The sequence below is a fragment of the Paenibacillus endoradicis genome (genome assembly GCF_024721975.1).
Genome location: NZ_JANQBB010000003.1, coordinates 173,015 through 859,719 on the forward strand (window position 1 = coordinate 173,015; position 686,705 = coordinate 859,719).

At 38.2% G+C, this 686,705-nt stretch carries 582 protein-coding genes, 9 tRNA genes, 6 pseudogenes, 2 riboswitches and 5 other annotated features (1 of these 604 cut by a window edge); of the genes and pseudogenes, 483 read left to right on the forward strand and 114 right to left on the reverse strand.

The window, feature by feature from the left end; all coding sequences use genetic code 11:
• Nucleotides 1-71: the beginning of a Cof-type HAD-IIB family hydrolase gene (locus NV377_RS11120; protein ID WP_258201293.1), read on the reverse strand. 727 nt of this gene lie to the left of the window's left edge; the window shows 71 of its 798 coding nt (coding positions 1-71); the start codon lies at nucleotides 69-71; its stop codon lies off the left edge, out of view.
• 87 nt (nucleotides 72-158) lie between these two features.
• Between NV377_RS11120 and NV377_RS11125 the strand changes: the two genes are divergently transcribed.
• From NV377_RS11125 to NV377_RS11150, 6 genes are all read left to right on the forward strand, one after another.
• The gene (locus NV377_RS11125) at nucleotides 159-1,562 is read left to right on the forward strand and encodes a S41 family peptidase (protein WP_258201294.1); all 1,404 of its coding nucleotides are present in this window, start codon (nucleotides 159-161) and stop codon (nucleotides 1,560-1,562) included.
• A 181-nt stretch (nucleotides 1,563-1,743) separates the two neighbouring features.
• Entirely contained in the window at nucleotides 1,744-1,944 is a 201-nt protein-coding gene (locus NV377_RS11130; protein ID WP_258201295.1) for a cold-shock protein, read from the forward strand.
• A gap of 238 nt (nucleotides 1,945-2,182) precedes the next feature.
• Nucleotides 2,183-2,401 carry a DUF1450 domain-containing protein gene (locus NV377_RS11135; protein ID WP_258201296.1) on the forward strand — a complete coding sequence of 73 codons (219 nt, stop codon included), beginning with the start codon at nucleotides 2,183-2,185 and terminating at the stop codon, nucleotides 2,399-2,401.
• 500 nt (nucleotides 2,402-2,901) lie between these two features.
• Nucleotides 2,902-3,408, forward strand: a complete 507-nt coding sequence (locus NV377_RS11140; RefSeq protein WP_258201297.1) for a ferritin — start codon at nucleotides 2,902-2,904, stop codon at nucleotides 3,406-3,408.
• A 262-nt stretch (nucleotides 3,409-3,670) separates the two neighbouring features.
• Nucleotides 3,671-5,470: a B12-binding domain-containing radical SAM protein gene (locus NV377_RS11145; RefSeq protein WP_258201298.1), complete on the forward strand. Its 1,800-nt coding sequence runs from the start codon at nucleotides 3,671-3,673 to the stop codon at nucleotides 5,468-5,470.
• Between the two features lie 185 nt (nucleotides 5,471-5,655).
• Nucleotides 5,656-6,012, forward strand: a complete 357-nt coding sequence (locus NV377_RS11150) for a hypothetical protein (protein ID WP_258201299.1) — start codon at nucleotides 5,656-5,658, stop codon at nucleotides 6,010-6,012.
• Nucleotides 6,013-6,115: 103 nt separating this feature from the next.
• Here NV377_RS11150 and NV377_RS11155 read toward each other — a convergent pair whose 3' ends face one another.
• The 4 genes and pseudogenes from NV377_RS11155 to mnmL all read right to left on the reverse strand — a co-directional run bounded on the left by NV377_RS11155 (nucleotide 6,116) and on the right by mnmL (nucleotide 9,164).
• Nucleotides 6,116-7,087, reverse strand: coding sequence for a type I phosphomannose isomerase catalytic subunit (locus NV377_RS11155; RefSeq protein WP_258201418.1), 972 nt, complete (start codon nucleotides 7,085-7,087; stop codon nucleotides 6,116-6,118).
• A gap of 27 nt (nucleotides 7,088-7,114) precedes the next feature.
• Nucleotides 7,115-7,477: pseudogene (locus tag NV377_RS11160) on the reverse strand (VOC family protein); the annotation flags it as partial.
• Nucleotides 7,478-7,623: 146 nt separating this feature from the next.
• Nucleotides 7,624-8,199 (reverse strand): tRNA 5-(aminomethyl)-2-thiouridylate-methyltransferase MnmM, encoded by a 576-nt coding sequence (mnmM, locus tag NV377_RS11165; RefSeq protein WP_258201300.1) that lies wholly within the window; start codon nucleotides 8,197-8,199, stop codon nucleotides 7,624-7,626.
• Between the two features lie 2 nt (nucleotides 8,200-8,201).
• Complete coding sequence (mnmL, locus tag NV377_RS11170; RefSeq protein WP_258201301.1) at nucleotides 8,202-9,164, reverse strand: tRNA modification radical SAM protein MnmL/YtqA; 963 nt, start codon at nucleotides 9,162-9,164, stop codon at nucleotides 8,202-8,204.
• A gap of 265 nt (nucleotides 9,165-9,429) precedes the next feature.
• Here mnmL and NV377_RS11175 point away from each other — a divergent pair, with 265 nt between their 5' ends.
• A complete protein-coding gene (locus tag NV377_RS11175; RefSeq protein WP_258201302.1) occupies nucleotides 9,430-9,624 on the forward strand; it encodes a hypothetical protein in 195 nt (64 codons plus the stop codon).
• A 247-nt stretch (nucleotides 9,625-9,871) separates the two neighbouring features.
• Nucleotides 9,872-10,585, forward strand: a complete 714-nt coding sequence (gene trmB, locus NV377_RS11180) for a tRNA (guanosine(46)-N7)-methyltransferase TrmB (protein ID WP_258201303.1) — start codon at nucleotides 9,872-9,874, stop codon at nucleotides 10,583-10,585.
• Nucleotides 10,586-10,842: 257 nt separating this feature from the next.
• Here trmB and NV377_RS11185 read toward each other — a convergent pair whose 3' ends face one another.
• The gene (locus tag NV377_RS11185; RefSeq protein ID WP_258201304.1) at nucleotides 10,843-11,409 is read right to left on the reverse strand and encodes a phosphatase PAP2 family protein; all 567 of its coding nucleotides are present in this window, start codon (nucleotides 11,407-11,409) and stop codon (nucleotides 10,843-10,845) included.
• A gap of 392 nt (nucleotides 11,410-11,801) precedes the next feature.
• Between NV377_RS11185 and NV377_RS11190 the strand changes: the two genes are divergently transcribed.
• The 15 genes from NV377_RS11190 (at nucleotide 11,802) to NV377_RS11270 (ending at nucleotide 30,742) form a co-directional block, all read left to right on the forward strand.
• Entirely contained in the window at nucleotides 11,802-13,031 is a 1,230-nt protein-coding gene (locus NV377_RS11190; protein ID WP_258201419.1) for a glycosyltransferase family 2 protein, read from the forward strand.
• 270 nt (nucleotides 13,032-13,301) lie between these two features.
• A complete protein-coding gene (infC, locus tag NV377_RS11195; RefSeq protein ID WP_258201420.1) occupies nucleotides 13,302-13,817 on the forward strand; it encodes a translation initiation factor IF-3 in 516 nt (171 codons plus the stop codon).
• 33 nt (nucleotides 13,818-13,850) lie between these two features.
• On the forward strand, nucleotides 13,851-14,051 hold the full coding sequence (rpmI, locus tag NV377_RS11200) for a 50S ribosomal protein L35 (protein ID WP_258201305.1): 201 nt from the start codon (nucleotides 13,851-13,853) through the stop codon (nucleotides 14,049-14,051).
• Between the two features lie 44 nt (nucleotides 14,052-14,095).
• Nucleotides 14,096-14,455, forward strand: coding sequence for a 50S ribosomal protein L20 (gene rplT / locus NV377_RS11205; protein ID WP_258201306.1), 360 nt, complete (start codon nucleotides 14,096-14,098; stop codon nucleotides 14,453-14,455).
• A gap of 143 nt (nucleotides 14,456-14,598) precedes the next feature.
• Nucleotides 14,599-14,949 carry an LSm family protein gene (locus tag NV377_RS11210; RefSeq protein ID WP_258201307.1) on the forward strand — a complete coding sequence of 117 codons (351 nt, stop codon included), beginning with the start codon at nucleotides 14,599-14,601 and terminating at the stop codon, nucleotides 14,947-14,949.
• 122 nt (nucleotides 14,950-15,071) lie between these two features.
• Nucleotides 15,072-15,350, forward strand: a binding site (T-box leader).
• 66 nt (nucleotides 15,351-15,416) lie between these two features.
• Nucleotides 15,417-17,162, forward strand: a complete 1,746-nt coding sequence (gene ilvB / locus NV377_RS11215) for a biosynthetic-type acetolactate synthase large subunit (RefSeq protein ID WP_258201308.1) — start codon at nucleotides 15,417-15,419, stop codon at nucleotides 17,160-17,162.
• The gene (ilvN, locus tag NV377_RS11220) at nucleotides 17,159-17,650 is read left to right on the forward strand and encodes an acetolactate synthase small subunit (protein WP_258201309.1); all 492 of its coding nucleotides are present in this window, start codon (nucleotides 17,159-17,161) and stop codon (nucleotides 17,648-17,650) included. The genes ilvB and ilvN overlap by 4 nt, the downstream gene beginning before the upstream one ends.
• 459 nt (nucleotides 17,651-18,109) lie before the next feature.
• Nucleotides 18,110-19,102, forward strand: a complete 993-nt coding sequence (gene ilvC, locus NV377_RS11225; protein WP_258201310.1) for a ketol-acid reductoisomerase — start codon at nucleotides 18,110-18,112, stop codon at nucleotides 19,100-19,102.
• 292 nt (nucleotides 19,103-19,394) lie between these two features.
• Nucleotides 19,395-20,474: a 3-isopropylmalate dehydrogenase gene (gene leuB / locus NV377_RS11230; protein WP_258201311.1), complete on the forward strand. Its 1,080-nt coding sequence runs from the start codon at nucleotides 19,395-19,397 to the stop codon at nucleotides 20,472-20,474.
• Between the two features lie 221 nt (nucleotides 20,475-20,695).
• Nucleotides 20,696-22,153: a BclA C-terminal domain-containing protein gene (locus NV377_RS25785; RefSeq protein WP_308860124.1), complete on the forward strand. Its 1,458-nt coding sequence runs from the start codon at nucleotides 20,696-20,698 to the stop codon at nucleotides 22,151-22,153.
• Nucleotides 22,154-22,367: 214 nt separating this feature from the next.
• Nucleotides 22,368-22,913 carry a peroxiredoxin gene (locus NV377_RS11250; protein WP_258201312.1) on the forward strand — a complete coding sequence of 182 codons (546 nt, stop codon included), beginning with the start codon at nucleotides 22,368-22,370 and terminating at the stop codon, nucleotides 22,911-22,913.
• A gap of 226 nt (nucleotides 22,914-23,139) precedes the next feature.
• The gene (locus NV377_RS11255; protein ID WP_258201313.1) at nucleotides 23,140-24,645 is read left to right on the forward strand and encodes a leucyl aminopeptidase; all 1,506 of its coding nucleotides are present in this window, start codon (nucleotides 23,140-23,142) and stop codon (nucleotides 24,643-24,645) included.
• A 217-nt stretch (nucleotides 24,646-24,862) separates the two neighbouring features.
• Nucleotides 24,863-27,772 carry a 2-oxoglutarate dehydrogenase E1 component gene (locus NV377_RS11260; RefSeq protein ID WP_258201314.1) on the forward strand — a complete coding sequence of 970 codons (2,910 nt, stop codon included), beginning with the start codon at nucleotides 24,863-24,865 and terminating at the stop codon, nucleotides 27,770-27,772.
• A gap of 6 nt (nucleotides 27,773-27,778) precedes the next feature.
• The gene (gene odhB / locus NV377_RS11265; protein WP_258201315.1) at nucleotides 27,779-29,023 is read left to right on the forward strand and encodes a 2-oxoglutarate dehydrogenase complex dihydrolipoyllysine-residue succinyltransferase; all 1,245 of its coding nucleotides are present in this window, start codon (nucleotides 27,779-27,781) and stop codon (nucleotides 29,021-29,023) included.
• A gap of 105 nt (nucleotides 29,024-29,128) precedes the next feature.
• Nucleotides 29,129-30,742 (forward strand): PAS domain-containing sensor histidine kinase, encoded by a 1,614-nt coding sequence (locus NV377_RS11270; RefSeq protein WP_258201316.1) that lies wholly within the window; start codon nucleotides 29,129-29,131, stop codon nucleotides 30,740-30,742.
• 452 nt (nucleotides 30,743-31,194) lie between these two features.
• Here the strand turns inward: NV377_RS11270 and NV377_RS11275 are convergent, their stop codons facing one another.
• On the reverse strand, nucleotides 31,195-32,052 hold the full coding sequence (locus NV377_RS11275) for a helix-turn-helix transcriptional regulator (protein ID WP_258201317.1): 858 nt from the start codon (nucleotides 32,050-32,052) through the stop codon (nucleotides 31,195-31,197).
• 214 nt (nucleotides 32,053-32,266) lie between these two features.
• Here NV377_RS11275 and NV377_RS11280 point away from each other — a divergent pair, with 214 nt between their 5' ends.
• The 6 genes from NV377_RS11280 (at nucleotide 32,267) to NV377_RS11305 (ending at nucleotide 38,284) form a co-directional block, all read left to right on the forward strand.
• Complete coding sequence (locus NV377_RS11280) at nucleotides 32,267-33,388, forward strand: Gfo/Idh/MocA family protein (protein ID WP_258201318.1); 1,122 nt, start codon at nucleotides 32,267-32,269, stop codon at nucleotides 33,386-33,388.
• A gap of 16 nt (nucleotides 33,389-33,404) precedes the next feature.
• The gene (locus tag NV377_RS11285; protein WP_258201319.1) at nucleotides 33,405-34,478 is read left to right on the forward strand and encodes a Gfo/Idh/MocA family protein; all 1,074 of its coding nucleotides are present in this window, start codon (nucleotides 33,405-33,407) and stop codon (nucleotides 34,476-34,478) included.
• A gap of 13 nt (nucleotides 34,479-34,491) precedes the next feature.
• Nucleotides 34,492-34,950 carry a VOC family protein gene (locus NV377_RS11290; RefSeq protein ID WP_258201320.1) on the forward strand — a complete coding sequence of 153 codons (459 nt, stop codon included), beginning with the start codon at nucleotides 34,492-34,494 and terminating at the stop codon, nucleotides 34,948-34,950.
• Between the two features lie 759 nt (nucleotides 34,951-35,709).
• The gene (locus tag NV377_RS11295; protein WP_258201321.1) at nucleotides 35,710-36,699 is read left to right on the forward strand and encodes an ABC transporter ATP-binding protein; all 990 of its coding nucleotides are present in this window, start codon (nucleotides 35,710-35,712) and stop codon (nucleotides 36,697-36,699) included.
• Nucleotides 36,696-37,499, forward strand: a complete 804-nt coding sequence (locus NV377_RS11300; RefSeq protein WP_258201322.1) for an ABC transporter permease — start codon at nucleotides 36,696-36,698, stop codon at nucleotides 37,497-37,499. The genes NV377_RS11295 and NV377_RS11300 overlap by 4 nt, the downstream gene beginning before the upstream one ends.
• A 2-nt stretch (nucleotides 37,500-37,501) precedes the next feature.
• The gene (locus tag NV377_RS11305) at nucleotides 37,502-38,284 is read left to right on the forward strand and encodes an ABC transporter permease (RefSeq protein ID WP_258201323.1); all 783 of its coding nucleotides are present in this window, start codon (nucleotides 37,502-37,504) and stop codon (nucleotides 38,282-38,284) included.
• 74 nt (nucleotides 38,285-38,358) lie between these two features.
• Here NV377_RS11305 and NV377_RS11310 read toward each other — a convergent pair whose 3' ends face one another.
• A complete protein-coding gene (locus NV377_RS11310; RefSeq protein WP_258201324.1) occupies nucleotides 38,359-39,264 on the reverse strand; it encodes a LysR family transcriptional regulator in 906 nt (301 codons plus the stop codon).
• A 129-nt stretch (nucleotides 39,265-39,393) separates the two neighbouring features.
• On the opposite strand from NV377_RS11310, the gene NV377_RS11315 reads away from it, so the two are divergent.
• Nucleotides 39,394-40,464 (forward strand): branched-chain amino acid aminotransferase, encoded by a 1,071-nt coding sequence (locus NV377_RS11315; RefSeq protein WP_258201325.1) that lies wholly within the window; start codon nucleotides 39,394-39,396, stop codon nucleotides 40,462-40,464.
• 115 nt (nucleotides 40,465-40,579) lie between these two features.
• Here the strand turns inward: NV377_RS11315 and NV377_RS11320 are convergent, their stop codons facing one another.
• Nucleotides 40,580-41,014: a hypothetical protein gene (locus NV377_RS11320; protein WP_258201326.1), complete on the reverse strand. Its 435-nt coding sequence runs from the start codon at nucleotides 41,012-41,014 to the stop codon at nucleotides 40,580-40,582.
• A 4-nt stretch (nucleotides 41,015-41,018) separates the two neighbouring features.
• A riboswitch (cyclic di-AMP (ydaO/yuaA leader) is annotated at nucleotides 41,019-41,179 on the reverse strand.
• 164 nt (nucleotides 41,180-41,343) lie between these two features.
• Between NV377_RS11320 and NV377_RS11325 the strand changes: the two genes are divergently transcribed.
• Nucleotides 41,344-42,303, forward strand: a complete 960-nt coding sequence (locus NV377_RS11325; RefSeq protein ID WP_258201327.1) for an aldolase catalytic domain-containing protein — start codon at nucleotides 41,344-41,346, stop codon at nucleotides 42,301-42,303.
• A 273-nt stretch (nucleotides 42,304-42,576) separates the two neighbouring features.
• Here the strand turns inward: NV377_RS11325 and NV377_RS11330 are convergent, their stop codons facing one another.
• Entirely contained in the window at nucleotides 42,577-43,956 is a 1,380-nt protein-coding gene (locus NV377_RS11330; RefSeq protein WP_258201328.1) for a Glu/Leu/Phe/Val family dehydrogenase, read from the reverse strand.
• Between the two features lie 212 nt (nucleotides 43,957-44,168).
• On the opposite strand from NV377_RS11330, the gene NV377_RS11335 reads away from it, so the two are divergent.
• The 4 genes from NV377_RS11335 (at nucleotide 44,169) to NV377_RS11350 (ending at nucleotide 53,115) form a co-directional block, all read left to right on the forward strand.
• A complete protein-coding gene (locus tag NV377_RS11335) occupies nucleotides 44,169-45,347 on the forward strand; it encodes a CopD family protein (protein ID WP_258201329.1) in 1,179 nt (392 codons plus the stop codon).
• Nucleotides 45,348-46,102: 755 nt separating this feature from the next.
• Complete coding sequence (gene pheS, locus NV377_RS11340; protein WP_258201330.1) at nucleotides 46,103-47,137, forward strand: phenylalanine--tRNA ligase subunit alpha; 1,035 nt, start codon at nucleotides 46,103-46,105, stop codon at nucleotides 47,135-47,137.
• A gap of 198 nt (nucleotides 47,138-47,335) precedes the next feature.
• Nucleotides 47,336-49,777, forward strand: a complete 2,442-nt coding sequence (pheT, locus tag NV377_RS11345) for a phenylalanine--tRNA ligase subunit beta (RefSeq protein ID WP_258201331.1) — start codon at nucleotides 47,336-47,338, stop codon at nucleotides 49,775-49,777.
• Between the two features lie 107 nt (nucleotides 49,778-49,884).
• Nucleotides 49,885-53,115, forward strand: coding sequence for a cell division protein ZapA (locus tag NV377_RS11350; RefSeq protein WP_258201332.1), 3,231 nt, complete (start codon nucleotides 49,885-49,887; stop codon nucleotides 53,113-53,115).
• Between the two features lie 130 nt (nucleotides 53,116-53,245).
• On the opposite strand, the gene NV377_RS11355 is transcribed toward NV377_RS11350, so the two are convergent.
• Nucleotides 53,246-53,644, reverse strand: coding sequence for a cupredoxin domain-containing protein (locus NV377_RS11355; protein ID WP_258201333.1), 399 nt, complete (start codon nucleotides 53,642-53,644; stop codon nucleotides 53,246-53,248).
• A 159-nt stretch (nucleotides 53,645-53,803) separates the two neighbouring features.
• Nucleotides 53,804-54,163 carry a phage holin family protein gene (locus NV377_RS11360; RefSeq protein ID WP_258201334.1) on the reverse strand — a complete coding sequence of 120 codons (360 nt, stop codon included), beginning with the start codon at nucleotides 54,161-54,163 and terminating at the stop codon, nucleotides 53,804-53,806.
• 210 nt (nucleotides 54,164-54,373) lie between these two features.
• Between NV377_RS11360 and NV377_RS11365 the strand changes: the two genes are divergently transcribed.
• The 19 genes from NV377_RS11365 (at nucleotide 54,374) to NV377_RS11455 (ending at nucleotide 73,326) form a co-directional block, all read left to right on the forward strand.
• Complete coding sequence (locus tag NV377_RS11365; RefSeq protein WP_258201335.1) at nucleotides 54,374-56,734, forward strand: endonuclease MutS2; 2,361 nt, start codon at nucleotides 54,374-54,376, stop codon at nucleotides 56,732-56,734.
• A 335-nt stretch (nucleotides 56,735-57,069) separates the two neighbouring features.
• On the forward strand, nucleotides 57,070-57,492 hold the full coding sequence (locus NV377_RS11370; RefSeq protein ID WP_258201336.1) for a DUF350 domain-containing protein: 423 nt from the start codon (nucleotides 57,070-57,072) through the stop codon (nucleotides 57,490-57,492).
• 128 nt (nucleotides 57,493-57,620) lie between these two features.
• Nucleotides 57,621-58,118 carry a hypothetical protein gene (locus tag NV377_RS11375; RefSeq protein ID WP_258201337.1) on the forward strand — a complete coding sequence of 166 codons (498 nt, stop codon included), beginning with the start codon at nucleotides 57,621-57,623 and terminating at the stop codon, nucleotides 58,116-58,118.
• Nucleotides 58,119-58,215: 97 nt separating this feature from the next.
• Nucleotides 58,216-59,433 (forward strand): MFS transporter, encoded by a 1,218-nt coding sequence (locus NV377_RS11380; protein WP_258201338.1) that lies wholly within the window; start codon nucleotides 58,216-58,218, stop codon nucleotides 59,431-59,433.
• Between the two features lie 100 nt (nucleotides 59,434-59,533).
• Nucleotides 59,534-60,451 (forward strand): cysteine synthase A, encoded by a 918-nt coding sequence (gene cysK, locus NV377_RS11385; protein WP_258201339.1) that lies wholly within the window; start codon nucleotides 59,534-59,536, stop codon nucleotides 60,449-60,451.
• Between the two features lie 487 nt (nucleotides 60,452-60,938).
• Nucleotides 60,939-61,157, forward strand: a complete 219-nt coding sequence (locus NV377_RS11390; protein ID WP_258201340.1) for a hypothetical protein — start codon at nucleotides 60,939-60,941, stop codon at nucleotides 61,155-61,157.
• Nucleotides 61,158-61,197: 40 nt separating this feature from the next.
• Complete coding sequence (locus NV377_RS11395; RefSeq protein WP_258201341.1) at nucleotides 61,198-61,557, forward strand: spore coat protein; 360 nt, start codon at nucleotides 61,198-61,200, stop codon at nucleotides 61,555-61,557.
• 148 nt (nucleotides 61,558-61,705) lie between these two features.
• Nucleotides 61,706-62,206 (forward strand): Lrp/AsnC family transcriptional regulator, encoded by a 501-nt coding sequence (locus tag NV377_RS11400; RefSeq protein ID WP_373425819.1) that lies wholly within the window; start codon nucleotides 61,706-61,708, stop codon nucleotides 62,204-62,206.
• Nucleotides 62,207-62,271: 65 nt separating this feature from the next.
• Nucleotides 62,272-63,432, forward strand: a complete 1,161-nt coding sequence (locus NV377_RS11405; RefSeq protein ID WP_258201423.1) for an aminotransferase class I/II-fold pyridoxal phosphate-dependent enzyme — start codon at nucleotides 62,272-62,274, stop codon at nucleotides 63,430-63,432.
• Nucleotides 63,433-63,628: 196 nt separating this feature from the next.
• Nucleotides 63,629-64,201, forward strand: a complete 573-nt coding sequence (locus NV377_RS11410) for a cob(I)yrinic acid a,c-diamide adenosyltransferase (RefSeq protein WP_258201342.1) — start codon at nucleotides 63,629-63,631, stop codon at nucleotides 64,199-64,201.
• Complete coding sequence (locus NV377_RS11415) at nucleotides 64,201-65,322, forward strand: RluA family pseudouridine synthase (RefSeq protein WP_308860128.1); 1,122 nt, start codon at nucleotides 64,201-64,203, stop codon at nucleotides 65,320-65,322. The genes NV377_RS11410 and NV377_RS11415 overlap by 1 nt, the downstream gene beginning before the upstream one ends.
• A complete protein-coding gene (locus tag NV377_RS11420) occupies nucleotides 65,297-65,665 on the forward strand; it encodes an arsenate reductase family protein (RefSeq protein WP_258201343.1) in 369 nt (122 codons plus the stop codon). The genes NV377_RS11415 and NV377_RS11420 overlap by 26 nt, the downstream gene beginning before the upstream one ends.
• A complete protein-coding gene (locus tag NV377_RS11425; protein ID WP_258201344.1) occupies nucleotides 65,665-66,891 on the forward strand; it encodes an aminotransferase class I/II-fold pyridoxal phosphate-dependent enzyme in 1,227 nt (408 codons plus the stop codon). The genes NV377_RS11420 and NV377_RS11425 overlap by 1 nt, the downstream gene beginning before the upstream one ends.
• A gap of 51 nt (nucleotides 66,892-66,942) precedes the next feature.
• Nucleotides 66,943-67,839 carry a 5'-3' exonuclease gene (locus NV377_RS11430; protein ID WP_258201425.1) on the forward strand — a complete coding sequence of 299 codons (897 nt, stop codon included), beginning with the start codon at nucleotides 66,943-66,945 and terminating at the stop codon, nucleotides 67,837-67,839.
• Between the two features lie 367 nt (nucleotides 67,840-68,206).
• A complete protein-coding gene (locus NV377_RS11435; RefSeq protein WP_258201345.1) occupies nucleotides 68,207-68,665 on the forward strand; it encodes a chemotaxis protein CheX in 459 nt (152 codons plus the stop codon).
• A 160-nt stretch (nucleotides 68,666-68,825) separates the two neighbouring features.
• The gene (locus tag NV377_RS11440) at nucleotides 68,826-69,599 is read left to right on the forward strand and encodes an SDR family NAD(P)-dependent oxidoreductase (protein ID WP_258201346.1); all 774 of its coding nucleotides are present in this window, start codon (nucleotides 68,826-68,828) and stop codon (nucleotides 69,597-69,599) included.
• A gap of 82 nt (nucleotides 69,600-69,681) precedes the next feature.
• Nucleotides 69,682-71,196 (forward strand): DEAD/DEAH box helicase, encoded by a 1,515-nt coding sequence (locus NV377_RS11445; protein WP_258201347.1) that lies wholly within the window; start codon nucleotides 69,682-69,684, stop codon nucleotides 71,194-71,196.
• Nucleotides 71,197-71,335: 139 nt separating this feature from the next.
• Nucleotides 71,336-72,091: an ABC transporter ATP-binding protein gene (locus NV377_RS11450; protein WP_308860129.1), complete on the forward strand. Its 756-nt coding sequence runs from the start codon at nucleotides 71,336-71,338 to the stop codon at nucleotides 72,089-72,091.
• Nucleotides 72,091-73,326 carry an ABC transporter permease gene (locus NV377_RS11455; RefSeq protein WP_258201348.1) on the forward strand — a complete coding sequence of 412 codons (1,236 nt, stop codon included), beginning with the start codon at nucleotides 72,091-72,093 and terminating at the stop codon, nucleotides 73,324-73,326. The genes NV377_RS11450 and NV377_RS11455 overlap by 1 nt, the downstream gene beginning before the upstream one ends.
• Nucleotides 73,327-73,406: 80 nt before the next feature.
• On the opposite strand, the gene NV377_RS11460 is transcribed toward NV377_RS11455, so the two are convergent.
• Entirely contained in the window at nucleotides 73,407-74,714 is a 1,308-nt protein-coding gene (locus NV377_RS11460; protein WP_258201349.1) for an aminotransferase class I/II-fold pyridoxal phosphate-dependent enzyme, read from the reverse strand.
• Nucleotides 74,715-74,972: 258 nt separating this feature from the next.
• On the opposite strand from NV377_RS11460, the gene NV377_RS11465 reads away from it, so the two are divergent.
• On the forward strand, nucleotides 74,973-75,758 hold the full coding sequence (locus NV377_RS11465) for a helix-turn-helix domain-containing protein (protein ID WP_258201350.1): 786 nt from the start codon (nucleotides 74,973-74,975) through the stop codon (nucleotides 75,756-75,758).
• Between the two features lie 60 nt (nucleotides 75,759-75,818).
• Here NV377_RS11465 and asd read toward each other — a convergent pair whose 3' ends face one another.
• The 9 genes from asd to NV377_RS11510 all read right to left on the reverse strand — a co-directional run bounded on the left by asd (nucleotide 75,819) and on the right by NV377_RS11510 (nucleotide 89,798).
• A complete protein-coding gene (gene asd / locus NV377_RS11470; protein ID WP_258201351.1) occupies nucleotides 75,819-76,610 on the reverse strand; it encodes an archaetidylserine decarboxylase in 792 nt (263 codons plus the stop codon).
• Nucleotides 76,611-76,848: 238 nt separating this feature from the next.
• Nucleotides 76,849-79,782 (reverse strand): glycoside hydrolase family 48 protein, encoded by a 2,934-nt coding sequence (locus NV377_RS11475; protein WP_258201427.1) that lies wholly within the window; start codon nucleotides 79,780-79,782, stop codon nucleotides 76,849-76,851.
• 80 nt (nucleotides 79,783-79,862) lie between these two features.
• Entirely contained in the window at nucleotides 79,863-82,592 is a 2,730-nt protein-coding gene (locus tag NV377_RS11480; RefSeq protein WP_258201352.1) for a glycoside hydrolase family 9 protein, read from the reverse strand.
• A gap of 511 nt (nucleotides 82,593-83,103) precedes the next feature.
• The gene (locus NV377_RS11485; protein ID WP_258201353.1) at nucleotides 83,104-84,204 is read right to left on the reverse strand and encodes a YheC/YheD family endospore coat-associated protein; all 1,101 of its coding nucleotides are present in this window, start codon (nucleotides 84,202-84,204) and stop codon (nucleotides 83,104-83,106) included.
• Nucleotides 84,161-84,658, reverse strand: coding sequence for a GNAT family N-acetyltransferase (locus NV377_RS11490; RefSeq protein WP_258201354.1), 498 nt, complete (start codon nucleotides 84,656-84,658; stop codon nucleotides 84,161-84,163). Before NV377_RS11490 ends, NV377_RS11485 begins: the two co-directional genes overlap by 44 nt.
• Nucleotides 84,659-84,682: 24 nt before the next feature.
• A complete protein-coding gene (locus NV377_RS11495; protein ID WP_258201355.1) occupies nucleotides 84,683-85,810 on the reverse strand; it encodes a YheC/YheD family endospore coat-associated protein in 1,128 nt (375 codons plus the stop codon).
• Nucleotides 85,807-87,183, reverse strand: coding sequence for a YheC/YheD family endospore coat-associated protein (locus NV377_RS11500; protein WP_258201356.1), 1,377 nt, complete (start codon nucleotides 87,181-87,183; stop codon nucleotides 85,807-85,809). Before NV377_RS11500 ends, NV377_RS11495 begins: the two co-directional genes overlap by 4 nt.
• 70 nt (nucleotides 87,184-87,253) lie before the next feature.
• Nucleotides 87,254-88,396, reverse strand: coding sequence for a YheC/YheD family endospore coat-associated protein (locus tag NV377_RS11505; RefSeq protein WP_258201357.1), 1,143 nt, complete (start codon nucleotides 88,394-88,396; stop codon nucleotides 87,254-87,256).
• Entirely contained in the window at nucleotides 88,356-89,798 is a 1,443-nt protein-coding gene (locus NV377_RS11510; RefSeq protein WP_258201358.1) for a YheC/YheD family endospore coat-associated protein, read from the reverse strand. Before NV377_RS11510 ends, NV377_RS11505 begins: the two co-directional genes overlap by 41 nt.
• Nucleotides 89,799-89,979: 181 nt before the next feature.
• Here NV377_RS11510 and NV377_RS11515 point away from each other — a divergent pair, with 181 nt between their 5' ends.
• A complete protein-coding gene (locus NV377_RS11515) occupies nucleotides 89,980-90,288 on the forward strand; it encodes a hypothetical protein (RefSeq protein ID WP_258201359.1) in 309 nt (102 codons plus the stop codon).
• A gap of 170 nt (nucleotides 90,289-90,458) precedes the next feature.
• Nucleotides 90,459-91,877, forward strand: coding sequence for a DRTGG domain-containing protein (locus NV377_RS11520; RefSeq protein WP_308860130.1), 1,419 nt, complete (start codon nucleotides 90,459-90,461; stop codon nucleotides 91,875-91,877).
• 4 nt (nucleotides 91,878-91,881) lie between these two features.
• Here NV377_RS11520 and NV377_RS11525 read toward each other — a convergent pair whose 3' ends face one another.
• The 3 genes from NV377_RS11525 to NV377_RS11535 form a co-directional block, all read right to left on the reverse strand.
• On the reverse strand, nucleotides 91,882-92,190 hold the full coding sequence (locus NV377_RS11525) for a YtpI family protein (RefSeq protein WP_258201360.1): 309 nt from the start codon (nucleotides 92,188-92,190) through the stop codon (nucleotides 91,882-91,884).
• 696 nt (nucleotides 92,191-92,886) lie between these two features.
• Nucleotides 92,887-93,399, reverse strand: coding sequence for a sporulation membrane protein YtrI (locus NV377_RS11530; protein WP_258201361.1), 513 nt, complete (start codon nucleotides 93,397-93,399; stop codon nucleotides 92,887-92,889).
• Nucleotides 93,399-93,728, reverse strand: a complete 330-nt coding sequence (locus NV377_RS11535; RefSeq protein ID WP_258201362.1) for a YtrH family sporulation protein — start codon at nucleotides 93,726-93,728, stop codon at nucleotides 93,399-93,401. Before NV377_RS11535 ends, NV377_RS11530 begins: the two co-directional genes overlap by 1 nt.
• Nucleotides 93,729-93,912: 184 nt before the next feature.
• On the opposite strand from NV377_RS11535, the gene NV377_RS11540 reads away from it, so the two are divergent.
• The 9 genes from NV377_RS11540 to ppk1 all read left to right on the forward strand — a co-directional run bounded on the left by NV377_RS11540 (nucleotide 93,913) and on the right by ppk1 (nucleotide 105,525).
• The gene (locus NV377_RS11540) at nucleotides 93,913-97,467 is read left to right on the forward strand and encodes a DNA polymerase III subunit alpha (RefSeq protein WP_258201363.1); all 3,555 of its coding nucleotides are present in this window, start codon (nucleotides 93,913-93,915) and stop codon (nucleotides 97,465-97,467) included.
• 68 nt (nucleotides 97,468-97,535) lie between these two features.
• Nucleotides 97,536-98,024, forward strand: coding sequence for a phosphatidylglycerophosphatase A family protein (locus NV377_RS11545; protein WP_258201364.1), 489 nt, complete (start codon nucleotides 97,536-97,538; stop codon nucleotides 98,022-98,024).
• Between the two features lie 98 nt (nucleotides 98,025-98,122).
• Complete coding sequence (locus NV377_RS11550) at nucleotides 98,123-98,311, forward strand: glutamate decarboxylase (protein ID WP_258201365.1); 189 nt, start codon at nucleotides 98,123-98,125, stop codon at nucleotides 98,309-98,311.
• Between the two features lie 38 nt (nucleotides 98,312-98,349).
• Complete coding sequence (accD, locus tag NV377_RS11555) at nucleotides 98,350-99,216, forward strand: acetyl-CoA carboxylase, carboxyltransferase subunit beta (protein WP_258201366.1); 867 nt, start codon at nucleotides 98,350-98,352, stop codon at nucleotides 99,214-99,216.
• Entirely contained in the window at nucleotides 99,206-100,189 is a 984-nt protein-coding gene (locus NV377_RS11560) for an acetyl-CoA carboxylase carboxyltransferase subunit alpha (protein WP_258201429.1), read from the forward strand. Before accD ends, NV377_RS11560 begins: the two co-directional genes overlap by 11 nt.
• Before the next feature lie 187 nt (nucleotides 100,190-100,376).
• Nucleotides 100,377-102,131: a pyruvate kinase gene (gene pyk, locus NV377_RS11565; RefSeq protein ID WP_258201367.1), complete on the forward strand. Its 1,755-nt coding sequence runs from the start codon at nucleotides 100,377-100,379 to the stop codon at nucleotides 102,129-102,131.
• A 329-nt stretch (nucleotides 102,132-102,460) separates the two neighbouring features.
• A complete protein-coding gene (locus NV377_RS11570; protein WP_258201368.1) occupies nucleotides 102,461-102,922 on the forward strand; it encodes an acyl-CoA thioesterase in 462 nt (153 codons plus the stop codon).
• A 14-nt stretch (nucleotides 102,923-102,936) separates the two neighbouring features.
• A complete protein-coding gene (locus NV377_RS11575) occupies nucleotides 102,937-103,329 on the forward strand; it encodes an FxsA family protein (protein WP_258201369.1) in 393 nt (130 codons plus the stop codon).
• 117 nt (nucleotides 103,330-103,446) lie between these two features.
• Nucleotides 103,447-105,525 carry a polyphosphate kinase 1 gene (ppk1, locus tag NV377_RS11580; RefSeq protein WP_258201370.1) on the forward strand — a complete coding sequence of 693 codons (2,079 nt, stop codon included), beginning with the start codon at nucleotides 103,447-103,449 and terminating at the stop codon, nucleotides 105,523-105,525.
• A 335-nt stretch (nucleotides 105,526-105,860) separates the two neighbouring features.
• On the opposite strand, the gene NV377_RS11585 is transcribed toward ppk1, so the two are convergent.
• Entirely contained in the window at nucleotides 105,861-107,387 is a 1,527-nt protein-coding gene (locus NV377_RS11585) for a Ppx/GppA phosphatase family protein (protein WP_258201371.1), read from the reverse strand.
• Nucleotides 107,388-107,685: 298 nt separating this feature from the next.
• Between NV377_RS11585 and citZ the strand changes: the two genes are divergently transcribed.
• The 5 genes from citZ (at nucleotide 107,686) to NV377_RS11610 (ending at nucleotide 114,857) form a co-directional block, all read left to right on the forward strand.
• Nucleotides 107,686-108,798: a citrate synthase gene (gene citZ / locus NV377_RS11590; RefSeq protein WP_258201372.1), complete on the forward strand. Its 1,113-nt coding sequence runs from the start codon at nucleotides 107,686-107,688 to the stop codon at nucleotides 108,796-108,798.
• A 298-nt stretch (nucleotides 108,799-109,096) separates the two neighbouring features.
• Nucleotides 109,097-110,392 (forward strand): NADP-dependent isocitrate dehydrogenase, encoded by a 1,296-nt coding sequence (gene icd, locus NV377_RS11595; protein WP_258201373.1) that lies wholly within the window; start codon nucleotides 109,097-109,099, stop codon nucleotides 110,390-110,392.
• 162 nt (nucleotides 110,393-110,554) lie between these two features.
• Complete coding sequence (gene mdh / locus NV377_RS11600; protein WP_258201374.1) at nucleotides 110,555-111,508, forward strand: malate dehydrogenase; 954 nt, start codon at nucleotides 110,555-110,557, stop codon at nucleotides 111,506-111,508.
• 131 nt (nucleotides 111,509-111,639) lie between these two features.
• Complete coding sequence (gene recQ / locus NV377_RS11605) at nucleotides 111,640-113,781, forward strand: DNA helicase RecQ (RefSeq protein WP_258201375.1); 2,142 nt, start codon at nucleotides 111,640-111,642, stop codon at nucleotides 113,779-113,781.
• A gap of 119 nt (nucleotides 113,782-113,900) precedes the next feature.
• Nucleotides 113,901-114,857: a sugar kinase gene (locus NV377_RS11610; protein ID WP_258201376.1), complete on the forward strand. Its 957-nt coding sequence runs from the start codon at nucleotides 113,901-113,903 to the stop codon at nucleotides 114,855-114,857.
• Between the two features lie 275 nt (nucleotides 114,858-115,132).
• On the opposite strand, the gene NV377_RS11615 is transcribed toward NV377_RS11610, so the two are convergent.
• Nucleotides 115,133-115,663, reverse strand: a complete 531-nt coding sequence (locus NV377_RS11615; protein ID WP_258201377.1) for a hypothetical protein — start codon at nucleotides 115,661-115,663, stop codon at nucleotides 115,133-115,135.
• 171 nt (nucleotides 115,664-115,834) lie between these two features.
• Between NV377_RS11615 and fni the strand changes: the two genes are divergently transcribed.
• Nucleotides 115,835-116,917, forward strand: a complete 1,083-nt coding sequence (gene fni, locus NV377_RS11620; protein ID WP_258201378.1) for a type 2 isopentenyl-diphosphate Delta-isomerase — start codon at nucleotides 115,835-115,837, stop codon at nucleotides 116,915-116,917.
• 27 nt (nucleotides 116,918-116,944) lie between these two features.
• On the opposite strand, the gene NV377_RS11625 is transcribed toward fni, so the two are convergent.
• From NV377_RS11625 to NV377_RS11635, 3 genes are read right to left on the reverse strand one after another with little or no spacing between them, the layout of a single operon-like run.
• Entirely contained in the window at nucleotides 116,945-118,042 is a 1,098-nt protein-coding gene (locus tag NV377_RS11625; protein ID WP_258201379.1) for a Ger(x)C family spore germination protein, read from the reverse strand.
• A complete protein-coding gene (locus NV377_RS11630; protein WP_258201380.1) occupies nucleotides 118,020-119,138 on the reverse strand; it encodes a GerAB/ArcD/ProY family transporter in 1,119 nt (372 codons plus the stop codon). The genes NV377_RS11625 and NV377_RS11630 overlap by 23 nt, the downstream gene beginning before the upstream one ends.
• Nucleotides 119,135-120,472, reverse strand: a complete 1,338-nt coding sequence (locus NV377_RS11635; protein WP_258201381.1) for a spore germination protein — start codon at nucleotides 120,470-120,472, stop codon at nucleotides 119,135-119,137. Before NV377_RS11635 ends, NV377_RS11630 begins: the two co-directional genes overlap by 4 nt.
• 120 nt (nucleotides 120,473-120,592) lie before the next feature.
• On the opposite strand from NV377_RS11635, the gene NV377_RS11640 reads away from it, so the two are divergent.
• The gene (locus tag NV377_RS11640; protein ID WP_258201382.1) at nucleotides 120,593-121,579 is read left to right on the forward strand and encodes an MBL fold metallo-hydrolase; all 987 of its coding nucleotides are present in this window, start codon (nucleotides 120,593-120,595) and stop codon (nucleotides 121,577-121,579) included.
• A gap of 92 nt (nucleotides 121,580-121,671) precedes the next feature.
• Here NV377_RS11640 and NV377_RS11645 read toward each other — a convergent pair whose 3' ends face one another.
• Nucleotides 121,672-122,211: a phosphatidylglycerophosphatase A family protein gene (locus tag NV377_RS11645; RefSeq protein WP_258201383.1), complete on the reverse strand. Its 540-nt coding sequence runs from the start codon at nucleotides 122,209-122,211 to the stop codon at nucleotides 121,672-121,674.
• A gap of 180 nt (nucleotides 122,212-122,391) precedes the next feature.
• On the opposite strand from NV377_RS11645, the gene NV377_RS11650 reads away from it, so the two are divergent.
• The 9 genes from NV377_RS11650 (at nucleotide 122,392) to NV377_RS11690 (ending at nucleotide 133,569) form a co-directional block, all read left to right on the forward strand.
• Nucleotides 122,392-123,444, forward strand: coding sequence for a GerMN domain-containing protein (locus NV377_RS11650; protein ID WP_258201384.1), 1,053 nt, complete (start codon nucleotides 122,392-122,394; stop codon nucleotides 123,442-123,444).
• 314 nt (nucleotides 123,445-123,758) lie between these two features.
• Nucleotides 123,759-124,832 (forward strand): multiple monosaccharide ABC transporter substrate-binding protein, encoded by a 1,074-nt coding sequence (chvE, locus tag NV377_RS11655; RefSeq protein WP_308860131.1) that lies wholly within the window; start codon nucleotides 123,759-123,761, stop codon nucleotides 124,830-124,832.
• Nucleotides 124,833-124,927: 95 nt separating this feature from the next.
• Complete coding sequence (gene mmsA, locus NV377_RS11660) at nucleotides 124,928-126,463, forward strand: multiple monosaccharide ABC transporter ATP-binding protein (protein ID WP_258201385.1); 1,536 nt, start codon at nucleotides 124,928-124,930, stop codon at nucleotides 126,461-126,463.
• Nucleotides 126,460-127,626, forward strand: coding sequence for a multiple monosaccharide ABC transporter permease (gene mmsB, locus NV377_RS11665; RefSeq protein WP_258201386.1), 1,167 nt, complete (start codon nucleotides 126,460-126,462; stop codon nucleotides 127,624-127,626). Before mmsA ends, mmsB begins: the two co-directional genes overlap by 4 nt.
• A 54-nt stretch (nucleotides 127,627-127,680) precedes the next feature.
• Complete coding sequence (locus NV377_RS11670; RefSeq protein ID WP_258201387.1) at nucleotides 127,681-128,694, forward strand: substrate-binding domain-containing protein; 1,014 nt, start codon at nucleotides 127,681-127,683, stop codon at nucleotides 128,692-128,694.
• Nucleotides 128,695-128,721: 27 nt separating this feature from the next.
• On the forward strand, nucleotides 128,722-130,587 hold the full coding sequence (locus tag NV377_RS11675) for a cache domain-containing sensor histidine kinase (RefSeq protein WP_258201388.1): 1,866 nt from the start codon (nucleotides 128,722-128,724) through the stop codon (nucleotides 130,585-130,587).
• Nucleotides 130,553-131,758: a response regulator transcription factor gene (locus NV377_RS11680; RefSeq protein WP_258201389.1), complete on the forward strand. Its 1,206-nt coding sequence runs from the start codon at nucleotides 130,553-130,555 to the stop codon at nucleotides 131,756-131,758. Before NV377_RS11675 ends, NV377_RS11680 begins: the two co-directional genes overlap by 35 nt.
• Nucleotides 131,759-132,177: 419 nt before the next feature.
• Entirely contained in the window at nucleotides 132,178-132,918 is a 741-nt protein-coding gene (gene rph / locus NV377_RS11685; protein WP_258201390.1) for a ribonuclease PH, read from the forward strand.
• On the forward strand, nucleotides 132,919-133,569 hold the full coding sequence (locus NV377_RS11690; RefSeq protein ID WP_258201391.1) for an XTP/dITP diphosphatase: 651 nt from the start codon (nucleotides 132,919-132,921) through the stop codon (nucleotides 133,567-133,569). It abuts the gene before it with no gap.
• A gap of 152 nt (nucleotides 133,570-133,721) precedes the next feature.
• On the opposite strand, the gene asnB is transcribed toward NV377_RS11690, so the two are convergent.
• Nucleotides 133,722-135,566: an asparagine synthase (glutamine-hydrolyzing) gene (asnB, locus tag NV377_RS11695; protein WP_258201431.1), complete on the reverse strand. Its 1,845-nt coding sequence runs from the start codon at nucleotides 135,564-135,566 to the stop codon at nucleotides 133,722-133,724.
• Nucleotides 135,567-135,962: 396 nt separating this feature from the next.
• Between asnB and NV377_RS11700 the strand changes: the two genes are divergently transcribed.
• The 3 genes from NV377_RS11700 to NV377_RS11710 all read left to right on the forward strand — a co-directional run bounded on the left by NV377_RS11700 (nucleotide 135,963) and on the right by NV377_RS11710 (nucleotide 138,435).
• A complete protein-coding gene (locus NV377_RS11700; protein ID WP_258201392.1) occupies nucleotides 135,963-136,778 on the forward strand; it encodes a PPK2 family polyphosphate kinase in 816 nt (271 codons plus the stop codon).
• Nucleotides 136,779-137,333: 555 nt separating this feature from the next.
• On the forward strand, nucleotides 137,334-137,666 hold the full coding sequence (locus tag NV377_RS11705) for a hypothetical protein (protein WP_258201393.1): 333 nt from the start codon (nucleotides 137,334-137,336) through the stop codon (nucleotides 137,664-137,666).
• A 178-nt stretch (nucleotides 137,667-137,844) separates the two neighbouring features.
• Entirely contained in the window at nucleotides 137,845-138,435 is a 591-nt protein-coding gene (locus tag NV377_RS11710) for a P-loop nucleotide/nucleoside kinase family protein (RefSeq protein ID WP_258201394.1), read from the forward strand.
• 70 nt (nucleotides 138,436-138,505) lie between these two features.
• On the opposite strand, the gene NV377_RS11715 is transcribed toward NV377_RS11710, so the two are convergent.
• Together NV377_RS11715 and NV377_RS11720 are read right to left on the reverse strand one after the other, a co-directional pair.
• A complete protein-coding gene (locus NV377_RS11715) occupies nucleotides 138,506-140,836 on the reverse strand; it encodes a DUF3160 domain-containing protein (RefSeq protein ID WP_258201395.1) in 2,331 nt (776 codons plus the stop codon).
• 5 nt (nucleotides 140,837-140,841) lie between these two features.
• Entirely contained in the window at nucleotides 140,842-141,561 is a 720-nt protein-coding gene (locus NV377_RS11720; protein WP_258201396.1) for a hypothetical protein, read from the reverse strand.
• A 193-nt stretch (nucleotides 141,562-141,754) separates the two neighbouring features.
• On the opposite strand from NV377_RS11720, the gene NV377_RS11725 reads away from it, so the two are divergent.
• Nucleotides 141,755-142,156 carry a VOC family protein gene (locus NV377_RS11725; RefSeq protein WP_258201397.1) on the forward strand — a complete coding sequence of 134 codons (402 nt, stop codon included), beginning with the start codon at nucleotides 141,755-141,757 and terminating at the stop codon, nucleotides 142,154-142,156.
• 80 nt (nucleotides 142,157-142,236) lie between these two features.
• On the opposite strand, the gene NV377_RS11730 is transcribed toward NV377_RS11725, so the two are convergent.
• Nucleotides 142,237-142,869 (reverse strand): pyridoxamine 5'-phosphate oxidase family protein, encoded by a 633-nt coding sequence (locus NV377_RS11730; RefSeq protein WP_258201398.1) that lies wholly within the window; start codon nucleotides 142,867-142,869, stop codon nucleotides 142,237-142,239.
• 110 nt (nucleotides 142,870-142,979) lie between these two features.
• On the opposite strand from NV377_RS11730, the gene pdxR reads away from it, so the two are divergent.
• Nucleotides 142,980-144,476 (forward strand): MocR-like pyridoxine biosynthesis transcription factor PdxR, encoded by a 1,497-nt coding sequence (pdxR, locus tag NV377_RS11735; RefSeq protein ID WP_258201399.1) that lies wholly within the window; start codon nucleotides 142,980-142,982, stop codon nucleotides 144,474-144,476.
• Between the two features lie 89 nt (nucleotides 144,477-144,565).
• Here the strand turns inward: pdxR and NV377_RS11740 are convergent, their stop codons facing one another.
• Nucleotides 144,566-144,955 carry a hypothetical protein gene (locus tag NV377_RS11740; protein WP_258201400.1) on the reverse strand — a complete coding sequence of 130 codons (390 nt, stop codon included), beginning with the start codon at nucleotides 144,953-144,955 and terminating at the stop codon, nucleotides 144,566-144,568.
• A 192-nt stretch (nucleotides 144,956-145,147) separates the two neighbouring features.
• A tRNA-Arg gene (locus tag NV377_RS11745) sits at nucleotides 145,148-145,224 on the reverse strand.
• A gap of 289 nt (nucleotides 145,225-145,513) precedes the next feature.
• Between NV377_RS11745 and NV377_RS11750 the strand changes: the two genes are divergently transcribed.
• The 56 genes from NV377_RS11750 (at nucleotide 145,514) to NV377_RS12025 (ending at nucleotide 212,718) form a co-directional block, all read left to right on the forward strand.
• On the forward strand, nucleotides 145,514-146,302 hold the full coding sequence (locus tag NV377_RS11750; protein ID WP_258201401.1) for a hypothetical protein: 789 nt from the start codon (nucleotides 145,514-145,516) through the stop codon (nucleotides 146,300-146,302).
• A gap of 99 nt (nucleotides 146,303-146,401) precedes the next feature.
• Nucleotides 146,402-147,691, forward strand: a complete 1,290-nt coding sequence (tig, locus tag NV377_RS11755; protein ID WP_258201402.1) for a trigger factor — start codon at nucleotides 146,402-146,404, stop codon at nucleotides 147,689-147,691.
• A 256-nt stretch (nucleotides 147,692-147,947) separates the two neighbouring features.
• Nucleotides 147,948-148,535 (forward strand): ATP-dependent Clp endopeptidase proteolytic subunit ClpP, encoded by a 588-nt coding sequence (gene clpP, locus NV377_RS11760; RefSeq protein WP_258201403.1) that lies wholly within the window; start codon nucleotides 147,948-147,950, stop codon nucleotides 148,533-148,535.
• A gap of 23 nt (nucleotides 148,536-148,558) precedes the next feature.
• Nucleotides 148,559-149,821, forward strand: coding sequence for an ATP-dependent protease ATP-binding subunit ClpX (gene clpX / locus NV377_RS11765; protein ID WP_258201404.1), 1,263 nt, complete (start codon nucleotides 148,559-148,561; stop codon nucleotides 149,819-149,821).
• A gap of 91 nt (nucleotides 149,822-149,912) precedes the next feature.
• On the forward strand, nucleotides 149,913-151,022 hold the full coding sequence (ispG, locus tag NV377_RS11770) for a flavodoxin-dependent (E)-4-hydroxy-3-methylbut-2-enyl-diphosphate synthase (RefSeq protein WP_258201405.1): 1,110 nt from the start codon (nucleotides 149,913-149,915) through the stop codon (nucleotides 151,020-151,022).
• 199 nt (nucleotides 151,023-151,221) lie between these two features.
• Complete coding sequence (locus tag NV377_RS11775) at nucleotides 151,222-151,659, forward strand: hypothetical protein (RefSeq protein ID WP_258201406.1); 438 nt, start codon at nucleotides 151,222-151,224, stop codon at nucleotides 151,657-151,659.
• A 522-nt stretch (nucleotides 151,660-152,181) separates the two neighbouring features.
• Nucleotides 152,182-153,888, forward strand: a complete 1,707-nt coding sequence (gene lonB / locus NV377_RS11780) for an ATP-dependent protease LonB (protein WP_258201407.1) — start codon at nucleotides 152,182-152,184, stop codon at nucleotides 153,886-153,888.
• Nucleotides 153,889-153,925: 37 nt separating this feature from the next.
• Nucleotides 153,926-156,268: an endopeptidase La gene (gene lon, locus NV377_RS11785; protein WP_258201408.1), complete on the forward strand. Its 2,343-nt coding sequence runs from the start codon at nucleotides 153,926-153,928 to the stop codon at nucleotides 156,266-156,268.
• A gap of 1 nt (nucleotide 156,269) precedes the next feature.
• Complete coding sequence (yihA, locus tag NV377_RS11790; RefSeq protein ID WP_258201409.1) at nucleotides 156,270-156,959, forward strand: ribosome biogenesis GTP-binding protein YihA/YsxC; 690 nt, start codon at nucleotides 156,270-156,272, stop codon at nucleotides 156,957-156,959.
• Nucleotides 156,960-157,243: 284 nt separating this feature from the next.
• The gene (locus NV377_RS11795) at nucleotides 157,244-157,837 is read left to right on the forward strand and encodes a non-ribosomal peptide synthetase module (RefSeq protein WP_258201410.1); all 594 of its coding nucleotides are present in this window, start codon (nucleotides 157,244-157,246) and stop codon (nucleotides 157,835-157,837) included.
• A 404-nt stretch (nucleotides 157,838-158,241) separates the two neighbouring features.
• Nucleotides 158,242-158,640, forward strand: a complete 399-nt coding sequence (gene speD / locus NV377_RS11800; RefSeq protein WP_258201411.1) for an adenosylmethionine decarboxylase — start codon at nucleotides 158,242-158,244, stop codon at nucleotides 158,638-158,640.
• 959 nt (nucleotides 158,641-159,599) lie between these two features.
• On the forward strand, nucleotides 159,600-160,973 hold the full coding sequence (gene hemA / locus NV377_RS11805) for a glutamyl-tRNA reductase (RefSeq protein ID WP_258199129.1): 1,374 nt from the start codon (nucleotides 159,600-159,602) through the stop codon (nucleotides 160,971-160,973).
• Nucleotides 160,974-161,036: 63 nt separating this feature from the next.
• Entirely contained in the window at nucleotides 161,037-161,855 is an 819-nt protein-coding gene (locus tag NV377_RS11810; RefSeq protein WP_258199130.1) for a cytochrome C assembly family protein, read from the forward strand.
• A gap of 20 nt (nucleotides 161,856-161,875) precedes the next feature.
• Complete coding sequence (locus tag NV377_RS11815) at nucleotides 161,876-162,517, forward strand: precorrin-2 dehydrogenase/sirohydrochlorin ferrochelatase family protein (RefSeq protein ID WP_258199131.1); 642 nt, start codon at nucleotides 161,876-161,878, stop codon at nucleotides 162,515-162,517.
• 27 nt (nucleotides 162,518-162,544) lie between these two features.
• A complete protein-coding gene (gene hemC, locus NV377_RS11820; RefSeq protein ID WP_258199132.1) occupies nucleotides 162,545-163,492 on the forward strand; it encodes a hydroxymethylbilane synthase in 948 nt (315 codons plus the stop codon).
• A gap of 4 nt (nucleotides 163,493-163,496) precedes the next feature.
• The gene (cobA, locus tag NV377_RS11825; RefSeq protein ID WP_258199133.1) at nucleotides 163,497-165,047 is read left to right on the forward strand and encodes a uroporphyrinogen-III C-methyltransferase; all 1,551 of its coding nucleotides are present in this window, start codon (nucleotides 163,497-163,499) and stop codon (nucleotides 165,045-165,047) included.
• Nucleotides 165,048-165,061: 14 nt separating this feature from the next.
• On the forward strand, nucleotides 165,062-166,057 hold the full coding sequence (gene hemB, locus NV377_RS11830) for a porphobilinogen synthase (RefSeq protein WP_258199134.1): 996 nt from the start codon (nucleotides 165,062-165,064) through the stop codon (nucleotides 166,055-166,057).
• A 5-nt stretch (nucleotides 166,058-166,062) separates the two neighbouring features.
• A complete protein-coding gene (gene hemL / locus NV377_RS11835) occupies nucleotides 166,063-167,361 on the forward strand; it encodes a glutamate-1-semialdehyde 2,1-aminomutase (RefSeq protein ID WP_258199135.1) in 1,299 nt (432 codons plus the stop codon).
• A gap of 247 nt (nucleotides 167,362-167,608) precedes the next feature.
• On the forward strand, nucleotides 167,609-168,574 hold the full coding sequence (locus NV377_RS11840) for an RluA family pseudouridine synthase (RefSeq protein WP_258199136.1): 966 nt from the start codon (nucleotides 167,609-167,611) through the stop codon (nucleotides 168,572-168,574).
• A gap of 85 nt (nucleotides 168,575-168,659) precedes the next feature.
• On the forward strand, nucleotides 168,660-170,015 hold the full coding sequence (locus tag NV377_RS11845) for a LysM peptidoglycan-binding domain-containing protein (RefSeq protein WP_258199137.1): 1,356 nt from the start codon (nucleotides 168,660-168,662) through the stop codon (nucleotides 170,013-170,015).
• Nucleotides 170,016-170,280: 265 nt separating this feature from the next.
• Nucleotides 170,281-172,023: a methyl-accepting chemotaxis protein gene (locus NV377_RS11850; RefSeq protein WP_258199138.1), complete on the forward strand. Its 1,743-nt coding sequence runs from the start codon at nucleotides 170,281-170,283 to the stop codon at nucleotides 172,021-172,023.
• 59 nt (nucleotides 172,024-172,082) lie between these two features.
• Nucleotides 172,083-172,319: a binding site (T-box leader), on the forward strand.
• Nucleotides 172,320-172,436: 117 nt separating this feature from the next.
• Nucleotides 172,437-175,082, forward strand: a complete 2,646-nt coding sequence (locus NV377_RS11855; RefSeq protein ID WP_258199139.1) for a valine--tRNA ligase — start codon at nucleotides 172,437-172,439, stop codon at nucleotides 175,080-175,082.
• Nucleotides 175,083-175,104: 22 nt separating this feature from the next.
• Complete coding sequence (locus NV377_RS11860; RefSeq protein ID WP_258199140.1) at nucleotides 175,105-176,487, forward strand: bifunctional folylpolyglutamate synthase/dihydrofolate synthase; 1,383 nt, start codon at nucleotides 175,105-175,107, stop codon at nucleotides 176,485-176,487.
• Nucleotides 176,488-176,494: 7 nt separating this feature from the next.
• Nucleotides 176,495-177,886: a UDP-N-acetylmuramate--L-alanine ligase gene (gene murC, locus NV377_RS11865; protein WP_258199141.1), complete on the forward strand. Its 1,392-nt coding sequence runs from the start codon at nucleotides 176,495-176,497 to the stop codon at nucleotides 177,884-177,886.
• Nucleotides 177,887-178,036: 150 nt separating this feature from the next.
• On the forward strand, nucleotides 178,037-179,392 hold the full coding sequence (locus NV377_RS11870) for a hypothetical protein (RefSeq protein WP_258199142.1): 1,356 nt from the start codon (nucleotides 178,037-178,039) through the stop codon (nucleotides 179,390-179,392).
• Between the two features lie 59 nt (nucleotides 179,393-179,451).
• Complete coding sequence (locus tag NV377_RS11875) at nucleotides 179,452-179,694, forward strand: DUF4321 domain-containing protein (RefSeq protein ID WP_258199143.1); 243 nt, start codon at nucleotides 179,452-179,454, stop codon at nucleotides 179,692-179,694.
• Nucleotides 179,695-179,912: 218 nt separating this feature from the next.
• The gene (locus NV377_RS11880; protein ID WP_258199144.1) at nucleotides 179,913-180,566 is read left to right on the forward strand and encodes a Maf family protein; all 654 of its coding nucleotides are present in this window, start codon (nucleotides 179,913-179,915) and stop codon (nucleotides 180,564-180,566) included.
• A 31-nt stretch (nucleotides 180,567-180,597) separates the two neighbouring features.
• Nucleotides 180,598-181,287 (forward strand): RadC family protein, encoded by a 690-nt coding sequence (radC, locus tag NV377_RS11885; RefSeq protein WP_258199145.1) that lies wholly within the window; start codon nucleotides 180,598-180,600, stop codon nucleotides 181,285-181,287.
• A 41-nt stretch (nucleotides 181,288-181,328) separates the two neighbouring features.
• Nucleotides 181,329-182,357 carry a rod shape-determining protein gene (locus NV377_RS11890; protein ID WP_258199146.1) on the forward strand — a complete coding sequence of 343 codons (1,029 nt, stop codon included), beginning with the start codon at nucleotides 181,329-181,331 and terminating at the stop codon, nucleotides 182,355-182,357.
• 39 nt (nucleotides 182,358-182,396) lie between these two features.
• Nucleotides 182,397-183,281 carry a rod shape-determining protein MreC gene (gene mreC, locus NV377_RS11895; protein ID WP_258199147.1) on the forward strand — a complete coding sequence of 295 codons (885 nt, stop codon included), beginning with the start codon at nucleotides 182,397-182,399 and terminating at the stop codon, nucleotides 183,279-183,281.
• The gene (mreD, locus tag NV377_RS11900) at nucleotides 183,278-183,808 is read left to right on the forward strand and encodes a rod shape-determining protein MreD (protein ID WP_258199148.1); all 531 of its coding nucleotides are present in this window, start codon (nucleotides 183,278-183,280) and stop codon (nucleotides 183,806-183,808) included. The genes mreC and mreD overlap by 4 nt, the downstream gene beginning before the upstream one ends.
• Nucleotides 183,809-183,866: 58 nt before the next feature.
• On the forward strand, nucleotides 183,867-184,529 hold the full coding sequence (gene minC, locus NV377_RS11905; RefSeq protein ID WP_258199149.1) for a septum site-determining protein MinC: 663 nt from the start codon (nucleotides 183,867-183,869) through the stop codon (nucleotides 184,527-184,529).
• A 4-nt stretch (nucleotides 184,530-184,533) separates the two neighbouring features.
• Entirely contained in the window at nucleotides 184,534-185,325 is a 792-nt protein-coding gene (minD, locus tag NV377_RS11910; protein ID WP_258199150.1) for a septum site-determining protein MinD, read from the forward strand.
• A 5-nt stretch (nucleotides 185,326-185,330) separates the two neighbouring features.
• On the forward strand, nucleotides 185,331-186,476 hold the full coding sequence (locus NV377_RS11915; protein WP_258199151.1) for an FtsW/RodA/SpoVE family cell cycle protein: 1,146 nt from the start codon (nucleotides 185,331-185,333) through the stop codon (nucleotides 186,474-186,476).
• Nucleotides 186,477-186,856: 380 nt separating this feature from the next.
• A complete protein-coding gene (locus tag NV377_RS11920) occupies nucleotides 186,857-187,603 on the forward strand; it encodes a M23 family metallopeptidase (RefSeq protein WP_258199152.1) in 747 nt (248 codons plus the stop codon).
• Nucleotides 187,596-188,477, forward strand: coding sequence for a M50 family metallopeptidase (locus NV377_RS11925; RefSeq protein ID WP_258199153.1), 882 nt, complete (start codon nucleotides 187,596-187,598; stop codon nucleotides 188,475-188,477). Before NV377_RS11920 ends, NV377_RS11925 begins: the two co-directional genes overlap by 8 nt.
• Nucleotides 188,478-188,510: 33 nt before the next feature.
• Nucleotides 188,511-189,722, forward strand: coding sequence for an Rne/Rng family ribonuclease (locus tag NV377_RS11930; protein WP_258199154.1), 1,212 nt, complete (start codon nucleotides 188,511-188,513; stop codon nucleotides 189,720-189,722).
• A gap of 44 nt (nucleotides 189,723-189,766) precedes the next feature.
• Nucleotides 189,767-189,848, forward strand: a sequence feature (ribosomal protein L21 leader region).
• Nucleotides 189,849-189,864: 16 nt separating this feature from the next.
• Complete coding sequence (gene rplU, locus NV377_RS11935) at nucleotides 189,865-190,176, forward strand: 50S ribosomal protein L21 (RefSeq protein WP_258199155.1); 312 nt, start codon at nucleotides 189,865-189,867, stop codon at nucleotides 190,174-190,176.
• A gap of 11 nt (nucleotides 190,177-190,187) precedes the next feature.
• A complete protein-coding gene (locus NV377_RS11940) occupies nucleotides 190,188-190,532 on the forward strand; it encodes a ribosomal-processing cysteine protease Prp (RefSeq protein WP_258199156.1) in 345 nt (114 codons plus the stop codon).
• Nucleotides 190,533-190,548: 16 nt separating this feature from the next.
• Nucleotides 190,549-190,860, forward strand: coding sequence for a 50S ribosomal protein L27 (rpmA, locus tag NV377_RS11945; RefSeq protein WP_258199157.1), 312 nt, complete (start codon nucleotides 190,549-190,551; stop codon nucleotides 190,858-190,860).
• 101 nt (nucleotides 190,861-190,961) lie between these two features.
• Nucleotides 190,962-191,696 (forward strand): Spo0B domain-containing protein, encoded by a 735-nt coding sequence (locus NV377_RS11950; RefSeq protein WP_258199158.1) that lies wholly within the window; start codon nucleotides 190,962-190,964, stop codon nucleotides 191,694-191,696.
• Between the two features lie 13 nt (nucleotides 191,697-191,709).
• Nucleotides 191,710-193,050, forward strand: coding sequence for a GTPase ObgE (gene obgE / locus NV377_RS11955; RefSeq protein ID WP_258199159.1), 1,341 nt, complete (start codon nucleotides 191,710-191,712; stop codon nucleotides 193,048-193,050).
• 115 nt (nucleotides 193,051-193,165) lie between these two features.
• Nucleotides 193,166-193,603: an ACT domain-containing protein gene (locus NV377_RS11960; RefSeq protein ID WP_258199160.1), complete on the forward strand. Its 438-nt coding sequence runs from the start codon at nucleotides 193,166-193,168 to the stop codon at nucleotides 193,601-193,603.
• Between the two features lie 34 nt (nucleotides 193,604-193,637).
• Entirely contained in the window at nucleotides 193,638-194,924 is a 1,287-nt protein-coding gene (locus NV377_RS11965; RefSeq protein WP_258199161.1) for a homoserine dehydrogenase, read from the forward strand.
• A 4-nt stretch (nucleotides 194,925-194,928) separates the two neighbouring features.
• Nucleotides 194,929-195,912 carry a homoserine kinase gene (thrB, locus tag NV377_RS11970; protein ID WP_258199162.1) on the forward strand — a complete coding sequence of 328 codons (984 nt, stop codon included), beginning with the start codon at nucleotides 194,929-194,931 and terminating at the stop codon, nucleotides 195,910-195,912.
• Nucleotides 195,912-196,784, forward strand: a complete 873-nt coding sequence (pheA, locus tag NV377_RS11975; protein ID WP_258199163.1) for a prephenate dehydratase — start codon at nucleotides 195,912-195,914, stop codon at nucleotides 196,782-196,784. Before thrB ends, pheA begins: the two co-directional genes overlap by 1 nt.
• A 719-nt stretch (nucleotides 196,785-197,503) precedes the next feature.
• Nucleotides 197,504-198,778 (forward strand): ABC transporter substrate-binding protein, encoded by a 1,275-nt coding sequence (locus NV377_RS11980; RefSeq protein WP_258199164.1) that lies wholly within the window; start codon nucleotides 197,504-197,506, stop codon nucleotides 198,776-198,778.
• A 104-nt stretch (nucleotides 198,779-198,882) separates the two neighbouring features.
• Nucleotides 198,883-199,782 carry a carbohydrate ABC transporter permease gene (locus NV377_RS11985; RefSeq protein ID WP_258199165.1) on the forward strand — a complete coding sequence of 300 codons (900 nt, stop codon included), beginning with the start codon at nucleotides 198,883-198,885 and terminating at the stop codon, nucleotides 199,780-199,782.
• Complete coding sequence (locus NV377_RS11990; RefSeq protein ID WP_258199166.1) at nucleotides 199,783-200,613, forward strand: carbohydrate ABC transporter permease; 831 nt, start codon at nucleotides 199,783-199,785, stop codon at nucleotides 200,611-200,613.
• Between the two features lie 34 nt (nucleotides 200,614-200,647).
• A complete protein-coding gene (locus NV377_RS11995) occupies nucleotides 200,648-202,399 on the forward strand; it encodes a family 43 glycosylhydrolase (protein ID WP_258199167.1) in 1,752 nt (583 codons plus the stop codon).
• A gap of 24 nt (nucleotides 202,400-202,423) precedes the next feature.
• A complete protein-coding gene (locus tag NV377_RS12000) occupies nucleotides 202,424-203,719 on the forward strand; it encodes an ABC transporter substrate-binding protein (protein ID WP_258199168.1) in 1,296 nt (431 codons plus the stop codon).
• A 7-nt stretch (nucleotides 203,720-203,726) separates the two neighbouring features.
• Entirely contained in the window at nucleotides 203,727-205,532 is a 1,806-nt protein-coding gene (locus NV377_RS12005) for a cache domain-containing sensor histidine kinase (RefSeq protein ID WP_258199169.1), read from the forward strand.
• Between the two features lie 10 nt (nucleotides 205,533-205,542).
• Nucleotides 205,543-207,159 carry a response regulator gene (locus NV377_RS12010; protein WP_258199170.1) on the forward strand — a complete coding sequence of 539 codons (1,617 nt, stop codon included), beginning with the start codon at nucleotides 205,543-205,545 and terminating at the stop codon, nucleotides 207,157-207,159.
• A 2-nt stretch (nucleotides 207,160-207,161) separates the two neighbouring features.
• Nucleotides 207,162-208,913 (forward strand): glycoside hydrolase family 2 protein, encoded by a 1,752-nt coding sequence (locus NV377_RS12015; RefSeq protein WP_258199171.1) that lies wholly within the window; start codon nucleotides 207,162-207,164, stop codon nucleotides 208,911-208,913.
• Between the two features lie 287 nt (nucleotides 208,914-209,200).
• Nucleotides 209,201-211,801: a LysM peptidoglycan-binding domain-containing protein gene (locus NV377_RS12020; protein ID WP_258201412.1), complete on the forward strand. Its 2,601-nt coding sequence runs from the start codon at nucleotides 209,201-209,203 to the stop codon at nucleotides 211,799-211,801.
• 236 nt (nucleotides 211,802-212,037) lie between these two features.
• The gene (locus tag NV377_RS12025) at nucleotides 212,038-212,718 is read left to right on the forward strand and encodes a BofC C-terminal domain-containing protein (RefSeq protein ID WP_258199173.1); all 681 of its coding nucleotides are present in this window, start codon (nucleotides 212,038-212,040) and stop codon (nucleotides 212,716-212,718) included.
• A 63-nt stretch (nucleotides 212,719-212,781) separates the two neighbouring features.
• Here NV377_RS12025 and NV377_RS12030 read toward each other — a convergent pair whose 3' ends face one another.
• Complete coding sequence (locus NV377_RS12030) at nucleotides 212,782-213,351, reverse strand: hypothetical protein (RefSeq protein ID WP_258199174.1); 570 nt, start codon at nucleotides 213,349-213,351, stop codon at nucleotides 212,782-212,784.
• Nucleotides 213,352-213,727: 376 nt separating this feature from the next.
• Here NV377_RS12030 and ruvC point away from each other — a divergent pair, with 376 nt between their 5' ends.
• The 7 genes from ruvC (at nucleotide 213,728) to yajC (ending at nucleotide 221,134) form a co-directional block, all read left to right on the forward strand.
• Complete coding sequence (ruvC, locus tag NV377_RS12035) at nucleotides 213,728-214,228, forward strand: crossover junction endodeoxyribonuclease RuvC (RefSeq protein WP_258199175.1); 501 nt, start codon at nucleotides 213,728-213,730, stop codon at nucleotides 214,226-214,228.
• Nucleotides 214,228-214,863 carry a Holliday junction branch migration protein RuvA gene (ruvA, locus tag NV377_RS12040; protein WP_258199176.1) on the forward strand — a complete coding sequence of 212 codons (636 nt, stop codon included), beginning with the start codon at nucleotides 214,228-214,230 and terminating at the stop codon, nucleotides 214,861-214,863. Before ruvC ends, ruvA begins: the two co-directional genes overlap by 1 nt.
• Before the next feature lie 20 nt (nucleotides 214,864-214,883).
• Nucleotides 214,884-215,885, forward strand: coding sequence for a Holliday junction branch migration DNA helicase RuvB (ruvB, locus tag NV377_RS12045; RefSeq protein ID WP_258199177.1), 1,002 nt, complete (start codon nucleotides 214,884-214,886; stop codon nucleotides 215,883-215,885).
• A 589-nt stretch (nucleotides 215,886-216,474) separates the two neighbouring features.
• On the forward strand, nucleotides 216,475-218,580 hold the full coding sequence (locus NV377_RS12050; protein ID WP_258199178.1) for a SpoIID/LytB domain-containing protein: 2,106 nt from the start codon (nucleotides 216,475-216,477) through the stop codon (nucleotides 218,578-218,580).
• Nucleotides 218,581-218,583: 3 nt separating this feature from the next.
• Complete coding sequence (gene queA / locus NV377_RS12055; protein ID WP_258199179.1) at nucleotides 218,584-219,630, forward strand: tRNA preQ1(34) S-adenosylmethionine ribosyltransferase-isomerase QueA; 1,047 nt, start codon at nucleotides 218,584-218,586, stop codon at nucleotides 219,628-219,630.
• Nucleotides 219,631-219,668: 38 nt separating this feature from the next.
• A complete protein-coding gene (gene tgt, locus NV377_RS12060) occupies nucleotides 219,669-220,805 on the forward strand; it encodes a tRNA guanosine(34) transglycosylase Tgt (RefSeq protein WP_258199180.1) in 1,137 nt (378 codons plus the stop codon).
• A 14-nt stretch (nucleotides 220,806-220,819) separates the two neighbouring features.
• Complete coding sequence (gene yajC, locus NV377_RS12065; RefSeq protein WP_258199181.1) at nucleotides 220,820-221,134, forward strand: preprotein translocase subunit YajC; 315 nt, start codon at nucleotides 220,820-220,822, stop codon at nucleotides 221,132-221,134.
• Nucleotides 221,135-221,186: 52 nt separating this feature from the next.
• On the opposite strand, the gene NV377_RS12070 is transcribed toward yajC, so the two are convergent.
• The gene (locus NV377_RS12070) at nucleotides 221,187-221,567 is read right to left on the reverse strand and encodes a TIGR04086 family membrane protein (RefSeq protein WP_258199182.1); all 381 of its coding nucleotides are present in this window, start codon (nucleotides 221,565-221,567) and stop codon (nucleotides 221,187-221,189) included.
• A gap of 258 nt (nucleotides 221,568-221,825) precedes the next feature.
• Between NV377_RS12070 and NV377_RS12075 the strand changes: the two genes are divergently transcribed.
• On the forward strand, nucleotides 221,826-222,611 hold the full coding sequence (locus tag NV377_RS12075) for a YetF domain-containing protein (RefSeq protein ID WP_258200322.1): 786 nt from the start codon (nucleotides 221,826-221,828) through the stop codon (nucleotides 222,609-222,611).
• 4 nt (nucleotides 222,612-222,615) lie between these two features.
• Here the strand turns inward: NV377_RS12075 and spoVB are convergent, their stop codons facing one another.
• The gene (gene spoVB / locus NV377_RS12080; RefSeq protein WP_258199183.1) at nucleotides 222,616-224,217 is read right to left on the reverse strand and encodes a stage V sporulation protein B; all 1,602 of its coding nucleotides are present in this window, start codon (nucleotides 224,215-224,217) and stop codon (nucleotides 222,616-222,618) included.
• Between the two features lie 227 nt (nucleotides 224,218-224,444).
• Between spoVB and NV377_RS12085 the strand changes: the two genes are divergently transcribed.
• The 15 genes from NV377_RS12085 to NV377_RS12155 all read left to right on the forward strand — a co-directional run bounded on the left by NV377_RS12085 (nucleotide 224,445) and on the right by NV377_RS12155 (nucleotide 242,766).
• Nucleotides 224,445-224,687 (forward strand): post-transcriptional regulator, encoded by a 243-nt coding sequence (locus NV377_RS12085; protein ID WP_258199184.1) that lies wholly within the window; start codon nucleotides 224,445-224,447, stop codon nucleotides 224,685-224,687.
• Nucleotides 224,688-224,769: 82 nt separating this feature from the next.
• On the forward strand, nucleotides 224,770-226,005 hold the full coding sequence (secD, locus tag NV377_RS12090; RefSeq protein ID WP_258199185.1) for a protein translocase subunit SecD: 1,236 nt from the start codon (nucleotides 224,770-224,772) through the stop codon (nucleotides 226,003-226,005).
• A complete protein-coding gene (secF, locus tag NV377_RS12095; RefSeq protein WP_258199186.1) occupies nucleotides 225,995-226,930 on the forward strand; it encodes a protein translocase subunit SecF in 936 nt (311 codons plus the stop codon). The genes secD and secF overlap by 11 nt, the downstream gene beginning before the upstream one ends.
• Before the next feature lie 228 nt (nucleotides 226,931-227,158).
• The gene (locus tag NV377_RS12100; RefSeq protein ID WP_258199187.1) at nucleotides 227,159-227,551 is read left to right on the forward strand and encodes a cation transporter dimerization domain-containing protein; all 393 of its coding nucleotides are present in this window, start codon (nucleotides 227,159-227,161) and stop codon (nucleotides 227,549-227,551) included.
• Nucleotides 227,552-227,766: 215 nt separating this feature from the next.
• The gene (gene recJ, locus NV377_RS12105; RefSeq protein ID WP_258199188.1) at nucleotides 227,767-229,770 is read left to right on the forward strand and encodes a single-stranded-DNA-specific exonuclease RecJ; all 2,004 of its coding nucleotides are present in this window, start codon (nucleotides 227,767-227,769) and stop codon (nucleotides 229,768-229,770) included.
• Between the two features lie 39 nt (nucleotides 229,771-229,809).
• Entirely contained in the window at nucleotides 229,810-230,337 is a 528-nt protein-coding gene (locus tag NV377_RS12110) for an adenine phosphoribosyltransferase (protein ID WP_258199189.1), read from the forward strand.
• 189 nt (nucleotides 230,338-230,526) lie between these two features.
• The gene (locus NV377_RS12115; RefSeq protein WP_308860041.1) at nucleotides 230,527-232,713 is read left to right on the forward strand and encodes a RelA/SpoT family protein; all 2,187 of its coding nucleotides are present in this window, start codon (nucleotides 230,527-230,529) and stop codon (nucleotides 232,711-232,713) included.
• A 238-nt stretch (nucleotides 232,714-232,951) separates the two neighbouring features.
• Nucleotides 232,952-233,398, forward strand: coding sequence for a D-aminoacyl-tRNA deacylase (dtd, locus tag NV377_RS12120; protein ID WP_258199191.1), 447 nt, complete (start codon nucleotides 232,952-232,954; stop codon nucleotides 233,396-233,398).
• 603 nt (nucleotides 233,399-234,001) lie between these two features.
• Nucleotides 234,002-234,279 (forward strand) — a binding site (T-box leader).
• A gap of 463 nt (nucleotides 234,280-234,742) precedes the next feature.
• Nucleotides 234,743-236,005 (forward strand): histidine--tRNA ligase, encoded by a 1,263-nt coding sequence (gene hisS, locus NV377_RS12125; RefSeq protein ID WP_258199192.1) that lies wholly within the window; start codon nucleotides 234,743-234,745, stop codon nucleotides 236,003-236,005.
• A gap of 438 nt (nucleotides 236,006-236,443) precedes the next feature.
• A complete protein-coding gene (aspS, locus tag NV377_RS12130) occupies nucleotides 236,444-238,249 on the forward strand; it encodes an aspartate--tRNA ligase (RefSeq protein ID WP_258200323.1) in 1,806 nt (601 codons plus the stop codon).
• A 29-nt stretch (nucleotides 238,250-238,278) separates the two neighbouring features.
• Complete coding sequence (locus NV377_RS12135; RefSeq protein WP_258199193.1) at nucleotides 238,279-239,016, forward strand: tRNA threonylcarbamoyladenosine dehydratase; 738 nt, start codon at nucleotides 238,279-238,281, stop codon at nucleotides 239,014-239,016.
• A gap of 279 nt (nucleotides 239,017-239,295) precedes the next feature.
• Nucleotides 239,296-240,078 (forward strand): class I SAM-dependent methyltransferase, encoded by a 783-nt coding sequence (locus NV377_RS12140; RefSeq protein ID WP_258199194.1) that lies wholly within the window; start codon nucleotides 239,296-239,298, stop codon nucleotides 240,076-240,078.
• A gap of 35 nt (nucleotides 240,079-240,113) precedes the next feature.
• Nucleotides 240,114-241,427: a replication-associated recombination protein A gene (locus tag NV377_RS12145; protein ID WP_258199195.1), complete on the forward strand. Its 1,314-nt coding sequence runs from the start codon at nucleotides 240,114-240,116 to the stop codon at nucleotides 241,425-241,427.
• A gap of 54 nt (nucleotides 241,428-241,481) precedes the next feature.
• Nucleotides 241,482-242,150, forward strand: coding sequence for a VTT domain-containing protein (locus tag NV377_RS12150; RefSeq protein WP_258199196.1), 669 nt, complete (start codon nucleotides 241,482-241,484; stop codon nucleotides 242,148-242,150).
• On the forward strand, nucleotides 242,131-242,766 hold the full coding sequence (locus NV377_RS12155; protein WP_258199197.1) for a phosphatase PAP2 family protein: 636 nt from the start codon (nucleotides 242,131-242,133) through the stop codon (nucleotides 242,764-242,766). The genes NV377_RS12150 and NV377_RS12155 overlap by 20 nt, the downstream gene beginning before the upstream one ends.
• 76 nt (nucleotides 242,767-242,842) lie before the next feature.
• On the opposite strand, the gene NV377_RS12160 is transcribed toward NV377_RS12155, so the two are convergent.
• Together NV377_RS12160 and NV377_RS12165 are read right to left on the reverse strand one after the other, a co-directional pair.
• On the reverse strand, nucleotides 242,843-243,868 hold the full coding sequence (locus NV377_RS12160) for a CopD family protein (RefSeq protein WP_258199198.1): 1,026 nt from the start codon (nucleotides 243,866-243,868) through the stop codon (nucleotides 242,843-242,845).
• Between the two features lie 64 nt (nucleotides 243,869-243,932).
• Nucleotides 243,933-244,493, reverse strand: a complete 561-nt coding sequence (locus tag NV377_RS12165) for a copper resistance CopC family protein (RefSeq protein ID WP_258199199.1) — start codon at nucleotides 244,491-244,493, stop codon at nucleotides 243,933-243,935.
• 469 nt (nucleotides 244,494-244,962) lie between these two features.
• On the opposite strand from NV377_RS12165, the gene NV377_RS12170 reads away from it, so the two are divergent.
• Nucleotides 244,963-246,114, forward strand: coding sequence for a hemolysin family protein (locus NV377_RS12170; protein WP_258199200.1), 1,152 nt, complete (start codon nucleotides 244,963-244,965; stop codon nucleotides 246,112-246,114).
• A 116-nt stretch (nucleotides 246,115-246,230) separates the two neighbouring features.
• On the opposite strand, the gene mnmA is transcribed toward NV377_RS12170, so the two are convergent.
• Nucleotides 246,231-247,334 (reverse strand): tRNA 2-thiouridine(34) synthase MnmA, encoded by a 1,104-nt coding sequence (mnmA, locus tag NV377_RS12175; RefSeq protein ID WP_258199201.1) that lies wholly within the window; start codon nucleotides 247,332-247,334, stop codon nucleotides 246,231-246,233.
• Nucleotides 247,335-247,491: 157 nt separating this feature from the next.
• Between mnmA and cymR the strand changes: the two genes are divergently transcribed.
• From cymR to NV377_RS12260, 17 genes and pseudogenes are all read left to right on the forward strand, one after another.
• On the forward strand, nucleotides 247,492-247,920 hold the full coding sequence (gene cymR, locus NV377_RS12180; protein WP_258199202.1) for a cysteine metabolism transcriptional regulator CymR: 429 nt from the start codon (nucleotides 247,492-247,494) through the stop codon (nucleotides 247,918-247,920).
• Nucleotides 247,921-247,940: 20 nt separating this feature from the next.
• A complete protein-coding gene (locus NV377_RS12185) occupies nucleotides 247,941-249,092 on the forward strand; it encodes a cysteine desulfurase family protein (protein ID WP_258199203.1) in 1,152 nt (383 codons plus the stop codon).
• A gap of 152 nt (nucleotides 249,093-249,244) precedes the next feature.
• On the forward strand, nucleotides 249,245-249,781 hold the full coding sequence (locus NV377_RS12190; protein ID WP_258199204.1) for a PRC-barrel domain-containing protein: 537 nt from the start codon (nucleotides 249,245-249,247) through the stop codon (nucleotides 249,779-249,781).
• 12 nt (nucleotides 249,782-249,793) lie between these two features.
• Nucleotides 249,794-249,997: a YrzR-like zinc ribbon domain gene (locus tag NV377_RS12195; protein ID WP_258199205.1), complete on the forward strand. Its 204-nt coding sequence runs from the start codon at nucleotides 249,794-249,796 to the stop codon at nucleotides 249,995-249,997.
• 735 nt (nucleotides 249,998-250,732) lie between these two features.
• Nucleotides 250,733-251,425: pseudogene (locus NV377_RS12200) on the forward strand (2-oxo acid dehydrogenase subunit E2); the annotation flags it as partial.
• Between the two features lie 559 nt (nucleotides 251,426-251,984).
• Nucleotides 251,985-253,055, forward strand: a complete 1,071-nt coding sequence (locus tag NV377_RS12205) for an AI-2E family transporter (protein ID WP_258199206.1) — start codon at nucleotides 251,985-251,987, stop codon at nucleotides 253,053-253,055.
• An 820-nt stretch (nucleotides 253,056-253,875) separates the two neighbouring features.
• A complete protein-coding gene (gene alaS / locus NV377_RS12210) occupies nucleotides 253,876-256,509 on the forward strand; it encodes an alanine--tRNA ligase (RefSeq protein ID WP_258199207.1) in 2,634 nt (877 codons plus the stop codon).
• A gap of 47 nt (nucleotides 256,510-256,556) precedes the next feature.
• Nucleotides 256,557-256,817: an IreB family regulatory phosphoprotein gene (locus NV377_RS12215; RefSeq protein ID WP_258199208.1), complete on the forward strand. Its 261-nt coding sequence runs from the start codon at nucleotides 256,557-256,559 to the stop codon at nucleotides 256,815-256,817.
• An 18-nt stretch (nucleotides 256,818-256,835) separates the two neighbouring features.
• The gene (ruvX, locus tag NV377_RS12220) at nucleotides 256,836-257,243 is read left to right on the forward strand and encodes a Holliday junction resolvase RuvX (RefSeq protein WP_258199209.1); all 408 of its coding nucleotides are present in this window, start codon (nucleotides 256,836-256,838) and stop codon (nucleotides 257,241-257,243) included.
• 16 nt (nucleotides 257,244-257,259) lie between these two features.
• On the forward strand, nucleotides 257,260-257,550 hold the full coding sequence (locus NV377_RS12225; RefSeq protein WP_258199210.1) for a DUF1292 domain-containing protein: 291 nt from the start codon (nucleotides 257,260-257,262) through the stop codon (nucleotides 257,548-257,550).
• Between the two features lie 5 nt (nucleotides 257,551-257,555).
• The gene (locus NV377_RS12230) at nucleotides 257,556-257,870 is read left to right on the forward strand and encodes a DUF1292 domain-containing protein (protein WP_258199211.1); all 315 of its coding nucleotides are present in this window, start codon (nucleotides 257,556-257,558) and stop codon (nucleotides 257,868-257,870) included.
• 177 nt (nucleotides 257,871-258,047) lie between these two features.
• A complete protein-coding gene (gene mltG / locus NV377_RS12235) occupies nucleotides 258,048-259,175 on the forward strand; it encodes an endolytic transglycosylase MltG (RefSeq protein ID WP_258199212.1) in 1,128 nt (375 codons plus the stop codon).
• Between the two features lie 31 nt (nucleotides 259,176-259,206).
• On the forward strand, nucleotides 259,207-260,139 hold the full coding sequence (locus tag NV377_RS12240) for a peptidase U32 family protein (RefSeq protein ID WP_258199213.1): 933 nt from the start codon (nucleotides 259,207-259,209) through the stop codon (nucleotides 260,137-260,139).
• Between the two features lie 109 nt (nucleotides 260,140-260,248).
• Nucleotides 260,249-261,505: a peptidase U32 family protein gene (locus NV377_RS12245; protein ID WP_258199214.1), complete on the forward strand. Its 1,257-nt coding sequence runs from the start codon at nucleotides 260,249-260,251 to the stop codon at nucleotides 261,503-261,505.
• Between the two features lie 181 nt (nucleotides 261,506-261,686).
• Complete coding sequence (locus NV377_RS12250; RefSeq protein ID WP_258199215.1) at nucleotides 261,687-263,789, forward strand: methyl-accepting chemotaxis protein; 2,103 nt, start codon at nucleotides 261,687-261,689, stop codon at nucleotides 263,787-263,789.
• Between the two features lie 248 nt (nucleotides 263,790-264,037).
• Entirely contained in the window at nucleotides 264,038-266,248 is a 2,211-nt protein-coding gene (locus NV377_RS12255) for a methyl-accepting chemotaxis protein (protein WP_258199216.1), read from the forward strand.
• 136 nt (nucleotides 266,249-266,384) lie between these two features.
• Nucleotides 266,385-268,190, forward strand: coding sequence for a peptidoglycan D,D-transpeptidase FtsI family protein (locus tag NV377_RS12260; RefSeq protein WP_258199217.1), 1,806 nt, complete (start codon nucleotides 266,385-266,387; stop codon nucleotides 268,188-268,190).
• 104 nt (nucleotides 268,191-268,294) lie between these two features.
• Here the strand turns inward: NV377_RS12260 and ytvI are convergent, their stop codons facing one another.
• The gene (gene ytvI, locus NV377_RS12265) at nucleotides 268,295-269,419 is read right to left on the reverse strand and encodes a sporulation integral membrane protein YtvI (RefSeq protein WP_258199218.1); all 1,125 of its coding nucleotides are present in this window, start codon (nucleotides 269,417-269,419) and stop codon (nucleotides 268,295-268,297) included.
• A 179-nt stretch (nucleotides 269,420-269,598) separates the two neighbouring features.
• Between ytvI and NV377_RS12270 the strand changes: the two genes are divergently transcribed.
• Nucleotides 269,599-270,966, forward strand: a complete 1,368-nt coding sequence (locus tag NV377_RS12270) for a polysaccharide deacetylase family protein (protein WP_258199219.1) — start codon at nucleotides 269,599-269,601, stop codon at nucleotides 270,964-270,966.
• Between the two features lie 154 nt (nucleotides 270,967-271,120).
• Here NV377_RS12270 and ilvD read toward each other — a convergent pair whose 3' ends face one another.
• Nucleotides 271,121-272,806 (reverse strand): dihydroxy-acid dehydratase, encoded by a 1,686-nt coding sequence (gene ilvD / locus NV377_RS12275; RefSeq protein WP_258199220.1) that lies wholly within the window; start codon nucleotides 272,804-272,806, stop codon nucleotides 271,121-271,123.
• 249 nt (nucleotides 272,807-273,055) lie between these two features.
• Between ilvD and NV377_RS12280 the strand changes: the two genes are divergently transcribed.
• The 7 genes from NV377_RS12280 to NV377_RS12310 all read left to right on the forward strand — a co-directional run bounded on the left by NV377_RS12280 (nucleotide 273,056) and on the right by NV377_RS12310 (nucleotide 279,905).
• The gene (locus NV377_RS12280; RefSeq protein ID WP_258199221.1) at nucleotides 273,056-273,520 is read left to right on the forward strand and encodes a MarR family winged helix-turn-helix transcriptional regulator; all 465 of its coding nucleotides are present in this window, start codon (nucleotides 273,056-273,058) and stop codon (nucleotides 273,518-273,520) included.
• Between the two features lie 204 nt (nucleotides 273,521-273,724).
• Nucleotides 273,725-274,762, forward strand: coding sequence for a BMP family lipoprotein (locus NV377_RS12285; protein ID WP_258199222.1), 1,038 nt, complete (start codon nucleotides 273,725-273,727; stop codon nucleotides 274,760-274,762).
• A 70-nt stretch (nucleotides 274,763-274,832) separates the two neighbouring features.
• Nucleotides 274,833-276,332, forward strand: a complete 1,500-nt coding sequence (locus NV377_RS12290; RefSeq protein ID WP_258199223.1) for an ABC transporter ATP-binding protein — start codon at nucleotides 274,833-274,835, stop codon at nucleotides 276,330-276,332.
• On the forward strand, nucleotides 276,325-277,392 hold the full coding sequence (locus NV377_RS12295) for an ABC transporter permease (protein WP_258199224.1): 1,068 nt from the start codon (nucleotides 276,325-276,327) through the stop codon (nucleotides 277,390-277,392). Before NV377_RS12290 ends, NV377_RS12295 begins: the two co-directional genes overlap by 8 nt.
• Nucleotides 277,376-278,299 (forward strand): ABC transporter permease, encoded by a 924-nt coding sequence (locus tag NV377_RS12300; RefSeq protein WP_258199225.1) that lies wholly within the window; start codon nucleotides 277,376-277,378, stop codon nucleotides 278,297-278,299. Before NV377_RS12295 ends, NV377_RS12300 begins: the two co-directional genes overlap by 17 nt.
• Nucleotides 278,300-278,510: 211 nt before the next feature.
• Nucleotides 278,511-279,185: a sulfite oxidase-like oxidoreductase gene (locus NV377_RS12305; protein WP_258199226.1), complete on the forward strand. Its 675-nt coding sequence runs from the start codon at nucleotides 278,511-278,513 to the stop codon at nucleotides 279,183-279,185.
• Nucleotides 279,186-279,905 (forward strand): nucleoside phosphorylase, encoded by a 720-nt coding sequence (locus NV377_RS12310; protein ID WP_258199227.1) that lies wholly within the window; start codon nucleotides 279,186-279,188, stop codon nucleotides 279,903-279,905. It begins immediately after the preceding gene.
• A gap of 150 nt (nucleotides 279,906-280,055) precedes the next feature.
• Here NV377_RS12310 and NV377_RS12315 read toward each other — a convergent pair whose 3' ends face one another.
• On the reverse strand, nucleotides 280,056-280,595 hold the full coding sequence (locus NV377_RS12315; RefSeq protein WP_258199228.1) for a hypothetical protein: 540 nt from the start codon (nucleotides 280,593-280,595) through the stop codon (nucleotides 280,056-280,058).
• 236 nt (nucleotides 280,596-280,831) lie between these two features.
• On the opposite strand from NV377_RS12315, the gene rbsK (NV377_RS12320) reads away from it, so the two are divergent.
• The 10 genes from rbsK (NV377_RS12320) (at nucleotide 280,832) to NV377_RS12365 (ending at nucleotide 293,639) form a co-directional block, all read left to right on the forward strand.
• Nucleotides 280,832-282,808 (forward strand): ribokinase, encoded by a 1,977-nt coding sequence (gene rbsK / locus NV377_RS12320; RefSeq protein ID WP_258199229.1) that lies wholly within the window; start codon nucleotides 280,832-280,834, stop codon nucleotides 282,806-282,808.
• Nucleotides 282,809-282,823: 15 nt separating this feature from the next.
• Nucleotides 282,824-284,191 carry an acyclic terpene utilization AtuA family protein gene (locus NV377_RS12325; protein ID WP_258199230.1) on the forward strand — a complete coding sequence of 456 codons (1,368 nt, stop codon included), beginning with the start codon at nucleotides 282,824-282,826 and terminating at the stop codon, nucleotides 284,189-284,191.
• A gap of 2 nt (nucleotides 284,192-284,193) precedes the next feature.
• A complete protein-coding gene (locus NV377_RS12330) occupies nucleotides 284,194-284,505 on the forward strand; it encodes a DUF4387 domain-containing protein (protein ID WP_258199231.1) in 312 nt (103 codons plus the stop codon).
• Nucleotides 284,506-284,524: 19 nt separating this feature from the next.
• Entirely contained in the window at nucleotides 284,525-285,421 is an 897-nt protein-coding gene (locus NV377_RS12335; RefSeq protein WP_258199232.1) for an ABC transporter permease, read from the forward strand.
• Nucleotides 285,422-285,433: 12 nt separating this feature from the next.
• Entirely contained in the window at nucleotides 285,434-286,318 is an 885-nt protein-coding gene (locus NV377_RS12340) for a carbohydrate ABC transporter permease (protein WP_258199233.1), read from the forward strand.
• Nucleotides 286,319-286,348: 30 nt separating this feature from the next.
• Nucleotides 286,349-287,854: an extracellular solute-binding protein gene (locus NV377_RS12345; RefSeq protein ID WP_258199234.1), complete on the forward strand. Its 1,506-nt coding sequence runs from the start codon at nucleotides 286,349-286,351 to the stop codon at nucleotides 287,852-287,854.
• A gap of 82 nt (nucleotides 287,855-287,936) precedes the next feature.
• Nucleotides 287,937-289,115: an ADP-ribosylglycohydrolase family protein gene (locus NV377_RS12350; RefSeq protein ID WP_258199235.1), complete on the forward strand. Its 1,179-nt coding sequence runs from the start codon at nucleotides 287,937-287,939 to the stop codon at nucleotides 289,113-289,115.
• Nucleotides 289,112-291,217 carry an ADP-ribosylglycohydrolase family protein gene (locus tag NV377_RS12355; protein ID WP_258199236.1) on the forward strand — a complete coding sequence of 702 codons (2,106 nt, stop codon included), beginning with the start codon at nucleotides 289,112-289,114 and terminating at the stop codon, nucleotides 291,215-291,217. The genes NV377_RS12350 and NV377_RS12355 overlap by 4 nt, the downstream gene beginning before the upstream one ends.
• A gap of 24 nt (nucleotides 291,218-291,241) precedes the next feature.
• Nucleotides 291,242-292,135: a ribokinase gene (rbsK, locus tag NV377_RS12360; RefSeq protein ID WP_258199237.1), complete on the forward strand. Its 894-nt coding sequence runs from the start codon at nucleotides 291,242-291,244 to the stop codon at nucleotides 292,133-292,135.
• A gap of 211 nt (nucleotides 292,136-292,346) precedes the next feature.
• A complete protein-coding gene (locus NV377_RS12365; RefSeq protein WP_258199238.1) occupies nucleotides 292,347-293,639 on the forward strand; it encodes an MFS transporter in 1,293 nt (430 codons plus the stop codon).
• A gap of 80 nt (nucleotides 293,640-293,719) precedes the next feature.
• On the opposite strand, the gene NV377_RS12370 is transcribed toward NV377_RS12365, so the two are convergent.
• The 3 genes from NV377_RS12370 to NV377_RS12380 are packed head-to-tail and all read right to left on the reverse strand — an operon-like array spanning nucleotide 293,720 to nucleotide 297,095.
• Complete coding sequence (locus tag NV377_RS12370) at nucleotides 293,720-295,639, reverse strand: CotH kinase family protein (protein WP_258199239.1); 1,920 nt, start codon at nucleotides 295,637-295,639, stop codon at nucleotides 293,720-293,722.
• Nucleotides 295,640-295,653: 14 nt separating this feature from the next.
• Complete coding sequence (locus tag NV377_RS12375; protein ID WP_258199240.1) at nucleotides 295,654-296,382, reverse strand: DUF4956 domain-containing protein; 729 nt, start codon at nucleotides 296,380-296,382, stop codon at nucleotides 295,654-295,656.
• Nucleotides 296,382-297,095 (reverse strand): polyphosphate polymerase domain-containing protein, encoded by a 714-nt coding sequence (locus tag NV377_RS12380; protein WP_258199241.1) that lies wholly within the window; start codon nucleotides 297,093-297,095, stop codon nucleotides 296,382-296,384. Before NV377_RS12380 ends, NV377_RS12375 begins: the two co-directional genes overlap by 1 nt.
• Nucleotides 297,096-297,252: 157 nt before the next feature.
• Between NV377_RS12380 and NV377_RS12385 the strand changes: the two genes are divergently transcribed.
• Nucleotides 297,253-298,470, forward strand: a complete 1,218-nt coding sequence (locus NV377_RS12385) for a purple acid phosphatase family protein (protein WP_258199242.1) — start codon at nucleotides 297,253-297,255, stop codon at nucleotides 298,468-298,470.
• Between the two features lie 100 nt (nucleotides 298,471-298,570).
• Here the strand turns inward: NV377_RS12385 and NV377_RS12390 are convergent, their stop codons facing one another.
• Both NV377_RS12390 and NV377_RS12395 read right to left on the reverse strand, forming a co-directional pair.
• The gene (locus tag NV377_RS12390; RefSeq protein WP_258199243.1) at nucleotides 298,571-300,055 is read right to left on the reverse strand and encodes a sensor histidine kinase; all 1,485 of its coding nucleotides are present in this window, start codon (nucleotides 300,053-300,055) and stop codon (nucleotides 298,571-298,573) included.
• Nucleotides 300,055-300,738 (reverse strand): response regulator transcription factor, encoded by a 684-nt coding sequence (locus NV377_RS12395; RefSeq protein WP_258199244.1) that lies wholly within the window; start codon nucleotides 300,736-300,738, stop codon nucleotides 300,055-300,057. The genes NV377_RS12390 and NV377_RS12395 overlap by 1 nt, the downstream gene beginning before the upstream one ends.
• Before the next feature lie 126 nt (nucleotides 300,739-300,864).
• Between NV377_RS12395 and NV377_RS12400 the strand changes: the two genes are divergently transcribed.
• The 9 genes from NV377_RS12400 (at nucleotide 300,865) to NV377_RS12440 (ending at nucleotide 312,967) form a co-directional block, all read left to right on the forward strand.
• Nucleotides 300,865-302,154, forward strand: a complete 1,290-nt coding sequence (locus NV377_RS12400) for a DUF445 domain-containing protein (protein ID WP_258199245.1) — start codon at nucleotides 300,865-300,867, stop codon at nucleotides 302,152-302,154.
• The gene (locus NV377_RS12405) at nucleotides 302,151-303,476 is read left to right on the forward strand and encodes a DUF445 domain-containing protein (RefSeq protein WP_258199246.1); all 1,326 of its coding nucleotides are present in this window, start codon (nucleotides 302,151-302,153) and stop codon (nucleotides 303,474-303,476) included. The genes NV377_RS12400 and NV377_RS12405 overlap by 4 nt, the downstream gene beginning before the upstream one ends.
• Nucleotides 303,477-303,526: 50 nt before the next feature.
• Nucleotides 303,527-303,874, forward strand: a complete 348-nt coding sequence (locus tag NV377_RS12410; protein WP_258199247.1) for a hypothetical protein — start codon at nucleotides 303,527-303,529, stop codon at nucleotides 303,872-303,874.
• Nucleotides 303,875-304,250: 376 nt separating this feature from the next.
• Nucleotides 304,251-305,195, forward strand: a complete 945-nt coding sequence (locus NV377_RS12415) for an ABC transporter permease (RefSeq protein ID WP_258199248.1) — start codon at nucleotides 304,251-304,253, stop codon at nucleotides 305,193-305,195.
• Nucleotides 305,196-305,225: 30 nt separating this feature from the next.
• Nucleotides 305,226-306,122, forward strand: a complete 897-nt coding sequence (locus NV377_RS12420) for a carbohydrate ABC transporter permease (protein ID WP_258199249.1) — start codon at nucleotides 305,226-305,228, stop codon at nucleotides 306,120-306,122.
• A 151-nt stretch (nucleotides 306,123-306,273) separates the two neighbouring features.
• The gene (locus tag NV377_RS12425; protein ID WP_258199250.1) at nucleotides 306,274-308,061 is read left to right on the forward strand and encodes a type 2 periplasmic-binding domain-containing protein; all 1,788 of its coding nucleotides are present in this window, start codon (nucleotides 306,274-306,276) and stop codon (nucleotides 308,059-308,061) included.
• A 128-nt stretch (nucleotides 308,062-308,189) separates the two neighbouring features.
• Nucleotides 308,190-309,941 carry a sensor histidine kinase gene (locus tag NV377_RS12430; protein WP_258199251.1) on the forward strand — a complete coding sequence of 584 codons (1,752 nt, stop codon included), beginning with the start codon at nucleotides 308,190-308,192 and terminating at the stop codon, nucleotides 309,939-309,941.
• The gene (locus tag NV377_RS12435; protein ID WP_258199252.1) at nucleotides 309,934-311,325 is read left to right on the forward strand and encodes a response regulator; all 1,392 of its coding nucleotides are present in this window, start codon (nucleotides 309,934-309,936) and stop codon (nucleotides 311,323-311,325) included. Before NV377_RS12430 ends, NV377_RS12435 begins: the two co-directional genes overlap by 8 nt.
• Before the next feature lie 4 nt (nucleotides 311,326-311,329).
• Nucleotides 311,330-312,967 (forward strand): extracellular solute-binding protein, encoded by a 1,638-nt coding sequence (locus NV377_RS12440; protein WP_258199253.1) that lies wholly within the window; start codon nucleotides 311,330-311,332, stop codon nucleotides 312,965-312,967.
• Here NV377_RS12440 and NV377_RS12445 read toward each other — a convergent pair.
• Entirely contained in the window at nucleotides 312,958-313,086 is a 129-nt protein-coding gene (locus tag NV377_RS12445) for a hypothetical protein (RefSeq protein WP_258199254.1), read from the reverse strand. The genes NV377_RS12440 and NV377_RS12445 overlap by 10 nt on opposite strands.
• Before the next feature lie 232 nt (nucleotides 313,087-313,318).
• On the opposite strand from NV377_RS12445, the gene NV377_RS12450 reads away from it, so the two are divergent.
• Nucleotides 313,319-313,684: a response regulator gene (locus tag NV377_RS12450; RefSeq protein WP_258199255.1), complete on the forward strand. Its 366-nt coding sequence runs from the start codon at nucleotides 313,319-313,321 to the stop codon at nucleotides 313,682-313,684.
• Between the two features lies 1 nt (nucleotide 313,685).
• Here the strand turns inward: NV377_RS12450 and NV377_RS12455 are convergent, their stop codons facing one another.
• Nucleotides 313,686-314,348, reverse strand: a complete 663-nt coding sequence (locus NV377_RS12455; RefSeq protein WP_373425781.1) for a uracil-DNA glycosylase — start codon at nucleotides 314,346-314,348, stop codon at nucleotides 313,686-313,688.
• Between the two features lie 157 nt (nucleotides 314,349-314,505).
• Here NV377_RS12455 and NV377_RS12460 point away from each other — a divergent pair, with 157 nt between their 5' ends.
• The gene (locus tag NV377_RS12460; protein ID WP_258199256.1) at nucleotides 314,506-314,937 is read left to right on the forward strand and encodes a zinc ribbon domain-containing protein; all 432 of its coding nucleotides are present in this window, start codon (nucleotides 314,506-314,508) and stop codon (nucleotides 314,935-314,937) included.
• Nucleotides 314,938-314,942: 5 nt separating this feature from the next.
• Nucleotides 314,943-315,932: a TRM11 family SAM-dependent methyltransferase gene (locus tag NV377_RS12465; RefSeq protein WP_258199257.1), complete on the forward strand. Its 990-nt coding sequence runs from the start codon at nucleotides 314,943-314,945 to the stop codon at nucleotides 315,930-315,932.
• Nucleotides 315,933-316,020: 88 nt separating this feature from the next.
• On the opposite strand, the gene NV377_RS12470 is transcribed toward NV377_RS12465, so the two are convergent.
• From NV377_RS12470 to NV377_RS25930, 7 genes and pseudogenes are all read right to left on the reverse strand, one after another.
• Complete coding sequence (locus NV377_RS12470) at nucleotides 316,021-316,785, reverse strand: energy-coupling factor transporter transmembrane component T family protein (protein WP_258199258.1); 765 nt, start codon at nucleotides 316,783-316,785, stop codon at nucleotides 316,021-316,023.
• The gene (locus tag NV377_RS12475) at nucleotides 316,751-318,298 is read right to left on the reverse strand and encodes an ATP-binding cassette domain-containing protein (protein ID WP_258199259.1); all 1,548 of its coding nucleotides are present in this window, start codon (nucleotides 318,296-318,298) and stop codon (nucleotides 316,751-316,753) included. Before NV377_RS12475 ends, NV377_RS12470 begins: the two co-directional genes overlap by 35 nt.
• A 116-nt stretch (nucleotides 318,299-318,414) precedes the next feature.
• Nucleotides 318,415-318,987, reverse strand: a complete 573-nt coding sequence (locus NV377_RS12480; protein WP_258199260.1) for an ECF transporter S component — start codon at nucleotides 318,985-318,987, stop codon at nucleotides 318,415-318,417.
• Between the two features lie 76 nt (nucleotides 318,988-319,063).
• Nucleotides 319,064-319,175, reverse strand: a riboswitch (TPP riboswitch).
• Nucleotides 319,176-319,257: 82 nt separating this feature from the next.
• On the reverse strand, nucleotides 319,258-319,830 hold the full coding sequence (locus tag NV377_RS12485) for an LOG family protein (protein WP_258199261.1): 573 nt from the start codon (nucleotides 319,828-319,830) through the stop codon (nucleotides 319,258-319,260).
• Nucleotides 319,831-319,993: 163 nt separating this feature from the next.
• Entirely contained in the window at nucleotides 319,994-320,656 is a 663-nt protein-coding gene (locus NV377_RS12490) for a hypothetical protein (RefSeq protein WP_258199262.1), read from the reverse strand.
• Nucleotides 320,657-320,732: 76 nt separating this feature from the next.
• Nucleotides 320,733-321,893 (reverse strand): serine hydrolase domain-containing protein, encoded by a 1,161-nt coding sequence (locus tag NV377_RS12495; protein WP_258199263.1) that lies wholly within the window; start codon nucleotides 321,891-321,893, stop codon nucleotides 320,733-320,735.
• 151 nt (nucleotides 321,894-322,044) lie between these two features.
• Nucleotides 322,045-322,167: pseudogene (locus NV377_RS25930) on the reverse strand (RNA polymerase subunit sigma-70); the annotation flags it as partial.
• Between the two features lie 247 nt (nucleotides 322,168-322,414).
• On the opposite strand from NV377_RS25930, the gene NV377_RS12500 reads away from it, so the two are divergent.
• Entirely contained in the window at nucleotides 322,415-322,657 is a 243-nt protein-coding gene (locus tag NV377_RS12500; protein WP_258199264.1) for a helix-turn-helix domain-containing protein, read from the forward strand.
• Nucleotides 322,658-322,659: 2 nt separating this feature from the next.
• Complete coding sequence (gene def, locus NV377_RS12505) at nucleotides 322,660-323,178, forward strand: peptide deformylase (RefSeq protein ID WP_258199265.1); 519 nt, start codon at nucleotides 322,660-322,662, stop codon at nucleotides 323,176-323,178.
• Nucleotides 323,179-323,342: 164 nt separating this feature from the next.
• On the opposite strand, the gene sigK is transcribed toward def (NV377_RS12505), so the two are convergent.
• A complete protein-coding gene (sigK, locus tag NV377_RS12510; RefSeq protein ID WP_258200325.1) occupies nucleotides 323,343-323,912 on the reverse strand; it encodes an RNA polymerase sporulation sigma factor SigK in 570 nt (189 codons plus the stop codon).
• A gap of 245 nt (nucleotides 323,913-324,157) precedes the next feature.
• Between sigK and NV377_RS12515 the strand changes: the two genes are divergently transcribed.
• A complete protein-coding gene (locus NV377_RS12515) occupies nucleotides 324,158-325,438 on the forward strand; it encodes a hypothetical protein (protein WP_258199266.1) in 1,281 nt (426 codons plus the stop codon).
• A 188-nt stretch (nucleotides 325,439-325,626) separates the two neighbouring features.
• The gene (locus NV377_RS12520) at nucleotides 325,627-326,604 is read left to right on the forward strand and encodes a hypothetical protein (RefSeq protein WP_258199267.1); all 978 of its coding nucleotides are present in this window, start codon (nucleotides 325,627-325,629) and stop codon (nucleotides 326,602-326,604) included.
• 251 nt (nucleotides 326,605-326,855) lie between these two features.
• On the opposite strand, the gene NV377_RS12525 is transcribed toward NV377_RS12520, so the two are convergent.
• Entirely contained in the window at nucleotides 326,856-327,374 is a 519-nt protein-coding gene (locus NV377_RS12525; protein ID WP_373425795.1) for a sigma-70 family RNA polymerase sigma factor, read from the reverse strand.
• Nucleotides 327,375-327,706: 332 nt separating this feature from the next.
• Between NV377_RS12525 and NV377_RS12530 the strand changes: the two genes are divergently transcribed.
• Together NV377_RS12530 and NV377_RS12535 are read left to right on the forward strand one after the other, a co-directional pair.
• Nucleotides 327,707-328,408 (forward strand): DUF2304 family protein, encoded by a 702-nt coding sequence (locus NV377_RS12530; RefSeq protein ID WP_258199268.1) that lies wholly within the window; start codon nucleotides 327,707-327,709, stop codon nucleotides 328,406-328,408.
• Between the two features lie 237 nt (nucleotides 328,409-328,645).
• Nucleotides 328,646-329,761, forward strand: coding sequence for a GTP pyrophosphokinase (locus NV377_RS12535; protein ID WP_258199269.1), 1,116 nt, complete (start codon nucleotides 328,646-328,648; stop codon nucleotides 329,759-329,761).
• A gap of 1,033 nt (nucleotides 329,762-330,794) precedes the next feature.
• Here NV377_RS12535 and NV377_RS12540 read toward each other — a convergent pair.
• Nucleotides 330,795-330,926: a hypothetical protein gene (locus NV377_RS12540; protein ID WP_258199270.1), complete on the reverse strand. Its 132-nt coding sequence runs from the start codon at nucleotides 330,924-330,926 to the stop codon at nucleotides 330,795-330,797.
• A gap of 526 nt (nucleotides 330,927-331,452) precedes the next feature.
• Between NV377_RS12540 and NV377_RS12545 the strand changes: the two genes are divergently transcribed.
• On the forward strand, nucleotides 331,453-332,085 hold the full coding sequence (locus NV377_RS12545) for a hypothetical protein (RefSeq protein WP_258199271.1): 633 nt from the start codon (nucleotides 331,453-331,455) through the stop codon (nucleotides 332,083-332,085).
• 214 nt (nucleotides 332,086-332,299) lie between these two features.
• Here NV377_RS12545 and NV377_RS12550 read toward each other — a convergent pair whose 3' ends face one another.
• Nucleotides 332,300-332,674 carry a helix-turn-helix domain-containing protein gene (locus tag NV377_RS12550; protein WP_258199272.1) on the reverse strand — a complete coding sequence of 125 codons (375 nt, stop codon included), beginning with the start codon at nucleotides 332,672-332,674 and terminating at the stop codon, nucleotides 332,300-332,302.
• A gap of 37 nt (nucleotides 332,675-332,711) precedes the next feature.
• Between NV377_RS12550 and NV377_RS12555 the strand changes: the two genes are divergently transcribed.
• The 11 genes from NV377_RS12555 to NV377_RS12605 all read left to right on the forward strand — a co-directional run bounded on the left by NV377_RS12555 (nucleotide 332,712) and on the right by NV377_RS12605 (nucleotide 341,328).
• The gene (locus tag NV377_RS12555; protein ID WP_258199273.1) at nucleotides 332,712-332,864 is read left to right on the forward strand and encodes a hypothetical protein; all 153 of its coding nucleotides are present in this window, start codon (nucleotides 332,712-332,714) and stop codon (nucleotides 332,862-332,864) included.
• The gene (locus tag NV377_RS12560) at nucleotides 332,865-333,536 is read left to right on the forward strand and encodes a recombinase family protein (protein ID WP_258199274.1); all 672 of its coding nucleotides are present in this window, start codon (nucleotides 332,865-332,867) and stop codon (nucleotides 333,534-333,536) included.
• Between the two features lie 6 nt (nucleotides 333,537-333,542).
• On the forward strand, nucleotides 333,543-334,355 hold the full coding sequence (locus NV377_RS12565) for a hypothetical protein (protein ID WP_258199275.1): 813 nt from the start codon (nucleotides 333,543-333,545) through the stop codon (nucleotides 334,353-334,355).
• A complete protein-coding gene (locus NV377_RS12570) occupies nucleotides 334,336-335,358 on the forward strand; it encodes a recombinase family protein (RefSeq protein ID WP_258199276.1) in 1,023 nt (340 codons plus the stop codon). The genes NV377_RS12565 and NV377_RS12570 overlap by 20 nt, the downstream gene beginning before the upstream one ends.
• A 105-nt stretch (nucleotides 335,359-335,463) precedes the next feature.
• The gene (locus NV377_RS12575) at nucleotides 335,464-335,904 is read left to right on the forward strand and encodes a hypothetical protein (protein WP_258199277.1); all 441 of its coding nucleotides are present in this window, start codon (nucleotides 335,464-335,466) and stop codon (nucleotides 335,902-335,904) included.
• A gap of 394 nt (nucleotides 335,905-336,298) precedes the next feature.
• Nucleotides 336,299-336,775, forward strand: a complete 477-nt coding sequence (locus NV377_RS12580) for a hypothetical protein (protein ID WP_258199278.1) — start codon at nucleotides 336,299-336,301, stop codon at nucleotides 336,773-336,775.
• Between the two features lie 192 nt (nucleotides 336,776-336,967).
• Nucleotides 336,968-337,504: a hypothetical protein gene (locus tag NV377_RS12585; protein WP_258199279.1), complete on the forward strand. Its 537-nt coding sequence runs from the start codon at nucleotides 336,968-336,970 to the stop codon at nucleotides 337,502-337,504.
• Nucleotides 337,505-337,650: 146 nt separating this feature from the next.
• A complete protein-coding gene (locus NV377_RS12590) occupies nucleotides 337,651-338,295 on the forward strand; it encodes a hypothetical protein (RefSeq protein WP_258199280.1) in 645 nt (214 codons plus the stop codon).
• Nucleotides 338,296-338,473: 178 nt separating this feature from the next.
• Nucleotides 338,474-339,004, forward strand: a complete 531-nt coding sequence (locus NV377_RS12595) for a hypothetical protein (protein WP_258199281.1) — start codon at nucleotides 338,474-338,476, stop codon at nucleotides 339,002-339,004.
• 376 nt (nucleotides 339,005-339,380) lie between these two features.
• Nucleotides 339,381-339,548 (forward strand): hypothetical protein, encoded by a 168-nt coding sequence (locus tag NV377_RS12600; RefSeq protein ID WP_258199282.1) that lies wholly within the window; start codon nucleotides 339,381-339,383, stop codon nucleotides 339,546-339,548.
• 127 nt (nucleotides 339,549-339,675) lie between these two features.
• Nucleotides 339,676-341,328, forward strand: coding sequence for a recombinase family protein (locus tag NV377_RS12605; protein WP_258199283.1), 1,653 nt, complete (start codon nucleotides 339,676-339,678; stop codon nucleotides 341,326-341,328).
• Here the strand turns inward: NV377_RS12605 and NV377_RS12610 are convergent.
• Nucleotides 341,308-341,508: pseudogene (locus tag NV377_RS12610) on the reverse strand (RNA polymerase subunit sigma-70); the annotation flags it as partial. The gene NV377_RS12605 and the pseudogene NV377_RS12610 overlap by 21 nt on opposite strands.
• Nucleotides 341,509-341,899: 391 nt before the next feature.
• Here NV377_RS12610 and NV377_RS12615 point away from each other — a divergent pair.
• The 3 genes from NV377_RS12615 (at nucleotide 341,900) to nfsA (ending at nucleotide 344,338) form a co-directional block, all read left to right on the forward strand.
• On the forward strand, nucleotides 341,900-342,496 hold the full coding sequence (locus NV377_RS12615) for a YhcN/YlaJ family sporulation lipoprotein (protein WP_258199284.1): 597 nt from the start codon (nucleotides 341,900-341,902) through the stop codon (nucleotides 342,494-342,496).
• Nucleotides 342,497-343,094: 598 nt separating this feature from the next.
• The gene (locus tag NV377_RS12620; protein WP_258199285.1) at nucleotides 343,095-343,412 is read left to right on the forward strand and encodes a phage holin family protein; all 318 of its coding nucleotides are present in this window, start codon (nucleotides 343,095-343,097) and stop codon (nucleotides 343,410-343,412) included.
• A 176-nt stretch (nucleotides 343,413-343,588) separates the two neighbouring features.
• The gene (gene nfsA, locus NV377_RS12625; RefSeq protein ID WP_308860042.1) at nucleotides 343,589-344,338 is read left to right on the forward strand and encodes an oxygen-insensitive NADPH nitroreductase; all 750 of its coding nucleotides are present in this window, start codon (nucleotides 343,589-343,591) and stop codon (nucleotides 344,336-344,338) included.
• Nucleotides 344,339-344,452: 114 nt separating this feature from the next.
• Here nfsA and NV377_RS12630 read toward each other — a convergent pair whose 3' ends face one another.
• On the reverse strand, nucleotides 344,453-345,658 hold the full coding sequence (locus NV377_RS12630) for an MFS transporter (protein ID WP_258199286.1): 1,206 nt from the start codon (nucleotides 345,656-345,658) through the stop codon (nucleotides 344,453-344,455).
• Between the two features lie 675 nt (nucleotides 345,659-346,333).
• On the opposite strand from NV377_RS12630, the gene NV377_RS12635 reads away from it, so the two are divergent.
• From NV377_RS12635 to spoVAE, 11 genes are all read left to right on the forward strand, one after another.
• Entirely contained in the window at nucleotides 346,334-348,676 is a 2,343-nt protein-coding gene (locus NV377_RS12635; RefSeq protein WP_258199287.1) for a glycoside hydrolase family 95 protein, read from the forward strand.
• Between the two features lie 27 nt (nucleotides 348,677-348,703).
• The gene (locus NV377_RS12640; RefSeq protein ID WP_258199288.1) at nucleotides 348,704-351,517 is read left to right on the forward strand and encodes a glycoside hydrolase family 3 C-terminal domain-containing protein; all 2,814 of its coding nucleotides are present in this window, start codon (nucleotides 348,704-348,706) and stop codon (nucleotides 351,515-351,517) included.
• 257 nt (nucleotides 351,518-351,774) lie between these two features.
• Nucleotides 351,775-353,559, forward strand: coding sequence for a cache domain-containing sensor histidine kinase (locus tag NV377_RS12645; RefSeq protein ID WP_258199289.1), 1,785 nt, complete (start codon nucleotides 351,775-351,777; stop codon nucleotides 353,557-353,559).
• Nucleotides 353,560-355,128 carry a response regulator gene (locus NV377_RS12650; protein ID WP_258199290.1) on the forward strand — a complete coding sequence of 523 codons (1,569 nt, stop codon included), beginning with the start codon at nucleotides 353,560-353,562 and terminating at the stop codon, nucleotides 355,126-355,128. It begins immediately after the preceding gene.
• A 210-nt stretch (nucleotides 355,129-355,338) separates the two neighbouring features.
• Nucleotides 355,339-356,298 (forward strand): ABC transporter permease, encoded by a 960-nt coding sequence (locus NV377_RS12655; RefSeq protein ID WP_258199291.1) that lies wholly within the window; start codon nucleotides 355,339-355,341, stop codon nucleotides 356,296-356,298.
• A 15-nt stretch (nucleotides 356,299-356,313) separates the two neighbouring features.
• Entirely contained in the window at nucleotides 356,314-357,219 is a 906-nt protein-coding gene (locus tag NV377_RS12660) for a carbohydrate ABC transporter permease (RefSeq protein WP_258199292.1), read from the forward strand.
• Nucleotides 357,220-357,307: 88 nt separating this feature from the next.
• Nucleotides 357,308-359,011 (forward strand): ABC transporter substrate-binding protein, encoded by a 1,704-nt coding sequence (locus NV377_RS12665; RefSeq protein ID WP_258199293.1) that lies wholly within the window; start codon nucleotides 357,308-357,310, stop codon nucleotides 359,009-359,011.
• An 81-nt stretch (nucleotides 359,012-359,092) separates the two neighbouring features.
• Entirely contained in the window at nucleotides 359,093-361,117 is a 2,025-nt protein-coding gene (locus NV377_RS12670) for a beta-galactosidase (protein ID WP_258199294.1), read from the forward strand.
• A 465-nt stretch (nucleotides 361,118-361,582) separates the two neighbouring features.
• A complete protein-coding gene (gene spoVAC, locus NV377_RS12675; protein WP_258199295.1) occupies nucleotides 361,583-362,077 on the forward strand; it encodes a stage V sporulation protein AC in 495 nt (164 codons plus the stop codon).
• A 1-nt stretch (nucleotide 362,078) separates the two neighbouring features.
• A complete protein-coding gene (gene spoVAD, locus NV377_RS12680; RefSeq protein WP_258199296.1) occupies nucleotides 362,079-363,095 on the forward strand; it encodes a stage V sporulation protein AD in 1,017 nt (338 codons plus the stop codon).
• Entirely contained in the window at nucleotides 363,096-363,446 is a 351-nt protein-coding gene (spoVAE, locus tag NV377_RS12685) for a stage V sporulation protein AE (RefSeq protein ID WP_258199297.1), read from the forward strand.
• Nucleotides 363,447-363,517: 71 nt separating this feature from the next.
• Here spoVAE and NV377_RS12690 read toward each other — a convergent pair whose 3' ends face one another.
• Nucleotides 363,518-364,621, reverse strand: coding sequence for a hypothetical protein (locus NV377_RS12690; RefSeq protein ID WP_258199298.1), 1,104 nt, complete (start codon nucleotides 364,619-364,621; stop codon nucleotides 363,518-363,520).
• Between the two features lie 540 nt (nucleotides 364,622-365,161).
• On the opposite strand from NV377_RS12690, the gene NV377_RS12695 reads away from it, so the two are divergent.
• The 12 genes from NV377_RS12695 (at nucleotide 365,162) to NV377_RS12750 (ending at nucleotide 376,850) form a co-directional block, all read left to right on the forward strand.
• The gene (locus tag NV377_RS12695; RefSeq protein ID WP_258199299.1) at nucleotides 365,162-366,118 is read left to right on the forward strand and encodes an AAA family ATPase; all 957 of its coding nucleotides are present in this window, start codon (nucleotides 365,162-365,164) and stop codon (nucleotides 366,116-366,118) included.
• A 12-nt stretch (nucleotides 366,119-366,130) separates the two neighbouring features.
• Nucleotides 366,131-367,372 carry a DUF58 domain-containing protein gene (locus NV377_RS12700; RefSeq protein WP_258199300.1) on the forward strand — a complete coding sequence of 414 codons (1,242 nt, stop codon included), beginning with the start codon at nucleotides 366,131-366,133 and terminating at the stop codon, nucleotides 367,370-367,372.
• A complete protein-coding gene (locus NV377_RS12705) occupies nucleotides 367,372-369,699 on the forward strand; it encodes a transglutaminase-like domain-containing protein (RefSeq protein ID WP_258200328.1) in 2,328 nt (775 codons plus the stop codon). Before NV377_RS12700 ends, NV377_RS12705 begins: the two co-directional genes overlap by 1 nt.
• 273 nt (nucleotides 369,700-369,972) lie before the next feature.
• Nucleotides 369,973-370,620, forward strand: coding sequence for a YqeG family HAD IIIA-type phosphatase (locus NV377_RS12710; RefSeq protein WP_373425782.1), 648 nt, complete (start codon nucleotides 369,973-369,975; stop codon nucleotides 370,618-370,620).
• Complete coding sequence (gene yqeH / locus NV377_RS12715) at nucleotides 370,620-371,756, forward strand: ribosome biogenesis GTPase YqeH (protein WP_258199302.1); 1,137 nt, start codon at nucleotides 370,620-370,622, stop codon at nucleotides 371,754-371,756. Before NV377_RS12710 ends, yqeH begins: the two co-directional genes overlap by 1 nt.
• A gap of 20 nt (nucleotides 371,757-371,776) precedes the next feature.
• The gene (aroE, locus tag NV377_RS12720) at nucleotides 371,777-372,661 is read left to right on the forward strand and encodes a shikimate dehydrogenase (protein WP_373425783.1); all 885 of its coding nucleotides are present in this window, start codon (nucleotides 371,777-371,779) and stop codon (nucleotides 372,659-372,661) included.
• 628 nt (nucleotides 372,662-373,289) lie between these two features.
• Entirely contained in the window at nucleotides 373,290-373,583 is a 294-nt protein-coding gene (gene yhbY, locus NV377_RS12725) for a ribosome assembly RNA-binding protein YhbY (RefSeq protein ID WP_258199303.1), read from the forward strand.
• 36 nt (nucleotides 373,584-373,619) lie between these two features.
• A complete protein-coding gene (gene nadD, locus NV377_RS12730) occupies nucleotides 373,620-374,207 on the forward strand; it encodes a nicotinate-nucleotide adenylyltransferase (protein WP_258199304.1) in 588 nt (195 codons plus the stop codon).
• Nucleotides 374,200-374,769 (forward strand): bis(5'-nucleosyl)-tetraphosphatase (symmetrical) YqeK, encoded by a 570-nt coding sequence (gene yqeK / locus NV377_RS12735; protein WP_258199305.1) that lies wholly within the window; start codon nucleotides 374,200-374,202, stop codon nucleotides 374,767-374,769. The genes nadD and yqeK overlap by 8 nt, the downstream gene beginning before the upstream one ends.
• Before the next feature lie 58 nt (nucleotides 374,770-374,827).
• Complete coding sequence (gene rsfS / locus NV377_RS12740; protein ID WP_258199306.1) at nucleotides 374,828-375,181, forward strand: ribosome silencing factor; 354 nt, start codon at nucleotides 374,828-374,830, stop codon at nucleotides 375,179-375,181.
• A complete protein-coding gene (locus tag NV377_RS12745) occupies nucleotides 375,178-376,098 on the forward strand; it encodes a CvfB family protein (RefSeq protein WP_258199307.1) in 921 nt (306 codons plus the stop codon). The genes rsfS and NV377_RS12745 overlap by 4 nt, the downstream gene beginning before the upstream one ends.
• A 2-nt stretch (nucleotides 376,099-376,100) precedes the next feature.
• A complete protein-coding gene (locus NV377_RS12750) occupies nucleotides 376,101-376,850 on the forward strand; it encodes a class I SAM-dependent DNA methyltransferase (RefSeq protein WP_258199308.1) in 750 nt (249 codons plus the stop codon).
• Nucleotides 376,851-377,122: 272 nt separating this feature from the next.
• Here NV377_RS12750 and NV377_RS12755 read toward each other — a convergent pair whose 3' ends face one another.
• Nucleotides 377,123-377,344, reverse strand: coding sequence for a hypothetical protein (locus NV377_RS12755; RefSeq protein ID WP_258199309.1), 222 nt, complete (start codon nucleotides 377,342-377,344; stop codon nucleotides 377,123-377,125).
• Between the two features lie 332 nt (nucleotides 377,345-377,676).
• Here NV377_RS12755 and nrdI point away from each other — a divergent pair, with 332 nt between their 5' ends.
• The 6 genes from nrdI to NV377_RS12785 all read left to right on the forward strand — a co-directional run bounded on the left by nrdI (nucleotide 377,677) and on the right by NV377_RS12785 (nucleotide 383,564).
• Nucleotides 377,677-378,036, forward strand: coding sequence for a class Ib ribonucleoside-diphosphate reductase assembly flavoprotein NrdI (nrdI, locus tag NV377_RS12760; protein WP_258200330.1), 360 nt, complete (start codon nucleotides 377,677-377,679; stop codon nucleotides 378,034-378,036).
• Nucleotides 378,023-380,107: a class 1b ribonucleoside-diphosphate reductase subunit alpha gene (gene nrdE, locus NV377_RS12765; RefSeq protein WP_258199310.1), complete on the forward strand. Its 2,085-nt coding sequence runs from the start codon at nucleotides 378,023-378,025 to the stop codon at nucleotides 380,105-380,107. The genes nrdI and nrdE overlap by 14 nt, the downstream gene beginning before the upstream one ends.
• A 43-nt stretch (nucleotides 380,108-380,150) precedes the next feature.
• The gene (nrdF, locus tag NV377_RS12770) at nucleotides 380,151-381,107 is read left to right on the forward strand and encodes a class 1b ribonucleoside-diphosphate reductase subunit beta (RefSeq protein WP_258199311.1); all 957 of its coding nucleotides are present in this window, start codon (nucleotides 380,151-380,153) and stop codon (nucleotides 381,105-381,107) included.
• Between the two features lie 114 nt (nucleotides 381,108-381,221).
• Nucleotides 381,222-382,130: an HPr(Ser) kinase/phosphatase gene (gene hprK / locus NV377_RS12775; protein WP_258199312.1), complete on the forward strand. Its 909-nt coding sequence runs from the start codon at nucleotides 381,222-381,224 to the stop codon at nucleotides 382,128-382,130.
• A 149-nt stretch (nucleotides 382,131-382,279) separates the two neighbouring features.
• Nucleotides 382,280-382,741, forward strand: a complete 462-nt coding sequence (locus NV377_RS12780) for an effector binding domain-containing protein (protein WP_258199313.1) — start codon at nucleotides 382,280-382,282, stop codon at nucleotides 382,739-382,741.
• 19 nt (nucleotides 382,742-382,760) lie between these two features.
• Nucleotides 382,761-383,564 (forward strand): PhzF family phenazine biosynthesis protein, encoded by an 804-nt coding sequence (locus NV377_RS12785; protein ID WP_258199314.1) that lies wholly within the window; start codon nucleotides 382,761-382,763, stop codon nucleotides 383,562-383,564.
• A gap of 123 nt (nucleotides 383,565-383,687) precedes the next feature.
• Here NV377_RS12785 and NV377_RS12790 read toward each other — a convergent pair whose 3' ends face one another.
• Entirely contained in the window at nucleotides 383,688-384,848 is a 1,161-nt protein-coding gene (locus tag NV377_RS12790; RefSeq protein ID WP_258199315.1) for a GGDEF domain-containing protein, read from the reverse strand.
• 173 nt (nucleotides 384,849-385,021) lie between these two features.
• Here NV377_RS12790 and NV377_RS12795 point away from each other — a divergent pair, with 173 nt between their 5' ends.
• The 3 genes from NV377_RS12795 to NV377_RS12805 are packed head-to-tail and all read left to right on the forward strand — an operon-like array spanning nucleotide 385,022 to nucleotide 390,693.
• On the forward strand, nucleotides 385,022-386,149 hold the full coding sequence (locus NV377_RS12795) for a glycosyltransferase family 4 protein (RefSeq protein ID WP_258199316.1): 1,128 nt from the start codon (nucleotides 385,022-385,024) through the stop codon (nucleotides 386,147-386,149).
• An 18-nt stretch (nucleotides 386,150-386,167) separates the two neighbouring features.
• The gene (locus tag NV377_RS12800; protein WP_258199317.1) at nucleotides 386,168-387,472 is read left to right on the forward strand and encodes a metallophosphoesterase family protein; all 1,305 of its coding nucleotides are present in this window, start codon (nucleotides 386,168-386,170) and stop codon (nucleotides 387,470-387,472) included.
• The gene (locus NV377_RS12805) at nucleotides 387,469-390,693 is read left to right on the forward strand and encodes an AAA family ATPase (RefSeq protein WP_258199318.1); all 3,225 of its coding nucleotides are present in this window, start codon (nucleotides 387,469-387,471) and stop codon (nucleotides 390,691-390,693) included. Before NV377_RS12800 ends, NV377_RS12805 begins: the two co-directional genes overlap by 4 nt.
• 40 nt (nucleotides 390,694-390,733) lie before the next feature.
• Here the strand turns inward: NV377_RS12805 and NV377_RS12810 are convergent, their stop codons facing one another.
• Nucleotides 390,734-391,771, reverse strand: coding sequence for a YkvI family membrane protein (locus tag NV377_RS12810; protein WP_258199319.1), 1,038 nt, complete (start codon nucleotides 391,769-391,771; stop codon nucleotides 390,734-390,736).
• 300 nt (nucleotides 391,772-392,071) lie between these two features.
• Here NV377_RS12810 and NV377_RS12815 point away from each other — a divergent pair, with 300 nt between their 5' ends.
• The 5 genes from NV377_RS12815 to NV377_RS12835 all read left to right on the forward strand — a co-directional run bounded on the left by NV377_RS12815 (nucleotide 392,072) and on the right by NV377_RS12835 (nucleotide 395,207).
• On the forward strand, nucleotides 392,072-392,644 hold the full coding sequence (locus NV377_RS12815; RefSeq protein ID WP_258199320.1) for a xanthine phosphoribosyltransferase: 573 nt from the start codon (nucleotides 392,072-392,074) through the stop codon (nucleotides 392,642-392,644).
• 76 nt (nucleotides 392,645-392,720) lie between these two features.
• On the forward strand, nucleotides 392,721-393,047 hold the full coding sequence (locus tag NV377_RS12820; RefSeq protein ID WP_258199321.1) for a hypothetical protein: 327 nt from the start codon (nucleotides 392,721-392,723) through the stop codon (nucleotides 393,045-393,047).
• A 195-nt stretch (nucleotides 393,048-393,242) separates the two neighbouring features.
• The gene (locus NV377_RS12825; RefSeq protein ID WP_258199322.1) at nucleotides 393,243-393,458 is read left to right on the forward strand and encodes a hypothetical protein; all 216 of its coding nucleotides are present in this window, start codon (nucleotides 393,243-393,245) and stop codon (nucleotides 393,456-393,458) included.
• A gap of 298 nt (nucleotides 393,459-393,756) precedes the next feature.
• Entirely contained in the window at nucleotides 393,757-394,227 is a 471-nt protein-coding gene (locus NV377_RS25790; protein WP_308860044.1) for a TFIIB-type zinc ribbon-containing protein, read from the forward strand.
• Nucleotides 394,228-394,403: 176 nt separating this feature from the next.
• Complete coding sequence (locus tag NV377_RS12835) at nucleotides 394,404-395,207, forward strand: divergent polysaccharide deacetylase family protein (protein ID WP_373425796.1); 804 nt, start codon at nucleotides 394,404-394,406, stop codon at nucleotides 395,205-395,207.
• Here NV377_RS12835 and NV377_RS12840 read toward each other — a convergent pair.
• Entirely contained in the window at nucleotides 395,184-395,963 is a 780-nt protein-coding gene (locus NV377_RS12840) for an N-acetylmuramoyl-L-alanine amidase family protein (RefSeq protein WP_258199324.1), read from the reverse strand. The genes NV377_RS12835 and NV377_RS12840 overlap by 24 nt on opposite strands.
• A gap of 143 nt (nucleotides 395,964-396,106) precedes the next feature.
• Between NV377_RS12840 and NV377_RS12845 the strand changes: the two genes are divergently transcribed.
• Nucleotides 396,107-396,298 carry a YqzE family protein gene (locus NV377_RS12845; protein ID WP_258199325.1) on the forward strand — a complete coding sequence of 64 codons (192 nt, stop codon included), beginning with the start codon at nucleotides 396,107-396,109 and terminating at the stop codon, nucleotides 396,296-396,298.
• A 5-nt stretch (nucleotides 396,299-396,303) separates the two neighbouring features.
• Here NV377_RS12845 and NV377_RS12850 read toward each other — a convergent pair whose 3' ends face one another.
• The 3 genes from NV377_RS12850 to NV377_RS12860 form a co-directional block, all read right to left on the reverse strand.
• Nucleotides 396,304-397,158, reverse strand: a complete 855-nt coding sequence (locus tag NV377_RS12850) for a hypothetical protein (RefSeq protein ID WP_258199326.1) — start codon at nucleotides 397,156-397,158, stop codon at nucleotides 396,304-396,306.
• A 121-nt stretch (nucleotides 397,159-397,279) separates the two neighbouring features.
• Nucleotides 397,280-398,206 carry a YqhG family protein gene (locus tag NV377_RS12855; RefSeq protein WP_258199327.1) on the reverse strand — a complete coding sequence of 309 codons (927 nt, stop codon included), beginning with the start codon at nucleotides 398,204-398,206 and terminating at the stop codon, nucleotides 397,280-397,282.
• 188 nt (nucleotides 398,207-398,394) lie between these two features.
• Nucleotides 398,395-400,128, reverse strand: coding sequence for a DEAD/DEAH box helicase (locus NV377_RS12860; protein ID WP_258199328.1), 1,734 nt, complete (start codon nucleotides 400,126-400,128; stop codon nucleotides 398,395-398,397).
• Between the two features lie 308 nt (nucleotides 400,129-400,436).
• On the opposite strand from NV377_RS12860, the gene NV377_RS12865 reads away from it, so the two are divergent.
• Both NV377_RS12865 and NV377_RS12870 read left to right on the forward strand, forming a co-directional pair.
• Nucleotides 400,437-403,046, forward strand: coding sequence for an adenosylcobalamin-dependent ribonucleoside-diphosphate reductase (locus NV377_RS12865; RefSeq protein WP_258199329.1), 2,610 nt, complete (start codon nucleotides 400,437-400,439; stop codon nucleotides 403,044-403,046).
• 312 nt (nucleotides 403,047-403,358) lie between these two features.
• Entirely contained in the window at nucleotides 403,359-405,485 is a 2,127-nt protein-coding gene (locus NV377_RS12870) for a transglycosylase domain-containing protein (RefSeq protein WP_258199330.1), read from the forward strand.
• A 627-nt stretch (nucleotides 405,486-406,112) separates the two neighbouring features.
• On the opposite strand, the gene hisB is transcribed toward NV377_RS12870, so the two are convergent.
• Entirely contained in the window at nucleotides 406,113-406,697 is a 585-nt protein-coding gene (gene hisB / locus NV377_RS12875; RefSeq protein WP_258200331.1) for an imidazoleglycerol-phosphate dehydratase HisB, read from the reverse strand.
• A gap of 762 nt (nucleotides 406,698-407,459) precedes the next feature.
• On the opposite strand from hisB, the gene NV377_RS12880 reads away from it, so the two are divergent.
• The 4 genes from NV377_RS12880 to NV377_RS12895 all read left to right on the forward strand — a co-directional run bounded on the left by NV377_RS12880 (nucleotide 407,460) and on the right by NV377_RS12895 (nucleotide 411,371).
• Nucleotides 407,460-407,927 carry a GNAT family N-acetyltransferase gene (locus NV377_RS12880; protein ID WP_258199331.1) on the forward strand — a complete coding sequence of 156 codons (468 nt, stop codon included), beginning with the start codon at nucleotides 407,460-407,462 and terminating at the stop codon, nucleotides 407,925-407,927.
• Nucleotides 407,928-408,249: 322 nt separating this feature from the next.
• Complete coding sequence (locus tag NV377_RS12885) at nucleotides 408,250-409,230, forward strand: phosphotransferase (RefSeq protein WP_258199332.1); 981 nt, start codon at nucleotides 408,250-408,252, stop codon at nucleotides 409,228-409,230.
• A gap of 323 nt (nucleotides 409,231-409,553) precedes the next feature.
• Nucleotides 409,554-410,375 (forward strand): acyltransferase domain-containing protein, encoded by an 822-nt coding sequence (locus NV377_RS12890; RefSeq protein ID WP_258199333.1) that lies wholly within the window; start codon nucleotides 409,554-409,556, stop codon nucleotides 410,373-410,375.
• 264 nt (nucleotides 410,376-410,639) lie between these two features.
• The gene (locus tag NV377_RS12895; protein WP_258199334.1) at nucleotides 410,640-411,371 is read left to right on the forward strand and encodes an AraC family transcriptional regulator; all 732 of its coding nucleotides are present in this window, start codon (nucleotides 410,640-410,642) and stop codon (nucleotides 411,369-411,371) included.
• A 210-nt stretch (nucleotides 411,372-411,581) separates the two neighbouring features.
• Here the strand turns inward: NV377_RS12895 and NV377_RS12900 are convergent, their stop codons facing one another.
• Nucleotides 411,582-412,742 (reverse strand): glycoside hydrolase family 27 protein, encoded by a 1,161-nt coding sequence (locus NV377_RS12900; RefSeq protein WP_258199335.1) that lies wholly within the window; start codon nucleotides 412,740-412,742, stop codon nucleotides 411,582-411,584.
• 362 nt (nucleotides 412,743-413,104) lie between these two features.
• Between NV377_RS12900 and NV377_RS12905 the strand changes: the two genes are divergently transcribed.
• The 8 genes from NV377_RS12905 to NV377_RS12940 all read left to right on the forward strand — a co-directional run bounded on the left by NV377_RS12905 (nucleotide 413,105) and on the right by NV377_RS12940 (nucleotide 424,812).
• Nucleotides 413,105-415,453: a glycoside hydrolase family 95 protein gene (locus NV377_RS12905; RefSeq protein ID WP_258199336.1), complete on the forward strand. Its 2,349-nt coding sequence runs from the start codon at nucleotides 413,105-413,107 to the stop codon at nucleotides 415,451-415,453.
• Between the two features lie 296 nt (nucleotides 415,454-415,749).
• On the forward strand, nucleotides 415,750-416,820 hold the full coding sequence (locus NV377_RS12910; RefSeq protein ID WP_258199337.1) for an alpha/beta hydrolase: 1,071 nt from the start codon (nucleotides 415,750-415,752) through the stop codon (nucleotides 416,818-416,820).
• 138 nt (nucleotides 416,821-416,958) lie between these two features.
• The gene (locus NV377_RS12915; RefSeq protein WP_258199338.1) at nucleotides 416,959-417,348 is read left to right on the forward strand and encodes a hypothetical protein; all 390 of its coding nucleotides are present in this window, start codon (nucleotides 416,959-416,961) and stop codon (nucleotides 417,346-417,348) included.
• Nucleotides 417,349-417,724: 376 nt separating this feature from the next.
• Nucleotides 417,725-419,434: an extracellular solute-binding protein gene (locus NV377_RS12920; RefSeq protein WP_258199339.1), complete on the forward strand. Its 1,710-nt coding sequence runs from the start codon at nucleotides 417,725-417,727 to the stop codon at nucleotides 419,432-419,434.
• A 77-nt stretch (nucleotides 419,435-419,511) separates the two neighbouring features.
• On the forward strand, nucleotides 419,512-420,411 hold the full coding sequence (locus NV377_RS12925; RefSeq protein ID WP_258199340.1) for an ABC transporter permease: 900 nt from the start codon (nucleotides 419,512-419,514) through the stop codon (nucleotides 420,409-420,411).
• A gap of 13 nt (nucleotides 420,412-420,424) precedes the next feature.
• Nucleotides 420,425-421,327, forward strand: coding sequence for a carbohydrate ABC transporter permease (locus NV377_RS12930; protein ID WP_258199341.1), 903 nt, complete (start codon nucleotides 420,425-420,427; stop codon nucleotides 421,325-421,327).
• A 91-nt stretch (nucleotides 421,328-421,418) separates the two neighbouring features.
• Complete coding sequence (locus NV377_RS12935; RefSeq protein WP_258199342.1) at nucleotides 421,419-423,191, forward strand: sensor histidine kinase; 1,773 nt, start codon at nucleotides 421,419-421,421, stop codon at nucleotides 423,189-423,191.
• Nucleotides 423,169-424,812, forward strand: a complete 1,644-nt coding sequence (locus tag NV377_RS12940; RefSeq protein WP_258199343.1) for a response regulator — start codon at nucleotides 423,169-423,171, stop codon at nucleotides 424,810-424,812. Before NV377_RS12935 ends, NV377_RS12940 begins: the two co-directional genes overlap by 23 nt.
• A gap of 76 nt (nucleotides 424,813-424,888) precedes the next feature.
• Here the strand turns inward: NV377_RS12940 and NV377_RS12945 are convergent, their stop codons facing one another.
• Complete coding sequence (locus NV377_RS12945; RefSeq protein ID WP_258199344.1) at nucleotides 424,889-426,589, reverse strand: SGNH/GDSL hydrolase family protein; 1,701 nt, start codon at nucleotides 426,587-426,589, stop codon at nucleotides 424,889-424,891.
• A gap of 150 nt (nucleotides 426,590-426,739) precedes the next feature.
• Here NV377_RS12945 and NV377_RS12950 point away from each other — a divergent pair, with 150 nt between their 5' ends.
• From NV377_RS12950 to NV377_RS13040, 19 genes are all read left to right on the forward strand, one after another.
• Complete coding sequence (locus NV377_RS12950; RefSeq protein ID WP_258199345.1) at nucleotides 426,740-429,691, forward strand: glycosyl hydrolase 115 family protein; 2,952 nt, start codon at nucleotides 426,740-426,742, stop codon at nucleotides 429,689-429,691.
• 384 nt (nucleotides 429,692-430,075) lie between these two features.
• Nucleotides 430,076-430,495: a DUF3237 family protein gene (locus NV377_RS12955; RefSeq protein ID WP_258199346.1), complete on the forward strand. Its 420-nt coding sequence runs from the start codon at nucleotides 430,076-430,078 to the stop codon at nucleotides 430,493-430,495.
• A gap of 352 nt (nucleotides 430,496-430,847) precedes the next feature.
• Nucleotides 430,848-432,482: a response regulator gene (locus NV377_RS12960; protein WP_258199347.1), complete on the forward strand. Its 1,635-nt coding sequence runs from the start codon at nucleotides 430,848-430,850 to the stop codon at nucleotides 432,480-432,482.
• Nucleotides 432,483-433,051: 569 nt separating this feature from the next.
• The gene (locus NV377_RS12965) at nucleotides 433,052-434,716 is read left to right on the forward strand and encodes an extracellular solute-binding protein (RefSeq protein WP_258200332.1); all 1,665 of its coding nucleotides are present in this window, start codon (nucleotides 433,052-433,054) and stop codon (nucleotides 434,714-434,716) included.
• A gap of 35 nt (nucleotides 434,717-434,751) precedes the next feature.
• Nucleotides 434,752-436,500, forward strand: coding sequence for a sensor histidine kinase (locus tag NV377_RS12970; protein ID WP_258199348.1), 1,749 nt, complete (start codon nucleotides 434,752-434,754; stop codon nucleotides 436,498-436,500).
• 397 nt (nucleotides 436,501-436,897) lie between these two features.
• The gene (locus NV377_RS12975; RefSeq protein ID WP_258199349.1) at nucleotides 436,898-440,635 is read left to right on the forward strand and encodes a family 43 glycosylhydrolase; all 3,738 of its coding nucleotides are present in this window, start codon (nucleotides 436,898-436,900) and stop codon (nucleotides 440,633-440,635) included.
• Nucleotides 440,636-441,135: 500 nt separating this feature from the next.
• The gene (locus NV377_RS12980; RefSeq protein ID WP_258199350.1) at nucleotides 441,136-442,524 is read left to right on the forward strand and encodes an ABC transporter substrate-binding protein; all 1,389 of its coding nucleotides are present in this window, start codon (nucleotides 441,136-441,138) and stop codon (nucleotides 442,522-442,524) included.
• Between the two features lie 121 nt (nucleotides 442,525-442,645).
• Entirely contained in the window at nucleotides 442,646-445,540 is a 2,895-nt protein-coding gene (locus tag NV377_RS12985) for an extracellular solute-binding protein (RefSeq protein WP_258199351.1), read from the forward strand.
• 16 nt (nucleotides 445,541-445,556) lie between these two features.
• Nucleotides 445,557-446,513 (forward strand): carbohydrate ABC transporter permease, encoded by a 957-nt coding sequence (locus NV377_RS12990; protein ID WP_258199352.1) that lies wholly within the window; start codon nucleotides 445,557-445,559, stop codon nucleotides 446,511-446,513.
• 8 nt (nucleotides 446,514-446,521) lie between these two features.
• Nucleotides 446,522-447,391, forward strand: coding sequence for a carbohydrate ABC transporter permease (locus tag NV377_RS12995; RefSeq protein ID WP_258199353.1), 870 nt, complete (start codon nucleotides 446,522-446,524; stop codon nucleotides 447,389-447,391).
• A gap of 16 nt (nucleotides 447,392-447,407) precedes the next feature.
• Nucleotides 447,408-448,871 carry a hypothetical protein gene (locus tag NV377_RS13000; RefSeq protein ID WP_258199354.1) on the forward strand — a complete coding sequence of 488 codons (1,464 nt, stop codon included), beginning with the start codon at nucleotides 447,408-447,410 and terminating at the stop codon, nucleotides 448,869-448,871.
• Nucleotides 448,864-449,490, forward strand: a complete 627-nt coding sequence (locus NV377_RS13005) for a YIP1 family protein (protein WP_258199355.1) — start codon at nucleotides 448,864-448,866, stop codon at nucleotides 449,488-449,490. The genes NV377_RS13000 and NV377_RS13005 overlap by 8 nt, the downstream gene beginning before the upstream one ends.
• A 15-nt stretch (nucleotides 449,491-449,505) precedes the next feature.
• A complete protein-coding gene (locus NV377_RS13010; RefSeq protein ID WP_258199356.1) occupies nucleotides 449,506-452,055 on the forward strand; it encodes a DUF5696 domain-containing protein in 2,550 nt (849 codons plus the stop codon).
• A gap of 11 nt (nucleotides 452,056-452,066) precedes the next feature.
• Nucleotides 452,067-452,954, forward strand: a complete 888-nt coding sequence (locus NV377_RS13015) for a carbohydrate ABC transporter permease (RefSeq protein WP_258200333.1) — start codon at nucleotides 452,067-452,069, stop codon at nucleotides 452,952-452,954.
• Nucleotides 452,955-452,961: 7 nt separating this feature from the next.
• Nucleotides 452,962-453,924, forward strand: a complete 963-nt coding sequence (locus NV377_RS13020; RefSeq protein WP_258199357.1) for a carbohydrate ABC transporter permease — start codon at nucleotides 452,962-452,964, stop codon at nucleotides 453,922-453,924.
• Nucleotides 453,925-454,016: 92 nt separating this feature from the next.
• Nucleotides 454,017-455,306, forward strand: coding sequence for an endo-1,4-beta-xylanase (locus NV377_RS13025; RefSeq protein WP_258199358.1), 1,290 nt, complete (start codon nucleotides 454,017-454,019; stop codon nucleotides 455,304-455,306).
• Between the two features lie 193 nt (nucleotides 455,307-455,499).
• Nucleotides 455,500-457,035 carry a glycoside hydrolase family 43 protein gene (locus NV377_RS13030; protein ID WP_258199359.1) on the forward strand — a complete coding sequence of 512 codons (1,536 nt, stop codon included), beginning with the start codon at nucleotides 455,500-455,502 and terminating at the stop codon, nucleotides 457,033-457,035.
• 79 nt (nucleotides 457,036-457,114) lie between these two features.
• Entirely contained in the window at nucleotides 457,115-458,131 is a 1,017-nt protein-coding gene (locus NV377_RS13035; RefSeq protein WP_258199360.1) for an endo-1,4-beta-xylanase, read from the forward strand.
• Nucleotides 458,132-458,161: 30 nt separating this feature from the next.
• Nucleotides 458,162-459,697, forward strand: a complete 1,536-nt coding sequence (locus tag NV377_RS13040) for a glycoside hydrolase family 43 protein (RefSeq protein ID WP_258199361.1) — start codon at nucleotides 458,162-458,164, stop codon at nucleotides 459,695-459,697.
• A gap of 42 nt (nucleotides 459,698-459,739) precedes the next feature.
• Here the strand turns inward: NV377_RS13040 and NV377_RS13045 are convergent, their stop codons facing one another.
• Nucleotides 459,740-460,510, reverse strand: coding sequence for a helix-turn-helix domain-containing protein (locus NV377_RS13045; protein ID WP_258199362.1), 771 nt, complete (start codon nucleotides 460,508-460,510; stop codon nucleotides 459,740-459,742).
• Nucleotides 460,511-461,078: 568 nt separating this feature from the next.
• Between NV377_RS13045 and NV377_RS13050 the strand changes: the two are divergent.
• Nucleotides 461,079-461,837 (forward strand): annotated as a pseudogene (locus NV377_RS13050) (glycoside hydrolase family 5 protein); the annotation flags it as partial.
• Between the two features lie 160 nt (nucleotides 461,838-461,997).
• A complete protein-coding gene (locus tag NV377_RS13055; protein WP_258199363.1) occupies nucleotides 461,998-462,651 on the forward strand; it encodes an MBL fold metallo-hydrolase in 654 nt (217 codons plus the stop codon).
• Between the two features lie 137 nt (nucleotides 462,652-462,788).
• Here the strand turns inward: NV377_RS13055 and NV377_RS13060 are convergent, their stop codons facing one another.
• Complete coding sequence (locus tag NV377_RS13060) at nucleotides 462,789-463,652, reverse strand: PhzF family phenazine biosynthesis protein (RefSeq protein WP_258199364.1); 864 nt, start codon at nucleotides 463,650-463,652, stop codon at nucleotides 462,789-462,791.
• A 74-nt stretch (nucleotides 463,653-463,726) separates the two neighbouring features.
• Nucleotides 463,727-464,593, reverse strand: a complete 867-nt coding sequence (locus NV377_RS13065) for a DMT family transporter (protein WP_258199365.1) — start codon at nucleotides 464,591-464,593, stop codon at nucleotides 463,727-463,729.
• A 194-nt stretch (nucleotides 464,594-464,787) separates the two neighbouring features.
• Between NV377_RS13065 and NV377_RS13070 the strand changes: the two genes are divergently transcribed.
• The 8 genes from NV377_RS13070 (at nucleotide 464,788) to NV377_RS13105 (ending at nucleotide 472,497) form a co-directional block, all read left to right on the forward strand.
• Nucleotides 464,788-466,164: an aminotransferase-like domain-containing protein gene (locus NV377_RS13070; RefSeq protein ID WP_258199366.1), complete on the forward strand. Its 1,377-nt coding sequence runs from the start codon at nucleotides 464,788-464,790 to the stop codon at nucleotides 466,162-466,164.
• Between the two features lie 646 nt (nucleotides 466,165-466,810).
• Nucleotides 466,811-467,392, forward strand: coding sequence for a DJ-1/PfpI family protein (locus tag NV377_RS13075; RefSeq protein ID WP_258199367.1), 582 nt, complete (start codon nucleotides 466,811-466,813; stop codon nucleotides 467,390-467,392).
• A gap of 89 nt (nucleotides 467,393-467,481) precedes the next feature.
• Nucleotides 467,482-468,315 (forward strand): amidohydrolase family protein, encoded by an 834-nt coding sequence (locus NV377_RS13080; protein ID WP_258199368.1) that lies wholly within the window; start codon nucleotides 467,482-467,484, stop codon nucleotides 468,313-468,315.
• Nucleotides 468,316-468,409: 94 nt separating this feature from the next.
• Nucleotides 468,410-469,156 carry an IclR family transcriptional regulator gene (locus NV377_RS13085; RefSeq protein WP_258199369.1) on the forward strand — a complete coding sequence of 249 codons (747 nt, stop codon included), beginning with the start codon at nucleotides 468,410-468,412 and terminating at the stop codon, nucleotides 469,154-469,156.
• A gap of 79 nt (nucleotides 469,157-469,235) precedes the next feature.
• A complete protein-coding gene (locus NV377_RS13090) occupies nucleotides 469,236-470,009 on the forward strand; it encodes an SDR family NAD(P)-dependent oxidoreductase (protein ID WP_258199370.1) in 774 nt (257 codons plus the stop codon).
• A gap of 33 nt (nucleotides 470,010-470,042) precedes the next feature.
• Complete coding sequence (locus tag NV377_RS13095; protein WP_258199371.1) at nucleotides 470,043-470,954, forward strand: fumarylacetoacetate hydrolase family protein; 912 nt, start codon at nucleotides 470,043-470,045, stop codon at nucleotides 470,952-470,954.
• 45 nt (nucleotides 470,955-470,999) lie between these two features.
• Complete coding sequence (locus tag NV377_RS13100; protein WP_258199372.1) at nucleotides 471,000-471,365, forward strand: UxaA family hydrolase; 366 nt, start codon at nucleotides 471,000-471,002, stop codon at nucleotides 471,363-471,365.
• Nucleotides 471,322-472,497, forward strand: coding sequence for a UxaA family hydrolase (locus NV377_RS13105; RefSeq protein WP_258199373.1), 1,176 nt, complete (start codon nucleotides 471,322-471,324; stop codon nucleotides 472,495-472,497). Before NV377_RS13100 ends, NV377_RS13105 begins: the two co-directional genes overlap by 44 nt.
• A gap of 50 nt (nucleotides 472,498-472,547) precedes the next feature.
• Here NV377_RS13105 and NV377_RS13110 read toward each other — a convergent pair whose 3' ends face one another.
• A complete protein-coding gene (locus NV377_RS13110; RefSeq protein WP_258199374.1) occupies nucleotides 472,548-473,888 on the reverse strand; it encodes an aminotransferase-like domain-containing protein in 1,341 nt (446 codons plus the stop codon).
• Between the two features lie 119 nt (nucleotides 473,889-474,007).
• Between NV377_RS13110 and NV377_RS13115 the strand changes: the two genes are divergently transcribed.
• The 7 genes from NV377_RS13115 to NV377_RS13145 all read left to right on the forward strand — a co-directional run bounded on the left by NV377_RS13115 (nucleotide 474,008) and on the right by NV377_RS13145 (nucleotide 484,946).
• The gene (locus tag NV377_RS13115) at nucleotides 474,008-474,928 is read left to right on the forward strand and encodes a DMT family transporter (protein ID WP_258199375.1); all 921 of its coding nucleotides are present in this window, start codon (nucleotides 474,008-474,010) and stop codon (nucleotides 474,926-474,928) included.
• A gap of 208 nt (nucleotides 474,929-475,136) precedes the next feature.
• Nucleotides 475,137-475,523 carry a hypothetical protein gene (locus NV377_RS13120; RefSeq protein WP_258199376.1) on the forward strand — a complete coding sequence of 129 codons (387 nt, stop codon included), beginning with the start codon at nucleotides 475,137-475,139 and terminating at the stop codon, nucleotides 475,521-475,523.
• Between the two features lie 457 nt (nucleotides 475,524-475,980).
• Nucleotides 475,981-477,525, forward strand: coding sequence for an ABC-F family ATP-binding cassette domain-containing protein (locus tag NV377_RS13125; RefSeq protein ID WP_258199377.1), 1,545 nt, complete (start codon nucleotides 475,981-475,983; stop codon nucleotides 477,523-477,525).
• 617 nt (nucleotides 477,526-478,142) lie between these two features.
• The gene (locus NV377_RS13130) at nucleotides 478,143-478,898 is read left to right on the forward strand and encodes an SDR family NAD(P)-dependent oxidoreductase (protein ID WP_258199378.1); all 756 of its coding nucleotides are present in this window, start codon (nucleotides 478,143-478,145) and stop codon (nucleotides 478,896-478,898) included.
• A gap of 55 nt (nucleotides 478,899-478,953) precedes the next feature.
• Nucleotides 478,954-480,216: an MFS transporter gene (locus NV377_RS13135; protein ID WP_258199379.1), complete on the forward strand. Its 1,263-nt coding sequence runs from the start codon at nucleotides 478,954-478,956 to the stop codon at nucleotides 480,214-480,216.
• Nucleotides 480,217-480,437: 221 nt separating this feature from the next.
• Nucleotides 480,438-481,358 carry a methyl-accepting chemotaxis protein gene (locus NV377_RS13140; RefSeq protein WP_258199380.1) on the forward strand — a complete coding sequence of 307 codons (921 nt, stop codon included), beginning with the start codon at nucleotides 480,438-480,440 and terminating at the stop codon, nucleotides 481,356-481,358.
• A 417-nt stretch (nucleotides 481,359-481,775) separates the two neighbouring features.
• Complete coding sequence (locus tag NV377_RS13145) at nucleotides 481,776-484,946, forward strand: pectate lyase-like domain-containing protein (RefSeq protein ID WP_258199381.1); 3,171 nt, start codon at nucleotides 481,776-481,778, stop codon at nucleotides 484,944-484,946.
• A 35-nt stretch (nucleotides 484,947-484,981) separates the two neighbouring features.
• Here the strand turns inward: NV377_RS13145 and NV377_RS13150 are convergent, their stop codons facing one another.
• Nucleotides 484,982-485,557: a hypothetical protein gene (locus NV377_RS13150; protein ID WP_258199382.1), complete on the reverse strand. Its 576-nt coding sequence runs from the start codon at nucleotides 485,555-485,557 to the stop codon at nucleotides 484,982-484,984.
• A gap of 250 nt (nucleotides 485,558-485,807) precedes the next feature.
• On the opposite strand from NV377_RS13150, the gene NV377_RS13155 reads away from it, so the two are divergent.
• Nucleotides 485,808-486,701 (forward strand): TIGR01777 family oxidoreductase, encoded by an 894-nt coding sequence (locus tag NV377_RS13155; protein ID WP_258199383.1) that lies wholly within the window; start codon nucleotides 485,808-485,810, stop codon nucleotides 486,699-486,701.
• Between the two features lie 214 nt (nucleotides 486,702-486,915).
• On the forward strand, nucleotides 486,916-487,314 hold the full coding sequence (locus NV377_RS13160; RefSeq protein ID WP_258199384.1) for an RDD family protein: 399 nt from the start codon (nucleotides 486,916-486,918) through the stop codon (nucleotides 487,312-487,314).
• A 101-nt stretch (nucleotides 487,315-487,415) separates the two neighbouring features.
• On the opposite strand, the gene NV377_RS13165 is transcribed toward NV377_RS13160, so the two are convergent.
• Nucleotides 487,416-488,024: a TetR/AcrR family transcriptional regulator gene (locus NV377_RS13165; RefSeq protein WP_258199385.1), complete on the reverse strand. Its 609-nt coding sequence runs from the start codon at nucleotides 488,022-488,024 to the stop codon at nucleotides 487,416-487,418.
• A 301-nt stretch (nucleotides 488,025-488,325) separates the two neighbouring features.
• Between NV377_RS13165 and NV377_RS13170 the strand changes: the two genes are divergently transcribed.
• The 13 genes from NV377_RS13170 (at nucleotide 488,326) to NV377_RS13230 (ending at nucleotide 501,926) form a co-directional block, all read left to right on the forward strand.
• Nucleotides 488,326-489,516, forward strand: coding sequence for an acyl-CoA dehydrogenase family protein (locus NV377_RS13170; RefSeq protein WP_258199386.1), 1,191 nt, complete (start codon nucleotides 488,326-488,328; stop codon nucleotides 489,514-489,516).
• A gap of 18 nt (nucleotides 489,517-489,534) precedes the next feature.
• Nucleotides 489,535-490,977: a 4-hydroxyphenylacetate 3-hydroxylase family protein gene (locus NV377_RS13175; RefSeq protein WP_258199387.1), complete on the forward strand. Its 1,443-nt coding sequence runs from the start codon at nucleotides 489,535-489,537 to the stop codon at nucleotides 490,975-490,977.
• An 83-nt stretch (nucleotides 490,978-491,060) separates the two neighbouring features.
• Complete coding sequence (locus NV377_RS13180; protein WP_258199388.1) at nucleotides 491,061-492,728, forward strand: ABC transporter substrate-binding protein; 1,668 nt, start codon at nucleotides 491,061-491,063, stop codon at nucleotides 492,726-492,728.
• A gap of 31 nt (nucleotides 492,729-492,759) precedes the next feature.
• Nucleotides 492,760-493,707: an ABC transporter permease gene (locus NV377_RS13185; RefSeq protein WP_258199389.1), complete on the forward strand. Its 948-nt coding sequence runs from the start codon at nucleotides 492,760-492,762 to the stop codon at nucleotides 493,705-493,707.
• 29 nt (nucleotides 493,708-493,736) lie between these two features.
• On the forward strand, nucleotides 493,737-494,645 hold the full coding sequence (locus NV377_RS13190) for an ABC transporter permease (RefSeq protein ID WP_258199390.1): 909 nt from the start codon (nucleotides 493,737-493,739) through the stop codon (nucleotides 494,643-494,645).
• Nucleotides 494,646-494,663: 18 nt separating this feature from the next.
• Nucleotides 494,664-495,656, forward strand: a complete 993-nt coding sequence (locus NV377_RS13195; RefSeq protein ID WP_258199391.1) for an ABC transporter ATP-binding protein — start codon at nucleotides 494,664-494,666, stop codon at nucleotides 495,654-495,656.
• A complete protein-coding gene (locus NV377_RS13200) occupies nucleotides 495,653-496,498 on the forward strand; it encodes an ATP-binding cassette domain-containing protein (RefSeq protein ID WP_258199392.1) in 846 nt (281 codons plus the stop codon). The genes NV377_RS13195 and NV377_RS13200 overlap by 4 nt, the downstream gene beginning before the upstream one ends.
• A 15-nt stretch (nucleotides 496,499-496,513) precedes the next feature.
• Nucleotides 496,514-497,821, forward strand: coding sequence for an LLM class flavin-dependent oxidoreductase (locus NV377_RS13205; protein WP_258199393.1), 1,308 nt, complete (start codon nucleotides 496,514-496,516; stop codon nucleotides 497,819-497,821).
• Between the two features lie 27 nt (nucleotides 497,822-497,848).
• Entirely contained in the window at nucleotides 497,849-499,030 is a 1,182-nt protein-coding gene (locus NV377_RS13210) for an LLM class flavin-dependent oxidoreductase (protein ID WP_258199394.1), read from the forward strand.
• Entirely contained in the window at nucleotides 499,027-499,446 is a 420-nt protein-coding gene (locus NV377_RS13215; RefSeq protein WP_258199395.1) for a GNAT family N-acetyltransferase, read from the forward strand. The genes NV377_RS13210 and NV377_RS13215 overlap by 4 nt, the downstream gene beginning before the upstream one ends.
• A 194-nt stretch (nucleotides 499,447-499,640) precedes the next feature.
• Complete coding sequence (locus NV377_RS13220; protein ID WP_258199396.1) at nucleotides 499,641-500,057, forward strand: riboflavin kinase; 417 nt, start codon at nucleotides 499,641-499,643, stop codon at nucleotides 500,055-500,057.
• 54 nt (nucleotides 500,058-500,111) lie between these two features.
• On the forward strand, nucleotides 500,112-500,366 hold the full coding sequence (locus NV377_RS13225) for a DUF1450 domain-containing protein (protein WP_258199397.1): 255 nt from the start codon (nucleotides 500,112-500,114) through the stop codon (nucleotides 500,364-500,366).
• Between the two features lie 312 nt (nucleotides 500,367-500,678).
• Nucleotides 500,679-501,926, forward strand: a complete 1,248-nt coding sequence (locus NV377_RS13230) for an MFS transporter (protein ID WP_258199398.1) — start codon at nucleotides 500,679-500,681, stop codon at nucleotides 501,924-501,926.
• 721 nt (nucleotides 501,927-502,647) lie between these two features.
• Here the strand turns inward: NV377_RS13230 and NV377_RS13235 are convergent.
• A complete protein-coding gene (locus tag NV377_RS13235; protein ID WP_258199399.1) occupies nucleotides 502,648-502,857 on the reverse strand; it encodes a YrzA family protein in 210 nt (69 codons plus the stop codon).
• Nucleotides 502,858-503,038: 181 nt separating this feature from the next.
• Between NV377_RS13235 and NV377_RS13240 the strand changes: the two genes are divergently transcribed.
• Nucleotides 503,039-503,161 carry a hypothetical protein gene (locus tag NV377_RS13240; protein WP_258199400.1) on the forward strand — a complete coding sequence of 41 codons (123 nt, stop codon included), beginning with the start codon at nucleotides 503,039-503,041 and terminating at the stop codon, nucleotides 503,159-503,161.
• Between the two features lie 138 nt (nucleotides 503,162-503,299).
• Here NV377_RS13240 and NV377_RS13245 read toward each other — a convergent pair.
• The 4 genes from NV377_RS13245 to NV377_RS13260 all read right to left on the reverse strand — a co-directional run bounded on the left by NV377_RS13245 (nucleotide 503,300) and on the right by NV377_RS13260 (nucleotide 505,061).
• Nucleotides 503,300-503,375: transfer RNA gene (locus NV377_RS13245), tRNA-Thr, on the reverse strand.
• Nucleotides 503,376-503,405: 30 nt separating this feature from the next.
• Nucleotides 503,406-503,481 (reverse strand) — tRNA-Thr (locus NV377_RS13250).
• A 30-nt stretch (nucleotides 503,482-503,511) separates the two neighbouring features.
• Nucleotides 503,512-503,587 (reverse strand) — tRNA-Thr (locus tag NV377_RS13255).
• A gap of 154 nt (nucleotides 503,588-503,741) precedes the next feature.
• The gene (locus tag NV377_RS13260) at nucleotides 503,742-505,061 is read right to left on the reverse strand and encodes a hemolysin family protein (RefSeq protein WP_258199401.1); all 1,320 of its coding nucleotides are present in this window, start codon (nucleotides 505,059-505,061) and stop codon (nucleotides 503,742-503,744) included.
• Nucleotides 505,062-505,448: 387 nt separating this feature from the next.
• On the opposite strand from NV377_RS13260, the gene NV377_RS25795 reads away from it, so the two are divergent.
• The 3 genes from NV377_RS25795 (at nucleotide 505,449) to thiI (ending at nucleotide 508,689) form a co-directional block, all read left to right on the forward strand.
• Entirely contained in the window at nucleotides 505,449-506,165 is a 717-nt protein-coding gene (locus tag NV377_RS25795) for a lytic transglycosylase domain-containing protein (protein WP_308860046.1), read from the forward strand.
• Nucleotides 506,166-506,311: 146 nt separating this feature from the next.
• Complete coding sequence (locus NV377_RS13270; RefSeq protein WP_258199402.1) at nucleotides 506,312-507,463, forward strand: cysteine desulfurase family protein; 1,152 nt, start codon at nucleotides 506,312-506,314, stop codon at nucleotides 507,461-507,463.
• On the forward strand, nucleotides 507,460-508,689 hold the full coding sequence (gene thiI, locus NV377_RS13275) for a tRNA uracil 4-sulfurtransferase ThiI (RefSeq protein WP_258199403.1): 1,230 nt from the start codon (nucleotides 507,460-507,462) through the stop codon (nucleotides 508,687-508,689). Before NV377_RS13270 ends, thiI begins: the two co-directional genes overlap by 4 nt.
• Nucleotides 508,690-508,973: 284 nt before the next feature.
• On the opposite strand, the gene NV377_RS13280 is transcribed toward thiI, so the two are convergent.
• A complete protein-coding gene (locus NV377_RS13280; RefSeq protein WP_258199404.1) occupies nucleotides 508,974-509,660 on the reverse strand; it encodes a TerC family protein in 687 nt (228 codons plus the stop codon).
• A gap of 133 nt (nucleotides 509,661-509,793) precedes the next feature.
• Between NV377_RS13280 and NV377_RS13285 the strand changes: the two genes are divergently transcribed.
• The 5 genes from NV377_RS13285 to NV377_RS13305 all read left to right on the forward strand — a co-directional run bounded on the left by NV377_RS13285 (nucleotide 509,794) and on the right by NV377_RS13305 (nucleotide 514,509).
• Complete coding sequence (locus tag NV377_RS13285) at nucleotides 509,794-510,459, forward strand: TerC family protein (RefSeq protein WP_258199405.1); 666 nt, start codon at nucleotides 509,794-509,796, stop codon at nucleotides 510,457-510,459.
• Between the two features lie 157 nt (nucleotides 510,460-510,616).
• The gene (locus NV377_RS13290; protein WP_258199406.1) at nucleotides 510,617-511,096 is read left to right on the forward strand and encodes a hypothetical protein; all 480 of its coding nucleotides are present in this window, start codon (nucleotides 510,617-510,619) and stop codon (nucleotides 511,094-511,096) included.
• Nucleotides 511,097-511,137: 41 nt separating this feature from the next.
• The gene (gene typA, locus NV377_RS13295; RefSeq protein WP_258199407.1) at nucleotides 511,138-512,979 is read left to right on the forward strand and encodes a translational GTPase TypA; all 1,842 of its coding nucleotides are present in this window, start codon (nucleotides 511,138-511,140) and stop codon (nucleotides 512,977-512,979) included.
• A 36-nt stretch (nucleotides 512,980-513,015) separates the two neighbouring features.
• Nucleotides 513,016-513,324, forward strand: coding sequence for a YlaH-like family protein (locus NV377_RS13300; protein ID WP_258199408.1), 309 nt, complete (start codon nucleotides 513,016-513,018; stop codon nucleotides 513,322-513,324).
• 96 nt (nucleotides 513,325-513,420) lie between these two features.
• Nucleotides 513,421-514,509 (forward strand): LCP family protein, encoded by a 1,089-nt coding sequence (locus NV377_RS13305; RefSeq protein ID WP_258199409.1) that lies wholly within the window; start codon nucleotides 513,421-513,423, stop codon nucleotides 514,507-514,509.
• 165 nt (nucleotides 514,510-514,674) lie between these two features.
• Here the strand turns inward: NV377_RS13305 and NV377_RS13310 are convergent, their stop codons facing one another.
• Complete coding sequence (locus NV377_RS13310; protein ID WP_258199410.1) at nucleotides 514,675-515,265, reverse strand: YhcN/YlaJ family sporulation lipoprotein; 591 nt, start codon at nucleotides 515,263-515,265, stop codon at nucleotides 514,675-514,677.
• 98 nt (nucleotides 515,266-515,363) lie between these two features.
• Here NV377_RS13310 and NV377_RS13315 point away from each other — a divergent pair, with 98 nt between their 5' ends.
• Both NV377_RS13315 and NV377_RS13320 read left to right on the forward strand, forming a co-directional pair.
• Nucleotides 515,364-516,701, forward strand: coding sequence for a PhoH family protein (locus NV377_RS13315; RefSeq protein ID WP_258199411.1), 1,338 nt, complete (start codon nucleotides 515,364-515,366; stop codon nucleotides 516,699-516,701).
• 191 nt (nucleotides 516,702-516,892) lie between these two features.
• The gene (locus tag NV377_RS13320; protein ID WP_258199412.1) at nucleotides 516,893-518,230 is read left to right on the forward strand and encodes an extracellular solute-binding protein; all 1,338 of its coding nucleotides are present in this window, start codon (nucleotides 516,893-516,895) and stop codon (nucleotides 518,228-518,230) included.
• A gap of 70 nt (nucleotides 518,231-518,300) precedes the next feature.
• Here the strand turns inward: NV377_RS13320 and NV377_RS13325 are convergent, their stop codons facing one another.
• Nucleotides 518,301-519,422, reverse strand: coding sequence for a coiled-coil domain-containing protein (locus NV377_RS13325; protein ID WP_258199413.1), 1,122 nt, complete (start codon nucleotides 519,420-519,422; stop codon nucleotides 518,301-518,303).
• A gap of 205 nt (nucleotides 519,423-519,627) precedes the next feature.
• Here NV377_RS13325 and NV377_RS13330 point away from each other — a divergent pair, with 205 nt between their 5' ends.
• Nucleotides 519,628-519,771 (forward strand): hypothetical protein, encoded by a 144-nt coding sequence (locus NV377_RS13330; protein ID WP_258199414.1) that lies wholly within the window; start codon nucleotides 519,628-519,630, stop codon nucleotides 519,769-519,771.
• Nucleotides 519,772-519,801: 30 nt separating this feature from the next.
• Here NV377_RS13330 and NV377_RS13335 read toward each other — a convergent pair whose 3' ends face one another.
• The gene (locus NV377_RS13335) at nucleotides 519,802-520,038 is read right to left on the reverse strand and encodes a DUF2626 family protein (RefSeq protein ID WP_258199415.1); all 237 of its coding nucleotides are present in this window, start codon (nucleotides 520,036-520,038) and stop codon (nucleotides 519,802-519,804) included.
• A gap of 268 nt (nucleotides 520,039-520,306) precedes the next feature.
• On the opposite strand from NV377_RS13335, the gene NV377_RS13340 reads away from it, so the two are divergent.
• The 33 genes from NV377_RS13340 to NV377_RS13500 all read left to right on the forward strand — a co-directional run bounded on the left by NV377_RS13340 (nucleotide 520,307) and on the right by NV377_RS13500 (nucleotide 556,839).
• The gene (locus NV377_RS13340) at nucleotides 520,307-520,954 is read left to right on the forward strand and encodes an RsfA family transcriptional regulator (protein ID WP_258199416.1); all 648 of its coding nucleotides are present in this window, start codon (nucleotides 520,307-520,309) and stop codon (nucleotides 520,952-520,954) included.
• Nucleotides 520,955-521,104: 150 nt separating this feature from the next.
• Nucleotides 521,105-522,058, forward strand: a complete 954-nt coding sequence (locus tag NV377_RS13345) for a ketopantoate reductase family protein (protein ID WP_258199417.1) — start codon at nucleotides 521,105-521,107, stop codon at nucleotides 522,056-522,058.
• Between the two features lie 21 nt (nucleotides 522,059-522,079).
• A complete protein-coding gene (locus NV377_RS13350; protein ID WP_258199418.1) occupies nucleotides 522,080-522,469 on the forward strand; it encodes a DUF3397 domain-containing protein in 390 nt (129 codons plus the stop codon).
• Between the two features lie 157 nt (nucleotides 522,470-522,626).
• Nucleotides 522,627-524,270: a bacillithiol biosynthesis cysteine-adding enzyme BshC gene (gene bshC, locus NV377_RS13355; protein WP_258199419.1), complete on the forward strand. Its 1,644-nt coding sequence runs from the start codon at nucleotides 522,627-522,629 to the stop codon at nucleotides 524,268-524,270.
• A gap of 214 nt (nucleotides 524,271-524,484) precedes the next feature.
• A complete protein-coding gene (locus tag NV377_RS13360) occupies nucleotides 524,485-525,741 on the forward strand; it encodes an adenosylhomocysteinase (RefSeq protein ID WP_258199420.1) in 1,257 nt (418 codons plus the stop codon).
• Nucleotides 525,742-525,872: 131 nt separating this feature from the next.
• A complete protein-coding gene (mraZ, locus tag NV377_RS13365; protein ID WP_258199421.1) occupies nucleotides 525,873-526,310 on the forward strand; it encodes a division/cell wall cluster transcriptional repressor MraZ in 438 nt (145 codons plus the stop codon).
• A 28-nt stretch (nucleotides 526,311-526,338) separates the two neighbouring features.
• Nucleotides 526,339-527,289, forward strand: a complete 951-nt coding sequence (gene rsmH, locus NV377_RS13370) for a 16S rRNA (cytosine(1402)-N(4))-methyltransferase RsmH (protein ID WP_258199422.1) — start codon at nucleotides 526,339-526,341, stop codon at nucleotides 527,287-527,289.
• 12 nt (nucleotides 527,290-527,301) lie between these two features.
• Entirely contained in the window at nucleotides 527,302-527,703 is a 402-nt protein-coding gene (ftsL2, locus tag NV377_RS13375) for a cell division protein FtsL (protein ID WP_258199423.1), read from the forward strand.
• Nucleotides 527,704-527,715: 12 nt separating this feature from the next.
• On the forward strand, nucleotides 527,716-529,983 hold the full coding sequence (locus NV377_RS13380; RefSeq protein WP_258199424.1) for a penicillin-binding protein: 2,268 nt from the start codon (nucleotides 527,716-527,718) through the stop codon (nucleotides 529,981-529,983).
• 394 nt (nucleotides 529,984-530,377) lie between these two features.
• The gene (locus NV377_RS13385; RefSeq protein WP_258199425.1) at nucleotides 530,378-532,330 is read left to right on the forward strand and encodes a stage V sporulation protein D; all 1,953 of its coding nucleotides are present in this window, start codon (nucleotides 530,378-530,380) and stop codon (nucleotides 532,328-532,330) included.
• A 465-nt stretch (nucleotides 532,331-532,795) separates the two neighbouring features.
• A complete protein-coding gene (locus NV377_RS13390; protein ID WP_308860047.1) occupies nucleotides 532,796-534,202 on the forward strand; it encodes a UDP-N-acetylmuramoyl-tripeptide--D-alanyl-D-alanine ligase in 1,407 nt (468 codons plus the stop codon).
• Nucleotides 534,203-534,206: 4 nt separating this feature from the next.
• Nucleotides 534,207-535,163, forward strand: a complete 957-nt coding sequence (gene mraY / locus NV377_RS13395; protein WP_258199427.1) for a phospho-N-acetylmuramoyl-pentapeptide-transferase — start codon at nucleotides 534,207-534,209, stop codon at nucleotides 535,161-535,163.
• 168 nt (nucleotides 535,164-535,331) lie between these two features.
• Entirely contained in the window at nucleotides 535,332-536,783 is a 1,452-nt protein-coding gene (gene murD / locus NV377_RS13400; RefSeq protein ID WP_258199428.1) for a UDP-N-acetylmuramoyl-L-alanine--D-glutamate ligase, read from the forward strand.
• A 44-nt stretch (nucleotides 536,784-536,827) separates the two neighbouring features.
• The gene (gene spoVE / locus NV377_RS13405) at nucleotides 536,828-537,925 is read left to right on the forward strand and encodes a stage V sporulation protein E (protein WP_258199429.1); all 1,098 of its coding nucleotides are present in this window, start codon (nucleotides 536,828-536,830) and stop codon (nucleotides 537,923-537,925) included.
• Nucleotides 537,926-537,930: 5 nt separating this feature from the next.
• On the forward strand, nucleotides 537,931-539,046 hold the full coding sequence (gene murG, locus NV377_RS13410; RefSeq protein ID WP_258199430.1) for an undecaprenyldiphospho-muramoylpentapeptide beta-N-acetylglucosaminyltransferase: 1,116 nt from the start codon (nucleotides 537,931-537,933) through the stop codon (nucleotides 539,044-539,046).
• Between the two features lie 155 nt (nucleotides 539,047-539,201).
• Entirely contained in the window at nucleotides 539,202-540,107 is a 906-nt protein-coding gene (gene murB, locus NV377_RS13415; RefSeq protein WP_258199431.1) for a UDP-N-acetylmuramate dehydrogenase, read from the forward strand.
• Between the two features lie 15 nt (nucleotides 540,108-540,122).
• Nucleotides 540,123-541,406 (forward strand): UDP-N-acetylglucosamine 1-carboxyvinyltransferase, encoded by a 1,284-nt coding sequence (murA, locus tag NV377_RS13420; RefSeq protein WP_258199432.1) that lies wholly within the window; start codon nucleotides 540,123-540,125, stop codon nucleotides 541,404-541,406.
• Nucleotides 541,407-541,477: 71 nt separating this feature from the next.
• On the forward strand, nucleotides 541,478-542,230 hold the full coding sequence (locus NV377_RS13425) for a cell division protein FtsQ/DivIB (protein ID WP_258199433.1): 753 nt from the start codon (nucleotides 541,478-541,480) through the stop codon (nucleotides 542,228-542,230).
• Nucleotides 542,231-542,518: 288 nt separating this feature from the next.
• A complete protein-coding gene (ftsA, locus tag NV377_RS13430; RefSeq protein ID WP_258199434.1) occupies nucleotides 542,519-543,760 on the forward strand; it encodes a cell division protein FtsA in 1,242 nt (413 codons plus the stop codon).
• 16 nt (nucleotides 543,761-543,776) lie between these two features.
• A complete protein-coding gene (gene ftsZ, locus NV377_RS13435; RefSeq protein ID WP_258199435.1) occupies nucleotides 543,777-544,868 on the forward strand; it encodes a cell division protein FtsZ in 1,092 nt (363 codons plus the stop codon).
• A 230-nt stretch (nucleotides 544,869-545,098) separates the two neighbouring features.
• Nucleotides 545,099-546,025, forward strand: coding sequence for a sigma-E processing peptidase SpoIIGA (gene spoIIGA / locus NV377_RS13440; protein WP_258199436.1), 927 nt, complete (start codon nucleotides 545,099-545,101; stop codon nucleotides 546,023-546,025).
• 356 nt (nucleotides 546,026-546,381) lie between these two features.
• Nucleotides 546,382-547,104: an RNA polymerase sporulation sigma factor SigE gene (gene sigE, locus NV377_RS13445; RefSeq protein ID WP_258199437.1), complete on the forward strand. Its 723-nt coding sequence runs from the start codon at nucleotides 546,382-546,384 to the stop codon at nucleotides 547,102-547,104.
• A 201-nt stretch (nucleotides 547,105-547,305) separates the two neighbouring features.
• The gene (locus tag NV377_RS13450) at nucleotides 547,306-547,719 is read left to right on the forward strand and encodes a hypothetical protein (protein WP_258199438.1); all 414 of its coding nucleotides are present in this window, start codon (nucleotides 547,306-547,308) and stop codon (nucleotides 547,717-547,719) included.
• Between the two features lie 97 nt (nucleotides 547,720-547,816).
• Complete coding sequence (gene sigG / locus NV377_RS13455) at nucleotides 547,817-548,599, forward strand: RNA polymerase sporulation sigma factor SigG (RefSeq protein ID WP_258199439.1); 783 nt, start codon at nucleotides 547,817-547,819, stop codon at nucleotides 548,597-548,599.
• Nucleotides 548,600-548,836: 237 nt separating this feature from the next.
• Nucleotides 548,837-549,118, forward strand: coding sequence for a YlmC/YmxH family sporulation protein (locus NV377_RS13460; protein ID WP_258199440.1), 282 nt, complete (start codon nucleotides 548,837-548,839; stop codon nucleotides 549,116-549,118).
• Nucleotides 549,119-549,163: 45 nt separating this feature from the next.
• Entirely contained in the window at nucleotides 549,164-550,018 is an 855-nt protein-coding gene (pgeF, locus tag NV377_RS13465) for a peptidoglycan editing factor PgeF (RefSeq protein ID WP_258199441.1), read from the forward strand.
• Nucleotides 550,015-550,728, forward strand: coding sequence for a YggS family pyridoxal phosphate-dependent enzyme (locus NV377_RS13470; protein ID WP_258199442.1), 714 nt, complete (start codon nucleotides 550,015-550,017; stop codon nucleotides 550,726-550,728). Before pgeF ends, NV377_RS13470 begins: the two co-directional genes overlap by 4 nt.
• On the forward strand, nucleotides 550,728-551,180 hold the full coding sequence (locus tag NV377_RS13475; RefSeq protein WP_258199443.1) for a cell division protein SepF: 453 nt from the start codon (nucleotides 550,728-550,730) through the stop codon (nucleotides 551,178-551,180). The genes NV377_RS13470 and NV377_RS13475 overlap by 1 nt, the downstream gene beginning before the upstream one ends.
• 27 nt (nucleotides 551,181-551,207) lie before the next feature.
• Nucleotides 551,208-551,477 carry a YggT family protein gene (locus tag NV377_RS13480; protein WP_258199444.1) on the forward strand — a complete coding sequence of 90 codons (270 nt, stop codon included), beginning with the start codon at nucleotides 551,208-551,210 and terminating at the stop codon, nucleotides 551,475-551,477.
• Between the two features lie 21 nt (nucleotides 551,478-551,498).
• Nucleotides 551,499-552,281, forward strand: coding sequence for a YlmH family RNA-binding protein (locus tag NV377_RS13485; RefSeq protein ID WP_258199445.1), 783 nt, complete (start codon nucleotides 551,499-551,501; stop codon nucleotides 552,279-552,281).
• A 95-nt stretch (nucleotides 552,282-552,376) separates the two neighbouring features.
• A complete protein-coding gene (locus tag NV377_RS13490) occupies nucleotides 552,377-552,865 on the forward strand; it encodes a DivIVA domain-containing protein (RefSeq protein ID WP_258199446.1) in 489 nt (162 codons plus the stop codon).
• 131 nt (nucleotides 552,866-552,996) lie between these two features.
• Nucleotides 552,997-553,270 (forward strand) — a binding site (T-box leader).
• A gap of 53 nt (nucleotides 553,271-553,323) precedes the next feature.
• Nucleotides 553,324-556,416 carry an isoleucine--tRNA ligase gene (gene ileS / locus NV377_RS13495; RefSeq protein ID WP_258199447.1) on the forward strand — a complete coding sequence of 1,031 codons (3,093 nt, stop codon included), beginning with the start codon at nucleotides 553,324-553,326 and terminating at the stop codon, nucleotides 556,414-556,416.
• A gap of 105 nt (nucleotides 556,417-556,521) precedes the next feature.
• On the forward strand, nucleotides 556,522-556,839 hold the full coding sequence (locus NV377_RS13500; RefSeq protein WP_258199448.1) for a DUF5665 domain-containing protein: 318 nt from the start codon (nucleotides 556,522-556,524) through the stop codon (nucleotides 556,837-556,839).
• A gap of 9 nt (nucleotides 556,840-556,848) precedes the next feature.
• Here the strand turns inward: NV377_RS13500 and NV377_RS13505 are convergent, their stop codons facing one another.
• Nucleotides 556,849-557,544, reverse strand: coding sequence for a TraR/DksA C4-type zinc finger protein (locus tag NV377_RS13505; protein ID WP_258199449.1), 696 nt, complete (start codon nucleotides 557,542-557,544; stop codon nucleotides 556,849-556,851).
• Between the two features lie 323 nt (nucleotides 557,545-557,867).
• On the opposite strand from NV377_RS13505, the gene lspA reads away from it, so the two are divergent.
• From lspA to NV377_RS13610, 21 genes are all read left to right on the forward strand, one after another.
• On the forward strand, nucleotides 557,868-558,359 hold the full coding sequence (gene lspA, locus NV377_RS13510) for a signal peptidase II (RefSeq protein ID WP_258199450.1): 492 nt from the start codon (nucleotides 557,868-557,870) through the stop codon (nucleotides 558,357-558,359).
• On the forward strand, nucleotides 558,352-559,293 hold the full coding sequence (locus NV377_RS13515; protein ID WP_258199451.1) for an RluA family pseudouridine synthase: 942 nt from the start codon (nucleotides 558,352-558,354) through the stop codon (nucleotides 559,291-559,293). The genes lspA and NV377_RS13515 overlap by 8 nt, the downstream gene beginning before the upstream one ends.
• A 198-nt stretch (nucleotides 559,294-559,491) precedes the next feature.
• Nucleotides 559,492-560,727 carry an LL-diaminopimelate aminotransferase gene (locus tag NV377_RS13520; RefSeq protein ID WP_258199452.1) on the forward strand — a complete coding sequence of 412 codons (1,236 nt, stop codon included), beginning with the start codon at nucleotides 559,492-559,494 and terminating at the stop codon, nucleotides 560,725-560,727.
• 583 nt (nucleotides 560,728-561,310) lie between these two features.
• The gene (pyrR, locus tag NV377_RS13525) at nucleotides 561,311-561,874 is read left to right on the forward strand and encodes a bifunctional pyr operon transcriptional regulator/uracil phosphoribosyltransferase PyrR (RefSeq protein ID WP_258200334.1); all 564 of its coding nucleotides are present in this window, start codon (nucleotides 561,311-561,313) and stop codon (nucleotides 561,872-561,874) included.
• A gap of 12 nt (nucleotides 561,875-561,886) precedes the next feature.
• A complete protein-coding gene (locus NV377_RS13530; RefSeq protein ID WP_258199453.1) occupies nucleotides 561,887-562,786 on the forward strand; it encodes an aspartate carbamoyltransferase catalytic subunit in 900 nt (299 codons plus the stop codon).
• A 147-nt stretch (nucleotides 562,787-562,933) separates the two neighbouring features.
• Nucleotides 562,934-564,220 carry a dihydroorotase gene (gene pyrC / locus NV377_RS13535; protein WP_258199454.1) on the forward strand — a complete coding sequence of 429 codons (1,287 nt, stop codon included), beginning with the start codon at nucleotides 562,934-562,936 and terminating at the stop codon, nucleotides 564,218-564,220.
• Between the two features lie 28 nt (nucleotides 564,221-564,248).
• A complete protein-coding gene (gene carA / locus NV377_RS13540; RefSeq protein WP_258199455.1) occupies nucleotides 564,249-565,388 on the forward strand; it encodes a glutamine-hydrolyzing carbamoyl-phosphate synthase small subunit in 1,140 nt (379 codons plus the stop codon).
• Nucleotides 565,381-568,602: a carbamoyl-phosphate synthase large subunit gene (gene carB / locus NV377_RS13545; protein ID WP_258199456.1), complete on the forward strand. Its 3,222-nt coding sequence runs from the start codon at nucleotides 565,381-565,383 to the stop codon at nucleotides 568,600-568,602. The genes carA and carB overlap by 8 nt, the downstream gene beginning before the upstream one ends.
• Before the next feature lie 252 nt (nucleotides 568,603-568,854).
• Nucleotides 568,855-569,586, forward strand: coding sequence for an orotidine-5'-phosphate decarboxylase (pyrF, locus tag NV377_RS13550; RefSeq protein ID WP_258199457.1), 732 nt, complete (start codon nucleotides 568,855-568,857; stop codon nucleotides 569,584-569,586).
• On the forward strand, nucleotides 569,579-570,226 hold the full coding sequence (gene pyrE, locus NV377_RS13555; RefSeq protein WP_258199458.1) for an orotate phosphoribosyltransferase: 648 nt from the start codon (nucleotides 569,579-569,581) through the stop codon (nucleotides 570,224-570,226). The genes pyrF and pyrE overlap by 8 nt, the downstream gene beginning before the upstream one ends.
• Before the next feature lie 252 nt (nucleotides 570,227-570,478).
• Nucleotides 570,479-571,198 (forward strand): ABC transporter ATP-binding protein, encoded by a 720-nt coding sequence (locus NV377_RS13560; RefSeq protein ID WP_258199459.1) that lies wholly within the window; start codon nucleotides 570,479-570,481, stop codon nucleotides 571,196-571,198.
• Nucleotides 571,161-572,228, forward strand: coding sequence for an efflux RND transporter periplasmic adaptor subunit (locus tag NV377_RS13565; RefSeq protein WP_258199460.1), 1,068 nt, complete (start codon nucleotides 571,161-571,163; stop codon nucleotides 572,226-572,228). The genes NV377_RS13560 and NV377_RS13565 overlap by 38 nt, the downstream gene beginning before the upstream one ends.
• A gap of 3 nt (nucleotides 572,229-572,231) precedes the next feature.
• Nucleotides 572,232-575,144 (forward strand): ABC transporter permease, encoded by a 2,913-nt coding sequence (locus NV377_RS13570; protein WP_258199461.1) that lies wholly within the window; start codon nucleotides 572,232-572,234, stop codon nucleotides 575,142-575,144.
• A 3-nt stretch (nucleotides 575,145-575,147) separates the two neighbouring features.
• Nucleotides 575,148-576,041 carry an ABC transporter ATP-binding protein gene (locus NV377_RS13575; RefSeq protein ID WP_258199462.1) on the forward strand — a complete coding sequence of 298 codons (894 nt, stop codon included), beginning with the start codon at nucleotides 575,148-575,150 and terminating at the stop codon, nucleotides 576,039-576,041.
• A gap of 258 nt (nucleotides 576,042-576,299) precedes the next feature.
• Nucleotides 576,300-576,482, forward strand: coding sequence for a hypothetical protein (locus NV377_RS13580; RefSeq protein ID WP_258199463.1), 183 nt, complete (start codon nucleotides 576,300-576,302; stop codon nucleotides 576,480-576,482).
• A gap of 157 nt (nucleotides 576,483-576,639) precedes the next feature.
• Nucleotides 576,640-576,715 (forward strand) — tRNA-Met (locus NV377_RS13585).
• 36 nt (nucleotides 576,716-576,751) lie between these two features.
• A tRNA-Ile gene (locus tag NV377_RS13590) sits at nucleotides 576,752-576,828 on the forward strand.
• Between the two features lie 16 nt (nucleotides 576,829-576,844).
• Nucleotides 576,845-576,933 (forward strand) — tRNA-Leu (locus NV377_RS13595).
• Between the two features lie 53 nt (nucleotides 576,934-576,986).
• A tRNA-Leu gene (locus tag NV377_RS13600) sits at nucleotides 576,987-577,075 on the forward strand.
• 515 nt (nucleotides 577,076-577,590) lie between these two features.
• Nucleotides 577,591-580,926, forward strand: coding sequence for an S-layer homology domain-containing protein (locus tag NV377_RS13605; protein ID WP_258199464.1), 3,336 nt, complete (start codon nucleotides 577,591-577,593; stop codon nucleotides 580,924-580,926).
• A 1,303-nt stretch (nucleotides 580,927-582,229) separates the two neighbouring features.
• Nucleotides 582,230-582,679, forward strand: coding sequence for a hypothetical protein (locus tag NV377_RS13610; RefSeq protein ID WP_258199465.1), 450 nt, complete (start codon nucleotides 582,230-582,232; stop codon nucleotides 582,677-582,679).
• Nucleotides 582,680-582,909: 230 nt separating this feature from the next.
• Here NV377_RS13610 and NV377_RS13615 read toward each other — a convergent pair.
• A tRNA-Val gene (locus NV377_RS13615) sits at nucleotides 582,910-582,984 on the reverse strand.
• Between the two features lie 178 nt (nucleotides 582,985-583,162).
• Between NV377_RS13615 and NV377_RS13620 the strand changes: the two genes are divergently transcribed.
• The 3 genes from NV377_RS13620 (at nucleotide 583,163) to NV377_RS13630 (ending at nucleotide 586,260) form a co-directional block, all read left to right on the forward strand.
• Nucleotides 583,163-584,104 (forward strand): S-layer homology domain-containing protein, encoded by a 942-nt coding sequence (locus NV377_RS13620; protein WP_258199466.1) that lies wholly within the window; start codon nucleotides 583,163-583,165, stop codon nucleotides 584,102-584,104.
• A gap of 159 nt (nucleotides 584,105-584,263) precedes the next feature.
• The gene (locus NV377_RS13625) at nucleotides 584,264-584,809 is read left to right on the forward strand and encodes a cysteine hydrolase family protein (protein ID WP_258200335.1); all 546 of its coding nucleotides are present in this window, start codon (nucleotides 584,264-584,266) and stop codon (nucleotides 584,807-584,809) included.
• Nucleotides 584,810-584,817: 8 nt separating this feature from the next.
• Entirely contained in the window at nucleotides 584,818-586,260 is a 1,443-nt protein-coding gene (locus NV377_RS13630) for a nicotinate phosphoribosyltransferase (RefSeq protein WP_258199467.1), read from the forward strand.
• 55 nt (nucleotides 586,261-586,315) lie between these two features.
• On the opposite strand, the gene NV377_RS13635 is transcribed toward NV377_RS13630, so the two are convergent.
• Nucleotides 586,316-586,546 carry a DUF3892 domain-containing protein gene (locus NV377_RS13635; RefSeq protein WP_258199468.1) on the reverse strand — a complete coding sequence of 77 codons (231 nt, stop codon included), beginning with the start codon at nucleotides 586,544-586,546 and terminating at the stop codon, nucleotides 586,316-586,318.
• 17 nt (nucleotides 586,547-586,563) lie between these two features.
• Entirely contained in the window at nucleotides 586,564-587,277 is a 714-nt protein-coding gene (locus NV377_RS13640; RefSeq protein WP_258200336.1) for an MBL fold metallo-hydrolase, read from the reverse strand.
• A gap of 420 nt (nucleotides 587,278-587,697) precedes the next feature.
• Between NV377_RS13640 and NV377_RS13645 the strand changes: the two genes are divergently transcribed.
• Complete coding sequence (locus NV377_RS13645) at nucleotides 587,698-588,279, forward strand: stalk domain-containing protein (RefSeq protein ID WP_258199469.1); 582 nt, start codon at nucleotides 587,698-587,700, stop codon at nucleotides 588,277-588,279.
• 79 nt (nucleotides 588,280-588,358) lie between these two features.
• On the forward strand, nucleotides 588,359-588,667 hold the full coding sequence (locus NV377_RS13650) for a DUF1292 domain-containing protein (RefSeq protein WP_258199470.1): 309 nt from the start codon (nucleotides 588,359-588,361) through the stop codon (nucleotides 588,665-588,667).
• 124 nt (nucleotides 588,668-588,791) lie between these two features.
• Here the strand turns inward: NV377_RS13650 and NV377_RS13655 are convergent, their stop codons facing one another.
• Entirely contained in the window at nucleotides 588,792-590,261 is a 1,470-nt protein-coding gene (locus tag NV377_RS13655) for an aminotransferase class I/II-fold pyridoxal phosphate-dependent enzyme (protein ID WP_258199471.1), read from the reverse strand.
• Nucleotides 590,262-590,448: 187 nt separating this feature from the next.
• Here NV377_RS13655 and NV377_RS13660 point away from each other — a divergent pair, with 187 nt between their 5' ends.
• Complete coding sequence (locus NV377_RS13660; protein ID WP_308860048.1) at nucleotides 590,449-591,624, forward strand: MFS transporter; 1,176 nt, start codon at nucleotides 590,449-590,451, stop codon at nucleotides 591,622-591,624.
• A gap of 219 nt (nucleotides 591,625-591,843) precedes the next feature.
• Here NV377_RS13660 and NV377_RS13665 read toward each other — a convergent pair whose 3' ends face one another.
• Nucleotides 591,844-592,485, reverse strand: a complete 642-nt coding sequence (locus tag NV377_RS13665; protein ID WP_258199472.1) for a YktB family protein — start codon at nucleotides 592,483-592,485, stop codon at nucleotides 591,844-591,846.
• 378 nt (nucleotides 592,486-592,863) lie between these two features.
• Here NV377_RS13665 and NV377_RS13670 point away from each other — a divergent pair, with 378 nt between their 5' ends.
• Both NV377_RS13670 and gnd read left to right on the forward strand, forming a co-directional pair.
• Nucleotides 592,864-593,460 carry a YkzI domain-containing protein gene (locus tag NV377_RS13670; RefSeq protein WP_258199473.1) on the forward strand — a complete coding sequence of 199 codons (597 nt, stop codon included), beginning with the start codon at nucleotides 592,864-592,866 and terminating at the stop codon, nucleotides 593,458-593,460.
• 228 nt (nucleotides 593,461-593,688) lie between these two features.
• The gene (gene gnd, locus NV377_RS13675) at nucleotides 593,689-595,101 is read left to right on the forward strand and encodes an NADP-dependent phosphogluconate dehydrogenase (RefSeq protein ID WP_258199474.1); all 1,413 of its coding nucleotides are present in this window, start codon (nucleotides 593,689-593,691) and stop codon (nucleotides 595,099-595,101) included.
• Nucleotides 595,102-595,105: 4 nt separating this feature from the next.
• On the opposite strand, the gene NV377_RS13680 is transcribed toward gnd, so the two are convergent.
• Nucleotides 595,106-595,405: a hypothetical protein gene (locus NV377_RS13680; protein WP_258199475.1), complete on the reverse strand. Its 300-nt coding sequence runs from the start codon at nucleotides 595,403-595,405 to the stop codon at nucleotides 595,106-595,108.
• 203 nt (nucleotides 595,406-595,608) lie between these two features.
• Between NV377_RS13680 and NV377_RS13685 the strand changes: the two genes are divergently transcribed.
• The 4 genes from NV377_RS13685 (at nucleotide 595,609) to NV377_RS13700 (ending at nucleotide 598,846) form a co-directional block, all read left to right on the forward strand.
• Nucleotides 595,609-596,142 (forward strand): shikimate kinase, encoded by a 534-nt coding sequence (locus NV377_RS13685; RefSeq protein WP_258199476.1) that lies wholly within the window; start codon nucleotides 595,609-595,611, stop codon nucleotides 596,140-596,142.
• 23 nt (nucleotides 596,143-596,165) lie between these two features.
• Nucleotides 596,166-597,467 (forward strand): 3-phosphoshikimate 1-carboxyvinyltransferase, encoded by a 1,302-nt coding sequence (gene aroA, locus NV377_RS13690; protein ID WP_258199477.1) that lies wholly within the window; start codon nucleotides 596,166-596,168, stop codon nucleotides 597,465-597,467.
• Nucleotides 597,468-597,615: 148 nt separating this feature from the next.
• On the forward strand, nucleotides 597,616-598,041 hold the full coding sequence (locus tag NV377_RS13695) for a CoA-binding protein (protein ID WP_258199478.1): 426 nt from the start codon (nucleotides 597,616-597,618) through the stop codon (nucleotides 598,039-598,041).
• Nucleotides 598,042-598,249: 208 nt separating this feature from the next.
• Entirely contained in the window at nucleotides 598,250-598,846 is a 597-nt protein-coding gene (locus NV377_RS13700; protein ID WP_258199479.1) for a YdcF family protein, read from the forward strand.
• A 58-nt stretch (nucleotides 598,847-598,904) separates the two neighbouring features.
• Here NV377_RS13700 and NV377_RS13705 read toward each other — a convergent pair whose 3' ends face one another.
• A complete protein-coding gene (locus NV377_RS13705) occupies nucleotides 598,905-599,156 on the reverse strand; it encodes a hypothetical protein (RefSeq protein ID WP_258199480.1) in 252 nt (83 codons plus the stop codon).
• 218 nt (nucleotides 599,157-599,374) lie between these two features.
• Here NV377_RS13705 and NV377_RS13710 point away from each other — a divergent pair, with 218 nt between their 5' ends.
• Nucleotides 599,375-601,261 (forward strand): glucose PTS transporter subunit IIA, encoded by a 1,887-nt coding sequence (locus NV377_RS13710; protein WP_258199481.1) that lies wholly within the window; start codon nucleotides 599,375-599,377, stop codon nucleotides 601,259-601,261.
• On the forward strand, nucleotides 601,258-602,997 hold the full coding sequence (gene ptsP / locus NV377_RS13715) for a phosphoenolpyruvate--protein phosphotransferase (RefSeq protein WP_258199482.1): 1,740 nt from the start codon (nucleotides 601,258-601,260) through the stop codon (nucleotides 602,995-602,997). The genes NV377_RS13710 and ptsP overlap by 4 nt, the downstream gene beginning before the upstream one ends.
• Here the strand turns inward: ptsP and NV377_RS13720 are convergent.
• Nucleotides 602,994-603,524 carry a type 1 glutamine amidotransferase domain-containing protein gene (locus NV377_RS13720; protein WP_258199483.1) on the reverse strand — a complete coding sequence of 177 codons (531 nt, stop codon included), beginning with the start codon at nucleotides 603,522-603,524 and terminating at the stop codon, nucleotides 602,994-602,996. The genes ptsP and NV377_RS13720 overlap by 4 nt on opposite strands.
• A gap of 223 nt (nucleotides 603,525-603,747) precedes the next feature.
• Between NV377_RS13720 and NV377_RS13725 the strand changes: the two genes are divergently transcribed.
• The 5 genes and pseudogenes from NV377_RS13725 (at nucleotide 603,748) to NV377_RS13745 (ending at nucleotide 607,974) form a co-directional block, all read left to right on the forward strand.
• A complete protein-coding gene (locus NV377_RS13725; protein ID WP_258199484.1) occupies nucleotides 603,748-604,143 on the forward strand; it encodes a VanZ family protein in 396 nt (131 codons plus the stop codon).
• A 100-nt stretch (nucleotides 604,144-604,243) separates the two neighbouring features.
• Nucleotides 604,244-604,663 carry a hypothetical protein gene (locus tag NV377_RS13730; protein ID WP_258199485.1) on the forward strand — a complete coding sequence of 140 codons (420 nt, stop codon included), beginning with the start codon at nucleotides 604,244-604,246 and terminating at the stop codon, nucleotides 604,661-604,663.
• Between the two features lie 153 nt (nucleotides 604,664-604,816).
• The gene (gene ccpA / locus NV377_RS13735; RefSeq protein ID WP_258199486.1) at nucleotides 604,817-605,821 is read left to right on the forward strand and encodes a catabolite control protein A; all 1,005 of its coding nucleotides are present in this window, start codon (nucleotides 604,817-604,819) and stop codon (nucleotides 605,819-605,821) included.
• Between the two features lie 4 nt (nucleotides 605,822-605,825).
• Nucleotides 605,826-606,530 carry a 5'-methylthioadenosine/adenosylhomocysteine nucleosidase gene (locus tag NV377_RS13740; RefSeq protein WP_258199487.1) on the forward strand — a complete coding sequence of 235 codons (705 nt, stop codon included), beginning with the start codon at nucleotides 605,826-605,828 and terminating at the stop codon, nucleotides 606,528-606,530.
• 251 nt (nucleotides 606,531-606,781) lie between these two features.
• Nucleotides 606,782-607,974 (forward strand): annotated as a pseudogene (locus NV377_RS13745) (oxalate decarboxylase family bicupin).
• Between the two features lie 843 nt (nucleotides 607,975-608,817).
• Here the strand turns inward: NV377_RS13745 and NV377_RS13750 are convergent.
• On the reverse strand, nucleotides 608,818-609,537 hold the full coding sequence (locus NV377_RS13750; protein WP_258199488.1) for a DUF4386 domain-containing protein: 720 nt from the start codon (nucleotides 609,535-609,537) through the stop codon (nucleotides 608,818-608,820).
• A 154-nt stretch (nucleotides 609,538-609,691) separates the two neighbouring features.
• On the opposite strand from NV377_RS13750, the gene NV377_RS13755 reads away from it, so the two are divergent.
• The 10 genes from NV377_RS13755 (at nucleotide 609,692) to NV377_RS13800 (ending at nucleotide 619,234) form a co-directional block, all read left to right on the forward strand.
• Nucleotides 609,692-610,702, forward strand: coding sequence for an AraC family transcriptional regulator (locus NV377_RS13755; protein WP_258199489.1), 1,011 nt, complete (start codon nucleotides 609,692-609,694; stop codon nucleotides 610,700-610,702).
• A gap of 118 nt (nucleotides 610,703-610,820) precedes the next feature.
• On the forward strand, nucleotides 610,821-611,765 hold the full coding sequence (locus NV377_RS13760) for an NAD-dependent epimerase/dehydratase family protein (RefSeq protein WP_258199490.1): 945 nt from the start codon (nucleotides 610,821-610,823) through the stop codon (nucleotides 611,763-611,765).
• 121 nt (nucleotides 611,766-611,886) lie between these two features.
• Nucleotides 611,887-612,138, forward strand: a complete 252-nt coding sequence (locus NV377_RS13765; protein ID WP_258199491.1) for a transcriptional regulator SplA domain-containing protein — start codon at nucleotides 611,887-611,889, stop codon at nucleotides 612,136-612,138.
• A complete protein-coding gene (splB, locus tag NV377_RS13770; protein WP_258199492.1) occupies nucleotides 612,131-613,159 on the forward strand; it encodes a spore photoproduct lyase in 1,029 nt (342 codons plus the stop codon). Before NV377_RS13765 ends, splB begins: the two co-directional genes overlap by 8 nt.
• A gap of 683 nt (nucleotides 613,160-613,842) precedes the next feature.
• Nucleotides 613,843-614,598 (forward strand): class I SAM-dependent methyltransferase, encoded by a 756-nt coding sequence (locus tag NV377_RS13775; protein WP_258199493.1) that lies wholly within the window; start codon nucleotides 613,843-613,845, stop codon nucleotides 614,596-614,598.
• 91 nt (nucleotides 614,599-614,689) lie between these two features.
• Complete coding sequence (locus NV377_RS13780) at nucleotides 614,690-615,262, forward strand: YdcF family protein (RefSeq protein WP_258199494.1); 573 nt, start codon at nucleotides 614,690-614,692, stop codon at nucleotides 615,260-615,262.
• Nucleotides 615,263-615,574: 312 nt separating this feature from the next.
• Nucleotides 615,575-616,231, forward strand: a complete 657-nt coding sequence (locus tag NV377_RS13785; RefSeq protein ID WP_258199495.1) for a hypothetical protein — start codon at nucleotides 615,575-615,577, stop codon at nucleotides 616,229-616,231.
• A gap of 175 nt (nucleotides 616,232-616,406) precedes the next feature.
• Complete coding sequence (locus NV377_RS13790) at nucleotides 616,407-616,925, forward strand: hypothetical protein (RefSeq protein WP_258199496.1); 519 nt, start codon at nucleotides 616,407-616,409, stop codon at nucleotides 616,923-616,925.
• A gap of 327 nt (nucleotides 616,926-617,252) precedes the next feature.
• On the forward strand, nucleotides 617,253-617,990 hold the full coding sequence (gene map / locus NV377_RS13795; RefSeq protein ID WP_258200338.1) for a type I methionyl aminopeptidase: 738 nt from the start codon (nucleotides 617,253-617,255) through the stop codon (nucleotides 617,988-617,990).
• Nucleotides 617,991-618,361: 371 nt separating this feature from the next.
• Nucleotides 618,362-619,234 (forward strand): AraC family transcriptional regulator, encoded by an 873-nt coding sequence (locus tag NV377_RS13800; RefSeq protein WP_258199497.1) that lies wholly within the window; start codon nucleotides 618,362-618,364, stop codon nucleotides 619,232-619,234.
• A gap of 141 nt (nucleotides 619,235-619,375) precedes the next feature.
• Here NV377_RS13800 and NV377_RS13805 read toward each other — a convergent pair whose 3' ends face one another.
• Nucleotides 619,376-619,777, reverse strand: coding sequence for a VOC family protein (locus NV377_RS13805; RefSeq protein WP_258199498.1), 402 nt, complete (start codon nucleotides 619,775-619,777; stop codon nucleotides 619,376-619,378).
• Nucleotides 619,778-620,184: 407 nt separating this feature from the next.
• Between NV377_RS13805 and NV377_RS13810 the strand changes: the two genes are divergently transcribed.
• A complete protein-coding gene (locus NV377_RS13810) occupies nucleotides 620,185-620,514 on the forward strand; it encodes a hypothetical protein (protein WP_258199499.1) in 330 nt (109 codons plus the stop codon).
• A 284-nt stretch (nucleotides 620,515-620,798) separates the two neighbouring features.
• Here the strand turns inward: NV377_RS13810 and NV377_RS13815 are convergent, their stop codons facing one another.
• Nucleotides 620,799-621,545, reverse strand: coding sequence for an EcsC family protein (locus NV377_RS13815; RefSeq protein WP_258199500.1), 747 nt, complete (start codon nucleotides 621,543-621,545; stop codon nucleotides 620,799-620,801).
• A 327-nt stretch (nucleotides 621,546-621,872) separates the two neighbouring features.
• Nucleotides 621,873-622,685, reverse strand: coding sequence for a class I SAM-dependent methyltransferase (locus NV377_RS13820; RefSeq protein ID WP_258199501.1), 813 nt, complete (start codon nucleotides 622,683-622,685; stop codon nucleotides 621,873-621,875).
• Between the two features lie 513 nt (nucleotides 622,686-623,198).
• Between NV377_RS13820 and NV377_RS13825 the strand changes: the two genes are divergently transcribed.
• Both NV377_RS13825 and NV377_RS13830 read left to right on the forward strand, forming a co-directional pair.
• Complete coding sequence (locus NV377_RS13825) at nucleotides 623,199-623,537, forward strand: PadR family transcriptional regulator (protein ID WP_258199502.1); 339 nt, start codon at nucleotides 623,199-623,201, stop codon at nucleotides 623,535-623,537.
• Complete coding sequence (locus tag NV377_RS13830; protein WP_258199503.1) at nucleotides 623,534-624,436, forward strand: permease prefix domain 1-containing protein; 903 nt, start codon at nucleotides 623,534-623,536, stop codon at nucleotides 624,434-624,436. The genes NV377_RS13825 and NV377_RS13830 overlap by 4 nt, the downstream gene beginning before the upstream one ends.
• A gap of 130 nt (nucleotides 624,437-624,566) precedes the next feature.
• Here NV377_RS13830 and NV377_RS13835 read toward each other — a convergent pair whose 3' ends face one another.
• The gene (locus tag NV377_RS13835; RefSeq protein ID WP_258199504.1) at nucleotides 624,567-625,748 is read right to left on the reverse strand and encodes an acetoin utilization protein AcuC; all 1,182 of its coding nucleotides are present in this window, start codon (nucleotides 625,746-625,748) and stop codon (nucleotides 624,567-624,569) included.
• 39 nt (nucleotides 625,749-625,787) lie between these two features.
• A complete protein-coding gene (locus tag NV377_RS13840; RefSeq protein ID WP_258199505.1) occupies nucleotides 625,788-626,426 on the reverse strand; it encodes a GNAT family N-acetyltransferase in 639 nt (212 codons plus the stop codon).
• Nucleotides 626,427-626,607: 181 nt separating this feature from the next.
• Here NV377_RS13840 and acsA point away from each other — a divergent pair, with 181 nt between their 5' ends.
• Complete coding sequence (acsA, locus tag NV377_RS13845; RefSeq protein WP_258199506.1) at nucleotides 626,608-628,332, forward strand: acetate--CoA ligase; 1,725 nt, start codon at nucleotides 626,608-626,610, stop codon at nucleotides 628,330-628,332.
• A gap of 166 nt (nucleotides 628,333-628,498) precedes the next feature.
• On the opposite strand, the gene NV377_RS13850 is transcribed toward acsA, so the two are convergent.
• Entirely contained in the window at nucleotides 628,499-631,585 is a 3,087-nt protein-coding gene (locus tag NV377_RS13850) for a transglycosylase domain-containing protein (RefSeq protein WP_258199507.1), read from the reverse strand.
• Between the two features lie 386 nt (nucleotides 631,586-631,971).
• On the opposite strand from NV377_RS13850, the gene NV377_RS13855 reads away from it, so the two are divergent.
• A complete protein-coding gene (locus NV377_RS13855; protein ID WP_258199508.1) occupies nucleotides 631,972-632,499 on the forward strand; it encodes an NfeD family membrane protein in 528 nt (175 codons plus the stop codon).
• Nucleotides 632,500-632,532: 33 nt separating this feature from the next.
• Nucleotides 632,533-634,053, forward strand: coding sequence for a flotillin lipid rafts scaffold protein FloT (gene floT, locus NV377_RS13860; protein ID WP_258200339.1), 1,521 nt, complete (start codon nucleotides 632,533-632,535; stop codon nucleotides 634,051-634,053).
• Nucleotides 634,054-634,125: 72 nt separating this feature from the next.
• On the opposite strand, the gene rpsD is transcribed toward floT, so the two are convergent.
• Complete coding sequence (rpsD, locus tag NV377_RS13865) at nucleotides 634,126-634,725, reverse strand: 30S ribosomal protein S4 (protein WP_258199509.1); 600 nt, start codon at nucleotides 634,723-634,725, stop codon at nucleotides 634,126-634,128.
• A gap of 367 nt (nucleotides 634,726-635,092) precedes the next feature.
• Between rpsD and NV377_RS13870 the strand changes: the two genes are divergently transcribed.
• The 6 genes from NV377_RS13870 to NV377_RS13895 all read left to right on the forward strand — a co-directional run bounded on the left by NV377_RS13870 (nucleotide 635,093) and on the right by NV377_RS13895 (nucleotide 640,411).
• The gene (locus NV377_RS13870; RefSeq protein WP_258199510.1) at nucleotides 635,093-636,991 is read left to right on the forward strand and encodes a sensor domain-containing diguanylate cyclase; all 1,899 of its coding nucleotides are present in this window, start codon (nucleotides 635,093-635,095) and stop codon (nucleotides 636,989-636,991) included.
• A 153-nt stretch (nucleotides 636,992-637,144) separates the two neighbouring features.
• Entirely contained in the window at nucleotides 637,145-637,861 is a 717-nt protein-coding gene (locus tag NV377_RS13875; protein WP_258199511.1) for a hypothetical protein, read from the forward strand.
• A gap of 94 nt (nucleotides 637,862-637,955) precedes the next feature.
• Nucleotides 637,956-639,080: an aminopeptidase gene (locus NV377_RS13880; protein WP_258199512.1), complete on the forward strand. Its 1,125-nt coding sequence runs from the start codon at nucleotides 637,956-637,958 to the stop codon at nucleotides 639,078-639,080.
• A 100-nt stretch (nucleotides 639,081-639,180) separates the two neighbouring features.
• Nucleotides 639,181-639,423: an HPr family phosphocarrier protein gene (locus tag NV377_RS13885; protein ID WP_258199513.1), complete on the forward strand. Its 243-nt coding sequence runs from the start codon at nucleotides 639,181-639,183 to the stop codon at nucleotides 639,421-639,423.
• 137 nt (nucleotides 639,424-639,560) lie between these two features.
• A complete protein-coding gene (locus NV377_RS13890) occupies nucleotides 639,561-639,857 on the forward strand; it encodes an Fpa/YlaN family protein (RefSeq protein WP_258199514.1) in 297 nt (98 codons plus the stop codon).
• A gap of 173 nt (nucleotides 639,858-640,030) precedes the next feature.
• Entirely contained in the window at nucleotides 640,031-640,411 is a 381-nt protein-coding gene (locus tag NV377_RS13895; protein ID WP_258199515.1) for an Asp23/Gls24 family envelope stress response protein, read from the forward strand.
• Between the two features lie 28 nt (nucleotides 640,412-640,439).
• Here the strand turns inward: NV377_RS13895 and ftsW are convergent, their stop codons facing one another.
• The gene (gene ftsW / locus NV377_RS13900; protein ID WP_258199516.1) at nucleotides 640,440-641,642 is read right to left on the reverse strand and encodes a putative lipid II flippase FtsW; all 1,203 of its coding nucleotides are present in this window, start codon (nucleotides 641,640-641,642) and stop codon (nucleotides 640,440-640,442) included.
• A gap of 15 nt (nucleotides 641,643-641,657) precedes the next feature.
• Nucleotides 641,658-642,002 carry a YugN family protein gene (locus NV377_RS13905; protein WP_258199517.1) on the reverse strand — a complete coding sequence of 115 codons (345 nt, stop codon included), beginning with the start codon at nucleotides 642,000-642,002 and terminating at the stop codon, nucleotides 641,658-641,660.
• A 375-nt stretch (nucleotides 642,003-642,377) separates the two neighbouring features.
• On the opposite strand from NV377_RS13905, the gene NV377_RS13910 reads away from it, so the two are divergent.
• Complete coding sequence (locus tag NV377_RS13910; RefSeq protein ID WP_258199518.1) at nucleotides 642,378-643,556, forward strand: amidohydrolase; 1,179 nt, start codon at nucleotides 642,378-642,380, stop codon at nucleotides 643,554-643,556.
• Between the two features lie 23 nt (nucleotides 643,557-643,579).
• Here the strand turns inward: NV377_RS13910 and NV377_RS13915 are convergent, their stop codons facing one another.
• Nucleotides 643,580-644,410 carry a lamin tail domain-containing protein gene (locus NV377_RS13915; RefSeq protein WP_258199519.1) on the reverse strand — a complete coding sequence of 277 codons (831 nt, stop codon included), beginning with the start codon at nucleotides 644,408-644,410 and terminating at the stop codon, nucleotides 643,580-643,582.
• Nucleotides 644,411-644,589: 179 nt separating this feature from the next.
• On the opposite strand from NV377_RS13915, the gene NV377_RS13920 reads away from it, so the two are divergent.
• The 7 genes from NV377_RS13920 (at nucleotide 644,590) to NV377_RS13950 (ending at nucleotide 651,808) form a co-directional block, all read left to right on the forward strand.
• Nucleotides 644,590-646,260, forward strand: coding sequence for a DNA repair helicase XPB (locus NV377_RS13920; RefSeq protein WP_258199520.1), 1,671 nt, complete (start codon nucleotides 644,590-644,592; stop codon nucleotides 646,258-646,260).
• A complete protein-coding gene (locus NV377_RS13925) occupies nucleotides 646,257-648,077 on the forward strand; it encodes a helicase-associated domain-containing protein (RefSeq protein ID WP_258199521.1) in 1,821 nt (606 codons plus the stop codon). Before NV377_RS13920 ends, NV377_RS13925 begins: the two co-directional genes overlap by 4 nt.
• A 71-nt stretch (nucleotides 648,078-648,148) precedes the next feature.
• Nucleotides 648,149-648,631, forward strand: a complete 483-nt coding sequence (locus NV377_RS13930; RefSeq protein ID WP_373425785.1) for a YlbF/YmcA family competence regulator — start codon at nucleotides 648,149-648,151, stop codon at nucleotides 648,629-648,631.
• 104 nt (nucleotides 648,632-648,735) lie between these two features.
• Nucleotides 648,736-648,999 carry a YlbG family protein gene (locus NV377_RS13935; RefSeq protein ID WP_258199522.1) on the forward strand — a complete coding sequence of 88 codons (264 nt, stop codon included), beginning with the start codon at nucleotides 648,736-648,738 and terminating at the stop codon, nucleotides 648,997-648,999.
• A 351-nt stretch (nucleotides 649,000-649,350) separates the two neighbouring features.
• Nucleotides 649,351-649,788, forward strand: a complete 438-nt coding sequence (locus NV377_RS13940; protein ID WP_258199523.1) for a hypothetical protein — start codon at nucleotides 649,351-649,353, stop codon at nucleotides 649,786-649,788.
• Nucleotides 649,789-650,048: 260 nt separating this feature from the next.
• A complete protein-coding gene (locus NV377_RS13945) occupies nucleotides 650,049-650,960 on the forward strand; it encodes a selenium metabolism-associated LysR family transcriptional regulator (RefSeq protein WP_258199524.1) in 912 nt (303 codons plus the stop codon).
• Nucleotides 650,951-651,808, forward strand: coding sequence for a PHP domain-containing protein (locus NV377_RS13950; RefSeq protein WP_258199525.1), 858 nt, complete (start codon nucleotides 650,951-650,953; stop codon nucleotides 651,806-651,808). The genes NV377_RS13945 and NV377_RS13950 overlap by 10 nt, the downstream gene beginning before the upstream one ends.
• 72 nt (nucleotides 651,809-651,880) lie before the next feature.
• Here the strand turns inward: NV377_RS13950 and NV377_RS13955 are convergent, their stop codons facing one another.
• The gene (locus tag NV377_RS13955) at nucleotides 651,881-653,692 is read right to left on the reverse strand and encodes an Rqc2 family fibronectin-binding protein (protein ID WP_258199526.1); all 1,812 of its coding nucleotides are present in this window, start codon (nucleotides 653,690-653,692) and stop codon (nucleotides 651,881-651,883) included.
• 154 nt (nucleotides 653,693-653,846) lie between these two features.
• Between NV377_RS13955 and NV377_RS13960 the strand changes: the two genes are divergently transcribed.
• From NV377_RS13960 to spoVM, 19 genes are all read left to right on the forward strand, one after another.
• A complete protein-coding gene (locus NV377_RS13960) occupies nucleotides 653,847-656,606 on the forward strand; it encodes a calcium-translocating P-type ATPase, SERCA-type (protein ID WP_258199527.1) in 2,760 nt (919 codons plus the stop codon).
• Between the two features lie 106 nt (nucleotides 656,607-656,712).
• Nucleotides 656,713-657,546 carry a diaminopimelate epimerase gene (gene dapF / locus NV377_RS13965; protein ID WP_258199528.1) on the forward strand — a complete coding sequence of 278 codons (834 nt, stop codon included), beginning with the start codon at nucleotides 656,713-656,715 and terminating at the stop codon, nucleotides 657,544-657,546.
• A 24-nt stretch (nucleotides 657,547-657,570) separates the two neighbouring features.
• Nucleotides 657,571-659,433: a bifunctional homocysteine S-methyltransferase/methylenetetrahydrofolate reductase gene (locus tag NV377_RS13970; protein ID WP_258199529.1), complete on the forward strand. Its 1,863-nt coding sequence runs from the start codon at nucleotides 657,571-657,573 to the stop codon at nucleotides 659,431-659,433.
• A 709-nt stretch (nucleotides 659,434-660,142) separates the two neighbouring features.
• Nucleotides 660,143-660,403, forward strand: coding sequence for an extracellular matrix/biofilm regulator RemA (gene remA / locus NV377_RS13975; protein ID WP_005548256.1), 261 nt, complete (start codon nucleotides 660,143-660,145; stop codon nucleotides 660,401-660,403).
• A 19-nt stretch (nucleotides 660,404-660,422) separates the two neighbouring features.
• Nucleotides 660,423-661,034 (forward strand): guanylate kinase, encoded by a 612-nt coding sequence (gene gmk, locus NV377_RS13980; protein WP_258199530.1) that lies wholly within the window; start codon nucleotides 660,423-660,425, stop codon nucleotides 661,032-661,034.
• Between the two features lie 16 nt (nucleotides 661,035-661,050).
• A complete protein-coding gene (gene rpoZ / locus NV377_RS13985) occupies nucleotides 661,051-661,296 on the forward strand; it encodes a DNA-directed RNA polymerase subunit omega (RefSeq protein ID WP_258199531.1) in 246 nt (81 codons plus the stop codon).
• 219 nt (nucleotides 661,297-661,515) lie between these two features.
• The gene (locus NV377_RS13990; protein ID WP_258199532.1) at nucleotides 661,516-662,040 is read left to right on the forward strand and encodes a YfiT family bacillithiol transferase; all 525 of its coding nucleotides are present in this window, start codon (nucleotides 661,516-661,518) and stop codon (nucleotides 662,038-662,040) included.
• A 64-nt stretch (nucleotides 662,041-662,104) separates the two neighbouring features.
• Nucleotides 662,105-663,325, forward strand: a complete 1,221-nt coding sequence (gene coaBC / locus NV377_RS13995; RefSeq protein ID WP_258199533.1) for a bifunctional phosphopantothenoylcysteine decarboxylase/phosphopantothenate--cysteine ligase CoaBC — start codon at nucleotides 662,105-662,107, stop codon at nucleotides 663,323-663,325.
• The gene (priA, locus tag NV377_RS14000) at nucleotides 663,315-665,798 is read left to right on the forward strand and encodes a primosomal protein N' (RefSeq protein ID WP_258199534.1); all 2,484 of its coding nucleotides are present in this window, start codon (nucleotides 663,315-663,317) and stop codon (nucleotides 665,796-665,798) included. The genes coaBC and priA overlap by 11 nt, the downstream gene beginning before the upstream one ends.
• Before the next feature lie 251 nt (nucleotides 665,799-666,049).
• Nucleotides 666,050-666,538, forward strand: a complete 489-nt coding sequence (gene def, locus NV377_RS14005; RefSeq protein ID WP_258199535.1) for a peptide deformylase — start codon at nucleotides 666,050-666,052, stop codon at nucleotides 666,536-666,538.
• A gap of 1 nt (nucleotide 666,539) precedes the next feature.
• Entirely contained in the window at nucleotides 666,540-667,487 is a 948-nt protein-coding gene (gene fmt, locus NV377_RS14010) for a methionyl-tRNA formyltransferase (RefSeq protein WP_258199536.1), read from the forward strand.
• A gap of 3 nt (nucleotides 667,488-667,490) precedes the next feature.
• Nucleotides 667,491-668,963 carry a 16S rRNA (cytosine(967)-C(5))-methyltransferase RsmB gene (gene rsmB, locus NV377_RS14015; RefSeq protein WP_258199537.1) on the forward strand — a complete coding sequence of 491 codons (1,473 nt, stop codon included), beginning with the start codon at nucleotides 667,491-667,493 and terminating at the stop codon, nucleotides 668,961-668,963.
• Nucleotides 668,964-669,111: 148 nt separating this feature from the next.
• Nucleotides 669,112-670,158: a dual-specificity RNA methyltransferase RlmN gene (gene rlmN / locus NV377_RS14020; RefSeq protein WP_258199538.1), complete on the forward strand. Its 1,047-nt coding sequence runs from the start codon at nucleotides 669,112-669,114 to the stop codon at nucleotides 670,156-670,158.
• Nucleotides 670,159-670,170: 12 nt separating this feature from the next.
• Nucleotides 670,171-670,932, forward strand: a complete 762-nt coding sequence (locus NV377_RS14025) for a Stp1/IreP family PP2C-type Ser/Thr phosphatase (protein WP_258199539.1) — start codon at nucleotides 670,171-670,173, stop codon at nucleotides 670,930-670,932.
• Nucleotides 670,929-673,100 (forward strand): Stk1 family PASTA domain-containing Ser/Thr kinase, encoded by a 2,172-nt coding sequence (gene pknB, locus NV377_RS14030; protein ID WP_258199540.1) that lies wholly within the window; start codon nucleotides 670,929-670,931, stop codon nucleotides 673,098-673,100. The genes NV377_RS14025 and pknB overlap by 4 nt, the downstream gene beginning before the upstream one ends.
• Nucleotides 673,057-674,049 carry a ribosome small subunit-dependent GTPase A gene (gene rsgA / locus NV377_RS14035; protein ID WP_258199541.1) on the forward strand — a complete coding sequence of 331 codons (993 nt, stop codon included), beginning with the start codon at nucleotides 673,057-673,059 and terminating at the stop codon, nucleotides 674,047-674,049. The genes pknB and rsgA overlap by 44 nt, the downstream gene beginning before the upstream one ends.
• A 5-nt stretch (nucleotides 674,050-674,054) precedes the next feature.
• Nucleotides 674,055-674,699, forward strand: coding sequence for a ribulose-phosphate 3-epimerase (rpe, locus tag NV377_RS14040; protein ID WP_258199542.1), 645 nt, complete (start codon nucleotides 674,055-674,057; stop codon nucleotides 674,697-674,699).
• Nucleotides 674,700-674,717: 18 nt separating this feature from the next.
• Complete coding sequence (locus tag NV377_RS14045; protein ID WP_258199543.1) at nucleotides 674,718-674,990, forward strand: hypothetical protein; 273 nt, start codon at nucleotides 674,718-674,720, stop codon at nucleotides 674,988-674,990.
• Between the two features lie 132 nt (nucleotides 674,991-675,122).
• Nucleotides 675,123-675,203, forward strand: a complete 81-nt coding sequence (gene spoVM, locus NV377_RS14050) for a stage V sporulation protein SpoVM (protein ID WP_258200341.1) — start codon at nucleotides 675,123-675,125, stop codon at nucleotides 675,201-675,203.
• A 99-nt stretch (nucleotides 675,204-675,302) separates the two neighbouring features.
• Here the strand turns inward: spoVM and rpmB are convergent, their stop codons facing one another.
• Nucleotides 675,303-675,491 carry a 50S ribosomal protein L28 gene (gene rpmB, locus NV377_RS14055; RefSeq protein ID WP_258199544.1) on the reverse strand — a complete coding sequence of 63 codons (189 nt, stop codon included), beginning with the start codon at nucleotides 675,489-675,491 and terminating at the stop codon, nucleotides 675,303-675,305.
• A gap of 267 nt (nucleotides 675,492-675,758) precedes the next feature.
• Here rpmB and NV377_RS14060 point away from each other — a divergent pair, with 267 nt between their 5' ends.
• The 10 genes from NV377_RS14060 to NV377_RS14105 all read left to right on the forward strand — a co-directional run.
• Nucleotides 675,759-676,118: an Asp23/Gls24 family envelope stress response protein gene (locus NV377_RS14060; protein WP_258199545.1), complete on the forward strand. Its 360-nt coding sequence runs from the start codon at nucleotides 675,759-675,761 to the stop codon at nucleotides 676,116-676,118.
• Nucleotides 676,119-676,135: 17 nt separating this feature from the next.
• Entirely contained in the window at nucleotides 676,136-677,881 is a 1,746-nt protein-coding gene (fakA, locus tag NV377_RS14065; RefSeq protein ID WP_258199546.1) for a DAK2 domain-containing protein, read from the forward strand.
• A gap of 37 nt (nucleotides 677,882-677,918) precedes the next feature.
• Nucleotides 677,919-678,776, forward strand: coding sequence for a DegV family protein (gene fakB / locus NV377_RS14070; protein ID WP_258199547.1), 858 nt, complete (start codon nucleotides 677,919-677,921; stop codon nucleotides 678,774-678,776).
• Between the two features lie 7 nt (nucleotides 678,777-678,783).
• On the forward strand, nucleotides 678,784-680,841 hold the full coding sequence (recG, locus tag NV377_RS14075) for an ATP-dependent DNA helicase RecG (protein ID WP_258199548.1): 2,058 nt from the start codon (nucleotides 678,784-678,786) through the stop codon (nucleotides 680,839-680,841).
• Nucleotides 680,842-680,912: 71 nt separating this feature from the next.
• The gene (locus NV377_RS14080; RefSeq protein ID WP_258199549.1) at nucleotides 680,913-681,200 is read left to right on the forward strand and encodes a stage VI sporulation protein F; all 288 of its coding nucleotides are present in this window, start codon (nucleotides 680,913-680,915) and stop codon (nucleotides 681,198-681,200) included.
• Between the two features lie 294 nt (nucleotides 681,201-681,494).
• A complete protein-coding gene (locus NV377_RS14085; RefSeq protein ID WP_258199550.1) occupies nucleotides 681,495-682,739 on the forward strand; it encodes a DNA polymerase IV in 1,245 nt (414 codons plus the stop codon).
• The gene (locus tag NV377_RS14090) at nucleotides 682,736-683,071 is read left to right on the forward strand and encodes a YolD-like family protein (protein ID WP_258199551.1); all 336 of its coding nucleotides are present in this window, start codon (nucleotides 682,736-682,738) and stop codon (nucleotides 683,069-683,071) included. Before NV377_RS14085 ends, NV377_RS14090 begins: the two co-directional genes overlap by 4 nt.
• Nucleotides 683,072-683,564: 493 nt before the next feature.
• Nucleotides 683,565-685,871: a glycoside hydrolase gene (locus NV377_RS14095; protein ID WP_258199552.1), complete on the forward strand. Its 2,307-nt coding sequence runs from the start codon at nucleotides 683,565-683,567 to the stop codon at nucleotides 685,869-685,871.
• A 125-nt stretch (nucleotides 685,872-685,996) separates the two neighbouring features.
• Nucleotides 685,997-686,257, forward strand: a complete 261-nt coding sequence (locus NV377_RS14100) for a hypothetical protein (RefSeq protein ID WP_258199553.1) — start codon at nucleotides 685,997-685,999, stop codon at nucleotides 686,255-686,257.
• A gap of 51 nt (nucleotides 686,258-686,308) precedes the next feature.
• The coding region (locus NV377_RS14105) for an LCP family glycopolymer transferase (RefSeq protein ID WP_258201413.1) at nucleotides 686,309-686,705 on the forward strand (397 nt) is incomplete at its 3' end.

The following is a 686,705-nucleotide window of genomic DNA, read 5'->3' on the forward strand; positions in this document are numbered from 1 at the left end:
GTACTTTCTGTAACAATAATATCATCGTTAAGTAATGTGTCATCGATGTCAATTGCAATTAATTTGTACATAGTTGTCGAAAAACTCCCTTCAGACTGCTGTTAATAAGCTAGTATGATTGTATCGAAAACAAACTAGACATACAAGGAGAAACATACATGGAACCATTTGAAAAGAAAGCAAGTAACTCGAATAAGTACTTAATCATTTTTGTTGTAATTGCATTGATTGGCGGTTTTTGGGGTGGACATGCATGGACAAAACGTCAATACCCTGTTATAAATGCTGAAGGTTTTGATTTGCTACAAGCTTCTTACAATAAAATTCAGGATAACTATTTATATGGTGCGGATAGTGGGGAGCTTATTGATGGTGCTATTGCTGGAATGGTTAGCTCATTAGGGGATCAATACTCACAGTACTTAGCTGATGAAGCGGGAGAAAATTACGCGGACTCTTACAATAAAAACTTTTATGGAATCGGTGCAGAAGTTCAACAAAAAGATGGGAAATTCTTCATTAGTACATTAGTGAAAGATATGCCTGCAGAAAAAGTTGGCCTAAAGCCTGCGGATCAAATTGTAACTGTAGATCAGCAATCCGTTGAAGGGTACACTTTGAATGAACTGCTGAGTAAAGTTCGTGGTAAGAAAGGAACTAGCGTAGTAGTAGGGATAAAGCGCGGAGAGTCAATTACAGACTTCAATATTGAACGTGCTGAAATTCCAGTTCATACCGTTACTTTGAATAAACTAGATAATAATATTGGGATGATCGCCATTTCCCGTTTTACTGAAGCGACTGATGTTGAGTTCAAAGAGGCATTAGCTAGCTTAATGAAAGATGGAAATATGAAAGGCTTAATTATTGATTTACGCTCAAATCCAGGAGGATTACTCAATCAAACGGTCGAGATAGCAAATGTACTAGTACCAAACGGTAAAAAAATTCTTGACGTGGTTTATAAAAATGAAGAGAAGACGATCAGTTTCAATTCCAAGCAGGATGAACCGTTCAATACTCCAATTGTAGTACTCGTGAACCAATACTCCGCAAGTGCAAGCGAAGTGCTAGCAGCGGCACTAAAGGAATCAGCTAATGCGCGTATTGTAGGTGTGAAAACATACGGTAAAGGTGTGGTTCAAACGTATGAACAATTCTACTCTGGCTCAGTACTTGTGTTAACGGAAGCAGAATGGAAAACACCAAGTGGAAGTGGTATTCACAAAATAGGTGTTGAACCAACTGATACCGTAGAGCTTCCTGATTATGCGAATTTGAAACCAGTTAGCAATGGAGTAGAGCTTAAGCTCAATAGCTTTGGTGATGATGTGATCGCATTGCAGAAAATACTATTAGTACTTGGTTATTCTCCATCAAATAATGGATTATATGACGAGGAAACAGTACAAGCTGTGAAACAATATGAGTCTGCAAAAGGAATAAGTGTAGATGGTATATATACAGATGAAGTAGGTAATTTACTTGTTCAAGATGTACGAAGTTTACTTCAAGCCAATGATTATCAGTTACAAAAAGCAGTACAATTATTGAAAAAATAATGATGTAAATTTAATACATCTCTTGCTAGTTCATGCAAGGTGTGATAATATGATTTATATTGATATTAAGACCTTAGTCGCAGCCAGTAATTAGGCTTTCGTTAATTCAATTGCCGTAGATTCGGTTGTGACTTTTTGTGAATACAGGGACTTAGTAAATACTTATAAGGTGGTAACGACTTTGGAACAAGGTATCGTTAAATGGTTTAATGCAGAAAAAGGTTTTGGCTTCATTTCAGTTGAAGGTGGAAGCGATGTATTCGTTCACTTCAGCGCTATTGTAAGCGAAGGCTTCAAATCTTTGGATGAAGGCGACCGTGTAGAATTCAATATTGTACAAGGTAACCGTGGTCCTCAAGCTGAAAACGTTGTAAAACTTTAATTTTACGCGTTAGTTTGAAAAAGGTGTCTGACTCATTCTTCGGAATGAATCGGGCACCTTTTTTTGTGCTTAACGTAATCTAGCTTCTCTAGTAGATGGGGGACTATAATAATCTCTAATCCGTCTACGAATTCGGCAAATGTCCATCTTACTCATAATTATAAGTTGACATTGCTTCTGATAATCATTATCATCATAAGTATTGAGATTGATTATCATTATGGGTGGTGGGTGCTACATGAAGATTAAGTATTGTAAGCGTAGCTTAGAACAAGGCTTGAAACCAGTGTACAAGAGTCTGAAGAAGAAATATCCTGAACTAAAGCAGAAGAAAACAGGATGTCTTGGTCAATGTAAATCTTGTAGATCTGGATGCTTTGTTATGATCAAATCCCAGCCCATTATAGAAGCGACCCCTGATAAGTTATATAAGCGCCTGAAGAAAATTGTGGGCTGATATAGGTAATTCAAAAAGCTTGACTGTGATCACGATGAACTGCTTTGAAGCGTAATCGACTTCGAATATTCCATTCATCGGAAGCCTGCGTTACTCATGTACCAATAACGTACATTCCGCTACTCGTTTCCTAGCTTCATAGAATCTTCTTGGTACTGACAGCCAAACTTTTTGAACTTTTATTGTATAGGTAATTCAAAAAGCTTGACTGTGATGACGATGAACTGCTTTGAAGCGTAATCGACTTCGAATATTCCATTCATCGGAAGCCTGCGTTACTCATGTACCAATAACGTACATTCCGCTACTCGTTTCCTAGCTTCATAGAATCTTCTTGGTACTGACAGCCAAACTTTTTGAACTATTATTGTATAGGTAATTCAAAGAGCTCGACTGTGCTAGAGATGAGGGGAGATTGGAAATAAAATGATTTTTCACTTTGCTTAGCTTAATTTTTATGTTAGAATAATTACAAATAAGAAATGTGAGGTGCACATTTTATGAATGATAATTTAGCAACAGCACTTAATGACCAGATGAACTTTGAATTTTATTCCGCTCATGTGTATCTAGCTATGGCAGCACATTGCTCAGCTGATAATCTTGATGGTTTCGCGAATTTTTTCCTTGTGCAAGCGGAAGAGGAACGTTTTCATGGTATGAAAATTTATAAATTTTTGAATGATCGTGGACGTCGCGCGACTATTCAATCATTGGCAGAGCCGAACAACACATATGAATCTGTACTTGAAGTGTTTGAGCAGGGCTACAAACATGAAATGCAAAACACAAAACGTTTCTATGATCTTTCTGATATTGCAATGAACGATCGTGAACATGCAACAATTAACTTCTTGAAATGGTTCATCGATGAACAAGTTGAAGAAGAAGCATTATTTGATGGGATTATTACGAAATTAAAACGTATTGACCATGATAGCAATGCTTTCTATATGCTTGATGCAGAGTTTGCAACACGTTCATTCGATCCTGCAGCGGAAGCTTAATAATCTAACGAATTTAACATAAGTCAAACCGTCATGTTAGTAGAGACTCTGCTAATATGACGGTTTTTATTTGTATAGGTAGCTATGGAGCTGGCAAAGATGGAGATAGTTCAATTTACTACTCAAATGACTACATATTATTAGGAAATGTATGCTCTAGCCTTCTTATTTACATTAAAATTAGTTACAATAGTATAATACGTATTCATTTACAAAGAGTAGGATGCGAGTTTTATTTGAAACGAAAGCTGAGGGACAATACATGAAAGTCGTACTATCGACACTGAATGCGAAATTTATTCATACATCGCTTGCACTACGCTGTTTAAAGGCATTTAGTGGTCATAAATTTGATATGGATATTGCGGAGTATACAATTAAAGACCCTGCAATGAATATTGTATCTGATATATTTGCAAGAGAACCAGATGTTGTAGGATTCTCTTGTTATATTTGGAATATTGAAGAAACGATTACCGTCGTTAATATGTTACGTAAAATAAAGCCTGAACTGAAAATTATTTTAGGCGGTCCTGAGGTAAGTTATGATACAGAGCAATGGATGGAACGACTTACTGATGTAGACTTTATCGTTATGGGTGAAGGAGAGGAAACTTTCGATCATCTCTTAACTGAAATTGAAACAACACAAAAATATCATATGGTATTTGGAATTGCCTACCGCAAACATTTAGCTGATAGCGTAGAGATTCGAATTAATCCAGGTCGTCCGAAGCTTGATCTGAATACACTTCCGTCGCCTTACCGTTTTGAAGAAGATCTTCCGCAATTAGCTAACCGCATCGTTTATTTTGAGACAAGCCGTGGCTGCCCATTTAGTTGTCAATTCTGTTTATCCAGTATTGAAGTAGGTGTGCGTTATTTCGATATCGAGCGCACTAAGGCGGATATTATTTATCTTATCGATCAAGGTGCCAAGCTGATTAAATTCGTTGACCGTACCTTTAATATTAAGCGTGATTATGCGCTAGAAATGTTCCAATTTTTAATTGAAAATCATCGTGGCTGTGTGTTCCAATTTGAGATAACGGCAGATATTATGCGTCCAGAGGTACTTGATTATTTGGCTGAAAATGCTCCGCCAGGTGTGTTCCGCTTCGAGATTGGTGTTCAATCTACGAATGATGTAACGAATCTAGCTGTTCAACGTCGTCAGAACTGGAGTAAGCTTGTTCGTACCGTAACGAAGGTCCAACAATCAGGGAAGATCGATCAGCATCTCGATTTGATTGCGGGGCTACCACTTGAAAACTATGATACGTTCCGTGGCACATTTAATGATGTATTTGCACTACGTCCTGAGGAACTTCAACTTGGTTTCTTGAAAATGTTACGCGGGACTGGCTTACGTAATGAAGCGGATAAATGGGGTTACATCTACCAAGATCGTGCGCCGTATGAAATGCTTGGTAACGATCTCATGCCATTTGCAGATATTGTTAGAATTAAGCGCGTCGAGGACGTTCTAGAGAAATACTGGAATGACCATCGCATGGATAGCACATTGCTATATCTCGTTGATCATGTATTCGACTCACCGTTTGACTTCTTCCAAAGTTTCGGTGATTATTGGGAAAGACAAGGCTGGCAGAAAATTGGTCATCAGCTAGAGGATCTATTCTCACGCTTGTGGTCTTATCTTATCTATGCACAAGAGGCTGAAGGGCAGCAACTTGATCTTCCAGTACTACAAGGATTAATGAAGCTGGATTATTATAGAAACCATCGTTATAAGCCTCGTAAAGTATGGTGGGATTCCATCATGGATAAATCTGAATGGTCAAGCTGGATGAAGAAGCTAACTGAGCAACCGGAACAAGTCAATGAGCAGTTTGCTAGTTATCGCTTCAATGAGCGTGATTTGCAAAAACATATCGTCTTAGAAACAGTACCATTCAATATGCCTCATTACCTTGAGACAGGTGAAGTGGTAGCTGAAGGGGAATCATTGCTGATTGCGATGTACATTCAGGAGCAAGGTGAGAAACAATCCTCTGCTAACATATATAGTATTAATATTAGCCAAACGGTACAACAATAGAACAACACAACTTTAGAGATGCATCTTGCCGGTTTCATGGAAAATGGCAAGGTGCATTTTTTTATGAATAGTATTGTATAAAACCTAAAGATCTAGATCTATCTGACCCACTCATTACTTATAATGATGCAAATAAGACTTTGTTGCTCAATGTAAAGTTGGACCCAGTACTCTATGAGTACGACATGGATTTATGGAAAGAGAGCAACATTGATGCTGACGATGATGCATTCGCAAAATATATTATGAATAATTTGAGTCTACATTATATTTGGCGTGCTAAAGGCATTAATGAGATCACTCTCAGACCCGATCATTTGATAGTTCATGGCTATTGCGGAACTGAATTTCTGCTTGAGGTTCATTATACTAAAATAAAAGGTGAATACGTTATTACTGCGCCTTTTCCTAAACTGAAATTAATTGAGGAAGATAATGAGGGTTTCTTAGTGTACCAGATTGATGGGAGCTTAAAGCAAATAAAAATATATGATAGAGAAGGGACAAGTTCACACATTGAAATAGATTTATCAGTGGAGTAGTTGTTATTCTATTGCGTAATCTTTCAATAGAAAAAATCCAGTCGTAAGTGTGGGGTTATCCCATACTTACGACTGGATTTTTGTTGTCTTTTATCGTTTACTTTTATTCGCCTGGTACAACGCTGCGTAACACAACAAGATTACCATAAAGCGTATACTCTCCTAAAGTTGCAGGTAGTAGGAAACACTGACCAGTTGCCAGCTCTTGCTGTTCATCTCCCCAGCTAATCGTTCCAGTACCTTCGGCAATGACAACGATCTCAAAACTATCTTTACTCGTTGCGAGAGTAGTAGCTTCAGAGATGATCCCTTTTTCTACGTTGAAATAAGGAGAATTAGCAATCGTTAACCATTGCCCAGCTTGCATAGCCGATGTATCGACATAAGAAGCGCCTGCGCCTTCATAGGCAACTACGGCTAATGAATCTTCAATATGGAGCTCTCGAAGTTGTCCATCAAGCCCTAGGCGATTGTAATCATGCAAACGATACGTAGTGTCGGAGTTTTGTTGGATTTCAGCGACAACGACTCCTGAACATAACGCATGTACTGTGCCTGCAGGAATATAGAAAGCGTCCCCACTCTTAACAGAAATTTCTTGCAAATTATCCATAATAGTTCCTTCGGCAATCGCTTGTGCAAGTTGCTCACGCGATACATGTTCTTTTAAGCCATATATGATCTTCGCATTAGGTTCTGCGGATAGAATGTACCACATCTCAGTTTTGCCTAACTCACCAGCGGGCAACTGATCATAATCATCTGTTGGATGAACTTGCACGGATAAGTCATCATTGCAATCTAGCAGTTTAATAAGAAGCGGGAAGCGATTGCTCTTACTAGATACACCATGTTTACCAAACCAAGAGGTACCGAATTGCTCACGAATAACATCAAGCCCTGTTCCAGCAAGTGGACCGTTAATGACCTTGGTTATGCCATTTGGATGGTCACTGATCATCCAACCTTCACCAATAGCCCCTTCTGGAGGCATTAGACCAAACTTCTCTAGTGCGCGACCACCCCATATACGTTCCTTGAACTCAGGTTGGAATTGCAAAGGATACGGAGTAATGTTACCAGGTTGGAACAATTCAAGAAACTCACCATCAGGGCCATAAAAGAAGAAGTATAACGAGCCATCAGGTAGTCGAATCAATTCTTCATCTTTAAGCTCGACCTCAGGTAGTTGTTTCATACGATCAAATTCCGCTTCAATATTTGTAACAGTAAATGCAATATGATGAACCTTTCCTTCAGCAGGAAGGTTTTCATTATAGTTTTGAATAAGCTCTATGACGGTTTCATTGGAATTCGAATATCCAAGAAAAGCTAAAGTGATCAAGCCATTAGAGTGTGGCATCGTACGTAAGTGCTTTAAGCCAAGTACTTTTGTGTAAAATTGAATTGAAGTTTCAATATCTTTTACCATAAGACCAACATGCTCGATTTTTTGAATAGACATAACAATACTCCTTTATTATTCAATTGTATTAAAGCGATTACAATATGTAACATTAGTCAACAAGTTTTATATAATAGCTACAGTAGTCGAATAGGATGATAGACAACTGTAGCTTTGTAAAATTTATTGCTATACTGACTCAAATATTATGAGCGTTTTTCGATGCCTATGAGATAGGGGGCATTTTGACGTTGGAGCTGTCGATACATAATGCATTGTGCTCGTTCAACAGGCAGTTTGCTTGCCCATTGTTGCACGACATCGGCTTCAGTATCGCCTCCTGTATGACCGGGATAAAGCATACAAGTAATAATGCCACCAACTTTAAGTAATTCTAGTGATTGTTCAAGCGCTTCGATCGTTGAGCTAGGAATCGTAATGATGCTTTCATCACCCCCAGGGAAATATCCGAGATTGAACATGATCGCACCTACTGTACCTGCTTGATCAACATACTTGCCCATATTAGCATGACTATCGCAAATAAGAGAGACAGTAGCTAATGTAGTCGGATCTTTGAATTGCTGCAATCTTGTAGCTGTCTTATCTAAAGCTTCTTGTTGAATATCGAAGGCAAGCACGGTACCCTTTACGCCTACAAGCTGAGCAAGCGCAAGTGTATCCACACCTCCACCAGCGGTAGCATCAATAACTAAGCTGCCAGTGGTCACACGTTCAGTAATCCAACGGTGAGCCATTGTTAGAGCAGATATAAACCCCATCTTTATCCCTCCGGCCTCCATAGCTTACCTTGCCAAGTGTTGCGGACTTTAAGTTCGCGATCAAATGCGTTAAGCACTTCCCATTTCTTCATGCTCCACATCGGACCAATGATTAGATCTCTTGGAGCATCACCAGTAAGACGATGAACAGTCATTTCAGGCGGTAATATTTCAAGCGTATCGACAACTAGCTTTACATATTCGTCCATTTCTAAAAATTGCAACAGACCCGCTTCATATTGCTTCACCATAGGAGTTTTTTTCATGAGATGCAGTAAATGGATCTTTATCCCTTGAACATCCATCTTAGCAACCTGTCTACCAGTTTCTAGCATCATTTCATGCGTTTCTCCTGGTAAACCATATATAATGTGTGTGCAGACACGAATGTTGCGTTCACGCAAGCGGCGAACAGCATCAAGGTAACAGGCGGTATCATGTGCACGGTTAATTAATGTAGATGTAGATTCATGAACAGTTTGCAATCCCATTTCAACCCACAGGTAGGTGCGCTCATTCAGCTCAGCCAAATAATCAACTACATCATCTGGTAAGCAATCCGGCCTTGTGGCAATGGAAAGCCCAACAACACCCGGTTGATCTACTATTACTTCAAAGTATTCACGCAGTGTTTTGACTGGAGCATATGTGTTTGTATAAGCTTGAAAATACCCTATATATTTGGCATCAGGCCATTTCTGATGTTGTCGATCACGAATTGTATTGAATTGAGTAACTAGATCGTCTCGTCTACTTCCCGCGAAATCTCCTGATCCGCGTGCACTACAAAACGTACAGCCGCCTTTGGCAATCGAACCATCGCGGTTAGGACATGTGAATCCTGCATCTAGCGTGACTTTGAATACTTTAGAATTGAACTCATTACGCATTTCATAATTCCAAGTATGAAAATTTTTATCTCCCCACAGCAAAGGTTGCTCGGAGGTGTTCTGACTATTAATCATCTTTAACCATCCTTTTCGATACTTCATCATCAATTGTAACGAAAAACAAGTCGAAAAGCCATGTTTTCTATTGCATAACTTCTGTAATGTTCGGAAATGAATAATAGTGTGGAAATGAAGATGGTGGCTTGTTAAAAGTAACATGATGTGTTATATTAAAAGTGCGAGATGACAATAAAAAAACCTAACATTTACTTTTTGGAAACGGATTCAAATTCGCATAATTTTATCTTCATTTTCATAATATATGATGAGGTGATTAGAGATGAATATGACAAAAATTCCACAAGGCGATGAATTATTGACTGTTGAACTTACGGTAAAAGAGCTTATTGCTCTTACAGGGGTGCGTTTCAATGATAATAATTCCTTGAAAGTTTCGGCTCACAAAAAATTGAACAGTGCACTGGAACAGACGATGAACAAAGAAGGTTCTCACGAAAGCGCGTTTTATTTGTAACAACTAACTAAATCGAAAAGCGACGGCTGTAATAGATCAGTAACGTCGCCTACATAATAATAGTAAAGACTGGTATTCCTTATCAGTCTTTTTTGTTGTAGTTCTGCGAGTTTTTTATCTTTCCTTTTGTTGTACTTATCTGGTAATATGCATAATAAATCGGAAAGTTCTTTACAAGCGAGCAATTGTTAGGCACAATAATATCTGATTATACTATGGACTTGAACATAATGAAGGAGATATAACAATGCGTCTAAGAGGGAGAAAAGGAATTCTTGAAAGCATAGAGTCACAAACTGACTTGTGTGTGCTTGATGCTTCTCAATATAAAGGGAAATGGCATGAATTTTTTGGTAACGATCGTCCGATCTATGTAGAATTAGGAATGGGCAAAGGTCAATTCATTAGTCAAATGAGTGTGCGTAATCCTGAGATCAACTACATTGGTGTTGACATGTACGATGAACTTATTCGTCGAGCTAGTGAAAAGGGGCGTATCGCATGGGAGGAGAAAGGTGAAGAAACACCTCCAAACTTAGCGTTACTTCGTGCAAATATCGAAAACATCGACGAAATGTTTGAAGATAATGAACTTGAGCGCATATATCTTAACTTTAGTGATCCATGGCCAAAGAGCAAACACGCACGTCGTCGTTTAACTCATCCTCGCTTTGTAGAAAAGTATATGAACAAACTTAATGTACGTGGGGAAATTCATTTCAAAACAGACTCGCAATCATTGTTTGACTTCTCGTTAAATAGTTTTGCTGATATGGAATTAGTGATGCGCAATATTTCGCTTAATCTTCATAAAGACGAGCCCCGTGAAGATCTTGTATTTACAGAGTACGAGACAAAGTTCTATCATCTGGGACAACCTATTCACCGTGTTGAAGTTGTTATTGGTGAAGATGTATTGAAAGAACATCGTGAGCAGAAGAAAACAAAATATCGTATGTAGATAAAAACCTTTGAGGTCCAATTAGCAACTAAGTTGTTAATTGGGCTTTTTGTATTTCGATAATCAATCTCATCTTCAACATATTACGATGAATGTGCAGAAAAGTTGCAAAAGAACTTAAAAATAGTGTCTACAGTTAAACATAAAAAAGCTACCAGAAGCATGTCCCCAATGAGGTGACAGTGCCATGATAGCTTCTTAAAATATGATTTCATTCTTTAATACCATGATGTTAAGTAATCGTGTTGGCCAATGTTCTAGATCCCCGAAGTCCCTTGCCAAAAAAATTCAACAGCATATGCAGTAACTGTTCCAATAACTCCGCCTGCTATAATATCTGATGGATAATGTAAACCTAGATACATGCGAGACCATGCAACGGATAATGCTACAATCAATGCGAGTGGTACAACAAAGAAAGGCAACAACGAAGCGTTAAGCATGATTGGGATAATTAAAGCAAATATAGCCGTTGTATGTCCTGAAGGAAATGAAGGATCTTCAAGTGGTTTTAATCCAATATTTACATCAGGCAAGGACTGATAAGGTCGTAAGCGTCTGAATTTATGTTTTAATAGGGCAACGGGAATGTGGCTGATCGCCAATGTAGTTAGACATTTCCAACCAATAGTAGCGATTTCGCCTTTTGCGGCGATAGCTAACAATAAGGAAAAGCTAATGGTGAAAGTAGCCCCACCTAGATGAGTGATAACATTCATCCAATTGTGCATAAAGCGAAATACCATGCGGTGCGATAGTCTTCGATTGGCCCATATTAACAATCGTTCCTCATGGATTCTCAACCGACTAATCCATTTTTTCATTCAATACATCCTTCCAAATACAAAACTCAGTATAACTCAAGTTGTGATCGAATTCTTTTTTTACATGTATACTATACCATTTTAGTTTTAAGTATGGGTAATAGAAACTTTTAATTATGGTAAACCTAACAAATAAACGAAATGATCCCTTTCACAGAGGCAAAATATATGAGAACGGGATGTTTTCGTAGCATTGTAAAGAAAAAATGAAGATTATTCACGATGCAAACGCTTTTATAGCCCAATGTGGCTATTATAGACCTTTTTTTCATTTTGACAAGAGTGACAGTTACACTGCACAATCAAAAGGTTATTAAAGTTTTATGAAGGATATTAAAAATTCTTCAAACACAGAGAGAAAGATGTATTAAAGGGGGCGATACAACATGGTTATGACAGTAGCATTTCTTGTAGTTCAAGTTCTGCTGGCAATCATTGCGGTATACCAATTTTCTTTATCAATGTTTGGTTTTAAGAAAAATAAAAGTAGACCAAAACAGAAACCGCAAAAATCATTCGCTGTGCTTGTAGCGGCGCATAACGAAGAAAAAGTAGTAGGGGCGTTAATTGAAAATTTAAAAGCAATGGATTACCCATCTGAATTGTATGACGTTTTTGTAATCTGTGATAATTGTACTGACGGTACAGCAGATATCGTACGCCAACATGGTGTATATGCTTGCGAACGTACAAATTTAGAGCAACGTGGTAAAGGGTTCGCTATTGAATGGATGTTGAAGGAATTATGGGCTAAGCCTCGTCAATACGATGCTGTTGTTATGTTTGATGCGGATAACTTAGTTAACCACGATTTCTTAAGTTTAATGAATGATGATCTATGTGCTGATTACAAAGTAATCCAAGGTTACCTTGATACAAAAAATCCCGCTGATTCTTGGGTAACAGCTGCTTATGCGATTACGTATTGGTATTGTAATCGTCTATGGCAGTTATCTCGTACGAATTTAAAAATGAGTAATTTCTTAGGTGGTACAGGTATGTGTTTCGATACCAACTTGTTGAAAGAAATGGGTTGGGGTGCAACGAGTTTAGTTGAGGATCTAGAATTCTCTATGCGTTGTGTACAGCGTAACGTATATCCAGTCTTGAATTATGATGCAAAAGTTTACGATGAAAAACCCGTTACTTTTAAAGCTTCAGCTCGTCAACGTTTACGTTGGATGCAAGGTCATTTCAATGTAGCTAAAAAATTCTTTTTCCCGCTATTGTGGGCAGGTATAAAAGAACGTAATCTTACAAAAATTGATGCTGCAGTATATTCTTTCTCTGTATACAATACACTTATAGGTTTCTTATTAACCGTTATATTGTGGATTGATTTGATTATTCCGGCAGACAATGTTATTTTCTCAATCTATAGTGCGTTGCCGCTTTGGATTCTTACAATTGTTATCGGTGCAGCAGTATTACAATTCCCTGCAGCAATGATGATGGAAAAAGTGAAGTCGTGGAAAATGTTCGGTCACTTATTCACGCTGCCTTTCTTCTTAATTTCATGGTTCCCAATTACTTTCTATGCGTTCTTCACACAGAACAACAAAGTATGGAGTCATACTGAGCATACACGAGTTGTACGTATCGAAGAGGTTAGAGGAAAATAAATGAACATTTCGTAATGATAGGCAAATGATTGACAAGCGCTTATTGTTGTGTTATATTATCTAAGGATTATTAATTGAATACATTGCACAAGTAGAGGCACCCGCTTCTCACCTGTTCGGTATATACTGACTGGTTGCGATGAACGAATGCAGAATAATCGAATGTTAACTATTCGATTTCGATGATACATTACGTTTATAGGATGCGGGTTCAATCGAACTCGCATCCTATATTTTTGTGCAGGTAATATAATTTGGAGGTGGAACATTATTAGCAGAGAACATCAAATCAACGACGAAATTCGCGCTCGTGAGGTTCGTTTAGTTGGTCCAGAGAGTGAACAAATTGGAATCAAGCCATTACGTGAAGCACTGCAAATGGCGATTGAATTGAATCTTGATCTTGTTAACGTGGCACCAACAGCGAAACCGCCAGTCTGCCGTATTATGGACTATGGTAAATTCCGTTATGAGCAACAGAAGAAAGAAAAAGAAGCACGTAAGAACCAAAAAGTAGTTGATCTTAAAGAAGTTTGGTTCCGTGCAAACATTGATGAACATGATTATCAAACTAAATTCCGTAATGTAATTAAATTCTTAAACGAAGGCGACAAAGTGAAAGCTTCTGTTCGTTTCCGTGGTCGTGAAATCGCACATGCTGATTTAGGGAAAAAGATTCTAGATCGTTTATCTAAAGAGGTTGCCGAAATATGCAATGTTGAGCGCGCTCCTAAGCTTGAAGGCCGGAGCATGATTATGATTTTGGCACCAAAAAGCAATGCCTAAACTTATGTATAACTTTTAAGGAGGATAATTACAATGCCCAAGATGAAAACGCATAGCAGTCTTAAAGACCGCTTCAAAATTACTGGTACAGGTAAAGTTAAACGTTACAAAGCTTACAGAAACCATTTACTTTCTCACAAATCAGGACGCCAAAAACGTGTCCTTGCAAGTCAACCATTGATGGCAGCTGGTGACGTTCGTCGTATTCAGCAAGGTCTTTCTAACATCAAATAATTATTGAAAAATAAATTGATTATACCCTCAGGAGGTTTCTATTCATGGCAAGAGTCAAAGGCGGATTTGTCCGCACACGTCGTCGTAAAAAGATTCTTAAATTAGCTAAAGGTTACTTTGGTTCGAAACATCGCTTATTTAAATCGGCTAAGGAGCAAGTTGGGCATTCATTAATGTATGCTTACCGTGACCGTCGTAACAAAAAACGTGATTTCCGCAGACTTTGGATCGTTCGTATCAATGCTGCAGCACGTATGAACGACATCTCTTATAGCAAATTAATGCACGGTTTGAAACTTGCAGGCGTTGAAGTTAACCGTAAAATGCTAGCTGATCTAGCTGTTAACGATATTGCATCTTTCAATTCTTTAGCAAAAGTTGCAAAAGAAAAAGTTGGCGCGTAATCGTTGACTTCTAAATAGAGGCACTAATTATCTTTTCGTGAGATAATTAGTGCCTTTTTTGTTGTGCTTACGGACATACATACAGTCCTGTCCGCGATAAGATGCATATACTGTCCTATCTAGTAGAGGAGGTGTCTTATCAAGTGAATAATTTAGCAAAGAAAGATTTTGAACAGTATGTAGGTAAACATATATATATCGAGAAAGCGAATGGGAAAAAGGTTAAAGGAAAACTGGTTGCGATAGACGGAGATCGAATATTTCTAGCTCCGCTTTCAGTAGATAAGAATAAAAAAGTTGAAACTAAATTTATATTTTGTTTCTTTATTTTCGGGATCATTGCAGTTGGGCTATTAGCATTTCTAGTTTGTTCATGTTGTGGTGCACGTCGTGGACGTTGTGGCTGCGGTTGCGGATTCCAACGCCGTCGACCTTGCGGCTGTAACAGATGTAGACGTAGAAAAAGATTTCACAGAAGACGTAGATTTGCATAAAATATAAATAAAATGGTAAACTAATAAAAGAATAATTATAGGTTATTGACGGATGTGTTTAATCGTCATATAATAATGAAAAGTAATATCCAATGTATATTTATACTATCTACGATATAAAGCAATCGGCAATGATGAGGAAAAAGTATTTAGGGCTCTACTGCTCAGAGAGTATTGGATTAGCTGAAACCAATACCAGAATCCCTATATTACGAAGTCGCCTCTGAGCTATTTCCCTGAAAAGTTTTTGATTAGGGGAATTCGCATGGCAAGCGTTAAAGTGCCTATGGTAGGATGTTCCATGTGTATTTATGCATGACTCCAACCTGTTGAGGTTGTCTACTGAGAAGTAGATAACGAATTTGGGTGGTACCACGGAAGATCAACCTTTCGTCCCTGTACACTTTCATGAAAATGATTGTGGGCAGTGACGGAAGGTTTTTTTGTTTTCGAGAGGAGGAATACAAATGACAACAACAAATGTGACAACGAAATCAAGAGAAGAGCTAATTGAGAAATTTTCTAAACCAGAGGTAATTTCAGGTTCAGAAATATTACTACGCAGCTTGTTGCTTGAGGGAGTAGATTGTGTATTCGGTTATCCAGGTGGCGCAGTTCTATATATATATGATGCAATGCATGGAAATCCCGATTTCAACCATCTACTAACAAGACATGAACAAGGTGCTATCCATGCTGCTGATGGATATGCTCGTGCAAGTGGTAAAGTAGGTGTATGTATTGCAACTTCTGGTCCAGGAGCAACAAATCTTGTGACAGGTATTGCTACAGCTTATATGGACTCCGTACCAATGGTTGTTATTACTGGTAATGTTATCAGTACATTAATCGGTACAGACGCTTTCCAAGAGGCGGATATTACAGGAATTACAATGCCAATTACGAAGCATAGTTATTTGGTTCGTGATGTTGAAGATTTACCAAGAGTCATTCACGAAGCATTCCATATTGCGAATTCTGGTCGTAAAGGTCCAGTGTTAATCGATATTCCTAAAGATGTATCTGCTGCGAAAACATTGTTTAAGCCGGTAAACGAAGTAAGTATTCGCGGCTACAATCCAACGGTATCACCAAATAAGCTTCAAGTTGATAAATTGATTAAAGCAATTAAAGAAGCAAAACGTCCGATCATTCTTGCAGGTGGCGGTGTAGTCTACTCTGGTGCTCATGAACAACTTCTTGAATTCGTTATGAAAACAGAAATTCCGATTACAACTACACTACTAGGTCTTGGTGGTTTCCCAAGTGGTAACGATCTATGGCTTGGAATGCCAGGGATGCATGGTACTTATACTGCAAACACGTCAATACAAAAAGCGGATCTACTAATTAACATAGGTGCTCGTTTTGATGATCGTGTAACAGGTAAGTTAAGTGGTTTTGCTCCACTTGCGAAAATTGTTCATATCGATATCGATCCAGCTGAGATTGGTAAAAACGTGCATGCAGACATTCCAATCGTTGGTGATGTTAAAACTGTACTTGAGATTGCGAATCTAACCGCAACTCGTGCTAATCTAGCAGATGAGTGGAGAACGGAAGTGCTTGCTTCTAAGAAGCAACATCCTTTCAAATACAAAGATTCAGATACAGAGCTTAAGCCGCAATGGGTTGTTGAGTTAATTCATGAAACAACTAAAGGTGACGCTATTGTAACAACTGACGTTGGTCAACATCAAATGTGGGCTGCACAATACTATAAATTCAATAAGCCTCGTTCATGGGTTACTTCAGGTGGTCTAGGAACTATGGGCTTTGGCTTCCCTTCTGCAATTGGTGCTCAAATGGCCAATCCTGATCGTCTAGTTGTATCAATCAATGGTGACGGTGGTATGCAGATGTGTGCTCAAGAATTAGCGATCTGTGCAATTAACAACATTCCAGTTAAGGTTGTTATATTAAATAACCAAGTATTAGGCATGGTTCGTCAATGGCAAGAGCTTATTCATGAAAACAGATTTAGTCATATTGATTTAGCTGGTAGCCCTGATTTTGTTAAGCTTGCTGAAGCTTATGGTGTTAAAGGCTTCCGTGCTACGAACAAAGAAGAATCTCGCAAAGTTTGGGAAGAGGCTATGAATCATCCTGGGCCCGCTGTTGTAGAATTTGTTGTTCGTCGTGACGAAAATGTATATCCGATGGTTGCTCAAGGTAGCACAATCGATCAAATGATCATGGGGGATGCAGAATGAAGAAACATACTGTTGCTGTAATTGTTAACGATCAGCCAGGCGTTCTGCAACGTGTGTCTGGACTGTTCGGAAGACGTGGATTCAATATTGAAAGTATTACTGTAGGTGCCTCCGAAGAGGTAGGTTTGTCTCGTATGGTTATCGTTTCTTCTGGCGATGACCATACGCTTGAACAAATTATTAAGCAGTTATATAAATTAATTGATGTTATTAAAGTTATTGACTTAAGTGCTAATGCAATGGTTTCTCGCGAATTAGCATTAATTAAAGTGAATGCTGAGCCATCAACACGTCCTGAAGTTCTAGGAGTTGTTGATACATTCAGAGCATCTGTTGTCGATATCGCTACTAATACATTAATGGTACAAGTCGTTGGTGATACTGAAAAAATCGATGCTATGATTGAATTGCTTAAACCATACGGTATTCGTGAGGTTTCGCGGACTGGGGTAACTGCCCTTAACCGTGGCAATGTGTCAAAGCTTTGATCACGAAGTATGGCGTTGTAGCTTAATCGGCATCGAATCTTGAACGTAGCTTCATCTCTCCGGTGCTCACGTACCAATAACGTACGCTCTGCTCCTCGAGAATTGCTTCGTCCAACCTTCTCGGTGCTGAAAGCTTTGACCGCTTCGAAGTTATCTGAAGCGTATGCATTACCTCGTAATTGGATTTTCCAATTTCTTGGTGGAAGCTTCAGTGGGAAGATAAGCTTGATCAATCCTTGCAATTGGACCTGTTCAATTTCTTGGAGTGGTGGTTTTGGTTGCTTTGGAGTATGATTAACTTATTCAGGTTTATTATTGGACTTGTCCAATGAGTTGTTAGTTTATGAACTTATACTTATTAATTTTTTACCCCTATTTGAACGGGGATGTGAGGGGAAGACCATTCTTCGTCTTACATACCCGTTCAAAAGGGTCACATTAAAGGAGGCAATTATTGATATGGCAGTTACATTGTACTATGAAAAAGACGCAAACTTTAGTATTTTAGATGGAAAAACAATCGCGGTTATCGGTTACGGTAGCCAAGGTCATGCACAAGCACAAAATCTTCGTGATAGCGGTGCGAAAGTTGTTATCGGTCTTCGTCCTGGTAAATCAGCTGACGTAGCTAAAAAAGACGGTTTTGAAGTACTTACAGTATCAGAAGCTACTAAAGTTGCTGATATCGTACAAATTCTTCTTCCAGACGAGACTCAAGCTCGTGTATACAAAGAAGAAATCGAACCAAACCTTAAAGAGGGCGCTGCAATTATGTTCTCTCACGGTTTCAACGTTCACTACGCACAAATCAAACCATCTGCAGACAAAGACGTATTCCTAGTTGCTCCAAAATCTCCTGGTCATATGGTTCGTCGTACGTATGAAGAAGGTTTTGGCGTTCCAGGTCTAATCGCTATCCACCAAGATGCTACTGGTAATGCGAAAGAACTTGGTCTTGCTTATGCTAAAGGTATCGGCTGTACTCGTGCAGGCGTTATCGAAACTACTTTCAAAGAAGAAACAGAAACTGACTTATTCGGTGAGCAAGCTGTTCTTTGTGGTGGTGCTTCTGAGCTAGTTAAAGCAGGTTTTGAAACTCTTGTTGAAGCTGGTTATGCTCCAGAAATGGCATACTTCGAGTGTCTTCATGAGCTTAAACTAATCGTTGACTTGATGTATGAAGGTGGACTTGCTACTATGCGTGATTCCATCTCTAATACAGCTGAATACGGTGACTATGTAAGTGGTCCTCGTGTTGTAACAAGCGAAACTAAAGTAGCTATGAAAGCGATTCTTGCTGATATTCAATCAGGTCGTTTCGCACGTGATTTCATCCTTGAAAACCAATCTGGTTTTGCAATGATGAACGCTACTCGTCGAAACGAGAGCGAGCACCAACTTGAAACAACTGGTAAAGAACTTCGTAAACTTATGCACTGGATCAAAAAATAATCAATCTTTAGATTGATGGTTGAATGATATGTCTAGCTCTATATCAATTGATATGGAGCTAGATGTTTATTTTTGTATATTCGAAAATAAATGGCATGGATTGAAGTCATAGAAAGCACAAATTGGCTATACCCAGTTTGTGCTTTTTTATTTATACAATTATAGATATAACCTATAGAGTTGATAGCTTTTATATCTTTGTCAAAGGAAATGATTTGTGGTTAAATGAATGTATAATTATTAATGAATGTTATTATTTCAATTAATTCAAATAGTCTAGGGAGTGTTAATAATGTCTGAAGTTAAAAAGATCGCCGTTCTTGGCGGAGATGGAATTGGTCCTGAAGTAGTTGGAGAAGCTTTGAAAGTATTGAAAAAAACAGAAGAACTTTTTGGTTATAAATTTGAAACTGAAGAGGCTCTTTTCGGTGGTATTGCAATCGACGAAAAAGGTACTCCACTTCCACAAGAAACATTGGATCTATGTCAAGCATCAGATGCAGTATTGTTAGGTGCTGTAGGTGGTCCGAAATGGGATAGCAATCCTGGTGACCTTCGTCCAGAGACTGGTCTTCTAGGTATTCGTAAAGCACTAGGTCTTTTCTCTAATATCCGTCCGGCAACTGTATTTGATTGCTTGAAAGATGCATCAACATTGAAACCAGAAGTACTTGAAGGTACTGATCTAATCGTAGTTCGTGAACTTACTGGTGGTATTTACTTCGGAGAGAAATTCCGTCGTGAAACTGAATTTGGTATCGAAGCTGTAGATACTTGTGCATATAATGAGATGGAAATTTCGCGTATTGTTCGTCAAGCATTCGATATCGCTATGACTCGTGACAAACGTCTTGCATCTGTAGATAAAGCAAACGTTCTTGAATCTTCTCGTCTATGGCGTGAAGTTGTTATCAAAATTTCAGCTGAGTATCCAGAAGTTGAACTAGAGCATGTACTTGTTGATAACTGTGCAATGCAGTTACTTCGTCGTCCTTCTAGCTTCGATGTTATCGTAACTGAAAATATGTTTGGTGATATTCTATCTGATGAAGCAGCAATGCTTACAGGATCAATCGGTATGCTTTCTTCCGCTTCACTTGGTGAAGGTAGCTTCGGATTGTACGAGCCGGTACATGGTTCTGCACCTGATATCGCTGGACAAGGTATTTCTAACCCAATCGCAACAATTCTTTCTGTTGCATTGATGTTCCGTCTTACATTTGGTTATCATGAAGCAGCGCAATCGATTGAGGATGCTGTGAAAGAAGTACTTGATGCTGGTCACCGTACTGGAGATATCGCAGTTGATAAGAGTCAAGCAATTGGAACGACAGCAATGGGTGATTTAATTATTGCTGCAATGAAAAAATAATTTATTTCTAAAATGCAAAAAATATATTAAAAATAATAAAATGATTATTGTTATATCGAGGAATCTAGAGATGTTTACTTCTCTAGATTCCTCTTTTTTTTGTAATGCATATTACATATTTATTATGAAATACATGTTAAATTTAAACAGATGAAAAAATTGACTTACGATAGTTTGTTCACACCCAAAAATAATAATATACCAAAAGGAGTAAGATTATTGTGATAATTGAAAATGAAGTGCAAACCGAATTAATAGGTGGATATAACAAGATAAAAAAGAGAATAAGTAGTGTACTTATTTTTATGATGATTGCTTCGTGTATGTTTGTAGTTCCTGTTACAGCAGCAGCTGAAAACAAGCAAGGAAAGATAACGAATACACCAATTTATGTAGATGGTGAGAAGGCTAAGCAGGATATCCCTTCTATTTCTATCGATAACCGCTTATATTTACCGCTTCGTGCTACTTCACAGCTACTCGGACTGAATGTACGCTGGAGTCAAGTAGAACAAGCAGTATACATAACGACTAGTTCAACGTCGGTAGCTACTTCTTCGAATAATGACACAGGACTTAAAGTAGGATCGACAATTTCTGGAACAGTATCTAATGCTATTATTTTTGTAGATGGAAAGCAGATTCAGTTAACAGATACCAACGGTAACAATACACCACCTCTATCATTCCAAGGCAGTGTATACTTGCCGATTCGTACGCTTGCTACTTCTCTTGGGCTAGAAATAGCTTGGGATGCTCATAAGGGTCAAGTCAATATTAATTCTCAATCTGCTGGTGAAAAACCGACAGGTGAAAAAGGTGAGCAAGGCGAGCAAGGTATCAAAGGTGACAAAGGTGACAAAGGAGATACTGGTTCTTCAGGCTCTACAGGGGCAACTGGACCAGCAGGAGCTAAAGGAGACAAAGGTGACACGGGAGCAACAGGACCGGCAGGAGCAACAGGCGATAAAGGTGACACGGGAGCAACGGGACCAGCAGGAGTAACAGGCGATAAAGGGGACACGGGAGCAGTAGGAGCTAAAGGTGACAAAGGCGACACGGGAGCAGCAGGAGATAAAGGTGACACGGGAGCAACGGGAGCAGCAGGAGCTAAAGGAGACAAAGGCGACACGGGAGCAATAGGACCAGCAGGTGCAACAGGGTCTCAAGGAGCTAAAGGAGAGAAAGGCGATCCAGGTGCAGCAGGAGCTAAGGGAGATAAAGGTGACACGGGAGCAATAGGCCCAGCAGGACCGCAAGGCCCACAAGGTGAGTCCGGAAGTAACTCTATTCCTTGGGCGAATGCTATTACGCAAAATACAGCCGTTTCTGTCACTTCAGATGGAGTAAAACTACCTTGGCCGGGCTTTTCATTTAATGCAACTTACTATAAATCTTTATCGGACGGTATAGCAGTTACACAAACTGGCTATTATTACATTACCTATCATGTTAATTTAACGGAGGCAAAAAGCATTGGAACACGTCTGCTCATAGATGATAGGCCACTAGAGACTTCTACCATTCCTTCAGGTCATGCTCAATCAAGTTATTCGGCTACGGTGATAGTGCAACTTTATGCAGGAAGCACAATTTCACTTCAATTGTATGGAGCTTCAGAAGATGCGACCTTAAGTCAAGGTCAAGGTGCTTCATTATCTATTATGAAGGTAAGTTAACTGATACAACTAAACTCATCATTTAATATAAAAAGGTCATCATTATGTGAAAAAATGATGACCTTTTTTGTTTGTTTATAATTATTACAAATAAATATTGTTTATAATCTTGACACTAATCTATTGTAATGATAATATTTATCAGTGGTCATTTTTATGAATATCATAGATAACTACATGAACTAGATAGATAGAATACGAGGAGGAAATTATAATGGCTGAACGTTTGGTAGGTCGTCAAGCACCTAATTTTACAATGGAAACTGCACTTGGTGATGGTTCTGATTTCGGTACTGCTTCACTTTCTGATTACAAAGGTAAATGGTTAGTATTTTTCTTCTACCCACTAGATTTCACTTTTGTATGCCCAACTGAAATTACAGCACTTAGCCTTGCAGCTGATCAATTTAAAGCATTAAACACTGAAGTTCTAGGTGTTTCTATCGATAGTAAACATACTCATAAAGCATGGATCACTACTCCAGTTGAGAGCAATGGTCTTGGTCATTTGAACTTCCCATTGGCTTCTGACATCACTAAGAGTGTTGCAGCTGACTATGGTGTTCTTATTGAAGAAGAAGGTATTGCTTTACGTGGTTTATTCATTATCGATCCAGAAGGCGAAATCAAATATCAAGTGGTTAACCACAATGATGTTGGTCGTAGCGTTGATGAAACTCTTCGTGTACTTCAAGCTCTTCAATCTGGTGGTCTTTGCCCAATTAACTGGAAACCAGGACAAGCTAACCTTAAAGGTTAATATATGTTGTTAATTAGTACAAAGGATCATTTATCGAATGTCAATTTGACAACGGTAAATGATCCTTTTCTTTTTGCATTATATGACAGATTAGTTGAAGTGAATTTATTTGCTAATTAAGGCTAAATTGCCTTTTGCGTTAGTAAAGTTTAGAATAAGAAAAAGGAATATTTCATACATTATAATCATTTGATATGAAGTAGAGAAAAGTGCTGGAGGTTAATTAATGACAACATATACATATGGTAATACGAGCAAACCATCGGAGGCGTTATTACTTCTCGTTAATGAAGAACAACTACAACAATTGAAGCAAGGTACGCCTATCGTAGGTAATGCACTTGATCAGCATATTTTATCATTGTTCGACAAGGAACAATTCAGAGCCAAAGCGAATCAAGTCGCGGTTATTGCTACATTAGGTTTAATGGATGAGAACTATCTCTTGTTAGCAGGTTATAATGAAGAAGATGGGATTAATGGTTTGCGCGAGCTATTTGCTGCTATCGCTAAACAAGTGAAATCATTAAAACTTGCTACTTTGTCATTATCTTTGAATAAAGAGCATTTAGCGTCACAGCTTGCAACTCAAGGTACACATCAAAGCGTGCAAGCAATGATCGAAGGCTTACAATTAGCATTATATGAGCGTACTATCATGAAAAAGGAAGCACAGAAATTTTATAATCTTCAAGCTTTGAACTTTGTACTTAATGAATCACAACTTGCTAATATTGCGACGTATGAGGCTGCAGTAACTGAAGCAGAACATATGATACAAAGTGTAAAACTTGCTCGTGACTTGACGAACATGTCAGGCAATGAGTTGACACCAGAGCGTCTTGCTTTTTATGCTGAGGAATTAGCCAACGAATTGGAACTAGACATTGAAGTGCTAGATGAATGGTCATTGGCAGAAGAGCAAATGGGAGCGTTATTAGGTGTTGGTCAAGGTAGTATTAACCCTCCTAGAATGATTGTTATCCATTATGAAGGTGATCCTTCTTCCGATGAAAAATGGGGTCTAGTCGGTAAAGGGATTACATTTGACACTGGTGGTATTTCCTTAAAGCCTGCTGCTAACATGGAAGATATGATATCTGATATGGGCGGTGCAGCAGCAGTGCTAGGTGCTATTCGTGCCATTGCATCGATGAAGTTACCAGTGAATGTGGTTGTCGTTGTTCCTACTGCGGAAAATATGCCAAGTGATCGTGCCTTGAAACCAGGCGATGTGATCACTACGATGAGTGGACATACTGTTGAAATTATTAATACGGATGCGGAAGGCAGATTAGTATTGGCAGATGGAATGACTACAGCTATTAAGCGCGGAGCAACGAAATTAATCGACGTTGCTACGTTAACTGGAGCTGTTCTTGTAGCTCTTGGGACAGAAGCGACAGGTGCGATAACGAATAATGAACAGCTAATGCAACAGGTAATAGCCGCTTCTGCTAAGAGCGGAGAACGAGTATGGCAGTTACCTGCATATGCTGAATATAAGAAATTAATCCGTAGTGACGTTGCTGATTTGAAAAATACTGGTGGTCGACATGGTGGTACGATTACTGGCGGATTGTTCGTAGGACATTTTGCTGAAGATAAACCATGGGTACATCTAGATATAGCTGGAACAGCATTTTTGAACAGTTCTCGCAAATGGGAACCTAAAGGGGCAACAGGTGTAATGGTTAGAACAATATATCAATTAATCTCTGAAAAAGATTGATAAATGGAAAGAAATCTCGATTTTGGATGAATCCATATGGAAAATCGATGAAACCGATGCCAAAATAGCTGTTGAAGCCTTTTCATTAATGTACTAGAATATAGAGAAGTTACGATACTGTGACAAACAGTATTGTGCTTCTCTTTTCAATATAGGTGCTACGGCACTTATAATAATATCAAGATCGAAAAGTATAGAGAGGGTGGAATAAACTGCAATGAGCATCCATGATGAGCGCAATTCTTCGCCTTGGAAGAGTTACTATGGTCCTAACTATGGTTATGTGCAGGAGCAATATGAGCTTTATTTGCAAGACCCGAATATGGTCGATCCTTCCGTTCGTGAATTATTTGTGCTTTGGGGGGAACCACCAAGTGATCTCGTTACACCTGCAACGCAATCTTCTGTAACGAATTCTGGAGTTAATGCTTCAAGAGCTTCACTCGTAAGTAATAACATCCCGTTAGACAGTAATTTATTACAAAAGGTTGTAGCTGCTCACCAATTGATGTTGAACATTCGTCGTTATGGACATCTAGGCGCAGATATCAATCCTCTTGATTTAAGTCCTAAAGCTGATACAAAGCTATTGGAACCGAAAACTTTTGGCTTAACTAAGCATGATCTTGAAGCAATTCCTGCTAAATTAATTTGGAATAATGCTCCTGCTAATATTTCTAATGGCTGGGACGCTATTCTACGTTTACGTGAAATCTATGCACGTTCAGCTGCATATGAATTCACTCATATTCATGACGAACATGAACGTGAATGGCTATTTGAAAAAGCTGAATCTGGATCTTTCCCTGCTCCGCTTTCCGACCGTGAGAAGGAAGCATTGCTAGAAAGATTACTGCAAGTTGAAATGTTTGAAAGTTTCATCCACAAAACATTCGTTGGTCAAAAACGATTTTCTATCGAAGGCCTAGATATGCTAGTGCCTGTACTAGATGAGATTGTTAGAGCTGTGGCACATGATGGTGCACAGCATATTTTGATGGGGATGGCACATCGTGGACGTCTAAATGTATTAGCACATATCCTTGGAAAGCCGTATGAACGTATTTTTGCGGAATTCCATCATTCTCCTAATAAAGCACTTGAAAGCGCTAAAAACCTAAATTATGGGTGGACTGGTGATGTTAAGTATCACCTTGGAGCTGATCGTGCAGTACGTGAGGGTGAAACGGTACGAGCTAATATTACACTAGCTAATAACCCATCACATTTAGAATTTGTTAATCCAGTGGTTGAAGGTTATACAAGAGCTGCTCAAGAGGATCGTTCAAAACCAGGATATCCTAAGCAGGATCTTCATGCTGCAGTAACGATTTGCGTTCATGGTGACGCTGCGTTTATCGGCGAAGGTATTGTAGCTGAAACACTTAACTTTAATAATCTTGACGGTTATCGTAATGGTGGTACTTTGCACATTATCGCTAACAACCGTCTAGGATTTACTACAAATAGTCAAGATTCCAGATCTACTCATTATGCGAGTGACTTAGCAAAAGGCTTCGATCTTCCGATTGTTCACGTAAATGCGGATGATCCAGAGGCTTGCCTTGCTGCGGTTAGATTAGCTTGTGAGTACCGTCTACGTTATAACAAAGGATTTGTTATCGATCTAATTGGCTACCGCCGTTATGGTCATAACGAAATGGATGATCCAGAAGGAACACAACCATTGATGTACAGCAAAATCCGAAACCATCCTACAGTAAGCACGATTTATGCAAACCAATTGGTAGATCGTAATTCCATGACGAAGGAACAGGTTGCTGGGTTACGTACTCGTACATCAGATGTGTTACAAAATGCTTATTCAACGATGAAGGCTAATGAAGGACAAAAGAGAGAAAAACGTGAAAAGCCAGAAGGCTTTACTGTTCCAGAAGATGTTAAAACATCGGTATCGATGGATCAATTACGCGAGATCAATCTTGAATTACTTAATCGTCCTGAAAGCTTTACAGAATATAATAAATTACAAAAGATTTTACAACGCCGTGCAGTAGGTTTGAATGATGGAGAGAAAGTGGATTGGGCACATGCTGAAGCATTAGCATTCGCAACCATTCTGGCAGACGGAACGCCAATTCGTATGAGTGGTCAAGATGTCGAACGCGGAACATTTTCACATCGCCATATCGTATTGAATGATAACATAACAGCTAAGAAATTTTCGCCATTACATTACATTCCACAAGCTAAGGCATCATTCTCTATTCATAATAGTCCGCTTTCGGAAACAGCAGTTCTAGGTTTCGAATATGGATATAATGTATATGCACCAGAAACATTTGTAATCTGGGAAGCTCAATATGGTGACTTTGCTAACGTTGCACAAGTTATATTTGATCAATTTATTGCTGCTGGTCGTGCAAAATGGTCTCAAAAATCTGGAATTACTATTTTGCTTCCTCATGGATATGAAGGGCAAGGTCCAGAACATTCTAGTGCACGTCTTGAGCGATTCTTACAATTATCAGCTGATAATAACTGGACAGTAGCGAATCTAACAAGTGCATCACAATACTTCCATTTATTGCGTAAACAAGCAGCGATGCTAGGTAGTGAAAATGTTCGTCCATTGGTGTTAATTGCACCAAAAAGCCTAATTCGTAATCCGCGTGTCGCTGCACACGGTGTTGAATTTAGTGAGGGATCGTTCAAGCCAGTATTGCCACAATTCAGCTTAACAGAAGCAAAAGCTGATCGTGATAAAGTTAAGCGTATTGTATTTGGAACAGGTAAAATTATGGTTGATATTGAAGAGTCACAATCTTCGTCTTCTCCTGCTGATTATAATTGGTTAAGAATTGCTCGTATCGAGCAACTATTCCCATTCCCTGAGTCTGAAGTCGAACGTATTGTGAAGCTTTATCCGAAATTAGAGGAAATTGTATGGGTTCAAGAAGAACCTAAAAATATGGGATCATGGTTATTCATAGATCCAAGATTACGTGCAGTTGCACCGAAAAATGTTAAAGTGAGCTACATCGGACGTCCTGATCGAGCTAGTACAGCAAGTGGACATCAAGAAGTTCATGTGAGAGAGCAACAAGCAATCATTTCATCTACTTTGAATGGGCAGCCATTTGAATCGAATATCGTAAGGGGGTAGCTACTAATGGCAGATATTATTGTACCAGAATTAGGAGAATCGATTTCAGAAGGAACGATCTCGAAATGGTTCGTCAAGGTTGGCGATACTGTTAATCAAGGTGACGTACTACTAGAATTAGAAACTGATAAAGTTAATATCGAAATTAGTGCTGAAAGTAGCGGTGCAGTAAATGCAATTGCAAAGCAAGATGGAGATGTTGTACTTGTGGGTGAAGCTATTGGAACAATTGGTGGAGCATCCACAGCACCAACTCCAGTGGCAACAGAAACCGCTGTAGAGGTTCCTACGCCTGCACCTGTAGTTTCGTCTGCTGAACCTGTTGCTGTAAATGCAGGAGGTATTAATGCCTCCCCAGCTGCTCGTAAGCTTGCTCGTGAACAAGGTGTTGATCTAACACAAGTTCAAGGCAAGGATGCGATTGGTCGTATCTACCCTGAAGATGTTCGTTCGCATCAAGTTCAACCTACGGCTGCTCAATCATCTATCGCAGCTCCTATTACTAAACCAGCGCCAGTAGCTGCTACATCTTCTGTAACGGTAGATGGCAAAGCAGTAGAGCGTAAACGTATGTCTCGTCGTAGAGTTACGATTGCGAAGCGTCTAGTTGAAGCTCAACAAACAGCAGCAATGTTAACTACATTTAATGAAATTGATATGACAGCAATTCTTGATCTTCGTAAACGTCGTAAACAATCGTTCTTTGATAAAAATGATGTTAATCTTGGATTCATGTCATTCTTCACAAAAGCGGTTGTTGGTGCTTTGAAAGCATATCCACTGTTGAATGCTGAAATTGATGGCGAAGATATTGTGATGAAGAAGTATTTTGATATTGGTATTGCTGTAGCTGCTAAAGAAGGTCTAGTTGTCCCAGTTGTTCGTGACGCAGATCGATTGAGCTTTGCAGAAATTGAACGTAATATTGGTGAACTTGCTAAAAAAGCACGTGCTAATACATTGACGTTGAATGAGCTGCAAGGTGGTAGCTTCACGATTACAAATGGTGGAGTATTCGGATCATTGCTATCTACACCTATCTTAAATACACCTCAAGTTGGTATTCTAGGTATGCATAAAATTCAACTTCGTCCAATTGCTATTGATGAAGAACGTATGGAAAATCGTCCAATGATGTATCTAGCATTATCTTACGATCATCGTATTGTTGATGGTAGTGAAGCAGTTCGCTTCCTAGTTACGATTAAAGAACTTCTGGAAGATCCGGAGCAATTACTTCTTCAAGGCTAGTTAAAATATAAACTTTCAAAAAAACCTCTCGATGATTATTATTATCGAGAGGTTTTTTCAAGTTTATGGCAAATATATACAAGTATGCGATAGAGGAGGGATAACATGAATATTAATTATGGTCTACTAAAAGCGTATCAATACGGTGAGCCCTTTGAAAGAGATTATCATCAAAGTGAAAAGGTTGAATTAAGTCCAACTAATATACAAGAATCTGAAGAGATTAAATCGCAAGTAATTTATAGTAATTCAGAACAAGAAAGTATAAGTCATTTTGAAGAGATGATTAAGGAGCAACCTAATTTTTATCAAAATTTAATGGATCATGTTGTCGCGGGCGTGTTCGTTGTTTACGATCATAGAATCATTTATGTTAACTCTTACTTTGCGCAATTACTTGGTTATGCTGTTCATGAAATGATAAATCATCCAATGGATCGTTTTATAGAAGAAGAGGACTGGCTCTTACCACATACTTTTGAGGATGCTTTAGATAAGGAATATACGAAACGTCAAATCATCAGATGGCATGGAAAACATAAAAACAGTTCGACAATATACTTAGAAGGTAAACGTACGAGAATCATTCACAATGATCATTTCTATTTTCTATCAACTGTTCAAGATGTTACGATTAAATATGAGAAAGAACGCGAACTCATTCGCAATGCTAAAATGTATCAGCGAATGTTAATGACTATTCCAGAGCCAATATTTATAACGGTAGACAGTGCTATTATATTTGCAAATCGACATGGCCTTGATTTATTAGGAAAAAGGCATGTAAGTGGGTTATCTGAACAATTATTTACGGATCATTTTATTGAAGTAGAGCGAGAAGAAGTAGTGCGAGACTTTCAAAATGCACTTCTGCTAGAGGAAGCCACACCATTTCGTAAACAACAAATGTGCATCAGAGATCAAATTATTGATGTCGAACTTTCCAGTGTGAAAATCGAAAATTATATTGGTCGTACAGCTATCTTGACAGTATTACGTGATCTTACAGAGCGAAGACAAGACGAGGAACGACTCATACGCTCAGAAAAATTGTCTGTTATTGGTCAACTTGCCGCAGGCGTTGCTCATGAGATTCGTAATCCACTTACAGCATTGAAGGGATTTACTCAGTTACTGCGTAATAAATACTCAGAGCATAGCTACTATTTTGATATTATGGGTACTGAAATTGATCGTATTAATCTTATAGTGAATGAATTTATGACTTTAGCCAAACCCCACTACAATTCTTTTCAATTCAACGATATAGAACATATTCTGCAAAGTGTATTATCCATTCTAGATACTCAAGCAATGCTACTAGGTGTGGAAGTGAACTTCCAAAGAGAGAACGATTTACCCAAACTATATTGCAATGAAAATCAATTAAAGCAAGTTTTCTTAAATGTAATAAAAAATGCTTTTGAAGCGATGCTTGAAGGTGGGACTGTGACGATTTCAGTGCGGTTTGAGCCTTCCGATCAACTTATCCATGTGAAAATACAAGATCAGGGAGATGGAATGCCTGAGGATGTAATGAAACGGATTGGTGAACCGTTCTTAACAACAAAAGAAAAAGGTACTGGATTAGGGCTGATGGTTAGTTCACGTATCATTGAGGAGCATAAAGGTACGATGCTTATTTCTAGTCGGCCGGGTGTGGGAACTTTGATTGATGTGCAGTTGCCACTTCACATGGAATACGAAGATCACATATGATGGGATCGCTTGTGATCACGATGATTATGCTAACGTAGCGGATGCGACGGCGAATATGCCATTCATCGGAAGCCTGTGATACTCACGTACCAATAACGTACGCTCCGTTTCTCAGCTTTCCTAGCCTTATGTCATCTTCTTGGTACTGACAAGCGATCAACGCTCCGAAGTAGGTATGAAGAGCTGTAGGTTACGCTCCGAGGGAGAGCTCCTATTCAATTTACCTTTGGTAAATTGAAAGACTCGCTACTTACTTGAGATGAGGCTGCATTAGGGATGCTCCTATTTAACTCACCTTTGTCAAGTTAAAAGATTCGCTGTTTTTAGGGCAATACTTCACTCTTAATTCAAGATGACAATGGAAATTAGCGGGAGCTTCACTTGCTGATTTCCATTGATAACCCCTACATCGTTTATTCAATATGAAAAAACCATTGAGCGGATTGATCTGCTCAATGGTTTTTTTCGTGGATGCTGTATTGTTTACGATATTGTTCTGCTGTGACACTGGTGACTAGCTTGAAGGATCTTGAAAAGTGGGCAGGATGTTTGAAGCCGACTTCGTAGCTAATGTCGGTTATTTTGTTACAACTGTTTATAAGTAATACTTTAGCAGCATAAATACGACGTTCTAGCATGTATTGAAAAATCGTTGTACCGGTTACTTCTTTGAAGGATTTACTAAGATAGAATTTGTTGAGATGAAGTGCTTGTTGGATATGTTCAAGCGATACGTCTTGATAATAGTGATCTTCTATATATGAAATGATATTTTGAACATGGTTTTCTTTTGTTGAAATATGATGCGTTTGCTTAATTTCCTGTAACGGTTGTTGGCACTGTGTGTAGATTAGGAGCATTAATTCTAGAAGTACGATATGACTTCGTTGCTCTGCAAATGGTTCTGAACTTTTTTGTAAGAGTACTAATTTATGTAATATAGCCTCTATTTCATTACGAACGGGTTCATTGAATGACAAGCGTATATTTTTAAGTTTATTAAAAGGGATCAGTAAATCAGGTGCATAACTCGGTTGAATAGATTGGGTAAAATAGAATGGATCAAAATGAATGATAGTACGTTCATAACAATCATTTTGTTCTAAATGAGCTTTATGCAAAGTCATGCCATGCATAAGAATCATGTCTCCAGATTCTAGTTTATAGATGCGATCATTAATAAGATAATTAACTTTTCCTGCATGAAAATAATAGATTTCATATGATAAATGCGTATGGTATACCAATTGATTAGGGATATCATTGTGAAAGTTTATTTTGAAAGGTATTAGCTGTGTTGAGCTCGACATTTCCTATTCACCTCAATCATCTTAGTAGATTAAATTATACACCAACTAGAGTTAATTGTATGGAGAAATCGACTAACGGTGATGAAGTAAGGTAGCGCTTCCAATGTTAACATACAAGTATGGTAAGTAATAGTAAGGCTTATGCTTCCGAAGCAACTTTTCTACACTGAAAAGTTATTCAATGAAGCCCAGAAAAGTTTTAGGGGGAATTGTAATGTCAAAGGTTCGAATTGGTATTATTGGTTTAGGTAATATGGGTAAAGGTCATATTTCATATATTCGTAGTGGTGTAGTATGTGGTGTAGAAATTACTGCTGTCGCTGATGTTAATGAGGACAGTCGTTTATGGGCAAGAGAGACATTGGGTGAAGCTGTTCATGTATATAGTGATCCGCATGAATTAATTACTTCTGATTCAGTGGATGGTGTTATTATTTGTACGCCTCACTTCTCACATCCTGAACTAGCAATTGCAAGCTTTAAACATAATAAACATGTGCTACTAGAAAAGCCTGCTGGAGTATATACGAAGCAAGTTCGTCTAATGAATGAAGCGGCAGAGCAAAGTGATGTAGTATTCAGCATGATGTACAATCAACGAACGAATCCTATATATCAGAAGCTGAAGCAACTAGTCGATAGTGGTGAACTAGGTGAAGTAAGACGCACCAATTGGATTATTACGAATTGGTATAGATCGCAAAGCTATTATGATTCAGGGACATGGCGTGCTACGTGGGGTGGTGAAGGCGGAGGTGTATTGCTGAACCAAGATCCACATCAGCTCGATCTATGGCAATGGACGATAAGTATGATGCCGCAGCGTCTACGTGCTTTTTGTTACTTTGGAAAAAATCGTAACATTGAAGTGGAAAATGATGTGACAGCCTTCGTGGAGTATGAGAATGGCGCTACTGGTGTCTTCGTAACGACGACAGGAGAAACACCAGGAACGAACCGATTCGAGGTTGTTGGAGATCGAGGTAAGGTCGTGATCGAAAATAGTAAATTAACGTTCTATCGTTTGCTAGAATCAGAGACTGATTTCAATGCACGCTCGACGGAGCCGTTTGGTCAGCCTGAATGTTGGGAAATTGATGTGCCGATCGAAGGTAGCAATCCAGATCATGCGGGAATTACACAAAACTGGGCGAATGCGATACTACATAATGAGCCACTACTTGCACCTGGCGTGGAAGGAATTAAAGGACTAATGCTCGCTAACGCGATGTTATTGTCTACGTGGGAAGATGACTGGGTACAATTTCCGATTGATGAGGATAAATTCCTTGCTCATTTAGAACAGAAAATGGCAGCATCGCGCTTTCAAGGTTGATGGAATGGAGAATACAATGAAAAATAATGATGGAATGAACTACGCTCCTACCGGTAAGAAAGCAAATGTCGTAGAACAAGGTGAGTTTTGCTTTGCAGCTACCGCATTAGAACATGGACATATATACGGAATGTGCAACGGATTAACAGAAGCTGGTGCTACATTGAAATGGGTATTCGATGAGGATCAGCAAAAAGTAGCTCAATTTGTTGCTACGTATCCTACTGTGCAAGTTGCTAGCTCATTAGCACAAATATTACATGACTCTACGATTCAGCTAGTGGCTGCAGCTGCTATTCCGAATGAAAGGGCAGATTTAGGAATTCAAGTTATGGAAGCCGGTAAACATTACTTTACCGATAAAGCACCATTCACTACACTCGAGCAATTGGAGCGAGTTAAAAAAGTTGTAGCAAGTACAAATCGTAAATATGCCGTTTATTACAGTGAGCGAATTCATGTCGAAAGTGCTGTTTATGCAGAACAACTCATTAAGAGAGGGGCAATAGGTAGAGTTATTCAGATGATTGGTTTAGGTCCGCATCGTCTTAATGAATCTAGTAGACCGAGCTGGTTTTTCAACAAGGAGCAGTACGGGGGCATATTATGCGACATCGCTTCACATCAAATCGAGCAATTTCTTTATTTCTCGGGAAATAATGACGCGCGTATAACTTCTAGCCAAGTAGCTAATTACAATAATAAGCATCGAACTGAGCTAGAGGATTTTGGAGATTTACACTTAGTAGGTGAGAATGGAGCAACATCATATATTCGCGTTGATTGGTTGACCCCTGAAGGATTAAGCAGCTGGGGAGACGGAAGGACGATTATTCTAGGCACGGATGGGTACATTGAACTGAGAAAGTATGTCGATATAACGAAGTCCTCAAGTGGAGATCATCTTTTTCTAGTGAACAAACAAGGAGAGCGATATTGGAATGTACAAGGGAAGGTGGGTTTTCCTTTCTTTGGACAATTCATACTTGATTGTTTGAACGGAACGGAGTACGCTATATCGCAGAATCATATTTTCAAAGTCGCTGAATTGACATTGTTAGCTCAGCAACAAGCGATTGTAGTGGAATAGGGGTGTGGGTATTATGAATAATAGCAGTTTACTTGGAACTAACTTTTGTACACAAATTGGGCTTCTTGTTCATGATGTTGATAAGGTTTCTCAGTCGTATGCTCGATTTTTAGGAGTAGAGCCACCTGTCACATTCTGGACGGATGGACAAGATAAAACGGAAGCAGAGCATAATGGAAAACCTACAAATGCTCGAGCAAAGCTTGCATTTTTTGATCTTGGTTCACTTCAACTTGAACTTATTCAACCTGATCATGAGCCGAGCACATGGAGAGAGTATTTGGATGCGCATGGTGAGGGTGTTCATCATATTGCATTTGAAGTACAAGGCATGAAAGAGAAAATTATGCTAATGGAACGTAATGGAATGCCACTTATGCAAAAAGGTGAATATGAAGGCGGTCGTTACGCCTACATGGATAGTTACGAACCACTTAAAGTTATTCTAGAGCTACTGGAAAATGATAAATAAACTGGGGAAACCACATATGATTCCCAGTCAATATGTCTATCTATTCGAACATTCGGATAGATAGGCATATTTTTATATGAAATTAATTCGAACTAACTGGCACAATATACTGAAGCATTTGAGAGGCAACAATATTACACCCGATAGAAATTAATTCGCTACCGAATAACATTCTCCCCAACATATAAAATGCAAACCCTCCTATAATATCAAGGGCAAAGTAACGTTTTATTGAGCTTATTCGAAAAACATAAACTTGAAATGTTGCATTCTGAGAGCGCGATATCGATACATTCAATAGAAATCCTCCGATCGTAATTATGCTTTTATCCATCTACATTGTATGAATAACGGCTCGTTCAATATGAACAGTAATATCTCAAAAAACTGTTGAAAGCGTGAACAATTTAATATATAGTATTAAGTCCGGTCACATGAGAGGCGTTCAAAGCGCTCGCTTGTGATTACGATGATTATGCTTACGGTAGCGTAGTCGACGTCGAATATGCCTTTCATCGAAAGCCTGCGTGTGCTCGTGTACCAATAAAGTACACTGTGCTACTCGTTATCGCTGTAGTGCATCTTCTTGGTACTGACAACCGAGTGATATGAATCTTTATTGGAAAGGTAGTTCAAAGCGCTCGCTTGTGATTACAGTAAGTTAAACGGCTTTCAGCCATCTGCTTGTTGTAAAACTGTTTACATTTACAAGTAAGCGTAATAAGAAAGTATTACATGAAAAGTTTGAGGAGGGAAGAAATGGACAAGCCTATCATTTCACTACAAGGAATTAGCAAATCCTATCAAGTTGCCGAGCGTAAAGGTGGGTTGAAGGAAGCTTTTAAAGCACTCATTAAGCGGGACTATAAAATTATTGAAGCGTTAAAGGATATCAGTTTTCAAGTGCAGCAAGGCGAGATTGTTGGTTACATCGGTCCTAACGGAGCGGGAAAATCTACGACGATCAAAATTATGAGTGGAGTACTGTTGCCTGATAGTGGTAGCTGTACTGTGATGAATATGACACCGTGGTTAGATCGACAAAAATATGTTTCAAACATTGGTGTTGTATTTGGTCAGAGATCTCAGTTATGGTGGGATGTGCCAGTAATAGATTCCTTCCAACTACTTAGAGATATATATCGAATACCACTGGAACAGTATATTGGAACATTAGAAGAATTAACAACGTTATTAAAACTTTCTGACATATTGAATACCCCTGTTAGACAGCTTAGCCTTGGTCAACGGATGCGCTGTGAGCTTGCGGCATCTCTACTACATAAACCTTCCATATTATTCTTGGACGAGCCTACTATTGGCCTAGATGCTGATAGTAAGATTGCAGTTAGATCCATTGTGAAAGAAATCAATGAGCGCTATGGTGTTACCGTTATTCTAACAACGCATGATATGAATGATATTGAGGCTTTAGCACATCGAATTATGATGATCGGTAAAGGAACTCTCCTGTTTGACGGAACGTTACCACAATTGCAACAACGCTATGGCACAGGGAAAATTGTACAAGTAACTTATAATGGGCAATTAGTAGACGAATTATTACCTGGTATTACTATTATTGAGCAAAGTGATGAGAAGTTATCGTTTGCTGTAAATACTGAACTATGCACGGTACCCCAATGTATCAAATGGTTAACCTCACAAATTGAAATGACTGATTTTACAGTCCAAGCGATACCAATTGAGGAATTAATTCTGTCTCTTTATAAGGAGCATGCCGTATGAGAATGTACACTTCAGTATTGCGAATTCGCTTTTTGAATGGTTTGCAATATCGTACAGCGGCCTATGCTGGAATTGCAACGCAATTATTTTTTGGTTTTATTTTCATCATGATCTATATCGCTTTCTATAATCAAGCACCAGAACAACCGGATCTTTCGTTACAACAAGTTGTATCATATATTTGGTTGCAGCAAATATGTCTATCCCTAGTGATGCTTTGGGTACGTGATCCTGAAATCTTTGAATTAATAACAAGTGGTAATATAGCTTACGAATTATGTCGTCCAAGTTCAATCTATCCTTTCTGGTATAGTAAGCTACTAGCTCAACGAGTAGCCAATATGACATTACGCTGTGCTCCAGTAACGATCATTGTATTATTTCTTCCAGAACCATATCGATTAACAATTCCAACTAGTTTTATTACCTTCCTAGCTTTTCTCGTTACCCTATTACTTGCATTACTATTAGTTGTTGCGATCTCGATGTTAATTTACATCTCTGTTTTTTGGACCATGTCACCAACTGGTTCAGTATTACTATTTGCAGTGTTGGGTGAATTTTTGGCAGGACTTGTTATTCCGATACCGCTTATGCCACAGTGGATGCAATTAATTACATATGCATTTCCTTTCCGCTGGACGGTTGATTTCCCATTCCGTGTTTTTAATGAACATGTTCAAGGTAGTGAACTTATTATTGGTATATGTAATCAGGTTGGTTGGCTAGTTGTTATGCTGAGTGTCGGATATTGGATAATGAAAAAAGCTATACGTGCAGTTGTTATTCAAGGAGGTTAGTGATGACTTTATATTATAAATATTTATTGATGCATTTGCGTGCTCAGCTTCAATATAAAGGCTCGTTTCTCATGCTATGCATCGGACAATTTTTCATTCCTTTTACAATATTTGCAGGATTATATTTTATGTTTGAAAAGTTCGGAAAGCTGCAAGAATGGAGTTTTGTTGAGGTTGCCCTATGTTTTGCGATCATTCATCAATCGTTTTCTTTAAGCGAATGTTTTGCTAGAGGCTTTGATAGTTTCTCTTCGCTTATTATTCGAGGTGATTTCGATCGACTATTGTTGCGTCCTCGACATACCGTACTTCAAGTTTTTGGTTCGGCATTCGAGTTTACAAGAATAGGTCGATTGTTGCAAAGTTTGATCGTACTTATTTTTGCAATTATTCAGCTCCCTCAGCTATGGCATTGGCAACATATTCTAATTATTATGTTGATGATTGTAAATGGAGTATGTATTTTCGTCGGGATATTTATGTTGGCAGCAACTTTATGCTTCTGGACAGTACAAGGACTGGAAGTTGCTAATGTATTTACTGATGGTGGACGCGAGATGGCGCAGTATCCACTTAATATTTATGAAAAGTGGGTAATGAAGCTATTTACATTCATCATTCCCTTCGGACTAGTGAGCTATATTCCATTACGCATCATATTAGATAAAGTGGAAGCTCCATTGTGGCAAGCTATGATCATACCTTTCGGTGGATCGCTATTTTTAATTCCTTGCTACTTGATATGGCAATTTGGTGTAAAACATTATCGTTCAACTGGTTCTTAGAAATAGAAAAGTCGCTCTTAGAGAATTGCTTGGAACGTATCCACAGCAATTCTCTAAGAGCGACTTTTTCAATATTAAACCAAACGATGGTCTGCTTGAATGGATTCAATAAAGAAACGAGCACTTTTTGGCAAGTAATGATCTTTATGCCAAACGATTCCGTTATCTGATTGTAGTTCTTCGTTCGATAGTGGGATCATTCTGACTCGTGGGTCCATAAATGAACTCATAACTGAGCGTGGCAAAAGCGAAATGCCAATGCCTTCTGCAATGAGGGCAATAGTAATCGCAACGGATGAACATTCACAAATAATATTAGGTTCGAAATTATGTTTGCGACATGCTGCAATGACCTGTTCATGCATATGGGTAGTTTGATCTGTTTTCAGCGTTAATAGCGGTAGCCCAGCAAGTTCCTCAATGCAAAAAAGTTCCGTATCGTGATACTGTTCCCATTTACTAGGGATAACAACGACGAAAGGATCAGAAGGTAATGGCATTACAGCGAGTTGTTTAGGATCAGTGAGTGCTTCGAAAGGTAGACGAGCAAACACAATATCAATGGTTCGTTTTTCCAATTGCTCACCTAAGTAGTAATGATCGCCTTCTAATATTTTGAAATTAACATGAGGATACAGTCTGCGGAATCGTTCAATAGGCTGTGGGAGTAGCGAGATGCATGAAAATACCGCACCAATTGACAATACTCCACGAACACCTTCTTCCAGCTCTTTCATTTCTTCTATTGTCTCATTGAATTGTGAGATAAGCGTTTCAGCTTTTTGTTTCAGTAATACGCCTGCATCTGTTAATTGCAAACCTTTACCATGACGATCAAACAATCGTACACCTAGTTCTTCCTCCATTTGTTTCAATTGGCGACTTAGAGGCGGTTGTTCCATATTTAGAATTTTTGCAGCACGTGTAATTTGTCCCTCACGGGCAATAGTCAAAAAGTATTTTAATTGACGCATATCCATGATAACGCTTCCTCTCGATACAACCATACTTAAAAGGTATGTCAACAACATAATATAGATATTATAAATATACGTGAATCCATGTTATCATTCAATTAAGAAAATAATATTTAAGGAGAGAATTTCATAATGGATCATAATATTCAGATTGAACGTTCAACAAATCTCAAATCTAAACCAGATGAAAGCAAACTTGGATTTGGTCAATATTACACGGATCACATGTTTATTCTAGAATATACAGAAGGTCAAGGCTGGCATTCAGGCCGTGTTGTACCTTATCAAAATATTTCAATGGACCCTGCAGCAAAAGTATTCCATTACGGTCAAACTGTATTTGAGGGTATGAAAGCATATCGTACAGAGAACGGAATTAAGCTATTCCGTCCTAAGAAAAACTTTGAAAGACTAAATCGTTCAAATGCTCGCCTAAGTATTCCACAAATTGATGAAGATATTGCTTACAATGGATTAATCGAATTGTTGAATGTTGATCGTGATTGGATTCCAAGCACTGAAGGCACTAGCCTTTACATTCGTCCGTTCATTATTGCTACAGAAGCTGCCCTTGGTGTAAATCCATCACAAAATTATTTATTCATGATCATAATGTCTCCTGTAGGTGCGTACTATGCTGAGGGGGTTAATCCCGTTAAGATTCACGTGGAATCTGAGTACGTCCGTGCAGTAGCAGGCGGAGTTGGCGAAGCGAAAACAGCTGGTAACTATGCGGCTGGGTTAAATGCGCAAGAGCAAGCTAAAGAACATGGTTATTCTCAAGTATTATGGCTTGATGGTGTGCACAGACGTTATATTGAAGAAGTAGGAAGCATGAACGTCTTCTTCAAAATTAACGGTGTAGTGCATACGCCAATGCTAAATGGTAGTATTCTAGATGGAATTACTCGTAATTCAGTTATTACATTGCTGAAATATTGGGGTGTTCCAGTTGAAGAACGTCGTATCTCTGTTGAAGAGTTAGTCGAAGCACATAATAAAGGAGAGCTTGAGGAAGCTTTTGGTACAGGTACAGCTGCAGTTATTTCTCCAATTGGTGAATTAAGTTATCATGGTGAAAAATTTGTTATTAATAATGGCGAAATCGGTGAGATTTCTGGCAAAGTATATGACACAATTACGGGTATTCAAACTGGTAAAGTTGAAGATCCATTCGGTTGGGTTGTTGGCTTAGACTCTTAATAACTGATTCATTTACGCATTATTAGTTAGTAATAGCACATATGAAAATCCCCCGCTCAATGGGTTGTAATGACAAAGGTTCATTACAGTTACCCAAATAGCAGGGGATTTTTTGTTAATGTACAGACAAGTAAGCGATAGCCCGTCGACGTAATATTAATTCTTCATCAACTTCGGAATTAGTATCCGAATCAGGTAGAAAATTAACTTGATGTAACGCATTGGTGAACAAATATACCGCTCGTTGATCATAAAAGGTTGATTGCTGTAAATGTGAGGAGATTTGCTCGGTAAGAGTATGAATGGAGAATGGACCGATAAATGTGGCTAATTGATGCTCCCAATCTTGCAAATCAAAGCTTATTTCGGAATCATCTACGAAGATCTCACTCCAACCATAGCCTCTACTACTTGAAATTCTCAGGCATACGCGATAACCATTAGCATCGACGGCAAGCGCTGGAATGACGAAAATTTCGATTCGTTGAACTTGAAAAATTACAGAGTCTGTCGGGAAATTCTGAAAATCATTAGATGGACAAATTGACATTGAACATCTCTCCTTTTCACGCTGACGAGGTTAGCTGTCGGGTTCGGGCTAGAGAGTGGCCCTACAGTCTGTATATTCAGACTTGATTCACCCCAGGAAATCGAAAAAATCGATTCTGATTGGTTCCCCCGCTTTTTCATACGAAAAATTAAGCGAAATATATTATTAGTTTACTTTGTTATAGCACATTTGTAAACGAAACCAAGCTGTCGATAAGGGAAAAGAATCAGTATTGGCACAAGTGCACAAATATTTTTATTTTGCGTTATTTATTAAATTCAAGTATGATGATTAAAAAACGAACTAAGTTCATAAAAGGAGTATCAGATATGCAATCCAAAACTAATCATTGTAAAATTGTAGACTGTACGATTCGCGATGGCGGCCTTGTAAATAATTGGGATTTCAGCGTTGAATTTGTTCAACATTTATATAAAAGTTTGAATGATGCTGGCGTTGATTATATGGAAATTGGATACAAAAACTCTCCTAAACTGCTTAAAGGTGCAGACCAAGCTGGTCCGTGGAGATTCCTTAATGATGATTTTCTTAGAACAGTAATCCCGAATAAAGGTCAAACAAAACTTTCTGCTCTTGTTGATATCGGTCGCGTTGATGAAAATGATATTTTGCCTCGTAGTGAGAGCATGATCGATCTAATTCGTGTTGCTTGTTATATCCAAGATGTGGACAAAGCTCTTGAATTAGTTCAAACTTTCCATGACCGTGGATACGAAACAACAATTAATATTATGGCATTGTCTAACGTGCTTGAAAATCAACTATTAGAAGCTTTTGAACTAATTAATGCTAGCGTTGTTGATTTTGTATATGTCGTTGACTCTTACGGAAGCATGAAGCCAAATGATATGAATTATTTAGTAGGGAAATTCCAAGAACACCTTCCTAACAAACGTTTAGGTGTTCATGCTCATAATAATCTTCAACTTGCATTTGCAAACACGCTTTTAGCTGGTGGTAAAGGTGTTGAATTACTTGATGCTTCTGTATACGGAATGGGTCGTGCTGCAGGTAACTGTAACACTGAACTTCTAGTTGCAGAACTTCAAAACACAAAATACAATATTCGTCCATTGCTTGATATGATCGAGCAACATATGATTCCTATGCGCGAAAAAGTTGAGTGGGGTTATAACATTCCGTACATGGTAACAGGTGTACTTGATGAACATCCACGTTCTGCAATGGCACTAAGAAATTCTGAGGACAAAGATAAATACGTAGAATTCTACGATCAACTTACAACTCCAGAGATGTCAAGTAAATAAGTGTAACATTAAGGTTAGTTCAGTGATGAACTAACCTTTTTTGTTGTGTCTAGAAGTATCCGACGAATACCAATTCGAGGTAACGAATAGCAGCGCTGCCAAAGTAGTTGCCCCCGAAGCATAACTCTGACGTCAGCACCAAGAAGATGACATGAAGCTAGTGACGCGCGGAGCGGAGTGTACGTTATTGGTACACGAGCACCACAGCTAGCGATGAATGTCATATTCGCAGTCGACTAAGCAACGAAGCTACTCATCGTGATCACGTCGGAGTCAGTAGAGCTTGCCTTGACGGTAGAGAACTAGGGACAACTTCATCACCGCATGATTATAGCAACTTTGGCGAAGTTGATGATTTTGGCTGAAAAATAGCGGAAATACTTGATCTAATGTTTTTTGCATTTTAGCATAAAGCAATTCGTAGACATGTTCCTCACTATAAAACTGTGTATCTTTTCCTTGTAACCACTCAAAGTAAGAGACAATTACCCCACCAGCATTCGCAAGAATATCAGGAATTACGATAACATTTTTAGCAGCTAATACATCGTCAGCCTCACCAGTAATAGGTGCGTTCGCGCCTTCAACTATCCACTTCGCTTTTACTTGATCTACATTACGTTCATGAATTTGTTCTTCCAAAGCAGCTAAAAACAATACATCAACTTCTTGATATAGTACAGCTTCACGATCTTGAATGTGTGCATCAATATGATATTCAGCACATGCTTCAGCTGTCGTAGGTAGTTCTCCTGAATGATCCGCACTATATTGCAGTAGCTTATCGATTGGAAGACCATTCTCGTTGAATAACGTAACGTTACGATCACTTACTGCAACAACAGAATGTTGCGCAGATTGATCATTGAAAATTTCTTGGGCAATAACAGCTCCTACATTGCCGAATCCTTGAATAGCCATTGTAAGCGGTCGATTCAAATAACTTTTGGCAATAGGCAGATATGGATTATTATATGTTTCAAGTGTAGATAAGTTACTACGAATGTAATGATCAAGCATATATTTGAAACTGAAATAGACGCCTTTCCCAGTGGCTTCACGTCTACCTAGTGATCCACCAGAAACGATACTTTTTCCTGTGAAACTACCAAGATATGGTCTTCCTGGATGAATACTTTTGTACTCTGCTGTCATCCAGTCCATTTCACGCTCGCCAGTACCCATATCTGGGGCTGGAATGTCTTTGTCAGGGCCAAGAATATCTGTAAAATATTGCACGTACTTTTTGCAAATTAGATATAACTCACGTTCAGAATATTTACGTGGATTAATTCCTACTCCACCTTTACCTCCTCCGAATGGAACATCATGTAGCGCATTTTTTAAGGTCATTAATGCTGCAAGGTTACTTACTTCATCTTCATTGACTGATTCATGGAATCGTATGCCGCCTTTGTATGGACCAATAGCATCATTATGCTGTATACGATAAGCAGGAATTCGAACAACATTACCACTGTCTAATGTAATTCTTAAGTAAGCTTTATGCGTCTTGTTCGGCGTAGAAAGAATGGCACCTATTGATTGAAAAATTTGCTCTCGAGAATTACCTTTTAGTAAAGGTAAAATCGCAGGATCAGCCAACAGAATATCTAAAGCTTGTTGAACGATCGTGCCTGTTTGTCTTCCCATTAGTTTCAGCTCCTTAATCATATTAACGTTGTATCTTTATATGATGTGCTACTGCAAGAGAATGATACAAGCGTATTTTACATAACATATTGCAATTAGATGAATGTTAACAAAGTTGCAACACATTAATATTACTCCTATGTTACACTGAACTAGATCAATTAGGTATACTGAAATGTAAATATTTAACTACATAATTAGGATGTGACATATTGGATACGCTATTGTATATAAGTAATGTGATTTTGTATATTGCCTTATTAGCTACATCGGGATTAATTATTGCAAATTCGTTGCTTGGGATGAAGTGGGAACAGCCAGTTTTGGAACTTATTAAACTTCGTACTAAGCAACTTAGTAAATTTTTATTTATCGCAGTTTTATTTGCATTATGTGTTCAATCCATGCAGTGGATCGAAATATTTGGTATAGATTCAATTCAGTGGAAGGAAGTGCTACTGAATACATCTACAGGTAAAAGTTTAACTTATTTATTTGTACTAGCACTTGTAGGTTTGTTTCTTAAGCGATTCGATAGCATGTTCGGTATCATTTGGGCATGGGTGATTCTTTTCGGAGAAGCAATGAATGGTCATATTGCCGCTCTTGAAAGTAGTCAGGTAGGAACACTTTTCGACTATATCCATCTGTTCTGCGCGGCGATTTGGATAGGCGGCGTAATTATTCTATGGATCATTTGGCGAAATGAAAAGTCTATCGCAGCTAAGTTTATGATTAGATTCTCCAAAATATTGTGGGTAACACTAGCACTTGTTGCCATTAGTGGCGTTTTACTTACAATACTTATATTACCAAGCTGGATGTACTTACTGTACACGTCATGGGGCAAATGGCTATTAATAAAAATAGTTGTTATTAGCTTAGCTATTGGTTTGGGTTATCTTGCTCGGATTAAAATTGTGAAGCATCATAATAATCCAAAACGTGCCATGTTGACGGAAGCTATTCTATTAGTCGCTATTATTATGATTGCTTCATTGATCAGTCAGATTAGTCCGATGCCAAATATGAACAATCCTTTGAACGTTCATAGAATGGGCGATGAACTACATTATACAGTTAAGCTTACACCTAATGCTCCTGGTCCTAATCAGTTAAGCGTAACGCTTTGGACGCTGGAGGAGGAAGGTGAGGTTGCAACAGTCGATGTATCGGTAGTTGCAGAGGATAAACCATCAAGATCAGAACGTGATTTCGAATTAGTACAGGCTGATTTAGAGGATGAATTTGCATTCGATAATTTTAATGAGTCCAGATTTGTTATGAAGGATTTACAATTACCATACCCTAGTAATTGGCAAGCAAAAGTAATGATTACTTTCTTAGATGGGCATAAACGTAGTTTTGACTTTACATTTAGTAATGATTAATGTTTGTTAGAAATGCCTTTGTTTATTAACGTTGATAATCTTAATTTATCTTTTTAAGAGACTATCTTGCATGAGTAGATTATTTTGTCTATAATATTAGCAAGTATGAAATAATGAAGGCTAAGATAGAGATAAGTACGTTAATCGTCTATACAGGGATGGAGTGCCTTAGATTGAAAGCATTCTTATAGTAACTGATAACCGAAATTCACTCTGGAGCTGGTACTTGAACATTGACTTAGTGTCAATCAGTAGAGATGCACGATGACCCGTCGTTACAGGGACTAAGAGGTATGTCGCATGCAATACTTGCGATATGTTTGAATTAGGGTGGTACCACGGTTCTTCCGTCCCTTTGGGGAGGAAGGACCTTTTTGTGTTTTTCCCCTTTGATTCGCTTGTGATCACGATGGTTATGCTGACGAAGTGTATTCGGCTTCTAATATGCCATTCATCGCTAGCTGTGTTGCTCGTGTACCAATAACGTACACTCCGCTACTCGCGTCACTAGCTTCATGTCATCTTCTCGGTGCTGACAAGCGAATGATGCTTCGAAGGAAAGATGAAAAGCTGTAGGTGATGCTACGGCGAGGGCTCCTAGTTAACTTTCCTTTGGAAATTTAACAGATTCGCTTCATTGCGAATAACCAGATCGAACCAGATTCGATCGAACCAGATTTATGAACATATTAACTAAGTTTTGTAATTCTTATTACTTTTATTTTGTATAGTGAAGAACAATGGAGGCGAATTCAATGAAGGAAAGATTAGAAGCATTGCGTGAAGAAGCTTTAGCATCTCTGCAACATGTTGAACATGTAAATGCATTGCAGGAACTACGAGTTAAGTATCTTGGAAAAAAAGGTGCACTTACAGAAGTATTGCGTGGAATGGGTAGTTTAAGTGCAGAAGAAAGACCGGTTATTGGTCAAGTTGTTAATGACGTTCGTGCAGCAATTGAAGCCGTAATGGATGAGAAACAAAACTTCTTCCAACAAGAAGAAACGAATAAGCGTCTTAATGAAGAAACGATTGATGTATCGTTACCAGGTCGTTGTCTACCGACTGGCTCCATTCATCCTTTGAACAAAGTTGCTCAAGAGATTGAAGATATTTTCATTGGCTTAGGTTATTCAGTTGCTGAAGGACCAGAAGTTGAGACGGATTATTACAACTTTGAAGCTCTAAATCTTCCTAAGGATCATCCTGCTCGTGATATGCAAGATACGTTCTATATTACTGAAGAAATTCTTATGCGTACTCAAACTTCTCCTGTACAAGTGCGTACGATGCAAGCAAGTCATGGAGAAACTCCGATTCGTATCATTTGCCCAGGTAAAGTATACCGTCGTGATGATGATGATGCGACGCATTCCTTCCAATTTAACCAAATTGAAGGTTTAGTAGTTGGCAAAAACATTCGTATGAGTGATTTGAAAGGTACATTACTACAGTTCGCCAAGCAAATGTTTGGTGAAAATTCGCAAATTCGTTTGCGTCCAAGTTTCTTCCCATTCACTGAGCCAAGTGCAGAAGTTGATGTAACATGTGCACAATGCGGTGGCTGTGGTTGTCGTATGTGTAAAGGAACTGGTTGGCTTGAAATTCTTGGTTGCGGTATGGTTCATCCACGTGTACTTGAAATGGGTGGATATGATCCGAACGAAGTTACTGGATTCGCTTTTGGTATGGGAGTCGAACGTATCGCACTATTGAAATATGGTATCGATGATATCCGTCATTTCTACACGAATGATACAAGATTCTTATCTCAATTTGCTCGTATGTAAATCAGAGGGTCATAGCTGTGCTTGTGCAATTCCAATGATAGTGAGAAAACCTCTATCGAGGCTATCCAAGGGTGAGCGACCGCGTTTATAAGGAAGGTTTTATCGCCAAATAGAATTTGTCCATCGGTACCCTAGGAAATTAATAAATTATATTGTGATAAAAAGATCGGTTGTCGGTGAAGGAAGGGACGGAAAATAATGAAAGTATCCTATAAATGGTTAGAGCAATATGTGGATCTATCGAATATAACGGCTGCAGAATTAGCAGAAATGATGACACGTGGCGGTATTGAGATCGATATCGTTGAAGCTAGAAATCAAGGGGTTTCTGGTGTAGTAGTTGGTTATGTTAAATCCAAGGAAAAACATCCAGATGCAGATAAGTTGAATGTTTGTAAAGTGGATGTTGGCTCAGGTGAAGAATTACAAATCGTATGTGGTGCACCTAATGTTGATGCAGGGCAACATGTTCCCGTTGCAGTAGTTGGGGCGAAAATGCCTGGTGATTTCAAGATCAAACGTGCAAAGCTACGTGGTGTTGAATCACAGGGCATGATTTGTTCTGCGAAAGAATTAGGCGTTAATGATAAGCTGCTTCCTAAAGAGCAACAAGAAGGAATTCTTGTATTGCCTTCCACTTTAAAACTTGGAACACCTATTGAAGATGTTCTAGATCTTAACGATCATGTTCTTGAACTTGATCTTACACCAAACCGCTCAGATGCGCTTAGCATGATTGGTGTTGCCTACGAAGTTGCTGCACTGACAGGCCGTGAAGTGAAACTTCCACAATCTAATATTATCGATACAGCTGATAAAGCTGCTGATCATATTAAAGTATCAATTGAAAATACCGAATTATGCTCTCACTATTCTGCAAGATACATTAAAAGCGTAAAAGTAGCTACTTCACCATTATGGTTACAAAACAAATTGATTGCTGCTGGTGTTCGTCCAATTAACAATATTGTTGATGTGACCAATTTCGTTATGTTGGAATACGGTCAACCACTTCACGCATTTGATGCTGATAAAGTTCCAGGTGGCGAGATTGTTGTTCGTTTAGCAAAAGAGGGAGAAGTGCTAGTTACTCTTGATGATCAAGAACGTAAACTAGAGCCTCATATGCTAGTTATTGCTGATCGCACGCAACCAATTGGTCTTGCTGGTGTTATGGGAGGAGCTACTACAGAGGTTACTGCCGACACGGTTAATATTTTACTTGAATCTGCTAAATTCGCTGGTAGCACAATTCGCAAAACATCTCGTGGTCTTGGCCTACGTTCAGAATCAAGCCTTCGTTTTGAAAAAGAAGTGGATCCAGCGCGTGTTATTCCAGCACTTGATCGTGCAGCTGCATTAATAGCTGAAATTGGTGAAGGATTAGTACTTGATGGAGTAGTTGAAGCGATTGTTAATGAGTCTGTTCCACTAACAATTACAGTTGCTCTTGACAAGGTCAACGCTTTCCTAGGAACTTCATTGTCTGGACTTGAAGTTAGAACAATTTTTAATCGTCTTGGTTTCACTTACGAGGTAACAAATGATGAGCAGTATACAGTGCAAGTGCCAACTCGTCGTGGGGATATTACATTAGATGTGGATCTGATTGAAGAAATCGCGCGTGTATATGGATATGACAATATTCCAACTACACCAATTTACGGAGAAGTCATTCCGGGTGCGCTGACGAAAGCACAATCTATTCGTCGTGAGCTACGTAAACGTCTATCTGATTCCGGGTTACTGGAAGTTGTAAGCTATTCTTTCACTAGTCCAGCACATACTGAATTATTCCCTGAATTAGCTCGTGATACGAAAGCTATTAAGTTATTAATGCCTATGAGCGAAGAGCGTAGTGTTCTTCGAACTAGTCTAATTGCTCAATTAATTGATATCACATCATATAATCGTAATCGTAAAAATGAATCTGTAGCATTATTTGAAATCGGTAGTGTGTTCCATAGTGATGAAGAAGTATTAACGACGCTACCAGAAGAAAAACAACGCTTTGGCGCATTATTAACAGGAAATCGTACGCAAGCTGGTTGGAATTCCAAATCAGTAGCTTATGACTTCTACGATGCAAAAGGAATTGTTGAAACGATTACCACTGCTCTTGGTGTTAGTGAGTATATTAGCTATGAATCAGCACAACCAACAAACTTCCATCCAGGTAGAACAGCTGCCATTGTGTTAAATATAGAGGGTAACAAAGAGGTACTTGGTTATGTTGGTCAATTACATCCTGAATTGCAACGTACATCTGATTTGGCGGATGCCTATGTCGTTGAGTTTGAACTAACTCCTTTATATGAACTTGCAAATTCTGACATCGTCTATAAGGTGCTACCACGTTATCCAGCGATTAGTCGTGATATTGCTGTTGTAGTGGAACAAAATGTTGCGGTTGGGGATATGTTAACATCTATCTCAAGTACTGCAGGTGAATTATTAGAATCTATTCAAGTATTTGATATCTTCACTGGTGAGCGTCTAGGGGCAAATAAGAAGAGTGTTGCTATCGCACTTGTATACCGTCACAAAGATCGTACATTAACAGATGAAGAAGTAACTACTGTTCATGAACAGGTCGTAGCTACATTAGAACAATCTTTTGAAGCAGAATTACGTAAGTAGGCAGGAAACTGCTTAAGCCGCATCGAATAAGTTCCAAGTGAGCTTAGATGCGGCTTTATTTGTCGTTCAAAGCCTTATTGCACTTCATGGATTAGGAGTTGATACACATGGAAAACGAAACAATCGTAGTACATGTTGATATATTTGGTAGTCAATATAAACTTAAAGGTCATTCAAGCGTAGAATATATGAAAATGGTAGCTACATCAATAGATGAAAGCATGCATAAGCTTGCCAAAAGCTATCCTGTTCTTGATACACATAAATTAGCAGTTCTAGCAGCTGTTCAAATTACGGAAGAAATATTCCGAGTACGTCGTGAAAATAGTAGACTTCAAGCGGAGGAAGCACGTTTACTAATAACAGAGAAACAACTTCAATTAGAACAAGAGCGTATTGAACAATTATTAGCTCAATACGAACAATATAAAGTTCAAGCGAGCGAAGAACTTACAGTGTTGAAGCAATTACATGCCGAGCAACTTTTAGAGCATCAAACAGTAAGTAATGAACAACAATCACAATTAAAAGCATCTTTCGAACAAGAGCAAGAACAAGTTCAACTTACTCATTTAGCTGAATTAGAGTCAATTATCGCCACATCTGAAGCGATTAAACTTGAGCTTGAACATAATATTACGGCTTTACAAGAGCAGCATGAGAAGCAAATTCAAGAATTATCGGAAAATGCGGTAATTGAGCAGAAGTTAGCATTATTACAGCAAAAGGGTCGATTTGAAACAGAGTTAGCGAAACTAAAAGTTGATGCAGAAAAACTTATAGCTCAAAATGAACAATTAATGGATGAAAAACAGACTGCTGTTGCTAGTTTTAATGAACAGTTATCAGCTGCGGAAAAGCTATTAATAGAGTCTACCCAACAGGCAAGTGAAGTTAGAGATCAACTTGAGGCGGAACTAGAGTCATTACGTATCGAGTTTGAGCGGCGTAATGTTGAGCTTCAATCGGAATGGGATAAAGATAATAAGCAACTATCAGAACAATTGAGTCAACTTCAAGCTACTAGTAAAACAGAAAAAGAAGGTTTTGAGTTACGTTTAGCTCAAGCTGATGAGCAAATTCTCCTCGCTATGGAGCAGGAAGAAGTTTTGCGATCAGAACTGGATCAAGCAGAGCGTGCTCGAGTGATTATAGAAGATGCTAAGCAATTATTAGCGCAACAGTTATCCTCGGAACAAGAGCTGGCGCAACTTGAGAAGGCATCACTTGAGAGTCAATTAGAAGAGACGACTCAAAATTTTGAAACTATTGTCGCATCAGAAAAAGCTCAAGTTGAGAATCTTCAAAATGAAGTTGCTAGCTTAGAGAAATACTTGACTTCAAGTCATAATCAAACAGAAGAATACAAACGCAAAGCGCTACAGTTAGAAGAACAAAAAAATGTCCTACATAGCAACATTGAGCAATTAAACGAGCAGTTGCTTGAAGAAGGATTAAAGCAACTAGCACAAGAAGAGCAAATCGAAGGAATTATAGCGGAAAAAGAGCTATTATCTGTTCAATTATTAGAGATCTCTACACAATCAACTCAATTAGCGACTCAATTAGAAGCTACTACTGCTGAGTTAGTTCAGTTAACTGAGCGTAATGAGCTACTACAATTAGAACAAGAACAATTGAAGAAACAAAATATAGAACAGATGAATGAACAAGAATTAACTATGTTACTAATTCAAGAATTAGAGCAGGATCTTTCAACCATGAAGTCATCGAATTCAGAAGAGAAAGCGCTTCGTAGTGAGTTAGAGCAAGAATTAGCAAGCGTGAAATCTGCAAAAGCAGAAGAAGTAGCATACCGTAACGAGCTTGAACAAGAACTAGCTAGCGTGAAGTCTGCGAATGCAGAAGAAATAGCGTACCGCAATGAGTTAGAACAAGAACTAGCGAGCGTGAAGTCTGCAAATGCAGAAGAATTAGCGTACCGTAACGAACTAGAACAAGAACTAGCAAGCGTGAAATCTGCGAAAGCAGAAGAAGTGGCATACCGTAACGAGCTAGAACAAGAACTAGCGAGCGTGAAGTCTGCGAATGCAGAAGAAATAGCGTACCGCAATGAGTTAGAACAAGAACTAGCGAGCGTGAAATCTGCAAATGCAAAAGAAGAAGCATACCGTAACGAGCTAGAACAAGAACTAGCAAGCGCGAAGTCTGCGAATGCAGAAGAAATAGCGTACCGCAATGAGTTAGAACAAGAACTAGCGAGCGTGAAATCTGCGAATGCAGAAGAAATAGCGTACCGCAATGAGTTAGAGCAAGAACTAGCGAACGTGAAATCTGCAAATGCAGAAGAAGAAGCATACCGTAACGAGTTAGAGCAAGAACTAGCGAGCGTGAAATCTGCAAATGCAGAAAAAGAAGCGTACCGTAACGAGCTAGAACAAGAACTAGCAAGCGTGAAGTCTGCGAATGCAGAAGAAATAGCGTACCGCAATGAGTTAGAGCAAGAACTAGCGAGCGTGAAGTTTGCGAATGCAGAAGAAGTGGCGTACCGCAATGAGCTAGAACGAGAACTAGCGAGCGTGAAATCTACAAATGCAGAAGAAGAAGCATATCGTAACGAGTTAGAACAAGAACTAGCAAATGTGAAAGCGTCTAATACAGAAGAAATAGCGTACCGCAATAAGCTAGAACAAGAACTAACAAGCGTGAAGTCTGCGAATGCAGAAGAAGAAGCGTACCGTAACGAGCTAGAACAAGAACTAGCAAGCGTGAAGTCTGCGAATGCAGAAGAAATAGCGTACCGCAATGAGCTAGAACAAGAACTAGCAAATGTGAAGTCTGAAGAAGATGCGTTGCTGCCTAAAGTGAAACAGCTTGAACAGCAATTAGTCGATCTTCAAAATAATTATGATAATGTATCACGGAGTTATACAGATCTTGAACTTCAACATCAACAGGATACTGATAAGTCAGAGCAATTACTAGAGTATTTGGAAGTAGCTGCTACGAAGGAAAGATTAACAGCGAATAAAATGTCGATTACTGAAGAAAATGTTAAAGCTCTTGAAATACAATTAGCTAGTCAGATTGAAGCAGAGCGTCAATTGCAGCAGCAGTTAACTAAGTTAGAGTCCGAACTTTCCGAATTAAGGATACATGCGGAGCAATTCCAAAATCAAGCTACACGATATGAGGAACAACTTGAATTACAAGAAGTAGCTGCAGCTCGCATGATGGAAGATCAGTCATTGGAACAATTAGAGCTGGTAGAGCAGCAATTAGAGCAGTTAACTGATGTGCATGAAAAGCTAAAACGTGAATATTCCAAGCTACAAACCGAGTACAATGAATGGATTGAATTAATCGAGCAAAGTTAATTCACTTTTATGATGTAGGAAAAGCCTAAGTAGCTGTTTTAAGTGCTACTTAGGCTTTTTCATGAAATAATTAGTCTGAAGAAAAGCCTCTTCTTCACTAGATGGAAGAAGAGGCTTTAAAATTAGTCTGTTATGCTACGACTACAAGCTTTGTAGTCATAGTGCGGTGGCCACTACCGCAAGGAACAGAACAACGAATGTCGTAAGTACCTGGCTCAGTAATTGTAACTGCAGTTGTTTTATTGTTGATAATGTTATTATACTCCGTATTCATTATTTCAACACCATGTGCACCACTGATTGAATCAACGGTTAATTCTACGGATTCTCCTGCACGAATGGCATAATACTCTTTATCAAATTTCCAGTCAGACGCAGTAATAATGAGTGAACCTGTTGCAATTTCATCATCACTAACTTCTATTGGCGCAGCAGGAGTGACTGGTTTATTACTATTTGAATTTGAGCCACAAGCCATTAATACGACCATTAAAGCGGAAACCAATGCTAATACTAACCATTTTTTCATGACATTAACCCCTTTGAATGTAATAATAATAATTATTATATACCAATATTAGGATGGAATGTATTAGTTCACGTGACAAGCTGATGACAATATTGCAATACACTACGAATTATAATCTACTATAGGCCCTTCATCTAAGATGAAGGACCTATAGTAAAATTATGATTTATGACGTTCGCCAGCTTCATAAGGATTACCGATCGGTATGAACAAGTCGACGATTCCGATAACAAGTGCTGCAAGCAAAGCACCAATTAGCGTTACACTCACTCCACCAACAATAAATTGGGCTAACCAAATAACAAGCGCACTAATTAGAAATCCTACGATACCTCTGCCAAAAGGGGTAACTTTTTTGCCGAAGATACCTTCTACAATCCAACCTAGTGCGGCAATGACTAGCGCTAATAATAATGCGCTCCAGAAACCGCCTACTGCAAATTGTGGGACGATCCAGCTAACAAGCATTAACACTAAAGCTGAAACAATAAATCTAACAACATGTCCTAGAAAATTCATTTCCATTCCTCCATGTAGAAATTGTGTATGATGATACAGGTACGACGATTCACTATTAAGTGTTGCCATATTACAAAATAATATGTACGAGGTAGTACAAGAAATACAACTTTAAGCTATAATAAGTAATGCAAGAGAATGCTTCCGATGTACTTTTCATATTCGAGAAGCTATATTGAAGGCCAATGAAAAGTTTAAGGAGTGTTATCGTTGAACGCAAAAATATTGACAACACTTGAGTATTCAAAAATAATTGTAAAATTGAAGGAGCATGCTGCGACTTCTATTGGTAAAGAAATGGTTGAACAAATAGAACCATCTACTGATATAGAAATTGTCAAAAACTTATTACAATTAACAGATGAAGCTTTTGCTGCAGATCGTTTGAAAGGGTCTGCACCGTTTGGTGGAATTTTTAATATTAGTTCCTCACTACATCGGGCAAGAATTAGCGGAACATTGAACGCTACTGAACTAATTGAGATTGCTTCTACATCTCGTGGTAGTCGTCGCGTGAAAAGACATATTTCAACCGTTAATGAAGAATATTCAGTCCCATCTTTGATGAACATCTCCGAATTAATAAGTGAACATCGTGAGCTTGAAGAAGCAATTTGGACATGTATTAATGAACAAGGCGAAATTCTTGATCAAGCTAGTGCTGAATTAGCCACTGCACGTCGTGAAATTCGACTAGGAGAAAGTAGGATTAGAGAAAAACTGGAAAATATGATTCGGTCATCTTCGGTGCAGAAAATGCTACAGGAAGCTATTATTACTTTGCGCAATGATCGCTTTGTTATTCCGGTTAAATCTGAGTATCGTTCTAGTTTTGGCGGAATTGTGCATGATCAATCAGGATCAGGTGCAACGTTGTTTATTGAACCTGAAGTTATTGTAACGTTGAATAATAAACTTCGTGAAATGAGAATTCAAGAAATTAGAGAGATAGAGAAAATACTTCAAAAGCTAACTGCTCAAGTAGCCGACTGTGTAGAAGATTTTCTGTATGATCAACAACTAATTGCAACGCTTGATTTCACATTTGCAAAAGCAAGATATGCACATATATTGAAAGCAATCCGCCCACGGATGAATGACCGTGGATACATCAAGCTGAAAAAAGGTCGCCATCCATTAATCGATCCTCGTCAAGTTGTACCTTTGGAACTTGAACTTGGGAATCAGTATCACTCCATTATCGTGACAGGACCAAATACTGGTGGTAAAACAGTCGCGTTAAAAACGGTTGGTCTACTAAGCTTAATGGCGATGTCTGGCTTATTTGTACCCGCGGAAGATGGAAGTCAGCTTTGTGTCTTTGATGCCATTTTTGCTGATATTGGTGATGAGCAAAGTATTGAACAAAGTTTGAGTACATTCTCTAGTCACATGACAAACATTATTAGGATTTTACAAGAGATGACATCCAAAAGCTTAGTGCTTCTAGATGAACTTGGAGCGGGTACTGATCCGGCTGAAGGTTCAGCATTGGCTATAGCGATACTTGAGCATATTCATGCTAAGGAATGTAGAGTAATTGCTACAACACATTATTCTGAGTTGAAAGCTTACGCATTTAACCGAAAAGGTGTAATTAACGCTAGTATGGAGTTTGATATTGCTACTCTAAGTCCAACGTATCGTCTACTTGTCGGGGTACCAGGTCGTAGTAATGCATTTGCAATTGCGGAACGATTAGGCTTGTCATCGGCTATTATTGATGTAGCTAGAGGTGAAGTTAGCGATGAGGACATGAAAGTTGAAAGTATGATTGCTTCGTTGGAAGAAAATCGACTTTCAGCTGAATCTGACCGTGATACCGCACAAAAGTTGCGACTTGAGATGGAGCAGTTACGTATAAAACATGAGCAAGATAAACTGAAGTTTGAAGAACAGAAAGAAAATCTGCTTGTCAAAGCGCAAAATGAAGCGAATGCAGCTATCACTAAAGCTCGTAAAGAGGCAGAATTAATAATCTCGGATCTTCGTAAATTAGCGATGGAAGAAGGCGCATCGATCAAGGAGCATAAGCTCATTGAAGCTCGCCGCCGCTTAGATCAAGCTGAACCAGAAATAAAAGTTAAGAAAAAACCAGCTCGTGATGGTAAGAAACAAAAAATTCATGCTGGCGATGAAGTTAAAGTATATAGTCTGAATTCTAAAGGGCATGTTGTAGAAATACATGGTGAAGAAGCTACAGTTCAACTTGGAATAATGAAGATGAAGGTTAAATTAGAAGATCTAGAATTACTACAATCACAATCTACTACGCCTGCACAACCACAAAAACAAGTGGCTACATTAAAACGAACAAAAGATGACTCTGTTCGTATGGAACTTGATTTGCGAGGTGAATCGTTGGAGGAAGCTATACTAGAAGTGGATAGATTTCTCGATGAATCATTCCTTGCAGGAATGGGGCAAGTGTATATTATTCACGGAAAAGGAACAGGAGTGCTTCGTTCCGGTATTCAAGAATATTTACGCCGTCACAGCCATGTTAAAGCTTACCGTAATGGGAATTATGGGGAAGGCGGCATCGGTGTCACTGTAGCCGAACTCAAATAGAGGGAGCTCAAATCGCTGGCTTGCAATGCGATGATTTCCTTCGTAGTATATTCGAAGGCGAAGCTGCCATTCATGGGAAGCCTGAGTGTGCTCGTGTACCTATATAGTACATTGCGCGCCTCGTTTCCTAACTTCATGTCATCTTCTTGGTACTGACAAGCCAGCGATTTGAGCCTATATTGGAATGGAAGTCCAAATTGCTTGCTTGTGATTGCAATAATTTCGTTGGCATCTGCCATCTGCATGTTGTGATGTACTCAAGACTCCTGGCATCTTCCATCTGCTTGATTCTGTCAATTTTTTATTGTAGAAAGTTGTAAAGTGAGGAGAATAGGATGAATCCTAAGATTGATTGGTTATTAGAAAATGAATATCTAGCCTCAATTGTATACGTTTCTGTGGCGATACTCACTTTGATTGTTTTTTTGTCATTGTTTGAGTTAGTAACTAAATATCGTTGCTGGCATGAAATTAAGCGAGGTAATGTAGCTGTTGCTATGGCAACAGGAGGGAAAATATTTGGTATTTGTAACATTTTCCGATTTTCTATTTCAATGAATAGCTCAATCTATGAGAATTTAATTTGGGGAACCTATGGCTTTATCATTTTGCTTGTCGCTTATTTCCTATTTGAATTTTTGACGCCGGTATTTAGAATAGATGAGGAGCTCGCTAATGATAATCGTGCGGTTGGATTGATAGCTATGATTATTTCTATCTCGTTATCCTATGTAATCGGTGCGACTATCCTTATCTAAAGAGGGTGTTTCGTATGAAGATTTTATCTAGAGTACTAGCAATAGTTGCAGTTTTGTTTTTTGTTATTGGTATTATATATGTAGCAAACATGTGATGAAATCTCATGTATTTAGAAAGGAAGTTTACAATGGAATTACAAACAACATGTCCATGGTGTGAAACAGATATAATTTGGGATGAGGAGATCGGACCTGAAAAAAATTGTCCACACTGTGAAAACGAACTAAGTGGTTATCGAACATTAGAAGTAGATTTAGACGATGAAGAAGATATTGATGATGAGCGTTCTGATCAAGATGATGTAGAATGGGATGATGACGACCGCGGGATTTTGCGTACAACACGTGAAATTGCTGCAAACAGTTCTTTACAAAGTATTCTTAATGAGCAATTTGAGATGCCTGAATGTATTAATTGTCGTTCATATATGGTTGAAGCGGGGCTACAAGTTGTTGGTGAAAATGGACAATTTGAAGCAAAGGTTTCACCTGTTAACGGTATGCCTTTAGTAAATGAAACGTTCAAGGTCATTTGGTATGTATGTCCTTCATGTTATCGTACGGATAGCTACCTAGATCTTCGTGATCGTAAGCAATTACTTGATGCATTAACGCCTGAAGTTTAGAAGTTGGAAATATCGTGCTAGTATGTCGTCTTTACCCTAAGGGTATGTTATCACAGAGCTAATATAGCTTAATCCTGTTTCTAGGAGATGTGATAAGATGGCAAAATTATTAGATAAACAAGCAATGATATTACTTGCGATTTATGCTTCATTTGGCTTTGCTAATTTATTGTCAGGCACTTTTGTTCCTGTATATTTATGGAAGGCAAGCCAATCGTACTTCACCGTTGCGCTTTATGCATTAGCACAATACTGTGCGGGAGGGATAACGTTCTATCTCGCAGGTAAATGGGTGAAGGAAGGAAATAAATTAAATTGCCTGCGAGCAGGGTGTCTGCTCTCAGGCGTTTTTTATAGTATTGTGTTATGGGTTAAGCAAGGGGCTAGCGATATTCCAATCATTCTTGGTCTAATTAGTGGTATCGGCTTAGGACTTTTTTGGATCGCTTATAATGTTGTCTATTTTGAGATTACAGAACCCAATACAAGAGATCGTTTTAATGGTTGGCAAGGATTACTAATCGCATTTGCGGGAATAGTTGCTCCATGGTCATCAGGAATACTCATCAGTATGTTAGCTGATTTGAGAGGTTATCAACTTATATTTACTAGTTCTTTAATAATATTTGCTTGTTGTGGCGTATTAAGCTTTTATATTAAGAAACGACCAACTCAAGGTAAATATGATTGGGCTCATCCAATAAAACAATTAAAAAGTTCAGATACAAATTGGAGGAGGGCATTTGCGGTTATTATTACGCAAGGTGTTCGTGAAGGTGTATTTCTATTTTTAATTGGCTTAGTTGTGTATATTGCAACTAATGATGAAGCAAAAGTAGGGATGTATAGTTTATTGGCATCGGTAACTGCTTTAATAAGTTACTGGATTGTTGGGCGATATATGAGGCCGAATTGGAGAATATGGTCGATGTTCATTGGTGTTCTTTCATTAGCAGCCATAATTGTTCCGTTATTTGGTGGTATTCAATATCGTTCATTGTTATGGTTTGGTATAGGGACAGCGATGATATTTCCTCTGTATATCATTCCAATTACATCTAGAATTTTTGATTTGATTGGGGCATCGCAACAATCCGTTGAGAAGCGAGAAGAATTGATTGTATTTCGAGAGCTTGGTTTAACAACAGGTCGACTCATTGGATTGATTCCGTTCTTTATCTATTTGCAATGGAATAATACAGAGCAAGGGTTAGTATGGATGTTGTTAATTGTAGGCTCAGTTCCGATACTAGGCTGGTTTTGGATGCGAAAATTATTTCGCGACGACTACGGAAGAACTAAAGTAATGAAATAAAATGCACTAAATATAAAGTTTTATATTATGCTTTCGAAGATACTTTTCATGTCCATGATGAAATCCAAGAGCTAATGAAAAGTTTTAGGAGGAATTTAAGATGGCTAAAATAGTGAATAGTGTAATGGAATTAATCGGAGATACTCCAGCAGTATTATTGAATCGTATAGCTGAGCCGGGTAGTGCAGAAGTCATCGTTAAGCTAGAATACTTTAATCCTAGTGGAAGTGTGAAAGACCGCGCTGCCTACAACTTGATTGCCGAAGCTGAGCGTACAGGTACTCTACAGCCAGGAGCTACAATCATTGAACCGACCAGCGGGAATACAGGAATTGGTCTCGCGATGAATGCAGCCGCGAAAGGCTATCGCATCATACTGGTCATGCCTGACAATATGACTAAAGAACGAATTGGGATGTTGAAAGCTTATGGAGCAGAAGTTGTACTAACACCATCTGCTAATCGGATGTCTGGAGCGATTTCCAAAGCGTTAGAGCTCCAGAAAAGTATTCCTAACTCATTTATCCCTAATCAATTTGAAAATCAAGCAAATCCCGATATACACCGCAAGACGACGGCTCTTGAAATTATAGAGCAGACGGATGGGAGATTAGATGCATTTATAGCTTCCGCTGGAACAGGTGGCACGATTACAGGAACGAGTGAAGTACTTAAAGAAAAATTACCACATATTCATATTGCTGTAGTAGAACCGAAAGGTTCGCCTGTTCTCTCAGGAGGTCAACCAGGATCGCATAAGTTGGTTGGAACAAGTCCTGGCTTTATCCCTGCTATTTTGAATACATTAATTTATGATGAGATTATTCAAGTTGCTGATGAGGACGCAATCAACACAATGAAGTTGCTTGCGCAGCAAGAAGGTATTCTTGTAGGTCCTTCATCAGGAGCTACAGTATGGGCAGCTATGCAAGTTGCTCGAAGATTAGGACCTGGCAAACGAGTACTTTGTATTGCGCCGGATACAGGCGAGCGTTACCTCAGTATGGATCTATTCTAACTTTAGAGGTAGTTCAAAAAGCGGACTTTGATAACGGTGATTGTGCTAATGTAGCTTATTCGGCATCGAATATGAAGCGAACTTGGGAAGTCCGGTACGCGTGTACCAATAACGTACACTTACGTTTCCTCCTCCCTAAAGTAGCGCTCCATCTTCTCGATTCTGAAAGCCCACTTTTTGAACTTTCATTTTAAGCGGTAGTTCAAAAAGCGGACTTTGATAACGGTGATTGTGCTAATGTAGCTTATTTGGCATCGAATATGAAACGAACTTGGGAAGTCCGGTACGCGTGTACCAATAACGTACACTTACGTTTCCTCCTCCCTAAAGTAGCGCTCCATCTTCTCGATTCTGAAAGCCCACTTTTTGAACTTTCATTTGAATAATGTATTTCTCACTTCTCCAATTTTTAGTTCGTATATCAAGCGGCATATTGGCTCATGCTAAGTTTGCAGTTATTTGCGAATATGTTAGGAGGATGAAGCGAATGCAACCGATGTCGAGCAAAGAACTTGAGTATGTGATTGACTCCATCTCGAATGAGGATTTGTTGTTACGTCAAACTGCTGCAGTTGTTGCACTTTCAACTCACCCAGCCCTAAAAAGCTGTTGTGAAGCTATGGTGCAAACTCATCAAGAAAATTACAATACGTTGATGAAATCAATTGAGCAGCATCAGGCAATAGCACCTATGGGTATGAATTAATTTTCATTACAATCATTCAAGATGTAACGGAGGGAATCCAATGACTACGAATAACAGTCAAAAGTCTATGTTAACTGAAGAAGATCTAGCAGGTACAGTACTCGCTGATCTTAAGCGGGTAGTTCGTGAATATGCTACGGCAGCAACTGAATCGAATTGCCCAACGGTTAGACAGATGTTTACTGATCTGCTGAATAAGACGTTAACGATGCAAGGACAACTGTATACTGTGATGTCTCAAGTAAATATGTATCAAGCTCCTTCAGTCGCTCCTAAGAAGGAACTAGACAAGCAGCTTCGATCATATTCTAGCCAACAACAGCAAACTCAAAGTTGGCTACAGCAGAATAACCTAGATAATCAACATCAGACGGCGCCATTGTACACTTCATTGCATTAATTGCACGAAAATGGCATCATAATACGATTTGCAGTAAAAAAGACCCTATTAGGGTCTTTTTTATCTTTGCAGAACGTATCTATTCGGTGTAAAATAACGTACATAGCTTTGTTGCTATACACCACAGGAAGTGGGAAGGAGTAAAATCATGATAGGAATTAGTGAGTTTCAATTAAAGGTGCTTGAGCTTTTGCAAGAGGACGCCAGAATTAAGCCAGAATTAATCGCCACTATGCTTGGTGTAGCCGTTGAGGAAGTTCGCGAAGCAGTCGCCACACTTGAACAAAATCATGTAATCGTGAAATATGCAACGATCGTGAACTGGAGTAAAATGAATGACGAGAAAGTTACGGCCTTAATCGAGGTGCAAATTACCCCTGAGCGCGGACGTGGATTCGATCGTATTGCAGAAACTATATACTTGTATCCTGAAGTTAAATCACTGTATCTAATGTCAGGGGCTTATGATTTACAAGTTGAGATTGAAGGAAATAGTTTGAAGGAAGTTGCTTCCTTCGTTTCTAATAAATTATCTACAATTGAAGCAGTTTTATCTACTAAAACATACTTTGTACTTAAAAAATATAAACAGGATGGCATTATCTTCGAAGAGCATGAAAGTGATCATCGTATGATGGTGTCCCCATAAGAAGGGTGAATGTGATGACAAACGAAGCATCGCAAGTATCATCCGTACCAGTGCAAGCTCGATCAATGAAAGATTTCTTGAATCCGGCAGTAAGAGATATTAAACCTTCAGGTATTCGTCGTTTTTTTGATCTTGTTAGTACTCGTAAGGATGTAATTACACTTGGTGTAGGGGAACCCGATTTTGTAACACCTTGGCATGTTCGTGAAGCAGCGGTTATGTCTCTAGAACGAGGCAAAACTCAATATTCTTCAAATGCTGGTATGCCAGAGCTAAGAGATGCAATAGGCACTTATTTAGATAGTAGTTTTCAAGTGGAATATAATCCAGCAGATGAGATTTTGGTTACTGTAGGTGGTAGTGAGGCTATTGATCTTGCACTTCGTACTTTGATTTCACCTGGTGATGAAATTCTAATTCCTGAACCATGCTATATTTCTTATTCTCCAATTACCGTTCTTAGCGGAGGAGTTTCCGTAGGCATTGAAACTTTTGCGAAGGATCAATTCAAGTTGACGGCAGAGTCTTTGAGAAAATCAATTACTCCAAAATCAAAAGTGCTTATTCTTTGTTATCCAAGTAACCCAACTGGTGGAATTATGACTTATGAAGATTGGCTCCCGATTGCGAAAGTAGTTGAAGAGAACGATCTTATAGTTATAAGTGATGAGATTTACGCAGAATTAACATATGGTTCGAAGCATGTAAGTTTTGCAGCGATTCCTGGTATGAAGGATCGTACGATTCTTGTTAGTGGATTTGCTAAAGCATTTGCAATGACTGGCTGGCGGATTGGTTATGCGTGCGGTCATTCAGATATTATTTCAGCAATGCTTAAAATTCACCAATATACAGTGATGTGTGCACCAGTAATGTCACAATATGCTGCAATTGAGGCTTTAACGAATGGACTTGAAGAAAAAGATAAGATGATTGAGTCATACAATCAGCGTCGTCGTCTTGTTGTGCAAGGTTTCCGTGAAATTGGACTTCAATGTCATGAACCTCAAGGTGCATTTTATGCATTCCCATCAATTGCTTCAACAGGGTTAACTAGTGAACAATTTGCCCAACGTTTGCTTGAAGAAGCAAATGTGGCAGCAGTTCCTGGTGATGTATTCGGTCTTGGCGGTGAAGGTCATCTTCGTTGTTCTTATGCTACCTCGGTTGCTTCATTAACTGAAGCGATTGATCGCATTGGGAATTTTGTACACAAACTGAAGTAATAGCTAAATTCACAAGTAGGCTCGACATATATGTCGAGCCTATTATTTTCGTGTGGGGTTACTTATAAAACTAGCCTCAATATATGGTAATATATCAAGAAGTATCATGAAAAGTTATGCCAATGCTTACGAAGTAACTTTTCATTCGCAAGATGTATATCAAGAAGTATTATGAAAAGTTTTAGGAGGGGTCATTATGAAGCTGTACACTAGAGGTGGAGACAAAGGTATGACGAGCTTAATCGGTGGACGAGTGTCGAAAACTGATGCTAAAGTTGAAGCTTATGGTACCATTGATGAATTAAATAGTTTTGTAGGCTTAGCAGCTGCAGAGGCCCAATCATTTGAGCCTACACAAGCTTTAGGTATAGAGCTATATGAGATTATGCAAGAATTATTCGATACAGGTTCTGATCTGGCCTACGCAGTAGATGGTCAAACGTACAAAATGACAAATGAACCGATAGAACGACTAGAACAATGGATCGATGCTCATAGTGAAGCAGCTCCCGCATTAACGAAGTTCATCTTGCCAGGAGGCTCTAAGCTAGCAGCAACGTTACACATATGTAGAACGGTATGTAGACGTGCAGAACGTCGTGTTGTGGCATTAGCTGAGCATTGTGAGATTAACGAGCAAGCTCTAGCTTACTTGAATCGCTTATCGGATTACTTCTTCGCTGCGGCAAGAATTGCTAATGTTCAATGTGGAACTGAAGATACTGAATATATACGTAGTGCAAATGTTTTTCAAGGGAAGAAAAAATAATGATAACACCAAGATGGACAGGTCGAGTGGTAAAGCATCTATCTGATGATGCAGCTCCCCCTGTTATGTATGGAACAACAGAAAATATGGAACTTCTAGAACACTATTATGCTCCTCTAACTGTTGTTGTTCGTGAAGAGGATGAAGGTAAAAAGATTCGAGATGTTCTAGAAAAGTACTATAAAGTATCTGGAAAATTACTTGGGCAAGCTAGACTTACTGAATATGGGCTAACCATTAACGAAGAAAGAGTATATACATCTGCTCCTGTTCAAGCAGGGGAGGTTGCTAGGCTAAGAATGCTTCGTGAAGAATCCACGGATATCTTGCCTCAGCCGATGCCGCTAGAGATCATTTATGAAGATGATTTCTTGCTTATTGTCAATAAACCTGCAGGAGTCGTTGTACATCCTACCCATGGGCACTATACGAATACGTTAGCAAATGGAGTTGTTCATTATTGGAAAAGTAAAGGTGAACGCTATCGTTTTAGACCAATTCATCGATTAGATGAGGAGACATCTGGTATTGTTGCTATAGCTAAAAATGGCTATGTCCATCAGCAACTTTCTGAACAAATGCAACAAGATGACTTCGACAAACAATATATAGCCTTTGTATATGGTAGACCTTCTCCACTAACGGCCTTGATCGATGCTCCAATTGATCGTGATACAGAACAGCCGCATCTGAGAGTGGTTTTCGATGATGGTTGCGGATATCCATCACAGACACAATATACTGTCTTAGAGAGCTTTCAAACGCCTCCTGTGCTGTTAGATTCTTTGGCTAACGAAAATAAAGAACTTGATCAGAGTGATATAGTTTCACTTGTTCGCTTGAAGCTATTTACCGGTAGAACTCATCAAATCCGAGTTCATATGAGTAGCATAGGTCATCCACTAGTTGGTGATAAATTTTATTATAATACTTCGATGCAACAAGAGGAGATTGAACAACTCATTACCAGACATGCTCTGCATGCAGAAAAATTAGCATTTACCCATCCGATAACGAAGCAGTATATGGAATGGACGGCACCTATGCCAGCAGACTTTGAACCGTTCAAGATTATGATGCAGAAGGGGAATAAATATGACTCAACAATTAATAATTTATGAATATCCGAAATGTGGTACTTGTAGAAGCGCAGTGAAATCATTGAAAGCATTAGGTAGAGAACTAGAGCAACGACATATTGTAGAGTCACCACCTACAGTAGCTGAATTAAAGCAATTACTTGAAATTAGTGGTGTAGAACTGAAGAAATTCTTTAATACTTCAGGTGATGTATATCGTGAACAAGGATTGAAGGACAAGCTTCCATTGCTAAGTGAGGAAGAAAAACTATCATTACTAGCTTCGAACGGCATGTTAATTAAACGACCGATTGTCACAGATGGTCAAACAGTAACGATTGGTTACAAAGAAGAGCAATATCAAAGTACTTGGGGCTTGAAATAATGGACAAAGAGATAACGAGTAGAAAAGCACCATTATTATCGCAATTAGGCTCTTCTATTTTTTCAGAGGTGGCCTCATGGAAACGTGAAGCAGTAGCTCAAGGAATAGATGTTATTGATCTAGGTATCGGCAGTCCAGATCGAGCGCCGTCGTTAAAAGTTCGACAAGCATTATCCCAATTCACTTTACAAGAAGATATGTATGCTTATCCAGCATTGAAGTCAGGTTTACCTTTTCGCGAGAAAGCAGCAGAATGGATGAAGCATCGTTTTGGAGTAACGCTAGATGCAACAGAAGAAATATGTACCATTGCAGGATCGCAAGATGGTCTAGCTCATCTTGCGATGGCAATTGCACCAAGAGGTTCTATTGCCATCGTGCCAGATCCGGGATATCCAATATATACAGCTTCACTTGCATTAGCAGGCGTAGAGCCATATTTTATTCCATTAGTTGAGGAACATCAGTATCTCCCTCAGCTTGAGAGCATTCCGCAAGAGGTGTGGGATCGTGCTTCGTTTATTCTATTGAACTATCCTAACAATCCGATTACAGCTGTGGCTAGTCTAGATTTCTATGAATCACTAATTGATTTCGCTAAGAAACATAATGTACTCGTTGTTCATGATCTTGCTTACTCAGAAATGGGTTACGACGGATTTATGGCTCCAAGTATTTTGCAAATAGATGGTGCTAAAGATATCGCCGTGGAATTCCACTCTCTATCGAAAAGCTTTAATATGGCAGGATGTCGAATTGGATTTATGGTTGGAAATGCAGATGTAGTTAGTGCATTAACAGAGCTGAAATCTAATATAGACTACGGTGTATTCGACCCTGTACAAGAAGCAGGTATTGTAGCTCTTGATGAAGCCATGTATAGTGATGATTTTGTTCGTTCGGGCGAAGTTTATCAACGCAGAAGAGATCATTTTATACGTACATTACATGAAGGGGGTTGGGGAGTGACCTCTCCTCAGGCGACGATGTTTGTATGGGCGAAGCTACCACCATTAGCTAATGGTGATTTTTCTACAGAAAGCTGGAGCTCACGCCGATTTGCAAAGCAACTACTAGCAGATACTGGAGTTGTCGTTATTCCAGGAGATGCCTTTGGCATTCAAGGTGAGGGCTATGTTAGAATTGCATTAGTAGAGAATGAAGAACGCTTAGTGGAAGCAGCAATAAGACTAGGTCAATTTATACATCAGAATAGATGTGTATGATAGATGATTTGAAACTTTATTGTAATCAAAGAAAAGATAGAAAGAGGTTATATTGTGCCACAAAAACAGAAATATCTAATAGTTGATGGAATGGCAATCTTATTTCGTGCCTATTTTGCGACATCATTTACAGGGAAAATAAGAAGGACAAGTCAAGGTGTGCCAGTGAACGGTGTTCATGGATTTGTTCGGTATTTTCTCGATGCAATTCAAACCTACGAGCCTACGCATGTAATCTGTTGCTGGGACATGGGGTCTAAAACTTTCCGTAGTGAACAATATAGTGAATATAAAGGGAATCGTCCATCAGCTCCTGAAGATCTTGTTCCACAATTTGATCTTGTTAAAGAAGTTGTGAGTAGTTTTGACGTTCCTAATATCGGTATTCAAGGATATGAAGCTGATGATTGCATCGGTACATTAGCAAAAACACTTGGTCAAGAAAATGAAGTCATTATTGTTACTGGCGATCATGATATGTTGCAATTAATCGACGAGTCGGTTTATGTTGCGATTATGAAAAAAGGTATCGGTAACTATCAACTATATACCGTTGATAGCTTACTAGAAGAGAAACAATTAACTCCTGCTCAAATTATTGATGTCAAAGGATTAATGGGTGATACAGCAGATAATTATCCTGGGGTTAAGGGCATTGGAGAAAAAACCGCTCATAAACTAATTCAGGAGTTTGGGTCAATTGATCAATTATTAGTTTCATTAGATAAAGTTTCTGCAACGATTAGTCGTAAAATAGAAGCTGATCTAGAAATGCTTCATTTGTCTCGACAATTAGCAACAATACACTGCGAAGCGCCGCTTGAGCCATTAGTGGAACAACAATGTGTTTGGTGCTTTGATAAACAAAACGTTTACGACAAATTTGAAGAATTAGAGTTTGGGAGTCTTTCTAAATTGGTAGACGGGGTTACACTAGCAGTAGTATAGTGGGCATTAAGATATAAGACTGTGATTACGATGAGTTACAATAGAATAGACGAAGCAATGGAGATATCTTCTCCATTGCTTTTTTTGTCGAAAATTGATAATTGTGGTGTAGGTATAATGGTAGATAATAATTTCTCGGTAAAATGCGTTAAAAAGCAGTATAATGTAATTAATTGTATATAACTATGACTAAATTCACCTTGCAAATCGTGTGGGATTAGGCACTTAGTTGTGAAGTGTTATCAGTAGTGGAATGAATTCTAGTAGTAAAGTTGTGAAATTTTAGTATACTTGACCTAGATGATCTTGTATAATAAGCAATAGTTAACCACTTGAGATATTTCAAACAGAGGGGAGCGACTGAATAGTGAAGGTGGAATATATTAATCCATTTTTGGATTCTGCCAAAATGGTTATTGAACAAGTTATACAAGTACGCCCTTCTACTGGTCAAGTATCTATCAAGGATATTAAGTTTGTAGAAGAGTATATTTGGATTCATATCGGATTAAACGGTCAAATGAACGGTAATATTATATTTGGATTAAAAGAAGATGTTGCCTTGAAGATGATCTCGGCTATGATGGGCGGTTACGCTATATCAGAACTTGATGAAATGGGAAGAAGTGCAATTTCGGAACTAAGTAATATGATTAGTGGAAATGCCAGTACTATTTTATCCAATCAGGGAATGTCAGTAGATATTACTCCTCCACGAATTGTTGAAATGGCACATGCTGCTGGATTCGGTGGATCTAAAGCTTTAACGGTACCTTTAATCATTGAAGGTATTGGAGAATTGGATATTCAAGTTTTAGTTCAATAATATATACTGGCTCCCTGAGAGGGAGCTTTTTTCATGCTTAAGATGTTATTAGCATGTATAGTTCATATGCTCTATAAAGTCTATATAAATATAGCAATCTAGCAGTTTTCTATTTTGCTTTATCAATTATTATGAAGTACACTGTTGGTGGGTGATATAGATGTTTAATGATAAAGTAATTCTCATTACTGGTGCATCAAGTGGCATTGGTTCACTTCTAGCACAAGAAGTATCTGCACTAGGTGCAATAACGATACTAACAGGAAGAAATGAGCAACGATTAACTCAAACGTTAGATAAAATATCAGGACAAGCTGCAATCTATGTTATGGATGTACAGAATCTAGCAGATGTTGAGTCCACAGTAGAACATATTGTTGCTAAGTATGGCAAAATTGACATATTGATAAATAATGCAGGCTATGGGAGATTTGATTCAATTGAAAATTTATCAATTGAAGAATATGAACGGATGATGGATACAAACTATATGGGTGTTGTTCGTTGTACAAAAGCTGTTCTTCCGATTATGGAACGAGCTGGTAGCGGGCATATTGTTAATATAGCATCATTAGCAGGTATGATTGGAAATGCGAAGTCAACCTCCTATGCAGCAACTAAGCATGCGGTACTAGGTTTTACTAATTCATTACGCATGGAACTTAGAGGAAGACCAATCAAAGTCTCTGCAGTTAATCCTGGTCCGATTAATACTGAGTTTTTCCATATTGCTGATCCAGATGGAAATTACGTTAAAAATATATCATGGTTTATTATGCAACCAGAATATGTCGTTAAGCAAATAATCAAGCTTCTACGTTCACAGCGTGCCGAGCTGAGTTTACCACGAACTGCCGCATTTGGATTGAAGTTGTATCAACTCTGTCCTAGATTGATTGATAAAGTAGCAGGTAAATGGTTGAACAAGAAGTAGAGGTAGTTCAAAAAGTGGACTTTTATTTTATGTAGCACCTATACATCAAAGGGCCCCTAATGGGCAAAGAGAGGATTTTAATATGTCTAGTACGAAATGGGCTGAACTTGGAATTAATGAAGTACTAAGTTCAGCGTTAATTAAGCAAGGAATTGTTGACCCAACTGAGGTGCAACAACAAGCTATTCAATTGCTATTAGAAGGCAAAGATATTTCGGTTAAATCACAAACAGGTAGTGGTAAAACGTTGGCGTTTTTACTACCTATTTTGCAAAACATTAATGTGGAATCTAAATCAATACAAGCTGTAGTACTTGCACCTACGCAAGAGTTAGCTATGCAAATTGTTCGGGTCGCTGAAAGTTATGCACAACTGATCGGCGTTAGAGTTCAACAATTAATCGGAGGCGCGGCAGCAAAGCGTCAAATTGAAAAGTTGAAGCTAAATCCACATATCGTTATCGGTACACCTGGTCGAATGAATGAGTTAGTTAAGAGTAAACGTCTGAAACTGCATCAAGTTAAATATCTTGTTATTGATGAAGCAGATCAAACTTTTGAGCTAGGCACACCAACTGATACCGAGAATCTACTATTCAATGTCAATAAGTTGCGACAAACGGCATTTTTCTCTGCTACTTACCCAGAGATTACGATGTCTAGGTATGAAGGTCGTTGGATGAAAGAACCCAATCATATTATGATTACACCAGCAGAAAAAGTAGCAAGTACCATCGAACATTTCTATGTTGTATGCGATCAACGTTCTAAGCTAGATACAGCAAGACGATTGCTTCGTACACTTAATGCATCTTCTGCATTGTTATTCGTTAATGATACAAATCAAATCTCAAACTGGGAAACCAAAATGAAATATGAAGGATTTAAGATCGAATCATTATTTGGTGAGGCGGATAAACAACGTAGATCAGCGACATTAACAGCGTTCCGCGAAGGCAAACTTGATGCGATATTATCTACTGACGTAGCTGCTCGTGGTATTGATATTGTAGATTTACCATTAGTAATTCAGATTGAGCCTGCTGTTGATGCTGATCATTATGTTCACCGAGCAGGTAGAACGGGTCGTATGGGGAAATCTGGACTAGTTATTTCCATTATTACTCCTCACGAAAAGTTTATTATGGACAAATTCATGAAGCAATTGCATATTAAAATTGAAGAAAGAATATTGTTCCGTGGTAAATTGTTGAATGAAGCTCAAGTAACTGAGGCGACGAAATACAAGCCAGCAGAGAAGTCTATTGCTCGTAAGCAGGCAGTAGTTTCGGATCGACCACAAGAGAGTGTTGGTAAGGCGAAACAAGCGGATTCAATCAAGTCTAATCCATTAAAAGGAAGTTCGACTGCTAGCATTAACAGTGGATCTATCAAAGCTGAAGTAACTAACAAATCAGGTGAAGAACGTCAAGTTTCCACTTCTAACAATTCTGATCTCAGTAATAATAGTAGTGTGAAAAAAGACAAAAAAACTGGTCCTATTGCAAAAGCTAAGTCTAAGAAAAAAGCAAATAGCGGTAAAAATAAAGGTGCTCCTAAGTGGTTGAAAGAAAAGAGACAAACTACGGATAACTAAGTAATATGGTAGATTTTATCTGCTATTAGTCTACTCAAGACATCTATTGCAAAAGAGTAAAAGCAAATTGCTTTTACTCTTTTTTTGATATTAATGTAGAAATTAGGTATGCTTAGTATGAAGAGATAAATGAGGTGAAATGATGAGTACAGTATTAAGTGTTGAACAATTAAGTGGAGGATATAGTCCTCGTAAAGCGATTATTCAAAACATTAATCTACATATCGAGTCAGGTGAGATGATAGGTCTTATCGGAGTTAATGGTGCAGGGAAAAGTACAACGATTAAACATATTTTAGGATTAATGACTCCACATAAAGGAACCATTATGATTAATGGTACGACATTACAGGATGATGTTGAAAAATATAGAAGTGGTTATACTTATGTGCCTGAAACGCCAGTTCTTTTCGAAGAATTAACGGTTGAGGAACATTTGCAATTAACAGCAATGGCATATAGTGTACCTCAGAAACAATATGAACAACAAGTCGAACTATTACTAGAACGATACCATATGGTGAAAAAACGTAAATCAGTTACAGCACATCTTTCTAAAGGTATGAAACAAAAAGTAATGATCATGAGTGCTTTATTAGCGAAGCCTTCACTGTTTATCATTGATGAGCCATTTCTCGGACTTGATCCATTAGGTATTCGTTCTTTGCTACTAGAACTAGAAGAAGTGAAGCGGAATGGATCTTCGATTTTGATGAGTTCGCATATTCTTGCAACGATTGAACACTATTGTGACAGATTCCTAATGTTAGATGGCGGGCAAGTTGTTGCGCAAGGGACACTACAACAGATGCTTGAGCAAGCTAATCAAGGAGGAGGTCAAGCGAGAAATCTTGAAGAAGCCTTCTATGAACTATTAAATGGAGGGGAAGTCTAATGTCTGCTGATGTGTTGCAGTTATGGCATAAGCGAAAGAGAGCATTCACGACAGAAATTTTGCCATATATTAAATATATGTCGCGGAGTGGCTTTCCTGCTTTTCTCTCGTTAATTGGTATTGTAAGTATTATTCAGTACATTAATCTAATTAAAAACGTACCAGAAAATTTCCCGATTGAATTCATTGGTGCACTCGTACTTACACCATTGATAAGCTATAATCCTTTACGTACGTGGTTAAAAGAAGCAGATACGATATTTCTAATGCCTATGGAACATCGATTGAATTCATATATAAAACAATCTCATATTCGTTCATTGAGAAATGGATTCATATATCTGCTCATCGTTACTTTGTTATACTGGCCGCTATATCGTCAAACAGATGCGTATCAACCGATAGTTTTTATAGCAGTACTCATACTATTGAAAACTGTGAATCATGTGATGGCTTGGAAGGAACGTCAGCTCGTCTGGTCAATGAATCGTAACATTATGAGATTATTCCGTTGGCTGTTAATGTGTATGTTACTATTTGGTTGGCTACTATCAAGTCGTTGGGGCATGTTATGTTTAACTGTTATAGTGTTAGCAATGTTAGTTACTCTATATAGAGTGACGACTAAGCAACATTTCCCATGGGAACGATTAATTGCTGAAGAACGAATAACGATTCGTCGTTTATATTCATTTTTTAGTTGGTTCATTGATGTACGTGTTGGACCACCAATAGTGAAACAAAGAAAATACTTAAGTTGGATTATTCCGTTTGTTCCATATAAGAAACAATATACATTTGTTTATTTACATCTCATTACGTTCGTACGTACTGAAATTGGTGGGATTTGTATAAGACTTCTTATTCTCGGTGGACTGGTGAATTACTTAGTTGCGACTGGAAATGGTATGGATGGATGGGGAACTGTCATTAGTTATATTCTGTTTGGAATGATCATAACATTGCAAATTGGCTCATTACGCAAAGTACATCGCTACGCGATTTGGAAAGATATCTTTCCTATGCAATTAAAGCTACAGCAACAGCAGATTATCACGATTGATCGCTTATTAAGTTATATGATGCTCATTGTATTACTGGTGACAACGATCCCTATGTGGGGAGGACATTTTTTACAAGTTGTTGTTATGATTTTATTCGCATTACTGTATCCTATCGTTCGTGCTTTCAATATGAAGCGTAAGCTTGAAAAAGAAGTAGATGATCTGGATTAATTATTTACGATTAAATGAAAAAGGGATTCAGAATGTTTTCATTCTGAATCCCTTTTGTTACCAACAGATAAGAAGGTTTATTAAACTTGTTCAGTAAGTTCTAGAACAGCTTTGTAGATGGAATCATATAATTCTTCTAGTTGCTCGCCTTCGATACAAGAGAAGGCAACGCGAAGGTCTGTATCTCCAAGAGCAATGGTTCCGATTCCGTATTTGTCTAGTAATAATAGACGAACCGAATCAGCAGTTACATTTGAAAGTTTCAAGCACATAAAGTATCCAGAGTTGAATGGATAGTATTGCAATGTATCACCATAGCGACCGCTATCTAGCAAACCTTTTACAATATTGGCACGGTTTTTCATAATCTCGAATTTTTCAGCTTTTTGAGCTTCAAAGTCTGGAGAATTAAGTGCATGCAATACAAAAGTTTGAGATGGATGAGGTCCACTTGAAATTGTGGAACGAATAACGCCCATCGTTTTTTGTTCAAGCGCTGCTAGCGCTGCTTTAGAAGAGGAAGCATAAGTGATAAAGCCTACGCGGAAGCCCCATACATACTCTTCTTTTGTTGCACCATCGATTTTAACAGCAAGTACATTAGGATGAAGATCAGCTAATTTGCTGAACAGAGATTCTTGCATAGAATCTTCAAAGAATAATCCAAAGTAGGCATCATCCGTTACTGCAACAACTTTAACGCCTTCTTCTGCTGCAGCTTTAATCGCAGCAATGATAGCGTCTCCGTCTTGGTCATCTGGTGTATAACCCGTTGGATTATTAGGGAAGTTAAGGATTACTATCGCTTTGCCTTTGCCCTTTTGAGCAAGCAATGCTTCACGTAAACCTTTACTATTGAATCGTTGTTCTTCATTATATAGTGGATATTCCACGATTTCAGCGTTACGACGAACACCGAAAGTTAATTCATAGTTTTCCCAGTTTTTATCAGGGATAATGACAGCGTCTCCTGTATCTGCAAATAGATCAGCAACAATACTTAGACCATGCGTTAAAGCATTTGTCACGATCGGATTGCTAATCTCAGCTTGTACAGAAGCTAATGAAGGATTATCTTTTACCATTTTTTCACGCCAAGCAGTACGAAGTTCCGGCTTACCTGCAGGTGGAGCATATTCGTATATATCTTTAGGATCATAAGCGCTTAAAGTATCTTGGATAACTTTAAGGTGCATCGGCTTGCCACCTTCAGTTGCAATACCAATTGTAGCATTATACTTTTTCGCTTTAGCCTTTGCTTCTGCAGATTGGCTAAGGATACCTTCTTTCGGGAAATAAATTGCTTTCCCTAGATTAGATAACATGTCATAGACAGCTGGACTCTCTTGTTGCAGGGTCTCATTAAGTTGCTGAGCTAATGGGTTCATGGACTTCATTCCATCCTTCCGAAATCAATCATATTTATAGGTTAGTGCAGTCGCACATATTATAACATTATTACTTCAACTAGACCATGAACAACAAAAATATTTTTCAATCGTTCAATTTGCATTTATTTTCTGTTGAACCTTTCGCTAGTTTAATTATAATGGAGTATAGGGATATTATTTTTTTGCACAATTTGTATAGTGACTCTAATAGATATAGTTTATTTACATTAATTGAAGTAGTAGGAGGGGTCAATTATGCTGGATATATCGCCGGATAAGCTATTACTAAAGCCTGCCTTCGCAAAAATTGTTTGCGAACCAGGTTGGAGATGGGCAAGACGAGAAAAACCTATGCCGAATTTTGATCTATTCTACGTTTGGAGTGGAGAAGGCGACGTTGAAGTTAACGGTGTACATCATGAAGTAGGTCCAGGAAGTTGTTTCTTATTCCGTCCTGGTGATTATACAAGCGCTACACATAATCCACAAAAGCCGTTAGTGCTAACATATATTCACTTCGCGACTGAAGAAGCTGTCGAGGTAATTCCAAAGCGCTATCGCTTGTTGAAGGATACGATAGATTTTGAATTTTTATTATCGCGATATGTTAGACTATTTCTAATTCAGACCTTTGCTGCTGAAGAGGAAGCTAAGCTTGTATTGAAACAAATTATGATTCATTTGCTCCGTGCTGATTTCCAGACGCCAACAGAGAAAAAGGCAAGTAATCAGCTAACTGAATCGATTCATGAAGTGGCTAACTTCATTCGTCAAAATCCGAGTGTTGCTCACCGAGTGGAAGATCTTGCGATGCGCGCTCAATTGTCACCACGTTATTTTTCAATGAAGTTTAGAGAAGTGCTTGGTATGTCCGTTCAAACCTATATGATTCGTACAAGAATTGATAGAGCTCAATACTTGTTAACTCATGCAGGGATGAATGTAACTGAAGTTGCCGATGCACTAGGCTACAGAGATATTTTCTTCTTTAGTAGACAATTTAAGCAATACACAGGAAAAAATCCATCTGAGATAAGATAAGAAAAAAGTGTAGCTAGCTGAATGTGGAATTCAGCTAGCTACGCTTTTTTTGATGAATAATTAAGTTTTTGTAATCATTGTACCGAGTTTTTGACCCATATATACTTTACTATTTAATTGAATAATAGGATCGGGCTCATATGAATTGGTCTCTGTCAGTAATACTACGGTAGAACCGAATGCGAAATAAGCTAGCTCTTCACCACGTTCTACTTGATCTTTATCACGCTGTACATAGTGAATACTACTTACATTCATCGCACCAACTTTTACGGCTGCTACAGTATGGTCATGGTTATTAATATAAGTAATTAAACGTTCATTCCTACTTAGTACACGCTTCATATGAGTCAGTCCGAAATTATTTACAGGGTAAACTTTACCTGGAAGGTGTACTCGTCCAATAATAGTTCCCCCAATTGGAGTATGAATACGATGGTAGTCTGTTGGACTTAAGTACAAGACATAATAATATCCGTTAAGAAACTTCTTGGATTGGACTTCGTCTGCTAGCAATTCTGAGACGGAATAATCTTGGCCCTTCACATTAAGAATTGTACCGTTACGAATGACTCCACAACCAGTGATAAGAGCATCGACAGGTGATACAAGTGCAGATGCTGTAGCGTCAACTTGACGAAGGCCATCTTTCAGACGTCTTGTGAAAAACTCGTTCAACGTTCCATACTGATCGATTGGTTTTGCAGCTTCTTCTACTTTTATCCCATATGCTGATGCGAATTTTTTAATGAAAAGGCGACTTCCACGGGACTGTGCGAATGCACCTGTAATACGAGAAATCCATTTCTGAGAGGTTAGCTCTGTCATTGCGCGTAATAGCCACTTCAACATAATAATTTATATCTCCTTTAATCATGATCTCTAATACAATATGATCAAACCTTATACTATACGAGCAGGTTATAATGATGCAACTATTATTTCCTGTTTTCTAGAGATAAGCTAGATATTCACAGAAAAAGCGGATCAGCAAATGGATATGCTGATCCGCTTTTTACTACAAGTTCCAAGTTCGTTTCCTATTCGATATCAATTAAGCTACCTGAATCACTTGGTTATCAAAGTCTACTTATGGTTGAAGTCCCCACACAAGAGTACCACCCAAGTAAAGTGGTGTACGTTCCCACTCTGAATATGATGTTTTTGTTGCATCATAAGAGTAATCATTCGTTTCATTGAAGTTAGACCAATCGGTTTTGTTAATACGAATTTGAATTTCTCCACTGCTTGCACCTGGAGCAAGAGAGCCTGCACCTGAGCCAAAGGAGATTTCTAGATAATAGTCGGCTCCGCTAACAGCAGGATTCAATTTCACAAAACTACCTGAGATATTACTGCTACCAACAACAGCGTAGTCAGCGTTGAATTGTTGAGTTTGCTCACCGTCAATCGTGTAGTAATAGCGAAGTTTAACGTCACTAAGCGCTACGCTTTGAGTTCCCGTATTCACGATCTGAAATTGTGGTCGGAATTGATTGTCATTAGGATTAGTGTCATTCGTTCGATACAATACTTTAAGATCTCCAGTTACAGCAACTGGAACATCGGTAGGTGTTGCGCTCACTACTAATGAGTTAGGGCTCGTTCCTACAGTATTTGTCGCTGTAATGACATAGTAATAGGTTGTGTTATTAGTTACGGCTGAATCAGCGTAAGATAAGGAGCTTGTTGTAGCGATTTGTGTGAAAGGACCAACTGCGTTAGTTGAACGGTGGATAGCGTATTGATCAGCGGAAGTAACTTTCTTCCAAGTAAGAGTAACCTCAGCATCACCAGCAGTTGCAGTTACATTCGTAGGTGCCAAAGGAGCAACTGGTGTAACAGGCCCGCTGTTACCACCTTGAATTAAGCGATCATACTCTGCATAAGCAGTTGCGATATCAACTTGTGACCAGAAACGGTGATACGTAAATTCTGGAGCTCCATCATCCCATTGTTTTGTTTGTGGATTCCAAGAAGTATTGTATTTATCTACTAGGTATTGCCAATCTGGATCACTTGTGATGTTGGGTCTAATATCTGTGTAGCCTGCATAGACACCATTTCCACCTTTTGCAGGGTCAGAAGGAATCGTTTGGTTACCTGGAATAGTGTTGCCTTGTCCAAATGTACCACTCCAGCCGATTGGGAAGAAGACTTCTTTTGTGAAATAACGGTTGTAGTCGGCACGAGCTTCGATAGTTGTAATACCAACACCGTCATTGTAACCCCATGCAGCATCAAGTAGAGATTTTGCTAATTGATGAGCTTCGACACCAAGTGAGCTATAGTTTCCTAGTTCAGCTTTTGTTCCTGCAGAGAAGAATGTAAGTGCTTTTACATAACTTCCAAGTACACCAGCATCTTGACCAGGGTTTCTTGTTACAACCGTTAAGCCGGCATTTGGTGTAGCGTTGCTATAGCCATTCCAAGTGTTTGGTTGACCATCCCATTCAAGGTTACTAGGAATCCAGTATTCGCCTGGAGCAGATACTGTAGCAACTTGTGGGTTGATTCCACCAAGAATACGATTTTGTTGGCTATCTAGGTAATAACCATCCGAATCTGTTACTGGTCTTTCATTAGCAAAAGAGTAGTCCACAGACCAGTCAATCCAGTTTTCAATAACTTGTTTTGCCATTTGGAAGTTTTCTGATGAAGTATCGCCGTTCGAAGCTAGAATATAGTATAACTCTGCGATACGTTCAATACCCCACGCTTGCATACCGAACCAGTTGTTGGAAGGAGGATCATGATATACAGGAGCATCTTGATATGCCATATCATAGAAAGTACTTGTGCCAGCTGGGTAAGCATTATACGCACCATCCCAGCTATTTGTAGCTCCTCCAGCAATAGCTCCTTCTGTGGATTGTAGCCAAGTATAGAACTCAAGTTGTCTAGTTAAAGAAGTTTCCCAATCTTGTTGGGCAGTTGGTGACGATGGAATTAGACCGCCTTCTTGTTCAGAAAGTGCATATGCTGCAACAACGTTCTGATATCCTTGGTGCGCATGGCTAGCGCCAATACGCCAAGCCCAATTACCAGTTTGTCCAAGTCCACCGCCCCAAGAAGTATACCAAGAAAGTAAGTAATGACTTGCATTTTTTCCATTACCCGCACTTGGACTTCCATCAGCAGCGCTACCAATTTGTTGGAAATATTTATCGTACATTGTATAACGCAAATAGTCACCCATTTTTTCTGCTTTGTTTAGATAGACATCGTTATCATAGCCTAAAGATTTTGCCCAGTACATTGCTTGTACAACACGCGCATCAGCATCACTTGCGCTTGTATATCTCCATTGCGCAGCTGGAGTATTTGTTTCTTTTGTGAATAATGACATAAAGCCTTCATTAGCTTTTCCGAATGTTTTGTCATCCTGAGATGGATGTGGAATTGCTTCCCAAACGGATTCTTGCTCACCACGTTGGAACGTATTCACATAAGTTGCAGTATGGTTGCTATTTAGAAGATTTCCATAGCCATACCAGTTATCAACATCCAGTAACCAATGCATTTGATAAGTTTGGTTAGTTCCGTAGGTTTGTTTCAATTCAGCATCTAGTGGATCCTTTCCAGTTGCATATTGCCCTGAAAGTAGACTTGGATATTGGTCAGGTTGTGATTTTTCAGCAGCATAAGTAGCGGGACTGTTAGGATTATAGTAGCTCATCGTTGGTTGTTCTTCTTTCCCATCTCCTTCATTGATAGGGATAATATATTTCTCCATATTGTCCCAAGCGTCTTCCAAACTGCTCCAATCGTTAGTATAATATCCATATAATGCCTCTAGCCAAATCCAATAGCTATAAGCTTCAGAGGTAGTCATATGTCCGTAGTCAGGTGCTTCACTAATAAGTGTTTCCACGGAGTGATAAGGAATTCCCTCAGGTGAGTAGTAACCGTTGGCAGGATCTTTCAGTTGATTGTACAATTGTAAAAATCGTGTTTGTTCCACACTTGCAGCTGAAGCAGTGTCATTAGAAACAGTGTAAGTGCTTGTTACAAGGGCAAACATAAGTGCAACGCTTACAATAGTCGATATTGCTTTCTTTAACACCATGGGTTTCGTCATGAATATATCCTCCTAATTTTCATTTAAGGTTCCATACCAAATACGAGTAAACCATTTTGATGAAGAGATACTTTATTCCATAATGCAAAGCTTGTTTGCGTGCTAGAGTAGGAATAATCATCGCTTTCGTTATAATTACTCCAATTGGATTTGTTGAATCTCAGTTGAATTTCTCCTGTACTTGCTCCTGGAGCAAGACTGCCTGCACCAGATGAGAAGGAAACCTCAAGGTAGTAATCAGCACCTAAAGCAGTAGGATTCATTTTAACGAATGCACCGCTAATGTTGCTGCCTCCGATGACTGCATAATCGGTATTGAACTGTTGCGAGATTTCGCCGTCTATGGTGAAGTAATAGCGTAATTTTAATTGGCTTAATGGTACCGCAGTCGTCCCATTGTTGATAATGCGGAAGTGAGGTCTAATTTGATTATCGCTAGAGTTATTGTCATTGTTGCGGTATTCTACGAGGAGATCACCTTGAACTGGAATGGGAGTCTGACGTGGTTTTGCATTAACTTGAGCAGATGCAGGTCCATCTCCGACACTATTTTGAGCCACTATGACATAATAGTAGGGCGTATCATTAACAAGTCCCGTATCTTGGAATGAAGCTGTTGTTACCGTTGCTACGATGGAGTAGGGTCCACCGCTTGTAACTGAACGCTTAATCAAGTAACTTGTCGCATTACTTACTTGATTCCAAGTTAATGTAACGGATTGATCTAGAGGTGTGGCTTGAACATTGTGTGGAGTTGAAGGTAAGACTGGTTGTCCTGTATTTCCTCCTGTAGGTACCTGACCAAAGACAAGTGTGCCACCATCATAGACTGGGATGTAAAGATTTTTGATCGGAGAGGTGCCTGTTGAAGGCATTCCTTGGAAGGAGAAGTCGTTGTCATTGTTCCAAAATGATGTGTTGAGAGGTGCTGAAATTCTAAATTGAATTTCTTTGCGATAAGCTGACTGACCACCAGGATAAATACTCGTTCCTGTGAAGTCAATTGTTGTGTAATAAATATGATTATTAACATCGTAAGGCAGTAACTGACTTACGGTACCTCCTTGATTGTATCCTCCAGCAGTCACCGTAATATCCTCTGGACCATAGCCAGCTGAAATGACTTCACTTAAATCCATGAAATAGTTGAAAGAAAGCGCACTACTTTCACGAGCGGGCCAACCACTTCTGTTGTTGAGCAGAGCACGAATTTCGATAAAATTGCTTCCTTTAGCATTAATAGCTGCTTCTACAAACATTTCATCTTCACGTACTTCAGGTTGAGGGAAGTTGGCGAGTGGTTGTTGACCATTTCCATGAAGGATCATCATTTTAGCTAATGCACCTGTGAAACCAGCATTATAATCTGTAGCTACTTCGTTAGAAACATAATCAGAAATGGAGTCAGTATAAGTGTCGGTTTTTGTAGGTCCACCAACTAATGCTCCGTATAAGATGTGTCGATGATTAGCGGGTGTAGTTTGGCTATCCGCCCATGATCCATGGGAGGTACGGTGGTGAGGGTGCTCGGGTGAGTTATCCCCATACCCGATTACATAACTACTATTGCGTGGATTATCGCCGAGCATATACAACAGCTGTTGTTCAGCGAAAGCTTTAGAGGATGATTTACTTTGAGGGTCGCTTGTCCAATCTGAGTAAACAAATGCTAGAAAGGCTTGATTAGCTGAATAGCGTAATGCACCCCATTGATCAAGATAAGCAAGACCGCCAGGTGTGTATGTTATACGTTCTCCGGTTCCTGTTACTCCTGTCGTCCAATATTCCATATTACGCTTAGTTGATTCTACAAATTTCGTTTGTCCTGTAATACGAGCTAAGAGCAGTTGTGCTCCATATTGCTTATCATCCCAGGCATGAGTCCATTTGTATCCCCAATTTCCTTGTTGATCAGTACCCCATAGATTACTAGCTGCGATTGCTTTATCAAGATAAGTTTGTTCATCTGTTGCTAGGTAAAGCCAAACAGCTCCCCAGCTTAATTCATCAGCATAGCCACTCCAAGAATTATAATATTGCTTAGCATCTGTAATACTATCAGAGTACTTACCACGATATTGATCAGCAAATTGGTATAACTCTTTAGCATGTTGCAAAAGTTCATCAGAATAATCAGGATCACTGTCTCTGAAAATAATCGAAGCTGATGCAAGTGCAGCTGCGGTTTCTCCCGCTAGGTCTGAGCCCGGATGAGTAGCATCGATCTTATATGCGGGTCTTTGCATCGGCATAACTTCCGCAGGTCCCCACCAATTATGATCGGCAGTTCCATTACCAACTTGACCCCATAATTCATTGGGTGCGGTATGCGCTTTCATAAAATAGTCTGTCGCCCAGCGAATGTTGTCAAGAATTTCATCTAGTTGCCCTGATAATTCATATCCCTCTTGATATTCATAGACCGACCATGCCAGCATCGTTGCTGTTGAAGCCATCGGCAAACCGAACTTCACGTGATCTCCTGCATCATACCATCCTCCGGTTAGATCAATACCTACATCTGCACCATCTAGTATTCCAGAATCTCCACGCCATTCCACACGGTTGTTGTCAGGAAGTATCCCAGAACGTTGAGTCTCATAGAAGTAGATAGATTTTTGTAAAGCCTGTGCATAATTGTATTCACTTGCTGTTGCGCTGACTGTAGTGTGAGGAGTCCAAGCGACACTTGAAGAAAGCGCTATCAAAACACATAAAGATAAAACCTTTGGCTTTAATAATGACAGCTTCATAGCGATTAAATCCTCCTTTGAAAGATTTGACTAGAAGAGCAATGAAAATTGAACTTCTGCGTTCGCTATGTCTTACACATTTTTAACATTTAGCTCACCTCACTTCTTACAAAGTAGAGGACTAGCTGTAGAAGCAGAATGTATATATCCCGTCCTTCCCATAATATAACAAATAATAACTTAAATTACCATACTTATTTTGAAGGTTTTTTCGATGCAACAAGAAGCTCCGAAAAAAATATTAATAATTATTAATTATGTTTTTATATGGTAAAATTTGGTGTAATAATATAGGACTATCTTAGTGCTTAATCGGTTAATATGGGATGAAAGACTGTAGTTTACGGCGCGATATGTTTAGTAAAGTGAGTAGTTATATACATAATCTTTAACGACAAAATGTTGTGTTGTTTTACGATTTATTGCGTACTGGAGACAGCAACAATAAACAGAGCATTTTCAAGAGGTAGCAACAAGCTACTTTTTGAAAATACTCTGCGCAAATTTAATTTTAATTTTCTATTTTCAAATATCGATATTTTGCATATTCCAGTGGTCTGCGAATAGCCGTTTTGTACACTTCAAGATTGCCTATTTCTTTAAAAACTTCTCGTGCAGGTTTAGGGTTTATTTCGATTATCCATATTTGACCTTCACGATCGATCGCAATATCGATCGCTAATTCACATAAAGCAGAAATATAACTGTCTAGATATGAAGCGATTTCGATGGAAAGGTAGTTAACCTCAGCTTGAACAGCTGAAAGGTTAACATTGCTGTTAATAAAGTTTCTCATTAACTTTTCCATCGGCACCGCTGAACCTCCACCATGGAGATTTGCTGTAATGCTGCGTTTAGCACCTATTCGCCCCGCACATCCAGTTACGTTCCATTCCCCAGTTCCATCTTTTTGGACGAGTACACGATAATCATGAACTCTGCCATTAGAAAGTTGTAAGGGAATACCTTGCTGCACCAAGTAGTTAGCATTAAGAACATTCCATTTCTGTAAGAAAGTACTTAATGATGAGATGCTCATTTTTCGAGGAGAAATAATATTACGGTTATGATCTCTTCCTTCGATATAGAACATTTGATTAGATGACCTTTCGATACGTAGAATGCCACGTCCACCAGTACCATTTACAGGTTTAAGATAGATCACTTTGTATATATTTAACATTTGCACAATATCCGATACGTTAGAGTAGTGGATCGTATGAGGGAGGTAGGGGCGAATAGGGTGATGCTCTTCTAGTTTTTGATGAACATTCCATTTATGACCTATAGGTTTATTTAAATAATTTATTTGGGGATATTGCGCTTTAAATGTTTGTAGCAATTTCATGCGATGTGACTTTTGCACTCGACAACGGTCAAATACATATTTAGGAATAGGTCCCCATTTACGAGTCCAACGTTTCTGAGTTAAATCGTAATAATGGGCTCTAACCTTTGCTTGATGCGTTGACACATCTTCAGGAGTAAAGACAATGACCTGGATGCCGAGCTCGGCGCCTTCGATTGTCATTTGCTCATATATTTTTCTTTCTTCTAATATTCTGCCGTCATTGAGATATAGTGTTAGAATTCCTAACAGTAGCCGCGCCATGAACTGAACTCCTTTCAAACCGTAAGGTTGCTTTTCCAGTAGGGCCTTTGAACATGGATACAGCATGTAGCCCGTTTTTGAAACAAAGTGCCAAACTAGCAACGTTATCTATAGCAACCTGACATGTAAAATTGTCCAGAGTATTGATAAGCTCTTTCATGATTTGAAAGCCGACACCACTTCTTCGAGCCTCTGGTCGCACAACAATTAGACAATGCCCACTACCATCACCTATTGCGTAACCCACTCCCATTAGTTTACCTTGGTCACTGAAAGTAACAACAGAAGCTGGAACGATGCTAGATGAAGGTTGATAATTTAGTTGTTCATCAGAGAGTTCGCGTAGACTATGAAGTGTAGCAAGTGTAATTCTTTTTTCACCATAGTGGCTAATAAAATTCAGAATTTTAGCTCTCTGCTTATTCCATGTTCGAGAATTATGACGAAGTAGCAAGAATGTTGCACCTCCTGTTTTCAACTAAGGTTTGAGTAGATGCTGACTATATTGGAAAATACGTTGTAATGATTTTTTGCGAATATGAGGCTCATCGAATTTCATCGGTTTTGAATTCGCTTCAAAAAACCAAATAGCTCCAGTTTCATCTACACCTATATCCATAGACATTTCACCTAGTCGGTAATTCGCACTGCGCTCAATTTGCGTAGCTATTTTAATAGCTACTTTAGATGCTTTATCAATAATATTATGTGCTTCTTTGGTATTGAATGCATGAGTAAGCAATTTAAGCGGTTCATCTATACTGCCTCCACGAGGTACGTGAGTTGTAATACTTGTACTTCCTGCGATTCGTGCTCCAAGACCTGTAATTTCCCAGTTTCCACTTCCGTTTTTCTGGATAAGTGTGCGTAAATCGAATTTTCTATTATGAAATGTTGCTAATGGAATCCCTTGTTGCACAATATATGGGACAGTACCACATTCTTGTTGTATACGTGCCCAAAGTTTTTTGAAATTTGAGCAGTTGAAAGTAGTACTGTAAGTTTTCTCTTGAATGTTCAAACGATAGGGTAAATTATTATTGTTTTTTTTCACGATCGTCATAATACCTTTACCGGCTTTTCCACTCTCTGGCTTCAAGTACAAATAAGAATGTTGTTGTAATATTTCCTCAAGTGTAGAGGCACTACCTAGTTTACGAGTTAGTGGAATATAGGCCTTCGTAACTTTTGAACGGCGTAACCAACGATTTAGTTCCCATTTATTAAAAAAAGTTGGATTAAACAAAATGAGATCTGAATTTTTCTGACAAGCCGCCAACTTCGCTTTCACGGCATCAGTTTCTTCATCAGAACGCAACGGAATTCGGTTGTAAATAATGTTTGGGAAGGGCATCAACTTTTGTGCCCAACGTTTCGTACTAGTATGATACACATAGCCTCGTAATTGCTTGCGGGTCAAAGTGAGATGCTCCACTGGCAGTACATAAACAGTAAAACCCATTTCCTGTCCCGCTTGAATAATATCGATAAAATTATTTTTATTGCCTCGCATTTTTCCTTGTTCATCATTCGATGTTAATATCGCAAAAATATTACTTACATATTGGTTAAGCTCAGCGGTTTCTTCTACTAAGGAACTATTCAAGATACTCCGCCCCCTTGAAACTGACTAAGATATAAGCAATGTTCAACAATATGATTCAATGATTCTTTACCCTCGATTCGAAGTGCAGGATGCTTAAAGATAGATCTGCCAGGTTTTGCATTTGCTTCGAACATCCACACATCTCCACTTTGGTCTATCCCTATATCTAATCCAAGTTCACCGAGTCGATGTGAATAGTTCCGCTCAATCGCTTCGGAAATTTTAATGGAGACAAGTTTTGCTTTTTCTAGAATGTCAGGTGCCCGATTGCCGAAAGTTTGTTGGAGCGCTTGCTCTGGGGTTAGCAATGTTCCTCCGCTTTTCATATGAGTCGTTACACTACCACGACCTGCTTTTTTCGCACCGATACCTACAGGTTGCCATTCGTTGTTGATATCTTTATGCATATGAAATCTGAAATCTACAGGACATTTATCTAATTCAATTAGGCGAATGCCTTGTTGAGCAACGTAGTTTTTTAATCCTTCACCATGCTTTAACGAAAGTGCACGATACATTTTTTCGAAGTTTGCAAATTTCAATAAAGTATTTGTACCATTGTTACGATATCTAACGAAGTAGCCGTTTTGTTTATGATACGTAATTCTGTAGATACCATAACCTAGGCTGCCAGTACCAGGTTTAAAGTAGATAAATTGATATTGATGAAGCATCTTTTTCATTTTTTCTTGAGAAGGATTCGTCACGGATTCAGGCAAATGAAGTAGCGCCTCAGGGTCATTGTCGAGAAATTCATAGACATCGGCCTTGTTTAAGAAACTCCAATTGAAAAACGGAATACCGATCTTGACAAAGCGTTCTCTTAATGCAGTCATCGAAGGTCCAATCTCAGTTTTTCTATTGGGTAATCTATTGTAGATCACATCAGGAAAAGCTACCTCTCGACGATACCAAGTACCTTGTGCATTGAGGAAGTAACCGTGTACGGTTTTGTTCTGCCAATTAATATCAGCAGGTGTAAAGCCAAATGTATATGCTTTGTTATGGCCTGCTTTGATTACTTGCTTCACAAAAGAAGAGCGCGAATTGAAGGGTGAGCCTTCACCAGGTTTTATTACGTCTGTTAATATGCCGATAAGAGGTCCTAACTGAATATCATTAGAGCCACGTGGTAACAGATGAATCGTACCACTACTTGGTATTTTTATACTTTGACGAATTCCAGATGAAAGATAGAGATGTTTACCTGAACGTTTTAAAGGCTTTATTAATGCTTTTATTTGCTCTTGCCCAAGTCGTATAACAAGGGGTTTTGAAGTTTTAAGTTGCAGCTCTTGGATGAGCGATTTAGAAGCGTATACGACCTGCTCAGGCTGCTGTGAGAAGTGTATGTTACAAATGGTAAGACTCATCAATGTACCTCCTGATTGTTAGAGCAACGCGATACTACAGCGCGTAGATGCTTGCTCTCAATTACTTAACTTACATGACGACATGTTGCCTATAACGATAATGTTGATACAAAAACTTGGCGTATTGGAGTGGACGTTCTATCGCAAGTTGAGAATGATTACGATCTAAGCCGTTAGTGAATGCTTGACGGCCTGGTTTGCTATTACATTCTAACAGCCATATGCGTCCTTGAGGGGTGACACCAAAGTCTAGTGCAAGCTCTCCAAATCGACCAAAATGTTGCTCAATTGCAATTGCTGTTTGCCCACTTATCTTATGGATTTCTTGTAGCAAACGTTCTGCTTTATAGCTGCCCAAATTTTGTGATAGTAGAGGAAACGGGATCTCTGCCTCACCACCGCCATGTAAATTTGATGTTAATCCATCATGTTTACCTATCCTTGCAATACTGCCTGTCTGTTGCCACTGACCGTTATCATCTTTTTGTAATAATACTCGGATATCGAATGGCTGCCCTTTATCATTTCGCAAATAGAAATAAGGTTGAACAACATAGTGTAATTGTTTTTTGAATTTATACAGCCATTTCAGTAATGAGAGTTCACGAGAAAAGCTAGTTTCAAAACTATCGTTGCGAAGATTACGTCCATTAATTTGATAGAGTTTCAAGTCTGGATTGTAGTAGATATGAATAACGCCTTTCCCGTGCATACCTGCAGCGGGCTTGAGAATGATGCCTTGAGGATATAGTTCTAGCCATTGTGAGATCTCAGAAATAGATTGAATAGAGTCAGTATGAGGAAGATAAGGGATCAATGTTTCTTCTGTATTAAGTTGATCATATACCTGTATTTTCGTAGGCAAATTATTATTAATGAGTTGGTAAGGTTTTTGACGTCGAATATAGATGAGTGCGGACTCCGTCTGGATTCGCTCTTTGGAACTTGCGTAAAAGCATCGATCGAATACAACGTCTGGAAAAGGTACGGGTTGGCGTTTCCAGCCTCTTTCTGTATAGCGAAAACCAAATAGAGACTGGTTACTTTGATCTAACTCATTTGCAGAAAAAATAAAAACATGTATATTATGTTGCTTACCTAATATACTTAATTCTTTATAAAACTTAGGTTCTGGCAGTAACACATCGCTTCTATTGTTATCTTCAAAGTACTCAATTTTTGCGACGGCGACTCCTAACTCTATGACTTCCATGGGGATTTCTCCCTTCCTTAAAACCTGTTAGATATTTTGCATAAGACACAACCTTTCTTACGGAAGGTCGGATCTTATTTTCACGCAAGGGGGTATTATCATTTTTAGATGGTTTGGAATTAACTTCTATAAGCCATACTTTTCCTTGCACATCTATAGCCAAATCTACACCTAACTCACCAAAATGAGCATCAATATTACTATCGATCGCTTCTGATATCGCAATGGCTGCACGTTTTAATGCGAGTAGCATATCTTCAGCATTAAAATGTTGCGGCAGATTTGTCCGGGGTAACGTATTAGTGACTGTATCAATTGATCCGCCGCGTGCCAAATTAGCTACAAAACGTTCATTCCCCGCTGTTCTTGCAACGATAGAGGTAATACTCCAAGCGCCAGTAGAATTTTTTTGCACAAGTGCTCTGAAATCAACGGGGCTACGACCTACTTGAATAACAGATAAACCCTGTTGAATTTGGTATTGTTTTCGAGATAGTTTGGATTTGAATGTTCGATATAAGCTTGATATAGAGGAGAATTTCATGGGCTTTTGATTAGTTGAACTAGCCTTTTCTAACGTTAATATTTTGGGGTTTTCAAGTGATATAATACGATAAATCCCTCTACCTAAGCTACCTTGTACGGGCTTCACATAAACAACATAATATTTGTTGATCATATATTTCAAAGTTGAAAAATCTTCTAACAGTAAAGATTCAGGTAAATAGTGCTTGACGCTTTCATCATCTTGAAGTGCATGAAAGACATCATGTTTATCTAGAAAACGCTCATTAAAAATAAATATATTATGTTTCTTAGCGGTCTGAGTGAATAGTCTCTGTACATGAGCTTGGTTCTCGATCTGACGAGTAGGTAACCGATTGTAGATGATTTCAGCTAATGGCATAGGTCTTTTCTTCCATTCGCCATCCAATATCCAGCCATTTATGAACGTTCCGTTCAAAGGAATGGAGGATGGGGTGAAAAAATAAACGGTAGCCCCAACGGCATGACAAGTTTCGGCTAATTCACGACAAAAAGAACTAATAACACCAAAAGGCTTATTCATATCCTCCGGTGTTTCTTTGTTAATGAGGACTGAAAGTAGTGGCCCTAGTTTAATCGTGGAAAGCTTACTCATATACTGAATATCAAATTGCAAAGATTTACTTGATAATGGTGGAATACCTAGTTGTTGTGCTAGCCTAGGATGAATAAAGATCCCTTGGTTTTTCTGATTTGGCAATACTTTGACAGCATGGGTATGAACTCCAAATTGAATCGTAATATGCTGTGCTTTTGGAATTTTCTGTTCCTTCATAATCATTTCACTAATATATATACTGTCTTGAGCGATGCTGTCGACAATATGAATAGGAACGATAAATTTGGATTTCAACATACTTGCGCTCCTTTCAGACTTCCTTTAGAACATTTTAACAATGAAGACATATTTAAGTAATAGGTTAGAGTATAGTATGTAGGCAAAGAGTTGTTGGTGATTCGCAAAAGATAGCATACAAGCCGCATCTTTCTCATATGCTCTAGTAAGTGATTAATATTAAGAGAGAGGAAGATCATATATGAAGCAGAAATTATTTCCATTTATAAATTTGGGACTAGCTGTCGTTATGTTGTTTTTTGCATTACCTAAGATGGGCATGTCGGCTGATCCTTTAGCAAACGCATTTTGGATCGTATGGGTTGGATTTTCTGCAATTGTTATAGCTGCCAATGGCAACATCATTCTAATGAGTGAAGAAAAGCGAGATAGACTTAAGCAGATTAAACGACAACGTTCGCTACGTTTTGAGAAAAAACTTGCTGCTATGATGAAAAATAAAGTTGATAGTGAAGCAAATAAGAAAAAAGTTAAAGGAACTGCATCTTAACTTAGCTTTATAAGCGAATGTATATCCAGTTAGATTGTGACTAATCTATCAATTAGCTCTAATAAAAATCCCCATTTAGAGAGTATTCTAATTGGGGATTTTTATTATGTTTTTTTATCCAAATAGCGTGAAATTTGGTTTTACAAGATAATGAGTCATAGGTAGCTTATTTGAGTGGAGATAGCTACAATAGTAATGAAAGGGTGATGATGATGACCACCAAACATTATGGATTAACTGAAGATCAGAACAATCAACTAGCAACAATGACGAAGCATGAACTAATCATGAATTATATACAAAGTCTAACTGTAGGCACTCGCATTTCAGTAAGAGCAATTGCTAAAGAATTGAATGTAAGTGAAGGAACAGCATATAAAGCATTCAAAGATGCCGAGATTAATGGGCTAGTTTCAACGAAAGAAAGAATTGGAACTGTTCGTATAGACCGCAAGCGAAGAGAGGCACTCGATCAATTAACGTTTCGTGAAGTAGCTGAAATCGTTGAAGGACGACTTCATGGTGGATTTGAAGGACTAGAAAAAACACTTCAAAAGTTTGTTATTGGTGCGATGGAGTTAGAGGCGATGCTGCGATATATAAATGAGGCATCACTTCTAATTGTAGGTAACCGAAAAAATGTGCATAGACGAGCGTTAGAGCAAGGGGCAGGAATATTGTTAACAGGTGGTTTTGAACCTGAGCAAGAAGTTATTGATCTAGCTAATGAGCTAGCGCTTCCAATACTATCTACCCGTCATGATACTTTTACCGTTGCTTCAATGATTAATAGGGCGATGTATGATCGCTTGATTCGAAGAAAAATTATACTATTGGAAGATATTGTGACATTTACTAAACCAGCTGATGTGATGCATACAGGACAAACTATTGCCCAATATCATGAACTATTCAAAACTACAGGTTCTGCAAGATTTCCCGTACTCGATGATCGAGGAAGAGTTGTAGGGATGATGACTGCTAAAGATGCTGCTGGAGCAGAGGATAGTACACAACTAGATAAGGTTATGTCTAAGCATCCGATTACAGCAGCTCCTAATATAACAGTCACTTCAGCGGTACATACGATGGCATTAGAGGGGATCGATTTGCTTCCAATTGTCGATCGTCATCGGAAGTTATTAGCTGTCGTCACTAGAAAAGAAGTACTTGATGCTATGCGCTTTGCAGGGAAACAACCTGTAACAGGGGAGACGTTTGAGGATCTAATATGGACGGGATTTGTACTTGAATCAGATATTATTAATGAGGATGCAAGTATGGTGTTTAGAGGTAAGATCACACCTCAAATGTCAGGTGCACTCGGAATGGCCTCAGAAGGTTTGCTTAGTACATTGATGGCACAAGCTGCACGTAATATGATTCGGGAAACGAGCAAAAGAGATTTTTTATTAGACAGTGTAAATACGTATTTCTTTCGCCCATTACCGATCGAAACAGATATTTCGATTTCAGCTAAACCATTAGAGCTTAGCCGTATGGTTACGAAAATAGAGATAACGATTATGGATAAACAAGGCTTAGCCGCCAAAGCAATTTTGGCGGCTCAAATGATAGACCCATATTAATATATTACTGTTTGACTGCTTTTCTTTGGAAATAGCTTATATTTCGTAATCCAGCGAAAAGGTTGAAAATACCGAGTACTAAAAATATCGCACCTAGTACAATTCGTAGTGTGGACTCATTCGATAGAAAAAGCTGCACGAATGAAATGAATATAAGCATAATACCCATACTTATATTAAGTTTTCCTCCAAGGATACCTTTCTTAATTGGATCTTTCGCTTGTCTAGATTTTATGCTGTAGTAAATAGCGAATAATACACTTAGAAAGATGACTGGGGAGAGGAACCACTGGATGAACTGAGTCACCATCATCAACTCCTTTCTTAGATGTAGTTCAAAATCGTGGACTGTGATCACGCTGTAGCGCGCTGCAGCGTAGTCGACGTCGAATATGCCCTCCATCGAAAGCCTGCGTGTGCTCGTGTACCAATAACGTACACTGTGCGCCTCGTTTCCGCTGTAGGTCATCTTCTTGGTGCTGACAGCCCACGATTTTGAACTTTCATTTAAAGCCTCGTGCTAGACATCGACCGCTTGTGTACTCAAGCGTACACGTTGCTGAGGTGTTGTTCTAGAGCGATTTTGAACTTTCATTTAAAGCCTCGTGCTAGAGATTGACCGCTTGTGTACTCAAGCGTACACGTTGCTGAGTGTTGTTCTAGAGCGATTTTGAACCTTCATTTAAAGCCTCGTGCTAGAGATTGACCGCTTTTGTGCACAGGCGTACACGTTGCTGAGTGTTGTTCTAGAGCGATTTTGAACTTTCATTTAAAGCCTCGTGCTAGACATCGACCGCTCGTGTACACAGGTGTACACGTTGTTGGGTAATGCAGGAACTAAGTCGGCAGAGATTATGTATTTCAATAAAAATGAGCTATCCTAGGATAGCTCATTTTCCATATGTTGCTTATTGTATCATATTTAGTTCTAGTTTTCGCTAATAGTCCAAGTTCAAAAAGTGGGCTTTTTGAACCTCATCTAATGAATAATGAGTTGAGTTATCTATTTCTATGAAGGCGAAGGGGTGTATTTCCTTACAATCATCCAAACTTGAAGCGTATTATCGACGAGTAATACGGTTTTCATTTCAATTGTGTAATCGTTATTTAGCACACCAGAGTACACTTTCTTTTCTAGTAATTTCCGTGCGAATTGCGCGTTGGAATCGATGTCGTATATGCTTTGACCAATAAATATTGAGAGATCTTCCCGTACTTGTTTGAGGATCTCGTTTTGAGTTAATGTATCCAGCTTTGGCTTTTCAGTAGAGTTATTCTCATCCTCTATTCTTAGTTTTAAGCTTTTTATGACGGTATGATGTGACTTATATTGTGATAGATTGTGAATATCCTTTTCATACTGAATTAACTTTTCCTCTAGTTCAGATTTTGAGTTGTAGAAGGCTTCAAATTGTGCAGTATGTAATGTATTCAATAGAATAGCCCCGACTAACCCACCGATAATGAATACGCCTATCAGCTGGAGTAAATGAAAGTAACGTTCAAAAGGCGGTAAACGCATTACGTGATCGCCCCTTTACAAGCTAGCTTAATAAGCTCGGTAGCAGTATGTGCCCCGAGAAAAGCGAACAGGATAAAGCAAATTTGCTGAATTGCAGGCGATATCTGTCCAGCACTAATATTACTTTCGATAACACGTACTGGATCAATTGATCCCCCTATTGCTGCAACAATTGCCCATATCTTAAGGCGTGAAGCAGTATCTAGTATGACTGTTGCTGGAGGCATTAGCATAAATACTGCTCCGACACCTGCAATTAGTGACCCACCTAATACAACACCAAAAGCGACAAAGAAATCAAGTCCAGCTTTTGAAAGAAAATCATTCAATTGAAATACCTCCTAAAACTTTTTTGTTTGCTTCTCGAATTACTACATGTAAACAAAAAGTAGCTTCGGAAGCATAAACTTCTATCACGCAAATGCCTATATATCATTGTATGGGCGTGTCCATGCGGAATATGATAAAATGAAAGGAATAAACATTTACTTGTAGTAGAGGGAGTGAGAATTAATGAGCACAACAACGGCAGAGCAATTTGTTCATCTTCACGTTCATAGTGAATATAGCTTGTTAGATGGCGCAGCCAGAATTAAAGAGCTCGTTAAGGCTGCTGCAAGCAAAGGGATGAAAGCACTAGCACTTACTGACCATGGCGTTATGTATGGGGCTGTTGCCTTCTATAAAGCATGTCTTGAATATAATATTAAGCCGATTATCGGCTGTGAAATATATTTTACTGCGGGCTCTCGTTTTGAAAAAGGCAATCGTAAAGAGAATCCAATCTATCATCTCATCCTATTAGCTGCTAATGAACAAGGATATCGTAACTTGATGAAAATTGTTTCTACTGCACAAGTTGAAGGGATGCATTATAAACCTCGCGCTGACTATGAGCTGTTGCGTCAACATTCAGAAGGAATTATATGTTTGAGTGCATGTCTTGGTGGAGAGGTTAATCAGCATTTACTGCATCAACGAATGGATGAAGCAAGAGCTGCAGCACTTCGCCACAAAGAAATATTTGGAGATCGATATTATCTTGAGATTCAAAATCATGGTATGTTGGAGCAGAAGCAAGCAGAAACGCTTATGATTCAATTGGCACAAGAACTAAATATACCGTTAGTTGCGACCAATGATGTTCATTACATTGAACCGCGTGATGCAGCAATGCAAGAAGTATTGATCTGTATTGGTACTGGGAAATCACTGCAAGATGAAGATCGACTTAAGATGGAAACAGATCAGTTGTATTTGAGAACAGGTGCTGAAATGGCTGAGCGCTTTCAGCATGTACCAGAAGCTATTTGTAATACAGCGGAAATTGCAGCACGATGCAATGTTGAATTACAGCTAGGGAGAGCGAACTTACCCCAATTTTGGCCAATTCCACAAAAGCAAACATCAAATTCATTTCTGCGAGAATTATGTCTTGACGGTATGAATTTAAGATATGGTGATAGCGAGCAATGGCTTAATGATACGCAGTTCCGTCAGACGGTTACGGACCGACTCCATTTCGAACTCTCTGTCATTGAGAAGATGGGGTACGAGGATTATTTTCTAATTGTCTGGGATTTCATTCGTTTTGCGAAAGAGAGACATATCGCAGTAGGACCTGGTCGTGGATCTAGTGCCGGAAGTCTTGTTGCATATACACTTCAAATTACTGACGTAGACCCTATTAAATATAAGTTGCTATTTGAGCGTTTTCTTAATCCGGAACGGGTCAGCATGCCTGATATCGATATTGACTTTGATGATGAACGACGTGATGAAGTTATACAATATGTAGCAGCAAAGTACGGCGATGAACATGTTGCTCAAATTATTACATTCGGTACGATGGCTGCAAAAGCAGCGATCCGAGATGTTGGTAGAGCTATGAATATCTCATTCCAAGAAGTTGATCGAGCAGCCAAGCTTATTCCTAATCAGCTTGGAATTACGCTTGAGCAAGCATTAATTCAAAGCAAGGAACTACGTGCTGCTTACGATGGTAGTGCAAGCACTAGAAGGTTAATCGATATGGCAATTAAGGTAGAAGGCATGCCACGTCATTCTTCTACGCATGCTGCAGGGGTTGTCATTGCTGCTTCACCATTAACTGAATACACACCGCTCCAAGTAGGTAGTGAGGATATGTTGCTTACTCAATATTCTATGGAGCATCTTGAATCAATCGGGTTGTTAAAGATGGACTTTCTTGGACTTCGAACGTTGTCGATTCTAGGGAGGGCACATCGTTGGGTTGAAGAAATTAATAAAAAACAGGTGAATTTCCAGCATATTTCAGATGATGATCCCTTAACTTATGAAATGTTAGGTAAAGGGGAGACTACAGGGATATTTCAGTTAGAGTCCCCAGGAGTAAGACGTGTACTACGCGACATGAAGCCATCTGATTTCGAAGATATTGTCTCTGTACTAGCTCTCTACAGACCAGGACCAATGGAATTTATTCCAAAGTATATCGAAGGCAAGCACGGTAAAATTGTTGTCGAATATCCACACGACTCACTTCGCCATATTTTGCAAGATACTTACGGTATAATTGTTTATCAAGAGCAAATTATGCAAATTGCTTCTCACATGGCAGGCTTTTCACTTGGAGAAGCAGATTTGTTAAGACGAGCTGTTTCTAAGAAGAAACGTGAAGTTCTTGATGAAGAGCGAGCACATTTTGTGCAAGGTAGTATAGGGATGGGATACGATGAGCTAACTGCCAATCAAGTGTACGATATGATTGTTCGATTTGCTGATTATGGTTTCCCACGAGCCCATGCTGTTGCATATGGTGTTCTAGCTTTTCGTACAGCTTGGTTCAAAGCGCATTATCCTATTATTTTTATGGCTTCTATGCTTGCATCAGTCGCTGGCAACATGAGAAAGGCTGCACAATATGTGGACGAATGTTCTCGTATGGGCATTGCAGTACTACCACCTTGTATAAATAATAGTGGACTGAACTTTGCTCCGACGAAAGATGGTATTCGTTTCGGGCTAGCTGCAATTAAAAATGTAGGAACACAAGCTATTGAATCTATTGTGTCAGGTAGAAGCGAGAAACCTTATATCTCAATGCTGGATTTCTGTAAACGAGTAGATTTGCGAGTTGTGAACAAGCGAGTACTAGAATCACTTATTTTGGCAGGAGCCTTCGATCAATTTGAAGGACATCGTGCACAATTATTAGCAGCGCTAGATGATACGTTAGAAGCTGTAATGAAGTGGAAGAAAGAACGAGATGATTTGCAAATTGAACTATTCGGCTTTGAAGAAATTCAGAACTGGGACGTAGAACTACCTAACATAAGAAGTTTTACTATGACAGAGCAGTTAGAACATGAATATGAGTTAATGGGAATGTATTTGTCTGGTCACCCACTAGACGAATTATTAAATGTACTACAAGGCCAAAATATCAATTCCTTAATTGAACTTTATGATCGTGAAGAAGGTTACAAGGCAGTCGTTCCAGTCCGTATCGCATCCATTCGTCCTTATATGAGTAAAAATGGGCAAGCGATGGCTTTCGCGGAAGTTGAGGATCGAATTGTACGTATCGAAGCAGTTGTATTCGCAAGTACATGGCGTAAATGTAGCGCTTCATTAGTTAAGGACAGTTTAGTGCTTATGCTTGCCTCTGTGCAAAAGCAAGAGGATGAGATTAAATTAATCGTGGATGATGTTGTTATTGTTGGTGATGAACCAATTGAAGAAATGGCTAAACATGTAGACCGATTAAGAGGACAAGCTGAAAGATGGCAACGAAATAAGGGAGCTACGAAGTCTTCTTCAGCCCCGAGACGAGAAGTTACGAATACACAACCTACAACTAAAAAAATATTTATTAAAATTAACGAACAGCTTGAACAGCCTACAATATTAGCTATTCTTAAAAATAAAATATTGCAGTATCAAGGTGATTTAGTTATCGTATTATTCTATGAACGAACTGGTCAAATTGTCGCATTAAGTGAGCAATACCGTGGAAATTCAAGCGAGGAATTTATACTAGAGGTAGAGCACTTACTTGGAAAAGGTTCCATTGTAATTAAGTAACAATAGGCACATTTACGACTCTGAGCGCATATGCATATCGGTACAGCATAATGTGAGGAGTGGATAGTATGATCCCTATTGAAAAATTACTTTTACAACGAGGAGTCAAGATTTCTGATATTGCAGAAATCGCATTTTTATTGCAAGCACAATATAATCCGATTTTGACAATGGATGAATGTATTGTTAGTGTACGTGCAGTACTATCGAAGCGGGAAGTCCAATACGCGCTTTATACAGGCATTGCTTTGGATGATCTAGCAGAGAGAAAGCTATTGCCAGAACCACTTCAGTCCATTATGGAGAAAGATGAACCTCTTTTTGGAGTTGATGAAACTCTTGCACTAGGGATTACAAATGTGTACGGTATGATCGGCTTAACAAGTTTCGGTTACTTAGATAAAGTTAAGCCGGGGATCTTACAGAAGTTAAATAATAAAGCAAATGGTATACATGTTTTTCTTGATGATCTTGTAGCCGGACTAGCGGCTGCTGCGTCTGCAAGGATTGCACATGGTGATGCCAAAGCGAATCAATATGATTTGCCCGATTGTTAGTAGTTATGTTATCATTGGTTCATCATACGGCCTTTGACGGGAATAGTAGCTGTATAGTGATATACACTTGCTAACGTGGAGTTGTAGGAGGTATTCCCATGTGGACGGTATTCTATATTGCACCTACTGAGAGAGCAGCAGAAAACATTAAAAATAAACTTACACAAGAAGGATTTCTAGTTAAGATCCGTCCTGTCAATTTGTCCAAACAGCAATTTGAAATTCTTGTCCCATCTGGTGAAGTAGAAGAAATTCGTGAAGTTTTTGACACCATTATTCGCCCGTAAGATTCGTAGTTTCAATTGCCCCCAAAGAGGTGTGAAACGTGCAAATTAAAGATTTATTTTCAAAGAAAAAATATGCCACAATACCAACTGAGCGTCCTAAGCGTGAGGTGCCAGAAGGTTTAATGAACAAGTGTTCAAAATGTGGAAACATTCAGTACAGTAAAGAATTAGAAAAGAACTTAAAGGTATGCTCATCTTGCGGTCATCATGGTCGATTAAATGCGAGAGAGCGTATTGCCATGACTTTAGATGAAGGCATTATCGTTGAATACGATGAAACAATGGAGTCTGTTGACCCGTTGGATTTCCCAGGTTACAAAGTCAAGTTAGAGCAGCAAAAAGCGAAAACTAACTTACATGATTCTGTTATTACTGGTGAAGGCACAATTGGTGGATTCCCTGTTGTTGTCGCTGCTATGAGCTTTGACTTCTTTACAGGAAGTATGGGTTCAGTTGCGGGAGAGAAAATAACGAGAGCCATTGAAAGCGCACACTTGAAAAAGCTTCCGATTATCATCTTCTCCACATCAAGTGGAGCAAGAATGCAAGAGAGTATTCTAAGTTTGATGCAGATGGCGAAAACAAGCGCTGCACTTGCAAAATTCCAAGGTGACGGTGGTTTGTACATATCTGTATTTACAGATCCTACAACTGGCGGCGTATCTGCTAGCTTTGCAAGTCTTGGAGATTATAATTTAGCTGAACCAGGTGCGTTAATTGGATTTGCAGGACGTATTGTTATTGAACAGACGATTCGTCAAAAGTTACCCGATAACTTCCAAACTGCTGAGTTCAATTTGCAACATGGTCAATTAGACAAAGTTGTTCATCGTAAAGATATGCGTTCGATGATCACTAAGTTACTTGATATGCATTGCGTTAAGGAGGTTACTACTGGTGAGTGAGTTGCCTTTTGAGAAACCGTTAAATGATATGCGTAATAAAATTAAAGAATTGAAAAGTTTGAGTGATGGAAAAGGCATTGATTTCTCGGAAGAGATTGCAAGGCTTGAAGATCGTTGTAAGGAAATTGAAGATACAATGTATCGGGAGTTAACAGCTGCACAAAAAATGCAGCTTGCTCGTCATCATCAACGTCCTACTTCGCTTGATTTCATTCAGGCTATTTTTACTGATTTTATTGAGCTACATGGTGATCGTCTATTTGCCGATGATTTAGCGATTGTTGGTGGACTAGCTAAGTTCAATGGAATTCCAGTAACGGTTGTTGGTCATCAACGTGGTAAAGATACACGTGATAATATTGCAAGATTTTTCGGAAGTCCTCACCCAGAAGGCTTTCGTAAAGCACTTCGCTTTATGCAACAGGCTAACAAATTCAAACGTCCGATTATAACATTTATCGATACAAAGGGTGCCTATCCTGGTAATACTGCTGAAGAGCGCGGTCAATCCGAAGCTATTGCACGCAATCTAAGAGAAATGGCGGGCTTTGGTGTGCCAATTATTTGTGTCGTAATCGGAGAAGGCGGTAGTGGTGGTGCTTTAGCTCTAGGCGTTGGCAATCGTGTTCTAATGCTAGAGAATGCAATCTACTCTGCCATTTCACCAAATGGTGCTGCATCTATACTTTGGAAAGATGCAACCCGAGCAGATGAAGCAGCTGAAGCAATGAAAATTACTGCAAAAGACTTGTTGGAACTTGAGATTATCGAAGATATTATTAGTGAACCGCAAGGCGGAGCTCATCGTGATATGGACGTTCAAGTAGAGTCTATAAGGATAGCAATCGATAAACATTTAACAGAGTTATTACAGATGACATCAGATGAATTAATCGAAGATCGTTATTTGAAATTCCGTAAAATTGGTTACTATACTATGGCTCAGCAAGAGGCTGGTCAAGCTGTAGAATAGCTACTGTTGTAACTACCCAATATATGTAGGTTGCAAACAAAGTAGAAATTAGATAAGATAATAGACCGTAAGAAAAGATTAAGATATTATGAATGTGTTATATGGTGTCATAATTTGTATTGGAATTATGACACTTTGGTGATACTATTAATAATGAATTTCAGGCAATATATCGGAGGAACCTATCATGCGTAAAACTAAAATCGTTTGTACCATTGGACCATCCAGCGAATCGTTGGAAAATACTAAGAAACTAATCAAAGCAGGAATGAACGTAGGCCGTCTTAACTTCTCTCATGGAGATTTTGAAGAACATGGAAACCGTATTAAAAACATTCGTGCTGCGAATCTAGAACTTGGTACATCAGTAGCAATCTTGTTAGATACAAAAGGTCCAGAAATCCGTCTTGGTAAGCTTAAGGAAGAACCTATCGAGCTTATTCAAGGTGATGCAATAACACTTACAACAGAAGAAATACTTGGAGATATTAATCGTATTCCAGTAACATATGATAATCTTCCTAATGATTTGTCTGTTGGTTCAACAGTTCTAATCGATGATGGTTTGATTGGCTTGAAGGTTGAAAGTATTGAAGGTACAGAAGTACACTGTCGTATCGTTAACAGTGGTCCTATTAAAGGGAAAAAAGGTGTTAACGTTCCAGGAGTGAAAATTTCACTTCCAGGTATTACTGAAAAAGATAGAAATGATATCATTTTCGGTATTGAACAAGGTGTTGATTTCGTAGCTGCTTCATTCGTTCGCAAAGCTAGTGATGTTTTAGAAATTCGTGAATTACTAGAACAACATAATGCTAGTCACATTCAAATTATTTCTAAAATCGAAAACCAAGAGGGCGTTGATAACCTAGATTCAATTCTAGAAGTATCTGACGGACTTATGGTTGCTCGTGGTGATCTTGGCGTAGAAATTCCTGCTGAAGAAGTACCACTAGTTCAAAAAATGATGATTAAAAAATGTAATGTAGCTGGTAAACCAGTTATTACAGCAACACAAATGCTTGATTCCATGCAACGTAATCCTCGTCCAACTCGCGCTGAAGCAAGTGACGTAGCGAATGCGATTTTTGATGGAACTGATGCAATTATGCTTTCTGGTGAAACAGCTGCTGGTAAATATCCAACAGAATCTGTTGAGACAATGTCTCGTATTGCTGAGCGCGCTGAGCAAGCTCTTGAATATCGTGAGATTTTCATGAAACAAGCAAGTGCTCAACAAAATTCAGTAACAGAAGCAATTAGCCAAGCAGTTGCTAACTCAGCTCTTGATCTTAATGCTAAAGCGATTGTAACTTCTACACAAAGTGGATTCACTGCTCGTGTAGTTTCTAAATATCGTCCAAAAGCGCTTATCATTGCAGTTACTCCTACTGAACAAGTTATGTGTGGACTAGCACTAAATTGGGGGGTATTCCCTGTTAGAGGTATTGAGGCTGATACAACGGATGAAATGTTCGAAAACGCTGTTAAAGGCGCTATGAACACAGGTCTATTGTCTGCTGGAGATACAGTTGTTATTACTGCTGGTGTTCCTGTTGGACGTGCTGGTACAACTAATCTGATGAAAATTCATCATATTGGCGAACTATTAGCTACTGGACAAGGTATCGGTAGTCAAAATGTAACAGGTAAAATTGTTGTTGCACGTACGCCTGCTGAAGCTAACGCTAAAATGCAAAAAGGTGATGTACTTGTAACAGTTTCTACTGATAAAGATTTCATTCCTGCTTTTGAATTAGCTAGTGCAGTAATTACAGAGCAAGGCGGTATCACTAGTCATGCAGCAGTTTGCGGCATTAACTTAACTACACCAGTTGTTATCGGTGTTACAAATGCAACTGAAATCTTGAAAGATGGAATGGAAGTTACGATTTATTCTGAAACAGGATATATCTACTCCGGACAATCAAAAGTACTATAATTCAAACTATTTGATAAAAATAAGAGCGATGGTGATTTTCACCGTCGCTTTTTGTCTACCACAATAGAATTTATAAATTTCCGAGCGCAGCGCTGGGCAAATTCTATTTGGCGATAAAAGCTACCTTATAAACACGGTCGCTCATCCACGAATTGCTTCGATAAAGGTTTTCTCATAAATAAATAATAGCCATGCTTACGATGCTATTTTTCAATTACGAAGATGTATTGCAAGAAGCAATTGAAAAATATTAGAGTATACTTACGAAGTTACTTTTCAATTACAAGTAGTGTTACTGGAAAGTATTGAAAAGTTTGAGGAGATGAAATATGAAGGATTTCTGGTATACTCATCCAATTAGAGTAAGATATCAAGAAACAGATCAAATGAGTGTAGTATTTCATGGAAATTATGTAACCTGGTTCGAAATTGGACGTACAGAATGGATAAGAAGTATGGGGTATCATTATCGTGATATAGAAGATAAAGGGTTATTACTACCTGTTATCGATCTTGCTGTGAAATACGTCTCTCCTGCGAAGTATGATGATATGGTCATTGTGTGTACGCGCATGAAAGAATGTACACCATTGCGAATAGAGTTCGAATCACAAGTACGTAAAGTGACAAATGATAATTTCTTATCTTCCGAGTATGCTAATGAAAACGAACTGCCAGGTGATTTACTCGTTACTGGTGGTACGAAACATGTATGGGTGAATTCGAACTTTCAACCTACTCGTATATCTAAAGTGATGCCCGAATTATATGAAGTGATAGCCAATAGTTAACGGGGGTGAGTTACATGAGGAAATGGATTTTAGTGCTAGTTATTTTGTTACCCATTATTGAAATTTGGGGCATATTACAAGTAGGAGATTGGATTGGTGGCTGGAATACATTTGTTCTTCTATTGTGTATGAGTCTTTTTGGAGCATTCGCGACGCTGATGGAAGGTAAGAAAGTTTTATTAGAGGCGCAACGTCAGATGAGCTCGGGACAAATTCCAGGTCGTTCATTTATTAATGGAGTATGTGTGTTAGTGGGAGGTATTTTACTTCTTATCCCAGGATTTTTGAGTGATATTGTTGGTTTGATTTTACTATTACCTTTTACACGTCCGATCCTTGAAGGATTTATATTGAAATGGATAGAAAAAAGTATGAGAAATGGTAAATTCACTATAAATAGGTTTTAAATTTAACAATTGCTTTACAATTGTTTGCATTAATTTTAACGATCATATCATATAGTTAAGCTATTGCAGTATTGCTGAATCATCAGTAACTAACATTACTGCATAGGGGGAAGACTCATGTCAAAGCAATTGTCAGCTTATCTCAATCGAGATCTTAGTTGGATTGAATTTAATCGTCGTGTACTACAAGAGGCACAAGATTCAACCAATCCATTATTAGAAAGAGCTAAATTTCTAGCTATAGTTACATCCAATTTAGATGAGTTTATGAGTGTAAGAGTTGCAGGAATTCATGAACAGATTAGAGCAGGATTAACGAAAATGGACTTTACAGGCTATTCACCTTCTGGTCTATGGAAAAGATTGCAAAAGAGAACGAAAGATATCGTACATGATCAATATCGTACTTATCGTGATATAGTGAAATGCATGAACAAGGAAGGCATTTTCATTCGCAATATGGCGGATTTGAATAGTACACAACAGAAGTTAGTAGAGGATTATTTTTACGATATTGTGTTTCCTGTATTAACACCAATGGCTGTAGATCAAAGTAGACCATTCCCACATGTGCATACTAAAGAGTTGTATCTGGCTGTTTCTTTGAGGCTTGAAAATCAAGTAAATCAAGATGAACCTTTATTTGCTATTATTCAAGTTCCAAGTATTTTACCGCGTTTTGTAACGATTCCTGGTCGTGGAAATAGTAAAAAGCAAGAATTTATATTACTTGAAGATTTATTAAAATCTTATATTCATACTTTATTTAATGGTTACACACCGTTTGCAGTTAGTACATTCCGATTAACACGTAATGCGGACCTAACACTTGATGAAGAAGGCGCAGAGGATTTGTTAGAGGAAATAGAAAAGGAGCTTCGTCGTCGAAAATGGGGAGTTGCTGTTCGTCTTGAAATAGAGCATGATATTGAACCGTTTGCTCTAGAAATGTTGAAGGATGAACTTGAAATTAATGATGGTCTGTTTATGATAGATGGTCCACTTGACCTCAGCTTCTTGATGAAATTTTCTAACTCTATTCCTGGTCGTGATCAGCTTCGTAATGAGAAGTTTGAACCTGAATATGCTAAGGAATTTGAAGATGCAGATAATATTATGAGTGTCATCGCGCAGAGAGATGTGCTCTTATATCATCCTTATGAATCGTTCGAACCAGTGAATGAATTTGTTTGGCAAGCTGCACAAGATCCAGAAGTATTGGCGATTAAGATGACGATGTATCGTGTAAATGGACATTCTTCGCTTGTCAAAGCATTGGAGTATGCGGCAGCAGAAGGTAAGCAAGTTACTGTAGTCGTAGAGCTAAAGGCAAGGTTTGATGAAGAGCGAAATATTGCTTGGGCAAAGCAATTAGAAAAAGCTGGTTGTCACGTTGTATATGGATTAGTCGGTTTGAAAATTCATGCAAAGATATTATTGGTCGTACGTCGTGAGCAACATGGATTGAAGCGATATGTTCATGTTGGAACAGGTAATTATAATGAAAATACAGCAAAAACATATACAGATATTGGATTAATGACAAGTAATGATACGATTGGAACTGATGCTTCTGCGCTCTTTAACGAGGTCACAGGATATTCTGTTCCTCGCAATTGGGAAGCATTTGCCGTTGCACCTAGTGGTATGAAACAGAAACTAATTAGATTAATTGATCGTGAAATTGAAAATGCACATGCAGGTAAAGAAGCGAAAATCATTGCAAAGATGAACAGTTTATCAAACCAAGAAATGATTAATAAGTTATATGAAGCTTCGATTGCGGGCGTCAAAATCGAATTAATTATTCGTGGCGTTTGTTGTTTAAAACCTGAAGTACCAGGTTTAAGTGAAAATATAAAAGTAATAAGTATTGTAGATCGTTATCTTGAACATTCTCGAATTGTTTATTTCTTTAACGATGGTGCCGAAGAAGTTTACTTATCCAGCGCTGATTGGATGACTAGAAATCTTGAGAAACGTGTAGAGTTATTATGTCCGGTGTTTGACAATGAGTTGAAAAATACGCTAATCGTACTGTTAAACATGAGCCTTGGCGATAATACGAAAGCTAGACAACTGAAAATGACTGGTCAGTATGAAGCTGTTAATCGTGAGCACGAAGTTCCATTCCGCAGTCAATATGTTGCACAGCGAGTTGATAAGTGGAAGGGGACTCAATATCCCGTTACTTGAGAGGATGTTCAAAACGTCCACTTGTGATCACGACGGGTAGCTACGAAGTGTATTCGACGGCGAATATGACATGAAGTCGGAGAATGTGATACGCGCGTACCAATTACGTACGCTGTGTTTCTCGCTACCTAGACTTCAAGCCATCTTCTTGGAGCTGACAAGCTAACGTTTTGAACTTCGATTAAAAGTAGATGTTCAAAAAGCAGACTTTGATAACGATGATTATGCTAAAGTAGTATAATCGAAATCAAATGTGAAGCGAAAAAGCTGTACAAGTTCACTGAGTGTAAGTTGTGAACTTGTACAGCTTTTGTTATGGTTGAAAACTTCAAATGTTAATAGATAGACGAAACCTTCAAAACAGGCTTCACGTTCCATTGTTTTTTGAAATCATTGGCTAGCTCTTTAATTTTAAGTTGTTCGATCGATAACTCTGATTTATCAGCATGCGCTTGAATAATCATCTTTTCATCCGCTATTGTTAGATCTAATTGATTAATGCTCTGGGTTTCGCTATGGTCTAGTGCAGCAGCAAGTTGAAGGATCATGCCTAATTTACAAATTAATTCGATATCCTCCGCGCTTATTAGCTCGTTATAATCCTTCAGCTCATTACGTGTTTTGTTTTTGCTTCGGTATGACGCGATCGCCGCAACTAGTAATATCTCTTTATGAGACAACCCGTTTAAATGGGAATGGATGATAAGATAGAAGGTATGCTTACTATAATCATAGTAGTCGATTGTAGCACCGATGCGATATAGATTTGCAGCAGTTTTGAGATACAATGACAGTTGAGCTAGGTACTCGCTATCACTGTGCAATTGCTGCAATAACTGAACTGCTACAGTACTCACATGTTCTACATGCGCACGAGGGACAGCTGTGTGTAAGGCAAGCAAGTTTTGTACACTATATTGTAGAGGATGCTGTAATAGTGGTTGTTCAGGGAAAAATAGTTTGTGAAATAGACCATCTCTCAAACCAGCACCGCAAATAATGTAATGTGTACCTTGTATATATTGAAAGATCGTAGACATAACAGCAATTCCAGGGACAATTACATCGACTCGATCCTTACTCAATCCAGCTTCTTTCTTACGTTTGTCTTGCGGAAGTTGACGTAAATGTTGAAATAGAGTCAGCACTTGTTCCGATTGAATTGGATAATTATGTGTCTGAGAGAACGGATACTGAATTGCTGCTTGATGAATCTTGCCTAATGAACGTGCTGTTCCGCCAACTGCAATAAGTGGTAGATGCATATATTTTGTAATCCATTCGTGCTTATTCAATTCTGTAATAACATCATGTTGCAACGATTGCAGTTGTTGATCAGTCAAACCTTGATGACTATCATATTTTTTATTGAAGCTTACGCAACCGAATGAAAAGGAGAACGAGTGAACGATTTTTCGATTAAGAAACAATGTGAGTTCAGATGAACCGCCTCCAATATCAAGTAAAAAGCCATTTTGTATGGATAGAGAATTGACCATTCCTAAGAAACCGAATTCTGCTTCTTCTGCACCTGTAAGAACTCTGATCATTAGTCCAGTTGCTTCATATACACGCTCTATGATTGTCTGTTGATTTGTAGCATTACGAATAGCTGCAGTTGCAATTGGAACTAGTGTTACGAGTTTATGTTGTGAGGCAAATAAAGTGAAAATTTGTAATGTTTCAATGAGATCATTGATGCCATTATCATTAAGTTCACCTTGTTCATTCACTTTACCGCTTAGCCTTGCGGAACGCTTATTACCATCAACGACGCGATGAGCACCATTTTCAGTTTTTTCGTATATTACAAGTCGAATGGAATTCGACCCGATGTCAATAATGCCATAACGTTTCGTCATTATTATCCTCCTGCGTGACAATCATTAATACTCGTACATTATTTTATCATAATATGGAGAGGCTTATCATTATCTACTGTATAAATATTCACAATTCTTTAGGAATTAATTCGAAATGTGATATAATGTACAAGTTATGTAAATACATACTGATTCAATATATCAATGACTGCGATAAAGCATTTTTATCCTTGTTATTGTTCACTTTTTTGACAAAATCCTATATCATTGAAATTAGTGGTAAAGGTTAGTCCGATTTTCAAGTACTCATTCATTCAATAATAAAGGAGAGGGAACGATGACAGCAACAAAAGGTCTTGAAGGTATTGTAGCAGCACAATCATCCATCAGTTCTATTATTGATGGAATTTTGACATACCGTGGAATTAATATCGATGATCTCGCTGAGCATGCATCATTTGAAGAAGTTGCATATTTACTATGGTATGGTAAATTACCAAATCGTGCAGAACTTGCAGATTTGCAACAAAATCTTGATACGTATGCAGTTATTCCATCGGAAGTCATTGAAGGAATTAAGTTATATCCTAAAGATACCAATTCAATGGCAGCACTTCGTACAGCAGTTTCAAGTCTTGCGCTTTATGATACGTCAAGTAATGAAATGTCACAATCAGCGAATATACTGAAAGCGATTAAATTACAAGCACAGCTACCTACAATTGTAGCGGCTTTTGCTCGTATTCGTGAAGGAAAAGAACCAATTGCTCCTAAGCAAGGTGTTTCTATCGCACACAATTTCTTGTATATGTTAACTGGTGAAGAGCCTGCTGATGTTGCCGTGAAAGCACTAGACCAAGCGCTAGTCCTTCATGCTGATCATGAATTGAATGCTTCTACCTTTGCTGCACGTGTAACTGTTGCGACTCTATCTGATATATATTCTGGTGTTACTTCTGCTATTGGAGCTTTGAAAGGGCCACTTCATGGTGGTGCAAATGAGGCTGTAATGGTTATGCTAGAGGAAATCGGTTCCAAAGAAAATGTGAATGCTTATATTGAAAAGGCATTAGCAAATAAAGTGAAAATTATGGGCTTTGGTCATCGTGTATATAAAAATGGTGATCCTCGTGCAAAGCACTTACAAAAAATGTCTCTTGAACTTGGTAAGCTTACGGGTAATATGGAACTTTATGAAATGTCAGTACAAATCGAAGATCTTGTTACAGGTCAAAAAGGCTTAAAACCGAATGTAGACTTCTATTCTGCTTCTGTTTATACTGCATTACAAATTCCTCGCGATTTGTTCACGCCAATATTTGCAATTAGCCGTGTTTCTGGTTGGAGTGCTCATATTCTTGAACAATACGAGAATAATCGTTTAATTCGTCCTCGTGCTGAATATGTTGGACCTGTAGGTGCAACATATGTTGGTATCGATGAAAGATAAAAAGTAGATGTAATTCAAACATTCTCTTGTAATCACGATGACTCTGCTAACGGGGCATATTCGGCGGTGAAGATGCCATTCATCGGTCGTAAGTCTAGGCTTCCGTTGAATGTTTCTTGCAGAAACATTGTAACCAATAACGTACGCTGTGCGCTTCACATCCCCAGCATCATGGCATCGTCTGTGCGCTGACAAGCAAATGTTTTGAATTTTTATTTTATGGTAGTTCAAAATTTATTTTTTGAACACGCTCTAACAATACTAAATATTTAACCAATTTTAAGGAGGATTTTATTACATGTCATTATTTGAACAATTCGCAATGCCTACTGAAGGCGAGAAAATTACTATCGAGAACGGTACACTTCAAGTTCCAAACCAACCAATTATTCCATTCATCGAAGGTGACGGAACGGGTCGTGACATTTGGGCAGCATCTAAACGTGTTCTTGATGCAGCTGTTGAAAAAGCTTATAACGGCGACAAAAAAATCGCTTGGTATGAAGTTTTTGCTGGTGAAAAAGCATTCAATGGTTACGGCGAATGGTTGCCTGCTGATACTCTTTCTGCAATTCGTGAATATATCGTAGCAATTAAAGGTCCTCTTACTACTCCAATCGGTGGTGGTATTCGTTCATTGAACGTTGCACTTCGTCAAGAACTTGACCTATATACTTGTATCCGTCCTGTTCGTTATTTCGACGGTGTTCCTTCACCAGTTAAACGTCCTGAACTAGTAGACATGGTTATCTTCCGTGAAAATACAGAAGATATCTATGCAGGAATCGAGTATCAAGAAGGTTCAGATGCAGTTAAAAAAGTAATCGAATTTCTTCAAAATGAAATGAATGTTAAAAATATTCGTTTCCCTGAAACTTCTGGTATTGGTATTAAACCAGTTTCATCTGAAGGTTCAAAACGTCTTGTACGTGCTGCGATTGAATATGCAATCAAACATGACCGTAAATCAGTAACACTAGTTCACAAAGGTAACATCATGAAATTCACTGAGGGTGCTTTCAAAAACTGGGGCTACGAAGTGGCTGAACAAGAATTTGCAGAGCAAACTTTCACTTGGGATCAATATGATCGCATTAAAGCAGCTGAAGGCGTAGATGCAGCTAACGCGGCTCAAGCAGCAGCTGAAGCAGCTGGCAAAATTATTGTTAAAGATGCAATTGCTGATATTGCGCTTCAACAAGTTCTAACTCGTCCAACTGACTTTGATGTTATTGCAACACTTAACTTGAATGGTGACTACTTATCCGATGCACTTGCTGCACAAGTTGGTGGTATTGGTATCGCTCCAGGAGCGAACATTAACTACTTGACAGGTCATGCGATTTTCGAAGCAACTCATGGTACTGCTCCGAAATATGCTGACAAAGACGTAGTTAACCCAGGATCTGTTATTCTTTCTGGCGTAATGCTTCTTGAGCACCTAGGCTGGCAAGAAGCTGCTGACCTTATCTACAAAGGTATGGAAACAGCAATTAACAATAAAACAGTAACTTATGACTTCGCACGTCTAATGGAAGGCGCTACAGAAGTTAAATGTTCTGAATTCGCTAACCAAATCATCAACAACTTATAATATATTGCTTGAATAGAATTCAAACAAAGAGAGCCCTGTTGGCTCTCTTTGTTTACATAAATCTTTACATATGAAAAATTAAGCAAATGCTTACGGTGACATTTTTCAATTACATAGTAGTCTATCAAGAAAAATATGGAAAATTTTAGGAGGTTTAATAATATGGCAATTACACGTAAAAAAATCTCGATTGTTGGTGCTGGTTTTACAGGGGCAACGACAGCATTAATGATTGCTCAAAAAGAGCTTGGTGATGTAGTATTAGTTGATATTGCGCCTCTTGAAAATCCGACTAAAGGTAAAGCGCTAGATATGCTTGAAGCGACTCCTGTTATGGGTGTTGATGCTAATATTATCGGTACTTCTAACTATGACGATACGAAAGATTCTGATATCGTTATTATTACTGCTGGTATTGCTCGTAAGCCTGGGATGAGTCGCGATGATCTAGTGAACACTAATGCAGGTATTGTGAAGTCTGTATGTGAGCACATTAAAGTGACAAGCCCGAATGCTTACGTAATAATTTTAAGTAACCCAGTTGATGCAATGACATATACAGCTTATCAAACACTTGGATTCTCTAAAAACCGTGTAATCGGTCAATCTGGTGTTCTTGATACCGCTCGTTATTGCACATTTATCGCACAGGAACTTAACGTTTCTGTAGAAGATGTTCGTGGATTCGTGCTTGGTGGTCATGGTGATGATATGGTACCGCTAGTTCGTTATTCCAACGTCGCAGGCATTCCCATTGAGAAATTGATCCCTGCAGACCGTATCGAAGCAATCGTTCAACGTGCCCGTGTTGGTGGTGGCGAGATCGTTAACCTTCTTGGTAACGGTAGTGCGTACTATGCACCAGCAGCTTCAATCGTTCAAATGACGGAAGCTATACTGAAAGATAAGAAACGAATCATCCCTGTTATTGCTTACCTTGAAGGCGAATATGGATATAATAACTTATTTATCGGAGTTCCAGCAGTTCTTGGAGGCGACGGAATTGAGCGAATTATTGAGCTTGATCTTACTGAGGAAGAACAAGTTGCACTTGATAAATCTGCAAGTTCTGTAACGAGTGTTATTGAAGTTGTTAAAGCAGGTCTAGGTATCTAGTCTCTGCCTTAAATAAGGTCCTATCGATGGTATAGAAAACATAGAGAAAGAATCTCTATCATTTCTACATCGGCAGGACCTTTTGTTATGTTACTATAGATAAATAGTATTTAATTAGAGGTGAACTATTAATGAAGCAAGCTCAAGCTATGCTTAAAAAAGTATATGGTTATGATGAATTTCGACCTGGACAAGAAGATATTTTAAATAGCATATTGAATGGACAAGATACATTAGCTATCCTTCCTACAGGTGGAGGTAAATCGATTTGTTATCAAATCCCTGCGATGATATTACCAGGGACAACGCTTGTTATTTCCCCTTTAATATCATTAATGAAAGACCAAGTAGATGCGCTGAAACGACTAGGTGTACCAGCCGCATATTTGAATAGTTCATTAAGTGCTGAGCAATATCGGAACACATTGCGTAACGCATTTGACGGAGAATATCAGTTATTATATATTGCGCCAGAGCGCTTTGATGCTCCAATGTTTCAACAGTTAACAGAACATCTTACAATTCCTTTAATTGCTATCGATGAAGCTCACTGTGTCTCCCAATGGGGACATGATTTCAGGCCCAGTTATCGTCAGCTAGCGTTAGCGATTTCGAGTATGAAAGATCGACCTATTGTAGCTGGATTTACGGCAACGGCGACAACTGAAGTTGCGGAAGATATCGTTCATATGTTAGCCCTGCAAAATCCTGCACAGTACGTTACAGGATTTGCTAGACCCAATCTATCATTATCTGTCGTTACAGGCGTGAATAAATATAGTTTTTTGAGTGAATTTCTGAAAGAGCGAGAACAGCAATCAGGAATTGTCTATACGGCGACACGTAAAGAAGCTGAGGCTGTCCATGATCGTCTCATTGAGACAGGTTTTAGTGCTGAATTGTATCATGGAGGCTTATCTGACCAAGCTCGAATGCAAGCACAGGAGAAATACCGTTTTGATGATAGTAAAATTATCGTGGCTACGAACGCATTTGGGATGGGAATAGATAAGCCAAATGTTCGATATGTGCTTCATTGGCAGATGCCCGGCGATGTAGAATCCTATTATCAAGAGGCTGGAAGAGCTGGACGTGATGGAGAAGAAAGTGAGTGCATCTTACTTTTTGAAGCTAGTGATCTTCATATTCAACGTTTCTTAATTGAACAAGGTATGGGCGATGAATCAAGAAAAGCTGTACAAGCTGCCAAACTTCATACGATTATGAACTACTGTCGTACCGATCAATGTTTACAACAATATATTGTTGACTATTTCGGTGAAAGATCAGTTACTCCATGCGGTAAATGTAGTAGTTGTCTAGATACGAGTGAGAAAATTGATCGTTCATTAGATGCTAGAATGGCATTGTCATGTGTTGGACGAATGAAGGGCCGTTTTGGTGTAACGATGGCTGCGAAAGTACTAAAAGGGTCGCAAGATAAACGACTACTTGCTTCAAGGCTAGATCAATTATCTACGTATGGGCTAATGCGACAATATTCAGAGAAGGATATTGCGGATTGGTTGAACTGGTTAGTTGCTGAGCAATATCTTGTACTTAGTGACGGACAGTATCCAGTTGTTAATGTAACGGAAAGAGCATTGCCCGTTCTTAATGGTTCAGAAGAGGTATGGCAGCGTCGTAGAGGTAAAGTGAAGCAATTACTTACGAACTCTTCTCAAGATGCCTCACCTATCTTTGAGAAGCTTAAGGCTTGGCGTAAAGTGCAAGCAACAACTGAGAATATTCCACCGTTTATGATTTTCTCTGATGCAACACTTCGTCTTATTGCAGAAGCACAACCAACGAATTTTGATCAATTATTAGAAGTAAAAGGTATTGGACAAGCAAAAGCGGCGAAATATGGTGAGGCTGTAATGGCGGAGTATGCTAAGGAAGATTCAGAAGTAGTTGAGGAGCTTGACCTTGCTGAGCTTGCTTTGCAGCATCAACGAGCAGCCCGTCCATCTTTAACGGAGTCTAGTCATCTTATTAGTTATGAGAATTATGTGGCTGGTAGCTCAATTGAACAAATTGCTAGTGATCGTCAGCTCTCTCAGCAGACGGTTGAGAAGCATATATTACGTGCTGCTGAGGAAGGGAATCCATTGGAGTGGGAAACATTGCTTTCAGCAGAAGATGAATCTTTAATTATGGCAGTTCTTCCTGAAGTAGATGCAAGTTTACTGAGAAACATTAAGGAAGCGCTACCTGATCATATTAGTTATTTCCAGATCCAAGTTGCTCTAACGAAACGTAGTTTACAATAGCAATATGGAAATATAGGGATATGAAAGCGTCGGTCATTTTGATACACTATTATTATATGATCACTGCAAAGTGATCCCAAAAATACTATACGCAACGATTAGATTCGGAGGCAACGATTATGATTGGACGTAAACCGCAGATCATTACATTTGGAGAGACGATGGCATTATTCATGCCAGACCAGAATCATTCAATTGAAAGAGCCGAGAAGTTACAGCAAGGCTTCGGTGGTGCTGAAAGTAATGTTGCAATTGGACTAGCTAGATTAGGTGTAGATGTAGGTTGGTTTAGTAAGCTGGGTGAAGACCCTTTTGCAGCGCGTATTGTGAAAACAATTCGAGGTGAAGGTGTCGACGTATCCCGTGTAACTTACACTGATCAAGCATCAACGGGTATGATGCTTCGTGAATTAGTATGTGGTAAAGTAGCAGTTCATTACTTCCGTAAGCACTCGGCTGCAAGCATAATAACTGTTGATGATCTGGACGAAGAGTATATTGGTAGTGCTCAAATTCTCCACATTACAGGTATTACACCTGCACTTAGCCAGAGTTGTAAGCAAACGATATTCCGTGCTGTAGAAATAGCAAAACAAGCAGGAGTGAAAGTAAGTTTTGATCCAAATTTACGATTGAAACTGTGGACTATTGAAGAAGCAAGAGAAATCATTCTACCTTTAGCAGAGCAAGCAGATTATTTCTTGCCTGGTTGGGATGAGTTGAAGCTACTATATAACACAGCTGATGCTGCTGTGATTGATAAGAAACTACATGATTTGAATGCTGTCAGTATCGTAAAAGGTAAAGGTGATAGCAATGTTATTTATGAGAATGGGCAGGAAGTTCATGTGCCATTCTATCCTGCTGAGCAGGTTGTTGATACCGTAGGAGCAGGAGACGCATTCTGCGCAGGTTTCTTGGCTGGTATAGCTAAAGGTCTTTCCCCATTAGAAGCGGTTCGTATTGCAAGTGTCACTGGGTCAATTGTTGTTCAAACCCATGGAGATTGGGAAGCACTTCCGACTTGGAAAGATGTAGAGCGCCGTCTTTCTGCACAGGAATGGATAGAAAGATAAAAATTATTAGTATTGGATAGTAATTCATCATAGAATGGTGCATTAATACAAACAGGAATAATTCCATATATTGGAATTATTCCTGTTTGACTTGTACATTTAGCCGCGACTAGCACGTTCTTTATCGATTTTTTCGAGCAATAAAGTATGATCGCTAGATCGAATAACTTCTATTAAACGGTCAAGTTGGCTCACCTTTAATGGAGAAAGACTTGCTCCGTATTTCATAACAAGTAGATCAAATTTATCGATATTGTAATAGTCTATATTCCAAGCTAGAACACGAAATGCAGTTTGAATAACTGGAATTTTTGACGAAGGATCAGGTGGCTGTGATATAGCATAAAAATGAATAATTGATACTCATCTGAAATGAAGACAGATTCAGTCGTAATACCATTAGGATCTGCACCGTAACCAAGTAGCATATCAAGGTGTGCTATATTAGCATCGGGATAACTTATGATAGGCCTTAATAAATCGTATGAAATGGGTCTGAATCCATAATTGTAGAGCATCGCTGCGATTTCAGCTGAGCCCGTCTGCACATATTTATAAAGTTTACTATTTACATCTGTTTTGTATATAGTATGTGTTATCGTTGTTGCGGGAAGAGAAAGACCAAAATATGTGTAGACTCCATAGAATTGACCTGAATTTAGAGGATATACAAGTTTGTTGTCTAGAATATAGGCAACTACTTCTTTTGATTCTCGAATAACTGTATATGAAAGTGCTAATTGGAGATCTGCGCCAGCATTAAGTGCTACCTTAGTCCACTCTAATCCTTTATTAGCATAGATCACATGCTCAGCTACATCTTGAGCAATTGGTACATAAGTATAACCATTGATAATAGTGGGAGGCTGTGACTTTCAATCTATAGTCGTTTCATATATAGTATAGTGTAGCTTGTAGCTGATAGTTACGAAGCAAATAACAAGCGGTACAGATAACTTTAAAGGAGGCGAAATCCCATGGGGAATGAACATACTAAGACATCAAAGAGAAAAGACGAGCATATATCAATCTGTCTACAAGAAGATGTAAAAGCAGATGGAATTAGTACTGGACTGGAGCGATGGAGATTCAAGCATAATCCGCTTCCTAATATAGATTTTCAAGACATTGATCTATCTACAATGATATTCAACAAAAAAGTCTCAACTCCGTTATTAATAAGTTCGATGACAGGCGGAACTGAACTTGCCTCTCGAATTAATCAACAGTTAGCACTCGCTGCACAAGAGCGAGGTTGGTCACTTGCATTAGGATCGATGCGTGCGGCGATTGAGAATGAGGAGCTTGCTTATAGCTTTCAAATGCGAAGATTTGCACCGACGATTCCAATTATTGCGAATGTTGGTTTAGTTCAATTGAATTATGGAGTTACAAATGATCAGTGTCTACGACTTGTAAAACTTGCTGAAGCAGATGCGTTAGTTTTTCATATGAATAGTATGCAAGAAGTATTTCAGCCTGAAGGTGATACGAATTTCTCTGATCTCTTACGTAAGTTGGAGACATTAATTAAGCAAACGGACATTCCAATTGGTGTGAAAGAAGTGGGCTGGGGAATAGACGGAGAAACAGCTAGAGCACTGAGAAATATTGGTATACAATTTATTGATGTAGCTGGAGCGGGTGGTACATCATGGAGTCAAGTTGAGCGATATCGCACATCATCGAAAATCCAATATGCCGCGGCAAGTAGCTTTGCCGACTGGGGCTTAAGTACGGCAGACAGTATTAGAGAAGTATCAGCGGAAGTAAGTGAATGCCTTATCATCGGGAGTGGTGGCTTACATACTGGAGTTGATGCTGCCAAGGCAATCGGTTTAGGTGCACATGTAGCAGGTTTTGGACGGTCCTTGCTTCAACATGCAGTACAATCCATTGACGATGAGTCATTATCAATACAGCAATTTATGAGTCCCAAAGAGTTATCATTGCTGCAACAGATGGAGAAGATTGAGTATGAATTAAAGGTAGCAATGTTTGGCATTGGTGCGCCAACAATAGCACAATTAGAAAAGCATGATCGACTTATTGATAGATAAGTCGATCATGCTTTTTTGTGGTGGCTGTTAACGTAATAACCCCGATCCTCGAGTTATCATTTTCGTATTAACTTTGAATTTCATACTTTTATAAATGTCTGGCCAATTCTCATCAAAATCGGCGAGATCGTATTCAGCTCTGTATCTTAAACCAAAACCCAATGGGTCTACACCTGCCTCTTGAATTTTCACAAGTAACTGCTGAGTTTTTTCAGAATATGCATTTTGCAAGTCGATAAGCACTTTATGTTGGTCTTCAGATGTTTCATTAACAGGTTCTTCTTCAAAAGTAACTGCTTGCTTAATGTTCATATTAACGGTGGGTTGTTCCTCATTAGGAATTGAATATTTAGTTTTGATACTACTTATTGCTACGACATAAGGTGGATTTGGAAATGAGCCGTATACATTTGTAATTGCTAGATGCCCTGATATTTGATTAAATAGTTGTGTTTCTTCAGGGTTTAGAATTAGGGTAATTTTTTCTTTGTTTAGTAAGGCAACACGATTTACAACATAGGTGGTATCGTTCTGAATTTCAACCATAGGAAGTATAGGGTCAAGACCTTTCTCATTAACTCTTCGGAAAAGATCGGTCAAAAGCTCTACATACGTGAATGATGATTCAGTGGCATCATTACTGAAAAATAGATTCAAAGAATTACCTGGGAAGCGTTCAACGGTTGGTTGTTTGGAAATGACTTCTTCAGCGCTAGGCGTCCCAACACCAAGTGCTGCAATGTTTTGAATATCTCTTCTTCTTGACATCCAATACACAATATCTTGAATATTACGATTAGCCAATTCTTCGCCGATCAAAAATACATTGCAATGGCCGAAGTCGATCTCCTTATCTACTTGTGCTTTCAGCATGCGCACACCTTCAGCAATAGTTGCACTGTTTATCGCTTCGATTTGAGTTTTTGAATTACCAGGATCTATGCTGACTGAGGGGACAGCTAATTTAATCGTTATTCGAAATGGCTTCTCATCATCACCGGAATAGTCAATACCTGTACCAACAACAAAGTAGCGTTTATCAATATCTTTGAATCCACATCCACTGAGTAGTAAAATAAAAATAATATTTAGAAAAATAGTACTAAGAAGTAGCTTTTTTCTCATACTTTCTCACCTTTTTTCTACTTAAAATAAAGATCCATGTCGTTGTTATCGTTTCGGAGAACAGCCTGAATATTAGAAAATAAGCTGAGAATTTTAACATTACGTCGTCAGTAACCGTTAACATTGTGACAAACGTTATCATAATAATGCAACCCGCTATAATATAGCTTCGAAGAGGTGGTCTCTTCTCATCAGGATTAACGACATTTTTCGGAAAGATTGTTCTAATATATTCAATAACCATATGCCATCCAACCATTGTAAACGTTAATGAAAGGTTGATGAGCACGATAAGGAAAACAAATAACATTCGCTCAATAAAGCCATACATCATACGAGTGGAATCAGCAGTTGCACTCCATAGAAAAATATATTGAGCTACCGTTTCAGTTCCATGTATCCCAATGGGTACAAAGAATGTAATTATTAATACGATAAAAGCAATTATTGGATATAACCATATGTATTTGAATTTGAAATTTGGTGGTAAAATTCGGTTGAAAAGTCCCATATTCAAATAGCCTGTAAATACAAAACTGGCACAAGCAAATGAGAGTAGGGTTGGCATGTGATTAATATGATTAGCAATTACATGTACAGCATCCCAATTCATCAATGGATTTTTGATTGTTTTATACATAACGAAAGCGATAACAGGAAGGCTCAGAAGCAATGATATTTCTAAGATGAAAGCAATACTGACCGTTGAACGAGTCGCCGCATAAGCACAAATTAATAACAGTAACATAAGCATCATATACTGATTAGCATTAGGGTTCAAAAAGCTAGTAATGATCACTGCATAGGTAGAAATAACTAATGCACCAGCTATACCAATAAGTACAGCTTTATAGACCATTACCATGCTTACTATCCATTTCGGGTAGAACAGGCTAAATATTTCTGGTAATCCTTTACCCGGAAATTTGGATAAACTTGAAGTAAACATATATAGAAATATATATCCGAAAATCGGACTAAGAGCAATCGACATAACTGCACCACCGTATCGCTCAGATGTCAGAAAGTAGGGGATGAGTAACATCATATTGGTAAAGCAAACAATAAAGTAGTTGTAGAAGAAGTAACGATTCATCTTGCACCTGCCTGTCCAATATCTCCTTCTTGCGGAGTGAATTTACCACGGATTCTGAAATAATACTCACCAAAACTTCTCATATTACACAAATACACGATATAGAAGTATAACCCGACGCATACGCCAGATAAGCCGAAGAAAATGGCAATAATGATAATCGGGTACTTCAAAAATCGTACTGCCAATGTCATCGAATAGACAGGAAGCACAAAATTACTAATGGCCATAAGTGAAGTCACAATGATCATTACACTACTAACTAATCCTGCTTGTTGAATGGCACTGCCAAGAATTAGACCACCAACGGTTGTGGATGCTGGCCCGATAAATCTCGGAATACGAATACTTGATTCGAGTAGCATCTCAATCATAACGAGCATGATGAATACTTCAATGAACGATGGATAGGGAACAACAGATCGACTCGCGACTAGAGAGAAGGCGAGCTGGAGTCGGAAAATTTCAGGATTATAGGATAAGACCGCAATATATAGCCCCGGCAAAGACACGGTTATGAACAGTGCGATATACCGTACCACAATAAGGAGTCTAGTCATCCAGAATGATTCATAGTGATCCTCGACAGCATGGATAAAATCAAAGAAGGTAACAGGTAGAATAAGCGCGTATTGAGAACCTTTAAGGACAAGCACAATTTTCCCAAGTGACAAAGCTCTCGAAATACGATCGACGCGTTCAGTCATAAGTAAAGTAGGGAATAATTGATATTTTTTGCTAGAAAGTAATCGCTCGAGCTCTCCTGTTGAATTAATCAAATCCAAATGAATTGCATCAATCTTATTTATAACAAGTTTCAATGTATCTAGATTGGCTTTTCTTTGGTCATACAAAATATAAAGACTAGTCTGCGAAATTGTACCTACTTGTGTTTGATCAATGGTAAGTTCAGGAGACATATATGCATTGCGAATTAGATTGAGTGCAATTGTCGGATCTTCACTGATGGAATGTTGTGGACCTCGGATGGTACTTTCAACTTGTGTTACAGGTGCGTCGTTATATTTATAATGCATCGCATCGAATGCATAGATAACGTTTTGATGCTCTATTAATGCTTGGCCACGTAATATTAGATCTACCCAGCTAGCGGGGTCTGAAACGACATAAAAGTTAGAATTAGATTGAAACAAGCTTGAAATGGGATATTCGTTTTTGGAAAAAGGAACGGTAACAAATTTATGAACCTTTGCTTCATCAACCAATGGCAAGTAGAAAGCAAGTTCAATCGTTTGTTTACTCATCGGATGCGTTAGCTCTTTTTGAATTAGATCTTCTGATGGTGATAAGATAATTTTTAATCTTTCAAGCATAGTAGCCACCCTTTTCCAAATAATTAAAGGTAGTATGCGCTATTTTTCCTAAACTATGCTAAAATGACCGTGATTATATATGACGGATCAAGACCATTACAGAAGGTTGGGGAGAGCAAGATGGAACAGTTATGGCAACGGCAAATTGAAAATATAATTCAAGTAAAAGTGCCTGTACCATTTTCATTGAAATGGGTAAATAGTTATCTCATATTCGAACAAAGAGGCTACACGATTATAGATCCTGGCTTAAAAACAGAAGAGAGTATTGCGGTATGGGAGCAGGTGCTATCAGAGTTGCAGTTGGTGTGGGAACAATGTGAGCAAATTATTATAACTCATCAACATCCTGATCATTTTGGATTAGCAGGTTTTGTGCAGCAACTAAGTGGAGCACCTGTCTTTATGACGGAAGAAGCACATCAATATACAATGAATTTATGGGGCGAGGATAGTGGAAATTATGAGCGTAATATGTCAGAGCTACTACAATTGCATCATGTTCCTGTAGATGTTAATCAAGCAATATTACATAATCTTCAAGAGTTCCAGTCTAGAGTTGAACCTTTTCCTAATGTTACATACATTAAGGCAGGAAATCCGATTGATATTGGGGATTGCACATGGGAGATCATAGAAACAAAAGGTCATGCCTATGGACAAATTATGTTCTACGAACCCAAACAACACATCTTAATTTGTGCTGATCAAGTGTTACCACGTATTACACCACATGTAGGTGTCATTCCTGGTGAGGACAGAGACGTTCTTCATGATTTCATCGTAAATTTGCATCAACTGGCTGAGCTAGAAGTGAAGCTGGCATTACCAGGGCATCGTGAGCCATTTGAACATTTTTCGAAGCGGGCTTATGAGATTATAGCTCATCATGAACGTCGTCTTGAAAGAATAGAACAGTATGTAATCGAACAACATGAAGTAGATGCTTTTTCATGTTGCGAGTGGATATTTGGCACTCATCTTCGTCTTAATGCTCATAATATGCGTTTTGCTTTGACTGAAATCATAGCTCATCTGGAAGAGTTGGTTAGACAAGGTCGCATCAATTCTGTACGGAAAGATGATGGCATAATATTTACGGGCTAAGGCTCTCAATAACGACAAAAAGCAAGGGAATATTCCCTTGCTTTTTGTCGTTATTGAGAGCTATATGATATGCCTTCGTAAGTTGTTAAGCATTAGTCTAGCGGAGGAGTTGTTACTCCTTCACGCTCAGCTTGTCTTCTATGTGCATAGCGACTAGCTGCAGAAGCTGCAATTGCACCAACTATATCATCAAGGAAGGTATGTATATCTTTATCATTTTTTTCATTAAGCTTCTTCAAAATTCCAGGTTTTAATTTATCCACATAGCCGAAGTTAGTGAATCCAATACTTCCATATACATTAACAATGGATAAGGCTAATATTTCATCACAACCATAAAGACCTTCATCATTTTCAATCATTTCTTGAAGAGGAGCAATTAATTGACCTTGTTCAGCAAGAATATCTAATTGAATACCCGTCAAGATAGCATTCTGCACTTCACGTTTGGAAAGCACGGCTTCTACATGAACAATACAATCTTCCACTTGTAAGTCAGCCGAATATTCTTTTTGAAGAAAATGGACAAGCTCAGCAATATGGGTTGTCGTAACCCCACGTTCTTCTAATAGTTTATATGTCGCTTGAGCAACAGCATTGCTATTCAAACTATATTTACCTGTGTGTGACATATCAAAAACCTCCTAAAACTTTCGTTTATTACTTGATTGACCTCACTTTAAAGAAAAATACTTGAATGCAAATGTTTTTTTGGACAATATAGGTCTAAAAACTGGAAGGGCTCGTATACATATTACTACAAAAGACAAGTTGTACAAAGTTTTTGATGAAAATAGGGGAGGATTTATACAATGGAAATGAAAAAATGGTTGCGTTCAACAGCGCTAGTAAGTTTGATGGTGGTACCGATGCTAGTTACAGGATGTGGGTTATTCTCGAAATCTGCGTCTGAGGCGATAGATCCTCCACAGACAGAAGTCATTGAAGGTCAAGACGAGCAGACAAGCAGTTGGTTCAATGATGTTGAGGGAGCAACACAATATACGGTCTATTTGCAAGATAAGAATGGTTACCTTGCTCCGATCTCATTACCAATGGCATTAGCTGAAGACGAAGTTGTAGGTAGCAAGTTACTTGAGGTAATGGTAGACCAAGGAATGTACTCAACCGCTTTACCAGTAGATTTTCGTGCATTAGTTCCACAAGGGACTGAAGTGTTGTCCTACGAATTGAATGCAGAGACAGGTATCGCGACGGTTAACTTCTCTGAACCATTTGTGGATTATAACGCTGCAGACGAGCGTGCAATTGTCGAGGCTATTACTTGGACATTGACTTCACTTGAAGGAGTGGAAGGTGTTACGATACAAGTAGCTGGCGAAACGCTAGGTGAAATGCCTATAGCACAATATCCACTTGCAACGGTACTAGATCGTTCTATCGGAATTAATATCGAGCTTGCTGAAGGTGTGAATTACTCACAAGCATCTCCAGTAACAATATACTTCTCAGCAGAAACAATGAATGAAGAACAGTATTTTGTTCCAGTTACTCGTATGATTAATCGTGAAGATTCTCAAGCAGTGGCAGCGATTGAACAACTAATTGTAGGTCCGAAGAACACGAAAACATTAACTTCAGTAATTCTTCCGGATGTAGAAGTAACGTCAATTGAAGAGTATGACGGAGTCGTCCATATTGATCTACAAGACGAAGCATATGAGCCAGGATTATTTGTACCTTCTCAAATGTTGCAAGCTGTTATTCTATCAGTAGCTGAAAACACCGGAGTAGCATCAGTTCAAGTACGTGTAAATGGTGACATCAACATCTTTGATGAAAATAACAACTCATACAGTGAACCAGTAAGTATTCCAATGAATGTGAATGCTTTGAAAATGTAATTTGCTCGCAATGTACTGTGAGCTGGCGCGCCCTTACAAGTTCTAGCCTTTAACATCAAGCTACGACAATTAACGTATAAAGAATGGTGAAATCCTCTCTATTGTACTTAATGTAATTATTCCATGAGAAATTATGGGTAGTACATTATTACATAGCGGGGATTTTTGTTTTTCTAACAAATTAAGGTTGACTATGTGATGTCATTCCATACAGGTTAAAAATTTATAAAAACAAGTCAATTTATTCAAAAGACGCTGGGCACTTCAAACTCTACACTTAAGAGGTAAGTAAATAGTGAGAGGGGCTCAGAGAAATGAAAAAAGGTTTAATGTTTATTGTACTTTCACTCATCGTTATGTCACTTGCAGCATGTTCAAGTAATAGTGGAGGTTCCAAAAGTGACAAAGGAAGTGTAGGTCTTTCCATGCCCACAAAATCTTCTGAACGTTGGGTTGCTGATGGAGGAAATATGAAAAAGGAATTTGAAGCACTTGGATACGATGTAGATCTTCAATATGCAGAAGATGTTATTGAAAACCAAGTATCTCAAATCGAGAACATGATTACAAAAGGAGTCAAAGTACTTATTATCGCTGCGATAGATGGTGAATCATTAACGGACGTATTACAAAAAGCGGCTGATGAGAACATTTCAGTTATCGCATATGATCGGTTAATTAGAAATACAGAACATTTAAGTTATTATGCAACGTTTGATAATTTCAAAGTTGGTGTACTTCAAGCTTCTTACATTGAAGATAAGTTAGGGCTGAAAGAGGGGAAGGGACCGTTCAATATTGAACTATTCGGTGGTTCACCCGATGACAACAATGCTTATTTCTTCTTCGATGGTGCGATGAGTGTACTACAACCATATATCGATAATGGTAAATTAGTTGTGAAAAGTGGTCAGACAAAAATGGAGCAAGTTGCAACATTACGATGGGATGGCGCAACAGCACAGTCTCGTATGGACAACTTACTAAGTGCGAACTACACATCTGATCAAGTGGATGCAGTTCTTTCTCCATATGATGGTATTAGTATCGGTATTATCTCATCATTAAAAGGTGTAGGTTACGGTTCAGGAGATAAAGCAATGCCGATCATTAGTGGTCAAGATGCTGAACTGGCTTCTGTCAAATCGATTATTGCAGGTGAACAAACATCTACGATCTTCAAAGATACACGCGAACTTGCGAAAGTAGCCGTATCTATGGCTGAAGCTGTTCTTGAGGGGAAAGAAGCTACTATTAATGATACGACAACTTACGATAATGGAGTGAAGGTTGTTCCTTCCTTCTTATTAGAACCAGTAAGTGTAGATATTATGAATTACAAAGAAATACTGATCGATTCAGGTTACTACGCTGATAGCGATTTTTAAGTTAGTTATAGGTTATCAAAGATAGAAATGATTTGGTAATTACCGAATCATTTCTATTCATTTCTAAAAGTGAGTGAAGGAGAGGAAGTGGCAATTTGTCAGAAGTAATCTTGGCGATGAATGGTATTACTAAAACATTTCCTGGAGTAAAAGCACTCGAAAATGTGAATTTACGAGTACTAGAAGGAGAAATTCATGCCTTAATGGGTGAGAATGGTGCTGGAAAATCTACTTTAATGAAAGTGTTATCTGGCGTGTATCCCTTTGGTTCTTACGAAGGTGAAATCTACTTTGAAGATGTTCTATGTCAGTTTCAAGATATTTCACAAAGTGAACAAAAGGGAATTGTAATTATTCATCAAGAACTTGCGTTAATTCCTCAGTTATCTATAGCAGAAAATATATTTCTCGGCAATGAACGTAGTCATCGAGGTGTTATTAATTGGTACGAAACAGATTTAGCGACAAAAGAGCTATTAGCCAAAGTTGGACTTGTGGAAGCTCCGACTACTTTAGCTAGCATGATAGGTGTTGGAAAGCAGCAATTAGTGGAAATTGCAAAAGCATTATCTAAAAAAGTAAAACTGTTAATTCTAGATGAACCAACGGCAGCACTCAATGAAGAAGATAGTGAGAACCTTCTTCAACTACTTCTTCAGTTCAAAGAAGAAGGGATTACATCTATTATTATTTCTCATAAATTGAATGAAATTATGAAAGTAGCAGATGCGATTACGATATTACGAGATGGTCAAACAATAGAAACTTTGTATATGACACAAGATGATATTTCTGAAGAACGGATAATTAAAGGAATGGTTGGTCGTGATCTAACGCATCGATATCCAGAGAGGACGCCCAATATTGCTGAAACATTTTTTGAAATAAAAAATTGGACGGTATATCATCCGACTCAAAGTCAGCGCTGCATAATTGATAATGTCCAATTGCATATTAGGCGAGGTGAAATTGTAGGAGTAGCTGGCTTAATGGGAGCAGGTCGAACTGAACTTGCGATGAGTATCTTTGGAGAGAGCTACGGTCGTAAAGTAAGTGGTGAAGCTTTTAAGAATGGTAAGCTCATTAAACTAAACAACATTCGAGCGGCAATAGATTATGGAATTGCATACGTAACTGAAGACCGTAAAGAGTATGGACTTATTCTTATTGATGATATTAAGCACAATATTACACTAGCAAATTTGAAAAGAATATCTTCAAAAAATATTGTGAATGATCACCAAGAATTAATGGATGCTGAAGATTTTAGAACACGACTTAATATTAAGACACCAAGTGTACACCAGAAAACAGGTAACTTATCTGGTGGTAATCAACAAAAGGTTGTCTTAAGTAAGTGGATTTACACTGAGCCTGATTTGCTCATATTAGATGAACCAACAAGAGGGATAGACGTCGGTGCGAAGTATGAAATATATAAGATTATTAATGAATTAGCAGATGAAGGTAAAGGAATTATGTTGATATCTTCAGAATTACCAGAATTGCTAGGTATGTGCGATCGCATCTATGTAATGAATGAGGGGTTGTTTACAGGCGAAGTAATACGCTCAGAAGCAAATCAAGAATTGCTTATGAAATTTATGACGAAAGGGCGAAATAACCAATGATTGAAGCACTCAAAAAGATGTTTCGCAGCAATATAAGACAATATGGAATGTTTATTGCACTTATATTAATTATGCTATTTTTTCAAGTTCTTACGGATGGTACATTATTAAAACCACTGAATATTACGAATCTCATACTACAAAATAGTTATATTCTTATTCTCGCAATTGGGATGTTACTTGTTATCATTACTGGTCATATTGATCTATCCGTTGGTTCTGTTGCTGCTTTTGTTGGAGCTGTATCCGCTATAATGATGGTTAATTATGATATTCCATTCGTATTAGCCGTTATTCTCTCTCTTCTTATTGGAGCATTAGTAGGTGCATGGCAAGGATTCTGGATTGCTTATGTACGCATACCCGCATTCATTGTGACATTAGCAGGGATGTTACTTTTTCGAGGCTTAACGATGCTTGTACTCAATGGGAAGTCGGTATCGCCCTTTCCTGATGGATTTCGTGCGATAAGTACTGGCTTTATTCCAGATTTCGCTCATGCTAGTAGCACACATATGGTAACGATCATAATAGGGATTGCCTTATCATTATTACTTGTATATTCAGAGTGGAGACAGCGCTTAATAGAGAAGCGATACAATCTAGAATTGCTGCCATTACCTATAATTATCTTTAAAATGGTCTTCATTACTGCGATTATTAACTACTTTACGTTGATTACAGCATCATATAAAGGCTTACCTAATATTTTTATTTTACTATTTGTATTAGTTCTATTTTATTCCTTTGTAATGAAGCGTACAGTGGTTGGTAGACATATCTATGCACTAGGTGGTAATGAAAAAGCTGCAAGACTATCTGGTGTGAAGACGAAGAAAATGACGTTTTGGGTATTTGTTAATATGGGAGTATTAGCAGCACTTGCAGGACTCGTATTTGCTGCACGTTTAAATGCGGCTACACCAAAAGCTGGAGTCAACTTTGAACTAGATGCGATTGCAGCTGCATTTATTGGTGGAGCATCAGCAACAGGTGGCGTGGGAACAGTTATTGGAGCAATTATAGGCGGATTAGTGATGGGTGTTATGAACAATGGAATGTCGCTTATTGGGCTTGGAATAGACTATCAACAAGGGATCAAGGGGTTAGTATTACTGTTAGCGGTAGCGTTTGATATCTATAATAAAAACAAATCAGCATAAGTTCTAAATATGCTATAATTTTGAATATTATGGATGAAATTGGAGGTGATAATCGTGAAGAAGCTCATATTCATGTATCTAGTCCTAATCTTAACCTTGTCGACCTATTTATTCGCCATTTATTATCGAGGCGATAGTACCGAAGCAATCGAACAAGAAGCAGGACTTCATGGAAGCATGGATGAGAAGTATGTCATGGTAAATTTCCTCACTGGTATTGATTATTGGAAAAATATATTAAAAGGATTTGAGGATGCTGCCGCTAATCTAGGAGTATCTATAGAATATAAAGGCTCGACGCAATACGATGTACAAGAGCAAATTATTGTGCTGGAACAGGTTATTGCAAGAAAACCTGCGGGGATTGCTTTATCAGCGATGGATTCAGAAGCGCTTAATGATGCAATTAACAAGGCAGTAGAAGCGGGTATACCTGTCGTTATGTTTGATGCTAACGCACCGGATAGCGCTGCGTATTCCTTTATCGGAACAAACAATTATGAGGCAGGAGTAACTGCTGCTAGAGAGATGGCTAATTTAGTCGGAAACAAAGGGCAGATTGGTATTATCACTCACCCGAATCAGTTGAATCATAAGCAACGAACACAAGGGTTTCAAGATACTTTACGTAATGAATATCCAGAACTAGAAGTCGTTGCTATTGAAGATGGTAAAGGTGATCAACTTATCACTGAGCAGAAAGCAAAGATGTTAATAGGTGAATACGACAAGTTATTGGGGATCTTTGTAACCGAAGCAAGTGGTGGAGTAGGTGTAGGTAATGCACTTATTGCAGAAGATGCCTATAAGAGAGTTAAAGTAATCGGCTTTGATACAGATAAAGGTACGTTAGATATGATAAAGAGTGGTGTACTATCAGCCACAATTGTTCAAGGGACATGGAATATGGGGTACTGGTCATTAATCCAATTATTCCATCTACACCATGAAATATTAGAGCCAATACCTGATTGGAAGAATACTAATATCGCACCGCTACCAACTTATGTAGATACAGGAGTTTCGGTTGTATGCAAAGAAAATGTCGATCATTTCTATGCAAAATAGAGAGAGTCATAGGAAGGAGAGTAGGAGATGTTTTCTAAATGGCTACAATTCAATAACTTATCTATACGTAATAAATTGATATTGCATTTTATTCTCATTAGTATTCTTCCTTCTCTCGTTATTACATTATTAATATCTTGGACAGTAAGTAATATGCTGGAAAAACAATCTAATACACAAATATTGCAGCTGATTGGGAATGTAAGTAAGTCGCTTGATGCCCAAGCAGCAAATATACAAAATATCTCTTATTTCATCTCAATGGATCCAGATATTCAAACATATCTTAATGACGGATCAATCTCCATTGCCAAAGATGAAGATCGTTATCGTCTATATCGGTTTTTGCAAAGCTTTACAACGTTATATTCAGAGATCGCAGGTATCATGATTGTACGTGCGGATGGTCAATATTTCAGTAATGATATGTACGCAAGATCGGAACGGAATCTAACGGAAGAATATTGGTATCATGAGGCAATGGCAGCTAGAGGTATCTACAAAATGATAGGTCATCCTTCTGAACGTAATGTTACGACTCATGTCAATTACAAAGATAGTGAAATCGTATCTGTCGTTAGAGCGATACAAGACCCAGATACTGGAACAACGAAAGGTGTTGTTCTCATTGATCTAAAGTTAAGAGTGATTGCTGAAATGCTTGGCGATGTGAAATTAGGAAAAAGTGGCTATCTCATCGTAGTAGATAATAACAACGATTTGATCTATTCTCCCAAGAACGGAATTACTTTAGATCGTGAAGCGATTGTTCAACTTTTAGAACAATCTGCTACGGGAAGTTTCGCTATTGATACTAAGGATGAACAGCTTCAAATTTTATATCAAAAATCTAATTTTACGAATTGGACGACGGTTGGTGTATTTCCTATGCGGGATACTTTACAAGCGATTAAAGATGTTAATTTGTACTTAGTTATCTTTCTTTTTGTTGTTTGCATGCTAGGAATTACTGCATCTTATTATTTGTCGTTCTCTATATCAAGACCGATTGCTCAACTGGCATCTTCAATGCGTAAAGTAGAAGAAGGTAATATGAATATTCGCTTTTCGGGAGTACGTCAAGATGAGGTAGGTAGATTAGGTAATAGTTTTAATAAGATGTTAACGCAGATGAAGAAATTGTTAATGCAGGTTGAACAAGAACAAAACATGAAACGAGAAGCCGAACTGAGAAGTCTGCAGGCACATATTCAACCTCATTTTCTCTATAACACATTAGATACAATTCAATGGCTTGCGCGAAAAGATGGCGCCAAAGAAGCAACAGAAATGGTTGAGGCTTTATCAAAATTATTTCGTCTTGGACTGAGTAAAGGACAAGAGTTAATTCCGATGCATGATGAGATTGAGCATATCACAAGTTATCTTGTCATTCAAAAGACACGCTACAAAGATAAATTAAACTATTCCGTCGATATTGAAGACGGTATTACAACGTTATTTGTTATCAAATTAATATTACAGCCACTTGTTGAGAATGCGATCTATCATGGTATTAAGGAGCGCAGAGGGCCTGGGAATATTACTATACGTGCTAGTGTTAGTCATGGGTTTCTACGTATTACTGTAGCAGATGATGGAGCAGGTATGAATGAGGCGAGATTACTACAGTTACGTCATGTGTTGCAATCTCTTGCTGAATCAACCTCTGAAGAGCTACCTACACTTGAGTTAACTCGTAACGGTCAAAGTGTCGGTTATGGCTTAAGAAATGTTCAAGAGCGACTACAACTTAGTTTCGGGGGACTATATGGAATCAGTGTAGATAGTTCAGTCGGAAAAGGCACAATGGTAACGATCAGTCACCCGATCATAAAGCAGAAAGGGAGAGAAGCAAATGTTGAAAACTTGGAAAGTTATCATAGCGGATGATGAAGCCATTATCCGTGAAGGTATTAGAGCTTCGATCCCTTGGCAAAATATTCAACTGGAAGTAGTAGCTGAAGCTGAAGATGGTGAAGAAGCACTTGAACTTGCATTAGAATATGAAGTAGATATTATCCTTGTTGATTTGAGTATGCCGATAATGAATGGATTAACGCTAATCCGACAGTTGCGAGAGAAACTACCGAATTGTTTGGTTAGTATTATTACAGGTCATGATGAATTTAGCTATGCACAACAAGCTATTAAGCTTAATGTACATGATTACATATTAAAACCTATTAACCCTGAATTACTAAGTGAGATGTTACGTAAAATGGTTATTAAATTAGAGAAAAATGAAGTTCAATCCTCCCTTATGATTCAAGCTTCCAAGCAAATTGATAAAAATATTGATGCTTTACGAGAACGCTTTTGTCAAGAGTGGGTAAAGGGTGAAATTGAACAAGATGAAATAATCGTTCAACTGAAATTTCTTCGCTTAGCAGTTATTGCTCCGAAAGCAATTGCTATTGTTAGATGGCAAGATCAAGTCAATTTTCGTAGTATGCATGGCGAACGTGATCGTCAACTTATACTATATGCGATTGAGAATATTGCTAAGGAATGTATTGCAGAGCATTGTCAACATATATTTCGTGATGAGAAGCAAGACATTATTATAATGCTTGCTGGTTCTCTTCCTCAATGGAAAGAATTGCAGATCATTGAGTCGATTAAGCGATATTTGAACATTGATATACGCTGGTGCGAGTATGCTAATCTTAACGGTTATACAGGTGTTTCTCACTCCTATATGGAAGCAAAGCAACAGCTGAATCGTGAAATTATGCTAACTCCATTAATTAAACAAGCTAAAGATCAGATTGATGAGCGATATTGGGATGGCTCTCTGTCGCTTGAGAAGATCGCTTGTCACTTAAATGTGACTCCAGTGTATTTAAGTAGAGCATTTAAGCAGGAGTTAGGATATTCCTTTATCCATTATGTAACATTTATTAGAATGAAGCGGGCTATACATCTACTTCAAGATCAGCGTCTTAGCATATTAGAAATAGCAGAAAAGACTGGTTACGATACGCAGCATTACTTCAGTACTGCTTTCAAGAAACTTATAGGGATGTCCCCTAATCAATATCGAAAAGCAGATCGAACATAAGTTAACGTTTTAACAGTTCGATGGGTTTATTATCGTATAGATGTGAGCTATTGTAATTAGTAGACGAAGTAACTACTAATTACAATGGCTTTTGTTAATTAATGGATGTAAAAGTGTGATTTGATGAAATCAAAATTAGATGAAATATCCTCTGACATACGCAAATTGCAGATAGCACAAGACAATTCTCTAATATAATGCTAGTTAACATTGGTTAACGAGGTAGGTTAAAGGAGCGAATTGTAGGCAAACATGAATAGCTAGATACAATTTACTGGTGCATTTACATAAATGCTTTGTTACAATAAGAAATGTTGTACATAAATATATTACAATTAGATGCAATTTTCTTATCCAATACTTTTCAACTATGAGATGTATTACGGGAGAAAATGAAAAGTTTTGGGAGGCATATTAATATGAGAAATGACAGTCGTCAGCCTAATGAGCTTCGGCCCGTTATAATAACAACAAACGTTAACAAGCATGCTGAAGGTTCAGTGCTAATTCAATTTGGTGATACTAAGGTGCTTTGCACAGCTTCTGTTGAAGAGCGCGTACCGCCATTTATGAAAGGTCAAGGCAAAGGCTGGGTTACAGCAGAATACTCAATGCTTCCAAGAGCAACAAATACAAGAAATCATCGTGAAGCGAATCGTGGTAAATTAACAGGACGTACGATGGAAATTCAACGTCTAATCGGAAGAGCACTTCGTTCCGTTGTTAATTTACAAGCATTAGGTGAACGTACAATTACATTAGATTGTGATGTACTACAAGCTGATGGTGGTACGAGAACAACTTCAATTACGGGTGCGTTTGTTGCCCTTTGCTTAGCAATTGAACATCTAGCGAAACAGCATAATTTTGCAGTATATCCAATTAATGATTTTCTAGCTTCAGTAAGTGTTGGCGTTATTAATGAAATCCCGATGCTTGATTTGAACTATGAAGAAGATTCAAAAGCAAAAGTAGATATGAATGTTGTTATGACGGGTAGTGGTAAATTTGTTGAAGTTCAAGGCACAGGTGAAGAAGCTCCGTTCACTAGACTAGAACTTAATGAATTGTTAGCGTTAGCAGAAGTAGGCATTGAAAGTCTAATTGAAAAGCAGAAAGAAGCACTAGGTGCTGCTGCTGACAAAATTAGAGGTGAGTAGATGAGCGCCCTTACGACAATCGTTATTGCGACGAAAAATGAAGGTAAGGTGAAAGAATTCGCACATGCTTTTGCCAAATTAGGTATTGAAGTGAAAAGCTTATTCGATTATCCGTCTATTCCCGACATTGTCGAAGATGGGGATACGTTTATAGCTAATGCGAAGATCAAAGCTAAAGTGACTGGCGATGCTATTGGAGTTCCGGTATTAGCTGATGATTCCGGTCTATCTGTAGATGCATTAGATGGTGCTCCAGGAGTATACTCCGCGCGTTTTTCCGGAGAAGGAGCGACCGATGCCAGTAACAATGAGAAGCTTATTCAACAACTTCAGCAATTGAATGCAAAGTTAGAACTTGATCCACTCACAGACGGCTCCAACTTGTTAAGTCATGCTCAGTTTCGCTGCGCTCTAGCATTGTATATTCCAGACACGGAGCAATTCGTTGTAGCCGAAGGGCTAGTAGCTGGTATCATTACAGATAAACCACATGGTGCAGGTGGATTTGGTTATGATCCTTACTTTTACGTTCCTCAGCTAGACTGTAGTATGGCTCAGTTAAGCAAAGAGGAAAAAGGTAAGATCAGTCATAGAGGCGAAGCATTAAAGCAATTAATGCCACAACTTCGTACAACGTTTGATATAAAATAACTTAAAATATGAAAATAAGGATGATTTCATCTTTACAGGAATGTACTGTAAGATGATTCATCCTTATTTTTGTAATTTACATCTTTTGAACTTAATCATTAACTCTTTTTTCACTAACAGCGATAAGTCCTCGCAGTGTTCATCCAGCGCACTTAAACGATGCTAACTTTGTTCTCCTTCATCCACACATTAATTTGATATAAATAAGCATAGAGCTGCGGACCAGACATTAGTTGCCCAAACCAAGGTACAAGTGAAGAGGACTGATCGGACTTCAATAAGTTTTCAATAACATCTTTATTAATGAGTTTCAATAACGGAGAACTATCGTCATTCAAAATATCTTTCATTAATCCTGTAACTGCTGCTAGATAAGCGGGATTATGCGTCTTAGGATAGGGACTTTTCTTTCTAGTAATAATCTCTTCCGGTAATATACCTCTTAGCGATTTACGCAAAATTCCTTTCTCACGATCTCCAGATGTTTTGAATTCCCATGGAATATTGAAGACATAATCAACTAAGCGATGATCACAGAAAGGGACCCTCACTTCAAGTCCTGCTGCCATGCTCATCCGATCTTTACGATCTAACAACGTTGGCATAAATCTAGAAATATTCATATATGACATCTGCCTTACTGCTCGTAGATGTTCATCTTCGCCTTGTAAGTGTGGAACTTCATAAGTTGCTTCTTCGAATCTCTGAGCAGCATATTGCTGCGGCTTAATCCAATCACTTAGTTCAGGAGAAATAATATTGCTACGGAACTCAGTTGCAAGGGACCAAGGAAATTGTCTTGAATGTAACGTTTCTTCTTTATGAAACCATGGGTAACCACCAAAAATTTCATCAGCTGCTTCACCAGAAATGGCAACGGTAGCGTTCTTTTTAATTTCACGACAGAATAGTAGTAGTGATGAATCAATATCAGCCATACCTGGTAAATCTCTTGCGATCGTTGCGTCATACAATGCGGAAATAAGATCAGGAGTATCAAACTGAATATAATGATGAACAGTGGATAAGTGAGAGGTCATAAGTTCGATATATGGGGTATCACTATTAGGTTGGAAAGAATGTGCTTTAAAGTGCTTGTCATTGTCAACATAATCGACAGAGTACGTATGAAGAGAACTAGCATCTTTGTCTCGATAGAATTGTACTGCCATTGCAGTTAATGCACTTGAATCTAGACCGCCTGATAATAATGTGCAAATAGGCACATCGCTTATCATTTGCCTGTTCATAGTATCTAGTAGTAGCTCTTGAACATGATCTATCGTTTGCTCCATGGAGTGTTCATGCTCTCTGCTTTCTAGTTTCCAATACGTTTGTAATCTCGTACCAGACTTGTTAATCGTCATACATTGTCCTGCTTTAAGTTCGGATATTCCTTCATATACGCCGTGACCAGGTGTACGGGCTGGTCCAACAATAAATATTTCCGCTAATCCTTCTCGACTTACTTCGGGTTTGACTTCAGGGTGAGTTAGCAACGTTTTTAATTCAGAACCAAAAATGAAGCGAGAACCTTGATCCGCGAAAAATAACGGTTTTACACCAAGTCTATCTCTTGCCAGAAATAACTCTTCTTGCTGAACATCCCATACTGCAAATGCAAATATTCCATTTAAATGTTCCAAGCAGTCTTTGCCCCAGTGCATATATGCTGTTAACAATACTTCCGTATCACATGTTGTTGTAAATCGCCAACCGTAGGAGCGTAATTGCTCGGTAAGCTCTTGTGCATTGTATATTTCACCATTATATACGATGACAAATTGATCATTTTCACGATATCGCACCATGGGTTGAGCACCGTTACTCGGGTCCATTACTGCAAGTCGTCGATGTCCCAATGCACAATGAACAGATAGCCAAGTTCCAGCGGCGTCTGGACCTCGCGGTGTGAGCGTATCTGTCATTGCTTCAAGTGTTTCACTGCTATGCAGTAAGTTGTTCTGCCAGTCTATCCATCCTGTCATACCACACATAGGCTTCATTCCTCTCTATCTTCACACTAACCTCACATACTATAACGTATATGTGCAAATAGAAATAAAATGCATGTCCGTAAAGATGGAAAAGCCTATAACTGTGGGAATTGTGGGGCAGAGGAGATAGGATTGTTGGTTTCTTGTCTGCCTACAAGCAATGATTGGGCATACTTAAAATAGAACTGAAAAAAGATGAATGTATTTTCAAAAATCTAAATTGGCAAGAAGCAAGCGAAAATATAAATACGCCTTTAATAGATATTGAAGTATTTAGTATTCAATATTCTAATAAAGGCTAAAGGCGAAGGTAATGGTTTAGTGATAACAATATGGATATAATTTCTATTTAGAGCTACACTATAACTATAGCAGGTCTTATAGGAGGTGTATTATATGTCAAAATCATTGGTCTGGGAAGATAAGCAAAAAGGTGGACTGGCAGGGATTGATCCTAAGTATACTGGAGCCTTACAAAGCAAAGAGGAAATCGCTGAGGAAACTGAAAAACTAAGGGAAGAGTTTCATAAGTTGCAGGAGAAGCTTGTTGCTGTTAAGGACAAGGGAATCGTCTTTATATTCCAAGGTATGGATTGCAGTGGTAAGGACGGTGTCATCAAGCATGTTTTCTCAGGTCTCAACCCGCAGGGAATATCATCTTATAGCTTCAAGGCTCCTACAGAAGAGGAGAAGCTTCATGACTACCTCTGGAGAGCTCACAACAAAGTGCCTGCGCTAGGTTATATCGCCACCTTCAATCGTTCGTACTATGAGGATGTGCTCATTACACGGGTACATGGCATTGTCTCTGACAAGGAAGCACGTCGCCGTTTTAAGCAAATTAATCATTTTGAAACCTATTTGATGGACAACCAAGTTCACGTAGTCAAAATCTTTTTGCACATATCCAATGATTTTCAATTGGAGAAGCTAAGAAGTCGCATTGAGGATCCCTCTAAAAATTGGAAATTCGATGCTTCTGATCTTGCTGAACGCAAGCATTGGAAAAAATATTGGGCGTATTATGAAGAGGCTTTTGAAAAATGCAGCAAAGCTAGTCCGTGGCATATTATACCAAGTGACAATCGCTGGTACCGTAACTACGCCGTGTTGAAAATTGTTGTTGATTCAATGAGAAGTCTTAAATTAAACGATCCTGAGCCTAACCCAGAGTTAATCAAGCTACTGGATGAATTTAAGAACACAGAATAGTCTGCCCATTATTATTGATGATGTGCATCAAATTTCATAACCAATCACCCTCAAGTAAAGCATCCTTAGCTAAAACTAGGAAGACATACTTGGAGGTGATTTTTTGTTTTCAAAAGGTTGAAGCCACGGAGTAAATGATAAATTGCTATGATTAATAGCCTTAAATGTGTTGTGTTACGCCCAGGAGTTATTTGCTTTGCAAATAACTCTCACTGGGGTGATAAGCTAGTTGGAAAAAATGCTTCAAAAGAAATAGTAACGTGGATTTATCCTGATGATTTGACACCATGAGTACATGGAGATAAATTAGCCGAGATGTGTATAGTAGCTTCAACTAATTCTTCTGCGGCAAACCAAATTTATAATGCAGTGGATGGAAATTATACCGAAAATGACTTACTTAATGTAAAAAAGTCCTTAACAGCAGGATAGAAAGGGACATAGTAACAAATGAATATAAGAGAAGGGATATGCTTAGCAGGAATAAAATGTCTGTTCATTAGAGAAGCTATAGATATGTTTTACATCATGTGAAGTTGGAGGATACGTAACCAAATGAACGACATTGATTCTATAGAAGATAACCGTAAAATCTATTACGTAAATGTGCAATCGAAACAGCTGTATGAGCAACCAGACATTGCTGATTACCATCTGGTCATTACAGCTAATGCTAGAGAGTATGATCGAATTATTGAGCAATTTCTAGAAGTGGACGATAGTGATGAATGGACGCTTGAAACGATGTTTCAGTTCCATAATAACAGTCCTGACATGAGTATGGTCAATGATGAGCATGATTATCGTCTGAAGCAACTTTATAAGGAATTGTACAAGTTAGGTACTGATGAAACAAGACGTCATATTGAACAAATGCGTATACTATAAATTGTGAAGTAGCTGTGAATGTACATAGACGAGCATGACTCGTTAAGTAATATGACGTTATGGTGAGAAATAAATGTTAAGTAATTCATTGATTACTTAGTAATGCAGTTGACATTTTTCTATACTTTGTGAGAGATTAAGAATATCATTTTTTCACAACATAATGGAGGATATCATCTTGCAAAAATTAGTTTTCTTCGTAGGAGTAGCAGGTACAGGAAAAACAACCGTAGCAAAAATTTTAAGTAAACATCTACCAGCAGCATTTCTCGATCGCGACACTGTAGGAGGTCGTTTTGTAGAGGCGTTTCTTGCAATGAAAGGTTTTGATATTAATGATCGTGATTCTCAGTTCTATAAAGAGAATCTACGTGATCTTGAATATGATACAACAAAAGATATTTGTATCGAAAATTTAGCTGCAGGACAAAACGTCTTTATGATTTCACCATTTACGGCAGAACTTCGTAACGAGCAATGGATTGAGAATGTTATCCAAGCAGCGGGGTTGACGAAAGAGCAAGTCGATGTGAAGGTTATAGTCGTAACGCTTGAAGATATTGAACTTCAACACAATCGTATTGTTGATCGCCAGACTGAACGTGATCGTTGGAAGCTAGATAACTGGAGTGACTTTGAGCAACGTGTTAATTTCATTCCGGAAATCAACTGGGAAATTCCAAAAAGTTCGATATTAATATTCGATAACAGTGGAGAATTGACTAAGGAAAAACAACAACAAGTTATTGATTTTGTAATGAATGATTGAATGGAAGACACAAGCAAGCCGTAGCGCATCTCGATGACGCTACGGCTTTTTTGTTAGTGAGTGGACTTCACTATTCTGTGAGCTCTTCCCAATCGATCTCTAAATCGTCGATTTCTACATTGTTGCGATCTGATTTGAAACTAGTCACCCAGAATGGTTGACTTGGTAGATCTTTAGATGGCTCTGTTACATTAAGGTACACGCCATAGTCAAGTTCATCCTTTTGTAGTCCATGTAAAGCCCACCACTGTTCATCTGTAAGACGAGTATCACTTAAAAATTCATAATAAGAATATACCGATCCTCGACTCAGATATAACTTTCCATCGACGGGAACGACCACATAGATCTGATCAAAAGTACCTGTACCAAGTGATAAATTCCCCTTATCGACGATAGTAGCAACATCGGAGACGAGCATGTCGCTTAGTTCTATTGTGGAATAGTCATTGGGACCACCTGCAACACCTTGCAAAAAGTAATTCGAAATATACTCCATTTTCCCACCGTACCAGAGTAGATCATCTCTTTCTCCTTCTGTTAATGGTTCATTGTTTAACTCTTTGATCGAGCAATTAATTAATAGTTTCAACAGCTCTTTATACAATTCAGCTCCTGAGCGTATAGACTCATTCAACATCCCGTTATCTTCTAACAAAGATATCGTACTATCTGTTAAATAAAGTAACTTACTATATAGTGGCACATTTGGCTCAACATAATGCTGAGATGAGGTCTCAGAAGCTCCGCCCATCTCCGCTGCTGCTTGCTTACTATACAATACAGTATCATGTTTTAACTCAGTATAGCTTCCGAGCGCAGTATTCAATGATTTATGTTTCCAAGCGTTATTCGTCATAAACATTGGCATCCCTGAATTCGCATCATATTCCGTCAGTGCAGATTGAATGGACCAAAGCCAACCATTGTACAGATTTTTTCCCCAGAGTTCATCTGAATAATGAGAAACCTCATTCTCAAGTTTTCTATAGATCTGCTCGTATTCATTCCAAAGCGTTTGAGGTTTATATTTGTTCCATAACAAGCTTTCAGCCGTATTGCTTCCAAGAACTCCAGCAACATCAAGACCAGAAGGTATGGGGCGTTTATAAGGCTCTATTAGCTCTTGCATGATGAAGCTATCAAGAACATAGCGTTGTCCCATATAACGGAATTGCTTACCTGTTGGTGTCGAGACTTTTGTGATCTTTCCCTGAATTTGGGGATCTGGTAGAGCTTTGACTGCTTCTCGTAGTTTTTCTTCATATTTATTGTCATTGTAGTTATCAGGATTGAGGTCATCTCCAAATACTGACATCCGCAGCTTATTCATCGTGAATACTTCAATATCATCTGATAAACCTACAAATTGACTCGTAATGTTGTAAATATTTGCCCATAACTCAGCGGCAGTTGACTGCCCAGATTCAGGTTCAAGGAATGTTACGTATGATTGAAGTAGCGCTTGAAATGTATTTGATTTCATCAATTCTCCATTATCGTCTAGAACAGAGAGAGGCGCTATTCCATACCAAATCATTGTCTTGAAAAACTGCCCTAACTCATCGCTTCTCGTATAGTGACCTCTAATTGTAAATTGTGAGTAATCTAACTTGGTTTGCAATAGTGGAGATTGCACATATCCGCTAGATTGTTCGATTAATACTAACTCTTGTTTAGCAATTTCTGTGAGCTCAGGATCAACCGTTGATGTAACGTCAGTAGATGCACCAATTAGTTCGGCGGCAACTAGAAAGTAAACGATATTGTTTTGCTGAAGTTGTTTCAATTCTTCATCTTGTAGAACGTTATAGAGTGCAATAGAATTGAAGAGCAGCTGTTCCGACATATGCTTCAGATCGTCGTACAGATAGCTTGTTTCAACACTCATCAACGATTTATCATAAAATTTATGATAGATATGAAGGGCGGAATCAGCTGTAATGAAGTTAGGGACTCCAAGATATTCGTTATTATCATAAGTATAGTGCATCTTCGTATCTTGACTCGGTAGAACAACAAAGCCATTATTCATTAACATAGTTAGCTGTTCATTGGTAAATCCAGAAAACTGTCCAATGTTCTCAACATTAGTGAGATTCATGTCTATACGATAAGGCTTAACATTCACATTGTAGCTGGGAATAGTCAATGTAGCTTTCTCTTTCTCGAAGGTTACTTTAGTTGACCATTCTTTGTTGAGATTTAGATTAATGTTCTTATTGGCTTTGGAGTCTTCTTCTTGATCAACAAGATTTGAGTCGGGTGTAGGTGTAGCTACCACAATCTCATTGACGTCATCCTTATCAGTACTTTCATTTTTAGAACATCCAGTAACAATAACACTTAGTACTACTATAACTAGCCACAATCGTCTCAATCGAATCCCTCGCCATCTCATCTTATTTATTCCTGTGTTGTTGCCTCGATTATTTTTCCGTCTTTCACCGTTAGAGAAAGCTTTTCAGTTGTATTGTTTAATCTATGTGTAATTTCAAAATGATTGTCACCTATGATCTTAAAATTCTGAATGTCATAATAGCGTTCACTCTCGGCAAGTTGTACAAATCCAAAATCTAGCCAGTAATAAATACTAAGTTTTTCAACTTGATTGTCTAATTGCTGAATGAAGATAAGCTCATCACCAGGTATCGATAGCAAGTTGCCAACGAAGAAATTTGACCAATCGCCTGCAATTTTTGAACCTGTCCATTTCTTATATAGCTTCTCACCATCAAAGTTGAAAATAAACAATCGATTTCTATCTTGTTCATCAAAGTGTGTTGTCTTGTGAACCGCAATGAGAATTTCCTTTTTCTGATCACCATCGATGTCTCCCAATTCAAGTTTCCATGGTTTCAGTTCCTGAAAATTATTGTCATAGATACGTTGCCAATCACCACTGTTATCTAGTTGATCAACTACGAACAAGTCTCCATATTCAGATGATCCACTTACACTTATAAGTGAGAAGGTAAGATCGTTTTCTTGAATGGAATCGATAGTAACTTCATGTTGGTTAGATCCGTTATATCGCCATATGTATATTACTACCGATAGAGAGCAAATTAGGATTATTGTAGCAATAGAACGATACCATCTATTTTCTAATATGTTATTAATCATTACTTCCCCCAATGAAGAATCAGATCATCTTATTGATTGCTGTTGTTAGAGTAATTCAGTACATGGTAGTGTAATTCCTTCAAAAAATAGATAATAATGTAATTTATGATCATTGGCATAAGTCAGTAAAACAAGGATAATGGGTTACAAAATAATATCAGTCTATCACTTATCAATTAGGAGTTGAAATTTCATGGCACAAGTGACGCCATTTCTAATGTTTCAAGGGAATGCAGAGAAAGCAATAAATTTCTATACATCACATTTCGCAGATTCAGCAATTACAAGTATAACAAGGTATGGTGTCAATGAAAGTGGTACAGAGGGAACAGTCGTTAGAGCTACTTTTGAATTGAAAGGTCAGAAATTTATGTGTATTGATAGTAATTTCAAGCACGGCTTTGATTTCACACCATCGTATTCGATGTTCATAACATGTGATTCAGAAGAAGAGATCGATAACCTTTATGCTGCGTTTGTACAGGGTGGAGAAGAATTGATGATGCTAGGCACATATGGCTTCAGTAAAAAGTTTGGATGGCTTGCAGATCAATTTGGCGTTTCGTGGCAATTCGATTTACCATTTGCAGAGTAGAAGAAAAGTCCATTCCGATTAATCAGGAATGGACTTTCTATACGCTATGGTAGAAAAAAGGCAGTCTAAATGATATTGAATTAATTGGCTTGATCTTTCATATGAGGACAATACAGGTTCATCAGTCTCACCGTTTCATGATCAAGAGTTTGATCCCTATCAATTAATTGATCACTCACTTTTTTAATTTTTTTCTCTGACCAGTTTTGTCCAAATTTGAACTTGCTCGTCATTTCTTCCACACGAATTTTAACAATAGCAGCAGCAGTTACCTGTTTGGCATATCCTTGATCAGAAGGCAAAATCGCATCGTAGCCGCCCTCGGATTGTAATTTCTCCATGAATACAGTAAATACCTCGCATTTTTCTTGTAGATCATGAACGATTTCTGCTTGGCCTCTAAATAACACGGATTTGAAAAATGCGGTTGCAGGACAAGCATATTTTGGATCATTCATATATGAAGGGATAATAGAATACTCTTTCGCTACCGAGAAACTGACTTTTGAGTTTGCTGCAAGAGATGACATTTTCTCTCCAATTTTACTTCCATGGAAGTAAATATCTCCATTATAGTACACATAATTAAGCGGTGTAATGTTAGGATAACCATCTTCACCGATCGTTCCAAGAAAACCAAATGTCATTTCTTCGAGAAAGGCATTGACGTCTTCTATATTATCATCAGTCATTGCAAATTCTTTTCTTCTCATATACATCACCTCTACATTAGTAATGTAATTTATTGTATAAATAAGAGAGACAATTAAAAAGATCCAATTTATTATGTTTTTGATGTACCACTTTTAAAGGAGTGAGCAAGGTGGAATTATATTTACCTTACGATAAATATTTAGAACAATATGGTCATAAAAGTGATGCATTGTTTCAAGTTTGTAAAGATAACATTTTGAATGGAACGTTAAAGGTAGGAAGTAAGATGCCATCTAGTAGAGAAGTGGCCACAAGGTATGGGCTTTCTAGAGGAACAGTTAATGTCGTATACGAAATGCTTCAATCACAAGGATTTGTTCAAAGTATACTGGGAAGTGGAACTTATGTTGTATATGATGAGCTTTATGTCGAGCGTGAGGAATTCAATGAAGAGTTGTTATCAACTGATTTCTTGTCGGAATGGGGAAAAAGACTGACTGAATTAGAATATTTACGCCATGATCAAGTAACCCGAAAACATTCTACTGGGAACGAAATATCGTTTTCACTCGGACAAGTTGATTTGAAACATTTCCCAATGCAAGATTGGAATCGATTACTATTTGAGCAAGTTAGAAAGCAATATGATAAGGAGATGGGCGATGCTTATTCTTCAGACGGGCACCAAGCGCTTAAGGAAGGTATTGTGCATCATTTGCGTTTATTTAGAGGGATACAAGCTAATCAAGAGGATATAGTCATCGTTAATGGTTCACAGCAAGCAATAACTCTTGCCATTCAGTTATTGATTAATGCTGGAGATTATGTAGCCATGGAAGATCCTCATTATGTAGGTGCTAGAAATGCTATACTTTCCGCGGGTGGAATTGTACATGCTTTTCCAATTGATCGCGAAGGAATGATTTTTCATCCAAGTGAAGACTTTCATTATAAATTAGTAATGGTAACAGCAAGTAGGCAATTCCCTACAGGAGCTGTACTAAGTATGAAACGAAGATTGCAATTATTGAATTGGGCAGAGGAAAATAATTCATACATTATAGAAGATGACTACGATAGCGAGTTTCAACATTATGGTCGAGCCAATGAGCCACTTAAATCTCTAGACAAGCAGGGAAGAGTTATCTATATGGGAACTTTCTCTAGAACGATGATGCAAGATATTAGATTAGGATATGTCATTTTACCTAGCGCTCTAAAAAAGTGGTTCAGTTTAGCCAAACAAGTGTATGAAAGACATCCCCTTTCTATTATTGAACAGCGTGCACTTGCCCAATTTATGAACACTGGTCTTTACGATCGTCACATTAGACGAATGAACAGGGTATATAGAAGAAAGGCAGAGAGGTTATTCGCTCTGTTAACTCTGCATCTAAGTCATGTCGTTGAACTTTATCCGATAGAATCAGGATTACATATTTTTGTAAAATGGAAAGCACACCTTGTACAATACGAGTTGTTTTTAGATCGTTGTATCCAAGATAATCTATCTATTGTTGATGTAAGAAACAATTATGTGAATGACAGTGAATTGGCTTTTTGTTTGGGGTTTGCACACTTAACAGATACCCAAATTGATGATGGAGTTATGAGAATGAAAATAATAATTGACGATGTGATGAGCGAAGAAGGTAAATTAACATAAAAAAGCGAAATCTTCTTAACTTATGGAAGAAGATTTCGCTTATAGTGATGCAAAGAATTGATGTTACTTCTGTAACCAAAACGCTTTGATTATTTAATTACTGCTAAATACTTCTCCGCTACTGATTTTTCTACTCCACCGGTTACTTGTACAAGGATATTTCCTTTTATTTCAGTATAAGTTAAAAGCATTGGAGCACTTTCGCTTAATTCATCTAATGCCTTTTTTGCAGTCTTTGCATCTTTATTAGATTCAAATACTAATACACGCACACTGTCTTTCTCATCCAATGGATATCGTACACCCTCTGAGATGGTAAGACCTATTAGGCTCATTGTGTCTTTTCCAAGAGTTTCTTTATTAGCAACATCTACTCCAGCTTTTACTAAGTTTTCCTCAACACTTTGAGCTGTAATTGTTTCTGATCCGCAAGCACTCAATAAAACGATTAATAATAATGACAAAATGATTTTTTTCAATTTAATCTCCCCTTTTTTTTGTATCTACTAAAATATTACTATAAAGTTCCAATTATTGGAATGCTTATTTGGTCGATCTCGTAATTAAATATATATTTTTTCAATATAAACAACAAAAAACGCCTAAACCCTTGTGATCACTAAGGTTTAGGCGTTTTTATTATATATGTAAATCGTTAAATGGAATCGTAATGGCGTCCCAGGAGGGATTCGAACCCCCGACAACTCGCTTAGAAGGCGAGTGCTCTATCCGACTGAGCTACTGAGACGCAACATCAAATAATATATCATAACGAAGAATATGATGCAACACCTTTTTTTGGAAATAAACAATTAATATCAATTTTTTTATTTAAATCTTCGTGGTATAATTTGACGAAAGTAAAAAATAAGTCGTTTCTTAGCAAATAGTTAGGTGGTGTTAATATTTCCGATAACAGTAATAAAGAGCAGAATTTTTCTGAAAATATATTTTTATTCCCATCTATGCTTGATCAATATCAAATTCAGTTGACTAAGTTACTTGAAAGGGAACAGTTTGAAGAAGCAAAAGATTTATTGAAATTTTTATTGCGGTGTCAAGGTGATGAACGTCAACATGCCATAGAGTGGGAAAATCTTCTGAACTGGCTTGAAGAATCATTCCCAACCATCGATGAGGCAGATAGACTTGAGAATGAAGATTTAGAGGAACAATTTAGAAGAACTGCATTAAGTGACTATGGCTCTAATAATGCGACAGAAGCTGCAACTAAGCTGATGGACACTCTCAAATCTTCCATACCTATGGAGCAGAAAATGCTCACACTTGAGCGTGCCACTTATTTGGACGTTCCTGAATTAGATGAACAGTTGATTAATTGGCTTCAAGAGGCTACACTATCCTCTGCGGTACAATTTAAAGCATTACAATGTTTGAAAAAAAGAGGTTGCTCTGGTACGGTGCAATTGACCCGCATGGATGAAACAGTGAATCTTCTCATAGAAGAAACTCCATTATCAATGAATGAATTTCCGGATTCTGTCAATGCTATATTAGAAAAAGCTGTGTTAGCACTTGAACAAGTAGATGTGACAATGCCAATATTAGTCACTGAACTTTGGCTCGAATGTCTACAATGCATATATGGTACACGTAGCTACGGATGGATGTTGAATGAAGAAGAATACATTGAAGATTGTTTTGCTGCTGGATTACATCATACTATGCAACTCATTGTATATGGGTACGCAGTAGATGATGATATTCGTGAAACATATGGAATTACGAATGAATATCGATTCCGATATGAGCAAGCTAGTCGAGTAATTCGTGAGGTCGCACTATATTTGCAAGATTCTGATTAATTATTACCTTGAAAAGAATCGATAACTTGTATATAATAGAGTGGTTTATTAGACGTGAAAACATGTAATGCATGAGCATTTTGGAGGGGAAAGCATAAAATGAAAGCAACTTGGGAAAAAATAGAATCGAACACTGTATCAATTAACGTAGAAGTGGATGCTGAGAAAGTATCAGAATCACTTGATCAAGCTTTCAAAAAAGTTGTAGCACAAGTAAACGTACCTGGATTCCGTAAAGGTAAAGTACCTCGTTCAATCTTCGAAGCAAAATTCGGAATTGAAAGCTTGTATCAGGATGCAATCGATATTATTCTTCCTGGAGCATACTCAGCAGCTGTTCAAGAAACTGGTATTCAACCAGTTGATCGTCCAGAAATCGATGTAACTCAATTTGCAAAAGGACAAACATTCATCTTTACTGCAAAAGTTACAGTTAAACCAGAAGTAACTCTAGGCGCTTACAATGGCGTAGAAGTTGCTAAAGTTTCTGCTGAAGTAACAGAAGAAGAAATCGCTGCTGAACTAGAGCGTCTACAACAACGTCATGCTGAGCTTAATGTTGTTGAAGAAGGCGCTGCTGAAAATGGCGACGTTACTGTAATCGATTTTGATGGTTATGTAGATGGCGTTGCATTTGAAGGTGGTAAAGCTGAGCGTTACTCTCTTGAACTAGGTTCAGGTTCATTCATTCCTGGATTCGAAGAGCAAGTAGTAGGCATGCAACTTGGTGATTTCAAAGATGTAGAAGTTACATTCCCAGAAGGTTACCAGGAAGAAAGCCTAGCTGGTAAAGCAGCAATTTTCAAAGTTAAATTGCATGAGCTTAAACGCAAAACGCTTCCAGCACTTGATGATGAGTTTGCAAAAGACGTAAGTGAATTTGATACTCTTGAAGAGTACAAAAAAGATCTTGCAAGCAAACTTCAAGAAAACAAAGTAAAAGAAGCTACACAAGCTCAAGAAGCAGAAGTTATTTCTAAAGTTGCTGAAGCAGCTACAGTAGAAATTCCTGCAGCTATGGTAGAAACTGAACAAAACTACATGCTACAAGATTTCGAAAACCGTCTACGTTCTCAAGGTATGACACTTGATCTGTACTACCAATTCTCTGGTCAAAACGAGCAAGTACTTCGTGACCAAATGAAGGGTGACGCAGAAAAACGCGTTCTTAACAACCTTGTACTAGAAGCAATTGCGAAAGCTGAATCTATTGAAGTATCTGAAGAAGATATCAACGAGGAACTAGCTAGCCTTTCTACAGCTTATAATCGTCCAGCTGAAGAAATTCGTGAAATTTTCACGCAAAATGGCAACCTAGAAAACTTGACTGAGGATCTATTGCTTCGTAAAGCAATTAAATTCCTAGTTAGCAATAGTGTAGCTGTTTAATTTGTTTAACACATATAGTAGAACATGAGTTAAGAGATAAGGCACGTGTGCATACGTGCCTTATTTTTAAACTATGGACCTGCTCCATGAGATTTCTATCTGCATAACATACATATAGCTTTTTGAATGACCGTATACATATGAGTAATGAAGATTAAAAGTAGACATAGACTTGATCGAAAAAATGACATCACTTCTTCAACGTGATACAATAAAAGTGTTCATATTAAGTCCAAGATGAAAGAAGGTTGATCGCATGAACTTAGTTCCAGTCGTTGTAGAACAGACGAATCGTGGGGAAAGATCTTACGATATTTATTCTCGCTTGCTTAAAGATCGTATTATATTTCTTGGTAGTGCGATTGATGATGATGTTGCGAATGCAGTAATTGCTCAATTGTTATTCCTAGCTGCGGATGATCCTGAAAAGGATATCCATCTCTATATCAATTCACCTGGTGGTTCAGTAACGGCAGGTATGGGCATATTTGATACTATGCAATACATCAAGCCTGAAGTAAGCACTATTTGTATGGGTATGGCTGCAAGTATGGGCTCATTACTACTTACAGCAGGTGCTAAAGGCAAACGGTTTGCACTTCCAAATGCGGAAGTAATGATTCACCAACCGCTTGGTGGTATTAGTGGTCAAGCTACAGACATTAAGATCCATGCGGATTGGATACTTAAAACCAAGCAAAAACTGAATCAAATCTATGTAGATCGTACTGGTCAAACATACGAGAAGATTGATCGTGATACAGATCGTGATAACTTTATGAGTGCACAAGAAGCATTGGAGTATGGCTTGATAGATAAGGTGATTACTTCACCTATACTGTAATATTGGAATGAAGGGGTGAAATAATGTTTAAGTTCAATGATGAGAAAGCTCAATTGAAATGTTCTTTCTGTGGTAAATCGCAAGAGCAGGTACGCAAGTTAGTTGCAGGCCCTAGCGTTTATATATGTGATGAATGTATTGATCTTTGTTCTGAAATCGTAGAGGAAGAGCTTGGACAAGAAGAAGAAGTGGATCTGAAGAGTATTCCGAAACCAATGGAAATTCGTTCGACACTTGATTCTTATGTTATTGGCCAAGATTTTGCTAAAAAATCGTTATCTGTAGCAGTTTATAATCACTACAAACGTATTAATACTGGTAGCAAAATCGAGGATGTTGAATTGCAGAAAAGTAATATTTTACTACTAGGTCCTACAGGTTCTGGTAAAACATTACTAGCGCAAACAATGGCTCGTATTTTGAATGTACCATTTGCAATTGCTGATGCTACGTCTTTAACAGAGGCTGGTTATGTTGGTGAGGATGTTGAAAACATTCTTCTGAAATTAATCCAAGCTGCTGATTATGATGTGGAAAAAGCTGAGCGCGGTATTATTTATATCGATGAAATCGATAAAGTTGCTCGTAAATCTGAAAATCCATCCATTACACGTGATGTGTCTGGTGAAGGTGTTCAGCAAGCGTTGCTTAAAATTCTTGAAGGTACAGTAGCTTCTGTTCCTCCTCAAGGTGGACGTAAACATCCACATCAAGAATTTATTCAAATTGATACTACTAATATTTTGTTTATCTGTGGTGGAGCATTTGATGGTCTTGAATCAATTATTAAACGTAGAATCGGTAAAAAGGTCATCGGTTTTAACTCTACTGGAGAAGTTCAGAAAGATCTAAAACCAGGTGAATACTTGTCGATGGTATTACCAGAAGATCTATTAAAATTCGGGTTAATTCCTGAGTTTGTTGGTCGTCTACCTGTTATTTCTACCCTAGAGCCTCTTGATGAGCCTGCACTAGTACGTATTCTTTCGGAACCGAAAAATGCGTTAGTGAAGCAATATCAAAAATTGCTTGAGCTTGACAATGTGAAGCTAGAGTTCCAAGCAGATGCACTTGATGCTATTGCGAAAGAAGCAATTAAGCGTAATACAGGTGCTCGTGGTCTTCGTGCGATTATTGAAGGGATCATGCTTGATTTGATGTATGAAGTGCCATCTCGTGAAGATGTGACGACTTGTGTAATAACTGAAGAGACAGTAACTAGTAAAGTTGTTCCTGAACTTGCCCCTGCTGAGAAGAAGGATAGCAAGAAGGAAGAAAGTGCTTAACGTTACTTGAATACAGACAAAGAAAGAACCACCTCATGCTTTGAAAATTCAGAGCAAGGGGTGGACTTTGCCGTTCATGGGAGAGATAAATATGTACTTACGTCAGAACACCGTACCTGTCAAAGTTGGTAATCTAACGATTGGTGGAAGTAATGAGGTTCTTATTCAAAGTATGTGTACAACTAAGACTGCGAATGTTGATGCTACCGTTGCAGAAATATTGCGTCTTGAGGAAGCTGGATGTCAATTAGTTCGTGTTACCGTTAACAATATGGAAGCGGCTGATGCGATCAAGGAAATTAAGAAACGAATTAATATTCCTCTAGTTGCAGATATACATTTTGATTATCGTCTTGCTCTACGTGCTATTGAAAATGGAATTGATAAAGTTCGTATTAATCCAGGTAATATTGGTCGCCGTGAGAAAGTCGAAGCAGTTGTTGCTGCTTGTAAAGAAAAGGGTATTCCTATTCGTATCGGTGTTAATGCTGGATCACTTGAAAATCATTTACTAGAGAAGTATGGATATCCAACTCCTGAAGCTATGGTGGAAAGTGCAATGTATCACATTGGTATTCTAGAAGAACTAGATTTCCATGATATTATTGTATCTTTGAAAGCATCGGATGTTCCGATGGCGATTCAAGCCTACTCAATGGCTGCAGAAGTTATCAAATATCCACTTCACCTTGGTATTACTGAGGCTGGTACATTGAATGCTGGTACGATTAAAAGTTCTGCAGGGATTGGTGCTTTATTAGCGCTAGGTATTGGTAATACATTGCGTATTAGTTTATCCGCTGACCCTGTGGAAGAAGTTAAAGTTGCTCGTGAGCTACTGAAAACTTTTGGTTTGATTACGAATGCGGCAACGTTAATTTCTTGCCCTACTTGTGGTCGTCTTGATATTGATCTGTTCTCCGTTGCCAATGAGGTAGAAGAGTATATTTCTAAAATCAAAGTACCTATTAAAGTATCTGTACTAGGTTGTGCTGTAAATGGACCCGGTGAGGCTCGTGAAGCTGATATCGGCATTGCAGGAGCCCGTGGTGAAGGTATGTTGTTCCGTTACGGAGAAATGATTCGTAAAGTTCCTGAGGCGGAATTGCTTTCAGAACTGAAGAAAGAAATAGATGAAATTGTACGTGTGTTTGAAGAGACTGGAGAAATTCCAGGTCGTAATGAACATGTAAAGCACTAATAATAATTAATCCTAACATCATTCCGATGTTAGGATTTTTTTGTTGAATGAATTTTTACGAGCGCCTTAATGATTTAGTGAAAACAGTTCTAACAGATACATAATGTGGAATAAGATGCTACATTATAGGGGGTGCTAGATGGTTTTTGTAGAGTGATAGCTTTGATAAACTACTAAGCATTGGAAAAGGGGAGATGAGATGGATTTCGGAATATCTATACTTTGGTATGCCATTGCGTATATCGCAGTTACGCTTATTGGTATATTACATACTTGCTTCAATGGATATGTACTTAAGATGGATAAAGATAATACAAAACCGATCAAATCAATGTACGATATAAAGTCTTATGCCGCAACAGTAAGGTATCATGCACTTTATAACATCATTCTCTGGCCAATTGCGGCTTATTATTATTTCATTAAAGTACAACCAGACAATCTATGGCTTGAAGCTTTAATAATTGGATTAACATGGATGTTATTGTCGATCATCATTGATTTAATTGGATGGGTACTAATTCGTCATCCTTGGGCGATGACGTGGAAAGAGATGTATGTCGACTATCAACCATGGATTACATTAATTTACTTGGCTATTTGCGTAAGCGCGTTTGTTGGCGCTTGGTTCATTTAATATGTATAGATCTTATAATGTATAAGACTAATAAGCTACATTCATATACATTTTCAATTCATTTAAAAGGCATTAACTAAGGAGCACTCACTTTGCAATCTTAGTTTATGCCTTATTTTTTGTGTTTTTGTTTTCATTGTCTCTCCATTACTATAGTAGCGGAGTGATCTTTGATTATTTCTCTTCCGAACCAAGATTATTCCATCTGCTAGAGGGTAATACTATGGAATACGAGAAAAATTTGTTTGCCAAAAGAGGTAGCTCAAAACAATTACTTGTGATCGCGATGAATAGCTCCGTAGTGAATTCGACGGCGAAGCTGCCATCCATCGGAAGCCTGGCATAAGCTTCCGATGGATGTTTCTTACGGAAACATTGTATGTGCTCATGTACCAATAACGTACATTGCGCTACTCGTTTCTTAGCTTCATGGCATCTTCTTGGAGCTGACAAGCAAATGTTTTAAGCCTTGATTGTAACAGGTCGTTCAAAAAGCAATAATAAGAGGAGTGGAGTAAAGTAATGAATATGAGCGTATTGTTAATGATTATTCAAGTGTTTTTTGCTGTCGTAATTGGATTGTATTTCTTCAATCTATTACGCAATCAGAAGATGAATAAAGTTGCAGTAGATAAGGAATCACGTAAGGAAATGGACAAACTTCGCAAGCTTCGTTCGATTTCGTTAACGAAGCCACTAGCAGAGAAAACAAGGCCGCAATCACTGAATGATATCGTTGGTCAAAAAGATGGTTTAAAGGCACTTAAAGCTGCATTATGCAGTGCTAATCCACAGCATATCATTATTTATGGTCCTCCAGGAGTAGGTAAAACAGCTGCTGCTAGGGTAGTGCTTGAAGAAGCAAAACGTAATCCGTCATCTCCATTTCTACCAAGTGCAAAATTCACAGAAATTGATGCTACAACTGCACGTTTTGATGAAAGAGGTATCGCAGATCCTTTAATTGGTTCGGTTCATGATCCGATCTATCAAGGGGCTGGAGCTATGGGGGTAGCTGGTATTCCACAGCCGAAGGCAGGTGCTGTTACAAAGGCACATGGTGGGATTCTATTTATTGATGAAATAGGTGAATTACATCCTGTCCAGATGAATAAGTTATTAAAGGTACTAGAAGATCGCAAAGTGTTTCTTGAAAGTGCATATTACAATTCAGAAGATAGTCATATTCCTAGCTATATCCATGATATATTTCAAAATGGATTGCCTGCTGATTTCCGATTAGTAGGAGCAACAACTCGTTCACCGCAAGAAATTCCACCAGCTATCCGTTCAAGATGTATGGAGGTATATTTCCGTCCACTACTTGCGGATGAGGTAGCAGAAGTGGCAGAAAATGCAGTTGTGAAAATTGGTTTTTCTCCTTGTCCAGAAGCTATCGATGTTGTGAAGCAGTATGCAACAAATGGTCGTGAAGCAGTTAATATTATTCAGCTATCTGCGGGTCTTGCCTTATCTGAGAAAAGAGATAAGATTACGGCAATGGATATTGAATGGGTAGTAAACAGTAGTCAGATTCCACCAAGACCAGAACGTAAAGTTCCATTAGTTCCGCAAATCGGATTTGTTAATGGGCTCGCAGTATATGGTCCAAGTATGGGGGCGTTACTTGAAATTGAAGTCAGTGCTATTCCGGTTTCTAAAGGGAAAGGTCAATATATTATTACAGGTGTTGTTGATGAAGAAGAGCTAGGCGGTGGCTCTCGAACATTAAGAAGAAAAAGTATGGCCAAAGGATCGATTGAAAATGTACTGACAGTACTTCGATTGAAAGGTCTTAATCCACAGGACTATGACCTACATATTAATTTCCCAGGTGGTTCACCTGTAGATGGACCGTCGGCTGGTATTGCTATGGCAACAGCGATTACGTCAGCGATATTGAATGTACCAATCGATAATCGTCTTGCAATGACTGGTGAAATTGGCATACATGGTAACGTGAAACCGGTAGGTGGTGTACTGGCTAAAGTTGAAGCAGCCTTCCAAGCTGGAGCAGTTCGTGTTATTATTCCTAGAGAAAACTGGCAAGAAATCTTTGCTGATCTGAATGGGCTGCAAGTTATTCCGGTTTCGAGAATAGAAGAAGTACTTACTCATGTATTCCCTGAATTGGCCAAATGGAATGATGAAGATCAAACGGAGCAATGGAAGTTGAATTTATTCAGCACACCAACATATCCATATTTGCAGGCTGAATCATATGAGTGATAAGATGTTAGAGAATATATAGATTGGAGGTGCTGGAATGGGTTCTAGCAAAACAAAAACACGCCGAATTCCTCTGCTCCCTCTTAGGGGCTTGCTTGTCTATCCCAGCATGGTGCTCCACTTAGATGTGGGAAGGGATAAATCTATCCGCGCGCTTGAAAAGGCGATGCTTGATGATCAAAATATTTTACTAGTATCGCAAGCTGAGGTGAACATTGAAAACCCGCTTGAAGAAGATATTTTCAGAATAGGTACGATTGCAAAGGTAAAGCAAATGCTTAAACTTCCTAACGGAACGATTCGAGTATTAGCGGAAGGGATCGTTCGTGCCGAAATTCAGGATTACGTTGATAATGAGCAATATTACGAAGTAATCGTGAAGGAACTTCCCGAACAAACGGAGCAGTCTCCACAAGTAGATGCTTTAATGCGTTCAGTACTGAGTCAATTCGAGAATTATGTTTCACTTTCTAAAAAGGTGACCCCCGAAACATATGCAGCTGTATCTGATATTGAAGAGGCGGGTCGTTTGGCAGATGTGATTACAAGCCATCTTGCTTTGAAAATTAAAGAGAAGCAACTTATCCTTGAAACGACAGATATTGAAAAGCGCCTTGAGGCATTACTCGATCTACTTAATAATGAACGCGAAGTGCTTGAGATGGAACGCCAAATCAATCAACGTGTGAAAAAGCAGATGGAAAAAACGCAAAAGGAATATTATTTGCGTGAACAGATGAAGGCGATTCAGAAGGAACTAGGCGAGAAAGAAGGTCGCCTAGGCGAAGTTGAAGAACTACGGAATCAGTTAGAAGAGGTCGGGCTTCCTGACACGGTAGCAGAGAAAGTTAACAAAGAAATCGATAGACTCGAGAAAATGCCACAATCTTCAGCAGAAGGTGGGATTATTCGTAATTATATCGATTGGCTGCTTGCGTTGCCATGGCACCAATTAACCGATGATGATCTTGATATTGTAAATGCGGAGCAAATCTTGAATGACGATCACTACGGACTTGAAAAGCCGAAAGAACGTGTGTTAGAGTATTTAGCTGTGCAAAAGCTAGTTAAGAAGCTGAAAGGTCCGATTCTATGTCTAGTAGGACCACCAGGGGTAGGTAAAACATCTTTAGCGAAATCTATTGCTAAGTCACTTGGTCGTAAATTCGTACGAATTTCTCTAGGTGGCGTTCGTGATGAAGCAGAAATTCGCGGGCATCGTCGTACATATGTTGGCGCAATGCCAGGTAGAATTATGCAAGGAATGAAGTCAGCAGGGTCGAAAAACCCAGTGTTCTTACTTGATGAAATTGACAAGATGGCATCAGATTTCCGCGGAGACCCCTCTTCAGCATTACTTGAGGTGTTAGATCCTGAACAGAACAATACGTTCAGCGATCATTTTATTGAAGTTCCGTTTGATTTATCATCAGTTATGTTTGTAACTACTGCCAACTCTCTGCAGACAATTCCTCGCCCATTACTTGATCGTATGGAGATTCTGCAAGTGCCGGGTTATACGGAGCTAGAGAAGTTAGAGATCGCTAAGCGTTATCTATTCCGTAAGCAACGTACTGATCATGGGCTGAATGATGATCAACTTACGATTGATGATGAAGCGATTAGTTTCATTATTCGTGAGTATACACGTGAAGCAGGTGTTCGTAATCTAGAGCAACAGATTGCAGCACTATCTCGTAAGGCAGCAAAAGCTTTCGTATCTGATAATCAGTTGCAATCTATCCATATTGATCGGGAGCAAGTGAAGAAGTGGCTTGGACAACCGAGGTTCCGATATGGTATGGTTGATGCTCGTAATCAGATAGGAGCTGTTACAGGGCTAGCATGGACAGAGGTAGGCGGTGATACACTTGTTATCGAAGTTTCAACAATGCCTGGTAGTGGTAAACTTAATCTAACAGGTAAGCTTGGTGATGTAATGAAGGAATCTGCTCAAGCAGCGTTCAGTTACATTAGAGCTCATGCTGATGAACTCGGAGTGGCACCAGATTTCCATGAAAAGCTAGATATTCATATTCATATTCCAGAGGGTGCGATTCCTAAGGATGGACCTTCAGCGGGGATAACAATGGCAACAGCACTTATATCGGCACTTAGTGGTCGTTATGTATCCAAAGAAGTTGCAATGACAGGGGAAATAACATTAAGAGGCAGAGTATTGCCGATCGGTGGTTTGAAAGAGAAATCTTTAGCGGCACATCGAGCAGGTATTAAAAAGGTACTATTGCCATTTGATAATACAAGAGATCTTGATGATATTCCTGAAAGTATAAAGCAAGAGATGGAGTTTGTTCCTGTCTCTCATCTGGATGAAGTGCTCGCGCATGCTTTAGTAGCAAAAGAGAATGAGGAGCAATAACATGATAAAAATTAAAGATACTCAATTTATAATTAGTGCCGTACGTCCTGAACAATACCCTGCAGATGGCTTGCCAGAAATTGCTCTGGCAGGTCGTTCTAATGTGGGTAAGTCTTCATTAATCAATAAGATGATTATGCGAAAAAACTTAGCTCGTACCAGTTCACAGCCTGGTAAGACGCAACAATTGAACTATTACCGTGTGAATGAAGATATTTATCTCGTTGACTTTCCTGGTTATGGTTATGCAAAAGTATCTAAAAAGCAACGTGAAGAATTTGGCGTTATGATCGAGAGGTATTTGCAATCTCGCGATCCGCTGGTATTGCAACTTCTCGTAATAGACATTCGTCATGAACCTTCCAAAGATGATCAATTAATGTACCAATGGCTGAATCATTATGAAATTCCTACATGCATCGTTGCGACGAAAGCTGATAAAATTCCTCGTTCCAAATGGGACAAGCATTTAAAAATGATTAAAACTACTTTAGGTGCTAGCTCAAAGGATAGAGTTGTACTATTTTCTTCGGACACTGGACTTGGTCGTGATGAATTATGGGGGCATATTTTGCAAGCGATAGAAGACGCTGGAATGTCCCTACCTAATGAAGATGGCGCAGTTGAGCAAGTGGAAGCGGAAACGAATGTTTCACAGCAATTGGATGAAGCTGTCCAAGAGCAACAATAATTAAGTGTGGTCTTATTCATAATCAATTAGTAAGTTTGTATTTTTCGGTAAACAGGGTAGGATACACGAGAACTTCTTAATAATTTGCGAGCATTGTGAGTAATTGTTCAAGAATTTTTACGATAATTCCGATATTTCGTGAAATATGATGAAATTTCAAGTGTGAAGAGCAGGAATATAGAGCGCAAATCTCGTATAATATAACATATAAGCATGTATTCGGCCTTTCTGAGTTCTAAGATATTCTTCATCTGCTTGGAAAGCGAAGAATTGAGGAGATTTTTATGGCTAAGCGGATAGCCACAGAGTATGTTAATGCAAGATTTGAGTTAAGTAGTTCTGAACTATCAAAATTTATTGTTTTTATGGAGGAGCAACAATTGCGCCTTCAGGTACTCATTCTTGAGAATGGTAACCAATCACTTGTGCTAGAAGATGTAGCTGGACATGAGGCTATTCGTATGACGTTTGAACGTCAATATGATAAATATGTGTGTGAACTTTCATGCCGAATTGTCGAACTAAAGCTGACTAATGCAATGCGAAAAGCGGTATCCGCATTCCGTGGCAATGCGATTGTCAACCGAATTTATAGTCATTATACGATGGAATATCATTATAAGAGTGGTGCTGTTCATAGTATCGTTGAAAAGAACGATAAAGGTGAACGCATAGTGTTCGAAAAAAAGAATACCGTTCAAAAATTGCAACGTGTTTTTGATAGTCGTTTAGTTGAAAGAGAAATCAAGCTTGTTCATCAATCGATTGATGAATGGCTAGATCTCCGTAATCAAGCAAGCAACGATCTTGATTTAAACAATGTTGATGAGCAATTGAAGGCATTAACTTTCAAGTTATTCACGTTGGAAGCACATTGAACGTAGTACTCGTAAAACGAACAGGTTAATCCCTGTTCGTTTTTTTGTTGCATTTAATCACATTAATTTCTGCTATTATTGGTTTGTGAATAATGAGATTATAATAATTTTAGGGAAATATAGAGATAGAAGTAGCAATAGTCAGCTATCTTGAGTAAATTAAAGTGAGTCTTGGGATATTGAAAAATATTACAGGAAATTCACAAAATAACTATTGCATTTAACCCAATAAGATGTTATTTTTATTCTCGTTGAAAACAAATTGGTTGTTTAAAATTAGGAACCAGGATTCACTCAGGACATGGTAATGTTACGAGAGATTAAACCCTCGAGAAGTGAATGACGTAGGTCCTAGCGGATGAAATTTTTAAAACATTTTATTCCTAGGAAGGGGGAACCGAAGGATGGAATATTCTACTTTCGGAAGACACGTTGCTGTTGATGCATGGGGTGTCGATTTTGATTTGCTAAACAGTGCGGAGGAATTACAATCTCACATGGTTGAGGCAGCGGAGGCTTGTGGAGCTACAGTGCTATCTGTTCAATCAAAACAATTTGAACCTCAAGGCGCAACGGTACTTGTACTGTTGTCAGAGAGTCATCTCTCGATTCATACGTATCCTGAAAGAGGATTTGCTGCACTTGATTGCTATACTTGTGGCGAAACAGTAGATCCACAAGCAGCTATCGATTATATGCTATCAGTGCTTAAGCCACAGAAAACACATGCTAAGAAACTAGTTCGTGGTATGGGTGAGCTTCAAATCGTTGAACCTGAAATGAAACAAATTGAGCTTGTATAAGATTAGATATGTAATGGTCATGGGCGAAAGTCTATGACCATTTTTGTTTGAAGCGATTGTGATCACGATGAGTATGCTGATGTAGCTTATTCGACGGCGAATATGCCATTCATCGCTAGCTCCAGTGCTCATGTACCAACAACGTACATTCCGCGCTTCGCGTTACTAGCTTCATGTCATATTCTTGGTGCTGACAATCGCTCCGCTTTGAAGGGGACCTCGTGAATTGACTCCTATTGAACCTTCTTCATGAATGTTCAAAGATTCGTCTTCGTGAGTAAGGTCCTAGTGAACTTTCTGCTTGAAAGTCCACAGACTCGCGTGCTCGGGTTCGATCAGGAAGATTGACTCCTATTGAACCTTCTTCATGAATGTTCAAAGATTCGTCTTCGTGAGTAAGGTCCTAGTGAACTTTCTGCTTGAAAGTCCACAGACTCGCGTGCTCGGGTTCGATCAGGAAGATTCACTCCTATTGAACCTTCTTCATGAATGTTCAGAGATTCGTCTTCGTGAGTAAGGTCCTAGTGAACTTTCTGCTTGAAAGTCCACAGACTCGCGTGCTCGGGTTCGATCAGGAAGATTGACTCCTATTGAACCTTCTTCATGAATGTTCAAAGATTCGTCTTCGTGAGTAAGGTCCTAGTGAACTTTCTGCTTGAAAGTCCACAGACTCGCGTGCTCGGGCTCGAGGAAGATCGACTCCTATTGAACCTTCTTCATGAATGTTCAAAGACTCGTCTTCGTGAGTAAGGTCCTAGTGAACTTCTGTTTGAATGTTCACTGAACCATGTATGTGGGTAGTTCAGGGGGATTTGCGCTTAATTAACCTCTATTGAGAAGAAAAGGTATAATACTTCCTTATAATTCGAATAATAGTCAAATATAGAGATTATTGCGAAATAGTATTATGATATAATTATTATAAATTACTGGTTATACACTTCGGAAAGGGGATCACCATGCATATTATTGTTGTTGGCTTAAACTATCGTACTGCTCCTGTCGAAGTTAGAGAACGCTTCGCATTGGCTGAAGAACAACTAACAGAAGCACTTATAAAGCTGAAAAGTACAACGAGTATTATGGAATGTGTGATCGTCGCAACTTGCAATCGTACTGAGATTTATGCAATCGTTGATCGTGCACAAATTTGTGGTCATTATGTAAGATTATTTATGGAACAATGGTTCGGACTGCCGCGTGAGCAGTTTACAAACAGTTTATATATGTATGAGGATCATGAAGCGATTGAGCATTTATTCAAAGTTTCAAGTGGTCTTGATTCGATGATTATTGGTGAAACACAAATACTTGGACAAGTGAAGCAAGCTTTTCTTGAATCACAGCAATTGAAAACAACAGGTACTGTATTTAATATGCTGTTCAAGCAGGCAATAACGCTAGCAAAACGTGCTCATTCTGAGACGAGAATTGGTGATCTAGCTGTATCCGTTAGTTATGCTGCGGTAGAACTAGGAAAACATATTTTTGGTAATTTCTCTAATAAGCGCGTGATGGTTTTTGGAGCAGGTGAAACCGGGGAGTTAACCGCAAAACATTTGCATGCCAATGGTGCATCTCAAATTAATGTCGTTAATCGCACTTTAGAGAAAGCAAAGCAAGTTGCTGCACAATTCGATGGTATCGCCTATAACTTTGAACAAGCCAATGAGCAAATGCAACATGTGGATATTATGATCAGTTCTACTGCCGCTAACCATTATGTACTTACGTTTGAAGATGTACAAGCTATTATGGCTAAACGTCGTTCGAAGCCACTATTTATGATTGATATCGCTGTGCCAAGAGATTTTGATCCGAAAATCGCAACGATCGATAATGTTTTTCTATACGATATAGATGATTTACATGGTATTGTAGAAAGCAATCTAGCTCAACGCAAGCAAGAAGCGACGAAGATTAATGTTATGATTAAAGAAGAGATTGCCTTGTTCGATAGCTGGTACAAAACATTAGGTGTTGTTCCACTTATTCGTGGTTTACAAACAAAAGCTGCCAATGTGCATGAAGAAACTATGGTAAGCTTGTCTAATAAGTTACCTAATCTGTCTGAACAAGAGTTGAAAGTCATTCGTAAGTTAACGAAGAGTATGGTCAATCAGATGATTCAAGATCCAGTACTCCGTGTGAAAGAATTGGCTGGAACTAAAAAAGCGGATGAAGCTATGGATATATTCGTACAGTTATTTGATTTGAAAGAGCAATTACACGAGATAGAAAAAGCAGAGAAGAAGGTACAAGAGCCGGCTGTACAAGATCGATCACAGTTTGTCCGTTCTGCTAAAAAACTTGCTGCGCTTGTACGCTCTTAATATCGGTTTAATGCCCTATCGTTTCGAAGAAAACAAAGAAGTAGAACACAGGGTGGTGCAGTGATGAATATGAATTTATGGATATATGATATTTTTGTATATATCTACGCCCTGAGTCTGTTGTTTTATTTTTCTGATTTTGTTTCTGAGAATCGGAAAGCGAAGCAACTAGGCACAGGGCTACTTGTTTTTGTATGGTTAATTTCAGGCGCGTTTCTAATCTTTCGATTACTAACAGAATTACGCATGCCGGTGTTTCAATTTACTACCTTTGATATATTGCAATTATTCTCATGGATATTAATTACAGCATCATTTATTATTGGTAGGTATTATAAAATCGACTTGATTGTCTTTTTTGTCAATGTTATAGGATTTTCTGTGTTTGCCCTCAATATGTATAGTTCGCCGAAAGAAGGACGATCACTTGAGTTATGGCAAGCTACACGCGAACTTCTTTATGTACATATTAGCCTTGTAATTAGTGCGTATGCTGTTTTGACCATCGGCGCATTGTTATCGATGATGTATCTCGTAGTACATCATAGTTTGAAACGAAAGAAATGGACAAAATGGTTACGTAGATTCCCAAGTCTAGAAGTTATGGATCGCTCGATTGAAAGAATGGTTGTTATCGGAGTTCCACTGTTAATTATGTCATTGGCAATTGCTACGATTTCACTAGTAGTAGAAGGCAGAGCATACTTACTGTTAGATATTCAGATAGTAACTTCACTTTGTGCGCTCGGTATATATGGTTACTTTATTTATCAGCGTTCGGTGAATGAACGATCAGGACAGAAGATCGCTCAATTATATTTGCTAGCGTACGCATTCCAACTTATTAATATGTTTTCGACTGAATTATCGGCATTCCACTAAATGTACAGGAGGTGGCGAAAATGGAACAAAACTCTCTGTACTATCCAATGATGGTGAATTTGCTCTTTCACAAATGTCTTATCGTTGGTGGTGGCGTTATTGCTACACGTAAAGTCGCTGGATTACTTGCAGGAAATGCGACCTCAATTACGATTGTTGCACCTGATATTAGTAGGTCATTGCAAGAATTAATAAAGCTGAATAAATCGTTAACATGGATTCAGTCTACCTATGAAGAAACACTGATGCAGCATTTCACTATTGTCTTTGCAGCTACCGATAGGGTAGAACTGAATGACACTATTACTGAAGACGCATTGAATAAGGGTATACTAGTATGTAATGTCAGTAATGGCGAGCAAGGAAACTTTATAACCCCAGCAACAATTCGAGAAGGTCAACTTACCTTAGCTATTTCAACATCAGGAAGCAGTCCTTCATTAACAAAACATTTGAAGCGTCAACTAGAGGAGCAATTCACAAAACCTTATGCTGACGCCTTACAATTAATGTCACGCCTTAGATCGGATCTGGGGCGAGATGGTATCGAGTTAACGATCAGTGCACGAATAACTGAGCAGGCGTTACAAGAAGTATTTCAAGTTTCATCAGCAGATTATGAGATGTGGTATAAAAATCTACGACAACGATATACGACGTAAGTGCATAATGAAGGTGAGGAATTAGCGATGGAAGATAGAGTCATTAAGGTCGGTACACGTCAGAGTCAGTTGGCATTAACGCAATCAGGACAAGTGATTAAGCAACTCGAAGAAATCTGTGAGCAACACGGATTACCTTATACGTTTGAAATACATAAGATTATTACAAAAGGCGATCAAATACTTGACGTCACGTTATCCAAAGTTGGCGGTAAAGGATTGTTTGTAAAAGAAATTGAACAAGCACTTCTTGATGGTGTGATCGATATGGCTATACATAGTATGAAAGATATGCCCTATGAGCTGCCAGATGGTCTGATTAATGGAGCTGTACCTAAGCGCTTGTCACCACAAGATTGCCTAGTTATGCGCAGCGGAGATACATTTGCTGACTTACCGCAAGGTGCCAAAGTTGGTACCAGCAGTTTACGTCGTAGCAGTCAGTTGAAGCATGTAAGACCAGATCTTGATTTGCAATGGATTCGAGGTAATATTGATTCACGTATTCGTAAATTAGAAACGGAAAACTTCGACGCGATTGTACTTGCAGCTGCAGGGTTAACAAGAATGGGCTGGCAGGAGAAAATTTCAACGTTGCTTCCGCTTGAAGTATGTGTTCCGGCCGTAGGTCAAGGGGCATTAGGTGTACAATGTCGTCAGCAAGATGATGAAGTTGTAAAGTTATTACAAATATTGAATGATGCAGATTCTGCACTAGCTGTTGCAGCAGAACGGAGTTTTCTAGGAACACTTGAAGGAGGTTGCCAAGTACCTTTAGGTGCACATGCAACCATAGTTGAGCGTTCAGAAGAAGGAATAGTTCTTGAATTAACAGGTATTGTTGGTTCTCCAGATGGTGAAATATTGTTGAAAGAAATTCGTCGTGGTACGGATGCTATCCAGTTGGGCGCAGATGTAGCCCAGTTGTTGTTAGACGGTGGTGCACGTGAAATTTTAGCGGAAATTGAGGTTTAATTCGATGAATAAGGGGAAAGTATATTTGGTCGGAGCTGGGCCGGGAGACCCAAGACTCATAACCGTCCGTGGTATGCAATGTATTCAAGAATGTACAGCAATTGTGTATGATCGTTTAGCAAGTCCGAGATTACTTAGATATGCACCAGATCATGTGAAGCGAGTGTATGTAGGTAAGTTACCAGATCGACATACGATGAAGCAAGAAGATATTAATCAATTATTAGTTGATCTTGCACTCGAAGGGCATACTGTAACGAGATTAAAAGGTGGAGATCCTACCATTTTCGGTCGTGTTGGAGAAGAAGCAGGATTGCTTCGTCAGCATAATATTCCTTTTGAAATTATTCCTGGCATTACATCAGCCATCTCAGTTCCTGCTTATGCAGGTATTCCAGTTACACATCGAGATCATGCATCATCCTTATCGATTATTACAGGGCATGAAAGTCCTGATAAACTAGATGTTTCAATTTATTGGGATAAAGTTACGAATGCTACTGGAACGTTATTATTCCTTATGGGCGTAGCCAAAATTGATTATATTGCTAGTCAATTGATGAAACATGGTCGTAGTTCTGATACACCAGTCGCATTAGTACGTTGGGGAACAACACCTGAACAAGAGACTATTGTAGGCACTCTAGGTACTATTGCTGAGCAAGTAGTTACCGCAGGCTTCAAATCACCAGCTATCATCATAGTAGGTGATGTTGTTAAGCAACGTGAGCAATTGCAATGGTATGAGCAGATGCCGTTATTCGGTATGCGCATACTTGTTACACGTGCAAGGTCTCAAGCGAGCGAATTTGCTTCACTTATTGAGGATCTTGGTGGTGAACCTTGCGAATTCCCTGTTATTCAAGTGAAGAAAAGCTCACAACCCGAACAAGTCAAAGCTATTGAACAGCACTTATTGCAAGCAGAACGATATGATTGGCTTGTATTTACAAGTGAAAACGGTGTTAATTATTTCTTCGATTGGTTGAAACAATATAAAGTTGATATCAGGCGTTTCAGTGGTGCAAAGATAGCAGCTGTCGGACCTAAGACTAGCGATGCGCTGAATGAACGCGGTTTGATTGTTGATCATCAAGCTACGCGTTACGATGCGGAAGGATTAGTGGAAACATTAGAACAATTCGCTACTGAGGGACAAGAAATGTTACTTCCAAGAGGAGATCTTGCACGCTCCGTTCTACCAGTGCAGTTACGAGCAAAAGGTATTATTGCTGATGAGATTACTGTATATGAGACAACAGTGGCGGTGCAACAAGAACCTATTGTATTTGACTGGTTGAGAGAAAAGCATATTCATGTTATTACGTTCACAAGTTCGTCCACTGTGAAAAACTTGATAAAAGTGTTAGAGCAAGGTGGAATTGAAGATCCTATTGCTTTGCTTAAACAATATCCACTTGCAAGTATAGGGCCTATTACATCAAATACCATTCGTGAATGTGGTCTTGAAGTTACAATAGAAGCAGAGGAAGCGACGATTGAATCGTTAACTGCAGCACTTATACAGTATCGTGGAACATTAGCGCAACAATAATGGAGGCGATTAAGATGACATTTCCAATAACAAGAAATCGTAGATTACGTCGTTCTACTGCATTACGTAGTATGGTACGAGAAAATAGATTGCATATTGAAGATCTTATTTATCCAATTTTTGTAACACATGGTCACAATGTTCGCGAAGAAATTCCATCTATGCCAAGTGTTTATCATCTATCGATGGATCAATTGAAAGTAGAGATTGAGGAAGTTATGGCACTAGGAATCAAATCTGTGCTAGTGTTTGGCGTTCCTAATTATAAGGATGCTGTTGGTAGTTCTGCTTATGATGACGACGAAATTGTTCAACAAGCGATTAAAGCTATTAAGATCTGGGCGCCCGAGCTTGTTGTTGTTGCGGATACATGTCTCTGCCAATTCACTGATCATGGTCACTGTGGTGTCGTTCATCTTGATCAAGAGACGCAAATAGCTACGATAGACAATGATCAATCACTTCAATTGTTAGTAAAAACTGCGATATCACAAGCGAAAGCTGGAGCTGATATCATTGCTCCTTCTAATATGATGGATGGTTTTGTTGCTGCTATTCGTCAAGGTCTTGATGAAGCGGGTTACGAAGATATTGCGATAATGTCCTACTCCGTAAAATATGCTTCAGCATTCTATGGGCCGTTCCGAGATGCAGCTCATTCAGCACCACAATTTGGCGATCGCAAAACATATCAGATGGACCCTGCTAACGCATTGGAAGCATTAAGAGAAGCAGATAGTGATGTAGCAGAAGGTGCTGATTTCCTAATGGTGAAACCAGCGCTAGCTTATCTTGATATTGTTCGAACATTAAAGGATCAATTCGATCTACCAATTGTTGCTTATAACGTAAGTGCTGAATATTCTATGGTAAAAGCAGCTTCTAGTAATGGTTGGGTTGATGAGAAAGCGATTGTATTAGAGACACTGCTAAGTATGAAGCGTGCGGGAGCATCAATTATTATTACTTATCATGCCAAAGACGTAGCGAAGTGGTTGAAGGAGGATTAGAAGAAATGGCTCAGAGAATAGATACATTATCAAAACTAGCCTTTGAACGTGCGAAAAAAGTCATTCCTGGTGGAGTGAATAGTCCTGTTCGTGCTTATAAATCAGTAGGTCTCACACCTGTATATGTTGAGCGTGGTGCAGGTAGTCGCATATATGATATAGACGGAAATAACTATATTGACTACATACTTTCTTGGGGACCGCTTATTGCTGGTCATGCTCATCCAGAAGTTATTGAAGCTATTACTTCGACAGCAGCAAATGGGACGAGTTTTGGTGCGCCTACTGAAATCGAGACGTTGATGGCTGAATTAGTATGTGAACGCGTACCTTCTGTTGATATAGTACGCATGGTTAACTCTGGCACTGAAGCAACAATGAGTGCTATTCGACTAGCTCGTGGTTATACGAACCGAACGAAGATATTGAAATTCGAAGGTTCATATCATGGGCATGCTGATAGTTTGCTAATTAAAGCTGGCTCGGGTGTTGCAACGTTAGGTCTACCTGACTCACCGGGAGTACCTGAACAAGTAGCAGTTAATACGATTACAGTTCCTTACAATGATCTTGAAGGTGTGAAACTTGCGTTCTCTCGTTATGGAGAAGAACTTGCTTGCGTGATCGTTGAACCTATCGCAGGAAATATGGGTGTCGTACCTCCACAACCAGGATTTCTGGAAGGATTGCGTGAGTTAACATCACAATATGGTAGCTTACTTATTTTCGATGAAGTTATGACTGGTTTCCGTGTGGACTATCACTGTGCACAGGGACGTTTTGGAATTACTCCAGACTTAACTTGTTTCGGTAAAGTTATTGGTGGTGGCTTGCCAGTTGGAGCATATGGTGGTCGTCGTGACATTATGGAGCAAATTGCACCAAGTGGACCGATCTATCAAGCTGGTACATTATCAGGCAATCCACTTGCGATGGCAGCTGGTTACGCCACATTGAAATTAATGACCAAAGAAGCCTATGAGCAACTAGAAGTTAAAGCTGCAACATTGCAGGCAGGGTTCGAAGCCAATGCTGCTAAGTATGGTATTCCACTAACGGTTAATCGCATTGGTTCTATGGTGTGTCCGTTCTTTACAAATGAGTCCGTTATTAACTTCGAGACAGCTAAGTCGGCAAATCTTGATCATTTCAAAGCTTATTTCGCAGAGATGCTGAATCAAGGTATAAGTGTTCCTCCTTCTCAATTCGAAGGATTATTCTTATCTATTGTACATACAGATGAGGACATCGCTAATACTATAGCCGCACATGATATTGCGCTATCTACTTTAGTAAATAAATAAAAGTGGTAGTTCAAAACAGTCACTTGTGATCACGATGCTATACCTTCGATCGAAGGTAATTCGACGTCGAAGATGCCATTCATCGCTAGCTGTGGCATAAGCTTTCGAAGTATGTTTCTTGCAGAAACATTGTAGGTGCTCGTGTACCAATTACGACACTCCACTCCTCGTGTCACTAGCTTCATGGCATCTTCTTGATGCTGACAAGCAACTGTTTTGAACTTCTATTGGAAAAGAGGTGAATGCTGTGTTTCATCAGCTTATAACTCGTCAAGGCTTGGATCTCGTATTGGACTGGAAACGGTTAGGTGAGGTGTTAGATGACGAGCAAGCACATACACAGCCAAGGGCTGGTAGTCATCCGCATGAAGTGCGGCAGTGGCTACTAGCCCATTCCTTTTTCCCAGTTAAATGGCTGAATCAGATATTTTCGGTTGGTGGGATTAAGTGGAATGGCGAACAGTTACATTTGTTAGCATACAATGAAGTTGATATTGCTCGTGACGATGTGTATCGAAGTGCTGGGCAATGGTTGAGATCAGGTCATGAAACAGTTCAAATGCTATACGAGGATGATCATTGCTTAGTCGTCTATAAAAGTGCTGGTATGCCAGTACATGGTTCAAGTAAAGGTCAGTTGAACACACTTGATGTTGCTGTAGCGGCACATATGCTTCACAAGCAAGATCCAATACTCGTTAGACATATCCATCGATTGGATGATGAGACATCGGGTCCGGTTCTATATGCGAAACATCAACTCGCTCAACTGAAACTCGATGAGCAAATGCGCAATAAAGAAATTGATAGACAATATATCGCGATTGTCCAAGGTGTATTAACGCTCGAAAAAGGAACAGTTAACGCACCGATTGGAAAAGATAGACGTGAGCCTAAACGGAGAGTTGTAACATCTAGTGGAGATTCAGCTATAACGCACTATAATGTAATCGCTAAATACGAACATTATACTGAGGTTGCGTTGAGACTAGAAACGGGTAGAACACATCAAATTCGCGTCCATATGACGCATCTTGGACATCCATTAGTAGGTGATAAATTGTATGGTGGCGAGACCAAATGGCTTATGCATCAAGCATTGCATGGGGCAAGTCTAACATTCATTCATCCTTTATCATCTGAGAAGATATATGTACAAGCAACGATGCCATCTTGGTATGCAGAAATAAAGCAACATATAACAAAAAGATAGTCATGCTAAAGCACCCTTCACCATATAGATAAATAGTGAAAGCTAGAATAAAACAAGCATTCATTATGTGAAGGGAGGCATTGATATGTCTGAAGTAAATAATGGTCTGCGATTTGATATTTATGAACGTGTACATTTGCCAGACAATGTCGCGGCGATTGATGAGCTTGAAGAAATTGAGCTTGTTCCACGCATTCAAGTGATAGAACAAGGCGATCAGGCAGTGCTGCAAGGGCAGCTTGTGTTGAACGGGATTTATCGTGCGCAAGGAGCAGAGGACGAGCAAGTCGCGTTAGAGCACTGGATTCCAGTAGAAATCTCGCTACCGATGAATCGAGTGTCAAGATTAGAAGAGATTACTGTAGATATCGATACATTTGATGTCGTGTTGTTATCGTCTCGAGCTCTAAATATTACAGGTATCCTTTCATTGCGTGGGATTACGCTTGAACAGGAGGAAGAAGCCAGTGAATGGGAATCAGAGATATTTACCGTATCACATGAACGCGGTGAATCGGAAGAAGAAGTTATTGAATGGAATGCAGAGATAACTGATGAAGAACTAAGTGAGCAGTCTGCTGAAGATGATGAGCAGAGACAGTTTATTCAGGAAGAAGCAGTTGAGAGCGAACCCTATTATGCAAGTTATTTGCAGGAAGAGCAATCAGTAGAGCAAGTTTTTGCTCAAACTCAAGAAGAATTACGGGCTGAACAATACGAAGTAGTTGAAATTGACGAAAATTTTGAAAGCGTTGAGAATGTTGAGCAAGTGGAAACTCTTGAGGAAGAACAAGAGCAATCAGTTGCGTATGCATACACAGAAGAAGATCTTGTTCGAGAAATAGAAGCACAACAATATACAGCAGATGCCTATGTAGAGGAACCCGTATATGTTGCTCATGAAGTTGCAACAAGTCATTGGGGACAATTTGTTAATGAAGCGCCGGTAGAGCAAGAAAGAGAGCAACAAGAAGAGCTAGAGTACGAAGAGGCACAAGCGGATGAAGAGATTGAAGAAGTTTCTGATAGTCAGTTAGAGGAAGAAGTCACTGAAGTAACTCATCAAGAACGTTCTGTTCATATCGCCTTAAATAGCAGTTCTAATCAGAATGAAACGTTAGGTATTCGTTCTATCCTAACTTCAAGCTTGCGTGAACAAGCAGCTCATCAAGCAACTCTCTTACAACAAGAAACTGAGCGACAACAAGAAGAAGCGTCAAAGCCTCATGTGGTTGAAGAGGAGATTGAATGGCAACATTTGTTCTTAAGTAAGCGCCCGGATCAGAACGAATTCCGTCGAATTCGTATGTGCATTGTGCAAAAAGAGGATACATTAGAACAAATTGCAAATCGATACAGCATTAACCCACGAGAGTTATTAGTACGTAATAATTTGCACGAAACGGCAATTTCAGAAGGGCAATTATTATATCTACCATAGAAATGTTAAGTTATCTCAACTATGAAAATGTCACTTTCCAAGCAGTCCGAGCCGCTTTTTTTGGGGCTTGGACTGCTTGTTTAGTTTTAATATTAAAATATCCATTATTATAGTCATTAATAATAATAATGGATGAAATCTCAGACTTCACAGCATCTTTCGACATATCTTCCGTTTTTTCTCAAAAATTTAACAGTTTTCTAACAACCAAAGATCAAATTTCCGATATAGTTGTGAGAAAAGAATAAAGACGGGGGTATTTTCATTGGCTAAAAGATTATCTATACGGACACGCCTCATTTTGTTGTTTGTAATTCCGACTGTAATGTATGCGGGGACAAGTGTGTATTTATTAGAACAACAAAATTCTAATATAAAAGAGTTGACTTCCTCTTTGTATGATACGACGGGGCAAGCCACATCAATCATTCTGAATGCTGATCGCGATATGTATCAAGCATTGACAGCTTATCAATTCCTTACATCTGGTGCATTAAGTGCTGATGAGGAATCAGTACAGATGAAAGTTTTTACAGAAAATATTGATCAAACAAAAGAAAGGGTTGGACAAGCTCAAGAGATTTTTAAGAATAAAGAACTTTTGCAAACTTCCCATGAGGATACGAACTTAACGATTGAACAAAATTTGAATAATTTTCATAATTCTTTTGATCAATGGGTTAAAGATACAAGCGACATTGTAAAATCAGGTGATGTCGGTGAAGGGGTTATTAATAATACACAAACATTAGTTACTTTTGAAGAGGGTCGCACCAGTTTGAATCAAATCGGTGAAATTTTGGATACTTTTGCTAAGAGTAGTATTGAAAATATTAATCAAAGCAAAAGTGATAACGCTAGATCTATTTACTCTGGTATTCTTTTTGTAATTGTTATTATGGGTATTAGCGGTGCAATCGTTATTAGAAAAATTATAAAAACCATTCAAAGAATCATAAATATTACAAGTAAAGTTGCAGTCGGAGATCTCCGTCATGAGCCGCAGACTAAGTATGATAATGATGAGCTTGGTAAAATTACGGAAGCCGTAGATGTAATGTTGGTCAAAATTAAAGGGTTAATTGGGACGATCTCTTCCAATACTCAATTTGTTCTAGATGCCTCAGTTGAACTGTCAGATAGTTCTAGGGAATCTGCAAAAGCAGCTGAGCATGTAACGTTGAATATTCAAGAGATGAACCAGAACGTGGAAGTTCAAGCAAGAGCCAGTGAAGAGAATAGCCGAGCGATCGAGGAGATGGCGATAGGAATTCAACGAGTAGCTGAGAATTCAACTGTCATGGCGGATCATTCTTCGCTTACTTCGCATAATGCTGAACTTGGTAATGGGTTACTAATGAACCTACAACATCAAATTGTGAATATGATTGCCTCGGTTGAAAAGCTATCGGATACTGTACAGTCTTTAACACTTAAATCTGATCAAATCGGTGATATTGCCGAGAGCATTACAACTTTCGCAACTCAAACAAATCTGCTTTCCTTGAATGCTTCTATTGAGGCAGCGAGGGCGGGAGAGCATGGAAAAGGCTTTAATGTTGTTGCTAATGAGATTCGTAAGTTAGCTTCGCAATCACTCGAATCAGCTGAAGGTATTAATCAGTTGATTCACGAGACGAGAGTTGAGATTACTAGTGTTTCTGAATCGATGAATATGACCAAGCAAGAAGCTAGTGAAGGATCGCGGATGATGGAGGAAGTTAATCAAAGCTTTGCTACGATTATGGAGTCAGTCGCACATGTAGTATCTCAAATTCATGAAACATCGGCGATAACAGAGCAAATGTCGGCAAGTTCCGAGGAAATTTCTGCGACAATGGAACATTCTGCAGCAAGTTCGTCACAAATTCTTATGAGATCTCAAACGGTTGCAGCTGCCACTGAAGAGCAATTAGCGATGATGCAGAACATAGCAGCTTCATCGGAACAGTTAAGATCCGTCGTGGATACATTAAATGAATCAGTGTCCTATTTTAAAATCAAATAATTCAATCAATCTAAGAAATTGACTACAGTCTTATCTTAAGTTATTATATTGATATATGTGTAATAATGTTGATGAGGAATAATATACTTTTGTTACCTTCAGAGAGTAGAACTGTTCGCTGAAAGGTTCTGCAGGATAACAGGTATATGGGTCGCCTCTGAATTGCCTTACTGAACATAGCGTAGCTATTATGTAAGTTAGGCCGGTCACAGCCGTTATCTGTTATGAGAGCCATGCTGCGTTTTTGTAGTGTGGAATTAAGGTGGTACCACGGAAGCTAGCCTTTCGTCCTTTTGTAGGATGAAAGGCTTTTTTGTTGCATAATTTTGGTAGAGCCCACGCTTTCGATGTAACTTTTCTTTACAGTGAAGTTAAATCGAGTAGCTTACGAAAAGTATTAGGAGGATGAACAAATGTCAGATAATCAGTCTAATTTAACGATGCCGACGACTTATGATCCGAAGGCAGCGGAACAGAAATGGTATGACTTCTGGGTAAAGGGGAATTACTTTCAAGCCGGTCAACGTCCCGAGGCAGAACCATATACAATCGTAATTCCACCCCCGAACGTAACGGGAATGTTGCATATTGGTCATGCACTAGATTTTACACTTCAGGATATCCTTATTCGTGCGAAGCGTATGCAAGGGTACGATGCATTGTGGTTACCTGGTACGGACCATGCAGGTATTGCAACGCAAACGAAAGTAGAACAAAAACTGCGTGAACAAGGTGTTTCTCGTCATGATCTTGGTCGTGAAAAATTCCTTGAGCAAGTATGGGAATGGAAAGATCAATATGCTGAGACTATCCACGATCAATGGGCAAAAATGGGTCTGTCACTAGATTACTCTCGTGAACGTTTTACACTTGATGACGGTTTGAATAAAGCTGTTCGTGAAGTGTTTGTTCGTCTATACGAAAAAGGATTAATCTATCGAGGTAAAAAAATTATTAACTGGGATCCTGTAGCTCGTACTGCTCTATCTGATATTGAAGTAGAGCATAAAGAAGTTAACGGTCACTTGTATCATTTGCGTTACCCATTGAAAGATGGTTCAGGATTCATTACTGTTGCAACAACTCGTCCTGAGACGATGTTAGGTGATTCAGCAGTAGCTGTACATCCAGAAGATGATCGTTATAAACATTTGATTGGACAGATGATTGTTCTTCCAATTGTTAATCGTGAAATACCAATTATTGCTGACGAGTATGTAGAGAAAGATTTCGGTTCTGGCGCTGTAAAAATTACACCTGCTCATGATCCGAATGACTTTGAAGTTGGAGAGCGTCATAGCCTTCCGCAAATTATTGTTATGGATGAAACTGGTACGATGAACGACGAGGCAGGTCCGTATCAAGGGATGGATCGTTTTGATTGTCGTAAGCAGTTAGTAAGTGATCTACAAGAGCAAGGCGTTTGTATATTAATTGAAGACCATCTACACCAAGTAGGTCATAGCGAACGTAGTGGGGCAGTTGTAGAGCCTTATCTATCTACACAGTGGTTTGTAGCTATGAAGCCACTTGCTGAAGCAGCTATAGCTGCTCAAAAGTCTGGCAAGGGCGTACGCTTTGTTCCAGATCGTTTCGAAAAGATTTATTTGAATTGGATCGAAAATGTTCGTGACTGGTGTATTTCTCGTCAGTTATGGTGGGGACATCGTATTCCAGCGTTCTATAATGATGAAAATGGCGAGATTATCGTATCGACTGAAGATCAGACAGATGCTAATCTTCGTCAAGATAATGATGTACTAGATACATGGTTCAGTTCAGCGTTATGGCCTTTCTCCACGTTAGGTTGGCCAGATCAGACAGATGATCTTGCTCGTTACTATCCAACAAATGTTCTTGTAACTGGCTACGATATTATTTACTTCTGGGTATCACGTATGATCTTTACTGCGCTTGAATTTACAGACGAAATGCCATTCCAAGATGTTCTACTACATGGACTTGTACGTGATAAAGACGGTCAAAAAATGTCTAAATCACTTGGTAACGGTGTTAATCCACTTGAAGTTATCGAACAGTATGGCGCCGATGCTATGCGTTTCATGATTTCTACAGGTAGTACGCCTGGACAAGATTTACGATTCCGCTATGAGAAGGTAGAACAAGCTCGTAACTTTGCTAATAAAATTTGGAATGCTTCTCGCTTTGCTTTGATGAATCTTGAAGGTTTCACTTATGATGATATTAATATTAAAGGCAATCTAGGAACTGCGGATCGTTGGATTTTACACCGCTTGAACGAAACTGTTCGTGATGTTACGCGTCTAATCGATAGTTATGAGTTCGGTGAAACTGGCCGAGTTCTTTATAACTTTATATGGGATGACCTTTGTGACTGGTATATTGAATTCTCGAAATTAAGTTTGAACGGTGAAGATCCGGAAGCAAAAGCAGCTACTCAATCTGTACTTGCTTATGTGCTTGATCGTACGCAACGTTTGATCCATCCATTTATGCCATTCATATCTGAAGAGATTTGGCAGCATCTACCTCATGATGGCGAGACGATTACTCTTGCTGCGTGGCCTGAGTATGAAGCTGAACTTGAGGCTCCAGAAGCTGTGAAAGAAATGGAATTACTTATGGAGATGATTCGTGCGATTCGTAACATTCGAGCAGAAGTAAATGTGCCGATGAGTAAAAAGGTTGAACTGATTGTGAAACCAGCTTCTGATGCTGAGTATCGTATTTTAACTTCTAACGAAGAGTTCATTAAACGTTTCTGTGGTACATCAGCATTAGAAATTTCTACTGATATGTCGGCTCCTGATAAAGCGATGTCTGCTATCATTACAGGTGCAGAACTTTACTTGCCGCTAGCTGGTCTACTAGATATTGGTCAAGAGATTGCTCGTCTTGAAAAAGAAGTCGATCATTTGAATAAAGAAGTAGAACGTGTGGAGAAGAAACTTTCTAACGAAGGATTTGTAGCTAAAGCACCTGCAAAGGTTATTGAAGAAGAACGTGCCAAAATGAATGATTATGCTGACAAGCGTGATAAGGTAGTAGCTCGTATTGCTGAATTGCGTGCAAATTAGTTATTAGAGAAGGGGTATCCTGATGAGCGTAGATACGAAGCAACAATTAGTAGGCTCTATGCAATCTTATGAGGAGGCAGTCGAATGGATCAATTCATTGATTCCATTCGGCATTCGCCCTGGACTTGACCGTGTTGAACAAATGCTGGAGAGCCTAGGTAATCCTCATCGTCGTTTGAAATTTATTCATGTGGCAGGTACGAATGGAAAAGGTTCAGTATGTGCGTATCTTACTCATGTATTACATAAAAGTGGATATGACGTAGGTACATTTACATCACCTTATATTACAAAGTTTACGAATCGTTTACAGTATAATGGTGAAGATATTGAAGAAGAAACACTTTTGCTTTTAGCAAATAAGGTTCGTCCATTAGTTGAAGAAATGGCAACAACTGAATTGGGTTCACCAACTGTGTTTGAAGTTACTACTACGATTGCTATTCTATTCTACGCAACTGTAACGTATCCTGACTATGTAGTGTGGGAAACTGGGCTCGGTGGTAGACTTGATGTTACTAATGTTGTTACGCCAGTATTATCGATCATTACGAATATTGGTCATGATCATATGGACAGATTAGGGGACACGATTGAAGCCATTGCCTTTGAGAAAGCAGGTATTATTAAAGCTGGTGTACCTGTTATTGTTGGAGTAACGCAACCCGAAGCAATTGAAGTTATTGCTAAATTCGCAAAAGAGAAAAAAAGTTCGATGTACTTATATCAACAACAATTTGATCAAATGCCATTATATGTGGATGAGTTTGAACAACAATTCCGCTTTGAAGGCCTGTTCCGTAACATAGAAGATGTGACCATTACATTAAGTGGGGCACATCAACTTCAAAATGCTGCGGTTGCTATGATGGCAATTGAAATTTTACGTCAATATCAAGCGCTTATTGTAAGTGATGAAGATTTACTTGAAGGTATGAAAACCACAACATGGCCAGGTCGTCTTGAGATGATTGGGCAGCAACCACGCTTGCTTATTGACGGTGCACATAATCCAGAAGGTGCTGCGGCACTAGCAACTGCATTACAAACAACTTATAAATATGAAAAATTGCATCTTGTTATGGGAATGATCGACAACAAGAGTCACCATGACACGTTTAAGCATATATTACCATTAGTGGATACTTTAATCTTAACAGAACCTAATTATCGAATGGCTAAAAACGCTAATGAATTAGAAAAACTCGTACAAGATCTTATTAAGGAACTTAATTTATCTAATCCTCCTCGCTTAATTGTGGAGAGAGATTGGAAGCAGGCAATAGGGCTATTACTTGAAGAAACGAATGAATCAGATCTTGCGGTTGTTACTGGTACATTGTATTTGATAGGAGACGTACGCTCGTATTTGCTACACAACAAGGATGCAGAAAAAGGCTGGTGAATTCTCTTTGAAAGCAAATGAACAAGTTCATTTCATTGGAATCGGTGGATACGGCATGAGCGCTATCGCTAAAGTCGTTATGGAAATGGGCTACAAAGTAACAGGATCTGATGTTGCAGAATCAGCATTATCTAAAAAGCTATCTGCGCAAGGGGCAACAATTGTTATTGGACACGATGTCTCTAACATGAAAGGGGCTTCTATCGTTGTATATTCTACTGCGATAAGTCAAGATGATGTTGAACTAGTAGCAGCAAAAGAAGCAGGAATAACTGTATTACATCGTTCGGAAATGTTAGCGAAATTACTTAATGCTACTTCTGGTATTGCTGTTGCTGGTGCTCATGGTAAGACAACAACGTCTTCGATGATTGCCCTAGTTATGGAATTGACGAAGCAGGACCCTACTTATATTATTGGCGGTGAAATCGTCAATTTAGGAACAAACGCTAAAGCTGGTCAAGGAGCTTACCTTGTAGCAGAGGCTGATGAGAGTGACGGAACTTTCCTACATTATTTCCCGACTATTGCTGTTATTACAAACATCGAAGCTGACCATCTTGAAAATTATGATGGTGATTTTGAAAATATTAAAAAAGCATACGTACAATTTTTGAAACAAGTGAAACCAGATGGTAAAGCGGTAGTATGTTTGGATGATCAAAATGTTAGAGAGTTATTGCCTCGTGTATATGATGATAATGCATTACAGGACCAACAATTAATTACTTATAGTATTCATGAGCAAGCAGATTATATGGCTAGTAATATTATTGAAGGTGACCGTACCGTAAGTTTTGAGCTGTCTACTCATGGAACATCATTAGGACAATTCGTGCTTTCAGTTCCGGGTGTACACAATGTATATAACGCCATTGCGACAATCATTACTTGCTTAGAAGCGGGAGTTGAACTTGAAGCACTACGTAAAGCTATCAAATTATTCGTAGGTGCCAAGCGTCGATTCCAAGTTATTGCTGATGTACATGATATGCTTGTTGTTGATGATTACGCTCACCATCCAACAGAAATTGTTGCAACGATTAACGCATCAAAAGCTACTGGGAAACGTATTACAGTTGTATTCCAACCGCAACGATTTACGCGCACGTTTTTCTTGCTAGATGAATTCAGTAAAGCATTCCCAGAAGCGGATTCTGTTATTATTACAGATATTTATTCGCCAGCTGGTGAAGAAGCGATTGAAGGCGTATCATCGCAAAGGTTAGTTGAGCTTATTAAAGAAAATGGGCAACATAACGTGCAATATATTGCAACGAACGAGGAAGTGCTTGAGCAGTTGAAAACGAGCATTCAACCTGGTGATATGGTAATTACGATGGGAGCAGGAGATATTTGGAAAGTATCTCATGCACTTGGTGAACATATAAAAGCATAAATAGTATCTAATTTTGTGAAAAGCATCTTAATGTAGTCGTCCTTATGACCGCATTAAGATGCTTTTTTATTCTATCAGCTCATTTCTTCTATCATATATTCAATGAAAGATTCATAGACTTATAGGGAGAAAAGAAGGAGAGTGATAGAAATGCAACATCAAAACAGAATTACTTATCGATTTGATCGTAATGGTAATAAAATAGATTCTTTACAGCAACAACCTACAGTAGTGAGCGAGGGTGATTCTACGCAAGAGTTGAATATTGAGCAGTTAGAGCAATTAATACGTGAAGCTGATGGAGTTATTGCTCATACTGAAGAGGGAAATGATGTAACTGATATAGCTAGACCAGCAAGTGAAGCACATCATCGTTCGCGATACGAGTTAGACTTAGAAGAACTTGAGGAATGGCAACAAATTCGACCTCCATATGAGGTTGAATCTAATTGGAAGAATACACAGTCTTTGTCGGAAAAAGAAGACAAGCATGAAAGTAGACAATCATTATATGATGAGCAACTTTCTTCCAAAATGATGAATCATGATCATCGTATAGACATGGATAACTACGATTTGGAAGCATCACGAGCTACATATCCATGGCAACAACCAGATTGGTCAGCGCCGATCATTGATGAAGTACAAATTACAAAAAACAAGCAAAGATTTAGTTGGACCAATGGATTAGTTGCTGTGTTATGCGCGGTATTAACAGGTACCTTACTTGGCTATTTATTACTAGTTCAAGTATTTGGATCTACACTTTGGCCAAGTAACAATTCAACTGAAACTGTCGAAATAGAAGAAAAAGTAGTTGACCAAGTGGATGCTTTACCAACTACTGATGAGAACGTACCAACGGTATCTATGAATACGTCTGAAGCTCAGTTTAGCTATCAATTGCTACAAGCAGGGGTTTTCAGTAAAGAAAATTCAAGAGATGAAGTGATAGCAGCACTGAAAAAAGCGGGTTATGCTGCTGCATACACGCAAGCAAATAGTGGTAAATATTTTGTGTATGCGGCAATAGCTACTTCTGCGAATAACATAGAGCCATTTAAATCTGATGTATCAGGATTTGAATTATATCGTAAAGAATTAGTATTGCAATTACCAGAAAAGTTACAATATGACGGTGAAGCAGCACAATTAGAATCGTATATTGAGAGTAGTAATCAGCTCATTGGAATGTATGCTGATCTAGTAGCTGCACAACTAGAGCAGCCTACGCTTAGTGTTATAGGTGCATCTGCGCAAAAAGCCTCGCAAACGCAATACGAACAATGGGAAAATATTGCAAATGAAGCGATCGTTGGATTCAAAGGTACTACGAACGAATCGCAAGCGACACAATTACAACAATCGTTACAATTAGCACAACAACAGTTGCTGAAATACCAAGAAAAACCAATCTCCAAAAATATTTGGAGTGTAGAAGAAGCAATTGTTAAAGCAGTTCTAATACAAAAAGAATGGTTTGAGCAAGTTAACGGATTGTCATAGACTATAATGGTGCGTATAATAGAAACTGTACGATAACGTTCGAGAAAGGAAGTGAACTTTTGAAGAAAAGTAAGTGGTTATTACTATTGCTTATTTTGCTAGGTTTACTTGCAGGTTCACTCATAGGATACTGGCTTGATGCGGTACCTGGATTATCCTTTCTAACAAATGCAATTGAGACAGATTGGAAGCCTTCCTTTGATCTTCATGTCATTGCCGTTGACTTATCGATACATATTAACATTAGTCTATTAAGCATTGTAGGGATGTTAATAGCGATATGGTGGTATCGTAAATTATAGATGAAATTCAAAATACTAGGCTGTGATCACGATGTATAGCGTAGTAGCTTAGTCGGCATCGAATATGGCACTCATCGGAAGACTGCAATGCTCATGTACCAATAACGTACATTCCGCATTTCGTTTCCTAGCTTTATGCCATCTTCTTGGTGCTGACAGCCTAACATTTTGAATCTTTATTGTAATTGAAGTGACAGTGAAGAAGGGGTAGTAAGCAGATGAATGAGCGCATAATGCCATATGATTATAAATCGATTAGTCGGTTAGTACTGGCTTCATCGTCACCGCGCCGGAAGGAACTGGTCGCAACACTTGACCTTTCCTTGCCGGTGTCTGTTTTTTCTTTGGATACGGACGAAACTATTCAAACAGATTGGTCACCAAGTGATACAGTAGAACAGCTAAGTTTGGCAAAGGCAACTGCAGTTAGACAAGCTATACTAGCTGGAGAAGCTGCTGAATATTCTTTTGATGAGAATTCATTAATATTAGCTGCAGATACGATTGTATTGTTGGATAATGATATATTAGGGAAACCTAGTTCCATCGAAGACGCTGTCACGACACTGATGCGTTTACAAGGCAGAGAACATCAGGTGCTGACTGGAGTAACATTACTTCATACAGGTACTGGTGAGACGCTTGTACAACATCGGGTGACTCATGTGAAGATGCGACCACTCGCTGAAGAAACAATTCGTTCTTATGTTGCAACTGGAGAAAGTTCGGATAAAGCGGGTTCTTATGGAATTCAAGGGAAAGGTTCTATCCTCGTTGATTCCATTACAGGATGCTATTTTAACGTCGTAGGTTTACCGGTTTCGCTTGTAGCAGAAATGCTACTACATTTTGATGTTCTGGTCTTACAATAACTAACTTAATACGGAATGGTGGGAATTGGACATGGCAGACAGTGGATCTAGCTTGCGTAATGTCCCCCATAATGAACGTCCTAGAGAGCGCATGATGGCATATGGGGCCGATGCATTAAGTCATGCAGAGTTATTAGCGATATTGCTTAGAACAGGTACGAAAAGTCAATCTGCTGTAGCATTGGCTACAACGGTATTGCAGCATTGCGGAAGTTTAAGACAACTGGTAGATATGAGTGTAGAAGAGCTTACCGCTATTAAAGGAATTGGACAAGCAAAAGCATTACAATTACTAGCTGGAATAGAGCTAGGAAAGCGTGTTTCACGTAGTAAACTCGGAGACATTGTAATTGTAAAAAGTCCTAATGATGCAGCTATGTATATCATGGAAGAACTGCGATATTTGAAGAAAGAACATTTTTTATGTCTGTTTTTGAATACGAAGAACGGGATTATTGCGAAAGAAACATTATCTGTTGGCACATTGAATGCATCACTCGTTCATCCAAGAGAAGTGTTTCGTTCAGCAATTCGTAATAGTAGTGCTTCCATTGTATGCGCACATAATCATCCTAGCGGTGACCCTACACCTAGTCCAGAAGATATTAAGATTACGAAGAGACTGGTTGAAGCGGGCTCCCTAATTGGTATTGAGATACTTGATCATCTGATTATTGGCGATGGAAAATTCGTTAGTTTGAAGGAGCAGGGTTATCTATAATATAATGTATAGGGATTGACCGACTAGAAGGGAGTTACATCATGTTTGGAAGTTTTTCGAAAGATTTAGGAATTGATTTAGGCACAGCTAATACTTTAGTGTATATTAAAGGAAAAGGTGTTGTCGTGCGCGAACCATCTGTGGTCGCGATTCGTAATGATACAAAAGAAATCGTAGAAGTAGGGGAACATGCAAAACTTATGATTGGACGTACACCAGGTAATATTAGTGCGATTCGTCCAATGAAAGATGGAGTTATTGCTGATTTTGATATTACTTCTGCAATGATTAAATATTTCATTAAGAAGGCTCAAAAGAGTCGCTCTTTATTTGGTAATCATCCGAATATTATGATTTGTGTACCTTCTGGTATTACAGCAGTTGAAAAACGTGCTGTAATAGATGCTGCTAAACAAGCAGGCGCAAGGGAAGCTGAAACAATTGAAGAACCATTTGCAGCTGCAATTGGGGCGAATCTGCCTGTATGGGAACCAACTGGTAGTATGGTTGTAGACATTGGTGGAGGAACAACTGAAGTTGCTGTTATTTCACTTGGTGGTATTGTAACTAGCCGTTCTATTCGAGTTGCAGGTGATAATATGGATGAATCGATCATCCAATTCATTAAAAAAACCTATAATTTATTAATTGGTGAGCGGACTGCGGAACAACTGAAGATGGAAATTGGTTCAGCGACTAAATTATCTCAACCGAAAACGTTAGATATTCGTGGTCGTGATATTTTGTCTGGATTACCAAAAACATTAACGATTTCATCAGATGAGGTTACTGATGCGTTAACGGATACCATTGCAGCTATTGTAGAGGCAGTGAAAATTACACTTGAAAAATGTCCTCCTGAATTATCAGCAGATATTATAGATCGTGGAATTGTATTAACAGGTGGTGGAGCACTACTTGCGAATTTGGATCAACTATTAAAAAAAGAGACGGGAATGCCGGTAATTGTAGCGGACAATGCTTTGGATTGTGTAGCGATTGGAACAGGACTTGCGTTAGAGCATCTTGATTTGTTCAAATCAAAAACTTCACTTAAATCTAGGCGCTAAGCTTATGCCTGTAATCTCACACATGGCAGGTGAAAACTATTGTTCAATTTTTTAAAGAATAAGCGGCTTTTTATGCTTATGATCGGTTTTCTAATATTTATAGTCATGATTGGATTGTCTATCGGTGGTAGACAATCCCTCACATGGCCAGAAAAGTTTTTGAAAGATGCCGTTGGAGGCATTCAACAAATGATTTATCGGCCCGCTGGTGCAATAGCGGGCTTCTTTCAAGATATGAACAACCTTTCTTCCATCTATGAAGAGAACGAACAACTTCGTATGCTCGCCTCTGCCTATGCACGTGATAAGGTAGAATATAATTTTACAAAAAACAAAAATATTGAGCTTCAAGAAGCATTAGATTTCACTTCACATCAGAAGGAAATGTATGATTATACATATATGATCGCACAAGTTATTTCCGTCAGTAATGATGCGAATAATCGTACAATCAACATTAATGTAGGCTCTAAACAAGGCGTCCAAAAAGACATGGCAGTCGTAACTGTTGATGGTTTAGTCGGTTTAGTTAAAGCCGTGACACCGTTTACTGCTTCCGTTACGCCTTATACAGAACTTAATTCATTATCTACTGCATTTAATGCCATTTCAGCTACTGTTTTGGATAAAGAAACAGAGTCATTCGGTATTCTCACAGATTATGATGCTGAACTCGAACGCATCACGATGACAAAAATTGGTGAAAATGATCCGATAGCTGATGGAGATACCGTAATAACTTCTGGATTTGGTAATATCTATCCACGAGGTTTGCAGATTGGTACGGTTGAATCACTTAATGTTGGTGATGCAGTTCTGACATACCAAGCAACCATTAAACCTTTTGTCGACTTAAATCAATTAACAGAAGTATTCGTTGTGAAAATTCCGCAAATTAACGAAGATGAGGAGCTTACGCCATGAGCTTGAATCGAATCGTTCTGATCATACTTATTGTCTTTGTATTAGAGGGGGCTTTAATGCCTTGGTTAATACCTAGCAGTTTTGGAGATCGAATTATTCCTCATTTCACATTTGTAATGGTAATTTTTGCTGCAATGTATGGTAGTCGACATCAAGCACTTGGATTAGGAATGGGCTTTGGGCTTCTGCAAGATATTATGTATTATGGTCATGTTATGGGAGCACATTTCTTCTTCATGGGCTTAATCGGATATTCAATTGGTATTCTACTTGAACGCAAGAAAGCTACATTAATGCTTGCCATTTCAGCCATTGGTTTTGCCTGTATTGGTTATGATTCGGTATTATACTTTGTTAATAAAGTATTTAAGCTTACGACGGGCTCTTACCCATGGGCACTAATTCAGTACATTTTACCTAGTTTATTTTTACAACTTGTATTCGCACTACTTATCTATGTACCGGTACGTAAAATGTTCGAGTTAAGAAAGCAGTTCCATTCTTCAGTTTCTGCGGAGGAAATATAGCGATTAAGAAGGAAAAGCTTGAACAAATCGAGAATACATTACGTTGGGAGGGACTAAGATGACTGAAAAACAACATATAATGATTAAAGGTGTCAAGGATGGTCTGCTTTTCCTTCTCGACGATAAGTGTGAATTCGGGGTGCTAGTTTCAGAGTTAAAGAATAAGATTGAAAAAACTCATCAGCAATTATTGTCTGGTCCTTTAATTCATATCACCGTGAAGCTTGGTCGAAGAATTATTACAGAAGAACAAACGAAGTTAATTTCAGATATTATTCGATCGCAAGGTAATCTTATGATCCAAGCAATTGAAAGCGATATACCCGCTGAAGAGAAAAATAAGGCTCATGCGGAACTGAAAGTGATGGCGACGATAGTTCGATCAGGACAAGTTATTGAATTTGACGGAGACTTATTATTATTAGGTGATGTGCATCCTGGTGGAGTAGTCCGATGCAGTGGCGATATTTATATTTTAGGATCTCTTAAAGGGCAAGCATGCGCAGGTGCCAATGGACGAGAAGATGCCATCATTGTTGCCTCTTATTTGAAGCCTACTCAATTGAAAATTCATGAAATCATAAGTAAACCATTCGAAGAGTGGGAAGAAACAGATGGTTTGATGGAATATGCATATATTCAAGATGATGCGATGGTTATACAGAAGTTAACGCTACTACATCGTGAGAACAGATTACCAATTATGATGAGGGGAGTGTAAGAGAATGGGAGAAGCCATAGTTATTACATCTGGAAAAGGCGGAGTTGGTAAATCTACAACATCTGCTAACATAGGTACATCGCTTGCATTGTTAGGTAAGAAAGTAATACTCGTGGATACCGATATTGGTCTTCGTAATCTTGATGTGATTATGGGACTAGAAAATCGTATTATCTATGATATTTGTGATGTTGCAGAAAGTCGTTGTCGTTTAGAACAAGCAATCATTAAAGATAAACGTTTCGACGAGCTGTACATGTTGCCTGCAGCTCAAACGAAAGATAAAGATGCTATTACACCAGATCAAGTGAACAAAATTGTGACTGAATTAAAGCAAACTCATGATTTCGTTATCATCGACTGTCCAGCGGGTATTGAACAAGGTTTCCGTAATGCGATAGCTGGTGCTGAACGTGCGATTATTGTAACCACACCAGAGGCTACCGCAGTTCGTGATGCTGACCGCGTCATTGGTTTGCTTGAGCAGAACAAAATACCTTCAAAATTAATCGTTAATCGTATACGTCCAGGTATGTTGAAATCAGGTGATATCCTTGATGTTAATGATATTTGCCAAGTACTAGCTATTGATTTGTTAGGTATTGTACCGGATGATGAAAAAGTAATTGCTAGTGCTAACCACGGTGAGCCAGTTGCTTTGAATCCAGCTTACAAATCAGCTATTGCATATCGCAATATTGCAAGACGTATGCTTGGCGACATGGTTCCATTGATGGTGCTTGATGAAAAAGTAGGCACTTTCAAAAAGATCCGAAAGCTCTTTGGAATGGGATGATGTAGTTGCTTAACAAGATAAAAAAAATCGACTGGATGATCTTAATTATTCTTGTAGGATTGATGGTCTTCAGTTATTTTGTTATACGAAGTGCAACCGAAAATACGATATTGTATCATGGCTTTGAAAATAAGCAGCTACTGTATTATATTATCGGATTTGCAGTTGTCATATTATTAGTATTTATAGATTACAGAGTCTTTCTAAAAGCCTGGTGGATCATTTATATCATTGGAGTTGTCGCGCTCATCCTTATTTTTCCATTAGGTAAAGAGATTAATGGAGCTATTGGATGGTTTGATATTGGTGGTATGTCCGTTCAACCTGCTGAAGTAGTGAAATTATTTCTTATTATAGGTATTGCGCATCTTATGGGAAAACGACAAGGTGAACAGCTACGATTCCGCAGAGATATTATTCCGATCGGAATTTTTTCTCTGATTCCATTTGGACTTGTTATGGCACAACCCGACCTTGGTAATGCAATAATTTACTTCGTTATTGTTGTCGGCATGTTATGGATAGGTAATGTAAACCATTGGCATGTACTGATTGGTATTGCAGCTTGCGCAATCGCAATAGCAGGTGTGTTATTTATATTTAATACATTCAATGACGAGATTAAAGATTATCTTATAGCCGAGAAAAAAACTCACTGGTATGATCGGATCAATACCTTTTTGAATCCTAGTGAAGCATCTGCTGATGCAAGACATCAATCCGAGAATGCGATTCAAGCAATTGGTTCTGGTGGTTTGTCTGGGCAAGGCTATCTTCAAGGTGGCATGAAAAATGGTGGTTTTATTCCTTATCCTTACTCAGATTCAATCTTTGCTGTTATTGGAGAAGAATTTGGTTTTCAAGGTGCAGCGATACTATTACTATTATACTTCTTGCTAATTTACAGGATGATTATCGCCTCTTTCAATTGTAAAGATAGGCGAGCCTCGTATTTAATTATTGGAATTGTCTCTATGTTCGTGTTTCAGATTTTCCAAAACATCGGAATGATGATTGGGTTGATGCCAATTACCGGGATAACTCTTCCGTTTATTAGCTACGGTGGTACTTCAGTGCTGATCAATATGTTTTGTATTGGGTTGGTGTTGAGTATTAAGGCGCATCAACATATGTACGAACTACCCGACTGATAGAGGAAGTTCAAAACTGTGGACTGTGATCACGTGGTAACGCGTTGTAGCTTAGTCGGCATCGAATATGCTCTCCATCGAAAGCCTGCGTGTGCTCACGTACACAATACGTACGCTGTGCTGCTCGTTTTCGCTGAAGTGCATCTTCTTGGTGCTGACAGCCCACGATTTTGAAGCATCAATCAAAGTCTCGTGCTGAACATTGTCCGCTCGTGTAAGCATGCGTACACTTTGCTGGGTTACACCTAGGGTGAAATAGCAACAACAAAAAAGACCAACCGGTAATTACTGGTTGGTCTTTTTTGTTGTTGGTTATTGCATACTTGTCCTTTTACAGTCATACCTATTAGGAAAGATGATTGTAAATGGAGTTGATACTATTGAGTAAACTGCCAACCAATGTGGAAAATGATCCTGAGAAGTTTTGGAAATTAAATGCGAATCCATGGGAATATGGAAGTCATCACAGTAATAATCCAGAAGATCATGTCGTTCAAGATGAATTAGATGCAAGAAAAAAGTATAGTTTTTTTAGTCATTTGAAAATCCAAACAATTATTGCGATTGTAATATTGGGCATTGTATTTATTGCAACACAAATTTCAAACCCCTATGTTGAAAAAGGTAGAAGTTGGTTGGGACGAGAATTGCAGACCTCGTTTGACTTTGTAGCTATAGCCAACTGGTATGAAGATGTATTTTCTGGCTCTCCTTCCTTCATTCCTAGTTTTGGTAATAAAAGCGAGTTAGCTTTAGCCAAGCATAATCAGAATGTTGAAGTCGTTGCCCCTATTGAAAATGGTGTACTTCTTCATACATTTGCAGAATTGCTCAATGGCGTCGAAATTGTAGGGGAACCAAATGCTGTAGTTCATGCTGTAGAGAAGGGAAGAGTTATTCTAGTAAGAGAACAACAAGATAGTGTCATTATTCAACATGCAGATAAACGTATATCGATATATACGAGATTAAATGAAGTCAACGTGCAAGTTAGTGATTGGGTAGAAGCTGGAGCAAACATCGGGAAACTAGCCCCTGTTGCTGATGAAGATTATAGTGTGCTATTTCTTGCTATGAAGCAGAATGATCAATATATCGATCCACTGGAAGTGATTTCAGTTGAATAAATGGTTAGAAATTAAATGGAGTCTTCATCCTTTATTTATTATGATATTGCTAGCATCTACGTTAACAGGATATTTCCTAGAGTTAATCACTTTATTTCTACTTGTTATTGTCCATGAGTTAGGACATATTGTAATGGCTTTTGCTGTCGGATGGCGTGTGAAAGCAGTGAAATTATTACCTTTCGGTGGCGTAGTTGAAGTTGACGAAGGTAATGGTGCATCAGCGAAAGACGAATGGCTTGTCGCAATAGCGGGTCCCCTACAAAATATATGGATGGCGGCATTTGCTTGGATGATGGGGGACTTAGGCGTATGGTCAATCGAATGGACGAACTATCTCATCCAGGCAAATTTATGGTTAGCGGCTTTCAATATGCTGCCGATACTACCACTTGATGGAGGGAAAATAGTACTAGCTATGCTAAGTTATCGTTTTCAATTTTTCGATGTTCTATTATGGACGGCTAGAATGAGTATTGTTTGTAGTGTTATTTTAATTAGTTATGCGCTATTACCTGTATTTCAGAAATTAGAAGGAATCAAATTGAACGAACTAATGATTGGAATATTTTTGTTATATTCTAATCTTACTTATCATCGTCATGTTCCTTTTTTATTTTATAGATTTTTGCTATTTCGTTCGAAGCGAGTAGAACAACTTGAAGTAGCAGGTGCTCGAGTTGTTCCGATTTTTGCACAATCACAGCAAAGTTTATATGAGGTATTCAAAAGGTTTAAACGTGAACAACTCCATCTCTTATGTGTCGTTGACGGTGGTACGCGAGGTATGAAACTTTATTCTGAACAAGAGACACTGCAATATAGTGCAGATGGAAGTAATCTTCATCGTGCAGTTGGTGAACTTTTCCGTTAAAATGAAAGAAACGGGTAAAGGTGGTGACGAGAAATGAAGCAATTGCTTATCCATATGAATGAAGCACATACTCAAGCAGCGTTACTAGTGGATGGACAACTGACGGAATTCTTCGTAGAGCAAACAACAGAACGTAGCTTAGTAGGTAATTTTTATAAAGGAATCGTGCAAAATGTGTTGCCTGGCATGCAGGCTGCTTTTGTTGATATTGGTATTATGAAAAATGCATTTATTTATATAGACGATATACTTGATCCTAATATGGATAAGCAACCTCGCGAGAAACCTACAATATCTCAAGTCACCTATCCTGGCCAAGAACTTATTGTTCAAGTTGTGAAAGATCCTTTTGGCAATAAGGGTGCTCGAGTAACAACCCATTATAATTTGGCGGGAAGATGGCTAGTATATATGCCCAAAGCTGATTACATCGGAATTTCCAAAAAAGTTGTTGATGAACATGAAAAAGAGCGATTGAAACAAATTGGTACTAAGCTTATATCCAATGGTGAAGGAATAATTATGCGAACTGCTGCTGTTGGTGAAACGGTGGAATCATTACAGGCGGACGTTGATCATCTTCGTCATATATGGGAACATGTCGCTGACACCTCAAACAAGGCACAAGCGCCACACTTACTTCACAGTGAAGAACAATTACTACAACGTGTATTTCGTGATCTTTATCGATCAGATGTTGATGAGATTTGCGTAAGTTCACCAGAGCTTCAAGAAGAAGTTCAACTTATTATGCAACTGATTGCACCTCAAGAATCACCGAATATAAGGAGTTACGTGCAACAACAGCATGCGATCATTTCACAATTTGGTGTTCATAAACAGCTTGTGTCTGCCTTTGGTCGCAAAATTCCTCTTAATAACGGGGGATATATAATTTGGGAAGAAACCGAAGCATTAACGGTTATAGATGTAAACACGGGGAAATTCGTTGGGCATAATAATTTAGAAGACACATTGTATCAGACGAATGCTGAAGCTGCACAACTTATCGTTAGATTGCTACGTTTACGAGATACAGGTGGAATTATTATTATTGATTTTATCGATATGGAATATGAAGAAAATCGTAATCGAATATTTAAAATATTATTTGAATCCGTGAAATTTGATGGAGCAAAATGTGTTGTTTTTGGTTGGACAAGGCTTGGATTAATGGAATTAACGCGAAAAAAAGCTCGAGATAGTTATACTTCGAAATATTTGCAAGAAATTCAGTTGAAGTAATAGGCTACTTATGATACAATACTTTGGTGTATTGTTCACATTGATGAATAATACAAGTACCGCACGAATCGGGTTTAAGCTCATTGGCAACAATGACACCTTGATTAGGCGAGTCTTCGACAAATAAGGAGGTGCACCAACTATGTTCGCAATTATCGTAACTGGTGGTAAGCAGTATAAAGTTCAAGAAGGCGATGTAATTTACATCGAAAAACTTGACGGTAGCGAGGGAGAAAACATTGTTTTTGACCAAGTTCTAGCTGTATCAGGAAGCAACGGTTTTGTTGCAGGTACTCCAACTGTATCTGGCGCTAAAGTGTCAGGAAAAGTGGAGAAACACGGCAAAGGTCAAAAGATCATTGTTTACAAATACAAAGCGAAAAAGAACTACAGACGCAAGCAAGGTCATCGTCAACCGTACACTAAAGTAACTATCGAAAAAATCGAAGCTTAATAGGAGCTAAGATGATTACGATCACTATTGTACGAGAAAACGATAACAATCGTATTGTATCATTCGCTGTTGAAGGACATGCTAATTATGCGAAACACGGTAAAGACATTGTCTGTGCTGGAGTTTCTGCTGTATCGGTTGGTACAGTGAATGCGATCGAAGCGTTAGCGGGAGTCGAGCTTCCTGTCAAGATGAAGAATGGCTGGCTATCTTCTCCTATTCCGCGAATTGCGGATCAAGTAGTGGAAGAAAAGCTTCAGTTATTACTTGAGTCTATGATTGTGATGCTTGATTCGATCGCTCAATCATATGGTGATCATGTATCGGTACATGATCGCAATTCAAATAATAATTAAGAAGGAGGGACACTAGATGTTGAAATTAAATCTTCAGTTGTTCGCATCCAAAAAAGGTGTAGGTTCTACTAAGAACGGTCGTGATTCTCATTCTAAGCGTCTTGGCGCTAAACGTGCAGACGGTCAAGTCGTTTCTGGTGGTAGCATTTTGTACCGTCAACGTGGTACAAAAATTCACCCTGGTACTAACGTAGGTATCGGTAAAGATGATACGTTATATGCTATGATTGACGGCGTGGTTAAGTTTGAACGTTGGGGTCGTGAACGCAAAAAAGTGAGCGTATACCCAGTTGAACTAGCACCAGTTGCTGCAGCAGTAGAAGCTTAATAACGAACGAAATTAGCCCCTTCCAGCATTGCTTGGTCGGGGCTATTTTTAAATAATGATATAATAGTGAGTAGTGTTAAGTAAAGAGGTGGATTTGCTAGATGGAGCAATGGTACTTATGGCGACGTTGGCTATGGCTTACTGCTTTTATACCTGCAATATTAATCTTCGTTTGGCCTAATCACAGATGGATAAATCTACTTGCATTAATTTGGGTAGCAGTTATTGGTGCTATCTATTATTATGTCGAGCAGAGAATACACAAACAACAACTTTCTTTAACAATAAAGTCAACCCATAAACAATGGATTTCAACGATGAATCATCATCGTCATGATTGGATGAATGATCTGCAAGTATTATTTGGTTATATACGTCTTGGTAAGCAAGAGCGCATAACTGAATATGTAGAACGAATAAAGGGGAAGATGTTAGCAGAGAGTGCAATCTCAAAGCTAGAGGAACCTTCTCTTGTTAGTTATCTTATTGGCTTTCGAACGATTCCGAGTAATTTCATCCTAGAAGTTAGTTTCTCCTCTAAGGAAGATCAACGATCGATTATTATAGAGGATGAGCAGGTTAGCGAGATCATTATATCAATTATTTCTGCGTATCGCATATATGCAGCTACTGATATGACATGTGATCCAATTCTGCGATTACAATTTGAAAACAATAAGGGTCATTTGAATATACATTTTGCATTTAATGGTAGTATGAATAATCAAGAATTATGGCAACAAAAAATAGAACAGCAGTTGAATGGCGCTAGATCTGTACAAATCATCGGAGCATTATCAGTCGAGCAAATTGATTTGCAGATAACTAGAGCGTGAACGGAGGCAATTCATGTTTGTCGATAAAGCTAAGATATTTGTAAAAGGTGGCGACGGTGGTAACGGTCTGATTTCATTCCGACGTGAAAAGTACGTTGAAAATGGTGGACCTTACGGTGGTGACGGTGGTAATGGCGGTAATTTGATCTTCCGTGTTGATGAAGGTTTAAGAACGCTAATGGATTTCCGTTATCAAAAACACTTTAAAGCTGACCGTGGGGAACGCGGTAAAGTAAAAGGCATGCACGGAGCAAGTGCAGAAGATACAATTGTACGAATTCCACCTGGAACAACCATCACTGATGATGATACAGGTGAAACTATTGCCGATCTAACAAGACATGGGCAACAAATTATTATCGCCAAAGGTGGACGTGGCGGTCGTGGTAATATGCGATTTGCAACACCAACGAATCCTGCTCCGTATATTGCGGAGAATGGTGAAACTGGTGAAGAGCATTGGGTAGTTCTTGAGATGAAAGTAATGGCAGATATCGGCTTGGTTGGTTTCCCAAGCGTAGGTAAGTCAACATTGCTTTCAGTAGTTTCAGGAGCAAGACCAAAAATTGGTGCTTATCACTTTACAACGATTTCACCAAATCTAGGTGTTGTTGAAGTTGGTGATGGAAGAAGCTTTGTAATGGCTGATCTTCCAGGACTAATTGAAGGTGCTCATGAAGGAATTGGACTAGGTCATGAATTTTTACGTCATGTAGAGCGTACTCGTGTTATTATTCATGTTATTGATATATCAGGAACCGATGGTCGTGATCCTTTCGATGATTGGATTAAAATTAACAACGAATTACGTCTTTATAATGAGAAATTAGCTGACAGACCACAAATTATTGCAGCTAATAAAATGGACATGCCACAATCTGTTGATAACTTGGAAATATTCCTAGAGCAATTGAAAGAGTATGATGGCGACAAAGAACATGTTATCGTACCTATTTCGTCATTAACAAAAGATGGTATTAATGAGCTTCTATATAAAGCTGCTGATGTACTTGATATTGTTGAGAAGCAATTGGCTGAAGAACAAGCTCAAGATATCGTTCCTGAAGAAGGCGAGCAACGTAAAATATTCAAATATGAGCGTAAAAAAGAATCAAGCTTCAAAATTTCTCGTGATAATGAAGATTATGTGCTTGAAAGTGAAGATGTTGATCGCTTTATGAAACGTTTCAATATGACTAGTTATGATGCCGTTATGAAATTCGCGAAAATGTTACGTAGTATGGGCGTTGATGATGAACTTCGTAGACGTGGAGCGAAAGATGGCGATACGGTTCGTATTGGTGAATATACTTTTGAATTCTTCGAAGGTTCAGATTATGACCCAAATAATTAATGATGAGGAGACGACTGAGGTCGTCTTTTTTTTTTGTCGCCTATTGTAATTAATTCGAGAATTCGATATAATGTCCACTATAAGAGAACATATGTCTTTGTTAGGAGGACAATTGATGACCGCTAGATTTTTTGTCGTCCGAGAGGATATATTACCCGAGGCGATCGTTAAAACTATCCAGGTGAAAGAAATACTGAAAAGTGGAAAAGCACATACGATCAATGAAGCTGTAGAACGAGTGGGGCTGAGTAGAAGTGCTTTCTATAAATACAAAGATGGTGTGTACGCACTAGCTGAAATTGCTAGAGAACATATTATCACTGTAGCAATGGACTTAGAGCATCGTTCTGGTGTATTGTCTAGTGTACTTGGTGTAATTGCCGCACATGATGGTAATTTACTAACGATGAATCAAAGTATCCCACTACAAGGTTATGCTAACGTAGTTTTATCAGTAGATGTTTCTGGCCTATCAAAAGAGATAGAGCCATTTATAGATTTATTAAAGCAACAACAAGGTGTGCGGAACGCCTTAGTAATTGGCCAAGGATAGTAATCAATAGATATCATAATCTGGAGGGATATAGATGAAACCGATTAAAGTAGGATTATTAGGTCTAGGTACTGTAGGTACTGGCGTAGTTCGTATCGTGGAGAATCATCAAGACGATTTGCATAATCAAGTAGGTAGTTCTATCGAGATTACAAAAATACTCGTTTCCAATGTGAACAAAGAACGCAACATTGAAGTTGATCGTTCTAAATTAACTGAAGACCCGTGGGAAGTTGTTCGTCATCCCGACATTGATGTAATCATTGAAGTTATGGGTGGAACTACGGACACAAAAGATTATATTGTAGAAGCACTTAATCTTGGTAAAAACGTTGTTACAGCAAATAAAGATCTAATGGCGCTTTATGGATCAGAATTATTAGAAATAGCACAACGAAATGGTTGTGATGTTTACTATGAAGCGAGTGTTGCTGGAGGAATTCCCATCATCCGTACACTAATTGATGGTTTTTCATCAGATCGTGTTACAAAAATTATGGGTATCGTCAATGGTACAACTAACTTTATTTTAACTAAAATGACACAAGAAGGTGCATCTTATGACGATGTACTGAAAGAAGCTCAAGCACTAGGTTATGCAGAAGCAGATCCTACAAGTGACGTAGAAGGGCTTGATGCAGCTCGTAAAATGACGATTCTAGCGCGTCTTGGTTTCCATACTGCTGTTTCTTTAGATGATGTATCAGTTAAAGGAATATCTTCTGTTACAAAAGAAGATATCCAATATGCGAAGCATCTTGGCTATCAATTGAAATTACTAGGTATCGCTGAATGTGATGAAAATCAAGTGAGCGTATCTGTGCAACCAACAATGGTGAAAAATTCGCATCCAATCGCTTCTGTTAACGGTGTATTCAATGCTGTTCTAGTATATGGTGAGGCAGTAGGTGAAACGATGTTCTATGGTGCAGGCGCTGGCGAATTACCAACAGCTACATCTGTAGTTGCCGACCTTGTCGCAGTAAGTAAAAACATTAAGCTTGGTATCAGTGGTAAACGTGTGAACACTGCTTATAAACAAACAGTGTTGAAAACTGATGATCAAATCTCTTCTAAATACTTCTTACTGCTTAAAGTTGCTGATCGTGCGGGAGTACTTGCTCGTATTACACAGGAATTTGCAAATCATGAAGTAAGCTTAGAATCTGTACTGCAACAACCTAATCAAAATCAAACTCATGCTGAAATTATCGTCATTACACACGACGCTAGCAAAGCCGCAATTCAAAATGTACTTTCATCATTCAATGCTATTGATGTTATTCATGAAGTGAAGAGCGTATATCGAGTAGAAGGATAAGCACATGAACAAAATAGAAAAACAATCCGTAGTTGTTAAAATTCCCGCGAGTACTGCTAATTTGGGACCAGGTTTCGATGCACTAGGCATGGCTTTATCGCTATATGCATGGTTAGAGCTTACAGTAGCCGATGAAACAGAGGTTCATCTATATGGCGATGGTATGGAAGGAATTCCGACAGATCACAATAATTTAGTATATAAAGTAGCTCAAAAAGTGTTTGCTCGGGTAGGAATGCCAGAGCAAGCACTTAAAATAAGTATGTATAGTGATATCCCGTTGACGCGTGGCTTAGGTAGTAGTGCGTCAGCTATTGTTGGTGCGCTTGTAGCTGCCAATGCACTGATTGGACAACCATTAACTACTGACGAGCTATTCCATATGGCAACGGAATTAGAGGGACATCCAGACAATGTAGGAGCGTCGATATTTGGTGGGATAGTTATTTCTTCATGGGATGAGAAAACAGCTCCATACGTGAAGATAACGCCTCCTATTACGCTTGAAACATTAGTTGTAGTACCAGATTTTCAATTATCAACTGAAAAAGCGAGACATGCATTACCGAGTCAATACAGCAAAGCAGATGTAGTCTTTAATATTGGTCGCAGTTCGTTGCTTGTCGCAGCGCTTGCATCTGGTCAGCTTGAATTAATTCGTACGGCTATGCAAGATAGAATACATCAGCCTTATCGCGCGGCATTAATTCCTGGAATGGAATATATTTTAGAACATGCTACTGAAAAAGGTGCCCTTGGAGCAGCTCTTAGTGGTGCAGGACCAACATTAATTACATTTGTTGATTCGCAAAGTACGCAGCAAGAGGAACTTGAACAATTTTTACTTGAGTGCATGAAGAAGGAGGGCATAACAGCTACTACGATGTGGCTATCTCCAGATATTTATGGCGCAAGAGTCATTTACGAATCCAATACGCAGGGTGAAACAATCGCGTTTATGGATTTAGTTAAAGGAGATGGACACTAATGACAACAGTAGCTCTATTGCCAGCAGGATCAGTATCAGATGAAGCAGCAAAGTTATTCTTTTCAGATGACTCCGTTCAATGGGAACATCATCGAATGATTTCAGATGTTTTTCTATCGACTGTAAATAATATTAGTAATTATAGTGTTATTCCTATAGAGAATACGATTGACGGTTCAGTGAGCTTGCATTTAGATTGGCTTGTTCATGAAGTAAATCTCCCCATTCAAGCGGAATGGGTTTATCCTTCCATTCAGAATCTTATCGGTCGTCGTTCAGAATTATTAAATGAGTACGGTCAGATAGATTATTCCAGAGTGAAAAAAGTAATTAGCCATCCAGTAGCGATGTCGCAATGTCTTCAATATATTCGTGAATATTTCCCACATGCGGAAACGGAACATGTGAGTAGTACAGCGGAATCAGTCAAAATCGTTGCAGATCGTCCAGGAGAAGGTATAGTTGCAATTGGAACAAAGACGGCTTCGGTTAATAATAAATTAGATATATTGGCGGAATCGATCACTGATCACAATAATAACTACACTCGCTTCTTCCTAGTGGGAGATAAGCCATATACTGCTCGTGAAAATAGTAATATGAAGACAAGTATTCTGGTTACATTACCTGAAGATTATGCTGGAGCATTGCATCAGGTGTTGTCTGCGTTTGCGTGGAGAAGAATTAACTTATCACGTATTGAATCGCGTCCAACGAAGAAGAAATTAGGTAGTTATTATTTCTATATTGAGATTAAGTACTCGCTTGAAGAGTTTTTACTTCAATCAGCACTGCAAGAAGTTGAAGCGATTGGGTGTCAGGTGCGGGTGTTAGGGTGTTATCCAAGCTACAAATACGAACACCTTTTATAGGTTGCTCAAAATCGTGGACTGTGATCACGCGGATTAGCTACGTAGTTAATTCGGCTTCGAATATGCCCTCCATCGAAAGTCTGCGTGTGCTCGTGTACCAATAACTACTACTTGCGCTCCTCGTTTCCGCTAGAGTGCATCTTCTTGGTGCTGACAGCCCACGATTTCGAACTTCCATTATAAGCTTCGATCAAAACAAAACCCAGCAGTATGTACTTTAACGGTACATGTTGCTAGGGTTTGTTTCATCTTACTTGATGGTTGTGTGCTCGGGGATTAACTTCGCTAGAGCCTTTATTTGTCGCCTCGTGCTAGACATTCTCCGCTCGTGTACTTGAACCGTACACGTTGCTGGGGTTCGTTACAAAGTGCTTGAGGATTGCATATTCGGGTGTTGAACTTTGGTAGAACTTTCATTTGAGACTTTGAGCTAAACATTCTTAGCTTTTGTACTCTAACCGTACACTTTTCTGTGGCATCATAAAAAAGACGATTTTTCATTCGGTTTGCGAATGAAAAATCGTCTTTTTTATTTGATTTCAGTCTGTTGGTGCTATATGTTGCCTCGTAAAATTTAATGAGAGGCAACATATTTATAACATTCTAAAGATATGTCCACATCATCTATAAATGTGACGCTTGTCGGGACTCATCTTCCGTTTATGATAGTAGCAAGGTTGTAACAACTACCGAATTAAACAAATAGGGGGATTAGTATAATGAAGAAAAAAGGGATGAAATGGTCTAGCTTACTACTACTTATTCTAATTGTTGCTATGATCGCAACAGGATGCAGCAGTAACTCAGGTGACAACAGTACTAACCAAAGTTCAGGAGGAACTGGTAAGAAAACAGAAATATTGTTTTGGTCACCGTTCTCTGGATCAGATGGACCTTTTATGAAAAAAATTGTTGATAAATACAACAGCTCACAGGATCAATACAAAGTAGATTTTGTAATTCATCCAAACGGTGAATATTACAAGCAAGTAGATATTGCACTAAGCTCAGCTAAAGATAAGCCAAGTCTTATGATTATGCACGTAGATAAGGTGCCAACATACGCTAGCAAAAATCAATTGCAAGCAATCGATGATTTAGCAGCAGAGGCGGGAATTGCCAAAGCAGATTTTGCAGTAGCTCCCGTTGAATACGGTACAATCGAGGATAAATGGTATACGATTCCTTTGGATATTCATCCATTAGTTATGTACTATAACAAAGATTTGTTCGAGCAAGCAGGAGTAACGACTGTTCCGACAAACCGTGCAGAGTTTGATGAAGCAATTACGAAGCTGACAGATGCTAGTAAGGGTGTCTACGGTTATGTAGTACCGACTCTTTGGCCACAACAATTTATTTTCCCAACATTAGTTTGGCAAAATGGTGGTCAGCTATGGGATGGTAATGATGTGGGCTTTAATTCACCTGAGGTGGTTGAAGTTGTTCAATATCTTCGCAACATGATTGAAGCAGGTACTTCTCCAGCTAACGTGCAACAAGATGGGGAAAACACATTGTTCCTTCAAGGTAAAAATGCTATTCAATTTAACGGCCCATGGATGAAATCACAATTTGATGAAGCGGGCTTAAATTATGGCGTTGCAACTGTTCCTCAATTAGGTAAAGCTGGACAAGCGGTATACGCTGGTTCACATGGATTCGTAGTTCCTCAAGGCATTACAGATGAAAAAGTTGTTGCAGGCGTAGGTGATTTCTTGAAATACGTTTCTTCTAACTCTATGGATTGGGCTGAATCTGGTCAAGCACTAGCTTCTATTCCGATGATTGAAAGTGTCGAGTTTAAAGCTCTTGAGTTCCAAAGCACAATTGCTTCTTCTTTCGAATATGTACAATTTAGTCCTAACGTAGTTAATTGGGATACCATTTCAGAGCCAATCTGGAGTGAATTGAACAACGCATTGCTTGGCAATAAAAGTGTTCAAGAAGCTATGGATGACGCAGTCAATAAATCTCATCAAGCGATGAAATAGGTCTAATTGAAGAGAAGATGGGATAGTGCAATACATGTCTCATCTTCTTTTTACAACCGTGTATGAAAAGAACTTAAGAGGCCGCAAGTGCAGGAAGGGGTAATATGATGAAAAGTAGTGTGGGTTCCCGCTTTACTTCGTTTTTGTTCGTCATTCCATATTTAATTGCTTTTAGTGTGTTTTTACTTTTCCCCATTTTATATGGAGTTTATTTAAGTCTACACAATTTTGAATTATTGTCCGCAGAACACGATTTTGTAGGATTGGCAAATTATATTGAGATTATCACACCAGGAACGTATGCCAATAGTGTGTTTTTTAGAGGCTTATGGGCAACTTTCCAGTTTGTAATTTACTCTGTGCCATTATTGATTTTTACAGGACTTGGGATGGCAATGCTAGTTAATGCATTACCTAGGAAAATTAGAGGGTTATTTAGAACAATATATTTCATGCCCTATGCATTATCCGCATCAGTTATGGCGGTCATATGGTTAATGATGTTCGATACGAATGCTGGATTTTTAAATAGCTTACTTCAAAAATCGGGAATTTTGGGAATTCCATGGCTAACAGCCACACCTTGGGCATGGATCGCTCTTATTATAACTACTTTATGGTGGACGATCGGATTTAACATGATTATTTTTATTAATGCACTTAATGAGGTGCCAGAAGATTATTATGAAGCAGCCTCGATCGATGGTGCGAATCAATGGCGGAAGTTTATTCATATAACGTTACCTACGATTAAGCCCGTTATGCTTTTTGTAATGATTACTTCGACGATAGCATCCTTTAATGTTTACGCACAGCCATTCCTTCTAACGAGAGGTGGACCTGGTGATTCGACTAAAGTATTGTTAATGAACGTACTGGATCAAGCATTTGCACGCAAGCAAATTGGTTCAGCTTCTGCAATGGCTATTATGATGGCACTACTAATAATAATTATATCCCTCGTACAAATGAAACTAACGATGGCTAAGAAAGGGGAGAAATAGATGATAGCTCGAAAAATTGGAGTTGTTTTGGTGGCATGCATAATCGGTATTGTTTTTATGATTCCATTAATATGGATGCTATCTACTGCATTTAAAAATGATTTTGAGGCACTTTCAGGACAAATGAATTTATTTCCGATTAATCCGACGATAGATAACTTTGTGCAAGGGATTCAAGGGGAATTTATGAATGTTCCTATCATGCGCTGGATCGGAAATTCATTGCTGGTTGGAGTTGTCGGAACCATTATTGTGCTACTTATTGATTCCATGGCAGCATACGGACTGGCAAGACTGAATGATATGCCGTTACGACGTATAATGCTACCTATCTTTATAGCATCACTGATGATTCCATCTGTCCTTACGTTTTTGCCTATGTATATGGAATTCAATGCGTTAGGCCTACTTAATACTTATCCAGCTTTAATACTTCCGGCTACAGCAGGAGCATTCGGTGTATTTCTACTTTATCAATTTTTTGTATCGTTTCCTAAGGAAATTGAAGAAGCTGCTCGGATTGATGGAGCGAATAAATGGCATATCTATGCTCGTATATTGCTACCATCGGCTACTTCAATTATGGTTACACTTGCTATTTTCACATTTATGGGGATTTATAATGATTTTGTTTGGCCACTATATGCAACATCTTCTCCAGAGATGCGAACCATTACAGCAGGTATTGCAATTATGGCAACAGGAAGCTACACACAAAGTTATGGCAAGTTGATGGCAATGACAACAATTGCTGCTCTACCCGTTATTATTATTTTTATAGTTGGTCAAAGATCGTTTGTTAAAGCAATTACTCAATCTGCGGTGAAATAAATAGGAAGTAAGATCATATTCATGGAGGATATGCATGAAAATTACTCGAAAACAAGGGATTACAGTAGTTGTATTTTTGCTAGCAGTGCTTATGTTAGGGGGATGGCTAATGTTTCGCTCGCCGATTAACGACGTACAAGTAAATGTTCCGTATAATGGACATGGGGGTACCTACAAAAACTTGTTAGTAAGTATGGATACACCGGATCCTAGCGTTGTTTATCATGATGGTTTTTACTATATGACTTTTACACATGATGGTGTTGATATAATGTTGCTCCGCTCAAAAACATTAGATTTTAGAGAAGCAGATCAAAAAATCGTATGGTATCCACCAGTTAATACGATGTATTCTGCGAATTTATGGGCACCCGAACTTCAGTTCATTCAAGGTAAATGGTATATTTATTTCGCGGCGGATAATGGTCAAAATGAAAACCATCGTATGTATGCACTTGAAGCGGTAACTGATGATCCGATGGGTGAATATAGATTTAAGGGGCAAGTAACTGACTCTACCGATAAATGGGCAATTGATGGTTTGGTGCTGGAACAAGAGGATCAATTGTATTTTGTTTGGTCTGGTTGGGAAGGCGATGAAAACATTGCTCAAAACACATATATAGCTCCTATGAGTAATCCTTATACAATTCATGGACCGAGAGTTATGATCAGTAAACCTGATCTTGCATGGGAACAAGCGGGAGGCCCACCTTTTATTAATGAAGGTCAGGCGATATTGAAAAAAGATGGTCAAATTCACATTGCTTATTCAGGCGCTGGGAGCTGGACACCAGATTATAGTATAGGTTTACTTACTTTAGAAAAAGGTGCTGATCCGTTAGACGCATCTAAGTGGAGTAAAGCAATAGAACCACTTATGACTCGGAATGATGAGGCTAGCGTGTATGGCCCAGGACATAATTCATTTGTAACATCACCTGATGGAAGTGAAACCTTTATTGTTTATCACGCAACAACGGCAATTAATGATGGTTGGAGCAACCGTCGTGCTCGTGCACAAAGAGTGGAATGGAATGAGCAAGGGCAACCAAGCTTTGGTTCACCGTTGTCGCTTTTGACGGCTATACCTGTACCTGAAGGTTCAGGTATATATAGAAGCGTAGATGCGATTGAGGAAGTTGATGGTTACCGATATACAGGCATTGTCACAATGGTAGATACTGTGCTTCCGATTTTATTCCATTACCAAAATGTAACTGGCGAGACCCGCTCATTAACGGTAGCATTAAATGGGCAGGAAGAGCAACAGCTTCTACTTGCTCCAACTTTAGCTGATGAAGTAGGATATGTGCACTTGCAATTGTCATTATTAGCAGGAGAGAAAGCGATTAGTTTGCAGGGAGAAGGAGTCAAGGAGCATATTTCTGCTATTGAAATTCCAAGATATGAGGCAGAATATGCTACTATTTTTGGGGATTCTGAGACTCAAGATAATCCGTTTGCGTCTAATGGCGGTACTCTATTTATTGCTGCAAGCAAGCAGAAGGCGGTCAGTTTTACTAATATAAAAGTTCCATCAGCTGGCGAATATGAACTGCGTTTTGCAATAGCTAATACAAGTGGACAGGAGCAAGAAATAGATATTACAATCAATGAAAACAAGAACCAACGTCTTACAATATCTAGCACGGAGCGTAATCAGTTTATACTAAATAGTATGATAGTTAAGTTAGTAGAGGGTGCTAATGTCCTTCATCTAGCAAACGCATCTGGTCAATTAGAAATTGATTATATTGACATTAGTGCGGCAACTAAACATTAAAGTATTTTTGTAGGGGGTTAAGCAATGACAAGCAGAATATGGAAGAAAAGGATTGTGCTATTAATTTGTCTTAGCCTCCTTTTAATAGTAACGAGCTGTTCTACTTCGAATCGTTCCGCCAATATACCCGATGACAACTTGCAAGTTATTCAGTTGGAATTTTGGACGCCCTTTAGCGGTGGGGATAATCGTTTTATGACTCAGCTTGTTAATTTGTTTAATGAAGAAAACAGTCAAATTCAAGTCATACAAGTTAATTCTCGATTAGATGATTATTACTCACGTTTGCGTACAACGATATTATCAGGCAGTGCACCCGATGTTGCCATTTTACATCAAACAAGCTTACCTCAATTTGTCCAAAATGGTTATATTGAAAATTTAGAGGAGCCTGCTAAAGCAGTCAGTTTAGACTGGAATACATTTAACGCTAATATTTTGGAGTCCACTGTCTATGATGAAGTTCCTTATGCTGTGCCTCTAGATACCCACACTTTAGTGCTCTATTATAATAAACATTACTTAGAGCAAGCAGGCTTGTTAGATGCTCAAGGTGAGCCATTGCTGAATAGCGGGCAATCTTTAGAATCTTTTTTGAAAGTGTTAAAACAAAAATTACCACCATCGATTGCTCCTTTGGCACAGCCAGGAACTAGAATTGATTCCGTGTGGCTGTGGTGGAGTCTATACAATCAAATAGATGGTGGAGGAGCGTTTTATAATAATGATCAAACCGAAGCAGTTATTAACAATGATAAAGCACTAAAGGCTCTTCAATACGTTCATCGACTCTATAATGATGGTATTATTCCACCTAATATTAACGATGCTTTCAAAATGTTTTATGATGGCCAGGCTGCTGTTCTTATTACAGGAGTATGGGGAACAGGGGCGTTTGAAGAAGCGGAAAAATTGGATTTTGGAGTGATCCCACTCCCGGTTGTATTTGATCATGAGGCAGTCTGGGGCGATTCTCATACGTTAGTTATACCGACTAAGCACGGTATGACGAATGAAAAAAGAAATGCTGCTTTGTATTTCATGAAATGGCTTGTAGAGCATGGAGCTAAGTGGGCGGAAGCGGGGCATGTACCAAGTAAGACCTCTGTTGTGGAAAGTCCCGAATATGAAGTTCTGCCTTTCCGTAGTGATTACGCTGCGACGGCAAACTATGTAGCTTATTGGCCAAGACATGTGATGCAATGGCCGATTGTTGAAATTCTTATTCAAGAGTTTGAAAAGATGAACTACGGACAACAGACACCAGAAGAGACACTGAGACAAACGCAGATCAAAATAAATGATGAATTAAAGGAATAAATTGACGATGAGAACGAGATTGAGAAAAGTAATTGAATGGATTAAAAATAAAGAGCTAGCAAAAAAACTAGTAATGATTTACTTTGTTCTCATTGTCGTTCCGTTAAGTATTATGATTTATTTCACGTTAACCATTTTTGCCGATAAGCTTGAGCAAAAGGTCGGAGATTATCAATTACAAACGTTGAAACAGCTTACATTACGTATGGATGCGTATATGGAGGAGTTAGATCGTCTTACCTTGATGCCTTACCAATATGAAGATATTATTACGTTTTTGAACAGTAAGCGTGAGCATAACCAGCCGTTAACCTTACAGGAAATTAAAGATCTAAATAGCTTTGTTACGCAAGTATTTCTGAACGGAAGAATTGACATTGTGGGAGTGTCCTTGTATGGGGAGTATGGTGCCTCGTATGTTGTATTGCCTGAAAGTCAATATGTTACTAGTTATAGTATGGATGATAATGTGACTTGGCTACAGCAAGAGAGTTCGGGGGATGGTCGCTCTATTTTCGCTGCTACTCATAATATTGAAACGGTAAACGGAATTCAATATCCTGTGTTTTCGATTGCAAGGGAGCTAAGAGTATTCGATTCAGGGAAAAAGCTAGGTTATATTGTTATTGATGTTAACCCGAAATTTATACAGCAGATATTGTCTGAGGTTACATTGGGCGATCGTGAGGAAATATTTGTTACAACGACGGAAGAAGAGTTAGTTGCAGTCAAGCAGAAGGATACGATGCTGGGGGAATTATCAGGACTTTGGCAGCTTGAGGAACTAGAGGGTGTGACCCATGCCGATTTAGAAGGGGAGCGACAACAGATTGCTTATGTCACTTCGAGTATTACAAATTGGAAAACAGTGGGGATCGTTCCTGTAACAGAACTGACGAAGGAAACAGTCTTAATTAGAAATACGCTACTCATTATCGGAGCGGCATGCGTTGTATTGGCTATTTTATTTTCAACATTTCTAGCTTATCGCATTACAGAGCCTTTACGGAGCTTATCAAAGCTTATGAGAAAAGTAGAACGTGGTGATCTGCTTGTGACATTTCCTGTTAAGCAATGGGATGAGGTTGGTCATTTAGGTCATACCTTTAATATGATGGTTTCGCGATTAAGTGAGCTAGGTTATTTGCTATATGAAACAGAGATTCGTGAGAAAGACGCACAAATTACTGCTTTACAAAGTAAAATAAACCCTCATTTTTTGTACAATACATTAGGCTCAATTAGTATGTATGCTGAAATTAAAGGCAATCGAGAGGTTGTTACGATGACCAACACATTGAGCAGGTTGTTACGATACAGTCTCAACGGAAGAAAAGAATGGGTAAGTTTACATGATGAATTGAATCATGTGAAGGGCTATATGACAATCCAGCAAATGAGATATGAGGATCGGATTACATTTCAGCTTGATGTAGATGACGAGCTTATGGATTGTGAAGTTATTCCGTTAATTATCCAGCCAATTGTGGAAAATGCAATTAATCATGGTATAGATCGAGGTAAAGGTTATGGAGCAATAAACCTAATATGTCGTAGAGATCACAATAAATTAGTTGTCACCGTTACAGATGATGGAATTGGTATTTTGGAAGAGGAGCTTTCGAGGCTGCAATGGAAGCTAAAGCATTCTAAAGATATTGGCGGGAGCTTTGGCAATGGCTTACTTAATGTGCATCGTAGAATTGTACTGCATTACGGCGAAACATACGGTTTAGTTTTACAAAATATAGAACCATCAGGATTGAAAGTTACGATATCCTTGCCTATTACAACTAAGAAAATATCACAGTAGGAGGGATTCTATGCCTAGTATTCTCATTGTAGACGATGAAACAATTTTTCGTACCGGTATAAAAAAAATGATTCAGGAATTAGATAAAGATTGGGAAATCGTTGGAGAAGCAAGGGATGGCATCGAGGCGCTTGAGCAAGTAGACAAACTGCAGCCAGATGCGATTTTAACAGACATTAGAATGCCTCGAATGGATGGCATACAACTGCAGCAACAAATGGCTAATCAATTCCCAACAGTATTGTGTGTTGTAATAAGTGGCTATGATGATTTTATGTATGTGCAACAATCGATGCGTCAAGGTGCAAAGGATTATATTATGAAGCCTATTGAACGCGACGAGCTCGATAGAAGCTTACTTATTATGAAAGAGAAAATTCAACAGCGTGCAGAAGCTTCGCAACAACTACATACAAAAAAGAGAGAGCAAATAACGAGAGCTCGAGAGCAGATTATAACGGGACTATTGTGCAGCAAACTTCAAGAAAAGGATTTTGATCAGCTTGCGAGTGATGGAATTGTATTTAAAGGAAAGTGGAATTCTTGTATCGTGCTGCAATTAGATAAGCCTTCAATAGCGGAGGAGAGATACAATCAAGCAGACCCGTCATTATTTATCCTTTATTTGCAACAGCTTGTGCAAGAAATACTAGATCGAAGGTTTACTGGTATATGCTGTTCACCGACGGCAACGGAGGTTGTTGTTATTGTTAACCATGAAGATTGTGAAGATGCCCAAAGAGAGATGAACGAGCTGGCAGAAAGTATTCGCAGGCAAGTTAATAGTTTGTCTAAGATGACCGTTACAATTGGTGTAGGTCGTACGTATGGCAAAGTCGAGGATATTGTGCAAAGTTATCAGGAAGCTCAACAAGCTTTTTTGCTGAGATTAATATTAGGTGATGATCAAGTTTATCAATACGAAGGCGAAACTCAGATAGGTATTGCTATACATGACTATAGCACTCTCTCCTTGGATAGCATAGAAAAGGCATTTCAAGACGGAAATACAGAGAAACTTTTCACTCAGGTGGAGCGATTTGTACATAAGCTTTGCCAGGACGCTAATTCACCGCAATACGTACAGCAACAAATATGCAAAATAATTATTCATTATTGTGAATGGGCTAACCAGCTAAGGCTAACAAAGCAATGGCTTGGAACTGATGATGTTCGTTCTATTCTTCTGCATATTTGTTCCATATCCACGAAAGATGAACTATCAAATGAATTAGGTAGATTGCTAGTCAAATTAATGCATACGGCAAATCTCAATCAAGCTCAGTTGGAGCCAGATCCCATTGAGAAAACCATTAGGTTTATTGAAAGTCATTTTTCGGAACAGCTAACATTAAAGAATGTTGCAGATACCGTATTTTTGAATTCAGCTTACTTCAGCAGTTTGTTTAAACAACGTACAGGAATTTCTTTCATAGATAAATTAAATGACGTTAGAATTTCAGAGGCAAAGAAACGAATGGCTTATTCTGATCAAAAGCTGGTCGTCATTGCGACGCAGACAGGATTTACAAGTATTAGACACTTTAATCGCGTATTTAAAAATGAGACGGGTATGTCACCAACTGAATATCGCGAAAAACATATGAGAAATGAGAAGGAGAAATGAAAATGACTACATACCGTATGGAATATCCTAGACCACAATATGTAAGAGAAGTATGGGTGAATTTGAATGGAGAATGGTCTTTCGAATTTGATGATGAGAATAGAGGGAGTAAGGAGCATTGGGAGTTGGGGGGACAAAAATTCACCCGAGAAATTCAAGTTCCGTTTGCTTATCAAAGTCAATTAAGTGGTATTGCTGATCCAGATTTTCATGATATTGTATGGTACAGCCGTTCACTAGAAATTCCAAAAGATTTTACTAATAAACGCATTATGCTTCATTTCGGTGCAGTGGATTATGAGGCAACGGTTTGGGTTAACGGTCATCAAGTGGCTTATCATGAAGGCGGACACACGCCTTTCCATGCAGATATTACTGATGTTTTGCAAGATAAAGATAATGTAGTCGTTGTAAAAGTTATTGATTTCAGTCATGACGTGACACTGCCTAGAGGAAAGCAATATTGGCTATCTGATTCAGCAAGTATATTTTATACTCGCACTACGGGAATTTGGCAGACTGTTTGGATGGAGGCCGTTTCTGAAGTTCATTTGTCTAAAGTGAAATTTACGCCCCATATTGATTCTAACGAGATAGAAATGGATTTCTTTGTAGATCGAATAGCTGCATGGAGTCAATTGGAATTGCAGGTAGATATTTCTTTTAATGGTGAAGCTATAGTATCGGATACATTTCAATTAAAACAGCAGCAATCCAAACGAAGAATTGGGCTACATGATTTTAATGATCATGGACTAGGTCGCTGGTGGTCCCCGGAGAATCCTAATTTATATGATGTTGCATTTACGCTTATGTTAGGTGGCAAAGTAGTTGATCAGACGACGAGCTACTTCGGAATGCGTAAAGTTTCTGTCGATAATGGCTTGTTATGCATTAATAACAGACCATATCAAATGAAATTAGTACTAGATCAAGGTTACTTCCCAGATGGAAACTTAACACCTCCAAGTGATGATGCCATAAAGCGTGATATTGAACTAACAAAGGAAATGGGCTTTAATGGCGCACGTAAGCACCAAAAAATTGAAGACCCTCGTTACTTATATTGGTGTGACCGCATGGGGCTCTTAGTATGGGGTGAGGCAGCAAATGCTTACCAATATTCTAATGAATATGTGCGTAAATTTACAAAGGAATGGCAAGAAGCGATGGATCGTGACTACAATCATCCTAGTTTAGTTGTCTGGGTACCTCTTAATGAAAGCTGGGGTGTGCCAAATATTAAAATAGATGCATTACAACAACAACATGCGATGTCTATGTATTATTTAACGAAATCACTTGATTCTACAAGACCTGTTATTTCTAATGATGGATGGGAAATGGTAGAAACTGATCTTTATAATATTCATGATTATGAATGGAGAGAAGAAGTGTTGCGAGCACGTTATGCGACTGTTGATTCAACTATTACTGCTAGACCTGCTAATCGAGATTTATCAGTGGGAGGTCATACTTATCGCAATCAGCCGATACTAGTAACGGAGTTCGGTGGAATTTCATATAAGAAGAGTGAATGGGAAGGCTGGGGCTATTCTGGTGCTAGTAACGATGAAGATTTCATTCAGAGACTTGAGGCAGTTATTAAGCCGATGCAAGATTCCAAGGTGGTTCAGGGTTATTGCTATACACAATTAACAGATGTAGAACAGGAAATAAATGGTTTATTAACTTATGACCGTCAACCTAAAGTTCCACTTGAGATGATTCGTGCTATTAATGAAAGTAAATAAATTACTGTAGAAAGGGTACTTCAGCAGCCATTCGTATTGGCTGCAGGAGTACCCTTTTTTTTTGTTTAGGTTCGATTTTTTATTAGAAGTCGGCTAATTATGTCAGCGAATACCCAAATTTATTACTATCAAGTTATAGGGAAGAAGTGCTTTTTCAGAGCTCATAAATTTTATTAGGTTTTTTTGTATGGAATTGTGGCGACTGCCTAGTTTCTGCATAGGATGTATAGACTGCATACGGAATAATGCCGTATTAAGATTACAACTGTGTATAGGAGGAATTTTTAGTGAGGATACACATCATTAAGCAAGATGATACATTATTTCATCTTGCTCAAAAATATCATGTCACTGTTGATGAATTGTTGAAGCAAAATTCGAATATTATTGATCCTTATAATCTAGAAATAGGATCTAAGCTTAGGATCCCATCTATGTCTTCAGAACTGGTGAGAAGTGATAGAAGTGGAGGGATGCAAATGGAAATTATACATCAACATGTCGTAACATCCGGCGATACTATGTGGAAATTATCGCAAGAATGGGGAGTATCACTAGCAGACCTAATTGCAGCTAACAAGCACATTCATAATCCAAATGTGTTGCAGGTTGGTGATGTCATTAATATTCCGAAAAAAGCTTCAATGGGAGCTTCGCACCAAGTTACAGCGCAAGCTACTTCAACAACACCTATTTTAACGACGCCAGAAGTTTCTGTAACATTACCTTCAGTTCCATCTCTTTTGCATCAGTTGTTGCCAGGTTTACAAATGCATACGGTAGTGTCGGGTGATACTCTGTATAAAATTTCCAAAAAATATGGTGTAGCATTAGATGACATTCTTGCACTTAACCCAAATATTACCAATCCAAATCAATTATCGATCGGCATGAAAGTATTAATTCCAAAAGGAGCAACGACTCCGTCTGAGATCCCTATTGTAGATATTACTACTAACCAGAAGTATATTGTACAATCAGGTGACTCCTTATGGAAACTTGCTAATAGTTGGAATATTCCACTGAAAGAACTTGTTGCGGCTAATAAACAACTTGCTAATCCGAATGTTTTGCAAGTAGGAGACGTCATTAATATACCGAAATCGTATTCCATAGATCTATCAGGTCAGATTCATGCACAACAAGTGACTGGAATGTCGCCAAATCACAAAGCTGCCAATCAACAAATGATTAATCCGAAAAAAGCAAACAATCAAATAATGCCTACCCAAGCAGTACCGAAGAAGCAAACAGCTCCGATTCAAATATCGCCTACAATTAAAGTCGCTCCAACAATTAATGTAACAAAAGCTGCCCCTATACAAAAAGTAGAAGCTACACAAGTGAAACCTACGGTAACTGCTAAAACAGTAGCTCCGATTAAGGTGAAAACAGAACCTGTAGCGAATGCAAAAGTAGAATCAGTGGTGACGAAGGTATCGCCAGTTGCAAACGCCAACGCAAAGGTAGAATCAGTGGTTACAAAGGTGTCCCCAGTTGCAAATGCCAATGCGAAAGTAGAATCAGTGGTAACGAAAGTATCGCCAGTTGCAAATGCCAATGCGAAAGTAGAATCAGTGGTAACGAAAGTATCACCAGTAGCTAATGCCAATGCGAACGCAAAAGTAGAATCAGTGGTAACGAAGGTATCACCAGTAGCTAATGCCAATGCGAACGCAAAAGTAGAATCAGTGGTGACGAAGGTATCACCAGTAGCTAATGCCAATGCGAACGCAAAAGTAGAATCAGTGGTGACGAAGGTATCACCAGTAGCTAATGCCAATGCGAACGCAAAAGTAGAATCAGTGGTGACGAAGGTATCACCAGTAGCTAATGCCAATGCGAATGCGAAAGTAGAATCAGTGGTAACGAAAGTATCACCAGTTGCAAATGCAAACGCAAATGCAAAAGTAGAATCAGTGATGACGAAGGTATCGCCAGTTGCAAATGCTAATGCAAAAGTAGAATCAGTGATGACGAAAGTATCACCAGTTGCAAATGCAAATGCAAATGCAAAAGTAGAATCAGTGATGACGAAAGTATCACCAATCGCTAATTCGAAAATCGAACCATATGCGACGAAGATGATGCCAATCGCTAATTCAAAAATCGAACCATATGCGACGAAGATGATGCCAATTGCTAATTCAAAAATCGAACCAATGGCAACGAAGATGATGCCAATTGCTAATTCAAAAATCGAACCAATGGCAACGAAGATGATGCCGATCGCTAATTCAAAAATCGAATCAATGGCAACGAAGATGATGCCGATCGCAAATTCGAAAATCGAACCATATGCGACAAAAATGGAGCCTGCAACAAAGATGATGCCGATCGCAAACAAAGGATATGCTGGATTTAAGCCGTTACCTGCGGACTTGGAACAGCATCCTTATTTCCCTAATGCAGAAATGTTGCATCAATACCAATCACCAAATTCAGGGAATCAAGCTAACATGGGTAAATTTAAGCCAATGATTAATTCAACTTATAAAGTTCCTGTATCTCCATATCCAGCATATGCACCAATGCAATATTACAATCCATGCGGATGCCCAACATATCCAAATCAGGGCAATTGGGGGTATGCTCAACCTATGAATTATGGGAATAATATGAATCCAAATGGCGGGACTTTAACAGCTCAATCAGCAATGTATCCTCCAATGAGTTATGGACCGAACGTACAAGGCTATACTAATCCTTGGAACACAGATTGTGGTTGTGGTGGAACTCCGCAACCTTATGTTGAGGGAGTAGCAAGCAAAGCAAGCAAGCTAGGTCCAGTAACAAAAGTTAAAAAAGTTGGTAAAAGAGTTAACATTCAAGCAGCAAAAAAAACACCGAAAAAACCTAAGGGTGGAAAGCCTTGGCTGAACGTATAATCTCACCTTGGAATAGGTAGTTCAAAATTCATTGCCGGTGATCACGAAGCAGTGCTTTATAGCATAGTCGGCATCGGTTATGTTAGTCATCGGTTTAGTACAAAACAAGAAACTTAGTTCACGATTATGAATCGTTGAACTAAGTTTTTTGTTTTGTGGGGAAAGTTAGAAAAAGAGAGACTAAAAAAATATTTTATGCCAACACTATACATTATGATTTACCAGGAGGAGACAACATGAGATTTACTTCGATGTGGAAACGGATAAAGCGAAAGCTCAAGCAAAATCGAAGCATGCGTAGAAAACTATTTCTTGCATTGCAACTGAAAACTTTGCTAAGTAGTGTAGTAATACTTTATATAATTACGATGACTTTAGGAATGGATCATGCACAAGCACAGCAAAACTACATTTCTAATTATGAAATTGATGATCTGTCTACTTGGCTGCATGGCGATAAGAAAATCCACACGATTTTACATCGTGTCTATGTATGCGGAGAAGAAATTGAACAATTGGATGAACTTAATTATGAAGAAGTGGTCATCATCGCTGAGCAGAATCCTAATTGGGAGCTGACGGTAGATCAATCATACACACTAATTCGTTTTGTAGAGCAAATCGATGATTTATCTCCTTATTGTAAAAAGAATGCATTCTTCGGAATGAGTAATGAAGGAGAATTTTCGCTTTTCGATGGACAACCTTCTCAAGATAAGGTGATGAAAACATTTTTTCAATTAAATGTACCTTATTTAGAAAGTAGTTTACCTGAACAAGAGTGGGAGCAGTTAATGAATGGGATCAGAGTAAGTGATATAGAGGAATACGACAGTGTGTTATCTACTTATAGTGAGTATAGTATTGATCGTTATGAACCGAATACAAATGTGATGTCGGACTCTATAGTACAATAGTTAAAATTAGCGGATACTTCTGGTATCCGCTAATTTTTTAAACATTAAGTATATTCTCCAACGTTATTTAATTATTTCTATAATCTTTGTTTTAAGATCGTTAACATTATATACGTTCATATCATTGTACAATTGTAGATTTACAGTGTCTTTTTCTGAAATTGAGTACAGAGATTGAGCTCCCCATGAATATCCTGCTTCATTTGAAAAAATTAATATTTCTTGACCTACTTGAAGTTGACCATCTCCACTTATATACGTTTTGTTATTGATTGTTCCGCCATCTTCCATGTAAACTATGATTTCATTTTTTTGTGTGTTTTTAATTGGAACAGTAACTTTAATTTCTACCTTAGTGACTGCAAACTCAAAATATTTTCCTTCACTCTTTATATTGACCTCTAAATCAGTGGAATAAGGAACCTTTATTAATTTCGACTGACCACGTTTAATAACAATACCTTGAAAGATTTTATCTGCTTCAATCGATAATTCTTCTAAAGACATTGCAGGATATGAAGCATCCGAGTTAACTACTGTGAAAGTACTTGAAGATAAAATTTTGGATGTAAGTAAACCTAATATTATCAATAAAGCCAACACAAAAACAGTAAATATTACTTTTTTTCGCAAAGTGAATCACCCCTTTACAAAATTGTACAAACGATATTTTATTAAAAACGAGTCGTTTTCCCGTTTCAAGCAGATTAATCCTAAAAATATTTCACCATATTATGGTTATGTTTATCTTTTTTTGTTATGTGTATTTACTATTCCTTTTCGATTTGAAACTGACTTTAACGTAAAAGAACTGCTTGCTTAGCTCACAATGTTCGGTTGTTTTATTTAAAAATTTATTTTTTGATCAGCTTACACCTCTAAACTGAAACATTTGTTCTCATAGTAACTAACATTTGCTATAATGTACGTTAGACAAGCTTTAAACAGAAATGATAGTATTAATATTTACTGGTATAGAATTGTCTAGCAGATTATTAGAGGTGATGGAATGCGTGTGCTAGGAATTGATCCAGGGATTGCAATCGTTGGTTTTGGATTTGTCGATAAAGAAGGTCATAAATTGACACCAGTTCAATATGGTGCTATTCAGACAGAAGCCCATACTCCACAAGAAGACCGATTGTTACAAGTATATGAATCAGCAGGCGCTTTGATGGATAAGTATAAGCCTGATAGTGTTGCCATAGAGAAGCTGTTTTTTAATCGAAATGTTACAACCGCTTTTGCGGTTGGCGAGGCTAGAGGTGTCATTATATTAGCAGCTGCACAACGAGGATTACCTATTGCTGAATATACACCATTGCAAGTTAAACAGGCAGTAGTTGGTTACGGTAAGGCTGAGAAGAGACAGGTTCAAGAGATGGTGAAGATGTTCTTGAAACTAAGTAGCGTTCCTAAGCCAGATGATGTTGCAGATGCATTGGCTGTTGCAATCTGTCATGCTCATTCTGCAGTTTTAACACAAAAAATTAAAGAGGTGAAGCACTAATGATCGATTATCTTAAAGGTCAAGTTGCTTTTATTGAAGCAGATTATGCAGTAATTGAGGTAAATGATATTGGTTATCGTGTGTTTTCGCCAAATCCATATGCACTTCAAGCGATGCCACAGCCAGTAACTGTACATATTCATTATCATGCTCGTGAAGATGCTACATTACTTTTCGGTTTTGAGTCTAGACAGCAAAAGGCATTATTCCGTAAATTTCTAGATGTGTCGGGAATTGGACCAAAAGTAGCGCTTGGCATGTTATCAGCTGGAAAACCTGAGCAATTGGTAGCTGCTATTCAGCAAGATAATCTTACTTATCTTACGAAACTACCAGGGATCGGGAAGAAAACTGCACAACGAATTGTACTTGACTTGAAGGATAAGTTAGATGGGATTGGAATCGATCTGCATGGTGGAGTACTTAGTAGCTTTACTTTACAATATGAGGACGCTCCTAATGAACCAATTGCTGAAGGTCGAGCTTGGAAAGAAGCGAAGGATGGTTTGAAAGCGCTAGGTTACACAGAGACGGAACTAGACCGTGCTTGGCAAGTGCTACAGCATGAAGTTAATGCGGACGAACAAGTAGATCAGCTAATGAAAAAGGCGCTACAACAGCTATTTAAAGGATAACGGAAAGGAGTCAAGCTGAAATGGATGATCGAATCATATCCGCCAATCTTATGATGGAAGAACAAGCGGTGGAGCTTAGCTTGCGTCCTCGTTATTTAAATGAATATATCGGACAATCAAAAGCAAAAGAAACATTAAGTATTTATATTGAAGCAGCTAAGCTACGTAAGGAAGCATTGGATCATGTTCTGTTATATGGACCCCCAGGATTAGGTAAAACGACACTATCGAATATTATCGCCAATGAGCTTGGCGTTAGCTTACGTACAACTTCTGGGCCTGCAATAGAGCGTCCAGGAGATCTTGCAGCACTACTTACCAATTTACAAGAAGGTGATGTATTATTTATTGATGAAATTCATCGGTTACATCGTACTGTAGAAGAAGTATTGTATCCTGCGATGGAAGATTTTGCACTTGATATTATGATAGGTAAAGGTCCAAGTGCCCGATCTGTTCGTCTAGATTTGCCACCGTTCACACTAATTGGTGCTACAACTAGAGCAGGACAGCTTTCTGCACCATTAAGGGATCGATTTGGTGTAGTAAGTCGTCTAGAATATTATAATGTAGATGAACTAGCATTTATCGTATCGCGTGCTGCTGAAATCCTTAATGTAGATATTGTAGGCGAAGCATCTCATGAAATTGCACTGCGTTCTAGAGGAACACCTCGTATTGCTAATCGACTGTTGAAGCGTGTTCGTGATTTCGCTCAAGTACGTGGTGATGGAATCATTACACATGACATTGCAAATTCAGCGCTTGAATTGTTACAAGTAGATCCTATGGGATTAGATCATATTGATCATAAAATGCTACATGCGATGATTTCCAATTTCTCAGGGCGTCCAGTAGGATTGGATACCATCGCAGCTACTATTGGGGAAGAATCGATTACAATTGAAGATGTATATGAGCCTTATTTAATGCAGATCGGATTTTTACAACGCACGCCTCGCGGGAGGGTTGCGACTAATCAAGCATACAATCATCTGGGACTCCCCATCCCGGAGAGGTAGTTCGAAATCGTGGACTGTGATCACGATGAACAGCTTCGTAGTTGATTCGGCGGCGAATATGCCCTCCATCGAAAGCCTGCGTGTGCTCACGTACACAATACGTACGCTGTGCTACTCGTTTCCGCTGGAGTGCATCTTCTTGGTGCTGACAGCCCACGATTTTGAACTTTCATTATAAGCTTCGTGCTAAACATTCTCCACTCGTGTACTTGAACCGTACACGTTGCTGGGTAAGGCTATGGGGATGTTAAAGGATTTTCGCTCGTGTACTTGAACCGTACACGTCACTGAGTAAGGCTATGGGGATGTTAAAGGACTTTCCGCTCGTGTACTTGAACCCTACACGTCACTGAGTAAGGCTATGAGGATGCTAAAGGACTTTCCACTCGTGAACTTGAACCGTACACGTCACTGGGTAAGGCTATGGGGATGTTAAAGGGCTTTCCGCTCGTGTACTTGAACCGTACACGTCACTGAGTAAGGCTATGGGGTTCTGCTCGTGTACTTGAATCGTACACGTTGCTGGATATCGATATTGGGTTGAATGCTTTAATTTCAAATCTTCATTGGAAAATAAGGAAGTGATAATATGTTGAAAATTGCAAAGCAAAGCTTAATTTTAAGTGTAGTAATCGCATTGTTACTATCACTATCAATTTCAGCTCCAACGAAGGCGGCTGTGCCGTCGCTTGATAAGATTCGGGTGGCGTTGTTCGTTGATATTCCGAAAAAATATTCAAGTATTACAAAGGTAGCGACTTTATCTTCTGAGAGTGCAATGAGATTATCAGTGAAAACAGCTTCTAATTCAACGGAGTGGTTAAATTTCCCGGGGAATGATCAATTACGATTAGCTATGAATGATTACAAAGTTAATGTGTTTGAATCCACTGATTTTACTGCAGCACAACAAGTATATAAGGCAGTGAAGACGGCTGGTGGTACGCCGTTTCTAACGTCTCTAAGTAAAAATGATAAAGTGACTTTTCAAGTGCTTGAAGGTGGATATGCTAGTAATACTGATGCGACTGCAGCTGTGAAGAAGTGGACAAGCAATGCAACTGTTGCTAATCTTTTGAAGTCGCCAGCTACTGTATATGGTCCGTTTGCACTTGAAAGTGGTAGCTATGCTACGAAAGCAGATGCACAGGTTGCTGCGACGAAATTTGGCGCGCAAGGTTTGAATACTACGATTGGTATGAAATTAAATAGTACTGGTAAACTAGAATATTCCGTAGTTGTTGGAATGGTTGGTACAACTGCTGAGCTTGGGTTAGTGAAGACTGCCGCTAGTAAAGTGAGTAGCACGTTGAAAGATTTGAAAGGTAGCGAAAATATGCTACTTATGAGAATTGATCATTCTGCAACAGATCGTGCAACTTCATCTAATGAATTATATCTATACAATCCACATTTGATTGTATCGTTAAAGGCAGATAAGGAAGGTTTAGTTAAAATAACTGAGCGTAGCGAACGATCTTATCGAGGTACGATGGAGTTAGGATCGCTAAATAATTCCATGTATGTTGTGAATGAATTACCATTTGAGCAATATTTATATTCAGTAGTTGCGATTGAAATGTATCCATCATGGCCACTAGAAGCTCTGAAATCTCAAGCAGTTGCTGCACGTACATATGCCCTTTATTCAGGTTCGGGATTTGTCGTGGCGAATGTTGTTGACACTACAACGAGTCAAGCATATTATGGTGCTAACTCTGAATCTGCCAACACAACTAAAGCAGTTGATGAGACTAAAGGCGAGGTTATTACTTATAACGGAAAATTAATCGAAACGTTATACTCTGCGAATGCAGGCGGAATAACGGCCGATGCGAAGGAAATTTGGAATAATGAAGTTGCTTATTTGAAAAGTGTGTCTAGTCCCGATGCAATTTCAGAAAAGGGATTGTATTATTGGTATCGCGTCGTTCTCCCTAATGGAAAAGTAGGATATATTCGCGAAGATTTGGCTAAAGATACTGGTAAGACAAACGAAGCAGGAAAACCAATTCTATTGTCTAATACAGATGCAACCAATATTCGTCGTAACCCACTTATTCAATCAAATGTTCCGGCAGTTGATCTAATTAATAGCGGAGTGCAATTAATTGCACTAGAGAAGGTCATTCAATCCAATTCTATGAATTGGCGGAGAGGACCTTATAGCAGCGATGAAATAGCAAAAACTATTAACGCTAAATTACCCAATACGATATCTGGCAATATTACTTCATTTACAGTTAGTAAAGTAGGAGTATCGGGTCGGGCATTGGAAGTGTCGGCGAATGGTAAAGTATTACCTATACCTAAACCATTTGATTTCCGTGCAATTCTTGGGGTAGATGGTTCTTTGCAAAGCACATTATTCAGCATTGAGGAAACGGGTAAAATTGTTATTCTCGGTGCCAATAAATTAGATCGCACGAAAACAGATGGTGCGAAAGCATTGCAAGTTGTCGGTGCGAATGGCAACACGGCAACGGTTAGCGGAGAATATATGTATGTACTTGATGGTAGTGGTAATGTTCGAGCTGCGACTACTGATGCAGGCTATCAATACAACGGTACAGGTAATGGGCATGGTGTTGGGATGTCTCAATACGGTGCTTATGCTCTTGCTGAACAAGGGTATGACTATCAATATATTTTGAAATACTATTATACAGGAACAACTGTTACTAAGGATGAATAGACAATGAATGTAGACTTATTTGATTTTCATTTACCAGAAGAGCTTATTGCACAGACCCCGTTATTAGAACGCACGTCATCTCGTCTTCTAATGCTCAGCAAAGAAAGTGGTCAAGTGGAGCATGGTGTTTTTACGGACTTGGCTGACAAATTAGAAGCAGGAGATGTTCTTGTACTTAATGACACAAGAGTATTACCCGCAAGATTACTTGGCAAAAAGCAAGAGACAGGTGCAAAAGTTGAGTTATTATTACTTACTCAACTTGAGAATGATCGTTGGGAAGTACTTGCTAAGCCTGCCAAACGTATTAAGGTAGGCACAGTACTTTGTTTTGGTGAGAATGAACACGGAGAGCCTATATTAACAGCTACAGTTGAAGCAGAAGCTGATATGGGTGGTCGAACTGTAAAATTCAACTATAATGGGATTTTCAACGAGTTGCTCGATCAACTAGGCGAAATGCCTTTGCCTCCTTACATTAAAGAAAAATTAGATGAGAAGGAACGCTACCAGACTGTATATTCTAAGCATGATGGTTCTGCAGCAGCTCCAACAGCAGGCCTGCATTTCACAACACAATTTCTCGAACAACTTCAAACGAAAGGTGTACAATTAGCCTATATTACGTTACATGTAGGACTTGGAACGTTTAGACCTATGTCTAGTGATACGATTGAAGAACATGAGATGCATGCGGAATATTATGAATTAAGTGAAGAAACTGCACAAATTCTGCAACGCGCGAGGGATGAGAACCGTAGAATAGTAGCAGTGGGTACGACTTCAGCACGGACGCTTGAAACATTAGGACAACGTTTCAAGGAGGACAAGCTACAAGCTTGTAACGGCTGGACATCTATTTTTATTTTCCCAGGCTATGAATTTCAACTCGTAAGTGCATTATTAACGAATTTCCATTTACCGAAATCAACTTTGGTTATGCTAGTCAGTGCGCTAGCTAGTCGAGATCATATTATGCATGCTTATAATGTAGCTGTGCAGGAACAATATCGATTCTTCAGCTTCGGAGATGCAATGTTTATATATTAAGAGGTAATATTATTGAGAGAATAGGACGCGTGAACAACTTGGCGATTAGATATGAATTTATTAAGCAGTGCAAACAATCAGGAGCAAGATTAGGTCGTGTGCATACGCCACATGGTATTATCGAAACTCCTACATTTATGCCTGTAGGTACACAAGCAACAGTGAAAACAATGAGTCCAGAAGAATTGAAAGCAATGGATGCTCAGATTATATTGAGCAACACATACCATCTGTTTTTAAGACCTGGACATGACATCGTGAAAAAAGCAGGTGGACTTCATAAGTTTATGAATTGGGATCGTCCAATTCTTACAGATAGCGGTGGCTTCCAAGTATTTAGTCTAAGTGAGCGCCGTAAAATCTCAGAAGAAGGTGTAGAGTTCCGTTCACATCTAAGCGGTGAGAAACTATTCCTTAGTCCGGAAAAAGCTATGGAAATTCAAAATGCACTAGGTCCAGATATTATGATGGCATTTGATGAATGTCCCCCATATCCAGCTACTTATGAATATGTGAAGCAATCAACAGAACGTACATCAAGATGGGCAGAACGTTGTTTAGCAGCACACGAGCGCAAGCATGATCAAGCATTGTTTGCGATAGTACAAGGCGGGATGCATGAAGATCTGCGTGTACAAAGCGCTAAGGATTTGACTTCCATGGATTTCCCGGGTTATGCTATAGGTGGACTAAGTGTAGGCGAATCTAAGGATTTAATGTATGAGGTTCTAGACTATACCGTTCCTCATTTACCGTTCGACAAACCTCGCTATCTTATGGGCGTTGGTTCACCTGATGCTCTTATCGAGGGATCAATTCGAGGTATTGATATGTTTGATTGTGTCTTACCAACTCGTATTGCACGTAACGGTACATTAATGACTAGTCAAGGACGTCTTGTTGTTCGTAATGCCAAGTTTGCTGAAGATTTTGGACCTATCGATCCGAATTGTGACTGCTATACTTGTAAAAACTATTCTAGAGCATATATTAGACATTTGTTGAAAGCAGATGAAACATTTGGAATTCGATTAACAACGAATCATAATCTGCATTTCCTTGTTAACTTAATGAAAAATGTTAGAGAAGCAATAATGAATGATTCTCTACTTGACTTTAGAGATAAATTCTTTGAGCAATATGGTCTTAACAATGAAAATACTAGAGGATTTTGAAAGGGGTGAAAACTATGTCAATTTCTTTAGCAGCTGCAGCAGGAGCTGGAGGTGGTAATATTTGGACAATAATCGGTCCATTTATTCTAATGTTTGTGGTATTCTATTTCTTATTAATTCGTCCACAACAGAAGAAACAAAAAACTCGTAACTTGATGCTTAATCAAGTTAAAAAAGGTGATAAAATCGTAACGATTGGTGGCCTTCATGGTACGATCGCTGAAATCACTGACGATGTTGTAGTATTACGCGTTAATGATACGACTAAACTTACGTTTGATCGCAGTGCAATTAGCACAGTATCACAATCTGCACCTTCTGCAGACTAGGTACATAATGAATAAGGGTGATCGTATCGTTACTGATACGATCACCCTTATTTTATTTGCGTAAATTAACGCCAACCATTCCGCCAAAAGCTCCTGTACCAATAACAGTAAGTAAAAGCAGGAAACTATGTAAACTTAACGCAATATCGGAAGCTAAGAAACTTACAATGATAATAATAATTCCATATAGAATACCGAGAGCACTACCGTAATACCATCCTCTTGATTCCGCACGTTTACCTGAACTTAACCCTCCAATCAAGGCAGCTGCACCATGAATGACATAAGCCATTGTTCCTAAGCTACTTTCTTTCATCTCTGTAAAATGTAAGAAGAGGGAAGCTATCAAAGCTCCAGCGGCTAGCCATAATAAAGCGTATGTTATGCCTGCTAGCAGTGGCATTGCGAATAGTTTTTTTGTTCCAGTATTCATAAAATACCTCCTTTAAATTTTCATTTCTTCTTGAGATATGTCTTATGAAAATGTAAAAACATATCAAGCGTGTTGGCTTCATAACTTGGCTCATTTAACCATATGGGAAAACAAACAATTTTAGTACAAGTTCTATGTCTTTATATTTGATAGGAGCTATTCCCATTATCTATACGAAACATAGGTGCATGATCTAATGGCTAAGCGACCACAATAGTACATACATTGAACCTTGATTGATTGGAGGAGCTATTGATGATGGAATGGTATTCGTTAGCATTACGTACAGTCGGTATGTATATAATCATTTTTATTGTGTTACGCGTTATGGGAAAACGTGAAATTGGTAAACTCTCCGTATTGGACCTTGTTATATCAGTTATGATTGCCGAGATTGCCGTCATTGAGATTGAACAAGTTGACGATAATTTGATGCATGGAATTTTACCGATTATCATTCTGCTTATTATTCAAATTATATCTGCTTTCCTTTCCATGAAAAGTCGTAAAGTAAGGTTGCTTCTTGATGGAAAGCCTACAGTAGTTGTTGCTAATGGTGAAATATATCGTGATGAGCTCAAAAAACAACGGTACAATTTAGATGATCTAATGCTTCAGCTAAGAGAAAATGGCGTTACTTCGATATCAGAAATTGACTTTGCTATACTTGAAACAAGTGGGAAGTTATCCGTCATCCCGAAAAGTAATGATGATGTAAAAGTAGGAGGTTCTCTAGCTTCAGAAAATTTTGATAAAAATGAAAGCTCAGTCGGAGAAACTAATGAATTAGAACCTAATCAAGTAATGAATAATAAATCTTCAGAAAGAATCATTCCACCTGGTTTTCGGTATGAGATGTTACCAATTCCATTAATTATGGATGGAAAAGTGCAAGATGAAAATTTAGCGAAAATCAATAAGACTCGATTTTGGCTCAAAAATATTATTCAAGAAAAAGAAATTAATCATTTCAAAGATGTTTTACTATGCACTATTGATCATAAAGATCGAATATATATCGATGGTGGTAACCGGAAAAAGTAATGTACTATTGATCTGATCCGAACCATTTTCCGATATAAGGAATTCTAATGAGGTCAGCTTTATCGATAATTTTTGTTAAGAACATTAGGAAGATGTAGACAATCATCGCCGCCATACAAGCGGTGGGTAAGCTAATACCAAGAGGTTGATTGGCAAGTAGTGACATCACATATTGGGCAAATCCACCTGTAATGATAATAGATGCACCTACTTTAACGAAGTCCATCATATGCATTTTGAATCCAACATAACGCTTCACGCTATAGCTATGTAATAAGGTGACTAATACAGTATTAATAGCAATGGCGATCAATACTCCTTTAATTCCTAGTTGAGGATTCGAACCTAATATTATAATGAGTGCGATCTTAATGATGGCTCCAATAAACGTGTTCATTAACGCTACTCCAGGTTTTTCTAAAGCTTGTAATGTTGCTTGTAATGGAGCTTGTAAATAAATGAAAATGCCTATCGGTGCAATGAGTTGCAATAACGGTGCATATTCTCCATGAGCATATAGTAGTTCACAAATTGGAGCTGCAAATATAAACATAATAATTGTAAATGGTGCTCCTGCGACGAGTGAGATACGCATCGATTGATGTAAACGTTTATGAATGAGATGGTATTGTTTCTGAGCAACAGCTTCTGAAAGTGATGGAACAAGCGATACGGCTAATGAATAAGTTAATGCTGTTGGTAGTAAAATAAGAGGCATAATCATTCCTTGTAGCGCACCATATTGTGCTGTAGCGATACCGGTAATAATACCAGCAGCGGCAAGGCTTCGAGCTGTAAATATAGATTCTAATAAGTAGCTTAATGAGCCGACCAATTTGCTGCCGGTAACCGGTATAGACAGTGTAAGCAGCTTTGCAAGTATTGATTTGGATGCAATTTCTTTACTTACAACAGCATTATTAAATTCGTTCTCGGATGTAAGAGGTAGTTCAGCAGCGATAGTTATCGGCTTTTTCTTATCACGAACATGACTCAGCAGCATAACCGCTAGTCCACCAATTTCCCCCATAACAACGCCTAGCATTGCTCCAGCTGCACCCCATGCTAATCCATATGGTAGTAACCAATAAGCTAACACTAATGAAAATACAATTCTAATTAATGTTTCAACCGTTTGTGATACAGCGCTTGGAATCATATTCTGTTTTCCTTGGAAATAACCACGATATACAGCCGAAATCCCTACGATAAGCAGTAAAGGTGACATCATTAAAAACGATTGATACACCCTTGGATCTGGAATAACATACTTAATAAAGACTGGTGCAAATAGAAGCATAATGCTAGTTAGAAACAAAGCGATAGATACACTTAGAAACATTGCCGTTCTGAAGATTTGCTTTACTCTTCGTTCATCACCTACCGATTGGGCTTCGGCGATCCATTTAGCGATGGCTAGCGGGATGCCGCCAGTTATAAATGTTAGCAACACAATGAGAAAAGGATAACTCAGTTGGTAGATACCAACACCCTCTGCTCCGATGATACGTGGTAATGTAATACGAGGAATAAATCCAAGAATACGATTCAATACACCTGCAATAAGCAGAATCATAGCTCCCTTAATAAAGCTCTGCTTTGTCATCTAATACACCTCACTTCATTGACCCTACATTACAGACTATGCTTGACCTATACATTTACATGTCTGAAAATAATTGATACAAGCAGGAAAAAAGTTAGTGGGCAGCGAAATGTACTAAGTACACTACAGATATGGAGATCTTAGGTGCAGCTTATGCTTCCGAAGTACTTTTCATTTACGGGAAGTAATACTGTGAAGCTTTTGAAAAGTTGTAGGAGGTGTAGCAATTGTCTAGTATAGAGTGGAACGATGATATTAAGGAGCTTTGCATAAGCAAAGCGGAGGAGCTACAACTTCTTGGATATGAGCATGTTAAGGCTAAGGAAGTCTGGGCGTGTGTAAGTTCTCGTTATGTGAAAAGTGGACAACCCCAGCTTCATCAGCTTGTAAATGATATTTTATCTTTAAGAGCAACTCAATTTATGAACTACTTATTGTTAAGTGCATACAAGGGAGACTCTTTCGAATAGGGAAGAGTTTTCTTTTTTTTTGACGTCGTATTTCGACATCTGTATAATGGGAATATTGAGATCTAAGGGGGATTATTGACGTATGGTTAAGAAAAGATTGCTTGCCTTTGTCGTAGTGGTTGTTGTCCTATTTGGTGTAATTGCTTGGACAAGCCCTTCTATACTAAAAGAGGTAAAGCTAGGACTTGATCTTAAGGGTGGATTTGAAGTGCTTTATGAGGCAACACCATTTGAAGAAGGTGGTCAAGTAACTCCAGAAGCATTGAAACAAACTGCCAAAAGTTTAGAAAAGCGGATTAATGCTTCAGGTGTATCAGAACCAGAGGTTTTGCCAGAAGGGACAAACCGTATTCGTGTTCGTCTAGCTGGAGTAACGAATGATGAAGAAATAAGAGAATTGTTAGCTAAGCCGATTAATCTAACGTTCCGAGCACCAGACGGTACGATTATGTTAAATGGTACTGATTTCAAAGAAAATAGTGCTGGCGTAGTTTATGATGAATTGAATCGTCCTGTTGTAACGATCGAATTAAAGGATGCACAGAAATTTACTAAAGTAACAACTGATCTCGTAGGTTCATATCTAGCTATTTATTTGGATGACGAAGAACTTTCTCGTCCGAGTGTTAACTTCCCGATAACAGGTGGTTCTGCGCAGATTTCACTTGGTAATGCAGAACGTGCTGAAGCAGAAGAACTTCGTGATCTTATTAATATGGGATCATTACCTGTGAAACTTACTGAGAAGTATACGCAAAGTGTGGGTGCCAAATTAGGACTAGATTCCTTGAGGGATACCGTAACTGCTGGTGTCATTGGATCTCTAATCGTATTAGTATTTATGGTTATCGTGTTCCGTGTTCCAGGCTTTGTTGCTGGAATTTCAATTATTACGTACGCTTGGTTATTGATATTAGTCCATAACTGGATGGGGGCAACATTGACACTCCCAGGTATTGCGGCGTTTGTACTCGGTGTCGGGATAGCCGTCGATGCCAATATTATCACTGCCGAACGGATTAAAGAAGAAATCCGTACAGGTAAAAGTATGTTCTCAAGTTTGAAAGCAGGTTCTAAGAGCTCATTCCGGACGATTATGGATGCGAATGTTACATCTATTATCGCGAGTGTAGCACTATATGTAATCGGAGACGGTGCGATTAAAGGTTTCGCCTTAACGATGATCTTCAGTATTATCGTAAGTGTACTTACGAATATTTATCTGTCAAGATTCTTGCTTACGATGTTAGTAAGTAGTAATGCATTTATGAAACCCAAATACTATGGTGTAAAGGAGGAAGATATCCGTGCACTTTGATTACAAAATTCATTATGATTTCATAAAAAATCGCAAGAAATTTTACACGGGTTCAATACTGCTAGTAGTAATAGGAATTGTATCGCTACTTATTTTCCAAATGAATCTAGGCATTGACTTTAAGTCTGGAACAACAATGGACGCGGTAGCTGATCATGGGGTAACGCAAGCTGAAGTTATCGAAGTTCTGACAGGTTTAGGCTATGATGAAACGCCAACGGTCGGTGGAGAAAATAATGAACGTATTTCAATCCGTTTTGGTGATGAGTTGGCAGCAGATTCTGTGAAAGCCATTCAAACGGCATTAATGACTAACTTTGGCGATCAGATGGAATTTGAAGTTAACGTTGTTTCAGCAGATTTAGCAAGAGAGCTTGCCGTTAAGACAATCTGGGCAATTCTTGCTGCTTCTGTATTGATTATGTTGTACGTTATGATTCGTTTTGAATGGAGATTCGCTTTATCAGCTAACATTGCAATTCTGTATGACTGTTTTGTAGTAGTTGCAATGTTCTCGTTATTCCGACTAGAAGTCGATCTTCCATTTATAGCGGCAGTTCTTACTGTACTTGGTTATTCTATTAACGATAAAATCGTTATATTTGACCGTATCCGTGAGAACTTGCGTTTTAAACCTCATAAAAATGCAGAACAACTACAAGAAATTGTTAACGCGAGTATTTGGCAAACAATGGCTCGTAACTTGTATACTGTGTTGACTGTGTTTATTGTTACATTACTAATATTCTTATTCGGTAGCGAATCAATTCGTCTATTCTCACTTGCTATTCTAATTGGACTTGTAAGTGGAGCTTATTCAACAATATGTTTGGCGAGCCCACTTTGGTTTGAATTTAAGAAAAGAGAAAAGAATAAGAAGCCAAAAGCAGCTTCACCTTCTCCGAAGAAAGAACCTGTAATCTAGTTAAAGAAGTAGTCCTGCACTTCATGTATCCTCCAATTGTTAGTAAAGACTAACAATTGGAGGTTGTTTTTTGTGCAGAATTTTTGTGAAGTTATGGTATAATGAATTGTTGAGTGACTAGGAAACGAAGTTAATGCTACGAAGTACTTTTCATGAAAAGTACGTGAATAGTTTTAATGCTTACGAAGTACGTTTCATAAAAACCATGAAACGTTTTAGGAGGATCAGATGTCTGCAGATGTTGAAAAACAAAAGAGCTTAATAAATAAGCTAATGATGCTCTTCTCTAAGTCTCACCTTTCTCATGAATGTTCCAACGACTCAGATAGTACGGAGCGTATTTTACAGGTTGTACAACGCATTAATGGTGTTGTCGCAATTGAGAGTTGTGATGCCAAGGAACAAGGACATTATGTTGTTGCTTCATTAACGATTAATGTTAATCCCAAAATTACGGTGCAAGAAGGTCAAGATATTGCAAAACGAGTACGCTGGCTATTAATGCATCGATTTACACATCTAACTGATGTTGTTGTTCATGTAAAGCCGTTTGCGCCTGATTATCCATACAAATCAAACCATTCTACTGCGCATGATGAAGTGCCGACGATATTGCAGTAGTTGTGAGTAGTTCAAAATCGTGGACTGTGATTACGCGGTAATGCGTTGCAGCATAGTCGGCGGTGAAGATGCCCTCCATCGAAAGTCTGTGTGTGCTCACGTACACAATACGTACGCTGTGCTACGCGATCTCGATAAAGGTCATCTTCTTGGTACTGACAGCCCAAGATTTTGAACTTTTATTATATGTGATGAAATTGAAAGGAGTTGGCGAGATGATTCAACGAAGAAATCGTTGGAAGTTAGCTACTTGGTCACAAGAACAAGAAATGCTTGCGACTCAATTAAGTAAGCAACTTACCATTCCCACTCTTGTAACAAAATTACTAATACAGCGCGGATATGATAACGCTGACACAATAGAATCTTTCTTATATGGTACACCTGCCAATATGCATGATCCATACTTACTTGCTGGGATGAATGAAGCGGTAGAACGAATATTGCTCGCAAAACAACAAGGTGAAAAGGTTCGAATTTATGGTGACTACGATGCAGATGGTGTATCTAGTACATCATTGCTTTATTTCACATTTGCCGAACTTGGATTGAACTTTGACTATTATATTCCCCATCGTATGTTAGAAGGCTATGGCTTGAATAAAGGGGCAATAGATAAGGCGAAGCAAGAAGGTATTACACTAATGGTGACCGTTGATACTGGTATTAGTGCATATGAAGAAGTAGAATATGCCAAGCTACTTGGTATTGATGTTGTCATCACAGACCATCATGAACCTCCGGAACAGTTGCCACAAGCAGTGGCAGTCGTTAATCCGAAGCAGCTCCACTGTCCTTATCCATTTAAAGGATTAGCAGGAGTGGGAGTGGCATTTAAGCTTGCTACAGCCTTATTAGATGGTGCTCCAATGCAGTGGTCTGGTATTGTAGCACTTGGTACTATTGCCGATCTAATGCCTTTACAAGACGAAAATCGTATTATTGTAAGTTATGGACTTGCAGAACTGCGCAAAGGCCAGCAGATCGGTTTCAATGCTCTCGCTGAAGCTTGCGGTATTAATATGGCTGAACTAAGCGCGATGAATATTGGTTTTGGTATTGCCCCAAGAATTAATGCAGCTGGAAGGCTGAAACATGCGAAGCAGGCTGTTGAATTGATCACTTGTTCTAGTGAACAAGGAGCGATTCAACTTGCAACCGAGCTGGATCATTTGAATAAAGAACGTCAATTGATTGTTGAGACGATGATACAAGAAGCTGAAACCCAGTGGCAAAGTAAGCTACAAGCAGTTAAAGCAGCAAAACAGCCTGAGCCTAATGTTATAGTATTGGCTCAGGAGGGATGGAATGTTGGTGTTATAGGAATCGTTGCTTCCAAAATGCTAGAACGTTACTATAAGCCTGTTATCGTTTTCGGGATTGATGTTGAAAAAGGAACTGCAAAAGGTTCAGCTAGATCAATTGAAGGCTTTGATCTACATGCGGCTTTAACAGAATGCGATTCATTGCTTGAGCATTATGGAGGTCATCAGGCAGCAGCAGGTATGACTGTGCTTATTGAGAATTTGCCGAAATTAGAGGAGGGGTTAGATAATTTAGCCCTGCAATGGTTAACCGAAGAGGATTGGATTCCTAAGCTAAAGATTGATCTGGCTTGCGATTTACAAGATATTACACTCGATACCATTAAACAATTATCATTATTAGAACCGTTTGGCATGACTAATCCGTCCCCGCGCGTACTTGTAAAGAATACTAATCTCGCTGAACGAAGAGCGATAGGTAAAGAAGGTAAACATCTTAAGTTGCTACTGAAAGATCAACAAATGACTTTAGATGTTATAGGATTTGGAATGGGCGACTATGCGAAGCAACTATCCACTTCAGAGCCAATCGAGGTCGTTGGCGAACTTTCTATTAATGAATGGAATTCGATCAGAAAGCCTCAACTTCAATTACAAGATTTACATGTACAAAAAGAACAGTTAAAAGTATTCCCTTCCAGAGAACAATTTGGTATCATTTATCAGTATGTTCGTAAGCAGGGAGTCGTACCCAAACGTGGAGTATACGAAAAACTTAGCAAGCTTAGTGGATTAGCAAACGTCGAGATTGATTTGATATTAGAAGTATTTGAGGAACTCGGATTTATTCTTATTAATTCGTATCAAATTCAAGCGGTGCCTTCTCCACAGAAAAAAGATTTAGCGAGCTCAGCTCGTTATAATAGTGCTAAGCTTCAATTCGAAGCGAAATGAATGTAGTAATTAAGCGGTCACAGAAAGGGTTGACGATTTGTGTCAAATTCATCTACTAACTTTAAAGATTATATTCGTGTAATCGAGGATTTCCCGACGCCAGGGATTCGTTTCAAAGATATTACAACACTATTGAAAGATGGACCAACTTATAAAGCGGCTATCGTTGAGCTTCGTAAATTAGTTGAGCATCTTCAAATTGACGTTATTGCTGGCCCTGAAGCACGTGGTTTTGTTATTGGAGCTCCACTAGCACTTGAGCTAGGAGTCGGTTTCATTCCTATTCGCAAAAGTGGTAAATTACCAGGTGAAACGATTAGTGCTAGTTATTCGCTAGAGTATGGTACTGATCAACTTGCTATGCACAAAGATGCTATTGAACCAGGTCAACGTGTACTTATTGCTGATGATTTATTAGCAACAGGTGGTACAATTGCAACTGTTATCGATCTTATTAATCAAGTTGGTGGCGAAGTAGTAGGAACAGCGTTTTTAATTGAGCTTTCATATCTTGAGGGCAGAAATAAAATAGAAGGCGTTGAGGTTCAATCCTTAATGACTTATTAGTAATAATACTTAGTATTTGGCGATAGGCCGACTACCCTTGCAGAGCAATCGAATTGATCTTGCATGAGGTAGCGGTCTGTTTTTTATAACGGTACATTGACGTAATAGGTATGTAACAGGCATAATAATTAGAAATAGAAGAAAAGTAGCTCGGACTTTAGATAGACTAGCTTGGGAAGGGATCTTATCATGGGCATAGAGCAATTAATTGAAAAAGCATCAATCTATATGAAAGAACAAGATCTCAAGCTGATTAGAGAAGCCTATGATTTTGCGGATCAAGCTCATTCAGGGCAAGTACGTAAATCAGGTGAGGCTTATATATTACATCCTCTAACAGTTGCAGATATCGTCTTAGATATGGGTATGGACGTGTTGTCGATCGTGACGGCTCTACTTCATGATGTCGTGGAAGACACAACTGTCGATCTTGAGACCGTTCGTGAGAAATTCGGCGAAACTTGTGCGATGCTTGTAGATGGATTGACGAAACTAGAAAAAATTAGGTTCCAATCGCGTGAAGAACAGCAAAATGAAAATTATCGAAAAATGTTTGTTGCTATGGCACAAGACATTCGAGTTATTCTAATTAAATTAGCTGATCGACTTCACAATATGCGTACGTTGAAATATCAATCTGAGGAATCTCAGCGTAGAATTGCCTATGAAACACTTGAAATATTCTGTCCTATTGCTCACCGCCTTGGTATTTCTGCTATCAAATGGGAAATGGAAGATATTGCATTACGTTACTTGAACCCTCAGCAATACTATCGTATTGCTAATTTAATGAAGAAAAAACGTGTTGAACGTGAAGCGTTTATTGAAGATGTTGTTAACCGTATTCGTGAAAAGCTAGCGGAAATGGGTATCGAGGGTGATATTTCAGGACGTCCGAAGCATTTGTACAGCATTTATCAAAAAATGACAACACGCAATAAGCAGTTTAGCGAAATTTATGATTTATTTGCTATTCGCGTAATTGTTGAAAATATAAAAGATTGTTACGCTACGTTAGGTATCATTCATACGCTTTGGAAACCGATGCCAGGTCGCTTCAAGGACTATATTGCAATGCCTAAAGCGAATATGTATCAGTCCCTCCATACGACGGTTATTGGTCCGAATGGTGAACCGACAGAAGTGCAAATTCGTACTTGGGATATGCATCTTACATCCGAGTATGGTATAGCTGCTCACTGGGCTTATAAAGAAGGTAATGTTGTTCCAGATGGTAGCTTTGGCGATAAAATGACATGGTTCCGTGAAATTCTGGAATTACAGAATGAGACACAAGATGCGGCAGAGTTTATGGAATCCTTGAAAATGGACTTTTTCTCTGATCTAGTATTTGTGTTTACGCCTAATGGTGAAGTTATTGAGCTACCGGCTGGTTCTGTACCTTTAGATTTTGCATTCCGCATTCACACTGAAGTTGGTAATCGTACGATTGGTGCTAAAGTGAATGGCAGAATAGTCCCGCTTGATCATAAATTAAAAACTGGTGATATTGTTGAAATATTGACGAGCAAACATTCCTATGGCCCTAGCTCCGATTGGCTAAAAATTGCTCAATCTTCTCATGCACGGAGTAAGATTAAGCAATGGTTCAAGAAAGAGAAGCGTGAGGAAAATGTCGCTAAGGGTCGCGATTTAATTGAACGTGAATTGAAACGTCTTGGACTTGAGCCGCATCTCTGGATGACAGATGACAAGCTACAGGAAGTTGCTACGAAATTCACATTTAATGATATTGAAGATATGATGGCTGCGATTGGTTTCAGTGGTATAACAGCCGCACAAATCGTAACTAAGCTTACTGAGAAACTTCGCCGTGAGCAAGAAGAAGCGAATCAGATCGAGCTAACGAAAGAAATTACTGAAATAAAAGGCAGCGCAGTAAACAAAAAAGTTAGAAATAACAATAATGGTGTTAAAGTTAAAGGAGTAGACAATTTACTTGTCCGCTTTGCCAGATGTTGTAATCCTGTTCCAGGTGACCTCATTATCGGTTATATTACACGCGGTAGAGGTGTTTCTGTGCATCGTATGGATTGTTTAAACATTCCATTTGGCACGGATAATGAAGAGGCAGATCGTGTAATTGAAGTTGAATGGGTCGATTCTATTAATGCTAACTATAGTGTTGATATTGAAATTACAGGTAGTGATCGCCGTGGATTATTGAATGAGGTACTTCAAGCTGTATCTGAAGCGAAAACTAACATTAGTGCAGTATCTGGACGAACAGGTAAAAATAAGATGGCTATTATGCATATGACTGTTCTTATTAGTCATACTGAGCATCTTACTAATGTTGTTGAGAAGATTAAAAAAATTAAAGATATATATTCCGTGCAACGGATTATGCAATAAAGGAAAGTTCAAAAAGATTACTTATCACCACTAAGAAGATGGGATGATGCTAAGTTATCGAGAAGCAGAGTGTACGTTATTGGTACACGAGCATCTAAAATGTTTCTGAAAGAAACATACATCGGAAGAGTGTGCTTTGCTTCAGGTGAATGCCATATTCGCCGACGAATAAGCATCGTAGCATCACATCGTGATCATAAGTGGACTTTTTGAACATCTACTAAAGGAGTCGAACATTTTGAGAGTAGTTGTACAACGGAGTAAAGCAGCCAATGTTACGATAGCTGGGGAGCAAGTTGGTGCAATTGATAAAGGACTTGTTCTGCTCGTAGGCATTACTCATGAGGATACTGAGCAAGACCTTAAGTGGATGGCGGACAAGCTCTCTGGACTTCGGATATTTGATGATGAGTCTGGTAAGATGAATCTAGATATTACCGAGGCAGGGGGCAGTATTCTTTCTGTTTCACAATTTACTTTGTATGGTGATTGTAGAAAAGGTCGTCGTCCTAGTTTCATGAAGGCGGCAAGACCAGATCATGCTGAGCCAATGTATCATAACTTCAATGAGTTATTACGTAATAAAGGGATCCACGTTGAAACTGGCCAATTTGGAGCAGAGATGGATGTAAGTCTTGTGAATGATGGTCCGATTACAATAATTATTGATACGGAAGAGAAATAGGAGCGGAATTGAAACGTTTTCTTTTTTGTAATCAACTTGTAACATAATGATAATGTCTCTTTAATATCATTAACCTATAATAAACCTCGACCCCCTTTTTAATAATATATTATTATAGCCTGCGGAGATGCCGCAGGTTTTTTTCTGCCCATTTTCCCTTTTTAGGACGAGGAATATGCTTAGATGCTTATTCGACGGCGAAAATAACGTTCATTTCGGTTGTGATGACGATGAAAATGCTATGTCGCCTGCTCGACGGCGAAAATGACGTTTATCGGTCGCTGCGTGTGCTCGTGTATCAATAACGTACACCCCGCTACTCCCTTCCTAGATTCACGTCATCTTCTTGGTCCTAATAAGCGAAACACTCAACGGAGCAATGATTGCTACGTGGTTTAGACTCTGATGCAGAGTATTCGAAGCTTTGAACGCGGATCAACATCAAGTTGTTTACTTGATGTTGATTATGGCTGGTATCACTTCGAAGTATAATTTGGACGTTTTATTGTTTATTTATAAGGGATTAGGAGAGACTATGTCGTAGTTCTATATTGACTTTCGTCGGTATGACAAGTAAAATATGATATCAGTAACAACTTAATATTTCATTCCTTGACGGGAAGAAGTAACTCAACTCCACTATACCCAGAGATAGGTGTCAATTGGCTGAAAGCACCTTTATATGTATTGAGTGAATAACATCCCTGAGAACATAAGATGAACGGTACTTATATTACATAAGTATGACATTAGTTTTATGCGTGTTACGGACGATAATCGTATGGAGCGAATAGCTACAACTTGAACAAGTAAAATCTTGTAAGTTGTTAGATATTCGAAAAGTGGGTGGTACCACGGGAGATAATACTCTCGTCCCTTTTGGCGGAAAGTCAGAAGGAACGAGAGTTTTTTTGTTGTTTAGAAGTAATTCAAAATGACCACTCGTGATCACAATAGGTATCTTCCTTTTTTGCGCTACAACCGCAAAAATGATATCTATGGTGTCCAACGAGCTGGAAAATCCGGAATAGACCACAAAAATGAGGTCTATAACGCCCAATAAGCTGGATAAACCGAAATAGACCACAAAAATAAGGTCTATGGCGCCCAATGAGCAGGATAAACCGAAATAGACCACAAAAATGAGGTCTATAGCGCCCAATGAGCTGGATAAACCGAAATAGACTGCAAAAATGAGGTTTACTGAGAGTGTTTAATCTTTCGAGGAATGATTTTTACTGGAGCATTTTAGAGGGATATTGATTATTGGCTTATGCTTCTGATGTACTTTTCATTACGAGGAGTATATCGAGATGAATTGAAAAGTTTAAGGAGGTTATCGCTATGTCGTTTAAGAAATCGCCCGGTACGCAAGATATTTTGCCAGGTAGTGTAGAAAAATGGCAGTTTGTAGAGCAGAAAGCTCGAGAAATCTGCAGTCGCTACAATTTTAGGGAAATACGTACTCCGATTTTCGAATCTACTGAACTTTTCCAACGTGGTGTTGGTGAGACAACTGATATCGTTGAGAAAGAGATGTACACGTTCATCGATCGTGGGGAGCGCAGCTTAACGCTTCGTCCAGAAGGTACAGCAGGCGTTGTACGCTCATTTGTAGAGAACAAGCTATTTGGAGAACCAGATCTAACTAAGTTGTATTACATGGGCCCTATGTTCCGCTATGAGCGTCCTCAAGCAGGACGCTACCGTCAATTCCACCAGTTTGGGATTGAGGCTATCGGAGCTGCTGATCCTGCACTTGATGCAGAAGTGATTGCATTAGGTTATACCTTCTATACAGAGGTTGGACTTAGAGGTGTTGGTGTTGAGATTAATTCAGTTGGAACTCCAGCTGTTCGCGGCGCATTCCGTGAAAAGTTACTTACTTATTTAGAACCGAAACGTGAAATTCTTTGTAAAGACTGTCAGTCTCGTATCGATCGTAATCCACTACGTGTATTGGATTGTAAAGTTGATCAAAAACACTTTACAGATGCTCCATCGATTCTTGATAGCTTAGATGAAGAATGTCAGATTCACTTTGATAAAGTGAAGCAACATCTATCCGATATGGAAATTCCATTTGAGATTAATCACCGTCTCGTTCGTGGTCTTGACTACTATACACATACTGCATTTGAATTCAAAGCTGAAGGTATTGGTGCAATTGATACTGTTGGTGGTGGTGGTCGCTATAACGGTCTTGTTGCTGATGTTGGTGGTCCTGATCAACCGGGTGTAGGCTTCGGTCTTGGATTAGAACGTACAGTGTTATTACTTGAGCACCAAGAAACGGCAATTCCAAATCTTAATGAATTAGATGTGTATCTAATCGCTCTAGGTGAAGAAGCAGATCGTCAAGTGACGAAACTTGTGTATCAATTACGTAAAGCAGGAGTAAAAGCTGAACGTGATTACCAAGGTCGCAAGATGAAGGCTCAGATGAAGTCTGCAGATCGCTTACAGGCTCGCTATACTGCAATACTTGGTGATGATGAACTTGCTAATGGTGAGATTACGCTGAAAGAGATGGCTACTGGACTCCAACGCAAAGTCTCCTTCTCCGATCTCTCGCATGTGATCATGGAGAGTAAGCTTCGTAGTTAACTCGACTTCGAATATGCCTTTCATCGGAATTCTGCGTGTGCTCGTGTACCAATAACGTACACTCCGCTCCTCGAGTTCCTAGCTTCAAGGCATCTTCTCGGTGCTGACAAGCGAGAGACTCGAGGATGCATCTTCTTTGGAATTGCTTGCGAAGATGTTGCGGATGTAGCACTTCGGAGGGTACTTCTTCTTGGAAGTTGCTATGAAGTGTTTGAAGGTTATTATTGTGGGGCAACGAGGCGCTTTGCTGTCGTTGCGGCTTTGCATTCTGCAACTTGCAACTTGCAACTTGCATCCTGCTAAGTTTGCTTTCTTGCTTCGTGCAAGCTTACCTCCTTGCTCTGCCTCCTGCAAAGCTGGGAATTAACTGCTGTAACTCCAACAAATTTGTTGTTGAAACATATAATTATAATTATGAAATGAGGATTAGACATGTCTATGCTAAAAACCGTAAACTGCGGTACTTTAACAAAAGCTGATGTTGGCACTGAAGTAACATTGAACGGCTGGGTACAACGCCGTCGTGACCTTGGTGGCGTTCTATTTATTGATTTACGTGATCGTACAGGTATCGTGCAAACGGTATTCAACCCAGATTTCTCTGGTCAAGCACTAGAAATCGCTGATCGTGCTCGTAATGAGTATGTTCTTGCTGTGAAAGGTACTGTTGTTGAACGTGATCCAGAAACTTTCAATGCAAACCTTGCTACAGGTGAGATCGAAGTTCGTGTTACTGAGATCGAAGTAATGAATGCAGCGAAAACTCCTCCATTCCCAATCGAAGATGGTGTTGAGGTTGATGAGTCTATTCGTTTGAAATACCGTTATCTTGACCTTCGTCGTCCGGAAATGCAAAAAACTTTGTTGCTTCGTTCTAAAGCAGCAAAAATTTTCCGTGATTTCCTTGACGGTAATGGCTTCATCGATGTTGAAACACCAATTCTTACAAAGAGTACTCCAGAAGGTGCGCGTGACTATCTAGTACCATCTCGTGTACACGAAGGGGAATTCTTTGCACTACCACAATCTCCACAAATCTTTAAGCAATTGCTTATGGTTGGTGGTATAGAACGTTACTACCAAATCGCTCGTTGTTTCCGTGATGAAGATTTGCGTGCTGATCGTCAACCTGAGTTCACTCAAGTCGACATTGAGACTTCATTCTTGTCTCAAGATCAATTGCTAGGCATGATGGAAGATCTTATGGCGAAATTGCTACTTGAAACTGTTGGTGTTGAACTTCAACTTCCATTCCAACGTATTACGTACAAAGACGCTATGAACAAATACGGTTCAGACAAACCAGATCTTCGTTTCGGTCTTGAAATCGAAGATATTACAGATATCGTTTCTACAAGTGATGTGAAAGTGTTTGCATCAGTTGCTGCTGGCGGTGGCGTTGTTAAAGCACTTAACGCTAAAGGCTGTGCAAGCTGGAGTCGTAAAGAACTTGACGATCTACAACCGTTTGCTGCTCGTTATGGTGGTAAAGGTCTTGCATGGATTCAAATTAAAGACGGCGAGTGGAAAGGTCCAATCGTTAAATTCTTGAAACCTGAAGAAATTGCTGCACTAACTGAACGTTTGAACGTTGAAGAAGGCGATCTACTAACATTCTCTGCTGACAAACCAAAAGTTGTTGCAGACGTACTTGGTAACCTTCGTCTTAAATTAGGTAAAGAATTGAATCTGATCGATGAGAAAGCATTCAAATTTGTATGGGTTGTAGACTTCCCATTACTTGGATACGATGAAGATGCGAAACGTTATGTAGCAGAACATCATCCGTTCACTCGTCCTAATGAAGAGGATGTTCATTACTTCGATACTGATCCAGGACAAATTCGTGCGCAAGCTTACGATATCGTCCTGAACGGTTATGAAGTTGGTGGCGGTTCTATGCGTATCTACAAACGTGATGTACAAGAGAAAATGTTCTCTGCTCTTGGATTCTCTATGGAAGAAGCGCAAGAGAAATTCGGCTTCTTACTAGATGCATTTGAGTATGGTACACCTCCACATGGTGGTATTGCCTTCGGTTTCGACCGTCTTGTAATGTTACTAACTGGTCGTACTAACCTTCGTGAAACAATTGCGTTCCCGAAAACAGCTAGTGCAACAGATCTATTGTGTGATGCACCTTCAGAAGTTGAATTGTCTCAACTTGAGCAACTTCATATTCGTACAGTTGTTAAGCCTAAGCCAGTTGCAGAAGCTGTAGCTAATGCTGGTAAAACTGAATAATCGGTCGCTGGCGAAAGGAGATTAGCATTATGCTTCATCAATTTTCACGTAACGAATTGGCGATTGGTTCTGAGGGATTAGATAAGCTAAAAGGAAGTACAGTTGCTGTTCTTGGTATTGGAGGCGTTGGAGGCATGGCTGCCGAGGCACTTGCAAGATCAGCTGTAGGTAGACTAATTCTCATTGACAAAGATGTTGTAGATATTACGAACATTAATCGTCAAATTCATGCACTAACGACTACGGTTGGACAGCCTAAAGCTGATCTAATGCGTGATCGTATTAAACTAATTAATCCCGAATGTGATGTAATTTCGCTTCGCATGTTCTATACAGAAGAGACATATGAGCTATTATTTGCATATGATCTTGATTATGTTGTTGATGCGTCTGATACGATTATTTACAAGGTGCATCTTATTAAAGAGTGTTTAAAGCGTGACATACCAGTTATTTCAAGTATGGGAGCAGCCAATAAAATGGACCCTACTCGTTTGAAAATTGCTGATATTTCAAAAACGCACACCGATCCGCTTGCACGCGTTGTGAGAACAAAGCTGCGCCAAGATGGTATCAAAAAAGGGGTTAAGGTGGTCTTCTCTGATGAGACGCCAATAAAGCCTCGTGAAGACGTTACACAGCGTATTGTGCCAGACAATGCTCCGGAAATTCGGAAAGCACAACAACCGCCATCTAGTAATGCTTTCGTACCAGCGACAGCAGGACTTATAATGGTAAGTGAAGTTGTGAAGGATTTATTGAAATAGAACCACTAGATGCAGCTGTAACTCAGCTGTAACTAGTAGATAAGCCATCGATAGTGGCTAAACAGAAAAGGGTTATCTTCACAATGTGGAGATAACCCTTTTCCTTGTAGTACTGTAGCTGTAAAGTTTAAAACTCCCTTTCATACTGTGAGAAGTGCACCATGATAATTAACGAAAGTTAAAACTCTCTAACATTCATTCTCTAAGGAAGCTCAAACATAGACTCACGCCAATCACTCCTGTATTATGGAAACTATCACATTAAAAAGGGTGGTCACTATGGATACTACTGAACGTTTCTCTGGACGATCTCAGCAATATGTCAAATATCGTCCAAGCTATTCCCAAGAGGTTATTCAGCATTTAATTCAAGAGATAGGTATTATAAGTTCTAATTTTGTAGCAGATATTGGAGCGGGTACAGGAATATTTACCGAAAAATTGTTAGAGCAGCATATTCAGACGGTAGCAGTAGAACCGAACGATGATATGCGTAGCGCTTTAATCCAGCATTTACAATCTTATTTAACAGATAGTACACAAGATAAGCTCCTTTTAACTGTAAGTAATGGCAGTGCTGAGCAAACTGATCTTGCTAATGAAAGTGTTGATCATATTGTATGTGCACAAGCTTATCATTGGTTCAATGCTGAACTAGCGCAAACAGAGTTTAAGCGGATATTGAAGCAAGGTGGACAAGTTGTTCTTCTGTGGAATCAACGTGATGTTGGTGCATCCGCATTTATGAACGATTATGATGCGCTGTTTCTGAAGTATGGTAAAGAGTATGATGAGGTTAAGCATAAACATATAAGTCAGACTTCCCTAAAATCATTTTATGGTGGGTACGAACCGCAACTTGCTAGTTATCAATATTCTCAACAACTTGACCGAGCAGGATTATTCGGAAGAATTCAATCCTCATCTTTTTCACTGCAAGAGACAGATTCTCGTTATGATGAGTATAGTGCTGATATTGAGCATTTATTTGCAAATCATGAGCAAAATGGTATGGTTAATATGCTTTATCGGACTGATATATACTGGGGACAAATGTTATAATCAAAGTAATAGATTATGAATTTGGAAGTGGAAAAATGGATTTATTTACGATGGATGAAGATCAACCAACTACTCAGCATAAATTATTAGCTGATCGAATGCGTCCTCAACAATTAGATGAATATATTGGGCAAGAACATATTGTTGGTGAAGGCAAATTACTGCGTAGAGCAATTGAAGGCGATCAAGTCAGTTCAATCTTATTTTACGGTCCGCCTGGTTGTGGTAAAACAACGCTTGCACATATTATCTCGCAATCAACACAAGCTCAATTTGTTCGGTTGAATGCGGTTGAAACTTCTGTTAAAGATGTTCGTGAAGTGATAGAGACAGCAAAAACGAATAAAGTATTATATGGTCGGAAGACGATTCTATTTCTAGATGAAGTACATCGTTTCAATACATCACGTCAAGATGCACTTTTACCAGCGGTAGAGCAAGGGATTATTATCTTTATTGGTGCAACGACAGAAAATCCATTCCACCATGTTAATGGCGCATTATTGTCACGTTCAACGCTGTTTCAGCTTGAGCCACTTTCTGCAAAGCATGCAAAAATTGCGATGGAGCGGGCTATCGTCAATGAGCAACGAGGTTTAGGATTTATGAAACTAAACGTTGATGAGGATGCTTTAGAGCATTTAGCAGAGATGGCTGGGGGAGACATTCGTCGTGCACTTAATGCACTTGAACTAGCTGCGTTAACAACAAGCTCTGCACCTGATGGGAGCGTTCATATTACCGTTGAAGTAGCGCAAGAATCGATTAGGAAGCGCACTGTTCGAGCGGATACTTCGACCCAATTTGATGTATTATCGGCGTTCCATAAAAGTATTCGCGGGTCGAGTGACGCTGCGCTTTATTGGTTTTTATATGCGGTAGAGAAATTAGGGATGGACCCAATGACATTTTTACGTCGACTCATTGTGGCATGTAGTGAGGATATTGGTCTTGCTAATCCACAAGCGATGGTTCAAGCGGTTACGGCGATGGATGCGTATCATAAAATTGGGTTTCCAGAGGCAAAGTATAATATCGCTCAAGCGATATTGTTTGCCGTTGAAAGTCCGAAGTCCAATGCAACAGCTGTAGCGATCGGCAAAGCGACCTCAATGATCGATCAAGTAGGAATAACTGAAGTGCCCATGCATTTGCGTGATACACATTACAAAGGTGCGGACAAGCTTGGACATAAAGGATATCAATATCCACATGATTATCCTAATCACTATGTGAAGCAGCAATATTTGCCTGATCAAATTGCCAATGCAACGATTTATGAAGCAAGTGATCAAGGAATGGAAGATAAGATTCGTCAGAACCAAGAGCGTAGAAGTCGGAGTAAGTAGTGATGTGATAAGTTCGGGAGAAGGTTTTTTATAAACGAGCATGGGAGTTTTTTAATGTCTATTATTGGAGATTTAATTAATTTTATTTTGCATATTGATGTACATTTAACTACTTTAGTTAACGACTATGGATTACTTATTTATCTGATTTTATTTGCGATTATATTTATTGAAACGGGGATAGTTATTTTTCCATTCCTTCCAGGTGATTCATTACTTTTTGCTGCAGGTGCACTTAGTGCATTATCAGGTTCTACATTAAATTGGTTTTTACTAATAATAATTATGGGCGTAGCTGCGGTGCTTGGTGATAGTTTGAACTATTATTTAGGCAAGAAGCTAGGCAATAACATGTTAAAACATCAATGGCTAAAGAAATTCATCGATGGTAAAAGAATGCGTCAAGCAGAACTTTTTTTTGAAAAAAACGGCGGTAAAGCAATTATGATCGGTCGCTTTATTCCATTCATTCGAACATTTATTCCGTTTATTGCGGGAATGAGTAAAATGAACTACTCACATTTCATTTTCTACAATATTGTAGGTGGTTTTATCTGGGTATTTATCGGAGTAGGTAGCGGGTATTTATTCGGAAATATACCTGTAATTAGAGATAATTTTTCGCTAGTCGTTCTACTTATAGTCGCTATTTCTGTTGTTCCAATTATAATTAGTTATTTTAAAGGCAGAAAGAGTGATCTAGGTGGAAAAACTACCAAATAAATTTCTTTTACCTATGAGTTTATTTTTTGCCATATGTTTTGTTGTGATGTTAATAGGGCTACAAATGAATACATTATGGCTTAACCGTTTAGATACTTATTTTATAAGTTTGATTCAATTAAATATAAATCCATTTAAAACAGAATTATTTAATATCATCACTTTTTTTGGCAGTGTAACAATGATTGGAGCAGTGAGTTTAGGGGTCTTGCTATTTATATATATTAAGAAAAAGTATAGATTACTGTTGTTCATCGCATGTTCTATTATGGTAGGGGTAGGTATTTTACCACAATTATTGAAGAGGCTTATACAAAGAGATCGTCCAAGTGATGCATTAATTCAAGAAACAGGATTTAGTTTTCCGAGTGGACATGCAACAAGTGTGACTTTTTTATATAGCCTTCTTGCGACTGTGTTATGCTTTTATCTAATTCAATATCTTCGCTATAAATATATCATTCTATTAGCAGCCTTTCTGTTAATCATTCTGATTATGATTTCACGAGTATACCTTGGTGTACACTATCCATCGGATGTTCTTGCTGGTTTCTTCCTAGGTTTATGCGAAAGTATCTTTTGTATTTATATTTTGAACAAAAAGAAATACTTATGAAATTAATTATAAGACGAAACAAGGGGCATCCCGAAGTCATTGTTTAATGACTTCGGGATGCCCCTTCGTATATAAGCTACTTAGCAACAAGTCCGAACATATATCCTAAATATGCGAGCAAGATAAACAACAAACAGACGATAACCATAATCCATAGCTTACGTTGTCTAAACGCTATATACGACACGTAAATCATTAGTAATGCTGCAATCCATAACATTGCACTGTTGAGATTGAACTGCCACATAAGCTGAATATCAGGGCTGAATGAGCCATGGTATAGTGATGAGAACAGTCTTGAAGGCGATTCTGTTTGAAGTGTCTCAAGTACATTATGCGGTGGCGCTTGTTGTCCCATAATAGCGGTAATAATAAGAACAACTAATGCCAGTATACTTTCAACTCTTAAAAACCCTTTTGGCGACAGTTGTTTTTCTTTCATTCTTCTTGGATAAAGATAGCCATTACTGAAAGCAAGCCACAATAGCGGCAATATAGCAATATGTTTGATTAACATGTACTGACCATAATTAAGCATTAAGCCATTATTATATTGCTCTGTTGTGAATGTCATCAAGGTTAGTCCAGCAATTAAAGACATGAGTACACAGACAATAGCAAGGGGTGAAAACCATTTAAGAAACTTTGCCCACTGACTATAATCGGTAGCAAACCAACTAACTATGAATAAAATACCGAGCCATATCGTAACAGATGTAAAATGACCAGTATGTACGACTAGCCCTTTGAATGAGCTTAATGAGGATGCATGACTTGCAAATCCGAACCAGACTGAAAGTAATAAAATAAGTAATAGACCGACTTTAGGCATATGTCTATCTTTGGCGAAGGCTGGAATTCCGACCATGATCGCCAGTCCACTAGAACCTAATAGTGTCCATAACCATGCCTCACCAACTGGTAGGTCCAGTAAAATACTACGGATCATAGGGATATAACCTAATTGAAATGCATCCGCATATTCAACCACGATAAGATGTAAAGGCACATATGACATAACTGGAATGCAGATAACGCACAATAATACCAACCATTGAGGAAATACAATGGTTGGCTTAGATGCAGCAGGAACCAGCTGCAAAATGAAATATCCTATTACTAACGAGAAGCAAATATATAATATACTCTCGGAAATATAGGCCATATTATTTGCGTTTTTTCATTGCGAACGCAACCGCTGCAACGATAATTAAGCCAATAATAATGAACGGCCATACTTGGTTTTTGTCTGACTTTGTATCTGTTGTTGAGTCAGTATCAACAATCGGCGTCGATGTTGGCTCTACTGTAGGTTCAATAGTTACTTCAGGCGTAGTAGTCGTAGTAACTTCTTCGGTTGGAGTAGGCGTTGCTTCAGTAGCTGCTATCGTAAACGAGTAGCTTCCATCAATCGCATGACCGTCTGCACCAATAATATTGTATTGTACCGTGTATACTCCATTAGCTAATGGTGAACTTACATCACCAGTTAGCTCATGTTCAGCAACACTAATATTATCAACAACTTGTTCTTCGTTGTTTTCGTTGAATAATTTAAATGTGCTCATACTTGCAATCGTTGAATTGAATGCAATAGTAATTTTCTCTGGAGATGAATCAACTGTTGCATCTGCAGCTGGAGATGATTCAGTAACTTTAGAGTGAGCAAATACTTGCGTTGGAACCAATAGTAGCAATAAACACAGTAACCAAATAGTCTTTTTCAAAATAAAATCCTCCTAAAACTTTTTATATACTTCTCGAAATGCTACCTCGTAATAAAAAGTAGCATCGAAAGCCCTTAGATATTACACTCCATATGCATTATAACAAATGAAATGGTGAAAAGTTAGGCATTAACGATTAAGAGTAAGAACAAGTTATGAACAATAGAAAATAAAGTAACTATGAAAATATGCGATCTACAAAAAGTCTACTTGTAAAAACGTGGTGTATTTCGAGTTGCTCTCCGTTTCTATATAAGTAGCATTACTTTTTAGATATACTAACTGGTAAACTTTATAATTTTTCAGTTGGGAGTAATAAAAACTTGCTATACACGAATATATATGCAATATCTATCAAGAAAGTTAGCTTCTAGAAAATAATGAAGGGAGGTGTATGTCATCTGATTTTTGCCAGATGGCATAAACTTACTTGGAGGATCCCGCGTCAATAGGATGGACGATTTTTCTAATGAGTATACTTTTCATTGTTTATAGTAGTTGCTTATTCATTAATAACACTTGGATTACAGAATGGAAAGAAAAGAAAAAGAATGAAGATATAGCGGAAGGTGTATTTTCACGATTTATTCCCGTATTTAGTTTTTGGTCCGTAAAATACTTGCCAATTTTTTGTCTTATCTGGCTTGGTATGCTACTTCTACAGTTACAACTGTTGATAGTAAGAGAGTTAGAAGCAACTGGGACTTTACTACAACGTAGTTCAGCACTATGGATAGGAACCATAGTTGGCAGTGTATTTGTCGTATTACTGCTGTACATGCTGCATAGGAAGTGGATTCCAAAACGGAAACTCAATGTAGAAGATAGCGCAAGTATAGTAACATTTATTGACGCAAACTTTGAGGAAAATGCTAATATCGCGAATGTTTCGAATATGGAAGGGAACTCAAAATACGACTTTGGTGAAAAGACAGCTAGAGAGGTGATGACCCCGAGACTAGATATGATTTGCTTAGAGTGGAATAAATCATTATCAGTCAATATAGAAACAGCGATTACTCATATGAGAACGAGATATCCTGTTGTGAATCATGATAAAGATGATATTATCGGGTTTGTGCATATTAAGGACTTGCTTGCAAAGTATGATCATAAAACGACGGAATCTCAATGGCAGCAATGGATTAGACCCATCATCACAGTTTCCGATACAATCGCTATTTCTACATTATTAGCAATGATGCAAAAGAAGAAGACACAAATTGCTTTGCTTATTGATGAATATGGTGGAACCTCTGGCATGGCAACACTTGAAGATATATTAGAAGAAATCGTTGGGGATATTCAAGATGAATTTGATGAAGATGAGCATGATATTGTAAAACTACAACCTGACCATTATATGTTGAGTGCAATGTTACTAGTTGAAGAAGTTAACAGTTATTTCAATATTGGACTTGAAGTAGACGATATGGATTCAATCGGTGGTTACATGTACGCAAACATTCAATTTCCCCCGCATATCGGTCAATCTGTAGCTTACAAAAAAGAAGAGGAAAAATACATTTTTACAATTGAACAAATGGATCAGCTGAGAATCACATCAATTAGTGTGAAGAGAATTCAAGCAACAACTAATTGTGATCAGAGATTACGTTAATTGTTCAGTTTTAATAACTAATATGTGAAATATGACAATACGTCGTGTTCAAGAAAAAAACAAGACCTTGTGAAGTGAGAACACTCTCAGCTTCATAAGGTCTTGTTTTTTCTTTATTAAATTTTATGAACCTTATCGATTGTGCCGCCACCAAGACATACATCGCCGTCATATAATACAACAGCTTGTCCAGGGGTAATCGCTTTTTGGTGCTTAGCGAAAGTAATCTTAGCTTCACCGTTAGGCAACTTTTGCACTGTTACTTGCTGATCGGGTTGACGATAGCGGAATTTAGCAGTACATTCGAACGTTTCTGGCTGTTCATCTGCAACAATCCAGTTCATATTGGTAGCTAACAAGCTTTCGGAATATAAACTTTGATGAGTATCACCTTGAACGACATACAATATATTTTTTTCTAAGTCTTTCTCTGCAACGAACCATGGTTCGCCATTACCGTTACCACCAATACCAAGTCCTTGACGTTGACCTAATGTGTAGTACATTAAACCGTCATGACGACCTTTTTTCTCGCCAGTCAAGATATCAATCATGTCACCTGGCTTGGCAGGCAAGTACTGACTTAAAAATTGTTTGAAATTACGTTCACCGATGAAGCAAACACCTGTGCTGTCTTTTTTCTTTGCAGTGTAAAGACCAGCAGCTTCAGCAATTTTACGAACTTCTGGCTTCGGCAGATGACCAATAGGAAACATTGCTTTTGCAAGTTGTTGTTGATTAAGAGCATTCAAGAAGTAGGTTTGATCCTTATTCGAATCAACACCACGTAGTAACTTCGTTACACCATCGGCATCACGTTCAACTTGGGCATAATGACCTGTAGCAAGGAAATCTGCATTCAGCTCTTCAGCCTTTTTCAAGAAATCACCAAATTTGATTTCGCGATTACACATCACATCAGGATTCGGTGTTCTTCCACGTTTGTACTCATCTAAGAAATATGAGAAAACTTTGTCGAAATATTGCTTTTCAAAATTTACTGTATAATATGGAATGCCAATCTGATCACAGACGCGACGAACATCTTCAGCATCTTCTTCGGCTGTACAATGTCCAAATTCATCTGTATCATCCCAGTTTTTCATGAATATACCGATTACTTCATAGCCTTGCTCTTTCAATAATAATGCAGCAACAGAAGAGTCAACGCCACCTGACATACCGATAACGACTCTAGTGTTTTGATTAGGATTTGACATAATTACACCACCTTGTTCATTCAAGCATTTCATATTGTAACATATTCAATAAAGTTTTTCATGAATAACTATTGTGAAAATGGAGACGATTGTAGATAGTTATGATACCATATAAGAATAATTGGAATACAATGAATTAAATGAGGTGTATAGAAATATGAAAATTTCTACTAAAGGTCGTTATGGATTAACGATAATGATGGAATTGGCTATGAAGTTTGGAGAAGGCCCAATCTCTTTGAAAAGTATTGCCGAGAAAAATAGTTTATCAGAGCATTATTTGGAGCAACTAATTGCACCTTTACGTAATGCAGGTTACGTAAAAAGTATTCGTGGCGCATATGGCGGCTATGTGCTGTCTAAGGAACCTGCAGAAATAACGACAGGTGACATCATTCGAGTGCTCGAAGGTCCAATATCTCCAGTCGACTTCACAGAAGAAGATGATCCTGCGAAACGCAATCTGTGGTTACGTATTCGCGATAGTATCGCTAATGTTATGGATTCTACAACATTGGAACATCTAATTAATTATTCAGAAGAGCAGGACAAAGATAATAGCGATAGCTATATGTTCTACATTTAATAATGGAGTGAAGTAAGCATATGAAGTCATATTACTTTGATCATGCAGCAACAACTCCGATACATCCAGACGTTATTGCTGCAATGATTGCAACAATGCAACAAGGTCCGGGAAATGCTTCAAGTATTCATCGCTTTGGAAGAAACGCCAAACATAGCCTTAATCAGTCCCGCGACAAAATCAGTTCTATGCTTGGATGTAAGCCGAATGAATTTACTTTCACATCTGGTGGAACTGAAAGTGATAACTTGGCAATCATTGGTGCTGCGAGAGCACAAGCATTGAAGGGTAGAAAGCATCTTATAACATCTGCTATTGAACATCATGCAGTAATACATTCTATGGAATGGCTTGCTAACAATGAAGGATTCGATTTAACAATAATATCTGTTGACCAGCAAGGTTATGTAAATATGGCTGAGCTACAAGATGCATTAAGTGAACAAACCGCATTAGTAAGTATTATACATGGCAATAATGAAGTAGGTACTATTCAACCTATTGAGCAAATAGGTGAACTTGTTCATCAAGTAGGTGCGTTATTTCATGTTGATGCTGTTCAAACACTCGGATGTGTCACATACTCTCTTCAACAATTACCGGTTGATCTCATGAGTTTCTCCTCTCATAAAATAAATGGTCCTCAAGGCATTGGTGGTTTATATATAGCGACAGGTACTCCTATTGAAGCATTACAACAAGGTGGCACACAAGAAAGAAAACGTAGAGCTGGAACAGAAAATCTTGCGGGGATAGTTGGTTTTGCAACAGCTCTTGACATTTGTGTGAACAAGCGCGAAAAATGGCAACCTTTTGTGACAAATCTTCGTAATAGATGGGTAGAGCTGTTACAACAAGAATTAGAAAAGTATCCGATCATCGTGAATAGTGATCTTGATCATGGGTTATCTCATATCGTAAACATAAGCTTTGTTGGTGTTGATACAGAAAGCATGTTAATGAATTTGGATATGGCAGGAATTGCAGTTTCAAGCGGTTCGGCTTGTACTTCTGGATCGTTAGAACGTTCACATGTGTTGAAAGCAATGGGGCTAAGTACTGATCGATTAAATAGTGCTGTAAGATTTAGCTTTGGAATGGGCAATACTATAGAGGAAATCGAAGAGGCTGCAACAATAGTTGCTAGTATCGTAAAACGAATCCACTCTTAAGAATATGTTTCCGAGGCAGCTTTTCATATTGTTAAGAGTAATATCTGTGCAAATATATGAAAAGTCTGAGTAGTATGCTTACGGAGTAACTTTTCTTACTAAGAAAAGTTACTCACGAAGTCTATGAAAGGTTTTAGGAGGCAGCATTTAACATGATCAGGCTTCAGCAATTAATCGGACTACCTGTCTTAACGATCAACAATGGTAAAAAAATTGGTGTCGTCAAGGATGCATGGTTTGATGAGCATTGGAAACTGAAAGGTTTAGTGCTTGAATATGCAAAATGGTTTGCTGTGAAGGTGCGTACAGTACAATGGAGCGCGGTGTTAACTTGTGGAGATGATGCAGTTTTTATCGCAGATGAGTCACAAGTTGTAACAGGTAAGAAACAGCTACTACAGCGTGCTTATTGTATGGGAGTCGTCCAATTGAAGGACATGCCTGTCATAACTGTGACCGGTTCGCAACTTGGTAGAGTGTCCGATGTATATTTTTACCCATTTCAGGATACACAGATAGTAGGTTATGAGCTTACAGATGGTTTTGTTTCGGATCTAATTGAAGGACGAAAATGGCTCAGAACACCGAGTGATCTTAATGAAGTATTGCTTGGTCAAGATGCGATAATCGTTCCAGCTGTTAGTGAATCAGAATTGGAGCCAGTCGCAGCTTCCAATGTCAGAGGATAGGGAGTAGTGTTTATGAGATGTCCGAACTGTAACTCGAAAGATATAGGTAAAATCGGATCACACCAATTCTATTGCTGGGGCTGCTATATTGAATTAGCTGTCAACGGTGATAAAATGTCAGTGTATCAAGTTGAAGAAGATGGTACATTAAGTTCTTTGGATGATTTGTTTTTTGAAGATCAGTCAGCAGAACAACCTGAAATACACTTAAATTAACATGCAATGGATTTCACCTAGCATGTATCAACTATAGAAGGTCTGTAGCTTAGAATGATGCCCAATGAAACGGTCATTTACTTATTCGCTGCATGACCTTCTTTTTTGTGCGGATTTATTTAGGTGCAACTTTACAAAGTAAAGAAAGTCTAATATTATTATGGTAAAAAATGTATGTACGAACTTACAATCAGGACTTATGGAGTACGTGAGTATAAATGGTAATTATTAGAATCTATACTTATATAAACCGTCGAGTAGGTCATGCTGGATGATCTGGCCAATAGCTAGCCATATGACATTCAAAACGGTACGCTCCTATGTCAAAATAAAAGTAGGTTCACTCGATCCCTTTTTGGTCATTGACGCTTATATTGCCTCAATTCATCATCAGAGATATACCCGTCGGAAAAGGTATTATTCGTAATTATTGTGAAGAAGTAAAAACGAGTGATGAGAGCTACACCCACGGCGAGATGCTCGCTGACTCTCCAAAACTCGTTGCCAGGTTGTGCATTTACCATTAAGCGGTGTGAACTGACATGTTACGAGATCAAATATCAATATTCCTTTCGTGAATTATTTTGTATTTATTATCGTTAAGAATATAATAAGTGATTTTTATTTATTGAAATAGACCTTTTAAAATATAATTTCTTTAAGGTGGGATGTATAATGAGCATGGATAATGAGAATTTAAATCGTGAAATAAAAGAAAACGAAGATATAAATAGTTATATTCAAGTAACTCCTACACGAAAAATAATAGCAATGCGTACACTTCAAAGCGCAAGAGAAATCCCTCACTCCCTCAATACAATAGAGACAGATGTAACAAATCTTGTATTGCTCCGAGCAAAACTTAAATATGATTTTATGAATAAAAATAAAGTGAACTTAACATATCTTCCATTTCTCATAAAAGCTGTTTCCACTGCTATAACTGAATACCCGGTGATTAACTCAGTGTGGGCAGTAGACAAAATTATTGTTAAACGTGATGTGAATGTGTCTCTGCTAATAGGTACCGAGGATGCTGTTCTCGCTCCAGTCATCAAACATGCAGATAAGAAGAGTATTACAGAAATCGCAATTGAAATCGATAGCTTAACGCGACTGGCTCGTTCAGGTAAGCTTAAACTTGATCAAATACAAGAAGGCACGATTACAATTAATAATACTGGAGCATTTGGTTCCATACTTTCTTATCCTACTATCAATTATCCTCAAGCAGCCATATTGACATTTGAATCTATCGTAAGTAGACCTCGAGTCATCCATGAGATGATTGCTATCCGCTCTGTTGTTAACCTGTGTCTTTCTAGCGATAGTCGAGTATTGGATGCCAATATCGTTGGGCAATTTTTGAAAAAAACAAAAGAATACATGGAAGCTTATCATTTAGATACAGTTATTACTAAATTATAGAAATTTGATTGTAACTATTCATTTAAGCCGATAGCAGGCAGTTCATCTGAATTGGAGTGAGATGTCTGATTCAGTTTGAAGACAAGCCACACGATTCTTGCCAAATGTCTACCAATCAATTGTTTTTGTAAAGTAAACGAGTGTATGTATCAGATGATCGAGGATATATTACCCATACAAATGAAAGGAATTATTGGTACTTATCAAAGCTACATTGATCACCAGATGGCAGCTTAGTAGCCTTTCAAGCCGAATCTAATGGGTTTATGATCTTGAGTTAAGGTCATTTTTATAGCAGTAGGGATATTATTGGGATGGATGTCAGATGGCATGCTCGTTTATATGAACACACAAGATCAGATGTCGTATTTTGAAAAAATAACAGAGGGTTTCGAGATTCGATCGTTCTTTAATAGTCTATACTCGATTAACGATAGGTTATTATTAGTTTTACAAAAAGCAGCAACTCTTTATCTTAAGAGTTGCTGCTTTTTGTGCTGAATAGGAATACTTGTACATATAATGGCAAAGAATAGTTAGAATGAAGGTGGTGTGACGATTGGAGCGATTTACGAAAAATAGATTTTTTGTCGTCTTAATTTATGCAATATTACTATTAGTAGTTATTTATTTTATGCTTTTGTTAAAGCCGATTCTTGCAACCATTTTTTCATTCTTAAAGGCTGTTCTCGGACCTTTTATCGTTGCTATGATTATTTCTTACATTCTGAATCCTATCGTTACTATGTTACATGAACGGAAAGTCCCACGAACGATGGCTGTATTATTAATCTATGCTGTTTTTTGTACGATTTTAACCGTGATTATTATTAACTTTATTCCTATGTTCCTCGAACAGATGCAAGAGTTGAATAAACACTTACCTGAACTTTCCATGCGAGCCCAAGGACTAGTTACAGATTTTAATAATAACGCACTTCTACCAGAAAGTTTACGCGAAGGTGTCAATAAATCATTAGTATTAATGGAACGTCGCATCTCAGAAACATTACTTACTTTTGTCAACAATATTGGTGAGATGGTTGGTGCTTTATTCGTAGTTTTTGTTGTACCATTTCTAGCGTTTTACATTTTGAAAGATTTTGATGTGTTTGAACGTGCAGTAATAAGGTATGTTCCTAAGTCTCATCGTAAAAACACGGTTAGATTGTTGAAGGACATAGATGATGCATTGGGCAGTTATATACGGGGACAACTATTAGTATGTGTCATTGTTGGAACGTTAGCGTATGTAGGATATTTATTAGTGGGCATGCCTTATGCATTACTACTAGCGAGCATCGTTGCAGTTACCAATGTCATCCCATATGTCGGACCTTTTATTGGAGCTGCACCAGCTTTATTGATGGCATCAACAGTTTCTGTAAAAATGATGCTGCTTATCGTCATCGTTAATACAATCTGTCAAATTCTTGAAGGTAACATTATTTCTCCACAAGTAGTAGGTCGTACATTACATTTACATCCACTATTGATCATCTTTGCACTCATCGTAGGTGGTCAAGTTGCAGGAATTATTGGAATGATTCTTGCTGTTCCGATATTTGCTACAGGAAAAGTGATTGTACAGCATATGTTTGCTTACTATGTTCGAAGAAAGATTATTTGACAGCTATATAGTCACTAGCTATAATTTGTACAGAAGTAATATAAGTTGTAGTTCATAAAGCAGTCTTTGATAACGATGATTAACTTCATAGTTTATTCGACATCGAATATGAAGCGAACTTGGAAAGTCAGGGCCGCGTGTACCAATTACGTACACTTGAGTTTCCTCCTTCCTCAAGTGCGCTCCATCTTCTCGATTCTGAAAGCATGCTTTATTAACCTTCATTGGAAGAGGTAGTTCAAAAAGTTAGACAATCAATAACAACAAAACGTCGACGAAATCAATTATGTTATAGCCCATTAGCCAGAGATAGCGTTCCTTTTCATAATGAATTGGTTGGAAGAGCGCTTCTAATGAAGGATAACAGAAAGCTATTTTCTGAGTGTGAGTGAAACTCATCGGGTGGACCCGTTATTGTCCTTGAAGGCGATTGTGATGCTATGCTCACAATAACCAGGGTGGTACCGCGAAATAACATTCGTCCCTGTTTTAACAGGGGCTTTTTTTGTTTTCATTTACTAAACAAATTAGCAATAACTTACAGTCATCTACGAAAAGGTTAAGCTTTCGATGTAACTTTTCATTACAGAGAAGTATATCGAATATTATATGAAAAGTTAGATTATGCTTACGTTGCAATTTTTCGTTGCATAGTCGTATAACAGTCATCTACGAAAAATAGGTTAAGCTTTCGATGTAACTTTTCATTACAGAGAAGTATATCGAATATTATATGAAAAGTTAGATTATGCTTACGTTGCAATTTTTCGTTGCATAGTCGTATAACAGTCATCTACGAAAAATTTTAGGAGGTCATAAAATGAAAGCAAGTGAAATTCGCGCGAAATGGTTAGCTTTTTTTGAAAGTAAAGGACATGCTGTTGAACCTAGTGCTTCTCTAGTTCCACATAATGATCCATCTCTACTATGGATTAATGCAGGTATGGCTCCATTAAAATCATACTTTGATGGTCGTGAAATCCCAGCAAATCCACGTATTACGAACTCACAAAAATGTATACGTACAAATGATATTGAGAATGTTGGTAAAACTCGTCGTCATCATACATTTTTCGAAATGCTTGGTAACTTCTCTATTGGTGATTATTTCAAGGAAGAAGTTATAACTTGGGCGTGGGAATTCTTAACGGATAAGAAGTGGATTGGATTCGATCCAGAGCGACTTTCTGTTACTGTTTATCCTGAGGATGAGGAAGCTTATCGTTACTGGAATGAGAAGATTGGCTTGCCAGCAGAACGCATTTATAAATTAGAAGAAAATTTCTGGGATATTGGTGAAGGTCCTTGCGGTCCATGTACAGAGATATTCTATGATCGTGGCGATAAATATGGTGATCTTAATGATCCAGAATGTTGGCCAGGTGGGGAGAATGAGCGTTTCCTAGAAGTATGGAACCTTGTATTCTCACAATTCAACCATAATAAAGATGGTAGCTATACTCCGCTTCCGAATAAAAACATCGATACAGGTGCTGGTTTAGAACGTATCACATCGATCCTGCAAGATGCAGAATCAAACTTTGATACAGACCTATTTATGCCGATTATTAATTGCACATGTGAAATCGCAGGCGTGTCATATAAAGTATCAGAAGATCAAGACGTAGCGTTGAAAGTTATCGCGGACCATGTTCGTACTGTTGTATTTGCAGTAGGTGATGGCGTTATGCCTTCTAATGAAGGCCGTGGTTATATCATCCGTCGTTTGCTTCGTCGTGCAGTACGTTACGGTAAAGCACTAGGTGTAGACAAGCCATTCCTATATGGACTTACAGGCATCGTTGGTGATGTAATGGGTGTCTACTATCCAGAAGTAGTGGAAAAACGTGAATTTATTGAAAAAGTGATTAGAACAGAGGAAGAACGCTTCCACGAAACATTATCTGATGGTCTTGTATTACTATCTAATCTAGTTGATCATGCAAAAGCAAATAAAATCACTGTAATTAATGGTGATGATGCTTTCAAATTGTACGATACTTATGGATTCCCATTTGATTTAACTGAAGATTTTGCTATGGAGCAAGGAATGACTGTAGATCGTGAAGGTTTCGATGCTGCAATGGAAGCACAACGTGAACGTGCTCGTTCTGCACGTCAAGATGCAGGATCTATGAAGGTTCAAGGTGGTCCTCTTGCTGATCTTACGATTAAAAGTCAATTTGTTGGCTATACTGAATTGGTAGTAAAATCCACAATTACAGCACTTGTAACAGAAGATCAACTTCTTGAAGAAGCGGGTGCAGGTACGCAAGTATTACTATTGCTTGATACGACACCATTCTATGCAGAAAGTGGAGGTCAAATCGGTGATAGAGGTACAATTACTGGTGAAGGTTTCGTAATTGAAGTAGAAAACGTTACGAAAGCACCTCATGGACAAACCCTTCATCACGCAGTAGTCGTAGAAGGTATAGCGAAAGTGAATGCGGAAGTAACAGCACAAGTGAACAAATCTGTTCGTGAAGATGTTGTGAAAAATCATACAGCGACACATTTACTACACAAAGCTTTGAAAGAAGTACTGGGTGATCATGTTAATCAAGCAGGTTCTTTAGTAGAAGGTGAACGTCTGCGCTTTGACTTCTCGCATTTCGGTTCTATTACTGCTGAGGAACTCGTAGATATTGAAAGAAGAGTAAATGAGCAAATTTGGCTTGGTACTCCAGTAGTTATCCAGCAAAAGAAAATTGACGAAGCGAAAGCAATGGGCGCTATGGCGTTGTTCGGTGAGAAATATGGTGATGTTGTACGTGTCGTACAAGTCGGCCAATACTCAATTGAACTTTGCGGTGGTTGTCATGTTAACAACACTTCTGAAATCGGACTGTTCAAATTACTAAGTGAAAGTGGTATCGGTTCTGGTGTGCGTCGTATTGAAGCAGTAACTGGAAAACAAGCGTATCTTTATTATGAATCTCAACTTGAAGTATTGAAACAAGCAGCATCACAATTGAAAACTAACGTAGCGGATGTACCAAAACGTATTGATGCACTAAACGGCCAAGTGAAAGAATTAATGCGCGACAATGAATCTCTACAAAACAAACTAAGTCATATAGAAGCAGGTTCATTACTAGATGCCGTTGTTAAAGTAGGAGAAGTTTCAATTCTAACTGCAAAAGTAAATGCATCCAATATGGAAGCTTTACGTAGTATTGTAGATGAGTTGAAAACAAAACTTCCTACAAGCGTTATCGTACTAGGTGCAACAGCAGAAGATAAAGTTAATCTGGCAGCAGCAGTTTCTCAAGATCTTGTGAAAAAAGGCTTCCATGCAGGTAAAATTATTAAAGAAGCAGCTCAGCTATGTGGTGGTAATGGCGGTGGTCGTCCTGATATGGCGCAAGCTGGCGGTAAAGATGTAGAAAAAATTGATCAAGCATTGAAACTTGCACAGGAACTAGTTGTTAGCCAAGCAAATGTGATATAGTAGAACTAAGCCATATGGTATGGCATACGTATTAGGGGGTGTTGCTGATGAGTTCAATGGATCAGACGATGAAGTTTAACGTGAAAATTGAGGGTGATGATTCCTCAGAAGATGTTCTGCTTAAGGTATATGATGCCTTACTTGAGAAAGACTATAATCCGATTAACCAGATCGTCGGCTATTTGTTGTCAGGAGACCCCGCTTACATCCCGCGTCATAACAATGCTAGAAGTATGATCGGCAAGAAAGAGCGTGATGAGCTTATTGAAGAGTTAGTTCGCTTTTATCTCTTGCATAAGAAAGAGTAATTGAGGGGCCGAACAAATATGAGAGTCATGGGTTTGGATTATGGTGATCGTCGCATTGGTGTTGCAATAAGCGATGCATTTCGATGGACGGCACAAGGACTAACCGTAGTTGAGACAAGAAGAGACGGTGGAGAGCTCGACAGACTTGTGGAAATTGCACTTGAAAATGAGGTTTCTGAGGTCGTGGTTGGCCTTCCAAAGAACATGAACGGTACGATCGGTCCACGCGGTGAGATTTGTAAGGCATTTGCCCAGCAAATTGGGGAAAAGCTTGGATTACCTGTTCACCTTTGGGATGAAAGATTGACCACAGTAGCTGCGGAACGAACATTAAAAGAAGCTGAGATCAGTCTAAAGAAGCGCAAACAAGTGATAGATAAGATGGCAGCTACACTTATTTTGCAAAATTATCTTGATTCTAAATGAAAAGGTGAGGGTAAAAATGGCTAATAACGAGCAAAACTATGAAGAACCAGAAATTATCTACATTCCAGACGAAGATGGCAACGAGGAAGAATTTGAAGTCATTATGAAATTTGAAGTGGATGATTCCGATAAAAAATATATGATGGTTGTTCCTCTTATTTCTGAAAATGAGGAAGAAGACGAAGTCTACGCTTTCCGTTATGAAGAAGAAGGCGATGATCTTCAATTGTTCACGATTGATGATGAAGAAGAGTGGGCAATTGTTGAAGAAACATTTAACACATTGCTTGGCGAGTTGGAGGAATAATTGTAATGGCTTTTCAACAACCAAATACTGCTCCAATCATTCAAGACACACTAAAAGAACACTTTGGTCAAGAAATCGAACTTGTTACTGATGATGGAAGTGTTGAAGCTTTCTTCATTACACAAGAATTTGTATGGGGAGACATTACATATGTTGTCCTACAAACAGAGACGATGAAGGCTGAAGACGAAGTTGAATTTCTTCGAGTGTACAAACAAAATGACGAAGTTGAACTAGAGAGCATCGTAGATGAAGAAGAATGGGAAGCTATTTCTGAAGCATATGATGATCTGCAATTTGTCAGTGATGAAAGACCTTAATTGAAAATACTTATACAAAAAGAGCGGCATATCACCGCTCTTTTTGACGAGTACATTCAAAAAGGCTACTTGTGATTTCATGGTATAGTTCAGAATTATAATTTAAAAAGAATTTTTAACTGATTCAAAGTTAATCATAATGTCCGAAGAACGGATAGATATTGAGGTGTTAGATTCTTGGAGAATGTAGAAAAATCTATAGAAGAAAATAAAAAGAAGCCAAAGAGGAAACGTAATAAACCTAAGAAATGGGTTGTTTCTTTTTGGGTGTGTTTCTCATTGCTTTTCTTTATGTTGCTTGTTGCTGCTAGCGGCCTATTCTATTTGTGGAATCAACTTGAACCAACAAAATCGGGATCTCCTATTGAAGTAACTATAGCAAAAGGCAGCTCTGCTAATAGTGTAGCAAAGGTTCTTGAAGATAATGGAATAATAAAAAATGGATTTATTTTTGGCTATTATTTGGTATTGAAAGACGAGGGTGACAACTTCAAAGCTGGAAAGTATGAATTAACACCTGGCATGGACAAAGCAGAAGTTATTGCAAAATTAAATGCAGGTGATGTGATCGCTCAAGAAACGATTACATTTACGATTCCAGAAGGCTTCACAATTGCTCAAATGGCGGACAAGCTATCGACTGAGGGACTTGTAGATAAAGAAAAGTTCATTTCTTTAACGAAAGAGTCTCGTAGTTGGTCAGGTGCAGAAAATGTGCTTAACATCCCACAGGAAGCTACGGAGTTAATTAATCGCTTGGAAGGTTATCTTTTCCCTGATACGTATGAAGTTGTCAAAGGTAGTACGGAAGAGGAGATTATAATACGTATGTTGAAGGAGCAAGATCGTAAGCTTGCTACTTTACCAGAGAATTGGCCTGATGAGTTAGAGAAGTTAGGAATATCGATGCATGAATTGTTAACGATCGCTTCATTAATTGAGCGTGAAGTGGTTGTTGATAGTGAACGTGCTACTGTTGCTGGTGTTATCTATAACCGTTTGAAGGAACCAATGCGATTACAAATTGATGCGACGATTCAATACGCATTAGGGGAACAAAAGGAATTATTGTCAATAGAAGATACGAAGCTCGATAGCCCTTATAACACTTATGTTATTGATGGAATACCTCCTGGACCGATAGCTACGCCAAGTTTAGAATCTATTAAGGCAGCGCTATATCCAGAAGAACATAAATTCTATTATTATGTAACGAAGAAAGATGGAACTCAGTCACATCTATTTGCTGAGACTTATAATCAACATCTAAGAAATATTGAAAAAAGTAAGGAGACGGCTCAGTAATGAGCCGTTTACTTTGGTGAGGTGAGCGTCAATGTCATATAATCCAGAATTGTTGTGTACTGCTGCTAACTTAGATGAATGTATACAATTGTTAGATGCAGGAGCTAATGCAATATTAGTAGGGGAAGCTAAATTTGGTAGTAGATTAGCAGGTCAATTTGATCTTGATATGATTAAAGAGGCTGTTACTATAGCACACGCCAGAAATGGTAAGCTTTACGTTTCCATGAATAATCTTATTGATAATGCAACGGTAGAATTACTTCCAGCTTATTTGACTGCCTTGGCAGAGTATGAAGTAGATGCAATCGTTTATGGAGACCCAGCAGTGCTTGTAGCTGCTAAGGAATACGCACCTAATGTAAGTCTTCATTGGAATGCTGAAATGACTTCTACGAACTACGCGACAGCTGAGTATTGGGCTCGTCGCGGTACATCACGTTATGTATTAGCACGCGAATTGAATATGGAACAAGTAGTAGATACTAAAGAAAAAAGTGTGTTACCAATTCAAGTGCAAGTTCATGGTATGACGGCAATGTATCATTCCAAAAGATCTCTTATTCAAAGTTATACAGACTATCATGGTGAACAAGAGAGACATGCAAATATTCAAAAAGCTGCTGGATTATATCTAATGGAAAATGATCGACCAGATGAACGATATCCTATCTTTGAAGATGAATATGGAACACATATTATGAGCTCTGATGATATTTGTATGATAGAAAATTTGCATGAATTACTAGATTGTAAAGTAGATAGTTTGAAAATTGAAGGTATCTTGAAATCTACGGAGTATAACGTTGAAATTGTTAAAGCATATCGAAAGGCAATTGACGAGTATTTAGTTGATCCTGAACACTATGAATTTGATGAGCAATTGATGGACTCGATAAGAGAGATTCAAGATCCAACTCGCGAATTAAGCTACGGTTTCTTCTTCAAAGAACAAGTATATTAATCGTTGGAGTATTGGGCCATGATAGTTTTGAACTACTTTTTATATAATAAAGGTTATAAAAGTCCGCTTTTTGAACTACCTTTTTGAAAAGTTTTAGGAGGTGCATCACATGGGTACAACTTTGAAACATCAACGACGCTATTATGGCACTCGTAATCGATTAGAGCGTCCAGAGCTATTAGCACCAGCTGGAAACTTAGAAAAGCTAAGATTCGCTGTTCATTATGGAGCAGATGCAGTCTACATCGGCGGTCAGTCTTATGGACTACGATCTAACGCAGATAACTTTAGTTTCGAAGAGATGAAGGAAGGCGTAGAATTTGCTGCACGATATGGAGCAAAAGTATTCGTTGCAACGAACATTTACGCTCATAACGAAGACGTAGAAGGTATTGAACAATATTTGCGTAATCTAGAAGAAGCAGGAATTGCAGCTATTATTGCTGCTGATCCTATTATTGTAGAAACAGCTCAACGTGTTGCTCCTAAAATGGAAGTTCACTTGAGCACACAACAGTCCGTACTTAACTGGAAAACTGTTCAATTCTGGAAAGATGAAGGTCTACCTCGAGTTGTGTTAGCTAGGGAGACAAGCTTTGAAGAAATTGAACAAATCAAGAAAAATGTTGATGTTGAGCTTGAAGCTTTCATCCACGGGGCGATGTGCTCTTCATTCTCAGGTCGTTGTGTGCTTTCTAATCACTTTACTGACCGAGATTCTAATCGTGGCGGTTGCTGTCAATCATGCCGCTGGAAATATGATTTATTTCTAGAAGGGGCACCGGTTAATGAGGGGGAAGAAGATCCCTTCACGATGGGCTCGAAAGATTTGGGTATGTTAGAACATATACCTGATCTTATTGATGTGGGAATTGATAGCTTTAAAATTGAAGGCAGAATGAAAAGCATTCATTATGTTGCTACAGTAGTTAATGCTTATCGTCAAGCAATTGATGCTTATATGGCTGATCCAGAGCAGTATGAGGTTAAGCAAGAATGGATTGATGAAATTCATAAAGCGGCTAATCGCCCTCTTAATACAGGTTTCTTCCTTGATGTTCCAGGAGCTGAGGATCATATTTATACTGCAGAAGATAAAGTGGCGCCTTATGACTTTGCTGGTGTAGTACATGAATATGATGCTGCTACTCAGTTCGCAATCATTGAACAACGTAACCATTTCAAAGTAGGTCAAGAAGTAGAATTTGTTGGTCCCAATGGTCGTTTTTTCAAGCAAACCGTAACGGAAATTACTGATCTTGATGGAAACACACTAGATGTCGCTCGTCATCCGCTACAAAAAATTCGTATTCGTACGTTAAAACCAGTAGAGCCGATGGACATGATGCGTAAAAAGATACGCTAATAAAATAGAAAATATGACAAGACTCCCTTTATTTCGTATAAATGGAGTCTTTTTCATTTTAAAGATTGACAATCAAACGCAGATAGAAAATAATAGGAACTAGTATACATAAAATTAATAGAAGCTAAATCGCTATTTGTGAAAGCGCTTTTACAATGAGGTTGAAGGGCGGGGCAATCAGATGAAGAATGATAAAAAAGTCGAACTCAAAAAAGATGTAGTGAAATCTAATGTTGTAGCCAAGTATAAAACGAATCCGCTTCAATCTGTTGGTATCAAGTTGTTCCTTTACATTATGGGAGGGATTCTTGCCTGCGTTATTACGATGGGAACACTAGCGTATAATCAATCGAAAGGAATTATTGAAGGAAAGGCGTCTGAGTCTAGTCAACAAATCGTTAATCAGCTTGGTGCTAACCTCGATAATATATTAAAGACTTACGAAGAAATAACATTACAATTGATGGTTGATAATGAATTTCATAAAAGTGTAGATGTTGTTGTAGCTAACGAAGATGAGTTTTCAAAATTCGAATCGATCAAAGCTTTAACGACAAAACTGCAAAGCTTTATATTTGGTAATGCTAGTATTACAGGTATAGCTCTTATTCCCCTTGATAGTAATCTTAATATTATTACTGCTGGAAGTTCTCAACTTACTAAAGTAGAACGCTTAGCGAAGGAAGAATGGATTCAAGAAGCGATTGATGCAGCAGGCCGGGCGGTGTGGTTACCTTCAAGTCCAGAAGCGATAACGCATGCGGGAACGACACCTAGCTTTGGTATTGCTAGAGTAATTAAAAATCCAACTTCAAGTAAAGCGTATTATGTTTTACTATTGGATGTTTCGACAAAAGGCATACAAGAACAAATTGATAATGTGAATCTGGGTTCTGATAGTGGAATATCGATCGTTAATAGTAACAATGAATATATGACCAATGCAGATCCTAAACTTGTACAAAGCGTGGCTCCATTCCAAATAAATGTTGATGAAGAAGAGAAAAGTACTCGCGAAACTCTTAGTGGTATAGGAGAGGTATTATTAATTCATAAAAAATTAGGTTATTCAGATTGGTACTTAACAGGACAAATTCCTGTAAATGAACTAGTCAAAGATACTGTAGTTATTCGTCAATTAACGGTTTCCGTAGCAATCGCAGCTGCAGTAATTGCAATCATTATCTCCGCAATTGTTATGCTAACGATAAGCAGACCTCTTGTTCAGTTAAGAAATCTTATGAATGAAGGTGCGAAGGGAGATCTAACGGTTCGTTCCAAAAATAACAAACGTAAAGATGAAATAGGTCAATTAAGTAACAGTTTTGATTCTATGATGATACAAATAACTTCGTTAGCAACACAAACCAAAATTTCTGCAGACGCAGTAATGGTAACAGCAAAGACATTGACGAATGCATCGAACAAAACAGCAGTCTCTGCTAAAGAGATTGCTATCGCTACAGAAGAGATAGCCAACGGTTCAACAAGTCTGGCTGTAGAAGCAGAACGAGGTAATGATCTGACAGTAATGATTAACGATCAGATGAGGCAAGTGCTTAGTGCCAATCAAGAAATGGTACAATCCGCATATGAAGTAGAAAGTGCGAGTGGCAAAGGTACTGCCTATATGGCAGAATTAATTGAAAAGACTGGAATGACCGAAGAAATGACTCGTGAAATGGTCGAGAAGGTCGACTCCTTGAAAGATAGTACACGTTCAATTGTGCAAATATTAGATGTACTTAATGCAGTAACCAAACAAACGAATATACTATCATTGAATGCAACGATTGAGGCGGCGAGAGCTGGTACAGCAGGCCGCGGATTTATGGTAGTAGCGAATGAAATTCGTGGACTTGCAGACCAATCTACGCAATCTATCGATGTAGTAGCACAAATTACTGATCGAATTCAGTCAGAAATCGTTGAGACAGTTGAAGTGTTGTCTAAAGCATATCCAATGTTCCAAGAACAGATTAATTCGGTGAAAGAAGCAAATAGTATTTTTGTAAGTGTTCAAGGTCAGATGAATCATCTTATAAGTCGACTAGAAGATGTAACGCAATCTGTTAATAAGCTTGAAGCATCACAAACTGTCTTGAATGAAGCGATGACAAATGTAAGCGCAGTGGCTCAGCAATCTTCAGCAACCTCAGAGGAAGTTGCAAGTCTAAGTAATGAGCAATTGAGTATTAGTGATAATCTAGTAACATTATCAACTGAGCTTAATGAAGTTTCTACTAAATTAAAAGATTCATTAGCTCAATTTAAAGTTGAATAAAGATAACGTGAAAACTGTAAAAGATAACGAATCACTTGTTATCTTTTACAGTTTTTTGTTGTTTTTAAAATATTAGTTCGATAATACTATATTTGTTGATAACTAGAATATTTATTGCTACTTTTTACCTGCTTTAGCAAAATTCAAATATATGTATAGAATTAGTAGATTCTAAATGGTAAAATAGTAGTTATGTATTCTGAATTAATGATATTGCTTTATAAAAAAATAAGGTGGTGCTAGTCAGCATGAAGAAGTTTCTTGAAAAAGACAGTACTGTTAATGGACAGGATTCTCAAGAAAAAACTAATTCTTTGAAAAAAAATCTAGAAATTTTAGGTAAGTCCGCTAAAAGTAAAATGCAAGAAATAAAGAGTAAAGAGAAAATCAGTATATTGAATAGTATTGGAATACAATTATTTGTAATTATTTTTATTAGTATAGTTCTATGTGTTGTAACAGTAGGAACAATTTCTTATCAAAAATCTAAAGGATTAATTGAGAGCAATGTGTCCAATGCAAGTATTCAGACGATCAAGCAAGTTAGTAATAGTTTAGATACAGTATTTAAGAGTTATATTGATACTTCGTTCCAGATTATGTTCGATAGTGTATTTGTTGAGAACATGAATACATTACAAACAACAGATAATACATATGAGAAAATTAAAACGACTAAATTAATTACGGATAAATTATCTACATACATGGTAACGAATAAAGTAATAACTAACATTACAATTATTCCAGCAAGTGATATTATAGAGCCTATTGCTACTGGACAAACTGTAGATTCTGATAGCACCAAGAAAGATGCACAAACGTATCGTAATACGGAATGGTATAAGGAAAGTGTAATTAAAAATGGTATGGAACATTGGATTGAGCCACAAGCAGAAGGTATAAGTCAGTCGCCAGCTTATAAATCCGTTGGACTTTCTCGTATGGTTCGAAATATGAACAATCCTGACTTATCATTTATATTAGTTTTGGAATTCGACATTAATAGTTTCTTTGAAGCTGCAACGAAGGTAGATTTGGGTGATGGCAGTGAGATTGTTATTGTAAACAGTAACAATGAATATGTTATGGCACCAGATGATACTAAGTATGGTCAAACGCCTAATATTGCAATTCCAAAAGCTGAAGCCGATGCTGAGGCTGAAGAAGTAACATCAGGTAGTTTGAAACTTACTGGAGCTAATAATCAACAATATTTAGCGATTTTTGAGAGCTTACTAAGTAATGAAAATTGGAAAGTGGTTGCATCAATACCAACCGATAATCTTATTGAGCAAGCTGCACCAATACGTAATTTGACAATTATTACTTCAATTATTGCTGCATTACTTGCAATAGGAATCGGTATTATTGTTATTCTATTTATTGGAAGACCGTTGAACTATGTAACAGAATTGATGCAAAAAGGTGCACAAGGAGATCTAACAGTACGATCAACTCTTAAGAGGCGTAACGATGAGATAGGATTACTATCCAATAACTTTAATGAGATGATGGAGCAAATCGCAATTCTAGCTACACAAACAACGGTATCTGCTGCAGCCGTATTAAAGACAGCTGCGGAATTAACAGATGCTTCTGAAAAAACTTCAATAGCAGCGAAAGAAATTGCAATTGCTACTGACGAGATAGCCGGAGGCGCTTCAAGTCTTGCTATGGAAGCAGAAAAAGGTACAGATCATACGAATACGCTTAATGATCAAATGAAGCAAGTGAATGAATATAATGTACAAATGTCGATTTCCGCAAATGAAGTTGAACATGCAAGTCTTCAAGGTATTACTTATATGGGCGTGTTAATTGATAAAACAGGTACTACGGAACAAATGACACGTGCAATGGTTGATAAAGTTAATGCATTAAAAGTAAGTACTTCATCGATTGTGAAAATTCTTGATGTATTGAATAATGTAACGAAGCAAACAAACATTTTGTCATTAAACGCAACGATTGAAGCTGCTCGCGCAGGTGCTGCTGGTAAAGGCTTTATGGTAGTGGCAGATGAAATTAGACAGCTTGCCGATCAATCCAAAAATTCAATTGAGGTTGTAGCGCAAATAACGCGTACAATTACTAGTGAAATTGAAGAAACGGTTACAGTATTATTAGAAGCATATCCATTGTTCCAAGAGCAAATTGGTTCTGTTAAAGAGGCTAATCAATTATTCTTAACCGTTCAAGCTCAGATGGAAACATTTAAGCAAAGTATGAAACAAGTAACGGATGCCTTTGTTGAATTAAACAAATCACAAGAGATTTTAAGTGATTCTATGAATAATGTTAGTGCAGTAGCGCAACAATCTTCTGCAACTTCTGAGGAAGTAGCTTCTCTAAGTACAGAACAATTAAGTATTAGTCAAAATCTAGTTGATTTGTCAGGTAAACTTCAGACGGTTTCTACTGGATTGAAGGATTCCCTTTCCAAGTTCAAAATTTAATCAATTTGAAGAGCTATCGATGTGTTAATTCACACCGATAGCTCTTTTTGTGCTTCATATTAAGTAATGTTTTCGTTTAATCTACTTAGAAAGTAGTCATACTAAAGATATTATGATGATAATGGAGTAGATAACAATGCAGCGAAGAGTAATCTGGATAGCGATCGTATTTACTAGCGTTATGTTTGTTTATACATGTCGACTTATCTACTTACAAATAAGTCCAACGACTACTATGTTTCAACAGCATGGAAGTAAATATAAATATTATGATTGGCGCCAAGGGGCGGTTAATCAACGGATGAAGAAATTGATGGTTGATGATGGCAGAGGTCATTTTGTTGATGAACATGGATTATCAATTACAAGTCAAAAATACGATACGGTTGCATTTTTCCCAGTCCACGCATGGAAGGAAATAGATGCTACACGATTTGATCAACTTGCTACTATTTTAGATAAATCTTCAGATCAGTTACAAGAGTTTGTAAGTGTTTTAGAAAGTGCCTCTTTCTTAGAAGATAAGTCAAGAGAACCGATCAGACTAACTGAGCAACAAGTGCATGACATACAAGCGTTGCATTTATATGGCCTAGAAGTCGTCACATATCGTGATCGTTATCCAGAGCAATATGAACAGAAGCATTTTATTGGGGCTGTTGCTGAATATCCGGAGTGGGCTGATAAGGTGTACAGCTCTGAGATAAAAAATTTAACTAATTGGAGTAGGGACAGTAAAGTTGGAATATTAGGTCTAGAATATTCTCTTGATCGATACCTACATGGACTAGGGCCGTCCTACATATCATACACATTAGATGGAAGGTATGATCTATTATCTGGTATTGGCATGAGGAGAATGGAGTCGAGTAATCCTTACTATCCGCTTACCATTGTAACGACAATTGATCTTGATCTTCAAAATAAGATAGAACGATACTTGGACGAGAAACATGTTACTGAAGGGGCCATAGTATTGCTCGATGTTACTAATGGTGATGTAAAAGCAATGGTATCCAGGCCACAATTATTACCTGGGCAATTAAGCATGGGTAATGATAGTGTTCTTAAAAATCACGCTCTAACCGCATATTCACCAGGATCCATATATAAAATTGTAACGGCAGCAGCAGCATTAGAGTATGGGGTTGTAGACGAAGATGAACATTTTTATTGTAATGGTGAATACGGCAGATATGGGCTATCGTGCTGGAAAAAAGGCGGACATGGTGACCAGACATTGGAAGAAGCATTCGCTAACTCGTGCAATGTTGTGTTTGCAACATTATCCGAACGTCTTTCAGCAAATCAATTATATGAAACAGCAAATGCACTGGGTGTAGTTCAAAAAGTAGGATGGCATCAAGATAAAGCGAAAGCACCAATTACGTCTCCTATTCGATTATTAGCAGAGGAAGAGAATGGTCTTGTGTTTCATGATCTGAATACGAAAGATGGTGGAATCATTGCACAATCAAGTATAGGTCAGCGTGATGTTCATCTAACGCCTTTACAAGCAGCCAATATGGTTGTAACTTTACTTAATCATGGGAGACAATACGAGAATAGAATTGTCTCACAAATAAATTATGCTGATGGTCAAGTATTAGCGCAGCTGCCAGTTCATCTAGGACATGAGAATAAATATAATATACATCCAGCTACGGCAGAAAAGATATTAAGATATATGCAATTAGTTGTTCAACAAGGAACAGGGCAGTCAATTAATCAAGGGCAATGGCATATAGCTGGTAAGTCTGGTACAGCACAATTAAGTGGCAAGCAATCAGGGCACAATGATCAATGGTTTGTCGGTTATGGTCCGACTGAGCAGCCCCAATATGCTCTATCCGTACTCGTACAAGATCAATCAAGTGGTACGAGAAATCAAGCTACACAAATATTCCGTGGAATTATGGATATTGTTGCAGCCCATGAATAGTAGCGATAGAGCATAACTATAAGAACAGTTAAAGAAGAGGCAGTATCAAGGTCGCTATTGGTGACTTTTGATACTGCCTCTTTATTTGTTCAATTGCCACATTATTATTCGTCCACTTTTTCAATACTTGTTTCTAACTTATCATATTCACCAATTGGTTTCCTAATCCATTGTTCAAAGTAGCCTTGGTCTAGTAATGCTTTGATGAGTATAAGTAGAATTGGTGATAGAATTAATCCAGCTACACCGAATAATGATAAGGAAATCATCATAAATGCTAACATTGTATATGCTGATACGCCTAAGGAATCACCAGTGATTTTTGGTTCAAGCATTTGTCTAGCTAGAACTACGACAAGCCATAGTACTGTAATCCAAATGGCTATTTCATAATCACCAATTACAAACAAATAAGTAATCCATGGGATGAAAATTGTACTTACGCCAAGTAAAGGTAATACGTCAAATATAGCTGCAACTAATGAAATAACTAAAGCATGATTAACCCCTAGTAATAATAAAGATATAAGTATAACTACAAAGGTAATACTTATTAATTTACTTTGTGCTTTAATGTAGATCCAAATACCTTTCAATACATTATCTCTCAAAAAGAAAAAGGCAGTTTTAAATGTATTAGGCGTTTTATTAGTAGCTAATTTTTTCCAATCTACAATTTCAATACTTAAGAAGTAAGCTAAGATTAGACCAATTGCAGCATTTACAACGAATGAAGTAAATGAAGTTATCGAGCCGATAACAAAAGTTAAACCATTTATTAACCAACCTTGTATAGTTGTAGAAGCCTGAGCCAATATATCTGTTAGTTTGTCTGTTAAGCTGATGTCGATAGGTAATTGATTCATCTGCTCTTGGAAATAGTGTAGCCATTTGTTAAGCTCTGCGGAGAACTGTTCCTGATATTGAGGGAGTAAGTTAACTAATTCAATCCCTTGAATGGTTGCAATAATAATAAGTGCTCCAATTAATCCAAGAACAATAAGAACGAATAGGACAGCTGAAATGGCAGAGGCTAAGCTTTTTTTCAATCCCCATTTATTAAGACGTCTTGCGAGAGGCTCAATACACATGAAAATAACAAAGGAGTAGAAAATTGGTTTTGCAATATTGTACACAATACTAAATAGCCACATAATAAGAAGGACTGTAACAACGATAAGCGCAATATCAAAAGCCGTTCTCCAATATTTTTTGTAGAAAGATAACAAGTCGCAATCATCCTTTCAAAACGTAGTATAGTTAGTAATATATCTATGCTTTACAAATATTCTTACTGATCTTGCTAGTGAGAATTCCATGCAATTATGATACAATAAAAGTTAGTGCACTTCGTTCTTATTATGTATTATATATTGACTATATCATTATTATAGTGAGGAAGACAATCATGGAAAACATATTAACTTGGGGATTTTATTTCATGACCTTCTACGCATTTATTCCTGGACTTTTAAGTAGAGTATTTGGATATCAAGTATTTAAGAAGGGGAAAGCGAATCATGAAATTGCGTTAACATTTGATGATGGACCAGACCCTATCTATACTGAACAGTTACTAGACTTATTGCAAAGATATGATGCTAAAGCAACTTTCTTTGTTGTAGGAGTACATGCGAAACAAAATCCTGAATTATTGAAAAGGATGAGAGATGAAGGTCATACAATAGGTGTTCATAATTATGAACATAAGACGAATTGGTTTATGAGACCTAAGACAGTTCGTAAACATATTGCAATGACTAATGATATTATTGAAGAGGTAACTGGACAACGTTCGATCTACTACCGACCGCCGTGGGGAATTGTTAATTTGTTCGACTATGGCAATGTATCACGTCTTAATATTATTTTATGGTCATCGATTTTTGGAGATTGGCATAAAAAATTAGATGCAAAGAAATTAGAAGTTAGATTAATGAGCAAGCTGAACGCTGGAGAAGTATTGCTACTACATGATTGTGGAAGAACGTTTGGTGCAGATGTAGATGCTCCGCGTAATATGCTAATTGCTTTGGAAGTATTTCTCGAAGAAGCAACATTAAGACAAATGAAAATGGTAAACATAGAAAGTATGATTAAAGTGACAGAACATAATAATAAGAAAACTTTATCTATAGGTAAAAAGATGATGGTGTCTTTGTGGTTAACTTGGGAGAAAGTATTTCATCAAGTTATGAGATTGAAAGATATTAAATCAAGCAATGGGTCTATGTTCCATTATCGTTTGATTAAATATAAAGGAAAACCACTACCTTTGAATAACGGTGAAGTGCTCTCACATGGTGATCAGATTGTTGAACTTCATTTTGATAATAAGAAATTATCCCAAATTGCATTTGCATCGAAAAATCCATTGGTCGTTGCTGTGAAGACGATTCGTGAAGTAGAACGAGCATTACCTGCATTAGCTTTACAAATTACGGATGAGGCAAAGAATACTCCAATTAAAGCAATACAAGGAATTACGATGATTAATCGAGGCGCTGATAAATTAGGTTTTTCAATCCATGATATGCCTAATGGAATATTTCTAGCTAGCTCTAAAATTTATTTGAAATGGTTAATGAAAATATTAACGCCAGCTCAAACTGCTACGGCTAACCGTCAAGTTCGAGAGCAAGTTCAAGAAGAACCTAGAATTTTACTTATGACGCTTGAGCGTCTTCAGCAATACATTCCACTTGATAATGTGTACAATGTTGCCAAACAACAAGAAATTATTAGTGCGAAGCAAGATGTACTAACATCGAATTAATGAAATATGAAATAAAAAAGATGTAGCGAGTAATGTTATTACTCGCTACATCTTTTTAGTATTCGCCGAAATTGCCATTGACATTTGCGTACAAAAAAAGCCTGCTGATTATCATCGATCAGCAGGCTTTCGCTTATAGTAAGAAAATCTTATACTACATTTTCATTACTGCACCAGTATTAGCGCTTGTTACCATATGTGCATAACGAGCTAGGTAACCACGTTTGATTTTAAGTTCGAATCCAGGCCATGCGGCTTTACGAGCTTCAAACTCTTCATCACTAATTAGTAGGTTCATCGTACGATTATTCATATCGATTTCGATTTCATCGCCATCATTAACGAATGCGATTGGACCGCCATCAGCAGCTTCTGGAGAAACGTGACCGATAGAAATTCCGCGAGAAGCTCCAGAGAAGCGACCATCCGTAATTAGGGCAACCTTAGCGCCAAGACCCATACCAACAATTGCTGAAGTTGGAGCAAGCATTTCAGGCATACCTGGACCGCCACGAGGTCCTTCGTAACGAATAACTACAACATGGCCTTCTTTAATCTTGCCTTGAGCTAGAGCTTCAAGACATTCATCTTGAGAATTAAAGCAAATAGCAGGACCTTTATGATAGCCACCTACTGATTTGTCAACTGCACCAGTTTTAATAACTGAACCGTTAGGAGCAATGTTACCGAATAGAATAGCTAGTCCACCACGAGCAGTATGTGGGTTGTCGATTGTGTGGATAACATCCGTATCTTGAATTTCACAGCCTTCAACGTTTTCACGAATAGTTTTACCTGATACAGATAAAGTATCACCGTCGAATGCGCCTTCTTTTTTCAATAATTCATGAATTATTGCACTAACACCACCAGCATTGTGTACATCTTCAATATGATAATCAGATGCTGGAGCGATTTTTGCTAAGTGAGGAACACGTTCAGCAATTTCATTGATTTCTTCGATCGAATATTCAATACCTGCTTCATGTGCAATTGCAAGTGTATGAAGTACTGTATTTGTAGAACCACCCATAGCCATATCAAGCGCAAAAGCATTGTCGATTGCTGCTTTTGTAACGATATCGCGAGGTTTGCGGTCCATTTTAATAAGTTCCATTAATTGACGAGCTGCTTGCTTAACAAATTCTTTACGCTCTGGAGCAACAGCAAGAATCGTACCGTTACCAGGAAGAGCAAGTCCAAGACCTTCAGCTAAGCAGTTCATGGAGTTAGCAGTGAACATACCTGAACATGAACCACATGTAGGACAACCATATGCTTCTAGCTCATAAAGTTGCTCATCATTGATAATACCAGATTGGTGAGCACCAACGCCCTCAAATACACTTGTAAGTGAGATTGCACGACCATCTGATGTTCTGCCGGCTTTCATTGGTCCACCACTTACTAGCATTGTAGGGATATTAACGCGAAGTGCACCTAGAATCATACCAGGTGTGATTTTATCACAGTTAGGAATACAGATCATACCATCGAACCAGTGAGCGTTAACAACTGTCTCAACGGAGTCAGCGATAATTTCACGGCTAGCAAGAGAATAACGCATACCGATATGGCCCATTGCGATACCATCATCTACACCAATTGTGTTGAATTCGAAAGGAACACCGCCAGCTTCATAGATAGCTTCCTTAACTAATTTACCAAATTCCTGAAGATGTACATGTCCAGGGACAATATCAATATAAGAGTTACATACCGCGATAAACGGTTTGCCAAAATCCTCTTCTTTAACTCCAGCAGCACGAAGCAAACTACGATGTGGTGCACGGTCAAATCCTTTTTTAATCATATCAGAACGCATTTTTGTTTTTGCCATGTGGAAGTTCCTCCTTGTACGTTTACACTATAATGAAATAGTTACAATGTTATTATCATGCTAGATGCTCATATTTGTAATTTTAGCATACTCAATAGTACTTGGCTACAAAGTAATAACCGTATTATGAACCGAATCACGCGCTTAATACGTATAATTTGGTATACTATGATGTGAAGTAATCCTCATAATAGATTACAAGACTGTAAATCAACATAGTAAAAATAGGATTTCGAAAAGGGGATCGAAATGGATAATCATTTTGAAAATAATAAAGAGCTAATGAATAAGTTGGATGAATCTTTTCGTGAAATCAGAAGCATCATTAATACATACTGGGGAAAATATAGTATATCTGGACTTGGAATAACTCACGCTCGAATGATGACACAACTTTCAGAAAATGGACCTACAAAAGCCTCACATATTGCAGACAAACTATATATTACTTGTGGAGCGGTAACGGGTTTGTCTGATCGGCTAATTGAATTAGGGTTTGTCACTAGAGAGAAAGATGCAAATGATCGACGTGTCGTATTGTTGAAAATATCAGAATTAGGAGAAAAGCATGTAGAAGAGATTAAAGCGGTACGGAAAAATTTGATGATTCATTTATTTGAGGGTCTTACTAGTGATGAAATGGAAAAAGGAATGTATCTGTTTAATAAAATGAAACAAAATATGGTAACTTTTAATGCAACAGAAAAAGAATGAAACTAGACTTTTCGGTACAAATTACTAAGTAAATAGTTGTAATAAGTCGATTTCCATCATAATTTGTAATATTTTAGCAATGTAATCGCTATTTTATTTGTCATTTTTGTGACGTTTATTAATTAATACTTAAATTATCGCTGTTATTGTGTAAGATAAAGTAGTATTTTGTCGGATTTCTAAGGATGAGGAGAGAAACACACAGTGAAAAAGAGACTTACATTACTTTTGTCAATGGTTCTAGTTATCGGATTGTTGGCTGCATGTGGTAACAATGCAAATCAAGGGTCAAACGGTACTAATTCAGAGGGAACAGGGAATGGCAAGAAAGATATTAAAATTGCTCTAGTTCTTCCTGAACAAATTGGTGTTAACCCATTCTTCGAACTAATGGATAAAGGTTTCAAAAAAGCTGGGGAAGACTTTGGTGTTACTATCAAAACCATGGAATCTTCAGATGCTAATGCTTTTGAACAAAACTTCCGCGCTGCAGTTGCTGATGGATATGACATGATTATAACTGCTACTTACCAAGCTGAAGATGCTCTTAGAAAAATCGCGGCTGAAAACCCAAATCTTCCGATTGCAATTATTGACCATGTAATTGAAGATGTACCTAATGTAAGAAGTGCTGCTTTTATTGAAAACCAAGCATCATTCCTTCTAGGTGCTGCTGCTGGTCTTGTAACAGAATCCAACGTTGTTGGTAATGTTGTTGCTGTTGAAGGCGCACAAATGGACAAGTATACAATTGGTTTTGCTAAAGGTCTTGCTTACACAAATCCTGAAGCAAAAGTTCTAACTTCGTATGTAGGTAGCTATGTAGATTCTGCAAAATCAAAAGAACTTGCACTTCAACAAAACGCTCAAGGTGCTGACTTTATCGCAGGTTTAGCTGCAGTTGGTGACTTCGGTATATTTGAAGCTGCAAAAGAAAAAGGTTTCTATGCTTCAGGACAAGACGTTGACCGTACTGTAATCGATCCTGAGCACGTAATCTTATCTCAACTTAAAGAAGTAGATACTGTTACTTACGATACAGTTAAACTTTTCGTTGAAGATAAATTCGACTTTGGAACTACGTTCTATGGTTTGGCTGAAGGTGGCGTAGGTCTTACTTTTGTAACGACTGAAAGTGAATCTCCGCGCAGTGACAAACTAACTGATGAAGATATCGCTCAATTAAAAGAAATTGCTGAAGGTATCAAAGACGGTTCAATCGATACTTCTATTACAAAATAATAAATTTTTATAAGTAGTTTGCCGGCTGCAGTAACTGCAGCCGGCTTAATTGTTTGAAAGGAGCTTCTGTATGCTGCTTGAGATGGACAGTATAACAAAGTCATATGGCTCTGTAACTGCTAATCATAATGTTAATTTTAATTTGCGCAAAGGTGAAGTTCATGCGCTTATTGGTGAAAATGGTGCAGGTAAAACGACGTTGATGCGTATTTTGTATGGCATGGAACGTCCGACAAGTGGTGAGATTAGAATTGATGGCAAAGCTGTAACGTTTAATGATCCAACAGACGCTATCGGGCAAAACATCGGTATGGTCCATCAGCATTTTATGTTGTTTTCAGCATTTACGATTGCAGAGAACATCGTTATTGGTCGTGAACCAAGTAAAGGTGTGAAGTTTGATCGTAAAACAGCAATTGAAGAAACACTGAAATTATCTGAGCGATACGGAATGCCTGTTAATCCAAAGCATAAAGTTGCAGATTGTTCACTTGGAATGCAACAACGAGTAGAAATATTGAAAGTATTATATCAAGGTGCAGAAATTATTATTCTTGATGAACCAACAGGTGTTTTAACACCTATAGAAGTAAAAGAGTTATTAATTTCAATAAAAAAACTTGCTGCTAGCGGTAAAAGTTTTATTATTATTAGTCATAAACTGAGTGAAATAATGGAAGTAGCTGATCGAATTACAGTACTCCGAGATGGCCATATTACTGGCACGGTGAATGCTGCTGATACTAATGAAGAAGAGTTATCCAAAATGATGGTTGGACGTGATCTTGTTAAGCTTGAACGTCGAAAACTTGAATATGGAGATCCAGTACTTAATGTACAATCACTTTCTATTAAAGGTAATAAAGCTAAGCCGTTATTAGACAACATTAATTTTAACGTGCGTGAAGGTGAGATTGTAGGTATTGCTGGAATATCTGGGAATGGTCAGTCAGAGTTATTGCAAGCAATTTCTGGATTAATGCCTTATAGTCAAGGAACTATCACAATACAAGGTATGAATGTAACCGGTGCTTCCGTTAAGCAAATTCGTGAAAGTGGACTTGCGCACATTCCTGAGGATCGATACCTTTGGGGTGTGTCCAAAGATGCAACCGTTTCAGATAATGGAATAATGGGTCATTTGGATTCAACGAGTAAATACGGAGTTCTTCAAGGTAAATTAATTCGTGATCTTGTATCCGAATGGGTTCAAAGATTTGGAATTAAAACAGGGTCATTAAGTACTAAAGCTCAATATTTATCAGGTGGTAATTTGCAAAAGCTAATTGTTGCACGTGAGCTTGCAAAGCAAACTCCTTTTCTAATTGCTGCTGAGCCGACTCGTGGTGTAGATGTTGGTGCAATGGAGATTATTCACGGAGAGTTATTAAAACGTCGTGATGAAAAAGCGGGTATTTTGCTAGTATCAAGCGAATTAACAGAAATTATGAAGCTTTCAGATCGTATATTAGTTATGTATGAAGGTAAAATTGCTGGTGAATTAGATGCTGCTGTAGCTACTGAAGAGCAAATTAGTCTACTAATGGCGGGAGGTAAAGCTGTTGGATAAGATAAAAAGTAGTTTACAGTCCCTTTTACAGCCGTTCATTGCAATAGTTGCAGGTCTATTGGTTGGTGCAATCGCAATTGTAATCGTTGATGGAAATATTGTGGATACGTACCGAGAAATGTGGAATGGCGCATTCGGTAATTTTTATTTCTTTACGAGTACATTAGCTCGGGCCACTCCAATTATTTTGGTTGGTCTAGGCGCATCATTAGCGTTCAAAGCAGGATTTTTCAATATGGGTTCAGAAGGTCAGATGGTTCTAGGGGCATTAACTGCTGCAATAACAGCAGTTTACGTACCAGGTCCGGGTTGGTTTAAAGCGATCGCAGCTATTATGGCTGCTATGATTGTAGCTGGTCTTTGGTCTGCTCTTGCGGGTTGGCTCGATTCCAGGTTCGGTATGAACTTATTAATTACAACGCTATTACTTAATTATATTGCATCACTATTTGCTGGTTATATGGTTGCATATCCATTCAAAGATAGCACAACTAACTCAGCTCTGTCCCAGACGCAAATGATCGATAAATCAGTATTTTTCCCGAAATTATTTTCAGGTATGACATTGCATATAGGTTTTGTCATCGCAATCGTTGCGACAATCGGATTATTTTTATTCATCAAGTACACGAAAAAAGGATATGAAATTCGTATGCTAGGCGGCAATCCACTATTTGCTAGCTATGGCGGCGTAAATCGCGGCCGTTTGATGGTAGTAAGTATGCTGGTCAGTGGTGCTTTCGCAGGTCTTGCCGGCGCATCCGATGTACTAGGTACTTCATATCGCTATCTTGATGGTTCACTAGTCTCTGCTAATTATGCATGGACAGGTATTATGGCGACATTACTAGCTAATTCAAATCCTATTGGTACAGCAATAGCAGCTATTTTCCTCGCTGCTTTGCAGACTGGTGGTATGGGTATGGAGCGTAATACCGATGTTCCGCTAGAAGTATCAAGTATTATTCAAGCTGTATTAATTCTGTTTATTACAGCGAAATTTACAATGTCATTCATTAAACGCAAGAAAGCGGGGGCGAAAGATGGATCAGCTAATTGATGTTTCCTTATTCGCTGCAGCTCTACGTATGATTACACCGATTTTGCTTGCAGCTTTAGGTGGAGCAATATGCGCACGAGTTGGACTATTTAATGTTGGTTTGGAAGGTCTAATCTTAGTAGGTGCATTTTCCGCTATTCTTGGTAATTATTTAACAGGTAGTATTACAATGGCCATCTTGTTCGCTATTGGTTGTTCACTGTTATTCGCGCTACTCTTTGCCTATATGAGTATTAATTTACAGGCAAATGTAATTGTCGTAGGTATTGCTATTAACTTTTTAGCCGCTGGACTAACGACGTTTGCCCTTCGTGCAATTTTCAATGTAAAGGGAGCTTATTACGACAAAGATATGCAGGGACTACCTAAGCTCGATATTCCATTAATAAAGGATATCCCATGGATCGGCGATGTTTTTTCTGGTCAATCTATTCTAGTGTATGTGTCCATCATTATCGTAATTTTATTGCAAATATACTTGTATAAAACGGTATCAGGTTTCCGTCTGCTTGCAGCTGGAGAGAATCCAACGGCAGCTCGTAGTATTGGTTTACCGGTTCGTAGAATTCAATACCTTGCAGTATTGCTTTGTGGTGCGCTTTGTGGACTTGCAGGTGCACAGTTGTCTCTTGGTAATGTAACGATGTTTACTGAAGGTATGACAAGCGGTCGTGGATTTATCGCATTAGTAGCAACGATGCTAGGTCAATCTAATCCCATTGGTGTAGCAGGTGCAAGTATATTGTTTGGCTTTATGGAGGCTTTGAGCTATCGTTTGCAAAACTTCTCTATTCCTTCAAATCTTTCAGCTATGCTTCCGTTTGTTGTAACCATTATTGCGATGATTTTCTTCAAAAACAATGGATATAAGGACGAAGCTAAAAAATCTAACGGAAGCTCACGCTAACGGTTGATTTTATGCTTATGCTTCCGAAGTACTTTTCTGTGCGAAGAGGTTATGACAAGAAGCACAGAAAAGATTTAGCTTCCGAAGTGCTTTTCATTAACAATAAGTATACCTAGAAGATATGAAAAATTTTTGCCTGTGCTTCTGATGTGCTTTTCTGTGCAAAGAAGTAAAGTCATGAAGTCCAGAAAAGTTGGAGGAGGTCGTCGATATGCATAAAAAAGCGGAGCGTCTGAAAAAAGTTAAGGCGCCATTAGCTGCAAAAGTACCACCGGAACTTCAGCATCGTGTACCTCCTGGACAAACAGTTACAGATCGTTTTCCGATTCTTCACGAAGGTGAAGTGCCACAGTATGATATGTCAATTTGGAATATCAAAACATTTGGTGAAGTAGAGACGATTCGTAGTTTCGACTTTGACGATTTGATGAAATTACCTCAAACTGAGATCACCTGTGACATTCATTGTGTAACACGTTGGTCTAAGCTTGATACGAATTGGGTTGGCATTAGATTCTCAGATTTGTTACCTTTGCTCGGTGTAAAAGCTGAAGCAAAATATGTAATGATTCATGGGGAAAATGATTACACAGCTAATGTTCCTTTAGAAGATTTGATGCGTGACAATATATTGTTAGCACATACTTTTGACGGAGAGCCACTTACTGAAAAACATGGTGGGCCATTGCGCATGGTCATTCCACATCTCTACTTCTGGAAGAGTGCGAAATGGATTACTGGTTTTGAATTTATGGTTGAAGATTACCCAGGATTCTGGGAACAAAATGGATTTCATAATTATGCAGAACCATTTGCCGAACAACGTTTCTCTGGAGATGGTTTTGATCTACCAGAAGATGAGTGGCATGGGAAGGAGTTTGACTAAATGTTTTTATCTATTCTTGAAGTTAATTCAGAGCAACTGCCAGGTCTTGCTATCGTATGTGGAGATCCACGTCGCGCCAAGAAAATTGCAGACATGCTAACTGATTCTGTTGAACTATCATTCGCTCGTGAATATCGTACCTTTGTTGGTTCATATAAAGGCGTACAATTAGCAGTAGTAAGTCATGGTGTAGGTTGCCCTGGTGCTGCGGTATGTTTTGAAGAACTTATTAAAGGTGGCGTACATACGATTATTCGTGTAGGTACAGCAGGTTCTTATTCCGCTGATCATCCTGCAGGAAGTTTGATCGTAAGTACGGGTACAATCCGTACAGATGGACTAACTAAACAATTAGTACCTGATGGTTTCCCTGCGATTGGCGATAGTGAAGTTGTTAATGCACTATTTGCTTCTGCAGAGGAACAAGGTGGTATTGTGAAGAAAGGTATTACTGTAACTCTTGATGTATTCTTCAATGGTCCAGTAGAAATACCTCACAAGCTATATAAAGCATCTGGAGCACTTGCAGTAGAGATGGAGATAGCTTCATTGTATGTTATTGCTTCACTTCGTGGCATTCGTGCTGGAGCAATTGTAGCACTTGATGGCTATGCTGATTCTGATCTAGCTGAAGGTTATGATCCACATACAAACGTAGTAAGTGATGCTGTTGAACGTGAAATTAAAGCAGCACTTGAAGCTATGGTGAAATTAGCTTAGTCATGTGATTTACTTTTGACAAATATAATGTTCAATAAAACAAATAGGGAACTTCATGGAAGATCATGAAGTTCCCTATTTGTTTTAAAATTATTGTAGGATGTATAGCTCAAATTAATGGTTCTGACTGTACGTAACAGGTAGCTTTAATTAATTGTCCGGTACATACGTAATAGCTAGCCAATAGGTATCATCTGATGTCTGAAAAGAAATAACTAAATCTGGTCCAGAAGATAACTCTACAAAATATCTGCTCCTATCCTTTTGTGCTCGAACGCCTTCCTGGATGAAATAGTAGTTTTGAATTTGTCCTGAAGTTTTCAGTCTAGTTAACTCTTTTTCGTAGAAAGATTGAAATTCATTTTCACCAACATAAGTAATATAAAAAGGTGAACAAACATCTTCTTTTGCTTGAAATACAGTTCGTTTAGGCAGAGGTATTGTAATGTTTTTCAGGTCCTCTTCAAATTCACAGGAAAAACTTTCGCTAGATAGCAAATAACTCTTTACATAACTATTGAACGTAAAGTTCCAAAAATACGTTTGACATAGGATGAAGATGGGAATGGAAACAGTAAGGAAAACAATAATTATGCGTTTGCGATTTATTGATTTTATTATAATTAGTACAATACAGAACGCAATTACCAAGCCTATTGAATAAATAATATAATATATATTTCCAGCCACCGACTCATCCCCTCAGCAACTTCTTCAAAGAAAATTGATTAAGTTTTCTCTAACTTACCATATAATGTTATCTTTGCAAACGGTCAAGTATTAAAGATTAAAGCCATAAAAATATTTGATATCGCTTACATTTACATTATTGACAGTCTTTCTATCCTGTGATAAATTATACAAAAGTAAACAGTTTAGTAAAATGTTTTCGTAAAAGTAGGGACGCTTGAGAAGGAGGTACTCCGTTGAAGGATATTGATACTTCAAATAACAAACCTGCAAGAAAAACTGGCACTAAATCTTTAACAATTAATGATATTGCCAAACTTGCCGGCGTTTCTATTGCGACGGTTTCCAAGATTTTGAATCAGAAGGATCAAGACATTGGAGAAGAAACGAAGAAAAAGATTAATAAAATTATTAGCGATAACAATTACGTACCATACCAGAAGATGATGAAACGTATTTCAGCAAAATCATCTACAATCGGCTTGGTAATGGGTGATCGTATATCGAATGATTTTTATACAGCTTTTACAAAAGGCGTGGAAGAATGTGCATACCAAGCGAAGATGAGCGTTATTATTGCTCACACCGATGCAAGTGAGGTCGGTGAAAAGAAATACGATAAAATTCTTCAAGATAGAAATGTAGAAGGTATCATACTAGTCCCTGCTTCTGGAATGGAGATAGCAGAAACAGAAGTGTTTTCTTCAAAAGATGCTCCAGTTGTAGTAGTAAGTCAGCGGGCATTAGATGAGCAAATCCATCAACTGTATTTCGATCATTTCTTAGGTGCATATAAAGCAACAACATACATAATAGAACATCAGCATGAGCTCATTGGCTTTATTACAGGCACGTTGTCTGACCCTGTAGCGGAAAGTCGTTTGGAAGGATACAAAAAAGCGTTATACGATCATAATATTTCCTTTGAGAGAAGCTTACTATTTGAAGGTACTCAAGGAGATAATAAGCAATTTGGTAATGAAGGGACGAAGCTACTTCTAGCAAAAGGAGTTACAGCTATTGTAGCTGCTAACGATGAGATTGCTTCAGGTGTATACGGAGCTATTAACGAAGCGTTGTTGAAAATACCATCTCATGTCTCAGTTGTTGCGTTGTCTGATTCAAATATAAGTGATCTTATTATTCCTAATCTGACAGCTATTCGCTATCCAACGTATCAAGTCGGATATGAAGCTTGCACACAATTAATAAAGCAAATTAGAGGCGAAGAAGTAGAGCAGAAAATAGTGTATGGACCTGAACTAATTGTTAGAAAAAGCGTAGATAAGCCTTCAGGGCCTGACTATTCTCAGAAAGAGAAAATTGCGATCGTTGGAAGTCTTAACATGGATATCATTATGAAAGTCCCTCATATTCCAAAAGTAGGGGAAACCATTCTAGCTAATGACATCAAACATGCTGCAGGTGGCAAGGGCGCTAACCAAGCTGTAGGGGCTGGAAAGCTGAACGGTAAAGTGTACATGATCGGTCGTGTTGGAAATGATCTATATGGTCGAGAGTTATATCATAGTTTAATCAAGTATGGTGTAGATGCTAGCGGTGTTATCCATGATGATATGTTACCTACTGGTAATGCTTATATCTATGTTTCAGATAACGGTGATAACAATATCGTTGTAAATCCAGGAGCCAATTCAAGATTAAGTATTGAGCAGGTACAAGAGTTTGAATGGATCTTCGATAAAGTATCTTATTGTCTCGTACAGATGGAAATTCCAATGAATACGATCGAATATGTTGCAACATTATGTAGACAGAAAAATGTAAAACTAATACTGAATCCAGCGCCTGCTAGAGAAATCAATTATTCATTATTTGAAAACTGCTTCCTTGTTATTCCGAATGAGACAGAGCTTGATCGTATGATTCCTGGTGAAGCATCAATTGAAGAAAAAGCAATCAAGCTATTAGAAAAGAGTTTTCAAAATGTTATTGTCACACTTGGTGAGAAGGGTTGCCTTCTAGTGAATGCCACAACTAAAAAGTATTTTCCGGCAGCAAGTTTTAAGGCTGTGGATACAACAGGAGCAGGGGACTCGTTCATCAGTTCATTAACAGTAGCTCTATCGGAAGGGAAAAACTTTGAAGAATCTATAGCGTTTGCTAGTCTAGCGGCAGGTATTACTGTAAGTAGAGAAGGAGCTCAACCATCCCTTCCAGACAAGGAAACGATAAGAATGTACTTGCAATAAGGAGGAAGCGACAAGATGACAACAAGAGAATTAAGAATACTTGCCCCTTGTGGCATGCTTGGTTACGGATTTCCGAAATCATCCTTTCAAAGAGGAATGGAATTGTTGCCAGATGCTATTGTAGTCGATGCGGGATCTACAGACGGTGGACCCCATAAACTAGGGGCAGGTTCGGCGATTGTAAGTAAACAAGCTTGTAAAAAAGACTTGGAGATTATGATTTCTGCAGGAGTATCAGCAAGTATTCCGGTTATTATCGGCTCGGCGGGCGGAAGTGGAGCGAAAGTTCATGTAGAATGGACTCGCTCCATCATTACTGAAATTCTGCAAGAAAAAGGTTTAAGTGGACTGAAGATCGCTACGATTTGGGCAGATATTCCAAATGATATTATTGAAGCCAAGCTAGACAGTGGACAGTGTCTACCACTTGGTTTGTCAGTGAAACCGTTAACGAAGGAAAGATTATATGCAACCAATGGTGTAGTTGCACAGATGGGTCATGAGCCTATTGTAGCTGCTCTAGAAGAAGGTGCAGATATTATCATCTGCGGTCGTGCTTATGATCCATCACCGTTCGCAGCGGTTGCTATTCATAAAGGGTATGATGCAGCACTTGCCTATCACATGGGGAAAATATTAGAATGTGCGGCTCTCTGTGCGGAACCAGGGACGACAAAAGACAGTATGTTAGGCATTTTGAAAGAAAATTCCTTTATATTGAAAACGCTTAATGATACGCGTAAATGCACAGCGATTTCTGTTGCAGCCCATACATTTTATGAAAAAGATCATCCTTACTTACTACATGGACCTGGTTATATATTGGACCTTGAACATTGTGAGTTTACTGAACTTCCAGATCATAGCGTCGAGGTTAGAGGAAGTAAGATGCTCGAAACGCCTGAATACAAAATTAAGCTCGAAGGCGCAATGCAAGTTGCTTATCGCACATTTGTCATAGCTGGCATAAGAGATCCGTTACTTATTAATAAAATTGAGGAAGTTGAAGAACTAGTAAAACAGCAAGTTTACGAGTACTACACTGAGATTTCACAAGAAGATTATTCGATAAACTTTATCAATTACGGGATGAATGGTGTCTTGGGGTCACTAGAGCCAACTCCTAATCCAGGTCATGAGCTAGGTGTATTGTTTGAAGTTATTGCAGTGACGCAAGAGCTGGCAAGTGCTATCTGTGGATCAGTTCGTTCGACTTTTTTACATTACGGTTATGAGGGAAGAAAATCTACTGCAGGAAATCTAGCATTCCCGTTTGCACCAAGTGACGTACCATTTGGGCCAGTTTACGAGTTTTCAGTATATCACTTAATGGAAGTATCCGATGGATTAGAAATGTTCCATTGCGATTATGAAGAGGTGTAACGATGAAGATAAGTGAAGCAGCGGTAGTTTTACGTAGTAAAAACAGTGGACCGTTCGAAATTACGTTAGATGCATTGTTCGGAGATAAGGAAATTTACGATGCATTGAAACGGTCAGAAATAATTAATAAGTCATTGATTGCTAAGCTTTATAACATTGCGGAAGAGAATATTACACATATCGTGTTTTTTGATCAGGCTCTAGGATTCAAAGTTACCTTCTCCCGCAGCGTATCGTCAGGAACTTTCTTGGATCGTGATGTGTACGGCGCACAGCAGCATGCTCCATTAATGGATTTGGAATTCGACATCTAAGCGAATAGGGGTGAAAGCAATGAGTTCTCGTTTAATGCAAATGTGGAAAGACAAAATGTTATACATTATGCTCGTTCCGGCTTTTGCTTACTTTTTCATTTTTCATATTTGGCCTATTTTAGGAATGAAGCTGGCATTTTATGAGTACCGCATTATAGGCGATAACGTATTCGTAGGAATGAAGTACTTTACAGCATTGTTTAATACACCAGTATTTACGAATGTCCTGATGAACACTTTAATTGTTAGTGCTATGAAAATAGTTATTATTTTCCCTCTTCCTGTTATCTTTGCACTATTACTCAATGAATTTAGAAATGGGAGCTTCCGGAAGAGTATTCAAGTAATATCATACTTGCCTCACTTTCTTTCATGGGTTGTTATTGCAGGGATTTGGTTTGAATTTATGTCACCTTCAAAAGGAATTGTAAACGGTATCATTCAATTATTTGGATTTCCTGCCCATGATTTTTTAACAGATAAATCTTCCATACGTTGGATTTTGGTACTAAGCGAAGCTTGGCGTAGTATTGGCTGGGATTCAATCATATTCCTAGCAGCAATCATTGGAATAAGTCCTAGCTTGTACGAAGCAGCGTATGTAGATGGAGCAAATCGTTGGCATATCGTTACTAAAATTGTAATCCCACATCTCTACATTCCCATGGTCACAATATTTATTCTGAACATTGGATTCCTAATGAATGCTGGGCTAGATCAAATACTCAACTTTACCAATGATGCAGTTAACAGCAAGATAGATATTATCGACACTTATGTATATCGCGTTGGATTATTGAATTTTGAATATTCATTCGCAACGGCTGCTAGTTTATTTAAGAGTGTTATAGGTGTCATTCTCGTACTATCCACTCACTTTATTTCCAAAAAATTGACTTCAAAAGGCGCATGGTAAGGAGGCCCGAATATGATAGGAAACAAGATTACCTTGTCCAAGTTGTTCATAGGAGCGATTCTTTCTCTACTCACATTAACGATGTTCGTTCCTATTGTGAATATGTTCGCCCGGGCTTTCTCTAGTCCAGATCGAGTTCACTTGTTACAAGGTTATGAAATACTACCGAGAGGCTTTTCACTTATTCATTTTCAGGTCGTACTTCAAAATCCAATTGTTAGTCAAGCATTAATCAATTCCTTATTCATTACGATTGTAGGTACAGTATCTAGTATTTTTCTTACGACGGTCACAGCTTATGTATTAACTAGAAAAAACCTTGTAGGAAAAACTCCAATAATGGTATTTCTCATTATTATTATGATTTTTGAACCAGGTATTATTCAAGAATATATGGTAATGAAGGATATCGCTCTACTAGATAACTTGTGGGCAATGGTCGTTTACCGACTTGTTAATGTTTATTACCTTATTATCATGATGAGGTTTATCGAAGATATTCCAGAATCACTAATTGAGGCAGCAAAGATTGATGGTGCAGGACATATGAAGCTCTTTATGAGAATCGTTCTTCCGCTAGCACGAGTGCCATTAATGACAATTGGTATGTTCTATGCTGTAGTGAAATGGAATGAATTTTTCAAATCAAGTATTTTTCTTTCAAGTAAAGAAAATACGGTGCTTCAAGTTATGTTAAGGCAATTTATTGTAGAGAGAGATACTTCGACATTAGTCGGTGCAGCAGAATTACTCAAAAATTCTAGTGTTGCACAACTAGATTTCTCGGCTTTGAAGGCTGCTACAATCGTGATTGCTATCGTTCCGATTCTCATGCTCTACCCTATTATTCTGAAGCATTATACTGGCGGAGTAATGGAAGGCGGAGTTAAAGAATAAATGTGTTTACAAAAAGGGAGGAAATACAGAATGAACAGAAAAAAGATGAATATCATGCTAATCCTTATGGTCGCAATCGCATTGCTGGTTACAGCTTGTGGAGGAAAAAATGGTAACAACGGCACGAATACAGGTTCAAAAACTCCTGCAACTAACAATGGCACAAATACACCAGCCGATAAGGAGCCCGTAACGCTTACATTCGTGAATAAGGATTTCCCATTGGATGATCCGAATACAGTAAAGTTAATTGCTAAAATTGAAGAAGGTATGAAAGCACAAGGAACTCCTGTCAAACTTGAAATTGTTCCAGTTCAAAGTGGAACATATTCTGAAAAACTTGGTCTGCTACTACAAAGTGGTACAATTCCAGACTTGATGTATTTCCAAGGTGGAGACTATCAATTTGCAATTACACAAGGAATTTTGGAAGATTTGACGCCTTATATCGAGAAATCAACACATTTGAAAGCTTCGCTTTCAGACTATAACTTAGAAAGAATGAAAGAGTATCCGTATCTAGTATATGCTGCCCCAACAACAACTTCAGTAGCAGTTGTACGTAAAGATTGGTTCGATCAAACAGCATCAGGAAAAACATTACTAGAAAATCCTACAACTGATAACTATCTTACATTCTTCAAAGAGCTTAAGGAAGTTAGTGGAGCTAAATATGTCTATACGACTGCTGGCACTTTAGATGAGATTGATCCACTATTTACACAAGCATTTGGTATGACATCTACTTGGGTGAAAGACGATAGCGGTAGCTATGTATATGGCGCTGTATCCAAATTCGGTAAAGACAAGTTAGATTTCTATGCAAAACTATATCAAGAAGGTTTACTTGATCCTGAATATTTAACGAAGAAATGGGATACGAAAGAACAAGCATTCTATGATGGAGATGCAGCAGTTATCGCTGGTCGTCAAGGTAAAGTAATTAATATTTACAATACAAAAATGATGGAGCAAAACGGTGTAGAAGTAATGCCACTTGTTCCAGCTAAAGGTGTCGGTCAAGGTTTTGTTCCAATCAATGTAAGTAAAGAAGATCGTGGTTTTGCAATTTCTAAATTATCTAAAAATAAAGATGCTGCATTTGCATTACTAGAGTATATGGCAAGTCCTGATGGTTTAATGTTAGATCAGCTTGGTGTTGAAGGTGATGAATATACAATCGCTGATAACCAAATTACTTTAACAGATAAATTCCCAGCTTGGTATGCACATTTCATTGACAACACGATGAATTTCAAGCCTGAACAAACATTTAATCCTGAAACTCCATTCTTATCCACTGCAGCATTAGAGTCACTTGATCTAGTGCAAACTTATTCAACAAAAGATAATGCTTTTGTGATTCCTGCTGATCAATCTGCAGCTTGGGATGCGGCAATCGCTATCTATAAAGAATATGCAGCTAACGTTGTTACTGGTAAAGCTTCAATTAATGATTTTGACAAAATGGTAGAAAGCTTCAATGCAGCTGGTGGTAAAGCTATGACTGAATATGCAAATCAAAACATTAAGTAGGTATTGAGTTAGCGTATGCAAAAAAAAGTATAAAGTACGGGGCTTTGTTGCCCCGTACCCTTAAGGGAGGGGTGGATTAATAATGGTTACGTTTTCCGATAGAGTAAAGGGTGTAGTATTCGGGACAGCATACGGCGACGCGATGGGCGCAGTCGTGGAAAAAATGACCTATGAGCAAATTAAAGAGAAATATGGTCGAGTAGAAACAACACAAACGAAGTGGTGGAAAGCAGATTGGTCTGAATCAGCCCGTCTTTCAAGAATGCGTGGGATGGGAATAATAACGGATGATACGCTAATGACTTTAGCGCTAATGAATGTTTATTGTACAGAAAATCGTCATTTGGATGCTTATGATATAGCTAATGAATTTGTGAAAGAAATAGCTTATCGTCCTAGATATATTCCGGAATTCGGTAGAGAAGCATTAATACTAGACCGACTATTTTATCCGGAAAAACATATTTTCAATCGACATGTATTAGCGAACTGTGAGCCACGCGAGGGCGGCTATGGTAATATGGTCAATTGCGGCGCGGCGATGTATATCTCTCCGATTGGTATTATTAATGCTTGTAATCCAAGGGGAGCATATGACGAGGCCATCTTGTTCGCATCTGGTCATCAACTCAGCTATGGCTTAGAAGCAGCAGGAGTTATGGCTTGTAGTGTAGCGAAAGCCTTTGAGCCAGGTGTATCGGTAGAGCAAGTTATTGATACAGCTCTGCATTATGCCAAAGATGGAACAAAGCGAGCAATTCATGATATATGCGATGCGGCGATAATGCTTAAACATAATAAAGAAGATCGTGATGAGGTTGTACGTAAATTCCATGAAGTAATAGGTCAATATTCTCCGATGGGCAATGATGTGAATAGAGGAGAACATAAGCTTGGTATTGCTACGAATCATTACACACCGAGTAGACTATTTTCCATAGAGGAACTACCACTTGCAATGGGATTCATGATGTTACATGAAGGAAATTTGACAGAAGCAGTGAAAGACGGAGTAAGCTCCGGCCGTGATACAGATTCAATCGGGGTTATGATTGGAGCTATTCTTGGAGCTATGCATGGCGTATCAGCAATTCCTCTTGATGAACGTATTGCTTTAGAAAATGTAAGTAAGCAAAATATAGATCAAAATTGTGATCGTTTCATTGAGGTAGCAGAAGCCATTATTATAGAAGATTTCAATCAGAGTAATGCAAGGCAACAACATATTTTATCAACACTCGGAGGCGGTGCATCAGCATGATAGCAACTAATTATTTGGAAAAGATCTATGCGGGTTATTTGGGAATGAACATCGGTATTCGACTAGGAGCACCAGTTGAACCAACGATTTGGTCTTATGAGCGAATTCTTAATACGTACGGTGATATTACTGATTATGTGAAGCCTTTCAAAAACTTTGCAGCAGATGACGACGCCAATGGTCCATTCTATTTCTTGCGAGCATTGTATGACGATGCTAAGGATAGAGATATCGTACCTCAAGATGTTGCTAGAGCATGGATGAACTATGCACGTGAGGGTGTAGGCATGTTCTGGTGGGGCGGATATGGGATTAGTACAGAACATACTGCTTTTATCAATTTGAAAAATGGAATTGAAGCACCGCAATCTGGATCGATTGCACAAAATGGTACGACAATCGCCGAACAAATTGGTGGTCAAATCTTTATTGATACATGGGGGCTAGTTAATCCAGGTAATCCGCAAAAAGCTGCTGATTTTGGTGAAGCTGCTGCAAGAGTATCGCATGATGGTGAAGGCGTATATGGTGCAAGATTCTTCTGTGCAGCTATTGCCAAAGCATTTGACACTAGTGATGTAAGTGAAATTATTGAAGCGGGTCTAGCACAAATCCCAACCACATCTCTTTATTACCAAGTTGCTAGAGCGGTTATCGCTTTCCATAAGAAACATCCTGCTAATTTCCGTGATTGCCGTGATATGCTTGAAAGAGACTGGGGTTATGATAAATATCCAGGCGTCTGTCACATGATTCCTAATGCTGGTGTATGTATTCTAGCGATGGTATATGGTGAAGGAGACTTCAATCGTACTGTTGAAATTGCAACAATGTGCGGTTGGGATACAGATTGTAATGCTGGTAACGTTGGGACTGTACTAGGTGTTGCATGTGGGCTTGAAGGGATTGCGGATAAATACCGTAAACCAATTAACGATTCTATCGTAATGTCAGGTATTTCAGGATACCTTAACATTCTAGACATTCCATCATATGCGAAGGAGTTAGCTATACTTGGCTATCGTCTAGCTAATGAACCTTGCCCAGCTGAATTACTTAAAAGCTTTAAAGAAGACGAAGTTTACTTTGATTTTGAATTGCCGGGCTCTACTCATAATATGCGTCTATCAAATTCGTTCTTCTGTGAAGCGAAACATTCTACAGAGTATTCTTATAGTGGTACTGGTTCGCTACAAGTTTTATTTGATCGCATGTTACGCGGTGAGCAATGCAAAATATACTATAAACCTTTCTACACAAGAGACGAGTTCAACGACGAAAGGTATTCACCTACGTTTGCGCCAAAAGCATATTCTGGTCAAACGGTATCTATGAAAATTTACTTGGATCAATGGGAAGGCAATGAAACACCAGGTGTTGCTCCATATGTTCGTCTTGCTTCCAGTAAAAAAGAGTTAATCCAAGGTTATGTGAAACTTGTGGGTGAGCAATGGATAGAATTAGAATTCACGATCCCGGATTCTAAAGGCGATTTGATTGATGAGGTTGGTATCGTATTCGAAGCCTATACACCGAAGAAACCGAAAAGCTTAGGACGCATCTTCATTGATGAATTTAGAATATATGGAAAAGCAAATTATGCGATTGATTTTGCTAAGCAGCGCGTTGATTTTGGTTGTATTACACCGTTTGCACATAATCATGGAGCATGGAGAATAGAAAATGGTGCTATGCATTTAATGACTGCTGAACCAAGTGAAGCCTACACAGGTGCGTATTTTGCTAGAGATTATAAGGTTTCAATGGTATTGAATGCACAAAGTGGACATTCACATCTTGTAGCAGTGCGAGCACAAGGCGCGATGCGAGGATACCACATTGGATTTGACGGAGAAGGTCAAGTGTCACTTTATGTGAATGATTTTGGTCATAAGTTGTTAGCATCTGCTGAGTTTAATTGGTCACATAATCAAGATTATCATTTCGAAGTAACAGCTAACGGAAACTTAGTATCATTGAGCATAGGTGGTACAGTCGTATTACAACATGAGGATGACACCTTTAGTTATGGAATGTACGGTGTTAGTACGAATACTGCTGCAAGAACAAGCTATCGCGATATTCGTGTGACAGAATTATAGTCCTAAGGTGAATTGGAGAAGAGTATGAAGATAATTGTAATTGGCAGCATGAATATGGATATGGTCATGCAGACTAGCCGAATTCCAGAAGTGGGAGAGACGATTAATGGAGAGGGATTCTTTCTATCAGGCGGCGGTAAAGGTGCTAATCAGGCAGTAGCTTGCGCGAAAATGGGCGCTGATACATGGATGATGGCGAAGGTCGGCGATGATATCTTTGGTCAATCTCTTCTCGACGATCTATCGAATTATGGTGTGCAAACGGATTTTATAGTTAAGGAAGCGGGTATTTCGACAGGTGTTGCCTCCATTACGGTGAAAGATGGTAACAACTCTATTATATTGGCAAGTGGAGCGAACAGTTGTCTATTGCCAGAGGATATTCGCAAATTAGAATCTGAGCTATTGTCTGCATCCGCAATAATGCTTCAGTTGGAAATTCCGATTGAAACGGTTTACGAAGTTATTTCTGTCGTGAAAGGCAAAGTTCCGATTTTCTTGAATCCAGCTCCTGCACTTCCGCTGGACGATTACATTCTACAAGGCATTCATTACTTCACACCTAACGAAATAGAATGCAGATTGTATACTGGAGTAGAAATTCATACGATAGATGATGCATTTACTGCGTTAGACGTTTTACGTAATAAAGGAATTATGTATCCTTTAATTACGTTAGGTGAGCAAGGTGTTGCTTATTATAATGGTAGCAATAATGTTCATAGGTCTGGCCTTAAGGTTAATGCGATCGATACGACTGCGGCAGGGGATACGTTCTCTGGAACGCTAGCTGCAATGATTGTTGCGGGACAGACAATGGATGAAGCTGTTTCTATGGCAATTCAAGCCTCAGCACTATCTGTTACGAGATTAGGTGCGCAACAATCTATCCCGTTGCTTGCGGAAATGACCAATTAGATTAATAAGTTTTATTACCAAGTAGTAGTGACTTGAGAATTCTCCAGTCACTACTATTTTTTCGCAAGTATTGTTCTCATAGAGATATAACTTAATACGAGACTTAGCAAAACTTTATATCATTGCGAGATTTATTTTCCGGCTTGCAAAACTGTTTCTATGATACACTGAGATGGTTGGAAAGTCATTACATACAAGGGAGAGAATCTGCATGTCACAAGGTAGCCTCATTGCTAGAATAAGGCAGTATTTCACGAATGATTCATTACCACACGACCTTAGGCTTAGCAAAGATGCTGTTGTATCACTTACTATTCATGCTTTTTTTCAATTCGGAGCATCGATGTCAGGGTTATTCCTCAATTTGTACTTGTGGAGGCTGACAGGAGACTTTACAATCAATGCGGTGTATAACATGATCAACTTTGCAATTACACCAATCGCATTTGCTGTCGGTGGATTAGTTGCGAAGAGACATGATCGAATGGTAGTGTATCGACTCGGTATTTCATTTTTCGCAATCTTCTATTTACTAGTTATATTAACTGGTGAAGCAGTACCGCAATATTATATTATATTTGCGCTATTGAACGGTATTGCAGGAGGTTTTTATTGGACCGGGTATTTAGTTTTACAATATGATGTTTCAACCGAGCGTAACCGTATACGTTATCTGGCGATTAATACAATTACGTTTAATTTAGCCGGTTTGGCCGGACCTGCATTAGCTGGACTAATTATTCATCAGATGGATGGGCTGCAAGGGTATATACTAATATTCGTCTTCGCTTTCATTATGTTTGTATTAGCGGCTATTATTAGTATGAAAATTAAAGCAACAGTCAATCATCACCGTACTTATTATTTGAAATATGTAGGTATAGTAATGAAGAAACATCTAAACTGGACAGCAGGTTTATTCAGCTTCTTGTTCTTAGGATTATTTCAAGGTGTGATGCTCTTCTTGCCGAATATAATGCTGTTTAGAGCGTTAGATCGAGAAGATTGGGTAGGTTATTTTCTTGTTTTGTTCTCTGCAATTACTGTAGTGATGGGTTATATCATATCCAAAACTGCGAAAGAAGAGTATGTAAGAAAATATATTTTCTTTTCAACATGTGGAGTAGTTATCGGAGCCTTTCTACTATTAATTGAAGTTAAATTATGGTCAGTCGTTATTTTTATGATTATATACTCTATGTGTACACCATTAATTACAAACTCTTTGACCTCGTATTTCTATAGAACTATTACTGCATTGCCACTAAAGGGGCAATTGAAAGTAGAAGCTGTCGTTATGAGGGAATTATTCCTTAACTTAGGAAGGATCTTTGCAATTATTTTGTTAATTATTTTTGCTAGTGATCTTGATTCGATTTGGTTACCAATAATAATAATATCAATGGCTTCTGCACAGTTTTTAATTCTAATATGCATAAGGAAAGAGCCTAGAGCGGTAGTTACTAATAGCGTTAGTTCCAAGAGCAATAATATAGCCAAATAATCGGTATAATATAAAGCTGAATGTAGCTAAGTAAGACTGGGACTATCCATATCTAATACTTGTACATTCAGCTTTCGAATCTAGAGACGTTTTCGACGGAATAGGACAATGAAACTTGCACCTATTAATATTGCAATGACACTGAATAATGTTGTTAGGGCGTGTTCTAGTTTCACTTCAGTTGAAATCGTTGGGACTACAGATGAGGGGTTAGCATTCAGGCCGCCGCCCATTTGAAATTGACCCATATTACCTGGACCACGGTTTCCGCCCTGTCCACCAAAATTCATTCCACCAGCATTCTCATTATTTGTTATACGTTCAAGCATGGTAAGAGCGTCATAGAGAGATATACCATCAGGAAGTGGGAACTCAGTTGCATTTGCAGTTCCATCTTTTATACTTTCAAGAACAGTTTTTGCTTCCTCAATACTCATTCCGTTAAGAAGATCCATTGCACCACCACCGAAGTTCATGCCATCGGGAGGAGTCATCGCACCATCAGCATTGCCGTCTTCTCCGCCAAAGTTCATGCCGTCGGGAGGAGCCATCGCACCATCAGCATTGCCGTCTTGTCCGCCGAAGTTCATGCCATCGGGAGGAGCCATCGCACCATCAGCATTGCCGTCTTGTCCGCCAAAGTTCATGCCATCGGGAGGAGTCATCGCACCATCAGCATTGTCGCCTCGACCACCAAAGTTCATCTTTCCTCCGCCACCATTGCCTGGTCCACCGGAGGCTGAACCGGAACCATCACCTGCAGATTCAATTTCACCACTTAATTGTTTTGAAATAGATTCTATTTGTGTATCCACGAAAGTTAATAATGATGCAACACCTTTTTCATACTCTTCGTAAGTTACAAAAGCAGTAGGATCAGCAGCAACCGAGTCACTAATTAACGATTGAACTTCTTGCACTCTTGTTACAAATTGACCACTAGTGAATTCCCTGTCTACTAATTCGTTAATAATAGTATGATATTGCTCACGATAAGTATCGCTCGCTATGAGATTAGCAATTAGAGGTCTAGTATTAAGAGCAACACCGGTAGGCTCATCAATAAGAATACCTGAACCACCAAACCCACCAAATGCCATATTCATATCCCATGGAATTATAGAAAAAATACCATCGGTTTCATATAAATAATAATTGTGTTTAAAATTTCCAGCATAGCTATCAAGATTAGCGGTAACCGTATTGAGCGCTATAAATTTTAATGCTGACGAAACATCAAGCACCTCTTCATAACGATCACTATTATTAAGCACATCCGTCATATGAAGGAGCGCTTCTTCGTCTGCTTCGCCATACTTCACATCAAGGCCAGTGTATTCTTCAAACGTAGCTAGAGCTGTTAAGTCTGCGCCAGTACCGCCATTTGATTTATATAATGTTCCTGAACTATCCTCAAACTCTCGCTCGATAAACGCGCTATTCATTTGTTCGACTGCTGTATATAACCCCCAAAGCTCTCCATTAATATACACATTTACGAAAGAGTGTTTAGGGGTTGGGATACTCATGTTTTCAGCGATTTCATAAGCAAGAAATTCTCTCATATACGATGCATCACTATAATTATTATTGAGATTGATCGTTGTAACTCCTTCAATATTTTGTGTTACGTACTCGTCAAGTGATAACTTGAAACTATATCGCTCCGAATCCGTCATCTTGGCTACGGATGTTAGACTGGAATTTCCTTTTGTCCTAAATCCAACATTATCAAATTTTTTTCCGTTATAAGTAACATTTGCAGAGTGGTAAGCTTCTGCTGTTGGATCATCAAGTATCTCTTGAAATGCAGTTTCATCTATTGATATATCTACTGAAACGATTTCGTTCTTAGGAAAGTAGATCGTGTCTAATTTGCTAGTAGAAGCTACACCATTAACCTTATTAGAGGTACTCGACTTAGAGCACCCACTAATTAGACTGACCATGAGGAGGAGACTAACGGTGATTAACATTGATTTTGAGGTTGTTAATTTCATATCGTCCTCCTAGATTAAGATACGTAATCGCCGTTGTAGCTAATTAATACGGCAGTTTGTACACCAGGAATAGCTGCCAAAGCATTAATGAATGAACCAGTTTTATCTTTGAGACGGATTTCAAACGTAACTTCAATATTGCCTGGAGTAACTGTTTTTTGTTTAACATTGAATTTTTTAACTTCTTCTGAAATTTTAGATTGTGCTTGTTGTTCTGCTGTATCATGATCACAATTAACAACAAGTAAATAAGGGGTTTCTGTAGATCCACCTTTAATAAAGAAGAACAAGATCAATCCAATAATGAGTGAACCTATAATAGCTAAAGTATAGAAACCAGCTCCTGTAACGATACCTGCGACTGCTGCCCAGAATAAGAAGATCAGGTCAGTGGGGTCTTTAATTGGTGTTCTAAAACGTACAATGGACAACGCACCAACCATACCAAGGGATAGTACTAGATTAGAATTTATAGCAATAATAACAGTGGCTGTAATCATCGTCATTCCGATAAGTGCAACGTTAAAGCTTTTAGAATATAGAATACCGCTAAATATGCGGCGATATAAGAAATAAATAAATAATCCGACGATGAATGAAATTGCTAGCGAAATAATAATCTGACTAATTGCAATATCAGTACCGAAGCTATCAAGCACCGAATTTTTAATAATATCTGTAAATGAGTTACTTGTCGTATCAGTAGCTGCTGCTGCAGAAGTTACTGTGTTTGTTGTTTCCATTAATAATCCTCCCAATTGTTTGCTTTATTGTATTTGCGGCAAATAACATATTTTGACGCTGAAGTTCGATTTACGCCTTCAAGCTGTAATGCTGCTTGTATCGCTTGCGGTAAATATTCATCATACTTAATTTCTAAAATGATTCTTTCGTCGTCTAGCGCTGGTATTGGTTTTAAGTTAGGATCAAAAATATCGATATTGTTTAATCCTGTTCGTAATTGCTTATCGAATGTAATGCGAACATTCCCATGCCGAGATACATAAGGTTCACGGACATAATCAACAATGACAATGGGGCGAAGCAATTGGTTCTTCATCTGACTGTAAATCTCAAGTAGTAGTGGCTTATTGCCCTCTTTTAATACTTCATAATTTCCCGCAATAATTTGATCATACATTGCCCGTGTAATAGGTTCTTTTATTTTGGCGATATAATCACGATATTTAATTTTTTTCTCAAAGTGGATGACATTATCATTTTTGTTGTAGATCCGAATTCGATATTTAACACGGTCTCGAATACCGCCTAGTTTCTCATGTAATGCTGTATTTTGAATATCATCAAAGTACAGACTGCGAATATGATATTCCCCTTCTTCAGACACATGTTGGTCTAATTGTAAAATGCCTTTTAATTTCTGAGTAATAATGAAACGTTGATGAGGACTAATATAATATTTGAACTCATTGCGATACTTTAACGATTGGCTCATGGTACACCTCATTTCTATTTCGTAATAATCAATGTATAGTTGTATTGTAAAGTTGAATGCTTATACGAAAATGAATAGTAACTGAAAGTAAGCTGAATGCTTGTCAATAGTATTTTGTGTTAAACTTTTGTAAAAGATATGAAAGTGGGTGATATCCATGACGAAAGAAAAAATTGGAATAGTAGTCATTATCGTTATATTGTTGGTCGGTATTGGTATAGCGGAGTATTGGAAGAAATCTGATAATGAGAAGCCTTATGGAGTAACCATCTCCATTGTAGATAATACAACGCGTATTATAAGTTGGAGTTCTGCCAAGTTAGAAGTTCAACCTTATATAGAGTGGGTTAGTAGTGCCGAATACGACTCGTGGAATGCTAATAATGTAATATCTACTACAGCATCTGTAAAAGAATATATTAATAGTAATGATGAGATCTATTACCGTTATTCTGTTCAATTAGATAGTCTTGGAGAGAATATGAGTTATACGTATCGTGTGGGTGGAGAGGACAAGAAGTTACGAAGTGACAATGCAATATTCAACATCTATAACGCTGATCAGGAGCAGTTTTCCTTTATACATGTAACAGATTCTCAAGGAGAGACTGAAAATGATTTTAAGGTGTGGGGACAAACATTAGAGAAAGCGATAAGTACATTACCAGAAGCTCAATTTATTGTGCACAGCGGTGATATGACAGAAGATCCTAATGTCGAGCAACAGTGGAAATGGTTCTTCCAATTTAGTAAGTCACTGATGGGCCGGCCATTCATGCCAACAATAGGTAATCATGAACAATTGAATGAAGAGGCTAGTAGTTATCATACGCATTTTACGATGCCTTTAAATGGTGCAAATAAGCTTATAGAAGAAACGAGTTATTATTTTGAATATAGTAATATGCTCTATATTAGTATGAATACAGAAGGGGACATTGATGAACAAACGAATTGGTTAGAACAAGTGTTAGAGAAACATCCACAAAAGTGGATTGTCGTCTCTATGCATCGAGGCGTATACGGTGGTAGTCGCTTTAATGAAGCAGATGATTGGGTACAATTATTTGATAAGTATGGCGTTCAGCTTGTGTTGCAAGGACATAACCATGAATATTCAAGAAGTTATCCATTAATCGACGGTGAGGCTGTCGATGGTCAATCTAATACCATTACTGAAGGTACGGTATATGTAACGATGAACGCTTCTGGTACGAAGTTTAATGAAAAGAAAAAGGATAAAAAATATCAAGCCGTTCATTTCCAAAATGAATTACAAATGTTTGGCACAGTAACAGTCTCTGCAACTGAACTGATCTATAATGCTTATGATATTAATGGAGATTTACTTGATTCATTTACGATTGAGCAATAATAAGTGAAAAGCGCAAGAAGATCTATGAAATACATAGACATCTTGCGCTTTTTATATAAATATTATTGAGCTTCATATACTAGCAAGCGCATCTATTCATCTATTCATTAGCTTCTAATTTAGGAAGCAAAATAATAAAACTTGTACCTATTCCTATTTCACTTATTACATCAATTGTACCTTTGTGACCATCGATAATAGACTTGGAAATAGAAAGACCGAGTCCAGCCCCGCCAGAAGCACGTGACCTAGCCTGATCAACACGGAAAAATCGTTGGAATAATTGAGGGAGATGCTCTTTGGAGATTCCTATTCCATTGTCAGTAATTGTTAGCTTAACTTGATTATCTAATTCAGTTAATGCTATTGTAATTTCACCAGATCGAGCGTCTGTATGCTGAATAGCATTTTGCACAAGATTAAGAATGACTTGCTTAATTTGATTTTTATTTCCTTCTAGATAGAAATTAGAGTTCGGAATCGTTGTTATCGTCAATTTACGATCATTCGCCATCATTTCAAGTTGCATTTTCATACTATCTAGTAGCTGAGTTAGACTGAATTTATCAACAGAGTGAATGGACGCTTCATTTGTAATATCTAGCTTAGCTAGTTGTAATAAGTTTTCTACTAACATAGTCATCCGTTTAGACTCTTGTTCCATTGTTTTTAGAGAAGACACAAGATGAGTTTTGTTGTTCATTGCTCCTCTTTGAAGCACTTCAATAAAACCGAATATAGATGTTATCGGAGTTCGAAGTTCATGCGAAGCATCCGCGATAAATTGTCTCATTCGATCATTGCTTTGCCGCTCTAACTCGAAAGCATGATCAATTCTTTCGAGCATATTATTATAGGCCAAAGATAATTGATCGATTTCATATTGTTTTTGGTTGACTGGTAATTTTTCTGAGAGGTTACCAGCATTCGTACGTTCTACAACATCGATAACATTCGTTAAGGGATTTAACGTCTTTCTCAGACTTGGTAGTAACATTAGTAGTCCAGTTAATAAAGCTACGAAAGCAGCGACGATGTATATAGTTAACTGCGTATACAGTTGTTTGTGTAAGGAGCGTAGCTCAATGCTTACTTGTAGAATTCCATTTTCACGATTAGCGTTATTACGATGAAAGACAACCATCTTATCTGCGCCCTCACTGTCAGCATAAATGTAATATTTTTTGAGTTGACGGGATTTACTTGCCTCTAAGATTTGGGCGTAATCCTCAGAAGTAATGATGGGAGATAGCTCATCTTGATCATCAGATATTATCGTTATACTACCATCAGAATTAATATAGCTAACTTCCATTCCTGGCTGAAACATAATAGGTCCGTTTGGCGTACGTGCACTATCATCTCTGTGTCTTGTTAATTCACCATTCTGCTTGAGAAAGGCCGGATTTGGTGGCCAGCCCATTATTTGTGAATGAATGGCATCAGCACGATTCTCGTATAAAAAATCTCTCATAAAAGCGTATTGTAGTATACCGATAAGAAGAAATAGAATCGCAATAATAATTAATGTAGTTGTAATTAATTGACCACGTAATGAATGTAGAAAATACTTTTTTATTGACATTACACATCCATCCTATAGCCAGCGCCTCGAAGGGTGCGAATGATTCGATGTTCTTTGTCTCCTAGTTTCTCACGAATAGCACGAACATACACTTCTACAATGTTATGTTCTCCTCCAAAGTCGTAGCCCCATACCTTATCTAATATATTGGTTTTACTTAGTACAGCACCGTTGTGTAAAAGTAGTAATCTCAGTAATTCATATTCCGTTGGAGAAAGCTCCAGCACTTGATCATCGAAAGTGATCTCTTTGCGACGATCATCTAGGATGAATAGCCCATATCGAACTTCTCCCAATAGATTAGGAAACTGATTACGTACTCGAGCATGAATACGAGCGATCAATTCACTGAAGCTGAAGGGCTTAATTAAATAATCATCAGCACCTAATGTAAATCCGTTCACACGATCCTCAATATCGTCTTTGGCAGTAAGCATAATAATTGCAATTTCATCGCCCTTATCCTTCAACGATTTACAGACATCAAACCCGTTCATAACGGGCATCATTACATCAAGAATAACAACATGTGGCTTAAATTGTTCTGCTTTTTCAATTGCAAGTATGCCGTTTGCTGCAGTTTCAATTGTTGCGCCTTCATTCATCAAGCCTAACTCTAAAAATTGGAGAATACTTTCCTCGTCGTCAACTAATAGTATTTTTATTCCATTCAAGTTATTCATATATAACTTCCTTTCTAAGCATCTGTGGTATGTTCATTAAGATAGGGTGGCTGATTTGTCGAAAAAAGGATAAAATAATAAGATCAAAGATCGTATGGAAGATCGAAACATCTAAGGAGTCCTGCTATGAGAACATGGAATTTACGTCAAAGTGTTAATTTATCAATTGCTTTATCATTTATTGGATTGTTAATAGTCTTTCCATTTCAACAAACATTTGTAGGTGGACTATTTTTCGCTGCTTTTTGCGCTGCAACGATTGGTGGTTTAGCTGATTCATTTGCAGTTAGTGCACTATTTGGTCAACCTTTGAAAGTGCGGTGGCCAAACTGGTTAGGTACTAATATTATAGCTCGAAATCGAGATCGATTAATAGATGAGCTCGTTGACATGGTAGAACATGAGCTACTATCAACAGAAATGATTATAAAGCAACTAAAAGGTTATGATGCTGCTACAGTTATTGTACATTATGTTGAAAGTAATGAAGGAAAACAAGCGATCAAAGGTTTGCTTCGTCAACTGCTAACGGATCTGCTGAAAGTAAGTAATCCTGCGGTATTTAGCTTATCCTTAAATCGCCTTATTAATCAAGGGCTGCAACATAGCAAGCTTACTCCGATAATACAGCAGTTTATTACTTGGAGTGTGAAAGAAAAGTACGATCATATGCTAATCTCTGCAGTTTCTAAACAACTGCGAAAATTGCTTGAAAAGCCCGGTGTAAAGCAGTTTTTACATGAATTTATTGCCACAGCATTACGTTCTTACGAACAGAATAAGAAGGGTAGACAGTTTGTCAATGGAGTTGCTGGATTGAATGCAGATGAGCTAACTGAAAAGTTGCTGAAAATAGCTGACGATCTTCTCTTGGCTATTCAAGATCATGATCATCCATTGCAGTTAAAGCTTCAACAGTATATCGTGGGATTTAGCAATAGACTTCAAGAAGATGAAGTGTATGCTGCAGACATATCAAGAAAAATTGAGGTTTTATTTGAAAAGTTAACTGCTTCACTGTTAACAACAGATACAATCTCTAATTTTCTAATGCAATTACGAGATCAGTTGGATCAATCAGAGTATGAGCATGAAGAAGGTGTATTAGCAAGTTGGTTAGATTCTAAAGTTGATGAATTACTTTCCTCACTAAGATTTCGCCAAGAACTACTGGAACAGTTCAATCATTATGTAAGGAGTGCACTAATGCAATTTGTGGAGCGCAATCATACGTATGTTGGGCAATTAGTTCGAACCAAATTAGAACAATTTGATGTGGAGCAATTGATCGCGCTCGTACAGGAGAAAACAGCGAAGGATTTACAATATATTCGCTTGAATGGTACTGCCGTAGGGTCATTAATTGGTGTTCTCCTTTATCTTATTCAGTATAGTTTAGGGGGAGTGCTATCATGAATATGCGTCGTAGAGCCAATATTAGCCTGTTATTATTAGCGATTTTATTCGTTATTTCACTTATACTGAAATGGACGCTTGATCATCCTTGGTGGTGTGAAGCATTACTATTCATAGCAGAAGCTGGAATGGTAGGTGCATTAGCCGATTGGTTTGCCGTTTCTGCACTGTTCCGTCATCCACTTGGGATGAAATGGATTCCCCATACAGCGATAGTTCCCAAAAATCGTGATAAACTAATCGACGGTGTTGTATATCTAGTTGAAGAACAGCTCTTGAACAAAGAAATGATCGAACAACAATTGAACAAGATGAAATTGTCAGAAATACTGATTTCATTTGTTGATCGTAAATGGGATAGTAAAAATTCAGAGCAATGGATTCAACGATTGCTTTCTAAAGTAGTTAGCTCTGTACAAAGTGAGAAGTTAGCAACTGGAGTAGCATCTAAAATTAACGAGAAGATGGAGAGCGCTCCAGCATCTTCTTACATTGGTAAAGGACTTTCTTATGCGTTAGATAAGCAATATGATCAATTTATTATTGAGAAACTAATTGAACTAGCCCAAGAAAGAGTTCAACAACCTGATGTAAAACCGGCAATAAAGGCTTTGCTAGAACAGGAAAAAGATAAAGCGTTAGAGAAAAACGGTGGTGGATGGTTAGCGAAAACGTTATTTTCTTTCGCAGAAGCAGCAAATGCGGTTAATTTTGATGATGCTGCTGATGTCCTATATCGTGATATCGTATTATTGCTAGTACAATTAAAAAATCCACAGCATGAACTGCGCGTTATGTTGTCGGAGCAATTACAAAATCTAGCCGAGCAACTTCAAGAAGCTGACCAAGATGTAGCAACGGTTATTGAACAATGGAAGCAACAATTACTGCAGGAAATAACGATTTCTCCACTGCTACAGCAATTAATTGCATACATTCAAAGTCAATTAAGTGGAGTAAATGAAGAACAAAAAGTACCATATCCTCAATTACAGAAATGGTTGACTAGATTAGTGAGATCATATTGGGAGTGGTTCAAATCCGATATACAATCACAACAGTTAGTTGAATCGAAATTAAAGCATTTTCTAAGTCATCTCATTGAACATGAGCATGTTGTAATAGGGAAGATTGTACGATCAACATTAGATACCTTTTCTGAAGAGCGATTGGTTGAATTCGTGGAAGATAAAGTAGACATTGATTTACAACGAATCCGTGTCAACGGTGCATTAATTGGTGCATCCATAGGTGCAGTACTATACATGTTACTACATGGTGTATATGAACCACTCCTTAACTATATGGGTATTATTTCATAGTCATATGCTCTGAACTATATTCATATTATGTTCTGTAAGGGGATGATGATATGAAAAGTGAAGTCAGCCGATATTATCAATTGAAACAAAAGCAAAAGTTAATTGAACAAGAATTGGCTCAATTGAAAGAACAGATATTGGCTAAAATGACGGAAGAAGATAGCAGAGAGCAGATTGTCGGTAGCTATAAAGTGAAATTGGTTACATCTGAGCGAAAAGAATATCAGGAGAATTTACTATATAATGCGTTACCTGATCCAGAACTTTGGCGAATGTTATCTAAGCCCGATCAAGGCAAAATAACGGGACTCATTAAAGTCGGAGCTATTCAAGAAGATCAGCTTAAAGAGACCTATACAGTCCGTCAACAAATTGCATTGATCATTGATAAGAAGTAGCCAACCAATTGCATAACAAAATACAATCAAAAGCGAGTCGAACGCGGTATATACCATGTTCAACTCGCTTTTTGACGTCGTTTTTGTGAGTACAGGGTAGAATAATGTTGGATCCGTGATGAAATTTGTTGGTTAATTGCATACGTTTTTTACTATATTACAGACAACTTTCCATCCCTTCATAATTGAAATAAAGCATAAAATAAATTTATTAGATATTAGTAAGCGCTTACGAAAGTGTAACAAATACTACTTTTCATCATCAGGGAAGTATGAAAATTAGCTCATGAAAAGTTTTAAGTAAATGCTTCCGAAGCTACTTTTCATCACCAAGGAAGTATGACAAGTAGTTATGAAAAGTTTTAGGAGGGTAACTATGAATCCTGCACTTGAAAGTAAACCGGTTCGAAAAAAGTTTACAATAAGCACCAAATATCGCTTATTGCTGTATGCGTCACCATTTTTAATATTAGTCTTTGTATTTAGCTATTTCCCTCTATACGGTTGGACGTATGCATTCTTCAATTATCGCGTCGGATTTCCGTTATTGGACACTGAGTTTGTTGGATTTAAATGGTTTACATCAATAATCAACAATGAATTTCAAGTGAAAGAAGTTACTAGAGTATTAAAGAATACATTCGGTATTAGTACATTAGGACTTCTAACATCAATATTGCCTGTTATCTTCGCAGTATTGCTCGTTGAAATTAAGACGAATTGGTACAAGCGCGTTGTACAGACGTTAACGACATTACCTAACTTTATTAGCTGGGTACTTGTGTACGCGATTGCGTTCATGTTGTTTTCAGTAGATAACGGAATCGTTAATAAGTTAATGATTCAGTTAGGATTTCAAGAAAAAGCTATTAATTACTTAGCTTCTCCAGACTTCATTTGGATCAAGATGACACTCTGGAATATTTGGAAAACGCTAGGTTGGAGTGCAATACTCTATATCGCCGCTATTACTTCGATAGACCAAGAATTATACGATGCTGCAAAGGTTGATGGAGCGGGACGTTTCCGCTTAATGTGGCACATTACGTTACCTGGTGTGATGTCAACATTCTTCGTATTGTTATTGCTATCGATTGCAAACTTTATGAATAACGGTCTAGAGCAATACTTTGTCTTCCAAAACAGCTTGAATAAGGACTCGATAGAGGTTCTCGATTTGTACGTATATAACACAGGACTTGTCGGTTATAACTTCTCCTTTGCTACTGCTGTTAGTATGTTGAAATCATTTGTAAGTATATTCTTACTCTTTGTCGCGAATCAACTTTCGAAATGGGTAAGAGGGGAATCTGTTATCTAGTTCAATCATTGTAGGAGAGGAGAACATCGTATGACTCAACGACGTAGCTTTGCTGATAGATTGTTTCAAGTTTTGAATTACTCAGGATTCGGAATAATAACGATCATTTGTATATTCCCATTTTATTATTTGTTCATTCAGACAATAAGTGATAATGCACTCAGTGCTAATGGGTCTGTAACTTTCTTCCCTAAAGGAATACATTTCTCGAATTATATTCAGGTATTGCAAGTAAAGGGCTTATCACATGCTGCATTAGTATCAGTAGGAAGAACGGTACTTGGAACAATTGGTACAGTAATTGGTTCGGCATTTCTAGGTTATATATTTACAAAACGTAAAATGGCTGGTCGCGTATTTTGGTACCGTTTCGTTATTGTAACAATGTATTTCAATGCAGGAATCATTCCTTGGTTTATCGTTATGATGAATTTGAACTTAACGAATAATTTTTGGGCGTATGTTCTTCCGGCAATCATCTCACCTTTCAACGTCATTCTAGTAAAAACATTTGTTGAATCTTTACCTGAAGCACTTGAAGAATCTGCTGAAATGGATGGTGCAGGTACATTTACACTGTTTACTCGCATCGTATTCCCACTTATTATGCCAATCGTTGCTACGATTGCAATATTCTCAGCAGTAAATCAGTGGAATTCATTCATGGATACAGTCTTCCTAATGACTAAAGATAAATACTACACATTGCAGTTTGTACTATATAAATATTTGAATGAATCGAATTCATTAGCAGCCATTATTAAATCAGGTCAAGGATTAGAAAACATTGATTTGTCGAAATTGCAAACGTCTACATCTGTTCGAACAACTGTAGCAATGATCGTAGTTACTCCAATTCTTGCAGTGTATCCATTCTTCCAACGTTATTTCGTAAAAGGAATTATGATCGGTGCAGTAAAAGGCTAATTTATCATCGCTTACGAAGTAACTTTTTGATAAAAAAGTTTTAGCTAATGCTTACGAAGTAACTTTTCACAAAAAGTTTTGGGAGGTGGTTTCCTCAGAGTGTAACGGTAATACCATTGTGAAGTTTAAAATAAGAAGGGAGTAACAAAAAATGGTTAAAACAAAGAGATCATTAGTAACTCTTTTAGTATTTGTAATGTGTGTTTCATTATTAGCGGCATGTGGATCTAAAGGCAATGACCCGAAAACTACCCCTACTCCAGCTCCTAAGACTAGCAATGAAGGTACTGATGTAGTTGAGCCTGTTACACGTGATGAAATTACAATTGATATTTTCTCTATGCTTTCTAATTTCTCAGGTGAGCAAACAGGTTGGTTTGCACATGTAGTCAAAGAAAAATTCAATATCAATATTAATATTATCGCATCTAACCTTGAAGGTGGAGGAGATACGAAATTCCAAACGATGATGGCCGGTGGCGATCTTGGTGATCTAGTTGTATTCGGTGATACTGATGCAAAGTACACTGATGCGATCGCAGCAGGTATGTTACTTGACTGGAACAAAGATGGTTTAGTAGATCAATACGGTAAAAACTTACTACAAAATGCACCAAAAGCACTTGAGAAAAACACAGCACAATTTGGTGGAGGTACTGCTATTTATGGCGTTGGTAATGATGTAGGTCCTGATACAGCTGGTCCTTCTGAAGCACAAGAGCTTAACTACCACCCTAACCTTCGCTGGGATCTTTATGAAGCGATAGGTAAACCAGCAATCAAAACAATGGAAGATTACCTTCCAGTTCTAAAAGCAATGCAAGAGGCTCAACCAGAAAGTGATAGCGGTAAACCAACTTATGCATTCTCTATGTGGGGTGACTGGGATGGTAACATGATGATGAACACTAAAGCTTGGGCAGGTATGCATGGTTTTGAAGAAGGCGATGGATTCAATCCAGGTGGTTTCACTTTAGTATCTGCGGATACAGAAGAAGTTCAATCAATCCTTGATGAGAACAGCTATTACATGAGAGGATTAAAACTTTACTTTGATGCCAATCAAATGGGCTTAGTTGATCCTGATTCAATTACGCAAAACTTTGGTGATGCTGTAAATAAAATGACTGATGGTCAAGTTCTATTCTCATGGTTCTCTTGGTTTGATGATGCTTACAATACACCTGAACGTACTGCAGAAGGTAAAGGTTTCCACCTTGTACCATTCGATGAAGCAAGATCGTTCTCATATGGATTTAATCCATATGGTGGTAATCGTGTATATGCAATTGGTTCCAAAACGGAACATCCTGATCGTGTAATGGAACTAATTGATTGGTTGTACACTCCGGAAGGAACTCTAACTGCGAACTATGGTCCTGAAGGCATGGCGTGGGAACTTGTAGATGGAAAACCAGTATTGACTGCTCTTGGGTTAGAAGCGTTCCCATCTAATAAAACTGCAATTCCTGCAGAATTTGGTGGCGGTGTTTGGGATGATGGACGTAACCAAATTAATAATACAACATTCAAAACAAGTATGATTAATCCTGAGAATGGTGATCCATACGATTACAGTCTATGGACATCTACTCTAGCGAAAGCTCCAACGAAATTAGATGAAAATTGGAGAGCAGCTATGGGAGCTAATACAGCGGTTGAATGGTTTGTGAAAAACAATAAAATCGCAGTACAAAAAGCTATCTTTACAGGTAAACCTTATGTAGAGATGAGCGATGATCTGAAACAAAAACAAGGTCAAGTCGCTGCTGTAATTAAAGAGTATTCATGGAAATTAATCTATGCTAACGATCAAGCACAATTCGACAAGTTGAAAGAAGAAATGATCAATAAAGCAAAAGGTCTAGGCTATGATGAAGTTGTTGCATTCAATAAAGAGCAACATAAAGTAGTATTCGAAGCTCGCAAATCTTCTTAATTCATAAGTAAAGTATTAATAAAGTAAGGAAACTATTAAATAGTTTCCTTACTTTATTTTAAACTGTTTCCATATTTCGCTATTTTGTTTACAATGTTAATAAAGTATATAAATGAGGTTGCTGATGCATGAAGATCATCAATAGAATACGGCAGTTGTTCAAACGGAGTACTTTGCGAAGAACGCTCGTTATTTATTTGTTAATTGCTTGTTTATGTCCACCTGCTTTATTAGCGGGTTATACTTATTCTGCCATGCACTCTATATTGAAACATAAAATATCAGCAGGTATTGAAGCGAGTTTGAAACAAGAAGCAATGGGAATAGAAAATCTACTAAGTAATATGGATTTTGTATCGAAACAGTTTGCATTAGATGGTCAAACAGCTACTCGAGTCAATGAATATATCCAATCAGAGAAGTTAACTGAAAAAGCAAACCTCATTCAGTATATCGATGACACATTCAATGTTGTTAACTTTACAAATCCCAATATAGGTTTGATGGTGTATTACCATGAAAATATGGAAAAATCTATATTGTTTAATAATTTAACTGTTAGAGATGATTTTAATATTGATAATCTACCGCTTTTTATCAGATACAATGGTACCGCTTACTTTGGTCCTCATACTACACAATACAAAAATAATGAAAACATTGTGTTTTCATCAATCCGTGAAGTGAAAACGAGCAGTGAAAATTCAATCTATATTTACTTAGAATCAAATTATAATATGTTCCGGAAAATGATGAACAGTAATTGGTACGCTATGCCCGTTCATCATTACTTAATCTCTGAGCAAAATGAAGTAATCTACGCGGATGTTGGTGATCCTCCTTTTGCACCTGAATCATTGAATTGGCAAATGGTCGACAATGGACTCGAACAGCTCGAAGGAAATTATGTGTTTGGCTACGAGAGTATTCAAGGCTGGAAGCTTGTCATAGCAGTACAAAAGGGCGAATACAATCATGAAATTAATGAGTGGTTATGGCGTATGATTGCCTTAGTGCTAGGTTCACTCGTGTTAGCATTTATTATAGCGATGATGATATGGCGTAAAGTCTATGGTTCCTTAAGGCGTGTTAATTTAGAAATTGTTCGTATGACAGGTGATCGCGAAGCACCTGTTAAAAATATAGGAATTGAAGAATTTGATTCTTTACTCAATAATTTTGGTGTTATGAAGCGAACGGTAAATGAACTAATTGCAGAGGTTTCCTTGAACGAACGTAAGAAATCTCAATTAGAAATAGAGAAGTTACTAAGTCAGATCAATCCACATTTTCTACACAATACGTTAAATACTGTTCAATGGATAGCCCGAGCCAACGAGCAGGATGACATTGATAGAATAGTTACTTTGCTTGTGAAAGTCTTACATTACAATATGGGTAAAGGAAGTCTTATCGTAACGATTTCAGAAGAATTAGCTGCATTACAAAACTACATTGATCTACATTATATTCGTTATGAAGATGAACTACAGTTTGTCATTGATGTAGATGACAGATTGAAATCTATTTCAGTTCCGAGATTTTTACTACAACCGATGGTTGAGAATGCAATTTATCATGGTAGAAGTGATGGTACTAGTCTAATCTCTATCTCAATCATTCAGAATTCTGATACGACTTTAAAGTTAGAAGTTAGAGATAATGGTCCAGGTGTAGACGAGTTGACGATACAACAAATATTAGAACGTAGATATGAAAGCTCATCTATCGGAATGGGTATCGGACTTAGTTATGTACAACGCTTATTAGAACGTTTCTATGGTGACTCAAGTTATCTCGAAATTGAAAGTGAAATTGGAGTAGGTACATGTCTATCCGTCATTATTCCATTAACTCTAGAGGAGGAACGTTATGATTAACGCACTTGTTGTTGATGATGAGCGAATGGTTCGAAAAGGATTACTATCATTAACTGATTGGCAGCAATATGGCATTTCGTTCATTGGTGAAGCGAAAGATGGTATACAAGCACTTCAGTTCCTTTCAAAACATCATGTTGATGTTATGTTTGTAGATATAACGATGCCTATCATGAATGGGTTTGAGTTAATGAAGCGGGTACAAGAGCAACATTCGGAAGTTCAATTTGTAATATTAACTTGTCATCATGAATTTAATTATGTTCAAGAAGCACTTCAGATTGGAGCTATTGATTATATCGTAAAAACATTACTCAATAGAGATAATGTAGATGAAACGGTTACGCGAATTTTATCTCGATTAAAACGAGATAAAGAAAAGAAAATTCAAGAACAAACCAATTTTTATCAGGGCGGAGTTTACTTGTTGTTGAAAGGAACAACAAAGGTTGATAGTTATTATATGAAAGAGCAACTACCTTCAAGTTTATCGTATAACGAGATAACTAAGCGCTTATTACAGATTGAAGGTAATAACACAAAGGAAATCGTCGAACTAGAACGAGCAAATATATTGCAATATGCATCTCTAATCACTATTGATAATTGTGATCAGCGGTATCATGTTGATGTTGAACATTGGCTAAAAACCGGATTTTTGAATTTTTATTTTTATGCATCAACTGATGATTATCTGGTAATCAGTGAAACCGAACTAGATCAATTGTTATCACAACAAGATGATGTGATCCGAGAACAACAATTGAAGCAATGGAACGATGAGAAAGTCCAATATAGATGGTTACTATACCCCCAAGAATGGATGCGTTGGCAGCGGACTACACTTAATATACAACCAGACCCCCAATTACTCATTCAATTGGCGGAGGATCTTTATACTCAGCTTGTTCAAACAATGAAATGGCAAGATGATGATCCCGAGTCACCTCTGCCTGTTCCAGATCTATCTCAATGGATCAAAATAGAACAGTGGTTGTTACAATTATCACTACAATTACGAGGTAGAATGACTGATTTGACCTTATCTCATGACGTTGTGATCTGTATGATAAAAGCCATTCAATATATGCATAATCAGATTGGGTCTGAATTGAATCAGAATGATATAGCATATCAAGTAGGAATGAGTAGAAGTTACTTTAGTCAGTGCTTTAAACGTTTTTTTGGTGTGTCATTTGGGGAAGTATTACGTCATCTACGCATTGAAACGGCCAAACAGTTACTACTTAATTCGCAATTTAGTATCTCAGAAATAGCAAATAAAATTGGCTTTGATGATCATAAATATTTTAGCCGCACGTTTAAAACTCAACTAGGGGTATATCCAACAGAATATCGTTCTTTGCATTATGAGGTGAGGTGATACAATGAAAACTATAAAACGAATATGGTTACTCTTAGCTTGTTCATTGTTCATTACAAGTTGTACAAATACACCTAATAATGAAGCTTCCAATGTAATAGAAGATATATATACGGATCCTATTATTTTAAGAGTTCCCTATTCTTACTCTGATATAGAATTACCTGAAGGTGATATTGGAGAAGAGAATTTCATGTCTCGCTACATACTCGAAAAAACAGGAATTATTATTCAATACAGCTGGGATGCAGGCGGTGAGGAGCAATATAATGCGAAGATAGATCTTTCCATTCGGAGTAATGATTTGCCAGATATGTTCATCGTTAATCGTAAACAATTATATTACCTAGTACAAAATGATATGATTGCAGATCTCACAGAAGTATATGAGAAGCACAGCTCTGAACTTGTAAAGTCTATTTACGATGCAACGGATGGTAAAGCTCTTGAGGAAGCTACAATGGATCAGAAACTATATGCGTTACCTAATGTAGGAATAGAAGCAGATGCACCTACCTATTTGTGGGTACGCCAAGATTGGTTAGACAAATTAAATCTTCCTGAGCCTAGGACACTTGCTGACATTGAGAAGATCTCCTATGCATTTATTCATGAAGATCCAGATGAGAATGGAAAAGATGATACGTTAGGAATTCCAGTTGAAAAATCATTAGTATATCAAGACAAAACTGGCGTATTCGGCTTAAACTCTTTTTTCTCAGCCTATCATTCTTTTCCACAAAATTGGATTGTTAACTCAGAAGGGATTCTCGTGTATGGATCCATTCAAGAGGAAACGAAGCAAGCATTAATTCGTTTAGCAGAATGGTATGATAAAGGGATTATAGATCGTGACTTCATGATTCGGAAGGATGCTAGTATACCTGTTACGGAAAATCATATGGGCATTATGTTCGCTCCATGGTGGGCACCTATCTGGCCGTTGAATGGTTCAGTTTCTCAAGATACGAAAGCAGAGTGGAATGTATTTGCAGTTCCATTAAGCGAACAAGGAGAATTTATTACGAAAATATCCCCAATAACCGATCGCTATCTTGTTATCCGCAAAAATTATAGTAATCCAGAAGTAGCAGTTAAACTATTGAACTTAACAACGAAACTGGAGAGACATGTAGGAGTAGACGACGAGAGTAGTGAAGCGATTCGAGTTACCGCTCAGCAACTGGGGATACAACTTCGTAATTATTTCCCGTTTGATCTACTATTAGATGATCCCGATGGTGTAACTAAGCGTTACGATACGCTTGTGCAAGCGATGAATGGTGATATAGATGTATCGACTCTTAATTCTGAACTTGCAAAACTATATGACTATGTTGTGAAAGAAACGGAGCAACCGAAGAAAGATATGGAAGCGTGGAGCAATACTCAGGCATATTTATTAGGAGGGAAAATATCCAAGGAACCTATGGTCATGGTCGAAAGCTATAATATAGAGCATACCGAGGCTTACGAGGAGTATTGGGATACGTTAATCACACTAGAAATGGATTATTTCTTGAAAATTATAACTGGAGAATTACCTATCGATGCATTTGATCAATTCGTTGAGGAATGGCTCAGTTCTGGAGGGGTGCATGTGTTGAAGGAGGCTACGCAAGCATATGAATCTCAAAAATAATATAGAGGAAGAGGAAGTTCAACAAGCGGACTTTGATAACGAAGTGAAATAGGAAGCTCATTCGGCATCGAATATGAAGCGAATTTGGGATGTCCGGTACTCGTGTACCAATAACGCACACTTGAGTTTCCTCCTTCCGAAAATTTGCTCCATCTTCTCGATTCTGAAAGCCCGCTTATTAAACCTTTATTGAAAGAGGAAGTTCAACAAGCAGACTTTGATAACGAAGTGAAATAGGAAGCTCATTCGACATCGAATATGAAGCGAACTTGGTGAATTTTTAATTATTTCAGTTATTGTTCAGTTCAATTGAATATACTTTAACAATGATTATCGAAGGATGTGTGCAAGATGAAACGTGTTATGATCGTCGATGATGCTTCTTTTATGCGCTTAATTTTGAAAAACATACTTATAGATAACGGATATGAGGTCGTTGCAGAAGCCGCAAATGGGGAAGAAGCTATTCGTTTGTATGATATATATAAACCTGATATTGTAACTATGGATGTTACGATGCCTATTATGGATGGTTTAGCAGCAACAGAAGCAATATTAGCGCAGCATCCTAATGCAAAAATAATCGTTTGTTCTGCGATGGGGCAACGAAATCTAATTATGAAGATGATTACTGCTGGTGCGAAGGACTTCATCGTGAAGCCCTTCCAAGGAGACCGCATTGTAGCAGCAATAGATCAACTATTTGATCGTGTATAGTCTAGTTGTTCCAGTCAATAGGTGAATGACCCAATGCAATCAAATGTTCATTAATTTTGGAGAAAGGTTTACTTCCCCAAAAGCCCCGATAGGCTGCTAGTGGACTAGGATGTACAGACTCAATAATGATGTGATGAGGAGCAATTAGCTGTTTTTTTTGTTGTGCAGGCTTACCCCACAATACGAAAATAATTGGCTCCTCTTTACTGCTTAACTTAGAAATGATAGCATCAGTAAACAATTCCCAACCTTTATGCTGATGAGAATTTGCTTCTCCTGCTCGTACCGTAAGTACGGTATTCAATAGTAGAACACCTTGCTTTGCCCACTCCACTAATGATCCGTTCCCGGATTCGGAAATTCCTATATCACTAGATCGTTCCTTCATTATATTACGCAAAGATGGTGGCAATGGCATATGATTTCCAACGGAAAATGCTAATCCTTCAGCTTGACCTTCTCCATGATAAGGGTCTTGCCCTAATATGACTACCTTTGTTTGATCGTAATCAGTTAATTGTAGTGCATAAAATATTTGATTGTTCGTTGGATATATTATATGCTTTTCGTATTCTAGTTCGATAAATTGTGAAAGCTGATCAAAATAGGGTTTACTGCACTCTGATTGCAGTATTTTTCCCCAATGATTGTTAGGTAATCGCATAATTATTCTTCCCTTCTAATACTCTAAGGTGAACGATACTATAAGCTTATGATAGAATCAACCCCTAGCGAGAGATGTGTGAATTAAGCTTCCGATGTTACTTTTTATCTGAAGGTAGCAAAATCGAGAAGCAATAAAAAGTTTAGGAGTATGACATATGAGTCTAATTGATAAAATTAAGAGTGGTGTCTCTGAAGCAGGACACAAAGCGAAAATCGTGGTGGAAGTGAATAAACTACGAATTATTAATGTCTCGAAGCAATCGGAAATTAACTCGCTATACAAGCAAATCGGTGAAAAGGTCTCACAATTTGTAGATCAAAATATTTCGCTAGAACCATCCTTGTTTGCAAGTGAATTAGAACAAATTGATATACTGAAATTTGAAATAGAACAAAATATACTTCAAATCCACAATCTTAACGATGAAAAGTCATGTCCTCATTGTCATCATGATAATGCTTTTGATGCTAGAGAATGTGCGCAATGTCATGCACCGTTCCCAATTCATGATATCCCCAACATCGAGATTAGCAATAATTCGGCAGAATTAATTGATCCTAATAACAAGCTAGATAAAAAGGAATAGACACGATGATTCAGCAACACGTATCCAATACGACAAGTGTAGCAGATTATGTATATCGGATTACTTGTCATGAGCAAGAAAGATCGTTATGTAGTATGGAAATGAGAGCGTTGTGGGGCGTTAGCTTTGATGCAGATTACTCTACGCTTCTATTACGTAGTGAAATCCAACATCATGTCAATCGAAGTCCATTCGTCAAGTATCGGCTAGCGATATGGTGTGAAGGCTCTGATCTAGATACATTGATCGATAAAGTATCACAGCTACCTCCGGTTACCGGAAGGTATAAAGTTATTGCACTTGATGAAATGCAAGACGAACAAGTAGAGCCAATTAATTACCAAAAGCGCCGAATAATTGAACAAAGCCTTGGGAGTCAAGTGAAGGGCGAGGTAGATTTGAAGCAGCCAGAATTACTACTTGGAGTTACAAAGCTCGAACAGAGTTGGGTGTTTGGCGTGCTTGAGTATCATGATCCCATCTGGCAACGACATAATGATAAACCACGGCATTATTCTACTGCTTTAAGTACGAAAGTTGCTCGCTCATTAGTTAATATTGCGGTGCCGACATTGAAAGAGGACATCCATTTCTTCGATCCATGTTGTGGAATCGGTACAGTATTAATGGAAGCATGCTCACAAGGGATCCAGTCTTCAGGTGGAGATATCAACCCACTTGCTGTCGTTGGCGCACGAGAAAATATGGCTGCATTCGATTATCATTGTGAAATACGCATTCATAATATGATAGAATTAGAAACGAAATATGATGTGGTAATTGTCGATCTCCCCTATAATCATTGCTCTGTTCTTCCTCAGGAAGAGCGATATCGCATGCTAAAGGCATTATCTACAATAGCTAGCAGAGTGATAATTGTATCAGTTGAGCCAATTAAACAAGAATTAGTTCAACTTGGCTATTATATCGAGGATGAAGGTTGTATCGAAAAATCGCATTTCAAACGTGATGTATTTCTATGTACTATTTCGTGATAATAAAATAAAGCTGTCTTACGGATGTACGATCAGGTCAATGATCATTCATCCGTAAGACAGCTTTTATTAGGTTTATTAGCAAAGACTAGTTAAAGGAGTATGTAATAATGATGCTAATGCTAACATAGACCAACAGAATCACATCATTGACGCTATATCTAGTTACATAATAATAAGTTCTTTTCGCCTGAAATTGCTTCGCTTCCATTGAGATCGCAATTCGATGAGCACGCCGTATACTTTGCGCAAGGAGCGGAATCAAATATAATTTCATCCTATTATAAATTGAACGAAATCCTTTACGCAATTGAACACGCCGTACGTTAAGTGCTTGTGTACGAATATTAAACTCTTCAATGATCATTGGAATTAAGCGAATGCCAGCCATAAATGCATAGACGTATTTGGCAGGTAAACGTAATTGTTGCATAAGAGAATATAGTAATAAGGTAGGTGAAGTAGTTAACAATAGGATAAGACTAATGATTCCAAGTAGGATAGACTTACTGCCAATAAGAGCTGCTGAAGCAATGCTCTCATTGGAGATTTTCATAATTCCCCACTGCCATACAACATCTTTACCTCTTCCGAATAACAAGAGTGTAACGGCTGATGATATAGCCGAGATCACAATTGGAATATGTAGCAAAGCTAATTTACGAAGCGGGAAACCGCTCATCGTCCATAGCAAAATACTAAAACTTATAAATAGTAAAATGTACTGCTCCGTATTACGACTGAAAAAGAGAAAGATCATCATAGTCATCAAGATAACGAATTTGAGTGCTGGATTGACATTATGAAGCCAAGTTGACTTAGTTGGTACGAACCAATTCCAAACATTGTCCATTCGTGACACCTCTTTCTGCGAGTCGATCGTTGATCGTAATCGAATGTAGACGACCATCCGTAATATGCCACTCCTCACTCGCAATAAGCGAAGCAATAACAGGGTCATGTGTAATCATAATAATAGTGATGCCCTGTGCGTTCATATGTTGAAGCTTCTCAATTATTGTAAATGTATTGGCTGCATCCTGACCAAAGGTAGGTTCATCAAGTAAAAGGATCGGACGTTGCTCTACCATCGCAGTTAATATACTAAGTCGTCGTTTCTGTCCAACTGAACATTCAAAGGGATGTCGATCTAATGGCATATCTAATCTGAATTGGGTAAATAAGTTCTGAATCGTCTCTTTGTAATTATGATGAACTTTGTGCTCCTGCTGAGCCTTACTATTATTGTCATACGACTGAGCCACGGCCAGCTTATAGGAATGGAGCAATTCGTCATAGACCGTATCAGCGATAAATTGTAGTTCGGGACTTTGAAATACAAATGAGATTTCCTGAGGTACCGTTGCTTTTCTTGCTTTGCCTGTGCTGATCGATTGATCGTATATTTTATATTGTCCACTACTATCGATAAGACGCGCGAGAGCAAGTAGTAATGAACTTTTTCCTGCTCCATTAGCACCTGTGATCGCAATCCATGATCCTTCAGCAATAGTTGCCCTCTCAATTTCAATGAGTTTGTGACCGCCTCGTGAACCACTGAACTGCTCAAGTTCAACAATGACATTAGCATTTGTCTGCGCAGCAGGATAGTTAGAACTAATTTGATGTTGAGACAAATAAGTCTGCCATATATTTGGATACCAAATCCCATATTGAAGAAGTAATTGCTGCTGAGTTTGGAAGATAGAAGAGGGGGTATCATCAGCAACAATTACACCTGATTCGTTCAATATAATAACCCGATCAAACCATTCGAGTATGCCATCCACATGATGCTCAACAACAATGACAGTATGCTGCTGTAAACTATTTCGTAAGCTTTCCCAAATAAGTCGTTTCCCTTCCGGGTCTAGTAGAGCAGAAGGTTCATCAAGGAAAACGGTGTGAGGCTCTAACAATAATACAGCCGCGAGAGCAAGTCGTTGCTTCATACCTTGCGACAGCTTTCCGATCGGAGTATGGAGTGATGGTAGTTGTAGACCCACTATATCGAGTACATGATGCATTGTAGGTTCCATTAACTCACGAGCCATTTGACGATTTTCTAATACGAAAGCAAGTTCCTCATCAACATAGCTCATACAAAATTGTGTGTCTGGGTCTTGAAAAACAAAACCCCAATGTTCTGGAGTTTGAATCGATGTACATTGCATCGGAACAGAGGAGTAGTTAGGAATAATACCACTAAGTACTTGAAGCAATGTAGATTTTCCAGAGCCACTAGGACCGAGAATAAGAATCTTTTGTCCCTCAGGGATTTGTAAGGTGAAATCTTGGAAGATTAGTTTCTGCTCTCCACTGAATTTAAGACGTAATTGCTCCACACTGACTGCGATATTAGACAAACTCTACCCCTCCAAATTGGTACATGCGTACTGGATTTCCCAAGTTCGCTGATGTCGGATATACTTCTTAGCCATTCATCGTTATCAAAGTCCGCTTATTGAACTTCCTCTAAAGTTTACTTTTGTAACTGCTCGAACTCCTTCTGGTCTATCGGACGCACCAACGAAGTAACTTTTGTTTTCTCTAATGCAAGGACAATATAATACGCGAAAATACCTGTGAAGATAAATGCGCTAATAACTCGTAATCCATACTTTACGATTAAAGCCCAAGTTTCAAGATCTGCATAACCATAACCAAGGTCTAACATAAAACTTCCTAAGCATGAGAGAACTCCAGCAAAACCTGCAACGACTAGATTATGTTTTTTGTATCTGAAACTAGCAAATACAAGTTCTGCAGCAAGTCCTTGTACAAATCCATAGATTAATACTTCTAAGCCTGCCGATGCAAGAATTGAGGATAGTGCAGCACCAGCGATACTAGCGATAAGAGCAGCCCCAGGTTTACGTACCACTAAATATGCGAATGGACCCACCATGAACCACATACCATAGAACAGCTGACGTAAAGTAGGAAGGAGTGGCTTAATTACGTCATAAAGCGAATTCCAAAAATGCATAATAACTCCGAAAACAATTCCAATCATCATGATAACTACAACATCTGTAAGCTTTAATTTTTTCACATTGCTAACCTCCAAATAATTTATATGGTGGAAGCATAAAAAGACCGTCTGGTAATACGCAGACGGTCAGAAAAATTTCTTCTTGAACCCCATTCTCTACGCTGGTATTATCCAGTTCAGATCAACGGTCAGTAGCGGTAACTAGCTACTATCTCAGCCTGATTCCTCAAGCACCCGGACGGTTTCATATGCAACTGTCTTATAACTTACTACAATTTGCCATATTATACAATAGTTTTAGAGAACAAAGTTTCCATTGAAGTAAAAAGTCTAAACTTTCTCGTATGTTTTCAAGCCTGGGTGAGTGAAGCTAGAAAATTGATCAAGTAAGTCCGCAGCATCGTTAGCTACAAGATTCATCTCTTTGTACATTGGCTTCAAAAACTGTTCTTGCTGCATATGATCGAAAAATGATAAGAGATGATCATAATAGCCATTCACATTCAATAAGCCACATGGTTTCTGATGTAAACCGATCTGACTCCAAGTAAATACTTCGAAAAACTCTTCCATCGTACCAGGTCCGCCTGGTAATGCAATAAAGCCATCGGCTAATTCGATCATCTTATGTTTACGCTCGTGCATATTGTCCACTTTAATGAGCTCGGTAAGGCCATGATGCGAAATTTCGCGTTGCTCAAGTAATGTGGGAATGACTCCAATAACTTCTCCACCTTCTTGAAGTACCGTATCAGCGACGATCCCCATAATTCCGACAGACGCTCCACCATATACTAGTGTTAGCTTTCGTCTAACTAATTCTTTACCGAGTTTTATCGCTGCATCACGATATACTTCGGATGCCCCCATACTCGAACCACAATATACTGCAATTGTTTTCATAATAGTCCTCAATTCTAATTAATTGTGTATCTATATCTTGTGTGATTATACTACTTTTATAAGCGAATAGTCTATATATATGTAATTATGAAGGATTTAAAAAAACACCCTATAAGGTAGACTGTTAATAGTGTCTACTCTATAGGGTCAATATCCAAATATATTAGTTAGCTATATCATCGGGATAAACAATCGTATCAAAAACTTCATTGGTGGTTGCATCTTGAATTTCAATGGTTGCTTTTACTTTATCAGAAGCAACGCCATTAAAGTTTTGGTAGTACATACTTTGGATACCGATTCCGAATGATGCAAAAGCATCAAATCCGCCTTCAAAAGCTGCTTTATCAACGATTAGTGTGAACTCTGTAAGATCATCATTGTACTTAACGTCTTTTATTGAAGTGAAATCATCACTTGTTTTCATATCTTCAAGAGACAGAATTACTTCTTCTTTCATTTCTTTCATCATATTGCTATGAACTAATTTGGGATATGTATACGTAACAGATCCATCATCGTTGATTTTTGCATCTTTAACACCTTCGTCTTTTGCAGCAGCAATTACTTCGTCCATGTTTTTATCCTTAAACATAGAAGCGGGCAGAGTAATATCTACAGTTAGTATATTTTTATCTACTTCGATAGATGAAATTCTATCTGTGTCGGCAGATTCATTGTTAGTTGCAGGAGAATTAGTAGTACCTTCTTTTGCTTGTTCGTTGTTCTTAATTGCAGAATCGTTATTGCCCTCAGATGAAGAGCAACCTGCTAGAAGAAATATTGAAGTAATAATAGCAATTGTGACTTTGTTAAATGTTGACACTAATGAATGTACCTCCTTTGTAATATGTTGGTTTATTATATCATTAAATGAAGGATTAAACTATTAAATCATTCATTTACAAATCTATGATCGCGGCAAGAACGGTATTATTAAAGTAATCGACATACATATTTTTGAATGGTTTTTGGTGATCTAGTTCCACAGAAAAATGAACAGTTACCGTTTGATAAATAGGATCTACACAAAGGAAAGGACCAGCTGCACCCCAATGTGAATACGCATTTGCAGATAATAGGTCACCGCCATCTCTCTTCGTTCCGTTAATCGCCCAGCCGTATCCCCAGTACGCTTCAGGAAAAACTTCATCTCTATATTGTGATGAGACTCCAGGAATTTGATTACGAGTCATTTCTTTTACAGTTACAGGACTAAGTAGTCTTACCCCGTTATAGATTCCACCGTTAAGAAACGTTTGACCGAAAATAGCGAGATCCATCGCAGTTGAGTAAGCTCCGCCGCCAGCTGATATTGAATTTAATTGGTATTCGGACTCTATCCATTCGGCACAAGCAGCTTCTGGTATACGTCTAACCACTTTTTTTCTTACTTCTTGCGGAACACAGTAATAGGTGTTCGTCATACCAATGGGTTGAAAGAGATTTTCATGAACAAATTTATCATAAGCTTGTCCACTAACTCGTCGTATGATTTCACCCAATAGCTCATAACCATAACCAGAATAAGACATAATGGTTCCTGGTTCGCTGATGAGGGGAGCAGTATAACCGCTGTATAAAAAGCTATGAATATCCGGATCTTGATTAGGCTCAGGTTCTGGAATTTCACCTTTTTCACGTAAAGCAATTTCATTACTGCGAATAGCTTCGGTGTCTAGACCAGAAGTGTGTGTTAACAAATGATGCACACAAACGTTAGTTTTTCCTTCTCCAGTAAACTCAGGGATATAATCTGATACAGGTCTGTTAAGTCCGATACGCCCTTGCTCAACTAACATCATAATAGATGTGGCTGTAAATAATTTCGTTATAGAGCATAGTGGAAATAACGCATCGACAGTTAATTTTGGTGCTTCTGGCTCAGGTCCGAATTTTCCATCCGCTTGATGTACAAGTAAAGTTCCTCTTCTCGCAGCGACAATAACTTGCGTTGGCGTAATGTTATCTTCAACCATTTGTGTTGCTGCTGTTCGAATACGTTGAACCCCATCGACTGATATACCTGCTTGTTCCAGCGAACTGAATGATATCTCTTTCATATGAAATCCCCCTTTAGATATAATTATTAATGAATCTATTAATAAACACATAAATATATTAACATTACTGGAATCAATTAGTAAAATAGTTCTTGTGAAAATTACTTAATGATAGTAATAAGCGAGAACAAAAAGCTGATATCAGAGTTCTTCATTTCCGAGATAAACCGTGTCTCAAATAATTATATTTAGCATTATAAAACTCATGAGGGGGCTTCATTAGCGCACGTTTCTCGATGCGAGAAACATAACTCCGACTAATCCCAAGATCTTTCGTTGTTTTAAACTATACTTCGTAAGCAATATCATCTATATCTTCACAACGGATGTCGCACAGAGTGATTTCGTTTCAATTTTTAGAAGTGCAAATAAGAACATGATAGGATACATCTTAATGAGACCGCTTTAAATATATTTTAGATACCAATTATGTTAAATTATAATATATTAGTTGTTAGCTAATTATTTTAACTACTACCTTAAAAAGTAAGGTAGTACCTAATATTGAAGAGGTGTTACATATGCTCGTATGGATGTTACGGCAGGTTATTGCCAAAAAAGAGATTTGGACAGGTGCTGAGCTAGCTAGACTTTTAAAGGAGAGAGCTAATTACAATTTGTCTGCTGCTTCAATTAGTGCTTTATTAACCAGTCAACCTAGACAAATGAAAAGCGATACACTAGATGCTTTGTGCACGACATTGGAATGTACACCTAATGATTTGTGGGTGTATGTGCCTCCACAAAATGTAAAAGGAGCTTAAGTATGAGTATAAAGGGCATTCTACCCTTCGGAGATCCAATATTACGGAAAATTGCTAAGCCAGTCGTAGATCTACATGGTAAAACGATCAGACTGTTAGACGATATGATTGATACCCTATATGAAACTGACGGTCGTGCTGGTCTTGCTGCACCTCAAGTAGGTATTCTAAGACAATTGATTGTAATGGACTGTGGAGAAGGTTTAATTGAACTGATTAATCCTGAAATATTAGACATGTCCGGTGAGCAAGTTGGCACTGAAGCATGCTTATCCTATCCAGGTTATTGGGGTTATGTTAAGAGAGCGAATAAAGTAAAGATAAAATCTCTAACTAGAGAAGGAGATGAAGTAATTCTTATTGGAGAAGATTATCTTGCGCGTTGTATGCAACATGAAATTGATCATTTAAAGGGAATTCTCTTTGTCGATCACGTTCAAGAAGGTTGGTTATATAATGAGCACACCAAGCAAAGAATTGACTTGCATAAAGTTATTAGATTAACTAATCAAGGCATGTAATCGTAATTTACTTTTCAGTATAGATTCCTATTCCCATGAAAAAAAGCACCTTAAGTTAGGGGTACGATTTATTTTACGTAATCGTATTTCCAACTTAAGGGGCTTTAATTTGGCTATGTTATAGGCGTGTTCTTCATTTACGAGATAAGCTTTGTCTCACGTTACTACCTCTTCCCCTTATAAAACTCATGATAAAGCTTCATTAACGCACGTTTCTCGATTCGAGACACATAGCTGCGACTAATCCCCAAATCCTTCGCAATCTCACGCTGTGTACGTTCATCTCCGCCATTGAGCAGACCGAACCTCGTAATGACAACTTCTTTCTCGCGATCATCTAATATACTCAAGTTTTTATAAATTTTACTTTTTTCCATTTCAAGCTGTACTTGATCAGCAATATCGTCAATATCATTTCCGAGAATGTCGATCAAAGTAATTTCATTGCCTTCCTTATCAGTTCCAATCGGATCATGCAAGGAGACATCTTTACGAGTTTTCTTCAAAGATCTTAGATGCATAAGTATTTCGTTCTCAATACATCGAGCGGCAAAGGTAGCAAGCTTAGTTCCTTTGCCAGTCTGAAAACTTTCAATCGCTTTTATTAAGCCTATCGTTCCGATGGAAATGAGATCTTCTTGATCTTCGCCAGTATTATCAAACTTCTTGACGATGTGTACGAAGTCCGACGTAATGCTTTCGTGCTGCAGAAGCGTGTGCTGATAGTGAAGCAGGGGAAGGAGAGACGTAAGGTTTTGGTGGACAAGCTGTGAAGAGGGAGTGATTTTTTCATTGACTCAGTATGGAGGTGTATATTAAAGATATAACATTAATTGAATATATGGTAAAATTTGATGTAATTAGACATTAATCTATCTTATTAGTCATGGGTTAAATTCTAATTGTCTATTTTGTTAGATCAATTAATTAAAAAATCTATAAGAAGAGTACCTGTTGCTACTTATAAGGAGAAATTAATATGTTTACTGAGAGGTTTGCGCAAGGATTATATTTGATTTCTAATGCAGTTGAACCTAGAGAAGTATTAGAAGCATGGATATTTATGGATAACGAAGATGGTACTCGAGCAATAGTTTCGCTTGAAAACTATCACAGAAGTGCATATCCTGCGGGGATAAAAAAACTAATTGATAATGCAGATAGTCATTTTATTCCATATTTTGCTTCTGAAAAACTTTATTTTATTGAAAACGAATTGCTTGCAGAAATAATTACTAATCAATCTGCTGATACGAAATTTGAACTAGATTATTCTATAATGCTTGATACAAACTATGCTAGTTACATTGATAACTTTGTTAGAAATACTAATTGGTCAGGTATGAACAACGAGGTGTTTCAAACAATTGATTTATTAATAAGGGGAAACTTTCATTATGATTATTTGTTTTATATGATCGAAAATTATAAAAATTCATTTAAACTGGATGATTTAGAGGATGCAGTCTCTAAAAAGGATAAGAGGGCAAAATTTTATCGTAATTTGGTTAGTATGGAATTATTTAAATCCATAGATTCAAAGAACTACATTGAAAAGGGTAAATTATCCTACTTAATTAACGAAGATGAAGCATTGATCTCGGCAGATCAGATTTTCAATGGTCTCTTTAATTCGAGTAAAATTGACGAGATGATGGACACTTTTCAACAAATTCATAAGGCTATGGTTCTTTTAATTATTGGGACACTCCAAATTAAATTTGGATCTAAGACAACTGTTCCAAGAAGGGTAGAGAGATTGTTCGAATTCGCTAATAATGTGCTAGGAATTTATTATGAAAGAGAATTCATTGTTGCACACATGTTTTTTTTAGACTCTAAAAATGTGAATATGTTGAATAAAGTAAACAAAGGTATGAATTCAGAAAAGCTTTTGCGACAAATTGAAAATATAGCATGGGATTTCTCTGTTCCGCGGATTATGGAGTATTGGCTTAAATTAGGAGGGAAAGGAAGGTTTTTTATTCCGTTTTTTCTAACTAATGATTATAATTTGAGGCAACTGTTAAGTTTGTTCAAAGTTAAGGGGTTGATATTTAACAAGACGGGGGGGCTAATTGTACCCTTTCCGAGTTTCAATTCAAATGAATATTTTAAAAAACATAATTGTGATATCGAAAAACACTTTACGGATGAGGTTAAAGCACAAAGAAAAACTACTTATCGAAAGAACTGTGAGGATAATTTCAGTGTTATAAGTGAAGAGTTTGATAAATTAGTCTGTATCCTTAAAACGTAGTTAGTGTTTCACTAGAGATGCCAGATAATTCATGTGAACCTTTCACGGTGCGGGATTTACGTCTCTTGATTGTCAGATATGTAATCAGAGTAGATAAAGTAGGTTAGAAACTATCCCGCTTATGATACTTACCTTCTAAGGATGGATCATTTTGGGGTTATGAAAATAAATATTTAATGGGGGTATTTATGTTTAGTCCATTTGAACAAAACGTCATAGCTGTAGTATGGGATTTTGATAAAACACTTATCAGTGAATATATGCAAACTCCAATTTTTGAAAAATATAGTGTGGATGGTTCACTATTTTGGCAAGAAGTAAATGAGCTTGAAGAAAAGTATAAGATACAGAAACCGGATATTAGAATAAATAGTGACACAATTTATCTGAATCATTTTTTAACATGTGTTCGTCAAGGAATATTTAAGGGATTAAATAATTCTATATTATTCGAGTTAGGAAAAGAGTTGAAGTATTATCCAGGAATGCCGGATTTTTTAGCACATTCAAAAGAATTAATAGATAACAATGAAAAATATCAAAAGTATAATATAACGGTTGAACATTATATTGTTAGTACAGGCATGGCGGAAATGATTAGGGGATCTCAGATTGCGAAGTATGTAAAAGGTATATGGGGGTGTGAATTTATTGAAGAACCAATAAAATCCACAATTGAATTTAAGGAATATGAAAAGACAACCATTCCGTATAATGAAGAAAAAGAGATTACACAGATAGGGTATACAGTTGATAATACTTCTAAAACAAGAGCGATATTTGAAATAAATAAAGGCACTAATATTAACGAAGAAATTAATGTTAATTCTTCTATTGACAGGGCTATTAGAAGAATACCATTCGATCAGATTATTTATGTAGCTGATGGTCCCAGCGATGTTCCCGCATTTTCCATGTTAAAACAAAATGGAGGCAGTACATTTGCAGTTTATCCTAAAGGTGGGCTAAAGGAATTTCGACAGGTGGATCAACTCAGAGTTGATAAAAGAATTGATATGTATGGAGAAGCTGACTATCGTGAGAATACGACAACATATTTATGGCTAATAAACAAAATTAGAGATATTGCAAATCAAATACATTATAGAAAAGGACAAATAATTTCTCAGAGTTATTCAAAAGCACCGGGACATATCAATGATTAGTATATTCAAGAAGAATTATAGATCTTCGTACAGTTCTAATTGAAGATTTCATATCGAAACTAGTTATTTCACTTATAAGTCAGCCTGAGCATATATCCAATATGAAGAATTACTCCTGTGATATCCATACAAAAAGCACTTTTAAGTTGGGATTGCGATTTATTTTACAAAATCGTAATCCCAACTTAGAGGTGCATTCATTTGTTGGTATTATATCTTATATTCCGACTATCAGCTTTATTTTTTAGCAATTACCTCTTCCCCTTATAAAATTCATGATAGAGCTTCATCAACGCACGCTTCTCTATTCTAGAAACATAACTCCTACTTATTCCAAGATCCTTAGCAATTTCACGCTGAGTACGCTCATCCCCACCATTGAGCAGTCCAAATCGGGTAATGACAACCTCTTTTTCACGATCATCTAATATACTCAAGTTTTTATATATTTTACTTTTTTCCATTTCTAATTGTACTTGATCGGCAATATAATCGATCTCATTGCCTTCTTTATCAGTGCCAATCGGATCATGCAAAGAAACGTCTTTACGAGTCTTTTTCAAAGATCTGAGGTGCATAAGTATTTCGTTCTCAATACATCTTGCGGCAAAGGTAGCGAGCTTTGTACCTTTACCAGTTTGAAAGCTTTCAATCGCTTTAATTAAGCCGATCGTTCCGATGAAAATGAGATCTTCTTGATCTTCGCCAGTGTTATCGAATTTTTTGTCGATATGGTCGAAGTCCGACGCAATGCTTTTGTGCTGCAGCAGCGTGTGCTGATAGTGAAGAAGGGGAAAGAGAGACGTAAGGTGTTGGTGAACAGGCAGTGAGGGAGAGTTTCTTTCATTATAAACAGTGTTAGGTAATATATTCAAGATATAACATTAATTGAGATTATGGTAAAATTAATGTGTGAAGATATTAATCTATCTTATTAGTCATGTGTTGAATTATTAATATATATTTTGTTAGATGTCACACGTGCTTCATATAAAGGATGTTATATACAATCGGACTTAATGGGAAATATGTCTAAATATGTGGACATATTTGGAATAACCTTTATTATATATACTAGATTGATTTATTGGAGGGGTTCTAATTGACTAATGAACAACTTATTGAAGAGAAGGGAATCTTGCTGAATAGGCTCGATATAATAATTCAAGTTTTAAGAGATAGAAGTAAGAATGCGATGGGAATGTTCTTCTCAACCTTTTTACCTTCAATAAACAGAAGATTAAATGACTTTGCAATTGAATGTTTAGAATTAGAAAAGGAGATAAATACGACTGTATTATCAGTAAACAATATATATGAATTTAAACATAAGATAACAATACTTGAAATTAAATTTAATTCAACATATACAAGATTGAACTTTTTTCCTGCTTTTCTTTCGGTTTATGTTGGGAGCTTTTTAGTTGTACTATTGATATCATTCTTTGATGTGCCTGGATGGATAAATAATTTTTTCGGAGTGTCCACTTCTAGCAAACTAATTAGTTTTGGTATTGCTGGAGCACTATTGTACATGGCAACAAAATTACTGACTCATATCGAAAGTAACCAGCTTAATAACAAACAATTAGCTTCTGTACTAGATGTTTCAATACGGTTAATGTTAGCAATTGTTGTTCCTATTGTTCTGGTGGTTATCTTTTTTAAGCCTGATGGAACACTGGGCGATTTCTCAGTTTCTCCTGAACTATTGAGCTTTGTATGTGGATATAGTGCAAAAATTGTGATTGACATATTTAATAAATTGGTCGAAAAAGTATCTAAAATGATCGAGGCAATCTAGCTTTTATCCAACCTAGCATAATTATGCTAGGTTTTTAAATTATGGATAACTCGAGATGGTCCGACAGCATATAACAATGTGTTCACGCATCGGGGCATTAGCCCCTCGGTCCGGACAGATGATATTGGCAGGGAAGCAATAGCAGCCGGACACACTCGACTTCGTCGAGCGTCGTGAACACAAGAGGTGTTATATGAATTACCTAAAATACTTAACATTAAAAATGGGGGTTAATAAATGGAGAACAATGAAAAAAATATTGATGAAATTATCAAATGGTATGTGAATAGCAGACCAACCTATAAAAATCTTGCTAATAAAGTCGAATCAATTATTAGGGAAGTATTGAATAGTTCAGGCATTTCGTATTATACAATTTCAAGTCGAGCAAAAGATATTGAGAGCTTTTCAAAAAAGGCTAGTAAAGAGAAGTACAAAGATCCTAAAAGTGAAATTAAGGATATGGCTGGAATAAGAGTTATTATGTTTGTTAAGAGTGAAGTCTTACAATGTTGCGAGATAATTAAGCCATTATTTAATATTGATCCTGATCATAGTATAGACAAAACAAAGGAACTTGGGAATGATAAGGTTGGTTATAGATCGATTCATTATGTAGCGAAATTAACAGATGAAAGGCTTAGATTACCCGAATATAATGTGTTTAAAGATTTAAATTTCGAGATACAAGTTAGAACTATACTTGAGCATGCTTGGGCAGATATTTCGCATGATAGAAATTACAAATTTATCGGTGACTTACCTACAGAAAATGATATTCAGAGAAGATTCTCTCTTGCAGCTGCTACATTAGAGTTAGTTGATAGAGAATTTGATAACTTGGCAAAAGAGATAAATACCTACGATAAAGAAGTTAGTTACAAGGTAGAAAATGATGATTTGAATGTTTTGATTAATACTACTTCATTAAGAAACTATTTGAATAATAAATTCAAAGAATTAATTGATAAGAACTTAATAGAACGTACATTCAATAAAGGGAGTAAAAAGATAGTTAGTGAACTGAAATTATATAGAATATCTACATTAGCGGACATCGATAAAATTATTGGAAATGATACGCATAAATTTGTGTATGAACCTACCAATTATATAGGCTTATTGAGGAACATTATGATGATTAACGATATAAATTTATATTTTGCGAAAGCATGGAGAAATTCTTGGACAGGCATAGATCGAAAAGACGTTAATTATTTCTCTTCTTTAGGGATAGATATAGAGACAATTATTAATACATATAATTTAATTGTTGACGAGAATGAAAAATATTATGATAAAGATTATTCTTTTGAAGACGAGTTCTTTTCAGATGATGAAGAAGTAAATTAATATAATAGTTTGATTGGTCGCTGAAGATGGTACTGCGTCTAACATTATATTCTCTCATCGGGCATTTTCTCTGGGTATGCAGAAAGTGATTCGGAGAAGTGTTGCAGACACATCCATTCCCCAAAGATAAAAACTATCTAAGGGGAATGAACGTGTGAATACCTAATCGTTAGCAGAAAGAAATCAAAGAATAGGATAATAACGTTATGTTAATACAAATGATTTTAGGATTTTTAGGATTGATATATTCACTTTCATCAATAATTTATACAATTTACCAATATATAAAAAAAAAGAAGATAAAAGATACACTTAATTATTCTTTTGATCTTGATATTTTGAGTCGTGTAAACACACGGAGAGAACAAAAGACATTGCTTTTTAGAATGTTATATATATTTCATAGTGGGACTAATAAAAACGTAATTGTATATTTACCATGTTTATCATATTTCTTCATAGTTAATTCACTTAAGGAGCCTAAAATACTTCAATATATTGGTATTTTTGTTTCGTTGGTTTTAATAGTTGGTATAGGGAAATTCATGTCTTTTTATGATTTCAAAGACAAACTATTCAACAGAGTTCAATACGTTATGAATTTATTCATTTTTTTAAATTATACGTTGGTTTTAATTTCAGTGTTCAGTGAAATTGGAACTAATATAAAATTACTTAGTGTAATAGTTGTACTTATTATATATTTCTCATTTGTATTTATTAGAAGTACAATAAACAATTTTTTTAATTTCCCTTTCCTTTTTGGAAATATTATTTTTTTTATATTAATTAATTTATTTTGTATAGGGTTAATATTTGGTTACGTGTATTTTCAGAACAATGAAATTTTTAAACTATATTCTGACTCGGAAATTGAGTTAATGATAAGAGATGGTTTTAACAGTGATTATCTTTATTACTATATGCTGATGATTATTTATAAGGGACTGATACCTTTTTATAGCTATTCAGAAATTACTTTGAATGAAGATTTATTTGAAAAGTATGGTTATATTGTCGTACTACCATTTTTTCAATTTATTTTAGGAATAATATTTTCTGTTTGTATCCTTAGTTTTATAATCTCGGGCTTAGTCTCTAGAACTGTAAGACCAGTCAGTAGTTGATCGATAAAGCAAGTTCCATCAGCTAACACTGTATTCACGCTTTGGCTCCACCTAGGTCACTGGTGAAGCTTTTGAGAAGTAAGTAGATTCATGTGACAACCTTGCATGAGCAAGGTTAGTGAATACAAGAAAGTTATCAGAAATGGCTGTAAAACATACTCTAGTGCTAAACTAACAGTATAGAATGTAGCTATGTCGTATTTTAAAATATTACTGGATTATGTGAGAAGAATAATCATCATCGTATAAAAGATTTCTCAGTAAAAAGAAATGAAACTCTAGCTAGTTATTTTATAAGGCTTTATTCTCATTTAAAAACTAGAGCTGTTGGCATAATTGAATTTGATATATTAAATCATCAAGCTACTTTACTCTACAGTAGCAATTGAAATAGTCTTATTAACATCATAATTTCGAAGATCAAAAACGATTTCACTTAGTGAGATCGTTTTTTTTATTCACCCCAAATATATTGATTGGAAAATATAGATTAATACTTGCCTCAACACATTCCCCTTATACAAGCCGCATATAGTGTAGAAATAGTCTGAAGGAGTTGGGACCATGTCGAGCTTTTCTAAAGATTGGCTACACGAAAATTTAAAGTTACTGCTTTTGAATCAGAAAGGTATTACGCAGGAATCTCTACAATATCTTGTGCAAATTCATGAATTGAGCGAATTAAATGATCAAATTCAAGGGATTCTTAATCAACATTTATCTTCCCTTCTAAAAATGACCCATATTGCTAAAGTAGATATTCATGCTTTCTACGAGACCCAATCAGAACTGATCAGCGATAAATCTCAACAATCAACAGTGCAATTAAATACCTCGATTCATGATATTCAGCTTCGTACTCAAAAAATGGAACAGAAAGTAAATCAAATTAGTGACAATTCTAATCAGCTTTCACTTATCCTTGCCAAAATACAAGACTCACTAAGCAACCTATCAGATGAAATCAAGGTTCTGCAACAATCAACTAATCAACAGAGTAAATTAGAAATCACAAAAAAACCAGCTGAAATCAAAGGCGCCAAAACAATTAAAGAGCAGAAAAGCGGTACAGAAACCAGAGGTCGTAAACCAAATTCTAATCATATTGATTCGGTAGTTAATCATAATCAGGTTAACTCATCACATTCAAGTGATTCCATAAAAACTGCAGACCAACAAGATGTTGATACTCAATAATCCTATCTCATAATGATGAATTTAAAGTAACCTCTCAATCATCAAAAACAGTTACATCTGGAATTGCAGATAAAATCATTCAACAAGAAGATTCCACTAACGAGCACACTACTCAGGAACGAAAAAATTACGGAGAGACACTAACGGCTGAACAGTTATCTCTAGAGCTAATTGAAAATACAGAGTAACCATTCTCAAATAAAAATACATATTCTTAATTATGCATACTTTTTGAAAGATGGGTCATCCTATCCATAGAGGAATTGATAAAGGTTTCAACTCCATACTCTAACTGAGATAGCAAAAAGCTTGCAATCGCAGGATTAGATTGATTTAATTGTAAAATTGATTTCGTGACTTGAGATAATCTAAGTTCATATTCATTATTTGAATTCATCTTAGTTTCTAAAGGAAATAGATGAAGTTGTTCATTTAATGACATCAATACATCTAAATCAATGTTTTTCGTGTTCCCTCGTTCTAGATTACTTAAATAAGAAGGAGAAACGCCAAGTAATTCTGCAAACTTATTTAGCGAAAGCTTCTTTTGCTCTCTTGATATGCGAATCCTTTGACCAATGTTTTGCATCGTGCACCTCCATAAAATGAAAGGATAGAAGACATCTATGAAAAAACAAAAAGTGATGACCATTCTAGAACCTATGATTACAAGTATTACCTATGTTGAGGACTCTCAAGCAGCGAGTGAGTGGCTAAAGTTATATATTGAATTTCGTAAAGAAACGCTAATGTCCATGATTAATAAGGAGATTAACTAAATGATTTCAACTAAAAAGACGGTTGTATATTTGAGGAATTCAGCTGGATTTCAAGAAAATTCAATTGCACTTCAAAAAGAAAGAGCACTCTTGTGTGCAAACCAAAATGGTCTATTTATTGACGGTTTTTATGAGGATAAGGATACGTCAGCAGTGAAAAACTCGATAAAAGAAAGACATTGGCTATATCGTCTAATTAAAGATATTGAAGAAGAAAGAGTAGGCACGATTATCGTGTATAAGCGAGATCGATTGGCAAGAAAAGTTGAAGAACACATGATATTGTACGCTTTATTTGAAGAAAAAAAAGTTAAGGTTTATTTTAGTGCAGCCAATGAATTTCCAATGGTTTATTCACCGCAAGGTTTCACAATAGAATATCTATTAGCTTCATTTGCAGAAAATGAGGAAGTTCAATTAAAACAAAGGATTAGCGATACGAGAGCTGCAAAGTTCAAAACTGGAAAAACTATACCAGCCAATCTGCCATTTAGATATAAAAGGGAAGTAGGAGGAAGTGATGGAAAAAAGAAATTTCGCATAGTGTTAGTACCACATGAAATTAAAGTGGTAAAAACAATCTTTTCAACCTTGTTACATGGTAACTTTCAAACTTTAGATGATTTTCGAATCTACTTAAAAGTGAATCGAATAAGTACAAGAGGGAATTAATCGACAATGGGTAGTAAGAATATCGAAGATCTTATTTCTAATCGGACATACAAGGGAGAACTTGTTCGCAGATTTAGTGAAAATGTAATTACATTGCCTCTAGCAAGTCATTTGCATGTGCTTTCTAAGCAAGAATGGGATATAGCACAACAGATTCTTGAACAAATTAAACCTAACAAAGAAAAGTTACCTAAGATGACGTTTTTACTCGAAGGTCTTATTGTCTGTTGTCAATGCAATAAGAAAATGAAAGTTGTAGTAGAGAAACGTCAGAATAAATTTATTGGCTTCTATCAATGTAATAAGCACAAATATCGTTATGAAAAAAAAGAAATTGAGCTCAGAGTTTTAGGTGATGTACTTAGAGAGATGAGCTTGCATTTAATATCAGTCAAAGAGTATAAGTTTTTAAAACCTCTTGCAAAGAAAATACATGTTCATATCCAAACTTTTAATTCTGAGATTAATCATTTAATGGATGAGTATGCGAAGTTAATGGAGAAATATCTTACTTTAGATGATATAAAAATGAAAAGGACACTGTTAGAGCAATGCAATAATATTAGGAATAAGGTAGATGATAGACGTGAGCGGGTAAATCAACTTCAAATAATGGAAAACAACTTCAGATTAAATGCGAAGCCCGTAAAGGAAGTTGATAATTTTTTGAAGGATTTCAATAATTATTCTGATGAATATCGAGCAATATTATTGAAAAATGTGATTGCTGAAGTGAAAGGCTCAAAGCAAAGCATTCATATTGTGTACAAATACTTTGATCAAATATTAGGAGGACGAGATGAAATCTATGCTAAATAAAAGTGAGATTAAAGGTAAAATAGGAGCTTTTTATGGTCGGGTATCTACGAATGCACAAGACTTGAATATGCAACAAGAATCATGCCAGTTTTTCATACAAAAATATGAATGTAGTATTAATCACCGTTATACAGAAGAGCTGTCTGCAACACGCAATCCTCTAGAAAAACGTAAAGAGCTTATGAAGCTAATTGCTGATGCTGAAGAAGGTTTGTTTGATTTCGTTGTGATTTATAATCATGATCGTCTAGCAAGAAATCCGATAGAACATCTTAAAATTAGACGGATTTTTAATGAAATAGGTATTCCAGTCTATGCCTCCAGTACAGAGTCGAATTATAGCTATAAAGATATTTTAAGTAATGCATTAAGAGATAATTACAGTAAAGTGGAAGCAGATAATATTAGAGTCCGGATGAAGGATAGTATTTTAACACGAGTTCATCAAGGGAAATGGACAGGTGGAAAACTCCCTTATGGTGTAGAATATGTAAATCCTCTTCAAGAACTAAATATTGATTCAAAAAAGAAATTGCGATTTGTTAAGGATAAAATACTAGTAGTTCAGAAAATATATGAACTGTATATTAGTGGATTTGGATTTAAGGCAATTGCAAATTATGCTAATGAGCATAGATTAGATACAGGATTTCTTTGGTCGAAGGAACGAGTAAAGTTCATTGTTACTAATCCCATTTACGCTGGATATTTGAGTATTTATAAACGTAAAGCAAAATCTACAAATAGCACTAACGATAAAAATAGCTGGGAAATTCACAAGATGGAAGAATTAGAACCAATTATAGATAAGCATCTTTGGGAGCAATGCTTTGAATTGTATCGCAGTAGAAAAGAGAAAGAAGTAAGTAACCCTAGATATTTGACTACACCATATTTACTGAAGGATATTATTCATTGTAAGAATTGCAGACGGAAGCTATTAACAAAAGACCAACGAAGTAAAGGATACGGAGAGAAAATTTATTATTGTAGTGGCAATTAAAAGGAAGCTCCATGCGGTATTCGTATAAAAGCAGATGATCTAGATAAAGTCTTTGTGGAATTTTTATCTAAAACAATTTTAGGAGAAATTCATAAGACGACGGTTATGCAAAATATGATTAAACAAATTACAGAATATTATGAGGAGAAGGTTAGAAGCTTATTGTTCGAGCGACATGAGGTTGATCAATCGATAAGAAAATTAGAGAGTCAAATTATCCAAGTTGAGCAGCAACTCACTCAAATCGTAAAATTAGATGCTGAGAAAGCAAAGGATGAGATTAAAAATCTACAGATGTATCACAGTTATAACATGAATAAGAAGGAAACTTTGAAAACAAAGCTAGTTGAATTAAATCAAGAGGTCGATCGTATTCAAATGCTGCATATGGATGAAGAATCATTAAAAATTATGCTCAGAACAGATAAACCATTCAAAGATTGCCCACAGCACGTGCTTCGTAGAATGCTTACCTACTTGATTCCAGAAGCAGTTATTGATGGTAGCGGGAAAATCTCTATTAAGTCAGTTATTCATATAGCATAAAAAATCGTCTTGATATTCAAGACGATTTTTTTGTGCTTTCTTTTCTCGGTAAATGGGTGTACAAGCTATAAAATTCTCTGCTAAAGGGTGATAACGGCATGCCGTTATCACCCTTTAGCAGAGGTAAAACGACGAAAGATCCCTTGTAATATGGGGATTTTTGGGCTGAAGTGTTTTATTTATGGATCATTTGTGATGATCATTTTGCTTATCTCGGTTAATGGGTGAGTAACTTTATTATGGTTTTATAGTTGTTGGAAAGTATTGGGTGTAATATTAAGCAGTATTTTGTATAATTAATTGAAATTAGTTTTTCTTCGGTAATTAGGTACTACGAGATTCATGAATAAGATGTTATCGGAAATTACCCAAAAATAAGAAAGAGGTCAGTAAAGTGCTAGCAACATATATAATGTTTGGTTTTGCAATAGTTTTTGGAATTGTTTTATTTGGAGCGATGATTACACTCATAAAAAAGTACCCAAAAGTAGCAGTATGGGTGGAGTTGTTTGGATATTTCATTTTAATAATATCTATTATTTGGGTTATGTTTGATTTTACTGCTGCTAAACAAAATCAAGATGGTCAGAATTTAGTAATTAACGAAAAGTTAGATAATATTTGGAGTTATTTTAATAATTTAAATAGTTACTATTCAAATAATGACCTAAGTGAACTTCAAAATTCTTACTATGAAAAAACCAAGTATATTCGCACCGTCATAGATCCAATAAATAAAGAAGGTTGGACAAAAATACATGAATTAACCTCAAAAATACAACTAATATTAATTGCAATATCTGGAGCAATGATCCCCGCAGGTAGATTTAATGAGTTAATCGAAAGATTAAGAAAGAAAAATGTAGAGTAGCTCGAAGAAGAGGGTAACACCAGATTCACACTGCGGTCGTACGCTCTTGGTTGGAAGAAGATATATTGCAATGAATTAACTCACCAACACATTCATTTTACTAAAATAAGTGTTATCTAAAGGAAATGAACGTCGTGAATCCACGAATCGTTATATGTAATGTCCTAAATAATAAAAAATGGAGATGAAAAAATGGAAAACAACATTAAAAATAAAGTCGAAAGGGTAATTGCTAAGATAAGTAATCGTGATCACTATTTACTGAAGAATGATCTAAATGAACGGACAATTGCTCATAAATTTGCGACTTACCTTCAAGAAGAATTTAATGATTATGACGTGGATTGCGAATATAATAAAAAAGTTGATGAAGATAATGGTTCGAAAAATATCTACATACTGAAAGTAGAATGTGAAAAACTTCGAAAGAAGACAAGAAATGAAATATTAATTAACGATGAGGAATACTCGAAATTCTCAATATATCCGGACATTATTGTGCATCACAGAGGAAATAATGACAACAACCTATTAATTATTGAAATAAAGAAATCCACAAATGCGATAGATAGAAAGTTTGATTATAAGAAATTACAATGTTATACAGATAAGTCCCCATACAATAAACTTCATTATAAATATGGACTATTTATCGAATTCAAAACAGGGAATTTAGAATTAACGACACCGGAGTTAATTTGGTATAGAGATGGTGATGAATATATCTAAAAAAAGATCACACAGTATTCACACTCCGGCTATGACTTGGTCACGGTGATGCTATTAGCAGAGTAGTTGATTCAGGTGACAATCTTGCTTACGTAAGGTTCGTGAATACCTGAATGTTTTGTAAAACTAATTAAAGGAGAAAAACTATGAACACATTAATAAATATTGATTTGATTAATTGTATTGAGACAGTAATTGATAGAATCCAAGATAATAACATTTCTGATTTTAACGAATTAGCTTACATTTCAGTAACGAGTAAAAGTGAGTCATACTTTAGAGATAAGATCGCGATTGAATTACAAAAACGGTATAAAGACAAAGTGATCTCAAGAGAATATGTCTTTAGAAATGAAACTGATGATAAGAGCAATAAAAGATATGATCTAGCTATATATGACACGAATTTATCTTTACCTATCAAAATTATTGAATTAAAAAGTTGGTATGTCCATGACATTAGATCTAGTAAAGTGTGGAATGAAGTTATTTATGATTTGAAAAAAATAAATGAATTATCGATCGAATTGGATTTTGAATTCGTAATAATATTTACACATGTTATGGATTCTTATCATGATTTACATGATGGTATTATAAAATATCAATCTATGGTAAATGCGGATTATAAAAAACGAATTCAAATGAAATATCCAGAAGATATTGATAATTACTTTAATATGCGACTTACAGATATAAATTTTGAATTCAAGCGAATTGATACCAAATTAGGTAAGTATAGAAATAGAGATATTAAGAATTATATTTATGTTATTTCAAAAAAGAATTAGCTTCACCTTACACCAGATTCACGCTGCGGGCATGCGCCCTTGGTTGGAGATGTATTAGCAGAGAAATCAGCTCATCAACACATTCATTTCCTAAGATAAGAGCTATCTAAGGGGGAATGAACGTATTGATTACGAAACTTTATAGGGATTTGTATTCTAAAATTAGGAGGTCATAAAATTGGGGCAAGAAGTTATTAAAATTCTAGATGATTATTTCACTGGTAAGTTCAAGCAGTTGAACCTTTATGTTCTGCCACAATTCATGTGGCTAATTTTATTATACTATTTGATGTTAAACTCATTTGTTAGCATTATAGATAAATCAAACTTGCTACAGAATATTGGATTGAAACCGATACTAACATATTTCCCTGAAATAATAATTGAGAAAAACGAATTAATATTACAATTTTTAACTGATTGGTGTCCGTTTATTATATTTTTATCAATAGGTTTATTACTTTGTGGTGTGATTCTGATACTTCTTAAAGAGATAATTGTGATAGGTGAATATAAAGTTATCTGGAATCATTCAAGTTACGGTATATCAGCATTTTTATGGTACTCGTTGATAGGTATTACAATATACTTTTATGAATTAATGCAAGCTTGGTTTCCTCTTTATGTTATTGTAGCGTATACATTATCTAAATCTTTCGAAATTGTAAAGGAAAAAATAAATAAGGGTGACTTAACTTTCTTAAGTTAGGTCTATGCTGGCAACAACATCCTATAGAATCACACTGACTCAGCGGTTACGCTAGGTAAGAAGGTGTGTATTCATAATTATATTTTAAATTTGAAGTTGAGAGAGTTAACAGACAGATAGTTTGCACTGAAAAGTATTTTATATAAATTAAATAAAAACTCTGATTCAGCTGAATTGCATAGAAGTCATCACATCACTCCGCACAGAATTCATGCGGTAGGTATACTTGTAAGATGAACACACGCTTTTTATCACCATTTTACTTACGCACTAGCCAACTACATTCCTATAAGAGAAATTAACCATTTTATCCGTTTCCTATCTCCAAGTCATAGGACATTCCCATCACCTCATAGATTGTGATGAGGTGGTTGAGGTGGCAAATGAAAGTAAGCTTAAAATCACTTATCAGCATCAAAGCATAGTCAATGACAAAGAGAATAACGATAGTCAGCGTGAATTGGATAAAGTTATTAAATACGTTTGGGAACAATTAGCACCTGATATATTACAAGAGATTCAGAATGAACTAACCTATAGCTAGCAGCCGACAGTGATTAATCACTGTCGGTTTTTATTTCCACTAATCAAGCCGTGTACTATTCACTATAATTAGTTCATACCTTGTTTATAACGAGTATCTAATTGATGTGTACAAAGGTGGAAGAAGAATGATTGGATTATACGTTCGGGTATCGACTGCCCTGCAAATAGATAATACAAGCTTAGACCAACAGGTAGAATTATGTCGTAAGTTAGCTTTCGAGATGGGCTATACCGATAAAGACATTATTGTATATAGAGAAGAAGGATATTCGGGAGAAGATATTGACATCCGTCCTGAGATGATGAAGCTGCGTGAAGATGTCGCTGATGGGATCATTACGAAGATTATTTGTTCCCATCCAGATCGGTTAAGTCGTGACTTAACCGACAAGCTGATCGTCGTTCGTGAACTAGAAAAGAACGGTGCAGAGATCTTGTTCACGGATACAGAGTTTGAGAAGTCTCCTGAGGGTTTACTTTTCTTTAACATTATCTCAGCTATCGCTAGTTATGAGTTAGCCCTAATTAAGAAGAGAACGGTGCGTGGTCGAGAGCGAGCAGTTCGTGAGCTACATAAAGTGATGCCAATGCGTGTAGCACCGTTTGGATACGATAAGGACGAAACGGGACAGCTCATCATCAATGAGCGAGAAGCGCAATATGTCAAAATGATCTACGAATGGTACGTGTACGAGCATCTGACGACAAGGGAAATAGGAGATCGTCTCGTTACTTCTGGAATTATGCCTAAGCGTGGAGAATCTAAAAACTGGAGCGCATCCAGTATTGGTAGAATACTATCCTCCGAAATTTATATTGGGAACTATTATTATAACCGTCGTAAGACAGCTAAGGTAAAAGGGCAAACGACTAAAGGTGGAAATCCAAAACGTGAGATCGCCTATCGTGATGAACAGGAATGGCTTCAAGTATCTGTTCCAGCAATTGTTGATAAGCCTTTATTTGATCTTGTCCAACGTCAGAAACTGAAAAATACAACGAATAAGCATATTGGCAATCCTAAGCATGAGTATTTACTGAAGTCATTACTGAAATGTGGTTGCTGCGGTAGAACATGGGATGCCACTACTTATTCAGGAAGACTAGATAAGGAAACAGGAAAAAAAGTTAAATATCGGTGTTATCGTTGTCCAAATCTAGCTCCACGCAAATACGGACCTAATGTAGAGAAATGTAAAAGCCAATCACTTCGTGCAGAGCTAATTGAAGATTTCTTATGGAAGCAAGTTCTCTCGCTTATAAGTCAGCCTGAGCTTTATGTCCAACAAATGAATCAAAGCAATGAAGCGGGTGTGGATGAGCTTCGTCTAAGAGTGAATGCACTGGATGCAGAAGCTAAACAGCGACAACAGGAGAAGGAAAAGATTAAGCTGATGTTTCGCAGAGACGTTATTACAGAGGATGAAATGCTACAGGACATCCATAAACTTAACGAGACCTTCGAGCGTTTAGAGCAATCCAAAAAGCAGATTCAGATGAAATTAGCTTCAATTGAGAAAGAGCATGTCTCACTAGAGCAGCTACAGCAGGTGCTTCAGCGTATTCAAGTGAAGCTACAGGAACCGGAAAACTTAACCTTTGAATTTATGCGGAAAGTGATTGAGATGCTGTTCGAGGAAATTATTTTAAGATTTGATGATACAGAGGACGGACAAACCGAGCTAATTGTGACCTCAGTAGGGGCATTTGACCAGTTTTCCATGAAGGATAATCACATCGGAGTTCGACCACATCATCTTGACGATATGTGCAACTAGACGAAGGTTATGCTCTATAAGTATGTTGCGGGAGTCAGCATCACCAAGTGCCATCTGCGCTAGATGATATTGCTCTTCATCCTCCTTTAAAGGCTGAGGAAACGCATTGTTCTTAACATAAGATACTAATAAAGTAAGTTGCTTAATGAACAACGCTATTGATGAGAAAAAACCTGGCATATATCCACCTCCACATGCAAGTAAGGGCCAAGACTAATGATACTTAGCCTATATAGTCTGTTCTCTAATGTATGAGGGCGGGTGCCTAGATGTGCATGTACCTAGTTAAAATTTCTTAAAATTTCAATGTAGTGAACAAATGGACATATATTTTATTGTCTAATTAATTAAGACGATTCACATTTGACCACTTACTTAAAAAGTGGTCTTTCTCTTGCCCAAACTATGAATGAAGGTAAAGTAAATTCTCAAAAGTTTAATAAAGATTATGTAATTTTTTAGTGATCTGTAGTACTTAGATTCACACTATGGATGTGAATTTATGGATAACCTTCTGATCGTATAGAATCACTTTGCTTAGTGCAATATAAGTCCAGGAGGTGATTAATTCATGTATAAACGCATGGCGTTTGCACTAATTTCTGCAAGCATAGTTCTGACAATGTCAGGATGCGGAATGAACACAAAAAACGTTAAAACGAATGAATTAAAAGTTCGTTCAACGGAAAACCGAGCAATATTAGACGAAAATATGTATGGTAACACGAATGGCAACACGAATGGTAACATGAATGGCAACATGAATGGTACTATGAACGGCAACAAGAATGGTAATGCAAACGGGTATAACATGGGCACCAAGAATGTGCATGTTGATGCAGCCGAAAATATTCAAAATTCTATTTTGAAAATAAAAGGTGTATCAGCAGCTACTGTCTTTGTTAACAACAATGATGTTGTCGTAGGGGTTGACTTGAAGGATAATGCTAACAAAGCAGAAGTCGAAAAACAAGTCAAAAAAGCAGTTGAGAAGTCTGATAAAGGATACAAAGTACATGTGACTAGCGATAAAAACATGCATACTCGTATTCAAGATATGAAGACTCAAATGGTTCCTATGGACGGACATCCTGTTCGTAACATGGCAAAAGATGTAGGAATTCTAATTGAAGATATAGGTAAAGCTATTACTGCTCCTCTACGTTAATAATGATGCAGTATCAACTTGCAGTGTAAATTCAATTAGTTTACATCAATGAGTACTTGAAGATTTATAAATAACCCGCTAACTATTAATTTAGTTTAGCGGGTTATTTTTCATTTATTAATCTATTGGCTAAAAACTTAAATTTATCGTTTCAAATAAACTATTTTAACAAGCATTTAAAATAGTTAGAATCCATTGAGCTTCTTCTTATTGCAGTACAGAGAAAGAGCTATGTGATTTCAGAACTAATGATCAGTACCGATATTTAACACTAACGTTGAGCGACGGAACGATAGTTACGTTAAATTTTGTGCGTGAAGGATATGTAGGATATGGAAATACTAATGTTTATTTCAAATTTGAAGGAGATACGCTCCAAGATGTATGCGTTTTGCTAGAACCGTAAGACGATTTATCGAGGGTGTTTTTGATGAAAATTATCTTTTGAGCTCAATTTGTAATCAGTTATCAGATATCGACTATTATTAGGAGTAATATTTATTCAGACAGGCTAGGTATATTCCAGTTCATTCTCACAATCTATGAATATGTTATTATGTACCATCAATGCATAATTTTTTCATAGGGGGTGAGCGTAATGGAGTTTATTTTCGATAACGAGATATATGTTCTATTGAAACAATATATTCAGCCAGAAATGCTAATTGTAGTGCCAACATTATTGTTTCTTGGCTGGATGATGAAGTCCACTCCTAAAGTACCTGATTGGCTAATACCATATGTGAATACCGTCGTAGGTATAATAGCCGGCATCGCGATGACGCCTTCGGTGATTGATGGCATTATTCAAGGGATACTTGTGTCAGCAATGTCTATCCTTGTTTACAATTTATATCGCCAATGGAAACGTAAAAATGGTACAGACGCTAATAATGAGAAAGAACAGCCTAAATAGTTGGGCAGTACGTTTTATTAATTGTACACTAAGATTATATTGGCTTCATTGTAGAAAGAAGATAATTAGCGCACATAGTTGCTGCTAGTTATCTTTTTTCATTTGTTATGATCAATTTTACTTAATGGAATCAGATAAGTTATTATAGTGTTATCACTTAGGCAAAAGGAGGTTACATGATGAATGAAGTTATTGAGACGATGATGCAACATCGTTCGATTCGCAACTATAAGGATACAATAATTACGGATGAGCAATTATATACAATAATTGAAGCGGGTCAAATGGCTTCAACCTCCAGTAATTTGCAAGCATATAGCATTATTAATATTGTAGATCGTCGACTGAGACATGAACTCGCAGAACTGGCAGGACCACAATGGCATGTAGATACTGCCCCAGTTTTTCTTGTATGGTGCGCTGATCTTAGGAGAGTCGCTGTAGCTACGGAGACAACTATTGATAAACATATAGAAAATCTTGAACTTACTGAGAATTTTCTCGTCGCAACAGTAGACACTGCTCTAGCGGCGCAAAACAGTGCATTAGCTGCGGAATCAATGGGACTTGGTATACTCTTTGTTGGTGGTATTCGTAATCAGATAGAGCAAGTTTCGCAATTGCTGAAATTGCCACAACATGTAGTTCCTTTGTTCGGAATGTGCATAGGATACCCAGATGAACAACCATTTATCCGTCCTCGATTTTCATTAGAAGCGGTGTTACATCAGAACAGTTATAATGAGGAAAAGATTGAGGCGACTATTGCCGAGTATGATGAGAGAGTTGTAGATTATGTTATGGAACGTAGCAACGGAGCGGATAGTTTTAGTTGGAGTGAATCAATGAGAAGAAGACTATCTCAAGCTCGCCAACGTACCACTCAGCAAGCATTTTTCCAAAGCAAAGGATTAATGAAAAAGTAATATTTATGAAGAAATAATTAGAATTACAGTGAAATATAATAAAGCCTTAGATATGATGCGTACATGCTCAATCCTATCTAAGGCTATTTCTAATGAGGGAATTCATTATTTAGTTTAATTCGTAGGTGCAGTTAAGTATTTACGACCTGTTGCAGCTGAAAGGATGAAGCATAAGAATAAGACCATACCTGCTAAAAGATACGGATAATCGATATTAATATCGTATAGGATACCAGCAATAATCGGTCCAAGAATATTACCAAGACTTGTATAAGCAGAATTCAATCCGGCGACATAGCCTTGTTCGTTCGTCGTCATCTTCGACATTAATGTTCCTAAGGCGGGTCTAAGAATATCCATTGCCAAGAAGACAAGGAAGGTGACTGCGAAAATTAGCCAGTATTTATGAACAAATATCGTTAATATAATGAATAAGGCTGATCCAAAAAGACAAGCGGTAATAACTTTGAATTCACCAAACTTGTTCAATATTGTACCAAATGCGGTAGCTTGAATGACGGCACCAGCTATAGAGCCGAATGTAATAATATATGCGATATCAACGGTACTAAATCCAAATTTATCATTAACATAAAGTGTAAACACCGTCTCAAAATTAGCAAGTCCGAAAGATGCAATGAAAATAATGATTAAACTCATAAAGTAAGGTTCTTTCACTGAAAGTGCAAGTTGCTTCCAAAGCGGTATGGAAGCTTTGGCGTCATCTAATGATTCATTCTCATCTTGGTCAGCAATTTCTACTTTAGATGGTAAAAATATAAATGTAATTAATGCAGCAATTAGTCCTGCGATTGCTGCACCATAGAATGGTATTCTAACGCCATACTGGGCTACGAATCCACCTATACCTGGACCTATAATGAAGCCAGTTGTTATCGCTGCATTAATAAAGCCCATTCCTTGAGCACGTTCTTGCTTTGTTGTAACATCAGCTGCATACGCAAGTACGGCGGGCATTATTAATGCAGCACCTACTCCTCCAAGCATGCGAGCAATAAATAGTAATGGGATATTGTTAGATGCTCCAAAAATCCATTCTGCTAAAGCGAATATAAGCATTCCTGCTATGATAACTGGTTTTCTACCTAGACGATCTGAGATCCGTCCAGCAATAGGGGAGAATATGAGCTGAGCAATAGAAAAAGCTGCTACCATAAGACCGATTTGGCTACCGCTTATATGCAATAATTCCATATATTTAGGTAAGATCGGAATAACTAGTCCAATTCCGACAAATACAATAAAAATATTGATCATTAATAATAAAATTGACCCACGATTACGTAATAATAACGACATAATAAACCTCCACATGATGAAACACTCGAATTAGGTATCCGTAATACATGATATTGATAGCATGGACAAATTCCACATATTCATTGCAATAGTTGGCAGGTAAATATTGCAACGTCCTGATATTCTATAGCAGATCCCTTCATCCTCTCATCTATAGCATGCTTCGTGTAATGTAAATTCGCTAAGCAATAACATTAAAAAATGGACATGCTCTATATTCTACAAGTACGCATATAATAAGCAAACAGTAGAGAGGGGGTTTATTGATGAAGAGAAGAACGGTGACTATCATTTCACTTGTTTTATACGGCATCGCTATTATTACGTTAATAACCTCTTATTGTCTCAATAAATAGTTATAAGTAACATAATTCGTTGTTGTAAATGACAAAAATTCCATATAATGCTCACAAATGTAATGGGATATGGTAATGTTAATAGATAGTATGTTAGCGCATTCATTGAAATACAAAGTGGCATTACTAACCGGTCAACACATACAGCCTCAGATATCTTTTTGATCTGAGGTTATTTTTGTATTCTAGTAACAAATCATCTATAGACTAGTAAGAAAGCTAATTTCTATATGAAAAGTACAATAAAGTGTTGGGTGTTAGCAAAGAGGAAACTAAGCTAATATGAATACAATATATTTTTTAGGAGTTTGTGATAACTATGACAACAAATGCATCCGGAACTAAATTATATTATGCACTGCCTGCTTCCGAATGGGAAGAAGCACTTCCTATCGGTAATGGTCGTATTGGCGTAATGGTATTTGGTAATGTGAACAAAGATCGATACCAATTAAATGAAGATACTTTATGGTCGGGTTTTCCAAGAGACACGAACAATTATGAAGCACTCCGACATTTGAAAACATCACGTGATTTACTGCAGCAAGGGAAGTATGCAGATGCTGAAGTGTTAATCGAAAATAAGATGCTTGCAGTAAATTGCCAAGCTTATCAACCTTTTGGTGATCTATATATTGAATGGTTGAATGCACCAAGTAATGTATCTCAATATGAACGTAGCTTAGAACTATCAACAGCCGTTGCCACAACGGTAGCTGTTGATGGGGATAATTCCTATATTCGTGAAGCTTGGGTGAGCTCAACGGACGATATTCTATTTATCACTTATCGATCCCAAGGAAGAACAAACCTTTCCTTGAAAGCAAGCTTTGTTCTTCCTCATCCGTCCAATGTTCTCATCGAAGATGAGCGCTACATTGTAAACAGTAAATGTCCAACGCATATTGCAGATAATTATTTTGAGGATCATCCCTTCGCGGTGCAATACGAAGAAGGTAACGGAGTTATATTTCAATCACAATTGCAAGCGTTCTCGAATGGTGAAATTTTTGTAGATGAAAGCGGCGTATCTGTTAACAATGCCACTGATATTGTGTTCGTAATATCAATAGCAACAAGCTTCAATGGATTTGATAAGCAACCACATCACGATTACGATGCACTTTCACTTACGAATAAAGCCAAATTAGCAGCTGTAACGGAATTGAAATATGATCAACTTTTACATGCCCATATTACTGAACACAAGCGATTATTTGAACGGGTTCAATTCCATTTAGAAGAAAATGAACCTATGCATCATATGCCTACGGATCAACGACTAGAGCGATATAAGCTTGGCGAACAAGATTTGGCACTAGAGAGTTTGTATTTTCACTACGGAAGATATTTACTAATAACTAGTTCCAGACCTGGTACGCAGCCAGCTAATTTACAAGGCATATGGAATCACCGAGTTCAACCACCTTGGAATAGTGATTATACAACGAATATTAATACTCAGATGAATTATTGGCCAGCAGAGTCAACTTCATTGAGTGAATGTCATGAGCCATTATTACAAATGGTCGAAGAATTAACGGTAACTGGCGCTCGTACGGCACGCGTTCATTATAATGCAGATGGTTGGGTGACCCATCACAATGTAGATATATGGAGGATGTCTTCTCCCACAGCAGGTCATCCAAGTTGGGCATTTTGGCCAATGGGTGGTGTATGGTTAACGCAACATTTATGGGAACGTTACTTGTTCCATCCGGATCAGACCTATTTAGCAAAGCGAGCTTATCCTGTTATGAAAGGTGCAGCTCAGTTCTGTCTTGACTGGCTTATTGAGGACGAGCAAGGACAGCTGAAGGTAAGTCCGTCAACTTCGCCAGAGAACAAATTTATATATGGTGATAACAAAGTAAGTAGCGTAGCAGAAAACTCTGCGATGGATATCACTTTGGTAACTGAATTGTTCCAACACGTTATTGAGGCAGCTCATATTCTGAATATTGATCAAGACTTCCGAGCGAAAGTTGTACAAGCATTGGCAAAAATGCCGAAGCTGACTATTAATGAAGCGGGTCATATTCAAGAATGGTCAACGAATTTTACAGAGCAAGAACCAGGCCATCGTCATGTTTCGCATCTATATGGTTTGCATCCAGGTACATCGATTAATACATCTGAGCTTATCGAAGCAGCAAAGCAATCATTAGCTAGTCGGATTTCTCATGGTGGTGGTCATACAGGTTGGAGCTGTGCTTGGCTTATTAATTTATATGCGCGCCTTCGTATGCCAGAGGAATGCTACTCATTCGTCCGTACATTGTTAACAAAATCTACTTATCCTAATCTCTTTGATGCACATCCACCTTTCCAAATTGATGGAAACTTTGGGGGAATTGCCGGGATGGTAGAGGCTTTAGTTCAAAGCCATGCTGGGGTGATAGAACTTCTCCCATCTTTACCGAAAGTTTGGGCAACAGGTGAGATCAACGGATTAACAGCACGCGGCGGATTTAAAGTAAGTTTGAAGTGGGCAGATGGACAATTAAGAGCTGCATCAATTGAGTCGTTATATGGACAACCGCTACGTGTAGCATATAACCAAGCGATTATTATAATGGACGAAGTAACAAATCAGACGTATGCAGCAAATCAATTGATTTCTACCAATATAGGTAGTCGATATACAGTTCACATAAGCTAGTTCAATATATTCAAGGGAGAGACTACTATGACTACAACTAACCAATATCCGTATCAAGACCATACATTAGCACTAAATGATCGAGTGAACGATCTTATCTCAAGATTTACGCTTGAGGAAAAAATAGAATCAATGGTGCAATATCAACCAGCGATTGAACGTTTGGGAGTTGCTGCATATAAACATGGTACAGAAGCAGCACATGGCTTGGCTTGGTTAGGTGAAGCTACATCGTTCCCACAACCCATTGGACTTGGTTGTACGTGGGATCCACAATTAATGAAAGAAATTGGCTCCGTTATTGGTGATGAAGCCCGTATATTCTACCAACGTAATCCAGAAGTTAACGGACTAACATTATGGGCTCCAACTGTTGATATGGAACGTGACCCACGTTGGGGACGTACCGAAGAAGCTTATGGTGAAGATCCAGTACTTACTGGTGAGCTCACATCTGGTCTAGTACAAGGTATGCAAGGCGATCATCCTACCTATTACAAATCGATTGCAACATTGAAGCATTTCATTGGTAACAATAATGAGGTTGATCGTGGTAGCTGTTCCGCAAGTATTGATCCACGTAATATGAAGGAATACTATCAAGCTGCATTCAAGCCAGCATTTGTTAAAGGCGGAGCGAAGTCTATGATGACTTCGTACAATTCAGTAAATGGTACGCCAACTATTCTTCTTAATGATGTAAAGAAAGTTGTTAAAGAAGAGTGGAATATGGATGGCTTTATTGTAAGTGATGCAGGAGATTTACTAGGAATCGTTAATGATCATCATTACTATGATAACTATAAAGAAGCGGTTGCTCATTCGATAAAAGCTGGTATAGATAGCATTACAGATGATAAAGAAAAATCTTGTAATGCAATTCGTGAAGCATTAGCAGAGGGGTTGTTAGTTGAGCAGGATCTTGATACTGCACTGTTCAATACGTTCAGAGTACGTTTCAAGCTAGGAGAATTTGACCCAGTTGAGCTTAATCCATATGCGAATGTACCAGAGTCTAAATTAATGGCGCCTGAGCATACCCAGCTTGCTCTACGTGCAGCACAAGCATCCGTTGTTCTATTAAAAAATGATGGTAACATATTACCTCTTCAAGCAGAGAAACTTCAATCCGTGGCAGTAGTTGGACCACTTGCTAATATTGTGTTCCGTGACTGGTATGCAGGAACTCTTCCATACAAAGTAACTGTATTAGAAGCGGTTGAACGTAAACTTGCGGGCAAATCTGTTAGCTTTTCTTCTGGCAATGATATCGTGACTTTAGCAAAAGCAGCGACAAAGCAAGGTTTTGTTGTTGATACAGACAATGAGAATAGATTGAAATTAATTGAATCCGGTGAGGCAGCTACATCATTTGAAATGGTCAATTGGGATTGTGGAAGCTATACGCTTCTAAATACAGCAACGAATAAACTATTAACTACCGCTGATGACAAGCATCTAGCAGCCAATGCAGATGAAGCATTCGGTTGGTTCGTTAAAGAAGTTATTCGATTGAAGGAAGAGAAAGATCAATTATTCAGCATTAAGTCTTGGAATAACAAAGCGATTAAATTACCACAAAACATGGGTGAAGTCATTACAGTTGATGAAGAAGCGGTAACTACAATGGATGACCTACTTCACATTATACAGTTGAATGATGGAATTGCGGAGGCTACAGCGCTTGCTGCTATAGCTGAACAAGCGATAGTTGTTGTTGGTAACAATCCGCTTATTAATGGTAAAGAAGAGATCGATCGTCCTAGTTTAGAACTAGCTGCTGATCAAGTTAAACTAATTGAAGAAGTTTTGGCAGTTAATCCGAATACAGTGGTTGTTATTATTGGTGGATATCCATTCGTACTTGGAGCTCTTGCGGACAAAATCCCAGCCATCGTCTACCTTTCACATGCGGGACAAGAATTAGGTAATGCCGTAGCTGATGTATTGTTCGGCGATTATTCGCCTGCAGGTCGCTTGAATATGACATGGTATACAGGTGAGGAGCAACTTACAGATCTGTTAGATTACGATATTATCAAGAGCAAGCGTACCTATCTATATCTTGAAGATAAACCACTATATCCATTTGGACATGGTCTAAGTTATGCTAGCTTTGCTTATAGTGACTTCAATGTAACGACAGCTTTCAATGCAGCTGATCAGCTTGAAGCAACCGTTACAGTTAGCAATACGTCTAGTATTACCGCAGATGAAGTAGTACAGATCTATGTAACGGTATCAGGCTCTCGCGTGAAGCGCCCTGTCAAAAAACTGGTTGCTTTTACGCGTGTGAAACTTGAAGGTGACGCTACTGCGTTCATTACTTTACCAATCCATATTGATCAATTGCATATGTGGGATGTTACGAGAGATCGCTTTGTACTTGAACAAGCAACTTACAACTTCCAAGTAGGTTCTACTTCTGCGGATATTCGCGCTGAGCAGTCACATGAGCTTGCTGGTGAAGTTATTCCTGCTCGTAATCTTACCGATTGGACACGTGCTGAAAATTATGATCAATATACAAATGTATACTTGGATGAATCCAAGGAAGGTACTACTTGCGTAAGGGCAAATGGAGAACAAGGTTCGATTGTATATGAGAATGTAGATTGTAATTTACCACATACTAAGCTTCAAGCTAGAGTAGCTGGTGGTGAATCTGGAGGCAAGCTTCAAGTGAAGTCTAACTCCGAAATAGTCATTGGAGCTATCGATATAGCTCCATCAAGCGAGCAGCAATGGTCAGATGTTGTAGTGGAGCTACAAACGGTAAATGATGAATTAACAATCGAGCTTATTGGATCTGTGAAGATTAGTGGCTTTAAATTAATTTAGATAGTTATATCTATAAGTACATGTTCAAAGAGTGGACCAGTCTTCATCAAAGAAGATACATTACGATGTCGACTATATTACGTTAGCATAGTCATCGTTATCAAGTCCGCTTTTTGAACATCCTCTATATTAACCCATGATGTAACGGAGCTCCTCCGTTACACCATGGGTTATCGTTTTGTGCAACCTATGTTATGATACGATAGTATTTATACAAAAATCAGATTCTATATTTCATCAAGTGAGGATAAGAAATCATGCTATCAAAGTTTCTTGCTCGGCTAGATAATGTGCGTATAAAACAAAAGTTGTTTGTCTCATTCATTGTTGTTGCCTTCGTACCGATTATTTTTGTAGGTGTATATCTTACGTCGCAATTCAGGCAGCATGTACTTGAGCAAGCAACGGAGCAATCCAATAATAATGTTGAACGAATTAAGTTGCAATTGGAAAGTACAATTCAACGACCAATTGATATTTCTGGTATATTGATGAGTGATGCGAATCTTTCGAATGTTATAAATACACAATATGAGAGTACATATGAAGTCGTCAAAGCATTTCAAGATTACAGTGATTTTCGTGAATATTTGAAACTTTACAATGAAATATCCAATATTAAATTTTATTCAAGTAATAAAACGCTGTTAGATAACTGGGAATTTATGCGACTTACAGATGAGATTACCGAGAGTTCATGGTATGACTATACTAATCATAGTGGACTTATCTATTGGGCATTCATTGCTGATGAAACAAAGAAAAATCAATCCTATCTTTCCCTTGTAAGAAAGGTGGAATTTCCATTATATAGAACCAATGGTATCCTTGTTATGAATATATCGCCTGATGTATTGAACAATATCGTTAGGCAAGAAACATTTGATACGTATATTATTGATAGCTTAGATACGATTGTAGCAGCTAAAGATCATAGTTTAGTTGGTCAGAGAATATCCGAATTAGACTTCGCAAGCGAGCGAATCAATTGGGGTGTTGGACAGTACGAGATGAAGGTAAATGGAGAACCCTCAAGAATTATCGTGGAGGAATTGTTACCGCAATACAGTCAAAACAGTTTGAAGATTATGTCGATTTTCAGAATAGATAGTATAGTGAGTGGTGCTGATCGGATTTCATATCAAGGTTTAATAGTTATGTTAATAAGTATCATTATTTCTATGATTCTAATCTATGCAACGTCTTCTTTAATATCTAAGCGAATATTGGCTTTAAACCGCCACATTAGTAAAGTCAGTACGGGGGATCTAAATGTTAACTCCGATATAACCGGTAATGATGAGATAGGATTGTTATCGCGCCAGTTCAATAATATGGTTGGTAATATACGCGATCTAATGGATCGCGTTCGAGATACAGAGTATCAAAAATCTCAGCTAGAACTACGCCAGCGGGAAATTAAACTGAAAATGATGGCAAGTCAAATCAACCCACATTTTCTGTTCAATGCATTAGAATCTATTCGTATGAATGCTCATATGAAAGGTGAAAAGGAACTTGCTGGCATTGTGCGAATGCTTGGTAAAATGATCAGGAAAAATTTAGAGGTTGGATCAGGTTCAATTTCAATGGCAGATGAAATCGAAGTTATCCGTTGTTATCTAGAAATTCAAAAATTCCGATTCGGGCCTGAACGATTAGCTTTTACATTAGACGTTGATGAAAGTGCTTTAGAACAGAAAGTACCACCACTATTAATTCAACCAATCGTTGAAAACGCCGTTGTGCATGGTTTAGATCAAGTGATAGTAGACGGGAAAATTCATATTTCAATTCAGTATCATTTGGCCCAGTTGAGAGTGGTTATTACAGATAATGGACAAGGTATGGATATCGAGAGATTACAACAAGTTATGCAAGCAATAAGTGAGCTTGAAGAAGAGAATGGATCACGTATTGGCCTAAGGAACGTACATCAAAGATTAGTTATGACATACGGAGTCGAAGCTGGTTTACAAATAAATTCTCAGCTAGGTGAAGGTACTTCCGTTTCATTTGCAATCAATATGGAGGAGAACTAGATGTATAAAGTAATGATTGTTGATGATGAACCAATGATTAGACAAGGCTTGCAATCATTAATTGAATGGGAAGAGTATGGTTTTCATGTAGTTGCTCTTGCTAGTAATGGAGTAGAGGCTATTGAGTTATATAAGGAACATAACCCCGACCTCATACTCGTTGATATTCGTATGCCAATCATGGATGGAATTCGAACGATTGGAGAGCTTCGTCAATTAGGTTCCAAATCACGAATATTAATATTAAGTGGCTATGGTGAATTTCAATATGCCCAACAAGCGATTCGATTTAAAGTGGACGGTTATGTGTTGAAGCCTATAGATGAGAATGAGCTAACGCTTTATATTGAGAAGGTTAGCAAAGAACTGAATAAATCACAGCAAGAAGCAGTTATTAGTACACAAACATTAGCGTTGCTTCGAGAAGAATGGTTAAAAGGTTTTGTGGAATATGAGCTACAAGAAGCGGAACTAAGTTTAGAACATTGGAAGCGTCTTTTTACGCACCCATATTCAGAAGCGAATATCATTTTACTTGATACATATAGTCGTGAACATTCATTAACGACTCGCAATATGATTAAACAACAGCTTTCTAGCTTTATTGAAGACCAGAAATGGGGATATGTATTCTCAACAGATGCATATATTGGCATATTAATTAATCAGGTTTCGATGAACCAGTCGAAGAAAGAACGTTTAAATAATATTATTGAACTCTCATGCAATCAGAAAGCACAATTCGTTGCAATTATGAGTGCTACACATACAGACTTAAAGGCATTGTATGAGGAACTTGTTCAAGTGAAAATTGCATTGAAAAATCGCTTCTTTATGCATGCAAATGATTTATTTGAACTTAATGAGATTAAACTTGCGCATGATTTTGACAAGCCTGAGCTTCCATTGTCGGTATTTATTGATCAAATGTCTCAAAAATTATTTTATGTGATTGATGTTGGCAACAAAACGATGCTAGATGAACTTCTCGATCAAATAGCTGATCTATTGAGAAATTATTGTGAAACTGAGCAACAGATGAAATCTAGTTGGGCACAATTGTTAACGATGGTGATGAATCGAATCTCTGCGATGCATCCACAATTAGCACTTGAAGACGATTTGAAACTTGTTACGCAGCTTTATTTGACTCATCATTATCATCTTATGATAGACCAATTAAAGCTCCAATTAACTTCGTTAATGAATCGCTTAACAGTAACAGAAAGTACGAATACAACAGTTATGAAACAGATGATTGATTTTATTGATCGACATTACGCAGAACCGCTGCGATTAGAGACGATGGCTGATCTATTCAATTATAATAGCGGTTATCTGGGTAAAATGTTCAAAAATCATACCGGCGATAGCTTTAATACGTATTTAGACAATGTGAGAATTGAGCAGTCCATTGTTATGCTTCAAGAAGGTTACAAAGTACATCAAGTGGCGGAGCGAGTAGGATATGCTAATGTAGATTATTTCCATAGCAAATTCAAAAAATATAAAGGGGTTTCGCCCTCTGCATATAAACCTACCTCTATGAGTAAAAAATCATGTGAATAATAATTATTTTAGAACTAATTTATAATTAGTTCTATTTTTTTGTGTTGAAAACGCTTCGATTTATATAAAAACCACTAATTATTATGGCAAAAGTCATTTTTTGATATGATTTTATAGCAAATTTATATGGTGTTACCGTTTTTTTATATCAGCTATTATAAAGCTATCAACGAATCAGTTATATGGATCATTGTAGTAGGAGGAAGCCGGATGAAAGAACAAACAACAAACATCACGACAGTTAATGGTGCAAGCAAGGGCAAAAGGTTTTGGCAAACGATGCTTCAACAAAAGTATTTATATCTAATGTCTATGCCATTTGTTATATGGGTCATTATTTTCAGTTACGTTCCGATTTGGGGATGGTTGATGGCCTTCCAAAACTATAGACCTCGGAATTCAATTATGAATCAAGATTGGGTGGGTCTTAAACACTTTATTGAACTATTCACAGATGAGCGCTTTTACTTAGTGTTACGTAACACCTTAGCAATGAGTTCAATGGGATTGATTGTTAGCTTTACAGTGCCCGTTATCTTTGCACTTTTACTTAATGAATTGCGTCAACAATTTTTCAAAAGAACGATTCAAACGATCGCTTATCTACCTCACTTTGTATCTTGGGTAGTTGTATCAGGTATCGTTACGAAAATGCTATCTACGGATGGCGGTGCAATTAATGATTTTCTAATTAGTTTACACATAATAGATCATCCGATTCAATTTATGGCTAAGGGAGAATGGTTCTGGTCAATCGTAACCATCTCAGATGCTTGGAAAGAAACAGGTTGGAACTCCATTATTTTCTTAGCTGCAATGTCTGGTATTGACCAGGAATTGTATGAAGCTTCAACAGTAGATGGTGCAGGACGCTTTAGAAAAATGTGGCATATTACATTGCCAGGCATTAGAACGACATTTATGGTACTGTTCATACTTTCTATCGGTCACCTTGTTAGTATCGGCTTCGAGAAACAATTCTTACTCGGAAATCCGGTCGTCGTCGACTATGCGGAAGTCATAGACTTATACGCATTAAATTACGGTATTAATCTAAGTAGATATTCTTACGGTACTGCGATTGGTATTTTCAACTCTGTAGTTAGTATCATTCTCGTATTCCTCGCGAACTATATTTACAAAAAGGTTACGAAAGAATCTATCATCTAGAGGAGGAAATATAAGATGAGTTCAAATGCAAGCAAGCTTATGAAAAGAAGTGTAGGCGATAAAATATTCGACACAGTCAACGTGGTCATCATGTTGCTGGCTGGTATAATAACACTTTATCCGTTCTTGAACGTTCTAGCCATTTCATTGAATGATTCCGTTGATACGGTACGCGGTGGAATAACGATTTTCCCACGCGAATTCACTTGGCAAAACTATCAAACTATTTTTGGTTATGAATCACTAGGTACTGGTCTTCGCAATACGTTAATTAGAACGATTCTAGGTACAGGTATTGGTGTACTTACCGCTTCGATGCTTGCTTACACACTTAGTCGTATTGATTTCCAAGCAAGAAAATGGTTGTCTCCAATGTTCGCAATGACAATGTACTTCTCAGGTGGTCTTATCCCAGGGTACATGCTGATGCGTCACCTTGGATTAATTGGTACATTCGAAGTGTACTTACTGCCTGCACTATTAAGTGTATGGAACGTATTTATCGTAAGATCTTACATCGATGGATTACCATTAGCACTACAAGAATCAGCTAAAATTGATGGTGCTAATGACTTAACGATTTTCTGGAAAATCATTTTACCTCTATGTACACCAGTTCTTGCAACGATTGCCTTATTCATTGCAGTAGGTCACTGGAATGCATGGTTTGATACTTATCTTTACAATAGTCAGAAGCCACAATTTACGACATTGCAGTATGAATTGATGAAAGTGCTTCAATCAACACAGTCATCTGCAAACTATCGAGATCCAAATGCACAACAAGCGATTGCCTCAGTATCTCCTGAGTCTATCCGAATGGCAATTACGATTGTAGTTACTGTTCCTATTTTATTCATCTATCCATTCTTACAACGTTATTTCGTAAAAGGAATGACATTAGGTGCAGTAAAAAGTTAATTTTTCCTTGATATTGTCGAGATGCTTTTACAAACGTTCAAGCATCTCGTAATATAATACACAGATAGATAAAGGGAGGCAGTTTCTAATGAAGAAAGTAAAGATGGGTCTTAGCTTGTTGTTAATGATGACGATGTTATTTTTAGCAGCTTGCGGTAATAACAGCAATAGCACTAATACTCCTAGTACTACTAATAACAGTACTTCTGGTTCGAGTGAAGCAACTCAAGAACCTATGACAATTAGTCTTGTATCTGGTGATGTGAATCCAGACTGGGACAAAAATCAAAGTGAAATTGGTAAAGTAATCAATGAAAAAACTGGTATTACTGTGGATGTACAATTCCCAGTTGGTGGTTCGGATGCAGATACATTCGCATTGATGGTTGCTAGTGATGAGTATCCAGATCTAGTAATGCCAAAAGGCAACACAAATAAATTGGTAGATGCTGGTGCGCTTCTTGACCTTCGTCCATTACTTGAAGAACATGCTCCTAACCTTATGAAAGTATATGGCGAATATCTTGATCGCCTTGTATACAGTTCTACTGACGATTCTATCTATACATTACCGCTTGATGGCGTTGGACAAACTTATTTTGAAGCTAGTGGTGGTTTCCAACTACAGCATCAAATATTAGAATCTCTTGGCTACCCAGAAATTAAAACTGTAGAAGATTATGAAAGCGCAATTAAAACTTATATTGAGCAAAATCCAAAAACTGAAGATGGTCAACCTCGCCTAGGACTTTCCTTGAACGGTGGAGAATGGCAAATTCTTATCTCTGTAACAAACCCTGCATTCTATGCAACAGGTGCGCCAGATGATGGTGAATACTATGTTAACCAAGAAAACTATGAAGTTATTATGCATTACCAACGCGCTGAAGAAAGAGAATACTTCCGTTGGTTGAACCATATGAATGATATCGGTCTACTTGATCCGGAATCCTTCGTCCAAAAATATGATCAATATAAAGCTAAAGTTGCTTCTGGTCGTGTACTAGGCCTAATCGATCAAGCTTGGGACTATCAAGAAGCAGAAAATGCTTTGAAAGCTGAAGGGAAAATTGATTCAACTTATGCACGTTTCCCTGTAACACTTGATGAAACATTCAAAGATGCATCATTCCAAGGTACTGGTTACATTGCTGGTTATGGCATTGGTATAACAATTGATGCAGAAGATCCAGTTCGTATTATTAAATACCTTGATTACTTAGCTTCTGATGAAGGTCAAGTACTTGTTAACTGGGGTATTGAAGGTGTTCACTATACAGTAGATGCTGATGGTAAACGTTCAATTCCTGCTGAAGTACAAGATCGCAAAGCAAACGATGCGAGTAACTTCAGAAAAGAAACTGGTATCGGTAACTACTGGATGTCTGCACGTTATGGCGATGGCGTTCTAGATCCTTCTGGTAACTACTATACGACTAACTTCCCTGATCAAATCGTAGCCGCATACTCAGATGCAGATAAGAAAACTCTTGCTGCTTATGGCGCGACAACGTACAAAGATCTATGGCCTGCTGATGATGAATTTGCAGAACGTGCATATGGTGCTGGTTGGACAATTAATTTCGATACAGCTTCTGATGCGAATGTTATCTTCCAAAAATCACAAGATTTGATGAAGAAATATATTCCACAAGCGATTCTTACTGACCCAGCTAATTTCGATAAAGTGTATGATGAATTTATGGCTGAACTTGATAAAATCGGAGTTTCTAAAATGACAGATGAATATTCAAAATTAATTAAAGATCGTGTTGAAATGTGGTCTAACTAGTCTCGATTATATGCTAATAGACAGAGAGCCCAGCAATGGGCTCTTTGTTATATTCGTGAACATGATAAAGGAGAATGAAACGTGATTAATAATAAATTACCTAAAATGTGGTACGGTGGAGATTATAATCCTGAGCAATGGGATACGCCAACAATGGAGGAAGATATTCGCATGTTCAAGCTTGCGAATATAGACATTGCTACAGTGAATGTTTTTTCATGGGCATTAATACAACCAAGTGAAAACGAATATGATTTTTCAGGACTAGATCGTATTATTAAACGTTTGACAATGGATAATGTATATATTTGTTTGGCGACAAGTACTGGTGCACATCCTGCTTGGATGGCACATCGTCATCCTGATGTTACTCGTGTGGATTATGATGGACGCAAACGGAAATTCGGAGGACGTCATAATTCATGTCCTAATAGTCCTACGTATCGCAAGTATTCACGTGAAATCGCCAGCAAACTATCAGAACGTTATGCTAACTATGAAGGGTTAGTTGTATGGCATATTTCTAATGAATATGGCGGGTATTGCTATTGTGTCAATTGTGCCGAAGCATTCCGTGGCTGGCTAAGCAATCGCTACGAAACAATTGAAGCTTTGAACAAAGCTTGGTATACGAACTTCTGGGGACATACGTTCTACGATTGGGCAGAGATTGTTCCACCGAACAGTTTAAGTGAAGAGTGGGCAGGTAATCGTACCAATTTCCAAACCATTTCATTGGATTATCGTCGTTTCCAATCTGATAGCTTACTTGAATGTTTCAAAATTGAATATGATGCAATTCGGGAATTTTCCAAAAATGTTCAAATTACTACGAACTTAATGGGTACATATCCTGAACTTGATTATTTCAAGTGGGGCAAGGAGATGGATGTTGTTTCTTGGGATAACTATCCTTCGATAGACACTCCGGTTAGTTTCACTGCAATGTCTCATGCTTTAATGAGAGGTCTTAAGGGTGGGCAACCATTTATGTTAATGGAACAAACGCCTAGTCAGCAAAATTGGCAACCTTATAATTCTTTGAAACGTCCCGGTGTTATGCGCTTATGGAGCTATCAAGCAGTTGCTCATGGTGCAGATACAGTTATGTTCTTCCAACTTAGACGCTCATTAGGTGCTTGTGAAAAATATCATGGTGCCGTAATTGAGCATGTTGGTCATGAACATACTCGTGTGTTTCGTGAGTGTGCAGATCTAGGCAAAGAGCTTGTGCAACTTGGGGATACATTACTTGATGCTAGACACCAATCTAAAGTGGGTATCGTGTTTGATTGGGAAAATCGATGGGCTCTTGATCTTACAAGTGGTCCTACGATAGATTTGAAGTATGTTGATCAAGTGCATAAGTATTACGACGCTTTCTTCCAACATAATATACAAGCAGATATGATTAGCGTAGAAGAGCAATTCGAACGCTATGAAATTGTTGTAGCACCGGTAATATATATGATGAAACCAGGATTTGCTAAGAAAGTGGAGCAGTTTGTTGAAAAAGGCGGTACGTTCATTACAACGTTCTTCAGTGGTATCGTGAATGAAAATGATATTGTTACTACAGGGGGATATCCAGGGGAATTGCGCAAAGTATTGGGGGTATGGGCTGAAGAGATTGACGCCTTACTTCCAGGTCAATCGAATGAGATCGTCATGAATGATCAATATGGTCATATGAGTGGTCAATATCAATGCAATATTTTATGTGATTTGATTCATAGTGAAGGTGCTGAAGTACTTGCAACCTACGGTAGTGAGTTCTATAAAGGAATGCCAGTTCTTACGAAAAATGAATTTGGAAACGGTCAAGCATGGTACGTTGCTAGTAGTGCTGATGCACAATTTTTATCTGACTTTGTGAAAACAGTTGCCGAAGAAAAAGGTATTCATCCATTACTGAAGCCTGTAGCTGGGGTGGAAGTGACGGAGCGGATTAAAGACGGACAGGCATATCTATTTGTTCTGAATCATAATGCTCATGAAGTAACGATGGATTTAGGTGAGATACAAGGAACTGATCTACTAAGACAATCATTAGTACATGGGGAATTGCAACTGAGTGCCAAAGATGTGATGATTATTAAGAAATAAATGAATTTATTAATTATAGCTGCTGGTATCTATTGATGGTATATCCATCAATAGATACCAGCAGTTTTTATTTGAACTTTCATTGTAAGAGGAAGTTCAAAAAGTTGGCTTTGATAACGATGATAGGCATTGTAGACTAATCGGCATCGAATATACTCCGAACTTGGCAAGTCCAACAGTTTTAATCATCTGGAGGACAATCAGTCAATTTTAATTACATAGAACTTGAAATTTTGTAAACAATATAACTAATCGTAAGTCATCGCTTCGAAAGTTTTTTGTTTGCATAGAAGCAAATCAATGTAGTCGCTATATGTTTTAGCGTATGCTTCCGTATCAACTTTTCATTACGAACAGGTGGTTCATAGGAGCTATATGAAAAGTTTTAGATTAAGCTTTCGTAGTGACTTTTCATTACGAAGCTGTTGTTCAGAGGATGATATGAAAAGTTTTAGGAGGATTATTATGAGCAAACCGAGTAAAAAAACTGTTACAAAATATTCAAAGTCGAATATGAGTTCTAAAGAGTATCAAAGTTTCGCTAAAACACAAGAGCCTCCACGTACAGTACTTAAAAATTGTGTGATGGCGTTTCTCATTGGTGGAGCGATATGTACGCTTGGCCAAGGTGTCACAGAACTATATATGTACTTCTTCAAAATGACTTCTGAAGAAGCGAGTAACCCTACAGTAGCTACATTAATTCTTGTATCTGTTATTTTGACTTCGCTCGGAGTATATGACAAATTTGCGCAGGTCGCAGGCGCAGGTTCTGCAGTGCCAGTTACAGGTTTCGCAAATTCAATGGCTTCTGCTGCGATAGAACATCGCTCGGAAGGTTTCGTGCTTGGCGTTGGTGCTAATATGTTTAAGTTAGCAGGTTCAGTTATCGTATTCGGAACGGTAGCAGCATTTTTTGTGGGAATAGCCTATATCGTACTAGGTATAGGGGGTCATTAATATGTTACGAGGACAGCAGACTTGGTGGTTTGAGAAAGCTCCCAAAATAATTAGCACAGCTACAATTGTAGGACCGTTGGAAGGTCTAGGGCCTCTTTCGGATACTTTTGATGTCATTCATCCTGAATTGGATATGAATGAGAAGACATGGGAAAAAGCTGAACGTTCAATGCTTAATCAAGCGACACAAAAATCACTATCGAAAGCGAATTTGGATTCTTCTGATCTACAGATCTATGTAGGAGGAGACTTACTTAATCAAATCATTACGAATAGCTTTGTTGCTCGGGAGTTAGCTATCCCTTACTTAGGTGTTTTTGGTGCTTGCTCCACTTCAATGGAATCTTTAGCTATCGTAGCGCAACTAGTCAGTAGCGGTGCTGTGAAATATGGGATGGCAGCTACTAGTAGCCATAATGCTACTGCTGAGAAACAATTCAGGTATCCAACGGAGTATGGTGCGCAAAAACCACCTACAGCACAAAATACAATTACTGGATCAGGTGCAGCGATTGTTAGCTTGCAAGGAAAAGGACCTAGTATTGAAGCGGCTACCATTGGTAAAGTCATTGATCTCGGCATTACTGATCCTTTCAATATGGGCGCTGCTATGGCTCCAGCTGCGGTAGATACCATTATTGCTCATTTCAATGATCTAAATCGAACGCCTCTTGATTATGATCTTATTATTACTGGTGATCTGGCGAGTGTGGGGCATCCTATTGCCAAAGAGTTATTACTGAAGGAAGGTGTACCAATCAATCAAACTTGTTTTGATGATTGTGGTCTTAGAATTTACGATATTGAGCAGCAAGATGTACAGGCAGGTGGTTCAGGTGCGGGCTGTTCAGCGGTCATTACTTACGGTCAAATTATACAACAACTTACAGAAGGTAAATTAAAACGAGTGTTAATCGTTGCAACGGGTGCGTTGATGTCACCGATTTCCTTCCAACAAGGTGATACAATTCCTTGTATAGCTCATGCCGTTGCATTGAAAGGAATGGGGGTAGAGTAAATGATTTATTTTTGGGCTTTTGTCGTTGGTGGTGCGATTTGTGTAATTGGACAATTGATGTTTGATGTTATGAAATTAACACCTGCTCATACGATGGCAACACTCGTTGTAGTAGGAGCGATTGTAGATGGACTTGGTTGGTACGAACCATTAGTCGAATTTGCTGGAGCAGGAGCAACGGTCCCAATTACGAGTTTTGGTAATGCGCTGGTACATGGTGCGTTAACTGAGTTATATGATGTAGGGTGGATAGGCGTTATATCTGGTATTTTCAAAGTAACGAGTGCCGGTATCTCAGCTGCGATCATATTCTCCTTTTTAGCAGCGCTATTTGTGAAACCGAAAGGATAATCGTTGAACATAGTAGAAGGCTTTCACCGATTTTCGCGTTTACTGCGAAAGTCGGTGAAAGCCTTTTTTACTTATAATACTCCATTTTGAAAACCGATAAGAGTTTCAATGTTTCTCAGTATCAATTGCTCCAACTCTAGTATGCCTTCAGTATCGAGTGCGGGTCTTGTTAACGTCGCACGTTCGAGTTGAAATTGTTTTGCTAATGCTAATGCGACATTACCTTCTGCCATTTGGAGTTTGTAACGGGTTGATATCTCATGTAATGACGATGCATTTTTTTCATCCGTCCCTGCAGTAATACAAAGTTCATACATATCGATAATATGATCTTCTCTTTCTGTAGGAAAGTATTCATGAGGTGCGGTACTATCAAAGATTGCAAAACCTAAATCTCTGCAGATGACCATGTCTAAGCTGTTCGGATCTAATCCACATTGATACACTTCAAGCTGATAATGTTGATCAATTCCTTTTTGTACAAGTTTTCGGAGTAATGTTGATTTGCCAGAGCCAGGTCTGCCTTTAATGAAATAGCGTTTTAAGCCCTCTGTTAATATGGGAACATAGTCTACAGCACCATCAGGTGTTGCGGCGCCAAGAAATCGATGAATCGGTGCTGAGAAAGGTTGGTCTCCGAGTGTAGGAAACAATTTATCAGCTAACTGATCCGCAAATTGATTGGCTTTTCCATAGTCCATCGCATCAATATATATTTTTTCCCATTCATCATGAATGACTAATGCTTGCTCATAGCTACGATAAGCATGTAAGTGATTTTTATATATTTGTTCACCAAGTGCATCGATTGCTGCTTTATGCTGATCGATTATTTCTAAATTGTAAAAGTCGTATACGTTCAATGTTATAATCGAACCTTTAAAATCTGTCGTCTCTATCATTGCTGGAGGGGCGGAACTAATAATGCCAAGACCATAACGTGGCAATAGTATAGCTTGTAATTGCTGTGGTGATGAAGGATGATGTATCAGTTCTAATTCGAGCATTTCATTGTTGCTCAATTGTTTATGCAGCCGATCCATTATCTCACCGTTTTCAGAACTGAAAGGACCATCAATTAATATTAAGTATTGTAATTGTTTCATCGTTTCTGGAATGAGACTAATATGACCCTGTGAAGTGTTACCCGATAAAAAGTAATGTAGTTGTGTCAAAAACTCACGCACCTTTCTAGGTTGTTGGGGATGGTATAGTCTATTAATCAGGGCATAAATGTGTGCCTATGAGATGTAGTTCAAAAAGTGGACTTTGATCACGATGCTAAAGCTGAAGTGGTTTACTCGACATCGAATATGAAGCGAACTTGGGAAGTCTAGCATAAGCTTCCGATGTATGTTTCTTGCAGAAACATTGTAGGTCCGCGTGTACCAAACACGTACACTTGCGTTTCCTCCCTCCGCAAGTAGCGCTTCGTTTTCTCGGCTTTCTGAAATATTCTAAAAATTGTGAAACCTTAGTCATGTGACGAGCGTCTACATTTATATAGAAGAAAAAAGATTTTTTTCTAAATTTAATGGAGGGAATTTGTAAATAGTTACAATTATATGCATTTTTACTTAATATTAATAGGATTCTCAAAGTGCTTCATTTATAATAGACAATAACATCAGAATCTATCATTTCAACGTTACATATGCTTACGTAGCAACTTTTTTTGGTGAAAAAACTCTCAAAAAGTTTTAGGAGGTTATATTATGGAGAATTCGTCAATTGCGATGCAATTATGTCATAAAGTATTTCATCAATTATCTTCAGCGATAGTAGGGAAAGAGGCAGAAATCGAAAGATTACTAATTGCAGTACTTGCAGGAGGGCATATATTGCTCGAAGATGTACCTGGTACTGGAAAGACTCAACTAGTAAAATCATTGGCTAACACGATAGGCGGTCAATTCCGCAGAATTCAATGTAACCCCGACTTACTTCCATCAGACATCACAGGTGTTTCCATTTTCCATCCCGCTCAGCAGCAATTTGTTTTCCGAACTGGTCCTGTTCATACGAATGTTCTCCTTGCAGATGAGATTAATAGAGCAACAACAAAGACACAATCCGCATTACTTGAAGCAATGGAAGAAGGGTATGTAACGGTTGACGGTGAAGGACATAAACTTCCTGAACCATTTATTTTGCTAGCTACACAAAACCCGATTGAATTTGAAGGTACATATACTTTGCCGGAAGCTCAATTAGATCGCTTTATGTTAAAGCTGCGTCTTGGTTATCCATCGCCACAAGATGAGCAAAAAATGATTCAACATACGAAAAGTATTCATCCAGCGGATGGTTTACAGCCATTAATGGATATCGAACAGCTTCTAACAATTCGTGACCTAGTGCAGCAGGTTCATTTAGATGATATTTTAGCTCAATACATAATTAAACTCATTGGAGCAACAAGAAGTCATCCTTATTTGATGCTTGGAGCTAGTCCAAGGGCCTCGATTTCTCTAGCAAAGGCAGTTAAAGCTAGAGCATTCTTATACCAAAGAAATTATGTGCTTCCAGATGATGTGAAGTTATTATTCCCGCATATTATTGGTCACCGCGTGATGTTAAGCATGGAAGCACGCTTGCAAGGTGTTAATGTTAATCAAGTGCTGGAGCAAATGCTTACTACGGTTGATGTACCACTTTTTGTCCAGAGATAAGGGGGCAATAAGATGAAAAGTAAACGCAGCTGGATCGGTTTGTTAGCACTCTACACATGTAGTTTGTTCTATTTCTTATTTCAAGGTGGAAAAACTTCGCTAATGCTGTTTGGTATATTGAATATATTGTTGTTGTATTTGTCTATTGGTTATTGGAGTGGTATTCGAAAGGTGAAAGGCAACAGACTAATCGGCTACGAAGGACACAATAGACAACAAACTCAGATCATAGCAGGTCATTCCTTACAAATTACATTCAGCGCCAAATTCACTAGAATCATGCCAATGCCATACGTTCTAGTGAGAGAAAATCTTATCCGTCATGACGGTACGAAGCAAGTGTTCGAAGGGACAATGGTTCCGGGATTTCGAAATGAAAGTCAGTGGCAATATATTATTCCTCATTTAAAGCGGGGACAATATGCTTTCGGTTCGACGATATGTTTAAGCTACGATGCATTCGGATTAAAATCACATAGTGGAGAACTCCATATTAGTAGTGCCATTCAAGTGTTTCCGCAAATACTATCAGCTAAACAGTGGACAGAATTACTGCGTAGTCATCATGGTATCTTTTCATCTAATTCATTCTCCAAACATGCGAAGGAATCTACACAACAAAATGGTGTCCGTGACTATATGCATGGAGACCGCTTAAGCAAAATTCATTGGGGTGCAACTGCACGTACAGGATCATGGAAATCGAAAGATTTCGAGCGAGAAGCAATGAAAAAATCGGTAGTTGTATTAGACCGCTATGTACAAGTTGCTTCATCTAAAGATACAGATCGACTGCAACAGCGATTTGAAATTTCGGTTTCAATGGCTGCATCTATATTGGACTATAGTATGAAGAATGATTCTGCTATTGGTTTACTATCTGCAGGAGAAAGTTACTTCTATAGTAATCCTTCCACTGGAATGGCTCATCATGTTGGGATGATGAATCATCTTATGACTGTAGATGCCGATGCATCCAAACCACTAAGCCAGTTACTAAATCATAGAATGAGGGAGTTACAAGGTAACAATGTATTGCTAATCGTTACTTTTGAACTTAGTAATGCGCTATTAAATACATTGAAACAAATACGAAGTGATTCCACGTTGTTCTATATTGCAAGCTACACTACGGCAGCAGAACAATTGGAAGCTATTGCAGCTTTAAGTGCGTTTCGCATAGCAGGACTTCGAGTCATTGAAATTAATGAATGGGCAACAATATTTGATAGTCTTGAAGGAAGTGGGGCGTGATGAATGTGAAAGGTCATTATGAATGGCTACAACGCCTAACTCCATTACTCGTTGCTATAATAATTGCAAATGTGCTTACTGTCTTTCGAGGTTATTGGTGGAATGATACTTACAATATCATCTGGTTATCGCTAGCGATAATAAGTTTGGTCCACTTTTTGGGAATTGGCAGATTACCAAGGTTCGTATTGTATACCATCGAATTTATATCAATTGTTATTGTAACGATTATGATTAGGAAGGAACACTTTGTTCCAATAGCTGAAGATGTAAAGAACCTAACGCGGCTTTGGCATTATATACAAAGCATGCATCCATTTATTGAAATTGTATTAGTTGTTTCAATCTCTCTGTTGTTATTGAGTGCATGGGTCACTTCGAAAAAACGACTATATATATTTTTTGCGGTTTCGTTGTTAATTCTTTGTGTTAAAGATTCTTACTCGCCAATGAAGTTATGGCTGCAAATTGCAATTATCATTGTTGTATTTCTTATTTGGCATACGTTACTTCATTTTCATTATTTACAACAAAAAAATTCTACTAGTTTCAAATTATTATTACACCGTCCGTTAGCTGTTATCATGCCGATGTTTGTTGTAATCGCGATGTTAATTGTTATTGGAACGAATTTGCCAGCCAAGCCACCATTATTAGAAGATCCGTATGCGTTGTGGAAACAATCACGTGGCGAAAAAGTGGAGATTGGCAATGGTTTGGGAACAGGTGGAGGAGGAGGCTTAAGTTCTACTAATGATAGTTCACCATTAAATTCGATGACTTCTGGTTATAGTAGAACAGATAAAAAGCTAGGTGGAAGTTTTCAGTTTGATTACTCACCAGTGATGACCGTCAAGACGACACATAAGAGTTACTGGCGTGGTGAGTCTCGCTATTATTACGATGGTACAGGATGGTACGACACATCTTATTTGTCAGAGAACGAAGGTTTAACAGAAATTATACGGGTTGATGAAGAGTTTATAGCGGAGGAACGTCCGCTGGCACAAACTGTTATGGTAGAGCAACAATATAACTTTGTCAGACAAGCCCCACTACCTGTATTATTTGCTGCTGGGCAAGCTACACGGTTATTAGAGGTTGTATATAAGGATACCGTAAATCTTAGTGAAGAATTAACTGATATTACGGAAATTACGACGATAGGACCAGGTGAGTTACTTAAGGGAGCGTTATGGCACCCATCTGATTGGCGTATTGAACAGTATGGAGATGGTACTGTAAAATCTAATATTGCTACATATCAAGTAGAGTCCGAAGTTATTGTGATTGACCATCAAGCTTTAGCAGAAGCAACTGCGACAATTGAGGACGAGGATGCGATGGAAGCATATACTTCTATTCCCTTATTATTTCCTGAGCGAGTTAGGAAATTAGCTGAAGAGGTGACAGCAACTGCTAATAACGATTACGAAAAGGTATTACTGCTTGAGCAACACTTGAAATCTTCATACAATTATACAAATACACCAGATACAACGAAATTAACAGGGACAAGCTCAGACTTTGTAGAGCAATTTTTGTTTGAATTACAAGAAGGGTATTGCGATTACTTCTCAACTTCAATGGTAATGATGGCTCGCACCCTAAATATACCTGCGAGATGGGTGAAAGGTTTCTCTTCAGGAGTGAGTGATGAACCAATCGTTAATCAAGAACAATTAGCATATACGCAGTATATGAAAAATTCAGATACTTCTGGTACATATACCGTCCGCAATGCTGATGCACATTCATGGGTAGAGGTATATTTTGAAGGTTATGGTTGGGTAGCATTTGAGCCTACACCAGGCTTTGCTTTTCCTTATACTTATGTAGATGATGAGATTAATCCATTAGAAAATGTATTGGTTCCTACTCCAGCACCATTGCAATCAGAAGACATAACCCCGAAGCAGAATAAAGAAGCTAATCAATCGCTTGGATGGATCGGCTACGCACTGTTAGCTGTTTTAGTTATTTTAGCTATTATGCTTGGTGTGAAGTACCGTAAAGAGCTCATCGAATTAATGAATCGCATTCGCTATCGCAAGTACTCTATGAATGAACGTGTAATTGTGGAAACGACTAATTTTCTTAGCTATTGCTATCGGAATGGTTTAGTGAAAGTTAACAATGCTACACTTCGTGAAACGGTATCCAGTTGGAATTTTGGGTCAGCAGCTTGGCGTAATGATTTACAACAGTTACTGCATTATTATGAACGAGCACATTATAGTGGTGAGGTAATGAACGAAAAGCAGTTAATTGAAGTTCAAAATCTTGTAAAATCATTAAAAAAAGGGTTTGCAAAAAACAAACTTTGATAATGAAGTGATACCAGAGATTAATCGACGTCGATTATAAAGTGAACTTAGAAACTCTAGCATAAGCTTCCGATGTATGTTTCTTGCAGAAACATTGTAGGGCAGGGTGTACCAATAACGTACACTTGCGCTTCCTCCTTCCTTAAGTAGCGACTTATCTTCTCGACTTTCGAAAGCTTACTTTTTGCACGTACACTGAAAAATAATTGGAATTCATGAAATTTTAGTGGTCATTTCACTCTATTTCTTCTATTATAATAGAAGAAGTAACAAATGAATGCTGACTTTCGCACCCGTCCGCAAGTTTTTCCTTGTGGGCGGGGTTTTGTTTTGCAACAAAATGACGATGTATGTTATAGTTTCGTAATAAAGCATGAAGCTGGAGGAGTACGTTTAATGATTGAGTTGTTTTTACCCAAAATGAAAGTACAATCGATATATGATATTCCTTTGGATCGGCTCTACGAACAAGGGATTAGAGGTATTGTTACTGATCTGGATAACACTTTAGTTGGAGCACACTCTCCACTAGCTACTGAAGAACTTGTGAGATGGCTTGCAGAAGTAGCTGCTAAAGGTTTCGAGGTTGTAATTGTGTCCAATAATAATGATAGTCGTGTCGGTACATTTGCTGCTCCATTGCAGCTTCCCTATATTCATGCAGCCAGAAAACCAGCGCAACGCGCGTTCGTTAAAGCAATAAGTATATTAAAACTAAAGCCAGCTCAAACGTTAATGATCGGTGATCAGATGATGACTGATGTGTTCGGTGGAAATCGGATGGGTATGTATACCGTACTCGTTGCGCCAATTGCACCCCTTGAAGAAGGCATCATGACGAAAGTTAATCGTCGACTTGAACGTATCGTGATTTCAAGATTACGCAAACGTAGTTTATGGCATGAGGAGGAAACAAAATAGTGAGTCAAAGAAGTAATAAGCATGAGTCTGATGGTCGTATTCATTGTGCTGGTTGTGGTGTAGCTATCCAATCAGAAAATAAGGAATTAATCGGATTTGTTCCGGCATCAGCATTAGAGAAACAACCTATTATCTGTCAGCGTTGTTTCCGTATTAAAAACTATAATGAAGCTTCATCTGTAGCACTTGATCAAGATGATTTTTTACGCTTGCTAAGCGGTATTGGAAATACGAATTCGTTAGTTGTGCATATCGTTGATATTTTTGATTTTGAAGGAAGTTTAATTTCTGGTCTTCAACGTTTTGTAGGTAATAATGAAGTATTACTAGTTGTTAACAAAATTGATCTTCTACCTAAAGTGATGAATATGAATCGTATTCGTAACTGGGTTCAACAACAAGCGAAGCAACAAGGACTACGTACGGTAGACGTTGTACTGTGTAGTGCGAAGCGTAATATCGGATTTGAACGAGTAATTGAAGAGATTGAGAATTATCGCAATGGTAGAGATGTTTATGTTGTTGGTGCAACAAATGTAGGTAAGTCCACGCTTATTAATCGTTTAATCTCTGACTATAGTGATCTTACTCAAGAATTGACGACTTCTCGTTATCCAGGTACAACACTTGATGCGGTTCGAATTCCACTTGATGATGGAAATGCGATTATTGATACACCGGGCATAGTTTATACAAGTCGTATGACTGAAATTGTTCCGCGTAGTTTCTTAGGAACACTATTGCCAGACAAGCCAATTAAGCCACTTGTATATCAATTGAATGAAGGTCAAACATTGTTTATGGGCAGTATCGCTCGTTTTGACTTCGTGGAAGGTGACCGTCAATCATTTACTTTTTATGTGTCTAATGGGCTGAACATTCATCGTACTAAGCTAGAGCGTGCTGATGAGTTGTATGAACAACATCAGGGTGAATTGTTAGGTGGTCCTAGTAGAGAGGAACTCGCTGATATTCCTACGTGGACAAGACATTCATTACGTGTAAAACGTGGACAATACAATGATATTTATATTTCCGGATTAGGTTGGATTCAAGTAAATAGCGACAGTGGTGCATTACTTGATATCTATGCGCCTAAAGGAATTAAAGTTGTTTTACGTGATTCAATGATCTAGCAGTTTCAGATGCAGATGAGGTGATCAGTTTGGACATTATCCAACAATTATTACAGTGGCAACAGGCTCATAATAGTAAGGCGTTGTATTGTGTAATCGGTGATCCTATTAAGCAATCCAAGTCTCCACTTATGCTGGGTAGAGCATTTCAACAATGTTTTATAGATGCGATATATGGGTCTTTCCAAGTCACACCTGAGCAATTACCTTCATTCGTACAAGCAGTACGAGATCTTGGTATATTAGGTATGAATGTAACGATACCGCACAAGCTTCATGTGATGGACTTAATTGATGAGATAGATGCTGATGCATTAGCATTAGGTGCCGTTAATACTGTAGTTAATCGAAATGGTCGTTTGATCGGGTATAATACGGATGGCATTGGCTATGTTCGATCTTTGAAAGAAGAAGCGGTTGCTAATATTGCAGGCAAGCAGATTGTTGTCGTTGGAGCGGGTGGTGCATCTAGAGGTATTATCTATGCTTTACTTCAAGAAAATCCATCAACTATACATGTTGTTAATCGTACAGTTGCTAGAGCCGAAGAATTAGTTGCCTCATTGAATAGTACTGTGCCATTAATTGCAGCAGGACAAGATGATCTGAAGCAATTATGTAATCAAGCAGACATTGTCATCAATACGACATCAGTAGGAATGTATCCGCACATTGAAGAAACGCCTATTGCTGGGGAATGGATGAAATCCGGAGCAGTAGCAAGTGATCTTATCTATAACCCGCTGAAAACTCAATTTCTACTAGAGGCAGCGCAGCATGGATGTGTCGCTCATGGTGGTCTAGGGATGTTCATATATCAAGGCGCATTTGCTTTTGAATATTGGACAGGTAAGGAAGCGCCTGTGGTTGCTATGAGAGAGGCTGTGCTTGCTGTATTACAGTAAGCGGTAGTTCAAAATCGCTGACTGTGATCACGCGGTAATGCGTTGTAGCGTAGTCGGCGTCGAAGCTGCGATTCATCGGAAGCCTGCGATGCTCGTGTACCAAGTACGTACACTCCGCTTCTCGTTTCCTAGCTTCATGGCATCTTCTTGGTGCTGACAGCCCGCATTTTGAACTTTCATTTTAAGCAGTAGTTCAAAATCGCTGACTGTGATCACGATGTAACGCGCCGTAGCGTAGTCGGCGTCGAAGCTGCGATTCATCGGAAGCCTGCGATGCTCGTGTACCAAGTACGTACACTCCGCTTCTCGTTTCCTAGCTTCATGGCATCTTCTTGGTGCTGACAGCCAACGATTTTGAACTTTCATTTTAAGAGGTAGTTCAAAATCGCTGACTGTGATCACGCGGTAATGCGTTGTAGCGTAGTCGGCGTCGAAGATGCCATTCATCGGAAGCCTGCGATGCTCGTGTACCAAGTACGTACACTCCGCTTCTCGTTTCCTAGCTTCATGGCATCTTCTTGGTGCTGACAGCCAACGATTTTGAACTTTCATTTTAAGAGGTAGTTCAAAATCGCTGACTGTGATCACGCGCATTATGAACATTACAATACGAAAGAGGTTATTATATATGTTAACAGGAAAACAAAAGCGTCATTTGCGTTCATTAGCGCATCATTTAACACCTATTTTCCAAATTGGTAAAGGTGGAGCGAATGAAAACCTTGTTCGCCATATTGAAGAGGCGATAGAAAAAAGAGAATTAATTAAAATCTCTGTATTGAACAACTGTGATGATGATGCGAAAGAAATCGGTCTAGAGATTTCTGAAGCTTCAGGTACTGAATTAGTGCAAGTCATTGGTAAGACGATTGTACTTTACAAGGAATCTGTAGATTACAAAACGATTGTTCTTCCAAGATAGATCGAATACGTTAACACAGCGATTGGAGGTGGCATAATGCGCAAAGTTGGCATAATGGGTGGGACGTTCGATCCAATTCATATGGGTCATTTGATTGCAGCAAGCTCAGCTATGGAAGCGGCGTCCTTAGATGAAGTATGGTTTATCCCTACTGCCACTCCTCCCTTAAAGCCGAATGCTCCGCTGGCAACAGCGGAACAGCGTTTGCAGATGGTTCAGTTAGCAATTGCAGATCAATCTGCTTTCCGCGCACTAGATATTGAGTTAAGCCGTAGTGGCATTAGTTACTCTTTCGATACAGTAACTAGATTAATGAGTCAGTATCCTCATCATCAGTTCAACTATATTATTGGTTCTGACCGTATTCATGATTTGCCGACATGGCATCGAGCAGAAGAATTAAGATCATTAATCTCATTTATTGGTCTAAATCGCCCTTCTGATCCGTTGCAACTTGACTTACTTTCTAGTGAGTGGAGAAGTAAACTAACGATTGCATCTATGCCACTTATCGGTATATCATCTACAGAGCTCCGATTGCGTGCGGAGCAGGGATTATCATTACAGTACTATGTACCCGACTCCGTAGCGCAATATATAAGGGGGAATCGAATTTATGGATAGGCAGCAGATTATACAATCTGTAAGTGTGCAGATGCCAGAACGTCGCTGGATTCATACACAAGGTGTTATGAGTACTGCGATTGAGCTGGCAGAGCGTTATGGTGAGAATCCAGAGCGTGCAGAACTTGCAGCAATTATCCATGATGTTGCCAAATATTGGCCAATTGCAGATCAAGCGGCTTATATTAAGCAGAACTCACTTGATGAGCGAGTGCTTCATTATAATAAGGAACTATGGCATGCTGAAGTCGGTGCATCCGTCGCGAAAGAACAATATGGTGTGCACGATATCGAGATATGTAATGCTATTCGGTACCATACTTCTGGGCGAGCCAATATGTCCCTATTAGAGAAAATCGTCTGGCTTGCCGATTATATTGAACCAAATCGTGATTTTCCAGGTGTTGATGTTGCGCGTGAACTCGCAGGAGTTAGCTTGGATAGAGCCATATTGTTTGGTCTTGATCAAACGATCGTATTTCTAATTGAAAAAGGGAAAGTAGTTTACCCGGTTACTTTAGAAGCGAGAAATAGTATCGTACAACAATTAAATATGAAATAAGTATTCATGTTTCGAGAAGTTATTCAAAAATAGATATACAAATTATAGGAGGGTTCAAATGAAAGGACATGAACAAGTACAAAAATTATTAACAGCAGTGATAGATGCAGCAGAGGACAAAAAAGCACATGATCTAATTGCATTAGATTTGAATGGCTTATCTTTAGTAGCCGATTATTTCGTAATCTGTAGTGGTAACTCAGACACTCAAGTATTAGCAATTTCTACTGAAATTCGTAAAACTGCGGACAAGCTTGGCTTTACGGTACGTGGTGTAGAAGGTGAAAACACAGCACGTTGGGTATTAATTGACATCGGAGATGTTGTTGTACACGTCTTCCATCGTGAAGAAAGAGAGTATTACAATATCGAGAAAATTTGGTCGGATGCGAAGGTTGTGGAATTAGTATGAGCTATGTAGCAGGAACTACTGAGCGATTACAAATTTCTCGCGAAGTTTCTCCTTATGGTTATTTTCTTAATAATGGCGAAGAAGATGTATTGTTGCCGTATACGGAACTTGTTGGATCTAAGCCACATGTTGGTGATGAGATTGAAGTTTTCATTTTCTTTGATTCAGAAGATCGTATTTGCGCGACAATGAACAAACCATTCATTTCATTCGGAGAAATGGCTCGATTAGTTGTAGCTGATGTACATCCTAGACTAGGTTGTTTCCTAGAGATGGGTCTTGGACGTCAATTATTGCTACCACTAAGTGAATTGCCGGAAATGATTGAGTATCGTCCGATTGTTGGTGACGAAGTGTTCGTGTTCATGGCTCATGATAAGAGTGGCCGTCAAATCGCTAAGCTTGCACAAGAACCAGAACTTGCACCACTTACGTTCCCAGCTCCAGCAGCTTGGAGAAATCAGTGGGTTGAAGGATGGGTTACGAAAAGCTTACAAATGGGTTCTTTCGTTGTCATTGATGGCGGCGTAGTAGGATTCGGTGCATACGGATTAATTCCGAGCACAGATCGTATTGAAAGCTTACGTCTTGGTCAACGTGTTAAAGCTCGTGTAACGTTTGTTCGTGAAGATGGACGAGTTAATCTATCGATGACACAGCAGAAGGAATTTGGACGTGTTGAAGATGCTGATCGTATATTAGCATACATCAAGGAACGACCAAGTGGCGGTATGCCGTATTCTGATGCGACAGAAGCAGAACTTATACGTAGTCGTTTTGGTGTGAGCAAAGGTGCTTTCAAACGTGCATTAGGTAAGCTAATGCGTGAAGGTATCGTTGTACAACAAGGTAGCTGGACGTATCTAACAGAAAATGCACCACAACCGAAAAACGAAAATACGGATGAGGTTGAATAATAATGGAATCATACGGTCAATTTGCTACGGTGTATGATCGACTTATGGCAGATATGCCCTATGAAGAGTGGATCACTTTCGCTGAAGCCGTATGGCAACAACACGGAAAACCGCAAAAAGTTGTAGATCTAGGGTGTGGTACAGGTAGTATTGCTATACCCTTAGCGATCAATGGGTATGAAGTTGTTGGTATTGATCTATCGAGTGATATGCTAGCTGTAGCGGAGCAGAAGTGGGCGCAACAATCTTCGATGAATGGTAATCTTACATTGCTTGAGCAAAATATGTGCCAGTGGGAAGTGTTAGAACAAGTAGACTCAGTGATCTCATTCTGTGATTGCTTGAACTACATTGTCGATGAAGATGATCTGTTAGCTACATTATCAGCTACGTATGACCAATTGAAGCAAGGTGGTAGCTTTATATTCGATGTCCATCCAATTACGCGCTTTGAGCAATATGCTGCGGATCAGCCATTTGTATATGATGAGAACGGAATCTCATACATGTGGAGTAGTGATTATGATGAGGATGATCATATTATCGAACATTTTCTCTCGATATTTGTTCAAGAACCTGATGGTCGCTATAGTAGAATAGATGAGGAACATGTCCAACGAGCATATAGTTCTAAGTGGTTAGAAGGGGCATTACGCTCAGTCGGCTTTACTCATATACATCTGTATAGTGATTTTCAGTTAAAGGCAGCTGACGACCACTCAACTCGTTTGTTCTTCGTTGCCATTAAGTAAATGGTGTTAGTTTGTGTATGTTCGTTTTTTGAATTGTTACTGAAAATGAAAGTTCAAAAAGCGGGCTTTAAGAACCGAGAAGATGACTCACAGCGGAAACGAGTAGCACAGCGTACGTTATGTGTACGTGAGCACACTCAGGCTTTCGATGGGTGGCATATTCGATGCCGACGAAGCTACATTAGCATATACATCGTTATCAAAGTCCGCTTTTTGAACTACCGTTAGTAGTAAAAAGGCTGTCCATAGTTAACCTATGGCACAGCCTTTTACTATTCTCTCAGTGCATCAGTCAATTTACTGTGCATACTAGATATAGTGTTTCCCTTTTGTGCGATCGTTGTGCGTAATTTGTGTAAAGTAAGCTTAAGCTGCTCATTTTCAGCTGCTTGATGTTCTATGTACTTCACCAATTCAATATCTTGTATTTGGCTTGCTTGGCATAATTGTTCAAGTCTGTTAAGAGCTTCTTCTGTTGATAGTATTGCTTTCATAAGCGCCTCCAAAACGATCTATAAAATGTCACTATCACATCATAACGCTATCTGATAAAATAGTCGAGTGGCGAAATCTCAAGCCCCTATTGGGACGAGCGTTATGAAAATATTTTCATAGCTTAAATTGCAAAGAATATGACGAAATCTCATTGACTCCACCTATATATTGAGGTATGATTCTATTCATCGACTATATCTAGTTATGGATATAGCAATCTAGCAGTTTAACTGCTTACACCATGGTTCCGACTACAAGCGCATCTGCCTGTCATGTATAGGGGGTAGAGCGCTTTTTGATTGGGATAAATGGTAGGGGGAGAGAGTGGGAAATGTTAGTTGTATATGACTCTAAGACAGGCAATGTCAAACGCTTTGTGAAGAAATTAAATATGCCCGCAGTCTCTATTGATGAGATGCCCAAGGTGGACGAGCCGTACGTTCTTATTACATATACAACAGGCTTTGGACAAGTCCCGCAGAAAGTCAATGATTTTTTGCAAGATAACCACAATATGTTGAGAGGCGTTTCAGCAAGTGGTAACCGTAACTGGGGCACTGGCTTCGCAAAAAGTGCTGATACAATATCTGAGACGTACAATGTACCGGTCATTTCTAAGTTCGAACTTTCTGGCACAAATAAAGACACGCTACAATTCATGGAAAGGGTGCAAACCATTGAAACATATTGAACTGAATAATGAGCTCTTGCAACGCGGAGCAGACGGTTTCTACCAGCTAGAAAAAGATAAAGAAGCAGTTGCAGCATTTATGGCTGAAGTTGACGAAAAAAGTGTTAAGTTTGCTTCTTTGAAAGATAAACTGGACTATCTTATCGAGAATGATTTCTATGACAACGTATATGACAAATATACATATGATCAAGTGAAAACAATCTTTGATCTTACTGAGGCGGCAAATTTTGAATTCCAATCTTATATGGCTGCTTCAAAATTTTATAAAGACTATGCTATGAAAACAAATGACAAGGCACAATATCTTGAGCAGTATCATGAACGTGTTTCGATCGTAGCTTTGCATCTTGGCGAAGGTGACATCGAAAGAGCTACTCGCATTGCACAGGCAATGATTGATCAACGTCTACAGCCTGCGACTCCAACATTCCTTAATGCTGGTAAGAGTCGTCGTGGTGAGATGGTGTCATGTTTCTTGCTTGAAATGGATGATTCTTTGAACTCCATTAACTATGTGCTTGGCACATGCATGCAACTTTCCAAAATCGGTGGTGGCGTTGCTGTCAACCTATCCAAGCTACGTGGTCGTGGTGAACCGATTAAAGGTGTAGAAGGCGCTGCAAAAGGAGTTATGCCTGTTCTGAAGCTAATGGAGGATGCATTCTCTTATGCGGATCAGATGGGTCAACGTAAAGGTTCTGGCGCTGGATATTACAATATCTTCGGTTGGGACGTTATCGAATTCTTAGATAGCAAAAAGATTAATGCTGACGAGAAATCTCGTATCAAAACATTATCAATCGGCCTTATTATTCCTAACAAGTTCTATGACTTAGCAGCACAAAACAAACCTCTACATGTATTCGGACCATATTCCGTATACAAAGAGTACGGTCAACATCTTGATGATATTGACATTGATGCTATGTATGATGAATTACTAGCAAATGACAATGTTAAGAAAAAAGTTGTAATGACTGCACGTGAAATGCTTACAAAAATTGCATCGATTCAACTTGAATCTGGATATCCATACATTATGAACAAGAGCAATGCTAACAAATGGCATGCATTGAAAGACATTGGTTCTGTAAAAATGTCTAATCTATGTACTGAGATTTTCCAATTGCAAGAAACTTCGGAAATTAACGACTATGGATATGAAGATATCATTCGTCGCGATATAAGTTGTAACCTTGCTTCCTTGAACATTGTAAATGTAATGGAACGCAAAGAAATTAAAGATTCCGTACATGTTGGTATTGAAGCTTTAACTACAGTAAGTGATCTTTCGCAAATCGATAACGCACCTGGCGTTCGTAAAGCGAATGATGAACTTCACTCAGTAGGTCTTGGCGCAATGAACCTTAATGGATATCTTGCAAAAAATAAGATTGCTTATGAAAGTCCAGAAGCTCGTGAATTTGCAGGCGTATTTTTCATGATGATGAATTTCTATTCCATCGAGAAAAGTATGGAAATTGCAAAAGAACGTAAAGCAACGTTTAAAGACTTTGATCGTTCTGAATATGCAAAAGGTACGTATTTCGATCGTTACGTTGAAACGGATTTCCGTCCTCAGCTAGCTCGTGTACAAGAACTATTCGATGGTATGCATATCCCAGGTCCTGCTGATTGGGAAGAGCTTAAAGGTAAAGTACAAGAGCATGGACTATTCCACGCTTACCGTTTAGCGATTGCACCGACTCAAAGTATTTCTTATATTCAAAATGCAACGTCAAGTGTAATGCCGATTGTTGAACATATTGAAACTCGTACGTATGCTAACTCAACAACATATTACCCAATGCCGTATTTAGCACAGGATAACTTCTTCTTCTATAAATCTGCTTATAACATCGATCAGTTCAAATTGATTGATCTTATCGCAGAGCTAGGACAGCATATTGACCAGGGCGTATCAACTGTACTCCATGTTAATAGTAATGTTACGACGCGTGAACTTTCTCGTTTCTACATTTACGCTGCACAAAAAGGATTGAAATCCTTATACTATACAAGAACAAAACGACTAACTATCGAGGAATGTACAAGCTGCGCCGTATAAAGCGCAGCTGTATTTCATCATATTGTGAAGGAGTATACTGAACATGAAAGCAGTAAACTGGAACCGTCCTGACGACGATTTTACTCAAACGTTCTGGCAACAAAATGTTATGCAATTCTGGACGGATGAAGAGATTCCTTTATCAGATGATAAAATGGATTGGGAATTAATGACGCTAGATGAGCGTTCTTTATATAAAAAAGTACTAGGTGGCTTGACATTACTTGATACCGTTCAAGGCGGTGTTGGTATGCCGAAGATTTTGGAGCATGTGGAAGGTTTACAACGTAAAGCAGTGTTAGGCTTTATGGGAATGATGGAGCAAATTCATGCGAAATCATACAGTAGTATTTTCACGACACTAGCTTCTACTGAGGAAATTGATGAAATTTTCATCTGGGTAGAAAACAATCCACAGTTACAGAAAAAAGCTGGTATTATTGCAGATTGGTACAATGGCATTGAGAACGATCGTGATCTTTATAGAGCAATGGCAGCTTCTGTTCTATTGGAAAGCTACTTATTCTATAGTGGTTTCTTCTACCCACTATATCTAGCTGGACAAGGAAGAATGACGAGTAGTGGTGAGGTTATTGACTTAATCTTACGCGATGAAAGTATTCACGGATTGTATATCGGTGTGCTTGCACAAGAAATTGCTGCGACATTCTCTCAAGAAGAGCAAGATAAACTTACACAAGAAGTTCTTGATCTGTTGCTTGAACTTTATGACAATGAAGTGATTTACACGGATTCGTTGTATTCAGATCTTGGATTACAAGAAGAAGTTAAAGCTTATGTTCGTTACAATGCAAACAAGGCTCTGATGAATCTTGGACTTGAACCTCATTTTGAAGAAGAAGCCATTAATCCAATTGTGTTGAACGGAATTAGTACTAGCACGAAACAACATGATTTCTTCTCGAAAAAAGGAAATGGTTATGTGCGTACATTGAATGTTGAACCATTAACTGATGATGACTTTGTATTCAACTTCTAAATTCTGTATATCTCAACTAGATTATACGAATCAACAAGTATATAATAAATAAAAAGAAACTCGCTCTCGTAGACATATACGAGGGCGTTTTTTGCCACGATGGAGGTATTGGTGATGAAGGTAATAGAGGTTAAAGAGCTAATTAATCAGTTTTCCTTGGAAGTTATCGCTGGTGCTAATGAGCTGCATCGCACGATTACGAAAGCGAGAGCATATCGACCTGGACTTGAGTTTGTCGGTTATTTTGAATTTTTTCCTCAAAAACATATTCAAATATTGGGCCGCAAAGAAATTACATATTTGCATGGGTTAACTGAGGAACAACGAAATCATCATATTGGAAATATTGTAAAGTATCATCCACCTTGTTTTATCGTTACAGCAGGTCAAGATGGACTAAAATATTTAAAAAAATATTGTGAAGAGGAAGGCATTCCTTTATTACGGACGAGTGATGATTCGGCGACATTTATTGGAAAGTTAGATCATTATCTGTTGAAGCAGTTAGCACCTGAGCAATCTATACATGGCATATGTATGAATGTATCTGGAATCGGAATTATTATTCGTGGTAAATCAGGCATCGGCAAAAGTGAAACAGCACATACATTAATCCGTCGTGGACATCGCCTTGTAGCGGATGATATTATCGTGCTGAAAAAGCTCAGCCAGCATGCACTTATCGGTTCACACAATGAGAAAACCAAAGAATTTCTTGCACTTCGCAGTGTGGGACTGATCAATGTTGTACGCTTATATGGTCGGAAGGCATTTCAGGATGAGTCAAGAATTTCACTAGATATTGAATTGACTCGTTGGCGCGAAAATGATCTCAATAATGATCTTGATCTTGAACCAACTTTTGTAGAGTACATGGGTGTGAAAATTCCACATCTAGAGATTCAATTACAGCCTGGAAGAGATGTTGCGGGGTTAATCGAGGCTGCGGCAAACAACTGGTATTTGAAGCAACAAGGCTATAGTGCAATGGAAGATTTCATGAAGAGACTTGAAAGTGAATAACTTTCATTTTCATATTGATTTATGCTACAATATTGACCGAGACTAGCTATAATATAGATCTTGTTGTTCAGCTAACGCTTCCGAAGTACTTTTCATATACTTGGAAGTTATATTAGGAAGTTGATGAAAAGTTTTAGGAGGAGTATAGCATGGAAACTTGCTCAATTGTTAATAAATCAACGCTGCATCTTGTTGGAGTTCCTTATTGTGGACCATATTCATCTTTTCCGGATGAAGCGATTCGCCTGCAGACCGATTTTCTTGCAAGAAAGCATGAACTGAATCATGTTATACAGTCAAATGTGATGTATTGTCCGTACTTTGGTAATGAGACATTTGCTACGTATTGGGCTTGTTTTGAATCTGAGTACAGTGAAGATCCGCTGCCCCAAGGTATGGTTGCGATCACGATTCCGATGCATCGATATGCTTTAGTTAGTAGTTCCTCTCAAAGAATGGGCGAGGGCTATGAAATGCTAAAAGCATGGATCGAAGAACATGGTTATAAGCGGCTAGATCAAGCAGTGTCACTTGAAATTTTCTATCTTGAAGGTCAGCATTGGGAAGAAGAAATTGTTGATATTCTCATACCGATAGAGGATGAAGCTTAATACTTAGGAGTTGCTAGAGATGAGCATTCCATATGCGATGATTAATGCGTACGGAGATGGGCCATTCACAGGTAATCCTGCTGCAGTGCTTGTCATAGAACAAGATCAATTAAGAGATCCACAACTACAGCAGATTGCTGCAGAAATGAATGTATCAGAAACAGCATTTATATATAGAGGTGCAACGAATAACCAATTTCAACTAAGATGGTTTACACCACAAGTTGAAGTGAATTTATGTGGTCACGCTACGCTGGCATCAGCGCACTATTTGTATCATTTCGGTATTGTTCCAACAGACATTACCATCCATTTTCACACATTAAGTGGAGAGCTTGTTGTTAGCCTACATGATGGGGTTCTTAGGATGAGGTTGCCGCAAGAGTCACCTGTAGCTTGCTCGGCGCCATCTGATCTCATTACAGCACTTGGTGTAATTCCGAGAGCAGTTAGTAAAAATCGGATGGATTATATCGTTGAGCTAGCAGATGAGCAAGATGTTCGACAGTTACAAGTGGAGTTTTCATTGATTGCTGGATTAGACGCGCGTGGTGTTGTAGTGACTAGTCGTGCAGATGACCCATCAATTGATATCGTGTGTCGTACATTCTACCCACGTATTGGCATTGATGAAGATCCAGTTACTGGTTCAGCATTTTGTGCGCTTGCTCCGTATTGGATGAAACGACTAAGAAATAATACAATTCTAAAAGTAGTACAACTATCAATACGTGGCGGTTCAGCCACGTTAATGCTTGAAGACGAGATCGTCATTCAAGAGGGCAGTTGTTTCGTATGGGCTGAAGGTAGTCTACATATATAGTTAGAGTAGGCTATATTAACTTAATCTGACTGTGTCAGTACATTTGAATAGCTATATTACTCAATAAATAAGGGCATCTAAAGACTCTGGTAGAGTCGATTAGATGCCCTTATTTATTCAATTTCAAACTTTATTTTTGACAGCGGCAGGTAAAGAACGATAGGCCGAAACTTTATTTTTACCTGTAGATTTGGAATAGTACATCGCTTCATCCGATTGCTTAATTAACAATGTAAGATTGTCTGCTTCTTTAGTCGTACTGAAACCAACGCTAACGGTAACGATCGTTTCTAATTCAATTCTAGCGCGAATTCGCTCAGCAATCTGCATCGGCTTAATACGGTCAATGACGATACCTCCGAGTAATTCTTCGCCACCATAGCGTCCAGCGATACCGAATGGTGATACTTCCTCTTTCAAGATGGAAGCAACCTGTTGTAATGCTTTGTCAGCTACTTGATGACCTTGAGTATCATTTAATCGTTTAAAGTTGTCAATATCACAAAATATTATAGCTACTTGTTTACGTGCAATAATTGATGTTAATTTTTTCTGGAAATAGCGTCTAATATATAATCCAGTTAGTCCGTCAACGATAGAAGATTGATACGTCGATAATAAACGTTCAAGTACCCATTCAAACAATAAGAAGAAGATAAGTGCGAAATAAATAACTGGCAATGAGACGACTAAGTAAAATAGCCATCGCTGATCCATTTCAAATACGTACATATGTAGTAGATAAGCAAGCTCGTACATGAACATTACCATTAAGCTAATATAATATGGGGTTGTCATTTGAATATGACGAGTCTCGACAAGCATAGTAATAATTAAGATAAACATATAGAAATCCATAATTGGAAATGCATAGTACTCTACATTATTAAAAATGATTGAGTATGGATCGACGATACAGTTAACGATTGTAAGTGCAACGGCTCCTAATAGTAGCATAGTAATAGGTGTTTTTCTTAAATTTGTCCCAACAGAATACATCTTCATCAGCACAAAATTTAAGATGATAAAGGAGATTAGCTGTATACTTGTCGAAATAATATATAAGTAAGTCGGTATTGGCTGCTGATACCACACGTCTAACCCAACAATTATTTGACGGATTAGAGTAATAGCAAGAGTAGAAATTAAAATAATATAAATCAGTTTATTCCGATAATTGGACATAATTCGTATAGCCATGACGATCATAAGCAAAATAATAATACTACATGTAGTGATGGAAAAAAGCTCAATAAGAGTGGTATTAATTGAAAGGTTGTTCATTCATATATCCTCAATGTATAGTAGTAGTATGTCATAAACGAAACATATGTTCTAATATATCATAATTTGGCGAATTAATGTATGAATTATTTTTAGCCTATGCCTCCGATGATACTTTTCATCTGAAGGATGATTAAATTGGTCGAAATGAAAAGTTTAAGGAGTTGGTACCTATGCAAATTTTACAAGCATTGTTTTTCCCGCCGGAGCAACCGGGTGGAGTATCCTCAATGGTGCCTTATATTCGAGAGCGATTCAATCAGATGGAATATGAGATGGAATTATTTTCTTTACCGAAAAGAATTAGAAATAAAGGAACGGATGAAGTCGTATTTAAGACTTTTGATGTGACACCTTTTCTTGGAAATAAACTCGTAGATAAATATATTCAGACTTATCGTGATTATTTATGGTGGGTTAAATTACGGATCAAAAAGTCGTATGATCTTATTCACGCTCATCATCCGATTGCGGCTCTAGCGATGAAAGAGATATTTCCAGACACGAAGCTTATATTGACACTACATTCTAGCTATGAACGAGAGCTAATTTTGAACAATAAAATACAAGTAAACGGTATTGAGCATCAATTTTTAACGAATATTTATCGGGAATTAGAAGATCGCGCAGATCGAATATTAACAGTATCACATGCATTCCAAACGTATCTCAACGATTACGTTGAAAACGCAAGTGGCATTAAAGTTATCCCGAATGGCTTTGATGAGAAGCGATTCCGTCCGATTGCCCATGAGAATGAAGTCGCACAATTAATATCAGTTTGTCGTCTTGTACCAGCCAAAGGGCTTGATGTGTTGCTAGAAGCGTGTGCGAAGTTAAAAGAAAGAGGACATCCTTTCGTCTTGCATCTAATTGGAGATGGTCCAATCCGTGAAGAATTAGAAACGATGGCGCAAGATCTTGGGTTATATGATGATATTATCTTCTACGGTTACATGCTTCATCCAGAAGAATTTATGCCTTTCTTTGATATATTTGTACTGCCATCTCGAGCGGAAGCTTTTGGCTCAGTATTTGCTGAAGCAGCGCTTTGTCAACTTGCACTAATAGGGACGGATGTAGGTGGTATATCAGAGCAAATTGAGAATGGAATTAACGGATTACTAGTACCTGTGGAGGACCATGCTGCTCTAGCAGATGCGTTGGAAACAGTTATTATTGATCCAGATTATAGATATCAGCTTGCTAGAGAAGCATCTGAAAAAGCAAAGCGAGATTATTCTTTGCAACGTGTTATTGCACAATTGAACAAAGTATATCATGAAGTTTCTCAGTACTAAGGATTAGGTGGTGCTGAAATGGCAATTCCATTTCGCTTTATTCATGCCGCTGATTTGCATATTGACAGTCCGTTTAAGGGACTAACAACTGTTCCAACATATGTGAGGGAGTCGCTTCTTGAGGCGACCTTCCTTGCATTTAAACGGCTTATTGATACTGCAATCACGCAGCAGGTGCAATTTATCGTCGTAAGTGGCGATTTGTTCGATGAAAGTGATCGTTCATTGAAAGCACAATTGTTTCTATTACAGCAATATGAACGACTAAGAAAGTATCAGATTAGTATCTATATTATTCATGGAAATCATGATCATCTTGCAGGACAGACTATACCATTCCCTTATCCTGATAATGTACATGTATTTTCTAGTTCCGTTGTATCAACGAAGATAGTCACGAATGATAATGGATCCATTCTCGCCTATGTACACGGTATATCTTATCCTACTAGACATGTGATGGATAATTTAGCAAAGCAATATAAGCGTGAGCCAGAGCAAGGTTATCATATTGGACTATACCATGGTAATGTGGGCAATGTTAGTGAGCATGATCCATATGCGCCTTGTCAATTATCTGATCTATTAGTGCATCAATATAATTATTGGGCACTGGGTCATATCCATAAGCGTCAAGTGTTACATCAATCTCCTTATGTTGTCTATCCAGGTAATACTCAAGGAAGGCATCGCAAAGAGAGTGGCGATAAAGGTTGTTATCTCGTCACTGTCAATGAACAGCATGAGACAACACTACAATTTCTATCATTAGCACCCATTAGATGGCTTCAGATATCTATAGATGTTTCATCCATTGAGAATGAAGCACAATTTCTTGTCGCTATTAATCATCACACGTCAACACTATTAGCAGAGCAAATCCATTGTAGTGTACTACTTTCGGTTGAGCTAACAGGTAGCGGGTATATCCATGAATTGTTACAACAAACAGGTAATGTAGCGCAGATGCTTACACATATTCAAGGCTTGTACGAAGATGATTCGAGCAGTGAATGGTTATATATATATGAATTGCAATTACATACTCAAGTACAATATGATGAAGCGTTACTTCGTCAGGAACAAAGTTTTATTGGAGATTTTTTAACGTATTATGAACAATTATTACGACAGCCAGAGCAACTGAAACAGTTATTTACTGAAGCACAGCAAGGGTTATACGTGCATCAAAGCTTGAATCGATATCTACGGCAAACTGAATCAATACTAGATGAGACCTCACAACATGCTCAGCTAGCAGAGGCAAAGCAAAAAGTATTAGAATGGCTCCTTCTCCATCAAGATCAAGGAGTGAGTATATGAAGTTTTTAGAATTGTACATTAATGGGTTTGGTAAGATGCAAGATGTAACATTGCAACTAGATGCGCCCCTTGTTGTTGTCTATGGTCATAATGAAGCAGGGAAAAGTACTTTGTTTCAATTTATCCACACGATGTTATTTGGTTTTTCTCGAAAGAATCAAGTCAATCGCTTTCTCGAGCCCGTGTACGGGGGAAGTCATGGAGGCAGCATCGTTTTTATTACAGATAAAGATGAAATCTACCAACTAACGCGATATCGAGAACAGCATCAAGGTAAAGCGCAGCTTGCGCGAGCAGAGAAAGATAATAATAACGAGCGATACATCCCTATGGCTACTGCCACTATTGTAGAGCAAGCTAATCTTGAACGTAATTTTCTATCTGGTATTAATGCTCGATTATTTCAACAGTTAAGTGCGATTACGTTGAATGAATTACAAGCAACAAGTGTTATGACTGAAAATGAATTAAGTCAATATTTATATCATGCGAGTTGGGAAAGTGGTAAGCAGATTGCTGAGTTAGAGAAACAACTCGTAGCTGAGCAGGACAAACTTTTCAAACCAAGAGGACAGAATCAACTGCTTATTCAAGAGCTTAAGCAATACGAACAACTGCAACAGCAATATAAGCAAGTGGAGATGGAGCTTGAACAATATAACACTGTTCAATTAGAACTTGAGCAATGTGATTATCGCTATGCAGATTTACAGGTACAACTTACAAGGCAGCAAAACATTGTACAGATGATGAATCGTGCAATGTCCCAGCGAGAGTGGTGGTTAGAGCAACAAGAAGTAAGCTGGCAACTTGAACAGTTACAATATGTTCGAGGGATTCCTAATGGCTTTTCACAGCATGTAGACCAAATTGTAGCTAGTGAACAGCTGATCTCAGGCGAGATTAGACAAATGCAAGTAGCAGAAGAGCAATTGGAACTAAAAATAACTGCTATTAACGTTAACGAAGATATCATAACGCGAGCAGCAACGGTGGACCATTATCTCCAATTGGGTAGCGTCATTATGGAACAACAATCGCAATTAGCCATTCGGCAAGATGAACTACAACAACTCCAGCAAGTAATTGTAGAGCTGCAACAGCAGTTACCCAATTATTGGACAAAAGAACAGTTGAGACAACTTAATCCGTCTGCTGAGCAAGTAACAGAATATGAACGATTACTATCGTCCATGAAACATTTGCAAGTAGAGCAACAGCTGCTAGAACAAGATCAGACTAAATATGATAATGAACTACTGACACTCGATCAACAACTGCTAGTAACTCAAAATCAAATAGATCAAATAGAGCAAGAGCTGAAAACTTTCAGGCAAAGCCATCGTTTATTGCCACAGACAAGAGATGAACTACATGAGGCAACAATTATACTTGATGAGGCTTACCGTCAATATGACTATGAAAGAATGAATGTACATGCTACAGAGCGGATTGAATCGCCACAGAGTAATACAGTCCGTACCAGCAGAAGTAATGGATATAGTCGAGTTAATAGATCTCAGAAAAACGAATTTGTCTCTTTACGTGTCATTATGCTATCTGCTTTTTCTATTATTTTGGTGATCTTTACTCTATTAGTATCAAGTAAAGTTTTGCTAGAACCATGGAATATCTGGTTATCGCCTATACTTATTGTGATGACTTTAATTGCCGTACTAATAACGGGGATGGAATGGTCTGGCAGTCGAAATAGCAAACAATACGGAAATAACGAGCGGAATGACGATCAAGCTGAAGGAATGAAAGGTTTATATCGGGCGTTATCGCTTATTGTGGAGCTTAGTCAACCGATTAATGAAAGTAATTATTACGATCATCGCAGAGAGTTGAAAGAGAAAATCGGCAATTTACAATTATTATTACAAAAGCGGGAACAACTAGATCAACAGGTTTTAGTTGTGGAACAACAAGCTCAACAATTGGAATTAGCTCAACATAGCATTGATAATCAACTTCAACAATTACAAGTTCAGCTTGAACAAGTTAACGAACAGTGGTCTCATTTTTCCCAGAAGCTACAATTACCTTCGCAATGTGAGTGTGATCATTTTAGTGAGATACTGAAGCTGTATCGGAATATTCAACACCATTATTATAACTATGACAAGCAACAAATGATGATTGTTCAGTATGAACAACAAATTGATCAATATGTGGATGATGTATACGGATTAACTCAAGCAGTCTGGCTTCAACAGTTGCCCGAAGGATCACAACAACTTCAATTGTCTAATATGCGTAGCCAGATTCAGATTCAAAAGGAAAACCTAGCAGAGCGAGCATCGTTGCAATTGCAATTACAGCAATTGCACGAACAACAACGTGTTAAACAACAAGAACTACAACAATTACACAATCAGTTGACGCAATATTATGAGCAGTACCAAGCAACGACGATTGGCGACTTGCTAGCAATTGTCGAGCATATGAAGTCATATGAATTATGGCAAGTTCAATACGAGCGGCTAGCACTGCAACGAAAAGCAGGTCTTACTGTGGAGGAAGTTGAAGCATTGGATCATATGTTCACACAGTTTGATGGGGATGGGATTCGGGAAAAAACAATAATCGAGCAGCAATGTTTGGATGATTTGCGCACTGAGCAACAACAGATCATAGAACAAAGGGGTAGATTATTGCAGCAGAGAGAACGGTTAGTCAGTTCAGATGAACATCAACAGCTCCAATTGAAAAAGGAAGCAGTTATCTCGCAGATTGAAGTATACGTTACTCAATATATGAAGCTCTCTTTAAGTAAATTGCTTATTAAAAATACAAAAGAGAAGTACGAACAGGAACGTCAACCTGCTGTACTTCTCAAAGCCTCACAATATTTTGTAAAACTAACGAATGGTTCGTATACGCAAATTATTGGTAATGCAGAGCTTGGGACATTACAATTACGTGCTAGTAATGGAGCACTAGTGGAAAGTGAATTGCTAAGTCGAGGAACGTCTGAACTATTATATCTATGTATTCGTCTCGCGATCCATGAGGCCGCGGTGAATCATATTAATTTACCATTAGTGTTAGATGACCCGTGCGTGAACTTTGATATGGTACGTCTACAGGCAGCCATGGAACTGTTAAGCGAAGTTTCTAATGAACGTCAGTTATTATACTTTACTTGTCATCCACACACGAGAGATCAATTACAAGCGGTAGCGGGAGATACTGTATCCATTCAGTTGGATAGATAACATTGTAACTATTTGGACATTGTATTTAGTGGAAATTTGGTCAGCTAAGTTTTTTAATAGCGATGAGTAGAAACCATCCTAGGCTAATAAAACCGAATAACGGGTATAGTGTTGAAAGTAGTACGCCAAAACCGATTTGACTTAACAAATAGCATAGAATTAGGACAAACATAACGATTAAATTAATGGACAGTTTCGATCTTTCATGAATCTGTAGTGCTAATCCATATACGTCAGCGAGTAAAGTAGTAAATACTTCAGCAAATATTATACAAATATAGATGACGTATACGACTTGACTAAGACTTCTCGCAATGCCACCCATTGGGATAGCGAATTGTGTGATACCGGGCATATGTGCTGATAACGCGATATGTCCAACCATAAGCATGAAGCCGATCCCTATGCCACCAATGATGGAGCCCCACTTAATAATGCTTGGCTTTGATGTTTGTGCACCAATGGGAACAAGTACAGCTTGTGCAAGTGACAGATTGAAGGCAGTGTATAGGAACGGTGTACTAACTATCGTCCATAGTGGGAAATCGGTATGCGCGCGGAGAAAGTTGCTTGTATAAGGTGTTTCTAACGTATCGAAGAAAATAATAAATGTGAATATAAGCATAATGGGAACGACGATTGAATTCACAGCGATAATGGCAGTTAATCCTTTGCGTAGTAAGAAAAAGCAGACGATACAAGTTGAGATTAAACCTAACTGATATGGCAAATCCCAATTTTCATAAAATACAGTCCCGGCGCCTGCTAACATAACTGCTGATACACCGAGAAGGACGACAAGCATAAATATGCTGATCCAAGAACCAAACCGTTGGCCAAATAAAGCAATGTTCAAATCCTCATACGATTTTGCTTTAATTTGTTGGGCTAATAACATGACTTTATTGCCAAGCCATATAAATAAAAAGGTAGAGGCTATAATTGCAATAGTTCCCCATTGGCCGTACTTTGTGAAAAATTGTAATATTTCTTGGCCAGTCGCAAATCCAGCTCCAACTATCGTGCCCATGTAAATTGCAGCGATCTGTAGCGATTTGATCCAATCTTGCCTGTTCATAAGATTCCCTCACTCTCACTTCAACATTTACTATAAAAAGTAGTTCAAAAAGCCGCTTTTTGAACATGTACTATTATTGTATGAAGTGAAATAGACAAGCATGACAAGCATTGGATTTTTGTGTAAAGCTTATGAGATTTACCTTGTAGTAAACAACCAAATATTTGTAGATGTGACGACTTTGCTTGCTAGAAGAGCGAACCTGTGTTATTTTACGTAAAAGAGAAACTGGTGGGAATTTAAAATCATGGACTGACAGCCAACGATTTTGAACTTTCATTTGAATGCGGAGGGATTTATATGGAACAATTAAAACAAAGAATTTTAGAGGAATCTGCTATTGTATCAAATGATATTTTGAGATTAGATTCTATTATTAATCAGCAAGTGGATCCTTCGCTAATTATGGATATGGGTAAGGAACTTGCTTCACGATTCGCTAATGAGGGTATTACGAAAGTATTGACTATTGAATCTTCAGGTATTCCGGCTGCTTTTGCGACGGCATTACAATTGAATGTTCCATTGGTATTTGCTAGACGCAAACAAACGGTTATAAATGATCCTAATTCATATCTTGAAAGAGTACCTTCATTCACTAAAGGAATGGTTTCCGATCTTGTTATTTCCAAGCAGTTTTTAAGTGAGACTGATAGAATATTGTTCATAGATGATATTATTGCAAATGGCGACGGAGCTCGTGGTATAGTGAAAATTATTGAACAATCAGGTGCCGAGCTTATAGGAATGGGCATTGTTGTAGAAAAATCTTTCCAAGCTGGAGCAGATTATTTCCGTGAGCAAGGTGTACGTGTTGAATCACTTGTGAAAATTGCTTCACTAAATTCTGGAGAAGTTATCTTTAAAGATTAATTTTCCATCAAATTTAGTTGTGATTAAGTTTGTTCATCTTATATAATAGAAATAAGACCAAGGGGAGGCGTAAGCAATGGAACATATTACGGAACAATTCTTAACTGAAAAGATTGCTAGTGCAAAAGTTTCTTTCGAACGTGCACTAGATTGTAAGCATACAGAATTTGATGATTTATATCCTTATATGCTTGAGCACCCTCAATTTTTTTGGTATAAACGATACGTTGCATGGTCTGAATTACTTACAATAGTGAAGTTATGCAACGAATTATCAAGTGAATGGAAAGAACAGTTTACTGATAAGCAAGTTGATTATATTGAGAAACAGGTCATGTCTTCTCGTGTATTAGATGAATGGTACGAAACGATTGATTCCAAAGATCATGCAATTAACGAATAAATAGATCAAAAAGTCTTAATGATACGCTATGAGGCGTTCATTGAGACTTTTTTGTAAATGCAAACTAATAATGTAACTTATTGTGGAGTGGAACGTAAATAAAGAAGTAACGAAGTTTTTATTTATGCTTTCGAAGTAACTTTTTATTACTAAGAAGCACATCAAGAAGCTATAAAAAGTTTTAGGAGGTTTGAAATGATATCTGAAGATCAATTGAATGATTACCGTGTTTCAGGTGAAACGGTTCGAGTAGTTCGTGATAATCTTGAAAGTAATGATGTACAAGGTATCGTTGTTGCCTGGGATGATAGTTGTGTAATGATTCGTAAGAAAAGTAGACGAGTTGTTAAGTTAAGCAGAGAATATGTATACATTGCTGCAACAGAAGAAAGACCATCAATCGTTAACTAGTTATAGTCATAAGCTTGTCTTCATATAAAAAGTCTAATGAGGAAGTTCAATAAACAGTCTTTGCTAACGAAGTGCTGCAGGGAGTTTAATCAGCATCGAATATGAATTGAACTTGGGAAGTCCTGGACTCATGTACCAACTACGTACATTGGAATGTCCTCCTTCTCCATGTATTACTTCATCTTCTTGGATCTGAAAGCCCGCTTTTTGAACATGTCTTATATTTTAAGCTTGCGAAGATTCTTTTTGTTTATGAGAAGTATTTCGGAAGCTAACAAAAAGTTCTAGGAGTGATTGTATGAAGTGTCCAGTATGCGATCAAGTAACGTTGCGAGAAGTTGAAAAAAGTGGAGTTTTAATTGATATTTGTCCTAGCTGTAAAGGCGTTTGGCTTGACCGTGGTGAATTAGAGAAGTTAATGCAAAGCATTAATGAGACTCAAGAAGAATTTGAACAATTACAATCTCAAGTAGCTACTCAACATCTTAGAACTTCAATGGATCAATCCTACAATCCGAATGAACAGAAGGCTAATCAACAACCTTTCACGCAACAACCTTACAGTCAACAAACTTTTGGAAATGTACAACAAAACTATCAGCAAGCCAATCATCAACAACCGAACTATCAACAGTCAAATTATGAGCAGCCTTATAATAAAGATAGTCATAAACATGGCGATAGTAAGTATGGATATGATAAATATGGTCGTCCATATAAGAAAAAGAAAAAAACTGTATTTAGTGTATTTGAAGATTTGTTCGACTAAACAAACGAAATTTAGTATTACAAAATAGATTCCAATGGAATTGGATAATGATTATGAAGCAGGATCAGAGAAAGTAATATACTCTCTGATCCTGCTTCTTTTTGTATTCATACATAAGCTATTGGAAATAGGACAATATAATGACATATTTTACGGAAATGAAAGGTGATTATATGATGAAGTCAGGTAAAAAACTATCGATAGGTATTATTGCATTAATGATCGCGATCACGTTCTATATGGAAGGACAAGAGAAAGTATACAGTGAGAATATAAAATCCGGGACTCATCTGATGGCAATTGTCATTGATGATCTAGGCAACGATATGGACGGAACAGAAGCGATTTTAAAATTAGATATTCCTATAACGGTAGCTGTAATGCCGTTTCTTCCTTCGTCGACAAAGGATGCTGAAGCAGCATATCAAGCAGGTCATGAAGTTATCGTTCATATGCCAATGGAACCAAACAAAGGTTTGAAAAAATGGTTAGGACCTGGAGCTCTAACAGCAGATCTTACGGATGAAGAAGTAAGGCAAAAGGTAGAACAAGCTATTGATAATATACCTCATGCTGTCGGTATGAATAATCATATGGGTTCTAAGATTACTTCCAACGAACGTATTATGCGAATCGTCTTGCAAGTGTGCAAAGAACGTAATTTGTACTATTTAGATAGTAAAACGACATACCAATCCGTTGTTGCAAAGGTAGCGACTGAGTTAGGCGTGCCTTATGCGGAAAATCAGTTATTTCTAGATGATGTATATAGTGCAGAGCATGTTCACAAACAAATGCAGAAAGCGTACGCTCTAATGGAACGTCAAGAAAATACGGTCATGATAGGACATGTTGGTGCACCAGGTAAATATACATCGAGTGAAATTTTACGTTCTATTCCACAATTTGCACAACGTGGCCAGCTCGTACGTGTAAGTGAATTAATACTTTTTAACTTAATTGATCCAGAGGTAATGTAGCACTCCACTTGCAATTGCAGAAGCAATTTTTGTCTGTTCATTACTCGTGACAAGACGTTCGCGATCAGCAGCATTACTAATAAAGCCTAACTCCACAAGAACGGCAGGAGACTTTATATATTTAAGTAAATAGAATGTTTTTACTGGCACCACATGTTTAGATGTTCCAAATAATTCATTCATAGGCGCTTGAATATTGTTTGCTAACAATGAACTTTCTCCTGTGTGCTGATGTAAAACAAGTGGGCCGTTTGCTCTTGCATTAGGAGCGGCATTGACATGTAAGCTAATGAAGATGACATGTTCAATCTCTCGTGTTAAACCCATCCGTTGTGATAAATCTTTAAGATGACGTGATGATGTTTTATGCCAATCATTATCTTCACTTAATGCATAATCACCTGTACGATTTAATATCGTGGGAATACCATTACTTTGTAATATGGCATATAACTTTTTGGCAACAGCCAAATTAATGTCTTTTTCCAAAATGTTTTGATATGATGCACCACCATCAATACCTCCGTGGCCAGCATCAATGATTACAGCAGTCGTTGGGAACATAATTTCTGTATAAGCCCCATCTATATTTGTTAATCTTGATAATTCAGCATCTACGTAATGCAACGAAGCGGCATCCTCATTAGTATCTGTTGACCAGATAACGCTCGAAGCTTGAATTGTATTTGGGGAGCAACTAATTATTACTATGAGTAGACAAATTGCAATGCTAAGTAATAAACAATGGTTTTTCATCCTATCCCAGCCTCTCTTTAACCAATCAAGTCAATATTGCTTTAGGATGGCTTGCATTGATTAGTTTCATTCATGAATGGTCTGGACATGAAGGGGCAATACTTAATGTATGAAGCTACAAAATGATTAGGAGGCGATGGATAATGGGTAAGATAACAGGCCAAGAATATGTACAGTATATAACAGAACAGCTTGTGGAATATATCGAAACGCCAGTTGCAGATCGTAAACAAGCAAAAAAAGAAGCCAAAGCTACAAAAGAGCAATGGCTACCGAAATGGTTTGGAGTTGGTGGAGCATCTCTGTTAATGTGGATTAAGAAAAAAGATCAATAATTGCATTATTGTGGTTTATAAAAATTTCCTTGTTGCAGTAAGTAGTCGAATGGAATGAATCGTCTCATATTTTCATCGTCTTGTTGTAGTTCGATATATAGATCGAATAATTCCCATTCGTGGTAACCTGTTACGGAGTAGATAGCTTCGACTTGATCGCTCCAGATAGAACTTGTATATCGTAATTGACTTCCGAATTCGATCAAGTTTTCGATAGATGTATCATCTTCGAATTCCGAATTCAAGGCAGTTGTAGTTAGCCAAGGCATAACGTCATAAGGAGCAAAGTATGATTGATATTCATATCCAGTTAATAAGGCATGAGAGAACGCTATTCCATGCCTTATTTGCTTTTGTGTAGAAACTTTTGCTGCAATTAAATGTTTTGAACCTAGGTCATATTGCTCCGAAGTAAATGGTTCGAAATACTGATTAGTATTGTTCACTTGTTGCGATACGACCATATGTAATGGATCGTAATAACGTAATTTATATCTATTAGTAGATAAGTATTGTAGAGAGTCATCTGAGCCTAATCCATATTCCCCTAGTACATAACCACCTTTACCATCACTATGTATAACCATATATCCGATTGTACCTAGTTTACTGTGTTGAATTAACATTAACCAACTATGTGTCCCCGGACCGAGTGGAGATACTGTAAGCTCCGCCTCTTTCCAACTTTCAAAATCTGGTTGATTGGCTAGTTCATCAACCCATAACTCTCCTTGGTCTTTAACTGATAGTGAATGAACTTTAGCATGAATAGTTCCCGAAGCCATTATAGATAAATTACTGCAAAGCAGGAAAGCGACCATTACTCTAATGATCAGTTTAGATATTGATTTGTTATGCATGATATCACCTCATTAGAAGTATAGTGGACAAGCTTCAAGAAGACTGTTATATATTGTCATCCATATGCATTGTCCTGAGTTCTATTTTTGCCGATAAGATGAATAAGACGTCATATAGCCACTAATCAATGCCATCCAAATGAAATAATCCGCAGTTTATGACGGATACAGTTATTCTTGGTTCGTATTGCCAACGAATTTCTTCTTCGCGTTTTTGAATTAAGCTTCGAACATGCTCACGACGCTCATCATCTTCAGCATGTTCGAGCATAGGCTCGTAATAACTTGCCAATCTTGCAAGTTCTTCGATAAGTCTTGTCTGAGCGTCTTCTGCCCAACGATAGTCGTAATTTTTTAATTTGCGCTCAATCGTTTGTTCTGCAATCGATAATGCTTTTGCATAGGCAATACCGTTTTTAGCGATATGAATATTTGGCGGGATACGAGGAGAGAGCTTAATTTGCTCTAGCCGCCCTTGAAATGATTCTACGCAGTGACCTGTTACGAGTGAAATACCTAGACTATGAATTTCTTCTCGCTTGCGGTCGGAACTGAATTCCACACAATAATTAACACCAAGCCATACTGTATATGGTCTGGAGGCATAAGGATGTAGTGCTTTCGCGTTAGGCTCTTGGAATAGGCAAACATAGCTACCATTGTCTTGGGTCGATTGAAAGAGTTGCTCGAGACGACCAGAACCATAATGCAGATGTTCCCTTGGTACACGCGCAATTGGTTTCGGGACAAGTCCGTACGCTCTTTCAAAGCTTGATTCCTCAAATGTTTTTGCAACGGGATCTACAACCGGAGTAGACTCGATTAATTCATTATATTTATCATCGTCGGTTACAAACAGAAAGCTCATCGTCTCTGGAGTTTCGTTGACCCGATCGATAAAACTCCAGTAATAATATCTATTTGTTAGTTCACGATCTGCTGCTGGAGATAACTTAACTTTGAAATGATATGGCGATTTCTCGAGAATAGAGCATTGCGTTGCTTCTAAGTATCGCTGTACAAATCGATGAATCTCTTTGCTGTTCATAGTGACCCTCCTAAAACTTTTCATTGAGCTTCTATGGTCAACTTCTCTGCGATGAAAAGTTGCATCGTAAGCATAATCTAAAACTTTTCATTGAGTTTCTATGAGCAACTTCTCTGCAATGAAAAGTTGCATCGTAAGCATAGCCAAACTTTTTATAACAACTTCTCAGCAATGAAAAGTTACTTCGGTTATGGTTTGACTTGTTGCTTCATCTCGTGAATCGTACTTCCTATGACGTTAAGCTCTTCTTGCAGTTGCTTTTCATCTTGAGATTTTAGAATAGCCCTCGCGAGACGCTGTTCAATCGAGCCGTCACGACTTTCTAATTTTTCAAGAATATGATCCAAACCACCGATAACTAGCTCAAAGAGGTTAATCTTCTCATGTAATAGATGCAAAATATGTTCCTCAATGGTTCCTTGTGTACATAGATTGAAAATATGAACATCATGAGTTTGTCCAAGACGATGAACACGCCCAATTCGTTGTTCTACACGCATAGGATTCCACGGTAGATCAAAGTTAATCATATGGTGACAGAATTGCAGATTGATTCCCTCTCCGCCTGCTTCAGTAGCGATAAGTACTCTCGTATTTCCACGAAACAGATCCATCATCCAGTCTTTCTTACCTCTGTTCATACCACCGCGATAAGGAACAGCTGAGATGCCGTTTGCTTGGAAAAATTGCAATAAATACTCTTGTGTAGCACGGTATTCTGTGAACAAGATTACTTTCTCATCGCAATTTTGAATGAGTTCAAGTGCTTTATCAGCTTTTGAGTTAGAAGTAATGCTACGAATTTTCTCAACAATATCCCAAATTTGTGCTCGCATCGGAGATTCTTCGCTTGTTTTCTTAAACATATTGACGAGCGTAAGAAATACAGCATCTCGACTACTACAAACTTCTCGTTGTAATGTGACAAGTGATAACATACTGCTCATATCTATGGTGTCATCTTGTGCACGTTGTTTTACAAAGTTCGTCACTGCATCATAAAGTGCTTGTTCTTCGGTAGATAGCTGTAGCGTAATATTTTTAACAATACGCTTTGTAAAATGAATACCACCATCACCACGGCGATTACGAATCATAATGGAGGAAAGGACATCTTGAAGCTGATCTTCATTTTTCGGGATGCGTTTATCCACAACATAATTGCTAGTGAAATCGCTCTGTGCTCCTAGCTGACCTGGTTTTAATAGAGATATAAGATTAAATAACTCATCCAGATCGTTTTGAATCGGCGTGGCAGTAAGTAATAGACAATATTTTTTGCTTAATTGAGTAGCGAACTGATAGTTGGTTGTTTTTTTGTTTTTTAATTTATGAGCTTCATCAATAATAATTAGATCATAATCTGTTGCTAGTACTGCTTCACGATGAGGATCACGCTTAGCAGTATCAATGGAAGCCACAACAATATCATAGCCCCAAGAGTGTGCTTTTTTTTGAGCGACAGCACTAATACCGAATTTTTGATTAAGTTCTCTTACCCATTGCAATACTAACGAGGCAGGAACAAGAATTAAGGCACGTTTAACAAGACCACGGACAATATATTCTTTCAATATAAGACCAGCCTCTATTGTCTTTCCTAATCCGACTTCATCAGCTAGAATAGCTCTTCCGCCCATTTCATGTAACACTCGTTGAGCTGTATCCAATTGATGCGGCATCGGTTCTAGTGCGGGAAGCGAACGTAAACATTGTAGCTCTTCAAAACTATCTATGACGGTAGCTTGTTTAGCTTCCATCGCTAATTGATACATTGCCCATTGATCCCATGGCCCATTTTGTTCGATGCGTTGTTGTAACTGATGGAACCACTGTCGTTCGAACGTCGTTTGAACTGCTGGATGAATAAGCTTTTGGACGACTTCTTCTTCTGGTTGTGATGGTATAAGACGATTATTCATAGTTGCTCCTTTATTATTGGATAATATTTTCTATCATTCCCCAAATGGCAAAAACATAATCTTTCAATAAGCAGGGTAGCTTAATCATTCGACCTAAGTGACATTAATCATTGGCTCATTCATCTAAACAGCCCAGATTTATGGTATGAAACAAGTACTAGCAGCATTGACTCGTTGACGAAAAGTGAATAGTTATGTAGTCAAAGTACCTGTAATAAAAACTTCATAAATTATTAATTTAAACTATATATAGTATGTTATAATAATTTTATTACTACATATAGTAATATTGAAGAGGGGTGACTAATATGAACCGTTTAGAAGGATTAAGTGAGAAAATATTTTTGGATAGATATGCTCGCAAAAATGCTGAAGCATCAAAGGTAGAAGTTGGTGATACTGTACTAGTATTATTGAAAGACGATCTCGCATTTCCTGTAAAGGAAGCAGGCGAAATATTGTCACGTCAAGGTGAGCAAGTTGAAGTGAAATTGCGTAATGGTGACATTGTTCAATCCACGATCAGTAAACTAACACATACAATAGAGAAAACTCCTGAAGAAATGTGGTCTAGACTTGCTGGCGCGATGTCATCTGTTGAAGACGAGGACAAGCAAGCATTATGGCAAGAAAGATTTCAATATATATTAGATGATTGGAAATTAGTTCCTGGTGGACGTATAGCTGCAGGAGCCGGTGCAAGTGATGAATTAACATTATTCAACTGCTACGTCATTCCATCACCGAAGGATAGTCGTGGTGGCATTATGTCTACATTGACAGAAATGACAGAGATTATGGCTCGAGGCGGTGGTGTAGGTATTAATCTATCTTCATTACGTCCGAAAAGAGCAGTTGTTGTTGGCGTCAATGGTTCATCCAGTGGTGCTGTATCTTGGGGGGGATTATTCAGTTATACAACTGGATTAATCGAACAAGGTGGTAGTCGTCGCGGCGCGTTGATGCTAATGATCAATGACTGGCATCCAGATGTACAAGAATTTATTACAGTGAAACAGTCGATGGGCAAGATTACGAATGCTAATTTATCCGTATGCGTGAGCGATGGATTTATGGAGGCTGTTAAGCAAGATAGCGACTGGGATCTGGTATTCCCTGATACGACAGAAGCAGGATACGATGATCTATGGGATGGCGATCTAGAAGCTTGGAAAGCATTAGGTAAGAAAGTTATCGTTCATAAGACAGTTAAAGCACGTGAAATATGGTCAGCTATTATTGAATCTGCTTGGAAATCAGCAGAACCAGGTGTAGTGTTTATGGAACGCTACAATAATATGTCTAACAGTTGGTACTTTAATCCGATTATTGCGACTAATCCGTGCGGAGAACAAGGATTACCTGCATGGGGAGTATGTAACTTATCTGCAATTAATTTATCTAAGTTCTATGATGAAGAGAATGATGATGTTGCTTGGAATGAACTTGCGAAAGTGACGAATTGGGCTGTAAGATTCCTTGATAATGTGATCGACAGAACACCATATCACTTCCCTGAAAATGAGCTGAATCAGAAAAAAGAACGTCGCATCGGGCTTGGAACGATGGGTCTAGCGGAATTGATGATTAAGCTGAAAGTTCGATATGGATCATCTGAATCTTTAGATTTCCTTGATAAATTATATGGATTTATGGCGAAGGAAGCATATTTAGCCTCAGCCGAAATTGCTGCCGATAAAGGTAGCTTTACAGCGTTTGATCGTGAGTTGTATTTGCAAAGCGGATTTATGAAGAACATTATTGCTGAATTCCCGGAAGTGCAAGCAGCAATAGAAGCAACAGGTATGCGTAATGTAACGGTAATTACACAAGCACCAACAGGAAGCACTGGAACAATGGTGGGGACTTCTACTGGTATTGAGCCTTATTTTGCTTTTGAATATTACCGTCAAAGTCGTTTAGGATTCGATGTTCAGTATGTACCAATTGCACAGCAATGGCTCGATGCTCATCCGAATGAGCAATTACCTGACTACTTCGTAACAGCAATGACGCTTACAGCTGAAGATCATATTCAAGTTCAAGCTGCCATTCAACGCTGGGTGGATAGCTCTATTTCTAAGACTGCGAATTGTCCTAATGACTTTACAGTTGAGGAAACTGAAAAGTTGTATGAGCTGGCTTATGAGTTAGGCTGTAAAGGGGTAACGATTTACCGGGATGGCAGTCGCGACGTTCAAGTGTTATCTACCGCACCAAGTAAGGATGAAGCGAAGAAAGAGAAGATAGTTACAGCAGATTCTGAGAAAGAAGCTATTAGTGGCTTAGAACAACAATCACTTTCATTAAATGGACAGTCTGAAGGACCAATTGGTATCAGTGGTAAAGTAGTCGCTACTAATAATGAAGATCGTCAATATAAACGTCGTCCGCAAGTATTGAAAGGGGCAACGTATCGTATGAATACGCCACTTGGTATGGCGTACATTACCATTAATGATCTCGATGACGTTCCTTCAGAAATTTTCTTAATCGTGGGTAAAGCTGGGTCAGATGTATTTGCGATGGCAGAAGCGCTTGGTCGAGTTTGCTCATTATTCCTACGATATGGCGAGCATGGCAATAAAGTGGCATTACTTATTAAGCATTTGAAAGGTATTGGCGGCACTGGAGCGATAGGATTTGGTAACAATCGTGTTGAGTCAATTGCTGATGCTGTGGCGAAGGCATTGGAAATGCATTTACAAGCAAATGTTGTTGAGCCTGAATATGAACAAATGGAGCTTGCAGGGGAGTTTCTAAGCGTAGATATCGTACCGCACGCCGCAACAAGTGTAGTGCATCAGCATGGATTGCACGATAGCATTGATCTTTGCCCATCCTGTGGATTAGCGACGCTGATTAATATTGAGGGATGTAAGCAATGCAGCTCTTGTGGCTATAGTAAATGTAATTGAGTAGTGGCTAGGCTAGAGACTATATTCACAGAAAAATATAATCGACGTTTAAGGTGCATCGTGTTTCCAGATGCACCTTCTTTGCGAATTTATGTAATCAGTAGTATATAGCTACCTAGAATTGAAAAGAGGAGATAGCAATGTGGAACTTTAATTATTACCTAATCCAAAGAAAAATATAATTTATGTATTTAATATAATATCATAAAACTTTATGACAAAATATTAATTTGACTATCATTCGATTGCTCCCCATTATTATAGAATATCGTTAGCTCTGAGAGCTATCTTTTGCTTTAGTGGGAGGCATCTATGATTAAACATAATTTACATAAAAGCCAAGGAACCAGCCGGAGGCTCTCCGGCATTTTTAAGTTGCTGAAGCGATTCCGAATATGGATCATCGGGATCGTGCTTATACTTACTTCGCTATTAGCAATCGGGGCCTATTGGATACATAGTCTTGATATCGCCAAGTTAGTCGTTCCTATATCTGCTCCGACCCAATTCATAGATCGGTACGGAGAGGTTAGTTCCGAGGTCACTTCTGCAAAAATCGAATATGTGCCGATCGATCAAGTTCCGCTGCATCTCCAGCAGGCGATCATCGCGGTCGAAGATAAGAGATATTATGATCACACCGGAGTAGACATCTTCGGAATTGTTCGAGCAACTTTCCGTAATGCAAAGGAAGGCGGTGCAGTACAAGGCGGAAGCACGATTACTCAGCAGCTTGCTAAGAACGTATTTTTAACGGGTGAAAAAACATTCTCGCGCAAGCTGACGGAAGCTGCTTATGCACTCAAGATCGAGGCACTTTATGATAAGGACCAAATTCTCGAAATGTATTTGAATCAAATTTATTTTGGAGAAGGCCAATGGGGAGTGCAAAGGGCAGCCAAGCGGTATTTCGGCAAACAAACGAGGGATTTGACGTTGGCCGAGAGCGCTTTGCTTGCCGCATTACCGAAAGCACCAAGTCGATATTCTCCGCTTAAGAATAAGGAAATCGCTTTGGAGCGTCGCAACCTCGTGCTAGGTTTAATGAAAGATGAGGGTTTTATCTCCGAAATAGATTATGAACACGCCAAAGCAGAACCGATTAATGCGCTGAAGGAAATTCCTCAGGAACAGGTCAACCATTTGCTAGGTCAATACGCTTCATATATGGATGAAGTAATCGAAGAGGCCATTCGTGTATATGGATTTACCGAGCGTCAAATGCTTGCTGGAAATCTACTCATCTACACAGAGCTGGATCCTGCGGTTCAGAACGCAATGGAAGAAACATACCGCAATGAATCCCTGTTCCCAGAAAGTGCATCCGACCAACTACTGCAGAGCGGGGCAGTCATCATGGATCCGTCTACTGGGGGGGTACGCGGAATTGTTGGGCAGAGAGGAGAGCATACATTCCGTGGTTTCAATCATGCTACACAGCTTGTTAGGCAACCCGGATCGGTATTCAAACCATTAATCGTCTACGCGCCTGCTATGGAAAGAGGGTACGATAAAAATTCACAGTTGTATGATGGTCCATTGGATATTCAGGGTTACCGACCTAATAACGTGGATCACCTGACTTTAGGGCAAGTATCGCTCCAAGAGGCGGTTATCCAATCCAGAAATATTCCTGCGGTATGGCTATTGAACGAAATTGGACTTACTACCGGAATAGAGTTTGTAGAGAAACTCGGTATTCCGCTAGTAGAGGAAGATCGTAATTTAAGTGTGGCGCTGGGCGGATTGTCTCAAGGAGTGTCTCCACTTCAAATCGCGCAGGGCTATAGTGTGTTCCCTAATCTTGGAGTACAGGTTCAAGCGCATACGATTACAAAAATTACAACTGTGGACGGACAAGTTTTAGTTGAGGCCAAGCACCAACCGGTTAAAGTTATGTCTCCGGAGAACGCTTATGCAATGACTGAAGTACTGCAAGATGTTGTGAGGGAAGGTACAGGAAAGAATGCGGCAATCGATCGTACTGTGGCTGGGAAAACGGGATCGACGCAGCTTCCGCAGAATAAACAGTTCGAAGGGATCGCAGGCGGTGTTAAAGATGCATGGTTTGTCGGCTATACGCCAGAGCTGGTAGGGGCGATTTGGCTAGGCTACGATCTCACGGATAGCAATCATTATTTGACAACATCCGGCGGTCAATACCCTGCTTTAATTTTCAGCGAAATGATGTCCTTAGCCTTAAAGGATGTTCCTGCATCTGAGTTTAAACGTCCTATACGCGAACAACCGAAAGAAAAAGAGAGTACTATTATTGGCAATAAAACAAATCAGGGAAATAAAAAAGAGAAGAAAGAGGAAGAGAAAAAGAAGAAAGAAGAAGAGAAAAAGAAGAAAGAAGAAAAGAAGAAAGAAGAAAAGAAGAAAGAAGAAAAGAAAAAGAAGAAAGAAGAAGAGAAAAGAAAGAATACAGAAAAATAGAAAATATGAATCCTATGACCTGCGAACTACGGTAGTTCCTTGTTGACTGACCTCTCATTTGACGGGATCAGCCTTATTTTATATAGTGACGGATTATTATCCTTTGTATTTCGAATTACAATCTAATACTGCAAGCTCAACAACAGGTTAGGCATCGCCCTATTATTACTGTATGTGTTAACTCTGCCTATTCGACACATGTGGAGTATTGCTCACTGTTGGTTAGAAAAAACTAATAATGGAGATGTATTGGCGTATATAGCAACGGAGCGGGTACAGTCTCGCTTCTTTTTTTGACTATATATATCTTTAGGTGAGGCTAGAGACAGTTGGACAGTCGTCCTTTGTTATACCCTAGCCAGTGCCTGACGGAGAATTTATTGTTCATTAGCAGTGGTTAAGGCTTGTCATACCCGCCTGGAAATTTTACGAATATCCTCTTGTACGCACATGGAAGCCTTACCTTAAATTAGAGCCAGTATGTTAACGGTGAGAGCCTTCAAGAAAATATTGGCTCTCAATCACCTAATTCAACTATCGTTCTTCGTAAGCGTAGTCGTCTGATGTCCAAAGAAATCAATTTCTCTCCCATAATTTTTTACACGTAAGCGTCTACACTTATTTTTGTCATATTGATAACGTACCCTTCGTAGACGGAATAACATCGCCTGTTATCCTAATTGCTTTCTTCAACGCATCGCCGAATGCCACGAAAATTGCCTCATTTATATGGTGTGTATTTCTGCCGTATTTCAAATTGATGTGCATGGTTATTCCGCTATTATGCGCTACAGCGACAAAAAACTCTTCGGTTAATTCGGTTTCAAACTCGCCTACTCGTGTTGAATGCATTTCCACGTTAATCACTAAAAAGGAGCGATTAGATATACTCAAATCCACTATTGCTAAGCTCTCATCCATAGGTATACGCGAACTACCATAACGGTTTATGCCTTTTTTATCCCCTATAGCCTTTTTGATTGCTTGCCCCAAGCATATTCCAATGTCTTCAACCGTGTGATGCCCATCTATCTCTAAATCACCTTTACAATCCACATTTAGTTTTATTCCTGCCCTAAAAGCAAAAAGCATGAGCATATGGTTAAAGAATCCAATCCCCGTGTTGATGTTGCCTTCACTGTATTCATCGAGATTAAGCTCCAGTTTAATTTCTGTTTCTTTTGTTTTTCTGTTAATTAATGCCTCCCGCACCATAAAAAACTCCCTTCCTAACTGAGGTTTTGTCTTTGGAAATTGCTAGCCTAATGAATTCGATTAAGACCACATCCTTTATCGCTTTACTCCTCTAATATATTATTGTAATAAATTAATAATGTAAAGTTATGTAAGCCGGTCGACCACGCTAAACTCCCATTAGCTTAATGCCCACTCTTAATAATGCAGTTCACAGCTTAAACAAACCAATTCGAATAACAACAGCTTTGTTATGTATCAACTTGGATACGTGAGGGCTCTCTAAGAGTATTCCTAGAGGTGAAGGGTTTTGATATTGTCAATATCCTTTGACATTTAAAAGAGGGTGTGCGTTTAATACATACCCTTTCAACTTTGAATTATTAAATCCATCCAGAATAACTAAGTGTGGCCTATGCCATAGGAGAGAACCTCCCCAGTTGGGGGTTATTTCATTTTTACAACTTAAATCAAACTTGCAACGGCCATAAAGAGTGAAGAAGATATTTTTTCATAGATTCGAATATAAACAATTTTTAACGAGGAGAGGGATAGATTATGATGTCGGGAAACCAAGAATGGATTAATGATAGACTTATCAGAAAGGCAACTCAGTACGCTTACGGTGAGTCGAAATTTTTTATGCCGTTACCCCATGTCGGCTCCTATTCAAATATACAAAATAACAGTTAATTGTCAGGTTGTTTTTAGTCGCTCAATTACTGTAGACTCTAGGACAGATATAACACGATGTCTATCATTGTGGAGGGGGCTTAGTTTGTGGAATTTAGAGAAATATCATGGGACAACTTTATTGAATGTATTGAACTACAAGTTACAGAGGAACAGAAACTCTTTATCTCATCTAATCAACATGCACTCGCAGAAGCTTATATTGCTTCCAAAGAGGGTCAGGTCATTACTACATTTGCTATTTATAAACATGAAAAGATGGTTGGCTTTATTATGATGTATTATGACGATGGAAATGGCAATTTCGAATACGGCAGTTATGGAGTTTTTAAAATCATAATTGATTGGCGATATCAGGGCAAAGGGTATGGTAAAGAGGCCATGGTAAAAGCTATAGAATTTTTTAAGGCATCTAATTATGGAAAAGCTAGGGTAGTTGAACTAACGTATAAACCTGAAAACCTAGTTGCAAAAAATCTATATACATCGCTAGGTTTTGTTGAAACAGGGAATATAAACCCTTCTGGTGAAGTATATGTTGAATCTCTCCTATAGCCCGTTAAGCTCCTATTAAAATTTAGTTTGAAGCAACTGTAAAGAGACAATAGTAAAGAAGACGCAGCTGTAACAACAGAACCGAGCTTAACATTGGATCCATCTAGCACTTATTGAATACCTTCAGCTTCAAGTAAGTTGACAATCTTCCTCTAAAATCCCCCGACTTTCCTTAGCAGTCTTGACAGATTTATCGACTCGTGGCAGGATAATATAGTTAAATTTAGTTTCTTATGTTTAATTAGTTTGCGAAAATTAGGGGTAGTTATATAAACATATGATATAGTTATTGATAACGAAAATTCAAAAGGAAGGTGTAGATTTGAGTTTATTTCCTATTGATTACTCACTCTTGTCAAAGCAAGCCTTATTATCACATATAAAAGACAATTATGAAGTTTATGAACCTATTAATATAAAATACTTCCTTAGAGGTATGAACGATACTTATGTATTAGAAACTAAGTCAGAAAAATATATTTTTAGAGTTTATCGTGCTGATAGAAGAAATAAATCTGAGATTGCTTTTGAATTAGATTTATTGAATTTTCTATATAAGAATGATGTAAGCGTTTCAATACCGATCACAAAAAAAGATGGTACCCTCATTAATGAGTTTTTTGTCCCTGAAGGTGTAAAATATGGGGTTATGTTTAGTTTTGCTGAAGGTAATGAAAAGCCTATTCAAGCGGTAGAAGATAGTTATTTGTTTGGGAAAGCAGTTGCTCAAATTCATAAAGTTACTGATAGTTTTAGAAGTGAACACGTAAGAGCGAATCTTAATTTGGAACATCTAATTGAAAAACCACTTAACATAATCAAATTACATATGGAACATCGGCAAGAGGATTACAATTTTATTTATGAACTAGTTTTAGGATTAAAGGAAAAGTTAGTGATGAAGATAGAAGAAGGTTTAGATTGGGGTGTTTGTCATGGCGACTTGCATGGTAACACAAATGTAGCATTTACGGAAAACGGGAAATTGACACATTATGATTTCGATATTTCTGGTTATGGGTGGAGATCTTATGATATTGCAGAATTTAGATTAGCGAGAGAAATTCACAGTGGTCATAACAAGGAGGAAGTTGAAAGGCTTTGGGAAGCTTTTCTACACGGGTACAGGGACGTAAGAGATCTCAGTGAAAATGATGTTAAAGTGGTTTCAATATTTGTTGCACTTAGACAACTGTGGCTCTTTGGCTTATGTTTTAGTGAATCAGAACTAATAGGGGTAGCTGACTTCGATGATGGATTTATTGACAGTAAGCTGGAGTATTTCAGGAACTTAATTTTTTGATCTTTTTCATATCTCTATTGGTGAATATATATAAATTCTTCAACTCGACAAATCGATTCTTCGACCTTCTTCGCCAGCCATACTAGCAGATATTTTATTCATTTTCATCATCTGTGGTACGGCGCTTGCAACATTAAGGGCTACTCTACTCAAGAACATAAAAATGGAATAAAGAGACCAAGTTGTAGTTAAAAAGCATCAAACCAATGTTACCGGCATCGAAGACTAAATTATTGCATTGTATATTTGTTACCTTAATTCTTCTGGTTTTTCACCTGAATTAACGAAAAGTTGCTATTAATCTGATACAGGAGAATATAAATATGACTTTAAGAGAAGTGTGTGAAAGTATTTGCTTACCGGATCCAATGATGAGAAAAGTGCTAGACTTTGCAAGGGGATTTGATGAGAACACAATAAAGCCCTTTTCTGCTACCCTGTATGATTCATCAGCCTGGGAAAAGGGAGTTAAAGAAATAGAAAGGGTTCTAGGAGAGGATGCTGATGGGAGCAAAATGCTCACTTTTATGCTTCTGCGTGCAGTAGAGACACATAGGGAATACGAAAAAAGAGGAATCAGCGAGACAATTTTTAAGGATACGATAAAGTTCTGTACCAGATTCATTAATGAACATTACGAGGTGTATGGGACATATGCATTCACGTGGGGATGGTGGTTTCCAAGACAGGTTTCGCTTCACGAATTCCGAATCGGTGCACTTGAATATGAGATGATCGAGCAGGAAGAAAAAAAGATAATAAATATACATATCCCTGCTGATGCGGATATGAGGAGCGACAGTTTGCGTAAGTCATATGAGGAAGCTAGGGAATTTTTTGCGAAATATTTTCCGGAGTATGGACAGTCGGATATGGTATGTGATTCCTGGTTGCTTTCTCCTGTCCTTGCTAAGCTACTGCTGGAGAGTTCAAATATAGTCCGCTTTCAGAAGGCTTTCAACTTGATACGTGTAGATGATACGAACGACAGCTCTATCAGATGGGTTTATGGAAGAACTGATATTCCAATACACGAACTTCCGGAAAAGACATCTTTACAGAAAAAAATCAAGGCCAGTCTGTTGGAAGGCAGTAGCATTGGTGCAGCGTACGGAAGACTGCAGGAAGACCCCTGGAAGGGCTAATGGGAAAGGTTTAATATAGAACGGGGAATTAATGTTTGAGATAATGATACATAGGGGTTTGTTTCCGCCGAGCTGGAACGTTACTTGAAGCTCTCATTGATCCGGAGCTTTTAAGAAAGTTAAGCCAAATGCTAGAGAACGGTGGAAACAGACGGTTAATATGAAGGCTGTTCAATAGTACAGGAAAGCGGGGGGGAAGTTATTCGTCAGTTACACAACCAGGGAGCTTTAAGTTATGTTAGCAGTGGCTATAAGACATGTAATATGCATCAGTGGGGGCCAGGAGTAAGGGACATTTATGCATTGCACTATATTATAAGCGGGCAAGGCTATTATGAAATTGGTCAACGAAAATTTCATCTTCATGCTGGAGAGAGTTTTATTATTTTGCCGCACATGCCAATTTATTATTACCCAGAACCACTAGATCCTTGGGAATATGTATGGATTGAATTCAAAGGAAGCGAAGTGCCGCAACTGTTAGCTTTAACTATCCTGAAGTCGGAATCTCCTGTTACTAAGGCAGCTCCGCAAAGGATGGATTCTTTTTATGATGTGCGTTTATATGACGAATTAAAGGCATATGAAAAAATACGATCTGATGCAAAGATTCGTTTGTTGATTTCGTATTACATAGAATTTTTTCCGGCGGAAGCTACTATAGACGATACCGATTATGTAAGACTATCGAGGGAATATATTGAGCATCATTATTGGAAGCCCTCTTTGACGGTTACTACTATTGTAGAGCATGTAAATATTGAACGGAGTTATTTGTTTCGCTTATTTAAGAAGGCAACGAGTATGTCAGTATTAAGTTATGTCACTATGGTTCGTATTCAGCGCGCAAGTGAGTTATTAACGGATGAAGGTTTATCAATTAAATCAGTTGCTTATTCCGTTGGATATAGTGACCCATTATATTTTTCAAAGGTATTCAAGAAAGCAACAACTTATAGTCCGACAGAATATAAGTTGTTGCATCAGAACAAGTAAGGGATTAACGAAACAGTACACATTTACCAGACTCACGATAATATAGAATTAATCGTTCAATTGGCTCTCGTCCACAATTGAGCTTATCGCCTAAGCAATCGATACAAAGAAAGTCCTTCGCTGTTGTAGAAACTAGCTTCAGGTAAATGGCAACGTCATCGGTCATAAGCGGCACTCTACAGCTAAAGCAACATCTCGTGCTGCTCATGGCTACACTAGCCTTGCTCTAATAACGACGCAATCATGTGCAGGGACGGTAGGGGAAAAGCGTTCTTTAAAGATTCCTAGTTCCTTATGCTCCCAGCAATCGTACAATGACAATGAGAAGTTTGAAGCATATGGCAAGCCAATATCCCAAAACTGTAAAGAAATCTCTCGTTGGTTATCACTTAGATTGAAAAAGCCTATTGTTACGTCACCATTAGTAAGTACCTTTACTAGCATAAATACTTCATCATCATGAAACCACTGAGGTTCTGGCTTAATACGGTAAGCACCACGTGCTTCTAAATCTTGATTAATTGCTAGAATATCTTTATTTAACAATATTCTTTTTGTAGCTGGAGTTGCCTTTCGAATATCACTACCAATCATTAGTGGAGAACCCATCATACTCCATATAGAGAAATGAGTCTTATACTCAAGATCACTGCAGCCTCCTATTTTTCCGATATAGTCGTTGTTGCTGCCGCCATACATGCCAACAATAAGCATGTCCATATCGTTATGACAGAATGAACCAGTATAGCACTCCTTGTCTAGCTGTGAAATGGCTAGCTCCTTTATAGAAATCCAGTTATCACGAATATCTCCAGTAGAGCGATACATGTGAGCACCTGACTCACGAATCCAGTGATAAACATTGTCTTCTCCCCAGTTACAAGCAGAAAAAAGAATCTCTCTGCCGCAGTTTTTAAGCGCTAAACTCATGCGCTTATAAAGCAACTCACCAGAAATATGACGAGGCTTGAAGCAATAGTCATACTTTAAGTAATCTACTCCCCATTCGGCGAACTTCTTAGCATCCTGAAATTCATGTTCAAAGCTACCAGGATAGCCAGCGCAAGTGTGGGTTCCCACACAGGAGTACATCCCAAACTTTAAGCCTTTTGAATGAATATAGTCTGCGAGTGCTTTCATGCCACTAGGGAACTTCTCGGGATCAGCCACTAAATTGCCCTGCTCATCGCGCGCCTTCAAACTCCAGCAATCATCAATAACAATATATTCATATCCTGCATTTAAATACCCTTCAGATACGAATAAATCAGCGATTTCACGAATTAATTGTTCATTAATATCCCATGTGAAAGTGTTCCATGAATTCCAACCAAGTGCAGGGAGCAGGCCAAGCTGCGTATCATTGTTCATCTAAAAAAACATCCTTTTTCGTGTGGTAGAAGCTACAAACATATTTAATCATATGCTAGAGAGTGAATCCTATAGTAAAACGTTGCTTACACATGTATAAATGTTGCTTTTTAGTAGCTTAACCTCTCGTGATCATACTAGTAACGTTGACATTAGCGAGAGTATGAGAATAAAAAGCGAGACAACTAATCTATTGAAGGTGGCATATAACGGTTTGAATTTTGTTTATATGTACTTAGGGCGTATTGTCAGGTGTGACACTTGTAATTTGCTTGAATACTCGATTTTTAAGTACTTAGTATCGCTATTGAAAGTAGAATGACTATTATATTATAGAAATAGAAGCCATTTTTAGGAGGACAATGATGAATCTACAGTCTGAATTTTGGTACAATAAGCCGGCAGCTAGCTGGAATGAGGCACTGCCTATTGGTAACGGATATATGGGAGCAATGGTATTTGGTGATCCAGTTGAGGAAAGAATTGCCTTGAATGAAGATAGTGTTTGGTACGGGGGACCGCGTGATCGTAACAATCCAGATGCATTGGTACATCTACAGACTATTCGTGAGGCGATCCGAGCAGGGGAGTTAAATCGAGCGGAAGATTTATCATTAATGGCTTTATCTGGATTGCCAGAAACGCAGCGTCACTACATGCCGCTGGGCGATTTGAACCTCCAATTTTTCTCTCCTGCTACAGATCATGCAGTAGTAGCTAGTACTGAGAAAACGGTAGATAGGAGTGGATTTGAACATTATTTACGGGAATTGAACATGTCGAGTGGAATTGTTGCTAGTACCTATAAACAATATGGCATCTCGTATCATAGAGAAAGTTTTGTCAGCTTTCCTCACAATGTTATGGCTTTTCATTTTACAGCAGAAAGCCCCAATGCGTATCATATTCGTGTTAGATTAACGCGTGGCAATAATCGCTACTATGAAGTGGTTTCGAAAGCGAACGCATATACACTTATGATGAAGGGCGAATGTGGCGGAGCTCAAGGTTCAAGCTTTCGCACTGGGGTAAGCATAATAGCAGATGGTGGAGAATTGCAAATTATTGGTGAGCAGCTAATTGTTAAAAATGCGAATCGTGTGCTGATACTACTTGCAGCAGCGACCTCATTCCGACATGAGAACCCTGAAAAGTATGTATTGCAACAATTAGATAAAGCCGCGCGGATAGGTTATGAGCAACTACGGCAACAACATGTTGAAGATTTCAATTCATTGTTTAACCGCGTCGAATTCAAGCTGAAAGCAACGGAAGATGTAAGAGTAGTACCTATGAATGAGCGCCTGGAGAGAGTGAAGGATGGCAAAGAGGATTTGCAATTAATCGAAGTATTGTATCAATACGGTCGATATTTATTGTTGTCATCCAGTCGTCCTGGCTCGTTGCCGGCAAATTTACAGGGGATTTGGAATGAACATATGCTACCGCCTTGGGATAGCAAATATACGATTAATATCAATACAGAGATGAATTATTGGCCTGCAGAGACTTGTAATCTATCAGAATGTCATCAGCCGTTGTTCGATCTTCTAGACCGAATGCGGGTAAATGGACGAATAACAGCCAAGGAAATGTATGGCTGTCGTGGTTTTGTTGCACATCATAATACTGATATTTGGGGAGATACTGCCCCGCAGGATAGATATGTTCCAGCTACGTATTGGCCGATGGGGGCGGCATGGCTTAGCTTGCATATGTGGGAGCATTTTCTGTTTACCCAAGACCAAGACTTTTTAAGACAATCTGCGTATCCGATCATAACGGAGGCTGCGCAATTCTTTCTTGATTTTTTAATTGAAACTAAAGATGGTTTATTAGTGACTAGCCCTTCAGTATCACCTGAGAATACCTATATTTTACCTAATGGTAAATCAGGAACGCTTAGTGAAGGACCAGCAATGGATAGTCAAATCTTGCGCGAGTTGTTTGCGGCATGTATTCAGGCATCTGAGTTGCTGCAAAGTGATACGTCATTACGTAAGCAATGGCAGCAAGTATATTCACGTTTGCCGCAAAGTGAAATTGGCAGCGAGGGGCAATTGTTAGAATGGTTGGAGGAATATGTGGAGGAAGAGCCTGGTCACCGTCATATCTCTCATTTATTTGCCTTGCATCCGGGCAGTCAAATTTCAGTACATAAGACACCTGAATTGTCGGCGGCTGCAAAAATAACCTTAAAAAAGCGGCTTGCTAGTGGTGGAGGACATACGGGGTGGAGTAGAGCTTGGATTATTAACTTCTGGGCAAGGCTTGAGGAAGCAGAACTGGCTAATGAACATATTGTTGCGTTGCTTTCGCATTCTATGCTTCCAAATTTACTAGATAATCATCCTCCTTTTCAGATTGATGGGAATTTTGGGGCGACTGCAGCGATTGCTGAAATGATCTTACAAAGTCATTGTGATGAGCTAAGATTGTTACCTGCACTGCCTATAGCTTGGGAAGAAGGATATATGAAGGGATTACGTGCTCGGGGGGGCTTCACTGTAGAAGTTGCATGGAGGGATCATTGTTTAGTATACGCACGCATATGTGCGACGCAAACAACTACACAATGTCGCATCCGCACCAATCTTCCTGTCCGTATTCAATCATCTGAGCAAGCTTGTTCAATTATATACAGTCAGGACTCGTTTATAGCGGAATGGCAGGCAATGAAAGGGATTGTATATACAGTATTACCATTATAAAAAGTACGTTCTAACTAACTCTCATCTGCTCCTTCCCTTGGACGCTTAGTTATAATGACGACAGATAGTGTTTAAGTAGTATATGTGTAACCCATGGTGAAATTCTCTTTACCTTTACCAATCTTAATTGATATTTATAACATATATTGAATGACTCGCTATTCTTTAATATGTTGACTTTATAAGGAAATATATATAATTTGAAAGGTTATTAGACCCTTAAACTACGTGATAGTATTGATGTAATGAATTAATACTTAGTATGAAAAAGTATACTGAAGGGGCGCTAATAATCTATGGTGAGGATAAATGTGACGGGATTACCTGACAAGTATTTATGGTCAGTCATTGAAGAACGTCAAGGTTTTGTTCAAGAGATTACCTATATGGTAAACAATTATATTAATCATTCTCGACAGCTTGTAACATCTGGAAATATCGATATGGATGAAGCAGGAAGAGAAATCGTTACGGGTGATGCCTTAATGAAGAAATGTAATATCTACTTGCCTGCGGGGTATGACCCAAACGACGTAGCAGTCAGATACAATGTATTGTATTTACTACATGGAGTTGGCGGGAATCAATATGAATGGTTAAGAAGTAACGGTAAAGTGAAAGAACGATTCATCATCTGCAATATATTTGATAATCTCATTGCTAATGGTGAAATAGAACCGCTAATTATCGTATTTCCTAATGGAAGAAGCGCCTACGACTGGACAGACAGTTCCTTCAATTCCGAAGGAACCAATATGTTAGGTTTCTATTACTTCGATTATGAGCTCAGACATGATCTAATTCCATTTATAGAATTAAACTATAATACTTACGCAGATATTATGAACACTTCACATGAGGGAATAAAATATAACCGCACACGAAGAGCGATTGCCGGGCTGTCAATGGGAGGGATGCAAGCTCTGAACTTAATTCTCGGAGGTTACAGATATGATTCCACTCTATTCACTGGAACAAAGAGTCATTGGAACAACGGTCTAGATAAGACTGTGCTTGCACCTGGATTGATAGATTTGTTCGATTATGTAGGAGCTTTTTCAAACGCTCCTACGTCTAGTGACGGAAAGATTCTTGGATCCAGTCTGGCGTCATGCGCCTTTAAGCTTCAATTGTTGTATACCACCTGCGGCAGTGAAGACGGAGTTGCAAATAACAGTTTTTTAAATTCGATAGATCAGCTTATACACGAAGCAGGGGATGATCTCGCTCATTATTATGAAATTATAATTAAAGATGGTATCCATGACTTTAATGTATGGAATAATGGTGCCTACAATTTTAGTCGATTGGCATTTAGGAATTTTGATGATCAATTAATGTCCAATGTTGTTAAGAAGGTGCTTTAAGGGAGAACCACATACAAACTCAGAAAAGCACTTCGCAGATAGCAAGGAATATAAGAATAATTCGGTTTTCTGCTTATTCTTGTTAAGTAAACAGATAGTTTAACTCATATACAGTTAGGTCCAACAGGATTAGGTTTATTGGCAAAAGATAGATTAGTTTGTATCTCAACATCACTTCTCTTAAACGAAGCTACAGAAGCGATGCATGAATCAGAAGAATTTCCAATGAATATTTTACCAACGAATATTATTACAGTTCTGTATGAGTTATTACTTGATAATGAAAGCTTACAGCCAGATTTCACTCCAATAGAAAAATCGGTACTTCGCTCACGTCTACCTATGGACATGAATTTTGACAAAGTAATAATAGATTGCATTGAACTCGGCTTTGTGGATAGAGTACGAGGTGGGTATAGACTTAATGTTAAAGGTGATATTGCAACACGTTTGTTTTCAATTGTTCATAGGGTTGTAAGTAAACCTAGTTTGTTTTCTTTCGAATTTTCGACACAGGGCACTTTGTAAAACCACGAAGCAACACTAAGCTAGCGGAGAACGATAGCTTAGTGAACTGCCTTTTCATCAAGACGTTATTTGATTGTCAATTATCAACATTACGATTTAGCATAGCCTAATAGTTAATAATGAATGGAAGAATTCTCCCCTTCATTATTAACTATTTTTTATTTTACACTAGGTACGTACGTCGCAGATATCATTGTCTAGAATATCTATTTGAAAAACCGTAAGTGATCTTTCATACCCCTATATATAAAAGCGTTTTCATTATTGTAAAAAGAAGTTAATGAATGTAAAGAGATGTATATGGCAGAAGCATAATCTCTTCAATCATAATAAAACTGTAGTTATTTATCTTGATATAGTTGAATGGGGGATGTAAATGAAAAAAATGAAATCTTTATTGTTTAAAGGAACCTCTATTGTATTACTCACTTCTGTATTCCTTTCTGCATGCTCAGGTAACAGTGATTCAAACAATGCAGGAAAAAAAACGAATAACAGTCACACTCCGACATTATCGGCAAATGATGAACCACTTGGTAAATATGATCCTCCAATTGCGTTGTCATTTGTTAGAGATTTGAATGACGTTGTGGAAAATAATGTACTTAGCGTTCTAGACGGAGAAACGATAGAGGACAATCGATGGTCGCGCATTTATGAAGAGGAATTGGGAATTAAAATTACGTATGATTGGATCGTTAAGGGAGCATCAACCTCTGATCAATATGTTCAGAAAATTAATATGACTCTTGCCTCAGGTGCTCTACCAGATGTAATTCCAGTGGATGCTACACAGTTGAAACAACTTGCAGATTCCGATCAAATTGAAGACCTTACAGAAATTTACGAAAAGTACGCTTCTCCGTTAACAAAAGAGGTTCTGTCGCAAGAAGGAACAAGCCCGTTTGACGCCGTTACTTTCGACGGTAAGCTTATGGCTATTCCGCAGCTTGAATCATCTATTGAGCGCTCTATGTATATTTGGATTCGGACAGATTGGCTGGAACATCTTGAATTGCAGCCACCTAAAACGATTGCAGATGTGTTAGCAATCTCGAAAGCGTTCAAAGAAAAAGATCCAGATCAAAATGGACAGAATGATACGTATGGTTTAGGTATTACAAAGGATTTATGGGGAGGCGCAATGGGATTAGAGGGCTTTATGGCAGCCTATAATGCGTATCCTAATATGTGGATTGAGAATGGAGAAGGCGAACTTGTCTTCGGAAGTGTTCAGCCGGAAGTGAAAAAATCTTTGCAGATCTTGCAGGCTATGCATGCAAACGGCGAAATTGATCAGGAGTTTGGTATTAAGGACGGAGGTAAGGTGTCCGAACAAATTGCAGCGGGGAAAATTGGATTGGAATATGGTGAGCAATGGAATTCGATCTGGCCGCTGCAACTTAATCGCAATAATGATCCAAATGCCCAGTGGCAAGCTTTCCCAATTGTATCTGAATCTGGAGAGAATCCCAAGGTTCCACTTAAATTCAGTACAACTCGTTTCTTTGCTGTGAAAAAAGGGATTGAGCATCCAGAGGCTGTTATCAAATTATTTAACTTGCACCTTGAGAAAAACTGGGGTGAAACAGCTGAGTTTGATAAATATTATGCACCACCAGAGGCAGAAAGTGTATGGCAATTATCTCCTGTTACACCGTACCCTGCAATGAAAAATGTTGACGCCTTCCGAGCAATTGATGCTGCTCGCAAGGCAGGAGATACTTCTGGCTTGAAGGGTGAAGCAAAAACGATTCAAGAGAAATTAGAGTCATTTACGTCAGGGACATCGGAAGGATTTGCACTTTGGGGCTGGGAGCGAATATATGGTGAACAAGGCTCGATGGGAATAGCTGATCAATATGATAAAAATAATCAGTTTCTAATGGAAAAATTTGTTGGCGCTCCGACACCTACTATGGTAGAACGCAAATCTACATTAGATAAGATGCAAACCGAAGTATTTACAAAAATTATCTTGGGTGGATCTGTGGATGAATTCGATCAATTCGTAGAGAATTGGAAGAAGCTTGGTGGTGACCAGATTACGCAAGAAGTGAATGAGTGGTATGCAACGAAAAAGTAATAGGTAAGGAACGTGCGGAGGTGGAAATGGAATTCTTCCTCCGCATTACTCTTATTCACTGATGTGGAGGATAAGTAATGAGAGCTAAACTAATTAAAGAACTGCCGTTACATTTGATGATATTACCAGGTCTAGTATTCATCGTAATGTTTTCATATATTCCAATGTCAGGTATTGTTATTGCCTTTCAGAAGTTCATTCCTGCCAAGGGATTGTTTGGTGATCAGAAATGGGTGGGATGGGATAATTTTGAGTATGTAATGAGCTTGCCAAGCTTTACACAGGTGATGTGGAATACTCTTTTTATAGCTAGTGTCAAGCTTATACTTGGTTTAATTATTCCAATTATATTTGCGATTTTATTAAATGAACTGAAAAATCAAGTTATTAAACGTTCCATCCAAACAGCAATATATTTGCCTTACTTCTTATCTTGGGTCGTACTAGGTGGGATACTAATAGATATTCTTTCTCCTTCTGGAGGAATTGTAAATGGTTTTTTAGGCATGCTTGGCTTACCCAAAATATTTTTTCTTGGAGACAACAACTGGTTTCCATTTACGTTAATTGGGTCAGATGTATGGAAAAATTTTGGGTACGGAACAATCATATATTTGGCAGCCATAACGGGAATCGATCCAGGGTTGTACGAAGCTGCAACAATAGACGGAGCTAACCGTTGGCATAAAGTATGGCATATTACGCTACCAGGGATGCGTATGGTTATTGTATTGCTATCGGTACTATCGTTAGGACAATTGTTGAATGCTGGGTTTGATCAGGTATTTAATTTATATAGCCCGCTTGTTTATGAAAGTGGAGATATTTTGGATACTTTTGTTTATCGAATTGGGTTACTGGATGCACAATACGGTGTAGCAACTGCAGTAGGATTCTTTAAATCAATTATCTCGCTAACTCTAATTTCTGTTTCCTATTTTCTAGCTTACCGATTTGCTAAATATCGTATCTTTTAGAGGAGGGCGCACGATGGAGAAGCAAGCTGAGCATGTAAAGTTAAGCAGCAAAAGATTTGAATGGTTCCCTTTTATAAATTCGATTGTGTTAATTTTAGTTGCTCTATTATGTATTTTGCCGTTAATTCATATTATTGCCGTATCATTTAGCTCCAGTGCAGCGGCTTCCGCAGGATATGTTAAGCTGTGGCCTGTTGATTTTACTTTCGCATCCTATCATTATACAGCTAGTCGAAATGAATTCTGGGAGTCTATGCTTGTCTCTTTGAAAAGAATTAGCATTGGGACGCCGTTAAATTTACTGTTAACGATTTTGATTGCTTATCCATTATCAAAGGAAACTCACTCTTTTCGTTTAAGAGTTTTATATGCATGGATATTCTTTATGACCATGCTTTTTAATGGTGGTTTAATTCCTTGGTATATAACTGTAAAGGAATATGGACTATTAGATTCGATTTGGGCGTTAGTTTTACCGAGTGCAGTTCCTGTCTTCAGTGTAGTTTTACTATTGAACTTCTTCCGAGAAATTCCGAAGGAGCTTGAAGAAGCGGCTCTTATGGATGGAGCGGGTCATTGGAGGGTTTTATGGACAATTTTTGTGCCTATCTCCAAGCCAGCACTTGCTACACTTGCATTGTTTTCTTTGGTTGAGCATTGGAACAGCTGGTTTGACGGATTACTACTTATGGGTAATCCAAATAATTATCCTTTGCAAAGTTATATTCAAACAATCGTTATCCAACAGAATCTTTCCAACATGTCGCGAGACGCTATGCTTAATCTAGCATTGATTTCAGATCGGACGTTGAAATCATCGCAGATTTTTCTAGGCTCTTTACCGATCATTTTGGCGTATCCATTCTTGCAGAAGTATTTTGTGAAAGGTATTGTGCTTGGTAGTGTTAAGGGCTAGCAGTCTAGTCATGAAAAAATTACTATGATTAGGCGGGGTTTCAACAATTAGTTTATCATATATAATGAAGAAAAATTGGGAGGTATCACCTTTGTTATACCGACTAGATTTTTCTCTTCGCAATACTATATTTCTTCGCTTACTCATTACCTTTCTACTCATTATGCTCCCTATTATGTTTTTTGGAGCTTACTTGTATCATTGGATTGTTCAGACGGCAAGAGAAGATATTACAAAAACGGCAGCATCTCAGCTCTCATTTTATATGACTGATCTCGAGAATGAAATCGAACGTATGAAGCTATTGGAATACAGTTTGCTAGATGATGATGATCTTAATAAACTTGCGCTAACGTGGGAAAGAATGGATACGATAGACCGGACTAACAGTATGAATTCATTGATCAAGAGGCTATTTACGGTTCAGAACAGCAGTATGTATATTGAGGATGTTAGTGTTCATATTGCAACTATTGGAAGGACGATGTCTGCTAATGAAGGGGTAAGGGATTTACAAGTTCAGCGTTTTCAAGAAATTAGATCGGTATTTGGCGGTCCAGGCTCTCATGTCATAGAATGGAATTATGGGCTATTTATAGGTGCAGTTAAGCAGAGGGGATTAAAGGGTGCTGAACCTTTATTCACAGTAGAAATTGAATTGAACAAGCAGAAGCTGCAGCAGGTATTGTCTCAATTCAATACTTATACAGGCAGCGGTACTGTATTACTATCAGAGAAGGCCAATGTTATGCTTGGAAGTCTTACGGGAAATCTTTCAAAGGTGCAATTAGCTGATTACCTTGAGCATATAAACAAGTTGAATACAGAAGAAAGCCAACTAGTAACGATAGCAGAGCAGCGCTATTACTATGTAATAGCGCACTCTTCTGACTTAGAAATTACAATTTATCGATTTATTCCTGAGCAAGTTGTCCAGCAGCCCTTGAATGAATTTTATAAATGGGGATGGATTTTTATTGTTGCAGCAATAGTAATTATCGCTGTATTTGCTTTTTCAACATATAGATTTATTCATAAACCAATGCTAACACTAGTGAAAAGCTTTAGAAAAATGGAACATGGTGATTTGGATATTTCTATAGCACATGAATCAAAGGATGAGTTCCGATATTTATATGGCCGTTTCAACCAAATGGTATCGAATTTGCGTGTCCTTATTGATCAGGCTTATAAACAGAAAATATTGGTGCAGCGAGCAGAGTTAAAGCAGCTACAATCTCAAATCAATCCACATTTTCTATATAATAGTTTTTTTATTCTTAATACAATGGTGCGCACAGGTGACGTAGAACGAATGGAACAATTCACGACTTTACTGGGTGAATATTTTCAATTTGTTACAAGAAATTCATCAGATTTTGTAACTTTAGAGCAAGAAGTACAGCATGCGAGAATGTACACAGAAATTCAGCAAATGAGATTTTCAAGAAGAATGAAAATAGAATTCAATGCGCTACCGACAGAACTTAATCAAGTACTTGTTCCTAGATTAATTGTACAACCAATAATTGAAAACGTATTCAAACATAGTTTGGAAAAACGAGTGAGTGCGGGGTTAATAAAAGTACACTTCCATCATAGTGCAGAGAGCATTGCTATTATTGTAGAAGATAATGGTGAGCAATTATCTAATGAAGTTCTAATGCGGATAGAGCAGGCTATTCAAGATACGAACGAGCACATCGAAACAACCGGCATGGTCAATATTCACCGCAGACTACAAATTACGTTTGGGATTGAAAGTGGACTAAAAACGGAGCGAAGTGAGCTTGGCGGACTAAAGGTTAAGCTCCTTTTTTCGAAGGGAGGTAAGCAAGAAAATGTACAGAATGTTAATCGTTGACGATGAGGAGATTATTACCGATGGCTTAATGGATATTTTCAGTAGGCTGGATATTGAGCTTGATTTGTATAAAGCCTATTCTGGTGTTGAAGCGTTAGAGCTGTTAAATCGTACAAGGATGGACATTGTATTGTCTGACATATGTATGCCTGCTATGGATGGTCTACAATTGATGGAAACGATCCGCTGGAAATGGCCTCAATGTAAAATTGTTTTCCTGACAGGACATAACGATTTTCAGTATATATATCAAGCCATTCAAGTACCGGGTGTACAATATATACTTAAAAATGAAGGTTATTCGAAACTAATCGAAGCTGTTCAACGTTCGTATGACGAGCTGGATAATGACATACGCACCAACCATTTAATTAATGATGCTACGGAGAAACTGAATATACTAGAAACACTTGCTCATGGTGATTATTTTAGATATTTGATTCACGAGAGTCCAGCACGACAAGCACTTAGCGAGAATTTTGGCAGGTTAAACATTTCGCTGAATTCTGAACTTCCAATACTTATCGTTCATGGAAATTTGGTCAATACGGATTTGGATTACTCCTATTCAGAACGACAGAATATCGCACTTGAGGTTAAATTTCTTGCAGAAAGTTTTCTGTCTGAGAGAACTACAAGTATTGGTATACTTGATCGATATGGTGATGTTATTTGGTTTATTCAACCGTTTCAACATATGACAGAAGGGAGCACGATATCCTTCGAACAAACGGTTATGTTTCTAGAAGGAACATTCGAGCTGATTCAGCAAGCATGTATGAGTTCACTTCATATTTCAATTTCTATTACCTTAAGTAATGAAGCTATTAGATGGGAGTCGCTTTCGGCTGCCTATGATAAACTTAGACAACTTCAGCATATGAGGCCTGGTGATGGAACAAGTATGGTGCAAAGCGTCTGCTTGCTTAATAGCTTGTCCTGTAGTTCAACAGATTCAGTTCGTGATCAATTACTAGGTAGTAAACTTGAAGCGTTAGCTGCACATTTGGAAGGGGGAAGGCAAAAAGATTTTATTAAGCTCTTTGAAGAGCTAACGACTTATTCAGTAGTACGAGGTAGAGATTGTCCATATTTGACGGAGGTATATTATGCCATTGCGCTAATGCTACTTTCTTATATCAATAGATGGGAAGTACAAGATAAGGTAGGATCCTTTAGTATGATGCAGCTGGAAAGCCATCGTTATTGGGTAGATGCATTTAGATTATTAAGAGATCACTCAGAAGCATTGTTTACAGCTAGAAAATGCGGGGAACAAAAGAGAGCTACAGCTGTCATAAAAAAAATACGCACCTATATTGAGTTGCATATTGCAGATGATTTATCGCTTATTCGCTTAGCCGATGAAATGCATTTCAATCCTTCTTATTTATCAAGATTATTTAAGCAAGAGTACGGGGTTAATTTATCGGAATATATTGAACAATCTAGAATTCGTAAAGCTAAAGAATTGCTTGCTGTTATTGAGTTGAAAATATCGGAGGTCGGTATGCGAGTTGGCTACGAATCTCCACAGTCATTTACTCGATTCTTCAAAAAGTTGACGAGCATAACTCCACAGGAATATCGTCAGTTTTCTGAGAGTAATACAGGAGCTTAACGAATATTGATTGTTATAGCCCATCTATCGAATTTCATTCGATAGATGGGTTATAGTGGTTACTTATTATTTTTTCTTACTGCACTACTCCAAAGCCTAGTATAGTAAAGCGCTTATCTTGATGACCTGCTGACATGCGAATCTCAACAGTATGAGTACTTGCTTCTTCCTCGTTGAATACAATAATAGGATGGCAGTGTGTCCATTTAATAAGAAGTGGATCTACCGTTTTTACTAGCTTACCGTCTACCAATATATCAGCACTTCCAAATTCATGACTACCGGTATCTTTATATATTAGTAGAAGACTTTTGCATTGCAGCTTCATGATAAAGCTATCACTTCCGGATTCTGAAGTGTGCATCCAGTTGTTAGGAAATTGAGGTGTGCGGATGGTTTGATCGTCTAGCCCCACCGCATGCAAATCAGTATCTGTTGCTTGGAAGCTACCCTCACAAATATGCGCGATATGTGTGTTATGAATGCGATCTAGAAGCGAGATATGAACAAAATCATATCCGATAATCGGCTGCTTGTTCAAGTCAATATCCTGTTTACTTTGGTCACTACGATCAGCTTCGGCAATTAAGTAACTTAGACAATCTGCCATTATCGTATGACCAGCATTTGTTGGATGGTAAATATCGTAAAAGTATTGTTGCTTCGTAATGACAAGTCCTTCTTGCTTTGTCAAACCAAATTGCTCGACTAGTGCATCCTTAACGCTAACCATCGGCAGATCATAATGCTTACCGACGGGGGAAAGTCGATCCTGCAAGTTCCAGTCATTAATAAATACGCTGAAAAGCAGAATCACAGCAGGCTCATTTTGCTCCTGAAGAGCTCTAAGTACTAGACTTTCGTAGCAAACTCCTTCAGTTTCATCTTCCGCATCATTAACAGCGAATTCAATAATAACGATATCTGGCTGGGAAGCGCCATGCTTTAGTACATCTCTTTCGTAGCGAATCATGCCAAGCTCTGATGGAGTTCCGCCTACTCCAGCTTTAATAAAGTGAATATGATCTCCATTATCTTTACCGTATTGCTGTTTGAAGTTAGTGTATGATTGATAGGCATAGCATGAATTTTGAATGGGCCTTGCGCTAGCACCTTCAGTAATCGACCCACCGATATAGGCTATGGTTACCTCTTCACCTTTTCGTGCTTTATCTATAGCTTTTTTCAATCGTGTGTTGTTTCCGAGCTGTAGTAGTGATTTGCTGATCATGTTGTGATAGGCAGGTGAATGAGGGTCAATAGTATTATTGTCTTCCTGTTGAGGAGACTCAAAGCCTTCATTAAAGTATAAAAATACACTTACTGTGGCTAACGCTCCTGCACGTGAAAATTCAAAGCTAAGCTTCCCTGGCACATCATCTTCTTCTGACCAATCGTAATCACTCAAAAGGATAATGACTTCAGATCCATCTGTTGGACATAACGTTTGCATACGTGTACCCGTCTCGTATTTGTTCGTCTTGCCCCAATTTTCATAGATGAAGGGGATACTTAGTTGATCCGTCTCAGCGCATTGAATAGATATACCGATACTGTGTACTAATTGGCGAAAGCCTTTGCAACTTTTTAATAGATCTAACAGCGTATCGTCGACAATTTTACTTGCATGTTTAGCCATGTCAACGAGACGACCTTCCATATAGATTTCTTGACGATAACTCCCGTCAGGTTGAGCGGTAGCTTCAATAATAGAATCTAATAGGAAATAAAAACCTTTTCTTGTTTTTATTGCATTCCGTAGGGAATCGTTTGCCACATATATCAATCCTTTCTTCAGTTTTATCTATATTTTAATGGGTACTATTTCAAATTTAAACCTGTTAAAGTATGTTAAGTGTCGCTAAACCTACATATTATTATGCGGCGATAGATTCAATGACTAGTGAAATTGAAAGGGGAAATTGAGATGAGTAGTACAACAACGTTATATCTAGATTTAGTGAAGGGTCGAGAAACTGTCCAAATTTATATTGATCGAAATGGACTTGATTATGATGGGCTGGAGCTTGTTGCGAATTCATTCGTGCAAGATGTACAGCTTATTACTAACAAAACGTTGAAGATTAGCTCCGATTTCCATGAACTTTCTGGGACGGTATTGATGATAGGCTCAGTAGGCAATAACGCGTTAATTGATCAGTTGGTACTTGAAAACAAACTTGATGTAACAGATATTCAGGGGAAGTGGGAAGTTTTCAAGATTGCATATATAGAACAGCCTTTGGCAGGAATTGATAAGGCAGTTGTTATCGTGGGAAGTGATAAGCGAGGTGCTATATATGGTACATATCATATATCTGAGTTAATCGGAATTAGTCCGTGGGTATATTGGGCGGATGTAGTGCCCGCAAAAAAAGAAAATCTTTCAATCGAAATAACTCAATTAAATAGGGTCTCCAAAGAGCCATCTGTAAAGTATAGAGGGATATTTCTTAATGATGAATGGCCATCCCTTGGAAATTGGGTGACTAATCAATTTGGTGGCTTCAATGAATTGTTCTACAGTAAAGTGTTTGAGTTAATTTTAAGATTAAAAGGTAACTATCTATGGCCTGCGATGTGGAGTGCCGTATTTAGTGAAGATGGGCAACGCTTTAACTTGGCTAATGCTGATCTAGCACACAAGTATGGAATCGTAATTGGAACCTCACATCATGAACCTATGTGTCGTTCAGGTGAGGAGTGGTCTAAGACATATGAGCAATATGCTCAAAATTATGATTGGGACTTCCGTGTAAATAGAGAAGCAATATCAAAATTTTGGGAAGATGGTATAGAGCGTAATAAAGACTTCGATAATATTATTACGCTAGGAATGCGAGGAGAACGTGATTCCTCACTAAGGCTTGATCTTTCTGAAAATATTGAACTTCTGAAAGATATTATTCTCACTCAGAAAAAAATATTACAAGAAAAGGAACTTGAAGATGCTCCAAAGGTTTTAATGGTTTATAAGGAAATTGAAAGATGCTGGCATGGTAATGATGAAGTTGAAGGATTGGAGAAATGGAATGAGTTAGAAGATGTAACGATTATGCTATGTGATGACAACTTTGGAAATGTACGTACACTGCCTAATGTCGAAGATCGCGATAGAAAGTCAGGCTGGGGAATGTATTATCATTTCGATTATCATGGAGGGCCTCGCTCTTATGAATGGATTAATTCGACACAGCTGGAGCGAACTTGGGAGCAGCTTACGATGGCCTACGAATACGGCATTCAAGATATTTGGATTGTGAATGTAGGAGATTTAAAACCTCAAGAACTACCAATCTCATATTTCATGGACTTGGCCTACGATTTTGATACGTATGGTAAAAATGGTAGAAACCAAACATCAGCTTATATTGATAATTGGGTGAATCAACAGTTTGGAGAGCATGTAACTGCTAAGAAACTAGAACAAATTTCGTCAATCTTAAAGGATTATACGAAAATGAATAGCAGCTGCAAGCCAGAATTGTTAGATCAGCATACGTATAGCACAGAGCACTATAATGAAGCGGAGCAGATTCTTGCAAAAGCGTTTGATTTGGCAAAACGAGCTAATGATGATGAGGATATTCCAGATGTTGCAAAAGATGCTTACTACCAGTTAGTTGGTTATCCTGCAGTTGCTACCGCAAATATTCATATCTTGCATACAAGTGTAGCCTTTAATGAAAAGTTTGCAAATCGTGAGAATCCTAGTAGCATTGCTAATTGGTATGCGAAATTGATAGAGCAGGCGATTGAAGCGGATCAATGGCTTGAGAGAAAGTACAACAAAGAAATTGCAAGTGGCAAGTGGAATGGCATGATGTCCTCACCGCATATTGGATTTGTTAGTTGGAACGCAGATGGCTGGCAGTATCCGGTAGCAAAATATATCGCACTCAATAAAGAAGGCAAAATGATCCTAGATGTTGAAGGGTGTCAGCAATCATATACGACTGGCGAAGCGATATTACCAGTTTTTACGAATATTAATAACGAAAGCTATAGTATGTTGATTAGTAACGGAGGTAGTGAGTCATTTTCATATTCTATTTCAACTAATGCGAATTGGTTAAATGTTGATAGTGATATTGGTAGCATTGATATTGGAAAGCAAATTATAGTATCCGTAGATTGGAGTAAACTGCAGTCTGACGCACACGCCGAATTAGTTATTAATGGTGCAGGTCAATCGATTAAAGTAAATGTTTTCGCGAAATGGATCAATGCAAGTGGGTTGTCGAACATGACCTTTATTGAACATAATGGTGTACTATCCATTGAAGCAGAACATTATTTCAATATATCCTCAAATTCGAATAGACAGTGGCAGCTAATTGAAAACTACGGGAAGCATTTATCAGCTTTAAAAGTGTACCCCGACGTATATGAGCCATTATCTATTATAGACGCACCATATATAGAATATAAGGTTCAAATTAATGAGCCAGGGGAGTATGCGATCACACTGTTTACTGCTCCAACGAATAATCTAACGACTGTTGTTGAACTAAAGTACGGAGTCACTGTCGATGACCATCAAGAGGTTATTGTTAATTCCTTGGCAGAGCACTATATTGCAGGTCATCCTAATAAGGGGAGCTGGGGTAGGGGAGTTATCGAAAACATTCATCAATCAACTTCCAATCATAATTTAGAACAAGGTGTTCACTCTATTAAAATTTACAGTATCGATGCCGGATTAGTTATTCAAAAGTTAGTTCTTGCGAAGCAAGAGTTACCTCATTCATGGTTTGGCCCACCAGAAAGTTACTATGTTGGGTGCAACAGACCTAACGCAAGATCAGTCGTGCAACCAGAAGAGTATTTGTCTGGGCTAGATTATTATTTGGAGATGCAAAATAGTAAGATGGTCTAGGTAAATGTGATGATGTGAGTTAGTTCAAAAATACAATGGCCATGTAGAGCTTTTAAGGCAAATTCTTCGGAGATTATTGAGACTGTAGACAAACTAGTTTGTCTACAGTCTTTTTTAATCTAAGTTGGAAAATACTATATTCGAATACATTAATCGTCCTGAACCTATCTTCTGCTGAATCTTCCGTATTTTCGAACACCTTTCCTTAGTGAGGGTTCTTACCATAGACGATAATAATAATGGCCATCCGGATCATGAAGTAACCGATTCTCCTGATGACTTCCTCCGTTTTTCTTCATCCATGGAGACTACGATAAGATTGTTCATGTAAACTAGAGTAGTGATTGAATAAACAGTTAATAAACATATGAGGTGAGACACAGTATGAATTATGAAGAAGTGTTTACCGTACATGTAAATATTATGAAAACGATCGAGCTGAAGAATGATGATGGAGATTCAGTTGTAATGATTTCATTCTCAGGCGATGTGAGCGGGAGATATTTCTACGGAGTAGTACTAGATGGGGGGATAGATACTCAAGTTATTAGGAATTACGGCGACCGCCATACCTTATCTGCAAGGTACATGCTTGAAGGAAAGGATCATACAGGAGAAGCCTGCCGAATTTACATTGAGAACAACGGTGATTTGCACAAACAGCGGAAGGATGGATCGTTCCGCACTTTCCCTATGATGGTTACGAATAGTAAAGCATTATCTTTTTTGAATCACGAACTTTTCGTAGGAGAAGGAGTGCAGACGGAGTCGGGAGTAGACATTATTATTTATAGATGGATATAATTTCAAGTGTTCTAGAAGGATAACTAAGCAAGTACAAGTGGCGGCATATCGTTATAGCCTGGGCGAATAACCCAGAAGGTGCTAACCTGTAATAACATAAGATGCATTTACTAATTTGGGTTCGTGAAATATTAGTAAAAAAAAGATAATTATATCAATAAATGGACGTTGCTTTAAGCTACCAAAATTCCGATAATTAATTTACAATAGTTATTTAAAAGTAGTTCAGCAGCCAATTCATATAAAAGTGTATGCGCTTTCTGAAAATATTAAATGTATCACCTTATTCACTAGTTATTTGTTAGTAAGGACGTAACGTGACTGCTCATTAAGCAGAAGGAGTAAACCTTGAATGTACAGACTACTGATTGTTGATGATGAAGAAATTATTACAGAAGCATTGTACGAAGTATTTAATCAATCCATGAGTGATGAATTAGATATATGTAAAGCATACTCAGCAAATGAAGCATTGAATTGGTTAGCACGAACGAGGGTTGATATCGTACTTACCGATATTCGTATGCCAGGTATGAGCGGGTTAGAATTGATGGAAGAGATTCGGATGTTTTGGCCAAGGTGCAGAGTAGTTTTTTTAACCGGTTATAGTGAATTTGAATATGCTTATCAAGCTATTCAAAGATTGAACGTTAGATATTTATTGAAAACAGAAGGCTACTCCAAGGTCACTCAAACTGTTCAGGAAGTTATTCAAGAAATTAATACTGAAAATCAAATGTATAATTTATTGCAACAATCACAAGAACAGATAGATATGATAAAATTTTTGGAGCAAGGTGAATATTTCAGACACTTACTACATGACAGTTACTCAACTGATGAACTCCAAGATTTGTTAGTGTTAGAGTTTGAAGGATTAAACATTGATTTAGATGCAAAAGTCCCTGTTGTGCTAGTTCTTGGTCACTTATCATATCCCTTTGAAGTAGCTTATGTTGAAAGAAGTGAAATGTTTTCGTTAACGAGAGCTATTTGGAATTCATTTATGGTAGATCAGATAAACTGTGTTACTCTAGTCGATAAACATGGTGATCTATTATGGTTACTCCAAACTTCAGAGCAGACAGATGAAAAATTTAGCAATCATTTAATTAGATATTTGGAGGGTACTTTAGAATTGATTCAACAAGCATGTTTAGAATCATTAAGTGTCTCTATATCTTTTACAATAAGTGGTAGCGCTTGTGGATGGAGCGAAATAGCAAAACAGTATGATCGGCTTAGACAGCTACAGAAGATGAAAATTGGTGATGGCATCTCGTTAATCCAAATTGATCGTAATGAGAAGACCAACATATCTAATTTCAATGAAGGGTATCGGCTCGGACCTAAGATGGAGGTATTGAGCGCGCATCTAGATGCAGGAAGGTCAGATAATTTTTTTACATGTTTTAATGAAGTTACGCAACAATCTTTACGAAATGGTGATTTAGTTCAACGCTCTGTTGAAACCTACTATTCAATTGCATTAATGTTACTATCGCATATTAATAGGTATAATTTACAACATAGTATTGGTGATTATAGTAAATTAATGCGTTTTGATGAACATATGTCTATAAAGGAAGCATTTCAATATTTGCAATTATTAGCTGAGCGAATGTTTAAACATAAAAGCTTAGATGAAAGAGATAGATCAACTATGATTATTGAGAAAATATGTAGATTTATTCAAGAGCATTTAAGTGAAGATTTATCACTTGTTCGTTTGGCTGAACTTTATTATTTTAATCCTTCTTATTTGTCACGTTTTTTTAAGCAGGAACATGGTATTAAGCTATCGGAATATATTGATGAATCTCGAGCTAGAAAGGCGAAAGAGTTATTATGTAATGGCGATCTTAAAGTTCGTGATGTTGCTTTATTAGTTGGATATGAAGCAGCACATTCATTTACTCGCTTTTTCAAGAAAGCTACAGGAATGACTCCACAGGAGTACCGAGATTCGATTATAGTGGAATGCTAGTCTCAGTAGTTGTGTAGAGTTTTACATGAAGAGTATAGTTGGCCATTAAGTCGGGCTGATTATACTTTTTTTAAGGAGAAAAGTCGAATTAGTTAATTCACTTATCTGATATCAACTATATTTACAAGGTATGTAACGGATTTTATACGGCTACTTTACCTTTTTATAAGCACTATACTTAAGGTAGTTATTGATTAAGGTATCGTAGAACAGGATGAATGGCTAAAGTACTCTATTGATAAATATAATATTGAGAGGTGTTCTGGTTCATTATGAATCAACTTGTTATCACTCTAATATTGTCATATCATATATTATTGTTAGCAACACTATTATAAGAGTGGAATAGAGTCAATATAAGATGTAGTGGTATAAACAGTAAAAAGGGGATCACACCTTCTTATGTGCGAAGGTTTAATGGAGTGAGAAATTAGTTGATACTAATGATGTAATAGTTTTGATAGCCTATTATGGACTATAAAGATTTGAACATTGATATTAAGATGAGTTTATCGAGAAATAAAATAATATCTTTATGAAAAGGGGGAGTCCTTTTGTACATATTTCTGATGAAATGGGTCAAGCTAATAGCTTTGACTCTATTGTTAATGCTGATAGTAATAGCTTGTGAGAATAGCCCGAACGGTATTATTGACGAACCCTTAGAACAGAACGAATATAGCAATGTATACGATGAGATTGGACTTAGTAAATATGATCCACCAATAGAAATATCTTTTGTTCGTGAAACGAGTGACGCTTTGGAAGATTTATTAAATGTATTACCTGGGGAAACATTAGAAGATAATAGATGGAGCCGAATTTATGAGGAAGTATTAGGCATTACAATTAATTACGATTGGAAAGCTAAGGGGGATTTATATAAGCAAAAGCTTAGTTTCTCCGTTTCTTCTGGTCAACTTCCAGATATAATTAAAGTTAGCTCAGAGCAATTGAGAATGTTGAGTAATGCAGGTTTAATACAGGATTTGACGGATATTTACAATGATTATGCGACACCACTAACGAAAAATATATTAGAACAAGAAGGAAGATCAACTTTTGATGCTGCCACAATTGATGGTAAATTGATGGCAATACCAGATACTAATTCCTCCATTGAAGGAGCGATGTATATTTGGCTACGAACGGATTGGATGGAGAAACTCAGATTACAGCCACCTCAAACGATGAATGATATATTGGAAATTTCGAGAGCGTTTACAGAAATGGACCCAGATCAAAATGGACAAGATGATACTTTTGGTTTAGCCATTTCGAATTATTTGTGGGACCCTGTTATGAGCATTAAAGGATTTATGGCAGGTTATGAAGCATACCCAGAACTTTGGATCGTTGATGATTCAAATAATCTTGTATTCGGTGGAATCCAGCCAGAAGTTAAAGCATCACTTTTAGCATTACAACAGATGTATAAAAATGGTCAACTCGATCCTGAGTTTTCATTTAAGAATGGTGAAAAAGTGAAGCAACAGATTGCAAGCGGAACAGTTGGGATGATGTATGGTGAGCAATGGGGGTCGTTTGTTGTGCAATACAGTCAAGAACTTGATCGTGATGCAGACTGGAAAGCATATCCTATTGTATCTTTGAGCGGTAATCCCCCAAAGGTTCCATTAAGATTAAGAACTTATCAATACTTTGCTGTACGCAAAGAATTAGAGCATCCAGAAGCAATTGTCAAATTAATTAATTTGCATCTCGAGAAAAATTGGGGTGAGACAGCTGAATATATCAAGTTTTATAGTTCTTCTTATCCAGTGTGGCAGTTATCACCAGTAACTCCATATCCAGCTCAAAAAAACTTAGAAGCTTATCGCCAGATAGCTGAAGCTCGTCAATCAGGGGATTGGACGGGGTTGAATGCTGAAGCTCGGTCTATTCAAAAGTTAATTGAGCAGTATTATGCGGGGGGAACAGATAAAGATCATGGTTGGGGTTGGGATAAGACTTATGGTGTAAATGGTGCCTTTTCTATCTTGGATCAATATGAAGCTAATGGTCAATTATTATATGAAGCATTTACAGGAGCTCCTACAGAAACGATGATCGAGCGAAAATCATTACTGAACGATCTGCAACATGAGACTTATATCAATATCATCCTTGGTAATTCTATTGATGAATTTGATCAATTTGTAGAAACATGGCATGAGCTAGGTGGAGCAGAAATAACAAAGGAAGTTAATGAATGGTTTCAACAAAACAAATGATTTAAGTGGTAATCTAAAGGCTCGGGGGTATTTCCTTGTTTAACTTTCCTGTAACATCACTACGCAGAACTATTTTTTTTCGTTCAGTATTCACGTATCTGCTAGTTATTATCCCAATTATTATACTAGGCCTTTATTTGTACAACTGGAGCTATAATAACGCAAGTAAAGATATTTCAAGAGCTACCGTAACACAATTAAACTATTATTTAGAGGATTTAGAACGAGAAATCGAGTGGATGGAACTACAACAGTTTGATTTAGTCGAGGACGGTGAATTAAGTAAGCTAGCTGTCACATGGGGTAAGATGAGTAATGTAGAAAGAAGAGAAAGTTTGAACTACTTATTACATAGACTTACATCATTCAAAAACAGCAGTGCCTTTATTAAGGATATTAACGTACACATTTATAGTATCTCCAAAACAATCTCTGCGATGAATTCTGTTATCGAACTTGATGAGCAAGCATATACGCAATTAATTGCTAATGTTTCAAAAAATCGTGATCGATTATATTATTCGGATGATGCTGTTCATCTTATTGCATCTAAATATGGAGGTGGTAAAGGAGACTTGCCAAACTATGTCGTTCAAATTGAATTAGATTCAGAGAAGCTAAGAGAGTCGTTGCAGTTACTTAGTGCCTATGAAGACAGCGGGTCATTTCTTACTTCCAGTTCTTCCGGATATACAGTGATGAGTAATGATGAATCTAAAATTATAGTTAATAATTATTTGAAGGAGGACAAAGAAAATAGAGATTTCTTGACATTGTTAGCTGTTAATCAAGAAAAGTATCATATTGACAAGGCATATTCAAATAAATTAAAGCTTATTCTAGTCACGTATTTGCCTGAGGAGACAGTGAAGAGGCCTTTAAGCTTTTTTTATTATTGGGCATGGTTATTTGCAATAGCTTCCCTTATAGCTATTGTTGTTTTTTCTTATTCTACGTATCGCTTTATTCATAAACCACTGTTGTTGCTTGTTCAAAGTTTTAGACGAATGGAAGCTGGAGAGTTGGATCGACCAATCGTTCATGATAAGAAGGATGAATTTGGCTATTTGTATACTCGCTTTAATCATATGCTTACCAAATTAAAAAACCTTATAGATCAAGATTATATACAAAAAATGATGATGCAAAAATCTGAGTTAAAGCAGTTGCAATCTCAAATTAATCCCCATTTCTTATACAATAGCTTTTTTATATTAAATTCTCTTGCAAAAGTAGGGGATACTGAACGAATTGAACAATTCACAATAATGTTAGGGGAGTATTTCAGATTTATTACACGTAATGGTGAAGATCTAGTATTATTGTCGGAAGAGATTAAACATTCTCGAATGTATACAGATATTCAAGAACTTCGTTTCTCGAGAAGAATTCGTGTGCAATTTAATGATTTACCAATGGAGATGGAAACAATTAAGGTTCCTAGATTAATCGTTCAACCTATTATAGAAAATGCTTATGAGCATAGCCTTGAGAAGATGAGCGAGCAAGGATTACTTAAAATTTCATTTGAAAATGATAAAGATACCATCCATATTATTGTACAGGATAATGGTAGCCTTCTATCTGATGAGCAATTATTCATGCTACAGCATCGAATCCAGAATAATTCAGAAGAAAATGAAGTGACAGGTATTATTAACATCCATCGACGCCTTATTTTAACGTATGGTAAGGGTAGTGGACTTATAGTAGAACGAAGTGAACTTAACGGGTTGAAAGTTATTATTTGTATTCGAATTAATGATGATATGCAGTTAAAGTGACTCGAAGGAGTCACTTTTTTTATTGGGATTTTAAGGAGGTACTCAATTCTATAACTTGAGGGGTCAATCACCCTTAGTTTGACAGGTTGAAGCAATGAAGGTGAAACGTTACGATTTAAGAGTAAGTTCAAAACAGTCACTTGTGATCACGATGAGTATGCTAACGTAGCGTAGTCGGCATCGAATATGCCCCCATCGAAAGCCTGCGTGTGCTCACGTACACATAACGTACGCTGTGCTACTCGTTTTCGCTGTGGATCATCTTCTTGGTGCTGACAAGCAAATGTTTTGAACTTTTATTTCAATATTAGTTCAAAACGCGGACGTTGATAATGATGAATGGCTTCTTAGTATATTCGACATCGAATAGGTAGCGAATTTGGAAAGGGGGCTATTAATGATTGTTAAATCTAAAAAAAAGTTTATATTATCAGCTATCCTATTAGTATTTATTGCAATACTATTAATAAGTTTTTATCAACTATTAGATAAGAAATCAGATGTAATAACAGAGGAAGGATTGCTAAGTGCAAGTAACCCAATTATGTGGGCAGACGCACCTGATCCAGACGTTGTTCGCGTCGGCAATGACTATTATATGGTAAGCACCAGTATGCATATGATGCCTGGCTCGCCCATAATGAAATCTACTGATTTGGTGAATTGGGAAATCATTGGTTATCCGTATCAACGTTTGGAGGACAATGATGAACATAATCTTCGAGCTGGAATGAACATCTATGGAGAGGGCTCATGGGCTAACAGCTTTAAGTACCACAATGGTAAGTTCTATGTGCTGACGGCATCATTAGACTCTGGAAAAACATATCTATTTAGTACAGAGGATCCAAGCGGGGATTGGGAGCGAACTGAATTTAATGAATACTTTCATGATCCAGCATTGCTTTTTGACGATGATGATAAAGCATACATTATCTATGGCATCGAAAATTTCAATATTAAAGAGTTAACCTCGGATTATAAAGCGATTAACCTATCTGGACTTACTAAGCAAATTGTTACTTCTGGTCAAGAGGGGATGGAAGGGGCACATGCTTATAAAATTAACGGAAAATACTATATTACTGCCATATGGTGGGAGAAAGGAGATATTAGAAAGCAGTACGTATATCGTTCTAATAATATAGATGGTGCTTATGAAGGGAAACTGGTACTTAGTGATACGATGGGATTCAAAAATAACGGCGTTGCAAAAGGTGGTTTAGTGGATACACCAGAAGGTAACTGGTATGCCATGCTGTTTCAAGATCATGATGCAGTAGGAAGAATTCCAGTATTAGTACCCGTTAACTGGAAAGATGATTGGCCTGTTTATGGAAATGAAGAAGGAAAAGTTCCTCTAACTTTGTATACATTAGCAAGCCGTGGCTCTGTTAAGAACTTAACGAAAAGCGATGAGTTCAATCAAGCAACTATAGCACATGATACATCAGATGTTCTAACGACGGAAGTAGCTTCAAGTACACAGTCGATAGGTGTAGAGCTAGTAGTCAACAGTCAGTTCAATAGTAATATTGCCGACTGGAGCGGCAAAGATCAGGCTAAGGTAGAAGTTATTGCCGATCCTTCTTCTAGTGATAATAACATTGCATTTATTTCAAAGCGTACAGTTATGTCTATTAATGAAATTCCAGCAACTGCTTCTGAAGTAGCAGAAAGTATGCCTAATGGTTCACAACTTGGCCTTGAGTGGCAATGGAATCATAATCCTAACAATATGAAGTGGTCTCTCACTGAGAGAAAAGGTTTCTTGAGATTAACGACCGATAATGTTGTCAGCAATGTAATGGAGGCACGAAATACTCTTACCCAAAGGGGACAAGGGCCCCAAAGCTCTGGCTGGACATCTATAGATACTAGTTATATGAAGGATGGAGATTATGCTGGGTTAGCGGCCTTTCAGCAAGAGTATGGCTTTGTTGGGGTAACTAAGAAAGCAGGAGAACAATATATCGTTATGGTTGATAAAGGTGTTGAAATTGATCGAACCTTATTATTACAAAAGCAAGTATATTTCAAAATTGATTTTGACTTTACAACGGATAAGGCTCAATTTTTCTATAGTCTCAACGGCAAGCAATGGACAATCTTCGGGCAAGAGTTACAGATGCGCTACACATTGCCTCACTTTATGGGATATCGCTTTGCATTGTTTAATTATGCTACAGAGAACGTAGGAGGATATGTAGATTTTGATTTTTTCAGATTCAGCCCAGAAGCAACAGCACTTGAAACAACGGCAGTTCTGAGCGCTAACTTGAAAGAAAATCATGTTGAGTTAAGTAAAGAAAAGGGGAGTAGATATGAAATAAGTATATTGCTTGATGAGTTATCAGATGATCAGAATTTCCAGCAACTTCATGCGACGATACAATTTCCAGATTGGTTAGAAGTTGAAAGGATCGTTGCTAACGAACAAAATACGCCTGAAGTAGAAATAACCTATGAAGAAGTGGCAGGCGGCATAGCATTACAAATAAATTCTGTAAATGTAACGAAGCAATTATATGAAAATGTTGACTTCAGTAAGGAACTTGCAACAATTACATTTACACTTAAAAAGGAGCTTGTTGAAATGACGAATGGTGAAATAAAGGTAGATTCTTTGGAAATCGTAGATTCAGCACAACAGAAGGAAAACATTGATGTAAGTGGAGCAGTAGCCAAGCTTACCTATGCACCACCTACTCAAGCGGTAGGTAAAGATGTTTTGAACGGTAATCCGTTAGTGTCTCACAAATTTGGAGCAGATCCTTATGCGTTAGTATATAACGACCGAGTATATCTTTATATGACGAACGATGTATTTCAGTATGACGAGAGTGGCAATGTCAAGGATAATACTTATGCTAATATTAATAAGCTTTCAGTTATTTCATCAGATGACCTAGTCAATTGGACTGATCACGGCTTTGTAGATGCAGCTGGTCCAGATGGCGCTGCAAAATGGGCAACGCAATCTTGGGCACCTGCTGCAGTACATAAAGTGATTGACGGAAAAGATAAATTCTTTATCTACTTTGCTAATAATGCAAGTAATATTGGTATATTGACGAGTGACAGTCCGACAGGACCTTGGATCGACCCTATTGGTACACCACTTATTACTAGAGAAACTCCTGGTGTGGAAAAAGTAACATGGTTGTTTGACCCAGCTGTGTTAGTAGATGATGACGGAAAGAGTTATATCTACTTTGGTGGAGGTATTCCAGACGGACAGGAAGAAATGCCGAACACTGCTAGAGTGATGGAACTAGGCGAAGATATGATTAGTGTGGTGGGAAAAGCTCTTCCAATTCCAGCTCCGTATATGTTCGAAAATTCAGGGATTAACAAAGTGAATGATAAATACTATTATACGTATTGTTCGAATTTCTACGGTGGTGTTCGTCCCGAAGGAAGCCCTCAAGCAGGTCAAATTGCTTATATGGTCAGTGATTCTCCGATGGGACCATGGACATATGAAGGGATAATTCTGAAAAATCCAGGACACTTTTTTGATGTAGGCGGTAATAATCATCATGCCATTTTTGAATTCCATGAAAGCTGGTATATCGCTTATCATGCACAGACATTGTCTAAAGCGATGGGAGTACCAAAAGGATATCGTTCAACTCATCTGAATCAGGTTTTCTTTAATGAAGATGGAACGATACAAGAGATTATTGCTGATTATGAAGGTGTTAAGCAATTAAAAGCCTTCGATCCATATGTTCGAGTAGAAGCGGAGACTATCGGTTGGCAAGCAGGAATAAATACGGAGCAGATTAGTGATAACGCGCAGAAACCTTCTTCTAATAGAGTGGTAACAGATATTGATAATGGCGATTGGATAGCCGTTTCCAATGTGGATTTTGGGAGTAGGGGTGCTACGTTATTTACGGCAGCAGGAGCCAATGGTAATGTTGCTAGCAACATTGAAATTAGGTTAGATAGCCCAGATGGGGAATTAATAGGAGAGCTGTCTATTCCTGCAGCAACTGGCCTAGATCAGTACTCTGAGTTGCAAACGAAAATTGAAGGTGCAGTTGGAGTTCATCATTTATTTTTAGTATTTAGAGGAGAAGACAATAGCGAGTTATTCAAGCTTGATTACTGGCAGTTTCATGAATAGTTAGGATGCTGTGCCCCCATATCTAATTGATATGGGGGCTTCTCATTATAAGGGGTAGTTCAAAAAGCAGACTTTGATAACGATGAATGGTCTCGTAGTTTAGTCGACATCGCATCTGAAACGAACTTGGAAAGTACGGTTCGCGTGTACCAAACACGTACACTTGCGCTTCCGCCTTTCTCAAGTAACGTTTCACCTGCTCGGTTCTGAAAGCCCGCTTTTTGAACTTTCATTATAAGGGGTAGTTCAAAAAGCAGACTTTGATAACGAAATGTGCAGGGAGATAAACTGGGATCAAATATGAAGCAAGCTTGGGAAGTGTGCAATCTTTTTGATTGTAAGCAATTCTTTACTCGTTTTTTTAATGACTTTAAACGGAACTGTTTACGTTGCTAAAAACCTATAATTTAGCAGGTATTCAACTGAATACAGGCAGGTTGTTGAGCTATATATGAAAGCGCTACACTTCTTATGTAGTTAACTCTTAAGGGGGAAAAAAAATGCTAAAGAAACAAAGGTTGTTAATACTGTTGTGCCTTGTTTTTGTTTTAGTAGTATCTGCGTGTAGTGGAAATACAGGAGGTGGCAATTCAGGAAATAATGCTAAACCTGATACATCCAGTAAACCGGTGGTTACAGAAGATGTATCAAATGAAGATGTTGATGTAGTTAAAGAGAACCCAAATGCAACACCTGAAATGGATTTTGATCTTGGTGGGAAAACTGTGAAGATTGTAGCGTGGTTCGATCTTGCAATAAAACAAGATGGCCCGGACAATATCCAGCGCCAGAAAAATCTAGATGCATTAATGGAAAAACATAATTTCAAAGTTGAATATGTTGCTTTGACCTATGATGAGTATGTTGATAAAGTGTCCGCTTCAATGCTAGCAAATGATCCTGTCGGAGATATTCTCTTAATTAGGAGACCTTGGGCAATTCCTAGTATGGTACAGCAAGACTTCTTCTGGCCACTCGATGAATATACAAAGAATGATAAAGCATTCAGTCCAAGCGGTAAAAAGTTCTCCGAATACGAAGGTAAAACTTACGGGTTTTCCATTTATGATGGAGATAATGGTGCAAATGGTATTATCTATAACAAAACATTGATGAACGAGTTGGGCTTGAAGCCTTTGCAAGAGTACGTTGATGAAGACAACTGGAACTGGGATACTTTCCTTCAAGTTGCTAAAGAAGGAAACAAAGATACAAATAACGATGGGAAAATAGATGTTTGGGGACTTGCAAATGTATCCATTGATGCGGCAATGGCTTCTAATGGTGCAGACTTCACTAATGGAAATCAACAAGCGTTAGATGATCCAAAAACGATTGAAGTATTTAATCATATAAGCACGTTTGCAACTGAGAAACTTGTAAGACCGACAGAAGGTGGAGATTGGACAGAGCCAACACAATTCTTCCGTCAAGGTAACACTTTGCTAGTTAATGGTGCAATGTATGAAATTGCTGGATATCGTACGGATATGCCTGACTCTGAAATTGGCTTTGTTCCTTACCCTAAATCTCCAAGTGCAACAGAATATACTAGCGTTACTTCTGCACCTACATTTTATGTTATTCCTAAAGCTGTCGAACATCCAGAGCAGATGGTGTACATCATGGAAAAAATCCAAGATTACGAGTCTGTTAGTGAATATTCAGCTCAGGCTTATTACGAATCTATTTTTGATAACGAGGAAGATGTTGCCAATCTAAGAACAGCGAACAAGAAAACGCATGCACTTGACAGAGAGACTTATCCGTCGTTCCCTTACTGGGAAATTCTTGGTGACTTGAATAATGGTGTTTCTGTTTCAACGGTTGTTGAGACGTACAAAGCTAAAGTTCAGGCTGCTGTAGATGAAGTATGGCTTAAAAAATAATCTATAGTCAAAGTAACTTTAATTAAAATGCAACATTCCTCATTAGGTAGTTGGTTTGTCTCATGAGGAATGTTGCTAAAAGTGCTGAAATTAAAAATAATGCATCAGGAGGGGAGAAACGTTGAACACAAGAAAGAAAAAGAAAGTGATTGTTCTAATGGTTCTTGCCGCACTTCTATTATCCCTGTGGGCTTTCTTACCTTCAGATTCCACCACTCAACCGCATGTTTATGCTATAGGTGGTTTTGATGCCGTTACAGGCTTATCGGAAGAAGATGGGTATGCAGCATATTTAAATCGTCATTCGACAGTGGATAGACCTAATGAGACGATTCGAATCGAAGGGGAAAATTTTGTTGAGACTCTCGGAGATGGTTTTGAGATCGTCAACCAGTTGGAAGGATTAGATGGTCAAGCAGTAGTAACACCGGAAGAAGGCACCATCAGTTGGGATGTATCAATAGAAGACCCAGGATTATACAATATTAAAATTCATTATTTTCCGTTAGAAGGAAAAAGCTCTTCTATTGAAAGAGAGTTTACTATTAATGGTGAAGTACCCTTTAAAGGGGCAGAAATACTATTATTTGACCGAATTTGGGCAAACCGTTATGAAGAAATTCAAAGAGATGATCGGGACAACGATTTACGACCTAGACAGGTAGAGAAACCTGAATGGCAAATCGGTGATTTCAAGGATAGGAATGGTTATTTTGAAGAATCATATTCCTTTTTCCTGGACAAAGGAATCCAATCACTTTCATTAACATCGTTACGTGAGCCTATGGCTATCGATTATATTGAACTGTATCAGAATAAGGCTCTGAAAAGTTATGAAGAACTGGAGAATGAGTACGAGGCCAAGGGCATTAAAGTTGCCCAGGATCAATATATGCTTATCCAAGCTGAGGATGCCATTTCTAAGTCATCACCTACTTTATTTCCAGTATCAGATAGATCAAGCCCTACGGTTATCCCGTATGATGTTTCAAAGATCCGTATCAACACAATTGGCGGATTGAATTGGAAACTACCTGGTCAGTGGATTGAATGGGAGATCGACGTCGAAGAGGATGGTTTGTATCAACTAGCATTGAAGCAGAAGCAGAACCAGCTTCGTGGTGTCTATGCTACACGGAGTCTAATGATTGACGGAGAATACCCTTTTGAGGAAATGAAGAGGATTCGCTTTAATTATGAAAGAGATTGGAAGATGGATGTGTTGGGGGGAGATGAGCAGCCCTATCTGTTCCATCTAACGAAAGGTACCCATCGTATTAGAATGACAGTTTCACTTGGAGATATCGCTCCATTACTGCAAACGATTGAGTCGAGTGTACTTCAGCTCAATGAGATGTATCGAAAGGTACTAATGATTACCTCTAATACACCAGATCCATTTCGAGATTATCAATTGGAGAAGCGTATTCCAAATATGACAGAGGTATTCGCTGAACAGGCTGAAATAATTCAAAGTGTAGCGGATTACTTAGAAGAAGCTACGGGAGAGCGAAGCGATAAGGTTGCGGTTCTTCACTCCATGGTTCGACAACTAGAAGAAATGGTTAAATATCCGGAGACAGTTGCCAAACAATTGAAGTCCTACAAAATTAATGTCGGAGGTCTAGGGACTTGGATTTTGACCGTCCGTGAACAGCCTTTATCGCTTGATTATCTTATCGTGTCTTCGCCTGAACAAAAACTACCAAGAGCTGACGCTACAATATTGGAAGTAATTGGGCATGAGCTAGGCGCTTATGTTTCTTCTTATACAGAAGATTATGACAGCATAGGTAACACGGGAGAAAAGGATAAAGCGATAACTGTTTGGATTACGACAGGACGCGATCAGGCGCAAGTATTGAAAAGCTTAATTGATGATTCCTTTACACCAGAGACCGATATATCCGTAAAGCTTCGTCTTGTACCGGGAAATATTCTATTGCCTGCTACCCTTGCTGGTGAAGGTCCGGATGTTGCTATGCAACTAGGCGAGGATATTCCTGTTAACTATGCGATGAGAGACGCCGCTGCGGATTTAACGAAGTTTGACGATTTTGATGAGGTTGTAACTAGGTTCCGTGACAGTGGTATAGAGCCATACAAGTACAATGGAGGCGTGTTTGCTTTGCCTGAGCAACAGACCTTTCCAATGCTATTCTATCGCAAAGACATTCTTGATGAATTGGAATTGACAACGCCGAAAACTTGGCAAGATATATATAACATGATTTCCGTGCTCCAGAAGCATAACATGGAGTTTTATTTACCACTTGAAACTACAAATGCAAATATGGTTCCGAATGCGACATTCTCTATGCTACTTTATCAAAACGGTGGTCAGTTCTACGGTGATAATGATACGAAAAGTGCGTTGGATTCTGAAATTTCCATGGAAGCATTCAAAAAATGGTCGCAGTTTTATACCAGCTATAAGTTTCCATTAATTGCAGACTTCCCGAATCGATTCCGGACAGGTGAAATGCCGATAGGCATTGCAGACTATACAACGTATAACATGCTGACGGTTATGGCTCCTGAGATTAAAGGTTTATGGGAATTCACGCTTGTGCCTGGAACAGAACTTGCGGATGGTACGGTCAACCATGAAGTAGCGAGCCACACAACCGCAGTCCTGATGCTCGAAAATTCGAAAAATAAAGAGATTTCTTGGGAGTTTATGAAATGGTGGACGGACAAGGAAACTCAGGTCGCTTACGGCCGTGAAATGGAAGGGCTTATGGGCGAGGCGGCTCGTTACCCAACTGCCAACATTGAGGCTCTTGAAGAATTACCTTGGCCAATCGAGGATTATAAAAATCTGGAGAGCCAGTGGAAATGGGTAAGAGGTATCCCGCAAGTTCCTGGTGGCTACTTTACTGGAAGACACTTAGACAATGCTTTCAGAAAAGTCGTAAACGCTAGTGAGAATCCTCGTGAAGCGTTGTCTGATTATATCTTGTACATTAACGATGAAATTGAAATCAAACGGAAAGAATTTAACTTACCGTATTAGTCAGGGGTGGAAGCTGATGCAAACAGAGAAAACCGCTCAGGTCGCAAAGGGATTCATTCGTCCGCAGAAGATATCGAAGTGGGCACATATCGCCAGCGAGTTGAAACGTAACAAGCATTATTATATTTTAATAAGTCCATATATGACGATTTTCTTTTTGTTCACTGTCATTCCCGTCGTTTTCTCTTTGGTATTAAGCCTATTCTATTTTAATATGCTGGAATTTCCACGATTTGTAGGATGGCAAAATTATTCTAGACTGTTGCTTAACGACGATGTATTTATGATTGCTTTGAAGAATACTCTTCTGTTCGCGGTTATTACTGGTCCTGTTAGTTATATCGCCTGTTTTTTGTTTGCTTGGATTATTAATGAACTATCACCTAAAGTACGTGCATTTATGACGTTAGTTTTTTATGCTCCTTCGATTTCAGGTAATGTGTTTTTCATATGGCTAATCGTATTTTCGGGCGATAGCTATGGTTATTTGAACGGATTTTTGATGAAAACAGGTATTATATTAGAACCTATTCAATGGCTTCTTGATGAGAAATATATTTTGCCGATTGTTATGCTAGTTCAACTGTGGCTTAGTTTAGGAACGAGTTTCCTTGCCTTTATTGCTGGTTTGCAGACGATCGATAGAACACTGATTGAAGCAGGGTCTGTCGATGGAATTAGAAATCGTTGGCAGGAACTATGGTTTATTACATTACCTTCAATGAGACCACAGCTTATGTTCGGAGCTGTTATGCAGATTACAGGATCGTTTGCAGTTGCTGATATTTCAATCGCACTTGCAGGATTTCCGAGCGTCAACTACGCGGCTCATACCATCGTAACGCATTTGATGGACTTTGGTAGTATTCGTTTTGAGATGGGTTACGCGTCCGCCATTGCAACAGTTCTCTTCGGCATTATGCTTGGAACTAATATGCTGACACAAAAAATGCTGAGAAAGATAGGTGAGTAACGTTGGTCATGAAAATGATGGCGGTCTTTCGAACGCCTAAAAAGCTTAATCGTTCTTTTACTGTCAGCTTTTTGCTGTTTGCGTTGCTTGCCTTTTTTGGGGCCTTCATGGCTTTGCCGCTCGTTTATGCGGTGAACAATGCATTCAAACCACTTGATGAATTATTTATATTTCCACCGCGTTTCTTTGTGAAAAATCTGACGATAGAAAACTTCTTAGATTTAATATCTTTAATGGGAAATTCTTGGGTACCTTTATCTCGATATATCGCTAATACTTTGCTGATTACGATTGTCGGTACTGTTGGTCATATTCTGCTGGCATCTGCAGCAGCTTATCCCCTTGCGAAATATCGATTCCTTGGCTCAAAGACACTCTTCTCTATCGTTGTGTTAGCTCTAATGTTCTCGCCACATGTAACAGCTACACCCAACTATCTGATCATGTCTTGGTTGGGCTGGGTAAATACGCATGCATCCATTATTATACCCGCATTAGCTTTCCCACTAGGATTGTTCCTAATGAAGCAATTCATGGAGCAAATTCCTGATGCTTTATTAGAAGCTGCCAAAATTGATGGTGCCAATGAATACAGGATTTATTGGACTATTGTTATGCCCAACGTAAAGCCTGCATGGTTAACTCTTATGATTTTGCAGTTTCCAATGTTATGGGGTAGTGACGGGGGTAATTTTATCTATAGTGAGAACTTAAAAACGCTGCATTACGCCTTGGGACAAATTACTGCTGGGGGAATTGCGAGAGCAGGGGTTGGTGCGGCAGTCGCACTACTTTTGATGATTGTTCCAATATCACTATTTATTATTTCTCAGAGTAGCGTCATTGAGACAATGGCTACTTCCGGGATGAAGGATTAGAAGGGGGCTTTGCACGATGTTGACTAGAAACCCCAAAATAAGAAAGGGTCTCTTCATGGCACTTTGTTGTCTAATTGGCATAAGTGTGTGGGGAAGTCCAGTCCAGGCTAATAGCAACGCAGATTCCTACAACTATTCTTATTGGGGAAGAACGGTTGCTTCGCCTGCCGCCTATACGGCGACCGGTTCGGTTAATGGGTTGGATATTGGAATAGGGATATTAAAGGAACCTAGCGATATTCAAGTCACATCTGATAACTATATTTATATATTGGATTCTGGAAATAACAGGGTAGTTATTTTAGATCAAAACTACGAATTGATTAATGTCATTGATTCATTTAACAATGAAGGATCAATCGAAACATTACTTAACCCTCAGGGACTGTTTGTAACGCAAGATAAAAAACTGTTAATTGCTGATACTGGCAATAAACGTATAGTAGAGCTTGATAAGGATAATAACCTTATAAAAATTATTGAAGCACCACAATCCGAATTACTTAATTCAACGTTTGATTTCCAACCAGTTCGGGTTGTAGCCGATAAGGCACAGCGAATATATGTTATGTCAATAGGAGTATTCGATGGCTTGATGGAATTTAACGCTGCAGGGGAATTCAATACATTTACGGGAGCAAATCGTGTAAACGTAGATCCTATTGAGTATTTCTGGAAAACGATTTCCACACAAGAGCAACAAAGTAAAATGATAATGTTTACTCCTACAGAATTTACAAATTTGGACATAAACGAAGAAGATTTTCTTTATGTTACAAATGGTGATCAATGGGGTGACAACATTAAGATGTTAAACGCTCAAGGTAGCGATATATTGCGTAGAAATGGATATTTCAAACCTATGGGCGACATTCGCTACTTTGCAGATGAAGGTCCATCTCGATTAGTAGATATCGATGTGGCTGATAGCGAGATGTATTCGGTGCTTGATGCAAAAAGAGGAAGGGTATTTACATATAATGGGGATGGACATCTGTTATATATATTCGGTGGTCTAGGAAATAAATTAGGAGAATTTAAGACACCAACAGCAATTACTAGAATGGGAGATGATTTCCTAGTTCTAGATAAGGCACTTGGTGAGATTACGGTGTTCCAGACAACGGAATACGGTCGAATGCTTAATGAGGCAGTTAGGAGTTATTATCGCGGAGATGAAGGAGAGGCATTCAATTATTTTCAACAAACTATAAATATGAACTCCAATTTAGAGTTCGCCTATGGTGGAATCGGTAAGGCACTTCTTCGTCAAGGAGATTACAAAGAGGCAATGTTTTACTTTAAAAAGAGTATGGATCAGAAAAATTATTCCAAGGCGTACTTACTCTATCGCAAAGAAGTGCTTCGGGAATACTTCTCGATTATTATGACAGGCATATTGATAATGGCAGTTGTAATTTCAGTTGCAACAAGATACAGGAAGTTAGTACGGAGAAAGAGGGGGATTTCCATTGAATAGAGATCTTGTGAAATATCCTTTTTATCTCATTTTTCATCCCTTTGATGGTTATTGGGAATTGAAATACGACCGCAATCAGAAGCAGAGCTTGATCTTTGCCATTGCTATTCTATTCATGCTCGCATTAACAAACATCTTGTCCAGCCAATACAGTGGTTTTGTCGTTCATATTGTAGATCCTAAATCAATGAATAGCTTTATGGAAATTATATATGTCATAGTGCCAGTCTTGTTCTTTTGTATAGCAAACTGGTCACTTACAACATTGTTGGACGGAGAAGGGAAATTTGTAGAAATTTTCACTTCAACATGTTTTGCACTTATTCCATTGGTACTTATTAATTTTCCTTGGATTTGGCTAAGCAACGTCATCTCGATGGAAGAATCGGTATTTTATTATTTTTCGAACAGTCTAGCATTAATCTGGTTTGTTTTTATGTTGTTCATTGGAAATATGACGGTACATCAATTTTCACCGTCCAAATCAATACTTACCATTCTTCTCACTATTGTCGCTATGGCATTTATGGCGTTTCTTAGTTTATTATTTTTTAGTTTAATCCAACAGATCATCTCTTTCATTTCCGTTATTTATCAAGAACTGGCATTGAGAAACTGAGAAAGGAGGGCACAAATGATACAGACTAAAAAAGTTTTAATGATAGTACTTGTTATAAGCGCAATCATCATTGCAGGTTGTTCAGATTCAATGGATGAGCTTCAATTGGATAGCGCTGCGCTTACAGAGGAATTCATACAGGGAGAATCGTTAAAGGCCTCCTTTACGGATTCGAGAGTTGCGGGAATGAAGGGGATTGCCGAGAATGATAATTTACAATTGTTGGTGACGGAACAGACAGGGGAAATTGCTGTCATCGATAAAAATAATGGTGAGATTTGGTATAGTAACCCGCCTGAAAGTGACTCAGATGCAGTTGCTTTGGGAATTAATAAGCAGTTATTATCTTCACAAATGAAACTCGATTACTACAATATGTCTGGACAGATCAATTCAATCAACTCCAAAACTGATAGTGCAGACTATAATCAGATTAGGTTTGAACCAATCTCCAATGGTGTCAGAGTGACTTATCGATTCGGTAAGTATGAAAAAACATTGAATGATTTGCCAATGCTCATTAGCAAAAGCCGTTTCGAACAACTAGCAACTAAATTAGATGAAACGGGGCAGAGAGCTTTACAAACTGCCTATACCGAAGATGTTGAAAAATCGGTATACGTGAGAGGCAACGATCAAATACTTCAAGGGATTCGACTTAAGCGTGCGCTTCAAGCTTTTGAGGATGCGGGTTACACGGAAGAAGATCTATTGTTGGATATTGAGGAACATCAGTTGGACCAGCCTATTTCTGAACCAAGAGTCTTTCAGGCTGCTATTGAATATACGTTGGATGCTAATAGTCTTGTTGCAAAAATCCCTAGCTCAAGCATTCAATACCCAGAGGACTATCCTATTAGCCAGCTCTCCATAATGAATTATTTTGGAGCAGGAGGAGTAGAAGAAGAAGGCTCTTTATTTGTCCCTGATGGTTCTGGAGCACTCATTAACTTCAACAATGGGAAAACTCAGTATTCGGCATACCAGCAGCAAGTTTACGGAACAGATATGACGCTAGAATCTTATGTATCAGCCGTAAGTGAAGAGTCAGTTAGGCTACCTGTGTTCGGTATTATTCGTGAAGGCAGTGCATTTTTAGGTATTATTGAAGATGGTGCCGCGGCTGCGTCTATTCACGCCGATGTCAGTGGGAAATTAAATAGCTACAACTATGTATACCCCATCTTCACTGTGCTTAATAATGGTGAAGTCACCTTGAATGCGAATGGGAAACAGCGTTCACTACCAAAATTCCAAGAAAATAAGATGAAGTCTGATTTTACAATTCGCTATGCTTTTTTAGACGGAGAAGAAGCGTCCTACAAGGGAATGGCTCAATATTTCCAGAAATATTTGTTGGCTAAGAACGGTCTTCCTCAGCTAGTAACGGATACAAAGTCAGAGGATTCTCCTTTCTACTTGCAAGTGGTGGGGAGCATAAATAAAGAAAAGAAATTTGCAGGAATACCTTATGAATCACTAGAACCGCTTACGACATTTGAGCAAACAAAAGACATTATTACTGAGATGAAACAGCGTGATATTAACCACATCAAGCTTCAGTATTCTGGTTGGTTCAATAACGGATTGAATCACGGTATTCCAAAAAGTATCTCAATCGATAAAGAAGTAGGCGGTAAAAAAGGTTTCCGTGATTTCACGGCGTTCGCACAAGAACAAGAGATATCTTTTTATCCTGACGTTGCCCTGCTGACAGCATACACAGATGATCACTTTAATACATCTAAGGATGCCGCAAGAACGATTAAAGGGGTTCCTGCTAGAATATTTGCTTATGATATGGGTCTAGATGGTCGAGATAGATCTCGCATACCTTCTCATGTTATTTCTCCACGACTTGTCAATAGTTATGTGGATGGCATGTTAAACGATCTGTTGGATCTTCCGATCCAAAGCATATCGTTACGGGACTTAGCTGATCAATTGAACAGTGATTATCGAAAAAATAAGCAAATTGATCGTACAGAATCTGAGGAATTTTCTATCAATGCTTTGAACCAGATAGGTGAAGCGAGTTTAAGTGTCATTGCTAATGGAGGGAATTCTTATGCTCTTCCATTTTTGACGGATATAACGAATGCTCCAATGACCAGTAGCAAATTCAAAATTGCAGATGAAGAAATTCCTTTTTATCAAATGGTAGTTCGAGGATCTATTAATTATACGGGAGCACCATATAACCTTTCTACGTTTACGAGTATGGAGCAATATATATTGAAATGTTTGGAATATGGATCAGGGGTCTACTTTGAGTGGATTTATGAACCGAATCATACGGTGAAGGATACCGATTATAACAATCTGTATGCAGTGAATTACGAGTTATGGATAGATCAAGCATCAGAAATTTATAACAACGTGAACGAGGTTCTACGGAAGGTTCAGAATGAGCGCATCATCGGACATGAAAAGCTGACTGAGGGCGTCTATAAAACCGTTTACGAGAGCATGTACGTAATTGTGAATTATAATCATTCACAAGTAACAATTGACGGCAGAACAATTGATGCCGAGAGCTATATTACAGGTGGTGAACAATCTTGAAGAAGCTCGGCATGAAGCAAAGGTCTTATCTACAACAAAAGGCGTTATGGGGTATAATATTTGCTTTTCCATGGCTCATAGGATTCATTTTTTTCTTTCTTGTTCCATTAGTGGATTCGTTGCGGTATAGCTTTAGTTCCGTTGTAGCCAGTTCGGAAGGGTTAAACATCAATTTTATAGGTTTAGAAAATTATATTAATGCACTGACAGTTAATACGAACTTTAATCGTTCATTAGTGGAATCTATTGTGAATATGGTCGTTAACGTTCCTTTAATCGTCATATTCAGTCTTTTTATAGCGGTGTTGTTGAATCAGAAGTTTGTAGGAAGAGCTTTTGCGAGATCAATCTTTTTCTTGCCTGTTATCTTAGCGTCTGGGATTATTCTTACTCTTGAGAGTTCAAGTTTGATTCAAGCTGTTAATGATGAGAATATCGGATCTGGTTTTACTAGTGCGATGGGTGTTTTTGAACTGGAGAACATGATGTTAAGGGCAGGGGTAAGTGAAATTATCGTTCAATATTTAACAGGGGCAGTGGACCGCATTTATCAGATAGTTAGCCAATCCGGGGTACAAATATTAATTTTCCTTGCAGCGATCCAGACGATTCCTCCTCAGCTTTATGAGGCATCTACAATGGAGGGGGCTACTGGATATGAATCCTTTTGGAAAATCACTTTTCCTATGGTGAGTCCGCTAATTTTTGTAAATATGATTTATACAATTATTGACTCTTTCTCCGTAAATGCGATGACCGATTTAATCCGGCAAACGGGCTTTACTTCGTTCAACTTTGGTCTCAGTTCTGCGATGGCATGGATATATTTCCTAGCGATTGCATTGATTCTACTGACCAGTTCATACTTAGTATCCAAAAGGGTATTTTATTATGATTAGAAGGAGGATGAATGAGTTGAAGATTGTAGGTAAATTATTGTCACTAGAACAATGGAAACATTGGATTTGGTCATTCGTGAGACTGACGCTTATTGTAGGTCTATCGTTCGTTATCCTGTTCCCGATCATTCAGAAAATTTCTACAGCGTTTAAAGATAAATCCGATCTCTATTCACCCGTTGTCGTGTGGATTCCAGAGACATATACGCTTGACAATTTTAAACTGGCGATGTCTATTATGAATTATGGTAAGACATTGTTAAACACTTTTACTCTATCAGGGTTAACGACCATTCTAGCTGCGGCGTCCTGTGCACTAGCAGGTTATGCTTTTGCCCGACTTAAATTTAGGGGAAGCAATTTACTTTTTGGAGGCGTCATACTTACGATTCTTGTGCCACCTTCGACGATATTGATTCCCCTTTATCTTAATATGAATGACTTTACGCTATTGGGGCTCATTCCTTTGATTACCGGGGGGAAATCTATTAATCTATTAAATACTTATTGGCCTTTTATTTTAACTTCTATTACGGCAAACTCTCTTAAAGCAGGACTATATATTTTCATCTTTAGGCAATTTTTTAGGGGAATACCGAAAGAGGTTGAAGAAGCCGCATATATGGATGGTGCAGGTGTACCTTCAACATTCACTCGCATTATGCTACCTAATGCAATACCTTCCATTGTTACGGTTGCGCTCTTTTCATTCGTATGGCAATGGAATGATAGTTTTTTTACGACGACCTATTTAACAAGCGGAAAGGTCATGTCTACGCAGCTGTCATCATTACCGTATAATGTTTCAGCTACTCTCCAAGGTGGAGTTGGGGCGACTGTAGATCCGTTCTATTTGAGCATGATTCAGGACACAGGGATATTGCTAGCTATTTTACCATTAATAATTATTTACTTATTTGTTCAGCGTTATTTTGTAGAAAGTATTGAACGTACAGGAATTGTTGGATAAATAGTAAATAGGTAGAACGCCATGCGTGGAACGTAGTAATATGACTAGTTCGCGTATGGTGTTTCTAATTTCATGCAAAGGTGGATGAAGTAGTGAATCCCAAATTCAATAAAAAAATATTAGCTATTGCTGGCATTGTTATCATTCTAACGTTGACATTGATTATTATTAACTCCACGCGGAATGATCAAGCAGATAATAATAAAATTGCTAGAAACAACGGTCAACAAGAAGCTGTAAACATTGAAGATGAACCCACTAATGCAGTCATCGAGCCAACGAATGAGCCCGAGCCTAGCATTACTTCAGAAGTCATAGTGAAAGAAATAGTAGAGCTATCTGTAGAAGAAGATATTCCATCATTGTACGAAGTATATTCGGCGTATTTTCCTATTGGGGCAGCGTTGGAACCTTTCCAAACAACTGGACTAAAGGCAGATTTACTTAAAAAGCATGTCAATTGGATTGTTGCTGAAAATGCGATGAAGCCTGTTTCACTTCAACCTACAGAAGGTAACTTTAATTGGACGCAAGCAGATCAACTTATTGAGTTTGCAAAAGCGAATAATATGGAAGTTCGTTTCCACACGTTAGTATGGCATACTCAAGTAGGAGACTGGTTCTTTAAAGATTTGGAAGGCAAGTCGATGGTTGACGAGACAGACACAGATAAGAGAGAGGCAAACAAACAGCTCTTACTCGAACGTCTAGCTACGCATGTTCGAACGATCGTTAGTCGTTACAAAGATGATATAAAATCATGGGATGTTGTCAATGAAGTTATTGAACCAGCTGATCCGGATGGAATGCGCGCTAGTGAATGGTATAAAATAACCGGGACTGATTATATTGAAACCGCTTTTCGCGTTGCACGCGAAGCGGGAGGTCCTGATATTAAGCTATACATTAACGACTATGGTACAGATGATGTCGTTAAGCGAGACCGTTTATACGAACTAGTCAAAGAAATGATTGAGAAAGATGTACCAATTGATGGCGTTGGTCATCAAACTCATATTAATATCGAATGGCCTCCGGTTGGCTCAATTATTGCGTCTATGGAGAAATTTGCAGGATTAGGTCTTGATAATCTAGTGACTGAGCTAGATATGAGCTTATATGTATGGAATGATCGCAGTGATTTTGGTGAAGAAATTCCCTATCAGATCGTTGAAAAGCAGGCTGACCGCTACGCTGAATTGTTTGAAGCGTTTAAAGAACATAAGGATATTATTGGTGGTGTTGTATTTTGGGGAATTGCAGATGATCATACCTGGCTAAGTACATTCCCTATTACTCGTACAGAAGCACCGTTTCTATTCGACAAGCAGCTACATGCAAAACCAGCTTTTTGGGCGTTAGTTGATCCTGCTACAAGATAAAAACTATACTCAATGATTCAAAAAAGCAGCATGTCAGAAGTTGACTGCTGCTTTTTCAACTTGATGAGATTTTGTAATATGTTACGTTTCGTACCTATAACTAGGCAGGTATATGTACCTCTTTTCAACAGGTTGTTGTTCATATGATCAAACGATATAGTTCATTATTATAGGTAAAGGAGTGTTTTGAAATATGAATTATAATAACCCCGTAATCAGTGGATTTCATCCTGATCCTAGCATTTGTAGAAGTGGCGATGATTATTTTCTAGTTACAAGTTCTTTTGAATATTTTCCAGGAGTTCCCCTTTTACATAGTAAAGATCTAGTGCATTGGGAGCAAATTGGACATTGTCTAACACGTCCAGAGCAACTAGATTTACATCAAGCAAGAAGTTCAGGTGGAATTTATGCTCCTACGATACGTTATCACAATGGAATGTATTATATGGTAACTACGAATGTTTCAGCTGGTGGAAATTTTTATGTGTATACGGATAATCCACGAGGAGAATGGTCAAAACCTATTTATGTAGATCAACCAGGGATTGATCCGGACTTATTTTTCGATGAGGATGGTACCGTATATTTTTCTACGGCGTGGGGGAATTCAGAGACGGGTACAGGAATTTATCAAAGTCGTATCAATATAGAAGATGGAAATAGATTAACAAATTATACTTTTGTTTGGCAAGGGACAGGGGGACAATACCCTCAGGCTCCTCATATGTATCGGATTGGAAATTGGTATTATCTTCTTATTTCCGAAGGCGGCACCGAATATGGCCACATGGTTACAATTTCAAGAAGTACAAAAGCAACGGGCCCTTTTGAAGCGTGTCCTAACAATCCTATTTTGACGCATCGTAGTCAATCAAAAACTATTCATGCTACTGGACATGCAGATATAGTGCAAACAAGTGAGGGAAGTTGGTGGGCAGTTTTTCTAGCGATTCGTCCAGTTGGTTACCCGAATCGCCATCATCTCGGCAGAGAAACATTTCTAGCACCTGTAACATGGAGCGAAGATGACTGGCCAATTATAGGTGATAATGGTACGGTCAGTGAAAATGTGTCAGCACAAGGATTAACTCTTCAACCAAAAATAGAACTTACAATTCGAGATGATTTTAATACTGAAAAACTAGCTTCTCATTGGAATTTATTGCGATTACCGAATCTAGATAAGTATTCATTAAAGAGTAAGGTAAGCTGTTTGACACTTTATGGGTCTACAGAAACATTGGATGATTGTGGTGCGCCTGCATTTGTTGGTAGAAGGCAACAACACTTTGCATGTGAAGCATCCGCACAGCTTACATTTAATCCACAGCAAGACGGGGAAGAAGCAGGAATTACTGTATATATGAATGAAAGGTTTCATTATGAACTTGCAGTGAAACGGATTTCAGGTGAGCGCAAGCTTATTTTCCGTAGAAGGCTCGGTAGCTTATGGAAGATAGAGAATGAGATACCCTTGTCAGCTGAATCCATTGTATTAACAGTCAGAGCAGATAAGTGGCATTATTACTTTGAAGCTACTATCGATTCTCGAGATACAATTATGTTAGGACAAGGAGAATGTGCAATGCTTGCTACAGAAGTGGCAGGTGGATTTACTGGAGTACTAATAGCTATGTACGCAACTGGTAATGGAGTAAAATCTACATCTCCTGCTCATTTTGATTGGTTTGATTACGTAGGAATTGAATCTTTTATAGGAAAATAAAATTACCGAATCGACATAGGTTGACGGTTTTATTTTCTCGCGAAATAAACAAATAAATATACATAGGAGGAAATTTATTATGAAAACAGTACAAAATGAAGGAATACCAAAGCTATATGAGGAATTCGTGGAGTATTTTTTAGTTGGGGCAGCAGTTAATAAATTTACGCTTAATCATCAAGAGCAACTGTTGAAACAACATTTCAATAGCATCACAGCTGAAAATGAAATGAAGTTTGAAAGTTTGCAGCCTATGGAAGGGCAGTTTCAATTTGAAGTTGCAGACCAAATGCTAGATTTTGCTAAAAAAAATGATATGGGCGTAAGAGGTCATACGCTCGTATGGCATAATCAAACCCCCGATTGGATGTTCGAAAAACCTTCAAGTGGCATTGTTGATCGTGCAACATTATTAGAACGAATGAAAGCTCATATTGACACTGTAGTTACTCGCTATAAAGGCAATTTTTATGCATGGGACGTAGTTAATGAAGCAGTATCTGATAGCGGTAATGATATATTGCGTTCATCGAAATGGCTTGACATTGTAGGAGAAGAGTTCATAGCAAAAGCGTTCGAATATGCTCATGCTGCTGATCCTACTGCTCTATTATTCTATAATGATTATAATGAATCTGATGCTATAAAACGAGAAAAAATATATCGTTTAGTGAAATCCTTAAAGGAAAAAGATGTACCTATTCATGGAATTGGTATGCAATCACACTGGAATCTTGATCAACCTTCTCTTGACGATATTCGCCAGACGATTGAACGCTATGCTAGCTTAGGCGTAACACTTCATATAACTGAAATGGATTTATCGATGTTTCAATTCGATGATCGACGAACCGATTGTACAGTTCCAACTGAAGTGATGTTAGAAAAACAAGCGCAGCGATATGGACAAGTGTTTAAACTATTTAAGGAATACAGTGAACATATTTCGTCAGTAACATTTTGGGGTGCAGCTGATGATTATACTTGGCTAGATCATTTCCCAGTACATAATCGTAAAAATTGGCCATTTCTATTTGATACAGAGCACAAGCCAAAGCAATCATTTTGGAATGTTATTAATAGTTCTAAATCTTAATCATCAATTTCATAAGGGAGAGATAGTACAATGGATAATACTTTAATTACTAATCCAATCATCTGGGCTGACATACCAGATCCTGATATTATTCGAGTAGGTCATCATTATTATATGGTTAGTACAAGTATGCATGTTATGCCCGGTTGTCCTATTATGAAGTCGCAAGATTTGTTGAATTGGGAGATCCTTAATTACGTCTATGATAGCTTCGAGAATAATGACGCTCATAATATGGTAGATGGTAAAAATATCTATGGTCAAGGCTCTTGGGCAGCTAGTTTACGCCAACACAATGGACTGTTTTATGTATGTTTTTCTAGCAATGACATGAATCAGTTTTATACGTACACGACGGATGATATTGACAATGGAAATTGGCAACGCTCAGTAATCAATGGCTTATTCCATGACCCAAGCTTACTATTTGAGGAGGATAGAGTATTTGTTATATACGGAAACGGCGGTATTTATATTGCCGAATTAACAGCAGATGCAACTGCGGTGAAAGAAGGCGGGATTGTTCAGTTACTATTAGAAACTGAAAGTGAGGGTATTGGTTTACGATGTGAAGGATGTCATGCATATCGAATAGATGGAATGTACTATCTATTCTTTATTGAATGGCCGACAGTAGGCAATAAGCGTCGTAGCCAAGTATGTTATCGTTCCTCCGAGCTTCTTGGGCCTTATGAACGGAAGATCATTTTGGATGATGATATGGGCTATTATAATAAAGGGATTGCCCAAGGTGGTATAATTGAAACAGCAGATCATAAGTGGTATACGCTTTTATTTCAAGATCATGATGCAGTTGGAAGAATACCTGTATTGCAGCCTATGGAATGGCTTGATGGCTGGCCGATAGTCGGTGTAGAGGGTAAAGCTTCGGAAAAGTTTGCTACAAATTTCCCTAATACACCATGTAAACCAATTGTAATTAGTGATGAATTCGATTATGAAGAGAATCAATTAATATTGAATTGGCAATGGAATCATAACCCGAACAATCAGTTATGGTCAGTGACCGAGCGAGACAGTCATCTACGCTTAACGACTGGCAATATTGTAGATAGTGTGCTCAAAGCACGTAATACGCTGACACAGCGTACGGAAGGTCCAGCATGTGTAGCAACGACTGTGATGGATATTTCGTATATGAACCTTGGCGATCATGCTGGATTGATTGCCTTACAAAGTCTTTTTGGTACTGTTGGTGTTAAAGTAGACAGCAATGGTGATAGAGTTGTCGTGATGAGCGTGAACGATGGTCTTGGTATGGAAACAGTGGTTGAATCGGTGCCATATGCCCCTAGTATTATCTATTTAAAAATTGAATTTAATTATGAAAATAGTATTGATATTGCAAAATTTTATTACGCTTCAAAAGATGGTCAATGGATAGAAATTGGACGTCCGTTGGAGATGAAATATACATTAGATCATTTTATGGGCTATCGAATAGGTATATTTAATTACGCAAGTCTAGAGACTAATGGTTACGTTGATGTTGATTATTTCCACTATATGAAGTTAATTCATGGAACATATCAACTTATGAGATAGCAACAAAAAACACCAGATATCTGGTGTTTTTTGTTGCGGTAATTAATTTGCTTGAGAATAATCATATTTCTTTCGATATTCATTGGAGCTTAAGCCAGTATATTGTTTGAACTTTTTATAAAACCAGTCAATCTCGGTATAGCCTACCTCATTAGCAATTTCATATATTTTCATATCTGTTTTTTTGAGTAATACTTTGGCTTTTTCCATTCTTTGTTGTAGTAAATACGCATTGAAAGACATGTTTTCATGCAATCTAAATTTTTGTCCTAAATAGGCACAGTTAAAATGTAGTATGCTCGATATCTTTTTCAATGTAATGTTTTGATGCATATCATTCTGTACATAATGTTTAACGGTTTCGATAATAGAGATAGACGGTTCGTTTTTCTTGACTGCTACTGTAGAAGTTGGGCCATCATTCGGTTCATATGAAGAATTAATAGTAAGCGCTTTCTTAACGGCCAACAAACTTGTTTTCAAAGTACCCTCTCGCATTGGTTCGGTTAAATAATCGTTGATCTGATACGTCAATGCTTTTCTAGCAAGTTGGAAATCATCTTTTCCACCTATAAGAATAATTGGGATACGACTTTTACTTCGTATTTTTTTGCATAGTAATATTCCAGTTGTGTTGTAACCTTTAATATTTATAACAATGAGTGAGAAACGATGATTCTCAATTAATTGAGTAACATTATGATATTGATTGGTTTGATTGGTAACCTTAAAATTAATGTCTAATCGCTTAATTAGCTTTGTTGTTTGATGGAGTGTAAAATCGTTAGGATCAACAAGCAGTACATTATACATGGAACTTTCCCCCTTAGCAGTATAAGCTATGTTGAAGAATAATTGTATACGCTTTAATTATGGGGAATCACTGGGTTGTTAACAATGTGCAATTCTTTGCTCTTGTTGCATTCTTTTACTAATTGAAAAAATATATTTAATATAATATGAATATTTTAGTTTAGAGGTTTGAGTTGCAAATATGAAGAGGGTATCGATTATGTGGGACTCATATACAATACAATTAATTGATCTTCTAAAATATGAATTATTGGAAGTGAATATATAACATACTGGAAATCGATTCGTAATGTGAATAGTAAGAGGAAACGAAGGTACTACTTCTATCGATCTCATAATATAACAATCTAATATTTTTTTATGACATTCATGTAACATTCGTGTTTTACAATACATGATGAGGTGAGGAAATGAGAAAAATCAAGTTCGTTTTTCTAGAAATATCTTTCCACTAATATTAATTTTACTTCTAGTATTGGTGGCAGGATGTTCAGTGAAGGAGGAAGTAAACAAACTACCGAATAAAGAAGACAACTCATTATCAAATAAGGAAGAAGCTTTAGGTAAGATTTCATTTTGGGATGAACAGAAAAAAGGTACTAATTTTATCAATTCGAAATCTATTCCAGAAAATTATAGTGAAGCTAATAAAGAAAATATTGAATTTATCCGCTTAGCTCCGGATAAATGGGCTAAGGATAGAGATTTTTTATTCAATGATAAGCCGGATTCAAATCCGAAAAAAGATTTTTTAATTGGTAATGCAGATCAATATGAAGGTATTGTAGAAGAAGATTTTGCTGCATTGAAAGCAGACTTGGATGCAGCTTATGAACGAGGTTCAAAAGTAGTATTAACAGTTTTAAGTCTGCGAGGAGATCGTTGGAGACAATTTAATAATTTCAAGAACGATGATCCAATTTGGCAGAATTTTAGTTATCATGAACAATCTGCACAGTTTTGGAGTGACCTTGCTACTAGATTGAAGGATCATCCAGCTGTAGTTGGATATAATCTAGTGAATGAACTACACCCAGAAACAGCGACAGGATTTAAAGATTTTTAGACACAGGATTATAGCGAGTGGTATAGCAATGTTGAAAATACAGCAGCTGATTTAAATAAATTGTATGAAACGATAGTAGAAGCGATTCGCTTGGTAGATAAAGATACACCGATTATTGTTAATTCAGGATTATATGCAACTCCATGGGCATTTGAGTTTTTGAAACCAATCAACGATGATAATGTTCTGTATGCATTTCATATGTATGAGCCGTATGAAATGACCAGTCAAAATCGCAAAAAAGGATTCGCGTATGAGTTTATTCTATTTACGGTTGTATTAGGATTATTATATTAGATGAAAGAGATTTATTGACAAAACAATAGATTTAGTAATAATATCTTTTACGAAAAATAAGTTTACATTTCATAAAATTTATATCGTGTTGTTTAATCGCTATAATTATAAAGGAGCTGAGAAAATGGAAATTTCAAATGGAGTTCACATACTTGAACTTGACTTTTACGGGAGTACAATCAACCCAACCCTTTTGTGGGATCAAGAAATGGCCGTTTTAATAGACACAGGATTCACTGGGCAGATTGAAGATTTGAAACTAGCTATGAAGAAGGTAGGAGTGTCACTTAATAATGTGAAAATTGTGATCTTGACACATCAGGATATAGATCATATAGGATGTCTACCTGAGATTTTGGGAGAGTGTGGTAACCAAGTTCAAGTATTTGCGCACGAACTGGATAAGCCATATATCCAAGGTGAATTACCACTTTTAAAAGATGGACACATCATAGATCCTCCTAAGGGCAGAGTGGACAAAACATTAATAGATGGTGAGGAAATTGATGTTTGCGGTGGAATTAGAGTCATTCACACGCCTGGGCACACCCCCGGTCATATCAGCCTATATTTGAAAAAAAGTAAAACTCTAATTGCTGGGGATTCGATGTATAGTGTAAACGGAATACTCGGAGGAATTCATGAGCCAACAACACCCGATATAGAGGAAGCTCGGCTTTCCTTGAAAAAGTATTTGGATCTAGATATTGAATCCGTAATTTGTTATCACGGAGGAATAAGCAAGGGGAAAATTAATGACCAAATTAGAGCATTATAGATCTAATACATAATTATGAAATAAACCACTAGACATACAGCATTATGCATCTTCACTTATGCATGATGTGTTTCTGGTGGTTTATATTTTTGCTTAATCTCTCGTCATCTTATGTTCTAACTTTTGTGAAATCGTCCTCACTTGGTGCTTAACATTCCTTCGATACAACTAACTGCATAACCACCGATTAAGATTTTTCCATTATTCTGAAACCGAACTTCGACCCTCCCATTTCGTCCTACACTATAGCCTTGACTAGCAATATAGTTCGATTCTTTTATAAGTTCAAGTTTTTTTATGAGTGTTGCCACGCATCCATTACCGCTTCCACACACTGGGTCTTCATCTATTCCTTCGGTAGGGGCGAATGACCGCACTTCAAGATTAGACGTTGTATTTCCAAAATCTAACCCAAATATCGTAACACCAGTTACCCCTGACGGAATCAAAGTAGATAGCTTCGCCATGTCAGGCCGAAGGCTTCGTACCTCATGTGCATTAGTTAGTTGTAGCGTAATCCATACGGCTCCCACATCAATCGTGGCACTTGCTTTCACGCTATGTGAAGGGACTCCCAAAGCAATAGCAAGTTCAACTAATTCAGCAGAATGTATGTGCTGTACATTAGGCTCAGGCAATGTAAGAAATAGTTTATCTTCATCTATTAAAATTGATACTAATCCGACCCCACATTCCTGTATTAAGTATCCTTCTGTCTTTGGTTTATTGCCATGTTGAAGTACAGCAAATGCCGACCCTATAGTAGGGTGCCCTGCAAAAGGAAGTTCACTGTTTGGAGTGAAAATACGCAATTTATAGTCAGCCCGTGGGTCTGTTGGAGTGCATACAAAGGTGGTTTCAGATAGATTCGTCCAATTTGCAATAGCCTGCATCTCCTTAGTTGACAGTTCATTTCCATCGAGAACTACTGCAACAGGGTTTCCCTTAAATGGAACATTAGTAAATACATCTATTTGTTGAAATGGAACTTGGTGATTCATTAATTATCTCCCCTTCCTAATTAAAAAAATCCAGGTCTGTAAGTGAGTCATATCGAGTAACTGGATTATAGAAACTATTTTGATGCAAATCGCTTTGCGATCGCCACACATAGTACGACACCGATATTTACTATAAAGATAGGCCAACCAATTAACTCATGAAGAACGAGAGCAGAAAGTATTAGACCGAAAAAAGGTTGCAGCAATTGTAACTGCCCGACTGCTGCTATACCTCCCTGGGCAAGACCACGATACCAGAACACAAAGCCAATGAGCATACTAAATAAAGAGACATAAGCTAAGCTCAAAAGTGAGGAAACACTGATACCCTCCCATGAAACCGGTATGTAATAAAACGATAGTAGTAACATAATGGGGAGAGACATAACGAGAGCCCAAGAAATCACCTGCCAGCCCCCCAATCTTCTTGAGAGGATTGCTCCTTCCGCATAACCGTAACCACACACAATGATAGAAGCAAGCATTAATACATCACCGATAGTTGAAGAACTACCTACTTGTGTTAAAGCGAATCCTACTACGAGGGAGCTACCTAAAGCTGACAATATCCAAAAGCTTGGTCGTGGGCGTTCACCGCCTCGCAATACACCGAAAATCGCCGTTGAAAGTGGCAGAAGTCCAATATAGATCATTGCATGCGATGATGTGACATACTGAAGCGCCACGGCTGACAGTAATGGGAAACCTACGACGACGCTGAGTGCTACTAACAATAGCGGAACGATATCGCTTCGAATAGGTCGTTGTTGCCGGAAGATGAGCAAAAGTATTCCCGCTAACACACCAGCAATTGCGGCACGACATACTGTGAGAAATATTGGATCAAAATCCATTACTGCCAAGCGGGTTGCAGGTAGCGAACCACTGAAAATGAGTACACCTATGAAACCATTAATCCAGCCGCTTGTCTTGTTGTTCATTACAATCACCTCGATATTTTTATACAAAACTACAGTCGACACTATGAGATATCAAGGGACGATAATGTTCATTTAATGCATTTTTGTATGAATATTTGTATTATAATAGATACAAAGTGTTATATATATTGAATAATATTCAATCTGTAAGGGTACAGATGTAAGGTGGAATCATTCAAGAGGGAGGAATATTAATGTCTAGTAAAAAGGAAACCATTCAGCAAATCATCCATAAGGACATCGTTAATGGTCTCATCAAACCCGGTCAAAAGCTGCCCTCCATTCGTATGCAGAGCCAAAGATTTGGTTGCAGCCTTAATACAATAATTAGTGTCTATCAAGAGCTTGAAAATCAATATCTTATATATTCACGCCCGAAGAGCGGATATTTTGTTGTAGCTGAAGAAGCACTCTTTCCTCTGCTGCAAACCAATCGAATCGACTTTGCGACAGCGGCCCCTGATGCTGCGACGATCCCGCATACCGACTTTCGCCAATGCTTGAACAAAGCGATGGAATTATTTGAGACGTCCATATACACTTATCCCGATCCTCAAGGCTTACTTTCTCTTCGCCAAGAGATCGTGAAGCTTTTTCAACAACAGCAGGTTTTCCCTTCAGCAGAGCAAGTTTTTATTTTTTCCGGTGCTCAACAAGCGCTTCATATTCTTGCGGGAATGCCGTTTCCTAACGGGAAAATCAACATTTTGGTAGAACAACCAACCTACTGGGGAATGCTTGCTGCAATTGATACTCAAAGACAAACTGTCATAGGCATCGAAAGAACTGCTGAAGGACTTGATTGGGAAGCTTTGGAGCGACACTTTCAAAGTAATAATATAAAGTTTTTCTATACAATTCCGCGTTTTCATAATCCGCTAGGTACTTCTTATACAGCGCAAGACAAACAGCGACTAGCAGAACTCGCCAAAGCTAATGATGTTTACATTGTTGAGGATGATTATCTCGCTGATCTGGATACAAATAGTAAGGCAGATCCTATTTACGCTTATAATGGAGCCAGTCATGTTATATATCTCAGAAGTTTTTCAAAAGTAATGCTACCAGGATTAAGAATTGCTGCAGCGGCAGTACCATCATCGTTTATTCATTTACTTCAATGGCATAAACATGCGGCTGATCTGAGTACATCAGTACTATCTCAAGGTGTACTTGAGATTTATATGAAGTCTGGGATGTATGCTCATCATGCGAAGCAAATGAAGTCTATGTACGATCGACGTATCAATCATCTAAAGGAAGTTTCACAGCGATATTTGCCCGAGGAGTGTTTATTTACGACTCAATCTTGTGGAGGTGTTTTCGCTTCAATTCAGCTCCCAGATTCTATTAATATTGAAGATTTGGTAAAGAGATTGGATAATCGTGGCGTTGATGTCTTTACTACCGATAAAATGTTTATTGCATCTTTTCCTAAGCTGAATTTATTGCGTCTAAGCATCATTCGCACGGATGAGCAAGCTATTGAAGAGGGAATCCGCATCATTGCGGAAGAAGTGGAGAATTCAAGATATACAAATAACTCGCCTAAGTCATTCTTTCGTCTATAAATAGAAAAACGGAGGAATAGATATGTCAAGAGGTATGAGAAAACGGAGAAATTAAAAAGCTAAGCTGACGGGATGACAATTCTAGATTTGTAGAATTGTCTATTTTTTTGTGTATCATCTTAACATACTAGAAAAAAATTTTTTAGATTATTAACGATGCCAGATAGGGAGTAATTGATACATGGGAAGAATAAATTATTAAGATATGTAGTACTATACAAATTCGTTTTTTACAAAATAGTATTTTATAGGGAAAATATAGAAAATAATAGATGAATAGAGTATGATGAAGGAAGATTGTTTAGTTTTAATGTCGAAGTTTTGTTGTTCTATGGTCAATTGATCGAGCTCAAAAGCGTGTAAGTCCAATATTAAATGTATCGCTCATAAATGCCAGAAGATGTATTAATTAAAAAATGCTATGGTCAGAATGATTCATCTCGTTATTGCTAGGAAGAGTTCAGTGACCTAATACAGGAAATATTCAGTACAAACATTCTATTAATTTAATGATGTATAATCATGAAACAAAAGCTAAGACAACGAATGACCCAGCCTAAGATAACATTAATCTAAGGCTGGGTCATTTGTGTATACAAAAACGTAAGATGAATCAGCAGTAACTATAAATGAGAGGGTGGATACAATGAAGATCGCTTTAGTATTATTCGATGGAGTTACATTTCTTGATTATGTGGGATTTTATGATGTTATTTATCGGCTAAATTTCTTTGACAAAACAAAAGGTACAACTTGGGATATATGTGGATTAACTGATGAACTGACAGATGAACTTGGAATGAGAGTCAGAGTAAATGTTATTAAACCTAATATATCTGAATATGATCTTGTCTTCATTCCTAGAGGTATGGGTACGAGAAAGCTTAAAGAAGATCCTGAATTTATGACATGGATACGCACCAGTGAATCTGTTTCTAATAAAATTTCAGTCTGTACAGGCTCTCTTATATTGGGATCCGCTGGTTTCTTAAAGGACAAGAAAGCAACAACTCATCCTAATGCATACGAGTTATTAGAACCTTACTGTAAGGAAGTAATTAATACCCGAATAGTCAAGGATGGGAATGTAATAACTGCAGGAGGAGTAACGACATCTATCGATTTGGGCATATATTTAATCGAGCTATTCGTAGGGAAAGAGGAGGCTGAAATAGTGAAAAAACAAATTGATTATCCCTATGAAGCAGTAGGAATTGTAGAAGTCTGAATTGAATCGTAGATGCATTGAATAGTTGCGAATTAAAATGCTGAGCAATGGAATGGCACGACCAAATCGAGATAAAGGGTGAATGAGTGATGAGAGTAGATGCGCATCAACATTTCTGGAATTTAGAAAAAGTAGAATATCCTTGGTTAATTCCAGCACATGGCTCAATTTATCGTACAATCGAGGCTAACGAGCTAGAGCCTCTGCTACAAACAAATGGGATCGACAAAACCGTCATTATCCAAGCGATGGATTCATATGAAGATACTGACTATATGCTCGAAACAGCTGAACAATTTAGTTGGATTGCAGGTGTAGTGGGCTGGGTTCCATTGAATAAACCTGAGGAAGCAGCTAAGAAGCTTGAGTTATACAGCAAAAATCCTCGTTTTAAAGGTGTTCGTCATTTAATACATGATGAACCGGATCCCAACTGGCTTGTTCAGGATAATGTCATTCAAGGCCTTAAAATTCTGGCTTCATATGGACTAACTTTTGATGTCGTAGCAGAATTGCCAGAGCATTTACAGCATGTCACTACGTTAGCCGAAAAAATTCCCAATTTAAAAATAGTGATCGATCATCTTGCAAAGCCACCGATAAAAGATCAACAAATGGAGCCTTGGTCCAGCTTGATGAAGGATGCGGCAGAGTACCCCAACGTTTATGCCAAATTATCTGGACTCAACACCGCTGCCCATTGGGAAAATTGGTCTGCTGCGGATATTAAACCTTATATCGATTTTGCTTTTAATAATTTTGGAGCAGAAAGACTTTTATTTGGTAGCGATTGGCCTGTAGCTAATTTGGCAGGCGATTACACTAAGATTTGGGTGGAAACGAACAAAGCACTTGAAGGACGTTCACAAGTTGAAATTGATGCTGTTTTAGGTGGAACTGCTATTAAATTTTACGGGTTATAAAAGGTGAAAATTTCAATTGCTAAATATACCATAAATTAGTAAAATTGATTTGTATACAAAACTTGGTTTTCTATAATATTCAAAGGGTGGTTATGTGGACAAAAAATATTGGGTACCTGCGTTGGAGAAAGCAGATGGGGTTTTAAGGCTTATTTCAGAAGAACCCTATAAGCATCGATTAATTGATTTGGTCAATCAACTAGGCATCCATAAGAGCTCTATGTATTCCCTTTTACATACTTTGGAAGCGCTTAAATGGATTGATAGAGATGCTAATGATACGTATGCCATCGGTTCCGCTACGGGGAGATGGGGTGATTCTTACTCGCAAGGTCAAGATATTATCGCCTCGTTCCATCGAGAAGCAAGTATCACGAGAGATCGTCTTCAAGAGACAATTCAGTTGGCAAAACTAGAAGGTAATGAAGTGCTATATCTAGCTAAAGAGGAAGCGCCTACTATGGTCAGGCTAGCTTCTGGACCAGGAATGAAGTTCCCTGCCCATGTAACTGCACTCGGAAAAGTATTGTTGTCGTTTGTAGATGAGTCGGAGCTAGATTTATTGTATCCTAGTCAACAATTAATAAGTCTCACAGAGTATTCATTAAAAACAAAGGTGGATTTGGTTAAGCAGCTCCGAATCATTCGTGATGAAGGAATTGCCTTCGATAGGCAGGAAGTCATCGTCGGATTCAGCTGTGTTTCAGCACCGATTCTATCTCAATCAGGTGAAGCTATCGCAGCAGTGAGCTGTTCCATGCCACAGTATATCTGGGAGCGTAAAAAGGATGTTGCGAAAACCGAGATTAGTCAATTGGCTGGTCGCTTATCCCAATTTTAGTTTATTCTTACGATGCTACTTTTCATCAGATGAGAAGTACATCGAGATGCCAATGTAAAGTTTTAGGAGGCAATTATCAATGAGATTAATCAATAAAGTTATTCTGATTACTGGATCGGGTTCTGGTATAGGCAGAAGCACAGCATTGTTATTCGCTCGTGAAGGCGCCACTGTCATTGTGAATGATCTGGATGAAGCTAAAGGAATTGAGACGTTAAAGTATATTCAGGATGCTGGTGGAATGGGTCACTTTATCCATGCAGACGTGACAAATCCTGAATCTGTGATGCTGATGATCGATCAAATTATTAAAAAATACGGTCAAATTGATGTGCTCTTTAACAATGCGGGAATTAGTGGTGTTGGAGCTTTACATGAAATTGAGCCTGATACATGGGATCGAGTTATTCAGGTCAACATCCGCGGTGTATACTTGTCTTCCAAATATGTGCTTCCACATATGATGAAACGCAAATCTGGTAACATCATCAACATGTCCTCCTGCGTTGCAGAAATTGGACTCGCTAGAAGGGCCTCTTATTCAGCGACGAAAGGAGCGGTATTGGCGCTGACGAAGTCCATGCAAGTGGATTACGCATCATACAATATCCGCGTAAATGCCATTTTACCCGGTACAATCCTAACGCCGTTCGTTGAGAATTATTTAGTCAGCTCCTATGATGATCGAGAATCTGCTATGGCATCAATCAAGAAACGCCAACTCAGTGAGGAGCTTGGAACACCAGAGGATGTTGCTCAGGCTGCTTTATTCCTTGCTTCAGATGAATCGAAATTTATGATGGGTTCACCTCTTTATATCGATGGAGGCGCTACTTTCGGAAAAAATGCATAAAAACAGTAAATGACAGAGGAGAGGAATGTTACTATGAAATTATTAACATTTATTAACAATGGAGACTACCAATTAGGAGTCGTAACTGATCAAGGAGTTCTGGATGTTGCAAGTGCAGTAAGAGATTTACCTATGCTTAGTGGAGAATCCATACCGCTAACGGTTCACGAAGTGATCGACGGTGGTGATGCGGCAGTTGAGAAGCTCGATCAATTCACATCACAAGTACTGGAGATGGTTAGCGACGATAGTTCATATTTGCTTGATGAAGTAAAGCTGACGCTTGGTCCATGTGTAACCCATCCGAATAAGATCATTTGCGTTGGTCTTAACTATCGCAAACATGCGGAGGAAACGAATGCCGCTATTCCTCAATACCCGATTCTTTTCAATAAGTTTAACAATACGTTAACGGGGCATGGCGACGATATTCCACTACCTAAAGTGACGACGAAAGTCGATTATGAAGCTGAACTCGTCATCGTTATCGGAAAAACTGCAAAGTATGTTGCGAAAGAGGATGCGCTTAGCCATGTGTTTGGTTATTGCAACGTGAACGATTTGTCTGCCCGAGACTTACAGATGAGGACGCAGCAATGGCTTTTAGGAAAGTCATGTGATAAATTTTCGCCACTTGGACCCTATCTAGTTACTGCGGATGAAATCGGAAACCCGAATGATCTGGATGTTAAATGCCTCGTCAACGGAGCAGTTCGACAGCATTCCAATACATCGGATATGATCTTCTATTGTGATGAAATCGTAAGCTATATCTCGCAACATATGACGCTTGTACCTGGAGACATTATTTTAACTGGAACACCAGAAGGAGTCGTTCTCGGTTATCCGGAAGATAAGCAGGTTTATCTAAAGGATGGAGACATCGTTACGATCGAGATTGAGAAACTTGGCAAGCTGACGAATCGAATGGTTACCGAAAACTGAATTATTGTCGAATTTTAAAGATTGAGAGACGAAAGGAAGATGAATATGGATGTAGCGAAGAAGGGTGGCAGAGCTATTATATTACATGCCAAAGATAATGCGGCAACGGCTCTTGAACTTTTCAGCAAAGATTCTATTTTTCATATATCCGAAACTGATGCGATTATATTGCAAGATAATATAGAATTTGGACATAAATTTGCCTTAGCCTTCATCCCAAGAGGACAGAAAGTATACAAATATGGAGTACCAATCGGTATAGCGACATTAGATATTCATGTTGGTGAACACATCCATTTACACAATTTAATGAGCATGCAATATTTAACAGATCAATCGGTGGATCAAATTTCGGAGGGGATGGAGAATGAAGGGATACAAGAGAGCGGATGGAAGAATCGGAATACGTAATCATGTAGCAGTCATCTATACCGTTGAATGTGCACATCACGTTTCTGATACCATCGCGCGAAGTGTACCTGGTGTTGAAGTATTAGGTTACGCTGGTTGTTATTCAGATCCTTACGCATTCCGAATGCTTGTCGAATTGGGTAAGCATCCTAATGTGGCAGGGGTTATCATTGTACGTATTGGTTGTGAAAGTACTGATGTTGACTTACTCACTTCACTAATTGCCGAAAGTGGAAAACGTGTTGAAATGATCAATATCCAGGAAACTGGCGGATCTATTGCTTCAATCTCGCTTGGTAAAAAATACGCGCTCGAAATGATAGAGAGTGCTGAAACAACAGAACTCCAGGAAATTGGTTTGGATGATCTAATTATTGGTGTTGAATGTGGTGGTTCTGATGCAACCTCAGGGTTATCTGCAAACCCTGCTACGGGATGGGCAGTAGATCGTTTGGTAGAACATGGTGCTCGTGTTATTTTTAGTGAGCTACCGGAGTTATTAGGATGTAACGATTATTTACTTGATCGAGCAGCTAACGAAACAGTTAAAACTAGACTTCAAGACGGTTTGGTCCGAGCACAAGGTCTAGGGATTCTCTTGAAAACTTTTGCAGTTTCCGTAGGAAATGAAGCAGGTGGTCTAACTACAATTGAGGAGAAGTCATTAGGTGCATTATGCAAAGCAGGAACAAAACCCATTGTTGATATATTGAAACCTGGTCAACACCCAGAAAAAGCAGGACTTTATTTATTGGATAAAGTAGGATTATTAGACACGAATCAATTAACGATATATGAAGAAAACGATAGTGATGGACTTGTAACTTTACTAGCTTCGGGCGCACATATATTATTGTTTACTACAGGAAGAGGTAACGTCATAGGGTCTGTTATTGCACCTGTAATTAAAATATGTGGAAATCCGATTACTGCTAGACGGATGTCTGACAACATGGATATTAATGCTGGAGGGATTATAGAAGGCATACATTCCGTAGATCAAGTAGGTCAACAATTGTTTGATCTAATTGGTGCGGTTGCTGCAGGACAGCAAACTAAAGCGGAAATATTGGGTCATAAGGAATATTCAATTCCAGACAAACCAGGCAGAGCTTGCGATTTGTTTGGATAGAGATTGTTTTCTTAATTGAGAAAAGCACGATGATATGTCGTGCTTCTCTTTTAGTTAAAGTTATTTATTTTGTCATTCAAAGCAAAGGCTAGTTCATTAATACCCTTAGAGATTTTATGTTCTTCCACAGTTGAAACATTCAATTTTAATATTCTCTCCTGATAAAATCCTTCCAAATAATTTCGGTTCATTGATTCAAGCAAAATATGTTTTTGGTTTAGATAATGGATGAGTTTACTCATATTAACTTGTTTTGGTAAGCTAATATGACTGTGCATACAGATTTCTGAATTAACTTGATACATCGGTAAGTAAGTTTTTAACGATTGTTGAAGTGCTTGAGCACGTGCTGTATAGGCCTCACTCACTTGAGCACGGTAACGTGTAAACATACCGCTTTTTAGATATAGTTCTAGGGCTGCCTGTGAAATCATGGAACTATCGATATCTGCAGTGTTTTTATATTGTTGAAATTGATCTTTTATTGAATTCGGTAGTACTGCGATTCCAATACGTAGTCCGGGAAACATAATTTTGGAAAAGCTTTTTAAATAAATAACACGATCATGTAAGTCATAAGAAAATAGCGGATCTACTTTTGAATTTTGTTCGAAATCTGCTAAGTAGTCATCTTCAATAATATAAACATCATATTTATTTGCTAAATGGAGAATAGATTCTTTTTCTTTTCTACTATAAGAAATTCCTAATGGATTATGGAATCGTGGCATTGTATAAAAAAACTTAATGTCATCTTTACGGAAAATTTGTTCTAATTCATCTAAATTGATACCCTCTTTAGTTAGTTTGATGCCAACAGCTGGCAGTTGATATGTTTTAATAAAGTCCATATATAAATGATAACTTGGTTGTTCTACAAGGATCTTTGTGCGATTATTTGGAAATGGCATCAGGCTTAGTAAAGAGAGCGCTTGTTGAACACCCGAAGTAATAAAGATATTGTCCATATGTGTAAATACTTGATACTCTTCTAATAATTTTTGTGCTTCAATAACTAATGATGGTAAACCTTTTGGTGTACCATATCGAAATAAGTCTGCTTGATAAGTGTCGATTGCTTTATTGATACAATGCTGAAAATCCTTGTAGGGAAAAGCATTCCATGTAGGTGATGACGTTGCAAAATCTATAAATTCAGACTTTTCTGGTGCTTGTGGTGTTTGATGATCTACGACGTAATAACCACTCTTTGGCATGGCATAAATGAGATGTTGGTCTTCAAGTTTCTTAATAGCGGTCAGAATTGTACTTATACTACAGGAGAAAGTTTTCGATAAATCACGAATAGAGGGCAATTTAGTACCAACGGGTAAATCACCTCTCTGAATTTGATTGATTAAATAATCGTATATAGATTCATATTTGAGCATTTTCAAACTCCTAGGCACATCTGTATCGGTACAGATGTGTATTTTATATATAGTATATTCTTCTTTTTTTTACTACGATAGATTTACCGGCCGAGTAAAAATAAGAAGAGGTAATTTATATGACTGAAAAAACAAAGGCATATATCGCAGCAGTTATGTATGCATTTATTATTGGTCTTTCTTTTATGTTTGTCAAAATGACTTTAACCGTTGCCAATCCATTAGATACGCTTGCACATCGATTTACGATTGCGTGGATTGCTGCTACTATTTTTATAATATTTAAAAAGAGAGTAATAAAGATTGATTGGAAAGATATATTTAAAATCCTGCCGTTAGCATTATTATACCCAGTAATCTTTTTTACTTTACAAGTGTATGGTCTAGCAAAAACGACATCTACAGAAGCAGGAATTATTCAAGCAGCTATTCCAATTTTCACATTAGTGTTTGCAAGCATCTTATTGAAGGAGAAAACTACAAGTAGACATTTCTTATTTATTGGTTTATCGATAATTGGTGTCATTTACTTGTTGTTGATGAGTAGCACACCTACTGAAGTAGCGGGCTTAATTGGTGGTGGATTGATATTATTATCAACTGTTGCGGCTGCATTATATAACGTATTTGCAAGAAAGCTTACAAAGCAATATTCAGTATTCACATTAACCTATGTCATGACAAGTTTTGGTTTTATTATTTTCAATGTAATTGCGATAGGCGATCATGTGGTGAACGATACATTAACGCAATTTTTCCGACCATTTATGCATTATGATTTTGTTGTTTCGATTTTGTATTTGGGTATTTTATCATCACTCATAACCTCTTATCTTTCAAATTATGCATTGTCAAAAATAGCTGCTTCTAAAATGAGTGTTTTCAGTAATTTTGCGACGCTTATTACGATATTAGCTGGTGTTTTATTTTTACAGGAAGAATTTCAACTATATCACTTAATAGGAACTATTATTATTGTTTTAGGAGTCATCGGTACCAATTTTTATGGTAGTAGAGGAAAACAGAATGAAAAAATATAGTCTCTTATCTGTATAAACGATACAAAAAGAGTAGAGGAGTAAACTGTACAATATATTACGAATGGTTTAAGTGACTCCTGATCTTTTTTTCGATAATAGTGTTATACTTGTAGCTACCATTAACAATCTAATATATCGATCTTAAGAATTAGTAAATTTTAGAAGTCACAATGATTTAATTCGTTTACTTCGGGAGGAAACACCAATTATGTCTTATATTAAACAGCTTGAAACCTCATCCATATCGTTAATCGTACCGTTTAAACAATTAAAATCAATTGCTGAGGAACTCATTGAACAAGCGATTCAAATTCAAGTATCAGTGAATATTGAGTCTGAAGAGCTAAACGATGGAGAATTAAGAATTTTAGCTAACTTTGATGATAGTCAGTTATCTGATGAGGAAGTTCGTTCACTTTCAAAGGCAGGGTTTGCGTCTAGTGAACCATATCGTAATGCGGATACAGCATTAGATGCTATTTTCGTAGGTAGATATGATATTCAACCTACTTTAGGTGATGAAGAAGATGGCGATTATTATTTCATTGTTGAGATAGAGTATAATGATTACCAAAGATCATTGAATCGCAAGTAGAGTTACATGTTCTCGGCTTGCGAAAGTCCACTTTTGAACATTTATTGGAAGAGGAAGTTCAAAAAGTAGACAGGCTATAATAAAGAAGTAATTAACGAGGACACAGCATTTTGTGTCCTTTTTTCTATGATAAGGAAGCATATTATTCATTGCGGAAAATTACTAAAGATTGTTAATCATTTCGCGTAAGTATAGTTTATGATATACTTAATAGCGTTGTTATAAAAAATGGCTGTTTCGAACTTTAAATGATAGGTAGTAAGAAGCTCTAAATACGGAGTTAGTTGATACAAATACCATAACTTAATAATAGTTAATATAAAGCAGTGATAGCTTAGAATTAGCGTTATTCTAAGCTATTACTGCTTTTTTATGGATATATATTGGTAATCATTAAGCTTTAATAAGGAAAACTAACAAATTTATAGAATAGCATAGAAAAGGGCGTTGATTATTCATGAGTATTTTAACAGTTGAAGAAATGAGCCATTCATTTGGAGAAAGAATAATATTTGATAAAGTATCTTTCCGAATTTTAAAAGGAGAGCATATCGCACTGGTAGGAGCAAACGGTGAAGGTAAATCTACTTTAATGAAAATTATTACTAATCAGTTATTACCTGATAACGGAAAAGTAACTTGGGGTAGCAAGATTAGTGTTGGTTATATGGATCAGTACGCTGACCTTAACAAAGGAAAAACTGTAGAAGATATATTGAAAGAAGCATTCTCGACTTTGTTTGATGCAGAGCAAGAAATTAACGATTTGTATGGCCAACTTGGGGAATTAAGCGAAGCAGAAATGGACATTGCACTAGCTAAAATTGGTGATATGCAAGAAATGCTTGATACGAATGACTTTTACAATATTAATTCCAAAATACAAACAACTGCTTTAGGACTTGGTATTCTTGAACTGTTAGAGAGAGATGCGTCTTCATTAAGTGGTGGACAAAGAACAAAGATTTTGCTTGCGAAATTATTGTTAGAAACGCCAGATATTTTACTGTTAGATGAGCCAACCAACTATCTTGATGTAGAGCATATCGAGTGGTTGCAAACGTATTTGAATAATTATGAAAATGCATTTGTATTAATTTCTCATGATACTGACTTTGTGAATAGTGTCATTAATGTCGTCCAACATCTTGAGCATAAAGTTTTAACAAGATATGTAGGAGATTATGAAAATTATCTGAAAGTTTATGCAATTAAGAAGGAACAACTAGAAATCGAATTTAGAGAGCAAAAGAGAGAAATTGCTAAGCTAGAGGACTATATTGCTAGAAATAAAGCAAGAGCATCCACTTCAAAACAAGCAAAATCAAGAGAGAAAAAACTGGATAAAATTGAGAGAATAGAAATTAAGAGTGAGAACATAAAACCTCAATTTAACTTTATGAAAGCAAGATCATCAGGCGAAATGATTTTCGAAGTTGAGAACTTAGTTGTTGGTTACAACAAGCCACTAAGTAAACCGTTGAATCTAAAAATGAAGCGTGAACAAAAGATTGCTATCGTTGGTACTAACGGATTAGGGAAATCGACACTTCTGAAAAGTTTATTAGGAGTTTTAACACCGATAAGCGGTGAAATTAATTTAGGTAATTACCAAGAAATAGGATATTTTCAACAAGAAATACTTGAAGTAAATACAAATGTGGTTATAGATGATGTCTGGAATGAATTTCCTAATTCAACGAATAAAGAAATCATGGGACAATTATCTAGATGCGGCTTAACAAGAAAAAATATTGAAAGTCCAGTAAATATATTAAGCGGTGGAGAGCAAGCAAAAGTTAGATTATGTAAACTGATTAATAAACCCTCCAACATCTTGGTGTTGGATGAGCCGACAAACCATTTAGATATACATGCGAAAGAAGAACTTAAGCGAGCATTACAAGATTATAAGGGCAGCATACTGCTAGTATGTCATGAACCAGAATTCTATAAAGATATTGTAACTGATGTATGGAATTGTGAAGATTGGGCTCTGTAAATAGATCATAGTTGTCCTTATTATTCCAATGTAGAATGAAATAATAAGGACAACAAACTAACAGACTAAAGCAAAGGTTGATCATTCTCGTCGAGTGATCTGCCTTTGCTATTTATCGTGTCCGAATAAGTGAAATCATATGAAAACAACTATGTGATTTATAATACAATCACGGATGGTTTCTGTCTAATTTGTTACAGTTGTTAGAATGAACACGTAATAATGCTTGTATTTTGTGTGAAAATTTAGTCCCTATTATGAACATTATTGTGGGATAGGCACTAAAATCTTTGAATTAAATGAGTATTTATGCCCGTAAAGTCAATGTTTATATACGTTTTTTATTACTTGCCCAATTTCTTTAATTCATATGGATATCTTTACATTCAAAATTAATTCGTTCGTTTTATTGACACATTTTGATAATTGGACTATCATAATCAAATGCCTGGCTATAAAAAATATAGTAACTTCGCTAATGGAAGTTTTAAGGGTGATTTTCCGATAAATAACATCGTAACTTAGAGCTAACATTAGTTGAATTATGTATTGCTTGAATTCAATTTTATAGTAAGCATTTTTATTAAAACTTTTTTTACTAAAGGAGAACTCACATCATGAAAAAACTAGAAGGTAAAATCGCTTTAATTTCTGGAGCAGCTGGTGGTATTGGTAAAGGAATGGCAACTGCATTTGTTAAAGAAGGTGCAACGGTTGTTGTGGTTGACCTTAATGAAGAGCTAGGTAACCAAACAATCAAAGAATTGCAAGAGTTCGCTCCAGAATCTATGTTTATTCAAGCAAATCTTGCTGAACATAATAAATTAGCTGGGATCGTAAAACAAGTTGCTGATAAATACGGTAGACTTGATATTTTGGTAAATAACGCACATGCTTCACGAATGAATTCAATTGAAGATACAACTCAAGCTGACTTTGATCTTTCATTCAATACTGGATTCTATCCAACATTCTACTTTATGCAAGCAGCACTACCTTACTTAAAAGAAACACAAGGTAAAATTATTAACTTTGCATCAGGTGCTGGAATTAACGGTGACGTGAATCAAGTTTCTTATGCAGCAGCAAAAGAAGCAATTCGTGCTGCTACTCGAGTAGCAGCTAATGAATTCGGTCCATTTGGTATTAATGTAAACATCATTGCTCCAATTGCAAAATCACCTGGTTTGATCGAATGGGCTGAGAAAAATCCAGAGTACTATCAAGGAATGCTAAGTAAGATCCCTATGAGAAGACTTGGTGAACTTGAAGATGATATCGGTCGTGTAGCAGTATTTTTAGCAAGCGAAGACTCTGATTATATTACAGGTCAAACAATTATGGTTGATGGTGGTTCTATTAAATTACGCTAATCGATTAACTTACTAACTAGACAACTTTAATAGAAACGAAAAAGAGGGATACTACATGAATCAGCAGAAGAAAAAGATTCACTATGCATGGTGGGTATTATTAGGACTAGCTTTGATGGTCGGTTTGGCTAAGGGCGGTATTATGACGGCCGGTGGATTGTTCTTAACTCCGGTCACAGAAGATCTAGGTATCGGTATGGGGAACTTGACGTTGTACTTTAGTATTTCGTCGATCGTCACAATGATATTCTTGCCAATCGCTGGTAAAATGATTGCTAAGTATGATATTAGAAAATTGTTAGTGGTAGCAATAATATTGCAAGCAGGTTCCTTTGCAATGTTTGGGTTTATGAATTCAGTATGGGGTTGGTACTTGTTCTGTATTCCAATGTCCATCGGTTCTATCTTTGTTACGCAAATGGCTGGTCCAGTATTAATTAACAACTGGTTCAAAAAACATAATGGTCTTGCTGTAGGTATTATGGTCGCTTCCGGTGGATTATTTGGAGCTATCCTTCAACCAATGGCAGGTAACTTAATTAATAGCGAAGGTTGGAGATATACGTATATCTTCTTGGGAGTATTAGTAATGGTTATCGTTATTCCAACGGTAATCCTTACAATTAGAAAGTCTCCTGGGCAAAAAGGTTTACAAGCTTTAGGCGCTGAGGAAGTGAAAGTTGAAGATACAACACCAAAAGAAGTAGTAGTAAAAGGTGTCACTGCCAAAGTTGCATTAAAATCATCTTCTTTTTATGCTTTACTTATTTTCTTCTTCTGTGTAACTTCAATCGGTAGTTTCGGTCAATATGTATCATCGTTTGCAATGAACATAGGTTATGATATTGTATTTGCTGGTTCTGCAATGGGCGGATGGCAGATTGGTACTTTAATTGGTGCATTGGCATTCGGTATGTTAACTGATAAAATTGGTGCGAAAAACACTGCGATCTTTGCAATGCTACTTGGACTAGTTCCAGTTATTATGCTTATAACTGTTGCTGATAATGCAACAATGTTTAATATCGCTATTGCTATTTTTGGATTTGTTGTTGCATCAATTGGAACATTAGGACCGCTTCTTACAACTGCACTATTCGGTAATAAAGAATATGGTCAGATATATTCGACTGCTGTTATGGGACTTGCTATTGCAGGCATGGTTGCTTTACCTGCTTATGGATATATTGTTCAAATTACAGAAAGCTATACAGCAATTCTTTATGCAGTTGGAATAATGATGGTCGTTAATGTCTTCGCTGTAATCCTAGCCTTTAAAGGTAAGAAGAAGCTTGAAAAAGCTGGTTTGTGGAGTTAATTATTAGATCGATAATATAGAGAGATATCTCTCTTAATTAATATGCACCTCATAGAATAGACATTAGAAAGCCTGAGGCTAAACCGATGTTATTCTAGGGGGTGTATTTTTGACTTTTAATGTAAATTATTCTTCTTATACGACACTATTTCCTGTATACTAATCAATAGTCTTTTAGAATTTTTAATGTATTAATTTATTTTGAGGAAGTGCGATGTTATATGGAGAAATTGGCAGTATATGAAAGTACGCAAGTTTTAGAAGGACAAGCAGTTTTGGCTGCATTAGAGCAATCTCTTGCTATGATAGAATTTAATTCACTAGGAGATGTGCTTTGGGCTAATGATCACTTTGCTTCGGCATTAGGTTACAAAGTTTCCGAAATAGCTGGTATGCATCATAGTCAGTTTTGCACAGTGGATTTTGCTCAAAGCCCAGAGTATTCAAAGCTATGGGATGACTTAAGAAGTGGGCTGAAATTTCAAGAGAAAATTACTCGCGTAGCTAAAGATGGAACGATACTCTATTTTGAAGCTACGTACATGCCAGTTTGTAATGAGGATGGACAAATCGTAGCTGTCCTTAAAGTAGCAACTGATATTACGGCGAGGGAAACTGCGGCTTCTAAACTAACTGCTGAATTACAGCAAATGGCTGAAAATTTACTCCAACGTACTGAAGATGGTATAAACCGTACACAACAAGTCGCCGAGGCAATAGAACAAGTGATTAATGGCAATGAGAGCAACTTAAACTTGCTTCATGACTTAGAGGAACAGACTACTGTGATACAAGGTGCTGTCCAGACAATCCGTGGGTTTGCTTCCCAAACGAAACTACTTGCCTTGAATGCCGCGATAGAGGCTGCGCATGCGGGGGAACATGGTCGAGGTTTTGAAGTAGTAGCTACCGAGGTTCGAAAGTTGGCGAATCAAGTTGAAGAAGGTGCTAACGAGATACGAGCTACGGTGAAAGGGATTTCTGAACAGGTCTACAAGGTTAGTAGAGGCACAAAAGAATCCCAGGGGACTATTGATAATAGTCAGCAGCTAATACAACAAGCTGTCGATGAGTTTGTAGGAATCGGTGAATCTGCTGGCAGGCTTGATATTCAAGCTAAGACTTTAAGCCAATTATTATAATTAACATTTAGTTCGTTGCTAAATAAAGACGTCTGAAACCTGTCTGTATACAGGTTTTAGACGTCTTTATTTGTTATAAAAATGTAGCCTTTTGAGAGTGTACTAAAGGTTGATTGAAACTGCCTCTAAGGATGTTTGATTTTATCTTAATAACGTCGACTTTCTGAAAAACAATGCAGTATTTCTAAAATTTGCCATATTATTATTGTTGAATCTAATATCTATAATTGATTTGTAAGCTTGTAAAGCTAACGCTGTAAAAGATTTCTTTCTTAGTCTAAGAGTTGTTTATCTATGAAAATTAGTTGTGGTGAGGGAGGTTGATTAATAAAGATGTAAACGCTTACTAATTATCTCGTAGGAGAGCAAGAAGGAGTTAATCAACTTTAGTTAATCCAATTATAGGAGGGAAAATAATTGAAAAACTTGAAAAGAATGATCTCCACAATCTCAATGTTCGCTATCCTAATTAGTTTATGCTACATACATCCTAGTATTTCAACAGCCGCTGTTCCTGTAACTTCAGCAAATTCGTCTATATTTGGGCCAAATGTATATGTTTTCGAACCGACGATGTCCTCTTCGGAAATTCAAAGCATTACAAATTCAGTCTTCAGCAACCAGGAATCTAATGAATTTGGAAGCGATCGTTATGCATTTCTCTTCAAGCCTGGTAGTTATAATGTAGATTTTAATGTAGGCTTCTATACACATGTAGCAGGTCTTGGGAAAAATCCAGGAGATGTCACGATATCAGGCGGTTTGAACGTCAATGCAGACTGGGATAACGGTAATGCGACGCGCAATTTTTGGCGTGCGATTGAAAATCTAACCATTAATCCCTTGAGCGGAAAAACACAAATCGCTGTATCACAAGCAGCACCATTAAGACGATTGCATGTTAAGGGTGAGTTAGATCTATTTGATTTTGACTCTAACTGGAACGCAGGTTGGGCAAGTGGTGGATACTTAGCTGATTCGATCGTCGATGGTCCGATTGTTCCAGCCTCACAACAACAATGGTTTTCGAGAAACAGTCAATACAACAATTGGACAAATGGGGTTTGGAATATGGTCTTCGTAGGTGATAGTAATCCGCCTACCGGGCAATTTCCTGATCCTCCGTATACAGTTGTTGAGAAGACACCTGTCATACGAGAAAAACCTTATCTCTATATAGATAATGCTGGTCAATACCAGGTGTTTGTTCCATCATTGCAAACGAATACACAAGGTATCAGCTGGGCAAACGGGTCCACACCAGGAAAATCTATTTCTATTGATCAGTTCTATATTGCTCGTGAAGATACATCTACTGCAGCAAGTATTAACATGGCGCTTAGTCAAGGAAAGAACCTATTATTTACACCAGGCAATTACCATCTGAATGACACGATTAGAATAACGAATCCTAATACAGTAGTACTGGGAATCGGATTACCTACTTTAATACCAGACAATGGACAAATTGCAATGTCAGTTGCCGATATTGATGGTGTGGAAATTGCAGGAATTGTCTTTGATGCTGGTCCTGTTAACTCATCTACATTACTGGAAGTAGGACCTAATGGAAGCTCCAATACACATGTAACGAATCCTGTCTCTCTTCATGATCTTACGTTCAGAACCGGAGGGGCTACTAACGGTAAAAATGATGTAGCATTAAAGATTAACAGCAATAATGTTATTGGCGATCATTTTTGGATATGGCGGGCCGATCATGGTGCTGGAGCGGGATGGGATAGTAACGTCTCTAAGAATGGTCTTGTTGTCAACGGCAATAACGTTACTTTGTACGGATTGTTTAACGAGCATCACAATGAATATCAGACGATTTGGAATGGGAATGGAGGGCGACTTTATTTCTATCAGTCCGAAATTCCTTATGATGTTCCAAGTCAAGAAGCTTGGATGAGTCAGAATGGAACTGTCGACGGATACGCTTCATATAAAGTAGCAAACACCGTTACAGATCATGAAGCATGGGGTCTAGGCATATATTCTTTCTTTAGAGATGCACCTGTTAAGCTAGAAAGTGCGATAGAGGTACCGAATGTACCAGGTGTGAAAATTCATCATGCGACCACAATATGGTTGTCTGGAACAGCTGGAAGTGAAATAACACATATCATTAACAAGATCGGCGAAAAAGTATATGCCAATTCGCCTGCTGGAGCAATGCGACAAACGGTAACTGAATTTGTAGGCAATGGAACTGCAGATGCGGTTGCACCAAGTGTGCCAACGAATCTATCGGCGATAGCTTCGTCAAATAGCCAAATTAATTTAAATTGGACGGCATCTACAGATAATGTTGGTGTCATCGGATATGATATTTATCGCAATGGTTCATTTGTCGGATCGTCAACTCAGACTTCATATACGGATACAGGATTACTTGAATCAACGTTATATAGCTACTCTATTAAAGCTAAGGATGCGGCGGGCAACCTCTCAGCTTCAAGTAACATTGTTACTGCCGTCACATTAGCAGGGGGAGTGGCTATAGCGCTAGACCGAACTGGCTGGACAGCATCTTCCAATCCTGCAAGTGGGGATGTAGCAGCAAATCTATTGGATGGAAATATGTCCTCGCGCTGGAGTACTGGAGCTGCTATGACACCTGGGCAATCCATCGTAGTAGATATGAAATCAGCGAAAAACATAAGTAAGATCGTCATGGATTCTACTGGTAGTGATCTGGACTACGCACGAGGTTACGAAGTATACGTTTCAAATGATGGTACAAACTGGGGAACTGCTATATCTAGTGGTTCTGGCACAGGCCCAATAATTACAGTTGATTTTTCATCTCAGACCTCACGTTATATTAAAGTAGTACAGACCGGTACCGTAACTAACTGGTGGTCTATTCGAGAATTCAATGTATTCGGTAGCATGGTTCCAGTTGATACAGTAGCACCAAGTGTCCCTGCGAATCTGATGGTAACAGTTGCTTCAAATAGCCAAATTAACTTGAGCTGGAATGCTTCGAGCGATAATGATGCTGTATCAAGTTATGATATTTATCGCAATGGTGCTATCGTTGGTTCATCCACTTCAACCACTTACATTGACACAGGTCTAACTCCAGCAACCACATATAACTACTTTATTAAAGCCAAAGATGCAGCAGGCAACATATCTGCTGCGAGCAGTACAGTAAACGCAACTACCTCTGGTGGGGGAACAGGAAATGCACTTGACAGGACGGGATGGGTTGCATCATCCTCTCCAATAAGTGGCGATGTGCCAGCTAATTTATTAGATGGCAGTATGTCCTCGCGTTGGAGTACTGGAGCCGCTATGACACCTGGGCAATCCATTACATTAGACATGTTGGCTGTTAAAGAATTTAACAAAATTGTCATGGATTCTACAGGAAGTAATGATGATTATGCCCGTGGTTACGAGGTATTCGTATCGAATGACGGAACGAATTGGGGTAGCACTATTGCTGTTGGATCAGGAACCGGACCAGTAATTCCGATTAACTTCGCAACTCAACATGCTCGTTACATTAAAATAGTTCAGACTGGCACTTCTTCAAGTTGGTGGTCGATCCGAGAGATTAATATTTACAACTAGTACAATAGAAAAGCATTGATTTAGGTTGTTCTGAATCAATGCTTTTTATAGTTTATTTGGATTAGGGAGTGTGGACTCCTTCTAGCATCTGAGTAATTTGATAATTTCACATTATGGATAGATGTAATAAACTCATATCGATTATGTACTTTCAAACTGTACTCTTTATCAATAATATCCTTCATCTTATTGTTATTAATATTTAGTGTAGCTCTGTAATAGGCAGTAAGGTTAATAGCCTTATCATCTTTAGAATTAATTTGATTAGATGCGTAATCCTGATTTAAATATTCGGTATATAACTGATAAAAGTTACTGTTAGCATGATGTAATAATAGATCAATCTGATCTGCCGAAAGCGAAAAGTCCAATATATCTAGAACATTTCTCTCATTAATTTCAGAGATGAAACCACCGTACAAAGGAAAGATTCCAGACCACATAAAATTTCGTGAATTATATTTATCTCTTCGGACTTCTATGTTGTTATTATTATTATTTTTAGAAGATAATTGATCTGAACCGAATATTTCTTTTTCATATGTTTGGATAAGTAAGAAAGAAAAAACAAGCAGAACTACTGAAATGAGCAACCATTTTAATTTAACCATTACTCTTTCTGTCTCCTCCTTATACGTTTAAATATCAATTCATAAAAGATATAGTTACGTTAACTTATTTTACCATTATCGAGAAACTAATGTTATATTTAGCATGATTATCTAATAGCATGCAGAGCAAGCACAGAATTAGTAAGGTGTTTGTTCTTTTTTTTGTTGGAATTAACAGGTAAATTTTGGTTTTATTATGCTAGGATATATGTTATAACAACCTAATCTCAAAGAGAAATGAGTTGATTCTATGAAGAAGAAAGTCGTTTTAGCGGGTGGGACTGGTTTTGTCGGGATATACTTCAATGAAAAATTTCGAAATATGGGTTATGAGGTGAAAATTATCTCAAGACAAAAAGGTCATATTTCTTGGGATAATGAAGCAGATATAATAGAAGCAATTAATGATTCGGAAATGCTAATCAATCTAGCGGGGAAGTCAGTAGACTGCCGTTACAATGAGCAGAACAAGCGTGAAATTCTAATGTCAAGAGTAGACACAACACGTATACTTGGTAAGGCAGTACTAGAATGTGAAAATCCTCCTATATTATGGATTAATTCAAGTACAGCGACTATTTATCGACATGCTGAAGACCGACCAATGACTGAAGAGACAGGAGAAATTGGTTCAGGGTTTTCCGTTGACGTAGCGACAGAATGGGAAAAGACTTTCTTTTCATTCGACTTATCTGCCACTAGAAGAGTCGCCTTGAGACTTGCAATTGTACTTGGTGAACATGGCGGTGTTATGACTGCCTTCAAAAACTTAGTTAGATTTGGTCTTGGTGGTGCGCAAGGATCTGGCAATCAGAAATTTAGCTGGATTCATATTGAAGATTTATTCGATATGACGATCTTCATTAGAGACAACGCACAGATTAGCGGAGTAATTAATTGTTCTGCACCTCATCCAGTAACCAATCGTGAATTGATGGATACGTTACGGAAAACGATGAATGTAAAATTCGGATTGCCATCTCCAAAGTGGATGCTTGAATTTGGTGCAGTAGTCATAAAAACAGAAACTGAGTTAATTTTGAAGAGCCGGTGGGTTATTCCAGACCGCATAGAGAAAGCTGGATATGTATTTAAATATCGTACTATTGATAATGCACTTCAACAAATCTTACAAAGTACGTAATAACAATAATTAAAAACAAGATAAATATAGAAAACTTGGTTTTGGAAGACAGCTATTAGTGGAAGCAGAGAGAATAATAGTTGATCCCTTTATCATCACTACATTAGATAAAATAAGGAATAAAGAGGCTGGATCCGTAATAATATACTAGTTAGTTTTTTTTGAATAATAATGAAATTATTTTTCTCTAAACTAGTATAGGGAGTGGTTGAAGATGGAAAGAGAAGCAGGGTTTTGGATACGACTTGGTGCTAAATTGTTAGATGGTATTATTATCGGAATTCCAATAAGTCTACTTGCTTCAATCTTTATCGGGGAGCATGCTGAAGATCTATTTAAAAACACTGTGAATGTGCTCTATTCAATGCTTTTACCTATATTTTGGAGTGGTTATACCGTAGGAAAGCGTTTATGTAACATCAGAATTAGAAACGTCAATGATCAGATGCCTCCAACATTTTTGAATATGTTATTGCGTGATGTTGTAAGTGGGCTAGTCTATGCATTCACTTTTGGAATTGGTATCATCGTAAGCATTTGTATGGTCTGTATGCGAGAAGATAAGCGCTCCTTACATGATTTAATTGCAGGGACTGAAGTCATTCATGATTAAGTATGGTGGATAGCCCAATATAGCAATAACAATTATAGTTTTTAATAACCGAAAAAGGCATGATATAAGCTAATTCAGCTTATATCATGCCTTTTTCGATCTTAAGTAATACCCATGACTTTATTAGTGCCGAGATTTGCAATTCTAGTTAATTGAATGGACATATACCTTGGAGAATAGACCATTTTATCAGCAAACCATTTGTGAATGATACCAATGGTTGCAGATGTCATGAAGTCTAACGAGATATCAAGTGGAACAAACAGTTTTTGCTCCATTTTAAGCGCAGCAATTCGCAGGTAGAGCGATTCTCTAATCGTTATGTAGAGTTGCTCATTAATTTGCTTACTATTTTTCTGAAACATGATGCGATAAAAACGTTCATTTTGCGATAAATTTTGAAATATTGCAAGTGTAAATAAGTCAGGTTCATCTTCGTCTATTTGTATATCTTTCAGCGCCACAACTGGTATTGTAGGCGCAATAAGTTCGTTTAATTGAGTTAGCTTTTCTTTCATCATAACCTCTACAAGTTTATCTTTATCTTGATAATGCAAGTAAAAGGTAGAACGATTGATATTAGCCTGCTCAGTAATATCGCTAACTGTAATCTGTTCTAATTCCTTATAGTGTAGTACATCAAGTAATGCCTCACTAATTATCATTTTTGTACGTAATACTCTGCGATCATTATGCTTCTTGTCTGGCATAGTAACACCTCTCAACAGTAATTTGGGTTGTAAAACCAACCGACAGTATATATCGAGTTGTTGCTTATACGACAAAATAGCTTAAGTTGTCTTATTGGTATTTTGTTGCATAATCCTGAAACGACGGATTTTATTATCTGTCTAACATTGTAAAGTAAATCATCATCATGGTTTGAACTGTTGTTTATACCTCATTTCTAAAACTATTGATGGTTGTATAGAAATATGAAATTGCTATAATCATAGCATAAATACCTAGTAATTCAATAGGAAATGTATACATTGGTTTGGAGGGGAATACATGACAACATTATCTATAGCAGAGGCAGATCAATCTTGTATTTATATTGAAAAAGCTAAGCAATTGGCTCAGCAATATGCAATAGATGCAATCGAGCGAGATCAACGAGGTGGTGCTGCATATGAACAAGTGAATTTATTACGTGAAAGCGGACTGCTAAAATTGTTGATCTCAACAAAATACGGTGGGTATGAACAACCGTGGTCATCAGCATTACATGTCGTTAGGGAATTAGCCAAAAGTGATGCGTCACTTGCCCATCTGTACGGGTTCCATTGTATTAATATTCTCGTTGCTAGATGGATAGGTACACCAGAACAGGTTGAGTTTTTGGAAAGAGGTACCGCTGAAAACAATTGGTTCTGGGGTAATTCAGTTAATCACTCTGACCGTAGACTTACTGGAAGAAGGGAGGGAGAGGGTTATCGAATTCATGGTGTAAAGCATTTTTCATCTGGCTCTCCTGGTTCAGACCGTTTAGTTGTAGCATGGCGTGATGAAAGTGATGATGCATTAGTTCATGCAGCAATTGCAACCAATAAATTAGGCGTTACCGTGCATGATGACTGGGATGGAATTGGTCAACGTCAAACAGGTAGTGGAACGGTTCAATTCGATGATGTCTATATTACTGCGGATGAACTATTAGAAAGTAAGGAGCAAGCAGGTAAAGCATTTGCAACGTTGACGCCGATTTTGTCCAAAAGTGTGCTAACCAATGTATATGTCGGAAGTGCGTTAGGTGCAATTGAAGATGCAAAGCAGTATACCATTGCACATACTAGACCGTTCATTGCTTCAGGAGTTGAAAAAGCGATCGATGATCCTTGGATCAAACGTCAGTACGGAGAACTTTGGATTCAAGCTGCTGCAGCGGAAAGCTTTACTGATCGAGCAATGCAAGTGCTTGATCGAGCGTGGCATCGAGGGTTTGAGTTAACGATTGAAGAAAGAGGAGAAGCGGCTGTTATTGTTGGAGCAGCTAACGTTCATGCAGGCAATGTTGCACTTGAAGTAACAAGTCGTATCTTCGAGGTGATGGGCGCTCGATCAGCTACTAGAAGTCAAGGATTTGATCGTTATTGGAGAAATGTTCGAACCCATACGCTTCATGATCCTGTGGAATACAAGTTACGAAGTGTTGGAGATTGGGTGCTAACCAATACGTATCCGTCTACTTTATATAGTTAGGGGGAGGGGTTGCTGCCTATGTGTACTAGAGGAGAAAGGTTTGTTCAAAGTATTGAAGATGGTAGAAATGTGTGGCTTCAAGGTAAGAAAATTGATCGTCTAGGTGAGCATCCAGCTTTCGAAGGTACATTACAAACGATTAGTAGATTATTCAATATGCTGGATACGCCAGGGGAACAAGATAAAGTGGGATTCCGTAAGGAAGATGGGACATATGCGCATCGCGCATTTCTAGTTCCCTACTCCAAAGAAGAGTTAACGTCTAGAAGCGAAGCTTTTCATTATTGGTCTTCAGCTACAAATGGCATGATGAGTCGTCTATCGGATTATGCAAGATCGATGATTACTGGATGGTATGGGGCAAGGGATCAACTTAGTACGTTAGATCCACATTTCAGTGCTAAAATAACCACTTATTATGAGGACGCTAGAGATAATGATCGCTTTTTAACGACTGCGATTTTAGATCCACAAATTAATAGAGCAAGTGGACTTGATGATGACAAAATAGCAGAGCGCTTCTTACATGTTGTTCGTGAGACTAGCGAGGGTATTGTCGTTCGTGGAGCAAAGATGATCGCTACTGGTGCACCTTATACGCATGATTTTATTATTTTCTCGTTGTTAAAACTTAAGAGTGATCATGCCAAGCACGCTCATGTATTAATTGTTCCAGCTAATTCAGCAGGGTTGCATATTGTATGCCGTGAATCGTTCGCAGACGATCGTGCCAAGGAACATTTGCTAAGTTCGCAATATGAGGAAATGGACGCCGTTCTATTTTTCGACGATGTATTAATTCCATGGGAGCGAGTTCTACTCTATGGCAATACTGACGCGGTATTAAAGCTTCGTGAGAATGAAACGGCCAATGCACTAGCTTATCATCAAACGGCAGTCAGGCAAATAGCGAAGCTAGAATTTGTAACAGGTGTAGGGATGGCAATAGCGGAATCTATTGGTGTTAATTCCTTCTTACATATTCAAGAGAAGTTAGGTGAGTTACTGACACAGGTAGATACAATCAAAGCATTAGTATTTGCCGCTGAAGGTAATGCGAAGCCAGATAGTAATGGTATCTATATCCCGCAACTATCTTATATTCATACGGCGCGCAATATTGGAACGAAGCTATATCCTCGTGCAATAGAAATTATCCAGCAAATAGGAGGAGGAGGCTTTGTGCAAGCACCTTCTGGTATGGAAGATTTCTATGGACCGATCTCTAAGCAGATGCATCTCTATTTCGAAGGGGCAACAGTTAGCGCGGAGAAGAAAGTTCAACTTCTTAAGTTAGCGTGGGATTTAATAGGAAGTCCATTCGGTTCTAGACATGAGTTATATGAAAGATTTTATGCAGGTGATCCGATAAGAGGACATGCGAATCAATATTTGGAAGCGAAGCATAGTCATTTTACTGATCCAGTATGGAACTTGATCAAGGAAGGAAGCAAGTACTAAATCCATCTTGTAATAAGAAAGTCATCAACGGCAAAACAACATAGAGTGTGAGAAAAATAGAGAAAACATTTGGAGGGATTGTAATGAAATCATTAGAGTTAGCAAGTAAGAAAGGTTCCACATTTTCGATGATTATAGCACTAGTCCTAGTATTATCGATGGTATTAACCGGATGCGGTAGTAATACTGGACAAAGTGGAGTTAGTAATAATTCAACTAATAAGGAAACTAGCTCACCCAATGACACTACAACTAATAGCAACGAGCCAATTAAAGACGGCACAATAATCGTCGCTTTATCAACAGATATTAGTACGCTTGATCCATCGCGTGAAGGTGGATGGGAGACTTATCTTGTTAATAAAAATGTTCATGAATCACTAGTGAAAGAAGATTTAACGAAATCTAGCGAAGAATCTCCGACAGCTCCTATCATTCCAGGTCTAGCAGAATCTTGGGATATTTCAGAAGATGGTAGAACGTATACGTTCCATCTTCGTCAAGGAGTTAAGTTTCAAGATGGAGCAGATTTCAATGCGGAAGCAGTAGAATTCAATGTGCGCCGCGCTTGGGATAAATCGTTCGAGTATTTTGATGAGGCGAGCTCGATTATGATGAGCAGAACATATCATGATTTGAAAGAAGTGAAGTCGATAGACACGAATACAGTGAGTTTAACCTTTAATAATCCTTACCCAGCGTTGCTTCGTTTACTTGCGCAAGGTAGTGGTGGTTCAGGATTAATTGCTAGTCCAGAAGCAATTAAAACTTACGGTAATGATGGATATGGTGAGCATCCTTCAGGCACAGGACCTTACCAGTTAGAAGAACGTGTTATTGGTGAAAAAATCGTGCTAACACGTAATGAAGGATATTGGGGAGAACAACCTTATAACAAAAAAATAATTTTCCGACCTATCTCTGACAACAATGCGCGAGTGGCAGCTCTTCGTACCGGTGAAGTTGATATTATTCAAAATCCACCAGTTGATAGTTTAGCTCAATTAGAAGCAGAAGGTTTCCTTGTTCCACAAGCTGATCTGCCTATTGTTTACTATCTAACATTAAATACGGCCAATGAATATTTGCAAGATGTTAAAGTTCGTCAAGCTATAACATTAGCCATTGATCGTGAAAGTTTAGCGAAAGATTTGTTGAATGGTTACGCAATTCCTGCCTACAGCGCTGTTAACGCAGGTAGTGAAATTTATGATCCACAATATAAACCATTCCAATATGATGTAGAAAAGGCAAAGCAGTTATTAACAGAAGCGGGTTATCCAGATGGGTTGGAGTTAACGCTACAAACCTATCTTGGAACGGAATCTTATGTTGAATGGATTCAGCGTGATTTGGAAAAAGTTGGGGTTAAAGTGAAAATTGAAACTTACGATTACAATACATTCGGTTCATTGCGCTTTATGTCACCTGATGTAGGCATTAATACAATGGATTGGGGCTTTGTTACGCCTTATTGGTTGTACATTGTAGGTTACTCATCTAGTACAGGTCGTTATGGTAATTATGCAAGTGCTAACTTTGATAAAGCAGTAGACTTAGCGATGAACGAAGTTGACTACGATCAATCATTAGAATATTGGAAGCAAGCACGAGATGTAATTGATGAAGATGCCGCTATTGTTCCACTATTCAGTAATCGTACATTAGTAGCAGTTAGCAGCAAAGTGAAAGGTTTTGTACTACCTTCACAAAATTGGTACGATCTTGAAACAGTTTGGCTAGAAGAATAGCGATGAAGCTTAATTAGAAAGGAGAATGGTTATGGCAATTTATACGTTGAAACGAGTCGCTGCGGTCATTCCGGTACTCATATTCGTCACGTTAACCGTATTCCTTGCTGTTCACTTCAGTCCAGGTAATCCTGTTATTATGATACTCGGAAGTGATGCAACACCTGAAGCCATTGCTAAACTAAGTCAAGAAATGGGGCTTGACCGCCCCTTTCTTGTTCAATACGTTCACTGGGTAGGTGAGCTAATACAAGGGAATTTTGGTAACTCATATATTACAAAAGTATCGGTATACGAGGTGCTACTAGATAAATTTACGAACACAATTATTTTAGCATCAGGTGGGCTTATCTTAACTTGTGTATTTGGGATATTGATCGGCGTAATAGCCGGAATTAAGCGTAATAGTTGGATTGATCGCTTAATTATGCTTATTACAATGATCGGCTCTAATCTGCCTAGCTTTTGGCTTGGTATCATATTAGTCTCCATATTCTCTATACAACTAGGCTGGTTGCCCTCGTCAGGAATGTACAATATGCGAGGAGAAGAAACTTTTCCAGTGCTTTTGAAGCATTTGATACTACCGTCAATCGCCATTGCTGCTTCATCGGTTGCTATCGTAGCTAGACTAGTGAGAGCAAGCGTAATTGAAATTATGAATGCTGATTATATGCAAACTTTACGTTCACATGGTCTATCGAAAAAAAGTATCTATGGCAAGCATTTATTACGAAGCATACTTTCTCCTGTTATTAATATTACTGGGCTTGAAGTGGGATACCTACTCGGTGGAGTGTTGTTTGTAGAAACAGTTTTTTCATGGCCTGGTATAGGAACATTACTGTATAACGCAATTATGGGACATGATATACCATTTATTCAAGCCGGTGTTGTACTTGTAGCGGTTATGTATGTACTCGTTAATTTAATAACAGATATGCTTGTAACTTATCTTAATCCTAGGCTGAGACAGTAGCATGTTTATAGTAAGGAAGGAGTTTTGAGATGCCAAAGCGTCTAATACGAATCAATGATTCTGTTATAGTACCTACTTCTACACCAATCATTAATAAGCGAACAGTTTCGCCCAAGTGGAAAAGAGTATGGATTGATGATCGTACCGTGCTTGCAGGTAGCATTATTGTTGTTCTTGCAATATATGTCTCAATATTTGCAACAATACTTGCTCCATACGCACCCAACGTTGGCGACAATAGTTTACGCCTTGCATTGCCTGGCACATCAGGTCATTGGCTTGGACTAGACCAACAGGGGCGAGATATATGGAGTCGATTAATGTATGGTGGCAGAATGTCGCTTATGACAGCGATTATACCTATTGTTATTGCTGCATTACTTAGTGGCACCATAGGATTGATAGCTGGGTTTATGAAAGGTAAAATTGGCGAGATTATTATGAGATTTATGGACATATTGTTTGCATTCCCAACGATTTTATTGGCATTAACGATTACAACACTATTAGAGGTTGGTATAAGATCCGTCATTATTACATTAACGATCGCACTCATTCCGAATATGACTCGAATTGTATATACCGCTGTTATTGCTGAGTCAGGCAAAGAATATATAGAAGCGGCAAAAGTATTAGGAGCATCCAAATTCGAGTTGATTTTTACAGAATTACTCCCTAACGTTGTCACTTCTTTGATCGTATATGCTACTTCTCTTGTTGGGAAAATGATAATCTTCTCAGCTGGTCTAAGTTTTATGGGGTTAGGAATTCAAGCTCCACAATCGGATTGGGGTAAGATGACTTCAGATGGTATGGCTGTAATCTTGCAAGGTAGCTATCATGCAGCTACCATTCCAGGACTTGTTATTCTAATAGTCTCGATTGGTTTCAACTGGTTAGGTGATGGGCTACGTAATCATTTTGATCCTCATTATTAAATTCGTGGTGGTGAGCCTATGGCAATATTAGAAGTAAAAAACTTGCATACACAGTTCAAGACGCAAGCAGGCATCATTAATGCAATCAATGGAATTGATTTTTCGATTGAAGCGGGTGAGGTGCTAGCAATTGTCGGAGAGTCTGGATCAGGTAAAAGTGTAACTGCTCTATCTGTAATGGGGTTATTGCCGCGTTCTATTGCAAGCATTACGGAAGGGAGTATTTCGTTCGTTGAAGTTGATCTCACGAAGATTGATCATAAGCAATATAATCGTATACGCGGCAAAGATATTTCAATGATATTTCAAAATCCTCTAACCGCACTTGACCCGTATTTTGCAATTGGCAATCAATTATCAGAAATCATCGCTAAGCATCAACCATCACTTTCAAGAAAAGATGTGAAGCAAGAAGCTTCTGCATTATTACGAAAAGTTGGTATTCATGATACGGAGCGTGTACTACGTGCCTATCCACATGAGTTAAGTGGAGGAATGAGGCAACGAGTCGTTATTGCATTAGCTATTAGTAGTCGACCGAAGCTAATTATTGCAGACGAACCAACGACTGCGCTCGATGCGACGATTCAGAAACAAATATTAGAGCTGCTAAAACAAATTAATGAGGAGTATAACACCGCTATTATGATTATTACGCATGATTTCGGTGTGGTTGCTAATATAAGTGATAAAGTTGCCGTTATGTACGCTGGTAAGCTCGTCGAGTTTGGGAAAACAGAGGACGTTATTAGACAACCACTTCATCCGTACACGAAAGGATTAATAGAGTCCGTTCCAGGTGTTACTCGTTCAGTTGAGCAATCTCAACAATATCGTCTGCCACAGATCGAAGGTTCAGCACCAGATTTACTAGAATTATCCGAGGGATGTGTGTTTTTCGAGCGATGCCCTAAAGCATCTACCCATTGTCTTCATCATAATCCTGAACTAACGACATTAAGTGATAAACGACAAGTTGCATGTCATTATCCGGAAGGGGTAGGTGCATGAAACCATATATTGAGTTAAAAGGATTAACCAAAGTATTCAGTACTCCATCTTGGAGAAAGAATTCATCAAAGCAACAATTTATTGCTGTGAATGATATTAATCTAACGATTCATCGAGGTGAAATTGTTGGACTAATTGGTGAATCGGGTTCAGGGAAATCTACCTTAGGAAGAATGATATGTCGATTGTTAGAGCCAACCGCAGGAGAAGTGCTAATTAATGGGCAATCGATAACTTCGCTTCCTAATAAACAAATGCGAAGTTATTATCGTCAGATGCAAATGATATTTCAAGATCACTCATCGGCTTTAAATCCGAGAAAAAAGATCGGAGAACAGATCATTAAACCTATGATGCGTCTAGGAGTTGTTTCAAGTCGCAAAGAGGCTGAAGCAGCAACGATAGTTCTACTAGAACGTGTTGGATTGAAGGCAGAGCATATGCATCGTTACCCACACGAATTTTCTGGTGGACAGCGTCAAAGAATTGGGATCGCCAGAGCACTAGCAGTACAGGCAGAATTCATTATTCTTGATGAACCTACATCTGCCCTTGATGTGTCAATTCAGGCCCAAATATTGAATTTACTGTTAGATCTACGTGATGAGTTTGACTTAACTTATTTATTCATCGGACATAATCTTGCAGTTATCGAATTTTTCTGCGATACAGTCGCAGTAATGGAGCAAGGCGAAATCGTAGAGTATATCGTTGCCGATCAACTATTCAGTCATGCGATTCATTCAACGACGAAGAAGCTCATTGAATCCGTACCTTCTATAGAAAAGTTTCGAATAAGACAATCTCAGCTAGTGGATGGTAAGGAGTTAATTACGGTATAAGAGGAAGGGATTATTATGGGAAATGTTACTCGTCAAATGAGTATTGGAGTGTTTTTGTTAGGAGTTGGACATCATATTTCATCTTGGAGAGATCCGCTCGCAAGACCTGATCAATTGAATGATTTTGAATTTTACAAACATATAGCACAAACCGCTGAACGTGGGAAATTAGATATGCTATTTATAGCAGATCGACTAGCTGTAACTGACCGTTATGATGCGATTATTAAACATAGCATTAATACTCACTTGGAACCAATTACGCTACTTTCTTCTCTCATTGGTGTAACGGAAAAGATTGGACTTGCGGCAACGGTTTCCACCTCATTTGCAGAGCCCTATCATCTAGCTAGAGAAATTGCTAGTCTAGATCATCTAAGTGGTGGTCGTGTAGCGTGGAATGTTGTTACTACGGCAGAGAAGGAAGAGGCACTTAATTTCCGTGACGAGCATTTTGAGCATGCTCATCGTTATGAACGTGCACAAGAATTCGTCGATGTCGTCACAGGTCTATGGGATAGCTGGCAAGATGATGCGATCGTAGAAGACCGAATCAGTCGTGTGTTTGCTAATCCAAGTGCTATTCATAAGTTGCAACATCAAGGAAAAGAATTCCGAATAGAGGGTCCGCTGAATATTCCACCTACGCCACAAGGTAGACCGGTGCTTATTCAAGCTGGTGCTTCCGAGGCAGGTCAGTATTTGGCTGCACGCAATGCTGACGTTATTTTTACCGCTTGGCACACAATGGAAGAAGCACAACTGTTCTATAAAAGTGTTCATAGTAAGCTAGAAAGTGTAGGAAGAGAGACTAGTAGTATGAAAATACTTCCAGGAATCTATCCCGTTATCGGTTCATCAGAGAAAGAAGCGAAAGAGAAAGCAGAATATATGCATAGTCTGTTAATCGACTCACTTGGTCTAGCTTGGCTGTCTATTGTACTAGCAACAGATCTAACAACTTGTGATCTCGATGCACCACTTCCAGAACTTCCTGATCTAGATAAAGTTAATGCAGGCAGAGGACGTTTTCAACTTGTATCAGATATGGCAAAGCGTGAAGGTCTGAATGTTCGTCAACTTATTAAGCATATGATCGGTTCTCGAGGTCATAAAACTGTATACGGTACGGCATCACAAGTGGCAGATCAGATGCAGCTATGGTTTGAGAATGACGCCTGCGATGGCTTTAATATATTACCACCCCACTTCCCAAGTGGCTTCGAGCAATTCGTAGATTCTGTTATCCCTGAATTACAAGCTAGAGGAATATATCGACAGGATTATGAAGGTTCACAATTGAGACAGCATCTAAATGTCTAATAAAAGAATAGTGAGGAGGAGCACATCATGAGTAAATCTAAACAAAGAATGAAACTTGGCGTATCCATCGCAGGGGCTGGTTATATTCCTGGGGCATGGAATTTTTCAAATTCAATTGCTAAGGAACGTCTAACTAGTAACTATTTCAAAAAAATTGCTCAAGAGGCAGAGAGAGCAAAGTTTGATTTTATTCTAATTGATGAATTACATGGTTTAACCACTTACGAGGATGAGTCGTTGAAAGTTAGTCCTCAATATCGTTTGGATTCTATAAGTGTAACAAGCTCTTTGCTTACGTATACAGAGCATATTGGATTAGTTGCGACAATACCAATTACAACTAGTCAGCCATATCATGTGGCTAGAAAGCTAGCGTCACTTGATCATCTGAGTAAGGGGCGTGCTGCATGGAATGTCGTAATTAATGATCAAGAGCGCACGTATCGTCATTATGACGTAGCGCTCGTACCTGATCCATCAGAATGGAAGCAACAGGCAGAAGAATTTCTTAATATAACATCATCATTATGGGATAGTTGGGAAGATGATGCTATTATTGGAGATAAGGAAACAGGAATATATGCTGATCCAAGTAAACACCATCATCTGAACTTTAAAGGAAAGTATTATTCGGTAGCGGGTTCACTGAATGTCATTCGTCCGCCACAAGGGTATCCGGTACGAATTCAGCAGGCGGATTCTGTCTTAGGACTTGAGTTAGTAGCTAAACATGCAGATATATTACTCGTTGGAGTCAAGACGACAGCAGAAGCGATTCATAAATATGAAGAGATACGACTTCAATTAAAGCAACAATTCCTTATACAGCAACCACAATTGCTACTAAATGTGTTGCCGATTATTGGAGATAACGAAGCAGAAACTGACAAATTGCTAGAAGCATATGAACAACAGCAGTCGGAAGTAGTTAGTGAAGCGGGGTTCGGTGTAAGAAACTGGATTACACTTACAGGTACTAAGACGCAAATCGCTGATGCGCTGCAAAATTTATATACTAATGTGGGGTACGATGGATTCAATCTTATACCTGCCGTGCTTCCAGAAAGTTTGCAGCAACTGACCGAGCAGCTTATTCCAGAGTTACAAGAGCGAGGTCTTGTTCAAACACAATATGATGATGTAACGTTACGAGAAGGATTGGGTATAGCTCGACCAAACAATAAATTTCGGGAGGCAGTGCGCCAGTGAGTCATAGTATAAATAGAGGTAGCGAAGCAGAAGGGGAATGGATTCGTTCACAATTAGTTGCCTATAATAATGAGCATGCACCTACAACATATGAACCGATTACATTGAAAATTGTTAATGATCAACAAGAAATAATTGGTGGACTTAATGCTGTTCATCTATGGAATTGGATCGAGGTTAACCATCTATGGATTGATAATTGCTATCGCGGACAACGGTTAGGATCAGATTTATTAGATGAGATTGAGCGTATTGCTCGAGAGAGAAAGTGCTTATACATCAAATTAAATACGTTCACATTTCAAGCACCACAATATTACCCTAAGCATGGCTATCAGCAATATGCAATTATTGAAAATGTACCTCCTGGCTTTAATCATCATTTCTTTATTAAAGATTTATCAGTGGTGCAGTAGACAGACTAATTACAAGCAGATAAGATACGATAGCACTGCCTAACATGATTGCATGGGCAGTGCTTTTTGTAGGTACAATTCGATAGAGAACGGATTAGTATCTGCGTCCAAATGTGGGGAGAGCAATTCTCTTCACACTTTTTAAACATTCATGTATACTAAGTGTATTGAAATTGAAAGAGGTGCAACAACGAATGAGCGGATCATCTTATGTTATTGGAGAAGTTGTACATGGTGCTGCACTAGGGCGAGAATTGATGTTTCCAACGATTAATTTAGGAGGAAGTGTTGATCAATATGATTCTCCTAAAGCTGGGATATATCTTGGAATCGCAGAGATTATTACGGGAGTATTCGCTAATCAATCGTATTATACTCTTATAAGTGCGGGGTATCGACCAACTGTGAATGGTGATTCCTATAAAATAGAAGCGTATTTACTTGATTTTTCAGGAGATTTGTACGGGGAACAAGTAAAGGTAACATTCTCAACATATTTACGTGGTGAGATTAAGTATGACAATTTGGATGATCTTATTGAGCAGATGAAGCTTGATGAGTTGAATGGAAGAGAATTGATTGCGCAAGGAAAGATAGAAGCTTTAACATAAGAACAGTCGAATAGTTCGTGTGATTTTTGCTTCAATGAAGGATGTGAGATTAGTATGGGATTAGGTATCGTTGTTGTTGAGACCTGTACTAGAAATGAACTATCGAATTTGGATTTAGAACAATTGGAAACCGTATACGAAGAGGTTGCAGTGATGCGAACCGATTGTCTCAATATGTGTAATCTATGTAGAGCTAGACCGTATGCATTAGTTAATGGAAATAAAGTATATGAAAAAACGACCTCTGAATGTTATGAACAGGTTGAGGTTGTGATTCAATCAGAACTGAAAGATTTCTATCAATACTAGAGGTAGTTCAAAACATCCACTCGCGATCACTATGTGGTGCTTCGTAGCGTAATCGACGGCGAATATGCACTCCATCGGAAGCCTGCGTGTGCTCACGTACACAATACGTACGCTGTGCTACTCGTTTCCGCTGGAATGCATCTTCTCGACATGCGAAAGCCCGCTTTTTGAACCTTTATTGGAAGAGGAAGTTCAAAAAGCAGGCATTGATAACTAAGTAATAAAGTGGCGCTCATTCATTATGGGAAATCTTAAATGAATGGGCGTTATTTGTGTGATCGGATCATATATACATATAGGAGATATTATAATATGACATCTTTACAACAAGAGACAAGGTTAGAGAAACGTAATTATACGTGGCAGTTGCTTACTATTTTTATCGGGTTCATCATTTTTGGCTTATCTGAAAATATTAAGGGACCTGCTATCCCCAGAATGCAGCTGCAATTCCATCTAGATGAAGGACAACTCGGCACGTTATTATCATTGAATTCATTAGGCTATTTATTAGCTTGTTCATTTACAGGGTTACTCGTCCGGAAGTTTGGAATGAAAGTTGTTACTGTTATGACCTTCATTATTATGTTTGTATCGGGTGTACTTGTATGGCTTTCCTATTCTTATACATGGCTGATTGGTTCAAATTTTGTGCTTTACATCGGAAATGGGATGCTAGAGATTGGATTGGCTATCCTAGGTGCACGTATTTTTACGAAAAATACTGGTACGATGATGAATCTCTCACATTTCTTTTATGGCATAAGTTCTGTCGTAGCGCCGCTATTAGCAACGGGATTAATGAGTATTAGTTTATTTGGTTATGCTATCGATTGGAGAACGATGTATCTAATCGTTCTTACACTATCATTAATTCCTATTATTCCTGCTTTATTAAGTCGTTTTCCTGGTGACGACATTAAAGCAGAGGACCGTAAATCATTCAAAACTTTAATGAGAGACAAATCGTTATGGTTATTAATTGCTATATTAACATTCGGTGTTGTATCCGAGCTTTCTGTAGGTGGATGGCTAGTTAACTTTTTAGAGAAAAGCTATGGATGGACGACAATAGCGGCGTCTAGTATGCTTTCTTCGTTCTTTATTGGCTTCTCATTGGCTAGATTATTTCTAGGACCAATTATTGATCGAGTTGGATTTACCGTTTCGATCATTGGTGTTTCCATGATTGCTGCAATCTGCACGTTTATTGCAACGTTAGGAGGGGAGAGTTATGCCATTTTCTTTGCGATTGCAGGCTTTGGAGTTGCACCAATCTATCCAACCGTTATGGCATTCATCTCGAAACGTTATCCTAATGATAGTGATGTAGTTATCGGTTTTGTAGCAACGATTATGGGTCTGGGCTCAGTCATTGGCAATTATCTCATAGGAATTATCATTAAAGGCGTCAAGAACGCTTATGGCGCTGATACGAGCTTGGCGTTAATGAGAGGGTTACAGGCTGGTTATCTCTTTATCGGGGTTTGTGCGCTATTATGTTCGCTATTAGCGGTTGTTATGTATAGATATCTAAAAAACCGCAATGAACTCATCTAAATTTAAGAGGAAGTTCAAAACGTCCACACGTGATCACGAGGTATAGTCATTGGAGTATATTCGGCAGCGAAGATGCCTCCCATCGAAAGCCTGCGTGTGCTCGCGTACACAAAACGTACGCTGTGCTACTCGTTTCCGCTGTGGGGCATCTTCTTGGTGCTGACGAGCGAACGTTTTGAACCTCTATTGGAAGAGGAAGTTCAAAACGTCCACCGGTGATCACGAGGTATAGTCATTGGAGTATATTCGGCAGCGAAGATGCCTCCCATCGAAAGCCTGCGTGTGCTCGCGTACACAAAACGTACGCTGTGCTACTCGTTTCCGCTGTGGGGCATCTTCTTGGTGCTGACGAGCGAACGTTTTGAACCTCTATTGGAAGAGGAAGTTCAAAACGTCCACCGGTGATCACGAGGTATAGTCATTGGAGTATATTCGGCAGCGAAGATGCCTCCCATCGAAAGCCTGCGTGTGCTCGCGTACACAAAACGTACGCTGTGCTACTCGTTTCCGCTGTGGGGCATCTTCTTGGTGCTGACGAGCGAACGTTTTGAACCTCTACTTGAAGAGGAAGTTCAAAACGTCCACTCGTGATCACGAGGTATAATCGTTGTAGCTCAGTCGGCATCGAAGAAGAAGAAACCAACAAGTCGAAAGTGAAATCCTCCTTGTTGGTTTCTTCTTTTCACTCATATATTATTTAATGCTTTCTGTCAGCAACAAATTATCGTTTAATCTTGAAATGAACGACTGCAGAATATAACATTTTCTCGCGAATTGGATGAAAGGTCACATGATGAGAGATTGAATGTGGCTCCAACATAAGCGCTTTATTATTATCAATTTGTTGAGCAATTGCATTTTCAAGTTCTTTAAGCGATAAAGCTTCAAAAAATTCGATTTTAGTATCTAATAGGTCAAGACGAAAATCCATGTCGTACGCTCCTTTTGTTGCAAATTTGTCGATATTAAACATAAATACCAATGTATAATTAGTGTACACTATAATGGTAATAATGTAGTGAGTTTATGTTAAAACTTTTCCTTGATGCTATTACTTAGGAGATTATTGAAAAATACTAAGATACTTATATTAAACTTTAGGAGGGGTAATATTGGGCGGTGTACCAGGCTCTGTATGGTTTTTCACTATAATAATTATTGCGATCATCACTTGGGTGACGTTATGGGTAACAAAAAAAGCTTATTCAAAAAAATGGGATCAATCTGATGAGTAAAGATTAATGAACTGCTGCTAACATTGTGGCAGTTTTTTTATTTTCATTAGTAGCTTAACTTACAATCGTGGAACATTGATAATAAAGCATAAAAAAACTTCTTCACTCGTAAGAGTAGAAGAAGTATATGTTGTAAAATGGTGCCGTCGAGAGGACTTGAACCCCCAACCTACTGATTACAAGTCAGTTGCTCTACCAGTTGAGCTACAACGGCGAATATGTAACATATGAGTTTGAATAAAGATGGTGCCGTCGAGAGGACTTGAACCCCCAACCTACTGATTACAAGTCAGTTGCTCTACCAGTTGAGCTACAACGGCCAATATGTACATATGAGTTTGAATAAAAAATGGTGCCGTCGAGAGGACTTGAACCCCCAACCTACTGATTACAAGTCAGTTGCTCTACCAGTTGAGCTACAACGGCATATTATTTTCAAAGACAAAAAGTATTATCACATAATTAATGACATAAATCAACCCTTTTGAAAAAAGTTTAAATATTCCGAAAAATCAAACCGATAATTACATGAAAAAAGAGCTTATTGTCTATACCTAAGTATAACAATAAGCTCCTTATATTATGCGGTATGTTCTTCAGAAAGATTAACAGGTAACTCAATCTGCATTTCAATTTTACGAATACGATTTTTGCTTGTTTCACGGACAATGAATTTCAAGTTTTCGTATTGTAAAGACTTGCCTAGCTTAGGATCTTGCATCTTACTGTAAACCCAACCACCAATGGTTTCTACTTCTTCATCTTCAAAACTAGCTCCTGTAAGCTCATGAATTTCGTCGAGAAGAACTTTTCCATCTAACAGGTAACAGTTCTCATCAAGTTGCTCAATTTCTTTACGTTCGTCAGCATCGAATTCATCTCGAATTTCACCAACAATTTCTTCAATAATATCTTCGATTGTAATAAGTCCAGATGTCCCACCGTACTCATCGACTAGTATAGCGATATGAACGCGTTCTAACTGCATACGTTTCAATAAAGTTTTAATAGGTGTTACTTCAGACACACTTAGTACTGGATGAATTAATGATTTCAGATCAAATTGATGCGTTTTATAATGTTCAAGAAATAATTGCTTCGTATTAATCATACCTACGATATTATCTTTGCTTTCCATTGCTACAGGAAAGCGAGTATATTGTTCACGCTCAATAACTTCAAAGTTTTGTTCAAGCGAGTTATTTGTATACAAACATACCATATCTGTACGTGGAACCATGATTTCTTTAGCTAACAATTCATCGAAAGCGAAAATACGACTAACATAACCATATTCAGTGTTATTAATTTTTCCACTTTGATAGCTTTCATTCAAAATAATTTGAATTTCTTCCTCACTATGAGCATCTTCATGCTCTTTCGCGGAATGTAAGCCGAAAAGACGAGTAATGGCATTTGCTGAACCATTTAGAGTCCAGATGAACGGATACAATACTTTATAGAAAATAATAAGCGGCTTAGCTGTTAATAATGAAATTTGTTCAGCTTTTTGAATAGCCCAAGTTTTAGGTGCTAATTCACCTACGACTACATGGAAAAATGTGATGACGATAAATGCAATTGCAATTGAAACGGGATGACTAATGGATTCGCTAATACCTAAATCATGGAACAACGGTAACAGGATGGCAGCTACTGTCGGTTCACCTAGAAAACCAAGACCTAAAGCGGTACAAGTTATACCTAGCTGACAGGCAGATAAATATGCATCCAGATTGCTAGAAATTTTTTGTACTGAAGCTATACCTTTCTTTCCTTCCAGTACTAACTGATCAATGCGGCTTGAACGTAAGCGTACAATCGCAAACTCTGCGGCTACAAAGAAAGCAGTTAAAAAAATCAGTAATGCAATCATGAATAATTTGAGACCTATGTCCATTTCTAATCTTCACTATCCTTTTTCTAATATTTTTTAATTACATCTTAAACTATATCATATAAAATAAGAGGTATTGATAGCAAATGACAAAAGCGGCGATAACGCAGTTATTAAGGGGTATGGAACGCAAAAGTCTGATTAATGGCAAGAAATCAAACAATTTTAGTATGAATAGGTACGTTTTTCGCCATATTGCTTTAGTATTGAATATTTTTTTGGATATTATTAGTAGACGAACAGCCCTTTACTCTCATTTTGCATAAAATGGAAATACTATAAAGTGATTTATGATATAATGGACGAGTTATGATATTTTCACTATTTATTGAAAGTAATGATCTGCCGATATAGTAATTATCAGTCATGAAGTGGGGGATAGAAATAGTTATGGAGATTAATACTACAAAAGCTATGATGCAACAGCAAATAAATTCTCAGCTTAACTATTATACAGGTAAAAAAGTTCAAAGTGATTCCAGTAATAAGTCCCAGTTTGATGAATTATTGCAAGAAGCAAAAGTTTGGGATCCTGCGCTTGGAAAAGCTTCGGAGGAAGCAGATCAAGACCTTATATGGGGATACCTCGGACAAACAGGAGTAAGTCATGTTCAACAATATGGAGAAGAAGTAGTAAGTGCAGTAAGAGGAACAGTTGGTTTATCATCGTCAGAAGCTGTAAATGTTGGAAGTAGCTATGGTAGCTCTCAATATGCTTCTCTAATTGGAGCAGCATCACAAAAGTATGGTGTTGATGCATCTTTAATTGAAGCAGTTATTCAAACAGAGTCCAACTTCAATGCTGGTGCAGTATCGTCTGCAGGGGCAAAAGGGCTTATGCAACTGATGGACGGGACAGCAAGAGGACTAGGTGTAACGAATTCTTATGATCCACAGCAAAATATTGAAGGCGGTACTCGCTATTTGGCTATGCTACTTAAAAAGTACAATGGCAATGAACAGGTCGCTCTTGCAGCTTATAACGCAGGACCTGGTCGTGTAGATCGTCTTGGTATTGCTACCAACGCTGATTTGCAACAAAAAATGTCATTACTGCCTCAAGAAACACAACGTTATATAGGTAAAGTATTATCAGCTCAAGCATAATATAAAGTTGAACATAAGCGAGAATAATAAGAAACGGGAATACGTGTTCCACTTAAAGGAAGTTAAAGTGGCACTTTCGTATATCCCGTTTTTATCGTATATTGTAGGTTGTACATTTAATCACAGTGGAAGAAGGTTTACATGTTATGCTTTATTTTGACCATTGCGCATCTACCCCTCCTCATGAGGATGTTGTGCGTACGATGATGGAAGTCATGACGAAACATTATGCCAACCCATCCTCGTTGCATAGTGGTGGCGTAGCGGCAGCAAAACTTATTGAAAAAGCACGTGAACAATTGACTAGTTTAATGCATACGAAGCAAGGCAAATGGATGTTTACTTCTGGTGGCACAGAATCTAATAATTTAGCGATTAAAGGCGTTGCCCGTCAATATGCTAATCGTGGCAAACATATTATTACTTCAGCAGTAGAACATGCTTCTGTTCATGAAGCTATGCAACAACTCGGGCAAGAAGGTTTTACGATTACTGAGCTTCCAGTTGATGCTACTGGGCATGTATCACTAGATCAATTGAAACAGCACATAACGGTTGATACTATTCTAGTAAGTATTATGCATGTTAACAATGAGTTAGGTTCAGAACAACCGATTGCTGCAATCGGACAATTGCTAAAGCAATATCCCAAAGTAATATTTCATGTTGATGCCGTACAAAGTCTTGGAAAACTCAATATTGATATTGAGGATTGGGGAATAGATTTATTAAGTGGTTCAGCACATAAATTGCGTGGTCCTCGTGGGGTCGGTTTTCTCTATATGCGAAATGGTATACAATTAGTACCGTTACAAGTAGGTGGCTCTCAAGAACATAATTTACGAGCAGGAACTGAGAATATAGCTGCGGTTGTTGCTAGTGCAAAAGCGTTGCGATTAGCAATACAATCATTAGATCAGCATTATAATGCTGCTGCAATATTAGCGACATATTTACGTGGAAAAATTCAAGAAATACCTGAATTAAAGCTTAATGGCGGTGCACCACAATCTCCGTATATCGTTCATTTCTCATATCCAGGGATGAAGCCGGAAGTCGTTATTCATATGTTGGAGCAACGGAGTATTCTAGCATCGACTCGTTCAGCTTGTTCCTCCAAGGACGATAAACCTAGTCGTGTTCTTATGGCTATAGGGGCAACAAGAGGAGAAGCTACTGGAGGCATTCGTATTAGCTTTGGACAAGAACATACAATAGCGGATATTGATACTTTAGTGGATGCGTTGAATGAAATAATACAGTCACTAAAACATCTTGAGAGGGGCAACACACATTGATGTACGATCGTATAGTGTTACGATATGGCGACTTAACAATGAAAGGTCGCAATCGTAAAATATTTGAAGATAAAATGCTAAAGTCAGTGAAGCGAGCAATGAAAGAGTTTCCTGAGGTAACCTACTGGAGAACATACGGAAGACTATATGTCATTCTAAATGGAATTCCACATCAACCAGTCATTGAGCGTTTGAAAGATTTGTTCGGAATTATCTCAGTTAGTCCGGTTATTTCTGTACCTTCAGAACTTGAAGCGATTAAAGCAGCAGCTGACGAGGTTATGAAATCTCTAGATAAGACTCCAGCTACTTTCAAAATTAATGCTCGTCGAGCATGGAAAAGATTTGCCCACGGTTCTCATGAGATGAATCATTTGATCGGTTCTCATATATTACCGCAATATCCTGATATGAAAGTAGATGTTCATAATCCTGAACTGGAACTGAAGATCGAAATCCAAGAAGAAGCTACTTATTTGTATTGGGAAAACATTGCAGCTGCTGGTGGTTTTCCTTATGGCTCAAATGGTAAAGCGATGTTATTGCTTTCTGGGGGGATCGACAGTCCTGTAGCGGGCTGGATGGCGCTTCGTAAAGGTCTTGAAATTGAGGCGGTACATTTCCATAGTTATCCTTTCACGAGTCAACAAGCAACAGATAAAGTTATTACACTTGCTAGAAGATTGTCATACTATAGCGGTGTTCCAATTCGTCTACATCTTGTTCCATTTACAGAAATTCAAACTCGCATCACTCATAGTAATCAAGAAAACTTAACGATTACATTGATGCGTCGTGCTATGCTTCGTATTACAGAGCAATTAGCATTGAAATTTAAAGCTGGTGGTATTGTAACTGGCGAAAGTCTTGGACAAGTTGCAAGTCAAACATTGTCAAGTATGAACGTTATCGGACGTGCGACTGTATTGCCGATGATCAAGCCAGTTATAATGATGGACAAGCAAGAGATTATAACGATTGCTCGTCAAATAGGAACGTTTGAAACTTCGATCTTACCATTTGAAGATTGTTGTACTTTATTCTTACCGAAATCTCCAAGTACAAATCCTAATCTACGAATTGTTGAACGTGTAGAGCAACAACTACCAGATCTTAACGACTTGATTAAACAAGCAGTTGAGGGAACAGAAAGTGTACTTCTCAATATGACTGAAGGACACCATGAACATGGACAAGTGGATAAATCAGAAGAAGATTGGTTCTAATCAAGGATTAATCAACGGAATGATAAAAAAGAAGCGTCTAGAGAGGTTATTACTCTCTAGGCGCTTCTTTTCTTTAGCTCATAATTGAAGCCGTTGAACGTTTGTTCTTTGATGAGAGACCATAATTTAATTTATGATTCATCAAAAGAAATTAGTGGATTAAACTAATTAAACGATAAGTGCAATAAGTTGACGACTAATAGTTTAGACAGAATATCTTCAAAAAAGTCCGCTAATGCTCATTGAAACAGAGAGCATTAGTGGACTTTTTTGGATAACTATATTTAAGATGTAGCAGTAGTTTTCTTAGCGTTTCGTTTATTGACCATATAGCCTAAACCCAAAATACCTACAATTAGAACAATTTTAACTGCCCACTGAAGCCATACATTTTCTTCGAAGATATTACCGAACTTGTGTTCATCAATAAACATTTTAGAAGCAGTGTATGCTAATACGGCAGCTCCAACATAGATGATCCATTTGAAACGATCAACTAGCTTAATGAACAATGTACTTCCCCAAACAATGACAGGGACACTAATAAGTAATCCAATAACAACTAACAACATATGTCCTTGGGCAGCACCTGCAACTGCAATTACATTATCTAGACCCATTGCAGCATCTGCGATAATGATTGTTTGAATCGATTGCCATAAGGTGTTTCCTGCTTTTACATTATCATGTTGTTCTTCTTGTACGAGAAGTTTGAAAGCGATCCATATAAGAAGTAGCCCACCAACTAAGTGCAACCACGGCAGATCCAGTAGTTTAACAACAAGCAATGTTGCTACTATACGAATGGAAATGGCACCGACTGTACCCCAAATAACTGCTTTCTTCTGTTGATCTTTTGGTAAATTACGAGCAGCTAGGGCGATGACAATGGCATTGTCTCCTGCAAGAATAAGATCGATAAAAATGATGTTTAGCAAGGCAAGCCAAAATTCTCCTGTTAAAACGTTCATGGTCGGTTCCTCCTTTTCAGTTGTCCATATAGAAGCTTACACCAAATATAGCCAAACGTGAAGTGAAAAATTTTAATTTCATGACATATTGATACAAGCTTATTCATACCTCTATTAAAGAGGAGGGGAGCATGTGGACAGCTTAATTATTTTTGTTGAAATCGTATTAATAAACTTGTTATTAAGTGGTGACAATGCCATCGTCATCGCAATGGTAAGTAATCAACTACCCATACATCAAAGGAACAAAGCGATGTGGTGGGGGACACTAGTTGCTGTGTTTTTAAGATGTTTTCTTGTATTACTTGCACTTCCATTACTTCAAATTCCCTTTCTACAAGCGTTCGGTGGATTGCTCTTGTTATATATATCAATTAAATTGCTTATTGATATGCAACAAGCACAACATCAAGAGATAAACATGAAGAAGGTAACACTTATGAGTGGAATCTGGACCATTATTACTGCAGATTTCGTTATGAGCTTGGACAATGTACTAGCTATAGCGGCAGTTGCCAAGGGAGATTTTATTCTTATTATGCTCGGAATTGCCCTTAGCATTCCGATGATTATTTGGGGCAGTAAACTGCTCGATCATCTAATGAAGAGGTTTCCTTTCTTAGCTTATATCGGTGCATCACTACTTGCATTTGCTGCTGGAGAGATGCTAATCAGAGATCAAGGGCTTCATGATATCATTTTTTATAAAATGACAAGCTCACTTACCTTAATTCCATTATTATGTATTCCATTGGTCATAATTGCAGCAATATTAAGGCAAAAACCGATTAGAAAATGAATGAATTTGGACATATTCCCACGATTTTTATTAATGGGAATATGTTTTTTTGTGCAAACCTACTCATAACCCTAGTTTTTTTGTCGCAATTCCGTTAAACTAATAAAGATATGGATACATTAACAGGTAATTATAGAATTAAGGAGCGGAACGTGTAATGAATAATAAATATTCCGCTGGGATACTTTTATTGCTTGCAGGGTTAGTCATTCTTCTAGGTAAATGGGGAGTATTTAGTTTTCTTGGCTCGATATTCTGGCCGATATTAGTTCTCATCCCAGGGATTCTTATTCATGTCCTTTACTTTGGTAGAGTGCTTCCAGCAATTACATTGGTTCCAGGCGGCATGTTGGTTGTGTATGCCATACTTTTTATTTTCTGTAATGCACTTGGATGGAGTAATTTGCGTTATCTTTGGCCGCTGTTTATTTTTGGTGTAGCACTAGGTATGTATGAGTACTACCTGTTTGGATCACCGAAACAGCGTTATATAAAGACAGCTGCTATTGGGCTTGGTGCAGCGTCAATTGTTGGCTTGTTGCTTGTTGCATTATGGGGCTGGGGCATTTATGTCGTAGCATTATTATGTGTTGGTGCTGGTCTTTACTTGATGTTTGGTACACGCAAGCGTAGGTAGACAAAAGAGTTTAACTAAAGAAAATGGAGTGGTAACAGTTAATGAAGGCAAGAGAAAATTTACGTAACATAGCAATTATTGCGCACGTAGACCATGGTAAAACAACATTGGTTGATAAGTTGCTTCAACAATCGGGAACATTCAAGGATCATGAAGCTGTACAAGAACGTGCAATGGATTCCAATGATATTGAGCGTGAACGTGGTATTACGATTTTGGCTAAAAATACAGCCATTAATTACAAAGATTATTTGATCAATATCGTAGATACACCTGGACATGCTGACTTCGGTGGCGAAGTTGAGCGTATTATGAAAATGGTTGATGGTGTACTACTTGTAGTTGATGCATTTGAAGGTTGTATGCCTCAAACGAAGTTCGTACTTCGTAAAGCACTTGAGTCTAACTTGACACCAATTGTTGTTGTTAACAAAATTGACCGTCCAAATGCTAGTCCAACTCAAGTTATTGACGAAGTATTAGACCTATTCATTGAATTAGGTGCTAATGATCAGCAATTAGAATTCCCAGTCGTATATGCTTCAGCATTGATGGGAACTTCAAGCATGAACGTTGATAAACAAGATGAAAATATGCAAGCACTTTATGAAACAATTATTGAAAATATCCCTGCTCCAACAGAGAGCACGGTTGATCCTCTTCAATTCTTAGTTACTTTGCTTGATTTCAACGAATATCTTGGTCGTATTGCGGTTGGCCGTGTAAACCGTGGTATTATTAAACAAGGTCAAACGGTTGCTGTTATTAACCGTGATGGCGTAACTAAACAAGCAAGAATTGAGAAACTATTTGGTTTCCAAGGATTGAAACGTTTAGAGATCGAAGAAGCGGGCGCTGGTGATATCGTTGCTATTGCAGGTATCCGTGAAATTAATATTGGTGAAACGATCGCTGATCCAGCGAATCCTGAAGCATTGCCAGTATTGAAAATCGATGAGCCAACATTGCAAATGACATTCGTTGTTAACAACTCTCCGTTTGCAGGTCGTGAAGGTAAATGGGTTACATCTCGTAAACTACGTGAACGTCTATTCAAAGAGCTTGAAACTGACGTAGCACTTCGTGTTGACGAAACAGATAGTCCAGACGCATTTATCGTATCTGGTCGTGGTGAGCTTCACTTAAGTATTCTTATCGAGAATATGAGACGTGAAGGGTTTGAACTACAAGTTTCTAAACCAGAAGTTATTGTTAGAGAAATTGATGGCGTGAAGAGTGAACCTTATGAGCGTCTTCTAATTGATCTACCAGACGAGAGCATGGGTGCTGTTATGGAAAGCCTAGGAACTCGTAAAGCTGAAATGATGAATATGGTTAATGATGGTTCTGGTCAAGTTCGTCTAGAATTCGTTATTCCTGCTCGTGGCTTGATTGGTTACCGTACTTCATTCCTAACACTAACTCGTGGTTATGGTATTATGAACCATGCTTTTGATAGCTATGGCGAATATGTTCCTTCTAACGTAGGTGGTCGTCACTCAGGCGTTCTAGTTAGTAGTGAAAACGGCACAACAACTTTCTATGGTATGATGGGTGTTGAAGATCGTGGTCACCTATTCCTAGAGCCAGGTGCTGAAGTTTACGAAGGTATGATCGTTGGCGAACATAACCGCGATAATGATATTATCGTAAATATCTGTAAAGAAAAACAATTAACAAACGTTCGTTCTTCGGGTAAAGACGACACTGTTAAATTGAAAACTCCAGTGCTATTCTCTCTTGAGCAAGCACTTGAATATTTGAATGATGATGAGTATTGTGAGATTACTCCTAAAACGATTCGTCTTCGTAAAAAAATCCTTAATAAGAGTGAGCGTGAACGTGCTGAGAAGCATCGTAAAGCTGCTCTAGCAAACTTATAATAAATAGTATGATAAGACTGTGAGGAGGTTGTAAGAATGCAAACATGGTTAAGTGAGCATATGCTCATTTCATATCTACTCATTCTTGGAATGACTTTTTTCATCTTTCAGAAGGTATTCCGTCCTCAACAGGCTAGATTACCATTAATTCGTGAGATTCTGTTGTATGCTACAATGATCTTTGGATCAGCTATTCTGCTTATTATGCAAGTAGATAAGCTACCTATTATTCAATGTATGGCCATTGCAATTGTTATGATGCTCACACTTCGTTTGCGCCAGTTATATGATAGCTGGAAAGGAAAATCTTCAACAGATAACAAAGTCAATACAGAAACAAAGTAATGATTTGATTAGAGCAGCACTCACACCATCCGTCTTTACGTTTGGCAACGGGTGCTGCTTTTTTATATTCTAATGAAAATAAGAGTAGGTGAATATATGAACAAGCAAATTTCAAAGAATGCACAACCACAACCGACCGAGAGTCGGGTGACTTCAAGAGGAACACGTAAACAGAAGAAGAGTAAAAAGAAAATAATTATTACGACGATCTTATCAATTATTATTATTATAGTTGCAGTAGTAGTATTATTCGGTACATACATAGTTAATAAGGTTAATAGTAAATTCCCAGAAATGAGTATTGTTACCGAGCAAGAGGGTGAACCAAATAGTATTGCTCCAATAGCAAAAGGTGAATCAGTAAAGGACAAGCCAGTAACTTTGGTTTTATTAGGAATTGATCAGCGCAAAGGTGGCGGTGGTTTGAACACTGACGTTATGTTAGTTGCTGCGCTAAATCCTATTACGAAAAAAGGGGCAGTTATTGCAATGCCTCGTGATACTCGAATCTCTTATTATAGTAAAGAAAAAGATGCAGTAGAAGTTCGTAAAGCGAATGCGTTTTATGCGAATTACTATGTAAAAGCTCAAAAAGATGGTGAAGATAAAAATGGAGCTATGCTAAAAGGGAAAGCAGCAGTGAGGGATGTGTTAGGACAGTTCTATGACATTCCCATTCAGTATGCAGTATCTGTTAATTTCCAGGGATTCAGAGATGTAGTTGATGTACTAGGTGGCATTCATGTTGATGTGGACATGCGAATGAAGTGGACGGATTCTCATGACGATACGGATATCGACTTGCAACCGGGCCCTCAAACGCTAAATGGGAAACAAACGTTAGATTTTGTACGCTTCCGTCAATCTAAAGCTAATCCCAATGCTTCTAGTGATTTTGAACGAAATAATAGACAAAGTATCGTTCTTTCCGCTATTATGAAAAAAATGATATCACTTGGTGGTATTACGAAGATCGGTGACGTCATAGATGAAGTGAGTGATGATGTTTATACCGATATGCCTACTTCAGAATTAACCCGTATGTTGTCAACTTATTATAATATTAATATGGATAATATTACATTTATGAGTTTACAGGGAAAATGGGATAATCCTTACGTAATAGCAAGTGAAGAATCACTTGCTGAAGCTAAGCAATTATTACAATCTATATTAGCAGAATGAGTAGCATGAACATATCATATACTATCAATAGTTAAGCTTCGATTATCACATAAAAGTGAAATGAAGGGGGAAAAGCTATGGTCGTATTATGGGAGCTACAACACATAGCTTTATTTCAATATGAAACGAAGGAAGCCTAGTGGCTACACTAGGCTTTTTGTGTATTTATTTCCCTTTTAAGCTATGCTCCGTATCTTTTACCAAATCGTCGGGAGTATTGTATGTTTTGTCCTTAGTTGTTGCTTTGTATTGAAGATCTTTTTGAGAAGGCATGAGATCTGCGGGAACTTGCGGGATAATACGTCCTACAATATCTGATAGCTCCTCAGCGATGCCCATTACAGGATGTCCTGCGGAGATATCTGCACTAATCTCCTTAATGCGTTCACCAAGATCCATATCCGCTGTTACGATTGCATTGATGCCATACGTATCATTGCGAAATGCTTCAGCAACGGAGTATTTAATGACTCCAACGCGTGATCTTTCTAGATCTGCGTTAACATCGATACCGACTATTGCATTATTTCCCATGATAACAACATGAGCATTGTTAACTCCTTCGACACTTTTTGCTAGCTCCTCAAGATGTGCAATTGTATCTTGGTGATTGCTAGAGATATTTTGTTGCTTAACAGATTGAGTATTGATGTTCTCATTTTGATTGGTGGAGGGTGATTTATTACTACTGTTCATACTACTGCAGCCAGATAGCAACAGTAACAGAGCTGTTATCATGACTAGTTCCTTTTTCATTTGCTTCACCTCTGTATATAACATGTTTGTACTTTCATAGTGTAACCGTAATGGCTGTTAGCTATGTATGCTAACCATGAAGATGGGGAGGAACTAATATGGGGAAAATAATTGTGCTCGATACAAACGTATTATTGCATGATCCAAAATCAATATTTGCTTTTCCTGATGATGAAGTTGTTATTCCAGCAATTGTTCTGGAGGAAATTGATTCGAAGAAGAGACTTGCTGACGAGTTGGGTCGAAACGCAAGATCTGTATCTCGATTGTTAGATAAAATTAAAGAAGATGGAAAGTTACACTCCGGAATCATACTCGATACAGGTGGGATTATTCGAGTGGAATTGAATCATCGTAATTTTGCACAGATACAAGAGATGTTCGGAGAAATTACGAATGATCATCGAATTATTGCCGTTGCATTGAATTATCATAATGAGCAAAATTTACTACCAGAAGAAGAACGTCAAAGTGTTGTACTCGTCAGTAAAGATGTACTAATGAGAATTAAAGCTGATGTGCTAGGACTTGAAGCGAAAGATTATGTCAGTGATCCTAATATTCAAGAAAGTGATCGATATCTTGGCTTCTTCAATATGCAAGTGCATCCGTCTATAATCGATGAATTTTATAATCAAAGATTTCTCACCATTAATAATTTACAATTAAGACAACGATTTAATCCACATGAATTTATTATTTTGAAAGATGAGATGGGTACTACCAAATCAGCCTTATTAAAGGTTAATGCTCAAGCAACGAAGTTAGAGCCGTTATTTCTAAGCAATGATCCTGTGTGGGGGATGACCCCGCGTAATGCACAACAACGTATGGCACTAGAATTGTTATTGAATGATGATGTTCCACTCGTAACTTTGACTGGTAAAGCAGGTACGGGGAAGACGCTGTTAGCACTTGCTGCAGGCCTTATGAAAGTAGAAGATGAACGAAAGTATAAAAAATTGCTTATAGCAAGACCCGTTGTTCCAATGGGTAAAGATATTGGTTATTTGCCCGGGGAGAAAGATGAAAAATTACGTCCTTGGATGCAACCGATTTATGATAATCTTGAATTTTTATTTGATACAAAAAAATCAGGAGATATTGATAAAATATTGATGGGACTGGGAAGTATTCATGTTGAGGCATTGACGTATATCCGTGGACGATCAATACCTGGCCAATTCATTATTATTGACGAAGCGCAAAATCTTACAAGTCATGAAATTAAAACAATCGTGTCAAGGGTCGGAGAGGGTAGCAAAATAGTTTTGGTAGGTGATCCTGAGCAAATTGATCATCCATACCTAGACTCTATGAGTAATGGTTTAACTAACATTGTGGAGAAATTTAAACAGGAGCAACTAAGCGGACATATTACGTTAGAAAAAGGCGAGCGATCCAAACTAGCACAATTAGCAGCCGATTTGTTATAAATGAAAACAGCCGTTAGACATTCATAGCTGAAATGTCTAACGGCTGTTTTTTTATCTAATTTCACACAAAAATTAAGGTAAAAATATACTGAAATTCCATTTAACATTGATTATAGAAGGATGAAAGCGATATACTTACTGTTAGGAAATTGATATACTTGAAGTATTCCGTGACGTAAAGGAGATAAGTTGTGTTCAATAGACGTTACATATTGTTGATGCTAGGTTCTATGGTGATCATTATAGTAGCTTTTATCTTTTTGACACGCGAATTGAACTGGAATTATGTAAGTGATCTATATAAAGATAAAGATGAACCTGCCGCTATAATTGTTGATCAAGAAAAAGTTATTGAAACTGAGCAATTACACATATTCGTTTCACTAGATGAAGAACAGTTTGAACGGTTAGATCAGTTAAGAATATTGATCGAAGACTCGAATCCTAATATTGAAGTGACTTTAACGAATCAATATGCAGAACAATATGATTATGATGAATGGGAACTAAAGTCTAAGCTAGATGAACTTGGTGATGTACAACTTGTTCCAAACGAGTGGATATTGCCTTTAGCTACGAAAGGCTTGTTACAGCCGGTAGATCGTTTAATGAATAGTGATTCTTTAGCAAGTCATTTGCCAGGCTATACAGATGCATTGAGATGGAATGGCTATCTATGGGGAGTTCCATATTCTAGTAATCCATACATTATCTTATCTCATAAATTACTACAAGAGTTTGTCGATGAAGCTGTTGAAAACCCTATTGACGATGCTGTTGATGTTACTAAAGAACCGATAGAGGAAATTATACATAATAATATACCAGAAATTGTGAATGAAGTTGAGGTAGCAACAAGTAGTAATTGGGATCATATGTTAGAAATGCTTGCCAAAGTAGAGCGAAATGACACTGAAATTGATTTGCTTAATATTGCTGATAATAGCTATAACTCTATGCTGGTCTGGTTAACTTATGGTGATCTTGCCAGACAGAGTGGAATATCGAATAGGGAGTTAAGTGAGGAGCAACTAACGATTGTACAATGGTTAGCTGAGCATGAGCATAAAATTCAACTAGATAATGCTATAGAGGAACCCAATGTAGAAAAGGAAAATTGGCCACTTTACTATATGACATCATGGGAAGAATTTATGTCCAGTGAAGAAGAGTTATTCGAGCAATATGATTCAAATGAGCTGCTCATACCAGTGCCATGGCTTAATGGATATAGTTTTGTTATTCAAGCCAATAGCAAACAAGCGGTTGCTGCGATTGAATGGATTGAGCATGTTACGCAATTAGCTAGTACAAATGCACAGAACTACAAAGAAGCTCCAACTAGAAATATGGAATACACACTAAGTAGTAGTGCTGTTGTAAATAATATTGGGAATTTGTTGAATCAGAAGTTAACGGAATCGCAACTGATGAATGTATCACCAAATTGGCCGGCAGAATATTTGAGTGTGAAACAACAGTGGGATCAGGCTTCTTTACTATCGGACAAACTTAAATTATTACAATAATAACAAAATGGCAAGTACAAGCCCCTTTTTGGTGCTAGTACTTGCCATTTTGTTATGTAAATGTTCGGGCCTAGAGGGATAACTGCAGTTCAATAGTTAATGTTCCATCACTTGTTGTTACTGATTTTGCGCGAAGCAAAGATAGAATATAGGAAGGATAGAAGTTCAAATTGAATTGTGACTCAAGATCATTTTTAGTTTCATCAGGTAATAAGAATCCATTGAAATAGAGCTCATCAACAGTAAATTGTATATAGTTAGTTGGCTCTTCTATAAGTGAATAGTGACCTTTAATTTCAATTTCAATATTATCCCGTTTCCCACGCGCAATGATGGCATTTTCTAAGAAAATAAACTCGAAATCATTAAACATTTTATTCTGATTTCTTAAGAAGCTATTAAGAGCATCATCAGGTAATTCAATCGTATATTTGAAGCCCTTCATCGAGATATATTGCTGATTTTCCTGTAACCAAGTTGGCAGCTCATTCATAGACTTTGCTAGCTCTTGGAAATAGGTTTTCACTTCAATAAGACCTTTGTCTTCCCAGAAAGTAGTTAACTGCTCAATCAGTAATTGAACTCGATCGGCATCGGTTCTTCCTGCCAATTGTTCGTCGATTTGTTGTTCTAGCGCAACGACACGTTTGCGTTGTAATTGTAGTTCTTCTTGGAGTGCTGTAAGTTTATTCTGTTCAACTTTGTAAGCATCGTAACTCGTTTGCAGCACGCGATATTCATCTACATAAGAGGTTAGTATTTCCCTATCATTTGAAATAATAATTTCTACAAATTCGATAGCGAGAAGTAATCCCTCGAGTGTATCGCTTTTAAGAAAATTAAGAAAGATACCATCTCTCTCACCCATATAGTAAGCAAGAAGTACTTTACCAGCCTGATCACGTTTTTCAGCAATTTGATCTTCTTGCTGAGCAATTTGATCTTCCGTTAACGTTAACGTTTGTTGCAAAACTTCAAGCTTTTGACCGATTCGACCGATCTCTTTGTCTAGTTCTACTACAGAGAGACTCGATTGTAATATCTGCTGCAGATCCTCGTCCTCATCAGTTTGTGTAGGTGATATCGATTCTATAGTTGGCTCAGCAATTGCGGAAGGAGTCGTTATAGTATAAAACATGAGTACCGCTAGCAAGCATATGATGATACGTGGTTTCATCACGATTAGATTCAACGCTACCTTACCTCCTAAAACTTTTCGTAGCTTAATAAGATACTTCCTTGTGAGAAAAGCATTAGCTTATCCATAATTGTATGCAATAGCATGACCTATTATTTCTTACATTTGCTTTATGAACCACCTATTAAATTGAAAGTTCAAAAAGCGGGCTTTAAGAACCGAGAAGATGGAACGCTACTTGAGGAAGGAGGAAATGCAAGTGTACATGTCTAGTACAGGCGTACCAGACTTTCCAAGTTCGTTTCATATTCGATGTCGAATAACCTACAAAACCAGTCATCGTTATCAAAGTCCGCTATTTGAACTACCTCTAATAATGGAAACAGGTCGTACAAGTAATTAACCTGTACGACCTGTTTGAAAATTTGATGTCTTAGAAAGGAATACTCATTTCGAATACCGACCAATAGGTGAATCCTACAAATGAGATCACCATATATCCCCAGAACATCGTTATGTAAGTTTTTTCTGAGAAATTCAAATATCCTAGGAAAGCGAATGCAACAGCTTGTGCAAAGAATAATAGAGAAAACTCATACATATGTCCAGCAAAAGCCATCAATGCGATTATTAAGCACCAGAAACCTAGTACTCTATACATACGTGCCATACAGCAACCCCCTTTCATGATGAACGACCTAATTTCCTAAATCTCATTATATCGCTAGCAGTAACAACTGTAAACATCCTCCATGTCTAAAAACCGAAAATATTTCATCATATTTGTGAACTTGTTCATAGTATGTACATGATTATTAGAAAAAATGTATGAGTTTTTTTGAAATTGGTTATACAAAATAGTAACCAATAGATTCTATGAACTCTACTAAGCACATAGAATCTAAGTAAGTGCCTTTACGTTAGGAGGTTATAATAGCATGACAGCTATAAGACAAGATGCATGGAGTCAGGATGATGACTTAATGCTCGCAGAAGTAACACTGCGCCATATTAGAGAAGGTAGTACTCAGCTTTCAGCCTTTGAGGAAGTTGGTGAACGTATTGGTCGTACATCAGCTGCTTGTGGGTTCCGTTGGAATAGTTTTGTTAGAAAACAGTATGATGAAGCTATTCAAATCGCAAAACAACAACGACATAAACGTAATTATATGAAGAAACAGGTGGCTTCACTTCCACAAGTATCATCTATAACGATGTTTGAAACAGATGAAAGACCTATTAGAATGGAACAAGGTTCAATAGAAGAGAGTATGTCTATTGATTCAGTCATTCGTTTTTTACGCGAATGGAAAATGACGTATCAAGATTTAGCGCGCCAAATCCGTAGTTATGAAAAATCATTGAAAGATCGTGAAGATGAACTATATCGACTTCGTCAAGAAAATGAAAGATTGGCGAAAGAAGTAAATATCGTTCAAACCGATTACCATGCTGTGAATGATGATTACAAAACATTAATTCAAATTATGGATCGTGCAAGAAGATTAACAGTTCTTTCAACTGAAGAAGAGAAAAAACCTCGATTCAAAATGGATGCAAATGGTAACCTGGAGAGAATTGAATAGAGTTTGAGGTGGGAGAAGTGTTACTATATATAGTAACACTTTTTTTATTGCTATAAAGAGGAAGTTCAAAAAGCTGAATTTGATAACGATGTGGTGAATGATACAAACTTAAAACGTATGTAAAACTTGTTGAAAGGTATGTGGATAACCATGAGGTTTGAAATCATTGGTAATGGTGCAATAGGTACGTTGTATGGAGCCAAGCTTATACAAGCTGGGTATGCTGTACATTTTTGGACAAGATCGATCGAACAAGCCGAATTTCTGAGAACAGAAGGAATTACGTTAGTAGATAGAGCAGGTAAAAGTAGAACAGAAACGCAGGGGACATATAGATCACTTAAAGAGTTTGCTTTGCATCCATTAGACTTTAGTTCAACAGATGAAATATACATATTACTTACCGTGAAACAAACTCAATTAGATAATGAGCTGTTAGCTCAAATTAAGCTGCTTTTACAGCAATATGAGAATTGTACTTTAGTAGCCTTTCAAAATGGTATAGGACATATTGAAAGATTAGCAGAACTATCGAATAAGCCGATAATAACAGCTGTGATAAGCGAGGCCGCACTAAAAGTACAATCTAACGAAGTACATCATACAGGAGCCGGACTAACCAACCTAGGTGATCAATTAGGTCGTGATTCTGATAAGATACATCAGAAAATATTGGAAGAAGTGTTATTTCAGGCAGGATTTAAGACATTGGTGTCGAAAAACATCAGAGAAGCGATCTATCGTAAATTAATTGCAAACGCAGTCATCAATCCATTAACTGCCCTTTTTGGTGTGAAGAATGGAAAACTATCGTCTGACTCTACTAGATTGCAGTTAATGAAACAACTGTTTGAAGAGACTAGAACTATTTTAGCTTTTGATGAGTTAGAAATTAGTAATGTAAGCTTTGACCAAGTACTACATATTTGTGAAGCAACATCCAGTAACACTTCTTCGATGTTAAGCGATGTTTTGGCTCATCGGGTGACAGAGATACTTGCCATTAATGGAGCAATTGTGAAAATCGCTTCGAAACATGGATATGAAGCAGGTCTTAATATGGCCATAGTACAATTAATATTAGCACTACATCCTGAAAAATAGGGGAGTGAATAATAGTAGCTTATGTGGGATTTTATTAGAAATATCTTCTCGGGGATTGCAATTATACCAATTTTTCCTTTTATTATTGTTTTTTTAGGATATGGTGCATTTGTAAAAGACCGTAAGAAAGCAATTCGTGTAGCAATGGACGTATCTACCATATTTTTCATACCTTGTGTCGCTGCATTGTTTAATGAATTATTTAATAGCGAATTTGGTATATATGGAATATTGTTAGTCATGATAATAGGAGGAGGATTACTTGGAAACATGCACTATCGTAAAGATGGCATCATTCCATGGAAGAAGATCCTTCGAGTCGTATGGCGTATTACGTTTTTCGCTACTGCATTTCTATATATCATTTTTATTATTGTTATGTTGTTACAACTGGCATTTACTGTTTCTTAATATAGAAACATCAAACGTCTCTACTTTAGTAGGGACGTTTTTCTTTTGACTTGAAACTTAGCTATTGTGTACAATGACACAGTAATGAGTTATCGTTATATAGTGTATTTAGTTTAGAAGTAAAACACATAGTGAAGTTTGAGGAGGTAGTGAGGCAGTGGTCGATCTACATAAATATGAATTACCTATTGCTCAAGCATTATCAGCAGATTATATAGAAGGTAAGCAGCAAGTTATCGAAACGCTGTATGGCTACTATGCTGGTAATACAGAGGATTGGATTAAGCGCTCGACGAGATTAACCCAATTGCAACATACTCGCGTGGAAAGTAGCTCATTAGCAAATGTGCTTAAAGCATACAATGAACGTTTGTCTGCAAGTGAAGAAACGTTAGCTAATATTGATCACATTGCACACGGAGCAAAAGTTGTAATTGGTGGACAACAAGCTGGTATTTGGACAGGGCCCTTACTAGTTGTCCATAAAGCAGTTTCTGTTATACAAGCAGCATTATCAGCAAGCGAGCAGCTACAAGAGAAAGTAGTTCCTGTATTTTGGATTGCTGGTGAAGATCATGATTGGGATGAAGTGAATCATACTTATTTGATCTCAACAGAACAGCAATTGAAAAAACTATCTATAAATAGAGATGCTTCGTTAAGAACATCTGTAAGTCGAACATCCATTAGCACGGAACAATGGCAAGAAGCATTAGAAGAATTGTCACAGCAATTACCAGGATCTGAATTTAAAGAGCAGCTTATTCTAGATCTGCAACTAATGGGAGAAAAGTCAACTTCATTATCTGATTTCTTCGGAAATATGTTGAGCGCATTATTTGCTAAGTACGGGTTAGTACTTATTGATTCTGATGATCCACAAGTTAGAGAAATTGAGAGTAGCATGTTCAATAAGCTATTGAAACGTAATGATGAATTAGAACAGGCATATCTTCAATCTGCACAGGCTGTTCGAGATTTAGGTTATTCACTTCAAGCAGATGTAACAGTGAATAGTGCTAACTTGTTTCTATTTGTTGAGGAAAGTCAAAATGATCGGGTCTTGTTATATAAAGAGAATGGTGAATTCCGTGATCGTAAAAACCAGTATCATTGGACGATGCAACAACTAGAGGAATTGTTGGAAAACAAACCTCAAAGTTTCAGTAACAACGTATTAACACGTCCGTTAATGCAAGATTATCTATTCCCAGTACTGGCGACTGTACTTGGTCCTGGAGAAATTTCATATTGGGGCTTAACAAAACAAGCATTTGAAGTTCTAGGAATGGAAATGCCTATTATTGTACCTCGTATGTCATATACACTTGTCGAAGGTATTATTGCTAAAAATATGACTAAATACGAATTGTCATTCGCTGATGTGATGGATCATTTCCAAGAGCGTAAGCAACAATGGCTACATGATCAAGATGAATTACATGTTGCAGATCAATTCAAACATGTGAGAGAGCAATTCACAGCAATGTATGCTCCACTCATTGAACTTGCTGGATCGATTCAAAGTGGTTTATCTAAGCTTGGTGATACAAATATGAACAAAATTATAGAGCAAATGACTTATATGGAAGCAAAGACAGTAGATGCACAGCAGAAACAGTTTGAAGCTGCTATTCGTCAATTAGATCGAGTTGAACTTTCGTTGAAACCTAGCGGTAAACCACAAGAACGAGTACTGTCTATGATTTCATATTGGAATAGATATGATAAAGCGTGGTTAGATGCAATTTTTGCGGTGACTTATTGTAGAACAGGTGGGCATGAGATAGTATACTTATAGTATAGGAAGTTCAAAAAGCAGACGTTGATAACGAAGATTGGAACTTTAGTATATTCAGCTTCGAAGCTTCCATTCATCGGAAGACAAGTATAATCTTCCGATGAATGTTTCTTTCAGATACAATTCAGCTACTTGCCTATTAGCAAGCGCTCTTGTACTACATATAATAAGTTGTTGGTTCAAATTCATTATTGTTAATTATAGGAGGATGATTATGAACGTTTTAGAAAAAAGTATTATTACTGACATTTCACTTGCCCCTGAAGGACATTTGAAAATTGATTGGGCAAGTAGTCATATGCCTGTCTTGAATGAAGTACGTGCACAGTTTGAGAAAGAACAACCTTTCAAAGGGTTGAAGGTTTCAATTTCTTTGCATTTAGAAGCGAAGACAGCTTACTTAGCTAAAGTCGTTCAGGCAGGTGGAGCAGAGGTTACGATTACAGGAAGTAATCCACTTTCAACACAAGATGATATTTGTGCAGCTTTGGTAGAAGATGGTATAACTGTTTTCGGCAAATATAATCCATCTCCAGAAGAATTCAAGATGCTTAATATGAAAGCTTTGGAAAGTAATCCTGATCTAATCATTGATGATGGTGGAGACCTTGTTACATTATTGCATACTGAAAGCAAACAACATGCAGTTAATGTACGCGGTGGTGCTGAAGAAACGACAACGGGTATCATCCGTTTGAAAGCTTTGGAAAAAGAAGGAACACTTACTTTTCCGATGGTTGCTGTAAATGATGCATACTGCAAATACTTGTTCGATAACCGTTATGGTACAGGACAATCTGTATTTGATGGAATAAATGGTACTACTAACTTAGTTATCGCTGGTAAAACAGTAGTAGTCGCTGGTTATGGTTGGTGTGGTAAAGGTGTTGCAATGCGTGCTAAAGGTCTTGGTGCCAGCGTTGTTGTAACAGAAATAGATCCGATTAAAGCTGTTGAAGCTTACATGGATGGTTTCAAAGTTATGCCAATGGTAGAAGCAGCGAAAATTGGTGATTTATTCGTTACAGTAACAGGTAACCGTGATGTTATTCGTAAAGAGCATTATGAAGTGATGAAAGACGGAGCGATTCTTTCGAACGCTGGTCACTTTGATGTAGAAGTGAACAAAGTAGACCTTGACGCAATGAGTGTGGGCAAACGTACTGTTCGCCGTAATATCGAGGAATACAAACTAGCAGATGGTCGCAAATTCTATTTACTTGCAGAAGGTCGTCTTGTAAATCTAGCTGCTGGTGATGGTCATCCCGCAGAAATTATGGATATGACGTTTGCACTTCAAGCGTTAAGCTTGAAATATGTAAATGATCAATACAAAGCAATTGGTAAGCAAGTTGTTAATGTCCCTTACGACATTGATCAACAAGTTGCTAATTTGAAATTAGAAGCGCTTGGCATGGGGATTGACTCTTTAACGCAAGATCAAGTGGCTTATCTTGATAGCTGGGAATAAAAAATAAATAAAATAATTAGAGAATCCTGCTTATAAAAGCAGGATTTTTCTTTTGTGTGGCGAAATAGTCTTACTTAGTGGTGGAAAGTGGAGCGAAGTGGAGTGAAAAGGGGAAGGGGTGGAGCGAAATTATGTTTATGGGAGAATATCAACATAGCATTGACGACAAAGGTCGTATTATAATCCCAGCTAAATTTCGTGATCAACTCGGATCAACCTTTGTAGCAACACGCGGCTTAGATAATTGCTTGTTCATATATCCTGCAAGTGAGTGGGTAGTATTAGAGCAAAAATTAAAAACTTTACCATTAATGAAAGCAGATGCACGTGCCTTTACAAGGTTTTTCTTCTCTGGCGCGATCGAATGTGATTTGGATAAGCAGGGTCGTATCAATCTACCTCAACATCTAAGAGAGTATGCAAAGCTTGAAAAAGATTGCATGGTATTAGGTGTTTCCAATCGGGTAGAGGTATGGAGTAAGTCATCTTGGGAAGGCTATTATGAAGAATCAGAGCAAACATTTAATGAGATCGCTGAAAAACTTGTAGACTTTGATTTTAATTTCTAATAGGACAACATGAATTGGGGGATTTAACGTGTTTTTGCATACAACAGTTTTATTGGAGGAAGCAGTCAAAGGGCTTAACATTAAGCCTAATGGAATATATGTCGACTGTACGCTTGGTGGAGCGGGACATAGCCAGCTAATTGCCGCATCATTAGGGGATCAGGGACGTCTTATTGCTTTCGACCAGGACGACTGGGCACATGAGAATGCAAAGGTTAAGCTTGCCCCTTATATGGATAAAGTTACGCTTGTTCGCAGCAATTTCCGCTATCTTGAACAGGAGTTAAAGCATTGCAATGTACCTATGTTGGACGGAGTTCCACAAGTTGATGGTATTTTATTCGATTTGGGTGTTTCCAGCCCTCAGCTTGACGAAGCAGAACGTGGATTCAGTTATAATCAAGACGCTCCATTAGATATGCGTATGGATCGTGACGAGGAATTGACGGCTTATCATATTGTGAACGAGTGGGATGAAAGAGATATTGCTCGTATTCTTGATCGATATGGAGAAGAAAAGTTTGCTCGCAACATCGCTCGTTCCATTGTGAAAATCCGCCAGACTAATGCGATTGAATCAACGGAACAATTAGCAGAGATTGTGAAAAATGCAATTCCTGCAGCTACTAGACGTACTGGAGGGCATCCTGCTAAGCGTTCATTCCAAGCACTCCGAATAGCTGTGAATGATGAGCTTGGTTCAGAGGAAGAAGCTTTAGAAGCAGCAGTGCGTTGCACAGCTCCTGAAGGAAGAATTTCCGTAATAACATTCCATTCGTTAGAAGATCGTATTTGCAAACAAACATTTGTTAAATACGTAGAAAAATGTTCTTGCCCACCTGATTTTCCAATGTGTGTTTGTGGTACGAAAGGTAAGTTGAAATTAATAACACGTAAGCCAATCTTGCCAAGTGAGCTAGAGATTGAACAAAACTTACGAGCAAGATCAGCCAAATTAAGAATAGCAGAAAAGCTGTAGGGGGGATTAATCGTGGCCTATCAATATGGTAATTTAGCAGTGAAACCTAAGCGTAAAGAACAAGAAGAGTACATCATACGTGAAACAAAGAAAAAAGTCGTTCGTAAAAAACCTATACCAGCAGGGGAAAAAGTATTATATCTTGCCGCTGTACTATTAGCAGTTATCATCTCAGGAGTTATCATATTTAGGTATGCTGATATTTACTATGGTAATTTGCAAGCTAAGCAAATTAATAGTGAAATGAAAGCAATGACGATTGAGGTTGAACAACTACAGCGTGAAGTTCAAACGTTAAGTGATCCTGAACGCATTCGTGAGTTTGCGGAATCTTTAGGAATGGTAAGTAGCCTAGATACAGGAATCATTGTCAAGAAGCCGAGCTCATCTGGAGCAACGGCAAAGCTTGAATAGGAAGTGATAGAGATGATAAAACGAATTAAATTACGTACACTACTACTTGGAGGGGTAATCACCCTCCTTTTTCTCTTTCTTATTTTTCATATTTATAAAGTTCAAGTAGTAGAAGGGTCGATGTGGCTGCAATTAGCAGAAAAACGTTGGTCTACTTCGGAAACTTTCAAATCAAAGCGAGGTACTATTACAGACCGCTCAGGTAATGTACTTGCGATGGATGCTATAGCATATAACGTGTCTATTAATCCAAAATTGATCCATGGTGCTGGAATAGAAGATGAAGTGTCTGAGGCGTTAAAGACGATTCTTGGTATGCCAGAGGATACGGTTAATTCTAATGTGAATGCTAAGCGTGATGATGGAACTTATTACTCTAATCGTGAATTACGTAAAGGCGGCTGGCAAATCGAAAAAGAAGTGGCCGATCAATTGAAAGCATTCTCGGATGAATTGAAAAAGAAATTATCTATGGAAAAAAAAGCGGCAGATACAGGCATTTATATCGAAGAGACCTATGAGCGTATCTACCCACAACATAAAATAGCGTCTCAATTAATAGGTTATATTAGTATTGATGGTGAGAATAAGATGGGTGTGGAATCGACATTCAATGACTTATTAACTGGATCTGATGGTCATATTTCCTACCAAAAGGATGGTCAGAAAGTTCAGATCGCTGGTAGTGATGTAGAATATGTTGCTCCCAAAAATGGGCAGAAGATTGAATTAACAATAGATGCTGATATTCAAGGTTATGCTGAAGAAGCTCTTCGTAGTGTTGTTCAACAGTATAGTCCGAAAAGTGCTACTGCTATTGTTGCAGATCCTAATACGATGGAAATTTTAGCGATGGCTAATATGCCAGATTTCGATCCGAATAACTATGGAGATAGCGATTATAGTAACATGTACAATCATGCTGTTGGCTCGCTGTATGAGCCTGGTTCGACTTTCAAGATTGTAACGTTAGCTGCAGCTATTGAAGAAGGCGTATTTGACCCAGATGAGTTATATCAATCAGGTTCGATCTATGTTCCTGGCGATCCAAATCCGATTCGTGATCATAACAGATATGGTTGGGGTAAAATTTCTTTTCTGCAAGGATTGAAATTTTCCAGTAACGTTGCCTTTGTTAAATTAGGATTTGAACGTCTTGGTGGCGAGAAGTTGAAAGCGTACTTTAATAATTTCGGGTTTGCTCAAAAAACAGGAATTGAAATTCCTAACGAAGCAGTAGGTACAATTCGCTTCCAATATAATCGTGAGATTGCTGCCGCTGCCTTTGGACAAGGTGGTGTCGTAGTAACACCAATTCAACAGATAGCAGCAGTTGCTGCCGTTGCTAACGGCGGAGAATTAATGCAGCCATATATTGTGAAAAGTAAAACAGACCCAACTACACAAACAACGATTGTAACAGAACCAACCACTGTTCGTAGAGTTATTTCTGAGGAATCCTCTAAACTTGCCAATGAGTACTTAGAACAAGTAGTATCCGATCGAATTGATGGTACTGGTCGTAACGCTTATATTGAAGGTTATCGTGTGGCTGGAAAAACTGGTACAGCACAAAAGGTAATTGGTAATAAGTATTCGTCTGATAAGTACGTCGTTTCCTTCATAGGATATGCACCAGTAGATGATCCGCAACTAATCGTTTTAGTAATAGTAGATGAGCCTAACGATAAAAACGCTGGTGGTAGTAAAGTAGCTGCACCAGTATTCCGTGAAATTATGCTGAAAAGTTTAAGAAAGCTTAATATTGCTCCTAACTATGAAAATATTGCAGTAGAAGAAGGCGAAACACCGACAGAAGTAATGATAACTACACCTGATGTTACAGGGATGAAAGGAGGACTTGCCAAAGAAAAACTTAAAAACGCAGGTCTTCCATTCGAATTTATTGGTGATGGTTCTATTGTAGAACAACAGATTCCTACTGCTGGAACGCTAGTTCATCCGACTCAAACCGTCTACCTAGTGACTGAGCAGAAAGAGAATCTGAGCATACCTGATCTTACAGGTGTATCGCTACGTGATGCTGTAGAAATTGCCGCGTTACTCGGCGTACAACTGAAAATAGAAGGTGCTGGATATGTCTACTCGCAACAGCTTATCGAAGATGGGAAATCAAAAGTGTTGAACATTATGTTGTCTCCGCTGAAGGAGTCGGAATATTACGTTGATGGAACGTTGGATAAAGCTGATAAAGATGTGACGGATGGTCTAGACGAGACAGATGATGGTGCAGAAGAACAATCAACATCTGGGGAGTAGTATTAATCTTGAACAAGGAATTCTCTAATGCATGCTAACTTTTGCGAGTGTGGCGCTACGGTGACCAATCGCTGTTTCTATCGCAGTTGTCCTCGGATTTAATAAATCCGAGGACAAAAACGACTGCTATCGTTTTTCCATGAGCGATTAGTCCTCTTTCGCTACTATGTGCGGGGTAGCAGCGTCTCACAATCAAAATAATTTTGTCATGCAATAAGCGGTAGTTACACTCATGAGTCCGAATGGTACAGGTTCTATCTTGTCCGAATTATGAATAGCATGTAGAGAGCAAAGTAACGCTTTTGCTATGTATGTTCTTAATTCAAGCTTACGATGTACTTTTATTTCCATAGCTATTATGGAGAAGTGCAGAAAAGTTGTAGGGGGATAGAGTATGAAAGTTTCTAATGTGACGGTTAGAAGAAGACTGTTCACCATTCTCATGTTTGCAATTATCGCTTTTGTTGGTTTAAGTGTTCGGTTAAGTTATGTCCAGCTTATTCAAGGTGCGGAGTTATCAGAGAAAGCGGAAAATTCTTGGCGCCGTAATATACCTTATGTCGCAAATCGTGGTGAAATATGGGATCGTAATGGAGTACGACTAGCTTATAACGTAAGTACACCGACTGTGTGGGCCATTCCTGTTCAAGTGAAAGAAAAAGAGAAAACAGCACAAACATTAGCACCATTACTAGATATGACGGTAGATGAAATCTTAACGAAAGTTTCAAAAACGCAGATGATTATTCAACTAGGTCCTGGTGGTCGTAAGATGACTACGGAGCAGGCGACTACAATTAGAGCTTTAAGTTTACCGGGGATTGTAGTTGCAGAAGATAATAAGCGTTATTATCCGTATGATCAACTTGCTGCTCATATACTTGGATTTACAGGTATCGACAACCAAGGCTTAACGGGAATGGAACTTACCTATAACGAACGATTAACTGGTACGCAAGGAATGGTTTCGTTTCTATCTGATGCTGCCGGTAGACAAATGCCTAACTCATCTGATACATATGTAGAGCCACAAGAGGGATTGACACTGCAACTTACGATTGATCAGCAAATCCAGACTGTGATGGAACGTGAATTAGATCAAGCGATGACCGGATTGAACGCTAACGCTGTTATGGCAATAGCGATGAATCCAAATACGGGTGAAATATTAGCAATGGCTAGTAGGCCAGGTTATAGTCCTAGCAATTATCAAGAGGTGGATGCATCAGTCTACAACCGCAATCTGCCAATTTGGATGACATATGAGCCTGGATCAACTTTCAAAATTATTACGTTAGCTGCTGCGCTTGAAGAGAAGAAGGTTAATTTACAGACCGATAGCTTTTATGATGGTGGTGCTGTAGAGATTGGTGGAGCTAGACTACGTTGCTGGAAAAAAGGTGGACATGGTAGCCAAAGCTTTTTACAAGTCGTTGAGAACTCTTGTAATCCAGGGTTTGTAGAACTGGGTAATCGTCTAGGCAAAGATAAACTTTTCGAATATATTAGAAACTTCGGATTCGGAACAAAAACTGGTATTGATATCGGTGGAGAAGAAAACGGGATTCTATTCAAATTAAGTCAAGTTGGTCCTGTTGAGTTAGCGACAACGGCATTTGGTCAAGGGGTATCTGTTACTCCGATTCAACAAATTACTGCCGTGTCAGCCGCCGTCAACGGCGGCACGCTTTACAAGCCATATGTCGCCAAAGCTTGGATTAATCGTGATACAGGGGAAATAGTACAATCGAATGAACCGACTGTAGTCAGACAAGTAATTTCAGAAGAAACATCTAAGCAAGTTCGTGAGGCGCTAGAAAGTGTTGTAGCGAAAGGAACAGGCAGAAATGCATTTATAGACGGTTATCGTGTGGGAGGGAAGACAGGGACTGCTCAGAAGGTCATTGACGGCAGGTACTCGACAACCGAACATATTGTATCGTTTATTGGGGTAGCTCCTGCAGATGATCCTCAAATCGTTATCTACGTTGCAGTAGACAATCCAGAAGGTATTCAATTCGGTGGCGTTGTTGCGGCACCGATTGTACGTAACATTATGGAAGATGCTCTGCAAATATTAGAAGTACCAAAACGTACAGATCAAATCGATCGCTTATATAAATATGGTGAAACTCCAATCGTTGAAGTGCCTAATCTTATTGGGCAATCCGTATCTGAAATATATGAAGATATGAATATGAATTTCATGCTTACAAGTGCAGGATCAGGTAAAGTCGTAATTAAGCAGGCGCCTGCAGCTGGAGAACGTGTTGATCGGGGGTCGACTATACGTATTTACTTAGGGGATGAGGGTGACCTCTCCTTAAAGGATATTCATAATCACTGACTGTGATCACGCGGTAACGCGCTGTAGCTTAGTCGGCGTCGAAGATGCCGTCCATCGAAAGCCTGCGTGTGCTCACGTACACAAAACGTACGCTGTGCTACTCGTTTTCGCTGGAGGCCATCTTCTTGGCGGGCGACAACCCACGATTTTGAACTTTCATTTGAAGTCTCGTGCTAAAGTTTCTTCGCTCTTGTAATAGAATCGTACACGTAGCTGGGCTTCGTTTCAAAGTGCTTGATGATTGGGGACTTGGAAGATGACTTCATTAGAAATTTCACATGAGGTCTTGAAATGACAATTTCTTAGCGATTTATTACTAAATATTTGGTATGTTTCTAACGTGATAGACATAATTGTTAAAAATAGCTATTGAATTGGCAAGCTATTCAGATGTAGTATAGTTGACGGGTATAAATATTTGGAAAGAACTAGAGATTGATACATAGTTTTTTCAAGAAGGAGATAATGACATTGATTACTAGAACAGTTGCGCAGCTCGCAGAGATGAGCGGTGCTATTCTAAAGAGTGATAATACAGAGTTGGTCGTGCAAGGTGTTATGACGGACTCGCGAACTGTGGGTGGGCAATTGTTCGTTCCGCTTGTAGGGGAACACTCAGATGGTCATCAACATATTTATCATGCTGTAGAAAAGGGCGCAACAGCGGCACTTTGGAAAAAAGGTGTGCCTGTTCCTGAAGATTTGCCACATATTCCTTTCTTGCTTGTTCGTGATCCATTAGCAGCTTTGCAAAAGCTTGCAATGAATTATCGAAGTGAATTATTTACAAGAGTAGTCGCAATTACAGGAAGTAATGGTAAAACAACGACGAAGGATATGACCGCAGCTTTATTATCTACAGTATACAAGGTGAGTAAGACACAAGGGAATTTCAATAATCATATCGGACTTCCATTAACAATTTTGGCATTAGAAGAGGATACAGATATTGTGGTAGTTGAATTGGGAATGAGTGGCTTTGGTGAAATTGAATTATTAACCCAAATAGCTCAACCTGATGTTGCGATTATTACAAATATCGGCGATGCCCACATGTTGCAACTTGGTAGTCGCAATGGAATAGCTCAAGCTAAACTTGAAATTGTGCATGGGCTTGGTGATGAAGGTGTATTCATCTACAACGGTGATGAGCCATTGATTGAAGAAGAAATGAATAAACTGCATATAGTATCGTCTTTGGAGAAAAAGCGTTTTGGATTAGGAGCGAGTAACGACTGGTCAGCGGCTAACATTGAGCTAGATCCATTTGGTAGTCGCTTTGAAGTATTATATATGGGCGAGTCGTGTAATGTAGGACAGCAACATATTACTACGCCAGGTCGTCATAATGTGAGTAATGCTTTGGCAGCCATTGCAGTCGCTCGCTTGTTCGGCGTAGCCGCTAATCTTATTCAAGAAGGCTTTAATCGACTACAATTAACAGGTATGCGAATTGCTCCTACAAAAGCACATAATGGAGCCATTGTACTAAATGATGCATACAACGCTAATCCAACGGCAACTCGAGCTGCCATTGATCTACTAGGAAGCGTAACTGGCTTCCGTAAGAAATGGTTAGTTCTAAGTGATATGCTAGAGCTTGGTCCCGATGAAATCGCTATGCATGTTGACATGGGTCAATATGCGACAAGTGATAAAGTAGATGCCATCATTACGTATGGTAATCTCGCTGCTCATATCGTTGAAGGTGCGAAAGATCATTTTTCTGAAGAACAACTACAATATTTTACAACAAAGGAAGAGCTGATCGATTGGCTATTGCCTCATATTTCACCTGATGACCTTGTACTTGTTAAGGGATCACGAAGTATGAAGATGGAGCAGGTTGTCGAAGCTTTAGAAAAGGGGTGAGTGTATGGACATGATGGTCATTCTATTATCATTAGGCGTTTCATTCATACTAGCAGTTTTAATTGGACCATTGTTCATACCGTTACTGAAACGATTAAAATTCGGACAGCAGATACGGACAGACGGTCCACAGTCACATTTGAAAAAGAGTGGTACTCCAACAATGGGTGGAGTTATTATCATGCTTGCGTTGTTAATTTCATTCGTAAAGTTTGCTGAGATTTCTAGTGAATTTTGGGTGCTATTAACGGCATCGCTTGGTTTTGGGATTGTAGGATTTCTTGATGATTATATTAAAATAGTATTTAAACGTTCACTTGGTCTAACAGCAAAGCAAAAGCTTGCAGGACAACTATTGTTCTCAATTATCGTTTGCGCACAACTATACAATATGGGTCATAGCACAGAGCTTCTTATCCCTGGAACAGAAATTGGTTTTGATCTAGGTTGGTTCTATTATCCATTTGTAATTATTATTTTGTTTGCTGCAAGTAACTCTGTAAACTTTACAGATGGTATTGATGGTCTATTGGCAGGAACAAGTGCTATAGCATTTGGCGCATTTACAATCGTTGCACTGTTAGCAGATTCATACGATGCTGCAATCTTTTCAGCGGCAATGGTAGGGGCAGTATTAGGTTTTTTAGTATACAATGCACATCCTGCTAAAGTCTTCATGGGTGACATGGGATCTCTCGGTATCGGTGGCGGTATTGCGGCAGTAGCCATTATAACAAAAACAGAGTTGCTCTTAGTTATTATTGGTGGAGTGTTCGTCTTGGAAATGTTATCTGTTATAATTCAAGTAGCATCATTCAAAATTCGAAAAAAACGCGTCTTCCGTATGAGTCCGATACATCATCACTTTGAACTTTCTGGATGGTCTGAGTGGAAAGTAGATGCCGTATTCTGGACGGTCGGTTTAGTGCTCGCTGTTATAGGTTTATTGCTAGTTCTATAAGAGGAAGTTCAAAACAGCCGCTTGTTGAACCTAGACTATAATGATTAATGTAACGGTTCTCGCGGGGCGGGGACCGTTACATCTATATTAGGTAATTCTGTAATCCGTATTTTGAACTTGCACTATACGTAAAATATGTACTCCAAGAAAAAAAGAGAGGTATTCTATATGAAGCATCCATCACAGTATAAGAATGAAAAAGTAATTATATTAGGTTTAGCAAGAAGTGGTGTTAGTGTAGCGAAGCTATTCCATAAGCTAGGGGCGAATGTTACAGTTAATGATCGTAAGCCTCGCGAGCAGTCCCCTGAAGCAGCACAATTAGAACAATTAGGTATTGAAGTAATATGTGGTTATCATCCCGAAAATCTAGTAGATAAGACGACTGCCTTATTAATTAAAAATCCTGGTATTCCATATCATGTATCACCTATTATTGATGCACAAACTAATAATGTAGAAGTTGTTACTGAAGTTGAGATTGCTTATTGGATTAGTAAAGCACCAATTATTGGTATTACAGGATCTAATGGCAAGACGACGACGACAACCTTAATTGGAGAGCTATTAACATCGGCTGATCTAAATCCTGTTGTTGGTGGAAATATCGGTTTGCCTCTATGTGAGATTGCGAGTGAAGTGTCTAGTGAAAACTGGATTGTTGCTGAATTGAGTAGCTTTCAATTGAAAGGTACAATTGCATTTGCACCGAAAATAGCATTAATTTTGAATTTAGCTGAAACTCATCTAGATTATCACGGGGATATGCAGGATTATGTGGCGTCTAAAGCGAAAATATTAAGCAACCAAACAGATGACGATATCGCTATCTTGAATTGGGATGATAAGATTACCCGTCAATTGATGCCTCAGTGTAAAGGTCAATTGTTCCCATTCTCGCTTTTTGAGAAGTTAGAAAGAGGTGTCTTCATTGATCCACCATTTGCACCGATTATCGCTGGCGATCCGTTGCCGAATGCGGCAGAGGAAGCTTCGATCCGATCTATTGTATATCGGATGAATAATGATTCAGAGCAACAAGTACTTATGCCTTTAAGTAGTCTTGGTATTCCTGGGCGTCATAATGCCGCTAATGCGATTGCAGCCATTGCAGCATGTCTTATAGCTGGGGCTGACCCAGCGAAGCTTGTAGAACCTTTAACGAGCTTTAGAGGCGTAGAACATCGTCTAGAGTTCGTAAGAACGAATGAAGGTGTCAACTACTACAATGATTCCAAAGCGACCAATTCGACAGCGACGACGATGACGATTCGATCTTTATCAGCGCCGTTGGTACTGATTGCTGGAGGTTTAGATCGTGGATCTGATTATATGGAATTACTCCCTATTTTCACAGATCGACTGAAAGGTATCGTGGCCGTTGGTGAAACTCGTCATAAACTTGAACATATTGCTAAGCTAGCAGGTTTAGATCAGATAAAGATCGTCGAACCTAAAGCTAGTGCCGAGGAAACGCTAGATGAAGCTGTCAAGCTTGCTAGTGAGTTAGCGGAGTCAGGAGATATTGTGTTACTGTCACCTGCATGCGCAAGCTGGGATATGTTTTCTTCTTATGAACAAAGAGGAAGCATGTTTAAGAAATCGGTGCATACCTTGTAAGTAGGGGGGTTGTCCCTACTTCATTTTATAGAGGTGTGTAAAGCATGGTTAAGACACGTTCTGCTCCAGATATATGGCTATTAATTTCCATCCTTCTTATATTATTTATTGGACTAATGATGGTATATAGTGCGAGTGCAGTATTAGCTTTTCATGAATTTGGTGATAAGTTCTACTTTTTGAAGCGACAATCGATATTTGCAGGATTAGGTTTATTATCTATGTTTTTTATGATGAATGTGAATTACACTGTCTGGAAAAAATGGGCCCCTATGTTACTTATCGTCTGTTTCGGACTACTTATCCTAGTATTAATTCCTGGGGTCGGAGTTGTTCGTGGTGGAGCGCGTAGTTGGCTAGGCATTAGTTCTTTCGGTATTCAACCATCTGAATTTATGAAACTTGGTATGATCTTATTTCTTGCAAAGTGGTTGTCCACAGAACAACAAAAAATTACTCAATTCACGAAAGGCTTATTACCGCCTTTAGGTCTTGTATTTCTGGCGTTTGGCTTAATTATGCTACAACCCGATCTAGGAACTGGAGCAGTTATGGTCGGAGCATCAATGATTCTTATCTATACTGCCGGTGCTCAGATGCGTCATCTTGGCGGTTTAGCGTTAATTGGTGTTATCGGTTTTGTTGGTCTCATTATTGCTGCACCTTATCGTTTGAAACGGATTACTAGTTTTCTAGATCCGTGGTCAGATCCACTTGGCGGTGGATATCAGATCATTCAATCGTTATTTGCCATTGGTCCTGGAGGTCTTGTTGGACTTGGTCTTGGCATGAGTAGACAGAAATTTAGTTACTTACCTGAGCCGCAAACAGATTTTATTTTCTCAATACTAGCTGAAGAGTTAGGTTTCATCGGCGGACTTACATTGATTCTATTATTTCTAGTCGTTGTATGGCGTGGAGTACGTACCGCTATCGCTGCTCCAGATACGTTTGGAAGCTTACTTGCGATCGGTATCACGAGCATTATTGGTGTACAAGTGCTAATTAACATTGGTGTTGTCATTGGAATGATGCCAGTAACAGGAATTACACTTCCATTAGTAAGCTATGGAGGCTCTTCCTTAACATTACTACTAACAGGATTAGGCATCTTGTTGAATATTTCTCGATACTCGAGGTGAAAGAGATGAAAATTTTACTAACAGGTGGAGGTACAGGTGGACATATATACCCTGCATTAGCGATTGGGAAATATATGCAACAACAGGACTCCGCTACTGAATTACTATATATAGGTACAGAGCGTGGGATGGAAAGTAAAATCGTTAGAAGAGCTAACGTTCCATTTGAAAGTATTGAAATTACAGGATTTAAACGTAAACTGTCCTACGATAATGTACGGACAGTTATCCGTTTTTTACGAGGTGTCAATCGTTCCAAACAATTAATAAAACAATTTAAACCAGACGTTGTGATTGGTACGGGTGGTTATGTATGCGGGCCTGTCGTTTATGCGGCAGCCCGTTTAGGCATACCTACCTTTATTCATGAGCAAAATGCAATTCCTGGTTTGACGAATAAATTTTTGACATCCTTTGTATCTCATGTTGGTGTAAGTTTTGAAGATTCATTATCTTATTTTGCAAAAGCAAAGCAAGTTAGCTTTACTGGAAATCCCTGTGCGTCTCAAGTGATCGAGGCAATACCAGGCCGTGGTAGAGCATCATTGGATCTTGAATCTAACCAACGTTATGCACTCATTGTTGGTGGTAGTAGAGGTGCGAAGGCGCTTAATCAAGCGGTTATAGCCTTAGCAAGGGAGCAAGAGCAATTAGAAAAACTTTCGCAGTACCGTATTGTATTTGCTACAGGTGAAATTTATTATGATGATACATTGCAAGCATTGAAAGATAATGCTGCTTATCGAAATGGACAAATTATGTTACTTCCATATATTAATAATATGGCGGAAGTTTTAAGTGATGCATCTATCGTAATTAGTCGCTCTGGAGCTTCGTCGCTAGCAGAGATTAACGCGCTTGGAAAACCGTCTATTCTAATTCCTTCTCCAAATGTAACGAATAATCATCAAGAAGCAAATGCACGTAGTTTGGAGTCTGTTGGAGCTGCAGAAATTATACTTGAAAGTGAACTTAGTGGTACTCATTTGTTAGAAAAATTGAGTGCTTTATTGTTAGATGATCATAAACTTGCGAAAATGTCGGCTGCATCACAATTTTTAGCAGTACCTGATTCAGCAAGCAGAATTGCTTTAGCGTTAGCGAGAATAATGAAACGATAACTGAACGTGAACTCTAGGCGATTGTCACACAACGAAGTGTTAAGGCATAAGATACTTTATAATTCGTGACCAGAAAGTCTAGGAGTTGATCACATGTTCAGGTGGGGCTTACCCACAACGATGGCAACTGCCATTTTTGGAAGGAGGACATACAATTGAATTTATTTATAGCGGAACTTGAGGAGTTAGAAATTGGGGAATATCTCGTCAACGAACCACTGTCGAAGCATACAACATGGAAGATCGGCGGTACGGCTGATCTGATGATCCTTCCACGAGGCAAGAAGCAACTTATATCACTAATCAAGCTACTTGGTAAGCATAGTATTCCGTGGACGAGTATCGGACGTGGATCTAATATGCTAGTAAGTGATAAAGGGATTCGTGGTGTTGTGATTAAGCCAACTGATGGCTTAGATTATGTGCGCTTCGAAGGTAATACTGTCATTGCGGGAGCAGCTTATTCATTTATTAAGCTTGCTGTTATGGCAAGCAAACAAAGCTTAACAGGCTTGGAATTTGCAGGCGGTATTCCAGGAACTGTAGGCGGTGCTGTCTACATGAATGCAGGTGCGCATGGGTCTGATGTGTCACGTATTTTTAAGTCAGCCGAAATTGTTCTGTCTAATGGTGAATTGGTAACGTATAAAAGCGATGATATGAAATTCTCATATCGTCATTCTGTATTGCAGGAAATGAGCGGATTTGTTGTTGAAGCTAGCTTTGAATTAGAAGCTGGTGATAGACAAGTGATTACTGCAGAAATGGCTAAGCATAAGGGACGTAGATTGCTAACTCAACCACTACAACTTGCATGTGCTGGGAGTGTATTCCGTAACCCCCCCGGTGATTTTTCAGCAAGATTGATTGAGGAAGCAGGATTGAAAGGGTTCCAATGTGGAGGAGCGCAAGTATCAGAGCTTCACGCCAATTTTATTATCAACACAGGACAGGCGACAGCTAAAGACGTTTTCGCTTTAATTACCCATATTCAAGGTGTTGTGAAAGAACGCTATGGTATTGAATTGATACCTGAAGTATTGGTAATGGGCGAGCGGTAACTCGGAGGTGATACATTGGACAGATTGGTGATTGAGGGCGGCAAACCTCTGTCAGGAACTGTTGTAATCCAAGGCGCGAAAAATGCAGTGCTGCCGATTATGGCTGCCAGTCTGCTGGCTGAAGGAACGACCGTGCTCGAAAATGTTCCTCATTTACTTGACATTGAAGTGATGATCCATATTTTGCGAGAATTAGGATGTCGAGTTGAGCATAAGGGAAGTACGATTATCATTGACACGGAGCAGGCTTCTGCTTCACATGTACCAGAATCGTTGATGAAGCAAATGCGATCATCAATTTTTCTCATGGGCCCACTACTTGCAAAGTACAGAAAGACTCAAGTTTATCAACCAGGCGGCTGCGCGATTGGCGAACGGAAGATCGATATTCATCTAGACGGCTTGAAGGCACTAGGTGCGCAAATTGAGGAAACAGGAAATTCTATTATTTGCAGTGCACAGAAACTAACGGGTGCGGATGTGCATCTGAATTTCCCAAGCGTAGGTGCTACTGAGAATATTATGATGGCAGCGGTGCTAGCGGATGGTCGAACAACGATTACGAATGCTGCAAGAGAGCCAGAGATTCAAGATTTGCAACATTTCCTTAATGCAATGGGTGCTAAAGTGCTCGGCGCAGGTACAGATACGATTACAATCGATGGTGTAGAGCGGCTACAATCATGTGAGCATCGTATCATTCCAGATCGAATTGTTACAGGAACACTAATGATTGCTGCAGCGGCAACTCGTGGACTAATTACATTACACAAAACGCAACCAAGTCATCTAACTTCTTTAATTCATGTCATGCGTCGAGCAGGTATTCAAATCCAAGTAGACGGTGATATAATAAAAGTTGACAGTAGAGTCAGAAGCAAAGCGGTAGAGAAGATTGTTACTGCACCTTACCCTGCTTTCCCTACTGATTTGCAATCACAGATGATGGTTATGCTTGCACTCTCAGATGGTGTCAGTGTAGTGAAAGAAAATATCTTTGAAGGCAGATTAAAGCATGTAGATGAACTGGCTCGTATGGGCGCTGATATTCGAGTAGATATGAATACAGCCTATATTCGAGGAGTGCCTCGTTTATATGGTGCTACTGTTGAGGCGACTGATCTTCGAGCGGGTGCAGCACTTGTAATTGCTGGTCTTGCAGCACAAGGGAGAACGATCGTAGAGCGAATTCACCATATTGATCGTGGTTATGATCGAATTGAGGATATGTTAACGTTATTAGGGGCTAGAATTACGAGATTAACTGCATTATCCAAAAACGAAACATATGCACAGTAATCGTTGGAATGATAATCGGCTTCCTCATCACCGATGAGGAGGCCGCGTTGTGTTAAGGAGTGGACAAGTTTATGCAATCTCAAATGCCAGTGCTCAAAGAGCCAGAGCCGAAAAAAAAGGGAAATAAAAAATTAATTGCAATTATTGTTATCTTATTTCTTGCTATTTTATCTATTGTATTTTTTAATTCTACGTTAAGTAAAATTACGGAAGTGCAAATCACTGGTACCCAATTTGTAAATGGTACAGAGGTTATGAATGCAGCAGGTCTAAAAGTAGGGGATTCTTTCGTGTTCAGTTCTGCGGAAGAGATTGAAAACAATGTCAAAACTTTAAACACCATTAATAAAGCGGTAGTTACTAAGCATTTTCCAGGGATAATCAAAATTGCTGTTACAGAATATAGTGTAGTGGCTTTTGAATTTGACGACAAAGGCGAACTAATTGCTTTATTAGCTAGTGGAGCGAGTATTAAAACAAACAATGATCGCCTACAAATAATGGACAAACCTATATTAACCGGATGGAGTAAAAATGATCCATATAAAAATGAATTAATGAAGCAACTTTCTTCTATTAATTCAACTTTGCTCGCTGACATATCTGAGATCGCACCTATTCCTTCCGTTGCTTTCCCAGATCGAATTTTAATATATACACGCACAAAGTTCGAAGTTACTACAGCTGTAAGTTTAATACGCGAGAAGGTAGAAGCGATGAATGGCGTTATTGAAACACAAGCACCAGGTAAGCTAACCTTATTACTTGCAGATACGTATGAACCATTTAACAGAGAAGATATGGAAAATACTGAAACTGAGTAAAAAGACTCTACTCAACTAGAGTAAAGAGTGGTAAAATTTTAGTTGTCTAATTTATTTTTATGAGTTTATAGTAACTTTTATGTCTAGTTGAACTAGATTTCTATTTCATATTTTCATGAACTTTTCCTTTTTTTTGATAAATATCTGAAAAAATTGTTGAAAAAAGAGGGAAAGTGCAAATAGTGTTGAATAGAATGTAAGTAGACTATTTACCTATTAGTGCAAAAACGAATAACTAAACTCATTCATTACAACTATAAATATTTATTGAAACGGAGGTGCCGCGCAATGAGCAACGGTGACATAATTGTCAGTTTGGACATCGGTACATCCAAAGTACGAGCAATAATTGGCGAAGTAAGTGATGGAGCCATTAATATCATTGGTGTTGGTACAGCAGACTCTGAAGGCATTCGTAAAGGTGCTATTGTAGATATTGATCAAACGGTTCAATCTATTAAAAATGCGATTGAGCATGCCGAACGTATGGTAGATATTGAAATTTCAGAGGTTTATGTTGGTATCCAAGGTAGTCATATTGGTGTACAAACGAATCATGGAGTAGTTGCAGTTTCTAATGAAGATCGCGAAATCGGTGAGGAAGATATCGATCGTGTACTTCAAGCTGCCAAGGTAGTAACCTTACCCCCAGATCGTGAAATAATTAATCTCGTACCTAAGCAGTATGTAGTAGATGGACTAGAAGGAATTTCAGATCCGCGTGGAATGATAGGTGTTCGCTTAGAAGTAGAAGCTACAGTTATTACTGGTGCCAAATCTTCTGTACATAATCTAGTTAGATGTGTCGATAAAGCAGGGCTAAAAATTAATGGCGTTATTCTTTTAACACTTGCGTCAGGTGTAATGACATTATCTAAAGATGAAAAGTCAGCAGGTACTGTACTCGTTGATATCGGTGGTGGATCTACAACAATTGCTATCTATGAAGATGGTGGTATATGTGCGATTTCTTCATTGCCAATTGGCGGTCAGTTTGTTACAAACGATATCGCTTATGGATTGCGTTCACAAACAGATCATGCAGAGAAAATAAAACTAAAATTTGGTTGTGCTGTTGCAGATGATGCAGCTGATGAAGTGAAATTCAAAGTTACACGCATGGGTAGTAATGTAGAAAAAGAATTTTCACAAAGAGATTTAGCTAGCATTATCGAACCTCGTATGCAAGAAATATTCCAGCTTATTAAGCAGGAAGTTCATGCACTTGGTTATGGTGATAAAGTTGATGGATATGTATTAACGGGAGGATCAGTATCTCTTCCAGGTACACTAGCATTAGCACAATCAGAACTAGAAAACAATGTAAGAATAGCTTTACCAGATTATATTGGAGTAAAAGATCCTTCTTATAGCAGTGGGGTAGGAATGATACAATACGTATCAAAGTACATGGGTGTACGAGGAGCTAGCACTACGAAGAAGGCTGTTAGTCGTAAAGGAAATTCTCCAGCTTCGTCAAAACCCCGAATGTTAGAACGCATTAAAAATATGTTTCAGGAATTTATTTGACGGGGGAGTCGTGTAGATGTTGGAATTTGACTTAGAACTAGAATCACTAGCGCAAATAAAAGTAATTGGTGTAGGTGGCGGCGGTAGTAATGCGGTTAACCGTATGATTGAGAATGGTGTAAAAGGTGTAGATTTTATAACTGTTAATACTGATGCGCAAGCATTACACCTAGCAAAATCTGAGCACAAACTGCAAATCGGTGATAAGCTTACTCGTGGTCTTGGTGCTGGTGCAAACCCTGAAGTAGGTAAAAAAGCTGCTGAAGAGTCTCGTGATCTTATTGCTAATCAGCTAAAAGGTGCCGATTTGGTATTCGTTACAGCTGGTATGGGCGGTGGTACAGGTACTGGTGCAGCCCCTGTTATTGCTGAAATTGCTCGCGAGTGCGGCGCTTTAACTGTTGGTGTAGTTACTCGTCCATTTACTTTTGAAGGTCGTAAACGTTTTGCACAAGCGGAACATGGAATCGAATCGTTAAAAGAAAAAGTAGATACACTAATCGTCATCCCTAATGATCGTCTATTAGAAATCGTAGATAAGAAAACTCCAATGCTTGAAGCATTCCGTGAAGCAGATAACGTACTACGTCAAGCAGTCCAAGGTATCTCTGATCTAATCATGGTTCCAGGTCTAATTAACCTTGACTTTGCAGATGTGAAGACGATTATGACTGAGCGTGGTTCTGCACTTATGGGAATTGGTATTGCATCTGGTGAGAATCGTGCTGCTGAAGCTGCTCGTAAAGCTATTCAAAGTCCATTACTTGAAACATCTATCGATGGAGCTCGTGGTGTAATTATGAATATTACTGGTGGTAGCAATCTATCATTATATGAAGTGAATGAAGCTGCTGAAATTGTTATTTCTGCATCTGATCCAGATGTAAACATGATTTTCGGTGCGATCATTGATGAAGATCTTAAAGAAGAAATTAAAGTAACTGTTATTGCGACAGGTTTTGAAGCAAAACCTGCCGAAGCAGCACCTCGTCGTCAAGTTGGTCAAGGTAACGATGCTGGTGAAGCGGGAAAGTCTCAAGCGACGAAGCCTATTGGTACAAACCTTTCTAATGATTTAGAAATTCCTGCTTTTCTACGTCGCAAATAACAACTTAGTATAAACATATAAAAGGGCTATACTCTTACAGTGATGTAAGTGTATAGCCCTTTTTCTAGTTTAGTAATCTAGTAATGACCACTTTTTCCGACAAAAATAGAACTCCAATGCTGACATAAACAGACAGACTTTGGAGTATATATCCAATATACTGTTTTAGAAGTAATCGCTTGGTACTACAGGAAGTATGTATTTTCATTGTAGTTGAAGGAAGGTATTACATGAAGGTATATCTAGACGTTCTGCTGCTGCGAGAATTATTAGTAGATGGGGTATTATTGTTAACAACAGGTTGGATACGAGGTTTTAAGCCTAAGGCTTGGCGTGTGCTACTTGCTGGCTCTGTCGGAGCGTTATATACAATGGCAATGGTCTTTCCTAGTCTGTCGTCCCTGTACCATATTTCGATTAAGCTATTTGTCTCTCTACTCATGATATACATTACATTCGGCTATTATTCATTACAATCTTTTTTGCGAGATATTGTAAGCTTCTATATCGTTAGTTTTGTAGCAGCTGGAGGGATGATGGCACTATACTATCTACTTATGAGAAGCTCACAAGAAGTATGGGCAAATGTACTGTTTATTGGTGGGACGGTAACAACGAAGCTACATATTGGAATTTTTTATCTGTTTGCTAGTTTCGCAATTGCTCTTTTTTTGTTTTCTAACTTTGTCAGAAGTAAAAAGAAGCATCAACTGATGGAGACTCATCTTGCTGATGTAGAGGTAGATATCGACGGTCAAATATTCACATGTACTGGATTAATTGATACTGGAAATCAATTGTATGATCCCCTTACGAAATATCCAGTTATGATTATCGAAGTATCAAGATTGCAAGATGCGTTGCCCGCTAAATTTTTGAAAGCTTTACAGCAAGGAGAAACGAACGATGCTTTAATGTTGTTATCTGATGAGCAACTCCAATTTCAATGGCAAGATCGAATTAGAATAATCCCCTTTCGGGGTGTGAATAAAGGTTCACAATTTCTATTAGCAGTAAAGCCTGATTGTGTGAAAGTCAATCATGAAGGTAAGAGCTTTGAAAGCGTCAAGGTGCTTATCGGCTTTGATGGAGGTCAGTTGAGTGGGGATGGGTCGTATCAGGCGATAATCCACCCCTCAATGGTCAGTGGGCTTTGATAACGATGAGTATGCGTTGTAGCGTAGTCGGCGTCGAATATGAAGCGAATTTCGGAAGTCCGGTACGCATGTACCAATAACGTACACTTGCGTTTCCTCCTTCCGAAAATTAGCTCCATCTTCTCGGTTCTGAAAGCCCACTTGTGGACTTTGATAACTAAGTAACGCAGGTAGGTTAATGAGAACTTTAAGCTGCTAATGTAAATTTTTAGTTTATGCTTTCGATGTAACTTTTCATTCCAATGAAGTTATGTCTTGAAGCCAATGAAAAGTTTTAGTCTATGCTTCCGATGTAACTTTTCATTCCAATGAAGTTATGTCTTGAAGCCAATGAAAAGTTTTAGGAGGAACAAACTATGATGCTGAAGTATAAGTTGTTGGCACAAATTTCTTTTTATCGGTTGATGTTAAAGTTAGGGCTCAAGGATGAGATGATCTACTATATTGGTGGTAGCGAAGCATTACCTCCACCATTAACACGAGAAGAAGAAGAATATCTGCTCCTCAAATTACCTTCTGGTGATGGTAGCATCCGTACGATTTTAATTGAACGTAATTTGCGTCTAGTCGTATATATTGCCCGTAAGTTCGAAAATACTGGTATTAATATTGAAGATCTTGTATCTATAGGTACGATAGGTCTTATTAAAGCAGTAAATACATTTGATCCAGAAAAGAAAATTAAACTAGCTACTTATGCTTCTCGTTGTATTGAAAATGAAATATTAATGTATTTGAGAAGAAATTCTAAGACGAGATCAGAGGTATCTTTTGATGAACCACTGAACATTGATTGGGATGGTAATGAATTACTTTTATCTGATGTGCTTGGCACTGAAAATGATACGATATATCGCAATATTGAAGAGCAAGTTGATCGTAAATTACTTCAAAAAGCACTTGAGAAGCTCTCTGATCGCGAACGAATTATTATGCAATTACGATTTGGTCTTGCAGATGGCGAAGAAAAAACACAAAAAGATGTTGCAGATATGTTAGGAATATCACAATCATATATTTCTCGTCTAGAAAAACGAATTATTAAGCGGTTACGAAAAGAATTTAATAAAATGCTCTAAAATACATGATAATAACCTAGACAACCACAGTACGTTTTGGGGTGAAAAGCATACGCTATTAGCAGGAATTTCAAAATGTTCGCATGTGATGATGAAGTATTGCATCGTAATAGTTTCTCGGAACTGTCATACGAACGATTTGAACCTTATAGATATGTGTAATCCAAAAATATGTGGCAGGGAGGGTGTGTATTTCAGCTTATGCCTACTATCATGACTTCTACAGAGCCAATTATGCTAAGCTATTTGAGCTTTCAACTAACCTTTTCATTGATCGAGTTGCAAATAGATCAACAATCAGTTGTTATAAAAACAAATGTACAAAATACTGGAAAATATGAAGGATCAATTTCGAGTAACCATTTTATCCTTGCTGCGGGTGGTCGAGAAGTACTTTCTAATGTTAGTTATATTAGTGAAGAACATAAACATGGGATGATATGGGCTTGGAAACGATTAAATCCCGGAGAACTGTGTACGGTTATCTTGAAATTCAACATGGATCCTACCTTATCTGAATATGATTTTAAATACAATTATAGGAAAATCACACAACTTATTAAGCGTTTTCAAATGCATAATGACAGTGAAAAAAGCACTTTCACATCCAATTAGTAGTCGCTGAATCTTGTCGCAAATTGTCAAAACAGGAATAAAATCATTCCCCAAGGAGATAATGATCAATAATGTTTCTCCTTGGGAGGTAATGATATTGACCCGTAATAAAGTTGAAATCTGTGGCGTGGATACTGCTAAGCTACCAGTCCTAACAAACGTTGAAATGCGCGAATTATTCACTGGTCTACAAACTCGTAATGAATGGGGAGCGAGAGAGAAATTAGTAAATGGAAATCTAAGATTAGTTTTAAGTGTCATTCAACGTTTTAATAACAGGGGCGAATTTGTTGACGATTTATTTCAAGTCGGTTGTATTGGCTTAATGAAAGCCATTGATAACTTTGATCTAGGTCAAAACGTGAAGTTTTCTACTTATGCTGTTCCGATGATTATTGGTGAAATCCGAAGGTATTTACGCGATAATAACCCAATCAGAGTTTCACGGAGTTTGCGTGATATCGCTTATAAAGCTTTGCAAGCGAGAGATAGTTTGACGAATAAATTTGCGCGCGAACCGACAGTAATGGAAATTTCACAGCTGCTTAATGTTCCAAAGGAGGATGTCGTCTTTGCATTAGATGCAATTCAAGACCCTGTATCTTTGTACGAGCCTATCTTCAATGACGGTGGCGATCCGATTTATGTTCTCGATCAGATTAGTGATGAGAAGAATAAAGATATAACATGGATTGAAGAGATTGCATTACGTGAGGCAATGCATCGCTTGAATGATCGTGAAAAAATGATCTTATCTATGAGGTTTTTTGAAGGAAAAACTCAGATGGAAGTAGCAGACGAAATAGGGATTTCACAGGCACAAGTATCTCGACTAGAAAAATCAGCAATTCAACAAATGCAGAAATATGTTAATGCATAAACTATAATTATTGACTTCCACAGCTGTTTTGAGACTATTAGTGAATGGAGTTTTAACAATATGTACTTGTAAATACATATTGTTACGGCTAATTCATCAATGGATCTTGAAACAGCTTTTTCTATTTACATTATAACGTTGAAATTCTATTTGGATTTGCTTTAGAGTCGGATATACTTTAACTTTTTCATACATATACTAAACGATCATAGCTTGTAAAAGGGGCGGATGAGTATTATGAAAATATCTGATTTCCAATCCAAAGATGTTATTAATATTGTAGACGGTAAAAAGCTTGGGCATATTAGTGATATTGAATTGGATTTACGGCAAGGGAAGATAGATTCGATTGTTATTCCTCAAGTTCAACGCATGTTCGGTATATTTGGTACAGCCGGTTCGGAGATTGTCATTCCTTGGCGTAATATTGTGAAAATCGGTACAGATGTCGTCCTTGTACGAATGGAAGAAACGAGATCAATTCGAACAGAGGAGGAAGATTTGCATGCTCGTATCTAACAAGTTACACTTAAAGTCATAAAGAAATGACGGAAGGTGAGCGAGATGGAACCATTTGTTGCTAGTCAAGCATCACATCAATTGTTACTCCAAAAATGGATGATGCAATGTGAGCACTTAACATCGGGATTTACGACAAGAATGGGGGGCTATAGCGAAAAGCCATATGCCTCTTTCAATATAGGATTACATGTTAATGATGAGGTAGAAGCAGTCGTTCGCAATCGACAATTATTAACTGATAGTATTGGTTGGGAATTTGATGCTTGGACGAATGCCCAGCAAGTACATGGGAATATAGTTGTTAAAGTGACAACTGAAGATCGTGGACGCGGTAGACTAACGATGTCAGATGCACTTCAAGGTGCAGATGGAATGATAACTAACGTGCCTGACATTTTGTTGACTTCATTTTATGCGGACTGTGTACCCTTATTATTCTGGGATCCTGTTCACGAAGCAATAGGTTTAGCACATGCAGGGTGGAAAGGAACAGCTTCGGCAATTGCAATAGAGATGGTTGAAGCGATGAAATTAAACTTTGGAACAGAGCCAGATCAGCTTATGGTTGCGATTGGTCCATCGATAGATCAATGCTGCTATGAAGTAGATCATTATGTTGTAGAGCAATTTGTAGCGTTATGGCAAAGGCTTGAACTACAGGAATGTTCGATAGACCATGTAATTAAGCCTATTTCTTCGCAAAAGGCTCATATTAACTTGAAAGAAATGAACCGACAGATTATGATAAAAGCAGGAATATTGCCGACTCATATCGAATTAAGTAATTTATGCACTGGCTGTAGGACAGATATGTTCTTTAGTCATCGTGTGGAGAATGGATTAACAGGTAGAATGGCTAGTTGGATTGGCCTATCGAGAAAGGTGATCTATGAATGAGTATAAAGGATCGAATACATCATGTGCAGCAGACAATAGCTCAAGCTACTTCTCGTGCTGGCAGACAATCAGGTACCGTAAATGTCATTGGAGTAACAAAGTATGTTTCCGTAGCTAGAACCGTTGAAGCTGTGGAAGCAGGCGTGTTGCATATAGGCGAAAACCGCTGGCAAACTGCAAAAGACAAATGGGATTACATACATGAACATACAGGAGCTGGACAAGCAACTCCAACATGGCATTTTATTGGAACATTGCAACGTAATAAGGTGAAGGATATTGTAGGTAAATTTCAGTACATTCATTCTTTAGATCGACTTTCATTAGCAAGTGCTATTCAGGAACAGGCTGAAAAGTTAGATGTAACCGTCAAATGCTTTATTCAGGTTAATGTATCTGGAGAGCAGTCGAAGCAAGGAATGAGTGCTGCTGAGGTATCGCTATTTTTGGAACAGTTGCAACAATACCCACGCTTACTACCAATTGGACTAATGACTATGGCTCCCTTTGAACTTGAGAAAGAGGAGACAAGGTTAGTTTTCCGCCAATTAAGAGAATTACGTGATGAGTTAATTGCAAAAGGGAATGGCAAGTGTACCGTAACTGAACTATCCATGGGCATGTCCAATGATTATGAAATTGCAATTGAAGAAGGAGCTACCTTTGTACGGCTTGGAACAGTATTAATTGGAACAGAGGAGGATGAATAATGAGTGTTATTAACAAGTTTATGAATTATTTTGGTTTGCAAGAGGAAGAAGAAATAACAGAACGTGAACGTGTATCTACAAATGATGATCAAGAAGTTGAAACGAATCCATTCGAATCACGTAAACAATCTAGAAATCAACAGTTCTCTAATGTTGGTAACAATGTCGTAAGTCTACACACTCAGAAAAATACGCGAATGGTATTATGTGAACCTAAAAGCTACGATGAAGCACAAGCAATTGCAGATGAAATTCGTAATCGCAAATCAGTTGTAGTAAACTTACAACGTGTTCAAAGTGAACTTGGCTTACGTATCGTAGATTTCTTGTCTGGAACAGTGTACGCACTTAGCGGCTCCATTTCTAAATTAGGGCCTAATATCTATTTATGTGCTCCTGAGACAGTCGAAGTACAAGGTTCTATTACAGAACTGGCACATTTTGATAGATAAATGAAGACAGAATGAGGTGACATAAGTTTGTTATATGAAATTAAAAATATCGTAACTTTATTATTTACGGTATACAATTACATGATCATTGCATACATTTTATTGTCGTGGTTTCCCAATGCAAGAAGCAGTTCGATCGGTCAATTTCTAGGGAAAATTGTAGAGCCTTATCTTTCCATTTTCCGTAGATTTATTCCGCCAATCGGAGGAATGCTTGATATCTCGCCAATCGTGGCTTTTATCGCATTACGCTTCATTCAATCTGGTGTAATGTTCATCATCGACTCAATTGCTTGATAAAATTAAAGGTGAGTGCATATGAAGGACGGATTTTATAGTCATTTCCATCCTGAAGAGAAGCCATTTGTTGATCGCACACATGAATGGATAGAACGGTCCGCTGAGCTACATGAGCTTAGACGGACCGATTTTTTAGATCCAAGACAACAATTTATTGTGACAACGATAGCTAATCGGATAGGATCAGTTAATATTAAATTCGATGGTGGCTACGAGGCTGCTGAACGCAAACGTGCGATTATTGTCCCTGACTACCGAGATGCGGAATATGAAGATTCAGATTTGAAAGTGCTTCAAGTCACTAGTCAAAGCGACAAGTTTCATGAATTAGATCATGGTGATTTCCTTGGCGCTTTAATTGGGTTAGGAATTAAGCGAGATCGAGTAGGAGATATACATCAGCATGATGATTTCTGTCATATCGTTGTTACTTCAGAAATGGCACAATTTCTTGATATTGGGTTTAGGCAAGTACATCGCCTAAATGTTTTGACTGATATCATTTCGATTGATCAACTACAACCTGTCGTGGCTAAGTTCGAAGATTTAAGTTTTACTGTTGCGTCGTTAAGATTAGATGGCATTGCTAGTGATGCTTACCGAGTAAGTAGAACTAAAATCGCTGATCCAATTAAGGCGGGGCGATGCCGGGTGAATTGGAAAACAGAAGAAGATCCTTCTAAGCAATTGAAAGAAGGAGATGTAGTTTCTATTAAAGGTTTGGGTAGGTTTAAAGTTTCTGAAGTCGACGGTATTACTAAAAAAGGTAGAATTCGTGTAAAAATCAGTAAATTTATTTAGAGATTTTGCAGGAAATTGCTTATCGTTGTCGAATATGGATTCATATCATAGTTAGACAGTTTGGTTTGATTAGAATGACCATAGGAGGTGCTCCAATGCCATTGACACCATTGGACATACATAATAAAGAGTTTTCACGTAGACTTCGTGGCTATGACGAGGATGAAGTAAATGAATTCTTGGACTTAGTTATTAAAGATTATGAAGCACTTATCCGTGAAAATAAAGAAATGCAAAATCAAATGCTTACATTACAAGAGCGTTTGAATCATTTCTCTAATATTGAGGATACGCTGAGCAAAACTATTATTGTGGCACAAGAAGCGGCAGACGAAGTTCGAAGTAATGCAAAGAAAGAAGCTCAATTGATCGTGAAAGAAGCCGAGAAAAATGCTGATCGAATCGTTAATGAGTCTTTGAACAAATCTCGTAAAGTTTCACTTGAAGTGGATGAATTGAAAAAACAAGCGTCTATCTATCGCGCGAGGTTCCGTACTCTTGTTGAAGCTCAATTAGAGTTGTTAGCAGAAGAATCATGGGATACGCTTAGATCGGATCGCCCTGAAGCTGTTGTTCACGAATAAAGTTAGCTAGAATTGAACATACTTAGGTAATGTTAATATATCTAAGTATGTTTAGTTCAAAGTCCTGAAGCATATTTCAATTGACATTATGCTTTTAATCAGCTATAAATATTGTTATAATCATTGATATTTGTAATTCGATGACGAGAACACGTTCATGTATGTATTGCTTCAGAGAGCCGATGCTTGGTGAAATTCGGTGCATAGACATAGATGAAATATCATCTCCGAGAAGCTATCCTGAACCTTATCTAAGGAAAAGTACTAAGGGTAGACGGTTTTTCCTCCGATATAAGGAATACGAATCAAGTATTCGTACCAAAGTGTCGTTCTGATCATTTATGCTTATGCATGATTATTTCAGAGCGGAACAAGGGTGGTAACGCGACTAACCTCGTCCCTTTCCATAGGGATGAGGTTTATTTTTGTTTTTTGAGAATGAGAGGGGCTGTTAAAGTATGCAACGCGTAGACGTTAAAGAACGCGCACGTACTCGTGAGTTACGTGTATTAGCACAATGGCAAGAACAAGATACTTTTAAGAAATCAATTGAAAATCGTGAAGGAAAACCGAATTTCGTATTTTATGAAGGTCCTCCAACAGCGAATGGTAAGCCGCACATCGGTCATGTTCTTGGTCGAGTAATTAAAGACTTTATTTGCCGCTATCGTACGATGTCTGGCTACCGTGTTATTCGTAAAGCAGGCTGGGATACACATGGTCTTCCTGTAGAACTTGGAGTTGAAAAACAACTAGGTATTTCAGGGAAACAAGAGATCGAAGCATACGGCGTTGAGAAATTTATTACGAAATGTAAAGACAGCGTATTTGAATATGAGAAACAATGGCGTGAATTAACAGAAGCGATTGGTTACTGGACAGATATGGATAACCCATACATTACACTTGATAACAAATATATTGAGAGTGTATGGCATATTCTTTCTAAAATTCATGAGAAAGGGCTACTGTATCGTGGACATCGTGTAAGTCCTTATTGCCCTTGTTGTCAAACGACATTAAGCTCTCATGAAGTTGCACAAGGATATGAAGATGTGAAGGACTTGAGCGCTACTGCTAAGTTCAAACTGACGGACAGTGTCGAATATATTCTTGCTTGGACAACAACACCTTGGACATTGCCTGCGAATGTAGCATTAGCAGTTAATCCAGAGCTTGATTATGTTCGAGTAGCTAAAGATGGCGAAGTATATATCGTTGCTGCCAACCTTGTTGAGTCAGTTATGAAAGAAGACTTCGAAGTGCTTAGTACGTTGAAAGGTAGCGAACTAGTAGGTCGTAGTTACTTACCTCCGTTCAACTACGTATCAATTGAAAAAGGTCATGTTGTTATTCCAGGTGACTTTGTAAGTGATTCTAGTGGTACTGGTATCGTTCATATCGCACCTGCTCATGGTGAAGATGACTACCGTGTTGCTCGTGCTAATGGTATTAGTATGTTAGCTGTAGTGAACAATGCTGGTCGTTACATCGACGAGGTTACTGACCTTGCTGGTCGATTCGTGAAAGATTGCGATGTAGATATCGTGAAAATGCTAAGTGAAAAAGGACTATTATTTTCTAAAGAACGTTATGAACATAGCTATCCGTTCTGCTGGCGTTGTAAGTCACCACTTCTGTACTATGCTACGGAAAGCTGGTTTATCGAGACAACGGCTGTAAAAGATCAATTGATTGCAAACAATGCTGGAGTAGAATGGTATCCAGGCCATCTTCGTGAAGGTCGCTTTGGTAAGTTCCTTGAGGATTTAGTGGATTGGAATATTAGCCGTAATCGTTATTGGGGTACACCGTTAAACGTATGGATTTGTGAAGAGACTGGCAAGCAGTATGCGCCAAGTAGCATAGCTGATCTACGCGCGCGTGCTGTAGACTTCGTACCAGAAGATATCGAGTTACACAAACCATATGTAGATGGAATCTTACTGAAGAGTCCGTTTGCTGAAGGTGCGGTCATGAAACGTACGTCTGAAGTTATTGATGTATGGTTCGATAGCGGTTCTATGCCATTTGCGCAGCAACATTATCCATTTGGCGACAATGCTAAATTCGAAGATCAATATCCTGCTGATATTATTTGTGAAGGAATTGACCAAACTCGCGGATGGTTCTATAGCTTATTAGCAGTTTCTACACTGTTCAATGGTAAAGCACCATATAAAGCAGTTCTTTCTACAGGTCATATTCTTGATGAAAACGGACAAAAAATGTCCAAATCGAAAGGGAATGTAATTGATCCTTGGGAAATTATCGAAGAGTTCGGTACTGATGCATTCCGTTGGGCATTACTTTCGGACAGCGCACCTTGGAACAGTAAACGTTTCTCAAAAGGTATCGTAGCTGAAGCGAAATCTAAAGTTATTGATACAATTGTGAATACTCATGCATTCTACGCGTTATATGCTTCAATCGATGGATTTAATCATGAAGAACATACAACAGTAGCTACTAACAATAAATTAGATCGTTGGGTTATTTCTCGTCTGAATACATTAATTCAAACGGTATCGAAAGGTCTTGAAGTAAATGATTTCTTGAATCCTGCGAAATCAATTGAAGTATTTGTTGATGAATTAAGCAACTGGTATATCCGTCGTTCGCGTGATCGTTTCTGGGGAAGTGGTCTTACTGACGATAAAGTAGCTGCGTATCAAACTTTACGCCATGTACTGCTTACATTATCTCAATTGATCGCACCTTATACTCCGTTGATAGCTGATGATGTATACAATAATCTTGGTGGTGGAGAAAGTGTTCATCTTGGCGATTATCCAGTAGCAGATGAAAGTTTAATCGATAAAGAGCTTGAACGCGACATGGAAAGCTCGAAAGTAATTGTAGAGCTTGCACGTAATGTTCGTAATGAGACTGGAATTAAAACTCGTCAACCACTTTCAGAGCTAATCGTTTCTCTAGATCGTGAATTTGAAGTTACTTCATATGAAGACATTATTAAAGAAGAGATCAATGTAAAATCGATTGTTGTCCAAAATTCTGACAGTGGCTTTGTTGATTTCAGCTTGAAGTTAAATCTGAAAGTAGCGGGTCGCAAGTTTGGTAAACAAGTTTCTCCAATTCAAAATTCACTTAAAGAAATGTCTGCTGAAGAAACGCGTGCAATCGTTAATAGTGGTAACTATACATTTACGACCGATGAAGGTGAGACGTTAGAAGTTACACTTGATGAATTGCTTGTTGAGAAAAAAGCAAAATCAGGATTCGCTTCTGCATCAGGCAATGGTGTGACTGTGGCACTTAATACAGATATTACGGAAGAGCTTGAACAAGAGGGTTGGGTCCGTGAAGTTATTCGCGCCGTACAGGATACACGTAAGAAACTAGACCTTCCAATTGAAAAACGTATCGATCTTGTATTGCATGTTGATAATGAATTGCAATCTGCTTTGCAAAAATTTGATCAGTTGCTGCAAGATAACCTTCTTGTCCAATCTGTTTCATTTGCTGAAAAAGTGGGTATGGAAACAGTACAACTTGGTGAAAAATCGATAGGCATTTTCATTAACGAATAAGGATATATTAATAAAGGCCCGCTTGCCTAGGTGGCGAGCGGGCTTATTTTATTAAAAGTTCAAAATTTTGAATTGAAATTAACTAAACGGTAAGGAGGAGTAACAATGACGAAACCCGATGATGATGAGCTATCTAAGTTAAAGAAATCTCTTGATGCAATAGAGGAACGGCTAGTCAAAGTTACGAATGACCTTGAACGTACACAAATAGCTGATTACGTAACCCTAATGAATCGTCCCTTTAAATTATTGTGGCGTAATTTTATGGGGGGAATCGCTAGAGGTGTAGGCTCAGCCGTTGGATTAGCTTTCTTTGCTACCTTTGTTGTTTGGATATTGCAAGCACTAGGTGCACTTAACTTGCCGATTATCGGTGATTATATTGCTGATATTGTAAGAATTGTACAGAAGCAAATAGAATAAATGAACAGATTACAATAATTCCAAATCTTCATCGCCTTCATGAGCCTTCATATACTCTTGATATGCAGCGTTACGCACAATATGAACATGTGACCCAGTTATATCTGTAGCTATAAAACTTTCTAATGGCTCTACATAACCGTGAAGCTCCTCATTGATTTCAGCTGCGAATTCCGTATCAAGCATTTGTGAGTTCTGAGCCAAATTACTATTTCCATAGTCCCACAAAGCTTGACTCATGTCTTCACCATCAAATCCGGTGTAGTCTTCGTCGTCAAAGTTGAGTTGGGTGAATGATAGTGGTTCGTACTCGTATTGAGGTGCTACAACTTGATTGACATTAGCATGATTCTGACAATATAACGTCTCAGGTATAGCCTCTAATCTTTCGATATCTATCGCAGTTTGACAGGTCACACAACGTCCGTATTTTCCTGTTTCAATTCGATTCAACGCATCATCGATTTGTGTAAGTTGACGTAATTGTCCTTGAGCAATAGCATGATCACGTTCTTGTTCGTATAATTCAGTTGCTTGATCTGCTGGATGGTTGTCGTACATCGATAATTCAGCATCTATATTGCTCTGACTACTTATTGGAGATGTTTCAGCGTAAGTTTGTTGCTGCTGAATAATACTGTTTTTATCTTCAAGTAGTATTGAACGGAAATGTTGCAGTTGTTGCGATGTAAGGGTTGATTTCACGTATTGCACCACCATTTCGTTTATGGAATGGTTATATTGTTTGCTCATTGTGTACATTTCAGTACGAGCAATCTTTGGGATTAGAGATCATAAACTCCATCTTGAAGAAGAAATGTAAAACTAGATTGTAAAAGTTGGATGTGCTACACTTATTTCGGACAGTTCATGAAAAGTTTTAGTACATGCTTTCGAAGTAACTTTTCAATTGTATGAAATGAATGCCAGTGAAGAACATGAAAAGTTTGCTTATGCTTTCGAAGTAATTTTTCATCACAATGAAGTAAAAATCAGTGAAGTAAATGAAAAGTTTTGGGAGTGGGAGAATGCGATTTTATTATTATGTTATTGCAGTAGTTGTATTAATTTTGGATTTTTTCTCTAAAAAGTGGATTGTTAATAACATGAAAGAATATGATCAGTTTAGTGTGATTGGTGATTTCTTTCTAATCACTTCTCATCGAAATCGTGGTGCAGCTTTCGGAATACTGCAAGATCAACGTGTATTTTTTATAATAATTACTATTGTAATTGTTGGTGCAATTATTTGGTATGCACAATCCGTTCGTAAAAGCGGAAGCGTACTATTGTTATCGGGATTAGGACTAGTACTTGGTGGAGCAGTTGGTAACTTTATCGATCGTGCACGTTTTGGAGAAGTTGTTGACTTCTTCAAATTTAATTTTGGTAGTTATACATTTCCAATTTTTAATGTTGCAGATTCTGCAATAGTCGTAGGGGTAATTCTTATCATGCTTGATACACTTCTAAGTATGAAAGAAGAGAAGAAAGGCAAGGTAGCCGTAGAAAATGAGTAACATTACAGAACAACAAGAGAATTACGAGTTTATCGCTAATGATGAGTCTCAAGGAATACGTATCGATAAGTTTGTAACAGATTCGATTGATAATGCAGCAATATCACGTACTCAAGTGCAAGAGTGGATAAAAACAGCTCATGTACAAGTGAACGGAACTGTTATTAAAAGTAATTATAAAGTTCAGGAAAACGATACTATAACTGTACAAGTACCAGAAACACAAGCTTTAGAAATTATTGCTGAGAATATACCCTTAGAAGTTATTTATGAGGACAGTGATGTCATTGTCATTAATAAGCCACGTGGTATGGTTGTACACCCTGCACCTGGTCACCCTAAAGGTACTTTAGTCAATGCGCTGATGCACCATTGCAAAGATCTGTCTGGTATTAATGGAGTATTGCGTCCTGGTATTGTTCATCGTATTGACCGTGATACGACAGGATTATTAATGGTTGCCAAAAATGATTTGGCGCATGTCTCTCTTGCGGAGCAATTGAAGGAACATTCAGTAACAAGACGCTATACTGCACTTGTTCATGGTAATATGCCTCATGATTCAGGATCCATTGATGCACCAATTGGAAGAGATAGCAACGACCGCAAACTATATACGGTTACGGATGTTAATGCGAAGGATGCTATTACACACTTCACAGTTGTTGAACGAATTGGTGGAGATTACACGATCGTTGAGTTACAACTAGAAACTGGTCGAACTCATCAGATTCGTGTTCATATGAAGTATATTGGTTATCCATTAGCTGGTGATCCTGTCTATGGACGTAATAAAACTATTCCGTTAAAGGGACAAGCACTTCATGCTGGTATTCTTGGTTTCACGCATCCTCGCACAGGCGAACGATTACAGTTTGAAGTACCATTACCGGATGATTTTAATGAGATACTAATAAATTTAAGATCCCGTTAGATCGAAAATTATAAGACTGCAGATAAACTAGAAGTAGTTCTAGTTTATCTGCAGTCTTTTTTTGGATTATAAAATCTTCGATATAATTAAAAACTGCAATATGTACAAACAATTGATTACATTCTGCATTATGTTTTAGTTTAATTTACGATATCCTTATACATAAGGAAAAGATATGTAAAGGATCGGTGATAGAGTATGACAACAATGAATCAGCATTTTCTAGAACTTCAAGGTAGTTATTTATTTTCGGAGGTAGCAAAACGCAGAACGAAATATATGGAACAAAATCCGCAAGCAGATGTTATTAGTCTAGGGATTGGTGACGTTACAAGAGGACTTCCGCAAGCAGTTATTAAAGCGATGCATGCTGCTGTTGATGATATGGTTAATGTAGAAACATTTAAAGGATATGGTCCTGAACAAGGATATTCCTTCTTAATTAATGAAATCATAGCGAATGATTACAAAGCTCGCGGAGTTGAACTTAATACAGATGAAGTGTTTTTAAGTGATGGCTCGAAATGTGATGTTGGTAATATTCAAGAAATTTTCAGTACTGATAGCATAGTAGCTGTTCAAGATCCTGTATATCCTGTTTATGTCGATACGAATGTAATGGCTGGACGTGCAGGTACATTTATTACCAATATCGGTCGTTATGAGAAAATTGTCTATCTTGATTGTTCGGCTAAAAATGATTTTAAACCAAGCCTTCCTACAGAAAAGGTTGACTTAATTTACTTATGCTATCCTAATAACCCTACGGGTATGACGTTAACGAAGGAAGAACTGAAAGTATGGGTAGATTATGCAATCGAGAACGACTGTATTATTTTGTTCGACTCTGCTTATGAGGCTTTTATTACAGAAGATAATGTTCCTCATAGTATTTATGAGATCGAAGGAGCTAAAAAAGTTGCGATTGAATTCCGTAGCTTTTCTAAAACAGCTGGATTTACTGGTATCCGTTGTGCGTATACTGTTGTACCAAAAGAAATTCAAGGTCGCGACGTAAATGGCAATGCAGTTAGTGTTAATGAACTATGGAATAGACGCCATACGACGAAATTCAATGGGGTATCCTACGTAACGCAAAAAGGTGCAGAGGCGATTTATTCGACAGAAGGCAAAGCGCAAATAAGAGAACTAGTGGATTATTATATGACGAACGCTGCAATGATTCGTGAAGGTCTACGTGAAGCTGGCTTTTCCGTATTTGGCGGAGTGAATGCTCCATACATTTGGTTGAAAACACCTGAAGGTTACAATTCATGGAGTTTCTTCGATTACTTATTGAGTGAAGCTAATATTGTGGGAACACCTGGCGTTGGATTTGGTCAATGCGGGGAAGGTTACTTCCGTTTAACTGCTTTTGGTAGTCGAGAGAACACAGAGCGTGCGATCGCACGTATTAAACAGCTTAGTTTATAGTAAATATCTAATTGGACTGACACATATTGATTTACTTTATAAGGAGCTAATCTAAGTTTTTATATCATTAACTTAATGCTCACACTCTAGCAGACGCTGCATACCTCAATGGTTTCAAATCGACTGATCGCATAGTTGATTTGAAATGAGGGATCAGATGTCTGTTTTTTATAATGATTAATATACTCAGCTTAAAATTGGTGTTTTTTGCGGATAATGAACGAAACATCCATTCCATTTTTAAGGAGAATTTTTTAATTATTATAATGAGAATTGATTATAATTTGGATGATGTAACTTGCACCGTTTCCCTTGACATATCGTGTCGAACATGGGATAATTATTTCGATACAGATGTACCTTTAATTCAGCCCCGTGAGGCTGGCAAGGTAACGTGAAGTAAGGCCAATAGGTGAATTGTGTCCAACATACGCTCCTTGTTGAAGGAAGCACTATTTGGTACAGGCAACCTATCGAACCATACAGCTTTCACAACTCCTTGCGGACTGACGCAAGGAGTTTTTTTGTTACTTTGCGACAATTCGGTATTGATGATGGACATATTAATGAAAAGTGGGGTGAGATGCTCGTGTCAGAAGGAGAACGTCTTGTAATCATGGATGAAACCGCAATTAGACGTGCATTAATTAGAATTGCGCATGAAATTGTAGAGAAGAACAAAGGTATTGAAGATTGCATTATCGTAGGTATTCGGACTAGAGGCGTGTATCTTGCCAATCGAGTAGCAGCGAGAATATCGGAAATTGAGGGCACAAAGGTTACAGTTAGAGAACTTGATATTACGAAGTATCGTGATGATCGAAGTGAAATAGCTGATGTGATGGTTGAACTTGCCAATATGCCTGGTGATACAGAACTAGATTCTAAATTGGTAAAGAACAAAAAAGTCATTCTGTTCGATGATGTTCTATATACAGGACGAACGATCAGAGCTGCTATGGATGCTATTATGGACCTAGGTAGACCACAAAATGTACAGCTAGCTGTACTTGTAGATCGTGGTCATCGCGAGCTGCCGATTCGACCAGATTTCATCGGTAAAAATGTTCCCACATCAAAACAAGAAGAGATACAAGTTCAATTTACTGAAATTGATAGTATTGATCAGGTTACGATTATTCACTAGGGAGGCCATTTTATGACGATTACTCAAACTCAATCAAGAAGTTTACTTGGTTTGAAGGATCTTAGTCAAAATGAGATTCAATCCATTCTTGACAGAGCTGCCTTCTGGGAACAACATGCCAATAAAACACATAACTTACTTAACGGAAAATTTGTTGCAAACATGTTCTTTGAGAACAGTACGCGTACTAGAACTTCATTTGAAGTTGCTGAGAAACGATTAGGTGCAGAAGTTATAAACTTCAGTGCTGCGGCATCAAGTGTTGAAAAAGGTGAATCTATCTACGATACAGTTAGAACTTTAGAATCAATGGGAATTGATGCGGGTATTATTCGGTTAAAACCTATTGGCTTGCTAGCTGAAATGGCACCTAAAATTAAAGTTCCTCTAATTAACGCAGGTGATGGTAACAACGAACATCCAACTCAAGCTTTGCTTGATCTATATACAATGCAAAAACATTTCGGTACGTTAAAAGGTTTGAATGTAGCGATTATCGGTGACATTCTGCATAGCCGAGTGGCAAGAAGTAATCTATATGCACTTCGTCAATTTGGCGCGAATGTGATGTTCTGTGCTCCTGACGATATGCAAGCCAAAGATCTTGATGTGCAATATGTAAGTATGGAAAAAGCAATAAAAGCAGATGTAGTTATGATGTTAAGGGTTCAGCTTGAGCGTCATTCATCTGGAATATTGAAATCAGCAGATACTTATCGTGAAAGTTATGGTCTTACTGTAGCTCGAGCAAGCCAAATGGCAAACCATGCGATTATTATGCACCCTGCGCCTGTCAATAGAGATGTAGAGATTGACAGTGAACTTGTAGAAGCTGCAAATTCGAAAATATTCCCGCAAATGGCTAATGGGGTTCCGATTCGAATGGCGGTTATCGAGCGTGCACTTGTATAGATAAAAATTTGTAAAGCTTCCGATGTACTTTTCATATACGAGAAGAAATATCGTGGGGTTAACGAAAAGTTGTAATGCTTTCGAAGTAACTTTTCGTTTACAGGAAGTTGTTCAAGATGCAACAGAAAAGTTTTTAGGAGGATGAAAATGTCTTTATGGATTTTGAACGGTAAAGTATGGAATGAGTCTAGCGCTAATTTAGAAGGTAAGCATATACAAGTAGTAGATGGTAAGATTTCAGCGATTGTTGATGCAAATGAAACGGTTAATATAGAAGGTGCAGAAGTAGTTGATGCACAAGGTAAATTAGTATCTCCAGGTTTTATCGATATGCATGTGCATCTACGTGATCCCGGCTTTACTCATAAAGAAGATATTATTACTGGTTCTCGTTCAGCTGCAAAAGGCGGGTTCACTACTATCGCTTGTATGCCTAATACAAGACCAGTTACAGATACTGCTGAAACGGTTAGATACATTATCGATAAATCCGAAGAAGCGCAATTAGTTAAAGTGTTGCCATATGCCTCTATTACGAAAAATGAGCTTGGTCGTGAACTTACTGACTTTGCTTCATTAAAAGAAGCTGGAGCTATCGGTTTTACTGATGATGGCGTAGGCGTTCAAAACGCTCAAATGATGAAAGACGCAATGGCACTTGCAAAATCTCTTGATATGCCAGTTATTGCACACTGCGAAGATGATTCATTAGTTGTAGGTGCTTGGGCATCTGAAGGTGAGTTTTCACGCAAACATGGACTTAAAGGGATTCCTAATGAATCTGAAGCGATCCATGTAGGTAGAGATGTTTTACTTGCAGAAGCTACCGGCGTACATTATCATGTTTGTCATGTAAGTACAGAACAATCAGTTCGATTGATCCGCCTTGCGAAACAAGTTGGTATTAAAGTAACTGCTGAAGTTTGTCCCCATCACTTAATCTTATCTGATGAGAACATTCCTGGACTTGATGATGCAAATTGGAAAATGAATCCTCCACTTCGTACACCACGTGATGTAGCAGCTGTTCTTGAAGGGTTAGAGGATGGTACTATAGATATAATCGTTACGGATCATGCGCCTCATAGCGCTGAGGAAAAAGCAAAAGGTGTTGACCTTGCACCATTTGGTATCGTTGGTTTAGAAACAGCTTTCCCATTACTTTATACACACTTTGTAGAGACGGGCCGCTGGACACTTGGCTTCCTCTTGAAACGTATGACTCAAGATCCAGCTAGAGTGTTCCGCCTTGAAGAAGGTAGCCTTGAAGTTGGTAAACCTGCGGATATTACAATCGTAGATATTGAGAATGAACAAGCGGTTGATCCTAGTACATTCTTATCTAAGAGCAACAACACACCATTTGGTGGTTGGAAACTTAAAGGATGGCCTGTAGCAACAATCGTAAATGGTAACATTGTCTGGACTGAATAGAAAGAACAACTTTTGAGGAGTGAAACGGATGCAAGCAAGACTATTGTTAGAAGACGGAACTATGTTTAAGGGATTATCATTCGGTGCTGAAACTCAAACGATCGGTGAGGTCGTATTCAATACAGGTATGACAGGATATCAAGAACTTCTTTCTGATCCATCTTACTGTGGACAAATTGTAACGATGACTTATCCACTAATCGGTAACTACGGTATTACTCGCGATGACTTTGAGGCTATTCGTCCTAATATTTATGGCCTAGCTGTTCGTCGTTATGAACCAATTCCAAGTAACTGGCGTGCACAATATTCATTAGGTGATTTACTTAAAGAATATGAGATCCCTGGTATTTCTGATATCGATACTCGTATGCTGACTCGTAAAATTCGTCAATTCGGATCTATGAGAGGTCTTATTACGACTGGTAATGAGCATGTTGAAGAACTTCTAGAACGTTTGAAAGCTACTCCAACTCTTCATGATCAAGTTGCAAGAACATCTACGGATTATGTGTACACGAATCCAGGTAGCAAAGAACGTATTGTTCTAATTGACTGTGGTTCTAAGAGTGGAATTATTCGTGAACTTTCCAAACGTAATTGCGACATCGTAGTCGTTCCACATGACACAACTGCTGATGATATTCGTCGCCTTGCACCAGATGGCATTCAATTGTCTAATGGTCCTGGGGATCCGAAAGATAATCTTCATGTTGCAGAAACAATTAAACAACTACTTGGTGAATTCCCAATCTTCGGAATTTGTCTTGGTCATCAACTATTTGCTCTTGCATGTGGTGCTGATACAGATAAATTGAAATTTGGTCACCGTGGTGGTAACCATCCAGTTAAAGAATTAGAAACAAACCGTTGCTATATTACATCACAAAACCACGGTTATGCAGTTACAGATGAGTCTATCAAAGGTACTGATCTAATCGTGACACATATCAATAATAATGATAAAACAATCGAAGGCTTGAAACATAAAACGTTCCCTGCATTCTCTGTACAGTATCACCCAGAGGCAGCTCCTGGACCAGAAGACTCTAGCTATCTATTCGACCAATTTATTGAAATGATTCGCAAACATAAGATAGAAAATCCGCAAAAACCTCGTCAAGCTGTATTGTCGGAAATGTTGAGAGGAGAATTACAAAATGCCTAAAAATAATAAACTTAAAAAAATCCTTGTAATTGGCTCAGGTCCTATCGTCATCGGACAAGCGGCGGAATTTGACTATGCTGGTACTCAAGCATGTCAAGCTTTGAAAGAAGAAGGTTATGAAGTCGTTCTAATCAACAGTAACCCAGCAACAATTATGACAGATACAAATATGGCTGATAAAGTTTACATCGAGCCGATTACACTTGACTTTGTATCTCAAATTATTCGTCAAGAACGTCCAGATGGTTTGCTTCCAACACTTGGTGGTCAAACGGGTCTAAACATGGCAGTTGAACTTGCTCGTGCTGGCGTACTTGAGCAAGAAAATGTTCAGTTACTAGGTACTCAACTTACTGCAATTGAAAAAGCAGAAGATCGCGATTTGTTCCGTGATCTTATGCGTGAACTTGATCAACCGGTTCCAGATAGTGATATCGTAACTACAGTTGAAGATGCTGTAGCGTTCGCTAACACAATTGGCTACCCGATCATCGTTCGTCCTGCTTACACACTAGGTGGTACAGGCGGCGGTATCTGTGCAGACGAAGAAGAACTTCGCGAAACAGTAGCTTCAGGTATTCGTTATTCTCCAATCAACCAATGTCTAATTGAGAAATCAATTGCTGGTATGAAAGAAGTAGAGTACGAAGTAATGCGTGATGCTAACGATAACTGTATCGTTGTATGTAATATGGAAAACTTTGATCCAGTTGGTGTTCATACTGGTGACTCTATCGTAGTTGCTCCTTCTCAAACATTGTCTGATCGTGAATATCAAATGCTTCGTTCCGCATCATTGAAAATCATTCGCGCTTTGAACATTGAAGGTGGCTGTAACGTACAGTTCGCTCTTGATCCGTTCAGTTTCCAATACTATGTAATCGAAGTTAACCCACGTGTATCTCGTTCATCTGCTCTTGCTTCCAAAGCAACTGGGTATCCAATTGCAAAAATGGCAGCTAAAATTGCAATCGGTTATACACTTGATGAGATCGTTAACCCAGTTACCGGTCAAACATATGCTTGCTTCGAGCCAGCACTTGACTATATTGTATCGAAAATTCCTCGTTGGCCATTTGATAAATTCGTTGATGCGAACCGTAAACTAGGTACGCAAATGAAAGCAACTGGTGAAGTTATGGCGATTGGTCGTACATTCGAAGAATCTATTCATAAAGCAGTTCGTTCATTAGAAATTGGTGCACATCGTATTCATTTGAAAGAATCTACTGAGCTTTCTGAGGATGTACTTCGTACACGTCTAATGAAACCTGATGATGAGCGTATGTTCCTAGTTGCTGAAGCATTCCGTCGTGGTTATGCTCTTCAAGAAATTCAAGATCTAACGAAAATCGACTGGTGGTTCCTTGATAAGATCGAAGGTATCGTGAAATTTGAAGATATCATTCGTTCAACAGCTGAGCTAACTGACGAGTTATTATATGAAGCAAAACGTAAAGGTTTCTCTGACCGTTCAATCGCTGAACTTCGTCAAGAAGGATTCCCTGGTGCTGCTTTCACGAATGAAAATGATATTCGTGTACATCGTAAGTCTCAAGGTATGGTTCCAGTTTACAAAATGGTTGATACTTGTGCGGCTGAATTTGAAGCAGTTACACCTTATTACTACTCCACTTATGAAGTAGAGAATGAAGTAACTGATACAACGAAAGAAAAAATCCTTGTACTTGGTTCTGGTCCAATCCGTATCGGTCAAGGTATTGAGTTCGACTACTCCACTGTTCATGCTGTATGGGCAATTCAAAATGCAGGTTATGAAGCAGTTATTATTAATAACAACCCTGAAACAGTGTCAACTGACTTCAGCACATCTGATCGTCTATACTTTGAACCTTTGTTCTTCGAGGACGTAATGAACGTAATCGAGCAAGAGCAACCAATTGGTGTAATCGTTCAGTTCGGTGGTCAAACAGCAATTAACCTTGCTTCTCCACTTTCTAAAGCTGGCGTTAAAATTCTTGGTTCTAGTCTTGAAAGTATCGATGAAGCGGAAGATCGCAAGAAGTTTGAAGCTCTTCTTCGTAGCTTAGACATCGCTCAACCAGAAGGTAAAACAGTAACAACGGTTGATGAAGCAGTAGCTACAGCTCAAGTTATCGGTTATCCAGTTCTTGTACGTCCATCTTATGTACTTGGTGGTCGCGCAATGGAAATTGTATACTCTGATGAAGATTTGTTGAGCTACATGAAAGTAGCTGTTAAGATTAATCCTGAGCATCCGGTATTGATTGACCGTTACATGCTTGGTAAAGAAGCAGAAGTTGATGCGATTTGTGATGGCGAAACAGTGCTTATCCCAGGTATTATGGAGCATGTTGAGCGCGCAGGGGTTCACTCAGGTGACTCGATTGCCGTATATCCACCACAATCACTTTCTGACGATATTAAGCAACAAATCGTAGACATTACAATTAAAATTTCAAAAGCACTTAAAGTTATCGGACTTGTAAATATTCAGTTTGTTATTCACGAAGAGAAAGTATATGTGATCGAGGTTAACCCACGTTCTTCTCGTACAGTACCATTCTTAAGTAAAGTAACGAATATTCCGATGGCAAATCTTGCAACTCGTGCAATCTTGAATGAGAGCCTTGCTGAGCTTGGTTATGTAGATGGCTTGTGGCCAGAAGATGATCATGTATCGGTTAAAGTTCCAGTATTCTCGTTCGCAAAACTTCGCCGCGTTGACCCTACACTGACTCCTGAGATGAAATCTACAGGTGAAGTAATGGGACGTGACGTACAATTTGCAAAAGCATTGTACAAAGGACTTATTGGTGCAGGTATGAAGATTCCTAACTCTGGTACAATTCTTGTAACAGTAGCGGATAAAGATAAGCAAGAAACAGTTGAATTAATGCGTGGTTTTGCTAACGTAGGTTACAAATTAATGGCAACTGGCGGTACTGCAGATGCACTTGAAGCAGCGGGCTTATATGTAGAACGTGTTAATAAACTAAGTGAAAACACGCCAAATATTCTTGACCATATCCGCGAAGGACATGCTCAATTCGTAGTAAATACACTTACGAAGGGCAAAACTCCAGAACGTGATGGCTTCCGAATTCGTCGTGAAGCAGTTGAGAATGGAGTAGTTTGTATGACATCACTTGATACAGTAAGAGCATTGCTAACTATGATGCAAACAATTAACTTCTCATCTCGCGCTATGCCAGTTTTGCAACAGAAATAAGAGCTAACCTATAGCATGTAAACAGTCGCTACAACTTTCTTATAAGAAAGTTGTAGCGATAAATTCATCTAGTAATAAACAAGAAGTTTAGATTATGCTTTCGATGCAATTTTTCGTTGCGCGAAAAATTTTAGATCATGCTTTCGAAGTAACTTTTTGTTACTAAGAAGTATGTTCAAGTAGAAAACAAAAAGTTTAGATTATGCTTTCGATGCAATTTTTCGTTGCACGAAAAATTTTAGGAGGCAAGGTATGTCACTTACAAAAGCAGAAGCGGCTTCGAAAATAATGGTTGCTCTTGATTATCCAAGTGCAACTGCTGCGGAGCAGTTAATTCAGCAATTGAACGGAATTCCTTGCTACATGAAAGTGGGCATGCAGCTATACTACGCTGCAGGCCCCACTTTTGTAGAAGGGCTTAAAAATCGTGGTTTCCGCGTGTTTTTAGATTTGAAAATGCATGACATTCCTAACACCGTGAAAGGTGGAGCAGCGAGTATTACTGCATTAGGTGTTGATATGTTCAACGTTCATGCTGCAGGTGGTCGAGCTATGATGGAGGCTGCTCTCGAAGGAGTGCAACAAGCAAGCTCTAGTAATCAACGTCCTACCGTAATTGCAGTTACACAATTGACTAGTACTAGTCAGGCGGTTATGAATGACGAGATTGGCATTGCGGGTACTGTTGAAGATGCAGTGCTTTCATACGCTAAGCTAACACAATTGGCAGGATTAGATGGAGTAGTTGCCTCACCGTCAGAAGTTATTGCGATTAAAAATGCATGTGGACAAGCTTTCCAAACGATTACACCAGGTATTCGCCCGTTAGGAGCAGCATTGAATGATCAATCGCGTATCATGACACCAAGTGAGGCTCTTCGTCAAGGTACAGACTATATGGTCATTGGTCGCCCTATTACAGCCGCAAATGATCCGCGTTCAGCAATTGAATCTATTATTGAGGAGTTAATCTCATATGAGTAAAGTATCATTGGAACAACTTGCAAAAGATATTGCAACATCATTACTAGAAATTAAAGCAGTAGCGCTTCGCCCAAATGAGCCATTCACATGGACTTCTGGCATCAAATCACCTATTTATTGCGATAATCGTCTTACAATGACTTATCCGGAAATTCGTGAAAAAGTAGCAGATGGATTTGTAACTTTGATCAAGGAATTGTATCCTGATGCCGAAGTGATTGCAGGTACTTCTACCGCTGGTATTCCACATGCTGCTTGGGTAGCTCAGAAAATGAATTTACCAATGGCTTATATTCGTGATAAAGCTAAAGGACATGGTAAGCAAAATCAAATCGAGGGTCGTGTCCTTCCAGGTCAAAAAGTTGTTGTAATCGAAGATTTGATTTCTACGGGTGGTAGTTCTTTGAAGGCTGCACTTGCAGTTCGTGAAGCTGGAGCAGAGCCGCTTGCAGTATTGGCTATCTTCACTTATCAGTTCCAATCTGCTATCGATGCTTTTGCAGAAGCTGGTATTCCACTACAAACGATTTCAAATTATACTGCATTAATTGAGCAAGCTGTTGCCGCTGGCGAAATTGCTCAAGATGATGTAGCAGCACTTCAATCATGGAGAGCTAATCCGCAAGCATACGGTAACTAGAATTTAGTTATTATGTCTGCAACAAGGACAATATTACTAGACATTATCGTTTCAGCATCAATGAAATGATGATGTCTTTTTTTCAGTTACTATAAGAGGAAGTGGGGCATTTACTATACGTGCATCTATGAATCCTTACTAGTAAATTAATTTTGTGAGAAAATTTTTAGAAAATAATAAAAAAGTTGTAACCTTTTCCAACTCTAAAACGTCTCTAATGTAGAATAAGTGTGAGGAGTGTCATGAGATTATATGAATGAACAGTTACATATTCAAGAAAATGATGTCGAGTCTAGTCACACTCCACTATTAGAAGTGCGAGAAATGGAGCGAATCTTTCAAGTAGGCGGTAAGGAGCTCCATGTGCTAAAAGGACTTAATATGACAGTTGAACGTCAACAACTTGTTATGTTAAAAGGCAGATCTGGCTCAGGGAAAACAACCCTTTTGAACAGTCTTGGTGGGTTAGATACTCCAAGTAGAGGGAGTATTTATTTCAATGGAAAACCGTTCGATACGTTGAGTGATAAGGCCAGGACATTAATTCGTCGTAATGAAATGGGCTTTATTTTTCAGGCGTTTGCACTAATGCCATTATTATCTGCGTATGAGAATGTAGAACTTTCTTTAAGGATGGCGAATCGTCCTAAGAAAGAATGGAAAGAACGCGTTGAAGAATGCTTAACACTGGTTGGACTTGAAAGACGTATGCATCACCGTCCTTACGAATTATCAGGTGGTGAACAACAACGTGTTGCTATAGCTAAATCTATTGCACATCGTCCGATTCTATTACTAGCAGATGAGCCTACTGCTGAACTAGATACTGCGATGTCAGCACAGGTAATGGCGTTATTTCAAAGTATTATTAAGTATGAACAAATTTCGATATGTATGACGACACATGATCCTACAATTTTGGAGGTTGCAGACCATGTTTATGAAATGGTGGATGGCAAATTTATCTCGTAAAGCAAGTATATCAATGGTTATTCTAGCACTATTATTAAGTGGTTGTAGTCTATTACCTAATGAAAAAGAAGAGGAAGTTATACCTGATATTATTCCTCCGAAAATCTCGCAAAAGCCAGAGTATACTGTGGCTACAAAAACATTAGAATCGGCAGTGACGCTAATTGGAAAAATTATCTCATTAGAAGAAGAAACAATGTATTTCACTAAAGGTGATCTCAATGTAAAAGATGTATATGTAAAGTCAGGTGATACCGTTACTGCTGGACAACTGATTGCAGAACTTGATGTAAGTGAACTGCAAAAAACTCTACGCCTTGAAAGGTTAGCTTTCCAACGCGATGAACTGGCGATGAAGGAGTTACTTCGTACAAGAGATGAGATGGATCAAGCTGATTATGAATCTCAACGCATTGCATTTGAAGAAAAAAGACAGAAGCTATCTGATATGGAAGTTGAAATTTCAAAAGGTGCAATTACTGCGCCGTTCTCAGGAACGATTGTTTCGCTTACTGTGAAAAAAGGTGATCTTGTTAAAGCTTATGCTCCAATTGCTATTGTAGCGAATACATCACTACTTGTTCCAGGAGCTAAATTAACAAAAACTGAGCAAGAAAAAGTAGCGATTGGTATGGAAGCAACCGTATCTATCAGTAACGGTGGTTCGATCACAGGGAAAATTAAGCAACTTCCTAACAAATCCACGGAATCATCTTCAGGTGGAGAAGGATCAGGTGGTGCTGCCAGTGGCATTGATCGTATCGAAGATTATATGATTGTACAGATCGATAAGTTGCCAGAAGGCGCAGCTAGAGGTCTTACTGCTTCTATTAAAGTCGTAACTAGTCGTACAAAGGATGCAATTGTAATCCCACCGTCCGCACTAAGAAGTATTGGTAATCGAACTTACGTACAAGTGGTGGACAAGGATGGGAAACGAGAAGTTGACGTGGAAGTCGGACAGCAGACTCCTACTGATGTCGAAATTTTACAAGGCTTAACGCCTGGTCAGAAAGTAGTAGGGAGATAAGATATGGGTATACCCTTCTTTCGCTTTATTTTCCGTAAAATGTGGAATACTCGTTGGCTAACATTAAGTACTTTATTAGGACTTATTGTTGCTGTCGCATTTGCCACAAGTATTCCAATGTACGCTGATGGAGCATTAAAACGAGTTATTGCACAACAATTGAAGGTAGATAGTGAAAGTAAACCTGCAGGTTCATTAATGATGAAGTATCAAGGTGTACCTTCAAATGGGAATAACTTGGATGGTTTGCTTTCAGTTGAGAAGTACATACAAGAAAATATCCCTAAAACGATTGGTTTTCCACATGATATTTTCGTACAACAATACGCCATTCGACCAAGTAATGTAACTCCTGTCTTTCCTGATAAGGTCGATGCGAGTCGCACACGTTCATTGAGTATTCAATCAATGAGTGGTTTAAAAGATCAAAATGAACTTGTTCAAGGTCAATGGTTCAGTGACAAGCTTACCGACAAAGGTGTTTTGGAAGCTGTAATGATTGAGGAAGGCATGTACCGTAATGATGTACATGTAGGCGATCTATTCTATTATCGTGCAGATAATAGCAAACAAATCGTCGTACAAATCGTTGGTATTGTGTCACCACTCGATGTCTCAGATGCCTATTGGGCGCAAGGTATAGAATCGCAATTCGGTACATTATTTGTCGACGAAAAATTATTTCAAGAAGAAATATTGAAAAAGCAAAATATCTTTTTACAGTCTGCAACTTGGTATTATTCATTTGATCTTTCTACAATAAAGAGCAGTCAAATTAATGAACTGGCATCCACTTTAAATCGTCTGGATATTGAATTGTACCAACGACTTAAAGATACGAAAGTAGAGCAGTCATTCGCAGAGACGCTGAAAGAATTCCGTAAGCAAAGTAATGAATTACAAACGATGTTATTTACTTTAGCTGCTCCTATGCTTGCAATGGTTATTTATTTCATTATGATGAATGCGAGACAATCGCTAGATAAACAACGCAGTGATATTGCTGTTCTTCGTAGTAGAGGTGCTGGAACAAGGCAAATTGTAGGGATGTATGTTGTAGAGAGTATAATGCTCGGCATTGTTGCTCTCGTTATCGGACCGTTAATTGGTTGGTATATGTCAAAAAGTATTGGTTCTGCAGACGGATTTTTATCCTTTGTCAATCGAAAATCAATTACGATAGGATTTTCAGTTGAAACGATAATTGCAGGCGTTATAGCTGTTATCGTCGCATTATTAGCGACAATTATACCTGCTGTACAGTACGCAAGAGCTTCAATTGTTAGTTACAAGCAAGACTTAGCACGATCTGATAAAAAGCCATTTTGGCAAAAATGGTATCTTGATATCATATTGGTACTTGTTACCGTCTACGGTTGGTATTTATTCAATGAACGCCAACTACTTACGCTTAATTCAGGCGTTTCAAGTGATCAAATGCAGATACAACCATTTTTATTCTTTGTACCTGCGATAGCGATTTTTGCACTTGGTTTACTATGTCTTAGAATTTTCCCTTGGATATTAGCATTTTGCAATTGGCTGGGTAAGAGGTACTTACCTGTATCTTCTTACTTAACGTTAACACAATTATCTCGATCATCTAAAGGTTACTATCCGTTGATGACACTACTAATTCTAACGATCGGTCTAGGAGTTTATAATGCTTCGGCAGCTCGGACGATAGACTTGAACTCGACGGAACGAACTCTTTACAAAAATGGTGCTGATGTTATTATACAAACCAATTGGGGTGGTATACCCGAAAAAATTACTACTACCAAACCTGATGAAGGTAACAATGGCGGTAATAATGGTGGTAATAACGGAGGTAATAACGGAGGTAATAATGGAGGTAACGGCGGAAACGGTGGTGGAAACGGCGGAGGCGGTGGGAACAATAACCAACCTCAAAAATTACTGTATACAGAACCCCCATTCGAAGTATTCCGTTCTAGTCCTGGCGTAGAAAATGCAACAAGGGTACTTCAGTCAAAAAACAATATTATAGTATCGGGTAAGACCGTTGGTAAAGGTACGATTATGGGAATTGATAATAAAGATTTCTATGATGTAGCTTGGTTCGGAGAAGATTTATATGATGTCGATCCAGCATATTACTTATCATTCCTTGGATTGGCTGAGCATGGTGCACTTATACCTGAAAATATAGCTGAAAAATATCAACTTAAGTTAGGAGATATCGTTTCTGTTAGTTTCACAGATGGAACATTAGAGTTTACTGTGCAAGGTATCGTACCGTTTTGGCCTAATCTATATCCAGATAGTGAACCATTCTTAATCGCTAACTTGGATTATATTTATGATCAATTACCTCTAATTCCTTATGAAGTATGGGTAAAGATGGAGCCCGATGCGCTTGTTGCTCCATTACTTGAAAATCTAGCTGCGAATAAATTAGATGTAGTTACATGGAAAGATGTACGTAATGATCTACTTATTCAATCGAAATTACCGACAAGAGGTGGCGTATTTGGAATTTTAAGTCTTGGATTCCTCGTTACGATTGCGGTTACTTTAGCAGGTTATCTACTATACTGGTTCTTCAATTTGTCAGGTAGGGTTGTTCAATTTGGTGTACTTCGTGCCATGGGACTATCGAAGTCACAGTTAACTAGCATGTTGCTAATTGAACAAATCTTAACTGCTGGACTTGCAATTGGACTTGGATTTGGTATAGGAAAAGTTGTAAGCTACATCTTCTTACCATTTTTACAATCAGCAGACAATGCCTCAGAAATGGTTCCACCATTCCGCGTTATCTTCCAAGCTAGCGATACGAATCAATTGATGCTAGTCGTGCTTGTGATGATGTTAATTGGTGCGACGTTCTTACTCCTTCATATCAAAAAGCTTAAAGTGCATCAAGCTGTGAAAATGGGAGAGGAGCGATAAATCATGATCTATTGTGAAGGTTTAGTAAAAATATATAAAACTGACGACTTGGAAGTTGTCGCTCTACAGGGCTTGAACTTAACCGTAGAGAAGGGCGAATTGATGGCTATTATCGGAAATAGTGGTAGTGGTAAATCAACGCTCTTAAATACGCTAGGTGGCTTAGATCGTCCGTCTGCAGGTCAAGTTAAAGTTGGTCCTTGGGATCTACTGAAGATGACTGAGGAAGAACGAGTAAGTTACAAACGCGATACAGTCGGATTTATCTGGCAAAATAACGCACGAAATTTATTACCTTATTTAACTGCATTAGAAAATGTTGAAATGCCAATGATGCTTTCTGGAAAGTTGGATCGTGCATATGCGATGCAACTTCTAGAATGGGTCGGTTTGAAACATCGAATTCATAATAAACTGCACCAGCTTTCAGGCGGTGAGCAGCAGCGTGTGGCAATAGCAATCTCATTGTCTAATCGTCCAGAGCTTCTATTAGCAGATGAGCCTACAGGGTCGGTAGATACAGCGACATCAGATATGATTATGAATATTTTCCGTAAGCTTAATAAGGAGATCGGTGTCACGATTGTTATCGTTACACATGATATGACTTTGGCCAGTCAAGTTGACCGCGTAGTTGCGATCAGAGACGGATTAACAAGTACGGAGTTTGTAAAACATAATCCAGAGATCGGATCGCATGGGGAAGGTTTTGTATCGCTATCAGCTCATACATCACAAAATGAGCATGTTGCTTATGTGGTCGTAGATAAAGTTGGTCGTCTGCAAGTTCCGAGAGAATACTTGAAATCAATGGATATTAAAGATAAAGTATTAATGGAATTTGATGGTGAGAAGATTACGATTAGAGCTCCACATAAAGTTCAGACTGAGGAATAAGCTGTTTAACTAATTTTGTCCCCTTATAGAAAGCGGTGTAGATAGAGTTCGAGAAAGTTGAACTCATCACTGTTAACTATGAGGGGATTTTTTAATATTTATAAAATAGTAATAAAGATAATATGATTATTTTGTGTTTGCATGATTTTGTTAATAATGGGTAATCTATCGTTATCTTTGGCTCATGCTTCCGAAGCAACTTTTCGTTACTAGGAAGTCAATCAAGGAGAAATGAAAAGTTTTAGGAGGTAACAATAGATGTGGATATATTGGATTAGATTATATGAATCAAAATTTCAAGCTAGTTGTGTCGTGCAGAGAATGGAGAATGACTATTGGATGTATGGTCTTGATTGTCCTCAAGAAATTGAAATTTTTAAATCATTAAAGGGAAGGTATGGTGTAAAGTATTTATTAAATAAATCCCGTAAATTAATATAGTATATGAAACAAACCAAAATAAAACATAACAAAACTGTTAAATTTTATGCTTTAAAATAAAGAAAATAAAAATTATTAAAAAATGCTTGACGTAATATAGTCGGATGTTGTATATTAATACATGTCGCCGTTGCGATAACGTAAGAAATGGCAATGACGCGGGGTGGAGCAGTTGGCAGCTCGTCGGGCTCATAACCCGAAGGTCACAGGTTCAAGTCCTGTCCCCGCAACCAACCTTTGGACATAATGAGTCATCATTATATTATCAAGGGCCCTTAGTTCAGCTGGTTAGAGCAGTCGGCTCATAACCGATTTGTCGGGGGTTCGAGTCCCTCAGGGCCCACCATTAGTTACATACCCTTGCCGGGGTGGCGGAACTGGCAGACGCACAGGACTTAAAATCCTGCGGTAGGTGACTACCGTACCGGTTCGATTCCGGTCCTCGGCACCATTTTTTACTTGCAATACTGATTTTTCAATTGAATATTGTATACATAGTACTACGCCGGGGTGGCGGAACTGGCAGACGCACAGGACTTAAAATCCTGCGGTAGGTGACTACCGTACCGGTTCGATTCCGGTCCTCGGCACCATTTAATTTATCAGATTTACACTATTATGTAGCAATTTCATTGAATAATCCAAACCTCTTCAAGCTTAGCTTGAAGAGGTTTTTTTGTTGCTCTTTTAGATGTTCTGGACTTATGCGTAACTTGGAGTAGTTAATTATTTCTGATCGTGTGAAGTAAGATTCCTTTAATAGTAAAGGTTGTATTGTCAATAGTTTTTAGATGGAATGAAAGAAAAATTTTAGAATATGGACAAAATTTGACAAATGAGAGAATTATCATAAATATTTCAAAATAGTATTGACGGAAGAGAAGTTTATGGGATATTATCACTGAGGATGATAATTATTCTCAAAATTCTCAATTAGCAGTTTTCACGGCTAATATTTTTTTGAGTCATCAGTGAGAATGATAATCATTAATTATATTAATCAGGAATTCGATAGCTTAAACTATTTTACCAGCTCTTATCTAAGAAGTTGGATGAATTGATTGAGCAGTAGAATTCACTACATGATATTCAGAGGAGAAGATTAGAAATGAAATTCAAATGGTACAAACAGCTTTCATTAGTTATTGTTATTGCAATGCTTATAAGTGCTTTACCCGTTTATGCAGCATCGTCTGATGAAAGGGATTTGCTATCAGAGGCTATTGAAGAAGCTAAGGTAGTAACGGAAAAAGATATAGCACTTGTAACAGCAATAGAGTTAGCTGTAAAGGCATTGGAAAATGAAAATAGTTCGCTTCCGCAATTAGTAGATCTTACTGATCGTTTGAATGAACTGGTATCAATTAATGATGACGTATTAGATTCATTAAGAGATATAAAGATTGATTATGTAAAATCATCTGATTTAATTACTTCATTTAACGATACTTTTAGTAGTTACTTATCTAATGTAAAAGTATATGAAGCAGATGGTCAATCATATCTTCGCCTTACCATGAAAGCTCAACCGTCAATAAATCTTGCTTTTACAGTTGAAGGAAAAGCAGGTACAGTAGCGCAATATGTTGACACAAATGTATATGTATATGACTATAAGATTTCTAGTATAGAAGAGCCTGTATTGGGTCTGTTAAGCTATAAGGCTGGTGCTCACGTTGGTATGCATGATCACTACATCGTGATTGACCAGGATGCAACTGCAGAAGACCGTACCGGATTGAAAAATGCTATTGCAGCAGCAACTGCCATCGAAAAAGATGGTAAAGCCGCTAAAAAATTGTTAGCATCGCTAACGGCTGCCAAGAAAGTAAATAATTTAATTACACGCAATGCTGAGCTGATAGCTGCAACTGTAGATCTGAATGCTGCTATTTCCGCTAATCTAATTATAACAGATGAAGATCAGGCAGCATTTGAAGTAGCGCTTGGGAATGCTAAAGCTGTTGAAGATAAGGATGTTGCACTTGTAACAGCAATTGAGCAGGCTGAAAAAGCTGCTGAGAATGAAAAAACTATTTTAGCTGAGCTAGAGTTTCATGCTGATCGTTTGAATGAGCTAGTAGCAATTAATGAAGAAGTTAAAGATTCATTAAGAGATGTAACTACAATTGATTATGTAAAATCATCTGATTTAATAACATCTTTTAACTCTACATTTAGTAAGTATTTATCAAATGTAAAAGTATACGAAGCAGCTGGGCAGTCCTATCTTCGTGTTACTATGAAAACTGATCCGTCAATAAATCTTTCATTTACGATAGAAGGAAAAGTTGGTGCAGTAGCGCAAGTTGTTGAAACAAATGTATATGTCTATGATTATAAGATATCTAGTATAGAAGAGCCTGTTTTAGGTTCTCTTAGCTATAAGGTTGGTACTCACGTTGGTTTGCATGATCATTACATAGTTATTGACCAGGATGCAACTACTGAAGATCGTACCGCGTTGAAAAATGCTATTGCAGCAGCAACAGCTATCCAAAAAGATGGAAAAGCTTCTAAAAGATTGGTAGCAACGTTAACAGATGCAATGAAATTAAGTAATTTAATTACTCGTAAAGCTGAACTGATCGCAGCAACTACAGATCTAAATGCTGCTATCTCCGCTAATTTAATTATTACAAATGAAGATCGTCAAGTATTTGATGAAGCACTAGAAGTTGCAAAAGCTGTTGAAGGTAAGGATATTGCACTTGTAACGGCAATTGGGCAAGCTGAGAATGCTGCTGAGAATAACGCTACTATTTTAGCTGAGCTAGAGTTTCATGCTGATCGCTTAAATAAGCTAGTATCAAATAATAATAAAATTATAAGTTCATTAAGAGATGTAACGACGATCGATTATGTAAAATCTTCTAATCTAACGGAACTTTATAATACTATGTTTAATGAATATTTTTCAAATGTAAAAGTATACGAAGTAGATGGTCAGTCTTATCTTCGTATTACAATTAAAAATGAACCGACAAAAAATCTTACTTTCACTGTTGAGGGCAAAGCAGGTTCTGTATCGCAATATGGTGAAAATAATGTAAACACATATGATTATAAAATATCAAGTACAACTGAGCCTTTACTAAGTTCATTTAGTGTTACTGTTGATGGGGCAAGTTCAACTGAACAATATCTTGTAATTAATCAAGATGCAATTGCAGCAGATCGTGTCGCGTTGAAAAAAGCTATTACAACAGCAGAAGCGGTTACTAACAAAAAAGAAGCACTAGTTACAGCAATTGCGAATGCGAAGAAGGTAGATAATCTACTTACTCGTAAAGCGGTATTGAACGCTCAAACTACAGCTTTAACAGCTGCAATTGCAGCAAACGGCACAACAGCACCTCCTACAAATGTTGAAATTCATGAAGGATCTGGGTTAGAAGTTGGTAAATATACAATTCCACTAACTGTATATACAGCTAACGGAAAAGAAATCTCAATTATGAATGGCTATGTAGCTGCTGATGCTCGCCTACAAGTTACTAAAAATAGTTTGAAAGTATATGTCCTTATGACTGATGCTTCGATGATTAAATCTCTAGAAGTTGATGGCAAGAAGGCATCAGTTGCTGAAAGATATAAAGCAGATGATGTTGCTCGTTACAGCTTTGAAGTATCTTCATTAACGGGATTATTATCCGGAAGTGTTCATGTTGTTGCTGTACTTGATGGGGTAGAAATTTATGATACAACTCATGACATTTCTATTGGATTCGGTTCTCCGTCTAAAGTAGACAAATGGGAAGATGAAGGCTACAGCAAAGGTGATCCGACTACACCAGGAACTGGTACTGAACAACCAGGAGGAACTGGAACTGACACAGGTACAGGTTCTAACGGTGGAGAGTCAAACGGTAATAATGGTGGGTCAACAAATCCTACTCCTAAGTTCACAGATATTGATAATAGTTGGGCAAAAGCTGCGATTGAACGTGCAGTAGCATTAAAACTTGTAACTGGTTATACTGACGGTACATTTAAACCGAATCAAGAAGTTAATCGTGCTGAGTTTACTGCCATTATAGTACGTGCGATGAAACTTGAAGCTGCAAAAGGTGAAGTGAAATTTGCTGATGCGGATAAAATTCAAGGTTGGGCTAAAGAGTTTATTCAGCAAGCAGTAGAGGCAGGTATACTGACTGGTTACAACGATAATACATTCCGTCCTACTGGAAACATTACACGTACAGAGGCAGCGGTTATGATTGTTAGAGCGTTAGGTCTAGAACTTGTTTCAGAAGATGAGCTAACTTTCGCTGATGCGTCTAACATTCCTGCTTATGCAAGAGCATATGTAGCAACAGCAGTTAAGTATGGTTTAGTAGTAGGATATAGCAATAATACATTTGGTCCTGAAAAAGTAGCTACTCGTGCAGATGCGATTACACTAGCACTTCGTGCACTTGATTACAAAGCAAGCCATAAATAATTGATTGAGAGTACATGATAAGTAATACACTCGTAAAAAAAGAAACTTGACGCCAAATCGGCGTCAAGTTTCTTTTTTGTATGCAACTCTTTAAAATCACCTATTCTAAAAATACTAATAATTGCTGATAGGACGCCTTTTACATAGTCATCCTATCAGCTTGCAAGATATTAGACTGATTAAGAATGATGACGTCTTCTTTTAGCAATTACAAGTACCCTTTGCCCAGGTCTGATACGAACAACGATTGTTTTTCTGTGTTTACTCATAGAGGGCACCTCCTTATATCAAGATAAATTAATGTATGAAAATTTTTCTGATTTGCTCTAGACGGATATAATGATTTTATTTTTTGTGTGCTTCATATAGTTAAACATACCGCAAAGATAATCGGAATTGTATCGTTTCTTTTCCGACTGATAATAGTATGAATTACTGATAGGATGGGGGAGCAAACTCGTGACAGTAACGGATTATATCTATAATTTAGTATTGAAACCCAGAAAACTATCTACTTGTATTACCAAATTTCTAGACCGTAAATATATATACATGGTAAAATAATGAAAATATCCTAATAGGAAGGTGATTTATTAATGAAAAAATAATAGTTTGTTCATTAATAGTAGTTGCAGTTATAGTTGCGTTAGTATTTCTTCCTAAGATATATGATAACTATAATGAAGCAAGAGTAGAATCAAAATTGGAGGAATTAAGAACAGAAGCGGATCAGCTAACATAAAAGTATTATGGTCGAATGTAACATCCACAGGAGATTTAACAGGGAAAATAAAAAACAACTCATCTGTAGATATAGAAGGTTATTTTGGAATATACTTTTTTGATAAAAACGGCGAGGTAACTTATGTAAGGGATTCAATTCCAATACCCGGAGATGGTGTGGCGGCTGGTGATGAAATAATGTTTAGTGTACCGGTAAATACATTTGAGTATTCTAGCTACAGTATACAAGCCGATATTATAAGGGAAGTTGATTAATATTGGTCGATAGAAGTGATTAATTATGGAATAATGTACTCATGCTAAAACCACCTTCATAGGTGATTTTTTTCATATATATAAACATCAACAACAAAGGACACTATACAATATGAACAATCTAGAACTTCTAAAATTAGAAATACAACAATGAGGATTTACCGATGATGAACTAATTAAGTATATAGAATATCTCTTCTTCTATATACCTATTTTGTCGATAATGATCGAATAGTGGGAAATATGGAAATCGGAGGTAATAAAGCTGGAAAATAAAATATTTACTGTATTTCTAGGGCTTTTAATGTTACTAGGATGTTCAGAACAGCCAATTGAGTACAAGCTGAATAAAGAATACTCCAATAAGATTTCAAGTAATATCGCACTTTCATTACTTGAATTCACAGAAATTATGGAGGAGTATGACAAACTTGCATTCAAAAGTAATGAGTCTTCGGAGAGAGAAGAATTATTAGGTGATTCTTTATTTGCTATACAAGAAAGATTATCAGTCAAAATTAAGGAACTTTCGAAGGAAGAAAAGATTATATTAAATGATATTATGTTTAGTTATAATACCGGAGTCTCCTTAAATGTATCTCTCTTAAAAAGTAGTCATAAACTTGCTTTAATCAACAAAGACATGGATAATAACGAATATGAAAATTATATAAATATAGATGATGCAATGAAAGAAGTAAAAGAGACATCTAGTGAGATTCTTAATAAATTAGATAAGTATCTCGAAAAATAATAATAATCAACTTTAAGTCTGCCCGATAATAGGTAGGCTTTTTTTTGCTCAATAACGAAAGTGAAAAAATATATAATGCAAAAAAACACAATTAAAGAACAAAAAAACCATCACCTTTCAAGGATTGGATCCTTAAAGATAATGGTTATTAATTATAATATTCTGTTAGAATGCGAACCCTACAATTATATATGGGAATAAAACGATAAGAACCCTTAATACATATAGTCTGGTAGGACGGGTGGGGATCGAACCCACGACTTCTACCCTGTCAAGGTAGCACTCTCCCGCTGAGTTACCGTCCTATGCAATACAAAGTATAATAGCATAGGATGATGTTATTTTCAAGCCATAATCTAGTAAATTATAGCAGGGTAATCTATATTTATTGATTATTGCAACATTATGAGTTGTTAAAACGTTTATGGAAGTAGTTAGTAGTAATTAACTAGTTAATCAAGAAGTGAAAAATTAGGAGGATATATGATGAAGAAGAAAAGCTTACTTACAGCAGTGCTATCATTAGTGCTTCTACTAGCAATAACACCGGTTCTACATGCATTTTCAGATGTGTCAGGTCACAAAGCAGAAAGCCATATTTTAAGTTTGAAGGAGCGAGGCGTTATTAACGGTGTTAGTTCAGGAACATTTAATCCAGATAGTGAATTAACATACGCTCAGGCTGTTTCCTTGCTTGATAGAGCATTTGAACTTGACCTAAGTCGTTTTCGTTTTGTGAAACAACCTCTAGCTAGTGATATGTACAGTAATGTTGCTGATGATCAATGGTACTCAGAAGCATTTGTAGATGGTTATTACAATGGTGTGGAATTCGCTGCTGATGTAGATCCAAATGCTTCAATCAGTCGCCAGGAGTTTGCGTCTATCTTAATGGATCAAGTAGATCGAAAAGGTAATTACCCACTCATTATGATCTATATAGATTACATTGATGCTAAGGAAGTAGAGCAAGACTATAGCAATGCTATTCAAAAACTACTTATTCTAAATTTCGCTGAGCTTACTGAAGATCACAAGTTTAAACCTACAGAAGCCGTTACTCGTGGTGAAGCAGCGATTTGGTTGGATAAAGCACTTATCTTTGCTGATACGATAAAAGGCAATGAAGAAGTTCAGCCTTCAGTATTACCTAGCAATGTAAAGTTGACTACAGAAGCATTAACTGACACTGTAAATAAAGTAACTATTTCAGCTGATGTACCTCATCCAGGTTATGGAATTAAAGTGACTCATATTAATTTTGTTGATAATATCGCCTATGTAGATATCGAGATTGTGGAGCCCAATCCTGATATGATGTATCCTCAAGTGATTACTAACGTATCGACATCTGTATATGTAGATAAACAATATAAAGTTGAATATGTAGAAAAACAATATAACAGTGAAGCTGTAGCACCATAATAATTGTATGAGAACGCTGTATAGTGGTCATTCGTTGACTATCTATACAGCGTTTTTCTGTTCAGGAACCGAAAAACGATCAAGCATTCAATTCTTCTAATTGACTTCTATAAAAAAAACTTCATAATGATACTATTAATTAATACGAGGTGAATAATGATGAAAGCATTAATCGTTATCGACTACACCATTGATTTTGTTACGGGAAAATTACCATGTGGTGATCCAGGCATTGCTATTGAGCATCGTATAGCGGAACTAACGCAACAATTTATACAACAAGATGAACTGGTTGTAATGGCTGTAGACTTACATGAGGAGAATGATCCATTCCATCCGGAAACGAAGTTATTCCCCCCACATAATATTAGAGATACAGAGGGTAGAACGTTATATGGAACCCTTCAACATATATTCGAATTAAATTCCGATCGCATTTATTGGATGGATAAAACTCGTTATAGTGCATTTTGTGGAACAGATCTTCATCTGCGTCTTAAAGCTCGTAACATTAATGAACTTCATCTGGTTGGAGTATGCACCGATATTTGTGTATTGCATACTGCGGTTGATGCGTATAATCTTGGGTACAATGTAGTTATCCATGAAGATGCAGTCGCTAGTTTCAATGCGGCGGGACATGACTGGGCGCTGGGTCACTTTCGAGGATCTTTAGGCGCTCAAATTGTTAGTAACAGGGAGTAGGTAAAGTAATGACGTCAGAACATCTTATGCTTCATACTGATAAATATCAAATTAATATGATGTATGCTCATTGGAAGCATCATACCCACCATCAAAAAGCGATATTTGATGTGTACTTTAGAAAATTGCCATTCGGTAACGGTTTTGCTGTTGCTGCAGGACTCGAAAGAATTGTTCATTATATTCAAGGTTTGAAATTCTCTGAAGAAGAGATTACATTTCTAGCATCACAAGAGGAAAATTACGATCTTCAATTTCTCGAGGAACTTAGACAATTTAAGTTCACGGGTGATATTTACGCTGCGATTGAAGGGACATTGGTTTTCCCCAATGAGCCAATTCTTAGGGTTGAGGCATCTATTTTTGAAGCTCAAATTATTGAGACAGCAATATTGAACTTCATGAATTATCAATCTCTTATCGCTACTAAAGCAGCGAGAATTAAGCAAGTGGCTCCGAATGATATATTAATGGAATTCGGCACACGTCGAGCTCAAGAGGCTGACGCGGCAATATGGGGGGCAAGAGCGGCCTGTCTTGTTGGCTTCCACGCGACGTCGAACATGAGAGCAGCGATGCTATTTAATTTATCAGCTAAAGGAACTCATGCCCATGCTTGGGTACAAATCCATGATAATGAACAGCAGGCATTTGATCGTTATGCTGAAGCGTTACCTGATGATGTAACTTTACTCGTCGATACGTATGATACATTACGTGAAGGAGTACCACATGCCATTGAAACTGCACGGAAACTTGCCGAGAAGGGTAAACAATTGAAGGCTATCCGTCTTGATAGTGGAGATCTAGCATATCTATCTAAGCGTGCTCGTAAAATGCTGGATGAAGCGGGTTTCCCAGATGTGAAGATTGTTGCATCTAATGATCTAGATGAAAATATTATTGTGGAATTAAAGGCACAAGGTGCACAGATTGATAGTTGGGGTATTGGAACGAAGCTAATTACAGCGTCAGATAACCCATCATTAGGCGGCGTGTATAAACTTGTAGCTAAAGAGCGCAATGGACAATATGAACCAGTAATTAAAATTTCAGGTAATCCAGAGAAAATAACGACACCAGGCAAGAAGAACGTATATCGTATTGTGAATTGCGATACTGGGAAAGCAGAAGCTGATTACATTGTTATGCATGATGAAGTACTCGATTCTTCTTCAGAGCAACCATTAATGCTTTACGATCCAAAGCATTCGTATATTCGAAGAAAAGTAAGTCGATATTCAGCTCAACCATTATTATTACCAATATTCATAGAGGGGCAATGTGTATATAAGCTACCTACTGTACAAGAAATTGCCAAGTATCATCAATCACAGCTTGAATTATTTTGGCCAGAAACATTGCGTAAATTAAATCCTGAGAAGTATGCTGTGGTACTAAGTGATACAGTATGGAATATACGTAAAGAGTTATTAAGTCAGCATGATTAGTAATGAAAAAAAGGTAGTACACACATTGATGCGTACTACCTTTTTTGTTATATGATTAGAATGTAGGTAATTGATCTAAGTTGTTTGCAACGGTATCATCGGGTTGTGAACGAATATGTTGCTCATGATCTCTACCTTTGAACAGTTGTAAATTTTTAATTTCATCATTACTAACCATTTCTTGAGCTTGCATATAATCAACTACTTGACCAGAAGAAAGTTTGAATTCTACTATACTTCCCTCTGAATTACGTCTTACCGCGACAACTTCATGTTGCTCTGACATCGTTATACACTCCCTCGCTACATAGTAGACGGTTTACCTTGTTGGACAATTTCCATTAAGCCCGTCTTACCTATATAGTTCCCGATTGTGTCCCCATAATGCATTAATTTTATTTTTTGTTGTAATTCGACGGGTAAAGATAACAATTCATCTAATGATGTATGGACCACACCTGGACTCTCAAGCTGACAATCATGATAGATCGTTTGTACACCATCTTTAACTAATTGCTGCAACAATTGCGGATTGAAGGTCATGTCTGCTGTGTAGAAGAATATATCATTGAACAAGATGGAGTAACTATCTTTATTGGGAATATGCTGTGTTTGGATCAACTTGATGTGTAAATTAGGAGCTAATTCATAGGTAGTGTTCGGAACCAGAGGCACAACGTTAAAGTAATCTTCGATACTTGTGAGATCCCCCTGAATAAGCCCACCCTTGAGTGATGTTTCCCATAAAGGTTCCACTAACGACTCGGCAATATATAAAGTAGCCTTTTTTTTGTATTTGAACATCATCTGAAAAGCATACGATTCCAAACCACCAACATGATCAGAATGGATATGACTAATTAGAACACCGTCTAATTGATTAAAGCTAAAGCCTTGCTCATACAGTGCATGTGGTAGTGTAATCCCACAATCAACTAGCAGGGTGAACGATTGTTGTTGTATTAATGCATTATTATTATAATACTGCTTAGCAAAAGCATTACCAGTGCCAATCATAGTAATGATCACATAGAAACCTCCTTTAGCATGAGCGAAGACTTTTATATTTTATCGGATTATTGCACTGAACTCTGTAATATAGCTCACAAATATGATAAAAACTACTTGCTTATTATCTAAAAATAATACCAATTATTATTTCATTACTTATTTATGATGATTTGTTCAAACCATTTTCTTGAATTGTAACTAAACTGTAAATGTAATTCAACAGTTCTTTGAAGTTTTTTAGAACTATTATTGGCTAGAAAATTAACTTTATAAACAATTAATAAAACTTATGAAATGAGTAAAAACTCATAATTTTCATTCTGTAAGTCGAAAACATTAAATCTTTTTCATTTTAACGTAACTTTTTATTTGATATGGAGTCTAACTACTTAGGAATGATTTAATAATTGGGGGTTATGACAAACAATGAAACATAAGAAAATTTTCATTCTATTAATTATCGTCATGATTTGGAGTACAACAGTTGTACTTGCAAGTGCATCTAGTTCGAAAATAAAAGTAATTGTTAATGATGCAAATTTAGGTGAAATTGGTGAAATAATAGATAGCAGTACTTTTATACCACTTCGCAAAGTTGGTGAATCTTTACATGCCATAGTCGATTGGAACGCCAACACAAAGACAGCTACGATTTATTCGCCGAATGTGCATATGTTCTTATATAGTAGTAGCAATGGTGAAGAGACTACATTTGGTGAAGTGAAAAAAGGATTTAGTGGTAAGATTAAAGTGTTCGCGCAAGTTGATAACGTGAGTTTTAAGTTGAATGATACAAAATTCACGATTGTTGATCCCAATGGAAAAGAAACATTAATTCAACAAATAAAAGTGGAAAAAAATCGAGATAATTATTGGTTTGTAACAGAAGAAACCAATTATCGATTCTCATTAAGTGGAAAATATACGATTCGATGTTACATGAAGGCAGAGAATAGTGAAGATTGGACGATTACATCTGAGAAATTAATTACCTCGACCGCCAACTAAATCTGTTTGACCATGGCATAACATTCTGTTAACATGATAACGTATAAATTATATTTTCAACCGAAATGGGGTAACTACTGTGAGTGAACATCAACATGATGCAGATTGTGGCTGTGGCGAAGACCATGAGCATGAAGAACATGTGTTTATCATAGCAAATGATGAAGGCGAAGAGCGTGAAATGGTAATGGTATATACATTTGAGTCTGAGGACATGATGTATGCCGTACTACTTGATCGTCAAGATCCGGAGCAAGACGGAGTAATTTTCCGTGTTGAAGAAGAAAATGAGGAAGCTTTCTTAGTCGGAATCGAAGATGACGAAGAGTGGAATCGTGTTCAAGCAATCTATGAAGAAATCGCCAACACTGAAAACGGCGAACAATAATAGAAGCAAGTAAAGTAGAGATAAGGATGTTCTTATCTCTATTTTTTTTATGTTTACATAAGAAGAACTGCCCTCCAATTGTTAGATACCATTTGGAGGGCAGTTTTTTTGTTATTACTTATGATTACGAAATAGCTGTTTCTTCAAAAATAACTTTTACGAATTCAATGTTTCGGTCTTCTGGACCTTTAACAGGTAGACCAACTTCAACATGTTCGATAATATAATCAATATTCTTTTGAGAAATAACTTCGCCAGGCAATAAAATTGGTATTCCAGGTGGATACACATAGATAAATTCAGCAATGATACGACCTGCTGACTCTTTGAAAGGAATCGTTTCTGTTTCCCCATAGAAAGCATCACGTGGTGTCAATGACAATTGCGGAATATCAGGTATTTTCACCACAAGCTCACGAGCTTCTGCACCTTCAAAGTATGTTTCAGAAAGAGTTTTCAAGGCAATAATAAGTTTTTGTATGGATTCTGCAGTGTCACCTGGAGTAACTAGGCACAAAATATTGTACATATCACTCATTTCAATTTCTAAGTTGAAATGTTCACGTAACCAGTTTTCTGTATCGTAACCAGTTATACCAAGATGTCTAACATGAATCGTTACTTTTGTTGGGTCGAAGTCGTAAGTGGCTTCATCACCCAGAATTTCATGACCAAAGCTATACAGCCCTGGAATTTGATTGATCGCTGCACGTGCCTGTTCAGCTAATTCAATCGCCTGATTCGCAATTGCTTCACCATGTAACGCAAGATTTCTTCTTGAAGTATCAAGTGATGCTAATAAAATATATGAAGTTGATGTTGTTGTTAGCATACTAAGGATCGTTTGAATACGTTGAGGGTTCACAAGTCCTTTTTTGACATTAAGAACAGAACTTTGTGTCATAGACCCTCCAAGCTTGTGTACGCTTGTTGCTGCCATATCTGCGCCTGCTTCCATAGCAGACATTGGTAATTTCTCGTTGAAGTGAATAAGTACACCATGAGCCTCATCAACAAGGACCGGGATGTGGTAGCTATGCACAAGGTCTACAATCTCTTTCAAATTCGCACAAATACCGAAATAAGTCGGGTTAATAACTAATACGGCTTTAGCGTCAGGATGACGCTGTAATGCACGTTTTACTGAACTAGTCGTAATACCATGATCAATACCTAAGTTTTTGTCTCGAGCAGGTGAGATAAATATTGGTCTGGCACCCGCAAAAATAATAGCAGACAGTACAGATTTATGGATGTTACGTGGAATAATGATTTTATCGCCTGGTACACAAACTGATAAAATCATCGCAATAATCGCACCGCTTGTCCCTTGCACAGAGAAATAAGTATAATCTGATCCAAAAGCATCCGCTGCTAATTGTTGAGCTTCTTCAATGACGCCTGTTGGCTGATGCAAATCATCAAGTGGAGCAATATTAATTAGATCTATGGACAAGGCATTATCACCGATAAAAGTACGAAATTCTGGGTCACTTCCGATGCCTTTTTTATGTCCTGGTATGTGGAACTGGACGGGATCTTGCTCCGCATGTTTGCGAAGCGCAGTAAATAATGGAGTACGACGATGGTCCATCGTTGACATCCCTGCCTTTCATTAGATGTACAAACAAAGTTGAGTATAACAAAAACATGATGGAATGCAATACGTTTTTTATAAATTTAATATATTGCACATAATGGGGAGTCAAGATGTGACGAAATGTTCATAGTTTATGACCGATTAATTATGATACTATTGTTAGATGCGGAGGGATTAGAAAATGATGGATAAAAGAATGTTAGTGGTCATGGCAATACTGATGACTACATTTATTGGCTTCGGAATTATTATTCCAGTTATGCCTGAAATTATTTTGGATACTGCAACGAGTAACGCCGAATTACATAATGGGGCAATCCTTGCTATTTACTCGCTCGTATCGTTTCTACTTTCACCAATCTGGGGTGGCTTATCTGATCGAGTAGGAAGAAAAAAAATTATTGTCATTGGTTTGCTTGGATTTTCAATTAGTTTCTTGATGTTTGGGCTATCAGCTCATCATCTTATTTTAATGTATATCGCTCGAGCATTGGGTGGCTTATTCTCCGGTGCAGTAACATCAGTTATTGTTGCGTATGTGGCAGATATTACAACACCTGAGAATCGTACAAAAGGAATGGCATTTGTCGGTATTTCTATCGGTTTTGGATTTATGATCGGACCTGCAGTAGGTGGAATGTTAAGCGTTATTGATCTAAAAACACCATTCTTCGTAGCTGCGGCACTCGCTTTAGTTACAGCAATTTTTGCAATATTAATATTGCAGGATACTGGAAATTTAATTTCTGCTAATGAACCTAAAGTTTCGAGATGGACCGCATTTCAAGGGACATCAAAATATTTATATGTGCTAGCTTTCTTTGTAACGTTCACGTTAGCATTTCTAGAAGCAACGCTTCAATTATTCGGCATTGAACGATTTGATGTTACACCATCTCAAGTAGGTACAATGTTCTTATTCAGTGGTTTAGCAGGGGCATTGGTGCAAGGTGGAATTGTTCGACGACTTGTGAAGCCAGGAGATGAGCCGAAATTTATTGTCATAGGTTCTATTATTTCAGCAGTAGGCTTCTTTATGTTATTAGGTGCAAATACGTTCCTTTGGGCAACGATTTCAGTTACAGTGTTCGGTATTGGTAATTCCTTAACCCGACCATGTATCACTTCGTTAATTACATTGAAAACAAAAGTTAGTATTGGGGTTGCATCTGGCTTAAGTAATTCTATGGATAGTCTAGGACGTATTGCTGGTCCTATTATCGGTACATTACTATTTACGGTTTCTATTGGTTTACCATATCTAATTGCTGGATTGCTAAGTATACTAGCATTGCTACTCGTATATGGATTCAAGCTTGCAGACCAACATGAAAAGATGAACGTTTCAAAAAACTAAAATATTGTATTATAAGAGGTTGTTCGTTGCAGCAAGTTGGTTGCAGTGGACAACCTCTTTTGTTGTATATAGCTTTTTGTGTGCCAATTAGTGGTTTAACAACAATTCATTACGGGCTTCTATAACATGCAAAAAGGAACTTCATTTTTCATGAAGTTCCTTTTTTTTGGATGAGTAGTAACGATTGTGTAACTGCTCATCTGCTTGCTAACTAATTTGTTATGCTTGGTAAGCTAATTTATATAATGGAAGTAATTGCAAATAAGTTTCAGCCGCATAATCGATGAGTTTCTGCTGATCCTGCACGATATCACTATCCGGAGGCAAGTGACGTCCGATAAGTAACTCTGCTTTTCCTACATCGCGGAAACGAGTTAAGATGGAGGACCAGTCTTCCTCATCAAGATTTTGCACAGATTGAGCTTTCTTTTGCATATGATCTTGTGAAATGACATAGTCACTAGGTACTTGATCGATTACTTGTTGAAGGTTGTTCAACAATGTATTAGCTATATTTTTTTTGTTAGGAACTTCATAGATCAATGCAAACCAGATAAATAGGTGATCGTCGAACAATCCTAGTTGGAAGTGGGGATGTGCTTTGTATCCTCGCTTGTTGTTACAAATAGCTAACCAAGTATCTTTTGGTGGGTTAACTGTACGGCGAGCATGCTTAGCAATATGAAGAAACATTTCATTACTGGCATGTATACTTAATTCCGTAGTTAATTGTTCACCCATAGTTTGGAATTTGGGTCTGATTTGTTCAATAATGGCGCTCATTCGCTCATCAAGTCCTGCTATATGAAAGATATCGAAATCTTTAGCAGTAAATCCAGCTTGAATTAATTGTTGTGTCATAAGGGTACTCCTTTTCGCTTATCATCGACAATGAGAAACTTTATCATTTAATAATGATTATAACATAGAAGCTCTTTTCTGTCCTGTTTCAATTTTAAAAATGATGGTTAAACTAAGCTCAAACATAACATTATGGAAACGAACGAAAAATAGTCAATAAACCAAGTTGCCAATACATAAGATGAAGTATAAGATAATGGTAAAAGTAAATAGTCAGAAGATTTAGGCTATTGTCTTGATTAATGTATTGGAATTACTTTAGACGTTCACAATTATTAAAAGTAAGTGTTTTACAGTCATTAAGATAGGCTTCTTCAGTTACTTTTCATTAATAAGAGGCGTGTCTAATGTCCATGAAAAGGTCTAGGAGGGAATGCCGTGAACAGAAACTATGAAGTAGAATATTGTAATCTCGAACTTCGTTTCGAGCGGCGCCAAATCCAAACTCTCATTAGAGAGCTGATTCAGGAGGGGTATTCGCTATATTGGAGTGAGACGGAGGGGAAATTTCTTGTTTCTATTCGAACGGGTAGAAAACTAGTTAAGCTTCATTTCGAGAAAGTGAATCAACGCTACCGCATTGTTGGGGATTATATAATTAAGGACGAGAGATTATCAGAACTCATCGAAAAGCTTATTAACGACACACGAGGGCATGCTGTAGTTAAGCGTATCAAAGATCGACAAATTGTCATTGAGAACATTATGTTCGGTGAAATTATTCGTCTGGTGGAGGTGTCTGGTATGGAGCATCGAATCATTTATCAGAAAAAGCCTTATGTAACTTTCGAGGATATGATCCAAGCTTTTCAGAACAAGCGGGCTGAGCAACGTATTTCAGTACTACGGATGGAATTAGATTATGAACTTAGTTGCTTAAATGATGCAATCATTGAACAAGATGAGCAAAAATCTCAAGAAATCATTGATAAATTGGAGCTGTTACGTCTTGAGATGTTACAACTCGAAATGTAGAAATATAAAGAAAACGATATTTAAACGGTCTGACCTCTAAGAAAATTAGTGGCCGACCGTTTTTTTTGTTGAACAATTGGAGAATATAAGCTAAACTTTAGTCCGTTATTGATAAAATTGATGAGATTTCATCACAATTTCATCGTAAACTGTTTTCTTCTTTGCACAAAAAGAGTAGAATAAAGCTATTGTGAGAAAAATATAAAGATGAAGGATGGAATAAACCAGATGTCTAAACAACAAATTGGCGTTATCGGTATGGCTGTAATGGGTCGTAATCTAGCCCTTAATATTGAAAGCAGAGGTTTCACAGTTTCTGTGTTTAACCGTTCAAGAGAAAAAACTGACGAATTGATGGCTGAGTCTCAAGGTAAAAACCTTGTTGCAACTTACACAATCGAAGAGTTTGTTCAATCACTTGAAGTTCCTCGCAAAATTCTTATCATGGTACAAGCTGGTGCGGGTACTGATGCAACAATTAACTCTCTAATTCCTCATCTTGCTGAGGGCGACATTATTATCGACGGCGGTAATGCTTACTTCCCTGATACACAACGTCGTAGCAAAGATCTTGAAGCACAAGGTTTCCGCTTCATCGGTACTGGTGTTTCTGGCGGTGAAGAAGGAGCTCTTAAAGGACCTTCTATTATGCCTGGTGGTCAAAAATCAGCTTACGAGCTAGTTGAACCAATCCTTACTGCAATCTCTGCTAAAGTTGGCGAAGATGCTTGTTGTACTTATATCGGTCCAGACGGCGCTGGTCACTACGTGAAAATGGTGCACAATGGTATCGAGTATGGCGATATGCAATTAATTTGCGAAGCTTATGACTTATTGAAAAATGTACTTAATGTTTCTACTGAAGACCTTCATGAAATCTTCACAGAGTGGAATAAAGGCGAGCTTGATAGCTACCTAATTGAAATCACTCGTGATATTTTCTCTAAATATGATCCAGAAACTGGTAAACCAATGGTAGATGTTATTCTTGACTCTGCTGGTCAAAAAGGTACTGGTAAGTGGACTAGCCAAAGCTCTCTAGATCTTGGTGTACCATTGTCCATCATCACTGAATCTGTATTCACACGTTTCTTGTCTGCAATGAAAGAAGAACGCGTAGCTGCAAGTAAAGTACTTAGCGGCCCTGAGCGTCCTGCATTCACTGCTGATAAAGCTGAATTCATTGAATCAATCCGTAAAGCTCTTTATGCAAGTAAAATTTGCTCATACGCACAAGGTTTTGCTCAAATGCGTGCTGCTTCTGATGAATATGGCTGGGATCTTAAATACGGCGAAATCGCAATGATCTTCCGTGGTGGTTGCATTATCCGTGCTGCATTCCTACAAAACATCAAAGATGCTTACGATCGTGATCCAGAACTTCGTAACCTATTACTTGATCAATACTTCAAAAACATCGTTGAATCTTATCAATCTGCATGGCGTGAAGTTATTGCGACAGCTGTGAAATACGGTGTGCCTGTACCTGCATTCTCTAGTGCACTTGCATACTTCGACAGCTACCGTTCTGAGCGTCTTCCTGCAAACTTGCTTCAAGCTCAACGTGACTACTTCGGAGCTCACACATTCCAACGTGTGGACAAAGAAGGTTCATTCCACTTCAACTGGATGCAATCTTAATTAGTTATTTCAGTAGTCCTTGTGAAGCTTGACGTAGCCATTGGCGTAATCGTTCTGCTTCCTGGTCACTACTGTTGCGGCGCCCAATAAGCGCCATAGCTACTTCAGCATAAGCATGGAAATTTTGTAACAACTGTGGCTGCGACAGACCCGTAATAGCTGGGTCTTCGTCAGCCACTTTTTTTGTAATGTAACCAAGCATCCACACGACATCATCACGAGATAATGGATATGTGGAATCAAGAATACGTTCGATTTTTTGTTTCGTTTGATCTTGAAATGAATGTTGTTGTATATCTTTCATCAATAATCCCTCCTAAAACTTTTCATTGGCTTCTCGATATTCATCATTGAAAAATGAATAGTACATCGAAAGAGTAAGCTAAAACTTTTCATTGGTATTAAAAGTATAAACTAAAACTTTTCATGAGCATCACTTTTTTCTACCCTAACGATTGCCAAAGATGATATGATAGTGTAGATGAGCACTTGTAAAGGATGAACACTATGCAAACTAATTCATTACGTAATAAAATTATTTTAATCGGCTTCATGGGAACAGGTAAATCTGCTGTAGCCGATGGATTAGCAAGTGTACTAGAGCTACATAAACATGATGTTGATGTTGCAATTGTTAAACATGCTGGTCAACCAATCTCGGATATTTTTGCACAATCTGGCGAGGAAACATTCCGAAATATTGAGACGGAAGTGCTCCAAGAACTACTATATTCACCAGAAGCCTCTATTATTGCTACTGGTGGCGGAGCTGTCTTGAAACAAGTCAATCGAGACACAATGTTAGAGCATGGTTTAGTTATACATTTGATTGCTAGCGCTGATGTTATTATTTCTCGTGTGAAACATGATACTGGACGTCCGCTATTGCAAGGCGATGTTACAGAGCGTGTCCATCAACTAATGTCTGCTCGTGCTGGTGCTTATGACTTTGCACATTATTCGATTGATACATCAAATCTTTCCTTACCTGAAGTTGTTAGTCAAATCGTTGAACTATGGCATCAAGCCAATTTGAAATAGATAATGAAAAGGAGATATCAATCATGGATGTTATCGTTACCCCAACCCCTAATTTACAGGGTGAAATCGGAGCTTTATCTTCAAAAAATTATACAACACGTTATTTGCTAGTTGCTGCATTAGCAGAAGGTACAAGCACGATTCATTTCCCTGCACATAGTGAAGACAGCGATGCTATGCGCCGTTGTATTCGCGATCTTGGAGCAGTTCTAGAAGAAGATGAGCAGAAAATTGTTATTACTGGTTTTGGTTCTAAGCCGCAAGATATTAAAGAGCTTGACGTTGGTAATGCAGGTGCAGTACTTCGCTTTTTGATGGCAATAGCATCTTTATGTCCAGATGTAACCTTTATTAACCGTTATCCAGACTCATTAGGGAAGCGTCCACATCAAGATTTGATTGATTCTCTTACTACAATGGGTGTTGAGATTGAGCACAATGAAGGAAAGCTACCGATTCGTATCAAGGGTGGTAAGCCTCGTGGCGGACATATCCAAGTATCGGGAAATATTAGCTCTCAGTTTCTAAGTGCTTTACTATTCCTTACACCTTTACTTGAAGAAGATAGTGAAATTGAAGTACTACATGATTTGAAATCAAAAGTAGTAGTTGGTCAAACACTTGAAGTGCTTGAGCAAGCAGGTATTATCATTCATGCTGATGAAGATTACATGCGCTTCAAAGTGCCAGGTAACCAATCTTATCAAGCAAGAGAGTATACAGTTCAAGGAGATTACCCTGGATCTGCAGCAATTCTTGCCGCAGCAGCTGTAACTAACTCTAATGTTATTGTACACCGTTTAATGGAAAAAAGTAAGCAGGGAGAGCGCGCAATCATTGATGTTCTTAAGATGATGGAAGTTCCGCTTACTCATGAAAATGACATTGTTCACGTTAAAGGGAATGGCAAATTGAAAGCCATTGAATTCGATGGTGATCATGCAACTGATGCTGTTCTAGCAATGGTAGCAGCTGCTGTATTTGCAGAAGGTACATCTCGCTTCTATAATGTTGAGAACTTACGATATAAAGAATGTGATCGTATTACAGATTACTTGAATGAGCTTCGTAAAGCAGGCGCTAACGTCGAAGAACGTCAAGCTGAAATTATCGTTCATGGTTCACCAGAAGGTCTGCCAGGTGGCGTTGAAATCAATGCACATTATGACCACCGCGTTATTATGGCATTGACGATTGTAGGTTTAAGATCAAAAGCTCCGCTACGTATTAAAGATGCTCATCATGTTGCAAAATCTTACCCGAACTATTTTGATCATTTGAAGGCATTAGGTGCACAAGTAGAATGGGTAGAATCGAGCTTGTGATCTCATGGCATCTTCTTGGTGTTGACAAGCTCTACTCGCTGATGATCACGATTAAGATATATATGCTTCATAACATATATATCTTAAAAATACTCATACTATTACAAGAGGTTGGTCAACTTTCAAAATTCGCGGGAGGTGTTAAGGAATGGCATTTGAAAATCCATCGCGTGATGAGATTAAAAATTTATTGTCTCAAACTAAAGTGATTGCTGTCGTTGGTTTATCTGATAATCGCGAGCGGATTTCTTATATGGTATCTGAGGCGATGAAGAAAAAAGGGTACACGATTGTACCTGTTAATCCTAAAGCTTCCGAAATATTAGATGAGACTTGCTATCCGTCGTTGTCTGACATTCCTTTTCCGATAGACTTAGTCAACGTATTCCGTCGAAGTGAGTATACAGCTGAGATTGCGGAAGAAGCTGTCAGAGTTGGTGCTAAGGCATTATGGTTACAACTTGGAGTATTTAATCAAGAGGCTGCAGATATTGCAATAGAAGGCGGTTTAGCAGTTATTATGGATCGATGCATTAAGGTAGAGGATTCGATTTTGCTTCCTCAAGGGAAATGAACTTGATGAGCTTTTAAAAATGAGGAAAAGGTATTTCGTTCTACAGAAATGTAGTTGCGAAATACCTTTTTAGTTTTATTAGAAATTATAGATAGCGACCGCTATCAACAAATGAAACTTATTGTAATCTTATACCGTCATAAGTATCTGTAATTCTAAATACATTTGGTGATTATTAATGTGATTTTATAAAAAGGACTGATTTGCAATGACAAAAAAATTAAGGATTAAGTTAGTCGTTTCAATAATAACAATTTTATTTGTTTTTGTAGCATATTCTGGCGTAAGTATTTGGTCTTTTAGTAACAATTTTCAATTAGTTAAGTCTGATGTAGCTGTTGTACTTGGTGCTGCTGCTTGGGATAGTGAACCATCGCCTGTTTTGCGTGAACGGATTAATCACGCCATTTGGCTCTATGAGAATGGTTACGTAGATAACATTATATTTACAGGTGGCAAAGGCAGTGGTGATCAGTATGCAGAATCAGAGGTAGCGAGGGGATATGCGATTCAACGTAATGTTGATCCTGATCATATTTTCATAGAAACGAAATCAAAAATTACAGAAGAAAATCTCACTTACGCATACGAAATTGCTGTAGAGAACCATTTTACAACATTCACCATTGTAAGTGATCCATTACATATGAAAAGAGCGATGTTAATGGCGAAACAAACAGGCATGGACGCTTATTCATCCCCCACACAAAGTTCTGCATATAAGTCACTAAACAGTAAAATTCCATTTTTCTTAAGAGAGCTCTTTTTCTATGTGGGTTATATTTTTAGTCTGCCATTTAGGTGATTACAACAAATTTAATATTGATTTGAACTTTCTTTTTGTGAGGAGTATATGAAAATACTTATGGTTCGATGTTTTCTATCTGATATCGATCTGGGGAGACATTATTATACGTTTTAGCGAAGATAGAAGGAGAATTTGGATCAGTTTCAGCAACAAGTTCAATATCTTGATGTTCAAATGCTGAAACAATCATCGATGTAGTTAACTTTGTTGTATTATTTGTACAGCCAACTAGCCATAAAGTGAGAGTAAACGTTAGTATAATGAGTGAATATCTATTATTTCTCATAGCAACACAATGAGAAAACATTCAATTACCTCCCTGCACAAAGTCACATCAAATATAACAACGAAATTAACAAAAGTATTGTTGCATAATTGGTAAGTCGTGGAAGTATCAATTTTTCCCCTATAATATAACAATGCTTTTGACAAAAACGAACATAACACGTAACATCTTAATAGGTGTTTACTTACAATAAAATCATTTGATATTTCATATAATTCTAGTCGCAAAGGAGGATCGACATGGCTTTCGTTGGTAATTTACAGCAATTAGGGCGCTCGGTTATGCTCCCTATGATTATTCTACCCGCTGCAGCAATTTTTCAAAGTTTAGCACAATTACCATGGGAGTATGTAGGGCTACCTGGCATGAACGAGATTTTGATGCTAGCAAGTCAGTCTATATTTCATTTTCTACCTTATATTTTTGCTTTAGGAATCGCACTTGGATTAACAAGTAATGGCTTAAGTGCAGGGATGGCGGCTCTTGTAGGGATGTTTATCTATACTGGAATCACTACGAAGTATGCACCTGGTACTGAGCCGACTGTTTTAATAGGAACATTTATCGGAATCATTGCTGGTGTATCTTACTTAAGATTCAAAGACTTACGATTACCCGAATATATTCAATTTTTCGGCGGTCCTCGTTTTGTGCCGTTTTTCGTAAGTTGTTTCACATTGTTATTTTCTATTGCTATGGTTAATTTATCACAACAGTTAGAATGGCTATTAGTCCAACTAGGTGAGGTTATTTCACTCGCTGGTGGTTTTGGTGTTTTCTTATATGGATTTATTCATCGCATATTAGTTATTTTTGGATTACATCATCTAGTCAGTCACATCTTCTGGTTCCAAGTTGGTGGTTATGAGACGGATGCTGGGTATATGGTCTATGGAGATTTGCCTAGATACTTTGCAGGGGATCCAACTGCTGGAGTGTTTATGGCAGGATTGTATCCGACGATGATGTTCGCTTTACCAGCGATTGCTTTAGCGATCATACATGAAGCTCGTGAAGATTTGAAACCAAAAATTCGTCGCACCTTTACGTTAGCAGCGCTTGCTTCATTTCTAACAGGTGTCACTGAACCAATAGAATTCGCATTTCTGTTTGTTGCGCCTTATTTGTATGTGGTGCATGCGTTACTGTCAGGGCTTATTATGTGGATTACTTATGAACTTGGTATTTTGCATGGTTTCTCATTCTCAGCAGGCGCGATTGATTACGTTATAAATATGCATCTATCCACTAAAGGCTGGTTAATTATCCCAATAGGTATAGTGACTGGGATTATATACTATTTTCTCTTCCGCTGGGCGATTACACGCTTTCAGATTCCAACTCCTGGACGAGAAGAAGGCTCGCAACTTGATGAGTGGGTTGGTGATATTCCTTACCGTGCTCCGCTTATATTACAAGCGATTGGTGGTAAGCAGAACATAATACAGATGGAGTCATGTATAACTCGTCTCCGTTTGAAAGTTACGAATGAGAAGGATATGGACATTAATGCACTTCGTAACCTTGGTGCTGCGGGTGTTATTCGCCTCGGGGGTGGACATGTTCAAGTTGTCTTTGGTACATACTCGGAGCTTATTCGAGAGGAAATGATCAAGACGATTCATCGCGATCAACAACAGATATCTTTCCATTCTCCAATGCAAGGAAAGATGATCCCTTTATCAGAAGTTCCTGATCCGATTTTCTCGGCGCTACTTGTTGGTAATGGTGTAGCATTTATACCTGATCGAGGAGAGTTGGTATCTCCGGTGAAAGGTAAAGTTATTCACATCTATCCGACGATGCATGCGATAGGTATTTTGACAGACGATGGTCTCGAAGTACTTATGCATATTGGTATTGATACTTCGAAGTTAGTCGGAAAAGATTACTTTACAGCTGTCGTTAAAGAAGGCGACGAAGTATTGCCAGGTCAATTACTTATTCGCTTTAATATACAAAAAGTTAAGAAGGATAGTAAGTCACTTGCTTCTCCAATGGTCATTACCAATTCAGATCGCGTCAAATCTTGGCGGTATGCTCCTTTCAAGGGAGTCAAAAAAGGTCAGTCATCAGTAATGTCAGTTGTGCTTCATGAGAGCAAGGATGAGGGGGATATACAATGACTCAAGGAATAGGCGCATCATCAGGTATTGCCATAGGGAAAGCCTTTGTCCTTCCCAACTGGGAATTTGAAGTTCCAGAACAACGAATTGATGTAGCAGATTTTGCTCGCGAATTTGAGAGAGTATATGAAGGAATTCGCACTTCAAAAGATGAAATTAATCAAATTAAAGATGAGCTTAAGGAAACGGTTGGCGAAGAAGAAACCCAAATTTTTGATGCTCATCTTGCTATATTAGATGATCCAGTGTTCATGAATGAAATCCAAGGCATTATTCAAAGGCAATATAAGGCTGCAGAGGTAGCAGTCAAAGAAGCAATTGATCATTTTGTAACGATGTTTGACTTACTAGAAGATGATTATATGCGTGAGAGAGCGCTTGATATTAAAGATGTAGGCAATCGACTGTTGAAGCATTTATTAGGTGTTCCTGAGATTCAATTACCTAGTGATACTCAGCCATTTATTCTTATTGCTAAAGAGATATCTCCATCTCAATTGGCACATCTTAATCCTGAAAACGTGCTTGGCATTGTAACATTATCTGGTAGCACTACATCTCATTCGGCAATAATGGCTCGAGCATTAGGTATACCGCTTGTCGTTGGAATGGAAGGAAAGATCACGGAGTCATTTGTTACCGGTCAAACGATTCTTATTGATGGAGGTGATGGAACAGTATATCTTGATCCTGCTGAACATCTAATCAACCAATATAGAGATTTACAACATAAATTGTTCGTTGCAAAAGAACAATTACATCATCTAGCTGACCATGAGGCTGTAACTATTGATGGTCAATGCATCAAACTTGAAGCAAATATTAGTTCGGTGAAAGAATTAGAGATTGCTATGAAAGGTGGAGCACAAGGCGTAGGTTTATTCCGCACCGAGTTTCTCTACATGGATCGTCAAGATTTCCCAACAGAGGAAGAGCAATATCAAGTGTATCGTAAAGTAGTAGAAAAGCTACATGGTGGTTCTGTAGTTATTCGTACTTTAGACATTGGTGGAGACAAGCATCTTGATTATTATGAAATTGAAGAAGAAGAGAATCCATTTATGGGTTATCGAGCAATTAGAATCTCACTTGATCAGAAGCAACTTTTCAAAACACAGTTAAGAGCAATTTTACGTGCGAGTGCTTATGGAACAATTAAGGTGATGTATCCGTTTATCACTTCTGTTAATGAGGTTAGAGCAGCAAATACTATACTACAAGAGGCGAAAAATGAACTGACGGCTGAGGGGATTGGATTCGCTGATGAAATAGCGGTAGGCATTATGATTGAAGTCCCTGCTGCAGTTATGATTGCAGATCACTTAGCGAGAGAAGTAGATTTCTTCAGCATTGGCACGAATGATCTCGTACAGTTTACACTGGCAGTCGATCGTATGAATGAGAAAATTTCAACTATGTATGATCCTTACCATCCAGCAATTATTCAAATGCTATCAATCGCAGTAGATGCAGCAAAACGTCATGAAATACCGATCAGTGTTTGTGGAGAACTTGCTGGAGATATTCGAGCATTACCGATTTGGTTAAGTCTCGGAGTAGATGCATTAAGTATGTCTGCACATTCAATCTTACCTTTGAAAGAGCGTTTAATTCATTCTTCTAAATTAGAATGTAAGCAAGTTTTCAATGAAGTAATTCATAGTAGTACAAGTGAAGAGATTAAGCATGTTCTTACTGAATATATGATTACATTTGAAGAAACAGCGAATGGTTAAACCATTCGCTGTTCTAATGCTTGGACAAATGCATGAGCATATGGGGGAAGATCAGGCGGTCTACGTGCAGAGATAAGATTACCGTCAACAACAACAGCTTCATCGAACCATGTTGCACCGGCGTTTTCCATATCATCACGAATACCTGGAGTGGAAGTTACTTTACGATCTTGTAATATTTTTGCTGAGATAAGTACCCAACCAGCGTGACAGATCTGACCAATCGGCTTATTCTGCTCGTTCAATTCTTGAACAAGTTGAAGTACCTTTGGATAACGACGTAGCTGATCCGGAGCCCACCCACCTGGTACAAGAAGACCGCTTATTTCATCACTGTTCACCTCATCAAAAGATAGATCAGCGATGGCAGGCACTCCGTATTTACCAATATGTTTTTTTCCTTTTTCAGGTCCAGCAAAAAGTACCGTTGCACCTGCTTCACGGGTGCGGTATACAGGATACCATAATTCCAAATCTTCAAATTCATCATGCAACAAGCAAATTACCGTTTGATTATGTAATGACATTTAAATGATCTCCCAACTTTTTATAGAATATCTTGATAGAACTCTTAGCTGATAAAAAGTACATCGAAAGTGTTACTAAGCGATATATGTATTCATTGTAACGAAGCTTACTCATTTGAGCAAATATGAGAGAAAGATTATAGATTATGCTTACGAAGCAACTTTATATTTGCGAGAAGCTGATTTAAGAGGTTAAATAAAAGTTTTGAGAGGTGTAATGGTAATGAAGTGGCTACGTTGGTTACCGTCTATTCTATGGATGGCATTAATATTTTATCTATCTTCGCGGACAGGCGATGAGATTAATACGATTTTACCGTTCTTCCAAAAATATTTACCTTTTATACAAGATTTTAATTGGGGGCACTTTGTCAGTTATTTCGTGCTCGCTATGACTTTTGATTTCGCATTTAATCAAAAATCATTCCAATGGCGGTATAAACTCATTATTGTGTTACTATGTACACTATACGGCGCGACAGATGAAATTCATCAATTTTACGTTGGTGGAAGAATGATGGATTGGTATGATCTTCGAAATGACTGTATTGGTGCTACTCTTTGGGTGTTGCTCATTAAAATCCCGTATTTTCAACAGGCATGGAAAAAATTAAGTTAAAGTACATAGCAGGAATATGAGAAAAAAATGTCGAATCACTTACATAGATACATGGAGGCTTGAAGAAGGCTGAAGTGAGTACTTGTAAGGAGTGATCCTCATGCAAAAGTTATGTCTTTGTGGGGAAAATATGTCTCTAAAACTTCGAACGGTTATTCTTTCTGGAAAAGTAGAGATTGATAATGTTCCTATATATACTTGTCAAACATGCAGTAGAAGTGAAGTAATTCCTGAGGTTAAAGATGATCTTAAAGGATTCATTCAAGAATTAGGTGAACAACCTAAAAAAATGAACTTTCTGTTTAACGAGCGCAATGAATGGGCAAATTTATTAGTAGAATATAAACTTACAAAAAAGACTGCTCAAACTGCAAAGGATCAATTTGATCAGATGATGAAGCGTCGAACTAATGAACTTCTGGATCTATACTTATTAGCACAAAGTTTGCATGACCATGACTGGCTAGAATCTATAGTGAAAAGATTGACTCAGCTCGGAGCTCAAATCAAGTCTTCGTAGAGCAAAATAGTACATCTTGTAATTAATAGCTGATATTGTTACCAAATACGTAATAAAAGATCAAAACATTGCGAAATTTGCATTTTTACAGTATTATAATTCCAATATGTGTCGAACGTTTCAATTAATTTATAGCAAATGGAGAGAGTGCTCGTGACCGTAACAATATATGATGTAGCAAGAGAAGCAGGAGTTTCAATGGCAACAGTTTCTAGGGTTGTAAATAATAACCCTAATGTTAAGCCTGCCACTCGTAAAAAGGTGTTTGAAGCTATTGAACGTTTAGGTTACCGACCTAATGCAGTTGCACGTGGACTAGCTAGTAAAAAGACTACAACCGTAGGTGTCGTTATTCCTGATATATCAAATGCTATTTTTGCTGAAGTAGCACGTGGAATTGAAGATATTGCCAATATGTATCATTACAATATTATTTTGTGTAATGCCGATAAGAAGAAAGATAAAGAAATTCGCGTAATTAATACATTGTTAGAAAAACAAGTTGACGGTCTATTATTTATGGGCGGTGCAGTAACAGAGGAGCATCAACAAGCATTCAAAACAGCAAATGTTCCAATTGTTCTTTGTGCTACATCAGATGAGTCTGGAGAGATTCCATCTGTTGATATTGATCATGAGACGGCAGCTTACGATGCGGTTCAATCATTAATTAAGCAAGGACATCGTCGTATTGCTATGATTAGTGGTACGCTAGAAGATCCTTCTAATGGTTATGCTCGTTTTAACGGATATAAAAAAGCTTTAGCTGATGCTGGAATCGTGTACGAAGATACTTTAGTTCGTATTGGTAACTATCGATATGAATCAGGATCAGATGCAATGCGTTATTTCTTAGAGCTTGCTAATCGCCCATCTGCGGTATTCTCTGCAACAGATGAAATGGCAATTGGTGCTATTCATGCGATTCAAGATAAAGGATTACAAGTACCTGCTGATATCTCTGTTATTAGTGTTGATAATTCACGCATGGCTTCTATGGTAAGACCACTTCTTACGACAGTAGCTCAACCGATGTATGATATCGGTGCGGTTTCTATGCGTTTATTAACTAAGCTAATGAAGAAAGAACATGTCGAACAAGCACAAGTTATTTTGCCCCATGAGCTAATTGTTCGTCAATCAGTAGGAGGCAACTAGAGTAATGTTATACAACAAGATTGGCATCATTGGAGCAATGGTTGAAGAAATTGAATTGCTTCATCAAAATGTGAAAAACGTTCAGCAGTCTACGATTGCTGGAGTTACTTATTATGAAGGTACATTGCATGGACAAGCTCTAATCTATTGCAAATCAGGCGTTGGTAAAGTTAACGCTGCTATCTGTACACAAGTTTTATTATCTATGGATGTAGATTGTGTATGGTTCACAGGTGTTGCTGGTGCGCTTGATCCTAGATTAAATGTTGGAGATATTGTTATTTCTAGCAGTGCCTTGCAACATGATATGGACGTTACACCTCTTGGCTATGCTAAAGGTGTAATTCCTTTCCAAGAAGTATCTGATTTCGTAGCAGACGAGGAACTAGTGAAGCTTGCAGTTAAAGCTAGTGATGCTTTGTTCCAAAATCGTACTGTTGTTGGTAGGGTTGTTTCTGGCGATCAGTTTATCGCGAGTGTTGATAAAGTAAAAGAATTACATGAAATATTCGGTGGAGTATGCGCTGAGATGGAAGGTTCATCTGTAGCTCAAGTTTGTTATGCCAATAGTACTCCATTCATTATCATTCGTTCTATGTCAGATAAAGCAGATGGATCTGCTGATGTTTCTTACACAGACTTCGTAGTAGAAGCTGCGAACAATTCATATGCAATTATCGATTATATGGTTTCACATTTACAGTCTTAATCTTAATTAGTATGTTAAAAGCGCTCAAGAGCCGAACCAGGTTCTTGAGCGCTTTTTATTATGAATAAAGGGGTAAATGAAGTATTGGACAGGAAAATAGAGTGCTAGACTGTTAGAGCTTTATTATGTTAACGGATAGTTTACTGCTAATAAGAGGGACAAAATTCCAAATCCCCACTCTCTTCATAACTTAAAATAGGCACTTAACTAGTGACGGGCAAGAAGTTTATAGAACGAGGGGTGCATAACATTTGGAAAATGAAAAACGGAATGTAGAAATACCACAACCAATAAGAAATGATGGTGCTGGTTGGTGGGATTTAGGACCACGGGATATTATACGAGACATTGAGAACCCTGACATGCTAGTTTCGCCTGTCACCGATGCCGGATCCTTCCTAACCTAAAGTTCTCTTTCTCCGATACTAATATGCAGTTAAATCACGGTGGTTGGTCACGAGAAGTGACAGTTAGGCAGCTTCCGATTGCAACCACGATTGCTGGGGTGAATATGGCTCTGACTCCGGGTGGTGTGCGAGAGTTACATTGGCACCAGCAAGCGGAATGGGCGATCATGCTTGTGGGGCGGGCGCGCATTACATCAGTAGATCAGAACGGGAAGAACTTCATTGCTGACGTAGGCGTGGGTGACCTTTGGTACTTCCCTCCCGGAATTCCTCATTCTATTTAAGGACTTGAGGAAGGCAGTGAGTTTTTGCTCGTCTTCCCTGACGGTAGCTTCTCTGACCTCAATACTTTAACTATCTCAGATTGGTTCGCTCATACGCCAAAGGACGTACTATCTGCGAATTTTGGTGTTCCGACAAATGCTTTCGACCAAATCCCGACCCATCAGTTATACATTTTTCAATGAAACGTTCCCGGTCCACTTGAAAGTCAGCAGGTAGCAGACCCACAAGGTACGGTACCAAAAACATTTACACATCGACTACTTGCGCAAGAGCCGATTGTAACTCCTGGCGGGAGCACAGTACGTATTGTGGATTCAACCAACTTTCCTATTTCGTCTCAAATTACCGCATCGTTACTGGAAATCAAACCGGGAGCAATAAGAGAAATGCACTGGCATCCAAACAATGATGAATGGCAGTATTATATCTCAGGTACGGCGAGAATGACGGTTATGGCACCCAATGGTACTGCTCGTACTTTCAATTACCGCGCTGGAGATGTTGGATATGTACCGCGTGCCTTCGGACACTACATTCAAAATACTGGTAATACAAGCGTGTGGGCTTTGGAGATATTTAAGAGTGATCGCTTTGAAGATATTTCACTAAATCAGTGGATGGCGCTTACACCTCATCAACTCGTACAACAGAACTTACATCTAGGACCAGAAGTAATGAACACTTTCAAAAAGAAAAAGCAATTTATAGTGAAAAATCCTGAGTTTACTTATTATCCGAGAACTGATAAGTAAGTATATCAGCATTACATGTTTTTCATATTAATGGGAGAGCTTGTTACACAAACGGACAACTGTTTGAATGTAGCTCCCAAAAGGACAGTTTCTATTTGATGTTCATTGAAGTAACGGGCAGTTTAGTTGAAGATTAATTAAGGTGAGCCTTATCATAATTGACGGCGAAAAATGAGGATAAAATAACGGATGACGCATATCATGATGTTCCATAATCGGACCGGCGGCTGTCTGATACGACGAACTTGGGTACTATCGGTTGATCGAGATGAGAGCGGATTATTGAGGTAACCAGCGTAGAGCATGTACCGCCTGGAACAAAAGTATAATCGATTTCTTCTTTCTCTCTTTCTACACGTAGATGTGAGATGCTACCAAAAGTTTGCTCCCACCGAAGAGATCATATGTCACATCCTAATTTACTAACTGAATAAATTTCAAAGAAGGGGCCATCCCGCAAATTATGGCCCTAAAACTTGCCGTTACAGCTAGCGCGGTGATGCGTATTGGACATACTGGTACAGCATAAAGTAGAATTGCGAGTAGAAGCGGAAATGTTAAATTTGCATATTGGTGTTTAAGATACGGGAGTTTGCGCACGTTGAGTGCTGTGTGTCGGTAGTAAGAACGCATACTCCAGCAGTCCTGCTGTTTTCTCTGGATTGAATAGAGGGAATTGATATTCGTGAGAGATAAACTGCGGCTTCATTTGTTGAAAAACTTTAGGCAATACATACGCTTTGTCTTCCGTTCCTCAGATGATGGAAGTATTCATTGAGGTAACGAATTTTTCAATGTTCGCCTATATTTCCTACGCCTAGTATGCCGATCATATTAAACAACTCAATTTTGAATAAGTGTCTGACTATGCTTATTTTTTCGAATCAATGTGTATCCCAGTGCGATCATCCAAAGTAGCCAAAGTGTGCTGCCAACAGCGGCTGCCCATCCTATTACCGGGAAAGTTGGAATGACCGTGCCGAATAGCTCGGCTTGACCTAATAGATAAATTAAGGAGGAGATAATTCCGAACCAACCGATGAAGGGATGAACGGTTTTGGATTTGAGAAAATGGCGGCAAACAATCAAAGTCCATATAATCGAAAATAGTTGGCCCAAATGCTCTCCAAGAATGACTCCGCCGTATTGGTGAACGACTTGAAATATAATAGAAATGGTCTCTTGTGAAGTATCGGGATGATCAGCGTAATAATTAGAAAGAACCGGCACAACAAATACCCATCTCAATAATCCTGCAATCTGGGTTATTCCTCCAATGATCATAAAAGTTGTTGCAACTCTTACATTTTGGTATTCTTCTCCAATGATCTTGCCTAGAAAAACAACAGCCCAAAACAGCGGCAGTCCGGCTAGTGAAAATATCCACCAAACCAGAATTAATGATGTTCCTCCATCATGAAATTTTGTTAGAATCTGATCTATAGGCATTCTTAGTATTTCAGGGTAATCAAAAATAAAAACAAGAGCAATGTAAGGAATAAAAAGCAATAAAGATCCTAAAATAAACAATTGTCCTGCTTGACGGTGTAAATGATGATTCATTTGAACAACGCTTCCCTTCTTTTTCAAATTAACTACAGGCTGCTAACTTCGATTACGGAATAATCATATGACAGCAGACTAAAGTTCACCATAATAAAACATGCAATAAAGCTAATAAAGTACGAAAATATATAGATATAGGAGTTAATCCAAAATGTCTAAAATGTCTAAAATGTCGGTGTTGTTGGCCAGGCCAATAGTGCTTGACGTATTAAGTAAAGGACACACCATAGAATTGTTGTATAAAGACCTTTATATCCAAGAGGATCTTATGACAAATCCAGACAACTATATCGATGCGGACAAATATGACCTTTTGTTGGAAAGAGCAGCTTCTATTAGTAAAGATCCCTTTTTCGGCTTTCATCTGGGAGCAGAGTTTTCATTAGACAATTTGGGTTTGATTGGATATATTTTGCTCAATTCCAACACTCTACATCAAGCGTTCAAAAACTATCAACGTTATAACATTCTCTTATGCAGTGGTGTAGTTTACGATTTGCAGGTTATCGATGGTGAAGCAAGATTCAGCTTTTGGGTAGGCGACTCTTCTAGAAAAACAACCTATCATCTTATGGATTCAATCCTCTCTTCGACCTATAAGTTTATTCAGAAGCTAACTGGCGATCCAATTAAACTGAGAATGGTCTCATTTATTCAAAATACCCCCTTAGATATACAACCTTACGCCAGTTTTTTTGGAGCGAAGCTTGTTTTCAATCAAAAGGAAACTGCTCTTATATTCGATGCAAATTTATTGGATTTACCCCTCGTATATCGCAATCAGCAGCTGTTACAAATTGTGGAGAACCATGCCATCCAGATGATGCGTGCTTTGAAAATGGAACACACTTTCTCGGAGGTGGTTAGTGTTGCTATTATCAAAAGCTTTGATGGAACTATTCCTAGAATCCAAGACATTGCTAGAAGTCTAGGATATAGCGTTCGTTCCATTCAACTTCAATTAAAGAAAGAGAATACTACCTTCAAGGATTTACTTACCGTTATTCGCAAGAACATGGCGGAAAGTTATTTGAAAAATCCTTCGTTTTCAATTAGCGATATTTCTTATGCTCTTGGATTTTCTGATCCTGTATCCTTTCATCTCGCCTTTAAGAAATGGACAGGGCAAACGCCAGGGGATTATCGGAAACAATACAACTGATCATACAGATGTTTGCACATTTCATTAATTCCTTTGCGCTTTTGATAATAGCCGCAGTCTCCATACTACTTTATGATAATCAAATGAATTATTAATAGAAGAAGGAGCTGTAGAACAAGTGGAAAGGGTTAATCAGAAGGAATTGCATGTCATCTTTGGTACGGGGCCTTTAGGAATGTGGACAATGCGGGAACTGCTTAAATTAAATAAAAAGGTGCGGATAGTTAATAGATCTGGTAGTAAAAACAGCATGCCAGATGAAGTGGAGACGGTTGCTGGAAATGCATTTGATAATTTGAAAGTAGCCGAACTGACGAAAGGCGCTGCAGCCGTTTATCAATGTGCTCAGCCCGCGTATCACGACTGGGTAAAATCTTTTTTACAGATGCAGCAAGCCATTATTGAAGGAACTGCAGTTAATGGGGCCCGATTAATAGTTGCAGAAAATTTATATATGTATGGTATGCCAACTAATGCGCCTTTTGTTGAAACGACATCTTATAACGCACATACCCGTAAGGGGAAAGTACGACAAGCCATGACGGAAGCTCTTGAATGGGCTCACAACTCTGGAAAGCTGCCTATAACTCGCGTTCGTGGATCAGACTTCTGGGGTCCTGACGACTTTGCGGCTACTCCACTCATTTTTGGTTCAGCTTTATCTGGTAAGCGAGCATCCATCTTAGGAAACATGCATAAACCTCATACGTTTACCTATGCGCCTGATTTTGGCAAGGCGTTAGCGATTGCAGGTACAAATGAAGCAGCCAATGGTGAAATTTGGCATGTTCCTAGCAATCCCCCAATCACGCAAATTGAGCTTCTTCAATTAATTTCTGCTAAATTGGATAAAAACGTGAAAACTAGAGTAGTCGAGACATGGCTCATTCGCATACTGGGGTTGTTTAACCCCAGTATGCATGAGATGGTTGAAATGATGTATCAATGGAATAATCCATTTGTAATGGATAGCAGCAAGTTCGAAAAGACATTTGGTATGAAAGCCACGTCTATAGATGAAGCCATATTTAACACATTAAATTGGTGTCGGAAAAATATTTAGTTGCAATATTCTTGCTGTTGTCTGTTACATTTCAGTGACCTGTAAATTATCTTTAATATGTTAGGATATTCTAAATAATTTCATGAAATACTAACTAAAACATAAGAATGGGGTTGATAAAATGTTAGACGTAGTTCAGCCGGGGCAAGTCGTGTATGTGATTATTCGAAACCCTCATGTTCAGGGAGTAGCTAATGTTCAAGAGGCTGCAGTTGTGATGGATCCTAATTCTCCTGGTAATTTTTCATTATTTATTTATGAAACATATTATCCATTAAATAATGACTTTGCCATATATCAAACAGCAAGTGAGGCTGAGGATGCCTATAAAGAAGCTTTTGGGTTTTCTGATGTGGAGGGTTTTTATGGTTAAGCCTTTCGTACCTCAACTTGTTTATGTAGAACCAAAAGCACTGGAATATCCTCTAGGTAGAGAATTAATAACCAAATTTGAAAATATGGGTATTGAAATTAGAGAGACAACCTCACATAATCAAATACGAAACCTACCTGGAGACAATGAATTTCAAAAATATAGAATTGCTAAGTCAACTCTAGTCGTTGGGGTTAGGAAAACTATAAAGTTTGATACTTCAAAACCTTCTGCAGAATATGCAATTCCGTTAGCAACTGGGTGTATGGGTCATTGTCATTATTGTTATTTACAAACTACCATGGGCAGTAAGCCGTATATTCGTACATATGTCAATCTTGATGACATCTTTGAAGCAGCTAATCAATATATGAAGGAAAGAGCTCCAGAGATAACAAGGTTTGAAGCATCCTGTACATCGGATATAGTAGGTATTGATCACTTAACACATTCCCTAAAGAGAGCTATTGAATTTTTTGGTGAATCTGAATTCGGACGATTACGTTTTGTAACCAAATTTGCTCATGTCGATCATTTACTTGATGCCAAGCATAATGGTCGGACTCGATTTCGTTTCAGTATGAATAACGACTATATTATAAAAAATTTTGAACCGGGGACATCCAGACAATCTGAGAGAATGGAAGCGGCTAGGAGAGTAGGGGAAGCAGGATATCCTTTAGGTTTCATTATTGCTCCAATCTATTTGCATGAAGGATGGAAAGAGGGCTATAAGGTAATGTTCGAGAAATTAGAATCCGTCCTTTCCGATTCCGCAAAGAAAGATCTGACCTTCGAATTAATTCAACATCGATTTACTAAACCTGCGAAGCATGTTATTGAGAAGAATTATCCGATGACAAAGCTGGAACTTGATGAAACTAAAAGAAAATGGAAATGGGGACGATATGGAATTGGAAAATATGTCTATACAGACCAAGAGCAGGAGGAAATAAAAGAAACTCTTGGCAGATATATCAACCATTTCTTCCCGCAATCAACCATTGAGTACTTCACATAAATATTACGAATCTTAGCCCATACCTCACTTACATCCACTACGGAGAACTGCATCACAGGAAGGCGCAAGTTATTTTGGGTCTCAAAATGATGAGGTACCTGGAGGGAGACGCTTAAAAAAATCTATGAAATGAAGCCCAGTCCTGCGCAGGGTTGACTCTAAAAAACTCCGAAAACCATTGAATGTAGTGGATTTTCGGAGTTTTTTTCATTACTCCTATTTGATCGTCGCCAGCGACTTGCTCGTGATGTCGTAGACGATGTGGGGCATTCCAGTCGGTGAATCGACAGTGGAATTGACAAACGGTTAAGGCGTCAGATCGGAGGCCCCGATGTACGTTATATTTTCTGGAAGTTTTAAAAGGTATTGCCCAATTGCGAGATGTACTTCGTGAAGCTGTTTTTACCAGCGATTTTTTAGCACGAAATAGGGGTGGATTCGCCTTTAGAGATTTTTCGCTATTCAATTAGATGGCAGAAAGAAGGAATAAACAGGAAGGGATTTTAAGATGAAAAGAGAAAAGTAGTTAGATAGCCTAACCTAGAGGAGAAGGCATTAACATAGTTACTTCAGAAATCGACGTAGTGAACGAAACGTTTACCATTAAAGGAAACTAGAGTTTAATAATTAAAAAACAATACTGCACTAAAAAAACTAATCAAATACTGGGAGAGTGACGAGAGATGAACAGTAGAGAAAGATTTTCGGATCGGGTCGATTCATATTTGAAGTACCGCCCGAGCTATCCGAAAGAGGCTGTTGATTATTTGTACGACTTCATCGGTTTGCGTTCGAACAGTATAATAGCAGACATCGGTTCCGGTACAGGTATCTTTTCAAAGCTACTACTGGAACGCGGAAACAATGTGATCGCGGTCGAGCCGAATCAGGCAATGCGGGAAGCAGCCGAGCAGATATTTGGAAGCAAACCTAACTTTCAGACTATATCAGGTTCCGCAGAATCTACTGGATTACCAGATCAGTCGGTTGAGTTTATTGTCTGCGCACAAGCGTTTCACTGGTTTGATCGCTTAGCTGCGCAAATCGAGTTTCGTAGAATTCTACAGCCGGGTGGGAGAGTAATACTAATTTGGAATTCACGTCTTACAAACGGTACTTCATTTCGTGAAGAGTACGATCAACTGCTCTATACGTACGGTACCGACTACCAAAAAGTCAATCATAAAAATATTTCTCAGACGATGCTTCACTCTTTTTTCAAGGCAGGAACGATGCATGAAGTGCGATTCAGAATGAGTCAGGAGTTCGATTTCGAAGGGCTGAGAGGCAGGTTGCTATCATCTTCCTATAGCCCTATATCAGGACATCCGAATTACAATCCGATGATGACGGAACTGCGAAATCTTTTTGATAGGAATCATCAGGATGGTATTGTTCCATTCGATTATGAAACTGAAATATTTTGGGGAGAAGTTTAGCTCAAGCTACCTGAGTGGAACGTTTCATACGCTAAGTGTTACAATACTTAAGGAGTATTATAGAAAAATATGAGAGAATGCAGGTGAGAGATTGATCTTTGTTTTTATTAAACGATTTTTAATATTAGTAGCAAGTCTTTTCCTCTGGTTTATCATTCACAGTACTTTCGTGGTAATAGATGGGTTAAATGATGAATTGAAACCTGTTGATGTAGCTGTAGTATTAGGAAATAAAGTAGAAACTACTGGACAACCTTCTGAACGGTTAAAAGCAAGATTAGATAAGTCTGTAGAACTTTATGATGGGGGCTATTATACTTATATCATGGTAAGTGGTGGTATTGGTAAGGAAGGTTTCGATGAGGCAAAGGTTATGAAATCTTACTTAATAGATAAAGGGATACCGGAAGATAAAATAATAGAGGATAGCAATGGGTACAACTCATATATGACCGCTCAAAATACTAGCAAGATTATGGATGAATTAGAATTAGACTCCGCTATGGTTATTACTCAATATTTTCATGTAACTAGGACAAAATTAGCGTTTAGAAAAATGGATATAGAAGAAGTTTATTCAGCCCATGCCAAAATCTTTGAGTTTAGAGATATTTACTCAATAATAAGAGAATTCCCGGCATATTATAAGTATCTCTTAAAATAGTGATATAAATAAACGATAATCTTACCTGCGTTCAAGTAGGATTGAATCAGCTTCAAGACTCGTTTTGCTGGACCTTTCGTGCCACTCTAGCTGTCAGGTGACAAGATTATTAGCTCATTAAGTGCCGCGTAAATCGCGGCACTTTTATTTTATAGTGTAAGTTTGTTGTCAAAGCGGGGTAACAATATCTTTATCCGATTACCAATTATGATAATATTCCTATTTCATTCTGGAAAGGAAACATATTACATAATTTTTACGTTTATAGTAAGGAGAGGCAGTAATTAAAAGGTCTTCGGAAGGGGCATAAAAATGCTGAATAAGTTGTTATTTCCTTTACTTATATGCATCTTATTAACACTAGCTGCTTGTAGCAATAAACCTTATGGATATTACGAAGATGATAAAATGATTGGTAACATAGAACGGGTGGAAAGAGCAAACAGCTTGGTTGAAGTGAATATTTCTGAATGGGATAAAAGAGATATGAAAGGCAATGTCGACGCTTACGGCGTGTCTATCCCGGTTATAATAACGGATGATTTGATTATTAAAAAAGAGGACGGGTCCTTATCCAATATTAATTCATTAAAAATCGGACAAAAAGTACTTATCAACCCACCAAGGTGGATTGATGAAGGTATCACATATGAAGCAAAGGAGATTATTTTGTTGGAAATGTCGTACAAGGAGAAGTATAAACAATTATTGTCCAACAAAAAGGGAAGTTATCTGACAACAGTATTTGTTAAAGAAGGAGACTCGTTACCATTAACAACGGAAGATACATTGATGGGTCTTCTATCCAAAAGTCCAATAAACTTCGGAGTTTATCAAGAGGACTTTGTTGTTGATTATAAGCAGGAATTGAATATTGAAAACTTCCCTGTCATGCTTATCTTTGACACAAAAGGATTAGTCTTAAAAACGTATGATGCGGATGAAGTGGTAGCTTTTTTTAATGATTAAAAACATTCAGCTAACGGAGAACGATAGTTGAACAAATGACAATGGAGTAGATATCACAGTACGCACTAATTATATTGAGTTAACGGACTGGAAAAGAGGGAAAACTTATCTCTCAGTAATCTTCTTGCACTTGGGGTAGTCAGAAGGTTTAGTTAGAAAAGAGCGGAGGGATTTTTTGAAAAAACTTTTTACAGCGATCCTACTCATTTTAGTTACATTTATTTTTTGGACGGCATCGCATGCTGAAGCCTTGTCCTGTGCAATGCCACGTCCCGTTAAAGAGGAGATGGACCTTAGCAGCGTCGTTTTCAAAGGAAAAGCGGTCGAGATTAATAAGGACGGACTTACCGTGTTCCTGATCGATGAGGCATGGAAAGGCGTAGAGACCTCGCAACTTGAGATTTATCATAACGGGTGGGATCCTTTTGTTAAAAATACGGAATATTTGGTATTTGGAAGTGTTCAGGAAGGAAAACTTCGCATGAATTTGTGTGGTCGAACGGGACCTTGGGACATTGCAAGGGAAGCGGCGATGAAGGATTCAGGCTTCAAGTCTACTAAACCTGGATTATCAATGGAGTGGGATCAATCTCAACATCAGATGGGGTATGTCATTCCGGCGAGCATAGTAGTTGTTGCTGTTGTCCTTCTGTTACTTTTCATGATTTTGATAAGAACCAAACGAAAGCGGTGACGTTTAAAAACCTTTCTTGATTTTGACAGACTGAATTTTATTTATCCACAATTAGATGTAGTAAGAGTCATAATGTCTTGAGCATTTTATCATGGTAATTTACGTGCTGAATTTGCTTCTTCCTATCTGGCTGTGTGGGGCTTATAATTGTTACTTTTAGAAAGCATAATATTGGAACATTATGCTAGCGGAGAAGGATAGTTTAATGCCATCAATACAGCTTTTCTTTAATAATTGTCAGATTAGTTGAAGAAAAATCTGCTCCGTTTATGCTATAATCTAAATGGATTAATAATCATAAGATACTTTAAGAAGTGAGGATATATGATGATTGCAAAAACAGAAGAAGATTTTAATGGTTTGAAGGAAATAGGGAAAATTGTTGCCTCCATTAGAGATGAATTGGTACAAAGAACAATTCCTGGCATAACGACCAAAGAACTTGATGATATAGCCGGAGAGCTTTTAGAAAGAGCAGGTGCAGTTTCAGCTCCAATAAGTGAATATGATTTTCCTGGATATACTTGCATTAGTGTTAATGAAGAAGTGGCACATGGTGTTCCGGGTCATCGGATTATTCATGAAGGGGATTTAGTAAATATAGATGTTTCTGGTTCCAAAAATGGTTATTTCGCAGATACAGGAATCTCGTTTGTAGTAGGCGAAGGAGACGAAGTATTAACGAAAATCTGCGACGTTGCTAAAAAGGCATTTGAAGCTGGGCTTAAGAATGCAAAACCTGGTTCAAAAAAAAGTAGAATCGGAAAAGTAGTATTCCAAACAGCGAGAGATAATGGATTAACTGTGATCAAAAACCTTACAGGTCATGGTATTGGACGTACAATACACGAAGCACCTGACCACATTTATAATTATAATGATACATGGGATGATGAATTATTAAAGGAGGGGATGGTTATCGCATTTGAACCATTTATTTCGACCTTTGAAGAAGAAGTATCCCAAAAAGAAGATGGGACCTTTGTTACAGAAAAAAGCTTTGTAGCTCAATATGAACATACGATTATTCTTACGAAGAATGGACCGATTATTACTACATTGTAAGAGCATTAATAATTATGAAAGCACCTTAATTAAAAGGTGTATTCATAACGTTTAAAACAACTTGTACAAATAGAATTCATTATCAGTCTTTCCGACTATAATGAAGGAATGTAATTTTTAACCTTTCAGAATAAATCCCGACTTATCTCTTAAGATCATAGATAAGTCGGGATTTTTATGTATCAAAATACCCATATCGATAGAAATACGCATTTTTCTGACGCTAGCCATTAAATAAAAACTATGCTATTGACGCAAAGTTGAAGGGGATGTTCTACGAATATCAAAGACCCTGCAGAATTGTGCACTAAATGTCGGGAAGGGAATTACCTTCTCTGCTATGCTTTGAGTAACGAGGGGAGGTGATAATCATGGATATGCTTGCACAACTGAACAAATCTTTAAGCTATATTGAGGAGAGTCTTACTGATCGTGTGGACTATCAGGAGGCAGCAAAAATTGCTTGCTGTTCGGAATATCATTTAACACGGATGTTCTCATTCCTTGCAGGCATTACTTTATCAGAATACATCCGCCGAAGACGCCTAACTTTGGCAGCACTCGAGCTAAGCCATAGTGATATTAAGATCATCGATGTTGCGATGAAATATGGATACACCTCGCCGGATTCCTTTACTAGGGCTTTCCAAAGCATGCATGGGATTACTCCCTCGGAAGCCCGGATCCATGGACAGTCCCTCAAAACCTTCCCGCGCATGACGTTTCAACTAACTATCAAAGGAGGAAGTGAAATGATCTACCGAATTGAAGACAAAGAGGCTTTTTTCATAGTGGGGATCAAAAAAAGAGTGCCAATAGTTTTTCAAGGAGTGAATCCAGAGATTGCATCGATGTTTGAAGGACTTACACCAGAAATAATTGATCAGATTAAGGGCTTTTCGAATGTTCAACCTTCAGGACTAATCAGTGCTTCTACGAATTTCAGTGAAGGGCGGATGGAGGAGAAAGGAGAGCTAGATCATTACATCGGGGCGGCCACAACGAATGAATCAAGAGATGGCTTCGTCCAGCTGGAGGTGTCAGCCTCTACATGGGCTGTATTTACGGCAGTAGGCCCTTTTCCAAGTGTACTTCAAGAAATCTGGGGACGAATTTATTCCGAATGGTTTCCGTCTTCGGAATATGAGTTAAGTGAAGGACCTGAAATACTCTGGAATGAGCACAAAGATGTAGCATCGCCGCAATTTAAAAGCGAAATATGGATACCCATTAAAACGAAATAAGCAGCCGTTGTCGAAGTAACGGAACAGAATAGTTCCAATATGTGTTAATAAAAGCAACGATTTTGATTTAAATAACAGATATGAGATTATACGGGTTATAAAAAATCCGGTGACCTTGAACAGGTCACCGGATTTTCCATATTAGCTTTTCGGCATTTTGCTCTCATCCATGTACAGCAGGTTCCAGCGGTGACCGTCTAGGTCGGCAAATCCTGCGCCGTACATCCAGCCGTCAATTTCACTGGGCTTGCCAAAGATGCTTCCTCCGGCAAACTCTACTTTTTGAATAAAGGCTTCTACTTCTTCTCTGCTTTCAGCGCTAATGGAAAATATTACTTCTGCGCTATGGGTAGTATCTGCGGTTTTTGAACTTGTAAATTTCTCAAATGCTGCATCCGGGAACAGTAAAATCGTTGTTTGGCCTATGGCAAGCTTGGCTCTCTCGTTACCAACGCTCACCGCATGGAATCCAATCTCATTGAAAAAGGCAGTTGACTTCTCTACATCTTTGACTGGCAGGTTAATCCAAATCTCCTGTGACATGGCTGTAGCCTCCTAGAATATATTTTAAACTATTCCTACTATACTCTACTTCTGGCAGCAGAAGCTAATCTTATAAAAGAAACCGCAATTTCTATCCAGAGTCATTAAACGTGAAAACCATGGTATATAACCCGATTAGTAGGTATCCGTCATATATTGAACTTGAACCAATAAACTACCCATTAGCTATTGAACAAACAAATGGGATTTATACGACCAGAGTTCAAGAGATCTCCGAAATACTCTGCCGAATGAAAGAGGCTTAGGAAACATGATTGCGCTAACGGGATACTATAGTGGAGGGGCTTGCAACTTGGAAACTCCTCTTTCCGTTGAATTAACGGGCAGGATACTTAAAAACTGCAATGAAAAATATGGTAATATATGTATATACTGGAGGTGATATATTGGTAAATACTGTGAGTATCTTACTCGCTGCTATATTTTTAGCCTTGTTAATATTCGGACTTATACAATGTAGAAAACATTCCTTTACAGCAGGCTTTTATTTCTTTCTCTTCTTAATTGTCCTTCAGATTTCACCTTATATTTATTCCCCTTTTATTAGTAAATACATTGATGATTCATTTACTAACGGAAATACTCCTATGGGAATGACTATTGGAGAATTAGTAGCTTGGTTTACTCTACTTCCTAGCATTATAGAAGTTATTGCATTTATTTTTTTAGTTTTTGGATTATATCGAATGTGGAAATCTAAGACCATCAAATCATGATCATCGTAGCTTATTCTGCTAACAGAGAACTATAGTGGAGGGGCTTGAAACATGGGAGCACCACTTTTACATTGAAGTAAGGGGCAGGTTAGTTTAATACGAGGAGCTGTTTATAATCAAATTGTAGTGTGAATAACACTATACTTTAAAGATATTGATAAGGACTTGATTACTTAACTAATAGATTTGTATGCTTAATCATTGGTGGAAAGGAAATGGAATTGCCGCTCATATACATTCAAGTAACTATGTTTCTTGGATGTATATGAGCAACAGAGAAAAGATTAACCTAGAACTTCGAAATCATCGTGTAATCTCCGCAGCCTGTAAGCGTTCATGGCGAATTCGCGTAGCTCCTCAAGAATGGTATAATTCGCCCAGGCACCTGCGACAGCCCCGATTCCTGGCACCATCTGCAGCATTTTCCGGAAATCAATGGCGTCGCGATACTCGATCTGAAATGTCTCCCAGTCCATATTTTTGGAGTATTCAGCTTCGGAGAGCCATTGTTCCTTTTCAACATGCCAATGCTTGATGGAATTCAACAACCTAACACGGTTTTCCGGCCCCGCAAACGTCATTTGAAAAACCTTAAGAATGAATACACGCTCAGCGAAATGTTTGGTGTCATAACCGTAAACATGCGCCAGTTCGAACAAAAATTTCATCTTGATCGCAATTAAAGCTGGAAAGTCCACCACGCTAAACATAATACCGCCTGCTCCGGTTCCTGCGCCTTCGGCAACAGCGATTTTTTGGTACAAGGCAAACAACTCTTTTGCTTCTTGATCGGCAAACTCCAGTTCCAAATTACGTTGCACCAGGCGGCTAGGCGTATATTCCGCTCCGAACAGTGCCGTACGCACGATCGATCGTATGGTGGTGGTAATGATGATGTGCACCTTCGGGGGAATCAAATGATTAATTCGATTGCCGATTGTTTTCGATGTTTTTTCCAGCCATCCCGGCGGTTTGAACATTTTTTGTTCCCAGTTGGCAACTTCCCTCTGTACTTTATGTTCGTAATTCATGATCCATAGCTCCTCCAAAAGACTTGGCTATATTGTAACGAATATTTCTGTGATTCGGAACAGACTGCAGGCAGGTAACGGACCTCGACTAAAGTCCAGCACTGCGTTGATGATAGATAAGATTGAAATGTTCGACTCAAAGACCGTTAAAGGCTTTTTGGGCGTAGTATCAAATATCAAGAGCTTGCAAAAGGGGAGCTCCCCTTTTCCATTGAAGTAATGGTATATTCAATCCAATCGCTTAAGGATGAAATAGCACTATGGGAAATATTGAACTTGTATGGCTGTGTATCTAAAATTTGCTAATCATGATCAAGCTATCAGATGTTAGAGCTTTCTTGCTTTAATTACAAAAGTTACAGGAAGCATTTTTGCTTTTTTTGCAAAATCGCTGTTACTGTCCCGCGACTGCATAATCTCATCATCAGATTGCTCAATCATTTGCTCAATTACAAATCCCGCTTTTGCTAACGCATTCACATAGGTTGATAGTTTACGGTCAGATAAGGTTAGCGTACTTTCGTCAAGAGAAACTGAATACCAGGATTCATCGAAATAACATTTTTTGAAAACAAGCATATCATTTTCTGCAACAACACATTTATGTATAGGGTGAGACCAACTGAAAATAAATACGCCGTCTTTTTTTAGGTAAGAAGCAATTCGGCAAAAAGTACCCTCAAGGTCCGTTGTCCAGCCTATGGCATAAATCGAATAAACAAAGTCAAAATAATCCACTGGTAGGCCACATTCATCTTCCATGGGAGAACAGATCAAATTGGCAGAAAGACCGCTCACCGTCAAGTACTGCCTTGTCTTTTCGATTTGGTTCTCTGATAAATCTATACCCCATAGTTCAGCTGCTTTGCGTTCCCCGTGATATTGCAAAGATTGTCCCCTACCACAGCCTATCTCCAGCATCTTTTTCCCTGAGACATCGCCAAAAAGTTGACATTGTTCTTCTGATACAAATGATCCATAAAAAGGAAGTGAGGTTGCTCCTAAAATATCATTTCCTTTTGTATCCCAAAATAAGCTATTTGTTTTATGAACAACATTTTTATCCTTATCGACCGATATGGCTACGCCAACCTCGCCAGCGCCTATAATGTTTGTTCTATATACAGAATTCTTGTCCAACCAGATACCCTCCCCAAATATAAATAATATGAGCCGAAACATATAACCCATTTACGCGTTATCCCGATAACACATATCAAACACGAACACTTTGTGGTATTAACTATAGAATAATTTACCATTTTCTTATGAACAAATCCACCTAAAATCATCCATCCAGCGCCCGTTTGATCTCGTATTCATAACTGAACCATCCTGCTACAATGGTTTCGGTCTGCAGCATAATATCATTAAAGTACACCTCTCCAGAGCAGTTTGTGATAACTAGACGGATTGTGATGGAGCGCAGTCTGCCATAACCCTTGGAAGAGGCGTACCATAGCACATGAGGAATTAGAAATGAGTAAAGGTGATATTTGCACCACGCTCATTACGCTGACGGGAGAAGATAGCTCAATGCCATCAAGAGAACCTTTTCTCATCTAAAGGGAAGGATAGTTTCAAAAGAGACTTTACTTTACTAGTACCTTACTATACAATGTACTTAATTATACAATGTTTAAGGGAGATTCCATGGAAATTGATAAAGAGATATTAAAGGGCCACATAGACACAATACTGCTCAGTCTTCTGAGGGAAAAACCGGTATATGGGTATGAGTTAGCAAGAACTGCGTTAGACCGTAGTGAAGGCGCTTTTGAGTTAAAAGAAGCAACGCTTTATTTATCTTTAAAGCGGTTGGAAAAGAATGAATTGGTTACATCGTTCTGGGGGGATTCAGATAGTGGTGGTGGCAGAAGGAAGTATTATGAGTTAACAGAGACAGGGAGATTACGCTTGAAGGAAAAAAAGGCGGAGTGGCTTTTTTTTAGAACGATAATAAATCAGTTTATGGAGGGAATTGAAGAATGAGTAAACCTTCTCTAGAAGCTAACAATCAAAAGCTTATTCATAAGTATATAGATAGGCTGTGCAATAAAATGAATGAGTCTCCCCAAGAAGTTAATGAATTTCGTGAAGAGATGATTAACAACCTTATGAGTAGCGTGAAATATTGGAAGTCAAAAGGCTTAGGTGAATCTGAAGCAGTTAGTAAAGCTTTGAACAGCTTTGGTGAACCACAAGAAATTGAAACAGAGTTGAAAACACTATACAGAATTAAGAAGGTGTTTTCAGGTAATATACTAAAAAGCTCAATCGCTATGTTATTTTTAGGAATAATCATAGTAGGATGGTTTTTGTACTGGAATGAACTCCGTCATTATGATGTTGCAGATGAAGCTTTTGAAATTGTACTCCAGGAAGTAGGAACAGCAGAAAATCCAATCAGTGACACAATGATTAAAGAATTGGAGCAGTACATTAATAAAAGTACAAGTGTTTCAGGAGTTGTTCTACGTATACAAGAGGATACGGGCATAGCCCCTCAAGATTATCCTATACAATATAAGTATCCAGAAAATCTAAAGTTGGATAAACTTAATAACATTCCTAACAATGAATACATCTTTACCTACATTGTTCCTAGTGGAACCAATATACTTATCCCAGGCACGAACAAAGCAATAAGTATTGATGTGGGCATACATTTGTTTAATGATACGACATTCATGATAGGTATTATTTTGTTGTTTGGATATTGGATATTATTTGCAGTTTGGGCAAGTATGAATGTTTACTATAAGGGTCATGGTAGAGCATTATTGGTAGTCTTATTTCTGCTACTAAATGTCGTTGGATACGCCCTTTATTTATTAGGGGTGAAATTAATTGGTGGTAGTACGGTAATTTGGAAGCATAGGCTAACATAAAACAGGAGCTAATAAGCCATAAAATTAGTATCTGAGTCGCTTGAAAATTAAAAAATGAGCGACATAGACAATAAAAGTAATGTCTATGTCGCTCAATTGAAGAGTAATGAGCAACGAAGATTAAAGCAATTCAAATATCTTGTATAACTATCGCTGCTACTTGTCGATTACGCTCGCTTATTTCGGTGCGCCTTGGCATTGGTATAATCATATGAGGTTCATCTTGCCAGTATAAAGGTAATTCATCTGTTGCATAGCTACTCCAATAATTTCTCCATTTGTCAGGTAGCGGGAGTAGTTCGGGTTTCTTGAATTGTTCTACAAGTTCATGATCGCTCATTGCTAGCCATACATGCGACCATGCCCTTGGGACAACCCGCCATAAATCATAGCCACCGCCACCGATTGCTACCCACTTACCATTACAATATTGATGGGCAAATTGATGGATGATATTAGGGATTTGCTCGTAAATACGCATCGAACAATGAAGATGCGAAAGCGGATCATATGCATGAGCATCACAGCCATGTTGGCTAACGATCAGATCAGGTTTATAATGTTCGATCACTTTAGTTAATGTAAGTTGAAAACATTCGAGCCATGAGTCATCTTCTGTGTAAGGATCAAGTGGCATATTGAAACAAGAGCCAAAACCATGATCAAGACCTTTCTCATAGTGATAACCTGTGCCTGGAAATAGAAATTTACCTGTTTCATGAATGGAATATGTACATACGTTGGGATCAGCGTAAAAACTGATCTGCACACCATCTCCATGATGAACATCGGTATCGATATAAAGAATTTTAACTTGATGCTGTTGCTGAATATGGCGAATAGCAATAACTGCATCATTATATATACAAAAGCCTGCTGCCCGATTCTCAAAGGCGTGATGTAATCCACCGGCCAAATGGAAGGCGTGATCTGTCTCTCCCGTTATAACGGCTTCAAGCGCACTTACAGTGCCTGATACAATAGAACAGGAAGCATCATGCATCCCTTGAAAGTAAGGCGTGTCATCCCCATGTAGTCCATACTGCTCAGCGATATCAATCAGACTATTATTCGGCGAGTCGCTACTTAAACCTTTAATAACATTTATATACTCTTGACTATGAGCCAAGGACAGTAGATGTTCGACATCAGTTATTGCAGGTTGCTGTATCTGATCAGGTAGAAGAGCTCCGATACTTTCCAACAAACTTATCGTTAATTGATAGCGAATAGGGTGGAAAGGGTGATTACTTTGAAATTGATAGGAATTAGCTAAAGTAGGATGAATGAAGACAGATTTTGACTTCAACATAATTACGATCCATTCCTTTCTGCATGCTAATCAGTTTACTTAATACATGAAGCGACTGCGGAAACGAACACGATCAAATCTTTCAATCGAGGGAAGAGGTACCTCTGCTCCGATTTTGACCATTAAGCAATTCGCTGGGTGAGCACAGATTTCTTCATCATCAGTCGCATACCAAATCATATCGACGGTCTGCATTAACTTTTCCATCATCTTGCGATAATCCCACACATTTAACCCACTGCCTTCCAAATCCCAATGCCAATAATATTCCGTCGTATAGACGATCATATTATCTAGCTGTTGTTCTGCGAAAGAAAGCTGAATCAAATCTTTGCCTAATCCAAGTCCACGATAATTATCCGCCACTTCGATAGCTCCGAGCTCCACAAGATCAATCATTTTACCTTGAGACCAGCGTTCGTATTCGTCTGGATAATGAAACGTTACATAGCCGATAATATGCTGATCTATTGTAGCTGTAATGATTCGACCTTCTGGCAGAGAAGCAATTTCAATTAACGCTTCATGCTGTTCTAATGGTCGCCTGAATGCATCAAGTGTTGCATCCATCGTCATGTCACGTAATTGTTCAGGAGGAATAGGTCCGGAGATTCTAATGTGTTTCTGTAAGGAAGGGATATATTTCTCAACCAACTGAAAACGCTTTCTATGCTCCATTATAGTTCCCCTTTTATATGAAAATAATTTTTATGTAATCAATAATTAGTGCACAGCATAACTATATACTAATTATTGATAGATTGGAAATAGATAGTGCAAAGTAATATAAATATGATATAATAATTACCATGTAAGCGCATTCTTATATCTTATATGTTTGAATTAGGAGAGTGATTCAATGATTGAATTACATCAAGAGCGTATACCTGCAACGGTGACTAATGGGAATTTACAAAGCTACGAACAATCACGAAAAAATTTTTCATGGGAACAAATCGAACAGCAACTAAGTTGGTCATCTACAGGGAAGCTCAATATGGCATACGAAGCAATTGATCGCCATGTCGAGAATGGAAAAGGAGATAAAGTTGCGTTAATTTATAGTGATCAACAGAGAGAAGAGAGCTATACATTTTTACAATTAAGTAAGGGTAGTAATCAATTCGCCAATGCTTTAAGAAAACTTGGTATTCAAAAGGGTGAGCGAATTTTTATATTTATGCCTCGTACACCAGAATTATATATGAGTGCATTAGGTAGTTTGAAGATCGGAGCTATTGTTGGTCCGTTATTCGAAGCGTTTATGGAAACAGCAGTTAAAGATCGTCTAGCAGACAGTGAAGCGATTGCTATAGTTACAACACCTGCATTATTATCTCGGATTAAACGTGATGAATTGCCTTCTCTGAAACATATTATCGTATTTGGTAATGATGTTGAAGAAGGCGATGGTATATTATCTTATGAGAGATTGATGGCTGAATCTAGCGATGAGCAAAATATCGAATGGGTTGATCGTGAAGATGGCATGATTCTTCATTACACATCAGGTTCGACTGGTAAACCGAAAGGTATTTATCATGTACACAATGCGATGGTGCAACATCTTTATACAGGTCAAATCGTACTAGATTTGAAGGAAGATGATGTATATTGGTGTACCGCTGACCCAGGATGGGTAACTGGTACTTCGTATGGTATCTTTGCTCCTTGGTTGAATGGCGTGACGAACATTGTGCGAGGCGGACGCTTTAGTCCAAGTGATTGGTATAGTGTTATAGAGAAGTATAAAGTAACGGTATGGTATAGTGCACCAACTGCATTCAGAATGTTGATGGGAGCAGGAGATGAAATTGTTAATCAATTCGATCTAAGTAGCCTACGCCATGTACTTAGTGTAGGAGAACCATTGAATCCTGAAGTTGTTCGTTGGGGCATGAAAGTATACGAACATCGAATTCATGATACATGGTGGATGACGGAGACAGGTGCGCAATTAATTTGTAATTATCCAAGTATGGATATTAAGCCAGGATCGATGGGTAAGCCGATTCCAGGAGTGAATGCAACGATTCTTGATGATTATGGTAATGAACTTCCACCATACCGCATGGGTAACTTAGCCATTGCTACACCATGGCCATCGATGATGCGCAAAGTATGGAATAATGATGCCAAATACGAAGAATATTTCCGAATCGCCGACTGGTATGTTTCAGGCGACTCTGCTTATCGTGATGAAGATGGCTACTTCTGGTTCCAAGGTCGCGTTGATGATGTAATAAACACCGCAGGTGAACGAGTAGGGCCTTTTGAAGTGGAATCTAAGCTAATTGAGCATCCAGCTGTTGCTGAAGCGGGAGTGATTGGTAAGCCTGATCCGATTCGTGGGGAAATCATTAAAGCGTTTATTGCTTTACGCGAAGGATACACTGCATCTGAGGAATTGAAAACAGAAATTGCACAGTTTGTAAAAGTGGGCTTGTCAGCACATGCTGCTCCGCGTGAAATTGAATTTAAAGATAAGCTTCCGAAGACGAGAAGTGGAAAAATAATGCGTCGAGTACTCAAAGCGTGGGAGCTTAATCTACCTACAGGTGATTTATCTACTATTGAAGACTAATAATTTAAGCTAACGTTGACTAAATGATTACATGATTAATGATAACCATGAGATACCATAACATACAAAAGGCATTTGGAATGAGAAATTCCAAATGCCTTTTGTCTACAGTCAGAAGGGCTTAAGAAGCACAATGTTGCCTCTCAAGCCCTTTTTTTAATATTTATTATTGCACAACTAATTTAGTAGATTGAGAAGATTCTCCAGTCTGGTTCTCAGCAGTGATGATATAGGCACCGCCAGGTTGAACCCCACTGTGTTCAATACTCGTTCCGTTTGTAGAACCAAGTAATTGATAATTCCCATCGTTAGCAGCACTGTAATACACATGGTAATTCGATACTTGTTCAGAAAGCGGATTAGGGCTCCAGCTTATAATCAAGTTAAGACCAGAGTATTCAGCATATAAACCACTAGGAGCTGCTGGGAGTGGTAGAGCTACAGAACCACCATTATCACCGCCATCTGGATTAGTAGGAATAGACGGGTCAGTTGGGTCTGTACCTGGATCAGTTTCAGGCATTGGATTCCAAAGGCCTGAAGTCACCGATAAGCTTGGACTAGACTGTTTCCCTACAACATCGACAGCAACGACATAGAAGCTAGTGAATTCAGCTGGATTTGTATCAACTGTAATAGAATAGCTATCTTTGCTGTAAATAATGGAATTACCGTATTTTTCGAATTCTCCATTGTTTACGGAACGGAATACCCGATATCCTACGATATCAGCAGCTTTACTATTAGAGAATGTCAATACGCCATTATTCAATCTAACACTTGATGGTGCATCAGGTAGAGAACCATCATCCACGCGAGGGTCCGTAATAGACGGAGCATCTCGACCGGCATCAGCAGGAACGTATACAGAAAGATCACGACGACTCTCAGCTGATAGTTTAGATTGAGCATTTTTTAGATCAAGCATCAGTTGATCTAGCGGCATTTTACGAACAATGACAAGTTTTTCAACTAACATATCTTCAGGTGTAAGTGAATTTGGAACATAATTAATACCGTTATATTCAATGACTTTCATATTGATTAACGTATCGTCAACCTTTTTCGGAATGAACTGTCTATTGAACCAATCCGTAACGACAAGACCTGCTTGTTTGTTAAGGGATGAAGGCAATAATCCACTTGTTGAAGATACAGTCGCTTTCACAATGTCATCTGGTTGTGTGAACTCTTTGTTCACGAATAACTGTGATTGCTTTTCTGTTAATTGATTCATAATAAGTGCCCAAATCGAGCGTGCTCGTGTGCGACCTGTTGTCGTTAATGTATGAGTAGGTTTCTCATAACCAGCCCATACGCCTAATGTAACATCCGGTGAGAATCCGACAAACCACACATCACCATAGCTTTGTGTAGATCCAGTTTTACCACCGAAGTCAATATCTTTATATGCTTTCAGTTGACCAGCTAAGGCGTGAGCAGTACCTGCGCCATCTGAAATTACAGTTCTAAGCATATCAGACATTAAAAAGGCACTTTGTTCAGATACGACTTGTTTAGGCATATCTTGATGTTCATACACAACTTTTCCATTTGTATCAGTAATTTTAGCAATCATGAATGCGTCGTTGAATACCCCTTTGTTAGGTATAGCACCGTAAGCATTTGTAAGTTCTTCTACGGTTACTCCGTTAAGTAGACCACCAATTACACCGGTTTTAGCAGAGTAATCACTTTCCGCAATTGTAGTAATACCCAATTCTTTAACAAAATCAAGCGCAACAGGTATTGTAAGTTCTTCGTTATAAATTTTTAGAGCTGGAATATTCATTGACCGATTAAGCGCATTACGTGCAGTGACCAAGCCAGTAAATTTACGATTAGCGTTCATTGGAATATGGAAACCCTTTTGACCATCTTGCAAAATTAATGGTGCATCATCAATGATACTTGCTGGTTGAATTAAACCTTTATCAATTGCAGGCAAGTATGCAGCGATCGTCTTCATCGTAGATCCTGGTTGACGAATCATTTGAGTTGCATGGTTCAGCTGTTCTTGATAGAAGTCACGACCTTCAATCATACCAAGAATAGCGCCTGTAGTATGATCAATTAGCATAGCTCCAACTTGCTCCACACCTTTTTCTGAACTATCTGGTGTAAAGTTTTCTGGATTACTACCGATCTCTCTCATAATATCGTAGATATCTTTATTGATCGTAGTATGAACATGATATCCGCCACGTAATAATTCTTCACGCGCGTCTTCAATTAAACTTGCATTTTCTGGTAACTTCAAATCCTCAGCTGTTAGCTCTTTGTTCTTTTGCAATAGTAATACTTTTGCTGCTTCACGCTCAGCCTCTAACATAAGGAAAGGATAAGTGTTGTATGCTTTTTCTGTTGGTTCAGCGATTGAAGCTCGAATATCAAATGCAAGCGCTGAATTATATTGGTCTTTATCAATTTTTCCAGTTTCAAGCATACGACTTAATACGACGCCTTGACGTTTGATCGCATTTTCAATACCTTTTTCATTATACTGTCCAGAACCAGTGAAGGCAGTATATGTTGATGGTAATTGTGGTAAGCCTGCAAGATACGCAGCTTGTGCAACATTAAGTTTACTCAAATCTTCAATACCGAAAATTCCTTTTGCGGCAGCTTGAATACCAAATACTTGATAACCGTTAGAACCATTACCGAAAGGCATTTTATTTAAATAAGCTGTAATAATTTCTTCTTTTTTCAAAAATCTTTCCATTCTCAAGGAAAGGAAAATTTCTTTGATTTTTCTACTATCCGTGCGATCCAAATTAAGGAATACTCGTCGAGCGAGTTGTTGCGTAATTGTACTACCACCAGTTTGAGTGTCCTCATTAAACAGTTTTTCTTTGACGGCACGACCAAGGCCCCATACATCAATACCCGGGTGTTCAAAGAAATGGCTATCTTCAGTCGCTACTAATGCATCAATTGCGATTTGAGGGATATCATCGTATGTAACTACGATACGATCTTCATCTGTCCGTAACTGCCCGACAAGTGTCTCATCGTTGAAATATACATAACCTGTCATAGAATACTCAGCAACTTTGCTTTGAATATAAGATTGTGATCTTACATCTTCACCCTTCACATTGGCTGCGACATAACCTGCAACGACACCGCCTGCTAATAAGCCACCAAATATGACGAATAATAGAATCCATTTGAATGTTAAGAAACTAATAAGTGCAAACCAACGCCATTTTCCATAAGGAAGTGGCTGTGATTGTTGTTCCTCATGCATGTTTTCACATTCCTCCTCTAGCATAACGGAAATATTATACCATAAATATGTTAGCCAAGTATATCGTTCATACAAAAGCTCATGCCCGATGGCTCCTTTATTAGTAGAAGCAATCTTCAAATTATGACAATTTATGTATCATTAATGAAATGATTTTTTTTTTCTATATACGTTTCATTAATTAATAATTAGACGGTGTTTATAGGTCATTAGTTGCATTATTTGGAAATATAAAGCGCTTTATTGTCGAATGATAAAAATGCATCTAAAGTGCTATTTGTATTGCATTGAAGTAAATTATGAAACCATCTTTGGGAAATGATGTATTATTTATTGTAATCATGTAAAATGAATATGATTGACAATATAGGTAAAGGAGGAGGGGAATGGAAACTTTATACTGGGGATGCCTCATATTCGGTATTTTGTATACCATTGTTGTCGTTATTTTTGGCGATGTTCTAGAAGGAGCACTCGATGCTTCACTGGAATGGCTTCAATTAGACAATCTACCATTAATTCAGCCAATCACTCTAGTTGGTGGATTAGCTATCTTTGGTGGAGCCGGAATCTTGCTTATGCACTACACGGATTTCGCAACAGCAATGGTAATCTTAATATCGATATGCATCGGAATCATTGGCATAATTCTTATTTACTTTGTGTATGTGAAGCCAATGGAGAACGCAGAAATGTCAACCAGCTATTCGATGTTAGAACTGGTAGGTAAGGAAGCTGTTGTTACTACTCCTGTTCCAGTTGAGGGGTTTGGAGAAGTGATTGTGAAGACAATCGCAGGCATTACGAGCCATATTGCTGCAAGTTATGATAAGCAACCAATTGCAGCAGGCAATCATGTCGTCGTTGTAGAAGTCCATGAAAGTATACTTTATGTTGCAGAAATTCATTTGTAAAAACGAGGAGGTAATTTAAAAGTGAACGAAGCGATGATAGTTCCTTTGATCGTAGTTGGTATTATTTTAATTATTGGTTTAGCATTTTGGGCAAGATACAAAACGGTTAGTCCTGACGAGGCGATGTTAATTACCGGATCATTTCTGGGTACGCGTAATACATCTGTAGATGAATCAGGCCGTAAGGTGAAAATTATACGAGGTGGCGGAGCGTTCATACTTCCAATATTTCAACAGGCACAATTCCTATCTCTTTTGTCTCATAAATTAGATATTGCTACCCCAGAAGTGTATTCTGCACAAGGTGTACCTGTGTTCTCAAATGGTGTAGCTATTATTAAAATTGGTGGTGCTGTTGAAGACATTGCGACAGCAGCTGAGCAATTTTTAGGTAAACCTACTGAAGCGTTGAAAAGTGAAGCTCAAGAAGTTTTGGAAGGACACTTACGAGCAATTCTAGGGATGATGACTGTTGAAGAAATTTATCGTAATCGTGATAAATTCGCTCAAGAAGTGCAAGGTGTTGCAGCTCGTGATTTGAAGAAGATGGGTCTTGTTATTGTTTCATTTACGATTAAAGATGTACGAGATAAACATGGGTATTTAGATGCACTTGGTAAGCCAAGAATTGCTGCAGTTAAGCGTGATGCCGAAATTGCTGAAGCGGAAGCAGCGCGTGATGCTACCATTCAAAAGGCACTAGCAACGGAAGCAGCACAAAAAGCTGAACTAATGAAAGATACAAATATTTCTGAAGCTGAACGTGATAAAGAAATGAAAATTGCTTCCTTTAAAAAGGATCAAGACACAGCAAAAGCAGAAGCGGACCAAGCGTATGCGATTCAAGAAGCAAAAGCTAAGCAGTCTGTAGTTGAAGAACAGATGCGTGTTGAACTCGTTCGTAAAGAACGTGAGATTGATCTGGAAGGAAAAGAAATACTTAGACGTGAGAAGCAATTTGATGCCGAAGTGAAAAAGAAAGCAGATGCTGATCGTTATGCTGTTGAACAGGCCGCAGAAGCAAATAAAGTGAAACAATTGAAAGAAGCAGACGCCATTCAATACCGTATTGAAGCGGAAGCGAGAGCAAATGCTGAACAAGTGCGTTTGGAAGGTATTGCAATTGCTGATGTTGAGCGCGCTCAGGGTACTGCAACTGCAGAAGTTATTCGCTTGAAAGGATTAGCTGAAGCCGAAGCGAAGGAGAAATTAGCAATAGCATTTGAGAAGTTCGGAGAAGCTGCTGTATTAGATATTGTACTGAAAATGCTTCCTGAATTAGCAGGAAAAGTTGCTGAGCCAATTAGTGCAATCGATAAACTATCGATCGTTGATACAGGAAATGGTGAAGGTGCAGCTAGATTAAGTAATTATGTTACTTCTTTAATGGCTACAGCACCAGAAATGCTTGAAAATGTAACGGGTATTAATGTGAATGAGCTTATTCAAAAGTTTGTTAACGTAGACAAGAAACAACCTGATATTATCGAGCAAACGTTAGCAGCAGTTGTAAATAACGAAAAAAAAGTGATTGACACTAGTACTGATTTGTAATCTATCGATCGATAACTGAATATATATAATAAAAAGGACTGCATCGAAATGCAGTCCTTTTTGTACCGAATATTAACGGCTGTAGAACTCGACAATTTGTTGCAAGTCGATTTCTTGAGAAAGTTCAGCACGTTCAGCAAGACGAGTGTATTTACCCTCAACTGCTGATTCGTTGAACTCAATGTAACCAGGAAGGTGCACACGAGATTCGATAGCTTCCTTAACTGATTTCATGCTACGGCTACGTTCACGAAGACCAATTACATCGCCAACAGAAACGGAGTAAGATGCAATGTCAACTTTTTTACCGTTTACTGTGATGTGACCGTGAGCAACTAGCTGACGAGCACCAGCACGAGTGTTAGCAAAAGCTAGACGGTAAACTAGGTTGTCAAGGCGGCTTTCAAGAAGCACGATGAAGTTATCACCAGCAATACCCTTGATTTTCGTAGCTTTAACGAATAGATTGTGGAATTGTTTTTCGCTCAAACCGTACATGTGGCGAAGTTTTTGTTTTTCCATAAGTTGTAGACCATAACCACTGATCTTGCGACGAGAGTTAGGGCCGTGTTGGCCTGGAGGGAAAGCTCTTTTCAAGTCTTTACCTGTACCGCTTAGAGAAATTCCAAGGCGGCGGCTTAATTTAAATTTAGGACCAGTATAACGTGACATGTGTCGATTAACTCCTTCATCAAATGAAATTATTGAGGATGGGGTTGTGTTTCGCGGATAAGAAGGTTATAAAGTAAGAATTCATTCTTACACTGCCCCGCACATCAGCCGCAGGCTTGACAGTCCTTACATATCCTGAGGGTGACACAAAACCGTACGCCCTAATACCATCATTCATATATTATAAAGTTTTACACTTAAAAGTCAAGAAATGAAATAAAACTAGCACTTTTAAATATATTTGTAGATAAGTGCCTAAAGTCCTAATATTTTGAAGGTTGTTAGTGCAAAGTTCTCAAAAATAGAGTATGATATGGAAGAGAAAGCTCATCTCCTTAGGAATTACAAGGGAAGGGTTGGGTGTGTGATGATGGACGGAACTATTGGATTAAATAAACCAACAATTTGGTTTGCAGATGAAGATTTCCATGATGCAGATGAACCGTACCTTCCAGAACTATTAACTGAAAGTTATAAGTCTTGGTACGATGATGCTGAGGACATGAAATTATGTATGTCTGGAATATTTAGACTGTACACTAAAGCGAATAGTTACTTTGGTAATCATTCGGAGTTATCGTTACCCGTGAGCGTGCTGCAGTTAGATGCTCAAATGAGTCGTGCAGCAGAATTATGTTTAGAGCAAGGACAATTTATTCAATTCAACTATGAGAACATTCAATATAGCGCGATACTTGTTAAGCGTAGAAGAGATTCTGTTGCTTTTGCAACTTTTGTGTATGCAACGAAAGTAGATCAAGCGATATCGGATATCGAACTTGAAGCATATATGAAACATTTCCGAGTACATTTTTATCGTATCTTTGAAAGTGTATTTGTGAAAGAAATTATGATCCAGAAAACATTGATCGACAAAGAAGCTAGTCACCGTGAACGTTTATTTCTAATTTCTAAGCGATTATATGATCAGATCAATGCTGAAAGTGTCGTTCGTGAAGTGTTGTATAGTCTTGAGGATCTTTATCAAGATTCCGAAATTTATTTGTATCTTTCACAAGATCACTTAGAAGGTGATGCTCGTGTTCGTCCTCTTGAATTTCGAAACTCAGCGAATGATATTGTGACGGAAGCGTTTTTGGAAGGTAAGTGTTGCATTGATCGTGAGCAGAATGGATATATCAAACTAGCGATACCGATGAATGGAAAGCAAGCTGCTTATGGTGTACTTTGTATTGAAATAAAAAATTCTCATTGGGATGAATCTGATTTGCCTGCATTTATGTTAATTGCAGATACTGCAGGTTCTGCATTTGAGAATGCAAAGTTGTATGAGCAATCCAATTTACTCATTAATGAATTGAAAATCATTAATGACATGACAAAGCGTTTGAATCAATCTTTACGTTCTAAAGAAATATTCCAATTTGCAACATCAGAGTTGATGAAAATATTTGAAGCAGATTACTGCTGTGTGTTACAACTTGATCGTGAGAGCAATGAGTTCAAGATGAAAGCAAGTAATCATGAAGCATTAGTAGGAAAGACCTACTCTATTGATTACGGATTTACTGGGATTGTGTACCGTACGAAAGAAGCGTTGATTACTTCTGATTATTGGAATACACAACCTGTATCCTCAGAATTAATGGATGATACAAATTCTCGCTCCTTGATCGGAGCACCTATTTTCGTAGAAGGTGAAGTTGTAGGTGTGATTCTTGTTACGCATCGAGATGCTAATCATTTCTCATATGATAATTACAAATTGCTTCAAGTTATGAGTTCTCATATTGGTTTAGCTGTAACGAATGCTTCTTTACATGCTGAGATGCGAAAAATGGTCATAACTGATAATTTAACAAATTTACATGCACGTCATTATTTGAACGAGCAAATCCAGCGTCGTCAACGTTCAGACGCGCAAGGTTCATTGATTCTTGTTGATATAGATTTCTTCAAAAATGTCAATGATACGTATGGTCATCAAGTAGGTGATCGTATTCTTATTCAAGTTAGTGCAATCATTCGTTCTTCTATTCGTAATGGTGATATCGCAGCAAGATGGGGTGGGGAAGAGTTGGCGATCTATTTGCCAAATGTCCATGCTTCACGTGCCATTCAAATTGCGGAGCGCGTAAGAATTAGAGTAGAGAATGAAACGGATCCGAAAGTTACTGTATCATGCGGAATTTCTGAGTGGGAATCTGGTCAAGATAAGATTAGTGTAGAATCACTTTTCTATCGCGCAGATATGGCGTTGTACGAGTCAAAGAAGAATGGTAGAAATCGTATTAATATTGGATAATGTTGATTTTTATTAATATTGAATTATGAGTGGCTGAATATGAACTGCACGATGCAGTTTATATTCAGCCACTTTTTGGTTTGTAATATCGAATAAGATTAGTGAGAAAGAGTCACTCTAACAACGTAGCATTAAAGAGAGGGTGATTTGAACATGAGAAGAATTAATTGGCGTATTAGAGTAACGATTATATTATGTGCAGTTCTATTACAAGGATGTAGCATAATCACTGGTAATAGAACTGGTGATGATTGGTTGGAGCTTGTACATGCAGGCATCACTGCTGAAGATGACTTTCGTTTTGATGGCTCGGTTGCCATGGGTTTTACAGATGGTATTGCGTTAACTCCGTACTCATTCGAAGGGGAAATACAGAGTCATAAACAAATTGCATTATATGTAAAAGAAAAGAACAGTCTTGTGCGTAATCCAGTTAATGATCTGGATTTTATTGCGATGAATTACAGTAATGCTGAAATTGTCTATGAAGGTTTGGATAAAGAACAAGAGCAAAGTATCGTAGTTATTCAAGTCACTGCAGACGAAGAGGCGGCTACAAGTCGTTGGAAGGATCAATTAGAGCAAGAATTAACTAGCGTTACAATACAAGCCATTGGTGCGGCAGAAGAGGGTAGCAGCAATGTGAAGCTCGTTCAACAGGAAGCTCGTGAAGCTGAAGCAGCGCTAGCTGAGATGCTGAAAGAACTTAAAGTAAGCATGAAGTATACGATAACGATTGATAAGTTGAGAGCGAAGCCATTGAAGATGGAAGAGTATGTGGATCTACACTATAAGAAAAATGGATCACCGCTTAATGAATATCGTAAAACTAACATAAAATTTGACTTGGATGGACTAGAGGCAGGTTAATCTTAACTCCATTACTGCAAAAGTTATGTTGAAGTGATAAAGTAGTAATAGAAATTGATATAATAATTAGTTGAAAGTTCGAGGAGGTTTTTCAATGAGGGATCCAAGATTGAAACGTTTAGCACAAAATTTAGTGCAATATTCAATCAATGTACAACAAGGCGAGAATATTTTGATTGAGATGATCGGCGAAGAGACTGAACTCGTTAAATGTTTAATCGAAGAAGTCGCAGCTCGCGGAGGTCATCCATTTGTTGAATTGAGCGATCGTTCTGTTCTGCGAACGCTTTTACAACATGCAACAGAAGAACAAATAACACTTTGGGCAGAGCTAGATCTAGCTCGCATGAAAAAAATGGATGGATATATTGGTGTACGTGCAGGTAATAATGTAAATGAGCTTCAAGGTGTTCCGGCGGAAAAGATGAAATGGTACGAACAAATTCATCGTACGAAAGTACATATGGAACAACGAGTTAAGAAAACGAAATGGGTTATATTACGTTATCCAAATGCATCTATGGCACAATTAGCGCAAATGAATACGGAGTCATTCGAAGATTTCTATTTCAATGTATGTAATCTTGATTATGCAAAAATGGAACTAGCAATGGAACCATTATTTGAGCGGATGAAAACAACGGATCAAGTACGAATTGTATCACCAGGCACTGATCTTTCATTCTCTATTAAAGGTATAGGAGCTAAAAAATGTTCAGGTCATCGTAATATACCAGATGGGGAGGTTTTCTCAGCACCAGTGAGAGATTCTGTCCAAGGAACGATTCATTATAATACACCGACAGTATACTCAGGAACGACATTCCAAAATATTAAATTAACATTTGAGAATGGGAAAATCGTTGGAGCCGAAGCCGGAGATCAGACTGATAAACTGAATCAAATACTCGATACAGACGAAGATGCGCGTTACATTGGAGAATTTGCGATAGGTTTTAATCCGTACATCTTGAATCCAATGAATGATATTTTATTCGATGAGAAGATAGCAGGAAGCTTACACTTTACTCCAGGCCAATGTTACGAAGAATGTAACAACGGTAATAATAATAGCTCTATTCATTGGGATCTTGTATTAATACAACGTCCAGAGTATGGTGGCGGAGAAATCTACTTTGATGGAGAATTAATTAGAAAAGATGGGCAATTTGTTGTCGATGATCTACTGGCATTAAATGCTGAACATCTGATTTCGTAATAAGTTTATTTGAATTATTATGGAAACTACTTGAAGGAAGTTGCGTTTCAAGGTATGATTGTAACTGAAAAACCTTATTACTATTATGGAGGGATCTCCCATGTCTAATAACGCCGCAATTGTTGAAATTTCTCAAGCAGCAGGCAAATTCACTTCTTCAATCGTACTACAAGCAGAAAGTAAATACATCGATGTTAAAAGTATTCTAGGTCTATTTACAACTTTAGTTGGCGGTCACGCTTATGAACTGCATGTTCATGGTCCTGATGCAGCTGAAGCTAAAGTAGCTATGGCAGATGTTTTCGCAAAACATAACTTGAATGTAACAATTATAACTGAGTAATAAAATGGAAAGGGCACTTCTTCCCACGAAGAAGTGCTTTTTTATATATATAATGACTTTATCCTTGTACTATAATTGATTTTCGACTAATATAAAGAGAGTATAAGTTGTTCGAGAAGCAGTGAAGGAGGGATTCGATGTCTGCACTAGAGAATACTGAATTTTTAAATGAACGAGCACTACGTCTTCTGCAAGAAGATGCAGCTAAAATAGAGAAGCTAATAGAAGTTCAGATGGCGAATCTTACTACCCGTCAGTGTCCCCTATATGAAGAAGTACTTGACACCCAAATGTATGGGTTCTCACGTGAAGTTGACTTTGCAGTTCGTATTGGGTTAGTTAATAATAATGATGGTAAAGATATTTTAAGTCGTCTTGAACGTAATTTGGCGGTATTATATGAGGCACTAGATCAGAAGGGACAATCTCTATAGAGATTGTCTTTTTATATTGTAATTAAAATTGTAAGATTATCTATAAAAATGATGAAGTTTTTGTGAAACTACTTAAAACTGCCAAATGTATCCTGTTTTCAATTGAATAACCTTGATAAAGGATTCTATATCCTTTACAATGTACATATATGGCATATTGAGGAGTGAATGACATGACCGAAGAACTTCAAACTGGTGTAATTCGTATTTCTGATGATGTAGTAGCTACAATAGCGGGACTTGCGGCGCTCGAGACTCCTGGAATCGCAGCGATGTCTGGTGGGATCTCTGAAGGCCTTGCCAAACGTCTTAGTGGTAAGAATGTCCAAAAAGGTGTTAGTGTAGAAGTAGGGCAATTAGAAGCAGCCATTGATTTACGTATTATCGTTCATTATGGTATTCCTATTCAAGAGGTAAGTCGTCAACTGCAATTGAACGTTCGAGAAGCGGTTTCTAATATGACAGGACTTCAAGTCGTTGAAGTGAATGTAAAAGTTGAAGGCGTAGCCTTCAAAGAAGAGGAACAAGAAGAAGTAGTTATGCGTTTGAAATAAATAGATTATAAAAACGACTGCCTGTCCTTTAATCAAAGGACGGTGCAGTCGTTTTTTTCGTTGTTGTAGAAGTAATCGTAGTTTTGTGCAGCACTTTATAATATTCTCTTGAAATACTGAGTAACACACCCATACACATTAAGGTAACAAGCAAGGAAGAACCGCCATAACTAATGAATGGTAATGTAACCCCTGTAAGCGGAATTGCACCAGTAACCCCACCGATATTAATAAATGCTTGGAAAGCAAGTAATCCTACGATCCCAACACCTGTAACCATTCCAAATGTATCTGGACAGCGAACAGCAACAAGTAACCCTCTCCAAATAAATACGAGGTAGAATAAAATAAATAGAGCAGCACCGATAAAACCGAGTTCCTCTGCAATAATTGCGAATATGAAATCGTTATAAGCATATTGCAAATAGTGGAGCTTTTGCACACTTTCACCGAATCCAGCTCCTGCAATACCACCATGCCCTAATGCTTGCAGGGATGAGACAAGCTGCCATGCATCACCTTGAGCATAAGCGAGAGGATCTTTGAAAGAAGTGAAACGAGCAATACGATATCGCCAACTAGCTGGGTCAATCAAATAGGATATTGCAACCATTGGCGTAAGAACGGCGACTCCAATAACAGAAGTGAAAAAGAGTTGCTTTAAATTTGCGCCTCCGGCCCAAATCATCATTGCCGCACAGCTAACTATAATGATACAAGCACCTAAGTCAGGTTGCATCATTATAAGTGCACATACGAAAGCAACAATGATAAGTACGGGTACTAATCCACGCTTGAAGGAACGGAATTTTTCACCCTTTTTGGCAATTAGCGCACCTAGATACAGAATCAGTGATAGCTTGGCGAATTCTGTTGGCTGTATTCCTAGACCAGCAAATCCGAACCAACTTCGTGCACCGTTAAGTTCCGTTCCAATAAATGGAACAATTGCTAGCATAATTATTACTGGTATAAATAGTAATATTTGTAGTTTTCCAAGTTTTCGGAATGGTATGTTCATTAGGAAGAACATTCCGACTATCCCTAGAGCAGCAAAGACGAGCTGGCGTTTTGTGAAATATAGTGCGTCGTTGTCGTATACGGGAGATACAACAGCAATACCTGAGCTCGCGCTAAACACCATAACTAGTCCAAAACCGACTAGAATTAAGGTCATTATAAGAAGTAGAAAATCTGGTCTACCCTTGCTTTTTTTTTGCGGAGCTTTCATATAGTTACCTCATTATTAGCTTAATGATGCTTTCAATTGGCTCAGGCCTTTATCAGCAATAGTAAGCACATTTTTCGGAATAGGAGACTCATAATCAAGACCATGTGGGAAAGTAGCTCGTCCGATATATACGTCTTCAATGTTAAGTACAGCATGTGGATTTTCTAGTTTTCCTTCAATTGCACGAGTGCTTACTCGCACGTAGTAATCTGCATCAGTTTCTTTGTCAGAAATTTTCAAATCGTATGTAGCGCGATAGTATTCCCACTGCCAGCGTACAAATCCAGCTTTCTCAGCAGCTTCATCTAAATACCCTAATTCGCTAGTTAGTCCATTAAGACCGGAGTTTTCGATAATCATATAATTTCCTCCCAAAACTTTTCATAATATTTCGATGTTACTTCTCATGAAAGAAAAGTAGCAAAGTTAGACTAGTGAAGATCATGCATAGCTTTTAGAAAAACTTTTTAGTATTAATGTAGCGTAATAAATTAAAAGGCTTCATCATATAGAACTGTTGTTATCTTTCATAATGATAGTATGTTTCCAGTTCTAGTGCAAGTATTACTCATAGACAAAAAGCAACAGATGCCGACTTCTGCTGCGTATCAAACCTATTAAAATGAGTATTACCTCTTGTTGCTTTGTTAAACGGTTACCCAAAAGCATATTTTCTGTTACACTATATGATGAGATATTTTATAGTAAAAGGTAGTAAAATCAGGAGGTAACACCATGAACATTATTGCACATTTGGAGCCACATATTGAAAACATATATGAGAAAGCAGTGCACTGGCGTCGTTATCTTCATGAAAATCCAGAGTTATCATTTCAAGAGACGAAAACTTCCGCATGGATTCAAAAGAAATTAGAAGAAATGGGTTGTCATGTGCAGAGATGTACGCAAAGCAATGGACTAATTGTATCTATTGTTGGCGCTCACAATGGCCCTACAGTAGCTTTGCGTGCTGATATGGACGGTCTACCCATCCAAGATGAAAAAACAGTCGCTTATGCTTCAAAAGTGCCTAATGTGATGCATGCATGTGGCCATGATGGTCATACAGCTACTTTATTAGCAATTGCTGAATTTTATACGCAGCATACCGATAAGCTGAAGGGTGAAAGAAGATTATTATTTCAACCTGCTGAAGAGGTTGCTCCAGGCGGCGCAGCACCGATGATCGCTGAAGGTGTATTACGAGGAGTGGATGTCGTATACGGAGTGCATCTGTGGACTCCATTGCCGTACGGTAAAGTGTCCACCCGCGCTGGTAACTTTATGAGTGCAGTTGATGATTTCTATATCGATATTCAAGGGCTTGGAGGCCATGGTGGCATGCCGCATGACACTGTAGACACGATTGTAGTAGGAACTCAATTCGTTCAATCATTGCAAACGATAGTTAGTCGTAGTGTCAATCCAATGAATCCTGCAGTTGTAACGGTAGGTTCTTTCCAAGCTGGTCATGCCAATAATATTATTGCTGAGCGTTGTGGAATTAAAGGGACGATTCGAACTTTTGATGAACCAACGAGAGCATTAATTCATGACAAGTTAGAAAATATATTAATGACAACTTGTAATATGTATGGAGCAACATATTCATATAATCTCAAAAAAGGTTATCCTTCAGTTATTAACGATGAAACAGAGGCTAATCGTGTGTTATCAGTGGCAAGAGAAGTTATTGGTGCAGATAACGTTATCGTGGCAGAGCCGATTATGATTGCAGAAGATTTCTCTTATTATTTGAAAGAAGTACCTGGATGTTTTATGTTCGTTGGCGCTGGTAATGAAGAATGCCAAGCAACATATGCTCATCATCATGCTAAGTTCGATATTGATGAACGTGCGATGAAACATGCGATAAGAATGCTAGTTCATGTCGCTGAGCAATATGCGCAATAAAAAAGCTGATTGTAGTGGGAAGTTTATTCTTCCCATTCTGCAATCAGCTCATTTTTTGTGTTATACAACTCTGCACTTTCTTTTTGGGAAAGATCCCACACGTCATCACTACCCCAATAATAAGAATAGAGATCTTTTGATTTTTGATTTTCAGTAGCGTAAATCGTAATTTTTTCACCTGGCTCTAATATAAACTCTTCAAAAATGTAAGTTTGATTACCTGTAACACTCAAAAGTTTCCAATGGCTTAAATCAATTTCAGTCAAGGTATGATTAGAGATGATTGCTTTTTGTTCTCGCTTATTTATCGCTAATGAGATGCCTGTGTAACGCGTTTCTTTGATCGTAACATCTTCATTACTCGTTTCTTCCGCGTTAATCCAAACTCCAGTATGATTACCTTTAGCTTGTTGTTCGATCTGTTTATAAACGTTTTCCATCTTAATGTTTGGTTCGACAATTAGTAATTTGGCATAACCGAGTTCTAACAACTTTTCATTCAGTATTGTTCCATCTTGCAGCTGAACAATGGCTTGTAATTGGCCATTTTCCTTTCGCATTTCTGTATCAAAACTTAACATCACTTGTTCGGAGGCAAGGAGTTGATCAGAAATATATTGATGAATATCCGTTCCGAATGCTTCATCGTTAATGTTGGTAACATCAAGAGAAAGAAAGGTTACTTGTTCAATATGATCGCCTAATAAAATTTCAAAGGAGTCATTGTTTAATATTTTGCCGACTGGAAACCAGGTATTCTCTTTTATTACATTTGAAGTCGTAGCCGGGAGTGCGGAGCATGCTGCCAAAAGCATAAAAGCTAGGCAAAGCCCAACGTAATTCAAATTTCTCATATAAAGAATATCCTCCAAAATGTAGAAAATCGTGAATAATTAAACGATTATTTTATCTATTATACCATAATTAGCAGTAAAAAATATATGTTTCCAGCAAATGACTAGGTAATAGAGCATAAAAAGTGCAACAATCTTTCATACTGTAGCTATAAAGCTAGTTACAAGGAGGGTTTTATTTGCTCACAAAAGAGGCAATAATTGTACAAAGCGATCTTTCAATCTTACTGGATAGTCGTTCTATCTATGCAGTTGAAGTTCAAAAACAAATACAGCCTTTTACAGAACTTATTAAAGTAATGGGACAATATGAAGTGTATGAAGTGACAGCTATTACTTTATGGAACGCGCTGACACTTGGGATGAAGAGTGAGCGTATTCTTGATATTCTTCGCATGTATGTAAAAGGAACAATTCCTATTATGGCACATCAGAAGCTTCAATTATGGCTAAATCGTTTTGGTAGATTACAACTACAATATATCGACCAACAGTTATTGCTGCAAGGTGACTCAGAGATTATGAGTGAGCTTGCTCATCATAATTATATTCTAGATTGGATTGTGTCGAAGACAAGAGATACAGAGTGGATATTGAAGCGGGAAAGTCGTGGATTTGTTAAGCAAGAACTAGCTCGTGCAGGATATGCAGTGACTGATCTTGTTGGATATCACGAAGGTGAAACTTTATCAATTGAATTGCTAGAGAAAACTTCGAAAGGTCAACATTTCCAATTGCGAGATTATCAACGTAAAGCGATTGCTGCTTTTCATCGTGACAAATTAGGTGGCAGCGGCGTAATTGTATTACCTTGTGGCACAGGAAAAACAATAACTGGTATTGGTATTATCGCAAGTTTACAATCTGCGACGCTCATCGTTACGTCTAGTGTAACTTCAGCCAATCAATGGCGACAAGAATTAATTGAAAAGACCAATATTGATCCTAAGCGGATTGGTATATATGGCGGTAAGCAACGAGAAGTATTAGAAATCACGATAGCTACTTACACGATACTTACCCATAGACAACCATCATCAGATCAATACTTACATATGAAATTATTTTCCGAGCGGGATTGGGGACTTATTATTTATGATGAGGTTCAATTATTACCTGCGCCTATTTTTCGTATGACGGCGACGATTCAAGCGACGAGAAGACTTGGTCTAACCGCTACATTAATTCGTGAGGATGGTTGTGCTCATGATGTTTTTTCTTTAGTTGGCCCGAAGCTTTTCGACATGCAATGGAAGAAAGCAGAAGAACAGTCTTATATCGCGAAAGTACATTGCACTGAAATTAGAGTGTCATTAGCCAAAGAGTATCGTGAAGCATACCTATATGCACAACCTCGAACACGACTGAGAATAGCGGCTGTCAATCCCGGTAAACTAACGATTGTTAAGGAACTACTACAGCAACATCGTGACAAACCAACTTTAATTATTGGTCAATATATATCACAACTAGAAGAAATCGCATCTGCGCTTAACGTTCCGATGCTTAGTGGAAGCACAAGGCAAGTCGAACGAGAAGCGCTATATGCTAAATTCCGTAGTGGAGAATGTCCTATTCTAATTGTATCTAGAATTGCTAATCTAGCTGTAGATTTACCTGATGCGTGTGTTGCTATACAAGTTTCAGGAAGCTTTGGATCAAGGCAAGAAGAAGCACAACGAATCGGACGTCTCTTACGACCTAAGCATACTCTGAATGAAGCATGGTTCTATACATTAGTAACAGAGGAGACCAAAGAAACAGAGTTTGCTTTGAAGAGAGGGATGTTTATGCTTGAACAAGGTTATCAGTATCAATGTATATCACAGCATGAGGTGTTAAGTGAATGAATATGCACACTTGGCGTGGAAAATTAGATCGTGGTGTTCAGGCGAAATATATGAATCATCAGTTACTGAAGCCATTTAGTCAGGAATGGATCTGGGAGCAAGCAATTGTTGAACCCCAAATCATTCTTTTCGTGAAAGAACAACTCAATGACTATGATGAATTGGTACTACAATGGTTGTTACAAAATAAGGGGAACACCGTTACAGAACAAGAACAACTGATCAACGCCATGAAAATTCAATTGCATATATCAGGACAACAAGCGTTATTTTCTTTACTCTCCTTAGCAGAATTTGGTGTTATACAATGTAGAAAACATCCATGGAAAGGTCATATGTGGCAAATGCCATATCCTGTTTTTCATAATTGGCGCAGTACTATAAATCAAGAATTTCAATATTGGAAGCAATCTAGAGATCTAAATATCGCATACTATACTGTTGACCAAGGAAATATGATACCACTGGGAAAAACATTAATGTATATATTACTTGCAATGAATAAGTTGGATTTAAGTTACACGAAGAAAGGAGAGCTAGCAAAGTTAACAAGAGAGAAGTTAACAGCACTTAGCGCTTCTATAGATAATGAGTTTTTACGAGATCATCTTCCACATCTTCGCAAACAAACTTATGGTGCTAATCTGATGTTTTTTTTGGAATTAGCTTATGCCTTGCAATTAGTTGAGGAAACCGATGTAGGTTTAAAATTGAACATGTCTCATATTAACGAGTGGCTCCTACTTCATGAATGGCAACGAGAGGCTTTACATATGCAATGGATGTGTGAGTTCTTTCTCGTTCAACCCTATTATGAATCTACTGCTGTAACAATTAGTGAACTTATGACTTGTAATGCTGGTTTATGGTATGAGATTCATGCTCCTTCATATGAGTTGCAACTGTTATTGTCTATGTGGCGAACTTCAGGGTGGTTGACAACTCTTTCAGAGAAAAATTCAGAATACGGTACTCGTATGTTTGTACAACGTCATATTTTTGCATTGCATAGTCAATCTCAACTTGCGATTCAAGACAACGGTGAAATAATCGTTATGCCAGGAACTTCCTACCGACAGCTATGGCTCCTTGAACAGATTGCTGAGCGGATCAGTGAGCAAGAGATTATTGTATATAAATTAACATTACAGAGCTTAGTCAAAGCTCTAACAACTGGATATCCATTAGATCAAATAAAGCAATGGCTAGGGCAAAGCTGTGATCATGATTTACCGCAAATTGTTATACATATGCTACAAGCTGCGCGAACGACTTATGAGGAGTCTAGGCAGCGAGTTAACATGTCTAGTGAATTATTCGAAGTTAATCAAGATAAGGTGACCGTACCGAGTTTAATGACGAGTAAGAATGAGAAAAAGGTTACAAATTGTTCTTTACTTCATATGGAAGTGGTGTTTAGAGATGCATTACACCTCTTGCGGCCAATTGAACAATGGGGTAAGTGGTTAGCGACAACCAATCTAGTGTTAGACGAACCGTTATTAGAACATGAGGAACGGTATGAGCTACTTACTATGCAAGAATATGGTTCAATTACGACTAGTTGGATGACAGAATGTCGTCAATACCATTACTCTACTAGCAAACAAATTGTACAATTAGCTATAAATCATCAATTATCTTTGCAAATTAAAAAAGAAGGGGAATTGTTATATTTCCATCCGAACCGAATGTTAGAAGTTGATGATAAGTGGGTAGTAGAGGGAGTATTTGATCGTCAGCAAAGCGATGAACTGCAACTCGAACAGCTCAATGATTGGCAAGGTATTAAATTACATATAGCTACAGTTTTGTGATTTCTATTGGCGTACATTGCTGATTATGATAATGTATAGTTATAGCAATATGAAAAGGTGGTATGATGCCGATGTATGATCAAGTACAAGCAGTTGCGACTGAACCAGAAATAGCAACGTTAGATATGGCGTCGTTACTTCTGAAAGCATATGAGCTTGGTGACACTATTATTGATTCCGCTCCAGTTGCTAATTATTTATATTGGCAATCTGAAGTAGCTAACAATACAGAAGTGAAAGAAATACAACGTGAGTTCAACAAAGCTAAAGAACTTTTTGAAGAATGTCAACGTTTTGGAAGATTCCATCCCAATTATCATGAAGCAAAAGATAAAGTGAAGGAAGTCGAAGCGAAGTTGCAAGCAATTGCTTGCGTACGACAATTCAAAGAGCAAGAGCAGCAGTTGGATGAACTATTGCATGAAGTAGCTACGACAATTGCAAGAGCTGTTTCGGAAACTATTAAAGTACCAAGCAATGAAAAAGGCGCTGGAGCAGGCGGTGGCTGCGGTAGTGGTGGTTCTTGTAGCTGCGGTAGCGGTGGTTGCGGCTAAATCCTTTATATTGAAAAATGAAGTATAAGCTTTCGAAGTACTTTTCATTTGCTCTAGTAGTGAATCGAGAAGGCAATGAAAAGTTTTGGGAGGAATCATAACCAATGTTACCAGAGCGTACAGGTTTTATTATATGGGTTAGCGATATGAAGGCAGCTAGAGGATTGGAACGTTTCGGTACAGTTCATTATATGTCCCGTAAGCTACATTATGTTGTGTTGTATATGAATGCTGACAAAGCGGAAGAGCAACTCAAGCAACTTCATCGACTTGCTTATGTTAAAAAGATCGAAAGATCTTATCGTAATGAGATTCCAACAGAATACAGTAAAGATGTTGAAGATAAAACTAGAGCATACAGCATTTAGTATGTGAAGGTATGACAAGGAACTGAGGCAAATGTAGTTTTTACTACCTTTTCTCAGTTCTTTTTCGTTTTTAATAGCAAAGTTAGTCAATTGATAAGTTGCCGGTTAGTCAGTTAATTAATGGGCTCTTTAAATTCATAAAACACTTATTAGGGGTAGCAGATGCTATCCTTTTTTAGTTTCATCAGAAAATTACTTTTAAGTTATAAATAGAATATATTTCCATATTTTTTTTTCGGTATATAGTAATTAATTTGATCTTCATGTGTATTTGTTGGAAAATTCACCCAAACATGTTAATATAGGAATATAGATATAGGCTTTAATACCTAGTCCAAGGAGGAGCATAATATGAGAGAGAAGCGGACAAGGCGTTGGAGTACATATGAAACTTTTTATATTGAGCTTGGTACAAAAAAAGTGGCAGACATTCATATTACAACGCATGCTGAGAAACGTTGGAAAGAACGCGTCAATCTATCACCTGTTGGAATGCAACATATCGCAGATTATATGTGGGATAGCTTGAGACGATCAGCTATCAAGATGTATTACCAAGGGGAAGAAGAAGCCTATATCATTGATGATGATCTTGTGTTTATTGCGGATTTTACTGAATCTGATCATGACAAAGATATATTAGGTAATCCCTTGCATCGTATGCATGTCATTACTTTTCTCGGTCATTTATCCGAAGTTGTACAACTTAGAGATTTAAAGTCATATTACACTTGGTTAAGACATAATCGGAAAATGAATTTATTAAAAAATAGTAGAACGATAAGATGATCAATCGCAACTGTTTTTATTCAGTAATTACATAATGACAAGTAACTAATTACGAATGTCCCTTAAAAATAATGCTACACCAATACGAGACATGTATGTTAAGAAGAGGCTACTATTCAAGGTCACTGATCTTGAATAGTAGCCTCTTTTGGCTAACTAATGATTTATATTGAGAGATCAGGACTAAAGTAACGAAACCTATGTATTATAATATTTTGGAAGTTGTTGTATAATGGCAACAGTAGAAAGGTGGGAAAGACATGGCCTTAAATTTTCATCAATTACATATTTTCCATACCGTTGCGGATCGAGGTAGTTTCTCTGCCGCAGCCCAAACTTTATATATGACTCAGCCAGCGGTAACGATGCAAATCCAATCTCTCGAAGAATATTTTGGTACAAAGTTATTTATGCGCTCTACGAAAAAAATTGAGTTAACTGAAGCGGGAAAAGTACTGTTACCCTACGCTAAGAAGAGTATTGATTTGATCAGAGATACAGATATGGTGATGTCTAGTTTTACGAAACAACTGAAAGGTCGTTTGCAATTAGGGGCAAGCTTAACGATTGGTGAGTCTATTCTCCCACGCTGGTTAGGACCTTTCGGTAAGGAATTTCCTCATATCGGTATTAGTATGAAGGTTATGAATACGACTCATCTTATTGAGGAAATCGAGAATCATCAACTTAATTTTGCAATTATCGAAGCACCAATTCAGCATCCTGATATGCATATTGAAGCAGTGATGGAAGATGAGTTGGTCCTTGTTGTACCAAGCGATCACCCACTTGCAGATTTGGAAAAATTGCAACTTGAGGATGTACTACAATATCCATTTATACTACGTGAACAAGGTTCAGGAACAAGGCAAGTTATGGAAGATAAACTCATTGCTAATGGCTTTGATCCTCTGCAATTAAAAATTGTTATGGAACTAGGAAGCACAGGGGCAATCAAATCAGCCGTAGAAGCAGGACTAGGTATATCATTCTTATCGATATCTTCTGTGAAGCATGAAGTTGCTCTTGGACTTATTAAAACATTACCTATTGAGAATGTAACGTTTAAGCGTCAATTTTATTCCGTGTATTTGAAATCATCTTTATTGCCTATTTCGGCAGTCACGTTTTTGAACTTTCTAAGAGAGAGGGACTTAAGTCAATGGCTATAATTCAAACTACTATAGATATGCATGTTCATACGACTGCTTCAGATGGATTATTTTCACCTACAGAAATTGTAGCAATGGCAGCGCAATTAGGGTTAGCTGCGGTAGCGATAACAGATCATGATACAACCGCAGGGGTTAAAGAAGCGCTAATAGCGGCTGAACAATTTCATATTAAGTTGTTACCTGGAATAGAAATTAGTACCGTCGCTGATGGACAAGAAATACATGTGTTAGGTTATTTCACGAATAATGACGATGAACTTTGGCAACAGCGCCTTATCCAATTAGGAGCCACACGTGAAAGTCGTAATGAGATGTTACTTGCGAAGTTGAATGAACTTGGAATAGTTATAACATGGCAAGAAGTGATTGAGATTGCCGGTGATGCCCATGGATCTATTGGCAGACCTCATTTTGCGCAAATTCTTATTAATAAAGGGTATGTGAACAATAAGCAAGAAGCGTTTGATCAGTATCTTGGAGAGCATGGGAAAGCCTATGTGCAACCATTACGAATTCATCCATCAGATGCCTATCAATGGATTAAGGAGGCTGGTGGAGTGGCAATTCTTGCACATCCTGGCATCTATCACAACGATGCGCTAGTCGAACAATTGTTACAAGCTGGAGTAGACGGAGTGGAAGTTAATCACTCCGATCATACACCAGACCAAATAGAATACTACCAATCGTTAGCTAAACGATACAACTTGCTAATGACAGCAGGATCAGATTTCCATGGTATTGATGAACAGGGTACTCAAATTCATGGTCAATTAGGCAGTGTAAGTACGTCTATGGAAGTGTACGACCAGATCTATTTACTTCATAGGTCGCGAATGCAATAATCTTTCATAATGAAACAGGCATGTATGTCTCCACGGAAGTGAGGACGTACATGCCTGTTTTTGGTTAGTTCCTTATTTTATAACTTGAGGTAAAGCTTTTAATCTCGCTTCATCAGGAGTAATAAATACAGTTTTCTGATGATCGTAGATGACGAAACCAGGTTTTGAACCACTTGGTTTTTTCACATGACGAATTAGTGTGTAGTCTACTGGTACGAGACTAGAGGATTTCGCTTGCGAATAATGAGCAGACAGCATAGCAGCTTCTTCTAACGTTGGATCTCCAAACTCAGTACTACGAATAACGACATGAGAACCAGGAATATCTTTCGTATGTAGCCAAGTATCGTTCGAACTAGCTAGTTTGTTTGTCACGTACTCATTTTGTAAATTGTTCTTACCTACAAAAATTTCAATACCTTCTGATGAAGTGTAGCAAAGTAGTTTTGGCTTCGCATTTTTCTTCTTTTTAGGTCCTCTACGGACACGTTCACGTAGATATCCACCACTTACAAGCTCTTCGCGAATTTCTTCAATGTCGCCAATTGCTGCGATTTCAAGTTGTTGCAAAATATTGTTGAAATACTCAATTTCTCGCCCCGTTATTTCCATTTGTTCTAATACAACAATTTGACTGTTTTTTTGTTTACTATAGCGCTTGAAATAACGCTGAGCATTTTCAGAAGGTGTTTGTTGAGGATCTAACTCAATCTTAACGGTTGCTTGATCTTCATCGTAATAATTGACTACTTCGACGAAAGTATCTCCACGGTTCATCTGATGCATATAAGTTGTTAACAACTCTCCAATAATACGGAAACGGTCTGAATCCTTGGCTTCCGTTAATGTTGCTTCAAGTTTAGTTAACTTCGTTATATTCTTCGCTTTCTCGTTCTGAACAAAACGAATGAGATCACTAGCACGCTGCTTAACCGTATCGCGCTCTGCTTTGTCGCCATAGAAAGCTTCTAGACATTCACTAATTGTGCTGTACGTAGAATGCTCACCTGCAATATGAGTAAGTGCTGTGATAGAGAAGGCGGGTTTACTGGTCTGCTCATTTCTAATAATGATCGGGTGATACTGCTTCTCTTGAACTTGTTGCTGTAATTGGTTGAAGCTTTGCCATAATGCTTGCCAATCTTCAATTTCCAATGAACCTCCAAGCAACATTGGACGTTGTTCAGCGGGTAACCACTCTTCATACTCACCTGTTAATCCGCGATAAATTAGTTCTTTGGCTAATAATGGACTTAATCCACTAAAGCTATTAACTAACTGCTTACTTGTTAAGCAATTGTCAGTTGTTAATTCCTCATTGTGAGACAAAAGAATTTCTTCGAACTGAGCATAGCTATTCACCGTAAGTGGATCAATTTTATGCTGCTCAGGTGGCGAAGTATAGCTACTGCCTGGCATTACGATACGATAACTACTTAGTGCTGGTGTAACGTGATGAATTCCATCATGAATATTTCCTGTATTTGGATCAACAAGAATGATATTACTGTGACGACCCATAATTTCAATAATGATCCGTTTGAAGGAAGTGTCACCAACTTCATCTCGATGACGAATATCTAGATGAATGATTCGCTCACGAGTAACTTGCGAGACGGCTTCAATTACACCACCTTCACAATATTTACGCATAAGCATACAGAACATAGGTGCTTCTAGCGGATTGCTATATTGGGCTGTTGTCCAATGTACACGCGGGTAAGTAGGGTTGGCAGAAAGCAACAACTTACCTTGTACACCATTGCCACGTACGCTAAATACAAGCTCATGGCTCGTAGGTTGATGTATTTTAAGGATTCTTGCGCCTACACAAGCTTGAAGCTCGTCCACAATTGATTTTGTTACTAATCCATCCAAAGCCATAGCTGTAAACCTCACTTTACTATTTCATATCTCTATCATGCCATAACTTTTGTGAAAACTTAAGTGCTTTAGGGATATTTTATAAGTTGTCCGAATACATTTACGTTAGAAAGGTTGTCTAGCAAAATGGACAAATACAGGAGGGAAGCAGAGAATGAGTCAAATTCTATGGCATCAATTAAATCGTGAAGAGCTTACTGAAGCACTAGAAAGCTCGGAAGTACGCGGCTTAAGTCAGGATACTGTCACTGAGCGATTGTCACAAAATGGGTTGAACGAGCTAGCAGAGGGCGTAAAAGTATCGCCAATTCATCTGTTTTTGAACCAATTTAAAGATTTTATGGTGTTAGTACTGATGGGGGCTACGCTAATATCTGGCCTTCTTGGCGAATATTTAGACGCGATAACGATTGTTACTATTATTGTTATTAATGCAGTGCTTGGCTTTGTTCAAGAGTATCGAGCTGAGCGTTCTTTATTAGCATTAAAAGAAATGTCTGCACCAATGGCTAAAGTATTGCGTGATGGGAAGCAAATATCGATCGCGGCGAAAGAGGTAGTTGTTGGCGATATTGTGCTAATTGAAAGTGGAGATCGCGTACCAGCAGATATTCGTTTTCTTGAGGCGAACAATTGTTATGTAGAAGAATCAGCGCTTACTGGTGAGTCCATCCCAGTGTCAAAGCATGAGAGTTCGCTACGTGAAGCGGATCTTCCACTAGGGGATCAACGAAATGTTGGCTTTATGGGCACTTTAGTTACACGTGGTACAGCAATAGGGATCGTAATTCGCACAGGTATGGCAACTGAAATGGGTAAAATAGCGAACTTGATACAATCAACAGAAGAAATGCAAACTCCACTGCAGCATCGACTGGAACAACTAGGGAAAATATTAATCGCCGTAGCCATTGCACTTACTTTAATGGTTGTCGTAGCAGGAATTATGCATGGACAGCCAGCTTACGGAATGTTCCTGGCAGGGGTTAGCTTAGCCGTTGCTGCTATTCCTGAGGGGTTACCTGCAATCGTTACTGTCGCATTGGCATTAGGTGTACAGCGTATGATCAAACGTAAAGCAATCGTACGTAAACTACCTTCGGTAGAAACATTAGGCTGTGCATCTGTTATTTGTTCTGATAAGACAGGCACACTTACTCAGAACAAAATGACTGTCACGAATGTATGGCTAAGCGATCGTGCTTTGTCTGTAACAGGTCATGGATATGTACCTAATGGTGCGCTATTCGAGAATGGTCGTGAAGTAGATACTCGTCATGACAATTCAATTAAACGATTGCTACAAATTAGTGCGCTATGTAATAATGCGAGGCTCGTTCAAAATGAAAATATAGAGCGAAAAGGGAAAAATCAAGTAGAACAAGAGGAATGGTTACTTAACGGAGATCCAACCGAAGGTGCTCTGTCCGTACTTGCTACAAAACTGGGATCTCCAGCGAAAATGTTGGAAGCATTATATACAAGGGTCAAAGAATTTCCGTTTGATTCCGAACGTAAGCTAATGTCGGTTGTGCTATCACATCAAGGTGGTAGAATTGTCGCAGCAAAAGGTGCACCCGATGTTTTATTAGAACAATGTTCACATATTTTGTGGCAAGGGAAAGTCATTAGTTTAACCCCTGCGTTACGTCAAAAATGTGCTTCTGCCTATGAACAGATGGGTAAATCAGCACTTCGCGTACTTGCGATGGCGTATCGTGAACTATCTAGTTACGATCGATGCGAACAAGTAGAAGATGCAGAACGTAGTCTTATCTTCGTTGGTTTAACAGGTATGATTGATCCGCCACGAGCCGAAGTGAAAGATGCGATTTCTACATGCCGAGCGGCTGGCATCAAGACAGTAATGATTACAGGCGATCATCAGCTTACTGCAGAAGCAATAGCTGGTTCATTAGGGATAATTCCGCGAGGCGGCGAATCGATCTCTGGACGTCAACTTGAAGCGTTAAGTGATGACGAACTCGACAAACGTGTAGAAAATATTTATGTTTATGCCCGTGTCTCTCCTGAGCACAAGTTGCGAATCGTTCGTGCATTGCAACGAAAAGGTCATGTCGTCGCGATGACTGGTGATGGGGTTAATGATGCACCTGCAATTAAAGCTGCAGATATTGGCATTGCAATGGGGATTAACGGTACAGATGTTACGAAGGAAGCATCATCTCTTATTTTAAGTGATGATAATTTCTCTACTATCGTTGCCGCCATTGAAGAAGGTAGGGGCATCTATGAAAATATCCGGAAATTCATTCGTTATCTACTAGCATCCAATGTGGGTGAAATACTTGTGATGTTCTTGGCGATGATGGCAGGACTTCCATTACCGCTTGTACCAATTCAGATTCTATGGGTTAATCTTGTGACGGATGGGTTACCAGCGATGGCGTTAGGAGTAGATCAGGCAGAAAATGATCTCATGAAACATCGTCCACGTAAGGCAAAAGAAAATATATTCTCACGTCGCTTAGGTTGGAAAATTATTAGTCGAGGAATATTGATCGGAGTATGTACACTTGCTGCTTTTTGGGTAACGTTGCAAGAGGGTGATCTTGTTAAAGCTCAAACTGTTGCTTTTGCTACACTCGTTATTGCTCAACTTATCCACGTATTTGATTGCAGAAGTTCACGCTCGATTTTCCATCGTAATCTACTGCAAAATAAATATCTGTTGTTAGCTGTATTATCTTCCCTTATCTTAATGCTTGGCGTTATGTATATTACACCATTACAGCCTATCTTCAATACAGTTCCGATCGGTTTACGTGAGTGGAGTCTTGTCGTTGTAGCTGCTGCTATTCCTTCTGTTTTCTTCGGAGTGGGAAGTGTAATGAGTGGAAACAAATCTAAGAAAAAAAGTAACAAATGGAATTCAGCTGCCAAGGCTGCTTAATTGAATAATTGTGCAAATATTAGTACAGATCATCAATTCTCATCTCTCTCGTCATTCGATATGCTTAATGACACATAGAACAACGCGATGGCGAGGAGAGAGAAATATGGAATTCACTAAAATGCATGGACTAGGAAATGATTTTGTAATCGTATATGGGGAGCAACAATTGCCTGAGAATGCTTCTGAATTAGCGCTACAAATATGTAACCGTTACTTCGGGATTGGAGCAGACGGTCTTGTATATATATTACCTTCTGACAAAGCAGATTTTCGTATGCGAATTATGAATTCCGATGGTACAGAAGCAGAACAATGCGGTAATGCGATTCGTTGCGTATCCAAATACGTATATGATAACAATTTGACTGATTCCGAAGAAATAACAATTGAGACTTTAGGTGCGGGTGTACAAAAAGTACAATTAATGGTTAATGATGGTATGGTTGAAAAAGTTCGTGTAGATATGGGAGCTCCGATCTTACACGGTCTAACGATACCAACTACAATTGATAGTGATCACATCATTGAGCAGCCAATCGAAGTGAATGGACAACAGTTTACATTTACCGCTGTATCTATGGGTAATCCACATTGTGTAATCCCGGTTGAGGATGCTGCTACACTAGATTATTCGGTTATTGGCCCAATTCTAGAAACTCATGAACTATTTCCTAAAAAAATTAATGTTGAATTTATAACGGTTTATAATCGTTCACATATTGAAATGCGCGTGTGGGAACGTGGTGCTGGACCTACATTAGCATGCGGTACTGGGGCATGTGCTACTCTTGTAGCATCTGCTTTACGTGGTGTCACTGATCGTGAAGCTACCATTTCTTTGAAAGGTGGAGACCTTTACATTGAATGGAATTCAAGCGATAATCATGTATATATGACAGGACCTGCCGAAGATGTATTCCGAGGTACGTTCGAGTAGAGTGATATAGGTGGCGTTGCAGAAATGGATTTGAATTTCAGAGATGCGCTAAAACAGCGTATTTTAGTCGGCGATGGAGCTATGGGAACCTTTTTGTATAAAATGGGGTTCCCTATTGGCGTTCCATATGAACAATATAATGTGCTAAAGCCAGAAGTTGTTCTTTCTGTACACCAGCAATATGTTGATGCAGGTGCACAAGTGATTCAGACGAATACATATCAAGCCAATCGTGTCAAATTTGCACGTTATGGTATTGAGGATCAAGTAGATGAGATTAATCGTGCAGCTGTTCGACTCGCTAGACAAGCTGCAGGGGATAAAGCTTTCGTAGTAGGAACTGTTGGTTCAATCCGTGATGGTAAACGAGGAAATGTTAGAACGTTAACGTTAACTAACGCACTTCATGAACAAATTCATGCACTTTTATCTGAAAACGTGGATGGACTACTATTTGAAACTTTTTATGATCTAGAAGAGATCAAGCTTGCAGTACGTATCGCAAGAGAAGAAAGTAATATTCCGATCATTTGCCAATTTGCGGCTGAGGATTCTGGAAGAACGGTTGATGGTTATACGCTGGAAGAAGCTTTTGTTCAGTTGAAACAAGAGGGTGCAGATGTTATTGGTTTCAATTGTAGAACAGGACCAAATGGCATACTTAAATTATTAGATAGTATTGATAATAAGACGGATCTACCTTATTCCGTTTATCCAAATGCAGGTGCAGCAAGTTTTGTTGATGGGAAATACGAATATACAGCTGGACCAGACTATTTTGCGTCTATGGCAACGAAGTTTGCAGATCGCGGAGCACATATTATTGGTGGATGTTGCGGTACTACACCTAATCATGTGAAAGCAATGGCAGATGCTCTTGAAGATTATGTACCTGTTCCCGTTGAAGCGCTGAATGTATTAGTGAAAAAATCTAATAATGCAGCTACTTCTAATTCTCCTTCAAAATTCACATGGGGAACTGCTCGTCGTAATGAACAGACGATTCTCGATAAAGTGAAAGAGCGTCATACGGTTATCGTTGAGCTTGATCCACCTCGTGATCTTGATATCTCGAAGTTTATGGAAGGAGCCGCGGCTCTGAAAGAAATCGAAGTAGATGCCATTACGATGGCAGATAATTCGCTTGCTGTCACTAGAATGAGTAATCTTGCACTAGCCGCACTCGTTCAAGAACAGATAGGTATCACTCCACTAATTCATATTGCATGTCGTGATCGTAATCTTATCGGTACACAATCACATCTAATGGGATTAGATGCTCTTGGAATTGATCATGTACTAGCGGTTACAGGAGATCCTGCCCGTTTTGGTGATCTGCCAGATTCTAGTTCAGTCTATGATATGACTTCATTTGAATTAATTCGTATGACAAAGCAGCTTAATGATGGTGTAGCTTTTTCAGGTAAACCGCTTAAGCAAAGGGCTAATTTTGTAGTAGGTGCTGCTTTCAATCCTAATGTGAAACATTTAGATAAGGCAGTACAGCGATTGGAGAAGAAAATAGCAGCAGGTGCGGACTATATTATGACACAGCCTGTTTATGATGTTGGATTAATTGAACGTATTGCTGAATCAACAAAGCACTTATCCGTTCCAATATTCATTGGTATTATGCCTTTAGCAAATGGTCGAAATGCTGAATACCTTCATAACGAAGTACCAGGTATTCAACTTTCAGATGCAGTGCGAGCTCGTATGGCAGGTCTTGAAGGAGAGATTGGTCGTGCAGAAGGTGTGAAAATTGCGCAAGAGTTACTAGATTGTGCAATTAAGCATTTCAAAGGCATTTACTTGATGACACCGTTTTTACATTATAATATGGCGGTGCAACTAACAGAATACGTACACACCCAAACTCAAGCCTAATTTCGCTTGTGATTACGATGATTAGGCTGACGTAGCGGATTCGACGGCGAAGCTGCCATTCATCGCTTGCTCCAGTGCTCACGTACACAATACGTACGCTCTGCGCTTCGCTTCACTAACTTCATGTCATCTTCTTGGCACTGACAAGCGAAATACTCGAGGAAGCTTAACTTTCTTCTAGATATTCATTCATAGGAAACACTTGTGTTTCCTATGAATGTTTCTTACAGAAACATTTTAAGTGCTTACGTACACAATACGTACGCTCTGCGCTTCACTTCACTAGCTTCATGTCATCTTCTTGGTACTGACAAGCGAAATACTCGAGGAAGCTTAACTTTCTTCTAGATATTCATTCATAGGAAACACTTGTCTTTCCTATGAATGTTTCTTACAGAAATATTTTAAATACTCATATACCTATCGTTTTCGATGCATGTTTCTTGAAGAAACACATATGTTTTACAATATTTATCCGATCTTTGGGCGTTTTAGTCATTATTCTATCAATTATCGACGAAAAGCTTGTTCATAATAGAAAAATCAATTAAAATGAAGCTTATGTTATGATAGCTCTGTATAGTATGCTACTTTATTTTTTCGTCAACACTAGAATAATGAATCTTAATCTATACATCTATCAATTATGAACTGTGTGTTGCAATTGTATCTGAACTTGTTGAAAGATGCATGCGGAGGAGGATCTGGCTTGGCAATAAAGCTTATTAATATTGGATTCGGGAATATCGTTTCAGCGAATCGTATTATTTCGATCGTGAGTCCTGAATCGGCTCCGATTAAACGCATTATTCAAGAGGCGCGTGATCGACATATGTTGATTGATGCGACATATGGTCGTCGTACGCGTGCCGTAATTATTACGGACAGCGATCACGTTATATTATCTGCTGTGCAGCCAGAAACTGTTGCGCATCGTTTGTCCACGAAGGACGACGATAACGACGAATAGTACGAGGAGTTTGGAAGAAATGGGATTGTTAATTGTTTTGTCAGGTCCAGCAGGAGTAGGCAAAGGAACTGTATGTACGGCGTTACGTTCACGTATGCCTGAGCTAGTATACTCAGTATCAGCTACGACTAGACATCCGCGACCAGGCGAAATTGATGGCGTGAATTATTTTTTCAAATCTAGAGAACAATTTTTGCAGATGATCGATCATGATGCTATGCTTGAGCATGCAGAGTACGTAGGTAATTTCTACGGAACGCCGCGCGACTTTGTTGATGAGACATTAGCTAATGGTAAAAACGTCATCTTAGAAATTGAAGTTCAAGGTGCGATGAAGGTGAAGGATAAGTTTCCTGAAGCTGTCATGGTATTTTTGCTTCCACCATCACTTGCTGAGTTGAAAGCACGAATTACTGGACGCGGAACGGAAACCCTTGATACGATTAATACTAGAATGAATGTTGCAGTGGAAGAATTAAGTCTTCTTAGTCAGTATGATTACGCAGTAATGAATGATGAGATTGACAATGCTTGCGATAAAATTCGCAGCATCATTCTTGCGGAAAACTGCAGACGAGAACGTCTTCCTGCCCATATTTTAGCTATGGGTGCTGCAACAGAGAAAGCATGAGTGAGGAGAATGTCCAATGTTATATCCATCTATTGACGAACTAGTCAAAAAAGTTGACAGCAAATACACTTTAGTAGTTGCTGCTTCTAAACGTGCAAGAATGCTACGAAATGGTGAGAAGTCTGAATTAACGACTGCTCGCTCTCACAAAGCAGTTGGCTTTGCACTTGAGGAAATTTATGCTGATATGATCAAAGTTGAGCATATTCCTGGTAAAGAGAAGGATGAACAAAAAGACGAACGAAAAGACGAGCGCAGATAATAAAAGCTTAGTCTATTGCTCTTCGTTAGGAGATGTACGCATTGTAATGCGTACATCTTTTTTAATTTTGTTTGCACAAAAAGAAGGTTAAAATACTTTTAATGTTGAATTACTAAGCTTATATGGAAATATGATAAGATAGATAGTGTAACAAGAAAAAAGCTTATTATTTCTATGCGGAAAGCGATGACATCAACCTATTTTCTAGGAGGGATTGAGATGGAAAAAGTTACTTATCCAATCGGAAGATTTGTGTTTGAAGGCATGACAGCTGTGCAAAAACAAGAATGGATTGAGCAAATCGAGAAGTATCCAACATTACTAAAAGCGACAGTTGAAGGTTTTTCTCAGGAACAACTAGATACCCCATATCGCACTGGTGGTTGGACCGTAAGACAGGTTGTGCATCATGTTGCAGATTTCTCTACAAATGTACTAACTCGTTTCAAACTTGCTTTGACGGAAAATAATCCTACGATTAAACCATTCTTGGAAGAAAAATGGGCGCTTCTTAGTGATACACGTTCGATGCCAATCGAGCCAAGCCTAAGCATAATTGATGGTACGTATGCACGTTTATTCGTTTTATTAAAATCAATGAGCTCGGCTGAATTTGAAAGACAGTTTTATCATCCTGAAAAGGGTGCACAAATTTCATTGAAAGCATTTTTGTGCTTTACGAAATGGCATTCGTTTCACCATTTAGCTCATATTCAAGCATTGAAAGAACGCAATAATTGGTAACCGCAAACGAGTCCTATACTTTTTGAACTAACTTATTACACATAGATGAATAGGAGATGGCATAGTGCTACGAGGCAAGACAATTGTACTTGGAATTAGTGGAGGTATTGCAGCTTACAAGGCAGCTACGATTTGTAGCAAGCTTACAGGAGCTGGTGCTAATGTGCATGTTATTATGACAACGTCTGCTACAAAGTTCATTACGCCATTAACTCTACAGACGCTTTCCAAAAATGAAGTTCATATCGATACATTTGATGAGAATAATCCGCAGGTTGTTAATCATATCAATCTTGCAGATGCTGCGGATCTTATTCTTATTGCTCCAGCAACAGCGAATACTATTGGCAAATTAGCTAATGGTATCGCTGATGATATGCTCAGTACGACGTTACTTGCGGCTACTTGCCCTATTGTAATCGCACCTGCAATGAATGTTCATATGTATGAGCATCCTGCTGTAGTTCACAATATGAACTTACTTGCGGAGCGTGGTGCATTATTTGTAGATCCAGGTACTGGTCAACTTGCGTGTGGCTATGTAGCGAAAGGTCGTCTAGCAGAGCCAGAGGAGATTGTTGATGCTGTAAGTAATTGGCTTAGTAAGCCGCAATTACTTGCAGGTCAATCGGTCCTCGTTACTGCCGGAGGTACGATCGAACGACTTGATCCCGTCCGTTACTTAACAAATGATTCTTCTGGTAAAATGGGATTTGCTATTGCCGAAGCAGCAAGATTACTAGGTGCTGATGTTACGATCGTTGCAGGTAGAACTAGCGCAACACCACCTTCAGGGATTCGACTTGTTCGTGTGGAGTCAGCCGAGCAAATGCTAGAGGAAGTGCTAGCGCGCTATGAGCAAGCTAATGTCGTCATCAAGGCGGCAGCTGTTGCGGATTATCGTCCTCTACAACGTTATGGCCAGAAGATTAAGAAGAGTGGCGATATTCTACATCTTGAACTAGAGCGTACGACAGATATATTGCAAACACTAGGTGAAAGCAAACAAGATCAGATTTTAGTGGGATTTGCTGCTGAGACTGAACATGTCGACGAATACGCTTTGGATAAATTAAAACGTAAGCACTGTGATTTTATCGTTGCAAATGATGTTTCCGCTGAGGGAGCAGGATTTAATGGCGATACAAATATTATTACCATCTATAATAAGCAAGGTATTGTGGAGCGACTTCCGTTATTGAGTAAAGCGCAAGCAGCGGAAAGACTTATGAATATTGTAGCAGCCCGATTACAACAGATTAAGGATGATAGTCATGATCGCTAATATTATTGTAGATGTGCCGAGCCGTCAGACGGATCGGCCTTTTGATTATGAAGTGCCATTAGATATGCAACCATGGATTGAGGTTGGTAGTCGAGTGGGCGTTCCTTTTGGTGGTCGTGTACTACAAGGATTTGTTATCTCGCTTGCGATGGATACGGACTATGACAGAAGTAAGTTGAAATGTGTTTCGCAATTACTTGATCCAGTACCTCCACTCCTACCAGACCTGATTGATCTTTCGGAGTGGCTTAGTCATAAATACTGTTGTTCTCGAATTGCGTCTTTGCAAGTGATGCTTCCATCAGCCTTGAAAGGTAAGGAAGAAAAATATATCGGTTTATCTGAATTCTTTGAACAGGCAGAGCACTCAGATAAGCCGTGGTTGCAATACATTGCTGCGGAAGGTGGAGTAGTTACCTTCGATAAATTACTATCCGCTTATCCTGATGCTCATAAACATATTAAAGCAGCATTGCAGCAAAATATATTGTCTGTACGTGCCTCTGTAAAGGATCGTATAGGGATTAAAAAAATATTGACAGTAGTATTACCCGATCAACTTGATATCGCTAGAGATCAGCTGCCTGCACTTATGAAAAAGGCTCGTAAGCAATATGAAGTTCTTTCTTACATGCTAGAACATGCACAGCCACTTCCGATGCAACAATTAGTTGCAGCATTACACACTAGTTCAAGCGTTGTTCACGGATTAGTTGATAAGGGGCTATTGCGGTTGGAAGAACGAGAGCAAGCGCGCGATCCATATAAGCACCGTCAGTTTGAAGCTAGCTCAGCACTGCCTTTAACGACCTCACAGCATAGCGTATATGAACGGATTGTTACGAGTATGATTGCAGAAACTGGGCAAACGATGTTGCTCTATGGGGTTACTGGTAGTGGTAAGACAGAGGTATATTTGCAAAGTATTGCCCAGTGTCTTCAAATTGGGAAGCAAGCAATTGTACTTGTTCCTGAAATTGCCCTTACTCCGCAAATGGTTGAGCGATTCAAATCTCGCTTTGGTGATGCTGTTGCAGTCATGCATAGTCGCTTATCTGAAGGAGAACGTTTTGATGAGTGGCGGAAAATCCGTAATGAGCAAGCGCAAGTTGTCGTTGGTGCACGTTCCGCAATTTTTGCTCCATTTCAATCTATTGGACTCATCATTATCGATGAAGAGCATGAGTCATCTTATAAGCAAGAAGATACACCTAAGTATCATGCAAGAGATGTAGCAGTAAAGCGAGCTAAGCAACATGGTGCAGTAGTTGTTCTTGGTTCTGCAACGCCATCATTAGAAACTTACGTTGCTGCGAATCGTAATCCTGCGGATGGTAGTGAAGCTCCAATTCTTCATTTGCCAGAACGCGTCTCAGGTCAAGACATGCCAAAAGTTGAAATTGTTGACATGCGTGAGGAATTGCAGCGTGGTAACCGTTCGATGTTTAGTGGATCGCTTTATACAGCGTTGAAAGAGCGACTAGAAAGACAAGAGCAGACCGTCTTACTGCTCAATCGAAGAGGTTACTCTACTTTCGTTATGTGTAGATCTTGTGGTTATACAGCAACATGTCCACATTGCGATATTTCATTAACTTTTCATCAGAAAACAAGATCACTTCGTTGTCATTACTGTGGACATACAGAGTCATCACCTAAGCAATGTCCTACATGCGAATCAGAGCATATTCGATTTTTTGGAACAGGTACGCAAAAAGTTGAAGAAGAGCTTGCTAAATTATTTCCGGGTATACGTGTCATTCGTATGGATGTAGATACAACAACGGAAAAAAATTCGCATGAAAAATTACTGAAAGCATTTGGTGATCGTCAAGCAGATGTGTTATTAGGAACTCAAATGGTGGCCAAAGGTCTTGATTTCCCGTATGTTACGTTGGTTGGTGTAATCGCTGCTGATACGACATTGAATTTACCGGATTTTCGAGCAGGGGAACGTACATTCCAATTATTAACGCAAGTTGCTGGTAGAGCAGGTAGACATCATCTAAGTGGAGAGGTTATTATTCAAACATATAACCCTGATCATTATGCCATTACTGCAGCACAATATCATAATTATGAACAATTTATTGAAGAAGAGCTGTCATTGCGTGCTATAATGGCATATCCGCCGTATTGTAGATTAATTCTAATTACAATGTCACATGAACAACTTCCATTACTTTCGGATGTAAGTCAGCGCTTTGTGACAGAGCTACGAGAATTAGCAGAATATGAAGGTGTGCTTGTCCCTTTACGTAGTCGTATGATGCGTGCGCTTGAAATATTAGGACCGGTTGCATCACCTCTTGCTAGAATCAAGGATCGCTACAGGTATCAATGTGTGATAAAATATCGTGGTAGTATCGATGCGGGAAGTCTTGTACAACGAGCTATAAGTCCGTTTCTTGAAGGTAATGCAAAAAATAAGGTGTTGTTCAGTGTGGATGTTGATCCACAGGTAATACTGTAAGATGAAGTTCAAATAGCAGACTTTGATAACGATGAGCATGCTAACGTAGAATATTCGACATCAAATATAAAGCGGACTTTGATAACGATGATTGACTAGGTAGCATATTCTATATTGAATATGAAGCGAACTTGGCAAGTCTAGTATAAGCTTCCGAGGTATGTTTCTTTCAGAAACATTGTAGGTCTGCGTGTACCAATAACGTACACTAGAAATAGTTTAAGTTTATGAAAAGTTTTGGAGGTCATTTTATGAGTATTCGTCTAATTGTTAAAGAACCAGATCAGGTGTTGCGAGAAATCGCGAAACCAGTTACTAAATTCAATTCAAACTTAAAAAAATTATTAAAAGATATGGCTGAAACGATGTATGATGCAGATGGAGTAGGTCTTGCAGCGCCACAAATCGGGATATCTAAACGAGTTATAGTTGTAGATGTCGGCGATGAGAATGGTCTAGTCGAAATGGTTAACCCTGTCATTATTGAACGTGATGGTGAACAGTTAGGTCCAGAAGGCTGTTTAAGTATTCCTAATATTAACGGCGAAGTACTTCGTGCTGATCATATTGTCGTTCAAGGACAGGATAGTGATGGCGAAACTTTTACTGTTGAAGCAACTGGCTATTTTTCGCGTGCGTTTCAACATGAAGTTGATCATTTGAATGGAGTACTGTTCACAGATATTGCACTTAATACGTACGATGTTTCTGATCAGGTACGAAAAGGCGGCGAAAGATAATATGCGTATCGTTTTCATGGGGACACCGACATTCGCTGTCCCTTCTCTACGTACTTTAATTGAAGAAGGTTATAACGTAGTAGCAGTTGTATCACAACCAGATCGTCCGAAAGGGCGCAAAAAAGTGCTCACACCGCCACCTGTGAAAGAAGCGGCATTAGAGCTTGGGTTACCGGTCATTCAACCTGAACGAATGCGTAGTGAAGAGGCGGTAGCTGAAGTTGCTAGCTATAATCCGGATCTGATTATTACAGCTGCGTACGGTCAAATCCTACCTAAAGCTGTGCTCGATTTGCCTAAGTTCGGTTGTATTAATGTTCATGGTTCTTTACTTCCTCGTTATCGTGGAGGTGCTCCTATTCAACGCTCTATTATTAATGGTGAGTCTGAGACTGGAGTAACGATTATGTATATGGCTATTGGACTTGACACTGGGGATATGCTTAGTCGTGTTGCACTTCCTATTACGGATGAAGATAATTCAGGCACGATGTTTGAAAAGCTTAGCCTTGCTGGGGCGCAATTGCTCAAGGAAACTTTACCGCCGCTTCTTGCCGGTGAGCTGCCTGCAGTTGCTCAGAATGAAGATGAGGCGACCTATGCATCTAATTTAACTCGTGAAGATGAGCGTATTGATTGGACGCAGTCTGCAAGATCGATCTTTAATCAAGTACGCGGATTGTCACCAATGGCTGGTGCTTTTACGTATTTGAATAATGAACCTTTCAAGATTTGGGCATGTAAGCCGTTGTCTGCACATGCTGATGCAACAACAGTTGGCACAATAATTGCTGCCAGTTCAGAAGGAATTACAGTGCAGACTGGTGATGGTCAATTATTACTTACCCAAGTTCAGCCTGCAGGCAAGCGTATGATGGATGTCGCGGATTGGCTGCAAGGCGCAAGAGCAATTATAGGTGTTGAACTCGTTTCAGCCGTACAGGAGTAGACTATGAATAAGAAACCTTCAACATATAGACGAGCTTCATCTACTAATAAAGCTAAGTCTAGTAATGGAGCTCCTGGTAACATTCAGGGACAAGCTGCGCAACCAAAACCGAAATCTGCACGTCTAATTGCTTTAGAGGTGCTAGTTAAAGTCGAGGAAGCAGGAGCTTATAGTAATTTGCAATTGAATAAGACGTTACAAGAACAACAATTATCAAGGCAGGATGCTGCACTTACAACGGAAATCGTGTACGGTACGATTAGTCGAAAGTTAACGATCGATTATTGGTTATCTAAGTTTGTTGCTAAAGGCTTGCATAAGTTACAACCGTGGGTACATCAATTGCTAAGACTTAGTATTTATCAATTGGTGTGGTTGGATCGAATTCCTCCACATGCTGTTGTAAACGAAGCAGTAAATATTGCAAAGCGTAAAGGGCATCAAGGGATCTCTAGTATGGTTAATGGTGTTTTACGCAGCGCCATTCGTGGTCAAGCGGATCTTGTTATTAGTGGAATCCATTTGCCAAATAAAGTAGAGATGCTATCTGTTCGCTACTCATTTCCCGAGTGGCTTGTGAAGCGTTGGTTAGATGAGTATGGCTTTAAGACTACAGAGCAAATATTGAGTAGTAGCAATGAGGTGCCGCATAGCTCTATTCGTGTTAACACGATGAAAGCAACAGTAGCAGAAGTATTGCAAGCACTTGAATCAGAAGGTCTTAATGCATCAGTGTCACCACTTGCACCAGCTGGTATTAATGTACATCGTGGAGGGCATCTTGCTGGATTAGCTGGATTTGCTAGTGGGCAGTGGTCTCTGCAAGATGAAAGCTCTATGCTCGTAGCAGAAGTGTTACAACCTAAACCAGGGATGCTCGTTTTGGATGCTTGTGCTGCACCAGGTGGCAAAAGCATGCATATCGGAGAATTAATGCAAGGTAAAGGGAAATTAATTTCTAATGATTTGCATGAGCATAAGCGTCAATTAATTGAAGATCAAGCGAAGCGTCTGGGGCTGACACATATTGAGACGATGAGTGGAGATGCAATTGCACTTGCTGATCGTCTGCAGAAACAAAGTTTTGATGCGATACTGCTTGATGCCCCGTGCAGTGGTTTCGGCGTTATTCGCCGCAAACCTGAAATTAAGTGGACCAAAGAGAATAGTGATGTAGCAGCAATAGCTACGATTCAAAGTAAATTGCTTGATGCAATGAGTGATCTTGTGAAGCCAGGTGGTACATTAGTATATAGTACATGTACAATCGCTAAAGAAGAGAACGAAATGCAGATTGCTCAGTTTCTTGCTAGAAACCCTCAGTATAAATTAGATACTGGGTGGCCACAACCACTGCTAGAGTCGCTAAGATCGCAAGGGATTATCGACGATTCATTCGATGGTCAATTACAGTTACTGCCACAATATGCGAATAGTGATGGATTTTTCATAGCCCGTCTAGTTCGACACAATTAAGCTAAGATTAGCTTGTCATAATGGGCTGCAAGTTGACATAACATTGACAGATGGCTCGAGAGCCGCGTTTATGCTAAAATATATTGAAACATGCTTTATTATCGCTTTGCGAAAATGAAGCACCTATAAACTATACAGGTGTGATGAGATGAAACCATTTATTTATGACTATAGACACGAAGAATTGCAAGAATGGATGAAAGAGATCGGTGAGCCAGTTTTCCGTGCTGATCAAGTATTTGACTGGATTTATGTGAAACGTGTAACAAGCTTTGAACAAATGACGAACTTATCTAAAAGTCTTCGTCAAGCATTAACGGATAAATTCGAATTTCTAACATTAACAGAAATTACGAAATTCGAGTCTCGAGACGGTACTGTGAAATTCTTGTTTGGTTTACAAGATAATCATGCGATTGAAACTGTTATTATGCGACATAGCTATGGAAATAGCGTATGTGTAACGACTCAAGTTGGTTGTCGTATTGGTTGTACCTTCTGTGCGTCTACACTTGGCGGTTTGAAACGTAACTTAACAGCTGGAGAAATTGTTGCTCAAGTTGTCACTTCACAAATGATGCTTGATGCTACAGGTGAGCGTGTATCTAGTATTGTTATTATGGGTTCTGGTGAACCATTTGAAAACTACGATGCTACAATGACGTTTTTACGTAATATGATTCATGAGAAGGGCTTGAATATTGGTCAACGCCATATTACCGTTTCTACTAGCGGAATTGTACCAAGTATTTACAAATTCGCTGATGAAAACACACAAATTAATTTGGCTCTATCCATTCATGCTCCAAATGATAAGTTACGTTCTAAGCTTATGCCAGTTAACCGACGCTTCCCATTTGATGATGTTATTGAATCGATTCGCTATTACCAAGCGAAAACAGGCCGTCGTATTTCTTTTGAATATGCGCTTATCGGCGGTGTAAACGATCAAGTGGAACATGCAGAAGAGTTAGCTAGTGTAATCAAAGATATGTTATGTCATGTTAACTTAATTCCAGTTAACCATGTACCTGAGCGAGACTACGTACGTACTCCACGTAATGATATCTTTGAATTTGCCAGAGTATTAGAAAAAAATAACATCAATGTAACGATACGACGAGAGCAAGGTCATGATATTGCAGCTGCTTGTGGGCAATTAAGAGCCAAACATATGGAATCTACGGCGAGGTGATTACGTTTGTTAATGGTTAGTCGCAGTGATATTGGAAGAATTCGTCAAGTGAATGAGGATTCTGCGTTAACAGGGAATATTAATGACCAACTTTCGTTTGCTATTGTAGCAGACGGAATGGGTGGTCATCAGGCTGGAGATGTTGCGAGTCAAATCGCGGTTAAAGCTTTTCAGCGTATTCTGCAGCAACATGAAGAAATTACAAATTGGAGCGCAGAAGACGGTAAACGTCTGATGCGAATTGCTATTCGTCAAGCAAATGATGAAATATTCCAATTAGCTAAACATATGGAACAATATCATAATATGGGCACAACGATTGTTGCTGCCCTATTATGGGATCACATGATCATTGTTGGGCATGTTGGTGATAGCCGCGCTTATCGTATCAATGAACAAGGCATCCATCAGCTAACTGAAGATCATTCTTTAGTGAATGCGTTGGTACAATCGGGACAATTAACGGCCGAAGAGGCTGAGCATCATCCCCGAAAAAATGTATTAACCCGTGCGATCGGTACAGATGATGATGTCGAAGTAGATGTTCGTATTATCGAATGGGATAGCCGTGATATTTTGCTTTTATGTAGTGATGGCTTATCAAATCGCGTTAGCGAGTCTCAACTTCATCAAATTGTAATGAGTCAGCAACCACTTGCAACAAGTGCAGATCAATTAATTCTACTTGCTAATGAGGCTGGTGGGGAAGACAACATTACACTTGTTCTTTATGATCAAAACGGTCATGTACAAGGAAAGGAGGAGACACTATGATTGGACACGATCTTGCTGGTCGCTATGAGATAATTTCTCGTATAGGCGGTGGCGGAATGGCTTTAGTATATAAAGCGCATGATGTACTGCTTAATCGGAAAGTAGCGGTCAAAGTATTACGACAACAATTTGTTCATGATGAAGAGTTTATTCGTCGGTTTCGTCGTGAAGGTCAATCAGCAGCGGCACTTTCTCATCCTAATGTTGTAAGTATATATGACGTTGGTCAAGAAGAAGATATTCATTATATCGTTATGGAGTATGTAGAAGGCCATAATTTGAATGAAATTATTGTAGAGCGAGCTCCTCTTCAAATTGAAGAAGCAGTTCACATCGCACAGCAAATATGTGAGGCGCTTGATCACGCACATACGAATCATATTATTCATCGTGATATTAAGCCTCACAACATTCTTATTGGTAATAATGGTAGAGTGAAAGTAACTGATTTCGGTATTGCTAGAGCAGTAACTTCCTCAACGATTACACATACTGGTTCTGTTGTTGGATCTGTACATTATTTTTCACCTGAACACGCTAAAGGTGTGAATACAGGTGAGAAATCGGACTTATATTCTTTGGGAATCGTACTATATCAGATGTTAACTGCTCAACTCCCATTTTTTGGTGAGAGTCCAATTAGCATTGCATTGAAACATTTGCAAGATGATTTTGAAGAGCCTAGAGTTGCCAATTCGCATATTCCTCAATCAGTAGAAAATATCATTTTGAAATCAATGCGGAAAAATCCGAATGAACGCTATCATTCAGCAAAAGCAATGATGGAGGATTTAGAGACATGCCTTCAACCACATCGTCTGTATGAACCGAAAATTGTATTCAGTCAAGTAGATGAAATGCAGGAAACAAAAGTTATGCCTGCTATTCGTTCTTCGCAAATGCAAGATATGAATACTACCCGCACGCAGCAGGCAACGGGACCTGTAAGTAATACGGTGAGGATTGAAGACACTACGGCAATGAAAACTACAGCACTGGAAGACTCTGAGCTTACAAAGAAAGAAAACAATTGGAAGAAACCATTGATTGTCGTTCTTGTAACATTAGTTTTCTTGGCTGCGTTAATATGGGGATTTTTCAAGTTATTAGATACTTGGCAAACAGACGATGTCGACATACCTTATGTTGTAGACTTGACAGAGGAACAAGCTCGTGAAGCTATTGAGGAAAAAGGTTTGAGAGTTAAAGAACCAGTAACGCGTGAAACAAGTAAGGTTGTTCCACTAGGTAACGTTATGGAGCAATCGAAGATGAATATGAAGGTGAAGGTTGGATCTTTTATCGAATTAATTATCAGTAGCGGACCTGAGCTGAAACAACTACCTAACTATGTTGGTGGAATGAAAACAGCTACAATTAATTCCCTTGTAGAGCTTGGTATTAAGGAGTCTCAGCTCGAATTTATCGAAGTCAACGATGACTCTGAGGTAGGTACTATACTTGAGCAGACACCAAGTTCAGGTTCTGAAATTAATCCTGATGATGTGAAAATTACATTTACAGTAAGCTCTGGACCAGAGACGTTTGATATGCCAACTCTAGAGGGCAAAAAATTAGCTGATGTTAAAGATATTTTGAAAGCTTATGGTTTAATACTTGAAGAAGGTAATATTAAGTATGAGGCTAGTTATTTGTTCGAAAAAGACGAAGTTATTAGCCAAAATGTATTGCCTAATGAGAAAGTTGTTAAAGGTAGTAAAATCTCGATTGTTGTAAGTTCAGGGCAACCTAAGGATGCCAAAAACTATGTGTTTAATGTGCGTATTTCACCTGCGAACAGTGATTCTGCAAGTGAAGTGGAAATTATTTATTCCGATGCTCGTGGTGAAAATATGAAGCTTGATACACGTACGATTACAAGTACGGTTGATATTCCAGTAACGCTTGTGCTTGACCCTGATACGGTAGCAAGAGTATCTGTAACCCGAGATGGTACGTTCATGGATATCAAAGAAATCAGATATAAAGATATTTCAAAAGGTTCAACAACTGGATTGGAAATTCCAGGTAATGTTGTTCAACCGACTGCAACACCTACAACTACAGAAACTAACCCTACTCCACCGGGTGGGTCAGACCAAAATACGGAGGGTAACGAACATAATGAGCAAAACGAGCAATCCACGGAAACATTTGCAGAAGAATAATGAGACAACTACAGATTCTTCCGCTAGTCTCCAGGGAGTGATTGTTAAAGCACTGAGTGGTTATTATTACGTTCAACCTCAACATGATCGGATTTCTTCTAGCACGGTTCAATGCCGTGCTAGAGGAGTATTTAAGAACAGAGGCCTTACTCCTTTAGTAGGCGATGATGTACTCTATGTACCTACAGAAAATGGAGAAGGAACTGTTGTAGAATTACTTCCTCGTCATTCAGAATTAATACGTCCAGCTGTGGCGAATGTTGACCTTGCTATTCTCGTATTTTCTGTGCATGAGCCTGCCCTTAATTTACAATTGTTAGATAAGTTCTTACTTCATATTGAGCATGCAGGAATTCAACCTGTTCTTTGCTTAAGCAAGCAAGATTTATCTCATGATCCCAATAGTAAGGAATCATTGCAGGAAGAGGCGCTCAAAAGTATCGAGGAAGTCACTCGCATCTACAGTAATTTAGGCTATGAAATTTATGGGACGAGTTCTGTGGAGCATGAAGGAATATCCCCTTTACATGAAAGGTTGAAAGGGCATGTATCTGTGTTTGCTGGACAATCCGGAGTAGGGAAATCTTCGCTTTTGAATGCACTAGTTCCTGGATTGACACTAGAAACCAATGAAATAAGTAATCGGCTAGGACGCGGTAAGCATACAACTCGTCATGTAGAACTTATTGATATTGGCGGGGGCTATGTTGCAGACACGCCTGGTTTCAGCCAGCTTGATTTTACGGAGCTTGGTATTTCGGATCTTGCGTATGGTTTTATAGAAATGCGCGAGCTTGCCCCAGAGTGTAAGTTTAGAGGTTGCTCGCATGTTCAGGAGCCCGGTTGTGCCGTACTTGAACAACTTGCAGCAGGAAAGATTGAAGCAAGCAGGCATGAACATTATATAACCTTTCTTGCAGAACTCAAAGATCAAAAACGGAGGTACTAACAGTCATGACTATTATTGCACCATCTATTTTATCCGCTGATTTTTCTCAATTAGGTCAAGAAATTCAATCCATAGAAGCGGCAGGAGCGGATTGGGTACATATCGATGTAATGGACGGTCACTTTGTGCCTAACCTTACATTTGGCCCTCCGGTTATTGCTGCGGTTCGGTCTAAGACGAAACTGCCTTTTGATGTTCATCTTATGATTGAACGTCCTGACCAATACATTGCTGATTATATTGCTGCTGGCGCTGATCGTATTACGATTCATCTGGAAGCCTGTGCTCATCTTCATAGAACAATCTATTCAATTAAGGAAAAAGGTCTTCCTGTAGGTGTAGCTCTTAATCCAGCTACACCGGTTTCTTCGTTGATACCGATTCTTAATGATATCGATATGGTTCTTATTATGACGGTTAATCCTGGATTTGGTGGACAATCATTTATTCCGTATTCAGTAACTAAGCTTCGTGAATTACGAGCGCTCTTACAACAAGGTGAACTATCTCATATCGATGTGCAAGTAGATGGTGGTATTAATGCGCAGACAGCGCAGCTTGTTCGTGATGCAGGCGCTAATGTCCTTGTAGCGGGCAATGCTGTATTTAATGCTCCTAGTCGTGCTGAAGCTATAGCCTCATTACGTTAATAGGAGGAGGTAATTCGTATGAAATTTAATATTAAAACTTTCGTTTGGGTCATCTTGTACGCGATGATGGCTGGTGGAACGTTATCGTTATTTACTACGATAAGTTCGTTTATTAAATATTTGTTTTCATTATTGGCTGTCTATATCGGCGTTCGATTTTTTAGGCGCTTCGAAACGATCGGCTTACGAATTACGTTTATCGTATTAGCAATCATTATGTTCTTTATAGGTGTCTTTATTACGGTCGTTTATCAAAGTTTGACTAATCCAGACTTTTTATTAGGTCAGTAATCAAAATTTGGGCTTGAAATAATCTTTCTTTGAAGCATGTGGTGGCATACGTTGCGCTCTTTTTGCATATTATGATTACAAGAGTGGAGCTCACACGGAAAATGTAACCGCGTGTTTCGAGGAGGGGTGGACATGAAGTTCTATACCATTAAATTACCTAAATTTTTGGGTGGATTTGTAAAAGCAGTGTTGAATACATTCCAAAAAAGCTAACAACATAATGCTGGCTGTCGCAATCGCAACTCCATGGAGGCGTACAACCTTACAACAAAAAAAGCACCTGAAGATTCAGGTGCTTTTGTCTATGGCAAATTACACACGAGTAATTTTACCAGACTTCAACGCGCGAGCGCTGATGTATACACGTTTTGGTTTACCATCCACAAGGATACGAACCTTTTGAACGTTAACTCCCCAAGTACGACGAGTTGTGTTGTTCGCGTGAGATTTGTTGTTACCACTTCCAGGCGCTTTGCCAGTTACGAAACATTTGCGGGACATAAGTACACCTCCTTCACCAAATATCAAGTGTTCTTGCTTTAACAGCTCATTGCCTTTACAGCTATGTAAAGACTATGCTACTTGAATGATTAATCATGCATATTACTTCTAATATAAACAGACCTAAATATCGTAACATAAAGTTGATCCCTGTTCAACCTAATTCTAATTGAAATGTTGTGAAATTTCACTATACTCTTCAATAAAATCAATGTTTATAGTACAATGTAAATTAGTCCATAATATATGGCAAGGGAGTGAATAGTTATGCCGATACAATTAGATAATGATTATGGTCAGATCAATGTATCTGATAGTTGTATTGCCACAATTGCTGGTTCTGCCGCTATGGAATGTTATGGGCTCGTAGGAATGGCTTCACGAAATGGACTTAAAGATGGACTCGCAGTGCTTCTAGGTCGAGACAATTGGACTAAGGGTGTTGAAATAAGACAAGATCAACATGGTGTATATATTGATTTGTATATTATTGTGAGTTATGGAACGAAAATTTCTGAAGTAGCGAATAATATTCGTTCTAAAGTAACCTATGTGTTAAATGATGTAATAGGCCTTGCAGTTAACGAAGTTAACATTTTCGTTCAAGATGTAAGGGTATCTACCTAGCAGGAAGGGGAATTTCATTGGGTAAGCGAGCTATTAACGGTTCTGATTTTGCTGGAATGGCATTATTAGGAGCTGACTTACTAAAGCGAAATGCTGAACAAGTCAATGCACTTAACGTGTTTCCAGTGCCGGATGGCGATACTGGAACAAATATGAATCTAACAATGACTTCAGGAATAACTGAATTGAAAAACAAACAATCTGCTCATCTGGGGAAAACAGCTGAAGCATTATCTAAAGGACTATTGATGGGGGCGCGTGGTAATTCAGGCGTTATTCTTTCTCAACTATTTAGAGGGTTCTCTAAGTCATTAGCGAGTGCCGAGGAAGCGACGGCTATAGATATTGCTGTTGCCCTACAACATGGTGTGGATATGGCATATAAGGCTGTTGTTAAGCCGGTAGAGGGAACAATACTTACTGTAGCGAAAGAAGCAGCGCGTCATGCTGTGCAATTTGCTCGTCGTAATACAGAAGTACTTGAATTAATGCAAGAAGTACATCAAAGAGCTTACGAAGCTTTGCAAAAAACTCCTGATCTATTACCGATTTTGAAACAAGTAGGCGTTGTTGACTCTGGTGGTCAAGGACTTGTCTATATTTATGAAGGATTTGTACAATCATTATCCGGCAATTCAGAAATTTCAGATGATCTAACCTCTGAAGCTGCACCTGCAGATGTATATGTTCCACAGCCTATACGTAACATAGTTCCAATCTCCGCTCAAGCAAAACTAGAGACTTTAGATATTGAGTTCTTCTATGACATGGAGTTTTTCATCAAGCGCAATGTATCCGGAACTTCTGTATCCGCCTTTGATGAATCCGCTTACAAGAAAGCATTATCTAAAGATGGGGACTCAATTCTAGTAATTACAGATGATGACATTATTAAAGTTCATGTTCATTCTCGTAAACCAGGTGATGTGTTCAATTTGTCAGTTCCATATGGTGAACTTACAGATATGCATATTCTTAATATGCGCGAACAACATCGTGAATTGCTTGAAGAAGATAGTCACCAATCGCATGCGAATTTATCAGCTGCCGAGCTGTTAGCGGGACAGGCCATTGATAATCGTCCAACCGAGCAAGCCTTTGAGCGTGCGCCTTACGGGATGATTACCGTTGCACTTGGTGATGGGGTTGCTGAATTGTTCCGTAGTAGTGACGTGGATATCGTATTATCCGGTGGACAGACAATGAATCCAAGCACAGAAGATTTTGTGAAAGCGATCGAAGCACTCTCTGCGGATCATATTTTCATATTCCCAAATAATAGCAATATCATATTAGCTGCTGAACAAGCTGTGGAACTAACAGAGCGCTCTGTTACTGTAATACCTACCAAAACAATTCCGCAAGGGATTGCGGCGGTGCTTGCTTTTAAAGAAGACGAAACGCCAGAACGCAACAAAGAGTGGATGATTTCTGCTGCTAGTACGGTTGTATCAGGTCAAATTACGAAAGCGGTTCGCGATACGAGTATTGATGGTGTAGAGATTACTGAAGGACACTATATCGGTATTAAGGAAAAATCAATTGTAACTTCTGAGGCGGAACTTCTAGATGCATGTAAGGCTCTACTTGCAAGCATGCTTGAAGAAGAAGGGGACATTGTTACTATTCTTACAGGTGAAGGTTCATCAGATGAAATCTCAGCTTCGATTAGCGAGTGGATTAGCGAGCATTATAGCGATCTAGAAATTGAAGTGCAGCATGGTGGTCAACCGCTATATCCATATGTGTTTGCAGTCGAGTAATATCAATTAAGCGATAAGGGAAGGGGAATATCGTAAAATGGGAAATATTCGAATTGTAACGGATAGTACAGCAGACATTCCAGCTGATGCACGTGAGAAGTACGGCATTACTATGGTTCCACTTAAAGTATTATTCGGTGAGGAGACATTTAGAGATGCCATCGATATGACAACGGATGATTTCTATGCTCGTCTAAAAACATCCACTGTTATGCCGACAACATCCCAGCCATCACCTGCTGAATTCAGTGATGTATATGAACGTCTTCTAGCTGAAGACCCTACAGGTCCAATTATTTCAATTCATCTTGCATCTGTTCTAAGTGGAACGTATCAATCGGCAACGATTGCTCAGTCTATGATTGAAGCTGAAGATGCAAACATTACAGTTATTGATTCAAAATCAGCATCTTACGGCAATGGTATGCAAGTTATTCTTGCTGCTAAAATGGCTGAAGCAGGGGCTTCTGTTGAAGAAATCGTTGCTGCTATTGAAGAGAGACAGAAGAATGCAGAAATCTACTTCTTAGTGGATACGCTTGAATATTTACAAAAAGGTGGACGTATCGGCAGAGCTGCTGCTCTTATCGGTTCGTTACTTAATATTAAGCCGATTCTTTCGCTTGATGAAGTAGGAGCTGTATACTCTGCGGATAAAGCAAGAGGTAGTAAAAAAGCAATGGCTAAAATTGTTGAGTTATTGAAAGAAGCATATGGTGATGCTGAGGTTGGTCTGGTTGTCGCAAAGACAGATGATGCAACGATTGCACAAGAGCTTGAAGCACGTGTTACTGCTGAACTTAATGTGAAGGAAATCCATTATACAGCTGTGGGTACTGTTGTAGGTACTCATACTGGACCTGGTACTTCCGCTGTATTCTTATATAAGGTGTGAGCTTGGAATGATCAAACTTGATCAAATTCCAGTTAAACAGTTGAAAGGCGTGAGTGCTCTTAAGGAACAGGAGCTTCACGCCTTTGGCCTATATACTGCGAATGATATTATATTATACTTTCCGTTTCGATATGAAGATTATCGTGTACGTGACTTGACTGAAATAAAAAGTGGTGAAAAAGCTACAGTTATTGGAACTGTACGTGGTGTTCCTGTATTACAACGTTATGGTAAGTCAAAATCTCGTCTAACATGTAAAATACAAGTCGGTATTCAGTTAATTACTGCAACTTGGTTTAATCGTCATTTTCTTCGTGAAGGATTAATTCCCGATCGAGAAATTATGTTAACTGGTAAATGGGAACAGTCTCGTCTGCAATTAACAGTGTCAGAATCTGAGTTTCTTGATGCCGTCAAACCATCTGCAAAGATGGATACATTGCAGCCTGTTTATTCCGTAGGTGGAAAGATTACACAGCCATGGATTCGCAAATTAATTACAGCGACATTAGAACAATATGGCAGTATGGTGGAAGAAATTCTTCCCTATGGAATCGTCCAGAAATATAATTTGATGAATCGAGCAGAGGCTATTACACATATCCATCATCCTGGTGATTTTGCCGCTGGGCAAGAAGCACGAAGACGAATGGTGTATGAGGAATTATTTTTATTCCAGCTTCGTTTGCAGGCATATCGTGCACTTTCTCATCGGAGGCAGGCGGGTATTGCTATGCAGATTGACAGTCAATGGATTCGTGAATTTGCTGCGACGTTACCATTTGAACTTACAGACGGTCAGAAGAAAGCGATTAACGAAATTTCTGTTGATATGCGTCGTAATTATGGAATGAATCGATTGCTGCAAGGTGATGTTGGTTCTGGTAAAACGGTAGTTGCTGCGATTGCACTCTATAGTGCAGTGAAGGCGGGGTATCAAGGTGCATTAATGGTTCCTACGGAGATATTAGCAGAGCAACATTTGAAGAGCTTCACGCGTTTATTTGATAATACGAACATTCAAGTAGGGCTGTTAACAGGAAGTTTAGGTGAGCGCAAACGTCGTGATATGCTTGCCTCGCTGCAGATGGGGCTAATTGATGTTGTTGTTGGTACACATGCACTTATACAAGAGGATGTTTTCTTTAGCAAGTTAGGACTTGTCGTAGTCGATGAGCAGCATCGCTTTGGTGTTAATCAACGGAGCATATTACGTCAGAAGGGGATTCATCCAGATGTACTAACGATGACGGCGACTCCGATTCCGCGGACGCTTGCTATAACTGCCTTTGGTGATATGGATGTATCGACGATTCGCGAGCGTCCACAAGGGCGTAAACCGATCGAGACGTTCTGGGTTAAGCATAGTGCTTTAGATCGCGCATACGGCTTTATTCGCAAGCAAGTAGCGCTTGGTCGTCAAGCTTATGTCATCTGTCCTCTCATTGAAGAATCTGAGAAGCTAGAAGTGCAGAATGTTATTGATGTTCATATTACGATGCAGCAGGCATTCCCCGATCTACAAGTAGGACTGTTACATGGTCGTATGAGTGCAGCTGAGAAAGAAGCGTCGATGGGTGCTTTTGCTAGTAATGAATCACAAGTGTTAGTTGCAACAACTGTTGTTGAGGTAGGCGTAGATGTTCCTAATGCTACGATTATTATGATTATGGATGCTGAGCGATTTGGGCTTTCTCAATTGCATCAACTTCGGGGCCGGGTAGGGCGTGGCGAGCATCAATCGTATTGTATTTTACTTGCTGATCCCAAGTCAGAAGTAGGTCGAGAACGAATGAAGGTTATGACCGACACGAATGATGGTTTCGAGGTAGCGCGTCGTGATCTTGAACTTCGAGGTCCAGGTGACTTCTTTGGGACAAAACAAAGTGGTCTACCAGAATTCAAGCTTGCTGATATGGTTGCAGACTACGAATTACTTGAGCAGGCTAGGGAAGATGCTACTGAACTCGTGGCTCGCGACAGTTTTTGGCATGATTCTACGTACGCTAGATTAATAGAATGGCTTCGAAATGATCCTTTATTTCAAGGAGAACAAATAGATTAGGCAATTATTAGCGATCGCCTGCATATAGTTAATTCATTAGAGCTAGTTGCCTATACGGAGGTGTCTGATCAATGAGTTATCAAAAATTCGGTATTAGTCCGCAGTTAGTGGAGCGAGTGAAGTTTAAAGCGAAAAATCCAGCTACAAAGGAACGTCTTCGCAAATTACTTGGTGATGCTACCAAATACGATTTGCAGGATCGACTGAAGGTTCGTAAGCTGACCAAATCTGCTGCAACTATTTTGCAAGAAAAACTAACCGAAACACAGGAAGAACAAATTGTTACGTTCGTGTTAGCGCAAAAAATAGATCCAAACAATACGCTTCATTTATTGAAATTATGGAGTATGTTCCGCTAAGCTATTGTAATAGTGTAAGTTCGCTGCATTTTTGATGTCGAATATGCTACGTAGTAGTGCATCGTTATCAAAGTCTGTTTTTGAACTACCCCTAGGAAAAGGCATTCATTGCCCACTGCATGTTCGCATGTAGCAGGTGATGAATGCCTTTTTGTTATGGACTGGATGAACTGTCATAAATTTCAGTTGCATAACGAATAGAATAAGAGTATATAATAAATAAGAACATATGTTCTGTTGTGTGCATAATATAGCAGAACATATAATAGCGAAATGATTTGTGGGGCGAGTGCGATGACGCATAAGAAACAAGAGCGCATCATTATGTTAGCAGACTGTCAGTCTTTCTATGCAACGGTAGAAAAAGTTGCTCATCCTGAGTTAGAGGGTCGACCACTTGTTGTAGCGGGTGATCCGGAAAGGCGTTCAGGTATTATATTAGCTGCTTGTCCAATAGCAAAGCAGTATGGCATCAAAACTGCCGAGACGTTAGGTGACGCGATTGCCAAATGTCCTAATGTAGCTATTATTAGGCCTCGTATGGAGGAGTATATTAAAGTATCTTTGCAAATTACAGCGATCTATCAAAGTTATACAGATCTTGTTGAGCCATACAGTATTGATGAACAGCATCTTGATGTGACAGGCAGTGTACAAAATTATCATACCATTGAGCAAATGGCATACACGATTCAGCGACAAGTGATGCGAGAGACAGGAGTACGTATTCGAATTGGTATAAGTAGCAATAAAGTATTAAGTAAGATGGCTTGTGATCACTTTGCAAAACAAAATGCATCAGGACTATTTCGTTTACCTATTTCACATATTGAAGAGGTGCTATGGTCGCTTCCGATTGGCAATATGTTTATGGTAGGCAGAAAGATGAAGCATCATCTTGAAGTTATGGGCATTCATACGATAGGGGAGCTAGCTCGCACGCCGCTTGCTACATTACGTCGCCGCTTTGGAGTGAACGGTGAGGTGCTATGGCGAATTGCAAATGGAGTCGATGATTCACCTGTTTCTCCAATGACACACATTGCGCAGAAAGGAATAGGTCATCATATGACGCTACCTGTTGATTATGAAACGTTGGAAGCGATCAAGGTGCCACTGCTTGAGTTAACGGAACTTGTATGTCAACGTGCTCGAATGAAAGGTTACATGGGCTCTGTTGTGTCAGTAGGCTGCCACGGGGCTGACTTTGATTATCCTACAGGATTCCATCGTCAGAAAAAGCTAGATGATCCAACTTATTTAACGGATGATGTGTATCATGTTGCACTTGAATTACTCGAGAAACATTGGGATGGCTTACCGATTCGCAGTATTGGGGTGACGCTTAATCAATTTGTTAGCGATGAACAGTATCAGATGACGTTATTTGATAATCGTGAGGAACGACTTGCACTCGCTCGTACGACAGATTCGATTAAAGCTCGTTATGGCAATACAGCAATTATGCGAGCATCATCGTTGACGGAGGCAGGTCAAGTGCATGATCGTGCACGGAAAATAGGAGGTCATTACAAATGAGTTTGAAATTAACAGGGAATGGTCTATTCGAGTCATCACGAATGATGCTACCCGAACATAAGGAAGCCTATAATGAATTTCATAAAAATTTGGAACAGAAAGAACGCCCACACTTTGATGAACAACGATTAGTTGAACTTTCTTATCAGTTTGCCGAAGCGATGAATGAGAAGGCTACTGTTCGTATTCGCATTTATGATTTGTTCCAGGATCGATGGATAACAGGAAAAGTTCAGCGTATTGATGTTTTGCAAGCTCGAATGAAATTGGTGCAGGAAGACGAGACACGCTGGATTAAGCTTGAGGAAATTATTGATCTTGTCGTGGAGTAGATAGTTGCTGCTTCGCGACATATTAAAACAGGAAATTGAGTGGAGAAAATGCTTGATTTTCTTGTAACACTTAGGAAAAAACAGCATTTTTTTCGAAGACTTGTACTTAGTTGCGTGTTCTCAAATGTAACATTTCTTGCAGTTATTGAAATGAATTTTACTTAAAATGAGTCAGTAGTTCGGGGTAAAAAAATAAAACAAAGAACGAGCGTCGATGATGCCCGTTCTTTGTTTTATTAAATAACGTTTAAACGTAAGCTAATATTCAATTAAGTGAATCTTGTACAATCATATCGGGTTTGAATTTAAAATATTATGTTAGAGTTGTTTGTAACATTCATGTAACATACTCAGGTTATTCTATTTAAAGTGGTGTGATTGTTAGTCTATTTGCATAATCAAAATTTTGGTTTTGTGCTTGAATAAAAAATAGGTTAGTGATTTGTAAAATGAGTTTTAAAATGGGTCTATTATAAAATAGGAGGTAAGATAAATGAGGAAAATAAGTAAAATCATTTTAATCGTTGCAATGGCAAGTAGTGTTCTTACGGGGTGTATGAATGAAAAAATCATACCAAGTAAAGAGGAAATCTCACAAATTAATAATTTAAACTTTAACTTTAGTGTAGATCCGGAGACACTAGCGCTTGAGGTAGAGTCCAATGGAATTACCGAGAAAGTATCGGAGCCCTTGGAGAGAATGAAAGTTTCAAATTTAGAAGACAGTGGAGATAACATTAGCTGGAGCTATTTGGAACAGGGAATTGACGTTGATATCGAGAAAAAAGAAAATTATGTAGATGTAGCTATAAAATCAAGTAAAGTCGAAGACAACACGTTTATATGGCCAAAAGTGAACGGTGATGGATATATGCTCCCGTTTAATCAGGGCAAGTATATTCCAAGCAATGATTCTATTTGGACAGATTATTTAAATGAGGGAAAAATGAAGGTTATTGAGGCTTTATCTATGCAATTTTTTGCAGTTGATAAAAGTGAGTATTCGCTAGTATATATAATTAGAAATCCTTATAATAGTGAAATTGATTTTAATACAGAAAATGGTATTGAGTTTGCTTTTAATCATGAGTTTCCACAGATTAATGAAGAGAAGGAATATGGATTTAGAATATATTTAACTGAAAAAAATACAGTGGATGTTGCAAAAACCTATAAAAACTATTTGATTGAACAAGGTGATTTCAAAAGTTTGGCGGATAAGGCTGAAGAAAATAGTAATATTGAAAAGCTTTACGGTGCACCCCATGTTTATTTTTGGGATAGAACGGTGATTTCAGAGGAAAATATAAAATGGGCAAAACTGAAAGAAAGTTTACCTGAAAAACTGAAATTATGGATTCAGGAGTTATTAACTACTAAAGTTGAGGATGGATCAGAACTTTCATCGGGCTTAGAAGATTTGAATAACTTAGATTATGTAGACAATTACACTAAGAATAGAATACTAAAAGGTCTAAGTGCCGTAATGCAACTAAAAGAATTCTATAATCAGGAAATATTTACTGATTTAGATAAAGAAACGCAGGGGCTATTAGACAGGGGAATAGCAAAATTAAATGCTGTTGAATTAATTGACTTAAATAAGAGATTGTTAAAAAGCGTGCTTGGAAATGTAGTTGACCCAATAGAGGAGTGGGCAGCTGCAAATACCGTAGATGTGATAAAGGATATGAAGGATTCAGGGTTAGAATATATGTGGATTGGGTTGGACGACTGGCAGGAAGGGTTTATTAAGCCAGAGTTAATAAAAAAAGCGGAAGATTTGGGGTATTTAATTGGCACATATGATTCGTATCATTCAATCCATGAACCAGGTAAAGAGAAGTGGGAAACTGCCAAGTTTAAAGATACTTCACTATACGAGGATGCAACTGTAACGAATAAAGATGGGAGCAAGATTGAAGGATTCCAGGGTGTAGGTAGAAAATTGAATCCGACACTTGCAATGCCTAGTGTAGAAGAAAGAGTAACTACGATTTTAAGTACTGGCATAGCGTTTAACTCATGGTTTTTAGATACAGATGGCACTGGAGAGATCTATGATGATTATTCGCCAGAACATATTACTACTGAAAATGAAGATATCCAAGCTAGAATTAAGAGAATGGAGTATCTGCAAAAAGAATGGAATATGGTCGTTGGAACTGAGGGAGGAAATGATTTTGCTAACAAAACTATTGCCTTTGCACATGGAATAGAAACACCATCATTTTCTTGGATGGATGCGGACATGGCCAAAAACAAAGAAAGTGAGTATTATGTAGGGAGATACTATTCAAGTACTGGCGGAGTACCCGAATTATTCTCTAAACAAATACCTATAAAGGAAAAGTATAAGAAGTTATTTTTGGATACAGATTACACGATCCCATTGTACAAGTTGGTTTACAACGATTCAGTGATTACAAGTTATTGGTGGGGATGGGGAAGCTTAAAATTTGAAGATGAAATAGTAAATAGGATGTTGTATGAGATACTTTATAATGTCCCTCCTTTATATCATATAGATAAAGTTGAGTGGGAAAAACACAAAGAAACAATAGTTAAGCATTCTAAAGTATGGTCAAAGTTCAGTGAAAAAGCAATCAAGGAAGAAATGACAGATTTTCGAATTTTATCAGATGATAAACTCGTTCAAATGACAGCATATGGTGAAGAATTAAGTGCAGTAACAAATTTTTCAGAAGATGAATTTAACTATCACGGGGAGATAATACCTGGGAAATCAGTTTTAATTATTGATGGCGACAGTAATACTATCTATTCACCGGAAAAATAAGCGTGAAATTCACTACATTTTAACTGTTTATTTCCGATAAGCTAAATCAGAACACTAAGGAAGAAAATGCTGAATAATGCCCCTTTAAAAAAGAAGTGCACCCAACATTTGGAGGTGCTTTTTTTATGGAGAAATTTACAGAAAAACAAAAAATAGAAGCAGTAGAACAATATCTCATTACAGATAGTGGACACCGGTCTAAAATGAATCGTATGCGTAATCATTTTACCATTGAACCCGACGTAGTAATGGAACTAAAGTATGTAATAGAACACAAAACAAAGATTCATTCATTAAGTTTCTTTCTCAGTCCACCCGAAGCAACCTTTACCCTAAAAGAGGTAACGCAAATTAACGATGATGTCGTTAAAGACAAAGTCATATGAGTGGATACAAAAGAATAGATTAATGGAAATCTGTATGTAGGAACTAGAATAATGAAAAAGAGAGTTGAAAAAATTTCCATAGTAGCGATAGTGCTAGTCTTGATAGCATCAGGAGTTTTTGCATTTCGTAAACCTTTGGCTATGCTTGCATTTAATATATTTCTATCAGATCAGGTCGTGAACACGTTAGAGGAGAAGTCATATAAACCTCTAGAAGGGGAGGGAAATGTAACTTATAGTAAAGCAGAAACGCTGAACCCTTTTTCTGTTTTACTATTAGGTACAGACCAACGTGAAAATGAAACGGCGCGTTCAGATACAATGATTTATGCGGTGATAAGACCTCAAGAATCAAAGGTATTATTGGTTTCAATTCCACGGGATACCTATACTGAAATTATAGGAAAAGGAAAGAAGGATAAGATCAATCATGCCTTCGCTTTTGGCG

Coding starts and splice junctions, on each gene's coding strand:
- NV377_RS11125 (WP_258201294.1), top strand. CDS start 159: ATGGAACCATTTGAAAAGAAAGCAAGTAACTCGAATAAGTACTTAATC.
- NV377_RS11135 (WP_258201296.1), top strand. CDS start 2,183: ATGAAGATTAAGTATTGTAAGCGTAGCTTAGAACAAGGCTTGAAACCA.
- NV377_RS11140 (WP_258201297.1), top strand. CDS start 2,902: ATGAATGATAATTTAGCAACAGCACTTAATGACCAGATGAACTTTGAA.
- NV377_RS11145 (WP_258201298.1), top strand. CDS start 3,671: ATGAAAGTCGTACTATCGACACTGAATGCGAAATTTATTCATACATCG.
- NV377_RS11150 (WP_258201299.1), top strand. CDS start 5,656: ATGGATTTATGGAAAGAGAGCAACATTGATGCTGACGATGATGCATTC.
- mnmM (WP_258201300.1), bottom strand. CDS start 8,199: ATGGGGTTTATATCTGCTCTAACAATGGCTCACCGTTGGATTACTGAA.
- mnmL (WP_258201301.1), bottom strand. CDS start 9,164: ATGATTAATAGTCAGAACACCTCCGAGCAACCTTTGCTGTGGGGAGAT.
- NV377_RS11175 (WP_258201302.1), top strand. CDS start 9,430: ATGAATATGACAAAAATTCCACAAGGCGATGAATTATTGACTGTTGAA.
- trmB (WP_258201303.1), top strand. CDS start 9,872: ATGCGTCTAAGAGGGAGAAAAGGAATTCTTGAAAGCATAGAGTCACAA.
- NV377_RS11185 (WP_258201304.1), bottom strand. CDS start 11,409: ATGAAAAAATGGATTAGTCGGTTGAGAATCCATGAGGAACGATTGTTA.
- NV377_RS11190 (WP_258201419.1), top strand. CDS start 11,802: ATGACAGTAGCATTTCTTGTAGTTCAAGTTCTGCTGGCAATCATTGCG.
- rpmI (WP_258201305.1), top strand. CDS start 13,851: ATGCCCAAGATGAAAACGCATAGCAGTCTTAAAGACCGCTTCAAAATT.
- rplT (WP_258201306.1), top strand. CDS start 14,096: ATGGCAAGAGTCAAAGGCGGATTTGTCCGCACACGTCGTCGTAAAAAG.
- ilvB (WP_258201308.1), top strand. CDS start 15,417: ATGACAACAACAAATGTGACAACGAAATCAAGAGAAGAGCTAATTGAG.
- ilvN (WP_258201309.1), top strand. CDS start 17,159: ATGAAGAAACATACTGTTGCTGTAATTGTTAACGATCAGCCAGGCGTT.
- ilvC (WP_258201310.1), top strand. CDS start 18,110: ATGGCAGTTACATTGTACTATGAAAAAGACGCAAACTTTAGTATTTTA.
- leuB (WP_258201311.1), top strand. CDS start 19,395: ATGTCTGAAGTTAAAAAGATCGCCGTTCTTGGCGGAGATGGAATTGGT.
- NV377_RS11250 (WP_258201312.1), top strand. CDS start 22,368: ATGGCTGAACGTTTGGTAGGTCGTCAAGCACCTAATTTTACAATGGAA.
- NV377_RS11255 (WP_258201313.1), top strand. CDS start 23,140: ATGACAACATATACATATGGTAATACGAGCAAACCATCGGAGGCGTTA.
- NV377_RS11260 (WP_258201314.1), top strand. CDS start 24,863: ATGAGCATCCATGATGAGCGCAATTCTTCGCCTTGGAAGAGTTACTAT.
- odhB (WP_258201315.1), top strand. CDS start 27,779: ATGGCAGATATTATTGTACCAGAATTAGGAGAATCGATTTCAGAAGGA.
- NV377_RS11270 (WP_258201316.1), top strand. CDS start 29,129: ATGAATATTAATTATGGTCTACTAAAAGCGTATCAATACGGTGAGCCC.
- NV377_RS11275 (WP_258201317.1), bottom strand. CDS start 32,052: ATGTCGAGCTCAACACAGCTAATACCTTTCAAAATAAACTTTCACAAT.
- NV377_RS11280 (WP_258201318.1), top strand. CDS start 32,267: ATGTCAAAGGTTCGAATTGGTATTATTGGTTTAGGTAATATGGGTAAA.
- NV377_RS11285 (WP_258201319.1), top strand. CDS start 33,405: ATGAAAAATAATGATGGAATGAACTACGCTCCTACCGGTAAGAAAGCA.
- NV377_RS11290 (WP_258201320.1), top strand. CDS start 34,492: ATGAATAATAGCAGTTTACTTGGAACTAACTTTTGTACACAAATTGGG.
- NV377_RS11295 (WP_258201321.1), top strand. CDS start 35,710: ATGGACAAGCCTATCATTTCACTACAAGGAATTAGCAAATCCTATCAA.
- NV377_RS11300 (WP_258201322.1), top strand. CDS start 36,696: ATGAGAATGTACACTTCAGTATTGCGAATTCGCTTTTTGAATGGTTTG.
- NV377_RS11305 (WP_258201323.1), top strand. CDS start 37,502: ATGACTTTATATTATAAATATTTATTGATGCATTTGCGTGCTCAGCTT.
- NV377_RS11310 (WP_258201324.1), bottom strand. CDS start 39,264: ATGGATATGCGTCAATTAAAATACTTTTTGACTATTGCCCGTGAGGGA.
- NV377_RS11315 (WP_258201325.1), top strand. CDS start 39,394: ATGGATCATAATATTCAGATTGAACGTTCAACAAATCTCAAATCTAAA.
- NV377_RS11320 (WP_258201326.1), bottom strand. CDS start 41,014: ATGTCAATTTGTCCATCTAATGATTTTCAGAATTTCCCGACAGACTCT.
- NV377_RS11325 (WP_258201327.1), top strand. CDS start 41,344: ATGCAATCCAAAACTAATCATTGTAAAATTGTAGACTGTACGATTCGC.
- NV377_RS11330 (WP_258201328.1), bottom strand. CDS start 43,956: ATGGGAAGACAAACAGGCACGATCGTTCAACAAGCTTTAGATATTCTG.
- pheS (WP_258201330.1), top strand. CDS start 46,103: ATGAAGGAAAGATTAGAAGCATTGCGTGAAGAAGCTTTAGCATCTCTG.
- pheT (WP_258201331.1), top strand. CDS start 47,336: ATGAAAGTATCCTATAAATGGTTAGAGCAATATGTGGATCTATCGAAT.
- NV377_RS11350 (WP_258201332.1), top strand. CDS start 49,885: ATGGAAAACGAAACAATCGTAGTACATGTTGATATATTTGGTAGTCAA.
- NV377_RS11355 (WP_258201333.1), bottom strand. CDS start 53,644: ATGAAAAAATGGTTAGTATTAGCATTGGTTTCCGCTTTAATGGTCGTA.
- NV377_RS11360 (WP_258201334.1), bottom strand. CDS start 54,163: ATGAATTTTCTAGGACATGTTGTTAGATTTATTGTTTCAGCTTTAGTG.
- NV377_RS11370 (WP_258201336.1), top strand. CDS start 57,070: ATGAATCCTAAGATTGATTGGTTATTAGAAAATGAATATCTAGCCTCA.
- NV377_RS11375 (WP_258201337.1), top strand. CDS start 57,621: ATGGAATTACAAACAACATGTCCATGGTGTGAAACAGATATAATTTGG.
- NV377_RS11380 (WP_258201338.1), top strand. CDS start 58,216: ATGGCAAAATTATTAGATAAACAAGCAATGATATTACTTGCGATTTAT.
- cysK (WP_258201339.1), top strand. CDS start 59,534: ATGGCTAAAATAGTGAATAGTGTAATGGAATTAATCGGAGATACTCCA.
- NV377_RS11390 (WP_258201340.1), top strand. CDS start 60,939: ATGCAACCGATGTCGAGCAAAGAACTTGAGTATGTGATTGACTCCATC.
- NV377_RS11395 (WP_258201341.1), top strand. CDS start 61,198: ATGACTACGAATAACAGTCAAAAGTCTATGTTAACTGAAGAAGATCTA.
- NV377_RS11400 (WP_373425819.1), top strand. CDS start 61,706: ATGATAGGAATTAGTGAGTTTCAATTAAAGGTGCTTGAGCTTTTGCAA.
- NV377_RS11405 (WP_258201423.1), top strand. CDS start 62,272: ATGAAAGATTTCTTGAATCCGGCAGTAAGAGATATTAAACCTTCAGGT.
- NV377_RS11410 (WP_258201342.1), top strand. CDS start 63,629: ATGAAGCTGTACACTAGAGGTGGAGACAAAGGTATGACGAGCTTAATC.
- NV377_RS11415 (WP_308860128.1), top strand. CDS start 64,201: ATGATAACACCAAGATGGACAGGTCGAGTGGTAAAGCATCTATCTGAT.
- NV377_RS11420 (WP_258201343.1), top strand. CDS start 65,297: ATGACTCAACAATTAATAATTTATGAATATCCGAAATGTGGTACTTGT.
- NV377_RS11425 (WP_258201344.1), top strand. CDS start 65,665: ATGGACAAAGAGATAACGAGTAGAAAAGCACCATTATTATCGCAATTA.
- NV377_RS11440 (WP_258201346.1), top strand. CDS start 68,826: ATGTTTAATGATAAAGTAATTCTCATTACTGGTGCATCAAGTGGCATT.
- NV377_RS11445 (WP_258201347.1), top strand. CDS start 69,682: ATGTCTAGTACGAAATGGGCTGAACTTGGAATTAATGAAGTACTAAGT.
- NV377_RS11450 (WP_308860129.1), top strand. CDS start 71,336: ATGATGAGTACAGTATTAAGTGTTGAACAATTAAGTGGAGGATATAGT.
- NV377_RS11455 (WP_258201348.1), top strand. CDS start 72,091: ATGTCTGCTGATGTGTTGCAGTTATGGCATAAGCGAAAGAGAGCATTC.
- NV377_RS11460 (WP_258201349.1), bottom strand. CDS start 74,714: ATGAACCCATTAGCTCAGCAACTTAATGAGACCCTGCAACAAGAGAGT.
- NV377_RS11465 (WP_258201350.1), top strand. CDS start 74,973: ATGCTGGATATATCGCCGGATAAGCTATTACTAAAGCCTGCCTTCGCA.
- asd (WP_258201351.1), bottom strand. CDS start 76,610: ATGTTGAAGTGGCTATTACGCGCAATGACAGAGCTAACCTCTCAGAAA.
- NV377_RS11475 (WP_258201427.1), bottom strand. CDS start 79,782: ATGTTTGCCCTTGTAACAAGCACTTACACTGTTTCTAATGACACTGCT.
- NV377_RS11480 (WP_258201352.1), bottom strand. CDS start 82,592: ATGAAGCTGTCATTATTAAAGCCAAAGGTTTTATCTTTATGTGTTTTG.
- NV377_RS11485 (WP_258201353.1), bottom strand. CDS start 84,204: ATGGCGCGGCTACTGTTAGGAATTCTAACACTATATCTCAATGACGGC.
- NV377_RS11500 (WP_258201356.1), bottom strand. CDS start 87,183: ATGAGTCTTACCATTTGTAACATACACTTCTCACAGCAGCCTGAGCAG.
- NV377_RS11505 (WP_258201357.1), bottom strand. CDS start 88,396: ATGGAAGTCATAGAGTTAGGAGTCGCCGTCGCAAAAATTGAGTACTTT.
- NV377_RS11510 (WP_258201358.1), bottom strand. CDS start 89,798: ATGTTGAAATCCAAATTTATCGTTCCTATTCATATTGTCGACAGCATC.
- NV377_RS11515 (WP_258201359.1), top strand. CDS start 89,980: ATGAAGCAGAAATTATTTCCATTTATAAATTTGGGACTAGCTGTCGTT.
- NV377_RS11525 (WP_258201360.1), bottom strand. CDS start 92,190: ATGATGGTGACTCAGTTCATCCAGTGGTTCCTCTCCCCAGTCATCTTT.
- NV377_RS11530 (WP_258201361.1), bottom strand. CDS start 93,399: ATGCGTTTACCGCCTTTTGAACGTTACTTTCATTTACTCCAGCTGATA.
- NV377_RS11540 (WP_258201363.1), top strand. CDS start 93,913: ATGAGCACAACAACGGCAGAGCAATTTGTTCATCTTCACGTTCATAGT.
- NV377_RS11545 (WP_258201364.1), top strand. CDS start 97,536: ATGATCCCTATTGAAAAATTACTTTTACAACGAGGAGTCAAGATTTCT.
- NV377_RS11550 (WP_258201365.1), top strand. CDS start 98,123: ATGTGGACGGTATTCTATATTGCACCTACTGAGAGAGCAGCAGAAAAC.
- pyk (WP_258201367.1), top strand. CDS start 100,377: ATGCGTAAAACTAAAATCGTTTGTACCATTGGACCATCCAGCGAATCG.
- NV377_RS11570 (WP_258201368.1), top strand. CDS start 102,461: ATGAAGGATTTCTGGTATACTCATCCAATTAGAGTAAGATATCAAGAA.
- NV377_RS11575 (WP_258201369.1), top strand. CDS start 102,937: ATGAGGAAATGGATTTTAGTGCTAGTTATTTTGTTACCCATTATTGAA.
- ppk1 (WP_258201370.1), top strand. CDS start 103,447: ATGTCAAAGCAATTGTCAGCTTATCTCAATCGAGATCTTAGTTGGATT.
- NV377_RS11585 (WP_258201371.1), bottom strand. CDS start 107,387: ATGACGAAACGTTATGGCATTATTGACATCGGGTCGAATTCCATTCGA.
- citZ (WP_258201372.1), top strand. CDS start 107,686: ATGACAGCAACAAAAGGTCTTGAAGGTATTGTAGCAGCACAATCATCC.
- icd (WP_258201373.1), top strand. CDS start 109,097: ATGTCATTATTTGAACAATTCGCAATGCCTACTGAAGGCGAGAAAATT.
- mdh (WP_258201374.1), top strand. CDS start 110,555: ATGGCAATTACACGTAAAAAAATCTCGATTGTTGGTGCTGGTTTTACA.
- recQ (WP_258201375.1), top strand. CDS start 111,640: ATGAAGCAAGCTCAAGCTATGCTTAAAAAAGTATATGGTTATGATGAA.
- NV377_RS11610 (WP_258201376.1), top strand. CDS start 113,901: ATGATTGGACGTAAACCGCAGATCATTACATTTGGAGAGACGATGGCA.
- fni (WP_258201378.1), top strand. CDS start 115,835: ATGGGGAATGAACATACTAAGACATCAAAGAGAAAAGACGAGCATATA.
- NV377_RS11625 (WP_258201379.1), bottom strand. CDS start 118,042: ATGAGAAAAAAGCTACTTCTTAGTACTATTTTTCTAAATATTATTTTT.
- NV377_RS11630 (WP_258201380.1), bottom strand. CDS start 119,138: ATGAATCGTTACTTCTTCTACAACTACTTTATTGTTTGCTTTACCAAT.
- NV377_RS11635 (WP_258201381.1), bottom strand. CDS start 120,472: ATGCTTGAAAGATTAAAAATTATCTTATCACCATCAGAAGATCTAATT.
- NV377_RS11640 (WP_258201382.1), top strand. CDS start 120,593: ATGGAACAGTTATGGCAACGGCAAATTGAAAATATAATTCAAGTAAAA.
- NV377_RS11645 (WP_258201383.1), bottom strand. CDS start 122,211: ATGTCACACACAGGTAAATATAGTTTGAATAGCAATGCTGTTGCTCAA.
- NV377_RS11650 (WP_258201384.1), top strand. CDS start 122,392: ATGGAAATGAAAAAATGGTTGCGTTCAACAGCGCTAGTAAGTTTGATG.
- chvE (WP_308860131.1), top strand. CDS start 123,759: ATGAAAAAAGGTTTAATGTTTATTGTACTTTCACTCATCGTTATGTCA.
- mmsB (WP_258201386.1), top strand. CDS start 126,460: ATGATTGAAGCACTCAAAAAGATGTTTCGCAGCAATATAAGACAATAT.
- NV377_RS11675 (WP_258201388.1), top strand. CDS start 128,722: ATGTTTTCTAAATGGCTACAATTCAATAACTTATCTATACGTAATAAA.
- NV377_RS11680 (WP_258201389.1), top strand. CDS start 130,553: ATGTTGAAAACTTGGAAAGTTATCATAGCGGATGATGAAGCCATTATC.
- rph (WP_258201390.1), top strand. CDS start 132,178: ATGAGAAATGACAGTCGTCAGCCTAATGAGCTTCGGCCCGTTATAATA.
- NV377_RS11690 (WP_258201391.1), top strand. CDS start 132,919: ATGAGCGCCCTTACGACAATCGTTATTGCGACGAAAAATGAAGGTAAG.
- asnB (WP_258201431.1), bottom strand. CDS start 135,566: ATGTGTGGTATGACAGGATGGATAGACTGGCAGAACAACTTACTGCAT.
- NV377_RS11700 (WP_258201392.1), top strand. CDS start 135,963: ATGTCAAAATCATTGGTCTGGGAAGATAAGCAAAAAGGTGGACTGGCA.
- NV377_RS11705 (WP_258201393.1), top strand. CDS start 137,334: ATGAACGACATTGATTCTATAGAAGATAACCGTAAAATCTATTACGTA.
- NV377_RS11715 (WP_258201395.1), bottom strand. CDS start 140,836: ATGAGATGGCGAGGGATTCGATTGAGACGATTGTGGCTAGTTATAGTA.
- NV377_RS11720 (WP_258201396.1), bottom strand. CDS start 141,561: ATGATTAATAACATATTAGAAAATAGATGGTATCGTTCTATTGCTACA.
- NV377_RS11725 (WP_258201397.1), top strand. CDS start 141,755: ATGGCACAAGTGACGCCATTTCTAATGTTTCAAGGGAATGCAGAGAAA.
- NV377_RS11730 (WP_258201398.1), bottom strand. CDS start 142,869: ATGAGAAGAAAAGAATTTGCAATGACTGATGATAATATAGAAGACGTC.
- tig (WP_258201402.1), top strand. CDS start 146,402: ATGAAAGCAACTTGGGAAAAAATAGAATCGAACACTGTATCAATTAAC.
- clpP (WP_258201403.1), top strand. CDS start 147,948: ATGAACTTAGTTCCAGTCGTTGTAGAACAGACGAATCGTGGGGAAAGA.
- clpX (WP_258201404.1), top strand. CDS start 148,559: ATGTTTAAGTTCAATGATGAGAAAGCTCAATTGAAATGTTCTTTCTGT.
- ispG (WP_258201405.1), top strand. CDS start 149,913: ATGTACTTACGTCAGAACACCGTACCTGTCAAAGTTGGTAATCTAACG.
- NV377_RS11775 (WP_258201406.1), top strand. CDS start 151,222: ATGGATTTCGGAATATCTATACTTTGGTATGCCATTGCGTATATCGCA.
- lonB (WP_258201407.1), top strand. CDS start 152,182: ATGAATATGAGCGTATTGTTAATGATTATTCAAGTGTTTTTTGCTGTC.
- lon (WP_258201408.1), top strand. CDS start 153,926: ATGGGTTCTAGCAAAACAAAAACACGCCGAATTCCTCTGCTCCCTCTT.
- yihA (WP_258201409.1), top strand. CDS start 156,270: ATGATAAAAATTAAAGATACTCAATTTATAATTAGTGCCGTACGTCCT.
- NV377_RS11795 (WP_258201410.1), top strand. CDS start 157,244: ATGGCTAAGCGGATAGCCACAGAGTATGTTAATGCAAGATTTGAGTTA.
- speD (WP_258201411.1), top strand. CDS start 158,242: ATGGAATATTCTACTTTCGGAAGACACGTTGCTGTTGATGCATGGGGT.
- hemA (WP_258199129.1), top strand. CDS start 159,600: ATGCATATTATTGTTGTTGGCTTAAACTATCGTACTGCTCCTGTCGAA.
- NV377_RS11810 (WP_258199130.1), top strand. CDS start 161,037: ATGAATATGAATTTATGGATATATGATATTTTTGTATATATCTACGCC.
- NV377_RS11815 (WP_258199131.1), top strand. CDS start 161,876: ATGGAACAAAACTCTCTGTACTATCCAATGATGGTGAATTTGCTCTTT.
- hemC (WP_258199132.1), top strand. CDS start 162,545: ATGGAAGATAGAGTCATTAAGGTCGGTACACGTCAGAGTCAGTTGGCA.
- cobA (WP_258199133.1), top strand. CDS start 163,497: ATGAATAAGGGGAAAGTATATTTGGTCGGAGCTGGGCCGGGAGACCCA.
- hemB (WP_258199134.1), top strand. CDS start 165,062: ATGACATTTCCAATAACAAGAAATCGTAGATTACGTCGTTCTACTGCA.
- hemL (WP_258199135.1), top strand. CDS start 166,063: ATGGCTCAGAGAATAGATACATTATCAAAACTAGCCTTTGAACGTGCG.
- NV377_RS11845 (WP_258199137.1), top strand. CDS start 168,660: ATGTCTGAAGTAAATAATGGTCTGCGATTTGATATTTATGAACGTGTA.
- NV377_RS11855 (WP_258199139.1), top strand. CDS start 172,437: ATGTCAGATAATCAGTCTAATTTAACGATGCCGACGACTTATGATCCG.
- NV377_RS11860 (WP_258199140.1), top strand. CDS start 175,105: ATGAGCGTAGATACGAAGCAACAATTAGTAGGCTCTATGCAATCTTAT.
- NV377_RS11870 (WP_258199142.1), top strand. CDS start 178,037: ATGCAACATCAAAACAGAATTACTTATCGATTTGATCGTAATGGTAAT.
- NV377_RS11880 (WP_258199144.1), top strand. CDS start 179,913: ATGAATGAGCGCATAATGCCATATGATTATAAATCGATTAGTCGGTTA.
- radC (WP_258199145.1), top strand. CDS start 180,598: ATGGCAGACAGTGGATCTAGCTTGCGTAATGTCCCCCATAATGAACGT.
- NV377_RS11890 (WP_258199146.1), top strand. CDS start 181,329: ATGTTTGGAAGTTTTTCGAAAGATTTAGGAATTGATTTAGGCACAGCT.
- mreD (WP_258199148.1), top strand. CDS start 183,278: ATGAGCTTGAATCGAATCGTTCTGATCATACTTATTGTCTTTGTATTA.
- minC (WP_258199149.1), top strand. CDS start 183,867: ATGACTGAAAAACAACATATAATGATTAAAGGTGTCAAGGATGGTCTG.
- minD (WP_258199150.1), top strand. CDS start 184,534: ATGGGAGAAGCCATAGTTATTACATCTGGAAAAGGCGGAGTTGGTAAA.
- NV377_RS11930 (WP_258199154.1), top strand. CDS start 188,511: ATGAAGCAATTGCTTATCCATATGAATGAAGCACATACTCAAGCAGCG.
- rplU (WP_258199155.1), top strand. CDS start 189,865: ATGTTCGCAATTATCGTAACTGGTGGTAAGCAGTATAAAGTTCAAGAA.
- NV377_RS11940 (WP_258199156.1), top strand. CDS start 190,188: ATGATTACGATCACTATTGTACGAGAAAACGATAACAATCGTATTGTA.
- rpmA (WP_258199157.1), top strand. CDS start 190,549: ATGTTGAAATTAAATCTTCAGTTGTTCGCATCCAAAAAAGGTGTAGGT.
- NV377_RS11950 (WP_258199158.1), top strand. CDS start 190,962: ATGGAGCAATGGTACTTATGGCGACGTTGGCTATGGCTTACTGCTTTT.
- obgE (WP_258199159.1), top strand. CDS start 191,710: ATGTTTGTCGATAAAGCTAAGATATTTGTAAAAGGTGGCGACGGTGGT.
- NV377_RS11960 (WP_258199160.1), top strand. CDS start 193,166: ATGACCGCTAGATTTTTTGTCGTCCGAGAGGATATATTACCCGAGGCG.
- NV377_RS11965 (WP_258199161.1), top strand. CDS start 193,638: ATGAAACCGATTAAAGTAGGATTATTAGGTCTAGGTACTGTAGGTACT.
- thrB (WP_258199162.1), top strand. CDS start 194,929: ATGAACAAAATAGAAAAACAATCCGTAGTTGTTAAAATTCCCGCGAGT.
- pheA (WP_258199163.1), top strand. CDS start 195,912: ATGACAACAGTAGCTCTATTGCCAGCAGGATCAGTATCAGATGAAGCA.
- NV377_RS11980 (WP_258199164.1), top strand. CDS start 197,504: ATGAAGAAAAAAGGGATGAAATGGTCTAGCTTACTACTACTTATTCTA.
- NV377_RS11985 (WP_258199165.1), top strand. CDS start 198,883: ATGATGAAAAGTAGTGTGGGTTCCCGCTTTACTTCGTTTTTGTTCGTC.
- NV377_RS11990 (WP_258199166.1), top strand. CDS start 199,783: ATGATAGCTCGAAAAATTGGAGTTGTTTTGGTGGCATGCATAATCGGT.
- NV377_RS11995 (WP_258199167.1), top strand. CDS start 200,648: ATGAAAATTACTCGAAAACAAGGGATTACAGTAGTTGTATTTTTGCTA.
- NV377_RS12000 (WP_258199168.1), top strand. CDS start 202,424: ATGACAAGCAGAATATGGAAGAAAAGGATTGTGCTATTAATTTGTCTT.
- NV377_RS12005 (WP_258199169.1), top strand. CDS start 203,727: ATGAGAACGAGATTGAGAAAAGTAATTGAATGGATTAAAAATAAAGAG.
- NV377_RS12010 (WP_258199170.1), top strand. CDS start 205,543: ATGCCTAGTATTCTCATTGTAGACGATGAAACAATTTTTCGTACCGGT.
- NV377_RS12015 (WP_258199171.1), top strand. CDS start 207,162: ATGACTACATACCGTATGGAATATCCTAGACCACAATATGTAAGAGAA.
- NV377_RS12025 (WP_258199173.1), top strand. CDS start 212,038: ATGAGATTTACTTCGATGTGGAAACGGATAAAGCGAAAGCTCAAGCAA.
- ruvC (WP_258199175.1), top strand. CDS start 213,728: ATGCGTGTGCTAGGAATTGATCCAGGGATTGCAATCGTTGGTTTTGGA.
- ruvA (WP_258199176.1), top strand. CDS start 214,228: ATGATCGATTATCTTAAAGGTCAAGTTGCTTTTATTGAAGCAGATTAT.
- ruvB (WP_258199177.1), top strand. CDS start 214,884: ATGGATGATCGAATCATATCCGCCAATCTTATGATGGAAGAACAAGCG.
- NV377_RS12050 (WP_258199178.1), top strand. CDS start 216,475: ATGTTGAAAATTGCAAAGCAAAGCTTAATTTTAAGTGTAGTAATCGCA.
- queA (WP_258199179.1), top strand. CDS start 218,584: ATGAATGTAGACTTATTTGATTTTCATTTACCAGAAGAGCTTATTGCA.
- yajC (WP_258199181.1), top strand. CDS start 220,820: ATGTCAATTTCTTTAGCAGCTGCAGCAGGAGCTGGAGGTGGTAATATT.
- NV377_RS12070 (WP_258199182.1), bottom strand. CDS start 221,567: ATGAATACTGGAACAAAAAAACTATTCGCAATGCCACTGCTAGCAGGC.
- NV377_RS12075 (WP_258200322.1), top strand. CDS start 221,826: ATGGAATGGTATTCGTTAGCATTACGTACAGTCGGTATGTATATAATC.
- spoVB (WP_258199183.1), bottom strand. CDS start 224,217: ATGACAAAGCAGAGCTTTATTAAGGGAGCTATGATTCTGCTTATTGCA.
- secD (WP_258199185.1), top strand. CDS start 224,770: ATGGTTAAGAAAAGATTGCTTGCCTTTGTCGTAGTGGTTGTTGTCCTA.
- NV377_RS12100 (WP_258199187.1), top strand. CDS start 227,159: ATGTCTGCAGATGTTGAAAAACAAAAGAGCTTAATAAATAAGCTAATG.
- recJ (WP_258199188.1), top strand. CDS start 227,767: ATGATTCAACGAAGAAATCGTTGGAAGTTAGCTACTTGGTCACAAGAA.
- NV377_RS12115 (WP_308860041.1), top strand. CDS start 230,527: ATGGGCATAGAGCAATTAATTGAAAAAGCATCAATCTATATGAAAGAA.
- hisS (WP_258199192.1), top strand. CDS start 234,743: ATGTCGTTTAAGAAATCGCCCGGTACGCAAGATATTTTGCCAGGTAGT.
- aspS (WP_258200323.1), top strand. CDS start 236,444: ATGCTAAAAACCGTAAACTGCGGTACTTTAACAAAAGCTGATGTTGGC.
- NV377_RS12135 (WP_258199193.1), top strand. CDS start 238,279: ATGCTTCATCAATTTTCACGTAACGAATTGGCGATTGGTTCTGAGGGA.
- NV377_RS12140 (WP_258199194.1), top strand. CDS start 239,296: ATGGATACTACTGAACGTTTCTCTGGACGATCTCAGCAATATGTCAAA.
- NV377_RS12145 (WP_258199195.1), top strand. CDS start 240,114: ATGGATTTATTTACGATGGATGAAGATCAACCAACTACTCAGCATAAA.
- NV377_RS12150 (WP_258199196.1), top strand. CDS start 241,482: ATGTCTATTATTGGAGATTTAATTAATTTTATTTTGCATATTGATGTA.
- NV377_RS12170 (WP_258199200.1), top strand. CDS start 244,963: ATGAGTATACTTTTCATTGTTTATAGTAGTTGCTTATTCATTAATAAC.
- mnmA (WP_258199201.1), bottom strand. CDS start 247,334: ATGTCAAATCCTAATCAAAACACTAGAGTCGTTATCGGTATGTCAGGT.
- cymR (WP_258199202.1), top strand. CDS start 247,492: ATGAAAATTTCTACTAAAGGTCGTTATGGATTAACGATAATGATGGAA.
- NV377_RS12185 (WP_258199203.1), top strand. CDS start 247,941: ATGAAGTCATATTACTTTGATCATGCAGCAACAACTCCGATACATCCA.
- NV377_RS12190 (WP_258199204.1), top strand. CDS start 249,245: ATGATCAGGCTTCAGCAATTAATCGGACTACCTGTCTTAACGATCAAC.
- NV377_RS12195 (WP_258199205.1), top strand. CDS start 249,794: ATGAGATGTCCGAACTGTAACTCGAAAGATATAGGTAAAATCGGATCA.
- alaS (WP_258199207.1), top strand. CDS start 253,876: ATGAAAGCAAGTGAAATTCGCGCGAAATGGTTAGCTTTTTTTGAAAGT.
- NV377_RS12215 (WP_258199208.1), top strand. CDS start 256,557: ATGAGTTCAATGGATCAGACGATGAAGTTTAACGTGAAAATTGAGGGT.
- ruvX (WP_258199209.1), top strand. CDS start 256,836: ATGAGAGTCATGGGTTTGGATTATGGTGATCGTCGCATTGGTGTTGCA.
- NV377_RS12225 (WP_258199210.1), top strand. CDS start 257,260: ATGGCTAATAACGAGCAAAACTATGAAGAACCAGAAATTATCTACATT.
- NV377_RS12230 (WP_258199211.1), top strand. CDS start 257,556: ATGGCTTTTCAACAACCAAATACTGCTCCAATCATTCAAGACACACTA.
- NV377_RS12240 (WP_258199213.1), top strand. CDS start 259,207: ATGTCATATAATCCAGAATTGTTGTGTACTGCTGCTAACTTAGATGAA.
- NV377_RS12245 (WP_258199214.1), top strand. CDS start 260,249: ATGGGTACAACTTTGAAACATCAACGACGCTATTATGGCACTCGTAAT.
- NV377_RS12250 (WP_258199215.1), top strand. CDS start 261,687: ATGAAGAATGATAAAAAAGTCGAACTCAAAAAAGATGTAGTGAAATCT.
- NV377_RS12255 (WP_258199216.1), top strand. CDS start 264,038: ATGAAGAAGTTTCTTGAAAAAGACAGTACTGTTAATGGACAGGATTCT.
- NV377_RS12260 (WP_258199217.1), top strand. CDS start 266,385: ATGCAGCGAAGAGTAATCTGGATAGCGATCGTATTTACTAGCGTTATG.
- NV377_RS12270 (WP_258199219.1), top strand. CDS start 269,599: ATGGAAAACATATTAACTTGGGGATTTTATTTCATGACCTTCTACGCA.
- ilvD (WP_258199220.1), bottom strand. CDS start 272,806: ATGGCAAAAACAAAAATGCGTTCTGATATGATTAAAAAAGGATTTGAC.
- NV377_RS12280 (WP_258199221.1), top strand. CDS start 273,056: ATGGATAATCATTTTGAAAATAATAAAGAGCTAATGAATAAGTTGGAT.
- NV377_RS12290 (WP_258199223.1), top strand. CDS start 274,833: ATGCTGCTTGAGATGGACAGTATAACAAAGTCATATGGCTCTGTAACT.
- NV377_RS12300 (WP_258199225.1), top strand. CDS start 277,376: ATGGATCAGCTAATTGATGTTTCCTTATTCGCTGCAGCTCTACGTATG.
- NV377_RS12305 (WP_258199226.1), top strand. CDS start 278,511: ATGCATAAAAAAGCGGAGCGTCTGAAAAAAGTTAAGGCGCCATTAGCT.
- NV377_RS12310 (WP_258199227.1), top strand. CDS start 279,186: ATGTTTTTATCTATTCTTGAAGTTAATTCAGAGCAACTGCCAGGTCTT.
- NV377_RS12325 (WP_258199230.1), top strand. CDS start 282,824: ATGACAACAAGAGAATTAAGAATACTTGCCCCTTGTGGCATGCTTGGT.
- NV377_RS12330 (WP_258199231.1), top strand. CDS start 284,194: ATGAAGATAAGTGAAGCAGCGGTAGTTTTACGTAGTAAAAACAGTGGA.
- NV377_RS12335 (WP_258199232.1), top strand. CDS start 284,525: ATGAGTTCTCGTTTAATGCAAATGTGGAAAGACAAAATGTTATACATT.
- NV377_RS12340 (WP_258199233.1), top strand. CDS start 285,434: ATGATAGGAAACAAGATTACCTTGTCCAAGTTGTTCATAGGAGCGATT.
- NV377_RS12345 (WP_258199234.1), top strand. CDS start 286,349: ATGAACAGAAAAAAGATGAATATCATGCTAATCCTTATGGTCGCAATC.
- NV377_RS12350 (WP_258199235.1), top strand. CDS start 287,937: ATGGTTACGTTTTCCGATAGAGTAAAGGGTGTAGTATTCGGGACAGCA.
- NV377_RS12355 (WP_258199236.1), top strand. CDS start 289,112: ATGATAGCAACTAATTATTTGGAAAAGATCTATGCGGGTTATTTGGGA.
- rbsK (WP_258199237.1), top strand. CDS start 291,242: ATGAAGATAATTGTAATTGGCAGCATGAATATGGATATGGTCATGCAG.
- NV377_RS12365 (WP_258199238.1), top strand. CDS start 292,347: ATGTCACAAGGTAGCCTCATTGCTAGAATAAGGCAGTATTTCACGAAT.
- NV377_RS12370 (WP_258199239.1), bottom strand. CDS start 295,639: ATGAAATTAACAACCTCAAAATCAATGTTAATCACCGTTAGTCTCCTC.
- NV377_RS12375 (WP_258199240.1), bottom strand. CDS start 296,382: ATGGAAACAACAAACACAGTAACTTCTGCAGCAGCAGCTACTGATACG.
- NV377_RS12380 (WP_258199241.1), bottom strand. CDS start 297,095: ATGAGCCAATCGTTAAAGTATCGCAATGAGTTCAAATATTATATTAGT.
- NV377_RS12385 (WP_258199242.1), top strand. CDS start 297,253: ATGACGAAAGAAAAAATTGGAATAGTAGTCATTATCGTTATATTGTTG.
- NV377_RS12390 (WP_258199243.1), bottom strand. CDS start 300,055: ATGTCAATAAAAAAGTATTTTCTACATTCATTACGTGGTCAATTAATT.
- NV377_RS12395 (WP_258199244.1), bottom strand. CDS start 300,738: ATGAATAACTTGAATGGAATAAAAATACTATTAGTTGACGACGAGGAA.
- NV377_RS12400 (WP_258199245.1), top strand. CDS start 300,865: ATGAGAACATGGAATTTACGTCAAAGTGTTAATTTATCAATTGCTTTA.
- NV377_RS12405 (WP_258199246.1), top strand. CDS start 302,151: ATGAATATGCGTCGTAGAGCCAATATTAGCCTGTTATTATTAGCGATT.
- NV377_RS12410 (WP_258199247.1), top strand. CDS start 303,527: ATGAAAAGTGAAGTCAGCCGATATTATCAATTGAAACAAAAGCAAAAG.
- NV377_RS12415 (WP_258199248.1), top strand. CDS start 304,251: ATGAATCCTGCACTTGAAAGTAAACCGGTTCGAAAAAAGTTTACAATA.
- NV377_RS12420 (WP_258199249.1), top strand. CDS start 305,226: ATGACTCAACGACGTAGCTTTGCTGATAGATTGTTTCAAGTTTTGAAT.
- NV377_RS12425 (WP_258199250.1), top strand. CDS start 306,274: ATGGTTAAAACAAAGAGATCATTAGTAACTCTTTTAGTATTTGTAATG.
- NV377_RS12430 (WP_258199251.1), top strand. CDS start 308,190: ATGAAGATCATCAATAGAATACGGCAGTTGTTCAAACGGAGTACTTTG.
- NV377_RS12435 (WP_258199252.1), top strand. CDS start 309,934: ATGATTAACGCACTTGTTGTTGATGATGAGCGAATGGTTCGAAAAGGA.
- NV377_RS12440 (WP_258199253.1), top strand. CDS start 311,330: ATGAAAACTATAAAACGAATATGGTTACTCTTAGCTTGTTCATTGTTC.
- NV377_RS12450 (WP_258199255.1), top strand. CDS start 313,319: ATGAAACGTGTTATGATCGTCGATGATGCTTCTTTTATGCGCTTAATT.
- NV377_RS12455 (WP_373425781.1), bottom strand. CDS start 314,348: ATGCGATTACCTAACAATCATTGGGGAAAAATACTGCAATCAGAGTGC.
- NV377_RS12460 (WP_258199256.1), top strand. CDS start 314,506: ATGAGTCTAATTGATAAAATTAAGAGTGGTGTCTCTGAAGCAGGACAC.
- NV377_RS12465 (WP_258199257.1), top strand. CDS start 314,943: ATGATTCAGCAACACGTATCCAATACGACAAGTGTAGCAGATTATGTA.
- NV377_RS12470 (WP_258199258.1), bottom strand. CDS start 316,785: ATGGACAATGTTTGGAATTGGTTCGTACCAACTAAGTCAACTTGGCTT.
- NV377_RS12485 (WP_258199261.1), bottom strand. CDS start 319,830: ATGAAAACAATTGCAGTATATTGTGGTTCGAGTATGGGGGCATCCGAA.
- NV377_RS12495 (WP_258199263.1), bottom strand. CDS start 321,893: ATGAAAGAGATATCATTCAGTTCGCTGGAACAAGCAGGTATATCAGTC.
- NV377_RS12500 (WP_258199264.1), top strand. CDS start 322,415: ATGCTCGTATGGATGTTACGGCAGGTTATTGCCAAAAAAGAGATTTGG.
- def (WP_258199265.1), top strand. CDS start 322,660: ATGAGTATAAAGGGCATTCTACCCTTCGGAGATCCAATATTACGGAAA.
- NV377_RS12515 (WP_258199266.1), top strand. CDS start 324,158: ATGTTTACTGAGAGGTTTGCGCAAGGATTATATTTGATTTCTAATGCA.
- NV377_RS12520 (WP_258199267.1), top strand. CDS start 325,627: ATGTTTAGTCCATTTGAACAAAACGTCATAGCTGTAGTATGGGATTTT.
- NV377_RS12535 (WP_258199269.1), top strand. CDS start 328,646: ATGGAGAACAATGAAAAAAATATTGATGAAATTATCAAATGGTATGTG.
- NV377_RS12545 (WP_258199271.1), top strand. CDS start 331,453: ATGTCGAGCTTTTCTAAAGATTGGCTACACGAAAATTTAAAGTTACTG.
- NV377_RS12550 (WP_258199272.1), bottom strand. CDS start 332,674: ATGCAAAACATTGGTCAAAGGATTCGCATATCAAGAGAGCAAAAGAAG.
- NV377_RS12555 (WP_258199273.1), top strand. CDS start 332,712: ATGAAAAAACAAAAAGTGATGACCATTCTAGAACCTATGATTACAAGT.
- NV377_RS12560 (WP_258199274.1), top strand. CDS start 332,865: ATGATTTCAACTAAAAAGACGGTTGTATATTTGAGGAATTCAGCTGGA.
- NV377_RS12565 (WP_258199275.1), top strand. CDS start 333,543: ATGGGTAGTAAGAATATCGAAGATCTTATTTCTAATCGGACATACAAG.
- NV377_RS12570 (WP_258199276.1), top strand. CDS start 334,336: ATGAAATCTATGCTAAATAAAAGTGAGATTAAAGGTAAAATAGGAGCT.
- NV377_RS12575 (WP_258199277.1), top strand. CDS start 335,464: ATGCAAAATATGATTAAACAAATTACAGAATATTATGAGGAGAAGGTT.
- NV377_RS12585 (WP_258199279.1), top strand. CDS start 336,968: ATGGAAAACAACATTAAAAATAAAGTCGAAAGGGTAATTGCTAAGATA.
- NV377_RS12590 (WP_258199280.1), top strand. CDS start 337,651: ATGAACACATTAATAAATATTGATTTGATTAATTGTATTGAGACAGTA.
- NV377_RS12605 (WP_258199283.1), top strand. CDS start 339,676: ATGATTGGATTATACGTTCGGGTATCGACTGCCCTGCAAATAGATAAT.
- NV377_RS12615 (WP_258199284.1), top strand. CDS start 341,900: ATGTATAAACGCATGGCGTTTGCACTAATTTCTGCAAGCATAGTTCTG.
- NV377_RS12620 (WP_258199285.1), top strand. CDS start 343,095: ATGGAGTTTATTTTCGATAACGAGATATATGTTCTATTGAAACAATAT.
- nfsA (WP_308860042.1), top strand. CDS start 343,589: ATGATGAATGAAGTTATTGAGACGATGATGCAACATCGTTCGATTCGC.
- NV377_RS12630 (WP_258199286.1), bottom strand. CDS start 345,658: ATGTCGTTATTATTACGTAATCGTGGGTCAATTTTATTATTAATGATC.
- NV377_RS12635 (WP_258199287.1), top strand. CDS start 346,334: ATGACAACAAATGCATCCGGAACTAAATTATATTATGCACTGCCTGCT.
- NV377_RS12640 (WP_258199288.1), top strand. CDS start 348,704: ATGACTACAACTAACCAATATCCGTATCAAGACCATACATTAGCACTA.
- NV377_RS12645 (WP_258199289.1), top strand. CDS start 351,775: ATGCTATCAAAGTTTCTTGCTCGGCTAGATAATGTGCGTATAAAACAA.
- NV377_RS12650 (WP_258199290.1), top strand. CDS start 353,560: ATGTATAAAGTAATGATTGTTGATGATGAACCAATGATTAGACAAGGC.
- NV377_RS12655 (WP_258199291.1), top strand. CDS start 355,339: ATGAAAGAACAAACAACAAACATCACGACAGTTAATGGTGCAAGCAAG.
- NV377_RS12660 (WP_258199292.1), top strand. CDS start 356,314: ATGAGTTCAAATGCAAGCAAGCTTATGAAAAGAAGTGTAGGCGATAAA.
- NV377_RS12665 (WP_258199293.1), top strand. CDS start 357,308: ATGAAGAAAGTAAAGATGGGTCTTAGCTTGTTGTTAATGATGACGATG.
- spoVAC (WP_258199295.1), top strand. CDS start 361,583: ATGAGCAAACCGAGTAAAAAAACTGTTACAAAATATTCAAAGTCGAAT.
- spoVAD (WP_258199296.1), top strand. CDS start 362,079: ATGTTACGAGGACAGCAGACTTGGTGGTTTGAGAAAGCTCCCAAAATA.
- spoVAE (WP_258199297.1), top strand. CDS start 363,096: ATGATTTATTTTTGGGCTTTTGTCGTTGGTGGTGCGATTTGTGTAATT.
- NV377_RS12695 (WP_258199299.1), top strand. CDS start 365,162: ATGGAGAATTCGTCAATTGCGATGCAATTATGTCATAAAGTATTTCAT.
- NV377_RS12700 (WP_258199300.1), top strand. CDS start 366,131: ATGAAAAGTAAACGCAGCTGGATCGGTTTGTTAGCACTCTACACATGT.
- NV377_RS12705 (WP_258200328.1), top strand. CDS start 367,372: ATGAATGTGAAAGGTCATTATGAATGGCTACAACGCCTAACTCCATTA.
- NV377_RS12710 (WP_373425782.1), top strand. CDS start 369,973: ATGAATGCTGACTTTCGCACCCGTCCGCAAGTTTTTCCTTGTGGGCGG.
- yhbY (WP_258199303.1), top strand. CDS start 373,290: ATGTTAACAGGAAAACAAAAGCGTCATTTGCGTTCATTAGCGCATCAT.
- nadD (WP_258199304.1), top strand. CDS start 373,620: ATGCGCAAAGTTGGCATAATGGGTGGGACGTTCGATCCAATTCATATG.
- yqeK (WP_258199305.1), top strand. CDS start 374,200: ATGGATAGGCAGCAGATTATACAATCTGTAAGTGTGCAGATGCCAGAA.
- rsfS (WP_258199306.1), top strand. CDS start 374,828: ATGAAAGGACATGAACAAGTACAAAAATTATTAACAGCAGTGATAGAT.
- NV377_RS12745 (WP_258199307.1), top strand. CDS start 375,178: ATGAGCTATGTAGCAGGAACTACTGAGCGATTACAAATTTCTCGCGAA.
- NV377_RS12750 (WP_258199308.1), top strand. CDS start 376,101: ATGGAATCATACGGTCAATTTGCTACGGTGTATGATCGACTTATGGCA.
- NV377_RS12755 (WP_258199309.1), bottom strand. CDS start 377,344: ATGAAAGCAATACTATCAACAGAAGAAGCTCTTAACAGACTTGAACAA.
- nrdI (WP_258200330.1), top strand. CDS start 377,677: ATGTTAGTTGTATATGACTCTAAGACAGGCAATGTCAAACGCTTTGTG.
- nrdF (WP_258199311.1), top strand. CDS start 380,151: ATGAAAGCAGTAAACTGGAACCGTCCTGACGACGATTTTACTCAAACG.
- hprK (WP_258199312.1), top strand. CDS start 381,222: ATGAAGGTAATAGAGGTTAAAGAGCTAATTAATCAGTTTTCCTTGGAA.
- NV377_RS12780 (WP_258199313.1), top strand. CDS start 382,280: ATGGAAACTTGCTCAATTGTTAATAAATCAACGCTGCATCTTGTTGGA.
- NV377_RS12785 (WP_258199314.1), top strand. CDS start 382,761: ATGAGCATTCCATATGCGATGATTAATGCGTACGGAGATGGGCCATTC.
- NV377_RS12790 (WP_258199315.1), bottom strand. CDS start 384,848: ATGAACAACCTTTCAATTAATACCACTCTTATTGAGCTTTTTTCCATC.
- NV377_RS12795 (WP_258199316.1), top strand. CDS start 385,022: ATGCAAATTTTACAAGCATTGTTTTTCCCGCCGGAGCAACCGGGTGGA.
- NV377_RS12800 (WP_258199317.1), top strand. CDS start 386,168: ATGGCAATTCCATTTCGCTTTATTCATGCCGCTGATTTGCATATTGAC.
- NV377_RS12805 (WP_258199318.1), top strand. CDS start 387,469: ATGAAGTTTTTAGAATTGTACATTAATGGGTTTGGTAAGATGCAAGAT.
- NV377_RS12810 (WP_258199319.1), bottom strand. CDS start 391,771: ATGAACAGGCAAGATTGGATCAAATCGCTACAGATCGCTGCAATTTAC.
- NV377_RS12815 (WP_258199320.1), top strand. CDS start 392,072: ATGGAACAATTAAAACAAAGAATTTTAGAGGAATCTGCTATTGTATCA.
- NV377_RS12820 (WP_258199321.1), top strand. CDS start 392,721: ATGGAACATATTACGGAACAATTCTTAACTGAAAAGATTGCTAGTGCA.
- NV377_RS12825 (WP_258199322.1), top strand. CDS start 393,243: ATGATATCTGAAGATCAATTGAATGATTACCGTGTTTCAGGTGAAACG.
- NV377_RS25790 (WP_308860044.1), top strand. CDS start 393,757: ATGAAGTGTCCAGTATGCGATCAAGTAACGTTGCGAGAAGTTGAAAAA.
- NV377_RS12835 (WP_373425796.1), top strand. CDS start 394,404: ATGAAGTCAGGTAAAAAACTATCGATAGGTATTATTGCATTAATGATC.
- NV377_RS12840 (WP_258199324.1), bottom strand. CDS start 395,963: ATGAAAAACCATTGTTTATTACTTAGCATTGCAATTTGTCTACTCATA.
- NV377_RS12845 (WP_258199325.1), top strand. CDS start 396,107: ATGGGTAAGATAACAGGCCAAGAATATGTACAGTATATAACAGAACAG.
- NV377_RS12850 (WP_258199326.1), bottom strand. CDS start 397,158: ATGCATAACAAATCAATATCTAAACTGATCATTAGAGTAATGGTCGCT.
- NV377_RS12855 (WP_258199327.1), bottom strand. CDS start 398,206: ATGAACAGCAAAGAGATTCATCGATTTGTACAGCGATACTTAGAAGCA.
- NV377_RS12860 (WP_258199328.1), bottom strand. CDS start 400,128: ATGAATAATCGTCTTATACCATCACAACCAGAAGAAGAAGTCGTCCAA.
- NV377_RS12865 (WP_258199329.1), top strand. CDS start 400,437: ATGAACCGTTTAGAAGGATTAAGTGAGAAAATATTTTTGGATAGATAT.
- NV377_RS12870 (WP_258199330.1), top strand. CDS start 403,359: ATGATTAAACATAATTTACATAAAAGCCAAGGAACCAGCCGGAGGCTC.
- NV377_RS12890 (WP_258199333.1), top strand. CDS start 409,554: ATGACTTTAAGAGAAGTGTGTGAAAGTATTTGCTTACCGGATCCAATG.
- NV377_RS12895 (WP_258199334.1), top strand. CDS start 410,640: ATGCATCAGTGGGGGCCAGGAGTAAGGGACATTTATGCATTGCACTAT.
- NV377_RS12900 (WP_258199335.1), bottom strand. CDS start 412,742: ATGAACAATGATACGCAGCTTGGCCTGCTCCCTGCACTTGGTTGGAAT.
- NV377_RS12905 (WP_258199336.1), top strand. CDS start 413,105: ATGATGAATCTACAGTCTGAATTTTGGTACAATAAGCCGGCAGCTAGC.
- NV377_RS12910 (WP_258199337.1), top strand. CDS start 415,750: ATGGTGAGGATAAATGTGACGGGATTACCTGACAAGTATTTATGGTCA.
- NV377_RS12920 (WP_258199339.1), top strand. CDS start 417,725: ATGAAAAAAATGAAATCTTTATTGTTTAAAGGAACCTCTATTGTATTA.
- NV377_RS12925 (WP_258199340.1), top strand. CDS start 419,512: ATGAGAGCTAAACTAATTAAAGAACTGCCGTTACATTTGATGATATTA.
- NV377_RS12930 (WP_258199341.1), top strand. CDS start 420,425: ATGGAGAAGCAAGCTGAGCATGTAAAGTTAAGCAGCAAAAGATTTGAA.
- NV377_RS12940 (WP_258199343.1), top strand. CDS start 423,169: ATGTACAGAATGTTAATCGTTGACGATGAGGAGATTATTACCGATGGC.
- NV377_RS12950 (WP_258199345.1), top strand. CDS start 426,740: ATGAGTAGTACAACAACGTTATATCTAGATTTAGTGAAGGGTCGAGAA.
- NV377_RS12955 (WP_258199346.1), top strand. CDS start 430,076: ATGAATTATGAAGAAGTGTTTACCGTACATGTAAATATTATGAAAACG.
- NV377_RS12960 (WP_258199347.1), top strand. CDS start 430,848: ATGTACAGACTACTGATTGTTGATGATGAAGAAATTATTACAGAAGCA.
- NV377_RS12965 (WP_258200332.1), top strand. CDS start 433,052: ATGAAATGGGTCAAGCTAATAGCTTTGACTCTATTGTTAATGCTGATA.
- NV377_RS12975 (WP_258199349.1), top strand. CDS start 436,898: ATGATTGTTAAATCTAAAAAAAAGTTTATATTATCAGCTATCCTATTA.
- NV377_RS12980 (WP_258199350.1), top strand. CDS start 441,136: ATGCTAAAGAAACAAAGGTTGTTAATACTGTTGTGCCTTGTTTTTGTT.
- NV377_RS12990 (WP_258199352.1), top strand. CDS start 445,557: ATGCAAACAGAGAAAACCGCTCAGGTCGCAAAGGGATTCATTCGTCCG.
- NV377_RS12995 (WP_258199353.1), top strand. CDS start 446,522: ATGAAAATGATGGCGGTCTTTCGAACGCCTAAAAAGCTTAATCGTTCT.
- NV377_RS13000 (WP_258199354.1), top strand. CDS start 447,408: ATGTTGACTAGAAACCCCAAAATAAGAAAGGGTCTCTTCATGGCACTT.
- NV377_RS13010 (WP_258199356.1), top strand. CDS start 449,506: ATGATACAGACTAAAAAAGTTTTAATGATAGTACTTGTTATAAGCGCA.
- NV377_RS13015 (WP_258200333.1), top strand. CDS start 452,067: ATGAAGCAAAGGTCTTATCTACAACAAAAGGCGTTATGGGGTATAATA.
- NV377_RS13020 (WP_258199357.1), top strand. CDS start 452,962: ATGAATGAGTTGAAGATTGTAGGTAAATTATTGTCACTAGAACAATGG.
- NV377_RS13030 (WP_258199359.1), top strand. CDS start 455,500: ATGAATTATAATAACCCCGTAATCAGTGGATTTCATCCTGATCCTAGC.
- NV377_RS13035 (WP_258199360.1), top strand. CDS start 457,115: ATGAAAACAGTACAAAATGAAGGAATACCAAAGCTATATGAGGAATTC.
- NV377_RS13040 (WP_258199361.1), top strand. CDS start 458,162: ATGGATAATACTTTAATTACTAATCCAATCATCTGGGCTGACATACCA.
- NV377_RS13045 (WP_258199362.1), bottom strand. CDS start 460,510: ATGTATAATGTACTGCTTGTTGATCCTAACGATTTTACACTCCATCAA.
- NV377_RS13055 (WP_258199363.1), top strand. CDS start 461,998: ATGGAAATTTCAAATGGAGTTCACATACTTGAACTTGACTTTTACGGG.
- NV377_RS13060 (WP_258199364.1), bottom strand. CDS start 463,652: ATGAATCACCAAGTTCCATTTCAACAAATAGATGTATTTACTAATGTT.
- NV377_RS13065 (WP_258199365.1), bottom strand. CDS start 464,593: ATGAACAACAAGACAAGCGGCTGGATTAATGGTTTCATAGGTGTACTC.
- NV377_RS13070 (WP_258199366.1), top strand. CDS start 464,788: ATGTCTAGTAAAAAGGAAACCATTCAGCAAATCATCCATAAGGACATC.
- NV377_RS13075 (WP_258199367.1), top strand. CDS start 466,811: ATGAAGATCGCTTTAGTATTATTCGATGGAGTTACATTTCTTGATTAT.
- NV377_RS13080 (WP_258199368.1), top strand. CDS start 467,482: ATGAGAGTAGATGCGCATCAACATTTCTGGAATTTAGAAAAAGTAGAA.
- NV377_RS13090 (WP_258199370.1), top strand. CDS start 469,236: ATGAGATTAATCAATAAAGTTATTCTGATTACTGGATCGGGTTCTGGT.
- NV377_RS13095 (WP_258199371.1), top strand. CDS start 470,043: ATGAAATTATTAACATTTATTAACAATGGAGACTACCAATTAGGAGTC.
- NV377_RS13100 (WP_258199372.1), top strand. CDS start 471,000: ATGGATGTAGCGAAGAAGGGTGGCAGAGCTATTATATTACATGCCAAA.
- NV377_RS13105 (WP_258199373.1), top strand. CDS start 471,322: ATGAAGGGATACAAGAGAGCGGATGGAAGAATCGGAATACGTAATCAT.
- NV377_RS13110 (WP_258199374.1), bottom strand. CDS start 473,888: ATGCTCAAATATGAATCTATATACGATTATTTAATCAATCAAATTCAG.
- NV377_RS13115 (WP_258199375.1), top strand. CDS start 474,008: ATGACTGAAAAAACAAAGGCATATATCGCAGCAGTTATGTATGCATTT.
- NV377_RS13120 (WP_258199376.1), top strand. CDS start 475,137: ATGTCTTATATTAAACAGCTTGAAACCTCATCCATATCGTTAATCGTA.
- NV377_RS13125 (WP_258199377.1), top strand. CDS start 475,981: ATGAGTATTTTAACAGTTGAAGAAATGAGCCATTCATTTGGAGAAAGA.
- NV377_RS13130 (WP_258199378.1), top strand. CDS start 478,143: ATGAAAAAACTAGAAGGTAAAATCGCTTTAATTTCTGGAGCAGCTGGT.
- NV377_RS13135 (WP_258199379.1), top strand. CDS start 478,954: ATGAATCAGCAGAAGAAAAAGATTCACTATGCATGGTGGGTATTATTA.
- NV377_RS13140 (WP_258199380.1), top strand. CDS start 480,438: ATGGAGAAATTGGCAGTATATGAAAGTACGCAAGTTTTAGAAGGACAA.
- NV377_RS13150 (WP_258199382.1), bottom strand. CDS start 485,557: ATGGTTAAATTAAAATGGTTGCTCATTTCAGTAGTTCTGCTTGTTTTT.
- NV377_RS13155 (WP_258199383.1), top strand. CDS start 485,808: ATGAAGAAGAAAGTCGTTTTAGCGGGTGGGACTGGTTTTGTCGGGATA.
- NV377_RS13160 (WP_258199384.1), top strand. CDS start 486,916: ATGGAAAGAGAAGCAGGGTTTTGGATACGACTTGGTGCTAAATTGTTA.
- NV377_RS13165 (WP_258199385.1), bottom strand. CDS start 488,024: ATGCCAGACAAGAAGCATAATGATCGCAGAGTATTACGTACAAAAATG.
- NV377_RS13170 (WP_258199386.1), top strand. CDS start 488,326: ATGACAACATTATCTATAGCAGAGGCAGATCAATCTTGTATTTATATT.
- NV377_RS13175 (WP_258199387.1), top strand. CDS start 489,535: ATGTGTACTAGAGGAGAAAGGTTTGTTCAAAGTATTGAAGATGGTAGA.
- NV377_RS13180 (WP_258199388.1), top strand. CDS start 491,061: ATGAAATCATTAGAGTTAGCAAGTAAGAAAGGTTCCACATTTTCGATG.
- NV377_RS13185 (WP_258199389.1), top strand. CDS start 492,760: ATGGCAATTTATACGTTGAAACGAGTCGCTGCGGTCATTCCGGTACTC.
- NV377_RS13190 (WP_258199390.1), top strand. CDS start 493,737: ATGCCAAAGCGTCTAATACGAATCAATGATTCTGTTATAGTACCTACT.
- NV377_RS13195 (WP_258199391.1), top strand. CDS start 494,664: ATGGCAATATTAGAAGTAAAAAACTTGCATACACAGTTCAAGACGCAA.
- NV377_RS13200 (WP_258199392.1), top strand. CDS start 495,653: ATGAAACCATATATTGAGTTAAAAGGATTAACCAAAGTATTCAGTACT.
- NV377_RS13205 (WP_258199393.1), top strand. CDS start 496,514: ATGGGAAATGTTACTCGTCAAATGAGTATTGGAGTGTTTTTGTTAGGA.
- NV377_RS13210 (WP_258199394.1), top strand. CDS start 497,849: ATGAGTAAATCTAAACAAAGAATGAAACTTGGCGTATCCATCGCAGGG.
- NV377_RS13220 (WP_258199396.1), top strand. CDS start 499,641: ATGAGCGGATCATCTTATGTTATTGGAGAAGTTGTACATGGTGCTGCA.
- NV377_RS13225 (WP_258199397.1), top strand. CDS start 500,112: ATGGGATTAGGTATCGTTGTTGTTGAGACCTGTACTAGAAATGAACTA.
- NV377_RS13230 (WP_258199398.1), top strand. CDS start 500,679: ATGACATCTTTACAACAAGAGACAAGGTTAGAGAAACGTAATTATACG.
- NV377_RS13235 (WP_258199399.1), bottom strand. CDS start 502,857: ATGGATTTTCGTCTTGACCTATTAGATACTAAAATCGAATTTTTTGAA.
- NV377_RS13260 (WP_258199401.1), bottom strand. CDS start 505,061: ATGGACATAGGTCTCAAATTATTCATGATTGCATTACTGATTTTTTTA.
- NV377_RS25795 (WP_308860046.1), top strand. CDS start 505,449: ATGGAGATTAATACTACAAAAGCTATGATGCAACAGCAAATAAATTCT.
- NV377_RS13270 (WP_258199402.1), top strand. CDS start 506,312: ATGCTTTATTTTGACCATTGCGCATCTACCCCTCCTCATGAGGATGTT.
- NV377_RS13280 (WP_258199404.1), bottom strand. CDS start 509,660: ATGAACGTTTTAACAGGAGAATTTTGGCTTGCCTTGCTAAACATCATT.
- NV377_RS13290 (WP_258199406.1), top strand. CDS start 510,617: ATGAATAATAAATATTCCGCTGGGATACTTTTATTGCTTGCAGGGTTA.
- typA (WP_258199407.1), top strand. CDS start 511,138: ATGAAGGCAAGAGAAAATTTACGTAACATAGCAATTATTGCGCACGTA.
- NV377_RS13300 (WP_258199408.1), top strand. CDS start 513,016: ATGCAAACATGGTTAAGTGAGCATATGCTCATTTCATATCTACTCATT.
- NV377_RS13305 (WP_258199409.1), top strand. CDS start 513,421: ATGAACAAGCAAATTTCAAAGAATGCACAACCACAACCGACCGAGAGT.
- NV377_RS13310 (WP_258199410.1), bottom strand. CDS start 515,265: ATGAAAAAGGAACTAGTCATGATAACAGCTCTGTTACTGTTGCTATCT.
- NV377_RS13315 (WP_258199411.1), top strand. CDS start 515,364: ATGGGGAAAATAATTGTGCTCGATACAAACGTATTATTGCATGATCCA.
- NV377_RS13335 (WP_258199415.1), bottom strand. CDS start 520,038: ATGGCACGTATGTATAGAGTACTAGGTTTCTGGTGCTTAATAATCGCA.
- NV377_RS13340 (WP_258199416.1), top strand. CDS start 520,307: ATGACAGCTATAAGACAAGATGCATGGAGTCAGGATGATGACTTAATG.
- NV377_RS13345 (WP_258199417.1), top strand. CDS start 521,105: ATGAGGTTTGAAATCATTGGTAATGGTGCAATAGGTACGTTGTATGGA.
- NV377_RS13350 (WP_258199418.1), top strand. CDS start 522,080: ATGTGGGATTTTATTAGAAATATCTTCTCGGGGATTGCAATTATACCA.
- NV377_RS13360 (WP_258199420.1), top strand. CDS start 524,485: ATGAACGTTTTAGAAAAAAGTATTATTACTGACATTTCACTTGCCCCT.
- mraZ (WP_258199421.1), top strand. CDS start 525,873: ATGTTTATGGGAGAATATCAACATAGCATTGACGACAAAGGTCGTATT.
- NV377_RS13380 (WP_258199424.1), top strand. CDS start 527,716: ATGATAAAACGAATTAAATTACGTACACTACTACTTGGAGGGGTAATC.
- NV377_RS13385 (WP_258199425.1), top strand. CDS start 530,378: ATGAAAGTTTCTAATGTGACGGTTAGAAGAAGACTGTTCACCATTCTC.
- NV377_RS13390 (WP_308860047.1), top strand. CDS start 532,796: ATGACATTGATTACTAGAACAGTTGCGCAGCTCGCAGAGATGAGCGGT.
- mraY (WP_258199427.1), top strand. CDS start 534,207: ATGGACATGATGGTCATTCTATTATCATTAGGCGTTTCATTCATACTA.
- murD (WP_258199428.1), top strand. CDS start 535,332: ATGAAGCATCCATCACAGTATAAGAATGAAAAAGTAATTATATTAGGT.
- spoVE (WP_258199429.1), top strand. CDS start 536,828: ATGGTTAAGACACGTTCTGCTCCAGATATATGGCTATTAATTTCCATC.
- murG (WP_258199430.1), top strand. CDS start 537,931: ATGAAAATTTTACTAACAGGTGGAGGTACAGGTGGACATATATACCCT.
- NV377_RS13425 (WP_258199433.1), top strand. CDS start 541,478: ATGCAATCTCAAATGCCAGTGCTCAAAGAGCCAGAGCCGAAAAAAAAG.
- ftsA (WP_258199434.1), top strand. CDS start 542,519: ATGAGCAACGGTGACATAATTGTCAGTTTGGACATCGGTACATCCAAA.
- ftsZ (WP_258199435.1), top strand. CDS start 543,777: ATGTTGGAATTTGACTTAGAACTAGAATCACTAGCGCAAATAAAAGTA.
- spoIIGA (WP_258199436.1), top strand. CDS start 545,099: ATGAAGGTATATCTAGACGTTCTGCTGCTGCGAGAATTATTAGTAGAT.
- sigE (WP_258199437.1), top strand. CDS start 546,382: ATGATGCTGAAGTATAAGTTGTTGGCACAAATTTCTTTTTATCGGTTG.
- NV377_RS13450 (WP_258199438.1), top strand. CDS start 547,306: ATGCCTACTATCATGACTTCTACAGAGCCAATTATGCTAAGCTATTTG.
- NV377_RS13460 (WP_258199440.1), top strand. CDS start 548,837: ATGAAAATATCTGATTTCCAATCCAAAGATGTTATTAATATTGTAGAC.
- pgeF (WP_258199441.1), top strand. CDS start 549,164: ATGGAACCATTTGTTGCTAGTCAAGCATCACATCAATTGTTACTCCAA.
- NV377_RS13470 (WP_258199442.1), top strand. CDS start 550,015: ATGAGTATAAAGGATCGAATACATCATGTGCAGCAGACAATAGCTCAA.
- NV377_RS13475 (WP_258199443.1), top strand. CDS start 550,728: ATGAGTGTTATTAACAAGTTTATGAATTATTTTGGTTTGCAAGAGGAA.
- NV377_RS13485 (WP_258199445.1), top strand. CDS start 551,499: ATGAAGGACGGATTTTATAGTCATTTCCATCCTGAAGAGAAGCCATTT.
- NV377_RS13490 (WP_258199446.1), top strand. CDS start 552,377: ATGCCATTGACACCATTGGACATACATAATAAAGAGTTTTCACGTAGA.
- ileS (WP_258199447.1), top strand. CDS start 553,324: ATGCAACGCGTAGACGTTAAAGAACGCGCACGTACTCGTGAGTTACGT.
- NV377_RS13500 (WP_258199448.1), top strand. CDS start 556,522: ATGACGAAACCCGATGATGATGAGCTATCTAAGTTAAAGAAATCTCTT.
- lspA (WP_258199450.1), top strand. CDS start 557,868: ATGCGATTTTATTATTATGTTATTGCAGTAGTTGTATTAATTTTGGAT.
- NV377_RS13515 (WP_258199451.1), top strand. CDS start 558,352: ATGAGTAACATTACAGAACAACAAGAGAATTACGAGTTTATCGCTAAT.
- NV377_RS13520 (WP_258199452.1), top strand. CDS start 559,492: ATGACAACAATGAATCAGCATTTTCTAGAACTTCAAGGTAGTTATTTA.
- pyrR (WP_258200334.1), top strand. CDS start 561,311: ATGCTCGTGTCAGAAGGAGAACGTCTTGTAATCATGGATGAAACCGCA.
- NV377_RS13530 (WP_258199453.1), top strand. CDS start 561,887: ATGACGATTACTCAAACTCAATCAAGAAGTTTACTTGGTTTGAAGGAT.
- pyrC (WP_258199454.1), top strand. CDS start 562,934: ATGTCTTTATGGATTTTGAACGGTAAAGTATGGAATGAGTCTAGCGCT.
- carA (WP_258199455.1), top strand. CDS start 564,249: ATGCAAGCAAGACTATTGTTAGAAGACGGAACTATGTTTAAGGGATTA.
- carB (WP_258199456.1), top strand. CDS start 565,381: ATGCCTAAAAATAATAAACTTAAAAAAATCCTTGTAATTGGCTCAGGT.
- pyrF (WP_258199457.1), top strand. CDS start 568,855: ATGTCACTTACAAAAGCAGAAGCGGCTTCGAAAATAATGGTTGCTCTT.
- pyrE (WP_258199458.1), top strand. CDS start 569,579: ATGAGTAAAGTATCATTGGAACAACTTGCAAAAGATATTGCAACATCA.
- NV377_RS13560 (WP_258199459.1), top strand. CDS start 570,479: ATGAATGAACAGTTACATATTCAAGAAAATGATGTCGAGTCTAGTCAC.
- NV377_RS13565 (WP_258199460.1), top strand. CDS start 571,161: ATGTTTATGAAATGGTGGATGGCAAATTTATCTCGTAAAGCAAGTATA.
- NV377_RS13570 (WP_258199461.1), top strand. CDS start 572,232: ATGGGTATACCCTTCTTTCGCTTTATTTTCCGTAAAATGTGGAATACT.
- NV377_RS13575 (WP_258199462.1), top strand. CDS start 575,148: ATGATCTATTGTGAAGGTTTAGTAAAAATATATAAAACTGACGACTTG.
- NV377_RS13580 (WP_258199463.1), top strand. CDS start 576,300: ATGTGGATATATTGGATTAGATTATATGAATCAAAATTTCAAGCTAGT.
- NV377_RS13605 (WP_258199464.1), top strand. CDS start 577,591: ATGAAATTCAAATGGTACAAACAGCTTTCATTAGTTATTGTTATTGCA.
- NV377_RS13610 (WP_258199465.1), top strand. CDS start 582,230: ATGTTACTAGGATGTTCAGAACAGCCAATTGAGTACAAGCTGAATAAA.
- NV377_RS13620 (WP_258199466.1), top strand. CDS start 583,163: ATGATGAAGAAGAAAAGCTTACTTACAGCAGTGCTATCATTAGTGCTT.
- NV377_RS13625 (WP_258200335.1), top strand. CDS start 584,264: ATGAAAGCATTAATCGTTATCGACTACACCATTGATTTTGTTACGGGA.
- NV377_RS13630 (WP_258199467.1), top strand. CDS start 584,818: ATGACGTCAGAACATCTTATGCTTCATACTGATAAATATCAAATTAAT.
- NV377_RS13635 (WP_258199468.1), bottom strand. CDS start 586,546: ATGTCAGAGCAACATGAAGTTGTCGCGGTAAGACGTAATTCAGAGGGA.
- NV377_RS13640 (WP_258200336.1), bottom strand. CDS start 587,277: ATGATTGGCACTGGTAATGCTTTTGCTAAGCAGTATTATAATAATAAT.
- NV377_RS13645 (WP_258199469.1), top strand. CDS start 587,698: ATGAAACATAAGAAAATTTTCATTCTATTAATTATCGTCATGATTTGG.
- NV377_RS13655 (WP_258199471.1), bottom strand. CDS start 590,261: ATGGACCATCGTCGTACTCCATTATTTACTGCGCTTCGCAAACATGCG.
- NV377_RS13660 (WP_308860048.1), top strand. CDS start 590,449: ATGATGGATAAAAGAATGTTAGTGGTCATGGCAATACTGATGACTACA.
- NV377_RS13665 (WP_258199472.1), bottom strand. CDS start 592,485: ATGACACAACAATTAATTCAAGCTGGATTTACTGCTAAAGATTTCGAT.
- gnd (WP_258199474.1), top strand. CDS start 593,689: ATGTCTAAACAACAAATTGGCGTTATCGGTATGGCTGTAATGGGTCGT.
- NV377_RS13680 (WP_258199475.1), bottom strand. CDS start 595,405: ATGAAAGATATACAACAACATTCATTTCAAGATCAAACGAAACAAAAA.
- NV377_RS13685 (WP_258199476.1), top strand. CDS start 595,609: ATGCAAACTAATTCATTACGTAATAAAATTATTTTAATCGGCTTCATG.
- aroA (WP_258199477.1), top strand. CDS start 596,166: ATGGATGTTATCGTTACCCCAACCCCTAATTTACAGGGTGAAATCGGA.
- NV377_RS13695 (WP_258199478.1), top strand. CDS start 597,616: ATGGCATTTGAAAATCCATCGCGTGATGAGATTAAAAATTTATTGTCT.
- NV377_RS13700 (WP_258199479.1), top strand. CDS start 598,250: ATGACAAAAAAATTAAGGATTAAGTTAGTCGTTTCAATAATAACAATT.
- NV377_RS13705 (WP_258199480.1), bottom strand. CDS start 599,156: ATGTTTTCTCATTGTGTTGCTATGAGAAATAATAGATATTCACTCATT.
- NV377_RS13710 (WP_258199481.1), top strand. CDS start 599,375: ATGGCTTTCGTTGGTAATTTACAGCAATTAGGGCGCTCGGTTATGCTC.
- ptsP (WP_258199482.1), top strand. CDS start 601,258: ATGACTCAAGGAATAGGCGCATCATCAGGTATTGCCATAGGGAAAGCC.
- NV377_RS13720 (WP_258199483.1), bottom strand. CDS start 603,524: ATGTCATTACATAATCAAACGGTAATTTGCTTGTTGCATGATGAATTT.
- NV377_RS13725 (WP_258199484.1), top strand. CDS start 603,748: ATGAAGTGGCTACGTTGGTTACCGTCTATTCTATGGATGGCATTAATA.
- NV377_RS13730 (WP_258199485.1), top strand. CDS start 604,244: ATGCAAAAGTTATGTCTTTGTGGGGAAAATATGTCTCTAAAACTTCGA.
- NV377_RS13740 (WP_258199487.1), top strand. CDS start 605,826: ATGTTATACAACAAGATTGGCATCATTGGAGCAATGGTTGAAGAAATT.
- NV377_RS13750 (WP_258199488.1), bottom strand. CDS start 609,537: ATGAATCATCATTTACACCGTCAAGCAGGACAATTGTTTATTTTAGGA.
- NV377_RS13755 (WP_258199489.1), top strand. CDS start 609,692: ATGTCTAAAATGTCTAAAATGTCGGTGTTGTTGGCCAGGCCAATAGTG.
- NV377_RS13765 (WP_258199491.1), top strand. CDS start 611,887: ATGTTAGACGTAGTTCAGCCGGGGCAAGTCGTGTATGTGATTATTCGA.
- splB (WP_258199492.1), top strand. CDS start 612,131: ATGGTTAAGCCTTTCGTACCTCAACTTGTTTATGTAGAACCAAAAGCA.
- NV377_RS13775 (WP_258199493.1), top strand. CDS start 613,843: ATGAACAGTAGAGAAAGATTTTCGGATCGGGTCGATTCATATTTGAAG.
- NV377_RS13785 (WP_258199495.1), top strand. CDS start 615,575: ATGCTGAATAAGTTGTTATTTCCTTTACTTATATGCATCTTATTAACA.
- map (WP_258200338.1), top strand. CDS start 617,253: ATGATTGCAAAAACAGAAGAAGATTTTAATGGTTTGAAGGAAATAGGG.
- NV377_RS13800 (WP_258199497.1), top strand. CDS start 618,362: ATGGATATGCTTGCACAACTGAACAAATCTTTAAGCTATATTGAGGAG.
- NV377_RS13805 (WP_258199498.1), bottom strand. CDS start 619,777: ATGTCACAGGAGATTTGGATTAACCTGCCAGTCAAAGATGTAGAGAAG.
- NV377_RS13815 (WP_258199500.1), bottom strand. CDS start 621,545: ATGAATTACGAACATAAAGTACAGAGGGAAGTTGCCAACTGGGAACAA.
- NV377_RS13825 (WP_258199502.1), top strand. CDS start 623,199: ATGGAAATTGATAAAGAGATATTAAAGGGCCACATAGACACAATACTG.
- NV377_RS13830 (WP_258199503.1), top strand. CDS start 623,534: ATGAGTAAACCTTCTCTAGAAGCTAACAATCAAAAGCTTATTCATAAG.
- NV377_RS13835 (WP_258199504.1), bottom strand. CDS start 625,748: ATGTTGAAGTCAAAATCTGTCTTCATTCATCCTACTTTAGCTAATTCC.
- NV377_RS13840 (WP_258199505.1), bottom strand. CDS start 626,426: ATGGAGCATAGAAAGCGTTTTCAGTTGGTTGAGAAATATATCCCTTCC.
- acsA (WP_258199506.1), top strand. CDS start 626,608: ATGATTGAATTACATCAAGAGCGTATACCTGCAACGGTGACTAATGGG.
- NV377_RS13850 (WP_258199507.1), bottom strand. CDS start 631,585: ATGCATGAGGAACAACAATCACAGCCACTTCCTTATGGAAAATGGCGT.
- NV377_RS13855 (WP_258199508.1), top strand. CDS start 631,972: ATGGAAACTTTATACTGGGGATGCCTCATATTCGGTATTTTGTATACC.
- floT (WP_258200339.1), top strand. CDS start 632,533: ATGATAGTTCCTTTGATCGTAGTTGGTATTATTTTAATTATTGGTTTA.
- rpsD (WP_258199509.1), bottom strand. CDS start 634,725: ATGTCACGTTATACTGGTCCTAAATTTAAATTAAGCCGCCGCCTTGGA.
- NV377_RS13870 (WP_258199510.1), top strand. CDS start 635,093: ATGATGGACGGAACTATTGGATTAAATAAACCAACAATTTGGTTTGCA.
- NV377_RS13875 (WP_258199511.1), top strand. CDS start 637,145: ATGAGAAGAATTAATTGGCGTATTAGAGTAACGATTATATTATGTGCA.
- NV377_RS13880 (WP_258199512.1), top strand. CDS start 637,956: ATGAGGGATCCAAGATTGAAACGTTTAGCACAAAATTTAGTGCAATAT.
- NV377_RS13885 (WP_258199513.1), top strand. CDS start 639,181: ATGTCTAATAACGCCGCAATTGTTGAAATTTCTCAAGCAGCAGGCAAA.
- NV377_RS13890 (WP_258199514.1), top strand. CDS start 639,561: ATGTCTGCACTAGAGAATACTGAATTTTTAAATGAACGAGCACTACGT.
- NV377_RS13895 (WP_258199515.1), top strand. CDS start 640,031: ATGACCGAAGAACTTCAAACTGGTGTAATTCGTATTTCTGATGATGTA.
- ftsW (WP_258199516.1), bottom strand. CDS start 641,642: ATGAAAGCTCCGCAAAAAAAAAGCAAGGGTAGACCAGATTTTCTACTT.
- NV377_RS13905 (WP_258199517.1), bottom strand. CDS start 642,002: ATGATTATCGAAAACTCCGGTCTTAATGGACTAACTAGCGAATTAGGG.
- NV377_RS13910 (WP_258199518.1), top strand. CDS start 642,378: ATGAACATTATTGCACATTTGGAGCCACATATTGAAAACATATATGAG.
- NV377_RS13915 (WP_258199519.1), bottom strand. CDS start 644,410: ATGAGAAATTTGAATTACGTTGGGCTTTGCCTAGCTTTTATGCTTTTG.
- NV377_RS13925 (WP_258199521.1), top strand. CDS start 646,257: ATGAATATGCACACTTGGCGTGGAAAATTAGATCGTGGTGTTCAGGCG.
- NV377_RS13930 (WP_373425785.1), top strand. CDS start 648,149: ATGTATGATCAAGTACAAGCAGTTGCGACTGAACCAGAAATAGCAACG.
- NV377_RS13935 (WP_258199522.1), top strand. CDS start 648,736: ATGTTACCAGAGCGTACAGGTTTTATTATATGGGTTAGCGATATGAAG.
- NV377_RS13940 (WP_258199523.1), top strand. CDS start 649,351: ATGAGAGAGAAGCGGACAAGGCGTTGGAGTACATATGAAACTTTTTAT.
- NV377_RS13945 (WP_258199524.1), top strand. CDS start 650,049: ATGGCCTTAAATTTTCATCAATTACATATTTTCCATACCGTTGCGGAT.
- NV377_RS13950 (WP_258199525.1), top strand. CDS start 650,951: ATGGCTATAATTCAAACTACTATAGATATGCATGTTCATACGACTGCT.
- NV377_RS13955 (WP_258199526.1), bottom strand. CDS start 653,692: ATGGCTTTGGATGGATTAGTAACAAAATCAATTGTGGACGAGCTTCAA.
- NV377_RS13960 (WP_258199527.1), top strand. CDS start 653,847: ATGAGTCAAATTCTATGGCATCAATTAAATCGTGAAGAGCTTACTGAA.
- dapF (WP_258199528.1), top strand. CDS start 656,713: ATGGAATTCACTAAAATGCATGGACTAGGAAATGATTTTGTAATCGTA.
- NV377_RS13970 (WP_258199529.1), top strand. CDS start 657,571: ATGGATTTGAATTTCAGAGATGCGCTAAAACAGCGTATTTTAGTCGGC.
- gmk (WP_258199530.1), top strand. CDS start 660,423: ATGGGATTGTTAATTGTTTTGTCAGGTCCAGCAGGAGTAGGCAAAGGA.
- rpoZ (WP_258199531.1), top strand. CDS start 661,051: ATGTTATATCCATCTATTGACGAACTAGTCAAAAAAGTTGACAGCAAA.
- NV377_RS13990 (WP_258199532.1), top strand. CDS start 661,516: ATGGAAAAAGTTACTTATCCAATCGGAAGATTTGTGTTTGAAGGCATG.
- priA (WP_258199534.1), top strand. CDS start 663,315: ATGATCGCTAATATTATTGTAGATGTGCCGAGCCGTCAGACGGATCGG.
- def (WP_258199535.1), top strand. CDS start 666,050: ATGAGTATTCGTCTAATTGTTAAAGAACCAGATCAGGTGTTGCGAGAA.
- fmt (WP_258199536.1), top strand. CDS start 666,540: ATGCGTATCGTTTTCATGGGGACACCGACATTCGCTGTCCCTTCTCTA.
- rsmB (WP_258199537.1), top strand. CDS start 667,491: ATGAATAAGAAACCTTCAACATATAGACGAGCTTCATCTACTAATAAA.
- rlmN (WP_258199538.1), top strand. CDS start 669,112: ATGAAACCATTTATTTATGACTATAGACACGAAGAATTGCAAGAATGG.
- NV377_RS14025 (WP_258199539.1), top strand. CDS start 670,171: ATGGTTAGTCGCAGTGATATTGGAAGAATTCGTCAAGTGAATGAGGAT.
- pknB (WP_258199540.1), top strand. CDS start 670,929: ATGATTGGACACGATCTTGCTGGTCGCTATGAGATAATTTCTCGTATA.
- rsgA (WP_258199541.1), top strand. CDS start 673,057: ATGAGCAAAACGAGCAATCCACGGAAACATTTGCAGAAGAATAATGAG.
- rpe (WP_258199542.1), top strand. CDS start 674,055: ATGACTATTATTGCACCATCTATTTTATCCGCTGATTTTTCTCAATTA.
- NV377_RS14045 (WP_258199543.1), top strand. CDS start 674,718: ATGAAATTTAATATTAAAACTTTCGTTTGGGTCATCTTGTACGCGATG.
- spoVM (WP_258200341.1), top strand. CDS start 675,123: ATGAAGTTCTATACCATTAAATTACCTAAATTTTTGGGTGGATTTGTA.
- rpmB (WP_258199544.1), bottom strand. CDS start 675,491: ATGTCCCGCAAATGTTTCGTAACTGGCAAAGCGCCTGGAAGTGGTAAC.
- NV377_RS14060 (WP_258199545.1), top strand. CDS start 675,759: ATGCCGATACAATTAGATAATGATTATGGTCAGATCAATGTATCTGAT.
- fakB (WP_258199547.1), top strand. CDS start 677,919: ATGGGAAATATTCGAATTGTAACGGATAGTACAGCAGACATTCCAGCT.
- recG (WP_258199548.1), top strand. CDS start 678,784: ATGATCAAACTTGATCAAATTCCAGTTAAACAGTTGAAAGGCGTGAGT.
- NV377_RS14080 (WP_258199549.1), top strand. CDS start 680,913: ATGAGTTATCAAAAATTCGGTATTAGTCCGCAGTTAGTGGAGCGAGTG.
- NV377_RS14085 (WP_258199550.1), top strand. CDS start 681,495: ATGACGCATAAGAAACAAGAGCGCATCATTATGTTAGCAGACTGTCAG.
- NV377_RS14090 (WP_258199551.1), top strand. CDS start 682,736: ATGAGTTTGAAATTAACAGGGAATGGTCTATTCGAGTCATCACGAATG.
- NV377_RS14095 (WP_258199552.1), top strand. CDS start 683,565: ATGAGGAAAATAAGTAAAATCATTTTAATCGTTGCAATGGCAAGTAGT.
- NV377_RS14100 (WP_258199553.1), top strand. CDS start 685,997: ATGGAGAAATTTACAGAAAAACAAAAAATAGAAGCAGTAGAACAATAT.